The sequence below is a fragment of the Spirillospora sp. CA-108201 genome (genome assembly GCF_050936235.1).
GTDB lineage: Bacteria > Actinomycetota > Actinomycetes > Streptosporangiales > Streptosporangiaceae > Spirillospora.
In genome coordinates, this window is the sequence record NZ_JBNJNE010000001.1 from 6730937 (window position 1) to 7634613 (window position 903677).

836 protein-coding genes, 6 tRNA genes, 1 other RNA gene, 13 pseudogenes and 3 riboswitches (2 of these 859 running past the window's edge) are annotated in these 903677 nt (G+C 72.1%); of the genes and pseudogenes, 549 read left to right on the forward strand and 307 right to left on the reverse strand.

Annotated features, from left to right (window positions below; genetic code table 11):
• The 3 genes from ACQEU6_RS32375 to ACQEU6_RS32385 form a co-directional block, all read right to left on the reverse strand.
• A protein-coding gene (locus ACQEU6_RS32375; protein WP_499336920.1) for a PrgI family protein crosses the window boundary here: on the reverse strand, nucleotides 1–602 show its 5' portion. Its footprint begins 394 nt before the window's first position; the window shows 602 of its 996 coding nt (coding positions 1–602); the start codon lies at nucleotides 600–602; the stop codon falls past the left edge of the window.
• Nucleotides 599–2044 (reverse strand): TrbL/VirB6 family protein, encoded by a 1446-nt coding sequence (locus ACQEU6_RS32380; protein WP_499336922.1) that lies wholly within the window; start codon nucleotides 2042–2044, stop codon nucleotides 599–601. Before ACQEU6_RS32380 ends, ACQEU6_RS32375 begins: the two co-directional genes overlap by 4 nt.
• A 362-nt stretch (nucleotides 2045–2406) precedes the next feature.
• Nucleotides 2407–2697, reverse strand: a complete 291-nt coding sequence (locus ACQEU6_RS32385) for a pilin (protein ID WP_499336924.1) — start codon at nucleotides 2695–2697, stop codon at nucleotides 2407–2409.
• Nucleotides 2698–3371: 674 nt separating this feature from the next.
• Between ACQEU6_RS32385 and ACQEU6_RS32390 the strand changes: the two genes are divergently transcribed.
• The 3 genes from ACQEU6_RS32390 to ACQEU6_RS32400 all read left to right on the forward strand — a co-directional run bounded on the left by ACQEU6_RS32390 (nucleotide 3372) and on the right by ACQEU6_RS32400 (nucleotide 7541).
• Nucleotides 3372–4313, forward strand: coding sequence for a DNA methyltransferase (locus ACQEU6_RS32390; RefSeq protein WP_499336925.1), 942 nt, complete (start codon nucleotides 3372–3374; stop codon nucleotides 4311–4313).
• A complete protein-coding gene (locus ACQEU6_RS32395) occupies nucleotides 4310–5194 on the forward strand; it encodes a TRM11 family SAM-dependent methyltransferase (RefSeq protein WP_499336927.1) in 885 nt (294 codons plus the stop codon). The genes ACQEU6_RS32390 and ACQEU6_RS32395 overlap by 4 nt, the downstream gene beginning before the upstream one ends.
• A 613-nt stretch (nucleotides 5195–5807) precedes the next feature.
• A complete protein-coding gene (locus ACQEU6_RS32400) occupies nucleotides 5808–7541 on the forward strand; it encodes a recombinase family protein (RefSeq protein ID WP_499336929.1) in 1734 nt (577 codons plus the stop codon).
• Here the strand turns inward: ACQEU6_RS32400 and ACQEU6_RS32405 are convergent.
• Nucleotides 7523–7608: transfer RNA gene (locus tag ACQEU6_RS32405), tRNA-Leu, on the reverse strand. The two genes, ACQEU6_RS32400 and ACQEU6_RS32405, sit on opposite strands and share 19 nt — an antisense overlap.
• Nucleotides 7609–7729: 121 nt before the next feature.
• Between ACQEU6_RS32405 and ACQEU6_RS32410 the strand changes: the two genes are divergently transcribed.
• The 3 genes from ACQEU6_RS32410 to ACQEU6_RS32420 all read left to right on the forward strand — a co-directional run bounded on the left by ACQEU6_RS32410 (nucleotide 7730) and on the right by ACQEU6_RS32420 (nucleotide 11823).
• Nucleotides 7730–9040 (forward strand): M20/M25/M40 family metallo-hydrolase, encoded by a 1311-nt coding sequence (locus tag ACQEU6_RS32410; protein ID WP_499340410.1) that lies wholly within the window; start codon nucleotides 7730–7732, stop codon nucleotides 9038–9040.
• 79 nt (nucleotides 9041–9119) lie between these two features.
• Entirely contained in the window at nucleotides 9120–9827 is a 708-nt protein-coding gene (locus ACQEU6_RS32415) for a hypothetical protein (protein ID WP_499336931.1), read from the forward strand.
• A gap of 136 nt (nucleotides 9828–9963) precedes the next feature.
• Nucleotides 9964–11823 carry a chaplin family protein gene (locus ACQEU6_RS32420; RefSeq protein WP_499336932.1) on the forward strand — a complete coding sequence of 620 codons (1860 nt, stop codon included), beginning with the start codon at nucleotides 9964–9966 and terminating at the stop codon, nucleotides 11821–11823.
• A gap of 211 nt (nucleotides 11824–12034) precedes the next feature.
• On the opposite strand, the gene ACQEU6_RS32425 is transcribed toward ACQEU6_RS32420, so the two are convergent.
• Nucleotides 12035–12220 (reverse strand): DUF5703 family protein, encoded by a 186-nt coding sequence (locus ACQEU6_RS32425; RefSeq protein ID WP_499336934.1) that lies wholly within the window; start codon nucleotides 12218–12220, stop codon nucleotides 12035–12037.
• 253 nt (nucleotides 12221–12473) lie between these two features.
• Between ACQEU6_RS32425 and topA the strand changes: the two genes are divergently transcribed.
• From topA to ACQEU6_RS32470, 9 genes are all read left to right on the forward strand, one after another.
• Entirely contained in the window at nucleotides 12474–15164 is a 2691-nt protein-coding gene (gene topA, locus ACQEU6_RS32430) for a type I DNA topoisomerase (protein ID WP_499336936.1), read from the forward strand.
• A gap of 28 nt (nucleotides 15165–15192) precedes the next feature.
• Nucleotides 15193–17262 (forward strand): dTMP kinase, encoded by a 2070-nt coding sequence (gene tmk / locus ACQEU6_RS32435; RefSeq protein WP_499336938.1) that lies wholly within the window; start codon nucleotides 15193–15195, stop codon nucleotides 17260–17262.
• A 19-nt stretch (nucleotides 17263–17281) separates the two neighbouring features.
• Nucleotides 17282–18421, forward strand: a complete 1140-nt coding sequence (locus ACQEU6_RS32440; protein WP_499336939.1) for a DNA polymerase III subunit delta' — start codon at nucleotides 17282–17284, stop codon at nucleotides 18419–18421.
• A 134-nt stretch (nucleotides 18422–18555) separates the two neighbouring features.
• The gene (locus ACQEU6_RS32445) at nucleotides 18556–20271 is read left to right on the forward strand and encodes a S8 family peptidase (protein ID WP_499336941.1); all 1716 of its coding nucleotides are present in this window, start codon (nucleotides 18556–18558) and stop codon (nucleotides 20269–20271) included.
• A gap of 99 nt (nucleotides 20272–20370) precedes the next feature.
• Entirely contained in the window at nucleotides 20371–20850 is a 480-nt protein-coding gene (locus ACQEU6_RS32450) for a low molecular weight protein-tyrosine-phosphatase (protein ID WP_499336943.1), read from the forward strand.
• The gene (locus tag ACQEU6_RS32455; protein WP_499336945.1) at nucleotides 20840–21691 is read left to right on the forward strand and encodes a fructosamine kinase family protein; all 852 of its coding nucleotides are present in this window, start codon (nucleotides 20840–20842) and stop codon (nucleotides 21689–21691) included. Before ACQEU6_RS32450 ends, ACQEU6_RS32455 begins: the two co-directional genes overlap by 11 nt.
• Nucleotides 21692–21794: 103 nt before the next feature.
• Nucleotides 21795–22778, forward strand: coding sequence for a TolB-like translocation protein (locus tag ACQEU6_RS32460; RefSeq protein WP_499336947.1), 984 nt, complete (start codon nucleotides 21795–21797; stop codon nucleotides 22776–22778).
• A 49-nt stretch (nucleotides 22779–22827) separates the two neighbouring features.
• Entirely contained in the window at nucleotides 22828–23664 is an 837-nt protein-coding gene (locus ACQEU6_RS32465) for a PSP1 domain-containing protein (RefSeq protein ID WP_499340412.1), read from the forward strand.
• Between the two features lie 696 nt (nucleotides 23665–24360).
• On the forward strand, nucleotides 24361–27786 hold the full coding sequence (locus ACQEU6_RS32470) for a P-loop domain-containing protein (RefSeq protein WP_499336948.1): 3426 nt from the start codon (nucleotides 24361–24363) through the stop codon (nucleotides 27784–27786).
• 583 nt (nucleotides 27787–28369) lie between these two features.
• Here the strand turns inward: ACQEU6_RS32470 and ACQEU6_RS32475 are convergent.
• A complete protein-coding gene (locus ACQEU6_RS32475; RefSeq protein WP_499336950.1) occupies nucleotides 28370–29335 on the reverse strand; it encodes a hypothetical protein in 966 nt (321 codons plus the stop codon).
• 63 nt (nucleotides 29336–29398) lie between these two features.
• On the opposite strand from ACQEU6_RS32475, the gene ACQEU6_RS32480 reads away from it, so the two are divergent.
• Nucleotides 29399–29539 carry a hypothetical protein gene (locus tag ACQEU6_RS32480; protein WP_499336952.1) on the forward strand — a complete coding sequence of 47 codons (141 nt, stop codon included), beginning with the start codon at nucleotides 29399–29401 and terminating at the stop codon, nucleotides 29537–29539.
• Nucleotides 29540–29577: 38 nt separating this feature from the next.
• Nucleotides 29578–30027, forward strand: a complete 450-nt coding sequence (locus ACQEU6_RS32485; RefSeq protein WP_499336954.1) for a hypothetical protein — start codon at nucleotides 29578–29580, stop codon at nucleotides 30025–30027.
• Nucleotides 30028–30277: 250 nt separating this feature from the next.
• Here the strand turns inward: ACQEU6_RS32485 and ACQEU6_RS32490 are convergent, their stop codons facing one another.
• Nucleotides 30278–31423 carry a hypothetical protein gene (locus ACQEU6_RS32490; RefSeq protein WP_499336956.1) on the reverse strand — a complete coding sequence of 382 codons (1146 nt, stop codon included), beginning with the start codon at nucleotides 31421–31423 and terminating at the stop codon, nucleotides 30278–30280.
• Nucleotides 31424–31659: 236 nt separating this feature from the next.
• On the opposite strand from ACQEU6_RS32490, the gene ACQEU6_RS32495 reads away from it, so the two are divergent.
• On the forward strand, nucleotides 31660–32337 hold the full coding sequence (locus ACQEU6_RS32495) for a S1 family peptidase (protein WP_499336958.1): 678 nt from the start codon (nucleotides 31660–31662) through the stop codon (nucleotides 32335–32337).
• Here ACQEU6_RS32495 and ACQEU6_RS32500 read toward each other — a convergent pair.
• Nucleotides 32334–33731, reverse strand: coding sequence for an MFS transporter (locus ACQEU6_RS32500; RefSeq protein WP_499336960.1), 1398 nt, complete (start codon nucleotides 33729–33731; stop codon nucleotides 32334–32336). The genes ACQEU6_RS32495 and ACQEU6_RS32500 overlap by 4 nt on opposite strands.
• 131 nt (nucleotides 33732–33862) lie before the next feature.
• Between ACQEU6_RS32500 and ACQEU6_RS32505 the strand changes: the two genes are divergently transcribed.
• Complete coding sequence (locus ACQEU6_RS32505; RefSeq protein WP_499336962.1) at nucleotides 33863–34690, forward strand: GNAT family N-acetyltransferase; 828 nt, start codon at nucleotides 33863–33865, stop codon at nucleotides 34688–34690.
• 2 nt (nucleotides 34691–34692) lie between these two features.
• Here ACQEU6_RS32505 and ACQEU6_RS32510 read toward each other — a convergent pair whose 3' ends face one another.
• The 3 genes from ACQEU6_RS32510 to ACQEU6_RS32520 all read right to left on the reverse strand — a co-directional run bounded on the left by ACQEU6_RS32510 (nucleotide 34693) and on the right by ACQEU6_RS32520 (nucleotide 37630).
• On the reverse strand, nucleotides 34693–35769 hold the full coding sequence (locus tag ACQEU6_RS32510) for a fatty acid desaturase family protein (protein WP_499336964.1): 1077 nt from the start codon (nucleotides 35767–35769) through the stop codon (nucleotides 34693–34695).
• A gap of 10 nt (nucleotides 35770–35779) precedes the next feature.
• A complete protein-coding gene (locus ACQEU6_RS32515; protein WP_499336966.1) occupies nucleotides 35780–36598 on the reverse strand; it encodes a flavin reductase family protein in 819 nt (272 codons plus the stop codon).
• Between the two features lie 297 nt (nucleotides 36599–36895).
• Complete coding sequence (locus tag ACQEU6_RS32520) at nucleotides 36896–37630, reverse strand: DUF427 domain-containing protein (RefSeq protein ID WP_499336968.1); 735 nt, start codon at nucleotides 37628–37630, stop codon at nucleotides 36896–36898.
• A 92-nt stretch (nucleotides 37631–37722) separates the two neighbouring features.
• Between ACQEU6_RS32520 and ACQEU6_RS32525 the strand changes: the two genes are divergently transcribed.
• From ACQEU6_RS32525 to ACQEU6_RS32545, 5 genes are all read left to right on the forward strand, one after another.
• A complete protein-coding gene (locus ACQEU6_RS32525; protein WP_499336970.1) occupies nucleotides 37723–38874 on the forward strand; it encodes an efflux RND transporter periplasmic adaptor subunit in 1152 nt (383 codons plus the stop codon).
• Entirely contained in the window at nucleotides 38871–39590 is a 720-nt protein-coding gene (locus tag ACQEU6_RS32530; RefSeq protein ID WP_499336972.1) for an ABC transporter ATP-binding protein, read from the forward strand. The genes ACQEU6_RS32525 and ACQEU6_RS32530 overlap by 4 nt, the downstream gene beginning before the upstream one ends.
• A gap of 46 nt (nucleotides 39591–39636) precedes the next feature.
• Nucleotides 39637–40890 carry an ABC transporter permease gene (locus ACQEU6_RS32535; protein WP_499336974.1) on the forward strand — a complete coding sequence of 418 codons (1254 nt, stop codon included), beginning with the start codon at nucleotides 39637–39639 and terminating at the stop codon, nucleotides 40888–40890.
• Between the two features lie 153 nt (nucleotides 40891–41043).
• On the forward strand, nucleotides 41044–41661 hold the full coding sequence (locus tag ACQEU6_RS32540) for a hypothetical protein (RefSeq protein WP_499336975.1): 618 nt from the start codon (nucleotides 41044–41046) through the stop codon (nucleotides 41659–41661).
• A gap of 911 nt (nucleotides 41662–42572) precedes the next feature.
• The gene (locus ACQEU6_RS32545; protein ID WP_499336977.1) at nucleotides 42573–43085 is read left to right on the forward strand and encodes a hypothetical protein; all 513 of its coding nucleotides are present in this window, start codon (nucleotides 42573–42575) and stop codon (nucleotides 43083–43085) included.
• Between the two features lie 103 nt (nucleotides 43086–43188).
• On the opposite strand, the gene ACQEU6_RS32550 is transcribed toward ACQEU6_RS32545, so the two are convergent.
• The 3 genes and pseudogenes from ACQEU6_RS32550 to ACQEU6_RS32560 all read right to left on the reverse strand — a co-directional run bounded on the left by ACQEU6_RS32550 (nucleotide 43189) and on the right by ACQEU6_RS32560 (nucleotide 47144).
• Nucleotides 43189–44415, reverse strand: coding sequence for an IS110 family RNA-guided transposase (locus ACQEU6_RS32550; protein ID WP_499336979.1), 1227 nt, complete (start codon nucleotides 44413–44415; stop codon nucleotides 43189–43191).
• Between the two features lie 236 nt (nucleotides 44416–44651).
• Nucleotides 44652–45411, reverse strand: a pseudogene (locus ACQEU6_RS32555) (IS630 family transposase); the annotation flags it as partial.
• A 245-nt stretch (nucleotides 45412–45656) separates the two neighbouring features.
• Nucleotides 45657–47144 carry an MDR family MFS transporter gene (locus ACQEU6_RS32560; protein WP_499336981.1) on the reverse strand — a complete coding sequence of 496 codons (1488 nt, stop codon included), beginning with the start codon at nucleotides 47142–47144 and terminating at the stop codon, nucleotides 45657–45659.
• 103 nt (nucleotides 47145–47247) lie between these two features.
• On the opposite strand from ACQEU6_RS32560, the gene ACQEU6_RS32565 reads away from it, so the two are divergent.
• From ACQEU6_RS32565 to ACQEU6_RS32575, 3 genes are all read left to right on the forward strand, one after another.
• A complete protein-coding gene (locus tag ACQEU6_RS32565) occupies nucleotides 47248–47940 on the forward strand; it encodes a TetR/AcrR family transcriptional regulator (RefSeq protein WP_499336982.1) in 693 nt (230 codons plus the stop codon).
• A 101-nt stretch (nucleotides 47941–48041) separates the two neighbouring features.
• Nucleotides 48042–49514: an alpha/beta hydrolase gene (locus ACQEU6_RS32570; RefSeq protein ID WP_499336983.1), complete on the forward strand. Its 1473-nt coding sequence runs from the start codon at nucleotides 48042–48044 to the stop codon at nucleotides 49512–49514.
• 65 nt (nucleotides 49515–49579) lie between these two features.
• Nucleotides 49580–49655, forward strand: a tRNA-Thr gene (locus ACQEU6_RS32575).
• Nucleotides 49656–49977: 322 nt separating this feature from the next.
• Here ACQEU6_RS32575 and ACQEU6_RS32580 read toward each other — a convergent pair.
• Complete coding sequence (locus tag ACQEU6_RS32580; protein WP_499336985.1) at nucleotides 49978–50352, reverse strand: MFS transporter; 375 nt, start codon at nucleotides 50350–50352, stop codon at nucleotides 49978–49980.
• Nucleotides 50346–51293, reverse strand: coding sequence for an MFS transporter (locus ACQEU6_RS32585; RefSeq protein WP_499336987.1), 948 nt, complete (start codon nucleotides 51291–51293; stop codon nucleotides 50346–50348). Before ACQEU6_RS32585 ends, ACQEU6_RS32580 begins: the two co-directional genes overlap by 7 nt.
• A gap of 516 nt (nucleotides 51294–51809) precedes the next feature.
• On the opposite strand from ACQEU6_RS32585, the gene ACQEU6_RS32590 reads away from it, so the two are divergent.
• A complete protein-coding gene (locus ACQEU6_RS32590) occupies nucleotides 51810–52313 on the forward strand; it encodes an FBP domain-containing protein (RefSeq protein WP_499336988.1) in 504 nt (167 codons plus the stop codon).
• Between the two features lie 378 nt (nucleotides 52314–52691).
• Here the strand turns inward: ACQEU6_RS32590 and ACQEU6_RS32595 are convergent.
• A pseudogene (locus tag ACQEU6_RS32595) lies at nucleotides 52692–53236 on the reverse strand (dihydrofolate reductase family protein).
• 543 nt (nucleotides 53237–53779) lie between these two features.
• On the opposite strand from ACQEU6_RS32595, the gene ACQEU6_RS32600 reads away from it, so the two are divergent.
• Together ACQEU6_RS32600 and ACQEU6_RS32605 are read left to right on the forward strand one after the other, a co-directional pair.
• Entirely contained in the window at nucleotides 53780–54184 is a 405-nt protein-coding gene (locus ACQEU6_RS32600) for a VOC family protein (protein ID WP_499336990.1), read from the forward strand.
• 82 nt (nucleotides 54185–54266) lie between these two features.
• Nucleotides 54267–54800: a DinB family protein gene (locus tag ACQEU6_RS32605; RefSeq protein ID WP_499336992.1), complete on the forward strand. Its 534-nt coding sequence runs from the start codon at nucleotides 54267–54269 to the stop codon at nucleotides 54798–54800.
• Nucleotides 54801–55049: 249 nt separating this feature from the next.
• On the opposite strand, the gene ACQEU6_RS32610 is transcribed toward ACQEU6_RS32605, so the two are convergent.
• On the reverse strand, nucleotides 55050–55424 hold the full coding sequence (locus ACQEU6_RS32610; RefSeq protein ID WP_499336994.1) for a MarR family winged helix-turn-helix transcriptional regulator: 375 nt from the start codon (nucleotides 55422–55424) through the stop codon (nucleotides 55050–55052).
• 102 nt (nucleotides 55425–55526) lie between these two features.
• Here ACQEU6_RS32610 and ACQEU6_RS32615 point away from each other — a divergent pair, with 102 nt between their 5' ends.
• On the forward strand, nucleotides 55527–56978 hold the full coding sequence (locus ACQEU6_RS32615; RefSeq protein WP_499336996.1) for an MFS transporter: 1452 nt from the start codon (nucleotides 55527–55529) through the stop codon (nucleotides 56976–56978).
• A 1019-nt stretch (nucleotides 56979–57997) separates the two neighbouring features.
• On the opposite strand, the gene ACQEU6_RS32620 is transcribed toward ACQEU6_RS32615, so the two are convergent.
• Entirely contained in the window at nucleotides 57998–60436 is a 2439-nt protein-coding gene (locus tag ACQEU6_RS32620) for a VIT domain-containing protein (protein ID WP_499336998.1), read from the reverse strand.
• Nucleotides 60433–61218, reverse strand: a complete 786-nt coding sequence (locus tag ACQEU6_RS32625) for a helix-turn-helix domain-containing protein (protein ID WP_499337000.1) — start codon at nucleotides 61216–61218, stop codon at nucleotides 60433–60435. Before ACQEU6_RS32625 ends, ACQEU6_RS32620 begins: the two co-directional genes overlap by 4 nt.
• 581 nt (nucleotides 61219–61799) lie before the next feature.
• On the opposite strand from ACQEU6_RS32625, the gene ACQEU6_RS32630 reads away from it, so the two are divergent.
• Both ACQEU6_RS32630 and ACQEU6_RS32635 read left to right on the forward strand, forming a co-directional pair.
• Nucleotides 61800–63116: an RNA polymerase sigma factor gene (locus ACQEU6_RS32630; RefSeq protein WP_499337002.1), complete on the forward strand. Its 1317-nt coding sequence runs from the start codon at nucleotides 61800–61802 to the stop codon at nucleotides 63114–63116.
• A gap of 394 nt (nucleotides 63117–63510) precedes the next feature.
• Nucleotides 63511–64710, forward strand: coding sequence for a C40 family peptidase (locus ACQEU6_RS32635; protein WP_499337003.1), 1200 nt, complete (start codon nucleotides 63511–63513; stop codon nucleotides 64708–64710).
• A 142-nt stretch (nucleotides 64711–64852) separates the two neighbouring features.
• Here ACQEU6_RS32635 and ACQEU6_RS32640 read toward each other — a convergent pair whose 3' ends face one another.
• Nucleotides 64853–65344, reverse strand: coding sequence for an inorganic diphosphatase (locus tag ACQEU6_RS32640; protein WP_339155591.1), 492 nt, complete (start codon nucleotides 65342–65344; stop codon nucleotides 64853–64855).
• 107 nt (nucleotides 65345–65451) lie between these two features.
• Between ACQEU6_RS32640 and dacB the strand changes: the two genes are divergently transcribed.
• The 11 genes from dacB to ACQEU6_RS32695 all read left to right on the forward strand — a co-directional run bounded on the left by dacB (nucleotide 65452) and on the right by ACQEU6_RS32695 (nucleotide 75866).
• The gene (gene dacB, locus ACQEU6_RS32645; RefSeq protein WP_499337004.1) at nucleotides 65452–66882 is read left to right on the forward strand and encodes a D-alanyl-D-alanine carboxypeptidase/D-alanyl-D-alanine endopeptidase; all 1431 of its coding nucleotides are present in this window, start codon (nucleotides 65452–65454) and stop codon (nucleotides 66880–66882) included.
• Between the two features lie 140 nt (nucleotides 66883–67022).
• Complete coding sequence (locus ACQEU6_RS32650; RefSeq protein WP_499340414.1) at nucleotides 67023–68132, forward strand: zinc-dependent metalloprotease; 1110 nt, start codon at nucleotides 67023–67025, stop codon at nucleotides 68130–68132.
• 65 nt (nucleotides 68133–68197) lie between these two features.
• Nucleotides 68198–69196: a tRNA lysidine(34) synthetase TilS gene (gene tilS / locus ACQEU6_RS32655; RefSeq protein ID WP_499337006.1), complete on the forward strand. Its 999-nt coding sequence runs from the start codon at nucleotides 68198–68200 to the stop codon at nucleotides 69194–69196.
• Nucleotides 69197–69320: 124 nt separating this feature from the next.
• Nucleotides 69321–69884 (forward strand): hypoxanthine phosphoribosyltransferase, encoded by a 564-nt coding sequence (gene hpt / locus ACQEU6_RS32660; RefSeq protein ID WP_499337007.1) that lies wholly within the window; start codon nucleotides 69321–69323, stop codon nucleotides 69882–69884.
• Between the two features lie 370 nt (nucleotides 69885–70254).
• Nucleotides 70255–72258: an ATP-dependent zinc metalloprotease FtsH gene (ftsH, locus tag ACQEU6_RS32665; RefSeq protein WP_499337009.1), complete on the forward strand. Its 2004-nt coding sequence runs from the start codon at nucleotides 70255–70257 to the stop codon at nucleotides 72256–72258.
• Between the two features lie 32 nt (nucleotides 72259–72290).
• The gene (gene folE, locus ACQEU6_RS32670; protein ID WP_499340416.1) at nucleotides 72291–72896 is read left to right on the forward strand and encodes a GTP cyclohydrolase I FolE; all 606 of its coding nucleotides are present in this window, start codon (nucleotides 72291–72293) and stop codon (nucleotides 72894–72896) included.
• Between the two features lie 157 nt (nucleotides 72897–73053).
• Complete coding sequence (gene folP, locus ACQEU6_RS32675; RefSeq protein ID WP_499337011.1) at nucleotides 73054–73977, forward strand: dihydropteroate synthase; 924 nt, start codon at nucleotides 73054–73056, stop codon at nucleotides 73975–73977.
• Nucleotides 73974–74411 (forward strand): nuclear transport factor 2 family protein, encoded by a 438-nt coding sequence (locus ACQEU6_RS32680; RefSeq protein WP_179837860.1) that lies wholly within the window; start codon nucleotides 73974–73976, stop codon nucleotides 74409–74411. The genes folP and ACQEU6_RS32680 overlap by 4 nt, the downstream gene beginning before the upstream one ends.
• Nucleotides 74408–74773, forward strand: coding sequence for a dihydroneopterin aldolase (gene folB, locus ACQEU6_RS32685; RefSeq protein WP_499337013.1), 366 nt, complete (start codon nucleotides 74408–74410; stop codon nucleotides 74771–74773). Before ACQEU6_RS32680 ends, folB begins: the two co-directional genes overlap by 4 nt.
• A complete protein-coding gene (gene folK, locus ACQEU6_RS32690) occupies nucleotides 74770–75357 on the forward strand; it encodes a 2-amino-4-hydroxy-6-hydroxymethyldihydropteridine diphosphokinase (RefSeq protein ID WP_499337015.1) in 588 nt (195 codons plus the stop codon). The genes folB and folK overlap by 4 nt, the downstream gene beginning before the upstream one ends.
• Nucleotides 75354–75866 (forward strand): DUF3180 domain-containing protein, encoded by a 513-nt coding sequence (locus ACQEU6_RS32695; protein ID WP_499337017.1) that lies wholly within the window; start codon nucleotides 75354–75356, stop codon nucleotides 75864–75866. Before folK ends, ACQEU6_RS32695 begins: the two co-directional genes overlap by 4 nt.
• A gap of 45 nt (nucleotides 75867–75911) precedes the next feature.
• Here ACQEU6_RS32695 and ACQEU6_RS32700 read toward each other — a convergent pair whose 3' ends face one another.
• Complete coding sequence (locus tag ACQEU6_RS32700) at nucleotides 75912–77060, reverse strand: NADH-quinone oxidoreductase subunit D (RefSeq protein WP_499337019.1); 1149 nt, start codon at nucleotides 77058–77060, stop codon at nucleotides 75912–75914.
• Nucleotides 77061–77139: 79 nt separating this feature from the next.
• On the opposite strand from ACQEU6_RS32700, the gene ACQEU6_RS32705 reads away from it, so the two are divergent.
• The 3 genes from ACQEU6_RS32705 (at nucleotide 77140) to ACQEU6_RS32715 (ending at nucleotide 80822) form a co-directional block, all read left to right on the forward strand.
• Nucleotides 77140–77799 carry a PH domain-containing protein gene (locus ACQEU6_RS32705; RefSeq protein WP_499337021.1) on the forward strand — a complete coding sequence of 220 codons (660 nt, stop codon included), beginning with the start codon at nucleotides 77140–77142 and terminating at the stop codon, nucleotides 77797–77799.
• Between the two features lie 353 nt (nucleotides 77800–78152).
• Complete coding sequence (locus ACQEU6_RS32710) at nucleotides 78153–79298, forward strand: PH domain-containing protein (protein ID WP_499337023.1); 1146 nt, start codon at nucleotides 78153–78155, stop codon at nucleotides 79296–79298.
• 315 nt (nucleotides 79299–79613) lie between these two features.
• Complete coding sequence (locus tag ACQEU6_RS32715) at nucleotides 79614–80822, forward strand: cytochrome P450 (RefSeq protein WP_499337025.1); 1209 nt, start codon at nucleotides 79614–79616, stop codon at nucleotides 80820–80822.
• A gap of 379 nt (nucleotides 80823–81201) precedes the next feature.
• Here the strand turns inward: ACQEU6_RS32715 and ACQEU6_RS32720 are convergent, their stop codons facing one another.
• Nucleotides 81202–82218, reverse strand: a complete 1017-nt coding sequence (locus ACQEU6_RS32720; protein ID WP_499337026.1) for an SAM-dependent methyltransferase — start codon at nucleotides 82216–82218, stop codon at nucleotides 81202–81204.
• 110 nt (nucleotides 82219–82328) lie between these two features.
• Between ACQEU6_RS32720 and ACQEU6_RS32725 the strand changes: the two genes are divergently transcribed.
• The 12 genes from ACQEU6_RS32725 to lysX (ACQEU6_RS32780) all read left to right on the forward strand — a co-directional run bounded on the left by ACQEU6_RS32725 (nucleotide 82329) and on the right by lysX (ACQEU6_RS32780) (nucleotide 95903).
• Complete coding sequence (locus ACQEU6_RS32725) at nucleotides 82329–83498, forward strand: sensor histidine kinase (RefSeq protein WP_499337028.1); 1170 nt, start codon at nucleotides 82329–82331, stop codon at nucleotides 83496–83498.
• 76 nt (nucleotides 83499–83574) lie between these two features.
• A complete protein-coding gene (locus tag ACQEU6_RS32730) occupies nucleotides 83575–84264 on the forward strand; it encodes a response regulator (RefSeq protein WP_499337030.1) in 690 nt (229 codons plus the stop codon).
• Between the two features lie 160 nt (nucleotides 84265–84424).
• On the forward strand, nucleotides 84425–84736 hold the full coding sequence (locus tag ACQEU6_RS32735; RefSeq protein WP_499337031.1) for a chaplin family protein: 312 nt from the start codon (nucleotides 84425–84427) through the stop codon (nucleotides 84734–84736).
• Between the two features lie 338 nt (nucleotides 84737–85074).
• A complete protein-coding gene (locus ACQEU6_RS32740; protein WP_499337033.1) occupies nucleotides 85075–85848 on the forward strand; it encodes an ABC transporter ATP-binding protein in 774 nt (257 codons plus the stop codon).
• The gene (locus ACQEU6_RS32745; RefSeq protein ID WP_499337035.1) at nucleotides 85848–88343 is read left to right on the forward strand and encodes an ABC transporter permease; all 2496 of its coding nucleotides are present in this window, start codon (nucleotides 85848–85850) and stop codon (nucleotides 88341–88343) included. Before ACQEU6_RS32740 ends, ACQEU6_RS32745 begins: the two co-directional genes overlap by 1 nt.
• A 106-nt stretch (nucleotides 88344–88449) precedes the next feature.
• Nucleotides 88450–89427: a Rossmann-like and DUF2520 domain-containing protein gene (locus ACQEU6_RS32750; RefSeq protein ID WP_499337037.1), complete on the forward strand. Its 978-nt coding sequence runs from the start codon at nucleotides 88450–88452 to the stop codon at nucleotides 89425–89427.
• Nucleotides 89428–89544: 117 nt separating this feature from the next.
• Nucleotides 89545–90405, forward strand: coding sequence for a pantoate--beta-alanine ligase (gene panC / locus ACQEU6_RS32755; protein ID WP_499337039.1), 861 nt, complete (start codon nucleotides 89545–89547; stop codon nucleotides 90403–90405).
• Nucleotides 90405–90821 carry an aspartate 1-decarboxylase gene (gene panD, locus ACQEU6_RS32760; protein WP_360353748.1) on the forward strand — a complete coding sequence of 139 codons (417 nt, stop codon included), beginning with the start codon at nucleotides 90405–90407 and terminating at the stop codon, nucleotides 90819–90821. Before panC ends, panD begins: the two co-directional genes overlap by 1 nt.
• A 77-nt stretch (nucleotides 90822–90898) precedes the next feature.
• A complete protein-coding gene (locus ACQEU6_RS32765; protein ID WP_499337041.1) occupies nucleotides 90899–92698 on the forward strand; it encodes an L-aspartate oxidase in 1800 nt (599 codons plus the stop codon).
• Nucleotides 92695–93552 carry a carboxylating nicotinate-nucleotide diphosphorylase gene (gene nadC, locus ACQEU6_RS32770; RefSeq protein WP_499337043.1) on the forward strand — a complete coding sequence of 286 codons (858 nt, stop codon included), beginning with the start codon at nucleotides 92695–92697 and terminating at the stop codon, nucleotides 93550–93552. Before ACQEU6_RS32765 ends, nadC begins: the two co-directional genes overlap by 4 nt.
• Before the next feature lie 14 nt (nucleotides 93553–93566).
• Nucleotides 93567–94361 carry a type III pantothenate kinase gene (locus tag ACQEU6_RS32775; RefSeq protein ID WP_499337045.1) on the forward strand — a complete coding sequence of 265 codons (795 nt, stop codon included), beginning with the start codon at nucleotides 93567–93569 and terminating at the stop codon, nucleotides 94359–94361.
• Nucleotides 94362–94448: 87 nt separating this feature from the next.
• Nucleotides 94449–95903, forward strand: coding sequence for a bifunctional lysylphosphatidylglycerol synthetase/lysine--tRNA ligase LysX (gene lysX / locus ACQEU6_RS32780; protein WP_499340418.1), 1455 nt, complete (start codon nucleotides 94449–94451; stop codon nucleotides 95901–95903).
• Here the strand turns inward: lysX (ACQEU6_RS32780) and ACQEU6_RS32785 are convergent.
• A complete protein-coding gene (locus ACQEU6_RS32785) occupies nucleotides 95890–97116 on the reverse strand; it encodes a cytochrome P450 (protein ID WP_499337046.1) in 1227 nt (408 codons plus the stop codon). The genes lysX (ACQEU6_RS32780) and ACQEU6_RS32785 overlap by 14 nt on opposite strands.
• 54 nt (nucleotides 97117–97170) lie before the next feature.
• A complete protein-coding gene (locus ACQEU6_RS32790) occupies nucleotides 97171–98292 on the reverse strand; it encodes a LacI family DNA-binding transcriptional regulator (protein WP_499337047.1) in 1122 nt (373 codons plus the stop codon).
• A gap of 389 nt (nucleotides 98293–98681) precedes the next feature.
• Between ACQEU6_RS32790 and ACQEU6_RS32795 the strand changes: the two genes are divergently transcribed.
• The gene (locus ACQEU6_RS32795) at nucleotides 98682–98912 is read left to right on the forward strand and encodes a LuxR family transcriptional regulator (protein ID WP_499337048.1); all 231 of its coding nucleotides are present in this window, start codon (nucleotides 98682–98684) and stop codon (nucleotides 98910–98912) included.
• A 351-nt stretch (nucleotides 98913–99263) separates the two neighbouring features.
• Here ACQEU6_RS32795 and ACQEU6_RS32800 read toward each other — a convergent pair whose 3' ends face one another.
• Nucleotides 99264–100259, reverse strand: coding sequence for a C40 family peptidase (locus ACQEU6_RS32800; RefSeq protein WP_499337049.1), 996 nt, complete (start codon nucleotides 100257–100259; stop codon nucleotides 99264–99266).
• A gap of 3 nt (nucleotides 100260–100262) precedes the next feature.
• A riboswitch (cyclic di-AMP (ydaO/yuaA leader) is annotated at nucleotides 100263–100470 on the reverse strand.
• Between the two features lie 271 nt (nucleotides 100471–100741).
• Here ACQEU6_RS32800 and ACQEU6_RS32805 point away from each other — a divergent pair.
• The 6 genes from ACQEU6_RS32805 to ACQEU6_RS32830 all read left to right on the forward strand — a co-directional run bounded on the left by ACQEU6_RS32805 (nucleotide 100742) and on the right by ACQEU6_RS32830 (nucleotide 108957).
• Nucleotides 100742–101263: an amino-acid N-acetyltransferase gene (locus tag ACQEU6_RS32805; RefSeq protein ID WP_499337050.1), complete on the forward strand. Its 522-nt coding sequence runs from the start codon at nucleotides 100742–100744 to the stop codon at nucleotides 101261–101263.
• Between the two features lie 5 nt (nucleotides 101264–101268).
• A complete protein-coding gene (locus tag ACQEU6_RS32810; protein ID WP_499337051.1) occupies nucleotides 101269–102066 on the forward strand; it encodes an RDD family protein in 798 nt (265 codons plus the stop codon).
• A 7-nt stretch (nucleotides 102067–102073) separates the two neighbouring features.
• Nucleotides 102074–102697, forward strand: coding sequence for an RDD family protein (locus ACQEU6_RS32815; protein WP_499337052.1), 624 nt, complete (start codon nucleotides 102074–102076; stop codon nucleotides 102695–102697).
• A 973-nt stretch (nucleotides 102698–103670) separates the two neighbouring features.
• Nucleotides 103671–103994 carry a histone-like nucleoid-structuring protein Lsr2 gene (locus ACQEU6_RS32820; protein ID WP_089316904.1) on the forward strand — a complete coding sequence of 108 codons (324 nt, stop codon included), beginning with the start codon at nucleotides 103671–103673 and terminating at the stop codon, nucleotides 103992–103994.
• Nucleotides 103995–104463: 469 nt separating this feature from the next.
• Nucleotides 104464–106998: an ATP-dependent Clp protease ATP-binding subunit gene (locus tag ACQEU6_RS32825; RefSeq protein ID WP_499337053.1), complete on the forward strand. Its 2535-nt coding sequence runs from the start codon at nucleotides 104464–104466 to the stop codon at nucleotides 106996–106998.
• 1332 nt (nucleotides 106999–108330) lie between these two features.
• A complete protein-coding gene (locus tag ACQEU6_RS32830) occupies nucleotides 108331–108957 on the forward strand; it encodes a hypothetical protein (RefSeq protein WP_499337054.1) in 627 nt (208 codons plus the stop codon).
• 286 nt (nucleotides 108958–109243) lie between these two features.
• On the opposite strand, the gene add is transcribed toward ACQEU6_RS32830, so the two are convergent.
• The gene (gene add / locus ACQEU6_RS32835; RefSeq protein ID WP_499337056.1) at nucleotides 109244–110230 is read right to left on the reverse strand and encodes an adenosine deaminase; all 987 of its coding nucleotides are present in this window, start codon (nucleotides 110228–110230) and stop codon (nucleotides 109244–109246) included.
• Between the two features lie 196 nt (nucleotides 110231–110426).
• Between add and ACQEU6_RS32840 the strand changes: the two genes are divergently transcribed.
• Entirely contained in the window at nucleotides 110427–111527 is a 1101-nt protein-coding gene (locus ACQEU6_RS32840) for an NADAR family protein (protein WP_499337058.1), read from the forward strand.
• 63 nt (nucleotides 111528–111590) lie between these two features.
• Here ACQEU6_RS32840 and ACQEU6_RS32845 read toward each other — a convergent pair whose 3' ends face one another.
• The gene (locus ACQEU6_RS32845) at nucleotides 111591–112469 is read right to left on the reverse strand and encodes an HhH-GPD family protein (RefSeq protein ID WP_499337060.1); all 879 of its coding nucleotides are present in this window, start codon (nucleotides 112467–112469) and stop codon (nucleotides 111591–111593) included.
• A gap of 132 nt (nucleotides 112470–112601) precedes the next feature.
• On the opposite strand from ACQEU6_RS32845, the gene ACQEU6_RS32850 reads away from it, so the two are divergent.
• A complete protein-coding gene (locus ACQEU6_RS32850) occupies nucleotides 112602–113159 on the forward strand; it encodes a hypothetical protein (RefSeq protein ID WP_499337062.1) in 558 nt (185 codons plus the stop codon).
• Nucleotides 113160–113796: 637 nt separating this feature from the next.
• Here ACQEU6_RS32850 and disA read toward each other — a convergent pair.
• The 4 genes from disA to ACQEU6_RS32870 form a co-directional block, all read right to left on the reverse strand.
• The gene (disA, locus tag ACQEU6_RS32855) at nucleotides 113797–114879 is read right to left on the reverse strand and encodes a DNA integrity scanning diadenylate cyclase DisA (protein WP_179845771.1); all 1083 of its coding nucleotides are present in this window, start codon (nucleotides 114877–114879) and stop codon (nucleotides 113797–113799) included.
• A gap of 114 nt (nucleotides 114880–114993) precedes the next feature.
• The gene (gene radA / locus ACQEU6_RS32860) at nucleotides 114994–116451 is read right to left on the reverse strand and encodes a DNA repair protein RadA (protein ID WP_499337064.1); all 1458 of its coding nucleotides are present in this window, start codon (nucleotides 116449–116451) and stop codon (nucleotides 114994–114996) included.
• Nucleotides 116452–116511: 60 nt separating this feature from the next.
• The gene (locus ACQEU6_RS32865; RefSeq protein WP_499337066.1) at nucleotides 116512–117588 is read right to left on the reverse strand and encodes an alpha/beta fold hydrolase; all 1077 of its coding nucleotides are present in this window, start codon (nucleotides 117586–117588) and stop codon (nucleotides 116512–116514) included.
• A gap of 36 nt (nucleotides 117589–117624) precedes the next feature.
• Nucleotides 117625–118323 carry a class I SAM-dependent methyltransferase gene (locus ACQEU6_RS32870; protein WP_499337067.1) on the reverse strand — a complete coding sequence of 233 codons (699 nt, stop codon included), beginning with the start codon at nucleotides 118321–118323 and terminating at the stop codon, nucleotides 117625–117627.
• Nucleotides 118324–118451: 128 nt separating this feature from the next.
• On the opposite strand from ACQEU6_RS32870, the gene ACQEU6_RS32875 reads away from it, so the two are divergent.
• The 3 genes from ACQEU6_RS32875 (at nucleotide 118452) to ACQEU6_RS32885 (ending at nucleotide 120788) form a co-directional block, all read left to right on the forward strand.
• Complete coding sequence (locus ACQEU6_RS32875; RefSeq protein WP_499337069.1) at nucleotides 118452–119339, forward strand: sugar phosphate isomerase/epimerase family protein; 888 nt, start codon at nucleotides 118452–118454, stop codon at nucleotides 119337–119339.
• Nucleotides 119336–119941, forward strand: coding sequence for a TetR/AcrR family transcriptional regulator (locus tag ACQEU6_RS32880; protein ID WP_499337071.1), 606 nt, complete (start codon nucleotides 119336–119338; stop codon nucleotides 119939–119941). Before ACQEU6_RS32875 ends, ACQEU6_RS32880 begins: the two co-directional genes overlap by 4 nt.
• 97 nt (nucleotides 119942–120038) lie before the next feature.
• The gene (locus ACQEU6_RS32885; RefSeq protein WP_499337072.1) at nucleotides 120039–120788 is read left to right on the forward strand and encodes an ABC transporter ATP-binding protein; all 750 of its coding nucleotides are present in this window, start codon (nucleotides 120039–120041) and stop codon (nucleotides 120786–120788) included.
• Nucleotides 120789–120941: 153 nt separating this feature from the next.
• Here ACQEU6_RS32885 and ACQEU6_RS32890 read toward each other — a convergent pair whose 3' ends face one another.
• The 3 genes from ACQEU6_RS32890 to ACQEU6_RS32900 all read right to left on the reverse strand — a co-directional run bounded on the left by ACQEU6_RS32890 (nucleotide 120942) and on the right by ACQEU6_RS32900 (nucleotide 124166).
• Nucleotides 120942–122138, reverse strand: coding sequence for a tyrosine-type recombinase/integrase (locus ACQEU6_RS32890; RefSeq protein ID WP_499340420.1), 1197 nt, complete (start codon nucleotides 122136–122138; stop codon nucleotides 120942–120944).
• A gap of 445 nt (nucleotides 122139–122583) precedes the next feature.
• Nucleotides 122584–122763 (reverse strand): helix-turn-helix domain-containing protein, encoded by a 180-nt coding sequence (locus ACQEU6_RS32895; RefSeq protein WP_499337074.1) that lies wholly within the window; start codon nucleotides 122761–122763, stop codon nucleotides 122584–122586.
• Nucleotides 122760–124166, reverse strand: coding sequence for a replication initiator (locus ACQEU6_RS32900; protein ID WP_499337075.1), 1407 nt, complete (start codon nucleotides 124164–124166; stop codon nucleotides 122760–122762). The genes ACQEU6_RS32895 and ACQEU6_RS32900 overlap by 4 nt, the downstream gene beginning before the upstream one ends.
• A 297-nt stretch (nucleotides 124167–124463) precedes the next feature.
• Here ACQEU6_RS32900 and ACQEU6_RS32905 point away from each other — a divergent pair, with 297 nt between their 5' ends.
• Nucleotides 124464–125330 carry a GntR family transcriptional regulator gene (locus tag ACQEU6_RS32905; RefSeq protein ID WP_499337077.1) on the forward strand — a complete coding sequence of 289 codons (867 nt, stop codon included), beginning with the start codon at nucleotides 124464–124466 and terminating at the stop codon, nucleotides 125328–125330.
• Nucleotides 125331–125624: 294 nt separating this feature from the next.
• On the opposite strand, the gene ACQEU6_RS32910 is transcribed toward ACQEU6_RS32905, so the two are convergent.
• The 5 genes from ACQEU6_RS32910 to ACQEU6_RS32930 all read right to left on the reverse strand — a co-directional run bounded on the left by ACQEU6_RS32910 (nucleotide 125625) and on the right by ACQEU6_RS32930 (nucleotide 128382).
• On the reverse strand, nucleotides 125625–126545 hold the full coding sequence (locus tag ACQEU6_RS32910; RefSeq protein ID WP_499337078.1) for an endonuclease/exonuclease/phosphatase family protein: 921 nt from the start codon (nucleotides 126543–126545) through the stop codon (nucleotides 125625–125627).
• Nucleotides 126546–126840: 295 nt separating this feature from the next.
• Nucleotides 126841–127179 (reverse strand): hypothetical protein, encoded by a 339-nt coding sequence (locus ACQEU6_RS32915; protein ID WP_499337080.1) that lies wholly within the window; start codon nucleotides 127177–127179, stop codon nucleotides 126841–126843.
• 29 nt (nucleotides 127180–127208) lie between these two features.
• On the reverse strand, nucleotides 127209–127667 hold the full coding sequence (locus tag ACQEU6_RS32920; RefSeq protein ID WP_499337082.1) for a hypothetical protein: 459 nt from the start codon (nucleotides 127665–127667) through the stop codon (nucleotides 127209–127211).
• Nucleotides 127668–127741: 74 nt separating this feature from the next.
• Nucleotides 127742–128095, reverse strand: coding sequence for an ATP-binding protein (locus tag ACQEU6_RS32925; RefSeq protein ID WP_499337084.1), 354 nt, complete (start codon nucleotides 128093–128095; stop codon nucleotides 127742–127744).
• Between the two features lie 59 nt (nucleotides 128096–128154).
• A complete protein-coding gene (locus ACQEU6_RS32930; RefSeq protein WP_499337085.1) occupies nucleotides 128155–128382 on the reverse strand; it encodes a hypothetical protein in 228 nt (75 codons plus the stop codon).
• 104 nt (nucleotides 128383–128486) lie between these two features.
• On the opposite strand from ACQEU6_RS32930, the gene ACQEU6_RS32935 reads away from it, so the two are divergent.
• The 8 genes from ACQEU6_RS32935 to ACQEU6_RS32970 all read left to right on the forward strand — a co-directional run bounded on the left by ACQEU6_RS32935 (nucleotide 128487) and on the right by ACQEU6_RS32970 (nucleotide 134680).
• Entirely contained in the window at nucleotides 128487–129293 is an 807-nt protein-coding gene (locus ACQEU6_RS32935) for a helix-turn-helix domain-containing protein (RefSeq protein ID WP_499337087.1), read from the forward strand.
• Entirely contained in the window at nucleotides 129290–129475 is a 186-nt protein-coding gene (locus ACQEU6_RS32940) for a DUF397 domain-containing protein (protein WP_499337089.1), read from the forward strand. The genes ACQEU6_RS32935 and ACQEU6_RS32940 overlap by 4 nt, the downstream gene beginning before the upstream one ends.
• Before the next feature lie 474 nt (nucleotides 129476–129949).
• Nucleotides 129950–130645, forward strand: a complete 696-nt coding sequence (locus ACQEU6_RS32945) for an ABC transporter permease (protein WP_499340422.1) — start codon at nucleotides 129950–129952, stop codon at nucleotides 130643–130645.
• A 110-nt stretch (nucleotides 130646–130755) separates the two neighbouring features.
• Nucleotides 130756–131925 carry an LCP family protein gene (locus tag ACQEU6_RS32950; protein WP_499337091.1) on the forward strand — a complete coding sequence of 390 codons (1170 nt, stop codon included), beginning with the start codon at nucleotides 130756–130758 and terminating at the stop codon, nucleotides 131923–131925.
• A gap of 75 nt (nucleotides 131926–132000) precedes the next feature.
• A complete protein-coding gene (locus tag ACQEU6_RS32955; RefSeq protein ID WP_499337093.1) occupies nucleotides 132001–132921 on the forward strand; it encodes a proline dehydrogenase family protein in 921 nt (306 codons plus the stop codon).
• Nucleotides 132922–133010: 89 nt separating this feature from the next.
• Nucleotides 133011–133805 carry a pyrroline-5-carboxylate reductase gene (gene proC / locus ACQEU6_RS32960; protein ID WP_499337095.1) on the forward strand — a complete coding sequence of 265 codons (795 nt, stop codon included), beginning with the start codon at nucleotides 133011–133013 and terminating at the stop codon, nucleotides 133803–133805.
• A 68-nt stretch (nucleotides 133806–133873) separates the two neighbouring features.
• On the forward strand, nucleotides 133874–134308 hold the full coding sequence (locus ACQEU6_RS32965) for a hypothetical protein (protein WP_499337097.1): 435 nt from the start codon (nucleotides 133874–133876) through the stop codon (nucleotides 134306–134308).
• A 207-nt stretch (nucleotides 134309–134515) separates the two neighbouring features.
• Nucleotides 134516–134680 carry a hypothetical protein gene (locus tag ACQEU6_RS32970; RefSeq protein WP_499337099.1) on the forward strand — a complete coding sequence of 55 codons (165 nt, stop codon included), beginning with the start codon at nucleotides 134516–134518 and terminating at the stop codon, nucleotides 134678–134680.
• A 209-nt stretch (nucleotides 134681–134889) separates the two neighbouring features.
• On the opposite strand, the gene ACQEU6_RS32975 is transcribed toward ACQEU6_RS32970, so the two are convergent.
• Nucleotides 134890–135912, reverse strand: coding sequence for an alpha/beta hydrolase (locus tag ACQEU6_RS32975; RefSeq protein ID WP_499337101.1), 1023 nt, complete (start codon nucleotides 135910–135912; stop codon nucleotides 134890–134892).
• A 178-nt stretch (nucleotides 135913–136090) separates the two neighbouring features.
• Between ACQEU6_RS32975 and ACQEU6_RS32980 the strand changes: the two genes are divergently transcribed.
• The 10 genes from ACQEU6_RS32980 (at nucleotide 136091) to ACQEU6_RS33025 (ending at nucleotide 145582) form a co-directional block, all read left to right on the forward strand.
• Nucleotides 136091–137305 carry an acetoin utilization protein AcuC gene (locus tag ACQEU6_RS32980; protein WP_499337103.1) on the forward strand — a complete coding sequence of 405 codons (1215 nt, stop codon included), beginning with the start codon at nucleotides 136091–136093 and terminating at the stop codon, nucleotides 137303–137305.
• A 22-nt stretch (nucleotides 137306–137327) separates the two neighbouring features.
• On the forward strand, nucleotides 137328–138197 hold the full coding sequence (locus ACQEU6_RS32985) for a phosphatase (RefSeq protein ID WP_499337104.1): 870 nt from the start codon (nucleotides 137328–137330) through the stop codon (nucleotides 138195–138197).
• Nucleotides 138198–138558: 361 nt separating this feature from the next.
• On the forward strand, nucleotides 138559–138762 hold the full coding sequence (locus tag ACQEU6_RS32990) for a helix-turn-helix domain-containing protein (protein ID WP_021591693.1): 204 nt from the start codon (nucleotides 138559–138561) through the stop codon (nucleotides 138760–138762).
• Between the two features lie 371 nt (nucleotides 138763–139133).
• Nucleotides 139134–139232 carry a 30S ribosomal protein bS22 gene (locus tag ACQEU6_RS32995; RefSeq protein WP_018654693.1) on the forward strand — a complete coding sequence of 33 codons (99 nt, stop codon included), beginning with the start codon at nucleotides 139134–139136 and terminating at the stop codon, nucleotides 139230–139232.
• A gap of 49 nt (nucleotides 139233–139281) precedes the next feature.
• Nucleotides 139282–140277: an NAD-dependent epimerase/dehydratase family protein gene (locus ACQEU6_RS33000; protein ID WP_499337107.1), complete on the forward strand. Its 996-nt coding sequence runs from the start codon at nucleotides 139282–139284 to the stop codon at nucleotides 140275–140277.
• A gap of 32 nt (nucleotides 140278–140309) precedes the next feature.
• The gene (locus tag ACQEU6_RS33005) at nucleotides 140310–141269 is read left to right on the forward strand and encodes a lysophospholipid acyltransferase family protein (protein WP_499337109.1); all 960 of its coding nucleotides are present in this window, start codon (nucleotides 140310–140312) and stop codon (nucleotides 141267–141269) included.
• A gap of 30 nt (nucleotides 141270–141299) precedes the next feature.
• Nucleotides 141300–142478 (forward strand): low temperature requirement protein A, encoded by a 1179-nt coding sequence (locus ACQEU6_RS33010; protein WP_499337111.1) that lies wholly within the window; start codon nucleotides 141300–141302, stop codon nucleotides 142476–142478.
• A gap of 105 nt (nucleotides 142479–142583) precedes the next feature.
• A complete protein-coding gene (locus ACQEU6_RS33015; RefSeq protein WP_499337113.1) occupies nucleotides 142584–143771 on the forward strand; it encodes a cytochrome P450 in 1188 nt (395 codons plus the stop codon).
• Nucleotides 143772–143843: 72 nt separating this feature from the next.
• Nucleotides 143844–144800 (forward strand): ATP-binding cassette domain-containing protein, encoded by a 957-nt coding sequence (locus ACQEU6_RS33020; protein ID WP_499337115.1) that lies wholly within the window; start codon nucleotides 143844–143846, stop codon nucleotides 144798–144800.
• Nucleotides 144797–145582 carry an ABC transporter permease gene (locus ACQEU6_RS33025; RefSeq protein WP_499337117.1) on the forward strand — a complete coding sequence of 262 codons (786 nt, stop codon included), beginning with the start codon at nucleotides 144797–144799 and terminating at the stop codon, nucleotides 145580–145582. The genes ACQEU6_RS33020 and ACQEU6_RS33025 overlap by 4 nt, the downstream gene beginning before the upstream one ends.
• On the opposite strand, the gene ACQEU6_RS33030 is transcribed toward ACQEU6_RS33025, so the two are convergent.
• The 4 genes from ACQEU6_RS33030 to ACQEU6_RS33045 form a co-directional block, all read right to left on the reverse strand.
• Entirely contained in the window at nucleotides 145579–148737 is a 3159-nt protein-coding gene (locus tag ACQEU6_RS33030; RefSeq protein WP_499337119.1) for an ATP-binding protein, read from the reverse strand. The two genes, ACQEU6_RS33025 and ACQEU6_RS33030, sit on opposite strands and share 4 nt — an antisense overlap.
• Nucleotides 148738–148810: 73 nt before the next feature.
• A complete protein-coding gene (locus tag ACQEU6_RS33035; RefSeq protein ID WP_499337121.1) occupies nucleotides 148811–149701 on the reverse strand; it encodes an HAD family hydrolase in 891 nt (296 codons plus the stop codon).
• Between the two features lie 10 nt (nucleotides 149702–149711).
• Entirely contained in the window at nucleotides 149712–149897 is a 186-nt protein-coding gene (locus tag ACQEU6_RS33040) for a hypothetical protein (protein ID WP_499337123.1), read from the reverse strand.
• Between the two features lie 189 nt (nucleotides 149898–150086).
• A complete protein-coding gene (locus ACQEU6_RS33045; RefSeq protein WP_499337124.1) occupies nucleotides 150087–150764 on the reverse strand; it encodes a sigma-70 family RNA polymerase sigma factor in 678 nt (225 codons plus the stop codon).
• Nucleotides 150765–150898: 134 nt separating this feature from the next.
• Here ACQEU6_RS33045 and ACQEU6_RS33050 point away from each other — a divergent pair, with 134 nt between their 5' ends.
• From ACQEU6_RS33050 to ACQEU6_RS33085, 8 genes are all read left to right on the forward strand, one after another.
• Complete coding sequence (locus ACQEU6_RS33050) at nucleotides 150899–152227, forward strand: putative quinol monooxygenase (protein WP_499337125.1); 1329 nt, start codon at nucleotides 150899–150901, stop codon at nucleotides 152225–152227.
• 1 nt (nucleotide 152228) lies between these two features.
• Nucleotides 152229–152480, forward strand: coding sequence for a glutaredoxin family protein (locus tag ACQEU6_RS33055; protein WP_499337127.1), 252 nt, complete (start codon nucleotides 152229–152231; stop codon nucleotides 152478–152480).
• Between the two features lie 212 nt (nucleotides 152481–152692).
• Complete coding sequence (locus ACQEU6_RS33060; protein ID WP_499337128.1) at nucleotides 152693–153433, forward strand: redox-sensing transcriptional repressor Rex; 741 nt, start codon at nucleotides 152693–152695, stop codon at nucleotides 153431–153433.
• A 148-nt stretch (nucleotides 153434–153581) separates the two neighbouring features.
• Complete coding sequence (locus tag ACQEU6_RS33065; protein ID WP_499337129.1) at nucleotides 153582–155120, forward strand: glutamyl-tRNA reductase; 1539 nt, start codon at nucleotides 153582–153584, stop codon at nucleotides 155118–155120.
• Complete coding sequence (gene hemC, locus ACQEU6_RS33070) at nucleotides 155117–156037, forward strand: hydroxymethylbilane synthase (protein ID WP_499337131.1); 921 nt, start codon at nucleotides 155117–155119, stop codon at nucleotides 156035–156037. The genes ACQEU6_RS33065 and hemC overlap by 4 nt, the downstream gene beginning before the upstream one ends.
• A 197-nt stretch (nucleotides 156038–156234) precedes the next feature.
• On the forward strand, nucleotides 156235–157764 hold the full coding sequence (locus ACQEU6_RS33075) for a bifunctional uroporphyrinogen-III C-methyltransferase/uroporphyrinogen-III synthase (protein ID WP_499340424.1): 1530 nt from the start codon (nucleotides 156235–156237) through the stop codon (nucleotides 157762–157764).
• Between the two features lie 29 nt (nucleotides 157765–157793).
• Nucleotides 157794–158777, forward strand: coding sequence for a porphobilinogen synthase (gene hemB, locus ACQEU6_RS33080; protein WP_499337132.1), 984 nt, complete (start codon nucleotides 157794–157796; stop codon nucleotides 158775–158777).
• A gap of 132 nt (nucleotides 158778–158909) precedes the next feature.
• On the forward strand, nucleotides 158910–159554 hold the full coding sequence (locus tag ACQEU6_RS33085) for a bifunctional DNA primase/polymerase (RefSeq protein ID WP_499337134.1): 645 nt from the start codon (nucleotides 158910–158912) through the stop codon (nucleotides 159552–159554).
• 39 nt (nucleotides 159555–159593) lie between these two features.
• On the opposite strand, the gene ACQEU6_RS33090 is transcribed toward ACQEU6_RS33085, so the two are convergent.
• Nucleotides 159594–161297: a serine/threonine-protein kinase gene (locus ACQEU6_RS33090; protein WP_499337136.1), complete on the reverse strand. Its 1704-nt coding sequence runs from the start codon at nucleotides 161295–161297 to the stop codon at nucleotides 159594–159596.
• 87 nt (nucleotides 161298–161384) lie between these two features.
• On the opposite strand from ACQEU6_RS33090, the gene hemL reads away from it, so the two are divergent.
• Nucleotides 161385–162680: a glutamate-1-semialdehyde 2,1-aminomutase gene (hemL, locus tag ACQEU6_RS33095; protein WP_499337137.1), complete on the forward strand. Its 1296-nt coding sequence runs from the start codon at nucleotides 161385–161387 to the stop codon at nucleotides 162678–162680.
• Nucleotides 162681–162708: 28 nt separating this feature from the next.
• On the opposite strand, the gene ACQEU6_RS33100 is transcribed toward hemL, so the two are convergent.
• Together ACQEU6_RS33100 and ACQEU6_RS33105 are read right to left on the reverse strand one after the other, a co-directional pair.
• On the reverse strand, nucleotides 162709–163581 hold the full coding sequence (locus ACQEU6_RS33100) for a dihydrodipicolinate synthase family protein (protein ID WP_499337139.1): 873 nt from the start codon (nucleotides 163579–163581) through the stop codon (nucleotides 162709–162711).
• 5 nt (nucleotides 163582–163586) lie between these two features.
• A complete protein-coding gene (locus ACQEU6_RS33105; protein ID WP_499337141.1) occupies nucleotides 163587–164513 on the reverse strand; it encodes an EamA family transporter in 927 nt (308 codons plus the stop codon).
• A gap of 72 nt (nucleotides 164514–164585) precedes the next feature.
• On the opposite strand from ACQEU6_RS33105, the gene ACQEU6_RS33110 reads away from it, so the two are divergent.
• The 8 genes from ACQEU6_RS33110 (at nucleotide 164586) to ACQEU6_RS33145 (ending at nucleotide 171709) form a co-directional block, all read left to right on the forward strand.
• A complete protein-coding gene (locus tag ACQEU6_RS33110) occupies nucleotides 164586–165515 on the forward strand; it encodes a LysR family transcriptional regulator (RefSeq protein WP_499337143.1) in 930 nt (309 codons plus the stop codon).
• A 7-nt stretch (nucleotides 165516–165522) separates the two neighbouring features.
• Nucleotides 165523–166161 (forward strand): histidine phosphatase family protein, encoded by a 639-nt coding sequence (locus ACQEU6_RS33115; RefSeq protein WP_499337144.1) that lies wholly within the window; start codon nucleotides 165523–165525, stop codon nucleotides 166159–166161.
• A gap of 79 nt (nucleotides 166162–166240) precedes the next feature.
• A complete protein-coding gene (locus tag ACQEU6_RS33120; protein WP_499337146.1) occupies nucleotides 166241–166843 on the forward strand; it encodes a TlpA family protein disulfide reductase in 603 nt (200 codons plus the stop codon).
• Nucleotides 166840–167583 (forward strand): cytochrome c biogenesis CcdA family protein, encoded by a 744-nt coding sequence (locus ACQEU6_RS33125; protein WP_499337148.1) that lies wholly within the window; start codon nucleotides 166840–166842, stop codon nucleotides 167581–167583. The genes ACQEU6_RS33120 and ACQEU6_RS33125 overlap by 4 nt, the downstream gene beginning before the upstream one ends.
• A 1-nt stretch (nucleotide 167584) precedes the next feature.
• Nucleotides 167585–169270: a cytochrome c biogenesis protein ResB gene (gene resB, locus ACQEU6_RS33130; protein WP_499337150.1), complete on the forward strand. Its 1686-nt coding sequence runs from the start codon at nucleotides 167585–167587 to the stop codon at nucleotides 169268–169270.
• Nucleotides 169271–169274: 4 nt separating this feature from the next.
• Nucleotides 169275–170273: a c-type cytochrome biogenesis protein CcsB gene (gene ccsB / locus ACQEU6_RS33135; RefSeq protein ID WP_499337152.1), complete on the forward strand. Its 999-nt coding sequence runs from the start codon at nucleotides 169275–169277 to the stop codon at nucleotides 170271–170273.
• A 137-nt stretch (nucleotides 170274–170410) separates the two neighbouring features.
• Complete coding sequence (locus ACQEU6_RS33140; RefSeq protein ID WP_499337154.1) at nucleotides 170411–171385, forward strand: hypothetical protein; 975 nt, start codon at nucleotides 170411–170413, stop codon at nucleotides 171383–171385.
• Nucleotides 171386–171439: 54 nt separating this feature from the next.
• Nucleotides 171440–171709: a hypothetical protein gene (locus ACQEU6_RS33145; protein WP_499337155.1), complete on the forward strand. Its 270-nt coding sequence runs from the start codon at nucleotides 171440–171442 to the stop codon at nucleotides 171707–171709.
• Between the two features lie 162 nt (nucleotides 171710–171871).
• On the opposite strand, the gene ACQEU6_RS33150 is transcribed toward ACQEU6_RS33145, so the two are convergent.
• Nucleotides 171872–172075, reverse strand: a complete 204-nt coding sequence (locus tag ACQEU6_RS33150) for a BldC family transcriptional regulator (RefSeq protein ID WP_141580358.1) — start codon at nucleotides 172073–172075, stop codon at nucleotides 171872–171874.
• 236 nt (nucleotides 172076–172311) lie between these two features.
• On the opposite strand from ACQEU6_RS33150, the gene ACQEU6_RS33155 reads away from it, so the two are divergent.
• The 19 genes from ACQEU6_RS33155 to ACQEU6_RS33245 all read left to right on the forward strand — a co-directional run bounded on the left by ACQEU6_RS33155 (nucleotide 172312) and on the right by ACQEU6_RS33245 (nucleotide 192751).
• Nucleotides 172312–173325 (forward strand): threonine ammonia-lyase, encoded by a 1014-nt coding sequence (locus tag ACQEU6_RS33155; protein ID WP_499337157.1) that lies wholly within the window; start codon nucleotides 172312–172314, stop codon nucleotides 173323–173325.
• Between the two features lie 12 nt (nucleotides 173326–173337).
• Nucleotides 173338–173595, forward strand: a complete 258-nt coding sequence (locus ACQEU6_RS33160; RefSeq protein ID WP_499337159.1) for a DUF4229 domain-containing protein — start codon at nucleotides 173338–173340, stop codon at nucleotides 173593–173595.
• 117 nt (nucleotides 173596–173712) lie between these two features.
• A complete protein-coding gene (locus tag ACQEU6_RS33165) occupies nucleotides 173713–174426 on the forward strand; it encodes a demethylmenaquinone methyltransferase (RefSeq protein ID WP_499337161.1) in 714 nt (237 codons plus the stop codon).
• A gap of 136 nt (nucleotides 174427–174562) precedes the next feature.
• Complete coding sequence (locus tag ACQEU6_RS33170; RefSeq protein WP_499337163.1) at nucleotides 174563–175819, forward strand: geranylgeranyl reductase family protein; 1257 nt, start codon at nucleotides 174563–174565, stop codon at nucleotides 175817–175819.
• Between the two features lie 157 nt (nucleotides 175820–175976).
• Nucleotides 175977–176336, forward strand: coding sequence for an NADH-quinone oxidoreductase subunit A (locus ACQEU6_RS33175; RefSeq protein WP_089315506.1), 360 nt, complete (start codon nucleotides 175977–175979; stop codon nucleotides 176334–176336).
• 1 nt (nucleotide 176337) lies between these two features.
• Nucleotides 176338–176883, forward strand: coding sequence for a NuoB/complex I 20 kDa subunit family protein (locus ACQEU6_RS33180; protein ID WP_499337165.1), 546 nt, complete (start codon nucleotides 176338–176340; stop codon nucleotides 176881–176883).
• 1 nt (nucleotide 176884) lies between these two features.
• Nucleotides 176885–177631 (forward strand): NADH-quinone oxidoreductase subunit C, encoded by a 747-nt coding sequence (locus ACQEU6_RS33185; RefSeq protein ID WP_499337167.1) that lies wholly within the window; start codon nucleotides 176885–176887, stop codon nucleotides 177629–177631.
• The gene (locus ACQEU6_RS33190; protein ID WP_499337169.1) at nucleotides 177628–178974 is read left to right on the forward strand and encodes an NADH-quinone oxidoreductase subunit D; all 1347 of its coding nucleotides are present in this window, start codon (nucleotides 177628–177630) and stop codon (nucleotides 178972–178974) included. The genes ACQEU6_RS33185 and ACQEU6_RS33190 overlap by 4 nt, the downstream gene beginning before the upstream one ends.
• Nucleotides 178971–179720 (forward strand): NADH-quinone oxidoreductase subunit NuoE, encoded by a 750-nt coding sequence (gene nuoE / locus ACQEU6_RS33195; RefSeq protein WP_499337171.1) that lies wholly within the window; start codon nucleotides 178971–178973, stop codon nucleotides 179718–179720. The genes ACQEU6_RS33190 and nuoE overlap by 4 nt, the downstream gene beginning before the upstream one ends.
• Nucleotides 179717–181015, forward strand: coding sequence for an NADH-quinone oxidoreductase subunit NuoF (gene nuoF, locus ACQEU6_RS33200; RefSeq protein WP_499337173.1), 1299 nt, complete (start codon nucleotides 179717–179719; stop codon nucleotides 181013–181015). Before nuoE ends, nuoF begins: the two co-directional genes overlap by 4 nt.
• Nucleotides 181012–183477 (forward strand): NADH-quinone oxidoreductase subunit G, encoded by a 2466-nt coding sequence (locus ACQEU6_RS33205; RefSeq protein WP_499337175.1) that lies wholly within the window; start codon nucleotides 181012–181014, stop codon nucleotides 183475–183477. Before nuoF ends, ACQEU6_RS33205 begins: the two co-directional genes overlap by 4 nt.
• The gene (gene nuoH / locus ACQEU6_RS33210) at nucleotides 183474–184814 is read left to right on the forward strand and encodes an NADH-quinone oxidoreductase subunit NuoH (protein WP_499337176.1); all 1341 of its coding nucleotides are present in this window, start codon (nucleotides 183474–183476) and stop codon (nucleotides 184812–184814) included. Before ACQEU6_RS33205 ends, nuoH begins: the two co-directional genes overlap by 4 nt.
• Nucleotides 184801–185367 carry an NADH-quinone oxidoreductase subunit NuoI gene (nuoI, locus tag ACQEU6_RS33215; protein ID WP_499337177.1) on the forward strand — a complete coding sequence of 189 codons (567 nt, stop codon included), beginning with the start codon at nucleotides 184801–184803 and terminating at the stop codon, nucleotides 185365–185367. The genes nuoH and nuoI overlap by 14 nt, the downstream gene beginning before the upstream one ends.
• On the forward strand, nucleotides 185364–186284 hold the full coding sequence (locus ACQEU6_RS33220; RefSeq protein ID WP_499337178.1) for an NADH-quinone oxidoreductase subunit J: 921 nt from the start codon (nucleotides 185364–185366) through the stop codon (nucleotides 186282–186284). The genes nuoI and ACQEU6_RS33220 overlap by 4 nt, the downstream gene beginning before the upstream one ends.
• Complete coding sequence (gene nuoK, locus ACQEU6_RS33225; protein WP_021593191.1) at nucleotides 186281–186580, forward strand: NADH-quinone oxidoreductase subunit NuoK; 300 nt, start codon at nucleotides 186281–186283, stop codon at nucleotides 186578–186580. The genes ACQEU6_RS33220 and nuoK (ACQEU6_RS33225) overlap by 4 nt, the downstream gene beginning before the upstream one ends.
• A gap of 10 nt (nucleotides 186581–186590) precedes the next feature.
• Entirely contained in the window at nucleotides 186591–188507 is a 1917-nt protein-coding gene (gene nuoL / locus ACQEU6_RS33230) for an NADH-quinone oxidoreductase subunit L (RefSeq protein WP_499337179.1), read from the forward strand.
• Nucleotides 188504–190120 (forward strand): NADH-quinone oxidoreductase subunit M, encoded by a 1617-nt coding sequence (locus ACQEU6_RS33235; protein ID WP_499337180.1) that lies wholly within the window; start codon nucleotides 188504–188506, stop codon nucleotides 190118–190120. Before nuoL ends, ACQEU6_RS33235 begins: the two co-directional genes overlap by 4 nt.
• Nucleotides 190117–191700: an NADH-quinone oxidoreductase subunit NuoN gene (gene nuoN, locus ACQEU6_RS33240; protein ID WP_499337182.1), complete on the forward strand. Its 1584-nt coding sequence runs from the start codon at nucleotides 190117–190119 to the stop codon at nucleotides 191698–191700. The genes ACQEU6_RS33235 and nuoN overlap by 4 nt, the downstream gene beginning before the upstream one ends.
• A gap of 10 nt (nucleotides 191701–191710) precedes the next feature.
• Entirely contained in the window at nucleotides 191711–192751 is a 1041-nt protein-coding gene (locus ACQEU6_RS33245; RefSeq protein ID WP_499337184.1) for a polyprenyl synthetase family protein, read from the forward strand.
• A gap of 519 nt (nucleotides 192752–193270) precedes the next feature.
• Here the strand turns inward: ACQEU6_RS33245 and ACQEU6_RS33250 are convergent.
• The 9 genes from ACQEU6_RS33250 to rarD all read right to left on the reverse strand — a co-directional run bounded on the left by ACQEU6_RS33250 (nucleotide 193271) and on the right by rarD (nucleotide 203131).
• The gene (locus tag ACQEU6_RS33250; protein WP_499337185.1) at nucleotides 193271–193885 is read right to left on the reverse strand and encodes a GTP-binding protein; all 615 of its coding nucleotides are present in this window, start codon (nucleotides 193883–193885) and stop codon (nucleotides 193271–193273) included.
• Nucleotides 193866–194294, reverse strand: a complete 429-nt coding sequence (locus ACQEU6_RS33255; protein WP_499337187.1) for a DUF742 domain-containing protein — start codon at nucleotides 194292–194294, stop codon at nucleotides 193866–193868. Before ACQEU6_RS33255 ends, ACQEU6_RS33250 begins: the two co-directional genes overlap by 20 nt.
• Nucleotides 194291–194716: a roadblock/LC7 domain-containing protein gene (locus ACQEU6_RS33260; RefSeq protein ID WP_499337189.1), complete on the reverse strand. Its 426-nt coding sequence runs from the start codon at nucleotides 194714–194716 to the stop codon at nucleotides 194291–194293. The genes ACQEU6_RS33255 and ACQEU6_RS33260 overlap by 4 nt, the downstream gene beginning before the upstream one ends.
• Nucleotides 194713–197130 carry a sensor histidine kinase gene (locus ACQEU6_RS33265; protein WP_499337191.1) on the reverse strand — a complete coding sequence of 806 codons (2418 nt, stop codon included), beginning with the start codon at nucleotides 197128–197130 and terminating at the stop codon, nucleotides 194713–194715. The genes ACQEU6_RS33260 and ACQEU6_RS33265 overlap by 4 nt, the downstream gene beginning before the upstream one ends.
• A 225-nt stretch (nucleotides 197131–197355) precedes the next feature.
• On the reverse strand, nucleotides 197356–199053 hold the full coding sequence (locus ACQEU6_RS33270) for a prenyltransferase/squalene oxidase repeat-containing protein (protein ID WP_499337193.1): 1698 nt from the start codon (nucleotides 199051–199053) through the stop codon (nucleotides 197356–197358).
• Nucleotides 199050–199982 carry a terpene synthase family protein gene (locus ACQEU6_RS33275; protein ID WP_499337195.1) on the reverse strand — a complete coding sequence of 311 codons (933 nt, stop codon included), beginning with the start codon at nucleotides 199980–199982 and terminating at the stop codon, nucleotides 199050–199052. The genes ACQEU6_RS33270 and ACQEU6_RS33275 overlap by 4 nt, the downstream gene beginning before the upstream one ends.
• Complete coding sequence (locus ACQEU6_RS33280) at nucleotides 199979–201334, reverse strand: cytochrome P450 (protein ID WP_499337197.1); 1356 nt, start codon at nucleotides 201332–201334, stop codon at nucleotides 199979–199981. The genes ACQEU6_RS33275 and ACQEU6_RS33280 overlap by 4 nt, the downstream gene beginning before the upstream one ends.
• A gap of 432 nt (nucleotides 201335–201766) precedes the next feature.
• On the reverse strand, nucleotides 201767–202174 hold the full coding sequence (locus ACQEU6_RS33285) for a hypothetical protein (protein WP_499337199.1): 408 nt from the start codon (nucleotides 202172–202174) through the stop codon (nucleotides 201767–201769).
• Nucleotides 202175–202219: 45 nt separating this feature from the next.
• Nucleotides 202220–203131 (reverse strand): EamA family transporter RarD, encoded by a 912-nt coding sequence (gene rarD / locus ACQEU6_RS33290; protein WP_499337200.1) that lies wholly within the window; start codon nucleotides 203129–203131, stop codon nucleotides 202220–202222.
• Between the two features lie 74 nt (nucleotides 203132–203205).
• Between rarD and msrA the strand changes: the two are divergent.
• Nucleotides 203206–203858 (forward strand): annotated as a pseudogene (msrA, locus tag ACQEU6_RS33295) (peptide-methionine (S)-S-oxide reductase MsrA).
• Between the two features lie 44 nt (nucleotides 203859–203902).
• Here the strand turns inward: msrA and ACQEU6_RS33300 are convergent.
• Both ACQEU6_RS33300 and ACQEU6_RS33305 read right to left on the reverse strand, forming a co-directional pair.
• Nucleotides 203903–204373 (reverse strand): NUDIX hydrolase, encoded by a 471-nt coding sequence (locus tag ACQEU6_RS33300; RefSeq protein WP_499337202.1) that lies wholly within the window; start codon nucleotides 204371–204373, stop codon nucleotides 203903–203905.
• A gap of 3 nt (nucleotides 204374–204376) precedes the next feature.
• Nucleotides 204377–205045: an XRE family transcriptional regulator gene (locus tag ACQEU6_RS33305; protein ID WP_499337204.1), complete on the reverse strand. Its 669-nt coding sequence runs from the start codon at nucleotides 205043–205045 to the stop codon at nucleotides 204377–204379.
• A 159-nt stretch (nucleotides 205046–205204) separates the two neighbouring features.
• Here ACQEU6_RS33305 and ACQEU6_RS33310 point away from each other — a divergent pair, with 159 nt between their 5' ends.
• From ACQEU6_RS33310 to ACQEU6_RS33320, 3 genes are all read left to right on the forward strand, one after another.
• Complete coding sequence (locus ACQEU6_RS33310; protein WP_499337206.1) at nucleotides 205205–205501, forward strand: hypothetical protein; 297 nt, start codon at nucleotides 205205–205207, stop codon at nucleotides 205499–205501.
• A gap of 1112 nt (nucleotides 205502–206613) precedes the next feature.
• The gene (locus ACQEU6_RS33315; RefSeq protein WP_499337208.1) at nucleotides 206614–206811 is read left to right on the forward strand and encodes a hypothetical protein; all 198 of its coding nucleotides are present in this window, start codon (nucleotides 206614–206616) and stop codon (nucleotides 206809–206811) included.
• Nucleotides 206812–207090: 279 nt separating this feature from the next.
• Nucleotides 207091–208188, forward strand: a complete 1098-nt coding sequence (locus ACQEU6_RS33320; RefSeq protein WP_499337210.1) for a hypothetical protein — start codon at nucleotides 207091–207093, stop codon at nucleotides 208186–208188.
• Nucleotides 208189–208397: 209 nt separating this feature from the next.
• Here ACQEU6_RS33320 and ACQEU6_RS33325 read toward each other — a convergent pair whose 3' ends face one another.
• Nucleotides 208398–208889, reverse strand: coding sequence for a hypothetical protein (locus tag ACQEU6_RS33325; RefSeq protein WP_499337212.1), 492 nt, complete (start codon nucleotides 208887–208889; stop codon nucleotides 208398–208400).
• Between the two features lie 198 nt (nucleotides 208890–209087).
• Between ACQEU6_RS33325 and ACQEU6_RS33330 the strand changes: the two genes are divergently transcribed.
• The 3 genes from ACQEU6_RS33330 (at nucleotide 209088) to ACQEU6_RS33340 (ending at nucleotide 210587) form a co-directional block, all read left to right on the forward strand.
• Entirely contained in the window at nucleotides 209088–209258 is a 171-nt protein-coding gene (locus ACQEU6_RS33330; protein ID WP_499337214.1) for a hypothetical protein, read from the forward strand.
• 59 nt (nucleotides 209259–209317) lie between these two features.
• Nucleotides 209318–209914: a hypothetical protein gene (locus ACQEU6_RS33335; protein WP_499337215.1), complete on the forward strand. Its 597-nt coding sequence runs from the start codon at nucleotides 209318–209320 to the stop codon at nucleotides 209912–209914.
• Nucleotides 209915–210032: 118 nt separating this feature from the next.
• The gene (locus ACQEU6_RS33340) at nucleotides 210033–210587 is read left to right on the forward strand and encodes a flavoprotein (protein WP_499337216.1); all 555 of its coding nucleotides are present in this window, start codon (nucleotides 210033–210035) and stop codon (nucleotides 210585–210587) included.
• Between the two features lie 23 nt (nucleotides 210588–210610).
• Here ACQEU6_RS33340 and ACQEU6_RS33345 read toward each other — a convergent pair whose 3' ends face one another.
• The gene (locus ACQEU6_RS33345; protein ID WP_499337218.1) at nucleotides 210611–211261 is read right to left on the reverse strand and encodes a Type 1 glutamine amidotransferase-like domain-containing protein; all 651 of its coding nucleotides are present in this window, start codon (nucleotides 211259–211261) and stop codon (nucleotides 210611–210613) included.
• A 134-nt stretch (nucleotides 211262–211395) separates the two neighbouring features.
• Between ACQEU6_RS33345 and ACQEU6_RS33350 the strand changes: the two genes are divergently transcribed.
• A complete protein-coding gene (locus tag ACQEU6_RS33350; RefSeq protein WP_499337220.1) occupies nucleotides 211396–211932 on the forward strand; it encodes a DUF2716 domain-containing protein in 537 nt (178 codons plus the stop codon).
• A 172-nt stretch (nucleotides 211933–212104) separates the two neighbouring features.
• Complete coding sequence (locus ACQEU6_RS33355; RefSeq protein ID WP_499337222.1) at nucleotides 212105–212488, forward strand: thioesterase family protein; 384 nt, start codon at nucleotides 212105–212107, stop codon at nucleotides 212486–212488.
• Nucleotides 212489–212768: 280 nt separating this feature from the next.
• Here the strand turns inward: ACQEU6_RS33355 and ACQEU6_RS33360 are convergent, their stop codons facing one another.
• From ACQEU6_RS33360 to ACQEU6_RS33370, 3 genes are all read right to left on the reverse strand, one after another.
• Nucleotides 212769–213599, reverse strand: coding sequence for an ABC transporter permease (locus ACQEU6_RS33360; protein ID WP_499337224.1), 831 nt, complete (start codon nucleotides 213597–213599; stop codon nucleotides 212769–212771).
• Nucleotides 213596–216088 carry an alpha/beta fold hydrolase gene (locus tag ACQEU6_RS33365; protein WP_499337225.1) on the reverse strand — a complete coding sequence of 831 codons (2493 nt, stop codon included), beginning with the start codon at nucleotides 216086–216088 and terminating at the stop codon, nucleotides 213596–213598. The genes ACQEU6_RS33360 and ACQEU6_RS33365 overlap by 4 nt, the downstream gene beginning before the upstream one ends.
• Nucleotides 216089–216177: 89 nt before the next feature.
• Nucleotides 216178–216786 carry a TetR/AcrR family transcriptional regulator gene (locus ACQEU6_RS33370; protein WP_499337226.1) on the reverse strand — a complete coding sequence of 203 codons (609 nt, stop codon included), beginning with the start codon at nucleotides 216784–216786 and terminating at the stop codon, nucleotides 216178–216180.
• Nucleotides 216787–216864: 78 nt separating this feature from the next.
• On the opposite strand from ACQEU6_RS33370, the gene ACQEU6_RS33375 reads away from it, so the two are divergent.
• Both ACQEU6_RS33375 and ACQEU6_RS33380 read left to right on the forward strand, forming a co-directional pair.
• Nucleotides 216865–219501: an MFS transporter gene (locus ACQEU6_RS33375; RefSeq protein WP_499337228.1), complete on the forward strand. Its 2637-nt coding sequence runs from the start codon at nucleotides 216865–216867 to the stop codon at nucleotides 219499–219501.
• Nucleotides 219502–219572: 71 nt separating this feature from the next.
• Nucleotides 219573–220394, forward strand: coding sequence for a YceI family protein (locus tag ACQEU6_RS33380; RefSeq protein ID WP_499337230.1), 822 nt, complete (start codon nucleotides 219573–219575; stop codon nucleotides 220392–220394).
• A 261-nt stretch (nucleotides 220395–220655) separates the two neighbouring features.
• Here ACQEU6_RS33380 and ACQEU6_RS33385 read toward each other — a convergent pair whose 3' ends face one another.
• The 5 genes from ACQEU6_RS33385 to ACQEU6_RS33405 all read right to left on the reverse strand — a co-directional run bounded on the left by ACQEU6_RS33385 (nucleotide 220656) and on the right by ACQEU6_RS33405 (nucleotide 228167).
• Complete coding sequence (locus ACQEU6_RS33385; RefSeq protein ID WP_499337232.1) at nucleotides 220656–221681, reverse strand: SecDF P1 head subdomain-containing protein; 1026 nt, start codon at nucleotides 221679–221681, stop codon at nucleotides 220656–220658.
• Nucleotides 221682–221855: 174 nt separating this feature from the next.
• Nucleotides 221856–222887 (reverse strand): 2-oxoacid:ferredoxin oxidoreductase subunit beta, encoded by a 1032-nt coding sequence (locus ACQEU6_RS33390; protein ID WP_499340425.1) that lies wholly within the window; start codon nucleotides 222885–222887, stop codon nucleotides 221856–221858.
• A 100-nt stretch (nucleotides 222888–222987) separates the two neighbouring features.
• Nucleotides 222988–224829, reverse strand: coding sequence for a 2-oxoacid:acceptor oxidoreductase subunit alpha (locus tag ACQEU6_RS33395; RefSeq protein WP_499337234.1), 1842 nt, complete (start codon nucleotides 224827–224829; stop codon nucleotides 222988–222990).
• Nucleotides 224830–225257: 428 nt separating this feature from the next.
• A complete protein-coding gene (locus ACQEU6_RS33400) occupies nucleotides 225258–226730 on the reverse strand; it encodes a LolA-like protein (RefSeq protein WP_499337236.1) in 1473 nt (490 codons plus the stop codon).
• Nucleotides 226731–227087: 357 nt separating this feature from the next.
• Nucleotides 227088–228167, reverse strand: coding sequence for a hypothetical protein (locus tag ACQEU6_RS33405; RefSeq protein WP_499337238.1), 1080 nt, complete (start codon nucleotides 228165–228167; stop codon nucleotides 227088–227090).
• Nucleotides 228168–228511: 344 nt separating this feature from the next.
• Between ACQEU6_RS33405 and ACQEU6_RS33410 the strand changes: the two genes are divergently transcribed.
• From ACQEU6_RS33410 to ACQEU6_RS33425, 4 genes are read left to right on the forward strand one after another with little or no spacing between them, the layout of a single operon-like run.
• On the forward strand, nucleotides 228512–228883 hold the full coding sequence (locus ACQEU6_RS33410) for an NADH-quinone oxidoreductase subunit A (protein ID WP_499337240.1): 372 nt from the start codon (nucleotides 228512–228514) through the stop codon (nucleotides 228881–228883).
• 27 nt (nucleotides 228884–228910) lie between these two features.
• Nucleotides 228911–229981: an NADH-quinone oxidoreductase subunit B gene (locus ACQEU6_RS33415; RefSeq protein ID WP_499337241.1), complete on the forward strand. Its 1071-nt coding sequence runs from the start codon at nucleotides 228911–228913 to the stop codon at nucleotides 229979–229981.
• On the forward strand, nucleotides 229978–230544 hold the full coding sequence (locus tag ACQEU6_RS33420; protein ID WP_499337242.1) for an NADH-quinone oxidoreductase subunit C: 567 nt from the start codon (nucleotides 229978–229980) through the stop codon (nucleotides 230542–230544). Before ACQEU6_RS33415 ends, ACQEU6_RS33420 begins: the two co-directional genes overlap by 4 nt.
• The gene (locus ACQEU6_RS33425) at nucleotides 230537–231490 is read left to right on the forward strand and encodes a complex I subunit 1/NuoH family protein (protein WP_089315457.1); all 954 of its coding nucleotides are present in this window, start codon (nucleotides 230537–230539) and stop codon (nucleotides 231488–231490) included. The genes ACQEU6_RS33420 and ACQEU6_RS33425 overlap by 8 nt, the downstream gene beginning before the upstream one ends.
• A 45-nt stretch (nucleotides 231491–231535) precedes the next feature.
• On the opposite strand, the gene ACQEU6_RS33430 is transcribed toward ACQEU6_RS33425, so the two are convergent.
• A complete protein-coding gene (locus tag ACQEU6_RS33430) occupies nucleotides 231536–232174 on the reverse strand; it encodes a ComEA family DNA-binding protein (RefSeq protein WP_499337243.1) in 639 nt (212 codons plus the stop codon).
• Nucleotides 232175–232478: 304 nt separating this feature from the next.
• On the opposite strand from ACQEU6_RS33430, the gene ACQEU6_RS33435 reads away from it, so the two are divergent.
• From ACQEU6_RS33435 to htpX, 7 genes are all read left to right on the forward strand, one after another.
• On the forward strand, nucleotides 232479–233039 hold the full coding sequence (locus ACQEU6_RS33435; protein WP_499337244.1) for a NuoI/complex I 23 kDa subunit family protein: 561 nt from the start codon (nucleotides 232479–232481) through the stop codon (nucleotides 233037–233039).
• On the forward strand, nucleotides 233036–233605 hold the full coding sequence (locus ACQEU6_RS33440) for an NADH-quinone oxidoreductase subunit J family protein (protein WP_499337245.1): 570 nt from the start codon (nucleotides 233036–233038) through the stop codon (nucleotides 233603–233605). Before ACQEU6_RS33435 ends, ACQEU6_RS33440 begins: the two co-directional genes overlap by 4 nt.
• The gene (nuoK, locus tag ACQEU6_RS33445) at nucleotides 233605–234024 is read left to right on the forward strand and encodes an NADH-quinone oxidoreductase subunit NuoK (RefSeq protein WP_499337247.1); all 420 of its coding nucleotides are present in this window, start codon (nucleotides 233605–233607) and stop codon (nucleotides 234022–234024) included. Before ACQEU6_RS33440 ends, nuoK (ACQEU6_RS33445) begins: the two co-directional genes overlap by 1 nt.
• Nucleotides 234021–236039 (forward strand): NADH-quinone oxidoreductase subunit 5 family protein, encoded by a 2019-nt coding sequence (locus tag ACQEU6_RS33450; RefSeq protein ID WP_499337249.1) that lies wholly within the window; start codon nucleotides 234021–234023, stop codon nucleotides 236037–236039. The genes nuoK (ACQEU6_RS33445) and ACQEU6_RS33450 overlap by 4 nt, the downstream gene beginning before the upstream one ends.
• Nucleotides 236036–237544 carry a complex I subunit 4 family protein gene (locus ACQEU6_RS33455; protein ID WP_499337251.1) on the forward strand — a complete coding sequence of 503 codons (1509 nt, stop codon included), beginning with the start codon at nucleotides 236036–236038 and terminating at the stop codon, nucleotides 237542–237544. Before ACQEU6_RS33450 ends, ACQEU6_RS33455 begins: the two co-directional genes overlap by 4 nt.
• Entirely contained in the window at nucleotides 237544–239031 is a 1488-nt protein-coding gene (locus tag ACQEU6_RS33460) for an NADH-quinone oxidoreductase subunit N (RefSeq protein WP_499337253.1), read from the forward strand. Before ACQEU6_RS33455 ends, ACQEU6_RS33460 begins: the two co-directional genes overlap by 1 nt.
• Before the next feature lie 77 nt (nucleotides 239032–239108).
• Complete coding sequence (htpX, locus tag ACQEU6_RS33465; RefSeq protein ID WP_499337254.1) at nucleotides 239109–239963, forward strand: zinc metalloprotease HtpX; 855 nt, start codon at nucleotides 239109–239111, stop codon at nucleotides 239961–239963.
• A gap of 95 nt (nucleotides 239964–240058) precedes the next feature.
• On the opposite strand, the gene ACQEU6_RS33470 is transcribed toward htpX, so the two are convergent.
• The gene (locus tag ACQEU6_RS33470; protein WP_499337255.1) at nucleotides 240059–240547 is read right to left on the reverse strand and encodes a YajQ family cyclic di-GMP-binding protein; all 489 of its coding nucleotides are present in this window, start codon (nucleotides 240545–240547) and stop codon (nucleotides 240059–240061) included.
• A gap of 127 nt (nucleotides 240548–240674) precedes the next feature.
• On the opposite strand from ACQEU6_RS33470, the gene ACQEU6_RS33475 reads away from it, so the two are divergent.
• Nucleotides 240675–240759 (forward strand) — tRNA-Tyr (locus ACQEU6_RS33475).
• A gap of 942 nt (nucleotides 240760–241701) precedes the next feature.
• On the forward strand, nucleotides 241702–241929 hold the full coding sequence (locus ACQEU6_RS33480; RefSeq protein ID WP_499337257.1) for a hypothetical protein: 228 nt from the start codon (nucleotides 241702–241704) through the stop codon (nucleotides 241927–241929).
• Here ACQEU6_RS33480 and ACQEU6_RS33485 read toward each other — a convergent pair.
• Together ACQEU6_RS33485 and ACQEU6_RS33490 are read right to left on the reverse strand one after the other, a co-directional pair.
• Entirely contained in the window at nucleotides 241922–242977 is a 1056-nt protein-coding gene (locus ACQEU6_RS33485) for a helix-turn-helix domain-containing protein (RefSeq protein WP_499337259.1), read from the reverse strand. The genes ACQEU6_RS33480 and ACQEU6_RS33485 overlap by 8 nt on opposite strands.
• Before the next feature lie 1308 nt (nucleotides 242978–244285).
• Nucleotides 244286–244666 (reverse strand): GntR family transcriptional regulator, encoded by a 381-nt coding sequence (locus ACQEU6_RS33490; protein ID WP_499337261.1) that lies wholly within the window; start codon nucleotides 244664–244666, stop codon nucleotides 244286–244288.
• 127 nt (nucleotides 244667–244793) lie between these two features.
• On the opposite strand from ACQEU6_RS33490, the gene ACQEU6_RS33495 reads away from it, so the two are divergent.
• From ACQEU6_RS33495 to ACQEU6_RS33545, 11 genes are all read left to right on the forward strand, one after another.
• Nucleotides 244794–245156, forward strand: a complete 363-nt coding sequence (locus ACQEU6_RS33495) for an SCO3933 family regulatory protein (protein WP_499337263.1) — start codon at nucleotides 244794–244796, stop codon at nucleotides 245154–245156.
• A gap of 14 nt (nucleotides 245157–245170) precedes the next feature.
• A complete protein-coding gene (locus tag ACQEU6_RS33500; protein WP_499337265.1) occupies nucleotides 245171–246511 on the forward strand; it encodes an FtsK/SpoIIIE domain-containing protein in 1341 nt (446 codons plus the stop codon).
• A gap of 74 nt (nucleotides 246512–246585) precedes the next feature.
• A complete protein-coding gene (locus ACQEU6_RS33505; RefSeq protein WP_499337267.1) occupies nucleotides 246586–246915 on the forward strand; it encodes a hypothetical protein in 330 nt (109 codons plus the stop codon).
• Nucleotides 246915–247763 (forward strand): DUF2637 domain-containing protein, encoded by an 849-nt coding sequence (locus tag ACQEU6_RS33510; protein ID WP_499337269.1) that lies wholly within the window; start codon nucleotides 246915–246917, stop codon nucleotides 247761–247763. Before ACQEU6_RS33505 ends, ACQEU6_RS33510 begins: the two co-directional genes overlap by 1 nt.
• 18 nt (nucleotides 247764–247781) lie before the next feature.
• Nucleotides 247782–248201 (forward strand): hypothetical protein, encoded by a 420-nt coding sequence (locus ACQEU6_RS33515; RefSeq protein WP_499337271.1) that lies wholly within the window; start codon nucleotides 247782–247784, stop codon nucleotides 248199–248201.
• Complete coding sequence (locus ACQEU6_RS33520) at nucleotides 248201–248491, forward strand: hypothetical protein (protein WP_499337272.1); 291 nt, start codon at nucleotides 248201–248203, stop codon at nucleotides 248489–248491. The genes ACQEU6_RS33515 and ACQEU6_RS33520 overlap by 1 nt, the downstream gene beginning before the upstream one ends.
• A gap of 98 nt (nucleotides 248492–248589) precedes the next feature.
• The gene (locus ACQEU6_RS33525; RefSeq protein ID WP_499337274.1) at nucleotides 248590–249984 is read left to right on the forward strand and encodes a replication initiator; all 1395 of its coding nucleotides are present in this window, start codon (nucleotides 248590–248592) and stop codon (nucleotides 249982–249984) included.
• 20 nt (nucleotides 249985–250004) lie between these two features.
• Nucleotides 250005–250235, forward strand: coding sequence for a helix-turn-helix domain-containing protein (locus tag ACQEU6_RS33530; RefSeq protein WP_499337276.1), 231 nt, complete (start codon nucleotides 250005–250007; stop codon nucleotides 250233–250235).
• Nucleotides 250235–251398, forward strand: a complete 1164-nt coding sequence (locus ACQEU6_RS33535; protein WP_499337278.1) for a tyrosine-type recombinase/integrase — start codon at nucleotides 250235–250237, stop codon at nucleotides 251396–251398. Before ACQEU6_RS33530 ends, ACQEU6_RS33535 begins: the two co-directional genes overlap by 1 nt.
• A 473-nt stretch (nucleotides 251399–251871) precedes the next feature.
• Nucleotides 251872–252441 carry an NUDIX domain-containing protein gene (locus ACQEU6_RS33540; protein WP_499337280.1) on the forward strand — a complete coding sequence of 190 codons (570 nt, stop codon included), beginning with the start codon at nucleotides 251872–251874 and terminating at the stop codon, nucleotides 252439–252441.
• 904 nt (nucleotides 252442–253345) lie between these two features.
• Nucleotides 253346–254578, forward strand: coding sequence for an IS110 family RNA-guided transposase (locus ACQEU6_RS33545; protein ID WP_499337282.1), 1233 nt, complete (start codon nucleotides 253346–253348; stop codon nucleotides 254576–254578).
• 24 nt (nucleotides 254579–254602) lie between these two features.
• On the opposite strand, the gene ACQEU6_RS33550 is transcribed toward ACQEU6_RS33545, so the two are convergent.
• The gene (locus ACQEU6_RS33550) at nucleotides 254603–254818 is read right to left on the reverse strand and encodes a hypothetical protein (protein WP_499337284.1); all 216 of its coding nucleotides are present in this window, start codon (nucleotides 254816–254818) and stop codon (nucleotides 254603–254605) included.
• 280 nt (nucleotides 254819–255098) lie between these two features.
• Here ACQEU6_RS33550 and ACQEU6_RS33555 point away from each other — a divergent pair, with 280 nt between their 5' ends.
• Nucleotides 255099–255560, forward strand: a complete 462-nt coding sequence (locus ACQEU6_RS33555) for a hypothetical protein (protein WP_499337286.1) — start codon at nucleotides 255099–255101, stop codon at nucleotides 255558–255560.
• Between the two features lie 662 nt (nucleotides 255561–256222).
• On the opposite strand, the gene ACQEU6_RS33560 is transcribed toward ACQEU6_RS33555, so the two are convergent.
• The 4 genes from ACQEU6_RS33560 to ACQEU6_RS33575 all read right to left on the reverse strand — a co-directional run bounded on the left by ACQEU6_RS33560 (nucleotide 256223) and on the right by ACQEU6_RS33575 (nucleotide 258319).
• Entirely contained in the window at nucleotides 256223–256345 is a 123-nt protein-coding gene (locus ACQEU6_RS33560) for a hypothetical protein (protein ID WP_499337288.1), read from the reverse strand.
• A gap of 68 nt (nucleotides 256346–256413) precedes the next feature.
• On the reverse strand, nucleotides 256414–256830 hold the full coding sequence (locus ACQEU6_RS33565) for an arsenate reductase ArsC (protein WP_499337290.1): 417 nt from the start codon (nucleotides 256828–256830) through the stop codon (nucleotides 256414–256416).
• Nucleotides 256830–257927, reverse strand: a complete 1098-nt coding sequence (arsB, locus tag ACQEU6_RS33570) for an ACR3 family arsenite efflux transporter (RefSeq protein ID WP_499337292.1) — start codon at nucleotides 257925–257927, stop codon at nucleotides 256830–256832. Before arsB ends, ACQEU6_RS33565 begins: the two co-directional genes overlap by 1 nt.
• Entirely contained in the window at nucleotides 257924–258319 is a 396-nt protein-coding gene (locus tag ACQEU6_RS33575; protein WP_499337294.1) for an ArsR/SmtB family transcription factor, read from the reverse strand. Before ACQEU6_RS33575 ends, arsB begins: the two co-directional genes overlap by 4 nt.
• Nucleotides 258320–258402: 83 nt before the next feature.
• Between ACQEU6_RS33575 and ACQEU6_RS33580 the strand changes: the two genes are divergently transcribed.
• From ACQEU6_RS33580 to ACQEU6_RS33595, 4 genes and pseudogenes are all read left to right on the forward strand, one after another.
• Complete coding sequence (locus ACQEU6_RS33580) at nucleotides 258403–258888, forward strand: ArsI/CadI family heavy metal resistance metalloenzyme (RefSeq protein ID WP_499337296.1); 486 nt, start codon at nucleotides 258403–258405, stop codon at nucleotides 258886–258888.
• A gap of 511 nt (nucleotides 258889–259399) precedes the next feature.
• Nucleotides 259400–260212: a transporter substrate-binding domain-containing protein gene (locus ACQEU6_RS33585; RefSeq protein WP_499337298.1), complete on the forward strand. Its 813-nt coding sequence runs from the start codon at nucleotides 259400–259402 to the stop codon at nucleotides 260210–260212.
• A gap of 74 nt (nucleotides 260213–260286) precedes the next feature.
• A pseudogene (locus tag ACQEU6_RS33590) lies at nucleotides 260287–260872 on the forward strand (transposase); the annotation flags it as partial.
• 441 nt (nucleotides 260873–261313) lie between these two features.
• Entirely contained in the window at nucleotides 261314–261796 is a 483-nt protein-coding gene (locus ACQEU6_RS33595; protein WP_499337300.1) for a protein-tyrosine phosphatase family protein, read from the forward strand.
• A 446-nt stretch (nucleotides 261797–262242) separates the two neighbouring features.
• On the opposite strand, the gene ACQEU6_RS33600 is transcribed toward ACQEU6_RS33595, so the two are convergent.
• Nucleotides 262243–262410, reverse strand: coding sequence for a hypothetical protein (locus ACQEU6_RS33600; RefSeq protein WP_499337301.1), 168 nt, complete (start codon nucleotides 262408–262410; stop codon nucleotides 262243–262245).
• A gap of 23 nt (nucleotides 262411–262433) precedes the next feature.
• Here ACQEU6_RS33600 and ACQEU6_RS33605 point away from each other — a divergent pair, with 23 nt between their 5' ends.
• Entirely contained in the window at nucleotides 262434–263021 is a 588-nt protein-coding gene (locus ACQEU6_RS33605; RefSeq protein ID WP_499337303.1) for a hypothetical protein, read from the forward strand.
• A gap of 900 nt (nucleotides 263022–263921) precedes the next feature.
• Here ACQEU6_RS33605 and ACQEU6_RS33610 read toward each other — a convergent pair.
• Together ACQEU6_RS33610 and ACQEU6_RS33615 are read right to left on the reverse strand one after the other, a co-directional pair.
• Nucleotides 263922–264542 carry a leucine-rich repeat domain-containing protein gene (locus ACQEU6_RS33610; protein ID WP_499337305.1) on the reverse strand — a complete coding sequence of 207 codons (621 nt, stop codon included), beginning with the start codon at nucleotides 264540–264542 and terminating at the stop codon, nucleotides 263922–263924.
• Nucleotides 264543–264846: 304 nt separating this feature from the next.
• Nucleotides 264847–265269, reverse strand: a complete 423-nt coding sequence (locus tag ACQEU6_RS33615; RefSeq protein WP_499337306.1) for a hypothetical protein — start codon at nucleotides 265267–265269, stop codon at nucleotides 264847–264849.
• A 373-nt stretch (nucleotides 265270–265642) separates the two neighbouring features.
• Between ACQEU6_RS33615 and ACQEU6_RS33620 the strand changes: the two genes are divergently transcribed.
• Nucleotides 265643–266440 (forward strand): GNAT family N-acetyltransferase, encoded by a 798-nt coding sequence (locus tag ACQEU6_RS33620; RefSeq protein WP_499337308.1) that lies wholly within the window; start codon nucleotides 265643–265645, stop codon nucleotides 266438–266440.
• 742 nt (nucleotides 266441–267182) lie between these two features.
• Nucleotides 267183–267338 (forward strand): twin-arginine translocation signal domain-containing protein, encoded by a 156-nt coding sequence (locus ACQEU6_RS33625; protein ID WP_499337309.1) that lies wholly within the window; start codon nucleotides 267183–267185, stop codon nucleotides 267336–267338.
• A 126-nt stretch (nucleotides 267339–267464) separates the two neighbouring features.
• On the opposite strand, the gene ACQEU6_RS33630 is transcribed toward ACQEU6_RS33625, so the two are convergent.
• On the reverse strand, nucleotides 267465–268073 hold the full coding sequence (locus tag ACQEU6_RS33630; protein ID WP_499337311.1) for a cadmium resistance transporter: 609 nt from the start codon (nucleotides 268071–268073) through the stop codon (nucleotides 267465–267467).
• A 109-nt stretch (nucleotides 268074–268182) separates the two neighbouring features.
• Between ACQEU6_RS33630 and ACQEU6_RS33635 the strand changes: the two genes are divergently transcribed.
• Nucleotides 268183–268710 carry a TerD family protein gene (locus ACQEU6_RS33635; protein ID WP_499337312.1) on the forward strand — a complete coding sequence of 176 codons (528 nt, stop codon included), beginning with the start codon at nucleotides 268183–268185 and terminating at the stop codon, nucleotides 268708–268710.
• Between the two features lie 109 nt (nucleotides 268711–268819).
• The gene (locus tag ACQEU6_RS33640) at nucleotides 268820–269545 is read left to right on the forward strand and encodes a protein phosphatase 2C domain-containing protein (protein ID WP_499337314.1); all 726 of its coding nucleotides are present in this window, start codon (nucleotides 268820–268822) and stop codon (nucleotides 269543–269545) included.
• Between the two features lie 39 nt (nucleotides 269546–269584).
• Here ACQEU6_RS33640 and ACQEU6_RS33645 read toward each other — a convergent pair whose 3' ends face one another.
• The gene (locus tag ACQEU6_RS33645; protein WP_499337315.1) at nucleotides 269585–270613 is read right to left on the reverse strand and encodes a hypothetical protein; all 1029 of its coding nucleotides are present in this window, start codon (nucleotides 270611–270613) and stop codon (nucleotides 269585–269587) included.
• 79 nt (nucleotides 270614–270692) lie between these two features.
• On the opposite strand from ACQEU6_RS33645, the gene ACQEU6_RS33650 reads away from it, so the two are divergent.
• From ACQEU6_RS33650 to rpmG, 4 genes are all read left to right on the forward strand, one after another.
• Complete coding sequence (locus ACQEU6_RS33650) at nucleotides 270693–271820, forward strand: acyl-CoA dehydrogenase family protein (RefSeq protein ID WP_499337317.1); 1128 nt, start codon at nucleotides 270693–270695, stop codon at nucleotides 271818–271820.
• A gap of 80 nt (nucleotides 271821–271900) precedes the next feature.
• Nucleotides 271901–271973: transfer RNA gene (locus ACQEU6_RS33655), tRNA-Thr, on the forward strand.
• A 347-nt stretch (nucleotides 271974–272320) separates the two neighbouring features.
• Nucleotides 272321–272394, forward strand: a tRNA-Met gene (locus ACQEU6_RS33660).
• Between the two features lie 118 nt (nucleotides 272395–272512).
• Entirely contained in the window at nucleotides 272513–272677 is a 165-nt protein-coding gene (gene rpmG, locus ACQEU6_RS33665) for a 50S ribosomal protein L33 (protein ID WP_067812252.1), read from the forward strand.
• A 347-nt stretch (nucleotides 272678–273024) separates the two neighbouring features.
• On the opposite strand, the gene ACQEU6_RS33670 is transcribed toward rpmG, so the two are convergent.
• On the reverse strand, nucleotides 273025–273591 hold the full coding sequence (locus ACQEU6_RS33670) for an NUDIX hydrolase (protein WP_499337320.1): 567 nt from the start codon (nucleotides 273589–273591) through the stop codon (nucleotides 273025–273027).
• A gap of 373 nt (nucleotides 273592–273964) precedes the next feature.
• Here ACQEU6_RS33670 and ACQEU6_RS33675 point away from each other — a divergent pair, with 373 nt between their 5' ends.
• The 6 genes from ACQEU6_RS33675 (at nucleotide 273965) to ACQEU6_RS33700 (ending at nucleotide 278577) form a co-directional block, all read left to right on the forward strand.
• Nucleotides 273965–274657, forward strand: a complete 693-nt coding sequence (locus tag ACQEU6_RS33675) for an LOG family protein (RefSeq protein WP_499337321.1) — start codon at nucleotides 273965–273967, stop codon at nucleotides 274655–274657.
• Nucleotides 274658–274959: 302 nt separating this feature from the next.
• On the forward strand, nucleotides 274960–275397 hold the full coding sequence (locus ACQEU6_RS33680; protein ID WP_499337323.1) for a MaoC family dehydratase N-terminal domain-containing protein: 438 nt from the start codon (nucleotides 274960–274962) through the stop codon (nucleotides 275395–275397).
• Nucleotides 275397–275822: a MaoC/PaaZ C-terminal domain-containing protein gene (locus ACQEU6_RS33685; RefSeq protein WP_499337324.1), complete on the forward strand. Its 426-nt coding sequence runs from the start codon at nucleotides 275397–275399 to the stop codon at nucleotides 275820–275822. Before ACQEU6_RS33680 ends, ACQEU6_RS33685 begins: the two co-directional genes overlap by 1 nt.
• Before the next feature lie 107 nt (nucleotides 275823–275929).
• Nucleotides 275930–276997: a UDP-N-acetylmuramate dehydrogenase gene (locus tag ACQEU6_RS33690; RefSeq protein ID WP_499337325.1), complete on the forward strand. Its 1068-nt coding sequence runs from the start codon at nucleotides 275930–275932 to the stop codon at nucleotides 276995–276997.
• A 218-nt stretch (nucleotides 276998–277215) separates the two neighbouring features.
• Nucleotides 277216–277797, forward strand: a complete 582-nt coding sequence (locus ACQEU6_RS33695) for a TMEM165/GDT1 family protein (protein WP_499337327.1) — start codon at nucleotides 277216–277218, stop codon at nucleotides 277795–277797.
• Nucleotides 277798–277875: 78 nt separating this feature from the next.
• The gene (locus ACQEU6_RS33700) at nucleotides 277876–278577 is read left to right on the forward strand and encodes a GntR family transcriptional regulator (protein ID WP_499337329.1); all 702 of its coding nucleotides are present in this window, start codon (nucleotides 277876–277878) and stop codon (nucleotides 278575–278577) included.
• Nucleotides 278578–278658: 81 nt separating this feature from the next.
• Here the strand turns inward: ACQEU6_RS33700 and ACQEU6_RS33705 are convergent, their stop codons facing one another.
• Complete coding sequence (locus ACQEU6_RS33705) at nucleotides 278659–279720, reverse strand: adenosine deaminase (RefSeq protein ID WP_499337331.1); 1062 nt, start codon at nucleotides 279718–279720, stop codon at nucleotides 278659–278661.
• Between the two features lie 281 nt (nucleotides 279721–280001).
• Here ACQEU6_RS33705 and ACQEU6_RS33710 point away from each other — a divergent pair, with 281 nt between their 5' ends.
• From ACQEU6_RS33710 to ACQEU6_RS33720, 3 genes are all read left to right on the forward strand, one after another.
• Complete coding sequence (locus ACQEU6_RS33710; RefSeq protein WP_499337332.1) at nucleotides 280002–281000, forward strand: hypothetical protein; 999 nt, start codon at nucleotides 280002–280004, stop codon at nucleotides 280998–281000.
• Between the two features lie 136 nt (nucleotides 281001–281136).
• Nucleotides 281137–281646: a SigE family RNA polymerase sigma factor gene (locus ACQEU6_RS33715; protein ID WP_499337334.1), complete on the forward strand. Its 510-nt coding sequence runs from the start codon at nucleotides 281137–281139 to the stop codon at nucleotides 281644–281646.
• Nucleotides 281647–281649: 3 nt separating this feature from the next.
• On the forward strand, nucleotides 281650–282408 hold the full coding sequence (locus ACQEU6_RS33720) for a hypothetical protein (protein WP_499337336.1): 759 nt from the start codon (nucleotides 281650–281652) through the stop codon (nucleotides 282406–282408).
• Between the two features lie 194 nt (nucleotides 282409–282602).
• Here the strand turns inward: ACQEU6_RS33720 and ACQEU6_RS33725 are convergent, their stop codons facing one another.
• Nucleotides 282603–283814, reverse strand: coding sequence for a pyridoxal phosphate-dependent aminotransferase (locus ACQEU6_RS33725; RefSeq protein ID WP_499337337.1), 1212 nt, complete (start codon nucleotides 283812–283814; stop codon nucleotides 282603–282605).
• A 253-nt stretch (nucleotides 283815–284067) separates the two neighbouring features.
• Here ACQEU6_RS33725 and ACQEU6_RS33730 point away from each other — a divergent pair.
• The 24 genes from ACQEU6_RS33730 (at nucleotide 284068) to ACQEU6_RS33845 (ending at nucleotide 314082) form a co-directional block, all read left to right on the forward strand.
• Nucleotides 284068–284140, forward strand: a tRNA-Trp gene (locus tag ACQEU6_RS33730).
• 122 nt (nucleotides 284141–284262) lie between these two features.
• On the forward strand, nucleotides 284263–284517 hold the full coding sequence (gene secE, locus ACQEU6_RS33735; RefSeq protein WP_396086049.1) for a preprotein translocase subunit SecE: 255 nt from the start codon (nucleotides 284263–284265) through the stop codon (nucleotides 284515–284517).
• Between the two features lie 80 nt (nucleotides 284518–284597).
• The gene (gene nusG / locus ACQEU6_RS33740) at nucleotides 284598–285461 is read left to right on the forward strand and encodes a transcription termination/antitermination protein NusG (RefSeq protein ID WP_499337340.1); all 864 of its coding nucleotides are present in this window, start codon (nucleotides 284598–284600) and stop codon (nucleotides 285459–285461) included.
• A gap of 300 nt (nucleotides 285462–285761) precedes the next feature.
• The gene (gene rplK / locus ACQEU6_RS33745; RefSeq protein ID WP_179837720.1) at nucleotides 285762–286193 is read left to right on the forward strand and encodes a 50S ribosomal protein L11; all 432 of its coding nucleotides are present in this window, start codon (nucleotides 285762–285764) and stop codon (nucleotides 286191–286193) included.
• A gap of 62 nt (nucleotides 286194–286255) precedes the next feature.
• A complete protein-coding gene (rplA, locus tag ACQEU6_RS33750; protein ID WP_499337342.1) occupies nucleotides 286256–286972 on the forward strand; it encodes a 50S ribosomal protein L1 in 717 nt (238 codons plus the stop codon).
• A 392-nt stretch (nucleotides 286973–287364) separates the two neighbouring features.
• Nucleotides 287365–288906, forward strand: a complete 1542-nt coding sequence (locus ACQEU6_RS33755; protein WP_499337344.1) for a class I adenylate-forming enzyme family protein — start codon at nucleotides 287365–287367, stop codon at nucleotides 288904–288906.
• A 348-nt stretch (nucleotides 288907–289254) separates the two neighbouring features.
• Nucleotides 289255–290127 carry a hypothetical protein gene (locus ACQEU6_RS33760; RefSeq protein WP_499337346.1) on the forward strand — a complete coding sequence of 291 codons (873 nt, stop codon included), beginning with the start codon at nucleotides 289255–289257 and terminating at the stop codon, nucleotides 290125–290127.
• A 162-nt stretch (nucleotides 290128–290289) separates the two neighbouring features.
• Nucleotides 290290–291141 carry an SCO4651 family lipoprotein gene (locus ACQEU6_RS33765; RefSeq protein ID WP_499337348.1) on the forward strand — a complete coding sequence of 284 codons (852 nt, stop codon included), beginning with the start codon at nucleotides 290290–290292 and terminating at the stop codon, nucleotides 291139–291141.
• 88 nt (nucleotides 291142–291229) lie between these two features.
• Nucleotides 291230–292105, forward strand: a complete 876-nt coding sequence (locus ACQEU6_RS33770) for an SCO4651 family lipoprotein (RefSeq protein ID WP_499337350.1) — start codon at nucleotides 291230–291232, stop codon at nucleotides 292103–292105.
• Between the two features lie 368 nt (nucleotides 292106–292473).
• A complete protein-coding gene (gene rplJ / locus ACQEU6_RS33775; RefSeq protein ID WP_499337352.1) occupies nucleotides 292474–293037 on the forward strand; it encodes a 50S ribosomal protein L10 in 564 nt (187 codons plus the stop codon).
• A gap of 54 nt (nucleotides 293038–293091) precedes the next feature.
• Complete coding sequence (gene rplL / locus ACQEU6_RS33780) at nucleotides 293092–293481, forward strand: 50S ribosomal protein L7/L12 (RefSeq protein WP_499337354.1); 390 nt, start codon at nucleotides 293092–293094, stop codon at nucleotides 293479–293481.
• Nucleotides 293482–294091: 610 nt separating this feature from the next.
• Entirely contained in the window at nucleotides 294092–295216 is a 1125-nt protein-coding gene (locus tag ACQEU6_RS33785; RefSeq protein WP_499337356.1) for an ABC transporter ATP-binding protein, read from the forward strand.
• Nucleotides 295216–296067 carry an MlaE family ABC transporter permease gene (locus ACQEU6_RS33790; protein WP_499337358.1) on the forward strand — a complete coding sequence of 284 codons (852 nt, stop codon included), beginning with the start codon at nucleotides 295216–295218 and terminating at the stop codon, nucleotides 296065–296067. Before ACQEU6_RS33785 ends, ACQEU6_RS33790 begins: the two co-directional genes overlap by 1 nt.
• Nucleotides 296068–296916: an MlaE family ABC transporter permease gene (locus ACQEU6_RS33795; RefSeq protein WP_499337360.1), complete on the forward strand. Its 849-nt coding sequence runs from the start codon at nucleotides 296068–296070 to the stop codon at nucleotides 296914–296916.
• A 64-nt stretch (nucleotides 296917–296980) separates the two neighbouring features.
• On the forward strand, nucleotides 296981–298285 hold the full coding sequence (locus ACQEU6_RS33800) for an MCE family protein (protein WP_499337362.1): 1305 nt from the start codon (nucleotides 296981–296983) through the stop codon (nucleotides 298283–298285).
• Nucleotides 298282–299313 carry an MCE family protein gene (locus tag ACQEU6_RS33805; RefSeq protein ID WP_499337364.1) on the forward strand — a complete coding sequence of 344 codons (1032 nt, stop codon included), beginning with the start codon at nucleotides 298282–298284 and terminating at the stop codon, nucleotides 299311–299313. The genes ACQEU6_RS33800 and ACQEU6_RS33805 overlap by 4 nt, the downstream gene beginning before the upstream one ends.
• The gene (locus tag ACQEU6_RS33810) at nucleotides 299314–300393 is read left to right on the forward strand and encodes an MCE family protein (protein ID WP_499337366.1); all 1080 of its coding nucleotides are present in this window, start codon (nucleotides 299314–299316) and stop codon (nucleotides 300391–300393) included.
• A gap of 15 nt (nucleotides 300394–300408) precedes the next feature.
• A complete protein-coding gene (locus ACQEU6_RS33815; protein WP_499337367.1) occupies nucleotides 300409–301659 on the forward strand; it encodes an MCE family protein in 1251 nt (416 codons plus the stop codon).
• Nucleotides 301656–302996 (forward strand): MCE family protein, encoded by a 1341-nt coding sequence (locus ACQEU6_RS33820; RefSeq protein WP_499337369.1) that lies wholly within the window; start codon nucleotides 301656–301658, stop codon nucleotides 302994–302996. The genes ACQEU6_RS33815 and ACQEU6_RS33820 overlap by 4 nt, the downstream gene beginning before the upstream one ends.
• Nucleotides 302993–304471 carry an MCE family protein gene (locus ACQEU6_RS33825; RefSeq protein ID WP_499337370.1) on the forward strand — a complete coding sequence of 493 codons (1479 nt, stop codon included), beginning with the start codon at nucleotides 302993–302995 and terminating at the stop codon, nucleotides 304469–304471. Before ACQEU6_RS33820 ends, ACQEU6_RS33825 begins: the two co-directional genes overlap by 4 nt.
• Nucleotides 304472–304481: 10 nt before the next feature.
• The gene (locus ACQEU6_RS33830) at nucleotides 304482–304970 is read left to right on the forward strand and encodes an Rv1363c family protein (RefSeq protein ID WP_499337371.1); all 489 of its coding nucleotides are present in this window, start codon (nucleotides 304482–304484) and stop codon (nucleotides 304968–304970) included.
• Nucleotides 304967–306136 carry an Rv1363c family protein gene (locus ACQEU6_RS33835; RefSeq protein ID WP_499337372.1) on the forward strand — a complete coding sequence of 390 codons (1170 nt, stop codon included), beginning with the start codon at nucleotides 304967–304969 and terminating at the stop codon, nucleotides 306134–306136. Before ACQEU6_RS33830 ends, ACQEU6_RS33835 begins: the two co-directional genes overlap by 4 nt.
• A 577-nt stretch (nucleotides 306137–306713) precedes the next feature.
• Nucleotides 306714–310190 carry a DNA-directed RNA polymerase subunit beta gene (gene rpoB, locus ACQEU6_RS33840; protein WP_499337373.1) on the forward strand — a complete coding sequence of 1159 codons (3477 nt, stop codon included), beginning with the start codon at nucleotides 306714–306716 and terminating at the stop codon, nucleotides 310188–310190.
• A gap of 19 nt (nucleotides 310191–310209) precedes the next feature.
• On the forward strand, nucleotides 310210–314082 hold the full coding sequence (locus ACQEU6_RS33845) for a DNA-directed RNA polymerase subunit beta' (RefSeq protein WP_499337374.1): 3873 nt from the start codon (nucleotides 310210–310212) through the stop codon (nucleotides 314080–314082).
• Between the two features lie 284 nt (nucleotides 314083–314366).
• Here ACQEU6_RS33845 and ACQEU6_RS33850 read toward each other — a convergent pair whose 3' ends face one another.
• On the reverse strand, nucleotides 314367–315008 hold the full coding sequence (locus ACQEU6_RS33850; RefSeq protein ID WP_499337376.1) for a response regulator: 642 nt from the start codon (nucleotides 315006–315008) through the stop codon (nucleotides 314367–314369).
• Nucleotides 315005–316168 carry a sensor histidine kinase gene (locus tag ACQEU6_RS33855; RefSeq protein ID WP_499337378.1) on the reverse strand — a complete coding sequence of 388 codons (1164 nt, stop codon included), beginning with the start codon at nucleotides 316166–316168 and terminating at the stop codon, nucleotides 315005–315007. Before ACQEU6_RS33855 ends, ACQEU6_RS33850 begins: the two co-directional genes overlap by 4 nt.
• A gap of 153 nt (nucleotides 316169–316321) precedes the next feature.
• Here ACQEU6_RS33855 and ACQEU6_RS33860 point away from each other — a divergent pair, with 153 nt between their 5' ends.
• Together ACQEU6_RS33860 and ACQEU6_RS33865 are read left to right on the forward strand one after the other, a co-directional pair.
• On the forward strand, nucleotides 316322–317608 hold the full coding sequence (locus ACQEU6_RS33860) for an ABC1 kinase family protein (RefSeq protein ID WP_499337379.1): 1287 nt from the start codon (nucleotides 316322–316324) through the stop codon (nucleotides 317606–317608).
• Between the two features lie 103 nt (nucleotides 317609–317711).
• Nucleotides 317712–317942: a hypothetical protein gene (locus tag ACQEU6_RS33865; protein ID WP_499337380.1), complete on the forward strand. Its 231-nt coding sequence runs from the start codon at nucleotides 317712–317714 to the stop codon at nucleotides 317940–317942.
• A gap of 32 nt (nucleotides 317943–317974) precedes the next feature.
• On the opposite strand, the gene ACQEU6_RS33870 is transcribed toward ACQEU6_RS33865, so the two are convergent.
• Nucleotides 317975–319456 carry a serine hydrolase domain-containing protein gene (locus ACQEU6_RS33870; protein ID WP_499337381.1) on the reverse strand — a complete coding sequence of 494 codons (1482 nt, stop codon included), beginning with the start codon at nucleotides 319454–319456 and terminating at the stop codon, nucleotides 317975–317977.
• Nucleotides 319457–319523: 67 nt separating this feature from the next.
• Between ACQEU6_RS33870 and ACQEU6_RS33875 the strand changes: the two genes are divergently transcribed.
• The 3 genes from ACQEU6_RS33875 to ACQEU6_RS33885 all read left to right on the forward strand — a co-directional run bounded on the left by ACQEU6_RS33875 (nucleotide 319524) and on the right by ACQEU6_RS33885 (nucleotide 321554).
• Entirely contained in the window at nucleotides 319524–320168 is a 645-nt protein-coding gene (locus ACQEU6_RS33875) for a TetR/AcrR family transcriptional regulator (protein WP_499337383.1), read from the forward strand.
• Between the two features lie 101 nt (nucleotides 320169–320269).
• Entirely contained in the window at nucleotides 320270–321187 is a 918-nt protein-coding gene (locus tag ACQEU6_RS33880; RefSeq protein ID WP_499337385.1) for an NADP-dependent oxidoreductase, read from the forward strand.
• A 13-nt stretch (nucleotides 321188–321200) separates the two neighbouring features.
• Nucleotides 321201–321554 carry a hypothetical protein gene (locus tag ACQEU6_RS33885; protein ID WP_499337387.1) on the forward strand — a complete coding sequence of 118 codons (354 nt, stop codon included), beginning with the start codon at nucleotides 321201–321203 and terminating at the stop codon, nucleotides 321552–321554.
• A gap of 37 nt (nucleotides 321555–321591) precedes the next feature.
• Here ACQEU6_RS33885 and ACQEU6_RS33890 read toward each other — a convergent pair whose 3' ends face one another.
• Both ACQEU6_RS33890 and ACQEU6_RS33895 read right to left on the reverse strand, forming a co-directional pair.
• The gene (locus ACQEU6_RS33890; RefSeq protein WP_499337389.1) at nucleotides 321592–321948 is read right to left on the reverse strand and encodes a hypothetical protein; all 357 of its coding nucleotides are present in this window, start codon (nucleotides 321946–321948) and stop codon (nucleotides 321592–321594) included.
• Nucleotides 321933–322322, reverse strand: a complete 390-nt coding sequence (locus ACQEU6_RS33895; protein WP_499337391.1) for an ATP-binding protein — start codon at nucleotides 322320–322322, stop codon at nucleotides 321933–321935. Before ACQEU6_RS33895 ends, ACQEU6_RS33890 begins: the two co-directional genes overlap by 16 nt.
• 161 nt (nucleotides 322323–322483) lie before the next feature.
• Here ACQEU6_RS33895 and ACQEU6_RS33900 point away from each other — a divergent pair, with 161 nt between their 5' ends.
• Entirely contained in the window at nucleotides 322484–323299 is an 816-nt protein-coding gene (locus ACQEU6_RS33900; protein WP_499337393.1) for a helix-turn-helix domain-containing protein, read from the forward strand.
• Entirely contained in the window at nucleotides 323290–323472 is a 183-nt protein-coding gene (locus ACQEU6_RS33905; RefSeq protein ID WP_499337395.1) for a DUF397 domain-containing protein, read from the forward strand. Before ACQEU6_RS33900 ends, ACQEU6_RS33905 begins: the two co-directional genes overlap by 10 nt.
• Before the next feature lie 111 nt (nucleotides 323473–323583).
• On the opposite strand, the gene ACQEU6_RS33910 is transcribed toward ACQEU6_RS33905, so the two are convergent.
• Nucleotides 323584–324462, reverse strand: a complete 879-nt coding sequence (locus ACQEU6_RS33910; RefSeq protein WP_499337397.1) for an NAD(P)H-binding protein — start codon at nucleotides 324460–324462, stop codon at nucleotides 323584–323586.
• 48 nt (nucleotides 324463–324510) lie between these two features.
• Here ACQEU6_RS33910 and ACQEU6_RS33915 point away from each other — a divergent pair, with 48 nt between their 5' ends.
• The 5 genes from ACQEU6_RS33915 to ACQEU6_RS33935 all read left to right on the forward strand — a co-directional run bounded on the left by ACQEU6_RS33915 (nucleotide 324511) and on the right by ACQEU6_RS33935 (nucleotide 327860).
• Nucleotides 324511–324882, forward strand: coding sequence for a MerR family transcriptional regulator (locus ACQEU6_RS33915; RefSeq protein WP_499337399.1), 372 nt, complete (start codon nucleotides 324511–324513; stop codon nucleotides 324880–324882).
• 73 nt (nucleotides 324883–324955) lie between these two features.
• Nucleotides 324956–325357 (forward strand): hypothetical protein, encoded by a 402-nt coding sequence (locus ACQEU6_RS33920; RefSeq protein ID WP_499337401.1) that lies wholly within the window; start codon nucleotides 324956–324958, stop codon nucleotides 325355–325357.
• Nucleotides 325358–325427: 70 nt separating this feature from the next.
• On the forward strand, nucleotides 325428–326357 hold the full coding sequence (locus ACQEU6_RS33925; RefSeq protein ID WP_499337403.1) for a phosphotransferase family protein: 930 nt from the start codon (nucleotides 325428–325430) through the stop codon (nucleotides 326355–326357).
• Nucleotides 326358–326458: 101 nt separating this feature from the next.
• Nucleotides 326459–327481 (forward strand): DNA polymerase IV, encoded by a 1023-nt coding sequence (locus ACQEU6_RS33930; protein WP_499337404.1) that lies wholly within the window; start codon nucleotides 326459–326461, stop codon nucleotides 327479–327481.
• Nucleotides 327482–327611: 130 nt separating this feature from the next.
• On the forward strand, nucleotides 327612–327860 hold the full coding sequence (locus ACQEU6_RS33935; protein WP_499337406.1) for a hypothetical protein: 249 nt from the start codon (nucleotides 327612–327614) through the stop codon (nucleotides 327858–327860).
• A 60-nt stretch (nucleotides 327861–327920) separates the two neighbouring features.
• On the opposite strand, the gene ACQEU6_RS33940 is transcribed toward ACQEU6_RS33935, so the two are convergent.
• The 3 genes from ACQEU6_RS33940 to ACQEU6_RS33950 form a co-directional block, all read right to left on the reverse strand.
• Nucleotides 327921–329135 (reverse strand): CU044_5270 family protein, encoded by a 1215-nt coding sequence (locus tag ACQEU6_RS33940; RefSeq protein WP_499337407.1) that lies wholly within the window; start codon nucleotides 329133–329135, stop codon nucleotides 327921–327923.
• A 2-nt stretch (nucleotides 329136–329137) separates the two neighbouring features.
• Nucleotides 329138–329701 (reverse strand): RNA polymerase sigma factor, encoded by a 564-nt coding sequence (locus ACQEU6_RS33945; RefSeq protein ID WP_499337408.1) that lies wholly within the window; start codon nucleotides 329699–329701, stop codon nucleotides 329138–329140.
• Between the two features lie 84 nt (nucleotides 329702–329785).
• Nucleotides 329786–331447, reverse strand: a complete 1662-nt coding sequence (locus ACQEU6_RS33950; protein ID WP_499337409.1) for a serine/threonine-protein kinase — start codon at nucleotides 331445–331447, stop codon at nucleotides 329786–329788.
• A 325-nt stretch (nucleotides 331448–331772) separates the two neighbouring features.
• Here ACQEU6_RS33950 and ACQEU6_RS33955 point away from each other — a divergent pair, with 325 nt between their 5' ends.
• Entirely contained in the window at nucleotides 331773–332222 is a 450-nt protein-coding gene (locus ACQEU6_RS33955) for a hypothetical protein (protein ID WP_499337411.1), read from the forward strand.
• Nucleotides 332223–332401: 179 nt separating this feature from the next.
• On the opposite strand, the gene ACQEU6_RS33960 is transcribed toward ACQEU6_RS33955, so the two are convergent.
• Nucleotides 332402–332884: an Lrp/AsnC family transcriptional regulator gene (locus ACQEU6_RS33960; RefSeq protein ID WP_499337413.1), complete on the reverse strand. Its 483-nt coding sequence runs from the start codon at nucleotides 332882–332884 to the stop codon at nucleotides 332402–332404.
• 34 nt (nucleotides 332885–332918) lie between these two features.
• On the opposite strand from ACQEU6_RS33960, the gene ACQEU6_RS33965 reads away from it, so the two are divergent.
• Both ACQEU6_RS33965 and ACQEU6_RS33970 read left to right on the forward strand, forming a co-directional pair.
• Nucleotides 332919–333728, forward strand: coding sequence for an EamA family transporter (locus ACQEU6_RS33965; RefSeq protein ID WP_499337415.1), 810 nt, complete (start codon nucleotides 332919–332921; stop codon nucleotides 333726–333728).
• 13 nt (nucleotides 333729–333741) lie between these two features.
• Complete coding sequence (locus ACQEU6_RS33970) at nucleotides 333742–333918, forward strand: aldo/keto reductase (protein WP_499337417.1); 177 nt, start codon at nucleotides 333742–333744, stop codon at nucleotides 333916–333918.
• Nucleotides 333919–334106: 188 nt separating this feature from the next.
• Here the strand turns inward: ACQEU6_RS33970 and ACQEU6_RS33975 are convergent, their stop codons facing one another.
• The 3 genes from ACQEU6_RS33975 to ACQEU6_RS33985 form a co-directional block, all read right to left on the reverse strand.
• Nucleotides 334107–334238, reverse strand: coding sequence for a hypothetical protein (locus ACQEU6_RS33975; RefSeq protein WP_499337418.1), 132 nt, complete (start codon nucleotides 334236–334238; stop codon nucleotides 334107–334109).
• A gap of 605 nt (nucleotides 334239–334843) precedes the next feature.
• Nucleotides 334844–335035: a DUF397 domain-containing protein gene (locus ACQEU6_RS33980; protein ID WP_499337420.1), complete on the reverse strand. Its 192-nt coding sequence runs from the start codon at nucleotides 335033–335035 to the stop codon at nucleotides 334844–334846.
• Entirely contained in the window at nucleotides 335032–335838 is an 807-nt protein-coding gene (locus ACQEU6_RS33985; RefSeq protein WP_499337421.1) for a helix-turn-helix domain-containing protein, read from the reverse strand. Before ACQEU6_RS33985 ends, ACQEU6_RS33980 begins: the two co-directional genes overlap by 4 nt.
• Nucleotide 335839: 1 nt before the next feature.
• Between ACQEU6_RS33985 and ACQEU6_RS33990 the strand changes: the two genes are divergently transcribed.
• The gene (locus tag ACQEU6_RS33990) at nucleotides 335840–336100 is read left to right on the forward strand and encodes a hypothetical protein (RefSeq protein WP_499337423.1); all 261 of its coding nucleotides are present in this window, start codon (nucleotides 335840–335842) and stop codon (nucleotides 336098–336100) included.
• Between the two features lie 558 nt (nucleotides 336101–336658).
• Here ACQEU6_RS33990 and ACQEU6_RS33995 read toward each other — a convergent pair.
• Nucleotides 336659–337642, reverse strand: coding sequence for a recombinase family protein (locus ACQEU6_RS33995; protein ID WP_499337424.1), 984 nt, complete (start codon nucleotides 337640–337642; stop codon nucleotides 336659–336661).
• On the opposite strand from ACQEU6_RS33995, the gene ACQEU6_RS34000 reads away from it, so the two are divergent.
• The 31 genes from ACQEU6_RS34000 (at nucleotide 337584) to ACQEU6_RS34150 (ending at nucleotide 358659) form a co-directional block, all read left to right on the forward strand.
• Nucleotides 337584–338564, forward strand: a complete 981-nt coding sequence (locus ACQEU6_RS34000; RefSeq protein ID WP_499337426.1) for an aldo/keto reductase — start codon at nucleotides 337584–337586, stop codon at nucleotides 338562–338564. The two genes, ACQEU6_RS33995 and ACQEU6_RS34000, sit on opposite strands and share 59 nt — an antisense overlap.
• Nucleotides 338565–338807: 243 nt before the next feature.
• Entirely contained in the window at nucleotides 338808–340439 is a 1632-nt protein-coding gene (locus tag ACQEU6_RS34005) for a hypothetical protein (protein ID WP_499337428.1), read from the forward strand.
• 617 nt (nucleotides 340440–341056) lie between these two features.
• A complete protein-coding gene (gene rpsL, locus ACQEU6_RS34010) occupies nucleotides 341057–341431 on the forward strand; it encodes a 30S ribosomal protein S12 (RefSeq protein ID WP_021597495.1) in 375 nt (124 codons plus the stop codon).
• Nucleotides 341431–341901 (forward strand): 30S ribosomal protein S7, encoded by a 471-nt coding sequence (gene rpsG / locus ACQEU6_RS34015; protein ID WP_067806994.1) that lies wholly within the window; start codon nucleotides 341431–341433, stop codon nucleotides 341899–341901. Before rpsL ends, rpsG begins: the two co-directional genes overlap by 1 nt.
• 43 nt (nucleotides 341902–341944) lie before the next feature.
• Nucleotides 341945–344056, forward strand: a complete 2112-nt coding sequence (gene fusA / locus ACQEU6_RS34020) for an elongation factor G (protein ID WP_499337431.1) — start codon at nucleotides 341945–341947, stop codon at nucleotides 344054–344056.
• Nucleotides 344057–344138: 82 nt separating this feature from the next.
• Nucleotides 344139–345332, forward strand: a complete 1194-nt coding sequence (gene tuf, locus ACQEU6_RS34025) for an elongation factor Tu (protein ID WP_185028480.1) — start codon at nucleotides 344139–344141, stop codon at nucleotides 345330–345332.
• A 108-nt stretch (nucleotides 345333–345440) separates the two neighbouring features.
• A complete protein-coding gene (rpsJ, locus tag ACQEU6_RS34030; protein WP_018657599.1) occupies nucleotides 345441–345749 on the forward strand; it encodes a 30S ribosomal protein S10 in 309 nt (102 codons plus the stop codon).
• Between the two features lie 15 nt (nucleotides 345750–345764).
• Nucleotides 345765–346415: a 50S ribosomal protein L3 gene (gene rplC / locus ACQEU6_RS34035; protein WP_499337434.1), complete on the forward strand. Its 651-nt coding sequence runs from the start codon at nucleotides 345765–345767 to the stop codon at nucleotides 346413–346415.
• Entirely contained in the window at nucleotides 346412–347014 is a 603-nt protein-coding gene (gene rplD / locus ACQEU6_RS34040; RefSeq protein WP_499337436.1) for a 50S ribosomal protein L4, read from the forward strand. The genes rplC and rplD overlap by 4 nt, the downstream gene beginning before the upstream one ends.
• 12 nt (nucleotides 347015–347026) lie before the next feature.
• A complete protein-coding gene (gene rplW / locus ACQEU6_RS34045; protein ID WP_499337437.1) occupies nucleotides 347027–347326 on the forward strand; it encodes a 50S ribosomal protein L23 in 300 nt (99 codons plus the stop codon).
• Between the two features lie 45 nt (nucleotides 347327–347371).
• Nucleotides 347372–348205: a 50S ribosomal protein L2 gene (gene rplB / locus ACQEU6_RS34050; protein ID WP_499337439.1), complete on the forward strand. Its 834-nt coding sequence runs from the start codon at nucleotides 347372–347374 to the stop codon at nucleotides 348203–348205.
• Between the two features lie 12 nt (nucleotides 348206–348217).
• The gene (rpsS, locus tag ACQEU6_RS34055) at nucleotides 348218–348499 is read left to right on the forward strand and encodes a 30S ribosomal protein S19 (RefSeq protein ID WP_089314946.1); all 282 of its coding nucleotides are present in this window, start codon (nucleotides 348218–348220) and stop codon (nucleotides 348497–348499) included.
• 40 nt (nucleotides 348500–348539) lie between these two features.
• Entirely contained in the window at nucleotides 348540–348923 is a 384-nt protein-coding gene (gene rplV / locus ACQEU6_RS34060; protein ID WP_179845945.1) for a 50S ribosomal protein L22, read from the forward strand.
• Nucleotides 348923–349777, forward strand: a complete 855-nt coding sequence (rpsC, locus tag ACQEU6_RS34065) for a 30S ribosomal protein S3 (protein ID WP_179837682.1) — start codon at nucleotides 348923–348925, stop codon at nucleotides 349775–349777. The genes rplV and rpsC overlap by 1 nt, the downstream gene beginning before the upstream one ends.
• 7 nt (nucleotides 349778–349784) lie before the next feature.
• Entirely contained in the window at nucleotides 349785–350204 is a 420-nt protein-coding gene (rplP, locus tag ACQEU6_RS34070; RefSeq protein ID WP_089314943.1) for a 50S ribosomal protein L16, read from the forward strand.
• Nucleotides 350204–350443, forward strand: coding sequence for a 50S ribosomal protein L29 (rpmC, locus tag ACQEU6_RS34075; RefSeq protein ID WP_089314942.1), 240 nt, complete (start codon nucleotides 350204–350206; stop codon nucleotides 350441–350443). The genes rplP and rpmC overlap by 1 nt, the downstream gene beginning before the upstream one ends.
• Complete coding sequence (gene rpsQ / locus ACQEU6_RS34080) at nucleotides 350440–350712, forward strand: 30S ribosomal protein S17 (RefSeq protein ID WP_179845947.1); 273 nt, start codon at nucleotides 350440–350442, stop codon at nucleotides 350710–350712. Before rpmC ends, rpsQ begins: the two co-directional genes overlap by 4 nt.
• 111 nt (nucleotides 350713–350823) lie before the next feature.
• Nucleotides 350824–351192 (forward strand): 50S ribosomal protein L14, encoded by a 369-nt coding sequence (gene rplN / locus ACQEU6_RS34085; protein ID WP_021596728.1) that lies wholly within the window; start codon nucleotides 350824–350826, stop codon nucleotides 351190–351192.
• Nucleotides 351192–351500 (forward strand): 50S ribosomal protein L24, encoded by a 309-nt coding sequence (gene rplX / locus ACQEU6_RS34090; RefSeq protein WP_141580642.1) that lies wholly within the window; start codon nucleotides 351192–351194, stop codon nucleotides 351498–351500. Before rplN ends, rplX begins: the two co-directional genes overlap by 1 nt.
• A 5-nt stretch (nucleotides 351501–351505) precedes the next feature.
• A complete protein-coding gene (rplE, locus tag ACQEU6_RS34095; protein WP_499337442.1) occupies nucleotides 351506–352081 on the forward strand; it encodes a 50S ribosomal protein L5 in 576 nt (191 codons plus the stop codon).
• A 2-nt stretch (nucleotides 352082–352083) separates the two neighbouring features.
• The gene (locus ACQEU6_RS34100) at nucleotides 352084–352269 is read left to right on the forward strand and encodes a type Z 30S ribosomal protein S14 (RefSeq protein ID WP_067454638.1); all 186 of its coding nucleotides are present in this window, start codon (nucleotides 352084–352086) and stop codon (nucleotides 352267–352269) included.
• 146 nt (nucleotides 352270–352415) lie between these two features.
• On the forward strand, nucleotides 352416–352814 hold the full coding sequence (gene rpsH, locus ACQEU6_RS34105; RefSeq protein ID WP_089314938.1) for a 30S ribosomal protein S8: 399 nt from the start codon (nucleotides 352416–352418) through the stop codon (nucleotides 352812–352814).
• 16 nt (nucleotides 352815–352830) lie between these two features.
• A complete protein-coding gene (rplF, locus tag ACQEU6_RS34110; RefSeq protein ID WP_499337444.1) occupies nucleotides 352831–353367 on the forward strand; it encodes a 50S ribosomal protein L6 in 537 nt (178 codons plus the stop codon).
• A 2-nt stretch (nucleotides 353368–353369) separates the two neighbouring features.
• Nucleotides 353370–353756: a 50S ribosomal protein L18 gene (rplR, locus tag ACQEU6_RS34115; RefSeq protein ID WP_089314936.1), complete on the forward strand. Its 387-nt coding sequence runs from the start codon at nucleotides 353370–353372 to the stop codon at nucleotides 353754–353756.
• 34 nt (nucleotides 353757–353790) lie between these two features.
• Nucleotides 353791–354411 carry a 30S ribosomal protein S5 gene (gene rpsE / locus ACQEU6_RS34120; RefSeq protein ID WP_372505490.1) on the forward strand — a complete coding sequence of 207 codons (621 nt, stop codon included), beginning with the start codon at nucleotides 353791–353793 and terminating at the stop codon, nucleotides 354409–354411.
• A complete protein-coding gene (gene rpmD / locus ACQEU6_RS34125; RefSeq protein ID WP_021596720.1) occupies nucleotides 354408–354590 on the forward strand; it encodes a 50S ribosomal protein L30 in 183 nt (60 codons plus the stop codon). Before rpsE ends, rpmD begins: the two co-directional genes overlap by 4 nt.
• Before the next feature lies 1 nt (nucleotide 354591).
• The gene (rplO, locus tag ACQEU6_RS34130; protein ID WP_499337446.1) at nucleotides 354592–355077 is read left to right on the forward strand and encodes a 50S ribosomal protein L15; all 486 of its coding nucleotides are present in this window, start codon (nucleotides 354592–354594) and stop codon (nucleotides 355075–355077) included.
• A 299-nt stretch (nucleotides 355078–355376) separates the two neighbouring features.
• Nucleotides 355377–356603, forward strand: coding sequence for a preprotein translocase subunit SecY (secY, locus tag ACQEU6_RS34135; protein ID WP_499340427.1), 1227 nt, complete (start codon nucleotides 355377–355379; stop codon nucleotides 356601–356603).
• Nucleotides 356603–357253, forward strand: coding sequence for an adenylate kinase (locus ACQEU6_RS34140; protein ID WP_499337448.1), 651 nt, complete (start codon nucleotides 356603–356605; stop codon nucleotides 357251–357253). Before secY ends, ACQEU6_RS34140 begins: the two co-directional genes overlap by 1 nt.
• Nucleotides 357254–357360: 107 nt before the next feature.
• A complete protein-coding gene (gene map / locus ACQEU6_RS34145; RefSeq protein WP_499337450.1) occupies nucleotides 357361–358185 on the forward strand; it encodes a type I methionyl aminopeptidase in 825 nt (274 codons plus the stop codon).
• 30 nt (nucleotides 358186–358215) lie between these two features.
• Nucleotides 358216–358659: a DUF1707 SHOCT-like domain-containing protein gene (locus ACQEU6_RS34150; protein WP_499337452.1), complete on the forward strand. Its 444-nt coding sequence runs from the start codon at nucleotides 358216–358218 to the stop codon at nucleotides 358657–358659.
• Between the two features lie 70 nt (nucleotides 358660–358729).
• Here the strand turns inward: ACQEU6_RS34150 and ACQEU6_RS34155 are convergent, their stop codons facing one another.
• Nucleotides 358730–359545, reverse strand: a complete 816-nt coding sequence (locus ACQEU6_RS34155) for a phosphodiesterase (RefSeq protein ID WP_499337454.1) — start codon at nucleotides 359543–359545, stop codon at nucleotides 358730–358732.
• A 222-nt stretch (nucleotides 359546–359767) separates the two neighbouring features.
• A complete protein-coding gene (locus ACQEU6_RS34160) occupies nucleotides 359768–360379 on the reverse strand; it encodes a hypothetical protein (RefSeq protein WP_499337456.1) in 612 nt (203 codons plus the stop codon).
• Nucleotides 360380–360640: 261 nt separating this feature from the next.
• On the opposite strand from ACQEU6_RS34160, the gene infA reads away from it, so the two are divergent.
• The 8 genes from infA (at nucleotide 360641) to truA (ending at nucleotide 365549) form a co-directional block, all read left to right on the forward strand.
• On the forward strand, nucleotides 360641–360862 hold the full coding sequence (infA, locus tag ACQEU6_RS34165) for a translation initiation factor IF-1 (RefSeq protein WP_034519601.1): 222 nt from the start codon (nucleotides 360641–360643) through the stop codon (nucleotides 360860–360862).
• A gap of 66 nt (nucleotides 360863–360928) precedes the next feature.
• Nucleotides 360929–361042 carry a 50S ribosomal protein L36 gene (gene rpmJ, locus ACQEU6_RS34170; protein ID WP_021596712.1) on the forward strand — a complete coding sequence of 38 codons (114 nt, stop codon included), beginning with the start codon at nucleotides 360929–360931 and terminating at the stop codon, nucleotides 361040–361042.
• A gap of 199 nt (nucleotides 361043–361241) precedes the next feature.
• On the forward strand, nucleotides 361242–361622 hold the full coding sequence (rpsM, locus tag ACQEU6_RS34175) for a 30S ribosomal protein S13 (protein ID WP_363973738.1): 381 nt from the start codon (nucleotides 361242–361244) through the stop codon (nucleotides 361620–361622).
• A gap of 48 nt (nucleotides 361623–361670) precedes the next feature.
• Nucleotides 361671–362072 carry a 30S ribosomal protein S11 gene (gene rpsK / locus ACQEU6_RS34180; RefSeq protein WP_021596710.1) on the forward strand — a complete coding sequence of 134 codons (402 nt, stop codon included), beginning with the start codon at nucleotides 361671–361673 and terminating at the stop codon, nucleotides 362070–362072.
• A 19-nt stretch (nucleotides 362073–362091) separates the two neighbouring features.
• Nucleotides 362092–362718 carry a 30S ribosomal protein S4 gene (gene rpsD, locus ACQEU6_RS34185; RefSeq protein ID WP_499337463.1) on the forward strand — a complete coding sequence of 209 codons (627 nt, stop codon included), beginning with the start codon at nucleotides 362092–362094 and terminating at the stop codon, nucleotides 362716–362718.
• Nucleotides 362719–362821: 103 nt separating this feature from the next.
• Nucleotides 362822–363835 carry a DNA-directed RNA polymerase subunit alpha gene (locus tag ACQEU6_RS34190; RefSeq protein WP_067454600.1) on the forward strand — a complete coding sequence of 338 codons (1014 nt, stop codon included), beginning with the start codon at nucleotides 362822–362824 and terminating at the stop codon, nucleotides 363833–363835.
• 95 nt (nucleotides 363836–363930) lie between these two features.
• A complete protein-coding gene (rplQ, locus tag ACQEU6_RS34195; RefSeq protein WP_499337467.1) occupies nucleotides 363931–364446 on the forward strand; it encodes a 50S ribosomal protein L17 in 516 nt (171 codons plus the stop codon).
• A gap of 209 nt (nucleotides 364447–364655) precedes the next feature.
• Nucleotides 364656–365549 carry a tRNA pseudouridine(38-40) synthase TruA gene (gene truA, locus ACQEU6_RS34200; RefSeq protein WP_499337471.1) on the forward strand — a complete coding sequence of 298 codons (894 nt, stop codon included), beginning with the start codon at nucleotides 364656–364658 and terminating at the stop codon, nucleotides 365547–365549.
• Nucleotides 365550–365565: 16 nt separating this feature from the next.
• Here the strand turns inward: truA and ACQEU6_RS34205 are convergent, their stop codons facing one another.
• From ACQEU6_RS34205 to ACQEU6_RS34220, 4 genes are all read right to left on the reverse strand, one after another.
• Complete coding sequence (locus tag ACQEU6_RS34205) at nucleotides 365566–366255, reverse strand: hypothetical protein (protein WP_499337473.1); 690 nt, start codon at nucleotides 366253–366255, stop codon at nucleotides 365566–365568.
• On the reverse strand, nucleotides 366249–367127 hold the full coding sequence (locus ACQEU6_RS34210; protein ID WP_499337476.1) for a hypothetical protein: 879 nt from the start codon (nucleotides 367125–367127) through the stop codon (nucleotides 366249–366251). Before ACQEU6_RS34210 ends, ACQEU6_RS34205 begins: the two co-directional genes overlap by 7 nt.
• A 24-nt stretch (nucleotides 367128–367151) precedes the next feature.
• Complete coding sequence (locus ACQEU6_RS34215; RefSeq protein WP_499337478.1) at nucleotides 367152–368333, reverse strand: hypothetical protein; 1182 nt, start codon at nucleotides 368331–368333, stop codon at nucleotides 367152–367154.
• Between the two features lie 120 nt (nucleotides 368334–368453).
• Entirely contained in the window at nucleotides 368454–369236 is a 783-nt protein-coding gene (locus tag ACQEU6_RS34220) for a CAP domain-containing protein (protein ID WP_499337480.1), read from the reverse strand.
• 812 nt (nucleotides 369237–370048) lie between these two features.
• Between ACQEU6_RS34220 and rplM the strand changes: the two genes are divergently transcribed.
• The 3 genes from rplM (at nucleotide 370049) to glmM (ending at nucleotide 372599) form a co-directional block, all read left to right on the forward strand.
• Complete coding sequence (gene rplM / locus ACQEU6_RS34225; protein ID WP_499337483.1) at nucleotides 370049–370501, forward strand: 50S ribosomal protein L13; 453 nt, start codon at nucleotides 370049–370051, stop codon at nucleotides 370499–370501.
• 101 nt (nucleotides 370502–370602) lie between these two features.
• Complete coding sequence (gene rpsI, locus ACQEU6_RS34230; protein WP_499337484.1) at nucleotides 370603–371112, forward strand: 30S ribosomal protein S9; 510 nt, start codon at nucleotides 370603–370605, stop codon at nucleotides 371110–371112.
• Between the two features lie 143 nt (nucleotides 371113–371255).
• Entirely contained in the window at nucleotides 371256–372599 is a 1344-nt protein-coding gene (gene glmM / locus ACQEU6_RS34235; RefSeq protein WP_499337485.1) for a phosphoglucosamine mutase, read from the forward strand.
• 36 nt (nucleotides 372600–372635) lie between these two features.
• Here the strand turns inward: glmM and ACQEU6_RS34240 are convergent, their stop codons facing one another.
• On the reverse strand, nucleotides 372636–372959 hold the full coding sequence (locus tag ACQEU6_RS34240) for a hypothetical protein (protein WP_499337487.1): 324 nt from the start codon (nucleotides 372957–372959) through the stop codon (nucleotides 372636–372638).
• A gap of 19 nt (nucleotides 372960–372978) precedes the next feature.
• Nucleotides 372979–373671: an HNH endonuclease family protein gene (locus tag ACQEU6_RS34245; RefSeq protein WP_499337489.1), complete on the reverse strand. Its 693-nt coding sequence runs from the start codon at nucleotides 373669–373671 to the stop codon at nucleotides 372979–372981.
• Between the two features lie 136 nt (nucleotides 373672–373807).
• On the opposite strand from ACQEU6_RS34245, the gene ACQEU6_RS34250 reads away from it, so the two are divergent.
• The 5 genes from ACQEU6_RS34250 to ACQEU6_RS34270 all read left to right on the forward strand — a co-directional run bounded on the left by ACQEU6_RS34250 (nucleotide 373808) and on the right by ACQEU6_RS34270 (nucleotide 378435).
• On the forward strand, nucleotides 373808–374764 hold the full coding sequence (locus ACQEU6_RS34250; RefSeq protein WP_499337490.1) for a DUF389 domain-containing protein: 957 nt from the start codon (nucleotides 373808–373810) through the stop codon (nucleotides 374762–374764).
• An 86-nt stretch (nucleotides 374765–374850) separates the two neighbouring features.
• On the forward strand, nucleotides 374851–375825 hold the full coding sequence (locus ACQEU6_RS34255; RefSeq protein WP_499337491.1) for an ABC transporter ATP-binding protein: 975 nt from the start codon (nucleotides 374851–374853) through the stop codon (nucleotides 375823–375825).
• Complete coding sequence (locus ACQEU6_RS34260) at nucleotides 375822–376700, forward strand: ABC transporter permease (protein WP_499337492.1); 879 nt, start codon at nucleotides 375822–375824, stop codon at nucleotides 376698–376700. The genes ACQEU6_RS34255 and ACQEU6_RS34260 overlap by 4 nt, the downstream gene beginning before the upstream one ends.
• 110 nt (nucleotides 376701–376810) lie before the next feature.
• Nucleotides 376811–377722 carry an ABC transporter ATP-binding protein gene (locus tag ACQEU6_RS34265; protein WP_179845972.1) on the forward strand — a complete coding sequence of 304 codons (912 nt, stop codon included), beginning with the start codon at nucleotides 376811–376813 and terminating at the stop codon, nucleotides 377720–377722.
• A complete protein-coding gene (locus ACQEU6_RS34270; RefSeq protein ID WP_499337494.1) occupies nucleotides 377719–378435 on the forward strand; it encodes an ABC transporter permease in 717 nt (238 codons plus the stop codon). Before ACQEU6_RS34265 ends, ACQEU6_RS34270 begins: the two co-directional genes overlap by 4 nt.
• Here ACQEU6_RS34270 and ACQEU6_RS34275 read toward each other — a convergent pair.
• From ACQEU6_RS34275 to ACQEU6_RS34290, 4 genes are all read right to left on the reverse strand, one after another.
• The gene (locus ACQEU6_RS34275; RefSeq protein ID WP_499337496.1) at nucleotides 378432–379058 is read right to left on the reverse strand and encodes a response regulator; all 627 of its coding nucleotides are present in this window, start codon (nucleotides 379056–379058) and stop codon (nucleotides 378432–378434) included. The genes ACQEU6_RS34270 and ACQEU6_RS34275 overlap by 4 nt on opposite strands.
• A 1-nt stretch (nucleotide 379059) precedes the next feature.
• Complete coding sequence (locus tag ACQEU6_RS34280; RefSeq protein WP_499337498.1) at nucleotides 379060–380229, reverse strand: sensor histidine kinase; 1170 nt, start codon at nucleotides 380227–380229, stop codon at nucleotides 379060–379062.
• Between the two features lie 5 nt (nucleotides 380230–380234).
• Entirely contained in the window at nucleotides 380235–382403 is a 2169-nt protein-coding gene (locus tag ACQEU6_RS34285; RefSeq protein ID WP_499337500.1) for an MMPL family transporter, read from the reverse strand.
• A gap of 105 nt (nucleotides 382404–382508) precedes the next feature.
• Nucleotides 382509–384725 (reverse strand): DUF4132 domain-containing protein, encoded by a 2217-nt coding sequence (locus ACQEU6_RS34290; RefSeq protein WP_499337501.1) that lies wholly within the window; start codon nucleotides 384723–384725, stop codon nucleotides 382509–382511.
• Nucleotides 384726–384887: 162 nt separating this feature from the next.
• On the opposite strand from ACQEU6_RS34290, the gene ACQEU6_RS34295 reads away from it, so the two are divergent.
• Nucleotides 384888–386258, forward strand: a complete 1371-nt coding sequence (locus tag ACQEU6_RS34295) for an alkaline phosphatase PhoX (protein WP_499337503.1) — start codon at nucleotides 384888–384890, stop codon at nucleotides 386256–386258.
• A 233-nt stretch (nucleotides 386259–386491) separates the two neighbouring features.
• Here the strand turns inward: ACQEU6_RS34295 and coaA are convergent, their stop codons facing one another.
• A complete protein-coding gene (coaA, locus tag ACQEU6_RS34300) occupies nucleotides 386492–387433 on the reverse strand; it encodes a type I pantothenate kinase (protein WP_499337504.1) in 942 nt (313 codons plus the stop codon).
• Between the two features lie 122 nt (nucleotides 387434–387555).
• On the opposite strand from coaA, the gene glmS reads away from it, so the two are divergent.
• The 3 genes from glmS to ACQEU6_RS34315 all read left to right on the forward strand — a co-directional run bounded on the left by glmS (nucleotide 387556) and on the right by ACQEU6_RS34315 (nucleotide 391419).
• Nucleotides 387556–389400 carry a glutamine--fructose-6-phosphate transaminase (isomerizing) gene (gene glmS / locus ACQEU6_RS34305; RefSeq protein ID WP_499337506.1) on the forward strand — a complete coding sequence of 615 codons (1845 nt, stop codon included), beginning with the start codon at nucleotides 387556–387558 and terminating at the stop codon, nucleotides 389398–389400.
• 97 nt (nucleotides 389401–389497) lie between these two features.
• Nucleotides 389498–390442, forward strand: a complete 945-nt coding sequence (locus tag ACQEU6_RS34310; protein WP_499337508.1) for an ABC transporter ATP-binding protein — start codon at nucleotides 389498–389500, stop codon at nucleotides 390440–390442.
• The gene (locus ACQEU6_RS34315; protein WP_499337510.1) at nucleotides 390439–391419 is read left to right on the forward strand and encodes an ABC transporter permease; all 981 of its coding nucleotides are present in this window, start codon (nucleotides 390439–390441) and stop codon (nucleotides 391417–391419) included. The genes ACQEU6_RS34310 and ACQEU6_RS34315 overlap by 4 nt, the downstream gene beginning before the upstream one ends.
• Before the next feature lie 158 nt (nucleotides 391420–391577).
• On the opposite strand, the gene ACQEU6_RS34320 is transcribed toward ACQEU6_RS34315, so the two are convergent.
• From ACQEU6_RS34320 to ACQEU6_RS34330, 3 genes are all read right to left on the reverse strand, one after another.
• Nucleotides 391578–391817, reverse strand: coding sequence for a DUF397 domain-containing protein (locus tag ACQEU6_RS34320; protein WP_499337512.1), 240 nt, complete (start codon nucleotides 391815–391817; stop codon nucleotides 391578–391580).
• Between the two features lie 222 nt (nucleotides 391818–392039).
• Nucleotides 392040–392261, reverse strand: coding sequence for a DUF397 domain-containing protein (locus tag ACQEU6_RS34325; RefSeq protein ID WP_499337513.1), 222 nt, complete (start codon nucleotides 392259–392261; stop codon nucleotides 392040–392042).
• Nucleotides 392262–392300: 39 nt separating this feature from the next.
• Nucleotides 392301–393161 (reverse strand): helix-turn-helix domain-containing protein, encoded by an 861-nt coding sequence (locus ACQEU6_RS34330; RefSeq protein WP_499337514.1) that lies wholly within the window; start codon nucleotides 393159–393161, stop codon nucleotides 392301–392303.
• A 225-nt stretch (nucleotides 393162–393386) separates the two neighbouring features.
• Here ACQEU6_RS34330 and ACQEU6_RS34335 point away from each other — a divergent pair, with 225 nt between their 5' ends.
• The 8 genes from ACQEU6_RS34335 to tsaD all read left to right on the forward strand — a co-directional run bounded on the left by ACQEU6_RS34335 (nucleotide 393387) and on the right by tsaD (nucleotide 401227).
• Nucleotides 393387–394868: an NAD(P)H-hydrate dehydratase gene (locus tag ACQEU6_RS34335; protein ID WP_499337515.1), complete on the forward strand. Its 1482-nt coding sequence runs from the start codon at nucleotides 393387–393389 to the stop codon at nucleotides 394866–394868.
• A gap of 264 nt (nucleotides 394869–395132) precedes the next feature.
• Entirely contained in the window at nucleotides 395133–396257 is a 1125-nt protein-coding gene (gene alr / locus ACQEU6_RS34340) for an alanine racemase (RefSeq protein WP_499337517.1), read from the forward strand.
• Between the two features lie 12 nt (nucleotides 396258–396269).
• On the forward strand, nucleotides 396270–397349 hold the full coding sequence (locus ACQEU6_RS34345; protein WP_499337518.1) for an alpha/beta fold hydrolase: 1080 nt from the start codon (nucleotides 396270–396272) through the stop codon (nucleotides 397347–397349).
• Between the two features lie 35 nt (nucleotides 397350–397384).
• A complete protein-coding gene (gene tsaE, locus ACQEU6_RS34350; protein ID WP_499340429.1) occupies nucleotides 397385–397816 on the forward strand; it encodes a tRNA (adenosine(37)-N6)-threonylcarbamoyltransferase complex ATPase subunit type 1 TsaE in 432 nt (143 codons plus the stop codon).
• 126 nt (nucleotides 397817–397942) lie between these two features.
• Entirely contained in the window at nucleotides 397943–398863 is a 921-nt protein-coding gene (locus tag ACQEU6_RS34355; RefSeq protein ID WP_499337520.1) for a hypothetical protein, read from the forward strand.
• Between the two features lie 90 nt (nucleotides 398864–398953).
• Nucleotides 398954–399634, forward strand: a complete 681-nt coding sequence (gene tsaB / locus ACQEU6_RS34360; RefSeq protein ID WP_499337521.1) for a tRNA (adenosine(37)-N6)-threonylcarbamoyltransferase complex dimerization subunit type 1 TsaB — start codon at nucleotides 398954–398956, stop codon at nucleotides 399632–399634.
• A gap of 20 nt (nucleotides 399635–399654) precedes the next feature.
• Nucleotides 399655–400122 carry a ribosomal protein S18-alanine N-acetyltransferase gene (rimI, locus tag ACQEU6_RS34365; protein WP_499340431.1) on the forward strand — a complete coding sequence of 156 codons (468 nt, stop codon included), beginning with the start codon at nucleotides 399655–399657 and terminating at the stop codon, nucleotides 400120–400122.
• 67 nt (nucleotides 400123–400189) lie between these two features.
• Entirely contained in the window at nucleotides 400190–401227 is a 1038-nt protein-coding gene (tsaD, locus tag ACQEU6_RS34370) for a tRNA (adenosine(37)-N6)-threonylcarbamoyltransferase complex transferase subunit TsaD (RefSeq protein ID WP_499337522.1), read from the forward strand.
• 61 nt (nucleotides 401228–401288) lie between these two features.
• Here the strand turns inward: tsaD and ACQEU6_RS34375 are convergent, their stop codons facing one another.
• The 3 genes from ACQEU6_RS34375 to ACQEU6_RS34385 form a co-directional block, all read right to left on the reverse strand.
• Nucleotides 401289–402227 carry a phosphotransferase family protein gene (locus ACQEU6_RS34375; protein WP_499337524.1) on the reverse strand — a complete coding sequence of 313 codons (939 nt, stop codon included), beginning with the start codon at nucleotides 402225–402227 and terminating at the stop codon, nucleotides 401289–401291.
• A gap of 186 nt (nucleotides 402228–402413) precedes the next feature.
• Complete coding sequence (locus ACQEU6_RS34380; protein WP_499337526.1) at nucleotides 402414–404063, reverse strand: apolipoprotein A1/A4/E domain-containing protein; 1650 nt, start codon at nucleotides 404061–404063, stop codon at nucleotides 402414–402416.
• 659 nt (nucleotides 404064–404722) lie between these two features.
• Complete coding sequence (locus tag ACQEU6_RS34385) at nucleotides 404723–405958, reverse strand: class I SAM-dependent methyltransferase (protein WP_499337528.1); 1236 nt, start codon at nucleotides 405956–405958, stop codon at nucleotides 404723–404725.
• A 266-nt stretch (nucleotides 405959–406224) separates the two neighbouring features.
• On the opposite strand from ACQEU6_RS34385, the gene groES reads away from it, so the two are divergent.
• The 4 genes from groES (at nucleotide 406225) to ACQEU6_RS34405 (ending at nucleotide 409995) form a co-directional block, all read left to right on the forward strand.
• A complete protein-coding gene (gene groES / locus ACQEU6_RS34390) occupies nucleotides 406225–406533 on the forward strand; it encodes a co-chaperone GroES (protein WP_089314894.1) in 309 nt (102 codons plus the stop codon).
• A gap of 85 nt (nucleotides 406534–406618) precedes the next feature.
• Nucleotides 406619–408241: a chaperonin GroEL gene (groL, locus tag ACQEU6_RS34395; protein ID WP_499337530.1), complete on the forward strand. Its 1623-nt coding sequence runs from the start codon at nucleotides 406619–406621 to the stop codon at nucleotides 408239–408241.
• Nucleotides 408242–408454: 213 nt separating this feature from the next.
• Nucleotides 408455–409147, forward strand: a complete 693-nt coding sequence (locus tag ACQEU6_RS34400) for a sigma-70 family RNA polymerase sigma factor (RefSeq protein ID WP_499337532.1) — start codon at nucleotides 408455–408457, stop codon at nucleotides 409145–409147.
• Nucleotides 409144–409995, forward strand: coding sequence for a hypothetical protein (locus ACQEU6_RS34405; RefSeq protein ID WP_499337534.1), 852 nt, complete (start codon nucleotides 409144–409146; stop codon nucleotides 409993–409995). The genes ACQEU6_RS34400 and ACQEU6_RS34405 overlap by 4 nt, the downstream gene beginning before the upstream one ends.
• Before the next feature lie 55 nt (nucleotides 409996–410050).
• On the opposite strand, the gene ACQEU6_RS34410 is transcribed toward ACQEU6_RS34405, so the two are convergent.
• A complete protein-coding gene (locus ACQEU6_RS34410; protein ID WP_499337535.1) occupies nucleotides 410051–410440 on the reverse strand; it encodes a DUF5319 domain-containing protein in 390 nt (129 codons plus the stop codon).
• 242 nt (nucleotides 410441–410682) lie between these two features.
• Here ACQEU6_RS34410 and guaB point away from each other — a divergent pair, with 242 nt between their 5' ends.
• The 3 genes from guaB (at nucleotide 410683) to glpD (ending at nucleotide 415218) form a co-directional block, all read left to right on the forward strand.
• Nucleotides 410683–412179, forward strand: coding sequence for an IMP dehydrogenase (guaB, locus tag ACQEU6_RS34415; RefSeq protein ID WP_499337537.1), 1497 nt, complete (start codon nucleotides 410683–410685; stop codon nucleotides 412177–412179).
• An 84-nt stretch (nucleotides 412180–412263) separates the two neighbouring features.
• Nucleotides 412264–413379 (forward strand): GuaB3 family IMP dehydrogenase-related protein, encoded by a 1116-nt coding sequence (locus tag ACQEU6_RS34420; protein ID WP_499340433.1) that lies wholly within the window; start codon nucleotides 412264–412266, stop codon nucleotides 413377–413379.
• Nucleotides 413380–413478: 99 nt separating this feature from the next.
• Complete coding sequence (gene glpD, locus ACQEU6_RS34425; RefSeq protein WP_499337539.1) at nucleotides 413479–415218, forward strand: glycerol-3-phosphate dehydrogenase; 1740 nt, start codon at nucleotides 413479–413481, stop codon at nucleotides 415216–415218.
• Nucleotides 415219–415233: 15 nt separating this feature from the next.
• Here glpD and ACQEU6_RS34430 read toward each other — a convergent pair whose 3' ends face one another.
• A complete protein-coding gene (locus ACQEU6_RS34430; protein WP_499337541.1) occupies nucleotides 415234–415869 on the reverse strand; it encodes a TetR/AcrR family transcriptional regulator in 636 nt (211 codons plus the stop codon).
• A gap of 369 nt (nucleotides 415870–416238) precedes the next feature.
• On the opposite strand from ACQEU6_RS34430, the gene ACQEU6_RS34435 reads away from it, so the two are divergent.
• A complete protein-coding gene (locus ACQEU6_RS34435) occupies nucleotides 416239–417777 on the forward strand; it encodes a succinic semialdehyde dehydrogenase (protein WP_499340435.1) in 1539 nt (512 codons plus the stop codon).
• Between the two features lie 9 nt (nucleotides 417778–417786).
• The gene (locus ACQEU6_RS34440) at nucleotides 417787–419538 is read left to right on the forward strand and encodes a GMC oxidoreductase (protein ID WP_499337542.1); all 1752 of its coding nucleotides are present in this window, start codon (nucleotides 417787–417789) and stop codon (nucleotides 419536–419538) included.
• Nucleotides 419539–419592: 54 nt separating this feature from the next.
• Here the strand turns inward: ACQEU6_RS34440 and ACQEU6_RS34445 are convergent, their stop codons facing one another.
• Nucleotides 419593–420486: a zinc metalloprotease gene (locus tag ACQEU6_RS34445; RefSeq protein WP_499337544.1), complete on the reverse strand. Its 894-nt coding sequence runs from the start codon at nucleotides 420484–420486 to the stop codon at nucleotides 419593–419595.
• Nucleotides 420487–420653: 167 nt separating this feature from the next.
• On the opposite strand from ACQEU6_RS34445, the gene ACQEU6_RS34450 reads away from it, so the two are divergent.
• A complete protein-coding gene (locus ACQEU6_RS34450) occupies nucleotides 420654–421427 on the forward strand; it encodes a DNA alkylation repair protein (RefSeq protein ID WP_499337546.1) in 774 nt (257 codons plus the stop codon).
• Between the two features lie 230 nt (nucleotides 421428–421657).
• On the opposite strand, the gene ACQEU6_RS34455 is transcribed toward ACQEU6_RS34450, so the two are convergent.
• Nucleotides 421658–422617 carry a zinc metalloprotease gene (locus ACQEU6_RS34455; protein ID WP_499337548.1) on the reverse strand — a complete coding sequence of 320 codons (960 nt, stop codon included), beginning with the start codon at nucleotides 422615–422617 and terminating at the stop codon, nucleotides 421658–421660.
• A gap of 243 nt (nucleotides 422618–422860) precedes the next feature.
• On the opposite strand from ACQEU6_RS34455, the gene guaA reads away from it, so the two are divergent.
• A complete protein-coding gene (gene guaA, locus ACQEU6_RS34460) occupies nucleotides 422861–424450 on the forward strand; it encodes a glutamine-hydrolyzing GMP synthase (protein ID WP_499337550.1) in 1590 nt (529 codons plus the stop codon).
• 246 nt (nucleotides 424451–424696) lie between these two features.
• Here guaA and ahpD read toward each other — a convergent pair whose 3' ends face one another.
• The 3 genes from ahpD to ACQEU6_RS34475 all read right to left on the reverse strand — a co-directional run bounded on the left by ahpD (nucleotide 424697) and on the right by ACQEU6_RS34475 (nucleotide 426928).
• Nucleotides 424697–425239: an alkylhydroperoxidase, AhpD family gene (ahpD, locus tag ACQEU6_RS34465; RefSeq protein ID WP_499337551.1), complete on the reverse strand. Its 543-nt coding sequence runs from the start codon at nucleotides 425237–425239 to the stop codon at nucleotides 424697–424699.
• A 100-nt stretch (nucleotides 425240–425339) separates the two neighbouring features.
• On the reverse strand, nucleotides 425340–425894 hold the full coding sequence (locus ACQEU6_RS34470) for a peroxiredoxin (protein WP_499337552.1): 555 nt from the start codon (nucleotides 425892–425894) through the stop codon (nucleotides 425340–425342).
• A 380-nt stretch (nucleotides 425895–426274) separates the two neighbouring features.
• Nucleotides 426275–426928 (reverse strand): TetR/AcrR family transcriptional regulator, encoded by a 654-nt coding sequence (locus ACQEU6_RS34475; protein ID WP_499337553.1) that lies wholly within the window; start codon nucleotides 426926–426928, stop codon nucleotides 426275–426277.
• Between the two features lie 73 nt (nucleotides 426929–427001).
• Between ACQEU6_RS34475 and ACQEU6_RS34480 the strand changes: the two genes are divergently transcribed.
• The 4 genes from ACQEU6_RS34480 (at nucleotide 427002) to ACQEU6_RS34495 (ending at nucleotide 436776) form a co-directional block, all read left to right on the forward strand.
• Nucleotides 427002–428525 (forward strand): carotenoid oxygenase family protein, encoded by a 1524-nt coding sequence (locus ACQEU6_RS34480; RefSeq protein ID WP_499337554.1) that lies wholly within the window; start codon nucleotides 427002–427004, stop codon nucleotides 428523–428525.
• A 92-nt stretch (nucleotides 428526–428617) separates the two neighbouring features.
• On the forward strand, nucleotides 428618–429565 hold the full coding sequence (locus ACQEU6_RS34485; RefSeq protein WP_499337555.1) for a LysR substrate-binding domain-containing protein: 948 nt from the start codon (nucleotides 428618–428620) through the stop codon (nucleotides 429563–429565).
• 149 nt (nucleotides 429566–429714) lie between these two features.
• On the forward strand, nucleotides 429715–433149 hold the full coding sequence (locus tag ACQEU6_RS34490; RefSeq protein WP_499337557.1) for a bifunctional glycosyltransferase/CDP-glycerol:glycerophosphate glycerophosphotransferase: 3435 nt from the start codon (nucleotides 429715–429717) through the stop codon (nucleotides 433147–433149).
• A 57-nt stretch (nucleotides 433150–433206) separates the two neighbouring features.
• Nucleotides 433207–436776 (forward strand): bifunctional glycosyltransferase/CDP-glycerol:glycerophosphate glycerophosphotransferase, encoded by a 3570-nt coding sequence (locus tag ACQEU6_RS34495; RefSeq protein ID WP_499337558.1) that lies wholly within the window; start codon nucleotides 433207–433209, stop codon nucleotides 436774–436776.
• A gap of 16 nt (nucleotides 436777–436792) precedes the next feature.
• On the opposite strand, the gene ACQEU6_RS34500 is transcribed toward ACQEU6_RS34495, so the two are convergent.
• The 7 genes from ACQEU6_RS34500 to ACQEU6_RS34530 all read right to left on the reverse strand — a co-directional run bounded on the left by ACQEU6_RS34500 (nucleotide 436793) and on the right by ACQEU6_RS34530 (nucleotide 443481).
• On the reverse strand, nucleotides 436793–437494 hold the full coding sequence (locus tag ACQEU6_RS34500; RefSeq protein ID WP_499337560.1) for a class I SAM-dependent methyltransferase: 702 nt from the start codon (nucleotides 437492–437494) through the stop codon (nucleotides 436793–436795).
• A gap of 118 nt (nucleotides 437495–437612) precedes the next feature.
• Nucleotides 437613–438437, reverse strand: coding sequence for an SRPBCC family protein (locus ACQEU6_RS34505; RefSeq protein ID WP_499337562.1), 825 nt, complete (start codon nucleotides 438435–438437; stop codon nucleotides 437613–437615).
• A 211-nt stretch (nucleotides 438438–438648) separates the two neighbouring features.
• Entirely contained in the window at nucleotides 438649–439503 is an 855-nt protein-coding gene (locus tag ACQEU6_RS34510; protein ID WP_499337564.1) for an FAD binding domain-containing protein, read from the reverse strand.
• On the reverse strand, nucleotides 439500–441899 hold the full coding sequence (locus ACQEU6_RS34515) for a xanthine dehydrogenase family protein molybdopterin-binding subunit (RefSeq protein WP_499337566.1): 2400 nt from the start codon (nucleotides 441897–441899) through the stop codon (nucleotides 439500–439502). Before ACQEU6_RS34515 ends, ACQEU6_RS34510 begins: the two co-directional genes overlap by 4 nt.
• Nucleotides 441896–442387, reverse strand: coding sequence for a (2Fe-2S)-binding protein (locus tag ACQEU6_RS34520; protein WP_499337568.1), 492 nt, complete (start codon nucleotides 442385–442387; stop codon nucleotides 441896–441898). The genes ACQEU6_RS34515 and ACQEU6_RS34520 overlap by 4 nt, the downstream gene beginning before the upstream one ends.
• A gap of 186 nt (nucleotides 442388–442573) precedes the next feature.
• The gene (locus tag ACQEU6_RS34525) at nucleotides 442574–443281 is read right to left on the reverse strand and encodes a peptidoglycan-binding protein (protein ID WP_499337570.1); all 708 of its coding nucleotides are present in this window, start codon (nucleotides 443279–443281) and stop codon (nucleotides 442574–442576) included.
• On the reverse strand, nucleotides 443278–443481 hold the full coding sequence (locus ACQEU6_RS34530; protein ID WP_499337572.1) for a hypothetical protein: 204 nt from the start codon (nucleotides 443479–443481) through the stop codon (nucleotides 443278–443280). The genes ACQEU6_RS34525 and ACQEU6_RS34530 overlap by 4 nt, the downstream gene beginning before the upstream one ends.
• Before the next feature lie 682 nt (nucleotides 443482–444163).
• On the opposite strand from ACQEU6_RS34530, the gene ACQEU6_RS34535 reads away from it, so the two are divergent.
• Nucleotides 444164–444682, forward strand: a complete 519-nt coding sequence (locus ACQEU6_RS34535) for a cupin domain-containing protein (RefSeq protein WP_499337574.1) — start codon at nucleotides 444164–444166, stop codon at nucleotides 444680–444682.
• Here the strand turns inward: ACQEU6_RS34535 and ACQEU6_RS34540 are convergent.
• From ACQEU6_RS34540 to ACQEU6_RS34555, 4 genes are all read right to left on the reverse strand, one after another.
• Nucleotides 444633–445055 carry a hypothetical protein gene (locus ACQEU6_RS34540; RefSeq protein ID WP_499337576.1) on the reverse strand — a complete coding sequence of 141 codons (423 nt, stop codon included), beginning with the start codon at nucleotides 445053–445055 and terminating at the stop codon, nucleotides 444633–444635. The genes ACQEU6_RS34535 and ACQEU6_RS34540 overlap by 50 nt on opposite strands.
• 178 nt (nucleotides 445056–445233) lie before the next feature.
• Nucleotides 445234–445938, reverse strand: a complete 705-nt coding sequence (locus ACQEU6_RS34545) for a TetR/AcrR family transcriptional regulator (protein WP_499337578.1) — start codon at nucleotides 445936–445938, stop codon at nucleotides 445234–445236.
• Nucleotides 445939–446052: 114 nt separating this feature from the next.
• Nucleotides 446053–446295 carry a hypothetical protein gene (locus tag ACQEU6_RS34550; RefSeq protein WP_499337580.1) on the reverse strand — a complete coding sequence of 81 codons (243 nt, stop codon included), beginning with the start codon at nucleotides 446293–446295 and terminating at the stop codon, nucleotides 446053–446055.
• Nucleotides 446296–446343: 48 nt separating this feature from the next.
• A complete protein-coding gene (locus tag ACQEU6_RS34555; RefSeq protein ID WP_499337581.1) occupies nucleotides 446344–447747 on the reverse strand; it encodes a PspC domain-containing protein in 1404 nt (467 codons plus the stop codon).
• A 235-nt stretch (nucleotides 447748–447982) separates the two neighbouring features.
• Between ACQEU6_RS34555 and ACQEU6_RS34560 the strand changes: the two genes are divergently transcribed.
• The 3 genes from ACQEU6_RS34560 (at nucleotide 447983) to ACQEU6_RS34570 (ending at nucleotide 450733) form a co-directional block, all read left to right on the forward strand.
• Nucleotides 447983–449125 (forward strand): ATP-binding protein, encoded by a 1143-nt coding sequence (locus ACQEU6_RS34560; RefSeq protein WP_499340437.1) that lies wholly within the window; start codon nucleotides 447983–447985, stop codon nucleotides 449123–449125.
• An 85-nt stretch (nucleotides 449126–449210) separates the two neighbouring features.
• Nucleotides 449211–449852 carry a LuxR C-terminal-related transcriptional regulator gene (locus ACQEU6_RS34565; RefSeq protein ID WP_499337583.1) on the forward strand — a complete coding sequence of 214 codons (642 nt, stop codon included), beginning with the start codon at nucleotides 449211–449213 and terminating at the stop codon, nucleotides 449850–449852.
• 128 nt (nucleotides 449853–449980) lie between these two features.
• Nucleotides 449981–450733 (forward strand): DUF4190 domain-containing protein, encoded by a 753-nt coding sequence (locus ACQEU6_RS34570; RefSeq protein WP_499337585.1) that lies wholly within the window; start codon nucleotides 449981–449983, stop codon nucleotides 450731–450733.
• A gap of 66 nt (nucleotides 450734–450799) precedes the next feature.
• Here ACQEU6_RS34570 and ACQEU6_RS34575 read toward each other — a convergent pair whose 3' ends face one another.
• From ACQEU6_RS34575 to ACQEU6_RS34590, 4 genes are all read right to left on the reverse strand, one after another.
• Nucleotides 450800–451699 carry a serine hydrolase gene (locus tag ACQEU6_RS34575; protein WP_499337586.1) on the reverse strand — a complete coding sequence of 300 codons (900 nt, stop codon included), beginning with the start codon at nucleotides 451697–451699 and terminating at the stop codon, nucleotides 450800–450802.
• A 220-nt stretch (nucleotides 451700–451919) separates the two neighbouring features.
• Complete coding sequence (locus tag ACQEU6_RS34580) at nucleotides 451920–452375, reverse strand: SRPBCC family protein (protein ID WP_499337588.1); 456 nt, start codon at nucleotides 452373–452375, stop codon at nucleotides 451920–451922.
• Between the two features lie 159 nt (nucleotides 452376–452534).
• On the reverse strand, nucleotides 452535–453218 hold the full coding sequence (locus ACQEU6_RS34585) for a PIG-L deacetylase family protein (protein WP_499340438.1): 684 nt from the start codon (nucleotides 453216–453218) through the stop codon (nucleotides 452535–452537).
• Nucleotides 453219–453392: 174 nt separating this feature from the next.
• The gene (locus ACQEU6_RS34590) at nucleotides 453393–454370 is read right to left on the reverse strand and encodes a nucleoside hydrolase (RefSeq protein ID WP_499337590.1); all 978 of its coding nucleotides are present in this window, start codon (nucleotides 454368–454370) and stop codon (nucleotides 453393–453395) included.
• Nucleotides 454371–454463: 93 nt separating this feature from the next.
• Between ACQEU6_RS34590 and dhaK the strand changes: the two genes are divergently transcribed.
• Genes dhaK through dhaM form a run of 3 tightly spaced genes read left to right on the forward strand, consistent with a single transcriptional unit; the run spans nucleotide 454464 to nucleotide 456491 of the window.
• Nucleotides 454464–455459, forward strand: coding sequence for a dihydroxyacetone kinase subunit DhaK (gene dhaK / locus ACQEU6_RS34595; protein ID WP_499337592.1), 996 nt, complete (start codon nucleotides 454464–454466; stop codon nucleotides 455457–455459).
• Nucleotides 455456–456103 (forward strand): dihydroxyacetone kinase subunit DhaL, encoded by a 648-nt coding sequence (dhaL, locus tag ACQEU6_RS34600; protein ID WP_499337594.1) that lies wholly within the window; start codon nucleotides 455456–455458, stop codon nucleotides 456101–456103. The genes dhaK and dhaL overlap by 4 nt, the downstream gene beginning before the upstream one ends.
• Before the next feature lies 1 nt (nucleotide 456104).
• On the forward strand, nucleotides 456105–456491 hold the full coding sequence (dhaM, locus tag ACQEU6_RS34605; RefSeq protein ID WP_499337595.1) for a dihydroxyacetone kinase phosphoryl donor subunit DhaM: 387 nt from the start codon (nucleotides 456105–456107) through the stop codon (nucleotides 456489–456491).
• Between the two features lie 15 nt (nucleotides 456492–456506).
• Here the strand turns inward: dhaM and ACQEU6_RS34610 are convergent, their stop codons facing one another.
• Both ACQEU6_RS34610 and ACQEU6_RS34615 read right to left on the reverse strand, forming a co-directional pair.
• Complete coding sequence (locus ACQEU6_RS34610; protein ID WP_499337597.1) at nucleotides 456507–456827, reverse strand: protealysin inhibitor emfourin; 321 nt, start codon at nucleotides 456825–456827, stop codon at nucleotides 456507–456509.
• A 79-nt stretch (nucleotides 456828–456906) separates the two neighbouring features.
• The gene (locus ACQEU6_RS34615) at nucleotides 456907–458343 is read right to left on the reverse strand and encodes a hypothetical protein (protein ID WP_499337598.1); all 1437 of its coding nucleotides are present in this window, start codon (nucleotides 458341–458343) and stop codon (nucleotides 456907–456909) included.
• Between the two features lie 279 nt (nucleotides 458344–458622).
• On the opposite strand from ACQEU6_RS34615, the gene pcrA reads away from it, so the two are divergent.
• Together pcrA and ACQEU6_RS34625 are read left to right on the forward strand one after the other, a co-directional pair.
• Complete coding sequence (gene pcrA, locus ACQEU6_RS34620) at nucleotides 458623–460878, forward strand: DNA helicase PcrA (protein ID WP_499337600.1); 2256 nt, start codon at nucleotides 458623–458625, stop codon at nucleotides 460876–460878.
• A 189-nt stretch (nucleotides 460879–461067) separates the two neighbouring features.
• A complete protein-coding gene (locus ACQEU6_RS34625) occupies nucleotides 461068–461688 on the forward strand; it encodes a dihydrofolate reductase family protein (protein ID WP_499337602.1) in 621 nt (206 codons plus the stop codon).
• Between the two features lie 69 nt (nucleotides 461689–461757).
• Here the strand turns inward: ACQEU6_RS34625 and ACQEU6_RS34630 are convergent, their stop codons facing one another.
• Together ACQEU6_RS34630 and ACQEU6_RS34635 are read right to left on the reverse strand one after the other, a co-directional pair.
• On the reverse strand, nucleotides 461758–462201 hold the full coding sequence (locus ACQEU6_RS34630; protein ID WP_499337604.1) for a nitroreductase family deazaflavin-dependent oxidoreductase: 444 nt from the start codon (nucleotides 462199–462201) through the stop codon (nucleotides 461758–461760).
• Nucleotides 462198–462647 carry a DUF6069 family protein gene (locus ACQEU6_RS34635; protein WP_499337606.1) on the reverse strand — a complete coding sequence of 150 codons (450 nt, stop codon included), beginning with the start codon at nucleotides 462645–462647 and terminating at the stop codon, nucleotides 462198–462200. The genes ACQEU6_RS34630 and ACQEU6_RS34635 overlap by 4 nt, the downstream gene beginning before the upstream one ends.
• A 122-nt stretch (nucleotides 462648–462769) precedes the next feature.
• On the opposite strand from ACQEU6_RS34635, the gene ACQEU6_RS34640 reads away from it, so the two are divergent.
• Nucleotides 462770–463285, forward strand: coding sequence for a MarR family winged helix-turn-helix transcriptional regulator (locus tag ACQEU6_RS34640; protein ID WP_499337608.1), 516 nt, complete (start codon nucleotides 462770–462772; stop codon nucleotides 463283–463285).
• A gap of 15 nt (nucleotides 463286–463300) precedes the next feature.
• On the opposite strand, the gene ACQEU6_RS34645 is transcribed toward ACQEU6_RS34640, so the two are convergent.
• The gene (locus ACQEU6_RS34645) at nucleotides 463301–464272 is read right to left on the reverse strand and encodes a GlxA family transcriptional regulator (RefSeq protein ID WP_499337610.1); all 972 of its coding nucleotides are present in this window, start codon (nucleotides 464270–464272) and stop codon (nucleotides 463301–463303) included.
• A 71-nt stretch (nucleotides 464273–464343) separates the two neighbouring features.
• Between ACQEU6_RS34645 and ACQEU6_RS34650 the strand changes: the two genes are divergently transcribed.
• Nucleotides 464344–464676, forward strand: coding sequence for a cupin domain-containing protein (locus tag ACQEU6_RS34650; RefSeq protein ID WP_499337612.1), 333 nt, complete (start codon nucleotides 464344–464346; stop codon nucleotides 464674–464676).
• Nucleotides 464677–464778: 102 nt separating this feature from the next.
• Here the strand turns inward: ACQEU6_RS34650 and ACQEU6_RS34655 are convergent, their stop codons facing one another.
• Nucleotides 464779–465609 (reverse strand): class I SAM-dependent methyltransferase, encoded by an 831-nt coding sequence (locus ACQEU6_RS34655; RefSeq protein WP_499337614.1) that lies wholly within the window; start codon nucleotides 465607–465609, stop codon nucleotides 464779–464781.
• A gap of 99 nt (nucleotides 465610–465708) precedes the next feature.
• Here ACQEU6_RS34655 and ACQEU6_RS34660 point away from each other — a divergent pair, with 99 nt between their 5' ends.
• Nucleotides 465709–466425: a TetR/AcrR family transcriptional regulator gene (locus tag ACQEU6_RS34660; RefSeq protein WP_499337615.1), complete on the forward strand. Its 717-nt coding sequence runs from the start codon at nucleotides 465709–465711 to the stop codon at nucleotides 466423–466425.
• Here ACQEU6_RS34660 and ACQEU6_RS34665 read toward each other — a convergent pair.
• Nucleotides 466401–467012, reverse strand: coding sequence for a hypothetical protein (locus tag ACQEU6_RS34665; RefSeq protein ID WP_499337616.1), 612 nt, complete (start codon nucleotides 467010–467012; stop codon nucleotides 466401–466403). The two genes, ACQEU6_RS34660 and ACQEU6_RS34665, sit on opposite strands and share 25 nt — an antisense overlap.
• 18 nt (nucleotides 467013–467030) lie before the next feature.
• Nucleotides 467031–467450, reverse strand: coding sequence for a DUF6817 domain-containing protein (locus ACQEU6_RS34670; protein ID WP_499337618.1), 420 nt, complete (start codon nucleotides 467448–467450; stop codon nucleotides 467031–467033).
• A 297-nt stretch (nucleotides 467451–467747) separates the two neighbouring features.
• Between ACQEU6_RS34670 and ACQEU6_RS34675 the strand changes: the two genes are divergently transcribed.
• Nucleotides 467748–468575 (forward strand): alpha/beta fold hydrolase, encoded by an 828-nt coding sequence (locus tag ACQEU6_RS34675; protein ID WP_499337619.1) that lies wholly within the window; start codon nucleotides 467748–467750, stop codon nucleotides 468573–468575.
• A gap of 17 nt (nucleotides 468576–468592) precedes the next feature.
• Here ACQEU6_RS34675 and ACQEU6_RS34680 read toward each other — a convergent pair whose 3' ends face one another.
• The 4 genes from ACQEU6_RS34680 to ACQEU6_RS34695 form a co-directional block, all read right to left on the reverse strand.
• Nucleotides 468593–469162 (reverse strand): helix-turn-helix transcriptional regulator, encoded by a 570-nt coding sequence (locus tag ACQEU6_RS34680; protein WP_499337620.1) that lies wholly within the window; start codon nucleotides 469160–469162, stop codon nucleotides 468593–468595.
• 337 nt (nucleotides 469163–469499) lie between these two features.
• A complete protein-coding gene (locus ACQEU6_RS34685) occupies nucleotides 469500–469994 on the reverse strand; it encodes a MaoC family dehydratase (protein ID WP_499337621.1) in 495 nt (164 codons plus the stop codon).
• Between the two features lie 14 nt (nucleotides 469995–470008).
• Nucleotides 470009–470515 (reverse strand): PH domain-containing protein, encoded by a 507-nt coding sequence (locus ACQEU6_RS34690; RefSeq protein ID WP_499337622.1) that lies wholly within the window; start codon nucleotides 470513–470515, stop codon nucleotides 470009–470011.
• A 7-nt stretch (nucleotides 470516–470522) separates the two neighbouring features.
• Complete coding sequence (locus ACQEU6_RS34695) at nucleotides 470523–471143, reverse strand: TetR/AcrR family transcriptional regulator (protein ID WP_499337623.1); 621 nt, start codon at nucleotides 471141–471143, stop codon at nucleotides 470523–470525.
• 51 nt (nucleotides 471144–471194) lie between these two features.
• Here ACQEU6_RS34695 and ACQEU6_RS34700 point away from each other — a divergent pair, with 51 nt between their 5' ends.
• Together ACQEU6_RS34700 and ACQEU6_RS34705 are read left to right on the forward strand one after the other, a co-directional pair.
• On the forward strand, nucleotides 471195–471740 hold the full coding sequence (locus ACQEU6_RS34700; RefSeq protein WP_499337624.1) for a GNAT family N-acetyltransferase: 546 nt from the start codon (nucleotides 471195–471197) through the stop codon (nucleotides 471738–471740).
• A gap of 93 nt (nucleotides 471741–471833) precedes the next feature.
• Nucleotides 471834–472601: a sulfite exporter TauE/SafE family protein gene (locus ACQEU6_RS34705; protein ID WP_499337626.1), complete on the forward strand. Its 768-nt coding sequence runs from the start codon at nucleotides 471834–471836 to the stop codon at nucleotides 472599–472601.
• Here ACQEU6_RS34705 and ACQEU6_RS34710 read toward each other — a convergent pair.
• Nucleotides 472598–474142, reverse strand: a complete 1545-nt coding sequence (locus ACQEU6_RS34710) for a glycoside hydrolase family 15 protein (protein WP_499337627.1) — start codon at nucleotides 474140–474142, stop codon at nucleotides 472598–472600. The genes ACQEU6_RS34705 and ACQEU6_RS34710 overlap by 4 nt on opposite strands.
• A 299-nt stretch (nucleotides 474143–474441) precedes the next feature.
• On the opposite strand from ACQEU6_RS34710, the gene sucC reads away from it, so the two are divergent.
• From sucC to ACQEU6_RS34725, 3 genes are all read left to right on the forward strand, one after another.
• Nucleotides 474442–475623 carry an ADP-forming succinate--CoA ligase subunit beta gene (gene sucC / locus ACQEU6_RS34715; protein WP_499337629.1) on the forward strand — a complete coding sequence of 394 codons (1182 nt, stop codon included), beginning with the start codon at nucleotides 474442–474444 and terminating at the stop codon, nucleotides 475621–475623.
• Nucleotides 475624–475625: 2 nt separating this feature from the next.
• On the forward strand, nucleotides 475626–476513 hold the full coding sequence (gene sucD, locus ACQEU6_RS34720) for a succinate--CoA ligase subunit alpha (RefSeq protein ID WP_499337631.1): 888 nt from the start codon (nucleotides 475626–475628) through the stop codon (nucleotides 476511–476513).
• 169 nt (nucleotides 476514–476682) lie between these two features.
• Entirely contained in the window at nucleotides 476683–478545 is a 1863-nt protein-coding gene (locus ACQEU6_RS34725) for a cell division protein PerM (RefSeq protein ID WP_499337633.1), read from the forward strand.
• 259 nt (nucleotides 478546–478804) lie between these two features.
• Here the strand turns inward: ACQEU6_RS34725 and ACQEU6_RS34730 are convergent, their stop codons facing one another.
• Nucleotides 478805–479278, reverse strand: a complete 474-nt coding sequence (locus ACQEU6_RS34730) for a hypothetical protein (RefSeq protein ID WP_499337635.1) — start codon at nucleotides 479276–479278, stop codon at nucleotides 478805–478807.
• Between the two features lie 174 nt (nucleotides 479279–479452).
• Here ACQEU6_RS34730 and purN point away from each other — a divergent pair, with 174 nt between their 5' ends.
• The 4 genes from purN to ACQEU6_RS34750 all read left to right on the forward strand — a co-directional run bounded on the left by purN (nucleotide 479453) and on the right by ACQEU6_RS34750 (nucleotide 483010).
• On the forward strand, nucleotides 479453–480199 hold the full coding sequence (gene purN / locus ACQEU6_RS34735) for a phosphoribosylglycinamide formyltransferase (RefSeq protein ID WP_499337637.1): 747 nt from the start codon (nucleotides 479453–479455) through the stop codon (nucleotides 480197–480199).
• Entirely contained in the window at nucleotides 480180–481745 is a 1566-nt protein-coding gene (gene purH, locus ACQEU6_RS34740) for a bifunctional phosphoribosylaminoimidazolecarboxamide formyltransferase/IMP cyclohydrolase (RefSeq protein WP_499337639.1), read from the forward strand. Before purN ends, purH begins: the two co-directional genes overlap by 20 nt.
• A 309-nt stretch (nucleotides 481746–482054) precedes the next feature.
• Entirely contained in the window at nucleotides 482055–482681 is a 627-nt protein-coding gene (locus ACQEU6_RS34745) for a GAP family protein (RefSeq protein ID WP_499337641.1), read from the forward strand.
• Nucleotides 482682–482833: 152 nt separating this feature from the next.
• The gene (locus tag ACQEU6_RS34750) at nucleotides 482834–483010 is read left to right on the forward strand and encodes a hypothetical protein (protein WP_499337643.1); all 177 of its coding nucleotides are present in this window, start codon (nucleotides 482834–482836) and stop codon (nucleotides 483008–483010) included.
• Nucleotides 483011–483024: 14 nt separating this feature from the next.
• Here ACQEU6_RS34750 and ACQEU6_RS34755 read toward each other — a convergent pair whose 3' ends face one another.
• Entirely contained in the window at nucleotides 483025–483618 is a 594-nt protein-coding gene (locus ACQEU6_RS34755; RefSeq protein WP_499337645.1) for a GNAT family N-acetyltransferase, read from the reverse strand.
• 129 nt (nucleotides 483619–483747) lie between these two features.
• Nucleotides 483748–483833, forward strand: a riboswitch (ZMP/ZTP riboswitch).
• A 64-nt stretch (nucleotides 483834–483897) separates the two neighbouring features.
• On the opposite strand from ACQEU6_RS34755, the gene ACQEU6_RS34760 reads away from it, so the two are divergent.
• Nucleotides 483898–484746 (forward strand): bifunctional methylenetetrahydrofolate dehydrogenase/methenyltetrahydrofolate cyclohydrolase, encoded by an 849-nt coding sequence (locus tag ACQEU6_RS34760; RefSeq protein ID WP_499337646.1) that lies wholly within the window; start codon nucleotides 483898–483900, stop codon nucleotides 484744–484746.
• Nucleotides 484747–484913: 167 nt separating this feature from the next.
• Here the strand turns inward: ACQEU6_RS34760 and ACQEU6_RS34765 are convergent, their stop codons facing one another.
• Nucleotides 484914–485633, reverse strand: coding sequence for an FHA domain-containing protein (locus ACQEU6_RS34765; RefSeq protein ID WP_499337647.1), 720 nt, complete (start codon nucleotides 485631–485633; stop codon nucleotides 484914–484916).
• A 334-nt stretch (nucleotides 485634–485967) separates the two neighbouring features.
• Here ACQEU6_RS34765 and ACQEU6_RS34770 point away from each other — a divergent pair, with 334 nt between their 5' ends.
• The 6 genes from ACQEU6_RS34770 to ACQEU6_RS34795 all read left to right on the forward strand — a co-directional run bounded on the left by ACQEU6_RS34770 (nucleotide 485968) and on the right by ACQEU6_RS34795 (nucleotide 493683).
• A complete protein-coding gene (locus ACQEU6_RS34770) occupies nucleotides 485968–486408 on the forward strand; it encodes a DUF3017 domain-containing protein (RefSeq protein ID WP_499337649.1) in 441 nt (146 codons plus the stop codon).
• Nucleotides 486409–486546: 138 nt separating this feature from the next.
• A complete protein-coding gene (locus ACQEU6_RS34775) occupies nucleotides 486547–487764 on the forward strand; it encodes an NADP-dependent isocitrate dehydrogenase (protein ID WP_499337650.1) in 1218 nt (405 codons plus the stop codon).
• A gap of 328 nt (nucleotides 487765–488092) precedes the next feature.
• Nucleotides 488093–489082: a malate dehydrogenase gene (locus ACQEU6_RS34780; RefSeq protein WP_499337651.1), complete on the forward strand. Its 990-nt coding sequence runs from the start codon at nucleotides 488093–488095 to the stop codon at nucleotides 489080–489082.
• 185 nt (nucleotides 489083–489267) lie between these two features.
• On the forward strand, nucleotides 489268–491043 hold the full coding sequence (locus tag ACQEU6_RS34785; protein ID WP_499337653.1) for an HSP90 family protein: 1776 nt from the start codon (nucleotides 489268–489270) through the stop codon (nucleotides 491041–491043).
• Nucleotides 491030–491983: a hypothetical protein gene (locus ACQEU6_RS34790; protein WP_499337654.1), complete on the forward strand. Its 954-nt coding sequence runs from the start codon at nucleotides 491030–491032 to the stop codon at nucleotides 491981–491983. The genes ACQEU6_RS34785 and ACQEU6_RS34790 overlap by 14 nt, the downstream gene beginning before the upstream one ends.
• An 89-nt stretch (nucleotides 491984–492072) precedes the next feature.
• Entirely contained in the window at nucleotides 492073–493683 is a 1611-nt protein-coding gene (locus tag ACQEU6_RS34795) for a hypothetical protein (RefSeq protein WP_499337656.1), read from the forward strand.
• 57 nt (nucleotides 493684–493740) lie between these two features.
• On the opposite strand, the gene galK is transcribed toward ACQEU6_RS34795, so the two are convergent.
• The gene (gene galK, locus ACQEU6_RS34800) at nucleotides 493741–494889 is read right to left on the reverse strand and encodes a galactokinase (RefSeq protein ID WP_499340440.1); all 1149 of its coding nucleotides are present in this window, start codon (nucleotides 494887–494889) and stop codon (nucleotides 493741–493743) included.
• Nucleotides 494886–495839 carry a UDP-glucose 4-epimerase GalE gene (gene galE / locus ACQEU6_RS34805; protein WP_499337658.1) on the reverse strand — a complete coding sequence of 318 codons (954 nt, stop codon included), beginning with the start codon at nucleotides 495837–495839 and terminating at the stop codon, nucleotides 494886–494888. The genes galK and galE (ACQEU6_RS34805) overlap by 4 nt, the downstream gene beginning before the upstream one ends.
• A gap of 117 nt (nucleotides 495840–495956) precedes the next feature.
• Between galE (ACQEU6_RS34805) and ACQEU6_RS34810 the strand changes: the two genes are divergently transcribed.
• From ACQEU6_RS34810 to ACQEU6_RS34825, 4 genes are all read left to right on the forward strand, one after another.
• Nucleotides 495957–496979, forward strand: coding sequence for a hemolysin family protein (locus ACQEU6_RS34810; RefSeq protein ID WP_499337660.1), 1023 nt, complete (start codon nucleotides 495957–495959; stop codon nucleotides 496977–496979).
• Between the two features lie 18 nt (nucleotides 496980–496997).
• On the forward strand, nucleotides 496998–498074 hold the full coding sequence (trpS, locus tag ACQEU6_RS34815; protein WP_499340442.1) for a tryptophan--tRNA ligase: 1077 nt from the start codon (nucleotides 496998–497000) through the stop codon (nucleotides 498072–498074).
• Nucleotides 498064–498720 carry a 2'-5' RNA ligase family protein gene (locus ACQEU6_RS34820; RefSeq protein WP_499337662.1) on the forward strand — a complete coding sequence of 219 codons (657 nt, stop codon included), beginning with the start codon at nucleotides 498064–498066 and terminating at the stop codon, nucleotides 498718–498720. The genes trpS and ACQEU6_RS34820 overlap by 11 nt, the downstream gene beginning before the upstream one ends.
• A 79-nt stretch (nucleotides 498721–498799) precedes the next feature.
• A complete protein-coding gene (locus ACQEU6_RS34825) occupies nucleotides 498800–499951 on the forward strand; it encodes a YihY/virulence factor BrkB family protein (RefSeq protein ID WP_499337664.1) in 1152 nt (383 codons plus the stop codon).
• 66 nt (nucleotides 499952–500017) lie between these two features.
• Here ACQEU6_RS34825 and ACQEU6_RS34830 read toward each other — a convergent pair whose 3' ends face one another.
• On the reverse strand, nucleotides 500018–500470 hold the full coding sequence (locus tag ACQEU6_RS34830) for a nuclear transport factor 2 family protein (protein WP_499337666.1): 453 nt from the start codon (nucleotides 500468–500470) through the stop codon (nucleotides 500018–500020).
• Between the two features lie 126 nt (nucleotides 500471–500596).
• On the reverse strand, nucleotides 500597–501871 hold the full coding sequence (locus tag ACQEU6_RS34835) for a D-alanyl-D-alanine carboxypeptidase family protein (protein WP_499337668.1): 1275 nt from the start codon (nucleotides 501869–501871) through the stop codon (nucleotides 500597–500599).
• Nucleotides 501872–502383: 512 nt separating this feature from the next.
• Here ACQEU6_RS34835 and ACQEU6_RS34840 point away from each other — a divergent pair.
• The 11 genes and pseudogenes from ACQEU6_RS34840 (at nucleotide 502384) to ACQEU6_RS34890 (ending at nucleotide 514431) form a co-directional block, all read left to right on the forward strand.
• Nucleotides 502384–503550: a glutamate--cysteine ligase gene (locus ACQEU6_RS34840; RefSeq protein WP_499337669.1), complete on the forward strand. Its 1167-nt coding sequence runs from the start codon at nucleotides 502384–502386 to the stop codon at nucleotides 503548–503550.
• A 175-nt stretch (nucleotides 503551–503725) separates the two neighbouring features.
• Nucleotides 503726–505183, forward strand: a complete 1458-nt coding sequence (locus ACQEU6_RS34845) for an amidohydrolase (RefSeq protein ID WP_499340444.1) — start codon at nucleotides 503726–503728, stop codon at nucleotides 505181–505183.
• A gap of 273 nt (nucleotides 505184–505456) precedes the next feature.
• Nucleotides 505457–506512: a BMP family lipoprotein gene (locus ACQEU6_RS34850; RefSeq protein WP_499337671.1), complete on the forward strand. Its 1056-nt coding sequence runs from the start codon at nucleotides 505457–505459 to the stop codon at nucleotides 506510–506512.
• A gap of 88 nt (nucleotides 506513–506600) precedes the next feature.
• On the forward strand, nucleotides 506601–508136 hold the full coding sequence (locus tag ACQEU6_RS34855; protein WP_499337673.1) for an ABC transporter ATP-binding protein: 1536 nt from the start codon (nucleotides 506601–506603) through the stop codon (nucleotides 508134–508136).
• Entirely contained in the window at nucleotides 508133–509503 is a 1371-nt protein-coding gene (locus tag ACQEU6_RS34860) for an ABC transporter permease (RefSeq protein ID WP_499337675.1), read from the forward strand. The genes ACQEU6_RS34855 and ACQEU6_RS34860 overlap by 4 nt, the downstream gene beginning before the upstream one ends.
• The gene (locus ACQEU6_RS34865) at nucleotides 509500–510858 is read left to right on the forward strand and encodes an ABC transporter permease (protein ID WP_499337676.1); all 1359 of its coding nucleotides are present in this window, start codon (nucleotides 509500–509502) and stop codon (nucleotides 510856–510858) included. The genes ACQEU6_RS34860 and ACQEU6_RS34865 overlap by 4 nt, the downstream gene beginning before the upstream one ends.
• A gap of 95 nt (nucleotides 510859–510953) precedes the next feature.
• Nucleotides 510954–511358, forward strand: coding sequence for a cytidine deaminase (locus tag ACQEU6_RS34870; RefSeq protein WP_499337678.1), 405 nt, complete (start codon nucleotides 510954–510956; stop codon nucleotides 511356–511358).
• Between the two features lie 53 nt (nucleotides 511359–511411).
• A complete protein-coding gene (locus ACQEU6_RS34875; protein ID WP_499337680.1) occupies nucleotides 511412–512686 on the forward strand; it encodes a thymidine phosphorylase in 1275 nt (424 codons plus the stop codon).
• 300 nt (nucleotides 512687–512986) lie between these two features.
• Nucleotides 512987–513523 carry a CocE/NonD family hydrolase gene (locus ACQEU6_RS34880; protein WP_499340446.1) on the forward strand — a complete coding sequence of 179 codons (537 nt, stop codon included), beginning with the start codon at nucleotides 512987–512989 and terminating at the stop codon, nucleotides 513521–513523.
• Nucleotides 513487–513573: pseudogene (locus tag ACQEU6_RS34885) on the forward strand (hypothetical protein); the annotation flags it as partial. The gene ACQEU6_RS34880 and the pseudogene ACQEU6_RS34885, both read left to right, overlap by 37 nt.
• A gap of 150 nt (nucleotides 513574–513723) precedes the next feature.
• Entirely contained in the window at nucleotides 513724–514431 is a 708-nt protein-coding gene (locus ACQEU6_RS34890) for a CocE/NonD family hydrolase C-terminal non-catalytic domain-containing protein (RefSeq protein ID WP_499340448.1), read from the forward strand.
• Nucleotides 514432–514543: 112 nt separating this feature from the next.
• Here the strand turns inward: ACQEU6_RS34890 and ACQEU6_RS34895 are convergent, their stop codons facing one another.
• Nucleotides 514544–514942, reverse strand: a complete 399-nt coding sequence (locus ACQEU6_RS34895) for a nuclear transport factor 2 family protein (RefSeq protein WP_499337681.1) — start codon at nucleotides 514940–514942, stop codon at nucleotides 514544–514546.
• An 86-nt stretch (nucleotides 514943–515028) separates the two neighbouring features.
• Here ACQEU6_RS34895 and ACQEU6_RS34900 point away from each other — a divergent pair, with 86 nt between their 5' ends.
• The 4 genes from ACQEU6_RS34900 (at nucleotide 515029) to ACQEU6_RS34915 (ending at nucleotide 518635) form a co-directional block, all read left to right on the forward strand.
• Nucleotides 515029–515610, forward strand: a complete 582-nt coding sequence (locus ACQEU6_RS34900; protein ID WP_499337683.1) for a TetR/AcrR family transcriptional regulator — start codon at nucleotides 515029–515031, stop codon at nucleotides 515608–515610.
• A 129-nt stretch (nucleotides 515611–515739) separates the two neighbouring features.
• On the forward strand, nucleotides 515740–516144 hold the full coding sequence (locus tag ACQEU6_RS34905; protein WP_499337685.1) for a hypothetical protein: 405 nt from the start codon (nucleotides 515740–515742) through the stop codon (nucleotides 516142–516144).
• Nucleotides 516145–516198: 54 nt separating this feature from the next.
• Nucleotides 516199–516822: a class F sortase gene (locus ACQEU6_RS34910; RefSeq protein ID WP_499337687.1), complete on the forward strand. Its 624-nt coding sequence runs from the start codon at nucleotides 516199–516201 to the stop codon at nucleotides 516820–516822.
• 142 nt (nucleotides 516823–516964) lie between these two features.
• Complete coding sequence (locus ACQEU6_RS34915) at nucleotides 516965–518635, forward strand: MFS transporter (RefSeq protein WP_499337688.1); 1671 nt, start codon at nucleotides 516965–516967, stop codon at nucleotides 518633–518635.
• Between the two features lie 47 nt (nucleotides 518636–518682).
• Here ACQEU6_RS34915 and ACQEU6_RS34920 read toward each other — a convergent pair whose 3' ends face one another.
• A complete protein-coding gene (locus ACQEU6_RS34920; RefSeq protein ID WP_499337690.1) occupies nucleotides 518683–519270 on the reverse strand; it encodes a CGNR zinc finger domain-containing protein in 588 nt (195 codons plus the stop codon).
• Between the two features lie 84 nt (nucleotides 519271–519354).
• On the opposite strand from ACQEU6_RS34920, the gene ACQEU6_RS34925 reads away from it, so the two are divergent.
• The 3 genes from ACQEU6_RS34925 to ACQEU6_RS34935 are packed head-to-tail and all read left to right on the forward strand — an operon-like array spanning nucleotide 519355 to nucleotide 522004.
• Entirely contained in the window at nucleotides 519355–520236 is an 882-nt protein-coding gene (locus tag ACQEU6_RS34925) for an alpha/beta fold hydrolase (protein ID WP_499337691.1), read from the forward strand.
• Nucleotides 520237–520245: 9 nt separating this feature from the next.
• Complete coding sequence (locus ACQEU6_RS34930; protein WP_499337693.1) at nucleotides 520246–521337, forward strand: adenosine deaminase; 1092 nt, start codon at nucleotides 520246–520248, stop codon at nucleotides 521335–521337.
• Nucleotides 521338–521344: 7 nt separating this feature from the next.
• Nucleotides 521345–522004, forward strand: coding sequence for a PH domain-containing protein (locus ACQEU6_RS34935; RefSeq protein ID WP_499337694.1), 660 nt, complete (start codon nucleotides 521345–521347; stop codon nucleotides 522002–522004).
• A 12-nt stretch (nucleotides 522005–522016) separates the two neighbouring features.
• On the opposite strand, the gene ACQEU6_RS34940 is transcribed toward ACQEU6_RS34935, so the two are convergent.
• From ACQEU6_RS34940 to ACQEU6_RS34950, 3 genes are read right to left on the reverse strand one after another with little or no spacing between them, the layout of a single operon-like run.
• Nucleotides 522017–523657, reverse strand: a complete 1641-nt coding sequence (locus ACQEU6_RS34940) for a phospho-sugar mutase (RefSeq protein ID WP_499337695.1) — start codon at nucleotides 523655–523657, stop codon at nucleotides 522017–522019.
• A complete protein-coding gene (locus ACQEU6_RS34945) occupies nucleotides 523654–524454 on the reverse strand; it encodes a purine-nucleoside phosphorylase (protein ID WP_499337696.1) in 801 nt (266 codons plus the stop codon). The genes ACQEU6_RS34940 and ACQEU6_RS34945 overlap by 4 nt, the downstream gene beginning before the upstream one ends.
• Before the next feature lie 39 nt (nucleotides 524455–524493).
• The gene (locus ACQEU6_RS34950) at nucleotides 524494–524946 is read right to left on the reverse strand and encodes a gamma-glutamylcyclotransferase family protein (protein WP_499337697.1); all 453 of its coding nucleotides are present in this window, start codon (nucleotides 524944–524946) and stop codon (nucleotides 524494–524496) included.
• Nucleotides 524947–525149: 203 nt separating this feature from the next.
• Between ACQEU6_RS34950 and ACQEU6_RS34955 the strand changes: the two genes are divergently transcribed.
• Nucleotides 525150–526535, forward strand: coding sequence for an NAD(P)H-quinone dehydrogenase (locus ACQEU6_RS34955; RefSeq protein ID WP_499337698.1), 1386 nt, complete (start codon nucleotides 525150–525152; stop codon nucleotides 526533–526535).
• A 22-nt stretch (nucleotides 526536–526557) separates the two neighbouring features.
• On the opposite strand, the gene ACQEU6_RS34960 is transcribed toward ACQEU6_RS34955, so the two are convergent.
• Both ACQEU6_RS34960 and ACQEU6_RS34965 read right to left on the reverse strand, forming a co-directional pair.
• A complete protein-coding gene (locus ACQEU6_RS34960) occupies nucleotides 526558–527841 on the reverse strand; it encodes an ArsB/NhaD family transporter (protein ID WP_499337699.1) in 1284 nt (427 codons plus the stop codon).
• 40 nt (nucleotides 527842–527881) lie between these two features.
• Entirely contained in the window at nucleotides 527882–528340 is a 459-nt protein-coding gene (locus tag ACQEU6_RS34965) for a CBS domain-containing protein (RefSeq protein ID WP_499337701.1), read from the reverse strand.
• Between the two features lie 305 nt (nucleotides 528341–528645).
• Between ACQEU6_RS34965 and ACQEU6_RS34970 the strand changes: the two genes are divergently transcribed.
• Nucleotides 528646–529323, forward strand: coding sequence for a response regulator (locus ACQEU6_RS34970; RefSeq protein WP_499337703.1), 678 nt, complete (start codon nucleotides 528646–528648; stop codon nucleotides 529321–529323).
• A gap of 10 nt (nucleotides 529324–529333) precedes the next feature.
• Here ACQEU6_RS34970 and ACQEU6_RS34975 read toward each other — a convergent pair whose 3' ends face one another.
• The 3 genes from ACQEU6_RS34975 to ACQEU6_RS34985 form a co-directional block, all read right to left on the reverse strand.
• Nucleotides 529334–530293: a sensor histidine kinase gene (locus ACQEU6_RS34975; RefSeq protein WP_499337704.1), complete on the reverse strand. Its 960-nt coding sequence runs from the start codon at nucleotides 530291–530293 to the stop codon at nucleotides 529334–529336.
• Between the two features lie 27 nt (nucleotides 530294–530320).
• Nucleotides 530321–531730 carry a hypothetical protein gene (locus ACQEU6_RS34980; protein ID WP_499337706.1) on the reverse strand — a complete coding sequence of 470 codons (1410 nt, stop codon included), beginning with the start codon at nucleotides 531728–531730 and terminating at the stop codon, nucleotides 530321–530323.
• A gap of 127 nt (nucleotides 531731–531857) precedes the next feature.
• Entirely contained in the window at nucleotides 531858–533624 is a 1767-nt protein-coding gene (locus tag ACQEU6_RS34985) for an acetyl/propionyl/methylcrotonyl-CoA carboxylase subunit alpha (protein WP_499337708.1), read from the reverse strand.
• A 207-nt stretch (nucleotides 533625–533831) separates the two neighbouring features.
• Here ACQEU6_RS34985 and ACQEU6_RS34990 point away from each other — a divergent pair, with 207 nt between their 5' ends.
• The 4 genes from ACQEU6_RS34990 (at nucleotide 533832) to ACQEU6_RS35005 (ending at nucleotide 536416) form a co-directional block, all read left to right on the forward strand.
• Entirely contained in the window at nucleotides 533832–534872 is a 1041-nt protein-coding gene (locus tag ACQEU6_RS34990) for an SPFH domain-containing protein (protein ID WP_499337710.1), read from the forward strand.
• A gap of 41 nt (nucleotides 534873–534913) precedes the next feature.
• Nucleotides 534914–535243, forward strand: a complete 330-nt coding sequence (locus ACQEU6_RS34995) for a hypothetical protein (protein WP_499337712.1) — start codon at nucleotides 534914–534916, stop codon at nucleotides 535241–535243.
• Between the two features lie 75 nt (nucleotides 535244–535318).
• Nucleotides 535319–535870 carry a hypothetical protein gene (locus tag ACQEU6_RS35000; RefSeq protein ID WP_499337713.1) on the forward strand — a complete coding sequence of 184 codons (552 nt, stop codon included), beginning with the start codon at nucleotides 535319–535321 and terminating at the stop codon, nucleotides 535868–535870.
• A 276-nt stretch (nucleotides 535871–536146) separates the two neighbouring features.
• On the forward strand, nucleotides 536147–536416 hold the full coding sequence (locus ACQEU6_RS35005; RefSeq protein ID WP_499337715.1) for a WXG100 family type VII secretion target: 270 nt from the start codon (nucleotides 536147–536149) through the stop codon (nucleotides 536414–536416).
• Nucleotides 536417–536517: 101 nt separating this feature from the next.
• Here the strand turns inward: ACQEU6_RS35005 and ACQEU6_RS35010 are convergent, their stop codons facing one another.
• A complete protein-coding gene (locus ACQEU6_RS35010; RefSeq protein ID WP_499337716.1) occupies nucleotides 536518–541038 on the reverse strand; it encodes an FtsK/SpoIIIE domain-containing protein in 4521 nt (1506 codons plus the stop codon).
• Nucleotides 541039–541076: 38 nt separating this feature from the next.
• Complete coding sequence (locus ACQEU6_RS35015) at nucleotides 541077–542018, reverse strand: NAD-dependent epimerase/dehydratase family protein (RefSeq protein WP_499337718.1); 942 nt, start codon at nucleotides 542016–542018, stop codon at nucleotides 541077–541079.
• Nucleotides 542019–542230: 212 nt separating this feature from the next.
• On the opposite strand from ACQEU6_RS35015, the gene ACQEU6_RS35020 reads away from it, so the two are divergent.
• The 11 genes from ACQEU6_RS35020 (at nucleotide 542231) to ACQEU6_RS35070 (ending at nucleotide 552975) form a co-directional block, all read left to right on the forward strand.
• Nucleotides 542231–542932 carry a TetR/AcrR family transcriptional regulator gene (locus ACQEU6_RS35020; RefSeq protein ID WP_499337719.1) on the forward strand — a complete coding sequence of 234 codons (702 nt, stop codon included), beginning with the start codon at nucleotides 542231–542233 and terminating at the stop codon, nucleotides 542930–542932.
• A 226-nt stretch (nucleotides 542933–543158) separates the two neighbouring features.
• Nucleotides 543159–544004 (forward strand): CpaB family protein, encoded by an 846-nt coding sequence (locus ACQEU6_RS35025; protein WP_499337720.1) that lies wholly within the window; start codon nucleotides 543159–543161, stop codon nucleotides 544002–544004.
• Nucleotides 544005–544006: 2 nt separating this feature from the next.
• Nucleotides 544007–544975 (forward strand): hypothetical protein, encoded by a 969-nt coding sequence (locus tag ACQEU6_RS35030; RefSeq protein ID WP_499337722.1) that lies wholly within the window; start codon nucleotides 544007–544009, stop codon nucleotides 544973–544975.
• Nucleotides 544976–546277, forward strand: coding sequence for a TadA family conjugal transfer-associated ATPase (locus ACQEU6_RS35035; protein ID WP_499337723.1), 1302 nt, complete (start codon nucleotides 544976–544978; stop codon nucleotides 546275–546277). It begins immediately after the preceding gene.
• 19 nt (nucleotides 546278–546296) lie between these two features.
• Entirely contained in the window at nucleotides 546297–547235 is a 939-nt protein-coding gene (locus ACQEU6_RS35040) for a type II secretion system F family protein (RefSeq protein WP_499337725.1), read from the forward strand.
• The gene (locus tag ACQEU6_RS35045; protein WP_499337727.1) at nucleotides 547232–548149 is read left to right on the forward strand and encodes a type II secretion system F family protein; all 918 of its coding nucleotides are present in this window, start codon (nucleotides 547232–547234) and stop codon (nucleotides 548147–548149) included. Before ACQEU6_RS35040 ends, ACQEU6_RS35045 begins: the two co-directional genes overlap by 4 nt.
• A 115-nt stretch (nucleotides 548150–548264) precedes the next feature.
• Complete coding sequence (locus tag ACQEU6_RS35050) at nucleotides 548265–548486, forward strand: Flp family type IVb pilin (protein ID WP_089314798.1); 222 nt, start codon at nucleotides 548265–548267, stop codon at nucleotides 548484–548486.
• Nucleotides 548487–548491: 5 nt separating this feature from the next.
• Complete coding sequence (locus ACQEU6_RS35055) at nucleotides 548492–548932, forward strand: TadE family protein (RefSeq protein WP_499337728.1); 441 nt, start codon at nucleotides 548492–548494, stop codon at nucleotides 548930–548932.
• The gene (locus ACQEU6_RS35060) at nucleotides 548932–549387 is read left to right on the forward strand and encodes a TadE family protein (RefSeq protein WP_499337729.1); all 456 of its coding nucleotides are present in this window, start codon (nucleotides 548932–548934) and stop codon (nucleotides 549385–549387) included. The genes ACQEU6_RS35055 and ACQEU6_RS35060 overlap by 1 nt, the downstream gene beginning before the upstream one ends.
• Nucleotides 549384–549869 carry a TadE/TadG family type IV pilus assembly protein gene (locus ACQEU6_RS35065; protein WP_499337730.1) on the forward strand — a complete coding sequence of 162 codons (486 nt, stop codon included), beginning with the start codon at nucleotides 549384–549386 and terminating at the stop codon, nucleotides 549867–549869. The genes ACQEU6_RS35060 and ACQEU6_RS35065 overlap by 4 nt, the downstream gene beginning before the upstream one ends.
• 100 nt (nucleotides 549870–549969) lie before the next feature.
• Nucleotides 549970–552975, forward strand: coding sequence for a BTAD domain-containing putative transcriptional regulator (locus ACQEU6_RS35070; RefSeq protein ID WP_499337731.1), 3006 nt, complete (start codon nucleotides 549970–549972; stop codon nucleotides 552973–552975).
• Here ACQEU6_RS35070 and ACQEU6_RS35075 read toward each other — a convergent pair.
• The 4 genes from ACQEU6_RS35075 to ACQEU6_RS35090 form a co-directional block, all read right to left on the reverse strand.
• Nucleotides 552972–554189 (reverse strand): YncE family protein, encoded by a 1218-nt coding sequence (locus ACQEU6_RS35075; protein ID WP_499337733.1) that lies wholly within the window; start codon nucleotides 554187–554189, stop codon nucleotides 552972–552974. The two genes, ACQEU6_RS35070 and ACQEU6_RS35075, sit on opposite strands and share 4 nt — an antisense overlap.
• A gap of 104 nt (nucleotides 554190–554293) precedes the next feature.
• Complete coding sequence (locus ACQEU6_RS35080) at nucleotides 554294–555352, reverse strand: NYN domain-containing protein (protein ID WP_499337734.1); 1059 nt, start codon at nucleotides 555350–555352, stop codon at nucleotides 554294–554296.
• Nucleotides 555353–555442: 90 nt separating this feature from the next.
• Entirely contained in the window at nucleotides 555443–555685 is a 243-nt protein-coding gene (locus ACQEU6_RS35085) for an acyl-CoA carboxylase subunit epsilon (RefSeq protein WP_499337736.1), read from the reverse strand.
• 33 nt (nucleotides 555686–555718) lie between these two features.
• A complete protein-coding gene (locus tag ACQEU6_RS35090) occupies nucleotides 555719–557311 on the reverse strand; it encodes an acyl-CoA carboxylase subunit beta (RefSeq protein ID WP_499337738.1) in 1593 nt (530 codons plus the stop codon).
• 166 nt (nucleotides 557312–557477) lie between these two features.
• On the opposite strand from ACQEU6_RS35090, the gene ACQEU6_RS35095 reads away from it, so the two are divergent.
• The 6 genes and pseudogenes from ACQEU6_RS35095 (at nucleotide 557478) to ACQEU6_RS35120 (ending at nucleotide 562756) form a co-directional block, all read left to right on the forward strand.
• Nucleotides 557478–560078 (forward strand): phosphoenolpyruvate carboxylase, encoded by a 2601-nt coding sequence (locus ACQEU6_RS35095; RefSeq protein WP_499340450.1) that lies wholly within the window; start codon nucleotides 557478–557480, stop codon nucleotides 560076–560078.
• 2 nt (nucleotides 560079–560080) lie between these two features.
• Nucleotides 560081–560527 carry a GNAT family N-acetyltransferase gene (locus tag ACQEU6_RS35100; RefSeq protein ID WP_499337740.1) on the forward strand — a complete coding sequence of 149 codons (447 nt, stop codon included), beginning with the start codon at nucleotides 560081–560083 and terminating at the stop codon, nucleotides 560525–560527.
• Between the two features lie 36 nt (nucleotides 560528–560563).
• Nucleotides 560564–560899 (forward strand): YciI family protein, encoded by a 336-nt coding sequence (locus tag ACQEU6_RS35105; protein WP_499337742.1) that lies wholly within the window; start codon nucleotides 560564–560566, stop codon nucleotides 560897–560899.
• Nucleotides 560896–561951 carry an RNA polymerase sigma factor gene (locus tag ACQEU6_RS35110; RefSeq protein ID WP_499337744.1) on the forward strand — a complete coding sequence of 352 codons (1056 nt, stop codon included), beginning with the start codon at nucleotides 560896–560898 and terminating at the stop codon, nucleotides 561949–561951. Before ACQEU6_RS35105 ends, ACQEU6_RS35110 begins: the two co-directional genes overlap by 4 nt.
• A 98-nt stretch (nucleotides 561952–562049) precedes the next feature.
• A pseudogene (locus ACQEU6_RS35115) lies at nucleotides 562050–562403 on the forward strand (DUF899 family protein); the annotation flags it as partial.
• Nucleotides 562301–562756, forward strand: coding sequence for a DUF899 family protein (locus ACQEU6_RS35120; RefSeq protein WP_499340452.1), 456 nt, complete (start codon nucleotides 562301–562303; stop codon nucleotides 562754–562756). The pseudogene ACQEU6_RS35115 and the gene ACQEU6_RS35120, both read left to right, overlap by 103 nt.
• A gap of 170 nt (nucleotides 562757–562926) precedes the next feature.
• On the opposite strand, the gene ACQEU6_RS35125 is transcribed toward ACQEU6_RS35120, so the two are convergent.
• Nucleotides 562927–563700, reverse strand: a complete 774-nt coding sequence (locus tag ACQEU6_RS35125) for an enoyl-CoA hydratase/isomerase family protein (protein ID WP_499337745.1) — start codon at nucleotides 563698–563700, stop codon at nucleotides 562927–562929.
• Between the two features lie 81 nt (nucleotides 563701–563781).
• On the opposite strand from ACQEU6_RS35125, the gene ACQEU6_RS35130 reads away from it, so the two are divergent.
• Complete coding sequence (locus ACQEU6_RS35130; protein ID WP_499337747.1) at nucleotides 563782–564660, forward strand: biotin--[acetyl-CoA-carboxylase] ligase; 879 nt, start codon at nucleotides 563782–563784, stop codon at nucleotides 564658–564660.
• 123 nt (nucleotides 564661–564783) lie between these two features.
• On the forward strand, nucleotides 564784–565788 hold the full coding sequence (locus ACQEU6_RS35135) for an adenylate/guanylate cyclase domain-containing protein (protein ID WP_499337749.1): 1005 nt from the start codon (nucleotides 564784–564786) through the stop codon (nucleotides 565786–565788).
• A gap of 25 nt (nucleotides 565789–565813) precedes the next feature.
• Here ACQEU6_RS35135 and bfr read toward each other — a convergent pair whose 3' ends face one another.
• Nucleotides 565814–566311 carry a bacterioferritin gene (gene bfr, locus ACQEU6_RS35140; protein ID WP_499337751.1) on the reverse strand — a complete coding sequence of 166 codons (498 nt, stop codon included), beginning with the start codon at nucleotides 566309–566311 and terminating at the stop codon, nucleotides 565814–565816.
• Nucleotides 566312–566407: 96 nt separating this feature from the next.
• Complete coding sequence (locus ACQEU6_RS35145) at nucleotides 566408–566719, reverse strand: (2Fe-2S)-binding protein (RefSeq protein WP_499337752.1); 312 nt, start codon at nucleotides 566717–566719, stop codon at nucleotides 566408–566410.
• Nucleotides 566720–566955: 236 nt separating this feature from the next.
• On the opposite strand from ACQEU6_RS35145, the gene glgX reads away from it, so the two are divergent.
• The 5 genes from glgX (at nucleotide 566956) to ACQEU6_RS35170 (ending at nucleotide 575516) form a co-directional block, all read left to right on the forward strand.
• Entirely contained in the window at nucleotides 566956–569118 is a 2163-nt protein-coding gene (gene glgX, locus ACQEU6_RS35150; RefSeq protein ID WP_499337754.1) for a glycogen debranching protein GlgX, read from the forward strand.
• A gap of 15 nt (nucleotides 569119–569133) precedes the next feature.
• The gene (treY, locus tag ACQEU6_RS35155) at nucleotides 569134–571527 is read left to right on the forward strand and encodes a malto-oligosyltrehalose synthase (RefSeq protein WP_499337756.1); all 2394 of its coding nucleotides are present in this window, start codon (nucleotides 569134–569136) and stop codon (nucleotides 571525–571527) included.
• Complete coding sequence (gene treZ, locus ACQEU6_RS35160; protein ID WP_499337758.1) at nucleotides 571524–573350, forward strand: malto-oligosyltrehalose trehalohydrolase; 1827 nt, start codon at nucleotides 571524–571526, stop codon at nucleotides 573348–573350. The genes treY and treZ overlap by 4 nt, the downstream gene beginning before the upstream one ends.
• 123 nt (nucleotides 573351–573473) lie before the next feature.
• Complete coding sequence (locus tag ACQEU6_RS35165; protein WP_019629095.1) at nucleotides 573474–574145, forward strand: response regulator transcription factor; 672 nt, start codon at nucleotides 573474–573476, stop codon at nucleotides 574143–574145.
• Nucleotides 574146–574244: 99 nt separating this feature from the next.
• Nucleotides 574245–575516, forward strand: a complete 1272-nt coding sequence (locus ACQEU6_RS35170; protein ID WP_499337760.1) for an ATP-binding protein — start codon at nucleotides 574245–574247, stop codon at nucleotides 575514–575516.
• Between the two features lie 18 nt (nucleotides 575517–575534).
• Here ACQEU6_RS35170 and ACQEU6_RS35175 read toward each other — a convergent pair whose 3' ends face one another.
• Nucleotides 575535–576122, reverse strand: coding sequence for a GtrA family protein (locus ACQEU6_RS35175; protein WP_499337761.1), 588 nt, complete (start codon nucleotides 576120–576122; stop codon nucleotides 575535–575537).
• A gap of 258 nt (nucleotides 576123–576380) precedes the next feature.
• On the opposite strand from ACQEU6_RS35175, the gene ACQEU6_RS35180 reads away from it, so the two are divergent.
• Together ACQEU6_RS35180 and purE are read left to right on the forward strand one after the other, a co-directional pair.
• Nucleotides 576381–577538, forward strand: coding sequence for a 5-(carboxyamino)imidazole ribonucleotide synthase (locus tag ACQEU6_RS35180; protein ID WP_499340454.1), 1158 nt, complete (start codon nucleotides 576381–576383; stop codon nucleotides 577536–577538).
• Between the two features lie 49 nt (nucleotides 577539–577587).
• Entirely contained in the window at nucleotides 577588–578055 is a 468-nt protein-coding gene (gene purE / locus ACQEU6_RS35185) for a 5-(carboxyamino)imidazole ribonucleotide mutase (RefSeq protein ID WP_499340456.1), read from the forward strand.
• Nucleotides 578056–578089: 34 nt separating this feature from the next.
• Here purE and ACQEU6_RS35190 read toward each other — a convergent pair whose 3' ends face one another.
• Both ACQEU6_RS35190 and ACQEU6_RS35195 read right to left on the reverse strand, forming a co-directional pair.
• Nucleotides 578090–578509 carry a CoA-binding protein gene (locus ACQEU6_RS35190; protein WP_499337762.1) on the reverse strand — a complete coding sequence of 140 codons (420 nt, stop codon included), beginning with the start codon at nucleotides 578507–578509 and terminating at the stop codon, nucleotides 578090–578092.
• A 38-nt stretch (nucleotides 578510–578547) separates the two neighbouring features.
• Nucleotides 578548–579882: a UDP-glucose dehydrogenase family protein gene (locus tag ACQEU6_RS35195; protein ID WP_499337763.1), complete on the reverse strand. Its 1335-nt coding sequence runs from the start codon at nucleotides 579880–579882 to the stop codon at nucleotides 578548–578550.
• 114 nt (nucleotides 579883–579996) lie between these two features.
• On the opposite strand from ACQEU6_RS35195, the gene ACQEU6_RS35200 reads away from it, so the two are divergent.
• Complete coding sequence (locus tag ACQEU6_RS35200) at nucleotides 579997–581169, forward strand: acyl-CoA dehydrogenase family protein (protein ID WP_499337764.1); 1173 nt, start codon at nucleotides 579997–579999, stop codon at nucleotides 581167–581169.
• A 93-nt stretch (nucleotides 581170–581262) separates the two neighbouring features.
• Here the strand turns inward: ACQEU6_RS35200 and ACQEU6_RS35205 are convergent, their stop codons facing one another.
• From ACQEU6_RS35205 to ACQEU6_RS35215, 3 genes are all read right to left on the reverse strand, one after another.
• Nucleotides 581263–581919, reverse strand: a complete 657-nt coding sequence (locus ACQEU6_RS35205; RefSeq protein WP_499337766.1) for a hypothetical protein — start codon at nucleotides 581917–581919, stop codon at nucleotides 581263–581265.
• A 115-nt stretch (nucleotides 581920–582034) separates the two neighbouring features.
• A complete protein-coding gene (locus ACQEU6_RS35210; protein ID WP_499337768.1) occupies nucleotides 582035–582841 on the reverse strand; it encodes a thioesterase family protein in 807 nt (268 codons plus the stop codon).
• Between the two features lie 70 nt (nucleotides 582842–582911).
• On the reverse strand, nucleotides 582912–584579 hold the full coding sequence (locus ACQEU6_RS35215; RefSeq protein ID WP_499337770.1) for an LCP family protein: 1668 nt from the start codon (nucleotides 584577–584579) through the stop codon (nucleotides 582912–582914).
• 270 nt (nucleotides 584580–584849) lie between these two features.
• Here ACQEU6_RS35215 and ACQEU6_RS35220 point away from each other — a divergent pair, with 270 nt between their 5' ends.
• Both ACQEU6_RS35220 and ACQEU6_RS35225 read left to right on the forward strand, forming a co-directional pair.
• On the forward strand, nucleotides 584850–585902 hold the full coding sequence (locus ACQEU6_RS35220) for a glycosyltransferase family 2 protein (RefSeq protein ID WP_499337771.1): 1053 nt from the start codon (nucleotides 584850–584852) through the stop codon (nucleotides 585900–585902).
• 98 nt (nucleotides 585903–586000) lie between these two features.
• Nucleotides 586001–586828 (forward strand): hypothetical protein, encoded by an 828-nt coding sequence (locus tag ACQEU6_RS35225; protein WP_499337773.1) that lies wholly within the window; start codon nucleotides 586001–586003, stop codon nucleotides 586826–586828.
• Here the strand turns inward: ACQEU6_RS35225 and ACQEU6_RS35230 are convergent.
• Nucleotides 586762–587511, reverse strand: coding sequence for a glycerophosphodiester phosphodiesterase (locus tag ACQEU6_RS35230; protein WP_499337774.1), 750 nt, complete (start codon nucleotides 587509–587511; stop codon nucleotides 586762–586764). The two genes, ACQEU6_RS35225 and ACQEU6_RS35230, sit on opposite strands and share 67 nt — an antisense overlap.
• A complete protein-coding gene (ispD, locus tag ACQEU6_RS35235) occupies nucleotides 587508–588209 on the reverse strand; it encodes a 2-C-methyl-D-erythritol 4-phosphate cytidylyltransferase (protein WP_499337776.1) in 702 nt (233 codons plus the stop codon). The genes ACQEU6_RS35230 and ispD overlap by 4 nt, the downstream gene beginning before the upstream one ends.
• A gap of 630 nt (nucleotides 588210–588839) precedes the next feature.
• Here ispD and ACQEU6_RS35240 point away from each other — a divergent pair.
• From ACQEU6_RS35240 to ACQEU6_RS35265, 6 genes are all read left to right on the forward strand, one after another.
• Nucleotides 588840–589082, forward strand: a complete 243-nt coding sequence (locus ACQEU6_RS35240) for a hypothetical protein (protein ID WP_499337777.1) — start codon at nucleotides 588840–588842, stop codon at nucleotides 589080–589082.
• A 115-nt stretch (nucleotides 589083–589197) separates the two neighbouring features.
• A complete protein-coding gene (locus ACQEU6_RS35245) occupies nucleotides 589198–589731 on the forward strand; it encodes a DUF5941 domain-containing protein (protein WP_499340458.1) in 534 nt (177 codons plus the stop codon).
• Nucleotides 589728–590459 (forward strand): phosphocholine cytidylyltransferase family protein, encoded by a 732-nt coding sequence (locus ACQEU6_RS35250; protein WP_499337779.1) that lies wholly within the window; start codon nucleotides 589728–589730, stop codon nucleotides 590457–590459. Before ACQEU6_RS35245 ends, ACQEU6_RS35250 begins: the two co-directional genes overlap by 4 nt.
• Nucleotides 590460–590536: 77 nt before the next feature.
• Entirely contained in the window at nucleotides 590537–591592 is a 1056-nt protein-coding gene (locus ACQEU6_RS35255) for an iron-containing alcohol dehydrogenase family protein (protein ID WP_499340460.1), read from the forward strand.
• Nucleotides 591582–592472 carry a CDP-alcohol phosphatidyltransferase family protein gene (locus tag ACQEU6_RS35260; protein ID WP_499337781.1) on the forward strand — a complete coding sequence of 297 codons (891 nt, stop codon included), beginning with the start codon at nucleotides 591582–591584 and terminating at the stop codon, nucleotides 592470–592472. The genes ACQEU6_RS35255 and ACQEU6_RS35260 overlap by 11 nt, the downstream gene beginning before the upstream one ends.
• A gap of 23 nt (nucleotides 592473–592495) precedes the next feature.
• Nucleotides 592496–593350, forward strand: coding sequence for a glycosyltransferase family 2 protein (locus ACQEU6_RS35265; protein WP_499340462.1), 855 nt, complete (start codon nucleotides 592496–592498; stop codon nucleotides 593348–593350).
• A 340-nt stretch (nucleotides 593351–593690) separates the two neighbouring features.
• On the opposite strand, the gene ACQEU6_RS35270 is transcribed toward ACQEU6_RS35265, so the two are convergent.
• The 6 genes from ACQEU6_RS35270 to ACQEU6_RS35295 all read right to left on the reverse strand — a co-directional run bounded on the left by ACQEU6_RS35270 (nucleotide 593691) and on the right by ACQEU6_RS35295 (nucleotide 599482).
• Entirely contained in the window at nucleotides 593691–594329 is a 639-nt protein-coding gene (locus tag ACQEU6_RS35270) for a TetR/AcrR family transcriptional regulator (protein ID WP_499337782.1), read from the reverse strand.
• A 70-nt stretch (nucleotides 594330–594399) separates the two neighbouring features.
• Complete coding sequence (locus tag ACQEU6_RS35275; RefSeq protein WP_499337783.1) at nucleotides 594400–596847, reverse strand: HelD family protein; 2448 nt, start codon at nucleotides 596845–596847, stop codon at nucleotides 594400–594402.
• 88 nt (nucleotides 596848–596935) lie between these two features.
• Nucleotides 596936–597562 carry an SDR family NAD(P)-dependent oxidoreductase gene (locus ACQEU6_RS35280; protein ID WP_499337784.1) on the reverse strand — a complete coding sequence of 209 codons (627 nt, stop codon included), beginning with the start codon at nucleotides 597560–597562 and terminating at the stop codon, nucleotides 596936–596938.
• Nucleotides 597559–598293: an acetoacetate decarboxylase family protein gene (locus ACQEU6_RS35285; protein ID WP_499337785.1), complete on the reverse strand. Its 735-nt coding sequence runs from the start codon at nucleotides 598291–598293 to the stop codon at nucleotides 597559–597561. The genes ACQEU6_RS35280 and ACQEU6_RS35285 overlap by 4 nt, the downstream gene beginning before the upstream one ends.
• Before the next feature lie 60 nt (nucleotides 598294–598353).
• Nucleotides 598354–598851, reverse strand: coding sequence for an SRPBCC family protein (locus tag ACQEU6_RS35290; RefSeq protein WP_499337787.1), 498 nt, complete (start codon nucleotides 598849–598851; stop codon nucleotides 598354–598356).
• 34 nt (nucleotides 598852–598885) lie between these two features.
• Nucleotides 598886–599482 carry an HD domain-containing protein gene (locus ACQEU6_RS35295; RefSeq protein WP_499337789.1) on the reverse strand — a complete coding sequence of 199 codons (597 nt, stop codon included), beginning with the start codon at nucleotides 599480–599482 and terminating at the stop codon, nucleotides 598886–598888.
• A 159-nt stretch (nucleotides 599483–599641) separates the two neighbouring features.
• Here ACQEU6_RS35295 and ACQEU6_RS35300 point away from each other — a divergent pair, with 159 nt between their 5' ends.
• Nucleotides 599642–601615: a PQQ-binding-like beta-propeller repeat protein gene (locus tag ACQEU6_RS35300; protein ID WP_499337791.1), complete on the forward strand. Its 1974-nt coding sequence runs from the start codon at nucleotides 599642–599644 to the stop codon at nucleotides 601613–601615.
• A gap of 28 nt (nucleotides 601616–601643) precedes the next feature.
• Here ACQEU6_RS35300 and ACQEU6_RS35305 read toward each other — a convergent pair whose 3' ends face one another.
• The 3 genes from ACQEU6_RS35305 to ACQEU6_RS35315 form a co-directional block, all read right to left on the reverse strand.
• Complete coding sequence (locus tag ACQEU6_RS35305) at nucleotides 601644–602789, reverse strand: glycosyltransferase family 4 protein (RefSeq protein WP_499337792.1); 1146 nt, start codon at nucleotides 602787–602789, stop codon at nucleotides 601644–601646.
• 203 nt (nucleotides 602790–602992) lie between these two features.
• The gene (locus tag ACQEU6_RS35310) at nucleotides 602993–604255 is read right to left on the reverse strand and encodes a nucleotide sugar dehydrogenase (RefSeq protein ID WP_499337794.1); all 1263 of its coding nucleotides are present in this window, start codon (nucleotides 604253–604255) and stop codon (nucleotides 602993–602995) included.
• Nucleotides 604256–604274: 19 nt separating this feature from the next.
• On the reverse strand, nucleotides 604275–605729 hold the full coding sequence (locus ACQEU6_RS35315) for a glycosyltransferase family 4 protein (protein ID WP_499337795.1): 1455 nt from the start codon (nucleotides 605727–605729) through the stop codon (nucleotides 604275–604277).
• A 24-nt stretch (nucleotides 605730–605753) separates the two neighbouring features.
• Between ACQEU6_RS35315 and wecB the strand changes: the two genes are divergently transcribed.
• From wecB to ACQEU6_RS35330, 3 genes are all read left to right on the forward strand, one after another.
• Nucleotides 605754–606866 carry a non-hydrolyzing UDP-N-acetylglucosamine 2-epimerase gene (gene wecB, locus ACQEU6_RS35320; RefSeq protein ID WP_499337797.1) on the forward strand — a complete coding sequence of 371 codons (1113 nt, stop codon included), beginning with the start codon at nucleotides 605754–605756 and terminating at the stop codon, nucleotides 606864–606866.
• Entirely contained in the window at nucleotides 606859–607587 is a 729-nt protein-coding gene (locus tag ACQEU6_RS35325; RefSeq protein WP_499337799.1) for a serine/threonine-protein kinase, read from the forward strand. Before wecB ends, ACQEU6_RS35325 begins: the two co-directional genes overlap by 8 nt.
• 86 nt (nucleotides 607588–607673) lie before the next feature.
• Nucleotides 607674–609764, forward strand: coding sequence for a glycosyltransferase family protein (locus tag ACQEU6_RS35330; RefSeq protein WP_499340464.1), 2091 nt, complete (start codon nucleotides 607674–607676; stop codon nucleotides 609762–609764).
• Between the two features lie 77 nt (nucleotides 609765–609841).
• On the opposite strand, the gene ACQEU6_RS35335 is transcribed toward ACQEU6_RS35330, so the two are convergent.
• On the reverse strand, nucleotides 609842–610852 hold the full coding sequence (locus ACQEU6_RS35335) for a CDP-alcohol phosphatidyltransferase family protein (RefSeq protein WP_499337801.1): 1011 nt from the start codon (nucleotides 610850–610852) through the stop codon (nucleotides 609842–609844).
• Between the two features lie 123 nt (nucleotides 610853–610975).
• Between ACQEU6_RS35335 and ACQEU6_RS35340 the strand changes: the two genes are divergently transcribed.
• Entirely contained in the window at nucleotides 610976–612595 is a 1620-nt protein-coding gene (locus tag ACQEU6_RS35340) for a hypothetical protein (protein WP_499337803.1), read from the forward strand.
• A gap of 34 nt (nucleotides 612596–612629) precedes the next feature.
• Here ACQEU6_RS35340 and ACQEU6_RS35345 read toward each other — a convergent pair whose 3' ends face one another.
• The 8 genes from ACQEU6_RS35345 to ACQEU6_RS35380 form a co-directional block, all read right to left on the reverse strand.
• Entirely contained in the window at nucleotides 612630–613811 is a 1182-nt protein-coding gene (locus ACQEU6_RS35345; RefSeq protein WP_499337805.1) for a glycosyltransferase family 4 protein, read from the reverse strand.
• Nucleotides 613808–614566 carry a hypothetical protein gene (locus ACQEU6_RS35350; protein WP_499337807.1) on the reverse strand — a complete coding sequence of 253 codons (759 nt, stop codon included), beginning with the start codon at nucleotides 614564–614566 and terminating at the stop codon, nucleotides 613808–613810. The genes ACQEU6_RS35345 and ACQEU6_RS35350 overlap by 4 nt, the downstream gene beginning before the upstream one ends.
• A 71-nt stretch (nucleotides 614567–614637) precedes the next feature.
• Nucleotides 614638–618051 (reverse strand): bifunctional glycosyltransferase/CDP-glycerol:glycerophosphate glycerophosphotransferase, encoded by a 3414-nt coding sequence (locus tag ACQEU6_RS35355; RefSeq protein ID WP_499337809.1) that lies wholly within the window; start codon nucleotides 618049–618051, stop codon nucleotides 614638–614640.
• Between the two features lie 68 nt (nucleotides 618052–618119).
• Nucleotides 618120–620333, reverse strand: coding sequence for a bifunctional glycosyltransferase/CDP-glycerol:glycerophosphate glycerophosphotransferase (locus tag ACQEU6_RS35360; protein ID WP_499337810.1), 2214 nt, complete (start codon nucleotides 620331–620333; stop codon nucleotides 618120–618122).
• A gap of 59 nt (nucleotides 620334–620392) precedes the next feature.
• Nucleotides 620393–621544: an acyltransferase family protein gene (locus ACQEU6_RS35365; protein WP_499337812.1), complete on the reverse strand. Its 1152-nt coding sequence runs from the start codon at nucleotides 621542–621544 to the stop codon at nucleotides 620393–620395.
• Between the two features lie 54 nt (nucleotides 621545–621598).
• Nucleotides 621599–622759, reverse strand: coding sequence for an acyltransferase family protein (locus ACQEU6_RS35370; protein WP_499337814.1), 1161 nt, complete (start codon nucleotides 622757–622759; stop codon nucleotides 621599–621601).
• Between the two features lie 12 nt (nucleotides 622760–622771).
• On the reverse strand, nucleotides 622772–624193 hold the full coding sequence (locus ACQEU6_RS35375; protein WP_499337816.1) for an LCP family protein: 1422 nt from the start codon (nucleotides 624191–624193) through the stop codon (nucleotides 622772–622774).
• Nucleotides 624194–624311: 118 nt separating this feature from the next.
• Nucleotides 624312–625163: a TIGR03089 family protein gene (locus ACQEU6_RS35380; protein WP_499337818.1), complete on the reverse strand. Its 852-nt coding sequence runs from the start codon at nucleotides 625161–625163 to the stop codon at nucleotides 624312–624314.
• 125 nt (nucleotides 625164–625288) lie between these two features.
• Here ACQEU6_RS35380 and ACQEU6_RS35385 point away from each other — a divergent pair, with 125 nt between their 5' ends.
• Genes ACQEU6_RS35385 through ACQEU6_RS35395 form a run of 3 tightly spaced genes read left to right on the forward strand, consistent with a single transcriptional unit; the run spans nucleotide 625289 to nucleotide 629486 of the window.
• Nucleotides 625289–627355 carry a hypothetical protein gene (locus tag ACQEU6_RS35385; RefSeq protein ID WP_499337820.1) on the forward strand — a complete coding sequence of 689 codons (2067 nt, stop codon included), beginning with the start codon at nucleotides 625289–625291 and terminating at the stop codon, nucleotides 627353–627355.
• 39 nt (nucleotides 627356–627394) lie between these two features.
• Complete coding sequence (locus tag ACQEU6_RS35390; protein WP_499337822.1) at nucleotides 627395–628399, forward strand: glycosyltransferase family 2 protein; 1005 nt, start codon at nucleotides 627395–627397, stop codon at nucleotides 628397–628399.
• A gap of 4 nt (nucleotides 628400–628403) precedes the next feature.
• A complete protein-coding gene (locus ACQEU6_RS35395) occupies nucleotides 628404–629486 on the forward strand; it encodes a glycosyltransferase family 4 protein (RefSeq protein ID WP_499337824.1) in 1083 nt (360 codons plus the stop codon).
• Here ACQEU6_RS35395 and trxA read toward each other — a convergent pair.
• Together trxA and ACQEU6_RS35405 are read right to left on the reverse strand one after the other, a co-directional pair.
• Nucleotides 629467–629790, reverse strand: coding sequence for a thioredoxin (trxA, locus tag ACQEU6_RS35400; RefSeq protein ID WP_179837481.1), 324 nt, complete (start codon nucleotides 629788–629790; stop codon nucleotides 629467–629469). The two genes, ACQEU6_RS35395 and trxA, sit on opposite strands and share 20 nt — an antisense overlap.
• A complete protein-coding gene (locus ACQEU6_RS35405; protein ID WP_499340466.1) occupies nucleotides 629787–630773 on the reverse strand; it encodes a lysylphosphatidylglycerol synthase domain-containing protein in 987 nt (328 codons plus the stop codon). The genes trxA and ACQEU6_RS35405 overlap by 4 nt, the downstream gene beginning before the upstream one ends.
• Before the next feature lie 66 nt (nucleotides 630774–630839).
• Here ACQEU6_RS35405 and ACQEU6_RS35410 point away from each other — a divergent pair, with 66 nt between their 5' ends.
• The 3 genes from ACQEU6_RS35410 to manB all read left to right on the forward strand — a co-directional run bounded on the left by ACQEU6_RS35410 (nucleotide 630840) and on the right by manB (nucleotide 633950).
• Complete coding sequence (locus ACQEU6_RS35410; RefSeq protein WP_499337826.1) at nucleotides 630840–631544, forward strand: class I SAM-dependent methyltransferase; 705 nt, start codon at nucleotides 630840–630842, stop codon at nucleotides 631542–631544.
• Between the two features lie 155 nt (nucleotides 631545–631699).
• A complete protein-coding gene (locus tag ACQEU6_RS35415) occupies nucleotides 631700–632848 on the forward strand; it encodes a glycosyltransferase family 4 protein (RefSeq protein WP_499337828.1) in 1149 nt (382 codons plus the stop codon).
• Nucleotides 632849–632882: 34 nt separating this feature from the next.
• The gene (gene manB / locus ACQEU6_RS35420) at nucleotides 632883–633950 is read left to right on the forward strand and encodes a mannose-1-phosphate guanylyltransferase (RefSeq protein WP_499337830.1); all 1068 of its coding nucleotides are present in this window, start codon (nucleotides 632883–632885) and stop codon (nucleotides 633948–633950) included.
• Between the two features lie 220 nt (nucleotides 633951–634170).
• Here manB and ACQEU6_RS35425 read toward each other — a convergent pair whose 3' ends face one another.
• Complete coding sequence (locus tag ACQEU6_RS35425; RefSeq protein WP_499337832.1) at nucleotides 634171–634443, reverse strand: hypothetical protein; 273 nt, start codon at nucleotides 634441–634443, stop codon at nucleotides 634171–634173.
• Nucleotides 634444–634786: 343 nt separating this feature from the next.
• On the opposite strand from ACQEU6_RS35425, the gene ACQEU6_RS35430 reads away from it, so the two are divergent.
• Both ACQEU6_RS35430 and ACQEU6_RS35435 read left to right on the forward strand, forming a co-directional pair.
• A complete protein-coding gene (locus ACQEU6_RS35430; RefSeq protein WP_499337833.1) occupies nucleotides 634787–635725 on the forward strand; it encodes a DNA-3-methyladenine glycosylase family protein in 939 nt (312 codons plus the stop codon).
• A 286-nt stretch (nucleotides 635726–636011) separates the two neighbouring features.
• Nucleotides 636012–636956 (forward strand): LysR family transcriptional regulator, encoded by a 945-nt coding sequence (locus ACQEU6_RS35435; protein ID WP_499337835.1) that lies wholly within the window; start codon nucleotides 636012–636014, stop codon nucleotides 636954–636956.
• A 28-nt stretch (nucleotides 636957–636984) separates the two neighbouring features.
• On the opposite strand, the gene ACQEU6_RS35440 is transcribed toward ACQEU6_RS35435, so the two are convergent.
• The 3 genes from ACQEU6_RS35440 to cofD form a co-directional block, all read right to left on the reverse strand.
• Nucleotides 636985–639549: a bifunctional FO biosynthesis protein CofGH gene (locus ACQEU6_RS35440; RefSeq protein WP_499337837.1), complete on the reverse strand. Its 2565-nt coding sequence runs from the start codon at nucleotides 639547–639549 to the stop codon at nucleotides 636985–636987.
• Between the two features lie 129 nt (nucleotides 639550–639678).
• Nucleotides 639679–641010, reverse strand: a complete 1332-nt coding sequence (locus ACQEU6_RS35445) for a coenzyme F420-0:L-glutamate ligase (protein ID WP_499337839.1) — start codon at nucleotides 641008–641010, stop codon at nucleotides 639679–639681.
• Nucleotides 641007–641960, reverse strand: a complete 954-nt coding sequence (gene cofD, locus ACQEU6_RS35450) for a 2-phospho-L-lactate transferase (RefSeq protein ID WP_499337841.1) — start codon at nucleotides 641958–641960, stop codon at nucleotides 641007–641009. The genes ACQEU6_RS35445 and cofD overlap by 4 nt, the downstream gene beginning before the upstream one ends.
• A 117-nt stretch (nucleotides 641961–642077) precedes the next feature.
• Here cofD and ACQEU6_RS35455 point away from each other — a divergent pair, with 117 nt between their 5' ends.
• From ACQEU6_RS35455 to ACQEU6_RS35470, 4 genes are all read left to right on the forward strand, one after another.
• Nucleotides 642078–643043 (forward strand): hypothetical protein, encoded by a 966-nt coding sequence (locus ACQEU6_RS35455; protein WP_499337843.1) that lies wholly within the window; start codon nucleotides 642078–642080, stop codon nucleotides 643041–643043.
• A 236-nt stretch (nucleotides 643044–643279) separates the two neighbouring features.
• Nucleotides 643280–643543, forward strand: coding sequence for a WhiB family transcriptional regulator (locus ACQEU6_RS35460; protein WP_021594342.1), 264 nt, complete (start codon nucleotides 643280–643282; stop codon nucleotides 643541–643543).
• 181 nt (nucleotides 643544–643724) lie between these two features.
• Nucleotides 643725–647030: a glycosyltransferase gene (locus ACQEU6_RS35465; RefSeq protein WP_499337844.1), complete on the forward strand. Its 3306-nt coding sequence runs from the start codon at nucleotides 643725–643727 to the stop codon at nucleotides 647028–647030.
• Nucleotides 647030–648472, forward strand: a complete 1443-nt coding sequence (locus ACQEU6_RS35470; protein WP_499337845.1) for a DUF5719 family protein — start codon at nucleotides 647030–647032, stop codon at nucleotides 648470–648472. The genes ACQEU6_RS35465 and ACQEU6_RS35470 overlap by 1 nt, the downstream gene beginning before the upstream one ends.
• Before the next feature lie 8 nt (nucleotides 648473–648480).
• Here the strand turns inward: ACQEU6_RS35470 and ACQEU6_RS35475 are convergent, their stop codons facing one another.
• On the reverse strand, nucleotides 648481–648909 hold the full coding sequence (locus tag ACQEU6_RS35475; protein ID WP_499337847.1) for a metallopeptidase family protein: 429 nt from the start codon (nucleotides 648907–648909) through the stop codon (nucleotides 648481–648483).
• Nucleotides 648910–649081: 172 nt separating this feature from the next.
• On the opposite strand from ACQEU6_RS35475, the gene ACQEU6_RS35480 reads away from it, so the two are divergent.
• The 7 genes from ACQEU6_RS35480 (at nucleotide 649082) to ACQEU6_RS35510 (ending at nucleotide 655928) form a co-directional block, all read left to right on the forward strand.
• Entirely contained in the window at nucleotides 649082–649462 is a 381-nt protein-coding gene (locus ACQEU6_RS35480; RefSeq protein ID WP_089315916.1) for a DUF3499 domain-containing protein, read from the forward strand.
• A 139-nt stretch (nucleotides 649463–649601) separates the two neighbouring features.
• Nucleotides 649602–650957, forward strand: coding sequence for a phosphomannomutase/phosphoglucomutase (locus ACQEU6_RS35485; RefSeq protein ID WP_499337849.1), 1356 nt, complete (start codon nucleotides 649602–649604; stop codon nucleotides 650955–650957).
• A gap of 41 nt (nucleotides 650958–650998) precedes the next feature.
• Nucleotides 650999–651181 (forward strand): Trm112 family protein, encoded by a 183-nt coding sequence (locus ACQEU6_RS35490; protein ID WP_499337851.1) that lies wholly within the window; start codon nucleotides 650999–651001, stop codon nucleotides 651179–651181.
• Nucleotides 651178–652317 carry an SIS domain-containing protein gene (locus ACQEU6_RS35495; RefSeq protein ID WP_499337852.1) on the forward strand — a complete coding sequence of 380 codons (1140 nt, stop codon included), beginning with the start codon at nucleotides 651178–651180 and terminating at the stop codon, nucleotides 652315–652317. Before ACQEU6_RS35490 ends, ACQEU6_RS35495 begins: the two co-directional genes overlap by 4 nt.
• Nucleotides 652318–653277: a cation diffusion facilitator family transporter gene (locus ACQEU6_RS35500; RefSeq protein WP_499337854.1), complete on the forward strand. Its 960-nt coding sequence runs from the start codon at nucleotides 652318–652320 to the stop codon at nucleotides 653275–653277.
• Nucleotides 653278–653672: 395 nt separating this feature from the next.
• Nucleotides 653673–655223, forward strand: a complete 1551-nt coding sequence (locus ACQEU6_RS35505) for a sensor histidine kinase (protein ID WP_499337856.1) — start codon at nucleotides 653673–653675, stop codon at nucleotides 655221–655223.
• 33 nt (nucleotides 655224–655256) lie between these two features.
• Complete coding sequence (locus ACQEU6_RS35510) at nucleotides 655257–655928, forward strand: response regulator (RefSeq protein WP_499337858.1); 672 nt, start codon at nucleotides 655257–655259, stop codon at nucleotides 655926–655928.
• Nucleotides 655929–656133: 205 nt separating this feature from the next.
• Here the strand turns inward: ACQEU6_RS35510 and ACQEU6_RS35515 are convergent, their stop codons facing one another.
• Entirely contained in the window at nucleotides 656134–656487 is a 354-nt protein-coding gene (locus ACQEU6_RS35515; protein ID WP_179837464.1) for a MerR family transcriptional regulator, read from the reverse strand.
• Between the two features lie 159 nt (nucleotides 656488–656646).
• Here ACQEU6_RS35515 and ahcY (ACQEU6_RS35520) point away from each other — a divergent pair, with 159 nt between their 5' ends.
• The 4 genes from ahcY (ACQEU6_RS35520) to ACQEU6_RS35535 all read left to right on the forward strand — a co-directional run bounded on the left by ahcY (ACQEU6_RS35520) (nucleotide 656647) and on the right by ACQEU6_RS35535 (nucleotide 661231).
• A complete protein-coding gene (gene ahcY / locus ACQEU6_RS35520; RefSeq protein WP_499337860.1) occupies nucleotides 656647–658077 on the forward strand; it encodes an adenosylhomocysteinase in 1431 nt (476 codons plus the stop codon).
• Nucleotides 658078–658361: 284 nt separating this feature from the next.
• Nucleotides 658362–659618: an adenosylhomocysteinase gene (gene ahcY, locus ACQEU6_RS35525; protein WP_499337862.1), complete on the forward strand. Its 1257-nt coding sequence runs from the start codon at nucleotides 658362–658364 to the stop codon at nucleotides 659616–659618.
• Between the two features lie 3 nt (nucleotides 659619–659621).
• The gene (locus ACQEU6_RS35530; protein ID WP_499337864.1) at nucleotides 659622–660197 is read left to right on the forward strand and encodes a hypothetical protein; all 576 of its coding nucleotides are present in this window, start codon (nucleotides 659622–659624) and stop codon (nucleotides 660195–660197) included.
• Between the two features lie 137 nt (nucleotides 660198–660334).
• A complete protein-coding gene (locus tag ACQEU6_RS35535) occupies nucleotides 660335–661231 on the forward strand; it encodes an LppU/SCO3897 family protein (RefSeq protein ID WP_499337865.1) in 897 nt (298 codons plus the stop codon).
• On the opposite strand, the gene ACQEU6_RS35540 is transcribed toward ACQEU6_RS35535, so the two are convergent.
• Both ACQEU6_RS35540 and ACQEU6_RS35545 read right to left on the reverse strand, forming a co-directional pair.
• Entirely contained in the window at nucleotides 661228–662637 is a 1410-nt protein-coding gene (locus ACQEU6_RS35540; protein WP_499337867.1) for a cellulase family glycosylhydrolase, read from the reverse strand. The genes ACQEU6_RS35535 and ACQEU6_RS35540 overlap by 4 nt on opposite strands.
• A gap of 112 nt (nucleotides 662638–662749) precedes the next feature.
• Complete coding sequence (locus ACQEU6_RS35545; RefSeq protein ID WP_499337869.1) at nucleotides 662750–663781, reverse strand: RDD family protein; 1032 nt, start codon at nucleotides 663779–663781, stop codon at nucleotides 662750–662752.
• A 70-nt stretch (nucleotides 663782–663851) separates the two neighbouring features.
• Between ACQEU6_RS35545 and ACQEU6_RS35550 the strand changes: the two genes are divergently transcribed.
• On the forward strand, nucleotides 663852–664847 hold the full coding sequence (locus ACQEU6_RS35550; protein ID WP_499337871.1) for a stage II sporulation protein M: 996 nt from the start codon (nucleotides 663852–663854) through the stop codon (nucleotides 664845–664847).
• 138 nt (nucleotides 664848–664985) lie between these two features.
• On the opposite strand, the gene ACQEU6_RS35555 is transcribed toward ACQEU6_RS35550, so the two are convergent.
• The 5 genes from ACQEU6_RS35555 to ACQEU6_RS35575 are packed head-to-tail and all read right to left on the reverse strand — an operon-like array spanning nucleotide 664986 to nucleotide 670300.
• On the reverse strand, nucleotides 664986–666278 hold the full coding sequence (locus ACQEU6_RS35555; protein WP_499337873.1) for a DUF58 domain-containing protein: 1293 nt from the start codon (nucleotides 666276–666278) through the stop codon (nucleotides 664986–664988).
• Nucleotides 666278–667246 (reverse strand): AAA family ATPase, encoded by a 969-nt coding sequence (locus ACQEU6_RS35560; protein WP_499340468.1) that lies wholly within the window; start codon nucleotides 667244–667246, stop codon nucleotides 666278–666280. The genes ACQEU6_RS35555 and ACQEU6_RS35560 overlap by 1 nt, the downstream gene beginning before the upstream one ends.
• Nucleotides 667247–667302: 56 nt before the next feature.
• A complete protein-coding gene (locus ACQEU6_RS35565) occupies nucleotides 667303–668502 on the reverse strand; it encodes a DUF4350 domain-containing protein (protein WP_499337875.1) in 1200 nt (399 codons plus the stop codon).
• Nucleotides 668496–669173: a DUF4129 domain-containing protein gene (locus ACQEU6_RS35570; protein ID WP_499337877.1), complete on the reverse strand. Its 678-nt coding sequence runs from the start codon at nucleotides 669171–669173 to the stop codon at nucleotides 668496–668498. Before ACQEU6_RS35570 ends, ACQEU6_RS35565 begins: the two co-directional genes overlap by 7 nt.
• On the reverse strand, nucleotides 669170–670300 hold the full coding sequence (locus ACQEU6_RS35575) for a hypothetical protein (protein ID WP_499337879.1): 1131 nt from the start codon (nucleotides 670298–670300) through the stop codon (nucleotides 669170–669172). The genes ACQEU6_RS35570 and ACQEU6_RS35575 overlap by 4 nt, the downstream gene beginning before the upstream one ends.
• Before the next feature lie 285 nt (nucleotides 670301–670585).
• Between ACQEU6_RS35575 and mtrA the strand changes: the two genes are divergently transcribed.
• From mtrA to ACQEU6_RS35610, 7 genes are all read left to right on the forward strand, one after another.
• The gene (mtrA, locus tag ACQEU6_RS35580) at nucleotides 670586–671263 is read left to right on the forward strand and encodes an MtrAB system response regulator MtrA (RefSeq protein ID WP_021598338.1); all 678 of its coding nucleotides are present in this window, start codon (nucleotides 670586–670588) and stop codon (nucleotides 671261–671263) included.
• An 87-nt stretch (nucleotides 671264–671350) separates the two neighbouring features.
• Nucleotides 671351–672988: an MtrAB system histidine kinase MtrB gene (mtrB, locus tag ACQEU6_RS35585; protein ID WP_499337882.1), complete on the forward strand. Its 1638-nt coding sequence runs from the start codon at nucleotides 671351–671353 to the stop codon at nucleotides 672986–672988.
• On the forward strand, nucleotides 672985–674781 hold the full coding sequence (locus ACQEU6_RS35590) for an LpqB family beta-propeller domain-containing protein (protein ID WP_499337884.1): 1797 nt from the start codon (nucleotides 672985–672987) through the stop codon (nucleotides 674779–674781). Before mtrB ends, ACQEU6_RS35590 begins: the two co-directional genes overlap by 4 nt.
• Before the next feature lie 634 nt (nucleotides 674782–675415).
• On the forward strand, nucleotides 675416–676081 hold the full coding sequence (locus tag ACQEU6_RS35595; protein ID WP_499337885.1) for a ComF family protein: 666 nt from the start codon (nucleotides 675416–675418) through the stop codon (nucleotides 676079–676081).
• A 653-nt stretch (nucleotides 676082–676734) separates the two neighbouring features.
• Nucleotides 676735–677400: a ribosome hibernation-promoting factor, HPF/YfiA family gene (hpf, locus tag ACQEU6_RS35600; protein WP_499337886.1), complete on the forward strand. Its 666-nt coding sequence runs from the start codon at nucleotides 676735–676737 to the stop codon at nucleotides 677398–677400.
• 375 nt (nucleotides 677401–677775) lie between these two features.
• Nucleotides 677776–678426, forward strand: coding sequence for a response regulator (locus ACQEU6_RS35605; protein ID WP_499337888.1), 651 nt, complete (start codon nucleotides 677776–677778; stop codon nucleotides 678424–678426).
• Between the two features lie 153 nt (nucleotides 678427–678579).
• Nucleotides 678580–679878 carry a winged helix-turn-helix domain-containing protein gene (locus ACQEU6_RS35610; protein WP_499337890.1) on the forward strand — a complete coding sequence of 433 codons (1299 nt, stop codon included), beginning with the start codon at nucleotides 678580–678582 and terminating at the stop codon, nucleotides 679876–679878.
• A gap of 277 nt (nucleotides 679879–680155) precedes the next feature.
• Here the strand turns inward: ACQEU6_RS35610 and ACQEU6_RS35615 are convergent, their stop codons facing one another.
• Nucleotides 680156–680494, reverse strand: a complete 339-nt coding sequence (locus ACQEU6_RS35615) for an HGxxPAAW family protein (RefSeq protein ID WP_499337892.1) — start codon at nucleotides 680492–680494, stop codon at nucleotides 680156–680158.
• 182 nt (nucleotides 680495–680676) lie between these two features.
• Between ACQEU6_RS35615 and secA the strand changes: the two genes are divergently transcribed.
• Entirely contained in the window at nucleotides 680677–683544 is a 2868-nt protein-coding gene (secA, locus tag ACQEU6_RS35620) for a preprotein translocase subunit SecA (RefSeq protein ID WP_499337894.1), read from the forward strand.
• Between the two features lie 262 nt (nucleotides 683545–683806).
• Here secA and ACQEU6_RS35625 read toward each other — a convergent pair whose 3' ends face one another.
• The 3 genes from ACQEU6_RS35625 to ACQEU6_RS35635 all read right to left on the reverse strand — a co-directional run bounded on the left by ACQEU6_RS35625 (nucleotide 683807) and on the right by ACQEU6_RS35635 (nucleotide 686638).
• A complete protein-coding gene (locus ACQEU6_RS35625; RefSeq protein ID WP_499337895.1) occupies nucleotides 683807–684334 on the reverse strand; it encodes an Rv3235 family protein in 528 nt (175 codons plus the stop codon).
• Nucleotides 684335–684506: 172 nt separating this feature from the next.
• Complete coding sequence (locus ACQEU6_RS35630; protein ID WP_499337897.1) at nucleotides 684507–685874, reverse strand: PTS transporter subunit EIIC; 1368 nt, start codon at nucleotides 685872–685874, stop codon at nucleotides 684507–684509.
• A 23-nt stretch (nucleotides 685875–685897) separates the two neighbouring features.
• The gene (locus ACQEU6_RS35635; RefSeq protein ID WP_396082685.1) at nucleotides 685898–686638 is read right to left on the reverse strand and encodes a GntR family transcriptional regulator; all 741 of its coding nucleotides are present in this window, start codon (nucleotides 686636–686638) and stop codon (nucleotides 685898–685900) included.
• Nucleotides 686639–687091: 453 nt separating this feature from the next.
• On the opposite strand from ACQEU6_RS35635, the gene nagA reads away from it, so the two are divergent.
• Genes nagA through ptsP form a run of 7 tightly spaced genes read left to right on the forward strand, consistent with a single transcriptional unit; the run spans nucleotide 687092 to nucleotide 692689 of the window.
• Entirely contained in the window at nucleotides 687092–688252 is a 1161-nt protein-coding gene (gene nagA, locus ACQEU6_RS35640; RefSeq protein ID WP_499337898.1) for an N-acetylglucosamine-6-phosphate deacetylase, read from the forward strand.
• Entirely contained in the window at nucleotides 688249–689289 is a 1041-nt protein-coding gene (locus ACQEU6_RS35645; protein WP_499337900.1) for an SIS domain-containing protein, read from the forward strand. The genes nagA and ACQEU6_RS35645 overlap by 4 nt, the downstream gene beginning before the upstream one ends.
• A gap of 29 nt (nucleotides 689290–689318) precedes the next feature.
• Entirely contained in the window at nucleotides 689319–689552 is a 234-nt protein-coding gene (locus tag ACQEU6_RS35650; RefSeq protein ID WP_499337901.1) for a PTS sugar transporter subunit IIB, read from the forward strand.
• A gap of 35 nt (nucleotides 689553–689587) precedes the next feature.
• Complete coding sequence (locus ACQEU6_RS35655) at nucleotides 689588–690037, forward strand: PTS sugar transporter subunit IIA (RefSeq protein WP_499337903.1); 450 nt, start codon at nucleotides 689588–689590, stop codon at nucleotides 690035–690037.
• A 4-nt stretch (nucleotides 690038–690041) separates the two neighbouring features.
• Nucleotides 690042–690719, forward strand: coding sequence for an HAD family hydrolase (locus ACQEU6_RS35660; RefSeq protein WP_499337905.1), 678 nt, complete (start codon nucleotides 690042–690044; stop codon nucleotides 690717–690719).
• A gap of 13 nt (nucleotides 690720–690732) precedes the next feature.
• The gene (locus tag ACQEU6_RS35665; protein ID WP_499337906.1) at nucleotides 690733–691005 is read left to right on the forward strand and encodes an HPr family phosphocarrier protein; all 273 of its coding nucleotides are present in this window, start codon (nucleotides 690733–690735) and stop codon (nucleotides 691003–691005) included.
• A 1-nt stretch (nucleotide 691006) separates the two neighbouring features.
• Entirely contained in the window at nucleotides 691007–692689 is a 1683-nt protein-coding gene (ptsP, locus tag ACQEU6_RS35670; protein WP_499337908.1) for a phosphoenolpyruvate--protein phosphotransferase, read from the forward strand.
• Nucleotides 692690–692696: 7 nt separating this feature from the next.
• Here the strand turns inward: ptsP and ACQEU6_RS35675 are convergent, their stop codons facing one another.
• The 3 genes from ACQEU6_RS35675 to ACQEU6_RS35685 form a co-directional block, all read right to left on the reverse strand.
• Entirely contained in the window at nucleotides 692697–693191 is a 495-nt protein-coding gene (locus ACQEU6_RS35675; RefSeq protein ID WP_499337909.1) for a hypothetical protein, read from the reverse strand.
• A gap of 86 nt (nucleotides 693192–693277) precedes the next feature.
• On the reverse strand, nucleotides 693278–694918 hold the full coding sequence (locus tag ACQEU6_RS35680) for a glycoside hydrolase family 3 protein (protein WP_499337910.1): 1641 nt from the start codon (nucleotides 694916–694918) through the stop codon (nucleotides 693278–693280).
• Nucleotides 694919–695226: 308 nt separating this feature from the next.
• The gene (locus ACQEU6_RS35685; protein ID WP_499337912.1) at nucleotides 695227–696423 is read right to left on the reverse strand and encodes an N-acetylglucosamine kinase; all 1197 of its coding nucleotides are present in this window, start codon (nucleotides 696421–696423) and stop codon (nucleotides 695227–695229) included.
• A 61-nt stretch (nucleotides 696424–696484) separates the two neighbouring features.
• Between ACQEU6_RS35685 and ACQEU6_RS35690 the strand changes: the two genes are divergently transcribed.
• Together ACQEU6_RS35690 and ACQEU6_RS35695 are read left to right on the forward strand one after the other, a co-directional pair.
• Complete coding sequence (locus ACQEU6_RS35690; protein ID WP_329085823.1) at nucleotides 696485–697465, forward strand: MurR/RpiR family transcriptional regulator; 981 nt, start codon at nucleotides 696485–696487, stop codon at nucleotides 697463–697465.
• Complete coding sequence (locus ACQEU6_RS35695) at nucleotides 697462–698358, forward strand: N-acetylmuramic acid 6-phosphate etherase (protein ID WP_499337914.1); 897 nt, start codon at nucleotides 697462–697464, stop codon at nucleotides 698356–698358. The genes ACQEU6_RS35690 and ACQEU6_RS35695 overlap by 4 nt, the downstream gene beginning before the upstream one ends.
• Nucleotides 698359–698594: 236 nt before the next feature.
• Here ACQEU6_RS35695 and ACQEU6_RS35700 read toward each other — a convergent pair whose 3' ends face one another.
• A complete protein-coding gene (locus tag ACQEU6_RS35700; protein ID WP_499337916.1) occupies nucleotides 698595–699791 on the reverse strand; it encodes an acyl-CoA dehydrogenase family protein in 1197 nt (398 codons plus the stop codon).
• Nucleotides 699792–699852: 61 nt separating this feature from the next.
• Here ACQEU6_RS35700 and ACQEU6_RS35705 point away from each other — a divergent pair, with 61 nt between their 5' ends.
• From ACQEU6_RS35705 to ACQEU6_RS35730, 6 genes are all read left to right on the forward strand, one after another.
• The gene (locus ACQEU6_RS35705) at nucleotides 699853–700488 is read left to right on the forward strand and encodes an HAD family hydrolase (RefSeq protein WP_499337918.1); all 636 of its coding nucleotides are present in this window, start codon (nucleotides 699853–699855) and stop codon (nucleotides 700486–700488) included.
• Nucleotides 700489–700513: 25 nt separating this feature from the next.
• Nucleotides 700514–701023: a DUF6912 family protein gene (locus ACQEU6_RS35710; protein ID WP_499340470.1), complete on the forward strand. Its 510-nt coding sequence runs from the start codon at nucleotides 700514–700516 to the stop codon at nucleotides 701021–701023.
• Nucleotides 701024–701089: 66 nt separating this feature from the next.
• Entirely contained in the window at nucleotides 701090–702718 is a 1629-nt protein-coding gene (gene pruA / locus ACQEU6_RS35715; RefSeq protein WP_499337920.1) for an L-glutamate gamma-semialdehyde dehydrogenase, read from the forward strand.
• A 143-nt stretch (nucleotides 702719–702861) separates the two neighbouring features.
• Nucleotides 702862–703572 carry an HAD family hydrolase gene (locus ACQEU6_RS35720; RefSeq protein WP_499337922.1) on the forward strand — a complete coding sequence of 237 codons (711 nt, stop codon included), beginning with the start codon at nucleotides 702862–702864 and terminating at the stop codon, nucleotides 703570–703572.
• Nucleotides 703573–703675: 103 nt separating this feature from the next.
• Nucleotides 703676–703990, forward strand: a complete 315-nt coding sequence (locus tag ACQEU6_RS35725) for a hypothetical protein (protein ID WP_499337924.1) — start codon at nucleotides 703676–703678, stop codon at nucleotides 703988–703990.
• Nucleotides 703991–704270: 280 nt separating this feature from the next.
• Nucleotides 704271–706226 carry an acetoacetate--CoA ligase gene (locus ACQEU6_RS35730; RefSeq protein ID WP_499337926.1) on the forward strand — a complete coding sequence of 652 codons (1956 nt, stop codon included), beginning with the start codon at nucleotides 704271–704273 and terminating at the stop codon, nucleotides 706224–706226.
• Here ACQEU6_RS35730 and ACQEU6_RS35735 read toward each other — a convergent pair.
• Entirely contained in the window at nucleotides 706216–706809 is a 594-nt protein-coding gene (locus tag ACQEU6_RS35735) for a hypothetical protein (protein WP_499337927.1), read from the reverse strand. The two genes, ACQEU6_RS35730 and ACQEU6_RS35735, sit on opposite strands and share 11 nt — an antisense overlap.
• 303 nt (nucleotides 706810–707112) lie before the next feature.
• On the opposite strand from ACQEU6_RS35735, the gene ACQEU6_RS35740 reads away from it, so the two are divergent.
• From ACQEU6_RS35740 to ACQEU6_RS35750, 3 genes are all read left to right on the forward strand, one after another.
• The gene (locus tag ACQEU6_RS35740; RefSeq protein WP_499337929.1) at nucleotides 707113–708696 is read left to right on the forward strand and encodes a serine/threonine-protein kinase; all 1584 of its coding nucleotides are present in this window, start codon (nucleotides 707113–707115) and stop codon (nucleotides 708694–708696) included.
• A 176-nt stretch (nucleotides 708697–708872) separates the two neighbouring features.
• Nucleotides 708873–713705, forward strand: a complete 4833-nt coding sequence (locus ACQEU6_RS35745) for an NAD-glutamate dehydrogenase (protein ID WP_499337931.1) — start codon at nucleotides 708873–708875, stop codon at nucleotides 713703–713705.
• A 437-nt stretch (nucleotides 713706–714142) separates the two neighbouring features.
• Complete coding sequence (locus ACQEU6_RS35750) at nucleotides 714143–714346, forward strand: hypothetical protein (protein ID WP_499337933.1); 204 nt, start codon at nucleotides 714143–714145, stop codon at nucleotides 714344–714346.
• A gap of 491 nt (nucleotides 714347–714837) precedes the next feature.
• On the opposite strand, the gene ACQEU6_RS35755 is transcribed toward ACQEU6_RS35750, so the two are convergent.
• Nucleotides 714838–715821 carry a DUF8094 domain-containing protein gene (locus ACQEU6_RS35755; RefSeq protein ID WP_499337935.1) on the reverse strand — a complete coding sequence of 328 codons (984 nt, stop codon included), beginning with the start codon at nucleotides 715819–715821 and terminating at the stop codon, nucleotides 714838–714840.
• Between the two features lie 126 nt (nucleotides 715822–715947).
• Nucleotides 715948–717057 (reverse strand): peptide chain release factor 2, encoded by a 1110-nt coding sequence (gene prfB, locus ACQEU6_RS35760; protein ID WP_499337936.1) that lies wholly within the window; start codon nucleotides 717055–717057, stop codon nucleotides 715948–715950.
• A 150-nt stretch (nucleotides 717058–717207) separates the two neighbouring features.
• Here prfB and ACQEU6_RS35765 point away from each other — a divergent pair, with 150 nt between their 5' ends.
• Nucleotides 717208–718263, forward strand: a complete 1056-nt coding sequence (locus ACQEU6_RS35765; RefSeq protein ID WP_499337938.1) for a DUF8094 domain-containing protein — start codon at nucleotides 717208–717210, stop codon at nucleotides 718261–718263.
• Nucleotides 718264–718282: 19 nt separating this feature from the next.
• Here the strand turns inward: ACQEU6_RS35765 and ACQEU6_RS35770 are convergent, their stop codons facing one another.
• Nucleotides 718283–718468, reverse strand: a complete 186-nt coding sequence (locus ACQEU6_RS35770) for a hypothetical protein (RefSeq protein ID WP_149259206.1) — start codon at nucleotides 718466–718468, stop codon at nucleotides 718283–718285.
• A gap of 409 nt (nucleotides 718469–718877) precedes the next feature.
• Between ACQEU6_RS35770 and ftsE the strand changes: the two genes are divergently transcribed.
• The 6 genes from ftsE (at nucleotide 718878) to ssrA (ending at nucleotide 725075) form a co-directional block, all read left to right on the forward strand.
• Nucleotides 718878–719567 (forward strand): cell division ATP-binding protein FtsE, encoded by a 690-nt coding sequence (gene ftsE / locus ACQEU6_RS35775; RefSeq protein WP_067453578.1) that lies wholly within the window; start codon nucleotides 718878–718880, stop codon nucleotides 719565–719567.
• A 184-nt stretch (nucleotides 719568–719751) separates the two neighbouring features.
• Complete coding sequence (ftsX, locus tag ACQEU6_RS35780; RefSeq protein WP_499337941.1) at nucleotides 719752–720657, forward strand: permease-like cell division protein FtsX; 906 nt, start codon at nucleotides 719752–719754, stop codon at nucleotides 720655–720657.
• 92 nt (nucleotides 720658–720749) lie between these two features.
• A complete protein-coding gene (locus tag ACQEU6_RS35785) occupies nucleotides 720750–721928 on the forward strand; it encodes a S41 family peptidase (RefSeq protein WP_499337942.1) in 1179 nt (392 codons plus the stop codon).
• A 30-nt stretch (nucleotides 721929–721958) separates the two neighbouring features.
• Entirely contained in the window at nucleotides 721959–722450 is a 492-nt protein-coding gene (gene smpB, locus ACQEU6_RS35790) for an SsrA-binding protein SmpB (protein WP_149259208.1), read from the forward strand.
• Nucleotides 722451–722459: 9 nt separating this feature from the next.
• Complete coding sequence (locus ACQEU6_RS35795; protein ID WP_499337944.1) at nucleotides 722460–724397, forward strand: penicillin-binding transpeptidase domain-containing protein; 1938 nt, start codon at nucleotides 722460–722462, stop codon at nucleotides 724395–724397.
• A 305-nt stretch (nucleotides 724398–724702) separates the two neighbouring features.
• Nucleotides 724703–725075: a transfer-messenger RNA gene (gene ssrA, locus ACQEU6_RS35800) on the forward strand.
• Between the two features lie 61 nt (nucleotides 725076–725136).
• Here the strand turns inward: ssrA and ACQEU6_RS35805 are convergent.
• Nucleotides 725137–725889 carry a hypothetical protein gene (locus ACQEU6_RS35805; RefSeq protein ID WP_499337946.1) on the reverse strand — a complete coding sequence of 251 codons (753 nt, stop codon included), beginning with the start codon at nucleotides 725887–725889 and terminating at the stop codon, nucleotides 725137–725139.
• Between the two features lie 303 nt (nucleotides 725890–726192).
• Nucleotides 726193–727749 (reverse strand): outer membrane protein assembly factor BamB family protein, encoded by a 1557-nt coding sequence (locus tag ACQEU6_RS35810; protein WP_499337948.1) that lies wholly within the window; start codon nucleotides 727747–727749, stop codon nucleotides 726193–726195.
• A 408-nt stretch (nucleotides 727750–728157) separates the two neighbouring features.
• Here ACQEU6_RS35810 and ACQEU6_RS35815 point away from each other — a divergent pair, with 408 nt between their 5' ends.
• Entirely contained in the window at nucleotides 728158–728349 is a 192-nt protein-coding gene (locus tag ACQEU6_RS35815) for a hypothetical protein (RefSeq protein WP_499337949.1), read from the forward strand.
• Nucleotides 728350–728605: 256 nt separating this feature from the next.
• Entirely contained in the window at nucleotides 728606–729589 is a 984-nt protein-coding gene (locus tag ACQEU6_RS35820) for an MBL fold metallo-hydrolase (RefSeq protein ID WP_499337951.1), read from the forward strand.
• A 420-nt stretch (nucleotides 729590–730009) separates the two neighbouring features.
• Here ACQEU6_RS35820 and ACQEU6_RS35825 read toward each other — a convergent pair whose 3' ends face one another.
• The gene (locus ACQEU6_RS35825; RefSeq protein WP_499337952.1) at nucleotides 730010–733039 is read right to left on the reverse strand and encodes an AAA family ATPase; all 3030 of its coding nucleotides are present in this window, start codon (nucleotides 733037–733039) and stop codon (nucleotides 730010–730012) included.
• A gap of 160 nt (nucleotides 733040–733199) precedes the next feature.
• Here ACQEU6_RS35825 and ACQEU6_RS35830 point away from each other — a divergent pair, with 160 nt between their 5' ends.
• Both ACQEU6_RS35830 and ACQEU6_RS35835 read left to right on the forward strand, forming a co-directional pair.
• Complete coding sequence (locus ACQEU6_RS35830) at nucleotides 733200–733634, forward strand: NUDIX domain-containing protein (protein WP_499337954.1); 435 nt, start codon at nucleotides 733200–733202, stop codon at nucleotides 733632–733634.
• Between the two features lie 84 nt (nucleotides 733635–733718).
• The gene (locus tag ACQEU6_RS35835) at nucleotides 733719–735041 is read left to right on the forward strand and encodes a serine/threonine-protein kinase (protein ID WP_499337956.1); all 1323 of its coding nucleotides are present in this window, start codon (nucleotides 733719–733721) and stop codon (nucleotides 735039–735041) included.
• A gap of 209 nt (nucleotides 735042–735250) precedes the next feature.
• Here ACQEU6_RS35835 and ACQEU6_RS35840 read toward each other — a convergent pair whose 3' ends face one another.
• The 4 genes from ACQEU6_RS35840 to ACQEU6_RS35855 all read right to left on the reverse strand — a co-directional run bounded on the left by ACQEU6_RS35840 (nucleotide 735251) and on the right by ACQEU6_RS35855 (nucleotide 738971).
• Nucleotides 735251–735811: a GNAT family N-acetyltransferase gene (locus ACQEU6_RS35840; protein WP_499337958.1), complete on the reverse strand. Its 561-nt coding sequence runs from the start codon at nucleotides 735809–735811 to the stop codon at nucleotides 735251–735253.
• An 84-nt stretch (nucleotides 735812–735895) separates the two neighbouring features.
• Complete coding sequence (locus ACQEU6_RS35845) at nucleotides 735896–736777, reverse strand: SRPBCC domain-containing protein (RefSeq protein WP_499337960.1); 882 nt, start codon at nucleotides 736775–736777, stop codon at nucleotides 735896–735898.
• A 29-nt stretch (nucleotides 736778–736806) separates the two neighbouring features.
• Nucleotides 736807–737142 (reverse strand): ArsR/SmtB family transcription factor, encoded by a 336-nt coding sequence (locus ACQEU6_RS35850; protein ID WP_499337962.1) that lies wholly within the window; start codon nucleotides 737140–737142, stop codon nucleotides 736807–736809.
• A 77-nt stretch (nucleotides 737143–737219) separates the two neighbouring features.
• Entirely contained in the window at nucleotides 737220–738971 is a 1752-nt protein-coding gene (locus tag ACQEU6_RS35855) for a phospholipase D family protein (RefSeq protein ID WP_499337964.1), read from the reverse strand.
• A 193-nt stretch (nucleotides 738972–739164) separates the two neighbouring features.
• Between ACQEU6_RS35855 and ACQEU6_RS35860 the strand changes: the two genes are divergently transcribed.
• Complete coding sequence (locus ACQEU6_RS35860) at nucleotides 739165–739962, forward strand: nuclease-related domain-containing protein (RefSeq protein ID WP_499337965.1); 798 nt, start codon at nucleotides 739165–739167, stop codon at nucleotides 739960–739962.
• Between the two features lie 69 nt (nucleotides 739963–740031).
• Here the strand turns inward: ACQEU6_RS35860 and ACQEU6_RS35865 are convergent, their stop codons facing one another.
• Nucleotides 740032–740469 carry a nuclear transport factor 2 family protein gene (locus ACQEU6_RS35865; RefSeq protein ID WP_499337967.1) on the reverse strand — a complete coding sequence of 146 codons (438 nt, stop codon included), beginning with the start codon at nucleotides 740467–740469 and terminating at the stop codon, nucleotides 740032–740034.
• 23 nt (nucleotides 740470–740492) lie between these two features.
• A complete protein-coding gene (locus ACQEU6_RS35870; protein ID WP_499337968.1) occupies nucleotides 740493–741362 on the reverse strand; it encodes a TIGR03619 family F420-dependent LLM class oxidoreductase in 870 nt (289 codons plus the stop codon).
• Between the two features lie 86 nt (nucleotides 741363–741448).
• On the opposite strand from ACQEU6_RS35870, the gene ACQEU6_RS35875 reads away from it, so the two are divergent.
• From ACQEU6_RS35875 to ACQEU6_RS35915, 9 genes and pseudogenes are all read left to right on the forward strand, one after another.
• Nucleotides 741449–742318, forward strand: coding sequence for an SDR family NAD(P)-dependent oxidoreductase (locus tag ACQEU6_RS35875; RefSeq protein ID WP_499337969.1), 870 nt, complete (start codon nucleotides 741449–741451; stop codon nucleotides 742316–742318).
• A gap of 11 nt (nucleotides 742319–742329) precedes the next feature.
• The gene (locus ACQEU6_RS35880) at nucleotides 742330–743262 is read left to right on the forward strand and encodes an EI24 domain-containing protein (RefSeq protein ID WP_499337971.1); all 933 of its coding nucleotides are present in this window, start codon (nucleotides 742330–742332) and stop codon (nucleotides 743260–743262) included.
• Nucleotides 743263–743360: 98 nt separating this feature from the next.
• On the forward strand, nucleotides 743361–744605 hold the full coding sequence (locus ACQEU6_RS35885; RefSeq protein ID WP_499337972.1) for a hypothetical protein: 1245 nt from the start codon (nucleotides 743361–743363) through the stop codon (nucleotides 744603–744605).
• A gap of 100 nt (nucleotides 744606–744705) precedes the next feature.
• Complete coding sequence (locus tag ACQEU6_RS35890; RefSeq protein WP_499337974.1) at nucleotides 744706–746838, forward strand: acyl-CoA dehydrogenase family protein; 2133 nt, start codon at nucleotides 744706–744708, stop codon at nucleotides 746836–746838.
• Between the two features lie 30 nt (nucleotides 746839–746868).
• Nucleotides 746869–748581, forward strand: a complete 1713-nt coding sequence (locus ACQEU6_RS35895; RefSeq protein ID WP_499337976.1) for an MmpA family trehalose lipid delivery protein — start codon at nucleotides 746869–746871, stop codon at nucleotides 748579–748581.
• Entirely contained in the window at nucleotides 748581–748712 is a 132-nt protein-coding gene (locus tag ACQEU6_RS35900) for a hypothetical protein (RefSeq protein WP_499337977.1), read from the forward strand. The genes ACQEU6_RS35895 and ACQEU6_RS35900 overlap by 1 nt, the downstream gene beginning before the upstream one ends.
• A gap of 13 nt (nucleotides 748713–748725) precedes the next feature.
• On the forward strand, nucleotides 748726–749610 hold the full coding sequence (locus ACQEU6_RS35905; RefSeq protein ID WP_499337979.1) for a glycosyltransferase: 885 nt from the start codon (nucleotides 748726–748728) through the stop codon (nucleotides 749608–749610).
• A complete protein-coding gene (locus ACQEU6_RS35910; protein ID WP_499337980.1) occupies nucleotides 749607–750791 on the forward strand; it encodes a glycosyltransferase family 4 protein in 1185 nt (394 codons plus the stop codon). The genes ACQEU6_RS35905 and ACQEU6_RS35910 overlap by 4 nt, the downstream gene beginning before the upstream one ends.
• Nucleotides 750792–750845: 54 nt before the next feature.
• A pseudogene (locus ACQEU6_RS35915) lies at nucleotides 750846–754016 on the forward strand (alpha-(1->3)-arabinofuranosyltransferase domain-containing protein); the annotation flags it as partial.
• 1039 nt (nucleotides 754017–755055) lie between these two features.
• On the opposite strand, the gene ACQEU6_RS35920 reads toward ACQEU6_RS35915, so the two are convergent.
• Both ACQEU6_RS35920 and ACQEU6_RS35925 read right to left on the reverse strand, forming a co-directional pair.
• A complete protein-coding gene (locus ACQEU6_RS35920; RefSeq protein WP_499337982.1) occupies nucleotides 755056–756300 on the reverse strand; it encodes an acyltransferase family protein in 1245 nt (414 codons plus the stop codon).
• A 188-nt stretch (nucleotides 756301–756488) separates the two neighbouring features.
• Nucleotides 756489–757250: pseudogene (locus ACQEU6_RS35925) on the reverse strand (class I SAM-dependent methyltransferase); the annotation flags it as partial.
• Nucleotides 757251–757436: 186 nt separating this feature from the next.
• Here ACQEU6_RS35925 and pgfA point away from each other — a divergent pair.
• The 4 genes from pgfA (at nucleotide 757437) to ACQEU6_RS35945 (ending at nucleotide 762550) form a co-directional block, all read left to right on the forward strand.
• Entirely contained in the window at nucleotides 757437–758588 is a 1152-nt protein-coding gene (gene pgfA, locus ACQEU6_RS35930; RefSeq protein ID WP_499337984.1) for a cell envelope lipid trafficking protein PgfA, read from the forward strand.
• 323 nt (nucleotides 758589–758911) lie between these two features.
• On the forward strand, nucleotides 758912–760021 hold the full coding sequence (locus tag ACQEU6_RS35935) for an NAD(P)H-dependent flavin oxidoreductase (protein ID WP_499337985.1): 1110 nt from the start codon (nucleotides 758912–758914) through the stop codon (nucleotides 760019–760021).
• A gap of 174 nt (nucleotides 760022–760195) precedes the next feature.
• Nucleotides 760196–761314, forward strand: coding sequence for a beta propeller repeat protein (locus tag ACQEU6_RS35940; RefSeq protein WP_499337987.1), 1119 nt, complete (start codon nucleotides 760196–760198; stop codon nucleotides 761312–761314).
• A 117-nt stretch (nucleotides 761315–761431) separates the two neighbouring features.
• Complete coding sequence (locus tag ACQEU6_RS35945) at nucleotides 761432–762550, forward strand: hypothetical protein (protein WP_499337989.1); 1119 nt, start codon at nucleotides 761432–761434, stop codon at nucleotides 762548–762550.
• A 117-nt stretch (nucleotides 762551–762667) separates the two neighbouring features.
• Here the strand turns inward: ACQEU6_RS35945 and ACQEU6_RS35950 are convergent, their stop codons facing one another.
• Together ACQEU6_RS35950 and ACQEU6_RS35955 are read right to left on the reverse strand one after the other, a co-directional pair.
• Nucleotides 762668–763066, reverse strand: a complete 399-nt coding sequence (locus tag ACQEU6_RS35950) for a hypothetical protein (RefSeq protein WP_499337990.1) — start codon at nucleotides 763064–763066, stop codon at nucleotides 762668–762670.
• A 104-nt stretch (nucleotides 763067–763170) separates the two neighbouring features.
• Nucleotides 763171–763983, reverse strand: a complete 813-nt coding sequence (locus ACQEU6_RS35955) for a crotonase/enoyl-CoA hydratase family protein (RefSeq protein WP_499337991.1) — start codon at nucleotides 763981–763983, stop codon at nucleotides 763171–763173.
• A gap of 165 nt (nucleotides 763984–764148) precedes the next feature.
• Between ACQEU6_RS35955 and ACQEU6_RS35960 the strand changes: the two genes are divergently transcribed.
• From ACQEU6_RS35960 to ACQEU6_RS35985, 6 genes are all read left to right on the forward strand, one after another.
• Entirely contained in the window at nucleotides 764149–765708 is a 1560-nt protein-coding gene (locus ACQEU6_RS35960; protein ID WP_499337993.1) for an acyl-CoA synthetase, read from the forward strand.
• Nucleotides 765698–766672 (forward strand): Zn-ribbon domain-containing OB-fold protein, encoded by a 975-nt coding sequence (locus tag ACQEU6_RS35965; RefSeq protein WP_499337995.1) that lies wholly within the window; start codon nucleotides 765698–765700, stop codon nucleotides 766670–766672. Before ACQEU6_RS35960 ends, ACQEU6_RS35965 begins: the two co-directional genes overlap by 11 nt.
• Nucleotides 766672–767712 (forward strand): thiolase family protein, encoded by a 1041-nt coding sequence (locus tag ACQEU6_RS35970; RefSeq protein WP_499337996.1) that lies wholly within the window; start codon nucleotides 766672–766674, stop codon nucleotides 767710–767712. The genes ACQEU6_RS35965 and ACQEU6_RS35970 overlap by 1 nt, the downstream gene beginning before the upstream one ends.
• Complete coding sequence (locus tag ACQEU6_RS35975; RefSeq protein ID WP_499337998.1) at nucleotides 767705–768862, forward strand: thiolase family protein; 1158 nt, start codon at nucleotides 767705–767707, stop codon at nucleotides 768860–768862. The genes ACQEU6_RS35970 and ACQEU6_RS35975 overlap by 8 nt, the downstream gene beginning before the upstream one ends.
• A gap of 18 nt (nucleotides 768863–768880) precedes the next feature.
• Nucleotides 768881–770449, forward strand: a complete 1569-nt coding sequence (locus ACQEU6_RS35980) for an acyl-CoA synthetase (RefSeq protein WP_499338000.1) — start codon at nucleotides 768881–768883, stop codon at nucleotides 770447–770449.
• 241 nt (nucleotides 770450–770690) lie between these two features.
• Entirely contained in the window at nucleotides 770691–771161 is a 471-nt protein-coding gene (locus ACQEU6_RS35985; RefSeq protein WP_499338001.1) for a MarR family winged helix-turn-helix transcriptional regulator, read from the forward strand.
• 71 nt (nucleotides 771162–771232) lie between these two features.
• Here the strand turns inward: ACQEU6_RS35985 and ACQEU6_RS35990 are convergent, their stop codons facing one another.
• Nucleotides 771233–771748 (reverse strand): hypothetical protein, encoded by a 516-nt coding sequence (locus tag ACQEU6_RS35990; RefSeq protein ID WP_499338003.1) that lies wholly within the window; start codon nucleotides 771746–771748, stop codon nucleotides 771233–771235.
• Nucleotides 771749–772091: 343 nt separating this feature from the next.
• Here ACQEU6_RS35990 and ACQEU6_RS35995 point away from each other — a divergent pair, with 343 nt between their 5' ends.
• Both ACQEU6_RS35995 and ACQEU6_RS36000 read left to right on the forward strand, forming a co-directional pair.
• The gene (locus ACQEU6_RS35995) at nucleotides 772092–772616 is read left to right on the forward strand and encodes a pyridoxamine 5'-phosphate oxidase family protein (protein ID WP_499338005.1); all 525 of its coding nucleotides are present in this window, start codon (nucleotides 772092–772094) and stop codon (nucleotides 772614–772616) included.
• 142 nt (nucleotides 772617–772758) lie between these two features.
• Nucleotides 772759–773484 (forward strand): SDR family oxidoreductase, encoded by a 726-nt coding sequence (locus ACQEU6_RS36000; protein ID WP_499338006.1) that lies wholly within the window; start codon nucleotides 772759–772761, stop codon nucleotides 773482–773484.
• Nucleotides 773485–773487: 3 nt separating this feature from the next.
• Here ACQEU6_RS36000 and ACQEU6_RS36005 read toward each other — a convergent pair whose 3' ends face one another.
• From ACQEU6_RS36005 to ACQEU6_RS36020, 4 genes are read right to left on the reverse strand one after another with little or no spacing between them, the layout of a single operon-like run.
• Complete coding sequence (locus ACQEU6_RS36005; protein WP_499338007.1) at nucleotides 773488–774063, reverse strand: TetR/AcrR family transcriptional regulator; 576 nt, start codon at nucleotides 774061–774063, stop codon at nucleotides 773488–773490.
• Between the two features lie 14 nt (nucleotides 774064–774077).
• Entirely contained in the window at nucleotides 774078–774257 is a 180-nt protein-coding gene (locus ACQEU6_RS36010) for a hypothetical protein (RefSeq protein ID WP_499338008.1), read from the reverse strand.
• Nucleotides 774224–775852 carry a YhgE/Pip family protein gene (locus ACQEU6_RS36015; RefSeq protein WP_499338010.1) on the reverse strand — a complete coding sequence of 543 codons (1629 nt, stop codon included), beginning with the start codon at nucleotides 775850–775852 and terminating at the stop codon, nucleotides 774224–774226. Before ACQEU6_RS36015 ends, ACQEU6_RS36010 begins: the two co-directional genes overlap by 34 nt.
• A gap of 16 nt (nucleotides 775853–775868) precedes the next feature.
• Nucleotides 775869–776489, reverse strand: a complete 621-nt coding sequence (locus tag ACQEU6_RS36020; RefSeq protein ID WP_499338011.1) for an ATP-binding cassette domain-containing protein — start codon at nucleotides 776487–776489, stop codon at nucleotides 775869–775871.
• Nucleotides 776490–776851: 362 nt separating this feature from the next.
• Between ACQEU6_RS36020 and ACQEU6_RS36025 the strand changes: the two genes are divergently transcribed.
• Together ACQEU6_RS36025 and ACQEU6_RS36030 are read left to right on the forward strand one after the other, a co-directional pair.
• A complete protein-coding gene (locus ACQEU6_RS36025; RefSeq protein ID WP_499338013.1) occupies nucleotides 776852–777223 on the forward strand; it encodes a DoxX family protein in 372 nt (123 codons plus the stop codon).
• A gap of 219 nt (nucleotides 777224–777442) precedes the next feature.
• The gene (locus tag ACQEU6_RS36030; RefSeq protein WP_499338015.1) at nucleotides 777443–779047 is read left to right on the forward strand and encodes a serine/threonine protein kinase; all 1605 of its coding nucleotides are present in this window, start codon (nucleotides 777443–777445) and stop codon (nucleotides 779045–779047) included.
• Nucleotides 779048–779057: 10 nt separating this feature from the next.
• Here the strand turns inward: ACQEU6_RS36030 and ACQEU6_RS36035 are convergent, their stop codons facing one another.
• Together ACQEU6_RS36035 and ACQEU6_RS36040 are read right to left on the reverse strand one after the other, a co-directional pair.
• Nucleotides 779058–780248, reverse strand: a complete 1191-nt coding sequence (locus ACQEU6_RS36035; RefSeq protein WP_499338017.1) for a lipid-transfer protein — start codon at nucleotides 780246–780248, stop codon at nucleotides 779058–779060.
• The gene (locus ACQEU6_RS36040) at nucleotides 780245–780694 is read right to left on the reverse strand and encodes a Zn-ribbon domain-containing OB-fold protein (protein ID WP_499338019.1); all 450 of its coding nucleotides are present in this window, start codon (nucleotides 780692–780694) and stop codon (nucleotides 780245–780247) included. The genes ACQEU6_RS36035 and ACQEU6_RS36040 overlap by 4 nt, the downstream gene beginning before the upstream one ends.
• A 211-nt stretch (nucleotides 780695–780905) precedes the next feature.
• Here ACQEU6_RS36040 and ACQEU6_RS36045 point away from each other — a divergent pair, with 211 nt between their 5' ends.
• The 3 genes from ACQEU6_RS36045 (at nucleotide 780906) to ACQEU6_RS36055 (ending at nucleotide 783075) form a co-directional block, all read left to right on the forward strand.
• The gene (locus tag ACQEU6_RS36045) at nucleotides 780906–781673 is read left to right on the forward strand and encodes an SDR family oxidoreductase (RefSeq protein ID WP_499338021.1); all 768 of its coding nucleotides are present in this window, start codon (nucleotides 780906–780908) and stop codon (nucleotides 781671–781673) included.
• A 46-nt stretch (nucleotides 781674–781719) separates the two neighbouring features.
• Nucleotides 781720–782679 (forward strand): LLM class F420-dependent oxidoreductase, encoded by a 960-nt coding sequence (locus tag ACQEU6_RS36050; RefSeq protein ID WP_499338022.1) that lies wholly within the window; start codon nucleotides 781720–781722, stop codon nucleotides 782677–782679.
• A 96-nt stretch (nucleotides 782680–782775) separates the two neighbouring features.
• Entirely contained in the window at nucleotides 782776–783075 is a 300-nt protein-coding gene (locus tag ACQEU6_RS36055; protein WP_067637647.1) for a Fe-S cluster assembly protein HesB, read from the forward strand.
• Between the two features lie 72 nt (nucleotides 783076–783147).
• Here ACQEU6_RS36055 and ACQEU6_RS36060 read toward each other — a convergent pair whose 3' ends face one another.
• From ACQEU6_RS36060 to ACQEU6_RS36070, 3 genes are all read right to left on the reverse strand, one after another.
• Nucleotides 783148–783348 (reverse strand): hypothetical protein, encoded by a 201-nt coding sequence (locus tag ACQEU6_RS36060; protein ID WP_499338024.1) that lies wholly within the window; start codon nucleotides 783346–783348, stop codon nucleotides 783148–783150.
• Nucleotides 783349–783445: 97 nt separating this feature from the next.
• Nucleotides 783446–784546: an Rv3169 family protein gene (locus ACQEU6_RS36065; protein WP_499338026.1), complete on the reverse strand. Its 1101-nt coding sequence runs from the start codon at nucleotides 784544–784546 to the stop codon at nucleotides 783446–783448.
• The gene (locus ACQEU6_RS36070; RefSeq protein ID WP_499338028.1) at nucleotides 784543–785610 is read right to left on the reverse strand and encodes a phosphotransferase family protein; all 1068 of its coding nucleotides are present in this window, start codon (nucleotides 785608–785610) and stop codon (nucleotides 784543–784545) included. The genes ACQEU6_RS36065 and ACQEU6_RS36070 overlap by 4 nt, the downstream gene beginning before the upstream one ends.
• A 116-nt stretch (nucleotides 785611–785726) precedes the next feature.
• On the opposite strand from ACQEU6_RS36070, the gene ACQEU6_RS36075 reads away from it, so the two are divergent.
• The 5 genes from ACQEU6_RS36075 to ACQEU6_RS36095 all read left to right on the forward strand — a co-directional run bounded on the left by ACQEU6_RS36075 (nucleotide 785727) and on the right by ACQEU6_RS36095 (nucleotide 792600).
• A complete protein-coding gene (locus ACQEU6_RS36075) occupies nucleotides 785727–786377 on the forward strand; it encodes an MBL fold metallo-hydrolase (RefSeq protein ID WP_499338030.1) in 651 nt (216 codons plus the stop codon).
• Nucleotides 786374–787147, forward strand: coding sequence for an HAD family hydrolase (locus ACQEU6_RS36080; protein WP_499338032.1), 774 nt, complete (start codon nucleotides 786374–786376; stop codon nucleotides 787145–787147). The genes ACQEU6_RS36075 and ACQEU6_RS36080 overlap by 4 nt, the downstream gene beginning before the upstream one ends.
• 125 nt (nucleotides 787148–787272) lie before the next feature.
• The gene (locus ACQEU6_RS36085) at nucleotides 787273–787476 is read left to right on the forward strand and encodes a PspC domain-containing protein (RefSeq protein ID WP_173397798.1); all 204 of its coding nucleotides are present in this window, start codon (nucleotides 787273–787275) and stop codon (nucleotides 787474–787476) included.
• Nucleotides 787477–788539: 1063 nt separating this feature from the next.
• Nucleotides 788540–791407 carry a hypothetical protein gene (locus tag ACQEU6_RS36090; protein ID WP_499338034.1) on the forward strand — a complete coding sequence of 956 codons (2868 nt, stop codon included), beginning with the start codon at nucleotides 788540–788542 and terminating at the stop codon, nucleotides 791405–791407.
• A gap of 104 nt (nucleotides 791408–791511) precedes the next feature.
• The gene (locus tag ACQEU6_RS36095; RefSeq protein WP_499338036.1) at nucleotides 791512–792600 is read left to right on the forward strand and encodes a winged helix DNA-binding domain-containing protein; all 1089 of its coding nucleotides are present in this window, start codon (nucleotides 791512–791514) and stop codon (nucleotides 792598–792600) included.
• 12 nt (nucleotides 792601–792612) lie between these two features.
• Here ACQEU6_RS36095 and ACQEU6_RS36100 read toward each other — a convergent pair whose 3' ends face one another.
• Nucleotides 792613–794121 (reverse strand): alpha/beta hydrolase, encoded by a 1509-nt coding sequence (locus tag ACQEU6_RS36100; RefSeq protein WP_499338038.1) that lies wholly within the window; start codon nucleotides 794119–794121, stop codon nucleotides 792613–792615.
• Nucleotides 794122–794220: 99 nt separating this feature from the next.
• Here ACQEU6_RS36100 and ACQEU6_RS36105 point away from each other — a divergent pair, with 99 nt between their 5' ends.
• Complete coding sequence (locus ACQEU6_RS36105; protein ID WP_499338040.1) at nucleotides 794221–794601, forward strand: hypothetical protein; 381 nt, start codon at nucleotides 794221–794223, stop codon at nucleotides 794599–794601.
• Between the two features lie 39 nt (nucleotides 794602–794640).
• Complete coding sequence (locus ACQEU6_RS36110; RefSeq protein WP_499338041.1) at nucleotides 794641–795126, forward strand: hypothetical protein; 486 nt, start codon at nucleotides 794641–794643, stop codon at nucleotides 795124–795126.
• Here ACQEU6_RS36110 and lysX (ACQEU6_RS36115) read toward each other — a convergent pair.
• Nucleotides 795123–798422, reverse strand: coding sequence for a bifunctional lysylphosphatidylglycerol synthetase/lysine--tRNA ligase LysX (gene lysX, locus ACQEU6_RS36115; protein ID WP_499338043.1), 3300 nt, complete (start codon nucleotides 798420–798422; stop codon nucleotides 795123–795125). The two genes, ACQEU6_RS36110 and lysX (ACQEU6_RS36115), sit on opposite strands and share 4 nt — an antisense overlap.
• 158 nt (nucleotides 798423–798580) lie before the next feature.
• Here lysX (ACQEU6_RS36115) and ACQEU6_RS36120 point away from each other — a divergent pair, with 158 nt between their 5' ends.
• From ACQEU6_RS36120 to ACQEU6_RS36130, 3 genes are read left to right on the forward strand one after another with little or no spacing between them, the layout of a single operon-like run.
• A complete protein-coding gene (locus ACQEU6_RS36120) occupies nucleotides 798581–800419 on the forward strand; it encodes a serine/threonine-protein kinase (RefSeq protein WP_499338045.1) in 1839 nt (612 codons plus the stop codon).
• Entirely contained in the window at nucleotides 800419–802122 is a 1704-nt protein-coding gene (locus tag ACQEU6_RS36125) for a protein kinase domain-containing protein (RefSeq protein ID WP_499338047.1), read from the forward strand. Before ACQEU6_RS36120 ends, ACQEU6_RS36125 begins: the two co-directional genes overlap by 1 nt.
• A gap of 22 nt (nucleotides 802123–802144) precedes the next feature.
• Nucleotides 802145–803752 (forward strand): serine/threonine-protein kinase, encoded by a 1608-nt coding sequence (locus ACQEU6_RS36130; protein ID WP_499338050.1) that lies wholly within the window; start codon nucleotides 802145–802147, stop codon nucleotides 803750–803752.
• Here the strand turns inward: ACQEU6_RS36130 and ACQEU6_RS36135 are convergent.
• The 10 genes from ACQEU6_RS36135 to ACQEU6_RS36180 form a co-directional block, all read right to left on the reverse strand.
• Entirely contained in the window at nucleotides 803668–804708 is a 1041-nt protein-coding gene (locus ACQEU6_RS36135; RefSeq protein ID WP_499338052.1) for a DUF6114 domain-containing protein, read from the reverse strand. The genes ACQEU6_RS36130 and ACQEU6_RS36135 overlap by 85 nt on opposite strands.
• Before the next feature lie 4 nt (nucleotides 804709–804712).
• Entirely contained in the window at nucleotides 804713–805306 is a 594-nt protein-coding gene (locus ACQEU6_RS36140; RefSeq protein WP_499338053.1) for a DUF6230 family protein, read from the reverse strand.
• Nucleotides 805307–805570: 264 nt separating this feature from the next.
• The gene (locus tag ACQEU6_RS36145) at nucleotides 805571–806176 is read right to left on the reverse strand and encodes a response regulator (protein WP_499338055.1); all 606 of its coding nucleotides are present in this window, start codon (nucleotides 806174–806176) and stop codon (nucleotides 805571–805573) included.
• A gap of 89 nt (nucleotides 806177–806265) precedes the next feature.
• On the reverse strand, nucleotides 806266–806931 hold the full coding sequence (locus ACQEU6_RS36150; RefSeq protein WP_179837366.1) for a response regulator: 666 nt from the start codon (nucleotides 806929–806931) through the stop codon (nucleotides 806266–806268).
• The gene (locus ACQEU6_RS36155) at nucleotides 806928–808199 is read right to left on the reverse strand and encodes a sensor histidine kinase (RefSeq protein ID WP_499338057.1); all 1272 of its coding nucleotides are present in this window, start codon (nucleotides 808197–808199) and stop codon (nucleotides 806928–806930) included. The genes ACQEU6_RS36150 and ACQEU6_RS36155 overlap by 4 nt, the downstream gene beginning before the upstream one ends.
• A 58-nt stretch (nucleotides 808200–808257) precedes the next feature.
• Nucleotides 808258–809319: an alpha/beta hydrolase gene (locus ACQEU6_RS36160; protein ID WP_499338059.1), complete on the reverse strand. Its 1062-nt coding sequence runs from the start codon at nucleotides 809317–809319 to the stop codon at nucleotides 808258–808260.
• Between the two features lies 1 nt (nucleotide 809320).
• Complete coding sequence (locus tag ACQEU6_RS36165; protein ID WP_499338061.1) at nucleotides 809321–810454, reverse strand: alpha/beta hydrolase; 1134 nt, start codon at nucleotides 810452–810454, stop codon at nucleotides 809321–809323.
• A 31-nt stretch (nucleotides 810455–810485) separates the two neighbouring features.
• Nucleotides 810486–811358 (reverse strand): cytochrome P450, encoded by an 873-nt coding sequence (locus tag ACQEU6_RS36170; RefSeq protein ID WP_499338063.1) that lies wholly within the window; start codon nucleotides 811356–811358, stop codon nucleotides 810486–810488.
• A gap of 102 nt (nucleotides 811359–811460) precedes the next feature.
• Nucleotides 811461–812108, reverse strand: a complete 648-nt coding sequence (locus ACQEU6_RS36175; protein WP_499338065.1) for a response regulator — start codon at nucleotides 812106–812108, stop codon at nucleotides 811461–811463.
• Nucleotides 812105–812872, reverse strand: a complete 768-nt coding sequence (locus ACQEU6_RS36180) for a sensor histidine kinase (RefSeq protein WP_499338067.1) — start codon at nucleotides 812870–812872, stop codon at nucleotides 812105–812107. The genes ACQEU6_RS36175 and ACQEU6_RS36180 overlap by 4 nt, the downstream gene beginning before the upstream one ends.
• Before the next feature lie 304 nt (nucleotides 812873–813176).
• On the opposite strand from ACQEU6_RS36180, the gene ACQEU6_RS36185 reads away from it, so the two are divergent.
• Nucleotides 813177–814739, forward strand: coding sequence for a Rieske 2Fe-2S domain-containing protein (locus ACQEU6_RS36185; protein WP_499338068.1), 1563 nt, complete (start codon nucleotides 813177–813179; stop codon nucleotides 814737–814739).
• A 163-nt stretch (nucleotides 814740–814902) separates the two neighbouring features.
• On the forward strand, nucleotides 814903–815052 hold the full coding sequence (locus ACQEU6_RS36190) for a hypothetical protein (RefSeq protein WP_499338070.1): 150 nt from the start codon (nucleotides 814903–814905) through the stop codon (nucleotides 815050–815052).
• 4 nt (nucleotides 815053–815056) lie between these two features.
• Here the strand turns inward: ACQEU6_RS36190 and ACQEU6_RS36195 are convergent, their stop codons facing one another.
• The 7 genes from ACQEU6_RS36195 to ACQEU6_RS36225 all read right to left on the reverse strand — a co-directional run bounded on the left by ACQEU6_RS36195 (nucleotide 815057) and on the right by ACQEU6_RS36225 (nucleotide 824001).
• Complete coding sequence (locus ACQEU6_RS36195; protein WP_499338072.1) at nucleotides 815057–815974, reverse strand: hypothetical protein; 918 nt, start codon at nucleotides 815972–815974, stop codon at nucleotides 815057–815059.
• Between the two features lie 26 nt (nucleotides 815975–816000).
• The gene (locus ACQEU6_RS36200) at nucleotides 816001–816750 is read right to left on the reverse strand and encodes a sugar transferase (protein WP_499338073.1); all 750 of its coding nucleotides are present in this window, start codon (nucleotides 816748–816750) and stop codon (nucleotides 816001–816003) included.
• Between the two features lie 2 nt (nucleotides 816751–816752).
• Nucleotides 816753–819461: an O-antigen ligase family protein gene (locus tag ACQEU6_RS36205; RefSeq protein ID WP_499338074.1), complete on the reverse strand. Its 2709-nt coding sequence runs from the start codon at nucleotides 819459–819461 to the stop codon at nucleotides 816753–816755.
• Nucleotides 819458–820678, reverse strand: coding sequence for a glycosyltransferase (locus ACQEU6_RS36210; RefSeq protein WP_499338075.1), 1221 nt, complete (start codon nucleotides 820676–820678; stop codon nucleotides 819458–819460). Before ACQEU6_RS36210 ends, ACQEU6_RS36205 begins: the two co-directional genes overlap by 4 nt.
• A gap of 55 nt (nucleotides 820679–820733) precedes the next feature.
• Complete coding sequence (locus tag ACQEU6_RS36215; protein WP_499338076.1) at nucleotides 820734–821879, reverse strand: DegT/DnrJ/EryC1/StrS family aminotransferase; 1146 nt, start codon at nucleotides 821877–821879, stop codon at nucleotides 820734–820736.
• Nucleotides 821880–821883: 4 nt separating this feature from the next.
• Nucleotides 821884–823233 carry a YveK family protein gene (locus ACQEU6_RS36220; protein ID WP_499338078.1) on the reverse strand — a complete coding sequence of 450 codons (1350 nt, stop codon included), beginning with the start codon at nucleotides 823231–823233 and terminating at the stop codon, nucleotides 821884–821886.
• A 111-nt stretch (nucleotides 823234–823344) separates the two neighbouring features.
• The gene (locus ACQEU6_RS36225) at nucleotides 823345–824001 is read right to left on the reverse strand and encodes a response regulator (protein WP_499338079.1); all 657 of its coding nucleotides are present in this window, start codon (nucleotides 823999–824001) and stop codon (nucleotides 823345–823347) included.
• Between the two features lie 263 nt (nucleotides 824002–824264).
• Between ACQEU6_RS36225 and galE (ACQEU6_RS36230) the strand changes: the two genes are divergently transcribed.
• Nucleotides 824265–825269: a UDP-glucose 4-epimerase GalE gene (gene galE, locus ACQEU6_RS36230; RefSeq protein ID WP_499338081.1), complete on the forward strand. Its 1005-nt coding sequence runs from the start codon at nucleotides 824265–824267 to the stop codon at nucleotides 825267–825269.
• A 62-nt stretch (nucleotides 825270–825331) separates the two neighbouring features.
• Here galE (ACQEU6_RS36230) and ACQEU6_RS36235 read toward each other — a convergent pair whose 3' ends face one another.
• Both ACQEU6_RS36235 and ACQEU6_RS36240 read right to left on the reverse strand, forming a co-directional pair.
• Nucleotides 825332–825904, reverse strand: a complete 573-nt coding sequence (locus ACQEU6_RS36235; protein WP_499338083.1) for a trypsin-like serine peptidase — start codon at nucleotides 825902–825904, stop codon at nucleotides 825332–825334.
• A gap of 445 nt (nucleotides 825905–826349) precedes the next feature.
• Nucleotides 826350–827018 (reverse strand): GmrSD restriction endonuclease domain-containing protein, encoded by a 669-nt coding sequence (locus ACQEU6_RS36240; RefSeq protein ID WP_499338084.1) that lies wholly within the window; start codon nucleotides 827016–827018, stop codon nucleotides 826350–826352.
• A gap of 215 nt (nucleotides 827019–827233) precedes the next feature.
• On the opposite strand from ACQEU6_RS36240, the gene ACQEU6_RS36245 reads away from it, so the two are divergent.
• Complete coding sequence (locus ACQEU6_RS36245) at nucleotides 827234–827746, forward strand: hypothetical protein (RefSeq protein ID WP_499338086.1); 513 nt, start codon at nucleotides 827234–827236, stop codon at nucleotides 827744–827746.
• Nucleotides 827747–827769: 23 nt separating this feature from the next.
• On the opposite strand, the gene ACQEU6_RS36250 is transcribed toward ACQEU6_RS36245, so the two are convergent.
• The 3 genes from ACQEU6_RS36250 to ACQEU6_RS36260 form a co-directional block, all read right to left on the reverse strand.
• Complete coding sequence (locus tag ACQEU6_RS36250; RefSeq protein ID WP_499338088.1) at nucleotides 827770–828375, reverse strand: TetR/AcrR family transcriptional regulator; 606 nt, start codon at nucleotides 828373–828375, stop codon at nucleotides 827770–827772.
• The gene (locus tag ACQEU6_RS36255) at nucleotides 828357–829010 is read right to left on the reverse strand and encodes a hypothetical protein (protein ID WP_499338090.1); all 654 of its coding nucleotides are present in this window, start codon (nucleotides 829008–829010) and stop codon (nucleotides 828357–828359) included. The genes ACQEU6_RS36250 and ACQEU6_RS36255 overlap by 19 nt, the downstream gene beginning before the upstream one ends.
• A gap of 607 nt (nucleotides 829011–829617) precedes the next feature.
• Complete coding sequence (locus ACQEU6_RS36260) at nucleotides 829618–830034, reverse strand: hypothetical protein (protein WP_499338092.1); 417 nt, start codon at nucleotides 830032–830034, stop codon at nucleotides 829618–829620.
• 88 nt (nucleotides 830035–830122) lie between these two features.
• Between ACQEU6_RS36260 and ACQEU6_RS36265 the strand changes: the two are divergent.
• A pseudogene (locus tag ACQEU6_RS36265) lies at nucleotides 830123–830722 on the forward strand (DUF6297 family protein); the annotation flags it as partial.
• Nucleotides 830723–830829: 107 nt separating this feature from the next.
• Complete coding sequence (locus ACQEU6_RS36270) at nucleotides 830830–830979, forward strand: hypothetical protein (protein WP_499340615.1); 150 nt, start codon at nucleotides 830830–830832, stop codon at nucleotides 830977–830979.
• Nucleotides 830980–831204: 225 nt separating this feature from the next.
• Here the strand turns inward: ACQEU6_RS36270 and ACQEU6_RS36275 are convergent, their stop codons facing one another.
• On the reverse strand, nucleotides 831205–831387 hold the full coding sequence (locus tag ACQEU6_RS36275; protein ID WP_499338094.1) for a hypothetical protein: 183 nt from the start codon (nucleotides 831385–831387) through the stop codon (nucleotides 831205–831207).
• Between the two features lie 78 nt (nucleotides 831388–831465).
• On the opposite strand from ACQEU6_RS36275, the gene ACQEU6_RS36280 reads away from it, so the two are divergent.
• Nucleotides 831466–832620: a sensor histidine kinase gene (locus tag ACQEU6_RS36280; RefSeq protein WP_499338095.1), complete on the forward strand. Its 1155-nt coding sequence runs from the start codon at nucleotides 831466–831468 to the stop codon at nucleotides 832618–832620.
• The gene (locus ACQEU6_RS36285; RefSeq protein ID WP_499338097.1) at nucleotides 832605–833216 is read left to right on the forward strand and encodes a response regulator; all 612 of its coding nucleotides are present in this window, start codon (nucleotides 832605–832607) and stop codon (nucleotides 833214–833216) included. The genes ACQEU6_RS36280 and ACQEU6_RS36285 overlap by 16 nt, the downstream gene beginning before the upstream one ends.
• A gap of 226 nt (nucleotides 833217–833442) precedes the next feature.
• On the opposite strand, the gene hisS is transcribed toward ACQEU6_RS36285, so the two are convergent.
• The 3 genes from hisS to ACQEU6_RS36300 all read right to left on the reverse strand — a co-directional run bounded on the left by hisS (nucleotide 833443) and on the right by ACQEU6_RS36300 (nucleotide 835937).
• Nucleotides 833443–834765, reverse strand: coding sequence for a histidine--tRNA ligase (gene hisS, locus ACQEU6_RS36290; protein ID WP_499338099.1), 1323 nt, complete (start codon nucleotides 834763–834765; stop codon nucleotides 833443–833445).
• A gap of 417 nt (nucleotides 834766–835182) precedes the next feature.
• On the reverse strand, nucleotides 835183–835560 hold the full coding sequence (locus ACQEU6_RS36295) for a hypothetical protein (RefSeq protein WP_499338100.1): 378 nt from the start codon (nucleotides 835558–835560) through the stop codon (nucleotides 835183–835185).
• Nucleotides 835539–835937 (reverse strand): ATP-binding protein, encoded by a 399-nt coding sequence (locus ACQEU6_RS36300; protein WP_499338102.1) that lies wholly within the window; start codon nucleotides 835935–835937, stop codon nucleotides 835539–835541. The genes ACQEU6_RS36295 and ACQEU6_RS36300 overlap by 22 nt, the downstream gene beginning before the upstream one ends.
• Nucleotides 835938–836141: 204 nt before the next feature.
• On the opposite strand from ACQEU6_RS36300, the gene ACQEU6_RS36305 reads away from it, so the two are divergent.
• The 7 genes and pseudogenes from ACQEU6_RS36305 to ACQEU6_RS36335 all read left to right on the forward strand — a co-directional run bounded on the left by ACQEU6_RS36305 (nucleotide 836142) and on the right by ACQEU6_RS36335 (nucleotide 841219).
• Nucleotides 836142–836945: a helix-turn-helix domain-containing protein gene (locus ACQEU6_RS36305; protein ID WP_499338103.1), complete on the forward strand. Its 804-nt coding sequence runs from the start codon at nucleotides 836142–836144 to the stop codon at nucleotides 836943–836945.
• Complete coding sequence (locus ACQEU6_RS36310) at nucleotides 836936–837121, forward strand: DUF397 domain-containing protein (RefSeq protein ID WP_499338104.1); 186 nt, start codon at nucleotides 836936–836938, stop codon at nucleotides 837119–837121. The genes ACQEU6_RS36305 and ACQEU6_RS36310 overlap by 10 nt, the downstream gene beginning before the upstream one ends.
• A 430-nt stretch (nucleotides 837122–837551) precedes the next feature.
• Nucleotides 837552–837737, forward strand: coding sequence for a DUF397 domain-containing protein (locus ACQEU6_RS36315; RefSeq protein ID WP_499338106.1), 186 nt, complete (start codon nucleotides 837552–837554; stop codon nucleotides 837735–837737).
• Nucleotides 837738–837940: 203 nt separating this feature from the next.
• Nucleotides 837941–838360: pseudogene (locus tag ACQEU6_RS36320) on the forward strand (Scr1 family TA system antitoxin-like transcriptional regulator); the annotation flags it as partial.
• Nucleotides 838361–838386: 26 nt separating this feature from the next.
• Nucleotides 838387–838536, forward strand: a pseudogene (locus tag ACQEU6_RS36325) (DUF397 domain-containing protein); the annotation flags it as partial.
• A gap of 473 nt (nucleotides 838537–839009) precedes the next feature.
• Nucleotides 839010–840206, forward strand: coding sequence for a GyrI-like domain-containing protein (locus tag ACQEU6_RS36330; RefSeq protein ID WP_499338107.1), 1197 nt, complete (start codon nucleotides 839010–839012; stop codon nucleotides 840204–840206).
• 77 nt (nucleotides 840207–840283) lie between these two features.
• Entirely contained in the window at nucleotides 840284–841219 is a 936-nt protein-coding gene (locus ACQEU6_RS36335) for a cyclase family protein (protein ID WP_499338109.1), read from the forward strand.
• A gap of 156 nt (nucleotides 841220–841375) precedes the next feature.
• On the opposite strand, the gene ACQEU6_RS36340 is transcribed toward ACQEU6_RS36335, so the two are convergent.
• Together ACQEU6_RS36340 and ACQEU6_RS36345 are read right to left on the reverse strand one after the other, a co-directional pair.
• Nucleotides 841376–843151 (reverse strand): hypothetical protein, encoded by a 1776-nt coding sequence (locus tag ACQEU6_RS36340; protein WP_499338111.1) that lies wholly within the window; start codon nucleotides 843149–843151, stop codon nucleotides 841376–841378.
• A 211-nt stretch (nucleotides 843152–843362) separates the two neighbouring features.
• Nucleotides 843363–845099 carry a hypothetical protein gene (locus tag ACQEU6_RS36345; protein ID WP_499338112.1) on the reverse strand — a complete coding sequence of 579 codons (1737 nt, stop codon included), beginning with the start codon at nucleotides 845097–845099 and terminating at the stop codon, nucleotides 843363–843365.
• A gap of 369 nt (nucleotides 845100–845468) precedes the next feature.
• On the opposite strand from ACQEU6_RS36345, the pseudogene ACQEU6_RS36350 reads away from it, so the two are divergent.
• A pseudogene (locus tag ACQEU6_RS36350) lies at nucleotides 845469–845582 on the forward strand (TetR family transcriptional regulator); the annotation flags it as partial.
• Nucleotides 845583–845677: 95 nt separating this feature from the next.
• Here the strand turns inward: ACQEU6_RS36350 and ACQEU6_RS36355 are convergent.
• Entirely contained in the window at nucleotides 845678–846841 is a 1164-nt protein-coding gene (locus ACQEU6_RS36355; protein WP_499338114.1) for a cytochrome P450, read from the reverse strand.
• Nucleotides 846842–847039: 198 nt separating this feature from the next.
• Between ACQEU6_RS36355 and ACQEU6_RS36360 the strand changes: the two genes are divergently transcribed.
• The 7 genes and pseudogenes from ACQEU6_RS36360 to ACQEU6_RS36390 all read left to right on the forward strand — a co-directional run bounded on the left by ACQEU6_RS36360 (nucleotide 847040) and on the right by ACQEU6_RS36390 (nucleotide 852822).
• Complete coding sequence (locus ACQEU6_RS36360) at nucleotides 847040–847651, forward strand: TetR/AcrR family transcriptional regulator (protein WP_499338115.1); 612 nt, start codon at nucleotides 847040–847042, stop codon at nucleotides 847649–847651.
• 66 nt (nucleotides 847652–847717) lie between these two features.
• Nucleotides 847718–848347: a LysE family translocator gene (locus ACQEU6_RS36365; protein WP_499338116.1), complete on the forward strand. Its 630-nt coding sequence runs from the start codon at nucleotides 847718–847720 to the stop codon at nucleotides 848345–848347.
• Between the two features lie 221 nt (nucleotides 848348–848568).
• Nucleotides 848569–848745, forward strand: a pseudogene (locus tag ACQEU6_RS36370) (PucR-like N-terminal domain-containing protein); the annotation flags it as partial.
• 176 nt (nucleotides 848746–848921) lie between these two features.
• On the forward strand, nucleotides 848922–849431 hold the full coding sequence (locus ACQEU6_RS36375; protein WP_499338118.1) for a PucR family transcriptional regulator: 510 nt from the start codon (nucleotides 848922–848924) through the stop codon (nucleotides 849429–849431).
• A 31-nt stretch (nucleotides 849432–849462) separates the two neighbouring features.
• Entirely contained in the window at nucleotides 849463–850071 is a 609-nt protein-coding gene (locus tag ACQEU6_RS36380; protein WP_499338120.1) for a TetR/AcrR family transcriptional regulator, read from the forward strand.
• Nucleotides 850068–851408 carry an MFS transporter gene (locus ACQEU6_RS36385; protein ID WP_499338121.1) on the forward strand — a complete coding sequence of 447 codons (1341 nt, stop codon included), beginning with the start codon at nucleotides 850068–850070 and terminating at the stop codon, nucleotides 851406–851408. Before ACQEU6_RS36380 ends, ACQEU6_RS36385 begins: the two co-directional genes overlap by 4 nt.
• Nucleotides 851398–852822, forward strand: a complete 1425-nt coding sequence (locus ACQEU6_RS36390) for a pyridoxal phosphate-dependent decarboxylase family protein (RefSeq protein WP_499338123.1) — start codon at nucleotides 851398–851400, stop codon at nucleotides 852820–852822. Before ACQEU6_RS36385 ends, ACQEU6_RS36390 begins: the two co-directional genes overlap by 11 nt.
• A gap of 14 nt (nucleotides 852823–852836) precedes the next feature.
• On the opposite strand, the gene ACQEU6_RS36395 is transcribed toward ACQEU6_RS36390, so the two are convergent.
• The gene (locus tag ACQEU6_RS36395; protein ID WP_499338125.1) at nucleotides 852837–855452 is read right to left on the reverse strand and encodes a D-alanyl-D-alanine carboxypeptidase family protein; all 2616 of its coding nucleotides are present in this window, start codon (nucleotides 855450–855452) and stop codon (nucleotides 852837–852839) included.
• A gap of 214 nt (nucleotides 855453–855666) precedes the next feature.
• On the opposite strand from ACQEU6_RS36395, the gene ACQEU6_RS36400 reads away from it, so the two are divergent.
• The 3 genes from ACQEU6_RS36400 (at nucleotide 855667) to ACQEU6_RS36410 (ending at nucleotide 857769) form a co-directional block, all read left to right on the forward strand.
• Nucleotides 855667–856248, forward strand: coding sequence for an RNA polymerase sigma factor (locus ACQEU6_RS36400; RefSeq protein ID WP_499338127.1), 582 nt, complete (start codon nucleotides 855667–855669; stop codon nucleotides 856246–856248).
• Entirely contained in the window at nucleotides 856245–857279 is a 1035-nt protein-coding gene (locus ACQEU6_RS36405) for an LCP family protein (protein ID WP_499338129.1), read from the forward strand. Before ACQEU6_RS36400 ends, ACQEU6_RS36405 begins: the two co-directional genes overlap by 4 nt.
• A 70-nt stretch (nucleotides 857280–857349) precedes the next feature.
• Nucleotides 857350–857769, forward strand: a complete 420-nt coding sequence (locus tag ACQEU6_RS36410) for a CBS domain-containing protein (RefSeq protein ID WP_499338130.1) — start codon at nucleotides 857350–857352, stop codon at nucleotides 857767–857769.
• A gap of 77 nt (nucleotides 857770–857846) precedes the next feature.
• Here the strand turns inward: ACQEU6_RS36410 and ACQEU6_RS36415 are convergent, their stop codons facing one another.
• Entirely contained in the window at nucleotides 857847–859004 is a 1158-nt protein-coding gene (locus tag ACQEU6_RS36415) for an aminotransferase class V-fold PLP-dependent enzyme (RefSeq protein ID WP_499338131.1), read from the reverse strand.
• 124 nt (nucleotides 859005–859128) lie between these two features.
• Between ACQEU6_RS36415 and ACQEU6_RS36420 the strand changes: the two genes are divergently transcribed.
• Nucleotides 859129–861009, forward strand: a complete 1881-nt coding sequence (locus tag ACQEU6_RS36420; RefSeq protein ID WP_499338133.1) for an ABC transporter ATP-binding protein — start codon at nucleotides 859129–859131, stop codon at nucleotides 861007–861009.
• Here the strand turns inward: ACQEU6_RS36420 and ACQEU6_RS36425 are convergent.
• The gene (locus ACQEU6_RS36425; protein WP_499340472.1) at nucleotides 860903–861292 is read right to left on the reverse strand and encodes an SRPBCC family protein; all 390 of its coding nucleotides are present in this window, start codon (nucleotides 861290–861292) and stop codon (nucleotides 860903–860905) included. The genes ACQEU6_RS36420 and ACQEU6_RS36425 overlap by 107 nt on opposite strands.
• Between ACQEU6_RS36425 and ACQEU6_RS36430 the strand changes: the two genes are divergently transcribed.
• The gene (locus tag ACQEU6_RS36430) at nucleotides 861182–861502 is read left to right on the forward strand and encodes a hypothetical protein (RefSeq protein WP_499340617.1); all 321 of its coding nucleotides are present in this window, start codon (nucleotides 861182–861184) and stop codon (nucleotides 861500–861502) included. The two genes, ACQEU6_RS36425 and ACQEU6_RS36430, sit on opposite strands and share 111 nt — an antisense overlap.
• 41 nt (nucleotides 861503–861543) lie before the next feature.
• Nucleotides 861544–861798 carry a hypothetical protein gene (locus ACQEU6_RS36435; protein ID WP_499338135.1) on the forward strand — a complete coding sequence of 85 codons (255 nt, stop codon included), beginning with the start codon at nucleotides 861544–861546 and terminating at the stop codon, nucleotides 861796–861798.
• 74 nt (nucleotides 861799–861872) lie between these two features.
• Here the strand turns inward: ACQEU6_RS36435 and ACQEU6_RS36440 are convergent, their stop codons facing one another.
• Both ACQEU6_RS36440 and ACQEU6_RS36445 read right to left on the reverse strand, forming a co-directional pair.
• Complete coding sequence (locus ACQEU6_RS36440; RefSeq protein WP_499338137.1) at nucleotides 861873–862184, reverse strand: ArsR/SmtB family transcription factor; 312 nt, start codon at nucleotides 862182–862184, stop codon at nucleotides 861873–861875.
• Nucleotides 862181–862528, reverse strand: coding sequence for a VOC family protein (locus ACQEU6_RS36445; protein ID WP_499338139.1), 348 nt, complete (start codon nucleotides 862526–862528; stop codon nucleotides 862181–862183). Before ACQEU6_RS36445 ends, ACQEU6_RS36440 begins: the two co-directional genes overlap by 4 nt.
• A 98-nt stretch (nucleotides 862529–862626) precedes the next feature.
• Here ACQEU6_RS36445 and ACQEU6_RS36450 point away from each other — a divergent pair, with 98 nt between their 5' ends.
• Complete coding sequence (locus tag ACQEU6_RS36450; RefSeq protein ID WP_499338141.1) at nucleotides 862627–863547, forward strand: NADP-dependent oxidoreductase; 921 nt, start codon at nucleotides 862627–862629, stop codon at nucleotides 863545–863547.
• A 3-nt stretch (nucleotides 863548–863550) separates the two neighbouring features.
• Here the strand turns inward: ACQEU6_RS36450 and ACQEU6_RS36455 are convergent, their stop codons facing one another.
• Nucleotides 863551–863952 (reverse strand): hypothetical protein, encoded by a 402-nt coding sequence (locus tag ACQEU6_RS36455; protein ID WP_499338143.1) that lies wholly within the window; start codon nucleotides 863950–863952, stop codon nucleotides 863551–863553.
• 4 nt (nucleotides 863953–863956) lie between these two features.
• On the opposite strand from ACQEU6_RS36455, the gene ACQEU6_RS36460 reads away from it, so the two are divergent.
• A complete protein-coding gene (locus ACQEU6_RS36460; protein ID WP_499338144.1) occupies nucleotides 863957–864217 on the forward strand; it encodes a hypothetical protein in 261 nt (86 codons plus the stop codon).
• Nucleotides 864218–864290: 73 nt separating this feature from the next.
• Here ACQEU6_RS36460 and ACQEU6_RS36465 read toward each other — a convergent pair whose 3' ends face one another.
• The 3 genes from ACQEU6_RS36465 to ACQEU6_RS36475 all read right to left on the reverse strand — a co-directional run bounded on the left by ACQEU6_RS36465 (nucleotide 864291) and on the right by ACQEU6_RS36475 (nucleotide 868223).
• Nucleotides 864291–865028 (reverse strand): SDR family NAD(P)-dependent oxidoreductase, encoded by a 738-nt coding sequence (locus ACQEU6_RS36465; RefSeq protein WP_499338146.1) that lies wholly within the window; start codon nucleotides 865026–865028, stop codon nucleotides 864291–864293.
• A gap of 163 nt (nucleotides 865029–865191) precedes the next feature.
• Nucleotides 865192–867873, reverse strand: coding sequence for an ATP-binding protein (locus ACQEU6_RS36470; RefSeq protein ID WP_499340474.1), 2682 nt, complete (start codon nucleotides 867871–867873; stop codon nucleotides 865192–865194).
• Between the two features lie 134 nt (nucleotides 867874–868007).
• A complete protein-coding gene (locus ACQEU6_RS36475) occupies nucleotides 868008–868223 on the reverse strand; it encodes a hypothetical protein (RefSeq protein WP_499338148.1) in 216 nt (71 codons plus the stop codon).
• Between the two features lie 152 nt (nucleotides 868224–868375).
• Between ACQEU6_RS36475 and ACQEU6_RS36480 the strand changes: the two genes are divergently transcribed.
• The 6 genes from ACQEU6_RS36480 to ACQEU6_RS36505 all read left to right on the forward strand — a co-directional run bounded on the left by ACQEU6_RS36480 (nucleotide 868376) and on the right by ACQEU6_RS36505 (nucleotide 872096).
• Entirely contained in the window at nucleotides 868376–868867 is a 492-nt protein-coding gene (locus ACQEU6_RS36480; RefSeq protein ID WP_499338149.1) for an SRPBCC domain-containing protein, read from the forward strand.
• 163 nt (nucleotides 868868–869030) lie between these two features.
• The gene (locus ACQEU6_RS36485) at nucleotides 869031–869978 is read left to right on the forward strand and encodes an NADP-dependent oxidoreductase (protein WP_499338150.1); all 948 of its coding nucleotides are present in this window, start codon (nucleotides 869031–869033) and stop codon (nucleotides 869976–869978) included.
• 17 nt (nucleotides 869979–869995) lie between these two features.
• Nucleotides 869996–870472 carry an ester cyclase gene (locus ACQEU6_RS36490; protein ID WP_499338151.1) on the forward strand — a complete coding sequence of 159 codons (477 nt, stop codon included), beginning with the start codon at nucleotides 869996–869998 and terminating at the stop codon, nucleotides 870470–870472.
• Nucleotides 870469–871200 carry an alpha/beta fold hydrolase gene (locus tag ACQEU6_RS36495; RefSeq protein ID WP_499338152.1) on the forward strand — a complete coding sequence of 244 codons (732 nt, stop codon included), beginning with the start codon at nucleotides 870469–870471 and terminating at the stop codon, nucleotides 871198–871200. The genes ACQEU6_RS36490 and ACQEU6_RS36495 overlap by 4 nt, the downstream gene beginning before the upstream one ends.
• Nucleotides 871197–871361, forward strand: a complete 165-nt coding sequence (locus ACQEU6_RS36500) for a hypothetical protein (RefSeq protein ID WP_499338154.1) — start codon at nucleotides 871197–871199, stop codon at nucleotides 871359–871361. Before ACQEU6_RS36495 ends, ACQEU6_RS36500 begins: the two co-directional genes overlap by 4 nt.
• A 96-nt stretch (nucleotides 871362–871457) precedes the next feature.
• Entirely contained in the window at nucleotides 871458–872096 is a 639-nt protein-coding gene (locus ACQEU6_RS36505) for a TetR/AcrR family transcriptional regulator (protein WP_499338156.1), read from the forward strand.
• 27 nt (nucleotides 872097–872123) lie between these two features.
• On the opposite strand, the gene ACQEU6_RS36510 is transcribed toward ACQEU6_RS36505, so the two are convergent.
• From ACQEU6_RS36510 to ACQEU6_RS36525, 4 genes are read right to left on the reverse strand one after another with little or no spacing between them, the layout of a single operon-like run.
• Nucleotides 872124–873029 carry an ROK family protein gene (locus tag ACQEU6_RS36510; protein WP_499338158.1) on the reverse strand — a complete coding sequence of 302 codons (906 nt, stop codon included), beginning with the start codon at nucleotides 873027–873029 and terminating at the stop codon, nucleotides 872124–872126.
• Nucleotides 873026–873841, reverse strand: coding sequence for a carbohydrate ABC transporter permease (locus ACQEU6_RS36515; protein WP_499338159.1), 816 nt, complete (start codon nucleotides 873839–873841; stop codon nucleotides 873026–873028). Before ACQEU6_RS36515 ends, ACQEU6_RS36510 begins: the two co-directional genes overlap by 4 nt.
• On the reverse strand, nucleotides 873838–874782 hold the full coding sequence (locus ACQEU6_RS36520; protein WP_499338161.1) for a carbohydrate ABC transporter permease: 945 nt from the start codon (nucleotides 874780–874782) through the stop codon (nucleotides 873838–873840). Before ACQEU6_RS36520 ends, ACQEU6_RS36515 begins: the two co-directional genes overlap by 4 nt.
• The gene (locus ACQEU6_RS36525) at nucleotides 874783–876030 is read right to left on the reverse strand and encodes an extracellular solute-binding protein (protein ID WP_499338162.1); all 1248 of its coding nucleotides are present in this window, start codon (nucleotides 876028–876030) and stop codon (nucleotides 874783–874785) included.
• A 367-nt stretch (nucleotides 876031–876397) separates the two neighbouring features.
• Between ACQEU6_RS36525 and ACQEU6_RS36530 the strand changes: the two genes are divergently transcribed.
• Nucleotides 876398–877411: an SRPBCC family protein gene (locus ACQEU6_RS36530; RefSeq protein ID WP_499338164.1), complete on the forward strand. Its 1014-nt coding sequence runs from the start codon at nucleotides 876398–876400 to the stop codon at nucleotides 877409–877411.
• A 16-nt stretch (nucleotides 877412–877427) separates the two neighbouring features.
• On the opposite strand, the gene ACQEU6_RS36535 is transcribed toward ACQEU6_RS36530, so the two are convergent.
• The gene (locus tag ACQEU6_RS36535) at nucleotides 877428–877799 is read right to left on the reverse strand and encodes a helix-turn-helix transcriptional regulator (protein WP_499338165.1); all 372 of its coding nucleotides are present in this window, start codon (nucleotides 877797–877799) and stop codon (nucleotides 877428–877430) included.
• Nucleotides 877800–877942: 143 nt separating this feature from the next.
• Here ACQEU6_RS36535 and ACQEU6_RS36540 point away from each other — a divergent pair, with 143 nt between their 5' ends.
• From ACQEU6_RS36540 to ACQEU6_RS36555, 4 genes are all read left to right on the forward strand, one after another.
• Nucleotides 877943–878125, forward strand: a complete 183-nt coding sequence (locus ACQEU6_RS36540; protein WP_499338166.1) for a hypothetical protein — start codon at nucleotides 877943–877945, stop codon at nucleotides 878123–878125.
• A gap of 148 nt (nucleotides 878126–878273) precedes the next feature.
• On the forward strand, nucleotides 878274–878711 hold the full coding sequence (locus tag ACQEU6_RS36545) for a hypothetical protein (RefSeq protein WP_499338168.1): 438 nt from the start codon (nucleotides 878274–878276) through the stop codon (nucleotides 878709–878711).
• The gene (locus ACQEU6_RS36550) at nucleotides 878708–879931 is read left to right on the forward strand and encodes a PucR family transcriptional regulator (RefSeq protein ID WP_499338170.1); all 1224 of its coding nucleotides are present in this window, start codon (nucleotides 878708–878710) and stop codon (nucleotides 879929–879931) included. The genes ACQEU6_RS36545 and ACQEU6_RS36550 overlap by 4 nt, the downstream gene beginning before the upstream one ends.
• Before the next feature lie 108 nt (nucleotides 879932–880039).
• The gene (locus tag ACQEU6_RS36555; protein WP_499338172.1) at nucleotides 880040–882184 is read left to right on the forward strand and encodes a sensor histidine kinase; all 2145 of its coding nucleotides are present in this window, start codon (nucleotides 880040–880042) and stop codon (nucleotides 882182–882184) included.
• A gap of 170 nt (nucleotides 882185–882354) precedes the next feature.
• On the opposite strand, the gene ACQEU6_RS36560 is transcribed toward ACQEU6_RS36555, so the two are convergent.
• Entirely contained in the window at nucleotides 882355–882960 is a 606-nt protein-coding gene (locus ACQEU6_RS36560; RefSeq protein WP_499338174.1) for a response regulator transcription factor, read from the reverse strand.
• A gap of 115 nt (nucleotides 882961–883075) precedes the next feature.
• On the opposite strand from ACQEU6_RS36560, the gene ACQEU6_RS36565 reads away from it, so the two are divergent.
• The 3 genes from ACQEU6_RS36565 to ACQEU6_RS36575 all read left to right on the forward strand — a co-directional run bounded on the left by ACQEU6_RS36565 (nucleotide 883076) and on the right by ACQEU6_RS36575 (nucleotide 886232).
• Nucleotides 883076–883807 carry an ABC transporter ATP-binding protein gene (locus ACQEU6_RS36565; RefSeq protein WP_499338176.1) on the forward strand — a complete coding sequence of 244 codons (732 nt, stop codon included), beginning with the start codon at nucleotides 883076–883078 and terminating at the stop codon, nucleotides 883805–883807.
• The gene (locus ACQEU6_RS36570; protein WP_499338178.1) at nucleotides 883807–885048 is read left to right on the forward strand and encodes an ABC transporter permease; all 1242 of its coding nucleotides are present in this window, start codon (nucleotides 883807–883809) and stop codon (nucleotides 885046–885048) included. The genes ACQEU6_RS36565 and ACQEU6_RS36570 overlap by 1 nt, the downstream gene beginning before the upstream one ends.
• 869 nt (nucleotides 885049–885917) lie before the next feature.
• Nucleotides 885918–886232 (forward strand): FtsX-like permease family protein, encoded by a 315-nt coding sequence (locus ACQEU6_RS36575; protein ID WP_499340476.1) that lies wholly within the window; start codon nucleotides 885918–885920, stop codon nucleotides 886230–886232.
• Nucleotides 886233–886238: 6 nt separating this feature from the next.
• On the opposite strand, the gene ACQEU6_RS36580 is transcribed toward ACQEU6_RS36575, so the two are convergent.
• Complete coding sequence (locus ACQEU6_RS36580) at nucleotides 886239–886988, reverse strand: SDR family NAD(P)-dependent oxidoreductase (protein ID WP_499338180.1); 750 nt, start codon at nucleotides 886986–886988, stop codon at nucleotides 886239–886241.
• Nucleotides 886988–887683, reverse strand: coding sequence for an SDR family NAD(P)-dependent oxidoreductase (locus ACQEU6_RS36585; protein ID WP_499338182.1), 696 nt, complete (start codon nucleotides 887681–887683; stop codon nucleotides 886988–886990). Before ACQEU6_RS36585 ends, ACQEU6_RS36580 begins: the two co-directional genes overlap by 1 nt.
• A 176-nt stretch (nucleotides 887684–887859) precedes the next feature.
• Between ACQEU6_RS36585 and ACQEU6_RS36590 the strand changes: the two genes are divergently transcribed.
• The 9 genes from ACQEU6_RS36590 to hpnH all read left to right on the forward strand — a co-directional run bounded on the left by ACQEU6_RS36590 (nucleotide 887860) and on the right by hpnH (nucleotide 898686).
• The gene (locus ACQEU6_RS36590; protein ID WP_499338184.1) at nucleotides 887860–888903 is read left to right on the forward strand and encodes a PucR family transcriptional regulator; all 1044 of its coding nucleotides are present in this window, start codon (nucleotides 887860–887862) and stop codon (nucleotides 888901–888903) included.
• Nucleotides 888904–889392: 489 nt separating this feature from the next.
• Nucleotides 889393–890196 (forward strand): SAM-dependent methyltransferase, encoded by an 804-nt coding sequence (locus tag ACQEU6_RS36595; protein WP_499338185.1) that lies wholly within the window; start codon nucleotides 889393–889395, stop codon nucleotides 890194–890196.
• Nucleotides 890197–890333: 137 nt separating this feature from the next.
• Entirely contained in the window at nucleotides 890334–891308 is a 975-nt protein-coding gene (locus ACQEU6_RS36600) for a helix-turn-helix domain-containing protein (RefSeq protein ID WP_499338187.1), read from the forward strand.
• A 292-nt stretch (nucleotides 891309–891600) separates the two neighbouring features.
• Nucleotides 891601–892467 (forward strand): squalene synthase HpnC, encoded by an 867-nt coding sequence (hpnC, locus tag ACQEU6_RS36605; protein WP_499338189.1) that lies wholly within the window; start codon nucleotides 891601–891603, stop codon nucleotides 892465–892467.
• A complete protein-coding gene (gene hpnD, locus ACQEU6_RS36610) occupies nucleotides 892468–893328 on the forward strand; it encodes a presqualene diphosphate synthase HpnD (RefSeq protein WP_499338191.1) in 861 nt (286 codons plus the stop codon).
• Complete coding sequence (gene hpnE / locus ACQEU6_RS36615) at nucleotides 893325–894701, forward strand: hydroxysqualene dehydroxylase HpnE (RefSeq protein WP_499338193.1); 1377 nt, start codon at nucleotides 893325–893327, stop codon at nucleotides 894699–894701. Before hpnD ends, hpnE begins: the two co-directional genes overlap by 4 nt.
• Nucleotides 894698–895705 (forward strand): polyprenyl synthetase family protein, encoded by a 1008-nt coding sequence (locus ACQEU6_RS36620; RefSeq protein WP_499338194.1) that lies wholly within the window; start codon nucleotides 894698–894700, stop codon nucleotides 895703–895705. The genes hpnE and ACQEU6_RS36620 overlap by 4 nt, the downstream gene beginning before the upstream one ends.
• A gap of 31 nt (nucleotides 895706–895736) precedes the next feature.
• A complete protein-coding gene (shc, locus tag ACQEU6_RS36625) occupies nucleotides 895737–897620 on the forward strand; it encodes a squalene--hopene cyclase (protein WP_499338197.1) in 1884 nt (627 codons plus the stop codon).
• A gap of 61 nt (nucleotides 897621–897681) precedes the next feature.
• Nucleotides 897682–898686, forward strand: a complete 1005-nt coding sequence (hpnH, locus tag ACQEU6_RS36630; protein ID WP_499338199.1) for an adenosyl-hopene transferase HpnH — start codon at nucleotides 897682–897684, stop codon at nucleotides 898684–898686.
• A 73-nt stretch (nucleotides 898687–898759) separates the two neighbouring features.
• Here the strand turns inward: hpnH and ACQEU6_RS36635 are convergent, their stop codons facing one another.
• Nucleotides 898760–899491, reverse strand: coding sequence for an NlpC/P60 family protein (locus ACQEU6_RS36635; protein ID WP_499338201.1), 732 nt, complete (start codon nucleotides 899489–899491; stop codon nucleotides 898760–898762).
• 10 nt (nucleotides 899492–899501) lie between these two features.
• Nucleotides 899502–899640, reverse strand: a riboswitch (cyclic di-AMP (ydaO/yuaA leader).
• 315 nt (nucleotides 899641–899955) lie between these two features.
• Here ACQEU6_RS36635 and ACQEU6_RS36640 point away from each other — a divergent pair.
• Nucleotides 899956–901431, forward strand: coding sequence for an MFS transporter (locus ACQEU6_RS36640; RefSeq protein ID WP_499338203.1), 1476 nt, complete (start codon nucleotides 899956–899958; stop codon nucleotides 901429–901431).
• 265 nt (nucleotides 901432–901696) lie between these two features.
• On the opposite strand, the gene ACQEU6_RS36645 is transcribed toward ACQEU6_RS36640, so the two are convergent.
• The gene (locus tag ACQEU6_RS36645; RefSeq protein ID WP_499338205.1) at nucleotides 901697–902734 is read right to left on the reverse strand and encodes a cobalamin-independent methionine synthase II family protein; all 1038 of its coding nucleotides are present in this window, start codon (nucleotides 902732–902734) and stop codon (nucleotides 901697–901699) included.
• Between the two features lie 123 nt (nucleotides 902735–902857).
• Between ACQEU6_RS36645 and ACQEU6_RS36650 the strand changes: the two genes are divergently transcribed.
• Nucleotides 902858–903677, forward strand: the 5' portion of a protein-coding gene (locus ACQEU6_RS36650) for a bis-aminopropyl spermidine synthase family protein (RefSeq protein ID WP_499338207.1). The gene runs 773 nt beyond the window's last position; only the first 820 of its 1593 coding nucleotides appear in the window; the start codon lies at nucleotides 902858–902860; its stop codon lies beyond the right edge, outside the window.

Sequence of the window (903677 nt, forward strand, 5' to 3'; positions counted from 1 at the left end):
ATGTGGTCGGCCAGACCGGTCAGGTCGACCGGGCGGGCTTGGACGAGGAGTTGGACAGGGGCATCGAGGGAGTTGAGCCAGCGGCCGAATACAGCCACCAGCCCGGCCTGTTCACCCGGGGTGCGCAACCCGAAGGTGAGAGTGCCGGCGCGGACGATGACGGCCACACCGCCCCCGGCCAACTCCAGGACTCCGTCCTGGCGGACGGCACGGACCGGCAGCCGCAACGGTTCGGGGAGGCGTCCGCGCATCCGGCACCAGGCTGGCGGCGGCTGCACCGGCCCTGCGGCGGTCACCTGCTCTTTGGACGCGCGCAGATGCCCCAGGGCGGCGATGCTGTACCGGTCGAGGTCCATACCGTCGTGGCGGGCGACCGCCAGGACGACTCCGGCGACCACGACCGGCACCAGCACCGCGACCAGGACCGGAAGCGGCACCAGCGGCCCAAAGGTGAGGAAGATCCACAAACAGCTGGCGGCGGTGCCGCCCAGGATGGCCAGTTGCCGGGCGGTAAGGCCGTAGAGGATCTTGTCGGGCTGGTCGACGTCGGCGGGGATCTTCACGCTCATCGGCGTCACGGCGTGGTGGTGGCGGGTGCTCATCGGCGTCTCCTGGCCTGGTTCTTGGGCGGGTCGATCCACAAGGTCAGCTGTCGTCGTGGGACGGGCCGTCTGGGCATGCCGGGCAGCATCAGCTGCCGCGACCGCACCTGCGGCCGCCCATCCGGCGCCGCAGCGCTGCTGGGTGAGGGCGGCCGTGGTGGACGGGTCACCGGGATCGGCAACGCCAGCTGCGTCGGCCGACGCGCCGCGTTCGTGCCGGCGGGGCCGGGGGCGGCCGGGATCGGCAGTGCGAGCTGCATCGGGTGGCTGCCTCCTTGCCTGTCGCGGTCGGGTTCAGGTGGCTGGCCTGGCGGCATCGGGATAGCTCCAGGCGGCATCGGGATCGCTCCGCCGGGCAGCGCGAGCGGCGGAGCAGGCGGGCCGGGCGACTCCAGCAGCGCGTGCGAAGTGTCCGCCGGTGGCAGGGCCCGGCGTGGTGGGCCGGACGGTGTCGGTAGCGGACGAAAGTGCTGCCGAGGTGGTGGCGGAGGCGCTGGCGGAGGTGGCGGAGTTGGGTTCCAGAATTTGGGGGTGGGGACGCGGCGGCGCATCAGGGCGCCCAGACCGCGGTAGAGAATGAGACTTTTGACCATCCCGGTCAGAGCGCTGGGCTGGGCGGCGCGCCAGATGGTCCGGGCGACCCAGGAGGGGACGCGGACCATGATCCATAGCAGGCACAGCGCCAGCAGCAGGTCGACCCCGGTCCCCGAGACGATTCCGGGGAAGTGACCGCCCGAGTCGCTACCGGGGTGCTTGACGTCGGAGAACAGCAGCCGAAACGCCGTCGCCAGTACCAGGGACTGGCAGACCCCGATCGCCAGAACACCGGTGATGCTGCGCCACCACAACCGGGCCAGCCCATCGGTGACCGGCAGGGCGTGGAACATCAACGCCACGGGCGCGGCGGCGATCAGCACCATGGTGAGCGCGATCCGGACGATGTAGATGAACGCCACGCACACCGCCAGCACCACCACGCCCAGCCCGATGAAGATCGTGAACGGCTGATTGGGGACCAGGCTCGCGACGAGATAGGCGGAGATCGCCTTGGCGACCCGGCCAGGGTCGACCGCCTCGGCCCCCGCGCGCAGGAACGCGGCGGACAAGCCGTTGGCAAAGGTGATCACGTACCCGATCAAGATGAGGCTGAGGTTGGACGCCAGAAACGCACCCACCAGCCGCGCCACCAACTGCCCGGGCGTCAGTTCACTGCCGGGAAGTGAATGCCCGGCCATCAGCAGCACACCGCCCGCGGTGATGATCAGCACATAGCACGTGTTGGCGATGGTCTGCGAGACACCCCACAGGTCCTTGGCACGCGCCATGTCGGGCGAGTCCAGAGGCGGAGTGCCCAACACGGTCTGCGCCAGCAGGTCGCAGACCGGCTTGGCCGCGCTGGTCACCAAATCGGCGAACCAACCGTTCACCGCCTGCTTGGCCATGCAGCCCACGTCCATGAACCCGCACCCCGCCCCCTCACCACCACGAGGGTTCTGCTCACCCGGAGACGCCGGGGCCGGTGAAGGAGTCGCTCCCGCAGGATGAGACGGGGGCCGAGACTCAGACGGCACGACTGGTTGAGGTGAGGACGAGGGCGGCGTAGTGCCGGGCGCAGGTGTTGCCAGCCTCCGGGCGGACGTCTCGGCTGACGCGCTTGTCGTCTGGGGCGCGGGATCGGCCGCACCCCAGACCGGCCTGGCCGTCACACACAGCACCACACCCGCCGTCACCATGACCAGCAGCGCTACCGCGATGGCAGACGCCACGGCCCTAGGTGGCCAAGCGGACGGGCTCGTCGCGCTGGTCACGGCGCGCCGACGATGCCCTGGAGGATCTTGACCAGCAACGGCGCCAAGACCGCGACCGAGTACCCGACCGCGGCATACCGCAGGGTCTTCTTGGCCGCCTCGACCTCGCCAGGGTCGCCGCCGGCCAGCATGTAGCGGACCCCGCCGATCGTGGCGAACAACGTCGCCAACCCCACCAGCAACCCCACGATCACATTCCGCAGGTTGGTGATCACCTCGTCCAGCGAGGCAGCCGCCGCCAGGCCGGTGCCGGCCTCGGCGACACCGGGCACCACTAGCGCGGTCACCACGCACCCGGCCGTCCACACCAGCGACGCAGCCGCCAGCCGCCGCCGCGACGGCCGCTGGCGGAGCGGCACTTGGTCGCTTGCGGAGCGCTCGGACGAGGTGGTTTCAGGCTGCCTGATGGTCCGGCTGCTCTTACCGCGGTTTCGGGCGGACCATTCCGGAATGAGTCGATAGATGGTTCGGTGCGAGTACCTGCGAGTGCGCATGGCAGCGTCTCCAGAACGTCGTTTGACGGAGTCGGCTGCCAGCCGTGCGATCAGCGGGAAACGACGCGGCCTCGGGCTGCGGGCGTCCTCCTCGACGCGACTGTGGGACGGATGACTGCGGCGGGGACCGGGTATCTGGCCGTCCACCCGAGGGCCGCACCGTTCACCGGTGATCTCGACTGGCACCCATGAAGCACCGCCGAACAGACCCGAATTCACAGCCCACCGGAATCCTTGATCAAAACTTGGTCCGCCCAGAGGACGATCTGCTCGCCTGAGAGCCTCAGCGAGCCCCAAGCCGCCTGGCTTTTCGGGGCCTCAGCGTCCGCAGGGATATAAGCGCCCGGTCAGGAGCCGGTCCGCCGCTCTTGACCGGATCATGACTTGGCAGATCACGAAAACCGGGCCCCTCGGCGGTGCTTTATCGGTGCACGGGGATCGGGTGGCCGTCTCGGGTCACCCAGCGCATGAACCACACACCGTCCAACCCGAACCACCCGCCCACCAGCAACAACCGGCCCGCCGACGAGCGGCGCATGGTCCCGCTGACCGTCTGGCTGTGCTCAGACCCTCGCAGCGAGGACCTGCCGTCTCGACCGAGCGCCCGCTCGAACCGAGAGATGTCCGGTACCGCGATCTGCGTTCAGCACCGCCAGTCCATCGGGCGGGAACTGGCCCAGCACCTGATCAGTACCTGCACCAGCGAAGGGGCACTGGTCGCCGATGGCTTCACCACCAGCGAAGCCACCCTGATCACGGCCGCCGAACTCGACCGCCGCGCCATCGCGCTGGTCCCGCACTTCCCGCTCGCCCAGTACATCGGCAACCGACTCCGCGCCGCCCTCGATCAGCGACAGTTGACGCGAGTGCAGATGCGCCCCGTCCGGCCCGACCAGCTGGCCAAGGGTCTGGCGGACCACCTTGGACGGGTCTCCCTGGTCATCGGTGCCCCGCCGCCCTACGAGACCGGTGGCCATCGTCCCCGGCGGGTCGGTGAGCCGCGCTGCCCGGCGTGCCGGGCGGACTTGTGGATGCTCTCCAGCGAGCAACTCGGGCTGTTCATGGCAGCGGCGTGGCGGGTGTTGGCTCCCGGCGGTGTCCTGGCAATGATCACGACGGCCCGCCACCAGGCCGGACGCCTCATCGACCCGGCCCCGCGCATCATCAGCCACGCCCAGAGCCTGGGATTTCGCTACGCCCAGCACGTCATCGCGCTGCGCGTCCCGATCGAAGGCGACGCACTGGTCGTCCAGGCGGGTCCCACCGACCTCGCGCAACTCCGCGACACCAGTTCCAGCGCCCTTCCACCTACGGTCGGCGTCCACGCCGCGGTGTCCCTGTTCAGCAAACCTCAACAGCCCGCGAGTTCACCTGGTCCCGACGGCCCGTACAGCGGGAGGACCCGATGAACCACGAAGACCTTTCCCGCGTCCAGGCGTTGCCGTCGGTGTTGGCGACTGGACAGCGCCCGTCCCGGCTGCAGCGCCACGGCCGGTACACGCCCGAGTCGATGCGCCACCCCGGCAAGATGCTGCCCGCCATCGCCTCCACCATCATCGAGGCGTTCACCCGGCCCGGTGACCTGGTGGTCGACCCGATGTGCGGGATAGGTACCACCCTGGTCGAGGCCATCCACCTCGGCCGCGACGCCGCCGGCGTGGAGTACGAACCCAACTTCGTCCACCTCACCCTGGACAATCTGGGGCTCGCCCACTCCCAAGGCGCCACAGGGACTCCGCAGCTGGCCTGTGGGGATGCCCGCAACATCGCCACCATCTACCGGGCGCTGCACGGCAAGGCGGCGCTGGTGCTCACCTCACCGCCCTACGGATCACACACACACGGGCACATCCGCTCCGGCCGCGACAACGGCGGCGGAAAGATCCTCAAACGCCACCATCGCTACTCCACCGACCGCGGCAACCTCGCCCACCAGCCGCTACCAGGCCTCCTCACCGGGTTCGGGCAGATCCTGTCCAGCGGCGGGACCCTGCTGCGCCCCGGCGGTGTGATCGCCGTGACCGTCCGCCCTATCCGCGTCAGGGGCCAACTGGTTGACCTGCCAGGCCAGGTCATCGAGACCGCCGACCGGTCCGGCTTGGTTCTGACCGGCCGTCACGTTGCCCTCTTGGCGGGATTGCGTGATGGCCGACTGGTCAACCGGGCCTCGTTCTTCCAGATGCTGGAGACCCGCCGCGCCCGTGATCGCGGGCTACCCGCCTGCGCCACCGCGCATGAAGATCTCCTGCTCTTCCAAGCCGCCACCGACCTGCCGGAGGCGAGCCGATGATGAAGAACCGGCAGGGTAACCCGACGGGACGTAACCGGGTTCTGGAGATGCTGGCAATTCTTCAGCACGGCCTGTGCGGACGGTGCGGACGGGCCTGCTACCCCACCCGCCGAACGGCCCGGCGCGCCGCCCGAATCGCCGCACCCGGCATCCGGCTGCGCGCCTACCAGTGTGGCAATACATGGCACCTGACCGTCCCTACAGGTCGGCCCCAGTTCATCGCCCCACCCGTCACAATGCCCCACATTCGCCCTGGGAACAGGCTTGACCTTCACGGCCGAGGCAGGCGTCGATACCGGGACCGCTGGGATCCCCACGAGGGCAGCCACATCCCAGGATGCAGGCAGCGAACGGGCGGCGGTTCGCCAGCAGGACGACGGTGACCGAGACCGGCAGGAGGTTGCGCCTGGTCGCGCCGGACGAGCCACCACAGCTCACCCCCGGCGCGGCCAAGGTGCTGCTGCGGATCCTGCTCACAGCAGCCGAGAACCCTTCAAGAACCAGGACAAGGAGCCAGACACGAAATGACCAGACTCGCGATCTATAGCCGAACCAGCCTGGGACCGGGGCCGTACGGGGCCGCCCGGTGCTCCATCGCCGAGGAGGAAGCGTCGTGACCGGAAGGTCCACCGATCTGCAGACGCAGTCCGGGCGCGACGACGACAGCCGGACCTCCGCACCGCCGCGTCTCCGATTCGCCTTCTACGGGCGGGTGTCGACCGAGGACAACCAGGACCCCGAGGCGTCGCGCGCCTGGCAGCTTCGCCGAGCCCGCGGACTCATCGAGCCAAAGGACGGCGTGATCGTCGCCGAGTTCTTCGACGTCGACAAGTCCCGCTCGATCCCGTGGTCGCGGCGTCCGCATGCCTCGCTGCTGCTCGAGGAGCTCAAGGACCTTCGGCGGAACTTCGACGCGGTGGTGATCGGAGAGCCGCACCGTGCCTTCTACGGCAACCAGTACTCCCTGACGTTTCCGATCTTCGAGCACTTCAAGGTCCCACTCTGGGTGCCCGAGGTCGGCGGCCCTATCGACCCGGCCAATGAAGCCCACGACATGATCATGGGCGTCTTCGGTGGCCTGTCCAAGGGCGAGCGGAACCGCATCAAGATCCGCGTACGGTCCGCGATGGCCGCGATGACGGTCACCGAAGGCCGCTATCTCGGTGGCCGTCCGCCCTACGGCTACCAGCTGGTGGACGCCGGTCCGCACCCGAACCCGGCCAAGGCCGCCGACGGCAAGCGCTTGAAGCGGCTGGAGGCGCACCCGGTCCACGCGCTGGTCGTGAAGTGGATCTTCGCGCAGTACATCAAGCAACAAGGACGCGGGCTGTTGGACATCGCCGAGGAACTGACCCGGCAGGGCATCCCATGCCCCTCAGCCAGCGACCCGGCTCGCAACCCGCACCGCAACCAACTCGCCTGGTCCAAGTCGGCCGTCCGGACGATCGTCAACAACCCCCGGTACACCGGCCGGGAGATCTGGAACAAGCAACGCAAGGACGAAGTCCTCATCGACGTTGATGACGTCGCCCTCGGCCACACCACCAAGATGCGATGGAACGACCGCGCCGACTGGATCTGGTCGGAGTACAAGGTCCACGACGCACTCATCAGCACCGAGGACTTCGAACGAGCCCAGCAACTCCGGCAATCACGAGCGCGCGGCTCCTACTCCAAGAAGGGCAACCCGACCTCACGCCCTTACGTCTTCCGGGGATGCCTGCACTGCGGCTACTGCACACGCAAGATGCAGGGGAACTGGAACAACCAGCAGGCCTACTACCGGTGCCGCTTCCCCGCCGAATACGCCATGGTGAACGAGATCGACCATCCCAAGGTCGTCTACCTGCGCGAAGCGGAGATCCTCGGCGAGGTCGACGGGTGGCTGGCGACCGCGTTCACACCGGACCGTATCGCGTCGGTCATCGACATGATGGCCGCCCAGATGACCGACCCCGACGCACAGAGAGCAGCCGACCTGCGCAAGCAACTAACGCGATGTGATCGCAAGCTCATCCAGTACCGGGCTGCGCTGGACGCCGGAGCCGACCCGACGGAGGTCACCGGCTGGATCAACGACGTCAAGCAGGAACGTGCCCGCCTGGAACGCGAGGTGAAGACCGCCCCACGCAGCTCGGGCATCTCCCGGGACGAGATCGCCGACCTGCTCCAGCGAACCGGGGACCTGGCTCAGCTGGCCATCAACGCCGAACCTGAAGACAAAGCCGACCTCTACCAGCAGTTGGGCCTGACGATGACCTACTATCCCCAGAAACACGAAGTGGAGGCCCGAGTGATTCCGGAGCCTCCACATGTGCGGTCAGTACGTGTCCGAGGGGGGACTTGAACCCCCATGCCCCGTAAAGGGCACTAGCACCTCAAGCTAGCGCGTCTGCCTATTCCGCCACCCGGACAGGTCGCAGGCCGCAGCGGGGCTGCGGCAGCGGAGTTCACCATACCAAAGGTGGAGAGTCGCGGCGAAGTCGATCGTCGGGGCACCATGGGACGGTACGCGAGCGACGCGAGGTGATCATTGTGGTGCGGCAGCCGACCGCCGAGGACGAGGTCGTCCGGCTCTGCCAGGAGCTGATCCGGATCGACACCAGCAACCCTGGCGATCATTCGGGGCCGGGGGAACGGGGCGCGGCGGAGTACGTCGCGGAGAAGCTGGAGGAGGTCGGGCTGGAGACCCGGATCTTCGAGTCGCATCCGGGGCGGGCCAGCCTGGTCGCGCGGATCGAGGGTGAGGATCCGTCGCGGGACGCGCTGCTCCTGCACGGGCACCTCGACGTGGTGCCGGCGCGCAGGGAGGACTGGACGCGCGACCCGTTCGGCGGGGAGATCGCCGACGGGTGCGTCTGGGGGCGCGGGGCCGTGGACATGAAGGACATGGACGCGATGATCCTCGCGGTGGCGCGGCAGCGGATGCGGGAGGGGCGCAAGCCGCCGCGGGACGTGGTGCTCGCCTTCCTGGCCGACGAGGAGGCCGGGGGGAAGTGGGGCGCCCACTGGCTGGTGCGGGAGCACCCCGAGCTGTTCGAGGGGTGCACCGAGGCCGTGGGGGAGGTCGGCGGGTTCAGCCTGACGGTGCCCGGGGACCGGCGGATGTACCTCATCGAGACGGCGGAGAAGGGCATCGCGTGGATGAACCTGACCGCCCAGGGGACGGCCGGGCACGGGTCGATGGTGCATCCGGACAACGCGGTCACGGCGGTGGCGGCGGCGGTCGCGCGGCTGGGGGCGCACGAGTTCCCGGTGCGGCTGACGAAGTCGGTGCGGGCGTTCCTGGAGCGGGCCTGCATGGCGTACGGCGTCGAGTTCGATCCGGAAAATCCCGAAAAGTGCCTTGAACAGATCGGGCCGCTCGCGCGAATGATCGGGGCGACGCTGCGCAACACGCTCAATCCGACGCGGCTGGACGCCGGTTACAAGGCGAATGTGATTCCGCAGACGGCCACCGCCCAGGTGGATGGACGTTTCCTTCCCGGGCACGAGACGGAATTCTTCGCGGTGGTGGACGAACTTCTCGGGCCGGACGTAAAGCGCGATTTCATCCATCATGACCGCGCGGTCGAGACGGACTACGAGGGCGCGCTCGTCGCGGCGATGGAGGCGGCGCTGACCTCGGAGGACGCGGGCGCGCTGCCGGTGCCGTACTGCCTGAGCGGCGGGACGGACGCCAAGGCGTTCTCCACACTGGGCATGCGGTGCTTCGGTTTTGCGCCGCTGAAATTGCCCCCAGAGTTGGACTTTTCCGGAATGTTTCATGGGGTCGACGAGCGCGTTCCCGTGGACGGTCTGAAGTTCGGCGTCAGGGTTCTCGACAAATTCCTTGATCGCTCCTGAATTTGCCATCACCAGAGCTTTCCGTGGTGCTATCGTCACTGTCCGTTGAGGACGGATCGGTTACTGCGGAGGATGTCCGGTGGCAGGTGGCGCGGCGCGGGTCGGGGCGGTCTCCGTCCTGCTGCGCCGCGCCGCCGTCGGGCGTTCCGCGCGGCGCCTGCTGGTCCTCGGCGGTCTGCTGATCGCCGGCTGGCTCCTCGGGTGCGCGGCGCAGTCCGCGCACGCGGAGGAGGCGCCGCCCGCGCCCGTGACGGGGGTCGTCGAGAAGACGCCCCTGCTGGGAGACGCGGTGCGGACCGTTCGCGAGCGCGGGCCGGTGCGGGAGGCGCCCGGCGTCGCCGCCCCGGTCGAGGTCGTTCCCGTGGTGGCCCCGGAACCGCGTGAAGAGAAGGTCGTGCTTGAGGTTCCGCCGCCCCGGCCCGAGGTTCGGGGCGAGCCGGTGGTCGAGCACGAGTCCGGGCCGGTCGTGACCGAGGTCGCCGCCGCGCCCGAGACGCACCGCCGGGCGGCGCCCGCCGTCTCCCGCCTTTCCCGGACGCGGTCGAGCGGCGGCCATGCGGCACGCCATGCCATCGTCCGGGACCACCCCGCGCCGATGCCGGCGCCCGAGAAGCCGGGCACGCACTCCGCGACCGGCGGCCTCGTCGCGGGCGGCGCCGCCGCCGGGTTCCCGGCGGCCGGGACACGGGTCCCCGCACCTCACCGGGCATCGCCGCGCCATGTCTTCGGCGCGGTCCCGCCGGCCGTCCGCACCGCCGCGGACGAGCCCTCCTTCGCGCCCGACTAGTTCCCGACCACCGTCTCCGGACGCGTGCCCGTGCGGCTCGGGCGCGCCGATCCGGTCTTCCGCCGTGCCCTCATGCGCGGCCTTCCCCCCCGACACACACGTGTCTCTTCTTCACCAACTCTCCCCTAGGAGCATCATGCGAACGTGGGCAAAGGGCACCATGCTGACCGCGGGCTTCGTCGCCCTCGGCGTGAGCGCCATCCCCGTCAACGCCTTCGCCGACGTCACGACCGGCAGGGGCGGCGTCCTCAGCGGCAACCAGGTGAACGCGCCGATCTCCGCGCCCGTCGACGTGAGCGGCAACGGCGTCGCCGTCGTCGGCGGCAGCCGGGCGGCGTCCCGCGGCGGCGCCAAGGTCGACCAGGGCCGCGGCGGCGGCCAGAAGACGTCCGGCAAGCGCGGCGTCGCGTCCGGGAACCAGGTCAACGCCCCCATCTCCCTGCCGGTGAACGCCTGCGGCAACGCGGTCGCGGTCGTCGGCGGCTCGCAGGCGGGCTGCGAGGGCGGCGCCAAGGTCAAGGGCAGCGGCAAGGGCGGCCAGACCACGGACGGGACGGACGGCGTCCTCGCGGGCAACCAGGTGAAGGCCCCGGTCTCGGCGCCGGTCAACGCGTGCGGCAACGGCGTCGCCGTCGTCGGCGGGGCGCTCGCGGGCTGCGAGTGGGGCTCGAAGGTCAAGAGCGGCGGGAACACCGGATCGAGGCAGCAGACGTCCGGCGTGCGCGGCGTCGGCAGCGGCAACCAGGCCGACGTTCCGATCAGCGTGCCGGTGGACGTCTGCGGCAACGCGGTCGGCAACGCGGTGGCGGCGTGCGAGGGCGGCGCCTCCGTCCGCAACGGCGGCCACCGGACGGGGCGGCAGACCACCTCCGGGGAGCGGGGGATCCTCTCCGGAAACCAGGGCAACGCCCCGATCAGCATCCCGGTGACGGCCTGCGGCAACGCGGCGGCGATCGTCGGAGGGGCCGGCGCGCTCTGCGAGGGCGGCGCGCACGTGCGCAGCGCCTCCGGGGGCGACCAGAAGACCTCCGGGGTGCGCGGGATCCTTTCCGGGAACCAGGGCAACGCCCCGATCTCCATTCCCGTCGAGGTCTGCGGCAACGCGGCGGCCGTCGTCGGCGGTGCGGCGGCGGCGTGCAACGGCCAGGCGCTCGTCAAGGGCTCGCACGGGTCCGGCGCCAAGACGTCCGGCGACCAGGGCACCGGCTCCGGGAACCAGGCGAACGCGCCGGTCCAGGTCCCGGCGGAGGTGTGCGGCAACGCCGCCGCCGTGGTCGGCGGGGCCGTCGCCGTGTGCGAGGAGCCCGGCAACGGCGGGTACGAGCCCTACTCCCGGACGGCCGGCACCGCCCCCCGTCCCGGCTCGAAGATCGACCCGCCCGCGGTCGGCGGCCTCGACGGCGTTCCCGCCCTGGACGGCGGGTCCGGACTGGTCGACGGCCTGCCAGCGCAGGGCGGGCCCGCGGGCCGGAACCGGCGCACCGAGGGCCCGCTCGGCGGCGAGGGCGCCCCGGCGGCCGTCTCGCTCCTGGACACCCGGGCCCTGCCGGCCGGCGGGGTGCCGCCCAAGGTGAACGGCCGAGGCGCGGGCCGGCCGCCGGTGCCCGGTCTGCCGAAGGTGGGCGTCCTGCCGAGCGTGGACGGTGTGTCGCAGGTGCTCCCCGCGACGCGGGTGCTTCCCCAGGCCCAGGGCCTGGCCGGGAAGGGCGCGCCGGTGAGCGCCGGCGCCCAGCGCGTCCGGCCGGACGAGGGGGCGCCGGCCGCGATCTCGCTGCCCGCCAAGCCGGTCCTCCCGGTCGACGTGCGGGGTGCGGCGACCGTCGACCTCGCGGACGCGCCGGACCGGATCGGCCCGATGAGCCCGGTCGCGTCCACGCGGACGATCACGCCGGGGACCAGGTCGGGCGCGACGCTGCTGGCGGCGGTCGCCGGGGTGCTCACCGCCGCGGCCGGGGCCCTGGCGCTGGGCCGGCGGATCCGGGTGGGCCGCCGCTAGATCCACCAGACCGCAGGTAAGCCGGCCTGAGGGCCGGCATGCGGAGGACCTTCGCCCGTCCCGGAGGCGCGGACCGGGGCGGGCGAAGCCGTGTCCGCGGGAGGCGGGGCCGTGTCTGCGGGCGGGCTGGCCGCGCGTGCCGCGGACACAGTAACGTCACGTCAGGGAATCCGTACGCAGTGCTACGCTCCGGACAGGCCGCTGGGAACGGTCAGAACGTACGGACCGCGCGAATGATCTTGCGGCGCAGTTGAATACGACGGCGGCCGTCCGGGTACAGGCGCAAGCGATCGAGTTCCCAGCCGCCGTGCTCCGCGTGCTCGGTCATGATCTGCCGGGCGGCGTCACGGGTGGTACCGCGCGGCAGTGACAGGACGAGGTAGGTGTACTCCGCCATTGCGACCATTATTACTTGGTCTACCGGCCGTGCGGCACCGTACCGTGGCCTCCCGGTCCGCGCGTCGCGCGGCGGCATGTCATCCTGTCGGGGGCGTGCGGCGGTGAGAATCCCGCCCCTCCGCGGGGGCGGCACGATGATCGCGAGGCGGCGGCGGGAAGGCGCGGGCACAAACCAGCCGCCATGCGACGTTGTACGAAGCCGGTAGGAAGAGCCTGAGTCAGAGGACCCGAGACAGCGAGTTGGAGCGACTGTGCCAGCCAAGAACGGCACCGCGAACAGTGGCCGGGGCAACGGCGCGGGGACGCGCCTGGTGATCGTCGAGTCGCCCGCGAAGGCGAAGACGATCGCCGGTTACCTGGGCCGCGGCTACATCGTGGAGTCCAGTATCGGCCATATCCGGGACCTGCCCGGAAGCGCCTCGGAGGTGCCGGCCAAGTACAAGGGCGAGCCGTGGGCGAAGCTCGGCGTGAACGTCGAGCACGAGTTCGAGCCGCTGTACGTGGTCAACTCCGACAAGCGCCAGCAGGTCCAGAAGCTCAAGAAGCTGCTGGCCGAGGCCGACGAGCTCTTCCTCGCGACGGACGAGGACCGGGAGGGCGAGGCGATCGCCTGGCACCTCCAGGACGTCCTGAAGCCGAAGGTCCCCGTGCACCGGATGGTCTTCAACGAGATCACCAAGGACGCGATCCAGCGCGCCGCCGCGAACCCGCGCCAGCTGAACATGCGGCTGGTGGACGCGCAGGAGACGCGCCGCATCCTGGACCGCCTCTACGGGTACGAGGTCAGCCCCGTCCTGTGGAAGAAGGTCATGCCGAAGCTGTCGGCGGGCCGCGTGCAGTCGGTGGCGACGCGGCTGGTCGTCGAGCGTGAGCGGGAGCGGATCGCGTTCGTCCCCGCGCACTACTGGGACATCGCGGCCCAGTTCGACACCGGCGGCGACGAGGAGCCGACGGCCTTCAAGGCCGGGCTCGTCTCGGTCGACGGCAGGCGCGTCGCGCAGGGCCGCGACTTCGGTTCGGACGGCGCCCTGAAGACGCGGGACGCGCTGCACCTGGACGAGGCCGCGGCGACGGCCCTCGCGGAGCGGCTCCGCGGCCGCCCGTACGAGGTCAAGTCGGTCGAGCCCAAGCCGTACACGCGCCGCCCGTACCCCCCGTTCCGCACGACGACCCTCCAGCAGGAGGCCAGTCGCAAGCTGAACTACTCCGCGAAGTACACGATGTCGGTCGCGCAGAAGCTGTACGAGAACGGCTTCATCACCTACATGCGTACCGACTCGATCACGCTGTCGGAGACGGCGATCACCGCGGCGCGGCGGCAGGCGGCGTCGCTGTTCGGCGGCGAGTACGTCCCGGACAAGCCGCGCGTCTACACGTCCAAGGTGAAGAACGCGCAGGAGGCGCACGAGGCGATCCGCCCCGCGGGCGACACGTTCCGCACGCCCGCGGAGACGGGCCTGTCCGGCGACCAGTTCCGCCTGTACGAGCTGATCTGGAAGCGCACGATCGCGTCCCAGATGAAGGACGCCGTGGGCCAGTCGGTGTCGATCCGGGTCACCGGGGTCTCGACGCGGAACGAGCGGGCCGAGTTCGGCGCGACCGGCAAGACGATCACGTTCCACGGGTTCCTCAAGGCCTACGTGGAGAGCGCCGACGACCCGTCCACGGACCGGGACGACCAGGAGCGGCGGCTGCCGAACCTGTCCGAGGGCGACCCGCTGACGGCGAACGCGGTGGACGCCGAGGGCCACTCGACCCGCCCGCCGGCCCGCTACACCGAGGCCAGCCTGGTCAAGGAGCTGGAGGAGCGGGAGATCGGGCGGCCGTCGACCTACGCCTCGATCATCGGGACGATCCTGGCGCGCGAGTACGTGTTCAAGAAGGGCACGGCGCTCGTCCCGTCGTTCCTGGCGTTCGCCGTGGTGAACCTGCTGGAGCAGCACTTCGGCAACCTGGTCGACTACGACTTCACCGCCCACATGGAGGACGGTCTCGACGAGATCGCCCGCGGCGAGGCCGAGCGCGTCCGCTGGCTGACCCGGTTCTACTTCGGCGACACCGGCGAGGAGGGCCTGAAGGAGCTGGTCGGCGACATCGGCGACATCGACGCCAAGGGGATCAGCTCGTTCCCGATCAAGGGCACCGACATCATGGTGCGGGTCGGCCGGTACGGGCCCTACCTCGACCGGGACGGCGAGCGCGTCAACATCCCCGAGGACATCGCGCCGGACGAGCTGACCGCCGAGAAGGCCGAGGAGCTGTTCGCGCAGCCGTCGGGCGACCGGGAGCTCGGCGCCGACCCCGAGACCGGCCACACGATCGTCGCCAAGTCGGGGCGGTTCGGTCCGTACGTCACCGAGATCCTGCCCGAGCCGGCGCCCCCGGCCGACGGCAAGAAGCGGACGAAGAAGGCCGACACCCCCAAGCCGCGCACGTCGTCGCTGTTCAAGTCGATGTCGCTCGACACCATCACGCTCGACGACGCGCTGAAGCTGCTGTCGCTGCCGCGCACGCTGGGCGAGCTGGACGGCGAGCCGGTGACCGCGCAGAACGGCCGCTTCGGCCCGTACATCAAGCGGGGTTCCGACAGCCGGTCGCTCGGCTCGGAGGACGAGCTGTTCACGGTGACGCTGGAGCGGGCGAAGGAGCTGCTGGCGCAGCCCAAGCAGCGGGGCCGCCGGGCCGCGGCCGCCGCGCCGCTGCGCGAGCTGGGCAAGGACCCGGCGAGCGGGGAGCAGGTCGTGGTGAAGGAGGGCCGGTTCGGCCCGTACGTCACCGACGGCGAGACGAACGCCAGCCTGCGCAAGGGCGACGAGGTCGAGTCGATCACGATCCAGCGCGCCGCGGAGCTGCTCGCGGAGCGCCGGGAGAAGGTCGCCGCGGGCGGCGGGAAGAAGAAGACGGCACCGCGTCGTCGAACCTCCGCAAAGTCCGGTTCATAGGGACATCTACGCCGATACCCTGACCGACATGACCAGAACGGGCGCACCCCGGCCGCACCCCGCAGCGTCACCGCCGCCGGGCGTTTCGTCGCTTTCGTCGATCGGGCCGTTCCGGCGGCTCCGGATCGCGCTGTCGCTGTCCGGCGCCGCCCAGTGGATCGGCGTGCCCGCGCTGACCGCGATGGCGGCGATGCTGACGCGCGGCGACGGCGCCGCCGCGCAGGCGCAGGCGATCGGCGGCACGCTGGCGCTGATGCTGCTGCCCGCGGTGGTGCTCCCGCCGGTCGCCGGGCTGCTCGCCGCCCGCGTCGACCGCCGGCTGATGCTGACCATCGCGGACGCCCTGCGGCTGGTGGTCGTCGTGACGGTGCCGCTCGTGCACGCGCTGCCGTGGACGTTCGCCGCCGCGTTCCTCGTCTCGTGCCTCGGCCTGCTGTGGGTTCCGGCGGCGCGCGCGTCCCTGCCCGCGCTGGTCCCGGACGAGGAGCGGCGGCCCGCCGCGCGCCGGGCCGCGACCCGCGTCCTGTACGCCCCGGCGCCCGCCGCCGCGCTGCTGTTCGCCGTCCTCGCGCTCGTCGCGAGCGGGACGCTCGGCGCGGGCTCCCGCGCCGACCTCGCCCTCTACGTCACGGCGGGCCTGTTCCTCGTCTCGGCCGCCGTCACGGCGATGGCCGGCGAGATCCCGGCGACCGAGCCGGTCGCGGCCGTGTCGCCGCTGAAGCTGATCTTCCAGGGCCCGGGGTCGGCCGCCGCGCGCGGGCTCGGCCTCGCGATCGCCGCGGCGTCCGTCGCGGCGGGCGCGGTCGTGGCGGTGGCCCGCGTCCACGCCGGCGAGCTGGGCGGCGGGGACGCCGGGTACGGCTCCGTCCTGACCGCGCTCACGGTGGGCCTCGGTTTCGGGCTGTTCCTCGGGCCGCGCGTGCTCGTCCCGTTCAGCCGCCGCCGCCTCCTCGGCCTCGCGGTGATCGCCGCCGCGCTGGCGCTGGTCGTGCTCGCCCTCGTCCAGAACCTCGTCGTCGTGGTGTTCGCGACGGCGTTCCTCGGCGTCTTCGCCGGGGCCGCGTGGTCGACCGCGAAGGCGGCGGTGCACGACCCCGAGGCGCCGGAGGACGCCCGGCCGGCGGCCTACCTGCGGTCGGTCGCGCTCGTCACCGCGCTGCTCGCGGTCGCCGTCGTCCCGCTGGTCGCGGCGGCGGTCGGATCCCACCGGCTCGACCTCGGCGGCGGCGTCTACGACGCCCACGGGACCGGCGTCGCCCTGCTGGTCGCGGCCGTCGTCGCCCTGCTGGGCGGGCTGCTGGCCTTCCGGCGGCTGGACGACCGGCGCGGCATCCCGCTCGTCCCCGACCTGCGCGCCGCCCTGCGCGGCGAGATCTACACGCCGCCGGAGCCGGCCGCCGCGGCGCCGCAGCCCGTCCACCGCAACCGGGGCGTGTTCATCGCGTTCGAGGGCGGCGAGGGCGCGGGCAAGACGACGCAGTCGCGGCTCGCCGCGATCTGGCTGCGCGACCACGGCTACGACGTGGTGACCACGCACGAGCCGGGCGCCACCAAGATCGGGATGCGGCTGCGCGCGATGCTGCTGGACCGCGACACCACCGGCCTGTCAGACCGGGCCGAGACCCTGCTGTACGCCGCCGACCGCGCCGACCACGTCGCCAACGTGATCAAGCCGGCGGTGGACCGCGGCGTGATCGTGGTCAGCGACCGCTACGTCGACTCGTCCCTGGCCTACCAGGGCTTCGGCCGGGGCCTGCCGGTGGAGGACATCGCCCGCGTCAACGCCTGGGCGACCGGCGGCCTCGTCCCCGACCTGACCGTCCTGCTGGAGATCCCGCCGCAGGCGGGCCTGCGCCGGCTGTCGGCCCCCGCCGACCGGATGGAGTCGGAGTCGCAGGAGTTCCACGAGCGGGTCCGCGAGGGCTTCCACGCTCTCGCCGAGGCCGACCCGGACCGCTACCTGATCCTGGACGCGAGCCGGCCGCAGGCCGAGCTCAGCCGGGAGATCCAGTACCGCATCCGGGAGATCCTGCCCGACCCCGTCCCGCTCGGCACCGAGGACGCCACGAGCACGTTCCCTGTCATCACCGACTTCTGAGCCCGCTAGCCTCTGTTCCATGAGCGTGTGGGACGACCTGGTGGGGCAGGAGCCCGTCATCGCGCAGCTGTCCTCGGCGGCGGAGCGGACGGGCGGGCTCGCGCACGCGTGGCTGTTCACCGGGCCGCCCGGGTCCGGGCGCGTGACCGCCGCGCGGGCGTTCGCCGCCGCGCTCCAGTGCACGGAGACGCCGCGCGGGTGCGGGCACTGCGCGTCCTGCCACCAGGTGCTCCAGGGGACGCACGCGGACGTCGAGGTCGTCCGCCCGCAGGGGCTGTCGTTCGGCATCAGGGACGCCCGCGCGCTGGTGCTGCGGGCCTCGTCCTCGCCGAGCGGAGGCGGCCGGCAGATCGTGCTGTTCGAGGACGCCGACCGGGCCACCGAGGGCGCCGCGAACGCGCTGCTGAAGGCGATCGAGGAGCCGCCGCCGCGGACGGTGTGGCTGCTGTGCACGCCGTCGCCGGAGGACCTGCTCGTCACGATCAGGTCGCGCTGCCGGCTGGTGACCCTGCAGACGCCCCCGATCACGGCGATCGCCGACTTCCTCGTCCAGCGCGACGGCGTCGAGCGCGAGACCGCCGAGGTGGTGGCGCGGGCGGCGCAGGGCCACATCAGCCGGGCGCGCCGGCTCGCCTCGGACCCGCGGATGCGGCGGGTGCGCGAGCAGGTGGTGGCGGTGCCGCGCCGGCTGACCGGGGTGAGCGCCGCGGTCGCGGCGGCGGAGACGCTCGTCGGCGCGGCGAAGGCGGAGCGGGACGCGCAGACCGCCGACCTGAACGACGCGGAGACCTCCGCCCTGCGCAAGGCGCTCGGCGAGAGCGAGAAGGGGCGGATGCCGCGCGGGACGGCGGGCGCCCTCAAGGAGCTGGAGGACCGGCAGAAGTCGCGGGCGACGCGGATCCTGCGCGACGCCCTGGACCGGACGCTGCTCGACCTCGCGTCCTACTACCGGGACGTGCTGACGCTGCAGCTGGGGGCGGGCAGCGAGCTGGTCAACATCGAGCTCGGCCCCGAACTGCGGTCGGCCGCGGGGGACGGCCGCCCGGAGGACACCCTCCGGCGCCTCGATGCGATCATGGACTGCAGGGAGCGGTTGGCGGCGAACGTCAATCCGCAGCTGGCCTTCGAGGCGCTGACCTTGGCGTTGCGTCACGGGTGATTCGGGTGGGGCTTACACAACTTGTCCCCATTCGTTACATTTCCGTACGCGACTCTCAATGAGCGCCCCCGTAACGTTCGCTGGCTGATCGACCGAAATCCGGTTGGTTAACCCCCACAGCCAGGAGGTCTGCCTTGCGGCGAGCCTTGATTTCCGCCGCGTGCGCCGTCACCACCGTGACGGCCCTCGCGTTCCCAGCATCCGCAGCTCCGGGCCCGGCACAGGCGAAGGGCGAGGCCTCGGAGTACGTCGTCCTCTACAAGGAGGGCGCGTCCCTCGGACAGGCTCACCGGGCCGTCGCGGCGGCCGGCGGCAAGATCGTGCACGAGAACCGCGACGTGGGCGTCGCGACCGTCACGTCCCAGAACCCCGAGTTCATCCACGCCGTAACGAACCAGCGGGCGCTGGACGGCGTCGCGCACAACCGGGTCATCGGCGAGGCGCCCAAGGCCAAGAAGAAGGCCGCGAAGGTCGAGAAGCTGACCGGGGCCGTCCACGGCGCCCAGAACAAGGCCGCCCCCGCGGGCAAGCCGTCCAAGGACACCGAGCCCCTGGCGGACCTCCAGTGGGACATGAAGCAGATGCGCGCCACGGCGGACGGCTCCTACAAGAAGGAGCCGGGTGACCGGCGCGTGCTGGTCGGCGTCCTCGACACCGGTGTGGACGGCGACCACCCGGACATCGCGCCGAACTTCAACCGCAAGCTCAGCCGCAACTTCACCCGCGACATCCCGACCGACGCCAACGGCAACGAGGTCGACGGGCCCTGCGAGTTCGCGTCGTGCGTCGACCCCAATGACTGGGACGACAACGACCACGGCACCCACGTCGCGTCCACGATCGCCTCGCCCCGCAACGGCCTCGGCATGGCGGGCGTCGCGCCGAACGTGTCGATCGTGAACCTGCGCGTCGGCCAGGACTCCGGCTACTTCTTCCTCCAGCCGACCGTCGACGGCCTGACCTACGCGGCCAAGAACGGCATCGACGTCGTCAACATGTCGTACTACATCGACCCGTGGCTGTGGAACTGCGGGAACAACCCCGCCGACAGCCCCGAGGACCAGCTGGAGCAGCGGACCATCATCAAGGCGGCGCAGCGCGCCCTCGACTTCGCGCACGACCGCGGCGTCACGCTGATCTCGGCCGCCGGCAACGACCTCGTCGACTACACCAAGACGAACACCGACGACAGCAGCCCCGACTTCCCGTCCACGCCGGGCGAGGAGCCGCACGACCGCACCGTCCCGGCGAGCTGCGTGTCGATGCCGTCCGAGGGCGACAACGTCATCCCGATCTCGGCCACCGGCCCGAGCGGCCGCAAGTCCTACTACAGCAGCTTCGGCAACGGCTACGTCGCGGTGGCGGCGCCCGGCGGCGACAAGGTCGACAACGCCGGCCAGCGTCCCGACGACAAGGGCGGCATCTGGGCGGCCTACCCCGAGCGGCTCGCGAAGGAGCGCGGCGAGCTGAACGCCGACGGCACGCCGAAGGTGTCGTACATCATCCGCAGCTGCAAGGGCGACAAGTGCGCCTACTACCAGTCGCTGCAGGGCACCTCGATGGCGTCCCCGCACGCGGTCGGCGTCGCGGCGCTCATCGTCAGCAAGTACGGGCACCGGGACCGCAGCGGCGGCCTGACCCTCGACCCGCGCCTGGTCGAGCGGGTGCTGCGCGGCACCGCGACCCCCAAGGACTGCCCGAGCCCGCGGACGGCCGAGTACGTCTGGTACACCCAGTCGAACGGCCAGTGGGTGAAGCACACCTCCACCCAGACCTGTGAAGGCTCGAAGGGCCAGAACGGGTTCTTCGGCAGCGGCATCGTGGACGCGCTGAACGCCGTCTCGCGCTGACCCGCCCGGACCACCCCAGGACGCGACCCCCGGCTCCCGTCGGGGGTCGCGTTCTTTCCCGCCTCCCGCGGTCGCGGGCCCCTCGTGCATGATGGGGGGATGCCGCTCAGAGTCACCTTCGTCTGCACGGGCAACATCTGCCGCTCCCCGATGGCCGAATGGATCCTGCGCCACCACGTCGAGCAGGAGGGCCTGGACGTCGAGGTGGACAGCTCGGGCACCGGCGGCTGGCACGTCGGCGACGGCGCCGACGAGCGGACGGTCGCGGCGCTGGAGCGCGCCGGCTACCGGTCGGCGCACATCGCGCGGCAGTTCGACGCCGCCTGGTTCAACGGCTACGACATGATCATCGCGATGGACGCGGGCCACGAGAAGGCGCTGCGCTCGATGGCGCCGAACTGGCAGGCGCGCGGGAGCATCTGGCGGCTGCGCGAGTTCGACCCGGACGCGGGCGGCGACCTCGACGTCCCCGACCCCTACTACGGCGGACGCGACGACTTCGACCTCGTTCTGCGGCAGGTGGAGGCGGCGATGCCCGGCCTGCTGAAGGAGATCCGCTCGGTGCTCGATGACGGCTGAGCGGCCGCGGCTGGAGCGGCTGCTCGGAACCGGCGTCGAGACGCTGCACGACCTCGGGTCCGGCCATTCCTGGACGCTGCACAGGGCCTCCCTGGCCGATGGCCGCCAGGTGTTCGCGAAGGCGGCGCCGGACCAGGCGGGCGTGTTCGCCGCGGAGGCGGCCGGGCTGCGCTGGCTGGGGGAGGCGGGCCCCGGGACCCCCGTCCCCGAGGTCGTCGCGGCGGACGACCGCATGCTCGTCCTGCCGTGGCTGCGCTCGGCCCCGCCGTCCCGCGAGGCGGCCGAACGCCTCGGACGGGAACTGGCCGCCCTGCACACCGGGAACCGCCCGGACGCCTACGGCGCGCCCTGGGACGGCTTCATCGCCGACCTCCCCTTGGACAACACCCCGGACGACCGCCCCTGGCCCGCCTGGTACGCCGAACGCCGCCTCGAACCGTTCCTGCGCCTCGGGGCCGGGCACCTCTCGTCCGGCGACGTCCGCCTGGTGGAGCGCGTCATGGCGGACATCGGGACGCTCGCCGGACCGCCGGAGCCGCCGTCCCGCATCCACGGCGACCTGTGGTCGGGGAACGTCCTGTGGACGGACGGGCGGGCGCTGCTGATCGACCCGGCCGCGCACGGCGGGCACCGCGAGACCGACCTCGCGATGATGGCGCTGTTCGGAACACCGCACCTCGACACCGTGCTCGCCGCCTACGATGAGGCGGCGCCCCTGGCGGACGGATGGCGTTACCGCGTCCCGCTCCACCAGCTGCACCCGCTGCTCGTCCACGTGGCGCTGTTCGGCGGGTCGTACCGGGCGTCCCTGGCCGAGGCGGCCCGCGCGTCCCTCGGCTGACGCGGCTCACGACTTGGTAACTCCGCGTTCATGGGTTTTTGTCGCGATCCAGATGCGGTAGAAACGACGGGCGATCCGGCAGGAAGGTCAGGTAGAGAACCCCATGGACGACGGCAGGCGCGAGGACCCGGCTACCCGTCTCGGCTCGTGGAAGGGGCTCGTCCCCCTCTGCGCGGCCGCGACCGCCGCGCTGCTCATCGGAGGAGGCGTGGACGTGGTGCACCGCCACCAGCGCGCCGCCGACAAGGAGCACGAGGCCAAGCCCGCCGCGAAGGCCGAGAAGACCGGACCGCCGTTCGTCGTCGGCGTCACCGAGAAGGGCACCTCCCTCCTCGTCCGGGACGTGCGCACCGGCGCGAACGTGGGGCTGCCCGTCGCCGCCCCGCAGGGCCGCCGCTTCCACCGCGTCGCCGCGCTGAAGGACGGCTCGTACATCGTCGCGTCCCCCGGGGCCCGCGACGTCACCTTCCAGCGCTTCCGCCTGGAGGACGGACGCCCCAAGGATCTCAGGCCCCTTCCCAAGGCCACCGTCCCCGGCGTCTCCGCCGTGTGGTCGGACCTCGCCGCGAGCCCGGACGGCGCACAGCTCGCCTACGTCACCTACAAGGGCGCGAGCGCCCGCGTGGACGTCGTCACCCCGGAGACCGGTGTCCACAAGGTGTGGACGACCAGGCTGCGCGCCCGCGTCGGAAGCCTCTCCTGGTCCGGCACCACGCTGTCCTTCGTCTGGAGCCCGGTCGGCTTGGCGAGGCACCAGGTCCGCGCCCTCGACATCAGCGGCGCCGCGGGCGACCTCAAGGCCAGCAAGGCCGTCATGCGGCTGCCCAGGGGCAGCTCCAACGCCGTCATGAGCCCGGACGGCACGTCCCTTGTCGCGGCCATAGCGAAGAACTCCGAACTGACCCTCCAGACCTTCACGCTGCAGGGGAGCCCCGCCAAGACCCTGTGGACGCAGAAGGTGAAGGGCGTCCCCACCGCCCTGGACATGGCCCACACCGGCAACGGCTTCATCGCGACCGCCGGCGACCTGTACGCGCAGGGCGTCCCGGCCGTCCCGGCAGGGGATCTCGCCGACGCCGCCTGGTGAGACCTAGAGTGGGTCGCACAAAACTGGGCGAACGGAGCGAAACGTGGGCATGATGATGGCCGTCAGCTTCACCCGTTACGGCCGCCTGTTCTACCTCGATCCGGGCTCGCACAGCCCCAAGGTCGGTGACAAGGTCCTCGTCCCCACCGACTCCGGCCCCGAGGTCGCCGAGTGCGTGTGGGCGCCGCAGTGGGTCTCCGAGGACGTCGACGGCCTCCCCGAGTGCGCGGGCCCCGCCACCGACGAGCACCTCGCCCGCGACGAGGCCAACCGCCGCCGCCGCGCCGAGGGCCGGTCCATCGCCAAGCGCCTCATCCGCAAGCACGACCTCCCGATGAAGGTCATCGGCGTCGACTACCTCGACGCCGACAACGTCTTCAAGATCTACTTCACCGCCCCGCACCGCGTCGACTTCCGCGCCCTCGTCCGCGACCTGGCCCGCGGCATCAAGGCCCGCGTCGAACTGCGCCAGGTCGGCCCCCGCGACGAGGCCCGCCTCCAGGGCGGCATCGGCCCCTGCGGCCGCGACCTGTGCTGCGCCACCTTCCTCAAGGACTTCGAGCCCGTCTCCGTCCGCATGGCGAAGGAACAGGACCTCCCGGTCAACCCCCTCCGCATAGCCGGCGCCTGCGGCCGCCTGATGTGCTGCCTCAAGTACGAGCACCCGTTGTATGTCAAGGCGCACGACAGCATGCCGAAGCTGGGATCGCGCGTGGACACCCCGAACGGCCCAGGCCAGGTCGTGGGCCGCAACGTCCCCTCAGACAAGGTCACGGTCCGCCTCAACAGCGGAGGCCGCTGCTCCTGCCCCTCAGCCTCAGTCTGCTCCCCCCGCCAACAACACGAAGCCCGCTACACCCCCACTCCCGACGAGACCGCTACGTGAACTCTCTGCTACTCGTCGAAGCGACCAGTGGAGAGCGCGAAGACGATCTGGCTGCGCACGGTGAACCCCCGGTCACCGATCGCCCCAAGCCCTGAGCTGACTTCAGCCAGGCAACGGCGATCGCCGGGCCCAAATGCCGAGCAACCTGGACAGATCTCATAGGAGGATTCCAAGCGACGACTGTCCGGCAGGGATGGCTTCTTGTAATTGCTGAGGCCGTTGACCTAGTTGGATCTTATCTTCTAGCTCTCGGTAACATTTGGTGATCTTGAGGGAAGATGGCGGAATGCATGGTGGGCGGGTCGCACTGATTGCGACGGGTGTCGTGGTAGCGGTGTTGGCAGTCTTGTTCCTGGTTTTGAAATGGGACGACGCCAACAAGATTGCGACTAGTGCCTCGGCCTTGGCGGGGGTTGCTGCGGTAGGGGTGGCGGTGTGGGCGGCCTGGCCGGTGGTCGGGGGAGGCCGCTCAGGTGTGCGTGTGTCTCGGACGGGGAAGGCGACGGCGGGGCATGGGGGAAGGGCGAACACAGGACTCTCGGCGGGTGGTTCGGTACCGGATGGCGTCCGGGTGGATCGCACGGGCGATGCTGAGGGCGGGGATGCCAATAGCGGGGTGGAGTCGCGTTGACGAGGCGACCCTGGTGGGGTTGGGTTCGCCGGTCGGGGAGCGCGTCGGGTGGTGATGGCGCGAATGTGAATACTGGCATCCAGAACAATTATTACGGAATGCGAGCGACGGGTCCTTTTCGCTCGGCATATGCGCGGCAGGTTGAGCAGATTTTCTCCGGTGAACTGAAGGATCGCCGAGCGGAACTTGAAGAGCTGGCAGAGTTCTGCGCATGCTCGGAAGGATCTGGATATGTGTGGTGGCAAGCTCCGGCATGGGCCGGCAAGTCGGCGTTGCTGGCGTCTTTTGTGCAGAATCCGCCGGCGGGGGTCCGTGTGGTGTCGTTTTTCATCACTGCACGCCTTGCGGGCCAGAGCGATCGGACCGCATTTTTGGCTGCAGTGTTGGAGCAATTGGCGGAGTTGACGGGCCAAGCGCTGCCGGATGTGTTGACTGAGTCGAATAGCCAGCAGTGGTTCTTGCAACTGCTGGAGGAGGCTGCGGGCAAGTGCGCGGCTGACGGATGCCGACTGGTGCTCGTGGTCGATGGATTGGACGAGGACCGGGGTGTGCGACGTAGCAGGGATGCTCACAGCATCGCCGCTTTGTTGCCCGGGCGGCCTCCTGAAGGGGTGCGCGTCGTGGTGTCAGGCCGTCCGAACCCGCCAGTACCGGGGGACGTGCCGGACTGGCATCCGCTGCGCGACCAGGGAATTGTCCGTCCGTTGCGGACTTCTGATTGGGCGGTGGCGTTTCGAGCCGCAGCCGAGCGCGAGTTGTCAGACCTCTTGGACGGCGGCGGGGTAGGCCGTGACCTGCTTGGGTTGCTGGTAACGGCAGGAGGTGGCCTATCGGGCCGGGACTTGGCGGAATTGACAGGTGAGCCCTTGGGGGAGGTGGAACGGATCCTTCATGCGGTCACGGGCCGATCATTCACTTGTCGTGCCCCGCAGTGGGCTGACGATGGCGAGGAACTCCTTGTGCTGGCTCATGAGGAACTCGTGCAGAGTGTTCTGCGATCCCTCCGCCAAGTGGAGACTCAAGCATGGCGGGAGCGGATCCATGCCTGGGCGGAGCATTATCGAAATTCCGGTTGGCCCGAAGGGACGCCGGAATATTTACTCCGCGGCTACCTTCAACTGCTTCACAAGATCGGCGATCTGCCGCGCATGCGAACACTGATCGCCGATCAAGAACGTTTGGACCGTATGCTGGATGTCAGCAAAGGTGATGGCGCGGCAATAGCTGACGTTGTCGCCGTTCTGGAGTACATTCGTGACCAGCCTAGCCCTCACTTGGCCTCGGCACTCCAAGTTGCTTTGACCCGGCAACGCCTTATCCAGCGCAATAGCAACATCCCCGTAGGACTTCCGGCTGCCTGGGCACGTCTGGGAAATCTCAACCGTGCCCTCGCATTGGCCCGTTCTCTCGGCGATCCTCAGAACCAAGTAGCGGCTCTGAGTAATCTTGTCAAGGTGTTGGCTAAAGCGGGTCGGGTTGAGCGGGCTTCTGAGTTGGCCACTGAAGCCGAGAACGTCGCCCACTCCGTTCCCGATCTTTTGAGTCAAGCCTATGCACTGAGCGTCGTGGTCGACGCGCTGGTGAGCCTCGGGAGGCTAGAACAAGCTGAAACCGTCGCCCGCACCATCACCGACCCCCGCAACCAGGCGGACGCGCTGAGCAGTGTTGTCGAGGCGTTGGCTAAGGCGGGTCGGGTTGAGCGGGCCGCTGAGCTGGTTACCGAAGCTGAGACCGTTGCCCGCACCGTCAACGACCCCCAGGGTCAGGCCAATGCGCTGAGCAGTGTTGTCGAGGCGTTGGTGAAGGTGGGTGGGGTTGAGCGGGCTGCTGAGTTGGCTACCGAAGCCGAGACCGTTGCCCGCACTATAACCGACCTCCGAAACCAGGTTTACGCGCTGGGCAGAGTGGTCCGCGCGTTGATGGAGGTGGGTGGGGTTGAGCGGGCTGCTGAGTTGGTTGCCGAAGCGGAGAACGTCGCCCGCACTATCACCGACCCCCAAAACCAGGCGTACGCACTGAGGAACATTGTTTGGGTGCAGGTGAGCATGGGGAGCCTAGGACGGGCTGAAGTCGTCGCCCGGACCATCACCGACCCTCGAAGCCAGGCGGACGCACTGAGCAGTGTTGTCGAGGCGTTGGCTAAGGCGGGTCAGGTTGAGCGGGCTGCTGAGTTGGCTACCGAAGCCGAGAACGTCGCCCACTCCGTTCCCGATCTCTTGAGTCAGGCCTATGCGTTGGGCAGCGTGGTCGACGCGCTGGTGAGGATTGGGAATCTCGAACGGGCTGAAGCCGTCGCCCGCATCGTCACCACCCCCAAGCACCAGGCCTACGCGCTGAGCAGAGTGGCCCGCGCGGTGGTGGAGGTGGGTGGGGTTGAGCGGGCTGCTGAGTTGGCTACCGAAGCCGAGACCGTTGCCCGCACCATCACCGACTCCCAGAGCCATACCTATGCGCTGTGCAATCTGGTCGACGCGTTGGTGAAGGCGGGTCGGACTGAGCGGGCTGCTGAGTTGGCTACCGAAGCGGAGAACGTTGCCCGCACCATAGCCGACCCCCAGAGTCAGGTGTATGCGCTGAGCAGCGTGGTCGACGCATTGGTGAGCATGGGGAGTCTAGAGCGGGCTGAAGTTGTCGCCCGGACCATCACTAGCCCCCAGCACCGGGCAGACGCGCTGAGCAGTGTTGTCGAGGCGTTGGTGGAGGTGGGTGGGGTTGGGCGGGCTGCTGAGTTGGTTACCGAAGCGGAGAACGTTGCCCGCGCCATAAACGATCTGCTGCACCAGGTGTTTGGCATGAGCAGAGTGGCCGGCGCTTTGGTGAAGGTGGGTGGAGTTGAGCGGGCTGGTGAGTTGGCTACCGAAGCCGAGGCCCTTGCCCGCACTATCGCCGACCCCCGAAGTCAGGGGTCCGCGCTGAATAACGTTGTCTGGGCGCTGGCGAGCATGGAGAGTCTAGAGCGGGCTGAAGTTGTCGCCCGCACCATCACCGACCTCCAGAACCAGGCAAATGCGCTGAGCCTTGTGGTCCACGCGTTGGTGAAGGCGGGTCAGGTTGAGCGGGCTGCTGAGTTGGCTACCGAAGCCGAGAACGTTGCCCGCGCTATCACTGACCCCCAGGATCGGGCCTATGCGTTGAGCAGCGTGGTCGACGCGCTGGTGCGAATTGGGAGTCTGGGACGGGCTGAAGCCGTCGCCCGCACTATCACCAGCCCCCAGAGTCAGGCTTCGGCGTTGAGCAGAGTGGTGGACGCCTTGGTTGAAGCTGGACAAGTTGAGCGCGCTGAAGCTGTCGTTGGATCCATTGTCAACCCTCCGGCGGCTGCATATGCCATCGAAGCCCTCGCCAGAACAACTGACGAGGTCCGCGCTCGGCAGCTCATCTCGTCGGTAATGGTATACGCGACAGCTACGGACCTCCTCACGGCAGTTGGCATCACGTCTCCTGACGCTCTTGTTGAGGCCATTACATATGTGAGAGGGCTCAGCTGCTGATTGTGTTCGGCTTGCCTGGGGCGGAACAATCCGAAGAGGCTGCATGCCGGCCAAGGACTCGCGACCGGCCGCGGAGCCGGCAGTTGGGCGGTGTGGTTCGAGCACCCGTTGTATGTCAAGGCGCACGACAGCATGCCGAAGCTGGGATCGCGCGTGGACACCCCGAACGGCCCAGGCCAGGTCGTGGGCCGCAACGTCCCCTCAGACAAGGTCACGGTCCGCCTCAACAGCGGAGGCCGCTGCTCCTGCCCCTCAGCCTCAGTCTGCTCCCCCCGCCAACAACACGAAGCCCGCTACACCCCCTCGGACGACAGCGAGCGCAGCTAGAATCGCGTGGGGTCGGCCCCCGTTCCAGCAGGGGCGACCCGCTCGCTCGCAAGCGGAGATGAGGGCGACTTCGACTCGGAACTCGTTGTTTCGGTGGCCGAGCGTGAATGGGCTACTGCTGGCTGCGAACGCTGGGCCTGGCGTGATGCAGGCGGAGTCGGGTCGGCAGGGCTCGCGCTTCGAAAACAGATGGCCCTCCCGACGTTCGGAAGGGCCACCCGTGACCGAGGACGTCGCATGCGCGGCGCCCCTGGGGTCAGATCACTTCGACCTCCACGTGCCTTGCCAGGAATCGCGGCTCGGCACCCGGAGGCGTCTGCGAGGTGCCCTCCAGGCCCGTGATCATCGAGGCCCAGTTCACGCGGAACTCGGCGTCGGGGCCGGCGAGAGGGCGCCGTTGACGCGCCAGTTGAAGCGCCTTGCGCTCCATCTGCGGCAAGCTGGTCCCCGTGATGTCGGTGAGCCCGACCCGGCCCGGCGTGCGGGTTCGCTCGCCGGTCCGCGGGGACACGGGCACGATCGCCCGGACGTACACGGATTCCGCCCAGAAGCGGTCCGTGGTGCCCAGGCGTTCGGGCGGGTTGTTCTCCAGGCCCCTGGTGGCCCACCCCCAAGGGTGGTCGAAACCGACCTGGAGCACGGCGCCAGAGCCGAAGCACCGACGCGCCAGTTGAAGCGCCTTGCGCTCCACCTGCCGCATGCTGTTCCCCGTGACGTCGCGGAGCGTGAGCTCGACCGGCGTGCCGGCCGGCCCGCTGACCCGCCGGGACATGGGCACGACCGCCAGGACGACCACGGACGTCGTCCAGTAGCGGTCCGTGGTGCCGAGGCGCTCGGGAGTGCTCTCCAGGCCGTTCGTGAAGTTGATCTGGAACGAGGCGTCAGGGCCGAAGCACTGATGTGCCAGGTGAGCCGCCTTGCGCTTCAGTTGCCGCAGGGTGTTCCCCGTAAGGTCGTTGAGCCTGAGCTCGAACGATGTGCCAGTGCGCTCGCCGACCCGTGAGGGCATGGGCAGGGTCGCTTTGACGTACACCGTCTCCGTGCCGCCCAGGCTTTCGGACCAGTGGTTGCCCGCGACCTCGATCTCGACGCCGGGGCCGAAGAACTGACGTGCCAGGCGAAGCGCCTTGCGCGCCACCTCTTCTTCGCTCGTGCCCTTGACGTCGTTGATCCGGAGCCATTCGGTGGCACTGTTGGGGGCCTGCGGGGTGATGGTGGTCATGGATCTCTCCCGACAATTCATGACGACCTGGGGCCGTCGGTCTGCTTTGTGTGGGTACTGCCGATGACCGTCCAGCAGATCCGCGAACACGCACGAGCGGGCGCCGAGTGCTCCAACCGGCTTCGCCTCTGGAAGCGACCCGGCCCGTACTCCGCCCGCAAGCAACACGACGCCCACTACAACGCCCCTGCCGACGGCACCTGATCGAGCTGGACAGGCGGCGTGCGTGGCAGGATCCACGCATGAGCGCGCGGGTTTGGCTGCATGAGAGCGGCCAGTTCGTCCCTGGGAGCGAGTTGTTTCGCTCGGACAGGTCGTTCACGGTGTGGGCGTACACCGTCAGCCACGGTCAGTTGTTGCTGCGCACGCGGACGACCTGGCGGGACGGGGTCAGGTCGTCACGGATAGATGTGGTCTTCAAGCCGGTCCTGGCCATGAAGGTCAGGACCGAGTACAGGCACGGCCTCGTCATTCGATGCGCCGGACAAGAGGAAGCCAGGCGGATTTACGCGGAGAGCAGCGACGTTGAGCCCGGTGTCGAAGCCCACTGCCTGATTCTTGAAACGGGGAACGACCAGGACTACGTCGTGGCGCATGCCGTCGGCTGGGCGGAGGACATGGCAAGCGAGCGGGAGCCGAGTGCTCTGGCCGGCTTCGCCCCTGGCAGCGACCCAGCCCGCATCCTGGGCTGATCGGCGCGCATCGATGGCCTGCGGCGCGAGCACCCCCTCTACATGGAGTTCAAGGAGAAGGCGCCGCGTCTCGGGTCGCGCGTCAGCACCCCGGAGGGCGAGGGCCAGGTCATCGGCTACGACGTCCCCGGCGACCGCGTGACCGTGAAGGTCGGCTTCCGCCGCTGCTCCTGCCCCTCGGCCTCGGTCTGCTCCCCCCCGCCAGCAGCACGACGCCCACTACAACCCCACCGCCGACCCGAGCTGAGGGCTAGGGAGTGGAGAGGATCGCGCCTTTCCCGTCGGTCATGCCCGCCGCGAGGATCCGGGTGCTGCCGGGGATGCGGGCGATGGCGCGGGCCTCGAAGTAGCTGAGGCCGGACGCCCGGATCCCCCTGCTGGTCCAGGTGCCCTTCGGGGTCCGGTGGGCGAGGGCCGACTCCTCGGCGTTGACGTCGGTCGAGCCGATGAGCCAGATGCCGCCGTCCGCGTCGATGATCGGGGCGACCGACGGGCTGAGCCGTCCCGTCTTCTCCATGAGGCTCTCGGAGGTCCAGCGGCGTCCGTCGGCGTCGCCGTGCAGGAGGAGGGACGACAGGCGGAGGTCGTCCGGGCCAAGCGGTTCGGTACGGGTCCCGTCCATTTCGCTGGACGGGATGCCTCCGGCGCCCTCGGCCGTGATCCAGACGCCGGAGGACGTGGCGGTGATCGTGCCGAGCTGGTACTTCGTGTCCTCGAAACCGCTTCTCCTCCCGGACGGCAGGACGCCGTCCAGCGGGACGTGCCTCCAGCCGGAGCCGTCCTGGTGGTACAGCCTGTTCCCGAAGGTGAGGGCCCAGATGTCCTGGGCGGAGCGGGCGCTGGTCCGGGCGATCCGGAACGGCAGGCCGGTCTGCGACCATCCGCTCGCCGAACGGGTCCAGGCCGTTCCGGCGGCGCGCGCCCCCGTGCCGTAGACCCGGACGTCGCGCGGAGAGAACACGTCCATCGCCGTGACGGTGAATCCCGGGAGACGGCGGTCGATCGTCCAGCGCCCGCCGTCCCAGTGGAGGACGGTCGAGTCCGACCCGCCGAGGGCGACCGCCCAGACATCGTCCGCCGCGGACGCCCCCGCCGCCTTGACCGCGCCGATCCGTCCGCCCGGAAGCGCGACCCCGCTCCAGTCGCGGCCGTCCCAGTGCCTGGCCGTCGGCCGCCACACCGTGTCGTCCGGGCCGCGCCCGCCGAACGCCCACACGTCCTTCGGCCCCACCGCGACGATCTGGGGGTCGACGCGCAGCGACGCGTCCGCGACCTCCACCCGCCACCGGGCGCCGCCGGTCCCCGGGCTCCACGGCGCCGCCTCGACGGCCGGCACCCCGCAGCCCGCGAGGGCGAGCAGGGCCACGGCGCCGGTTTTCGGCAAACGAATTCTCATGCGGTCTCCATCCCGAAACGGTCGCCCCATCCTGCGCCGCGGGAAAACGCGGCGGATGAGCTCCCGTACCTAGCCGGCGCGGCCTTCCGTACTCACCGCTGACCAGGCTCTTCGCGGGGCGTCGTCGTGATGTTGCCAGAGGGGCGCGGGCAACCTTGGCACCTTCGCCCCCTTGCCGGGGCCCTCGGCCTTACGCACCATTCCGGCAAGCCGCCATTCCCCGCAGGAGGTATTCCGTGAGACTGCGCGTCGCGACCTTGCTCGCGGGCATCGTCGCCGTCCTGGCCGCCGTCAGCCCCGGCGCGTCCGCTTCGCCGAGCGGCGCCCGTCCCGTCGCGGCGCCGGGAGCGGAAGGGGGCCAGGCGATCTACGGGTCCAACGGCGTGCGCTGCACCCTGGGGTTCAACGTGCGGCAGAACGGCGCCTACCACTTCCTCACCGCGGGCGGTTGCGCCCAGGTCGGCCTCGACATCTACGCCGATCCGGGACTGACCGTCCAGCTCGGGACGGTCGTCTCCGTCACGAACCTCGCCGTCGCGCTCGTCCGGTACGTGGAGCCTTCCGTGGAGCGGCCCGGCAGCGTCCACCTCTACCCCGGCTCGCAGGACATCACGACGGCGGGCCCGCCGGTCGTCGGCCAGCGCGTCTGCCGCAGCGGGCCCACCACGGGCGTGCGCTGCGGCAGCGTGACGGCCGTCAACGTGACCGTGAACTTCCCCCAGGGGACGATCACCGGTCTGGCAAGGACGACCATATGCACGGAGCCCGGGGAGACTCCCGGGGCCCCGTACTTCTCGGGCAGCACCGCCGTCGGGCTGGGCGTCGGCGGGATCGGGGACTGCGCCGGCGGCGGCTCGTCCTTCTTCCAGCCGATCTCCCCGGTGCTCAGCGCCTTCGGCGCCGGCGTCTACTAGCGCCTGGGGAGGAGCTGGGCGAGGGCCGCGGTCACGCCGCAGAAGGCCATGACCGGGAAGAGCGACGCCCGGAAGGCGTCCGCGACCTCGCCCGGCGCGCCGTAGAAGACGATCCCGACGAGCGCGACGCCGAGGGCGTTGCCGACCTGCTGGGCGGTGGACAGGACGCCTGCGGCCGAGGCGCCGTTCCGGTCGGTCACGCCGGACAGGACGAGCGCCGACAGCGGGGCCAGGACGAACCCCATGCCCGCCCCGACGAGGGCCAGGCCCGGGATGAGCCAGCCGATGGCGTGCCCGATCGCGGCGAGCAGGAGGACGCAGCCGGCCGCCTGGACCGCGGCGCCCAAGGCGAGGACCTGGCGTCCCAGACGGGCGGCGACGGCCGTGGCGCGGGTGGACGCGGCGAAGTAGCCGGCGCCCAGGGCCGCGAAGAGCAGGCCCGACTCCAGGGCGCTGAGACCGCGCCCCTGCTGGAGGTACAGGGCGAGGTACAGGAAGAAGGACGCCATCGCCAGGGTGTAGACGAGCGCCAGGCCGCTGCCGGCGCGGAACACGGGCTCGCGGAAGAGGGCGGGCGCGACGAGCGGCGCGCCGCTGCGGCGCTGGGAGAGGGCGAACGCGGCGAGCAGGGCGGCCGACGCGGCGAGCGACGCCCACGTCCAGGCGGGCCAGCCCAGGCGGCGCCCCTCGATCAGGGGCAGGACGAGCGCGATGAGGCCGAGGGTGACCAGGACCGTTCCGGTGACGTCCAGACGGGTTCCGGCGGTGCGCGGCTGGGCCGGGACGGTCCGGCGGACGAGCGCCAGCGTCACGATCCCGACCGGGACGTTGATCAGGAAGATGCTGCGCCATCCGGTGCCGAACAGGTTCGCCTGGATCAGCGCGCCCCCGATGAGCTGCCCGAACACGCCGCCCAGGCCGAGGGCGAGGCCGTAGGCGGTGAACGCCTTGGCGCGCGCCTCCCCGGTGAACGCGCCGTTGATGATCCCGAGAACCTGCGGCATCAGGAGCGCGGCCGCGACCCCCTGCACGACCCTGGCGCCGATCAGCGCGCCGGGGCCCGGGGCGAGCCCGCACGCGAGCGAGGCGGCCGTGAACGCCGCGAGGCCGATCACGTACATCCGGCGGCGTCCGGCCAGGTCGCCGAGGCGGCCGCCGGTGATCAGCCCGCTGCCGAGCGCCAGCCCGAAACCGGCGACGACCCACTGGATCGCGGTCGCTCCGGCGCCCAGGTCGGTCTGGATGTCGGGGATCGCCACGTTCACGATGAAGAAGTCGAGCGTGGTGATGAAGACGCCGGTCAGCAGGACGAGCAGGGCGCCGAGGGACGCGGCGGCCGAGGGCGCGGCCTCGCGCGGGTGCCGTCCCGCCACTGGAGTCGCCGTGTGCGGCATGTTTCTCCTCAGGTCGTCGTTGTCCGCACCCAGACGATCTCGCCGGGGAGGTCGTGGAGGCGATGACCTGAGGGGTAATGACGCGTAATCGGCTTGTGCGGTCCGCGGCGGCCGATCTAGCGTCCCCTCCCATGGACTGGAACAGGCCCGCACGGCGGCTCGGGATCGACGACCTGGCCGCCTGCCAGCGGCTCGCCGAAGACCGCGACTGGGGGCGTGAAGACCGCAAGTGGCGGTTCCTGTTCTCGCTCGGCGACGTCTACGGCATCGAGGACGAGGAGGGCGAACTCGCCGCGGTGGCGGTTTCGACCCCCTACGGCACGGACGTCGCGGCCATCAGCATGGTGCTGGTGGCGAAACGCTGCGAACGGCGCGGCCTGGGCGGGCGCGTCATGCGGCACGCGATGGACAACACCGAGACGAAGAGCTTCTGCCTGACGGCCACCGAATATGGGCGGCCTGTGTACGAGCGTCTGGGGTACCGCTCCGTCGGGCTCTGCACGACGTACACGGGCACGGGCGAGGGGCCGTCAGGGCGGGGCGTGTCCGTGCCCGCGGAGGCGGAGGACATGCCCGCCGTCCACGCACTCGACACCGAGGTCTTCGGCGCCGACCGTTCACGGCTGGTCGACGGGCTGCCGTCGTTCTGCGAGACGTTCCATGTCGTCCGGGACGAGTCCGGCATCAAGGGGTTCGGGGGCGTGTGGCGGAACGACGGCAGGGCCGTCGTCGGCCCGGTCACCGCGCAGGACGCCGAGACCGCGCTCGCGCTCGTCGAGGAGATCGTCCCGGCGGGGCCGATCCGCCTGGACATCGACCACCGGCATCCGGAACTGGTCGACTGGGCGCGGCGGCACGGCCTGGAGCCCGCGTTCACCACCACGGTCATGGAGTGCGGCGCGCCCATCGCGAACGACCCGTCCCGCCTCCACCTGCCCGTGGCGCAGGCCCTCGGCTGACCTCAGCCGGCCTCCGGCTCCGCCGGCCTCCCGCCGGGCAGCGCATAGCGGAGGATCTTCTTCCAGGTGCCCGTGACCTGCTTCGACAGCGTGCCCGTGTGGTACGGGATGTCGTACTTGTCGCACAGCGCGCGGACGCGCGGGGCGATCTCGCCGTACCGGTTGCTCGGCATGTCCGGAAACAGGTGGTGCTCGATCTGGTGGCCGAGGTTGCCCGTCATCAGGTGGAACAGCTCGCCGCCGGTGATGTTCGCCGAGCCGCGCACCTGCCGGACGTACCACTCGCCCCTCGACTCGCCGTCCAGCCGCTCCTCCCCGAACACCTCCACGTCGCCGGGGAAGTGACCACAGAAAATGATCATGTGGGCCCAGACGTTGCGGACCACGTTCGCGGTGGCGTTCGCGGCCAGCGTGGACAGGAACTGCGGGCCGCTGAGCAGCGGGAACGCCAGGTAGTCCTTGCCCCACTGCCGCCGGACCTTGCGGCCGATCGCGCGCAGCTTCTCCCTGGTCACCGCCTCGTCGGCCGTCCCGTGCCGGATCTTGTCGATCTCCAGGTCGTGCAGCGCCACCCCGTACTCGAAGAACATCGCCAGCAGCAGGTTGGAGAGCGGCTGCGCGAGGTGCGCCGGGGACCACTCCTGCTCCGGGGCGACGCGCAGGATGCCGTAGCCGACGTCGTTGTCCTTGCCGAGCACGTTCGTGAACGTGTGGTGGACGAAGTTGTGCGAGTGCTTCCACTGCTCGGCCGGCGAGACGTTGTCCCACTCCCAGGTCGTGGAATGGATCTTCGGGTCGCGCATCCAGTCCCACTGGCCGTGCATGACGTTGTGCCCGATCTCCATGTTCTCCAGGATCTTCGCGGCGGCCAGCGTCGCGGTCCCGGCGATCCAGGCGGGCGGCAGCGCGGAGGCCAGCAGCAGCGCCCGGCCGCCGATCTCCAGCCCCCGCTGCCAGCGGATCACCCGCCGGATGTAGGACGCGTCGCGCTCGCCGAGACCGGACATGATCTCCTCGCGCAGCGCGTCCAGCTCGGCGGCGATGGTCTCGTGGTCCTCGGCCGTCAGATGGTCGGTCATGCCGCTCCCCTCACAGTTCGATCTCCACGGGCCCGGCGGCCGCCGAGACGCAGGTCTGGACGATCTCGCCCTCGTCGCCGTGCACCTCGCCGGTGCGCAGGTCGCGGACCCTGCCGGACGGCAGCCGCCCGACGCAGCCGCGGCAGATGCCCATCCGGCACCCGCTCGGCAGCAGCGCGCCGGCGCCCTCGCCCGCCGCCAGGAGGGGCGTGCCCCCGTCCGCGTCGGCCGCGACGCCGCTCCTGGTGAACGTGACGCGCCCGCCCTCGCCCCCGCCGCCGGAGAGCACGGTGCGGAAGCGCTCGACGCGCAGCCTCTCCCCGACGCCGGCGGCCCGCCAGTGCCCGGCGAGCTCGTCGAGCATCGCTCCCGGCCCGCACGCCCACGCCTCGCGCTCCGCCCAGTCGGGGCAGATGCCGGGTATCTCGGACGGTTTCAGGCGCCCGTCCGGAGTCGTGTGCCGCTCGTGCAGCCGCACCCCCTGCATCCGGCGGAGCTCCTCGCCGAAGACGACGTCCCCGGCCGTCCGGTCCGAGTGGACGAGCACCGCGTCGGACGCACCGCCGAGATGCCGCAGCATCGCCATGACCGGGGTGATCCCGCTGCCGGCCGTCACGAACAGCAGCCTTCGGGGGACCGGCGAGGGCAGCGTGAACGCGCCCTCCGGCGGCGAGAGGCGGACGACCGTTCCGGGACGGATCTCGTTGACCAGGTAGGCCGAGACGAACCCGTCCCGCGCGGCCTTGACGGTGACCGCGATGCGGCCGTCCCGGCGCGGCGGCGACGACAGCGAGAACGTCCGCCAGTGCCGGACGCCGCCGATGTCCACGCCGACCTTGACCCACTGGCCGGGCCGGTGGCCGCTCCCCGCACGGCCCGGCCTGATCAGCAGGGTCGCGGTGGAGGGGGCCTCGTGCCGGACGGCCTCGATCCGCCCGCGCGGCTCGGCCGTGGACCACAGGGGTCGACCAGGCCGAGGTAGTCCTCCGGCAGCAGCGGAGTCGTGAGGAGCCGGGCGGCCGCCCGATGATGTTCCATTCGATGATGTGATGCCTGTTGATAAGAGGTGGATCGGACATTGTCGGCCGGGCACGGTCTCCCGTCCCGGCCGACGAGCGCCCCGTCCTCAGAACTTGGTCTTCGGCCGCTCCTGCAGAACCCCGTCCACGAAGATGTCGACCTTCTCGTTGAAGAAGCAGACCAGCCCGGCGACCTTGCGGCTCTCGTCCAGCGGAGTCCGGTACGACCACGCCAGATCCGCGTGCGGCGTGCCGCCCGCCCGCACCGACCAGTACTCCGCGGTGCCCTTGTACGGGCAGTGCGTCACGGTCTCGGTCGGTTCGAGCAGGTCCATCCGGACATGCGGCTTCGGCAGGTAGAAGCGCACCGGCAGGCCCGTCTCGAACAGCAGCCGCGGGTTGGACGACTCCGCGACCGTCACCCCGTCCACCTCGACCCGGACGTGCCGCGACGACGCCAGCACGTCCACGCGCGTGTACGGGTCGCGGGGGTGGACGAAGACCTCCTCGTCCTCCTCGAACCAGGCGTCCATCGCCGCCCAGTCGAGCCGGACGAGGCCGGGCAGCCCGGTATGGCGGAGCGCGGCGCCCGGGGCCTGCGCGCCGTCCACCTTCACCGTGTAGGCGGTCGCGTCGCCCCTGCTCGGCGAGCGCTTGCCCGGACCGTCCTCGACGAGTTCGGCCCGCACGTCCGCCTCGGGAAAGTAGTAGGTCGGGTAGTAGGGGATCTCCCAGACGAGTGACGGCCGTGGCGAGTCGGCGACCAGACGGCCGCCGAGGTAAGCCCTGACGCGCTTGCCGCTCTCCTCGATCCTGAGGCCGGTCTTCCGCGGTGTGCCCATGTCTGGGGAACCGCGCCGGTTCGGCCCCTATTTCATCTAATTCTCACTCTCGCCTCACGAACGCCACATGAGCCATCAAGAGCCTCATCTGCATGAATCGGACACTCCTGGTCAACGGCGCACTGGGCGTGGTGCTCGTCGCCGGGGCCGGAACCGCGTACCTCGCCCTCGGCGACGGGAGCGACGGCGCCGCCGCCTCCACCCGCCTCTCCCGCGTCGCGCGCGGGACGGTCGTCTCGTCGGTGTCGGCGTCCGGCTCCGTGGAGAGCGCCCGCAGCCGCTCGCTGTCCTTCGGCGCCTCGGGGACGGTCGCCAAGATCTACGTCAAGGCGGGGCAGAAGGTGCGGGCGGGCGACGTCCTGGCCCGCCTCGACCAGACCGAGGCGCTCGAGAACGTCGACGCCGCCAAGGCGAACCTGGCCGTGGCCGCCGGCGGGGACACCTCATCCGAGAAGGGGTACGCCGGCTACGTCCAGGCGAAGAACTCCTACAACTCCGCTCTGCGGGCGTACCAGGGGACCGTCCTGAAGGCCCCGTTCGGCGGGACGGTGACCGCCGTCAACGGGACGGTGGGCGGCGGTTCGAGCGGTTCGTCCTCGTCCTCCTCGGGGTCGGGTTCCGGGTCGGGCGGCGGATCCTCGTCGCCCACCTCCACTTCCACCTCGTCGTCCGGCACGTCGGGCTCGGGCTTCGTCGAACTGGCCGACACCGCGCACCTCCAGGTCGAGGGCGAGTTCACCGAGGCCGACACCACCAGGCTCAAGGCGGGCCAGACCGCCGCGGTCACGTTCGACGCGCTCACCGGCAAGACCGCCACCGGCAGGATCACCTCGATCGGCGCCGCGCCGACGACCACCGACAACGTCGTGAAGTTCCCCGCCGTGATCGCGCTGGAGGACGTCCCGTCCGGGGTCCGGCTCGGCCAGACCGCCACGGTGGAGATCACCGTCGCGCGGGCGGAGAACGTCCTCTACGTGCCGACCGCCGCGGTCAGGACCGCCGGCGGTCAGAGCACGGTCACGGTCGTCCGCGACGGCAGGCAGGTCCCCGCCACGGTCGAGACCGGCGTCAGGGGCGACCAGGGCACCGAGATCAAATCCGGTCTGAAGGAGGGCGACGAGGTCGCCGTGGCCTCGACGTCCGGCACCGGGAACACCGGCCAGCGCGGCTTGCCGGGCGGCGGCGGGCCCGGGCTCGGCGGCGCCCCGGGCGGCGGCGCGCCCGGCGGCGGAGGCCGCCGATGACCGCGCCGGAAACCGCCCGCACCCCGCCCGTGCTCGACGTGCGCGGCGTGACCAAGGTGTACGGGACCGGCGACACCGCCGTCCACGCCCTGCGCGGCGTCTCGCTGACGGTGGAACGCGGCGACTACGTGGCGATCATGGGCGCGTCGGGCTCGGGCAAGTCGACGCTGATGAACATCATCGGCTGCCTCGACGTGCCGAGCGCCGGCCGCTACCTCCTCGACGGCATCGACGTCGTCGGCCTCGGTGAGCGCGAGCTCGCGATCCTGCGCAACCGCCGCATCGGGTTCGTCTTCCAGTCGTTCAACCTGATCCCGCGGATGACCGCGCAGGCCAACGTGGAACTGCCCCTCGCCTACGGCGGGCTCAAGGGCGCCGACCGGCGCCGCCGCGCCCTCGCCGCCCTGCGCGAGGTGGGCCTCGCCGACCGCACCCGGCACGAGCCGAACGAGCTGTCGGGCGGCCAGCAGCAGCGCGTCGCCGTCGCCCGCGCCCTGGTCACCGCGCCGACCCTGCTCCTCGCGGACGAGCCGACCGGCGCGCTCGACAGCGCCTCCACCGCCGACATCCTCGACGTCTTCGACCGGCTCAGCGGCACCGGCCGCACCATCGTCGTGATCACCCACGAGGACGACGTCGCCGCGCACGCCAAGCGCGTCGTCCGCCTCGTGGACGGCCGCATCGTCGAGGACGTCCGCCGCGAGGTCGCACGGTGAGCCTCGACCTCCGAGCCGCGCGCCCCCCGCAACCGAAGGAGGCCGGGTGAGCGCCCTGGAAATCCTGCGCTTCGCCGTCCGCGGCCTGTCGGCCAACAAGCTGCGCAGCGCCCTCACCACCCTCGGCATCCTGATCGGCGTCGGCGCCGTCATCCTGCTCGTCGCGGTCGGCAACGGCTCGTCCGAGCAGATCAAGAAGAGCATCCAGCGCCTCGGCGCCGACTCCCTCACCGTCACCCCGTCCACCACGGGCCGCGGCGGCGGTCCGGGCGGCTTCGGGATGACCGACCAGGCCTCGGGCCCGCGCACCCAGGCCCGCGACCTCACCGCGGAGGACGCCGCCGCCCTCACCGCCGGCCAGGCCCCCTCGGTCAGAACCGCCTCACCCGTCGTGACCAGCCAGTCCGTCACCGCGGGGTACGCGGGCACGAGCGCGACCATCGGCCAGTTCGTCGGGACGACCCCGTCCTACTTCGGCGCCGCGAACAAGACCCTCGCCTCCGGCGCGGCGTTCACCGCCGACGACGTCACCGCCGCGCGCAAGACGGTCGTGCTCGGCAGCACCGTGGCGTCCGACCTGTTCGGACGCGTGAACCCGATCGGCAGGAAGATCGACGTGGGCGGGATCCGCTTCACCGTCGCCGGCGTCCTCAAGGCGACGGGCTCCTCCTCGTCCACCTTCTCCGACCCGGACAGCATCGCCGTCGCGCCGCTCCCGGCCGTCCAGGAGACCCTCACCGGCTACGGCGCGCTCGACCAGATCATCGTCCAGGCCACCGGCAGCGACACGGTCGGCGCCGCCGAGGCCGAGGTCACCCAGATCATCGGCCAGCGGCACGACGCGGCCTCGTCGGGCGCCGCCGACTTCACGGTCTCCAGCCAGGCGAGCGTCCAGTCGGCGGTCAGCGAGTCGAGCCGGACCTTCACCGTCCTCCTCGGCGCCGTCGCGGCGATCAGCCTCCTGGTCGGCGGCATCGGCATCACCAACATCATGCTGGTCACCGTCACCGAACGGACCCGCGAGATCGGCATCCGCAAGGCCATCGGCGCCCCGCGCGGCGCGATCCTCGGCCAGTTCATGGCGGAGGCCACCGTCCTCAGCCTCACCGGCGGCCTGCTCGGCGTCCTCGCGGGCGTCACCGGCAGCCTCTTCACCATCGCCGGCGTCAGGCCCGTCCTGGTGCCCTCGTCCATCGTCCTGGCCCTGGCCGTCTCCCTGGCGATCGGCCTGTTCTTCGGCAGCTACCCCGCCAACCGCGCCGCCAAGCTCCGCCCCATAGACGCCCTGCGCCACGACTGACCAAGGCCCCCAATGCAATCCACCACCCACAAAGCAAGCACCCACCAACAACCCGCCCAAGGGCAGTCGAACGGGCGGGACACACGAGAAGACGGGCCGAGCAGAGGAATGCGGTGTGCGTCGTGAAGATGCGCTGTGAGTTGGAGGCGGCATATGCCTGAAGAACCGAAGGGGGACGCTGACCTGCTGGCGAGTTCGCCCTTCGACGACGATCTGGACGCCGAGCTGGTGGCGCGGCCGTCGCAGAGGTTGCTGCCCGGGCCGACCCTCTACCTCGCGGCCGGGGTCATCCTGGTCGCAGGTTTCCTCGGCGGCGTCCAGGCGCACAAGTGGTCCTCGGACGGGTCCTCCGGCGGCGCTGCCGGAGGACAAGAGAGTGGACGCAGCAGGACCGGCGGCTACGGCGGCCCGCCTGGCGCCTCGGCACCCCAAGGCGGCTACGGCGCCCCCGGCAACGGCGCGAACGGTGGGCCGGGCGCTGGGCCCGGCGGGATGCCGGGTGACGGATCGGGCAGCGCGGCCAACGGCAGGACGGGGAACGTCCCGGGAACCGCCGGAACGGTGACCAGGGTCGTCGGCAGCACCCTGTACCTGCGCACCGCGTCCGGCGAGACCGTGAAGGTCAGGACCACCGGCAAGACCAAGATCCGCATCGTCGAGGACGGCGAGCTCCGCGACCTCGGCGCGGGCACGACCGTTGTCGTCCAGGGCTCCACGGGCCAGGACGGCTCCCTGACCGCGACCACCGTGAACGAGGGCTCCGGCCGTTGACCGCCCCGACCCTCGTCAGGTTCCTGACGTGAATATCTCGGCGGGGCGAAGAAGGAGGAGGATTCGAATGGGCAACTCACGTGCAGTCCGCATGCTCGGCGCCCTGACCGTCGGCGGGGCGGTCCTGCTGAGCGCGGCCTGCGGAAACGGCGACAGCGCCGCCGCGGGCCCGGACAAGAAAGCCGCGGCCGACCCGATGGCCTCGTTCCGCGCCTGCCTGGAGAAGCAGGGCGTCGATCTCCCAGACGGAGGCAGAGCCCCCGGCGGCACACCGCCATCCGCCCGCCCGTCGAACCGCCCAACCGGCGCCCCAACCGGCGCCCCAACCGGCGCCCCAACCGGCGGCACTGACGGCCAGCAGACGGGACGCCCCACCAACGCCCCAACCGGCCGGCCAGGCGGACCCCCGACCGGCAACCGCCCTTCCGGCGCTCCGACCAACCGCCCAACGAGGTCCGCGGCAGAACAGAAGGCCATGCAAGCGTGCGCCTCCCTGGCCCCGCAGCGCGGCAACGGCAGAGGACAAGGCAACCCACCCGCGCCCCCACAGCAGAACAGCAACAACTGACTTCACCCCCGCACTCCAACCCGACCAAACCCCAAATCCCAAATCCCCCAAAGCCAAAGCCGTAACGGAGGTGGACGCCTCAGCCGGAAGCCGGAGGCCGAACGAAAGCTGAAGCTGAAACCGATGGCTAGTGCGCTGACCACATGCGTTCGCCGGTTTGATCACGCGGCTTCGGGCTCTGGCATGCACCAGCGTTGACTGCGGACCAGGCTCGTCCGCGGCGTCGGGTGACGGGCGTTGGGGGTTGCGTTGTCGCAGAGAGGCGTGGAGTTCCTCATACCTGTCCTGCATCTGCCAGTATCGATCGCTATCGGCAAGCCGCAGAGGTGCAGGAGGGGCCCGCATGGTGGCTGGTGAATTCGAAACGATCCAACTCGACGAAGACCAGCGTGCCGACGTCGTCTTGATACTCGATACGTTGCGCACTGAGGGTTGGCGGACTTACCACGTCACCACCCGCACCGATGAACCAATGGTCATGGAGCCCGGAGCGGGGGCCCGGTACAAGACACCGGCCTGCGAGCTTGATGTCGAGTATGCAGGTATGTACGTATCGGTCGGAATCGAAGGCATTGGTGACTGGGAGGACCACGAACTGCTAATTCACGGCTGTGGACAGTACGCCAGTCGCCGCAACACGGCGCAGCCGAACGAGGATCAGCGAAAGCTCGTGGACGTTCTTGCGGTGCTCACCGCTTATCAGGAACGGCTGGCACCCAGCACCTACGCCGACTTCGGCCGTGCCCTGTTGAGGGCGTGTGACTCCATTGAGTACAACTCGAACGAGACCGGCGTGTACGAGTTCACCCAGCAGGACTTGGATAGCGGAGAATTGCCTGTGCTGAAGCGCCAGTAACACAAAGACAGCGACGCCTTCTTGACGGTCTCGCCGTACACGGCTGGTGCCGTTGCCCAAGAACGTTTGCCGGGTCAGGTCAGACACCCCATGTCGTTTGATGTCAAGCGGCATGGAGGTGTGCGTGGTGCGACCAGGCGGTCGCTTCGTCGTAGGGGGTGCGGGTCTTGAGGCATCCGTGGAGGATGCCGACGAGGCGGTTGCCGAGCTGGCGCAGGGCGGGGTTGTAGCCGGTCTCGCGGGCGCGCTGTTTGTCGTAGTAGCGGCGGGCGCCGGGCGAGGCGCGCAGGGCTGAGAACGCCTGGGTCTGCAGCGCGTCGGCGAGGCGGTTGTTGCGGACGTAGCGGGCCTGGACGGTGTGGCTCTTGCCGGAGGCCCGGGTGATGGGGCTGGTGCCGGCGTAGTTCTTGCGGGCTTTGGCGGATGCGTAGCGGGTGGGGTCGTCTCCGAACTCGGCGAGCACCCGGGCGCCGGTGATCTCCGCGATGCCGGGCATCGAGAGGTAGATCTCAGCGTCCGGGTGCGTTCGAAAATGGGCCTTCACCTGCTCCTCCATTGCGGCTATCTGCTCGTTCAGCGCGATGATCAGATGGGCGTGGGCGGTGGCGGTGGCCGCGTAAGCGGCGGTGACCGGCTCGGGCAGGCCGAGCTGCCGTTGGCGCAGCGCGGTCTGGATCGTGGCCGCTTTGGCGTCCCGGTTGCGTCGGCGGGCGCGGGCCAGGACGGCCGTGATCTGGGTGCGGGTCAGCTTCGCCCCGGCTGCCGGGGCGGGCGCCTTGATCAGCAGTTCCAGTGCGTCCGTGCTGGTCAGGGCCAGGTCGGCGTAGGCGTTCAGGGCAGCGGGGAAGTACTCCCGCAGCGTGCTGCGCAGCCGCTGGAAGGCGCGGGTGCGTTCCCAGATCAGGGTCTGGTGGGCGCGGGCGACGACCTTGACGGCCTGGGCCTGGGCGCTGTCCCCGGCCACCGGCCGCAGTTGGGCCCGGTCGATGCGGACCATGTCGGCCAGCGCGTGTGCGTCGCCCTTGTCGCTTTTGGCGCCGGAGGAGGCGTACCGCTCCTTGAACCGGGCCACCTGCCGGGGATTGATCGCATAGACCTGGTAACCGGAGGCGATCAGGGCCTGCACCCATGAGCCGCGGTCGGTCTCGATCCCGACCACGACCTCGGCGGCATCAAGGTCCCCACCGCCGTGCTCGGCGACGAGCTCGTGCAGCTTGGCGATCCCCTCCACGCCCTCGGACAACCTCGCGGCGGCCAGTTTCCGGCCGGTCTCGTCCTGGACCTCGACATCGTGGTGGTCTTCGGCCCAGTCATCGCCGATCAGCAGCACTCGTCCTCCTGGTCAGGTACTTCGCTCCCTGCAGCCTGCGGAAAGCGCGGCACGCGGCCTAATGGATCCAGTGCTCACACCCCACTGGGCGGGCACGCCACCCCATCAGCGGTCTGGCCTCCCGGCCGACCAGCAGGGGCACGGTCTGACCTCAGAAGTCGGACGGCTTCCGGCGGCGGGAGTGCTCACCTGCTGGCGGCTACGGCTACCGAGTCTCTACGACCCGGCAGCTCCCATTAGGCTGCTTTCGGCCTGGGGCGGCCCCAGCGTTGCCGGCGTTCGTTGCGGATGCGGGCGCTTTCGCTGCGTTGGGCTGCCAGGACGGCGGGGTGGCGGGCGTTTGCGTTGCGCCAGCGCAGGTATGCGTGCAGCTCCCGGTTCAGCACGGTGTGATTCGGGTGGTTTGAGTTACCCATGACGAAGGTGCGCAAGGGGCCGAACTGGGCCTCGATCGGGTTGGCCCATGAGGCGCTGGTTGGGGTGAAGCAGAGGTTGACCTTGCTTTTCTTCGCCCAGGCGCGGATGGCGGGGGTTTGTTGGCCGACAGGTTGTCCAGGATCACGTAGATCGGGGCGCCGTCTGGGCGGGCGGAGCGGATCGACTTCAAGGCCGCCAGGGTGTGGTCTGCGCCCTTGCGGGGACGAACCACGCCCCACAACTGGTCATCACCCAAGGAGTAGCAGCCGTGGAAGTAGCGGCGGCCGTGGGTGCGGTGGTAGGTGACCGGCAGTCGATCCGGTTTCTTCCTGCGCGCCCAGCAGGTGCCATGACATGGCCGGATCGACAGCGGTCCGAACGGGTCGAAGGCGAAACACCGGTCGGGGAATCGGCTGGTCACCTCCTCGATCCGGTCCAGCCGGCGTCTTTGTCGGGATCTTTGGATCCTTTCCAGGTGCGGGTCCGCTGGAACGAGATCCCGCGCTCATGCAGGATCTGCCGCAGCCGTTCCCGGCCGATCCGCACCTGACGGATGGTGTTGTCGTTCAGGTAAGGAGCCGAAGCCGGAAGCGGTCGCGGCCGCGCGGTGTCCCGTACCGGCGGCACGCCGCGCCGGAAGCCGGAACCGGAAGCCGGAACCGGAGGCCGGAACCGGAAGCCGGAACCGGAAGCCGGAACCGGGGAAACCGGAACCGGGGAAACCGGAACCGGAAGCCGGAACCGGGGAAACCGGAACCGGAAGCCGGAACCGGGGAAACCGGTAGCGGTAGCTAGTAGCTGTAAGTCGGAGCTGGAGGGGCCGGTCAGGCCGGGGAGGGCAGGGCTTTTTTTGGTCTGCGTGGGACGGCGATGACGGGGACCAGGGCCGCTACCAGGAACACCGCCGTCCACCAGAAGGTGTCGGTAAAGGCGTTCGCCAAGAGGGACGGTGTTTCCGTCGTGGTGTGCGAGGCGGCCTCGTCCAGGCTGCCGGAGGCGCCGGGGATCTCGTTGCGGATCCCGATCTGCAGGATCACCGCCGTCACCGCCGTGCCGAAGGAGCTGCCGATGCGGATCAGGATGTTCGCCCCGGTGGTCGCTGCCGGTACCGCCTCGCGGGGGAGGCCCTGGTAGGCCATCGCCATCAGGGGCGGCGCGATCATTCCGTGGCCGAGGCCGACGACCAGCATCGCGCCCATGATCGTGACACGGGCGGTGCCGGGGGAGAGGGTGGTGAGGGCCACGGTTCCGGCGAGCACGCAGAGGATGCCGCCGACCACGAGCCATCGTCCGCCGAAGCGATCGCCGAGCCGTCCCGACACCGACATGGTGGCCATCGCGCCGACTCCCATCGGAGCCAGCAGCCAGCCCGCGTCCAGGGCCGACTCCCCGCGGACGATCCCCGCGAACAACGGAACGAGGATCATCAGCCCGAACATCGCCGCGCTGTAGAGGAAGAACCCGCCGGTCGCGGCGGTGAAGGCCCGGGTGCTGAGGCGACGCAGGTCGATGAGGGCGCCGTCGCCCCTGCGGAAGGCGTGCAAGGCGAACGCCGCGACGAGGACGCCGCCGGCGATCGCGGTGACGAGGAAGCGTGCGCTGGTCAGGTGGCTCCCGTTGCCGGCCTCCGACAGCGCGTACACCAGGGCCGCCAGCCCGGGGGACAGAAGCAGCATGCCGACGACGTCCAGCCGGGCGTCCGTGCTGCGCTCACCGTCCCGGGGCAGCATCCGCAGGGCGGCGAGCAGCGCCAGCGCGCAGAACGGGACGTTCACGAAGAACAACCACCGCCAGCTCAGATTGTCGACGATCACGCCGCCGAGCAGCGGGCCCAGGACCGGGGCCAGCATCGCGGGCACCGAGACGATGCTCATCACGCGTCCCATCCGGTCGGGCCCGGCCTCCCGGACGAGCATCGTCTGCCCGACGGGCATCAGCATGCCGCCGCCGAACCCCTGCAGGACGCGGAACGCGATCAGCGAGGGCACCGACCAGGCGAGCCCGCACAGCAGCGACCCGCCGATGAACAGGCCGAGCGACACGAGCCACATCGTCCGGGCGCCGAACCGCCGCACCGACCACGCGGTCAGCGGGATCGCCATCGAGAGGGCGAGGGTGTAACCGGTCACGACCCACTGGATGGTCGAGAGCGAGGTGCCGAAGTCCCGGCCGAGGGCGGTGACCGCGACGTTGACGATCGTGCTGTCGAGCACCGTCATGATCGCGCCGAGCACCACGACGACCGCGAGATTGCGCAGGTGCGGATCGATCGGCGCCTTCTGGGCGGGCGGTGCGGTGCCTGCCGTGGTCATCCCGTTCCCCTCCCGTTTCCGTACACCGTATCGGCAACACCATACAGCGTCTCGGTCGAACCGTACACCGTATCGATACGGCGTATCGCGTACGATCTCTGGTGTGGCGGGAACACCGAGGTCAGGCGATGTGTGGACGCGTCCGCCCGGCGGGCGCCGGCCGAAGCTGACACGTGAGGCGATCGTCGAGGCGGCGATCAAACTGGCCGACGCGGAGGGCCTGGACGCGGTGTCCATCCGCCGCATCGCGAGCGAGCTGGGCGTCCGGGCGATGAGCCTCTACACGCACATCGACGCGAAGGAGGACCTCCTCGACCTGATGTACGACGAGGTCGCCGAAGGGGTCCTGGTCCAGGGGGACCTGCCTGACGACTGGCGCGAGGCGATGCTGGAGATCGCCCGAAAGGAGCGCGAGGCAGGGCTCCGGCATCCGTGGATGCTGCAACTCGCGGGCCGCTCTCCACGCATCGGGCCCAACGGACTGCGCCACATCGAGCAGTCCATGGCCGCCGCCGCCCGGCTCACCGACGACCCGGACGGAATGCTGGCCATCGTCAAGACGGTCGACCACTACATGCTGGGCTTCGTCATGATGGAGCAGCAGGTCGCCGAGGCCGGGCCGCAGCGCGTCCAGACGACCCCACTGGAGCAGGCTTACGTACGGCTACTGGTGGAACGGGGCGAGCTCCCTCACCTCAAACCCTTCCTGGAGACGAGCTTCTACCGCAGCGACAGCTTCGAGCTGGGAATGAAGTGGCTGCTAGACGGCATCGAACACGAATACCGAGGGAAGTAGCCCTCGACCACCATGCCGACGTAGCGTAGGCGGCGGCGTACGTGCCGCTACGACGAGACGGGGACCTGGTGCGGGCAGCAAGACTCATCAGCGTGGCCACTGTGCTGGTTCTGGCAACGGCCACCGGCTGCGACAGCGGTGACAAGAACAAGAGCCAGGCTGCAAGCGTCCCCACGGGCCTTGGGCAGTTCTACGGTCAGAAACCGTCCTGGAAGGGCTGTCGCAACGGGTTCGAGTGCGCGACCGTACAGGTCCCCTTGGACTACACCAAGCCGTCCGGTGAGAAGGTCGGCATCTCGCTCATCAGGCTCCCGGCCGAAGACAAGTCCGAACGAATCGGCTCGCTGCTCACGAACCCTGGAGGACCCGGCGGTTCCGGAGTCGACTTCGTTCGCCAGGCTGCCCGCACCTTCGGGAACGACCTGCGCCGCCGATTCGACATCGTCGGCTTCGACCCGCGTGGGGTGGCGTCCAGCAATCCCGTCCACTGCAACACGGGCCCCCAGCTGGACAAGTTCTTCGCCACCGACGCATCTCCTGACGACCAGAACGAGACCAACAAGCTGGGCAGCGAGAGCAAGGCATTCGCGCAGCGTTGCAAGGCCAACGCCGACTCGGAGCTGCCCTACGTCGGCACGGTCAACGCCGCCCGCGACATGGACGTCCTCCGCGCGGCCTTGGGCGACCAGAAGCTCACCTACTACGGCGCCTCCTACGGCACGTACCTCGGTGCCTTCTACGCCGAGCAGTTCCCCAAGAACGTCCGCGCCCTCGTCTTGGACGGCGCCGTCGACCCGAAGCTGTCGTCCACCGACCTGCTGATCGAGCAGGCCAAGGGCTTCGAGACCGCCCTCCGAGCCTTCGCCGACGACTGCGTGAAGTCGGGTAGCTGCGCCTTCGGCACCACCCCGGACGCGGTCATCGAGAAGGTCGCCTCTTTCCTCACGTCCACGGACAAGAAGCCGCTCAGCAACACGCGCGACTCCCGCAAGGTCACCGAGTCCCTGGCCGTGATGGGCATCGCCCGGGCCCTCTACGTCAAGGAGTACTGGCCCGTCCTACGCCAGGCACTCGCGCAGGCGACGCAGAAGGGCGACGGCACCCTCCTCCTAGCTCTCGCCGACGAGATGGTCGAACGCAAGGCCAACGGCACCTACAGCAACCAGATCGACGCCAACATGGCCGTCAACTGCGTCGACAAGCCCAACCCGCCGAACCTCGCCGCCTACGGCAAGGCCGCCGAGCAGGCCAAGAAGGTCGCCCCCCGCTTCGGACCGTTCGTCGTCTGGGGCGGCCTCCCGTGCGTCTACTGGCCCGCCCAGACAGAGCAGGCACCGAAACCCATCACTGCCAAGGGCGCTGCCCCCATCGTCGTCATCGGCACCCTCCGCGACCCCGCCACCCCCTACAAGTGGGCCCAGAGCCTGGCCGGCCAGCTCTCCAGCGGCGTCCTCCTCACCTTCGATGGCGACGGCCACACCGCATACCTCCAGGGCAACCCCTGCATCACCAAGGCCACGGACAACTACCTGATCAGCGCCGACCCGCCCAAGAACGGGACCACCTGCCGCTGAATAACCAGTGCACACCCACCCCCCGACACCCGGTAGACTTCTTCCCGCCGTGCCTCGCACGGCACGCCGCCTTAGCTCAGTCGGCAGAGCGATTCACTCGTAATGAATAGGTCATCGGTTCGATTCCGATAGGCGGCTCCACCTCAGAGGCCCCTTCCACACTGGAAGGGGCCTCTGTGCTTACGGGCTTGCTAACAGTGGCGTCTAGGCCGCCTCGTTCGCGACCCGCGCGAACACGTCCGCAGCCACCTCGGTCGACCGGATCACGCGTAGACCCCCAGTGTGGTGGCCGGGTCAGCGTGGCCGAGGCGCGAGGGGTGCTGGAGTCCGCTCCGTAGGGCGATTCCACCGACCACGGCGGTTACGACTTCGCCTCATATGGGCAGGGCCCGGCTGATGCCGGGCCCTTGGTTGAAGCACTCGTTGAGTGTGAGTTGAGCCGGCAGTGCGCCGGCGGTGTTGTTCAGGTCCACGGTGCTGTTCCGCGTGCGGGCAGCTTTGCGGTCACCGGCCCCATGAAGGCGACGGTGCCCACCACCGAGGTCAGGGACGCGAGGCCGCCGATGGCCAGAGTCGAGCGTGGACCGAAGGTCTCGGCCAGCCAGCCGACCAGGGGATAGCCGATCGGGGCGCTCTCGGTGATCACCAGCAGGTACAGGCCCACCACCCTGCCGCGCATCTCCTCCGGAGGGATCAGCTGCGTGAGCGAGTAGGCCGCAGTGGTGAACGCGATCAGCGCCATGCCCGTCGGTAGCTGCATGGCCGCGAACGTCCAGTAGTTCGGCATCAGCCCGGTCACGGTGACGAGCACCGAGAAGGCTACCGCCGCGGTCAGCATGCCCGCATGCTCGGCTGCTTCCGGCGGGCGGAGAGCAGCGCGCCGACCAGCCCGCCGAGGGCCGCCATCGCCGTGACGAGACCGAATGACGAGGCTCCGGTATGGAAGACCTCTCGGCTCATCAGGGCATCGGTCACCGAGGAGTTCATGCCGAACGCGGAGACCAGCAGCACGATGGTCAACAGCATGACCAGGTCGCGATGCTCTCGGACGTAGCGCAGGCCTTCGCGCAGCTGGCCCTTCGCCCGTGGCACCGGAGCCTTGACATACAGTTCGTCCTCACGCATGAGGCAGAGCATGAGTTCCATGACGCCGAACGACGCGGCGTTGAGGAGGAAGACCGGACCGGTGCCGACGGCGGCGATCAGTACGCCGGCGACGGCCGGACCGAGAATCTTCGTCGTGTTGAACGCCGCGCTGTTCAGGCTGATGGCTTTGGACCCGTCACTGGGCCCCACCACCTCGAAGGTGAACGCCATCCAGGCCGGCCTGTTCAGCGCCATGACCACCCCGAGACCGAACGCCAGAGCGTACACATTCCACAATTCGATGGAATCGGTGACGGTGAACAGGCCGAGCACTAGCGCGAGCGTGCCCATAACCGCCTGACTGATCATGAGGATGCGCCGCTTGCGGTACCGGTCGGCCAGGACGCTGCCGTACAGGCTGAACATCGCCACCGGCAGTAGCTGCAGGCCGACCGTGATGCCGATCGCGGCGCCGCTGCCGTGCGTCAGTTCCAGCACCAGCCAGTCCTGGGCGGTCATCTGCATCCAACCGCCGATGCCGGAAATGCCCTGACCTGCCATGAGCAGCCGGTAGTTGTGGTGGTTCCGCAGCGAGCGGAACAGCTTGAGATTCTGCTGAGCCGCTTCAGGGGTGCCCCCTGGCGGACCCTCTCGTGCGAAGTCAGCTCCATTCGTGCCCGAAATATCGGACATATTATTTTCTTCCTTTCGTTTGTGAGGTCTGCCGTGACGCCTCTGGACGTCACGGCGATGACTGTCGGCGCACGGCAAGCCAGAGGGCGGTTGAAGTTGGATCAGTGGTCTTCTCTCGAACGCGTCCGCTGGGACAGGGGGAGGGCTCAAGGCAGGTCACGACGTGTGCACGCCGCCCGAACGCCGCCTGGGTGAGGTGCCCGGAATCCCTCCGGGCAGCCCCGAGCAGAGTTGGAAGAACCGGAGAGCGGCGACGCCGTGGGAGGGCACGCCCGCCAGGGGAAGAGGGCCGTCGCGTGGACGTGGCGCAAGCCGTGGACGCAGCCATGAGGGGGCGCCAGAGCCCTGCCCGCGCCTACGTCAAGGGTGCCGCTCCGTGGGCGCTGGGCGCCCACGGACGGCTCTGCGAGCCGGGCAAGCGGGGGGCAGCGGCTTCTGGGCGCTGGCTATTTCCCATGGTCGCCAGCCCGATAACCTTTTGCCCCTGCCGCGAACGCGAACCTAGGCTCGCACCTCATGCGCGCGATTACCGAACGCGACCTGAGGTCCTGTTTCGTCAACTGCTCCAAGGGCGACGCCAAGCGCCTCAACCTCCCCAAGGACTTCGCGCAGTCACCGTGGGACGACCTTGACTTCCTCGGCTGGCGGGATCCCAAGGCGCCCGACCGCGCCTACCTGGTCGCCGAGACGGGCGAACGGCTGACCGGCATCGCGCTGCGTTTCGCGTCCTCGCCGGGCAAGGCGCGCGGGTTCAACTCGACCAGTCTGTGTTCGTTCTGCCAGACCGTGCACATCGGCGGCGGTGTCGCGCTGATGAGCGCCCGGCGCAGCGGGGAGGCCGGCAAGCGGGGCAACACCGTCGGGCAGTACCTGTGCACCGACCTGGCCTGTTCCCTCTACGTGCGGGGCAGGAAGCAGACCCTCCTGGGCGACGGCCACGACGACGGTGTCCCCCTTGAGGAGAAGGTCGCGCGCATCAGGACGAATCTGGACGCCTTCGTCGCTTCGGTCATCGCCTGATCAGCGGGTGCGCAGGGCAGAGTGCCGGGCGTGCCCGAACGGGGCTTGCAGCCCAATGCAGTTGTTTCAGCCGGTCCACGGCGCCGGGGTGGGCTGTGCGCGCGGGGTACTCGTTCAGGGGTGGGCGATCGTGTGTTCGGGGGCCGGCGACCGCGATCAGGACGACCCCCAGGGAGACCTCACAGAGGGCGGAACCAGCCGTACTCGGGAACACACTTGTCACCGACACACCTGCGGGGGGTTCCAGAGAACGTGTGTCCGTGAGCCGATCCCTCCATGCACGGCCTGTGATCCGGGACGGGTATCACGATCGCCTCGGAACACGGTGCCGCGAGATCCTTGGGTGGCCCGAAGCACGGGCGATCCGAGGTCGGGTGCTCAGCGCCTGGTCTCGTACCTGGTCAGGAGTACGCCGTCGGGGAACGTCCGGGTCTCCACCAGGGTCAGGTTCACCCAGTTGTCCAGCGCGGTGAAGAACGGCGTGCCGCTGCCCACCAGGACCGGATGGGTGACGATCGCGTACTCGTCGATCAGCCCGGCCCGCATGGCCGCCGCGGCGAGTGTGGCGCCGCCGATGTCCATGGGGCCGCCGTCCTCGGCCTTGAGCCGGGTGATCTCGGTGCCCGCGTCGCCGGTGACCAGGCGGGTGTTCCAGTCGACCTTGTCGATCGTGGAGGAGAACACCGCCTTCGGCATGTCCTGCGCCAGCGGCGGGCGAACTCGATCTGCGCCGGTGTGACGCCGGGCTGCTGGTCGGCGGTCGGCCAGTGGGAGCTCATCGTCTCCCACAATCTGCGTCCGTACAGCGCCAGGCCGGTCGCCCCCACCCGGTCGGACCACCACTGGAACAGCTCGTCGCTCGGCACGCTCCAGCCGAGGTCGTCGCCGGGCGCGGCGATGTAGCCGTCCAGGCTCAGGTTCATGCCGACCGTCAGGCCACACCGAGGGCCGGTTCACCACCACACCAAGCGGATGCTGCGTACGGAAGGCAACCTTGTACGTACACCCGGCGCCAGGACGCTCGGACCGCCCTGACCTTGACCTGCTGTGTCGCAGATACCCCGTACGGTTCGCAGAAGCATCCCGTCCAAAGTCGGGGCCGCCAGCACCAGACTCAGGCGGGCCCTGCTGCACGAGACCCCACCCCAGCGCGCCGACGCCTCCCGCCACCCCGAACCGGTCGACGACAGCCCCGAGCGATCAAGGAACCCAGCAGATGCCGGTTATCCGCACCCCCGCTGGCCGCGGCAAGGTCGCCCGCGGCCGATGGGTCCGCAACCAGACCGGCAAGAACAAACCCCAAACCGACGCAGGCCGCGCATTCACCGGGAACCAGGCGCGCGGCGTAGTGCCTACGGGCGGACGTCGGTCGTGTCCTAACGAGAGTGGGGAACTCCTTCTCTGCTGGAAGCCGGTGCTGTCGGTGGACGTGGTGCTCTCGGGTGGGGCGCATTAGCCTGCCGCGCATGCGCATGCTGCACCTCGGGCTGCGAGTCACCGATCTGGAGCGATCGCTCGCCTTCTACACCGCGCTCGGGTACGCCGAGGTCGGCCATGTTCCCGAGACGGGGTTCGGCAGCCTCACCATGCTTCAGTTGCCGGACGATCCGTTCGTGAGCCTTGAGCTCGTGCACGATCCCGCGAAACCGGTCGAGGACACCAGCGCCGTCAACCACCTCGTCGTCCAAGTAGACGATCTTGATGCGACGATCGCCGACCTGGCGGCCAAGGGCGTCGCGGCCGAGCCGCCGAGCGAACCGGGGCCGGGGCTTCGGACATCCTGGTTGACCGACCCCGACGGCTACAGGATCGAGCTCGTGCAATGGCCGCCCGGCCATCCGGCCGGTATGACGAAGGCCGATTTCTGCTGACGAGACGGCATGGCTTCGGCCGATGCCCTTACCCCGATGACAGTCCCGCCGTAGGTGCTGGGGCCGCACTACTCTTCGGCGAATGCAGAACCCTCCAGACGAGGTTCCCGCTCTCCTCGATGGCCCAGACGCCGGGGTGACGGACGCTCGTGAGCTCCTCCTCGGATACGTGGAGTGGTATCGCGAGGCACTCATGCGCAAACTCTCCGGGCTGTCCGACGACCAGCTCCGCGAGCCGGTCGAGCCGCTGGGGTGGTCTCCCCTCGGGCTGGTGCAACACCTCGGTTGGGTCGAGCGCCGGTGGATGCGCTGGGGATTCGCCGCCGAGGACGTCCTCGCCTACCCGCCAGGGGGAGACGCGGCCGAATGGGGCGTTCCTGATGACCGGTCCACTGCGCAGGTCTTGGCGGCTTACCGGCTGGAAGCCGAGAAGACACGGACCCTGGCGGAGGGTGCCTCGCTGGACGACAAGGCACGCCTGGGCGGTCGTTTCCGCACGTCCGATCAGGCTCCGTCTCTTGGCAGGATCCTGTTCCACCTGCTCCAGGAGTACGCGCGCCACGTCGGCCACCTCGACGTCGCCCGGGAACTGCTGGACGGGACGATTGGGGAGTAGCGCCGTGCCCGGCGGGAGGCCGCGTCTGACCATCGAGGACGGTGGACGGGCGTTGCCGCTCAAACGTGGAAGGCGTCGCCAGCGCGCCTAGGCCGAGGACGGCGGGAGCCGCCCCCGTCGCCTGAGGAGGGTTGCGATGAACATCGGGGTCATCGCGACCACGGCACCCTAAGGTGACTCGACTGTCCGGGCATCAATTCGTTGACGAGTGGCGTTCCACCCGCATCGTCTGCGACTGCCGCACTCGGGTCAGTCGGACAGGTGCTCGGCGAGGATCTTCAGGTGGGTGTCGCGGGCTTCGGCGTGGCAGCGGCGGCCGGCGTCGGTGATCTCCACGAAGACGCCGCGGCGGTCGGCCTCGCAGAGTCCGCGCTGGACGTAGCCGTGCTTCTCCAGGCGGGCGACCGTCCGGGACAGGGCGCTCTGGCTGAGGTACATGGCCGCGGCGATGTCCTGCATGCGACGCTTCTCACAGGCTTGATCCACGAGACGGTCGAGCGTCTCGTACTCGCTCATACTCAGGCCGTGGACGTCCTGCAGGGCGCGGTCCAGAGCGCATGCGACCGCGTTGTAGCAGGTCGCCAGCTTGCGCCAGCGGTCGACCAGAGCAGACTCCGCCTCCATGCCGCGCATCGTACCATGCATGCGCATCAGATGCACGGGAATTAAATTCGTCAGAACTTTGTGCGTGGACATTTGATGCACGTGCATGTACTGTCCCTCGACGTGACTATCACCGAGACCTCACCCGACTCCGCTGTCCGCGGGCCGGGCGCCGTGGGCGCGCCGGCCGAACAGGCTTGGACCCCCCGGCTGTGGGGAGTCCTCGCCGTCCTGTGCGCCGTGTTGTTCCTCGACGGACTCGACGTCTCGATGGTGGGCGTCGCGCTGCCGTCGATCGGCGCTGAACTGGGCCTTTCGACCACGTCACTGCAGTGGATCGTCAACGGCTACGTCCTCGGCTACGGCGGGCTGCTCCTGCTCGGCGGACGCACCGCCGACCTCCTCGGCCGGCGCCGCGTGTTCCTCGCCGCTCTCGCCGTGTTCGCCGTGGCGTCGCTGGTGGGCGGGCTCGTCAACGACGGCACGCTGCTGATCGCCACGCGGTTCGTGAAGGGGCTGGCCGCCGCGTTCACCGCGCCGACCGCGCTGTCCATCCTGACCACCACCTTCCACGAGGGGCCGGCGCGCAACCGGGCGCTGTCGGTGTTCTCCGTTTTCGGGGCCAGCGGGTACTCCTCCGGTTTGATCCTCGGGGGGCTGCTGACCAGTTTCGGGTGGCGCTGGACGTTCCTGACGCCCGTGCCGCTCGCCGTCATCGCCCTTGTCGCCGGCATCGCGCTGATCCCGCGGGACCGCTCGTCCGCCGAGGGCGGGCACGACATCCTCGGCGCCGTGACGCTCACCGGCGGCATGCTGCTCGCGGTCTACACCGTGGTCTCGGCGCCTGACCGCGGCTGGCTGGACCCGTTCACGCTGGGCTCCGTCGCCGTCGCGGCGGCCCTGCTGATCGCGTTCTTCATCACCGAGAACAAGGTGCGCCACCCGCTGATCCGGCTCGGCATCCTGCGGATCGGATCGATCGTCCGGGCCAACCTGAGCATCGTCGCGCTGTTCGGCTCGTACCTGAGCTTCCAGTTCATGATGACGCTCTACCTGCAGGACGTGCTGCGCTGGTCGCCGCTGAAGATGGCCATGGCCCTGCTGCCGGCCGGGCTCCTCGTGGCGTTCGGCTCGCCGTTCGTCGGACGCCTGATCGACCGGTACGGGACGCCCCGCCTGATCATCAGCTCGATGACCTCCCTGAGCCTCGGTTACGCATGGTTCCTCGGCACGGCCGGGAACGCTCCGCACTACGCGTTCACGATCCTGCCCACGATGCTGCTGCTGGGCGGCGGGTTCGCGTTCGGCTTCAGCTCGATCATGGCCCAGGCCACGGACGGGATCGACGACTCCGAGCAGGGGCTGGCCTCCGGCCTCGTCCAGACCTCGGGCCAGGTCGGCGCCGCCCTGGTCCTCGCCCTGGTCACCGCCCTGGTCGCGGGCGGGACGGCCGCCGGAGGCGACGGCTTCGCCGAGTTCCACCCGGGCGTCAACCTGGTGAGCGCCGTCGCCGTGATCGGACTGGCCCTGAACCTGATTCCGCTCCTGCGCCGCTACCGCCCCAAGCACACCTGACCGTCCCAGCACCGCCCCCCGCCACCAACGTGGGCCGGGCCCGCGCCTCCAACGGTGCGGCCCGGCCCACGTTCCTATCCCAGGCCCCCTCGCCCAGCTGGGCCGCCCAGCCCCTCTCACCGACAACCAGAATCCCGCCGGCCCACACGTATCCCGCACTCCCAGCCTGGCTGCACTCACCCAGCCGAACTCGCCCAGCTGTCCGGCCCGCCTTCACCGCGGTCGAAGCCAGGCTGGTCGATGTCTGTGTCTGGCGCTTCTCGTCCGGTGGTGCTCGTCCGGCCGTCGTCGCCTGCCTTCACCGCAGCCCGAACCACGTCGATCCAGCTCTCCATCTCACGGCCCTCGCTCAGCGTGCGCTCGCCCGGGGTGCGCTCGCCGGGGGTGCGCTCGCCTCGCTGGTGCTCGCCCCGGGGTGTACTCGTTCGGGGTGCGCTTGCGGGGGGTGCGCTTGCGGGGGTGCGCTTGCCCGGGGTGCGCTCGCCAAGGGTCGCTCGCCGGGGGCGCGCTTGTCGTGGGTGAGCTCGCTCGGGGTGTGCTCGCCGGGGGTGTGAGCTTGCCCGGATGTGCTGGCGGGCCTTTCCATGCGCTGCTGGGTTCACGCCGACCCACGTCTCACTCCTGTGGCCCTCGCCCGGCTGACCTGTCCGGCTGTGGCAGGTCCGCTCCGCGCAGCCGGAATTGCGCGGGTCCACGTCTCCATCTCGTGGCCCTCCCTGGGTGTGCTCGTCCGGCTGTGCTGGCTCGGCCTTACCGCAGCTGGAATTGCGCCGGTCCACGTCTGTACCTCGCGGCCTTCGTCGGTCTGTGCTCGCAGGTGTGCTGGCGGCCGCTCCAGCGCTGGTAGGTGGGGGCGAGGGGCGGTCTGGAGGCGCTGCCTGCTGAGGCGGCGAGGGCGTTTCGGGAGATCTTTCGGGGACGGGGCGGTGGGGCAGGGCTTCACAGTGCTGTGGTGTGTGCGCCGTGCAGGTGGGTGGTGGGGCGGGGGCGGCCTTCTTGAAGGCCGCCCCCGCCTCGGGTCAGTTGGGGCGCTTCCAGAAGGGGCGGAGGGGTGGGGACTCGCCGGTGAAGTCGGCGAGGGTCTGGAGGGCGCGGGTCCACTGGTCGTTGACGGTGGGCTGATCGGCGGTGGGCCGGAGGCGGTGCAGGGCGTCGCGGAGGTCGGCCAGGGGCTTGGTGTCGAGGGAGAGGGGCTGCATTCGCTGCACGATCGACTCAAGGATGGGGAGGAGTTCGCTCAGCAGGTGCTGGATGCGCTCTTCCCGTGTGTCGGGGACCTGGCGGAGGCGCCCCAGGACGTTGGCCAGTTCCTGCTGGAATCCGGCGAGGGGCGAGGGCGCAGCCGCGCTTCGGGCCCGGCGGGCGGGACGGCCGGAGGGTCGGTCTGCTGCCGGGGGCGGGGTGCCGTATCCGGGAGGGGCACCCTGCGGCATCGGCGGTGGACCGGCGGGGGCGGCCGGCATGGGCGGAGGGGGCAAGGGGGCGGCGCCCGCCGGTGGGGCGGCGGTCTCCATGTCCACGTCTACGTCCACATCCATGTCCATGTCCATGGCAGCGAAGGCGGCGGGGGCCATGCGCGGCGCGGCCATCGGTGCGGCTCCCGCCCAGCCGCTTGGCATCTCCACCGGCTGGACGGCCTGGTGGGGTGCTTCGCCGTCGGTCACGACCCGCCTGTCCACGGCGACGAACGCGGTGAAGCGGCACAGGACACCGAACTGGAGAGAGGTCGAGATGATGCGCTGCTCCAGGTCGCCGGGGCCGCCGACCGTGTAACGGTCCTCCAGGTCGCGCAGGTGTGCCCGGGCCCAGATGGATCGGGCGGCCGAGGCCTTGGCGACGACGCCGGTGGCCTGCTGCTCCCAGGCCGTGCCGTCGGATGCCGTCCCCCGAACGGACACGCTGCCGGAGGGCGCGCCTCGGAATCGGCCTGCGATCTGGAGCGGCACATCGGGGAACAGGGCGCCCAGCCGGGCGGGCGCGACGGTGCCAGGGACGATCTCCAGTCCCGCGGCGTGCAGGGCGAGGCCGGTGGCCAGCGGGGCGGCGATCCGGTGGTGGATGTGCTCCATCGCCTCGTCGAGGCGGTCTTCGGACTCCACCAGTTCGCAGCGGCCCTGGCCGATCGCGGCGAGGCGGTTCAGGAAGCCGGCGTTGACGGCCCGGTCGATGCCGACCGTGTGCACGCGGACGCCGTGCAGCCGGGGTTCGAGGTGGGCGAGGAGTTGGTCCTCGTTGCCGACATGGCCGTCGGTGATGAGGACGAGGACCCGGTCGCGGTCGGGGTCGGCGAGCAGGCGGCAGCCCTCGTCGAGCGGGGCGAGCATCTCGGTGCCGCCCCGCGCGTTCAGCGCCGAGAGGTGCTCGACGGCGCGGAACCGGTTGCGGTCGGTACCGTCGACCAGTCGGGAGCCGAGGTCGCGCGGGCGCTCGATGACGCTGTCGAAGGACAGGACGGCGAACCGGTCCTCGGCGCGGAAGGTGTCGACGATGCGTGCGGCGGCGCGGCGTGCGGCGATCATCTTCCAGCCCTGCATGCTGCCGGAACGGTCGAGGACGAGCACCACGTCGCGTGGACGGGGCTTGGCTTCGCCGGAGGGCAGGACGGTGAGGCTGAACGTCCCCTCCTCGCCGGACTCGTCCGGGATCAGGGAGAGGGCCGCGCTCTCGTGGGGGGCGAAGTCGAGGCGGAGCACGAAGTCGCGGTCGAGCCGCTCGCCCGGTTGCAGGCGCACGGTCGTCCGCTCGCCCTCGTCCGCTTCGGCGACCACGTGCAGCGCCGACCGGATCTGGGTGAGCGGGAGCCCGGCCGGATCGATGCCGACGGTGAGGGCCAGGCGAACCGGGTTGGGGAAGCCGGGCAGCAGGACGGGCGGGCTGATCCGGGACGCGTCCGGGACGGCGGTGGTGTCGTCGGCCACCCCGGAGCCCGCGCGCTCGCCGTCGAGCGGGGCGCCGGGGATGTAGCGGGGGGCGACGACGAGGGGGAAGCGGAACGTCGCGCTGGACGCCGACTCGTGCGGCAGCGGCTGGTCCAGGGAGAGCCTGATCGTGACCCGTTCGCCCGGCAGGATGTTTCCGACCCGCATGGTGAACACGTCTGGGCGGTCTTCTTCCGCGATGGCGGCGCGCTGACCCGCGGCGATGGCGGTGTTGTAGTCCTGCCGCGCCTGCCCGCGCTCTTTCAGCTTTCCTTCGATGACCCTGTCAGCGGCCTCCATGCGCAGTGCGGTGACCGCGGCGCGGTCGGGCAGGGGGAAGACGTAGGTGGCCTCCAGCGGCACCCCGAACGGGTTGCGGAAGCCCTGGACGACCTCGATGCCGGCCGCGAGACCGGTGATGGACGCGTGCACGTCCACGGAGTCGAGCGGCAGGTTTCCCTTGTTGGTGCTGAGCGCGCCGAGCCCGTGGTCGGGTACCGGTGGCGCGGTCTCGGGTAGCGGCAGAATGCGCACGGTCACTGGATCCTCCGGGGTGGGTCGGCGGGCTGGAATTCGGGGCTTTCGGCGGGGGTCTGCACGGGGGCGAGCAGGCCGCGGCCGCGCAGTTCGTCGAGCAGTGGACGTGCGGCCGCTTCGATCGCGGCGATGTCGTCACCGTTCAGGTTCGGGACCTCGAGGAGCACGGTGAGGCCGGGCGCGAGGCGGACTCCTTGGACGATCGCGGGACGGAGTTCGCCATAGCCGTCGGCGACGAAGGTCTGACGGAACGACACATCGGGACGCGTGCTCCAGAAGTTGCCCCGCTCACCGCTTCCCGCTGCGCCCTCCAGATCTTCGGGAGCCGTCGAGGACGTGCGTCCTGCCGGGGCGGCACGGGGAGCCCGTTCAGCGTCGCGAGCGGCCTGGGCGTTCGAGCCGGGGGGCTCGGCCGGTCGGCCGGGTGAGGCCTCGGGCGGCGGGGCGGTCGAACGGGCGCCCGAGGGGTCGGGGAGTGCGGCGATGCGGGCCAGTTCGGCGTCGGTGGCGGCGGCGAGCTCGACCTGGATCTCGGCGATGGATCGGCCCGAGGCCTGGCGGCGCTTCACCGCGATGAGCTGGAGGAGATGGCGCGGCCCGTAGAGGGCGGTGCGGCCGCGGCGGCCGAGGGGCGGGTCGAGCAGGCCGATCGTGGTGTACCAGCGGATCAGCCGCTCGTTGGGCAGGTCGCGCACCCGGGCGCTGACCTGCGCGGACCCGTCCGCCGCGAGAGCCGCGCCGGCACGGTCCGCCAGTTCGGCGATCGTCCAGGTGTCATCGTCCATGGCCCGATGATGACACTGTAACGATGACAGTGTCAACTTCGTTCGGGCGGTGATTGGCCCTCGCGGCTCACCTCTCTCGCGGCCGCGCGGGCATGCGGCCGGCGGCGGATCGGAATCGGGCGCCTTCCCGGCGTCGACCAAGCCTCCGGGTGCCCTGCTCGTGCCCGGGGCTCTGGATCGGATTGGACGTCGAGTCGCCCGGCCCGCGGACGAACCCGTCGTCGAATTGCCATCCGGGGTGTCGAGATGGCGGAAATAGGCGTCCGGGGTGACTGTTTGGTTAGGCCCCTATGTCCGTTGCCGGAAGTGTGGCATCGCCTATCGTAAAAATGCTCATTCCGGAATGTAAGTCCGAAATCATTGTCGTCACGCTTGGTGACCCTCCGGTCGCCGATCGGGGCGGTGTGCTGGTCATGCGAACCAGTGAACCTTGCAGTATGTGGGCCGAAGTGCCCTAAAGTCCATTAGGTGCGACACACTCCCGGAAGAACTACTTAAGGGGTAAGAGTGATGTTCGGTATCGGAGTGTGACCTCTTGAATTTACTGGTAAAGAGCGCTTGCGCCCTTTACCTTTTCTGGCATGAGCGCCCACCTCTTGGTCGAGACGCTGCGCGAGCGCGACCCCGGTGCCCCGGCCGCGGTGTACGACACCCATGCCGAGGGGCTCTACGCGTACTGCTGGTTTCAGCTGCGTGCACGCGATGCGGCACAGGTCGCCCTGCGGGACACCTTCATCGTGGCCGAGGCGCACATCAGCAAGCTGCGTGAGCCCGATCGGTTCGGGCCATGGCTCTACGCCATCGCCCGGTTGGAGTGCGCCCGCCGAATGCCGGCCGGATGCCAGGCGCCGGACGTGCCGGTCACCGGCCACGACCAAGAGGACGTCGACGAGCGCATCACGGCGTGGCAGACGGTGCTGGGGATGTCGCCCCTCTCCCAGGAGCTCCTGGAACTGCGCGTCAGGCACCAGCTGTCGGTTCCCGACCTCGCCACCGTTTTCGAGTTATCGCTGAGGGACGCCCAGACGGCACTCGACGGCGCGCACAGTGAACTCGAAGCGGCGGTGACCGCGGGGATGCTCGCCAGTAGCGGGCCATGCGGTTGCCCCGAGCGCGCTCTGCTCCTGCGGGAGCGACGTGGCGACCTCACCCAAGACGTCAGCAAGCAGCTGATGGAGCATGCGCAGGAGTGTTCCGCCTGTGGAGTCCTCCGTCCCCGGTCCGTGTCGGCCGCCAAGGTCTACGGGCTGCTGCCGGACGCGGTACCCGCGCCGGAGACACGGCTCAGGGTCATGAGTTGCTTCCTGGATCCGGAGCTTGTCGGCTACAGGCTCTTTGTGGCCACTCGCGTCACGGAGTTCAGGTCCGATGGATTTCCCGTCCAGACCGCCTTCGGCCGTCCGGGACGGGCGTCTCGCCAAGGTAGGCGCCGGCGGTTCGTCCGCGCCCGAAAGGCATCCAAGGAGGGGGAGCCGGCCAAGCTCTACGCACAGGCGAGTCGTGCCGCTGCCGTGCTCGTGGTCGTGGCGCTCCTGTCCGCCTCCGGGGTCGCGTCCATGTACGCCGTAGGCGCCCAACGCGAGGACAAGGACAAGCACGCCGGCTCGCGTCCGACGGCAAGACCCGGTATCTCTCAGGAGCCCGGGTCTGGGCGGCGGCCGACTGCGCGTCCGCATGTGTCCGACACCCTCGGCGCTGTCCCGTCGGCCACGGTTCCATTGGGTGCACGTGGATCGTCTGCTTCGCCACCCGTCCTCTTGGACACGTCTTCGATGCTGGTCTTCTCGGATCAGCACAGCCTGCGGACAATGGCGTGTTGGTTGCCTCGCCTCTCTTCCTGGACCTGGCAGGGGGATCCCACGGCTCCATCGAACTGCGGGCAGAGGACGGGGCAGTGAACCGGCATGCGAAGGGCCGAGGCCCCCTCAGCCAGCCCATCCTCTGGACGCCTTGGAGCCGGACAGAGCGTGACCGTTAACGTGTACATCTCGCGAAAGCAGCGGTCTCGCGGAGAAATCGCCGTCACGTTCCGGCCTGGTGGGGACCGGGTCAACGTCACATGGCGCCCTGACGCCCCGAGTCCGACACCACCGGGCGCCTGACATCCCCCTGTTGCGCCCGTCCATCGCGTGGCGTTTGTACCTGCCATTTCCCGAGTCAACTACGCTTCGTAGCTGATCATTTGCGCTAGGCAGGACCGCGGGCGGGGAGAACGTGATCATGGCACCTGGCGCACCCGAGCTACGTCGCCGTCGCGTGACCCTGTCTCCCGCCGGTGGCAGGGCGCTGCGGTTGGCCGCTCTCACCTCCGGCGTCGCGATCGGCATGAGCGTGCTGGTGCCGGGCGCGTCGGCCCGTCGGCCCGACCCTCCCGGTCCCAGCGCGAAGGACGTCGAACGGAGCGAACGCGACGTCAGAGAGCGCGCGGCCGAGGTAGGGCGGACGAAGGCCATGCTCGCCCAGGCGGACGGCGAACTCGACAGGCTCGCCGTCGCCGCGGAGGCCGCTGTTGAGCGCTACAACGGTGAACTGGTGCAAATGCGTCGCGCGCAAGAGTCGTACAGGGACGTCCAAGGGAGACTCGCCGAGGCGAACCGGAGAGTTGAGGAGGCGAGGGCGGAACTGGCGTCCTTCGCCGCGCAGGTGTACCGAGACAACACCGGCTACGACCCGATGTCCTCAGCCGTCGCGGGTGAAGGCGGACCTCAGGGATTCATGGACCGCGCCGGCATGGTCAAGATGCTCGCCGAACGGCGAACCGCCATGTTCCGCCGGGTCGAAGCCTCCGAGACGGTCGCGGACGTGTTCCGCCGCCAGGCGAAGACCGCGCTGGACGAGCAAGGAGCGGCGACGAGGCGTGCCGACGAGGCCAAACGGCTCGCGCAGGATGCCGTGGCCACCCAGCAGGCAGCCGTTCAGCGCATCGAGACTGACAAGCGTCGCCTGGAACGCAAGCTCGGCAAGGCGCAGGCGAAGACGGCGGAGGTCAAGCGCGCGCGGGAACGCGCATTGGAGAAGGAGCGGACGCGCGCGGTCCGGTCGGATTTCCCTGTTCCGAAGTCTCTTGATGATGTTCCGCGTGAGGCGCGTGGTGCCATCGCGGTCGAGGCGGCGCTCAAGTGGCTCGGCACGCCCTACTCCTGGGGCGGGGGTGACATGGACGGGCCGACGTACGGCATCGCTCAGGGCGCCGGGACCGTCGGCTTCGACTGCTCAGGCCTGACCATGTACGCGTGGAACAAGGCGGGTGTGCGACTCGACCACTGGACGGGCACTCAGTGGACGTCCGGGCCGCACATTCCGATCAGCAAACTCCGTCCAGGCGACCTGGTCTTCTTCGCCACCAACCGATCCGACCCCGCCACGATCCACCATGTCGGCCTCTACCTCAGCGACGGTCGCATGGTGGAGGCGCCCTACACAGGCGCACAGGTACGCATTGCGAGCATTCACCGGCACGACCTGGTCGGTGCCACGCGTCCCGCAGGCTGAAGGAAGTCCCGAAGAAAGAGAGAACCCTTCTGTAGAAGTCCTACAGAAGGGTTCCTCGCGAGCGTCGCGTGTGCGGCGGGGAGCGGGTCGGCGCCGTCGGCGACTTCGCACGGCCCGGCCGGCCGCACGGGCCGGGGACGTCTCAGTGGCCGCCCTGGTCGGAGGCGCGCTTGAAGGAACGCTCGATCTCCTGCTCGGCCTCGACGCGTCCCACCCAGCTGGCGCCTTCGACGGACTTGCCGGGCTCCAGGTCTTTGTAGACCTCGAAGAAGTGCTGGATCTCCAGCCGGTCGAACTCGGCGACGTGGTGTATGTCGCGCAGGTGCTCCATGCGGGGGTCGGTCGCCGGGACGCACAGGACCTTGTCGTCGCCGCCGGCCTCGTCGGTCATGCGGAACATGCCCACGGCGCGGCAGCGGATGAGGCATCCGGGGAAGGTCGGCTCCTGGAGCAGGACCAGCGCGTCCAGGGGGTCGCCGTCCTCGCCGAGGGTGTCTTCCACGAACCCGTAGTCGGCCGGGTACTGCGTGGAGGTGAAGAGCATGCGGTCGAGCCGGATGCGGCCGGTCTCGTGGTCCACCTCGTACTTGTTCCGCTGACCCTTGGGGATCTCAATCGTGACGTCGAAATTCAAGATGTCCTCCGCTCCCTGCGCGCTCGCAGTGAATAGTCTTTCGGGAGCCTGTGGGCGAGGCCGGCACCACAGGTGAGTGTTCCCCTGTATAAGGATGTCGCACGTTGATGAGTGCTGAGTGGGAGAGGGGCGGTCACGTGCCTGGACGGGGCCGGGCCCTCGCAGTCCTGTCGCTGTCCCTCCTTAACGTTTTCGCCGTCCTCGCAGGTCTGGCAGTGGTGAAACTCACACCGGACCGGCGCCTGTCGCCGCAACCGCCCAGCGTGGCGGCCCGCGACCTGGTGCGGATCGCGCCGTCGTCCGCGGCGATCCCCGCCGCAGGGCCCGGATCGGGCCGTACACCCGACCCGTCCGCCCTGGCGGGACGGCTGTCCGCGTTGATCGGGGGACCGCAGGCGAAGATCAACGCGGTGGTCGTCGACGCGGAGACCCGGCGGCCGCTGTACGAGCTGCGCGCCGGGCAGCCCGCCACCCCGGCCTCGACGACGAAGCTGGCGACGTCGGTGGCGGCGCTGGCCTCGGCCGGCCCGGCACACCGGATCACCACCCGGGTCGTGCGCGGCGCCGGCGACGGGATCATTCTGGTCGGAGGCGGGGATCCTACCCTGACGGCGCTGCCGCCGCGTCCTGGGGCCGGACATCCGCCCTACGCGTCGCTTGCGGATTTGGCCCGCCAGACGGCCACGGCCTTGAAGGCATCCGGTGCGGGCCAGGTGCGTGTGGACTACGACGCGTCCGCCTATCAGGGTCCTCGTACGGCCGCGGGCTGGAAACCCAACTATCTGCCCGACGGTGAGGTGGCGCCTGTCAGCGCCTTGACCGTCGACGAGGGACGTGTGGCGCCGTCGGACCCGTCCAGGAAGACACGGGTCTCAGACCCGCCCTCCGCCGCGGCGAGGGAGTTCGCGCGTCTGCTGTCCAAGAACGGGGTCAGTGCCAAGACGGGGCGCTCGACGGTCGCGCAGAAGGAGGCCGTCCAACTCGGCGCGGTACAGTCGCCGCCGCTCTCCGCGCTCGTGGAGCATCTGCTGACCGACAGCGACAACGACGTGGCCGAGGCGGTGGCCCGCCAGGTCGCCATCAAGTTGGGGCGTCCGGCGACGTTCGCCGATGCCGCGCAGGCCGTCCGGCAGGTTCTCGCCGGGCTCGGCGTGGCCGAGGGCGTCACGGTCAACGACGGCAGCGGGTTGTCGCCTTCCAACCGCATCTCGCCCATCGCGCTTGCCCGGATCGTCTCGCTCGCCGCGGGCGGGGACCATCCGAACCTGCGCCCGGTCATCACCGGCATGCCGATCGCGGGGTTCTCCGGGACGTTGAGCCCGCCCCGCTACACCGTCGCGGCCAGCCAGGCGGGCGCGGGGATGGTGCGCGCCAAGACCGGCACCCTGGCCGGAGTCAGCACCCTGGCAGGGCTCGCCTACGACGCGGACGGCCGCCTGCTCGCGTTCGCGTTCATGGCGGGGGACGGCAAGGGGCCGGTCGATCCCGGCAAGCTCGACCAGCTCGCCGCGGCGGTGGCCACCTGCGGATGCGGTTGATCTGAGGCCCCACACCCGAGCGGGGGCGCGGGTGTGGGGTCGGCCGTACGGGAGATAACCAGAACGGTTGTTCGTTGAAGGACCATGCAGGGCGCTCCGGCGCCGCGTTCCGAACGTACGGTGGTGACATGAGCGCCTCAATGATCGACTGGAACCTGGCGGTCCAGGCCGGCACCCGGCTCGTCAGGCCCGGGCCGCAGGTCACCCACGCCGAGGCCCGTGAGGTCGTCAAGGAGCTGCGCGCCCTGTCGAAGATCGCCCATGGGCACGTGCGGGACTTCACCGGCATGGCGTCCGAGCTCGACCCGGACCCGGCGACGATCGTGGACAGGCCGGGCTGGATCCGCGCCAACGTGGACGGTTTCCGGGTCGTGTTGGAGCCGCTCATGGAGCAGATGTCGGCGAAGGGCAACGGCAGCCCCCTCGGCGGGGCGGGCAACGTCGTCGTCCAGGCGGTCGGTTCCCGTGTCACCGGCATGCAGGTGGGCGCGATTCTGGCGTACATGGCGAGCCGTGTTCTGGGGCAGTACGAGCTGTTCCTGCCGCCGGACCCGTCCGGGCGTGCGCCGACAGGGCGGCTGACTCTGGTCGCGCCCAACATCGTGCATGTGGAGCAGGAGCTCGGTGTGGAGTCGCGTGACTTCCGCCTCTGGGTCTGCCTCCACGAGGAGACGCACCGCGCCCAGTTCACCGGCGTCCCATGGCTGCGCGAGTACGTCCAGGACCAGATGACCAAGTTCCTCCTCGCGTCCGACCTCGACCCGGGCATGATGCTGGACCGCATCCGCGACGCGGCCGAGGCCGTCGCCGACGCGGTGCGCGGTGGTGACTCCAACCTCATCGACGCGATCCAGACGCCGGAGCAGCGGGAGATCCTCGACCGCCTCACCGCCGTGATGACGCTCGTCGAAGGGCACGGCGACTACGTCATGGACGCGGTGGGCCCCGAGGTCGTGCCGTCCGTCCAGCAGATCCGGTCGCGTTTCCAGGGGCGGCGCTCGGGCGGTTCCAAGCTCGACAAGACGATCCGGCGCCTGCTCGGCATCGACCTGAAGATGAAGCAGTACGCGGAGGGTTCGCGGTTCGTGCGAAGGGTCGTCACCGAGGTCGGCATGAGCGGCTTCAACCAGGTCTGGCAGTCGCCGGAGACGCTCCCGACCCACGACGAGATCAAGGAACCCGCCCTGTGGATGAGCAGGGTCGTCGGTACACGCGCCATCGACGCCCCGCCGAAGGCCAACGAGGCCTGACCCCGGCGCCCCTGAGGCCGTGAATGCCTTGCGCGTCCGAAGGCGCGTGATGGTAGACGTTTGCCATGGGCCCTGATCCGGCGGTGGCGGCGGTACGTCTTGCGGTGCGCCGGGTGCTCGCCGACCTGCCCCAGGGAGCGACGGTGCTCGCCGCGTGCAGCGGGGGCGCCGACTCGCTGGCGCTCGCCGGGGCATTGGCCTTCGAAGCGCCGAGAGCAGGGCGTCCGGGAGGAGGCATCACCATCGACCACGGCCTGCAGGACGGCTCGGACGAGCGCGCCGACACGGTGGTCCGAACCATGGCGGGCCTTGGCCTCGACCCCGCGGGATCGATCGCGGTCACCGTCGACGGACCCGGCGGCCCGGAGAATGCAGCTCGCGACGCGCGATACGCGGCTCTGGACGGTGCCGCCCACCGGATGGGTGCTTCAGCCGTCCTGCTCGGTCACACGCAAGACGACCAGGCTGAAACGGTCCTGCTGGGCCTGGCGCGTGGTTCCGGGGCCCGGTCGTTGGCGGGCATGCCCTCGGCCTTTAGGCGCTCCAACGGCACCCTGTATCTGAGGCCCCTTCTGGAACTGGATCGCACCACCACACGCCGTGCCTGCAAGGCCATGGGTCTCGACCCCTGGGACGACCCCCACAATGTCGACCCCGCATACGCGCGCGTACGCGTCCGGCGCGAGGCTCTTCCCGCTCTGGAGAGGGCGCTCGGCCCGGGAGTGGCCGAAGCGCTGGCGCGAACGGCCAGGATGCTGCGCGACGACGCCGACGCCCTCGACGAGATGGCTGCTCGCGCCTATCCCGACCTTGAGACGTCCGAAGAGGGCTATGACGTGGCCGTCCGCCTGGAGGGGCTCGAAGGGTTGCCCAGAGCCGTCCGTACGAGGGTCCTGCGGATGGCGGCGGTCAGGGCCGGCAGCCCACCGGGTACGCTCGCGGCGGTCCATATCGATGCAGTGGATCGGCTGGTCACGGCCTGGCACGGCCAGCGGCACGTGGATCTGCCCGGGGGGCTGCGCGCCTTCCGCAGGTCTGGAAAGCTGCTGTTCGGCCTGGTTTGACGCCGCGGCGTGTGCGGATCATCACGCACCGCGTCCGCCGCGCACTGCCCGAACGGCGCGCGGCGGTGTCCGTTCGACGTCCGTCCCACCGGACGGGCGAGGTCTGAGCTGAGAGGTTGGGGTTGTGGACGAGAAGGACCTGGGCAACGACCTGGCGAAGGTGCTGATCCCCGAGGACGACCTGCAGGCCAAGGTGCGCGAGCTCGCCGCGCAGATCGACGCCGACTACGCGGGCAGGGACCTTCTGCTCGTCGGGGTCCTCAAGGGCGCCGTCATGATCATGGCCGACCTGGCGCGGGCGCTGCACTCGCCGGCCTCCATGGACTGGATGGCCGTGTCGTCCTACGGCTCGGGCACCAAGTCTTCCGGCGTGGTCCGCATCCTCAAGGACCTCGACACCGACATCCTCGACCGGCACGTCCTGATCGTGGAGGACATCGTCGACTCGGGCCTGACGCTGTCGTGGCTGGTGAGCAATCTGCTCTCGCGCAACCCCGCCTCCCTTGAGATCTGCGCGCTGCTGCGCAAGCCGGAGGCCGTCAAGACCGACCTCGACGTGAAGTACATCGGGTTCGACATCCCCAACGAGTTCGTCATCGGATACGGGCTCGACCATGCGGAGCGTTACCGGAACCTTCCCTTCGTCGGCACCCTGGCCCCGCACGTGTACGGCGGAGGCGGAGCCTGAGCGTCCTGGAGGGCGCCGGGGAGGGGCGGATCAGGCGGGCCGCGCCCACACTGGCCGGGGGGCGCACCAACACCCCAGGGAACAAGGGACCGTGACGAATCGTTGCAAAGGTCGTTGACGGGTATAAGCAAGGGATGCGGGAGGACAGCGGCGGCTGCGTCTCCTGCGCCTGCGGTGTACCGTCGGTGTCCCGGACCCCGGGTTCGGGAAGCCATATGAGGGAAGCCGGCACGGTGGGACCGGAGCCCCGGGCGACGGGCCTTCCCGTTGGTCGCGTTGTTGGTCGCAGTGGCGTTCGTCCTCCGGGGCGAGCGAGGATCGCACACAGAGTTGGTCAGGAGGGACGGGCCCCTACGGGGTAACCGGATAAATGGACGTGAAGCGCTATTTTCGCGGGCCGCTGCTGTGGATCCTGCTGTTCGGCCTCTTGGTCGCCCTCGTCATGTGGGGCGTCAATCCCGGCCGTTCGTTCGAGAAGGTCGACACATCCAAGGTCGTCCAGGAGATCAACGCGGGCCAGGTGAAGTCCGCGAAGATCATTGACAAGGACCAGCGGATCGAGCTGACGCTCACCAACGGCAAGCAGCAGCAGGCCTCCTGGGTCGAGGGCCAGGGCCTCCAGCTGCAGCAGCAGCTGCAGACGCAGGCCAACGCCGGCAAGCTGTCCGGCGGTTACAACGTTGATGTCCCCAAGCAGAGCTTTTTCCTGAACCTGCTGTTCAGCCTGCTGCCCATCGTGGTCATCGTGCTGATCTTCCTCTTCATCATGAACCAGATGCAGGGCGGCGGCTCGCGGGTGATGAACTTCGGCAAGTCCAAGGCCAAGCTCATCACCAAGGACACCCCGAAGACCACCTTCGCCGACGTGGCCGGGGCCGACGAGGCCCTGGAGGAGCTTGAAGAGATCAAGGACTTCCTGCAGAACCCGGCGAAGTTCCAGTCCATCGGCGCGAAGATCCCCAAGGGCGTGCTGCTGTACGGCCCGCCCGGCACCGGCAAGACGCTGCTGGCGCGCGCCGTCGCCGGCGAGGCCGGTGTGCCGTTCTACTCGATCTCCGGCTCCGACTTCGTCGAGATGTTCGTCGGCGTGGGCGCGTCCCGGGTCCGCGACCTGTTCGAGCAGGCCAAGACCAACGCCCCGTCGATCATCTTCATCGACGAGATCGACGCCGTCGGACGGCACCGCGGCGCGGGCCTCGGCGGCGGCCACGACGAGCGCGAGCAGACCCTGAACCAGCTGCTGGTCGAGATGGACGGGTTCGACGTCAAGGGCGGCGTGATCCTGATCGCCGCGACGAACCGCCCCGACATCCTCGACCCGGCGCTCCTGCGTCCCGGCCGCTTCGACCGCCAGGTCACCGTGGACCGTCCCGACCTGGAGGGCCGCAAGGGCATCCTGCGGGTGCACGGGCGCGGCAAGCCGTTCGCTCAGGACGTCGACCTCGACGTGATCGCGCGCCGCACCCCCGGCTTCACCGGCGCCGACCTGGCCAACGTGATCAACGAGGCGGCGCTGCTCACCGCGCGCTTCGACCGCAAGCTGATCGACATGGACACCCTGGAGGAGTCCATCGACCGCGTCATGGCCGGGCCGGAGCGCAAGACCCGGGTGATGTCGGAGAAGGAAAAGAAGATCATCGCCTACCACGAGGGCGGGCACGCGCTGGTGGCGCACGCGCTGCCGAACTCCGACCCGGTGCACAAGGTGACGATCCTTCCGCGCGGACGGGCCCTGGGCTACACCATGACCCTCCCGATGGAGGACAAGTTCCTCACGACCCGTTCGGAGATGACCGACCAGCTCGCCATGCTGCTGGGCGGACGCACCGCCGAGGAACTGGTCTTCCACGAGCCGACCACCGGCGCGGCCAACGACATCGAGAAGGCCAGCTCCATCGCCCGCAACATGGTGACCGAGTACGGCATGAGCGAGCGCCTCGGCGCGCGCAAGTTCGGCTCCGGGCAGGGCGAGGTCTTCCTCGGCCGCGACATGGGCCACGAGCGCGACTACTCCGAGGACATCGCCTCGGCGATCGACGACGAGGTCCGGCGCTACATCGAGGGCGCGCACGACACCGCGTGGGAGATCCTCGTCGAGTACCGGGACGTCCTGGACGAGCTCGTCGTCAACCTGATGGAGAAGGAGACGCTGTCCAAGAACCAGGTGCTGGAGATCTTCGCGCCGATCGAGAAGCGGCCGCACCAGAACTCCTACACCGGCTACGGCAAGCGCCTCCCGTCCGACCGTCCGCCGGTGCTCTCGCCCAAGGAGCTGGCACTGCTCGGCCCGCAGGACGTCACCGACCTGACCAAGAACAACGGCCAGAGCGGCGTCACCTCTGAGGCCGTCGACCCGGCCCCGGGCGAGAGCTGACGGCCTTGGCGATCCCGTACGACGAGGCGCCGATCGAGAACGACCCGCCGGGCGAGACACTGCACGGCGGGCGTTTCGACCACGCGCGCATCGAGAAGGCCGTCCGCGAGATCCTGATCGGCATCGGGGAGGACCCGGACCGCGACGGGTTGCGCGACACCCCCGCCAGGGTGGCGCGCGCGTACGCCGAGCAGTTCGCGGGCCTGCGCCAGCAGCCAGAGGACGCGCTGACCACGGTGTTCGACGCCGACCATGAGGAAATGGTCCTGGTGAAGGACATCGAGGTGTACTCCGTCTGCGAGCATCACCTGGTTCCTTTCCACGGGGTCGCCCACGTGGGGTACACGCCCAACAAGAGGGGTCAGATCACCGGTCTGTCGAAGCTGGCCAGGCTGGTGGACGTGTACGCCCGCCGGCCGCAGGTGCAGGAGCGCCTCACGAGCCAGGTGGCCGACGCGATGATGGCGGTGCTGGAGCCGCGCGGCGCCATCGTGGTGATCGAGGCCGAGCACCTGTGCATGACGATGCGCGGGGTGCGGAAGCCGGGCGCGAAGACGGTGACGTCGGCGGTGCGCGGCGACTTCCGGGATCATGCCGAGACGCGGTCCGAGGCGATGAGCCTGATTCTCGGCCGCTGACGAGCTCCCGGGCTTCCCGGGTGCGTCCGAACGTCTGAACGGGCCTCAGCGTCAAGCTGAGGCCCGTTCTGCTGCTCCCGGAGAGGGTATGCCGGACGGACAGGGCCGCCGAAGCGCCGCTCCGGCGGGTCGATCGCAAGGCATAGGGTTGGGTGACATGACCAGTGCCGCCGTTCCGGGGCTGCCCGAGCCAGGGCGCTGCCTCGTCATGGGCGTGGTCAACGTGACCCCCGACTCCTTCTCCGACGGCGGCGCCTGGTTCGATCCGGAGAAGGCGGTCCGCCACGGGCTCGATCTCGTGGGCGAGGGCGCCGACATCGTGGACGTGGGCGGCGAGTCGACGCGCCCTGGCGCGCAGCGTGTGTCCCAGGAAGAGGAACTGCGCCGCGTGGTGCCCGTCATAGAGGCGCTCGTGGCCGAGAACGTTCCCGTGAGCGTCGACACCATGCGCGCCGAGGTCGCCGAGGCCGCGGTCGACGCGGGCGCCCGGCTGGTGAATGACGTGAGCGGCGGCCTGGCCGACCCTGACATGCCGCGGGTGGTGGCCGCCGCGGGCGTCCCGTACGTGGTGATGCATTGGCGCGGCCACAGCCACGACATGTACAACCGCGCCATCTACACGGACGTGGTGCGTGAGGTGCGCGACGAGCTGCTGCACAGGGTCGACGCCGTGCTGGGGGAGGGCGTCGACCCGTCGATGGTGGTGCTCGACCCCGGGCTGGGCTTCGCCAAGAACCCGGAGACGGGGCACAACTGGTCGCTGCTCGCCCATCTGGACGCGTTCACCGGTCTCGGTTACCCCGTCCTGGTGGGAGCGTCCCGCAAGGGGTTTCTGACGCGCCTCCTGGCGGAAGCGGACGGGACGCGTCGTCCGTTCGGCGAATGCGATGACGCCACCGTGGCCATCACGTCTCTCGTAGCGGCCGCCGGGGCATGGTGCGTAAGGGTGCACAGGGTCCGCCCCAACGCCGACGCGGTACGAGTGGCGGCGGCGATGCGCGCGGCCCGTCCGGTCGACCAGGACAGCGTCCCCCCGAACAGCCTTGAGCAGGTCAGTGACGACGGGAGTCCCCGCCTATGAGCCGTGCCGTGAACCGCGCCGACGTGGACGAGGTCCATGCCGAGTTCTATGCCGCGTTCGAGGCCGGTGACTTCGACCGCATGTCCGCGGTCTGGGCGGACGGCCAGTACGCCGAGGGCGTCTCCTGCGTGCACCCCGGCTGGACGATGCTGCGGGGACGTGAGGCGGTCCTGCGCTCGTGGGCGCTCATCATGGCCAACACGTCCTACATCCAGTTCGTGCTCACCGATGTGGAGACAGACGTGTACGGCGACCACGCCGTGGTGACGTGCAAGGAGAACGTTCTGACCGCAGACGAGGACACCGAAGCAGGGTTCCTCGCCGGTGGAAGCATCGTGGCGACGAACGTGTTCGTACGGGCGGGCGGGGAGTGGCGGCTGCTGCTCCACCACGGTTCCCCCGTCCTCAACGTCGTGGATGCAGAGGAAGAATGACTCTCGACCGCATTGAACTGCGCGGGCTTCGGGCACGGGGACGCCACGGGTGCCTGCCCGCCGAGCGTGACCTGGGCCAGGAGTTCGTCGTGGACGCCGTCCTCGGCCTGGACACGCGCCCCGCCGCGGAAGGCGACGACCTCTCGCGTACCGTCGACTACGGAACGCTCGCCGGCCGGCTGGTCGCCGTCGTGGAGGGGGAGCCCCTCAACCTCATCGAAACGCTGGCCGACCGGTTGGCGAAGATATGTCTGCAAGAACGGACGGTGTCCGAGGTCGAGATCACCGTCCACAAGCCGAGCGCCCCGATCCAGCATCCCTTCGCGGACGTCGCCGTGAAGATCACGAGGAGTCGCCCATGACCGCGTCCGACCGCATGCCCGACCGCACCGCCACCGGGGGGCACATGCTGGTCCAGCACCGGGTCGTGTTCTCGATCGGCAGCAACCTCGGGGAGCGCCTGGACAACATCCAGGAGGCGGTCGACGCCCTGTTCGACGCACCGGGGCTGAACTTCGTGGCGTTCTCTCCCGTCTACGAGACCGCCCCCTACGCGCCGCCCGGGGAGAGCATCCCCGAGCAGGGCGACTTCCTGAACATCGTGCTCATCGCCGACACGCGCCTGCCACCGGAGAACCTTCTGGAGCGGGTCCTGAACATCGAGAACGCGATGCGCCGCGAGCGCGTGGTCCGCTGGGGCCCGCGCACCCTCGACATCGACATCGTGACTTTCGGGGACATCACGTCCGACGACCCTGATCTGACGCTCCCGCACCCCCGCGCGCACGAGCGCGCGTTCGTTCTCGTCCCGTGGTCCGACATCGAGCCCGACGTGCTGCTGCCGGGGCACGGCCGCGTGGGCGACCTGGCCGAGGCCAAACAGGCGGAGGGCGGCCCGTCGGCCTGCCGCCGGCGTGACGACCTGCCCTTGCAGCAGCCTGCATGAAGCCGTCCCGCCCACTGTTCCTTGTCGCCCTCGTGGTGGTCATAGGGGTCATCACCTGGGCGGTGCTGCGTTCTGCCTACCTGTCGCTGCCCCCGCTGCCGTGGACGGCGGTGCCGACGCTGCTCCTGCTCGCCCTCGCTGAGGCGTTCACCGGGCTGAACGTGCTGCGCCGCATCCGCCGCAAACCCTCCAAGGGGCGCGCGCCGGACAACGTCCGCAAGCCGAGGCAGAAGCCGCTGGATCCCATGGCGGTCGCGCGCCTGGCGGCCCTGGGGAAGGCCAGCGCGCACTCCGCGGCGGTCATCGCGGGCGTGTTCGGCGGGTTCGCCGTCAGCCTCGCCTCACAACTCGACAAGTCGACCCCCCGGCATGACTTCTTCGTGAGCGGCGGCACGTTCCTCGCGGCCGTCGTGCTGGTGGCGGCGGCGTTCTTCCTGGAGTTCGCGTGCCGGGTGCCCAAGGGGCCGGACGAGGAGCAGCACGACCAGCGCGGTGCGTCCCGGGCCTGAGGCCAGGGGCGGGCGCCGGGCTGCCTGTGCCGCGAGGGCGCGGGGCTACTTGTCGATGTCGCCGACGACGAAGAACATCGAGCCGAGAATGGCGATCATGTCGGCGACGAGGTTGCCGGGCAGCAGCTCCGCCAGCACCTGGATGTTGTTGAACGACGCGGACCGCAGCTTCATCCGCCACGGGGTCTTCTCGCCGCGCGACACCAGGTAGTAGCCGTTGATGCCCAGCGGGTTCTCCGTCCAGGCGTAGGTGTGCCCCTCGGGGACCTTCAGGACCTTCGGCAGCCGCTGGTTGATGGGGCCCTGAGGAAGCTCGGCGAGGCGGTCGAGGCAGGCGTCCGCTAGGTCGAGCGACGCGTGCACCTGGTCCAGCAGGCACTCGAAGCGGGCCAGGCAGTCCCCCTCCGACCGGGTGACCACGCGGATGTCCAGCTCGTCGTAAGCGAGGTAGGGCTCGTCCCGGCGCAGGTCGAAGTCCACACCGGACGCGCGCGCGATGGGCCCGGACACCCCGTACTGCAGGATCTGCTCCCGGGTGAGGACGCCGACCCCCCTGGTGCGGGCCCGGAAGATCTCGTTCCCCATGATGAGGTCGTCGATGTCGCTCATGCGGGCCCGGACCTCCGAGACCGCCGCCCGCGCGCGCGCCGTCCAACCGGCGGGAAGGTCGTCCTTCAGCCCGCCGACACGGTTGAACATGTAGTGCATGCGTCCACCGGAGATCTCCTCCATGACCCGCTGCAGGACCTCGCGCTCGCGGAACGCGTAGAAGATCGGGGTGATGGCGCCCACTTCCAGCGGGTAGGAACCGAGGAACATCAGGTGGTTGAGGATCCGGTTCAGCTCGGCCAGGAGCGTCCTCGCCCATACCGCGCGTACGGGGACCTCCATGCCGAGCATGCGTTCGACGGCGAGGACGACGCCGAGCTCGCTGGAGAACGCCGACAGCCAGTCGTGCCGGTTCGCCAAGACGATGATCTGCCGGAAGTCGCGGACCTCGAACAGCTTCTCCGCTCCACGGTGCATGTAGCCGACGATGGGCTCGGCGGCCGAGATGCGTTCGCCGTCCAAGGTGAGCTTCAACCGGAGGACACCGTGCGTGGACGGATGCTGGGGGCCGATGTTCAGGGTCATGTCCTCGGTGGCGAGCTCCTTGGCGCCCGCACCGATCCCGACGATCCGTTCGGTGGTCATGGTCGAGCCTCCGCCACTCCGATCACCGCTTCATGGTCCCATGGCGAGCGGTAGTCGTTATCCGATTGACTAGGGGGCAATGAACGCGAGCCACGGCGAACCGCCGTTCGATCCCGCCGCGCACCCTGGACAGCAGGGCGCGGTGCGTCCGCCCGCGCCGTCCGGTCCGGGCCACGGCGGTCAGCCCCCTGGTCAGGGACAGGTAGGGGCACCCTACCCGCCGCGCCAGGGACCGCCCGCCTACCAGGCGGACCAGGCCTTCGCGCCTGGCGCCGGCCTTCACTGGTCGCCCGTTTCGAAACGCCACGCGTGGCACAGGCTTGTCACCGCGGTCCTGTGGGCGATTCCCGTGGGCGGTGTGGGCGCCTTCATCATCTGGAGGAACGGCACCGTGGTCGCGGCCTCGATGTGGGTCGCCGCCGTCGTCCTCGGGGTCATTCTCACCTGGGTGGTCGCCGAACTGGACCGCCGGGCCTACGGCTATGTCGAGCGTGGCGACGACCTCATCGTGACCCATGGCGTCCTCGTCCGGCGGCTCATCGTGGTCCCGTACGGGCGGATGCAGTTCGTGGACGTCACCGCAGGGCTTCTGGAGCGGTGGATGGGTGTCGCCACCGTCCGGATGCACACCGCGGCCGCAGCCACGGACGCGACGATCCCGGGACTGCCCACTGCCGAGGCCGCGCTCTTGCGCGACCGTCTCGCGCAGAAGGGCGAGGAACGGAGCATGGGCCTATGAGCGGCCCCTACGGCCCGTATGGTCCGCCTGGACGCCCCGGTCCGCCCGGGCCGCCCGGGCCACCCGGGCCACCGGGTCATTACGGTCGTCCTGCAGGGCCGCCGTACCCGCCGCCCCGCCCGGGGTACGGCCCGCCCCGGCCTCCGTATGCCTATGGACCGCCGCAGCCGCAACGTCCACCGATCCGGTTCTCGGAGGGCACCCACAGACTTCACTGGGCGACGGCACCCCTGCGCGCGTTCGTCTTCCTCATCATCTACTTCGTCCTGCTCGGCTTCCCGCTGCTGCTGACGCAGACAGACGGCGGCATCACTCTGGCACTCACGCCGGAGGTGATCCTGCGGTTCATCCTCGTGACCATTCCCATGGGGCTGGTCGCGGTAGGAACCGGCCTGTGGACCTGGCTCGCACTGCGCTTCCGCGTCGACAACGACGACCTCGTCGTCGAAACCGGCATCCTGCGTAAGAACGCGCGCCGCATCCCGCTTTCGCGGATCCAGGCCATAGACGTCGTGCGCCCCTTGGTGACGCGGGTGTTCGCGCTTTCTGAGGTGCGCGTGGAGCTGGCAGGGGGCGAGCAGAGCGAGATCGCTCTCCGCTACCTGGGACGGCAGTCGGCGCAACAGTTGCGTGCCGAACTCCTCGCCCGCGCTGCGGGGCTCCCGGGCCACACTCCGGAAGCGCCCGAGCGTCACCTGTGGCGGGTCTCGTTCGGTTCCCTGCTCGGATCGCTCGTCGTGCGGCTCCCCGTCCTGGGGACGGCGCTGCTCTTCCTCGCGTCCCTCATCTTCCTGGTGATGTACGCGGAGGGCGGCATCCTGGCCGTCACCATCCCGGTCCTGCTCGGCCTCATCCGAGCCGTGATCGCGCCGCTGGTCATGTACGCCAACTTCACGGTCGCGATGTCACCTGACGGGATCCGCCTGCGCTACGGCCTGCTGGAGACCCGGATGCAGACTCTGCCGCCGGGCCGCGTCCAGGCCGTCAGCATCGTCGAACCGTTGATCTGGCGCAGCCTGGGCTGGGCCCGCGTCGACGTCACCGTCGCCGGATACGCGGGCGAGCGCCAAGCGCTGTCGTCGACCCTGCTGCCCGTCGCGCCCCGGCACGTCGCCATGCACCTCGTCTCGCAGGTCTTCCCAGGGACGCAGGTGGACGCCGTCACCCTCGTCCCCGCGTCCTCCAAGACCGTGTCGATCGAGCACGCGGAAGGCGCCGGCACCGACGACGTGGTCTTCGTGTCCCGGCACGGGTGGCCCTGCCGCCGCACGGACGTCATCGCCCACGCGCGCGCGCAGAGCGTGCGGCTGACCGTGAACCTCTTCCAGCGCATGCTGGGCCTGGCCACCGTCCACGTGGACGCGCCCCCGGGACCGGTCCAAGTGGCTGCGGCGGACCGCGAACTGGGCGAGGCCCGCGCGATCGTCGAATCCACCTCACGCCGAGCCCTCGCCGCCCGCCGTGCCGGTGGCGGCGACCCCACCCACTGGGCCCGCTGACGACTTATCCACAGAACCGCGTTCTACTTCCGCGCCCCTGAGCGTCCCCCGACGATGAACACGTCGGCCCGCCCAAGGGGGGAGGGCGGGCCGACTCCGCCCAGCAGTGACACGACCCCGCGGAAGGGACGTCCCCGATGGACCTGCCACATTCGCTGAAGCCCCAACCAGCTACAGCTCAGCTCCCGCGCCCGCCCTGTCTTCCGGTGAGGAGCGGGGCGCGGGTGCTCATGGCGGTGCTGCAGGCTGTGCCGCCCGGATTGCTCGGGTCGGCTCCGCTGTCGATCGGCTGCGAAGGGCGCATATCTTCGGGACATGAGCGACCTGGCCTACGATCCCTGGTCCGCCGCGTTCGTGGCGGACCCGTATCCGGTGTTCGAGCGGCTCCGCGCCGAGCGGCCGGTGTTCTTCCACGAGCCCACCGGCCAGTGGGTGATCAGCCGGTACGAGGACGTGGACGCGCTGCTGCGCGACCGGCGCCTCGGGCGGTCCTACCTCCACATCGCGAGCCACGAGGAGTTCGGGCAGGAGCCGGAGCCCGACTTCCTCAAACCCTTCTGGGACCTGATCCGCGCCGGGATGCTGGACGTGGAGCCTCCCACCCACACGCGGCTGCGGCGCCTGGTGTCCAAGGCGTTCACGGCGCGGATGGTGGAAGGCCTGCGCCCGACGATCCGGCGCCTCGCCGAGGAGCTCGCGTCGGGGCTCGCGGACAGGGGCGGCGGCGACCTGCTCGCCGAGATCGCCGAGCCGCTGCCGGTGAACGTGATCGCCGAGATGCTGGGCGTCCCCGTCGAGGACCGGCACCTGCTGCGCCCCTGGTCCGCCGACATCTGCGGCATGTACGAGCTGAACCCGCCCGAGGAGGTCCAGTGGACCGCCGTCCGCGCGGCCGTGGAGTTCTCCGACTACCTGCGGAACCTGGCCCGCACCCGGCGGGCCGAACCGGGAGACGACCTGATCACCGCGCTGGCCCACGTCGTGGACGAGGGCGACCGGCTCACCGAGGACGAGCTGATCGGCACCTGCGTTCTCCTCCTCAACGCGGGCCACGAGGCCACCGTGAACGCGACCGGCAACGGCTGGTGGACACTGTTCCGCAACCCCGACCAGCTGGAGCGCCTCCGCTCCACCCCGTCACTCGTGCCCACCGCGGTCGAGGAACTGCTGCGCTACGACACCCCGGCGCCCATGTTCGAACGCTGGGTGCTGGAGGACATCAGGGTCGCCGGCGTCGACATCCCCCGTGGCGCCGAGGTCGCCCTCCAGTTCGCGTCCGCCAACCGTGACCCGGAGGTGTTCGCCGACCCGGGCCGGCTCGACCTGGGACGCGACCCGAACCCGCACATCACCTTCGGCCTCGGCATCCACTACTGCCTGGGAGCACCCCTGGCCCGCATTGAACTCGCCGAGTCGGTCGGCGCGCTCCTGCGCGCAGCCCCCGACCTGCGCCTCACCACCGAACCAGACTGGAAGCCCGGCTACGTCCTACGCGGCCTGACCGCCCTCCAAGTGGAGCGCTGACCAACCCCGTCCGCAGAAGGGCCGCGGTGAGGCTGGTGGCTCGCTGCCTTGTGCCGACGGCCAGGCCAGTGCCCTTCGGAGCGCGTGCGGCCTGGAGGCACGCCGGCGGGCCGGACGCACACCGACGCGACCTGGTAGCGGGCGGCCAGTGCGCCAGGTGCCAGGTCGGCTTCCAGCAGTGGCGCCGGCCTGGACGGGAAGGGCGCCTCCTGACCTGCTGCGACGCGGCTTGCCGACTGCGACGCGTCCTGCCGGCTGCGACGCGCCTTGCCGGCTGCGGCGCGTCTTGGAGTCACTCAGGAGCAGGCGTGGGGCGCAGGAGGGCGCGGGTCCTGGCATGCGGGCTTCTGCTGGGTTCGGAGAGGGCTGGGCTTGCGGGTCAGTTGAGGTGGGTGAGGAGGGTGGGGATGGGGATCTCGGTGGTCTGGGTGAGCCAGCCGAAGCCGCCCAGGCCGTCGGGGTCGATCAGTTCGGCGTCCTCGCCTGCGTGGCAGAGGGCCGCTACGTAGGCGCGGGGGTCCTGGTGGGCCAGGGTGAGGGGCGGGCGGGCCCCCGAGAGGCCCAGGGCGCGCAGGGCCTCGCGCTGGGTCGTCAGGAGGCTGGACGTCGCTCCGGCGCGGCGTCCCGCGACCTGGCAGGCGTCGAGTGCGACATGGGCGGTGACGTCGCACGATCCGTCCGGGACGGCGGGGACGGTGGCCCCGTCGCGGTAGCCGGTCAGCGTCCCGTACACGGGCCGGGACTCGCGGGAGTGCGAGTAGTCGACGGCGAGCGCGAGGCCGGCGGAGAGGCGGCCGATCACCGAGGCCCAGGCGGCGCAGCGCGGATGCCCGATCTCGGCGCGGTCGCCCGGTTCGGCCAGCGGCCACCACAGGTCCAGCCAGCCGCGGTCCTCGTCGGACGGCGGCGGCCCCGGCCGCTCGGTGCCGCTGAACGGGTCGACCAGCACGGTCCGGACGCCCTCGGGGGTGCGTTCCACCACGTCCAGGGGGACGTTGTCGAGCCACTCGTTCGCGACCGCGAGGCCGGTGATGCGGGCGGGCAGGTCGGGCCGCCAGGTGATCCGGGACGGGACGTCCGCGGGGCGCGGCGCGAGTTCCACCGCCGTCGGGACGAGCCGGGCGTCCAGGTCGGGCGGCACGCAGGCCAGGATGTTGCCCAGCAGGCGCCCGGAACCGGCGCCGATGTCGACCACGTCCAGGCGGTCGGGGCGGCCGAGCAGGGCGTCGACCTCGACCAGCAGGCGGGCGATGGCGGCGGCGAACCGCGGCGAGGCGTGCACCGAGGTGCGGAAGTGCTCGGCGGGGCGTTCGCGCCGGTAGAAACCGTCCTCCCCGTAGAGGGCCCGCTCCATCGCGGTGCGCCACGTCAGCCATCCGGAAACCAGCGACTCCACGACTGCGACGTTACCGTGGGCGGCGGCCCCGGGCGGGCCATCCTCGCGGCGGACACGGGTCCGACCTGCGGCTGATCCGGGAGTGAACTGCGGGTACGTACGCTGTCGGCATGGTGGCGAGCGCTTGGGAGTGGCTGCGGGGCAAGAAGCCGCTCGTCGACGCCTTCTTCGCCCTGCCGGTCCTGCTCTTCTCGGTGCCGTCGCTGCTGGTGGGGCCGAGCGGGATCAGGCCCTGGCACTACGTGGCGCTGACGGTCGCGCTGACCGGGCCGCTGGTGCTGCGCCGGACGTACCCCCGGTCGGTCTTCGCCGTCGTCGCGCTCGTCTCCTGCGTCCAGTGCGTGCTGGGGCAGATCCCGGTGCCGGCGAACGCCGCGGTCCTGATGGGGCTCTACACGGTCGCGGCCGGGTGCACGTTCCGCTGGGGGATCGCGGCGGCGCTGGTCGGCGAGGCGGGCTCGGTCATGGTGACCTACCGCTACCCGTCCGGCGCCGACGATCGCAAGTTCACGTTCGTCATGATGACGGTGCTGGTGGCGGGCGTGTACGTCCTCGGACTGCACATGCGCACGCGCCGGGCGTACCTGCGTTCGGTGGAGGAGCGGGCCGAGCGGCTGGAGCGCGAGCGCGACAACGAGGTCAAGGTGGCGATGGCGGCCGAGCGCGCCCGCATCGCCCGCGAACTGCACGACGTGGTGGCCCACAACGTCAGCGTGATCGTGGTGCAGGCGGACGGCGCGTCCTACGCCATCGACACCGACGTGGGACGGGCCCGGCAGGCGCTCGACACGATCTCCTCGACGGGGCGGCTGGCGCTGGCGGAGATGCGGCGGCTCCTCGGCGTGCTGCGCGAGAACGACGACGCGGGGGTGTACGCGCCGCAGCCGGGCGTGGCGCAGCTGGACGACCTGGTCGAACAGGTCCGCGCGGCCGGCCTGCCGGTGGCGTTCGAGGTGGACGGGCCCTCAGCGCCCATGTCGGAGGGGCGCCAGCTCACGGTCTACCGGATCGTCCAGGAGGCGCTGACCAACACGCTCAAGCACGGTGGCCCGCGGGTGAGCGTGTCGGTGCGGCTGAGCTACTCCGGCGACGCGCTGGAGGTCCGGGTGGTCGACGACGGGCGCGGTGCGGCCGCGTCCGACGACGGGCGCGGCCACGGGCTGGCGGGGATGCGCGAACGCGTCGCGGTGTACGGCGGGACGGTCGCCGCCGGCCCGCGTGCCGGCGGCGGTTTCGAAGTGGCGGCGAGCCTGCCGGTGCGCGAGGAGGTCGCCGCGTGACCGGTGGCGGCGGGCGGGACCAGGGCATGCGGCGCCCCTCGCCGGACGTGCGAGGAGCCGCGGACAGGGAGATGGCATGACGGACGTGGCGGCGCCCATCCGGGTGGTGCTCGTGGACGACCAGGAGCTGGTGCGGGCCGGCTTCAAGATGGTGCTCGACGCGCAGCCCGACATCGAGGTCGCCGGTGAGGCGGGGGACGGGGTGCAGGCGCTGGAGCTGCTGCGGGGCACGCGGGCGGACGTGGTGCTGATGGACGTCCGGATGCCGCGGATGGACGGGATCGAGGCGACGCGGCAGGTGGTGGCGCGGTCCGGGCCGAAGGTCGTCATCCTGACCACGTTCGACCTGGACGAGTACGCGTTCGCCGCGATCAAGGCGGGCGCGGGCGGGTTCCTGCTGAAGGACGCGGGGCCGGCGCAGCTCATCGAGGCGATCAAGGCGGTGCACTCGGGGGACGCGGTGGTGGCGCCGAGCACGACCAAGCGGCTGCTGGACCGGTTCGCGGTGCATCTCCCGGACGCCGCGCAGAAGGCGGGCGGGGCGCTGGAGAGCCTGACCGACCGGGAGAACGAGGTGCTGCGCCTCGTCGCGCGCGGCATGTCGAACGCGGAGATCGCCGGGCGGCTCTACGTCTCGGAGGCCACGGTGAAGACCCATATGGGGCGGATCCTGATGAAGCTCGGCCTGCGCGACCGGGTCCAGGCGGTCGTGTTCGCTTATGAGACGGGTCTAGTGAAAAGCGGCCAGAACGGCCCGTCCTCGTAACGCCTTGGGCAGCTCGTGATCATCATTTGGCGCCCCCCTGGGAAGCGCATTCGATCTTCCTTAACGTAGCCGGGTAACTACCGTACGCGACGCCGTCCCAGTGGGCGGCGTCGGCAATGTCACCTTGGGCACTGCCAAGCCCACGTACGGGAGGACTCTCGTGTTCAAGAAGCTCGCCGCCACCGGCATCCTCGGTTTCGCCGTCGCCGGCTCCGCATTCGCCGCGGCGCCCGCATACGCCGCCACCTTCGGTGGCGACTGGGACCACCACGGCAAGGGCCACCATGGCAAGGGCCATGACGAGAACTGGTTCAGCCACAACAAGACCAGCGACAACTTCGGGATCCTGAACGGGACCCAGGTGATCGCACCGATCTCGGTCCCCGTGAACGTCTGCGGCAACGCCGTCGCCGTCATCGGCGGCGCGAGCGCCCACTGCAAGGGCGGCTCGTCCGTCAAGTACGGGCACTGACACGGCGACGACGGGCCCGCCGCCCGTCGATGAGGCGCCGGAGACCGACGATGTCTCCGGCGCCTTGGCATGCCCGCCCCCGCGCCGCCCGCCAGCGCCAGTCGCTTCTACCGCCGCCCGCGCCTCCCGCCCGCGCGGCCTGTCCGATGGGGGCGCCTTCGCTTGTGCGGGGCGGGGCGGGGTCGGTGGCGGGTGGGACGGGTGTGTACGACTCAGGTCGTACGGGGGCGGGCCGGATAGCCGTCAGAGTGAGGCGGAGCGTGGCCGCCGGGTCGATGGCAGGGACGGCGCGGATTCCTAGCGTGGAGCGCGTCCATCCACGACCTGAAGGAGTCACCGTGACCAGCACGTTCGCCGAGCCGCCCGGGAGATCCCCCGCCGCCGGGGCGCCGCCGGCCGTCACCGCCGAGGGCGTGTCCAAGGTGTACGGGTCCGGTGACGCGGCCGTCCACGCGCTCCGCGGGGTCGGCGTCGGGTTCGCCCGGGGCGCGTTCACCGCGATCATGGGGCCGTCCGGGTCCGGGAAGTCGACGCTGATGCACTGCCTGGCCGGGCTGGACACCGTCACCGGCGGGCGGATCGTCCTCGGCGACGCCGAGATCACCGGGATGGGCGACCGGCAGCTGACGATGCTGCGCCGCGACCGCGTCGGGTTCGTGTTCCAGGCGTTCAACCTGCTGCCGACGCTCACCGCCGAGCAGAACATCCTGCTGCCCATGGAGCTGGCCGGCCGCAGGCCCGACCGGGCGTGGTTCGAGCGGGTCGTCGACACCCTGGGGCTGCGGGACCGGCTCGGGCACCGGCCGAGCGAGCTGTCGGGCGGCCAGCAGCAGCGGGTGGCGTGCGCCCGCGCGATCGTCGCCCGGCCCGAGGTGATCTTCGCGGACGAGCCGACCGGCAACCTCGACTCCCGCGCGGGCGCCGAGGTCCTGGGGTTCCTGCGCTCCTCGGTCCGCGAGATGGGGCAGACGATCGTGATGGTCACCCACGACCCGGCGGCCGCCTCGTACGCCGACCGGGTGGTGTTCCTGCGGGACGGGGAGATCGTGTCGGAGATCTTCCAGCCGACCCCCGACGCGGTCCTGGACCGGTTGAAGGGCCTGGGGGCGTGATGCTGCGGACGACTCTGGCGGGCCTGCGCGCCCACAAGCTGCGGCTGCTGCTCACGGCGGTCGCCATCACCCTCGGCGTCGGTTTCATCTCGGGGACGTTCGTCCTCACGGACACGCTGGACAAGGGCGTCTCCAAGACGTTCGCGAAGTCGGCCGACAAGGTCGACTACGCGGTGCTGCCCAAGAGCGACGACTCCGACAAGGGCGCCCCTCCGGCCCTGCTCGGCAAGATCGAGGCGCTTCCCGGCGTCACGGACGTCCAGGGCGTCGTGAAGGGCGATGCCGCCCTCGTGGGCAAGGACGGCAAGGCGGTCGGCGATTTCCCGACGGTCGGGATGTCCGTGCCGTCCGGGCGCCTGCTGCGCTACGACGTCGACAAGGGGCGTCCCCCGTCCGGCGGGGGCGAGACCGTCCTCGACACCCAGATCGCCAAGCGGGAGGGCTTCGCCGTCGGGAACACGGTGACGATCCTGGACCACGCGAGCCGGCCGCACCGGTTCACGGTCGTCGGCCTGGTCGACTTCGGGATGGACCAGGAGGCGAGCTTCCGGGGGGCCGTGGGCTTCGACCCGGCGACCGCGATGCGGATGACCGGGGAGAAGACCTACCGCGAACTCGACGTGGCGGGCGGGTCCGGGGCCGCCGTCAAGGCCGCCGCGGGCGGGGCCTACCGCGTCTACACGGGCGAGGAGCTCGGCGAGCGGCTGGCCAGGGCGGCGGGCGCCGACACCAAGATCATTAGAACCGGTCTGCTGATCTTCGGGCTGGTCGCGATGCTGGTGTCCGCCCTGGTCATCTACAACACGTTCTCGATCCTGATCGCCCAGCGGATGCGGGAGATGGCGCTGCTGCGCTGCGTCGGCGCGACCCGCCGACAGGTGTTCGGGAGCGTGGTGGCGGAGTCCGCGGTGGTGGGCCTGGTCGGCTCGCTGCTCGGCCTCGTCGCCGGCGTCGGCCTCGGCGAGGGCGCACTGGTCCTGGTCAGCAGGCTGAACGAGCGGGTGGCCGTCGCCGGGCCGTCTCTGGCGGTGCGGACGATCGCGGTCGGCCTGGCGGTCGGGATCGTGGTGACGGTCCTGTCCGCGCTGCTGCCCGCCCGCGCGGCCACCCGGGTCTCGCCGGTCGCCGCGCTGCGCGCCGACCTGGAGCCGGGCACCGGAAGGTTCAGGCTCGGCCTGGTGCGCACCGTCCTCGCCGTCCTGCTGGGCGTCGCGGGCCTGGCCGTCGGCGGCCTCGGCTCGCTCGGCATGGAGAAGGGCGAGACCGCGATGTACGCGGTCGCGTTCGCCGGCGGCGTGTTCTTCCTCGGTGTGATCGCGGCGATGCCGGCGCTCGTCCGGCCGCTCGGACGGGTCGCCGGCGCGGTCCCGGCGCGGCTCGGCGGCGTCCCGGCGCGGCTGGCCGTGGCGAACGCGCAGCGCGCCCCCCGCCGCACCGCGACCACGACGATCGCGCTGACCGTCGGCGTCGGGCTGATGAGCCTGTTCGCGGTGGTCGCGGCGAGCGGCAAGGCGACGGCCGCGCACCAGTTGGAGGAGCAGTTCCCCGTCCAGTTCCAGATCCGGCCGCAGAGCTTCGACGGGACGCTCCCGCACGCGCTGACCGGGACGCTGCGCACCCGGCCCGAGGTCGCCGGCGTGGTCGAGACCCGGCGCGAGGAGACCCGGATCGGCGGCGAGGACGGCGACATCTCGACCGTCACCACGTCCGCGCTCGGGAAGATCCTCAAGCCGGAGGTCAAGGCGGGGTCCCTGGACGCCGCCCTGAAGCCCGGCGCGGCGATGGTGGACGAGGAGACGGCCAAGACCTCCGGCCGCGCCCTCGGGGAGACGCTGCGGGTCCGGACGGACGACGGCGTCGTCCCGGTGAAGGTCGCCGCCGTCTACGCGGTGGGCGCGGGCCTCGACGGGATCATCGTCCCGGAGTCGGACTTCACCCGGTACTTCGGCGCCGTGGACCCGACGGGGATCTACGTCAAGACCCGGGACGGCGTGCCCGCGTCCCAGGCGCGCCGGGCCGTGGACGACGCCGCGCGCCCCTACCCGTCCGCCAAGGTCGCCTCGTCGGCCGAGTTCGAGGAGACGCTGACCAAGGCCATCGACATGGTCCTGATGATCTTCGGTGGGCTGCTCGGGCTGGCGATCGTCATCGCGCTGTTCGGCATCGCCAACACGCTGACCCTGTCGGTCGTGGAGCGCACCCGCGAGTCGGCGCTGCTGCGCGCCCTCGGCCTCACCCGGCGCCAGCTGCGCCGGATGCTGTCGGTGGAGGCGCTGGTCATGGCCGTCATCGGCGCGGCCACCGGGGTCGTGCTCGGGGTGGGCTTCGGCTGGGCCGCGACGAACGCGATGGCGAGCGACTCGATCTTCTCGCTGCCCTACCTCCAGGTGATCGGGTTCGTCGTCCTCGCGGGCGCGGCCGGGATGGCCGCCGCCGTGCTTCCCGCGCGGCGCGCCGCGAAGACGTCCATCGTGGAGTCCCTCGCGCATGACTGAATGGGGGGCGGGTGACGATCGTCACCCGCCGGGCCGCGCGGCCGGGTCCCGCGGGTACTCTGGGGCGCGCACGTCCGGTACCTACCTGAGGACTGGAACGAAACCGATGGACCCACAGGTCACGCCCTCTTCCGGCACGCCCGGAAACGGGTCGGCCCCCGGCGGGGGCGCCACCCCCCACGCCTCCCGCAGGAGCGAGCCGGAGACGCCCGAGGACCGGCCCGCGCGGCTCGCGGTCGGCGTCGTCGGCGCCGGCCGCGTCGGCACGGCGCTCGGCGCCGCGCTGGCGCGCGCGGGCCACCGCGTCGTCGCCGCGACCGCCGTGTCGGAGCGGTCGCGGGCCCGCGTCGAGGAGCGCCTTCCGGGGGCCGCCGTCGCCGCCCCGCAGGACGTGGTCGCCGCCGCCGACCTGGTGCTGCTGACCGTCCCGGACGACGAGCTGCCCGAGCTCGCGACCGGGCTCGTCTCCGCGGGCGTCCCCGTCACCGGCAAGCTGGTCCTGCACACCAGCGGCCGCCACGGCGCCGCCGTGCTGGACCCGCTCACCCGGGCGGGCGCGCTGCCGCTGGCCCTGCACCCCGTGATGACCTTCACCGGACGCCCGGACGACGTGAACCGGCTCACCGGCATCTCGTTCGGCGTCACCTCGCCCGAGCCGCTGCGCCCCGTCGCCGAGGCCCTCGTCCTGGAGATGGGCGGCGAGCCCGTCTGGATCACCGAGGAGGCACGCCCGCTCTACCACGCGGCGCTCGCCGGGGGCGCGAACCACCTGGTCACCCTGGTCGTGGAGGCCATGGACCTGCTGCGCGCCGCGGGCGTCGCCGAACCCGGCCGGATGCTCGGCCCGCTCCTCGGCGCCGCCCTCGACAACGGGCTGCGGCTCGGCATCGACGGGCTCACCGGCCCCGTCGCGCGCGGGGACGCCGGAACGGTGGCCGACCACGTCGCGGAGCTCGGCAGGGTGTCGGGGGAGAGCCGCCGCGCCTACATCGCGCTGGCCCGCCTCACCGCCGACCGCGCGCTCGGCGCCGGACTGCTCAGACCCGAGGACGCCGAACGGCTCCTCGAAGCGCTGGCCGACTGACGGCGCCGGCCGGCCCACGGCACGGCTGAACAGGAAGGGGACGGCATTGGTTTCTGGCTGTTCCGGCGAGCACGGCCCCGGCCGCCGCCCGCCGTCGCGTGAGAGGACGGAGGCGTCGTGACACCGATCGTCGCGCGCACGCGCGAGGAGCTGGCGCGGGCCCGGTCGAAGGCCGGCGGCACGCTGGCGCTCGTTCCGACCATGGGCGCCCTGCACGACGGGCACCTGGCGCTGATGCGGCAGGCCCGCCGGAGCGCGGACGCGGTCGCGGTCAGCGTCTTCGTCAACCCGCTCCAGTTCGGGCCGGGCGAGGACTTCGACCGCTATCCCCGCACGTTCGCCGCCGACCTGGAGGCGTGCGCCGCCGAGGGCGTGGACTTCGTGTTCGCGCCGGCGCGCGAGGTCATGTACCCGGACGAGCCGCAGGTCACGGTGAAGTCGGGGCCCATGGGCGAGGTCGTCGAGGGGGCCGCGCGGCCCGGCCACTTCGACGGGATGCTCACCGTCGTGCTGAAACTGCTCAACCTCGTCCGCCCCGACGTGGCGGTCTTCGGGGAGAAGGACGCGCAGCAGCTCGCGATGATCCGCCGGATGGTCGCCGACCTGAACGTCCCCGTGGAGGTCGCCGGCGCGCCGACCGTCCGCGAGCCGGACGGGCTGGCGCTGTCGAGCCGCAACCGCTACCTGTCCGCGCCCGAACGCCGGACCGCGCTCGCCCTGTCGCGCGCCCTGCGGGCCGGGGCCGACGCCGGCGCCTCGGGGCCGGACGCCGTGCTGGCCGCCGCGCGCGCCGTGCTCTCCGAGGCCGAAGCCGCCGACCCGCCCCTCGCCCTGGACTACCTGGTCCTCGTCGACCCGTCGACCTTCACCGAGATCACCGGGCCGGGCCTCGGCCGGGCCGTCCTCGCCGTCGCGGGCCGCGTCGGCGCCACCCACCTCATCGACAACGTTCCCCTCCAGCTCGGCAAGGAGCACTGATGTTCCGGACGATGTTCAAGTCGAAGATCCACCGCGCCACGGTGACCCAGGCGGACCTGCACTACGTCGGCTCGCTGACCATCGACCAGGACCTGATGGACGCCGCCGACCTGCTGCCCGGCGAGCAGGTCTCGATCGTGGACATCGACAACGGCGCCCGCCTGGAGACCTACCTGATCGCGGGCGAGCGCGGCTCCGGCGTCATCGGGATCAACGGCGCCGCCGCCCGCCTCGTGCAGCCCGGCGACCTGGTCATCATCATCAGCTACGCGCAGATGACCGACGCCGAGGCCCGCGAGTTCGTCCCGGCCGTCGTGCACGTCGACCGCTCCAACAAGATCATCTCGTTGGGGTCCGACCCCGCGGAGCCCGTGCCCGGCACCGGTACGACCCGGGGCGATCTGATCCGCAACTGACCTTCGGCGGGGGGCGGGGGTTCGGTCCGCCCGGGGTTAGAGTCATAATGACGAGAACCGACCCCGGAGGAGGGCTCGTGATCCCTTCCGTTCTGCACGCCCCCGCGCCCGGCTGGACCGCCGACGCCGACGTCGTCGTCATCGGGTCCGGCATCGCCGGCCTGGTCGCCGCGCTGCGCTGCCGCCCCCACGGCCGGGTGCTGCTCGTCACCAAGGCCCTCCTGGACGCCGGGTCGACCCGGTGGGCGCAGGGCGGCATCGCCGCCGCGCTCGCGCCCGACGACACGCCCGAGGAGCACCTGGCCGACACCCTCACCGCGGGCGTCGGCATCTGCGACGAGGACGCCGTCCGGGCGCTCGTCACCGAGGGGCCGGACGCCGTCCGCGGCCTGATCGACCTCGGCACCGCCTTCGACCGCCTCGGCGGCGGCGGCATCGCCCTCACCCGCGAGGGCGGCCACCACCGGCGCCGCATCGCGCACGCCGGCGGGGACGCCACCGGCGCCGAGATCAGCCGCGCCCTCCTGGCCGAGCTCAAGGACTCCGGCGTCGAGGTGATCGAGCACGCGCTCGTCCTGGACCTGCTGAAGGACGACGCGGGACGCGCCGCCGGCGTCACCCTGCACGTCATGGGCGAGGGGCAGCCCGGCGGCGTCGGCGCCGTCCGCGCCCCCGCCGTCGTGCTCGCCACCGGCGGGCTCGGCCAGGTGTTCTCCGCCACCACCAACCCCGAGGTCTCCACGGGCGACGGCGTCGCGCTCGCGCTGCGCGCCGGGGCCGAGGTCACCGACCTGGAGTTCGTCCAGTTCCACCCGACCGTGCTGTGGCTCGGCGAGGGCGCGACCGGGCAGCAGCCGCTGATCTCCGAGGCCGTCCGCGGCGAGGGCGCGCACCTCGTCGACCACGCCGGCGTGCGCTTCATGACCGGCCGCCACGAGCTCGCCGAGCTGGCCCCCCGCGACGTCGTCGCCAAGGGGATCATCAACCGGATGCGGGAGACCGGCGCCTCCCACATGCTGCTCGACGGCCGCCACTTCGGCGCGGCGATGTGGGAGACCCGGTTCCCGACCATCCTGGCCGCGTGCCGCCACCACGGCATCGACCCGGTGACCGAGCCCATCCCCATCGTGCCCGCCGCCCACCACGCCAGCGGAGGCGTCCGCACGGACCTGCACGGCCGCACGTCCGTCCCCGGCCTGTACGCCTGCGGCGAGGTCGCCTGCACCGGCGTCCACGGCGCCAACCGCCTCGCCTCCAACTCCCTGCTGGAAGGCCTGGTGTTCGCCGCCAGAATCGCCGAGGCCCTCCCCGACGACCTCGCCGCCTCCGGGCCACCCAGCGCCCCCCGTACCGACGACCACCCGAACACCACACCGACACCCACCGCACCACTCCCTCCGCACGCCGCCCCACCGCCCGCCCCGACCGACTCGACGTCCGCGCAGGACGTGCCGACGCCTGGGCACGCCGACTCGGCGCCCGTGCAGGGCCCGGCTAGAGCTGCGGGGCACCCGGCGGAAGGCGTGGTCGGGGGGTTGCTGGAGCCGGGAGTGCGGGCGGAGGTGCAGCGGATCATGACCTCCTACGTGGGGGTGCTGCGGCACGCCGAGGGGCTGGAGACGGCGGCGCGCGAGCTGGAAGGGCTCGGGCGCGGGAGCGCGGAGCCGGGGGTGGAGGCCTGGGAGGTCACCAACCTGTACACCGTCGCGTCCGCGATCGCGGCGGCGGCGCGGCGGCGGGAGGAGACGCGCGGGAGCCACTGGCGGGAGGACTTCCCCGAGCGCGCGGACGGGACGTGGCGCGGCCGCCTCGTCACCCGGCTGGCGGGGAACGTCCTGACGACCACCTACGAACCACTGGAAGGGAAGCGCTCATGACACCGGAACTCTCGCAGAGGCTGACCGCCGCCGGGCTGGATCCACAGGCTGTGGAAAACCTTGTCCGGACGGCGCTGGCCGAGGACGGCGAGGTCGACGTCACCAGCACCCCGATCTTCGCGCCGCAGGACACCGCGAGCGGGGAGCTGAGGGCCCGCGAGGAGGGTGTCGTCGCGGGCGTTCCGGTGGCGTGCGTCGTCTTCGAACTGCTGGACCTCGCCTACGAGACGAAGGTTCAGGACGGCGACCGGATCGCGCCCGGGCAGGTCCTCATCGCGGTCAGCGGCTCCACCCGGGCGATCCTGAGGGCGGAGAGGACGGCGCTGAACCTCCTCACGCACCTGTCCGGAATCGCGACCGCCGCCCGCCGTTGGACGGACGCCATGGAGGGCACCAAGGCGAGGGTCCGCGACACCCGCAAGACCCTCCCCGGTCTGCGCGCCCTGCAGAAGTACGCCGTGCACTGCGGAGGCGGCGTCAACCACCGGATGGGCCTGCACGACGCCGCGCTCATCAAGGACAACCACGTCGCGGCGGCCGGCGGCGTCACCAAGGCGTACGAGGCGATCCGCGCGGTGTACCCGTCCCTGCACGTCCAGGTGGAGTGCGACACCCTCGCCCAGGTCGAGGAGGCCCTGGCTGTGGGAGCGACGAGCATTCTGCTCGATAACATGACCGACGCCGAGATGACCGACGCGGTCCGGCTCGTGGCAGGGCGGGCGGAGCTCGAGGCCAGCGGTGGCCTTACCCTGGAGCGGGCCCGAGACGTCGCCGTGACCGGGGTGGACTACCTTGCGGTCGGCGCGCTGACGCACTCGGCGCGCGTGTTCGACATCGGCCTTGACTTCACCTGAACAGCGGGGACCTGATGCTGCTGACCATCGACGTCGGTAACACCCAGACCGTTCTCGGTCTCTTCGAAGGCGACGAGGTGATCGAGCACTGGAGGATCAACACCGATCCGCGGCGCACCGCCGACGAGATCGCGGTGGTCCTGCAGGGGCTCGTCCAGCAGAGCCCGCTGCTGGCCGAGACCGACATCAGCGGCATCGCGCTGTGCTCCACGGTCCCCTCGGTCCTGCATGAGATGCGGGAGATGTGCCGCCGCTACTACGGCGACGTGACCGCGGTGATCGTGGAGCCGGGCGTCAAGACGGGCGTCCCCGTCCGGATGGACAACCCGAAGGAGGTCGGCGCCGACCGCATCGTGAACGCGCTCGCCGCCGTCCACACCCACGGCGGGCCCGCGATCGTGGTCGACTTCGGCACCGCCACCACCTTCGACGCCGTCTCCGCCAGGGGCGAGTACGTGGGCGGCGCGATCGCCCCCGGCATCGAGATCTCGATCGACGCGCTGTCGTCGCGCGGCGCGCAGCTGCACAAGATCGAGCTGGTCCGGCCGCGCAACGTGATCGCCAAGAACACCGTCGAGGCGCTCCAGTCCGGGATCATCTTCGGCTTCGCCGGCCAGGTGGACGGCATCGTCGAGCGCATGTCGGAGGAGCTCGCCGAGGACCCGGAGGAGGTCACGGTGATCGCCACCGGCGGCCTCGCCCCGCTCGTCCTGGAGGAGTCCCGCAGCATCGACGAGTACGAGCCGTGGCTCACCCTCATCGGCCTGCGGCTCATCTACGAGCGCAACACGCCGGGACGGGACGGGTGATCGCGCCGAAGTGGTTCGCCCCGCACCGGACGGGCTGGATAGCCTTGCGATGTGAGTGACGAGACCTTCGACGAGCTCCCGGAGCAGATGCGCGTGCGCCGGGAGAAGCTCGACCGGCTCCGCGAGAGCGGGATCGACCCCTACCCGGTGACCTTCCCGCGGACGGCGACGACCGCCGAGATCCGCGCGAAACACGCCGGCCTGGAGCCGGGCACCGAGACGGGTGAGAAGGCCGGCGTCACCGGTCGCGTCATGCTGATCCGCAACACCGGAAAGCTGTGCTTCGCCACCATCCGGGACGCCGGCGGCGACCTCCAGGTCATGCTGTCGCTGGCCAAGGTCGGGCAGGAGCAGCTCGACTTCTGGAAGCGCGAGGTCGACCTCGGCGACCACGTCGGCGTCGAGGGCGAGATCATCACGTCCCGCCGCGGCGAGCTGTCGATCATGGCGGACCGGTTCGCGATCACGTCCAAGTGCCTGCGGCCGCTGCCGGAGAAGCACGCCGGCCTGACCGACCCCGAGGCGCGGGTCCGGCAGCGCTACGTCGACCTGATCGTCAACGACGAGGCGCGGCGGATGGCGCGGGTGCGCAGCGCGACCGTCCGCGCGGTCCGCGACTTCTGGCACGAGGAGGGCTATCTCGAGGTCGAGACGCCCATGCTCCAGCCGATCCACGGCGGGGCCGCGGCGCGCCCGTTCAGGACGCACATCAACGCCTACGACATGGACCTCTACCTCCGCATCGCGATCGAGCTGTACCTCAAGCGGCTCGTCGTCGGCGGCATCGAGAAGGTCTTCGAGATCAACCGCAACTTCCGCAACGAGGGCGCGGACTCCACGCACAACCCCGAGTTCACGATGATCGAGGCCTACGGGACCTACCTCGACTACAACGACATGGCCGACCTGACCCAGCGGATGTACCAGAAGGCGGTCGTCGCCGCCCTCGACACCACCGTGGTCGTCCACGACGGCGTCGAGATCGACCTCGGCCTCGCGGAGTGGCCGCGGATCACCCTGTACGGGGCGGTGTCGGAGGCGCTCGGCGAGGAGATCACGCCGCACACGCCGATCGAGTCCGTGCGCAAGCTCGCGGACGCCCGCGCCATCTCGTGGGACCCCAAGTGGGGGCAGGGCAAGATCGTCCAGGAGATCTTCGAGGAGCTGGTCGAGCACACCCTCGTCCAGCCGACGTTCGTCATGGACTACCCGGTCGAGACGTCCCCGCTGACCCGCCAGCACCGCGAGGAGCCGCTGCTCACCGAGAAGTGGGACCTCATCGGCTTCGGCACGGAGCTCGGCACCGCCTACTCCGAGCTGGTCGACCCGGTCGAGCAGCGCCGCCGCCTCACCGAGCAGTCGCTGCTCGCCGCGGGCGGCGACCCCGAGGCCATGCAGCTGGACGAGGACTTCCTGCGCGCGCTGGAGTACGCGATGCCGCCCACGGGCGGGATGGGCGCCGGCATCGACCGCATGATCATGGCCTTCACCGGCAAGGGGATCCGCGACACGATCCTGTTCCCGCTGGTCAAGCCCGAATGACGACCGGGAGTTCGCGCAGCCCGCGCAGCACGAGATTGTCGCGGTAGACGAGGTCGCCCTCGGCGAGGGCCACGTCGCGCTCGAACAGCTTGCCGAGTGCGACGCGGCCCTCCAGCCGGGCCAGCGGCGCCCCGAGGCAGAAGTGGGCGCCGTGCCCGAACGACAGGTGCTTCGGCGTGTCCCGTCCCTCGGAGTAGCGGAGCAGGTCCAGCCGGTCGGGGTCCTCGAAGACCGCCGGGTCGCGGTTGGCGGCGCCCGTCAGCAGCAGGACGAGCTTCCCGCGCTCGATGAGCGCGCCGTCGAGGTCGACGTCCTCCAGCGCCGACCGCAGGGTCAGCTGCACCGGCGGGTCGAAGCGCAGCAGCTCCTCGACCGCCGCCTGCGCGTTCTCCGGCCGCTCCCGGAACAGCCGCAACTGCGCGGGGTCGCGGAGCAGCGCCAGCGCGCCGTTCCCGATGAGGTTCACGGTCGTCTCATGGCCCGCGACGAGCAGCAGGATGCAGGTCGCCAGCAGTTCCTGCTCCGACAGGACGTCCCCGCCGTCGGAGACGCCCACCAGGGCGCTCAGGAGGTCGTCGCGCGGCTCCGCCCGGCGCTTGGCGGCCAGGACCCGGAAGTACTCCGCGAACTCGTCGCGGGCCGCGTCCCGCTGGGCGATCTCGGCCTCCGGCAGGAGGAAGTCGGGGTCCAGGCCGCGCGCGAGGCTGTCCGACCAGCCCTTGAACAGGTCGCGGTCCTCGGCGGGGACGCCGAGCATCTCGCTGATCACGATCACGGGCAGCGGGTAGGCCAGCGTCGCGATCAGGTCGACCTCGCCGGAGACCGGCCCCAGCAGCGCGTCGACGAGCTCCTCGACCCGGGGCCGCAGCCGCTCCACGAGACGGGGTGTGAACGCCTTGCTGACGAGCCGGCGCAGCCGCGTGTGGTCGGGCGGGTCCATGGTCAGGAACGACCGGTGCCGCGTCCGTGCCTCGCGCCACATGCCGCCTTCCGACGGGCGGTGCCCGAACCTCGGATCGCGCAGGACCCGCTCGCACAGCTCGTAGGACGCGGTGACGCGCAGGCCGACGTCCGTCGTGTGCAGGCTCCGGCCGTCGGCTCCGAGCGTCCGGTAGTGGGCGTACGGGTCGGCCCGGAACGCCGGATCGCCCGGATCGAAGCCGAGTATCGCGCTCGCCCCGGCCTGTACCGCCTGGCCCGTCCTGTCCTCCATACCTCCAGCGGACCGAACCTGAGACGCGATGTCAACAGCGCAGGCCGCGAGACGCTAAGCGCTTTCTCGAATCACCAGGTCGGGCCGCTGGACGACCTGGCGGTGCTGGTGGGCCTTGCCCTCGCCGATCTCGGCCATCGCCAGCTCGGCGGCCTCCCAGCCGAGCTCGCGGCGCGGCTGGCGGACCGTGGTGAGCGGCACGGCGGCGCTCGCCGCGAGCTCGATGTCGTCGTAGCCGATCACGGCGATGTCCCCGGGGACGCGGACGCCGAGCCGGGTCAGCTCGTTGATCAGGCCGATCGCGAGCAGGTCGTTGGCGCAGAACACACCGTCGGGCACCGGCGACATGGCCATGATCTGGTGCGCCGCGGCCTGCCCCTCCGCCGGGCTCAGGGCGTCCTGCGTCAGGACCGGGGGCTTGCCGAGACCCGCCGCGGCGATCGTGCGGGCGGCCCCGTCGCGGCGCTCCACGCAGGGCTGGGGCTCGGGGGTCCCGGTCACGAACGCGATGCGCTCCCGTCCGATGCCGAGCAGGTACGCCGCTGCGGCCTCACCGCCCGCCACATGGTCGACCTGGGCGGAGCACGCGTCGGAGGCGTCCCGGTCGATCAGCACCACGCTCATGCCCGCGGCGCGCAGCCGGGAGATGTCGCGGGGGCCGATCCCCACCGGGATGACGAGGACCCCGGCGGCGTTCTGGTCGGCGAGCAGCGCCAGCAGGCGGCGCTCCTTGTCGGCGGAATGGTCGCTGGACAGCCACAGGGCGTCGTGGCCCGCCGCGTTGAGCGCGGCCTCGGCGCCCCGCGCGACGTCGGTCGCGTACGGGTTGGCGAGGTCCTCGACGAGGACGCCGAACGCCCGGCGCGGCTGATCGCCGAACTCGCCCGCGGTCCGTTCGGGGCCCGTGCGGAGCCGCCGCGCGGACGCGTTGCGGACGAATCCGAGCTCCTCGATCGCCGCGCGGACGCGGTCACGGGTAGCTTCGGCCACGAGATCTGGCCGGTTTAGGACATTCGAAACGGTCCCAACTGAGACCCCAGCACGCCTCGCGACCTCACGAATACTGGTCTGTGGCAACTCGCTCCTCGTCCCGCTCCATGGGCGTTTTCCCAGGTAGTGGAGTTTGGCATGGCGGGGCGCCGAATGCACGGTCACACATGGTGAGCGATCGGGCACGCAGCGCTCTTGACCGGCGCTTGACGGGCCGGATCCGGCCGCCTAGCGTTCCGAGCCGAAGCGTAGCTTGAAACGATTCACGATCTTCGTTCAGCGCGAGGACCGGTGGGTTCGGCGAGGGGGGACGGGTGGATGGCTGGCGATCACATCCCGTCTCCTTCGGCAGGCCAACGAGTGAATCGTCACCCGGAGTTCCCCCGTACACCCCCGCAATCGGCCATGCGGCCACCTCCGGCCAAGCACGCGAGACAGAAGAGGAATCCGATGATCTAAGTCCGGAAGGGTCCGGACCCGGCAACCCAACGCGCGTACAGATCGAGGCCCAACCCGTGCCTGTGCAGCGGACGGCTGCATCCCCGCGGTCATCACCACGGACGAGGGAGGACGGAGTGGAAACAGCCACACTCGCACGTCGTGGCACCGACGATTACGGGCTGAGCGAGGAAGAGATCCGCTTGCTCGCCCAGATCGCCAGCGGTGTCACCGCCGATGTGGCGGCACGCAAGCTGGAACTGAGCGCTCGGACCTTGCGGCGCCGGCTGCGGACGATCTGCGACCGGCTGGAGGTCAACACCCCTATCGAGGCCGTGGTGTGGGCGGCCCGGAGGCAGCTCATCTAGCGATGCACCCCCGACGCTCGCCAGGGGACGGCGAGCGTCATCCGGAGAAACGGCGGCACGTCCGAATTCCGTCCGACCCCGCAGCGGCGGCGCCCGCGCCCTGGCAGGTAGGTCCCTGCAGAAGGCGTCGCCGCGGACGGCTTTCGGTCCTGACAGCCCCGCCCGGCCTCCGGTAAGCCCACCCCCGCGACGCTCACGGTCAGCGCGCCCCGCGATCGACCAGCACCTCATGCCGAACGGTGCGACGGGCTCGATCGACGCGACGGGCCACCCCGCCCACCACGAACTCGACCCGTCCGACGGGCCGAGCGGCGCGGGCGGCGAGTGTGAGGGGGATCGGCGGGGAAGGGGTTAGGCGACTCGGACGCCGCCGGCGAAGGGGCGTCCGCCCATGGAAGCGATCTTCACGACGTCACCGGTGTGCGGGGCGTGCAGCATCTTGCCGCCGCCGACGTAGATCCCCATGTGGTGCAGGTCGGAGTAGAAGAAGACGAGGTCGCCCGGCTGCAGGTCGCCGCGCGACACGTGCGTGCCGGCGTTCCACTGGCTGCCGGTGTAGTGCGGCAGGTTGATGCCCACCTGCTTGTAGGCCCACATCGTGAGGCCGGAGCAGTCGAAGGTGGTCGGGCCGGCGGCGCCCCACACGTACGGCCGGCCGATCTTGCTCATCGCGTACCGGAGCGCCTGCGCGGCCTTGCCGGTGCCGATGACGGGGAGCTTGGCGAGCTGGCTCGGGTCCTTGTCGACGAGCTTGCCGCGGATCTTCTCGTAGGCGTCGGTGACCTTCGTGCGCTGCGAGTCGAGCTGCGTCTTCAGGTCCTTCACCTGCTTGGCGCGGGCCTCGGCCGACTTGCGGGCCCGCTGCGCGGACTGCATGGCCTGCATCAGCCCGAGCACCTGGGTGCTGTCCTGCTTGGCGAAGTAGTGGAGCGTCGCGGCCTGGTCGAGGATGGACTGCGGGTCCTGGGAGGCGACGAACGACACCGCGGGGTCGGATCCGCCCTGCATGTAGCTCGTCGCCGCGAGGGAACCGACCTTCTGGCGCAGCGCCTCCAGCGTCTTCTCCTGGCGCTTGGCGTTCTCCGTGGCGACCTTGGCGGCGCGCTGCGACTGCGCGAGCCGGACCTTCAGCCCGTTGTACTGCTCGGTGAGCTGCTCCAGCTGGTCGGCGAGCTTGAGCGCCTTGGTCCGCAGCTCCTTGGCGGAGGGCTCGGGGTCGGCGTGCGCGACGGCGATCGTTTGCGGGGCGATCGCGTGCGGGGCGGCCGAGACGACGGCGAGCGCGCCGACCACGATGACCGCGCGCCCACGGAAGTGTGAAAGGGAAGCATGCCGCGATCGCTTCACGAATACTCCTCTCCTCAGCCGCCCACCGGGTCGGCTGACGGGTTCGGGCCGGAGCAGCCCGTCCGCGCCCGCGAGCGAACCGATCGCCCGCGAATGCGGATTCACCCCTCGCGTTCGGACGCTCAGGGCGATCCCCCGAAACGCTCCGAAAGTGGGTCCCCGGCTCCTCGGGCAGCTGGTTGCGACCCGTGGGACTCGGCGGTGCGGCCCCCGTCCTCGCGGTGGGCCGACGTCAGCGATGGACACTAACGGACCCCGCATTGGATGCCAACCAGAACATGCGAATTCGCAGGTCGCGCGGCGCGGTGAACGAGCGAAACGCCGGACGGGTCGCGCCTCGCCTCCTGTGTTCTGCCTCACTTTTCCGCCGTCCCCGCGAGTGCCTAGTCGCTTTTATCTAGTCACTTGCGCGCGGTGCTCGGCGCCCGCCGGCGGAGGGCGTCTCCCGGACGGTCCGCGGCGTTCGATAATCTCGCCTGTTTGTGGAAGTCGTGATCCGGCGGGCTCGCACCGCCGACGTCCAGGAGATCCGCAGGCTCGTCGACCTGTACGCCGGGTCGGGGCGGCGCCTGCTGAAGAAGTCGACGGTCAAGCTCTACGAGGACGTCCAGGAGTTCTGGGTCGCCGAGGACATCCAGCACGGGACGCCCGGGCCGCTCGTCGGCTGCGGCGCCCTCCACGTCATGTGGGAGGACCTCGCGGAGGTCCGTTCTGTCGCCGTGGACAAGGGGTGCGGCGGACGGGGGATCGGGCACCGGATCGTGACCCGCCTCCTGGAGAACGCGCGTGAACTCGGCGTGCGAAGGGTGTTCTGCCTTACCTTCGAGGTGGAGTTCTTCGCCCGCCACGGCTTCCAGCAGATCCTGGGGACTCCGGTGGCGCCAGAGGTGTACGAGGAACTTCTCCGCTCCTACGACGAAGGCGTGGCAGAGTTCTTGGACCTCGATCGGGTCAAGCCCAATACCTTGGGCAACACCCGGATGTTGCTTCGCCTGGAGGACTGACCCAAATGAGCGATTCCCCCCACGGCGGGCGGCCTTACCGGCCCCAGCAGGGGCCGGGTTCCTACGGCCCGCCGCCTCCGTACCAAGGTTCTCAGTGGCAGCAACCACAGCAGCAGCCGTCCCAGCAGCACTGGGACCAGCAGCCCCAGCAGCAATGGCAGACGCAACAGCAGCAGTGGAACCAGCAGCCCGCCTACGACGACTACGGCTCCTACGACGACGGCGGTGACCCGGTCCTGGCGCCGATCCACCGTCGTGCGGGTGCGCGCATCATCGACAACGCGCTCGTCGCGGTCTTCGGGTTCGCCCTCGTCCTGCCGGTGACGATCGGCGCTTTCGGCCTGGGCAAGCCCGGCAGCAAGACGGAGGACGAGGGGGGTGTGTGGAACTGGCCCATTATCTTCACCCTCTTCTGCGTCCTGTCCGTGTTGCCGTTCATCTACGAGGCCGTGCAGCTGTCCATGTGGGGACGGACGCTGGGGAAGCGCGTCCTGGGCTTGGGTGTCGTACAGGCGAGGCCCGCGGGCAGCCCCATCACCACGACGCAGGCTGTCTGGCGTGCCGGGATCACCCACGTCGGCTACCAGCTCGGCGTCTTCTTCTTCCTCGTCTTGGCCGTGATGGTGTGGGACTACGCCGCCTACGGGATGGTGCTGGTCTGGGCCGGTGCGCTGATGGCCTACCTGTGGGCCATCTGGGACCAGCCTCTGCATCAGTCGCTGCACGATCGCTTTGCCGGCACGCTCGTCATAGACGAGCGGGTCGGATATGACGATTCCGAGTACTCCGAGTACGCGGGCTAAGGCAACGATGGCGGCACCGCTCGCCGAGCCGGGGCAGAGGCTCCTGGCGCGCGTCGTGGACACGCTCGTCGTGGGCGTGCCCGTCGTTCTCGCCGTCCGTGAACTGGTATCCGGGCACACGGCGGACGTCATCGCTCCGACCGCCGTGGCCGGATGCATGCTGCTGTACGAAGCGATCCAGCTGGCCCTCTGGGGCCGGACGCTGGGCAAGCGCGTCGCGGGCATCGAAGTGGTCGCGGCGACGGCTCAGGAGGCGCCTGAAGCGGCGCCACGGGGAGCTGGGGGAGCGGACGGGGGCGCCGGGCTCGGCGGCGTGTCGGCTTTCCCCGTCTCCGTGCCCGGATTCGTGCCCGTGGCGGCTCCCAGGCCCGAGGAGACCGCGGCCGAGCCGGAGGCGGTGACGACGGGCGCGACCGTGCGTCCTGACGTCCTGCACTGCGTCCTGCGGGCCGCCGTCTATTCGGTGCCGATCGGGCTCCGTCCGATTCCGGTTCTCGGCGTGCTCGCGAGCATCTTCTGGGTCGTGAACGCCGGGGCCGTGTTCGAGGGCGTTCGCCGCCAGGCCGTTCACGACAGGCTCGCCGGGACGCTCGTGGTAAAACGCCCGCGGCCCGAATCCTCGGCCTTCTGAGGCACTCTCCGCCGCGCCGGGAGGTGCTCGCGGGGGTCCGATAACACCCGTCCGATACCGCGCACTCGGGTGCGCGGGCGGACGCGTGCCCCGGTCCACTCGCATGCGCCATACATGTTTTCGTCGAGATGGTCACCTGTTTCCGGACGTCCAGGGTGTCGACGGCATATGCCCGCTCGTTCCGGTTACGGTCCTGAAACCGGTGGGATCTGTCGCGTCCCGGACGTCGCCTCCGCTTTGACAGTTCCCTCCGATGCTGTTGCTGTGACCAGAACGCGGCCGCTTGTCGGCGGCCGTGGACTTACTTCGGATGGCATGCTCCCGCACTAGGAACGGACCTTTCGCGCGGCATGCCGACGAGCGGCGTGGAGTCGGAGGCCGGCCCTGCTCCAGACTCGGGCGCCGGGTCGAAGAACTGGGGCAGGCGGTGGGATTGTGTCCAAATCTCCCGATTTGCAGCGATCGCGGTCGGCCGTGACCCATCGGCGTCCTGAGCTGGGCGCGGACTACTCGCGCCCGGCCCCGGCAACAGATTTCGATGCCGGACCCTCCGCCGTTATTCGTCGACATCCCCCGGTCCGGGCGTTGATCAGGCGCCGGGGTCGGCTGCGTATTACGCTGCGGGCGCGCTTAGTGGCGATACGGAGGGTTAATCGCCGCGCGGCCGGGGCCGCCGGACCAATGCGCGTACGCAAGTGCAGGTCAGGCCGCCAGGCCGTGACACCGGTCACGCCTGAAAACCCGGGCGCGTCGCCGGAGCTTGGAAATTCATGGACACCGGGACCGGATCCAGGTGTCGTCCGAGGGGTCGCGCCCACCCGAAACGATGAGGCTGATTACAGCCGGTCACGGGCAGGAAGGCGACTTCGTGTGAGAGCCGGTTCACGGTGGATGCTGGAATTGTCATCCGCGAAGTTCTAGGTATATCTTTGGCACTCGATTGGAGTTTGCTCAAGCTGAAAGGTCTGTCCCCATGGCACAGAAGGTTCAAGTGCTTCTCGTCGACGACCTCGACGGTGGCGAGGCGGACGAGACCGTAGCGTTCTCGATCGACGGCGCCTCCTACGAGATCGACCTCAGTGGCGCCAACGCGACGAAGCTGCGGGAATCGCTGCAGCCGTTCGTCGAGAAGTCGCGCAAGGCGGGCACGGTCAACCGCCGCCGGCGGCAGCGCGGCGCGTCCAGCCGCGAGCGCAGTGCCGAGATCCGCGCCTGGGCCAAGAACAACGGCATCAAGGTCAATGAGCGCGGCCGCATCCCGGCTCACGTGATCGAGCAGTACGAGGCGGCCAACTGACCCGCCCGCACCGCCGGCGGCCCGTCTTCGTTCGCGAGGCGGGCCGTTCGACGTTCGCGCCGTGAGTCGCTCGCAGAGCGAGCCCTTCGCCGTTCGTCACCGCCGCGCCTTCGGGGGCGGATTCACAGCCCGCCGGATCGATGCGAAGAGCCGTTCGCTTGTGGCGTAGCGTCGCTGCGGTTCGGCGTGTCCGCCGTGAGGTACACAGGGCCCGCGGGTGGAAACTCCACCCACATTCGGCACTCTCGGCCCGCGCCTTGACCGACCTGCGGAAAGCCCCTCGTTCGCTTGGGGCGTAGCGGGAACATGACGCACCGATGCGGTAGTTGGATGAGACTGAACAGCGCATAGCTGGGGAACGTCTCCTGGTGGGAGTGCACCGGGCGGCCTCCTCGGGGCGGGCTAGCATGCGGAAGGACAGTTCCGGACGTTCCGGACTCTGCCCAACCGCTCTGTGAGGAGCGACGAGATGTTCGAGAGGTTCACCGACCGCGCGCGGCGGGTTGTCGTTCTGGCTCAGGAAGAGGCCAGGATGCTCAACCACAACTACATCGGCACCGAGCACATCCTCCTGGGTCTGATCCACGAGGGTGAGGGGGTTGCCGCGAAGGCTCTGGAGAGCCTGGGGATCAGTCTTGAGGCTGTGCGTCAGCAGGTCGAGGAGATCATCGGTCAGGGGCAGCAGGCTCCGTCGGGGCATATCCCGTTCACTCCTCGGGCCAAGAAGGTCTTGGAGTTGTCGCTGCGTGAGGCGTTGCAGCTGGGTCACAACTACATCGGGACCGAGCACATCCTGTTGGGGTTGATCCGTGAGGGTGAGGGTGTCGCGGCGCAGGTGCTGGTGAAGCTCGGTGCGGATCTGAACCGGGTGCGGCAGCAGGTGATCCAGTTGCTGCACGGGTATCAGGGCAAGGAGCCGGCGGCTTCGGGTGGTCCGTCGGAGGCGGCGCCGTCGACGTCGCTGGTGCTGGACCAGTTCGGTCGCAATCTCACGCAGGCCGCCCGTGAGGGCAAGCTCGACCCGGTGATCGGCCGGGACAAGGAGATCGAGCGGGTCATGCAGGTGCTGTCGCGGCGTACCAAGAACAATCCGGTGCTGGTGGGTGAGCCGGGTGTGGGTAAGACCGCGGTGGTGGAGGGTCTGGCGCAGAAGATCGTCAAGGGTGAGGTGCCCGAGACGCTGAAGGACAAGCAGCTGTACACCCTGGATCTGGGTGCGCTGGTGGCGGGGTCGCGGTATCGGGGTGATTTCGAGGAGCGTCTGAAGAAGGTGCTCAAGGAGATCCGGACCCGTGGTGACATCATTTTGTTCATCGATGAGCTGCACACGCTGGTGGGTGCGGGCGCGGCGGAGGGCGCGATCGATGCGGCGTCGATTCTGAAGCCGATGCTGGCGCGGGGTGAGCTGCAGACGATCGGTGCGACGACGCTGGATGAGTACCGCAAGCATCTGGAGAAGGACGCGGCGTTGGAGCGGCGGTTCCAGCCGATTCAGGTGGCCGAGCCGTCGTTGTCGCACACGATCGAGATCCTGAAGGGGTTGCGGGACCGGTACGAGGCGCATCACCGGGTGTCGATCACCGACAGTGCGCTGGTGGCGGCGGCGCAGCTGGCCGATCGTTACATCTCGGATCGGTTCTTGCCGGACAAGGCGATCGATCTGATCGATGAGGCGGGGTCGCGGATGCGGATCCGTCGGATGACCGCGCCGCCGGACCTGCGCGAGTACGACGAGAAGATCGCTGATGTGCGGCGTGACAAGGAGTCGGCGATCGATGCGCAGGACTTCGAGAAGGCCGCGGCGCTGCGTGATTCGGAGAAGCAGCTGCTGGGGCAGAAGGCGCAGCGGGAGAAGGAGTGGAAGGCCGGCGACATGGACGTGGTCGCCGAGGTCACCGATGAGTTGATCGCCGAGGTGCTGGCGACCGCGACGGGGATCCCGGTGTTCAAGCTGACCGAGGAGGAGTCGACGCGGCTGCTGCGGATGGAGGACGAGCTGCACAAGCGCGTGATCGGTCAGGAGGACGCGATCAGGGCGCTGTCGCAGTCGATCCGCCGCACCAGGGCGGGGTTGAAGGATCCCAAGCGTCCGGGCGGGTCGTTCATCTTCGCGGGGCCTTCGGGGGTGGGCAAGACCGAGTTGTCCAAGACGCTGGCGGAGTTCTTGTTCGGTGACGAGGACGCGCTGATCCAGCTGGACATGTCGGAGTTCATGGAGAAGCACACGGTGTCGCGGCTGTTCGGCTCCCCGCCCGGCTATGTCGGGTATGAGGAGGGCGGTCAGCTGACCGAGAAGGTGCGGCGCAAGCCGTTCTCGGTGGTGCTGTTCGATGAGATCGAGAAGGCGCACCAGGACATCTTCAACTCGCTGCTGCAGATCCTGGAGGACGGTCGGCTGACCGACGCCCAGGGGCGGGTGGTGGACTTCAAGAACACCGTGATCATCATGACGACCAACCTTGGGTCCAAGGACATCTCCAAGGGCGTGTCGATGGGCTTCGCCCGGCAGAACGACGAGCAGGGCTCGTACGAGCGGATGAAGGCCAAGGTGTCCGAGGAGCTCAAGCAGCACTTCCGGCCCGAGTTCCTCAACCGCGTCGATGACACGGTGGTGTTCCACCAGCTCACGCCCAAGGAGATCATCCAGATCGTGGATCTGATGATCGCCAAGGTCGACCAGCGGCTCCATGACCGCGACATGGGCATCGAGCTGCGTCAGGAGGCCAAGGACCTGCTGGCCATCCGCGGGTATGACCCGGTGCTGGGAGCGCGGCCGCTGCGCCGCACCATCCAGCGCGAGATCGAGGACAACCTGTCGGAGAAGATCCTTTACAACGAGCTCAAGCCCGGCCAGATCGTCATCGTCGGCACCGAGGGCTTCGACCCCGACAACACCGACACCGCCGAGAACGCCAAGTTCACCTTCAAGGGCGTGCCGAAGCCGTCGACCGTCCCCGACAGCCCGCCCCCCATCGAGGGCGCGGTCAACTTCAACAAGGACTGACGTCCCACGAACACGGCCCGCGACAGCCACGCTGTCGCGGGCTGTGTTCATTGCAGTGCTCTCCTCCTTCGGGCCTGGCGGCCCTCCATCGTCGGGCACTGCTGGCGATCGCTGGCATCGCTTCGGCTCGCCTTGCGGCTCGCTGCGCGATCAGGTTCTTGCTTCGCTCGAACCTGCCTTTGGACGCGATCGCGGTTCCCCGGGTCGTCGCGTGGTTGCGCCGGTGGCTGAGGTGGGCGGCGAAGCATGTTGAGGCCGTGGGCGCGGTCAAACACATCGCAGTCATGGACACGCGAAACGCAGAGAGGCTGCGGGTCCGCGAAGTGGGCTGAGGCTGCGGGTCCGCGAAGTGCGCTGATCGGCTGCGGGTCCGCAAAGTGCGGCTGGGAGGCTGCGGGTTCGCGGAGTGCGCCGAGGTTGTGGGGTGGTGGAGCGCGCGGGGGTTTGTGGAGCGCCGGGGGTGTGGGTGCCGTCTCGGCCCGACTCCCCCAGTCGGATGACAACGTCCTGGTCTTTCTCGGCCTCGTAGGCCCCACCGGTTCTGCCCTGTGCCCGCGGCGCCGGCATCAGCCCGTCGTTCCAGACTGAGCCGCTCTACAAGCCGCATGTGGGCCACCCCACCACCGGGGGCGCTCAGTTGCGAATGATCCGTGGGCCTCCGAGGTGGACGGTTGGATGCTGTCGCGAAACAGGCCGTAGGCCGTGGATGCGTCCTGGCCGACTTTCATCGGGTGACAGCGTCCCGGGGCTGTGTCGGCCCCGGAAGCCATCCGCTCTACCTCTCTTCTCGGCAGCAGCATTGGCCTGTCGCCGTGGACAGAGCCGCTCTTCAACCCCCACGTGGGCGGCTGGGACGCCTGGTGCGGGTGGTCCGTCCGAGGGTTCGAGAAGGGATGCCCTGGAACCTGTTGCGGAGGCGTTGACCAGCCGGGCGACCAGGCGGCCCTGTGCCGGCAGGCCGAGGCCGTGGGCGCCGCCGTCTGGGGCGGCTTTCACTTAGATGACGTTGGCCAGCTCCGTTTCAACCGCGTAGAGCGCCCGCTCGGCCACTTTCTCCCGGTCACGTCATCGGTCTGCCGACTCTGCCAGGTCGCACAAGCCCCTGAGGTGGCTCGCCGCTGAGAGGTCCAGTTGTAGATGGTCCGTTCGGTCGCTGGGCTTATCCACAGAACGTTGTTCGGTCTCGCGCTTTGGCCGCTGTCGTGAACTCTGGACGTGACTTCAGGGAGGCCGGCATGCGATTGAAGCACCACACTCACCGCCATCCGAACACCTCACCCGCTCGCCTCGGCGGCACCGCGGACTGTCAGAGTCGAAGCCTAGAATTCGAACATGCATTCGAAGACGGCGAGCTTCAGGCGGCGGGGCCGAGCCGCCCTCGGGGACGCGCGGGCGCGGTCCCCCGCCCCGCCTCCGATCTTCCGCTCGCGGCTTCAGGGCGAACTGCTCGCCCGACTCCTGCTCGGCCCCGAGGGCGAGATCTCGATGCTGGACCTGGCCGTGATGCTCCGCAGCGATCTCGCGTCCGTCATGCGCGAGGTGGAGCGGCTGGCCCGAGCCGATGTCCTCACCTTGCGCCGCACCCTGGCCGGACGCATGGTGACACGCAACGCCGAGAGCCCCCTCTACGAGCCGCTGGCCAGGCTCCTGATGCTCACCTTCGGTCCCGCCGCCGTGGTGGCCGACGAGTTCGGCCGCCTGCCGGCGGTCCGCGAGCTCTACCTCTTCGGCCCCTGGGCGGAACGCTACGAAGGCGTCCCCGGCACCTCACCCGTGGACGTCGAAGTCCTGGTGATCGGCGAACTTCCGCCCGAAGCGGCCTTCGACACCGCCCAGGAGGCGGCAGCCCGCTTGGGGCTCCCGGTCCACGCGGTAGTCCGCTCCTTGGCCCAGTGGCGAGACGACACAGACCCCTTCCTCCGCGAGATCCGCAGGTCCAGCCTCATGCCCTGCGTCTGATGGCAGCTTTATCGCAGTGCTGTCCTGCTGCGGGCCTTGAGGGCCCTCCGTCGTCGGGCACTGCTTGCGATCGCCGGCATCGCTTCGGCTCGGCCAGGGGCTCGCTTCACGATCGGGTTCTTGCTTCGCTCGAATCTGCCTTCGGACGCGATCGCGGCCCTTCAGGTTGTTGCGGGGTTGCGGCGCCGACTGGGGTGGGTGCCAATGACCATGCTGCGGCCGCCGCGAAGGTTTGGTGTCCGGGCTGGCGATCAGCGTGTGCGATGCGCCGGCGCTGGGGCGGGGGCTACGGCGAGGGGAGTGGGGTGGCGAGCCAGGTTCCTATTGCTTCGTGGAGGGTCTTCTTGGTCTGGGCTGGGGCGAAGGAGGCGGTCACGGCGGCGTGGGCCAGGTCGGCCAGGTCGGCGTCGTCGTAGGCGAAGGTCGTGCGGACGTGGGCGTACTCGGTGGCGAGAGGGGTGTTGATCAGGGCGGGGATATCGGTGTTGAGGGTGACCAGCAGGCCGGCCTCGCGGAGGCGGGGGAGGGGGTGCGCGTCCAAGGACGGGACGAAGCCCAAGGCGACGTTGGAGGACGGGCAGACTTCCAGGGGGATTCCGCGTTCGCGCACCTCGGCGACCAGGTCGGGATCGTCCAGGATCCGGATGCCGTGGCCGAGGCGCTCGGTGCGGCCAGGTCCCAGCGCCTGCCGGATGCTGGCCGGGCCCTCGCCCTCGCCCGCATGGTGGACGACGTGGAGTCCGGCGTCGTGGGCGGCGGCGAAGACCTCGGTGAACGGGTCGCCGGAGTGGGCCTCGTCGCCGGCGAGGCCGACGGCGACCACGCGGTCATGGCGGCGGGCCAGGTCGAGGGTCCGCCAGGCGCGCTCGACGGAGCGGCGGCGGGAGTGGTCGAGGATCAGGCGGCACTCGATGCCGAAGGCCTCCTGGCCCGCGTCGAGGCCCTCCAGGACGGCCGCCAGGGGCATGCCGAGATCGTCGAGGCGCTCGCCATGGGCGGCGGCCGTGAACGAGACCTCGGCGTACCGGACGCCCTGAGCAGCCTCGTCCTCGCAGAACTCGTAGGCGATGCGGCGGAAGTCATCGGGTCGCCGCAGGCAGGCGCGGACCAGGTCGTTCTGCGCGAAGAAGGAGGCGAAGTCGCCGAACGCGCCGACGTCGTCGGGGACCTGCACGCCGTTGGCGGCACCGATCTCACGCAGGGTGCCGTGGCGCACGGTGCTCTCAAGGTGGACGTGCAGGTGGGCTTTGGGCAGGGTCAGCAGATCGCGCACTGGCGTACGGTACGAGCCCGAGGCCGGAGCTGACGAGCGAATATTCGTTGACCGGCCTCGGGGGATCGACCCATGATCGACCGGACGCGGAGTCCGCGGTGTGGCGCCGGGTCACCAGCTGAGGCGGAGGCGGTCGAACGGCGGCGCTCCGCTGGAAGAGGATTGAGGAGTTCCCGTATTGCTACGGATCCACCGGATGGAGGACGGGCAGCGCATCGAGGGCATCGCGCGCCCCGTCTTCATTCACAACTTCACGTACCACCTCACGAACCTTCTGGTGTTCGCGGACGGTGCCATCAGCTGCTGGGAGTGGGTCGACCTGGAGGGTCTCCGGGAGAAGCTCGAAGACGGCTGGGTGGTGACGGAGGTACCCGAGGGCGGTGAGATCAGCGCGTTCGAGCTGGGCCGGTGGAAGGCCGCCGATCCGAGGTTCGGCCTCACCCCGGAGATGCTGCTGGGGGAGGTGGCCGACGACATCGAGAAGTTGAACGACCGTCCGGATTCCACCGACCGCTGCCTGGCCGCGCTGGACCGGTACCTGGAGTCGCGGAACGAGGCCGACCGGCTGGCGCTGCGCGAGGCGTACCTGGAGATCCCCGCGCACAAGCGCCACTATGCGCTCGGTGACATGGACAACAAGGACCGGCCGCTGGTCTACCTGTGCACCGATATCGATGAGCGGCCCATCGGTGGCTGGTTCGACGATGACGTGGTCACCGAAGCCATGCGGGAATGGGCGCTGGAGTACTTCGCCCAAGAGGCTCGTGCTCGCGTTGAATACGCGTCGAAACGGTCGGCGGATGACCCGCAGGAGGCTCCGGGCGGAACCATTCATCTAGGCGGGCGCGTGTTTCCGCGAGGGTGGCCGGACGACCCGGGGATCGACGCCCTGCAGAACGACTACCCGGCCCCGATCGAGGTCGGCGGTGTCCTCTACCCATCGGTCACCCATGCCTACTGGGCCTTGTCCGCCGAGGATTCCCAGGTCCGGGAGCAGGTTCGCGCGGCCGAACGCCCCTACGACGCCCAGAAGATCGCGGAAGAGGCGTCCCGCGTCCAGGGATGGGCGCAGGCCAGGACGGCGGTGATGGCCGGACTCCTCCGCGCGAAATACGCGCAGCACCCAGAGTTGGCGAAGATCCTGCTCGGCACGGGCGACGCGCCGATCGGGTACGGCGGAGTCGAATCCGACCACTGGATCACTCGCGGAGATAAAGGCCGCAACTGGGTGGGCCGCCTTCTGGAACTCGTCCGTTCCGAAATCCGCGCCCGAGAATCCGGCCTCCCGCTTCCCTAGAGGGCCGGCGGATCAGAATCCTGCCGCCTGTTCTCCTGGGGGCGGCGGCTCAACCTGGGTTGGTCAGGCGGGGAGGGCGTAGCGGCCGTCTTCTAGGGGGTCGACCAGGCCGTCGGCGATGAGGGCGTCCAGGGCGCGTTCGCGTTGGACGGCGTCGGACCAGACGACGTCGAGGGCTGGTTTCTCGACGGGTTCCTCGGCGTCCCGCAGGACGGCCAGGAGGCGGCCCCGGCATTGCCGGTCGGTGCCGGCGTACGTCTGGCCCTTGCGCGGCGGTCCGTCGTAGGCGGGGCGGCCGTTCAGCTGCCACGTGCATCTGTCGATGACCGGGCAGTCGACGCAGCGGGGCGAGCGGGCCGTGCAGACCAGGGCGCCCAGTTCCATGACGGCGACGGCCCAGCGGGCGGCGGTCGGTGGGTCGAGTGGCAGGAGGCTCTCCGCGAGCTTGATCTCGGCCTTGGTCTGCGTCTTCGGCGGGTACTCGACGCCGGAGAGCAGCCGGGCCAGGACGCGGCGGACGTTGGTGTCGAGGACGGCGTGCCGCTGCCGGAACGCGAAGCTGGCGACGGCGGCGGCGGTGTAGGCGCCGATGCCGGGGAGCGCCAGCAGGTCCGCGTGCGAGGAGGGGACGTCGCCGCCGTGCCGTTCGGTGATCGCGCGGGCGGCCTCGTGGAGGCGCAGCGCGCGGCGCGGGTAGCCGAGCCGGCCCCACGCGCGGACGGCCTCGCCGGACGGTTCGGCGGCGAGCGCGGCGGGCGTCGGCCAGCGGGTCGTCCAGGTTTCCCATACGGGCAGGACACGGGAGACCGGGGTCTGCTGGAGCATGATCTCGCTGACGAGGACGCCCCAGGGGGTCGCGTCCGGTGCCCGCCACGGGAGGTCCCGCGCGTTCGCGTCGTACCAGTCGAGGATCGGTGCGGTGTAGGCGGAGTCGATGTTCATGGCGCGCCGCCATTGTGGCACGCGGCGGGTCGCCCGCTCTTCCTGGTTCGGTGAATGCATACTGCCCGCATGGGGTCGAATACTGAGCGTGACCAGGATGGTTCTGGACTCGACCGATATTGGCGGCGGCGCGTGTGGGCCCTGGCAGGCGTTCTCGGGGCCGTCGGCCTGCTGGCCTGGACGTGCCAGGGCGGCACCGGCGGCGCCGGGCAGGATGAGCCGGGTCGTGACGCGGGCGCGGCCGAGCGGACGAGCGCCCCGCCGCCGAGCGCGATGCCGACGGTCACCGTCACCACGACGACCACGCCCGCGCCGGAGCGCGCCGACGGCGGCCCCTGCGACCGGAGTGACCTCGTGGTCAACATGTCCGCCGTGAAGGACGTCTACGCGGGGTCCGAGCGGCCGGAGTTCCGGGTCACGGTCGTCAGCACCGGTGAAGGGTCATGCGCGTTCGACCCGGGGTCGCTGGACGTTCGCATCACCTCCGGCGCGGACCGGGTCTGGTCGTCGACCAAGTGCCGCAAGGGCGACGCGCCCAAGGCGACCCTCCGGCGCGGCATCCCCTACGTCGACGACGTCGTCTGGGACCGCCGGCGCGACTGCAAGGGCGCAGTCCGCGCCCGCCCCGGCACCTACGTGGCCGCGCTGAGGGGCGCGAAGGTCAAGAAGCAGGTCTTCAGCCTCCGCTGACTCCGCCCCACCCCGCCGACTGCATCGAGCCGCCCTCTGCGCCTAACCCCTCAGGCTGCGCCGTTCACAGTTGCGCTGTCCTCAAGGTGCGGCGTTAACAGGCTGGGCCTCAGGCTGTGCCGGTCTCAGGCGTTCTGGATGGGGCAGTGGCGGTGCTTCGGCGGTTCCCTCCCGGGGGAGCGAAGCACAGGTGAGGGAGGCTCGTGCGGGGTGTGCTGGGCTGTTCTTTGGAAGTCGTTCTTGCGTGGCGCGTTCGCGGCAGGGGCGTTTGCTGACGGCTTGGGGATCCCTAGAAGAGCACCCCGCAGGGGCCGAGCCTGTCTCGAGTCACGACCAAGGTCGGAGCAGCCGACACTCACCCTTGCCAGCCGATCCCAGACCAGTGGGCAGAAGACTCAAAGCCTGTCTCGAAGTGCCCTCGGCCACACGCGAACGCGTGACCTGCCCGGTGGAGCGAAGCCGGAGGCGAGCGGAACCGGGCGGATCGCGAAGCGATGCCGCGTTCGCCCAGGCCCGGTCACGTAGCGAGCCGCCAGGCGAGCGAAGTGGGCCGGGACTTTGAGATACAGCCGCCAGGCGAGCGAAGTGGGCCGGGACTGTGAGATACAGCCGGGACTGTGAAACAGGGGCGGCTGGGCTAGACGTAGCGTTCCAGGATGGAGGATTCGGCCAGGCGGGAGAGGCCCTCGCGGACGCTGCGGGCGCGGGACTCGCCTACGCCGCCCACGGCCTGGAGGTCGTCGATGCTGGCGGCGAGGAGTTTCTGCAGGCCGCCGAAGTGTTCGACGAGGCGTTCGACGACCATGCTCGGCAGGCGGGGGACCTTGGCGAGGAGCCGGAAGCCCTTGGGGCTGACGGGCAGGTCGAGGGCGTCGGGGCCGGCGAAGCCCATCACCTCGGCGACCGTGGACAGGTCGAGCAGCTCGTTGGCCGACAGGGTGTCCAGGGAGGACAGGATGGCGTCGACGCCGCGGGTGCGGGTGTCGTCGGACGGGTAGTCGCGGACGATCAGCTGCCGGTCGACGTCCACGCCGGAGACCAGCTCGTCGAGCTGGAGGGACAGCAGGCGGCCGTCGGTGCCGAGCTCGACGACGTAGCCCTCGATCTCGTCGGCGATGCGGCGCACCATCTCCAGGCGCTGGACGACGGCGCTGACGTCCCGGACGGTGACGAGGTCTTCGATCTCCAGGGCCGACAGCGTGCCGGACACCTCGTCGAGGCGCAGCTTGTAGCGTTCGAGCGTCGCGAGGGCCTGGTTGGCCTTGGAGAGGATGGCCGCCGAGTCCTCCAGGACGTAGCGGATGCCGTCGAGGTAGAGCGCGATGATGTGCATCGACTGGCTCACCGAGATGACCGGCAGGCCGGTCTGGCGGGCGACGCGCTCCGCGGTGCGGTGGCGGGTCCCCGACTCCTCGGTGGGGAGGGTGGAGTCCGGCACGAGGTGGACGGCGGCGCGGACGATGCGGGTGTGGCTGTCGTCGAGGACGATCGCGCCGTCCATCTTGGCGAGCTCGCGCAGCCGCGTGGCGGAGAACTCGACGTCGAGCTCGAAGCCGCCCGTGCACAGCTCGGCGACGGGCTTGTCGTAGCCGAGCACGATCAGGCCGCCGGTGTGCCCCCGCAGGATGCGCTCCAGTCCGTCCCGGATCTGGGTGCCGGGAGCCACCGCGGCCAGTGTGGCGCGGCGTCGTTCGTCATGACCCTTGTCGTGTGATGGCACCTGGCCCCCGGAGGTCGCTGGACGGGCGCCAGTTTACCGAGGCGGGCCGCGCGCTGGTTCCTCCCCAGGTCGCAAGCGTGCGTTGTGTGAAGTAATACTCTGGCGGGACGCCTGTCAGGGCGCGGTAAACGCGACCTGGAGCGCCTGCTGGAGGCTGTCGACCTCCATGACCTTCATGCCTTCGTAGCTGCTGAGCTGCGGATCCGCGCGCTTGAGGGGCCCGTCGGCCAGTTCGAGGGAGCCGCGCGGGATGACGGCGTACCTGAACCCGAGCCGCGCCGCCTCGGCCAGCCGCCGCTGGACTCCGGGCACGATGCGGACCTCCCCGGCGAGGCCCACCTCGCCGAGCGCGATGAGGCTGGTGGACAGCGCCTGCTCGACGGTGGAGCCCGCGACGGCGAGGCCGAGGGCCAGGTCGACGGAGGTCTCGGCGAGCCGGACGCCGCCGACGGTCGAGACGTACACGTCCTGCTCGTGCATGGAGATCTTGCAGCGCTGCGCGAGGACGGCGAGGACCATCGCGACGCGGGAGGTGTCGAGCCCGGAGGTGGCGCGCCGCGGCGCGGGGAGGTGGGACTTGGCGACGAGCGACTGCACCTCGGCGACGAGGGGGCGGCGCCCTTCGAGCGTGACGGTGACGCAGGTTCCGGGGACGGCCTCCTCGCGGCGGGTGAGGAACAGGCCGCTCGGGTCGGGCAGGCCGACGATGCCGACCTCGGACAGGTCGAAGCAGCCGAGCTCGTCGGTGGGGCCGTACCGGTTCTTCATCGCGCGGATCATGCGGAGCCGGGAGTGCCGGTCGCCCTCGAAGTACAGGACGACGTCGACCAGGTGCTCCAGCAGGCGCGGCCCGGCGATCGAGCCCTCCTTGGTGACGTGGCCGACCAGGACGACGGTCATGCCGCGCTCCTTGGCGACCCTGATCAGGTTGGCGGCGACCTCGCGGACCTGGGTGACGCCGCCGGGCGCGCCGTCGGCCTCGGACGTGCCGACCGTCTGGATGGAGTCGACGACGAGCAGCGCGGGGTCGACCGAGTCGATGTGGCCGAGGATGGCCGACAGCTCCGTCTCGGCCGCGAGGTACAGCCGGTCGGTGATCGCGCCGACGCGGTCGGCGCGCAGCCGGACCTGCTCGGCCGACTCCTCGCCCGTCACGTACAGGACGTTCTCGCCCGCCGCCGAGCCCGCGGAGCCCGCCGAGCCGCCGGACTCCGCGCCGCCGGACGTCGTCGAGGCCAGCGCGGCGACCTCCAGCAGCAGCGTCGACTTGCCGATGCCGGGCTCGCCCGCCAGCAGCAGGACGGCCCCGGGCACGATGCCGCCGCCGAGGACCCGGTCGAGCTCGTCCAGGCCGGTGGCGCGCGTCTGCGCGGACCGGACGTCGACCTGCCCGATCGGGCGGGCCGGCGAGCTGACCGGCCCGGCCGACACGACCCGGGCCGGGGTCGCGGACGCGGCCTCGGTGACCGTTCCCCATGTCTGGCACTCGCCGCAGCGCCCGACCCACTTGGAGGTCTGCCATCCGCACTCCGAGCACCGGTAGGCGGCCTTGGCCGTCTTCGCCTTCGCCATGCGCGGAAGCGTAGGGCCGGGCACCGACAGTATTCATCCCGCGCGCGGGCGCGGCGGGGGTCAGCTGTCCTTGCGGGCCCGTTCGATCAGGTCGCCGAGGTGGTCGGACACGATGCCCGGACGTTCGAGCATGGCCATGTGCCCGGCGCCGGGGACGACCTCCAGCCGTCCCGACGGCGCGCAAGAGGCGATCTTCAGGCTGTGCTCGACGGGGGTGAGCAGGTCGTTCTCCGCGCCGATGACCAGGGTGTCGGCGTCGCCGAGGGACGCGCACTCGCTGATCACCTCGGTGGTGACCATGGAGCGGAAGTAGTCGACGAAGGCGTCCATCCGGGTGTCGGCCATCATCTGCTCGGCGAAGGCGACGGCGGCGGGGCTGGCGTCCGGGCCGAAGGCGACCAGGTCCTCGACGAGGGCGGCGGCGTCGCGGCCGAGGTGGCGGACGCGCTCGACCACGCCCGAGCCGGCGCCGAGCGCGCCGAGGGCGGCGGGCATGAGGAGATGGGTGGTGCGGGCGATGAGCGCGGGCATGCCGAGCGTGATCTCGCCGAGGCCGCCGGACGAGGTGCACAGCAGCCCGGTCGCGAGGATCCTGCGTCCGACCAGATCGGGGTTCTCGTCGGCGTACCGCATGATCGTCATGCCGCCCATCGAGTGGCCGACCAGGACGACGGGCGTCTCGGCGGGGACGGTCGCCTCGATGACGGCGCCGAGGTCGCGGGCCAGGCGGGGGACGGCGTAGCCGTCGCGGGCGCCGCCGTCGGAGCGGCCGTGGCCGCGGTGGTCCCAGAAGACGAGGCGGCCGAGGCCGCGCAGGGCCTTGCGCTGGAAGTGCCAGGAGTCCTGCGTGAGCGTCCAGCCGTGGCAGAACACGACGGCGAGGTCGGTGCGGTCCTCGCCGTCGATCTCGGCGTAGAGGCGGGTGCCGTCGTCGGCGCGGACGGGATGGGGGCGGCCGCGCAGCGACCCGAACGGCTCGCCCGCGAACGGGTCGGGACGCAGTTGCAGGCGGCGCATGGCGCGGCGCTGGGCGACCAGCCCGGCGCCGGCGCCGGCCGCGCCGAGGGCGGTGGCGGCGAGGAGACCCCCGAGCGCTCTTCCGGCGGTGACTCGGCTCGTGGCGGCGGCGCGACCCATGGTGGGTTCCTCCCGAAAGGCCAACTGACTGGTAACTCAGGGGCAACGCCACCACAAATTCACGGCATAGTCCACCTCGAGGCCGGGGAGTTCGCGCAGGCAGGCGTCAGCGAGATCGCGGGGGAACTCGATCCGCAGGACGGCGGCCAGGTCCTCGCGGTTCCGGAACGCCCACCGGATCGTCAGCGGCTCCCGCCGGAAGCCGCGCCGCGTCCAGAACCGCTCGACGGCGGCGGGGTCGTATTTCGGCAGACTCCGCTGGAACCAGCGGCCGAACGTGGAGCGGGTGGCGTCGTTGTCGATGATGAGGATCGCGCCGCCGCGGCGGACGACCCGGTCCAGTTCGGCGAGGCCCGGCTCGCATCCGGGGCCGAAGAAGTAGGCCCACCGCGCGTGGGCGACGTCGACGGACGCGTCCGGGAGCGGCAGGGCCTGCGCGGCGCCCGTGCGCACGGTGACGTTGGGGAGGTCCCGCGTCCGGCGCGCGGCGGCCGCGGCGAGGCCGGCGTGCGGCTCCACGCCGATCACCCGGCGGGCGTCCCCGGCGAAGAACGGCAGGTGGAAGCCGGTGCCGCAGCCGACGTCGAGGACGTCGGCGCCGTCCCAGGGACGGACCGCGCGCATGGCGGCGGCCAGCACGCCGTCGGGGTCGACGGCGCGGTTCTCCAGCTCGTAGACCTGGGGGGAGTTCCAGATGTTGGGGCTGGGCACGGCGCCCCGCGCGATCTCGGCCACGCAGCAGAGGGTAGCCGCGCATCCGGCGGAACAAGCGAGATCACTCCCGGCGAGTGTCTCATCACGGCCGCCGCGGCATAGGCTCTCTTCTACGACACAGCCGAGCGATCATTCATGGCGAGGAAGCCTTGGCCCCGCAGCACAACGGCGCCCCTTCACCGGCGCTCCGCGTACCGGACGCGCCGATCACGCTGTCCACCGCGTCGGTGTACCCGGAGAAGGTCCCGAGCGCCTTCGAGATCGCCTCGCTGCTGGGCTACGACGGCATCGAGGTCATGGTCTCGACGGACGCCTCGTCCCAGGACCTGAACGTCCTGCGCCGGCTGTCGGACTACCACCAGGTCCCCATCAAGTCGATCCACGCGCCGTGCCTTCTGCTCACCCAGCGCGTCTGGGGGCGCGACCCCTGGGGCAAGCTGGTGCGCTCCAAGGAAGTCGCCGAGGAACTGGGCGCGGAGGTCGTCGTCGTGCACCCGCCGTTCCGCTGGCAGCGCGACTACGCGAAGGAGTTCGTCGAGGGCCTCGCCCGCATGCAGGACGAGACGGACGTGCTGTTCGCGGTGGAGAACATGTTCCCGCTGAAGGCGCGCGGCGCGGAGGCGGGCATGTACCTGCCCGACTGGAATCCCGTCGACCAGGACTACCCGTACGTGACCCTCGACCTGTCGCACACCGCCGTCTCGGGTTCGGACGCCATCGACATGGCGGGGAGCCTGGGCGACCGCCTGCGCCACGTCCACCTCGCCGACGGGGTCGGGATCACGAACAAGGACGAGCACCTCGTCCCAGGCCGGGGCAACCAGCCGTGCGGGACGATGCTGGAGAACCTCGCCGAGGGCGGGTTCAAGGGGCACATCGTCCTGGAGGTCAACACGCGGCGCGCGTCCAGCCGGATCGAGCGGATGGAGGATCTCGCCGAGGCCCTCGCGTTCGCGCGCCTGCACCTGGCCGCCGCCGCCCACACGTGGGAGGTCACCTCGGCCGGGGAGATCACCCGCCGGGGCGTGCGCCGGTGAGCGACCCGCGGGAGCGGGCGGGGGCCAGGACCCGCGGCCCGGGCCGCCGGCCCGGCCCGACCGAGACGCGCGAGAAGATCCTGGCCTCGGCGCGGGACCTGTTCGCCGAGAAGGGCTACGACGGCGCGTCGCTGCGCGCCATCGCCCGCGCCGCCGAGGTCGACCCCGCGCTGGTGCACCACTTCTTCGGCAACAAGGAGGGCGTGTTCGTCGAGGCGATGCGCTTTCCGGTGGATCCGTCCGTCCTGCTGCCGCGCATCATGGCGTTCCCCCGCGACCGCCTCGGGGAGGGGATGGTCCGCACCTTCCTCCAGGTGTGGGGGGACGAGGACCGCCGCGCCCCGATGCTCGCGATGCTCCGCTCGGCGATGACGAACGAGCGGGCGGCCGCGCTGCTGCGCGAGTTCGTCACGTCCGCGCTGTTCGGGCGGGCCTCGCAGGCGACGGAGGCGCCGCCGCTCGGCATCCAGGCGGCGGCCGGCCAGATGATCGGGCTGATGATCCTGCGCTACGTCCTGCGCGTCGAGCCCCTGGCCTCCGCCTCGGAGGACGAACTGATCGAGCTGGTGGCCCCCACCCTCCAGCGCTACCTGACCTCCTGAACCCCTCCCCTCCGCCGCCCCGCGGACCTTCCGCGGCCGCCCGCGCGGGGACCTTCGGCCTCTTGACCCGGGTCGCGCGGGCGCTTAAATTCAACACATGATGAGTTCCAGTCCGGCGGGTGCGGGCGGGTCCGCCGTGGAGGTGCGCGATCTGCGGGTCGAGCGCGGGGGGCGGGAGGTGCTGCACGGGCTCGCCTTCGACGTCCCGCGCGGCTCGATCGTGGGGCTGCTCGGCCCGAGCGGCTGCGGGAAGACGACCCTGATGCGGGCGCTCGTCGGCGTCCAGATCGTGCGGAGCGGCACCGTGACCGTGCTCGGCGAGCCCGCCGGGTCGCCCGGGCTGCGGCGCCGCGTCGGGTACGCGACGCAGAACCCCGCCGTGTACGCCGACCTGACCGTCGCCGAGAACCTGCGCTACTTCGCGTCCGTCCTCGGCGCGCGGCGCTCGGACGTCGCCCGCGTCATCGACGAGGTCGGCCTCGGCCGCAGCCGCGACCAGACGGCGGCGACGCTGTCGGGCGGGCAGCTCAGCCGCGCCAACCTCGCCGTGGCCCTGCTCGGCGAGCCCGAGCTCCTCGTCCTGGACGAGCCGACCGTGGGGCTCGACCCGGTGCTGCGGCAGGAGCTGTGGGAGCTGTTCCGCGAGCTGGCCGAGCGCGGCGCCACGCTGGTCGTGTCCAGCCACGTCATGGACGAGGCGGGGCGCACCGACCGGCTGCTGCTGATGCGCGAGGGCGACGTCCTCGCCGACGGCACGCCGGACGGCCTGCGCTCGCGCACCGGCGCCTCCGACCTCGAAGGGGCGTTCCTCCACCTGATCCACGAGAAGGCGGGGAGCCCGTCATGAGCGCCGCCGTCACGCTGGCCACGATGCGGCGCATCCTGGAAAGGGGGACGGAAATTGCGCGTATGCCCAGGTCAGAGCCAGGTGTGGCCGTCTGAGGAGGGGGCCGCGTCAACATCCTGTCACCTCGTTGTGTTTTCGCAGGTCAGAGCGTCGCTATTTGCCTGACTTGCCGTTGGTGTCGGGGGAGAAGGCGTCATCGATGGCTTTGCGGGTCCGGTCGTCTTCGGCCGGGTACAGGTGCCCGTAGGTGTCGCTGGTGATCTTGATTGAGGCGTGGCCCATGCGTTCCTGAATCGCGGTCAGGTGGGTTCCCGCCGCGATCAGGAGCGAGGCGTAGGTGTGCCGCAGCACATGGAAGGACACCGAGGATGCCAGCCGGACCGCGTCACGCGCCTTGTAGAAGGGCTTGCGCAGGCTGTCATGGTTGGCCGGACTCCCGTCGGGCCGGGTGAACACCAGTGCCGTCCGGTGCACCGTCGAGCCGTCCACGTCCCCGACCTGTTGGACCACGGGCGGGACCTCCTTGCGGTGCGCCCGGAGCGCGTCCACGACCATGGCGGGCAGGGGCACCACCCGCCGGGACTTGCGGGTCTTGACCGGCCCCAGGAGCCGTTCAGGCGTCATCTGACGGTCTACGGTGACCGTCCCGGCGTCCAGGTCCACCCGGTCCCAGGACAGGCCCGCGATCTCCGAGACGCGCAGGCCCGTGCCAGCGCCCACCAGCACGGCGGCGCGGTACCGGTCGGGCATCTTGGCTGCCACCGCGCGCACCTCGTCGGCAGTGAGCACATGCACCCTGCGATCGGGGATCTCCGGAAGGACGATCCCCACGCACGGAGAGTCGGCGATCTTGCGGTCGAGGCTGTGTGCCGCCCGGAAGATCGCTACGAGGGTCCTGTAGACGTGGCGCACGGTGACCGGCGACAGTCCCAGTCCGCCGCTCCCCAGCCCGTTGACGAACCGCTGAACGTCTTCCCGCGTGACCGACCGGAGCTGACGGCCGCCCAGTGCGGGAGCGATGTAGAGCCGTGCGTGGCTCTCGTATGCGGTGTAGGTACCGGCACGCTTGACCCGTGCGCCTTCCAGCCACCCATCGGTATATGCCTTGACCGAGATGCGCCCGGCTTTGGGGTCGATAGCGAATCCTTCGTCACGCTGCCGCCGGACCTTGTTGCGGAAGCGCTCCGCCGCTTTGTACGTCGTGAAGGTTTCGCTGGTCTGCTTTCCGTTCGCGTCCCGGTATGGCACCTTGAACGAGTAGACGTCTTTCCCCGCCGATTTGGAGGCCCGAGCGTTCCGCACCCTGCGGATACCGTCCCGCATTTCGCCGTCCCGCCATTCGCGACCCATGGTCACCAGCCCTTTCGTTGACTACTGAGAACAGTTTATCTGTGTTGACGCAATGAAAGTGGCGCTCGCAAGACCAGTATCGGCCCTTTGTTTTTGCGAATTAAGCTTGACGGCCAGGTGGCGGCGCTCCCGCCATTCCGTCCCCCGACCACCCGCCCCAAAGAATGAGCCGCATTCGCGGCGCTGAATTCATTTATGCGGCTCGGCCGGCGTCGGCCTGGGCGATGTGTCGCAAGTCGCCCAGGCCGATCGGCTATTCATCTGCTTTCTGCTTTTCCAGTGCCCGCGCACCACCGGCAGTCTTCACGCCGAGGCTCAGCGGCCTTGTCCGGGTCGAGGGCCCGCAGCGTCAGGCACCGCGCAGGGCTGATCAGCTTCCAGCCGCGCCCGCCGCAGGAAGGGCAAGGGGTTTCGTCGTCCGCCTCCTCCATGCGCCCTCTCCCGCCTATTTGTCGGCAGTCACGTTGCGGAGGGCGGTCCGTACCTCGGCAGGATCGAAGCGCACTTGCTGCCCGATCTTGTAGTACGGGAACAGGTCGCGGTAATTGTCGTACACCCACGACTTCGGTTTGCGGAGGAAATGCGCCAGTTCGCTAATGGTCCACAGTGCGTCGTCCGGATTCATGACGCCTCCGAATCGTCGTGCTTCGCGGTCTCTGCGGAGGAAGGGCCGGTTTCCTTTTCTGCGCGTTCGGCGGCGATTCTCCGGGCGGCCTGGACGCGTTGGCTGATGTGGTCGGCCAGGAGTTGCTCGGCTTCGCTGAAGCCCTGACCGGCGAACCGCCAATGGCCGATCACTTCTGTGGTTTCGGGTGAGGGGAGCCCTTGCCGTTCCCGCGCATCAGCGGTCCGGTGATCGGCGCGGGTTTGGCGGAGCGCGCCGAGGGTGGTGGAGTAGCGGCGGGACTTGGTGGCGAAATGGCCACGGAATCCGAGCATGTGCGCCCAGGGCCTCAACCGCAGGTCCGCCAGTTCCGGCAGGCCGCCCAGGTCCCAGCAGGTTCGGATCATGCGGCGGGCGTGGTCGGAGACCGGGAGCCGGTCCAGGTCCACCCCCCAGGCGGTGCCGAGCCCGCCGCACCGCTTGCACACCCCGACCCCGCCGTAGCCGTCCACGCGCCCCGCACCCTTGCAGCGCGGGCAGGTGAGCCGCCGGTCGACCGTTCCCGACACCTCCGCGCCCTTGGTGGAGTACTTGGCGATGTAGCCCGCCACCGCCTGATCCGACAGCCCGCCGCCGTCCCCGGACACCAGGATCGGCCGCACGTCGAGCTGTGTCCCCCACCGCAGGATCCGGTCACCCTGTCCAGGGTCCAGCGACCGCACCTGGACCCGTCCGGCCGCTTCCGGAACCGCGTCGGTGAGCAGGTCCGCCGTGGCCCAGGACGGCGGGGGGTCGTCGTAGCCGCCGGGACCGTCCAGCCGGATCACCGCGTGGAAGTGCACCAGCCCGCGCCGCTGGTACTCGGCGACCTTGGCGAACGACACCCGAACCTGCGCCTCGAACCGCCGACGCGACATCCCCGCCCGCCGCGCCATCTGCCGCCGCAGCTCCAGCGAGAACCGGTGCCACAACTGCCCGGCGTGTGCCTGCCACAGCACCGCCCCGGCGTAGTCGTAGCAGTCACCGCACAGCGGGGACCCCAGCACCGCATCCTCGGGGGTGTGCGGGACCCCGCAGCCGTCCGGCACCCCGTGCTCGCACCGCACCGGGCGGCGGCGGGGATGGCACGCCACCGGCCTGCCGCCACGCTCCCGCAACGTGTGCACCGCCCCGAACGAGGGCGCGGTCAACGTGGCGAACACGCGCGGATGCTCCCGCACCGTCTCCGCCAGGCCCTTGCCGCCCGCCAGGCCCGCCCGGATCAGGTGGAACACATCCCGCCGGTAGGTCTCCGAACAGGCCGGGCACACCGACGCCCGCCGGTTCCCGCACGCCACCAGCAGATACCCCGTCGCCTCGTCCGCCGTCCGGTAGACGTGCACGACCTCCCCGGTGCCCCGGTCGATCACCTCCGACTCGCCCACCAGCCGAACCGGAGCACTGCACCCGCCCGTCCCCGCGACCTGCTGAGTCCACCGCTCATACCCCGGTGCCGACACCACCTCCGCCACCGCCCGCAACCACTGCGGTACCGCCGCATCCGGCGACGCACCCCCCGCCGTCTCTCCTCCCTGCTTGGATCCTTCGCCGCTCTGCTCGCTGGTCATCCCGCCACTCCTTCGCGAACCTCGCCACTTGTACTACAGGTTGCCCGACATGGACGGTTATATGCAACCTGTAGTACAAGTAGTGCGACGGAAGACGAGCGGAGGCGGTTCCCCATGCAGGCAAACGACGACACCACCCAGGCACCAACCGGCGACCCGCAGTGGCGCGTCATCGCCTCCGACCTGCGCGTCGCCATCCTGGACGGCCGTTACCTCCCTGGTGCCGCCCTGCCCAGCGAACCCGACCTCGCGCGCCACTACGGGGTATCCCGGCCGACCGTGCGCAAGGCCATCGAAAGCCTGGTGTCCGAGGGCCTCGTCTACGTCCTGCGCGGACGCGGATCGTTCGTCCGTCCCGCACCCGCACGCCAGGTCATCATGATTGGCGACACCGATCGGCCCGACCTGGCCGCGCCCGCCTACCACCCCGACGTTCGCGCGTTCGGCTGGCGGCTCGCTCGACGCGACTGGGCCGACGAGCCATTCGACAGCCAGCGACTCGCCGCCGACCGGCAACTGGCCAGACGGTTCGCCCCGTTGCAAGCGGGACACCCGTTCATCCACCGCCACAGCGCTTGGCGCTTCTCCTTCGGTGGACGCGTCGAGATCAACTCCTACGCCGACGCCGACCTGATCCCTGACTGGGACGACCCCAAGCGATCCGCCCAGTACCGCAAGCGCGCCGCGTTCTTCTACCAGACCATCCAGCGCCAGCACGGCCCAGTCCAATGGGCCACCACCACCGCCGCCCGCCTTGCCTACGAGGACGAGCGGGCCGCCCTGAGCATGGACTACGCGGACGCGATCTTGATCATCACCCGGGCCATGCTGACCCAGCACGGCCAGATCCTGGAGATCACCGAAGTAAAGGTGCCCGCATCACACTTCGAGGTCGCCCCCATGTCCGAGGTCACCGACCAACGAACCATCTTCGAAGACCCCGAGGAGTCCGCCATGCTCGGCATCGCGTTCGTGATGTAGCGGGCTCAAAGTTTCTTTACTAGTTCAAGGGCCCGCGCAAGCGCGGGCCGAGCGCGGGGCCGGGCCCGCCCACCGCAGGCCGGGGGCCGATGGACGGCCCGCACGCGCTTTGCGCGTGCGGCCTTGGGGGCCGTTCGCAGCGCGGCGGCCGCCCACAGCCCCCGACAACGCCGTGGACGGCCCGCACGCACCGCACCGCGCGGGGCCAGGCACAGACCGCAACACGGCCCGCAGCGCACGCTACTTCCAGCCGCGCCCGCCCTGACGCCGCCGCAGCTTCCCCGCCGGGTCGGCTCAGATGTCGACCGTGAGCGATATCCGCTTGTGGTCGGAGTCAGGCCGCTGAGGGTCGCGGAAGTCGTGGACGCGGTAGGAGCCCGCCACATAAGCGGCGGCCAGAGGCTCGTTGAGAAGGATCGCGTCGATCGGCAGGCACTGGCGTCCGTTGGGCCGCTCGACCTGCGTCGGGGTGTAGTCCCCCGCCAGCTCCGCCGAATGGCTGAACCCCAGGCCGCCCTCCCGCTTCCGGGTCGAGGGGTTCCACCAGCCGCACAACGCGTCCAGCGCCCGCGTGTCATACACGTGCGGCCCCGCCAGCAACGGCCCACCCTTCCACTCAACGCGGTAGTTGACCTGGCGCGGGTTGTGCACACCCGGCGTGTTCATGTCGGCCGGTTCGAAGTGGGGGCCGCTGGGGACGGTGTTCCAATCGCCCAGCAGCGCGCACGGAATGCCCGGAGCCGAGAACCGGTCGAACCGGCGCGCGTCGGCCAGCCGGTCATCCCCGCTGTAGATGTCGCCGTGCCAGGCCACCAGCCGCACCGGGTCACGACGGCCCGGCAGGGTGAACACCATCAGGTTGCGGTTGCGGGAGGCGAAGTCCGGCAGCCGATGACCGAAGAACCGGCGCACCACCACCTTGCCCGGATCGACGTAGATCACCGGCGCGAACATCCCGCCCTCACGCGGAAGCGAACACGGATACGGCACGTAGGCCGGGCCGCCCGCCTCACGCAGCGCCGCCGCCGCCTCGTGCGCGCCCTCCATCCCGTTCAGCTCGTACCGGTCGCCCTCACCCACCACCAGCACATCAGGCCAGTCCCCGTCATGCAGCATCCCGGTCACCCGGCCGAAGTCGAACAGGCCGCCGTCACCGGAGTACCCCGAATACCCCGCCTCGGCCCTACCGCCGTGCTCGACATTCACATAGCTCATCCGAAGCTCCGTCATCGCGCCGTCTCTTCCTTCCCGGCCACCGCCCACAGCGACCCCTCACCAACACCGACACCACAACAAGACCCCGCGACCGTTCAGGCCCGAGCCGGGCAGCGGCCCCCGCACCGACACCAACTCAGACGGAAGGTGCCCAGGGACGGGCCTGCGCCGGCCGAACTCCCTCACGGTCGCCCCTACGGGGTGGCCTTCGGCCATATCCGCCGGCCCACCCCCTCACGCAGGACGCGAAAGGGGGCCGCGGCCCTTCACCCTCGCGGCCCCCGAAACGTGACGCCTACACCTCGCCGCGCGCGATCCGCAGCACCTCACCCCGGCCCATCCCCAGCAGATGACGCGCCACCATCAGCCCCTCCTGGCCGTAGTGCAGATGCACCAACGCATCGTCCATCACCTCAAGCGAGGAACCCTCGCGCCGCTCGTTCAACTCCCGGTCCCGGATCGCCCCGGCACGCGCCGTCACCGACCCGACGACCGCCCACACCAGATCCAGCACATCCACGGTGGCCTGCACCGCATCGCCCACCCCCGGCAGCGACAAGCCGTCCCCATCACGGCCGACCACCTCCCACGCCGCTTGCGCCTGCCGGTACAGCGCCTCAAGCGCCGTCTCCACCGTGTCCGGCCCGACCGTGTCCGGCCCACTCACCGCCCGCCCCCGAACTTCAGCGGCACCCAAGGCCCCTCCTGCACGGAGATCTGCGCCATCAACCGCGCGTCCACTGTCGCGACCGCCCCCGGCCGGTCCTTGCACCACCCCACCCACCGCGCCTCCCGGTCACTGGCGTCCACATACGACCAGCCCAGGCACGTAGCCAGCACCGTCACCGGCAGACCCGCATCACCCGCACGGCTGTGCACCCACAACACCGGACACCGCACCGGCAGCGGACGCACCGGCAACCGATACAGCCGCTCACACCCCCACCCCGACCGCACCAGCGACACCGCCAAAAGGTCCAGATACCGCACCCGCACCCCAACCCCCGCCAGATCACGCCCCCGCAGCACACCCCGCTCCACCCGGTCCACCGCACCCGACAGCACCCCACCGACACGGCCGTACACCTCTTCAGCCCGCCTCACGGCCCCCACGCCCTTCACGCCTCCCGCACTCATCGCCCCAGCCCGTCCCGCCGTCCCTCGCAGCCCCGGCATCTCCTCCGCAGCGCTCCCTGTCAATCCGTCCGGCACCGCGCCCACACCCACTTCCCGTTCGGACTGGTCGGGTTAGCGCCGAACGCCGTTGCCAGCGCCTCCACCATCACCAGGCCCCGACCGCTCAACCCCTCCGGATCCACCCGGCGCACCGGCATCGCATCCGAGGAATCCCACACCGCCAGCAGCACCCCGCCGCGCTCCCTCGTGAACCGCACCCGCACCGTGCCGTCCTGCGGCCCGTGCACCACCGCGTTGGTCACCAGCTCACTGGCGATCACACCCATGTCGTTGCGCCACCCCGACAGCCCCCACCCCTCCAGCCGCAGACCCACCAGCATCCGCACCTGAGCAGGAGCCGTCAGCGACGCCAAGCACTCCATCGTCAACAGCCCACTCGCAGTCCCAGGCTCCTGCACCGCGTAACCGCCCATCACGACCACCGCCCAGCCGACTTCAGCACCTTCACCACGCAGATGCGTCCGTCCGTGTAAGCGTCCACTCGGATCTCGTCGGTTACCGCGTGGCGGATGGCGTTGGTGACCAGCTCAGAAGTGACTACGCGCCCGTGGTAGGCGTTAACGGGCCAGTTCGTTGTGATCTCCGCGATGTGGTCTCGCGCCGTTTTGATCTTCTTGACATCGGGCTTGAACGCGATCATCTCAACCGCTCCTCGCGTGCTGCTGATTGGTACCAAGGGTCGCGTTCTGATGGGTGCTGCGCTAGGTTCCTGCACAGGTGGCAACACGCGGAGGAGTCGTTACCATGAGCAGTCGTCTTGATCCGGACCGTTCGCTCTGGCACTTCATCGCCGTTGAGGTGCGCAGACAGCGCGAGCTTCATGGGCTATCAGGTAACAGGCTGGCGGCTGTACTTGGCTGCGATCGTTCCACTGTTTCCAGGATCGAGAACGGGCTTCGTCGGCTCTCGACCGACTACGCGTCCAGGCTTGATGACTTGTGGGGTACTTCCAACCTGTTCACGAGACTCGTTCGCTTCGCGAGCGCCAGTGACGATGGCGACTGGTTCACTGGCCTTACCGATCACGAGGCGCGGGCAACGCGCCATCGAATGTGGGAGGCGCTCCTCATACCCGGTCTTCTTCAGACTCCGGAGTACGCCCGAGCTGTGCTTGCATCCGGCCTCCTCGATGGAGTCGATGAGGCGCTAGAAAAACGAATGGCCAGGCAGACAGCCGTCTACAGCAGGCCAAAGCCCCCGCTCCTCTCCGTCATACTTAATTGGGTTGTGCTGGAGCAGATGGTTGGAGACCCTGCGACCATGCATGCGCAACTCGCCCACCTGCTGGAAGTAGGGGAGCTTCCCCACGTCAGCATCCGCGTGCTGGATCGGAGCGCCGGAGCACACATCGGGCTCAACGGCTCATTCACCTTGCTCACCGTCGATGACCAAGACATCGCCTTCGCAGACGCGCCCGAGCGAGGCCGTCTTATGATCGACCCAGCGGACGTCCAGACCTTTGCCGCGATGTACGACCGAATCAGCGACGTAGCATCCCCCGTCGGACCCTCGCGAACGTTGATCGAAAGCATCAAGGAGACCTACAAATGACCACATGGCGGAAGTCCAGTCGGAGCAACACGACCGGAGGGCAGTGCGTAGAGGTTGCCGACCTTGCTGGAAACGTTGGCCTCCGAGACAGCAAGGCACCCAACGCCGGTCATCTCACACTCTCGCCCAAGACCTTCGCCGAACTCGTTGCCAGGATGAAGCGCGACGAACTTGCCCTCTGAACCCTTCGATGCAGCCCCGACCGATCTGGTCGGGGCTTCGTTGCGCAGGGGTTCGGTACGGCTGAGCGTGCGTACGGGCGGCCGGATGCGGCCTTGACCGGGGACCCCTCCGACGGGCCGCCCCGGCCTGATGTGGGCAGCCCCAAGGGCAGCCCGAAGCCCCGCGAGGCTAGCAGCCCGCCGCCCCGGTCAAGGCCGCATCCGTCCACCCACACCGTTGCGGCCCGTGCCTGCTGCGGTCCAAGCGATAGCGCCGTGACCAGCGCAGAAGCACCGCCCAAGGCGTCATCGCCGCGTCAACACCACGTCATCCGGAGGGGTCGCAACGGCCCCGAACGGACCGGAACGGACACCAACCCCGGTGGACGCCCCACCCCGGAAAAGCGGGGTTGACCTGGGCAGACGCCACCAGACCGGAAGCATCCGGAACGGGCAGGAACACCCAGGCCAACCCCGTCCAGGAAGCGGCGCATCCTGGCGCAGCTGAAGCACGACCACCGCACGCTCGCGCTGCTGATCGGCGTGCCGACGCTGCTGATGGTCCTGCTGCGGTACGTGTTCGACCAGCCGGCGGCCTTCGACCGGATCGGGCCCATGCTGCTCGGCCTGTTCCCGTTCGTCGTCATGTTCGTGGTGGCCAGCGTCGCCACCCTCCGCGAGCGCACCGGCGGCACCCTCGAACGGCTGATGACGATGCCGCTCGGCAAGCTCGACCTGCTGCTCGGCTACGCCCTGGCCTTCGGGCTGCTGGCGCTCGTCCAGGTCGCCGTCGTGCTGGCCGTCTCGCTGACGTGGCTCGACCTCGACCTGAGCGGCTCGCTGGCGTCCCTGGTGCTGGTCTCGCTGCTGGACGCGCTGCTCGGCATGGCACTCGGACTGTTCGCCAGCGCGTTCGCGCGGACCGAGTTCCAGGCCGTCCAGTTCATGCCCGCGTTCGTCCTGCCGCAGCTGCTGCTCTGCGGCCTGATCATCCCGCGCGAGGACATGGCGTCCTGGCTCCAGGCGATCGCGGCCGTCCTGCCGCTGTCCTACGCGGTCGAGGGCATGCAGGAGATCAGCGCCAGTCCCGGCTTCACCGGCACCCTGGTCCTGGACGTCTCCGTGATCGCCGCCTTCGTGGTCGTCGCGCTCCTGCTGGGCGCGGTGACGCTCCGCCGCCGGAGCGGGTGACGGACCCGCGAAGGGGGGTCCGGGTTTACCCGGACGGGCGGTTGCGCCGCAACCGGACAGGTAGGCCGAAGTCGGCCATCCCTGCCCGGTTCGGCTGGTAGCTTCGCGCCATGACCTCCCCTGATCTTCACGGCTCGCAGGTGCCGCCGAGGCGCGACGAGGGGGCGCCCGCGCCCGCGGGGCCCGAGGCCCCGGGCGGGCCGGGGGGCGACGCCGACGCCGACGCCGCGTTCTGGGGCGGCGGCTCGGACGGCGGCGGCGAGACGCGGCGCAAGCGGCGGTGGCCCCGCGTCCTGATCGCCGTGGGGGTCTTCGTCGCGCTGGTCGTGGCCGGCCTCGGCGGGCTGGCCTGGCAGCGGCAGTCGTCCTACAACGGCAACATCGACCGGATCAAGGGCGTCATGCCGGAGGACTCCCAGAAGCGTCCGGGCGCGAACGTCGAGGGGACGGAGAACTGGCTGCTGGTCGGCTCGGACTCGCGGGCCGACGCGACGACCGGCGAGGGCAACCAGGTCTGGAAGCCGGGGCAGCAGCGCACCGACACGATCATGCTGCTGCACCTGCCGGCGGACCGGAAGAAGGCCTACATCGTCTCGTTCCCGCGCGACTCGTGGGTGGAGATCCCCGGCTACGGGCCGCAGAAGATCAACGCGGCGTTCTCGTTCGGCGGGCCGAAGCTGCTGATCGAGACGATGGAGAGCCTCACCGGCATCCGCATCGACCACTACGGCGCGATCGACTTCGAGGGCTTCAAGTCGATGACGGACGCGCTCGGCGGCGTCACCGTCAACATCAAGCAGGGCGTGTACGACCCGGCGCGCAAGAAGCGCTGGGAGGCGGGACGGCAGAAGCTGAACGGCGAGGACGCGCTGCTGTTCGTCCGGCAGCGCTACAACCTGCCGAACGGCGACTTCGACCGGATCAAGCGGCAGCAGGCGTTCCTCGGGGCGCTCGCCAAGCAGGCCGCCGACCGGGGCACGCTCACCAACCCGCTCAAGCTCGACCGGTTCCTGTCGGCGCTCACCAAGTCGATCAGCGTGGACGAGGGGGTGTCGGCGGGCGACCTGCGCTCGCTGGCGCTCAGCATGCGCAGCGTCCGCGCGTCGGACGTGATGTTCATGACGCTGCCGCACAAGGGCACCGGCATGCGCAAGAGGCAGAGCGTCGTGTTCCTGGACGGGACGAAGGCGAAAGCCCTCTTCGAGGCGGTCAAGACCGCGCGGATGAAGGAGTACGTCCAGCAGTACGGCGCTGGGAACAGCCTCGGCACCGTGTCGTGAGCGCCGGGCCCCGGGCGGCATAACCTGGGACGGTAGGCGGGACCCGGTACGCACGGGGAACGAGGGGTTCGCACAGTGCTTCGTCAGGCGTTGCTGGTCGCGTCGCGCAGCGGCGGCGCGCGCAGGGTGATGGAGACCGCGCCGTTCACCGGCGACGTGGTCCGGCGCTTCGTCGCCGGTGAGACGATCGACGACGCCCTGCGCGTCACCGGCGGGCTGACCGGCGAGGGCCTGCTCGTCAGCCTGGACGTCCTGGGCGAGGACACCCACGACGAGGCCCGCGCCGAGGCGAACGTCGCCCACTACGTCGAGCTTCTGGGACGACTGGGCGCCGGTGGGCTCGGGAGACGCGCCGAGGTGTCGCTCAAGCTGTCCGCCATCGGGCAGACCTTCGACGAAGGCCTCGCCTTGGAGAACGCACGACGGGTGTGCGCCGCCGCCCGCTCGGCCAGCACGACGGTCACCTTCGACATGGAAGAGCACACCACCGTCGACTCGACGCTGGGAATCGTCCACGAACTGCGGCGGGACTACCCGGACGTGGGCGCGGTCGTCCAGGCGTATCTGCGTCGTGCAGAGGAGCACTGCGCGGAACTGGCCTACGAGGGGTCGCGGGTGAGGTTGTGCAAGGGCGCCTATGCGGCGCCCGCGGCGGTCGCCTTCACCGACAAGGAGGAGGTCGACCGGTCGTACGTGCGGTGCATGAAGGTCCTGATGGCAGGCAAGGGCTATCCGATGCTCGCCACGCATGACCCTCGGCTCATCGAGATAGCAGGCGCCTTGTCGGTGCTGAACGAGCGTGACGACGACACCTTCGAGTACCAGATGCTCTACGGGATCCGCCCGCAGGAGCAGCGCCGCCTCGCCGCGGAGGGCGCGCAGGTCCGCGTCTACGTCGCCTACGGCCGCGAGTGGTACCAGTACTTCATGCGGCGGCTCGCCGAGCGGCCCGCCAACCTGCGCTTCTTCATGCGCTCCCTCGTCGGGCGGTCCTAGGGCGCCCCGGGGGCGGCCCGAGGGGCGGTCGCCGTGCGGTGCGGCGATAGGCTGGACGGGTCGTTGGAACCCCACGTCAAGGTATGTCGATGATCGCGATTCTGGGTGCCGGGAAGATGGGCGAGGCGCTGCTGTCCGGAGTGCTCCGGGCCGGCCGCCGCCCGTCCGAGCTGATCGCCACCGCGCGCCGGGAGGAGCGGGGCGCGCTGCTGCGGGAGCGCTACGGCGTCGAGATCGTGCCGAACGCGGAGGCCGCCGCGACCGCCGAGACGCTGGTCCTCGCGGTGAAGCCGCAGGACATGGGGGCCCTGCTGGACGAGGTCGGCCCGCACGTGCCGCCCGGCCGGCTGGTGATCTCGATGGCGGCGGGCATCACGACCGGGTTCGTCGAGGCGCGGTTGCCCGAGGGAGTCCCCGTCGTCCGCGTCATGTCGAACACGCCCGTCCATGTGGACGAGGCGATGAGCGTCATCTCGCCCGGGTCGCACGCGGGCGAGGAGCACCTGAAGCTGGCCGAGGAGCTGCTGTCGCCGGTCGGCAAGGTGCTGCGCATCCCCGAGTCGCTGCAGGACGGCGCCACGGCCCTGTCCGGCAGCGGGCCGGCGTACTTCTACTACCTCGTCGAGGCGATGGTGGACGCGGGCATCCTGCTCGGCATGCCGCGCGCCGCCGCGCTGGAGATGGTGATCCAGTCGGCGGTCGGCGCGGCCGTCATGCTCCGCGACTCCGGCGAGCACCCGGTGCTGCTGCGCGAGGCGGTGACGTCCCCGGGCGGGACGACGATCTCGGCGATCCGCGAGCTGGAGCGGCACGGCGTCCGGGCCGCCGTCCTGGAGGCCATCGAGGCGGCCCGCAACCGGGGGCGCGAGCTCGCGAGCGGCTGACCCGGGACGGCTGCGGAAGTTCGGCTTTGAACATTGAGCCGCGCGGGGGCCGCGTCCGTGTAGTGGGTATGGGACTCATACTCCGCCTGATCGTCGCCGCCGGGCTCGCGGCGGACGCCGTCGTGCACTGGACGTTCGCGCCCGACATGGCCTTCGTGCAGGGCGGCTCCATCGACGGAGACCTGCTGTTCCGCGTCCAGGCCGCGGTCGCCGGGGTGGTCGCCGTGATCATCCTGACCTACGCGACCCGCTGGGCGTACGCGCTGGCCTTCCTCGTCGCGGCCAGCGCGGCGGGCGCGCTCGTGCTCTACTACTACGTCGACGTGGGCGCGCTCGGCCCGCTGCCGGACATGCACGAGCCCGTCTGGTACCTGGAGAAGACGATCAGCCTGGCCGGCGAGGGCGGCGCCGCGCTGGCCGCGCTGGTCGGCGTCTTCGCCGCGGGTCGGGGCCGCCGCGCCGGCGACGAGCTCCCCGAACCCGAGCCCGCCGGCCGCTTCTGACCCGGAGGCGGTGCGATCCGGCCGCTGCCGGCGGTCGTCTGACGGTCCCCCCAGGACGCGGGAAGCGAATAGCCTGCGGTGACGCCGCGCGATGCGGACCGAGCGTGACGAGGCCCCTGCGAGGCGTAGGAAAGATCACGATTTCGGCGGCATGGCCGGGCCTGCCCCGGATACCATCGAATTGATCTTGGAACCCTGGGGGCCCGGATGGAAGAGCGGCGCAAACGCCCCACCGAGGTGCCGTTTCCGGCGTCCGCCCTCCACAAGGCGCTGCTCAGGGCGCGCGTCCCGCGCTTCATGGCCGACCACGCAGCCGCCCTGCTGGCCGGAATCCTGGCGAACCGCCCGGATCGCCGGGACCGCCAGGACTAGGGCCTGTCTCGAAGTGGCCCCGGCGATGCGCGCGAACGCGTGACCTGCCCGGTGGAGCGAAGCCGGAGGCGAGCGAAACCGGGCAGATCGCGAAGCGATGCCGCGTTCGCCCCAGGCCTGGTCACGCAGCGAGCCGCCAGGCGAGCGAAGTGGGCCGGGACTTGGAAACACAGCCGCCAGGCGAGCGAAGTGGGCCGGGACTGCGAAACTTAGGCCGCCTTGGAGCGCTTCCTCGCCCTGGGGTGCTTGCCCTTCCCGCCCGTGACGGTGCGGACGAAGTGGGCGGCTTCGCGCATGGCCGCGCTCGCCTCCGGGAGCACGCGGTTCAGGATCTGGAAGACGTGCATCTGCCCCTTCCAGATCTGCAGGTCGCAGTGGGCGCCGGCGCGGAGCAGGGCCTCGGCGAACGCCTCCGCCTCGGTGCGCAGCACCTCGGCGCCGCCCACCTGGATGAGGACGGGCGGCATGTCGTTCCAGGCGCACGTGAGCAGGGCCAGCCGCGGGTCCTCGAACCCGGTCGGCCCCACGACGAGGCGGGCGACCCGGCGCGCGGACGACGCGCTGATGTAGGGGTCGCGGGCGCGGCTCTGCGCGCCCATCGACAGTTCGCAGGTCAGGTCGACCCACGGGGAGAACAGCATGAGCCCGGCCGGGCCCGGCAGGCCCTGGCGGCACAGCTCGCCGGTCAGCGCGGCGGACAGGTGCCCGCCCGCCGAGTCGCCCGCCAGCACGATGCCGGAGGCGGGCACGCCGCGCGCGAGCAGCCAGCGGTAGGCGGCGACGGCGTCCTCCAGCGGCGCCGGGAACGGGTGCTCGGGCGCGAGCCGGTACCGCGGGGCGAGGACCGGCAGGCCCGTGTCGAGCGCGAGCCGCGAGGTGATGGGGCGGTGGGTGCGCGGCGAGCAGACGACGTAGCCGCCGCCGTGCAGGTAGAGGACGGCGCCGGAGGCGTGCTCGGAGGCGTGCTCGGGGGCGTGCTCGGGGGCGGCGTCGCGCGGAACGATCCACTCGCCCCGGACCGGCCGGCCGCCGTCGTCCTCGGGCGCCGGGTCGTTCAGCGACTCGACCCGCACGTGGGGGCTGTGCCGCAGCAGCAGGGACGCGGCGTCCACCGTCGAGCGCGCGGTGCGGATGCTGGTCGCGTGACCGGGAAGGTAGTGCAGGAAAGGACGAACGCCCAGACGGAGCGCGTTGCTGATCGCGCGGCTGCGAACGCTGGGGCCGTCGTCCATTTGCACCCCCCGGAGGAGATATCTGCCTGCTGGAGGTATGCCCGTTTCCGGCATGTAACTCACGTCACAGATATGTTGCGGGCGGCGGCCTCAAGGGGCGGTGCGCCGCGTCCGTGCCGCGTTCACGGGCACGGGAGCTGTGGGCCGGGTCACAGGGCCTGCGCGATACCGTGAGGTCATGAGCAGTCCCGATTCGTCCCAGTCCGCCGGTCCCGAGAGCTGCGAACTGGAGATCTTCTGGGACGAGCGGCTCATCTCCTACGACTTCGGTCCCGGCCACCCCATGAACCCCGTGCGGGTCGAGCTGACGATGGCGCTCGCCCGGGGGCTCGGCGTCCTGGACCGCCCGAACGTGCGGGTCTCGACGTTCGAGGCCGCGGGCGACAAGCTGCTCCGGCTCGTCCACGAGGAGTCCTACATCGCGGCGGTCAAGCACTCCGGCGCCACCGGGCTGCCGGAGCTCCGGCACGGCCTCGGCACCCCCGACAACCCGGTGTTCCTCGGCATGCACGAGGCGTCCGCCCTGGTCACGGGCGCGTCGGTGGCCGCGGCCGAGGCGGTGTGGTCGGGCCGCGCCGAGCACGCCGCGAACATCTCCGGCGGCCTGCACCACGCGCTGAGCGACGCCGCCAGCGGCTTCTGCGTCTACAACGACCCGGCCGTGGCGATCGCGTGGCTGCTGGAGAACGGCGCGGAGCGCGTCGCCTACGTCGACATCGACGTCCACCACGGCGACGGCGTCCAGGCCGCCTTCTACGACGACCCGCGCGTGCTGACGATCAGCCTGCACGAGTCCCCGCGGACGCTGTTCCCCGGCACCGGCTTCCCCGACGAGACCGGCGCGGACGGCACCTCGGTCAACATCTCGCTTCCGCCCGGGACCGGCGACCGGCCGTGGCTGCGCGCGTTCGAGGCGATCGTCCCGCCGCTGCTGCGCCGATTCCGCCCGGACGTCCTCGTCACCCAGCAGGGCGCCGACGGCCACGCCCTCGACCCGCTCGCCCACCTGATCCTCAGCGTGGACGGGCAGCGGACGGCGTACTCGATGCTGCACCGGCTGGCGCACGAGACCGCGGGCGGCCGGTGGGTCCTCACCGGCGGCGGCGGATACGAGCTGGTCCAGGTCGTCCCGCGGGCCTGGGCGCACCTGCTCGCCGAGGCGGCGGGCGCCCCGATCCCGCCGGGAACCGCGACCCCGGACGACTGGCGCGAGTTCGTCCGGCGGCGGACCGAGGAGATCGCCCCGCTCCGCATGACGGACGGGACGGAGACGGTGGGGGTCAGCAGGTGGGGGGACGGCTACGACCCGGGGAGCCCCGTCGACCAGGCGGTGCTGGCGACGCGCCGCGCGGTGTTCCCCGAGCACGGCCTCGACCCGATGACCGACGAGTGAACCCTCCAGGGACCATCCGCCCATGAACCAGCCGCCCCCCGCGCCCGGAGGCCCCGTGCCCACCCGGGACGAACTGCGCGCCCACCTCGTCCGGACGATGATCGCCGGCGACGTGGCCACGCCGCGCCAGAACAACCTGCTGCACTACCGGCGGATGGCGGGCGGCGACCCGTCCTACCAGTTCGGCCTGGAGTTGAAGCCGTCGTGGACGGAGCGCTCCGTGCTGGAGATGATGGTCGAGCGGTGCGGCGTCCACCCCGATCCGCTGCATCTGTACGGGGACGACACCATCGATCCCGAGATCACGCTCGACACGCTGGAGGCGATGGGGGAGCGCATCGGCCTCGCGGCTCGGCGCAGGGAGCGGGTGATCTTCGCGACCGGGCATCCGTTCGCGCTGACGCCGCTGTACCAGGCGGTCGCGCGGGCGCTGGAGGAGGCGGGCTGCCAGGTGCTGGCGCCCGCGGCCGGCTGGACCTACGAGATCGACGCCGGATACGGCGGCTCGGAACTGCGCCGCATCGTGTACGCCTCCCCCGGCGTCGCGATGCTGGAGGGCGAGGACCTCCGGACGCACCACACGCACGACTCGCGCCCGATGGAGGCCATGCTCAGGGAGCTTTCCGCTAGCGGTTCCGAGCAGAATGCGGAAGCTAAACCAGTTATTTGGCCGGATCTGGCCATTGCCGACCACGGCTGGGCCGGGGCGGCCGGGCAGGCGGGCATCGACACCGTGGGGTTCGCGGACTGTAACGACCCGGCGCTGTTCGCGGGGGCGGCCGAAGGCAAGATCGACGTGGTCGTCCCGCTCGACGACGGCGTCTCCACGCACCACTACGCGCCCCTGACCGCCTACATCCTCGACCGGGCGGGCCTGCGGCCGTCCGGCTGAGGCGCCGGCCCGGAGGCTTACTCCGGGGAGACGCCTGGGTGGCGGCTTCTCGCCTGTCACGCCCTGTGACAGGACTGCCGTAACGAGGCGCATGAGCGTGCCGAGAGGCGTCTGGCGCTGCGGAACCGCATGCCATTTCGTGGTTTTGGTTAACAAGTGTTCGTCACGACACGCGCGGTACCGTCCCGTCCACCCTCCGTAGGGAATCAGCACTGTATCCCCGCGGTCAGGTCGGATACGGAAATGTGCGGAACTCCCCTCTTGCGACTGCCGGTACGCGATTTACGCTGGAGGAAGTACACGTGCGTGATCAAAGTCACCCGAAGGGCCGGCGCGCGGCACGTGTGGAAGAGGGCGTCCGATGACCTCAGGCGAGCGACCTCTGAGCGAGGTCAGGTTCCTGACCGTCGCCGAAGTGGCGGCGGTGATGCGGGTGTCCAAGATGACCGTCTACCGCCTCGTCCACTCGGGAGAGCTGCCCGCGATCCGCGTGGGCCGCTCGTTCCGGGTTCCCGAGCAGGCCGTCCACGATTACCTGCGCGACGCGTACATCGAAGCCGGATAACGGGTAGGGGCGGGGCATGACCCCGCCGCGAACTCAGTACCCGGCCGTGCAGGGGGCGTCGGGAAGGCCCCGAGGGGCCGTCCCGAAGCTGGGGAAGCAGGACGAGGACCGGCAGAACGGTCCGGACACCGAACGGACGGGCGATGGCCGCCGGCCACGCCCGCCCGGAAGGGACGGTGCCCGGCGCCGTGCGACGCGCGGTGCCGGCCGCCGTCCGCGCCGGTCGTCCCGCAGGCGCGGAGCAGGCCGCGGCATGATCTCCACTGCCGCAGCGGTACCCTGGGGCCTCGGACCGTGCGCGCTTACCGAGAGTCGCTCTCCAGCGGCACGCCCGTCTCCTGCACATCACCCGAGACTCCGAGCGAGGTTCCGTGGGCTCTGTCATCAAGAAGCGGCGCAAGAGGATGGCCAAGAAGAAGCACCGCAAGCTTCTGAAGAAGACGCGCATCCAGCGCCGCAACAAGAAGTAGCGACCACGCCGGCCGTCCAGCCGTGAAGGGGTAGGGCCCAGTGTCGTCCATGCCCGCCGCCGCGGCCCGTGTCGTCCTCGTCACGGGCGTCTCCCGTTTCCTGGGGGCGCGGGTCGCGAACACCCTGCAAGCCGACCCGGGCATCGAGCGTGTCATCGGGGTCGACACGGTGCCGCCGGCCGAGTCCCTCGGCCGCACCGAGTTCGTCCGGGTCGACATCCGCACGCCCGGCATCGCGAAGATCATCGCGTCGGCGGCGGTGGACACGGTGGTGCACCTCAACCTGGTGACGTCCTCGTCGGTTCCGCGGGCGAAGGTCAAGGAGCTGAACGTCATCGGGACGATGCAGCTGCTCGCGGCCTGCCAGCGCTCGCCCGACATGCGCAAGCTGGTCGTCCGGTCGTCGGCCGCCGTCTACGGCTCCTCCCCGATGGACCCGGCCGTGTTCACCGAGCGGGACGAGCCCGTCGAGGCGCCGCGGTCCGGCTACGCCAAGGACGCCGTCGAGGTCGAGGGCTACGTCCGCGGGCTGATGCGGCGCCGCTCCGACCTGGCCGTGTCGGTGCTGCGGTTCGCGAACTTCCTCGGCCCGGGCGTCGACTCGCCCCTCACCCGGTACCTGCGCCTGCCGGTCGTCCCGACCGTGCTCGGGTTCGACCCCCGGTTGCAGTTCGTCCACGAGGACGACGGCGTCGAGGTGCTGCGGCGCATGACCGTCGAGGACCACCCCGGCTGCTACAACGTCGCCGGGGACGGCGTGCTGCTGCTGTCGCAGGCCCTGCGTCGCGCCGGGCGGCCCTACCTTCCCGTGCCGTCGCCGTCCATCTCGGTCCTCGGCGACATGGGGCGCCGCTTCGCGGGGCTGTCGGGGTTCTCCCCGGAGCTGCTGCGCTGGCTGACCTACGGCCGGGTCCTCGACACCACGGCGCTGGAACGCGAGCTGGCGTGGCACCCGAAGTACAGCTCCGAAGCCGCCTTCGCCGACTTCGCCGCAGCCCGCGGCTTCGTCCGCGGCGGCCTGACGTCCCTGCTGGGACGGGCCTGAGCCGCTTGGACCCATCTGAGAGGAGAGCCGAGATGACGAACGGTGCGCACCCCGGGGACGACGAGGGCGCGCAGGTCATCCGGCTCTCCGCGGTCCGGGAGGACGCCCCGGGAGCGGACCGGGGCGCGGACCCGCCCGGCGAGGACCGGCCGCCCGAGCGCGGCCAGTTCGAACGGACCGTGGCGTCCGGGCTGGCGTTCCTGCGCCGCCGGCTGACGGGCGAGTACGAGATCGACGAGTTCGGCTTCGACCCCGAGTTCAACTCCACCGTCCTGCTGCCCCTGGCCCGCGCCCTCTACGAGCACTGGTTCCGCGTCGAGCTCGACGGCCTGGACAACATCCCCGAGGGCGGCGCCCTCCTCGTCGCCAACCACTCCGGCACGATCCCGCTCGACGCGCTCATGCTGTCGGTCGCCCTCCACGACCACGCCGACCGGCAGGTCCGCCTCCTCGGCGCCGACCTCGTCTACCAGATCCCCCTGCTCGGGCACCTGTCCCGCAAGGCCGGCCACACGCTCGCCTGCCAGGCCGACGCCGCCCGCCTGCTCGGCAAGGGCGAGCTGGTCGGCGTCTTCCCCGAGGGCTTCAAGGGCGTCGGCAAGCCCTTCTCCGAGCGCTACAAGCTGCAGCGCTTCGGGCGCGGCGGCTTCGTCGGCACCGCCCTGCGCGCCGGCGTCCCGATCGTGCCGTGCGCCATCGTCGGCGCCGAGGAGATCTACCCCAAGATCGCCGACCTGCGCCCGCTGGCCCGGCTCCTCGGCCTGCCCTACTTCCCGGTCACGCCGACGTTCCCGCTGCTCGGCCCCGCCGGGCTCGTCCCGCTCCCGTCCAAGTGGGTGATCCGGTTCGGCGAGCCGATGTCGCTGGAGGGCCACGACGCGGACGCCGCCGACGATCCCATGACGGTCTTCGAGATCACCGACCACGTGCGCGAGAACGTCCAGCACATGCTCTACGAGACGCTGCTGCGACGGGGCCCCGCCTTTCTCTGACCGCCCGCGCGCGGATCTAGAGTGTTCGCCATGCCGCCGCTCCGCAGCCGCATGGTCGCTCGCGACCTGGGCGAACCCCACCGCGTCTCCAGCCCCCTCGAACTGCTGTTCGACCTGACGTTCGTCGCGGCGGTGTCGCAGGTCGCCGGGCGCCTCGCCCACGCCACCGAGGGCGGGCACGTGGGCGACGCGCTCGCCCCGTTCCTCATGACGTTCTTCGCGATCTGGTGGGCGTGGATGAACTTCACGTGGTTCGCCTCCGCCTACGACACCGACGACGTCCCGTACCGGCTCATGACGTTCGTGCAGATGGCGGGCGTCCTCGTCCTCGCGGCAGGCGTCCCCGACGCGTTCGACGGCGACTTCACCACCGTGACGATCGGCTACCTCGTCATGCGCGCCGGCCTGGTCGCCCTCTGGCTGCGCGCGGCCGCCGCGCATCCCGAGGGCCGTGCCACGGCCCTGCGGTACGCGATCGGGCTGTCGGTCGTCCAGCTGTTCTGGGTGGGGCGGCTCGCCCTGCCGGACCAGGGCCCGACGTGGGTGTTCTTCGTCTGCGCGGCGCTCGACCTGTCCGTCCCGCCGATCGCCGAGCGGCCCGGCACGACGACCTGGCACCCGCACCACATCGCCGAGCGGTACGGGCTGTTCACGATCATCCTGCTGGGGGAGAGCGTGCTCGCCTCCACGAACGCGGTGCAGGACGCGGTGGAGCACGGGGTCGGCGGCGCGCTCGTCACGATCGCCCTCGCCGGGCTCGCCATCCTGTTCGCGCTCTGGTGGATCTACTTCTCCGAGCCCGCGGGCGAGGGCCTGGAACGGCGCCGGGACCTGTCCTTCCTGTGGGGCTACGGCCACTACTTCGTCTTCGCCGCGCTCGCCGCCATCGGCGCCGGGCTGGAGACGGCGGTGGCGTCCTCCGGCCACCACATCGAGGCGGGCGCGCGGCTGGTGGCCGCCTCGGTCGCCGTGCCCGTCGCCGTCGTCCTGGTCATGCTGTGGGTGCTGCACGCCCCGATGCGGCGGATGAACGCGCGTCCGGGTCTCCTCCTCGCCACGGCGGTGCTGGTCGTCCTCACGATCTTCGCCGCCCCGGCCGCCGGCATCCCGGGGACCCTCCTGCTGATGGCCGCGCTGCTCGCGCTCTTCATCACCACCACTCTCACCCGTCCCGCGACGGCGCCCCGCACCGCCGATCCGGCGGAGTGAGATCCCTCTTCGCCGAGGAGCTGCCCTCCGCCTGACGGACGGGCCGTCCCGGACGACTCGTGTCATCCTGGCCAACGGAACACACCCTTGTGCGGGGAGGCCGTGGTGCGCGACGGGACGGAACACCACAAGGCAGGCGGTCCGCGGGTGGGCTTCGATCCGTTCGCCGGACCGCGGCCCGCCGGGACGGTCCATGCGCGGATGGACGAGCTGCGCGAGGCGCATCCGGCGTTCCGCAGCACCGCGGAGCCCGCGTTCTGGGTGCTGACGCGGTACGACGACATCCTCGCCGCCTTCCGTGACCCGGAGACGTTCTCCAGCCGCGCGATCGCCGTGATCGACCCCGACCCGGCGCACCGGTGGATCCCGGTCATGCTGGACCCGCCGCCGCACACGACGTGGCGGCGGTTACTCCGGCCGTTCTTCACCCCCGTGGCCGCCGCCGTGCTCCGGGACCGGATCACCCGGCACTGCGCCGCCCTGATCGACGGTTTCGCGTCCCGCGGTTCGTGCGACTTCGTCGCCGACTTCGCCCGCCTCTACCCCACCGCCATCTTCCTGGAACTGGTCGGCCTGCCCGCTGAGAGGCTGGAGGAGTTCCTGGGGTGGGAGCGCGCCATCCTGCACTCGCGGCCCTCCACGGGCGGACGGGCCGAGGCCATGGCGGCGCTGACGGCCTGTCTCACCGAACTCATCCGGGACCGCCGCGCCCGTCCGCGCGAAGACCTCGTCAGCGCCGCGACCGGGTTCGCCGTCGACGGGCGGCCCGTCACCGACGACGAGCTGCTCCAGCTGTTCGTCCTGCTCTTCCTCGCCGGTCTCGACACCGTCGCCGCCCAGCTGTCCTACACGTTCTGGCACCTGGCGAGGCAGGACGCGGACCGTGCCCGGATCGCCTCCGACCCGGGCGCCGTCCCGGACGCGATGGAGGAGTTCCTCCGCGTCTACGCGCCCGTCCTGCCCGCCCGCAGGCTCACCCGCGACGTCGAGCTGCGCGGCTGCCCGATGAAGGCCGGGGAGATGGTCATGCTCCCGACCGCCATGGCGACCCGCGACCCCCGCGCCGTGCCCGCCGCCTCCACCGTCGACCTCGACCGCCCGCCGGCCCGCCACCTGGCCTTCGGCGCGGGGCCGCACCGCTGCCTCGGCGCGCACCTGGCGCGGCTCGAACTCCAGATCGCGCTGCGCGAATGGCACGCCCGCATCCCGGACTACCGCATCGCCCCCGGCGCCGGGCCCGTGGAGCACGCGAGCCTCGTCCTGGGCCTGGACACGCTGCCCCTGGCCTGGTGACTTTCAGGCGCCCCGGCCGGTTGAAGCCGGTGTGAAAGCGGGCTGAAGGCGGGGGCGCGCACGCTTCGGGGCATGAACATCGAGGCACGGCAGACGGCCATCCAGGTGACCGGGCTGCGCAAGGCGTTCGGGGACAAGACCGTCCTCGACGGGATCGACTTCGAGGTGCCGCGCGGAACCGTCTTCTCGCTGCTCGGGCCGAACGGGGCCGGCAAGACGACGGCGGTGCGCATCCTGTCCACGCTGATCCGCGCGGACGCCGGCGAGGTCAGCGTCGCGGGGCGCGACCTGCGCGCGGACCCCGACGGGGTGCGCCGGGCGATCGGCGTGACCGGGCAGTACTCGGCGGTGGACGGGCTGCTGACCGGCCGGGAGAACCTGATCCTCATGGCGGACCTGCACCGGCTCGGCAAGGCCGCCGGGCGGAGGGCCGCCGACGCGATGCTGGAGCGGCTCGACCTGGTGGAGGCCGCGAACAAGAAGGCGGCGGACTACTCGGGCGGGATGCGGCGGCGGCTCGACATCGCGATGACGCTGATCGGCGGCCCGCAGATCATCTTCCTCGACGAGCCGACGACCGGGCTCGACCCGCGCAGCCGCCGGACCATGTGGGAGATCATCCGGGGCCTGGTCCGGGGCGGCGTGACGATCTTCCTGACGACGCAGTACCTGGAGGAGGCCGACCATCTCGCCGACCGGATCGCGGTGCTGGACGGCGGCCGGCTGGTCGCCGAGGGGACCTCGGACGAGCTGAAGCGACTCGTCCCGGGCGGGCACGTCCGGCTGCGGTTCGCCGACCTGGCGGCCCTCGACGCGGCGGCGCGCACGCTCGGGTCGGTGACGCGGGACGACGACGCGCTCGCCCTCCAGGTGCCCGGGGACGGCGGCGTCGCCTCCCTGCGGACGCTGCTCGGACGCCTGGAGGCGGCCTCGGTCGAGGTCGGCGAGCTGTCCGTGCACACCCCCGATCTGGACGACGTCTTCCTCGCCCTCACCGGCACGGCCCACGAGAAGGTGACCTCGCGATGACCACGCTCACGCACGCGGCGGCCGACTCCGCGACGATGCTGCGCCGCAACCTGCGGCACGCGCTGCGCTACCCGTCCCTGACGATGGCCGGGATGATGATGCCGATCATGATCATGCTGCTGTTCGTCGGGGTGTTCGGCAACGCGCTCGGCGACGGCGTCGGCGGCGCGGCCAAGGGCGACTACATCCAGTACGTCGCGCCGGGGATCATCCTGATGGCGGTCGCGTCCGGCTGCATGGCGACGTCGGTGTCGGTCTGCGTGGACATGACCGAGGGCATCGTCGACAGGTTCCGGACGATGTCGATCTCGCGGTCGTCGCTGCTCACCGGGCACGTCGCGGGCAGCATGATCCAGACGCTGCTGAGCACCGCGGCGGTCGTCGCGGTCGCGGTCGCGATGGGCTTCCGGACGAGTGGCGACGCGGCGGACTGGCTCGCGGCCGGCGGCCTGCTGGTCCTGCTGACGTTCGCGCTGACCTGGCTCGCGGTCATGCTCGGGCTGCTGGCCAAGAACCCGGAGGGCGCGAGCAACACGCCGATGATCATCCAGTTCCTGCCGTTCGTCGGCAGCACGATCGTGCCGCCGGAGTCGATGCCGACCGGGGTGCGGTGGTTCGCGCAGTACCAGCCGTTCACCCCGATGATCGAGACGCTGCGCGGGCTGCTGACCGGGACGCCGAGCGGGCGGGACGCGGCGCTGTCCGTCGCCTGGTGCGCCGGCCTCGCCGTCGTCGGATACGCGTTCTCCAAGGTGCTGTTCGACCGGAAGGCGCCCCGCTAGCCCCGTCCGAACTCGCGCGCGAGTTCGGCCACGGCGGCCCGCAGTTCCTCGCGGCCCAGGCCGGCGTACCCCGACACCGCGTCGGAGTAGGCCGGCCCGTCGGCGTCCTCGGCGGCTCGGGTGATCGCCGCCGTGGACATGGTCGGCCGGAACGACCGGACGTGGTGGAGGCGCTGCGCCAGCGCGATCGCCCGGGCCGCCCGCGTCCGGACGTCCGGCGCGGCGCCGGGCCGGGCGAGGTCGACCATGGCGAGCGCGAGCAGAAGCCCGCCGCTGACGGGCAGGTCCATGTAGAAGGCGGGCATCGGGAACGGCAGGCCGTCGGCCAGCGCCGCCAGCTTGGCGGGGAGCCCGGCGACGATGTCCTCGACGAGATCCGCGCGCCCGTGCCGGGCGTGCGCGACGACGGTGACGCAGTGGGCCTCCAGCGTCCACGGGTCGAGTCCGGTGAGCGCCATCGGGCCCTCCTCGGCGGTGAGCCGCGCGACCGCCTCCCGCCAGAGGCGCAGGCCGGTGTCGACGTCGCCGCGGCCGAGGGCGATCTCCGCGCGCGCTCCGAGGTTGAAGGCGGCCGTGCCGAAGGACTCGTCCGGCCCGTCGACCAGCGACTGGTCGAGCCGCCGCTCGGCCTCGTCGTACTCGCCGACCGCCATGTGGCCCGACGCGAGCGCCCACATCAGTCCGAACATGTCGGGCCACCTGTACCGCTCCAGCAGATCCAGCGATATCCGCAGGTGGTGCAGGGCCCGGTCGGCCCGGTCGAGCTGCATCAGCAGTTCGCTGAGGCGCGAGTGGGCGAGCAGGCGGCACCACGGGATGTCCGGCGCGCCGGTCATCTCCATCATCGCCTCGGTCGCCGCGAGCGCCCCCGCCACGTCGCCGTCGCGCTCGCGCAGGTATCCGGCGGCGCAGTTCGCGATGGCGGCGACGAGCGGCTCCTCCCGGGCGCACATCTCGTCCAGGGCGGAGCCGCCGGGGGCGAGGATCTCCGGCAGGGCGGCCAGCACCGTCGCGATCGCGGGGACGAGTCCGGCCGGGGGCGCGGGCGGGAGGCGCCGCAGCGCGACGAGCGCCCGGGTGGCCTGCGGTCCCTGGAACAGGCCCGTCGCGAGCACGCTGAGGGTCAGGGCCGTCCGCGTGATCTCGACGTCCCCGGGACCGGGGCGGTGGCGGCTCAGGAGCCCGGCGGTCTCCCCGGCAAGGACGAGCAGCCGGCTGTAGCCCGCCTCCAGCGTCCAGACCCCGCCGAGGACGGCGGTCACCGCCGCGACGGCCGGGCCGTCGCGGCGGGCGAGGCCGTGGCGGAGCGCCTGCTGGAGGTTGTCCTGCTCGACCCGCACGCGCTGGACGGACGCGAACGGCTCGGCGCCGAACAGGGCCTCGTGGTGCGCCGCGCCGAACTCCCGCGCCCAGGCGAGCAGGCCGTCCACCGCGCGGCCGGTCTCCCCCTCGGCCTCCCGGTGGGCCGCGCTGAACTCGCGAACGCTCTCCAGCATCCGGAAGCGGGTCCCGGGGTCGCCCTCCACCGGTTCCAGGAGGGACTGGTCGACGAGGTCCTCCAGGACCTCCAGCGCGTCGCCGCCTTCCAGCACGTGGCGCGCCGCGTCCGCGGTGAAGCCGGCGGGGAAGACCGACAGCGCCCGCATGGCCGCCCGGCCGGACGGGGAGAGCAGGTTCCAGCTCCAGTCCACGACCGCGTGCATGGTCCGGTGCCGGGACGGCGCGTCGCGCGCGTTCCCGCGCAGCAGGGCGAACCGGTCCTCCAGGCCGCGGGCGATCTCCGGCACGGACATGACCCGGACGCGCGCCGCCGCCAGCTCGATCGCGAGCGGCAGCCCGTCCAGGCGGCGGCACAGCTCCTCCACCGCGCCGGCGGGCAGGTCGGCGCCGGGGCGCGCCGCGTGCGCCCGCCGGCGGAACAGCTCGGCCGACGTCGCCGGGTCCAGCGCGGGCAGCGGGTACACCGACTCCGACGACAGCCCGAGCGGCGCGCGGCTCGTGGTCAGGATCCGCAGGTCCCGGGTCGTCGACACCAGCGCGCCGGCGAGGCCGGCGGCGCCCTCGACGACGTGCTCGCAGTTGTCCAGCACGAGCAGGACGGAGCCGGGCCCGAGCACCTCCGCGATCGCCGAGACGAGGTCGGCGGGCCCGCCGGCCAGGCCGCGGACCCGCGGCGACTCGCCGACCCCGAGGACGGACGCGACCTCGCCCGCCACGTCCTCGTCCCGCGCGACGCCGGCGAGGGGGACGTAGTGCACCGCCCGGTGCGGCGCCTCCCGCGCGACGGTGTTCGCCAGCCGCGTCTTGCCCAGCCCGCCCGCACCGACGATCGAGGTGACGCGGGACCCGCGCAGCAGGTCCAGGACCGCGGCGAGGTCCCCGGTCCGGCCGAGCAGCGGGTTCGGTTCGTGTGCCACGCCGCGCCGCACGACGGGCGCGTCGTCCTGGAGCAGTTCCCCGTGGACGCGCTGGAGCGCGCCTCCCGGGTCGGCGCCGAGATCGTCGCGCAGGGAGCGCCGGTAGGACTCGTACCGCGCCAGCGCCGCCGGCGGCCCGGCCGTCGCCGCCTCGCAGCGCAGCAGCTCCGCGAGCACCTCCTCGTCGCGCGGGTACCTCCGGGCGGCGCGGGTGAGCGCGTCGAAGCCCTCCGCGTGCCGGCCGAGCCGTGCGAGGGCCAGTGCGCGGGCCCGCGTGAGCGTCCAGTAGGTCGCGGCCCGGTCCGCGCGCAGCACGGACACCGGATCGTCCGCGCCGTCCGGTTCGGGCGGGCCGTCCCAGAGCGCCAGCCCCGCCTCGGCGTCGCGCAGCGCGCCCGCGTGGTCGCCGTCGCGGGAGCGGCGCGCGCTCGCGGTGGCGGCGAGCAGCACCGCGGAGGCGTCCACCGCGCACGCGTCCAGGCCGATGCGGTATCCGGTCGGCGTGCTCGCGACGACGTCCGCGCCCAGCTGCGACCTCGCCCGGGACACGACGACCTGGAGCGCCTTGGCCGGGTTCTCCGGGCGCTCCTCAGGCCACAACCCCTCCACCAGCCGGGCGACGGACGCGCCCGCCCGCGGCTCGCCCGCCAGGAGCGCGAGCAGGCCGCGCAGGCGCGGGCTCGTGACGTCCCGGCCCCGGCAGACGACCCGGGACAGCACCCTCAGCTCCACGGTCACGGAGACAGGGTAGGACGTGTTCGACAAACGCGATAGGTCGCGTTTGTCGTGCGAGGCCCGGGCGGGACGGCGGTCAGCTCGTCCGGTAGTGGCGGCGCAGCGCGATGCCCGCCGCGACGCCGCCCGCGAGGGCCCCGGCGCCCGCGGCGGCGGGCAGCGCGACCATCGTGACCTTGCGGCCCGTGCGGAAGTCGTGGATCGGCCAGCCGTGGTCCCTGGCGTGGGCGCGCAGCTCGGCGTCCGGGTTCACGGCGTGCGGGTGGCCGACGGCGGTCAGCATCGGCAGGTCGTTGATCGAGTCGCTGTAGGCCGAGCAGCGCGCGAGGTCGAGCCCTTCGCGCTGCGCCAGGGCCCGCACGGCCTCCGCCTTCGCCGGCCCGTGCAGCAGGTTCCCGACGAGCCGGCCGGTGTAGACGCCCTCGCGGGTCTCGGCGACCGTGCCGAGCGCGCCGGTGAGGCCGAGCCGGTGCGCGATCGTCCGGGCGACCTCGACGGGCGTGGCGGTGACGAGCCAGACCTGCTGCCCGGCGTCGAGGTGCTGGAGGGCGAGGGAGCGGGTGCCGTGCCAGATGCGGTCCGCCATCACCTCGTCGTAGATCTCCTCGCTCAGCTTGACGATGCCGCTGACCTTCTGCCCGGCGACGAACGCGAGCGCGGCCTCCTTGGCGCTGCCGATGTGCTCGGAGTTCTCGCTGCCGCGCAGCCGGAACGCGGCCTGCCCCCAGGCGAACATGGCGAGGTCGCGCATGGTGAACAGCTTGCGGGCGGCGAGTCCGCGCGCGAAGTAGTAGATGGACGCGCCGCGCATCATCGTGTTGTCGACGTCGAAGAACGCCGCCGCGGCGGGGTCGGGGGTCGGGAGCGGGGCGTACTCGGCCGCCGCGGCGGCGGCCACCTGCCCCGCGCTCTTGTGGTCCTCGTCCCTGCCGCGTCCCCAGAATCCGGACTGCCAGAATCGCCGCATGAGGCGAAGCCTAGTCAACCGCCTCCCCGCGGCCCTCCCCCTGGCCGTGATTGCGACAGTCCTCACTCCTGTCGCTCGCGGCCTCCAGCAGCCTTTCGCGCAGCGCGGCGCGGAACCGCGGGTCCGGTCCCGCGGCGCTCTCCCGCAGCCGGGCCAGCGCGTTCCCCTGCTCCGCGATCTTTTCCCGCCTCGTCAACACCGGGTTCTCACTCGCCTCCCTTGCGGACTCCTGGCGCGAACACGCTCCTGCCCGCTTGAACGATCGGAAGGTGGGTCGGGTTACGGCCCGAAAGTTCATTAATAAACTATCTGACGGCCTCGCGGTGCCGCGGGGCGGTGTGCGACTCGGTGTGCGACCCGATGTGCGACCCGGTGTGCGAGCCGGTCAGCCGCGCAGGTCGTCCGGGAGCATACGGGCCAGCGATCGGACCGCGCGATACTGCAGCGCCTTGATCGCGCCCGGTTTCTTGTCCATGATCAGCGCCGTCTCGGCGACCGAGAGCCCGTGCAGGAAGCGCAGCACGACGCACTCCTGCTGTTCGGAGTTCAGCCCCTGGACGGCCCGCAGCAGGGTGCGGTTGGTCATCGCGTCCAGGACGGCCCGCTCCGGCCCCTCCTGGGGGCTGCCCGGCTCGATCAGCTCGGCGGTGCAGACCTCCAGCCGGTAGCGGCCGGACTTGAAGTGGTCGGTGACCAGGTTGCGGGCGATGGTCACCAGCCAGGCCCCGAAGTCCTTGCCCTGCCAGTGGAAGTCGCAGATGCGGCGCAGGGCCCGCAGGAAGGTCTCGCTGGTGAGGTCCTCGGCGAGCGGGTGCGTCCCGACCCGGTAGTAGACGTACCGGTAGACGAGTTCGACGTAGTGGTCGTAGAGGGAGCCGAACGCCTCGGCGTCGCCGTCCCGCGCCCGCAGCACCAGCGCCTTGAGCATCTCGGCCCGCTCGGCGGCCTGGTCGGCGGCCTGGTCGGCGGCGCGGTCTCCGGCGCGGCCGGCCGGACGGGCGAGGGGGCCTCGGGAATGGCGAGGAAGCGGGATGACCCCGGCATCGAGGGTCAAGCTGCTCATGCAGTTCTCCTCGGGGCTTACGCGACCTCAGGCGTGAAGTGCCACCTTAGATAACGAAAGGTACGAGAGGCAATGGTGCGTTCCTTGGCCGCGGTTACCCGTCAACCCCCCGGATCGGGCACCATGGGTGCGCGATGGTCGATGCTCTTCTCGCGTTGCTCGCGACCCTTGGTGCCTTGGCGGCCACCGGGTTGCTGGTTCAGCGCGCCTACAAGGACCGGCTGCTCTACCTGATCGCCTGGTCGTTCACGCAGGTCGGGCTCACGCTCGCGCTGCTGTCCATGTGCCTCGGCTTCATGATGGGGTTCAACGGCGCGTTCTTCCGCGTCATGGAACTCGGCGCCGCGCTGGTCGGGCCGGTGTGGCTCGCGCTCGGCATGATCGAACTGATCGCGCGGTACGTGCAGGTCCGGTTCGCCGCCTGGCTGTTCACGATCTCCTACACGGTCGTCGCGATCGTGATCCTGATCCTGGACCCGCTGAAGGGCTCGCTCGGCAAGAGCCTGCCGAAGCCGAGCGCCACCTACGACGCGCTGCCGCTGCTGCTGGTCGACGGCGGGCACGTCATCGCCGTGCTCGCGCTGGCGGGCTGCACCGGCGTGACCGCCTGGCTGGCCAGCAAGCGCGACCAGGAGGCGGCCGAGCTGCTCATCCCGGTGGCGCTGGTCGCCCTCGCGGGCGTCCTGGTGGTCAGCGGCACCCGCGGGTTCCTGCCCGCGCCGCTCGCGGTGATCGCGCTCGGCGCCGCCGCGGGCCTCGTCTGGTACGGCTCGATGCGCACGATCCCCGTGTACGACGAGGACGGCGAGGGCTACGACGAGTACGGCGAGGAGCCCGCGACCGGGTACGAGGAGCAGGGCTACGCGAAGGCCGCCAAGGCCGAGCCCGTCCCGGCGCCGACCCCGCCCCCGGACTCCCGGCGCGGCGAGCTGCGCTTCCCCGAGCCGGCCTCCGAGGAACTGCGCTACCCCGAGAACACCAGCATCCCGGAGCGGCCCGCCCACCCCGCGGTCCCCGGCCCGGCCGGGTCCACCGCCGTGGACGGCCCGCTCGGCGGCCCGCTCGGCGGCCCGCTCGACCGGTCCCCGCTCGCCGGCCTCGCCAAGCCGGGCGCGCTCGGCGGCGAGCTGGCGAACGCGTGCGGCCAGATCACCGTCTACACGCTGCTGGACGGGCGCGAGGACGCCTTCGACCGGCTCGTCGCCGACCTGGTGAAGGCCGCGCTGGCGACCGAGCCCGAGACGCTGGTCTTCGCCTGCCACGAGGTGGTCGGCGCCCCCACGCAGCGCATCTTCTACCAGCTGTTCCGGGACGAGGCCGCGTTCGCCGCGCACCGCCGCCAGCCGCACCTGCAGCGCTTCCTGGGCGAGTCGCGCACCCACGTGATCAGCACGAACGTGATCGAGCTGAAGCTCGGCCCCGCCAAGGTGCCGCTCCCGGCGCCGGAGTTCCCCGGGAGGTGACATGGCGCGCGACATCATGATCACGCTGCTCGGCAAGCCCGGCTGCCACCTGTGCGAGGACGCCCGCGCGGTGGTCGAGCGCGTCGCCCGCGACCTGGACGTGCCGTGGGAGGAGCGCGACATCACCCGGTCCGAGCAGGACACCGAGCAGTACTGGGAGCAGATCCCCGTCACGCTGATCAACGGCGTCCAGCACGACTTCTGGCGGGTCGACGAGGGCCGCCTGCGCGCGGCGATCGCCGACCTGCGCTAGCCGCCCGCCGCCGGCCGCCCGCGCGGGCATGTCTGGTCGGTCACACCCGCCTGCTTCCTGGTGCTTCGCCCGTATGCTGAAAAGCCCCTGATGGCCGCCTTTCCGGGGCGCCGTCCAGAGCACGCGCGGTCCGCCGAACCGGGGGGCGACTTTGTGCGCGTATTCACAAGGGCTTAACCTGGGGGACACACCGTCGAGCCGAAGAGCAGGCCGTGACACCTCGACAGAACCGCCACCGCGACCGCGCGGGCCGCGGCATCCCCGAAGCCACCGTGGCGCGGCTCCCGGTCTACCTGCGGGCCCTCACCGGGCTCCAGGAGCGCGGCGTCGCGACCGTCTCCTCCGAGGAGCTCGCGGCCGCGGCCGGCGTCAACTCGGCCAAGCTCCGCAAGGACCTGTCCCACCTCGGCTCCTACGGGACGCGCGGCGTCGGCTACGAGGTGGAGTACCTCGTCTACCAGATCTCCCGCGAGCTCGGCCTCACCCAGGACTGGGTCGTCGCCATCATCGGCGTCGGCAACCTCGGCCGCGCGCTGGCCGGCTACGGCGGCTTCGCGTCCCGCGGCTTCCGCGTGGCGGGCCTGCTCGACGCCGACGAGGCCATCGTCGGGCAGGAGATCTCCGGCATGACGGTGGAGCACACCGACCGCCTGGAGGACATGATCGCCGGGCACGGGGTGTCCATCGCCGTGATCGCGACCCCGGCCGCCGCCGCCCAGGGGGTGTGCGACCGCGTGGTCGCCGCCGGCGTGACGAGCGTCCTGAACTTCGCTCCGGTGGTGCTGTCGGTGCCCGACGGGGTGGACGTGCGCAAGGTCGACCTCTCCATCGAGCTGCAGATTCTCGCGTTCCACGAGCAGCGCAAGGCGGGCGGGCCCGACGGCTTCGCCCCGCTGGCGGCCGCCGAGGCGCCGGCCGGCGCTGCGCAGTACGTGGAAACGGTGGAAGCATGAGGGGGACAGAACGGGAGGCGTGGAGGATCGCCCCCCTTCCCTCGACCGGCATGAGTGGAGCGCACCGAGGGGCCGCGGACGGCCCCCTCCCGGCAGGAGCTCGCGCGGCGCGGGTGGGCGGAGACTCGGAAGATGCTGGAGACGGCAAATGAGCATTCTGGTCGTAGGCCTCAGCCACCGAAGCGCGCCCGTGGCGGTGCTGGAGCGGGCCGCGGTCGCCGGTGACGATCTCGTCAAGCTGTTGCACGCCGTGCACGCCTCCCCGAACGTCGCGGAGGCCGCCATCGTCTCGACCTGCAACCGGGTCGAGATCTACGCGGTCGTCGGCAAGTTCCACGGCGGCGTCTCGGCGATCTCGGAGCTGCTGGCCCTGCACTCCGGCGTCCCGATGGACGACCTGTCGCGGCACCTGTACGTCCACTACGAGGAGCGGGCCGTCCAGCACGTGTTCGCGGTGGCGTGCGGGCTGGAGTCGATGGTCGTCGGCGAGGGGCAGATCCTCGGGCAGATCCGGCAGGCGTTCCGGCTGGCCCAGGAGGAGGGCACGCTCGGCCGCGATCTGCACGACGTCCTGCAGCAGTCGCTGCGGGTCGGCAAGCGCGCCCACCACGAGACCGGGATCGACAAGGCCGGCGCGTCGCTGGTCAGCGTGGGCCTGGACGTCGCGGCCCGGCACCTCGGCCCCCTCGGGGACGCCCGCGCGCTGGTGGTCGGCGCCGGCTCGATGAGCGCACTGGCCGCCGCGACGCTGAGCCGCGCCGGGGCGCGCGAGATCGTGATCGCCAACCGGACCCCCGAGCGGGCCGCGCGCCTCGCCGAGTCGCTGGACGTCCCGTCCCGCGCGACCGGGCTGGCCGGGCTGGACGCGGCCCTCGCCGAGGCCGACCTCGTGGTGTCGTGCACCGGCGCCGCCGGCCTGGTGATCACCGCCGAGCAGCTCGCGGCGCAGGGGATCGGCGCGGACGGACGGCGCCGCTTCCTTCTCGACCTTGCGCTCCCGCACGACGTGGACCGCGCCGTCCGGGACCTGCCGGGCGTCGGGCTGGCCGGCCTGGACGACCTGCGGACCGCGCAGGAGGCCGCCGAGGCCGTCGGCCCGGAGGCGGTCGAGGCCGTGCGGCGGATCGTGTGCACGGAGGTCGAGGCGTTCCTGTCCGCCGCCCGCGCCGCCGCCGTCGCGCCCACCGTCGTCGCGCTGCGCAGCAAGGCGGCCGGCGTGGTGGAGGCCGAGCTGACCCGGCTGAGCGGGCGGGTGCCGGAGATGGACGTCCGGGCCCGCCGGGAGATCGAGCAGACCGTGCGGCGCGTGGTGGACAAGCTGCTGCACGCGCCGACCGTCAAGGTCAAGGAACTGGCGGCGGCGCCGGGCGGCGACTCCTACGCCGACGCGCTGCGCGAGCTGTTCGACCTGGACCCGAAGGCCCCCGAGGCGGTGGCCCGCGCGGACATGGGAGACGCCGACGCCCGTGAGGGCGCCGCCTGGGATCCGAACCCGGAGTGCGCGGAGGCCGACTGCGTCAGCCCCGCGTCCGCGCAGGGACAGGGCGCCCTGCCAGAGGCGATGTCAGAGGCGATGTCCGAGCCCCCCGAGGGCGTGAACGCCGAGACGGTGAACGCGCGGGCCGCGAGCGTGCGGGCGGTCAGCGCCCGCGACGCCGTCCCCGCGCACGAAGGAGACGAAGCGTGAGTACCGGAGGCAGGACCCCGCTCCGGCTGGGCACCCGCAAGAGCCTGATGGCGACGACCCAGTCCCAGGGGGTGGCCGACGCGTTGTCGCGGCTCACGGGGCATGCGGTGGAGCTTGTCGGGGTAACGACGCAGGGTGATGTCTCCAAGGCCCTGCTTGCCCAGATCGGCGGGACGGGTGTGTTCGTCAACGCGCTTCGCGACAAGGTGCTCTCCGGCGAGGTGGACTTCGCGGTGCACTCGCTGAAGGACCTGCCGACGTCGGAGACGCCCGGGATCGCCCTCGCGGCCACCCCGGCCCGCGATGACGCCCGCGACGCACTGTGCGGCCCCGCGAAGCTCGCCGACCTGCCGCGCGGCGCCCGGATCGGCACCGGCTCGCCGCGCCGCGTCGCGCAGCTGCGCGCGCTCCGCCCGGACCTGGAGGTCGTCCCGATCCGCGGCAACGCCGACACGCGGCTGCGCAAGGTGACCGACGGCGAGCTGGACGCCGTGGTGCTGGCGCACGCGGGCCTGAAGCGGATCGGCCGGCTGGACGCGGTGAGCGAGGTCTTCGACCCCGACCAGATGCTGCCCGCCCCGGGGCAGGGGTCGCTCGCGCTCGAATGCCGCGCCGACCGCGACGACCTGCGCGACCTGCTCGGGGCGATCGACGACCCCGCGACCCGGCGGGCGGTCACCGCCGAGCGGACGGTACTGGCGGTGCTGGAGGCGGGCTGCTCCGCGCCTGTGGGAACATACGCTGCCGAAGTAGATGAAAGGTTGCATCTGACGGCTGCCGTCGCGGCGTACGACGGCAGCAGGCAGGTGCGGCTGTCCGCAAGCGGCCACCCGGACGCCGCGGAGCAGCTCGGACGCGATCTCGCGAACCGGCTGCTCGCGCAGGGGGCCGACCAGTTGATGGGGGAACGCGAGTGAGCCCCGCCGCGAAGAGCGCCGCAACGAAGAGCACCGCCGACGAGAGCACCGCCGACGAGAGCGCGACCACCGGACCGACCGCCGGCGAGGCCGGCGCCGAGAGGACCGCCGGACCCCCGAAGGCCGGCAGGCCCGCGAGGAGCGCCGCGCCCGCCCCGGCCGCGCCGCGCCGGACGGCCGGGCCGGGGACGGTCGCGATCGTCGGGATGGGACCGGGCGACCCCGGCCTGCTGACCCTGCGCGCCGCCGCCGAGCTGGAGCGCGCCGACACCGTCGTGGTGAGCCGCGCCCACTGCCCGGCCGAGATCCTGGACCACTGCCGCCCGGACGCCGAGATCCTCGACACGGCGGGCGGTGACCCGGTGCGGCTCGCCGCGCGGGCCGCCAAGGCGGGGCGCCGGGTCGTCCGGCTGTTCCGCGGCGACCCCGGGGTGGCCTGCAACTACGCCGCCGAGGGCGGTGCGCTCGCCAAGGCGGGCGTCCCGTTCGAGGTGGTGCCCGGCGTGTCCTCGGTGACCGCGGTGCCCGGGTACGCGGGCATCCCGCTGACCGACGCCGCGAACCGCGAGATCCGCGTCGTCGACGCCTCCGAGGGCGGCGTCGACTGGGAGCGCTTCGCCGCCCCGGACACCACCCTGGTCGTGCTCGGCGCCGAGGGCGCGGTGGCCGAGGTCGCCAAGGGCCTGGTGGCGGCGGGACGGCCCGACTCCACCCCGGCCGCGATGACGAGCCTCGGCACCACCACCGAGCAGGAGACCGTCGTCTCCACGCTGAGCAGGCTGGCGCCCGACACCAAGGGCATGGAGGCGCCCGCCCTGATCATTGTTGGGGACGTGGTGAACTGGCGCGACAAGCTGTCCTGGTTCGAGACCAAGCCGCTGTTCGGCTGGCGGGTCCTCGTGCCGCGCACCAAGGAGCAGGCCGCCTCGCTGTCGGACCAGCTGCGCGGGTACGGGGCCGTCCCGGACGAGGTCCCGACGATCTCCGTCGAGCCGCCGCGCACGCCCCAGCAGATGGAGCGGGCCGTGAAGGGCCTGGTCACCGGCCGGTACGAGTGGGTGGTGTTCACCTCCACGAACGCGGTCAAGGCGATCCGGGAGAAGTTCACCGACTACGGCCTGGACGCCCGCGCGTTCGCCGGGCTGAAGGTCGCCGCCGTCGGCGAGCAGACCGCCGCCGCCCTGGTGGAGTTCGGCGTCCACCCGGACCTGACCCCGTCCGGGGAGCAGTCCGGCGAGGGCCTGGCCCGGGAGTGGCCGCCCTACGACGAGGACCTCGACCCCATCAACCGGGTGCTGCTGCCGCGCGCCGACATCGCCACCGACGTGCTCATCGCCCGGCTCACCGAGCTCGGCTGGGAGTGCGAGGACGTGACCGCCTACCGGACGGTCCGGGCCGCGCCGCCGCCCGCGCCGATCCGCGAGGCGATCAAGGGCGGCGGGTTCGACGCGGTGCTGTTCACCTCGTCCTCCACGGTGAAGAACCTGATCGGGATCGCGGGAAAGCCCCACAACGTCACCGTGATCGCCGTGATCGGGCCGCAGACGGCCAAGACGGCCGAGGAGTACGGGCTGCGCGTCGACGTCATGGCCGAGAAACCGTCGGTGTCGGCACTCGCGGAGGCGCTGGCGGAGTACGGTGCCAGGCGGAGGGCGGCTCAGATCGAGGCGGGGGACCCGCTCCGCAAGCCCAGCCAGATGCGCCGGGGCGCCCGGCGCCGGAAGTAGACCCCCGAAAGCGGAGACACAGAGGGATCATGTCTGCACAGTTCCCCGCCGCGCGTCCGCGGCGGTTGCGGCGCACGCCCGCGATGCGGCGGCTCGTCGCCGAGACCCGGCTCAGCCCCGCCGACCTGGTGCTGCCGGTGTTCGTCAAGGAGGGCATCTCCGAGGCGCAGCCGGTCGCGTCCATGCCGGGCGTCTTCCAGCACAGCCGCGACAGCCTGCGCAAGGCCGCGCACGAGGCGGCCGAGGCCGGCGTCGGCGGCCTCATCCTGTTCGGCGTCCCGGCCGTGAAGGACGGCACGGGGTCGGCCGCCGACGACCCGGACGGCATCGTCCAGCAGGCGCTGCGCGACCTGCGGTCCGACCTGGGCGACGCGACCGTGGTCATGACCGACCTGTGCCTGGACGAGTACACCGACCACGGGCACTGCGGCATCCTCACCCCGTCCGGCGAGATCGACAACGACGCCACGCTGGAGCGGTACGCCTCCGTCGCCCTGGCCCAGGCCGAGGCGGGCTCGGCGGTCGTCGGCCCGTCCGGGATGATGGACGGCCAGGTCGGCGTGATCCGCGAGGCCCTGGACGGCGCGGGCCACTCCGACATCGCGATCATGGGGTACTCGGTGAAGTACTCCTCCGCGTACTACGGCCCGTTCCGCGAGGCCGCCGAGTGCGCCCCGCAGTTCGGCGACCGGTCCACCCACCAGCAGGACCCGGCCAACGCCGACGAGTCGCTCCGGGAGGTCTTCCTCGACCTCGACGAGGGCGCCGACATGGTCATGGTCAAGCCCGCCGGCGCCTACCTCGACATCGTGCGGCGCGTCCGCGACGCCGTCGACGTCCCCGTGGTCGCCTACCAGGTGAGCGGCGAGTACGCGATGATCGAGGCCGCCGCCGAGCGGGGCTGGATCGACCGCGAGCGCACGATCATGGAGTCGCTGGTGTCGATCCGCCGCGCCGGAGCCGACATCGTCCTCACCTACTGGGCCACCGAGGTCGCCCGGCGGCTGGCCTAGACGTCCTCCGACCGCTCCGCCCTCTAGTCACTTAGGGTCGTTTTCCCGGGGTTGCCGTGTCCGGAGTTCATCCCGGCGGGCATCATCGTTAACCAGGAACCCACGTGCGACCTTGGGTATTGGGGGGCGGAGATGCTGGCGGTCTCGGGGAGCAGACGGCAGCGGGCGGCGCGCGACCGGATGGCCGCGGCGGCGCGGGAGTACGCGGACCTGGGGTGGCCCTGCTATCCCGGTGCCCACCCCCCGGCGGGCGGCGACCGGGCGTGTTCGTGCGACCGGATCGGCTGTCCCGACCCGGGCGCGCATCCGGTGTCGGCCGCCTGGGCGCACCAGGCGAGCGTCGACGCGGCCGTGATCAAACGCTGGTGGGCCGAGCGGCCGCAGGCCAACATCATCCTGCCGACGGGCCGCGTGTTCGACGTGTTCGACGTACCGGCCGCGGCCGGGACCATCGCCCTCGACCGGATCGCACGGGACGACCTCCCCGTCGGTCCGGTCGCGTCCTTCGGGGGCGACCGGCACCTGTTCTTCGTCGCGACGCGCGGCGCGCCCGTCGACGAGGACGAGTGGTGGTCCTGCCAGCTCGACTGCTCCCCGGAGGACGTCGCCGAGACGCCGGGGATGCGCTGGCACTGCCGCGACAGCTACGTCGTCGCGCCGCCGTCCGTCCTGCCGGGAGGCCGCGAGGCGGCGTGGCTGCGCCCGCCGTCCCGCGGCCCGTTGCCCGACCCGCTGCGCCTCCTGGAAGTCCTCTCGGACGCCTGTGAGGGCGCCTAGCCGCTCATGCGGCCCCGCCTGGGGCGGGGCCGCCTTCGCTCAGCGGGGCGCCTTGATGGGGGCCTTGCGGCCCCAGCCGCTGTAGGAGCCGCGCTGCATCTGGTTGCGGCCCTCCTCGGGCCCGGCGCGCACCCAGAACTTCACGGGGCGGTAGCCGGCGTCGAGCCTGACGGCGAACGTGATCTGCTGCGCGCCCGTCGCCTGCGCCATCTGCGCGTACAGCGGGCCGACCCCGGGGGCCTGCGCCAGCTTCTCGGCGGGCGCCTCGCCCTCGTAGACCGCTCCAGATCTGCTGAGCTTCGTCGCCGCCCGCAGCAGCGCCGTCAGGTTCGCGACCGAGCCGCCCTGGCGCACCTGGTCGGCGGCGGCCGGGTAGCCGCGGCCTCCGAGGGGCGACTGCCGCCACTTCTTGCCGGCGCGGACGTACAGCCGGTCCTGGACGACGACGGCCCGGACGGGCTTGCGGGCCGCGCCGGTCCCCGCCAGCGTCAGGGTGTAGGACGGCGTCCCGCCCTGCACGAGCCCGATCGTCCCCTGGCCGCTGACCGGGAAGCCGCAGCAGCCGGTCTGGCGGTAGCTGAACGCGGCGCCGGGCGCCTTGGCGACCGCCTGGTCGATGCGGGCGACGAGGGGCGCGGGGTCGACCCCGCCGACCGGCAGCGTCGGCTGCGGGCTGCTGCTCTGCGCGGGCGTCGGCTCGGGCGGCTCCTTGTCGCCGCCCAGCGACGTGCCGCCCTTGAGCAGCACGGCCGCGCCCGCCCCGGCGGCGACGAGCACCACGGCGACGGCGGCGACCGCCCAGCGCGTCCGGGACCGGCGGCCGCCCTGCGGGCCGGCGGCGACCGGGGTGCGGCCGCTGCTGCGGGACGGCTTCGGCTTCGGCGGCTCGGGCTGCTGCGCGGCCTTCGCGGCGAGTTCGGTGAGGCGGCCGCGGCCCTGCGCCTCCCAGGACGGCCCGTAGGCGGAGACGGCGGCGTCCTCCAGCGCGCCGAGGAAGTCGGCGGCGGACTTCGGGCGCTTCTCCGGCTCCTTGGCCAGACCGTGGTGGATCAGGTCGCGCAGCGGCCCCGGGACCTCCTCGGCCGGGATCGGCGCCTCGCGGTGCTGGCGCGCCATGTTGCGGCCCGCGTACGGGGGCCGCCCCGTGAGGCACTCGTAGAAGATCGCGGTGGCGGCGTACAGGTCGGTGGCGACGGTGGCGGGCGCCCCGTCCCACAGTTCGGGCGCCGCGTACTGCGGGCCGTGCTGGGCCTCGGTGCCCGCGGGCGCCGTCGCGAAGTCGGTGAGGCGGGCGTTGCCCTCGGCGTCGACCAGGACGTTCGCCGGGCGCATCGAGCCGTTGACGAGGTCGTGGTCGTGCGCGGCGGCGAGGCCGAGGAGCGTTCCGCCCAGCATCGACAGCGCCGCGAGGGGGCCGCTCGGGCCCTGCGCGGCGAGCATCCGCCGCAGGCTCACCCCCTCGACGTGCTGCATCACGATCGCGGCCCCGTCGGACGCCTCCACGAAGTCGTAGAGGTCGACCACGTTGGGGTCTTCCATTTGGGACAGGCCTCGTGCCGCCACGCGGTAGCGCGCGAGAAACGCCTCGTCGGCGCCGAGCGCCGGGTCGAGGTATTTGATCGCGACCCGCGTGCCGGTCATGTCGTCGACCGCCAGCACCACCCGGCCCGAGGCTCCGCCGCCCAGTTCGCGTTCGTGGGTGAAGCCCGGGACCGTCCAGCCGTTGACCACGGTGAAAGCCATCCCTCCGATGTCGTACTTGGTGGAATATCGGCCCATACGCCACCGGGTCAAGGCAAGTCGCCGAACTGCAACTGAGACACTGCAACCGTGACTGACTTCGATCGCTCCCGGCAGTTGTTCGACCGTTCCGCCGCCGTCGTGCCCGGTGGCGTCAACTCTCCGGTCCGGGCCTTCGGCGCCGTAGGCGGGACGCCCCGTTTCATGGCGTCCGGGCGCGGTCCGTACCTTACCGACGCCGACGGCCGCACGTACGTGGACCTCGTGTGCTCGTGGGGTCCGATGATCCTCGGGCACGCGCATCCGGCCGTGGTGGAGGCGGTACGGGACGCGGCCGGGCGCGGCACGTCCTACGGCGCGCCGACCCAGGGCGAGGTGGAGCTCGCCGAGGAGATCGTGTCCCGCACGCCCGCGGCGAAGGTCCGGCTGGTCAACTCGGGGACCGAGGCGACCATGTCGGCGATCCGGCTGGCCCGCGGGTTCACCGGCCGCACCAAGATCGTGAAGTTCGCGGGCTGCTACCACGGGCACGTGGACTCGCTGCTCGCCGCGGCGGGCTCCGGCGTCGCCACGTTCGGGCTCCCCGACACGCCGGGCGTGACCGGCGCGACCACCGCCGACACGCTGATCCTGCCCTACAACGACGTCGCGGCCGTGGAGACGGCCTTCCACGACCACGGCACCGACATCGCCTGCGTGATCACCGAGGCGGTGCCGTGCAACATGGGCGTGGTCCCGCCGCTGGCCGGGTTCAACGCGCTGCTCAAGCGGCTGTGCGAGCGCCACGGCGCGCTGCTGGTGATCGACGAGGTGCTCACCGGGTTCCGGGCGTCGCGGTCCGGGTGGTTCGGGATCGAGGGCGTGCCGGGCGACCTGGTGACGTTCGGCAAGGTGATGGGCGGCGGGCTGCCCGCCGCCGCGTTCGGCGGGCGCGCCGACGTCATGGACCACCTCGCCCCCGCCGGGCCCGTCTACCAGGCCGGGACGCTTTCGGGGAACCCGCTGGCCACCGCCGCCGGGCTCGCCACGCTGCGCGGCGCCACGGACGAGGTGTACGCCGCGATCGACCGCTCGGCGCGGATCGTGTCGAAGGCCGCGTCCGAGGCGCTGGAGCGCGAGGGCGTCCCGCACTCCCTGCAGAACGCCGGGAACCTCTTCTCGATCTTCTTCACCGACGGCGCGGTGGGCGACTTCGCCGCGGCGCAGCGCCAGGACTCCAAGGCGTACGCGGCCTTCTTCCACGCCGCCCTTGAGCACGGCGTCTACCTGCCGCCGTCGGCGTACGAGGTGTGGTTCCTGTCGGCCGCGCACGACGACGAGGCTCTGGGACGCGTCCTGGAGGCGCTCCCGCACGCCGCCCGCGCCGCGGCAGCGGCGGCGTCCTAGAACGGCGGCGTCCTAGAACGGCCGTGCCCTACAACGGCAGGGCGCGGAAGGCCCTCAGGGCTGCGGCGACCGATTCGGGGCGCGGTGCGTGCAGGGGAGCCCGCACCGCGGGATCGTCGATCAGCCCCTCGGCGGCCAGGCAGGCCTTGAGGACGGCGGGGGACGGTTCGCCGAACAGCGTCTCCGCCACCGGCAGCAGGGCGTTGTGGAAGGTCAGCCCGCGCGCCGCGTTCCCCTCCCGCGCGGCGCGGGCCATGGCGGCGTAGGCGGCCGGGGCGAGGCACGCGCACGCGGCGACGCCGCCCGCCGCGCCGAGCTGGAGCATGGGGTAGATGTAGGCGTCGTCCCCCGACAGGATCGCCTTGCCCGGGGCGGCCGCCAGGATGGCCAGGGTGTCCTGGTCGATCGCGCCCGCGCAGTGCTTCATGCCGGTCACGCAGTCGAGCGCGAGGATCGCCAGGAGGGCGTCGGCGGACAGGGGCCTCGCCGTCCGGTACGGCACGTTGTACGGGACGAGCGGGACGTCCACGGCCGCGCCGACGGCGGCGAAGTGGTCGACGACGCCCTCCTCCGACGGCCGCAGGTAGTACGGGACGACGACGAGCAGCGCGTCGGCGAGCGGGGCGCGCTCGCGGGCCTGCCGGATCGAGTCCTCGGTGCCCATCGTCCCGGCGCCCACCGTCAGCGGCGTCCCGTGCTCGATCGAGACGGCCCGGCACACCTCCAGCACCGTCCGCTGCTCGGCGGGACTCAGCAGCATGGCCTCGCCGGTGGTGCCGAGCGCGACCAGGCCGTCCGCGCCGTTCTCCAGGCAGTGGCGGGCGAGGCGTTCGAGGGACTTGGCGTCCACCTCGCCGGAGCCGGTGAACGGCGTGACGAGCGACGCGTGGATTCCGTGCATGGATCTCATCTCGTTCGGGCGGCCGGCGCGGCGTGCGCGGCCGGCGCCGGCAGGGCGCGGGACCGCGGCCGGACGCTGCCGGCGGCGACCCCCGCGATGATCAGAGCGGCGCCGGCGAGCCGGACCGCGTCCACGTGCTCGTCCAGCAGCAGGGCCGCCGAGACGAGCCCGAACGGCGGGACGAGCAGCGAGTACATGGCGACGGTGCCGACCTCGTACCGGCGGATCAGCCACGCCCAGCCGCCGAAGCAGAACAGCGTGGCGACGTAGGCGATGAAGGCCAGCGAGCCCACCCCGGCGAGCGAGAGGTGGCGCGCCGCCTCCGGCAGCGCCCCCGGCCCCTCGAAGATCAGGGACAGGGCGAGCAGGGGGAGCGGCGGCACCAGCGACATCCACACCATGAACGCGAACGCGTCCACCGGCTCCTCGGTGGACCGGTTCATCCCCCGCATGGCGACGTTGGCCAGGCCCCAGGCGGCGGCGCCGCCGAGGCAGACCAGGAACGCCCCCACCGGGCTTCCGCCCTCGCCCTGCGCGACGCCGAGCAGGGTGATCCCGGCGAACGCCACGGCCATCCCGGCGATCTGGCGGCCCCCGACGCGCTCGCCCAGCAGCACGCCCGCGAACAGCGCCGTGAAGACCGCCTGCACCTGGAGCACGACCGACGCCAGGCCGGCGGGCATGCCCATGCTCATGCCGAGGAACAGCAGGCCGAACTGCCCCACGCCGAGCGGGACGCCGACCAGCACGAGCCAGCGCGCGGCGACCGGCGGGCGGCGGACGAGGAAGACCGCGGGCACCGCCGCGGCCGTGAACCGCAGCGCGGCCATCAGCAGCGGCGGGAAGTCGTCCAGGGCCACCTTGATGGGCACGAAGTTGAAGCCCCACAGCGCGGCGATCAGGGTGGCCAGCAGGACGTGGCGCGATCTCATGCCTCGATCGTGAGGAAACACTGGCTTTAGGACAAGCGAGAACTTCTTGACACCTCGCTTTAGTATTGCTTCATGCTTGATCTGGAACGGCTGCGCGCCCTGCACTCGGTCGCGATGTACGGCTCGGTCAGCGCCGCCGCGGACGTCCTGCACGTCACCACGTCCGCGGTGTCCCAGCAGCTCGCGAAGCTGGAGCGCGAGACCGGGCAGAAGCTCCTGGAGCGCAACGGCCGCGGCGTCCGCCTCACCGACGCGGCCGAGCTGCTCGTCGCGCACGCCGAGCGGATCCTGTCGCTCGTCGAGCAGGCGCAGGCCGACCTGGAGGCGCACCGCGGCTCGGTCGTCGGCCAGCTCACCGTCGCCTCGTTCCCGACCGCGATCCGCGGGCTGATGCCCGCCGCGCTGCGCGCCCTGCGCGCCGAGCACCCGGACCTGCGCGTCCTGCTCCGCGAGGAGGACCCCATGCGCAGCATGCCGCTCGTCCTGCGCGGCGACTTCGACATGGCCGTCGTCCAGGACTGGAACAACGAGCCGCTCCCGCTCCCCGAGGGCCTGCACAAGGGCGTCATCTGCGAGGACGTCGCCGACGTGGCGCTGCCCGCGGGCCACGACCTGGCCCGGCGCGACACGATCGACCTCAAGGAGCTCGCCGGGGACCCGTGGATCAGCTCCTCGTCCGACAGCATCTGCTGCGACTGGCTGCTGCGCACGCTGCGCGCCATCGACAGCGAACCCAGGATCGACCACCAGGCCTACGAGTTCGCCACCCAGCTCTCCCTGGTCGCCGCCGGGCTCGGCAACGTCATCCTGCCCCGCCTCGGCCGCTGCGACGTCCCGCCCGGCGTCGCGATCGTCCCGCTCTCGGCCCCCCTGTCGCGGCGCGTGTACGCCGTCTGGCGCGAGGAGGCGGCCCGCCGGCCCGCGATCCGCGCCGCCGTGACCGCCCTGCGCGCCGCCGTCCCGGCCGGTTGCGGGGAGGAGGCGGCGGCGCGGGTAATCTGACCACGCCATGACTGACACGACGATCGTCCACCTCCTGCGGCACGGCGAGGTGCACAACCCCGAGGGCGTCCTCTACGGGCGGCTGCCCGGTTACCGCCTCAGCGAGGACGGCGTCCTCATGGCGAAGGCCGCCTCCCGGTGGTTCGCCGACCGGGACGTCACCGCGCTGTTCTCCTCGCCGATGCAGCGGGCGCTGGAGACGGCAGCGCCGCTGGCCGACTCCCTCGGCCTTCCCGTGACGGTCGACGACCGCCTGATCGAGGCCGGCAACCACTTCGAGGGGCTCACCTTCGGGGTGGGGACCGGCTCGCTGCGGCGTCCCGAGCACTGGCGCCACCTCGTCAACCCGTTCCGGCCGTCCTGGGGCGAGCCGTACAAGGCGCTCGCCGCCCGGATGCGCGCCGCCGTCATCCGGGCCCGGGAGACGGCGCGCGGCCACGAGGCCGTCTGCGTCAGCCACCAGCTGCCGATCTGGATCCTGCGGCTGCACGCCGAGCGCCGCCGGCTCTGGCACCACCCGGCCCGCCGGGAGTGCTCGCTCGCCAGCCTCACGAGCCTGACGTTCGAGGGAGGCCGGCTGGTGGAGGTCGCCTACTGCGAGCCCGCCTCCGGGATCGCGAAGGGCCCCGATGTCGCGGGTGCCTGACCGCACCGCTAAGTTTGTACTACATCTTGTAGTACTCGCCGTCCTGTACTGAACGCCTTGTAGTGCCGAGGAGGGGCCCGTGAACCCCCGCCGCATCGCGCCTTCGCGCGCTCCCTTCCGCGCGGGCGCCGCCGTCGCGCTCTGCGGCCTGCTCGCGGGCTGCGCCGGCACCGGCGCCGCGGACGGCGGGCCCGACGGCGGAGACAACCGCTTCATCTCCGGCGACGGCAACGTGACCGAGTACAAGCCGGCGCAGCGCAAGAGCCTCGCGAACGTCGAGGGCGAACGGCTGGGCGGCGGGTCCTTCAAGCTGGCCGACCTCAAGGGCAAGGTCGTCGTCGTCAACTTCTGGGCGTCGTGGTGCGCGCCCTGCCGGGGCGAGGCGCCGTCCCTCCAGCACGTCTACGACGGCAGGAAGGCGCAGGGCGCGGAGTTCGTCGGCGTCGCCTTCAAGGACTCCAAGCCCAACGCGCAGGCGTTCGAGCGCAAGTTCAAGGTCACCTACCCCAGCCTCTTCGACGCCGACGGCCGCATCACGCTGGCGTTCCGGGAGGTGCCGCCGAGCGCGATCCCGAGCACGCTCGTCCTGGACCGGCAGGGGCGCGTCGCCGCCCGCGTCATCGGCGCGACGACGTTCACCAAGCTCGACCCCCTGGTCGGCAAGGTCCTCGCGGAGAAGTGAGCTCCCTGGACGAGACGGTCGTGAGCGGGTCGTTGGTGGCGGCGGCGCCCCTGGCGGCCCTCGCCGGGCTCGTCTCGTTCGCCTCGCCGTGCGTCCTGCCGCTCGTCCCGGGCTACCTGTCGTACGTCACGGGCATGACCGGCGCCGACCTCGCCGAGCAGCGGCGGGGGCGGCTCCTCGCCGGGGTCCTGCTGTTCGTCGCCGGGTTCAGCGTCGTCTTCGTCAGCTACGGCGCGGTCTTCGGGGGCCTCGGACGGTGGCTCCTGGAGTACCAGGACACGATCACCCGCGTCCTCGGCGTCATCACGATCGTGTTCGGCCTCGCGTTCATGGGCTTCGTCCCCGGGCTCCAGCGGACGCTGAAGTCGGGGCGCCTCCCCGCGGCCGGGCTCGCCGGTGCGCCGCTGCTCGGCGTCCTGTTCGGGCTGGGCTGGACGCCCTGCATCGGCCCGACGCTCGGCGCGGTGCAGGGACTGGCGATCACCGAGGCCAGCGCCGGACGGGGCGCGCTGCTGTCGCTGGCGTACTGCGCGGGCCTCGGCCTGCCGTTCGTGGCCACCGCGATCGCCTACCGTAGGGCGCTCGGCGCGTTCGGCGCCGTGAAGCGCCACTACCCCCTGGTCATGCGGATCGGCGGGGGGATGCTCGTCCTCATCGGGGTGCTGCTCGTGAGCGGCCTGTGGGGTGACCTGACGATCGAGCTGAGGTCGTGGATCAGCGGCTTCGAACCGGTGATTTGAGATGACTGACACCAACACCGACCACACCGGCGCCGAGGACCGGGCCGCGGAGGAGACCGGCACCGAGGCGCCCGCCGCTCGGCAGGCGCCGCGGGAGGTGCCGCGCCCCTCGGGCATCGGCCCGCTCGGCTGGCTGCGGTGGGGCTGGCGGCAGCTCACCACCATGCGGACCGCGCTGATCCTGCTGTTCCTGGTGGCGCTCGGCGCGGTGCCGGGCTCGATCCTGCCGCAGCGGGGCCAGGCGCCCGAGAAGGTCGCCGCCTACCTGGAGAAGCACGGGACGCTCGGGCCCTGGCTCGACAGGTTCTCGATGTTCGACGTGTTCGCGGCCCCCTGGTTCGCGGCCATCTACATCCTGCTGTTCGTCTCGCTGGCCGGCTGCGTCGTCCCGCGCGCCGTGAAGCACTACAGGTCGATGCGGGCGCGCCCGCCGGCCGCCCCCCGCAACCTGGCGAGGCTGCCCCAGTCGGCGACGTACGAGACGGGCGCCTCCCCGGAGGACGTCCTCGCCGAGGCCCGCACGGCGCTGCGCGCCCGCCGCTTCCGCGTGGACGTGGCCGGCGGCGCCGCGTCCGCCGAGAAGGGCTACCTGGGCGAGACCGGCAACCTGCTCTTCCACCTCGCGCTGCTGGCGCTGCTGTTCGCGCTCGGCCTCGGCAACCTGTTCGGCTACCGGGGCAACGTCCTGCTGACCGAGGGCAAGACGTTCGCCAACTCGCTCGGCCTCTACGACCAGTTCCAGCCCGGACGCGCGTTCAGCGGCGGCGAGCTCGCCCCGTTCACGATCACGCTGGACGACTTCAAGGCCGAGTACGAGGCCGAGGGCGACAAGCGGGGCCAGGCCACCTCGTTCAACGCCAAGATCCACTACCGGTCGAGCCCGGACGCCCCGGACAAGCCCTACGACCTGCAGATCAACCATCCGCTCAAGGTCGGCGGCGCGAAGGTGTACCTGCTCGGCCACGGGTACGCGCCGGTGTTCACCGTCCGGGACGCCAAGGGGAACGTCGCCTTCCAGGACTCGGTGCCGTTCCTGGAGATGGAGCCGCGGAACCTCACGTCCGAGGGCGTCATCAAGGCCCCCGACGCCGAGCCCGACCAGCTCGCCTTCTACGCCATCCTGTGGCCGACCGCGGTGGCGAGCGAGGACGGCAAGCAGATCGTCTCGGCCTTCCCCGCGCCGCTGCGCCCGGTCGTCACGATCACCGCCTTCAAGGGCGACCTCGGCCTGGACTCCGGCAGCCCCCAGTCGGTCTACAAGCTGGAGGGCATCGGCAGGACGCTCCAGCCGGTCAAGGACGGCCAGAAGCTGCTGGAGCCGGGGGAGACCTTCAAGCTGCCCGGCGGCGCCGGCACGGTCACCTTCGACGGGCTCAAGGAGTGGACGAGCCTGTCGGTCAACCGCGACCCCGGACGCATCCCCGCGCTGATCGCCGCCATCCTCGCGGTGCTCGGCGTGGCGACCTCGTTCATGGTCCGCCGGCGCAGGGTGTGGGTCCGTGCGAGCGCCGGAGAGGGCGGGCGTACGGTGGTGGAGGTCGGCGGTCTCACGCTGGGGAACCCGACCTCGGAGTTCGACGACATCGTGGCCGCGCTGCGCGGCCCGCAGGACGGGCCCGCTTCCGAGCCCGGTGAGACCCCCGCCGCCGACGGCCCCACGGGTGCGGCGACCGAACCGAAGGAGTGACGAGGTGAGCAACGCCGACCTCGCGAACCTGAGCGACAAGCTCATGCTGACCACCGTGGTGATGTACATCATCGCGCTGGTCGCCTACGCCGCCGACATGGGCTTCGGCCGCCGCCGCGCGGTGGCGGCCGTCCCGGCCAAGAGCGGGGCGAAGGTGCTGGTGGGCGCCGCCGGGGCCGAGGCCGCGTCCGACGCCTCGGACACGGACACGGACACGGCCGCTTCCGCCGAGGCCGCGGACGAGGAGGCCGAGCGACCCAGGGTCGACTGGATCCGGCTCGCCGTCCTGCTGAACGTGCTCGGCTGGGGAGCGCAGCTCGGCGTCCTCGTGACCCGCGGGCTCGCCGCGAACCGGTGGCCGTGGGGGAACATGTACGAGTTCCTCACCGCCATCTCGTTCGCCGCCGTCACCGCGTTCATGGTCGTCATGTTCCGCTACAAGGCGCGGTTCCTCGGCGCGTTCGTCATGGCCGCCGCGGTCGTCGCCCTCGGCGTCGCCAACATCTGGCTGTACGACTCGGTGGGCCCGGTCAGCCCGGCGCTGAACTCCTACTGGATCGCCATCCACGTCACCGCCGCGATCATCGCGACGGGCGCGTTCACCGTCGCCGGCGCGGCGACGGTGCTGTACCTGCTGAAGGAGCGGGCCGAGTCGCGCGGCGGCGCCGCGGCGGGCGGCGTGCTGGCGCGCGTCCCGTCGGTGGAGGCCCTGGACCGCCTCTCGATGCGGGTCACGATGTTCGCCTTCCCGATCTGGACGGCCGCGATCATCATGGGCGCGATCTGGGCCGACCAGGCGTGGGGCCGCTACTGGGGCTGGGACCCCAAGGAGATCTGGTCCTTCGTCACCTGGATCATCTACGCCGCCTACCTGCACGCCCGCGCCACCGCCGGCTGGAAGGGCCGCAAGGCCGCGATCCTCTCGCTGGTCGCGTTCGCCGCGCTGCTGTTCAACTTCTTCGGCGTGAACTACATGTTCTCCGGCCTGCACTCTTACGCCTGACGCGCGGCCGCCCGCCGCGACCGCGTGACTCCGAGGGATGACGGAGAGTCGGCTTCCGGCTTACCCTTCCTCAGGGACCCGGTCCGGCGGCGGACGCCGCTCGATACCCCCGCGGGTCCGGCTGACAGAGGAGCCCGATGCGCTTCAAAGGCGTCCACCGCAAGCCCCGGGAGACGTTCCGCGGCGGGCGGTTCCGCGCGGACGCGGCCGGCGACGAGGTCTCCTACGCGCCGTCCCCGCCCGACTCGGGGCAGGTGCGGCCGCGCAGCAACCAGCCGCGCGACCGGTTCGGCCGGTTCCGCAAGGCGGGCCGCGACGACGACTTCGCGCTCGGACCCGAACGCCCCGAGGCGGGCCCCGTCGACACGGCGGGCGGCCTGCGCGGGATGACCGGGCGGCTCGGGCGGCGCGGGCACGGCCGGCCGCGGGCGGGCGACTACTCCTGGAGCGACTTCGAGCTGGAGGACGACCGGCCGCGCGTCGAGCCCCACCCGCCGGGCATGCCGCACGCCGCCGACGGCCGCCGCGACTGCGGCGTGCTGGAGTCCGTCCTGCACCGGCAGTGGGACGTCCGGGAGGGGCCGCCGCCGGACGCGGTGATCGGCGCGGTGGAGAGCCTGGCGTCGCTGCCCGAGCCGCTGAAGGAGAGGCTGGCGGGCGGCCTCGACGGCATCTACGTCGGCCCCGGCGGCGTCCCGCAGCTCGACGACATGGGCCACCTGCGCGACCGGCCGCTGCCGTCGGGTCGCGCGACCTGGGACATCTGCGCCGGCGCGTACGGCGACCACAAGATCGTCGTGGGGGACCGGCCGTCCCCGACACCGGACGTGATGCTGCACGAGGTCGGGCACGCGCTCGACGACATCGACGGCGGCGACGGCGAGTGGACGTCCGACAGCCCCGCCTTCCGGCAGCTCTACGAGGAGTGCCTGCCGTATCTGGCGAGCGAGTTCCACAAGCAGCCGAACGCGCTCGGCCGCCGGGAGTTCTTCGCCGACGCGTTCGCCGCGATCTCCTCCCGGCAGCGCCCCGCCCTGGTGGATATGCTCGCCGGCAACATCCGCACGGCCCTAGAGGTCATGCTCTTCTTCAACCGCAGGTACGGGATCTAGGACACCGACGAGATGACAGGCCGCGCGACGACCAGACGGCGAAGGTGATCGACGATGTACGTGATCCGGCTTCCCGACGGCACGCTCCGGGTCCCCCACAGCGTTCTCGCCGACGGCGGCGAGTCCGGGTCCGAGGCGGGCGAGGGACGGATCATCGCCGACGCCTACGTCGAGATCGGCCCGGACGATCCCGACTACGACCGGTTGCTGCGCGGGTCGCTCACCGAGGAGGAGCTGGCGGAGCGACGGCGCCGCTGGCGGGACGAGGACGCCGACCTGCTCCGCCGCTTCGAGGAGTGGAAGGCGGGCGGCGCCGAGGAGTGAGCGCCGGAGGGCGGGCGCGAGCCCGGGGAGCGGGTTTCGAGGGTGAGCGGGGGGCGGGGCGGGAGGCGCCCCGGCCGCCCGGCGAGGACTGCCTTCGGCCAAGGACTGCTTCGGCGGGCGGTCCGGGCGGCTCAGGACCGGAGTCCGGGCGGTGGGCCCAGGTCAGTGGGCCGAATGCTCGGCGACGGGCTCCTCGCCGCGCAGCAGCGCGTGCACCTCGGACTCGCGGAAGCGCCGGTGGCCCCCCGGAGTGCGGATGCTGCTGATCCGGCCCGCGGCGGCCCACCGGGTGACCGTCTTCGGGTCGACCCGGAAGAGGGCGGCGACCTCTCCTGGAGTCAGCAGGCGCTCGCTCGTGCTTTCCACGTTTTCTCTCCCCCTTTGTCCCGCCTTCGGCGCGGGTGGACTGTTTAACAGTGTGGCGGGTCAAGACCGATTTCTCCCTTGTTTTCGGAAAAGATCACCGACCGTAGTCCGCCGAACAGCGGCGATGACGGACGGTGATCCGGTCATGGGTCACAGTGATCACCCTGACCACCGCTGACCTGCCATGTCACGCCGCCGGCGCCCCCGCGGGCACCCGGGAGAAGTAGTCTCCGGGCATGTCCGACCTCGTATCGCTGCCGGAGATCGAACGGGCCGCCGAGCGCATCGCGGGCGTCGCCGTCCGCACGCCGCTCGTCCCGTTCTCCCGCGACCCCGCCCCGTCCGCCGCCGGCGCGCCCGCGCTGCTGGTGAAGGCCGAGTCGCTGCAGCCGATCGGCGCCTTCAAGCTGCGCGGCGCCTACTCCGCGATCTCCTCCCTCGCCCCGCGGGAGCGCGAGCGCGGCGTCGTCACGCACTCCAGCGGCAACCACGCGCAGGCCGTCGCCTACGCGGCCCGCGCGCTCGGCGCCAGGGCCGTCCTGGTCATGCCGCACACCACCCCGGGCGTGAAGGTCGACGCGTGCATCGCGCTCGGCGCCGAGATCGTCTACGTGGAGCCGACCTCCCAGGCCCGCGCCGAGACGGCGGACAAGCTCGCCGCCGCGCACGGCTTCACGCTCGTCCCGCCCTACGACGACGCCCGGATCATCGCCGGCCAGGGCACCGCCGGGCTGGAGATCGTCCAGGACCGCCCGGACGTGGACGTCGTGCTCGTCCCGGTCAGCGGCGGCGGCCTGATCTCCGGCGTGTCCGCCGCGGTCAAGGCGCTGCGCCCGGAGGCGAGGGTCGTCGGCGTCGAGCCGGAGCTCGCCGCGGACGCCCGCGACTCGCTGGCGGCGGGGCGTCCGGTCGAGTGGGCGGCGGAGGAGACCGGCCGCACCATCGCCGACGCGCTGCGCGTCCAGCGGGTGGGCGACCTGCCGTACGCGCACATGCGCGCCCACGTGGACGGCATCGTCACGGTCACCGAGGACGAGATCCGGCAGGCGATGCGCCGCCTCGCCCGCGAGGCGCGCCTCGTCGCCGAGCCGGCGGGCGCCGTCGCCACCGCCGCCTACCTCTACCGCCGCGCGGAGCTTCCCGAGGGGCGCACCTACGTCTCGGTCCTGTCCGGCGGCAACGTCGACCCGGCCCTCTTCCTGGACGTGCTGAGCCGACCCCGGGGAGAGGACGGTCCGAGCCGGGGATAACCTCGAAGGGTCATGCGCTCCGTCATCCTCTACACCCTGGCCCGCGCCGTGATCTTCGCGGTCACCGCGGGGGTCCTCGCGCTCTTCGGGGCCCGCGGGTTCCTGCTCCTGCTGCTGGCGCTGCTGATCAGCGGCGTCGTCAGCTACGTGCTGCTGTCCGCGCAGCGGGACCGGATGTCCGCCGTCGTCACGCGGGGCGTGCGCTCGCAGCGCGAGAAGTTCGAGAGGTCGGTCGCCAAGGAGGACGCCCCGCGCACCCGCGCGGAGTGAACTCGGCGCACCCGCGCGGAGTGACTTCGGCGCACCCGCGCGGAATGATCCGGCGCACTCCCGCGGACCGACCCCCCGCGCCCGCGCGCAGGGCCTCGCGCGGCCTAGGCTGGGGGCATGACCCGCGCTTCACTCGACAAGCAGCCCGCCGACGTCGCGGCGATGTTCGACGGCACCGCAGAGCGGTACGACCTGATGAACTCGCTGATGACCGGCGGCCAGGACCGGCGGTGGCGGCAAGAGGTCGTCCGCGCGCTGGAGGCGCGGCCGGGTGAGCGGGTCCTCGACCTCGCGGCGGGCACGGGGACGTCGTCGGTGCCCTTCGCCGAGGCCGGCGCCGACACGGTCGCGTGCGACTTCTCGCTCGGCATGCTGCGCGTCGGCGTGCGCCGCCAGGCGGACGTCACGGGCCTGCGCTTCGTGGCCGGGGACGCGCTGCGGCTGCCCTTCGCGGACGGCTCCTTCGACGCGGTCACCATCTCCTTCGGGCTCCGCAACGTCGCCGACACCGGGCTCGCGCTGCGCGAGCTGCGCCGGGTCGCCAGGCCCGGCGGGCGGCTGGTGATCTGCGAGGTGAGCCATCCCCCGAACGCGCTGCTGGCGCTCGGACACAAGGCGCACCTCCGCTACGGGCTGCCGCTGCTGGCACGGGTCAGCTCCAACCCCGACTCCTACCGCTACCTCGCCGAGTCGACGCTCGCCTGGCCCGACCAGGCGGGGCTGGCGAGCCTCATCCAGGACGCGGGCTGGGGCGAGGTGCGGTGGCGCGACCTCACGTTCGGGGTGGTCGCCCTGCACCATGCCGTCAACCCGTCCGTCAAGCCTGCTTGACAGACGGCGGCCGGTGGTTTCGGACCGGTCCAAACTTGGACCGGCCCAGAAGTACCCACCAGTCGTGATAAAGGAATAGACTCCCCACCGGATCCTTGTGAAGTACTTCACAAGCGAACGAGCGAAGAGGACCATCGTGACCGACTCCACCCGACACGCGGATGCCATCGTCGTCGGGGCGGGCCCCGCCGGATCGTCGACCGCCTATTGGCTCGCGCAGGCCGGCCTGGACGTCTTCCTGCTGGAGAAGGCCACCTTCCCGCGCGACAAGATCTGCGGCGACGGCCTCACCCCGCGGGCCGTCCGCGCCCTCATCGGCATGGGCGTCGACATCAACGACCCCGGCTGGGGGCGCAACAAGGGCCTGCGCATCTACGGCGGCGGCGTCAAGGTCGAGCTGCCCTGGCCGGAGCTCGCCTCCTTCCCCGACTTCGGCCTCGTCCGCAAGCGCACCGACCTCGACCAGCTCCTCGCGGAGCACGCCGCCAAGGCCGGCGCGCAGCTCCTGCAGGGCTGCAACGTGACCGGCCCGATCGTCGACGAGCGCACCGACCGCATCACCGGCGTCACGGCCGAGTACGAGGGCGAGGAGATCGAGTTCCACGCGCCCCTGGTCGTCGCCGCCGACGGCAACTCGACCCGGCTGTCGCTCGCCATGGGGCTGCGGCGCCGCGAGGACCGGCCGATGGGCGTCGCGGTCCGCCGCTACTTCCAGACCCCGCGCCACGACGACGAGTTCATGGAGGCGTGGCTGGAGCTGTGGGACGGCCAGCGCCTCCTGCCCGGCTACGGCTGGGTGTTCGGCGTCGGCGACGGCACGTCCAACGTCGGCCTCGGCCTGCTCAACACCAGCAAGGCGTTCCAGAACGTCGACTACCGCGGCATGCTCAGGCGCTGGTGCGCGCAGATGCCGGAGGACTGGCAGTTCGACGAGGACCACGCGACCTCCAAGATCCGTGGCGCGGCGCTGCCGATGGGCTTCAACCGGCAGCCGCACTACACCCGCGGGATGCTGCTGGTCGGCGACGCCGGCGGCATGATCAACCCGTTCAACGGCGAGGGCATCGACTACGCCCTGGAGTCCGGCCGGCTGGCCGCCGACATCATGGTGCAGGCGCTCGCCCGCCGGACCCCCGCGCAGCGCGAGCGGACCCTGTACGAGTACCCGCGCATCCTCAAGGACGAGCACGGCGGCTACTTCACCCTCGCCCGCGTGTTCGTCCAGGCGATCGGCGACCCGCGGATCATGAAGTTCCTGACCGCGCACGGCCTGCCGCACCCGACGCTGATGCGCTTCACGCTGAAGCTCCTCGCGAACCTCACCGACCCCAAGGGCGGCGACGCGATGGACCGCGTCATCAACGCGATGCAGAAGGTGGCGCCGGCGGCATGAGCGCGCGCGTGGAATTCAGGCTTCCGCAGGTGAGCGGACTAAAGTGCAGTACCCGACCCCCTGAGGGGAGCGCTATTGATCACCTTGGCTAGGGTGGCGGGTCGCAGGCGGCCCGTCCCGTACAACGTCGTACGTCCCGAGGAGAGGCTGTAGAGATATGGATCTCTATATTCCGATCATCGTGCTGGGAGTGCTCGCCTTCGCCTTCGCCGGCGGTTCGGTGGCGATGGCCGCGCTCACGGGGCCCAAGCGCTGGAACCGCGCCCGGTTGGACGCCTACGAGTGCGGCATCGAGCCGACCCCGCAGCCGGTCGGCGGCGGGCGCTTCCCGATCAAGTACTACCTGACGGCGATGCTGTTCATCGTCTTCGACATTGAGATCATCTTCCTTTACCCCTGGGCGGTCGCGTTCGACCGGATGGGGCTCTTCGGCCTTGTCGAGATGGTTCTTTTCATCGTCACCGTCCTCGTGGCGTACGCCTACATCTGGCGGCGCGGCGGTCTGGAGTGGGACTGACATGGGTCTAGAGGAGAAACTCCCCAGCGGCTTCCTGCTGACCACGGTCGAGCAGGTCGCGGGGTGGGCGCGCAGCAGTTCGATGTGGCCGGCGACGTTCGGCCTCGCGTGCTGCGCGATCGAGATGATGGCGACCGGCGACCCCCGGCACGACTTCTCCCGGTGGGGGATGGAGCGTGCCTCGGCGACGCCGCGCCAGGCCGACCTGATGATCGTCGCGGGCCGGGTGAGCCAGAAGATGGCGCCGGTGCTGCGGCAGATCTACGACCAGATGACCGAGCCGAAGTGGGTCATCGCGATGGGCGTGTGCGCCTCGTCCGGCGGCATGTTCAACAACTACGCGATCGTGCAGGGCGTGGACCACATCGTCCCGGTGGACATCTACCTGCCCGGCTGCCCGCCGCGGCCGGAGATGCTGCTGGACGCGATCCTCAAGCTGCACGACAAGGTCCAGAACGCCAAGCTCGGGCCCCAGCGCGAGAAGCAGATCGCCGAACTCGAAGAGGCCAGGCGCCGCAGGCTCCCGCTGCTCGGACAGGGAGCGTGACATGAGTTCCGAGAACCCTGAGCAGCGGGCCGAGCAGGGCGCGGACAAGCTCCCCGCGCAGGCCGAGGAGGAGCGCCGCGAGCAGCCGGTCGTCCGCAAGGGCATGTTCGGCGCGCGGACCACCGGCGACACCTCCGGCTACGGCGGGCTCGTCATCCGGCAGAGCCCGCGGGTCACCGCGCAGCGCCCCTACGGGGGCCCCGGCGGCGCCGCCGAGGCGGGCGAGTTCGACGAGGTCGCCGACGAGATGGAGCGCGCGTACCCGCACTTCGGGGACGCCGTCGAGCGGGTGGTCGTCGACCGCGGCGAGATCACGTTCTTCGTGAAGCGCGACCACCTGCTGGAGGTCGCGCGGACCATGCGGGACGAGCCGTCCCTGCGCTTCGAGATGTGCTCGGGCGTGTCGGGCGTCCACTACCCGAAGGACGAGGGCGCCGAGCTGCACTCGGTCGTGCACCTGCTGTCGATCACGCACAACCGGCGCGTCCGGCTGGAGACGACCTGCCCGGACGCCGACCCGCACGTCCCGTCGCTGGTGCCCGTGTACCCGACGAGCGACTGGCACGAGCGGGAGACCTACGACTTCTTCGGGATCGTCTACGACGGCCACCCGGCGCTCACACGCATCGAGATGCCCGACGACTGGGTCGGCCATCCGCAGCGCAAGGACTACCCCCTCGGCGGTATTCCCGTCGAGTACCGCGGAGCGGAGATCCCCCCGCCCGACGAGCGGAGGTCGTACGTATGAGTTCCACGAAGTACACCGAGTACGACGCCTACGCCGCGGAGGAGGCGGCCGAGGGCAGGGTCTTCGACGTCAACGGGCAGGACTGGGACCAGGTCGTCGCCGGCGCCGAGGACCTCGGCGACGAGCGGCTCGTCGTCAACATGGGCCCGCAGCACCCGTCCACGCACGGGGTGCTCCGGCTCATCCTGACGCTCGACGGTGAGACGGTGAACGAGGCGCGGGTGGGCATCGGCTACCTGCACACCGGCATCGAGAAGAACATGGAGTTCCGCACCTGGACGCAGGGCACCACGTTCTGCACCCGGATGGACTACCTCGCGCCGATCTTCAACGAGACGGCGTACTGCCTGAGCGTGGAGAAGCTGCTCGGCGTCACCGAGCAGATCCCGGAGCGGGCCCAGATCATCCGCGTGATGATGATGGAGCTGAACCGGATCTCCTCGCACCTGGTCGCGATCGCCACGTTCGGCCTGGAGCTCGGCGCGACGACGGTGATGCTGAACGGCTTCGTCGAGCGCGAGTACACCCTCGACCTGTTCGAGGAGATCACCGGCCTGCGGATGAACATGGCCTACGTCCGTCCGGGCGGGGTCGCGCAGGACCTGCCGAGCGGCGCCACCAGCAAGATCCGCGACTACCTGGACCGGATGCCGAAGCGCATCCAGGCGATGCGCAAGCTGATGGACGCCAACCCGGTCTACCTGGCGCGCACGCAGAACATCGCGTACCTGGACCTGACCGGCTGCATGGCGCTCGGCGTCACCGGCCCGATGCTGCGCTCGACCGGCCTGCCGTGGGACCTGCGCAAGTCGCAGCCCTACTGCGGCTACGAGACCTACGACTTCGAGGTCCCGACGCAGGACACCTGCGACGTCTACGGCCGCTACCTCGTCCGGATGGACGAGATGGAGGAGTCGCTGAAGATCGTCGAGCAGTGCCTGGACCGGCTCCAGTCGGTCAAGGGCCCGGTGATGATCGAGGACAAGAAGATCGGCTGGCCGGCGCAGCTGGCGATCGGCGCGGACGGCATGGGCAACTCGCCCCGCCACATCGCGCACATCATGGGCACCTCGATGGAGGCCCTGATCCATCACTTCAAGCTGGTGACGGAGGGGTTCCGGGTGCCCGCCGGGCAGGCGTACGCGCCCATCGAGTCGCCGCGCGGCGAGCTCGGCGCCCACGTGGTCAGCGACGGCGGCACCCGGCCGTACCGCGTCCACTTCCGCGATCCGTCCTTCGTCAACCTGCAGGCGGCCCCGGCGATGTCGGAGGGCGGCATGATCGCCGACGTCATCGCGGCGGTGGCCAGCATCGACCCGGTCATGGGGGGAGTGGACCGATGACATACGGACCTGAGGTCCGCGAGCGGCTGGAGCGCGACGCCAAGGAGATCATCGGCCGGTACCCCCGGCCGCGCTCGGCGCTCCTGCCGATGCTGCACCTGGTGCAGTCGGTGGAGGGCCACGTCACCGAGGACGGGATCGAGTTCTGCGCGGAGCAGCTCGGCATCACCGCCGCGCAGGTGACGGGCGTCGCGACCTTCTACACGCAGTACAAGCACGCGCCGGTCGGCGAGTACCACGTCGGCGTCTGCATCAACACGCTGTGCGCGGTCATGGGCGGCGACCAGATCTGGAACGAGCTGAGCGAGCACGCCGGGGTGGGGCACGACGAGGCCACCGCGGACGGCAGGGTCAGCCTGGAGCGGATCGAGTGCAACGCGGCCTGCGACTTCGCGCCGGTGATGATGGTCAACTGGGAGTTCTTCGACAACATGACTCCCGAGAAGGCCAAGCAGCTCGTCGACGACCTGCGCTCAGGTAAGCAAGTGCTTCCTTCGCGCGGGCCGGAGAGCCTGGCCACCTGGAAGGAGGCGTCCCGCGTGCTCGCCGGGTTCCCGGACGGGCGCGCCGGCGAGGGCGTCCAGGCCGGGCCGGAGTCGCTGCGCGGACTGAAGCTGGCGCAGGAGCGCGGCTGGGAGGCGCCCCCCAAGGCGGTTGCCGGGGGGTCGTCCCCCCAGAGTGACACGGCGGACGTCGACCGCGAGCGTCCCGAGGAGCCGGGCTCGCAGGAGGGGCGGAACAAGTGACCACGCTGACCCCCATCCTCACGAAGAACTGGGACCGGGCCGACTCGTTCACCCGCGCGGGCTACGAGCGCGACGGCGGCTACGACGCGCTGCGCGCGGCGTTCCGCATGGAGCCGGACGAGATCGTCCAGGCGGTCAAGGACTCCGGACTGCGCGGCCGCGGCGGCGCGGGCTTCCCCACCGGGATGAAGTGGGGCTTCCTGCCCCCGACCAGTCCGAACCCGCGCTACCTCGTCGTCAACGCCGACGAGTCCGAGCCGGGCACGTGCAAGGACATCCCGCTGATGATGGCCAACCCGCACGTGCTCGTCGAGGGCGTCATCATCAGCTCGTACGCGATCAGATCGAACCTCGCGTTCATCTACGTGCGCGGCGAGGTGCTGCACGTGATCCGCCGCCTGCACCAGGCGGTGGCGGAGGCGTACGAGGCCGGCTACCTCGGCAAGGACATCCTCGGCTCCGGCTACGACCTGGACGTGGTCGTGCACAGCGGCGCCGGGGCCTACATCTGCGGCGAGGAGACGGCGCTGCTGGACTCCCTCGAAGGGTTCCGCGGTCAGCCCAGGCTCAAGCCCCCCTTCCCGGCGGTCGCGGGCCTCTACGGCGGGCCCACCGTCATCAACAACGTCGAGTCGATCTCCTCGGTTCCCTCGATCATCGCCAACGGGCCGGAATGGTTCGCCTCGATGGGCACCGAGAAGTCCCAGGGCTTCGGGATCTTCTCGCTGTCCGGGCACGTCACGCGGCCCGGGCAGTACGAGGCGCCGCTCGGCATCACGCTGCGGGAACTGCTCGACATGGCGGGCGGGATCCGCGAGGGCCACCGGCTGAAGTTCTGGACGCCCGGCGGGTCGTCCACCCCGATCTTCACCGACGAGCACCTGGACGTGCCGCTGGACTTCGAGTCCGTCGGCGCCGCCGGGTCCATGCTCGGCACCCGGGCCCTGCAGATCTTCGACGAGACGACCTGCGTCGTCCGCGCCGTCCTGCGCTGGTCGGAGTTCTACGCGCACGAGTCGTGCGGCAAGTGCACGCCGTGCCGCGAAGGCACCTACTGGTACAAGCAGATGCTGAAGCGGCTGGAGGCGGGCCAGGGCTCCGAGGAGGACCTGGAGACCCTGCTGGACCTGTCCGACAACATCCTCGGCCGATCGTTCTGCGCCCTCGGCGACGGCGCCACGAGCCCGGTCGTCTCGTCCATCAAGCTGTTCCGGGACGAGTACCTCCGGCACTTCGAACTCGGCGCCTGCCCGTTCGACCCGGCCGAGTCGACCCTCTGGGGAGGTGCCAAGTGACCGTCACCGACGACAAGTCGGCGGTGGACAGGCCGGTGGAGATGGTCGCCTGCACCATCGACGGCTTCGAGATCGAGGTGCCCAAGGGCACGCTGATCATCCGGGCCGCCGAGCTGATCGGCATCCAGATCCCCCGGTTCTGCGACCACCCGCTGCTGGACCCGGTCGGGGCCTGCCGGCAGTGCCTGGTGGAGATCCCCGACGCCGGCAACGGCCGCGGCATGCCGAAGCCGCAGGCGTCCTGCACCACCGCGGTGATGCCGGGCATGGTGGTCAAGACGCAGCTCACCTCGCCGGTCGCCGACAAGGCGCAGCACGGCGTGATGGAGCTGCTGCTGATCAACCACCCGCTGGACTGCCCGATCTGCGACAAGGGCGGCGAGTGCCCGCTGCAGAACCAGGCGATGTCCAACGGCCGCGGCGAGTCCCGGTTCGTGGAGGCCAAGCGGACCTTCCCCAAGCCGATCCCGCTGTCCAGCCAGGTGCTGCTCGACCGGGAGCGCTGCATCCAGTGCGCCCGCTGCACCCGGTTCTCCGACCAGATCGCCGGCGACGCGTTCATCGACCTGTTCGAGCGCGGCGCGAAGGAGCAGGTCGGCGCGGCGGACGGCAAGCCGTTCCAGTCCTACTTCTCCGGCAACACCGTGCAGATCTGCCCGGTGGGCGCGCTGACCGGGGCCGCGTACCGGTTCCGGTCCCGCCCGTTCGACCTGGTCTCGCAGCCGAGCGTCTGCGAGCACTGCGCGTCCGGCTGCGCGCTGCGCACCGACCACCGCCGCGGGAAGATCACCCGGCGGCTGGCCGGGGACGACCCGCAGGTCAACGAGGAGTGGAACTGCGACAAGGGCCGCTGGGCGTTCACCTACGGGACGCGGCCCGAGCGGCTCACCCAGCCGCTCGTCCGCGGTGAGGACGGCGAGCTGGAGCCGGCGTCCTGGCCCGAGGCGCTCACCATCGCGGCGCGCGGCCTCGCGGCGGCGCGCGGCTCGGCGGGCGTCCTGGCCGGCGGCCGCGTCACCCTTGAGGACGCCTACGCCTACGCCAAGTTCGCCCGGATCGCCCTCGGCACCAACGACGTCGACTTCCGGGCCCGGCCGCTGTCGGAGGAGGAGTCGCGGTTCCTCGCCTCGTCCGTCGCGGGCCACCCCATCGAGGTGACCTACGCCGACCTGGAGAAGGCGCCGGTCGTCCTGCTCGCCGGGTTCGAGCCCGAGGAGGAGTCGCCGATCGTCTTCCTGCGGCTCCGCAAGGCGTTCCGCAAGAACCGCCTGAAGGTGTTCGCGGCGGCGCCGTTCGCGACGCGCGGGCTGGCGAAGGTCGGCGGCACGCTGCTGCCGACGCTCCCCGGCTCGGAGGCCGAGGTGCTCGGCTCCCTCATCGGGGACGACGCCAGGTCCGACATCCGCACGCTGCTGGAGGCGCCCGGCGCCGTCATCCTCGTCGGCGAGCGGCTCGCCACCAGCCCGGGCGCGCTCACGTCGGCGACCCGGGTGGCGCAGGCGACCGGGGCCCGGCTGGCCTGGGTGCCGCGCCGGGCCGGTGAGCGCGGCGCGGTCGAGGCCGGGGCGCTGCCCGGGCTGCTGCCGATCGGCCGTCCGGTCACCGACCCGCAGGCGCGCGCCGAGGTCGCCCGCACCTGGGGCGTCGCCGACCTGCCCGCCGAAGCCGGCGAGGACACGGCCGGCATCATCGCGGCGGCGGCCGCCGGACGGCGCGGCGCGCTGCTGGTGGGCGGCGTCGACCCGGACGACCTGGCCGACCCCGAGGCGATGCTGCGGGCGCTGGAGGCCACCCCGTTCGTGGTGAGCCTGGAGCAGCGGCCGAGCGCGGTCACCGACCGCGCCGACGTCGTCCTGCCGGTCGCGGCGGTCGCGGAGAAGTCCGGGACGTTCGTCGACTGGGAGGGCCGCGGCCGCCCGTTCGACGTCGTGCTCAAGGCCGCCGGGCGGATGTCCGACCTGCGGGTGCTGGACGCGCTGGCCGACGAGATGGACGTCCACCTGGGCCTGCCGGGCCCGGAGGCCGCCCGCCGCGAGATGGCCGGCCTCGGCGCCCACCGCGGCGTGCGCCCGGACGCGCCGAGCGTCGCCCAGGGCCTGGCGCCGCACCCCGAGCAGGGCGAGGCCCTCCTGGCTACCTGGCGGCTGCTGCTCGACCGCGGCCGCCTCCAGGACGGCGAGCCGTTCCTCGCGGGCACCGCCAAGCCCGCCGCCGCCCGGCTGTCGCCCGCGACGGCCGCGGAGGTCGGCGCGACCGGCGCGGTGACGGTGTCGGGCCCGCGCGGCGAGGTCACGCTCCCGCTGGAGATCACCCCCGACCTGCCCGACCGGGTGGTGTGGCTGCCGACGAACTCGGCGGGCTGCGCCCTGCACCGGGATCTCGGCGCGGCCGCGGGAGGCGTCGTCAAGATCGCGGGCGCGGTGCCCGCGACCGCGACCGAGAACGCTGGAGGCATCGAATGAGCTCCCTGGCCGCGGCGCCGGCGCCCGACCCGCAGCTGCAGGACTTCGGGTCGGACCCGTGGTGGCTGATCGGCGGCAAGGTCCTCGCCATCTTCGTGTTCCTCGTCGTCACCGTGCTGATGACGATGTGGATCGAGCGGCGGGTCATCGGCCGGATGCAGCTGCGCACCGGCCCGAACCGCGCCGGGCCCTTCGGCCTGCTGCAGGGCCTCGCCGACGGCGTCAAGCTGGCGCTGAAGGAGGACATCGTCCCCCGCCAGGTCGACAAGATCGTGTTCATCCTGGCGCCGGTGATGGCGGCGGTGCCCGCGTTCATCTCCTTCATCGTGATCCCGTTCGGGCCGACGGTGTCGATCTTCGGGCACCGGACGGCGCTGCAGGGCACCGACCTTCCGGTCGCGGTGCTGCTCGTCCTCGCGATGTCCTCGATGGCGATCTACGGCATCGTGCTGGCCGGCTGGTCCTCGATGTCGCCGTACTCGCTGCTCGGCGGGCTGCGCTCGTCCGCGCAGATGATCTCCTACGAGATCGCGATGGGCCTGTCGTTCGTGGCCGTGTTCATGTTCGCGGGCTCGATGTCCACCTCGGAGATCGTCGAGGCGCAGCACGACAAGTGGTTCGTGGTGCTGCTCGCGCCGTCGTTCGTCGTGTACGTCATCACGATGATGGGCGAGTCGAACCGCATCCCGTTCGACCTGCCCGAGGGCGAGGGCGAGCTGGTCGGCGGCTTCCACACCGAGTACTCGTCGCTGAAGTTCGCGATGTTCTTCCTCGCGGAGTACATCAACCTCGCGACGCTGTCGGCCCTCGCCACCACCCTGTTCCTCGGCGGCTGGCGCGCCCCCGCGCCGATCTCCACGGTGTGGGCGGGCGCCAACTCCGGCTGGTGGCCGGTGCTGTGGTTCCTGATCAAGCTCTTCCTGTTCGTCTTCTTCTTCATCTGGCTGCGCGGCACGCTGCCGCGCGTGCGCTACGACCAGCTGATGAAGCTCGGCTGGAAGGTGCTGATGCCCTTCTCGCTCGGCTGGATCCTGCTGGTCGCGACGATCCGCGCGCTGCGCAACGACGGCTACGAGATGCGGCAGCTGTTCATCGCCGCCGCCGTGGTCGCCGCGGTCGTGCTGGTCGCCACGGTGATCTGGGAGATGGTCCGCGGCCGCGAGGACGGCAAGGAGATCGTCCCGGGGGCGGCGCCGGGGCCGCGCACCGACCCGTCGGCGGGCGGCTTCCCGGTGCCGCCGATGGACGCGCCCCACTACCACGGCCGCGCCCGCGAGCCGGTCCGGCCGGCCACGATCGAAACCCCCTCCGAGGAGGTCACCAGTGGGACTCACTGATTTCCTGAACCCGGTCAAGGGGTTCGGGGTCTCGTTCCACCAGATGTTCATGAAGAGCGAGACCGTCCAGTACCCCGAGGTGAAGAAGCCGACGGCTCCTCGCTTCCACGGGCGGCACCAGCTGAACCGGTGGCCGGACGGCCTGGAGAAGTGCATCGGCTGCGAGCTGTGCGCGTGGGCGTGCCCCGCGGACGCCATCTTCGTCGAGGGCGCCGACAACACGGCGGACGAGCGGTACTCGCCGGGCGAGCGCTACGGACGCACCTACCAGATCAACTATCTGCGGTGCATCCTGTGCGGCCTGTGCATCGAGGCGTGCCCGACCCGGGCGCTCACGATGACCAACGAGTACGAGCTCGCCGACGACAGCCGCGAGAGCCTCATCTACACCAAGGAGATGCTGCTCGCGCCGCTGCGCGAGGGCATGGAGGCGCCGCCGCACGAGATGCGGCTCGGCGACACCGAGGAGGACTACTACCGCCTCGGCCTCCAGGAGGGCGAGCAGTCGTCCTCCGGAACGCCCTCGGCTCCGAAGGGCGGTGAGGGCAGGTGACCGGGTCCGTCGCGGGCGCGCACGTGCTCGCCGCCGAGGTCGCCGACAAGCAGTCCGGCGAGCCGTTCTTCTTCTGGCTGCTGGCGATCGTCTCGGTGTCCGCCGCGCTCGGCATGATCTTCATGCGGAAGGCGGTGCACTCGGCACTGCTGCTGGCGACCGTGATGCTCTGCCTGGCCGCGCTGTACGCGATCCAGAACGCGCCGTTCCTGGCGTTCGTGCAGGTGATCGTCTACACCGGCGCGGTGCTGATGCTGTTCCTGTTCGTGCTGATGCTCGTCGGGGTCAGTTCCACCGACTCGCTGGTGGAGACGATCCGGGGCCAGCGGTTCTGGGCGGCGATCGCCGCGATCGGCTTCATCGTCCTGCTCACCGTCGGGCTCGGCAACGCCGCGCTCGGCGGCTCGGCCGGGCTGACCCAGGCCAACTCCGAGGGGAACGTCATCGGGCTGGCCCGGCTCCTGTTCTCCAAGTACGTGTTCGCGTTCGAGGCGACCAGCGCCCTGCTGATCACCGCGGCGCTGGGCGCGATGGTGCTGGCGCACCGGGAGCGCACCGAGCCGAAGCCGACGCAGAAGGACCTGTCGCGGCAGCGGTTCCTGTCCGGCACCCACCCGGGCCCGCTGCCGGGCCCCGGCACCTACGCCCGGCACAACGCCGTCGACATGCCGGCGCTGCTGCCCGACGGGACGCCTTCGGAGCTGTCGGTCAACCCGGTCATCGCGGCCCGCACCGACACCGCGGAGCGGCACGCGGACCTGTACGGCGGCTCCGAGGAGGAGGCCGTCGAACGGGACGTGGCCGCGGTCAAGACGGTCACCGAGGACGTCCGCGACTCCGACGCCGAGGAGCGCTCGGTCAAGTCGGGGACGCCGGCCGCCGGCGGCGGCGCGAGTGAAGGCGAGGCAGGGGAATGAGCCCGGGGCACTACCTGGCGCTCTCGGCGATCCTGTTCACCATCGGAGCGCTCGGCGTCCTCGTGCGCCGCAACGCCATCGTGGTGTTCATGTGCGTCGAGCTGATGCTGAACGCGACGAACCTGGCGTTCGTCTCGTTCTCCCGAATGCACGGCAACCTGGACGGCCAGATCATCGCCTTCTTCGTGATGGTGGTGGCCGCGGCGGAGGTCGTGGTGGGTCTGGCGATCATCATGACCATCTTCCGGACCCGCAGGTCCTCGTCGGTCGACGACGCGAACCTGCTGAAGTACTGAGAGGCCAGGGATGAAAGCGGAAGGCATCCAGGCCGCGTCCTGGCTCCTCGTCGCGCTCCCGCTGGCGGGCGCCGCGATCCTCCTGCTGGGAGGGCGGCGAACGGACCGGTGGGGCCACCTGCTCGGCGCCGCGATGTCGCTGGCGTCGTTCGCGGTGGGCGTCGCGATGTTCGCGCAGATGATCGGGTACGACGCCGAGGCCCGGCGCCGCACCCTGCACCTGTGGGACTTCATCGACGTCGGCACGTTCAAGATCGGCATGGACCTGCTGGTGGACCCGCTGTCCATCACCTTCGTCCTGCTGATCACCGGGGTGGGCTCGCTCATCCACATCTACTCCATCGGCTACATGGCCGAGGACCCCGACCGGCGCCGCTTCTTCGCCTACCTGAACCTGTTCCTGGCGTCGATGCTGGTGCTGGTGCTGGGCGGCAACTTCCTGATCCTGTTCCTCGGCTGGGAGGGCGTCGGACTCGCCTCCTACCTGCTGATCGGGTTCTGGCAGCACAAGCCGACCGCTGCGACCGCCGCGAAGAAGGCGTTCGTCGTCAACCGCGTCGGCGACATGGGCCTGATCATCGCGATCGCGCTGATCTTCGCCTCGTTCGGCACCATCGACTTCGGCTCGGTCCTCGGCACCGGCGCCGAGCACGTGGGGCTCGCCTCCAAGCTCGGCACCGGCACCGCGACGGCCATCGGGCTGCTGCTCCTGGTCGGCGCGTGCGGCAAGTCCGCGCAGCTCCCGCTGCAGTCCTGGCTGCTGGACGCGATGGAGGGCCCGACCCCGGTGTCGGCCCTCATCCACGCCGCCACGATGGTCACCGCGGGCGTCTACCTGATCGTCCGATCCGGGCCGATCTTCGAGATGTCCGAGACCGCGCAGCTGGTGGTGACGATCGTCGGCGCGGCCACGCTGCTCGCCGGCGCGATCATCGGTTGCGGCAAGGACGACATCAAGAAGGCCCTCGCCGGGTCGACGATGTCGCAGATCGGCTACATGGTGCTGGCCGCCGGGCTCGGCCCGTCGGGCTACGTGTTCGCCATCGCCCACCTCGTCGCGCACGGCTTCTTCAAGGCGGGCCTGTTCCTCGGCGCCGGCTCGGTCATGCACGGCATGAAGGACGACGTGAACATGCGCCGCTACGGCGCGCTGCGCACCGTCATGATGATCACCTACGTGACGTTCGGCCTCGGGTACCTCGCCATCATCGGGTTCCCCGGCCTGTCCGGCTGGTTCACCAAGGACGGCATCATCGAGGCCGCCTACGCCAAGGGCGGCACGTCCGGGATGATCCTCGGGTCCTGCGCGCTGATCGGCGCCGGGATCACCGCGTACTACATGTCGCGGGTCATGTTCATGACGTTCTTCGGCGAGAAGCGCTGGGAGGACGACGTCCACCCGCACGAGTCCCCGGCCGTCATGACCTGGCCGCTGATGCTGCTCGCGGTCGGCTCCGTCTTCGCGGGCGGATTCCTGATCCTCGGCCGCTTCCCCGAGTTCCTCGAACCGGTCGTCGGGGCGCCCGAGCACGCGCACGAGTTCAAGTGGCTCACCGCGTCCGGCGCCGCCACCTTCGTCCTGATGATCGTCGGCGCCGGGATCGCCTGGATGCAGTACGGCGCCCGCAAGGTGCCGCGCGAGGCGCCCAAGGGCTCGTTCGTCACCGTCGCGGCCCGCAAGGACCTCTACGGCGACGCGCTCAACGAGTCGCTGCTGATGCGTCCCGGCCAGTGGCTGACCCGCCTCGCGGTCTGGTTCGACGGGCGCGGCGTCGACGGCGCCGTCAACGGGACGGCCGCCGGCGTCGGCGGCAGCTCCGGCCGGCTCCGGCGCGTCCAGACCGGCTTCGCCCGCTCCTACGCCCTCTCGATGCTGGGCGGCGCGGCCCTCGTGGTCGCGGCGCTCCTGGTGGTGAACGTGTCATGAGCGACTTTCCCTGGCTGAGCGTCCTCATCGCGCTGCCACTGGTGGGCGCGTTGCTGCTCAGCGTCATTCCCCGCGAGCGGGAGGCGCTGGTCAAGCAGTTCTCGCTCGGTGTCTCCCTCGTCGTCGCGGCCCTCACCGGGGTCATGGCCTCGGGCTTCGACGCGGGCGGCGCGCGGTTCCAGTTCACCGAGAAGTACTGGTGGATCAAGGAGTTCGGGGTCCACTGGGCCCTCGGCGTCGACGGCGTCGCGCTGGTGCTGATCGTGCTGTCGGTGGTCCTCGTCCCGCTGGTCATGCTGGCCTCGTGGAACGAGGCCGACCGGTCCGGCGGCGTGGACGTCCCGGCCCGGGGGGAGGCGGGGCGTAGCCACGGGGGCGAAGCACAGCGGTCGGTGAAGACCTACTTCGCGCTGCTGCTCGCGATGGAAGCGGCCATGATCGGCGTGTTCGCCGCGACGGACGTGTTCCTGTTCTACGTCTTCTTCGAGGCGATGCTCATCCCGGTGTACTTCATCATCGGGTACTACGGCGGCGCCCAGCGCTCCTACGCCGCGGTGAAGTTCCTGCTGTACTCGCTGTTCGGCGGGCTGCTGATGCTCGTCGCCGTCATCTGGCTGTACCCGCTGTCGAGCCGGTCGGTCGACGCGGGCGGCCTCGGGCACGGCACGTTCATGTTCGACGAGCTGTCGAAGATGAACATCGACCCGACGACGGCCAAGTGGCTGTTCCTCGGCTTCTTCGTCGCGTTCGCGATCAAGGCGCCGATGGTGCCGGTGCACACCTGGCTGCCGGACGCGGCGCAGCAGTCCCCGGCGGGCGCGCTGGTGCTGATCGTCGGCGTCCTGGACAAGGTCGGCACCTACGGGATGCTCCGGTTCTGCCTGGAGCTGTTCCCCGGCGCCGCCAAGTGGGCGACCCCGGTCGTCCTGGCGTTCGCGGTGCTCAGCATCATCTACGGCGCGATCCTCGCGATCGGCCAGGTCGACATGAAGCGGCTCATCGCCTACACGTCGGTGTCGCACTTCGGGTTCATCGTCCTCGGCATCTTCGCGATGACGTCGCAGGGCCAGTCCGGCGCCGCGCTCTACATGGTGAACCACGGGTTCTCCACCGGCGCGCTGTTCCTCGTCATCGGCTTCATGATCGTCCGGCGGCGGTCGGCGCGGATCTCCGACTTCGGCGGGGTGCAGAAGGTCGCGCCCGTCCTCGCCGGGATGTTCCTGGTCGCCGGCCTGTCCGCGCTGTCGCTGCCCGGCCTGTCCACGTTCGTGTCGGAGTTCCTCGTCATCGTCGGGACGTTCACCCGGTACGAGTGGGCGGGCGCGCTCGCGGTGAGCGGCGTCGTCCTCGCCGCCGTCTACGTCCTGTGGATGTACCAGCGGACCATGGGCGGCCCCAAGACGCCCGCGGTCGAGGGCATGAAGGACCTGTCCGCCCGGGAGAAGTGGGCCGTCGCGCCCATCATCGCGATCATCGTGGCGATGGGCTTCTTCCCGCAGCCGGTGCTGCACGTGATCAACCCGTCGGTGGACCACACGCTGGCGCGGGTCGACCAGCACGACCCGGCGCCGGACATCACCGGTAACGTCGCCGAGAACGGAGCCCGTCCATGAGCACCACCAGTCAGGTGAGCGCGGTCCTCGCGCAGGGGGGTGACATCCCCGCGCCGCACATCGAGTACGGGCAGCTCGCCCCGCTGCTGCTGGTCCTCGGCGTCGCCGTCGTGGGCGTGCTCGTCGAGGCGTTCGTCGGCCGCACCGCGCGCTACCACGTGCAGGTGCCGCTCGCGTTCCTCGGCCTGGCGGGCGGGTTCGGGTGGACGATCGCGCTGGCGTGGCGCGGCACCCCGCACCACGTCGCCGCCGAGGGCGCCCTCGGCGTGGACGGCCCCACCCTGTTCATCCAGGGCACCATCCTGGTGCTGGCCCTCGTCAGCCTCCTGCTCATCGCCGAGCGCGGCGACAAGGTGGGCGGCCACTTCGCCGCGCAGGCCTCCGCCCTGCCCGGCAGCGAGGCCGAGCAGCGCACGACCGAGGCGGGGTTCACCCAGACCGAGGTCTTCCCGCTGATGATGTTCGCCGTCGGCGGCATGATGATGTTCCCCGCGGCCAACGACCTGCTCACCATGTTCGTGGCCCTGGAGGTCATGTCGCTGCCGCTGTACCTGCTGTGCGGGCTCGCCCGCCGGCGGCGCCTCCTCTCCCAGGAGGCGGCGGTCAAGTACTTCCTGCTCGGCGCGTTCTCCTCGGCGTTCTTCCTGTACGGGGCGGCGCTGCTGTACGGGTACTCCGGGTCCGTCCGGCTGTCGGACATCTCCACACAGATCGGCAAGGACGCGGGCAGCGAGACCCTGCTGCTCGCGGGCGTCGCGCTGCTGTCGGTCGGGCTGCTGTTCAAGCTCGGCGGCGTCCCCTTCCACATGTGGAAGCCGGACGTCTACCAGGGCGCCCCGACCCCGATCACGGCGCTCATGGCGTCCTGCACCGTCGTCGCCGCGTTCGGCGGGATCCTGCGCGTCTACTACGTCGCGTTCGAGACCCTGAAGTGGGACTGGCGGCCCGTCCTGTGGGGTGTGGCCATTCTCACCATGGTCGCCGGCTCGATCATCGCGATCACCCAGACCGACATCAAGCGGATGCTGGCCTACTCCTCGATCGCGCACGCGGGCTTCCTGCTCATGGGCGTGATCGCCAGCTCCCCGGACGGCCTGTCCAGCACGATGTTCTACCTGGTCGCCTACGGATTCACCTCGATCGGCGCGTTCGCCGTCGTGACGATGGTGCGGGACGCGGGCGGCGAGGCCGGCCACCTGTCGCGGTGGGCGGGGCTCGGCAAGCGCTCCCCGGTGGTCGCGGGCGTCTTCGCCTTCTTCCTCCTCGGCTTCGCCGGCATCCCGCTGACCAGCGGGTTCACCGGGAAGTTCGCGGTGTTCAAGGCGGCCGTCGAGAGCGGCGCGACGCCCCTGGTGATCGTCGCCGTGATCTCCTCCGCGGTCGCCGCGTTCTTCTACGTCCGTGTGATCGTCGTCATGTTCTTCAGCGAGCCGGACGCCGAGGGCCCGGTCGTGGTGGCCGGCCCGGCGACCGCGGTCGCGGTCGCGGTCGGAGTGACGGCTACTGTTGTACTCGGCGTGATCCCGCAGCCCGTACTGGATCTGGCGGGGCAGGCCACGACCCACATGTTCGTCCGGTAGGGAGTCTTGGGTGAGCAACCCATTCGCTGAGAAGTCCGGCGGGCCGGCCCTTCAGGAGACCGGCCCGTTCGGGCTTCCCGTCGACGCCGCGCTCGCGTCCGACGCCAAGGAGCGCCTCGCCGCCGTCGAGTCCCTGCTGCTCGACTGCGTCCGCGGCGAGGACCCGCTGCTCACCGAGGCCTCGCAGCACCTCGTCGAGGCGGGCGGCAAGCGGTTCCGTCCGATGCTGGTGCTGCTGGCCTCCCACTTCGGAGACCCCGCGGCGCCCGGCGTCGTCCCGGCCGCCGTCGTCGTCGAGCTCACCCACCTCGGCACCCTCTACCACGACGACGTCATGGACGAGGCCACCGTCCGCCGGGGTCAGCAGTCCGCCAACTCGCGCTGGACGAACACCGTCGCCATCCTCACCGGCGACTACCTGTTCGCCCGCGCGTCCGACCTGCTCGCCGACCTCGGCCCGGAGGCCGTCCGCATCCAGGCCCGCGCGTTCGCCCGCCTGGTCCGCGGCCAGATCCAGGAGACCGTGGGCCCCGGCGAGGACGCCGACCCCCTCAAGCACTACCTCCAGGTCGTCGCCGACAAGACCGGGTCCCTGATCGCCGTCTCCGGCCAGTTCGGCGCCCTGCTGTCGGGCGCCCCCGCCCACGTCGTCGACACGGTCACCTCCGCCTGCGAGAAGATCGGCATCGCCTTCCAGCTGTCCGACGACATCCTCGACATCGCCTCCGAGACCGAGGAGTCCGGCAAGACCCCCGGCACCGACCTGCGCGAGGGCATCCGCACCCTCCCGACGCACCTCGTCCTCGCCGGCATCGGCTCGGGCCCCGACGACGCCCGCCTCCGCGAGCTCCTCGCCCAGGACCTCACCGACGACGCCCTCCACGCCGAGGCCCTCACCCTCCTGCGCGCCCACCCCGCCATGGACCGCGCCCGCGCCGACCTCCGCCGCTGGGCCGAGGACGCCCGCACCGAGCTCCTCACCCTCCCCGAGATCCCCGCCCGCGACGCCTTCACCAACCTCTGCGACTACGTCATGAGCCGTACTGGTTAGCTTTGCGTTTTTCTCCTCCTTCGGGCCCTGGCGGCCCTGCTGTGTCTATTGCAGTGCTCTCCTCCTTCGGGCCCGGAGGGCCCTCCATCGTCGGGCACTGCGGCGATCGCTGGCATCGCTCCGGCTCGCCTGGCGGCTCGCTGCGCGATCAGATTCTTGCTTCGCTCGAATCTGCCTTCGGACGCGATCGCGGGCATTGAGGTTGTCGCGGGGTTGCGCCGTCGGCTGAGGTCGGTGCTGTGTTTGTTGCAGTGCTCTCCTCCTTCAGGCCTTGGCGGCCCTCCATCGTCGAGTACTGCGGCGATCGCTGGCATCGCTTCGGCTCGCCCAGGGGCTCGCTGCGCGATCAGGTTCTTGCTTCGCTCGAATCTGCCTTCGGACGCGATCGCGGGCCATCTGGTTGTTGCGGGGGCGCGGCGGTGGTCGAGGTTGACGCGCCCGAGGGTGCGGCGGCCGCCAAAGCAAAGCGGGGCCGTGGCGGCGGCTGGCGCCGGCGGCCACGGCCCCGCTCTCGGGGTTTCAGGCGTTCTGGGGTTCTGGTTCTTCGGTCAGGCCGCGGGTCTTCATGGCGTGCAGGACGAGGTCGATGAGGACCTCCTTGCAGGAGCCGAGGCTGCGGGCGTCGCAGAGCATGACGGGGACCTTGGGGCCCAGGTTGAGGGCCATCTGGATCTCCGCGAGGTCGTAGCGCTGAGCGCCCTCGAAGCAGTTCACGGCGACGATGAACGGGGTGCCGCGGCGCTCGAAGTAGTCGACGGAGGGGAAGCAGTCCGGCAGGCGGCGGGTGTCGGCGAGGACGACCGCGCCGAGGGCGCCGAGCGATACCTCGTCCCACATGAACCAGAAGCGCTCCTGCCCGGGGGTGCCGAACAGGTAGAGGACGTACTCGTCGCGCATCGTGATCCGGCCGAAGTCCATCGCGACCGTGGTGGTCTTCTTGCGTTCGACACCGGAGAGGTCGTCGACGCCGATGCCCTCGTCGGTGAGCAACTCCTCGGTGCGCAGGGGGGCGGTCTCCGAGACCGTGCCCACCATCGTGGTCTTGCCGACCCCGAAGCCGCCCGCGATCACGATCTTGACCGCGGTGGGGAGCCGGCGGGCGCGGGTGTCGCGCCTAGAGGGCCCGGAGACCATCGATCACCGCCTTGTAGAGCCTGATGTCGTGCATGTCCGCCTCCGGTTCCGGTTCCTGCATGGAGACGAACCCCTTGTCGAGGAGGTCGCCGAGCATCACCCGCACGGTCGCCACGGGCAGGTCGAGATGGCCGGTGATCTCCGCCACCGACATCACCGACTGGCAGAGCCGGATGATGGACAGGTGCTCGGGTCCGAGGCCGATCGCGCCCTCCGGCTCGGCCTCGGCCGCCACCACCAGCGTGATGAGGTCGAAACTCCCGCGGGTCGGCTCGATGCGGCCGCTGGTCATCACGTACGGCCGCACCATCGGGCCGGCCTGCTCGTCGAGATACCGGTCGTGGAACGGCGGGTGCGTCGCCGTCTCTTCCCCCCAGGGCTCCTGGGCGGGATCCTCGGGGGGCATCATGCCGGGCGCCCCTCCTGCGGAGACTCCGAGCGCGACGGTGAGGTCAGGTGGTGGCCCATGGCCGTGACGAGCATCGCCATCTCGTAGGCGACGAGGCCGACATCGGCCTCCTCGTCGGCGAGGACGGCGAGGCAGGCGCCCTTGCCTGCCACCGTGACCAGCAGGAACGCCGACGCCATCTCGACGATCGTCTGCCGGACCGGGCCGCCGCCGAAGCGCGTGCCGGCGCCCTTGGCCAGGCTCTGGATGCCGGCGGCGACGGCGGCGAGATGCTCGGCGTCGTCCTGCGACATGCCCTCGGAGGACGCCATGAGCAGGCCGTCCGCCGAGAGCACGACCGCGCTGCGGGCGTTCGGCAGCCGGTGGACCAGGTCGTCCAGCAACCAGCCCAGATCGGAGGAGGAACTGGTCTTCTGCGTCACTGATCTGCCTCGCCTTCCGCTGTGTTGCTGCCGAGGGCTTCCGCCGCGTCGGAGCGGCCCCGCTGGGTGCCGCGCTGATAAGAGCCCATGATCTGCTTGATCTCCTCGGGGGAGCGGCCCGGGTCGCCCGGCTCTTCGGGCTCGTCGGCGACGACGGCCTCATCGGTGCGCAGGGGTTCGGCCAGGTTCGCCTGCGGCACCCGAACGGGGAGACCGGACGGTGTGGTGGAGATGTCGGGCACGGATGGCACCGCCTCCGGCTGGGTGGGATCGTGTCTCCCGCCGTCCGCGAGGACCTCGTCCTGCCGCCGGCGCGGCTCGGATCCGGTCGCGGATGTGGCGGGCGCGTCGGCACCGTTCGTTCCGCCGGGCGGCGGCTCGGTGGCCGGCTGTTCCAGGGGCGGGGGCACCGCGACCAGCGCGGGCCCGGTGGAGTGCGGCCCCGTGGTGGACGAACCAGGCGCCGTCGCGGCGCTGAGGGAGGCGGGACGCCCGCCCGTGGACGCCCCGACGGCGGCGGGCCGGCGCACCTCAAGGCCGTTGCGGGTGGTGGTGCCCGCCGCGACGGCCGCCGGGCCCTGCTCGGCGATCAGGTCCCGGGGGATGACGACGACCGCCGTGGTGCCCCCGTACGCGGACCGCTTCAGCGAGACCTGCACGTTGTACCGCTCGGCGAGCTTGCTGACCACGAACAGGCCGAGCTGTACCGAGCTCTGCATGTGGAAGTCGGGCGGGTCGGCGATCCGGGCGTTGATCTCGGCGAGCTTCTCGTCGGTCATGCCGAGGCCGCGGTCCTCGATGTCGATGGCGAAGCCGCTGGCGACCAGGTGCCCGCCGACCTGCACGATGGTGTCGGGCGGGGAGAACGACACCGCGTTCTCGATCAGCTCGGCGAGCAGGTGGGTGACGTCGCCGACCGCACGCCCGGCCAGTTCGACGGGGCCGAACGGCGGGACGGTGACGCGGGTGTAGTCCTCGACCTCGCCGACCGCGGCGCGGACGACGTCCACCATCGGGACGGCGTTGCGCCAGCCGCGGGCCGGGAGCGCGCCGGAGAGCACGATGAGGTTCTCGGCGTTGCGCCGCATGCGGGTCGCGAGGTGGTCGAGCCGGAACAGCTCCTCCAGCTCCTTGGTCTCGATGTCGCGGCGGCGCTCCATGGTGTCCAGCATGGTGAGCTGCCGGTGCACCAGCGTCTGGGTGCGGCGGGCCAGGCTCAGCAGGACGTCCCGGATGCCGCGGCGCAGCTCCGCCTGCTCGACGGCGGTGCGGATCGCGGTCTCCTGGACGGCGTTGAACGCGCGCCCCACCTGCCCGATCTCGTCGGTGCCGAACCGCAGCGGCGGCGCCTCGACGGCGACGTCCACCTTCTCGCCGTGCCCGAGCCGTTCGACGACGCCGGGCAGCCGCTGCTCGGCCAGCTCCCAGGCGGCTCGGCGCAGGCGTTCCAGCTGCTGGACGAGGGCGCGCGCCGTGGTGATCGACACGACGACGGACGCGATGACCGCGAGGAGTCCGAGGCCGCCTGCCAGCATCAGCCTGATGACCACGCCGACCGCGACCGGGGTGGCGCGTTCCACGACGCCGTCGCCGCCCTTGAGGACGAGCTGCTCGTGCGCCGCCAGGACCGGCTGGACGGTGGCCCTCCAGTTCTCGGCGGTGGCCGGCGGCTTGAGGCCGGTCCGTGCGCGCTGGATGATGCGGTCCTCCAGAAGCCGCAGGCGACCGTAGTCCGCGCCGGCGCGGAACCGCTCGTAGGCGCTGCGGTCGGCGGCGGGGAGCTCGACCACCGACTCGTCGAAGAGGAAGCGCTGGGTGCCGACCAGTTCCGTGAAGTCGATCAGGTCGGTCCCGCCGAAGCGGCCCGCCGTGAGGACCCCGGAGATCAGCGCGTCCTCGCGGGAGAGCATCTCCCGTGCGCGGGTCAGGTCGATCAGGGTCCGGCCGTCCTTGGCGATCTCCTCGTCGTCCACGCCGGCGCTCGAACGGAAGATGCGGAACGTGGAGTCGATGATCGCGTTGTAGGGCTGCGCGGCCTGGCCGCGGTCGATGCCGGCGTCGACGGCGCGGCGGCCCGCGGAGAGACCGCTCAGCGCGGAGAGGGTCTCCTTGGTGCGCTTCCATCCGATGGCGCTCGCCGCGTCCTTGGTGTCGTCGCTGCCGGCGAGACGCCGGAACTTCGCGACGATCCTGTCGGACTTGGCGCGCTGAGCGGTCAGGGCGGTGCGCTGCTGGGGGCCTGGACGGCCCAGGTAGACCATCGTCGCCCGGCGTTCCGCCTGGAGCGCCGTGATCATGTCGGAACCGGGCCGGCCGGTGTTCTCGTCCAGCGTGCTGACCGACAGCAGGTCGAGGCCCTCGCGCAGAGTCACCCACGCCGCGAATCCCCAGAGCGCCACAAGGGACAGCAGCAACGCTGTGATCTTGGTCCGCACACGCGAATTGCGCAAGCGCATTTTACCTGCCCAGGAGAATAGAAAGCCTCCCAGAGGCTGCTCCAGGGGCCGGAGGATCCAAAGCGCCCGACGGGTGAGGGCATGACGGGCCGAAACAGATACGTTCCATGCCGGGATGAACCTTAGCAATTCCGTCAATACGACTCAAGGTGGAGGCCTGCGGCAGCCTTGATGTCCTATATGTTAACTTTGGGGCTTTGTTGGTCTCGCTGGGAGGGAGCCCCGGCCGGCCGACCGGCCAGCCGCGAGGTGAAGTGCCGCGAGGATTTCCGCCTCCACGACCGCTGCGGGCAGATACAGATCCTTATCGTGCCACAGAGCGGGACGCCCGTCCTGCCGTGCCGCGCGCAGAAGATACCGATGGCCGGCCGTGACCGCGCGTTCGGTCGCGAGATCCCCCGAGGCCCCCGCGAGTAGCAGGATCTGGAGCGCGTACGCGGTCTCTTCGGCGGTGCCTCCCCATATGCCCCAAGAGCCGTCCGGACGCTGCGTCGCCAGTACCCAGGCCACCGCCCTGCCCACTGCGGCTCCCGCGTCCCCGACGCCGAAGTCGGATAGCGCGAGCGTGCAACACACCGTCGCGTAATAGGGGGATGCGTGCCACCGGTCGTGCCAGCTGCCGTCTTCCCGTTGCTCGGCGCACAGCCACGATGAGAGCTTTCTCACGGCTGCGACAAAGCGGTTGTGAGAGGCGTCCTGTTCGCCGTCCGTTCGCTCTCCTGTTTCGCGGAGATATTGGCCGAATGCATCGAGGACGTGCGCGTTCACGCTGGTCGAGTGACCGTTCTCTCCCTGCCACGTGCAGAAATGCGTCTCCAACTCGTACCGCAGCAGTGCATCGGGTGTCCGCCTGACACCCAGGAGGGAGAGCGCGTAGAGCGTCATCGCGGTGGTGTCCGCGTCTGCGGGCAGTCCCGCGGCCGCCGGAGTGCCGCCCGGACCGAGGGCCGCCGCGAGTTCGGCGGACAGGCGGGCGGGGACGGCGGGGGAGAGACCGGCCCGCAGCAGACCGCCGATCACCCACGAGCGCTCGAAGACCGTGATGGGGAGCCCGCAGGGGACCGGACCGCCGAACTTCCGCACGACGGTCTCCAGGTAGCGCCGCGCCGAACGCTCGCCGGAGGCGCCGGGCTCCCGTCCGCCCGACCACGCCGCGGTGGCCGCCGGGGACGCGCCGACCGTGCCCGTCGGGGCCGGCGGCACCCCCACCGCGCCGACGGCGGCGGCGCCGGCCACCTCCAGCGCGTGGAAGACCTTCCCCGGCAGGGCGGCTCCCGCGTCCAGCGCGGCCAGCACGAGGTCGAGGCGGTCGCGGCCGAAGCCGGGGAGATCGGGCAGCGTCCACGAGGGCCCCGGCTCCCGGCCTTCGGGGTCGCGCTCGCGCAGGGCGCTCAGATGCTCCGCGATCGAGGACGTCAGCGAGACGGTGATGATGTCCAGCGCGGGCGTGTCCGGGACGTCCACCGTGCCTTCACCGCCGTCCCCCGTGCTCAGGCTCGGAAGCAGCGAGGACAGCATGCGCAGACCGCGTTCCGCGGATCGTGCGAGGGTCGCGTGGCCGACGCCCTCCGGCGGGAACCGGAGGGCGTCCAGGAGAGCGTCGACCGCGCTCAGCGTCGGGACGAGCGCGTATCCTCCCGGACCGCCCCACCCGCCGTCCTCTCGCTGGGCGCCGAGCAGGTAGGTCAGCCGCTCTTCGTGGCCGGTCAGCCAGGGGGCGAGCGCGACCAGGCGCGCGGTCTCGTAGACCGACGGCGACACCTGCCCCCAGGGCTCGCGAACGAGACTCATGACCAGCTCGCCGGCCCGGGCGGTGTAGTCGTCGGCCGCGGTGTGCCGTGCGGGGCTCGCGGCCAGCGCCGGGCGGTCATCGACGCTCATAGGGAACCCCAGTAGTCGGTGACGCCGTAGAAGCCGGTGCTGTAGGCGATCTGGCGCTCCAGATAGACGGCCTCGACCGGGCAGGTCTCCTTCAGCGGGACGAGCCGCTCACGGCACTCGCCGACGATCTGCGTGATGCGGTCCGTCACCGTGGCGCGGTCCACGCCGAGCATGAGCGAGTTCAGATCGCCCCAGGCGAGGTCGCGCTCGTAGGTGGCGAGATCGTTGAGCAGTCGCAGGACCCGCTGCACCCCCGCGCTCACGGTCCACAGCTCGTCCAGATGCGCGAACGTGCGCTCGTCCCCGGTGAAGATCCAGTGCGCGACGTTGACCAGCGAGGACCCGAAGTTGTCGGCGTTCGCCACGTACTGCTCGAAATCCGGCAGTCCGGTGGCCTTCCAGTCCCACTCCCGCGCCATCGCGTCCAGGTAGCGGCGGAGCCGGTCGCCCCACAGTTCCCTGTGGGCGCCGAACGCGGGCGAGGTGGCGAGGTCGGACTGGAGATCGGACAGGCACCGGGCGAGCCCGGCGGCGGCCGTCTCGGCGGCCGCGCTCTCCGGCCCGGGCCCCGGGAGACGGTTCGTCCCCTCGGGCTCCAGCAGGGCGAGGCATTCCCGCGTGGCGCGCTCGACGTCGGCCCGCGTCTCGGCCTTGTAGTCCACGACCCAGTCGGCCGCGAAGACCCACAGGGACGCGCGGACGGCGATGCGCAGCCGGTCGGCGGACTCCCAGGGGGCGCCGAACGCGTTGGCCAGGGCGACCGTGCTGAACAACCGCGCGTCGAAGGGACGTGCCGAGAAGAGGACGGGGAACGAGGCCGCCCACTCCTGCAGGTCGCGCTGGCAGTCCGCCGCCAGGGCGGCCGTGCTTCCGGACTCCAGTGCCCTCTTGAACTCGTCCTCAACGGCGTGCGCCGCGCCGGCGGTCATCGCGATCCCACGGGTTCGAGCACCATCTCGACGCGTTCCCGGGGGATCAGCGCCAGCCTCACCTGCGGTTCGACCGGGCCTTCGCCCAGCACCACCGGACGGAACCGCTGAAGCATCGTCGCGGCGATGAGCTGGGCCTCGATGGTGAAGAAGAGGGTGCCCACGCACTGGTGGGGGCCCGCCCCGAACGCCATGTACGCGAATCGGTGGCGGGACTTGGAACGCGTCGGGGAGAAGCGCTCCGGGTCGAAGACCTCCGGCCGCGCCCAAACGTCGCGAAGGCGATGGGTGAGGTACGGGCTGATGAGGTTGGTGTTGCCGCCCTTGATCCGCACCCCGTCGATGACGTCGTCGGCGACGGAGGTCCGCGGAATGATCCAGCCGACCGAGTACACCCGCATGAGCTCCTGCATGACCATCTTGGTGTAGCGCAGCTCCGGCAGGTGGGAGCGGTTCGGATGGTCGGTCCCCAGCACTCCGTCGATCTCCGCGCGGAGCCTGGCGGCGACTTCCGGCTGGCTGTTCAGGATGACGCAGAGCCATGTCAGGGCCGTCGCCGTGGTCTCCGTCCCGGCCGTGAACATGGCGACCACACCGTCACGGACCTGCTGGTCGTCGAGGCTGCGGCCCTGCTCGTCGTGCGTCCCGATCAGCATCGAGACGATGTCCCGGTCGAAGACCTCGCCCCGTCGCGCCTCGCGCACCAGGGGGAGGATGACCTCGTCCACGGCCTGGACGCTGCGCTGGAAGGCCCGGTCGCCCGGGAGAGGGACCGAGAGAGGGACGAACGGCAGCAGCATCCGGGCGCCCATCGACCGCGTCGCCGTCCTGATCGCGTCGGCCAGATGGTCGGCCTCCGACAGGTTGATCCTGTTGCCGAAGAAGGCGCGGATGACGGCGCGCTGGACGATGCGGGTCAGTTCGGTCTGCGCGTCGACGGGCCGGCCCGGCGGGGTGCGCGCCGCCAGGTCGTCGACGCCCTCGACGATCGTCCGCGCCAGCCCGTCGGTTACCTTGGCGATGTTGGATCCCGACAGCAGCCTCTGGAAGATTCCCCTGTTCAGAGCCCATTCAGGCCCCTCGCCTGCGATCTCGCCGACCAACCGGGTCAGCGGCTTCCACATCATGCCTCGGCGGGGGTAGTCGGCCGCGTTGTCGCGCAGGACGTGCTCCGGACGGGTGATGAGGTAAGGACGGGTGAGACCCAGATTCACCCTCGTGATCTCGCCGCCCGACTCGCGGCCGATCTGTTCGAATGCTCTCAGCGGATCCCGCAACAGCCGGGGAAAGCCGTGTTGGAAGGGAATCTTTCCGGGCTTTCTGATCGCCAGGTCGGCACCGTCGACGGTCATGCTGCGTGTCCTCATCTGAAGTTGTCCGTGCTGGAGAAATCAGGACGGCGGCGGGACGTCCGGCGCCTCCACAGATGTGATTGGGACGAATGCTCTGAGGAGGGTTACTTGTGCAGTTTGCGGCCAGTGGGGCCATCTGGGCGTTTAATCGGAAGTATCACATGATCAACTGTCCGGATCAAGGTTAAGGTCAGGGTGAAATCTGCCACAATGCGCATTGTTCACATCACTGACCGGCGACATGTCAGGAGAGTCGACCCCGACTTGACCTCTGAAGTGTCACTGTCCGCGTGTAGGGCGTCACGTTTTGCCGCCTCAATGGATGAGGGGGGAACGCCGCGGACTGAAACCGAACAATTGTTCGAATAACTGTCGCGGACGGAGCGGATTCCCGCGCGGTGAAACCAGACCTTCGCCCGCTTCGCGGCTGGGTCAGCCGGCGCGCCGCCCATCACTGGAACCGGTCGAGAGTGCGTCCGGAAGAATGGACGGCCACGACCGCGTAGCGGAGACGACCAGCGTGCCGGACCTCAACTGGGAACCGCAGTGCGCGACCACTTTGTGCTTGCCCGGATCTGCGGCCTGGTCGATCGCCGCGGTGCCATGACCGGAGTGCAGCGGCACGCGTCCCGTGAAGGCCGCCGACGAGACCCACGGCCGCGGTTCGTCCCGGCAGCCGCGCACCGTCAACTCCACCCGGTCGCCCGGCTGCGCCGTCCCCGGGGTGAACGCCACTTCGCCGTGGTCATCGCCGGCCCCCGTGGCCGGCGCCTCGCCCGTCGCCGGCGCTGCCAGTCCCAGAGCGACGAGCGTTGTCCCGAGAACGGCGACGCTGAACAAACGCAACGGAGGCTCCTGGGACGGGGGGATGTGACGTCCGGCACTCTAATGCCTCTGTAGCGTTCCCTCTAGACGATCTCGTCCGGTCCGCTCGGCCGTCCGCCTCGCGAGGCGCAACCCGTCCCACGTGAGCGTCACCAGCGCGAGCCAGACCAGCAGGAACCCCGCCCACCGGCTCGGCGGCATCTCCTCGTGCTGCACGAAAAGCCCGATGGCGAACTGCAGCACCGGCGCCAGGTACTGCAACATGCCGACGACGGTCATGGGGAGCCGGACGGCCGCCGCGTTGAACAGCATCAACGGCACAGCGGTCACGATCCCTGCCCCCGCCAGCAGCACCGCGTGCCCCACGCCGTGGTGCCCGAAGGCCGCGTCTCCCCGTCCCTCCAGCAGCAGCGCGAACCCCAGCGCCGGCAGGAACATCACGGCCGTCTCGACCGCCAGGCTCTCCGCCGAGGGCATGTCGGCGAACTTCTTCAGCAGGCCGTACAGCGCGAACGCCAACGCCAGCACCAGTGCGATCCAGGGAGGCCGCCCGTAGCCGGCGGTCAGCGCGACCACCGCGGCCGCCTCCATCCCGACCGCGGCCCACTGCCACCGCCGCAGCCGCTCCCGGAAGACCACCACGCCGAACACCACGCTGATCAGCGGGTTGACGAAGTACCCCAGCGCGCACTCGATCGTGCGCCCGCTGTTGACCGCGTAGATGTAGGTCCCCCAGTTGACGCTGATCACCAGCGCCGCGAGCGCCAGCAGCACGCCCCGCCGCCAGCCCAGCGTCCGCAGCCATCCCCGGCTCCGCCGCGCGGCCAGCACCGCGGCCACCGCGACCAGCGACCACATGATCCGGTGCGCCAGGATCTCCCCGGCCCCCGCCGGCTTCAGCAGCGGCCAGTAGAGCGGGAACAGCCCCCACATCGCGTACGCCGCGACGCCGCACACCACGCCCCGCTTCACGAACGCAACATATCAGGATGTAATCAACCAAAAGGGAGAACGGTCCTGACGTGCGGGACCACCAGCCTGGGGCCATGTTCGGCTTTGCGAAGACCAAGATGGTCACACCGGAGAAGGCGCTCCCCGGCAGGGACGAGCCCATCCTGGTGCCGCCGCGCTACGAGGTCCTCGGCGCGCCCCTCGCGCCGCCCTACCCCGACGGCGCCGAGATCGCCGAATTCGCCCTCGGCTGCTTCTGGGGCGCGGAACGCACGTTCTGGCAGACCCCCGGCGTCATCTCCACGTCGGTCGGCTACGAGGGCGGCTACACCCCGAACCCCACCTACGAAGAGGTCTGCAGCGGCCTGACCGGCCACACCGAGTCCGTCCGCGTCGTCTACGACCCCGCCAAGGTCGCCTACGAGGACCTGCTCCGCGTCTAGGAGGCCCACGACCCCACCCAGGGCATGCGCCAGGGCAACGACATCGGCACCAGTACCGCTCAGCGATCTTCCCGCGCACCGAAGCCCAGCAGAAGGCCGCCGAAACCTCCCGCGACGCCTACCAGCAGACCCTCACCAACGCCGGCTACGCCCCCATCGCCACCCAGATCACCAGGGCCCCCGACTTCTACTACGCCGAGGCCGACCACCAGCAGTACCTCTCAGCCAATAAAAGCCCCGGCGGCTACTGCGGAATCGGAGGCACGGGCCTCTCCTGCCCGGTCGGCGTCGCCCCCGCCGAGTGACGGCGGACCTGCAAACATCGCCTGGCTAGGGATGGCTCGCCGCTCTAGCCGAGGTGCGGGGTATCGCGATGCTCGCGGTAGTGGCGCACTCTCAGGCGCTGCGTGTGATGCATGGGCAAGCCGTCCAGCTCGGCGGCGGGCACCCAGCGGACGTCCAGGGACTCGTCGCTGACATGCAGTTCGCCGCCGAGTAGCCGGGCCTTGAAGCAGACGTTGAACTGTCTGCGTACCTCGCCGTCTGAGTAAGCGATGATGTGGCGGGGGTCGGTGTAGGTGCCGACCAGGCCCGTGATCTGGATGTCGTACCCGGTCTCTTCCTTGACTTCGCGGACCGCTGTGTCCGGGAGAGACTCGTCCAGGTTCATCCCTCCGCCGGGCAGAGCCCAGAGACCGGAGTCGGCTCGTCGCTGCATGAGTACTTCGCCGCGTTCGTTGGTGACGACTGCGGAGGCAGCGACGACCATGGAGTTCGGGACCGGTGCGGAGGGATCGTCGTAGTACTCGGTGCGCGTCACGGTTCACTCCTTGACGGCTTGGCGGGACAGTGCCCACACCGCCTCGAAACTCTCTGCGTAGCGGTCGAACACACCACCTTCCGGCTCCCGGCGCAGATGCCAGACTGGCGCGGCGTAGGCGTTCAAACCGAATACGTGCGTGTTGACGAGCATCTGGTCGTCATCGCGATAGATCGAGTTGTAGAGCGTCGTCTTGTGCTGGTGCACCTCGACACCTGGTGTGCCGATCAGCGGGGCGTAGTGCATGACAGCCACGCGGCAACGACTCTCGATGCCGTGCCCGTACCTCTCTTCGTCGCCCCGCTCGCTGACCGCTCGCGCGTCGGCATCGCCTAAAAGGATGCGCACACGGCATCCGGCGGCGGCCTTCTCACGCAGGAGGTCATTGAAGTCGGGCCACTGCTCGTGGATGAAGACACCCGCGTAAACGAGGATCTCGATCCGCTCGCGGGCCTTGGTGAAGAGGGTTCGCCATAGGTCGAAAGGGGCGTCGGCGCGGGTGTCGTGTAGGGCGATCAACTCGGGGTGGAGTCCCCGCCTGCGGCGGCCCTGTTCCAAGGATGGCCACAGATAGGCCATGTCCTCGCGGAGAGTGCGTGCGGCCTTGTAGGCGGTGGTCCGGTGGGGAGTCCTGCCCGTGCTGACCCATCGCTCGGCGGTCTTGGGGTCCACGCCTACGGCTTCGGCGGACTGGGCGTAGTTGAGTCCGGCACGTACCAGGGCGGTGCGTAGTCGCTCGTAACGGCCATGGGGACGTTTATATGTCACTAAGACGTCCCTGGGCTGGCGAAGCCTTGACGTGCAACGACACACGACGAAGGGGCGGCTTCCATGACAACGGAAGCTTCGGAGGTGACGGAGGCGCGGCGTCTGCGGGTGTGGGCGCTGGCGCAGGCGCTCAAGGCGCACGGATACGCCGTGGAGATCGCGGATTCTCTGCCACTGCTGACGGTTCCGGCCGCATGCGGGCCGCCGGTCGGGGTGCGTTGTGAACGGCGGGCGATCTGTGGGGGTGAGTTGTGGTTCCTCTTCACCGGCGGTGGTGCAATCGCTCCGGCCGGCGACGCGCACATTCCTGACGCGGTGGTGGCAGTGAAGGGCCAGCTCGCCGCGCAAGCCGATGGGTAGGCACTCGTCGGCCGATGCGCTCACCTGGTACGGACGCGCAACGGGGACGTGGTGGGCGCTGGCCTCCTCGCAAGATGGTGCACGGCTGGTGGAAGCGACCACCGCTGACGAGCTGCGGGAAGCGTTGAGGAACCCGGCGGCCTGGCCGTGGCCTCTCCCCAAGTTCAATCCCGCGTCTCAGCGCTAATCAAGGTGCAACCCGGCGGGGCCACAAGAGGGACGACTCTATGAGGCGGGCTCAGGAGTCATCCCTCATTCCTGGCGGTGACGCGCGGTCTTGGGCCGGGGAGTAAGACCGACAGGGTCGGGACCGGTCGATGGCCGAAGGCCATCCCGGAGGGGCGACCGGCGGGAGTCAGCCGGCGCCGTGTCGGCAACTCCGCCTCAAGCGTCGCCCGTCCTGGAAGCCGCCGCCCGGCGCCTGCGCGTCGAGCCTTTGCGCGGGGCCTTCCTCGGCTTGCGCGGTGCGGTACGGGCGGGCCGAATCGGTTCACTGACGGGCTGCGCCGTCCAGGGGCGTCGCTAGCCCCGCTCTGGCTTGGTTGACCGGCTTGCCGCCTCATGGCTCTTCGTCCCGAACGTATTCGCCGACCCAGGACCGATGGACGCCGTGTCTTGACAGAGTCGGTGGCCATCGGACAGTCACAAGGTGCAAGGCACAAACAAGAGAAAGGAAGTGGTTGCAGTGACGGACGATCACCCCGAATGCGGGACCTGCGAAGGATCCGGCCTCGTCATGGGCGAAGTCTGTTACAACTGTCACGGATCGGGTCGCCTGGGCAAGTTTCACTTTTTGTGGAACATCTTCCGGATGGCATTGCGATAGCAAGATAATTTTCAAACTAAATGCTGACAACTTTTTAATCAAATGACGCCCGGCTCCACCATTTTCAGGTGGGGCCGGGTCTTTTGTTCTGGGTGCGTTATCGAACAGAGTCGGCATCCGTATGACAGGGCGGCTGTCCGGTTCGTGCCGGGGTCGGCCCGCAGTGGCCGCATGCTCGGGGCGCTCTTACTCCCGTGATGACACTCGGTCACCGGGTTGTCGCAGATGCATGTTCCCGGACGGTGGAAGTGGACAGCGAATCGATCGCGTACAAAGGAGATTTCTCATGAGCCCTGCTAGTGACCAGGAGTTCGCCCTGAAGGCCGGCGCCGCGGGCTTCGCCTGCGGGCTGCTGTGCTTCCTTCTCGGTATCGAAAGCGTGGTCGCCATGGGCCACAACGGCCTCAACTCGATGAACATCGTCCTCGGCGCCGTCCTGATGGTCGTCCACGGCGTGGTCATCTTCAGCGCCCAGCGCCGCTGACAGCGGAAGCTCGGCACGCCTTCTGAAGCGGCCCCTCGACTGAGGGGCCGCTTAACTCTTGAACGAACTCTTCAAGTCCCGCGTCGGATGTGCCGCGCTTGAGCTCGTGTCGTCTTGGTCGGCGGAGATGGGTGGACGCAGCTCTCCCGGTACCCCCGGAAGCCTTCATATGAACGGATTCGTTTTTTTGGCCTTGTGGATCTCCGTGGCCCCCAGTAGCTTGCCAGCAGATGGCGGCAAGATCGCCTCGGGATGCCGCCGGACGCCGCGGGAGTCTTCATGGCTGGACATCGAGTTCTCCACGTCACCGCTTGGATCGCCGCTCTCTCCGGCCTGGTGCTCACGCCCTCCGCCGCCGCCGCGGCACCTCTGGAGTGGGAGAGGGTGCCCACCCCGCCCCTCGACGGTCTCGGGGTGGTGACCGAGATCGCGGCGGCCGGACCACGCGCCGCTTGGGCGGCCGGCGTCGAGGACGCGACGTCGAGCGGGAAGCCCGTCATGCTGGCCTGGAACGGTCGGCAGTGGCAGCGCCAGGTGCTGCCGCCGGGCACGGGCCAGGTCGTCGACCTCGCCGCCGCCGGACCGCGCAACGCCTGGGGCATCTACCTGAACGAGGACGGCTCGTCGGCGCTGCATTGGAACGGCGCCGCTTGGCGCAGAGTCGGTTACCCGGCCGGGGTGCGGCCGACCATGCCGTCTCCTCTGCCCACGTATCTGCAGATCGTCTCGGCGGCGCCCGGCGGACCGGCCTGGTCGCTCGGGTACGACTCACAGGCGAAGAAGGCCGTCGCTCTGCGCTTCCAGAACGGACGATGGGTGCGCCAGAGGACGCCGGTCCCAATGGTCAGCGCTTCTACCGTCGCCGTTCGGTCGGCGAAGGACATCTGGATCGCCTGCACTTGTGACATCGCAGGGACCGGCCCGACCGAGGCCATGCTGCATTGGAACGGCACCAGGTGGCGCACGATCCGGTACCCGCCCAAGGAGCAGACCTACATCGCGAAAATCGCACCGGTCTCGGCGACGAGCGTCTGGGCCTACCGCGCCAGCACCAGCTACGCGACCCCCGAGCTCATGCACTGGGACGGGAAGAACTGGACGTCGACCACGATTCCCGCAGCGCAGTTCGCCTACCACTTCCCCGCACTCGCCGACGACGGCGGCCAAGGCGCCTGGGTCTCGGTGAGCACGGTCGACGACGACAAGAGCTACCTGCACTACAGCGACGGCGGCTGGACCGCCGAAAGCGGCGAGGGGCGCCCCGGCACCGCCGTGTGGATCCGCGACCTGGCCCGAGTACCGGGAACGCGCTCGATCTGGTCCGCCGGTCTCCCCAGCTCCCTCGCCGGCCTGCCTTTCATCGAACGCCGACGCTGACCAAGCGGCCTTCATCCCATGGGTACCTCCACACGTCCACTTCCGCTGAAAGACGTACTGGCCTCCGTCTCCCGTTTCGGGGAGAGGGAGGCCAGCGGACTTCCAGGGGATCGATGAGAACGATCCTTCGGGGCGACGCGGAAGCGTCTCCCTTCCCGAGCGGGGCGCGGGAAGGGCCCTGAGAGCGCCGGTGTGGCGCGGGTTCCCCGTCAGTCGACCGAACCGACCCACACGGACGGGACGTAGTAGCGGTCCGTGGTGGCCAGGTGATCGGGGATCCTGGTCTCCAGGTCCAGGAAGAAGTCGACCTGGAGCATTTCGTCCTCGCGGAAGACCTCGTGAACCCGAGCGTCCTCCAGCGCCTTCCGGGCGATCTCGTCCGGGCTGTCGCCGGTCACGCCATCGATCACCACGAGCCGGTCGCAGACCGTCTCGCGGCAGATCAGCGGGACGCATCCGAACGCCTCGTCGCCGTCGTAGGCGCCGACGCTCAGGTTGGCTTCCCAGTAGAGGTCGTCGGTTTTCAGCTCGGCGGGCGGATTCTTCCACGGGCCGCCCATCGAGCCCCAGGTCTGGAGGCGGGTGTTCGGCGGGAAGGCCTCGCGCGCCGCGTTCAGCGCCCTCGTCCCGACCTCTTCCCAGCTGTTGCCGGTGATGTCGTGCACGCGGACCAGGAACGGCCCGATGCGGTAGGGGTTCATGGCTGATTTCCCTAATGTTTGGGACGACGGAGTCGTCCATGTTTGGTTTGCGCGTGATCTACAAAGGACGGTCCGGGAGCGTTCCACCTGTGCAAGCGGATCCAGGTCGGTGACCGTCCTGCGGTAAGCGTTCGTCGTGTGTGAGACGGCTTCCGAGAGCCCGGGCGCAGATGCCGTGCTCCGCTCTGGGACGGGCCGATGGCCTCGACGAAGGTGCTCTACGCCGATCTTGTGCGGGGCGAGCGACGCGCACGGCAACCGGTGCTCGACCAAGCTCTGACGGGCGAGAGCCGGTGGCTGGCGGCAGTCATTCCCGGACGGTTCTCCCTGAAGCGCGCCCAGGGCGTCACTACAAAGAAGCACGCCTAGGGCGTCATTACAAAGGAGAGATACCAATGGAGATCATTACGCTGCTCATCGCTGTCCTGATGACGATCGCGGCCGCGTACGCCGCCCGCAAGATCGATTATCGGTTGGCGTACCGCATGCTCAAGAAAATGCGGCCGCGCCACATCGCCACCGGGATCGCGGCGTTCGGCGTGACGGTCGCCGGCGTGGCGCTCTTCGAGGCACCGGGGTGGGACTTCCTCACCTGGAGCTGGTGGCAGGCCATCGGCGGAATCGGCAACCTCTCATTCGGGCTGACGCGCGGCACCGCCGTCGTGGGAATCGTGGTCAGCGTCGCGATGATCCTGGCTTTCGTCGCCGCTCTTCCGATCTTCGCGATGATGGAGGAAGTCCAGTTCCGCAACGGCGCGGAGCACCAGGCGGCCGGAACGCGGATCCACTGGGCGCTCGTCTTCGGGTTCATGCACCTGGTCGTTGGTGTTCCGGTGGCCGCCGCACTCGCGCTCTCCCTCACCGGTGGGGTGCTCACCTGGGTGTACTTGCGCGGCGTTCGGCGCGCTGAGTCCACCGAACCGAAGCTCAGGTCCGCACACGGGTTGCTCGACTCGATCCTTGTGCACACCGTCCACAACATCGTCGCCGTGATCGCGGTCGTGATCGCCCTGCCGCTCGGCTGAGGGCAGGAACGCGAGGGTGTTCAGACCGGCTCACGGCCTGGTCTGAACACCCTTATCTCGCCGTTTCCACAGGCCCGCATAGACGTGGGCGTTTCGCCGCCTGAAGTAGTTTGCTGATGTGGATGCGGACGAGGAGCGCGGATTCGGTGAACGGCCTTCGGCGAAGGTGCTCTACGCGATCGTGTGCGGGGCTGGTGCGGCGTCCGATCTGGAGAGCTTCGTGCGGTTGGCGCGGAAGGCGGGCTGGCATGTCCGGGTGATCGCGACCCCCATGGGCGCCAAGTTCCTGGACATGGACCGGCTCGCGATGCTGACCGGTGGCCCGGTGCGGACCGACTTCCGGCAGCCGCACGAGACGTCGAACGGCCTGCCGCCCGCGGACGCCGTGGTGGTGGCTCCGGCCACCTTCAACACGATCAACAAATGGGCGCTGGGCATCACGGACACGGTCGCCGTCGGCATGCTCTGCGAGCTCGTGGGGATGGGCGTGCCGACGCTGGCGGTCCCGCAGGTCAAGGCCGAGCTTGCCGGACATGTGGCGTTCGGCCGGAATCTGGACGCACTCCGCTCGATGGGCGTCCACGTCCTCTTCGACCCTCTCGCTCCCGCGCACGCGCGCATGCCGGGGTGGCAGGACGTTCTCACGGAGTTGAGCGGCATCCTCGACGGCTGAACCGGCCGGGTCCGGAGAGCGGGTCAGCGGACGGCGGTGGTGATGCCGTCGATCACGATGGCCTGGCCGTCGCGCAGCGTGCGGTGGGCGATGCCCTGCGCACGGTAGTGGTCGGCGACCGTGCCGAGGATCTCGGACTCAGGATGTCCGGGGGAGTCGATGTGCGGCACCACGGCGTAGTCGAGAACGGCCAGGCCGTCGAAGCGGGCCGGGGCTCCATGGGCGGTGTGGACGGCTTGGAGATCGTCGCACCGCTCCAGCCCGTGAAGGTCCGGGGCCAGGACGCAGGCGCCGGCGCTGTAACCGGCGTATACGACGGCGTCCTGGTGCAGCAACTGGGCTATCGCGCGGTCGGCGCCGCTTCTCGCCAGGGCCTGACGTAGGACGAAGACGTTGCCTCCCCGGACCCAGAGCAGGGGAAATCCGCGGAGCTCGGCCGCGACCCGGGTCGAATCCTGGTCGAAGAACTCACGCAGATCGACCTCGTCCGCCCGCAGTCCGAGGTCGGTGAGCGCGTGGATCTCGCGCTCGACCGCGGCGCGACGCTCGGCCCGGGGCAGGGCGTCGACGGCATTGGCGATCACTGCGGCCCGCGCCCCGCCGGGGCTCTCCAGCAGCCGCAGCATCCGCTCCGGATGCTTCCCGGTCCGCCACGAGGACAGGTACATGCGCATCCGAGAACCCTAGGTCAGCCCTGGATCACCCGTGCCCCTTCGCCCGGGGCGGTGGGGGAGGATGGGGCGATGGCGCCGCGCCGTGGACGACCGGTGCCGAGTGAGAGTGCCCGACCGGACCGGGGGAGTGTCAGATGACGGATGGCCCGCCGACTTGGGCTCGGCTCTCCGACTCCGAGCTGTTCCAGGTATGGGACGCCTACGGGGAGTTCGCCTCGTTTGAGCGTACCTACGACTCCGGCCGGTGGCCGAGCATCCGTGAGCCCTCCCCGTCAGTCACGTGGGACCTTGCTCGGGAGCGTCCCGCATCTCCAACCGGGGCCTGGGACTTCGCCGTACGGCCTGACGACGTCAACGCGCTGCTCGATGATGCCTTCAAGAGTTGCGTCGAACGGGAAGAGTGGCTCTACGCCCTGGACTGGCAGCATCCTTGCTACCGGTTCTGGCCTCATCGCATGACCGAGCCGGAGAACAAAGACTCCTGGGTCGTCCCCGTCTTTCCTGACGACGACTACGACATCTTCCTGGCGCAGGACTTCTCGTTCGGGACCTTCGGACATCCGTGGGAAGCCAGTCTCTGCGTTTGGGGCGAACGGCTGTTGGAGGCTGTCGAGGCGCGGAACGACAACGTCCTGAGCAGCGTCCTCCGTCGCGACGGCCGCATGCTCTGACGGCTGCCGCGCTCATCGGTCGTCCTTCTCCGAGCGGCGGCAGAGTGTCGCCTGGAGCGTGACCATGGGGGGCCTTGACCCTCCAACCAGGTTTCTCGGCGCATCAGCACGCTGGAACGCCGGCCTCACCGCACGGGGGGAGACCCGGCGCCTGGGCGGGCAGGATGGGGGGATGGAGCTGACGCCGGGGTTGCGGGCCGAGGTCGAGATCGTCGTCGCCGAGGCCGACACGGCCGTTCATGTGGGGAGCGGGGACGTGCCCGTACTGGCGACGCCCAGGCTGATCGCGCTCGCCGAGGCCGCCACGGTGGAGGCGGTCGAGTCCTGCCTGGGGGAGGGCGAGACCTCGGTGGGGACGCGGGTCGAGGTGCGCCATCGCACGGCCACGCCCGTGGGCGGGCGGGTGACGGTGGCGGCGGAGTTGCGCGAGGTGGACGGGACGCGCCTGGCGTTCGCGTTCGAAGCCGTCGACGACCGGGGCGCGGTGGTGGGGCGGGGCCGCATCGAGCGGGCCGTCGTCGAGAGGGAGAGCTTCCTTTCGCGGCTCTCCGGCTGAGGGTCAGTACGGCAGGAGGCGGCCCGAAGGGGTCCGCAGGTCTTGTGGGCTCGGTTGACGTGGGGGCCTGGGGCGCTTGACGAGCTGCTGCCGTGCCATGGTGATCATCTCCCCCCGCCGGGCTGCCTTTAAAACCCGGGGATCGAGCCGTTACCCCGTATGACGCGGCCGGGCCGGTCGAGGTTCGCCGAGCTTATGTCACCGGCGCTGCCGGTTCGACCGATTTTCGGGGGGTCTTGATCGACGGTTCGCGTCCGGGCGACCGCGGTCCGTGTCCGGATCAGGAGACGATGTCGCGTGTCCGGAAGCGGCGGAAGGCCAGCGCGAACAGGACGGCGGCGTACGAGAGGGAGACGGCGGCGCCCTTGGTCATGCCCGCCCACTGGATCTCGGGCTGCAGGGCGTCCATCCAGGAGTACATCCAGTGCGTCGGGAGGAAGGCGCGCCAGGAGCCGAGCGCGGTGACGGCGTCCAGGATGTTGCTGACGATGACGAGCCCCACCGCGCCGCCGACCGCGCCGAGGGGGGAGTCGGTGGTCACCGAGAGCAGGAACGCCAGGGCGGCGACGACGAGCTGCGCGACGAGGGAGTAGCCGATGATGATCGCCATGCGGCCGAGGGCGGTGCCCACCGGGACGGTGCCGCCGGTCGGGAGCTCGACGTCGCCCCAGCCGAACCCGGCCGTCCCCGCGACGAGCGACATCAGCGGCAGGCTGACGACGGCGACGACCGCGTAGGAGAGGGCCACGATCAGCTTCTGGCGCAGCAGCCGGGCACGCGGCACGGGCGCGGCGAGCAGGTAGCGCAGGGACGACCAGCCCGCCTCGCTCGCCACCGTGTCGCCGCAGAACAGGGCGACCGCGACGACCAGCAGGAAACCGGTCGAGACGAACAGGGCGAACAGGGCGAAGTTCAGCGCCGACGACGTGGCGACGTCGACCAGGCTGGGGACGCCGTCCGGGCCCGGATCTCCGCCGATCTTGAACGCGGCGACCAGCACCCACGGCAGCACGAGCAGGAATGCGAAGGCGACCAGCGTGCGGCGGCGCCGGAACTGCCGGACGGCCTCGACCCGCAGCGGAAGGGTGCGCCGGACGTGGTAGGCGGTCATGAACCCTCCCCGATGATCTCCAGGAACGCGTCCTCCAGTCGGCGGCCGGACCCTGTGATCTCGGCGACCGGGCCGGCGGCGACGCGGCGGCCGCCGGCCATGACGACGGCGTGCGTGCAGGTCTGCTCGACCTCGGCGAGCAGGTGGCTGGAGACGATGACCGTCCGTCCGGCGGCCGCGTACCGGACGAGCACCTCACGCATCTCGCGGATCTGGGGCGGGTCGAGTCCGTTCGTGGGCTCGTCCAACACGAGGAGGTCCGGCAGCCCGAGCATGGCCTGCGCTATGGCGAGACGCTGCCGCATCCCCTGCGAGTACGTACGGACGGCCCGGTCTAGCGCCGAACCCAGGTTGGCTATCTGGAGCGCCTCGTCCAGGTAGGCCTCGTCCAAGGGGCGTCCAGTGGCGCGCCAGTAGAGGTCGAGGTTGTCGCGACCGGAGAGGTGGGGCAGGAACCCGGGCCCCTCTACGAAGGAACCAAGGCGGGACAGCACAGGCGCGCCCGGATACACGCGGTGCCCGAAGATGCGGATCGAGCCGGAGTCCGGATGGATCAGGCCCATCAGCATGCGCAGTGTCGTCGTCTTCCCCGCGCCGTTCGGCCCCAGGAGGCCGAGTACCTGGCCCTTCTCCACCTGGAACGACAGATCGGAGACGGCGAGGTGTCCGTTCTTGTAGGCCTTCGTTAGGCCCGTTATCTCCAGGGGCACGTCGCTGTCCGTTTCGGCGCCGCGCCTGCGACGTCCAGGGAGCAGGACGGCGAGGGCCAAGGCGATGGCGGCGACAGGCAGGGCCCACACCCAGACGGGCAGAGGCGCCGGTGCGGCCTTCAGTGACGGGACGGACGGGACGGTCAGCGGCGACACCACCCGCACCTTGTACGACGACGGCTCGGCGGGCGTCGCGAACCCCATGTCGGTGGTGGCGACGACCACGCGGAGCCGGTGCCCGCGGTCGAAGCGGTAGTCCATCGGCGGGAGCGTCACCGTGACCTCGCCGCCGGACACCCGGAACGGCGCCGCCAGCCGGCGCGCCGGAGCGGCCGCCCCGCCCGGCGGGACGTCGTAGAGCTTCGCGAACAGCGGCCCGTCCCCGCTGATCTTCAGCCGGACGGTCGCGGCGCCCGTCAACCACAGCGGACGGTCCAGCGGACGCGTGTCGAACGTGGCGGTCTGCCCTGGCATGTCCGAGGGCAACTGCCCGCCCAGAGCGCCTCCCAGCGACCCGCCCAGCGACCCGAGCGCCCCCAGCCCGGGAAGCGCGGAGACCGACGCGGGCGACCCGCCCGCCGGATTGAAGATCGTCTGCTCGGCCCCGGTCAGCGGCAGGCTCGACGCGTCGCCGGAGAGCCCCGGGTACCGCCGCGTCGACGCCTCGTCCACGACGACCTCCTGGGTGGAGGAGTCGAGCCCGCCCGCCCGCGTCACCGTGAACCCGTTCCCCGCTCCGGCGTGCGGGGCGGGCGCGGACGACCGCATGAGACGGGCGTCGAAGAAGTCGCGCACGAGCCCTTCGACGCGCTCGGTCTCCGGGTCTCCGCCGTCGTGCCCGCCCTGGAACCAGACCACCGAGACCGGCGCGCCGGTCCGCGCGATCGCCTTCGCGTTGGCGTCGGCCTGGTCGAGCGGGAACAGCGAGTCGGACTGCCCTTGGACGAGCAGCGTCGGCACCCTGATCCGGTCGGCGACGGATGCCGGGCTCGACCGGCTCAGCATCGCGATCGCCGATTCGGTGGGACGGCCCTTCTCCGCGACCTCCTGGTACATCTCGCACACGGACGGCAGGAAACGCCCGCACGCCGTCCGGTCCGCGCTGCCGGTGAAGAACAGCCCCGCCCAGAGCTTCTTGAAGACGCCGTCCGTGGGCTTCGCGCCGGAGGCGGCGTCGGGGAAGAGGGCGTCGGACAGGCTGTTCCAGGTGATCTGCGGGGCGATGGCGTCCACCCGCCGGTCGTACGCGGCGGTCATCAGCGCGATGGCGCCGCCGTAGGACTGGCCCGCCATCCCCACGCGCGGGTCGCCGGGCCCGTCGAGCCGGACCTCCGGGCGCCGCGCCAGCCAGTCGATCAGCTGCCGGGTGTCCTTGACCTCGTAGTCGGGCGAGTTGAGGGCGATCTCGCCGGTCGAGCGCCCGAACCCGCGCGCCGACCAGGCCAGCACCGCGTAGCCGGCGCGGGCGAGGTCGCGCGCCTCGCCCGCGACGTCGCGCTTGTCGCCGCCGAAGCCGTGCCCCAGCAGGACCGCCGGGCCCTTGGCCCGCCCGACGGGCTTGTAGAAGGTCGTGTCGAGCGTGACGCGCCGGTCGTCCTTCGGCCCGTCGACGACGGCCACCCGCTGCTCGGACGTCAGGACGCGGGCCTCGCCGCCGGCCGCCGCCGCTCCCCAGGCCGCGGCCCCGCCCGCCAGCGCCACGGCCGCCGCCGCCGACGCCCAGCGTGCGGGCCGTCCCGTCCTGTCCCACCGCGCCCTGAACGCGCCCGCCCGCCCCATGACCAGAACCCTATGCGCGGCCCGCGTCCGCCCGCTCCGCCCCCAAGCCGATCTCGCCTGCTCCCGCCGGGGTACGCGGGCCCGGGAGGCTACGTCTCGCGGTGGACGGACGGGGCGAGCGCGGCGGTGAACATCGCGGCGAGGCGGTCGGCGAGGTCGGCGGGGTCGGCGGCGCGCAGGTCGCCGAGGCCGACCAGGCGCCGCACCGGCCCGCCGCCCATGATGATCGTGGAGGCGAGCAGCGCCCGCGCCCGCGCGTCGGGCCCCTCCAGCTGCGCCACCATCGGCTCGACGATGACGTCCTCCAGGTAGCGGAGAAGGATCTCCTTGACCTCGGGGTGGCCGGCCGACCGGTCCAGCATCCGGGACATCGCGGTGACCGAGCGCTGGTCGACCTGCCGGACGAAGTGCTCGGCGAGCCGCCGCGGCAGCCCCTCGGGGTCGCCCGCGATCACGCCGCGGATGACCGACTCGCCGGCCAGCACCTCGCCGAACAGCGCCGGCTTGGACCCGAAGTACCGGTGGACCAGCGCCGTGTTCGCCTCGGCGCGCGCGGCGATCATGCGGACGGTGACGCCGTCGTACCCGTGCTCCCCGAACAGGTCGCGGGCGGCGGCCAGGATGCGGCGCCTGGTGGCCTCCCGGTCGCGCTTGCGCCGCCGCGCGGCAGCGCCGCCGGCCTCTTCCTCGCCCCGCATTCCGTCAGCCCCCGGTCGCCGTTACAGTCGGTGTCCATTATGGCCTGAGTTGCAAGTAAACAAGCGTCTACATACAGTATGTGCAAAGCACAGGTAATTCATCGGAGTTGTGGGGGCAGGGTGGCTCAAGCGAGCGTGGCGTCGCACGGCCCGGCGGCGCCAGAGCCAGCGAGACCGCAGTACACGCACCGTCAGATCCTGGAGATCCTCGCCGGCCTGATGATGGCGATGCTGACGTCGATGATCTCGACGTCGGTGGTCGCCACGGCGCTGCCGACGATCGTCGGGGACCTCGGCGGCCAGGACAAGCTCTCCTGGGTCGCGAGCGCGTCCCTGCTGACCATGACCGCGTCCACGCCGCTGTGGGGCAAGCTGTCCGACATCGCCGGGCGCAAGCTCATGTTCCAGACCGCCCTGATCATCTTTGTGGTGGCCTCGGTGGGCGCGGGGCTCTCGCAGAACATCGGCCAGCTCATCGCGGCCCGCGCGTTCCAGGGCCTCGGCGTCGGCGGCCTGTCCGCGCTCGCCCAGGTCATCCTCGGAGACGTCGTCGAGCCGCGGCAGCGCGGCCGCTACGCCGGGTACATGGGCGCGGTGTTCGGCGTCGCGACCGTCGCCGGGCCGCTGCTCGGCGGGTTCATCGTGGACGCCGACGGCCTCGGCTGGCGCTGGTGCTTCTACGTGTGCGTGCCGCTCGCCGTGGTCGCGTTCCTCGTGATCCAGAAGGTGCTCAAGCTGCCGAAGGTGCGGCGCGACACCCGCATCGACGTGTTCGGCGCGTTCACCATCACCGGCAGCGCCGCCGTGCTGATGCTGGTGCTGTCCATGGGCGGGACGGAGTTCGAATGGAACTCCCAGTGGACCTACATCCTGCTCGGCGTCGCCGCCGTCCTGCTCGTCCTGGCGATCGTCGCCGAGCGCGTCGCGCGCGACCCGATCCTGCCGCCGCGGCTGTTCCGCAACCCCACGTTCCTGCTGACCTCGTTCGTCTCCGTCTGCGTCGGCATGGCGATGTTCGGCGTGATGATCTACATGCCGCAGTACCTGCAGATCGTCAAGGGGATGAGCCCGACGGCGTCCGGTCTGATGACGCTGCCGCTGGTCCTCGGGATGCTCGTCACCTCCACCGGCTCCGGCCAGGTCGTCACCCGGACGGGCCGCTACAAGATCTTCCCGGTGGTCGGGCTGCTGTGCGTCGCCGGCGGGCTGTACCTGCTGTCGCTGCTGCACACCGACTCGCCGAAGGTCATCGTCGGCGCTGACCTCGCCGTCCTCGGCGTCGGGATGGGCCTCAGCCTGCAGATCCTCATCCTCGCCGCGCAGAACGCCGCCGCGCCCGCCGACCTCGCCTCGACGACGTCCGGTGTCTCGTTCTTCCGCAACCTCGGCGGCGCGATGGGCGTGGCCGCGTTCGGCGCGATCCTCACCAACCGGGTCGCGAGCGAGATCACCAGCGGGTTCCGCGCGGCGGGCATCCCGGTGCCGGCCGGCGGCGGCGCGACCGACCTCGGCTCCCCCGAGGAGATCAGCAAGCTCGACCCGCAGATCAGGGGCATCATCCAGGACGCCTTCACCAGCTCGCTGCAGACCGTCTTCCTCGTCGGCATCCCGGTCGCCCTGGTCGGCTTCCTCGCGATGCTCGCGCTGAAGGAGCATCCGCTGCGCGGCTCCGCGCACCGCGGCAAGGACGCGCCGCCGCCCGACGCCGCCGACGCACCGGCGGAGAGCGGCGTCGTGCGCCCGCCGTCCGCGGCGGCGCGGACGGGCGCGGTCGGCGCGGTCGGCGCCGGCAGGCACGCGCGCGGCAACGGCCACCTGGACGACGGCCGCTACGCCACGGTCGCCGCGCCCCCGGCCCCGCCGGCGGCGCCCGCCCACGCGGCGGCCCCTGCCGCCACGGAGCTGGCGGCCCAGGCGAAGCTCCTCGCCCAGCAGATCGAGCAGGACGCCAACGGCGGCGTCCCGGTGCGCGGCGTGGTGCGGACCCGCGACGGTGAGCCCGTCCCGTCCGCCGCCCTCACCCTCATCGGCGTCGACGGCCACCAGCTCGCCCGCGCGACCACGCGGGAGGACGGCCGGTACGCGCTGCCGACGCCGGGCCCCGGCAGCTACGTGCTGATCGCCGCCACCGGCGGGCACGAGCCGCAGGCCGCGACCCTCGTCGTCGGCGACCGGCCGATCGAGTTCGACCTGCTGCTGGCCGGCAGCGGCGGCCTCGCCGGAACGGTCCGCAGCGCCGACGGCACCCCCATCGTGAACGCGATGGTCGTCGTCACCGACGTGCGCGGCGACGTCGTCGGCACCGGCCGCAGCGACGCGGGCGGCCGCTACACGTTCTCCGACCTCACGTCCGGCGCCTACACGCTCGCGGTCAGCGCCGCCGCGCACCGCCCGGTCGCGATGCCGGTGGAGGTGACCGGGAACGGCCAGACGCGGCTGGACGTGGAGATGCCGCCCGGCGCCCGGATCCGCGGAACGGTCCGCAACGAGGCGGGCGAGCCGGTCGGCGAGGCGCGGGTCACGCTCGTCGACGCCGCCGGCAACGTCATCGCCATGGTCATCACCGGATCGGACGGCGAGTACGCCTTCACCGACCTCACCGGCGGCCAGTACACGGTGATCGCGTCCGGATATCCTCCGGTCGCGACCGGTCTGTCACTGTTCGGCGGCGGGCTGGACGATCACGACCTGAAGCTCGGCTACCCCGACGAGTGACCGACACGAGCGAGCCCGGGCCGCCCGCAGGCGGCGGCCACGAGACACGGAACCTGGAGTGCGGGTCGTTGATGGACGCGAACCGAGGTCTGCGCGGAACGGTGCGGACGAAGGACGGCTGGGCGGTGCGGCACGCCATCGTCACGGTCATGAACCTGGCGGGCGACCAGGTCGCGCGCGAGCAGACCGGAGAGGACGGCGTGCTCGCCGCCGGCCCGCTGCCCGCCGGCACCTACACGGTGATCGTGACGGCCATGGGCTTCCATCCGGCGGCCGCCACGATGATCGTGTCCAGCGCGGGCACCGCCGACATCGGGAAGGTCGTGCTCGGCCGGGCGGGCGGCGCCGAGCTCCCGCCGCCCGGCATCTGGACGATCGACCCTGCGCACTCCAACATCGGCGCCGTCGCGCAGCACATCGGCCTGTCCAGCGTCCGCGGCCGGTTCGCCGCCTTCGAGGGACGCGTCGAGATCACCGAGCCGGTGGAGAACTCCCGCGTGACCGCGCGCATCGAGGCGGCGTCCATCGAGACCGGCAACAAGACGCGCGATGACCACCTGCGCTCGGCCGACTTCCTGAACGCCGACGTCCACCCCGCCCTCACCTACGAGGGCCACGGCCTGACCAGCGTCGGACCCGACCGCTGGACGGTGCACGGCCACCTCACCCTCAACGGCATCACCCAGCCCGTCGACCTCGACATGACCTACCTCGGCACCGGCCCCGACCCGTGGGGCGGCACCCGCGCCGCCTTCCGCGCCACCGCCGAACTGCCCCGCCACGACTTCGGCATCCGCTTCAACCAGATCGTGGAAGCGGGCATCTCCCTGGTGGGCGAGAGCCTGAAGGTCGAACTGGAGATCCAGGCCCTCCTCGGAGAAGAACTGCCGTAAGAACGTCCAGTTGCGCACCGACCTAAGCCGCTACCGGGACCACGCACCAACCCGAAGGTCCACGATCGCGTCCGAAGGCAGGTTCGAGCGAAGCGAGAACCTGATCGCGCAGCGAGCCGCCAGGCGAGTCGGAGCGATGCCAGCGATCGCCGCGGTGCCCGACGATGGAGGGCCGTCAAGGCCCGAAGGAGGAGGGCACTGCCATAGGCACAGCAGGGCCGCCAGGCCCGAAGGAGGAGAAAAACGCAATCAAAAACGCAATCAAGAACGCAGCTGGTGGACCAGGGCGTTGGCTGAGGGGCGGTCGGGGGAGCCGGTGACGACGACCTTCCCGTCGGTGATGGCCATGTCGACGCGCGGCAGGGTGACGAGGCGGTCGCGGACGACGAAGGCCAGGTCGCGGCCGACCGTCGCGCGGGTCAGGGCGGCGAACGCGCGGCGGTCGCCGGGGCGCAGCGTCACGGCCACGTCGTAGCCGCCCGGCCTCACCCGCGACTTCTGGACGCGCAGGTCGGCGACCTTGTGGATGGCGATCCCCTGGGTGAGCCGGTAGCAGCTCATCCCGGTCGCGGCCTGGCCGGTGATGCCCTGCGTCCCGGCGGGGCACTGGCCCGGCAGCACCTGCGCGACCGGGTAGATGTGCAGCGGCGCGGCCAGCGACACCGGGCGCGTCCGCATCGAGGACGCGATCATCCCGCCCGTCACCGCGACGGCCGCGGTCAGCAGCCCCAGCGTGAGCACCATGACCAGCAGCGCCGACCGGTGCTGGTCGGCGGCCCGCGCGGGCGTCGCCTCCCGGTACGGGCGGCCCCGCCGCCGCGCCGCCCGGCTCCGCTTCATCTCCGCGGCCTCCCGCTGCCGCTGTGCGGCCCGCGCGCGCCGTCTCTCGGCCTCCGTGCCCGGCGGGCGGGTGACGGCGGGCAGGACCGCCGTCGTGGCCTGGGGGCGCGCGCCTGGGTCGCGGAGGCTCTCCTGCCCGAGCGTCCCCGCCGGGTCGCGGCCCGGATCGAGCGCGGGCTTCATGGGACGGGTCGCGCCGGCGGGCGCGGTCTCGCCGGGCGGGGCGGGGACGGGTGGCCGGGCCTGCGCGGCCGGCTGGGGCCGCGTCGTCCCGGCGGCGTCCACGGGGGCGAGCGGGGCCGGCGGGGGCGGCCACTTCAGGTTCGGGTCCGGGACCGCCGGTTCGGGGGACGGGGCGGGAGGCGGAGGGGCGGGTGCGGGTTCCTCGTCCCGCCGGCGACCCTTGTTACGGCGCGGTATGACCCGCATCGTCACCTCCCGGTTCATGATCTGCCCCAGTCTGTCAGGCGGGGACGGCGCCGCGCATCGCGTCCCGCCCGGAAGACCGTCGCGGATCGCGCCGGACGGCCGGCACGAGGGAGACCGTGCCCCGTTCGCGGGGTTTCAAAGCGCGAAAAGGCCCGGCCCCGGCGAAGCGGGGCCGGGCCTGCGGAGACGCCGTCAGTCGATGCGCCAGGTGTCGCCGCTGCCGAGCAGGGCCGCGAGGTCGCCCTCGCCCTGCGTCTGGACGGCCTCGTCGAGCTGGGCCCGCATCAGCTCGTCGTAGGACGGGCGGTCGACGTCCCGGAAGATGCCGATCGGGGTGTGCTCGAACGCCGGCTGGTCCAGCCGCGACAGCGCGAACGCCTGCGACGGGTCCGGGTTGTGGGCGTCGTGCACGGCGATCTCGGCCGGGTCCACGTCCGCGACGTTCACGACCTCGAACGACCCGCCCGGGGTGCGGCGCAGCGCCTTGGCACGGTCCGACCCGAACACGATGGGCTCGCCGTGCTCCAGCCGGACGGTGACGTCGTCGCGCACCGCCGCGTCCTTCAGCGGGTCGAACGCGCCGTCGTTGAAGATGTTGCAGTTCTGGTAGATCTCGACGAGCGCGGTGCCGCGGTGCTGCGCGGCGGCCCGCAGCACCGACTGCAGGTGCTTGCGGTCGGAGTCGATGGTGCGCGCGACGAACGTGCCCTCCGCGCCGATCGCGAGCGACAGCGGGTTGAAGGGGGCGTCGAGCGAGCCCATCGGCGTCGACTTGGTGATCTTGCCGATCTCGGAGGTCGGCGAGTACTGGCCCTTCGTCAGCCCGTAGATCCGGTTGTTGAACAGCAGGATCTTGAGGTTGACGTTGCGGCGCAGCGCGTGGATCAGGTGGTTGCCGCCGATGGACAGCGAGTCGCCGTCCCCGGTCACCACCCACACCGACAGGTCCGGGCGGGACGTGGCGAGGCCCGTCGCGATCGCGGGCGCGCGGCCGTGGATCGAGTGGAACCCGTAGGTGTTCATGTAGTACGGGAACCGCGACGAGCAGCCGATGCCGGAGATGAACGTGATGTTCTCGCGGCGCAGCCCGAGCTCGGGAAGGAACGACTGGACGGCCGCGAGGATCGCGTAGTCACCGCACCCGGGGCACCAGCGCACCTCCTGGTCGGTCTTGAAGTCCTTCATCGACTGCTTCCCGTCCGCCTTCGGGACGAGGGAGAGCAGCCCGCGGCCGTTCGCCGACCCGTTGCCGTTGGCCGGGCCGTTGCCGTTGCCGTTGCCGGAGCCGTTGCCGTTCGCGGAGCCGTTGCCGACCGCTCCGTTGTCACTCACTGTCGATCACATCCTGGATGACGCCCTGGAGCTCCTCGGCCTTGAAGGGCAGGCCGCGGACCTGGTTGTAGCCGATCACGTCGATGAGCAGCCGGCCGCGCAGCAGCAGCGCGAGCTGACCGAGGTTGATCTCTGGGACGATCACCTTGTCGTAGGAGCGGAGCACCTCGGGCAGGTTCGCGGGGAACGGGTTGAGGTGCCGCAGGTGGGCCTGCGCGACGGCGCGCCCGGACGCGCGGACCCGCCGGACCCCCGCGGAGATCGCCCCGAACGTCCCGCCCCAGCCCATCACCAGGACGCGCGCCCCGCCGGACGGGTCGTCGACGGCGAGCGGCTCGATGTCGCTAGCGATCCCGTCGATCTTGGCCTGGCGGAGCCGGACCATGCGGTCGTGGTTGGCCGGGTCGTAGGAGATGTTGCCGGTGACGTCGGCCTTCTCCAGGCCGCCGATCCGGTGCTCCAGCCCGGCGGTGCCGGGGACCGCCCACGGGCGGGCGAGGGTGGCCGGGTCGCGCTCGAAGGGCTGGAAGTCCTCCTGCGACGGCTCGGCGAAGTTCGGCTCGATCTTCGGCAGCGCCGCCACGTCGGGCAGCCGCCAGGGCTCGGAGCCGTTGGCGAGGTAGCCGTCCGACAGCAGGATCACCGGCGTGCGGTACTTCACCGCGATCCGCGCCGCCTCGATCGTCGCGTCGAAGCAGTCCGACGGGGACTGCGGCGCGATCACCGGGACGGGCGCCTCGCCGTTGCGGCCGTGCATGGCCTGGAGCAGGTCGGCCTGCTCGGTCTTGGTCGGCAACCCGGTGGACGGGCCGGCCCGCTGCACGTCGATGACCAGCAGCGGAAGCTCGGTCGCGACGCCGAGGCCGATCGTCTCGCTCTTCAGCGCGAGGCCGGGGCCCGACGTCGTGGTGACGCCGAGCGATCCGCCGAACGAGGCGCCGAGCGCCGCGCCGACCGCGGCGATCTCGTCCTCGGCCTGGAAGGTGCGGACGCCGAACCGCTTGTGCTTGGAGATCTCGTGCAGGATGTCGGACGCCGGCGTGATCGGGTAGGAGCCGAGGAAGATCGGCAACCCGCTCTGCACGCCCGCCGCGACCAGCCCGTACGCCAGCGCGAGGTTCCCGGTGATGTTGCGGTAGAGCCCCGGCTCGTGCTCGGCCGGCTTGATCTCGTACTGCACCGAGAACGCCTCGGTGGTCTCGCCGTAGGACCAGCCCGCCTGGAAGGCCGCGATGTTGGCCTTCATGATCACGGGCTTGCTGGCGAACTTGCGTTCGAGAAAGGCCAGGGTCCCCTCGGTGGGACGGTGGTACAGCCACGACAGGAGGCCGAGCGCGAACATGTTCTTCGCGCGCTCGGCGTCCTTCTTGGAGATGTCGAAGTCTTCGAGCGCCTTCACCGTCATCGAGGTCAGCGGCAGCGCGTGGACCCGGAACTCCGACAGCGAGCCGTCCTCGACGGGGCTGGCCGCGTAGCCGACCTTGGCGAGGTTGCGCTTGGTGAACTCGTCGGTGTTGACGATGAGGTCGGCGGTGTGCGGAAGATCCCCGATGTTCGCCTTGAGGGCGGCGGGGTTCATCGCGACCAGGACGTTGGGCGCGTCGCCCGGGGTCAGGATGTCGTGGTCGGCGAAGTGCAACTGGAAACTGGACACGCCGGGGAGGGTCCCGGCGGGGGCGCGGATCTCGGCCGGGAAGTTCGGCAACGTGGAAAGATCGTTGCCGAACGCCGCGGTCTCCTGGGTGAAGCGGTCGCCGGTCAGCTGCATGCCGTCGCCGGAGTCTCCGGCGAAGCGGATGATGACGCGGTCGAGCTGCTGGACCTGTTTGGTCACAGAGGAAGACCTCCTCGACGCGCAGCATCCGTCCTGGGGGAGGCACCCAGGATCGTGATGCTACTTAGGCTTACCTTCATGGTATGTCCGGGACGGTATGGGTTAGCGGGGACGGGCCGCACACTGGATGACCGCGCGAGGGAAGGACGCGCGTTCCTCGTCCGGTGCGGGTGGCCGCGCGTCAAGGAGGCGAGCGACGGGCGGCGAACGCTCCGCGGGTCCTATCGGGCGATACGACCTGCACGGGTCCCCGGGTTCATCCCGAACACAGGCAGCTGCGCTGGCGGCACAGGTCGACGTGCAGACGCCGGACCAGCAGCCGCGCGGGACTCGTCGAGGAGCATTCGCTCCCCAGAGGCGTGGAGTTCACGACCCGAAGTTTAGACAGCCGGAATCCCGTTCGAACGCACCGCCCCTGCGGGTGGGGCTCACGGTGCCCCTGGTGTCTTGGATGTGGCGATTTCTGGCCCCTCTGAGTGCTTGACGGACGGCTCGCCCGACACCGTCGGGCTCGCAGCCGCCTTCACCACCGCCTTGCGCTCGCGGTCGACGCGGGCGAGGAGTTTCGGCACGTCGGCGACGTCGACGGCCTCGCCGACGACGCGCGCCTTCGCCTCGTAGGGGTAGGAGCCGGGGTTGTCGAGGGCGGCGCGCATCCAGTGCCGCCACAGTTTGCTCGTCACCGTGCAACGCAGAACGAGCGATCGGTTGGCCGGGACCGGTCCAGATCCCGTGCACGTGCCGAGCGGCCGGCCCTGGGACGAGATCGCCGCCCGCAGCACCGCGCGCGCGCCGTCGGGCGCCTTCGCGGGGTCGGTGAGCGTGGCGGGCATGTTCACCGTGCAGCCGCTGGTGTTCTGCTCGCAGTTGCTGAACGCCAGCGTCCCCGGCGTGAAGCGCAGGCCGGGATCGGTCGCCCCGCCCAGCCGGGCCACCCGGGGGCGCAGTTCGGCGAACAGCGCCGCCGGGGCCGCCACGGGCGCGACGGTGAAGCGCGGCGCCGCCTGCCCGTCCGGCCGCACGGCCAGCAGCCGGTAGGGGGCCTCGGCCGTGAGCACGTACTCCGCGCCGGACGCCTTGACCTTGAAGGCGCGGACGCCGTTCACGTTCTCCGTGGGAGGTTGCGCCGGGGCCTTCCTCAGCGACTTGGCGATCGCCTTGGGGCCGAGGACGTCCGGGACGTCGAAACCCGGCAGCGACGCGGGCGCCTTGGCCCAGCGCCCGGCGTAGTACTCCGGGTGCGCGACGCCGCTCGCGTAGGCCTGCCAGAAGGCCGTCCCGGCCCTGAGGTAGGTGTCGCCGCCGATCGCGACGACCTCCGCCGTCAGCACGCCGGCGGTGAGCGTCCCGCTCGCCGCTCCCGCCGGTGTCACGCGCAGCCGCGCCTGGACGGGCCGCCCGTTGATCGTCAGAGTGCCGTCGTAGCGCAGGCCCGTCCCCGAGGTGAGGGCCTGCCCCGCCGCGACGGTCCACGCCGGGGGCGGAGCCGCCGCGGTCGCCTTCGGCTTCTTCTCCGGGGACTCCTCGCCCCCGGTGAACGCCACGGCCGCCACCGCGCCGGCCAGCACCACGGCGGCCGCCGCTCCGGCGGCGACCACGACGCGCCGGCGCCGGGGCCCGGGCCGCCGCCCCGGCGGGACGGGACCGCTCGGCGAGAACGCCGCGCCCGGCTCGCCCGCCGCGCCCGGCTCGCCCGGCTCGCCCGGGGAGCCCGCGTCAGGCGGGAAGTCGGCGCCGGGCGGGATCGCGCCCGGGGGGACGAAGGAGGGCGTGCCGCGCGGATCGGTGGGGGTCGCACCCGGGTCCGCGCCGGGGGGAGCCGGGTGAGCCGCGTCCGGGCCGGCCGGTGGGGCCTGGCCGCCGGCGACGCGGACGTCCCCGGGGTGGGGGCCCTGCAGCACGGGACCGCCCTGGGGCGGGCGGGGGGCCGTCCCGGAATCGTCCGGGGACGGGGGTCGGGAAGAGGCCGTCGGCGACGGCTCGTCCTGTTCAGCGCTCACTCGGGGCTCACTCTGCTCACTTCCGGGGCCAGGTACCGGCCCGACCGTCAGACACAAAGCAAGGGATCATGGAGGCGTCCCCGGGGTGGGCGCCGACGGGCCCGGAACGTGCGGGGGGAGGGGCGGCCGCCGGGCCCTGGAGGGGCCGTCCACAAAGAGCATAAGGGTGCCCGGCGGCGCGTCCTCCCGGAAGGGGAGGGGCGCCGCCGGGCACCCCTGCGGTCGCGGATCAGCGCGCGAGGCGCCTCACCTGCGGCGTCACTCGCTGTCGAGGCCGTTCTGCAGGCCCGACACTTCGTCGGAGGTGGCGCCGATCACCTTGTACTCCGCGTGCTTGTAGAAGGTGCCGCCGGTCGCCTTCGCCCAGCTCGTCCACGAGCTGCTCACGACCCGGCAGCTCGTCCACTGGGAGAGGCTGCTGGTGATCGTGACGTGCGCGGTGCAGTTGCCGAGGTCGCGGCCGGTCAGCGTGCCGGCGGTGAGCCGGAACCGGACGTCGATCGTGACGGGCTTCTCCACGTCGTACGGCGGCCGGATCTTGGCCTCGACCGTGCACCCGGAGTTGCCGTTGCAGCCGCCCTTCTTCCACTCGTCGACCGTCGGCTTCGACGAGGCGTTGAAGGAGTCCTTCAGCTCGCCCATGCTGGTGCGCATGTCCGAGATGAGGGACGAGGCGTCGCCGGAGTCCTTCGGGGTGACGTCCAGCGCGACCCGCGGCGTGGTCGCCTCGTAGCGGATCAGCTCGGCGTCGTCGTCGTCGGTGATGTAGAGCGTCGAGGAGAAGGTGCTGAACTTGAGCGCCTTCTTGCCCATCCACGTCGTCTCGATCGGCTTGACGCGCGACAGCCGGGCCGAGCGGATCTTGCTCGCCAGCGCCGCCGGCGACAGCTGCTCCTTGAAGTCGAGGTCGAGCTCGTCCGCGCTCAGCCGGCCCCACTGGTCACCGGAGGTGAGGTAGTAGGGGGTGTCGGTGGAGGAGATCTGCCGCGTCCAGTAGGACCGGTCGCCCTTCACGAACAGCTTGCCGTCGGCCGACAGCACGGTGACCTGGTCGCTGTTCCAGGTGACCGGGCCCATCGCGCGGCCGCCCTTGGTGACGTTCAGCTCACCGCGCAGCGTCTCGCTGCCGCCGAACGTGCCCTTCAGCGAGACCGCGCGGGCCGTGTCCATGTTGGTCGCGGCCGCGGTCAGCTTCTCTTCGGGGGACTTGCCGCCGCCCTTGGCCACCACGAACACGACGACCGCGATGATCACAAGGAGGACGACGCCGCCCCCGACGAGGGCGATCACCAGGCCGCCGCCACCGCCGCGCCTCGGCGGCGGCATCGGCTGGCCCATCGGAGCGCCGGGGGGCGGGGGGAAGAAGGGGGGCGGTGTTCCGGGACCTCCGTAGCCGCCGGGCGGGGGTGGCCCGCCCGGACCGCCGGGTCCGCCGGGACCGGGCCCGCCCGGGCCCGCTGGCGGCGGCGGAGGCGGCCAGGAGGCCCCACCCGGGGATTCCCAGCCCGGGGGAGGCGGGGGGTTGCTCATCCGGTCACGTCCTTCCAGGTCAAAAACGACCCATGCGAACCTAGTGTGCAGCAAGAGCATGACATTGTGATCCTCCGGGGTGGAGGTAGGACGTCACACTCCCCGATGCTGCTTCGCGAGATACTGGATGTGACGCACGCGAGGAGGATCTGGTGCATAACTATTTCGACACATATGTCGTTCTGGTCGTGTTGCTCCTCGCGGGCGCCGCGCTCGTGGGGGGAGCGCTGGCGGCGAACAGGCTGCTGCGGCCCCATCGTCCCACGGCCGAGAAGCTGACCACCTACGAGTGCGGCGTCGACCCCGTCGGCGAGGGCTGGGCCCACTCCTACGTGCGCTATTACGTCTTCGCCTACCTCTACGTGGTGTTCGCGGTGGACGCGGTGTTCCTCTTCCCCTGGGCGACCGTCTTCTCCGCCCCCGGCTACGGGGCGACGACGCTCGGCGAGATGTTCGTCTTCCTGGCGTTCCTGGCCGCGGGCCTCGCGTACGCGGGCAAGAAGGGCGTCCTGTCCTGGGTCTGACCCCCCTGGCGCTGTAACAATGGCGTCGTGGGCACCATCGATCTTCCCCCGCCGAGCGTCGGGCCGCTGTCGCGGGTCGCGCCCAAGCCGATCAGGTTCGTGCTCAACTGGGGCCGCCGCTACTCGCTCTGGGTCTTCAACTTCGGCCTGGCCTGCTGCGCCATCGAGTTCATCGCGACGTCGATGAGCCGGCACGACTTCATCCGGCTCGGCGTCATCCCGTTCGCGCCCGGCCCGCGGCAGGCCGACCTGATGGTCGTCTCCGGCACCGTCAGCGACAAGATGGCCCCCGCGGTGCGCCGCCTCTACGAGCAGATGCCCGAGCCCAAGTACGTCATCTCCTTCGGCGCCTGCTCCAACTGCGGCGGCCCGTACTGGGACTCCTACTGCGTGACCAAGGGCGTCGACCAGATCATCCCGGTGGACGTCTACGTGCCCGGCTGCCCGCCCCGCCCGGAGGCGCTGCTGCAGGGCATCGTCCACCTCCAGGAGAAGATCGCGGCCGAGTCGCTGGGCGACCGCTACGGCGGGAACGGCGGCGGCGAGCCCGTCGCCCCTCCGCCGCCGCCGCGGCCGATCCCGGCCACCGTCCTGCGCCGCCCGCTCCAGCCGCCGCCCCCGTCCGACCAGCACGAGACCTTCGAGCACTGGCACAGCCTGGAGGCCGAGGGGCGGGAGCCCGAGGGACAGGAGGCCGCGGCCCCCAAGGACGAGGTCGCGCTGCACGAGGCGGCGGAGAACGAGACGCTGCCCGTCCGGCACCTCGGAGATGCGGAAGTCGCAGCCGAGCCCGACCTGAAACCCGAGCCGCCGCAGGTTCGGGCGGAGGACAAGGCGCCGCCCGCCGCGCCGACCGACACGACCCAGCCGGTGCGGCATCTCACCGAGGCCGAGTCTGCGGTGGGCCCGACGCCCGAGCCGCCCGTGAATCCGACCGACACCACGCAGCCCGTTCACCTGGTCGAGGACCAGTACGTCACCGCGCCCGTCCCGGTGGTGGAGGACGACGACCCGGGCGCGGACCCGTCGCACGATCCTTCGATCATCCCCGGCCTGGTGGACGACGACCACGACGACCAGATCGGACGCGACCGATGAGCCCAGGGCCCCCGGGAGCGGCACTCGCGGACGCCTGGACGGGACGCTTCGGCGACGAGGTCACCACCGAGGAGACCTTCGGCGGGCTGGCCGTCGGGGTGGCGTCCGAGCTCTGGGTGGACGCGCTCACCTTCGCGCGCGACGACCTGGCCTGCGACTTCTTCGACTGGCTGACCGGCGTGGACGAGCTGGAGGACGGCTTCGCGGTCGTCGTCCACGTGTACTCGCTGGAGCGCCGCCACCATCTGCTGGTCCGCACCCGCGTCTCGAAGCGGGCGCCCGTGCTGGCGACGGCGACGGGCGTCTACCGGGGCGCCGGCTGGCACGAGCGGGAGACGTCGGAGATGTTCGGCATCCTCTTCGAGGGCCACCCGAACCTCGTCCCGCTGCTGCTGCCGGACGGGTTCGAGGGCCACCCGCTGCGCAAGGACTTCGTGCTCGCCGCCCGCGTCGCCAAGCCGTGGCCGGGCGCGAAGGAACCGGGCGAGTCGGGGCACGGGGCGCCGAGCCGCCGCCGCGTCCGTCCGCCGGGGGTCCCGGAGGGCTGGGGGCCCAATGCTTGAGGTCGTGGTCAAGCTCGTGCTGGTCGCGGGCGCGTTCGCGGTGCTCCCGCTGCTGGTGGGGCAGGCCGAGCACAAGGTGATGGCGCACATGCAGGGCCGCCTCGGCCCGATGTACGCGGGCGGCTTCCACGGCTGGGCGCAGCTCGTCGCCGACGGCGTCAAGTTCGCGCAGAAGGAGGACGTGGTCCCGCGCGACGCCGACCGGTGGGTGTTCAAGCTGGCGCCGGGCGTGGCGATCGTCCCGTACCTGCTGGTGCTGCTGGTGATCCCGGTCGGGCCCGGCGGGCAGGTCGCGCTCGACCTCGGCCCCGGGGTGTTCTTCGCGCTCGCCGTGATGGGCGTCGGCGTGATCGGCGCGATCATGGCGGGCTGGGCGAGCGCGAACAAGTACTCGCTGCTCGGCGGGATGCGGGTCGCGGCGCAGCTGATGTCCTACGAGCTGCCGATGGTGTTCGCGGCGTCGTCGGTGGCGATGGCGGCGGGGACGCTGTCGCTGCAGGGCGTCGTGGAGGAGTGGCGCTGGTGGTGGCTGCCGTGGCAGGCGGTCGGCGGCGTGGTCTTCTTCGTCGCGGGCCTGGCCGAGCTGCGGCGCCCGCCGTTCGACATGCCGGTCGCCGACTCGGAGATCATCTTCGGTCCGTACACCGAGTACGGCGGGCTGCGGTTCGCGCTGTTCATCCTGGCCGAGTACGCCGGGATCGTCGTGCTGTGCGCGCTGACGACCGTGCTGTTCCTCGGCGGCTGGAAGGGCCCGTTCCTGAACACCGAGCTGGGCTGGCTCTGGACGCTGCTGAAGGTCGCCGTGCTGGCGTTCTGCGTGATCTGGCTGCGGGTCAGCTACCCGCGCATGCGCGAGGACCAGCTGCAGAAGCTCGCCTGGGCGTGGCTCGTCCCGCTGTCGCTGGCCCAGCTCGCGCTGACGGGCGTCCTCAGGGTCGCCCTCTGAGCCTCCCAGCCGCCCTCCCAGCCGCGCGCCGCCGGCGCCCGGACGTCACCTGAGGAAGATCGTGAATTCGGCCAGCTGGGGGAGGACGTCCGGCGGGACGTCGGCGTCGACGGCCATCTCCTCGACGGAGACGAACCCGCCCGTCTGCACGCGGCGCCGGACGATCCGGTCGGCGATCTCCGGGGTCACGCCGGGCAGCGCCTCGACGATCTCGCGGGGCACGTGGTTGACGTCCACGAGCCCGCCGTCGTCGTAGGTGCGCGGCACGTCGGGGCGTCCGATGCGCAGCTCGCGGGCGAGCGGCGGGTCCTCGGCGGCGAGCGTGCGGGCCTGCTCGCGCAGCGTCCGCCGGTACCTGGCGACCTCGATCGCGTGCTCGTTCAGCGCGTTGCCGGGGTTCTCGCGCGGGAAGACGGACGACCGGACGGCGAACGCGTGCCCCGTCCCGGCGATCCACAGCAGGATCGCCACGAACGAGCCGAGGAACATGAAGACGGGGTCGCCGGACTGGAGCATCATCAGCACGGCGGCCGTGCCCGCGCCGTAGCCGGCGGCGGTGATCCCGAGCCCCAGGGACTGCCGGCGGATCGCCGCGTACAGGAACGAGGCAGGCGTCCCGTAGCCGAGGGTGACGAAGGGCACGAAGGCCCACAGGATGCCGCGGGCCGTCTGCGGGGCGGGCATCGGAACGGGCGACGGCGAACGCGGCTGCGGGGGCACGGGCGGACCCGGGTACGGGGGACGCCAGCCGGGCGCCGCGTGCGGACGCCGCGGAGGCCGCGACGGGTATCGGTGCTGGGGACGGGCGCGCTCGTACGCCGGCCGGGAACGGTGCTCGCTCTCGGGATCGTCGGGGCGCTCCGCTTGATGACCCACATGCCCTCCCCGGCCGCAAGCCATGCGCTCCGGCACACGACCTATACCTCGTTGGACGAACGCCGAACCCGGCGCGTTCCCCCCGCGCCGATCGTGCGCAATCATGGGGCGCGTGGGACGGCTACCAGGAGGCGGGCTGGCCAAGGGGCTGGCGGTCACGTTGCGGACGATGACGCGGCGGTCCGTGACGCGTCAGTACCCCGAAGTGCAACCGGATCTGCCGCCGCGCGGCAGGGGCGTCATCGCGCTGTTCGAGGAGAACTGCACGGTGTGCATGCTGTGCGCCCGCGAGTGTCCCGACTGGTGCATCTACATCGATTCGCACAAGGAGACGCTCCCGGCCGAAGGCGGCGGGCGCCCCCGCACCCGCAACGTCCTCGACCGCTTCGCGATCGACTTCGCGCTGTGCATGTACTGCGGCATCTGCATCGAGGTGTGCCCCTTCGACGCGCTGTTCTGGTCGCCGGAGTTCGAGTACTCCGAGTACGACATCGCCGAGCTGACGCACGAGAAGGAGCGGCTGCGCGAGTGGATGTGGACGGTCCCCCCGCCGCAGGCGCACGACCCGTCCGCCGAGCCGCCGAAGGAGGTGGCCGCGGCGGAGAAGGCCGCCGCGCGCGCCGCCCGGTCGCCCCGGACGGGGCCGCCCCGCGAGCCGGGAGAGCGCGGATGAGCGGCCAGGAGATCGTGTTCACGCTTCTCGGCGTCGTGGCGGTCGGCTCCGCGATCCTCGTGGTCACGACGCGGCAGCTCGTCCACGCCGCGCTGTGGCTGGTGGTGTCGTTCGGCGCGCTCGCGGGCGGCTACCTCGTCCTCACCGCGGAGTTCGTCGCCTGGGTGCAGGTCCTCATCTACGTCGGCGCCGTCGTGGTGCTGCTGCTGTTCGGGGTCATGCTGACGCGGGCGCCGATCGGAGAGTCCGCCGACCTGGACTCCGGGAACCGGTGGGCCGCGCTGGCCGTCGCCGCCGCCACGGCCGCCGTCCTGGTCACCGTCATGGTCATGGGCTTCGGCGACGCGCGGACGGCGCTGCGCGCGGGCGGCGGATCGGCGGACGAGCTCGGCGGCGCCGTGTTCCGGACGTGGGTGCTGCCGTTCGAGGTCCTGTCGGTGCTGCTGCTGGCCTCGCTGGTCGGCGCGATCGTCCTGTCGCGGTCCGACATCCGGCCCCGCCCCGCCGCGGAGGCGAAGCGGGCCGGGAAGTCCGGCGCGGAGCCGGACCGGAAGGGCGACGCCTGATGCACCTCGCCTACCCGACGGTCGTCGCCGCCCTGCTGTTCTCCGTCGGCGTGTACGGGGTGCTGGCGCGCCGCAACGCGATCCTCGTCCTGATGTCGGTCGAGCTGATGCTGAACGCGGTGAACCTCAACCTCGTCACCTTCGACGTCTGGTACCGGGACCGCCTCCACGGCGGCCAGGTCCTCACCCTGTTCACCATCGTGATCGCCGCGGCGGAGATCGGGCTCGGCCTCGCGCTCGTGCTGCTGGTGTTCCGCAACCGGCAGATGATCGACGTCGACCGGCTGCGCGCCCTCAACGAGGAGGCGGACGGCCGGGCGGACGCGGAGGGCGCGGCCCCCCTCCCTGCCGGACGCGCGCCCGTGGGAAGCGAGGCCGGTTCGGAACCGGCGCCCGAGCACGAGGAGGCGTCCCCGTGATCTGGCTCGCGTCGCTCGCCGCCCTCCTGCCGTTCCTCGCAGCGTTCGCCGGGATGCTGTTCGGCCCGTCCCTGACCCGCCTGCTGCGCGGCGCTCCCCCAGCCCCGCCGCTGCACACCGAGTTGCCTCCGCACGCGGACCTGCCATCGCAGACGGACTCGTCCTCGCAGGAAGAGTCGGCGTCGCAGGAAGAGCCGCCCACGGGCTCGCCGTCTCACACGGGCTCGCCACTGCACACGGGTCCGTCCTTCCGTACGGGATCGCTGCTGCGGAACGGACCCGCGCTGATCGCGTGCGTGCCGGTCGCGGTGTCGCTCGTCCTGTCGGCGATCGTCGCGTTCGCCGTCTGGCGGGACCCGGGCGAGCGCACCGGCACGCTCACGCTGGTCGAGACCGGATCGGTGCCGATCGGCGTCGGGCTCCAGGTGGACGGCCTGGCCGCGGTCGTCGGCCTCATGGTGTGCTGCGTGGCGCTCGCCGTCCAGGTGTTCTCGGTCGCGTACATGTCCGGGGACCGGCGGTACTCGTCCTACGCCGCGATCATCTCGCTGTTCACGTCCGCGATGCTGCTGGTCGTCTACTCCGGCGACCTGCTCGTCCTGTACGTGGGCTGGGAGGTCATGGGCATCTGCTCGTACTTCCTGATCGGGCACCACTGGGAGGACCGGGCCAACTCGCGGGCGGCGGTCAAGGCGTTCCTCGTCACGCGGCTCGGCGACGCCGGCTTCCTCGTCGGCGTGATCGTGCTCGGCGTGGGCGCCGGGACGTTCCAGATCGACCGGATCGTCCGGACGGCCGGCGACCTCCCGCAGTCGACGGCGACCGCTGCCGCGCTGCTGCTGCTCGCCGGGGTCGCGGGAAAGAGCGCCCAGTTCCCGCTGCACACCTGGCTCCCGGACGCGATGGCGGGCCCCACGCCGATCAGCGCGCTCATCCACGCGGCGACGATGGTCGCGGCGGGGATCTACGTCGTGGCGCGCCTGGACGGGGTCTTCCTCGCGGCCCCGTCCGCCCTCGCCGTCCTCGGCGTCCTCGCGGTGGTCTCCATGGTCGGCTCGGCCTGCGCGGCCCTCGCCCAGGACGACCTGAAACGCGTCCTGGCGTACTCCACGATCAGCCAGCTCGCCGTCATGGCCGCCGGGCTCGCGGTGGGCGCGACGTCGGCCGCGGTCTTCCACCTGCTGACGCACGCGGCGTTCAAGGCGCTGCTGTTCCTGGCCGCCGGGTGCGTCATCGTGACCGCCGGGTCGAACATGCTCGCCCACTACGGCGGTCTCCGGCGCGGCATGCCCCTCACGTTCTGGTCGATGACCGTGGGTTTCGCCGCTCTGGCGGGCGTCCCGCCGTTCAGCGGATGGTTCAGCAAGGACGCCGTCATCGAGGCCGCCCAGCACGCCGCCTTGCACGGCGGCGAGGTCACTTCGGGCGGGATCGCGTGGCTGGTCTATGTCGGGTTGCTCATCACGGTCGTCCTGACGGCCGCCTATGCGATGCGTGCGTGGTTGATGACGTTCTTCGGTGAGCGACGCGGAACGTACGAGGTCCGCGACCCGGCGCGCATCATGTCGTGGACCGTGGCGGCACTGGCCGTCCCGGCCGCGGTCCTCGGATTCTTCGGCCTCGGGGCTCCGGAGCTGCGTCCCCAACTCGGGGCCTCGCTGCTCAGCGTGCTGCTGCTCGCCGTGGGCGCGGGTGGGGCGTTCCTTGCGTGGAACCGCGACCCGGCCCTGGATCCCGCGCGCGCGCTCGGTCCCGTCCGTACCGTCTTCGCACGGGCCTTCTTCGTGGACGAGCTCTATGCGGCGGTCATCGTCCGGCCCGTCCAGGCTCTGGCGCGACATGTCGTCCTGTTCGACCAGCGGCGCGTCGACGCCGCGGTCGTCGGCGCCGGACGGGCCGCGGGCCGGCTCGGCGGCCTGGTCAGATTCGTCCAGAACGGGAACCCGCAGGCCTACCTCACCGGCCTGCTCGCCGGTGTCGTGGCCATCGCGGCCGCGGTGGTGATCTTCCAGTGATCTTCGTGCTGATGATGGCGATCCCGGCTCTCGGGGCGCTGGCGATGCTCCTCCCGGCGAACCGGTTCCTGCGCACCGGCTTCGCCGTCCGCGCGTTCGGGACGGCGGTGTCCGCCGCGACCCTCCTCGTCGCGATCTCCGCCATGACGGCCTTCGACTTCGGCGACACGTCCCGCGTGCAGCTGGAGGTCGACCGGCCCTGGGCGCCCGCCGTCGGCCTGCGGTTCCACCTCGGCGTGGACGGCATCTCGCTGCCGCTCGTCGTGCTGACCGCCCTCCTGACGTTCCTGTGCTTCCTCTACACGCTGCGGCACCCCCCGGAAGGCGGCCGGATCCGGCTGCTGACCGCGCTGCTGCTCGTCCTCGAAGTCGGGATGCTCGGCACGTTCACCGCCCTCGACCTCGTGCTGTTCTTCGTGTTCTTCGAGACCGTCCTGATCCCCATGTACGTGGTGATCATGCTGTGGGGCGGGACGGGGCGCCGCGCCGCCGCCACCAAGTTCATCCTCTACACGCTCCTCGGCTCCGGGCTCCTGCTCGCCGGGATGCTGCTCGTCGGCACCAAGGCCGGGACGCTCGACATGACCGACCTGGCCGCCCGGCACGGGTCCGGCCTCTCGCACGGCCTCCAGGTCACCGCGTTCGCCCTGATGGGCATCGGGTTCGCGGTCAAGGCGCCGATGTGGCCGCTGCACACCTGGCTCCCGGACGCCCACACCGAGGCGCCCACCGTCGGGTCCGTCCTGCTGGCCGGGGTGCTGCTGAAGATGGGCACCTACGGCCTGGTCCGCGTCGCGCTGCCGCTCGCGCCCGACGGCGCGCGGTTCTGGGCGCCGTGGCTCGGCCTCCTCGCCGTCATCGGGATCGTCTACGGCGCGCTCGCCTGCCTCGCCCAGCGCGACCTCAAACGGATGATCGCCTACTCGTCCGTCGGGCACATGGGGTTCGTCCTGCTCGGCATCGCCACCCTGACCCCGGTCGGCGTCAACGCCGCCCTGTTCGGCAACATCGCGCACGGCCTCATCACCGGGCTGCTGTTCTTCCTCGCCGGCTCGGTCAAGGAACGCTGGGGCACCGCCGACATGAACGCCCTCGGCGGCGGCATGCTCGGCACGTCCCCGCGGCTGGCCTCCATCCTGACCTTCGCGTCCGTCGCGTCCCTCGGCCTCCCCGGGCTCGCCGGCTTCTGGGGCGAGGTGCTCGCCCTGATCGGCGCCTACCGGCCGCACTCCGGCCTGCCCCGCGAGACGTTCGTGACGTTCATGGCCGTCGCCGCGCTCGGCACCGTCCTGACCGCCGCCTACTTCCTGCGCATGCTCGCCAAGCTCACCCACGGGCCGTCCGACGGCGTCGCCGTCCCCCGCGGCCCGGTCGCGCCGGTGTCCCTCCAGGAGTACGCCGCCTGGGCGCCGCTGATCGCGCTGACCCTGCTGGTCGGCCTCTGGCCGAAGACCCTGCTGGACGTGACCACGGGTCCGGTCCGCGCGCTGTTCGGAGGCGGCTGATGATCCAGGACATCGACTACGCGGCGGTCGCGCCGCCGCTGGTCCTCGCCGTCGCCGCGATCGTGCTGCTGCTCGCCGACGCCTTCGACGCGCCCCGCCGCGTCCTGTCGCTGGTGTCCGGCGGGTCCCTCGCCGCCGCGCTCGCCGCCGTGGTCGCGCTGGCCGCCGGGGACCGCCGCGCCACCTTCTGCCTGCCGGACGGCCTGCGCTCCGGCGGCCCCGCCTCCTGCTCCTACGTCGCGGACGACTTCACCCTGCTCTTCCAGGGGATCATCCTCGGCGCCGCCGTCATCGTCGTGCTGCTGTCCCTCCAGGAGATCACCGACTCGAAGATCCCGGTGGGGGAGTACCACTTCCTGCTGCTCGCCGCCGTCATCGGCGCCCTCACCCTGGTCGCGGCCCGCGACCTCGTCCTGCTGGTCGTCGCGCTGGAGACCCTCTCACTGCCGGTGTTCGCGCTGTCCGCGCTGCGCCGCTACGACGGGACGTCCTCCGAGGCCGCGCTGAAGCTGTTCCTCGTCTCCGTCGTGTCCACCGCGGTCATGCTGTTCGGCATCAGCCTCGTGTACGGCGCGACCGGCGCCATGCACCTGGACCGCATCGCGCCCGCCCTCGCCCGGCTGCCCGCCGACCTCGACCCCGTCGCCGCGCTGGGCTCCGTCCTCGTCCTCGCCGGGTTCGCGTTCAAGGTCGCCGCCGTCCCGTTCCACTTCTGGGCCCCGGACGTCTACCAGGGCTCCCCGCTGCCCGTCGCCGCGTTCCTCGCCGTGGTCTCCAAGGCCGCCGGGTTCGCCGGGCTCGCGATCGTCCTCGCCCTCGGCCTGCCCGCCTACGGTCACGTGTGGGGCCCCGTCATCGCCGTCCTCGCCGCGCTCACCATGACCCTCGGGAACCTCGCCGCGCTCCGCCAGCGGACCGCGATCCGCCTGCTCGCCTGGTCGTCGGTCGCCCAGTCCGGCTACATGCTCGCGCCCCTCGCGGTCGGCTCGCACCGCCTCCCCGAGGCCGTCGCCGCCACCACCGCCTACGTCGCCCTCTACGCCGTCATGAACATCGGCGCGTTCGCCGTCGTGATCGGCTTCCACCGCCGCGGCGCCGCCACGGGACGCTGGGACACCCTCGACGACTACCGCGGCCTCGCCCGCCGCAGCCCCGCCGTCGCCACCGCCCTCGCCTTCTTCCTCATCTGCCTCGCCGGCCTGCCGCCCGGCGTGATGGGGCTGTTCGCGAAGGTCGTCGTGTTCCGCGCCACCCTCGCCGGCGGCGTCACCTGGCTCGCCGTCGTGATGGCGGTCAACACGGTCATCGGCCTGTACTACTACCTCGCGTGGGCGGTCCGCCTGTTCACCCCCTCCGCCACCAGCGAGGACTACGACGCGGCGCCCGGTCTCGCCGTCCGCGCCGCCGTCACCGCGGCGGCGGCCGGCGCGGTCGTGCTGTCGGCCGCGCCGCAGATCGTCCTGCAGACCGTCGGGCAGGCCACGTAACCGGGGAAACGTTCGGGAACGTTCCCCCAGGTCAAACCGTTGATGTTCATGCCGGAGTCGACGGGGAGGCAACGCAGGTGCAGTTCAACGGCGTCAAGACGGCAGCACTGATCGCCGCGCTGTCGGCGCTGGTGCTGGTCGCCGGCTGGACGTTCGGCGGCGGAGCCGGTCTGGCGATCGCGCTGGTCATCGCCCTCGGGACCAACGGCGTCGCGTTCTTCTTCAGCGACCGGATCGCGCTGCGCTCCATGCGCGCCCACCCGGTCGGCGAGGTCGAGGCGCCGATGCTGTACCGCCTCGTCCGGGAGCTGTCGACCTCGGCCCGCCAGCCCATGCCGCGCCTGTACGTCTCCGAGACCCGCCAGCCCAACGCGTTCGCCACCGGCCGCAACCCGCGCAACGCCGCCGTCTGCTGCACCCGCGGCATCCTCCAGATGCTGGACGAGCGCGAGCTGCGCGCCGTCCTCGGCCACGAGCTCTCCCACGTCTACAACCGCGACATCCTCATCTCCTCCGTCGCGGCCGCGATCGCCACCGTGATCACCTACCTGTCCCACCTGGCGATCTTCCTGCCGATCGGACGCTCCGAGGACGACGACGGCCCCGGCATCCTCGGCGCCCTCCTGATGCTCGTCCTCGGCCCGGTCGCCGCCGCCGTCGTCCAGATGGCCATCAGCCGGACCCGCGAGTACTCCGCCGACGCCGCCGGCGCCCGCCTCACCGGCGACCCCCTCGCGCTCGCCTCGGCCCTCCGCAAGATCGACGCGGGCACCCGCGCCCTCCCCCTGCCGCAGGACCCGGAACTCGCCACCACCAGCTCCCTGATGATCGCCAACCCCTTCCAGGGCGCCGGCATCGGCAAGCTCTTCTCCACCCACCCCCCGACCGCCGACCGCATCGCCCGCCTGGAGCGCATGGCCGGCCACCGCTGAATTCGGCCGAACCACTCCGGACGCAGCCGCGTCATAACACACAAGAGCGCGCCGGCCACTTCTGCGGGGGATGGGGCCGGCGCGCTCCCCTCGTCCTACCGGTAGTTCACGAACTGCAGCGCGACATCGAGGTCCTTGCCCTTCAGCAGGGTGATGACCTGCTGGAGGTCGTCCTTCTTCTTCGAGCTGACCCGCAGCTCGTCCCCCTGGACCTGGGCCTTGATCCCCTTCGGCCCCTCATCCCGGATGATCTTGCCGATCTTCTTCGCGTCCTCCTGGGCGATGCCCTCCTTCAGGCTCACGCCCAGCTTGTACACCTTGCCCGACAGCCTCGGCTCACCCGCGTCGATCGCCTTCAGCGAGATCGCCCGCTTGACGAGCTTGTCCTTCAGCACGTCCAGCACGGCGTTCGCCCGCTCCTCGGTGTTGGCCTGGATCTCGATCGACTCCCCGGACCACTTGAGCCCCGCGTCCACGTTCCGGAAGTCGAACCGGTTCGCCACCTCCTTGGCGGCCTGGTTCAACGCGTTGTCGACCTCCTGCCGGTCGAGCTTCGACACGATGTCAAACGACGAGTCGGCCATGGCCCACACATCCCCTCAGCAGCGGCATCACGATCTACAGAGCGTATCGACTCCCCACCCCCCGTACGCCCCGCCTCGATGTCACACCCACCCCGACGGTCCGCTATCCTTTCCAGCGAAACACCACGGCGGGTTGCCCGAGTGGCCAATGGGAGCGGACTGTAAATCCGTCGGCTTAGCCTACGCAGGTTCGAACCCTGCACCCGCCACCACCACACAGAACGGCCCCTGAGCAGCTTCAACGCTGCCAGGGGCCGTTCTTGTTGTCTTACCGTGAGTCCCCGTGAGTCCCCGTGATTTACCGCCTCTACGGGCACGTAAGGGGCACGGCGGGGGCACGACGGGGCACGCATATGGGCCCTGGGGGTCGTCGGCTCTCGTTCCCTGCTTGCTGCTTCGGGACTTGGCACGACGACATGAGGGCCGCGGCTTCCCTATGCGCTGGCAGGGTCGGGGCCGGTCATGGCCGTAGGCCACCCCGTAGGGGCGACCGAAGGGAGTAGCCGGCGCCGTGGGCAGATTCCAGTCCGAGCGTCATCCCACGTAGAAGCCGCTGCCCGGCACTGATGCGCTCTCGTATGCCTGGGGTTTGCGTTCCCTCGTCGCGCCTGGTCGCCACGGTCCGGAGTGCTTATCCGCGCGAACGGCGAGACGATGTGACAGACAGATTCGCGCGGATGAGTGCTCCGGCTCGCGGGGGGCTGGGGGGCGCGAGACCCCCGCTTCGGGCACGAACAACCCTTCCAATGCTCCGGGCCGTTGCGTGCGTGACGTGCTTCTGAAGTGCCGAGACAGACGCTCGGGCTCGTCGCCCTGGTGGTGATTGTCGAACGGGCTTCTCGGCGTTCCTTCTGCGGTCGGGGGCGGCTGTCTGACCCGGCGGGCCGGGTCGGCCCGGAGAGGCCGCATGCCCGGCCCGCCGGGGCGGGCGGCCGCCTGGCGACCCGCGAAGCGGGGCGCCCTTGAAGACGTAAAGAAAGTTCTCATCCGGGGCCCCTGCCTGGCCTGTCCTGTCCCGGGACATGCTTGACGCCTCTGTCCCATCACATGTAGGACGAGTGCTCGTCCGGTGGCACTTTCCCGGCGGGACGAGCCTTCCTCGTTCGCCGCTAGGCTCCACAGTGCAGTGGATGGCAAGACGGTGGGAGCGCGATATGGCGAGTATGGAGACTTGGAAGCTCACGTACGTCGTGAACGACGGAAGCGGCATGTTCGGGTTGGAGGGTGCGCCGACATCGACACACGAGGTTGATCTTCCGACCGGAGGCATGGCGCGGACAGGCAATGACGAACAAGCCATCCTTGAACTGATGCGCTCGGCGGTCCGCGAGCATGCAGGGGAAGGCGCGGTACTTACCGACGCCGAAGAGTTGGCTAGCTAGAGCTGGTCCTGCGGCGCGCGTCCTCGTAGCGCTTGGCGTAGTACGCATGGTCACGCGGGTAGTCGCGAAGCTGGTCCAGGCTTGCGGCGTACCCGGCGGCGGCGTCGCTCCAAGCATGAGCCGAGTATGCGATGTCGGCGTACTGGAGCCGCGCGCGTACGGGGTCCAGCCAGTACAGCCAACCGGGGCGGTCTTCGCTGTCGGGAACCTGCTCGGCGAGTGTGAGCGCTTCGTCTGCGAGAGTTCGTGCTCGGTCGCGTTCGCCAACTGCGGCGGCGGCCATACCCGCAGTGTGAGCGGCAATCGAGGCTGCTGCCGGAGAGAGAGCGCGCATTGAGCCTCTTGCCATCTCGGCCGTGCGGAGGGCTCGCACTGGGTCTTGGTTGGTGAGGGCGTAGTGAGATCGGACCCGCGTCACCCACGAGACGAGATCATCGGAACCGGCCTCGAACGCCCATCCCTGAGCAAGGTCGAGCCAAGCGAGCGCCGGACCGGGCTGGTCTTCACGCGCCGCCACCCATGACAACCAGTGAGCATGCTCGGCAGCCAGAATGAGAAGCTGATCGGTCGCCCGGCCTGACGCGTCGGGCAGTAGGCGGGTTACCTGCTCAAGCTGGCTCCTGACCACTGGCCACAGCTCGCGCCCTCCCACAACGTCCTCGGCTCGGCGGTGGCTTGCCAGGACTTGAGAGATCCATTCGGCGACGCGCATGTCAGCGTGACCCCTGGAGTGTGCATGTGCGATCCGCTCGCGCAGCTCTGCGGGTGGTTGCCAACCTGAATCTTCCGGTTGGTAGGCAGACGTTCCACTCAACTCGTCCGGCACTCCCAGCCCCCTCGTGATCCGCTCAATGACCTTGGCATAGGTCGGCTTCTTTACCCCGTTTTCGTAGTTGGAGAGCTGAGGCTGAGTGAGTCCTGTTAGCGCCTCTACCTCACGCTGAGAGAGCCCCGTTACGGCCCGGTAGCGGCGAAAGATCGTTCGCCAATCACCAGCCGCCCACGCTGCACGCAACTTCGGGTCAGTCCAGGGTCCTCGATCGCTCACGGTCTGACGATACGTCCTCGATATACACGCTGTGTATCGGATCGCTGGCTCCTCCGGTCCATGCTGGTCGCCCTGCTCAGATATGGAGGTCTACGTGGGCGACGTAAGCGCGGCTGGTTCCTGTCCGGTAGTCCAGATGGCCCCTGCTCGTCACGGGACCGCAGGGCGGTCGGCCAAGCTGACCGAGAGCGAGCGTCAGATTCTTCTCGCGGAACTCGCCGAGATTACGGCGGAGCTCGAAGACCTCCACGAACGGACACGGCGGATCGTGGCTCGGGTCCACCGGGCCGGTACCGACATCACCTCGGCTCACAAGACCGGTGCGGCCTGAGGTCAGCGACTCCACGTTGGGACGTGCGATGGCAACGCGTGCGCATAGCGATGATCCGGCCTTGCGGCGGCTCCAAGACGAGTTCACCGGGCATCGGCTTTGGCGGGCTCGGCGGTGGGATGGCCGTCCGGGCGACTGGGTGGCCACGCTGCATGACCCAGCCGCCGGCGTTGATGCGACGGTGATCCGTCCGGACTCGGAGTCGCTGCGTAGGGCGTTGGTGGAGGAGCGGCAGCGTGCGGGCCGCCCGGTGATTACAAGGACCTGGTGATGGTGGTGTGGAGCTTCCCACCATCACCAGAGGAGGCCGCCCCGAGGATGGGCGGGGCGGCCTGGGGGGAGGCTGAGGCGGCGCGGCGGGTGCTTGTCCCCCCGGATGCACCGGCCGCGCTGCCTCGGCCATGGAAGGCGCGGCGGCTGCTAAACCGGCTCGCGCGAGAACTGCGGCGGCGCGGGTGGCGCGCGGAACGTCGGTACGCCGAAACGCTCCCCATCCTGCGGGTGCACTTCCCCCACGTGGCGGGCCTGGGCGAGAGCGTCACCATTGCCCGTGGGGATGGTGGGTGGTGGTACCGGTCCAGTACCGGGGCCCTACTCGCGCCCTGCTCGGAACTAGAGCTGGCGGTATCGCGGGTCATGGCGTCGCTAGACGACTGGGTGGCTGCGGCGGGCTCGTTGCGGAGGGCGGGCGAAGCCTGATGGGCACCGGGGAGGCCCTCGCCGAGATCTCGAAGAACTTCGGGGTTACGTGCTGGTGGGGGCCTTACACCCGTTCGCTATGGGCGCTGGTGCGCTGTGATGACGGGTGGCGCCTGGTGGAAGCGGTCTCGCCCCGAGAGCTGGTCATGGCCATCAAGCATCCTGAGGGGTGGCCATGGCCGCGAAGCCGTGCGGCACAGGACTCAAAGCGGGCGCGGTAGGTCCTGTGCCGCACGGCCGTTGCTAGACGAGGGTGGGCGACAGGTTCGCGGCCTGCCCTAAAGGTCTTTGGTGCGCTCGTCTAGGTCGTCAAGCCTGGTGCCGAGGCGGCGAAGGTGACCCCGGATGTCCTGGAGCTGCTTGAACAGGAGTTGGAACTCCTCGCTCCGTTCCGGTGGGATGTCGCCAGCCTCCTGCATGTCCGGGGTGGCGATGACGGTTGCCCCCCTCGCGCCCTGGCGGGTGGTGATCAAGCCTTCTTCGCGTAGCACAGCTATTGCGTTGCTGACGGTCATCCCTGAGACGCCGTACTCTTCGGCGATTTTGGCGCCCGGCGGCAGGGTCTCCCCCACCGGATAGACACCGGACGCGATGTCGCGGCGCAGATCGTCAGCGATGCGCACGTAGGTCTTGCGTCGGTCTACCGGGCCTTTTGCCATGTCAGGCAGTGTACGCCCGCGTCTAGGTCTCTAGGTACCTGAGGAAACATCTGGCCATTCGGTTGACTTCATCGGTTTTCTAGGTATCTTTATAACCAGTGATGCAGAGGTGATCTCAGGAGGATCCATGCGCAACATCCCGGTGGACGTGTCGACGCTGACGTTCGTCTGCGTATCCCCGCCGCGTCCCAAGCTGATCAACCAGGACACGGGAGAGGTGAAGACCGACCGCAACGGGCAGACGGTGTTCACGGTCGGTCTGTCGGCCGCCGACGCCACGGGGCGGGTCGACCTGCTCAACGTCGCGGTGACCGGCGACCAGTCGGTGACCATCGGGGAGGTCGTGACGCCGGTCGGGCTGGTCGCGTTCCCGTGGGAGGCGGTTCTCGGCGGTGAGAAGCGATGGGGCGTTGCCTTCCGCGCTGAGCGCATCGCCCCCGTGTCGGCTGTCCCGGCGTCGGACTCGTCCGCTCCGGCGGGCGTGGCCTGAACGGGGCTGCCGTCATGACTGATTTCGTCCTGGTGCTCGGGGTCCTGGCCGCTGCGGCGGCCGGGCTCTGGGCCTGGCGCCGGTATCACCCGGTGTCGTTCTGGTACGGCGTCGGATTCCCGGCCCGTGCGGTGCTGGTGTACCTGACGTGGCATCACGTCGCCTCTGGGTGCAAGCTCACCCGCAACCGGCGGCGGTTCCGCCTCACCCTCGACGCCATCCCGGTCGTCGGGCCTGCCTCCCGCTCTGCTGCGACGGTGGTCGAGCACAAGCGGCGGGTGCGGCGGGTCGACGTCGAGCGCTCCCCCCGCCTCGGCGTCCTGCGGCCTACCCGGCTGGGGTGGCGGATGCGGCTGCGCCTGCACGACGGGCAAGTCCCCGCCGACTACGAGAAAGCGGCCGAGGGGATCGCGCATGCCTGGCGCGTCCACTCCGTCCGGGTGGTCGACGTCCGGCCCGGCCGCGTCACCCTGTGGGCCACCATGCGTGACCCGCTGGTCGAAGTGGTCACCGCGCCCGAAACCGGTGAGCTTCTGACCGTGCGTCCCGGCAAGCTGGAGAACGGCCGAGACTGGGTGATCGACTTCCGGACGGTGCCGCACTTGTTGAACGTCGGCGCGACGCAGTCGGGGAAGTCGAACCTGGCCAATGCCCTGCTCAAGGGCTTGGCTCCGCAACCGGTCGCCCTGGTGGGCTTCGACCTCAAGGGCGGGGTCGAGTTCACGCCCTACGCGCCTCGGCTCTCGGCCTTGGCCACGACCCGCAAAGAGTCGGTGGATCTGCTGGTCGACCTGGTGGGGGAGGTCGAGAACCGGATGGCGCTCTGCCGGGCGCACGGTGCGCGGAACGTGTGGACGCTGCCGGAGGATCTTCGGCCGATGCCCATCGTGGTCCTGGTGGACGAGGTCGCCGAACTGTTCCTGATGGCCGACAAGAGCGAAAAGGACGAGGTGGCCAAGACCGCTACCGCGCTGCTGCGGGTGGCACAGCTCGGCCGGGCGTTCGCGGTCTACCTGGTCGTGTGCGGGCAACGTGTCGGCTCGGACCTCGGGCCGGGCGTTACTGCGCTGCGGGCCCAGTTGTCGGGGCGGGTGTGCCACCGGGTCAACGACCCGGAGACGGCGAACATGGCGCTCGGTGACCTCGACCCGGCCGCCCTGGACGCTGCCCGCGTCATCGCGGCCGAGACTCCCGGCGTGTGCATCGTCGCAGGACAAGACGGCTCGTGGCACCGGGCCCGGTCGGTCTACGTCCCCGAACACGAGGCTGAGCAGGCCGCTCGGGACTTCGCGCACTTGACCCCGGCCTGGGAAACCCTCGTCGGCTCGGTCCCGGACATCGACTCCGCCGCATAACCCGGCCGTCCCCCGCCCTCCCTCTTTGCTCCGGCTCGGCGTGAGCCCTGATCGCGCCACGTCCCTACCGCCCCATGCCCGAAACCGTCCCTGGAGGCTGCCCGATGGTCGCCCGCGTCCGCCCCCTTCGTCCTCGCCCTCGTCCCCGGTTCGTCGCCGTCCCGTCCCCCTCGTCCCCGTCCTCGCCCTCGTCCCGGGTGGCGTCGGTGTCGTCCTGGGACGTGTGGCCCGTCGGCGTCGAGTGGGACGAGTTCCGCTCACTGCACGTCGCTCGCTGCCAGTGCTGCACTGAGTCATTCGCGTCGTCCTCCTCGGCGGAAGCTGACGACTGGGCCGACGTCCACCGCTGCGACCCCGAACTGGTCGAACTGCTCACGCTCGTCACCAACCGGCGGGCGGCGTGATGCGGCGGCTCGTCGGGGCGGTGGCTGATTCCGCACCGGTGGTCGTCCTGGCTGGGATCGCTGCGGCCGGATCGTTCACTCACATCCGCGACACGGCGACCGAGCATGGTCAAGGCGGGTGGATGGCGTGGGCTATCGCGGTCTGCATCGACCTGACATGCGTCATGGCGGCCGGGGAACGCCAACGAGACAAGAGCACCGGGCGAGACACGGGGCGGCTGTCGTGGCCGTCCGTGGTCCTGGTCGGCGGGATCCTGCTCTCACTCGCCGCCAACCTCGCACAGGCCGATCCTTCGGTGTGGGGCTGGATCACCGCGGGCACTCCGGCGGGCGCGTTCCTGGTCGCGGTCTCCATGCTGGAGCGCCGAAAGGCCGGCACCCAGGCGGCGGCTCACACCTCACCCGTCCCTGAGTCCTTCGGCAGTCCCGAACCGGCCCCGGCCCCGGTCGTCTCGTCCTCGTCTGGCTCGCCCTCGACGCCGTCCCCGTGGGTGGTCTGGGAGGACGAGCACCCCACCGTCTCCGCCGCTGCCGTCCCCGCTGCTCAGGACGAACCCCGCGACCGCGACCGCGACGAGCAGGACGGCCAGACCTCCATTCCGGTCCCCACCGACTCGGCCCCCGCGATGCCGTCCGCCTCGCCATCTGCTTCGTCCTCGTCCCCGGGTGCGGCGGGTCCGCTGGTCGACTTCGCGCGCCGCGTCGCCACCGAGCACGAAAGCCGTCACGGGCGGCCGATCACCCGTGACGCGCTGCGCGCCCGGCTCGGCGTCTCCAACCAACTCGCCTCGGACCTGCTCCGCCAGCTCCGCACCGACCAGCCCCAAGCAACCGCGTCCGTCTCCTGACCCCTGGAGGAACTCGTCATGACCGCGTCCACCATCCCGAACGGCCAGACCTCTCCTCCGGTGCCCGGTGACCTGTTCGCCCGCCACCAGACCATCGCGGGCCTTCGCGCCCTGGCCGACTTCCTGGAGGCCAACCCGGCCGTGCCGGTCAAGGAGTACGGCGGGGACTACAGCGTCTACACCCGCACCGGAGACGACGCCTCAGCGGTCGCCGTAGTCGACCAGGTTGCCGCGCTCCTGAACACCGAAGTCACCGACGACCGCCCCGGCGGCCACTACATCGCCTCCAAGACCTTCGGCCGCATCACCTACCAAATCGTCCACATCCCCGCCCGGCAGATGGACGAGCACCACGCCCAAAACAGCTACTGCGCGAACATCCGCCTCGACCAGGACGACGACCAGGACGACGACCAGGACGCCGGGCGGGCCGCCTGATGAGCGACCAGAACACGACGGCATGGCGACTTCGCTGCCGGGCCTGCAACGTCACTGCTGGCGGCCTGCACTGGGTGACCCTCTTCGCGCTGCGGGGCGGCCCCTCGTGCTCGGCCTGTGGCTCCAACGAGGTGACTGCGCAGGACTCGGTGAGCGGATCGGCTGTCACCTTCCCGCGGCTGCCCGCCTCGTTCGGCCAGTGGTGGCAGTGCTGCAACTGCGGCGGGACCGGCCTGGACTCCTACGGCGACACCTGCCCGCACTGCTCGGGCCTGGGCCACTGCCAGTGATCTGAGCGCCCCCGGCGTGACCGCTCAACCGCCAAGTCACGCCGTCACGTCGGGGGCCGTCCCCTCATCCGCACAATCGGTAAGGAGACCCCTTCATCGTGCCCCATCCGGTCCTGACTCCGCAGGACGCCCGGCTGATGGCGAAGATCATCGACCGGCCCGACTTCGAGCGCTGGGCCGCTCGTGCTCGCTCCACCGGCGGCTGCGCTCAGCCCGTCTTCATCACTGGCACGGTGAAGCACGTCCACACCGGTACGGGGGAACTGCTTCACAGCTACTCCACCGACACCGAACCTGACGGCGCCCTCCCGGTGGCCTGCAAGACCCGCCGGGCGTCCCGCTGCCCGGCCTGCGCCGAGGTCTACCGGGCCGACACCTACCAACTCATCCGCGCGGGCCTGGCCGGTGGCAAAGGCATCCCGGAAAGCGTCTCCGGCCACCCGGCCGCCTTCGTCACGCTGACCGCGCCCTCGTTCGGTCCCGTCCACGCACGGCGGGTGTGCAACGGCGGACAGGTCGAGCGCTGCCACCCTCGACGGGGCGCTACACCATGCCCCCACGGCGTGGTGGCCTCCTGCGGCGTCCGCCACGGGGAGGACGACCCCCGGCTCGGCGAGCCGCTGTGCCCCGACTGCTACGACTACGCCGGGTCGGTGCTGTTCAACGCCCTGGCCCCGGAACTGTGGCGACGCTTCACGCTCGCGCTGCGGCGCTACCTCGCCAAGTCCGCCGGGCTGACCCAGAAAGAGTTCCGCGAGACCCTGGCCGTCTCCTTCGCCAAGGTCGCCGAATACCAGCGCCGGGGCGTCGTCCACTTCCACGCCATCATCCGCTTCGACGGCCCCGGCGGCCCCGCCACGCCCCCGCCCGGATGGGCGAACGTCCCGCTCCTGGAGGACGCCGTTCGCCACGCAGCCGGCGCCGTGTCGGTCACCACTCCGGCGGCACCCGACATCCCGGCGCGCTCCCTGGCCTGGGGAGCACAGGTCGACGTCCGCACCGTCACATCCTCGGGGACGCTCACGCAACAGGCCGTAGCGGGCTACATCGCCAAGTACGCCACCAAAGCCGCCGAATGCGTCGGCACCCTCGACCGGCGACTTCGTCCCGCTGACGACCTGGCCGAGTTGCCGATCACTCCGCACGCCCGGCGGCTCATCGGCGAATGCCTTCGCTTGGGCGCCCTGGAGGCGTTCGAGGATCTCCGGCTCGTCCACTGGGCTCACATGCTCGGCTTCCGGGGCCACTTCTCAACCAAGTCCCGCCGCTACTCCACCACCCTCGGCGCGCTCCGCGAAGCCCGTATCGCCTACGTCCGCGAGCAGTTCCCCGGCTGGCAACCACCCGACGACCAAGACCCTGAGCTGATTCTCGCCATCGGCGAATGGCGCTTCCAGAGTCAGGGCCTCACACGCGGCGAAGCGCTCGTCACCGCCGCACTCACCGGAAGACCTCTACCGCCTCCCGCATCGACAGACAGGAAAGCCGCATGAGCAAGGCAAATGGAGCGCCCTTGTTCGACCTGAACGAACGCCTACTGACCGCCGTGCAAGCGGCTGAGCACCTGAACACCCCAGAACGGTTCGTCCGGCGGCTGATCGACGAACGGCGGATCCGCTTCGTCCGGCTGGGCGATCCGGGCAAACGCGGTCCCGTCCGCATCCCGGAGTCCGCGCTCCGGGAGTACATCACTGCCGGGCTGGTCGATCCAATGACGACAACCAACATCGGGAAGGCTGCGTAATGGCGAAGCGTGATTTCGGAAGCGTGCGGAAGTTGCCCTCTGGGCGCTGGCAGGCGCGCTACCGGTCGCCAGACGGACAACGGCGTACCGCCCCCCAGACGTTCACGACCAGGCGGGACGCGAACCGCTGGCTCACCCTCAAGGGAGCGGAAATCGAAAAGGGAGAGTGGATCAACCCGGACGCCGGAAAGATCACCCTGGGGGAATGGGGCGCGCGGTGGCTGGACTCGGTGCGTCCAAGCCTCAAGCCCAAGACGTACGCCTCCTACCTCTCGCTGTTCAGCACGCAGATCAAGCCGAAGTTCGGCGACCAGGCGCTCACGTCCATACGACCGATCGGGGTGAGTGAATGGGTCGCGGACATGAACGCTCGCGGCCTGAGTGCTTCCCGGATCCGCCAGGCTCACGTCGTGCTCGCCCTGATTATGGAAACGGCGGTGACCAACGAACTCATCCGAGTCTCGCCCTGCGTGGGCACCAAGTTGCCTCGTCTGGTCGTGCATGATCCGGTCATCCTCACGCGGGACCAGGTCGAGAACCTGGTCAATGCGGCGGTCGCTCCGCATGACCTCCTGATCGAGATCATGGCCTACGCGGGGCTGCGCGTCGGCGAGGCGTTCGCGCTGAAGCGCAAGAGCATCGACCTCGATGCGGGAGCCATCCGCGTCACTGAGACCCTGGTCGAGATCTCGGGAAAGACCTCCTTCGGCACCCCCAAGGATCACCAGGTCCGAGACGTGCAGATCCCGGCCTTCCTGGTGCGGCGGCTGCGGGCTCACCTGGACGAGATGGCGGGCACGTCGCCGAATGCCCTCCTGTTCGTGAACAAGCGGGGGAACGCGCTGCACTACAACGCGTGGCGTACCTGGAAGTTCGACCCGGCGGTCGCGAAGGCCGGACTCGACGGCGTGACGCCTCACGACCTGCGGGCCACTCATGCGTCGTGGGTCGCGGACGAGTTCGGCGTCCTGGCGGCTGGGCGTCGTCTCGGCCACTCCAACACCACCATCACGACCCGGCACTACGCGCGTAGGCTGGAAGGCAAGGACCACGACGTTGCGCGGGGCCTGGACGAGTTCCGAGAGGGAAAGATCGAGCCTGGGGCACGTACGGGGCACGACGAGGATGACCAGGATCCTCCGGCCGCTCCGATCCCGGCCTGACCTGCGATGGAACCGGCCAAGATCACGAACCGAGCGTAGATCTGTAAATCCGTCGGCTTAGCCTACGCAGGTTCGAACCCTGCACCCGCCACCAGCAGCTAAAGGGCCTTCCTACCAGGCGAAACGTGCCGAGGAAGGCCCTTTGGCTTCTTACCGTGAGTCCCCCTGAATCTCCTTGTTTCACCGCCCCCACGGGCACGCGTGGGGCACGGCGGGGGGCGCGCCAAAGAAGCCGGTAGGAGCTCGATTGCTCCTCCTTCTCGCGCACTGCTGCGTGTGCTTGGCCGCGACGGCCCGGAGTGAGCTCTCCCCGCCCCATGGCCTACCTCCCTAGGCCCTTCGCCTGAGAGTGCTTAGGTCTTCTCCTTGCTGTCCTGGACGACTGTCGGTTGTCGAAGACCGGGAGCTCCGGACGGTTGCTACTGCGGCAAGCGGCCGTGCACGTCCAATCGAGAGACAAGGAGTGGGTAGCAGTGACTGACCCCACCACATCGAGCAGCACCCGCAAGGTCTGCGACGGCGCCTCCGTCGGCGTCGTTATCCAGACCGAAGATGGTGTGCTGATCGGTGATCGCACAGATGGTGCCGGCGCCGCCGGTATCGCCGGGCACGTCTTCGACGCTCACAGCAGCTACGACGACGCAGCCCGTGCCGAGGTCGAGGAGGAAGCGGGCCTGACCGTCGTCCTGCTGGAGCAGGTGACCGACGGGTGGGTGTGGCGTCCCAATCGCTGCAAGCGTGGTGACGGCCCGCACGGGAGTGGCCACCGCTGGCAGATCTACCGCGCCTCGGTCACCGGTCAGATGACCATCGACCCGGGATCGTTCAGCAACGTCCGCTGGGCGACTCGCAGCGAACTCCAGGAGCTCGCTGAGCGCACCCTGAACCGCGCGCGAGGGCAGCTCACCGTCCAGGACTGGACCGCCCGACCCGGCATCGAGCCGGTCTGGGTCCAATGGTTCGCCATCGTCGAGCTCATCGACATGCGACCGGAGGACCTGGACGTGATCGAACAGTTCATCAGCGGCCGCGCCGGTCGCTGACGACACGCACCCTGCCCGGGTGCACCTTGGGGCCGGACAGCACACGTGCTGTCCGGCCCCTCTCTTGCTGTATCGGTGGGGGTGTGGCCGGGAGTCATCAGCCCGGCAGAACGACCAGGGCTCGTGACGGCTGGTGTGTCGCCATTCTGGCGAATCGCCCCGACTTCTTGGCATTTTCGTAGTGACTGGTCTGTTAGACCGGACATGCTTTCGCCCGTGCGCACGTCGCACACTCGGCATCGGTCCGGAGTGCTCGTTCGCGCGAACGGCCCGGTGTGGGCACAACAGATTCGCGCGAATGAGTGCTCCGGCTCCGGGGGTCCAGGGGGCGGGAGCCCCCTGGTACCAGGAGGCTCAACCGACCTTCGCAGAGACCCGCGCAGGCGGATAAGGGCCGTGCAGTTCGCCGGATATGGCGCATGATTGGTGCTGGCTGGCTGGCTGGCTGGCTGGCTTACTTGCGTGCTGATGGTGTTCCGCTGGTGGGTGGGGCGGCCGTGCACGGCGGCGCGAGACGGGACCGGACGGAACAGGCCGCATGCCCGGCTCGCAGAGCCGGGCGCGGCCGCCCGGCGCCCCGCGCCAGCGGGGCGCCTTTAAAGACGTAGAGAAAGTTCTAATCAGGGTCGTTGGGCTTCCAGACAGGGTCCGGCTGGTGGGCCTCGCCGCGGTGGTGTTGGTGGCAGGTTGCCTGTCGTGGTTCGAGCTGCCCGCGCGGTGACCTCTGAGAAAGTTCTGAGCTTTGGAGCTCTCGGATGAGACTGGGGCCCGCGCGGGTCGCTGGGATCGCGAACGGCTCCATCGGAGGGAAGGCCGTAGAGCCTTGTGATTAGGGCGCCGCGCGTTCCCGGCCAGGCCGCCACCTGCACTGACAGATCACAGGTGATCGAGGGAGAGCACCGGGGTGAAAGCGTTCTGCGGGATCGACTGGGCCGAGGACCATCACGACGCCGCCGTGGTCGACGAGGCCGGCCAGCTGCTGGCCAAGCGCCGGATCGCCGACAGCGCCGAGGGGTTCGAGGAACTGCTGAAGCTGCTGGCCGACGTCGGAGACGACCCCGGCGATCCGATCCCGGTGGCGATCGAGACACCTCGTGGCCTGCTGGTGGCGGCGCTGCGGAGCACGGGCCGCAAGGTGTTCGCCATCAACCCGATGGCGGTGGCCCGCTATCGCGAGCGACACTCGGTCGCGCGCAAGAAGTCCGACCACATCGACCCGATGACGCTGGCAGGCATCCTGCGCACCGACGCGCACGTCCACCGGCCGCTGCCCGACGACAGCGATCTGGCCAAGGCGATCACCGTCCTGGCTCGGGCTCACCAGGACGCGATCTGGCGGCGGACACGCGCGTCCAACATGCTGCGGTCGCTGCTGCGCGAGTACTTCCCGGCCTTCCTGGCCGCCTTTGCCGGCGACCGCTCCACCAACCTGGCCGGGCGCGACGCCCGCGCCGTCCTGGCGCTCGCGTTCACCCCGACAACGGCAGCCCGGCTGTCGCGCACCCGCATCGCCGCGGCGTTGCGGCGGGCCGGTCGGCAACGCGGCATCGACGAGCTGGCCCGCCGGATCCAGCAGGCCCTACGGCAGCCGCACCTGCATCAACCACCGCTGGTCGAAGACGCGATGGGCGTCCAGGCCCGCGCGCTGCTGGCCGTCCTAGACGCCGAATGCGGCAACGTCGACCGCCTCGGCCAGGCGGTCGCCGAGGCGTTCGCCCAGCACCCCGACTACGAGATCATCACCAGCTTCCCCGGCTTGGGCGACGAGCTCGGCGCCCGGCTGCTGGCCGAGATCGGCGATGACCGGGCCTGGTTCGCCGACGCCCGGGCATTGAAGGCCTACGCCGGGTCAGCGCCGGTCACCCGCGCCTCGGGACGCAGCGTGTCCATCACCCGGCGCTCCATCAAGAACAACCGCCTGGCCGCCACCGGTTTCAGATGGGCGTTCTGCGCGGCAGCCAAAGCCGGGCCCCCGCGAAGCCACTACCAGCAGCGACGCGACCACGGAGACCGGCACGCAGCCGCACTGCGCAACCTGTTCAACCGAATGCTCGGACAACTCCACCACTGCCTCCAGACCAGGCAGCACTACGACCCGGTCAAAGCCTTCGCGCCACACGTCGCGGCAGCAGCGTGAGGCAGCAAGCGCATCGCAGCTAGTCTAGCGCCCCACGTCAGGGGTCTCGAACCGGATGAATGAGGACTCCGCGGCACCGACGGGCTTCAGCCCAACCGAGACATAGACCGGCTCGGCCTTTCCGCTTTCGAGCCGCCAGAGTGCGAACTGGTCCATCTCGGTGTCAGCGAAGCGTCGCAGCAGGCGCAGCATGCTCTGAAACTCCTCGGCGGACAGTCGGCCCCCCTCGTGCGCATCCACGCTGATCACGCTAATGCTCACCGACGGCCCAAGAACAAGGATCAGTCACCGGAAAACTCACCTGTCACTTGACTCCGTAACCACATCGGAGGTCTCATCCGCAGGACGGACGCCCTGCGTCCTTCCTCGGTTGATGCTTGACACTCCGGCATCGGTTGATGCTTGACGCCCTGTCGGCGGGTTGTCGGCGACACCCATGCGTGTCCCGCCAAGTTCGGGACGGTAGACCCCGAATCGAGTCGCGCGTACTTACGCGCGCCACAAACCGGGGAGTCATCCAATGACGAAGTTCATGTTCATCCGCAGTGCTGTCTTCATCCGCAGTGCTGTCATCGGTGCTGTCCTTGTCGTCGCGGGCGCCATCATCGCCGGCGTCTGCGCCGCCATCATGAGCAACGGCGACCAAGACAGCATCTTCAGCTTCCTGGGCGTCGTCGCCCTTGTCATCTGCGCTGTCGCGGGCGCCGGTATCGTTGTCGTTGCCTGCGGCATCGCCAACGTGGTCGACGGCGTCGGCTTCCGCGCGCCCTATGCGCTCGCCTTCTTGGACGTCGCCGTCCCGGTGGGCCTCAACCTTGCCGTCGGTGGCGTTGTCGGGGGGTCTTGTGGGTTTGCGTTCTTCGACCGCATCCTCCCCGGCGATCTCTTCTTCAACACCTACGTCGGCGGTTTGTTCGGCTTCGGTTGTGCCTGCACCATGGGCATGGGCTGCATCGCGGCCTGGTCCTGGCTCGACCGCTAGACCGCAAGACGACCTGCAAGGGCCCGGCGGCATGCCGCCGGGCCCTTGTTCTCGTTTCACACCCGGCGGCGGGCACCCCTGTTGTCCTTCCTCGGTTGATGCTGGGCGTGAGTCTGCTCGACCGGTTCGGCGACGAGCACCAGGGCGTGACTGTGGTCGAGCGCCGTTGGAGTCGTCAGGGGAGTTGCCGGAAGATCGGTTGAGCGTGCGCTACTGGGGAACCCCGTGGTTCCCCAGACCCCTCCTGGAACCGGAGGGCACTCCCGCGCGAATCTGTCTGTCTCGGGGTTCGCGCCGTTCGCGCGGGAGAACCCTCCGGACCGGTTCGGTCGTCGGTCCGGTAGGGGAGTGGTGCGGATGTCCGTCGATGACACCCCAAGCGCAGAGGTTTCAAGATCCGGAGAATGCGCGGAATCACATCCGCTCCCAAGATGGCAGCTGGCAGATTCTTCGCAGGTCAGAGGGTGTGTACCTCGGTAATCCGTGACGCACTGTAAATCCGTCGGCTTAGCCTACGCAGGTTCGAACCCTGCACCCGCCACATCATGCGAAGCAGCCCCTGACCAGGCGTAACCCGGTCAGGGGCTGTTCTCGTCTTGTCCGGCTGTATCGGGCTGTGAGTGGCCCTCTACGGGGGGCCGGGCCGAATACGGGCCGAAGTTTCAGCCGTCCTTTTGCCTGGTCGCCTCAGCAATTCGCCGCTTGGCGTCGTCCTCCTGCCCGGCCACGCACTTGGCGTACACCCGCAGCAGGACGGCGACACTGTGCCCGGCCCACTCGGCCACCTGAGCCGGGGGCCTGCTGAGGTGCGTGTGAGGGGCGGTGGCGACGTGGCGATGCTCGGTGCGGTAGGTCAGCGCTGCTCGGGGGTGTCGGCGGTGTGGAGTAGTTCGGTGAGCAGGGTGCGGACGCGGCGGTCGATCTCGTCGCGGATCGGGCGGACCTCGGCGACGGGGCGTCCGGCCGGGTCGGGGAGCTGCCAGTCGAGGTAGCGCTTGCCGGGGAAGACGGGGCAGACGTCGCCGCAGCCCATGGTGATGACGACGTCGGCGGCTTGGACGGCTTCGCCTGTCAGTGGCTTGGGGAATTCCTTGGTCAGGTCGAGCCCGAGTTCGGCCATGACCTCGATGACGGCGGGGTTGATGGTGTCGGCGGGGGCGGATCCGGCGGAGCGGACGCGGACGCGGCCGGCGGCGTGGTGGTCGAGGAGGACGGCGGCCATCTGGGAGCGTCCGGCGTTGTGGACGCAGACGAACAGCACCTCGGGCATCACGGCTCCTGGGTGGTGAAGCGCCGGCGCAGGGCCAGCGAGACGTAGACGAGGCCGACCAGGACGGGGACCTCGATGAGGGGGCCGACGACGCCCGCGAGCGCCTGGCCGGACGTGACGCCGAACGTGGCGATCGCTACGGCGATGGCGAGTTCGAAGTTGTTGCCCGCGGCGGTGAAGGCCAGGGTCGCGGTGCGGGGGTAGCCGAGCCCGACGGCGCGGCCGAGGGCGAAGGCTCCGGCCCACATGACCGCGAAGTAGATCAGGAGCGGCAGCGCGATCCGGGCGACGTCCCACGGCCGGGAGGTGATCGCGTCGCCCTGGAGGGCGAACAGGACGACGATGGTGAACAGCAGTCCGTACAGCGCGGCCGGGCCCACGCGGGGCAGGAACCGCTCCTCGTACCAGGTGCGGCCGCGTGCGCGTTCGCCGAGACGGCGCGACAGGTACCCGGCGGCGAGCGGGACGCCGAGGAAGATCAGCACGCTGCGGGCGGTGTCCCACGCCGAGACGTCCAGGTCGGCCTGGTCGAGCCCGAGCCAGCCGGGCAGGACCTGGAGGTAGAGCCAGCCGAGCCCGGCGAACGCGATCACTTGGAACACCGAGTTGAGCGCGACCAGGACGGCGGCGGCCTCGCGGTCCCCGCACGCCAGGTCGTTCCAGATGATGACCATGGCGATGCAGCGGGCCAGGCCGACGATGATCAGGCCGGTGCGGTACTCGGGCAGGTCGGGCAGCAGGAGCCAGGCGAGGGCGAACATCACCGCTGGACCCAGCACCCAGTTCAGGACGAGGGAGGACAGGAGCAGGCCCCGGTCGCCGGTGACGGCGTCGAGGCGGTCGTAGCGGACCTTGGCCAGCACCGGGTACATCATCACCAGCAGCCCCAGCGCGATGGGCAGCGAGATCCCGCCGACCTTCACCGCCTCCAGCGCCGACCCCAGGCCCGGGATGGAACGTCCGGCCAGCAGGCCCAGCGCCATGGCCGCGCCGATCCACACCGGCAGGAACCGGTCCAGCGGCGACAGCCGTCCCGCCACCGCCCCGCCCGCCTCAGCGGGAACCGCAGGACGCACGACGGGTTCGGCGCTGGTCACGAGGCGGCCGCAGCGGCCAGACGCGGCCCCAGAATCATCGACAGCCGCTCCAGGACCTGGGGCCGGAGCCAGTAGTACACCCAGGTCCCACGCCGTTCGGAGTCGATCAGCCCCGCCTGCTTGAGCACCTTCAGGTGGTGGGAGATCGTCGGGTCCGACAGCTCGAACGCCGCCGTCAGGTCGCACACGCACGCCTCGCCGCCCTCGTGACAGGCGATCAGCGACAGCAGGCGCAGCCGGACCGGGTCGCCCAGCGCCTTGAACAACGGCGCCAGTTCGGCCGCCTCGCCCTGGTCGAGCGGTTCGCAGACCAGCGGGACACAGCACGCCTGATCACCGTCGCCCGGGGTGGTCGGCGAGACGTCCAGGATCGGCAACTCCTGCTTAGACATGCCTCTAATTTGACACCCATCTATGCAGGAGCGCAAACTCGACTCATCGGCTGATTCGATGAACGTCAAAGCAGGAGGTTCCGATGTCCCGCGTCCAGCTCGCCCTGCGCGTGTCCGACCTGGAAGGCTCGATCGCCTTCTACTCCAAGCTGTTCGGCACCGAGCCCGCCAAGCTGCGGCCCGGCTACGCCAACTTCGCCATCACCGAGCCGCCGCTCAAGCTCGTCCTCATCGAGGGCCAGGACGACGAGCCCACCCGCCTGGACCACCTCGGTGTCGAGGTCGAAGACGCCGCCCAGGTGCACGACGCCACGCAGCGTCTGGCCGAGGCCGGTCTCGCCACGCTGGAGGAGAACGACACCTCGTGCTGCTACGCGCTCCAGGACAAGGTCTGGGTCCATGGCCCCGGCGCCGAGCCGTGGGAGGTCTACGTGGTCAAGGGCGACGCCGACACCCTGGCCAAGGCCGAGGGCTCCGCGTGCTGTGCCACGGGCAGCGCCGAGGAGGCCGGGCAGCAGACCAAGGCCGTCACCGGCGAGGAACCCACCGCGGCTTCCGCCTGCTGCTGAACGCCGACGAACGGCACCTTCAAGCCCGCCGGTCGGAGGTACCGTCCCTATGGACGGCCAGCAGCGAGCAGCGCGGATCGAGGACGCCCCTCGCAAGCAGGTATCAGGTCCTGTGCCGAATGCGTCCGAGAATCGGCCGAGTGGGAGAGAAATAGCAGGTCAGAGCGGTTCGGCGGCCGGGGCTGTAAATCCGTCGGCTTAGCCTACGCAGGTTCGAACCCTGCACCCGCCACCGCCACGTAGAACGGCCCTGACCAGCTAGAACGCTGTCAGGGGCCGTTCTCGTTGTTTCCCAGTAGCTCCCCACTCCTCCCGGCCATTGCCGGGTGTTCACGGAACACGGCAGGGGCGTGCGAGCGCCCTAGGCGCGTCCAGCATCGAGGCCACGCTCGCCCCCACTCCGGTCACTGCTGCGTGGCGTTCGGCCCGCGCGGCGAATGAGTCCGGCGTCCGCCTACAGCGTCTTCAGCCGGTCTATGGTCATTCCGTTGGAAACGTGCGGGAGGTCCGGGTGGCGGTAGGGCGGATTCTGGCGGCGGTCGTGCTGGCGAGTGGAATGCTGACAGCGTGCGGGCAGGGCGGCTCCGAGTCGTTGCTGGACGAGCCGACCCTGGTGGTGGGGGTGCGGCCGGACCTGCCGGGGCTGGGGCTGCGGCGACCGGACGGCCGGTTCGAGGGGTTCGACATCGATGTCGCGCGGTACGTGGCGGACCGGCTCGGGAAGGAGGTGCGGTTCGTCCCGGTGCTGGCGTCCGAGCGGATCACGGCGCTGACGTCGGGGCGCGCCGACCTCGTCCTCGCGACCCTGTCGGTCACGCCCGAACGCAAGACGCAGATCGCGTTCGCCGGGCCGTACTACATGTCCTACCAGGACGTGCTGGTCCGGGCGGACGAGCGCGGCGTCAAGGGCGTCCGGGACCTGACGGGGCGCCGGTTCTGCGCCGTCGAGGGGGCCGACCCCATCCAGCGGCTGCTGGCGGTGCACGGGATGACCGCCAGGACCGTCCCCGCCAAGAGCTATGACCAGTGCATGAGCATGATCAAGGGTCGGACGGTGGACGCGATCACGACGAACGACGTCATCCTGGCGGGCCTCGTCCGGCGGGAGGGGCGCGGGTATCGGCTCGTCAACGCGCGGATCAGCGAGCAGAACACCGGCATCGGGCTCCGCCGCGGCGACGTCGAGGGGTGCGAGGCGCTGAACCGGGCGATCACCCGCATGTACCAGGACGGGACGGCGGCGAGGTTGATGCACCGGTGGTTCGGTGGCACCGGGCTGGACCTGTCGATCATCGAGGTGCCGCAGTTCGAGGGGTGCGTCTAGAAGACTGCTGAAGATCTTGGGGTTCTGGCCTCGCCGCGGATGCGGCGGGGCCAGTGTGTTGTGGTGATGGGTGAGTGGGCTGGGGAGTCGGTCGGTCCGGATGTGGGGGAGACGCGCCGGAGCTGATTCAGGCGGGGAGCGTGTTCGCGTTCCTGGCCGAGCACCGGCAGGCGTTGATCCCGGCGGAGATGTTCGCCGACATGTATCCCTCGGCCAACGGGGGGCCGTCGATGCCGCCGCAGATCCTGGCCGCGGCGATCACCCTGCAGGCACTGCACGGGCTGTCGGACTTTGAGACGGTTCAGGAGTTGCGGTGTGACCTGCGGTGGAAGGCCGCCGCGAAGTGCCGGGAGCGGCCGAGGTCGCCGCGGTGCAGTGCACCGCGCACGACCACACCGATCCGGGCAAACCCCGCATCACCTGGAACGACGAGCAGGCCCGCGCCGAGCTGGTGGACGCCCTGGTCGGTGACGCACTGCGGCCGCTGGGCCATCTGCCCGAGCAGGAACTGGCGAGCGGGCCGCGAACGCGGTCGGCGTCCTGGCCCTGGTCGCCGGACAGGACGTCGAACCGGCGGACGGCTCCGACGGCCGCGACGGACACTGGCGCATAACCGACGGCACCGCCCCGGACCGGATGATCTCGACCGTCGGCCCCCAGCCGTAGAACGCCGTGAGTTCGGGCCGCTTGTCCTCGATCGCGGCCAGGAGCGCCCGGACCTGGCGGGGCCGGGCCACGACGTTGCGGTTGACCTCCTCAGCGATGGCCGGGGCTGTCCAGGCCACGCGGTCGATGGGGTTCGCCGGCAAGATGTCGAGTTCTACGGCGTAGTCGAGCGCGCCGTAGAAGATCGCTCGCTTCCTGGCGACGGTCTTCGCCGCGGCGGGCGTGCCGCCCGTGCCGGGTGAGACCTTTCTCCACGTCTTCAAGGGCGCCCCGCTTCGCGAGGCGCCGGGCGACCGCGCCCGGCTCTGCGAGCCGAGCATGCGGCCTGTTCCGTCCGGTCCCGTCTCGTGCCGCCCGGCACGGCCGCCCCACCCCGGCGAACGGGCCGGAAAACGGGAGGCGAGATCACCGCACGAATCGTTAGCCTTCCTGCGTATGGCTTCCCCACGGCCGCTGAACTCGGTCATCGTTGGCAACGGAACGCTCGCGACATCCAGGCGGCCGAGGTTGAATGCGCTGCCGACGTTCCGGGAGTTGGGTGGCAGCCATGTGGTGACCCTCCTGTCACAGAAGGAAGGTGCGCGGCAACTGGGCTCCGCTGTTAGAAGCGCTGGTCTTGAGTGGACATGGACGCCGCTACCGCATGCCGGGCCACCACCAACCACGCACGATGGCCGTCTCGGCGCATCCCTCACGCAATTGGCCGCCGTGCTGCGCGATGGCGGTCACGTTCTGATCCACTGCTCAGCAGGCATACACCGCACCGGGATGTTCGCTTACGCGTTGCTGCGTTTCGCCGGTATGACCGCCGATGACGCCACAGACTCCCTGCAACGGGTAGACGTCGACTTCCTGACAAACGTAGGCGACGACCGACTCGCCTGGGCTAACCGCCTCTACGCGACCTGGCACGGCTGACGCCGAACTTTAGGCGCGCGCCCCGGTTGTGCGAGTTCGAACCAGGGGGCTGACGCCGCCCCTGGACCGGTCGGCGCGGAGCGCTCAGGCTTGCTAACGCGGATGCGAACGGCAGGTCTGGACGGGGCTGGACGAAGGTGGAACAGAAAGGCGATCCGGAGGGTTGCCCAGCAGGTCGGCGGATGAGTCTGGACGGGTGTGGATCTTGCTCGTGAGACTCGTAATGGTTAGGTCACGCGCCAGCACCTAGAGACCGGATGAGATGGTCCTGGACACTCGCGGCGCACACCGTCACTGTGATCAACGGCCGGGAGTATCGGTGACGGTGAACCGCTTGCGCACCGCCACCTTCTTGCCCGGACATCGAGCATCCGAAGCGTGACCCGCTGCGGCGGCGGCACCAGCGCCGCTCAGACCGAGTCCGGCGGCCGGCTCGCCCAGCACCGTCATCGCATGTCGCCGATGATGATGAGGTCGATGAGCTGCACAGGAGTCGACATGTATCCACTGGCAGCGATCCCCGCCTGACCGGCAAGCCGCTCGGGTGGCGCATTGCCGATCGGCGCCGACCAGCGACGGTCCTCTGAGAACGACCGCCAGAAAGAGCGGTCCACAAAGAAAATCCGGAGGACCCAACGTGCCTACCACACGACGCGGGGCCATCGCGCTGCTCCTGGCGCTGCTGGCACTGCTTGCAAGCGGCTGCAGTTCCGGAAAGACCGACGGCCGGTCGCCGACCTACGCCGAGGTCTGCGCGCAGGACGCGAAGATGCTGGCGAACCTGCCCGGCGCCGATGCCCTGACGCAGGCCCTGGAATCCAGGAGGGAGTCGGAAGACGTCTACGCCGTCATCTGGGTCGACGTCCATCGCCTCCAGGCATCCGGCTGCCCCGACAGCCCCGAAGCCGATCCCCAGTTCATGGCGATCGACAAGTACATGCTGACCACCGCGATCGACAAGGTCGAGCCGGCAGTCTTGAACAAGACCATCTACCGGCCGGTCGCTTCCGAATTCGCGGCCGTGGTCCGTCTCTCCAGCTCCAAGGAAACCGCGCTGGAGAGCTTCTATCGGCTGATGGAAACGGTCGACGGGGATCTCACGAAGACCGGCATCGGCGGGAACGGCCCGCTGAGCGACACCTCGGTATCCGGCTACCTGTTCGTCGGAGCACGAGGGTACGGTCACTGGCCCGACCGGGACTCGCGGCTCGGTCCTGGCCGATGAACTCATCCCAGCGTCACTGACGGCGCCGGGACGCCAGTCGAGGGCGGGACGGATCACAACGATCCGCCCCGCCCTTTGTCGTGCGAGACCCTCCTCATCCGCGACAGGCATGGCGTGCGCGGCGAAAGTACTGGCCAGTGTCGCGACACGTTGCGGGCGGCTTCCTCGGATCCTGTGGTTGACCGGGCCAGGGAGATCCTCGACGGCACGACCCCTGCGGGTCGCAGCTGCATGTGGCGCGCCAGGGTGATGCGCTGCCAAGTCTCACGGGCTCGCAGGTTGTGCGAGGACGGAGGCACCGAGGGATGGCGGCGGCCTCAACTGGTGGAGGTCACGGGTACCTGGCACGTGGCGGACGGCCCGCCGTCCGCCAAGCCCGACGCCCCCTCGAACAGATCCTTCTCAAACACGCACCAAGGGCTCTTTGGCCTGTCCGGCTACGCACTTGGCGTAGACGCGCAGCAGGACGGCGACGCTGTGCCCCGCCACTCGGCCACCTGAGCGGGCGGCCTACCAGCCCCCAGCCATGCTTGAGAGGCTGCCTGTCCCGCGGCTTCCCGCTGTCCGTCCACCGCGAGCCGCTCCGCGGTTCGGCATGCGTCAGCCGCATCTCGCCCCAGCCGTCATCCGGCAGGCTCAGGAATTTGCTCACGGTGCCGGCCGGACTCGTCGTAACGGCTGCCTCGGGATGGCCTGCGGTCAGACCGGCAGGCCCCGACTCTGCCACCCAGAAGAGAAGCCGCGGCCCCTCAGGTAGCCGCGGATGAATGCCAGGCTGTTTTGACGGCGGAGATCAGACGGTCGGGGACGGGGCTCGCCAGGGTCGCTGACCTGGTGTTTGGGGATCCACGAGTGACCGTGTCGTGTGCCGTCGACGGGCGGTTGCCCGCAGAGAGGCATCTACCCGGCTCCGTGATCTTCGACAAGATGCGCCAGCGACTCGGGTATCGCGGTGAGCTGGTTACCGTGCAGGACGAGCCGGGTGAGGTTGGTGAGGTTCCCCAGCGATTGGGGTATCGCGGTGAGCCGGTTGCCGGACAGGTCGAGTGATTGGAGGCTGGTGCGGTTCCCCAGCCACTCTGGCAGCGCGGTGAGCTGATTAGCGTCCATGTCGAGCCGGGTGAGGTCGGTGAGGTTCCTCAGCCACTCCGGTACCGCGGTGAGCTGGTTACCGCCTAGGTCGAGTGATTGGAGGCCGGTGAGGTTCCCCAGCGACTCTGGTACCGCGGTGAGCTGATTTCTGGACAGGAAGAGTCGGATGAGGTCGGTGAGGTCCCCCAGCCACTCGGGTATCGCGGTGAGCCGGTTACAGTCCAGGGAGAGCCAGATGAGGTCGGTGAGGTTCCTCAGCCACTCCGGTACCGCGGTGAGCTGGTTACCGCCTAGGTCGAGCTGGGTGAGGCTGGTGAGGTTCCCCAGCGACTCCGGTAGGTCGGTCAGCTCCAGACCGGAAAGATCCAGCTTGGAAGCGCGGTTCCGCTTCGCATGGTCGATACGAGGCTGGGCTTCCAAAGCCACCACGACTGCTCCAATGATCTGTGGACCACCAACGCCCGGAACGGTAACACCGCCCACACCGGGACAACTTCTAGATCATCCAGTTCGAACTCCACATCGACCAGGCGGCCGGCATGGACGGTGACGGGCGGACGCCGGTGAGAGGGGCGCGGTGCCCCGAACCAAGATCACCGCATCAGTACACGCAAGGCCAACCTGGGAACCAGCCGGTTGAACGTGCCCGAAGCGGTCTCGTACGTGTTGTGGAGGAACTCCCGCTTACGTGCCACCTTCGCAGCCGCCGCCCAGAACGTGAGTCTCACGAAGCTCAAGCTCGTGACGCGACAATGTGGCCATGGACGCAGGACTTGCCGCACTGCTCGGTGCCACCGTTGGCTCCCTCACCACTCTGGGTGCAGCTGTCGTGAACGGCAGGACGCAAGCACGAACACAACGTGCGCAGTGGCGCCGTCAGCATCGACGCGACGCCTATGCCGCCTACCTCGGTGCTCTCCATGACCGCGATATCGCCATGGACGCGATCCTCGACGCCCTGCAGGCGGCTTCTCCCGACCTGCCCGAACTGGACGGGACAGTGCAGCACTTCATCGCTCGTGCCCGTGACGTCCACCGCGCCGCAGAGGTCGTCATCCTTGAAGGCCCTCCTTCCATCGTCGAAGCAACCGACCGAATCGCAGAGGAGTCCGGCGGCCTCTCCGAGGTCATGCAGCGCAGGGTGAAGGATGCCCACGCAGGCTCATGCGGGTTGCCGGGGAATCACCAGAGACTCAGACGCGCGGTCAACCCGAACACCCGCGAGCAGCTCCGGCCTCGCCTCGGAACGACACCTATGGCTGTGGACACCGGGCCTCTCCGAAGAGCCAGGAATTCGCGCCGCTGCGGGGTCGATGAGGCCGCACAGGGACGCCGCCGGCTGGCAACGAGCCGCTACGCGGTCTGGACTGTGCGGCGCGAGATCATGGGGGGATGACGGATCTTCTGGCCGAACCGGTGTTGCCGCCTCTGATGTCGACCGGCCCCGGTCAAAGCGGCCTGCCGGCCTCGCTGCGCCGCTGCGGGGCGAGGGCGACGGTCGTCCCTTCCTCCTTCTGGAGGGGACGGCAATGGCGCTGACCTCCGGCTGGTCTCTGGCAGGCGACCCGGACGAGTTCGTCGCGGGCGAGGAGTTCCTGCTCGGACGGGCGGCGACCAACCTCCCTCTGCTGGTCGCGCTGTCCGCCGCCCGGCGCTCCGGTGGCGGCCGGACTCCGCCGCTGTTCGGCTGGTGGACGAGCCCCGAGGGAGCCGTCGGCGGCGCGTTCGTCCAGCCGTCGTTCGGCTCTCTGCTGCTCGGCGACATGCCGCTGGAGGCCGCCGCCGCGCTGCCCGGGCACTTGGACGCCGCGCCCCACGCGTGGGAGGGCCGCAGCGACCTCGCCGAGGCGTTCGCGTTGGAATGTCCCGGGCAGCCGGTCGGTCATAGAACGCGGCTGCACCGGCTGGAGACGCTCCGGCCGTATTCGGCGCCGGACGGTTCCGCGCGGCCCGCGGCGCCGGCGGACCGCGACCTGCTGGACCGCTGGTACGAGGCGATCACCCGGGGCCACGGCATGCCCGGCGCCGTGGCAGGACGGCTCGCCGCCGGCGATCTGGAGGTCTGGGAGGCCGGTGGCCGCGTGGTGGCGGTGGCCGGTCACGGGCCCCGGTTCGGCTCGGCGGTGCGCCTCGACCCGATCTACACGACGGGCGAGCACCGGGGTCACGGCTACGCGACCGCCCTGGTGGCCGCCCTCACCCGCTCACTGCTGGACGACGGTGCGACCGAGGTCGTGCATGTCACGACTCCGGCGAACACCGCCGCCTACCAACGTCTCGGTTACCAGCCCGTCGCCGACTATGTGACGTTCTCCCGCTTCACCTGAAGTCAGGCTTGAACGGAGGCGGTGATCGCCTCCAGCGGAAGCGCGAGGGCACGGTGTTCATCGTCCATGGCCGCAGAGAACGCCTGGCGCCTCTACTGAGTGGTGGCGCGCGATGGGAACGCGTGGTCGGCCGGCATCAAGGGCCTGATCCAGCGAATCGGTGTCGTGGCAAAGAGAAGACGGCGGGAAGGATGGACCTTGCCCGCCGTCAGTTGGAAGCATCGGGGAGGGGCTCCGCCCCAATGCATCTTGTAGCGGTGGAGAGGGGGGACCTCTCTCCGCAAGTAAGTCCAGCGGCATGGCCGCTGGACTCTTCGGGGGGACGCCACTCCCACCGTTGTGCATGAGGTTTCAGGTCGGGCGGACCTTCGACCTCACGGTGGGGGGTGTCTTGCCCGAGACACCGATCTTCTTGGATGCGATACGAGAGTTGCCGGCTCTCGTTCCGCGCCCGCGTACGCCGAGGCTTCTCACGTGTGAATCCAGGGCGTACGAAGCAAGAGTGAGCCCGACTCTCGCGTCGTGATCGTACCGCATGCCGCGTTGAGTCGGTCAGGCTTCGGCGCGGCACCGGCCGCAGATGCGCGCGATGCCCCCGGCGCCCCGCGGGCTTAGCCCCATGCGCGGCCGCGCTCGCCGAGTGCTCGGAGTCGCTTGCGGCGGGGCATCGTCCACGGACGGTCCATTTTGCGGGACGCGGTCCCGCAGTCAACTGAAAAACAAGAGAAAAGGAGCAAGAGCAATGGGAGAGGCGAAGATTACGAGGCGTGCGGCCCTCACGGCGGCAGCCGCAGGAGGCCTGCTCGCGGTGACCCGTGGCAAGGACGAGAAGCGGGGCACCAACCAGCAGCAAGCTCCCTGCGACGGCAAGTCGAACGAAACGAAGCCGCAGCGCTGATCGCACAGAATTCCAGCCGGGCCCCCTCACCGAGGGGGCCCGGCCCTTTTTCGCCTGGTAGGCCACGGGAAGGCGTGTCATCGAACCCGCGCACGTGGGCCGACTGCGAGAGGAGCGGGGCGGGGGTCACAGGCCCAGGGCGTGGCGGAGGTCGCCGGCCGACTCCAGGACGATCAGTGTGCCGATGGTGACGAAGGCGATCGGGACCAGCCATCGGCCGTGCTGGTCGAGGAGGTCGATGACCTTCTTGTGCGAGCCCAGCCAGGACGCGGTGAGGCACCACAGCGCCACGCCGGCGGCGAAGACCGCGACGGTGACGAGGGTGGATTCCGGGCCGATGGTACGGAAGACAGGAGTGTAGGCCGAGATGTTGTCGGCGCCGTTGGCGATCGTCACCCCGGCGATCGGCAGCAGGCCCGAGGCGACCGCGGGAGGCCCGTCGTGGTCGCGGGAACGGACGGCCGCGACGAGGCCCCGGACTCCCAGGGCCAGCGGGACGAGGCCGAGCAGGCCGATCCATTCGTCGGGGACGATCGTCAGGCCCAGCGCGGCGACCACCGAGACGAGGACCAGGGCGGCGATGCCCGCGTACTGGCCCGCCCAGATCTGCCAGGCCCTCGGGGTCCCCGCGGCCCGCCCGGAAAGGAAGAGGACGGTCAGGATGATGAGGTCGTCGACGTTCGTCGCCGCGAACATGCCGCACGCCGTCGCGACCGTGCCCGTGATTCCGTCCACCTACCGGAACCTATCGGAGCGGCTCGACTGTCCGCGTTGGCCGGAACCGCGTCTGCCCGTCCACGCGAAAGAATGGCTCGACGCGCCGGAGGAGACGAGAGCGAAGCACATGTCACCGATGGTTCTGCCCAGGGGAGCGGCGATCGACCTTCCGCACGCCGGACGGTGGACGGTCGGCGCGTCATGGGCGCGGCACGTGTCCTGCGAGGTGGACGTGGTGGCCTTCCTCCTGGGCGAGGACGGCCGGGTGTCCCGCGACGAGGACTTCGTGTTCTACGGGGCCGCCGAGACGCCGGACGGGACGGTCCGCCTGGCCGCGGGCGGCCCCGCGCAGCAGGCGATCGTCATGGACCTGGCGGCGTTGCCGGAGGCCGTCCGCAGGGTGACGGTCGTGGCGGCGATCGACGGCGCGGTGACGTTCGGCGAGCTGGGCGCCGTCGAGGTGACCGCGGGCCCGGGCGACGGCGAGGGGGCGCTGGCGCAGGCGATCCTCGACGCCGGGACGACGGAGCGGACCATGCTCCTCGCCGAGGTCTACCGGCGCGACGGGCGGTGGCGGCTCCGCGTGGTCGGGCAGGGCTACGACTCCGGCCTGGACGGGCTGGCGCGCGGCTTCGGCGTCGACGTCGAGGACTGATCGGCGCCGGAGTCGGGCGACCACTTCAGGACGCGGGGTGCGGTATTCGGTCTAGCGGCCCGCGGAGGGCGGGTCAGCGGGTAGACCTGCATCTGTGCAGGTGAGTTATGTGAGTGTGGCGACGCCGGGGCGGGAGAACGAGGACTTCGTGGCGGCCGGGCCCGGATGGGTGGTGCTGCTGGACGGCGCGACGGCGCCGCAGGGGGTCGACAGCGGATGCCGGCACGACCCGGCGTGGCTGGTGCGCAGGCTCGGCGGACGGATCGCGGCGCTGCTGGCGCTGGAGGACGGCAAACCGCTGCCCGACCTGGTCGCCGAGGCGATCAAGGTGACCGGGGAGGCGCACACCGGAACGTGCGACCTGGGCAATCCGGACAGCCCGTCCGCGACCGTGTCGCTGCTGCGCCGCCGCGGCGGGGCCGTGGAGTGGTACGTCCTCGCCGACTCCCCGATCGTGATGGACGTCGGTGAGATCAGGGTCTTCCGGGACGACCGGGTCGACCATCTGCCGAGCTACACCCTTGAGGGCGTGCGGCGGTCGCGCAACAGCCCCGGCGGGTTCTGGGTGGCGAGCACCAAACCGGAGGCGGCGCACGAGGGGCTGACCGGTGAGGTCCCGGTCGAGGGGCTGCGGCGGGCGGCGGTGCTGAGCGACGGCGCGTCCAGGCTCGTGGAGCGGTTCGGCCGGATGGGGTGGGGCGATCTCCTCCGCCTCCTGGAGGAGGAGGGACCGCGGGAGCTGGTCAGGAGGACCAGGGCCGCGGAGGCGGCGGCGACCGCGGCCCGCGGAAAGCGGTACGACGACGCCACCGCCGTCTTCGTGCGCTTCGACTGACCCGCGCGGCCTGGACGGCGCCCGCTCGGCGTCAGTGCGTCAGCGGGTCGGGGCCGAGATGTGCGGCCACCAGGCGTCGAGGTCCTCCGGGAGGTGCATGCCCTCCATGCGGAGGGTGGCGGGCATGAGGGGGAAGCGCCGCCCGGCGGGGAACGTGCGCTCGTAGGACGGCGGGTCGATCACGATGACGCGGGTGCCGTTCACGACCGGGATGTCGGCCGGGACGCCCTCGTTCCAGATCGGTTCGCCGTGCGCGTCGACGAGGTTCCACGGGCTGGAGACGACCGGCGGCCCGGGCGGGGCGTCGGCGTTCAGGAAGCTCGCGATGATCTCGGGGGCGGGGCGGTCGCCGGTCAGCCCGCCAGGGCGTCCGATGAGCGCGCCCGCGAGCAGGACGTGCAGCTGGAAGTTGTCGCCGATCCCGCCGATGGTGACCGTCCAGCCCTTGCGGCCGGCGCGGTCGAGGACGAGGAGGCGCTCGCCGTCCAGGACGCGCAGCAGCGCCTGGTAGTGCCCCATCTGCCCGAGGTACTGGCCGGCCTGCCCGGCGGCGAAGGCGAGGAAGTCGCGGTCGGCGAGGCCCGCCCGCACCGAGGGCCCCATCTGCAGGACGGTGCAGCCCGCCATCGTGAACTGCGGCAGCGCGAACCACGACATCATCGCGGTGACGGTGCCGTCCCCGAGGTGCGGCGCGACGGTGTCGAAGACCTGCTGGGACGGCTGCTCCTCCTGCATGTCCGGCGGTTTGCCGCCGGTGGCCTGGTCCCACGCGTTCGCGAACGCCAGCGCGGCGGCGGTGACCTCGGAGGCCCGGTGCACGAGGGGCGCGCCGAGGGGGGCGGGGTCGGCGCCGTTCTCGACCCAGGCGCCGGAGACGACGGCGAGCCAGCCGCCGAGGTTCGGGGGCGCCTCGGCGATGCCCTCGGCCAGGCGGGGCATCGCTGCGTTCATCTCGGCGGGCGAGGCCGTCTCGAACACCTGCATGAGCTGCGGAAGGAGGTCGCCGAAGGAGCGGTCCTCGACCACCGCGGCCCGGACGATCTGATCGACGAGATGCTGGAGCGACATAATCGATCACCCTGGCATATCGGGCACAGCGGGTGAGAATCCGCCCGCCGTCCTGGAATCTGATTCTAGAATGATGTCCATGGAGCCACAGGATCTCGCCGACGTGATCAAGGCCGTCCGCAGCTTCGTCCGCGACCAGGTCGTCCCGCGCGAGGACGAGATCGAGGCGACCGACGCGATCCCGGAGCCGCTGCGGCGCACGTCCCGCGACATGGGCCTGTTCGGGTACGCGCTGCCCGAGGAGTACGGCGGGCTCGGCCTGTCGCTCGGCGAGGAGGTGCGGCTGGTCTTCGAGCTCGGCTACGCCAGCCCCGCGTTCCGCTCCATGTTCGGCACCGGCAACGGGATCGCCGGGCAGGTCCTGGTGAACGCCGGGACGGCGGCGCAGAAGGACGCCTGGCTGCCGAGGCTCGCGTCCGGCGAGGTCATCGGGGCGTTCGCGCTGACCGAGTCCGAGGCCGGGTCCGATCCGAGCGCGCTGACCACGACCGCGTCCCGCGACGGCGACGACTACGTCATCGACGGCGCCAAGCGCTTCATCACCAACGCGCCCGAGGCGGACGTCTTCATGGTCTTCGCCAGGACGGGCGGCCCCGGCTCGCGCGGCATCTCCACCTTCCTCGTCGAGAAGGGGGCGGACGGCCTGAGCGTCGGCCCGTCCGACGAGAAGATGGGCCAGCGCGGCGCCCACACGGCCGAGGTCTTCCTCGACGGCGTGCGCGTCCCCGCTGACGCGATGGTCGGGACGGAGGGGACGGGCTTTCGAACCGCGATGGCGTCACTCGCCCACGGACGGGTCAGCATCGCCGCCGTCTGCGTGGGTCTCGCCCAGAGGATCCTGGACGAGACCGTCGCGTACGCGAAGGAACGCAGTCAGGGCGGTAGGGCGATCGGCGAATACCAGCTCATCCAGGGGCTCATCGCCGATTCGCAGACCGAGCTGTACGCCGGACGCTCGATGGTCCTGGAGGCGGCCCGCGCCTACGACGCCGGCGAGGACACCAAGCTCGGCCCGTCCTGCGCCAAGTACTACTGCTCGGAGATGGTCGGACGGGTCGCCGACCGCGCCGTCCAGGTCTATGGAGGCATGGGCTACATGCGCGGCGTCGCCGTCGAGCGCTTCTACCGCGACGTGAGGCTCTTCCGCATCTACGAGGGGACGAGCCAGATCCAGCAGCTCGTCATCGCCCGCAACCTGCTGCGCTGACCGGCGCGGACACCGGCTCGGGATTCCGGTTCGCACCACGCGCCCGGGCCGTGTATGGTTTCACTGCGCGAACGACGCAGGCCCCTTTAGCTCAGTCGGCAGAGCGTCTCCATGGTAAGGAGAAGGTCTACGGTTCGATTCCGTAAAGGGGCTCACGGCAAATCGGCCGCCATCCGCATTCCGGAGGGCGGCCTTCGTCGTCCCGGGACGCCTTTCACCAGGACACCCCGGGACGCCTCGCGCCAGGGACGCTTCGTGCCCGTCACGGCCGCCGCCGTCCCCGCGGCGCCGAGCGTCCTGATTCGCTCCATACCTGGGCCTGTGGTACCGTCCCACCGGTTCCAGCAGGACGTTTCGCAGCTCACCGGCGCACCCGGTATTCTGGAGACGGTCCCGCGGAGCCCGCGGAACCGGTTCCCCGATCTTCGTCCGGGTTCTCGTGTTCCCAGGGCTCGGTGCGCATCCGGTATCCTGGCAATCCGGTCCACACCGACCATCGCGGCGGGGTAGCTCAGTCAGGCAGAGCAAGCGGCTCATAATCGCTGTGTCGCCGGTTCAAGTCCGGCCCTCGCTACTACCCAGGTCTCTCACCCCCCGACGGGGGTGAGCAGGCTGGGTCGAATCGCCGGCCGTCCCCCGGGGACGGCCGAGGTCCGAAAGTCCATGTCCCTAGCTCAGAAAGGCACTCCATCGTGGCTGCCACCGACGTCCGGCCGAAGATCACGCTGGCCTGCCAGGAGTGCAAGCACCGCAACTACATCACGCGGAAGAACCGGCGCAACGACCCGGACCGCCTGGAGATCAAGAAGTACTGCCCCAACTGCCGCACGCACCGTGCGCACCGGGAGACCCGCTGACCGAGGTCCCGGACGGAGAAGTACTGCCCGCCGCGCTCGACCGCAGGGCCAGGACCCGCCGTCCGACCAGGGAGTTCCCGAAGGCCCCGGACGCCTAGTCCGGCCCGGGAGACCCGTCCACGGCGCGAGTCCTTGACGCGGACTTCTTCGCACGCTTGCCCTGACACGAATCAGCCCGTTCTCGCAGCAGGACCCGCGAGGACGGGCTGAACGTCGTTCCGGTGCCGCCCGTCCGAAGCGGCATGTCCCGAGGACCGGTCGGCAGCTCGGCTGCCGACCGACCCTCAGGCAGGTTTCACCCGGTCGTTTCCCAGGCAGGTTTCACCCGGTCGACGCCCAGGCGGGGATCACGGACGATTGGACTCGTCCGTGAGCATGAACTCCTCGATCTCCAGCAGCTCCGCTTCGGTCACCTCGATGAGGCCGGCATCGACGAACCACCGGACCCAGGAGAACGTGATCCCGGGCTCGCTGAGCCACTCTTCGTCGGTGAGGTCGCCCCTGACGCGGAGCAGGGTGCGCTCGGCCAGCTTCTGCAGTTCGGCCTTGGAGACCCATCGCATCTCGCTGAACGAGTTCTTGTCCGGGGTGAGGCACCCCTCCACGTCGGCGAAGTAGACCTGCCAGTAGTGGCCCATTCCGAACGGACCGTTCCCGCGCAGGCAGGGGTTGGGACGCCACACCGGCTCTTCGTACAGCTTCACCAGTGTCTTGACGGTGTACCCCGTCTCTTCGGGAACCTCTCCGCGGGCCGCTTCCTCGTAGTCGCGGAAGTCGTCCTTGACGTGCCCACCCACACCGGACACGCCGCGGCCGCCGGAGATGTTGCCGACCAGGACGCCCAGTTGCGGATCGACGGGGATGACAGCGACGGAGTAACCGTCGCACTTCTTCTTCTTCGGGGCAGCGTTCATCGCTGCTTCACTTCCTCTGCTTCTTGTTTGTCGGTTTTTTTGGCGCGGCACTATGCCGCACTTTGGACTGTCCCGGATCGGCCGCTCATCGCAACGGACGGGGAGCGTGTGATGGGCGGCCCTTTCGGCGCGGTGCGCGGGCCGATCAGAGCGGTGCGCACACCGGTCACCGCCCGCCGGTAACTCGGCCCTACGGGGGTTGCGGACGGCCCGCATCGCCGGACGATCAAGACCGTGACCCGAGATCCGGGTGCCCTTGCGACGTCTAGGACGGCGCAAGGAGGTTCAACGGAGAACCAAGATGACAGATCCGATTTGTTCCTTCGGTTCGGGGGAACGAGGCAGCATTCACCTGCCCGCCTCAGTGGCGGAAGTGGCGGACGAGCTGGCACTGGGCCGGCCCATCTCGCTCCAGGGCCTTCAGTCGCTGGTCGAGCTGGCACTGGGCGAGCCCGTCCCGACCCTGGCCCTCAAGTCGATGGTGGAGCTCGCCACCGGCGATCGGCTCCTCAACGGCATCGAGTCGGGGGTCTGGGTGTGCGGCAGCGCCCGCACCGAGCCCGACACGGAGGAGTACGAGCTCGGCGTCAAGGTCGGCGCCGCGCTGGCCGGGGCCGGCTTCCCGGTGTTCACGGGCGGCGGTCCCGGCGCCATGGCGGCCGCCAACCAGGGGGCCTTCGAGATCGGCGGGGTGTCGGTCGGGGTGGGCATCGTCCTCCCCCACGAGCAGGAGTTCAGCCCGTACCTCACCGTCAAGTTCCTCTGCGAGTACTTCTTCACTCGCAAGGTGCTGCTTACCAAGCACACGGGCGCGCTCGTGGTGCTGCCGGGTGGCAACGGCAGCCTCGACGAGACGTACGAGGTGCTCACCCTCGTCCAGACCGGGTCGATCCCCCCGCGGCCGATCGTGCTGGTCGGCCGCGAGTTCTGGGGCGACCTGGACGGGTGGAGCCGGGAGACGCTGCTGGCCAGCGGCAAGATCTCTCCCGGGGACCCCGACCTGATCAAGGTCGTCGACACGGAGGACGAGGTCATGGCCCTCATGCCCAAGCGCGCCGCCTCCTAGGAGACGGCGTGAAGTAAGGGTCCCGCTCTCCAGGCGGGATCCCTGAGCGTCACTGGACTCCCGGTCGGACAGCGCCTCGCTGCCCGCCCGGGAGTTTCACTTATGCGAACGACGCCTCGGATGGTCCCGGTAGGTCTGTTCTGGCGGTGAGACCCGCGCGGACGGTGTGAATGCCGTTCTGTTACCGTCCGTCCGAAGAGACGGAACCAGCGCGCTCAGAGGGCGCCCGGACACCCCGGCCGACGTAGCGGCGCGGCCGGGCCGGTCCGCGGGGCCCTGGTCCACTGGAGGGAACGGACTGCATGGCACTCAACCGTGATTTCATCGGGCGGAGCTTCCCGCCCAGCGAGCCCTACGAGGTCAGCCGGGTGAAGATCCGCGAGTTCGCGGACGCGATCGGTGACCGCAACCCGCTCTACCGCGACCGCGAGGCGGCCAAGGCGGCCGGGTACCCCGACGTCATCGCGCCCCCCACCTTCCCGATCGTGGTCTCCCTCGGCAACCCCGGGCTCGCCGACCCCGACCTCGGCCTCAACTACGCGATGGTCGTGCACGGCGAGCAGCGCTTCGCGTACACGCGCCCCCTGCGCGCCGGGGACGTCATCACCTGCACCTCGACGATCACCGAGATCAGGTCGATCGGCAACAACGAGAAGATGGTGGTGGAGACCGAGATCGCCACCGTCGAGGGCGAGCCGGTCTGCACGTCCTACAACACGATCGTGGAGCGGGGTGCCTGATGACCGCCAAGGTGAACTACGCCGACGTCGAGGTCGGCACCGAGATCCCCAAGCAGACCTACGCCGTCGACCGCGCCGACCTCGTCATGTACGCGGGCGCGTCCGGCGACTTCAACCCGATCCACTGGCGCGAGGGCGTCGCCAAGGCCGTCGGCCTCCCGGACGTGATCGCCCACGGCATGTTCACGATGGCGCAGGGCGGCCGGTTCGTCACCGACTGGGCCGGCGACCCGGGCGCCGTCGTGGACTACGGGGTACGGTTCTCCTCTCCGGTCGTGGTCCCCGACGAGGGCGGCGCGACGCTGGAGATCAGCGGCAAGGTGGAGGAGAAGCTCGACGACAACAAGGTCGTCGTGGCGCTCACGGCCAGGTCCAACGACCAGAAGGTCCTCACGCGCGCCAAGGCGGTCGTCAGGCTCGCCTGAGCGCGGCGCACACCGGCCGGGAACGCCCCGGCCGGTGCGCACGTCACCGGACGAGGACGGGGCGGGCCGGCCCGGCGGCGCGGGGCAGGGCAGGAGGGGGAGACGACGTGGCGGTGTTCGCCGAAGACGTGAACCTGGCCGGATACACCACGCTGCGGCTGGGCGGCCCCGCGCGGCGCTTCGTCGAGGCGACGACCGAGGCGGAGCTCGTCGCCGCCGTCCGCAAGGCCGACGACGAGGGCGAGCCGGTCCTCGTGCTCGGCGGCGGCAGCAACCTCGTGGTGTCCGACGACGGGTTCCCCGGCACCGTCGTGCACGCCGGGACGCGCGGCACCGAGCGCGTCGCCGCCGAGGGCGGCAGGGTGCTCCTGCGCGTCCAGGCGGGCGAGGACTGGGACCCCTTCGTCGCCCGGTGCGTCGCCGACGGGCTCGCCGGCGTCGAGTGCCTGTCCGGCATCCCCGGCCGCGTCGGCGCCACGCCGATCCAGAACGTCGGCGCCTACGGGCAGGACGTCAGCGAGACGATCGTGGAGGTCCGTGCCTACGACCGCCGGGCCCGCGCCTGCGTCACCCTCGACCGCGGCGCCTGCCGGTTCACCTACCGGCACAGCGCCTTCAAGGGCAACGACCGGTATGTCGTCCTGGACGTGACGTACGCCCTGGACGAGGGCGAGGAGTCGCAGCCGATCGCCTACGCCGAACTCGCGCGCAGGCTGGACGTCCGGCCGGGTGACCGCGTCGCTCTGAAGGAGGCCCGTGACGCCGTCCTCGAACTGCGGCGCGGCAAGGGCATGGTCCTGGACGCGACCGACCCCGACACCCGCAGCGCCGGATCCTTCTTCACCAACCCGATCCTCGGCCCGGAGCAGCTCGCCGAACTCGAACGCCGCGTCGCCGAGCGGCTCGGGCCGGACGCGGCGTTCCCGCGCTACCCGGAGGCCGGCGGCCGGGTGAAGACGTCCGCCGCCTGGCTCATCGACCGCGCCGGGTTCACCAAGGGCCACGCGCGCGGGCCGGCCCGCATCTCCACCAAGCACACCCTCGCCCTCACCAACCCGGGCGGCGCCACCGCCGCCGACCTGCTCGCGCTGGCCCGCGAGGTACGCGACGGCGTCCGGGACGCGTTCGGCGTCGAGCTCGTCAACGAGCCCGTCATGATCGGCGCGACCCTCTGACGCGAGCCCGCCAGGGGCTCCTTGGTAGGGTGGGCGGCGTCGAGGGGGAGTAGTCCCAATCGCGTGGTCGACATACTGGCGCCGCCGACGGCGCCCGGTCACGCGGGCCCGGTTGACCATCGCGGCGGACGAGACCTTCGGCCCGGCAGTCATGCCGGGCCGAGGTCGTGCGCGCGAGCCCCCGCCCTTCGCCCGGCAGCACGAGCGAAAGGGATCAGGTGACCGCCTTCCTCATCAGCCTGGCCGTGATCTTCGTGGCCGAGCTGGGCGACAAGAGCCAGCTCATGGCCATGACGTTCGCCACCCGCTTCCGCGCCCTCCCGGTGCTGATCGGCATCACGGCCGCGACCGCGATCGTCCACCTGGCCAGCGTCGCCCTCGGCGCGGCCCTCGGCGCAGCGCTCCCCACCGGCCCGATCTCGATCATCGCTGGCGTCGCGTTCCTCGGCTTCGCGCTGTGGACGCTGCGCGGCGACGAGCTGGACGACGACGAGCGCGACAAGGCGCGCCTCGCCACCGGGTCGGCGATCCTCGCCGTCGGCGGGGCGTTCTTCCTCGCCGAGCTGGGCGACAAGACGATGCTCGCGACCGTCACCCTCGCCGCCGACCACGGCGGCCTCGCCGGGCTGGCCGGCGTGTGGCTCGGCTCGACGGTCGGGATGGTCGCCGCCGACGCGCTCGCCATCGTCGTCGGCCAGATGCTCGGCCGCAAGCTGCCCGAGCGGGTCATCAGGTACGGCGCCGCGGCCGGGTTCGCCGTCTTCGGCGTCCTGCTGCTGATCGAGGGCATCACCGCGTGACCCGGCGGGAACACTCCTTCCAGGGCCCCTGAACCCGCGAGGCTCCACCGCGGCAGGGCCCGGACGGGAGTTACCACCGTGGCCCTACCCGCCTCCCTTCCCGCGCCGCGGCGGTCGCTCGGCACGCGGCTCCAGCTGAGCGACGAGGCCGCCGCCCGCATCCGCGAACTGATCATGGACGGCCGCGTCCGGCCCGGCGACCACCTGCGGCTGGAACGGCTGGCCCTGGAGTTCGGCATCAGCGTCACACCCGTCAGGGAGGCGCTGAAGTCGCTGCGCAGCGAGGGCTTCGTCGTCCTGGAGCCGCGGCGCGGGTTCGTCGTCGCGCCGCTGTCGGAGCGCGACGTCCAGGACCTGTTCTGGGTGCAGGCGGGCATCGCCGCCGAGCTGACCGTGCGCGCCGCGGCGAGGATCGGCCCCGCCGTCCTGGAGCGGCTGGACGGCCTCCAGCACGCGCTGGCACGCGACAAGGCCGCGCGCCGCCCCGACCTCATGCAGGAGCGCAACCACCTCTTCCACCGGGAGATCAACCTGGCCGCCGACTCGCCGAAGCTCGCCTGGTCGCTCGGCACGGCCGCCCGGTACGTGCCGCGCGGCCTGTACGGCCGGCTCGCCGACTGGCCGGACGTCGCCGTCCGCGACCACGACCGGATCCTGGCGGCGCTCCGGGACGGCGACGCCCGCGCGGCGGGCGAGGAGATGCGCGCCCACATCGTCCGGGCGGGAGAACTGCTGGTCCTCCACCTCAACCGCCAAGGACTGTGGCGCCCGGCCCCCTGACCAACGCCCCCAGGCCCCCACCCGCCTGTCCGGCAGCCACGGCACCCGGCCGTCTGGTCCCCGGGGCCGGGTGCGGGAGCGTCAGTGCGGGTGGTCGCCGAGCCAGGCGTCGACGCCTGCCAGCAGGCGGCGCCGGACGTCGTCCGGGGCCGCGGAGGCCCGGATCGACTGCCGGGCCAGCTCCGCCAGCTCGGCGTCGGTGAACGCGTGGTCGGTGCGGGCCAGCTCGTACTGGCGCGCCAGCCGCGAGCCGAACAGCAGCGGGTCGTCGGCGCCGAGCGCGATCGACGCGCCCGCCTCGAACAGCCGCCGCAGCGGGACGTCCGACGCCGTCGCCGCCACGCCGAGGCTCACGTTCGACGCCGGGCAGACCTCCAGCGTCACGCCGCGGTCCACGATGCGCTCCAGCAGCCGCGGGTCCTCGACGGCGCGGACCCCGTGCCCGATCCGGTCGGCCTCCAGCGTCTCCAGGCACTCGCGGACGCTCGCGGGGCCGAGCAGCTCCCCGCCGTGCGGGTCCGACAGCAGTCCGCCGCGTTTGGCGATCCGGAACGCGCCCTCGAAGTCGTAGGCGCGGCCCCGCCGCTCGTCGTTGGACAGGCCGAACCCGACGACGCCCTCGCCGGCGTAGCGCACGGCGAGGCGCGCGAGGGTCTTGGCGTCCAGCGGGTGCCGGGTCCGGTTCGCGGCGATCACCACGCCGATGCCGACGCCGGCCGCGCCCGACGCCTCGCGCGCGGCGTCCAGGACCAGCTCCACGGTCGGGGTCAGGCCGCCGAAGCGCCCCGCGTACCCGCTCGGGTCGACCTGGATCTCCAGCCAGCCCGATCCCTCCGCGGCCTCGTCCTCGGCCGTCTCGCGCAGCAGCCGGCGCAGATCGTCCGGCGTCTGCAGGACCGAGCGCGCGATGTCGTACAGGCGCTGGAACCGGAACCAGCCGCGCTCGTCGGTCGCGCGCAGCCGGGGCGGCCAGTCCTCGACGAGGGCGTCCGGCAGCTGGACGCCGTGCAGGCCGGCGAGCTCCACGAGCGTGGAGTGCCGCATCGACCCGGTGAAGTGAAGGTGCAGGTGTGCCTTGGGCAGCAGGGCCACGTCCGGACGGGCGGGACCGCGCGCGGGCGCGGGCTCCCGGGGGTCCGGCATGGGACGGTCCTCGGCCGGACGGGCTGAAACGGTACGGGCCTCCATGACCCAATGTTGCCGGATCATCGTCCCGCTCGAACGCCCGCCCCGGCAGTATCACCACACCGGACTACCTCGCATGACACGCGGCGGCCATCATGCGCCATGGGCATCCCCGAAAAAACTTTGGAATCCCGTGCAACCCCCCACCGGCACCGTGCGTATACGAGGGGCGCCAGAGAGAGACAGGCACCCCTGAGCAACACCCCCCGAGCAACACCCCGCGTTAGAAGGGATTCACGATGATCACGCTGAAGGCCGCCTTGATCGCAGCGTCCGCCGTCGGGACCGTGGCCGTGGGCGGCGGCGCGACGTGGGCCATGACCGGCTCCCACCACGAGGCCGGCCTCCAGTCGAACGGCGCCAAGGCCCCGGCCGTGGAGCGCAAGCTGCAGGACGCCGCCCCCAAGGGCCTCCCGACGTGCCTCCCGGCGAAGGTCCCCGCCAAGCCCGCGCTGCCGAAGGTCCCCGCCGACGGGGCGAAGAAGCAGGTCGAGCAGCACCTCAAGCAGAACCCGGTCACCAAGAACCTGCCGGAGGGCCAGCTGCCGAAGGCCGGCGTCCCCGGCCAGCCGGAGGCCGGCATCCCGAACACCGAGCTCCCCGGCGCGAAGGTCCCGGACGGCAAGAACCTGCCCGCCGTGCCCGCCGTGCCCGCCAAGCCCGGTGTGCCCGCCAAGCCCGGTGTGCCCGCCAAGCCCGGCGTCCCGGCGAACGTGCCCACCTGCGTGCCGTCCACCGGCGACCTGCCCGGCGGCGCCCCGGCGGCCAAGCCGAACGCGCAGGTGCCCGGCCAGCCCGCCAAGCCCGCCGTGCCCGCGCTGCCCAAGCTCGACTGCAGCTCGCTGAAGCCCGCCGTGAAGGTCGGCAGCACGGTCGAGAAGACCGTCATGACCGCCAAGGGCCTGCGCTACGTGTCGTCCGTCCCCGGCTCCGCCGACCTGCGCAAGGCGCAGATCTGCGCCGTCACGCAGAAGTGGACCGGCAAGTCCGGCCAGTGGCTCACCGTCGAGACGATCAAGACGCGCGCCGGCATGACGCAGGAGCAGCTGCGCCAGGCGCTCGCCCTGCCCCAGGGCGGCACCCCGCTGACCATCGCCGGCCTGGCCGCGTGGCAGAGCCCGAACGGCGGCGGCGTGCTGCTGTTCGACCCGAACGGCTACACGCTGTTCGTCAACGGCAGCCCCGCCCTGGCCGGTGGGACGAAGGACGTGGCCGCCGCCCTGCGCCACGCCGGCTGACACCCGGTAACGGACCAGGGCGACACCAGTAACACCAGCAACACAACAAAGACGTGGGCGGGCGGCCTTGGCGCGGAGGCCGCCCGCTCCCGACAACACAAAACTGCCGGAACCGCTCTAGCCGGGACGGAGCACTGTGGGGCGTCGAGACGACGAGTCGTTCGTGGAGTTCGTGGCGGCACGCGGCGATGCCCTGCTGCGCACCGCGGCACTGATGTGCGGGGCCCGGCAGGACGCCGAGGACATCCTGCAGACCGCGCTGGAGAAGGCCTACCGCCACTGGGGGCGGTTGGAGACGGACAGCGACCCCGAGCCCTACGTCCGCCGGATCCTGGTCAACCTGGTGATCAGCCGGGCCCGCCGCTGGAAGGTGCTCCGGGAGATCCACATGGCGAGGCTCCCGGAGACGCCGGCCGACTCGCCGAACCATTCCGTCGAGCTGAGAGGAACCCTCATGGATGAGCTGCGCAAGCTCGGCCCGCGCCAGCGCGCGGTGCTGGTCCTGCGCTTCTGGGAGGACCTTTCGGAAGCGGAGACGGCCCAGGCTCTCGGCTGTTCGGTCGGAACGGTGAAGAGCCAGGCGTCCCGGGGGCTCGCCAGGCTCCGGGAACGCCTCGACACGAACCTGGCCCCATTGGGGAGATGAGCGATGGACCTGGAGAGTGAACTGCGGAAGGCCATGGCCGAGCAGGTGGCCGGGGCGACCGCGTCACAGTCGCTCGTCACCGACGTCAAGCGGCGCCACCGCCGTCGCAAGGCCCGCCTCCACGCGGCCGCCGGCGTCGCGGCGGCCTCGGTCGCGGCCCTGGCCCTCGTACCCACCTATCAGTCGCTCCGGGCGACACCGGTCGGAGACACCGAGACGACCCGTCCCAGCAACACCGTCTCGGCCCTCCGGGTGCCGGAGGGACCTCCCGCCTCGGGCCTCCCCGAGTCCCCGTCTCCGAAGGGGAGGTCCGAGGCGGGAGCCTCGCAGGAGCCGGAGCCGCGCGGCTCGTCCGCCCCGGGGCAGACCCCGGCCGCGCCGGGCGCGGGCGGCATCGTGAACGCGCTGCCGAAGTGGATCACGTACCTGCCGGACGGCCTGGCCGCCGCCGGCCCGTGCGCGGTCTCCGACGACGGCGGCGCCGACCGCAGGACGACGACGTGCACGTGGCGCGGCACCGGCGGCTGGGTGGAGATCGCCCTGGTGAAGGGCGGCGGGCTGACCGGCCCGCAGGACCTGATGCACGTGCCCGGCATCCCCGGCCGCACCTCCGTCCACGGGATGCCCGCGCTGACCGGCGACCGCGCCGACGCCGCGCGGCAGATCTCCTGGCTCGCGCGCCACGGCGTCGGCGTCACCGTGACCGCCTCCGGCGCGGCCAAGGAGCGGCTCATGCGCATCGCGGAGGGCGTGCGCCCCTGAACCCCGTTCCGGCGGGACGTCCCACGGCGGAGAGGGGCCGCGCGCGGGACGTCCCGCCGGACTTCCCGGGACGGGAACCGGCGGAACCCGTCCCATACGAAACCGGCCCCGGGAGTTGTGCGCCCGGGGCCGGTTTCGTGTTCGTCACGCCGCTTCCGGCGCGCCGCCCCGTGCGGGCGGCGCGCCGGCGGAGGTCAGCTCGCCTCGGACAGCAGCTTCGCGACGCGCGAGACGCCCTCGGTGAGGTCGTCGTCGCCCAGCGCGTAGGAGAGGCGGAAGTAGCCGGGCGTGCCGAACGCCTCGCCCGGCACCAGCGCGACCTCGACCTCCTCCAGGATCAGCGAGGCCAGCTCCACCGACGTCTGAGGGCGCCTGCCGCGCAGCTGCTTGCCGAGCAGCGCCTTGACCGACGGGTAGGCGTAGAACGCGCCCTCCGGCTCGGGGCACACCACGCCCGGGATCTCGTTCAGCATCCGCACCATCGTCTGCCGGCGCCGGTCGAACGCCACGCGCATCTCCGCGACCGCCGACAGGTCGCCGGTCACCGCGGCGAGCGCGGCGGCCTGGGACACGTTCGCCACGTTGGACGTCGCGTGCGACTGCAGGTTCTGCGCGGCCTTCACCACGTCCGCCGGGCCGATCAGCCAGCCGACCCGCCAGCCGGTCATCGCGTAGGTCTTGGCCACGCCGTTCAGGACGAGCGTCCGGTCGGCCAGCTCCGGCACCACCACCGGCATCGAGTGGAACTCGGCGGACCCGTACACGAGGTGCTCGTAGATCTCGTCGGTGACGACCCAGAGCCCGTGCCCGTCGGCCCAGCGCCCGATCGCCTCGATCTCGTCGCGGCCGTAGACCGCCCCCGTCGGGTTGGACGGCGACACGAACAGCAGCACCTTCGTCCGGTCGGTGCGGGCCGCCTCCAGCTGCTCGACGCTCACCTTGTAGCCGGTGGTCTCGTCGGCGACGACCTCCACGGGCACCCCGCCCGCCAGCTTGATCGACTCGGGGTAGGTCGTCCAGTACGGCGTCGGGACGATCACTTCGTCGCCCGGGTCGAGCAGCGCCGCGAACGCCTCGTACACCGCCTGCTTGCCGCCGTTGGTCACCAGCACCTGCGACGCCTCGACCCGGTGGCCGGAGTCGCGCTCGGTCTTCTCGGCGATCGCGGCGCGCAGCTCGGGCAGCCCGCCCGCGGGCGTGTACTTGTGGAAGCGCGGTACCCGGCACGCGGTCACCGCGGCCTCGACGATGTAGTCGGGCGTCGGGAAGTCGGGCTCGCCCGCGCCGAAGCCGATGACCGGGCGGCCCGCCGCCTTCAGCGCCTTGGCCTTGGCGTCGACGGCCAGCGTGGCGGACTCGGATATCGCGGCGATGCGCTTGGAGATGCGAGGACGGTCGATGCTCATGCCCCTATCGTTACAGACGGGGCCCCGGGACCCGCAGCCATATATCCGGGCCGGTCGGACGGGTCGCCGCCGGGGCGTCCCGGGGGTCCGCCGGTATCCGGTTCGACGCGGGCCCCTCCGGCACGTAGACTCCTCCACCAAGTGACGTGTCGCCGGTATACGATCCTGTCCGCACGCGGGCATCATCAGGCCGTAAGCTGGGACTCGGCACCGCCCGATCCTGTGGTCGGGTTTCTCCTTAGCCGGAGAATGAAGGGCAGTGGCTCAATTGGTAGAGCTCCGGTCTCCAAAACCGGCGGTTGGGGGTTCGAGTCCCTCCTGCCCTGCGAGGTGCGGTGCGCGCACCCGTGCCGGCCGCGCCATGGCGTCGCCGTGGCACTCCGCGGCACGGGACCGCGCGGCAACCACAGGGTGGTTGAATCACGACCTATGAGGTGAACGGCGGCAAATGGCGACTGAGACTCGCGACGAGCCCGAGGCCAAGGACGAGGGCAAGGGCAAGAAGAAGGCCCCTTCCAAGAGGACCTCGCCCGCGCTGTTCGTGCGCCAGATCATCGCCGAGCTGCGCAAGGTCATCTGGCCGACGCGGCGGGAGCTGATCACCTACACGACCGTCTCGCTCGTGTTCGTGCTGGTCATGGTCGCGATCGTCTCCGGCGTCGACTACGGGCTGCAGAAGGGCATCTACGAGCTCTTCGGCTGACGCCGCCCGGCCAGGGCCGGACGCCGGGCCCCGCCGTACCTTCGCAAGTCCATCACCGCAGACCGAGAGAAGAGTTGACCGTGTCCGAGCCCTCACAGCCCTACGACGAGGCCGTTGAAGAGGCCCAGTCCGCTGCGGCTGCTGCGGCCGACCAGGCGGCCGAGCCCGCCGACGAGACGGCCGAGGAGGTCGTCTCCGCCGGCGACGCCGAGCCCGCGGACACGAAGCTCGAAGGCGAGGGCCCCGCGCCGGACGCGGCCGAGGGCGCCGCCGAGCTCGCCGAGTCCGTCGAGGGCGAGGCCGCCGGGGAAGAGGCCGGCGACGAGGAGGAGGCCGCGGCCGAGCCGCCGGCCGACCCGTACGCCGACTTCAAGATGCAGCTGCGCCTCCAGCCGGGCGACTGGTACGTCGTGCACTCCTACGCGGGCTACGAGAACCGGGTCAAGACCAACATCGAGACCCGTACGCAGACCCTCAACATGGAGGACTACATCTTCCAGATCGAGGTCCCGCAGCACGAGGTGACCGAGATCAAGGGCGGCAAGCGCCAGAAGGTCAACGAGAAGGTCCTGCCGGGCTACATCCTCGTCCGCATGGAGCTCACCGACGAGTCGTGGGCCGCGGTCCGCAACACCCCCGGCGTCACCGGGTTCGTCGGCCTGCTGAACAAGCCGTCCCCGCTCAGCCTGGACGAGGTCGCCAACCTGCTGGCCCCCGAGCCGGAGGAGGGCGTCGCCAAGGCCGCCAAGGAGCAGGCCAAGGCCCCCGCCACCGTCGACTACGAGGTCGGCGAGTCGGTCACCGTCATGGACGGCCCGTTCGCCACCCTCCCCGCGACCGTCAACGAGATCAACGCCGAGCAGCAGAAGCTCAAGGTCCTGGTCTCCATCTTCGGCCGCGAGACGCCGGTCGAGCTCTCCTTCAACCAGGTCTCCAAGATCTGACCGATTCCGGGACGCGTCCGGGCCGCCGCGGCCAGGCCGTATCCTGGACGGGCCGTCCCCGCCCAGGCGGGGGCGGGTTCGGGTTTCCGGCCTCCGATCCTCGGAGGCGGGCGCCCGGCGGCCCCGCTCGCGCGGGGATGACCCCAAGATCGCTGCGCTCGTGAAGGTGCAGCTTTGCTCCCCGCGCACGCGGGGATGCGGGGTCTGCCAAGGTCCCAACGCGGCGGTCTAGTTCCGCCCGCCGTGTTGCCCGATGTCCGGGAGTCGGGACCACCGTGAAACGGAACACGAGGGAGAGGCATGCCTCCCAAGAAGAAGAAAATCGCCGCTTTGGTCAAGGTCCAGTTGCAGGCCGGCCAGGCCACGCCGGCGCCGCCCGTCGGTACCGCGCTCGGTCCGCACGGCGTCAACATCATGGACTTCTGCAAGCAGTACAACGCTGCCACGGAGTCCCAGCGCGGCAACGTCATCCCCGTAGAGATCACCATCTACGAGGACCGGTCGTTCAGCTTCGTCACCAAGACGCCGCCGGCCGCGCAGCTCATCCTGAAGGCCGCGGGCGTGGAGAAGGGCAGCGGCGAGCCGCACAAGACCAAGGTCGGCTCGGTCACCCGCGACCAGGTCCGTGAGATCGCCACGACCAAGATGCCCGACCTCAACGCCAAGGACCTGGACGCCGCCGAGAAGATCGTCGCCGGCACCGCGCGGTCGATGGGCATCGAGGTCAAGTAAGCCGTCCCAGTGGGAGGGCCAGGCGCTGGCCCCCACCACGAGTTCCGACTGGAGGAACGCACATGAAGCGCAGCAAGGGCTACCGCGCAGCGGCGGAGAAGATCGACCGGGAGCGGCTGTACAGCCCCGTCGAGGCCGTGAAGCTGGCGAAGGAGACCGCGGTCGTCAAGTTCGACGCGACCGTCGAGGTCGCCATGCGGCTGGGCGTCGACCCCCGCAAGGCCGACCAGATGGTCCGCGGCACGGTCAACCTGCCGCACGGCACCGGCAAGACCGCCCGCGTGCTCGTCTTCGCCGTCGGCACCAAGGCGCAGGAGGCCGAGGCGGCGGGCGCCGACCTGGTCGGCTCGGACGACCTGATCGAGCGGATCCAGGGCGGCTTCCTGGACTTCGACGCCGTGGTCGCGACGCCGGACCAGATGGGCAAGGTCGGCCGGCTCGGCCGGGTGCTCGGTCCGCGCGGCCTGATGCCGAACCCGAAGACCGGCACGGTCACCATGGACGTGTCCAAGGCCGTCACCGACATCAAGGGCGGCAAGATCGAGTTCCGGGTCGACCGGCACGCGAACCTGCACTTCATCATCGGCAAGGCGTCCTTCGACGAGCGCCAGCTGGTGGAGAACTACGCCGCCGCGGTCGACGAGATCCAGCGCCTCAAGCCGTCCGCGGCGAAGGGCCGGTACGTCAAGAAGGCGGTGCTGACCACGTCGATGGGCCCGAGCATCCCGGTGGACCCGAACGCGGTCCGCAACCTGACGGCCGAGCTCGAAGAGGCCTGACCGACCCCGGCATCGAACGCCGCAGAGCAGGGCGCCCCCGGTAACCCCGGGGGCGCCCTGCCCGCTTTTCCGCCCAGCCCGCTGCCCCCAGAGCCGCCCTCCCCACGAAGCGGCCCGCCGTCCACGAAGCCGCGCTCCCCACGCGGCCGTCCTCTCTGCGAGGTCGCGCTCTCCGCGAGGAGGCGCTCTCCACTAGGTCATCCCCCTCACGAGGTCGTCCTTGCCACGGGGCCGCCTTTACCGCTGGGCTGCCCACTCCGCCGGGCCGCCCTTTCCGGCAGGCCGCCCTTTCTGAGGGGGCGGCCCCCGGTCGCGGTCAGCGGGACGCGGTCAGGCCCGCCCGCCGGTTCGGCGCTAGATTCGGCGCCCGGGGCCTCGGCGAAGGGGATGTGATGGGCGGGACGCAGCGTCAAGACGTCCACCGGCTGTACGACGTGCTCGACGCGGCCGCGGACGACGCTCCCGAGGCTCCGGCCCTGTCGGTCGACGGCACGACGTGGACGTTCCGGGAGCTACGCGTCCGGACGGACGCGCTGAGCGCCTGCCTCTCCGCGCGGTGCTCGCCCGGGGCGCGGGTGGCGCTCCTCGCGCACAACCGGTTGGAGTACGTCGCGGCCTACTACGGGGTACCGCGCGACGGCAGGATCCTGGTGCCGCTCAACCAGAGGCTGCATCCGCGCGAATGGGCCGACCAGATCGTCCGCTGCGGCGCCGAGATCGTCATCGGTGAGCCGGAGCCGCTGGAGAGGCTGGCCCGCGAGGGCGGCCTCCCCGCCGACCATCCGCCGCTCGTCGACGTCGCCGACCTCCCCTGGGACGGCCCGGCCGTCTCGCGGGAGGGCGACCGCGATCCGGCCGAGGTCGCCTGGCTGATGTTCACCAGCGGCACGACCGGCCGGCCGAAGGGCGTGCGGCTCACCCACAGGAGCCTGCTCGCGGGCATGGCGGTCACGGCGTCGGGACGTCCCGTGCTGCCGGGCGACGTCTTCTGCACGCCGTTCCCCCTGTGCCATGTGGCGGGTTACCAGGTCGTCCTGCATCACCTGTTCCGGCGCCACGCCGTCGTGCTGCGCCGGTTCTCCCCGGCCGTCCTGGTGGACGCGGCGCGCCGGCACGGCGTCACGAACCTGTCGCTCGCCCCGACGATGCTGGAGGATCTGCTCGCGCACCTCGACGGGGACCCGCCGGCGCTGGAGGCGCTGCGGTCCACCGTCCGAGTGATCGCCTACGGTTCGGCGCCGATGCCGGTGCCGCTGCTGCGCCGAGCGGACGCGGTGCTCGGATGCGACCTGAACCAGGGCTACGGCATGACCGAGCTGTCCGGCAACGCGAGTTTCCTGTCCCCGGCGGACCACCGTGCCGCGGTCGAGGGGAGGCCGGGGCTGGCGGTGTCGGCGGGCCGTCCGGGCGACGGCGCGGAGATCGCCGTGATCGGCGAGGACGGGGCGCCGCTGCCGCCCGGTGCGCAGGGCGAGGTGGTCGTCCGGGGCGCGCAGGTGGCGGACGGGTACTGGGACGACCCCGAGGCGACCGCCGAGGCGTTCACGGGCGGCTGGTTCCGCACCGGCGACGCGGGCCGCGTCGACGAGGACGGCTACCTCTACCTCGCCGACCGGCTCAAGGACGTGATCATCACGGGCGGGGAGAACGTCTCGTCGCGCGAGGTCGAGGACGTGCTGCGCGCGGTCCCGGGCGTGGGCGAGGTCGCGGTGGTGGGGCTGCCCGATCCGCGGTGGGGCCAGTCGGTGTGCGCGGTGATCGTGCCGGACGGCGTCCCGCCCCGGAAGGACGAGCTGATCGCAGCCTGCCGAGCCCGCCTGGCCGGTTTCAAGACGCCCCGGCGCGTCGAGTTCGTCGAGGCCCTCCCACGCACCGGAACCGGCAAGATCCGCAAAGCCGCCCTCCGCACCCGACTCACGGACCGCCCGGAGTAGCCCATCAGCCCGGATCCGGCCGATTCGCTCCGCCCCAGCCGATCACGCTGAGCTGACCGCCGACCCGGACGGCCCGCCGCCCGGGGTCGGCGGTCAGCCCTGGGTCGGCCGATCGCCCCGAGCCTGCCGAGCGCGCTGAGTCGGCTGATCGGCCCGAATCGGCTGATCGGCCCGGGGCGCGCCGCGCGCTTCGAGCCTGCCGGGCGCCCCGTGGGGGCCGGTCGTTGGAGTCGGCTGAACGCCTCTAAGAGCCTTGAAGGGGTGGATACACGGCTTGGAGTCCAGAACCGGACAATTTGGTATGCGAATGTTTTGTTACCGCCGAGGAACCTGGTGTTGAATTGCCGCGTGAAGCGTCGCACCGACCGGGCCATCGCCATCTCCGCCGTGACCGCGGTGGCCGTCGTGCCCACGGCGATCCTGATGGTGGTGAAGATCGGGGGCGACTCCCCGAAGGACGCGGGGGCGCTGCCGCCGTCCGCCGCGATGGCCCAGCGTGACCCCGCCAACCCCAACGGCGCCGCGTCCGCCACGGTCACCCCGGGGACGCCCGGCGCGCCGGGGGCCGGCCCGGGCGCGAGCGCGCGTCCCGGCACGCGCGCTCCCGGGAACGGGGGCGCCGCGCACGGCCTGCCGACGGCGCCGCCCCAGCCCGGCCCCAGCCTGCACTCCTTCACCCGCAAGACGGACATGAAGGTGACGGTCGGGTCGGACGGCGACTACCAGCACGCCACCGAGACGGCCTCGTTCACACTGTGGCCGAAGTTCGCGATGAGCGCCACGGGCGTCACGCAGACGATGAAGGGCGGCGAGCTGTCCAAGGTCACCCAGAAGGTGATCGTCCAGGGGAGCACGCTCAAGGGGTACGACGGGCAGAAGTGGACGCGGTCCACGCTGACCCCGGCGCAGCTCGGCAGACTGCAGAACGAGTCCGACCCCCGGCAGTTCACCTTCATGATCGGGACGCTGCCCGGCATGACGGCGGGCGAGCCGGACGCCGCCGGGCTGACGCGCTTCACCGCGCAGGCGCTCATGGGCGGCGTGTACGCGCTGCTGCCGCAGGACGCGGCGACGGAGTTCCGCAGGTGGATACCGGACAGCACCGGATGCGGGCTCGATCTGGTGGCCGACAGCGACGCCCGTCCCACCACGATCAGTCTCGGCGCGCAGGCGCCGGGCGCCGGGTTCGCCGGGTCGATGACCTTCGGTTCCTACCGCTGACGCGGGTCCGCGCCGGCGGCTCACCCTGACGTCGGGCCGGGGGGAGGCTACGCCGTTGGTCGTACCGTGGGGGGACCCATTCGTACCACCGGGGGATGCCCCGCCGTTAGCGCCCGAAGAGACTGGGAACACCAGCAGGGCGACAAGGGAGGCTCAACCCTCATGAACCGACGATTCGTGGTGGCGGCCGGCGGCACCGCAATGGGTGCCACGCTCCTCCTGTCCGGATGCAACGGGGACGGGTCGGAGAACACCGGCAACATGAAGCTCAGCGCGAACCAGGCGCTGCTGAAGGCGTCCGAGAAGACTGGTAAGGCCGACACGTTCAAGGCCGACCTGACGGTGACGGGCACCGGCGACGAGAACGGAAAGGTCCACGCCAACGGGCAGTTCCGGCTGCGTCCGACGCTGGAGTTCAGCGCGAAGCTGGACGACTTCAGCCGGAACGGGCAGAGCATGCCGGGCGCCAAGGGCCAGGCCGTCTTCACCGGCAACGTGCTGTACGCGAAGGTCCCCCAGTTCGCGCAGTTCATCAGCGGCGGCAAGTCGTGGGTGAAGATCGACGTGAACCAGATGTCGCAGCGGACGGGCTTCGACGTCCGGGGCCTGGTCGACCAGGTGCAGAAGGTGGACCCGGCCGAGCAGACGAAGATGTTCACCGGTTCCAAGGACGCCCGCAGGGTCGGCACCGAGACGGTCGACGGCGTGAAGACGACGCACTACGCCGGGACGGTCACCGTCGAGGAGGCGCTGAACCGGCTGGACGCGCAGGCCCGCACGAAGGTCCAGCAGTGGCTGCCGAAGGACCGCGCCAACGGCAAGATCAACTTCGACCTGTGGACGGACGGCGACAACCTGCCGCGCAAGCTCGTCTCCAAGGCGACCGGCTCGAAGGGCGAGAACGGCTCGGTGACCGTCCTGTACAGCGACTACGGCAAGTCGTTCAAGGTGAACACCCCTCCGTCCGACCAGGTGGGGCAGCTGTCCGTCCAGGGGCTGCTCGGCGGCAACTGAGAACGATGAACCGCAGCGGGGTCATTTGCGTCTGATGTACCGTTCTGCCCCATCGCCCGGGCGCCAAGAAGACCAAGGAGACCCCCTGATGATCCGTCGTTTCGCGGCAGGCACGGCGCTGGCCACCGGCCTCGCCCTCTCGCTGACCGGCTGCCTCGGGGACGCCGGGAAGACGGTGGACGACGCAGGCAAGGGCCTGCGGCTGTCGGCCGCGCAGGTCCTCGGCAAGGCCGCCGAGAAGACCGGCCAGATCGACTCGTTCCAGGCCGACATGACGATGAAGTCGACCGGCTCGTCGACGGGCGACATGTCGATGAACGGCACGATGCAGTACCGCACGAAGCCCGACCTGGCCTACAGCATGAACTTCGGGCAGATGACGGTCGCGGGCAAGCAGACGGGCGGCATGGAGCAGCGGCTCGTCGGCCGGAACATGTACATGAAGATGCCGATGCTGTCCCAGCTCGGCGGCGGGACCAAGCCGTGGATCAAGATCTCGCTGGACGAGCTGGGCGCCAAGACCGGGATGAACATCGACGAGCTGCTCCAGCAGTCCCGGCAGCTGGACCCGGTGCAGAACACCAAGATGCTGACGGCGTCCAAGGACGCGCGCGAGGTCGGCAAGGAGACGGTCGACGGCGTCCAGACGACCCACTACACCGGCACGTACAAGATGGAGGACGCGGTCGCGAAGCTCTCCCCGGAGACGCGGGAGGCCTACCGCAAGAGCCTCGGCACGACCGGCCTCCAGGCCATGCACTTCGACCTGTGGGTGGACGGCCGGCAGCTGCCGCGCCAGATGACGATGAAGTCGACGCAGTCCACCGCGGGCGACATGGTCATGACGATGAAGTACCGCGACTACGGCAAGCCGGTGCAGGTCACCGAGCCGCCGGCGAGCGAGGTCACCGACTTCGGCCAGATCATGAGCCGCCTCGGCAACGGCGGCATGCCCGGCGCCTGACCCGCCCTGAGCGCGACCGAGGGACCGCGCCCCGCCGGGGCGCGGTCCCTCGCTCCGTCCGCTGACGAGCCCTGAGGCGACCTGACCGGACGAGCCGATGCGGCCTCGCTGATTTGGCCTCCTCGGTCAGGGCACGTATGCTGTCCGATGCCGAAGACCGCCGGTCGTCACCTCCCGCGAGGTGACCGAAGGACCCGACTCAGCTCGGGCGGCCTGCGTAGGTGAGACGAGAGCTTCCCGCATGGCCTCCGTGCCTTGCCTGGACGCCCCGTGCGCCTGCGCCGGGGCGTTTTTTGGTGGATCGGCGCCCCAGTCCGTTCGCGGACCGCGGCGCGGATCGGACCACCCAGGTAATCGGAAGGAGGGCTATGGCCAAGGCCCACAAGGACGCGGCGATCGCCGAGCTCAAGAACGAGTTCGAGAGCTCCAACGGCGCCGTGCTGACCGAGTACCGCGGGCTTTCCGTCGCGCAGGTCAAGGAGCTGCGCGACAACCTCGGCGAGACCGCGCGGTTCCGCGTGGTGAAGAACACGCTGACCAAGCGCGCCGCGAACGAGGCCGGTGTCGACGAGCAGTTCCGTGACCTGCTCGAAGGCCCGTCGGCCATCGCGTTCGTCCGCGGCGACGTGGTCGTGGCGGCCAAGGGCCTGCGCGACTTCGCCAAGGCGAACCCGATGCTGGTGATCAAGGGCGGCTTCATCGACGGTCAGTCGATGGACGCGGCCGAGATCACCAAGCTGGCGGACCTTGAGTCGCGCGAGGTGCTCCTCGCGAAGCTGGCCGGTGCGATGAAGGGCTCGATGGCGAACGCCGCCGCGCTGTTCAACGCTCTGCCGACGCAGGCCGCCCAGCTCGCCGAGGCGCTGCGCGCCAAGCGCGAGGCCGAGGGCGAGACCGCCGAGGCACCCGCCGCCGAGGCGTCCGCCGAGTAGGCAACCCGCGGTTCCGTACCACCCCAGAACACTAGCCATAGCGGAGGAATCATCATGGCGAAGCTCAGCACCGACGACCTGCTCGACGCCTTCAAGGAAATGACCCTTCTCGAGCTCTCCGACTTCGTGAAGCAGTTCGAAGAGGTCTTCGACGTCAAGGCCGCCGCCCCCGTCGCGGCCGTCGTCCCGGGCCAGGGCGGCGCGGTCGGCGGCGCCGAGGAGGCCCCGGCGCAGGACGAGTTCGACGTCATCCTCGAGGGTGCCGGCGACAAGAAGATCCAGGTCATCAAGGAGGTGCGCGCCCTGACGAGCCTCGGCCTCAAGGAGGCCAAGGACCTGGTCGACGGCGCGCCGAAGCCGCTGCTGGAGAAGGTCAACAAGGAGACGGCCGACAAGGCCAAGGAGGCCCTGGAGAAGGCCGGCGCCTCGGTCACCGTCAAGTAACGACGCTCCAGAGCTCCGGAGCCCGCGCGGCTCCACCGCTCTCCAGGAGGCGGTCACCCCGATCGGGGGTGACCGCCTCCTTCTGTTTGGCCGGTCCGCCGCCGGTGAGCGGTCTTGTCGTGGGGTGCGGAGTGGTGGTGCCGAGAAGGTCCGTTTTCTGTGCTGAGGTGACAAACACCTGCGGGAAAGCGTGTGCCCCGGCGGGTTGTGCGGTCTCCCGCCCCCGGCGTAGCGTCCCGTCAGGCGCTGCGGCCACACCCGGCCGCCCGCGTCTCCGCAGTGCGGCGGGCCGCACGGTCGCGGCCCTCCCCGGCACCCCCGGTCTTGAGGCTCCGGTTCTTGGACCACTAGTCTCATAGGCGTCGTAAGTAACGATTGTCTTACGACGTCGCATTTAGCCGCTGATCTGGGTGGGAACCCCTTCCATTTGGACGGAGGGCCGCTACGGTGGTGGCACCCGTCACAGCTACCGGACGGTAGTAATGCGGCGGACACGCGGTGTGACGACAGAACGCGGCGTGGAGACAGAACGCGATGTGACGACAGAAAGAGCCTGAGTGCTACTCGCTCATTGGTTCGGGATTCCCCCGGCCTGGACGAAAGGTGACGAGTGGGCGTCGAGATCAGAGTCGAGGGCCTGACGAAGTCCTTCGGCCGCCAGGTGATCTGGCAGGACGTGTCGCTGACCATTCCCGCAGGTGAGATCTCCGTTCTCCTGGGTCCGTCCGGTACCGGAAAGTCGGTCTTCCTGAAGTCCCTCGTGGGGCTGCTCAAGCCCGACCGCGGGCACATCTGGATCGGCGACCGGGACCTGCCGTACCTGCCCGAGTCGAAGCTCTACGAGACCCGCAAGCTGTTCGGCGTCCTGTTCCAGGACGGGGCCCTGTTCGGCTCCATGAACCTGTTCGACAACATCGCGTTCCCGCTCCGCGAGCACACCAGGAAGTCCGAGTCCGAGATCAAGCGCATCGTCATGGAGAAGATGGACCTGGTCGGTCTTCTCGGCGCCGAGCACAAATTGCCGGGCGAGATCTCCGGCGGGATGAAGAAGCGCGCGGGCCTGGCGCGCGCGCTCGTCCTGGACCCCGAGATCCTTCTGGTGGACGAGCCGGACTCCGGCCTCGACCCGGTCCGCACCGCGTTCCTCAACCAGGTGTTCATCGACCTCAACGCGCAGATCGGCGCGACGTTCCTGATCGTCACCCACGACATCAACACCGCCCGCACCCTCCCGGACAACATCGGCCTGCTGTACCAGCGGCACCTGGCGATGTTCGGGCCGCGGGAGATGCTGCTGTCCAGCGAGGAGCCGGTGGTCCGGCAGTTCCTCAACGCCAGCAAGATCGGCCCGATCGGCATGTCCGAGGAGAAGGACGAGTCCGAGTTGGAGGCCGAGGCGAAGATGGGCCACGACCCGGGCAAGCTGCCGCCGATCCCGCCGCAGCAGATGCCGAGCAACGGGCTGATCCGCTCCGGCATGCACGCGCCCGGCGCGTGGTGCGCGGCGCACGGCGTCACGCCGCCGCCCGGCTCGTTCGTCGACGACCTCGGCCGCAACTGGGTGGAGGAGTGGCCCCGGTACGTGGCGTCGATGACGCCCGTCGGCACTCCCGCGGGCGGCGCGCACGGGGCGCCCGGCGGCCTGCCGCCCGCCGGTCCGCCGCCCGGCGGTCCCGGCGGCCAGTTCCCCGGCAACCCGCCGCCCGGCCGACCGGGGGCGGGTGCGGGCTACTGATGTCCACTCCTGGTATCGGCGCGGACCAGCGAGGGGCAGGGAAGGGCAGGGGCTCTTCGGCGACGTTCCGCAAGATCGGGGACGGCGCGGCCAACGTCGCGATCAGGGAGCCGGGACGGTTCTTCGCCCTGTGCCTGGACACCGGCCGCGCGATGTTCCAGTGGCCGTTCCAGTGGCGCGAGTTCATCCAGCAGGCCTGGTTCATCGTCAGCGTCACCGTCGTCCCCACGATGCTGGTCGCCATCCCCTTCGGCGGCGTGCTGTCCCTCCAGGTCGGCGGGCTGATCCGGCAGCTCGGCGCGCAGTCCTACACCGGCGCGACCGCGGTGGTCGCGATCGTCCGGGAGGCCAGCCCGCTGGTCACCTCGCTGCTGGTCGCGGGCGCCGCCGGGTCGGCGATGTGCGCCGACATCGGCTCCCGGAAGATCCGCGAGGAGATCGACGCCATGGAGGTGCTGGGCATCAACCCCCTGCACCGCCTGGTGGTGCCGAGGATGCTCGCCTGCGCGTTCGTCGCGCTGTTCCTCAACGGGCTGGTCTCGGTGGTCGGCCTGCTGGGCGGCTACTTCTTCAACGTGATGCTGCAGGGCGGCACCCCCGGCGCCTACCTGGCCTCCTTCAACGCCATCGCGCAACTGCCCGACCTGCTGCAGGCCGAGTTCAAGGCCTTCGTCTTCGGCATCACCGCGGGCCTGGTCGCCGCGTACAAGGGGCTGAACGCCAAGGGCGGGCCGAAGGGCGTGGGCGACGCGGTCAACCAGACCGTCGTCATCACGTTCATGCTGCTCTTCCTGGAGAACTTCCTGATCTCCACGCTGTACTTCCAGTTCGTCCCGTCGAAGGGGATGTAGATGACCGCCCCTGGCAGGACGGGCAAGGCCGCCCGGCGGGTGGTGAGCGCGCCGCTCGACCGGCTGGACGACTTCGGCCACCAGATGTCGTTCTACGCCCGCGCGTTCGCGTGGGTGTTCCGGGTGCTGCGCCGGTACCGCACGGAGGTGCTGCGGCTGCTGGCCGAGGTGAGCCTCGGCACCGGCGGCCTCGCGGTGATCGGCGGCTCGGTGGTGATCGTCGGATTCATGACGTTCTTCACCGGCAGCCAGGTCGGCCTGCAGGGCTACGAGTCGCTGAACCAGATCGGCACGGCCGCGTTCACCGGGTTCGTCGCGTCCTACTTCAACACCCGCGAGATCGCGCCGCTGGTGTCGGCGCTCGCGCTGTCGGCGACGGTCGGCTGCGGGTTCACCGCCCAGCTCGGCGCGATGCGGATCTCCGACGAGATCGACGCGCTGGAGGTCATGGCCGTCCCGTCGATGCCGTTCCTCGTCACCACCCGGATGCTCGCCGGGATGATCGCGGTCATCCCGCTGTACATCGTGGGCCTGCTCGCCTCCTACGGCGCGACCCGGGTGATCGTGACGATGTTCTACGGCCAGTCGACCGGCACCTACGACCACTATTTCCATCTGTTCCTACCGCCGTACGACATCTTGTGGTCGTTCGGAAAGGTCATCGTCTTCGCGGTGCTGGTGATGCTGATCCACTGCTACTACGGCTACCACGCCTCCGGCGGCCCGGCGGGCGTCGGCGTGGCGGTGGGCCGCGCGGTGCGCACCAGCATCGTGGTGATCAACGTGGTCGACCTGATGCTCGGCATGGCGATCTGGGGCACCACCACCAGCGTCCGGATCGCGGGGTGACCGGCATGAGCGGAGCGATGCGGGGGGTGCAGGGGGTCGTCCCCCCACGGGAGGTGGCGAAGCCATGAGCGAGCGGCTGCGCTTCCGGGTGCTCGGCATCTCGATGATCATCGTGATCGTCCTGCTGCTGGCGCTGACCGTGGCGCTGTACAACAAGGCGTTCACGCCGACGCTCGACGTGAAGGTGCGGAGCGAGCGGGCGGGGCTGCAACTGCTGCCGCACTCGGACGTGAAGGTCCGCGGCCTCATCGTCGGGGAGGTGCGCAGCACCGACGCCGACGTGCGCGGGGCGACGCTCCACCTGGCGCTGGACCCGGGCAAGGCGAAGCTGATCCCGCGGAACGTCCAGGCGCGGCTGCTGCCGAAGACGCTGTTCGGCGAGAAGTACGTGGACCTGGCGATCCCGGCGCAGGCGGGCCCCGCCGGGCTGCGCTCGGGCCAGGTGATCCAGCAGGACCGCTCCCAGGCGGCCGTCGAGATCGACAAGGTGCTGAACGACCTGCTCCCGCTGCTCCAGGCGGTGAAGCCGGCGGAGCTGAACGCGACGCTCAACGCCCTCGCGACGGCGCTGCAGGGCCGCGGCGACCAGATCGGCCGGAACCTGGAGGAGGCCGACGAGCTGCTGCGGAAGGTCAACCCGCAGCTCGGCACCCTGGTGCACGACCTGAACGCCCTGGCGGACGTCTCCGACCTCTACAGCGCCGCCGCCCCCGACCTGCTGCAGACGCTCCGCAACCTCAACGTCACCAGCCGGACGATCACCGACAGGAAGGCCACGATCGAGCAGCTGATCCCGGCGACGACCGCGCTGGCCCAGGACGGCGACGTGTTCATGCGGCAGAACGCCCCGAAGATCATCGGCTTCAACATCGCGAACCGGGACGGGCTGGACCTGATCGCCCGCTACTCGCCGTCGCTGCCGTGCGTGTTCGCCGGGCTGATGAAGCTCAAGCCGGAGTCGCAGCGGGTGGCCGGCGGCAACGGGTCCAAGACCTTCAACCTGACGGTCGAGATCGTCAAGCCCGTGCCGGGCTACAAGCACCCGCTGGACAAGCCGGAGGCCAAGGACCAGCGGAACCCGCGCTGCTACGGCCTGCCGAACCCGAAGGTCCCGTCCCCGACCTACCTCGCGCTGGACGGCACGCAGGACGACCTGTGGTGGAGGAACCCCGACGACCCGAACGCCGGCGGCAGCCGCGGCCGGGCCCTGTCGAACGTCTTCGTGGACCCGGGCTCGATGAGCGAGAAGGACAAGATCAAGAACGTGCTCGGCCCGGTGACGCGGACCCGCGCGGACCAGCTGTCCGACGTCGCGGCGCTGATGTTCGGGCCGCTGCTGGGCGACGGATCGGTGGTGACGGTCAAGTGAGGACGACCAGCGCGGCGATCAAGCTGGGGATCTTCGTGGTCGTCACCTCGCTGGCCACCGGCGTGCTGGCGATGACGATCTCCAACATGCGGTTCCGGGAGACGAGCACCTACAAGGCGATCTTCACGGACGTGACGGGCCTGCTCGACAACGACGACGTGCGCGTCGCCGGCGTCCGGGTCGGCCAGATCGAGCACATCGAGCTGTACCGGGGCGACAAGGCCGAGGTGACGTTCAGCCTCCAGAAGGAGAGCGTCTTCAAGGCGGGGCTGCCCACGTCCACGCAGGCGCAGATCCGGTACCGCAACCTGATGGGCCAGCGGTACCTGGCGCTGACGGACGGCGCCGGGGAGGCCAACGACTACCTCAGGCCCGGCGGGACGATCCCGGTCGCGCAGACCACGCCCGCGCTCGACCTGACGACCCTGTTCAACGGGTTCCGGCCGCTGTTCCGCGCGCTGGAGCCCAAGGACGTCAACACGCTCGCCATGCAGATCATCCAGGTCCTCCAGGGCGAGGGCGGGACGATCAACAGCCTGCTCGCGCACGTGGCGTCGCTGACCAACACGCTCGCCGACCGGGACAAGGTCATCGGCCAGGTGATCGACAACCTGAACACCGTGCTCGGCACCATCGACGAGCGGCACACCGAGGTCAACCAGCTGATCACGGACCTGCGCGGGTTCGTCGGCGGCGTCTCGGGGGACCGCAGGGCGATCTTCGACTCGGTCGCGGCGATCAACGATCTGACCGGCACCACGCAGGACCTGCTCGCCGACGCGCGCCCGGACATCCGCGACGACATCGCCGGGCTGCGCAAGCTCACCGCCACGTTCGACGCCAACGGCAAGGAGCTCGACGCGGGCCTGAAGCGGACGCCGAAGAGGCTGGAGGGGCTGGTGAACATCTCCTCCTACGGCTCCTGGTTCAACATGTACATCTGCGGCCTCGACGCGCGGGTGCGGCTGCCGGGCGGACCGGTCTACCAGACGCCGGCGATCGTGAACGAGAACGCGAGGTGCAAGTAGATGAGGATCCCGTTCCGGGAACGCAACCCGGTCCCCATCGGGCTCTCCGCGTTCGCGATCATCATCGTGCTGGTGGTGCTGGCGATGAACCTGGAGAACATCCCGGTCATCTCCGGCGGCAAGACCCACACCGCCTCGTTCCGGGAGGCGGCCGGGCTGCGGTCCGGCGAGGAGGTCCGCATCGCGGGCGTCAAGGTCGGCAAGGTCACCGGGCTGGAGCTGGACGGCGACCACGTCAAGGTCACCTTCCGGGTCGACGACGGCGTGCGGCTCGGCGACCGCACCGAGGCCGACATCAAGATCAAGACGGTGCTCGGCGCGCACTACCTCGCGCTCACCCCCCGCGGGCGCGGCCGGCTCGGCCGCAACGTCCCGATCGAGCGGACCCACACCCCGTTCGAGGTCGTCCCCGCGATCAGCGAGCTGAGCCAGCGCGTCGGCGCGATCGACGTGCAGCAGGTCGCCAAGTCGTTCGACGTCCTGTCGGACACCTTCAAGAACTCCCCGGAGGAGGTCAGGGCGTCCCTTCAGGGGCTGCGCCGGCTGTCCAACACGGTCGCGTCCCGCGACGACGAGCTGCACGAGCTGGCCGGCAAGGCCAAGGACGTCTCCAAGCTGCTCGCCGACCGCAACCAGGACTTCGCCAAGCTCCTCCAGGACGGCGACAAGGTGCTCCAGGCGGTGCAGGCCAGGCGCGAGGTCATCCACCAGCTTCTGATCAACACCGTGACCCTGTCGCAGCAGGTGAACGCGCTGATCAGCGAGAACGACAAGCAGCTGCGCCCGATGCTGGACAACCTGGCCGAGGTCAACCGGATCCTGCTGAGGAACCAGGACAACCTGGACCGGATCCTCCAGTTGTTCGCGCCGTTCGCCCGGCAGTTCTCCGACGTGACGGGCACCGGCCGCTGGTTCGACTCGTGGATCCAGAACCTGCTCCCGATCCCCGCCTCGATCCAGAACCCCCCGTCCGGCGGCGGCGGCGCGACGACGAACAAGCAGGGCGCCCGTCCGGGCGGCGGGTCGCCCGGCACCGGCAAGACCGGCAACGGCGACAACCCTTTGCCCTTCCTCCCGTGAGCAGGCAGGTCACCAGTGCGTAACTCCACGAGCATCCTCCGCCTGGGCGGCGCGATCCTCGCCGTCGCGGTGCTGGCCGCCGTGCTCCTGCTGGTCCTCCAGGAGCCGAAGCAGCGCCACATGACGGCGTACTTCAGCAAGGCGGTCGGCCTGTACAAGGGCGCGGACGTCCGCATCCTCGGCATCCCCGTCGGCGAGGTCACCAGCGTCGAGCCCGTCGGCGACGCGGTGAAGGTCGAGCTGCGGTACGAGGCCAAGTACAAGGTCCCCGCGGGCGCGCAGGCCGTGATCGTCAACCAGACCCTCGTCGCCGACCGCTACGTCCAGATCACCCCCGTCTACAAGGGCGGCGCCGTCCTGGCCGACGGGGCGACGCTCGGCACCAACCGCACGGCGGTGCCGGTCGAGGTCGACGAGGTCGGCGGGAACCTCAACGAGCTGTCCAGGGCGCTCGGCCCGCAGGGCGCGAACGCGCCCGGCGCGAACGGCGAGCCGGGCTCGCTGTCGCGGCTGCTCCAGGTGGGCGCGGCGAACCTGGACGGGCAGGGCGAGGACATCCGGCAGACGATCGCCGACGCGTCCAAGGCGCTCAGCACGCTGAGCACCGACCGCGGCGACGTGGCCGCGACGATCAGGAACCTGCGGATCATCACCGACGCGATGAAGGCCAACGACCAGCAGATCAAGTCGTTCTCCGGGCACCTCAACGGCGTCTCCGGGCAGCTCGCGGGGGAGAAGGAGGAGCTGAGCGCGGCGCTCAACACCCTGGCCCCGACGCTGAAGAACGTGCAGCGGTTCGTCAAGGGCAACCGCACCGAGCTGGCCGCCAACGTCCGGCAGCTCGCGCAGATCACCGGCGTGCTGGTGAAGGAGAAGGGCGCGCTCACCGAGATCCTCACCACCGGCCCGCTCGCCGTCAACAACCTGGCCCGCGCCTACGACCCGATCAGCGGCACGATCCACACCCGCGACAACTTCCGCCAGTTCCACAACCTGGCCGACTGGATCTGCTCGCTGGCCTACTCGGTGGGAACGCCCGCCAAGGAGTGCCTCGACTTCGTCACGCCCTACAACGGGATCGGCAAGGCGCTGACCGGGTTCAGCCTCGACCTGTCCTGGATCACCGCGCTGACCACGCACTACGACCCGGTTCCCGTCCCGCCGGACGCCTACGGTCCGCAGGGCAGGCCCAGCAAGTCCGGCAAGACGAGCACCACGAACAAGCCAACGGACATCACGGCGCTGCTGCCTGGAGGTGGCCGATGAGCACGCGGTCGATCAGGAGGGCGCCGGTCGGCCGGGCGCCGGTCGGCAGGGCGCGGCTGCTCGGCGCCGCCGCGCTCGCGGGCGTGACGGCCCTGTCGGGCTGCTCGTTCAACGGCGTGGAGTCGCTGCCGCTGCCCGGCGGGCCCGACCTCGGCTCGCACCCGCGCACCGTGAAGATCGAGTTCGCGAACGTGCTGGACCTCGTCCCGCAGTCGGCGGTCAAGGTCAACGACGTGTCGGTGGGCAAGGTCGAGAAGATCGAGCTGGCGGGCGGCCAGGGCGGACAGGCGGGGCAGGGCGGCTGGCACGCCGTCGTCACGGTCAAGTTCCGCGGCGACGTCAGGCTCCCCGACAACGCCATCGCCACCGTCAGCCAGACCAGCCTGCTCGGCGAGAAGTTCGTCCAGCTCGAACCGCCGAAGAACGAGGCGCCGGTCGGCGAGCTCTCCGACGACGACCTGATCCCGCTGAACCGCACGTCCCGCGGCACCGAGATCGAGGAGGTGCTGTCGGCGATGTCGCTGCTGCTGAACGGCGGCGGCCTGGAGCAGGTCTCCACGATCAGCCACGAGCTGCAGGCCGCGATGGGCGGCCGGGAGTCCACGATCAAGTCGGTGCTGCAGCGGGTGAACACCTTCGCCGGGACGCTGGACCAGAACCGCGCCGCGATCACCCGGGCGCTGGACAGCATCGACCGGCTGACCGGCAAGCTGTCCGACGAGCGCAAGACGATCCAGGACACCATCGACAAGACCGGCCCCGCGATCGCCGTCCTCAACCGGAACCGCGCCGACCTCACCAAGATGCTGGTCGCGCTGAACAAGCTCAGCCGCACCACCACCTACGTGATCAACAACTCCAAGGCCGACATGCTGGCCAACCTGCGGGACCTCGACACGATCCTGCGCAACCTCAACAAGGCCGGCTCCGACCTGCCGAAGTCGCTGGAAACGCTGATCACCTTCCCGTTCCCCGCCACGTTCGAGAACGTCATCGCGGGCGACTACGGCAACGTGCGGCTCACCGTCGACCTGGACTTCGAGTCCATCGCGCGGAACCTGCTCGGCGGCACCGACCTGGAAGGGCTGCTCGGCAGCGGCAAGCAGATGCGCGGCATGCTCCAGGTCCCGAACGTGACGCTGCCGGACTCCCCGCTGGGCGTCCTGCCGCAGACGCCGGGCGGCGGGAGCCAGGGCGGGCTGCCCGGCCTTCCCGGCGGCACCACACAGACCCCAGGGAAGACCGCCGGCACGAACGGCCAGGGACGCCCGGGCGCGCTCGCCCCGGACCCCGGTGACGGCGGTCTGCGGACCCTGATGACGGGGGGCCTCTCGTGATCCTCAAGCGCGGCGTCATCGTCCAGCTCATCGCCTTCGCGGTCATCACCGTCGTCGGCGTGGCGATCGTCTCGGTCAACTACATCGGCATCGGCCGCGACCTGCTCGGCAAGCAGTACGTCGCCTACGTCGACCTCACCGACTCCGGCGGCGTGTTCACCAACGCCGAGGTCACCTACCGGGGCGTCCCGGTCGGGCGCGTCGGCCCCATCGAGCTCACCAAGGACGGCATCCGCGTCAAGCTGCTGCTGGAGCGCGGCAAGCGGATCCCGCGCGAGGGCACCAAGGCCGTCGTGGCGAACCGGTCGGCGGTCGGCGAGCAGTACGTCGACCTGGAGCCCACCACGAAGTCCGGGCCCTTCATGGACCAGGGCGACCCGTACACCATCCCGCGGAGCCGCACCACGCTGCCGGTGTCCACCGCCGAGCTGCTGCGCAACGTCGACTCCCTCGTCGGCTCGGTGAACACCAAGGACCTCGGCGTCATCGTGGACGAGCTGGACAAGGCGTTCTCCGGCTCCGCCTCGGACCTCCAGTCGATCCTGGACGACACCGACCGGCTGCTGAAGACCGCGAACGAGGCCTACCCCGACACCGAGCGGCTGCTGAACAACAGCGTGACCGTCCTGGACACCCAGCGCGGCCAGGCCGCCAACATCCAGGGCTTCGCCCGCAACCTGAACGCGCTGACCACCTCGCTCCGCAACGACGACCCGGCGCTGCGCAAGACCATCGACAACGCTCCGGGCGCGGTGGACGAGACCCACAAGGCCATCAACCAGCTCGCGCCGACGCTGCCCGTCCTGCTGGCCAACCTCACCACCACCGGCCAGGTCATCGCGTCCCGCAAGGCCGGCCTGCGGTCGCTGTTCATCCTCTACCCGGTCACGGTCGCGGGCGCGTTCACCGTCACGCCCGGCGACGGGACCCAGCACCTGGGCCTGGACCTGAACATCGACGCGCCGCCCGCCTGCACCAAGGGCTACGAGAAGGTCAAGCACCGCTGGCCGCAGGACACCTCGAAGAAGAAGCCGCGCCTGGACGTCGGCTGCACCGCGCCCCACGACGCGCCCACGGCCGTGCGCGGCGCCCGCAACTTCCCGCGCGACGCCATCGCGCCGTTCCCGCAGGTCCCCGCGGGCGCCACCACCGGCGCCGGGTTCCCCGAGGGGGGCGCGTACGGCACCCGCGACGACGGCGACGGCGACGGCGGCGGCGGCGGCAAGACGGACGCCAAGGGCTCCGGCAAGACCAAGGCGAAGGCCGCGGCCGCCCCGACGGGCCAGCTCGCGGACGGGAACCTGTACCTCTCATATCCGGCCGGTTCGGTCGAATTCGCTGGATACGATCCATCGACGGGTGCGGTCTACGGCCCCGATGGCAAGCGATACGTCATGCCGCGCAGCGCCGGTACACGCCAGTTGGGAGAGGAATCCTCGTGGAAGTGGCTCCTGCTCGGACCGCTGAGCCAGTGAGGCGGGCACGATGAGGCGCCGTCTCCCCCTGATCACCGCGATCGTCCTGAGCGTCGCCGTGGTGGGGCTCGCCATCGCGTCCGGCTGGCTCGGCGTGGTCTCCCTCAGGAACAAGGGCGAGGCCGACCAGAAGGCCAAGGCGATCCAGTCGGCGCGCCAGATGGGCGTCAACCTGATGTCGCTCGACGCCGCCACCGCCCAGCGCGACCTGGACCGCATCGTGAGCGGCACCACCGGCGACCTCAAGAACAAGCTGGGCAGCCAGTCGAGCGCCTTCATGCAGCAGATCAGCAAGGCCAAGGCCAAGTCGACGGTCAGCGACGTGGACGCCGCGCTGGTCTCCATCGACGGCGACTCCGCCGAGGTGATGGTGTCCCTCACCGGGACCGTCACCAATGAAAAGGTGCAGAACGGTACGCCGCAGGGCTACCGGTACCAGATGGACCTCACACGGGTCGACGGCCGCTGGCTCGTGTCCGGACTGGAGGTGGTCCCGTGACGATCAAGGCGGATCGAGCGGCCCGGGCCGAGGAGGCCGCCGAGGCGGCGCGCCTGGCGGAGGAGGCCGCCGCGAAGGCCCGGGAGGCCGCGCGCCTCGCCCAGATCGCCGCGGACGAGGCGGCCGCCGCCGAGGAGGCGGTCGCCGCCGAAGGGGACGCGGCGGACGAGGAGCCTGAGACCCCCGAGGGGGACGTCCCAGAAGGCTCGCCCAAGGCCCTCAAATCCCCCAGGAAGCCCCGTCGTGGCCGGAAAGGGTCCGAAGTCACGTCCGATGGCGCCGACGCCGCAGGGGGCGAGTCAACGGCCGAGACGGACGCCGAGACCGTCGCTGAGGACGTGAAGCCCGAAGAGGACGCGACCGGGTCCGACGCCGAGCCCTCAAAGGCGGCCAAGACGGCCAAGACGGCCACGGCCACCAAGGCGGCCAAGAAGACGACCAAGGCTGCGAAGAGCACCAAGCTCGCCGAGGACGAAGAAGTCGCCGAAGCCGAGGAAGACGCCGAGGCCGAGGAGAACGCCGAGGACGCGAAGCCCGCCAAGCCCGCCAAGCCCACCCGGACCAAGCGGCTGAACCTCAAGAAGCCCGCCCAGGCGACCGGCGAGGACGCCGAGGACGCCGAGGACGCGGAGGCGGACGAGGACGAGGACGAGGACGACGAGCCGGCGGGCCGGTCCCGGCTGGGCGGCAGGTCGACCGTCATCGCCGTCCTGGTCGTCCTGGCGGTCGCGCTCGCGGCGGGCACCACGGCGCTGGCGTTGAAGGTCCGCGAGCAGAACGCGACCGAGCAGGCGTCCAAGGAGGCGTCCTTCGCGGCGTCCCGCGCGGCCCAGAAGCTGTCCTCGTACGACTACCAGACGCTGGACACCGACCTGAAGGCCGCGTCCGCCACCACCACGGGCAAGCTGCACATCCAGTACGACAAGCTCGCCCAGCAGCTCAAGACCGTCGCCATCCAGCAGCAGGCCGTCTCCAACACGACCGTGATGAAGGTCGGCGTCGTGAGCGCGACCCCCGACAGGGTCGTGGCGCTCGTCTACGCCAACCGCTCGTCGGCGACCAAGACCGACAAGCAGCAGCGCCTTCCCGAGCCGCTGCGCATCAAGCTGACGATGGTCAACAAGGACGGCAGGTGGCTCGCCTCCGAGCTCACGGTCCTGTCCTGACCCCCGCCCCACCCCCGCCCTAGACACTCGGCCTGGACGCCGGCCTCCGGGACTGGCCGCCGACCCTCTGGGGCGGCCGTCAGCTGGCCCGGCCGGGGTCTGGACGGGTGTCTCTCCTGGCGTCTTCCAGATGCTCGGTATGGGTTCTGGACGAGTCGCTGTTAACCCTCCTGGGCCGTGCCTAGCCGAGGTCGCGGGCCGGGCGGCCCGCGGGCGCGCGACCCGCCGCCCGCGGCGATTCGCGCGCTGTCAACCCGGATCCCTAAACTATGGCCTTCCTCACTGCAGGTCAGGGCCTGAAAAGTCCAAGTCCGCTCTTGACTGAGAGGCGCTGAGGGGCGATGCTCCATGGCAACGTGATGCATACTGCGGCGCTAGAGTTGCGAGCGGTGTACCGGTTCGGCTACACTGCCCCTTTGCGCTGCCCTCTGACTATCCACGTGTGAGAGCACTCCTGTGAAGGCCCGGTTCGGGCCTCTTTGAGGGTCCGGTTTGGACCTCTTTGAGCAGGTCTCGAACGTGGATCGTCTGGCGTGCGTGTCATCTGTTACGCCGCGAGCCCTCGGAAGGACCACTCTTGGCAGCCTCGCGCAACGCCTCGAATACCGCAACCGGTCCGAACCGCGTCTCCTTCGCGCGCATCAAGGAGCCGCTCGAAGTCCCGGACCTCCTTGCTCTGCAGACCAACTCGTTCGACTGGCTGCTGGGCAACGAGAGGTGGAAGGCCCGGGTCGAGGCGGCCCAGAAGGCCGGAAGTAAGAGCGTCCCGACGCAGTCGGGGCTGGAGGAGATCTTCGAAGAGATCAGTCCGATCGAGGACTTCTCCGGGACCATGTCCCTGTCGTTCCGGGATCACCGGTTCGAGCCGCCCAAGTACTCCGTGGAGGAGTGCAAGGACAAGGACATGACCTACTCCGCCCCGATGTTCGTCACGGCGGAGTTCATCAACAACACCACCGGTGAGATCAAGAGCCAGACGGTGTTCATGGGCGACTTCCCGCTCATGACCCCCAAGGGCACCTTCATCATCAACGGCACCGAGCGTGTCGTGGTCTCCCAGCTGGTGCGTTCGCCGGGGGTGTACTTCGACCGGGCGCTGGACAAGGCGTCGGACAAGGACATCTACGGGTGCCGGGTGATCCCGAGTCGGGGTGCCTGGCTTGAGTTCGAGATCGACAAGCGTGACAACGTGGGTGTGCGCATCGACCGCAAGCGCAAGCAGCCGGTGACGGTTCTGCTGAAGGCGCTGGGGTGGGACGAGGCGCGGATCCGGGAGCGGTTCGGCTCGTATGAGTCGATCAATGTGACGCTGGAGAAGGATCACACCTCCGGGCAGGATGACGCGCTGCTGGACATCTACCGCAAGCTGCGGCCGGGTGAGCCGCCGACGCGGGAGTCGGCGCAGACGCTGCTGGAGAATCTGTACTTCAATCCCAAGCGGTACGACGTGGCGAAGGTCGGCCGTTACAAGATCAACAAGAAGCTCGGTCTGGACCTGGACATGAACCAGGGGACGTTGACCGAGGACGACGTCGTGGCCACGATCGAGTATCTGGTGCGGCTGCACGCGGGTGAGGAGGAGGCGACCCTGGGCAGTGTGGCGGTGCCGATCGAGGTCGATGACATCGACCACTTCGGCAACCGGCGGCTGCGTACGGTGGGGGAGCTGATCCAGAACCAGGTGCGTCTGGGTCTGGCCCGCATGGAGCGGGTGGTGCGTGAGCGGATGACCACGCAGGACGTGGAGGCGATCACGCCGCAGACGTTGATCAACATTCGGCCGGTGGTGGCCTCCATCAAGGAGTTCTTCGGCACCAGCCAGTTGTCGCAGTTCATGGACCAGACCAACCCCCTGGCCGGCCTCACCCACAAGCGGCGGCTCTCCGCCCTGGGCCCCGGCGGTCTGTCCCGTGAGCGCGCGGGCATGGAGGTCCGTGACGTCCACCCGTCGCACTACGGGCGGATGTGTCCGATCGAGACGCCCGAAGGCCCCAACATCGGCCTCATCGGCTCGCTCGCCGCGTTCGGCCGCGTCAACCCGTTCGGGTTCGTCGAGACCCCGTACCGGCGCGTCACCGACGGCGTCGTCCGCGAGGAGATCGACTACCTCACGGCCGACGAGGAGGACCGCTACGTCATCGCGCAGGCCAACTCCCTGCTGAACGACGACGGCACCTTCGTCGAGGACCGCGTCCTGGTCCGCCGTAAGGGCGGCGAGGTCGAGCTGGTCCCCGCCCGCGAGGTCCAGTACATGGACGTCTCCGCGCGGCAGATGACCTCGGTCGCGACGGCGATGATCCCGTTCCTTGAGCACGACGACGCCAACCGTGCGCTGATGGGGTCGAACATGCAGCGGCAGTCGGTGCCGCTGCTGCGCAGTGAGGCGCCGCTGGTGGGGACGGGCATGGAGTACCGTGCCGCGACCGACGCCGGTGATGTGATCACGGCGGAGAAGGCGGGTGTGGTCGAGGAGGTCTCGGCCGACTACGTCACGGTGATGAACGACGACGGGACCCGGACGACCTACCGGGTGTCGAAGTTCAAGCGGTCCAACCAGGGCACGTGCTTCAACCAGAAGCCGATCGTGGACGAGGGCCGGCGGGTCGAGGTCGGTCAGGTGATCGCCGACGGTCCGTGCACCGACGACGGTGAGATGGCGCTGGGCAAGAACCTTCTGGTGGCGTTCATGCCGTGGGAGGGCCACAACTACGAAGACGCGATCATCCTGTCGCAGCGGCTGGTGCAGGACGACGTGCTGTCCTCGATCCACATCGAGGAGCACGAGGTCGACGCGCGTGACACCAAGCTGGGTCCTGAGGAGATCACCCGCGATATCCCGAACGTGTCCGAGGAGGTCCTGGCCGACCTGGACGAGCGGGGGATCATCCGGATCGGCGCCGATGTGGTGCCCGGGGACATCCTGGTCGGGAAGGTCACCCCGAAGGGGGAGACCGAGCTGACGCCCGAGGAGCGGCTGCTGCGGGCGATCTTCGGTGAGAAGGCGCGCGAGGTGCGCGACACCTCGCTGAAGGTGCCGCACGGTGAGCAGGGCAAGGTCATCGGGGTGCGGGTGTTCTCCCGCGACGACGGTGACGAGCTGCCGCCGGGGGTCAACGAGCTGGTCCGGGTGTACGTGGCGCAGAAGCGCAAGATCACCGATGGGGACAAGCTCGCGGGCCGGCACGGCAACAAGGGCGTGATCTCCAAGGTGCTGCCGGTGGAGGACATGCCGTTCCTGGAGGACGGCACCCCCGTCGACATCGTCCTGAACCCCCTGGGCGTGCCCGGCCGCATGAACGTCGGACAGGTCCTGGAGACCCACCTCGGCTGGGTCGCCTCCCGCGGCTGGAAGGTCGAGGGCGACGACGCCGAGTGGAAGCAGGCCCTCAAGGCCATCGGCGCCGACGAGGCTCCGGCCTGGACGAACACCGCGACGCCGGTGTTCGACGGCGCCCGCGAGGACGACGTCACCGGCCTGATCGAGAGCACGCTCCCGAACCGCGACGGCCAGCGCATGGTCGGACCGGGCGGCAAGGCGCGGATGTTCGACGGCCGCACCGGCGAGCCCTACACCGACCCGATCTCCGTCGGCTACATCTACATCCTCAAGCTGCTCCACCTGGTCGACGACAAGATCCACGCTCGCTCGACCGGCCCGTACTCCATGATCACCCAGCAGCCGCTCGGCGGTAAGGCCCAGTTCGGCGGCCAGCGCTTCGGTGAGATGGAGGTCTGGGCACTGGAGGCCTACGGCGCCGCCTACGCCCTCCAGGAGCTGCTGACCATCAAGTCCGACGACGTCCTCGGCCGCGTGAAGGTCTACGAGGCCATCGTCAAGGGCGAGAACATCCCCGAGCCCGGCATTCCCGAGTCCTTCAAGGTGCTCATCAAGGAGATGCAGTCGCTGTGCCTCAACGTCGAGGTGCTCTCCAGCGACGGCATGTCCATCGAGATGCGCGACACCGACGAGGACGTCTTCCGCGCCGCGGAGGAGCTCGGCATCGACCTCTCCCGCCGCCCGAACGAGGGCGCGATGAGCGTCGACGAGGTCTGAGAACTCAAGGGGAAAACAGTTGCTTGACGTCAACTTCTTCGACGAGCTTCGCATCGGTCTGGCGACCGCCGACGACATCCGCCAGTGGTCGCACGGTGAGGTGAAGAAGCCGGAGACGATCAACTACCGGACCCTCAAGCCGGAGAAGGACGGGCTCTTCTGCGAGAAGATCTTCGGTCCTACCCGCGACTGGGAGTGCTACTGCGGTAAGTACAAGCGCGTCCGGTTCAAGGGCATCATCTGCGAGCGCTGCGGCGTCGAGGTGACCCGCGCCAAGGTGCGCCGTGAGCGGATGGGCCACATCGAGCTGGCCGCGCCCGTCACGCACATCTGGTACTTCAAGGGCGTCCCGTCCCGGCTCGGCTACCTGCTGGACCTGGCCCCGAAGGATCTCGAAAAGATCATCTACTTCGCGGCCTACATGATCACCAGCGTGGACGCCGAGCGGCGCGACCGCGACCTGCCGACGCTGGAGGCCCACATCTCCGTGGAGCGCCAGCAGATCGAGCAGGCCCGCGACGCGCAGGTCGAGGCCCGCCAGCAGAAGCTGGAGGGCGACCTGGCGGAGCTGGAGGAGGCCGGCGCGAAGGCCGACCAGAAGCGCAAGGTGCGCGACGGCGCCGAGCGGGAGATGAAGCAGCTGCGCGACCGCGCGCAGCGCGAGCTCGACCGCCTCGACGAGGTCTGGAGCCGCTTCAAGAACCTCAAGGTCCAGGACCTGGAGGGCGACGAGCTGCTCTACCGCGAGATGCGCGACCGCTTCGGCAAGTACTTCGAGGGCGGCATGGGCGCCGCGGCCATCCAGGCGCGGCTGCAGAACTTCGACCTCGACGCCGAGGCCGAGAAGCTGCGCGACATCATCCGCACCGGCAAGGGCCAGAAGAAGGCCCGCGCCCTCAAGCGGCTGAAGGTCGTCTCGGCGTTCCTCAACACCCGCAACAGCCCGCTCGGCATGGTGCTGGACTGCATCCCGGTCATCCCGCCGGACCTGCGTCCCATGGTCCAGCTGGACGGCGGCCGGTTCGCCACGTCCGACCTGAACGACCTGTACCGCCGGGTGATCAACCGCAACAACCGGCTCAAGCGCCTGCTCGACCTCGGCGCTCCCGAGATCATCGTCAACAACGAGAAGCGGATGCTGCAGGAGGCCGTCGACGCGCTGTTCGACAACGGCCGCCGCGGCCGCCCGGTCACCGGGCCCGGCAACCGTCCGCTGAAGTCGCTGTCCGACATGCTCAAGGGCAAGCAGGGCCGGTTCCGGCAGAACCTGCTGGGCAAGCGCGTCGACTACTCCGGCCGTTCGGTCATCGTCGTCGGCCCGCAGCTGAAGCTGCACCAGTGCGGCCTGCCCAAGCAGATGGCGCTGGAGCTGTTCAAGCCGTTCGTCATGAAGCGGCTGGTCGACCTCAACCACGCGCAGAACATCAAGTCCGCCAAGCGGATGGTCGAGCGGGCCCGCCCGGTCGTGTGGGACGTGCTGGAAGAGGTCATCACCGAGCACCCGGTGCTGCTGAACCGGGCGCCGACCCTGCACCGGCTCGGCATCCAGGCGTTCGAGCCGCAGCTGGTCGAGGGCAAGGCCATCCAGATCCACCCGCTCGTCTGCACCGCGTTCAACGCGGACTTCGACGGCGACCAGATGGCGGTGCACCTGCCGCTGTCCGCCGAGGCCCAGGCCGAGGCGCGGATCCTGATGCTGTCGACCAACAACATCCTGAAGCCGTCGGACGGCAAGCCCGTCACCATGCCCACCCAGGACATGGTCATCGGCCTGTACTGGCTGACGACGCAGAAGGACGGCGCGACGGGCGAGGGCCGCGCGTTCGGCTCGATCGGCGAGGCCATCATGGCCTACGACCGGCACGAGCTGGACCTCCAGGCCCGGATCCAGATCCGGCTCAAGGACATCCCGCCGCCCCGCGGCTGGAAGGCGCCCGAGGGCTACGAGCCCGGCCGGCCCTACCGGCTGGAGACGACGCTCGGCCGCGCGATGTTCAACGAGACGCTCCCGGACGACTTCCCGTTCGTGGACGACGAGATCGGCAAGAAGCAGCTCTCGGCGATCGTCAACGAGCTGGCGGAGACCTACCCGAAGGTGGCCGTCGCCAACGCGCTGGACGCGCTGAAGAGCACCGGGTTCCACTGGGCCACCAGGTCCGGCGTCACGATCGCGATCGACGACGTCATCACCCCGCCCAACAAGGCGGAGATCCTGGGCGGTTACGAGGCGCGCGCCGAGAAGGTGCAGCGGGAGTTCAACCGCGGCCTGATCACCGACGACGAGCGCAAGCAGGAGCTCATCGAGATCTGGAACAAGGCCACCGCGGACGTCGCGGTGGACATGGAGAAGGCGTTCCCGAAGGCCAACCCGATCTGGATGATGATCCAGTCGGGCGCCCGAGGCAACCCGCTGCAGCTCCGCCAGATCGCCGGCATGCGCGGCCTGGTCTCCAACCCCAAGGGCGAGACCATCCCGCGTCCGATCAAGTCGTCCTTCCGCGAGGGCCTGTCGGTCGTCGAGTACTTCATCTCGACGCACGGCGCCCGCAAGGGCCTGGCCGACACCGCGCTGCGCACCGCCGACTCGGGTTACCTGACCCGGCGCCTGGTGGACGTCGCGCAGGACGTCATCGTCCGCGAGGAGGACTGCGGCACCGACCGCACGATCCCCTTCGAGGTCGCCGACCGCCTGCAGGACGGCACCCTGGTCAAGCTCGCCACCTCGGAGACGAGCCTGGTCGGCCGCACCATCGCCGAGGACGTCGTCGTCGACGGGACGGTCATCTTCCCCGCCGACACCGACCTGTCCGACGCGGTCGTGACCCGTCTGGTCGAGGCGGGCGTGGAGAAGGTCCGCACCCGCAGCGCCCTGGTCTGCGAGGCCAAGATCGGTGTCTGCGCCGCCTGCTACGGCCGCTCGCTGGCCACCGGCAAGCGGGTGGACGTCGGCGAGGCCGTCGGCATCATCGCCGCGCAGTCCATCGGCGAGCCCGGCACGCAGCTGACGATGCGCACCTTCCACACCGGCGGTGTGGCGGGCGGCGACATCACGCACGGTCTGCCGCGTGTCCAGGAGCTGTTCGAGGCCCGCATCCCCAAGGGTGTGGCCCCGATCAGCGAGGTCGCCGGCCGCGTCAAGATCGACGAGACGGAGAAGGCCCGCAAGGTCGTCGTCGTCCCGGACGACGGCTCCGACGAGATCGCCTACCCGGTGCCGATGCGGTCCCGCCTCCTGGTCAAGGAGGGCGAGCCCGTGGGCGTCGGCCAGCAGCTCATCGCGGGTGCGATCAACCCGCACGAGGTGCTGCGCATCCTCGGTCCCCGCGCCGTGCAGCTCCACCTCGTGCAGGAGGTGCAGGAGGTGTACCGGTCGCAGGGCGTGTCGATCCACGACAAGCACATCGAGATCATCGTCCGCCAGATGCTGAAGCGGGTGAACATCCTGGAGTCGGGCGACACCGACCTGCTCCCGGGTGATCTGGTCGAGCGTCCGATCTTCGAGGAGACGAACCGGAACGTCGTGGCCGAGGGCGGAGTCCCCGCCGCCGGCCGCCCCGTCCTGATGGGCATCACCAAGGCCTCGCTCGCGACCGAGTCGTGGCTGTCGGCGGCGTCCTTCCAGGAGACGACCCGGGTGCTCACCGAGGCCGCGATGCACGCCAAGAGCGACCCGCTGCTCGGCCTCAAGGAGAACGTCATCATCGGCAAGCTCATCCCGGCCGGTACGGGCATGCCCCAGTACCGCAACGTCCGGGTCGAGCCGACCGAGGAGGCGAAGGCGGCGGTGTACTCCGTCGGCTCCTACGACGACGGCGCCGAGTACGCCTTCGGCCAGGGCTCCGGCGAGGCCGTCCCGCTGGAGGAGTACGACTTCGGTCAGTACAACCGCTGACCTCCGTTCCGGGACGCCGTGTTCGCGGCGTCCCGGTTCGCGGGCACCAGACCGGCGGTGCGAGAGAGGCCCCTTCCACCAGGAAGGGGCCTCTCTCGTGCTTCGGGACGGCTGTGTTTCACAGTCCCGGCCCACTTCGCTCGCCTGGCGGCTCGCTACGTGACCGGAACTGGGCGAACGCGGCATCGCTTCGCGATCTGCCCGCTTCCGCTCGCCTCCGGCTTCGCTCCACCGGCCAGCTCACGCGTTCGCGCGCGGGGCCGAAGCTGCTCTGAAACAGGCCCCTAGTCGCCCGCGAGGCCGTGTCGGAGGGCGTAGATGACCGCGGCGGCGCGGTCCCGGAGGCCGAGCTTGGTGAAGATGCTGCCGATGTGGGTCTTGACGGTGCCTTCGGCGATGCTGAGGCGTGCGGCGATCTCCGGGTTGGTGGCGCCGGCGCCGATGAGGGCGAGCACCTGGCGTTCGCGGTCGGAGAGCCCGCCGGACGGCGCGGGCCGCGGCCGGAACACGGCCCGGCAGGCGTGCAGGACGTGCGGGGTGACGGCGGGGTCGAGCCAGCCCTTCCCGGCGGCGACGGCCAGGGTCGCCTGGATGATCTCTTCGCCGGGCGCGTCCTTGAGCACGAAGCCGGCGGCGCCGGCCGCCAGCGCGGCCGCGACGACCTCCGGATCGTCGAACATCGTGAGGACCAGCACGGGCGGCGCGCCGGGCCGGGACCTCAGGCGCTCGGTCGCCCCGGCCCCGTCCAGCCGCTTCATCCGGACGTCCATCAGCACGACGTCGGGGGCGCATCGCGCGACGGCGCGCACGACCTCGTCCCCGTCCGAGCACTCGCCGACGATCTCCACGTCCGGTTCGCCCTCGAAGATGCGCGCCAGCCCGGCGCGGACGAGTTGCTGGTCGTCGACGAGCAGCAACCTGATCACGATGCCGTCCCCGTGAGGGGGATGGTCGCGCGGACCGCCCATCCGGCGCCGACGGGCCCGGCGCGGAGCGTGCCGCCCAGCGCCGCGACCCGTTCGCGCATCCCGACCAGTCCGAGCCCGCCGCCCGAGGACCGTGCCCGCGCCGCCGCCGGCCCGGGATCGGTGACCGTGACCTCGGCGGTGCCGTGCCGCACGTCCACGGTGACGGCGGCCGGCGCGCCGGGCGCGTGCCGGGCCGTGTTGGACAGGGCTTCCTGGACCACCCGGAAGATGGTGAGCCCGACCGCCGGGTCGACCGCGCCCAGGTCGCCCCGCGTGCTGAGCGCCACCGCGAGCCCGCCGGCCCGCAGCTCGGCGACCAGGGCCCCGGTGTCCTCCGCGGTGGGCGGGGCGGGCGCGGGCGGCGCCGCACCGGCGGACGGGTCGCGGAGCAGCACCAGCCCGCGATGGACGTCCCGCACGCTCTGCCGGCCGACCCGCTCGGCCTCCTCCAGCGCCCTGCCCGCGGCCCCGGCGTCGCCCCGGGAGGTGGCGAGCCGTGCCGCGGTGATGTTCAGCATCACCACCCCCAGCCCGTGCCCCACCAGGTCGTGCACCTCGCGCGCGATCTTCCTGCGCTCCTCGGCGACGGCCTCCCGGTCGAGCCGGAGCCGCGCCTCGTACAGCATGCCGTGGACGCGGAAGGCCGAGCCGAGCACCATGAACCCCGCCCCCCACATGATCCAGGCCGGCCACAGCGGCAGTCCGCCGTCCAGCAGGTGCCGGACGGGAGCCGCGGCCAGGGCCGCCGGGATCGACCACGCCAGGTCGCGGCCCCTGGCGAGCACGACGAGGTGGATCCAGATCGGGGCGGCGCCGACGGCGAGCGCGCCGTCGGCGTAGGTGCCCTCGGCGAACGGGAACGGCCGGAACCCCTCGCTCCCGCTCGCGGCGGGCGCCCACACGATGGGCAGCAGGAGCAGGGGCGCCAGCAGGGGCACCGCCGCGACGGGCGGATTCCAGGGCCGGATCGACAGCCACGTCCACAGCGCGACATACCCGAGGACCAGGACGGTTCGGGCGGGTGGGGCGGGGGCGAGCAGCACGGCGAGGAGCGCCCAGCACGCCCCCGTCAGGGCCAGCAGCCTCAGCAGCGGCCAGGGCGGGGCGGTCCATCGCATGCGCAGATCCTAGATTTCGCCGACCGTGCCGTCATCCGACCGTGGTCGCAGGCCGGCTGCCACCACGGTCAGAGACCGCACCGCCCGGAGGCGCGGCACGGCCTGGACCGTGGGGCGATGCGTCGGGGCCGGGCGGCGGCGGACGCTGTCGGCATGCGAATCAAGGCACTGCCCCGCCTGGCGAGACTGTCGGCGCTCCCGCTGGGCGCCGGGCGGCGGATGGCGGTCGCCGGCGGGCTCAGGGCGCTCGGCCGGCTGACCGACGAGACCTCCCTGGAACTGCACGAGCGCACCGCCGACCAGCTGTTCGACATCCTCGGCGGGCTCCGGGGCGGCGTGATGAAGTTCGGTCAGGTGCTGTCGGTGTACGAGACGGTCCTCCCGCCGTCGATCTCCGCGGTCTACCGGGAGCGGCTGACCGGGTTGCAGGAGGCGGCCCGGCCGGAGGACGCGGCCCGGGTGCGCCGGGTGCTGGAGGACGACCTCGGCCCGGACTGGCGCGGCGTCTTCGGCTCCTTCGACCCCGAGCCCGCGGCGGTCGCCTCCCTCGGCCAGGTGCATCGCGCCGTCCTGCCGGACGGTCGCCCGGTCGCGGTGAAGGTCCAGTACCCCGCGGCCCGGGAGGAGCTCCTCGACGACCGTGACCTGACGGTGTTCGCGATGCGCTGGTTCACCTCGCTGGTCGCCCCCGAGCTGGACGGCCGGGCGCTGGCCGCCGAGCTGATGGACGGCCTGGCCGAGGAGCTGGACTACGCGCGGGAGGCCGAGGCGCAGGCGGCGTTCCGGGCGGGGTTCCTGGACGACCCCGACTTCGTCGTCCCCGAAGTGGTCCTCCAGAGGGGGCGGGTGCTCGTCTCGGAGTGGGTCGGCGGCACCCCGCTGGCACGGATCATCGCCGCGGGGACCAGGGCGCAGCGGGACCGGGCCGGGCTGCTGATGACCAGGCTGATGTTCTCCGGCATCCCGCGGACCGGGATGATGCACGGCGATCCGCATCCCGGGAACTTCCGGCTGTTCGACGACGGGCGCCTCGGCGTCCTGGACTTCGGCGCCATGTACCGCCACAGGCCGGCGGCGATGAGCCCGCTCCACCAGTGGATGCTCATCCATCTGGCCGACGACCCGGACGATCTCGTCCGCGTGCTCCGCGAACTGGGCTTCCTACGGCCCGGGGTGCGGGCGGACGGGGCGCGGCTGATGGCGCTCTTCGAACGGTCGGGGGAGGCCGTCCGGGCGGAGACGTTCCACTTCGACGGCGCCTTCCTGCGTGCCGTCCTCGACGGCATGACCTCGTCGATCCCGGTCGGCCTCAGCTTGGCCTTCCCGCCCGAGTACGTGGCCGCCCAGCGCGCGCTCGGGGTGGGGACCGGGGTGCTCTGCCAGCTTGAGGCGGAGGTTCCGTTCCAGCGGGAGGCCGCCCGCTGGCTCACGCCGCTCTGACGGCCCGCGAGGCGCGGGCTGGCGTCGCTCTCCTCCTTCTGGACGATCTCAGGTAGGAAGTCCCGCTTGCGGGACCTAATCGAAAGACCAGAGGGAGATTGTCATGCCCCAGAAATTGCCCCTGAGCGGCGACCCCAGGGCGGCCGCAGAGCAGGCGCTGCACCTGGCCGCCGCAAGCGGCGAACCGGTGCAGCTGAGCTTCACCGGCGCCCTCGACGACGTCTTCGACAGCGTCCACCACCAGGACCTGACCGTCACGGTCGAGTCCGGCACCACGGCGGACAAGGTCGTGGACGACCTGCGCGAGGAGGCCCAGAACCCGCAGCAGCGGTGACCTGACCACCGTCCAGGTGATCTGACCACCGCCTACGTGAAGCGGGTCCGGCGACGCCGGGCCCGCTTCCACTTTGCTGAGGGAGCGCGGACGGCGAAGGCGAGGCGGAGGGCGGCCAGCACGGCTCCGGCGCACGCGGCGGCGCATCCGGCGAGGAAGACGTCGGGTACCCAGGTCAGCAGCGGACGCAGTTGTCCCATACCACCCAGTGCCACGAGGGCGAGCAGGGGAGACGCGCCGGTCACCGTCCATGCGGCGGTCGCCGCGATCCGGGGCGGCGCCGAGGCGGGGCGGCGCAGGAGCAGGACCGACCGGCCGGCCGCCACGACCAGGGCGATGGCCGCCGCGGTGAGGCCCCAGACGGCCAGGAGGTATCCGGACGCGGACGGGGCGCCGCCCGGCTCGCCGCCCGCGAGCGTCCGCGCGGCACCGAACCCGACCTGCATGATCGCCGCGTCCTGCGTGAGCCCGTACACGTTCTGCTGCAGGACGAGGGCGACGTTCCGCCGCAGCAGCAGGAACAGCATCGCCGAGTAGCCGGGGGTGGCTCCCGTGTGCCAGATGGCGGTGTCGAGTGGCGCGTCCAGCCCGCCGACCCGCCAGCCCAGCCCGTAGCCCGTCCCGCCGCCGCCGGGGAGGAGGCCCTCCTGGCGCATGAGCCGTGCCGACTCGGCGGTCAGGACGGGCGCGCCCGCCCGGAGCTGGAGGGACGCGAAGGCGGCCAGGTCATCGAGGTCTCCGCCCAGGTACCCGTAGCCGGCGCCGTGCTCGTCGAACCCGTCGGCGGTCGCCGCGGGGGCACCCCAGAAGAACTGGTGCCCCGGCGAGAGCTTCCGCCTCCTGGCGGATTCCGCGTCGGCGACGGTGCCGTCCATGCCCGCCGGGCCGAGCACGGCCTGCCGCAGATGGTCGGCGAAGGGGCGCCCGGTGACCGACTCGACCACGGCGGTGAGGACCAGGTAGTTCGCGCTGGTGTAGGCGTATCTCGTGCCCGGAGGGCCCAGCGGTTCGACGCCGTTCAGGGCGCCGAGACGCCCGGCGGCCCCCGGGCAGCCGGAACCGTGGCAGTCGGTGACCTTGGACGTGGCCGACGCGGGGATCCCGGCGGTCTGGGTCAGCAGATGGCGGATCGTCACCTTGGAGGCGTGGGCCGGGCCGCCGAACCGGAAGCCGGGCAGGCGGTCGGAAACCCGGTCGTCCAGGCGCAGTCGTCCGGACTGGACGAGCGTCATGACGGCGGTCGCCGTGACGGGCTTGGCGAGCGAGCCCCACAGGAAGGGGGTTCGCGGAGTGACGCGCTCGCCGCGTCCGTCCGTCCCCCAGGCCCGTTGGTGGAGCGGACCGCCGGGGCCGACCACCGCGTACCCGAGCCCGGGTGAGTGCGTGGCCTTCATCCGGTCACGGACATAGGCGTCGATCTCGGCATACGGGCCGGCCGAGGCGGAGGCGGGGCCGGGCGGGACGCAGAGCAGAAGGATGAGCAGCGCGAGCAGGGCCGCGGAGAAGGTGCGCAAGCGAAGTCCTCGGGCGTGAATAACCGTACGGGCATACGGTTTTACCGTACGGCGATATGGTTATCAAGTGCCGAGGACCGCCGACCACGAGCAGCGCCGCCGCCAGATCGCCCTGGCGGTCTGCGCGCTCGTCTCCGAGCAGGGGATCGACGCCGTCACCGTCGCCCGCACGGCCGCCGCCGCGGGCATCTCGGTCGGGCTGGTGCAGCACTACTTCCGCACCAAGGACGACATGCTGCTGCACGCGTTCGGCCACGTCAGCGCGTCCATCCGCGGCCGGGTCGACGCGCGGATCCGGGCCGGGGCCGAGCACCGCAGGCCCATCGCCCGGATCCTCGCCGAGGCGATGGCCGAGTTCCTGCCCCTGGACGAGACGCGCCGGACCGAGTTCCGGGTCGCCACGGCCTTCGCCGGGCGGGCCCTCGACGCCCCGGCCCTCGCCGAGGTCGACGTCGCGACCGCCCGCGCCCTGCGCGCCGACATCGCCCAGGCCGTCCGCAACGGCAAGGAGTGCGGGGAGGTCGAGCCCGGCCTGGACCCCGTGCCCGCCGCCGTCCGGCTCGCCGCCGTCACCGAGGGCCTCGGGATGCAGGTCTACCGGGATCCGGACGTGCTGAACGGCGTCCCCACGGCGGACCTCGCGGCCTCGGTCATCGACGCCGAACTGGCCGCCGTCTTCACCGGCGAGTGCCGCCAGTACCCGGACCGCTGATCCTAGGGAGAGCGGTCCGTTTCTCGGCCGCCGGAACCGAGGCAGGCTCAAGTGGCGGCCATCCGGGGCCTGCCCGAACGGGGAAGAGCGGTGATCACGCGATGAAGGCGGTGCGGTTCCACGAGTACGGCGGGATCGATGTCCTGCGGGTGGAGGAGGTGGAGCGTCCGGCACCCGGCCCCGGGCAGGTGCTGGTGGAGGTCCGCGCGGCCGGGATCCAGCCCGGTGAGACGCATATCCGGGAGGGCGGGCTGCACGCGCGCTGGCCGGCGACGTTCCCCTCCGGGCAGGGCACCGACCTGGCCGGTGTCGTGGTGGAGCTCGGCCCCGAGGTGCGCGGCTTCGCGATGGGGGACGAGGTCCTCGGCTTCACCCACGACAGGGCGAGCCACGCGGAGTTCGTCGCGGTCGATGACTTCCGGCTGACCCCGCGCCCGGCCGGGCTGTCCTGGGACGTGGCGGGGGCGCTGCAGGTGGCGGGCGCGACCGCGTGGGCCGGCGTGTTCGCCGTTGATCCCGGACGGTCCGACACGGTCGTCGTCTCCGGCGCGGCGGGCGGCGTCGGATCCCTCGCCGTGCAGCTCGCGCGGCGGCGCGGCGCCACGGTGATCGGGCTGGCGAGCGAGCCGAACCACGCCTGGCTGAAGGATCACGGCGTCATCCCGGTCGAGTACGGGGACGGCGTGGCCGACCGGATCCGGGAGGCGTCCGGCGGGACCGTCGACGCGTTCATCGACACGTGGGGCACCGGCTACGTCGACCTGGCGGTGGAGCTGGGCGTGCGTCCCGAGCGGATCAACACGATCCGCGACTGGGGGACCGCGGCCAGGGTCGGCGCGCAGACCGCCGGGGAGAGCACGGCCGCCTGCGCGGCCGTCCTCGGCGAAATGGCCCGCCTCGTCGCGCACGGGGAGCTGGAAGTGACGATCGCCCGCGTCTACCCGCTGGCCCGGGTACAGGACGCCTTCCGCGAACTGGAACAACGCCACACCCACGGCAAGATCGTCCTCCGGCCCTGACCCGGGGGTGGGCATGAGTGACGAAGCGCTCCGAACCGGCGGTTCCGAGGAACTGCCGGAGCGGCTGTCCGCCGTGGAGGCCAAGGTCCGTGAGCTGGCCGCCGCCCGGCTCGGGGATCTGCTCATCGGCGCGTGCAGGGGCGGCCTGGACACGTCCCCGATCGTGCTGCCGCTCGTGGAGGCGCTCGCGCGAGAGGCCGACCCGGTGGTTCAGGAGGAGATCGCTCACTCCCTGGGGAATCTCGTCGGGTACGGCACCGTCCCCGAGGCCATCGTCGAGCCTCTCCGAGAGTGCATGCCGCGCCTGTGCCGGGAGGCCGCCGCCCACGTCACCGACGTCCTCGAAGCCGCCCGCTGGGAAGCCTGACCCAAGCAGCCCCCACGAGACCTCCCGACGTGGCGGCTCACCAGGTGGACGGGAACATGCGGTGTTTGAGGAGATCGTCGACGACCTTGGCCGCGGTGTCGGCGTCGTCGCACGGGTGCAGGTAGCCGCGTCGACCGAGCCGGGCGTCGTGGTAGGCCCACGCGCCGCCCGGCACCGGCAGCGCGCTCACCTCGATCGCGATCTCCTCGGTCCCGTTCGCGTAGACCCGGAGGAGCGGGACGGGCGCGGGCCGGTAGAGCTTCACGAACCGCCAGCCCTGCGGCCGGAGCGTCAGCGCGAGTACCTCCAGGTACCCGTACGCGGTCCTCCGCCCCAGCCGCGCTCGCAAGTACAGGGCGGAGCGTTCCACCCATGCGCTCAGCACTTCGCCCACGTGACCTTTCCTCCTTCCAGTAGCGGGCGCGTCCCCCACTCGGCGGTCAGTTGCGACACCAGGTGCAGCCCCCGCCCGCCCGTGGCCGCGTGGTCTTCCGGCTGGACGGACGGCCGCCCCGGCCCGCCGTCCCACGCCTCGATCACGGGCCGCCCGTCACGCTCGTCGCGGAACAGCCGGACGACGATCGGCCCCTCCCCGTGCAGCAGCGCATTCGTGACGAGCTCGGACACGACGACCCGCGCGTCCGCGTCGTCCGCGATCTCCCACGCCCGGAACCACGCGCCGACGAACCGCCGCGCGAGCCCCGGCGCCCGGTCGGACGGTTCGAGGACGAGCGTCGGCACCTCAGGAGCCACAGCCGTCGGAGCCATCTGGCACCACCTCTTGACTGAGTCGTGAATACTTGACGACATTCAGTCATGAAGTAAGTACTCTGCGTTATAAAGCCCAGGGTATGGGCGGCAAGTCAGGCTCCGTGCGTCCTCACCACTTGGGTGTTGGTTGGGCGCCCCTTGCGAGGGAGGATAAAGATATGGCTCCACAGCGGAAGCGCGGGACGATCTCGCCGACGCTGCTCGCGTTCGGCCGTCGGTTCCGGCGGCTCCGGGAGGCCAAGGGCTGGACGCAGGAAGCCGTGGCCCGTCGAGCCAACGGCGGCCAGGGCGTCAAACCGCAGTACATCGGGGCAGTGGAGAACGGCCGCACCCGCTGTACCCGTGAGTTCGCGGAGACGATGGACCACGCGCTCGATGCGAACGGCGAACTGCTCTATCTCTATGACGACCTGGTCAAGGACGCCACATTCCCCACCTGGTTCGACTGGCACACCGTCGAGCCTGAAGCGAGCATGCTGGAGTCATATCAGCCCCTTCTGGTGCATGGTCTGCTTCAGATCCCGGCCTACGCTTCCGCGATACTCAAGGGAGACAAGGAGGCCGTAGAGGCCCGGGTTAATCGACAGAGCATTCTGACAAGGGAAGACCCGCCAGCGCCCGACTTCTCCCTTCTTCAGGACGAAATTTCTCTCCACCGGCTCACTGGCAGCCCTGAGGTGATGAAAGAGCAACTGGAGTATCTGCTTCACGTGGCGGAGTGTGGCACCGTGGCCCTGCAAATCGTCCCCAGCCGGGGAGAGCACGTGGGCAACAGCGGTGCGTTCACCATCGCCACCCTGCCCGACCGAACCGAGATCGCCTACGCCGATATGGCGGCGCGTGGGCTCACCACGAGCGACCTGGATGACATCGCGACCCTCAATAGGACGCTGATGGTCGTTCGGTCGCTAGCCCTGCCTGTGAACCAGTCCCTTGAGATGATTCGTAAGGTGGTACGGGAGAAATGGACCTGACTGGGATCGTCTGGCGCAAGTCCAGCTTTACCACTGCGAACGGTGGTGAGTGTGTGGAGTTGGCGAATGTTCCCGAAGCGGTGGCCGTTCGGGATAGCAAAGACCCGAACGGGCCGAGGTTGTTGATCGCCCGACGGGAATTTGCGGCGCTGTTGTCCGAGTTGAAGCGGTGACTTGTCAGAAGGTCTGACATTGCTCGAACGGTGCGGACGCGGTTCGTTCGCCTTCCGTGTATCGGCGTGCGGTGCGTGCCCTGGTCGGCGGATGGGTGCCTTCCGAGGTCTTCAGTTGAACTCGGCTGCGTGGTCTGCGGCCCATTTTGCGAAGGTGGCGGGCGGGCGGCCGGTGAGGCGCTCGACGTGGTCGGTGGTGCGGTCCGAGCCGGGGCGCCGCGCCGAGGCGGCGATCAGCGCTTCCACCAGTGGCTCGGGGCGGCCGTCCGCGAGCATCTGTGATCGTGCGAGGCCGGCGGGAACCGGCTGGAAGCGCAGGCGGCGCCGGAGAGCGGCACCGAGACGGGCGACCTGGTCGGCGCGGCTGAGGACCTCGGGTCCGGTCAGCACGTGCAGCCGCCGGTCTGGTTCGTGATGCGCGAGCAGTACGGCTGCGGCCGCGTCGGCGACGTCGCGCTCGTCCACGACGGCCGTGCGCGCTATGTCCAGGCCTGACACCACGTCACCCGTCCGCAGTTGCGGTGCCCAGCCCCGCGTGTTGGAGGCCAACGTGTCACTGCGCAGCACCAGGGGGTGCAGGCCGGCTCCGTGGAGCAGGGCTTCCATGTCCGCGTGCACTTGGGCGATGGGATCGGACTGGCGAGCGGCTTCGTCGTCTATGGCGGTCGTGGACAGGTAGACGACACGGGGTGCCGCCGCGTCGAGCTCCGCGATCAGGTCGTGGGCGGCGGCGGAATCGAGCAGCGGCCACAGGAGCAGAACGGCGTCGATGCCCGCGAGCGCCTCACGGACGGAAGCAGGATCTGTGAGGTCGCCGACCGCCGACTCGACTCCGGCGCGTGGAGCGGTCTGGCGGCGCGCGAGGCTTCGCACGCATGCCCCATCCGCTTGGAGACGGGTGACGACTTCTCGCCCGAGGTTGCCGGTCGCGCCGGTGACCAGGATCGATGGACGGGGGCGAGGCCCCGCGGAACGAGTGTTGTCAGGCATGATCGGGACGTTAGGGGTTCAGGTCGGCATGAAGGCAAGGCGCGCGTGGTGAAGACGATCGGAGAAGCGGCCGCGGAACTCGGGATCGAGGCCCACGTCCTTCGGCACTGGGAAGACGCCGGGACGCTCACGGTGCGGCGCGATGGCAACGGTTACCGCGTCTACGACGATGGCGCTCTGGAGCAAGCGCGCACCGTGCTGAAACTGCGGCGGGTCGGGCTCTCGCTGCCCGAGGTCGTGGCGGCCATGGCACCGACCAAGTCGGCGGCACAGGCGGTCGTGAGGGCGAAGATCGGCGCACTCGAAGGCGAGATCGTCCACAGGCAGCAGGCGATCACCTTCCTGCGGCACACCGTCGAGTGCAGGCACCGGTATCTCGACGACTGCCCCGACTGCGCGGCTTTTGCGCGTGAAGCTTGAGTCCGCCCCGGTTGGGGAGTTCCAGAGCGTTCGCCGAGGCGGCGCCCGTCCGGTCATGTCCTAACATCCCCGGATGACCGAAGGGCTCCTGTGGCGCTGCTTGGGCGCGCTGGCATCCGGCCTCGTCGGACTCTGCGTTCTCGGGTTCTGGGGCATGTCCGCTCTCCAGGCACGCGCCGACCGGGCACGGGAGTTCGCCTGCGTCCATGACCGGGCCGCCGCGCACTGGAGCCACGGGTACGGGGCCTGGCTCCCCGTAGGCGTTCTCGCCGCCGCCGTACTGGCCCTCGTCCTCGCCGTCGCCGTCCTCGCGGCCGGCGCCCGCTCCCCCCTCTGGGCCCGCCTCCTCTGCTACCCGACGGCACTGATCGCCGCCTTCGCCCTCGTCCTGGCCGCCGTCGTGACCCACGACCACTTCGCCTTCCCCGGCGGCGACATCTCCACCGTCAACAGCGCACCCTGCGGTGTCGGCTGACCATCTCCGGCAGATTCCTCCGCGCCGCACCGACCATCGGGGCGGCCGGCCCGAGCGATAGCGTCGACGGGTGGCGAAGGACGAGGTCGGAACGGGGGCCGGAAGACAGGGGCGTGGCGTGGAGGTCCGGGACGTGGTGGCGGCGCAGCTGCCCGGCTACGGCGTCGACTCCGTGGTGCTTCTGGGGGAGGGCGAGGACAACATCGCCTTCTCGGTCAACGGCGAGCTGATCGTCCGTTTCGGCAAGGAGCCCGACCCCGAAAGCCGGGCGGCGCGGGTTCGCGGTGAAGCCCGCCTGCTCGCCGCCGTCGCCGGCGTGTCACCGGTGGCCGTGCCCGAACCGAGCTTCACGGTGGCGGAGCGGGGCTGCCTGGCCTACTTCAGACTCCCCGGTCTCCCGCTGATCGATGCTGATCCGACGCGGCGGTCGGCCCAGGTCGGTTCCGTCGCCGTCGCGCTCGGGGAGTTCCTCGGCGCGCTGCATGCCGTTCCCAGCGGCGAGATGGCGGGCCTGGTGGGGACCGATGACGAGCCGATGAGCGTGTGGGCGGAGGAGTCCGCGCAGATCTACGGCACGATCTCCGAAGCGGTGCCGCCGCCGCACCGTCCCGCCGTGGAGGCGTTCCTCGGCGCCGCGCCGCCGGCCGACCCGCGTGACCTGGTGTTCTCCCACAACGATCTGGGGATCGAACACGTCCTCGTCGACCCGGACGCCTGGACCGTGACCGGGGTCATCGACTGGAGCGACGCCGCGATCACCGATCCGGCCCGGGACTTCGGCCTGCTCTTCCGCGACCTCGGCCCCGACGCCCTCGACCTCGCCCTGAGCGCATACCAGGCCGACGTCGAAGATGTCAGAGTGCGCGCGGGCTTCTACGCCAGGTGCAGTGTGCTGGAGGACATGGCCTACGGGCTCGGAACCGGGCACCGCAAGTACCTCGACAAGTCTCTCGCCGCACTGGAATGGCTCTTCCCCGTGGACGTCGGCGGCGGGTGCTGAGCCTTCGGCCACGCCGGCCGCAGGGCCGTGACCTGTGCTTCTCGATTCCTGATCAGCCCGGCCGAAGGAGTGCCTCCGGTCCGGTGCGGGACAATGGGGGTGTGGGTCGGTGGGTCCTGCATGTGGACTTGGACCAGTTCATCGCCGCCGTCGAGGTGCTCCGGCATCCGGAGCTTCGCGGGCGGCCGGTCGTCGTCGGCGGGGACGGCGATCCGAGCAAGCGCGGCGTGGTGAGCACGGCCTCCTACGAGGCGCGCGAGTACGGCGTTCATTCCGGGCTGCCGCTGCGCACGGCGGTGCGTCGATGTCCGGAGGCCGTGTTCCTCCCGGTCGACAGGGAGCTGTACGAGTCCGTCTCGGAGCAGGTCATGGCCGCGCTGCGCAGTCTCGGCGTCGTGGTGGAGGTGCTCGGGTGGGACGAGGCGTTCCTGGCCGTCGACGGCGGTGATCCGGAGGCGATGGCCCGGGAGATCCGCGACCGGGTGCGGGCGGCGACGGGGCTCGAATGCACCGTGGGCATCGGGGAGAACAAGCTCCAGGCGAAGCTGGCGACCGGGTTCGGCAAACCCGCCGGGGTCTTCCGTCTCACCGGGGAGACCTGGTTCGAGGTGCTCGGCGACCGGCCGACCGACGCGCTGTGGGGCATCGGGGCCAAGACGGCCAAGCGGTTGAGGGGGCTCGGCATCGCCACCGTGGGCGACCTCGCGGCCGCGGATCCGGGCGCCCTGGCGCGGGAGGTCGGTCCCATGACCGGGCCGTGGCTGGTGCGGCTCGCCCAGGGGCGGGACGGTTCCCCGGTGAGCGACGCGCCGTACGTCCCGCGCTCGTGCGGCAGGGAGACCACCTTCCAGCGCGATCTGGACGACTGGGAGGACGTGCGCGGCGAGGTCGTCCGGCTGGCGCGGAGAGTCGCCGCGGACGTGGCCGCGGACGGCAGGGACGTCGCCCGCGTCGTCGTCAAGGTCAGGTACGTGCCGTTCACCACCCGCACCCACGGCCGGACGCTGGAGGCGCCGTCGACCGGACCGGCCGGGATCGAGGACGCCGCCCTCGCCGCGCTCGACCTGTTCGCCGGACGGCGACCGGTGCGGTTGCTGGGCGTCCGCGCCGAGTTCGCCCGATGACCTGCGCGGTTGCCCGGAGGGTGGCCGGAAGGTGGGCGTCGGTTTTTTGACCCTTTGACGGGTTTTGGGGTTTTTGGCGGCGGGGATGAAGGCCGTCGTTGCTCGATGCACGCGACGGGGGAGAGAGCAGATGAAGAGGGTCATGACCGGGGCACTGATCGCCGCCGTGGTCGGGATCGGCGGGGTGGGCGGCGCGGCCGCCGCCCAGGCCGCCGACTCCGGGAACCAGAACACGCGCCAGGACTGCCGCACCTACTCCAGCGTCGAGGAGTGCGGCCGGCCGAAGCTGAACGACAAGCAGCGCGCGTGCGTCACCTCGGCCGTCCAGCAGGGCATGACCGAACGCCGCGCCACAGTGGAGTGCTCCGCTTTCGCGTAAAAGGCTGCATGGAAAAGGGGCCCGCCCTGGGGGGAGCGGGCCCCTTGGCCTTGCCGGGGGTCAGCGCGGGGGTTGCGCGTTGGTCCATTCGGTGGTCGCGAAGGCCCGGTAGGCGGCGACCTCACCGGGCTTGTGGAAGCGGTCGGGCATGTCCTTCGCCCTCAGCGCGCGTGGCCGGCCGTTGTCGCCCGGGGGAAGCGGCCTGCTGCCGTGCGGCGGCCTCGCCACGAGGTCGCGGACGGCGAGCAGGGAACCCGTGGCGGGGTCGACGATGAACTGTCGCCGGTACGTGCCGAGCTGCTTGGGGGCGGTGAACAGGCCGAGGGGCGCGGTGGTCGTCAGGGGCAGCGAGACCACCGTTCCGGTGCGCCCGAGCGGGTCGGTCGTCCGGCCCTCTGGCCGGACGCCGGGCAGGTCGGCGAGCATCCGGAAGACCGCCGCGCGCACCTTGGGCGATGCCGGTGCGGTGGACAGCAGGTCCCCGGCGACGTCGCTCAAAGCCCGCACACGCTCCTGCCCCCGCAAGGCGCGGATCGGCTCCGCCCTCTCGCCGTCCGTGGAGACGGCGTGCCAGTGCCCCCTGAGCCCGAGCAGCTTCTCCTTCAGCGCCTCGGGCTCCGCGGGCAGCTCGTTGAGCTGCTTCATGGTCATGCCGTCGAAGTCGCCTTCGTCCGGCATCCAGTGCGGCGCCCCCTCCCCGGACGCCATGTCCAGGAAGACGGTCTGCCCGGTGCCTTCCGGGTCCGGGACGGGAACCATCTTGGGCGATCCCGCCGCCTCCCACTTCCGCTTGTCCGCGGCGGTGACCGGGACGTCGGCGAACTCGACGTGGGTGTTGCGGCCCTTGCCGTCCGGGCCGAACCAGGCCTCGTTCCCCTGCCTTGAGTCCACCTTGTAGTGGTTCGCGGCGCTCTTACCGACCGCGTAGATCTCTCCCATGACGGTTCTGGTGTGCCAGTACGTGCCGGTGGGCGCCTTCAGCGCGTTGGTGGCGGCGACCAGCAGCGCGTTGCCCTTCAGGGGGACGGGGTTCTCCACACGCGGGTCGTGGGCCGGGTCGCCGTCGCCGTCCCCGGTGGACACGACGGCGGCGACCGCCCCGGCGGCCACGGCGGCCGTCGCCGCCACGCTCACCAGCCGGATCCGCAGCCGGCGCCGGGGGCGGGGGCGCGCTCCGCCGCCGTCCCGCCAGTCGATGCGCTGGGCGAGCCGCTCCGGGGGCTCCTCCACGGCGAGCCCCGTCCGCATCTGCCGCAGGGCGTCGATCTCATCCATGGTCACTCCTCGGAGAGGGCCTTGCGCAGCTTGGCCCGGCTTCGGTGGATCTTGGCCTTGACGGTGCCGACCGGCAGGCCGAGCGTCATCGCGATCTCGGCGTAGGACATCTCGCCCCACGCCAGCAGCAGGACGGCGTTGCGGTCCTGCGCGCCGAGCGAGGCCAGCGCCCGCGCCAGGCCGGGGCCGCACGCCGCCGCGGAGGCGCGCTCGCTCGCCCTGTCGGCGACGCCGTCCTCGGCGGGGTCGGCGCCGGTGCGGGCGAACGCGCGGTACATGCGCGTCTCCTGGCGGTGGTGCTTGGCGATCAGGTTGCTCGCGATGCCCCACAACCAGGCGCCGAACTCGGCGCGCCCGTCGAACCTGTCGCGCCGCCGGAACGCGGTCGCGAACGCCTCCGCCACCACGTCGTCGGCGAGCGATCCGCCGAGACGCCGCCTGACGTAGGCGTGCAGCCGCGGCGAGTGGCGGCGGAACAGCTCGCCGAAGGCTTCGGGGTCGTCCAGGGAGGCGGCGACGATCCGCGAATCGTCCAGCTCGTCCCTGGCATGGCTCACCATGGCCATGGGCGTCTCTTCATGGAGTGCGGTCTCCGTGTCCGGGGGAGTGCTGACATCCCCTCTATCCCGAACCCCGCCCCCCGGTTGCGCCTACTCGTCGGCCGCCTGCCGTCCGGTCGCGGACCAGCACAGCGCGTTCGAAGACGGCTTGGACGTCAGCCGGATGTGGGCGAGTTGGTCGGTCTCCGAGTTGAGCAGGCAGAACGCCGACCCCACGCGGATGTCCGCGTAACGGATCGTCGGTTTGATCGGATGCCTTTTGATCGCGGTGTAGCAGGTGGCGCCGTCCGGTGTGCCTTTGACGGAGGCCGCTTGAACGCTGTCGTAGAGGACAAGAGCGCCGCCGGAGGGGGCGGGCCGGTACAGCAGGTCCGCCTCCCAAGTGTTGTCCTGGTCGGTGATGACTTCTGGACCATGCGCCGTGAACGTGACGCCCGAATCATCGCCATCCTCCGCGTCGCCGCCCAGGAGGGTGAAGGAGATGGACGTGTACTCGGCGACGATTCCGCCACCGAACTTGGTCGGTGAGGCACTCGGAGTCCTCGCGCGGCCGCGCGAGGAGGCGAAGGCGATGGCGGCGACCACGATCACCAGCACTGTCACCGCGATGGCCGCGGGGATCAGCAGAGGGGCCAGGGACGGGCCGCTCGACGGTAACGGCCTGCTCGGCGGTAAAGGTCCGTAGGGCCCCGTGCTTCCGTAGGGCCCTGTGCTTCCGAAGGGCAGTGTGCGTGCGGGCGGCATGGGCCAGGTCGGGGGCCTGGCGTAGGAGTGCGGCCTCCCCGCGCCGGGCGGGACGGGCTGCGGGGCGTGCTGGAGCCGGGCGGGCGGACGGTAGCGCGGCATCGTGGTGGCGATCCCGGACGGCAGCCAGTGCCCGTCCCCAGACGGGTCCGGCTCGTCCGCGGCCTCGACGGACTCGGAGGTCTCCGGCTCGTCCGGGACGAGGGCGCCGGCCGCCTCGATGATCTGCGCCGTCCCGGGACGGGAGCCGGCGTCCCGCTCCAGGCACCGGCCGAGGATGTCGCGCAGTTCGGGAGGGCAGCGTTCCAGGTCCGGCGGCTGGCTGGTGATCCGGTACATCACGGCCCTCGGGTCGCCCTCGCCGAAGGCGCTCGTCCCGGTGGCGGCGTAGAAGGCGGTCAGGCCCAGGGCGAACACGTCGGCGGCCGCGGTGATCTCGCCGCCCGTGATCTGCTCCGGGGCCATGAACGCCGGGGTGCCGACCAGCACGCCCGACCGGGTCAGGGTGCTCGCGTCCGCGGCCCGCGCGATGCCGAAGTCGATGACCTTCGGGCCGTCGTCGGCGAGCAGCACGTTGCCCGGCTTGAAGTCGCGGTGCACCAGTCCGGCCGCGTGCACGCTCGCCAGCGCCTCCGCGCAGCCGGCGAGGAGCCGGGCGACGACCGGCGGCGGCAGCGGACCGTGCTCGGCCACCGCCTCCTGCAACGTCGGGCCGGCGACGTAGGCGGTGGCGAGCCACGGCCGCGGCGCGTCCGGGTCGGTGTCCAGGACGGGGGCGGTGTAGAGGCCCTGCACCCGCTGGGCGACCTCGACCTCGCGGCGGAACCTGCGGCGGAACTCGGGGTCGTCGGCGAGCTCGCGCCGGACGACCTTCACGGCGACCGCACGCCGGCCGGGCGTGTAGGAGAGGTAGACCTGCCCCATGCCGCCGCCGCCGAGCCGCGCCCGCAAGGCGTATCCGGCGACGGCCCGCGGATCGTCACCGTCCAGGGGAGCGAATCTGGCCACGGCGACACTCCTTTCGCCCCCCGCTGACGACGTTACGCCCGCCGCGCGCGATCGAGAATGCCTCCCGCCCCCGCACCGATGGCCGCAATAGGGCGTCAGGAAAGGACCGCCGTTCGGACACGGACGGGGGCGAGGACGAGGGAGAAGCGGCGCGCGACCGGTTCGTCATGGCTCGGCTCGACCGGCGGCATCGCGGAGAGCGCTGAGACGAGCGCCCTGACTTGCCGGGACGGAGTACGCGAGGACTGTCCCAGACGCAAGAGGCAAACCAAATCGGGCGACGCCGTCTCGACGGCTGCGTCGCCCTTTCCATAGAGGAGTTCTCATGGGCTATCCGAAGCCCGTTCTGGAAATCCCCCCTGTCACCGGCAACGACGTCGACGAGATCGAATCGGGGATCGAGCGCCGGGCGCGCGAGTTCTTCGGGACCGTCGACCTGGCGTTCCCCGACCGGTACCACGCGAAGCTGACGGACGACCGGTTCAGCGACTCGAAGCGGTACGTGGTCGAGGGCGTGCGCGTTCAGCTCTACTGGAGCGACAGGCCGGAAAGGGTGACGCGCAGCGTCGACCTTCCGCCTGTCTTCGGTGGCAGCCTCACCGAGATCGAGGCGGAGATCAAGCGCCTCACAGCCGAATTCTTCGGTACGACCACCGGCGTCAGTTCGCCCCGAGCGGACTACGCGGTGGTGGTCGAGACGGACGCGAAGGGCGACAAGAAGTACAAGGCGAAGGACGTGACCGTAACGCACACGGACGACTGGCCGAGGGCGTGACGTTCGCGTCGTGAACCTCAGCAGGCCGTCACCGGTCCGGTGACGGCCCCTACCCGGTGGCCCCTCGGGTGCGCGAGGGGCCACTCTGTCGTGAGTCCGGCTCTGGCGAGTTCGCGCCGCCGAGCCGCGCCCGCAGCGCGTTTCCGGCGACAACCCGGTCCGATGGCCGCGGGTGGGCGTCAGGACAGGGGCAGCGGACGGCGGGGGACCGGGGACGACTGGATGATGGACGTCGTCGTCTTCGCGTACGGGGTGAAGCGGTCGAGGATCGGTTCGAGCTCCTCGACGGCGCGCAGGTGCGCGATGAAGTAGAAGCAGTCGTCGCCCGTGATGCGGTGGCACTCGACGATCTGCGGGACCTCGTCGGCGATCTTGGGGATGCGGCTCAGCTCGCGCGGGCTCGGGCTCACCCGGACCAGGACGGCGATCGGGAAGCCGAGCGTGACCGGATCGACGGTGGCGTGGTAGCCGGTGATGGCGCCGGTGTCCTCCAGGCGCTGGACGCGCTCGGCGACGGCCGGTGCGGACAGCCCGACGCGGCGGCCCAGCTCGGCGATGGACGCCCGGCCGTCCCGCTGCAGTTCGGTGAGGATCCGCAGGTCGGTCGGATCGAGCGGCTTGGGTTCGTAGGCGCGACCCGGTCGGCCCCTTCGGTTCGCCATTCCCCCAACTTACGGACAGGCCGACGATACGACCATGTCGTTTCCGTTCCACTACCTGGGGCCCTCGTTCGCCGTGCTGCTGTTCCCCCGTGTCGGGCCCTTGGGCGTGGCCGGGATACGAATCTGGAGCGCCGCCGTCGTCTTCGTGCTCTGGCGCAGGCTATGGCGGACGCCCAAGGGCAGGAGCAGGCGGACGGTCCTGGTGTGGGGCGCTGCGCTCGCGGTGATGAACGCGTCCTTCTATATGGCGATCGCACGATTGCCCCTGGCGACGGTGGCGGCGATCGAGTTCCTGCCCGTCATCCTCTTGGCCGCCCTAGGGGTGAGGACAGGACGCAACATCGTCGCGCTCGGTGCGGCCGTCGGGGGCGTGTACGTCCTGACGGAGGTGCGGATCGAAGGAGAGCCGCTCGGGTTCGTCTTCGCGTTCGCCAACGCCGCGCTGTTCGCGGTGTACATCGTCGTCGCCCACAAGGCCGCGCGCTCCGACGCCGGGGGCATCGACGGGTTGGCCATGGCGATGGTCGCCGCGAGCGTGGCCGTCATTCCCCTCGGCGGCGTGCAGGCCGTGCCGGCGCTGGCCGATCCGGTCGCGCTCGCCGCGGGGATCGGCGTCGGGATCTCCTCGTCCGTCATCCCGTACGTGTGCGACCAGTTCGCGATGGCGCGTCTCGGCCGCGCCACCTACGCGCTGATGGTGTCGCTGCTTCCGGCGACGGCGACCGTGACCGGGCTCGTGGTGCTGCGGCAGGTGCCGGCGCCGGCGGAGGTCGCCGGCGTGGGGTTGGTGATCGCCGGGGTGGCGGTGCACCGTGGAGAAGCTGGGAACCGTGGAGAACGTTGAGAGGAGAGAGGTCATGGAACAGGTACGGCTCGGAACGACCGGTATGAGGGTCTCGCGGATCTGCCTCGGCATGATGAGTTTCGGCGACCCGGCGGTGCGGCCGTGGGCCCTGGACGAGGGCGCGGCGGAGCCGATCGTCCGGCGGGCCGTGGACGGCGGCGTGACGTTCTTCGACACCGCCGACGTGTAGGCGCCCGCTACGCGGCCGCTGGCGGCTCGTCAGCTTCTGCAACAGGGCATGCGGCCTGTCCTGTCTGTGAGAGATGAAAGAGCGGTCCCACCTCCTGCCGGAGGTGGGACCGCAAATGTGGATCACGGTCGAGGTCTCAGCTGAGGGGCCGTGGTAGGCCACTCAGCCGCCCCGTCCACAGATCGAGTTCAGTCGTCGTCCGAGCCCTCCAGGTCCTCGACCGTGTCGGCCTCGGTCCGGATGGGCGTGGGGTCCGGCTGCGAGCCGGTCTGCTCCGACGCGTCGCCTTGGTCCTTGTATGTACCCCTGCTAACACGCATTGACTCTCTCCTTCTCGGATGAGTCTGAAGGCACAGGGCGCCAATCAGCGTCGATGTAGATCGACCTGATTCGCTCTCACCCCGTGCCTTCAGAGCACTAATGCAAACCTCAGACACCGGGCGGCCATCACCGAGTGATGGCTGAGAGCGATGGAATCTTTAGTTGTAGCTTGATCATCGCGTCGACGGGGAAAAGGGTCAAATCGTGATGCCGGTCGACCTGAGGGCCGGGTGCCGCTGGCCGGTTCCGTACAGCTTCAACGCGTGGCACAGGCGACACTCGGGGACTTGTCTCGTCAGGGGTGGCGCGGGGCCGGGTGCGGGGTTGGGCCCGTGCCGCACCGCGCAAGCCGAGGCAGGCCCCGCGCGAAGGCTGCCGCACAGGTGCCGGGCAGCGGCTTCCAGGCCGGGCGACGCTTGAGACGGAATTGCCGACACGGCGCCGGCTGACTCCCTCCGGTCGCCCCTGCGGGGTGGCCTACGGCCATCGACCGGCCCCGACCCTGTCAGCACGCAAGGGAAGCCGCGGCCCTCACGGCGTCACGGGTCTACACATGGCACGGCCCCGCCCCGGACGGTTCCGGGACGGGGCCGCCACGTTCTGATCAGGCGATGTCGAGGTCACCGCGCTTGATGCGGGTCAGGAACTCCCGCGCGGCGGGCGGGGGGAGAGCGAACCTTGGCCCGTCCGGGTTCTTGCTGTCACGGATGCCGACCGCGCCGGGAAGGGCCGCCATCTCCACACAGTCGGAGTTCGCGGTTGAGCCGCTGCGGGACGACTTACGCCAGTCGGTCATTGGTAGGTCTCTAGGCTTCCGTCGAGGAGGGTTCGCGACGTGCCGACAGGTGCCGCTATGTCGCTCAGTCGGTCGTAGCGTACTGCGTACTTCATCACGTCGGTCGGGGTGGTTACGAGCCGTCCCCGTTCCGGTGCGTCCGTGAACGCGACCTCCCTGTCTCCCACGGTCAGGAGACGGAACGACCCGTCAAGGCCGTTATGGGCTCCGCCGGACGCCTCCAGAACGCGGATGGAGACGTGGGGTGCTTTCGCCAGCTCCACCAGGTGCGCGATCTGTGCGCGCATCACCTCTGCACCGCCTACGGGTTGAGCGAGGACGGCCCAACTGAGGATGACGCTGACCAGTGCCGGTTCAGACCGTTCCCACACGGCCGCCTGTCGGGCGAGCCGTTTCTCTAGGGCCTCTTCGATGCCCGAGACCATTCCGGTAGACAGCATGGCCCGCGCGTACTCCGGAGTCTGGAGCAGGCCCGGGACCAGCAGCGCGGCCCACATCCGGTGACGTGTCGCGCGGGCCTCGTGGTCCGTGAGCCCGGTGAACCAGTCGCCATCGTCGCTCGTCTCCGCCAAACGGACGAGCCGGGCAAAGGTCGTGCCCCAGAGACGATCCAGCCGTCTCGCGTAGTCCGGGGAGAGATGGAGGCGTCCGTTTTCGACTCGGGAAACGTACGAACGATCGCAGCCGAGTTGCTCGGCCAGCTTGTTGCCGGACTGTCCGCGCGCCTCGCGCAGTCTGCGCATCTCAACTGCGATGTAGTCCCATAATGATCTGTCCGGGTCGAGTGCTTCGGGTTCTGGCAATGTGCCGCTCCCCCTCAAGCTCGCCGCCGTCGCGAACAGCCGTACCGAACTCGTGGGACGTCTCGTCCGTCCCGACGGCGAGCTGGCCGCCGAGATCAGCCAAGCCCCCTCAGGCCACGCGACCGAGGTGACGGTGATCATCCACCAAGGGGTTCCGTGCTTCGCGTGGGCGGCCGACCATGAGGCCATCGCGGCGGTTGAGGATATCGCGGAGACGCTCGAAGCCGTCCGTCGCAGGTTCGCGATGCAGGAGCGGACATGACGGCCGCGACGACTCCCGGCATGTACACGTCACCGGGTGACCCGGGCGAACTGATCCGTATGGCGGTTGCGTTCGGGACGGTCGGAGCCGCCTTCCTGGTGTTCGGTCTCGTCATCGGGGCCCTGTGGGCAACCCGGCGCAGAGGACACCAGCGGGGCCGACACGTTGCCGGGCAGCCGTCCGCCAGGGGACGGGGACCCGGCAACGTCCGCGACCTTCGTCCGCAGCGCCCCCGGAGGCCACGGCCGGAGCGCCAGGCGATCCACGGGGTTCCAAGCCACGCCCGCTTCCCATTCGGCCCCGAGCAGCGATGACGCGGCCAGCGCTCACCGGAAGAACGGCAGAACCGAGTTCCCCGCCGGAGCCATCCAGGTAGGGGGGAGAACCGCGCGGAGGTGGGCCGCGCGAAGAGGGGCGCATGACTGCGGACTCTGTTCCCCCGGAAGTCCGCCGCGCGTTCCTGTGTCCCGCTCCCGCCACGACGGGGGCCGGACACGAAAGAGGGGGTCCCGGGAATCGAGGTCCCGGGACCTCCTCACAGGGGCCGACGCGGCGGCGTCAGTCAGTGCGCCAGACCGGGTCGAGCAGCTCAGGGTCGAACTTCTTGTTGCCCTTGCCCGCCGGGTACATGATCACCGTGTGCAGGGCCGACCGTATACAGGTCCGCTTCACCGAGATCGGGAACCCACCCTCCGCCTCTGGCAGGTACCACCGGCGCCGCACCTCGGAGGCGCTCGTCTCCTGCTGCGCCGCTTTCGCCGCCACGGCGGCCTCATGCTTGTTCTTCTCCGCACGCAGCCCGTTGATCTGCTGTTCCAGCCCAGGGACCAGCTTGAAGAACAGATCGTTGGTGATCTGGCACGCGTTCCACTGCCGGGTCAACTCCGCCTCGGAGACGAACATGTCCACCAGGTCACCGCGCCGGGAGACACCCCCGCACCCACCCTCGGCACGGCCCAGGCAGGTATAGGTGTGCGTCCCGTCCTTCTGGCCGTTGCAACGAAGAGGCGTGTTGCAGAGCGTCCCGTCCGGGAACCGCCGCCCGCAGCGCAGGATGCCCGACAGTAGATAGGTGTGGTCCCGGTAGTCGGCAGGGTGCGCACGCCCAACCTTCATGTCACGTCCGACGAAGTGCCCCTTGCGGCTTTCGAAGACCGCCCGGACGGCCGACCACTGTTCAGGGTCGACGATCGGTTCCCACTGGCCTTGAACGGGCGCGCCGTCCGCCCCACGAACCAACTCCCCGTGGATCTCCCGCCACCCGCAGATGCGGGGACTGCACATTGCGACCTTGAGAGATTGGACGCTCCACTCGTTGCCGCGCGCCGTCTTCACGCCCCTGTCCTGCCAGTCTCGGACGATCGAGTGCTGCGGCAGGTGCCGGCGCCGGCGGAGGTCGCCGGCGTGGGGTTGGTGATCGCCGGGGTGGCGGTGCACCGTGGAGAAGCTGGGAACCGTGGAGAACGTTGAGAGGAGAGAGGTCATGGAACAGGTACGGCTCGGAACGACCGGTATGAGGGTCTCGCGGATCTGCCTCGGCATGATGAGTTTCGGCGACCCGGCGGTGCGGCCGTGGGCCCTGGACGAGGGCGCGGCGGAGCCGATCGTCCGGCGGGCCGTGGACGGCGGCGTGACGTTCTTCGACACCGCCGACGTGTACTCGCTGGGCGTCAGCGAGCAGATGACCGGGCGTCTCCTGCCGAAGTTCTTCTCGCGTAGGGACGACTACGTGCTGGCGACCAAGGTGTGCCTCCCCATGGGGGACGGTCCGAACGACCAGGGACTGTCGCGCAAGCACATCATGGCCGGAATCGACGCGTCCCTCAGGCGACTCGGCACTGACTACGTCGACCTGTACCAGATCCACCGCTGGGACTACGGGACGCCCATCGAGGAGACCATGGAGGCCCTGCACGACGTGGTGAAGTCGGGCAAGGCCAGATACATCGGAGCGTCCAGCATGTTCGCCTGGCAGTTCGCCAAGGCGCAGCACGTCGCCGACAAGCACGGTTGGACGAAGTTCGTCGCGATGCAGAACCACTACAACCTCGTCTATCGCGAGGAGGAGCGGGAGATGATTCCGCTCTGCCTGGACCAGGGGGTGGGCGTGATCCCGTGGAGCCCGCTCGCGCGGGGCATGCTCGCGGGCAACCGGGAGAGGGGCGGCGAGCGCAAGACCGTCCGGTCCCGGAACGACTCCTTCGGGGACAGCCTGTACGACGAGGCGGACTTCGACGTCGTCGACGCCGTACGCGCGGTCGCGGCGGAGCGGGGCGTCCCGGCGGCGCAGGCGGCGCTCGCGTGGCTGCTCGCCAAGCCGGGGGTGACCGCGCCGATCGTGGGAGCGACGAAGCTCACTCATATGGACGACGCCGTCGCCGCGGCGGACCTGCGGCTGGACGACAAGGAGGTCGAGCGGATGCAGGCCCCGTACCGGCCCCACACGGTCATCGGACATTCCTGACGGATTCGACGGAGGACGTCTGCGGGGCGGAACGCTCCGGAGGCGTCCCGCGTCTATCAGGGGTGGTGATTTGCGATACCACCGGCGATCGGGGCAGGCTGGTGGCGAGAACGCCCACGCATGGCAAGCCCGCCAGGTGGGGACATCGGTGACAAGGTTCGGAGGCCGCGTTATGCGCCGCGCGTCTCCGGACTTTCCGGGAGCTGAGGAGCCCCGGGACGACGGCGCTGAAGGAGCCCGACGATGACCGAGAACGACGGCACGCAGGGACCGCAGCGGCCGATGCCGGAGGACGAGGGGCACCCCAGGCCGCCGGAGGGCCAGGAGCCCCCCGCCCGGCCGCTGGGTGACCGCACCGTGGTGTTCGGTGCTCCTCAGTTGGGCGGCCGGCCCCCGGCACAGCCGGCGCAGCCCCGCGACGAGGAGCGGCAGGCGCCGCCCCCGGCGCCCCCCACGATGGTCGAACAGCCGATGCAGCAGTTCGGCGAGCAGCAGCCCCCGCCCCCGCCCGCTTACGGCGCCCCGCAGGACCAGCAGCCCCAGTACGGGCAGCCTCCCGCCGGGCAGATGCCCTATGGCACGCCTCCCGGGCCTGGCGGATTCCCGCCTCCGCAGGAGCAGCAGCAGCCCCAGTACGAGCCGCCCCAGCAGTACGAGCCGCCCCAGCAGTACGGGCAGCCGCAGTACGGCCAGCAGCCTGAGCAGTCCCCCTATGGGCAGCAGCCTGAGCAGCAGTACGGGCAGCAGCCTCCGCAGCAGCAGTCGGGGTACCCGCAGCAGCCGATGCACGGTGCGCCCCAGGAGCAGCAGCCGCAGTACGGCCAGCCCCAGTACGGCGAGCAGGCGCCGCGCCCCGAGCAGCCGCAGGAGGGGGGCACGGACCGGACGCTGATCGTCCCGGGCCCGGCCTCCGGCGCGCCCGAGCAGCAGCAGCCGCAGCGGCCCGTGGTGGACGACCAGGCGACGCTGCACTGGTCGCCCGGCACCGACATTCCGGTCGCCACCGGCCCCGAGCGCAGGCAGGAGCCCGTGGGCGAGCCGTGGCAGGCCCCGGCCCCGACCCCGCCGTCCACGCCCGAGCCGTGGTCGCCCGAGTCGTCCCAGCCCGGAGGACAGCCGGGCCAGTCCGACCACGAGCGGACGATGATGGTCCCGCCGCCCGACTCCGGCTACGGCGCGGGGTCGCAGCCGGCCGGTCCCTCGGTGGACGACCTGTACCGCCCGCCCGGCGAGGGCAACGTGGAGGACGCGCGCCCGACCGAGGCGTTCGACCCGGCCGCGGCCTCCCAGGGACGGCACGCGGCCGAACCCCAGGGGCGGCACGCCGCCGAGTCGCCCGGCATGGCCGAGCACACCCGGCTCGACATCGGCCAGCAGCAGTGGGGCCAGCAGCAGTCGCAGCAGGGCCAGCAGTACGGCCAGCAGCAGTACGGCCAGCCCGAGCAGCAGCAGGGCTACGGCCAGCAGTACGGCGGTCAGCAGGGCGAGCAGCAGCAACAGCAGTTCGGCCAGCAGGGCTACGGCGAGCAGCAGGGCTATGGCCAGCAGCAGTACGGCGGCCAGTCCGGCGAGCAGCAGGGTTACGGCGAGCAGCAGGGCTATGGGCAGCAGCAGTTCGGCGGCCAGCAGGGCGACCAGCAGTTCGGCCAGCCCGGCGGCGAACAGCAGCAGGGCCAGCAGTTCGGTCAGCAGCAGTACGGCCAGCAGGGCCAGCAGGGCCAGCCCCAGCAGTTCGGGCAGCAGGGGCAGTACGGCCAGCCGTCCACCTACGGCGGCGAAGAGAGCAAGGGCAACAAGAACACGCTCCTGCTGGTCGGCGGCGCCGTCGCGGTCGTCGTGATCCTCGTCGTCCTGGTGGTCGCCTTCGTCCTGTAGGACGCGAAACTCCCAGAACACGGAACGGCCGGGGACGCGTAAAAGCTGCTCCACGACTTCCCCAAACACGGGAACGTGGGCCACAATGCAGCAGAGGCGCCCCGGCCGTCGACGACCGAAGCCTCCGCGATCGCGTGCGAAGCCAGGTTCGAGCGGAGCGAGAACCTGATCGCGCAGCGAGCCGCCAGGCGAGCCGGAGCGATGCCAGCGATCGCCGCGTTTCTCGACGATGGAGGGCCGCCAGGCCCGAAGAAGGAGAGGGACGCCGTAAGCGCTGCCGTAAGCGCTGCCGTAGGCGCGCCTCTGCTCACTTTGCACTTTGGCTGAGTGGTCGGTAACCTCTTCACTTGTGCCCGCTGTGTGCGGGCCGCTATGCGTGCGTGTCGGCGAGGCCGGTTGGCCGGCCCCAGCGCGCCGCATCTACTCCCCGGCTTGATTCGGCCCAGTAAGGGCCGGGCGGTCTGTGTCGGTTTCGCGCGGTTGTATTTCCGTGAGGCGGCGACACGCCCGACCGCGGGGGTCGGAGAGGTCGGGAAACCGGCAGGTCACAGCCTCACCTGAGGTGGTGATTGCAGCAATAGGACTTACCGGCTCGGTACGAGGAAGACGGAGACGCGGTGCCCACGATCCAGCAGCTGGTCCGCAAGGGCCGCCAGGACAAGGTGACCAAGAACAAGACGCCCGCGCTGAAGGGCAGCCCCCAGCGCCGGGGCGTCTGCACGCGCGTCTACACGACGACGCCCAAGAAGCCGAACTCCGCGCTCCGGAAGGTCGCCCGTGTCCGGCTGACCAGCGGGATCGAGGTCACGGCCTACATCCCCGGCGTCGGCCACAACCTGCAGGAGCACTCGATCGTGCTCGTGCGCGGCGGCCGTGTGAAGGACCTCCCCGGCGTTCGGTACAAGATCATTCGCGGCTCCCTCGACACCCAGGGCGTCCGGAACCGCAAGCAAGGGCGCAGCCACTACGGCGCGAAGAAGGAGAAGAGCTGATGCCGCGCAAGGGCCCCGCTGGCAAGCGCCAGCTGATCGCTGACCCGGTGTACAACTCGCCGCTGGTCACCGCGCTCATCAACAAGGTTCTGCTGGACGGCAAGCGCTCCATCGCGCAGAGCATCGTGTACGACGCCCTGGAGGGCGCCCGCGAGAAGACCGGCAACGACCCGGTCGTCACGCTCAAGCGCGCGCTCGACAACGTCAAGCCCACCCTGGAGGTGCGCAGCCGCCGCGTCGGTGGCGCGACCTACCAGGTCCCCGTCGAGGTGCGGCCGGCGCGCAGCACCACCCTCGCGCTGCGCTGGCTGGTGCTCTACGCCCGGCAGCGCCGCGAGAAGACCATGACCGAGCGGCTGATGAACGAGCTGCTCGACGCGAGCAACGGTCTTGGCGCGTCTGTCAAGAAGCGCGAGGACACGCACAAGATGGCGGAGTCCAACAAGGCCTTCGCCCACTACCGCTGGTAATCCCGGCGGATCTGCAACGACGAGAGACGACGCGAGGACGGCAGTGGCTACCAAAACCGGTGTAGACCTGGCCAAGGTCCGCAACATCGGGATCATGGCCCATATCGACGCGGGCAAGACCACCACGACCGAGCGCATCCTTTACTACACGGGGATGAGCTACAAGATCGGCGAAGTGCACGACGGCGCCGCCACCATGGACTGGATGGAGCAGGAGCAGGAGCGGGGGATCACCATCACCTCCGCCGCCACCACCTGCGAATGGCCCGTCGACGACGTCAAGCACACGATCAACATCATCGACACCCCCGGCCACGTCGACTTCACCATCGAGGTGGAGCGCAACCTTCGGGTGCTCGACGGTGCGGTCGCGGTGTTCGACGGGGTCGCCGGCGTGGAGCCCCAGTCCGAGACGGTGTGGCGCCAGGCCGACCGGTACGGCGTGCCGCGCATGTGCTTCGTGAACAAGCTCGACCGGGTCGGCGCGGAGTTCCACCGCTGCGTCGACATGATCGAGAACCGGCTCAACGCCACGCCGCTGGTGCTCCAGCTCCCGATCGGCGCCGAGTCCGACTTCAAGGGCGTCGTCGACCTCGTCCGTATGACGGCCCTCGTGTGGAACGAGGAGGCCAAGCTCGGCGAGATGTACGACACCGTCGACATCCCCGAGTCGCACGCCGAGACGGCCCGCGAGTGGCACGACAAGCTCGTCGAGACCCTCGCGGAGAACGACGACGAGATCATGGAGCTGTACCTGGAGGGCACCGAGCCCACCGTGGAGCAGCTGCACGACGGCATCCGGCGTGCGACGATCGCCGCGAAGCTCACCCCGGTGACCTGCGGCACGGCCTTCAAGAACAAGGGCGTGCAGCCGCTGCTGGACGCGATCGTCCGCTACCTGCCCTCGCCGCTGGACGTCGAGGCCATCGAGGGCCACGCCGTGCGCGACGAGGAGAAGGTCCTCATCCGCAAGCCGAGCGAGGACGAGCCGTTCGCCGCGCTCGCGTTCAAGATCGCGAGCGACCCGCACCTGGGCAAGCTCACCTTCGTGCGCGTCTACTCCGGTGTGCTGGAGTCCGGCGCGAACGTGATGAACTCCGTCAAGGAGCGCAAGGAGCGCATCGGCAAGATCTACCGGATGCACGCCAACAAGCGCACCGAGATCGAGCGCGCGGGCGCCGGCGACATCGTCGCGGTGATGGGTCTCAAGCAGACCACCACCGGTGAGACGCTGTCCGACGACAAGAACCCGATCGTGCTGGAGTCGATGAACTTCCCGGCGCCGGTCATCCACGTCGCGATCGAGCCGAAGACCAAGGCCGACCAGCAGAAGCTGGGCACCGCGATCCAGCGCCTGGCCGAGGAGGACCCCTCCTTCCAGGTCCGCACGGACGAGGACACCGGCCAGACCGTCATCTCGGGCATGGGCGAGCTCCACCTGGAGATCCTCGTCGACCGGATGAAGCGGGAGTTCAAGGTCGACGCCAACGTCGGCAAGCCGCAGGTCGCCTACCGCGAGACGATCAGCCGCAAGGTCGAGAAGGTCGAGTACACCCACAAGAAGCAGACGGGTGGCTCCGGCCAGTTCGGCCGCGTGATCATCGACCTGGAGCCGCTCGGCGGCGGGTCCGACGGCTACGAGTTCGAGAACAAGGTCACCGGTGGCCGCATCCCGCGGGAGTACATCCCGTCGGTCGACGCGGGCTGCCAGGAGGCCGCGGAGTTCGGCGTCCTCGCCGGCTACCCCATGGTCGGCGTCAAGGTCACGCTGAAGGACGGCGCCTACCACGAGGTCGACTCGTCGGAGATGGCGTTCAAGGTCGCCGGTTCCATGGCGTTCAAGGAGGCCGCCCGCAAGGCGTCCCCCACGCTGCTGGAGCCGATGATGTCCGTCGAGGTCACCACGCCCGAGGACAACATGGGCGACGTGATCGGCGACCTGAACAGCCGGCGCGGTCAGGTCCAGTCCATGGACGAGCGGCACGGCATGCGCGTCATCAAGGCGCTCGTGCCTCTGTCCGAGATGTTCGGCTACGTGGGTGATCTGCGCAGCAAGACCCAGGGCCGGGCTGTCTTCACCATGCAGTTCGACTCCTACGCCGAGGTTCCCACGAACGTCGCGCAGGAGATCATCGCCAAGGCGCGGGGCGAGTAAGCACCCGGGCCTGCCCACAGATCACCAAGACGTAAACGAAGCGGTCGTCTAGGCGGCCGAGGATCGCAACAAGGAGCAACCAGTGGCGAAGGCCAAGTTCGAGCGGACGAAGCCGCACGTGAACATCGGCACCATTGGACACATCGACCACGGTAAGACCACGCTTACCGCGGCGATCACCAAGGTGCTCCACGACAAGTACCCGGACCTCAACCCCTTCACGCCGTTCGAGGACATCGACAAGGCGCCGGAGGAGCGCGAGCGCGGCATCACGATCTCGATCGCGCACGTCGAGTACCAGACCGAGGCCCGGCACTACGCGCACGTGGACTGCCCCGGTCACGCGGACTACATCAAGAACATGATCACCGGTGCGGCGCAGATGGACGGCGCCATCCTGGTGGTCGCCGCGACCGACGGCCCGATGCCGCAGACCAAGGAGCACGTGCTCCTGGCCCGCCAGGTCGGCGTCCCCTACATCGTCGTCGCCCTGAACAAGTGCGACATGGTGGACGACGAGGAGATCCTGGAGCTCGTCGAGCTCGAGGTCCGCGAGCTGCTGTCGGAGTACGAGTTCCCGGGCGACGACGTCCCGGTCGTGCGCGTCTCCGCCTTCCAGGCGCTGCAGGGCGACGAGAAGTGGGCCGCGTCGATCGGCGAGCTGATGGACGCCGTCGACGAGAACGTGCCGGAGCCGGTGCGCGACACCGAGAAGCCGTTCCTGATGCCGATCGAGGACGTCTTCTCGATCACCGGCCGCGGCACCGTCGTGACCGGCCGCATCGAGCGCGGTGTCGTCAACGTCAACGAGACCGTCGACATCATCGGCATCAAGCCGGAGTCCACCTCGACCACCGTCACCGGCGTCGAGATGTTCCGCAAGCTGCTCGACCAGGGCCAGGCGGGCGACAACGTCGGCCTGCTGCTGCGCGGCATCAAGCGCGAGGACGTCGAGCGCGGCCAGTGCGTCATCAAGCCGGGCACGAACACCCCGCACACCGAGTTCGAGGCGCAGGTCTACATCCTGTCCAAGGACGAGGGCGGCCGGCACACGCCGTTCTTCAACAACTACCGCCCGCAGTTCTACTTCCGGACCACGGACGTCACCGGCGTGGTGAACCTCCCCGAGGGCACCGAGATGGTCATGCCGGGCGACAACACCGAAATGCGCGTCGACCTGATCCAGCCCGTCGCCATGGAGGAGGGCCTGAAGTTCGCCATCCGCGAGGGTGGCCGGACGGTCGGCGCCGGTCGCGTCACCAAGGTCATCAAGTAACACCCCTCGTCACGCGGCGGCCCGGCCGTCGGGCAACCCCAACCGGGCCGCCGCGTCACGACCAGTGAAGTAACCAGCGGCACTACAGCAAAGGACACCGAGGCCACCATGGCGGGACAGAAGATCCGCATCCGGCTCAAGGCCTACGACCACGAGGTCATCGACACCTCCGCGAAGAAGATCGTTGAGACGGTGACGCGGACGGGCGCCAAGGTCGCGGGCCCGGTGCCGCTGCCGACCGAGAAGAACGTGTACTGCGTCATCCGCTCGCCGCACAAGTACAAGGACAGCCGCGAGCACTTCGAGATGCGCACGCACAAGCGGTTGATCGACATCATCGACCCGACGCCCAAGACGGTCGACTCGCTGATGCGACTCGACCTTCCGGCCGGCGTTGACATCGAGATCAAGCTCTAAGGGACGCACCGAGAGATGAGTACGCAGAGGAAGGGCGTCCTGGGCGAGAAGCTCGGCATGACCCAGGTCTTCGACGATGAGGGCCGGATCGTTCCGGTGACCGTCGTCCAGGCCGGGCCGTGTGTCGTCACCCAGCTCAAGAGCCAGGAGAAGGACGGCTACAACGCCGTCCAGATCGGGTTCGGGCAGATCGACCCGCGCAAGGTGAACAAGCCGAGCACGGGTCACTTCGAGAAGGCCGGCGTCACGCCGCGCCGCTACCTCGTCGAACTGCGGGCCGACGACACCACCGAGTTCGAACTCGGCCAGGAGATCACCGCCGGCGTCTTCGAGGCCGGCCAGAAGATCGACGTAACCGGTACGAGCAAGGGCAAGGGCACCGCCGGTGTCATGAAGCGCCACGGCTTCAAGGGCCTCGGCGCCTCGCACGGCACCCAGCGCAAGCACCGCTCACCGGGTTCGATCGGCGGCTGCGCGACCCCGGGTCGCGTCTTCAAGGGCCTCCGCATGGCGGGACGGCACGGGAACGCCCGTACCACCGTGCAGAACCTGACCGTCCACGCCATCGACGCGGAGAAGAACCTGCTGCTCATCAAGGGCGCGGTTCCCGGTCCCAACGGCGGCGTGGTGCTGGTCCGCGACGCAGTGAAGGGAGCGGGCAAGTGACCTCCAAGCTCGACATCGACCTGCCCGCCGAGGTCTTCGACGCGAAGACCAGCGTGCCGCTGATCCACCAGGTCGTGGTGGCGCAGCTGGCCGCGGCGCGCCAGGGCACGCACGCCACCAAGACCCGGGGCGACGTCTCCGGCGGTGGCAAGAAGCCGTACCGGCAGAAGGGCACCGGCCGCGCCCGTCAGGGCTCGACCCGCGCGCCCCAGTTCGCCGGCGGCGGCGTCGTGCACGGCCCGCAGCCGCGGGACTACTCGCAGCGGACGCCCAAGAAGATGAAGGCCGCCGCGCTCCGCGGCGCCCTGTCGGACCGCGCCCGGTTCGGCCGGGTGCACGTGGTCGACGGCCTCGTCGAGGGCGACACCCCGAAGACGAAGACGGCGCTGAAGGCGCTGCGCGAGGTCACCGAGGCCAAGCGCGTCCTGCTGGTCCTGGACCGCGAGGACGACGTGACCTGGAAGAGCCTGCGCAACGAGCCGAGCGTGCACGTGATCGTCTCCGACCAGCTCAACACCTACGACGTGCTGGTGAACGACGACGTCGTCTTCACGAAGACGGCGTACGACGCGTTCATCTCGCGCGCGAAGAAGAAGTAAGGAGGGTCGCACATGAACAAGATCGCTGACCCCCGCGACATCATCATCGCGCCGGTCGTCTCGGAGAAGAGCTACGGGCTGCTGGACGAGAACAAGTACACGTTCGTCGTCCGCCCGGACGCCAACAAGACGCAGATCAAGCAGGCCGTCGAGTCGGTGTTCGGCGTCAAGGTGCAGAGCGTGAACACGCTCAACCGGCAGGGCAAGCGCAAGCGCACGCGGTTCGGCTACGGCAAGCGCAAGGACACCAAGCGCGCCATCGTCAGCCTGGCCGAGGGCGAGCGGATCGACATCTTCGGCGGCCCGGCCTAAACAGGCCGGGTCGTCCCGGAGACAGACAAGGGATGAACGAAAAAGATGGGCATCCGTAATTACAAGCCGACGACTCCGGGTCGTCGCGGCTCCAGCGTGGCCGACTTCGTCGAGGTCACGCGCCGCGAGCCCGAGAAGTCGCTGCTGCGTCCGCTCCCCAAGAAGGGCGGCCGCAACAACCACGGCCGCATCACGACCCGGCACCAGGGCGGCGGGCACAAGCGCGCCTACCGCGTGATCGACTTCCGCCGGCACGACAAGGACGGCGTGCCGGCCAAGGTCGCGCACATCGAGTACGACCCGAACCGCACCGCGCGGATCGCGCTGCTGCACTACGTGGACGGCGAGAAGCGCTACATCCTCGCCCCGCGCGGGCTGCGCCAGGGCGACCGGGTGGAGAACGGGCAGGGCGCGGACATCAAGCCGGGCAACTGCCTTCCGCTGCGCAACATCCCGACCGGTACGGTCGTGCACGCCATCGAGCTTCGCCCCGGTGGCGGCGCCAAGATCGCCCGCAGCGCGGGCGCCGGCGTCCAGCTGCTGGCCAAGGAGGGCAAGTACGCCACGCTGCGCATGCCCTCCGGCGAGATGCGGATGGTGGACGTGCGCTGCCGCGCGACGGTCGGCGAGGTCGGCAACGCCGAGCAGTCGAACATCAACTGGGGCAAGGCCGGCCGCATGCGGTGGAAGGGCAAGCGCCCGACCGTCCGCGGCGTGGCCATGAACCCGATCGACCACCCGCACGGTGGTGGTGAGGGCAAGACCTCCGGTGGCCGGCACCCGGTGAACCCGGCCGGTAAGAAGGAAGGCCGCACTCGCCAGGCGAACAAGTCGAGCGACCGGCTGATCGTCCGTCGTCGCAGCAAGAAGAAGCGGTAGGAGTCGCTCGTCATGCCACGTAGCCTGAAGAAGGGCCCGTTCGTGGACGACCACCTCATCAAGAAGGTGGACGTGCAGAACGAGAAGGGCACCAAGAACGTCATCAAGACGTGGTCGCGGCGCTCCATGATCGTGCCGGACATGATCGGTCACACGATCGCCGTGCACGACGGCCGCAAGCACGTCCCGGTGTTCATCACCGACTCGATGGTGGGACACAAGCTCGGCGAGTTCGCGCCGACGCGGACGTTCCGCAGCCACGTCAAGGAAGACCGCCGCAGCCGCCGAGGCTGAGCAGGCAGAGCAGTTAGCACGTAGGAGAGAGGGAACAGCGATGGAAGCCAGGGCCCAGGCGCGGTTCATCCGCGTCACGCCCAGGAAGGCCCGCCGCGTGGTGGACCTCATCCGCGGCCTGCCTGCCGCGGAGGCTCAGGCGGTTCTGCGGTTCGCCCCCCAGGCTGCGAGTGAGCCGGTGGGCAAGGTGCTGGCGAGTGCCATCGCCAACGCCGAGCACAACTTCAAGCTCGACTCGGGCACGCTCGTCGTCAGTCGCGCGTGGGTGGACGAGGGGCCGACGCTGAAGCGTTTCCGCCCCCGCGCCCAGGGCCGGGCTTACCGCATCAACAAGCGCACGAGCCACATCACCGTGGTCGTGGAGTCGCGAGACGACGCTGTGGCCGCGTCCGGCGGCGGTAAGAAGACGAGGAGGGCCCGGTAGTGGGTCAGAAGATCAACCCGCACGGGTTCCGGCTCGGCATCACCACCGACCACAAGTCCGTGTGGTTCGCCGACAAGCTCTACAAGGACTACGTCAAGGAAGACGTCCAGATCCGGCGCATGCTGCAGAAGGGCATGGACCGGGCGGGCATCTCCAAGGTGGAGATCGAGCGGACCCGTGACCGTGTCGAGGTCAACATCCACACCGCCCGGCCGGGCATCGTCATCGGCCGCCGCGGCGCGGAGGCCGAGCGCCTGCGCGGCGACCTGGAGAAGCTGACCGGCAAGCAGGTCCGGCTGAACATCCTCGAGGTCAAGAACCCCGAGATCGACGCGCAGCTCGTCGCGCAGGGCGTGGCCGAGCAGCTGTCCAGCCGCGTCGCGTTCCGCCGCGCCATGCGCAAGGCGATCCAGTCCGCGATGAAGTCGGGCGCCAAGGGCATCAAGGTCCAGTGCGGCGGCCGCCTCGGCGGCGCCGAGATGTCGCGGTCGGAGTTCTACCGCGAGGGCCAGGTCCCGCTGCACACGCTGCGCGCCGACATCGACTACGGGTTCTACGAGGCCCGGACGACGTTCGGCCGCATCGGCGTCAAGGTGTGGATCTACAAGGGCGAGGCCGCGCAGACGCGCGCCGAGCGCGAGCAGCAGGCCGCGCAGCAGCGCGCCGCGGGCGGCGGCGGTGGCCGCGAGCGCCGCGGTGAGCGTCGTGGCGGCGGGCGCGGCGGGCGCGGCGGGCGCGGTGGCGCCGGCGGTGCCGGCGGCGGCGGCGGCCGCGGCGGCGAGCAGAAGCAGCAGCAGGGTTCCGAGCAGCCGGCGCCGACCGCCGAGGCTGCTCCGCAGGGTGAGGGGAGCTGAGTAACCGATGCTGATCCCTCGCAAGGTCAAGCACCGCAAGCAGCACCACCCGAAGCGCCGCGGCATGGCCAAGGGCGGCACGAGGGTGACGTTCGGCGAGTACGGCATCCAGGCCGTCGAGAGCGCGTACGTGACCAACCGGCAGATCGAGGCCGCGCGTATCGCCATGACCCGCCACATCAAGCGCGGCGGCAAGGTCTGGATCAACATCTTCCCGGACCGCCCGCTGACCAAGAAGCCCGCCGAGACCCGCATGGGCTCCGGCAAGGGCTCCGTGGAGTGGTGGGTGGCCAACGTCAAGCCGGGCCGCGTGCTGTTCGAGATCTCCTACCCGAACGAGCAGGTCGCTCGGGAGGCGCTCACCCGCGCGATCCACAAGCTGCCGATGAAGTGCAAGATCGTTAAGCGAGAGGTGGGTGAGTCCTGATGGCCAAGGGTCTTACCGCCGACGACCTGCGGACCGAGCCCGAGGACGTCCTGGTCACCAAGCTCAAGGAGGCCAAGGAGGAGCTGTTCAACCTCCGCTTCCAGGCCGCGACCGGCCAGCTTGAGAGCCACGGGCGGCTGCGCACCGTCAAGCGCGAGATCGCTCGCATCTACACCGTGATGCGGGAGCGCGAGCTCGGCATCGTGACGGTCGAGGACGCCGCGGAGGGCAACGAATGACCGAGCAGACGACCGAGCAGCGGAGCAGCCGCAAGATCCTTGAGGGTCTCGTGGTCAGCGACAAGATGGACAAGACCGTGGTCGTGTCCGTCGAGGACCGCGTGAAGCACCCGAAGTACCACAAGGTGATCCGCCGCACGAAGAACTACAAGGCGCACGACGAGGCCAACGAGTGCGGCGTCGGCGACCGCGTCCGTCTCATGGAGACCCGCCCGCTGTCGGCCACCAAGCGGTGGCGCGTGGTGGAGATCCTCGAGAAGGCCAAGTAGGGCCGCAGGGCCCGCGGGACGCAGTCCCGCCATTGACCACAGTCTGGTTCCACCAGGCTCGGCGCCCGTGAAGGGGGCGCCGAGAACCGGTGTGACGAACAGGAGTTAGACGTGATCCAGCAGGAGTCGCGACTCAAGGTCGCCGACAACACGGGTGCGAAGGAGATCCTTTGCATCCGGGTTCTCGGCGGCTCGGGTCGGCGCTACGCGGGAGTCGGCGACATCATCGTCGCGACGGTGAAGGACGCACTTCCCGGCGCCGGCGTGAAGAAGGGTGACGTCGTCAAGGCGGTCGTCGTGCGCACCCGCAAGGAGCGCCGGCGCCCGGACGGCTCCTACATCCGCTTCGACGAGAACGCCGCCGTCCTGATCAAGGACGGCGGCGACCCCCGCGGCACCCGTATCTTCGGCCCGGTGGGCCGCGAACTGCGCGAGAAGAAGTTCATGCGCATCATCTCGCTCGCGCCGGAGGTGCTCTGATGAAGATCCGCAAGGGCGACGAGGTCATCGTCATCGCCGGCAAGGACAAGGGCGCGACGGGCAAGGTCCTGCGCGTCATCCCCCGCGAGGAGCGGGTCGTCGTCGAGGGCGTCAACCTCATCACCAAGAACATCAAGGCCGACCAGCAGCGTGCCGGCAAGGAGAGCGGTCGCGTCACGGTCGAGGCGCCGCTGCACGTCAGCAACGTCGCGATCGTCGAGGACGGCAAGCCGGCCCGGGTCGGTTACCGCACCAACGACGACGGCACGAAGGTTCGGATCTCGCGCCGTAGCGGTAAGGAGATCTGAGACCGATGACCGAGACCGTTACCGAGCGTCCCGTGCCGACGCCGAGGCTCAAGGTGCGCTACCGCGAGGAGATCGCGGGCCAGATGCGCGAGCAGTTCGGCTACGCCAACGTCATGCAGATCCCCTCGCTGACCAAGATCGTGGTCAACATGGGGGTCGGTGACGCGGCCAAGGACGCCAAGCTGATCGAGGGCGCGATCCGCGACCTGGCGGCGATCACCGGGCAGAAGCCCGCGGTGAACCGGGCCCGCAAGTCCATCGCGCAGTTCAAGCTGCGCGAGGGCATGCCGATCGGCGCGCACGCCACGCTGCGCGGCGACCGGATGTGGGAGTTCCTGGACCGCCTGCTGGCCACGGCGCTCCCCCGCATCCGCGACTTCCGCGGGCTGTCGCCGAAGCAGTTCGACGGCAACGGCAACTACACCTTCGGGCTGACCGAGCAGGTCATGTTCCACGAGGTGGACCCGGACAAGATCGACCGCTCGCGGGGCATGGACATCACGGTCGTGACGTCCGCGAAGACCGACGACGAGGGCCGGGCGCTGCTCAAGCTCCTGGGCTTCCCCTTCAAGGAGAACTGAGCATGGCGAAGAAGTCGCTGATCGCCAAGGCGGGGCGGAAGCCGAAGTTCGGCGTGCGCGCCTACACTCGGTGCTCGCGCTGCGGGCGTCCGCGCTCCGTCTACCGGAAGTTCGGCCTGTGCCGCGTGTGCTTCCGGGAGATGGCCCACCGCGGTGAGCTGCCTGGCATCACGAAGTCCAGCTGGTGACCGCGTCCCCGGAGCCGCGCTCCGGGGGCGGCGGAAGCCGGCCTGTAATGACCAACCGGGCGCCTGAGAGGGTGTCCACGACCGCGCCAAAGGTCCACGGGCCGCATCAACCCGAGGAAACCGTGGCGAGGGAGGGCCAGTAGGCCATGACGATGACCGACCCGATCGCAGACATGCTGACGCGTCTGCGCAACGCGAATTCGGCGTACCACGACTCCGTGGCCATGCCGTACTCGAAGATCAAGGCGCACATCGCCGAGATCCTCCAGCAGGAGGGCTACATCTCGGGCTGGACCGTGGAGGACGCCGAGGTCGGCAAGAAGCTCCTGATCGAGCTGAAGTTCGGCCCGACCCGCGAGCGTTCGATCGCCGGCATCAAGCGCGTCTCGAAGCCGGGTCTGCGCGTGTACGCGAAGAAGGACAACCTGCCGAAGGTCCTGGGCGGGCTGGGCGTCGCGATCATCTCGACGTCCTCGGGCCTGATGACGGACCGTCAGGCCGGCAAGCGCGGAGTGGGCGGGGAAGTCCTCGCCTACGTCTGGTGAGGGGAGGGCACTTCTAATGTCTCGTATCGGACGTCTCCCCATCGGCGTGCCCAGCGGCGTCGAGGTGAAGCTCGAAGGCCGCGAGGTCACCGTCAAGGGCCCGAAGGGCACGCTCTCGCACACCGTCGCCGAACCCATCGAGGTCGCGCAGGAAGACGGCCAGCTCGTCGTCTCCCGGCCCAACGACGTCAACAAGGTGCGCGGTCTGCACGGGCTCACCCGGACACTGATCAACAACATGGTCGTCGGTGTCACCGACGGCTACAAGAAGACCCTGGTCATCCAGGGCGTCGGCTACCGGGTGGTGGCCAAGGGCAAGAACGTGGAGTTCTCGCTCGGCTACAGCCACCCGATCCCGTTCGAGGCGCCGGAGGGCATCACCTTCACGGTGGAGAAGCCGACGCAGCTCGTCGTCGAGGGCATCGACAAGCAGCTCGTCGGTGAGATCGCCGCCCGCATCCGCAAGCTGCGCAAGCCCGACCCGTACAAGGGCAAGGGCGTGCGCTACGAGGGCGAGCAGATCCGCCGCAAGGTCGGAAAGGCTGGTAAGTAGTCATGGCAGGCACCAAGACCCTGGCCGGCAAGGCCACGAGCGGTCGCCAGCTTGCTCGCAAGCGCCGGCACCTGCGGGTCCGCAAGAAGGTCGTCGGCAGCGCCGCGCGGCCGCGCCTGGTCGTGACCCGCTCCAGCCGGCACGTGTTCGTCCAGGTCATCGACGACGACAAGGGCCACACGCTGGCCAGCGCGTCGACGATGGAGGCGGACCTGCGCGCCGACTCCGGCGACAAGACGGCCAAGTCCCGCAAGGTCGGCGAGCTCGTCGCCGAGCGGGCCAAGCAGGCCGGCGTCCACGCGGTCGTGTTCGACCGCGGCGGCAACAAGTACCACGGCCGCATCGCCGCAGTCGCGGACGGTGCGCGCGAGGGGGGCCTGGAGCTCTGATGGCCCTTTACAAGGTGAACGAGAGGAACCACTGATGGCAGCGCAGAGGCGTGGTGGCGGTCAGGGTGGCGACCGTCGCGACCGCCGCGACGACCGCCGCGGTGGCGCCGACAAGGGCCAGTCGTACATCGAGAAGGTCGTGGCGATCAACCGTGTCGCCAAGGTCGTCAAGGGCGGGCGTCGCTTCAGCTTCACCGCCCTGGTGATCGTCGGTGACGGCAACGGCACCGTCGGCGTCGGCTACGGCAAGGCCAAGGAGGTGCCCGCGGCGATCGCCAAGGGCGTCGAGGAGGCCAAGAAGCACTTCTTCAAGGTGCCGCGGATCCAGGGCACGATCCCGCACCTGGTGCAGGCGCGCGACGCGGCGGGCGAGGTCCTGCTCCGTCCGGCCAGCCCCGGTACCGGCGTCATCGCCGGGGGCCCGGTGCGCGCGGTCCTGGAGTGCGCCGGCATCCACGACGTGCTGAGCAAGTCGCTGGGCAGCGACAACGCGATCAACATCGTGCACGCCACGATCGCGGGTCTGAAGTCGCTGAAGCGTCCCGAGGAGATCGCGGCCAAGCGCGGCCTTCCGATCGAGGACGTCGCCCCGGCGGCCATGCTGCGCGCGCGCGCCGCGGGCAGCGAGCCGAGGGCGGAGGTCGCGTCGTCGTGAGCAACTTGAAGATCACGCAGACCAAGTCCGTGATCAGCGAGAAGCAGAACCAGCGTGACACGCTGCGTACCCTGGGCCTGAAGAAGATCGGGCAGAGCGTGGTCCGCGAGGACCGCCCCGAGGTGCTCGGCATGATCCGGACGGTGGCGCATCTGGTCACCGTCGAGGAGGTCGACTGACATGGCGGCTGATCTCGGTAAGGACTCCGCTGCGGAGACCGAGGGCACCCCGCTCAAGGTGCACGACCTGCGTCCGGCCCCCGGCGCCAACAAGGCCAAGACCCGCAAGGGCCGCGGCGAGGCGTCCAAGGGCAAGACGGCCGGTCGCGGCACCAAGGGCACGAAGGCCCGCAACACCGTCCCCGTCGGTTTCGAGGGCGGCCAGATGCCCCTGATCCGGCGGCTTCCGAAGCTCAAGGGCTTCACGAACCCCAACCGGGTCGAGTTCCAGGTCGTGAACCTGGACAAGCTCGCCGCGCTCTACCCCGAGGGCGGCGAGGTCACGGCGGAGGACCTGGCGGCCAGGGGCGCGGTGCGCCGCGGCCGTCCGGTCAAGATCCTCGGCACGGGCGACATCTCCGTCGCGGTGCAGGTGAAGGCGCACGCCTTCTCCGGCGCCGCCAAGGAGAAGATCGCCGCCGCCGGCGGATCCGCCGACGAGCTGTAAGAAGGAACTCCTTCGATGCCGGGGCCGTACCCGCGTGAGGCCCGGGGCCGTGAGGCCGCCGGGTCGGGCGGGGCGGCCCCGGTGTCATCTGCTGTTAGAGTCACACGAGCGAAGGTATCCGGCGTGAGATTGCGCACTCTGCCACCACACCGGGTATTCTCCGCCCGAACTCATGGACCTGAAACCGCCTCCCCGGCGGCCATGAACCCGCCAGCCGCGCAGGAGGAATGGTGCTGACCGCGTTCGCTCGGGCTTTCCGTACGCCTGACCTGCGTAAGAAAATCCTCTTCACGTTGTTCATGATCGTCGTGTTCAGGATCGGGTCGATCCTGCCGACGCCCAACGTGAACGTGAAGGTGCTGAAGGAGACCGCCGACGCGGCCAAGAACAGCAACCAGCTCTACGGCCTGGTCGACCTGTTCAGCGGCGGCGCGCTGCTGAAGCTGTCGGTCTTCGCGCTCGGCATCATGCCGTACATCACGGCCAGCATCATCCTGCAGCTGCTGACGGTGGTGATCCCGCGGCTGGAGGCCCTGAAGAAGGAGGGCCAGGCCGGCACGACGAAGATCACCCAGTACACCCGGTACCTGACGGTCGGGCTGGCGATCCTGCAGGCGACCGGCATCGTCGCGATGGCGAGCACCGGCCAGCTGTTCCAGGGCATCTCCGGCAGCGGCGACATCCTGTACGACAAGGGCATCTTCCCGATCGTCACCATGGTGATCATCATGGTGGCGGGCACGTCCGTCATCATGTGGCTGGGCGAGCTGGTCACCGACCGCGGTGTCGGCAACGGCATGTCGATCCTGATCTTCACCCAGGTGGTGGCGGTCTTCCCCGCCCAGTTCTGGAGCATCTACAAGACCAAGAACGGGTTCGTCTTCGCGATCGTGATCCTGGTGGGTCTGGCGATCATGGCCGGGGTGGTGTTCGTCGAGCAGGCGCAGCGGCGCATCCCCGTCCAGTACGCGAAGCGGATGGTGGGCCGCCGCATGTACGGCGGCACGTCGACCTACATCCCGCTGAAGGTCAACCAGGCCGGCATCATCCCGATCATCTTCGCGTCCTCGCTGCTCTACCTGCCGGTTCTGGCCACCCAGCTGTGGCCCAACACCAAGTGGCTGCAGAAGGTGCAGCCCTATCTCCAGCAGGACAACGCCTGGCACATGGGGATCTTCTTCGTCTTCATCATCTTCTTCACGTACTTCTATGTGGCGATCACCTTCAACCCCACTGAAGTCGCCGACAACATGAAGAAGTATGGTGGATTCATCCCAGGTATCCGTCCTGGTCGGCCGACCGCCGAGTACCTCGACTTCGTGCTGACCCGGATCACCACACCCGGTGCGCTCTACCTGGGGCTCGTGTCCCTCGTCCCGATGGTCGCCTTCGCACTCATGAAGGCGAGCTCGGACTTCCCGTTCGGCGGCACGAGCATCCTCATCGTCGTCGGCGTCGGACTGGATACCGTGAAGCAGATCGAGAGTCAGCTCCAGCAGCGCAACTACGAGGGCTTCCTCCGGTAGTGCGTATCGTCCTGGTGGGCCCCCCGGGTGCGGGCAAGGGGACGCAGGCCCAGTTCATCGCATCTCACCTGTCGGTCCCGAAGATATCGACAGGTGACATCTTCCGCGCGAACGTCAGTGGCGGGACGCCGCTCGGCCGGCAGGCCAAGCAGTACATGGACCGCGGCGACCTCGTCCCCGACGAGGTGACGATCGCGATGGTCCGCGACCGGCTCGGCGAGGACGACGCCCGCGACGGGTTCCTGCTGGACGGGTTCCCGCGCAACGTCCCGCAGGCCGAGACGCTCAAGAAGATCCTCGCCGAGTGGGAGACCCGTCTCGACATCGTGCTGGAGCTCGTCGTCGACGAGGACGAGGTCGTCCGGCGGCTGTCGGGCCGGCGCACCTGCGACAAGTGCGGCCGGATCTGGCATGTCGACTTCGACGACAAGCAGGACGACATCTGCGACGACTGCGGCGGTCACCTGTTCCAGCGGGACGACGACAAGGAAGAGGTCGTCATGCACCGCCTGGAGGTGTACCGGCACGACACGTCGCCGCTGGTGCAGTTCTACGCCGACGAGAACATCCTCGTCGGCATCGACGCGACGGGACCGGTCGAAGAGGTCACCAAGCGTGCCCTGACCGCGCTGCGCCCGCTGGAGAAGTGACCGGCCCGCCTGAGAAGTGACGGGCCTGCCGTGGAACTGCCGGCGCGGACGCGGTCTCCCCGCGTCCGCGCGGCCGTTCCGGCGCGAGAACCGGGGCAAGGGGAGAGATGTTCAAACGGCGTAGGCCCGCGATCCAGATGAAGACCGCGGAGCAGATCGAGCTGATGCGCGCCGCTGGGCTGCTCGTCGGCCGGACGCTGGAGCTGCTGCGCGAGGCCGTCAAGCCCGGCATGAGCACCCTGGACCTGGACGCGCTCGCCGAGCGGCACATCCGCGACAACGGCGGCGTCCCGTCGTTCAAGGGCTACCACGGCTTCACCGGCACGATCTGCGCCTCGGTCAACGAGGAGATCGTGCACGGCATCCCGCGGGCCGACAAGATCCTGCGCGAGGGCGACGTGCTGTCCATCGACTGCGGCGCGATCGTGGAGGGCTGGCACGGCGACGCGGCGATCACGGTCCCGGTCGGGGAGATCACCGACGAGGAGCGGCGGCTGCTGGAGGTCACCGAGGCGTCCCTGTGGCGCGGCCTCGCGGCCGGGCTCGCCGGCGCCCACCTCACCGACATCTCCCATGCCATCGAGTCCCACATCCGCTCTCAGGGCCCCTACGGCATCGTCGAGGGCTACGGCGGGCACGGCATCGGGACCGAGATGCACATGGACCCGCTGATCGCCAACCACGGGGCGCCGGGGCACGGGCCCGTCCTGGAGCCCGGCATGTGCTTCGCGGTGGAGCCGATGGTGAATCTCGGCACGAAGGAGACCGCCGAGCTCGACGACGGCTGGACGGTCGTGACGACCGACGGGCGCGCCTCGGCGCACTTCGAGCACACCTTCGCGGTCACGGCCGACGGTCCCCGCGTCCTGACGGCGCTGGACGAGGGCCGAGACCGGTTCGCGAACCTCGGATCCGCGCCGCAGAATGGATAGGGAAGGCAGGTCCTGAGGAGCGGAGGAACGATGGCGCCGAACCCTGAGATCCGGGCGTCGGATGCCGACCGCGACCGGGTGGCGGCGAGTCTGCGCGAGCACTGCGCGGAGGGCCGGATCACGATGGACGAGCTGCAGGAGCGGCTGGACGCGGTCTACGGGGCGAAGACGCTCGGGCAGCTCCAGGAGGTCACCTCCGACCTGCCGGAGGAGGACCTGTACCAGCTCCCGGTCCCCGCGACCCAGAGCAAGGGCACCGCGTCGCCGGCGCGGCCGCCGTCCGGCGACCTCGAACCGCAGCGGATGCGCGCGATGTGGGCCGCCTGGGCGACGGTCAGCGCGATCAACGTGACCATATGGCTGATCATCCTGGTGACGTCGGGCGCGGTCTACCCGTGGTGGATCTGGGTGGCGGGCCCGTGGGGCGCCGTCCTCCTGATGCGCACGATCTTCGGCGGCCGCCAGGGCGACTGACGACGCGCCCGCCCGCCAGAGCCCCGGTCGCCGCGCCCGCCGGGGCCGTCGCGACCGCGCCCTGCGGGGCTCACTCCACGTCCATCAGGGGCCGGTAGTTGCCGGTCGGGGCGAAGTGGGTGGTGGCGGTGCCGTCCTCGCCGACGAGGTGGAGGGCGAACCCGGCGGGCTCCCCGGTGACGGCCGCGCGGCCCCGCTGGGTGAGGTCGAGGAACAGCTGCCGGTAGGTGCTCGGGCAGGTGGTGCAGACCCGCCCGGCCAGTGAACCGACCGTCGCCCGGTGCGCGTGCCCGGAGATCACCCGCACCACCTGCGGGTGCCGGGAGATCACGGACGCGAACCCGGCGGGGTCGACGAACCGCAGGTCGTCGATGAACCGCATCCCGATCGGGTACGGCGGGTGGTGGGTGGCGATCACGGTCGGGACGCCGGGGGCGGCGCTCAGCGTCTCCTCCAGCCAGGCCAGCCTCTCCTCGCTCATGTGCCCGTGGGAATGGCCGTCGACGGTGGTGTCGCAGCAGACCAGGCGCACGCCGGCCACGTCGACGGCGTACTGGACGGGCGCCCCGGGCCCGGTCCCGGTCGCCGCGACGGCCGGGTGGTCGGCGAACATGCGGCGCATCTCGTCGCGGTCGTCGTGGTTGCCGCACATCGGGTAGACGGCCATCGGCAGCGGCGACAGCAGCGCGTGCAGCCGGGCGTACTCGGAGGGCAGGCCGCGGTCGGCGAGGTCGCCGGTGAGGACGACGGCGTCGGGCCGCGCGGGCAGCGACAGCAGGCTCGACACGGCGGCCCGCAGCGCGCGGACCGGCCCCGAGTCGTCATCCATCCTGCCGTCGCGTGCGGCCGCCAGATGGATGTCGCTCAGCTGAGCGATGATCGCCATCGATCCCCTCCCCGTTGCCCCCAGCACATCACGGAACCCCGGGCTCCGGGCAGCCCCGGGCGAGCGGGCGCCGGGACGATCTTCGCGCCCGGGCGGCGGCACTGTCGACTCGCCCCCCGGCCAGGGCCCGATCCGCTGAAGGTCGCCCCCGGCAGACCTCAGGGATAGCCCACACCTGGCAGGAGGCCCGCGCTCTCCGGAGGGACGGTCGTCTCGCGCTGCTCAGGCGACGTGGGGGATCACCAGGGAGAGGGCCGAGGTGACCTCTTCGGGGGCGGGGGCTATGTCGGGGACGACGTCGCGGAGGGCGAGCCAGCCGTTGATGGCCTGGACGGTCGGCTTGGCCTCGATGAGCTGGGGGTCGTCCAGCCCGTACCAGGCGGCGACCTTCGACCAGCGCCACAGGCGGTGGCCGGCGGTGGACATCTCCGAGGACGGGAAGCCGGTGGCGCCGCGCGCCCCGGTGATCGCGTGGCGGACCGAGTCCAGGGAGCGGCCCACCCGCTCGGCGATGTCGCGGATGGTCAGCAGCGGGTCGGCCTCCACGTGCAGGACGTGCAGGCCGGGCGCGCTCTCCTCGACGTGCCCGACCACCTCCATGATCGCGGCGGCGAGGGTGGCGCCCGACCAGGTGCACGAGGCGTTGCCCAGACGGTCGGCCGAGCGGAGCTCGTCGTTTGGACGGTGGTGGGCGGGGGCTGGAGGACGGTCGCCGTGCTGCGGCTCGCTGATGATCGACACCGTGACGGCGCCGTGCGTGCGGTCGAACAGCGGGTCGAGCTCGTCCTCGTAGAGGGGTCGGCTGAGGATCAGCGCGAAGTCATAGCTCGGCATGCTGACCCTCCTCGAACGTCGCTCTCCTGGAAAGGTACAACGCGCAGGCGATGTATGCTTGACTCGGGAGCAGTCTCCGGACACGTGTCATGCGTCGATTTCGCATTGGACGGCCGGTTGGCGTAAACTTCCTTGTCGGTCCGTCGACGGCCGCCCGATTTCCCCTTCCTGGCGCATCCGCGCTGCGGTGCGGGTCGCGGCCGATTCTCCCCTGGAGAGCCGGGCCGCGTCCAATGAGCCGATCAGCGAAGCGCGGAGGACATGCCCAAGAAAGAAGGGGCCATCGAGATCGAGGGCACCGTCATCGAGTCTCTGCCGAACGCCATGTTCAAGGTGGAGCTCGACAACGGGCACAAGGTGCTCGCCCACATCAGCGGCAAGATGCGGATGCACTACATCCGAATCCTGCCGGACGACCGCGTCGTTGTGGAGCTGAGCCCCTACGACCTCACGCGCGGTCGGATCGTCTACCGCTACAAGTAAATCCCACTGGGGTTGCCTTCCCCGTGCGTGGCGGCGCGGGGGTGACCCTTATCTCTAGGAGACCCAGTGAAGGTCAAGCCGAGCGTCAAGAAGATCTGCAACAAGTGCCGCGTCATCCGCCGGCACGGCCGGGTCATGGTCATCTGCTCCGACCCGCGCCACAAGCAGCGTCAGGGCTGACGCTCACAACCCAGCAAGCGCACCGCAGCCTTCACACGGCCGTACGCGCCGGGTCCCGCGAATCCGCGGGCCCGGCCGTACGGCAGTGTCGTGTGGAGGAGCACCCCCGGAACCTTCGGAGGCCGGGGCCGCCACCCGGGCAGGGTGTTCGCGGAAGCGGTGCGTCCATACCTCCGGACGAATGAAGGGAACTGCCCACATGGCACGCCTCCTCGGCGTCGACCTTCCGCGCGACAAGCGCCTTGAGGTCGCTCTCACCTACATCTTCGGGATCGGCCGGACGCGGGCGCTGGAGACCCTCTCGGGCACCGGCGTCAGCGGCGACCTGCGCGTGCACCAGCTCGGCGACGACGAGCTGGTCAAGCTCCGCGACTGGATCGAGGCGAACTACAAGATCGAGGGTGATCTTCGCCGCGAGGTCCAGGCGGACATCCGCCGCAAGATCGAGATCGGGTGCTACCAGGGCATCCGGCACCGCCGCGGGCTTCCGGTGCACGGTCAGCGCACGCAGACCAACGCGCGCACCCGCAAGGGCAAGAAGAAGACCGTGGCCGGCAAGAAGAAGGCCGGCAAGAAGTAGTCCGGAGTCGGTCCTCCGGATCGATGACCTCAAGAGTAGAGAGAGCACATGCCTCCTAAGAGCCGTGTCGGCGCCAAGAAGGTGCGCCGCAAGGAAAAGAAGAACGTCGCTCACGGGCACGCCCACATCAAGAGCACGTTCAACAACACGATCGTTTCGATCACCGACCCCAACGGCAACGTGATCTCCTGGGCCTCCTCGGGCCACGTCGGGTTCAAGGGCTCGCGCAAGTCCACCCCGTTCGCCGCGCAGCAGGCCGCCGAGGCCGCCGCCCGGCGCGCGATGGAGCACGGCATGCGCAAGGTCGACGTCTTCGTGAAGGGCCCGGGCTCGGGCCGCGAGACCGCCATCCGGTCGCTGCAGGCGACCGGCCTCGAGGTCGGCTCGATCCAGGACGTCACGCCCGTTCCGCACAACGGCTGCCGCCCGCCGAAGCGTCGCCGGGTCTGAGCAGGGGAGATCTAGAACAATGGCTCGTTACACCGGTGCGGACTGCAAGCTCTGCCGCCGCGAGAAGATGAAGCTGTTCCTCAAGGGCAGCAAGTGCGAGGGCCCGAAGTGCCCGATCGAGATCCGTCCCTACCCTCCGGGTGAGCACGGCCGCGGTCGGCCCAAGGAGACCGAGTACCTGCTGCAGCTTCGCGAGAAGCAGAAGGCGCGGCGCATCTACGGCGTGCTGGAGCGGCAGTTCCACAACTACTACGTCGAGGCGAACCGCCAGCAGGGCAAGACGGGTGACAACCTGCTCACGCTGCTGGAGCGCCGGCTCGACAACGTCGTCTACCGGGCCGGCTTCGCCAAGTCCCGCGACATGGCCCGCCAGCTGATCCGGCACGGCCACATCCGGGTCAACGGCAAGAAGGTCAACATCCCGTCGGCCCTCGTCGGCGAGGCCGACATCATCGACGTCAAGGCCAAGTCGATGGAGATGACGCCCTTCCAGGTCGCCAAGGCCGAGGTCGGCGACCGCCCGGTCCCGGCGTGGCTCGGGGTCGACGGCGAGAAGATGCGCATCCTCGTGCACTCGCTGCCCGTCCGGCAGCAGATCGACGCTCCCGTCCAGGAGCAGCTGATCGTCGAGCTCTACTCCAAGTAAGGGCTCAACGCCCGCCGGGGCCCCGGGTGGGGTCCCGGCGGATCGGGGAAGAATCCAGAACGCGGTAGTCAAATAGCGGGCACCGCGGAAAGAAGGCACCACCATGCTCATCGCTCAGCGTCCCACTCTCACCGAAGAGCAGGTCGACGAGTACCGGTCGCGGTTCACCATCGAGCCGCTGGAGCCGGGCTTCGGGTACACGATCGGCAACTCGCTGCGCCGTACCCTGCTCTCCTCCATTCCCGGTGCGGCCGTCACCAGCATCCGGATCGAAGGCGTCCTGCACGAGTTCTCCACCGTGCCCGGGGTGAAGGAGGACGTCACCGACATCATCCTGAACCTCAAGGAGCTCGTCGTCTCCTCCGAGCACGACGAGCCCGTCGTCATGTACCTGCGCAAGCAGGGCCCGGGCGAGGTGACCGCGGCCGACATCGCGCCGCCGGCGGGCGTCGAGGTCCACAACCCGGACCTGCACATCGCCACGCTGAACAACAAGGCCAAGCTGGAGATGGAGCTGACGGTCGAGCGCGGCCGCGGCTACGTCTCGGCCGCGCAGAACAAGCAGCCGGGCCAGGAGATCGGCCGGATCCCGATCGACTCCATCTACTCGCCCGTGCTCAAGGTCACCTACAAGGTCGAGGCCACCCGAGTCGAGCAGCGCACCGACTTCGACCGCCTCATCCTGGACGTGGAGACCAAGCAGGCGATGCTGCCGCGCGACGCGGTCGCCTCCGCCGGCAAGACCCTCGTCGAGCTGTTCGGGCTGGCCCGGGAGCTCAACGTCGAGGCCGAGGGCATCGACATGGGCCCGTCCCCGACGGACGCCGCGCTCGCCGCGGACCTGGCCCTGCCGATCGAGGAGCTGAACCTCACGGTCCGCTCCTACAACTGCCTGAAGCGCGAGGGCATCCACTCCGTGGGCGAGCTCGTCGCCCGCAGCGAGCAGGACCTGCTCGACATCCGCAACTTCGGCGCCAAGTCGATCGAAGAGGTCAAGCAGAAGCTCAACGACATGGGCCTGTCGCTGAAGGACTCCCCGCCCGGGTTCGACCCGAGCGCGGCGGCCGACAACTACGGCGACGACGACCAGGGCTACGCCGAGACCGAGCAGTACTAGGAACCCGAGTCCGGCGGCCGGGGACCGCGGTCCCCGGCCGGTCCGGAACCAGCTGACACCGGTACCTGACACGGCCGGTGCAGGAAGGAAACGACATGCCCCAGCCCACCAAGGGCGCCCGCCTGGGCGGCGGTGCCGCGCACCAGCGCCTGATCCTGGCCAACCTGGCCACGGCGCTGTTCGAGCACGGCCGCATCACCACCACCGAGGCCAAGGCCCGGCGGGTGCGTCCGCTGGCGGAGAAGCTGATCACGAAGGCGAAGAAGGGCGACCTGCACAACCGTCGCCTGGTCGCCAAGACGATCCGCGACAAGGGCGTCCTGCACGAGCTCTTCACCGAGATCGCGCCGCGCTTCGAGACCCGTCCGGGCGGCTACACCCGCATCACCAAGATCGGGCCGCGCAAGGGCGACAACGCCCCGATGGCCGTGATCGAGCTGGTGCAGGAGCAGCTGGCGGCGTCCACCGGCGGGTCCGCTCCCGCCGCCGAGGCCGCCCCGGCGCCGAAGGCCGAGGAGAGCGAGGCCAAGGCGGACGAGACCGCGGCGGTCGACGCCAAGGACGAGGCCGCCGGCGACGCGGAAGCCAAGGACGAGGGCGAGAAGGAGTAATCCGCCTTTTGACCTGGGCGAGCGTTTGCTCGACCTTCGTGAGGGCCCGCCGTTTCCATCGGGACGGCGGGCCCGAACTTTGCCAGACTTGATCGCATGGTCATGGCAGGAGGGCGACGGTTCACCGGGGATCGTGTCAGGGGAGTGCCCGACGAGCGCGGGGTGCCCGGAGGGAAGAACGGACGTTGCAGAAGGACGACTCGGCTGACATGACCGCACTGGTACGACTCCGGCTCGACATCTCCTACGACGGGTCGGACTTCGCGGGCTGGGCGCGGCAGCCGAACCAGCGGACCGTCCAGGGCGTCATCGAGGACGCGCTGGCCCGGATGCTGCGCCTGGACCCGCCGCCCATGCTCACCGTCGCCGGCCGCACCGACGCCGGCGTCCACGCCCGCGGGCAGGTCGCCCACCTCGTCGTCCCCGTCGCCGCCTACTCGGCGATCAACGGGACGATGCCGCGCCGCCTCGCCGGGCTGCTGCCCCCGGACGTGCGGGTGTGGCGCGTGTCGACCGCCCCGGAGGGGTTCGACGCGCGGTTCTCCGCGCTGTCGCGCCGCTACGTGTACCGGGTGTGCGACAACCCCTTCGGGGTGGAGCCGCTGCGCCGCCACGACGTGCTGTGGCATCCCCGCCCCCTGAACCTCGGCCGGATGAACGAGGCCGCCCGCCGGCTGGTCGGCGAGAACGACTTCGCCGCGTACTGCCGCAGGCGGGAGGGCGCGACGACGATCCGCGAGCTGCTGCGCTACGAGTGGGCGCGCGACGACCGCGACCCGCACCTCGCGCTCGCCACGGTGGAGGCCGACGCGTTCTGCCACTCGATGGTCCGCGCGCTCGTCGGCGCGCTGCTGATGGTGGGGGACGGGCGGCGCGAGACCGAGTGGCCCGCGCAGGTGCTCGCGGCTCGCGTCCGCGACTCCGGCGTGAACGTGGCGCCCGCGCACGGCCTGTCGCTGGAGGAGATCCGCTACCCCGGGGACGAGAGCCTGGCCAGGCGCGCCCAGGAGACGCGCCGGGTCCGGACGCTGAACGCCACGGCCGCGGCGGCCGCCGAGCAGCCCGCCCCGCCCGGGGGCGCCGCGCCCCGGCAGGGCGGCTGACCCGCCGTCCCGGGGCTCAGCCCCGGGACCGCGCCACGACCGGGCGCAGGTCGTAGTCCAGGAACTGCTGCGCCGCCTTCTTGATGGTCGGGTCGCCGGGCTTGGCCTTCTTGCCGTTCGCCCACTGGACGTAGGCGTAGGCGACGTACCGGCCGCGGACGGTCGCCGCCGCGTACCCGCCGGCCTGGTCGATGTCGGGGGACCGCTTGCCCGCCATGCCGCGGAACCATTCGTAGCGGGCGGGGTCGCCCGCCTTGCTCACGGCGGTCGCGGCCGCCTTCGTCGGCAGCACCGCGATGCCGGAGGTGACGGCGAGCTTGCTCTCCGGGTCGATGTAGGTGGCGCGGACGATCTTGCGGCACTGCTCCTTGCGGAGGGCGGCGAGCATGGAGCCGCGGGCCGCGTAGGTGACGTCCCGGTTGAGCGACCAGCGGTCCCGGAGGTAGGTCCGGTCGCCGAACCGGATGGTCTCGGTCGGGAAGACGTCGCGGAACGTCAGGTCGGCGGTGTCGGTCTTCTCGTTGGTGATGTCCACGGGGGCCGTGGGCGTGGCGGACGGCGTCGCCGCGGGCGTGGTCTGCGCCGCCGCGGGAGCCTCGGGGGTCTTGCCGTCCTTGCCGTCCTTGCCGTCCGATCCCGTCCCGCCGATGAGGAACAGGGCGCCGACCGCCGCGAGGATGACCGCGGCGACGCCGCCGATCAGCACCGGGCGCCCCTTGCTCGCGCCCCGGCCGGTGGCGGGCATGCCCTGCGGGGGGCGTCCGGGCGGCGGGGCGTCGGCGGGGCCGCGCCCTCGGCGTGGAATGGCGCGCCGCCCGGGGGCTGCTGCGCGCCCGCCGCGCCCACCGCGGCCGGATCGCCGTGCGGGAACGGGCCGCTTCCGGTGGGCGGGACGACGCCGGGCGGCAGGATGGCGTCCGGGACGAGCACGGGCTCCGGGGAGGCGGAGTCCTCCGCTTCCCGGGCCTTCTCGAACGCCGAGAGCGACGCGGGGATGTCCGTCGCGGTGTCGGCCGCGGCGTGGGTGTCGGTCACGGCGGGGTTGTCCACGGTGGCCTCGGTCTCTGGTGTGACGGCCCCCGCGGCCCCGCCCCGCGGCGCCGTGTCCCGGGGCCCGCCCTGTGCGGGCGGGACGGGCGGGAAGCCTTCGGGGTCGGTCTCGTCGGGGGAGATCTGCGGCTTGACGATCGGCTCGGCGGGGACGGCGCCGCGGGAGTCGACGCGCGGGACGCCCCTCCCGGCGACGAGGGTCCCGGGCGGCGCCGAGCCGGCCTCGGTGGCGGGGGGAGCCCCGAAGGCCGTGGGGGCCCCGAAGGCGCCGGGCGCCCCGGGGTTCAGGGGAGCCTCGGGAGCGGAGACGCCCGCCTCGTCCTCGGCCCCCTCGACCACGGGGTCCTCAACCACGGCGTCCTCGACGACGGGCGCCGACAGCATCCCCGGCGCCTGCTCGGCGGGCGGGGTGGCCTCCGCGGACTCCGCGGCCCACCAGGGGGCCTCCAGTCCGAAGGCGGGGAGCTTGAGGGGAGCGGCCTCGTCGGCCTGCTCGCCGTGCTCCCGTGCGTCTCTAGGTCCAGACATAAGCAGTGAGAGTATTCAAAGGGGTCACTTCTGGAGGGGCTTGCCTTCGGTCTCCCGGTAGTGCAGCGCCAGTGCCAGGTTGCTGCCCTTGACCAGCTGGGTGCCGAAGACCTGAACGGCGGCATGGTACTTGCTGGAGATCTTCTTGCCGTCCGGGCGCTGCACCCACGTCATGATGACGTAGTGGCCGCGCGCCTGCGAGGTGCCGAGCGCCTCGCCCTTGCCGTTGTTCTTGCTGACGCCCTTGCCGGGCAGCGCCACCAGGAACGCGTCCTTGGCCGCGGCGGCCTTGACGGCCTTCTTGGCCGCGACCTCGGTCTGCAGGTTGAACACGCCGACCGTCCCGATGAGGGAGCCGTTGCTCAGCGCGTAGGTCGCCCGGAGCGCCTGCGTGCAGCGCCCCTTCTTGAGCGCGGCCGCCAGGGAGGTGCCGCCGACGACGCCGGTGCAGGACTTCTTCCCTGCGGCGGCCGTCCGGACGTACTTGAGTTTGCCCGTCTTGAACGTCGCCTTGCCGAAGGCCTCCTTGAGGGTCAGCGGCGCGGGGTCGGTGGTGCGGCTCTGCAGCTTCACCGGGGCGAGGACGGGCTGCGTGGGGCTCGGCGTGGCCTGCGGCTGCCGGGAGGCGGCCTGCGTCGGCTTCGGCGCCGGCTTGGAGTCGCCCTTGAGCATCGACGACAGCCCGACGCCGCCGCCGATGAGGAGGATCCCGGCGACCGCGGCGCCGCCGATGATCAGCGGCAGGTTGCGGCGGCGCTCGGGGCGCGCGGGCGCGTCGGACGGCCCGGGCGGCATGCCCTCGTAGGAGCCGAAGCCGCCCCCGCCCGGGGGGCCTTCGCCGAAGGCGCCGCCGGCGACGGGCTCGTCGTCCCACGCGCGCGGCTGGTCGGACCAGGCCGCGGTCCGCTCACCGGGCGCCTCGCCCCCGGGCGCACCGCCGGGCGCACCGCCGCCGTAGGGGGCGTTGCCGAGCCCGTCGTTGCCGAACTTGTCCTGGCCGAAGTCGTCCTGGCCGTACTTGTCGTCGCCGAAGCCGCCGCTGCCGAACGCCGGCGGCCTGCCGGGCCTCTCGCGGCGTGGCGCGAAAGGGGATTCGTCGTTGTCCTGGCCGTACGGCGGCGCTTCGGCTCCGGGTCCGTACGGCGCGTGCGGCGACTGCCGGGGAGGCCAGTCGCCGGGTTTGCCTTGATCGCCCGGATAACCCATGGGTTGGACCTTACCGTTCCTCGTTCAGGGTTCTGGACCTTCGCGACACCCACCATGACATGGGAACGAACCGGACGCCGGTGATTTGCCGAAGGTCATGTCCCCGCCGGGCGAGGGCGGTCACTTCCAGCCGAAGTCCTGCGTCCACAGCGGCCCGCCGGACCCCGAGGCCATCCCGACGCCGATGGCGCGCAGCCCGCAGTTCAGGATGTTCGCCCGGTGGCCGGGGCTGTCCATCCAGCCCTTCACGACGGCCGAGGCGGTCGGGTAGCCCTTGGCGATGTTCTCCGCCCCGGGGCTGCTGTACCCGGCGTCCTCCATCCGCTTCCACGGGCTGTCGCCGTTGCGGGACGTGTGGTCGAAGTAGTTGTTGGCCGCCATGTCCGCGGAGTGCTTGCGGGCCGCGGTGGCGAGCCGCGCGTCGGTGCGCAGCGCCGGGCAGCCGTGCTTGGCGCGTTCGGCGTTGGTGAGCGAGACCACGCTCGCCTCGGGACCGGACGACCCGCCGGAGCCGCCGGACCCGCCGCCCGGAGTCGTGCTCCCGCCCGGCGTCGAGGGGGCGTCCGACCCGGCGGACCTCTGGGACTTCGTGGGCTCGGCCGACGCGCTCTTCGGCGGGTGGATCACCTTGAGCGGCGGTGTCCGCTCCTCGGCGGCCGGCGCGGAAGAGGCGCCGGTGCGGCCTGCGCCGCCCGCGCCCGTCCCGGAGCCGCTGCCGGAGCCCGGACCGGGGCTCTTGCCGGTCGCGGCGAGCGGGTCGCTCTGCGGGCCGGCCGGGACCTCCACGGACGGGCTGCGCTGCGCCCCGGAGGCGGACGTCTTCTCCGACCGGAACTGGGGCAGGACGACCCGGTCGATCACGACGCCGGTGCCGATGGCGAGGGCGGACGCGGTGGCGGCCACGACGATCCCCTTCGCGCCCTTCCTCCTGGGGCGCCTGTCGCCCGGCGGGCGTCCGTTCCAGAACACGTCGCCGTCGCTCGGCCGCCGCTCCGCGGGCGGGGGTTCCCGGCGGGCGCGCCGCGGGCCGCTGGCGACGAGTTCGTCGCGGTAGGGGGAGACGCCGGAACGCGGGGGGACGTCGGAACGCGGGGGGACGTCGGAACGCGGGGGGACGTCGGAACGCGGGGGGACATCGCGCGGCGCGGAGGCGTCGCGTCCTGCGGGGCCGGGGCGCCCGGCGGGGCCGGGCCGCCGGCGTCCGGCGGGGTCGGCTGGTCTGCGGGGAGTAGTCAGCGAGGGCTCCCGGGTGCGGGCCGGCGTGAGCCGGCGTGGACCGGTCGCCCGGCACCATATCCCGATATGGACCCTCTGTTACCGAAATGATTCCAGAAAAGGCTCAACCGCTACCATGTGTTATCGCCGCGGTGCTGAACGTCCCCTCCCGGGCACCGCCGGGCGTACGGCATACTGGGCACGCGGCCGGAAGCGCCAGCGCGGCTCGTTTTGACCCGTGTGCGCGTGGCCGAGTATCCTGCGTATTTGTTGTGTGCGTCGGCGCCTGCTCGCTGCAGGTGGGAGGCGCGGCGACCTGTCGGTGCGTCCCCATCATGTGCGTCCTCGTGGCCGCGTGCGGGCCCCGGCATCCCGGAGCGCCGGGTTGGTGATCCTCTGATCGGCGCGAGCAGGATTCCGCTGCCAGGTGGCACCCGTCCGCGAGGTCGGGTGGAGGATCGAAACCGCTGAGAGTCGACGAGAAACGAAGGCTTACGACCGTGCGCACGTACACCCCTAAGCCCGCTGACGTCCAGCGTCAGTGGTACGTCATCGACGCGACCGATGTCGTGCTGGGCCGTCTCGCCAGTCAGGTCGCAACGCTGCTCCGGGGTAAGCACAAGCCGATCTACGCCCCGCACCTCGACACCGGTGACTTCGTCGTCATCGTGAACGCCGACAAGGTGGCGCTGTCCGGCAACAAGCTGGAGCAGAAGCGGGCCTACCGGCACTCGGGCTACCCGGGCGGTCTGCGCTCGGTGAGCTACGCCGACCTGCTGGCCAAGCACCCCGAGCGCGCCGTCGAGAAGGCGATCAAGGGCATGCTGCCCAAGAACACCCTCGGCCGGAAGATGTTCGGCAAGGTGAAGGTCTACGCCGGGCCGGACCACCCGCACCAGGCGCAGAAGCCGGTCCCGTTCGAGATCACCCAGATCAGCCAGATCAAGAAGTGACGCCCGCGCACGAGCCGATCGTGCGCGACCCGGAAGCAGAGGCCGCCGGGGCACCCGACTGACGGGCCAGCCGCCCTGGCTAGAACACCCCGAGGAGAACCGTGGACGACACCACCGGCGCCGAGCAGGCCGCCGAGCTCGACTCGTACGAGGAAGCGCCCTCCGAGTACAGCACCGAGACCCCCGAGACCGCCGGCGAGGGCTTCCTCGGCCAGCCGGTCGCGACCGGCCCCGCGGCCGGCACCGGCCGCCGCAAGCAGGCCATCGCGCGGGTCCGCATCGTTCCCGGCAGCGGCCAGTGGAAGATCAACGGCCGCACCCTGGACCAGTACTTCCCGAACAAGGTGCACCAGCAGATCGTGAACGAGCCGTTCGTGCTGCTGGGCCTGGAGGGCCAGTTCGACGTGCTCGCGCGCGTCAACGGCGGCGGCACCACCGGCCAGGCCGGCGCGCTGCGCCTCGGCATCTCCCGCGCGCTGCAGTTCGCGAACATCGAGCACCGCCCGGCACTGAAGAAGGCCGGCTTCCTCACCCGCGACGCGCGGGTGCCCGAGCGCAAGAAGGCCGGTCTCAAGAAGGCCCGCAAGGCTCCGCAGTACAGCAAGCGTTGATCGACGGCACGAGCCGTCGCACCCCGTGGCTACTTCGCAGCCGGCCCCCAGGGCCGGCTGCACCCGGGTGCGGCGGCTCGTCCGCGTTTCCGGGTGTCCTCTGCCTCTTTTCCGGAACCTTCTCTCTGATCGGGAGTTGAACTGTGGCTCGTCTGTTCGGGACCGACGGCGTGCGCGGACTCGCCAACCGCGACCTGACCGCCCCGCTCGCCATGGACCTGTCCGTCGCGGCGGCGCGGGTCCTGGGGGAGCAGGGCGCGTTCAAGGGGCACCGCCCGGTCGCGGTGGTCGGCCGCGACCCCCGCGCCTCGGGCGAGTTCCTGGAGGCCGCCGTCGTGGCGGGCCTCGCGAGCGCCGGGGTGGACGTGCTGCGCCTCGGCGTCCTGCCGACGCCCGCGGTGGCGCACCTGGCCCACGCGCTGGACGCCGACCTCGGCGTGATGCTGTCGGCCTCGCACAACCCGGCCCCCGACAACGGGATCAAGTTCTTCGACCGCAGCGGCTACAAGCTCCCCGACGAGTTGGAGGACCGCGTCGAGGCGCGGCTCGGCGAGGTGTGGGAGCCGCCGACCGGCGCGGGCGTCGGCCGCGTCCGGGAGGCGCACGGCGCGGTCGAGCAGTACGTCGCGCACCTGCTGACCACGCTCCCGGTCTCGCTGGACGGCCTGCGCGTCGTCATCGACTGCGCCAACGGCGCGTCCAGCGACGTCGCCCCGGAGGCGCTGCGCCGCGCGGGGGCCGAGGTCATCACGATCGGGACCGCCCCCGACGGGCTGAACATCAACTCCGGCTGCGGCTCCACCCACCTGCAGACGCTGCAGAAGGCCGTCCGGGAGCACGGCGCGGACGCCGGCATCGCCAACGACGGCGACGCCGACCGGTGCCTGGCGGTGACCGCGGACGGCGAGGTCGTCGACGGCGACCAGATCATGGCGATCCTCGCCCTGGACCTGCGGGAGGCGGGCGCGCTCGCCGCCGACACCGTGGTCGCGACCGTGATGTCGAACCTCGGCTTCAAGCTGGCCATGCGGGAGGCGGGGATCACCGTCGTGGAGACCGCGGTCGGCGACCGGTACGTCCTGGAGGCGATGAAGGCGGGCGGCTTCGGCTTCGGCGGCGAGCAGTCCGGCCACGTGATCATGCTGGACCACGCGACGACCGGGGACGGCGTCCTCACCGGCCTGCACCTGCTCGCCGCGATGGTCCGCCGCGGGCGCCCGCTGGACGAGCTGGCCAAGGTGATGACGCGGCTGCCGCAGGTCCTCGTCAACGTCAAGGACGTCGACAAGGACCGGGCCAAGACCTCCCCGGAGCTGGCCGCGGCCGTCTCCGCCGCCGAGGAGGGCCTCGGCGGCACCGGCCGCGTCCTGATCCGCCCGAGCGGCACCGAGCCGATGGTGCGCGTGATGGTGGAGGCGGCGTCCGAGGCGCAGGCCCAGTCGGTGGCCGAGCACCTCGCCGGCGTGGTCCGCACGGCCCTCGGCTAGCACGGCGCCCGGCCGGGCGGGCGCCGCCCCGCCCGGCTAGCGCTCGTCGATCTCCAGCCGGCCGACCTTCAGATGCGCGATCTCGACGGTCCCGGCCTGGAGATGGCCGATGACCGCCCGCTTCACGGCGAGCCTGCCGATCGCGACCGCGCCGACCGCGACCGCGCCGAGGGCCATGGCGCCGAGCGCCAGGGAGCCGAGCCCGTTCCCGGCCCGCAGCGTGAGACCGGTCGCGGAGGCGCCGGTCACCTCCGCCCCGGTCGCCCGCGCCCCCACGCCCCGCTCCGTCCGCACCCGCGGCAGCTCCCGCTCGGCGCTCTCCACGTCCTTGTCGGCTCCCTCGCCGCGCGATTCGCTCATGGGACGAGCCTACGGCCGGTCAGCAGCGGGCGAGGAAGTTCTGGAGCGCGTCGTGGTCGGAGCGCGTCACCGGGAGCGAGTACTCCTTCGCGACCGCGACGTACTTGATCGCGTAGACGCACTGGAAGCCCTTCTGCGGCTTCCACTCGCCGGGGCCGGAGTCGCTCTTCTCCCGGTTGGGCACGCCCCAGACGGCGAGCAGGTTGTCGTGGTCGTTGGCGAACTGCTCGCGCCGGTCCTCGCTCCAGCGGGAGGCGCCCATCCGCCAGGCGAGGGCGAGCGGGTAGACGTGGTCGATCTGCACCTCGGCGGCGTCCTTCTTCTTCTCGAAGGAGATCTGCTTGCCGCTGTAGGGGTCGTCGAGACTCCCGGAGAGCACGATGCAGCGGCCCTTCTTCTCGACCTTCGTCAGGTCGCGGGCGAGGACGTCGTTGCGCTGGTCGCAGCCGTTGTGGTCGGTGTCCTTCCAGCGCGTGCCGAACTTGTCGCGCCGGTAGCCGCCGTCGGCGGCGGACGCGATCCGCAGCCCCGACAGGTTCCTGCGCGCCTTGCCCGCCTCGCCCGAGGCGGGCTTGGTCGAGCCGGACGAGGGCGATCCCGTCTGCGAGAGGCCCACGTCGCCCTCGCAGCCCGCCGTCGCCAGCGGGACGGCGAGCGCGAGGCCCGCCGCGGCCGTCCGCGCGGCCTTCATCAGCACTGGAGGCTGTGTCATGACTTCACCGTCCTGGGGGGAGTTTCTGAGGGTTTTTGCCCTCTTGGAGGTAAATAATCGATCAATCATTGTGGCCTGGTCTTCCTCCGGTTCCGCCCGGGACGCGGCACCGCGATCCATGCGGCACGATTAGCCCGTGTTGCATCTCAGAGCGATCGTCCCGGCCGACCGGACGGAAGCGGTCTGCAAGGAGCTGGCGGCCTGCGCCGGCGCCGCGAACGTCGTCGTGATCGAGGGCGCCGCCCGCGCCCCGCAGGGCGACCTCGTGACCGCCGACATCGCCCGCGAGTCGGCCAACGAGGTACTGGACGCGCTGCGCGCCCTCGGCGTCGACCGGGACGGGTCGATCGCCCTCGACAAGGTCGACCTCACGCTCTCCGACCGGGCCGAGGTGGCCGAGGACCTGGCGCCGGGGCACGGCGACGACGCCGTCGTCTGGGAGGAACTGGACCGGCAGGTCAGCGAGGGGACCGCGCTGACCTGGTCGTTCGTCGCGTTCCTCGTGCTGGCGACGCAGCTCGCCGCGATCGCGGCGCTGATCGACTCGCCGGTGCTGGTGGTCGGCGCCATGGTCCTCGGACCGGAGTTCGCGGCCATCGCGGCGATCTGCTTCGGGCTGGCCCGGCTCCAGCCCGGACGCATCGTGCACGCGCTGCGGGCGCTGGTCATCGGGTTCGCCGCGGCGATCGCGGTCACCTACGCGTGCGCGCTGGCGGCCCGGTGGACCGGCGTGATCGAGCTGGACCGCCTGCCGGCCGACCGCCCGCTCACCGCGTTCATCTACAGCCCCGACCGCTGGTCGTTCATCGTCGCGCTGCTCGCCGGCGCCGCGGGCGTGCTGTCGCTCACCGCGGGCAAGTCGTCGGCGCTGGTCGGGGTGTTCATCTCGGTCACCACCGTGCCCGCGGCGGGCAACCTCGCGGTCGCGATGGCGCTCAGGCACGGCAGCGAGATCAACGGGTCGCTGCTCCAGCTCGGCGTCAACGTCGCCGGAATGATCATCGCGGGGACGCTGACCCTGCTCCTCCAGCGGGCCGTGTGGGCCGTCGTGCTGCGCCGGCGCGGCCGAAGGAGTGCGCCGCGGGGAACTTAGGTCGCTCCGGCATCGGACGAAAGGCTTCCCTCTGATCGCCCTTCAGGGGGACGTGCCGCGCGGAGCCAGCCGCTAGGTTCGACGGTATGCCCATCATCGCCACCCAGGGCCTGACGATGAGGTTCCCCCGGGTGACCGCCTTGGACGACCTCTCGGTGGCCGTCGAGCCCGGAGTCGTCGGCCTGGTCGGCGCCAACGGCGCCGGCAAGTCGACGCTCATCAAGATCCTCCTCGGGCTGCTGCCGCCCACCTCCGGGACCGCGACCGTGCTCGGCCTCGACATCGCCCGCGAGGGCCTGCGGATCCGCGAGAGCGTCGGCTTCATGCCCGAGTACGACTGCCTGCCGCCGGACGTGTCCGCGACCGAGTTCGTCGTGCACATGGCCCGGATGTGCGGTCTGCCGCCGACCGCGGCCCGCGAGCGCGCCGCCGACACCCTGCGGCACGTCGGCCTGTACGAGGAGCGCTACCGCCCCATCGGCGGCTACTCGACGGGAATGCGCCAGCGGGTGAAGCTCGCGCAGGCCCTCGTCCACGACCCGAAGCTCGTCTTCCTGGACGAGCCCACCAACGGCCTCGACCCGGCCGGGCGCGACGAGATGCTCGACCTGATCCGCCGGATCGGCACCGAGTTCGGGATCAGCGTCCTCGTCACCTCGCACCTGCTGGGCGAGCTGGAGCGGGTCTGCGAGCACGTCGTCATCGTCGACGGCGGGAAGCTGCTGCGCTCCCAGGCCGTCGAGGCGTACACGGCCGAGAGCGGCGTCCTCACCGTCGAGGTGGACGAGGGACGCGACACGCTCGGGCGGCACCTCCACGACCAGGGCGTGGCCGTCCGTCCGGAGGGCCGGTTCCTCGTCGTGGACATCGCCGGCGAGCAGACCTACGACCTGGTGCGCGACGGCGTCGCGGAGCTCGGGCTCCGGCTGATCCGGATGGAGCAGCGGCGCCACCACATCGAAGAGGTCTTCCAGACGCCGCCCGCACCGCAGGCCCCGCCCGGCGGCGCGCGGCCCGGTGACGTCCAGCCCGGTGACGTCCAGCAGGGAGCGCCGCGATGAGCACCAGCACCATCCACGACATCGGCTACCGGCACTACGACGGGCGCCGCAACGGCCGCGCGTACGTGCTGCGGTCGCTGTACGTGCACAACCTGCGCGCCGCCTTCGGGCTCGGCCGTCCCGCGCGGGCGAAGGTGATGCCGTTCCTGCTGGCGGCGATCATGCTGCTGCCGGCCGCGGGGTCGGTCGCGGCCTTCGCCTTCACCAAGCAGGAGGACGCGCTCTTCCGCTACGCCTCCTACGCCAACATCATGCAGGTCATCGTGGCGATCTTCCTGGCCACGCAGGCGCCGGTGCTGGCCTCGCGGGAGGTGCGCTTCCACGTCATCCCGCTGTACTTCTCCCGCCCGGTCGGCCATCTCGACTTCGTGCTGGCGAAGGCCGCCGCGATGGCGAGCGCGCTGTTCGCGCTGACGGCGGTGCCCGTCACCGTCCTGTACGTCGGCGGGCTGATCTCCAAGATGCCGGATCCGGGCGAGCAGCTGCTGAAGTACCTCGGCGCGCTCGTCGGCTGCGTGCTGTTCGCGCTCGTCCTCGCCGCCATCGGGATGGTCGTCGCGGCGTTCACCCCGCGGCGCGGGTTCGGGGTCGCCGCGGTCATCGCCGTCTACATGATCAGCGCGGCGTTCGTCGGCGCGGTCCAGGGGATCGCCGAGGCGCAGACGAACTTCACCCTCCAGGGCTGGGCGGGGCTGTTCACGCCGTTCAACCTGGTCGACATCGTCCAGGTGCGGCTGCTCGGAGCCCAGTCGTCGTCGGCCGGGGTGCCGTCCGGCGTCGCCGGCGGCGTGGTCGCGCTCGCGGTGTGCGCCCTGATCGTCCTCGGTTCGGTCGCGGTGCTGTACCGCAGGTTCCGGAAGGCGGGGCTCTCCTAAATGAGCGAAGCGAACCGGGGGGTGTGGGGGGTCGTCCCCCCACGGGGAGCCGGGTTGAGCGAAGCGAACCGGGGGGTGCGGGGGGTCGTCCCCCCGCGAAGGAGCACAGCATGAGTGAGTTGATACTGGAGAACGTGTCCCGGTGGTACGGGAACGTCGTCGCGGTCAACGGCGTGACGATGAAGGTCGGGCCGGGCGTCACCGGGCTCCTCGGCCCGAACGGGGCGGGCAAGTCGACGCTCATCCACATGATGGGCGGGTTCCTCGCGCCGTCGTCCGGCTCCGTCACGCTGGACGGGACGCCGATCTGGCGGAACCCGGGCGTCTACCGCAGCCTCGGGCTCGTGCCCGAGCGGGAGTCGGCGTACGACTTCCTCACCGGCGAGCAGTTCATCCTCGCGATGGCCAAGCTGCACAAGCTGCCCGATCCGCGCGCCGCCGCCCGCCGCGCCATCGGCCTGGTGGAGATGGACTACGCGGCCGGGCGCCCCATCGGCAACTACTCCAAGGGCATGAAGCAGCGCATCAAGATGGCGTCGGCGCTGGTGCACGACCCGCCCGTGCTGCTGCTGGACGAGCCGTTCAACGGCATGGACCCGCGGCAGCGGCTCCAGTTGATGGACCTCATCCAGCGGATGGCCGCCGAGGGCCGCACGATCCTGTTCTCCTCGCACATCCTGGAGGAGGTGGAGCGGCTCGCCAGCCACATCGAGGTGATCGTGGCGGGGCGGCACGCGGCGTCCGGCGACTTCCGCAAGATCCGGCGGCTGATGACCGACCGGCCGCACATCTTCCTCGTCCGCTCGTCCGACGACCGGCGGCTCGCCGCCGCCGTCATCGCCGACGGGTCGGCCCGCAGCGTCCAGCTCACCGACAAGGGGCTGCAGGTCGAGGCGGTCGACTTCCAGCGCTTCACCTGGCTGCTCCCGCAGGTCTCCCGGGACGCGGGCGTGCGCCTGTGGGAGGTCTCCCCGGCCGACGAGTCCCTCGAAAGCGTCTTCTCCTACCTGGTGGCCCGATGAATGGCACGATCGCGATGATCACGTTCCGGGCGATGCTCGGACGCAAGCGCGCGCTGCTCCTGCTGGGGCTGCCGCTGCTCCTGCTGGTGCTGGCGGCGGCGCTGAAGGCGACCGGCAACGACGACCTGGACATCTCGGCGGGCGTCCTGCAGAAGTTCGGCCTGGCGACGCTGCTGCCGCTGCTCGCGCTGATCGCCGGGACCGGAGTGATCGGCCCGGAGATCGACGACGGCCAGATCATGTACGTGCTGACCAAGCCGGTCCCGCGCGAGGTGATCGTGCTGACGAAGCTGGTCGTGGCGATCGTCCTGGTGACGGCGTTCGCGGCGGTGCCGACGCTGCTGGCGGGGCTGGTCCTCACGGGGACGACCGCGCAGCTGACGCCGGCGTTCGCGATCGGGGTGCTGATCGGCGGCGTCGTCTACAGCGCGGTGTTCGTCGCGCTGGCCGTCGCGAGCCGCAACGCCGTCACGATCGGCCTGCTGTACGCGCTGGTGTGGGAGTCGCTGCTCGGCAACTTCGCGCCGGGCGCCAAGTCGGCGTCCATCCAGCAGTGGTGCCTGTCGGTGACGGACGCGCTCACCGACGCGTCGCCGGTGAGGTCGACGGTCGACCTGCCCGTGGCGGTCGGGCTGCTGGTCGCGGTGACGCTCGTCGGGGCGTTCCTCGCCACCTTCCGGCTCCGCTCCCTGCCCGTCGCCAGCGCCGACTAGCGGGGCAGGAGGCCGCGGTCGAGGGCGACGACGACGGCGCGGGTGCGGTCGGCGACGTCGAGTTTCGCGAAGACGCGGAGCAGGTGCGTCTTGACCGTCGCCTCCGCGATGACGAGCCGCCGCCCGATCTCGGCGTTGGACAGGCCGTCGGCGACCGCCCGGAGCACCTCGATCTCCCGGGCGGTCAGCGCGACCGGTTCCGGGCGGCGCATCCGGGCGACGAGCTTCTCGGCCACGCGGGGCGCGAGGACGGTCTCGCCGCGCGCCGCCGAACGGATGGCGTCGACCAGCTGGTCGCGGGTGGTGTCCTTGAGCAGGTAGCCGACGGCCCCGGCCTCGATCGCGCGCTCGATCTCGGTGTCGGTGTCGTAGGTGGTGAGGACGAGGACGCGGGTCCCGAGGCGGCCGAGTTCGCCGGTGGCCGCGACGCCGTCCAGCACGGGCATCCGCAGGTCGAGCAGCGCGACGTCGGGCCGCAGCCGCTCGGCCAGGGCGATCGCCTCCCGGCCGTCGCCGGCCTCCCCGACGATCTCGATGCCGGGCTCGGCGGCCAGCAGCGCGACGACGCCCGCGCGCATGACCGTGTGGTCGTCCACCACGATGATCCTGAGTTTCGCGGTCATCTCACGTCCTCGCGGGGATCATGGCGAGGATGCGGGTGCCCTCGCCGGGGGAACTGGTCACGGTGAGCTCGCCGCCCAGTTCGGCGAGGCGGCGGCGCATGCCGTCGAGGCCGAAGCCGCGCGGTCCGGGGACCGCGAACCCGCGCCCGTCGTCGGTGATCTCCAGCTCGACGCCGTGCGGACCCCGTTCGAGCAGGACGCCGACCGTGGACGCGGCGGCGTGCTTGCGGACGTTGGCGAGCGACTCCTGCGTGCAGCGCAGCAGCGCGATCCGGGTCGTCTGGTCGCATTCGACGTCGGGCAGCTCGGCGTGGACGGTGAGCCCGGTGTCCTCGGCGAACCGGTCGAGGGTGCGGCGCAGGGTCCGGGTGATCGACGCGGGGGCGACGCTGCCCTGCGACGCCGCGCCGACGAGGACGCGCGCCTCCGCGAGGTTCTCCCGCGCCGTCTGCTCGATCGACGTGAGCTGGCGGCCGCTGCGGTCCGGGTCGGAGCGCAGGCCGTCCCGGGCCGCCTCCGCCAGGACGACGATGGACGCCAGCCCCTGCGCGAGCGTGTCGTGGATCTCGCGGGCGATCCGTTCGCGCTCGTCGGCGGCGCCCTGCCGGCGCTGCGCCTCGGCGAGGCGGCGCTCGGCGTCGGCCAGGCCGGCCTCAAGGAGCCGGGCCCGCTCGTCGTGCTGCCCGACCACCCGGTTCATCCACAGCCCGAGCAGGACCCCGGCCGCGTACCCGACGAGCGCGGCGATCGAGTTGCCGCTGAGCGGCTCCCCGTCCGGGGCGTGCCGGACGGCGCCGCCGGCGACCGCGGCCGCGGCGCCGGCGCCGCTGAGCAGCACCGCGCGCCGCGGGCTGCCCGCGAAAATCCAGAAGTGCGGGAGGGACGCGATGAGCAGGGACGCGGCGCCGCCCATCAGGAAGGAGACGGCGCCGATCCCCGCGGCCAGCACGCCGAGGAACGTGTACCGGCGGACCACGGGGTTCCCGGGGAACGTCTCCGTGACCGGGTAGCAGAGCCCGAGAACGGACAGCAGCACCAGCGTCGGGGCCCTGGTGGAGTCCGGCTCGTCCGCCACGGCCAGGGCGGACGGGACCAGTCCGAACAGGATCCAGGCGGCGGCGTACCACCTGCGGAGCGCCCGCACCTGGGGACGTTCACCGGGCTGCACCATGCCGGTCAGCCTATGTTCTGCGGCACGGGCCCGGTCACGCCGTCCGGCGTCCTGCCGGGGCCGCGCCGGTTCCGCCGGCCGGGCCACCAGCACCGGTCGCCGAGCAGCAGCATCAGCGCGGGCAGGACCGTGACGCGGATGACGGCGGCGTCGAGCAGCACCGCGACCGCCAGCGCGAAGCCCATCTGCTTCAGCTCCATGATGTGGACGGTGGCGAAGCCGGCGAACACCGTGACCATGACGAACGCGGCACTGGTCACCACGCTCGCCGAGCCGCCGACCCCGTCCAGCACCGCCTGCCGGGTCGAGGCGCCGCGCAGCGCCGCCTCCCGGACGCGGCTGATCACGAACACCTGGTAGTCCATCGACAGCCCGAACAGGATCACCAGCAGGAAGAGCGGGACGCGGGAGCCGACCGAGCCGGTGGAGGTGAAGCCGAGCGCCCCCTCCGCCCAGGTCCCCTGGAAGACGAGGGTGAGCAGGCCGAGCGAGGCGCCGGCCGACAGCAGGTTCAGCACCACGCCGATCAGCCCGAGGACCACCGAGCGGAACGCCCACACGGTCATCGCGAACGTCACCAGCAGCAGCGCCCCGACGACGAACGGCAGCTTGCCCTCCTGGTGCTCGGGATAGTCGGCGTAGCGGGCCACGTCCCCGGTCACGGCGGTCTCCACGCCGAGCCTCCCGACGGTCTGCGGGACGTACTCGCCGCGCACCCGCTCCAGCGAGCGCCGCGCCGCGTCGGTGCTCACGTGGTGCGGCACCGCGAGTTCGAGCAGGCTGATCCGCCCGTCCGGCGAGGTGCGCAGCTCGGACGTCCCGGCGAGCAGGGGGTCGCTCCCGGCGCGTTCCGCCAGGGCGCGCAGGGACGCGGTCACCTCGTCCGCGCGTCCGGCGGGGGCCCTGACGACGACCTGGTGCATGGCCTTCAGCTCCGGGAACGCCGCGTTCAGCCGGTCGTAGGTCCGCATCGCCGGGATCTCGCGCGGGTGGCTGTCGCGGCCCATGTCGGTGAGGTCGATGCTCAGCAGCGGCGCGGTCAGGGCCAGCATCGCCGTCACGGCCACGGCCAGCGTCACGGCCGGGCGCCGCCCGGTGGCGCGCAGCATCGCCCGGGTGATCCGCCCGCCGCCCGTCCGCGGCGGCTTCGGCGCCCGGCCGCGCCGGACGGCCCGCCGCTCCGCCCACCCGCCGAGCTTGGCCAGCACCGCCGGCAGCACGGTCAGCGAGCTGACGACCGCGATCAGCGTGACGACGATCGCCGCGGTCGCGATCGAGGAGAAGATCACGTCGTCGGCCAGGTAGAGGGTCGCGCTGGACGCGGCGACCGCCAGCCCGGACACCACCACCGCGCGGCCCGACGTCGCCGCGGCGGTCTCCACGGCCGCCCGCGCGTCCAGCCGGCCGCCCGAGCGGGCCCGCTCCTCCCGCTCCCGCTTGAGGTAGAAGAGGGTGTAGTCGACGCCCACCGCCATGCCGATCAGCAGGATCACGCTGGCGCCGACCCCGGCGTCCGGGAAGACGTGCGAGGCGAGCATCGACAGGCCGATCGCCGCGACGATCGAGGTCAGCGCGAGCACCACCGGCACGACCGCCACCGCGAACGAGCCGAACACCAGCAGCAGGGTGACCAGCGTGATCGGCAACGCGATCATCTCGGTGCGGGCGAGGTCGTCGTCGCGCAGCTCCCCGACGCCCTTGCTGATGGACGGGCCGCCCGTCTCCTCGACCCGCACGCCGGGGTGCGCGGCCCGGACCGCGGCGGTCTCGGCCCGCAGCGGCTCGACGTGCTCCTTGCCCTGGAGTTCGGAGCCCTTCAGCGTCACGTCGACGCGGACCGCCGACCCGTCCCTGGACCGCACGGGCGCGGACACCGACGCGACCTCGGGCAGCCGCCCCATCCGCGCGGCGGCGTCCCGCGCCGCCGCGTCGGCGGCCGCGCCCCCGCCGGTGACCAGCACGCGCTCGACGGGCCTCTGCTGGAGCCCGCCCTCGGCGGCGATCGCCTCCCCCCGTCCGGCCTCGCCGATCCGGAAGTCCTCGGTCGTGGCCGCGTGCCCGCCCGCGGCGACGCCGATGCCGAGGCACAGGACCACGAACAGCAGCCAGGCCGCCATGCCGCGCCAGGGGTGCCCGGCGCTCCACCGGGCCATGCGTACGAGTAGATCCGTCATACCGGAAATGCTGGCCGCGGGGCCCCGGTGCGCATGAGCCTCGACCGGTGGAACCTTCCGTCCACCGATCGGTGGACGGAGGCGCCGGTCCGCCGGCGGGTCGGGTCAGGAGGTGACGCGGGTCAGCTCGGCGAGCATCTCGGACGCGGTGACCGGGTCGAGCGCGCCGAACGGATGCGCCTTCCCGGAGTAGCGGCCGGTCATCAGCATGACGCGCTCGATCGTCTGCTCCGCGAACTCCTCGGGGTCCAGGACGCGGATGCCGGGCTCGATCGCGACCATCACGTGCCGGCCGTCCGGGGTGAACAGGTTGACCTGGCGGCGGAACCCGCCGGTCTCCTTGTCGCCGAGCTCCCAGCCCCGGGACGTCATGCCCATGAACCTGCCGAAATGCGCGGTGGCCCCCTCGAAGCGGGTCAGCCGGGTGGCGTCGCGCTCGCCGTCCTCCAGCTCGTGGACGGGGCGTCCGAGCTGCGGGAACGGCTGGAGGATCTCGTAGTCGCCGAAGACCGAGGCCCAGGCCGCCACGGTGTCCTTCCCGAGCAGGACCGGGTGCGTCAGCGTCACGCGTGCCTCCTGCGGGAGGACGTACCCGTCGTCGTGGACGTCGGCGAGCGTGCCGTCCTCGGCGACCCGGAACGCGGCGCCGTCCGCCGACCACACCAGGCGGCGCGCGATGTGCCGCATCAGCGGGTGCCCCGCGAAGACCGAGCGGAACTCCCCGGGCGTCCAGGAGCGCCCGGCCGCCATCGCCTTCTCCAGCCGCTTGATCTGGTCGGCGGCGACCGCCCGGGCCTCCTTCCTGAGGTCGGCGAACCGCTGGTGGGCGAGCGGCGCGAGCTTCTCGTCGTCCTTGACGCCCGGCTTCGGCAGCGTCTTGCGGGGCTTGCCGTCCCCGTCGGTCACGTAGGGCTTGAGCTGCTCGTCGAAGCCGACGACGAAGCGGCGCGGGCCGTAGTCGAGCGTCATCGAGCCTTCGGCGTCCAGGCCGAGGTCGGGGACGAGCAGGTCCGCGAGCTGCTCGGGGGCCAGCCCGCGATCGCGGGCGGCGGCGTTCAACCGGCCCTGCGCGCGGGGGCGCAGGTGCTTGGCGTCGGCGCCCCGGCGGGCGATGCGGTCCAGAAGGCGGAGCCTGTCGTCGGCGGGCATGTCGATCGCCATGAGGACGTCGATCGCCGTCCAGCCCTTGAACGTCCAGGTGTAGTAGTTGTCCCAGCGCACCATGCGGTCGGCCAGCCGGGCGGCCGTCGCGGCGTCGCCGAGGCGCCGGAGGGCGTACTGCACGCCCTGCGACGCCCACAGCCCGCTGCCCCGGTCGTGGACGTCGAGAGCCGAGACGAACGCGGCCAGGGAGCCCGGGTCGCACAGCTCGATGACCTGCTCGCACCCCGGGTACGGGTCCTGCGGAGTGGAGATGAGCAGCATCGTCACGAAATGCCGGGTGGCCTTCAGTGGCAGCGCCCGCTCGCGGCCGCGCAGCAGGACCCGCGGGAGCTTGGCGATGGTCTCCTCGTCCCATTCCGGCAGATCGTCGGGGTACTGGTCCAGCGGGTCGGTGCGCAGCGACTCGATCGCCGCGACCGCCTCCTCGCCGTGTTCCCGCGCCGCGTCCACGAGGCAGCCGCTGCCGTGCCCGCGGGCGATCAGCATGAGGCCCTGCTCGGCCTTCGTGCGCTTGGGGCCGGGCTTGCGCAGCGCCTCCGGGACGACGAACGGGGCCGCGCCGGCGCCGTGCCAGGTGAACCAGAGCCGCGCGGCCTCGTCGACCCGGCCGAGCGCCGCGATCATGATCTGCGCCGTGGCGTCGTCCAGGAACGGGACGAGCGCCGCCGAGCAGGAGACGTGCCCCTTCACCGCGCGGAGCAGCAGCCGGTGGGCGGCGAGGCCGCGGCGGGCGGCGAAGTGCTTCAGCGGGACCACGTAGACGTAGCTGTCCCAGTCGCCGTGGTAGCGCTCGTCGGCGAGGAGCTCTTCGGCCAGGTCGTCGGGGCCCCGCATCACCAGCCAGTAGTACCCGCGGCCGCGGTCCCCGCCCCGCGGGTCGCTCAGCGCGTCGCCGCTGCGGAACCGCTCGGCCAGCTCCTTCCAGTCGGGCTCCTCGGAGTACGGCTCGTACGCCTTGGGGAACATGTGGGGAGTTTTCAGCCACTCGTCCCGCAGTCCGGTCGGCCAGGACTCCACCGTGGGCGTTTTCGGTCGTTTCAGGCCCTTCAGGACGACCGGCCCGGCGCTCGCGGGCGCCCGGCGCGTCCACGGCGGTTCGACGAGCAGGCGGGGCAGAGCGCTCTCGGGGGCGTCCTCGACGCTGGGGGTGTCGGTCATCGCTCCAGTTTCGCGACAGGCACGGACAGTATCGATCGATCTTCAGACGCATCGCCGTGGCCTGCGGTTCGCCCTGCTCGGGGCCGGTGCGGTTCACATTCGATGTGACGCGTGTTACAACGGGCGAGAGGATCTTGTAACGATCCATCAGGGAGTGTGCTCATGTCAGTTTCGCGACGCCGGCTCCTCGCCAGGACGGGTGCGGTGGGGGCGGGGATCGCCTTCTCCGGATCCGTGGAGCAGCTGTTCGCCGGAAGCGCGTCCGCCGCCCCGACCGGCCGCCACGACGGTTACGGGCCCCTCGTGCCCGACCCGAAGGGGCTGCTGGACCTGCCCCGCGGCTTCCGCTACACCGTCCTGTCCCGCGAGGGCGACCCGCTGCGCTCGGGAGAGGGGCCGGTGCCGAGCCACTGCGACGGGATGGCGGCCTTCCCCGGGCGCCGGAACCGCACATGGCTCGTCCGCAACCACGAGAACCGGCCGGACGCCGCCCACCGCGTGCCGGCGGTCGAGGACGTCACCTACGACCCGGGCGGCCTCGGCGGCTGCACCGCGCTGGAGGTCGACGCGGCCGGGCGCGTGCACACCGAGCGCGTCGCCATCGCCGGGACGGCCGTCAACTGCGCCGGCGGCCCCACCCCGTGGCACACGTGGCTGACCTGCGAGGAGACCGAGGACAGGGCGGGCACCGGGAACTACACCAGGGACCACGGCTTCATCTTCGAGGTCGACCCGTACGACCAGGGCCGCACCGTCCCCGAGCCGCTGACCGCGATGGGGCGGTTCCAGCACGAGGCCGTCGCCGTCGACCCGCGCGACGGCACCGTCTACGAGACCGAGGACGCCTTCGAGAAGCCGTTCGGACTGTTCTACCGGTTCCAGCCGAAGCGGCCGCGCGGCGGTTTCGGGAGCCTGCGGGCCGGCGGGCGGCTTGAGGCCCTGTGCGTCCCCGGCGTCCCGGACCTGTCGGTCGTGCAGGAGCCCGGCACCGTGTTCGACCACGTCGAGTGGAAGAAGGTGCCCGACCCGCTCGCGGCGCAGACGCCGATCCGCTTCCAGGACTTCGGGTCCGGCGGCGTCACCCACGCCCAGAAGCTGGAGGGCTGCTACTGGGGCGGCGACCGCGTCTACTTCGTGTCGAGCTTCGCGAAGACGAAGGACGGGTCCCGGGCCGACCACTTCGGGCAGGTGTGGTCCTACGAGCCGCGCCACCGCCGGCTCACCCTCGTCATCGTGTTCGGCCCGGACACCGACGTCGAGAAGCCCGGCGAGTCGCCCGACAACATCTGCCTGGCGCCGCAGGGCGGCCTGATGGTGTGCGAGGACGGCAACGGAGCCCAGCACGTCTTCGGCGTCTCCCGCCGCCGCACCGTCTACCCGATGGCCCGCAACCGCCAGAACATCGGCACCGAAACCGCCCCCGAATGGGGCGAGTTCGCCGGAGTCACGTTCTCCCCCGACGAGCGCACGATGTACGTCAACGTCTACACCCCGGGAACCACGTTCGCCGTAACAGGCCCCTGGACCCGCTGACCGCCTAGCCCACGGATGAGAACCCGTGGCCGCCGACCCCGGCCACCACCGCAACCACGCAACAACCTGGGGGCCGCGATCGCGTCCGAAGGCAGATTCGAGCGAAGCAAGAATCTGATCGCGCAGCGAGCCTCAAGGCGAGCCGGAGCGATGCCAGCGATCGCACGCGGTGCCCGACGATGGAGGGCCGCCAAGGCCCGAAGGAGGAGAGCACTGCAATAAACACAGAGGAATCAGATCCGACGGAGTCGGATCCTTTGAACACTGTGTTCCTTGTCCTTGTGCAGGACGAGGGTGGCTCGGGGGCGGGTCGGGAGGATGTTGGAGACGAGGTTGATCTCGTTGACGTCCCGCCAGACGCGCTGGGCGAACGCGGCGGTCTCGTCCTCGTCGAGTTCGCGGGCGTACTTGTGGAAGTAGGAGCGCGGGTCGGTGAAGGCGGTGCGGCGCAGCGCGAAGAGCCGGTCGATGTACCACTGCCGGATGTCCTCGACCCGCGCATCCACATAGATGGAGAAGTCGAAGAAGTCGGATACGCCCAGCCCGCCGGGCGGGGGCGCCTGGAGCACGTTCAGGCCCTCGACGATCAGGATGTCGGGGCGCCGGACGGTCTGCGCCGCGCCCGGGACGATGTCGTACTCCAGGTGCGAGTACAACGGGATCGACGCCTCCGCCGCGCCCGACTTGATCGCCGACACGAACCGGACGAGGGCGCGGCGGTCGTAGGACTCGGGGAACCCCTTGCGGTCCATGATCCCGCGCTCGGCCAGGACGGCGTTCGGGTGCAGGAAGCTGTCGGTCGTGACCAGCTCCACGCTCGGGTGCTCCGGCCAGCGCGCGAGCAGCGTGCGCAGCAGCCGGGACGTGGTGGACTTGCCCACCGCGACGCTGCCCGCCACGCCGAGGATGAACGGGGTGGGCCGCACCTCGCCGCCGAGGAAGCCGCTGACGGTGTCGCGCAGCCGCCCGTCCGACAGGAAGAACAGGTTGAGCAGCCGGGACAGCGGCAGGTACACCTCCTCGACCTCGGTGATGTCGATCGGGTCGCGCAGGCCGCGCAGGGCGTCCAGCTCACCGGGCGTGAGCGGGAGCGGGGTGTTCTCGCGCAGGCGGCGCCAGGCCTCACGGGAGAGTTCCACGTAGGGGCTCGGCACGCTGTCCCATCCGCTCGTCATGGCTGAACACTAACCGGGCCGCGTTCCGGTCACCGGGTTTCCACCGGTCGTCCACGCTAGCGTCATGCTTGGACGGCCCTCGCAGGTAGGTCCGGTGGGCCGCACCGAATAGAGTTGCCGCCATGTGCGGAATCGTGGGGTACGTAGGCGGCCGTTCCGCCCTCGACGTGGTCGTCGACGGGCTGGCGCGGCTGGAGTACCGCGGCTACGACTCGGCCGGAGTGGCCGTGCTGGCCGACGGGAAGCTGGCGACGGCCAAGCGCGCGGGCAAGCTGGTGAACCTGCGCGGAGCCCTGGAGGAGGAGCCCCCGCCCACCGGGACGCTCGGGATGGGGCACACGCGCTGGGCGACGCACGGTGCGCCGAACGACCGCAACGCCCACCCGCACGTCGACTGCACCGGCTCCGTCGCGGTGATCCACAACGGCATCATCGAGAACTTCGCGGAGCTGCGGGCGGAGCTGGAGGAGGGCGGGCACGGGCTCGGCTCCGACACCGACACCGAGGCCGTCGCCCACCTGCTGGAGGACGAGCTGAAGGGCGGCGGCGACCTCGCCGACGCCATGCGCCGCGTCTGCGGCCGGCTGGAGGGCGCGTTCACGCTGGTCGCGACGCACACCGGCTCGCCGGGCCTGGTCGTCGGGGCGCGCCGCAACTCCCCGCTGGTCGTCGGCGTCGGCGACGGCGAGAACTTCCTCGCCAGCGACGTGGCCGCCTTCATCGAGCACACCCGGGACGCGATCGAGCTCGGCCAGGACCAGATCGTCGAGCTGCGCGCCGAGGGCGTGCGGGTCACCGACTTCGACGGGCACCCCGCCGAGGTGAAGGAGTACCACGTCGACTGGGACGTGTCCGCTGCGGAAAAGGGCGGCTACGACTACTTCATGCTCAAGGAGATCGCCGAGCAGCCGCGCGCCGTCGCCGACACGCTGCTCGGCCGGATCGGCGCCGACGGGCGCCTGCACCTGGACGAGATGCGCATCCCGGACCGGGAGCTGCGCGAGGTCGACAAGATCATCATCGTGGCGTGCGGGACGTCCTTCCACGCCGGGCTGATCGCCAAGTACGCGATCGAGCACTGGGCGGGGCTGCCCTGCGAGGTCGAGCTGGCCAGCGAGTTCCGCTACCGCGACCCGATCCTGTCCCCGACGACGCTGGTCATCGCGATCTCCCAGTCGGGCGAGACGATGGACGCGCTGATGGCCGTCCGGCACGCCCGCGAGCAAAAGGCCAAACTGCTCGGCATCTGCAACGTCAACGGCTCCACGCTGCCCCGCGAGTGCGACGGCGTCCTCTACACGCACGCCGGGCCGGAGATCGCGGTCGCGTCCACCAAGGCGTTCCTCACCCAGCTCGTCGCCGTCTACCTCATCGCCCTCTACATCGCGCAGGTGCGCGGCACCAAGTGGGGCGACGAGGTCTTCGCCATGGTCCAGCTCCTCGAACGGATGCCGGAGAAGGTGGAGAAGGTCCTGGAGACCATGGAGCCGGTGCGGGAGCTGGCCCGCTCGCTGGCCGGCGAGCGGTGCGTGCTCTTCCTCGGCCGCCACGTGGGCTTCCCGGTCGCCCTGGAGGGCGCGCTCAAGCTCAAGGAACTGGCGTACATGCACGCCGAGGGCTTCGCCGCCGGCGAGCTGAAGCACGGCCCGATCGCGCTGATCGAGAAGGACCTGCCCGTCGTGGTCGTCGTGCCGCCGCGGGCGCGGGACGTCCTGCACGACAAGATCGTGTCGAACATCCAGGAGATCCGGGCCCGCGGCGCCCGGACGATCGTGATCGCCGAGGAGGGCGACGCGTCGGTCGAGCCGTACGCGGACACGCTGATCAGCGTCCCGGCCGTCCCGACGCTGCTCCAGCCGCTGGTCACGACCGTCCCGCTGCAGGTCTTCGCGTGCGAGCTGGCCACCGCCAAGGGGCACGACGTCGACCAGCCCCGCAACCTCGCCAAGTCCGTCACCGTCGAATAGCCGCCGGTCCGGGCGAACCGCCCGAAATGAAGTGAACCCTTCGGCGGCGGGCCGCGTCCCATCGGAATCGGGACCGGCCCGGTGGCGGAGGTGACGGGTGGCAGGAGACGGCGGCCTCGCGATCGAGGCGCGCGGGGTGGGGCGGCGCTTCGGGCTGGTGGAGGCGCTGCGCGGCCTCGACATCACCGTCCCGTACGGGCAGGTCACGGCGCTCGTCGGGGCCAACGGGGCGGGCAAGACGACCCTGCTGCTGATCCTGGCGACCCTGCTCGCGCCCGACGCGGGCACGGTGCGGATCGCGGGGCACGACGCGCTCGCCCACCCCGCGCGGGCCCGCGAGGCGCTCGGCTGGATGCCGGACACGTTCGGCGTCTACGACCAGCTCACGGTGGACGAGTACCTGGCGTTCTTCGCCGACGCCTACGGGCTGTCCAAGCAGGAGCGGCCGCGCCGGATCAGGGCGCTGCTCAGCCTCGTCCACCTGGAGGACCGGCTCGGGCAGCCCGTCCACGCCCTCTCGCGCGGGCAGAAGCAGCGGCTGGGGATGGCGCGGGCCCTCGTGCACCGGCCGCGCGTCCTGCTGCTGGACGAGCCCGCGTCCGGACTCGACCCGCGCTCCCGCATCGAACTGCGCGACCTGCTGCGCTCCCTCGCCGCCGACGGGGTGGCGGTGCTCGTGTCGAGCCACATCCTCAGCGAGCTGGAGGAGATCGCCGACCGGGTCGTCCTGGTCGACCGCGGACGGACGGCCGGGGACCACGCGATGGCGGAGATCGCCGGCGCGTCCGCGCGGGTCCGGTGGCGGATCCGCGCGCTCGACCCCGCGTCGCTGGCCGCGGCGCTGGACCGCGAGCCGGACGGGCCGCCGTGGGCGCCGGCGGCCGACGCGGCGGGAGGCGCCGAGGTCGGGCCGCTGACCGAGGGCGAGGCGGCCGCGCTGCTGGGCCGGCTCGTCACCGCCGGCGTGCCCGTCAGCGGCCTGGCGCCTGCCGGCAGCGCGCTCGAATCGGCCTACCTGGCGATGACCGAGGACCGGAGGTGAGCGCCGTGACCCTGCGCGGGATCGGCCTGGTGGCGCGGCAGGAGAGCAGGACGCGGCTGCGGACCGGCCGCTGGAAGATCCTCCTGGCGGTCTGGTTCCTGATCGTCAACGGGCTCGGGCTGCTGTTCCGGCTGGCGCTGGAGTACGGCGACACCTCCTCCTACGGCGAGCCCGGCGTCCCCATGTTCGGCGGGGTCCTGCTCGGGGTGCTGGTGCTGACGCTGCTGGTCACCCCGGCGCTCGGCGGCCAGTCGGTCAACGGGGACCGGGAGCGCGGGACGCTCGCGACGCTGCAGGTCACCCGGCTCACCCCGGGCGAGATCGCGCTCGGCAAGCTCGCCGCCGCCTGGGGGACCGGACTGGTCACCCTCCTCCTGACGCTGCCGAGCCTGCTGCTGCCGGTCGCCGAGGGCGCCATCGGCGCGGGCCGGGCCCTCGTCGTCCTGCTCGTGACGGCGCTGATGATCGGCGTGGTCTGCGCGGTCTCGCAGGCCTGGTCGGCGGTGCTGGCCCGCAGCGTCACCTCGATCCTGCTGTCCTACCTGACCGTGTTCGGCCTGCTGGTGGGGACGCCGCTGCTGTTCACGCTGGCGGTCCCGCTCACGTCCGAGCACGTCGACGGCTCCTACGGCGGGTACGAGGAGGACCACACCGAGCGGGTCTGGTGGCTGCTGGCCCCGAACCCGGTCGTCGCGCTCGCCGACGCGGCGCCGCGCCTGCCCGAGCGCCGGATCGTCGTCGGCGACCAGGTGATCACCCGCTCGGCGTCGTCGGACCCGCTCGGGCAGATCAGCCGCGGCGTGCGCGGGCTCCGCGAGGGGGACGACGGCTACGAGCCGCACCGCCGGGGCGGGCCCGCGGTGTGGCCGTGGGGGCTGGCCTTCGATCTGGCTCTCGCGGGAGGCGCCGTGGTGATCACGACCTCCCGCCTGCGCACGCCTCTTCACCGGGTTCCCCGGGGCGTTCGCGTGGCGTGAGCGGGCTCACAATGCGATCGGCTTCTGGGAAATGCGATCAGCGGGAGCGGGGGCGGCGGAAAATCATGTGGCATATCATGCGGCGGCGCGTATCCGCTCCCGCTGGACGCAATTCTCCGGCCGGTTGGAATTCTCTCCGGCGGTGCAAGTTGCAGTGACTATTTCAGCGGGTGGTCGAAACGGCCGTCTTTGGCCTCCTCCGTGAACCTGCGCCATTCGTCGGACCGGAACGACAGGATCGTCGAGGTGTCCTCGGTGTCGCGCACGGATATGGCGTCCCCGCCACCTCCCGCGACCTCGACGCAGCCGTTGCTGGCGCCGCATCGAGCGCTCTTTCTCCATCGGGCGGGCGGTGTCCCCTGGAAACTCATTCCGGCTCCCTGCATCGAAAGTTGCATTGCCCGCGGCTGCGCTGCCGGTGCTCAAGCACACGGTAACAAGATCGCAAAAAACGCCTGATCACGTCCGGGTGGCGCGGTACCCGTGTGACAGGCGTGCCGAGGTAGTTGCAGAGTTCCGGATGGGGCGGCGACGAGCCGGGTCAGCGGTGGACCCGGCCCGTGCGGCGTGGCCCCGCGCCGCGCTGGGCGGACGGGGCCGGACGGCGCGTCGGCGCCGGGTCAGCAGCCCAGGTCGAAATCACCCTTCTTGGCTCGTTTGAGAAATTCCCGCCATTCCGCCTGGGAGAATGACAGAACCGGACTCTGCGTGCCGTGCTTGGCGTCGCGTGCCCCGATGAAACGGGATGAATCGACCAGTGTGGCGATCTCGACGCAGGTGTTGCTCGCCCCGCAGTAGGCGCTTTTCCTCCATTGTGGAACAGGAGAGGCGAAAGGGGACACTTGGTGCCTTTCACAAGAATTGAGCCCCTTGGGGGACCGTCACCACGCCTCTTTGACCTCGGCTATGCGCCGCCGCGATTCCGCGGCGTCCAGCGCCTGCCGGGACAGGCTCGAATAAGCGAGCCGGTACATATAGGTGACGGCTTCATCCCCGAAGTGGCTGATCGTCAGTGATTCCGTATGAACGATATCAGGGAAGATGATGTCGTGCACCGAAGAGAATTCTAGAAGGATAAACGATTCAGCCAACACCGAGTGTGCTATGTCCAAGGGCAAGATCTGTACGTTCACGTTCGGCCGCTCGGTCATCTGGTACAGATGTTCGAGCTGCTCCCGCATGACCTTGTGATCGCCGATGCGGCGCCGCAGAACCGCCTCGTCGATAATCGCCGACAGTTCCAGCGGAGTGGACCCGTCCAGCAGTTCGCGCCGCCGCATTCGCACGTCCAGTCGGCGTTCGAGTTCCTGCGGGGGCAGGGTGGCCAGGTCACTCCACCCGCCGATCACATTTCGGGCGTAGCTCTGCGACTGCAGCAGCCCGGGAATGACCGTGCTGCCCCATTCCCTGGCCGCGGTGGCCTCGGACTCCAGCGCGATGAAGTCGGCGAGCTGGCTCGGGAGGTCGCGGTAGTCCTCCCACCAGCCCCGCTGGGCGGCGTCGTGCGCCAGGGCGATCAGGTCGTCGTGCCGCGCGGCGTCGATCTCGTACAGATCGAGCAGCCGCCGCACGTCGCCGATCTTCGCGCCGGTCCGCGCGTTCTCGATCCGGCTGACCTTGGCTGTGGACCAGGCGAGCCGCTCGGCGACCTCGTCTCCGGTCAGACCCCTGCTCTCGCGCAGCCTCCGGAGCTCGGCGGCCAGCCGCCGCTGGCGGACGGAGGGACCTCGGGAAGTGCTCATTGCTCGGGCCTCTCCAGTCCCGGCGGACTGATCTGGGCGCATTCTGCCGCACCGGGGGGTCGCGGCGCGAATACATCGGACCGGTGGACCAAGATTCTACGGCTGATGATTCTTTTACGCACATGACACCGAAACTTGCGGTGCAAGTTGTGATCACCTCTGCCGGAGGTTGCGGACGGTCCCCACGTGGCACTCTAAGTGTGTGATCGACTTGGGGAGCCGCGGATGAGGTACGCGCACGAGGTCGGCAAGGTCCGGGCGGCCGAGCGCGCCCTCATGGCCCGCCTCCCGGACGGCGCCCTGATGCAGCGCGCCGCCGCCGGGCTGGCCTCCGTCTGCGCGCGCGTCCTGCCCGCCGTCTACGGGGCCCGCGTCGTGCTGCTGGTCGGCGGGGGCGACAACGGCGGCGACGCCCTGTACGCCGGGGCCCGCCTCGCCCGCCGCGGCGCCCGCGTCCGGGTCGTCCAGGCCGGGTCCGCGATCCACCAGGCCGGGCTGGCCGACCTGCGCGCCGCCGGCGGCGGCCTGCTGGACGCCGGCGCCGAGGCCGCGATCGCCGAGGCCGACCTGATCATCGACGGCCTGACCGGCATCGGCGGCAGCGGGGGGCTCCGCGAGCCCCACGCCCGGTACGCCGCGCTCGCCTCCGAGTCCGCGGGCCTCGTCGTCGCCTGCGACGTCCCGAGCGGCGTGGACGCGAGCACCGGGCGCGTCGAGGGCGCGGCCGTCCACGCCGACGTCACCGTCACCTTCGGCACGCACAAGCCGGGCCTGCTCATCGACCCCGGCGCGTCCCACTGCGGCGTGGTCGAGCTGGTCGACATCGGGCTCGGCCCCGACCTGCCCGACCCCGACGTCGTCGCGGCCCGGCCCGCCGACATCGCCCCGCCCGAGGCGCACCCCGAGTCCGACAAGTACCGCCGCGGCGTCGTCGGCATCCTCGCCGGCGGCGACCGGTTCACCGGCGCGGCCGTCCTCAGCACCGGAGGCGCGGTCCGCGGCGGCGCCGGAATGGTCCGCTTCGCCTCGGTGGCCCGCCCGGTCGAACTCGTCCGCCAACGCTGGCCCGAAGTGGTCACCACGGTCGTCGAGCCGGGCCGCCACGACGCGAGGGTCCTGGAGCGCATCGGCCGGGTGCAGGCCTGGGTCGCCGGCCCCGGCCTCGGCACCGGCGACGCCGCCGAGTCGCTGCTGGAGGCCGTCCTCACCACCGACCTGCCCGTGCTGGTCGACGCCGACGGCCTCACCGTCCTGGCCCGCCGCCGCGACCTGCTGCGCCGCGCCGCCCCGACCGTCCTCACCCCGCACGCGGGCGAGCTGTCCCGCCTCATCTCCGCCGGCCGCGAGGACATCGAGGCCGGCCGCCTCGACCACGTCCGCCGCGCCGCCGCCGAACTCTCCGCGACCGTCCTGCTCAAGGGCTCCACGACCCTGGTCGCCGAGCAGGACCGCCCCGTCCGCGTCAACCCGACCGGCACCCCGCGCCTCGCCACCGCCGGCACGGGCGACGTCCTGTCCGGCCTGATCGGCGCCCTCCTCGCCGGCGGGATGCCCGCCCTGGACGCGGCCGCCGCCGGCGCCTACCTCCACGGCCTCGCCGCCCGCCTGGCCTCGGCCCCCACCCCCGGTCCCGAGGCCCCCATCAACCCCCAGGACGTGACCGAAGCCCTCCCCGAAGCCTTCAGAACTGTGTCTTTCCAGGGGTAGCGACCCCTGGACCCCCGTTACGACGCAGGCGATCCTCACGCCGCCGTTGCGGTCGGTCGTGCCTGTGACGGCCGACGTGGCGTCGTCGGCGTGCCGCGGAGTGACGCTCTCGTGGGCCGTGGGGTGGGGGTTGAACTCGCAGTCGGGCAATCGCGTCTCATAGGACATGGGAGGCGCCCGGGGGGCGCCTGTGAGGGGGCGTTCTGGCCGTGACCTGGGGGATGAGGCGCGGGCAGGGGGTCGGGGACGGCAGACTGGGTGACCATGAGGGTTCCTGCGGAGGCACGAGTTGATCTCCAGGCCATCGGTCACAACATCGGGGTGGTGCGCCGGCGTGCGGGGGGCGCCGAGGCGATGGCCATGGTGAAGGCCGAGGCGTACGGGCACGGGCTGGTGGAGGCCGCCCGGGCCGCGCTCGCCGGCGGGGCGTCCTGGCTGGGCGTCGCGAAGCTGGCCGAGGCGCTGCGCCTGCGGGACGCGGGGATCACCGTCCGCACGCTGGTCTGCCTGGGCGTTCCCGGCGAGCCCTACGAGGAGGCCGTCGCGCGGGGCGTGGACCTGACCGTGGGGGCGGTCTGGCTGCTGGACGAGGTCGTCCGGGCGGCGGAGCGGGCGGGGCGCGAGGCGCGGATCCACCTCAAGGCCGACACGGGCATGTCGCGCGGGGGCGCGCGGGGCGACGGGTGGGAGGCGCTGGTCGACGCGGCGCTCAAGGCGGAGGCCACGGGGCACGTGCGGGTGGCCGGGGTCATGTCGCACTTCGCCTGCGCGGACGAGCCGGGCCACCCCTCGATCGCGGCGCAGATCGGCGCGTTCACCGAGATGGTCGCGCACGCGGAGAAGGCGGGGGCGCGGTTCGAGGTGCGGCACATCGCGAACTCGGCGGCGGCCCTGACGCTGCCGGAGGCGCGCTTCGACCTGGTCCGGCCCGGCATCGCGACGTACGGGCTGACCCCGGTGCCGGCGCTCGGCGGGTTCGGGCTGCGGCCCGCGATGACGCTCGTGGCGGACGCGGCGCTGGTCAAGCGGGTTCCGGCGGGCAGCGGGGTGTCGTACGGTCACACGTACACCACCGAGCGGGAGACCACGCTGGCCGTGGTGCCCGCGGGGTACGGCGACGGGATCCCGCGGCACGGGTCCAACGTGCTGGAGGTCCTCGCGGGCGGGCGCCGAAGGACGATCGCCGGGCGGGTCTGCATGGACCAGTTCGTCATCGACCTCGGCGACGACCCGCTCGCGGCGGGGGACGAGATCGTCCTGTTCGGCCCGGGGGACCGGGGCGAGCCGACCGCGCAGGAGTGGGCGGACGCGCTGGGGACGATCTCGTATGAGATCGTCACCCGCATCGGGGCCCGGGTACCGAGGGCGTACCCGGGAGGGGCGCTGTAGGGGGCGGCGGACATGGACAGCAGGAACAGGCGCAGGATCGGCGTGGCCGGTGTGGTCGCGGGCGTGGGCGCCGCCGGGGTGGGCGCGGCGGTCGGGCTGCGGCGGCTCGCCGTGGGGCGGGTGCGGCTGCGCCCCGACCCCGACGCGGCCGAGCCCTTCGGCGAGCTGCGCGGGCGGGAGCTGCCGGTCCGGGCCGACGACGGCGTCCCGCTGCACGTCGAGGTGGACGGTCCCGACGACGCCGACCTCACCGTCCTGTTCTGCCACGGCTACACCCTGAACCAGGACTCGTGGCACTACCAGCGCCGCGACCTGCGGGGGTCGTTGCGGCTGGTGTTCTGGGACCAGCGCAGCCACGGCCGTTCGGGCCGGGGCAGGCCCGGGGACGCGACGATCGAGCAGACCGGGGACGACCTGCGCGCGGTGCTGGACGCGGCCGTCCCGGCGGGCCGTCCGGTCGTCCTCGTGGGGCACTCCATGGGCGGCATGTCGATCATGGCGCTGGCGGACCGGCATCCGGAGCTGTTCGGGTCGCGGGTCGTGGGCGTGGCGCTGGTGAACACCTCCTGCGGCGACATGGGGGAGATGACGCTGGGGCTGCCGCTCGTGCTGGCCAAGGCCGTCCGGCCGCTCGCCCCGGGGACGCTGCGCGGCCTCGGCCGCCGCGCCGAGCTGGTCGACCGGGCCCGCGGGCTCGGCGCCGACCTGGCGTTCGTCGTGACGCGGAAGATGGCGTTCGCCGACAAGTACGTCAGCCCGTCGGTGGTGGGCTTCCTGGAGCAGATGATCAGGGAGACGCCGATCGACGTGATCGCGGAGTACTACCCGGCGCTGATGGCGCACGACAAGATCGGGTGCCTGGACGTGCTGGGCGGGGTGCCGACGCTGGTGCTGGCGGGCGGCCGGGACCGGCTGACCCCCGCGGAGCACGCCCGCCGGATCGCCGCGGCGCTGCCGGACGCGGAACTGGTAGAGGTGGAGGAGGCCGGGCACGTGCTGCCGCTGGAGTACCCGGGGGTGGTGACCGGGGGCCTGCGCCGGCTGGTCGAACGGGTCCGTCCCGCGTACGAGGAAGAGGAGCGCACCGCGTGAAAGCCGTCACGGTCACCGTCCCGACCGCCGGGGACATGCACGAGCTCGGGCTGCGCCTGGCCGGGCTGCTGCGGGCGGGCGACCTGCTCGTGATGACGGGCCACCTCGGCGCGGGCAAGACGACCCTCACGCAGGGCATCGGCGAGGGGCTGAAGGTGCGCGGCCCGATCACCTCGCCCACGTTCGTCATCGCCCGGGTGCACCCGTCGCTGGCGGGGGGCCCGTCGCTGGTGCATGTGGACGCCTACCGCCTGGGCGGTTTCGCGGAACTGGACGATCTCGATCTCGACGCGTCCGTCGCGGAATCGGTGACGATCGTGGAATGGGGAGAAGGGCTCGCCGAAGGCCTCGCCGAGGACCGCCTGGAAGTGATCATTTCTCGCGGGGACGGGTCCGGAGAGGGGCGCGAGGTAAGGATCGTCGGGGTCGGTGATCGCTGGTCGGAGCTGGAACTCCACCCCGGATGATCTGGGTCTGGCAACTTCTCCGGTTTTTGCCTGGCCGGTTGGTCCATTTTAAGGTTTGATGTCGTACTCTTTGCCGGAACGAACCTCACCTTCGCGACATATCGATTCCGAACGGGAGTGGGGCCGGTGAGTGGTAGCCATCGCAGCGGGAATTACCGCGACAGCTATCGCGCTTCGGGCGGTGGCCAGGGATCAGACGGCGGTTACCGGCCGGACGGCGGCGGCTACGGCGCGGGCGGGGAGTACCGCGCCGAGAGCGGCGGATACCGCACTGAAAGCGGCGGATACCGGGCGGGCAGCGGCGCCCACCGCGGCGCGAGCGGGGGATACCGGACCGGCAGCCACCGGGTGGCGCGCGAGCGACGCACCGGGCGGCGCTGGGCCGTCGTCCTCGGCGGCGCGGTCGCCGGCGTCGCCGTCTGCGGGCTCGCGGCGTTCGCCGTCCTGACGGGCGTCGGCGCGAGCGGCGACAGGAGCACCGGCCAGGTGGTCGGCAGCGGCGCCACGGACGACTCCCCGGCGGCCAAGGGGGAGCGCGCCGCCGTCCCCGACTCCTGCACGATCGTCGGCGACGACCTGATCGGCCGGCTGGCGCCCGCGTCCGAGCGCACCGAGGCCGACAACTACCAGGGCGACGACCAGCAGAACCAGTGCGTCTGGGGCGCCTACGCGGGCGAGAAGAGGCGGCAGCTCACCATCGAGCTGCGGGCGATCGCGGCCGGGGCCGCGGCCTCGCCCACGGACGCCGCCCGCAGGACGTTCGCGACCGAGCGGACCGCCGACGAGTCCGGCAAGGCGCTGCTGTCCGGGCAGAAGCTCACCGACAAGATCCGGCTCACCGGCGTCGGCGACGAGGGCTACATCGTCTACAGCGTGGACGACAACCAGGGCTCCGGCGAGGCCATCGGCAACGTCCGGGTGGCCAATGTCCTCGTCACCGTCCACTACTCCGGCTCGGACAAGGGGGATCCGCTGTCGTCGGACGCCGCCACCGGCGGGGCCACCGAGGTCACCAAGGCCGTGGTCTCGGCGTTGTCTCGGCGCTGAGCCGGCGCTGAGCCCGCTCGGGGCGGGCCCCGAGCCCGCCTCGGCAAGTGCCGGGCCACCTCCCTCCGGCGGCCGGTAGGCTTACAACCCGTGCTGGTCTTGGCTTTCGATACCGCGACCGCCGCGATCACCGTGGCGCTGTACGAGTGGACCCCGGGCGAGGGCGCGGTGCCGCGCGGTCTGGCGGAGGCCGTCGACCGGCGGCGCCACACCGAGCTGCTCACGCCGTCCATCGCCGAGGTGATGGCGGAGGCGGGCGCGGCGCCGGGAGACCTCAGCGCGATCGCCGTCGGCGTCGGGCCGGGGCCCTACACGGGCCTTCGGGTCGGGCTGGTCACCGCCCGGGCGATGGGCGCGGCGCTCAGCGTGCCGGTGCACGGCGTCTGCACGCTCGACATCATGGCCTGGGCCACGAAGCGGGACGGGCCGTTCGCCGTCGCCACCGACGCCCGCCGCAAAGAGGTCTACTGGGCGCGGTACGACTCGGCGCGGTCGCGCGCCACCGAGCCCGCCGTGGGACCGGCGGCGGACGTCCTGAAGGGCGCGCCCGAGGGCCTGCCCGTCGTGGGCGAGGGCGCGGCCCTGTACCCGGAGGTCCTCGGAGAGTCCGGGCACGAGCCGCTGCTTCCCGCCGCGGGCGCCCTCGCCGAGCTGGCCGTCGCGCGGCTGTCGGGCCTGAAGGGGCCCGAGCTGCTGCCGCCGGAGCCGCTCTACCTGCGCAGGCCGGACGCGAAGGAGCCGGGGCCCCGCAAGAAGGTGACGCCGGCGTGAGCGACGTCGCCCTGCGGCCCATGACCGGTGCGGACCTTCCCGCCGTCCACCGGCTGGACCGGGAGCTGTTCCCGGAGGACACCTGGAGCGAGGAGATGCTCGCCGGAGAGCTCGCCGACCAGCCCCGCACCCGGTTCTACGTCGTCGCGGAGGCGCCCGGCGGCGAGATCGTCGGCTACGCGGGCCTGGCCGCCGCGGGCGGGCAGGCCGACGTGCAGACCATCGGGGTGCGCGCGGACCGCCGCAAGGGCGGTGTCGGCGCGGAGCTGCTCACCGCCCTGCTGGAGGAGGCCGTCCGGCGCGGCAGCGAGTCGGTGTTCCTGGAGGTCCGGGCCGACAACGACGCCGCCCACCGGCTGTACGAGCGGTTCGGCTTCGAGCGGGTCGGCATCCGCAAGCGCTACTACCAGCCCTCGGACGTGGACGCGATCGTCATGTGCCGCAAGCTCCGCGACCGTCCGCCCATGGGCTTCACCAGGGCCGAATGAGCCGGGGCGGCAGGCGCCCTGGAGGCGCGCGGCGGGACGGGACGAACGGGGAGACAGGGAGAATCACGTGATTCGGGACGAGCCACTGGTGCTCGGCATCGAGACGTCCTGCGACGAGACCGGGGTCGGGATCGTGCGCGGGCACACGCTGCTGGCGGACGCGATCGCCTCCAGCGTCGACCAGCACGCCCGGTTCGGCGGCGTCGTGCCGGAGGTCGCGTCGCGGGCGCATCTGGAGGCGATGGGGCCGACCGTCGAGCGCGCGCTCGCCGACGCCGGGGTGGCGTTCACCGACGTGGACGCGTTCGCGGTGACCGCGGGCCCGGGGCTGCCGGGCGCGCTGATGGTCGGCGTCGCCGCCGCCAAGGCGTACGCGCTGTCGCTCGGCAAGCCGCTCTACGGCGTCAACCACCTGGCCGCGCACGTGTGCGTCGACCAGCTCGAACACGGCCCGCTGCCGAAGCCGTGCGTGGCGATGCTGGTCTCGGGCGGCCACTCCTCCCTGCTGCTGGTCCCGGACGTGGCGGGCGACGTCCGGCCCCTCGGCGGCACGGTGGACGACGCGGCGGGCGAGGCGTTCGACAAGGTCGCCCGCGTCCTGGACCTCGGGTTCCCCGGCGGTCCCGTCATCGACCGCATGGCCCGCGAGGGCGACCCGGCCGCGATCGCGTTCCCGCGCGGCAAGTACAACGACGGCACCTACGACTTCTCGTTCTCCGGCCTGAAGACGGCCGTGGCGCGCTGGGTCGAGGCGAAGGAGCGGGCGGGCGAGCCCGTCCCGGTCGCCGACGTCGCGGCGTCCTTCCAGGAGGCCGTCGTGGACGTCCTGACGCAGAAGGCGCTGAAGGTCTGCAAGGACAACGGCGTCGACCACCTGCTGATCGGCGGCGGCGTCGCGGCGAACTCGCGGCTGCGCGCCCTCGCCGCGGAGCGCTGCGCTGCCGCCGGGGTCCGTCTGCGGGTCCCGCGGCCGAAGCTGTGCACCGACAACGGCGCCATGGTCGCCGCCCTGGGCTCGGAGCTGGTCGCCTCCGGGATCGGCCCGTCCGACCTGGAGCTGCCCGCCGACTCCAGCCTCCCGATCGAGGCCGTCCTCCTGCCCTGACCGCGCGTGCCGTCGCGCGCCCTGGGCGCCCGGCGCGACGGCGCGCCCCGGGGGCCGCGCCTCAGCAGTGGGCGAGGAGGCGGTCGAGGTACTCCTCGTGGAACGGGACCCCGGGCTCGTCGATCATGGTGGCGTCGTCCTCGGGAAGCAGGTCGAGGAGGCTGCGGACGTCCCAGTACGGGTCGTGCACGTGGCCGCCGGAGACCTGGTCGAAGGAGCACAGGAAGCGGTCGGCGACGGACGCGCCGTAGCGCAGGGCGAGGCCGCGGCGCATGCGGGCGATGTCGACGGAGACGGGGCCGGACGAGGCGTCCGACCAGTCGACGATGCCGGTGAGCCTGCCGTAGGACCACAACGTGTTGTCGGCGTGGTAGTCGCGGTGGATGAACCGGGCGGGCGCCTCGGGCGCGGGCCGGGAGGCGACCTCGAAGGCGCGTTCCCACAGGTCGGGGCGGAGCGCGTGTTTGGGCGGGAGCCGCACGTCGAGGCGGTTGTGCGGGACGTACGGCGGCATCGTGGACGCGCCGTTCAGGTCGTGCACCTCCAGCAGCGCGGCGGCCAGCTGGATCAGGTACTCGGGCAGGTCGTCGTGGGACGGGCGCGGCGGATGGCCCGGCAGCCGCGTGATGAGCAGGGCGGGGACGTCGCAGTAGGCGCCCGACGGGTCGGCGGCCACCAGGGACGGTGTGGGGATCGTGCAGCCGGCGAGCAGCGCCAGCGCGGCGATCTCGCGCTCGGGGGAGAACTCGGCGTCGCCGTAGCGGTGGCGGGGGGCGGTCTCGCGGGAGGTCCAGCGGCGCAGGACGAGGTGGTGCGCCTCGCCGGAGCGGCTCTCGACGAGGAGGGCGTGGTTGGCGTGGGCGGAGCCGCCGGCGAGGGGCCGCACCATGCGGACCTCGGCGCCCTTGCCGAGGCACTCCTCCACCCATCGCAGGGTGGTGTGCCCGGGCGGGGCGCCGGTCGGCAGGCAGGGAGCCGGTAGGTGGGTCACCTGATCCATGAAAACGGATTCCGAAGGGTATTGGGAGTGATTTTGCGAAGACGGAAAGTAACAAAACGCACGTCATCGGGGTGACATGAGAGAAGCATCTTCGGTCGTCCCGGCCGTTCGCGGGACGAATGCCGCGGATACCGGTAGGTATCCGAATGCCGGGTGGGGCCCGCGCCGGCCCCACCCGGACGCTCGTCAGTCCTTGGTCTCGCGGCGGGGACGCAGCAGCGCCTCGGCGAGCGCGAGCATCGTCTCCTCCAGGGTGGACAGCCGCTTCAGCACGTCCTCGTGCACCGCGTTGACCTGCTTGGACACATCGTCGTGGACGCCGTCCATCTTCCGGCCGACCTCGTCCTCGACATGGGAGAAGCGCTTGGCGAAATCCGCCTGCGCCGCGGCGGCGCGCCGCGCGGCCTCGTCCTGCATGCCCTCCACCCGTCTCGCGAACTCGGACTGGACGCCGCCGACCTGCCGGGCGACGTCCTCCTGCATGGTCCCGACCTGCTTGGCGACGTCGTCGTGGATGCTGCCGACCTGCCGCGTGACGTCGTCGTGGATGTCGCCGATCCGCTTGCCGAAGTCGTGGTGGACGCCGCTGACCTGCCGCGACATCTCGCTGTGCACGGACTCGACCTGCTTGGCGACGTCGGTGTGCACCGACTCGACGCGGCGGGAGACGATGTCGACCTGCGCGGTGAACTCCTCCAGAGCGCTGTCGACCCGCTTGGTGACCTCCTCGTGGATGTTCTCGATGCGCTTGCGGACGTCGTCGTGCACGTCCTCGAACCTGCGGGAGAACTCGTCCATGCGCTTGGCGACGTCGCTGTAGGCGGTCTCGGCGATCTGCGACATGGTGGCCTTGACCTCGTCGCGGTCCGGCCGGGCGCGCAGTTCCTCGATCAGCGGGTCGACGGCCTCGGCGAGGTGCTTCTCGAGCGCGTCGAACCGGTCGCCGTACTCGGCGGCCGGGCGCTGCGCGAGGTCGGTCAGCAGCCGGTGCACCTCGGCGATCTCCAGCGCGGCGGGCAGCCGGTTGATCCGCTCGCCGAGCCCGTCGAGGCGGCCGTCGACGCTCTCGAAGCGGCCGTCCAGCCCGCCGAGCTTGCCGGACACCCCTTCGAGGCGGCCGTCGACGCCGTCCAGCCGCCCGTCGAGGCCGTCGAGGCGGCCGCCGACGCCCTCGACCCGGCCGTTGACCGCCTCAAGGCCCTGCTCCATCCGCTCGGCCATCTCGCCGAGCGCCTGGTCGACCCGTGAGGTGACCCCGTTGACCGAGTGTTCGAGCCGCTCGGACCGGTGGCCGAGCTCCGCGAGCGACTTGTCGAGCCGGTTGAAGCGGACGGACGCGGCCTCCATGCTGCCCTGGAGCTTGTCCAGCCGCTTGGTCATCTCGTCCATGCGCTGCGACGCCTGCTGCGAGGCGTCGGTGATCTGCTGCGCCGAGTCGAGGACCGCCTGGATGCGGGTCAGGCCCTCGTCGACGTTCTCGGCCACCACGCCCACGTCGGCCCACAGCGCGGGCAGTTCGGCGACGGGCTTGACCCGCTCGCCGAACGCCTCGATGTGCTCGGCCAGGCCCTCGGCCCATTCAGGGGGCTTGCCGGACAGGTCGTCGACCTGCCCGCGGACGCTCTCGATCTGCCCGGTCAGCCCGGTGAGCTCCCGCTCCCGGACCTCGCGGAGAAGCCACTCCATGCCTTCGAGGCGCTGGCGGATCTCGTCCAGGACCTGACCCTGTGAGCGCTGTTCGTAGACGTGGTCCTGCGCCGCACGGGCGAGCAACTCCCGCATCCGATCCGAGACCGGTTGACCCCCCGTCTGCAGGAAGTTGTGATTCGTTTCCACCCGATGCTCCTTCGTGTGCCGGCGCGACGAAATGACGCACGGCAAATGAATCTCTGGAGTGGCCACTGTAGTGCGTGTAGAGCGCGGCTAAAACGGGTAGCAGAGAAGATTGCGAGTTCTGCGGAATGCGCCTGTTATCCGACTAGACGGGATAGTGAGTATCGCCGAAAGCATGGCGAATTTCCCGCTTCAGGGTTATTGCCCATCTTGGGGGGAGATGTGGGCGGGCGGTGGCGGGCGGTGCGGGACGGGTCCGGCGTTCCGGGTGCCGTTCTGTCCGTACATCTCGTCCAACATGGGCAGTTCCCGAACCGCGCGGACGCCTACACCGCCCCGACGCGTGTGCCGCCGGCGTCATGCGGAAGGGCGTGTCCGGGGCCTTTTCGGGAGGGCTTTTGGGGAGCCGGTGCCCCCGCGGGTGAACCTGCCTTGGTGTTTCCGCGCCGGTTGATCTCCGCGCACCGATTCCCGCGCCGCGCCGCGCCGTTGCCGGGCGGCCGCAATCCCTGGTGCGCGCAATGCCGGAAAGCGCCGATGATTTGCACCGCCGTGGCGCGTCGCGCCCTCCCGCTTGGCGTTGCGCCGCCGAGGGGAAGATCTTTGGGCAGGGTTGCCGGGCGGCGCCCGTTCCGGGCGGGTCCGGCCGGGCGGCCGGCCGGTCAGGCCCCGGAGGCCGGCCGCGTCAGCAGGGCGACGGGGTCGCGTCCCACGCGCGTCACCACGAGGGTCAGCTCCCCGGCGCCGCGTCCCGCGCGGCGCCCCCCGAAGCCGAGGTCGCGGCGGAGCCGGTCGACGTCGACGGCGGAGCCGCGCTTCTTGACGGTCAGCACGCCGACCTCGCGGCGGCGCAGTTCGGCGCGCAGCCGCTTGACGGAGAACGGCATCACGTCCTCCACCTCGTAGGCGGAGGCGAACGGCGTCGGGCGCAGCTCGTCCGACGTGACGTACGCGATGTGGGGGTCCGCCAAGCCGCCGCCGACCAGATCCGCGACTTCGCCGACCAGGTGGGCCCGGATCACCGCGCCGTCTGGCTCGTACAGGTAGCGGCCCCACGCGCGTACGTCCGGGACGTCCAGCCCTTGGGGAGTCAGGGTCCACATCTGGGGCTCGTCCTCTGAGAACCGGGTGTCGGACGACAGGAGGGTGGCCCGCCGTCGCACGTCGCCGGCCAGCCCGCCCAGCCACAGGGCCGCTTCCTTGACGTCGCCTCCGACCGAGACCCACTCGGCCTCCGCGTCGTCCGGGACGGCCTCGTGCGGAATGCCGGGCGCGACCTTCACGCAGGCCGCGGGCACCTGGCCGGCCATGGCCAGGACGACGTCGAGCGGAGGCTCGTAGGAACGGGGATCGAAGACGCGGCCCCGCGCCGTGCGCCGTCCAGGATCGGCGAAGACCGCATCGAACCCGGACGGGTCCTCCTCGGTGGCGTCCCCCACCCGGACAGAGGCGAGACCGTCCAGCCCGAAAGCGGCCACGTTGGCGCGTGCCACCTCGGCGGTCAACGGGTCCAGTTCCACGCCTTCGCCGACGAGGCCCGCGCGCGCTCGGGAGATGAGGTCTGCGCCTATCCCGCACCCCAGCTCCAGCACACGCGCGCCGGGCAGCCGGTCCGCGAACCGTCCGCCGCGGTGGGCCGCCACGCTCGCGCGGGTCGACTGCTCAAGCCCCGCCTGCGTGAAGTACATGCGGTCGGCGTCCGCCCCGAACTTGGCCCGGGCCCTTTCCCGCAACCGCACCTGCGTCAGCGCGGCGGCCACGAGCGACGGTTCGTGCCGCTCACGCAGCCGCGACGCCGTGGCGAGCAGGGCGTCCTCGCTCACGTCCGCCTCGGCCGTCTCCCTGAGGAGCGCCTGGCCTGAGGGGGTGCGCAGGGACCGGAACGACGCGATGTCCATAGGGTGGAAGCTAGTGGCAGAGCCGGAGAGCGGCGCCCGGTGAACAACCGGAGACGGCCGCCGGGCGGGCCCGTGTCCGTGTTGACGGGGTCACGGGCACGGAATAGTCTCACGACTGGCACTCTCAAGGGTAGAGTGCCAAATACAGCGACGAAGGTCGGTCTGGCACCCGCGACGGCAGGCCGGTCCAGGGTCGCCTCTTCTGTCACATGTGCTGGCCGGTCATCCGTGGCCGGCCGAGGACCAATCGAAGGGGAGGTCAGATCGTGACGACCGCCACCAAGGTTGTCCTCAAGCCGCTTGAGGACCGCATCGTCGTCCAGCCGCTTGAGGCCGAGACCACCACCGCGTCGGGCCTGGTGATCCCGGACACCGCCAAGGAGAAGCCCCAGGAGGGCACCGTCCTTGCCGTTGGCCCGGGTCGCGTCGACGACAAGGGCGAGCGCGTCCCCGTCGACGTCAAGGTCGGCGAGGTCGTGCTCTACAGCAAGTACGGCGGCACCGAGGTCAAGTACAACGGCGAGGACTACCTCGTCCTCTCGGCCCGCGACGTGCTCGCGGTCATCGAGAAGTAATCACCGAGACGTGATGCACCCGCCCCGGTCGGCGCCGCCTTCGGGCGGCCCGCCGGGGCGGATCGCGTGAAAGAGGAGTATCCGCATGGCGAAGATCCTGGAGTTCGAGGAGGACGCTCGCCGGGCTCTTGAGCGCGGCGTCAACGCTCTCGCGGACGCCGTCAAGGTGACGATCGGCCCGCGCGGCCGCAACGTCGTCATCGACAAGAAGTTCGGCGCGCCGACGATCACCAACGACGGCGTCACCATCGCCCGCGAGGTGGAGCTGGAGGACCCCTACGAGAACCTCGGGGCCCAGCTCGCCAAGGAAGTGGCGACCAAGACCAACGACATCGCGGGCGACGGCACCACCACGGCGACCGTCCTCGCCCAGGCGCTGGTCCGCGAGGGGACCCGCAACGTGGCGGCCGGCGCCTCGCCGCTCGCCCTCAAGCGCGGCATCGACGTGGCCGCCCAGTACGTCTCCGACCAGCTGCTGAAGACGGCCCGCGAGGTCGAGGAGAAGAGCGAGATCGCGCACGTCGCGACGATCTCCGCGCAGGACCCGCAGATCGGCGAGCTGATCGCCGAGGCGTTCGAGAAGGTCGGCAAGGACGGCGTCATCACCGTCGAGGAGGCCCACACCATGGGCCTCGAACTGGAGTTCACCGAGGGCCTCCAGTTCGACAAGGGCTACCTGTCGCCGCACATGGTCACCGACCACGAGCGCATGGAGGCCGTCCTGGAGGACGGCTACGTCCTGATCGTGGACGGCAAGATCTCCAACGTGCAGGAGTTCCTGCCGCTGGCCGAGAAGGTCGCCCAGACCAAGAAGCCGCTGCTCGTGGTGGCCGAGGACGTCGAGGGCGAGGCGCTGGCGCTGCTGGTCGCCAACAAGATCCGCGGCACCTTCCTGTCCGTCGCGGTCAAGGCTCCCGGCTTCGGCGACCGCCGCAAGGCGATGCTCGGCGACATGGCCACCCTGACGGGCGGCCAGGTCGTCAGCGAGTCGATCGGCCTCAAGCTCGACTCGATCGGGCTGGAGGACCTCGGCCGCGCCCGCCGGATCACCGTCACCAAGGACGCCACCACCGTCGTCGACGGCGAGGGTGCGGCGGACGAGGTCACCGCCCGGATCAACCAGATCAAGGTGGAGATCGAGAACAGCGACTCCGACTGGGACCGCGAGAAGCTGCAGGAGCGCCTGGCCAAGCTGGCCGGGGGCGTCTGCGTGCTGCGCGTCGGCGCCGCCACCGAGGTGGAGCTGAAGGAGAAGAAGCACCGCCTGGAGGACGCCATCTCGGCGACCCGCGCGGCGATCGAGGAGGGCATCGTCTCCGGCGGCGGCAGCGCGCTGGTGCACGTCGCCAAGGAGGGCTTCGGCGCCCTCGGCCTGTCCGGCGACGAGGCCACCGGCGCCGAGGCGGTCCGCCGCGCGCTGCCCGAGCCGCTGCGCTGGATCTCCGAGAACGCCGGCCAGGAGGGCTACGTCGTCGTCTCCAAGGTGGAGGAGCTGCAGGCCGGGCACGGCTACAACGCCGCCACCGGCGAGTACGGCGACCTGATCGCCCAGGGCGTCATCGACCCGGTGAAGGTCACCCGCTCGGCGGTCACCAACGCCGCCTCCATCGCGGGCATGCTGCTCACCACCGAGGTGCTCGTGGTCGACAAGCCGGAGGAGGCCGAGGAGGCCGCCGGCGGCGGCCACGGTCACGGTCACGGCCACTGAGAACGGCCGACCGGCGGGCTCGTCCCGTCCGGGGAGCGTAGGCGAGACCCCCGTCCGTCCGGACGGGGGTCTCGTCGCGTGAGGGGACGGGCGAAAGTCCGCCACGCGCGGCAGCACGATGACCACGACGTGTAGTAATGCCAGGTTCGCTCCCGCACTGTGACCATTCCGTTGTAGAGGACAGTGGAGACACGCCCGGGGGTGCTGGGCATCATGCTTGACGTGACCGAGGGATGCTTCGCCGGGACCATGACCGCGCGCGCTGCCGAACCCTCGAACGGGCCCGCCCCTCCCGCACCTCGCGACACCGCCCGTTCGGCGCGGGCGCTGCGCGCCGCGGACGCCGGCGACGGCGACCTCAGGGAGCTGACCCATCTCGCCGTGCAGGGCGACCCGGGCGCGATCGAGATCCTCATCGCCGAGGTGCGCCCCATGATCGTCCGGTACTGCCGGGCCCGGCTCGGCCGGGTCTCCGGGCAGTACCACATCGCCGACGACGTGGCGCAGGAGGTCTGCATCGCCGTCCTGTCGGCCCTGCCCCGCTACCGGGACATGGGCCGGCCGTTCGCGTCCTTCGTCTTCGGCATCGCCTCCCACAAGATCGCGGACGCGCTGCGCAGCGCGGTCCGCGCCGCCGTGCCCACCGAGGACCTCCCGGACGGTCCGGACGACCGTCCGGGCCCCGAGGAGACGGTGGTCCGCTACATCGAGGCGCAGCGCGCCCGCGACCTGCTCACCCGGCTGCCCGAGCACCAGCGCGAACTGGTGCTGCTGCGGGTCGTCGCGGGTCTGTCGGCGGAGGAGACCGGTAATGTGCTGGGCATGTCCGCGGGGGCGGTACGGGTCGCGCAGCACCGGGCACTGGCCCGGCTCCGCGCGATGGCCAGAGAGGAGTCGATCGCTTGACGGAGCGCGGCCCCCTCACCGGCCTGCGGGGCGCCCCGGATCCGGACGAACCCGCCCGCTCGGGCGACGCCCCGGCGCAGGCGCCGCCGTCCCGCCCGCCCGCCGTCCCGCCCGCGGACCTGTCCGCGGTGCGCCGTACCGACGCGCTCTTCGAGTCGCTGGCGGCGCGGGACGCTGCCGGTTCCGCGGCCCCCGCTGACGAACCCGCCGAGGGCCCCGCCGCGGACGCCGCCGAGGCCCGCCGCGCCGCCCCGCCGGACGACGACCGCGACCCCGCGGTGCGGCTCCTGCGCGCGCTGATCGTCGACGTCGACGACCAGACCTGCGACGCCCCCGGACCGCCGGCCCCCTCGGGCCCCGGCCCGCGCCGCCGCGGGCCGCGCACCATCGTGGCGCTGGGCGTGGCCGGCGCCGTCCTCGCCAGCAGCGGCGTCGCGGCCGCGGGCGGCGGCGTCGCCGACCGCACCGCCGCCTCCCCGGCGCCGAGCGCGTCCGGCGCGGCGGAGGAGGCGGACAGGACGGCCGACACCGACGCCGGCACCCTCCAGCGGCCGCGGCCGCCCGTGCGGCCGGCCCCGGAGGCGGGACTTCCCGCCGCGCGCACCCAGCCCGGCGACCCGGGACGCGGGGAGAAGAACCGGCAGTTCAGGCGGCGCCTGGAAGGGCCCTTCCCCCGGCACCTGCCGCGCCGTCCCCAGCGCAGGCAGGAGGCTCCGACGATGTTCGCCGAGCCGGTCGAGAAGCCCGGCGCGCAGCCGGTCGCCGACCCGCGGCCCCGCCTCGACGACCTGCGCCGGATGGCCCGCAAGCGCGCCCTCGACCACCAGAACCGCCTCACCGAGGACTGACGGCGAGATCCTCGCCGGCGTTCGCGTGGCCGGACGGCGCGGTCAGACCGGCGGGTCAGTTCTCGTCGCGGCCCTCTTCGCTGTCGATCACGCCGTCGACGTAGCCGCGGGCGTACTCCCAGCTGACGTAGTCGACGGGGTCGGGGGAGAGGGCGGGCTCGTGCACGCGGGGGAGGCCCTGGTCCAGCAGGTGGCGCAGGTTGCCGTGCAGCAGTTCCCAGTCGATGTAGTGCATCTTGCCGCAGTCGCCGCAGTCGACCGTGAGGCCGCGGACCCCGAGCGGCTCCAGCAGGGCCCGGAAGACCTCCAGGTCGGCGAGGTCGGCCAGCACGTCCTCCCGCTCCGTCACGCTGAGCGGAGCGGTCTCGTCGCCCGGGTCGCCGAGCGCCGCGGCCGGATCCTCCGGATCTCCGGCGAACGGGTCGAGCGGAGCATCGTCGTGCACATATACACGCTACTGCGAGACGCCCCGGGAGGTGCACCCCCCGGTCCCTCTCCGTCCGCGAACGACCGCCAGGCGCGCGGGCGCGCAGGAATGGAAAGGACCGCCCGGCGTGTTGGCAGATGTCATCAAGACCACGTGACCGTCGCGCGCAAAGCCCGCCCGGCCCCGGGCTGAGCCCCTACCATGGGGACAGGGTCCCTCGTGACCTGGCCCGATGCCGCCACCACCACGGGAAGGTTGTCATGAACCCCGCCGCCGAGTCCGACAAGTTCCTCCCCCAGGGCCTGACCTTCGACGACGTGCTCCTGCTGCCGGGGTACTCCGACCTGCAGCCCGGCGAGGCCGACACCACGACCCGGCTGACCCGCGAGATCTCGCTGCGGATCCCGCTCGTCTCGGCGGCGATGGACACGGTGACCGAGGCCCGCACGGCGGTCGCGATGGCGCGCCAGGGCGGCATCGGCGTGCTGCACCGCAACATGTCGATCGAGGAGCAGGCCGCGGAGGCCGACCGCGTCAAGCGCTCCGAGGCCGGGATGATCACCAACCCGGTGACCTGCCTGCCGGACGCCACGCTCGCCGACGTCGAGGCGCTGTGCTCCCGCTACCGGATCTCCGGCGTGCCCGTCACCGACGTGCGCGGCGTGCTGGTCGGCATCGTGACCAACCGCGACATGTGCTTCGAGACCGACCTGTCGCGCTCGGTCCGCGAGGTCATGACGGCGATGCCGCTCGTCACCGCCCCGGTGGACGTCTCGCGCGAGGAGGCGTTCCGCCTGCTCGCGGGCAACAAGGTGGAGAAGCTCCCGCTCGTGGACGGCGAGGGCCGCCTCAAGGGCCTGATCACCACCAAGGACTTCACCAAGAGCGAGCAGTACCCCGACTCCACCAAGGACGCCGACGGCCGCCTGCTCGTCGCCGCGGCCGTGGGCGTCGGCGAGGACGCCCTGCGCCGCGCCCGCGCCCTCATCGAGGCCGGCACCGACGTGATCATCGTGGACACGGCGCACGGCCACTCCAAGGGCGTCGCCGACACGATCGCCGCGATCAAGGGCAACTCGTCCGTCCAGGTGGTCGGCGGGAACGTCGCCACCGAGGCGGGCGCCCAGGTGCTGGTGGACGCGGGCGCCGACGCGATCAAGGTCGGCGTGGGCCCCGGCTCCATCTGCACCACCCGCATCGTGGCCGGCGTCGGCGTCCCGCAGATCACCGCGATCTTCGAGGCGGCCCGCGCGGCGAAGGCGGCGGGCGTCCCGGTGATCGGGGACGGCGGCCTGCAGTACTCCGGCGACATCGCCAAGGCCCTGGTCGCGGGCGCCGACACCGTGATGCTCGGCAGCCTGCTCGCCGGCGTCGAGGAGTCCCCGGGTGAGCTGATCTTCGTCCACGGCAAGCAGTACAAGTCCTACCGCGGCATGGGCTCGCTCGGCGCCATGCGCAACCGCGAGCGCGGCGCCTCCTACTCCAAGGACCGCTACGCCCAGGCCGACGTCAACGCCGAGGAGAAGCTGATCCCCGAGGGCGTCGAGGGCCAGGTCCCCTACCGCGGTCCGCTCGCCAACGTCGCGCACCAGCTCGTCGGCGGGCTCCACCAGTCGATGTGGTACGCGGGCACCCGCACCGTCCCCGAGCTCCAGGAGCGCGGCCGGCTCATGCGCATCAGCGTCGCGGGCCTGCGCGAGAGCCACCCGCACGACATCCAGATGACGGTGGAGGCCCCCAACTACCAGGGCCGCTGACCTGACGTAAGCTCTTCCGGGGCTTGGTCCCGCGCACCGCGGGAAGACCGGATCACGTGGAGGAAGGGCGCAGTGGCTGCTGAGGTGGAGATCGGCCGTGGCAAGAGCGGCCGTCGGGCGTACGCCTTCGACGACATCGGCATCGTGCCGTCCCGCCGGACGCGCGATCCCGAGGAGGTCAGCGTCGCCTGGCAGATCGACGCCTACCGGTTCGACATCCCGCTGGTCGTCGCGCCGATGGACAGCGTCGTCAGCCCCGCCACCGCGATCGCCGTCGGGCGGCTCGGCGGCCTGGCGGTGCTCGACCTCGAAGGGCTCTGGACGCGCTACGACGACCCCGGGCCGCTGCTCGCCGAGATCGCCTCGCTGGACGACGTCCGCGCCACCCAGCGGCTCCAGGAGATCTACTCCGAGCCGATCAAGGAGGAGCTGATCGGCCGCCGGATCCAGGAGGTCCGCGAGGCGGGCGTCACCGTCGCGGCGCGGCTGTCGCCGCAGCGCACCGCCCAGTTCCACAAGGCCGTGATCGACGCCGGCGTCGACCTGTTCGTGATCCGCGGGACCACGGTGTCCGCCGAGCACGTGTCGGGGCGCGCCGAGCCGCTGAACCTCAAGCAGTTCATCTACGACCTCGACGTCCCCGTGATCGTCGGCGGCTGCTCCACCTACACCGCCGCGCTGCACCTGATGCGCACCGGCGCGGCCGGCGTGCTGGTCGGGTTCGGCGGCGGCTCCGGGCACACCACGCGGACCGTCCTCGGCGTCGCGGTCCCGATGGCCACCGCGGTCGCCGACGTGGCCGCCGCCCGCCGCGACTACATGGACGAGTCCGGCGGCCGCTACGTGCACGTGATCGCCGACGGCGGCATGGTCAACAGCGGCGACATCGCCAAGGCGTTCGCCTGCGGCTCCGACGCCGTGATGGTGGCCTCGCCGTTCGCCCGCTCCACCGAGGCGCCCGGGCGCGGCTACCACTGGGGCAGCGAGGCTCACCACGGCGACGTTCCCCGCGGCTCCCGCATAGAGATCGGGACGATCGGGACGATGGAGCAGATCCTGCACGGCCCGTCCCACGTCGCGGACGGCTCCATGAACCTCATCGGCGCGCTGCGCCGCTCGATGGCCACCGCGGGATACACGGAGCTGAAGGAGTTCCAGCGGGTCCAGGTCGTCGTGGCCCCCGGCCAGTCCACCGACTGAGAGCGACCCCACGTCCGTTCATTCACATCTCGGTGTGAACCGGTCCTTACTCTTGGGTAAGAACCGTTCGGAAACCGAACCGCTGTGGGGGGATGCGCGATGACGGGATCACCGGTGACCGGCCTTGGAAGCTCGCGGCTCGGCCCGGCCGAGCGCGCGGCCGCGCTCGACCGGATGGCCCGCGAGGAGTTCGACGTGGTCGTCGTCGGCGGCGGCATCGTCGGCGCGGGCGCGGCGCTCGACGCGGCCACCCGGGGCCTGTCGGTCGCGGTGGTCGAGGCCCGCGACTTCGCGTCCGGCACCTCGTCGCGCTCCTCCAAGCTGATCCACGGCGGGCTGCGCTACCTGGAGCAGTACAACTTCGACCTCGTCCGGGAGGCGCTGACCGAGCGGGCGCTGCTGCTCCAGCAGATCGCGCCGCACCTGGTGCGGCCCGTCCCCTTCATGCTGCCGACCACGCACCGCGTGTGGGAGCGCGCGTACTTCGGGGCGGGCGTGGCCCTCTACGACCTCCTCGCCTTCCAGATGGGCAGCACGCGCGGCGTCCCGCACCACCGGCACCTGACGCGCCGCGGGGCGCTGCGCCTCGCGCCGTCCCTGCGCAAGGACGCCTTCACCGGCGCGATCCAGTACTGGGACGCGATGGTCGACGACGCCCGCTACGTGATGACCGCTCTGCGGACGGCCGCGGAGTACGGCGCCCAGATCGCCTCGCGAACCCAGTGCCTGGGTTTCCTGCGCGAGGGGGAGCGCGTCACCGGCCTGCGCATCCGCGACCTTGAGGGCAACACGACCAGCGAGGTCCGCGCCAAGCAGGTGGTCAACGCCACCGGAGTGTGGTCGGACGACATCCAGGAACTCGTCGGCGGCCGCGGTCAGATCCACGTGAAGGCGTCCAAGGGGATCCACCTGGTCGTGCCGAAGGACCGCATCCACTCCGCGACGGGGATCATCCTGCGCACCGAGAAGTCGGTGCTCTTCGTGATCCCCTGGGGCCGCCACTGGATCATCGGCACCACCGACACCGCCTGGGACCTCGACAGGGCCCACCCCGCCGCGTCCAAGGCCGACATCGACTACGTCCTGGACCACGTCAACTCCGTCCTCGCCACGCCGCTCACCCATGACGACGTGGAGGGCGTCTACGCGGGACTGCGTCCCCTCCTCACCGGCGAGACCGAGGAGACGTCGAAGCTCTCCCGCGAGCACGTGGTCGCGCATCCCGTCCCCGGCCTGGTCCTCGTGGCGGGCGGCAAGTACACGACCTACCGCGTCATGGCGAAGGACGCCATCGACGCCGTCGCGCACGGCCTCGACGGGAAGGTCGCCGAGTCCTGCACCGACCGCATCCCGCTCGTCGGCGGCGACGGCTTCCAGGCCATGTGGAACGCCCGGCACCGCCTCGCCGCGCGCTCCGGCCTGCACGTCGCCCGGATCGAGCACCTCCTGCGCCGCTACGGGACGCTCCTGGACGACCTGCTCGAACTGATCGCCGACAAGCCCGACCTGGCCAAGCCGCTGAGCGGCGCCGACGACTACCTGCGCGCCGAGGTCGTCTACGCCGCCACGCACGAGGGCGCCCGCCACATCAACGACGTCCTCGCCCGCCGCACCCGCATCTCCATCGAGACCTGGGACCGCGGCGTCAACGTCGCCCAGGAGGCCGCCGACCTCCTCGCGCCCGTGCTCGGCTGGTCCAAGAAGCAGCGCGACCGGGAGATCGAGTACTACCGCAAGCGCGTCGAGGCCGAGCGCGCCTCGCAGACCCAGGAGGACGACCAGGAGGCCGACGCCCACCGCCGCGGCGCCCCCGAGATCGTCCCCGTCGCCACCCCCTGACCTGGACGCCGGCGGTCAGGGCCGGGGGCGGCCCTGCACGAGGGTCTTGCCGGCGCTGTAGAGGTCGGCGGGCACCCGGACGGGGTCGAGGAGGTGCTGGAAGGCCAGGCCGAAGTCGAGGGCGATGGTCAGGGTGGCGCGGTCGCCGGGGTCGAGCCCGCCCGGGGCGGACCCGTCGGCGGGCTCCAGCTCCCGGGCGAGCTGGGCGCGGCGCTCGGCGTACCAGTCGGCGATGCGCCAGCCGGCGGCGTAGTCGCGCATGCCGTAGAGCCAGAACTCGACCAGGAGCAGGGCCAGCCGCCGCGGGGCCTCGTCGGAGTCGCGCCGGGACGGGCGGCCGCCGGTGTGGTCGGCGTCCTCGGCGGCGGCGCGGAGCTCGTCGCAGACGTCGGTCCGGGTGCGGGAGCTGGTGATGCGCTCCATGAGGGCGAGCAGCAGGTCGGTCTTGCCGGCGAAGTTGGAGTAGACGGCGCCCTTGGTGAGGCCGGCGGCCGCCGCGATGTCGTCGAGCGAGGCGCCGTGGATGCCGCGTTCGGCCCAGAGGCGCTCGGCGGCGGCGAGCAGGGCGGCGCGGGTCTGCTCGCGCCGGTCCCGGCGCGCCCCGGCGCGGCCGGCGCCGTCCTCGGGCGTGTGGCCGCGGACGTCCGTCATCGCTGTCCCTCCCCTGGGCGGCGCCGCACCCCGACGGCGCTGGAATTCTCTCGCTGCTTTCGGGATACACCGGGCGGGGGCGGCCAGTCCCCGACTTGCACAACTCCACCTGGCTTGGAACGGTCCGTTCGGCAGAGGTCGTCAATCGCGGACGGAGAGGGCGGGAGCCCGCGGGTCGAGATGGCGGGCCAGTGGGGCAGATCACCGCAAGTAGCGCGTTACTTGCGGGTAGCCAAACTGGGCGGGTGGTCATACCCTGCCTGCATGGCATCCCCGACGGTTCCCGCCGCAGGCGCGGCGGACTCTGCCGAAGGCGCGGCGAGCACTGCCGAAGGCGCGGTGGACTCCGCCACGGGCGCGGCAGAGCACATGCTTCCCCAGGCCCTGATCGACCGGCTGGTCTCGCACGTCGCCTCGGACGGCGCCGCCACCGCGACGATCCCGAGCCCCTTCACCGGCGAGCCCCTCGCGACCGTCCCGCTCTCGACCCCCGAGGACGTCCGGGCCGCCTACGAGCGGGCCCGCGATGCGCAGCGGGCCTGGGCGGCGCTGCCGGCGGGCGAGCGGGCCAAGCCCTTCCTGCGGCTCGCGGACGCGCTGGTCGACCGGCGCGCGGAGATCCTCGACGTCATCCAGCTGGAGACCGGCAAGGCGCGCCGCCACGCGATGGAGGAGTTCCTCGACGTCGCGCTGTGCTCGCTCTACTACGCCCGGCGGGCCCCGCGGCTGCTGAGGCCGCGCCGCCGCCAGGGGATGGTGCCGGGGCTGACGCGCGTCCGGGAACTGCGGCACCCGAAGGGCGTCGTGGCGCTGATCGCGCCGTGGAACTACCCGTTCGCGCTCGGGGCCAGCGACATCGCGCCGGCGCTCATGGCGGGCAACGCGGTGATCCACAAGCCGGACACCCAGACGTGCCTGTCCAGCCTGTGGGTGCTGGACCTGCTGGTCTCGCTCGGCCTTCCCCGGGACCTCTGGCAGATCGTCGTCGGGGAGCCCGCCGAGATCGGCGACCCGCTGGTGGACGGCGCCGACTACGTCTCGTTCACCGGCTCGACGCGCGGGGGCAAGGCGATCGCGGAGAGGGTGGCGCCGCGCCTGGTCGCCTACTCGCTGGAGCTCGGCGGCAAGAACCCGATGATCGTCATGCCGGACGCCGACGTCGAGCGCGCCGCGCGCGGCGCCGTCCGCGCGTGCTTCACCAACGCCGGCCAGCTGTGCATCTCGATCGAGCGGATGTACGTCCACGAGGACGTCTACGACCGGTTCGTCCCGCGGTTCGTCGAGCTGGTCAAGGGCATGCGGCTCGGCGCCGGCCTGGACTTCGACGCCGAGATGGGCTCGCTGACCCACCGGCGCCAGCTGGACGCGGTGACGGCGCACGTCGACCAGGCGGTCGAGGAGGGCGCGACCGTCCTGGCCGGCGGGAAGCCCCGTCCCGACGTCGGCCCCCTGTTCTACGAGCCGACGGTCCTCGCCGACGTCAACGGCGACATGGACCTGTGCGCGAACGAGACGTTCGGCCCCGTCGTCGCGGTCTACAAGTACCGGGACGAGGACGAGGTGGTCGCCCGCGCCAACGACACGTCCTACGGGCTGAACGCGTCGGTGTGGACGAAGAGCCCGGCGCGGGGCCGCCGCCTCGCCGCCCGCATCCAGGCGGGGACCGTCAACATCAACGACGGCTACGGCGCCGCCTACGCCTCCTACGACTCCCCGATGGGCGGGATGAAGCAGTCCGGTGTGGGACGCCGCCACGGGTCCGAGGGACTGCTGAAGTTCACCGAGGTCCAGACCGTCGCGAGCCAGCACATCATGGACCTGGAGCCGCCCGGCGCCATCGGCTACGACACGTTCGCCGACTACATGGCCACCGGCATCAAGCTCATGAAGAAGCTGCGGATCAAGTAGGGATCGCCTGTGAAGCATGACTTCGACGTGCTCGTCGTCGGGTCGGGGTTCGGCGGCAGCGTCTCCGCGCTGCGGCTGACCGAGAAGGGCTACAGGGTCGGCGTCATCGAGGCCGGCCGCCGCTTCGACACCGACCCGGGCGGCGCCCCGGGGTCCCGGTACCCGGAGCTGCCGAAGACGAACTGGCGCATCGCCCGCTACCTGTGGGCGCCCGCGCTCGGCCTGACCGGCATGCAGCGGATGCACCTCGTCCGGGGCGCGAAGTCGAGCCGCGTGATGGTGCTGGCCGGGGCGGGCGTCGGCGGCGGGTCGCTCAACTACGCCAACACGCTGTACGTCCCGCCGGAGCCGTTCTTCAAGGACCGGCAGTGGGCCCACATCACCGACTGGCGGGACGAGCTGGCGCCCTACTACGAGCAGGCGAAGCGCATGCTCGGCGTCGTCCAGAACCCCACGACGACGGCGGCCGACAAGGTCATGAAGCGGGTCGCCGACCGGATGGGCAAGGGCGACACGTTCGTGCGGACGCCGGTCGGCGTCTACTTCGGGAACGGCGCCGGGGTCGAGAGCGCCGACCCCTACTTCGGCGGGGCGGGTCCTTGCCGGCGCGGCTGCCTGGAATGCGGCGAGTGCATGGTGGGCTGCCGCCACGGCGCGAAGAACATGCTGACGGAGAACTACCTCTACCTGGCCGAGAAGGCGGGCGCGCGGGTGATGCCGCTCAGCCGCGTCACCGCGGTCCGGCCGCGCGCCGGGGGCGGGTACGAGGTCGACATCGTCCGGACCGGCTCGTTCGGCCGCAACCGCAAGACGCTCACCGCCGAGCAGGTCGTCTTCGCCGCCGGCACCTACGGGACGCAGAAGCTCCTGCACAAGCTCAAGTCGACCGGGCTGCTGCCGCGCCTGTCCGACCGGCTCGGCGCGCTGACCCGCACCAACTCCGAGGCGATCCTCGGCGCCGGGCGGGGCAACGGCAGGCCCGGCCCGGACTTCTCCGAGGGCGTGGCGATCACGTCGTCGTTCCACCCGGCGCCGGACACCCACGTCGAGCCCGTCCGGTACGGCCGGGGCTCGAACCTGCTCGCCTCCCTGCAGACCCTCCTGGTGGACGGCGACCGTCCGGGCGAGCCGCACACGCCCCGGATCCGCAGGTTCGCCCGGCAGGCGCTGCGTCGGCCGGGCGACCTCCTCCAGCTCCTCGACGTCCGGCACTGGTCGGAGCGGACGGTCATCGCCCTGGTCATGCAGACCCGGGACAACTCGATCACGCTGAGCCCGAAGCGGGGCCCGTTCGGCTGGGACGTCCGCGCGTCGGCCGGGCACGGCGAGCCGAACCCGACGTGGATCCCCGAGGGGCACGAGGCGACCCGCCGGATCGCCGAGGAGATCGGCGGCATCCCCGGCGGCGCCTGGGGCGACCTGTTCGACGTCCCGATGACCGCGCACTTCCTCGGCGGCTGCGCCATCGGCGACTCCGCCGAGACCGGGGTGATCGACCCCTACCACCGCGTCTACGGGCACCCCGGCCTGCACGTCGTGGACGGCTCCGCCGTCTCGGCGAACCTGGGCGTCAACCCGTCCCTCACCATCACGGCCCAGGCCGAGCGCGCGATGTCGTTCTGGCCGAACCGCTCGGAGGCGGACCGGCGTCCCGCCCTCGGCGACGCCTACCTCCGGCTGACCCCCGTCGCCCCGAAGAACCCGGTCGTCCCGGCCGGCGCCCCCGCGGCCCTGAGGCTCCCGATCGTCGACGTCACCTGAGGGAGGACGGGCCCGGCGCCGGGCGGTGGCCCGCCTCGGCGCCGGGTGCCGTGATCAGGCGCGGTAGGCGGCCCACTGGTTCTGCATGCGCGTGGACTGGCCCGGCGTGAACTCGTACATGCACGAGTCGTAGCTGTAGTCCATGAAGTTGTGGATGGGGTCGACGCCGGCCGTGGAGCAGGTGTCGCGGCCGGTCGGGCAGCCCGAGGCGGGGCTCTGCTCGGCGGGCGTGTCGGAGACGCCGTCGCCCGAGCCGCTGCACCCGCCCTGGAACGTGTGGTAGAGCCCCATCCAGTGGCCCACCTCGTGGGTTCCGGTGTCGCCCTCGTTGTAGTTGCCCAGCGAGCCGCCCGGCAGGCTCTGGTAGTGGATGACCACGCCGTCCATCTTGGGCTGGGAGCGGTAGCCGCTCGGGAACGTGGCCCAGCCGAGGAGGCTGCTGCCGAGGTCGGCCGTGTAGAAGTTGAGGTCCTGCGCGTTGCCGGCGTGCAGGGCGGACTTCATCTGGGATTCGTAGCCCTCGGGGTCGGAGAACCAGGCCGCGTTCTTCGTCCGCCTGGTCTCGGCCAGGGTGAACGTGACGCCGCTGCCGGCGTAGGCGTTGTTGAGGACGCTGAGCTGCCTGGTCAGGACGGAGTCGGACACGTTGCCCGCGCTGCCGTAGACGACCTGGAAGTGCACGCGGACGGTGATGGCCGCCGCCGTGCTCGCCTTCCTCAGCTTGCCGATGCGGTCCTGGAAGTCCTTCTCCATCGCGGCGACCTGGGCCGCTCCGGGCTGGTTCCGCTCGGTGGCGTGGGCCCCGGCGCGGACGCGGGCCTGGGCGGGCTGGTCGGCGCACACCGTGGACGAGGCGGACGGTGCGGCCAGGGTGGCGGGGGCGGCGGGGGCGTAGGCCGTGAAGGCGGCGGCCATGCCGAGGGCGGCGGCGATTCCGGCGCGTTTCATGGAACTCCTTGGGGGTGCGGCGCGTGCGGGGGAGCGCGCGTGGGAGCGGAGTCATTGCTGGAACCAGGGTGGATGCGAACAAACACGGCGTCTTTAGCAAACCCCGACGAACAGGGGTGAGTAATGCTGAATACGGCACCGTAGCGCGGCGGCGTAGCGTGTCCCACGTGGATGTGGATGTGGACACGGAGGCGGAGGCGGCGCGGGTCCTGGCCGAGTTGAGGGCGCAGGCCGATCCGGCACGCGCCGAAGGAGAGAAGCGCTACCTGAAGAGCGAGTTCGTCCACATCGGGGTGCCCGTCCCCGCGGTGCGCAAGGTGGCGTTGTCCGCGGTCAGGACGAGGCCGACGCGGGAGGAACTGGTCTCCCTGGCCGGGGTGCTCTGGGACGTCACCGAGGACGGCCGTCCGGTGCACGAGGCCCGCATGGCTGCCATAGAGGTCCTCGTGAAGCGGGCGGCACTGCTGGAACCCCGCGACGTGGGCCTGGCCGAACGGCTCATCCGCGACTCGGCGAGCTGGGTGTACGTCGACCATCTGGCGGAGAAGGTCGTCGGAGCGCTGGTCGTCCGCCACCCGGATCTGGCGGCGGTTCTGGACGCGTGGGTCGCCGACCCCTACATGTGGGTGCGACGCACGGCCATGCTGGCGCTCCTGGCGGGGGTCCGGGCGGGTGACCCCGATCTCGACCGCATCGACCGCTACGGGCGCGCGCTCCTGGGCGAACGCGACTTCTTCATCCGCAAGGCGATCGGCTGGGTGCTCCGCGAGCTGTCCAAGAAGGACCCCGAGTGGGTGACCGCCTGGGTCGAGCCCCGCGTGGACGCCATCTCCACGGTGACGCTACGCGAGGCCCTCCGCCACCTCCCGCCCGAAGACGCCGCCCGCCTCAAAACCGCCGCCCAGAACATTCCCACCAGCAAGCCCAGGCGCACGAACTAGCAAGAATGCGGCCTCGGGGGCTGGGGCCCGTCTCGATGTGGCCTCGGCCGCGCGCGAACGCGTGACCTGGCCGGTGGAGCGAAGCCGGAGGCGAGCGGAACCGGGCGGATCGCGAAGCGATGCCGCGTTCGCCCAGGCCTGGTCACGTAGCGAGCCGCCAGGCGAGCGAAGTGGGCCGGGACTTTGAGATGCAGCCGCCAGGCGAGCGAAGTGGGCCGGGACTGTGAAAATTAGGCGCGGTAGGCGGTCCACACGTTGTGGATGCGGGCGCCCTGGCCCGGGGTGAAGGACGTCATGCAGGTGTCGTAGCTGTAGTCCATGTAGTTGTGGACCGGGTCTTCCCCAGGCGCGGGGCAGGTGTCCTTGGAGGACGGGCAGCCGTTGGTGGGGTCGCGCTCGGCGGGGGTGTCGGCGACGCGGTCGCCCTGGTCGCTGCATCCGTCCTGGAACGTGTGGTAGAGCCCCAGCCAGTGGCCGACCTCGTGGGTCGCGCTGAACCCCTTGTTGAAGTTCTCGATGGAACCGCCCGGCATGCTGGCGTAGTGGACGGTCACGCCGTCCATCTGGGGTTCGGCCTTGTACTTCCAGGGGAACGTCGACCAGCCGAGCAGGTCGCCGCCGATGTAGGTGCTGTAGAGGTTCAGCGTCGACTTGTCGCCCTGGTGCAGTCTCGGCTTGTAGGTGCCCTCGTAGCGTTCCGGATCGCCGAACCATGCCGCGTTGTCGGTGCGGCTCACGGCCTTGAGCGTGAAGGAGACCTGGGCGTCCGCGCCTCCGTTGCCGCCGCCGTAGGACGTGTTCAGCGTGCTGAGCTGGCGCTGGATCATCGCGTTGGACACGTTGCCCCTCGCGCCGGCGTGGATCACGTGGAAGTAGACCGGAATGGTGATCGGCGCGGCCCTGCGCAGGGCCTTGTTCCTCAGGATCCGGTTCAGGCGCGCCTCCACGGCGGCGGCTTCGGCGGGGCTCAGGTCCATGCGGTCGCGGGCATGGCCGTCCGTCCGGTGGCGCGCCTCGGGGCGGGTCGCCGCGAGGGGGCGTGCGCAGTCGCCGTTCCGGCGATCGTGCCCTGTGCTCGCGGAGGGCCCCGTGTTCGCGGACGGCCCTGTGCTCGCGGACGGCGTGAACTGCCCGTGAGGTGCGGCGGGGACGAGGGCGGCGAGCAGAGCGGCGGCGGCGAGCAGCTTCACGGCACTCCTAGTGACGGCGTTCCGGCGAGTACGGCGTTTTCGAGAGAAACGGCGCTTCGTTGAACACAGGGTGTCATCAACTGATATCAGAGCGCAGTCATCCTGTGCGTGTGATCAAGGTAAATGGATGCTGACCGTTACAGGACAGTCGCCCTCGGTCACGATCACGCCGGGGACGCGGCGCATCGGCGCAGGCAGCGGCCCGTAGACTGGGAGTCTCTTCCGGCCGGGCGAAAGGCGTAGTTGGTGGCCGCAGACCAATCCTTTGACACCGTCCTCGTCGTCGACTTCGGCGCGCAGTACGCGCAGCTGATCGCACGACGGGTCCGCGAGTGCCATGTGTTCAGCGAGATCGTCCCGTCCACCATGCCGGCGGCGGAGATGCTCGCCCGGCGGCCGAAGGCGATCATCCTGTCGGGCGGCCCGGCGTCGGTGTACGCCGAGGGCGCCCCGGTCGTGCCGGACGGGCTCTTCGACATCGGCGTCCCCACGCTCGGCATCTGCTACGGCCACCAGGTCATGGCGCAGGCCCTCGGCGGGACGGTCGAGAACTCCGACGTCGCCGAGTACGGCGGCGCCACCGTCGCCGTCGCCTCCCCCGGCATGCTGTTCGCGGGCCTGCCGCACGAGCAGGCGGTATGGATGTCCCACCGCGACTTCGTGAGCAGCGCCCCGTCCGGCTTCACCGTGACGGCCAGTACGGACGTCACCCCGGTCGCGGGCATGGAGGACCTGGAGCGCGGCTTCTTCGGCGTCCAGTTCCACCCCGAGGTCCTGCACACCGAGCACGGCATGGAGATCCTGCGGCGCTTCCTCTACGAGGGCGCCGGGTGCCGGCCGAGCTGGACGATGGTGAACATCGCGGACGAGTCGATCGAGGCCGTCCGGGAGCGGGTCGGGGACAAGCGGGTCATCTGCGCGCTGTCGGGCGGCGTCGACTCCGCCGTCGCCGCCGCGCTGGTCCAGCGCGCCATCGGCGACCAGCTGACCTGCGTGTTCGTCGACCACGGCCTGCTGCGCAAGGGCGAGCCCGAGCAGGTCGAGAAGGACTTCGTCGCCGCCACCGGGGTGAACCTGCACGTCGTGGACGCCCAGGAGCGCTTCCTGTCCGCCCTCGACGGCGTCACCGACCCGGAGGAGAAGCGCAAGATCATCGGCCGCGAGTTCATCCGGGTGTTCGAGGAGGCGGCCCGCGAGATCGTCCACGGCGGGTCGGGGGCGGCCGGGGACGCGGCCGAGCCGGTCGAGTTCCTCGTCCAGGGGACCCTCTACCCGGACGTGGTCGAATCGGGCGGCGGCACCGGCGCGGCCAACATCAAGTCGCACCACAACGTCGGCGGCCTCCCCGAGGACCTCCAGTTCAAGCTGGTCGAGCCGCTGCGGACCCTGTTCAAGGACGAGGTCCGCGCGCTCGGCGAGCAGCTCGGCCTGCCGGCCGAGATCGTCTGGCGCCAGCCGTTCCCCGGTCCCGGCCTCGGCATCCGCATCATCGGCGCCGTCACGCGCGACCGCCTGGAGATCCTCCGGGACGCCGACGCCATCGCCCGCGAGGAGCTCACCCGCGCCGGCCTCGACCGCGACATCTGGCAGTTCCCGGTCGTCCTGCTCGCGGACGTCCGGTCCGTCGGCGTGCAGGGCGACAGCCGCACCTACGGGCACCCGATCGTGCTGCGTCCGGTGACCAGCGAGGACGCGATGACGGCCGACTGGGCGAAGCTGCCCTACGACGTCCTCCAGCGGATCTCCACCCGCATCACCAACGAGGTCCGCGAGGTCAACCGCGTCGCCGTCGACATCACCTCCAAGCCCCCGGGCACCATCGAGTGGGAATAGCTCTGTCTCACAGTCCCGGCCCGCTTCGCTCGCCTGGCGGCTCGCTACGCGACCTGGCCTGGGCGAACGCGGCATCGCTTCGCGATCTGCCCGGCTCCGCTCGCCTCCGGCTTCGCTCCACCGGCCAGGTCACGCGTTCGCGCGTGCTGCCGATGCCGCTTCGGGACAGGCCCTAGCTGGACGCGGAGGAGTAGGCACGGAGAAGGCCCGGACGGAGATCCGTCCGGGCCTTCTCCGTGCCCGCCGTCAGACCGTGGCGGGGGCCAGGGCCGCCTCCGCGTCCAGCGTCGCGGCGGTCGCGTTCACCACGGCGGCGATCCGCAGCACCTCCTGGACGAGCTCGCGCGACAGGCCGGCCTCGCGGACGACCTTCTCGTGCGACTCCAGGCACCGCCCGCAACCGTTGATCGCCGACACGGCGAGGCACCACAGCTCGAAGTCGACCTTCTCCACGCCGGGCCTGCCGATGATCGACATCCGCAGCCGGGCCGGGAGGGTCGCGTACGTCTCGTCCCCGATGAGGTGGGTGGAGCGGTAGTACACGTTGTTCATCGCCATGATCGACGCGGCGCCCTTGGCCGCCTCGAACGCCTCGGCGGACAGGGTGTCGCCCGCCTCCTCGGCCAGTTCCCGGATGACGACGGCGCTCCGCGTCGCGAGGGCGCAGGCCAGGACCGTCCCCCACAGCTGCTGGTCGGTGAGCTGGGAGGTGGAGGTCAGCGAGCCCAGGTTGAGCTTGGTGTCCTTGGCGTAGCCCGGGAGGGCGCCCTTCAGCGCGTCAACGCTCATGATCATGCGTCCTTTCGTGCGGACGGCCGGCCGCGGGTCGCGCGGCCGGCCGCCGTGGGTCCGTGCTCGGGCTCCGCCGGATCCGGGCCCGGCGGGAGGCTCAGGCCCCGGCGAGCAGCTTGGCCGCGTCGAGCGTGTCCTCGCCCTTGTTCCAGTTGCAGGGGCACAGCTCGTCGCTCTGCAGGGCGTCCAGCACCCGCAGGACCTCCTTGACGTTCCGGCCGACGGAACCGGCGGTGACCATGGCGAACTGGATCTCGTTGTTCGGGTCGACGACGAACGTCGCGCGCTGCGCGACGCCGTCCTCGGTGAGGATGCCGAGCGACTCCGACAGCTCGCGCTTGAGGTCCGACAGCATCGGGAACGGGATCTCGCGCAGGTCCGGGTGGTCCTTGCGCCACGCGTGGTGGACGAACTCGTTGTCGACGGACGCGCCGAGCACCTGCGCGTCGCGGTCGGCGAAGTCCTCGTTGAGGCGGCCGAACTCCGCGATCTCGGTCGGACAGACGAACGTGAAGTCCTTCGGCCAGAAGAAGACGACGCGCCACTTGCCCTCGTAGGTCTTGTGGTTGATCGTCTCGAACGCGTTGTCGGCGTCCAGCGAGACGCACGCGGTGAGCTCGTACTCGGGGAACTTGTCACCGACAGTAAGCACGTATGCTCCTTCATCATGAGAAAGGGGTCGCCTCGCCATGAGAGGCGCGGGAGGGCCGCGGGCTTGCGCCCCGGCGGCCGTGTCACTCAGCGTGCCGCGACCCGATTCCCAAGAGAAATCGATCGATCCCAACTGATCGATAGGAGTTTCTTATCAATGACTCGGAAGGCCCTCTGACCTGCGGCGGAGCGGGCGTGTAGCCTGGTCTGGCGGTCGGGTGCTAGATGTACATCACATCGATTCACCCAAAATGGGCTTCACGCTCGGTAGCGAGTCATTGTAGGGCGTAGACGCCCCACAATGGGCATCACGTGACCAATACCTCAAAGCACGCGTAAATGCATGAGGTGGCGCCGGGGCGATCCTTTCGCCGGCCGATCTCATTCCGGCGGCGTCGTCTCCCGTGGGCGGGCCGCGGCGTGGGTGGCGAGGGCTTCGGCGGCGTCGGCGAACATGTCGGCCAGGCCGGACGGCGTGGTCGGGAGCTCGCCGTCCAGCCAGGCGATGAGGTTCTCGTTCCAGCCGGCGACCAGCATGGTGGCGATGAACAGCACGCGCGCGTCGGCGTCCGGCGGGATGTCGCAGAACGTGCGGGCGTACTCGATCACCAGGCGGGTGTAGTCGCGGCGGGCGGCGTGCTGGCGCGCCCGCAGGACGGGGCTGGCGGTCGCCTCGACCAGCATCACCCGGATCCCGCGAGGGTCGGCGCGGCCGGTGTCCAGGGCGGCCATGGCGGCGGAGCGGACGGTCGTGCGCAGGTCGGCGTCCGGTCCGGCGGCGGCGGCGCCCCGGGCGGCGGCCTCGGCGATCTCCGTGACGATCCGGTCGTGGACCTCGGTGAGGAGGGTGTCCAGGTCGTCGAAGCTCTCGTAGAAGTAGCGCGGGTTGAGGCCGGCGCGCGCGCAGACCGCCCGCAGGGACGTCCCTCGGACGCCCTCCGCCGCGAGCAGGTCGAGGGCCGCCTCCATGAGCGCGGCGCGGCGGTCGGCGCGGCGGCGGTCGGCGGTGACGCCGCCGTACGGGCGAGGACTCACCCCGCAATCTTGACACAGCCGTTGCCAGAATCTACTTTTCTGGCAACACGCGTAGCCAGATGGGGAGGCCCCCGTGCCCGGCACCAGAGACACAGAACCCCGCGCCAGCACCACCGAGTCACGTTCCAGCGAGACCGCGGCGCCCGCGGACGGCGGGCCGGACATGGCGCGCGTCTTCGCGCCGCTCATGCGGGAGCACGACTACGTCGTCGACCAGATCGACGGGGAGCTCCCGCCCGGCCTCACCGGGACGCTGTACCGCATCGGTCCCGGCAAGTGGGAGGTCGGGCGCACGCTGATGCACCACCTCTTCGACGGCGACGGGATGGTCTCGCAGTTCGCCTTCGACGGGCGGTCCGCGCGGTACCGCAACCGGTACGTCCGGACGCCGCAGTTCAAGCACGGCATGGTCGCCGGCGGGCCCGTCCGGCCGGGCGTCGGAACGCCGCTTCCGGGCGGCTTCTGGGCCAACTTCGTCAAGGGGAAGGGGCCGGCGAACCCCGCCAACACCGGCATCGCGCTGCACGCCGACCGGCTGCTGGCCCTGTGGGAGGGCGGCCCGCCGCACCGGCTCGACCCCGACACCCTGGAGACGCTCGGCGTCCACGACTTCGACGGGCGGCTGCGCGGCGCGCTCAAGGCCTTCTCCGCCCACCCGAAGTGGGATCCGGCGACGGGCGAGATGTTCAACTTCGGCCAGGACTTCAGTCCGCTGCCGTCGCTGAACTGCTGGAAGGTCGACCGGCGCGGGCGGCTGCGGCGGCTCGCCCGCGTGAAGATCCTGAACATGCCGTGGAACCACGACGTGGCGCTGACGACCCGGCACATGGTGTTCGTCCTGGACCCGTACATGGTCGACCTGCGCACGATGTTCGCCGGCGGCGCCTCGGTGTTCGACGCGATCCGGCACCGTCCCGAGAAGGGGACGCGGTTCGTGCTGGTGCCGCGCGACGGAGGCCCGGCGCGGATCGTGGAGCACGAGGCGCTCGTGCACGTCCATCTGGCGAACGCCTTCGAGGACGGCGCCGACACCGTCGTCGACCTGGTGCTCTTCGACGACTTCGAAGCGATCAGGCGTGACCTGTCGGACTTCCGCACGCGCTTCACCGACCTGCCGTCCAGCAGGCTGATGCGCTACAGGATCACCCCGGCGGGACGCGTGATCGAGACGCCGTTGTCCGACCTGCCCGGCGAGTTCCCCCAGTACGACTGGCGCCGCTCCACGCGCAGGCACCGCTTCACCTACATGACGGGACGGACGGGCCCGACCGGCGAGTACGACACGGTCCTGAAAGTCGACAACGACACCGGCCGCACGCAGTCGCATGATGCCGGCCCGCACACCTATGTGGGCGAGCCCATCTTCGTGCCCCGCGCACCGGATTCCGCCGAGGACGACGGGTGGCTGCTAACGGTGGTGTACCTGGCCGCAGAGCATCGCTCACGCCTGACCATCCTCGACGCCCGAGACCTCGCTCCGGTCGCGGACCTCCACCTCCCGCACCACATCCCGTTCGGCTTCCACGGCACCTTCACCCCCCGCGTCGCCGACCCCGGCGCTCCCATCCCGCACCCCGACCGCCTGCCCGTCCGCTGAGTGCCCGACCGGCCGCTGTGGTGAACACCACCCCGCCTCGACCTGGGGCAAGTCACGGTGCGTGACCGGGTTTGGGTAATGTCTCCGGCAGGATGGGGATCAGCAGACCGACGGTGGCGCAGTTGCGGGCGTTCCTGGCATTGGCGGAGTACCTGCATTTCCGTGACGCCGCCGCCGCTCTGCGGATGAGCCAGCCGGCCCTGTCCGGGGCCGTGGCGGCGCTTGAGGAGGGCCTCGGGACGCAGCTCGTCGAACGGACGACGCGCAGGGTCCTGCTGACGCCTGCGGGGGAGCGGGTGGCACGGCGGGCCGAAACCGTCCTGGCGGAGCTCGACCGGCTGGTCGAGGAGGTCCAGGCCGTGCGGGGGATGCTCGTCGGGCCGCTCCGGGTGGGCGTCATCCCGACCGTCGCGCCGTACCTGCTGCCCGTCGTCCTGCCGAGGATCGCCAAGGAGTTCCCCGACCTCGAACTGTCCGTCCACGAGGAGCGGACAAGCCACATCGTCGCGGAACTGCTCGCCGGACGCCTGGACGTGGTGCTGCTGGCGCTGCCCGTGCCGGCGTCGGGCATGACGGAGCTGCCGCTGTACGACGAGGACTTCGTGCTCGTCGCGCCGGCCGGGTTCGAACTCGGCGCCACCGGGGTCGCGCGGGAGGCGCTGAACGACCTCGACGTCATCCTGCTGAACGAGGGCCACTGCCTGCGCGACCAGGCGCTGGACGTCTGCCGGGAGGTGGGGGCGCGCGCCGCCGCGGCCACGTACGCGACGAGCCTGGCGACGCTGGTCCAGCTCGTGTCGGGCGGGCTCGGCGTGACGCTCGTCCCCGAGACGGCGCTGCCCGTGGAGACCCGCCGGGCGCCGAACCTCGGCCTGCACCGGTTCGCGGCCCCGGCGCCGTTCCGCCGCGTCGGCCTGGGCTTCCGCTCGACGTCGCCGCGCGCGGACGAGTTCGAGGCGCTCGCGGCGAGCGTCCGCGCCGCCCTCTCCGAATCGGGCGTCGCCGAATCGGGCGTCGCCCCCGGCATCCGCCCCGCCTGATCGCCGGACTCTCATTCTCCGGGTTAACGCCCAGGTCAAGGCACGGCCAGGCGAAGTCAATTCTGCGTCAGGGGACGGCCTCGCAATCGCGATGCGTGTTCGCCCGATGACTCGGGGTCACCATGCTCGTGGGGCGAGGAGGAGGCCCCATGTCCCCGAAGCTCAGCGTGGTCGTGCCGTTCCACAACACCGAGGAGTATCTCCAGGAGTGCCTGGAATCGCTGGCGGGCCAGACGCTGGGCGACCTTGAAGTGATCATGGTGGACGACGGGTCCACCGACAACGGCGCCGTGATCGCCAAGGACATGTGCGGCCGCGATCCGCGGTTCCGGCTGCTCACTCGGGAGAACGAGGGGCCCGGTCCCGCCCGCAACGCGGGCGTGCGGCAGGCGAGGGGCGAGTACCTGGCGTTCGCCGACGCCGACGACGTCGTGGACTCCGAGGCGTACGCGCGTCTGGTCGCCTCCCTGGAGCGGACCGGGTCGGACCTGGCGTCCGGGAACGTCCAGCGGATGGACGACGACCGGACCTGGCAGTCCCACTTGCACGACGGCCTGTTCACGCAGCCCCGTTCCAAGACCCATGTGTCGTCCATGCCGATGCTCATGCGCGACCGGACGCCGTGGAACAAGGTGTACCGGCGCGCGTTCTGGACCCGGACGGGTCTGGAGTTCCCTCCGGGCTACTACGAGGACCCTCCCGTCACGGCGCGCGCGCACGCCCTGGCACGTTCCGTCGACGTCCTGAGCGAGACGGTCTACTTCTGGCGCAGGCGCCCTGGGTCCATCACAGAGGACCGCTACGACTGGGACAACTTCAGCCAGCGCATGCGCTCCGCGCGGACCGTGCGGGACGGTCTGGCCGACTACGCGCCGCAGCTTCTGAACGCCTACGACGAGCACGTCCTGATCCCGATCGAACTCCGCGTCCTGTTCGAGGCCCTTCCGAGGACGCGGGACGAGAAGCGCGGGGAACTCGTCGCCATGGGCGCGGCCCTGGCCCGGCGGGTGAGCGCCCGCGTCCTGAAGCGGCAGCCCGCGCTGACGCGCCTGCAACTGCACCTGCTGTGCCGGCGGATGCTGCCGGAGCTGCTGGAGGTGCTGCGCTTCGTCCAGCTGCGCAAGGCGGCCGACGTGCCGCGCGTGCGGCGCGGCCTGCGGCACCGCTGGTACGCCGAGTACCCGTTCTTCGAGGACGAGGACCGGGGCGTCCCGGCCCACGTGTACGACGTGACGGACGAGCTCAGACCGGTCGCGGCGATCGACCGGTGCACCTGGGCGGACGGCCTGCTCCGCCTGGAGGGCCACGCCTACATCCGGCATCTGGACGCCTCCAGGGAGGACGGGTCCCGCATCCGGCTCTGGCTGGTGGCCGCCAACAAGCGGGGCCTCGTGCGCGTCCCGGTCCGGAGGGTCCGCAGGCCGGACGTGACCGCCGGGTCGCGGCAGTCGAACGTCTCCTACGACTGGTCCGGCTTCGTCGCGGAGATCGACCCGTCCGCGCTGCGGATGTTCGGGCGCTGGCGGGACGTCGACTGGGTGCCGTGCGTCGAGATCGTCAACCGGGGGCTGCGGCGCCGGTCGACGTTCGCCGGCCCGCGGCTCACCGGGCGGCAGTGGCCGCGGGACCGGGAGTGCGCGCCGGGGGTGCTCGTCCAGGGCGTCGCGGGCCGGAGCCGGTTCGTGGTCCAGGTGCGCCGCACGCCGGCGGCGGTCGTCGGCTGCCACCTGGAGGGCGGCGAGCTGTGGCTGGACGGCTGGAGCCGCGTCCCGTCCGGGGACGAGCCGCGCGTCACCGCCACCCCGAGGGTGGGGCGGGCCACGGTGCTCGGGCCGGTCGAGCCGGTCGGCGCCGAGGGCTTCCGGGCGCGGCTGCCGGTCGCCGGGCTGGCCCGCCGGCAGGGCGACTGGGAGATCGCCCTCTCGGAGGGGATCCGCCCGTACCTGGACGAGGACCCGGCGGGGGCCGCCTTCCGGATCCCCGGCGGGGAACTGGAGATCGCCAGGACGCGGCGCGGCACCCTGCGGATCGTCTCCCGGGGCCCGGTCCTCGCCGTCGACGAGGTGTCGTGGTCGTCCGAGGGCGCCCTTCGCCTGGCGGGCACGTGCTCGGACCGGATCGGGCGGCCGGACACGCTGATCCTCAGGCGGCGGCGGTCGAGCGAGGAGCACGCCGTCCGGCTGCTCTGGGAGGACGACCGGTTCGTCGCGGTGTTCTCGCCCGCGCGCATGCCGGTGCTCGGGCTGTCGCGCCCGCTGGTCTCCGGACGGTGGGACGCCCTCGCCGCCGTCGGAGGGCAGGAGCAGCCGGTGGTCGTCCGCCGCCACACCCTCCGCGACCTGCCCGAGCCGTTCGAGGCGGGCCTGCACAGGATCACCGTCCGGGTCCAGAAGACCGACCAGTTGCAGCTGCGCATCGAGACGGCCCTGGACGACGACGAGCGCGGGGCGTACGCCCAGAGCCGCATACGGTCCGGGCACTACCGGCGCCATCTGAACCTGCCCGTCCGTGACATCGCCGTGTTCGACGCGTACAAGGGGCGCCAGTACGCGTGCAACCCGCGCGGCATCTACGACGAGCTGCGGCGCCGCGAAACCGACCTGGAATGCGTGTGGGTCACTGAGAACGGGCAGTTCGGCAAGCCCTCTGGCGCTCGCACCGTCCTGGCGGGCACGCGGGAGCACTACGAGGTGCTCGCCCGCGCGCGCTACATCTTCGGCAACTGGTCGCAGCAGGAGTGGTTCACCAAGCGCGAAGACCAGACCTACGTGCAGTGCTGGCACGGGACGCCGCTCAAGAAGCTCGGATACGACGTCAAGCAGATGCCCTTCAAGCGCACCGAGGGCGTGGACTGGATGGAGTACGACGTCCCCCAGTGGGACCTCCTGCTCGCCCAGAACACGTTCTCCGTGCCGCTGTTCCGGCGCGCGTTCGGTTACGGCGGGGACGTCCTCGAAAGCGGCTACCCCCGCAACGACGTGCTGAGCAGCCCGCACCGCGACGAGATCGCCGCTGCGGTGCGGCGGCGGCTCGGCATCCCGGAGGGCAAGCGGGTCGTCCTCTACGCGCCGACGTGGCGGGACGACTTCCACCACGCGATCGGCAAGCGCGCGTTCCGCCTCGAATTCGAGATCGACAGGTTCCGGGCCGCGCTCGGCCACGACCACGTCCTGCTCCTGCGGACGCACTACCTCGTCACCGACCGCCCGAGGCTGAGGCCGGGCGACTGCGTCATGGACGTCTCGGTCTACCCCGACATCTCGGAGCTGTTCCTCATCAGCGACGTGCTCGTCACCGACTACTCGTCGTCCATGTTCGACTTCGCCGTCACCGGCCGCCCGACGGTGTTCTTCACCTACGACCTGGAGCGCTACCGCGACCACGTCCGCGGCTTCTACTTCGACTTCGACGCCGAGGCGCCGGGGCCGCTGCTCGCCACCACGCGGGACGTCGTCGAGGCGCTGCGCGACCCGGCGGCGCTGGAGGCCGGGTTCCGCGACGCGCGGGCCGCCTTCGCCGCCCGGTACTGCCCGCACGACGACGGCCGCGCCGGCGCCCGCGTGCTCGACCGGGTCCTGCGCTAGGCCCGACTGAACCGCCGAAATCCGACGAATCCCCGAAAGCCCAGTACGGAGCCGCCCGTGTCCCCGCAGATCAGCATCGTCGTCCCCATCCGCAGCACCGGCGGCCGCCTGGCGGAGTGCCTGGAGTCGATCGCCGGGCAGACGCTGCGCGACCTCCAGGTGCTCATGGTGCCGGACGGCCCGGACGCCGGCGATTCCGCCGAGGACACCGCCGTCGCCAAGGAGTTCGCGGTCCGCGACGAGCGTTTCGCCCTCCTGCAGCCCGCCCCCGGCGCGACGGCCGCCGACGCGGGCGCCGAGCAGGCGAAGGGCCGCTACCTCACCTTCGCCGACGGCGAGGACGCGGTGCCGCCCTACGCCTACGAGCTGCTGGTCGGGACGCTGGACAACACCGGTTCGGACCTCGCCGGCGGAAACGTCATGTGCCTGGACGAGGAGCAGGCGTGGCAGTCGCCGCTCCACAGCGACCCCTACGCGGAGACCATGCTGTCGACGCATGTGACCCGCCACCCCGCCCTCCTGCAAGACAGGACGGTGTGGAACAAGGTCTACCGGCGCTCCTTCTGGGATGCGTACGGCTTCGAGTTCGGGGCCGGAGGAGATCTCCTCTTGGCCGTGCAGAGCCACGTGCTGGCCTCCGCCGTGGACGTGCTGGACGCGACCGTCTACTTCTGGAGGGACCGGCCGGGGACGGCCCCGCGCATGCGCCCCGACCCGGCCGACATCACCGAACGCATCGCGACCCTCGCGAGGACGCGGGAAATCATCCGCACGCATGCGCCGGACCTTCTGGCCTTCCACGACATGTACGCGCTCGACCTGGACGTGCGCGAGCTGATGCTGGCCCTCCCCGCGGCCACCTGGGAGGAGCGCGAGCATCTGGTCGAACTGGGCGCGGAGGTCGTCGCCGCCGCCGGGCGCCGGGCCGCCGCCGGCCTTGAGGCGATCAGGCGGCTGGAGACGTACCTGCTCGGCGAGTGCATGCTGCCCGAACTGCTGGAGGTGCTCCGCTTCGAGGAGGGCGGGCTGCGCGACGTCCCACTGGTGGCGCGCGGCAGGCTCCGGCAGCGCTGGTACGCCCGCTACCCCTTCTTCGACGACGCGGGCCGGGGCGTCCCGGAGGACGTGTACGACGTCACCGACGAGCTGGCGCTGTGGGCGGACGTCGACCGTGTGGAGTGGGACGTCGACACCCTCATCGTCGAGGGGCACGCCTGCTTCGAGCGGTTCGCGGTGGCGGCGGCGGCCGACTCCCGGATCCGGGTGTGGATGCGCGACGTGCGGACCGGCAAGGAGATCCGGCTGCCGGTGGAGCGCCGGTACGTCCCGGAGGTCACGGCACGCTCCGGGCAGGCGAACGTCTCCCTCGACTGGTCGGGTTTCACGGTGCGGGTCGAGCCCGAGTACCTGCTGGACAACGACGAATGGCGGACGGCCACCTACGAGCTGTTCGCCGAGGTGTCGACGGCCGGGCGCAGGGCGGTGCAGCGGCTGAGCGCGGTGGCTCCGGCCGTCCGGTGGACGTCGGCGCGGCAGGTGGACGAGCACGTGGCGGTCCAGCCGGCGGCAGGCGACGACGACGTGTTCGTCGTCCACGTCAAGCGGGCCAAGGCCGTTCTCACCGGGATCCGCCTCGACGGCGACGCGCTGGTGCTGTCCGGCTGGACGCGGCGCGCGCTCGGCGCCGGGGCCGCGATGGTCGCGGTGCGCAGGCACGGGGGCGAGGAGGTCCGCGGCGAGGTGACGCTGCGGCAGGCGGCCGTCCTGCGGATGGCGGAGGGCACCGGGTTCGACTTCACGGCGCGGCTGCCGCTGAAGTACCTCGCGTCCGTGCCGAACGGCGAGCCGTACGGGGCGCACCTGCGCGACGCCATCGACTGGGACATCAGGCTGACGGGCGAAGGCGGCCCGCTGCGCCTCACCGTAGCGAGCAACGTCAGGCCCGCCCGCTTCGCGCTGCCGGAGAGCGCGGGGCGCGGCCGGGAGTTCGCCGTCAGCCGCACCGCGTTCGGGAACCTGCGCGGGGTCGAGCGCAGCTTCCGCCCGGTCGTCACGGCTGCGGAGTGGGACGCGGGCGGGCTGCTCGCGCTGAGCGGAGACTCCGCCGACCCGGAACACCGCCCCGACCATTTCGTCCTGCGGCGGCGCCGGTCCGGTGACGAGCACCGCGTCCCCGTCACCTGGGAGGGCGGCGCCGCCGGGAGGGAAGGCCGCTTCACCGCCGTGCTCACCCCCGCGACGGTGCCGCTGTTCGGGACGGATCTGCCGCTGAGCAGCGGAACCTGGGACCTGCTGGCGCGCACGCCTTCCGGAGAGGTGGCCGTCGTCGTCGAACGCGAGGCCATCCCCGACCTGCCCGGCCGGCACCGCGCGGGCACCCACGAGTTCGAGGTCGACGTCCACCAGATCGATGCGCTGATGCTGCACAGCCGCGTGTCACTGGAGGACGACGAGCGCGGGGGGCACGCGCAGACCCTTCTCCAGCAGAGGGACTATTCCGTCTACCTGCGGAGCCCTCTGGCAGACATGGTGGTGTTCAGCAGCTACGAAGGCTCCCAGTACAGCTGTAGCCCGAGGGCCGTCTACGAGGAACTCGTTCGTCGCGACACCGACTTGGAATGCGTGTGGGTCTCCGAGGACGACCAGTTCGCGGTGGACGGAAAAGCCGCGACCGTCTTGGCAGGCAGCCGCGAGCACTATCGCGCCCTGGCGCACGCACGGTACGTCGTCGCCAACCACGCGATGCCGCCCTGGTTCTTCAAGCGGACAGGCCAGACCTACCTCCAGACCTGGCACGGCACCCCGCTGAAGCGCCTCGCCTACGACTTGCAGGACATGCCCTACCAGCGCACCGAGCGGCTGGACTGGATGGAGGAGGAGGTGCCGCGATGGGATCTCCTGCTGTCCTCAAGCCCGTACGCCACCCAGGTCATGCGGCGGGCCTTCCGGTACGAGGGCCAGGTACTGGAGACCGGGTTCCCGCGCAACGACATCCTCAGCACCCCCGAGTGGGAACGCATCGGAACCCACATCCGGAAGCGACTGGGGATACCGCAGGGCAAGAAGGTCGTCCTCTACGCGCCGACATGGCGTGACGACCGGCACCATGCGGAAGGCAGGCAGGGCTTCTCGCTGGAGCTGGACGTGCAGACGATGCGCCAGGCCCTGGGCGACGACTACGTCCTCCTCCTGCGGACCCACCACCTCATCACCGACCGGGACCGGATCGCGGCGGGCCGGTCCGCGGGGCGCGACGCGGGCCCCTTCGTCATCGACGTGTCCCGGTATCCCGACATCGCCGAGCTGTACATGGCCGCCGACGTGCTCGTCACGGACTACTCGTCCGCCATGTTCGACTACGCGATCCTGGGCCGCCCCATCGTCCTTTTCACCTACGACCTGGACTGGTACCGCGACCACGTGCGCGGCTTCTACTTCGACCTGGAGGCCGAAGCGCCCGGCCCGGTCGTGCGGACGTCCGCGGAGGTCGCCGAAGCGGTCAGGGCGGCGCCGGGCGCCGAGCAGCGCTACGCGGACGCCTACGACCGCTTCTTCGTGAAGTACTGCCCGCACGACGACGGCCAGGCCGCGTCCAGGGTGGTCGACCGCGTCTTCGGCAGGGCCTGAGGGCGGGGCCCGCCGTTCAGCCCGGGCGGCGGGCCCGGGCGAACAGCCACACGCCGGGCCACGAGGCGACCGGCAGGCGCCGTTCCAGCGAGGCGGACAGGCGCAGCGTCTCGTTGACGAGCGGATGCAGCGGAGCCAGATCCTCGCGCCGCACCGTCCGGTTCCTGAGCACACGCAGGAGCGGACGGTGCAGGACGCCTCTGCTCCACACGCGCTCCGGCACCAGCCCCGCGTCCTCCAGCAGTTCGACCAGCGTGCGGCGGGAGTAGCGGCGGACGCGTTCCAGCGCCACGTCATGCGCCGACCACAGCGCCATGTCGCAGGGCACGGACACCAGGACGGTCCCGCCCGGGCGCAGCACCCGCGCGACCTCCGCGGCAGCCTTCCCGTCGTCCTCCACATGCTCAAGCACATCCAGAGCCAGCGCCAGGTCGTACTCGCATGCGGGCAGCGGCAGGTAGCGCGCGTCGCCCTGGTAGGCCTCGACGCCGTAGGCGCGGGCCAGCGCGACGGCGTCCGGGCTCAGGTCGATCGCGGTGGCGCTCCAGCCGTGGCCGGCCAGCACGCGGCAGGACGTCCCGGACGCGGCGCCGATGTCGACGGCCGTCCCGGGCACGCTGAACCGCAGCAGCTCGGCGGACAGGATCTCGCGGCGCTCGCGGTACCACCAGTTGCCGTGCTCGATCCGCGCGATCCGCTGGAGCTCGATGGTGTCCACCGGACCAGCCGACCGCACCGGCGGCGGCGCGTTCCATCGACGCCGCCGCCCGCGCACGGATCGTTGACGCCGCCTTGACCCCGTCGCGGATTTGCGCGCCGGCCGGCGCCGGTTCCGGTCAGCGCCTCCTGCGGCGGCGCACCAGGAACCGGAGGGCCAGGAGGGCGGCGACCAGGCCGCCGACCGCGGGAACGGCCCGCTTGGCGATCGACGGGCCCGCGAACTCCAGCAGGTCGATCGCGTCGTCCTTGCCCTCCGCGCGCCGCACGGGCCCGCCTTCCTCGCCCTCCTCCGCCACGTGCGGCGGCGGGTGCTCCCCGGGCTCCGCCTTGACGGGGCCGGGCTTGCCGGCGGGCTCTCGCGGCGGCGCGGCAGGCGTGTCCGCGGGCGTCGCGGCGGCTGTCGCCGGCGTCTCGGCGGCCTCGGCGGGCTCTTCCGCGGGCTTCTCGGCCGGAGGCTTCTCGACAGGGGCGGCCGGGGCCTCGGCGGCGGCGCCGCCGGGCGCCTGGAGCTCGGCGGCCAGCTGCTTCGCGAACCGGGCGATGATCTTGGAGCCGACCTCGGACAGGATGTTGCGGCCGAACTGCGCCGGGCGGCCCGTCACGTTCAGCTTGGTGTGGACGGTCACGCGGGTGACGCCGTCCTCCTCGCGCAGCCTCGCCTGGACGGTCGCCGCCGCCGTGCCGGACCCGCGGGCCTCCTTCGCGGACGCCTCCATCGTGACGACGCGGGACGTCTCGTCCGCCGAGACGATCCGCGCGGTGCCGCGGTAGGTGATGGTCATCGCGCCGACCTTCACCTTCATCCGGCCCGAGTACTCCTCGCCGTCGACCGAGTCGAGCGTCGCGCCCGGCATGCACGCCGCGACGCGCTCCACGTCGAGCAGCACCGACCAGGCCTGATCCACCGGCACGGGGACGGTGAAATCGTGGTCCAGCTCCATGATCAGTGTCCTTATCGTCCGGAGACCTCGCCCCGACCCTACGGCGGCCGCCCGTCGCGTCGCCAGTGGGGCCCCGGGCGCCTCGCCGCGCCTCAGGCACCCCGGTACCCCGCCCCGCGGTGATCATGCGGCACGATCATGCGGCGCGGGCGGCCACGCGGCCGGGCGCCGGGGCGACGGCCCCCGGCCGCGTGTTCCTCCCCGCGGGCGGTCAGCCCGCGGCGGCCGCCAGCGCGCGGGCCGTCAGCACGGTCGCCAGATGCGTCCGGTACTCCGACGACCCGTGCAGGTCCGTGGGCGGCTCCGTGCCCGCCGCGGCCTGCGCGGCCGCGGTCCGGAACGCGTCCTCCGAAGCGGGCCCCCCTCTGACGGCGGTCTCCACCCCGCCGGCCCTCACCGGAGCCGGGCCCATGTTGGTCAGCGCGACGCGTGCCTCCTCGACGCCGTCACCGTCGCGGTGGACGGCGCACGCCACGCCGACGATCGCCCACGCCTGCGCGGTCCGGTGGAACTTCTCGTAGTGCACGCCCCAGCCCGCACCCAGTTTCGGCACGCGCACGCCCACGAGCAGCTCGTCCGGCTCCATCGCCGACGTCATCCAGTCGACGAAGAACTCCGGCGCGGGGATCTCCCTCTCGCCTCGCGAGGACCGGACGAGGAAGACCGCGTCGAGCGCGAGCGCGACGGCGGGCAGGTCGCCCGCCGGGTCCGCGTGGGCGAGCGACCCGCCGAAGGTGCCGCGGTGCCGGACCGCCGGGTCGGCGACGGTCTCCGTCGCCCGCACGATCAGCGGGACGTGCTCGCGCACCAGCGGATCGCGGACCACCTGGTAGTGCGTCGCCATGGCGCCGATGAACAGCGAGTCGCCCTCGTCGCGGATCTCCCGCAGCGCGTCGAGCCGGCCGAGGTCGATCAGCGCGTCGGGGTAGGCGAGCCGCAGCCGCAGCAGCGGCATCAGGCTCTGCCCTCCCGCCAGCACCTTGGCGTCCTCGCCCGCGTCGGCCAGCGCCTGGACGGCGTCGTCCACCGAGGCGGGGCGGACGTAGTCGAACGTCGCGGGGATCACTGGTCACCTCCGGCCGAGCCGAGTCCGCCGCCCGCGCCCGGTTCCGCGGCCGCCGGTCTCTCCTCCGCCCGCACCGCGCGCCAGACGCGCTCGGGCGTGCACGGCATCGGCACGTCGTGCACCCCGTAGGGGCGCAGCGCGTCCACGACCGCGTTGACGACCGCCGGGGTCGAGGCGATCGTGCCGGCCTCGCCGACGCCCTTCACGCCCATCGGGTTGGACGTCGCGGGCGTCTCGGTGCGGTCGGTCGTGAACGTCGGCAGGTCGGCGGCCGACGGGACGAGGTAGTCGGCCATCGTGGTCGTCGTCAGGTTGCCGTCCGCGTCGTACACGGCCTCCTCGTAGAGGGCCTGGGCGATGCCCTGCGCGAGCCCGCCGTGGACCTGCCCCTCCACGATGAGCGGGTTGACGACCTTGCCCACGTCGTCAACCGCCACGTACTTGCGGAGCTTCACCATCCCGGTCTCGGTGTCGACGTCGGCCGCGCACAGGTGCGTGCCGTGCGGGAAGGAGAAGTTCTCCGGGTCGAACGTGGCGTCGGAGTCCAGGGACGGTTCGACGCCGTCCGGCAGGTCGTGCGCGGCGAACGCGGCCAGCGCGACCTCCTGGATCGTCTTGCCCTCCTCCGAGACGCCGCGGACGCTGAACCGCCCGCCGGCGAACTCCAGGTCCTGCTCGGACGCCTCCAGCAGATGCGCGGCCACCTTGCGGGCCTTGTCCACCACCTTCTCGCAGGCGGAGAACAGCGCGACGCCTCCCACGGCCAGGGAACGGGACCCGTAGGTGTCCATCCCCTTGGGCGAGATGGCGGTGTCGCCGTGCAGCACCTTCACGTCCTCGAACGGCACGCCGAGCCGGTCGGCCGCGATCTGCGCCCACGCCGTCGCGTGGCCCTGCCCGTGCGGGGACGTGCCGGTGACCACCTCGACCTTGCCGGACGGCAGAACCCGCACCGACGCGTGCTCCCAGCCGCCGGCCCCGTACGAGAGCGACCCGAGGACCCGGGACGGGGCGAGGCCGCACATCTCCGTGAACGTGGACACCCCGATGCCCAGCTGCACCGGGTCGCGCCGCTCCCGCCTGTCCGCCTGCTCCGCGCGGAGCTTGTCGTACTCGAACAGCTTCAGCGCCTTGTCGGTGGCCGCCTCGTAGTTGCCCGAGTCGTAGGTGAGGCCCGCGATCGTCTCGTACGGGAACTCCTCGTGCGCGATCCAGTTGCGGCGCCGCACCTCGATGGGGTCGACGCCCAGTTCGTCGGCCAGCTCGTCCATGATCCGCTCGATGGCGTAGGTGGCCTCCGGACGCCCCGCGCCCCGGTAGGCGTCCGTGGGCGTCTTGGTGGTGAAGACCCCCGTGCAGGTGAACGACAGCGCGTCCATCTTGTAGATGCCGTTGAACATGAACGCGCCCAGCAGCGGGATGCCGGGAGTGACCAGCATCAGGTAGGCGCCCATGTCGGCCAGCAGTTCGACCTTCAGGCCGCGGATCCGGCCGTCGCGCTCGGCGGCGAGCGTGAGCCGCTGGATCTGGTCGCGGCCGTGGTGGACGGTCATGTTGCCCTCGCTGCGGGTCTCCGTCCACTTGACCGGACGGCCGAGCCTGCGGGCCAGCAGCAGCGCGAGGACCTCCTCCCCGTACACCTGGAGCTTGGAGCCGAAGCCGCCGCCGACGTCCGGGGCGACGACCCGGATCCGGTGCTCGGGGATCTCGGTGACCGTGGCCAGCATCAACCGCAGGATGTGCGGGATCTGCGTCGCCGAGTACAGCGTGAACTCGTCCCCCTCGGGGACGCACAGCACCGACCGCGGCTCCATGGCCGTCGGGATGAGCCTCTGCTGGACGTAGCGGCGCTCCAGCACGACCGGTGCGTCCCGCATCGCGGCGTCGAGGTCGCCGTTCTCGAACACCCACGTGTAGGACTTGTTCGTGCCGAGGTCCTCGTGGACCAGATCGGCGCCGTCGGCTATGGCCGCCTCCATGTCCAGCACGGCGGACAGCGGCTCGTAGTCGACGTCTATCTCCTCCAAGGCGTCGATGGCCGCGGCCTTGTCACGGGCCACGACGCATGCGACGGGCTCACCGACGTGACGGACCTCGTCCACCGCCATGGACGGATGGGCCGGATGCTTCATGTCCTCGGTCACGACCCACGCGCACGGCAGCGAACCCTGTTCCGCGGCGAAGTCCTGGCCGCTGAACACGGCGACGACTCCGGGACGCTCCTTCGCCTGCGCCGTGTCGACCCGGGTGATCCGGGCGTGCGCGAACGGGCTGCGCAGGAACGCCACGTGCAGCGTCCCCGCCGGCGTCATGTTGTCGGTCCACCGCGTCCGGCCCGTGATGAGCCGGGCGTCCTCGGACCGCTTGCGCGGAGTGCCGACCTCCTGCACGGTCACGGCGTCACCTCCTGCCGGCCGGGCTCGCGCATGTCGCTCGCCGCTCGCCGCACCGCCTTGACGATGTTCTGGTAGCCCGTGCACCTGCACAGGTTCCCTTCCAGCCCCTCCCGGACCTCGTCCTCGGACGGGTCGGGGTTCTCCCTCAGCAGGTCGAGCGACGCCATGATCATGCCGGGCGTGCAGTAGCCGCACTGCAGCGCGTGCTCCTCGTGGAAGGCCCGCTGCATCGGGTGCGTTTCGCCGTCGACGCCGAGCCCCTCGACGGTCGTCACGTCATGGCCGTCCGCCTGGACGGCGAGCACGGAGCAGCTCTTCACGCTCATCCCGTCCATCAGGACGGTGCAGGCTCCGCAGTTGCTGGTGTCGCACCCGACCGGGGTCCCGACCTTTCCCAGCCGTTCGCGCAGATAGTGGACGAGAAGGAGGCGCGGCTCGACGTCGTCTTCGTACGTCGCTCCGTCGACCCCCACACGGATACGTGGCATGCGGTTTCTCCCAGGGACGTCTCGGGGTGGACAGCGAGAGAGACGTCCCTGGGAGGGGCGCGCTGATCCGGCCACGTCATCGGGGCCACCTCCGTGGAAGGCGACCCTCCGAACCTATGCCGGGGTTGAATGCCGTACTAGTCCCCGGCGTCGCCTATTTACCGACGTCTGGGGGACTGATGGCCGCTAGTGCACGCGGAGCAGAACCGGCCAGGTCTTCGGCCCGACGATCCCGTCGTCGTCGACGCCGCCCCACCGCTGCATGGCCTTCACGGCCGTCTCGGTCGTGTCGTCGAACTTCCCGGTCATGCTCACCTCGGGGTGGCTGCGCGCCAGGAGCAGACCCTGGAGGGTCTCCACATGCTCCCCCGAGTCGCCCTTGTTCAGCTCCGGCAGCTTCTTCACCATGTCCTCCGTCCAGTTGCCCCCGCCGTAGGCGGGCCGTCCGTAACCAGCGATGACACTGGAGTTCCTCACACGGCGCCTCACCGAGTCGCTCGTGTTGCCCTCGATCGTCTGGAGCCGTCCGCCGCCGAGGACCTTCTCGACGACGCCGACGTGGTCGATCGCGCCGATGCTGTCGGTGGCGCCCCAGTCGAAGAACACGATGTCGCCGGGCTTCGCCTGGTCGACGCTCGCGGTCGTCCCGCTGTGCCAGCGTCCTGCCTTCTGGAAGTCCTGCGCGTGCCACACGGTGTAGGCGCGGTCCCCGCCCGGCAGGACGGCGCTCGCGTTTCCGCTGTGCCGCGCCCAGTAGGTGATGGCCATGTCGCACCAGGACGCGCTGAGGAACTCGCTTCCGTGCCTGGAGGCGTACTCCCGGGTGATGGTGTTCGGGCGGCCCGACATCCCGAGCGACTTGCGGGCCTCGGCGATCATCCCCGCGGCGCTCATGCCGTGTCCTCGGCCTGCTCGGCGCCCTCCGGCAGGGCCTCGCCCCGTCCGCGGAAGATCCCGTCGGCGTCGGGCGCGCCGTACAGCTCGTGGAGGATCTGCTCCTCGTCGGATTCGGTGGCCCGGTGGACGGCGGGGTTCACGTCCACCTCGTCCATGTGGGTCGCTTCCGCGGTGTCTGTTTCGGTCTGGGGGGTCACGTTGCTTCTCCGCAGCGTCGGGCTGTCCGATCGGTCGGGAGCCTCCTCCGTTCCGTCAGCGGCTCCGGGCCGACCGTAATGGGAACAACCCCACTTTCTCCGGTTTTTGCACGAAAACACGTGTTCGTTGGATTTCTGCCGTTCACCAGCGGCGACGGCCGATCGGCCCGGGCGCTCGCGGCTCCCGATCCCCCTGGGGGAGGGAGGTCGCGCCGCCTTCCGATGACGTCCGGGACGAGGGTGGAAAAGGCCGTCACGGGCGGGCTGTGGCGTTCTGAGCAGGGGATTTTCGCCGTTTCCGGGGTAGGAGCCGCCTATGTTCTTTTTTGCCTCTTCCCGGTTGGGATGCCTGGGGTCGCTGTTCGTGACCCTGGTGCTCACCTGGGTCGTGTACGTGTTCCTCAGCCGCTGAGGCGTGCCGCGGGGCGGGCCCGCCGAGAGGCCGCCGGCGCCTCGGCCGGGCGGATTCCGGACGACTCTGGGTGATCAGCTTGACAAGGTTCGGTCACCGAGTGTCTCCTTGTGTCCGTGACGAAGCGCGTGCAGACCGACAGCCCCGTGGCCCTGGGCCGTGTGGCGAGCGCGCTGTGTCCTTCGTGCCGTCGCTGATCCCCCTCCCGGGCGATCGCCGTTCTCGCTGACGATCCCTTTCCAGCCGGCACACCTGCACGAAGGACTTCCCATGGACCTTTCCGTGGTTCCCGACCTCACCATGCGCGGCCAGGACGACCCGCACGGCCGCGCGACCGCCGTCCGCCCGGCGACCGTCGGGCAGCTCGCCGCCCGCGTCCGCGACCTCGCCGCACGGCCCGCCGAGTGGTGGCGGCTCGTCCGGTTCGACGCCGCGGGGCCGGTGCACGTCCCGCTGGACGCCCACACCTGGCTGACCACCTGGCCGCCCGGCCACGGCGGAACCGTCCGCGCCCAGGTCAGCACCCTGATCGCGGGCGAGCTGGCGGAGGTGCTGATCACCGCGCGGGGCGCCACCGAGCGTCCGCTGCGGGCCAACCGGGTCCGGGTGCACGGCGGCCCGCACGAGGTCCCGCACGAGGTCCCGCACGAGGTCCCTCGCGGCGGCTCGCCGGCGGGCCCGCAGGGGGAGTCCTGCGACGGGACGCGCGCGCTGACGAATCCGGGGCCGGCGTTCGCGGTCAGCCTGCACGCCGGTGCAGGACGTCCTTGGGCCCGCCCGTCCACGTGACCACCAGCGTTCCCGAGCGCAGGGCGGCCCGTCCGTCGAGCCGGTCACGGGAGCCGTTCGCGCAGCTCAGCTTGATACGGCCGGTCCCGTCCACGGTTCCGGTGCAAAAGCCCGGCGAGTTCAGCGCGGCGGCGCCCCGGTAGAGGAAGAGGGCCACGCGCCGCGACCCGGCGCCCGCCGTCCAGGTGCCGTCCAGCGGCGACTTGAGCTCCGCGCCGGGCCGCACCCCGTTCAGCAGCGGCGGCGTCGGCCGCGCCGCCGGCCCGGAGGGCGAGGGCCGCGCGGACTGGGGCTCGCCCGAACCGCCGCAGCCGGCCGGCGAGAGGACGAGCGCGGCCAGGGGCAGGCACAGTGCGGTCACGGCAGGCCGCATGGGTCCTCCTGGGAGGGGAGCGCGCGACGGGCCCCGGGGGATGTGGCCCGCCGCGCGCGTATCGGGGGTCGGCGCGGGACGCCCCGGACGGCCCCGGGCGTCCCACGCAAGATCCACACCAATAGAAACCCGTGGGTTTTTCACGTCAAGGGAGCGGGGATCCTCCGGCCGCATCCGGTCAGCCGGGGTCGCCGCCGAGGTAGGGGGAGGCGGCCTCGCGGCCGACGAGGGGGAGCAGCGCGAAGTAGGTGAGGGACGGCAGCAGCGAGGGCAGCTCCTCCGCCTCGCCCGTCTCCATCTGGACGTGGATCGCGCTGTAGATGCCGCCCACGATCGCGTCCACCACCGCGACCGGGACGGGCGGCAGGGACGGGTCGGTGAAGAAGGCGCGGAAACGGGTGAGGTTGTCGATGCGCGCCTGCCGGACCTGCGGCCCCGCCGCGTTCACCTCCACCAGCGACGCCCGCGCGAACCGAGGTTCCCTGGCGAGGGCGGCGAGCAGCGTGCGCAGCCCCGCGTGGATCCCGTCCGGCCAGGACGGCGCGGCCCCGTAGGCCTCGGTCATGCGGCGGAGCAGGATGTCCATGCCGCGCTGGTAGGCGGCGAGGAAGCACGCGTCCAGATCGGAGAAGTGCGCGTAGAACGTCTTCTTCGTGACGCCCGCGCCCTCGGTGACCCCGCTGATCGTCGTGTGCGCGAAGCCCCGCTCCGAGACGACGTGGACCAGCGCGTCGATCAGCCGCTCGCGCTGGATCCCGGCGACGGTCTCGGGGGACAGCCCGTGGCGGCCCGGCTTGATGGCGCGCCCCGGGTCCAGCGCGGACCGGGATCCGGGCAGCGCGTCGGCGCAGCCCGCCTCCGGTGTCCCGGCCTTCCCCGCCATCGGCCCTCGATCCGTCACCTGCCGTCGAGGTCACATTACTTGGCGTTCCCCGCGCGGGGGGGAAGCCCCGGACCGTGCGGCGCCGGTCACCGCCGCCTTACCGCGCCGGGAGCGTCAGCGCAGGTGGCGGCGGCGCGAGCGGGTCAGCACCCGGACGGTCCCGACGAGCCCCAGGCCGATCAGCACGACCGGGACGAGCGCCGTGACGGGCAGGACGCCCCCGTCCGTCAGGCCGTCCGCGAGGAACAGCCCGGCCAGGAAGAGGAAGAACAGCCCCGTCACGGGACCCGCCGGATCGAACCGGTACCGCTTCCGGGCCGCCGCCTTCTTGCCCGCCATCTCCTCGCCCGCCCTCATTCGCCGCAACCCGTCCTGCTGGAACCCGTCTGGCCTGCCCGCCCGCGCTCAGACACGGTGCACGTCCACGTCCCCGAGCTTCCCGCGGATCCGCAGGACGATCACCGGCGGGTCCGCGGCGTGCGCGCCCTCCGGCTCCAGGGTCCGCACGACCCTGGCGGCGGGCCCGCTCGTCGTCCGGTGGTCGATCCGCACGTCGCCGAGACCGATCCGCGCGTCCACCATGACCCGGGCGGTGGGCGGCACCGTGACCTCCAGGCCGCCGAGCCCGACCTCCGCGTTGATCGTGACCCGCTGGCCTGCCGCGACCGGCAGGGCGGTGAGGTCGAGGTCGCCCTGCCCGACGCCCACCTTGTAGACCCGGCCGATCTGCGAGGTGTCGGTGGGCCGCCAGTCGACCTCCCCGTACTCGGCCCCCCGCGGGACGTCGCCCGCGACCGAGGTGGTCAGCATGGCGAGGGTCAGCACGGTCCCGGCCGCGGCGAGGCCGCGGTTCTGGAACCAGCCGCCGACGACCAGGCCGAGCCCGACGACGGCGAGCGCGGGCGCCATGACGATCAGCCACGAGTCCGGGGCGGGGTAGGACCGGGCCACCGGGATCAGCGCCGCGCCGGCGGCCATGGCCGCGAGCAGCGTGATCGCCGCCACCGGCGAGGTCTTCCTGCCGCAACCGTGCTCGGCCGGCGCCGCGGGCGCGGCGCCGGAGGGCGCCGGGGCGGCGGGCGCGTCGGCCCACGCGGCCGAGTAGGCGGCGAGATCGATCATGCCGTCGGGCAGCCCGCCCGCCCCCGCCCGGGGCGCCCCGGGCCCGCCGGCGGGAACGTCCTTGTCGAGGGAGACGCCGCCGACGGACGCGGTCTCCGTCCGCGGCCCCCGCGCGGAGGGCTCCGGCGCGTGCCCGGTGATCCGTTCGGGGACGGTCCGCGCCGCGGACACCAGGTCCACGCCCCGCGAGTGCGCGACCAGCAGCACCAGCCCGACCACCGTCAGGGGGGCGATGGCGTCGGTGGGGACCCCGCCGAACAGGCTGAACGCGACGCCGACGCACAGCAGCGCGCCGAGGATGGTCAGGACGGCCTGGCCGTCGAACCACCGCCTGAACCACTGCTCGGCGAGCGACGAGTCGCCCGGCCTCGCCGGCATCAGCAGCGCCGCCACGATGTAGAGGAAGATCCCCTGTCCGTGCGCGAGGGCGAGGACCGCGAACCCGACGCGGTACACGACGGGGTCGATGCCGGTGTAGCGGGCCAGCCCCGTGCACACGCCGGCGAGCATCCTGCGGTCGGCGTCCCGCGCGAGCCGCCGGTAGCCGCCCGCCGCCCGCCCGCCGGCCCCGTGGTCCTCGGCGCCGTGCCGCCCGGTACCGTGCTTCTCGGTTCCGGGCCCCTCGGCGCCGTGCTCCTCGTCAGCGCGTCCGCGCGGGTCCTCGTTCCGGTCCTCTTTCTCGCCCATGCCAGACATGGTCGCCTGTCGCGCGTGGTGCTCGGTATCGGGGACGTCCCTGATTCCGACCCTGAGACCGATCCCGGGGTGGGTCCCTGATGCGAATCATGTCCGGGCGTGTGACGATCGATGACGTGGGAGAACCCAGGGGAGGGCGGCGGTGAGCCAGGAGGCGGCGGGACGGTCGGCGGCGCCGGCGGCGTCGGCGGGCCCGGCGGGCGCGACGCCCCTCGGGCCCGCCCGGCTGGAACGGGCGGCCGGGGGGCGGCTCCTCGCCGGGGTGTGCCGGGGCCTGGCCGTGCACCTCGGCGTGGACGTGTTCCTCGTGCGAGGCGCGTTCGTCCTGCTCACGATGGCGAGCGGGCTGGGCGTCGCCGCCTACGCCGCGTTCTGGATCCTCGTCCCCGTCCAGGAGAGGACCTCGGCGGAGGCGGCCGGGCGGCGGCGCGGCCGGGACTGGGGGCAGCTGCTCGCCTACGCGGCCGTCGCGTTCGGGCTCGCGGCGCTGCCGTGGGGTGCGGCCGGGGTCGTCCGGTGGGCGCTGTGGCCGTTCATCGTCGGCGGCGTCGGCGCCGTGATCCTGTGGCAGCAGGCCGACCGCGACCAGCGCCACCGCTGGACGCTGCCGCTGCGCCAGCGGTGGCTGCGCAGCCTGCTCGGCCTGCTCCTCGTCGTCGGCGGCATCGGCGGGTTCGTGGCGCAGAAGGTGGAGGCCGCCCAGGCGCGGTCCGTCCTCATCGCCATGCTGATCATCCTCACCGGCGTCGCGGTGATCGTGACGCCGTGGGTGGTGCGGCTCTGGCAGGACCTCGACGCCGAGCGGCACGAGCGCATCCGGTCCCAGGAGCGCGCCGAGCTGGCCGCGCACATCCACGACTCGGTGCTGCACACGCTGACCCTCATCCAGCGGAACGCGCACGACACCCGCGAGGTCCAGCGGCTCGCCCGCTCCCAGGAGCGGACGCTGCGGACCTGGCTCTACCAGCCGCGCGCCGACCCCGACCAGACGTTCGCCGCCGCGATCCGGGAGGCGGCCGGAGAGGTCGAGGACGACCACAACGTCCCGATCGAGGTCGTCTGCGTGGGCGACACGGCGCTGGACGAGCGGCTCGGCTCCGCGCTCCAGGCCGCGCGGGAGGCGATGGTGAACGCCGCCAAGTACGCGGAGGCGCCGTCGGTGTCGGTGTACGCCGAGGTGGAGGGCGACGAGATCGCGATCTTCGTCCGCGACCGGGGCAAGGGATTCGTCCTCGACGAGGTCCCGGAGGACCGGATGGGCGTCCGAGGGTCCATCATCGGACGTATGGAGCGCAACGGCGGCAAGGCCACCGTCCGCACCGCGCCGGGCGAGGGCACCGAGGTGCGCCTGGAGATCAAGAAGTCGTGAGCGCGGCCGCCGGGGGCGTCCCCGGGTGCCGGGCACGAGCGAGGCGTCGAGATGGGCGGGACGTTGACATGGGCGGGACGTTGACATGAGCGAGGCGTTGAAGAGGGTCGTGCTGGTCGACGACCACCAGATGTTCCGGACCGGCGTGAAGGCGGAGCTGGGCGGCGGCGTCGAGATCGTCGGGGAGGCCGGCGACGTCGACGAGGCGGTCACGGTGATCCGCGGGACGCGGCCGGACGTGGTGCTGCTCGACGTCCACCTGCCCGGCGGCGGGGGCATCGAGGTGCTCCGGCGGCTGCACGGCGCGGTCTCGTCCAAGTTCCTCGCGCTGTCGGTGTCGGACGCGGCGGAGGACGTGATCGGCGTCGTCCGGGGCGGCGCCCGCGGCTACGTCACCAAGACGATCTCCGGACCCGAGCTGACGGACGCGATCGGCCGGGTCGCCGACGGCGACGCGGTGTTCTCGCCGCGGCTGGCGGGGTTCGTCCTGGACGCGTTCGCTGCCTCGGACGTCCCGGCCGTCGACCCGGAACTGGACCAGATCACCCAGCGGGAGCGCGACGTGCTGCGGCTGATCGCGCGCGGCTACGCCTACAAGGAGATCGCCAAGGAGCTGTTCATCTCGGTGAAGACGGTGGAGACGCACGTCAGCAGCGTCCTGCGGAAACTCCAGCTGTCGAACCGGCACGAGCTGTCGCGCTGGGCCGCCGCCCGCCGTCTCGTCTAGCGGCCCCCCCGTTATGCCCGGGAGGGGCCCGGAGTAAACGTTTTCACCACAGCCGTGAGCGAATCGTAATATGCGATTGCCGTGCATCATGATCACGATCGCCCCGCGGTGTGGAACAGTCGCTCATCATGACATATCCCCCACCCGGGCCCGCGCAGCCGGGCCCCCAGGCCCCGTATTCGCCCCCGCCCCCGCCGATGCCGGGCGACCACGGCCCCGGCTCCCCGTACGGATCCGGCGCCGAGAAGACCAACGGGCTGGCGATCGCCGCGTTCGTGACCGGCCTCCTCGGCTGCTTCGGCGTCGTCGGCCTCATCCTCGGCGCCGTCTCCCTCAGCCAGATCGCGAAGAAGGGCGGCAAGGGCCGCGGCCTCGCGATCGCCGGGATCGTCCTGTCCTGCCTGTGGATCGTGCTCGGCATCGCGGCCTTCGCCCTGCGCGGCGGCGGCGGCTCCGACGGCGCCGGGGCCGTGCCGAAGGCGACCCAGACCAAGCCCAAGGAGGTCGACGCCAAGAAGATGAAGGTCGGCGACTGCATCAACGACAACTCCGGCGCCGCCACCTCCACGACCGAGGAGTCGGTCGAGGTGGAGAGCGTCAAGATCGTGCCCTGTACGGGGCCGCACGACGGCGAGGTGACCGCGGTCTTCCGGCTGAAGGGGTTCGTCATCCCGCCCGAGTCGCAGCTCCAGCAGCTCGCCTCGAACGGGTGCAAGCTCCGCACGCAGGCGCGGATCAACCGCGACCCGGCCGCGCGCGGCATCGCGAACTCCTACTACTACCCGTCGGCCGACTCGTGGAAGTCCGGTGATCGCACCGTCACCTGCGTCGCCGTGGCCGCCGCCGACGGCAAGAAGCTCTCCCGGCCCCTGCACCGCTGACGCTCCCGGCATCCGCTGGGCGGCCGGCCCGCCGCCCGGTACGGAGCCGCGAGTCCCCGGACCCGCCTACGGCCGCGACGCGCGAAGGCCGTCGACGACCATCTCGGCGACGTGTTCGACGGTGGACACCCCGGTCTCCATCGTCGGGTTGCCGCTGCTGCACACCGCGACGAGGAAGTCGTGGTCGCCCCCGCTGATCCGGCCGATGCTGTTGATCGACCAGCCGTGCCCCTGGAAGCGGAGCGGCACCCAGCCGTTCTTCAGCGCCACCCTCTCTCCCGGCCGCGCCGCCGCGCTGACGCCCCACGCCTGCTCGTCCAGGACGGAGCCCATCAGGTCGAGGACGTACCGGCGGCCGCGCGCCTTCAGCGGACTGCCGTCCGACACCAGGTTCGCCAGCAGCCGCACCTGGTCGGCCGGGCTCGTCAGGGACGAACCCCACGAGGTGGGGAACGGCTTCGTGCGCCTCAGCCCGAACGTCCTGTTCGCACTCGCGACGCCGGGACCGTACCCGGCCTCCGAGTACAGGGCGCTCGCCGCCGCGTTGTCGCTCTCCCTGATCATCGCCCCGGCCAGCGCCCGCTCCGCGCCGGTCAGCCCCCGGCCCTCGCGCTGCCGGCGCAGGAGGAGGCTCGCCAGGATGTCGACCTTCATGATGCTGGCGGTGACGAACCGGCCGTCCTCGTTCTCGCCTAACGACCTGTTCGTCCGCAGGTCCGTCACCATCACCCCCACCCTGCCCGGGCGTTCCCGGAGATAGGCGCGCACGGCCCGGCGCAGCGGCCCGGAGTCGAACGGGCGGACCGCCAGCCGCACGGCGGACACGTCCCGTCCCGCCGCCGCGGACTCCCCGGCCCTCGCGACGACACCGCCTCCGCGGCGCTCCCCGTCCGCCATGAACCGGTAGGCGGCCGAACCCGCCCCGAGGCCCGCCACGAGAGCGAGCACGATGAAATGACGCCGCATCGATTCCCCCGAATGTCATGCGACCGAAGACCAACGTCGAACTCGAAGGGGCAAGCGCAGGCGTCAGCCGCGCATCACCCCGTGGGCATGCGCGTCCCGGCGAAGGGCGTGTGCCTCCTGCCGTGCAAGACCTGGCGGCGGCGCGTGGGCCGGCGGCCGTGCACGACCTACCGGGCACACCTCCGTGGGCGTGCATCCGGCGGTCGCGCGCGGCCCTCGCTCAGAGGGCGCCCGGCAGGCGGGCGGGGCAGCCCGGTTCGCAGCGCTCGGAGTGCCGCGCCACCCGGCGCGCGTAGGCGTCGAGGCGGCGGCGCAGGACGGCGCTCGTGAGCGGTCCGGTGCCCGGGAAGCCGTCCACCTCGCCGCGCCACCGGATCAGCGTGCCCGCGAAGTGCGGCTCCAGCGTGATGTCCGCGCGCAGGCGCCGCTCCGGACGGCCGGCGAGCGCGACGTATCCGTAGTGGCGTGGCGGATCCCAGGCCACGACCTCCTCGCGCCACGACCGGACGTACCGGGTGGCCCCGAGCCCGTTCGGGTGCTCCTGACCGGCGGACTCCCGCCGCACCCTGGTCCAGAAACCGCTCCACTCGTCCCACGCCTCCGGCACGCACAGGTGCTTGAAGATCACCTCAGGCGCGGCGGCGGATGTGGCGGTGGCCTCGATCTCACGCGGCATGACGACCCCCCGAGTTCTGTCACATGAGGTACATGCCCGCTCGGAGGCTGATTACGGCTTGTAAGAGAGTGTATTTGCTGAGTGACCGATACTTGGGCGGCGTGACCGCATCGATGAGCCTTCGCGGGGCGCGTTTCCGGAAGCCGGCCGCGCGGAGCGTCAGGCGGTGTCGATGACCTGGAACGACTCGGCGAGGCGCCCCTCGGGCAGTCCCGCGGCGGCGGCGTTGCTCCCGAGCCAGCCGCGGAGCATCTCCGGCAGGCCGTCCCCCATGTGCCCGGTCTGGCTGGCGTGGGCCCGCAGCGCGCTCACCTTCCGGTCGAACTGGTCGGTGATGTCGACGTAGTGGTTGACCAACGGTCCGCCGGACGTCCACACCTCCCGCGCCGCCCACGCCTCCAGGCCCTCGTCGGCGAGCAGTTGCGGGAACGCGTAGGGGTTGCGGGCGTCGGGGTAGACGGCGTCGAGCGCGGCCGCCCCGACCGCCCGGTGGTCGGGGTGGCTCGGGTAGATCCGCTCGTAGTTGCGCTCGGCGCTCGGCATCAGCACCCGGTCCGGGCGCACCTGCCGGATCACGCGGGCGATGTCGCGGCGCAGGCCGAAGCTCGTCTCGACCCGCCCGTCCGGGTAGCCGAGGAACCGGACGTCGCTCACCCCGGCGCACTTGGCCGCCGCGCGCTGCTCCTCGCGGCGCAGCGCGGCCATCTCCTCGCGGGTGACGGCGTCGTCGAAGCCGCCCGCGTCGCCGTCGGTGACCATGAGGTAGACGACCTCGATGCCGCTGTCCGTCCAGCCCGCCACCGTCCCGGCGGCGCCGAAGTCGACGTCGTCGGGATGCGCCATCACGGCGAGGATCCGCTGCAGCTCGCTGTCGTCCAGAACGTTGGTCACATCTTCAACAATAAGGTCGGCCAACGGTTCCGGCATACCCGGATGTCGCGCTTTCAGTGAACGTTACGGGTGCGCCGGACGGCCGCCCCGCCCGCACCGGTAAGGCCGGGGCGGCGTGCGCCCTGCTCAGAGGGTGAGGAGGGCCGACAGCAGGCGCTCCTGGAACTCCGCCACGTCGCTGCCCACGGCCACCTTCACCGGACGGCGGGTGTCCTCGGCGGGCAGCGATCGGGCGTCCCAGACGGTCGTGCCCCGCGTCAGCTCGCCCCGCAGCTCCACCCGCACCGGGCGCCGGGCGTACTCGCCGAGCTCCGGGTCGACGACCAGCATCGCCGCGAGGGCGTCGTGGATGACCGCGCCCCGGCGCTTCAGGGTGGGCGTGTAGGCGTCCGTGTAGAACTCCAGGATTCTCGCGGCGAACCGGGCGACCGGGGTGTCGTGCGCGGCGAGCCGGTCCAGCCAGTCGTCGTGGACGGCGGTCGGGTGCGTGGCGTCCAGCGGCACCAGGACGATCGGCCAGTCCGCCGCGAACACCAGGTCGGCGGCCTCGGGGTCGTGCCAGATGTTCGCCTCGGCGTGCGTGGTGATGTTGCCGGGGTGGTCGAACGCGCCGCCCATCACCACGACCTCGCGGATCAGCGACGGCAGCTCGCCGTCCAGCAGCAGCGCCGAGCCCAGGTTGGTCAGCGGCCCGGTCGCGAGCAGGGTCAGCTCGCCGGGCATCGCGCGGGCCAGCCGGACGATCTGCGCGGCGGCGGGCTCGGCGGCCGGGCGCCCCGCGGGCTCGGGGAGGCGCGTGTCGCCGAGACCGTCGGCGCCGTGCCAGTCCAGCGCGTAGTGGACCTTCTGCGCCATCGGCCGGGCGGCGCCGACCGCGACCGGCACCGGTCCGTCCGGCCCCCGCCCGCCCGCGGGGAGGCCCGCGGCCTCCAGGACGCGCAGCGTGTTCAGCGCGCCGGTCATCGGGTCGATGTTGCCGTGCACCGTCCCGACCGCCGCCAGTTCCGCCTTCCCCGCACGGACCAGCGAGGCCAGGTAGAGCAGGGTGATCGCGTCGTCGATGCCGGTGTCGCAGTCGTAGAGGATCTTCGGTGCCTTCGTCACGGGGGCAACCTACGCGGTGCGGGCGACCCGCGGAAACCACATGATCGGCGATTGGGCCTGGGACGGGGCCCCGCGCCGGGGTAGAGCTGAGACATGCGCAAACTCATCAACGCCCCGGCGGACGTGGTGTCGGACGCACTGCGCGGGCTGGCCGCCGCGCACCCGTCGCTGAACGTCGACCCGCGGAACGGGACCGTCATCCGGGGGGACGCCCCGCGCACCGGGAAGGTCGCCCTGGTCTCGGGCGGCGGATCCGGTCACGAGCCGCTCCACGCCGGATTCGTCGGACACGGGATGCTGGACGCGGCCTGCTGCGGGGAGGTGTTCACCTCCCCCGTCCCCGACCAGATCATCGCCGCGACGATGGCGGTGGACGGCGGCGCCGGCGTGCTCCACCTGGTGAAGAACTACACCGGCGACGTCATGAACTTCCAGATGGCCGCCGAACTCGCCGAGGACGAGGACATCGAGGTCGTGTCCGTCATCGTCGACGACGACGTCGCGGTGGAGGACAGCACGTTCACCGCCGGGCGGCGCGGCACCGGCGCCACGCTGTTCGCGGAGAAGATCGCCGGGGCGCTCGCCGAGGAGGGCGCGGCCCTCGCGGACGTGGCGGCGGCGGCCCGGGAGGTGAACGAGCGCAGCAGGTCGTTCGGCGTGGCGCTGTCGTCCTGCACGGTCCCGGCCGCGGGCGCGCCGACGTTCGAGCTGGGCGAGGACGAGATGGAGCTCGGCATCGGCATCCACGGCGAGCCCGGCCGCGAACGCGTCGGCGTCGGCACCGCCGCGCAGATCGTGGACGCCGCGCTCGGCGCGATCGACGCGGACATGCCGCTGTCGGGTTCCGAGGTGCTCGTGCTGGTCAACGGGATGGGCGGCACGCCGCTGATCGAGCAGTACGTCGCCTACGCGGCCGCGGCGCAGTGGCTGGAGGGGCACGGCGCGACCGTCGTCCGCAGCCTGGTCGGGCCGTACGTGACCAGCCTGGAGATGGCGGGCTGCATGATCAGCGTGTGCCGGGTGACGCCCGAGCTGACCCGCCTGTGGGACGCGCCCGTCGAGACCCCGGGGCTGCGGTGGGGCCGGTGACCGGGGGCTCGATGGACGCGGGGGACTTCGCCGGCTGGATCAGGCGGACGGCCGAGCGGGTGTCCGCCGCCGCCGAGCGGCTGACCCGGCTGGACGCGGCGATCGGCGACGGCGACCACGGACTCAACCTCGACCGCGGCTTCCGCGCCGCCGTGGAGGCGCTGCCCGGGGACGCCCCGCCGGGCAAGGTGCTGATCGCGGCCGGGCGGGCCGTCGTGTCGAAGACCGGCGGCGCGTCCGGCCCCCTCTACGGGACGGCGCTGCGACGGGCGGGCAAGGCGTTCGGCGACGCCGCCGACGTGGACGCCGCCGCGCTCGGCGCCGCGCTCCGGGCCGCCCTTGAGGGCGTCCAGGACCTCGGTAAGGCCGTGGAGGGCGACAAGACGATGGTCGACGCGCTGGCCCCGGCCGTCGCGGCGTACGAGGCGGCCCTGGCCGACGGCACCGGCCTCGCCGGATGCGCGCGGGCCGCCGCCGAGGCCGCCGCGAAGGGCGCCGACGGCACCGTCCCGATGCGGGCGCGCAAGGGCAGGGCGAGCTACCTGGGCGAACGCAGCGAAGGGCACATGGACCCCGGCGCCTCGTCAACGGCCCTGGTACTCGAAGCCCTGGCCGATGTCGCGGAATCCGCCGGGGAGGGCTGACATGGTCGGGATCGTCATCATCTCCCACAGCCGGACGCTCGCCGAAGGCGTCGCCGAGGTCGCCCGCGCCATGGGCGTCGGCAAGGCCGTCGTCGAACCCGCCGGCGGCGACTCCGAGGGGCGCCTCGGGACGAGCATCGACCTCGTCGAGCAGGCCGTCGCCGCGGCCGGCGGCGGCGACGGCGTCGTGCTGCTCGCCGACCTCGGCAGCTCGGTGCTGACCGCCAAGATGCTCATCGAGGACGCCGAAGGCGACGACGTGCTGCTCGCGGACGCCCCGCTGGTCGAGGGCGCGGTCGCCGCCGCGTCCATGGCCGCGACCGGCGCCGACCTCGCCGCCGTCCACGCCGCGGCCGAATCCGCCCGCGACCACCGCAAGACGAGCTGACCCCCGCGCCCGGGTTCAGGGGGTGGCGTCGGGGCCTTCGAGGAGGACGCCGAGGACGGAGGCGACCCCCGCGGTCGGGTCGCCCCGGACCTCGTAGACGCGCGCCTCCCCGGCCGCCCCGAACTCCTCCGCCCCGTCCCCGGACACCGTGATCCGGTACGCGGGCAGGTCCGCGCCGATCTCGCCCGGCTCGCCGCGGGCGTGCGCCGCGGCCAGCGCGTCCACCGCCTCGCGGACGCGGCCGGCCTGGCCGGCGGGGAGGGCCGCGGTGTCGTACTGCGCGACGACCGTGCTGTGGCCGCTGAAACCGCCGGTGCTCTCGATCGTCACGCGCATGCCGCGCACCTCCCCGTCGACTCGCCTGCCCTTGCTCGCTACCCGCTCACCGCGGGCCGCCACCTCCGGAACGGGATGTCTAACCGAACGTGCTGCGCAGCTCGTCCAGCTGGCCGCGGAGGATGTCGTCGTCGTCCAGCGAGCCGCCCTGGGCGAGCTTCTCCGCGGGGACGAGCTGGTACTCGGGCATCTGCATCGTCCCGCAGCAGCGCGACCTGTCCTGGGCGGCCAGCAGGCTCGCCGAGTTCTCGTCGTGCGCCTCCACCTCGGTGACGTCCTGGCCGTCCCCGGTGTAGGCGGCCTCGGTCATCGCCATCCGCCCGCTCATCAGATCGCGCAGCGGCGTCGCCGCCGTCGTGACCTCGCGGACGGCGAACCGGTTGCGGATGGACGTCCGGTAGACGGCCGGGTCGCCGCGGTTCGCCGAGGCCTGCAGCATCTTGTTCGCCACGTCCACGTACCGGGCGCCGGTCGCGGGGGACGCGACGATCGCGTCGAACACGAGCTTGCACAGCGCGGACGCCGTCTCGATCAGCACGATCGTCGCGTCCTTCGTGCGCTGCTGCCGGCTCAGCTCGAAGGTGTAGAGGTCGGCGAGGATGTCGTAGATCGCGCCGGTGAACACCTGCGAGATCGCGTGCACCTCGTTGCCGACCTCGCTGAGCTTGAGGTCGTTGTCGGCGTTGCGGAGCCCGGACGGCATGCCGAGCGCCTTGCCGAACTGCTCGGCCAGCTCCGCCAGGAACGACCTGTCGTGCAGGTTCGCCTTGGTGAGCGCGACGAGCGCCTCCGCCTGGTCCGGCTGCGCCAGCGCCAGGAAGATCGCCGTGATGTCGCCGAACGACTCGTGCAGGCCGCCGGTCTGCGGCGGGGCGTCCGCCGACAGCCAGCCGGGCTTGAGGCCGTCCAGGATCGCGTGGCCCGTCTCGTGCGCGACGATGTCGAGCGACTGGCACGTGAACAGCACGTTCGACGGGGGCTGCCCCTTCGGCGTGAAGAACAGGAACTTCAACGCCTTGGCGGTCCGCGTGTAGAACGCGTTGGCGCCCTCGGCGGCGTGCGGGAACACGGTGATGCGCTCGGTGTCGCCCCCCACGTTCCACGCGAACGGGATCGGGACCCCGCCGTTGTGCCGCTCGTACATGGCCATCGTCTCCCGGACGACGGCGAACGTGTGCGCGCAGTCGAACTGCGGGGTTCCCGGGGTGAACACGAAGTCGCCGTTGATGTTGCGCGCGACCGGGGTGACGCCCTGCAGATCGGTCTGGACGCGCACGTCCATGGGGCCGTTCAGCACCACGGTCGGGATATAGGTCAGGCGCGCGCCGAGGTCGGCGACCGACGGATCCTGCTTGTAGATCAGGAACCTGTGGCCGGGCTGCACCGGCACCGGTACCGGCACCGGCCGCGGGACGGCCCGCGGAAGCGGCGCCGCCTGGGAAGCACGTCCCGGCCACTGCGCGGGTACCACGATCTCGGCGTCGAGCTGGGTCTGGAGTTCCTGCTGGTGGGTCATCCAAGCCACCTCCCCTATGACAGTGCGTGAGCCCCTGTTGACGCTGCGCCGCTGTGCGCGGACATGCGGGGATGCAGTACGGGGCCCTGCATTCCGAGTTGGGCCGGGCCGGGGGCCCGACCGGTGTCCGCTCCATCTCCAACGTCGGCCGGAACGTGAGATCGAGTCAACCCACCGTGTTCAAAAGGCGCGCCATCTGTCCACATGCAGCCGGGGCGGGACACCCCGGCTCGGCGGAGCAGCCGAAAACGTCCGCGCGGCGCCGTAGACTCGCACGTGATGTCGAAGACCGAAGCTCACCCCTTGCTTGACGGCCTCAACCCGCAGCAGCGCGCCGCCGTCGTGCACTCCGGCAGCCCCCTGCTGATCGTCGCCGGCGCAGGCTCGGGCAAGACCCGGGTGCTCACCCACCGCATCGCCCACCTGCTCGGCGAGCGGGAGGTGCACCCCGGCCAGATCCTCGCGATCACCTTCACCAACAAGGCGGCCGCCGAGATGAAGGAGCGGGTGGACGCCCTCGTCGGGCCGCGCTCGCGGGCGATGTGGGTGATGACGTTCCACTCCGCGTGCGTCCGGATCCTGCGCCGCGAGGCCAGGCGCCTCGGCTTCCCCACGAGCTTCTCGATCTACGACCAGGCCGACGCGAACCGGCTGATGGCGCTCGTCTGCCGCGAGCTCGACCTCGACCCCAAGCGCTACCCGCCGAAGTCGTTCAGCGCCCAGGTCTCCAACCTGAAGAACGAGCTGATCGACTACGAGACGTTCAAGGCGCGGGCGTCCACGCACATGGAGCAGACGCTCGCCGAGGCGTACGAGATGTACCAGGCGCGGCTCCAGCAGGCCGGCGCCATGGACTTCGACGACCTGATCATGATGACGGTCAACCTGCTGCAGGTGTTCCCGGAGGCCGCCGAGCACTACCGGCGCCGCTTCCGGCACGTCCTGGTCGACGAGTACCAGGACACCAACCACGCGCAGTACGAACTCGTCCGCGAGCTGACCGCGCCCGTGGAGGGCGTCGGGGCCGCCGAACTCTGCGTGGTCGGCGACGCCGACCAGTCGATCTACGCGTTCCGCGGCGCGACCATCCGCAACATCCTCGAGTTCGAGCGCGACTACACCGACGCGACCACGATCATGCTGGAGCAGAACTACCGCTCCACGCAGACGATCCTGTCCGCCGCCAACGCCGTCATCGAGCGCAACGCCGACCGCAAGCCCAAGAAGCTCTGGTCCGACCAGGGCGAGGGCCACAAGATCATTGGCTATGTGGCCGACAACGAGCACGACGAGGCCGCGTTCGTCGCCCGCGAGGTCGACCGGCTCACCGACGACGGCGAGGCCCGTCCCGGCGACGTCGCCATCTTCTACCGCACCAACGCGCAGTCCCGTGTCTTCGAAGAGGTCTTCATCCGGGTCGGGCTGCCGTACAAGGTCGTCGGCGGCGTCCGCTTCTACGAGCGCAAGGAGATCCGCGACGCGCTCGCCTACCTGCGCTGCCTCGCCAACCCCGAGGACACCGTCTCCCTGCGCCGCATCCTGAACGTCCCCAAGCGCGGCATCGGCGACCGGGCCGAGGCCTGCGTCGAGGCGTACGCGTCCCGCGAGCGCATCTCGTTCTGGCAGGCCCTCCGCACGCCCGAGGACGTCCCCGGCATGGCGACCCGCTCGCTCAACGCCGTCCGCGACTTCGTCGCCCTGCTCGACGAGCTGCGCGCCGCCGCCGAGACGCTCGCCCCCGCCGACCTCATCGCCGAGGTGCTGAAGGCCAGCGGCTACATCGCCGAGCTCCAGGCGTCCAAGGACCCCCAGGACGAGACCCGCGTCGAGAACCTCCAGGAGCTCGAAGCCGTCGCCCGCGAGTTCGAGGAGCGCCTCGACGGCGAGTCCGCCGCGGGCCGCCTGCCCGAGTTCCTGGAGCAGGTCGCCCTGGTCGCCGACGCCGACTCCATCCCCGGGGGAGCGAAGGGCGGGCCCGTCCCGCCGGGAGAGCAGCCCGAGGAGAGCGAGCACGGCGTCGTCACCCTGATGACGCTGCACACCGCGAAGGGCCTCGAATTCCCGGTCGTCTTCCTCACCGGCATGGAGGACGGCGTCTTCCCGCACCTGCGCGCCATGAGCAACCCCAAGGAGCTGGAAGAGGAGCGCCGCCTCGCCTACGTCGGCATCACGCGCGCCCGGCAGCGCCTCTACGTCTCCCGGGCCACGATGCGCAGCTCGTGGGGCGCCCCCCAGGTCAACCCGCCGTCCCGCTTCCTCGGCGAGGTCCCGGGAACCCTCGTCGAATGGGAGCGCGAGGCGTCCTCCACGTCCGGTTCCGCCATGTCGCGGATGGCGCAGCGCCCGGGCACCCGCTCACCGGGCAACCGTCCCGTCCCGTCCCTCTCCCCGGGCGACAAGGTCACCCACGACGCGTTCGGGCTGGGCACCGTCGTCTCCGTCTACGACAGGGGCGAGAAGGCCAGCGTGGACTTCGGCGGCGACTACGGCGTCCGCACCCTGGTCCTCCGCTTCGCCACCATCGAGAAGCTCTGACCCCGCACCGCCGGCCCGCCGCCCGGCCGGTCATCCGAGCCGTGCGGACATCACGGGCGGGCGCCGGTGGCGCGGGTGCGGCGGGCGGCGAGGGCCCGCGCGTGGCGGCCGGTTCCGATGAGTTTCGGCGGTGGCGCCGGTCGAACCTGGTGAGCATCATGGTCGTCACGCCGTTCAAGGAGTCCTGACATGCGGAAGATCACTGCAGGATTGTTCATCTCGCTCGACGGGGTCGTCGAAGACCCGCAGGACTGGCACTTCCCGTACTTCAACGAGGAGATGGGCCAGGCCGTCGACGCCCAGATGGGGTCGGCCGACACCCTCCTGCTCGGCCGCAGGACCTACGACAGCTTCGCGGGGGCGTGGCCGGACCGGGAGAAGGCCGGCGGCGAGGACGCCGACTTCGCCAGGAAGCTCGGAGACGCCCGCAAGATCGTGGTGTCCGGCCAGGACCTCGACTTCACCTGGCGCAACTCCGAGCTGCTCCAGGGCGATCTCGTCGAAGCCGTGACCGCGCTGAAGAAGGAGCCGTCCACCTCGGACATCGCGATGAGCGGTTCGGTCTCGGTCGTCCGCCGGCTCCTGGAGGCGGGCCTCCTCGACGAGCTGCACCTGCTGGTCCACCCGATCGCCGTGCGCAAGGGGATGCGGCTGTTCGAGGAGGCCGACGCGCCGCTGCCGCTGAAGCTCCTCTCGTCCACGACCTTCGCGACCGGTGTGGTCCATCTCGTCTACGGCCTGGACGACAAGGCCCCGACCGGCGACTACGAGACGGCCAAGGCGAGCCTCCCCCAGTCCGACGACGCCTAGATCGTGTAGGGGGGACGGGCGGATGGCCGGTGATCCCGCCTGCGGTGGACCACCGCAGGCGGGACGGCGTCAGGTCGTGACGGGGTTCAGGATCACTACCGGGATGTCGCGGTCCGTGGTGGCCTGATAGCTGTCGTAGAGGGGGAAGAGCGAGGCCATCCGAGCCCAGAGCGCCGGTTTCTCCTGCGGGGTGGCGGTGCGTGCCCGCGCGGTGAAGGTGTCGGCTCCGAGCTGCACGGTCACGTGCGGGTCCGCGCTGAGGTTGAGATACCAGGCGGGAGACCGGACGGCTCCGGCGTTCGAGGCCACCAGCAGGTAGCGGTCCGCGTCCCGGCCGTAGATCAGCGCGGTGCGGCGCAGCCTCCCGGACCGCCGGCCTCGCGTCGTGAGCAGCAGCGTCGGCCACTCCTGGTACAGGTGGCCCTGGGCGCCGTCGGATCCGAGGTAGGCGCGGATGTGGTCGGCGACCCAGGGGGTCGGACTGTCGTGGACCTCCTCGCCGGACGACGTCATCTCCCGCTCCCGGTCCCGGCGCGGCGGGACGTGGCCGTCCGCCGGAAGACGGGGATGAGAACGGCTCCGACGGCCACGTGGGTGAGGGCCAGGACGGCCTTGCTCCCGCCGGAGGACTGCACGCCGATGATGGGCAGAAAGGAAAGCGCGAGCAGGATCAGGGCGGCGGCCGTCCAGATCCGGGCCGCCAGCGGCGTCACCCGCTCCAGCGCGGCGAGCAGCGCCCAGCCGAGCAGCGACGGGACCAGCGCGAAGGCGCCGATGGCGGACGCCCCCAGATCCCGCGGCTCCTGTCCCTCCTGCCGGACGACCAGATCATGGCCCAGCAGAGGCTCCCCGACCGCCCAGACCGCCAGCGCGGCCGCGACCGCACCGGCCACGGCGAGCGCCCGCGCGCCTCGTGGACTTCCGAGGCGGGCGCGCCCGCTCCTGCTCACGTGCGTCATCGCAACATCTCCTTCAGCTGCTTGATAGTTCATTTCCTGAAGTTTCTTCCTCGCCGGGGAGCGTAGCATTTGCTTCAGGAGCTAAACAATCAAGTGGCTGAAGTGACGGCTATGCTGGCCGTATGAGCCTCGACGCCAGGACCGACACCGACGCAGGTGGCGACGCCGTGACCGGTGTCGGGGCCGGTGCCGACGCGGATGCGGATGCGGTCGTGGTCGAGTTGAGCGCTCTGGTCTTCGAGGTCACCGGGCGGCTGCGGGCCCAGTTCAACGCCGCCGCGGCGGAACTCGGCCTTCCCCCGGCCCAGGCGCTCGTCCTGACCAACCTGTCCGGCCCCGCCCCGATGCGTCAGCTCGCCGACTGGCTGTCATGCGAGCCCTCGAACGTCACCGGCATCGTCGACGGCCTGGAACGCCGCGGCCTGGTGATCCGCCGGCCCACCCCGGGCGACCGCCGCGTCAAGCACGTGGTGCTCACCGAAGCCGGCGAGCACAAGCGACGGGAGTTGCGCTCCAGCGTCCACGCGCTGGCCCGGACCATCTTCGAACTACCCGGCCCCGACCAGAAGCACCTTCGTGACCTGCTGGCACGCGTCTTGACCGGCCACTCGGCGAGCGCGGACGCGGAATCCGGCTGAGACGCAGGAGCGGCTTCACCTCGAAGGCGGGACGCGCTCCCGGGGCTGGGCGCGGAAGGTGCGGCGGTAGGCGCCCGGAGTCGTCCCCAGGGTGTTGAGGAAGCGTCTGCGGAGGTTGGTGGTCGAGGAGAGTCCGGTGCGCCTGGCGATGGCGTCCAGGGGGAGGTCGGAGGACTCCAGGAGATCCTGGGCCGCGGCGACGCGCCGGGTGAGCAGCCACTGCCCCGGGCTGGTGCCGAGCTGCTCGGCGAACCGGCGGGCGAGGGTGCGCGTGGAGACGCCCGCGTGCGCGGCCATGCCCTCGACGGTCACCGGATCGCCGAGCCTCCCGGCGATCCAGTCCAGCAGGGGCGCCAGCGTGCCGTCGATCTGCGCCGGGTGCGGCGGGGCCGAGTACTGCAACTGGCCGCCCTCGCGGTGGGGCGGCATGACCATGGTCCGTGCGACGTGGGCGGCGTACCGGGCGCCCTGGTCGGCGCGGATCAGATGCATGCACAGGTCGATGCCGGCTCCGGCTCCGGCGCTGGTGGCGACGTCTCCGTGGTCCACGTACAGCACGTCCGGATCGACCTGGACGTGCGGGAAGCGAGCGGCGAACTCCTTCGCCAGGCCCCAGTGGGTCGTCGCCTTCCGCCCGTCCAGGAGACCGGCGTGCGCGAGGGCGAAGGCGCCGGAGCAGATGCTGACCACCCGGGCGCCGCGGGAGTGCGCGCGGCGCAGGGCCCGGACGACCGCGGGGGAGGGCGGCTCCCCGGCGGGGAGCCAACCCGGGACGACCACGGTGTCGGCGGCGTCGAGCGCGTCCAGCCCGTCGGCCACGTGCATGTCGTACCCGGCCGGCGTCGCGACGGGGCCGGGATGCTCCGTGCACACGCCGAAGGTGTAGCGGTCCGGAAGCCCGGCGCGCTCGACGCCGAACATCTGGGCCGCGCAGCCGAGCTCGAAGGTCGACTGCGGCGGGCGCACGAGCGCCGCGACGCGATGCATGGCATGAAAGTACCGCAACATGTCTTTTCTGACACTCGGCCGGGCGGGACGCCGGTCGCCAGGCTGGACTCATGACGACGGAACAGAGCACGCCCGGCTATGTGTGGTCCACCGTTCGGGACGCCCCGGTCCGCGAACTCTTCCCGGGCATCCGCCTGCGGCCGCTGTGGAAGGGGGACGGCGGCGCGAAGGCCTTCGTTCTGCAGATGGACCCGGACACCTGCTGGGAAGGAGTCGACGTCCACGACCCGGGCCCGGAGGAGGTCTTCGTGGTCTCCGGAACCTTCAACGACGGTGACCGGGACTACCCGGCCGGCTCGTTCATCCACGCCCCCGCGGGCTCTTCCCACGTGCCGCAGACGTCCACCGGCTGCACCCTGTTCCTCTTCTACCCGGAGGGCTGACGTCGCCCCGGACGGGCCGGGCCCCTGGCCGGGCGCTCCGGAGGCCAGGGGCTGCGGACGACCGGGCGAGACTCCTCGGTCACGACGATGGAGAGCCCGGGGTCAGGGGCGGACGGCGCTCACCAGCCATACGGAGCCGCGGATGTGGATGCCCTCGGGAGTCTCGAAGTCCGCGAGCGCCGCTCGGAGTTCCTGGCGGACGCGCGCGGCGGTGGGCTGGTCCACGTCTTGGAGGTTGTAGCGGACCGGGCCCTGGCTGAGGATGAAGTCCGCGGCGTCGGCGGTGTCGCGGCCGTAGTCCATCGGCGCCTGGACCGGACTCGTGTTCACGTCCGTCCAGCCCGCCTGGTGCAGTACCTGGCGGATGCGGTCGGGGTCGGACAGCGAGCCCATGCCGCGCGCCGCGGGCGACGGGCGGCGCATCAGCGGCGCGAGAGCGGCGGTGGCCTTCGCGTACCGGCTGTCGGGGCCGCCGGCCTGCGGGACGATGAACACCATCCGGCCGCCGGGCCGCAGAGCGCGGCCGATGTTGGCGAACGCGGCGGCGGGGTCGGAGAAGAACATGACGCCGCCGCGGCTGACGACGACGTCGAAGCCCCCCTCCTCGAACGGGTGGGCCTCCGCGTCGGCCTGGTCGAAGCGCGCGTTGGCGATGCCCTGCTCGGCGGCGTCGGCGCGGGCGCGGACCACCATGGGTTCGGAGATGTCGACGCCGACCGCCCGCGCCGCCCGGCGCGCGGCCAGCAGGGTGAGCTGCCCGGTGCCGCATCCGATGTCCAGGACGGTCTCGTCGCCGCCGATCGCGGCGAGATCCAGGAGCGGCTGGTTGAAACCGCCCATCATCGCGTCGTAGCGCGGGGCGTTGTCGGCCCAGGCCGCCCCCTCCCACCCGTTCCACGCTTCGGCCTGCTGGACGTTGACGACTGCGTGCATCGCATCTCCTTCGCTGAGGGCGCGGCCACGGGCCGGTCCGCGAGCGCCAAGTTTTTAGAGGTGAACTCTAGTGACGAACTCTAGAGATATACTCCCGCCATGGACACCGTCAAGCGCCCGGACAGGCGGGCCGAGCGCTCGCGGCGCACCCGGGCGAAGGTCATCGAGGCGGCGCGGGAGCTGTTCGTCGCGCAGGGCTACGGGGCGACGAGCCTTCAGGAGGTCGCCGACCGGGCGGGGGTGGCCGTCCAGACGGTGTACTTCGTCTTCGGCAACAAGCGCACGCTGTTCAAGGACGTCGTGGACACGTCCATCGCCGGGGACGCCGAGCCGGTCGCCACCCTGGACCGGGAGTGGTTCCGCGACGCGTGCGCCGCGCCCACCGCGGCCGGCCAGCTGCGCGCGCACGTGCGCGGCACGAGCGAGATCCTCGGCCGGGTCGCCCCGATCATGCCGATGATCGAGGCCGCCGGCTCCACCGATCCGCAGATCGCCGCGCAGTGGCCCGACGGCCCCGACGCGCGCCACACGGTGCAGCACGCCGCGGCCGAAGCGCTGGTCGCCAAGCCCGACGCGCGCCCCGGCGTCTCCGCCGCCATGGCCGCGGACCTGCTGTTCGGCCTGCTCAGCCCGCAGCTGTACCTGCTCTTCGTCCAGGACCGCGGCTGGACGCCGGGCGACTGGGAGGAGTGGGTCCACTCCACCCTGTCCGCCCAGTTGTGCACCGGTCCCGAGCCGGGCCCCGGTCGGGAGAGTCCGCTGCCGGGCGAATGTCGATCATCCGCGCGGGCTCAGGGGAGGGAGCGCTCGACGTAGGGCCGCAGGACCCGCCGGAGCTTCTCGGCGTCAGGTTCCTGGTAGACGACCTCACCGGAGCCCGCCGTGTAGGTCATCGGGCACGATGCGGAGCCCGGCACCTGGATCCGGCCGACGGGCTTGGAGGTCGTGGCCTCGTACAGCTGGTAGATGTAGGCGGCCTGCAGAAGCGAGACCTTCGTCGTGTGCTTGGGGGTGACCTGAGCGTTCCAGGTGTAGGAGTACTGGCAGGTGTCCGTCTTCTTCGCCGGGCCCGAGCCGTCATAGGCGCAGGCGACCAGCTGCGGACCGGGCGGAGTGCCGTCCCGGCCCGGTTTCCACTGCTCAGGGATGTCGACCTCCCCTGGCCTGGAATAGCGGAGGTTGAACTCGACCGGGTGCGGGCCGTCGCCGCGATAGGGCCTGCCACTCTCCTTGTAGTCGGTGTCGGATCGCGCCGCACCACCGGCTCGCGCCGGGCAGAAATCGGACTGGGGTGCCGGGGGATCAGGCGAGTCGTCCAGCATCGCCGAAAGCTGAACGCCTCCCAGGACCGCCGCGATGCCGATTCCCAGAACGATGAACGCCCAACGGTCCGAACTGCGCATGGTGCCATTCTGTTGTGGTCAGCGATTTTCCGGAAGGGAATGGCCGTCGGTCGGGAGCATGCTCCGGCGGGCGTCTTCGACGGCGTGGGACGCGGGGGTGCTCAGCAGGAGCCGCCAGGTGACGAAGAGGTTCAGGAGACCTGCGACCTGGGATCCGTTCAGGGCCGCTGTATGCACGACGTCCAGCTCGTTGGCGACGGTGAGTTCGGCGAAGTCCTGGCGCTGCCCCGATGAGATGTGGGACGGCGTGCCGGTGAAGCGGTCGGCGAAGACTCCGTCGGGGGGCCGCGCACCCCAGACGTCCAGCAGAGCGTGCACGCGGTGGAGGTGCTCAAGCAGAGTGCCGCCGGGGTGCTGAATCACGCCGGCGCGCTTGGCGCGCAGCAGTTCGGCGGCATCGGTCTCGCGGTCCACGCGGTCGTCCTGTTCTGCCGTCACGGACGCTCCCTCGTCGCCGGCCTCCCGACAGGCTGCGCGCTGAGATCGACCCTCGTCAATCCATGGGTTCGGTTCGTTCGACCCAAGGCTGGGCTTGGAAGCGACTGGTGGTCCCAGATCTGTGCGGTTCGGGCTTTTTGCCGCTGGAAGACCAGGTAAAGACACTTCGACTGGTCATTGGTCGTTTCGGGCGGTAGTCGGGGTATCGGTGCGGCTGGTTGCTGGACGGCCGTTCCGTCGCCGGGGGCGCGGTCGCCCCGACCATCGTGTCCACAGGAGCGCTACGGGGGTTCGAGCATGGGATTCGTCACCACTCGCGACGGCAACGAGATCTTCTACAAGGACTGGGGCGGCGGGCACACCGTGGTCTTCATCCACGGCTGGCCGCTCAACGCCGACGCGTGGGAGGACCAGATGAAGATGGTGGCCGACAACGGCTACCGCGGCATCGCCCACGACCGCCGGGGGCACGGGCGCTCCAGCCAGCCGTTCGACGGCTACGACTTCGACACCTTCGCCGACGACCTCAACGACCTGATCAACCAGCTCGACCTGCGGGACGTCACGCTGGTCGCGCACTCGATGGGCGGCGGCGAGCTGGCCCGCTACATCGGGCGCCACGGCACCGGGCGGGTCCGCAAGGCCGTCCTGCTGTCGGCGATCACGCCGCTGATGCTCCAGACCGACGACAACCCCGAGGGCGTTCCCGCGCAGGCGTTCGAGGACATCAAGAAGGGCATCCTGCGCGAACGCTCGCAGTACTGGAAGGACGCCTCCGAGGCGTTCTTCTCCGCGAACCGTCCGGGCAACAAGGTCACCCAGGGCAACCGCGACGCGTTCTGGTTCATGGGCATGCACGAGAGCATCCAGGCCGGCGTGAAGTGCGTGGACGCCTTCGCCCGCACCGACTTCCACGCGGACCTACGCAAGTTCGACATCCCGACGCTGATCGTGCACGGCGACGACGACCAGATCGTGCCGATCGACGCGACGGCCCGCAAGGCCGCCAAGATCATTCCGAATTCCGTCCTGAAGGTGTACGAGGGGTCCTCGCACGGCATCGCGCTCGTGCCGGGCGACAAGGAGAGGTTCAACGCCGACCTCCTGGACTTCCTGAAGAACTGACCCTTCCGGCGGCCCGCTCAGGCGGGGTGGTGGGTGCCCGGGGTGTGGCCGAAGGCCCGGCGGAAGACGTCGATGAAGGTGCTGGCGGACGACCAGCCGCACCGGTGGGCCACCGCGGTCACCGGCGCGTTCCCGGCCAGCAGGATCAGTGCGTGGTAGAGGCGCAGCTGGGTCCGCCACTGCGGGAACGTCATCCCGAGGTCGCTCCGGAAGAGCCGGGACAGGGTGCGGTCGCTCGCGCCGACGTCCCTGCCCAGTTCGGCGAGGGTCCGGTCGTCGGCGGGGTCCGCGTGGAGGACGAGGACCGCCGGCTCGTCCAGCCCGAGCGGGTTGTCGGTCGCGGGCAGGCCGACCAGGTGCAGTTCGAGCTCGCCGTGGGCCTGGTGGGCGTGGACCGCCCCGGCCGGGATCCAGATCGCGCGGTCGGCGGGCGCCACCCAGGTGCCCGTGCCGGTGGTGACGGCCACCACGCCCCGTCCGGCGTAGGCGATCTGGTGGTCGTCATGGCGGTGGTCGTCGATGGCGGCGCCCGGCGCCAGTGAGCGCGCCCGGGTCGGCGCGATCGGTTGATGGCGGGTTTCCTGCATCGTTTGGCAGATTATCGGAAGTCCGACATCGTGCCCCGGCGCGAGCATGGGGGCGTGTCGACGAGTTCACGAGATGCACGGCCGGTTCTCCTGCTGTCCGCCGGGCACGCGTGTGTGGACGTCTACCAGGGGTCCGTGACGGCGCCGTCCTCGGCGCCGTCGCCGACGGTCGCTGCGCGTCGCCCTCGCCCCGCTGATCGCGCTGCCCGCGCTGGCCTGGCTGCTGTTCCGGACGCTGCCCGAGCCCGCCGTCCCGGCGCCCGCCGCGCCGCGGGCGGTGCGGGAGGGCGCCCGGTGACCGGGCGCGGTGATCGGGCGCGGTGATCGGGCGCGGTGATCAGGCCGTGCGGCGGCGCAGGAGGTTCGCCGGCAGGGTGTGCAGGACGACCTGGTCGTCCTGGTTGAGGAGTTCGGCGCGGGTGCTGACGATGCCGCGGTCCGGCTTGGAGCGGGACGGGCGGGCCTCCAGGACGGCGACGCGCAGGCGCAGGGTGTCGCCGGGACGGACGGGGGCGGGCCAGCGCAGCTCGTCCACGCCGGGGGAGGCGAGGCTGGCGACCCGGGACAGGAAGTGGTCGGCGAACAGCCGCATCATGATCGAGCCGGTGTGCCAGCCGCTGGCGATGAGGCCCGTGAACGGGCCGGACGCGGCGAAGTCCGGGTCGACGTGGATGGGCTGCGGGTCGAAGCGGCGGGCGAACTCGATGATCTCCGCCTCGTCCACGGTGACGTGGCCGTACTCGTAGGCCGTGCCGGCGGTGTAGTCCTCGAAGTAGCGGTCGTCGAGGGGGGCGGCGAAGTCCTCACCGAGGGCGCGGGTCCTGGTCGTCATGGGACCAGGATGGCTCAGCGGCTTCCGGCCCGTCGCGGCGGTTCCGGCCGCGGGGCGTGGCTCTGCCACCGCTCGCGGAGTTCGGCGTGCAGCCGGTAGAGGCCGTAGGGGGTGTCGCCGGACGGCTCCCGGAAGCGGGTGCCCTGGTCCACGGGCATCGACGCGAACCTGACGGGGAAGAAGGCGGCCTGGCGCTCGCGGTCCTCGGACCGCACCTGGAGCAGCCAGAAGCCTTGGTGGGCGTCCGCGCTGATCTCGATGATCTCCGTCCACGCGAACCGGCGGCGGCCGTACCCGGAGACGAGGGTGAGGCCCTCCGCGTCCAGGATCATGCGTGTCCGCAACTGGGGGACGACCCCGAGCGCGAGGGCGAAGCACGCGGCGCCGGCGGCGAGCGCCGGGGCGCCCGCGCCGTCGAGGGCCTTCTGGGTCGCCACGACGTCGCAGAGGGCGGCGACGGCGACGCCGGCGAGGATCATGCCGAGGTGGCGGGGGCAGCGCAGCGTGCGCGGCTTGGTCATCGGGGCATTATCGGCCCTCTCCGGGCGCCGCGGGGACGGCGGGGCCCGCGGTCAGGGCGGTCAGGAAGGCGTCCAGCATCGCGGTCTGGCGCGCCGGCGGATAGGCGTCCGGATCGAACAGGGCGTGCACGACCAGGCCGTGCGCGAACGCGGCGGCGTTCGCGACGACCTCGTCCGCGCCGGGCTCGGCGGGCAGTTCGCCGCGTTCGACGGCCGCGGCGGCGTGGGGGCGCAGCCGGGCGCGCCAGTTCCGGTAGCGGTCCCGCTGGCGCTCGCCGAGCCCGGGATCGGCGAGCGCGACGTCCCACGAGCTCACCCAGATGCGGTTCATGTCCGCCGCGGCGGGGGTCAGCGGGAGGACGTCCAGGAGGGCGGCGCGCAGGGACGCCAGGCCGGGCGGGGCCTCGCTGAGGGCGCGGTTCGCGGTGCGCTCGTCGGCGAGGTCCAGCGCGTGCGCGACGAGGGCCGTCTTGGTCGGGAAGTAGTGCGTGAGCAGTCCGGTGGACGCGTCCATCTCCGCCGCGACCGCGCGCAGGGTCAGGCCGCCGAAGCCGCGGGCGGCCAGCACGCGCCAGACGGCCTCGGACACGTCCCGGCGGCGGGCCTCGTGGTCACCTCGGGCAGGCATGCCCGTAGAGTACATAACAAACGTTCGGTACGTGTCCCCCCGGGAGGCCCCATGTTCGCCCGCACGCTCGCCGAGGGCGCTGAGCTGCGCCCGTTCGAGCCCTGGCAGGCGGCCGAGTTCGCCGAGCACGCCGACCGGGTCCGCAGGGACATCGACCGGTACATCCCCTGGGCCCGGACGGTGGTGGACGAGGAGACGGCCCGCGAACTGCTCCAGGCGTACGCCCACAGGCAGGCCAGGGACGAGGGCCGCATGTACGGCATCTGGGTGGACGGCGTCCTCCAGGGCGGCACGGTCTTCCGGACGTTCGACACCGCGCAGGGCGTCTGCGAGGCGGGCGTCTGGCTCGCGGCCGAGGCCCGGGGGCGCGGGCTGGTCACCGAGGCCGTCCGCATCATGATCGACTGGGCGATCGGCGCGCGGGGGATGCGCCGGGTGGAGTGGCTGTGCGACCCGCGCAACACCGCGAGCGCGGCCGTGGCCGAGCGTCTCGGGATGACGTGCGAGGGCGTCCTGCGGCAGGCGTTCGTCCTCGACGGCGACCGTCGCGACGTCCAGGTGTGGGCGATCCTCGCGCACGAGTGGACGGCCCCCTGAGGAAGCGGCGGGCGTGCCGCGGGACGGGGCGGCGGACCGGGTCGCTAGAGTAATCGGTGATTTTGGCTTTACTCCTTACCCCCGGAGGCCCCCGTGCACGCCGAGCAGGTCGTCATGCTGCTGGCCGCCGCCGTCGCGGCGGGCTGGGTCGATGCCGTGGTGGGCGGCGGGGGCCTGATCCAGCTGCCCGCGCTGCTGCTGCTCAACCCGGGGCAGCCGGTCGCGACCGCGCTCGCCACCAACAAGCTGGGGTCGATCGCGGGCACCGCGTCGGCCGCCATCGCGTACGCGCGCAAGGCCAAGCCGGACCTGCGGGTGGCCGTCCCGGCGGGCCTGCTCGCGGTGTGCTGCTCCGCCGGGGGCGCCCTCTGCGCGGCGGCGATCTCTTCGGACGTGCTGAAACCCGTCATCATGGTCGTGCTGCTGGCGGTGGCCGCGATCGTGGTGCTCAGGCCCGACCTCGGCCGGGCCCCGCGCCTGGTGCTGCGGACGCGCCGCCGGGTCGCCGCCGCCGTCCTCGTCCCGGGCGTCGCGATCGCCTTCTACGACGGGCTGGTCGGGCCGGGGACCGGGACCTTCCTGGTGATCGCCTTCACCGCGCTGCTCGGCATGGACTTCGTCGACGCGTCCGCCACCTCGAAGATCATCAACGCGGGCACCAACCTCGGCGCGCTCGCCGTGTTCGCCGCGCAGGGGCACGTGCTGTGGGCGATCGGGCTGGGCATGGCGGTCTGCAACAGCGTCGGCGCGCAGCTCGGGGCCCATATGGCGATCAACCGCGGGGCCGGTTTCGTTCGGATCGTACTGCTCGGCGTCGTCGCCGCCCTCGTGCTGAAGCTCGGGTACGAGCAGTTCGGCTAGGGCCCCGTCACGGGGACGGGGAGCGGCCGGTCCAGCGCGGAGAGGCTCAGCAGGACCAGCGACGCCGTCCAGCCCAGGGGCGCCGGGCCCGCGGGCCTTCCCGTCACGCCGACCTTCTCCGGCAGGACCCCCAGGGACGTGCGGTGCGCGGAGAGCCAGTCGAGCCGGGCCAGGGCCTCGTGCTTCCGGCCCGACGCGGCCGCGTTCAGCCCGAACAGCGCGGTCTCCGGCGTCCAGGCGACGTCGGGATCGCCGGACCAGCGCTCGCCCGGCAGGACGCCCCCGTTCGGCAGCGCCTGCTTGCGCTCGGCGTCCGCGATCGCGGTGGTCACGCCCGGGTCGGCCGGTGCGAACGGCGGAGCGATGAACGTCACGGAGGTGTCCATCAGCCCGCCGGGGATGGGGGAGCGCGGATAGCCGTAGGGGGCGAACTGCCTGGCCACCGCGTCCGAGACGCGCTGCGCCGCGTGCCGCCACTGCGCCGCCTTCGCGTCCTCGCCCCGCATCCGCGCGAGGTCGGCCGCCGCGCGCAGCCCCGCCAGCGCGGGGCCGGCCACGCCGAGCGTCGGGCGCCGCGGGTCCTGCTCGCGCCGGTGGTCGCGTTCCCAGTAGTCGGACGAGGCGGGCGGCAGGCCCTCGGCGTCCAGTGAGCGCGCCAGATGGTCGGCGGCGCGCTGCACCATCGGCCACAGCGTGGGCAGTTCGTCCTGGTGCGCCGTCTGGACGGCGTAGAACCAGGTCGACCACAGCACCCAGCCCGGCGAGTCGAGCTGCGGGGCGCGGCCGTCCGCGACGGCCGTCCCGTCGGCGTTGTACCGCGCGGCCCACATGCCGTCCTCGTGCTGCGCCCGCGCGAGGAAGTACAGGATGCGGCGCGCCTCGGCCGGATGCCCGGTCACGGTGAACGCGGCCACGGCGAAAGCGGAGTCGCGGGGCCAGGAGTACCGCCACTTGGAGTACCAGGACGCGAGGGACGCGCCGTTCGGGCGGGTGAGGAGCCGGAGGTCGAGCAGGGCGCGCGTCGCCATGTCGCGGTAGGTCTCGCCCTTCCCGCCCGCCGGGACGGTGCCCTGCGCCAGCCACGCGCCGTCGGACCGGACGGCCCGGCCCACCCGCGGGTCGGACGCGTCCACGGTGATCGGCGCCTCGCCGCCGGACGGGACGAGCCGGATCCGCCCGTCCGCGAGCCTGATGACCGAGCTGCCCGCCAGGTAGGCGGCCCCCTCGGCCTGGTCGGGGGGCAGCGGGACGCTCGCGAACGGCCATCCGCCGCCGCCGACGAGCCCGGGGCTCGCCCAGCCCGGGGCGGGCGGTTCGGGGACGGTGGCGCCGCCGGTCGCGACGAGCGCCGCCGCGATGAGCAGGCCGGCGGTGCGCCGCACCTTGCGGGCGCCCGAGCGGCCGCGCGGCGCGGGGCGCCGGCGCTGGGCGGAAGGCCGGCGCGGGGCGGAGGGCCCGCCCGCGGGCGGCGGGACGGAGACGACGGGCGCGGCGGAGGTGGGTTCCGTGACGGGAGTATCCCGTTTCTCCACCATCGCCATGCGTTCGCCCCCTGTCCGCCTGGCCGCCTCGCCGAATTAGTACATCAAACTACGTCAATCCGGTTCATCCTCCCCACGAGCCACTCGTGCCCTCCCTTGAGGATGAGCACACCTACCGCCCCGCGCGCTCCCGTTCAAGAGAAGTCCGCGTGACAAACGGACCCGGCGGCCTCACCATGAAGGCGGGTTGACTAGGCTTCATCGACGGAGCGGACCGCCGAGTGCCGGCCGCACGGACACCCGTGTAACCCCCACTCGCGTGGTCGCATTTGGCTGTCGATCCGTAAAAGGACGCCCTCGTGGACCTGTTCGAACATCAGGCGAAGGAACTCTTCGCCGAGTACGGGGTACCGGTGCCCACCGGCAAGGTCGCCCGTACTCCCCAGGAAGCCCGGGCCATCGCGGCGGAGCTGTTCGCCGCGGGGAGCTCGAAGGTCGTCGTCAAGGCCCAGGTGAAGACCGGTGGCCGCGGCAAGGCCGGCGGCGTGAAGCTGGCCGACTCCGCCGACGAGGCCGAGCAGCTCGCCGCCCAGATCCTCGGCATGGACATCAAGGGCCACACGGTCCACAAGGTCCTGGTCGAGGAGGGCAGCGCGATCGCGCAGGAGTACTACTTCTCGTTCCTGCTCGACCGCGCCAACCGGACCTTCCTGTCCATCTGCTCCGTCGAGGGCGGCGTGGAGATCGAGGAGGTGCCGCACGACCGGCTGGCGATGGTGCCGGTCTCGCCGCTGGAGGGCGTCGACCGCGCCCGGGCGCGCGAGATCGCCGAGAAGGGCCGCCTCCCGCAGGAGGCCCTCGACGGCGCCGCCGAGCTGATCGAGCGGCTGTGGGCCGTGTTCCTCGACGAGGACGCCTCCCTCGTCGAGGTGAACCCGATGATCCTCACCGCCGACGGCCAGGTGAAGGCCCTCGACGGCAAGGTCTCCCTGGACGACAACGCCTCGTTCCGCCAGGACGACCACGAGAAGCTGGAGGACAAGGCCGCGGCCGACCCCCTGGAGGCGGCGGCGAAGGCCAAGGACCTCAACTACGTCAAGCTGGACGGCAGCGTCGGCATCATCGGCAACGGCGCCGGGCTCGTCATGTCCACCCTCGACGTGGTCGCCTACGCGGGCGAGCAGTTCGACGGGCAGAAGCCCGCGAACTTCCTCGACATCGGCGGCGGCGCGTCCGCCGAGGTGATGGCGAACGGGCTGGAGATCGTCCTGTCCGACGCCGACGTCAAGTCCGTCTTCGTCAACGTCTTCGGCGGCATCACCGCCTGCGACGCCGTCGCCAACGGCATCGTGTCGGCCTACAAGCTGCTGGCCGACCGCGGCGAGACCGTCAACCGCCCGCTCGTCGTCCGGCTGGACGGCAACAACGCCGAGCTCGGGCGCACGATCCTCAACGACGCGGCGCTGCCCGGCGTCCAGCAGGTCGACACCATGGACGACGCGGCCAGGCGCGCCGCCGAACTCGCAGCGGCAGGTGCATGACAATGGCCATCTGGCTCACCGAGAACAGCAAGATCATCGTCCAGGGCATCACGGGCTCCGAAGGCACCAAGCACGGCCGCCGGATGCTCGCCTCCGGCGCCCGGGTCGTCGGCGGCGTGAACGCCCGCAAGGCCGGGCAGACGGTCGACTTCGACGGCACGTCCCTCCCGGTGTTCGGCACAGTCGAGGAGGCGATGCGGGAGACCGGCGCGGACGTCTCCGTCGTGTTCGTCCCGCCGAAGTTCACCAAGGACGCCGTGGTCGAGGCGATCGACGCCGGGATCCCGCTCTGCGTCGTCATCACCGAGGGCATCCCGGTGCACGACACCGCCTACTTCTGGGCGTACGCGGAGTCCAAGGGGAACAAGACGCGCATCATCGGGCCGAACTGCCCCGGCATCGCGTCCCCCGGCAAGTCCAACGCCGGCATCATCCCGGCCGACATCACGACGCCCGGCCGCATCGGCCTGGTGTCCAAGTCGGGCACGCTGACCTACCAGATGATGTACGAGCTGCGCGACATCGGCTTCTCCACCTGCGTCGGCATCGGCGGCGACCCCGTCATCGGGACCACCCACATCGATGCGCTCCAGGCGTTCCAGGACGACCCGGAGACCGACGCCATCGTGATGATCGGTGAGATCGGGGGCGACGCCGAGGAGCGCGCCGCCGCCTACATCGAGCAGCACGTGACCAAGCCGGTCGTCGGCTACGTCGCCGGGTTCACCGCGCCCGAGGGCAAGACCATGGGCCACGCCGGCGCCATCGTGTCCGGCTCCGCCGGCACCGCGCAGGCGAAGAAGGAGGCCCTGGAGAAGGTCGGCGTGCGGGTCGGCAAGACCCCGAGCGAGACCGCCGTCCTCATGCGGGAGATCATGCAGAACCGCTAGGTCCCCCGGACCACCCGAAAGACGCCCGAGCCGCCCCGCGGCCCGGGCGTCTTTCGCGTCCCGGCCGTTCCGGCCCGCCGCCGGCGGCCGGGACACGGAGTGTGATCACAAAGGCGACACGCCGGGCGGGCGGGCCTTGCGGGGGCGGGCGCGGTGCCAGCATGGACCGGTGAGCGACAAGACCCCCGGGCAGCGTGCGAAGCGGGAGCCGTCGAAGGCCGTCCCGCCGAAGGGCGCCCCGAAGGGCGCACCCAAGGCGGCGCCGAAGGCCGCGCCGCCGGGCGCGGACCCCGGGCGCGGGCGCCCGCCCGCCGTCCCCGCCAGGCCGCTGTACGTGACGGGCCTCGTCGCGGCGCTGTGGTGCATCGGCATCGGCCTCGCGGTGCTCACCACGATCACTCTGATCGGCTGGATCGCCGCGCCGAAGACCGCGCTCGGCCACGGCATGGCCGGGGTGTTTCGGACGGCGGTGAACTTCTGGCTCGTCTCGCACCACGCGGGCTTCTCCTACGGGCAGGGGCGGTTCGGGCTCCTTCCGCTCGGCGTCCTCGTCCTGCCCGGGGTCCTGCTGTACCGGGGCGGCGGGTGGATGATCCGGGTGGCCGGGCTGCCGCACCGGCAGCGCACCGCGGTCCTGCGCGTGGCCGTCGCGCTGGCCGCCCCGTACGCGGCGCTGGCCGGGCTGCTCGCGCTCGCTGCGGCGTCCGAGGAGGTGCGGCCGTCGGCGTGGCAGGCGCTCGTCGGGTGCTTCCTCGTCGCCGCCGTCGCGGGCGGGCTCGGCGCGGCGCGGGCGATCGTGGTGGCGGAGGCGCGGGGGCGGCGGGTCCGGTCCGGGCTCGGCGCGCTGCTGCGGCTGCTGCCCGAGCGGCCGCGCTCCCTGGTGATCGGCGTGGCGGGGTCGCTGAGCGTGCTGCTCGCGTCGGGCGCGCTGCTCGTCGGCGGGTCCCTCGCCACGCACCTGTCGGACGCCGGCGACCTCTACGACATGCTCGCCCCCGGCGCCGTCGGCGGCGTCCTCCTGCTGCTGGTCGAGCTGGCGTTCCTGCCGAACGCGGCGATCTGGGGCATGGCGTACGCGATCGGGCCCGGCTTCTCCGTCGGCGCCGGGACGAGCGTCTCCCCGACCGGGGTGTTCCTGAACGCCGTGCCCGCGTTCCCGCCGCTCGCCGCCCTTCCCCAGCCGGGCCCGGCGCCCGCGATCTCGCTGCTGGCGCTGGCGGCGCCGTTCGTCGCGGGGGCGGTCGGCGGCGTCCTGACGATCCGGTCGCTGCCGAGCCCGGTGTCGGAGGGCGCGCCGCTGTGGGGCTTCGTGTCCGGCGCCCTGACCGGGGCCGTCGCGGCCCTGCTGAGCGCGCTGGCCGGAGGGCCGCTCGGCGGCGGGCGGATGGCGACCGTGGGCCCGTCCGCGTGGCAGGTCGGGCTGCTGGCCGCCCTTGAGGTGGGGATCTCGGCGGCGATCGCGGCCTGGGTAGCGAACTGGATGGTGCTGCGGCGTCCGGCGAGCGCCCCGTCCAGGAAGCGGGGCTCCAAGAAGCGGGCGGCCAAGAAGGCCTCCGCCGCGAAGGCGCCTTCCAAGAAGGGGGCGGCGAAGAAGGCGGCGAAGAAGTCCGCCGAGCCGAAGAAGCCGGTACGGGCGGCTCCGGAGCCCGCCCTGCCGCTGTCCGCGCCCGTTCCGGGGGACTACGACCTGCGCCTGGAGGGCCCGCCGAAGCCGGCGCCGAAGGCCCCGCACGCCCCCGACCCGCTGGAGTTCGAGGAGGCCGAGCCCGTCCTCGCGCCCCGGCGCCCCCGCCGCCGGGCGGAACCGGCGCCCGAGACCGTCGAGGACGACCCCGCGCCGCCGGGCGACGGCACGATCGTCGTCGAGGGTCACCTGGAGCCCGAGGAGCCCGGCGGGCGCCATGAGACCGGCGAGCGCGAGCCCGCCGAGTCACGGCGTCCCGTCCCCCCGCCCCGCGAGGACTCGGGACGCACCGAGAACCGGGGCGGCGCCATCTACGTCCTGCGAGACGACCCCGACCAGGACGCCTAGTTCCACAGTCCCGGCCCACTCCGCTCGCCTGGCGGCTGTGTTCATTCAGTCCCGGCCCACTTCGCTCGCCTGGCGGCTCGCTGCGTGACCGGGCCTGGGGCGAACGCGGCATCGCTTCGCGATCTGCCCGGTTCCGCTCGCCTCCGGCTTCGCTCCACCGGGCAGGTCACGCGTTCGCGCGTGCGGCCGAGGCCACTTCGAGACAGGCCCGGCCCGGCCTGGCCGGAGGCGTGTCGGGTCGGACCTGCGGGGCGGCCGGTCAGAGGAGGTCGCCGTACTTGTCCATGCTGCCGGCGGGCAGGTCGAGCTTCTTCTCGATCTTCGGGTAGAACTCCGCGCGGCACGCCTGCTTGTCGGCGGTGGTGTTGGAGGCGCTGACGCAGCGCTGGTAGCCGCTCAGCTCCGTCCACAGGAACGCGGTCAGGGAGACCGACAGCAGCGAGAACACCAGCCCGATCGACCCGAGCACGATGCCGGGGACGGCGCCGGGGGCGGCGTCCCGCGTGCGGCGCGCGCTCCGGCGGGCCCTGATGCCGACGACGAGCGCGGCGATGCCGAGCACCAGGCCGAGCGGGTAGAAGAAGAACGCGGTCAGCAGGGCGATGCCGCCGAGCCACAGGGCCCGCCAGCCGGTGCCCCGCCCGCCCTGGCGCGGCCCGGCGGGCGGCTCTCCCGCCGGCCGCCCGTCGGGGCGGTCTTCGGGCTGGGCCGGACGGTCCGGCTGCTCGCTCACGTTCTTCTCCTCCTGGGGCGTGCGCATCTCGGTTGCATGCGGGATGTTCGTACGGTCTGTTCTCGTTTGGGCTCTGGTGCGGGGTGGACTTGCGGTTCGGGCGGTCTGGGGTGAGGCGGCGCCGACATCGCCCGATAGGCTTCGTGATGTCCCAGCAACGTCCACCGGGGAGTCATGGTGTCCGCCCGGCTCGTCGTCCTCGTCTCCGGCGCGGGGACCAACCTACAAGCGCTGCTCGACGCGTGCGCGGATCCAGCCTACGGGGCGAAAGTGGTGGCCGTGGGGGCGGACCGCCCCGATATCGGCGGAACCGAGCGCGCCGAACGGGTGGGATTGCCCACTTTCACCCTTCGCATCCCTGATTTTCCGTCCCGGGACGACTGGGACGCGGCGCTCACGGAGGCCGTCGCCGAGCACGAGCCCGACCTCGTGGTGTCCGCCGGCTTCATGAAGATCCTCGGCCCGCGGTTCCTGGCGCGCTTCGGCGGCCGGACGGTCAACACCCACCCCGCCCTCCTGCCCTCGTTCCCCGGCGCGCACGCCGTAGGGGACGCCCTGGCTTACGGGGTGAAGGTCACCGGCTGTACGGTTCACTTCGTCGACGAAGGCGTGGACACCGGACCCGTCATCGCCCAGGAGAGCGTCCCCGTGGGCCGGCATGACGACGAAGACTCCCTGCACGAGCGGATCAAGCAGGTGGAGCGCCGGCTCCTCGTCGACGTCGTCGGGCGGCTGGCCCGCGACGGGTGGACCGCGCGCGGCAGGCGGGTCTCGATGAAGTGCCGGACCTGCGCGGACCCGCCCGGCGGGGAGGCCTCCGCCATTGACCCGCCCGACAGGGTTTCGTCTGACAGCGGTTCGTCTGACAGAGGTTCGTCCGATCAAGAGGGGAGCTCGACCGGTGAGTCGGGTGGCGATTAAGCGCGCGCTGATCAGCGTGTACGACAAGTCCGGGCTGGAGGAGCTGGCCCGCGGCCTGCACGAGGCGGGAGTGGAGATCGTCTCGACCGGGTCGACGGCGGGCCGGATCTCCGCCGCCGGCGTCCCGGTGATGAAGGTGGAGAAGCTCACCGGGTTCCCCGAGTGCCTGGACGGACGGGTCAAGACCCTGCACCCGAAGGTGCACGCGGGCCTGCTCGCCGACCGGCGCAAGGAGGACCACCTCCAGCAGCTCGACGACCTGGCCGTCGAGCCGTTCGACCTCGTGGTCGCGAACCTCTACCCGTTCGCCGACACGGTCGACTCGGGCGCGACGCCGGACGAGTGCGTCGAGCAGATCGACATCGGCGGGCCCACGATGGTCCGCGCCGCCGCGAAGAACCACGCGAGCGTCTCCGTCGTGGTGGACCCGTCCGCCTACGGGACCGTCCTGGACGCCGTGAGGGCCGGCGGTTTCACCCTGGACGAGCGGCGCCGCCTGGCCGCGCGGGCGTTCGCGCACACCGCGTCCTACGACGTGGCCGTGGCCTCCTGGTTCGCCGGCGACTACGCGCCCGACGCGACCGCCGCCGAGACACGCTGGCCCGACTTCCTCGGCGCCACCTGGGAGCGCTCGAACACCCTGCGGTACGGCGAGAACCCGCACCAGCGGGCCGCCCTGTACCGCTCGCCGGGCGAGGCGGGCCTGGCCGGGGCCGAGCAGCTCTACGGCAAGGAGATGTCCTACAACAACTACGTCGACACCGACGCCGCGCGCCGCGCCGCCTACGACTTCGCCGAGCCGTGCGTCGCGATCATCAAGCACGCCAACCCGTGCGGCATCGCGGTCGGCGCGGACATCGCCGAGGCGCACCGCAGGGCGCACGCCTGCGACCCGGCCTCGGCGTACGGCGGCGTGATCGCGGCGAACCGGCCGGTCACCGCCGACCTGGCCCGCCAGGTCACCGAGAGCTTCGCCGAGGTGCTGGTCGCCCCGTCCTTCGAGGACGAGGCCGTGACCGTCCTGAAGGACCGCTTCAAGAACATCCGCCTGCTGGTCTGCCCGGACGCCCCGGCGGGCGGCGTCGAGTACCGGCGCGTCGACGGCGGCGTGCTGCTCCAGGACGTGGACCGCGTGGACGCCGCCGGCGACGACCCGTCGGGCTGGGAGCTGAAGACCGGCGCCGCCGCCGACGAGGCGACCCTGCGCGACCTGGCGTTCGCGTGGCGGGCGATCCGCTCGGTGAAGTCCAACGCGATCCTGCTGGCCGCGGACGGCGCCACCGTCGGCGTCGGCATGGGCCAGGTCAACCGGGTCGACTCCGCCAAGCTCGCCGTCGCGCGGGCCGGGCGGGAGCGGGCCGCGGCGTCGGTGGGGGCGTCCGACGCGTTCTTCCCGTTCCCGGACGGCCTGGAGGTGCTGGCCGAGGCGGGTGTCCGCGCGATCGTCGAGCCCGGCGGGTCCGTCAACGACGACAAGGTGATCGCGGCGGCGGAGAAGGCCGGCATCACCCTCTACTTCACCGGCGTCCGGCACTTCTTCCACTGAGGGGCCACTGAGGGGCCACTGAGGGGCCACGAGGCGCACCGCACTGCCGGGCGCGCCGGCGGGGAGCGTCCCGCCGGCGCGCCCGCGCGCCTCCCGGGCCCGCGACGACGCGGGGAGCCGCGTCCACGCTCCTCAGCGGCGGGTCAGCCGCGCCCCTGGCGCGGGCCATCGGGGGCACGCCGAGCAGAGGAAAGGATCATCCGCCGGTCAAGAACGCGTCGACCAGGGGATCCGGCCCCGAACGCTCCTCTACCGTGAGTCCTGACGAGGGCGGTTCCCGCGCTGCGGGAGGCACGGCGGGGAGGGGCCATGACTCTTCAGGTGCTCCCGCTGGCCATCACGATGATGGCCGGGCCGCAGATCATGTCCGCGATCATCCTGGTGACGACCCCCCGGCCCGTGCGGGCCTCGCTGGCGTTCCTGGCCGGCGTGGCCATCTCGGCGACCGTGGGGGTCGCCGTCGCGCGGGGGATCTTCGCGCTGGTGGGCAACAGCGTGTCGATCGGCAAGCCGTCCGACGACAGCTCGGTCGGCAAGATCATCCAGTACGTGCTGATCGCGCTGCTGCTGCTCGCCATCCTGCGCAACTACGTGAAGCGGGCCACGATCGAGCCGCCCAAATGGCTCGGGTCGCTGATGAACGCCGGACCCGGCCGGGCGTTCAAGACCGGGCTGCTGCTGATCATCGTGATGCCCTCCGACATCCTCGTGATGCTCACCGTGGGGGCCAACCTGGAGCAGCACCACGAGGGCGTGGCGACGGCGGCCGTCTTCATCGGCGCCACCCTCCTGGTCGCGGCGCTGCCGCTGCTCGCCCTCCTGCTGTTCCACCGGCGCGCGGAGCGCGCCATGCCCCGCGCGCGGGAGTGGATGACGCACAACAGCTGGATGGTCAACATCATCTGCTGCCTGATCTTCATCGCGATCATCCACTGACGGCGGTCCCGCCCCCGTGCGCGCGACCCGCGTCCGCGCGACTCGTCTCCCGCCGCGGGACCGCGCACCGCCGCCGGACGGGTACCCTCAGGCTGCCGCGCCCCCCTGACCCTCCCCTGACCCCGGCGCGGGCGTTCCGTGGTGGAGGCGGGATGAATCTGCTGCTGTCCCTCATGCTCGGCGTGGTCTACCAGGCAGACCTGCTGCTGATGGAGTCCCGGCAGGTGATCGGGCTGGTCGCCGCGTTCCTGGCCGCGATGCTCGCCGCCCGGTTCGGCTGGCACGGAACCGACCGCCTCATCGGCCGGCGCGAGCGCTCCGAGGACTGAGCGCCGGTTCCGGTTCAGCGCAGCCTCGCGCGCAGGGCGCGCTCGGCGGCGGGCCAGTCGTCGTCCGTCATCGCGTAGACGGCCGTGTCGCGGATCGAGCCGTCCGCGCGGATCCGGTGCTTGCGGTGGACGCCCTCGAACGACGCGCCGAGCCGCTCGATCGCCGCGCGCGACCGCTCGTTGCGGACGTGCGTGTGCCAGCCGACCCGGATCGCTCCGAGGGCGCCGAACGCGCGGCCCATGAGGAGCAGCTTCGCCTCGGTGTTGAGCCCCGTCCGGCGCCACCGCGAACCGATCCAGGTGTGGCCGATGCACAGGCCGCGGTCGGACGGGGAGATCTCGTAGTACGACGTCGTCCCGGCGACCTCGCCGGTCACCGCGTCGATCTGCGTCCAGGGCAGGCGCAGCCCGCGCTCGCAGGCCGCCAGCGCCTTGTCGACCTGCGCGCGCATGTCCGCGGCGCTTCGCGGCTGCCGCTGGCTCATCCACGTCCACAGCTCCGGGTCTTCGGACGCCTCGAACAGGCCCGCGGCGTGCTCGGCCGTCAGCGGCTCCAGCCGCACGTAACGCCCGGTCAGGACGGGCCGCTCGAACCATTCGTCGTTCATGCCGAGCACGTTAGGAGCCCGCGGGCGGCATCCGGCAGAGCCACTCGACGCCGTTTTCCGCAGGCCACTCGCGCGGCCGTCCGGCGGTGGGGCCACGGGGCCGCCGCCTGCGGGCGGGCCGGTTAGCATGGGGGTTCACGCGACTGGCGCGGTCAAGGTGGATCACCACCGGGGAGCGAACGACAGTCCGGACACCGCGCGCCTGGGTGGACGGGACCTTTTCCGGCCGGGCTCTTCGCCCGGGGCCCGGTCCCGGCCGAGATCCACGCGGAGGAACGCATGACGGCACAGATTCTGGACGGCAAGGCCACGGCCGCCGAGATCCGCTCGAACCTCAAGGTCCGCGTCGACGCGCTGCGCGACCGCGGGGTCTCCGTCGGGCTCGGCACCGTCCTGGTCGGCGACGACCCCGGCAGCCACTCCTACGTCAACATGAAGCACCGCGACTGCGCCGAGGTCGGCATCGAGAGCATCCGCCGCGATCTGCCCGCCACCGCCTCGCAGGACGAGGTGGAGCGCGCCGTCGCCGAGCTGAACGCCGACCCCGCCTGCACCGGCTACATCGTCCAGCTGCCGCTGCCGAAGGGCCTGGACGAGCAGCGCGTGCTGGAGCGCATCGATCCGGCCAAGGACGCCGACGGCCTGCACCCGACCAACCTCGGCCGGCTCGTGCTGATGCAGCCGGGCCCGCTGCCGTGCACGCCGAAGGGCATCGTCGAGCTGCTGCGCCGCTTCGACGTCCCGCTGCGGGGCGCCGAGGTCACCGTCGTCGGCCGCGGCATCACGGTCGGCCGCTCCCTCGGCCTGCTGCTGACCCGCCGCACCGAGAACGCGACCGTCACCCTCTGCCACACCGCCACGCGCGACCTCGCCGAGCACACCCGCAAGGCCGACGTCGTCGTGGCGGCGGCCGGGGTGCCCGGCCTCATCACCGCCGGCATGGTCAAGCCCGGCGCGGCCGTCCTCGACGTGGGCGTGTCCCGCGTGGACGGCAAGCTCGCCGGTGACGTGGCCGCCGACGTGCGCGACGTCGCCGGCTGGGTCGCGCCCAACCCCGGCGGCGTCGGCCCGATGACGCGCGCCATGCTCCTCGCGAACGTGGTCGAGGCCGCCGAGCAGGCCGCCTGACGGGCGGTCTCCGGAGACGGGCGTGCCGCGGGGGCCGCCACCAGCACCCAGGTGGCGGCCCCCGCTCACGTGGCCCTCGGCCGCGCCGTCACTTGCGCGGCCGTGTCGGGGGCTGAGCGATCGCCCTCCGGTTCGCGCTGCCGGGGAGGGCGACCGCGGGTCTCACATCAGCTGGCCCTCCGTCCCGCGGCCGTGCTGTGCGCCGGGCGGCCCGGGGCGTGAGCATGGCCGGTCGTGCCCGGCCGGCGCGTCTCGGCGGTGGCGCCGCGCGCACCGGGGACGCGCCCGTCCATCGGCGGACGGCCCTGCTGGGGCACGTGCACCGGGGGCAGCGGGCGGACGAGGCCCATGGCGATGACCTCGTTGGCGAGCCGAGTGCGCCGGTTGGCGCCCTCGGGGATGCGGAACTTCTGATAGAGGCGCAGCAGGTGCTGCTTGACCGCGGCCTCCGTGACGACCAGCTCGCCGGCGATGTCGCGTGCCGTGGCCGGAGCCACGAACGCCTCGTCGGACAGGGCGGGCCGGCACAGCGAGGTCAGCACGTCGACCTCCCGGCGGGTGAGCTCGGGCGCGACGGCGCGCCGCAGTTCGACGTCCGGGTCGACCTCCTCACGGGGGATGCCCCCCAACCGGCAGCGCGCCGTGCCGAAGCTCACGACGTCACCGTCCTCCAGCACACGACGGGCGATCGGCCGGCCGTTGACGCGCGTCCCGTTGCGGGACAGGCCCATGTCCACCACGTAGACGTACGGGCCACGTCGGACGATCTCTGCGTGCAATCGGGACACACTCGGGTCGTCGAGGCGGATGTCCACTCCTCTCCCTCTCCCGACCGTCGTCACGTCGGGGCGCAGCGGCACCACCAGCCCGCTGTCCTCGATCCGCATGAACGGCCCCTCCACGGCAGTCCTCCCAGCTAGTTAGCGACCCCTGTCTGCCGGGTTACCCGGGTGCCATGCCGTCACACCCTCCTACTGGCGAGTAGGACCGATGGCGCAGGGGATTCCGAGCTCTCGGCCATCACCTTGAGCACATAGGTCCCATCCGCATTTCGGCGGTGGGTGACAAGCCGGACTCTTCCCCCGCCGCCTTCCTTGCCTCTCCGCCGCGACTCATTCGCGTCCCCCTCGCGCCCTCCTCCCGCCGAGGGCGTGCGCGATGTCGTGCGCGATGTCGTGCGCGATGTCGTGCCGGGATCCGATTGCCTATACCGTGAGGGCCATGAGCACCCAGGTGCAGCGGCGCAGGCGCAAGGCGCCGCGTCGCAGGAGCGCCGCCCCGCACTGGCTCGCGCGGCTGCCGTACCTCCTCGTGCTCAGCGGCGTCGGCGCGGGGCTCGCGCTGTGCGCCTTCAACTACTTCCGCAAGGGCTCGGGCCTGATGGCCGCCGCGCTGCTCATCGGCGCCCTCGCCCGGCTGCTGCTGCCCGAGTCGCAGCTCGGCCCGCTCGCCGTCCGGAGCCGGTCGGTCGACTGCTGGACGCTCGTGATCCTCGGCGAGATGGTGGCGTTCGTCTCGCTGAGCGTCCCGCCGATGAACAAGACCGGGCTCGTCCTCGCCGGCGCGTTCGGCGTGCTGATCGCGCTCACGATGCTGGCGCGCGGTGCGCGGCTGGTCCTCGCCGGGCGTTCCGCCCGGACGGGCGAGGAGCCGCCCGGCTGACGCGCCGGCGCAGGTCGGGGCGCATGCGGCGGGTCCCAGGGCAAGGGCAGGTCTAGACCTCATGACCGCCTCGGCTAGCCTTGCCAGTTGAGCCTTACAAGGACTGCTGGCCAGGTGTAGGAAAGGGACAGCAACAGCATGCCCAAGATCAAAGTAGCGGGCCCGGTCGTCGAACTCGACGGCGACGAAATGACGCGGATCATCTGGAAATTCATCAAGGACCAGTTGATCCTGCCCTACCTCGATGTGGACCTGAAGTACTACGACCTGGGGATCGAGCACCGTGACGCCACGGACGACCAGGTCACCGTCGACGCCGCCAAGGCCATCCTGGAGCACGGCGTCGGCGTGAAGTGCGCGACCATCACCCCCGACGAGGCGCGCGTCGAGGAGTTCGGCCTGAAGAAGATGTGGCGGTCCCCGAACGGGACGATCCGCAACATCCTGGGCGGCGTGATCTTCCGTGAGCCGATCATCGCGTCCAACATCCCGCGCCTGGTCCCCGGCTGGACGAAGCCGATCATCATCGGCCGCCACGCCCACGGCGACCAGTACAAGGCCACCGACTTCGTCGTGCCCGGCCCGGGCAAGGTGACGATCACCTACACCCCCGAGAACGGCGACGAGCCGATGGAGTTCGAGATCGCCTCGTTCCCCGGCGGCGGCGTGGCCATGGGCATGTACAACTACGACGACTCGATCCGCGACTTCGCCCGGACGAGCATGCGGTACGCGCTCAGCCGCGAGATGCCGCTGTACATGTCGACGAAGAACACGATCCTCAAGGCCTACGACGGCCGGTTCAAGGACCTCTTCCAGGAGATCTACGAGACCGAGTTCAAGTCGGACTTCGAGACCAAGGGCCTCACCTACGAGCACCGCCTGATCGACGACATGGTCGCCGCGGCGCTGAAGTGGGAGGGCGGGTTCGTCTGGGCCGCCAAGAACTACGACGGCGACGTCCAGTCCGACACCCTCGCGCAGGGCTTCGGCTCGCTCGGCCTCATGACCTCCGTCCTCATGACCCCCGACGGCAGGACCGTCGAGGCCGAGGCCGCGCACGGCACGGTGACCCGGCACTACCGGCAGCACCAGCAGGGCAAGCCGACGTCGACCAACCCGATCGCGTCGATCTTCGCCTGGACGCGCGGGCTGGAGCACCGCGGCAAGCTCGACGGCCAGCCCGAGGTCGCCGACTTCGCGCGCAAGCTGGAGCAGGTCTGCATCGAGACCGTCGAGAGCGGCCAGATGACCAAGGACCTGGCCCTGCTCGTCGGCTCCCAGACGCCGTGGCTGACGACGCAGGACTTCCTGGAGGCCCTCGACACCAACCTCCAGAAGAAGATCAACGGTTAGCACCCCCGCGAGACCTCCCCGCCGCCCCGGGGGTGATCCTCCCTGGGCGGCCGGCCGGGGGTCTCACGACCGTGCTCCCCTCGCACGCGGAAGCGCAAGGCCGTCCCGGAGATGTTCCGGGGCGGCCTTCGGCCTGTTCGGGACGGGGGCGCATGCCGGGAGGCGCACCTGCGCGGTGGGGGGCGGGGCGTGCGCGATAGCCTGGCACCGCAACTATCTCGACGGCGAGAGAACCCGCGCGACGCAGCGCAGGCGGGCGGCCTCTCGGGCGGTCGGGTTCCCAAGGATGGCCGCCTGAGCCCGTCAGGTCACAGCAGGAGAAGGACGCATGACTCGCACCCCAGTCACCGTTACCGTTACCGGCGCCGCGGGCCAGATCGGCTACGCGCTGCTGTTCCGCATCGCGTCCGGGCACCTGCTCGGCGCGGACGTGCCCGTACGCCTGCGCCTGCTGGAGATCCCGCAGGCGGTGAAGGCCGCCGAGGGCACCGCGATGGAACTGGACGACTGCGCGTTCCCGCTGCTGTCCGGCATCGACATCTTCGACGACGCCGTCCGGGCGTTCGAGGGGACGAACGTCGCGCTGCTGGTCGGCGCCCGCCCGCGCACGAAGGGCATGGAGCGCGGCGACCTGCTGGAGGCCAACGGGGGCATCTTCAAGCCGCAGGGCGAGGCGATCAACGCCGGCGCGGCCGACGACGTCAAGGTCCTGGTGGTCGGCAACCCGGCGAACACCAACGCGCTGATCGCGCAGCAGCACGCGCCGGACGTCCCGGCCGAGCGGTTCACCGCGATGACGCGCCTGGACCACAACCGCGCCCTCGCGCAGCTGTCCAGGAAGGCGGGCGCCTCCGTCGCCGACATCCGCAGGATGACGATCTGGGGCAACCACTCCGCCACCCAGTACCCGGACGTGTTCCACGCCGAGATCGCCGGCCGGAACGCCGCCGAGACGGTGAACGACCAGGACTGGCTGGAGAACGACTTCATCCCGACCGTCGCCAAGCGCGGCGCCGCGATCATCGAGGCGCGGGGCGCGTCGTCGGCGGCGTCGGCCGCGTCCGCCGCGATCGACCACGTGCACACCTGGGTGAACGGCACCGCCGACGGCGACTGGACGTCCATGGCGGTCGTGTCGGACGGCTCCTACGGCGTCCCCGAGGGCCTGATCTCCTCGTTCCCGGTCACCACCGGGAACGGCAAGTGGGAGATCGTCCAGGGCCTGGAGATCGACGACTTCTCCCGGTCCCGGATCGACGCCTCCGTCGCGGAGCTGTCGGAGGAGCGCGAGGCCGTCCGCAAGCTCGGCCTCATCTGAGCGAGCCCCCGGAGGGCATGCGTCACGAGCCCCGGACCGCACCCGGTCCGGGGCTCGTCCGCGTCCCGGCCCCCGGCGGTCCGCGGCGCCCGGCGGATCCATGATCTGCGGACAAATAATCTGAAGCCGTCGGTATCGGTCGCTAGGGTGTGATCGCTCGGAAAGTGATCGGGGGAGGCGTGCCGGTGGCCGAACAGGCGTTCCAGGTGGATCTGCGGGGCGTGGTGGACCTGCTGAGCCGCCACCTCTACGCGAGCCCGCGGGTCTACCTGCGGGAGCTGCTGCAGAACGCGGTGGACGCGATCACGGCGCGCGGCGCCGGCGGGCGCGTGGAGATCGAGACGGGCGGCGGCGTCCTGCGCGTCCACGACGACGGCGTCGGCCTGACCGAGGACGAGGTGCACGCGCTGCTGGCGACGATCGGGCGGTCGTCCAAGCGGGACGAGCTCGGCTTCGCGCGCCACGACTTCCTCGGCCAGTTCGGCATCGGGCTGCTGTCGGCGTTCCTGGTCGCCGACGAGATCGAGGTCGTGACGCGGTCCGCGCGCGGCGGGGCCGCCGTGCGGTGGACGGGACGCTCCGAGGGCAGCTACCGGGTCGAGCCGGGCGAGCGGGACGAGCCGGGCACGACGGTGACGCTGCGGGCGCGGCCGGGCGCGTCGGAGCTGCTCAGCCCGCCGGTCGTCGCCGAGCTGGCCGCCGCGTACGGGTCGCTCCTCCCGGTCGAGCTGGTCGTGGACGGCGTCGCCGTCACCGGCGGCGGCCCGCCGTGGCGGGCGTCCCACCGCGATCCCGCCGACCGCAGGCGGGCGCTGGAGCGGTACTGCGAGCAGGTCTGCGGGTTCACCCCGTTCGACGTCGTGGACCTCGACGTGCCGGAGGCCGGGCTGACGGGCGTCGCGTTCGTCCTGCCCGAGCCGGTGTCGCCGTCCGCGCGCGCCGCGCACCGCGTCTACCTGAAGCGGATGCTGCTGGCCGAGAGCGTCGAGGGCCTCCTTCCCGACTGGGCGTTCTTCGCGCGCTGCGTCGTGGACGCGGGGGAGCTGCGGCCGACCGCGAGCCGCGAGGCCCTCTACGAGGACGAGCTGCTCGAATCGACGCGGCACGGCCTCGGCGAGGTGCTGCGGCAGTGGCTGGTGAAGCTCGCCGAGACCGACCCGGCGCGGCTGCGCGCGTTCCTGCGGCTGCACCAGCTCGGCGTCAAGGCGATGGCCCTGCACGACGACGACATGCTGCGGATCGTGGACCGGTGGCTGGAGTACGAGACGTCCTCCGGGCCGATGACCCTGCACGAGTTCCGCCGCCGCCACCCGGACGGCCGGTTCACCGCGGACGTGGACGAGTTCCGGCGGCTCGCGGCGGTCGCGGGCGCCCAGGGCGTGGGCCTGGTCAACGGCGGCTACGTCCACGACACCGAGATCATCGAGCGGCTGCCGGACCTGGACCCGGACGTCCGGCTCCCGCGGCTGGACGCGGCCGAGCTGACCACCGCGTTCGGCGTCCTCGACCCGGCGGCGGAGCTGGCGCTGCGGCCGTTCCTGGCGGCGGCGCAGAAGGCGGTGGAGCGGCTCGGCTGCGAGGTCGTCGTCCGCGACTTCGATCCCGCGTCGCTGCCCGCGTTGTACCTGACGAGCCGGGACGCGCAGTTCCGCGAGGAGTTGGCGCGCGCGCGGGAGGAGTCGGACGAGCTGTGGGCGGACGTGCTCGGCGCGGTCGGCGCCACCACGAGCGCCGACCGTCCCCAGCTGGTGCTGAACCACCGCAACCCGCTGGCGCGGCGCGTCACCTCGCTCGGCGACGGCGGGCCGGTCGAGGCGGCCGTCCAGGCCCTGTACGGGCAGGCGCTGCTGCTCGGCCACCATCCGCTGCGGCCCGTCGACACGGCGGTCCTGAACCGCTCCTTCATCGGCCTGCTGGAGTGGGCCGTCCACTCCCCGGAGGCCCCTGATGAGCACGGATGACGTCTACGCGCTGATGGCGCGGTCGCAGGAGCTGCCCTACGGGGAGGCCCGCACGGTCCTGATCGAGGACGCGCTGCGCCGCGCCGAGGCGGCCGGCGACGAGGTGCTGGCGTTCCACGTGCGGGTCAGGCTGACCGACGCCTACCGGTACGGCGGCGAGCCCGTGAAGGCGTTCGCGACGTTCAGCCGCACGCTGGCGGACCACGACCGCGACCCCGCCCGGTTCGACGAGACGCACAGCCTGCTGTGGCAGATGAAGGCGGTGGTCAGCTCCCTGACCGCGTTCCCGGAGATCCCGCTGGACCGGGCCCACGCCGTCCTGGACGACATGGAGCGGCGCTACAAGGCGGGCGGGCACAGCCTCCAGGCGGTGTACCACTACCGCAACGTGGTGGCGCGGCACATCGGCGACGACTCGGCGCACGCGTGGTTCGTGAAGTGGCGCGCGGCCGAGCGGGACGAGCTGTCCGACTGCGAGGGCTGCGACCCGACCGGCATGGCCCGCCACCTGGTGGAGGCCGGACGGCACGAGGAGGCGTTCGAGATCGCCGCGCCGGTGCTGAGCGCCCGGCTGTCCTGCAACGAGCAGCCGCAGTCGATCCAGACGGCGCTGCTGCCGGTGTACCTGCGCATGGGCCGCCTGGAGGAGGCCGCCGCCGCGCACCGCCGCGCCTACCGGGTGCACCGGGCGCGCCTCGCCGACCTCGGCGATGTCGCCGAGCACCTGGAGTTCTGCGCGGTCACCGGCAACGGGGCGCGCGGCCTGGAGATCCTCCAGCGGCACCTCGGCTGGCTCGACCGGGCCCCGAGCGCGCACGCCGACATGGAGTTCTCCGCCGCGGCGGCCCTGCTGCTGAGGGTGGTCGAGGACGCCGGCCACGGCGCGGCGACCATCCGCCGCCCGGCGGCCGGCGACCGCCCGGCGGGGGAGGCGCCCTGACCGAGCTCCGTGCCGAGCTGGCCGGGCGCGCCACGGCGCTGGCGGCCCGGTTCGACGCCCGCAACGGCACGTCCCACCAGGGCGACGAGGTGCGCCGCACGCTGGAGGCCGAGCCGGTCGTCGACTTCCTGCCGCTGGCCCCCCACCACCGCCGTCCCGCGCCCGCGCCGGCCCCGCGGAGGGAGCCGGCCCCAGCGGACGACCTCGCCGCCGTGGACGATCTCGGCGAGCTGCTCGACCTGGTGGAGCGGCGCCGCCGGGACGGCGACCTGCCCGGGATGCTGGCGGCCTTCCGGCGGTACGACGCCGTCGCCGAGACCACCGAGCCGACGCCCGTCCAGAAGGCCCGCCGCCTGGACGGCCGGGGCGTCGAACTCGCCGTCGAGGGCGACGGCCACGGCGCCGCGCGGTGCTGGGAGGAGGCGTCCGGGCTGTTCGCGGAGCTGGGCGACGAGAAGCGCCGGCACCGCGCGCTCGGCCGACTCGGCGCGATGCGCGTCGACCTCGGCGACGAGGGCGGCCTGGAGCAGGTGGTCGCGTCCGCCGAGCACTTCGCCGCGCATCCGGGGCAGGACGGCGACGCCACGGCCGCGCTGCTCCGCCTCGCCACCGCGCAGTTCGGGCTGGACCGTCCGGCCGAGGCCCTCGCCGCGCTGGACGGGGTCGACCCGGACGACGCCCCCGACCGGGCCGGTGAGCTGTGGTTCCTGCGGGGGCAGGCGCTCCTGCTGACCGGCGACACCGGCGGCGCGGTGGCGGCGCTGCGCCGCTCCGCCGACGCGGCGCGCGCCTCCGGCGAGCCGGAGACGGTCGCCTCGCCCGGCCTGCTGCTCGCCCGGACCCTGGCCCGCCAGGAGTCCGGCCCGGACGAGGAGGTGTTCGCCCTGCTCGACGAGGTGGTGGCCGTGCTGCCCCCGTCGCCGATGCGCGCGTCGGCGCACTGCGACCGCGGCCTCGCGCTCCTCGCCGCCGACCGCCCGGCGGACGCCGTCGCCGACCTCGCGGAGGCGATCGCGGCCTGGACGGCCGAGGGCATGCACGAGCAGGCCGTCCACCTGCGCGTGGACCTCGCCGCCGCGTACCTCGCCGTGGGCCGGCACCTGGAGGCCGCCGAGGCCGCCGAGGAGGCGCTGCCCGGCTTGGACGGCGACGCCGCCCGGCGCTGCCGCCTGTTCCTGGCGCACGCCCAGAAGGAGATGGGCGAGGAGGACGCCGCCGCCACCTTCGCCGCCCTCGCCGAGGACGCCGCGCGGGACGGCCGGCACGACGCCGTCGCGCACTTCCTGGAGGAGGCCGGGGGTGTCCTGACCGCCCTCGACAGGGACGCCCAGGCCGCCGCCCGGTTCGCCGAGGCCGCCGAGGCCGGCGAGAAGGCGGGCGACCCCTACGCGGTGGTCCGCACCCGCCGCCGCGGCGCGATCTGCCTGCTGTGGAGCGGCGACGCCGACGAGGCCGTCGCCGCCATGGACACGGCCCGCGCGGCCCTGGCCGGGCTCCCGGCGGACGACGAGCCCGCCCGCGTCTGGGAGACCGCTCTCGTCTCCTACGACCAGGCCCGCGTCCTCGCCCGGGCCGGCCGCCTCCCCGAGGCCGTCGCGCACGCGTCGGCGGCCGTCGACGGCTTCACCGCCCTGGACGAGACCGACGCCGCCGAGGAGGCCGGCCGGCTTCTCAAGGACCTCAGGTCGGCCCGTGCGTGACGCCGCCTTCCGCTGACGCGGGCCTCCGCCGGCGCGGAGGCCCGGCAGGGGTGTGGATCAGCTGACGCGGTGGGCGCCCTGCGAGGGGGGCGCCTCAAGGAACTCGGGCCGCGTCCAGTCGCGCCTGGCGTAGGCGGCCGTGATCGCGTCCCGCACCTTCCCGGCGCGCGCGGCCGGGGCGAGGACGATGGCGGAGCCGCCGAAGCCCCCGCCCACCATGCGGCCGCCCCGGGCGCCCGCGCGCACCGCGGCGTCGACGGTGGCGTCGGCCTCGGGCCAGGAGACCTCGAACTGGTCGCGCAGGGACAGGTGCGAGGCGTTCAGCATGGCGCCGAGCTCGGGGAGGGCGCCGGCGCGCAGCAGCCCGACGGCGGCCTCGACGCGGTGGTTCTCGGTGACGACGTGCTGGACGCGGCGGCGCAGCACGGGGTCGCGCAGCGCCGCGAGGGCGGCGGCGAGGTCCTCGACGTCGCGCAGGGCCTCCACGCCGAGGAGGGACGCGGCCTCCTCGCACTCCGCGCGGCGGCGGCCGTAGTCGCCGCCCGTCAGGGCGTGCGAGGCCCGCGTGTCGACCACCAGCAGGACCATGCCCGAGGCCGCCGGGTCGAACGGGACCTGCGACGACAACCCGCTGCGGCAGTCGAGCATCAGCGCGCGGCCGGGCGCGCACAGCAGGGACGCCGACTGGTCCATGAGGCCGCACGGCATGCCGACCTGCTCGTTCTCGGCGCGCTGCGCCAGCCGGGCCAGCACGGGACGGTCGATCTCCACGCCGTGCAGGTCGCACAGCGCCAGCGCGGTCGCGCATTCCAGGGCGGCGGACGAGGACAGGCCCGCGCCCTGCGGGAGGTCGGAGTCGATCAGCAGGGACGCGCCGCCCGTCCCGTGCTCGCGCAGCACGCGCGCGACGCCGACCGGATACGCGGCCCACTCCCGGTCGGCGGGCCAGTCCTCGGAGGCGACCGTCCCGCCGTCCACGGGCGCGGTGACGGCGGTGGAGGCCTGCAAGGAGCGGACCTCCACCACGCCGTCGTCGCGGCGGGCGGCGGCGACCGAGACCCCGCGCGGGAGCGCGAACGGCAGGACGAACCCGTCGTTGTAGTCGGTGTGCTCGCCGATCAGGTTGACCCGTCCCGGCGCGTGCCACACGCCCTCCGGGGCCCGCCCGAACGCCGCGGTGAAGCTCTCGCGGAGCGCCCCGGTCATCGGGAGCGCAGGAAGGTCCACGCGTCGCCGACCATGGCGCGCAGGTCGCGCTCGGGCTTCCAGCCGAGCCGCGACTGGATCTTCTCCGAGGAGGCGACCAGCACGGCCGGGTCGCCGGGGCGGCGCGGCGCCGTCTCGGCGGGGATGTCGCGGCCGGTGACCTCGCGGCAGACCTCGACGACCTCGCGGACGGAGGCGCCCGTGCCGCTGCCCAGGTTGAAGATCTCGTGGCGGCCGGGCTCGCAGGCGTCCAGCGCGAGCAGGTGGGCGCGGCCGAGGTCGGTCACGTGGATGTAGTCGCGGACGCAGGTGCCGTCCGGCGTCGGGTAGTCGTCGCCGAACATCTTGACGGCGCCGCCGCCCTCCTGCGCGATCTTCAGCACGTTCGGGATCAGGTGGGTCTCGACCGTGTGCCGCTCGCCGAGCCGCCCGTGGGCGCCGGCCACGTTGAAGTAGCGCAGCGACACGCCGCCGAGGCCGTGCAGCCGCGCGTACTCGGCGAGGGCCGTGTCGATCGCCAGCTTGGACGCCCCGTAGGGGTTGGTCGGCCGGGTCGGGTCGGTCTCCAGGATCGGCGTCGACTCCGGCTCGCCGTAGGTCGCGGCGGTCGAGGAGAACACGATCCGGGGCACGCCCGCGACGCGCATCGCCTCCAGCAGGGCGAGGGACTCCCCGAGGTTCTTGTCCCAGTACAGGCCGGGCTTCTCGACGGACTCCCCGACGAGCGAGCGGGCCGCGAAGTGCAGCACGGCGCCGAACCCGGCGCCGCCGAGCACCTCCGCCGCCGTGTCGCGCAGCGTGCCGCGCACCAGCCGGGCGCCCTCGGGCACCGCGTCCTCGTGCCCGGTGGACAGGTCGTCCAGCACGACGACCTCGTGTCCCGCCTCCAGCAGCAGAGCGGAGACGACGCTGCCGACATAGCCGGCGCCTCCGGTGACGAGCAGCTTCACTGACGGACCTCCACGACGAGACTCTCGGCCGGTTCACGATGGTCGGGACGGCGGGGCGCGTCCAGGCCAGGGATCCGCCCAGGCTATCCGGAACGCCGAACGGGGAAGGCTGAACCCATGGACCCGACGCCGTCCCGGCCGCCCGCGGGGCCCGCGGGAGCGCTCGCCCGCCCGCTGGTGTGGCTGCTGTCGAACTCGACCCACCTCGTCGTGCGGCTGTCGGGCGGCGACCCGGGCGCGCTCCGCGAGGAGATCACCGCGGAGCGGATGCGGGTGCTGGTCGCGCAGAACACGCAGCTCACCCCGGACGAGCGGGCACTGATCGGGGAGGTGTTCGCGGCGGGGGAGCGGCCGCTGCGCGAGGTCCTCGTCCCGCGCACCGAGGTCGAGTTCCTGGACGCCTCGCTCCCGCTGGCCGCCGCCGCGCGGATCGCCGCGGGCAGCCCGCACTCGCGGTTCCCCGTCTGCCGCGACTCCCACGACGAGGTGATCGGCTTCGTGCACATCCGCGACCTGCTGGTGCCCGTCCCGCCGGACGGGCCCGCCGGGGCCCCCGCGGGCGACGGCCGGGTGGGGGGCCTGGTGCGTCCGGTGAAGTTCCTGCCGTCCTCGAAGCGGGTGCTGCCGGCGCTGTCGGAGATGCGCCGCGAGGGCTGCCACCTGGCGATCGTCATGGACGAGTACGGCGGCGTCGCCGGCATCGTCACGCTGGAGGACCTCCTGGAGGAGCTCATCGGCGACATCCGCGACGAATATGATGTCCAGGACGCGCAGGCACGGCGCCTGCACGGCGGGGTGGTCGAGGTCGACGGCCTGCTCAACCTGGACGACTTCGCCGCCGAGACCGGCATCCGGCTGCCGGCCGGGCCGTACGAGACGGTCGCCGGGCACATCATGGCGGCGCTGCGCCGCGTGCCCGCCGAGGGCGACTCGGTGGAGGCCGGCGGGCGCCGGCTCGCGGTGGCCCGGATGGAGGGCCGGCGGGTGGCCCGCGTGCGCGTCATGCCGCGGGCGTCGCCGCAGGCCGCACCGGCGCCGCCCGGCACGCCGTCCGCGACCCCGCGGGCGGCGATCGGCGACGCCGCCGCCGGCCCCGGCACCCGGCAGGCCACCGGCGGCGAAGCCTCAAGCGACACCTGAGAGAATCGGTCCGTGCACATGCCCGAAGCGCCCAGCCCCGAAGCGTCCGCCGGAACGGCCGCGGCACCGCCGCGCGTGCTGTCCGGCATCCAGCCCACCGCCGACTCGTTCCATCTCGGCAACTACCTGGGGGCGCTCCGGCAGTGGGTCTCGATGCAGGACACCCACGACGCCTTCTACTGCGTGGTGGACCTGCACGCGATCACCGTCGAGCACGACCCCGCGCTGCTGCGCCGCCGGACCAAGGTCGCCGTGGCGCAGCTCCTCGCGATGGGCCTGGACCCCGAGCGCGCCACGGTGTTCGTGCAGAGCCACGTCCCCGAGCACGCCGAGCTGGCCTGGGTGCTCGGCTGCCTCACCGGGTTCGGCGAGGCCCAGCGGATGACCCAGTTCAAGGACAAGTCGTCCAAGCAGGGCACCGGGGGGACGACGGTCGGGCTGTTCACCTACCCGGTCCTTCAGGCCGCCGACATCCTGCTCTACTCGCCCGACCCCACGACCGAGCCCGGCCGGGCGATCGGCGTCCCCGTCGGCGAGGACCAGCGGCAGCACCTGGAGCTGACCCGCACCCTCGCGCAGCGGTTCAACCACCGGTTCGGCGACACGTTCGTGCTGCCCGACGCGCACATCCCCGAGGGCGCCGCGAAGATCACCGACCTCCAGGAGCCGGACGCCAAGATGAGCAAGTCGGCGTCCTCCCCGCAGGGGATCATCGACGTGCTGGAGGAGCCCGGCCCGATGCGCAAGAAGATCATGCGCGCGGTCACCGACACCGGCTCCGAGGTCGTCTACGACGAGGAGAAGAAGGCCGGCGTCACCAACCTCCTGCGGATCTTCTCCGCGCTGGAGGGCACCTCCGTCCCCGACCTGGAGACCCGCTACGCGGGCTCGGGGTACGGGCAGTTCAAGAAGGACCTCGCACAGGTCGTCCTCGACACGTTCACGCCGATCAGGGAGCGCACCCTCAAGCTGCTGGACGACGAGGAGCGCCTCGACCAGGTGCTCGCCCTGGGCGCCGGGCGCGCCTCCAGGGTCGCCGCCGCGACGATGGAGACCGTGCGCGAACGGGTGGGATTCGTGGGACGTGGTCGCTGACGGCCCCGCCTCCGACGCCGCGGAGGGCCCTGGGAAGGCGCCCTCCGCGGCCGGGGGCGTGACCCCCGGCGGGGACGGCGGCTCCCGCACGATCGGCGTCGCCATCCCCATCCCCGACCCGTACGGCGCCTTCCTCCAGGCCCGGCGCGCCTCCTTCGGCGACCCGCTCGCCCACGCCATCCCGACGCACATCACGCTGCTGCCGCCGACCGAGATCCCCGAGGCCGAGATCGACGCCATCGAGGAGCATCTGCGCGACGTCGCGAGTACCGAGACGCCGTTCCCGATCAGGTTGCGAGGCAGCGGAACGTTCCGACCGGTGTCGCCGGTCGTGTTCGTGGCACTCGCCGAAGGAATCGGCGGTTGCGAACGGGTACAGGCGAAGGTTCTGTCGGGACCGCTTGCCCGGCCGCTGCCGTTCCCGTACCACCCGCACGTCACCATCGCCCACCACCTCCCCGAGAGCGTCATGGACCGGGCGTTCAAGGACCTCGCCGGCTACAGCGCCGACTTCGAGACCTGGGGCTTCTCCCTGTACGAGCACGGGCGGGACGGCGTGTGGCGCCCGCAGTGCGACTTCGTCTTCGGGGACGGCGCCGTGCCCTCCCCGGGCGGCGGACGCGGCGGGCCGGCCGCGTCCGGGTGAGCGGCGCCACAAGACGCTGCGTTGACCGTTCGATTACCGTCTGCGGCATCGTGTGGCCCGGGTTGGGTACGTTGCGTGCATGCGGCAGGTGATCGACGGGGTCCAACGGCGGAGCGAGTCCCTGTTCGGCGACGGGAAGGCGCTGCTGCAACGTTCCCGGGAACGATCCCGGTGGTTCGACCACCAGGCGCGCGCGTTCGAGCGGTACCAGGAACGCCGCGGCGACCGGCTCGCGGCCGCCCTCACCTGCTACGCGTTCCTGTCGTTCTTTCCGCTGATGGCGCTGGCGTACGCGCTGCTCGGCTACCTCGTCGGGGTCAGCGACGAGGCCCGCGCCTACTTCGTCCGGGCGATCAACTCGCAGCTGCCGGGGCTCGCGGGCCAGCTGGACGTCGAGCAGATCGCCCAGTCCAGGACCGCGGTCGGCGTCCTCGGCCTGGTCGCGCTGCTGTTCACCGGGATCGGCTGGGTGCAGGTGCTGCGCGAGTCCCTGCGCGACATCTGGGGCAACGAACCGGGCGGCGGCGGCAACTTCTTCCTGAAGCGGCTCTGGGACGGCGGCGTGCTCGCGTTCCTCGGCCTGATCCTGATCTGCGGCATGGCGGTCACGACGGTCACGACGTCCGCCACCCACACCGTCCTCGGCTGGCTCGCCCTGGAGGACGTCCCCGGAGCCGGGACCGGGCTGCGCCTGCTGTCCCTCGCCTGCGCCATCTTCTTCGACACCGTGGTCTTCCTGGCGCTGTTCACCCGCCTGTCGGGCACCCGGGCTCCCTGGCGCCGGATCATCAGGGGCGCGGTCTTCGGCGCGGTCGGCTTCGAGATCCTCAAGCAGATCGCCGCGTTCCTCGTCGGCCGCACGACGCAGAACCCCGTCTACGGCACGTTCGCCGTCCTGGTCGGGCTGATGGTGTGGATCAACGTGGCGACCCGGTTCGCCCTGTTCGTCGCCGCCTGGACGGCGACGCGCCGCGTCGTCCTCACCGCCGACGCCGCCAACCCGGAGAACAGCGCCGACCTCGCGGAGGTCGAGGCCCTCCGGGAACGCGCCGGCGAGAAGCCCGGCAGGCACGAGAAGCCGTCCGAAGACGAGGACCCGCCCCACGGCGAGGCCCAGGACGTTCGGAGAAGGCCGGGCCGCCGCGAAAGACCGGCCGAGTCCGGCGGCCGGCTCGAAGACGAGAAGCCGACGCAAGACGAAAAGCCCCTCGAAACCGGAAGACCGGCCTGACCCCAGTAGCCGACCGGGGCCGGGGCCGCCGGGGATGTGGCTGCGCGGGGCCGGCGGCGGGCCGGGTCAGGACCAGAAGGCGGCGTCTGCGTGCTGGTCTTCGGCCAGGGTGCGGATCTCGGTGATCTTGCCGTCGCGGATGCGGAAGAGGTCGACCGCGCGGGCGTCCAGGACGCGGCCGGGGCGCTCGGCGTAGGTCTGGACGAGGGCCGCGCCGTGCTCGTCGTTGGCCATGACCGAGTAGGGCTCGGTGTGGAACGTCCCGCCCGAGAGCTCGAACAGGCGGACGTAGAGGCCCAGGACCTCCTCGGGCGTCCGGTACTCGCCGCAGAGCGGCCCGCGGCCGGGGACGCGGTGCACGACGTCGCCGGCGAGCAGGGCGCCGATGAGGTCCATGTCGCCCTTGGCGAAGGCCGTGTAGCCGTCCTTCAGCAGCGTGACGTTCGGGTGCTCGTACGTCGGCGGCGGCTCCGGCGCGAGGGCGGGTGCGCCGAGCACCGGGACATACAAGTCGGACATGGCGCAGTTCCTCCCCGCGGCGCCGTTCCGCCGTCCCCCGGCGGTGACGCGATCACCGGCGCCACCGCGAGCGTAGGCCGGGCGGAAGCGCGGGTGCCAGGCCCGTGGGAAGGGGTGGGAGAAGCTTTACCGGCCGCCGTGGCGGCGGGCCGCCTCCAGGCGCCGCCTGCGGCGCAGCACCACGAACAGCACCATGACGGCGAGCAGGGCCCCGGCCGTGCCGCCGCCGACGAGCAGCCACATGCGCGACGAGTCGTCGGAGGCGAGCGGCGCGTCGGGCAGCACGCCCGAGCCGCCGTTCTTGCGGGTCTGCTCGACGTCGCCGGGCGGGACGAGCGTGCCCACCGGCCGGACCTTGCCGCGGGCGGCGAAGCCCCAGTTCAGCAGCTTGGCCGCGTACGCCGACGGCGGCATGTCGGCCCGCATCAGCGAGATCACGATCGTGTGCCCGCCGCGGCGCGCCTGGGCGACGAAGGTCTGCTGGGCGGCGATCGTGTAGCCGTTCTTGCCGCCGAGCATCCCGGTGTAGGCCAGCCGCTCGCCCGGGAGCATGTGGTTGTGCGTGTGGATCGGGTACCCGCCGACCTTCTTGCCCTTCTTGCGCTCCTTCTTGGTCGCGGGCGCCGGGAACTGGAAGTCGATCGCCTGCATGTAGGCCCGGTACTGGGGGTTCTTCATCCCCTCGCGCAGGATGAGCGCGAGGTCGTAGGCCGAGGTGTGCTGCGTCCGGACGTTCAGCCCGAGGTCCTTGTCCAGCCCGTTCGGGGACCCGGCGAGCGTGTCGCGCGCGTTGATCCGCACGGCCTCGGCGTTCATGTCGGCGAGGGTCCTGCGCATCCCGCCGTCGGCCTCGGACAGCGTCACCGCCGCGTCGTTGGCCGACATCATCAGCAGCGCGTGGAACAGGTCGGAGACCTTGTACTGCATCGTCGGGGTCAGGCCGACCTTGGTGCCCTCGGTGTCGCACGCCTTCTGGGACGGCCGGACGAGCCTGTTCGGGTCCAGCTTGGGGACGAGCGTCAGCGCGGTGAGGGTCTTGAGGGTGCTCGCGGGCAGGTAGTGCCCGTGCGGGTCCTTGGCGGCCAGGACCTGGCCGGTGTCGGCGTCCGCGATCAGGTACGAGGCCGCCTTGATCTTCGGCGGGGCCGGGACGCCCGGGGCCGTGCCCGCGACGACGCCGCGGGTCGCGAGCCCGGGCCCGCCCACGGTCTCGGCCGTCGGCGAGGCGGCCGGCGACGCCTGGGCGCGGGCTCCCGCGCCCGGCGGGCCTCCGGCGCGGGCGGCGCCGGCCGGGGCGGCGGCGAACGCGGGGGCCGCCGCGAGCGAGGCGGCCGTGACCGGCAGAGTGATCAACGTCAGGGCGCGGCGGACGCCGGCCGGCCCTCGTCGCTGTCGTGGCAAGCTCCCGACGCTCCTCAATCCCATGGGAGCTCGATCGCTCCCGGCGCGCAGGCGCCCAATGCCCATGACTCCCCCCGAAGACTAGGCGACCTATCCGGCGAAGAGGTACCCGATCGCGAATCCGGCAAGCGTGGGGCGGAGGCGACGGATGTGACGGAGGGCGCACCCGTCATATCACGGTACGTATGGGACGAGGGCGATCGGTTACCATCCGTCATGGCCGGGATTTTGAGACCGGCTGACGGTATTTTGGACAGACTGACTAGTTCGATCTAGTGGTGCGCACGTCAAGATCGATGACCGAAAAGTAGGACGTCCGCCCACCATCCGACGGCTCGCATGAGTCAATTGATCCGCAAAGGGCATGGACGCCCGGCAGGGGGCGGGCACGGACGCCATCATGGAACGAACACGTGACCTGGACCGGCGTTTGTCCAGGCTTAGGGACCCGCTGGCTGAATTGCGCCACGTGCCACGCAACGACCTGCAAGGATTGTGGACGGAGGTTGGCCGTGGCCATTGACTTCAACGCATCGCACGGGGCGACGCTGGGCGTCGAGTGGGAGATCCAGCTGGTCGATGCGGAGACCAGGCACCTGCGGCAGGACGCACGCGAGGTGCTCGCCGCCCTGCCTTCCCTCAGGGACGATGGCGACAACCCCCGCGTCCGGCACGAGCTGATGGAGTCCACCATCGAGGTGGTGACCGGGATCAGCGACACCGTGGGGGAGGCCAAGGCCGACCTGTCCGGCACCCTCACCGCCCTGCGCGCCGCCGCCGCCGACCGCGGCCTCGCCCTGGCCTGCACGGGCACCCACCCGATCAGCGACTGGCGGGAGGCGGTGATGGCGCCCATGGGGCGCTACGCCCAGCTGATCGAGGAGATGCAGTGGCTGGCCCGGCGCATCCAGACGTTCGGCGTTCACGTCCACGTCGGCATCTCCGACGGCGCCAAGGCGATCCCGATCGTCAACGCGCTCTCGTCCTACCTTCCGCACTTCCTCGCGCTCACCGCGTCCAGCCCGTTCTGGAGCGGCAGCGACACCGGCCTCGCGTCCTGCCGGGCGGTCGTGTTCGGCCAGATGCCCACGGCCGGGCCGCCCCACTTGCTAGACGACTGGGCGGCCTTCGAGGATTACATGGACACGCTGATGCGTTCCGGAACCATAAGGAGCATCAAGGAGGTCTGGTGGGATATCCGGCCGCATCCTGACTTCGGCACCGTCGAGATCAGGATGTTCGACGGGATTCCCACCCTGCGTGAGGTGGGGATGGCCGCCGCGCTGTGCCAGAGCCTCGTCACGCTGTTCGAGCAGCAGCTGGACCGCGGGTACACGCTCCCGCGGCCGGCCGCCTGGGTGGTCCGCGACAACAAGTGGCGCGCCACCAGGTACGGGCTCGACGCCATCGTCATCACCGACGACACGGGGAACACCGCTCCGCTCCGCGACGACCTGTACGAGCTGATCAGGGAGCTGGAGCCGGTCGCCGACCGGCTCGGCTGCGCCGAGGAGCTCAAGGTCGCCGGCGAGGTGCTGGAGCACGGCGCCCCGTACGAGCGCCAGCGCGCGATCCGCGCCGGCGGAGGGACGCTGGAGAACATCGTCGACGCGGCGATCGCCGAGCTCGCGGAGGACAGGTTCGTCACACTGGGGGAGGTCGCACATGCCGGAGCCTGAGCAACCGGACCGCGCCGGGAACCCCGCGAACACCGATGCCGCGAGCACCGATCCCGCGAGCAGACCCGAGAACGACGCGTCCTTCGAGAACGACATCGAGAACAGCAACGCTTCCACCAACGAGAACATCACCCGGCGGGCGCCGTACGGCACCGCCATCGCGCAGGGGGCGCACATGACACATCCGGGACCCGGGGTGATGCCCGGCCTTGAACCACCCGCCGCCCCGGGACTTGAGGGTCCCGAGGGCCGCGAGGACCGGGACGCCGCCGGCGCCGCCGGCACGGCGTCCGGCGGGCCCGTCCCGCGCGGCGCCGACGGACCCGCGCAGCGGCGGGACGCCACCGCCGCGGCGGCCGGCGCCCCGGCGGTGTCCGGGGTCCCGGCGGTGCTCGGCGGCGCCGTGCTGCAACCGCAGCTCGACGCGTTCCTCGCCGGGCACGAGGCGGATCTGATCGCGTTCCGCCGCGACCTGCACATGCACCCGGAGCTCGGCTACGCCGAGCACCGCACGACCCGCAGGCTCGCCGAGCGGCTCCGCGCGGCCGGGCTGGAGCCGGTGATCCTGCCGAAGGGCACCGGGCTGTTCTGCGACATCGGCCCCGCCGACGGCACGACCGTGGCGCTGCGGGCCGACATCGACGCGCTCCCGCTCCAGGACGAGAAGGAGGGCGTCGCCTACCGGTCGACCGTCCCCGGCGTCGCGCACGCGTGCGGCCACGACGTGCACACCACGATGGTGCTGGGCGCGGGCCTTTTCCTGGCCCAGCAGGCGGAGGCGGGGCTGCTGCCCGGCCGCGTCCGGCTGCTGTTCCAGCCCGCCGAGGAGACCCCCGGCGGCGCGCTGGACGTGATGGCCGCCGGCGGCATCGCGGGCGTCGACCGCGCGTTCGCGCTGCACTGCGACCCCCGCATCGAGGTCGGCCAGCTCGGGCTGCGCACCGGCCCGATCACCGCGGCCTGCGACAAGGTCTACGTGAAGGTCACCGGGCCCGGCGGGCACACCGCCCGGCCGCACCTGACCGCCGACCTGGTCTACGCGCTCGCCAAGATCGTCACCGAGCTGCCGTCCGCGCTGTCGCGGCGGGTCGACCCGCGCTCCAGCCTGTCGCTGGTGTGGGGGCGCGTCTCGGCGGGGTCGGTCGCCAACGCCATCCCCGACGACGGGATCGCCGAGGGCACCGTCCGCTGCCTGGACGACGAGGCGTGGCACCGGGCGCCGGAGATGATGAAGGCGCTGCTCCAGTCGGTCGCCGCCGCCTACGACGTGGAGGCGTCGCTGGAGTACGTCCGGGGCGTCCCGCCGACCGTGAACGAGGCGGCCAGCGTGCAGATGTTCCGCGACGCCGCCGCCCAGGTCATGGACGAGGACGGCGTCGTGCCGACCCCGCAGAGCCTCGGCGGCGAGGACTTCGGCTGGTACCTGGAGTCGATCCCCGGCGCCCTCGCCCGGCTCGGCGTCCGCACTCCCGGCTCGCCCGGCGAGTACGACCTGCACCGCGGCGACTTCGACGTCGACGAGCGGTGCATCGCCGTCGGCACGAAGGTGCTGAGCGCCACCGCGCTGACCGCGCTGTGGGACGGGGTCCGGCCCGGCGACGCCGAGTCGATCGAGGGCGCCGCGCTGGCCTAGACGCCCTCCGGCGACCGAGCTTGATCACCATGGGTGATCGCCTGGCCTGTCGCCTTCCGTCCTCCCGGTCGTCCGCGCATGAGGGCTTCGCACGCCGGTCAGCGCCGTCCATGGCGGCGCTGACCTGTGGCGATATGCCTACGCATTGGTAACGGACCTGTTGCGAAACCGTGCAAGGCGGAAGTTTGCCCTCATTCGCGAGGTAGCGTCCCAACGATTTCGGTGACCGGATCGGTCACCGGACCGTGGGTGGGGAACGGAAGGAGCGCTACCTTGCGCCGTGGACTGAAGATTACGCTCGTCACCGTGACGGGCGCCGCGCTGACGCTCAGCGCTTCCGCGTGCGGTGGCAAGAAGGCCGACAGCGGTGACGGCGGCGACGGCAAGAAGACCCTCAAGATCGGTCTGGCCTTCGACATCGGCGGCCGCGGTGACCAGTCCTTCAACGACTCGGCCGCCGCGGGCCTCGACAAGGCCAAGAAGGACCTCGACGTCAAGACCGAGGAGATCTCCGCCAAGCCGGACGAGCCGGACTCCGACAAGGAGTCGCGCCTGCGGCTGCTGGCCAACAAGGGCTACAACCCGGTCATCGGCGTCGGCTTCGCCTACACGGCCTCGATCAACAAGGTCGCCAAGGACTTCCCGAACACCAAGTTCCTCGTCGTCGACGCCGACCAGTGCAAGGTCGAGGGCGCGAACGTCAGCGGCGCCTGCTTCTCCGAGGAGCAGGGCTCCTACCTGGTCGGCGCCGCGGCCGCGCTGAAGTCCAAGACCGGCACGATCGGGTTCATCGGCGGCGTCAACGTCCCGCTGATCAACAAGTTCTTCGCCGGGTACCAGGCGGGCGCGAAGAAGGCCAAGCCGGGCATCAAGGTGCTGCCCGCCAAGTACCTGACGCAGCCCCCGAACTTCAACGGCTTCAAGGACGCCGGCCTCGGCAACGAGGCGGCCAAGGGCCAGCTCGACGAGAACGCCGACGTGATCTACCACGCGGCGGGCGGCGCGGGCATCGGCGTCATCAAGACCGTCGGCGCGGCCAAGAAGTGGGCGATCGGCGTCGACTCCGACCAGTACAACCAGCCCGCGGTCGCCGGGGTGAAGGCCCAGATCCTGACGTCCATGGAGAAGCACGTGGACGTCGCGGTCTACGACTTCGTCGAGAGCGTCGCCAAGGGCACCTTCAAGGCCGGCACCACGCAGTACAACCTGAGCAACGACGGCATCGGGTACGCCGCCTCCGGCGGCAACGTCGACGACATCAAGGCCAAGCTGGACGAGCTGAAGGCCGAGATCGTCAGCGGCAAGATCACGGTTCCGACCAAGGCCTGACGCCGCGGCCGGGGCACCGGGCGCCGCCCCGCGGGGCGGCGCCTTCCGGTCCAGTCTTCTCACGTTCTAGGCAGGGGGAGGGGCACTCGTGCCTGACCAGGTGCCGGCCGTGCGGCTGACATCGATCACCAAGCGGTTCCCCGGAGTGGTGGCCAACCGCGACATCAACCTCACCATCGAGCGCGGCGAGGTGCACGCGCTGTGCGGTGAGAACGGCGCCGGCAAGTCCACGCTGATGAAGATCCTTTACGGGATGCAGCGGCCGGACGAGGGCGCCGTCGAGGTCGACGGCGAGCAGGTGGCCTTCCGGACGCCGGCCGACGCGATCGCCCGCGGCATCGGCATGGTGCACCAGCACTTCAAGCTGGCCGACAACCTCACCGTCCTGGAGAACGTGATCCTCGGCGCGGAGCCCCGCGCCGAGGGCCGGCGGCGCGGCCGCATCGACTTCGCCGCCGCGCGCGCCAAGATCAAGGAGATGTCGCAGGCGTACGGGCTGCGCGTCGACCCCGACGTGCTGGTCGAGACGCTCGGCGTCGGCGAGCGGCAGCGCGTGGAGATCCTCAAGGTGCTCTACCGCGGCGCCCGCGTGCTCATCCTGGACGAGCCGACCGCGGTGCTCGTCCCGCAGGAGGTCGACGAGCTGTTCGGCAACCTGCGCGAGCTGCGCGCCGAGGGCCTGACCGTGCTGTTCATCTCCCACAAGCTGGACGAGGTGCTGACCGTCGCCGACACGATCTCGGTGATCCGGCGCGCGACGGTCGCGACCCGGCTCGACCCGCGGGAGGTGACGTCCCGGCGGCTGGCCGAGCTGATGGTCGGGTCGGAGCTGCCCACCCCGGAGCTGCGCGAGTCGACCGTCACCGAGGACGTCCAGCTGGACGTGGCCGGGCTCACCGTGCTGACCGCCGAGGGCCGTCCCGTGGTGGACGGCGTGTCGCTGCGCATCCGCCGCGGCGAGATCGTCGGGCTGGCCGGCGTCGAGGGCAACGGGCAGACCGAGCTCATCGAGGCGATCATGGGGATCCGCGGCGCCGACGCCGGGACCATCGGCTACGGCGGCGAGGACGTCACCTCGTGGGCGACGCGGCGGCGCCGCGAGGCCGGGATCGCCTACATCCCCGAGGACCGGCACCGGCACGGGCTCATCCTGGAGGGGACGCTCTGGGAGAACCGCATGCTGGGACACCAGACCCAGCGCCCGAACGTCCGCGGCCCGTGGGTCGACCGGCGCGGCGCCCGCCGCGACACCACCCGGATCGTCCAGGCCTACGACGTGCGGACGCCCGGGATCGACGTGCCCGCCGCCGCGCTGTCGGGCGGCAACCAGCAGAAGCTCATCGTCGGGCGGGAGATGTCCGGCGACCCGCGGCTGCTGATCGCGGCGCATCCGACCCGCGGCATCGACGTCGGAGCCCAGGCCGCCATCTGGGAGTACCTGCGGCAGGCCCGCGCGGACGGGCTGGCCGTGCTGCTGATCAGCGCCGATCTTGAGGAACTCATCGGTATGTCCGACACCCTGCACGTGATCCTGCGGGGACGGCTGGTCGCGGAGGTCGATCCGCGGACCGTCACCCCCGAGGAGCTCGGCTCCGCCATGACCGGCGCCGAGGCGTCCGCATGAGCGACGAGCGCGAGGACCTGAACCCGGCGGGCGAGGAGCCCGCGGACGGCGGGCCGGCGGGCACGACGCCGCCGGAGGGGAACGCGGCGGGCGGTGAGCCCGGGGCAGGGAAGGGAACGGCCGGCGTTCCCGCGCCGCGGCCGGGCGAGGCCCCCGGATCCGAGCCGGCCGACGCGAAGGCGCCCGGACCGGCGGAGCCGGAGGCGGTGCCGTCGTGGAAGGCGATGCTGCGCGGCCTCGGCCCGCGGGGGCTCGGCCTGAGGATCGGCGCGCCGGTGCTGGCGCTCCTGATCTCTCTCGGCATCACGATGATCCTGCTGCGGGTCACCGGCGCCGACCCGGTCAGCTCGATCCAGAGCATGGTCGACTACGGCACGACCGAGAACTCGATCGTCGACATCCTCAACCGCGCCGCCCGCTACTACCTGTCGGCCGTGGCCGTGGCGATCGGGTTCCGGATGGCGCTGCTGAACATCGGCGTGGACGGCCAGTACCGGATCGCCGCGTTCCTGGCCGCCGCGCTCGGCGGCGCGCTGGCGCTGCCCACCCCGCTCGGCCAGATGCTGACGATCATCGCGGCGATGGTGGTCGGCGGGCTGTGGGCGGCGATCGCGGGCGTGCTGAAGGTGACGCGCGGGGTCAGCGAGGTGCTGTCCACGATCATGCTGAACGCCATCGCGACCGGCCTGATCGCCTACCTGCTGAACGACAAGCGGCTCGCCGAGGTGCGGCCGGGCAGCAACAACGTCGCGACGCCGCAGATCCCCGAGTCGGGACGGGTCGGCGGCCTGAACGGCCTCCTGTCCTCGATCGGCATCGACCTGCCCGGCGACGTGTACGGGCTGCTGCCGCTGGCGATCCTGGTCGGCGTCGTGTTCTGGGTCGTCATCAACCGCACGCGGTTCGGGTTCGACCTGAAGGTGTCGGGCCTGTCGCCGTCGGCCGCGCAGGCCAGCGGCGTCAACGCCCGCCGCATGATCGTCTACACGATGGTCGCGTCCGGCGTGGTGGCGGGCCTGATCGGCATGCCGGAGCTGCTCGGCGCCTCCTACGAGTACTCGCTGAACTTCCCGGCCGGCCTCGGCTTCACCGGCATCACGGTCGCGCTGCTCGGCCGCAACCATCCGGCCGGCATCGCGCTCGCCGCGCTGCTGTTCGCGTTCCTCGACCAGACCTCCGACGTCCTCCAGGAGGTCGACGTCCCGAAGGAGATCGTCGGGGTCATGCAGGGCGTGGTCGTGCTGACCGTCGTCATCGTGTACGAGCTCGTCCGGCGCTGGGAGATCCGGCTGCAGCAGCGGGCCGTCGCCGCCGAGCTGGCCACCGGCCACGACCTGGCCCGCGAGGCCGCTGGGAGCGCCTCATGAGCACCGCCACCGAGACGGCCCCCGCCAAGAAGGCCGCGGGGGGCAAGCTGCGGCTGCGCTGGCCGCACCACCTGCTCATCGCGTCCGGCCTGCTGGTGCTGCTGTCGCTGGTCCGGGTGGTGGACGACGCCGACCCGGTGACCTCCAGCGGGACGGTCAGCGCCGCGCTGCGCCTCGCCGTGCCGATCTTCCTCGCCGGGCTCGGCGGGCTGTGGTCGGAGCGCTCCGGCGTGATCAACATCGGCCTTGAGGGCATGATGATCCTCGGCACCTGGACGGGCGCCTGGGCCGGCTACCAGTGGGGCCCCTGGATCGGCGTCCTCGCCGGGATCATCGGCGGCGCGCTCGGCGGGCTGCTGCACGCCGTCGCGACCGTGTCGTTCGGCGTCGACCACATCGTGTCCGGCGTCGCGATCAACATCCTCGGGCTGGGCCTCACCCAGTTCCTCGCCGGACTGATCTTCGACAAGGGGGAGGCGAAGGCGCTCGGCGGCGGCCCCCGGCAGTCGCCGCCCGTCGATCCGATCCCGACGCTGACGCTGCCGGTGCTGTCCGGCGGCAAGATCGGCGGCTGGCAGAGCCCCGACTGGCTCGGCTCGCTGGAGAAGCACCACTGGTTCCTGGTGTCGGACCTCGCGGGCATCGTGCGCGGCCTGACCAGCGACATGTCGCTGCTGACGCTCGTGGCGCTGCTGCTCCTGCCCGCCAGCTTCTTCGTGCTGTGGCGGACGGCGTTCGGGCTGCGGATCCGCTCGTGCGGCGAGGACGCGTACGCGGCCGAGTCGCTCGGCGTGCAGGTCTACCGGATGAAGTACGCGGCCGTGATGATCTCGGGCGGTTTCGCGGGCCTGGCGGGCGCGTTCCTCGTCACGGTCGCCGCGCCGATCTACCAGGACGGCCAGACCAACGGTCGCGGGTTCATCGGCCTCGCCGCCATGATCTTCGGCAACTGGCGGCCGGGCGGCCTCGCCGCGGGCTCGCTGCTGTTCGGCTACACCGACGCGATGAACGTGCGCGGCGGCGGCCAGTCGGTGCACGCGCTGCTGCTGTTCGTGGCGATCCTGCTGATCGGCGTCGCGGTGTGGCAGGGCGTCCGCGCGAACCGGCTGCTCCCGCAGGCGGCGCTGGACGCGGCGCACCGCCGCGACATGCGCGCCGCCGTCGCCGGCTCCGCGCTGTCCCTGGTCGCGGCCGCCGCGCTGCTCACCTGGTTCCTGCTGAGCGACATCGTCCCCGGCGAGCTGGTCTCCTTCACCCCGCACCTGACGACGCTGCTCGTCCTGGCCCTGGCCAGCCAGCGCCTCCGCATGCCCGCCGCCAACGGCCTCCGCTACCGCCGCGGCGAGGCACGCTGACCGTCGGGGGGTTTGGGGGCGCCCCCAGATCTGGATGCGGCCGGCTGCTCTTGCCGGGGGTTTGAGGGGTCGTCCTCCCAGAAAGGTAGGGCCTTATGGATATCGATTGGCCTGCTCTGCGCGTCGCCGCGCGGGAGGCGATGGGGCGGGCCTACTGCCCGTACTCCGGGTTTCCGGTCGGGGCCGCCGCGCTGGTGGACGACGGCCGGGTGATCACCGGGTGCAACGTGGAGAACGCCTCGTACGGCGTCGGGCTGTGCGCGGAGTGCGCGGTCGTGTCGGCGCTGCACGGGCCCGGCAAGTCCGAGCGGCCCCGGCTGGTCGCGATGGCGGTGGTCGACCGGCGCGGGAACCCGCTGATGCCGTGCGGGCGCTGCCGGCAGCTGCTGTGGGAGCACGGCGGCGCGCCGATGCTGCTGGAGACCACGCGTGGCATCCTGCCCATGTCGGACGTCCTGCCGGACGCCTTCGGTCCCGACGACCTCGTGGACCGGGCCTGACCGACACCCCCCGGCCGGCGCACCCCGGCCGGCCCGACCACCGAGAGGAATCCGTGGACGCCACCGATGTCATCCGCGCCAAGCGGGACGGCGGAACGCTGACCCCCGAGCAGATCGACTGGGCGGTCGACGCCTACACGCGGGGCGTGATCGCCGAGGAGCAGATGTCGGCGCTGGCGATGGCGATCCTGCTGAACGGCATGTCGCGGGCCGAGGTGGCCCGGTGGACCGAGGCGATGATCCGGTCCGGCGAGCGGATGGACTGGGCGGCGCTGGACCGCCCGACCACCGACAAGCACTCCACCGGAGGCGTCGGCGACAAGATCACCCTGCCGCTGGCGCCGCTGGTGGCGGCGTGCGGCGCGGCCGTCCCGCAGCTGTCGGGGCGCGGCCTCGGCCACACCGGCGGGACGCTGGACAAGCTGGAGTCGATCCCGGGCTGGCGGGCGTCGCTGTCGAACGCCGAGATGCTGGACGTGCTGCGCTCGGCGGGCGCGGTCGTCTGCGCGGCGGGCGGCGGTCTCGCGCCCGCCGACCGCAAGCTCTACGCGCTGCGCGACGTGACCGGCACGGTGGAGTCGATCCCGCTGATCGCCTCCTCGATCATGTCGAAGAAGATCGCCGAGGGCACGGGCGCGCTGGTGCTGGACGTCAAGGTCGGGTCGGGCGCGTTCATGAAGACGGTGGACAGCGCCCGCGAGCTGGCCGAGACGATGGTCGCGATCGGCGCCGACCACGGGCTGCGCACGGTCGCCCTGCTGACGGCGATGGACCGGCCGCTCGGCAACGCGGTCGGCAACGCCGTCGAGGTGGCCGAGTCGGTCGAGGTGCTCGCCGGGGGAGGCCCGTCCGACGTGGTCGAGCTGACCCTGACGCTGGCGCGGGAGATGCTCGCCGCCGCCGGGATCTCCGGGCGGGACCCGGCCGACGCGCTGAAGGACGGCTCCGCCATGGACGCCTGGCGCCGCATGATCACCGCGCAGGGCGGCGACCCCGACGCGCCGCTGCCGGCCGCCCGCGAGACCCACGTGGTCACGGCCCCGTCCTCGGGCGTGCTGACCAGGCTGGACGCCTTCGGGGTCGGGGTCGCGGCCTGGCGCCTCGGCGCGGGCCGGGCCCGCAAGGAGGACGCGGTCTCGTTCGGCGCGGGCGTCATCTGCCACGCCAAGCCGGGCGACACGGTCGAGGCGGGCCGGCCGCTGCTGACGCTGCACGCCGACGACGAGGCCAGGTTCGGCCGCGCGCTGGAGGCCCTGGACGGCGCCTTCGACATCGAGGCAGGCGGCGCCGTGTCCGCGCACCCCCTGGTCATCGACCGGATCGCGTGAACTGGCCGATTTGTTAAGAATCACCGTTGACGGGCGTTGTGTCCGCTCTGGACGCTGATCAGGTTTCTCTCAGCAGCCAAGGAGCGGACGTTGCGACTCTCACTCCTGCCCGTCGCGGCGCTCGCGGGCACGGTCGGCCTCGTGGCCGGCACGGTGCCCGCGTACGCCGACGCGGGACGTCCTCACATCGTGGTGAAGGACGGCAAGACGCAGCCCACGTTCTCGTTCAGGGACGCCGTCCGCGAGAAGGTGTTCGTCGAGACGAACGTGGACAGCGACCGGGACGGCGAACGCGACCGCGTGTCCGTCTACATCACCCGTCCCAAGGAGACGAACGGCGGCCTGAAGGTGGCCTCGATCCTTGAGGGCAGCCCCTACTACGCCGGCCTCCAGGACCCGCCGTACCACCCGGCCGACGTCACCGACTACCCGCGCCTCGCGCCGTGGACGCCGCCGCCCGGCCCGACGAGCTACTCGCGGGTCTACTACGACAACTACTTCGTCTCCCGCGGCTACGCCGTCGTCGCGGCCGACACGCTCGGCACGGGCGACTCCGACGGCTGCCCGACCGCCGTCGGCCCGAACGAGGCGCAGGGCATGAAGTCGGTCGTCCAGTGGCTCACCGGCAAGGCGACCGCGTACGACGCCCAGGGCGGCAAGGTCCGTGCGGGCTGGTCGACCGGGAACGTCGCCATGGCGGGCAAGTCCTACGACGGCACGCTGCCGCTGGCGGCCGCGGCGACCGGCGTGTCCGGGTCACCGGCGACTACAACCGGACCTGGGACGAGCGGAACTTCGCCAAGTCCGCGCCCCGCTTCAAGGCGAGCGTGTTCATGACCAGCGGCCTCGCCGACTGGAACGTCAAGCCGATCCAGATGCCCCTCCTGTGGGACGGGCTGAAGAAGGCCGGCGTCGACCGCAAGCTCTGGATCCACCAGGCCGCGCACGACGAGCCTCTGGACGTCCGCCAGAGCGTGTGGCTCGAATCGCTGAACCTGTGGTTCGCGCACGAGCTCTACAACGTCCGCAACGACATCATGCGCCGGCCCAAGGTCGACCTGGAGCGCACTCCCGGCCAGTGGGAGACGCACAAGGACTGGCCGGAGGCCTCGGCGCGTCCGGTGTCGCTCGGCCTGTCGGCCGCGGGCCTCGGCGAGCGCGGCCGCGGCGTCCAGCAGCTGGTGGACGACCCGGCCCGCAAGGCCGAGGAGCTGGCGGCGAACCCGGACGCGGCGGACCCGAACCGCCTAGTCTACCTCACGCCGAAGCTGACCAGGGCCACCCGGCTCAGCGGCACGGCGCGGATCAGGCTGCGCGCCTCCGTCGACGGCCGCTCGCCGTACCTGTCGGCCCTCCTGGTCGACTACGGCTCCGACGAGCGCGTCTCCGGCTTCGTCCCGACGTCCGACCGGTGGTGCTACGGCGACTCGATCCCCGGCGACGAGGGCTGCCGCACCGTCCGGAAGTACACCACCGCCGTCAGCCCGTTCAAGATCGTGACGCGCGGCTGGACGGACGTCCGCAACCGCGAGTCGATCTGGCGCAGCACCCCGGTGAGGCCCGGCGAGGACTACACGTTCAGCTGGCCCATGCAGCCGTACGACTACGTCTTCAAGCCCGGTCACCGGATCGGCCTCATGGTGCTGGCCACCGACCACGCCTACACGCTCCGCTACCCGGCGGGCACCAAGGTCAAGGTCGACCTGTCCGGCAGCACCCTGACCCTGCCCCTTTCCAAGGACTGACCCCGGGCAGGCACTCACCAGGGCGTGCGCCCGGACCGCCGAATCGGCGTTCCGGGCGCACGCCTTCGAGAGCCCCCGCGTCCGGCCCCCACGGCGACGCCTCGCCGTGGGCTCAGGGGGCGGTGTCCGCGGAAGTGGTGCGAGTGGACATGTGGGCTTGGCGCATCCGCCCGTCAGGCGCGAAGCGGCCGAAGAAGTAGACCTCGATGGAGAGGTCCTTGCCGCGCTGGCGGACGTGCAGGGTGTAGCGGGCGGCGAGGCGGTCGCCGTCCGCGACGGCCTCGTGCACCTCCACCCTGCTCGCGGGCCGGTTCTTGCGGACCGGCCGGGTGTGCGCGATGAGCTTGTCGCGGTCGATCCGGATCCCGTCGGCGAGCTGGACGATGTCCGGGGTGTGGTAGCGGTCGACGATCAGCGCCGGGTCGTCGTCGCCGCGCAGCAGGTCCTCGGTGAAGGAGGTGTAGAAGTCGGCGATGAACCGCCCGGGTTCGGTTTCGTCGAGTGGGCGCATGGATCCCCCGTCGGAGTGCTCGGTACGATCTTTGACGCTCTGTAAGATATGAGCGGAGACCTAACTTTGACAAGGTGTAAGAAATAATGCCGCCTCCGGCCCGCAACAGCCGCGCCGACGCCCGCCGCAGCAGGGACGCGATCCTGGACGCTGCGACGCGGGTGCTCGACGCCGAGCCCGACGCCGGTCTGGGGGCGGTCGCGGACGCCGCCGGGGTGACCCGCCAGACCGTCTACGCCCACTTCTCCTCACGGGAGCAGCTGCTTCACGCGATCGCCGAGCGGCTCACCGAGGAGACGGTGGCCGCCATGGACGCCGCCGGTCTCGACGCGGGGCCGGCCGCGGACGCGCTGATGCGGCTGCTCGACGCCGCCGCGCGGACGGCCGGGCGCCACCCCGTCCTGACGCGGCGGATCGGCGCGGCGCCTCTCGGCCCGGAGGCCGAACACGAGCGGCACGAGCCCGTCGCCGACCGGATCAGGCGGGTGATCGAGCGGGGGCGGCGCGGCGGCGAGTTCGACGATCGGCTCCCGGTCGGCTGGCTGGTCGCGGCCACCATCGCGCTGGCCCATGCCGCGAGTGAGGAGCGGCAGGCGGGCCGCATGCCCGATGCGGTCGCCGAGGACGCGCTCCGTGCCGGCCTCCTGCGGCTCCTCGGCGGCTCCTGACCGATGCGAGGCCGGCGGACCCGCCGCGAGCCGCGGGCCTTTCTCGAATTCCCAGCCGGGATGCCTCGCCAGGCCATTGATGAAAAGGATCACCGAACCAAATCGGTGGCGTCCTCATCAGATGAGGGCATGGCCCGCCCCGGCGACCAGGTCACCGTCGTGGGGAAGAAGTGCCAGGTGGACGGGACGGCGGGCTCGCTGGCCTTCGACGGCGGGGCCGTCCCGCTGAACGGCGCGGAGGAGGTCGACGGACGGGCCGGTCTCGCGACGATCAAGAAGGACACCTTCGTCGGCACCTACACGGTGCTGGTGCGGTGCGGCGCGTTCAGGGGGGTCGGCGAGGTCCACGTCGTGGACGGAAAGGCGCGCCCGATGTCCCAGCCCACCCCGACCGGCGGGCCGGCGACGGGTGTCGGCGGCGGGGCCGGCGGCGGGAACACCGCCCTTCTGGCCGGGGGCGGCGTCCTGCTGCTGGGCGGGATCGGCGCCGGCGCCATTGCCGTCCGCCGCCGGAATGGCGCGGCCGCGTCGTAGCGAGCCATTTTGCAGAGAACCGGTACTGACAATTCCGATGGGACGGGAAGGGCGATGAGGGCAAAGGGCGGCCGGTGGGGCCCGGGGGTGCCGGCGGCGGTCCTGGCGGCCGCCGGCCTCGCCCTGGTCGTCCTCGGGCTGCGCGGCCCGGACGGTCCGCCGAGCCCGCCCGCGTGGGCCGCGGCCACCCGGGCGGTCGACCGGCACGGGCCGGCGCTGGACCGCTCGCCGCCCGTCCAGGTGTCCGTCCCGTCCATCGGGGTGCGGGCGCCGCTGGCCCGCCTGGGCCTCGGGGACGGCGGCGAGGTGCAGGTCCCCCCGGCCGACCGGCCGGGGGAGGCCGGCTGGTACCAGGGCGGGCCCGCCCCCGGCGAGCGCGGCGCGGCGGTCATCCTGGGCCATGTCGACTCCGCGGAGGGCGCCGCGGTCTTCTACGACCTGGGCCGGCTCAGGCCGGGGCACCGCGTCGAGGTGAGCCGCGCGGACGGAAGGGTGGCCGTGTTCACCGTCGAGTCCGTGGAGCGCGTCCCGAAGGGGCGGTTCCCCACCGCGCGCGTCTACGGCGCCCTCGACCACCCCGGGCTCCGCCTGGTCACCTGCGGCGGCGCGTTCGACCGGGCCGAGCGCAGCTACCGGGACAACGTCATCGTCTACGCCGCCGAGACGGCGGTCCGCTAGCCGTGGCGGCCGTCCGTGCGTCGCCTCCGCTCCGGCGGGACAACGCGCGGTTGTGGCCGAGGGGCCGGCGGTTGTTTGATCCGCGGGCCCGCCGCCCGCTTTGATCTCCCTGGCCGGCGCGGGCGCGGCCGGCGGAGGGAGCGTGGCGAGGGTGCGCACGGGGGAGGGGCGGTCGCTGGGGCGGCGGTTCGGGTGGCTCTGGACGGCCTACGCGGTCAGCGCGTTCGGGACGTGGCTCGCCTTCGACGCGTTCCCCCTGATCGCGATCACCGTGCTGCACGCCGGTCCGGCCCGGGTGTCGGCGCTGGCCGCCGCAGGTCTGCTGGCGGGGGCGGCGGTGGCGGTCCCGCTCGGCCCCTGGGTGGAGTTCCGCCGCAAGCGCCCCGTGATGATCGCGATGGACCTGGTCCGGTGCGCGGCGCTGCTCAGCCTGCCCGCCGCGTTCGTCCTCGGCGGGCTCGGCTTCGCCCAGCTGCTGGTCGTGTCGGTGGTCGTCGCCGCGGCCGACATCGCCTTCACCGCGGCGAGCGGCGCCTGCCTGAGGGCGCTCGTCCGGCCGGACGACCTGCTCGCCGCGAACGGGCGGCTGGAGTCCACGGCCTGGACCGCCACCATGCTCGGGCCGCCGCTCGGCGGGGCCGCGATCGGGCTGTTCGGCCCGCTCGTCACGGTGGCGGCCAACGCGGCGAGCTTCCTGCTGTCGGCGGCCGGGATCCGCGCGATGGGCGGGACAGAGCCGCGCCCCGCCCGGAGCGGCGCCGCTCGCGGGGCGGGCCCCCGGCTCCGTGCGGGGGACCTGTTCGAAGGGTGGCGGCACATCCTCACGAGTCCGGCGCTGCGCCCGCTGTTCCTCAACGCGATCCTGGTCAGCGGGCTGATCATGGCGACGGCGCCGGTGCTGGCCGTCCTGATGCTCGGCCGCCTCGGGTTCGCGCCCTGGCAGTACGCGCTGGCGTTCGCCGCCCCCTGCGTGGGCGGCCTCGCCGGCTCGCGGGCGTCCCGGCGCCTCGCCGCGCGGTTCGGGCGCCCGAAGACCATGCTCGTCTTCGGGACGCTGCGCGCGTGCTGGCTGCCCGGCCTGGCCTTCGTCCGTCCGGGCGCCGCCGGGCTGGTGCTCGTCCTCGCCGTCGAGCTCGGGCTGATCACCTGCATGGGGGTGTTCAACCCGCTGCAGGCCACCTGCCGGCTGGAGTGGACGCCGCCCGGCCGGGTCGCCCGCGTCCTGGCGGCGTGGTCGGTGTCGAGCAAGCTCACGATCGCGGCCCTCACCGGCCTGTGGGGCCTGCTGGCCGGCCTCACCGGCCCCCGAACCGCCGTCGCGGTCGCCGGGGTCCTGTCCCTGGCGACCCCGGCGCTGCTGTTCCGCAACCGCCGGGCAATGTCCGGCCCGGACGTCTTGACGCAGGTCAGTGCCGGTGCAAACGTGAAAAATGAGGGGGAAGGGGGACCCATCATGATTGAGATCAAGAGCATCGAGAAGCCGGACGACCGGCGGGACTTCCCCAGGGGACACCTGGAGATCGCCAACCTCAGCGGCCTCGTCTTCGGGAAGGCGACGTTCGAGCCCGGATGGCGCTGGACGGAGTCGGTGAAGGACATCGCGGGAACCGACCTCTGCGAGGTCCACCACAACGGCTACGTCGTGTCGGGGCGGATGCACATCCGCATGCGGGACGGCGCCGAGCAGGAGGTCGGCCCCGGTGACGTGTTCGTCGCGACGCCCGGCCACGACGCGTGGGTCGTCGGAGACGAGCCCTGCGTCGTGTTCGACTTCGCCGGCGGCATCGGCGAGTACGCCAAGGCCAAGCACTGAGCGTTCGGTTTCGTGGAGCGGGGGTCGGACGCCCCCGCTTCTGCACGTCAGGGGGACGCCGGGCCGCTCTCCGCGGGCCGGTGACGCCGGTAGTGGCGCGCGACGCGGACGCGGTTGCCGCAGCGCGCCGCCGAGCACCACCGGCGGCGGGGGTGGGCCGGCAGGAAGAGCATCACGCAGTCGTCGGCCTCGCATTCCCGGACCGCGGTGACCGCCGGGTCGGCGAGGAGCCCGGCGGCGGCCTCGGCGAGCCACGCCGCCGGCCGCAGGCCGGGCGGGCCGGTGCGGCGGCGGGCCGCGACCAGGGCCCCGCCGTTCCAGGCCAGTTCGGTGATGGCGGGCGCGGCGCGCTGGGCCCGGTGGAGGGCCTCCAGGTCATCGGCCGAGGGCGGCTCGCCGCGGCGGACGCGGTCGAGGGCCCGGGCCGTGTGCTCGCGGACGTCCCGGACGGCGGCCAGCGCCGCCTCCGACGTGACCGCGGCGGCGAACGCCCGCGCCTCGTCGGACCGGGCGGCCTGGAGCCGCAGCCAGGCACGCAGATCATCCGGCGTGGACAGCAGGTCGGCGCCCGCGGGGCGCGTGTTGACCAGGTCCAGGGCCGGCGGCTCGCCGATCAGCGGGCTCGGGTCGTCCATGACCTAACGGTACATCGCAGGGTTGACCCGTTAGACGGGCGGTCGCTATACCTAATGCTTCAATCACGCTGAAAGGCATTAGGAATGTTCTCGATCGCCCGTACCGTCCACCGCCACGTCGACGTCGGCGACGTCCGCGTCTTCTACCGCGAGTCCCTGCCGGAGCAGGAGGACGCGCCCGTCCTCCTGCTGCTGCACGGTTTCCCGTCGGCGTCGCACCAGTTCCGCCGGCTCATCGACGTCCTCGGCGCCCGCTACCGGCTGATCGCCCCGGACTACCCCGGCTTCGGCCGCACGCTGGCGCCGGACGGCTTCGTCTACGGCTTCGACGGGCTCGCCGACGTCGTCGAGGGCTTCGTGGAGCGGCTCGGGCTCACCCGTTTCGCCCTGTACATGTTCGACTTCGGGGCTCCGGTCGGCTTCCGGCTCGCCGAACGGCGCCCCGGACGGATCGCGGGCCTGGTCGTCCAGAACGGCAACGCCTACGACGAGGGCCTCTCGGACGGCGCCCGCGAGTTCATCGCCCTGCGTCCCGGGGCGCCGGGGGCGGAGGAGACCGTCCGCGGCCTGCTGACCCTGGACGGCACCCGCGGCCAGTACGAGGCGGGCGTCGCCCGTCCCGAATCGGTCGCCCCGGACGGCTGGACCCTCGACCAGCACTTCCTCGACCTGCCGGGACGCAAGGAGGCGCAGGTCGCGCTGGCCTTCGACTACCGGTCCAACGTCGCGCGCTACGAGCGCTGGCAGTCCTGGCTGCGCGAACACGCCCCGCCGACCCTCATCGTCTGGGGCGCCGGCGACCCGTTCTTCCCCGCGCCCGGCGCGCGCGCCTACCTGCGGGACGTGCCGGACGCCGAGCTCCACCTGTTCGACACCGGCCACTTCGCCCTCGAAACGCACCTCCGGGAGATCGCGCCGCTCGTCGCCGCGTTCCTCGACCGCCTCCCGGGCGCGGCGGAGGGGTAGGTTCGTGGGATGAACGCTCGCCCGACTCTTGAGGACATCCGCCGCGCCCCGAAGGTGCTGCTGCACGACCACCTGGACGGCGGGGTACGGCCCGCCACCATCGTGGACCTGGCACGGGAGACCGGGTACGGGGACCTGCCCACCACCGACGCGGACGCCCTGCGGACGTGGTTCGAGGAGGCGTCCAACTCCGGATCGCTCGAACGGTACCTGGAGACGTTCTCCCACACGGTCGGGGTGATGCAGACCGTCGAGGCGCTCACCCGGGTCGCCTACGAGTGCGCCGAGGACCTCGCGAAGGACGGGATCGTCTACGCGGAGGTCCGGTACGCGCCGGAGCAGCACCTGCGCGAGGGGCTGTCGCTGGAGCAGGTGGTCGAGGCCGTCCTGGACGGCTTCGCGCGCGGCCGCGAGGACTTCGGGATCCGCGTCGGGACGCTCGTCACCGCGATGCGGCACCAGGCGCGCAGCATGGAGATCGCGGAGCTCGCCGTCCGGTACCGGGACGCGGGCGTCGTCGGGTTCGACATCGCGGGCGCCGAGGCCGGATACCCGCCGACCCGGCACCTGGACGCGTTCGAGTACCTCCAGCGCGAGAACGCGCACTTCACGATCCACGCGGGCGAGGGGTTCGGGCTGCCGTCGATCTGGCAGGCGATCCAGTGGTGCGGCGCCGACCGGCTCGGGCACGGCGTGCGGATCATCGACGACATCGAGGTGGAGGGCGGCGAGGCGCGGCTCGGCCGGCTCGCGGACTACGTGCGGGACAAGCGGATCCCGCTGGAGATGTGCCCGACCTCCAACATCCAGACGGGCGCGGCGAAGTCGATCGCCGAGCACCCGATCGGGCTGCTGCGGCGGCTGAGCTTCCGCGTCACCGTCAACACCGACAACCGGCTGATGAGCGGCACGACGCTGTCGGAGGAGTTCGCCGAGCTCGCCGACGCGTTCGGCTACGGATGGGACGACCTGCAATGGTTCACGGTGAACGCCATGAAGTCGGCGTTCGCGCCGTTCAACGAGCGGCTCGAACTGATCAACGGGGTGATCAAACCCGGTTTCGCGCAGCTCAAGTGGAGCGGCGCCCGGCCCCTGGCATGATCGAGCCATGACCATTCGCTCCACCGGCGGGCGCGTCGCCGCGTACGCGTGGCTGGTGTTCGCCGCCCTCAACCTGGTCGACCTGTTCGTCGGCATCACCGGTGACCCCGACTACTCGCTGACGACGGTGACGATCGCGTTCCTGCTGCTGCTCGGCTGCGGGATCGCCTACACGGTCGGCCTGCGGCCGCTGGTCGCCGGGGACGAGACCGGCGTGACGATCCGCAACCCGCTGCGGGACGTCCGGGTGCCGTGGGGCGCGGTCCGCCGGATCGAGGGCAGGAACGCGCTGACGGTGGTGTTCTCCGGCCCGGACGGGACGGATCTGGAGACCCGGGCGTGGGTGCTCCAGACCTCGCCGCGGGCGCAGGCCAAGGCGGAGGCCCGCGCGGAGAAGGAGGCCCGCAAGGACAAGGGCCAGGCCCAGGGCTTCGACCTGCGGGGACGGACGCCGACCGCGTACGCGGCGCAGCAGCTGAACGAGATGCGGGACCGGCAGCGCCCCAAGGCCCGGTCGGGCGCGCCCGACAAGGCCGCCAAGGCCAAGGCCGAGGAGGAGGAGGGCCCGGCCAGGGGGACGGTCAGCTGGTCCGTTCCCGCGCTGGCCGCGCTCGCCGTCCCGCTCGCGGTGGTCGTCGCCCTGCTGATCGCGGGCGCGGTCGGCTGAGGGGCCGCCCGGTCAGCCGAGGGCCGCGGAAACGTCCGCGCGCAGGGCCTCCAGGTCGGCGGCGGCGCGCGCGCGGACCGCGGCGACGTCCCCGTCCACCGGGAGGACGACCTCCAGGTAGCACTTCAGCTTCGGTTCCGTCCCCGAGGGGCGCACGACCACGCGCGACCCTCCGGCCAGGCGGAACCGCAGCCCGTCGGTGGGCGGCAGGTCTCCGGCGGGCCGGGCGAGGTCGTCGAACGACTCGACGCGCCGTCCGCCCAGCTCGCGCGGGGGATCGGAGCGCAGCCGGGCCATCGCCGCGGTGATCAGCGAGAGGTCCCTCACCCTGACCGACAGCTGGGACGTCGCGTGCAGCCCGTACCTGCGGGCCTGCGCGTCCAGCAGGTCGAGCAGCGTGCGGCCGTCGCGCCTGGCGTCCGCCGCGAGCGCGGCGACGGCGAGCGCGGCGCCGATGCCGTCCTTGTCGTTGACGAGCACGCCCCGGTCGTCGCCGACGCTGTAGCCGAGCGCCTCCTCGTACCCGAACACCAGCCGGTCGGGCCTCCCGCGGCCGGACGACGCCGCCTTCATGATCCACTTGAAGCCGGTGAGCGTCTCGGCGAACCGGACGCGGTGCGCGACGGCGATCGAGCGCAGCAGCGACGACGACACGATCGTCGTCGCGACCAGGCGGTCCTCGCCCGTGGTGTGCCGCAGCACGTGCTCGGCCAGCAGCCCGCCGACCTCGTCCCCGGTGAGGGTCCGCCACCCGGACGGGCCCGGGACGGCGACGGCGCAGCGGTCCGCGTCCGGGTCGTTCGCGATCACCAGGTCGGCGCCGCGAGCCCCGGCGAGGGCCAGCGCCAGGTCGAGCGCGCCCGGTTCCTCCGGGTTCGGGAAGTCCACGGTCGGGAAGTCCGGGTCGGGCTCGGCCTGCTCCGGGACGACGGCGGGCGCGGGGAACCCGGCGCGCTCGAACGCGGTGAGCAGGACGTCGCGGCCCACGCCGTGCAGGGGCGTGTAGACGATCGAGACGTCCCGGTCGCCGCCGAGCCGGAGGGACGACACCGCGTCCAGGTACAGGCCGGCGCCTTCGTGGACGGGCCAGCCCTCGCCGAGGGGCAGCTCGTCCACGCGGCCGACGGCGTCGATCGCGGCGGAGATCTCCGCGTCCGTCGGCGGGACGATCTGCGCCCCGTCCGCCCAGTACACCTTGTAGCCGTTGTCGCGCGGCGGGTTGTGGCTGGCCGTGACCATGACGCCCGCCACGATGTCGTCGAACGCCCGGGTGAAGTGCGCGAGGACGGGCGTCGGGACGGGATCGGCGAACACCTCGGGACGCAGCCCCGCCCCGCTCAGCACGGCCGCGGTGTCGTCGGCGAACCGCCGGGAGCCGTGCCGCGCGTCGAACCCGATGACCACTCGGCCGCCGGCGGGGAGCCGGGCGGCCAGGCCGGCGGCGGCGCGCATGACCGTGACCCGGTTCATCCGGTTCGGCCCGGCGCCGAGCTCGCCGCGCAGCCCGGCGGTGCCGAACTCCAGCCGCGCCCCGAACCGGTCGGCGAGGGCCGCCTCGTCGCCCGCGTCGAGGATCGCCCGCAGTTCGGCGCGCGTCCGCGGGTCGGGGTCCTGCCCGAGCCAGTCCGCGGCCCGCGCGCGCAGGTCGCTCACAGCTTCGCCAGGACGGTGCCGAGCAGCGTGCCCATGCGGCCGGCCGACGCGCGTCCCGCCGCGAGGACCTCCTCGTGGTCGAGCGGCTCGTCCGACAGCCCCGCCGCGATGTTGGTGACCAGGGAGATGCCGAGCACCTCCGCGCCGCCCTGGCGGGCCGCGATCGTCTCCAGCACGGTCGACATGCCGATCATGTCGGCGCCCAGCGTGCGCAGCATGCGGATCTCGGCGGGCGTCTCGTAGGTCGGGCCGCGGAACGCCGCGTAGACGCCCTCCGACAGGCTCGGGTCGGCCTCCTTGGCCAGGGCCCGCAGGCGTCCGGAGTACGCCTCGGTCAGGTCCAGGAACGTCGCGCCGGTCAGCGGGTTCGCGCCGGACAGGTTCAGGTGGTCGGAGATCAGCACCGGGTCGCCCACCGACTGGTGCTCGGGCCGCAGCCCGCCCGCCGCGTTCGTGAGCACCACCGTCCCCACGCCCGCGGCGAGGGCCGTCCTGACGCCGTGCACGACCGCCTCGACGCCGCGCCCCTCGTACAGGTGGGTGCGGCCGAGGAACACCAGCGCGTTGCGCCCGCCGATCTCCACGACCCGGATCCGCCCGGCGTGGCCCTCCACGGCCGGCGGCGCGAACCCGGGGAGCTCGGTCACCGTCAGCTCGGCGACGGGCTCGCCCAGCCGGTCGGCCGCCGGAACCCAGCCGGACCCCATGACGAGGGCGACGTCGAAGGAGTCGATGGACGTGCGGGAACGCAGCTCGTCCGCCGCGTCCCGCGCCAGTGAAAAAGCGTCGTTGCTCACACGGGCGACACTACCGCCGCGCCGCCGCGCCGCCGCCGGTCAGTCGCCCAGCGACTTGCAGGGACGTGTGCGCAGTTCCTTGACGTAGTCGTCGGGCGCGCCGGCCTTCTCGGCGGCGTCGGCGAGGATGCCGAGGTAGCGTGCGGACGGCAGCCCGCCCTCGTAGTCGTCCAGGACGTACATCCAGCACAGCGCGTCGCCGTCGAGCGTCTGCACCCGCACCCTGATCTTGCGGTAGACGTCGAGCGCGGCCCCCTCCCAGGCGTCGAGCTCCTTCTCGTCCCAGGCGGGCACGTCGTAGACGACGACGAAGACCTGCTCGGAGTCGTCCTCGACGACGGTCGCGAGGGCCCCGTCCCAGCCCTTGTCCTGCCCGCCGAAGGTCAGGCGCCAGCCGGCGAGCCAGCCGGTGCCGCGCATGGGCGAGTGGGGAGCCCGGCCGGACATCTGCTCGGGGTCCATGTTGGAGGCGTACGCCGCGTACAGAGCCACGTTGGAAGGCTACGCCAAGTAAGGCTCGGGGGTGTGGGGGACGCCCCCCACAAGGAACGCGCCGCCCGGGAGGCGGAGTGCGGCGGGTCGGGCTCCGCGATGGAACGCACCACACCGGCTGATGGGCCTCTCCGGGGTCGTCGCAGGAAGAAAGGGGCCGGAGCGGGACTTTTCACTGCCGTGAGTAGGAAACAATGGAAGATGTGACCCGCATCGTGATCATCGGAGGAGGCCCGGGCGGTTACGAGGCCGCGCTCGTGGCGGCGCAGCTCGGCGCCGACGTGACCGTCGTCGAACGGGACGGTCCGGGCGGCGCGTGCGTGCTCACCGACTGCGTGCCCTCCAAGACGCTCATCGCCACCTCGACCCGCATCGCGGTCATGTCGGAGTCGGCCGGCCTTGGCCTGCGCTTCAACGGCGGCCCCGACGGGATCGTCGGGGCCCTCGAAGCCGACATCGCGACCGTCAACAAGCGCGTGAAGGACCTCGCGCGGGCCCAGTCGTTCGACGTCGCCGAACGGCTCGCCTACGAGGACGTGAAGATCGTCCGCGGCGAGGCGCGGCTGGTGGAGCCGCACGTCGTGGCGGTCGGCGACCGCCGCATCGACGCCGACATCGTGCTCATCGCGACCGGCGCGACGCCGCGCGTGCTGCCCGGCGCGGAGCCCGACGGCGAGCGCATCCTGAACTGGCGCCAGCTCTACGACCTGCCCGAGCTGCCCGGGGAGCTGATCGTGGTCGGCTCCGGCGTGACGGGCGCCGAGCTCGCGGGGGCGTACCTGTCGCTCGGCTCGAAGGTGACGCTGGTCTCCTCCCGCGACCGGATCCTGCCGACGGAGGACGCCGACGCCGCGGCCGTCCTCCAGGACGTGTTCCTGCGGCGCGGAATGAACGTCATGTCGCGGTCGCGCGCCGCGGCCGTGGAGCGGTCGGGCGACGGCGTGATCGTCACCCTGGAGGACGGGACGAAGGTCGAGGGCACGCACTGCCTGATGACCGTGGGCATGGTCCCGAACACCCGGGGCATCGGCCTGGAGGAGGTCGGCGTGCGCTGCGACGCGCGCGGCTTCGTCGAGGTCGACAAGGTGTCGCGGACGTCCGTCCCGCACATCTACGCCTCCGGCGACTGCACGGGCGTGCTCATGCTGGCGTCCGTCGCCGGAATGCAGGGGCGCATCGCGATGTGGCACGCGCTGGGCGAGGCCGTGCAGCCGCTGAAGCTCGGCTGGGTCTCCTCCAACATCTTCACCGACCCCGAGGTCGCGTCGGTCGGCGTGACGCAGCACATGGTCGACTCCGGTGACGTCAACGCCCGGGCGGTCATGCTGCCGCTGTTCACCAACGCGCGCGCCAAGATGCAGGGCTTCGAGGACGGTTTCGTGAAGCTGTTCTGCCGCCCGTCCACGGGGATCGTGCTCGGCGGCGTCGTCGTGGCGCCGCGGGCCAGCGAGCTGATCCTGGGCGTGTCGATCGCCGTCCAGCAGCACCTCACCGTCGACCAGGTGGCGCACACGTTCGCGGTCTACCCGTCGCTGTCGGGCAGCATCACCGAGGCGTCCCGGCGCCTGATGGCCGAGCACGCCTACTAGGCGTGCCCGGCCGGAGGTCCGGTCAGAAGTAGCGCAGGGCCACGTAGGCCCACGCCATCACCGTGCTCATGACCGTCACGATGATCCCGTAGCGGGTGAACTGCCAGAAGCTGATCGGGTTGCCGGTCTTGGCGGCGATGCCGATCGCGACCACGTTGGCGCTCGCGGCGACGGCCGTCCCGTTGCCGCCGAAGTCGGCGCCCAGCGCGAACGACCACCACAGCGCCTGCGCGGTCGTGGGGTCGGGCGCGCCCGCGGCCATCCCCTCCACGATCGGCGCCATCGTCGCCGCGTAGGGGATGTTGTCGAAGAACGCGCCGAGCACGGCCGACCCGAACAGCAGCGCGGTGGCCGCGGCGAAGTGGTCGTCGCCCACCGCGTCCACGGACCACGTGCCGATCTTCTCGATGACGCCGGTGTGCCCGAGGGCGGCCACCATGACGAACAGCCCCATGAAGAAGACCAGGACGGGCCATTCGACCTCTTCGAGGACGTCGGAGACCTGGACGCGCGAGACCAGCAGCATCACGCCCGCGCCGACGAGCGCGACGACGGACGGCTCGACGTGCAGCACCGAGTGCAGCGAGAACCCGACGATGACGAGGCCGAGCACGGCCAGGCACCGGGTGAGCAGCGCCGGATCGGTGATCGCCTTGCGCTCGTCCAGCGACATCACCTCGGCCGCGTACCGCTCGTCGTAGCGGAAGGAGGAGCGGAACAGCACCCGGGCCAGCAGCACGAAGGCGATGAACACGACCACCACGATCGGCGCCATGTGGACGAGGAAGTCGTTGAACGTCAGCCCCGCCCGGCTGGCGATGATGATGTTCGGCGGGTCCCCGATGAGGGTCGCGGCGCCGCCGATGTTGGACGCCAGCACCTCGGCGATGAGGTAGGGGTGGGCCGGGACGCGCAGCCGGTTGCAGACCACCACCGTCACCGGCGCCACCAGCATGATCGTGGTGACGTTGTCCAGGAACGGCGAGGCGACCGCGGTGATGAGCATCAGCATCACCAGCAGCCGGTACGGCCTGCCCCTCGACCGCTTGGCCGCCCAGATCGCCAGGTAGTCGAACAGCCCGGTGCCCTTGACGATCCCCACGATGATCATCATTCCGAGCAGCAGGAAGATGACGTTCCAGTCGATCCCGTCGTGCTCGGAGAAGAAGACCTCGGCGCCGGGCGCGAGCCCGAGCACCGTCATCACGCCGGCGGCGACGAGGACGACCTTGACCTTGTCGACCTTCTCGGTCGCGATGAAGAAGAACGCGACCACGAACACGGCGAGTGCCGCGACCGCGGTCACCGCGCGCCCTCGCGCCGGGCGCCGGCGGGGAGTCCGCCGCTCAGTCGCCGGGCCTGGTCAGCGCCAGCGCCGACAGCAGCCGGTCGAGGGTGACCGCGCCAGCCAGCAGGCCCGCCTCGTCCACCACGGCGACGAGGGGGCTGCGCTGCCGCGCCATCAGGGTGGCGAGCTCCAGCAGCGTCGCGGACGTCTTGACGATCACCGGGCGGGGAGTGGGCGTTGCGAGGCAGTCGCCGACCGTGAGGTCGCGGATCTCGTGCCAGAAGACGTCGGCGTGCGCCTCGTCCACGGTCCGGGTCAGCGCCGGGTCCTCCTGGTAGGCGACCGGGACGGCCAGCCGCAGCACCTGCGTGCCCGGCAGGACGACCCGGGGGCGCTGCGCCTCGTCGATCACGATCAGGCCGGGCAGCCGCCCGAGCGCCATGACCTGGATCGCGTGGGCGATCGAGTCGCCCAGGGTCACGGTGGGCACCTGTACGGCGATGTCCCGCGCTTGCATGGTGTCCTTTCGGCTTCCGGTAAGCCTGGTCCTCCGGGTGGATAGGGTCCTCCTTCTGGCGCCGGGGGCGGACCCGTCACGGGACGGCCTCCGCGGTGCCGTGGGCGGGGGACTGTGCCCTCCGCCCGTTCGCCGTGCCATGCGTCCGCCCCTTTCGTCCTGCGGCTTCCAGTCTTTTCGGCGGCGGCCCGCGTCCCCATCGGGCGCGTCACCCATATCCGGGGGTGCGGATCCTGTATCCGCAGGCGGCCGGGGGTCCCGCCGGGGCGGCGCGCCTAGGATGGGGGCGAGGGCGGAGGTGATCGGTGCACACGGGAGGCGTCGCGCACACCCGGGAGTCGGCCACCCGGATCCTGCTCGCCGACGATCACGCGCTGGTGCGCCGCGGGCTGCGCCTGATCCTGGACGCCGAGCCCGACCTGACCGTGGTGGCGGAGGCCGCCGACGGGGCGGAGGCGCTCGACGCGCTCGGCGCGGGCGGCGTCGACCTGGCGATCCTCGACATCGCGATGCCGCGCATGACGGGGCTGCAGGCCGCGCGGGAGATCTCCCGCCGCCTCCCCGACGTGCGGACGCTGATCCTGTCGATGTACGACAACGAGCAGTACCTGTTCGAGGCGCTGAAGGCGGGCGCGTCCGGGTACGTGCTGAAGTCCGTCGCCGACCGCGACCTGCTGCACGCCGTCCGCGCCGCGATGCGCGGCGAGCCGTTCCTGTACCCGGCGGCCGTGACCGCGCTGATCCGCGAGTACCTCGACCGGGACCGGCGCGGGGAGGGCCAGGCGAGCATCCTGACACCCCGCGAGGAGGAGATCATCAAGCTGGTCGCGGAGGGCTACTCGTCCAAGCGGATCGCCGAGACGCTCACGATCAGCGTCAAGACCGTGGACCGGCACCGCGCCAACATCCTCGGCAAGCTCGGGATGCGCGACCGGCTGGAGCTGACGAAGTACGCGATCCGCGTCGGGCTCGTCGAGCCCTGACGGGGCGGGGTCAGGCGCGCCGGGCGCCGCGCGGCGGGACGACCAGCCGCACCTCGGTGCCGCCGCCGTCCGCCGGGCCGATCGTCAGCTGCGCGCCGATGAGCATCGCGCGCTCCCGCATTCCGTGGATGCCGGAGCCGACCCGCTCCGGCGGGCCGGTCCCGTCGTCGGCCACCCGCAGGACGACGCGCCCCTCCTCGTCCTGGGCGAGCGAGAGCTCGGCGTTCCGCGCGCCCGAGTGCCGCCACACGTTCGTCAGGCCCTCCTGCGCGATCCGGTAGATCACCAGTTCGGCATCGGGGCCGAGGCCCTGAAGCCCCGGCTGGACGCGGCGGGTCACCCGCGGGCCGCCCGTCCCGGAGAAGTCCGTGGCGAGGGCGGTGAGCGCGCTGGTCAGCCCGAGGTCGTCCAGGACGCCGGGACGCAGCCTCCGGGCGACGCTGCGCACCTCGTCCAGGCTGGACCGGACGGCCTCCTGGACGTCGCGCAGCTCCCGCGCGACCTCCTCCGGCGCCCGGTTCACCACCGACTTCAGCTCCAGCAGCACCACGGTGAGGGTCTGGCCGATCTCGTCGTGGAGCTCCTGGGCGATGCGGCGGCGCTCCGCCTCCTGCGCGTCCAGGACGAGGGCGGTGCTGGTGCTGCGATCGGCCTCCAGCCGGTCCAGCATCGCGTTGAACTGGTCGACCACATGGAACAGGTCGCCGTTGCCGCCGGCCGGCAGCCGGTCGCCGGAGCGCAGCGAGTGCATCCGCGCCATCAGGGCGGTGAGCCCCTCCAGCGGCGCCAGGCCGGCGCGCAGCAGGAGCGCGTTCGCCGCGACCATGACCGCGAGCCCGCCCAGCAGCACGAAGAACTCGTTCAGCAGGATCGGCGTCGACACGGTGGCCGGTCCCACCGCCAGCACGAGGGTGCCGACGACGAAGATCAGGCCGTTGATGCCGAGGATGCGCCAGAACAGCGCGGACACGGGTGTCCTTCTCACGGGGCACGCCCCTCAGAAGCCGCCGAAGTCGCCGCCCCCTCCGAAGTCGCCTCCGCCCCCGAAGTCGCCCCCGCCGAAGTCCCAGCCGCCGTCGCCGTCGCCCCCGCCGAAGTCGCCTCCGCCGAATCCACCGCCGAAGCCGCCGCCCCACATCGAGCCGAGCGCGGTGCCGATCAGCATCCCGCTGAGCAGGTCGACGCCGCCGTAGCCGTAGTAGTAGCCGCCGGCGTAGGGCGCGTAGGCGGGGCCGGCGTTCCAGTAGGGCTGCCGTCCCCCGCCCGCCGGGACCATGCGGACGTCCGGGTCGCGGCCGTTCAGGACGGCCTCCGCGTCGGCCGCGCACGCCGGGACGGAGCGGGCGACGCCGCCGGGCGGCGCCCACGTCACGTCCTGGACGGAGGGCCCGTGCTGCGGGTTGAAGAAGCAGGGCGCGCGCCGCTCGGGGACCGGGTCGCCGGCGAGCCGGGCGCGCGTCGCGGTCATGAAGTAGCGGCCGTCCTCCAGGGCCGTCGCGACCTCCTGCATGTCCTGCGGCCGGGCGGCGCGCTCGGTCGCGGACTTGGCCCGGTCGTAGGAGTTCATCGCGCGCTCGTAGTCGGCGCGGGTGTCGGGGTCCAGGCCGCTGTCCATGACGTTCAGGTCGAGGCGGGCGATGTCCTCGCCGAGGAGCGTCACGTCCTCCTGCACGCCCGCCTTGAGGTCGGCCATCTCGCGGGCCGCGCGCTCACGGCGCCTCCTGCGGGCGTTGAGCATGACGCCCGTGACCGCCGCCACGACGAGCACGAGCACGCCGAGCAGCACGTAGCCGACCGTCGCGCTGGACCGGGAGTCGGCGTCGACCTTCTTCTCGGCCAGGCCGCCGAACTGGATCAGGCGCTGCTTCAGCGGCGCGCCCTCCGTGCGGGTGACCAGCTGGTTGAGCTCCGCGCGGTCCAGCTTCTTGGAGACCGCGCCCATCCGGGCGCCGTCGGCGGTGATCGCGACGTAGGTGCCGCCCTTGCCGACGCGCTCGGCGACGGCCGGGAGCATCTGCCGGACCTCGGTGGAGGTGACGTCGCTGCGGACCACCACGGCGCGGATGTCGGCGTTGCTGTCGCCGCCCAGGGACGTCTCGATCTCGTTCCGGTCGGCGGGGGTCAGCGGGTTCCCGGCGCCGCTCGTCACGAACAGCCGCGAGTCGAGCAGGCCCTTGGCGATCTGGCCGACGGTGTCGTCGGCCGGCGCCCGCGCGGCCGCCGCCTGCGCGGCGGTCGCGGGTGCCGCCGCGGTGACGGGTGCGGCGCCGGTCGTGTGCGCGGCGCCCCGGGACGCGGCGGCGCCCGCCGGGGCGGCCAGGGCGAACGCCGGGACGGCGACGGCGGCGATGATCGTCGCGACGGCGCCCCCGCGAGCGGCCCGGACCGCCCGGTTCTCGGTCCTCATGCAGACAGTCTGCCCACGTGGGCGCGCCGATACGTCCTTCGCCGGACGGATTTGCGCAGGCCCCCCATGGGCACCGCACCCCATCCCCTCCCGGGGCCCGGGAGGGGATGCGGCCCGGGTGACGGGCTCAGGAGTCCTTGATCTCGCAGATCACGGCGCCCGCGGAGACGGTCTGGCCCACCTCGGCGGACAGGCCGGTGAGCGTCCCCGCCTTGTGCGCGGTGAGCGGCTGCTCCATCTTCATGGCCTCCAGGACCACGATGGTGTCGCCGGCCGCCACGGTCGCGCCCTCCTCGACGAGGAGCTTGACGATGGTGCCCTGCATCGGGCTGACCAGGGAGTCGCCGGACGCCTGCGCGCCGCCGCCCTTCTTGGCGCCGCGCCGCTTGGCGGGCGCCGCCCTGCCCGCGGCGGGGGCGGCGGAGGCGCCGAACCCGGCGGGCAGGACGACCTCGATGCGCCGCCCGCCGACCTCGACGGTGACGCGCTCGCGCTCGCCCTCGTCCTCCTCGCCCGCGTGGGGGCCCTCATAGGGCGGGATCGTGTTGTCGAACTCCGTCTCGATCCACCGGGTGTGGACGCTGAACGGGGTCTCGTCGTCCGCCGGGACGAACGCCGGGTCCTCCAGCACCGCCCGGTGGAACGGCAGGACGGTCGGCATGCCGTCGATGACGAACTCGGCGAGGGCGCGGCGGGACCGCTCGACGGCCTGCCGCCGCGTCGCGCCCGTCACGATCAGCTTGGCGACGAGCGAGTCGAACTCCTGCGGGACGGTCTGCCCGGCCTCGTAGCCGGCGTCCAGCCGGACGCCGGGCCCCGTCGGGGGGTGCCAGGCGGTCAGGGTGCCGACGGCGGGCAGGAAGCCGCGCCCGGCGTCCTCGGCGTTCAGCCGGAACTCGATCGAGTGTCCGCGCAGCTCCGGGTCGCCGTAGCCGATCTCCTCGCCGTCGGCGACGCGGAACATCTCGCGGACGAGGTCGACCCCGGCGACCTCCTCGGTGACGGGGTGCTCGACCTGGAGGCGCGTGTTGACCTCGAGGAACGAGATCGTGCCGTCCTGGCCGACGAGGAACTCGCACGTCCCGGCGCCGACGTAGCCGGCCTCCTTCAGGATCGCCTTGGACGAGGAGTACAGCAGCTCCAGCTGCTCCTGCGACAGGTACGGCGCCGGAGCCTCCTCGACGAGCTTCTGGTGGCGCCGCTGGAGCGAGCAGTCGCGGGTCGACACCACGACCACGTTGCCGTGCTGGTCGGCCAGGCACTGCGTCTCGACGTGCCGGGGCTTGTCGAGGTACCGCTCGACGAAGCACTCGCCGCGCCCGAAGGCGCCCACGGCCTCGCGGACGGCCGACTCGTAGAGCTCGGGCACCTCCTCCAGCGTCCGGGCGACCTTGAGGCCGCGCCCGCCGCCACCGAACGCGGCCTTGATCGCGATGGGCAGGCCGTGCTCGCGCGCGAACGCGACGACCTCGTCCGCGCCCGACACCGGGTCGGCGGTGCCGGCGACCAGCGGCGCGCCGACCCGCTGCGCGATGTGCCGGGCCTGCACCTTGTCGCCGAGGGCGGTGATCGCGGCGGGCGGCGGACCGATCCAGGTCAGCCCCGCGCTCCGCACCGCCTCGGCGAAGTCGGCGTTCTCCGCCAGGAACCCGTAGCCGGGGTGGACGGCGTCGGCGCCCGACTCCGAGGCGATCTTCAGCAGCTTGTCGATGTCCAGGTAGCTCTCGGCCGCCGTCCGCCCGCCCAGGGCGAACGCCTCGTCGGCGACCCGAACGTGCAGCGCCTCCAGATCGGGCTCGGCGTACACCGCCACACTGACCAGCCCCGCGTCGCGGCAGGCACGGGCGATACGGACCGCGATCTCGCCGCGGTTGGCGATCAGGACTTTGCGCACGTGGGTCTCCTCCTTCAACCTCGCAGGCAGTCTAGATAACCGCGATCCCAGGTTTTCGTAAGCCCCTCCTTATGGGGGGCGTGGTCCCGGATAGCGGGAGGTTTCACGAGAAAGCGGTACCCCCACGGGGATCCCGGCGAGGCTCCGCGCCGTCTGATCCACGAACCCGCGGCGCGATCCCCCCGCGCGGGTGTGAGAGGAGCCACAGTGGCCGAGAAGAAGACGTCCGCAGCCAAGGAGCGGGCCGGTGCGACCCGGCGCTCCGGGGTGAGGGCGCCCAGCAAGCGCACCGCCGTCGTCGCCGCCGTGCTGCTGGTCGTCGTGGGATGGCCGGTGCTGAGCGCGCTGTTCGGCGGGTACGAGCGCACCGGCGGCGGCGAGATCGCCGTCATCCGCAACGGCGGGTTCTTCGACAACAACAGGATCCGGCAGGTCATCGACCCCGGATCCGGCCGCGTCTGGATCGGGCTCTACTCCCAGGTCCACAAGTACCCCGCCCAGCAGCGCTTCTACACGATCACCTCGGACGCCGGGAAGGGCGAGGAGTCCGGCGTGGACGTCGTCACCGTGCCGAGCTCGGACGGCGTCAACATGGGCATCGAGGGGACGCTGTACTTCACGCTCAACCAGGACCACCGGGCCCTCAGGCAGTTCGACGACAAGTACGGCACCCGCAAGTTCCGCAGCGCGAGCGGCGAGACCTACAACGTCTACGACGGCGACAAGGGCTGGTCGGCGTTCCTCGACCAGATCGTCCGGCCGGTGATAGACAACGACCTGCGCAGCCAGATCAACAGCTTCCGCTGCGCCGAGCTCGTCTCCTCCTGCGCCCTGGTGCAGAACTCCTCCGCGCCGAAGAACGCCCAGGCCGCCGGGCAGCAGGCGCAGAGCAACAACGGGAACATCGCCAAGGTGCAGAACGCGATCAACACGAGCCTGGCCACGGACCTGGAGCAGACGCTCGGCGGCAAGTTCGTCACGAACATCCACTTCAACCTGGTGCGGGTCACCCTGCCCTCCAAGGTGCAGGACGCGGTGGACCGCGCGCAGGCCGCGTTCGCGCAGATCAGCGAGGCCCAGGCGAAGGTCGCGTCGGCCAAGGCGGAGGCCGCGGCCAACAAGGCCCGCCAGGACGGCTACAACAAGTGCCCGACCTGCGCGAGGATCGAGGAGCTGAAGGCCCTCCCGCAGGGCATCACGGTCTACGCGCCCGGCAACCCGAACGGCTCGCTCCTGCGAGGCAGGTAGGCGGCGGTGCGGCGCCGGACGCGGACGGCGAGGAGGCGGTCGTGCGGTTCCTGATCGTTCTGGTGGCGCTGGCGGTGGCGGCCGCGGTGGTCGTCCTGCTGTTCTACGGGTTCTCCGACCGGGCGTCGCGGGGCCGGGCACGGCTGGAGGGCGGCGCCCGGTGGGAGACGCACACCGAGTCGTCCGGCGGCGCCACCGCGGTCGTCGTCCGGCGGGTCTCCCGCGGCGCCGCCGGGGAGGTGCTCGCGGAGATCGGACGCCAGACGGTCGCCACCATCCCGGACGCCGATCCGGAGTGGGAGGAGCGCTACCACGAGGCGATGGCGCAGGCCCGCTCGCGCGTCGCCGCACTGGAGAGCGAAACGGACTGAACCGGCGTTCCTCCCGGGTCCGGGCCGTGTAGTGTCGGCCCGGACCTACCAGCCTTTGATCAGCGGGAGAGGCCGATGGTTCGCCCGTGGCCCCGGGCCGGACTGGCGATCGTGCTGGCCGCCTGCCTGGTGGCGCCCTCGTCCGGCGTGCGCGGGCAGACCCCTGCGGTGGAGGACTACGTCACCCGCCAGCTCACCGTCGCCGCGAACACCTACCTGGCGCGCCGCTCCGAGGCCCTCGTCCAGAAGGACGGCCGGGGCCGCCGCACGGCGCCCACGGAGGTGCTCGGCGTGCTGATCTCCCCGTCGCTGGTGCGGTCGCAGGAGAAGGCCTTCCGGGAGCTGGAGACCCGCAACCGCGCCCCCGTCGCGGGCGGCCCCGCCTACACCGGCGCCCGCACCCGCCTGGACGAGGGCCGCGCCGTCCGCACGGGGGACCGCATCACGCTGGAGGCGGTGGAGCACACCGAGATGCGCTACGGCCGCGGGGGCCGCGGGAAGGTCACCCAGTCGGTGCGGCGCCGGTTCGAGTTCCGCGCGCGCGGCGAGCAGATCACCATGGTCGGGGAGCGCGTCCTCGACCCGGGGGCGCACCCGGTGAACGACCCTCTCGGCGACGGCCGCTGACGCGCCGTTTCCTTCCTTTGCCGCCGCGATCCTCCATTCGTCGCGGAAACAGCTCTGAAACTCCCTTGACGGGGAGTAATTATGCTCGTCACAAGCCATCCGAACCTCCCGTGCTGGCCACATCCGGACAGGCTGGGATGGTGGGTATGTGGCCGTTTCGACGGGCGATCCGGCCGGGGTCGCTGGCTGGAAGTGATCGGTGGGGCGTAGGGTGGCGCCATTCCCGCGGTAGCGGCTGGAAACGTTCCAACGATCAGCGAGGAAAGGGCCGGGGCGATGGGTGACAAGCGCGGCGCCAACCTGGGCGAGCTAGAGGAACTGTCCCGCATCTTCAGCAAGCACTCCCGCAACCTCGACGCCCTCATCAAGGACCTCAACGGCCGCACCGTGAGCAGCAGCGCCGCCTGGTGGGGCCCCGGCGCCGACCGCTTCCGCGCCTCCTGGGCCGAGGCGAAGACGGCCTTCGACAAGATGGCCCTCGCGCTCGAACAGGGCGGCCAGGACATTCGCCGGTCCCAGCAGAACATCGAGGCCGCCACGCGCTGAGCCTCCGCGAGCCGCGGGTCCCGGCCCATCCCCCCGAGGCCGGGACCCGCCTTTTTTCTTTTTCCGCGCCTTTCCGTCCGGGGTTTCGCTCCGGGCGGCGATCAGTCGGCGCTGACCGGAGGAGGAAGCGCCACCTGGATCCGGGTGGTGGCGCCCGCGGCGACGAACAGGCCGCGGCCGGTGGGCCCGCCCAGCGGCGCGTTGCGGGGCAGGCGCAGGCCGAACAGGTCGCCGTCGTCCGGCGAGTCCACCGACAGCAGGACGCCCGACCGGGAGCGCCGGGTGTCGGACAGGAAACCCCGGTAGCCGCGGCCGAGGTCGTCGGTGGTGCCGCCGATGACGACGGCGTGCTCCCCGTCGCGGGCGGTGCGCAGCACGCCGGTCAGGGCCTCGTCCATCTCGGTCTCGTCCAGGAGTTCGGCGTCGTCCACGATCACGGCGTAGCGGTGCTCGTCGCCGATCGCGCGCTCCAGGTCGCCGGCGTCGGCGTCGGCGGTCAGCACGCCGAGCACGCCCGGGCGGCCCGACAGCAGGCGCAGCGGTGAGCGGCGCGGCGTCACCAGCACGACCGGGACGAGCCCGCCGCCGACCGCGGGGTCGAGCAGCGAGTGGACGATCGTCCGCAGCGTCGTCGAGCGGCCCGAGCGGGGCGGCCCCGCGACGGCGAACCCCGGGCCCTCGCCCAGCAGGTCGACCCCGACGGGCGCGAGCGTGTCGCCGCCGACGCCGACCAGCGCCCACAGCGCCGACGGGGCGAGGAACTCCGGGTCGAGCGACATCGCCTCCCGGTAGGTGACGCGGACGGGCAGCTCGTCCACGTGCAGGGGGCCCCGGCGGCGCGGCAGCCGGCCGTACCGGGACACGGAGTTGCGGGCGATCTCCTGGAGGGCCGCGACCTGCGACGCGCCGGACGCGTCGTCCCCGAGGAGGGCGATCTGCGACTCGCGGGGCGGCGCCCCGGGCCCGGCGGGTTCCAGGGCGCGTCCGGGCGGCATCTCGGCGGGGATCTGCCTGTCCTGGAGGCCGCCGTACCCGTAGTCGTTCGGGTCGGCCATGCGCAGGATGAGGCGGCGGTCGAAGACGGTGGAGACCTGCCCGCCGAGACCGGAGCGGTCGCCGGTGAACACGGCGCGCAGGCCGGCCGCGGCGCCCTCGCGCAGCAGCCGGACGACCTGGTCCACGAGGCGCCCGTAGTCGTAGTGCTCGAACGCGCCGAGGAACCCCTCCCAGCGGTCGAGGAGCAGGACCATCCACGGGAGGCGGTCGGTGGCGGCGACGGCGGCGCGCTGCTCGGCCAGCGAGGAGAACCCCGCCTCGGCGAGCACCTGCTGGCGGCGGGCGACCTCGGCGGTGAGCGCGGTGAGGAGCCGCTCGCAGCGGTCGAGCTGGTCGCGGGTCACGACGGCGCCGCAGTGCGGCAGGGAGACCAGCGGCAGCAGCGCGTTCGCGCCGCAGTCGACGGCGTACAGGTGGGCGTCGTAGGGGGAGCAGGCGCCCGAGAGGGACCCCGCGATCGTGCGCAGCGCCGTGGACCGGCCCGACTGCGCGGACCCGGCGATGTAGAGGTGGCCGCCGGCCGCGAGGTCGAGCGTCAGCTCCTCGCGGGACTGGACGGCGGGCAGGTCCGTGACGCCGAAGGGGACCGGCGGGACGTCCACGACCGAGCCGCCCGCGGCGGTGCGGGGCGCCAGCGCGACCCGCTCGGGCAGCGGGCTCAGCCACGGCGACGGCTGCCGGGCGATCCCGGCCCGGCGGGCGGCCTCGTCGACCGCCTGGACGAGCACGCCGAGGTCGGTGGCGAGCACCGCGTCGTCGGCCGCGTCGCGCGGCGCGGGCAGCGGATGGCCGAGGCCCTGCCACGGCAGCGCGTGGACGGTCGGCGCCCCGGTCCCGGACCGGGCCCCGGGGCGGCGCCCCCCGATCCGCGCCGACTGGACGGCCCGCGGCGACGACACCCCGGAGCGGACGTAGCAGCGCCCGGGCGAGGACTTGGAGATCTGCGCCGCGTCCGGGGAGTCCAGGACGTCGGAGGACTCGTCGGGGTCGGTGACGCGAAGCGCGATGCGCAGGTTGGTGTTGGCGCGGATGTCGGCGGTCACGACCCCGGCGGGACGCTGCGTGGCGAGGATCAGGTGGACGCCGAGGGAGCGGCCCCGGCGGCCGATGTCGACCAGGCCGGCGACGAAGTCGGGCAGCTCGGTGACCATGGCGGCGAACTCGTCGATGACCAGGACGAGGCGCGGCATGGCCGCCGCCCCCGGATCGGCGGGGCGCAGGTCGTCGTAGTCGTCGACGTCCTTGGCGCCGGCGCCGAGCAGGATCTCCTCGCGGCGGCGGAGCTCGGCGGCCAGCGACTCCAGGGCCCGCTCGGTGGCGTGGCCGTCCAGGTCGGTGACCATGCCGACGGTGTGGGGGAGGTTCGCGCAGTCCTTGAACGCCGCCCCGCCCTTGTAGTCGATGAGGACGAACGTCATCTCGTCCGGGCGGTTCGCCACGGCGAGCGAGGCGATGAGGGTCTGGAGCAGCTCCGACTTGCCCGCGCCCGTGGTCCCGGCGATGAGGCCGTGGGGGCCGTCCACGCGCAGGTCGATCTCGTAGCCGCCGCCCGAGGCGAGGCCGATGGGGACGCGGGTCGTCCGCCCGCCCGTCCTGCTCCACGACTGGAGGATGTGCTCGGCCGTGGGCTCGGGCATGTCGAGGACGTCCAGGAGCCGCACGTCGGAGGGGAGCGAGTCCTCGGCGTCCTCGCGGGACACGTCCCGGACGGGGGCCAGCGCGCGCGCCACCCGGTCGGTCCAGGTCGCGGAGACCTGGTCGGCCAGGACGGGGCCGACGGCGTCGAGGCCCTGCCCCTGGAGCAGGATCGTCGAGTGCCGCTGCGTGTCCCATGCGGCGACGGCGCTGCACTCCTCGGGGAGCATCCGCTCCTCGTCGTCCACGCAGATGGCGTAGAGCCCGTACTCGGCCCCGCGCGACAGCAGCATCGGCATCCCCGGGACGCGCCGCAGCGCGCGGGCGCCGTCCAGGACGATGAGGATGTTGTACGGCGCGCCGTCGGCCGGCCGGGCGTCCTTCCCGAAGAACGACGACTCGGCCTGCGCGGCCCGGCGCCGCTCGGTGACCCGGATCGCGAGTTCGGTGACCCGGTGCGCCGCCGACTCGGGGTCGGTGCCGACGAGGGCCACGCAGTCCTCGCCCTCGCGCGGCGCGCAGTGCGGCAGCCAGCGCACCCAGTTCCACTCGTGTCCGGCGTTCTGGTCGGCGGACAGCACGACGATGGCCAGGTCGCGGGGGCTGTGCAGGGCGGCGGCCTGCGCGACCAGCCAGCGGGCCAGGGCGCGCGACGCGTGCCGGGGGCCGGTCAGCCCGATGACGCCCAGCTCGGTGAGGGGCAGCACGACCGGTACCTGGCGGGCCTTGGGGACCCGGAGCGCGTGCCCGCCGGGGGACGGCTCCTCCTGCCCCGGCTCGCCTCCGGGTCCTCCCGCGGGCTCGGCGTCCCCGGTCAGCTCGATGCGGGCGGGCAGGTCGGCGAGACCCACCCGCAGGTGCAGGACGTCGGGGTCGTCGCGGCGGCGTTCCCACAGGCGGCGCCGCGGGCCCGTCGCGGTGAGCAGGACCTCGGCGGGGTCCGGGTTCAGCGCGCGGCGCTCGGCCTCGTCCTCGCGCCGCAGCCGCTCCAGCTCGCCGTCGAACTCTCCCGTCCTGCGGTGGTACTCCTTCAGCGACTTCTTGTAGGACTTGCGGCCGTGCATCCGGTCGCCGAGCCACTCGCCCAGCGTCATGACGGGCCAGGCCAGCGCGAACAGGGCCCACCACCACTGGCCGAGCCCGAACGCCATGGCGAGCCCGAACACGGAGAACAGCAGCGCGCCGAAGAGCCGCAGCCGTTCGCGCGGGTTGCGCTCGGGACGCTTCGGCACCTCCAGGGTCCGCGCCCGCCGCGGCCGGTTCAGCCGCGGAGGCCGGTTGAACGCGAGGCCGCCCTCCGGCAGCGGCTCCAGATGGGTGTCGGGGGCGGCGCACGGCGCGAGGGCCAGGACGCTGGCCCCCACCGTCAGCAGCGCGCCCATCGGCCACGCCGTCTTCGCGCCGAGCGGCGTCCCGTCCAGCACGACCGCCCCCTGCATCGTCAGGGCGGACGCCTCGACCTGGACGGCCGTGCGCTCGACCGTCAGCCGCAGGGACCGGGCCGGGACGGACGGGTCGTCCAGCACCACGTCGACGTCGTGCCCGGACCCGATCGTGCAGACGCCGAGCCCCAGCCGGTGCACGGACCCGGCCGCCGGGCCGCCGACGACGCGCACCTCGACCAGCCCGGTCGGCTCGGTCAGCACGGTCGCGGCGGCGCCGCGCCGCTCGACCGCCACGACGGCGCCGTCCCGCAGCTCCTTCACGGCGAGCGCCTGCGGGTCCAGCATCCGGCCGTCCATCCAGAGCGCCTTGCGCGCACCCCGGGACAGCAGCGCGTCCTTGGAGAAGCGCGGCGCGGGGATCGCGGGGCCGCCGTCCAGCGCGGCGGCGAGCGTCTGGGCGACGCCGTCCACGGTGGCCTCGGAGTCGAGGCTCAGCACGACGTCGCGGGGGCCTCCACCGGTCAGCGCCGTGAACGAGATCCGCATCCGAGCCCTCCGACGTCCGCTGGACAACCGGGCCTAGCTTAATTACCCGTCCCCTCCGCCATCCGGGAAGCCGACACGACCGCCTTCAGTGCGTCGTCCAGCGGCGTCGGGGCCATCCCGAAAGCCGACTCGAAGGCCGAAGAGTCGAGGATGTAGGGCTTGTCGAACTGGTAGCGGGTCTCCCGCAGCTCCCTGACCATCGGCGAGAGGAGCCCGGCCGCGTGGAAGATCGCGCGCGGGACCTCGTGGATGCGCGGGGCCGGCGCTCCGGCGATCTCGCAGAGCCGCTCGCCGACCTCGGTGGTGGACACCGCCGGGCCGGTGGGGACGTGCCAGGGCCGTCCCCAGGCGCGCTCGTCCGTCCCGGCGATGGCGAGGGCCCGCGCGACGTCCGGCAGGTAGGTCCACGCGTGGGGGACGGACGGGTCGCTGAGGTACGGGACGCGCTTGCCCGCCAGCAGCGGCTTCACGAACCGCGTCTCGCCGATGTAGGCCTGGTCGGTGCTGCGCGGCCCGTAGTAGTCGGATCCGCGCAGTTCGGTGACCCTGGCGCGGCCCGCCTCGTGCGCGGCCAGGGCGTCCTTCCACATCCTCGCCCGCACCCGCCCCTTGGCGCCGGTCGCCGCGAGAGGCAGGTCCTCCGTCATCGGCCCGCCCACGGGGCCGTAACCGTAGAGGCAGCTCAGTGTCACCAGAACCGCCCCGGTGTCCTCGGCGGTCCCGAGGAAGGACGCGGCCATCGGCGGCCAGTCCTGCGTCCACCGGTGGTACCGCGGGTTGACGCAGTTGTAGAGCGCGTCGGCCCCCTTGGCGATCCGGGTGAGGCGCTCCCGGTCGGCGACGTCCGCCGCGATCCGCTCGACCCCGTCCGGCCCCGACCCGGACCGCGTCACGACGGCGACGTCGTGCCCCCGCGCGGTCAGCAGTTCGGCGAGGTGCGTCCCGACCTGCCCGGCTCCGACGATCACGTGCCTGCCCATGGTGCTCTCCTGACGCTGGTGTGTTCGGTGATGGGGGGCTCCGCCTCAGGCGGAGCCCTCGATACCGTCTGGTCGGTGCTCCGTTTCGAGAGCAATGCTCTCTGTTGAGAGCAGTGTTGTCAAGAGCGGCGCTCTCGAAAGAGCGCGGCGCTCTGCTAGCCTCCGGGAGACGGGTGAGGCGAAGGGCGGGCGACCGCCCCGGGGAGGTGGGCATGAGCGCGGGGCAGACGGCGCGCGAGCGGGTCCGGGCGGAGCTGGTCCGGGAGATCACCGAGATCGCGAGGCGGCAGCTCGCCACCGACGGCGCCGCGGGGCTGTCGCTGCGCGCGGTCGCCCGCGAGATGGGGATGGTGTCGTCGGCGATCTACCGGTACTTCCCGAGCCGCGACGACCTGCTGACCGCGCTGATCATCGACGGGTACAACGCGGTCGGCGAGGCCGTCGAGCGCGCCGACGCCGAGTGCGGCGCGCCGGACCACGGCGGGCGGTGGCTCGCGGTGTGCCGGGCCGTCCGGGAGTGGGCCCTCGCGCACCCGCACGAGTACGCGCTGCTCTACGGCTCGCCCGTACCCGGCTACAAGGCCCCGGAGGACACCGTCCCGGCCGCCATGCGCGACACCGTCGTCATGTCGCGGATCGTCTCCGAGGCGCACGCGGCCGGCGCGCTCGTCCCCGCCGGGCCGTGCCCGCCGCCCCCGGCCGCCATCGCCGAGGACATGGCCCGCGCCCGCGCCATGCTCCCCATGGACGTCCCGGACGACGTCATGGCGCGGGCGTTCACCGCGTGGGCTGCTTTGTACGGAACCGTCAGCTTCGAATTGTTCGGCCAGTACAACAACGTGATCGAGGAACGAACCGCATATTTCGACCACACGATGACCCTGCTGGCCCGCCTCGTCGGCCTCCAGCCGTGACGCGGCGGGCGTTCCGGGCCGTCCGGCCCGGGGGTCAGTGACGGATGTGACTGGTGGTAAGAAGCCATGTGACCCGTGAATTCGCAGGTCATCGCCGTCCGCTCGGATATGGAGGCGCTCGGCTCCCGCGAATCCATTGACGTGACCTCTCCGCCCCCGCGAGCATGGATCGCTCGACGACGCGGGCTTCCGGCGGGACGGGGCGCGTCAGGGCGGGAAGGAGCGCGTGGGCAGCGCGATGAAGGCCAACCAGTCGACCATCTCCGGCGGCGGCACGGCGGGCACGTCCGGCGGGACGGGGCTCGGACGGTCGGGGCTCGGCACCTCGGGAGGGCAGCGGCTCCCCGCGTCCTCGCGCGAGCGCAAGCCGGCGCTCGCCGCGCTCGCGGTGCTGCTGATCCTCGGCGGCGCGCTCGCCAGCGCCTACCTCGTGATGGCCAGCGGCGAGCGGGTGTCGGCGATCCGCATCGCCCAGCCGGTCGCGGCCGGGCAGCGGATCCCGGCGGGCGCTCTCGAAGAGGTGCAGATCGGCGACACCGGCATCCAGTACCTCAGGTGGTCCGAGCGGGCGAAGGTGAGCCGCTACTTCGCGGCCGTCCCGCTGGTGAAGGGCGCGCTGCTGACCAACTCCATGATCAGCCCGGCCGACGCGCCCGCCAGCGGCCGGCTCGTCGTCGGGCTCGCGCTCAAGCCGGGCCAGATGCCCTCCGGCGACGTCTCCCGCGGCGCGCACGTCACCCTGTTCGCGGTCGGCGGCGGGACGACCGGCGGGCCGCGCGCCGGGACCGTCCTCGCGCGGGACGCGGTCGTGCTGAACGTCGGCGGCGGGGACGGCGGCGGCCCGACGCGGCTGCGGTCCGAGCAGACGAGCGTCGACGTCGCCGTGCTCCCGGCGGACGCGGCGCGGGTGACGCAGGCGGCCTCCGCCGGGACGGTCGCGCTCGCGCTGGTCCCGCCCGGCACGAACGTCTCGGTGCCGCCCGCCGCGCCCGAGGGGCAGGACGGCGGCACCGGCGTCCAGCCCGTCCCCGGAACCGGCACCCCGGGCCCAGGCACGGGCGGCGGTAACTGACGGTGGCACTCATCGCGCTCGCGGCCGACAAGGGGGCGCCGGGCGTCACGACCGCGGCGGTCGCGCTCGGAGCCGTCTGGCCGCGTCCCGTGCTCGTCGCCGAGTGCGACCAGGCGGGCGGCGACCTGGTCTACCGGCTGCCCTCCGCCCAGTCGGACGGCGACGCCGACGGCGGCATGCTCAACCCCTCGCGCGGGCTCCTCAGCCTCGCCGCCACGGCCCGCCGGGGGCTGCGCCCCGACCAGGTCGCCGAGCACTGCCAGCGGCTCTCCGGCGGCCTCGACGTGCTCGTCGGCACCACCAACGCCGAGCAGGCGCAGGCGATGACGTGGCTGTGGGGGCCGCTCGGCCGGGCGTTCGCCGGCCTCGCCCCCGTCGACGTGATCGCCGACTGCGGGCGGCTCGGCGCGGCCAGCCCGCTCGTCGACCTGATGCACGAGGCCGACCTCGTCGTCCTGCTCACCAGGGCCACCCTGGAGCAGGTCGCCCACCTGCGCGAGCGCGTCGCCGCGCTGACCGCGGAGCTGCGCGGCGGGCCGCCCGTCGGGGTGCTGGTGCTCGCCGACCCGCGCGACTTCCGCGGCTCCATCGCCGAGGTCGACCGGATCCTCGCGGGCGTCCGCGGCCGCGCCTCCGACGCCGCGCACGGCGCCCCGCCGCCGGACGTCACCGTCCTCGGCGGCCTGGCCCTCGACCCGAAGGGCGCCGACCTGCTGTCCGGCAGCTGGGGCGGGCGGTTGGACCGTTCGCTGCTCATCCGGTCGGCGCGCGAGGTCGCCGCCGACCTGACCGGACGCCTGCCCGCGGCCCCCGCCGCGCCTCCCGCCGGGCACCCCGGGGCGCCGCCCGCGCGGGAGGACGTCCCGCCCCCGGCGGGGCCGCCCGACCAGTCCCCGCAGGGCCACGTGCCGTTGCCGCGGCAGGCGCCGCACGTGCCCGCGGGCGGCGGGCACGAGGAGGGGAGGCGCTAGATGGACCACGCTCTGGTCAAGCGCCTCCGCCAGGAGGTCGGCGACCGGCTGGCCCGGCAGCGCCGGCTGGACGCCGCCAACGGGCTGCCGCCGATGTCCGGCGAGGACGAGCGGCAGTTCGCCCGCGCCCTGATCGGCCAGGTGCTGGAGGAGTTCGCGCGCGGCGAGATCACCTCGGGGCGCCGGCCGCCGAACGCCGAAGAGGAGGAGGCCCTCGCCGCCGGCGTGCACGCGGCCCTGTTCGGCGTCGGCCGGCTCCAGCCGCTGCTGGAGGACCCCGAGATCGAGAACATCGACATCAACGGCTGCGACCGCGTGTTCCTCGGCTACGCCGACGGCCGCGAGGCGATGGGCGAGCCGGTCGCCGAGAGCGACGAGGAGCTGGTCGAGCTCATCCAGATCCTCGCCGCCTACAGCGGGCTGTCCTCGCGCCCGTTCGACACCGCGAACCCGCAGCTGGACCTGCGGCTCCCCGACGGGTCGCGGCTGTCGGCGGTGATGGACGTGACCGTCCGCCCCGCGCTGTCGATCCGCCGCGCCCGCCTCGGCAAGGTGTTCCTCGCCGACCTGGTCGGCAACGGCACGATCACGCAGGAGGTCGGGCGGTTCTTCCGCGCCGCCGTGCACGCCCGCAAGAACATCATGATCGCCGGCGCGACCAACGCGGGGAAGACGACGCTGCTGCGCGCCGTCGCCAACGAGATCCCGCAGCACGAACGGCTGATCACCGTCGAGCGCGCCCTCGAACTCGGCCTCGACGCGTTCCCCGAGCTGCACCCGAACTGCGTCGCGTTCGAGCAGCGGCTGCCGAACTCCGAGGGCCAGGGCGCGATCTCGATGGCCGAGCTGGTCCGCCGGTCGCTGCGGATGAACCCGTCCCGGGTGATCGTCGGCGAGGTGCTCGGCGACGAGATCGTCACGATGCTGAACGCGATGACGCAGGGCAACGACGGGTCGCTGTCGACGATCCACGCCAACTCCTCGGCGGAGGTGTTCAACCGCGTCGCCACGTACGCGATCCAGTCGGAGGAGCGGCTGCCGGTCGAGGCGACCCACATGCTGATCGCGGGCGCGATCGACTTCGTCGTGTTCATCGAGAAGCGCAACGACTACGCCTCCGGCGGGCGGCTGCGCCGCTACGTGGCCAGCGTCCGGGAGGTCACCGGCGTCGACGGGCGCGTGCTGTCCTCGGAGATCTTCGCGCTCGGGCCCGCCGGGTACGCCGTCCCCGCGGCCCCGATCGCGTGCGTCGCCGACCTCGTCGACCACGGCTACGACCCGGCCGCCGGGGGCGGCTGGTGACGCGCGGGGGTGGTGCGCGATGTACGCGCCGGACGTGATGCTCGCCGTCGTCGCCGGCGCCGCGGTCGGCGGCGGCCTGCTGCTGCTGGTCGTGGCGATGCGCGGGCTGCCGCCGCGCCGCGGGCGGGCCCGCGGCCGCAGCCGCGAGGACCTCGTCCGCACGCTCACCACCCGCACCGCCGTCGCCGTCATCGTCGGCGCCGTCGTGCTGATCGTGACGCGCTGGCCGATCGCCGCCGCCGGCACCGGCGCGCTCGTCCTCGCCTGGAACGGGCTGGCGGGCGGCGCCGCCGAGGAGCGCAGGGGCATGGCGCGGCTGGAGGCCCTCGCCGCGTGGACGGAGTCGCTCCGCGACACCATCGCCGGCGCCGTCGGGCTGGAGCAGGCCATCCCCTCCTCGCAGCGCGCCGCGGCGCCCGCCCTCCAGCAGCCGCTGCGCAACCTCGTCGACCGGCTGCACACCCGCGTCCCGATGCCGGAGGCGCTGCGCCGGTTCGCCGACGACCTGGACGACCCGTCCGCCGACCTGGTGATCGCCGCCCTCATCCTGAACGCCAAGCTGCGCGGCCCCGGGCTGCGCGACATGCTCGGCGCCCTCGCCGACTCGGCCCGCGCCGAGCTGGACATGCGGCGCCGCGTGGAGGCCGACCGCCGCGCGACCCGGCGCAGCGTCCGGATCGTCGTCGCCGTCTCCGTCGGGACGGCCCTGGCGCTCGCCGTGTTCAACCACTCCTACGTCGAGCCCTACGACGACGTGCTCGGGCAGCTCGTCCTGTGCATCGTCGTCGCCCTGTACGGCGCCGCGTTCCTGTGGCTGCGCCGCCTGTCGCGGTACGAGATGCCGGGGCGGTTCCTCAGCGAGCCGCGCGGCGCCGCCCAGCCCGGCGTGCCCGCCGAGGTGCCGAGCACCGTCGCGGGCTGGCAGGGCCGGACCGCCGAGGGCGGTGGCGCCCCGTGAACGCCGCGATGATCGCCGGCGCCGTCGTCGGTCTCGGCCTGTACGTCCTCGTCCGGGCGCTGTTCCCGTCGCGTCCCGGCCTCGCCGCGCGGATGGCCGCGCTCGACGCCGCCCGCCGCCGCGACCTGGAGGAGCGGCGGACCGGGGCGGCGCCGGCGGCGCCGGGACGGTTCGGCGGGACGCGGGAGAAGCTCGGGCGGGAGCTGGCGCGGCTCTGCGAGGCGCGCGGCTGGCGGCTGCGGTCGGTCCGCGCCGACCTGGCCATCACCGAGCGGTCGCTGGAGGCGTTCCTCGCCACGAAGTTCCTGCTGCCCGCCGGCGCGCTGCTGTTCATCCCGCTGATCGTCGCCTACTTCTCGCTGCTCGGGCTCGGCTCGTCGGTCGCCGTCCCGGTATGGATCTGCGTGCTGTTCGCCGGCCTGTTCTTCTTCTTCCCCGACATGCAGCTCCGGCAGGAGGCGCAGTCGCGCCGACAGGACTTCCGGCACGTCGTCGGCGCGTTCCTCGACCTGGTCTCGATGAACCTCGCGGGCGGCCGCGGCGTCCCCGAGGCCCTGATGACCGCCTCGAACGTCGGCGAGGGCTGGGCCATGCACCGCATCCGCGACGCCCTGTCCAACGCCCGCATCACCGGCCGGACACCCTGGCAGGCGCTCGGCGGGCTGGGCGAGGAGGTCGACATCGCCGAGCTGCGCGACCTCGCCGGCGCGCTCGCGCTGGTGTCCGACGACGGCGCGCAGGTCCGCAAGTCCCTCGCCGCCCGCGCCGCCACGATGCGCAGCCGCGAGCTGTCGGAGCTGGAGGGCAAGGCCGGGGAGCGCTCGCAGTCGATGCTCATCGCGCAGCTGTTCCTGTGCGCCGGCTTCCTGATCTTCCTCGCGTATCCGGCCCTGATGCGGGTGCTGGCCTCATGACCGCGACCCGTGCGACCGCGACCCGTGCGACCGCGACCCGTGCGACCACGCCCCGGACGACCACGACCCGTACGACCGCTGACAGTCCCGCCGAACGCCCTCTGGAGGTGTCACGATGAGTCCGCTCAATCCCCTGAACGACCCGGCCGTCGTCTACTTGCGCGCCCTGCTCGGCACCCGCCTGGCGCGGCTGCGAGACGAGGAGGAGCGGTGCCGCGGCGCCTCCGCGATCGAATGGGCGATCATCACCGCGATCCTGGCGCTGATCGCGATCACGATCGGGGCGGTGATCCAGAAGAAGATCCAGGACAAGGCCAACAGCATCAACACGGGCTGAGCGCCGTGCGGCCCAGCGAACCCGGCGCCTCCTCCTCCGACGCGGGCGCCTCGTCGATGGAGTGGGCGCTGCTCACCCCGGTCCTCATCCTGATGATGCTCGCCGCGGTGCAGTTCGCCATGGTCTTCCACGCCCGGCACGTCGCCCTCGCGGCGGCGCAGTCGGGCGCCCGCGTCGCGCGCACCTCTCCGGTCGGCGGCGGCTGGGAGGGCGCGGCGACCGCGAAGGCGTCCGGCAGCGTGCGCGAGATCGGCCCGAACCTGCTCGGCGGGCTCCAGGTCACGGCGGGTGAGGAGAACGACGAGCGCTGGGTCGAGGTCAGCGGCGAGGCCGTCCAGGTCGTCCCGTTCATGACGTTCCACGTGTCGCAGCGCTCGCAGGGGCCGATCGAGTGCTTCCGTCCCGACGTCGGTTCCGGGACGGCCTGCCAGCGGGGAGCCGGCTGATGCGGGCCCGCGCGGCGCGCTCCGCCGACGGCGGTTCCATGTCCCTGGAGATGGTGCTCGTCACGCCCATCTTCGTCGCGTTCCTGCTGTTCCTCGCGGGCGCCGGACGCATGGTGGACGCCAAGAGCCAGGTGGACGGCGCGGCCCGCGACGCCGCCCGCGCCGCGTCCATCGCCCGCAGCGCGGGATCCGCGCAGAGCCTCGCCGCCGACACGGCGTCCGCCGGGCTGCGCGGCACCTCCTGGTGCTCGGGCGGCCCCTCCGTGCGGACCGACGTGTCCCGCTGGGGGCCGGGCGGCAGCGTCGGCGTGACCATCACCTGCGACGTCGACCTCGGCGACCTGGCGTTCATCGGGCTGCCCGGCAGCAAGCGGCTCCAGGGCCGCGCGATCGCGCCCGTCGACACCTACACCTTCCGCGGGACCGACGGCGAGCAGCCGGAGGGCGCGCCATGACGAGACCGCGCACCGCGCCGGGGGAGCGGGCCGCGGCCGGCGGCCCCACCGGGCACGACGGCCGCGACCGGGGCACGATCGCGATGTACACGGTGCTGTTCACGCCGGTCGTCATCCTGCTGGCGGGGCTGCTCGTGGACGGCGGCCTCGCCATCCACGCCCGGCAGCGCGCCGCGGACATGGCCGAGCAGGCCGCCCGCGCGGGGGCGAACCAGATCGATCCCGACGCCCTGCGGCGGACCGGCGAACCCGTCCTCGACCCGGGCAGGGCCCGCGCGGCGGCGTGCGACCTGCTGGCCTCCTACAGCGACCAGGTGACCGGCTCGCGGTGCGACGCCGACGAGCAGGAGGTCGCCGTCACCGTGCGGATCGGCGTCCGGCCGCAGCTGCTCGGGATCATCCCGGGCTTCGGCGAGTTCCAGCTGACCTCCAGCGCGACCGCCCGCCCCGTCACGGGCGGACCGGGAGGAGTCAACCCGTGAGCATCGGCGAGAACAGATCTACCATGAGGACGACGTCCACGGACCGGAGAACGGCAGGGGCGCGATGGTGACGCGGCAGGGTCGAAGGACACCCGTCCGGGTGCGAAGGCAGCGCGGCGCGGGCGACGTGCTGGCCGGGATCGGGGCGCTCGTCCTGCTCGCCGCGCTGATGGCCGGCGTCCCGTTCGCGCTGCTGACGATCTTCGGTTCGCCGCTGCCGGACCACGTGCCGTCCGCGTCCGACCTCACGCACAAGGTGGGGCCGGGCTCGCTCATCGCGATCCTCGTCGTGCTGGTGTGGCTCGCCTGGATCCAGCTCGCGGCGTGCGTGGTCGTCGAGGTGTACGCGGGGATCCGCGGCGTCGGCGTCCCCGCGCGGGTACCGCTCGCGGGCGGGACGCAGTCGCTCGTGCACCGGCTCGTCGTGGCCGCGCTGCTGCTGTTCACCGCCACCACCGCGATCATGCCGGCGCTCTCCGGCGGGCTGTCCCAGCGTCCGCCCGCCGTGCAGATGCAGCCGCAGTCGCAGGAGTTCCACCGGATCCCCGAGGCGCCGGAGCGTCCCGCCGCGGCCCCGGCCGCCGAGAACCTCGCCGCGCACCCGGCGGAGAAGGCCGCCACCACCAAGATCTACCGGGTGCACCCGCCGGAGGGCCGGCACCACGAGTCCCTGTGGGAGATCGCCGAGAAGTGCCTCGGCGAGGGCCGCCGCTACAACGAGATCTACTCCCTCAACAAGGGCCACATCCAGCCCGACGGGACGCGGCTGACGATCGCGAGCCTGATCCGTCCCGGCTGGATCCTGGAGATGCCCGCGGACGCCAAGCACGCGCAGGTCATCCCCACCAAGGACCTCCACGACTACTTCAAGCACGGGCACGCCGTCCCCGACGCGCCCGCCAGGACGAGCCCGGCCCCGCCCGCGGCGCCGAAGCCCACCCCGCCGGCGCAGCAGACGCCCCCGCAGCAGCAGACGCCCCCGCGGCAGCAGACACCGCCGCGGCAGCAGACTCCTCCCACGCAGGAGGCGCCGCCGACGCAGCCGCCCGCCTCCCAGGCTCCGCCGGCCGCCCCGCGGCCGTCGGCGTCCGCGGCCCCGGCGCCGCGGCACACCGAGCAGAAGACGCCCGCCCCGGAGAAGACGGCGCCGGAGAAGACGGCACCGGAGAAGACGGGGCCCGCGCAGCCGTCCGCGCACGACGGCGGGACGGAAAGGCCCTCGGACGAGACCGGCGGCGCGTTCGACGTGAGCTGGCCGCACGGCCTCGCGGCGGCGTCGCTGCTCGCCGCCGGGGTGCTCGGCGCGCTCGGCCGGCGGCGCCGCACCCAGATGTGGAACCGCGCGTTCGGGCACATGATCGTCCGGCCGGAGGGCGCGGCCGTCGAGGCGGAGCGCGCGCTGCGGATCGGCGCCGACGACGACGCCGCGCGGCTGCTCGACCTCGGGCTGCGGCACATGTCCAAGTCGATGGCGGCGGGCGGGCGCGCCCTGCCGACCATCTACGGCGTGCACCTCGGGCGCGGCAGCCTCGACCTGTGGATCGCGCCCGCCGACCGGAACCCGCCCGCGCCCTGGCAGGCGTTCGACGACGGGCAGGTGTGGCGGCTCGGCGCCGACGCGCTGCCGGCCCTGGAGGCCTCCGACCTCGTCGACGTCCTCGCCCCCTACCCCGGCCTCGTCTCCATCGGCACGAACGACAACGGCCGCATCCTCGTCGACCTGGAGGCCGCGCACGGGCTGATCGCGCTGCGCGGGCCCGAGGACTCCCGCCGCGCCGTGCTGTCGGCGGTCGCGCTGGAGCTGGCCACCAACCGCTGGTCCGACCACATGCGGATCACGCTCGTCGGGTTCGACGCCGAGCTCGGCGAGGGCCTGGCGGAGATCGCCCCGGACCGCGTCCGGTCCGTCCCGACGCTGGAGGACGCGCTGCCCGAGCTGGAGGGGCGCAGCGAGGAGGTGCGGCAGGCGCTGGCCGCGTCCGGCGTCGACTCGGTGCTGACCGGACGCTGCCGCGGCGTGTTCGGCGAGGCGTGGATGCCGCACTACCTGATCATGGCGGACCAGCCCCCGGAGCGGGACGCCGACCGGCTCGTCGCGCTGGCCCGCACCGGCACCCGGATGGCCGCCGGCTACCTCGTGCCCGGCGACGTGGAGGGCGCCACCTGGACGTGGGACGTCGACGACGCCGGGCGCCTCCAGGCCGGCGTGCTCGGCTTCGAGGTCGAGGCCCAGCTCGTCGGCGACGACGACTACCGGGGCGTGTTCGAGCTGTTCCGGACGGCCGCGCGGCTGGAGCCGGTGGAGCTGCCCGGCCTCGCGGGCGGCGAGGAGCCGCCGACCGCGCAGCAGTCGTCGGTGGAGGTCCGGGTGCTCGGCCCGATCGAGGTCGACGCGCCGGGGCCGATGGACGAGTCGCGCCGCGAGCTGTGCACGGAACTGCTGGTGTACCTCGCGGCGCACCCGGAGGGCGTCCACCCGACGGTGCTGTCCGGCGCGGTCTGGCCGCGCGGCGTCAGCGCCGGGGTCCGCGACGCGTGCGTGGCCCGCGTGTCGGACTGGCTCGGCCGCGACGCCCGCGGCCGCCCCAACCTGTACTACGACGACCGGGGCCGGATCAGGCTCGGCTCCGAGGTGCGCGTCGACCTGAACGTGTTCCGCTGGCTGGTGTGGCGGTCGGCGGCCGAGCCCGCGTCCGAGACCGCCTACATGGCGTACGCGCTGGACCTCGTCCGCGGCCCGCTCCTCGCCGACCGGCCGCGCGGCCGGTACGCCTGGCTCGCCGACCACGACCTGGAGTTCGAGGCGCCCGCGCGGGTCATCGACGTCGCGCACCGCCTCGTCGTGCTGCGGCTGGAGGAGGGCGACCCGCGCGGCGCGGTGGGCGCGGCCCGCGCCGGGCTGCGGCTCGCCCCCGAGGACGAGGGCCTGTGGCGCGACCTGCTCCGCGCCACCCACGCGACCGGCGACGTCGCGCAGGTCCAGGTGGCCGTGGACGAGCTGCGCGGCCGCGTCGTCCGGGACCCGCTGTTCGACGGGCTCCAGCCCGAGACGGAGGCGCTCGTCGAGGAGCTGCTCCCCGACTGGCACCACGTCGGGTCCCGCTAGCGGTACAGACCGGTGCCGCCCAGCGAGTGGCGGCCGGGCTGCGGATGCACGCACGGCCCGGCCGGGCGTCCGCCGAGCCACGCGGACCGGACGACGCGCCCGGTCCGGGTCGAGACGGCGTAGACGAGCCCGGCGGGGTCGGCGAGCCACAGCGCCGTCCCGTCCGAGGAGACCCCGCCCGGCGCGGGCGAGCCGCCGCCGGGCAGCGGCCAGCGGGCCGCGAGCCGCCGCGACCCGAACTCGACGGCGGCGACGGCGCCGCCGCCCACGACGAAGAGCCGGCGCGCGTCCCGGCTGATCACCAGGCCCCGCGCGCCCGGGCCCGTCCGGACGAACCCCAGCGGGGCGAACCGCCGGGCGTCCACCAGCCACACCCCGCCCTGGCGGGCGTCCGCGACGTAGAAGACGGAACCGTCGGGGGAGAGCCGCAGGTCGCCGGGCCTCGCCCCGTCCGGCAGCCGGATCGTGCCGGAGACGGCGCGGCCCGCCAGGTCGACGCGGGCGAGCAGGCCGGCGGCGGTGCACGTGGCCACCAGGGACGCGCCGTCGGGCGTGAAGTCGGCGTGGCCCGCCGCGCACGGCAGGGGCGCCGACGCCCGCGGCGCCATCGTGCGCGGGTCGCGCAGCTCGACCCGGTCCGGGCGGTGCGCCAGGACCAGCGCGTCGTGCCCGTCGGGGGTGAAGTAGAGCCCGGCCGGCGCGGTGACCGCGACCGGGCGGCCCCGCCGCCCGCTGCGCGGCCCGAGCGGGATGAGCAGGCCGTTCGCGGAATCGGTGGCCCACAGCCGCCGCAGGTCCCACGACGGCGCCACCCGCGTCGCCGTCCCCCCGGTGTGGAAGCGGCCGACGAGCCGGAGCCCGGCCGGGTCGAGGACGTCGACGTAGGGGCCGTTCGGGACGTAGAGCCGCGGCGGCAGCCCGCGCGCCGCCGGAGCGATCATCCCGGGGCCGGCGGCGGCGTAGACGCTGCCGCCCGCGGGCGCGACGGGCACCCCGCCGGGCGCCCCGGACCCGGACGCGCGCGGAGCCGCGCCTCCCGGGCGCGCCGGCAGGTAGGGCGCCGGCCCGCCGAGCCCGACGACCGGGTCGTCCGGGGAGCCCTCCCCGGGCCGGTAGAAGGGGACGGGCGACTCGCATCCGGCCAGGCCGGTCAGCGCGAGCGCCGCGGCGAGCGGCAGCGCGGCGGCCCGTGATCGTCCCTTGTGAGGTTGCATGCGCGGTCTCCCCCAATCACGGCGGGGACCTTACCTAGGGACGACGCTCGGTATCCGGTTAATTGCCAAACGTGTTCCCGGCGGCGGCGGTATCGCGGTACCGGCTAGTCGGACTTGCCGATGCCTATGCCGAACTCGCGGTAGACGCGCTCCCAGAAGCCGTCCCGCAGCCAGGTGCGGGCCTCCTGGTAGGGGCGCAGCGACCCGCCGAGCTCCTTCTCCGCCTCGATCAGCAGCTCCTTGTCGATGACGGGCGGCAGGATCGGGCCGGGCAGCAGGTCGCGGATGTTGTCCCGGCCCCGCTCGAAGATCCACTTCTGGGCGACGTGCTCGCCGATCTCCAGCATGTGGTCGCGGTCGGGACCGAGCTTGCCGTCGGACGGCGCGGTCGTGGTGGAGTTCAGCGACGCGGCCACCGTGGCGGGCGTGGCGGCGCCCGGCGCCGGGACGGCCGCGCGGGTCGCCGCGGGCGTCGGCTTGACCGACGGGGGACGTCCCGCGAACACCTGCGACGGCGACGGGACGGGGTTGGTGCGCTGCGCGGCGGCCGCGGCGTCGCGGACCGCGGCGGCGGAGCCGGGCGCGGGCACCGGCAGCACCTTGGCCTTGGTGAAGTAGGGGCGCAGGAACTCGGCGGGCAGCACCTCGACTGTGTCGGACTCCCACACCAGCCACTCGGCCTGGTTGGAGCCGTGCGTCGGCTCCACGCCCCACAGGTGCACGCGGATGCCGTAGCGCTGCGCGGCCTCCACGGCGGGCAGCATGTCCTCGTCGCCGGCCAGCAGCACCGCGTCGGTGATCCCGCGGTGCCGGGCCAGGGCCTCCAGATCGGCGCGCAGCTGCGCGTCCACGCCCTTCTGCTGGCCCTGCGCGTTCAGGTTGCCGAGCCGCAGCTTCACCAGCGGCAGGTTGGCGATCACCCGCTGGTCCACGGTCGGCTGGCGCTTCGGCGCGGCGTCGAACCAGTACACCCGCAGCAGCTCGCCGCGCCGCTGCTCGTCGGCGTGGTCGGTGAGCGCCTTGATGAGCTTCTCGGCGGCGACCCGGTACTCCCGCCGGGATCCGCAACCGAGCAGCAGGGCCCCGGAGGCCGCGTAGAGGTACCCCGCGTCGACGAAGATCGCGTATCGCGCGGGCTGTGGGACGTACTCCGAGGTGGCCATGGCCTTCCACCCTATTCGTGCGGGGCGCCCTGCCGGGTGCGAACCACGGTTACGTGTCGCGGGGCCGCCCGGCGAGGCCCGCGCCGGGTGTCAGCGCGGAAGACCGCTCGCCCTCCACGCGCCCGGCCCCCGCGGCCGCGGCCCGCCCGCGAGCGTGGCGCGGACGAGCCGGGAGCGGTCGGCCCAGCGCGAGGGCGCGGGCGGGGCGGCGGCGTCCCGGGCCGCGGCGGCCGCCCCGGCGCGGGCGGTCAGCACCGCGACCAGCGCGGCGACCTCCTCCGGCCCCGGGCCGCCGCGGACGACCCGCAGGAAGGGCGTGCTGTCGGCGGTCACGAGTTCATCTCCCACCTTCCGGGCGTGTCCCCGCTAGAGCGGGATGTTCCCATGCTTCTTGGGCGGCAGGGTCTTGCGCTTCTCCCGCAGCGCCCGCAGCGCCCGCACCACCTGGCCGCGCGTCTCGGACGGCTTGATCACGTTGTCGACGTAGCCGCGCTCCGCCGCGATGTAGGGGTTGGCGAGCGCGTCCTCGTACTCGGTGATCAGCTCGGCGCGGCGGGCGTCGGGGTCGTCCGCGGCGGACAGCTCGCGCCGGTACAGGATGTTCACCGCGCCCTGCGCGCCCATCACGGCGATCTGCGCGGTCGGCCACGCCAGGTTGATGTCGGCGCCGAGGTGCTTGGACCCCATGACGTCGTAGGCGCCGCCGTAGGCCTTGCGGGTGATGATCGTGACGAGCGGGACGGTGGCCTCGGCGTAGGCGTACAGCAGCTTCGCGCCGCGCCGGATGATCCCGTTCCACTCCTGGTCGGTGCCGGGCAGGAAGCCGGGGACGTCCACGAACGTCAGCACCGGGATGTTGAAGGCGTCGCACGTCCGGACGAACCGGGCGGCCTTCTCGGAGGCGTCGATGTCGAGCGTCCCGGCGAACTGCATCGGCTGGTTGGCGACGATGCCGACCGAGTGGCCCTCGACCCGGCCGAACCCGACGATGATGTTGGGCGCGTACAGCGCCTGGACCTCCAGGAACTCGCCGTCGTCCAGCACGTGCTCGACGGCGGTGTGCATGTCGTAGGGCTGGTTCGGCGAGTCGGGGATGAGGGAGTCGAGCTCCTCGTCCACCTCCGACGGGTCGACGGGCACGTCGAACGCGGGCGCGTCGGACAGGTTGTTCGACGGCAGGTACGACAGCAGCGCCTTGACGTACTCGATCGCGTCGTCCTCGTCCGACCCCTGGTAGTGGGCGACCCCGGAGCGCGCGTTGTGCGAGTGGGCGCCGCCGAGCTCCTCCATGGTCACCTCCTCGCCGGTGACCGTCTTGATGACGTCCGGCCCGGTGATGAACATGTGGGACGTCTGGTCCACCATGACGATGAAGTCGGTGATCGCGGGGGAGTACACGGCCCCGCCCGCGCACGGCCCCATGACCAGCGAGATCTGCGGGACGACGCCGGAGGCGTGCACGTTCCGCTTGAAGATCTCCGCGTACAGGCCGAGCGCGACCACGCCCTCCTGGATCCGCGCGCCGCCGGAGTCGTTGATGCCGATCACCGGGCAGCCGTTCGTGACCGCGTGGTCCATGACCTTGCAGATCTTCTCGCCGAAGACCTCGCCGAGGGAGCCGCCGGAGACGGTGAAGTCCTGGCTGAAGACCGCGACGGGACGCCCGTCCACCGTGCCGTGCCCGGTGACGACGCCGTCGCCGTAGGGGCGGTTCTTCTCCATCCCGAAGTTGGTGGAGCGGTGCCGCGCCATCTCGTCGAACTCGACGAACGAGCCGGGGTCCAGGAGCGCGTCGATCCGCTCCCGGGCCGTCATCTTGCCCTTGGCGTGCTGCTTCTCCACGGCGCGCGCCGAACCGGCGTGCACCGCCTCGTAGCGGCGCCGCTCCAGGTCCGCGATCTTTCCCGCCGTGGTGTGGATGTCGTAGTCCACCGGGGGTTCAGGGGCTTCCATCGCCATGCGCGCCAGGGTAACCGGCCGCTGATGCGGCGGTTGCGGCCGGGGCCCGCTGACCGGGACGGACGCGGGCCGCGGGGGAGGCGCGGGCCGGTGGGCGGGCGCCTCGCGGCCTCTCGTTACCCTTGGTCGGGTGGCTACGAAGACGCGAGACATCCTCCGGCAGGACATGCCCGAACCGCTGCGCCGCGACGTGCGGCTGCTCGGCGCCATGCTCGGCGACTCCCTCGTGGAGTACGGCGGCCAGGGGCTTCTGGACGACGTCGAGCGCCTGCGCCACGCGGTGATCGCGGCCCGCCGCGGCGAGACGGGCGGGGACGACGTCGCCGCCCTCGTCGACGGCTGGTCGCTGGAACGTGCCGGGCAGGTCGCCCGCGCGTTCACCGTGTACTTCCACCTGACGAACCTGGCCGAGGAGCACCACCGCATCCGGACGCTCCGGGAGCGCGACACCGGCGGCGCCGTCTCCGGGTCCGCGGCCGCCGCGGTCGAGGAGATCCGCGCCGCGGGCGACGGCCGGCTCGACGCGGTCGTCGAGGGCCTGGAGTTCCGGCCGGTCTTCACCGCGCACCCCACCGAGGCCCGCCGCCGCGCGGTCGTCACCGCCATCCAGCGGATCAGCGACCTGCTGGCCCGGCTGAACGGCGACCCCGGCGCGAGCGAGCGCGAGGAGACCGAGCGCAGCCTCCGCGAGGAGATCGACCTGCTGTGGCGGACGGCGCTGCGCCGCGGCACGCAGATGGACCCGCTGGACGAGGTCCGCACCGCGATGGCCGCGTTCGACGAGACGATCTTCCGGGTCGTCCCGCACGTCTACCGGTCCCTCGACCGCGCCCTGGCGGGCGACGCCGGGGCCGAGACCCTCGGCGCCCGCCCGCCGAAGGCCCGCGCCTACCTGCGGTTCGGCAGCTGGATCGGCGGCGACCGCGACGGCAACCCCTACGTCACCGCGCAGGTCACCCGCGACGCCGTCATGATCCAGGCGGACCACGTCCTGCGCGCCCTGGAGGCGGCGTGCGCCCGGATCGGCCGGGAGCTCACCGTCCACGAGTCGACCACCCCCGCGTCCGGCGACCTGCTGAACGCCCTCGCCGCCGCCCGCACCGCCCACCCGCGGCTGGCCGGCGAGACGTCCAAGCGCTCGCCCGGCGAGCCGCACCGCCAGTTCCTCCTGCACGCCGCCGCCCGCATCTCCGCGACCCGCGAGCGCGACGCCGACCTCGCCTACGCCTCCCCGGAGGAGCTGCTCGCCGACCTGCGCGCCGTCCAGGACTCCCTCGCCGCCGCGGGCGCGCCCCGGCAGGCGTACGGGCGCGTCCAGCAGCTCATCTGGCAGGTCGAGACGTTCGGCTTCCACCTCGCCGAGCTGGAGGTCCGCCAGCACTCCGAGCTGCACGAGAAGGCCCTCGCGGAGGTCCGAGCCGGGGGCCCGCGCTCGGAGATGACCGAGGAGATCCTGGAGACGCTCCGGGTCATCGCCTGGATCCAGCGGCGGTTCGGCGTCCGCGCCTGCCACCGCTACATCGTCTCCTTCACCCGCTCCGCCGAGGACATCGCCAACGTCCACGCCCTGGCGCAGACCCTCGGCGACGGCGCGCCCGTCCTGGACGTGATCCCGCTGTTCGAGACCGGCGAGGACCTGGAGCGCGCGCCGTCCGTCCTCGACGGGATGCTGGAGATCCCGGCCGTCCGGCGCCGCCTGGAGGACACCGGCCGCCGCCTGGAGGTCATGCTCGGCTACTCCGACTCCGCCAAGCAGCTCGGCCCGACCAGCGCCACCCTGCGCCTGTACGACACGCAGGAGGCCCTCGCCGCGTGGGCGGCCCGGGCGGACGTCAGGCTCACGCTGTTCCACGGGCGCGGCGGCTCCCTCGGCCGCGGCGGCGGTCCCGCCAACCGGGCGATCCTCGCGCAGGCGCCCGGCTCGGTGGCGGGCCGCTTCAAGGTCACCGAGCAGGGCGAGGTCATCTTCGCCCGCTACGGCCACGCCGAGATCGCCAAGCGGCACGTCGAGCAGGTCACCAGCGCGGTCCTGCTCGCCTCGACCGACGCCGTCCAGGACCGCGCCCGCGAGGCCGCCGCCCGCTTCCGCCCCCTCGCCGACAAGATCAGCGAGGCGGCCAGGGCCGCGTTCCGGAGCCTCATCGAGACCGAGGACTTCGCCGTCTGGTTCGCCCGGGTCAGCCCCCTGGAGGAGATCGCCGAGCTGCGCATCGGCTCCCGCCCGGCCCGCCGCAAGGCCGCCCGCGGCCTGGAGGACCTGCGCGCCATCCCCTGGGTGTTCGCCTGGACGCAGACCCGCGTCAACCTCCCCGGCTGGTACGGCCTCGGCAGCGGCCTGGCCGCCGTCTCCGACGACGGCCGCGACCTCACCGAGCTCCGCGAGGCCTACGAGGCGTGGCCGCTGTTCAACACGCTCCTCGACAACGCCGAGATGAGCCTCGCCAAGTCCGACCGCGCGATCGCCGAGCGCTACCTGGCCCTCGGCGAGCGCCCCGGGCTCTCCGAGACCGTCCTGACCGAGTACGACCGCACCCGCCGCCTCGTCCTGGCGGTCACCGGCCACGACCGCCTCCTGGAGAACCGCAGGGTCCTCTCCCGCGCGGTCGAGCTCCGCAACCCCTACGTGGACGCCCTCTCCCACCTCCAGCTGCGCGCGCTGAAGGCCCTGCGCGCGGGCGTGGAGGACGACGCGGAGCGCACCCACCTGGAAGACCTGCTCCTCCTCTCGGTGAACGGCGTCGCCGCCGGCCTCCAGAACACCGGCTGACGATGGTCAGACCCGCGGCCCAGGCCGACCGCCCCCGCGTCGAGGAGATCGTCGAGGCGGCCTACACCCCCTGGGCGGAGATCATCGGCGCGCGCCCGATCCCCATGGACGCCGACTACGGGGCCCTGATCGGCGCCGGCCGGGTCTTCGTGACCGGCCCCGGCCCGGACGGCCTGATCGTCCTCATCCCCGAGGACGGGACACTCCTGATCGAGAACGTGGCCGTGGCCCCCGACCGCCACGGCCGGGGCATCGGCCGCACCCTCATGGCCTTCGCCGAGGACCGCGCCCGCACCCTGGCCCTGCCCCGCCTGCGCCTCTACACCAACGAACTGATGACCCCCAACATCGCCCTCTACGAGCGCCTCGGCTACCGGCAGACCGCCCGCGAGGACATCGGCGGCCGCGCCATCGTCCACATGACCAAAGACGTCCCCACCCAGCCGTAGCGGCTCGGCGTCGGTGTCGTCGGGCAGAATCGGCGCATGAGGTATGCGCTGCTGATCTGCGATGACGAGTCGGTCTCGCCGAGCAACGAGGAGCTGGCGGCCGATCCGGGGCATCAGGCCTGGCACGCGGATCTGGACCGGCGCGGCGCCAGGCTCGTCGGCGTGCGGCTGCGGCCGGTGGCGGACGCGACCACGGTCAGGGTCCGCGAGGGCGAGACCCTGGTCTCCGACGGGCCGTTCGCCGAGACCAAGGACGTCGTCGGCGGCCTGCTGACCATCGAGTGCGCGGACCTGGACGAGGCGATCGAGATCGCCTCCGGCCACCCCTACGCGCGCTGGGGCGGCGTCGAGATCCGCCCCCTCTGGGAGTGACCGCGCCCGGCGACGGCGTCCCGCGCCGTCCGGGCGCCTGGCTCACCACGGCGGCCCGCAACCGCGCGCTCGACCGGCTGCGCCGCGACGCGACCGGCGCGGCGAAGCTGCGGCTGCTCGCGGCCGAAGGCGCGCCGGAGCCCGCGCAGGAGGACATCCCGGACGAGCGGCTCAGGCTGATCTTCACCTGCTGCCACCCGGCGCTGCCGTTCCCGGCCCGGGTCGCGCTCACCCTGCGCATGCTGGCCGGGTTGAGCACCGCCGAGATCGCCCGGGTGTTCCTGACCGCCGAGCCCGCGATGGCGCAGCGCCTGGTCCGCGCGAAGCGCAGGATCCGGGAGGCGGGCGTCCCGTACCGGGTCCCGCCCGCCGCGCTCCTTCCGGAACGCCTCGCCGCCGTGCTCTACCTGATCTACAACGAGGGCTATGGCGAGCAGGACCGGCGGGGCGCCGCGGCCGAGGCCGTCCACCTGGCCCGCGTGCTCGTCCGGCTGATGCCGGCCGAACCCGAGCCGCGCGGGCTGCTCGCCCTGATGCTCCTGCACGAGGCCCGCCGCCCCACCCGCACGGACGGCGGCGTCCTGGTCGCCCTGGAGGACCAGGACCGGTCCCGGTGGGACCGGGCGCTCATCGCCGAGGGCGTGGCGACGCTCGACCAGGCGGTCGCGATGCGGCGCACCGGTCCCTATCAGGTGCAGGCCGCCATCGCCGCCTGCCACGCCACCGCGCCCGACGCGGCGGCCACCGACTGGCGGCAGATCGCGGCCCTGTACGGCGCGCTGGCCCGCCTGGCGCCGTCCCCCGTCGTGGACCTCAACCGCGCCGTGGCGGTCGCGATGGCGGACGGTGTTCCGGCGGGCCTCGCCCTGGTCGACGAGCTCGCGGCGTCCGGGCGCCTCGCCGGATACCACCTCCTGCCCGCGACCCGCGCCGACCTGCTCCGCCGCGACGGCCGCGCCGCCGAGGCCAGAGCGGAGTACGAGGAGGCGCTGGAACTCGCGCCCACCGAGCCCGAGCGCCGCTACCTGGCGGGCCGCCTTCGCGAACTCTGAGAAGTTCTTCGCCGCCGGTGTCGATCCCGGCGGACGCCCTTCGTCGGTGGGGCGACGGTCCACCGAGAGGAAGGGAAGCCATGAGCACCACGACGCCGATGCCCGAGGTGGTCGACCGGGCCGCCTGGCAGGCCGAACTGGACGCCCTGCGGGTACGGGAGAAGGCCCACACCCGCGCGGGCGACGCGCTCGCGGCGGCCCGCCGGCGGCTGCCGATGCTGGAGGTGGACGCCTCCACGCCCCTGACCGGCCCGCGCGGTCCCGTCACGCTGCTGGACGCCTTCGAGGGCCGCCGCCAGCTGATCGCGTACTACATGATGTGGTTCACCGGCCGCCCCGCGGCAGAGCAGTGCGAGGGCTGCACGTACTTCAACGGCCAGCTCAGGGAGCTGTCCAACCTGCACGCCGCCGGGATCACCTACGCCACGCTCTGCCAGGGCCCCTACGGGGAGAGCGTCCGGTACCGCGACTTCATGGGCTGGGACGTCCCCTGGTACTCCGCCCAGGACTCCGCCGGGTCCCTGCTCGCCGGCCGCCGTGCCGGCATGTTCCACCTGGTCTTCTACCTGCGGACGGCGACCGCGTCTTCGAGACCTACTGGACGAACGGCCGCGGCGTCGAGGCCATGGACATCGCCTACTCGCTCATGGACATGACCGTCTACGGGCGCCAGGAGACCTGGGAGGACTCCCCCGAAGGCTGGCCGCGCGAGGGCTCGACCGACGGCGGCTTCGCCCGCACCGACGGCCGCCCGACATCCCAGTGGCAACGCCTGAAAGCAGGCCGCCCAGACACACTGACCTAGGCGGCGTCTCAAAGTCCCGGCCCACTTCGCGACAGGCCCTCGGAGCAACCGGGACACGACGCGAGCGACCGAAGCACTCCAACGCTCTTGGACGTGCCACGCCTGACGCTCTTGGAGTAGGACCTGCACCGGCTCGTGACGGGGGTTCCAGGGGAGGCGCTTCCCCTGGGCTAACCGGGCCAGACCGGTTTGCGCTTTTCGTTGAAGGCGGCGATTCCCTCGCGGCGGTCGGCGGAGAAGGCGGCCGTGCGCCAGGCGTTCTCTTCGAGGTCGAGGGCGGCCTCCAGGGCGGCGCCGGCGCCCTGGCGCATGGCGCGCTTGGCGGCGCGGACCGCGGTGGGGGAGTTGCGGGCGATGGCCTCGGCGATGCCGAGGGCCTCCTCGCGGGCGGCGCCCGCGGGGACCCGGCGGTCGGCGAGGCCGCAGGCGAGGGCCTCCTCGACGCCGAGGCGGCGGCCGGTGAAGACCAGGTCGGCGGCCTTGCCGGGGCCGAGGCGGCGCAGGGCGAGCTGGGTTCCGCCGCCGCCGGGCACGAGGCCGACGCCCACCTCCGGGAGGCCGAACACGGCCGACTCGTCCGCGACGATGATGTCGGCGGACAGCGCGAACTCGCAGCCGCCGCCGAGGGCGTAGCCGTGCACGGCCGCGACGACCGGCTGCGGGAGGTTCAGGACGCCGCCGAACGCGGCGCGGAAGACGGGGCGCTGGGCGAGGATCTCCGCGTCGGTCATCGCGCCCCGCTCCTTGAGGTCGGCGCCCACGCAGAACGCCTTCTCCCCGGCGGCGCCGAGGACCACCGCGCGGACCGCGGCGTCGGCGGCGACCTCGGCGCACACGTCCGCGAGGCGGCGGGCCATCGCGGTCGACAGGGCGTTGAGGGCCTCGGGGCGGTCGAGCACGATCTCCGCGACGTGCCCGTCGCGCCGCAGCGTCACACCATCCATAGGGGGCACCCTAACGAGCGCGGTCGCCGCGGCCGGACGCCGGTCCCACGATCGAAATCGTGATGGGGTTGGATTGGTCGTGTGACCGAATCACCGTATGGGGATCTCGACCGGCCGCCTCTGCACGAGGCGGCGCTGCGGCGCGCGCTCGTGCGGGAGGGCGGGCTGTGGCGGGACGTCCGCGTGGTGGAGGAGACCGGGTCCACCAACGCCGACCTCGCGGAACGGGCGCGGCAGGGCGCGCCGGAGGGGACCGTGCTGGTCACCGAGCTGCAGACCGCCGGCCGCGGGCGGCTCGGCCGGACCTGGACGGCGCCGCCCCGGTCGGGGCTGATGTTCTCGATGCTGCTGCGCCCCCGGGTGCCGGTGGCGCGGTTCGCCTGGGCGTCGCTGCTGACGGGCGTCGCGGTCGCCACCGCCCTCCGGCGGATGACCGCCTGGTCGCAGGCGGGGGAGGGCTTCCTCGGCGAGGGCGGCGAGGGCGGCGAGGACGGCGACACCGCGGTGGACGTGCGCCTGAAGTGGCCGAACGACGTCCTGGTCGGGAACCGCAAGCTCGCCGGGATCCTCGCCGAGATGGTCGACGGCGGGCTGGTGGTCGGGGTCGGGCTCAACGTGGGCCTGCGCGAGGAGGAGCTGCCGGTGCCGACCGCGACGTCCCTCGCGATCGAGGGCGCGCCGCTCAGCGACCGGGCGCCGCTGCTGCGCGCGATCCTGCGCGAGTTCGGCACCTGGTACCAGGAGTGGACGGCGCTCGACGGTGATCCGGAGAGCAGCGGGCTGCGTACCGCCTACCGGGATCTGTGCGCCACCCTCGGCCGTGAGGTGCGGGTGGAGATGCCCGGCGGCGAGCGGGTGGCCGGGACGGCGCGGGACGTGGACGGGGCGGGGCGGCTCGTGGTGGCCGGAGCGGAGGGCGACGTCCCGGTCGGTGCGGGCGATGTGGTGCACGTCCGGTGAACGGGACCGGACGATCCGGCATCCGGCCGCTGAAGTTGATGCTGATCTGCGACGATATGTGCGGGTACCGATTCACGACGCCGCCGCCACGGCCCACGGCGGCTGCGGACTGAGGGGCGGATGATGGCGGCCGGATTGCCGGATCCGAAGGAGATCGAAGAGCTCCTGCTCGGAGGCGAGCTGCGGTACAACCGCGTCGAGGCGGTCCGGCTGTCCGGGGTGTCCCGCGACTTCGCCGGGCGGATCTGGCGGGCGTTCGGCTATCCGTCGATGCCGGACGAGACGATCGCCTACACCGAGGGCGACGTGGCGGCGCTGGACCGGCTCCGCGGGCTCGTCGACGACGGGGTCCTGGACGAGGACGGCGTGATCCGCCTGGTCAGGGCGTTCGGCCAGACGATGACCAAGCTCGCCGAGTGGCAGGTCAACCTGCTGCGCAGCATGCTGACGCAGGATCTGACCGAGACGCCGTCGGCGCAGGCGGTGGACACGGTGGTGGACATCGCCCAGAAGCACATCGGCGACTTCGAGCCGCTGGTGCTGCACGCCTGGCGGCGGCAGCTCGCGGCGGCGGGGACGCGGGCGCTGGCCGCGGCGGCGAGCCGGGAGAACGGCGACTCCGCGGGCCGGCCGATGACCACGGTCGGGTTCGCGGACATGGTCTCCTTCACGCAGGTCAGCCGGGAGCTGGAGGAGATCGAGCTGGCCCGCGTGGTGGAGTGGTTCGAGGAGACCGCCGCCGACATCATCGCCTCCTGCGGCGGCCGGCTGGTCAAGACGCTCGGCGACGAGGTGCTGTTCAGCGCGGAGACGCCGGAGATCGGCGCTGAGATCGCGCTGACGGTGGCGGCGGCGATCCAGGACGAGACCGAGGTCCCGGACGTGCGGGTCGGCGTGGCCCACGGGCCCGTCCTGCCGCTGATGGGCGACGTGTTCGGCACGACCGTGAACCTCGCGGCCCGGCTCACCTCCCTCGCCCGGCCGGGCGCGGTGGTGATCGACGCCGAGCTGGCGGCGTGCCTGGAGAAGGCGCCGGGCTACGAGGTCACGCGGATCGTCAAGCGCCCGGTCCGCGGTCTCGGCATCGTCCAGCCGTACGTGCTGCGCAGGAGCGGGCGGGCGACGTAGGGCTCAGACGGGGCTCAGACGGGGCTCAGACGGGGCTCGGGCCGCCCTCGCCGGGCGCGTCGGTGAGGCGCTGCAGGTAGTTCTGCTCGCCGAGGGCCTGGACGAGGCTCAGCTCGGTCTCCAGGTAGTCGATGTGCTCCTCCTCGTCGGCGAGGATGTCCTCGAAGATCCGGGCGGAGGTGACGTCGCCGCGCGAGCGCATCAGCTCGATGCCGGGCCGCAGCCGGGCCACGGCCTCCATCTCGACCTCCAGGTCCGCCTTGAGCTGCTCGACGATGGTCTGCCCGATGCGCAGGGTGCCGAGCTTCTGGTAGTTCGGCAGGCCCTCCAGGAACAGGATCCGGTCGGTGAGCCGCTCCGCGTGCCGCATCTCGTCGAAGGACTCGTCGCGGGTGTGCTTGGCGATGCGGGTGAAGCCCCAGTTCTCCTGCATCTTGGCGTGCAGGAAGTACTGGTTGATCGCCGTGAGCTCGGCGGTGAGCTGCTCGTTGAGCAGCGCGATGATCTCGTTGTCGCCTTCCATGGCCCCATGCTTCCATGCCGGACCGGATGGAGGACAGCACCTAATCGCACACAGTGCGTATCCAAATCGAAACGCACGGTAAGGGGGCGGGCCTGCTCAGGCGGCGGTGGACGAGGCGGGGCCGGTCCCGGCGGCCTCGGAGGCGATCTGCGCGGGATCCAGGAGCGGCGGGCCGGCGAGGGGCGCCTCGGGCAGGGCCGTCAGGGCGTGCGGGCCGCCGGCCAGCGCGTCCGCCATGGCCGTGGAGGCCTGGTACTCGCTGACCATCGTGTGGATGCGTTTGGTGCACAGACCGCAGCCGGGCTTGAAGCCGCAGGCCGCCTTGACGGCCTTGGCGGTCGTGCAACCGCTCGCCATGCAGCCGTGAACGTCGTCCTCCGTGACGGCGTTGCAGATGCAGACGTACATTCCGGTGGGAGACCTTCCGTGCGGCTCGTCCTCTTCGCGGCGTGCCCCACCGGCACCGGTAAGGGCGCCCTCATTAGGTAAGGCTCCCCTAACGTAACCCACGGATGTCCGTTCTGGCCAGTGGGGTCCCGATCGGTGTGATCCATCCCCCAGGGGGAAGGGCTTCCGGGGTGCGGCCCCCGGTACGCGCGCGGTCGGGCGCCCCCTGGCGCCGCACCCGACGAAGGGCGGAACAGTTGGCTCAGGTTTGGCCGGGTGACGCCTACCCCCTGGGAGCCCGGTTCGACGGCGCTGGCACGAACTTCGCCGTCTTCTCCGAGGTGGCAGAGAAGGTGGAGCTGTGCCTGTTCGACGGACCGGCGGGGGACGGTGAGGAGACGCGGCTGACGCTGCCGGAGGTCGACGCCTTCGTATGGCACGGCTACCTGCCGGGCATCATGCCGGGACGCCGCTACGGGTTCCGCGTGCACGGCCCCTACGATCCGCCGCGCGGCCTGCGCTGCAACTCCGCGAAGCTGCTGCTCGACCCGTACGCTCAGGCCGTCGAGGGCCAGGTCGACTGGGACGAGGCGTGCTTCGGCTACGACTTCGGCGACCCCTGGTCGCGCAACGACAGGGATTCGGCGCGCCACACGATGCGGTCGGTGGTGGTCAGCCCGTACTTCGACTGGGGGGACGACCGCCCGCCCCGCACCCCCTACCACGAGACGGTGATCTACGAGGCGCACGTCAAGGGGCTCACCGCCCGGCACCCGGACATCCCGCCGGCGATGCGCGGCACGTACGCGGCGCTCGGCCACCCGGTGATCACCGATCACCTCCGCTCGATCGGGGTGACGGCGGTGGAGCTGATGCCCGTCCACCAGTTCGTCCACGACGACGCGCTGACGAGCCGCGGCCTGCGCAACTACTGGGGCTACAACACCATCGGCTTCTTCGCCCCGCACAACGAGTACTCCTCGTCCGGGCAGCGCGGCGAGCAGGTGCTGGAGTTCAAGGCGATGGTGAAGTCGCTGCACGAGGCCGGGATCGAGGTGATCCTGGACGTCGTCTACAACCACACCGCCGAGGGCAACCACCTCGGGCCGACGCTGTCGTTCCGCGGTCTCGACAACGCCTCGTACTACCGGCTCACGGAGGACGACGGCCGCTACTACATGGACACCACGGGCACCGGCAACAGCCTGCTGATGCGCAGCCCCCACGTCCTTCAGCTGATCATGGATTCGCTGCGGTTCTGGGTGACCGAGATGCACGTGGACGGGTTCCGCTTCGACCTCGCCGCGACGCTGGCCCGCGAGCTGCACGCGGTGGACCGGCTGTCGGCGTTCTTCGACCTCGTCCAGCAGGACCCGGTGGTCTCGCAGGTCAAGCTGATCGCCGAGCCGTGGGACGTGGGGGAGGGCGGCTACCAGGTCGGCAACTTCCCGCCGCTGTGGACGGAGTGGAACGGCCAGTACCGGGACACGACGCGCGACTACTGGCGGGGGCGGGCGGGCACGCTGCCCGACTTCGCCTCCCGGCTGACGGGCTCGTCCGACCTGTACGCCGACGACGGCCGCCGCCCCATCGCCTCGATCAACTTCGTGACCTGCCACGACGGCTTCACGCTGCACGACCTCGTCTCCTACGACGGCAAGCACAACGAGGCCAACGGGGAGGGGAACCGGGACGGCACCGACGACAACCGGTCGTGGAACTGCGGCCACGAGGGCGAGACGGACGACCTGGACGTCATCTCGCTCCGCGAGCGGCAGAAGCGCAACTTCCTGACCACGCTGTTCCTGTCGCAGGGCGTGCCGATGCTCCTGCACGGCGACGAGCTCGGCCGGACGCAGCGCGGCAACAACAACGCCTACTGCCAGGACGGCGAGCTGTCCTGGGTCGACTGGACGGGCCTGCGCGACGACACGTTCTTCGACGAGCGCGGGCCGCTGCTCGACTTCGTCCGCCGCCTGTCCGCCCTGCGCACCGAGCATCCGGTGTTCCGTCGCCGCCGCTTCTTCCGCGGCGACGACGGCCCCGCGCGCACCCGGGCGGAGACGAGGCCCGAGGATCTGCCCGACCTCGTCTGGTTCACGCCCGGCGGGGCGGAGATGACCGGCCGGGACTGGTCCGCGGGCTTCAACAAGTCGCTGACCGTGTTCCTGAACGGCGACGCGATCGGCGAACCGGACCGGCGCGGACGGCAGGTCAGGGACGACTCGTTCCTGCTGCTCGTCAACGCCCACGACGGCGACCTGGCGTACGCGCTTCCGCCCGTGCTGTACGGGCAGATGTGGATAAAGGTGCTCGACACCGCCGACCCGCTGCTGGCCGAGGAGGAGTCGCCCGTCGTGAAGTCCCGCGAGAACGTGCCGGTCGCCGCGCGCTCCATCCAGGTCATGCGCCGGGTCTGAGGCAGGGATACGCAGATGGACGACGACACGCTGACGGGCGGCGCGCCGGCGGGCGGCGGGCCCCAGGCCGAGCCCGCCCCCGAGGAACCGCTCCCCGTCGCCGAACCCCCCGAGGAAAACGTGTCCGAGGATCACAGGCCCGAACGGGCCGAGACGGCCGAACACGCGGACAGGGGCCTCCCGGAGGAGGACGCCCTCGCCGCAACCCCGACCGGCGCCTACCGTCTCCAGCTGCGCGGGACGCCCGAGGGGCACTTCGGGTTCGCCGAGGCCGCGGCGCTGGCCCCCTACCTGGCCGCCCTCGGCGTGTCGCACGTCTACCTGTCGCCGGTCCTCCAGGCCGCGCCGGGCTCCACGCACGGCTACGACGTCGTCGACCACTCCCGGCTGTCGGAGGAGCTCGGCGGGCCCGAGGCGTTCGGTGCGATGGCGACCCGGCTCCGGGCGCACGGGCTGCGGGTGCTGGTGGACGTCGTCCCGAACCACATGGCGGTCCCGGAGCCGGCCGGGCTGAACCTGCCCTTCGCGGACGTCCTGGCGGAGGGGCCGCGGTCGCGGTTCGCCCGGTGGTTCGACATCGACTGGGAGGCCGGCGGCGGGCGGATCGTGCCGCCCGGCGAGGGCGAGCCCAACTACCGGCGCTTCTTCGACATCTCCGGCCTGATCGGGCTGCGGCAGGAGGACGCGGAGGTCTTCGAGCGCACGCACGCGCTGCTGCTGAGCCTGCTCCGGGACGGTCTGGTGGACGGGCTGCGCGTCGACCATCCGGACGGGCTCGCCGACCCGCGCGGCTACCTGCGGCGGCTCGCCGAGGCCGCCCCGGACCGCTGGCTGCTCGTCGAGAAGATCACCGAGGGGGAGGAGCGGCTGCCGCCGGACTGGCCGTGCGCGGGCACCACCGGCTACGACGCGCTCGGAATGGTCGGGGGGCTGTTCCTCGACCGGGCCGGGGAGGAGCCGCTGACCGCCTACTACGTGGCGCTCACGGGCAACCCGGCCGCCTTCGAGGAGGTCGAGCGCGACGCCAGGGCGCACGCCGCCGCGCACAGCCTCAGGCCCGAGATCGAGCGGCTCCAGCGCGTCCTCGACCGGGCCGTGGGCGAGCACCGCCCCGGCTTGGAACGGGCGCTGGTCGAGCTGCTGGTCGCCATGCCCGTCTACCGCGCGTACGTCGTGCCGGGGGAGGACGCCCCTCAGCAGGCCGTGGACGTCGTGCACGAGGCCGCCCGCAGGGCACGCGAGCACCTGCCGGAGGACATGCACGGCGACCTTGAGATCGTCGTGGACCTGGCCCTCGGACGCGGTGAGCGCACCGACGCCGAGTTCATCGTGCGGTTCCAGCAGACGACGTCCCCGCTCGCCGCAAAGGGCGTGGAGGACACGGCGTTCTACCGGTGGAACCGCATGGCCGCGCTGAACGAGGTCGGCGGCGCGCCGGGGAGGTTCAGCGTCGGCCAGGCCGACTTCCACGCGTTCTGCATACGGCTCGCCCGCGATTGGCCGTTGACGATGACGACGCTGTCCACGCACGACACCAAGCGCGAGGAGGACGTGCGTGCCTGGCTGGCGGTGCTGTCGGAACTGCCCGCCGAGTGGACCGGATCGGTCGACCGGTGGCGGAACTGGGGGGCCGGCTCCTCGCCCTTGGAGCCCGACCTGGAGTACCTGTTCTGGCAGACGCTCGTCGGTGCGTGGCCCCTCACCACCGGACGGCTGGAGGAGTTCCTCGTCAAGGCGATGCGCGAGGCCAAGACGCGCACATCGTGGACCGAGCAGGATCCCGGCTACGAGGAGGCCGTTCTGGAGTACGCGCGCGGCGTCCTGGCCGATCCTGACCTGGTGACCGACATGACGTCGTTCGTCGCGAAGCTGGCGCCGTACGCGCGGGTGAACACGCTCGGGCAGAAGCTCGTGCAGCTGGCGATGCCGGGCGTCCCGGACGTCTACCAGGGGTGCGAGATGACGGGCCTGGCGCTCGTCGACCCCGACAACCGGCGGCCGGTCGACTACGGGCGGCGCCGCGAGCACCTGTTCCGGCTCGACACCGGGCGGCAGCCGAAGGAAGTGGACGACGAGAAGCTGCTGGTCACGTCCCGGGCGCTGCGGCTGCGCCGGTCCCATCCCGAGTGGTTCGGGCCCGGTTCCCGGCACGAGCCGGTCGCCGCGCGGGGGCCCGCCGCCGACCACGTCGTGGGGTTCGCGCGGGGCGAGGCCGTGGCGCTCGCCACCCGGCTCCCCGTGGGCCTGGAGCGCCGCGGCGGCTGGAAGGGGACGCGGGTGGACGTCCGCCGCCAGGGCTGGCGGGACGTCCTGACCGGCTGCACGCACATGGGCCCGATCCTGGACGCCTCGCGCGTGTTCGAGCACCTTCCGGTCGCGCTGCTCGTCCCCCGGGAGATCGATCGGTGAGCGCCCGTTTCGAGGTGTGGGCCCCGGCCGCGGACCGCGTGGACGTCGAGGCCGGCGGCGCCCGGCACGCCATGGAGGCGCGGCCCGCCGGATGGTGGGAGGCCGAAGTCGCGGACGCCTCCCATGGGACCGACTACGGGTTCGTCCTGGACGAGGCCGGCGATGTGCTGCCCGACCCGCGTTCGCCCTGGCAGCCCGATGGCGTCCACGGTCGGAGCCGCGTCCACGACCACGGGCGGTTCGCCTGGACCGACCAGCGCTGGCACGGCCGCCCGCTCGCCGGGAGCGTCTTCTACGAGATGCACGTGGGCACGTTCACGCCCGAGGGGACGTTCGACGCGGCGATCGAACGCCTCGACCATCTGGTGGCGCTCGGCATCGACGCCGTGGAACTGCTGCCGGTCGCGTCCTTCCCCGGCCATCACGGCTGGGGTTACGACGGTGTTCACCTTTGGGCGCCGCACGAGCCCTACGGCGGCCCGGACGGTTTGAAGCGTTTCGTCGACGCCGCTCATGCGCGCGGTCTGGCCGTTGTCCTGGACGTCGTCTACAACCACCTGGGGCCGGACGGGAATCGCCTGGGAAGCTACGGCCCGTACTTCACCAGCGCCCATGCCACCCCTTGGGGCGATGCGGTGAACTTCGACCAGGAAGGTTCGGACGAGGTTCGCGCGTTCGTCGTCCAGAACGCGCTGATGTGGTTGCGCGACTACCACTTCGACGGGCTGCGCCTCGACGCCGTTCACGCCATCACCGACCACGGCGCGGTGCACCTTCTGGAGGAGATGGGGCGCGCCGTGGCGGCGCTTTCGGCTCACCTTGGCCGGGAACTGTTCCTCATCGCCGAATCGGACCTGAACGACCCGCGCCTGGTGACGTCCAGAGAGGCGGGCGGATACGGCCTGGACGCCCAGTGGAGCGACGACTTCCACCACGCGCTGCACGCCGCGCTCACCGGTGAGAGGCAGGGCTACTACTGCGACTTCGGCTCCCTGGAAACGCTGAAGAAGGTCCTCACCAAGGCGTTCGCGCATGACGGGACCATGTCGGCCTACCGGGGGCGGATTCACGGCCGTCCGGTGAATGTCCGGGAGACGCCCGCGCACAGGTTCCTCGGTTTCCTGCAGAACCACGACCAGGTGGGAAACCGCGCGGCGGGCGACCGCATCGGGGCCCTTGTGCCGTCTCCCGGCCTGCTCAAAGTCGGCGCGGCGCTGCTCCTGCTCGCGCCTTTCACGCCCATGCTCTTCATGGGCGAGGAATGGGGCGCGACGACCCCCTGGTGCTACTTCACCGACCACCAGGACCCGGAGCTGGCGCGCGCGGTCAGCGAGGGGCGGCGGCGCGAGTTCTCCCGGCACGGCTGGAGCGGCGAGGTCCCCGATCCACAGGCTGTGGACACGTTCCGCCGGTCCGTCCTCGACTGGTCCGAACCGGACCGGCCGCCGCACGCCGGCCTGCTCGACTGGCACCGCGACCTGATCGCGCTGCGGCGTTCCCGGCCCGAGCTGAACGACCCCCGGCTGACCGCGACGGAGGTCGAGACGGGCGAAGGCGGGGGCGGCGAGGCGGACGACGTCGCGGCGCGCTGGCTGACCGTGCGGCGCGGCTCGGTGTGGGCGGCGGCGAACCTCGGTGACCGACCCGTCCTGGTTCCGGCGCCCGGTCCCGGCGGTGCCGCACCGGGGCTGCTGATCGCGTCGGATCCGGCGATTCGCCTGGACCCGGTCGGCCTCGGCGATTCCGGAACGGCTTCGGTGGTGCTGCCGGGCGCCTCGGTCGCGGTCCTCGACCTGGCCGGGCCCCCCGCACTGCGGGCATGATATGGCCTACATCCCGATAGAGCCTGAAAAGCCGTGTTCGTGGATGTACTACGAGTGGCAAACCGCAGGTCAAGAGCGCGGCGGTAGCCGAGCAAAGGTCAAGTTTGGTCATACGATCGGTTCATGACCTCAGTACTGCTCGCCGAGGACGACACGTCCATCTCCGAGCCTCTCGCCCGCGCGCTGCGTCGCGAGGGGTACACCGTCGAAGTCAGCCCCGACGGCCCTCAGGCGCTGGAGCGGGCGCTCGGGGGCGGTGTGGACCTGATCGTCCTCGATCTCGGCCTTCCCGAGCTGGACGGCCTTGAGGTGGCCCGCCGGGTGCGGGCCGAGGGGCACGGCGTGCCCATCCTGATCCTGACCGCCCGTGCCGACGAGGTCGACACCGTCGTCGGACTGGACGCGGGCGCCGACGACTACGTGACCAAGCCGTTCCGGCTGGCGGAGCTGCTCGCGCGGGTGCGCGCCCTGCTGCGCCGGGGCAGCACCGAGACCCCGATCGTCCAGGGGGTGCGGATCGACGCCGAGTCGCGCCGCGCCTGGATGGGCGACCAGGAGTTGCAGCTCACCACCAAGGAGTTCGACCTGCTCCGCGTCCTCGTGCGGGACGCGGGCAAGGTCGTGACCCGCGAACAGATCATGCGCGAGGTGTGGGACACCAACTGGTGGGGTTCCACCAAGACCCTCGACATGCATATTTCCTGGCTGCGCCGCAAGCTCGGCGACGACGCCGGCAGCCCCCGCTACATCACCACGGTGCGGGGCGTCGGCTTCCGGTTCGAGCGCGGCGACTAGCACCGGCCGCCGCGGCCCGGCGGGACGCCGGGGGCCTTCCCGAGAGGCCCCCGGGGCGCGTGCCGCACGGTCCGCGGCCCCACCCTCGAAGGAGCCCTGATGAGGCGCCGACTGCTCCTGTCGACGCTCGCGGTGGCGGTGGTCGCGCTGCTCCTGCTCGGCATACCCCTCGCCTACGCCGCGCACAAGCTCGTCTACGAGGAGGCCGGCCGGTCGCTCGACCGGGAGGCGTCCTCCCTGGCCGGCGGCGTGGGCTACAGCCTGGAAGCGCGCCAGCCCGTCACCGCCGCCGTCCTCGCCCGGGAGTACCCGGGCCGGCACGTCTCGATCACGCTGCCGGACGGCCGGACGCTCACCGCCGGGCCGCCCCGGCGCGGACGCGTGCTGTCGGCGACGGCGGTGCACGGCCGGGTCAGGGTGCGGGTGTCGCGCCCGGAGGCGCAGGTCCGCGACGCCGCGCTGCGGCTGCTCCTGCTCGTCGGGAGCCTCGCCCTGCTCGGCGTGGCCGTCACGGTGTGCCTGGCGATGGTGCAGGCCCGCAAGCTGACGCTGCCGCTGGTCGACCTCGCCGAGACCGCCGACCGGCTCGGCAGCGGCAACGCCCGGCCGCGCCCGCGGCGCTACGGCATTCCCGAGGTCGACCGGGTCGCCGAGGTGCTGGACCGCAGCGCCGTCCGCATCACCGACCTGCTGGTCGCCAGCCGCGAGTTCGCGGCCGACGCCAGCCACCAGCTCCGCACCCCGCTGACCGCGCTGTCGATGCGGCTGGAGGAGATGATCGAGGCGGCCGACTACCCCGACGTCGTCCGGGAGGAGGGCGCGGCGGCCGTCGCGCAGGCCGAGCGGCTCGTCGCGGTCGTCGAGCAGCTGCTCGCCCGCGCCCGGCACGACCGGACCGGCGGCGCCGTCCCGTCTTCGATCGACGAGATCATCGCCCAGCAGGTCGAGGAGTGGCGGCCGAGCTTCCGCAAGGCCGGCCGGGACGTGCGGATCACCGGCGAGCAGGGCCTCGTCGGCATGACCCACCCCGAGGGCCTCTCCCAGATCGTCGCCACGCTGCTGGAGAACTCGCTGACGCACGGCGCCGGCACCGTGACCATCCACACCAAGCCGGGCGCGAGCTCGGTGGTGGTGGAGGTCGGCGACGAGGGCGAGGGCATCCCGTCGGAGCTGGAGCCCCGCGTCTTCGAGCGCAGCGTCTCCGGGGGCCGCGGCACCGGCCTCGGCCTCTACCTGGCCCGCTCCCTGGCGGTGGTGGACGGCGGGCGCCTGGAGCTGATCCAGTCCCGTCCCGCGGTCTTCGGGGTGTTCCTGCGCCAGGCCGCCGAGGTGCGGCTGGCCGCCGAGCGCGTGGTCATGGGCCCCGCCTGAGCCCGCCGGGCCGGGCGGTCAGATCTCGGCGTAGTCCTCGGCGGTGCGGTCGAAGGGGCGCGGCCCCCGACCCCCGGCCCCCGGGGCGGCGCGGGTCGCGCCGGGGCCCTCGGCGGCCGCGGCCTCGCCGGAGGGGGCCTCGGGCAGCCCGGACGCGGGGTCGACGGGCGGGGCGCTCGCCGGCAGGAAGACCCACTTCTTGTAGGACCAGAAGCGGAACAGCGTCGCCACCCCGGTGCCGATGACCAGCGCGATGTTGAAGAACACCGCGCCTTCCAGCCCGAGGACGTAGCGCGAGAAGCCGATGAACAGCTCGGTGATCACCAGGCCGACGCCGTTCAGGGCGAAGAACAGCACGTACTCGCGGCCGAGGTTGGTGCGGTCGCGGTGCCGGAACGTCCAGTAGCGGTTGGCCAGGTAGGAGAAGGTCGTCGCGACCACCGTGGCGACGCCGTTGGACGTGAGCGGCCCCACCCCCAGGCCGGTGTGCAGGCCGTTGCCGACGCCGACGGTGATGACGAACGCGATGGCGCCCACGCTGCCGAACTGGGCCAGTTCTCGCACGAGGTGCGAGAACCGCCGATGGATTCTGGCGACGAGGCTCACGAAGCGAAACCGTCCTTCCGGGCTTGCACGGCGCGGCGCGGCCGGCGGCCGGCGACTGCGGGGAGGTACCACGAGAATAGACGCCCGTGGCCCCCCGGGACGCTGCAACAACATGGGCGCTTCGCCCACACGCATGGATTCGTGCCCATTGCCGGGCCGCCCACACACCGACGAAGATCTCCCCGCATCTTCGACGCGGACGCCGCGTGATTCGTTCGCCCGGCCGCCCGATAGCCTTTCGACGTGAAGGTTCGTGAGATGCCCGTGGTCGGGATGGCGGGCGGAGGGCAGCTCGCCCGGATGACCCAGCAGGCCGCGATCGCGCTCGGCGTGCCGCTGCGCGTGCTCGCCGGGGCGCCGGACGAGTCGGCGGCCCTGGTCGTCTCGGACGCGCGGGTCGGCAACGACCGCGCCCTCGACGACCTGCTGGCCTTCGCCGAGGGCTGCGACGTGGTGACGTTCGACCACGAGCACGTCCCCGGGCCGCACATCCGGAAGCTGGAGGCCGCGGGCGTCCCGTGCCGGCCCGGCTCGGCCGCCCTCGCCCATGCCCAGGACAAGCTCGTCATGCGCGAACGACTGAGCGAGCTCGGCGTCCCCTGCCCCGCCTACGCGCCCGTCCCGTCGCCCGAGCCGCGGGCGTTCCTGGAGGCGTTCGGCCGCGAGCACGGCTGGCCGCTGGTCCTGAAGTCGACGCGCGGCGGCTACGACGGCAAGGGCGTCTGGGTGGTCGGCGACCTTGAGGAGGCCGCGGTCGCCGACCGCCTGCAGGCCGAGGGCGTCGACCTGATGGTGGAGCGGCACGTCGCCTTCGCGCGCGAACTGGCCGCGCTCGTCGCCCGCTCCCCCTACGGGCAGGGCGCCGCGTACCCGATCGTGGAGACCGTCCAGGAGGGCGGGATCTGCACCGAGGTGATCTCGCCCGCCCCCGGCCTGTCCAAGGACCTGGCCGCCGAGGCGCAGAGCCTCGCCCTGCGCGTCGCGGACGAGCTCGGCGTCGTCGGCCTCCTCGCCGTCGAGCTCTTCGAGACCGGCGACGGGCTACTGGTGAACGAGCTGGCCATGCGCCCGCACAACTCCGGGCACTGGACGATCGAGGGCGCCCGGACGTCGCAGTTCGAGCAGCACCTGCGGGCCGTCCTCGACCTGCCGCTCGGCTCCACCGAGCCGGCCGCCCCGTACACGGTCATGGCCAACGTCCTCGGCGGCGACGACCCGGAGGTCTACCCCCGCTACATCCACGTGATGGCCCACGACCCGGGCGTCAAGGTGCACATGTACGGCAAGGAGTCCCGCCCGGGACGCAAGATCGGCCACGTGACCGCGCTCGGCGCCGACCTCGCCGAGGTCCGCGAGCGGGCCCGGCACGCCGCCGACTACCTGCGCTGGGGCCCCGCCATGAAAGATCATCAGTGACGGATTCGAGGGGGAGGCGCGCGTGAACGACCCGGTCGTCGGCGTGGTGATGGGGAGCGACTCGGACTGGCCGGTGATGGAGGCCGCCGCCCGGGCGCTGGAGGAGTTCGGCGTCTCCTACGAGGCCGACGTGGTGTCCGCGCACCGCATGCCGCACGACATGATCTCCTACGGGGAGGACGCGGCGGCCCGCGGCCTGCGCGTGATCATCGCGGGGGCGGGCGGCGCCGCGCACCTGCCGGGCATGCTGGCCTCGGTGACGCCGCTGCCGGTGATCGGCGTGCCCGTCCCGCTGAAGTACCTGGACGGGATGGACTCGCTGCTGTCGATCGTGCAGATGCCCGCGGGCGTCCCGGTCGCGACGGTGGCGGTCGGCGCGGCCCGCAACGCCGGGCTGCTGGCCGTCCGGATCCTGGCCGCCTACGACGACGATCTGCGGGCCAAGATGGCGGTGTTCCAGCGGCACCTCTACGGGGAGGCCAAGGCGAAGGGCGCGCGGCTCCGAGAGCGCCTCTGAGGGACGCCCGCCGCTCGGCGCGGCGGGGGGACGATCAGCGCCGCAGGGCCCACTCGACGGCGGGGCACCGGTCCATGACGACGTCGAGCCCCGCGTCCCTGGCGCGCCGGGCCGCCGCCTCGTCGATCACCTGGAGCGGGAGCCACACCGCCCTCGCGCCCGCCGCGATCGCCTCGTCCACCGCCCGCCCGGCGTGCTCGGCGCGGCGGTAGACGCCCACCACGTCCACCTCGGAGGCGCCCGGGACGTCGGCGAGGGAGGCGTACCCCGTCTCGCCGAGCACCTCGCGCGCCTCCGGGTGCACGGGGATGATCCGCTTCCCGCGCTGCTGCATCAGCCGGGCCTGGCTGTAGACCTCCCGCGCCGGGTTGTCTCCGAGGCCGACGAAGGCCCACGTCCTCGACTCGTTCAGCAGGCGGCGGATCACGGCCTGGTCGGCGAAGTCAGCGCTCATGCACGCCTCAACACCGCCCGTGCCGCTTTAGTTCCGCGTCACGGGCGCCCGAGGGCCCGGTAGTTCCACCCGGCCGCGCGCCACCGCTCGGGGTCGAGCGCGTTGCGCCCGTCCACGATGTTGCGCTCCGCCACGGCCTCGGCGACGGTGGCCGGGTTCATGTCCCGGAACTCCGCCCACTCGGTCAGCAGCAGGACGGCGTGCGCGTCCTGCACGGCCGACATCGCCGACTCGCCGTACTCCAGGGTCGGCTGGGCGCGGCGCGCGTTGCGCATGGCCTGCGGGTCGTAGACGGTCACCCGGGCGCCCTGCGCGCGGATGGAGGCGGCCACGTCCAGCGCGGGGGAGTCGCGCACGTCGTCGGAGTTCGGCTTGAACGCGGCGCCGAGGACGCCGACCGTCCGCCCGGCGAAGGAGCCGCCGAGCAGCTGCCGGGCGAGGTCCACCATCCGGATCCGGCGCCGGATGTTGATCTCGTCGACCTCGCGCAGGAAGGTCAGCGCCTGGTCGGCGCCGAGCTCGCCCGCCCGGGCCATGAACGCCCGGATGTCCTTCGGCAGGCAGCCGCCGCCGAACCCGAGACCCGGGCCGAGGAACTTCCCGCCGATCCGGTCGTCGTAGGACAGCGCCTCGGAGAGCTTCGTCACGTCCGCGTGCGCGGCCTCGCACACCTCCGCCATCGCGTTGATGAACGAGATCTTGGTGGCGAGGAAAGCGTTCGCCGACACCTTGACCAGCTCGGCGGTCGGGAAGTCGGCGGTGATGAAGGGCGTCCCCTCGGCGATCATCGTCCGGTAGACCTCGCGGAGCACCTTCTCGGCGTGCTCGGCGGCGCCCGGGTCGGCGGGGAGCCCGGCCACGATCCGGTCGGGGTGCAGGGTGTCCTGGACGGCGAAGCCCTCGCGCAGGAACTCGGGGTTCCACGCGAGCACGGCGTCCTCGCCCGCCGGCGCCGCCTTGGCGAGCGCCTCGCCGAGCCGCGCGGCCGTCCCGACCGGCACGGTCGACTTGCCGACGACCAGGCAGGGCCGTGTCAGCAGCGGCGCCAGCGCCGCGACCGCGCCGTCGACGTAGGACAGGTCGGCCGCGTACTCCCCGGCCTTCTGCGGGGTCCCCACGCACAGGAAGTGGACGTCGCCGAACTCCGCGACCTCCTCGTAGGACGTGGTGAAGCGCAGCCGGCCGGTCTCCAGCCCCCTGCGCAGCACGGGTTCGAGGCCCGGCTCGTACACGGGCAGGTCGCCGGCCGAGAGCCGCGCGATCTTCTCCGCGTCCACGTCGAGGCCCAGTACCTCGAAACCCAGGTCGGCCATGCACGCCGCGTGGGTCGCGCCGAGGTAACCGGTTCCGATGACCGTCAGCCGGTGGGACAAGGCCTGCTCCTCTCCGTTCGCTGTCGCCGACTAGCGGCCCTACTGGACACGTGCCCGCCGCGGGCGCCCGCCCACGTCGGCCGCCACTGCCTACTGGCCGGTAGCATCGGCGGCATGAGTGCTGATTTTCCCACGTACGCGCCGTCGGAGGAGCATGAGCTGTTGCGGCGTTCGGTGCGTGAGCTGGCCGAGGCCAAGATCGCTCCTTTCGCGGCGGAGGTGGACGAGGAGTCGCGGTTCCCGCAGGAGGCGCTGGAGGCGCTGGTGGCGGGTGATCTGCATGCGGTGCACGTGCCGGAATCGTACGGGGGTGCGGGGGCCGATGCGCTGGCGACGGTGATCGTGATCGAGGAGGTGGCGCGGGTGTGCGCGTCCTCGTCGTTGATTCCGGCGGTGAACAAGCTGGGGACGGTTCCGGTGCTGCTGGCGGGGTCGCCGGGGTTGAAGGAGCGGTTTCTGGGGCCGGTGGCGCGGGGGGAGGAGATGTTCTCCTATGCGTTGTCGGAGGCGGATGCGGGGTCGGACGCGGCGGGGATGCGGACGCGTGCGGTGCGTGATGGGGATCACTGGGTGCTGGACGGCGCGAAGATGTGGATCACCAATGCGGGGGTGTCGCGGTTCTACACGGTGATGGCGGTGACCGAGCCGGGTGCGGGGGCGCGGGGGATCTCGGCGTTCGTGGTGGACGCGCGGCAGGATGCGGGGGTGTCGTTCGGGGCCAGGGAGCGCAAGTTGGGGATCAAGGGGTCGCCGACGCGTCAGGTGGTGCTGGAGGGCGTGCGGGTTCCGGCGGATCGGATGATCGGTGCGGAGGGGACGGGGTTCAAGACGGCGTTGGCGACGTTGGACCATACGCGGATCACGATCGCGGCGCAGGCGCTGGGGATCGCGCAGGGGGCGCTGGATTTCGCGGTGGGGTATGTCAAGCAGCGGCGGCAGTTCGGCAAGGCGATCGCTGATTTCCAGGGTGTGCAGTTCATGCTGGCGGATATGGCGATGCGGTTGGAGGGGGCGCGGCAGCTGACGTATCACGCGGCGGTGAAGTCCGAGCGGGCGATGGGCGGGGAGCGGGTGCCGGATCTGACGTTCGTGTCGTCGGCGTGCAAGACGCTGGCCTCGGATGTGGCGATGGACGTGACGACCGACGCGGTGCAGTTGCTGGGCGGGTACGGGTACACGCGGGAGTTCCCGGTGGAGCGGATGATGCGCGACGCCAAGATCACCCAGATCTACGAGGGGACCAACCAGATCCAGCGCATGGTCATGGCCCGCCAGCTCCTCAAGTAGCGCGCGGCGGCGCGGACGAGGCACGGAAACGAGGGGCGGGCCGATCGGCCCGCCCCTCCGTTTCCGTGGGTCGGTTCAGCGCCCCGCGTTCGCTCAGTCGTGCGAGATGTCGAGGATCATGGCGCCGTTCTTGGCCCGGTGGGGCCGCAGCGTGATGTTGTTGTAGGTGGCGTTGGAGTGGGGCCGCGACGCGTCGATCGAGGTGATCATCACACCGTGGCGGCCGCGCGAGGAGAAGGTCACCCGGTCGCCTTCGATCTTGACCTTCAGCGGGTCGATCCCCAGCCTGCGGTCGAACGTGATCGTCTGGCCGTCCTTGATCTCGACCTGGCACTCCGCGTCCTCGCAGGCCTTCAGGTCGGTGCCGTCCTTGGCCCCGGACCTGCCCCTCGGCGCCGCGTTCGACTTCGGCGCCGCGGCGCCCTGCTCCGGCGCGGCGTTCGGCTTCGGTGCGTTCGGCTCCGGCGCCGTGCCGGGCTCCGGTGCGGTGTTCGGCTTCGGCTCGGCGTTCGCCGCCGAGTTCGGGTTCGCGTTCGGGGCCGGCGCCGGGTCGGACGGGTTCATGGTGAACGGGTCCATGTCGAACGCCGGGTTCGTCCCGGACGGGGCGATCGCCTGCGGCGGCGCCGGTGGTGCCGGTGCTGCCGGCGGAGGTGCGGTGCGCGCGACGCTCGCGGCGGCGACGCCGCCGCTGAGCGCCAACGAGACGGCGGCGGTCGTGGTGAGCAAGCCGAGAATCCTTGTGGACATCTCTGCACTCCTGACGAGGTAGGAACTCTGCTCTCTGTGCTCTCTGTCGCCCGGGCGCTACTCACCGTAGCAGAATGGTCGCACAGAGTGCCGTTCGGGCTCTTTCCAGGCCGTGTCAGCCCGGCGGGCGCTCGTCCACGAGGAGGGTCTGCAGGACGCGGCCGAGCTCGCCGCGGCGGTCGGCGAGCGTCCCCTGGCAGAGCGCGCTGCCGCCCGGGGCGGCGTCCATGGACGCGGCGAGGCACAGCCACTCGCCGACCGGCTCGCGGTGCAGCGCGACGGTGACGTCGGTGTTGATGATCAGCCACTCGGCCGGATCGAGCTGGCCGCCGATGCCGGACGCGCTGTCGGCGAGCGTCAGCGCGCGAGCGAGGGGCGTGTCGTCCTCGCCCGCCACCAGCGGGACCCGCGGCCGCGCCCAGACCGTCCCCGGGCCGGGCTCGCCGAAGGCCCCGCGGACGAGCCGCCACTCCATCGCGGCCAGGTAGCCGTCCCGGTGCATGCCCGCCCACTCGCCGAACGGCTCCGGCGTCGCGGGCAGGTCCGGCGGCGCGGCCGCGTGCACGACGGGCTCCAGGCGGGCGGGGGCCGCCATGATCCGCCAGGCGCTCGCGCGGACGACCGGCCTCCCCTCGTGCGTGATCTCGCCTTCGAGGAAGCCGACCCTCCGGCCGGGGCGGACCACGCGCACGCCGACCTCGAGCTCCGCCACGGGCACCGGGTTGAGGATCTCGACGGTCACCCGCGCCAGCCGGGTGCCGGGGACGGGGGCGTGCCGCTCGAAGGCCCGCCCGATGAGGGCCGACACGGGCCCGCCGTGCTGGAGGCCCGGCGACCAGGGGCCCGCCGTCGCGGCCGTGGACGCGAACCGCCCCCCGCCGAGCGGTTCGTAGAACGACCCGGCCGGCACGTCCTCGCCCATGCTGCTGCCTCCCCGCTCGCGACTAGAAACGCATTCTAGAAGGCGCGGGGCGGGGGCGCGGACGCCCCGCTCAGCCGCAGAGCTTCTGGGTGGCCGTGCCGGCCTCGATGGCGGACCCCTCCGTCGGCGACGGGCTCGGCGACTCCTTCACCTCGACCTCCTTCACGCCGGCCCAGTCGGCGCCGTCCCAGTCCGCGCCGACCATCACCTGCACCTGGGACCCGAGCGAGGAGACCTTCTTGCGCTCGGCGTCGGGGATCGCGGCGGCGAGGGTGCGGGCCGAGTCCTCCCGGCCCGGCCCGTACAGGATCTGCGTCGTCTGCTGCCCGCGCCGCGCCACGCCCGGCGAGACGGTCACCTTGAAGCCGGCCTTGCGGAGCTCGCCGCCCGCCCGGGTGGCGAGGCCGCGGGTGCCGATCGCGTTGAGGACGCGGACGGAGATGTCGTCCGGCGGCACCGTCGGCTCGTCGCCGGACTTCTTCGTCGGCGTGGCGCTCGGCTTCGGGCTCTGCGTCGCGAGCGGCTGGTCGCGGCGGAGCCGGGTGAACAGGTCGCGCGCCTTGTGCTGGTCCCACTGGACGGTCGACTGCAGCGACGGCGCGTTCCACAGCACGGCGTCGTAGGCCGGGTTCGACAGCGGCACCTTCGCGAAGGTGAGGTCGTCGGTCGACAGGTTCTTCATCTGGTCGGTGAGCCCCGGCAGGTTGTCGGCGAGCTTCTCGTCGACGCGCAGCGACTTCAGCGAGGCGTTCAGGAACCTCGTGGACTTGACCGGGTCGCCCAGCGTCTTCGTCGACAGCGCCTGCTTCATCATCGCCGCCATGAACTGCTGCTGCCGGTCGATGCGGCCGAGGTCGCTGCCGCCCGTCAGGGAGTAGCGGGCGCGGGCGAACGCGAGCGCCTTCAGGCCGTCCACGTGCGACTTCCCGGCCGGGAGCCGCAGGCCGCTCTTCTTGTCGTCGACGGCCTCCTCGGTGCACACGTCCACGCCGCCGATCGCGTCCACCATGTGCACGAACCCGTAGAAGTTCACCTCGACGTAGTGGTCGATCGACACGCCGGTCGCCTGCTTGACCGTGCTGACGGTGAGGTCGGGCCCGCCGAACTGGTAGGCCCAGGTGAGCTTGCCCGGACGGGCCGCGACCCGCGTCCCCTTGGCGCCCTCCGACCCGTTCGACCTGTGGCTCGGGATCGTCACGTAGGAGTCGCGCGGCAGGCTCACGACCGACACGCTGTCGTGGTCGCGGGACACGTGCACCAGCATCATCGTGTCGGAGCGCTCGCCCGCCTCGTGCCCGAGCTTGGCGGCCTTCTGCTGCTCCTTCGTCAGCCCCTCGCGCCGGTCGACGCCCGCCACCAGGATGGTCATGGCGCCCTTCGGCGTGTCCCGGCCCTTGCCGAGCCCGCCGACCGACACCTTGTCGATCAGGCCGGTGACGTAGTTCTGGAACGCCCACGCGCCGCCCGAGGTCAGCAGCACGAACGCCGAGGCCGTCCCCGTCAGGGTGAGGAAGCGCTTCTGCCGCCGCGCGCTCGTCGCCGCCCGCGGGCTCAGCCCCCGGCCGGGCCGGCGCGGTCCGCGCGGGCTCTGCACCGGGACGCGCGGCGCGGGCATCCCGTCGATGGTCACGCCCTCGATGTCGCCGTCGTCCTCGGCCGCGTGCGCACCGGGACGCGGCCGGAAATAGCGCTCCAGGGGGTCGGCGTCGCCGCGACCAGAGTCGTGCCCGTCTGCCATGCCGGCCGCCGCCTCCCGAAGATCACACGCTGACGCGAGTCCCCACCACTCTAAAGTGGGGGACACCCGTCCGTTCGCTACCTGGACCTCGTGTCCTTGCAGTAACGTGGCGCCGTCTTGACCACACCCCGGCGGCCCGCACGCAAACCTGGGTGGCGTGGGCTGCGTCAGACAAGCGAGCAAGAGAGAGGAAGGTGCGCCTCCCTCCGGTCCGCCGGACGGGTGCGCCCGCGAGCCCACATGAATTCGTCTCCCCGTGCCCAGCGCGCCATGAACCAGGAAACCCGCTACTCCGTGAAGCCCCTTCCCGACTCCGGTCAGCGCACGTGGCCCGCCGTCTCGGTGGTGATGCCGGTCCTCAACGAGGAGCGCCACCTGACCGACGCCGTGCGCCGCATCCTCAGCCAGGACTACCCGGGCGAGCTGGAGCTCGTGCTCGCCATCGGGCCGTCCCGCGACCGCACCGAGGAGATCGCCCGCAAGCTCGGCGCCGAGGACGCGCGCGTCATCGTCGTCGCGAACCCGACGGGGCGCACCCCGCAGGGCCTCAACATCGCGATCAAGGCGTCGCAGTACTCGATCATCGTCCGGGTGGACGGGCACTCCCTGCTGCCCGCCGACTACGTGCGCGCCGCCGTCGAGACGATGGAGGAGACCGGCGCCGACAACGTCGGCGGGATCATGGCGGCCGAGGGCGTCACCCCGTTCGAGAAGGCCGTGGCCCGCGCGATGACGTCCAAGCTCGGCGTCGGCAACGCCCGCTTCCACACCGGCGGCGAGGCGGGCGAGGTGGAGACGGTCTACCTCGGCACGTTCCGCCGCAGCGCGCTCGACCGCGTCGGCGGCTACGACGAGACGTTCACCCGCGCGCAGGACTGGGAGATGAACCACCGCATCCGGCAGTCCGGCGGCCGGATCTACTTCACCCCGCGCATGCGCGTCACCTACCGGCCCCGGCCCAACCTGCGGGCGCTCGCCCGCCAGTACTTCCACACCGGGCGCTGGCGGCGCGTCGTCGGGCGCGAGCACCAGGGCACGCTCAACCTGCGCTACCTCGCGCCGCCGATCGCCGTGGTGGCGATGACCGCGGGCGTCGTCGCGGGGCTGTTCGGCTTCTGGCCCGGCTGGATCGTGCCCGGCGGGTACGCGGCCGCGATGATCGCCGGCGCGGCGGTGGAGGGGCGCGGGCTGCCGGCGGCCGCCTGGATCCGGCTCCCGCTCGTCTTCGCCACCATGCACGTGACCTGGGGCGTCGGGTTCCTGACCAGCCCGCCGCGGCTGGGCCAGCCCACACCGATCAAACCCGGCGAATCCGTCCAGTAATAGGACATAAATGTACGATCACCTCTGAACCAGCATGGTGCGGGGCCCGTCTGACCGTTAGGTTTGGCGGGATCCCGCCCGCCGCAACGGAGGTGGCCATGTCCAACGGAGCGCGCCACGGCCTCGGCGTGTTGATCGGGCTCGTGGTGACCCCGGTGATCGCGCTGTGCCTGATGTACAGCACGACCAAGTTCACGGAGTACTTCCGGTACTTCTTCACCCGGGGCGGCGAGGACCGCTGGATCGGCGCCGCGGCGGTCCTGGTGGCGGCGGTCCTGGTGGGCCTGGCCGCCGGCTCGCGCGTCTCGCCGCTCGCCTCGCTCATCCCCGGGGCGGCCTACGCGGGGATCGGCGTCCTGTGGCTCGCGTCGCCGCGCTTCGCGTTCGAGCACTCCGGACGCGGGCTGCTGAGCCGCGAGCTCTACCTCGGCTACACGACGCTCGCCCCCTACGGGATCTTCCTGCTGCTGGGCGTCGCGCTCCTGGTCGCCTCGCTCGCGCCGTCGCGGTGGAAGGCCCGCACCGCCGCCGGGCCGCGGTACGGCGGCCCGCCGCCCGCGCCGCTGGGCCCGCCGCCCATGCCCGGCGGCCAGGCGCCCATGGGAGCGCCCCAGCCGCCCCCGCGCCGGGGCAGAGCCCGCCCTGGCACGACGCGCCGCAGTACGGGCAGGCGCCCGCTCAGCCGCACGGTCAGCGGCCCGGGTCGAACCCGCCTCCGCCGCCGGCCCGCCCCGCCGAGGGGAGCCGGTCCGAGCCGCCCGCCAGGGGCCGCCCGGACGACGACGAGCCCCCGGGCGAGTGGACGCAGATGTACGGCGGCAACCGCCCGAGCTGAGCCCGCCGCGGCCCCGCCGGCGGTTCAGACGGCCGCGAGCACGCCGGGGATGTCGTTGACCACCATCGCGTCGAACCCGGCGGCCGCGTAGGTCGGCGCGGCCTCGGCCGACGGGCACCAGGCGACCGCCTCCAGGCCCGCCTTGTGCGCGATCTCCACGCAGTGCTCCAGCGGGCGCAGCCGCGTGTCCGGGTGCTCGATGCCGCACGAGCCGGTGTGCACCGCGACGACGTCCATGCCGAGGCCCGCCGCGGCGGGGACGGCGTGCCACAGCGGGAACCGCAGCCACGTCAGCAGCCCGAGCGGGACGCCCGGCGCCTCCTCGCGCAGGAACATCAGCAGCGACGGGTCGAACGACGTGACGAGCAGCCGGCGCCGCTCCGCCTCCCGCCGCAGCACCGGTGCCAGGAGCGCGCCGGTGCGGCGGGCCGGCTCGTCCAGCGCGTCCTCCAGCACGGTCTTCACGTCCACGTCGACGGCCACGTCCGCCGGCAGCGCGTCGAAGATCTCGGTGAGCCGCGGCAGGCCGCTCGCGGTCGCGGGCAGGTCGATCAGGTGGTCGCCGTCCACGGTCGTCGGGTCGTGCCGCAGGACGAGGACGTCGTCGGCGGTCCGCGTGACGTCGATCTCGATCCAGGACAGGCCCGCCTCCACCGCGGCGAGCATCGAGGGCAGCGTGTTCTCGGCGACGGGCTCCGCCGCCCCGGGCGGGGCGACCTCGCCCGAGCCGAAGCCGCGGTGGCCGATGACGGTGGGGGTGTTCTCGAAGATCACGGTGTTTCCTCGCTGGCGAGATGTTCGGCGATGACGGCGTCGAGCGGCTGGGTGACCTTGAGGTTGCGCTCGCTGCCCGCCACGACCCGGATCGGGACGTCCGGCAGGTAGCGGTGCACGATCCCGCAGTCGTCGGTGGCGCGCAGCCCCGGGTCGGCCAGGGCCAGCGCGTAGGCCCTGCGGATCGTGCCGAGCCGGAACGCCTGCGGCGTCTGGAACCGGGTCAGCGTCTCGCGCGGCGGCATCGACGCGACCGTCCCGTCCTCGACCACCACGATCGTGTCGGACGAGGGCACCCCGACCGCGACGGCCTCGCAGGACTCCAGCGCCTCCAGCACGCGGTCGATGACCGGGGGGTCGACGAACGGGCGGGCCGCGTCGTGGAACAGGACGCGGACGTCGTCCGTGCGGTCCTCCAGCAGGCGCAGCGCCGCCACCGTGGACGCGGTCCGGGTCGCGCCGCCCTCGATCACCGCCGCCGTCTTGCGGAACGGCGCGGCGATCGCGGCGGCCTCGCGCAGGTGCCCGGGCGCCATCACCACCACGACCTCGCCGATGCCCGGATGGGCGTCGAACGCGCCGACCGCGCGCGCCAGGATCGGCCGCCCGCCGACCTCCATGAGCTGTTTGGGGCGCCCGGCGCCCATGCGCGCGCCGACCCCGCCGGCGAGCACCACCGCAACCGTACGCGTCGCCATCTCTTCCCGGTTTCCATGACCCTGCGCAGTCGAGCCACTACGCTTTGCACTGCCCTGCTGCTGCGACCGGCCCGGAGGCACCGATGGATCAGGCGCCCGCGCGTGAGCGGCCGGTCACGCTCAACGTACCGGACCGCCCCGCGGTCACCCGCCCGGATCGAGAGGCCGCCGATGCCGTGGACACCGTGGACGCCGATGCGGACGGCGCGCGCCCGCGCGATCGCGTCCGGCCCGGCGACGGCCTCGTCGCCGCGTACCTGACCGGGCCGGGCGCCACGGCCGTCGCCCGGTGGGCCGACGGGCGCGGGATCGCCGCCGGCGCCGTGTCGGCGTCCTCGCTCGCGTTCGCGGGACTGGCGGCGGTGTGGTTCTCCGCCGGAGTGCGAGGCGGCCTCGTGGCCGGCGCCCTGCTGCTGGCCGCCTCGCTCGTCCTCGGGCAGGCGGGCGCGGGCCTGCGCCGCCGGGCGAGCCCGTTCGCCGCCCGGCCGGACGCCGTCCTCGACCGGGTCGGGGAGCTCGCCGTCTACGCGGGCCTGGCGGCCGGGGCCGCGGCCTCCGGGACGAGCGCCTGGTGGCCGGCGGCGGGCGCGGCGGCGCTGCTGTCCGTCCGCCACACGGTCTCGGCCTCGTATGCGGCGTCCAAGCGCGGGCGCCGCCCGCGCCTCGTCCCGGCACGGCCCGTCCCCGCGGGGCAGGGTCGCGCGGCGGGCGGCCAAGAGCCTGCGGCTGCCGCTCGGCGAGCGGCTCGCGCTGATCGCGGTCGTCGCCGCCCTCGCCGGCGCGCGGCCGGCGCTCGCCGCGCTGCTCGCGTGGGGCTCGGCCGCCGCCGCGGCGACCCTGGCCGGACGGGTGGCGAGGTCGCTGTCGCGATGACGACGGTGGGGACGTACCGCGACGACGGCCCGCTCTCGCGCGCCCTCGGCAGGGCGGCGGGCGGGCGGCCTCGCCGCTGCCGGCCGCCGTCCTCGCGGCCGCCGCCACGGCCCTGCTGCTCACCGCCGGCCCGGAGCCCGGAGCGCGGCTCGGGCCCGAACCCGCGGTGTTCGCGCCGCTCGTCGTGCTGCTGCTGGCCGCGCCCGCGTCCGGGAACCCGCACGCCGGGCGGCTGGACTGGCTGGTTCCGCCCATTCTGCGCGGGATCGAGTATGGTTACCTCGCCGTGTTGGGGGACGCGCGGGCAGTCCCGGCGCCGCTCGTCTACGTGCTGCTCACGGTTCTCGCGCTCCACCACTACGACGCCGCCTACCGCACCCGCCAGGGGCGCCGGCCGCCGCGGTGGGTCCGCCTCGCCGGGCTCGGCTGGGAGGGCCGGATGCTGATCACGGCCTTCGCGGCCGTGTTCGCGCCGCTTCCGTTCGCGTACGCGGCGCTGGCCGCCTACCTTGGCGTGTTGTCCGGCGGTGAGAGCGCCGCCACGTGGGCGCGGCACGGCCGCGCCGGCGGAGTGACGATCGACCTGACGAAGAAGTTGTCCGGGGGTGTGGGGGAAGGCCCCCACGGCGAGAGGGAGAAGAAAGCATGATCGGCATGGTGCTGGCGGCGGGCGCGGGCCGGAGGCTGCGGCCGTACACCGACACCCTCCCCAAGGCCCTGGTCCCCGTGGACGGCGAGACCACCATCCTCGACATCGCCCTCGGCAACCTCGCCGAGGTCGGGCTGACCGACGTCGTGATCGTCGTCGGCTACCGCGCCGAGGCGGTGCGCGAGCGCAAGGGCGCCCTGGAGGAGCGGTACGGGGTGTCGCTGACCCTCGTCCACAACGACAAGGCCGAGGAGTGGAACAACGCCTACTCCATGTGGCTCGCTCGGGAGTACTTCTCCAAGGGCGTCCTGATGGTCAACGGCGACACGGTCCATCCGGTGGGCGTCGAGAAGACCCTATTGGCGAACCGCGGACCGGACATCCTCCTGGCGGTGGACGACGTGAAAACTCTCGCCGACGAGGAGATGAAGGTGATCCTCGACACCGAGGGCCACCTGCGGACCATCACCAAGCTCATGGACCCCGCCACCGCGAACGGCGAGTACATCGGCGCCACCCTGATCGAGCCCGTCGCCGCGGAGCCGCTGGCCGACGCGCTCAAGGCCACCTGGGAGCGCGACCCCGACCTCTACTACGAGGACGGCTACCAGGAGCTCGTGAACCGCGGCGGCCGCATCGGCGTCGCGCCGATCGGCGAGGTCGACTGGGTCGAGGTCGACAACCACGACGACCTGGAGAAGGCCCGCCGGATCGCCAAGGGCTACTGACCGCACGCACGCACGCACGCACGGCACGAACCGACCGCACGCACGGCACGAGGAGGCCCATGCCCCTGCTGACGCGGATGCTGAACGCGCCGCTCTCCATCGACGTGCGGCGGGGAGCAGTGGCGACCCTCGGCGAACTGCTCGCCGACAAGCGGATCGCCACCGAGGGGCGCGTCGCGATCGCGGTCGGCCCCGGCCAGGGCGACCAGATCGCCGAGCACGTCCGGCCGTCCCTGGCGGCCTGCGAGGTGTTCCACGTCGCGGGCGGCACCGTGGACGCGGCGGTCAACCTCGGCTCCCGGCTGCGCGCCGGGTCCTACGAGGCGGTCGTCGGCATCGGCGGCGGCCGCACGATCGACGCCACCAAGTACGCGGCGACGCTGTCGGGCATCCCGATGGTGTCGGTCGCCACGAACCTGTCGCACGACGGGATCTGCTCGCCGGTCGCCTCCCTCGTCCACGACAAGGGCAAGGGCTCGTTCGGCGTCGTGATGCCGCTGGCGATGATCGTCGACCTCGACTACGTGCGCGCCGCCCCCGACCGGCTCGTCCGCGCCGGCATCGGCGACGTGGTGAGCAACTTCTCCGCCGTGGAGGACTGGCTCCTCGCCGCCGACGAGTGCGGCGAGCGCGTCGACCGGATGGCGCTCACCGTGGCGCGCACCGCCGCCGAGGCCCTGCTGCACCAGCCCGGCTCGATCGACTCGGACCGGTTCCTGACCGTCCTCGCCGAGGGGCTCGTGCTGTCGGGGATGGCGATGGCGTTCGCCGGGGACTCCCGCCCGGCGTCCGGCGGCGACCACGAGATCCTGCACGCCGTCGACCACCTCTTCCCGGACACCGCCAACCACGGCGAGCTGGCCGGGATCGGCGCCGCGTTCTGCTACCACCTGCGCGCCACCCGGCTCGGCGCGGGGCACGAGCGGCTCGAAGAGATCCTCACCTGCCTCGGGCGGCACGGACTGCCCCGGTTCCCGGCCGACATCGGGCTGTCCCCCGAGCAGTTCGCGGAGGCCGTGCGGTACGCCCCGCAGACGCGCCCCGGCCGCTATACGATCTTGGAACACCTCAGCCTCGACGAGGACGAGACGCTCAAGGCGGTGCACGAGTATGTCCAGGCCCATGGAGGCTGAGCTGTCCGGGCAGAACCCTTCCCCGCAGCCCCCCGGCTCCCCCGAGCCACCCGGCGCCGCGGAGCCCCCCGGCGACGACCACCGGCCGCACCGCAAGGGCGCGAGGATCGCCGACATCCGCCGGTACGGCCAGCCGCCCGGTCTGAAGGACCGGCGCAACGAGGAGCACTGGGCGGGCCGCCTCTACATGCGCGACCTGTCCCCGTTCTTCGGGTGGATCGCGCTGCGGCTCGGGTTCAGCCCCAACCAGCTGACCTACCTGATGATGCTCAGCGGCGTCCTCGCCGGCGTCGCCGTGTCGCTGCCCGCCGACCCGCTGTGGACGGCGCTCGCCGGCGCGTTCCTCATCCAGGTCTACCTGCTGCTCGACTGCGTCGACGGCGAGGTCGCCCGCTACCTGCGGCAGACGTCGGTCGCCGGGGTGTTCCTCGACCGGATCGGCCACTACCTGTCCGAGGTCTCGCTGCTCGCCGGGCTCGGCTTCATGGCGCAGGGCGGCTGGGAGAACGGCGGCTGGGTCGAGCTCGGCCTGCTCGCCGCCCTCGGCGCCGCGCTGATCAAGGCGGAGACCGACAACGTCGTCGTCGCCCGCGCCAAGTCCGGACTGACCGCCGACCCGACCGGCGGCGACCGCGCGCTGCGGCCCCGCTCCACCGGCATCGCGCTGGCCCGGCAGGCGGCGTCCATGCTGCGCTTCCACCGCATCATCGGCGCGGTCGAGCTGTCGCTGCTGATCCTCGCCGCCGCCGTGATCGACACGCTCACCGGCGCGGACGACCCCGTCGCGGTCCGCGTCCTGATGGTCGCGGTCGCCGCCGTCGCCGTCCTGCAGACCCTGCTGCACCTGGTCAGCATCCTGGCCTCCCGGAGGCTGAAGTGAAACTGTCCGTCGTCGTCCTCACCATGGGCAACCGGCCGGAGGAGCTCGCCCGCGCCGTCCGCAGCGCCCTGGAGCAGGAGCACGTGGACGTCGAGGTCGTCCTCGTCGGCAACGGCGCCGACCCCGTCGGCGCGGCGGCGGGTTCGGCGCCGTTCGACGACGAGCGCGTCAAGACCCTCAGCCTCCCCAAGAACCTCGGCATCCCGGGCGGCCGCAACCGCGGCGTGGAGGCGTCCTGCGGCGACGTCGTCCTCTTCCTGGACGACGACGGCTGGTACCGCTCGACCCGCCTGGGCGCGCACCTGCGCGACCGGTTCTCCGCCGAACCCGACCTCGGCGTCGTCTCGTTCCGCGTCCGCGACCCCGAGGGCGGGCGCGGCGAGCGCCGCCACGTCCCCCGGCTGCGCGCGGGCGACCCGGAGCGTTCCTCCGCCGTCACCACGTTCCTCGGCGGTGCCTGCGCGATGCGCCGCGCCGCGTTCGACGCCGGCGGCGGCCTCCCGGAGGACTTCTTCTACGCCCACGAGGAGACCGACCTCGCCTGGCAGGTCCTCAACGCCGGCTACCGCATCGTCTACGACGCCGCGGCGGTGATGTACCACCCCGCCGTCCTCCCCACGCGGCACGCCATGTTCTACCGCTACAACGCCCGCAACCGCGTGTGGCTGGCCCGCCGCAACCTGCCGTGGCCGCTGGCGCTCACCTACCTCGCCGTGTGGGTCGGCATGACCGTCCTGCGCGAGCGCAAGCCGAGTGCCCTGAAGCCCTGGTTCAAGGGCTTCCTGGAGGGCTGGCGCAAGCCCGCCGGCCCCCGCCGCCCCATCTCCTACCGCACCGCCTGGCGCATGACCCGCACGGGCCGCCCCCCGATCATCTAGGGGCTGTGTTTCAAAAGTCCCGGCCCACTTCGCTCGCCTGGCGGCTGTATCTCAAAGTCCCGGCCCACTTCGCTCGCCTGGCGGCTCGCTACGTGACCAGGCCTGGGCGAACGCTGCATCGCTTCGCGATCTGCCCGGTTCCGCTCGCCTCCGGCTTCGCTCCACCGGGCAGGTCACGCGTTCGCGCGCGTGGCCGAGGCCGCTTCGAGACAGACTGTGAGTCTTGTGCCGGCTGGTCTGGGATCGGCTGGCAAGGATGGGTGTCGGCTGCTGCGGCCTTGGTCGTGACTCGAGACAGGCTCGGCCCCTTCGGGGTGCTCTTCTGGGGATCGCCGTGTCTTCAGGGGGTTGTTACGGCGGCCACTATCAGGCGGGTCAGTTCGGTGGTGATGTCGTCCAGGGGGACGTTCTGGTCGCGGGCCGACCAGTGGTGGACGAGGTTGTTCACGGCGCCGATGACGGCGATCATCGTGAGGCGGTGGTCGCGGTCGACGGCCTCGCCGCGGGCGGCGGCCTCGCGGACCAGCGCGAGCATCGCGTCCTCCCACCGGCCGCGCCAGCGGAAGCGGTGCCGCTCCAGGCCGGCGCTGACGCCGATCACCTCGACGAACGCGATGCGCGCCCGGCGCGGGTCGCTCGCGGTCACGGTGACGAACGCCCGGACCGCGGCCTCGACGCGGGCCGGGAAGCCGGCGCCCGCCGCCCGCGCGTAGGCGGCGGAGACGGCCTCGGCGGCGCGCTCGTTGATGCCGCGGTGCAGCGCGGTGAGCAGCTCCTCGCGCCCGGAGAACTCCTCGTAGAAGTTGCGGGTCGACACGCTCGCCGTCGCGCACAGCCGCTCGATGGACGTCGCCGCGTAGCCGCGCGTCCCGAACAGTTCGAGCCCCGCGGCCAGGAGGCGCTCGCGTCGCTCCGCGCGGCGCTCCTCGGCCGACCGGCCCGCGTAGCTGCGCCGGGGCGCGGGGTTGCGGCCGCTCATCGGTCTCCGTTCACCCGTGCGGATGGGGCAGCGCCAGCCTAACGCCGCGCGGATCGGGCGGAGGGGCCCGTCAGGCGCCGGTGAGCGCGTCCCTCCAGTGGGGGTCGGCGGTGAGGACGGTCAGGCGCTGCGTGGCTCGCGAGACCGCCACGTACAGCACGCGCAGCCCGCGCGGGGACTGGGCGGCGACGGTCTCGGGCGCCACGATCACCGCGGCGTCGAACTCCAGGCCCTTGGCCTCCAGGACGTCGAGCACCTGGACGCGCTCGGGCAGCCCCGCGCCGAGCCGGTCGCGTTCGGCGGCGTCCCAGGCGGCGGCCGGCCCGTCGAACAGCGAGGCCTGGCCGCCGGACTCCTCCAGGGAGAGCGGGACGATCAGGCCGATGGTGCCCTCGACCTGGCCGAGCAGTTCCTCGACGGCGGCGCGGGCGGCGGAGCCGAGACCCGGTTCGGGGACGACCCGGACGACCGGCTCGATGCCGGACGCGCGGACGGCGCGGGCCGGTCTCGCCTCCGGCAGCGCGCGGGCGAGCACCCGCGCGGAGACCGCGGCGATCTCGGTGGAGTTGCGGTAGTTCGTGGTCAGCTCGTACTCGTGCCGGGCGCGGGGCGCGGGCGCCTTGCGGCCCCGGCGGCGGCCCCGGGAGGCGGGGCGCTCGCCGCCGAGCGCGGCCTCCATCGCCCGCCGGGCGGCGGCCAGGTCCTCCCAGGCGCTCTGGGCGGGGTCCTCGACGATCGTCCAGCTGGCCTGGCGGCCGCGGCGGCCGAGCATCCGCCACTGCATGGGGGAGAGGTCCTGCGCCTCGTCCACGACGAGGTGCGCGTACTCGGGGCGCTCCTCGACGACGCCGTCGTCCACCCGCCGGGAGCGCTCAAGCCGCTCGATGGACGTGGTGAGCTCCTGCATCTCCGGCTCCCACGTCTCGTCCACGACCTCCTCGCCGGTGAGGATGTTGACGCCGTCCACGACGAACGGGTCGTCCTCGGACGGGGCCCTGCGGCGGCGGGACGGCCGGGGCGGGGCGCCGAGCAAGGAGTCGATCTCGTCGAGCAGCGCGACGTCCTGGTAGCTGAGCGGCGCGCCGTCGCCGGCCCAGGACGCGGCGAGCGGCTCGACGTCGGCGCGGTCGACGTCGCGTCCGGCGGCGCGGCGCAGCCGGGCCGGGTCGCCGAGCGAGCGCAGCAGGTCGAGCGGGTGGCGGATCGGCCACCAGGCGACGAGGAAGTCGGTGAACGCGCGCTGCTCGCGGACCCGCGCGTCGAACCGGGCGCGCTTCGGGTCGCCGTCGCCGGCGCCGTTCCCGCGCGCGGGCTCCTCGTCGAGGGTGCCCAGGCCGTCGGCGGCGAGGATCGCGTTCCACAGGCCCGCCTCGGCGCCCTCCTCGGCCTCGGCCGCCTCGGGGCCGCCGATCTCGCCGAAGCGGCGCCAGAGGGCGTCCAGGAGCATCTCCGCGGCCCGGCCGCGGGCCGCGTTCACGCTGCCGCGGCTGCGCCGGTGGACCTCGTTCCTGATGCGGTCGAGGCGGGCGCGGTCGAGGGTGACGACGACGCCCTTGAACACCACGCGCAGCTCGTCCGGGGCGCCGGGGGCGTGGTCGGCGACGGCGCGCCGCAGCACCGTCACCATCGTCTCCGCGCCCTTGACGCGGGCGAGCCGCGGCGCGTCGTGGACGGTCGCGGTGGCGCCGTCGACGAGGTCGCCGAGCGAGCGGAGCGTCGCCGAGCCCTCGCCGAGCGACGGCAGCACCCGCTCGATGTAGGCGGTGAAGCGGCGGTTCGGGCCGACGACGAGGACGCCGCGGGACCCGAACCGGCGGCGGTGCCGGAACAGCAGGTAGGCGACGCGGTGCAGCGCCACGGCCGTCTTGCCGGTGCCGGGGGCGCCGCGCACCAGGACCGTCCCGTCGGCGGGGGCGCGGATCACCTCGTCCTGCTCGCGCTGGATCGTCGCGACGATGTCGCGCATGGCGCCCTCGCGGGTGCGGGCGAGCGAGGCGAGGAAGGCGCCGTCGCCGACGACCGTCATCCCGTCGGAGGCCTCCGGGTCGAGCAGGTCGTCCTCCAGGTCGACGACGGTGTGGCCGCGCGAGTGCAGGACGCGGCGGCGCACGACGCCGCGCGGGTCCTCGGGGGTGGCGCGGTAGAAGTCCTCGGCGGCGGGGGCCCGCCAGTCGATGACGAGGGAGTCGTGCTCGCTGGTGCGGACGCCGACGCGGCCGATGTAGCGGACCTCGCGGGAGGCCAGGTCGAGCCGGCCGAACACCAGGCCGTCGTCGGCGATGTCGAGGGCCTGCACGCGCAGGGCGGCCTGGTGGACCATCGCGTCGCGGTCGACGAGCGAGGCCTTGGTGCCGGCGAGCGACTGGCGGTAGCCCTCGCGGATCATGGCCTGGGCGTCCGCGCGCATCACCTCCAGCCGCGCGTAGGCGGTGTCGACGTAGCGCTGTTCGACGGCGATCTCCCGGTCCTTCACCGTGCCGACGGGACCGGTCGGCCGCCCGTTGACCTGGGACGACATGCAGGCTGCTCCTCGCGCGTGTGTCATGTCGGGGACGTCCCCCGACATCCCGAAGGCGAAGAGACAGCTTATGCGGTCCCGCCGACGTTCAGCGTCGGGCGAGCGCCGCCGGGAGCGGCCGGCGCGGCGGCCGGACCCGGACGTGGACGCCCGAGGCCGGCCGTGCGAGCGAGCGGTCCATCGCGTCGAGGACCTGGCCGTGCGGCGTCCCGGAGGCGGCGTGGACGCACCGCAGCGCCACGCCCCGCCCGCCGTGCTCGGCGCGCAGAGCGTCGGCGTAGGCGGCCACGGCGGCGGCGGACGGGCTCGCCGGCGGGCCGGAGGCGTCCGGGCAGAGGAACAGCTCCCCGGCCCGTCGCTCCAGCATCCCCGGCAGCGTGGCCCGGACGACGTTGACGGTGCCGAGGACGTTCGTCCGCAGGACGTCCTCCACCTCGCCGAGGGGCTGCGCCAGTACGGGCCCGGACGGCGCGGCCGACGCGGCGTGGACGACGCGGTGCACCGGGCCCGTCACGGCCAGCACCTCGGCCACGGCGTCCGGGTCGGCGACGTCGCACACCCGCACGTGCGTGTTGGGGGAGCGCTGCGCCGTCTTGGCGAGGCCGAGCTCGTCCACGTCCACCGCGACGACGTCCCACGCGGCGGCGGCCAGCCGGCGCGCCGCCAGGGCGCCGAGCCCGTGCGCGGCGCCGGTCACCAGAGCCGTCCGCTTCACGCGCGCACCTCCTCGGCGCCCTGGAACACCATCCGCAGGTGCCCGACGGTGCTCGTGGTGAGGGCCCGCGCCCGGTCGAGCCCGAGGCCGCGCAGCTCGTCCGCGACCGGATGGTCGCCGAGGACGACCGCCGCGCCGCCCGGGCGGGTCCGGACGCCGGACAGCGTGAGCGTCCACGGCGTCCGGCGCGTCACGCCGTCCAGGCAGGAGTAGGCGTCGACGTCGGGGGCCGCCGGGCCGGACGGCATCGGCACGCCCGGCCGGATCGCCACCTCGATCGCCGTCCGCCCGCCGAGCCGCACCGCGCAGCGCTTCACGCGCCCGGCGAGGTCCATGGGGATGTCGGCGATCTCCTTGGGGAAGCCCCAGATCGACCGTCCGGCCTCCAGGGTGAACTCCTGGTTGACCGGCAGCCAGTGGATGAACGCTCCGATCCCGCGCATCCGCCCGAGCACGCCCGGCGGCGCCGCGCCGGGCGGGCGCACGAGGAACGCGACGGCGAACTCGTGGTACGGGCCGAGGTCGCCCTCGGCGTACCGGACGAACGCCAGCGAGCAGACGGCCCTGCCCGGCAGCGGCTCCGCGACGGTGAGCCCGGAGTAGGCGATGACGTCCTGGGCGGCGCCGGCGGGCACGGCGAACATCGCCGAGCCGACGGCGGCGTCGCGGATCCGTACCGGGAGCGTGACCCGCTCCCCCTGGATCGCGTGCGCCCGCGCGGTAGTTGTCACGCCGCCAAGTAGAACAGGTTCTCGTTTTGCTGCCAAGCGCCGGCGCCGGGGGAAGGGGCGTCAGCCCTTCTCGGCGCCCGTCCGGATCCGGTCGAGCGTGGCGCGCATCCCCTCGCGGTTCACCTCGGCGCGCCCTTCGGCGGGGACGCCGGTGAAGACCTTGCCGAGCAGCGACACGAACCCGGCGCCCCGGTGGTCGCGGCGCTGGTCCTCCCAGTACTCGGTGAGGCGGGTGCGGGGCGCGGACGGGTCCTGCGAGACGTCCTCGAACCGGTAACCCCACAGCGCCACGGGCACCCCGAAGCTCGACACCCGGAAGGCGAACACCTCACCGGGCACCGCCGCGCTCACCTGGCACGTGGTGAACCACACGCGCCAGCCGATGCGGTTGAAACCGACGAACCTCGTCCCCGGCCTGACGGCGCGCCCGCGCACCCACGTCGCGAACACCTCGGGGCTCCACTCGCCCATCCGCCGCAGATTCGCGACGGCCGCGTAGACGTCCCGCGCCGGCGCGGCGACGACCACGCTCTCCTCGACGACCCACTCGCGCTCCATGGCTCCGCATCCTCCCACCTTCATGACCGGTGGGTCACTGGAGGTGGGCGAAACGCCGGCGCCAGTCCGCGTACCAGGCCCGGAACCACGGCTCGGACTCGGCCAGCGGGACGATGTAGGTGAGGGTCTCGGCGTAGTAGCGGCGCTGGAAGTCCGGCGGCATCCGGTCGAGGGTCTGCACGTTGCTGACGCGGTCGGCGAGCTTGACCAGGACCGCCTCGCGCGGGGCCTCCCCCAGCCGCCGCAGGTAGGCGGCCTTGGCCGCGCGCTTGGCCTGGCGCCCGGCGCCCGCGGCGGGCGGCTTGGTGACCCAGTCGACCAGCTCGGTCACCTCGGGCCCGAACTCGGCCTCCACGTCGGCGAGGGAGGCGGGCGTGTCCTCGACGACGTCGTGCAGGACCGCGGCGGACAGGACGGCGGGCGCCGTCACCTCCGCCCCCCGCACCAGCACTTCGAGGGCTTCCAGCAGGTGCTCGACGTAGGGGGCGCCGGTGGGGCGTCGCTGGTCGCCGTGCCAGCGCCGCGCGGCCGCGACGGCCCGGTCCAGGCCGTCGAGGTCGACGCGGGCGCCGTCCGCGGCCAGGTCCGCGCGGGCGGTCTCCCAGTCGTGCCAGCGGGTGAAGACCTCCACGGGTTCGCTCCGTTCTTCCCGCCCGTGTCGCGCGGGAGCCCCGCACAGGGCATGGTGGGTGTCGTCCTTATGAGCAAGCGTCGGTGATTACCGTACGTGGAGGGAGGCGGCGCGGTCGTGGTCGGGAGCCGGCAGCGGCCTGACGGCCGACCGGAGTCCGTGGGCAGGGTCCGCGTCGCGCTCGGTCTGCTGTCCGGGGCGGTCGCCGTCGCGCTCTGCGTCGTCCTCGTCGACGCCTACGTGCTGCGCGCCGAGTGGTGGCAGGTCCGCCACACCGTGACCGGGGAGCCCGTGGCGCCGCAGAGCGAGGTGGGCCCGCCGCCGGGCCCGCTCGCGGTGAGCTGGGAGCAGGCGACGCGGACGCACCGCGGTTCGGTCGCGGGCTACGACGGCGTCGCCTTCCAGGTCGCGCGGGGGCAGGTCCTGACGGCGTCCGGGCACGGGATCGAGGCGCGCGACGCGCGCACCGGCCGGTCCCGCTGGGGCTACCGCCGCGCCGGGTGGTCCCTGCTCGGCTGGACGTCCACGGGCTCGCGCGCCGTCGCCTACTTCGAGCGGGACGGCGACCGCGGCGACCGGATGCTGGTCGCGTTCGACGCGCTGTCGGGCGGGCTGCTGTGGCGGCGCGAGGACGAGCGCCCCGCCGCGGTCTCCCGAACCACGCTGCGCTGGCCCGCCGGGTCCGGCGTGCTGCTCACCGCCGACGAGGGGCGCCGGACGCTGTTCGGGGTGTCGGCCGTGACGGGGAACCGGGTGTGGCGGCTGGCGCTGCCGCGCGGCTGCCGCCTTTTCGAGGGCGGGGCGCATCCGTCCGACGGCCGGGAGGACCTCGCCGCGCTGGGCCTGCGCTGCGCGGGCCCCGGCGACGAGGCGCACCGCAGCCGGCTGCTGGCCGTCGACCCGGTGAAGGGCCTCGTGCGCTGGGAGCGGCGGCTCGGCTCCCGGGAGTCGCCCGAGGTGTCGATGCTGGACGGGGTGACGCTCGTCTCGGACGGGACGGCGCTGCGGGCGTTCGACGACGGCGGCCGCCAGTTCGGCGTCTGGAAGGGCGACGGGGTCTGCGGCGACCTGATGTGCCCGGGCGTGCTGGCCCCGGGCCGGCTCGTGGTCGTCTACCACCCGGACGGAACCGGCACCGAGGGGGCGGGCGACGGCGGGACGGGGACCGGCGGGGCGGGCGCCGACGGCCTCGCGGCGGAGGAGGCCCGCATGGAGGCGGTGGACGTGCCGTCCGGGCGGGTCGCGTGGAGCCGCGCCGTGCCCGCCTACACCGCGCTCGCGCAGGCCGGCGGGCAGGTGTTCGCGCTGCGGCCCCGGCTGTCGGAGCGGCTGCTGCCCGCGGGGGTCGACATCGTCCGGCCCGGCGACGGCGGCGTCACGACCGCGCCCGCGCCGTTCTCGATGGACCCGGACCTGCCGGGCGTGCGGCCCTGGCTGGCCGCCGCGGGCGGGCTGCTGTACGCGGCGCTCCCGCAGGCCGCGCCGCGCCCGGACGGCGCGGCGCGGCTGGTCGCCCTGCGCGGCGGGCTCGCCGGCGCCGGGCCGCCGGAGCTCGGCGGGGTGCCGGAGAAGGACTGGCCGGACGCGTGCTCCCTGCTCAGGAAGCCCGATCTGGCCGCGGCGCGGATGACCGGCTACGTCACCGAACCGCGCCCCGCGGAGGCCGGGACGGTGCGCCTCCCCCACCCGGTGTCCTGCACGTACGCGCCGCGCGGCGGCGGGCGCGACCCGTCCGGGGCCGGGGCCCGGCGATCGCCCCCGCCCGAGTCGCGAGCGCCCGGTTCCGCCACGCCCGATCCCACGGCGGGGCCGCGGGAGGACGGCCCGGAGCGGGACGGCGGCCGGGAGCCGGCCGTCACCGGCCTCACCGTGAGCGTCCGCTGGGTGGCCGACACCGACGCGGCGGCGTCGCGGATGCTGGAGACGCTGCAGGCGTCCCAGGCGCAGGCCCGGCGGCGGCGCGACATCGGGGGCGACGAGGCCTACGAGATCGGCCCGACCGCCGGGATGATCGCGCTGCGGGTCGGCCGGTGCGTGGTGATGGTCGAGGCGAACCGCCCGCCGGGAGCCGCCGCCCGGCTCGCCCGCTCCGTCGCCTACCGCCTGCGCCACCAGTCCCAGGCCCCCTCCTGACCCGCCCGCGCTCCCGCCGCCCGGCGGCTCAGAACTCGGGAACGGGCTCGGCCTCGGGTTCGGGCTCGGGCTCCGGGACGGTCAGAGGGGAGCGGCCCGCCCACGCCTCCAGTTGGGCGACGAAGCGTTCGGCGTGGACGGGCCAGTGGAATCGTTCACGGGCGGCCTCGTAGCCGCGCTTGCCGAACCCGGTCCGCAGGACCGGGTCGTCCCGCAGCCGCAGGACGGCCTTGGCGGCGGCCTCCGGCGCCCGGAACGGGACGACCAGCCCGCACTCGGCGGGCTCGACGATGTCGACGGCCGGCGGGTTCGGTGTGGTGATCACCGGGATGCCGCGGGCCATGTACTCGACGACCTTCGTCGGCATCGAGTGCCGGTAGTTCGGCTCGTCGTGCAGCAGCGCGAGCCCGGCCATGGCGCCCTCGGCGATGCGCAGCGCCCGGTCGTTCGGGACGAACCCGTACCAGCGCACGATCCCCTCGCGCTGCGCCGCGCGCAGGGCGTCCCGGACGTCGGCGTCGGCCGCGCCGATCAGCTCCACCAGCACGTCCCCGGCGGCCAGCGTCCGGGCCATCTCGATCATGTCGAGGGCGCCGCGGGCCCGCGACAGCTGCCCGACGTAGACGGCGCGGCGGCCGTCCGGCGGACCGGGCGGCAGGTCGGGCACGTAGGTGGTGTTGGGCACGACCGGGTGGTCCCCGCGGAACCGGGACCGGTAGCCCTCCTCGGCGAGCAGCAGCCGGTGCCGCCGCTCGCTGCGCCGCTCCAGGCGGCGCACGGCCGGGCGCAGGAGGGGGCGGGCCGGTCCGGGCACCCAGCCCTTGGCGGAGAGGGCGGCGGCGGTGTCCTCGTGGACGTCCCAGACGACCGTCCGCGCCAGCAGCTCGCGGGGGAGCGACACCAGCAGCTCCGGGTCGTGCAGGAGGACCACGTCGGCGTACAGGGCGTGCTCGGCGAGCGCGCGGTGGGCGGCGCGCAGGGCCCGGATCCGGCGGCGCCCCGTGGCCCGCGGGACGTCCACCGGGCTGATCTGGCGCCACGGGGTCGCGTTGCACGCCCGGAAAGGGGCGATGTAGGTGACCTCGTGACCGGCGTCGAGCAGGGCGCGTATCTGCCGGTGCAGAATGCGCGCGTCTTCGGGGTGGTGCACCACCGTGCAAACGCAGACCCGCATCACACTCACTCCGCAACGTCCGAATCGTCCATCACCGGCGAGTCTTGGGTGCCGATGCGAATTGCCGATGAATTCCCGTTGTCCGGGGCGTGGACGCTGCCGGGCGACTCGTCCCTGAAGAAAAGGGAGTCGCGTCGGTCAGCCGAGCGCCACAGGACGGAAAAGCCCTGTCAAAGAAGCCGGCCATCGAAAGGAGCCGCCCGTCAGAGAAGCTCGACGGTGTCCTGCTGGACGTTGCGCGTCCGGCCGCGGGTGTCGAACAGCAGCCGCGCGTACCGCGCCAGCGTCGCCGCGTCGTAGGCGGCGTGGTCGGCGAGCACGATCGCCAGGTCGGACGCCTCCAGGGCGGCGGCCAGGTCGCTCCCGGCGGAGACCACCGGCGCGCCGTCCACCTCCCACGAGGTGACGAACGGGTCGTGGAACGACAGGTCGGCGCCGAGGCGGGCCAGCCGCCGCGCCACCGGGCGGGCCGGCGACTCGCGCTGGTCGGCGATGTCGGCCTTGTAGGTGACGCCGAGCAGCAGGACCCGGGCGTCCTTGAGCGCGCGGCCCTCCCGGTTGAGCAGCTGCTGGGCGCGTTCCGCCACGTACCGGGGCATCCGGTCGTTGATCTCCTGGGCCAGCTCCACGAACCGGAACGGGTAGCCCAGCGACCGGACCTTGTAGGACAGGTAGTTCGGGTCGATCGGGATGCAGTGCCCGCCGACGCCCGGCCCCGGCCGGAACGCCTGGAACCCGAACGGCTTGGTGGCCGCGCAGTCGATGGCGTCCCACAGGTCGATGCCGAGCTCGTTGCAGAACACCGCCATCTCGTTGACCAGCGCGATGTTGACGTGCCGGTAGGTGTTCTCCAGCAGCTTGGCCATCTCGGCCTCGCGCGTCCCCTTGGCCTCCACGACCTGGTCGACGAACTTGCCGTAGAACGACGAGGCCGCCGACGCGCAGGCCGGGGTCAGCCCACCGACGATCTTCGGGGTGTTGCGGACGCCGTAGACCGGGTTGCCGGGGTCGATCCGCTCCGGCGAGAACGCCAGGTGGAAGTCCTCCCCGGCGACCAGGCCGGACGTCTCCAGGATCGGCCGCACGACCTCCTCGGTCGTGCCCGGGTAGGTGGTGGACTCCAGCACCACCAGCGTCCCGGGCTCCAGGTGGCGGGCGACGGTCTCGGCCGCGCCGCGCACCGCGGTCAGGTCCGGTCCGCCCTCCGGCGAGAGCGGCGTCGGGACGCAGATGACCACGGTGCGGGCGCCGTCGAGGACGTCCTCGTGCAGGCTCGGGGCGAACCCCGCCTGCAGCATCCGCTCGATTTCCTCCGGCGACACGTCGTCGACGTGCGACATCCCGGCCTTGAGGCCCGCGACCACGCGAGCGTCCCGGTCGAGTCCGCCCGCCCGCAGGCCGGCCCCGCAGGCCTCCCGCGCGAGCGGCAGCCCCACGTAGCCGAGTCCGATGACCACGAGATCCACGCGGCAGGCCCCCTTCGATCTATGTGCTCTGGCGAGTCGGGAAGCGGTAGGCGGCCCGGTATCCGGCCGTCACGGCGCGCCAGGTCCGTTCCGCCGCGACCCATTCACGGGCCGACCGCCCGATTTTCTGTCTCCTTTCGGGACTGTAAGCCAGGTCTTCCAGACAATTCGCCCAGGCTTCCGGGTCTTCCGGAACTGTTAACGCCCCGGTCACGCCGGGTTCCACGATTTCGCGAAGAGCCTTGACATCACTGGCTATAACGGGGATTCCCCCCGCCATGGCCTCGATCGGTTTCAGAGGCGTCACCAACTGGCACACCCGGTCCGCCCGGCGCGGAACCGCGAAGACATCGAGGACGGCGTGGTACTGGCGAACGGACTCCATCGGCACCCGGCCGGTGAACACGGCGTGGACGCCGCGTTCGGCCGCGCGCCGTTCGAGCGCGCCGCGCTCCGGGCCGTCCCCGACCAGCAGCAGGACGACCGGCGCGCCGCGGTCGCGCAGCAGGGCGGCGGCGTCGATGAGCGTGTCGATGCCCTCGTAGCCGTAGAACGAGGACGTGAGGCCGGCGACGGCGGCGCCGCGGTCGATCCCGAGCCGTTCGCGCATGCCGAGGCCGTCCGGGAGCGGCGCCAGGAACGCCTCGTCCACCCCGTTCGGCACCGTGAAGATCTTCTCCTCGGGAACGCCGCGGGAGGCGATCTCCGCGCGCATCGCCTCGCCGAGCGTGACGACCGCGTCCGCCTCGGCCATCCGGCGGGTCTCCAGCTCGCGGGTCAACCGGTAGAACTCGTCGTCCTCGCGGTGCGCGGGGTCGCGCGACAGCCAGGAGTCCTCCAGGAAGCCGCGCACCTCGTAGACGACCGGGACGCCGTGGCGGCGTCCGAGCTCCAGCGCGACGGCCGCGTTGAGGTGGTTGCTGACCGCGTGCAGGACGGACGGCCGCAGCTCCTCCACCAGCCGTCCGGCGAGGTCGGCGCTCTTCGCGACGGTCTCGCGCGGGTCGGTCGGCGGAGCCCAGGGCAGCAGCCGGTGGTAGGGGACGCCGTCCACCTCGACGCGCGCCCGCGCGTCGCCGACGCCCTGGCTGAGCGGATATCCGAGCCGGGTCACGATGTGCGGGTCCAGGCCCATCTCGCGCTGGGCGAGGGCGATCCGGTGCGTCCGGACGGTGTAGCCCGCGTTCGTGCGCGGCAGGGCGTTGGTCACGAACTGCAGGACGGTCGTGCCCCGCACGGCCCGGGGGGCGCGCGGCGACGCGGGCTCGGCGAGCAGGAGCCGCAGATCCCGCGTCTCGCGGCCCACGTCCCGCGGCTTCGGCACGACGAGGCGGGAGCGCCGCAGCCGGGCGCCGAGCGGGGTCCGGGCGGCGAGCCGCACGGCGAGCCTGGACGCCCGTCCGGGGTCGTCGCGGAGCTGCCGCCAGGCGAGTCCGGCCAGGTAGACGGTTTTCTTCACGGGTTCGTCGGCCACAGGGCCGGACGGTAGGCAACCCCGATGAACAGAAGGGAAATTGTGTTGGCACCCATCGTGCACGTCCTCGGGGCAAGGCCCAATTTCGTCAAGGCGGCGCCGGTGATCTCGGCCCTCGCCGCGGCGGGCGCCGAGCAGGCGGTGATCCACACCGGCCAGCACTACGACGCCCGGATGTCGGAGATCTTCTTCGACCAGCTCGGGCTTCCCGAGCCCGACGTCAACCTCGGCGTCGGCTCGGGCGGGCACGCCGAGCAGACCGCCGCGCTCATGATCGGGCTGGAGAAGGAGTTCACGGGCCGTTCACCCGCGCTCGTCATCGTGTACGGCGACGTGAACTCGACGATCGCCGCCGCCCTCGTCGCGGCCAAGCTGCACATCCCGGTCGCCCATGTGGAGGCCGGGCTGCGCAGCTTCGACATGACGATGCCGGAGGAGGTCAACCGCAGGCTCACCGACCAGCTCTCCGCGCTGTGCCTGGTCACGAGCCCGGAGGGGATCGGCCACCTGGCCGCCGAGGGCGTCGCGGTGGACCGGGCGCACCTGGTCGGCAATCCGATGATCGACACGCTGCTGGCCAACCTGGACCAGTTCGACACGGCCGCGGTGCGGGCGGCGCACGGGCTCCCGGAGCGCTACGTCCTCGCGACGATGCACCGGCCCGCGAACGTCGACGCGCCGGAGACGGCCGCGGCCCTCGTCCGGCGCCTGCACGGCGTCGCCGACCTCGCCGACCTCGTCATCCCCGTCCACCCGCGCGGGCGGGCGAACCTGCTGGCCGCCGGGCTGGACGAGCACGACGGCGTGCACATTCTGGAGCCGCTGGGGTACATCGACTTCGTCGCCGCCGTGCGGGGCGCGGCGGTGGTCGTCACGGACTCGGGGGGGCTGCAGGAGGAGACGACGATCCTCGGGGTGCCGTGCCTGACCGTCCGCCCCAACACCGAGCGGCCGATCACGATCACCCACGGCACGAACCGGCTCGTCACGTTCGAGGAGCTGGTGCCGGGGGTCCGCAAGTGCCTGGAAGGGGGACCGGCGTCCGCGGGCGGGCCGGGCGAGCGCAGGCCGCCGCTGTGGGACGGCCACGCCGGGCCCCGCATCGCCGAAGTGATCATGGAGTTCCTGGGTGAGTGACGAGGAGAAGAACGCCAAGGCCTACCAGCAGCTCGGGCGGCTGAAGTCCACGCTGCGCGAGCGCGAGGCGCGCCTGGACGAGATGGAGAAGCGGCTCGCGGCCCTGGAGGCCTCGACGGCCCTCCAGTTCGGGCGGCTGGTCGCCGGCGCGGCGCGCAACCCCAAGCGGGGCAAGCGGCTGCCGAGGGAGCTGTACCGGCTCTGGCGCAAGCGCAGCGCGCCGGTGTCGGCGGCGGCGCGCAACGCCGGCGGCGGGGTCCAGCCGGACCGCGTGGAGCGGCCGGAGGACCGCCTGCTCGTCGCGGGCCCGTCCGACGTCCCGATCATCGCGGGCGTGCTCGCGCCCGGCACGGCGGCCGCCCTCGCCGAGCACGCCAAGGTCGTCGCGCTGTACCCGCACGACGCCGCGATCGCCCTCGAATCCGCCGACGTGGACGCCCTCGTGGTGGACGCGGCGGCCGGCGAGCCCGGCGGTCCGTGGGCCTACCTCGGCGTCCCCGGCATGTACGACCGCGACCTGGCCCTGCACGAGATCCGCCGCATCGCCGCGGCGCGCTCGCTCCCGCTCGTCCTGTGGGGCGAGGCGCCGCCCGCCACCCTGGCGTCCCTGCACTGGGACGCGACCGCCACCGCGCCCGCCGGGCTCGCCCGGCTCCTCGACCCGGCGACGTCGCCGGACGGCGCGGCAGACCGTGCCGCCACGAGGAGTCCGGCCCGTTGAAAGGAACCACCGTGCGACCACGTGCCCTCGTCTACGGCGATGTCGACCTCAACATCATCGACGGCTCGGCCATCTGGGCCCAGGGCATGGTGCAGGCCCTGGTCCGCGCCGGCTGCGAGGTGACCCTGGTCCTCAAGGCGCCGGTCCGGACCGGCCGGCTCGTCGACCCGCTGCGCGCACTGCCCGGCGTCACCGTCCGCAGCCCGCACGCCGAGGGCCTGTACGAGGGCCCCGGCGGCATGGTCGCCCGGCACGCGGCGCAGGTGCTCGCCCGCGTCGACGCGGAGAACCCGTACGACCTCGTCGTCGTGCGCGGCCGGATCCTCGCGGGCAAGCTCGCCGCCGGCCCGATGGCCGGGCGGCTCTGGACGTACCTCACCGACGTCCCGCAGTCGGCCGCGGAGTTCACCGCCTCCGCCAAGGGCGACCTGCGGCGGATCGCGGACGCCTCCCGCGTCCTGCTCTGCCAGACCGAGGAGCTGCGCGGGTTCCTGGAGAGCGCCGTCCCGGCGACGGCCGGCAAGAGCGTGCTGTTCCCGCCGGTGGTCGTGCTCCCGGACGGCCTGGAGACGCGCCGTCCCGGCCTCGGCGACGGCCCGCTCCGCCTCGTCTACACCGGCAAGTTCGCGCCGCGCTGGAACACCTACGAGATGACGTCCCTCCCGCGCCTGCTGGCCATGCGGGGCGTGGACGCCGAACTGCACATGGTCGGGGACAAGATCCACGACGACCCGTCCGACCCCGACTTCGCGTCCCGGATGAGGACCGCGCTGGAGACGGGCGAAGGGGTGGTCTGGCACGGCGGCCACCCGCGGGCCGAGGCGATGCGGCTGACCGCCGCCGGCGACGTGGGCCTGTCCTGGCGCGACGCCTCCATGGACGCCAGCCTCGAACTGTCGACGAAGGTGCTGGAGTGCGGGACGCTCGGCGTCCCGGTCGTCCTCAACCGCACCCCGATGCACGAGCGGCTCCTCGGGACCGACTACCCGCTGTTCGCCGCCACCGAGGACGACGTGCTCGACGCCCTGACCCTCATCGGCAAGAACCCGGAGGTCTTCACGCTCGCCGCGGACCGCTGCCGCGCGGCCGCCGCCGAGTACACCCTCGACGCGGCCGCCGCCCGCCTCCGCGACCACCTGGCGCAGGCGTTCCCGGAACCGCTGGAGGCGGTGCTCGCCGTGAAGGGGCGCCGGCTGCGCGTGGGCGTGGCGGGCCACGACCTGAAGTTCTTCTCCCGGCTGCTGGACTACCTGCGCTCCCGCCCCGACCTGGAGGTCCAGGTCGACCACTGGGCCGCGCTGAAGGCCCACGACGAGGAGCGCAGCCAGGCCCTGGTCGACTGGGCGGACGTCATCGTCTGCGAGTGGTGCGGCCCGAACGCCCTGTGGTTCGCGCGGCACAAGCGCCCGGACCAGCGCCTCGTCGTGCGCCTGCACCGCTTCGAGCTGTACGCGGGCTGGCCGAGGCAGCTCGACATCGGCGCCGTCGACCGGGTCGTCTGCGTCAGCCCGCACTACGGCGCGCTGACCCGCGAGATCACCGGCTGGCCCGCCGAGAAGGTCGTCACGGTGCCGAACTGGGTGGACGACGCGCAGCTCGACCGCGCCAAGCTCCCCGGCGCCGAGCACCACCTCGGGATGATCGGCATCGCGCCGTCCCGCAAGCGCCTGGACCTGGCCCTCGACGTGGTCGAGGAGCTCCGCCGCGACGACCCGCGGTTCACCCTCTTCGTCAAGTCCAAGCTCCCCTGGGAGTACTGGTGGATCTGGCAGAAGGACGACGAGCGGGCCCACTACGAGGAGGTCTTCCGCCGCATCCGGCGCTCCCGCCTCCTCTCCGGCGGCGTCGTGTTCGACTCCTACGGCCGCGACGTGGCCTCCTGGCTGCGCCGCATCGGCTGGGTCCTGTCCACCAGCGACGACGAGAGCTTCCACCTCGCCCCCGCCGAGGGCATGGCCTCCGGGGCGGTCCCGGCCCTGCTGCCCTGGCCCGGCGCCGACACCATCTACGACCGCCGCTGGATCCACGACGACACCTCGGCGATGGCCGCGTCCATCGCCACCACGGTCTCCCTGGGCCACTGGCAGGACGACGCCGAGCTCGGCCGCGCCCAGGTGAAGGCCGCCTACGGCCTGGACGAGGTCTGCCGCCAGTGGACGGACCTCCTCGCCGGCTGAACGACGGCCCGCAGGAGGCCCGTCCACGAAGAAAGGTCCCCGCGGCGCCGCCGCGGGGACCTTTCTTCGTGGACGGGTCAGCCGGAGCTGCCGACGGCGGCGCCGGCCTGGACGGGCTCGGCGGGCAGGTCGGCCCGGTGGGACTCGATCTTGGCGTTGAGCTTGGCGAGGCTGCGGCTGTAGTCGCGGCTGGAGAGCCAGAACTTGTAGATGATGATCAGCTCGAAGGCCAGCAGGCCGACGCCGCTGACGACCACCACGGGGATGATGGCGCCCGGCACGATCGCGGCGGCGATCGGCGCGACGATGAAGACGCCCATCTGGAACTCGATGCCGCTGATCAGGTGGGGGCGGATCCGGCCCGCCATGAGCACGTTGCGGATCCGGGCGTACCAGGGGAAGCGCTGGTTGAAGCCCGCCTGGAGGGCCGCGGCGTTGGGGTCGTCGCCGACGACGCGGTTCTCCGCGTCGGCCTCGGGGTCCTCGGTGAGCGCCTCGGCCGAGCGCAGGTCCTCGTCGGTCTCCACCAGGTCGCCGTTGGCGCGGCGGGCCGCGAGTTCGAGCGTCCGGGCCTCCTCGCGGGCCGCGGTCAGGGTCGTGCGCATCTGCGAGCGGACCTTGTAGATCTCCAGCGCGTCCATGTAGCGCAGCATGTCGAGGAAGACGACCGCGAGCGCCGTCCAGACGTAGGCGACGTTGCCGGTGGCGGCGTACTGGCCGGCCATCAGGGCGATCGCGCAGGCCAGGACGCGGACGCGGTCGAAGATGTAGTCGAGCCAGGCGCCGAACACCGAGCCCGTGCCCTTCAACCGGGCGATCTTGCCGTCCATGCAGTCGAGCGTGAACGACAGGTGGTACAGCAGCGCGCCGGCGAGCAGCCACGGCCAGGACGCGACGGCGAAGCAGGCGCCGGCGGCGAGGCCGAGGATCAGCGCGCCGACGGTGAGCTGGTTCGGCGTCACGCGCGTCCGGTTGGCCGTGAACTTGACCAGCCGTGCGGCGAGCGGGTCGACCAGCAGCACGGTCCACCAGGCGTCACGCGCCTTGTACGTCCGTTGCCGAACGTCGTCGAGCGTGAAGTTCGCCATGGGGTTCCTTTCAGTCGCGGAGCGGTCTGATCGTATCGGCTGTCCGGTTCCGGACACCGGGGATCTCCCGGATCGTGATCGTCCGGTCACATGACGATCAGCGCCGTGGGTACATGAGGCGGGGTGCGCGCGCGTTCCGTCCTCCCCTGCCTGCCCCATCTGCCGTTTCTCGGAGTGCTCGCGGTCGCGGTCTGGATCCGGGCCGTCGCCGTCCTGGCCTATCCGGCGCCGCTGTGGTTCGGCGATTCGCCCGGGTACCTGAAGGCCGCGATCGGGCTCCGGCCGGACGAGATGCGTCCCAGTGGGTATCCGATCTTGCTGTGGATGCTCAAGCCCTTCCACAGTTTCGTCCTGATGGTGTCCGTGCAGCACGCCATCGGGGTGCTCACCGGTGTCCTGGTGTACGTCCTGGTCTGGCGCGCGGGACGGGCGGCCTGGCCGGTCGCGGACGGGAAGCGGTGGCGGGTGTGGCTGCCCGGCGCGGCCGCGGCGGCGCTGACCGTCCCGGTGCTGGTCCCCGCGCACCAGGTCGCCTTGGAGCACATGCTCATGTCGGACTCGCTGTTCGCGTTCCTGCTGCTCGCGGCGGTGGCGGCCGTGCTGTGGCGGCGCCGGCCGGCCTGGTGGCTCGGCGCCCTCGCCGGGGCGTCCACGGCGTGCGCGGCGCTCACCCGCACGGCGGGGCTGCCCCTGGTCGCCCTGGTCCTGGCCGCGATGCTCGTCAGGAGGGCGGGCTGGCGGGCCTGCGCGTCGGCGGCGGCCGCGTTCGCCCTGCCCGTCGCGGGCTACCTGGTCTGGTTCCACGCGGAGCACGGCCGGTACAGGCTCGCCGAGGCCGACCAGGTGTTCCTGTACGGGCGCACCGCCGCGTTCGCCGACTGCCGGGTGATCAGGCCCCGGCCCGAGCTGGCGGTCATGTGCCCGAAGCGGAGCGACCCCCGGATCTCCAGGTCGTTCTCGGTGATGTGGACGCCCGACTCCCCGTTCCGCCGCATCCCGGGATGGGTCTACGGCGAGCAGGGCAACCGGCTCGCGGGCGAGTTCGCCTGGGCGGCGATCAGGACGCAGCCCGTCGCCTACACGGAGATCGTCGTCCGCGACACGCTGCGGGCGTTCGCCTGGCGCCGGCAGCCGTACCCGACGCCGTGGACGTGGCTCCAGTACGAGTTCCCCGAGGGCGAGGCGTGGAGCGACCGGCAGGCCCGTCTCGCCGCGCAGTACGGCGGGGACGGCGAGACCCGCGTCGTCCGGCCGTGGGCGGGCGTGGTCCTCGCCTACCAGGACCACGTGGTCATGCCCGGCACGATCCTCGGCGTCCTGATGCTCGGCGGGCTCGCCGGAGCGGCGGCCCACGCGCGGCCCGGCGGGCGGTGGCGCCCCGGCCGGCCGGTCCGGCACTGGGCGCAGGGCGCGCTGCTCCCGTGGGGGACGAGCCTGGCGCTGCTGGTGATCCCGGCCGCGACCGCCGACTTCGACTACCGCTACGTCATGCCCGCCGTCCCGTTCGCCTGCGTCGCGCTCGGCCTGGCGCTGTTCCCGCCGCTCCGCCCGCCGCGCGTGCCCGCGCCCCGGGAGGAGTCCCGCCCAGGGCCCGCCCTCCTAGCGCCTGTCTCGAAGTGGCTTCGGCCCCGCGCGCGAACGCGTGGGCTGGCCGGTGGAGCGAGGCCGGAGGCGAGCGGAACCGGGCAGATCGCGAAGCGATGCCGCGTTCGCCCCAGGCCCGGTCACGTAGCGAGCCGCTAGGCGAGCGAATGCGGCCGGGGCTTTGAAACGCAGCCTAGCGCCGCCCGGTGTCGCGGCGGGGGCCGGCGAGCAGCTCGCCGAGCATCCGCTCCCAGCGCGCGGCGACCGCGGACACGGCGAACCGCTCGGCCGACGCGAGGGCGTTCGCCGACATCGCCCGCCTCAGCTCCTCGTCGTCGATCAGCCGGATCAGCGTCTCGGCGAGCGCGCCGGAGTCCTCGGGCGGGACGAGCAGCCCGTCCGCCCCGTCGGTGATGATCTCGCGGGGCCCGTGCGGGCAGTCGAAGGCGACCACCGGCAGCCCGCACGCGAACGCCTCGATGATCGTCATGCCGAACGGCTCGGCGCGCGAGGGCAGGGCGAGGACGGACGCCTTGGCCAGCTCGCCCTCCATGTCGTGGGCCGGCTCCAGCATCCGCACGTGGTCGTAGAGGCCGAGGCGGGTGGCGCGGCGGCGCATCTCCGCGCGGCGCGGACCCTCGCCGTACACCCGCAGCCGCCACTGCGGATGCTTCTCCACGACCTTCGCGAACGCGTCGACGAGGAGGTCGAACCCCTTGATCCAGACGATCCGCCCCGCGGCGACGACGACCCTGTTCTCCTGCCGCGACCGCGGATGCACCCCCGGGGGCAGCCCGTTGCCGATCGTGTGGACGGGGCACGAGCCGTCGGGCAGCAGGCGACCGTAGTCCGCGGCGTCGGCGGCCGTCAGGCAGGTGAGGGCGTCCAGCCGCGGGTACCACTCCTCGATCTCGGCGAGGATCCCGGTGTCGTTGATGCCGAGCTGGAGGTGCTCCTGCCCGACCACGACGACCCGGGCCGGCGCCAGCCGCGCCGCCATCAGGTTGAGCCCGGCGCGGGTGGTGACCAGCACGTCCGTGCGCGGCCTGCGCAGGAAGCGGGTGAGCCGCTCGTCGGTCCAGGCGGAGTACTTGGAGAAGCTGCGCTCCTCGGGGTGGACGATCCGCGTCGGCTCGGCCATGAGCCGCCCGGCGCGCTCGGTGTTCGGCCACGGGACCTTCGCGCCCGGCCGGACGTCGGCCAGGAAGCGCAGGCGGACCCGGTCCGGGAGCGGGAACACCGGCCGGTCGGCCGTGCGGCGCACGCTGACGATCTCGACGTCGTGGCGGCGGGACAGCTCGCCGGCGAGCGTGAATGTGCTGCGCACGGTGCCGTCGATGGTGCAGGCCTCCAGCAGCAGGAACGTGATCCTCATGAGTCGCCGTCCCGGGGGAGGAGGTGGCAGGCGACCGCCAGCCCGTCCTTCAGCGTGTAGTAGGGCCGCACGCTCATCCGCCGCCCGCCGGACTCGGCGACCTGCCGGGGGTAGGAGAGCGTGCCGCGCTTGCCCGGCGCGTCGTCGAGGAGGGCGGCGAGGCGGGCGCGGACGTCGCCCGCGTCCAGCCAGAGGTCCCACAGGGAGGGGTCCCACCGGGTGAAGGAGCGGACGTCCAGGCGGGCGTCGAACACCGTCCCGCCGAACCGGGCGTTCCAGGTCTCCCTGCCGCCGCCGTCGCGGGCGACCGCGACCAGGCGGGCGGCCTCGCCCGGACGCGGGCCGGAGTAGGCGAGCCATCCGGTGACCCTGATCTCGCCGTCGAGCGGGTGCACCTCCTCGACCTCCGCGTGCGGGGAGACGACGCGGACGTCGAGCGTGGCCCGCCCGTCCGGCAGCCGCACGACGCGGACGGCCCGCTCCCGCGCCCGCCCGGCGTACTCGCGCAGCCCGTCGAGGGAGAACCCGGGGTCGTCGGTCAGCAGCGGGCGGTCCGCGCCGAGGAGAACGTCCCACGCACCCGGCGCGAGCCCGCCCACCGCGAGCGCGGCGGAGCGCCGGTCGTCCGCGAGCGGCCCCGCGCGGACCTCCCCGGACGCCCCGTGGCGCAGGACGATCCGCTCGCCCTCAGCCGCAGGACGCGGCCAGCGGACGCGCAGGGTGTCGTCCGCGCCGACCCTGCAGTGGTCGGCCACCCCGCACCGGTCTAACTCCTTGCAACGGTCAGGAACACTGTTCACGGACCAGTCGCCTTCCCCGATGACGCCTACCGGTCTCCGCCCGCCGAACCGAAGACGCGGTCGACGGCACGGGAGGCGGCATGCCCGTCGTCGAGGGGGCAGAAACGCGCGACGAAGTCCTTGTAGCGGTCGCGATAGCCGTCCATGGCGGACTCCGCGCCGCGCACCGCCTCGATGAGGTCGTCGGAGGTCTCCACGAGCGGCCCCGGCGCCTCGGACTCGAAGTCGAAGTAGAAGCCGCGCAGCCGGTCCCGGTAGTCGGCCAGGTCGTAGGTGAAGAACAGCATGGGCCGGCCGGTGCCCGCGTAGTCGAACATCACCGACGAGTAGTCGCTGATCATCACGTCGGAGATCAGGTACAGCTCGGTGATGTCGGGATAGGCCGACACGTCGCGGACGAAGCCGTGCTCGTCCTCGCGGACGCCGTCCACGACGTTGGTGTGCAGCCGGACCAGGAGGACGTGGTCCTCGCCGAGCGCGGCGCGGGCCCGCTCCAGGTCGATCCGCATGTCGAACCTGTAGCGTCCGCGGCTGTAGTACTGGTCGTCGCGCCACGTCGGCGCGTACAGCACGACCCGCTTGCCCTCGGGGATGCCGAGCCGGGCCCGCACCCGCGCGGCGACCGCGTCGGCGTCCAGGCGGTACAGCAGGTCGTTGCGGGGGTAGCCGACCTCCAGCATCTCGCCCTTGAACGCGAACGCGCGGCGGAAGATCTCCGTGCTGAACGGGTTGGGGGACAGCAGGTGGCTCCACTCCGGCAGGGCGGGCCCGGCGTCCTTCGAGCGCGACTGGAGCGCCTTCTTCATCCCGGGCGCGTAGGCGAAGTGCACCTCCTTGATGTCTCCGCCGATCTTCTTCAGCGGCGTGCCGTGCCAGGTCTGCAGGACGACCTGGTCCGGGTGCCGCCGGAACGCGTCGCCCAGCCGGTGGTTCGCCACGATGTAGCGGGAGGTCGCGAGCGCCTCGTGCCACTCCCTGCCGTGCAGCCGGACGGAGCGCAGCGTGTCCGGCAGTTCGACCTGCGCGTCGTTGACGACCCAGAGCTGCTCCAGGTCCGAGCCACGGCGCACCAGCTCCTCGTGGACGGCCTTCGGGCTGTCGGAGAACTGCCGCCCGCCGAAGCAGGAGAACACGACGGCGTCGCGCAGCCCGTCGCGGTCGACGCGGCGGCGCGCCTCCTCCCGGTACCGGGTGCCGGCGCTCTTCTCCTCCTGCGGCACGTCGCCCGTCACCGCCACGGCGAGGCGCCCGTCGCGCGCCTCCAGCGCGTAGCCGCGCCGCGCCACCTCCAGCGGTCCGGGCAGGTCGCGCTGCGCCTCCGGCGACAGCCGGACGGTCAGCGCCCGCTCGCCCGGAGGCCGGAACAGCACGTCCCAGCGGCCGGGACGCAGCGGCAGGACGCCCGCGACGCCCGGCACGGCCGCGACCGGGACCTGCCCGCGCAGGACGCCCGACTCCGGGTCGGCGACGAGGTCGAACGCGTACTCCTTGCGGTGCCACCGGCCGCGCAGCACGATCTGGCCGCCGCCGTGCGCGGGATGCGCCGCGGCCAGGACGAGGGTGCCGTCCGGCCGCCAGTCGCAGGCGTCGACGGAGAGCCGCGCCGTGGTGCGCCGGACGCGCAGGTAGCCGCCGGGCCCGCGGTCCGCGGCGACCTCCAGCGGGCCGAACGCCCGGCGGGCGTCCTCGACGTCCTCGGCGAGCACCAGGGGCCGGCCCGCGACGCGGACCGTCCAGTCGCGGGTGTCGTCGATCTCCTCCGGCGGCAGCGGGGACCCTTCGAGGGCGTCCGGGGCGACGCGGGCGACGTACCGGCCGCCGGACGCGGTGACCGGCACCTCGACGCGGTCGTCGCCGAGCGTCAGCGACAGCCCGTCCGGCGCCTCGTCCGCCTCCACCTCGATGACCAGCATGTCGCCGTCCCAGGACAGCGCGACGGCCGCCGCCGCGACCCGCTCGACCTCGATGACGAGGCGGCCGTCGTCGATGCGCGGGACGACGCGCACGCCGTCGGCGACGTAGCGGTACGGCGGGTGAGCGCCGCTGCCGGAGCCGCCGCCGCGCAGCGGTCCCCGCCGGAGCACGCCCGCGTTCAGCACCGACGCCTCGACCGTCCAGACGCCCTCGACCCACGTCCCGTGGTCGCGGAGGCGGCCGACGTCGAAGGCGAAATCGAACCCGGACCAGCCCGACTTCTTGCCCGGCGCCGGCGCCTGCCGGGCCCGCGCGGTCATCTTCCGTCTGCCGGACCGCAGCGTGATCGTCTTCACCGACGTCCAGCGGCGCCGCATGCTGACGGAGTTGATGTAGGCCTCGCCGGTGACGGTGAGCCGGTCGCCGTCCCAGCCGACCGCGTGGACCCGGCCCCGCATCCGCAGCTCGCCGCGCGCCCGGTAGACCTCGCGCGGGACGTCGACCTTGGAGTCCTTCCAGTACGGGTAGACCACGTAGCGGCGCAGCGGGTCGCGGACGATGGACGGCGAGGCCTTCCCCCGCTCGTACCGGACGACCTTCACCAGCTCGGTCGTGTGCCCGGCGGAGGCGAGATGCCACTTCAGCCGGGCCAGCGCCGGGATGTCGGCGAGCAGCTTGGCGGGCAGCCCGGAGGCGTACGCGCCGGCCTGCGCGACGACCTGCTCGCGCTCGTCGGCGGAGAGATCCGGCAGCGCGTCCAGGAACACCCGCAGCTCCTCGGCGGCCGCGAGGGCCTGGAGCCGCCGCCGGGACCGGGCGTGGCCGTGCTCGTCGAGCCAGGCGAGGGCCAGGGCGACCGCGCCGAACCCGTCCGCGATCTCCTGCGCCTCCGTCGTGGCCCGGAACCGCTGGCCCCGCCGGTGCAGGACGACGCCGGGCAGCACGTCCACGCGCTCCGCGAGGTGCAGCGCCCGCACCGCCGGCGCCAGGTCCTCGTAGCGGCCGAGGTCGGGGAAGTCCAGCCCGTGCGACGTCCAGAACGACCGGCGGAACAGCTTCCCGCGGACCCCGCGCTCGCGGACGAGATCGGGGGTGCGGCGCACGTCCGTGCCGGCGGCCGGGGCGAGGGACGGCTCGACCGGCCGCCACACCGGCGCCCGGTCGGGCCCGCGGCGGACGGCCTCGCGGCCGAGCGCGATGTCGGACCCGGACGCCTCCAGCGCCGCGACCAGCGCCGCGGCGGCGTCCTCCGGCAGCTCGTCGCCGCCGTCCACGAACAGCAGGAAGTCGCCGTCGCCGTGCGCGGCGCCGAGGTCGCGCGCCGCGCCCCGGCTGGGCGCGCCCCGCCGCACGACGCGGAACCGCTCGTCGGGCAGGGCGACCCCGGCGGCGGCGCCCGCGCCGTCGTCCACCACCAGGACCTCCAGGTCGGCGTGCGACTGGCGCGCGATCGACGCGAGGGTGCCGCCGAGCGACTCTCCGGCTCCGTGCGAGAGCACGACGACGCTGATCCTGCTGGAGGGCAAAGCTACCCACTCCTTCGGGCGTGACTTGGATGTGCGCCGGACGGCGCCGGGCCGTCCGGCTCCGGGGCCTACTGCGGCGGGTTCGGGATCTTCTCACCGAGGAACATGCGGCGCACGGCGCGCTCGGCCGCGTGCCCGTCGTCCCACGGGCAGAACCGCGCCCGGAAGTTCGCGAGGTTCTTCGCGGCGGCGTCGCTCCACGCGGCCCGGGACGTGAACGCCTCGACCAGTTCGGCCTCGGTCGAGGCGACGACGCCGGGAGGGGTCTCCATCAGGTCGAAGTTGACCCCGCGGGTGAGCCGGTAGGTCTCCCAGTCGTTGGCGTAGATCACGATCGGGCGGTCGAGGTTGGCGTAGTCGAACATCACCGAGGAGTAGTCCGTGAGCAGCGCGTCCGAGGCGATCATGAGGTCCTCGACGGACGGGTGCTTGGACACGTCGATGACCCGGCCCTCCGGCCAGCCCAGGTCCGCCGCCATGTTCTTGATCTTGTAGTAGTAGTGCGCCCGCAGCAGCAGCACGTGCCCCTCGCCGAGCGCGTCCGCGATCCGCCCGATGTCGAACATGGGCGTGTAGCGGCGCTGGTAGTCGCGGTGCGTCGGCGCGTACAGGATCGCGGTCGCGCCGCCCGGGACGCCGAGCTCGGCGCGCAGCCGGGTGCGCTCGTCCGCGTCGGCCGCGGCGAGCCGGTCGTTGCGCGGGTAGCCGATCTCCAGCATCTCGTAGTCGCAGGGGAACCCGCGCTCCCACGCCTCCGAGGACAGCGGGTTGGACGAGACGAGGTAGTCCCAGCGGTCCGAACGGGCGATGAGGGCCTTGAAGTCCATGTCGTTGGCGCCGACCGGGTACTCCATCTGGTCGAGGCCCATCTTCTTCAGCGGCGTCCCGTGCTGCGTCATCATGTGCACCTGCCCCGGCCGCTTCACGTAGTTGTCGGGGAAGTTGACGTTGTTGACGAAGTACTTCGCGCGGGCCAGCGTCCGGTAGTAGTCGGCGGAGCCGGCGACGACGTAGTCGACGCCCTCCGGCATCGTCTTGCGGGTGCCGGGCTTGACGATCCACACCGGGCGGACGTCCGGCGCCAGCTCGCGGACCTTCTCGTAGATCGCCGCCGGGTTGCAGGCGTACCCGCGGTACCAGTACGCGCCGAAGACGGCGAGGTCCTCCTCGATCGGGAGGCGCCGCTGCATCTGGTAGTAGCGCTCCTTGGCGAGCTCCTTGCCCAGCCGCACGCCGCGCCTGCGGATCTTCGCGGCCTTGCCGCCCCGGTTCCTCGCCTTGTCCTTGGCCTCGGCGGCGCGGACCCGCTCGAAGCCCCGGTGGTCGCCCGCCTTGATCATCCGGTGCTTGTCGGCGAGGAACGGCTTGTCGTCCGGCGGGACGTGCCCCGCCGGCTCGTACCTCTGGTACGTCTTCGACATCTCCGCGAAGAAGCGCGGCTTCTCCGACTCGTGGACGCGGTCGGGCCGCTCGATGATGACGAGCAGGTGCCAGATCGTCCGGTCGAACATCAGCGTGCGGAACGGGTCGGCCTTCGCCCCCATCCCGTCCATGAACTCGAAGATGCGGTCGTACTGCGCGAAGGCGTCGAAGTGCTTGGCGCCCGCGGTCTTGGTGATCGCGCCGCGGCGGCGCTGCCGGTAGATGTAGCAGACCCGGTCCAGCAGGCTCAGCCGCTCGGCGGCCATCAGGATCGGGTAGGTGACGTTGACGTCCTCGTAGTAGCCGCCGCTGAAGCGCAGCCCGAGGTCCAGCAGGAACTCGCGGCGGATCGCCTTGTTCCAGGCCGTCATCATCATCTCGAGGACGCTCTGCCGCTCGGCGAGGGTGAACACCTCCGGCGCGGGCGGCTCGCGGAACAGGTGGTTGATGATGCTGCGCTTGACCTTGCCGTTCCAGTACGACCGGGCGTAGTCGAAGACCAGCACGTCGGGCCGGGTCTCGGCGAGCCGGTCGCAGATCGCGCGGACGGCGCCCTCGGTCGCGTAGTCGTCGCTGTCGAAGAACCAGACGTAGTCGCCGGTCGCCATGTCGAGGCCGATGTTGCGCGCGCGGCCGAGCCCGACGTTCTCGCTGAGGTGCCGGACCTTGACGCGCGGGTCGCGCTCGGCGAACTCGTCGAGGATCTCGCCGCAGCCGTCCGGCGAGTGGTCGTCGACGGCGATGACCTCGAGATTGGGGAGGTCCGGATCGAGGATGGAATCAAGGCATTGCCGGATGTACCCCTGCACTTTGTGCACGGGCACGATGATGCTCAGGGAGATATCGTGATCAGAGCTCACGCGAAGGCCAATCAACTACTCGGTGATTCTGGACTATACCCACAGGTCGGGATCGAACCTCAGGTCCTGGCGGGCGCGGATCGAAGGAGCCACCGCGCGTCGGGCTCGACCGCCCACCGGGTGAGCCGCCGCACGGGTGCGGTGGCGAGGACGACGCCGAGCGCGGCGGCGGCCACGGTGACCGAGACGATGCCGAACGGGTTGTGCAGGACTGGCTTGTCCAGCATGCCGGTGTAATCGAACGTCTTCATGACGAGTCCGTGCAGCAGGTACACGTACATCGTCCGCGTCCCCATCTCGGTGTACCAGGACCGTTCCCGCGGTATGCACGCGAGGAAGGCGGCGCCGAGGAGAACGGCGATGGTGAGGGCCACGAGCCGCCACATCATGCCTTCGGCGGCGCCGAAGCCCATGGCATCGTAACCCTTGTTCCAGTAGAGCAGACCGCTGTCGATCTTCGGGACGACCGTGCCGAGCTCCCAGACGTAGGCGAGGGGGAGGGCGGCGGCCAGGACGGCGAGCCCGGCCCACCGGGCCCAGCGGGCGCGCAGGCGGCGCACGAGCCCGGGGTCGACGGTCAGCCCGAGGACGAAGAGCGGCAGCAGCCCGGCGGTCCGGCTGAGCGTGGAGTCGGCGGTGAACGCCCAGCTGCCGCCGACGAGGCTGAACGCCACGGAGACGGCCACCGGATGGCGCAGGTGCCCCCACAGGGGCGCGCTCAGCCGCCAGAACACGAGCGCCACCAGGAACCACATCAGGAAATGCGGCCGGAAGAGCTCGCTCAGCCGGAACTGCACCCCGTTGATGAGGATCAATTGCGCCCGGTAGAGCAGAATGAAGATGACATAGGGGACGACAAGCGTGGGAAGAACGCCGCGGAACTTGTCCGTCGAGCGCATGAATCCGCGCGAGAAATAGCCGGTGATGAAAACGAAGACCGGCATGTGGAAGGCGTAGAGGACGACGTACGCGGCGTGCGCCGCGCGGCTGTCGCCGAACTGGGACCAGAAGTGCCCGACCACGACCAGCACGGCCGTGAAGAACTTGGCGTTGTCGAAGAACGCGTCCCGGGGGCGGCGCGGCGCGCCCTCCGGCGGGGCCGCGTGGCGGGGACCGGGGACGGGAGGCGCCTCGGACACGGCGGGCGCACTGCCCGTGGCGGCAGGCGCACTGCCCGTGGCGGGCGGCGGGGTGGGGAGGACGTCGGTCATATCTCCGGGGGGTCGGGCGTCGGCGGGAGCGGGAAAGGAGCGGAAAAGGAAACGTCAGCGGGAGCGGGCGGGCCTTCTCAGGGGAGTGAAGACCCACTTCATCTTCGGCTCCAGTGCCCAGCTCATCGTCCGCACGACGGGCTTCGAGCAAAGGAACGTTCCGACCACCAGAGCGCCGACGATCACGATGACGACCCCGGTCGGGGTGTGCATCCAGTCGGCGCCCCACCAGCCGGTGAAGTTGAGCAGCCGGGTCACGAACCCGTGCAGCAGGTACGCGTACAGCGTGTAGGAGCCGAGGGAGGTGAACCAGTACCGCTTGCGCGGGATGAGGCTGAGGAACGCGGCGACGAACACGATCGCCGCGGCGAACATCGAGATCCGCACCACGGTGCCGGTGAGGTTGCCGACGTGGAGTTGGAAGTTCGCGTGCTTCCAGTAGATCCAGCTCCGCGACATGTGGTTCATGACGAGATAGGAGCCGGCGAGGCCGCCGGCGAGCACCAGCGCGCCGATCGGCCGGGCGATCGGCTTCTTCAGCAACTCGAAGTGCTGCGGCTTCAGCGTGAGCCCGAGGACGTAGAAGGGCAGCAGCCCGATCACGCGGTGGATGTCGAACGTCCCGCCGAGGTTGCTCATGTACGACAGCAGCGCGAACACCGTCGCCACGGCGAGCGGCCAGCGGATCTGCTGCCAGACCGGGGTGGAGAGGCGCCACATGAACAGGGCGCACAGGAACCACGTCAGGTAGTACGGGTTCAGCAGGCTGATCTCGAGGTGGTTGCGGCCCGCGAGCCAGTCGTAGATCGAGTAGGCGAACTCGAACACCACGTAGGGCACGCCGACGTTGGTGATCAGTTTGCGGGCCTTGCCGCCGGCGAACGTCCAGTTCCGGGAGAAGTAGCCGGTGATCACGATGAACAGCGGCATGTGGAACAGGTAGATGAACAGGTACAGGCCCTTGGCCAGCGGGACGTTCAGCAGGTTGGCCAGGGAGTGCCCCACCACCACCAGCAGGATCGCGAAGTACTTGGCGTTGTCGAAGAACGGGTCGCGCACCTTGCGCGCGGCGCCTCGCGGGGCCGGGCTCCCCGAGGGGTCGGTGCCCGCGGCTCCCGGCGCCCCCGCCTCGGGGGGCGCCGCCGGGTCCGTGACGGACGGCCGTTCGGTTCGCTGTGCCGCGTCGGCCTCTGAGGGCCTGGTGGTGTAGGTCATACGGCTGCCCGGTCAGCTCTCCTTGCAGATGTCGTCGCTGGCGCGGATCTCACCCTGCTGCTTCGGGATGCCGCCGCCGCCGCTCTTGAGGTTCGTCCAGTCCTGGCCGACGAACAGGTCGACGACGCCCGGCGTGCCGCCCGTGGTGCGCGCCGCGGCCTGCGGCTTGCTCGGGATCAGCGCGGTCAGGGTCTGCGCCTGCTGGTCGGCACCGGCACCGTACATCACCTTCGTGACGGTCGTGGGCGAGGGGGCGTTCCCTCCCACGGTCACCTGGAAGCCCTGCGACTCCAGGTCGCTGGCGACGCGCCCGGCCTGGCCGTCGATGCCGCTGCCGTTGTAGACCCGCACGCGCACCTGGCTCGGCGGGATCTTCGTGGCGCCCGGCGTGGGCTCCTTCGGCACGGTCTTGTCGTTGCGGACGGCGGAGAAGAACGGCTGGGCGGAGGTGTTGAGCGCCACCCGGTTCGGGTCCAGCGGGTCGGGCCCGGAGGGGACGGTGACGAACCGGAGCTTGCCGGTGGTCATGCCCTGCATCTCCTGGCCGATGTCCATCATGACCTGCGGCGTCAGTTCCTTGTCGGTGGTGAGCGACTTGGTCACGGCGTTCATCAGCTGGAGCATGCGCCGGGGGTTGCTGAGCACGCCGGCGCTCATCGCCTGGCCGGCCAGGGAGCCCATGAACTTCTGCTGGCGCTTGATGCGGTCGGTGTCGGAGCCGTCGCCGAGGCCGTGCCGCACGCGCACGTACGCCAGCGCGGTCTCGCCCTTGATCTTGTGCTTGCCCGCGCTCAGCTTGAGCTTGGACTTGGGGTCGTCGACGTCCTTGGGCAGGCACACCGGAACGCCGCCGACGGCGCTGGTGATCGACTTGAACCCGTTGAAGTCGACCTGCATGAAGTGGTCGATCCGGATGTTGGAGATGCTCTCGATCGTCTTGATGACGCAGGCCGCGCCGCCGTTGCTGAACGCCGAGTTGATCTGCGCGCGGGTCTGCGCCGGGACCGTCCCGCCCTTGCGGCTCCTGCAGGACGGCATCCGGACCATCAGGTCGCGGGGGAAGCTGATGCCCATCGCCTGGCCGCCGCCCGGGGACAGGTGCAGCAGGATCATCGTGTCCGAGCGCGGCACCTCGTTCTTCATCGAGCGGCCGTACTTGGCGTTCGAGCCCTCACGGGTGTCGGACCCGAGCATCAGGATGTTCATCGCGCTGTTCAGCTTCTTCGGCCGGTTGGGGCCGAGCTGGGCGTTGACGTCCTCGTGCGAGATGTTCCCGAACGCCTGGCGGTACAGGCCGTAGGCGGTGAGGGAGCCGACCACCATGACCGCCGACAGTCCGATGCACACCCAGCCGAGGATGCGCCAGCCGCGTCGCGGCGCCGGCTGCGGGTCGGCGTCGTCGACGTACTCCATGTACATCGGGTTGCTGTTCATCGGCTCCGAGGTCCGGGGAGATAAGCGGTTCCGGGGGTCCGGGGGACGTCCCCCGCGTGGGGGCCGGCCCGTGGCTCATGGTTCGAACGGACGGGACGAGGGCAAGGGGAAGCGTAGGTCAGGGGAGGCGGTACACGGAGCCGGATTCGTCATTCGGTCCGGGCGTACCGGCCACCACCGTCACATGCTCCAGGGTCAGGCGACGATCTAGGGCGGCTTTGTCAAAGTTTCGTTGGATTATGACGGAAGCACCCGAGGCTAGCGGTGCGAGAAGGCAGGTCAGTACCCCGTCGAGTGTGGCGAAGGACATGTCAACCAGGAGCCGGTCGCGTGCGTCGAGCTCCCATTTCTCAACGGCCCCGCGCGCGGCGCCCACCAGCTCCGCCGCGCTCAATGTGTCCTTTGTCACATTCAGCGCGGGGGCCTCCGGCCCCGCCTCGGGCCCCGGGACGAATCGGTCTCCGTACGCGCGCACCTCCGCCGCGTAGTCGGTCACGCCGGGCGGGCAGTCGGCGAGCGGGCCGCCGAGCGCGTGCAGCGACAGGCCGACGATCTCCTCGGCCCCTCCTGCGAGCACCTCGTCCGCGAGCACGTCGTCCAGCACCTCCTGCGCCGCCGCCAGGATGTACGGATCCGGCCCCCCGGCCGGTTCGGCGCCGCCGCGCGCGAACTCCTCCGGATCGGCCGGCTCGGCGACGAGACCGGCCGACCAGCAGGCCATCAGCCACACCGCGGTCTGCCAGTGCGGCGGCAGGACCAGGACGACGCGGGTCCCCGGCTCGGCGGCGAGGCCGTCCACCAGGAAGTTCGCCGTCTTGGCCACCCAGTTGCCGAACGTCCGCGAGGACAGCTCGACGCGTTCGCCGCTCGCGTCGTCGTAGAAGGTGACCAGCGGGCGGGACGGGTCGCCGGCGACCCGCCGCGCCAGCAGCTCCGCGGGCGTGCCCGCGGCCCCGGCATGTGAGCTCATGGTCCGAGCGTATGCCCGCATGATCGTCCTGGCGTCGCCATCGCGCCGATGCCGCTACGCTCCGCACGGGTGAAGGACGGAACAGTGGCGGGCGCACGCCGCGACGGCGAGCCTGGGGCGAAATCATGAACGCTGGTCGGCTGCTCGTCCGCGCGACCGCGGCCCCGGCGCTGGTCCTCGTCGCGTGGCTGGCGGTCTCGCTGCCGCTGCTGATGGCGGGCGTGTTCCGCCCGGCCCCGGCGGTCGCGCTGTTCGTTCCGGTCGCGGCCCTGGTGCTGTGGCTCGGCCTGCGGTCCCGTCCTGGGGACAACGCCGGTGAGCGTCCGGGGAGCCTGAACGCCCCGGGCGGTCTGGACGCGGTGCAGCGCTGGCCGGTGTGGTCGGTCTTCGCCGTCACGGCCGCGTTCCTGGTGGTCCAGGTCGTCATGTGCTCCGAGCAGATCGTCGTCCGCCGCGACCCCGCGTCCTACGTCCAGTTCGCGATGTGGCTGGCGAAGCACGGATCGCTGCCGATCCCGCTGGCGCAGAGCGCGTTCGGGGGCCCGGACCCGGCCCTGGACTTCGCGAGCCCCGCCTTCTACCAGCACGGCGGCTCCGTCGTCCCGCAGTTCATGGCGGGCTGGCCGCTGGTGCTGGCGCCGGCCGGGTGGGTCGGCGGCGCCCACGGCATGGTGCTGATGGCACCGCTGCTCGGCGCCTGCTGCGTGCTGTCGTTCGCCGGGCTCGTCGCGCGCCTCGTCGGCCCCCGCTGGGCGCCCGCCGGGGCGCTGCTGCTCGCGCTGACGCTGCCGATGCTCTACGTCTCCCGCAACACCTTCAGCGAGCTGCCCGCCATCGTCCTGCTGCTGGGCGGCCTGTCGCTGATGTACGACGTCCGCCGGGAGCCCCGCGACGGGCTCGTCACCGGCCTCAAGGCGCTCCTCGCCGGGGCCGCGCTCGGGCTGATCGTGCTCGTCCGCATCGACGGGCTGCGGGACGTCCTGCCGGTGGCGGCGTTCGCGGGCCTGCTGATCGCGCGCAGGCGGCCGGCCGGTCTCTGGACGGCAGGGGGCCTGCTGCTCGGCGCCGGCGCCGGGCTGGTCGAGGGCTTCACCATGTCCCGGCCCTACCTGACCTACCTCCGTTCGTCGCTCGTGCCGCTGCTGGCCATCTCCGCCGCCGTGCTGGTCGCGACGGTCCTGCTGGTCGCGGCGCTGCGCTGGGACCCGGCGGGGGCCCGGCTGCGCCGCGCCGGCGCGGCGGTCGCGCGCGGCCGCCTGCCGGACGCCGCCGCCGTCCTCACCGTGCTGGTGACGGCGGCCTTCGCGCTCCGGCCGCTGGTGCAGACCGTCCGCCGCCCGCCCGCGACCGGCGACGACGCGATGAACGTCCGGTTCATCGAGATGATCCAGAAGATCCAGCACCTCCCGGTCGACGGCACCCGGCAGTACTCGGAGCTGTCGCTGTACTGGGTCGTCTGGTACGTCGGCGTCCCCGCGCTGCTGTTCGCCGCGTTCGGCGCGGCGCTGCTGGTGCGGCGGCTGCTGCGCGGGCAGTCCCCGGAATGGCTGCCGCCCTACGCGATGGTCGTCTGGACGACCGCGCAGGTGCTGGTCCGTCCCGGGATCACGCCCGACCACCCGTGGGCCTCCCGGCGGCTGGTCGGCCTCGCGATCCCCGGCCTGCTGCTGTTCACGGTGTTCGCGTCGGCCTGGACCGTCAAGCGCGTCCGGCGGCTCGGCTACGGGCCGAAGGTGGTGCGGACGGGCGCGGTCGGCGGCGTCGCCCTGATGCTGGTGCCGATCCTGCTGACGTCCGGCGGCTACCTGGTGACCCGCACGGAGCAGGGCGAGGTCGCCGCCGTGGACGGGATGTGCGGCGCCCTGCCGCCGCGCGCGTCCGTCGTGATGGTCGAGCAGTCCACCGCCGACCGGTTCCTCCAGGTCGTCCGCGGTGAGTGCGGGCTGCCCGCCGCGCGCACGACCGGCTCCGCGTCGCCCGGGGACGTGCGGCGCGTCGTCGCCGGGGCGTTCCGGGCCGGGCGGCGCCCGGTGATCATGGCGGCGAAGCCCGAGCAGGTGGCCCCCTACGGGACGCCGCGGCAGGTGCTGCACCTGGTGACGCGGCAGGACGGGCGCACGCTCACCGGGCCGCCCGGCGGCACCTGGGGGCTGACCATGGACGTGTGGGCGGCCGAGCCGGCCGGGCCGTAAGGCCGCCGATGCGCGCGGGGGCGAGTATCCTCGCGCTGCGTGAGCACCCAGTCTGTCGAGCCGAAGCCCCAGCCGCCCGCCGATGTGGAGCCCGCGTCCGACCCCGCGCCCGTGCCCGAACCGGCGCCCGCGCCCGGTCCGCCGGCCCCGTCCGGCTCCGTCCACGTCACGATCGTCCTGCCCTGCTACAACGAGCAGGACCACGTGATCGACGAGATCGAGCGCATCTGCGAGGCGATGGACGCCAGCGGCAAGACCTACGAGCTGCTGGCCGTCGACGACTGCTCGACCGACGCGACGCTCGCGCGGCTGGAGGAGGCGGCGCCCCGCTTCCCGAACATGCGCATCATGGCGTTCCAGCACAACAGCGGGTCGGGCACCGTCCGGCGCATCGGCTCCCAGCAGGCCCGCGGCGACGTCGTCGTGTGGACCGACGCCGACATGTCCTACCCGAACGAGCGCATCCCCGAGCTGGTCGAGCTCCTGGACTCCGACCCCGCGATCGACCAGGTCGTCGGGGCGCGCACCACCGAGGAGGGGACGCACAAGGCGCTGCGGGTGCCTGCCAAGTGGTTCATCCGCAAGGTCGCCGAGCGGCTCACCAACACGAAGATCCCCGACCTGAACTCGGGGCTGCGCGCGTTCCGCCGCGAGGTCTCGCTGCCCTACCTGCGGTTGCTGCCGCCCGGGTTCTCCTGCGTCACGACGATCACCATCGCGTTCCTGTCGAACCAGCACCCGGTCCGGTACGTGCCGATCGACTACGCCAAGCGGGCCGGCAAGTCGAAGTTCCACTTCACCAAGGACGCCTACCGCTACATCCTCCAGGTGCTGCGGATGGTGATGTACTTCAACCCGCTCAAGGTGCTGATGCCGCCGGCGCTGTGGCTGATCGTGATCGGGCTGCTCAAGGGCGTGTTCGACATGGTGGTGCACTTCGGCTACTTCGCCAACAACACCATCATGATCTTCGTGACGGGGTTGATCATCGCGTCGCTGGCGCTGCTGGCCGACCTGATCGTCCGCTCGCGCGGCGACGTCTAGCGGCATGCGCGTCGCGATCGTCGGGCCCGCGTTCCCCTACAAGGGCGGCGGCGCCCGGCACACCACCGAGCTGGCCCACCGGCTGGCGGCGGCCGGCCACGACGTCGTCATCGAGTCCTGGCGGGCCCAGTACCCCGCGTTCCTGTACCCGGGCCAGCAGACGATCTCCGAGCCGGAGGGGGAGCCGTTCCCGGGCACCCGGCGCCGGCTCGACTGGCGCCGCCCGGACGGCTGGTGGCGCACCGGCCGCGCGCTGGGCTCGTGCGACCTGGTCGTCCTGGTGGTGCTGAGCACCGTCCAGGTGCCGTCCTACCTGGGGATCCTCGCCGGCATCCGGGGCCGGACCCCGGTGGTGGCGCTGTGCCACAACGTCCTGCCGCACGAGCGGAAGCCCTACGACGAGCCGCTGATGAGGCGCCTGCTGCGGAAGGCGGACGGCGTCCTCGTCCACACCGAGGCGCAGGCCGGCCTGGCGCGGGGCCTCACCCGGCGGCCCGTGCGGGTCGCGGAGATGGCCGCGCACCTGCCCTCGGCGGGGCCCGCCGCGCCCGGCGACGGGAAGGTGCGCCGGCGGCTGCTGTTCTTCGGGATCGTCCGCCCCTACAAGGGGCTGGACGTCCTGCTGCGCGCCCTGGCCGAAGGCCCGGACGACGTGGCGCTGACCGTCGCGGGCGAGTTCTGGGGCGGCCTGGACGAGACCCGCGAGCTGGTCGCCTCGCTGGACCTGGCGTCCAGGGTGGAGCTGCGGCCCGGATACGTCCCGGCCGCCGACATTCCGGGGCTGTTCGCCGCCTCCGACGCGCTCGTCATGCCCTACCGGTCGGCGACCTCGTCGCAGAACGTGTGGATGGCCCACGAGCACGGCCTCCCGGTGATCGCCACCGATGTGGGCGGGTTCGCCGAGCAGATCCGCGACGGCGTGGACGGCCTGGTCTGCGCGCCGGACGACGTGCCCGCGCTCGCCGGCGCCCTCCGCCGCTTCTACGCGCCGGGGGAGCCGGAGCGGCTGCGCTCCGGCGTCCGCCCGGTCGACCACGGCCCGGTGTGGGCCGCCTACCTCGACGCGCTCACAGGTGCGGTTCGATGACCTTCATCAGGGCGCGCTTCGGCTTGGCGCCGACGATCTGCTCCACGACCTCGCCGTTCTTGAGGAGCAGCAGGGTCGGCAGCCCCATGACGCCGTACTTGCCCGGCGTCTGCGGGTTCGCGTCGTAGTCCATCTTCGCGATCTTGATCTTGCCGTCCTGCTCGGCGGCGATCTGCTCCAGCACGGGAGCGATCATGCGGCACGGCCCGCACCAGTCGGCCCAGAAGTCGACCAGCACGGGGGTGTCACTGCTCAGGACCTCGTCCGCGAACGTCGCGTCGGTCACGGTGATCGGGGCCGTCACGGTCCCTCCTTCGTAGGCTGCGTACCCGTCGTGGGCTGCGTACCCGTCACAAGCTCCTTGGACCGCGGTTCATTCCCCGCGGCCGGGGCCGTCCTGCCCAGCAGGAACGCCGCGCCCGCGATCAGCAGGTCGGCGGCCGTCAGCAGCACCCGGGACGCGATCGCGACCACGACCGGCGCGCCCGCCGGGAGCACCGGCGTCAGCACGACCGTCAGGGCCGCCTCCCGGGCCCCGATGCCGCCCGGGGCGATGAAGACGAGGAAGCCGGCGACGAACGCCAGCGCGTACGCCCCGGTCGCCAGGAACGGCAGGCCCTTGCCGTCGCCGCCCACGGCCGCGCACAGCAGCCAGGTGTGCACGCCGAACAGGGCCCAGCCGAGGACCGTCCACCCGATGGCCCTGAGCGTCGCGGCCAGGCCGACCGGATGCTCCAGCGGCGGCCGCCGCACGAGCCTGAGCATCACGCCGAGCGCCCAGCTCACGATTCTCGGATGCAGCATCGCCAGCAGGACGGGCGCCAGCAGGAACAGCCACCAGTACTCCCGCCGCGCCGCCGCGGACGTCAGCGGCAGCGTCACCGCCGCGACCGCGAGCCCGCACGCGGTGGACGTCGCGACCGCCAGCATCGTCGAGCCGAAGCTGCGCTCGGGCGGCACCTTGTGCTCCCGCGTCATCTCGATCTGGGTGACCAGCGCCCACACCTTGCCCGGGACGTACTTGCCGAGCTGGCTGATCCCCGAGATCCGGAAGACGGCGCGCACCGGCAGCGGCGACCCGAGCCCGGCGAGGAACTCCCGCCAGCCGAGCATCCAGACGAAGAGCCCCGCCAGCCCCGCGGCGAGCGCCCCGGCGAGCGTCGCCCAGGACATCTGCCGGAACGCGTCCACCGCGGCGTCCCGCTGGGACGCGACGCTGTAGCCGCAGAACGCGAGCGCGAGCAGGACCAGGAGCACGCGCAGGCTCCGGACGGCGACGACCTTCATCTTCACGCGCCCAGCGTAGGCGAACGTGACCTCGCGGCCGCCCGCTCCGCCTAGAGTTGGGGAGCGATGAAGATTTCGGATGTGGTCGCCTTCATGGGACACCAGGTGCACGTGTGCCGGTACCGCGAGGCGGGGACGCTGCTCGACTGGATGGGGCGCGACCTGCGCGGCAGGCGGGTCCTCGACGTCGCGGGCGGTGACGGCTACTGGGCCGGCCGCGCGCGCCGGCGCGGCGCCGACGCCGTCTCGATCGACCTGGCCCGCGGCAAGATGGTCTACGGGCGGACGCTCGCGCACGCCCCCGCGCTGATCGAGTGCGACGCGCTGCGGCTGCCGTTCGCCGACGGCTCGTTCGACGCGGTCCTGTCGGTCTGCGCGATCGAGCACTTCGACGACGGCGGCAGGTCGCTGGACGAGATGGCGCGGGTGCTCAAGCCCGGCGGTGAGATCTTCATGTCCGCCGACGTGCTGAGCCGCGCCGACGCCTGGCCGAAGCTGCGCGACGCGCACAAGGCCAAGTACCACGTCCAGCACACCTACACCCACGACAGCCTGAGCAAGCTGATGGACGAGCGCGGCCTCGACCTCGTCGGGCACAGCTACCAGTTCCGCACCGCCGCCACCGAGCGCCTCTACCTCTCCCTGTCCACCTACGGCGGCAGGGTCGGCTTCAACGCGGCCGCGCCGCTCACGCCGCTCGTCGCCCTCGCCGACCGCGCCGCGCCGAACGAGCGCGGCAGCATCGTTCTGGTCCGCGCCCGGAAAAGATAGGGCGCGGGAGGCCGGGCGCGTAAGAGGTGGCCCTGTGGGGAGGGCCCCTCACGATGAATCGCGTGGAACGAGATCCGGCGAGTTGGCGCCTTCCGGGCGTACGCTCGGAGAGTAAAGAGTGATCTACGCCACCGCGCTGGATGGGGGAGTGGACCGTGGCGCCTCGGATTCTGCTCGACGCCACCGCCGTGCCTGCCGACCGCGGCGGGCTCGGCCGGTACGTGGACGGGCTGCTGTGCGCCCTGCACCGGCTGGGCGCCGACCTCGCCGTCGCCTGCCAGCGCGCGGACGCCGAACGCTATGAGGGCCTCGCCCCCGGCGCGCAGGTCGTCGCCGGCCCCGCGACGCTCTCGCACCGCGCCACCCGGCTGGCCTGGGAGCAGTCGGGCCTGCCGCACGTGGCCCGGCGCGTCGGCGCCGAGGTCATCCACCTGCCCGCCTACACGATGCCGGTCAGCGCCGGCCTGCCGACCGTGGTGACGATCCACGACGTCACCCTCTTCGCCGAGCCGGAGCCGCACGACCCGGTGCGCACCTCCTACATCAAGTCGGCGACCCGCACCGCCGCCCGCCGCGCGACCCGGCTGATCGCCCCGTCCCGCTCGACGCGCGACGAGCTGGTCCGCATCCTCGGCGCCGACCCGTCCCACATCGACGTCGCCTACCACGGCGTCGACCACGAGGTCTTCCACCGCCCGTCCGAGCCGGAGGTCAAGCACGTCTCCGACCGCCTCGGCCTGCACGGCCGCCCCTACGTCGCCTACCTGGGCGCGCTGGAGCCGCGCAAGAACGTCCCGAACCTGATCCGCGGCTGGGTGCGGGCCTGCGCCGGCCGCGAGGACGCCCCGGCCCTCGTCCTCGCGGGCAGCGGCGGCTGGGACGACGAGGTCGACGCGGCGCTCGCGACCGTCCCGCTGGAGCTGCGCGTCCTGCGCCCCGGCTACCTCCCCTGGCCCGCCCTGCCCGGCTTCTTCGGCGGCGCCCTGGTCGTCGCGCTCCCGAGCCGCGGCGAGGGCTTCGGGCTGCCCGTCCTGGAGGCCATGTCCTGCGGCGCGCCCGTCCTGACCACCCACCGCGGCCCCCTCCCGGAGGTCGGCGGCGACGCGGTCGCCTACACCGAGCCCGACCCGGACGGCATCGGCGCCGCCCTCACCGCCCTGATCGACGACCCGTCCCGCCGCGCCGAGCTCGCCGAGGCCGCCCACACCCGCTCCGAGCGGTTCTCCTGGTCGGCGTCAGCGGAGGCGCACATGGCCTCCTACCGGCGCGCCGTGGACCAGTACGCCGCCGCACGCACCCACTAGGCTTTCTCCGACCGCGCGTGGAGAAAGGAACCCAGTGGAAGCGATCCTCCTGGTAGGAGGTCAAGGCACCCGCCTGCGCCCTCTGACGATCTCCACACCGAAACCGCTGCTCCCCACCGCCGGGGTGGCGTTCCTCGCGCACCAGCTGGCCCGCGCGCACGCCTCGGGCGTCGAGCGCATCGTGTTCGCCACGTCCTACCGCGCCGAGATGTTCGAGGCCGCCTTCGGCGACCGCGCCTACGGCGTCGACCTCGTCTACGTCAGCGAGGACGAGCCGCTCGGCACCGGCGGCGCCATCCGCAACGCCTCCCGCGCCCTCACCTGCGGCGGGGACGACCCGGTCCTGATCCTGAACGGCGACATCCTGTCGGGCCACGACGTCCGCGCCCAGGTGAAGCTGCACGAGGACGCCGCCGCCGAGGTGACGCTCCACCTCACCGAGGTCGACGACCCGTCCCGCTTCGGGTGCGTCCCCACCGCCGACGACGGCCGCGTCACCGCGTTCCTGGAGAAGACGCCCCGTCCGGTGACGAACCAGATCAACGCGGGCTGCTACGTCTTCCGCCGCTCGGCCATCGACGCGATCCCCGAGCACGAGGTGGTCTCCGTCGAACGCGAGACGTTCCCGTCGCTCATCTCCTCCGGCGCGGTGGTCATGGGGTACGTCGAGTCGGGCTACTGGCTGGACGTCGGCACGCCCGAGGCGTTCGTCCGGGGCTCGCGCGACCTCGTCCTCGGCGCCCTGGCCTCGCCCGCCATGCCCGGCGAGCCGGGCGAGCGCCTCGCCCTCGCGGGAGCGCGCGTCGCGCCGGGCGCGGTCGTGCGCGGCGGCACCACGGTCGGCCGCGGCGCGGTGGTCGAGTCGGGCGCCACCGTGGTCGGCAGCATCCTGCTGGAGGACGCGTTCGTCGCCGAGGGCGCCACCGTCCGCGACTCCGTCCTCAGCCGGGGCGCGCGGGTCGGCCCCGGCGCGGTCCTCGACGGCGTCGTCCTGGGCGACGGCGCGGTGGTGGGGCCCGGCAACGAGCTGCGCTCCGGCGTCCGCGTCTGGCCGGGCATCCACCTGCCCCCGACCGCCGTCCGCTTCTCCGCCGACGACTGACGCACGGCGGCGTAAGGCGGCCTTGCGCGAGGCGCCCTGGGTCGGGCTTCTTCCCGTCCGCGGCCGCCGGTGAATTGGCGACCGCGGGACAGGGACAGGGAGTCGAGGACGGGCAGTGTGCCGTCCTTTATCCCGTTCCAATCCGGCAACGCATTCGCGGTCCGCCGGAATCGGCCGCGCCGCGGCCCCTTTCCGTCTGCATTCCGGCCGGACCCGTTGCTCAGAAGGTGCGGGTGGTGCTCCAGGTCGCCTGGCTGGAGGGGTGGTTCAGGTCGAAGGTGATGCCGGACAGGCGTCTGCCGCCGCCGTCCTGAGTCACGTTGACCTGGACGTTGCCCCCGCGGCTCTGGAAGATCGTGTAGATGCCGCTCGCGTTGAAGCCCGGCGCGGCGAGTGCCCTGCCCGGCGCGGCGGTGGCGGCGGTGGGAGTCAGGACCAGCCCGCTCGCGCTCAGGGCGAGCGCGAGGGCGGTCGTGGCGATCTTGGGGAGCATGATGCTTCCACTGGGCGACGACGAGACCTTTTCAGAGAGAATCCACTGAGACCAGAAGTCGTGCAAGTAATAACTGGACGCCTGTTCTGGCCACCGCCGGTTCCGGTTCGTACGCCCCGATCCGCTTGGCAATATCGGCTGGGTTCTTAGGGGCTCGGCGGCGTCGACCTGCGAATGTTCGCCGGTGTCGACGCGTCGGCGCAGTCGCTTTTGGGTCGGGCAAAGATAATCGCTTTACGGTGACCATTTAATGGTCTGCCCTCGGGTGGGAGACCAGGTGCCGGGCGGTGGCAGACTGGTGGCCGGGACCAGTGGGGCATGTCAAGCAGGGAGAGTCGGCTCGTTGAGCGTTGCTGAACCGTCGTCCGGGGCGGCCGGGAAGGCGACCGCTGGGCGCCTTCCCGGCCAGGTCCGGGTGTGGCGGCCGCCGTGGGCGCTGGACCTGCGGGACGCCCTGGCGCCGCATCGGCGAGGGGCGCGCGACCCGGCGTGCCGGTTCGAGCGGGACGGGTCCGTCTGGCGGACGTCCCACACCCCCGACGGGCCCGGCACGCTGCGGGTGGGGTGGGCCGGGGACGCCGTCGAGGCCACGGCCTGGGGGCCGGGCGCCGGATGGCTGCTGGACGGGGTGCCCGAGCTACTGGGGGCGGCCGACGAGCCGGACGGCTTCGTCGCGCTGCACGACGTCGTCCGCGACCAGGCGCTCAAGCGCCCCGGGCTGCGGATCGGAAGGACGCGGCGGGTCTTCGAGGCGCTCGTGCCGGCGGTGATGGAGCAGAAGGTGCTGGGGCAGGAGGCGTGGCGCGCCTGGGCCTACCTGCTGCGCAGGTTCGGGCAGCCCGCGCCCGGCGCCCCCCACCTGTGGGTCCCGCCGCCGCCGGAGGTCTGGATCCGGATTCCCTCGTGGGAGTGGCACCGCTCCGGCCTGGAGGCCGTCCGGGCCCGGACGATCATCGGGGCGGCGCGGGTCGCGCGGCGGCTGGAGGAGGATCCGGGCGAGGCGCGGCTGCGGTCGCTGCCGGGCATCGGGGTGTGGACGGCCGCCGAGGTCAGGCAGCGCGCGGCGGGCGATCCCGACGCCGTCTCCGTCGGCGACTACCACCTGCCCGGCCTGGTCGGCTGGGCGCTGGCGGGCCGCAAGGTCGACGACGCCGGGATGCTGGAACTGCTGGAGCCCTACGCCGGTCATCGCTACCGGGTCACCCGGCTGCTGGAATCGTCCGGGATGCACCCGCCGAGGCGTGGCCCCCGTTTGCCCGTTCGGGACTACCGGTCCTTCTGACCGGCGCCTTCGCCGTGCGGCGGCGCAGCCAGAAGTTGTCCGGGGCCCAGTCGAGGCCGTCCCGGCTGTCGGCGCCGAAGAGGGGGCCGAGGACGGCGAGGGCGATGATGAGGCCGAGTACGTACAGCATGTCTTCTTCCTTGGGATCGCAGTGGCGGCGTTCCCGCGCGGGGCGTCCGGAGGAGCCGGGGTCTCCGCCTCTTTCCGTCGCACCTACAGTTTGACTCCGTCCAACATTCAGGTCCAGCGAGGCTTTCTGTAGGGATTGTGTAAGAATCCCTTCACTATGTTGGATCTCGGACGTCTGCGGGTGCTGCGCGAGCTCAAGCTGCGCGGGACGCTCGCGGCGGTCGCCGACTCCCTCGGGTACACGCCCTCCGCGGTGTCGCAGCAGCTCGCGCAGCTCCAGCGGGACGTCGGCGTGCCGGTGGTCGAGCGGGCCGGGCGGCGGCTGCGGCTGACCGAGGCGGGCGAGGTGCTCGTCGAGCACGCCGAGGCGCTGCTGGCGCGGGCGAAGCGGGCCGAGGAGGCGGCGCTCGCCGCGAGCGGGCGCGTGGCGGGCGCGGTGCGGGTCGTCGGCTTCCAGACGGCCCTGCTGCACGTCCTCGCGCCCGCGCTGCCGCGGCTGGCGGAGGCCTACCCCGACCTCGTGGTGGACGTGCTGGACGAGGAGTTCCACCGGGTGCTCCAGGCGCTGGTGCTCCAGGAGATCGACGTCGTGCTGACGGACGAGTACTCGCACCTGCCGCGGCCGCGCCGGCCCGAGCTGGCCTCCGAGGTCCTCGTCACCGAGACGATGCGGGTCGGCATGCCGGAGGGGCATCCGCTCGCCCTGCCGGGCGGCCCGGTGCGGATGGCCGACCTGGCCGGGTGCCCGTGGGCCACCGGGCACGTCGGCACCAACCACGCCGACCTGCTCGAACGGACGTGCGTGGAGCTGGGCGGCTTCCGGCCGGACGTCCGCTGCCGGTCCAACGACCTGATGGTCATCTTCGCGATGGTCGCCCAGGGCGGCGCCGTGTGCCTGGTGCCCGACCTCGCGCTCGCCGAGCGGGAGGAGGGCATCGTCGTGCGGGACGTCGCGGACGCCCCCGTGGACCGCCGCATGGTCATGTGGACCCGCGCCGGAGCGGAGGTGCGGCCGTCGGTCGAGGCCGTCCTGCGGGAGCTGCGCCGCTCGGCGGACCTGCTGGTCGAGCGGCGCCCGAGCTGCCGTCGCGGCGCGCCCTGACCGGGCCCCTCCGCGACGGCGGCGCCGGTCACGCGGGAGGGGTCACCGGCGTCAGGGTGAGCGCCTGCCTTCCGAAACGCCCGATGCCGTCGGTGCGGCGGGACGCCTCCAGGCGCTCGGCGGGGACGTCCCCGTAGAGGGTGGTGCGCTGCCTGGAGGGACGGCCCGCGCGCGCCGCGATCGCCTCCAGCTCGCTGATGGGCTTGAACGATCCGTTCTCCGATCCGGCCATCCGGCTGATCGTCTCCTCCATGAGGGTCCCGCCGAGGTCGTTCACCCCTCCCTGGAGGACGCGCGTGCACAGCTCGTCCCCGAGCTTCACCCAGGACGTCTGGATGTTGGGGATCGCGCCGTGCAGCAGGATGCGCGCCAGGGCGTGGACGGCGACGTTCTCCCGCGCGGTCGGCCCCGGACGCGCCAGCCCGGCGAGGTAGATGGGCGAGTTGTGGTGGACGAAGGGCAGGAGCACGAACTCGCTGAACCCGCCCGTCCGCTCCTGGACGGACCGCAGCAGCCTGATGTGCGCGACCCAGTGCGCGGGGGTGTCGACGTGCCCGTACATCATCGTGGACGTCGTCGGGATGCCGATCTCGTGCGCGGTGGTGACGACCTCGACCCACTGGTCGGTGGGCAGCTTCCCCTTGGTCAGCACCCAGCGCACGTCGTCGTCCAGGATCTCGGCGGCCGTCCCCGGCAGCGAGTCGACGCCGGCCTCCTTCGCGGCCTCCAGCCACTCCCGGATCGACAGGTCTGTCCGGGACGCGCCGTTCACGACCTCCATCGGGCTGTAGGAGTGCAGGTGGATGCCGGGCGCGCGGCGCTTCACCTCGCGGGCGAGGTCGAAGTACGCGGTGCCGGGCAGGTCCGGGTGGATGCCGCCCTGCATGCAGACCTCGGTCGCGCCGGCCTCCCACGCCTCGTCCACGCGGTCCCCGACCTGCTCCAGTGACAGAGTGTAGGCGTCGGCGTCCGTGCGGCGCTGCGCGAACGCGCAGAACCGGCAGCCGGTGTAGCAGACGTTCGTGAAGTTGATGTTCCGGGTGACGACGTAGGTGACCTCGTCGCCGACGGTGTCGCGCCGCAGGCCGTCGGCCAGCGCGGCGAGGGCGTCCAGCTCGGGCCCGTCGGCGTGCAGGAGGGCCAGCGCCTCGTCGTCGGACAGCCCCGCCGGGTCCCGCTCCGCGCGCGCGAGAGCGGCCTTGACGTCGGCGTCGAACCGCTGGGGCGCGGCCATGCGGTCGCGCAGCGCGTCCCAGTCGCCGTACACCTCGTCGAAGTCGTCGCGCCGGTCCGCGGTGCGGCCCGTCGTGTCGATCTCGGTGTGCAGGTCGGTCCGGCCGGACGCCTCGAAACCGCCGTCGGGCTCCTGCCAGGGGCGTCCCTCGGGCACGGCGTCCTCCCGCGCGAGCACCGTCGCGGGGTCGGCGAGGGCGGCGACGTGCGCGGTGAGGCGCGGGTCCAGCCACGGCTCGCCGCGCCGCACGTACTCGGGGTAGATCGTGAGCCGCTCGCGCAGCGCGAACCCGGCCGCGGCGGTCCTGTCGGCCAGCTCGTCGATCTGCGGCCACGGACGCTCGGGGTTCACGTGGTCGGGCGTCAGCGGCGAGACCCCGCCCCAGTCGTCGATCCCGGCGCGCAGCATCAGCGCGTACTGCTCGGCGACCAGGTTCGGCGGCGCCTGCACGCGCGCCTTCGGGCCGAGGACGAGCCGCGTCACCGCGATCGTCGCGGCCAGCTCCTCCAGCTCGGCGTCCGGGGTGTCGCGCATCTTCGTGTCGGGCTTGGCGCGGAAGTTCTGGACGATCACCTCCTGGATCGCCCCGTACTCGCGCATCGTCCGCCGGATCTCGAAGATCGCGTCGGCGCGCTCCTCGACCGTCTCGCCGATCCCGATGAGGATGCCGGTCGTGAACGGCACGTTCGTGCGGCCCGCGTCCTCCAGCACCCGCAGCCGGACGGCCGGGTCCTTGTCCGGCGACCCGAAGTGGGGGCCGCCGCGCTCGCTGAACAGCCGCGTCGCGGTCGTCTCCAGCATCATCCCCATGGACGGCGCGACCGGCTTGAGCCGCTGGAAGTCGCGCCAGGTCAGCACCCCGGGGTTCAGGTGCGGCAGCAGCCCGGTCTCCTCCAGGACCAGGATCGCCATCGCGCGCACGTACGAGAGCGTGTCGTCGTAGCCGTGCGCGTCCAGCCACTCGCGGGCCGTGCGCCACCGGTCCTCGGGACGGTCCCCGAGCGTGAACAGCGCCTCCTTGCAGCCCGTCTCGGCGCCGCGCCGCGCGATCTCCAGCACCTCGTCGGGGCTGAGGTAGGGCGCGTCGAGCCGGTGCGGGACGGTCGCGAACGTGCAGTACCCGCAGCGGTCGCGGCACAGCCGGGTCAGCGGGATGAAGACCTTGCGGCTGTAGGTGATGACGCCGGGGCGGCCCGCGGCCTCCAGTCCGGCGTCCCGGGTGCGGGCCGCGTGGGCGAGCAGGTCGTCGAGCTGCGTCCCGCGGGCCCGCAGCAGCGTGGTGGCCTCGGATCGGTCCAGTGTCTTGCCGTCGCGCGCGCGGGCCAGGGCCCGGCGAAGAGCGGAGCTCGTGCCGTCCATGCGGGCACTCTATGCCAATCGTCATATTCGGCGCCGCGCCGGGGGCCCAAAGACCGGACAAAAGGGAAAGGCCCCGGCCGTAGTAGCCGAGGCCCGCCCGCATCTATTCCCGCGGGGTCCCTGAACCGCTCACCTGACCTCGATGAAGGCGTCCGGGCCGCGCGGCGGGCGCTCGCGCGGGGGCGCGGCCGCGTGGCCCACCCCGACGGCGCCCATCGGGTCCCACGCGTCCGGCAGGTCGAGGACGTCGCGGACCACGTCCCGGCAGAACATCGTGCTCGACACCCAGCACGAGCCGAGCCCCTCCACGGCCAGCGCGACCAGCAGGTTCTGCACGCCCGCGCCGGCCGCCACCACGAACATCTCCCGCTCGGCGCGGGACCGCCGCTCGTCCGGATAGTCGTGCGACCCGTCCATGACCAGGCACGGGACGACGAGATAGGGGGCCCGGCGCAGCACCTCGCCGCGCCGCAGCCGCTTGGCGACCGACTCGTCGGAGAACCCGTCGCGGCGCAGGTCGGCCTCCCAGGCGTCGCGCATCGCGTCCAGCAGCCGCGTCCGCGCGTCCGCCGACTCCAGCAGGACGAACCGCCAGGGCGTGGTGTGGTGCGGCGCCGGCGCGGTGATCGCCGCGCCGACCGCCCGCCGCACCGCGGCCGGGTCCACCGGCTCGGCGGTGAACTCGCGGACCGTGCGCCGCGCGCCCAGCACGTCCGCCGACCCGAACCGGAACATGTCCTCCTCGGGCGGGCGCACCAGCACCCGCGCGCCGGGCCCGTCCTCCCGCGTGACCAGGTCGGACAGCCCGCGCACGACCGCGATCGGCACGCCCCCCAGCTTGCCCTTGACGAGCTCGCCGGCCGCCGCGACCTCGTCGGCGACCGCCGTGATCGTGGCGTCCAGGCGGTTGCCGTAGGCGTCGTCGCGCCCGCGCAGGTCGCTGAGCGGGGCCAGGCCGGCGACGCCGATCGCCGCGTCCGTCAGCCCGTTGCGCCAGGGCCGCCCGAGCGTGTCCGACACGATCACGGCCACGTCCGCGCCGGTCCGCTCCCGCACCCCGGCGCGGATGCGCCGGGCCGAGGCGTCCGCGTCCTCCGGCAGCAGCAGCACCGTCCCGGGCCGGGTGTTGGACGCGTCCACCCCGGCGGCGGCCAGCACCAGCCCCTGCCGCGTCTCCACGATCCGGGTCTCGCCGCGCGCGTGCGTCCGCCGCGCCACCACCCGCACGGTCTCGGCGTCGATGGCCTTCTCCCGGTCGTCCGCGACCAGGACCCGCCCCTCCGCCTTGCTGACGATCTTGGAGGTGACGACGAGCACGTCGCCGTCCTCGACCGTCCCGTCCGGGATCAGCGCGGCGACGTCGTCGCCCTCGGCGACCTCCGGGAGCCCCGGCACGCCGAAGACCTCGATCCTCTGCGGGGGGACGGCCTCCCGCGCCGCTCCGCCCGGCACCGCGCTCATTCGGCGACCCCCGCCCGCTTCAGCTCCACCGCCAGGTCCAGCGCCGCGCGCGCGATCGCTGCGGTCGACTCGGCGTCGCGCATCAGCAGCGGGCGCGAGCGCACCTCGATGCCCTCCACCCGCACGTCCGCGTCGGCCCCGTCGACGAGCCAGCCGTCCAGCAGCCCGAGGCCGTAGTGCTCGGCCACCGCGCGCGCCGACGTCTCCACGCCGATCGCGGTCAGGCACGCGTCGGCCATCCCGCGCACGGGCGCGCCGCCGATGATGGGCGACACGCCCACCACGGTCTTGGTCGCGACCGCGTCCCGGATGCCGGGGACCGCCAGGATCGTCCCGATGCTCACCACCGGGTTGGACGGCGGGAACAGCACCACGTCGGCCGCCTCGACCGCCGCCAGCACGCCCGGGGCCGGCGCCGACTCCGCGGCGCCCACCGCGGCGATCGACAGCGCCGGGACCGACGCGCGCATCCGCACCCACCACTCCTGGAAGTGGATCGCGCGCCGGCCCTGCTCGTCCTCGACCACCACGTGCGTCTCGACCTGGTCGTCGGTCATCGGCAGCAGCCGCACCCCCGGCCGCCACCGGTCGCACAGCGCCTCGGTCACCGCGGACAGCCGGTAGCCGGCCTCCAGCATCTGCGTCCGGACGATGTGCGTCGCGAAGTCGCGGTCGCCGAGCCCGAACCACCCCGGCCCCGCCCCGTAGGCGGCCAGTTCCTCCTTGACGGCGAAGGTCTCCTCCGCCCGCCCCCAGCCCTGCTCCTCGTTGATGCCGCCGCCGAGCGTGTACATCACGGTGTCGAGGTCGGGGCAGACCCGCAGCCCGAACAGCGAGATGTCGTCCCCGGTGTTGCCGATGACGGTGATCTCCGCCTCCGGGGCGGCCGCCAGGAGCCCGCGCAGGAAACGGGCGCCGCCGATCCCGCCCGCCAACGCCACGATCTTCATGCCCTCAACCCTACGGTGATCCCCGAGGAGGCCGGAGGGGTCGCCGCCCCGGGCGACACTATGCAAAGCTTTGCCTGCTATCGGAGAACGCCCGGTCACGAGTCTGGAGATGCCACCGTGAACAAGGAAGCCGTCCAGCGCCTGCGCGAACCGGCCGCCTGGGTCCTGCTCGCCGCGGCGGGCGTCCACCTTCTCGCGGGCATCATCTCGCTCCTCGGCGGCGATGGCAGCTTCACGCTGCGCGCCCTCGGCCAGACCAACGACGGGACGTTCCTCCAGGTCGCGATGGTCGGCCTCGTCGTCCTGGCGATCGCGCTGACCACCTCCGGCGCCACCCCGACCCCGCAGGCGCGGACGATCACGATGGGCGCGCTCGGCGTCCTCGGCGGCATCGGGCTGTTCGGCGTGATCTCGTGGCTGAGCGGGATGCTCGCCGACTCCGACTACGCGGGCGCGGTGACCAAGCTCACGACCTTCCTGGTCGGCGCGGGCGACCTGGCCGTCGTCGGCGTCGGCGGCTGGTTCGCCTTCACGGTCTTCAAGGGCATGCAGCCGCCCCGCCCGCAGCCGCAGATGCAGCAGCCGGGCGGCTACCCCGACTTCGGCTACCAGCAGGGCCAGCCGGGCCAGCAGCAGTACGGCCAGCAGCAGTACGGGCAGCCCGGCCAGCAGGGCTACGACCAGCAGTACCAGCAGTACGGGCAGCAGGCCGGTGAAGGTCAGCAGCCCCCGCAGCCGGGGTACGACCAGCAGCAGTACGGGCAGCAGCAGTACGGGCAGCCCGGCCAGCCCGGCCAGCCCGGCCAGCCCGGCCAGCAGGGTTACGACCAGCAGCCGCAGTACGGCCAGCCGCAGGAGTACCAGCAGTACGGCGGCCAGGGCGGCTACCAGCCGGGCCAGCCGGGCCAGCAGGGGCAGCCGCCCGCCGAGCAGGAGGACATGGGCGAGTGGACCCGTGCCTACGGCGGCGGCAGCGGCGGCTCCGGCCAGGACCCGCAGGGCACCCAGCCCGTCCCGCCGCAGGGCGGCGACCAGGAGGGCGGCGACTGGTACCGGGACAACCGGCCCCCGCCCCCGCAGTGAGGTTCCCGCGCCGGGGCCGCGGCCCCGGCGGTGACCGCCCGATTAACTGATCTTCATCCAAGGGTCAGCATGCCCATCCCGGCAAAACCCGCTATGTCGCCCGAGAATGTCTTCCGGCTTGACGGGGCGGTCGCTACACGCGTGTAATTTCGTCGGTGTAGTTTCAATGCCGTCTCGGGGGAAGGAACTCGTGGGAGGGCATTGACCAGGGGGTTCCACGGGCAGGGAGGTGCGCTGTGAGCGAGGTGGTCATCCCGCTGGCGCACGGCACAGACGGCGAAGAGTTGGGCTGGCAGGAGCGCGCCCTGTGCGCGCAGACGGACCCGGAGGCGTTTTTTCCGGAGAAGGGCGGCTCCACTCGCGAGGCCAAGAAGGTGTGCCGGGCATGCGAGGTGCGTACGGAGTGCCTTGAGTACGCGCTGCAGCACGATGAGCGGTTCGGCATCTGGGGAGGGCTCTCCGAGCGGGAACGCCGGAAGCTGAAGCGGCAGGCCGTCTGACCCACGGCCGCGTCCCCGGATCTCGGGGGATCCGGAGCGTGCCCGGCGCGGCCACGCGTACAGTAATCAGCCGTGCCGGCCCCAGGGCCGGCACGGCTGCTGTCCGTCCGGCGCCGCGAGCTCGTCTCGCACCGCCCGTCCGGCCGGCACCGACACCGTCCACCCACAGATCGAGCGACCCTTGGCCCCCACCCTCGATCGCCATGTCGTCACCGCCGTGCTCGTCGCGCACGACGGCGCGCGGTGGCTTCCGGAGGCGCTGAAGGCGCTGCTGACGCAGTCGCGCCCCGTGCAGCGCCTCGTGTCCGTCGACACCGGCAGCGCCGACCGCGGCCCCGCGGTCCTCGCGGAGGTCGTCGGCGAGGGCGAGTTCCTCACGCTGCCCCGCACCACCGGCTACGGCGAGGCCGTCGCCGAGGCGCTCCGGCAGGACGCCGCGTCCGCGCCCGTCCCGGGCGACGACGAGGCCGCCTCCGCCCACCACGCCGACCAGGCCCAGGGGCCCGCCAAGCCCCGCACGGAATGGATCTGGCTGCTGCACGACGACTGCGCGCCCGACCGCGACGCCCTCGACCGGCTGCTGCGGACGGCCGACACCGACCCCAACGTGGCGGTGCTCGGCCCCAAGGTCCGCGACTGGGACGACCGCCGCGTCCTGCGCGAGGTCGGCGTCACCGTCGACGCCGCCGGGCGCCGCCACACCGGCCTGGACCGGCGCGAGTTCGACCAGGGCCAGCACGACGGCGTCCGGGACGTCCTGTCGGTCGGCAGCGCGGGGATGCTGGTCCGCCGCGACGTGTGGGAGAAGCTGGGCGGCTTCGACGTCGAGTACGGCATCTTCCGCGACGACCTGGACTTCTGCTGGCGCGTCCACGCCGCCGGGTACCGGGTCGTCACCGCGAGCGACGCCGTCGTCTACCACGCGGAGGCGTCCCGGCGCGGCCTCCGCGACATCGGCATGACCGCCGAGCACCCCGCCCGCCGCGACCGCCGCAACGCGCTGCTCACGCTGCTCGCCAACCAGACGCTCGGGGCGCTGCCCCGGGCGCTCGTCCGCAACGTGTGGGCGTCGCTCGCGCACGCCCTCGTCCTGGTGGCGACCAAGCGGCCGGGCCTGGCCCGCGAGGAGCTGCGGGCGCTCGGCGACGTGCTGCGCTCGCCCGGCCGGCTCCGGCGGGCGCGGGCCGCCCGCGCCGAGGGCCGCGCGCGTGTGCGGCGCAGCGTCCGGCGCTTCCAGACGCGCTGGGTCGTGCTGCGCCGGGCCGGCGAGGCCGTCTCGGAGCGCTTCGCCGCCCACGAGCGCGACCGCGAGGACCGGGACGACGACCTCACGGCCGACGAGCCCGGCCCGATCCGCCGGTTCCTCGCCCGCCCCGGCGTCCTGGTCGTGCTCGGCCTCGCCGCCGTCGCGGTCGCCGCCGAACGCTCCCTGCCGGCCGCCGCCGGGCGGCGCGGCGGCGGCGCGCTCGTCCCCGCGTGGGGCGGCGCGAGCGACCTGTGGGCGCAGTACCTGTCCGGCTGGCATCCGGTCGGGCTCGGCACCGACGCCGGCAGCCCCCCGTACGTCGGGGTCCTGGCCGTGCTGTCCACCGCGGCGCTCGGCAAGCCGTGGCTGGCGGTGTCGGTCCTGCTGCTCGGCGGCGTCCCGCTGGCCGGGCTCACCGCCTACCGCGCGTCGCGGCTGCTGGTGGTGGAGGCGCCGCGGACGGGGCGGCGCGCCCGCGCGTCCGGCCGCCGCGTCCCGGTGGCGGCCGTCCGCGCCTGGTTCGCCGCCGTGTACGCGCTGCTTCCCGCCGCGACCGGCGCCGTCGCGGGCGGGCGGATCGGGACGTGCGTGGTCCTCGTCCTCCTGCCGCTGATCGCCGTGCACGCCGCCCGCTTCTACGGCTTCCCCCGGTCGGAGGCCGCCGCGCTGGACGTCCGGACGCGCCGCAAGCGCGCGGGGCGGGCCGCCTGGACGGCCGCGCTGCTGCTCGCCGTCGCGATGTCCTTCGTCCCGCTGGTCTGGCCGATCGCCCTGCTGGCCGCCGGGACGGTGCGGGCGCTCCTGGACCGGCCGGGGCGGCAGGGGCTGCGCGGCCTGGCCGTCGCGCTCGGAGTCCCGCCGCTGCTGACGCTCCCGTGGACCGCCGGGCTGCTGCTCCACCCGTCCCGCTTCCTGACGGAGGCGGGCCTGCACCGGCGCTTCGTCCCCGCCGCCCCGGCCGACCTGCTGGCGCTCGACCCGGGCGGACCGGGCACGCCCGCGCGGTGGGCGCTCGCCGGGCTGCTCGCGGTCGCCGTGTGCGCGCTGCCGCTCCGCGGCCGCCGGGGCCACGTGCTCGCCGGCTGGCTGCTGGCGGTCTTCGGGCTGCTCGTCGCGGTGCTGACCAGCGCCGCCACCGTCACCAAGGGAGCGGACGCGGCGCCGGTGTGGCCCGGGGCCGCGCTGCTGTTCGCGGGCGCCGGGGTGCTGCTCGCCGCGACCGCCGCCGTCCAGCGCGCCACCGAGGTCCTGGCGGGCAACCACCTGATCTACAAGGCGGGCGGGGCGGCCGTGCTCGCCGCGGCGCTCACGGCCCCCGTCCTGGCCGCCGCGCTCTGGGTGGCGGGCGGCGCGGGCGGCCCGCTCGGGCGGCTCGATCCCGACACGGTCCCCCAGTTCGTCCAGGGGACCGGCGGAGTGAGGACGCTGGTGCTGCACCGGGAACCGGCCGGGCGGGTCTCCTACACGGTTCTCAGGGGCGTGCGGCCGCGCCTGGGGGAGGCGGAGGCGCCCGTCGAGGGGCGGGCCCGCGACCGCATGGACGACCTCGTCGCCGGTCTGGCCGCGGGCCGGGAGGGCGACGACGGTCCCGCGCTGACGCGGATGGGCGTCCAGTACCTGCTGGTGCCGCACCCCGCGAAGGATCCGCTCACCAGGGTCCTGGACGCGTCGCCCGAACTGACGCGCCTCAGCCGCACGGGCACGTTCGCCGTGTGGCGGCTCCAGGCGACGTCCGCCCGGATGATGCTGCTGCAGGGCTCGACGGTCACGCCCGTGTCCGCCGGGCGCGTCAACGCCCGGGTGCGGATCCCGGCCGGCACAGGCCCGCGCACGCTTCTGCTGGCCGAACCCGCCGACGGCGGGTGGCGGGCCACTCTGGACGGCGACGACGTCAAGACGCGGACGGTGGACGGCTGGGCGCAGGGGTACGCCATCCCCTCCACCGGAGGAGAGTTCGAACTGACCCGGTCGATGACGATGCGCCACATCTGGGTCGTCGTCCAGGGCATCGCCGTCCTGCTGGTGGCCGTCCTGGCGCTGCCGGGCGCACAGGCCGACACGCTGATGCCGGCCGTGGAACGGGAACGCCGCCGCCGCGGACGGCGGGGACGGCGCCGCGCGCCCCGCGCCCGCGCCCAGCGGGCGCTGCCGCCCGCCGCGCCCCCGGGCGCCGCGGAGGCCGCCGAGCCCCCGGAGCCCCGGAAGCCCGCGGAGGAGCCCAGCGCCGAGGAGGTCTCCTGATGGACGGAATCCTGCGCCTCCTCGGCATGCGCTACGCCACCGCCGCGCTCATGCTCGTCGCGGTGGCCGCGCTCTACGGCGCCGCGACGTTCTCCCGTCCGGGCGAGGCGTCCGAGAAGGGCCGGGAAACGCCGGTCACGCACGCCGTGGCGGTCTGCCCGGGGCACGAGGGCGGGCGCCTCGCCGTCCAGTCCCTCGCCCGGAAGAAGGGCGGCGGCCGCGTCGACCTGACGCCGACGAAGGGCGGATCGCCGCTGGGGTCCCTGACGTCGCCCGGCCAGGGCTGGGGCAAGGACACCAAGTCCGGCGAAGACTCCTACACCCTGCGCGCCGCCGGCCCCATCGCCGGCGGGCTGGAGGCGGAGCAGACCACCTACGAGGACGGCGGCGACGACCGCGGCCTCGCCGGCGCCCGCTGCGCCGCCCCCGGCACCGACCTGTGGTTCATGGGCCCCGGGCCGGTCGCCGCCGACGAACTCGACCTCTACCTGACCAACGTCGACGCGCAGCCCGCCTCCGTCGACGTCTCCGCCCTGTCGGGCGAGGGCCCCCTCGACACCACCGAGGGGCGCGGCACGCCCGTCGAGCCCTACACCACCCGCGTCGTGAAGATCGGCGGATCGCCCGAGGGGCTCGGCGACATCGTGAGGACCGCCGCCGACCTCGCCCTGCGCGTGCACACCACCAGCGGCCGCGTCGCCGCGTCCCTGCGCGTCCGGATCGGCGAGAAGAAGGGCATCGAGTGGCTGCCGCGGTCGGCCCCGCCCGCGGCCTCCGCCCTCGTCCCCGGCGTGCCGGGCGGCTCCGGCGGGCGCCGCCTGCTGGTCGCGGTCCCCGGCGAGGCCGACGCCCGCGTCAGGGTCCAGGTGATCACCGCGGAGGGCGCGTTCGCCCCGCAGGGCCAGGACGTCCTGGACGCCCCCGGCAGGAGCGTGACGTCCGTCCCCCTCGACGGCGCCCTGGCCGGCCGGGCCGCCGCCGTCCGGCTCGTCGCCGACCGCCCCGTCCTGGCGGGCTTCGCCGCCGACCGGGGCGCCGACGTCGCCTACGGCGCCGCCACGCCGCCGCTCGGCGCGGCCGGCCCCGGCGTCGTCGCCGACAACCGCTTCGACTCGTTCCTGTCGCTGACCGCCCCGTCCGGCGCGGCGAGCGTCCAGGTCACGACCATGAACGCGCAGGGCGCCGGCACTCCCCGGCAGGTCGAGGTCCCCGCCGGGCGCACCGTGGAGACCAGGCTCGCCGCCCCCGGCGCCGGCGCGGACGCCCCCTACGGCGCGGTGATCACGCCGAAGCCCGGATCGGCCCCGGTCTACGCGTCCCGCATCCTCTCCAAGGGCAAGGGCGGCGCCTACCTGTTCACCGTCCTGCCGATCGTCCCGGCTCCCGCGACCCTGCGCCTTCCGGCCGCCGCCGACTCCCAGACGGCCCTGACCCCGAACTGATCCTCGCTCTAGTCGTCAGGGGTGTCGTAGCTGGGGTCGACGGACTCGGGGGAGAGGCCGAGCAGGTCGGCGACCTCTTCGACGAGCAGGTCGCGGATCATCTGGGTGAGCTCGGCCTCGTCGGCGGCGCGGGCCTCCACGGGGCGGCGGTAGACGACGATGCGCACCGGCAGTTCGCCGTCGCCGGGGAGGGTCTGGCCGAGCGGGACGGGCCCGTCGAGCAGCGCCTCGGCGGCCGGCACCTCCTCGACCGCGAACTCCACCCGGGCCAGCTCGCGGCCCCAGCGCGCACCGAGCCGCCGGACCTCGTCGTCGACGAGGTCGGCGAACCGTTCCGCGCGGGTGCGTGAGACCGGCGCCTGCTGGGGCGTCAGAGGACCACGAAGGCCACGACCGTGCCGGTCGCGGCGGCGTACGCCTGCCACACGGGATCGCACGCCACAAGAGTACCTCTGCTCGCGCGGCGGCCCTCATGCACGGCCCGGCCGGAACGGTCCGTGCACCCCGTCCTTACGGAATGTAGTCGTTACCAAGGAAATCGCCCGGTAACGGCGACACGTGCGCCGGGGTGGTGGCGGAGCCGGGTGGGGGGAGGTACGGTCAGCCATCGTGAGCCCCGTCCGCACTTGCTCCCGCACCGCCTGCAAGGCGCCAGCAGTGTTCACGCTCACGTACGTCTACCGCGACTCCACCGCGGTCCTGGGGCCGCTCGCAACGTACGCCGAGCCGCACTGCTACGACCTGTGCGCCGAGCATTCCGAACGGCTCACCGCCCCCATGGGGTGGGAGCTGGTGCGGCTCCCCGTCGAGGAGGAGTCCGAGCCCAGCGCCGACGACCTGGAGGCCCTCGCCGACGCGGTCCGCGAGGCCGCCAGGCCCGCCCCCGGATCCGGCCACGAGCCGGTCGGGCAGGGCACCGAGGTCGGCCGCCGCGGCCACCTGCGCGTCCTGCGCTCCGAACCCGCCGGAACGCAGCCCGGCCAGGAGTGAACGCGGGGCCCGGCCCCCGGCCCCCGTCCACGGGCCCGTCCCGATCCCCGTCCGACGTCGCGGCGGGTCGCGCCCGCCCTTCCCGGTAGGCTCGTGAGCCTGCCGTTTCCGCGCACGGTTCTTCGGACAGGGAGCAGGAGTGGGCGACCTCGCCAAGATCTTCAAGGCGTACGACATCCGCGGCGTGGTGCCGGACGAGCTCGACCCCGCGACCGCCGAGGCGATCGGCGCGGCGTTCGTGCGCGTCACCGGCGCGAGCGCGGTCGTCACCGCCCACGACATGCGGGAGTCGTCGGTTCCGCTGGCCGAGGCCTTCGCGCGCGGCGCCACGTCCCAGGGCGCGGACGTCATCGAGGCCGGGCTCGGCTCCACGGACATGCTCTACTACGCCAGCGGCAGCCTCGACCTGCCCGGCACCATGTTCACCGCCAGCCACAACCCGGCCAGGTACAACGGGCTGAAGCTGTGCCGCGCCGGCGCCCGGCCCGTCGGCCGCGACACCGGCCTCGGCGAGATCCGCGACCTGGTCGAGAAGGGCGTCCCCGCCTACGGCGGCGAGCCGGGAACGGTGACGCGCCGCGACATCCTCAAGGGCTACGCCGACCACCTGAAGACGCTGGTCAACCTGTCGTCCATCCGCCCGCTCAAGGTCGTGGTGGACGCGGGCAACGGCATGGGCGGCCACACCGTCCCCTCGGTGTTCGAGGGCCTGCCGATCGACCTGGTCCCGCTGTACTTCGAGCTGGACGGGACCTTCCCCAACCACGAGGCCAACCCGATCGAGCCGGAGAACCTGCGCGACCTGCAGGCCAAGGTCCGCGGGACCGGAGCCGACATCGGCCTCGCGTTCGACGGCGACGCCGACCGCTGCTTCGTGGTGGACGAGCGCGGCGAGATCGTCTCCCCGTCCGCGATCACGGCGCTGGTGGCGACCCGGGAGCTGGCCAAGCACCCGGGCTCCTCGATCGTGCACAACCTGATCACCTCCAGCGCCGTCCCGGAGATCATCACCGAGCACGGCGGGACGCCCGTCCGGACGCGGGTCGGGCACTCGTTCATCAAGCAGACGATGGCCGAGACCGGCGCGGTGTTCGGCGGCGAGCACTCGGCGCACTTCTACTTCCGCGACTTCTGGTTCGCCGACTCCGGCATGCTGGCGGCGATGCACGTCCTCGCCGCCCTCGGGCAGCAGGACGGGCCGCTGTCGGAGCTGCTCGCCGAGTACACCCGCTACGCCGCCTCCGGTGAGATCAACAGCGAGGTCGGCGACCAGGCCGCGGCCGCCGCCGAGGTCGAGGACGCCTTCGCCGGGCGGCCCGGCGTCGAGGTCGACGAGCTGGACGGGCTGACCGTGCGCGACGCCGCCGCCGGATGGTGGTTCAACCTGCGCCCCTCCAACACCGAACCGCTGCTGCGCCTGAACGCCGAGGCAGGCGACGAGGACACCATGGCGGCGATCCGCGACGAGGTCCTGGCCCTGGTCAGGAAGAACTGAACGGGTCAGAAAAGTGACTGCAAGGGAGATGTGACGCTGCCATGACGATGAAGCTGGACTCCTGGCTCCTGGAGATCCTGGCCTGCCCCAACTGCGGCGGCGGCCTGCGCGCCGACGAGGAGGGCGCCGAGCTGGTGTGCACCGGCTCCTGCGGCTACGCCTACCCGGTGCGCGACGACATTCCCGTCCTCCTCGTGGACGAGGCCCGGACCCCCGCCCCGTGAGCGTCTCCCTCGACCCCTCGCGGCTGGAGAGCGCGGAGGCGGCCGAGGCGGCGGATCCCGGCGGGATGCTCCGGCAGGTCGCGTCGTCGGCCGCCCAGGTGCGGGAGGCGCGGCGCGCCGCGGCGGAGGCCGGCGTCGCCGGGCTGGCCGAGGACGGCCGCCCCCGCGCGGTCGTCGTCGTCGGCACGGGCTCCTGCGCCGTCCCGGGCGACGTGCTCGCGGCGGTGTGCGGCACGGGCTGCGCCGTCCCGATCTCGACGGTGCGCGGCGACCGGCTGCCCGGCTGGGTGGGCGCGGCCGACCTGGTCGTCGCGGTCTCGTCCGCCGGGACCGCCGAGGAGACGCTGGAGGTCGCCGCGGAGGCCGCCCGGCGCGGCTGCCGCCTGCTGGCCGTCGGCGGGGCCGACTCGCCCCTGGCGGACCTGGCCGGCAGGAGCCGGGGCGTCTTCGTGCCCGTCCGGTCCGCCGGACGGCCCCGCTCCACCCTGTGGGGCCTGACGGTCCCCCTGCTCCTCGCCGCGCGGGCGCTGCGGCTGGCGGACGTCCCCGACGCCGTCCTGGAGTCCACGGCCGTGCTGCTGGAGGACGTGGCGCACCGGTGCCGCCCGTCCAGCGAGCCGTTCGTCAACCCGGCCAAGCGCATCGCGCTCGACCTGGCGGGCGACGTCCCGCTGGTGTGGGGATCCTCCGACCTGTCCGTCGCGGCGGCGTACCGGATGTGCTGCCAGCTCAACGAGAACGCCAAGTACCCGGCGGTCTTCGGGGAGCTCCCGGAGGCCGGCCGGAACCAGGTCGCGGTGTTCGACGGCCTCTTCGCGCGGGCCGGCTCCCCGGCCGACCCCGGCGACTTCTTCCGCGACCGGCAGGACGAACCGGAGCACGGCCTGCACCTGGTCACCCTGCGGGACGCGGGGGAGCATCCGCGGGCGCTGAAGCGGCGCGAGGCGTCCGCCGCGCTGGCCCGCGACCGGGGCGTGGCGGTCACCGAGATGCGGGCGGAGGGCGACCATCCGCTGGAGAGAGTCGCGTCTCTGATCGCGTTGGCCGACTATGTCACGGTTTACTTGGCTATCGCGCTCGGCGTGGACCCCGCGTCCGAGCCTGCCGTTCGAGAGCTCAGAGCGAGGATTGCGTAGATGAGTGCTGAGGGTGGAACGAAGGCCATCGTCGCCGCGTTGGCCGCCAACCTCGGGATCGCCGCGTCGAAGGCCGTCGCGTTCGCGTTCACCGGTTCGTCGTCGATGCTGGCCGAGTCGATCCACTCGGTGGCCGACTCCGGGAACCAGGGGCTGCTGCTGCTCGGCCGCAAGCGGTCCGAACGCGACCGCACGCCCCAGCACCAGTTCGGATACGGGCGGGAACGCTACTTCTACGCGTTCGTCGTCGCGGTCGTCCTGTTCACCGTGGGCTCCGCGTTCTCGCTCTACGAGGGCTACCACAAGATCTCCCACCCGGAGGAGGTCAAGGCCCCGATCTGGGCGTTCGCGGTGCTGATCATCGCGATCGGGCTGGAGTCGCTCTCCTTCCGCACGGCGATCAAGGAGTCGAACGAGGTCCGCGGCGACCAGTCCTGGTGGACGTTCATCCGCCGGGCGAAGGCCCCCGAACTGCCCGTGGTCCTGCTGGAGGACCTCGCCGCCCTCGTCGGCCTGATCCTCGCCCTGCTCGGCGTCTCGATGGCGGTGGCCACCGGCGACGGCGTCTGGGACGGCGTCGGCACCGTGGCGATCGGGCTGCTGCTCGGCGCGGTCGCGACGATCCTGGCGATCGAGACCAAGAGCCTGCTGATCGGCGAGGGCGTCGACCCGCAGACCGAGCGGCGGATCATCGAGGCGCTGGAGTCGGTGGACGAGGTCGACCACCTCATCCACATCAGGACCGAGTACATGGGCCCGGACGAGCTCCTCATCGCCGCGAAGATCGCCGTCAACCACGACGACACCGCCGCCGACGTGGCCCGCGGGATCGACGCGGCGGAGGCGAGGGTCCGGGCGCAGATCCCGGAGGCGAAGCTCATCTACCTGGAGCCGGCGCTCGACGAGCCGTCCCGCGCGCACGCCGTGGAGTCGCAGCCGGAGACGCCCGCGTCGTCCTGACCGGAACGCTTCGCGCGGCCCGTTCCGCGGGCCGCGCCGGACATGGGACCCCTCGCCGGGCGGCCGCGGCAGGTGCCGGCCGAACCCCAGCCCAGGCGAGACCGGCGAGTGCCTCCGAGGAGGCGTACCCGGCCGTCCGGCGAGGTGCTTTCCCATGCCTCCCCGCCCGGACCCCTGAAACCGGGCGGTTCTGGTGTGACCGCGGCGGCCCCCGCCGAACCCCCTACGTCGGCGATGGCCACCGTCGCGGTCACGTTCATGACACTACGTTCGCGGCACTCGTCCGCACGTCCCCCTGAAGGAGGGAACCCGCGTGGTACTCCAGACGGATCCCCGCGATCTGCATACGCCTGCGCGGTGAGGCCATGCCCCGCCTCAGCGGTCAGTATGGAGGGGTGACCACCGATGACAAGGCCCGGACCGGACCCGACCCCGCGGGGTTCGGCCCAGCCGTCGCGCACCACGCGTGGCGGCTGTCCGGCCGGATCGTGGCGGGGGTCGGGCAACTGCTGCTGTGGATCCTCACCGGCGTCGGCACCCTGCTGCGCCCGCTCGCGGTCCGGCTCGGCGCGCGGCTGAACGGCGGGACGGGACGCGGTCCCGGGGGACCGCCGGGGCAGACGGCGCCGCTGCCCCGCTGGATCAACACCTGGCGGGAGATGGTCGGCGCCTGGTACTTCGCGCCGCTGACCGGACTCGCCCTGACGATCGCGGCGCTGGCGGAGCTGGCGCCGCGCGTCGACTCCCCGGTCAGCCTGACGGGCGGGTTCGCCGTCGCGGCGACGCTCCCGCTCGTGTGGCGCCGGGAGAACCTGCGCGCCGTCGCGGCGGTCGTGCTCAGCGCGGTCGCGGCGAGCCTCCTCACCGGGCAGGTCCTGCTCGTCACGACCAGCTTCGCGGCCCTCTACACGCTGTACGCGCTGGGCCGGAGGCTGCCCCGCCAGTCCACCGGCGTCCTCGCGGTCGGCAGCGTCGCCGCGCTCGGGGTCGTCTACCTCGCGACCGGCACCCTCGACGACATCCCGTGGCCCGCGCCGATCGTCGCCGTCCTCGCCGCCATCGGGCTCGGGGACGCGCGTCGCGTCGTGGAGTCCGCCGGCCGGACGGAGGCCGAGGCCGCCGAGCGCACCAACGAGACCCTCACCCGGCTCACCGCCGTCCAGCGGGAGCAGGCCGTCATGCGGGAGCGCGCCCGCATCGCGCGGGAGCTGCACGACGTCGTCGCGCACTCCGTCTCCATGATCGCCGTGCAGGCGGAGACGGCCCCGTACACGATGGAGGACCTCTCGCCCGAGGCCCGCGCCGGCTACACCGAGATCGCCAAGACGGCCCGGGACGCGCTGGTGGAGATGCGGCGGCTGCTCAGCGTGCTGCGCGCCGACGCCAAGCCGGAACCGGAGGCGGCGAACTCCCCGCAGCCGCGCCTGGACCGGCTGCCCGACCTGATCGAGCAGCACCGCGGCGCCGGCGGCCACGTCGACCTCGCCGTGCACGGCGATCCGCGCGCCCTGTCCACGACGGTGGAGCTGTCGGCGTACCGGATCGTCCAGGAGGCGCTGACCAACGCGCGGCGGCACGCCCCCGGCTCCGGGGTCCGCGTCGACCTGACGTTCCTGCCCGACCGGCTCGCGGTCCGCGTCCAGGACAGCGGCGCCTCCGCGCCCACCCAGGTCCTGAACCCGCGGGATCCCGGCTCCCGCACGGGCGGGCCGAACCCCGCGGGCCCGGCCTCGGGGGACGCCGGGCGCACCCGCCTGGAGGAGTCCGGATCCGGTGGCGGACACGGCCTCGTGGGGATGCGGGAACGTGCGACCATGCTGGGCGGGCGGTTCTCCGCCGGCCCGGCCACCCAGGGCGGGTTCCTGGTGGAGGCCGAGCTTCCGGTGACGAGTGAGGGGAATTCCATCCGTGGACACGGTTCGCAGGCGCCGCCCGGCCGTCCCTGACCCTGCCGTCCCCCCGTCCCCAGGACGGCCGCTGTGATCAACGTGCTGATCGTCGACGACCAGACGATCGTGCGGGCCGGCTTCGCCGCCCTGCTCGCCGCCCAGGACGACATCACCGTGATCGGCGAGGCCGGCGACGGCCGCGAGGCCGTCGCGCTCGCCGAGCGCCGCCGCCCGGACGTCGTCGTGATGGACATCCGGATGCCCGGCATGGACGGCATCGAGGCCACCCGCCGCATCCTCGCGCTGCCCGGCTCGGACGACGTCCGGGTGCTGGTGCTCACCACGTTCGACGTCGACGAGTACGTCTACGAGGCGCTCGCCGTCGGCGCCAGCGGCTTCCTGCTGAAGGACGCGACCGCGGACGAGCTGGTGTCGGCGGTCCGGGTGGTGGCGCGCGGCGACTCCCTGCTGGCGCCGCAGGTCACGGGGCGGCTCATCCGCGAGTTCACCAAGCAGCGGCGCAACCGCCCGCAGGCGCCGTCGGAACTGTCGACCCTGACCGCCCGCGAGACCGAGGTGCTCGTCCTGATCGCCGGCGGCCTGTCCAACGGCGAGATCGCGCAGCGCCTCTTCGTCAGCGAGCACACGGTGAAGACGCACGTGGCCCGCGTCTTCACCAAACTGGGCCTCCGCGACCGCGCCCAAGCCGTCATGCTCGCCTACGAATCCGGCGTCGTGGTCCCCGGAGAAAGCGCGAGCTGACTCCCCACTCCCAGCAGCCTCAGCCACCCTCGCAACCCCGCGACAACCCGCGGGGCCGCGATCGCGTCCGAAGGCGGATTCGAGCGAAGCAAGAATCTGATCGCGCAGTGAGCCGCCAGGCGAGCCGGAGCGATGCCAGCGATCGCCGCGTTTCTCGACGATGGAGGGCCTTCAGGCCCGAAGGAGGTGAGAAATGCTGAGAAACTCAGCGACGTCGTAGTAGGCGCATGGCCTTTTCTTTTTCGAAGTCCAGGGCTCGGGTGGGTGGGGCGGAGAGGCGGCCTATGCGTTCGCCCAGTTCGCGTACGTGGGCCTGCACCTGGGGCTCTGCCAGGACCCGCAGGCCGAAGGCGAGTTCGGCGGGGCCGATGTCGTAGCGCTTCTCCAGCGCGAGGGCCAGCGCGACCGCGCGCAGTTCGGCGTCCCCGAAACGGCGGTGGCCGCCTCCGCGCCTCGTGAGGGCGGCCTCACGCGTGACGGGCAGCAGCCCGAGGGCCTCCCGGTAGCGGAGCATCCGGGGCGAGGTGCCGAGCCGCCGGGCGGCCTCCGTGATACGCATGGGGGTGATTCTGACAAATCAGTGTCAGAAAGTCCTCCCCGGCCGTGCCTTGGGGCGCTCGCCGCCCGTAGACTCGCCCCCGTTGACGCGGCCGTGCACTCGCCCGTCAAGACCCCGCGTACCCGACGGCGCGCACATGACCAAGGGAGCAACGAAAGCATGGACTACAAGGTCGCCGACCTGTCGCTGGCCGACTTCGGGCGCCGGGAGATCCGGCTCGCCGAGCACGAGATGCCGGGCCTGATGGCGGTGCGCGAGGAGTACGCCGCCGCCCAGCCGCTGCGCGGCGCCAGGATCATGGGCTCGCTGCACATGACGATCCAGACGGCCGTGCTGATCGAGACGCTGGTCGACCTCGGCGCCGACGTCCGCTGGGTGTCCTGCAACATCTTCTCCACCCAGGACCACGCCGCCGCCGCGATCGTCGTCGGCAAGGAGGGCACCGTCGAGGACCCGAAGGGCGTCCCGGTGTTCGCGTGGAAGGGCGAGACGCTCGAAGAGTACTGGTGGTGCACCGACCAGGCCCTGCGGTGGCCGGACGGCGGCGGCCCCAACATGATCCTGGACGACGGCGGCGACGCGACGCTCCTCGTCCACAAGGGCGCCGAGTACGAGAAGGCGGGCGCCGTGCCGGCCGCCACCGAGGACGACCCCGAGGAGTGGGGCATCATCCTCGACACCCTGCGCCGCACCATCGCCGAGAAGCCCGGCCGCTGGACCGAGGCCGCCGCCGCGATCAAGGGCGTCACCGAGGAGACCACCACCGGCGTCCACCGCCTCTACGAGATGGCGAAGGCCGGCACCCTGGCGTTCCCGGCGATCAACGTCAACGACTCGGTGACCAAGTCGAAGTTCGACAACAAGTACGGCTGCCGCCACTCCGTCATCGACGGCCTCAACCGCGCCACCGACGTCCTGATCGGCGGCAAGGTCGCCGTCGTCTGCGGCTACGGCGACGTGGGCAAGGGCTGCGCCGACGCGCTGCGCGGCCAGGGCGCCCGCGTCATCGTCACCGAGATCGACCCCATCTGCGCCCTCCAGGCCGCGATGGACGGCTTCCAGGTCACCACCCTGGACGACGTCGTCGACCGCGCCGACATCTTCGTCACCACCACCGGCAACTTCAACATCATCACGGCCGAGCACATGGGCCGGATGAAGCACCAGGCGATCGTGTCCAACATCGGGCACTTCGACAACGAGATCGACATGGCCGGCCTCGCCAGGACCCCGGGCATCGAGAAGATCGAGATCAAGCCGCAGGTGCACGAGTGGCGCTTCGCCGACGGCCACTCCATCATCGTCCTCGCCGAGGGCCGCCTGATGAACCTCGGCTGCGCCACCGGCCACCCGTCCTTCGTGATGTCCAACTCCTTCACGAACCAGGTCATCGCGCAGATCGAGCTGTTCACCAAGACCGACGAGTACCCGATCGGCGTCTACGTCCTGCCGAAGCACCTGGACGAGAAGGTCGCCCGCCTCCACCTCGACGCCCTCGGCGTCAAGCTCACCGAGCTCACCAAGGAGCAGGCCGGCTACATCGGCGTCCACGTCGAAGGCCCCTACAAGCCCGACCACTACCGTTACTGATTGCCTTTCTCTCCTCCTTCGGGCCTGGCGGCCCTCCATCGTCGAGAAACGCGGGCGATCGCTGGCATCGCTTCGTCTCGCCTGGCGGCTCGCTTCGCGATCAGGTTCTCGCAAGCTCGAACCTGCCTTCGGACGCGATCGCGGTTCCTCAGGTTGTCGCGGGGTTGCGGTGGGGGCTGAGGTCGCTGTGACACGGTGGATGCGGGCACCGGCCCGGGAAGAGTGACGTGCTTGAGGCTGCCGGACGGGGGAACCCGTCCGGCAGCTACTTCTAGAGGGTGTTGATGAGCGATATCGCGGATCGGGCGTTGGCGTATGAGGGCGTCAAGCGGATCGGGTGGGCGGATCGGAGCATGCCGGTGCTGCGGCAGATCCGGGAGCGGTTCGCCGCCGAGCGGCCGCTTGACGGGTTGAAGGTCGCGGCGTGCATGCACATCACGACCGAGACGGCCGGGCTCATCCGCACTCTCCAGGCGGGCGGTGCGAGCGTGGCTCTGGCGGCGTCCAACCCGCTGTCCACGCAGGACGACACCGCCGCGGCGCTCGTGGAGGAGTACGGGGCCGAGGTGTTCGCGCGCGCGGGCACCGACCGGGAGGGTTACTACGCGCACATCCATCAGGCCCTGGAGACCGGGCCCGACCTCGTCCTTGACGACGGGTGCGACCTGGTCAACACCCTGCACACCGACCGGACGGACCTGCTCGGCACCGTGAAGGCGGGGTGCGAGCAGACGACGACGGGCGTCATCCGGCTGCACCAGATGGCCCGCGAGGGGGCGCTGAAGTTCCCCGTGGTCGCGGTGAACGACACCGACACCAAGCACATGTTCGACAACCGGTACGGGACGGGCCAGTCGACGCTCGACGGGATCGTGCGCGCGACCAACACGCTGCTGGCGGGCAAGACCGTGGTCGTCGCCGGCTTCGGCTACTGCGGGCGCGGTCTGGCCGAGCGGGCGCGGGGCCTCGGAGCGCGCGTCGTCGTCACCGAGATCGACCCGGTGAAGGCGCTGGACGCGACCATGCAGGGCTTCGCCGTCCAGCCCATGGCCGAGGCGGCCGCGGAGGGCGACGTGTTCATCACGGTCACCGGGAACCGCGACGTCGTGAACGCCGGCCACCTCGCCGTGATGAAGGACGGGGCCATCCTCGCGAACTCCGGGCACTTCGACGTCGAGATCGACGTGCGGGCCCTCGGCGACCTGGCCGTGGAGGTGCACCACGGGGTCCGGCCGCAGGCGGACGAGTACGTGCTGGCCGACGGGCGGCGCCTGGTGCTGCTCGCGGAGGGCCGCCTCGTCAACCTGGCCGCCGCCGAGGGGCATCCGGCGGCCGTGATGGACATGTCCTTCGCCGACCAGGCCCTCACCTGCGCGTGGCTCGCCACGTCCCACGGGTCGCTGTCCCCGGCCGTCCACGACGTGCCGAAGGAGATCGACACGGAGGTCGCGCGGCTCAAGCTGGCCTCGATGTCGGTCTCCATCGACCTGCTGACCCCCGACCAGGAGGACTACCTGCACTCCTGGCGGATCGGGTCCTGACCCGTGCCCGCCGGGACGTACCTGCACCTCGACGAGGGGCTTGAGGAGCGCTTCCGGTGCGCGCCGGGGCCCGGCGGGTGGCGGTACACCTCCTCGCGCTCCGACGGCGTCCGCGTGGACCTCGTCGTGGACGCGCGCTGGCGCCAGATCCGCGTCGAGGTCGTCACGCCCGGCTGGCGGGTGCGCGGCGGCGTGACCGGCCGCGAGCTGGCCTGGGTGCGCGCGGGCGGGGAGTCGGGCGCCGAGCACGCCGAGCGCGCGTCGGGTTTCCTCCATGACTCGCCGGGGTTCCTGGTCGCCGTCGCGCGCTCGCTGGAACTGGGCGAGGGCGCGCAGACCGATGTCCGGCTCGTCCGGTTGAGCGGGCCCTCGCTGTCGGCGCTGACGGCCCTGTGGCGCTGGCGGCTGGCCGGGACGTCCGCCCACGCGACGGACGCCGGGCCGCTTCCCGTCGCGGAGTACGAGATCACCGACCTGTCCACGGGGGAGGTCGAGTCGGTGCACCTGGCCGGGGACGTCGTGCTCGCCGCGCCCGGCATCGAGCTCACCGCCCTGGAATCCCCGCCGAACCTGCCCTGACCTGGCATGCGGTATCTTCTCGTACTCGTTCGACAAGATCGGTTATGGGGGGTTGTGGCGTGTACGGGCAGGTTCCGGAGGGGCAGGGTCGGGCGCAGGGACCGGGACAGGGACGGCCGCCGATGCCCGGCCCGCCGATGAGCGGCCCTTTTCCGCCCTCCGGTCCGCCGGGCCCGCCGCCCGCGAAGCGGCCCTCACCGGTCGTGTGGGCGGCCGTGGCGGTCGCGGGCGTGGTCGTGCTGGCGGGCGTGGCCTTCCTGGCGCTCCACGGCACGGGCGCGCCGACCGGCCCGGTGAAGGCCGAGCAGTGCGTCGACACCGGGTTCGGGATGGACGACGGCAAGAGGATCCCGCCGAGCCTCCGGGTGAGCTGCGACGACGCCAAGGCGAAGGCCAAGGTGGTGAAGGTCGTCGGCAAGAAGGAGGCGTCGGCCTTCCAGTTCGGCTCGCGCGCCGAGCCCGACTGCCCGAGCGGCACGGACGGCTTCACGAACGTCCGCGAGAAGAAGGACGGCAAGACCTACTACGAGGCGTGCGTGCGCAACCTCAAGGGCTCCCACCCGGGCGACCCGGGCGCGGGCGGGGCGTTCCTCTCGGCGGGCGACTGCGTGAGCAGCGGCTCCATCGGCTTCGGCAAGGAGCAGCCGTGCTCCAAGCCGGACTGGTACGGCAAGGTGATCGCGCGCGTCGCCGCGGAGAACGCGTGCCCGGCCAAGACGCTGGAGACCATGAAGTTGCGGTCCTTCGGCGGCGGGAACGCGGGCAACCCGGTGCTGTGCCTGGGCGCGGGCGGCGGCGTGCTGTCCCCGGGCGACTGCATCGAGGACCCCTCGTTCAACGTCGGTGACCTGGACAAGGCCCAGTGCGGGTCCAGCGACGCCATCGCGAAGGTCGTCGGCAGGGTGGCCACGGCGAAGGAGTGCCCGGCCGAGGCCACCGACTACATGACGAGCGAAGGCTCCTTCCGGCCGGTGCTCTGCCTGAAGAAGCTGCGTCCGACGCTGACCGAGAAGCTGCGCTCGCTGCCGGGCTAGGGCTTCACGGTGACGGTGTGGGTCGGCGTGCCCGCGTCGGCCCACACTGACAGGACGTGGCGTGTCGCGTCCCAGGACGTCCGCCACGTCCCGTCCGGGTCGGTCGAGGCGACCTTCGGGGCGGACGGGAACCAGATCTCCGTGGGACCCGCCACGCCGGGCTTTTCGCGCCAGGTCACGGTGAGCGTCCCTGATGCGTGGGCGACGTTCGTGAGCGTGCCGGCGACCGCGCGGGGGTAGGGCCGGGCGAGCAGTTCCGCGAAGAGGGTCGGCGCGCCTTCGCCGTCGGTGATTCCGGACGAGCCCGGGTCGTTCGACCAGTACGCCCAGCCGATGCCGAGTTCGTCCGCCATGGCGAGCCAGTCGCCGGTGAAGTCGGCGGCGCCTGGGGCGTCCTGGCCCATGCCGCCGACCTCGCCCAGCCACATCGGCGCGTTCATGCGCCGTGCGGCGGCGGGCATGTTCCGCTTCCAGAGCGTGAACTGCGCCTGGACGAGCATCTTCGCCACGCCGTCGTAGGAGCCGCCCAGGTCGACTCCGCCGGGATAGAAGTGCGGCGCCAGGACGATCCGCGGCCCGCCGGGGCGCGGATCGCGAACCGTGCCCAGGGACGTCTCCGCTCCTTCGTTCGGGCCGAGCGCCTGCGGCTCGACGAACACCCAGTTGTCGCCGTCCACCTTGCGGATCGCGTTGACGATGCCCTGGTAGAAGGGCGTCAGGATCGGGCCTTCGAAGAAGCCGACCTGGCGCGTCCCGCCGAAAGGCTCGTTCATCAGGTCGTAGCCCAGGACGGCTGGGACGCGGGAGAAGCGCTGCGCGACGTGCTGCCACATCGCGGTGTAGCGCTGCACCAGTTCCGGGTGCTTGCCGGTGTTGTTCCAGAAGTTGTCGTAGGCGCGCAGGATGCCGGGCTGGAGGTACGTCAGCACCCAGGGGTCCTGCGGCGTGCAGGGCAGCCCGTCGGTGAAGGTGGCCCAGGCCGGGGCGCCGTTGCCGGAGCCTTCGCACGCGGACGGGCCGTAGATGTCCTGGTGCATGTCGAGGATGACGTGCATGCCCTGCTCGCCGTACCAGGCGACACGTTCGGCGACGTCGTCCAGGTAGGCGTCGTCGTAGCGGCCGGGCTCCGGCTCGACGTTCTTCCACTGGACCAGGTACCGGACGGAGTTCGTGCCCAGCTCGCGAGCCTCCCGGACGACGTCCTCCCGGTCCACCCACGGCAACCCGCCCGGCCCCTTGGCGCTGCCCGCGGTGTTGAGGCCGTGCAGAAGGAGCGTCCTGCCCCGGTCGTCGGTGATGGCGGGAAGCGGCGCCGGTTCCGCATGTGCGGGCGTCGCGGCCAGGACCGGCGGGGTCAGGGCGAGCGCCGCGAGCGCGACCCGGCCGAGGGCAGTACGGACGCGCATGCCGCCTCCTGAACCTGAAATTTCTTCGGATTCTAGGAGGCGTGCGCGCCCGGAGGAAGCGACAGAAGTGCACAACGAAGCCGCGGCGCTCCGGCCGCTATTGACAATCTTGTCAGTAGCCCGGATGCGGGCCCTGCGGCGGCGGGCCGCCCCCGGGCCCCGCCGGATACGGCGCGGGCGGGCGGGGCGCGTTCAGGACGTTCTGGTACGGCCCAGAGCCGTAGTTGTTCGGGGGGAGGAACCGCGGCTGGCCGGGCTGGGGAGCGCTGAAAGGCGGCGGAACCGGAGGCCCCTGCCGCGGCGGGCCGTACGGCGCGGGCCCCGCCATCGCCATCACCGGGACGGGCGCGGCGCCCCACACCGGGAGTCCGAGACGGCGCATCCGGCGCGCCCGGCGCTCGGCGAGCCGCAACTCCTCGCGGTGGCGGCGCTCCGCGAGGACGGCCGACAGCAGGATCTCGGGCCGCACCCCCGGCGGCGGTGGCGGGCTCACCACCGCGACGACCTGCGAGGCGATCCGCTGCCCCAGCGAGTCGCGGACCTCCGGCAGCAGCTCCCAGAACCGCGACAGGTACTGCCGGGCCGTCATCGCCAGCTCGTCCGACATCATCGACAGCTCCAGGTTCCGCGCCCACCAGGCGAGCTGCGGCGGCATCACCGCGACCGGCCCCAGCAGCGCCGACGCGGGGACCCGCTCCTGGATGACGATCGTCCCGGCGAACAGGTCGCCGAGCCGCTTGCCGCGCCGGTTGCAGAACGACGTGATCAGCGCGGGCGAGCCGTAGAACACCCAGAACTCGACGAACCCGGCGAGCGCCCGCACCAGCGCCTGCCGGAACCGGACCGGCCCGCCGTCGTCGCCGACGACGCGGAGCCCGACGGCCATCTTGCCCAGCGTCCGCCCCCGCGACAGCGTCTCGAACGCGCACGGGTACCCCACGATCACCGCGACGACGGCGAGCAGCGTCAGCCCGACCGTCCAGGCGTCGTCGGCCACCAGCGAGGTCATCGCCGTGACGTAGACGACGATGTTCAGCAGCACCATCTGGAAGAGCAGGTCCAGGAGGATGGCGCAGGCACGGCTGGCCGACCGCGCGACGCGGATGTCGAGCGCGACGGCCTCGCCGGTGACGAGATCGGCCATGTCCTGTCCTCCGATGCGGGCGGATTGACCATTGTGCCGGTTCCGCGGGCCGAGGCGTTAGTCTCGCCGGGTGGACGTCGACGCCTACGTGGCAGCGCACAACGCCGAATGGCTGCGCCTCGAACGGCTCATCAACCGCGGCCGCAGGCTGACCGGCGCCGAAGCCGACGAACTGGTCGATCTCTACCAGCGCGCGGCGACGCACCTGTCGGTCGTCCGCTCCAGCTCGCCCGACCCCCAGCTCGTGGGGCGGCTGTCGTCGCTCGTGGCGCGCGGCAGGGCGGCCGTGGGCGGCGCGCAGGCCCCGCTCTGGCGCGACGTCACCCGCTTCGCGACCGTGTCGTTCCCGGCCGCCGCGTACCGGATGCGATGGTGGTGGCTCGGCAGCGCCGTCCTCGGCAACCTGCTGTCGCTCGCCCTGGCGATCTGGGTCGTGCACAGCCCCGACGTCCAGGCGACCATCGGGACGCCCGACGAGATCCGCGAACTCGTCGAGCACGACTTCGCGAACTACTACACCGAGCACTCGGCGTCCTCGTTCGCCTTCCAGGTGTGGGTCAACAACGCCTGGGTGTCGGCGACCGCGCTCATCTTCGGCATCCTGCTCGGCGTCCCGACCCTGTACGTCCTGCTGCTGAACCAGGTCAACCTCGGGATCAGCGGCGGCCTGATGTTCGCCTACGGCAAGGGCGGCGTTTTCTTCGGCCTGATCCTCCCGCACGGCCTGCTGGAGCTCACCGCCGTCTACCTCGCCTGCGCCGGCGGCCTCAAGCTCGGCTGGACGATCATCGATCCGGGCCCCCGCCGCCGCGCCCAGGCCCTGGCCGAGGAGGGCCGCGCCGCCGTCAGCATCGCCCTCGGCCTCATCGCGGTGCTGCTCGTGTCCGGCCTCATCGAGGGATTCGTGACCGGCTGGGTGCACATCACGTGGCTGCGCATCACCATCGGCGTCGTCGCCGAGGCCGCCTTCCTCGCCTACGTGATCGTCCTGGGCCGCCGCGCCGTCCGCCAAGGCGAAACCGGCGACACCGACCTCCACCCCGACCTGGCTCCTGTGTCTGCTTAGCTTTTATCTCCTCCTTCGGGCCTTGGCGGCCCTCCACCGTCGGGTACTGCGGGCGACCGCTGGCATCGCTTCGCTCGCCCCTGCCTTCGGACGCGGTCGCGGCCCCTGGTTGTGGGGTGGTTCGGTGGGGGCTGGGGCTTACAGCCTTCCTGCTGCTTTTAGGGCTAGGTAGGCGTCGGCTAGGGCGGGGGCTATTTCTGCTGGTGGGGCGTCTACCACTTCTACGCCGTGGCCTCTCAGCTCGGCCGTCAGGCGGCGGCGTTCGGCTCTCGCTCGTTCGGCGGCGGCGGCGTCGTAGACGGACGCGAGGTCGCCGCGGGCCTCCGCCATCTCCGCGACGCGCGGGTCCGACACCGCGGCGATCATGACGAGGTGCCGGGCGGTGAGGCGCGGCAGCAGCGGCAGCAGCCCCTCCTCGATCGCGGCGGTGTTCAGCTCGGTGAGCAGCACGACGAGGCACCTCTGCCGCACGCGCGCCATCAGCGTCGACACCATCCCGGCGGCGTCGCATTCGAGCAGTTCCGGGTCGAGCGGCGCGAGGGCGTGCACCATCGCGGGCAGCAGGTCGGTGCGGGACGTGCCCTCGACGCGGGCGCGGACGCGGCGGTCGTAGGCGAGCAGGTCGACGCGGTCGCCGGCGCGGGACGCCAGGGCGCCGAGCAGCAGCGCCGCGTCCATCGAGCAGTCGAGCCGGGGGATGTCGCCGACGCGGCCCGCGGACGTGCGGCCGGTGTCGAGCACGAGGTAGATGCGGCGGTCGCGTTCGGGGCGCCAGGTCCGCACGACCACGTCGCCGCGCCGCGCCGTGGCGCGCCAGTCGATGGACCGGACGTCGTCGCCGTCCACGTACTCGCGCAGGGAGTCGAACTCGGTGCCCTGCCCGCGGATCAGCGCGACGTGCGCGCCCGTCAGCTCCCGCAGCCGGGCGAGCTTGGCGGGCAGGTGGCGGCGGGACGGGAACGCGGGCAGCGCCCGGACGGTCCACGGGGCGGGGCGCGAGAGCTGCCGCGCGGCCAGCCCGAGCGGCCCCACGGAGCGGACGACGACGGTGACGGCCCTGCGGTCGCCGCGGCGGGTCGGCGTCAGCGCCATCTCGACGCGGCGCCGCTCCCCGGCGGGCACGTCCACCTTCACCATGCGGGGCGCGGCGCCCGCGCTGGGCGGCCACACGTCCCGCAGGCGGGCCTTGAGGCGCCGCCGTCCGAGGTTCTCCACGATCAGCGACACCTGGGCCGTCTCGCCGAGGCGCACGCTGGCGTCGCCCGCGCGGTGGAAGCGCAGGGCCCGCACGTTCCCGGCCAGGGCGAGGTCGGCGGCGACGCCGAGTAGCAGGACGGCCCACACCGCGAAGAGCGCCCACCAGCTCGGCGCGAACAGCGGGACGACCGCGCCGAGGAGGGCCAGCAGCCCGAGACGCCCGGTCAGCGCCATCAGCGCGGGGCGGGGACGTGGGCGAGGATGCCCTCCAGCACGCCGTCGGCCCTCGCGCCCTCCAGCTCCGCCTCGGGACGCAACTGGACGCGGTGCCGCAGCGTGGGCCTGGCCAGCGCTTTCACGTCGTCCGGCGTGACGTAGTCGCGGCCCGACAGCCACGCCCAGGCGCGGGACGTGGCCAGCAGCGCCGTCGCGCCGCGCGGCGAAACGCCGAGCTGGAGCGACGGGGACTGCCGGGTGGCCCTGCACAGGTCCACGACGTAGGCGGCGATCTTGGGGTCGAGGTGCACGGTCCTGACGGCGGCCTGCCCCGCGGCCAGCTCGGCCGCTCCGGCGACCGGCTTCACCTCGGACAGGTCGCGGGGGTCGAACCCGGCGGCGTGCCGCTGGAGCATGGAGATCTCCTCGTCCCGCGTGGGGACGGGCACCGTCAGCTTGACCAGGAACCGGTCGAGCTGGGCCTCGGGCAGGGGATAGGTCCCCTCGTACTCGATCGGGTTCTGCGTCGCGCACACCACGAACGGGTCGGGCAGGGGCCGCGCGGTGCCCTCCACCGAGACCTGGCGCTCCTCCATGGCCTCCAGGAGGGAGGCCTGCGTCTTGGGAGGCGTCCGGTTGATCTCGTCCGCGAGCAGGAGGTTGGTGAAGACGGGGCCCTCGCGGAACTCGAACTCCGCCGTCCGGTTGTCGTACACGAGCGAGCCGGTCACGTCGCCGGGCATCAGGTCGGGGGTGAACTGGACGCGCTTGAAGTCCAGGTCGAGGGCCCGCGACAGCGTCTTGATCAGCAGCGTCTTGGCCGTGCCGGGGACGCCCTCCAGCAGCACGTGGCCGCGGCAGAGCAGCGCGATCACCAGCCCCGTGACGACGGAGTCCTGGCCGACGACCGTCTTGGCGACCTCGGCGCGCAGGGCCGCCAGCGCCGCGCGGGCCGTCTCGGCCTGGCGCCGGGCGTCCTCGGAGATCGTGCCCGGCCCCGCGCCGCCGGGCACGTCGTCCTTCCCGAGCTCTACAGGGGGGTTCACGACTCGCGTACCTGCCTTTCCAGGTCGTCGAGGACGTCGGTGAGGGCGATCAGCCCGGCGTCGTCCAAGGGTTCGGGACCGTACAGGGCCGCTCCGACGTACGTCTCGTCGTACGCCGTGCGGCGGGCGACCGCCGTGACGATCTCCTGTGCGGCGGAGAGATCCTGCGCGCTGCTGCGGGGGAGCCCGAGGAGCGGCACGAGCCGTTCGCGGGCGCCGGAGCGCAGGGAGTCGGAGGCCCGGTCGCGGGCGCGGCCGGCGCGGTACAGGCGGGCGAGCCCCTCGACCGTCTCGGCGGACCGGACGACGACCGGCAGGGCCTCCGCCACGACCGGGCCGAGGCGGCGGGCCCGCCACAGGGCCACCAGCAGCACCGCGACGAGCAGCTGGAGGATGAGCAGCTTCACGCCGAACGGCAGCAGGTCGCCGATCGACCGCTGGCCCGCGCCGGAACCCGCCTTCGGCAGGTCCGGGGCGAGCCAGACCGCGGACGTGCCCGCGCCGGCCAGGTTCATGCCGAGGGCCGCGTTGCCCTCCTCGACGAGCCGCCGGTTCGTCAGCGGCGCCGTCGAGCCGAGCACCGTCACGGTGTGCGTGCCGGTGCTGACCTGGACGAGCCTCGCGTCGCCGTAGTCGGACCGGTAGCAGGACGTGCCCGCGCCCACGACCTCGTAGGTGTCCGACTCGTGGAAGTCGACCGACCCCGCGAGGGACGCCACGGGAAGGGCGCAGCCCGGTTCGGCGATCTCCCCGGACGACGGGCCCCGCCTGCGGACCTGCGGGGCGAACGCCTCCAGCGCGAACGACGTCGGCCGGACGAGCAGCACGTCCGCAGGGGCGCGGCTCAGCCGTGCCAGGTCCTCCTCGGTGAGCCGCTCCGTCCGGGTCACCACCAGGACCGTGCCCGGCCCGGCCGCGCCGAGGGCGTCGCCGGTGTTCCGGGCCACCGTCACCGGCGTGCCGTGCCGCCGGAGGATCTCCGCGAGCGCCCGGCTGCCGTCCTGCTTCGGCGACTCCGGGTCGAGCGCCTCGGCCGACGCGGAGGGGCGCAGCGCGGCCAGCACCACCGCGACCACGATCATCGCGAGGACCGCCGCGAGGACGCCGCGCGCCGACCGCCAGCGGCGCCCCGCGACCTGCCGCGCGGACGGCTCCGCCGCGGGCCGCGCGTCGCGCGGCGGGGAGGCCGTCACCACCGCGGCCCCCCTTCGTCGCCGGTTCCGGCCAGAGTCAGGTCGTCGGACTCCAGCGGCTTCGGCCGCGCCGCCCTCAGCCGCTCGTCCAGTTCCTTCATCCGCGCGTATCCCTCGGAGGTGCCCGGGCGGTCCCCGTACCAGACGTCGTCGAAGATCCGCACGCCCGCGGCCAGCTCCCCGGCCAGCTCGGGCACCGCCTCGCCCGCCTCGGCCGCCAGTTCGTCGGCGGTCCGGCCCGGCCGCGCCGACAGCACCGCGCGCTCCTCGAGATCGCGGGCGATGGCGCGCAGCCGCTCCCGGATCGCCTCGGCCCACTGCCCGGCCTCGGCGTGCCGCTCCGCGGCCTGCCGGTGGTCGAGCGCCGTGGACGGCGCGTCCTCCAGCAGCGGGTCCTTGCGGGAGCGCGGGTTCCGGCGCCCCCACATCAGCCACACCACCAGCGCGACCGCGACCAGCACGATGGCGACGACGATGGCGATGGACGTCCACCCGCCGCCGCTGCCCTGCGAGTCCGGGGCGGGCGCCTTCTCGAACAGGTGGCGCAGCCATTCGGCGAAGTCGTCCCAGGTCCGCTCCAGCCAGGACGGCTTGTCGCGCTGGTAGACCTGCTTCTCCAGCTCGCGCCGGGCCATCTCGCGGGCCTCGTCGCGGCCGATCGGATCGAGGATCACGTGCCCGCTCCCGTCCACGGACGCCCCCGCGCCGGGCCGGCCTGCGCCGGGCCGGCCTGCGCCGGGCCGGCCTGCGCCGGGCCGGTCCTCCACAGGCCGACGAACCCCTCGTCCGACTCGGCGGCGCCCTGCTCTCCCGCGGCTCCGCGCTCCCCGGCGGCGACGGCCGCGGCCGAACGGCCCCGGGTCCGCAGGTCCAGGTCGAAGCCCTCGCGGCGCATCCGCCGGTCCATGTAGAGCAGTGCGATCACACCCGCGTCGAACGGCATCACCACGGACCAGCTCACGATCCGCCCCGCGGTGTCCACCGCGAGCGCGCCCATCGTCGGCCCGCTGCCGGAGGAGTCGCCAAAGAAGATCAACTGTGCGAACAGGAACGGGATCCGCAACGCGAAGAACCCCATGAACACGGTCACGAGCAGGGCCAGCAGGAGCGTCCCGCACGTCCGGAACCAGCGTCCCCTGGAAAGGGTCGTCGCGCGGCGCAGCGCGCCGCCGACGGTCTGCCGCTCCAGGACGACCGCCGGGACCGCCTGGACGAACAGGATGTACAGCCACACCATCAGCCCGATGCCGAGGGGGAAACCGAAGATCCCCGCGAGCACGGCGAACGCCGGGCGCGCCCCGGCGGCGATCAGGACGAGGAACGGGGCGACCGGCAGGGCCAGCGCGCCCAGCGAGACGCCCATCACCGCCGCCGCGGTGGCGACCAGCCGTCCGAGGCGCGGCCGGGCGTCCCGCCACGCCTGCCCCGGCCCGATCGGCATGCCCACGAGCTCGCGCCCGAGGATCGGCGCCACCAGCCCCGCCAGCAGCAGGATCCCGAACGCCGACAGCACGAGCCCCAGCAGCGTCAGGGTCAGCTGGGCGCCCAGCGACTCCATCAGCAGGTCGGGGGTGACCTCGTCGCGGGCCTCGTCGCCGATGAAGAAGTACGCGGCGACCGAGCTCGTCACCTGGATCACCGTGCTGACCGCCACCGACAGGCCCAGCGTGGCGCGCGGCCGGCGCCGGATCCCGGCGATCGCGCCGTCCAGCATCTCCGAGATGGACATGGGACGGAACGGGACGCCCCGCGCCACATCCGCGGCGTCGGCGTCGCCGTCCCAGCCGTCCGGTCCCGGCATCCCGTCTCCCTGCGCTCTCCGGCGGGTCGGCGACACGTCCGATCTGGCCCGATCCGGGCCTGTATGCGGCCGCCGGTCAGGTCATCCTGTCATGGGCGCGGCGTAGATCTTGCGCCGGTTTCGGGAGTGGCGCCTACGATGGCGAGTCGCCCGGACGATGCGGAGGAGCGCCGTACGACGCAAACGCGGGTAACCTTGCACGCCAAGGCATAACTCTCCCTGGCGAGGTGGCGCCGGAGCATCGCGCCCCACTCCACCGAACCCCGACTTGTGACGATGAGGGCCATGAGAGGACGTGTACTGGTCGTCGACGACGATCTCGCGCTCGCCGAGATGCTCGGCATCGTGCTGAGGGGCGAGGGCTTCGAGCCGTCGTTCGTCCACGACGGCGACAAGGCGCTGGAGGCGTTCCGGGAGACCCGGCCCGACCTCGTGCTGCTCGACCTGATGCTGCCCGGGGCCGACGGCATCGACGTGTGCCGGCAGATCCGCGCCGAGTCGGGCGTGCCGATCGTCATGCTGACCGCCAAGAGCGACACGGTGGACGTCGTCCTCGGCCTGGAGTCGGGCGCCGACGACTACATCGTCAAGCCGTTCAAGCCCAAGGAGCTGGTCGCGCGCGTGCGCGCCCGCCTGCGCCGCACCGACGAGCCGGCGCCCGAGACCCTGCAGATCGGCGACATCACCATCGACGTCGCCGGCCACTCGGTCAAGCGCGGCGACCGGCACATCCCGCTCACGCCGCTGGAGTTCGACCTGCTGGTCGCCCTCGCCCGCAAGCCGCGCCAGGTCTTCACCCGCGAGGTGCTGCTGGAGCAGGTCTGGGGCTACCGGCACGCCGCCGACACCCGGCTGGTGAACGTGCACGTCCAGCGGCTCCGCGCCAAGATCGAGAAGGATCCGGAACGGCCCGAGATCGTCGTCACCGTGCGCGGGGTCGGCTACAAGGCCGGCCCGGCCTGACGCCGTCCCGCCGTCCCGCCGTCCCCGTGACACGCCGATGACCGACCAGCGACCCGCCGGACCGCCGCGCCGCCTCGCGGACCTCCCATGAACGTCGACATGAGGAGGGCGAAGCGGTTCGTCCGGCGCGGGCTGGGCGCGGTCCGCCGCGTGCTGCAGGGCGCGGCGCGCGCCGGCTTCCTGCGCTGGCGCCGGTCGATCCAGGTCCGCGTCGTCACGTCCACCCTGTTCATCTCGGCGATCGTGGTGGCGATCCTGGGCGCGTTCCTCATGCAGCAGGTGTCGTCCGCGCTGATGGACGGCAAGGTCAAGGCGGCCCGCCTCCAGCTGGACGACGGCCTGGCGCAGGTCCAGCGCGACCTGGGCAACTCCACCGGGGACGGCAGCAGGCTGAACTCGACGATCGACCGGCTCAAGGCCCGCAGCGGGCCTTCCGGCCTCTACGAGGTCTACATCCGCGACACCACCGAGCAGTACTTCGACGGGTACACGACCAACGAACTGCGCCAGGAGAGCGTCCCCAAGCGGCTCCGCGAGGAACTGAAGAACGCGCCCGCCGGATCCCGCGCCTACACCTACGGCAAGCTCTCCTACATCGGCGACCGCCCGGACGAGCGCGGCCTCATCGTCGGCGGCAAGACCGGCCAGTTCGAGCTGTACTACCTGTTCCCGCTGACGCAGGAGCAGCAGACCCTCACCAACGTCAGCCGCTCCCTGGCCGGAGTGGGCATCGTCCTGGTGCTCCTGCTGGCCGCGATCGCCTCCCTGGTCACGCGGCAGGTCGTCATCCCGGTGCGGCTCGCCGCCCAGGGCGCGCAGAGGCTCGCCGCCGGACGCCTCGAAGAGCGCATGCGGGTCCGGGGCGAGGACGACCTGGCCCGGCTCGCCCGCTCCTTCAACGACATGGCCGCCAACCTCCAGGAGAAGATCGGCGAACTGGAGGACCTGTCGCAGGTGCAGCGACAGTTCGTCTCGGACGTCTCCCACGAGCTGCGCACGCCCCTGACCACCATCAGGATCGCCGCCGACATGCTCTACGAGAACCGCGACGGCTTCGCCGACCCGTCCGTCGGGCGGTCCGCCGAGCTGCTCCAGAGCCAGCTGGAGCGGTTCGAGTCCCTGCTGGCCGACCTGCTGGAGATCAGCCGGCACGACGCCGGCGCCGCGACGCTCGACGCCGAGTCCCTCGACATGCGCGACCTCGTGCTCCGCGTCGTCGGCGACATCCAGGGCCTCTCCGAGCGCAAGGGCAGCAAGGTCATCCTGCAGCTCCCCGGCGAGCCCTGCATGGCCGACGTCGACCGCCGCCGCGTCGAGCGCATCCTGCGCAACCTCCTCGTCAACGCCGTCGAGCACGGCGAGGGCGAGGACATCGTCGTCTCCGTGGGCGCCGACCGCGACGCCGTCGCCGTCGCCGTCCGCGACCACGGCGTGGGGCTGAAACCGGGGGAGGGGCAGATGGTCTTCGACCGCTTCTGGCGCGCCGACCCGGCCCGCGCCCGCACCACCGGCGGCACCGGGCTCGGCCTGTCGATCTCCCGGGAGGACGCGCAGCTGCACGGCGGCTGGCTCCAGGCGTGGGGGGAGCCGGGCGCCGGCTCCCAGTTCCGCCTCTCGCTGCCGCGCGTGGCCGGGGCCGAGCTGCGGGGCTCGCCGCTGCCGCTCGTCCCGCCGGGGGCCGGCGACGCCCGCCCGCTGTTCGCGGAGCTGGAGGCCGGCGAATGAGCCCCTGCGCGGGAACCCGGCGGATCACGTGCCTGCTCGCCGCCGCCGTCCTGGTCCTCGGCGGCGCCGGCTGCGCGAACGTCCCGAGCGGCGGGCAGGTCGTCTCCGGCAAGCCCGCCGAGCGCGCCGAGCGCGTCGACGACCCCTACGTCCGGCTGATCCCGGTGAAGCCGCGCCCCGAGTGGGGCCCCGCCCAGATCGTCTCGGGCTTCCTCTCCGCGTCCGCGAGCTTCGACGACGGCCACAAGGTCGCCAAGCAGTACCTGTCCGGCCAGACGTCCTGGAACCCCGGCCTGCGGCCCTTCGTGACCGTGCTGGCGAGCCGCATCACCGACCCGCACGTGATCAAGTCGTCCGCGAACCAGGCGACCGTCCGCGTCACCGGCGAGGAGCTCGGCACGATCACCGCCGACGGCCAGTACACCGCCTCCCCGAAGGCGCTCGACGCCACGTTCCAGCTCACCAGGTCCCCGCAGGGCGTCTGGCGCATCAACGGCCTGCCCGGCGACGACAAGGCCGGCCTGCTGCTCACCAAGGACGACGTCGAGCGCGCCATGCGCACCGTCAACCTGTTCTTCTTCGCGCCCGACCGGCGCACCCTCGTCCCGAACGGGATCTTCCTGCCCGTCGTGAACCGGCAGACGCTGCCCACCCAGCTCGTCCAGGCCCTGCTGACCGGCCCGACCTCCTGGCTGAACGGCGCGGTCGACACCGCCTTCCCCGAGGGCACCCGGCTCCGCCGCAACGTCCGGATCGACAAGGACGTCGCGACCGTCGACCTCACGGGCCAGGCCCGCGGCGGCGACGTCGAGCGCATGTCGGCCCAGCTCTCCTGGACGATGCGGCAGCTCTCGGAGATCAAGTCGTGGCGGCTGTCGATCGAGGGGGAGACCGTCGCGCCCGACGGCACGGACGCCACGCAGCCCGTGAACGGCTGGGAGGGCAACTCGCCCGACGGCCAAGTGCCCACCCAGGGCGTCCAGCAGAACGCCTACGTCGTCGGCCCCTCCGGCTTCCTCGGCACCCTGGAGAGCGACCGCGCCCAGCCCGTCGTCACCGGCGCCGCCGGCCGCCTCACCCGTCCCGCCGTCGCCCCCGACCACCAGGAGTTCGCCGGCCTGAGCGCCGACGAGAGCCAGATCCTGGTCGCCGCCCCCGTCACCGGCCAGCCCGCGCCCCGCGTCCTGCTGACCGCGCGCCCCGGAGCCCGCTTCACCGCGCCGACCTGGAGCCACGACGGCACCCTGTGGGTCGTGGAGACCAAGAAGGACGAGTCATCCCTGTGGGTGCGCAAGCGCGGCAAACCGCCCGTCCGCGCCGCCCACTGGGGCCTCGGCGGCCGCGAGGTCCTGGCCTTCCGCGTGGCCCGCGACGGCGTCCGCGCGGCCGTGATCGCCCGCGTCGACGGCCGCCCCCAGGTCCAGGTGGGCCGCATCGTCCAGTCTCCCGGCGGCGCCCTGGACGTGGGCTCGTTCCTGCCCGTCAGCTCCGAACTCCAGGACGCCGTCGACCTCGCCTGGCGCGACTACGGCACCCTCGCCGTCCTCGGCCGCGCCAAGCGCGACTCCCAGACCCTCCCGTTCCTGATGCCGATCAGCGGCAGCGCCATCACGTCCCTGGGCGTCGGCTCCCTGGGCGAGCCCCGCACGATCGCCGCCGCCCCCGGCGCCCCGATCCTCATCGGCACCCGCTCGTCCGGCAAGGACCAGGTCTGCCGCCAACGCTCCCCGAGCAACTCCTACAGCCCCTGGATCTGCCCCACCCCCGCAAAAGACCCCTCCTACCCGGGCTGACCCAGCCACACCGAAGACCCCGAGCAACGCCGACCCGGCGGCACGAGCCCTGCGACCGGCTGCTCACCTCAGGCCGTCCAAGCGTCCGCCCCGTGGCCTCTGACGGGGGGCTCGCCGCAAGCCCGAGCGGTTGTCAGCGCCCACCCGGGTTGATCGAGGTCCGGGGCGTACACCGATCCACCGGAGCGGCGCCTGTCACCGATCGCCCGCTCGCATCAGGCCAGACGCGCCAGGCGAGCGGCACCGGCCCGTCGACCGCCTCTCCGCAGCAAGCCCCAGGCCTGTCCACCGCTGCCCGAACTGCTCCACGCCGAAGACACACCGCGACCCGCCGCAGCGCTCCCCGCCAGCCGATCATCTGCTCGCCGCAGGCGCCTAGGGGGTCCGCCTTCGCTCGGTCTGCTCCGGTCCAAAGGCACCGCGACACGCTCACGCGGGGGCGCCGGCCCTTCGAGCGCCTTCTCGCGGTGGGGGCGCCGGGGGTCGTGCGCCTCTGCCGGGGTGATCGCAGGGTGCGACACGCCGAAGCGGGGCGGTCGTCGTCGATCGTTTGCGGGGCTCCTGATCACTGAGAGTTATCCACAGTTCGGGGAGTGCGGGGCGGTGGGCGGGCGGGCCCGGCATCGTCGGGGGCATGAGCGTTCTCGCCGATCTGATCGACCTGCTCCTTCCGCAGCGCTGTGCCGGGTGCGGGCATCATCCAGGGCTGCTGTGCGACGCGTGCGCGCGTCCCCTGCGGGCGGAGGCGCGGCCCGCGGGGCAGGCGCCCGCCGGGCTGCCCCCTCCGTGGACCGTGGCGGCCTACGAGGGGCCGCTCCGCACGATCCTGGCCTCCTACAAGGAGCGCGGACGCGCGGCTCTTGCCGTCCCGTTGGGGGAGGCCCTGGCGACGTCGGTCCATGCCGCGCTCCCCTCCGGTCCCGGCCCGCCGCTGGTGGTGTGGGTGCCGTCGGGGCGCCGGGCCGTGCGGCGACGCGGCCACGACCCCATGCGCGGGACGGTGGACGTCGCGGTCCGGCGGCTCCGCGCGGGCGGTGTGCCCGTGACCGCGCTCGGCGCCCTGCGGCAGCGGGGGCGCGTCGCCGACCAGGCCGGGCTCTCGGCCAGGGAGCGGGCCGCCAACCTCGCGGGGGCGATCGAGGCGCGCGCCGAGGTCGCCGGGCACCGCGTCGTCCTGGTGGACGACGTGGTCACGACGGGCGCCTCCCTCGCCGAGGCCGCACGAGCCCTGCGGGCCGCGGGCGCGGACGTGGCGGCGGCCGCCACCATCGCGGCGACGCCCCGGCACCGGCTCTGGTGACGGCGTGTAGCGGAAGTTGTCGGGCCTGTGTGGTGTAGGGGGACAGTGTGAAGTTAATCGAGTCACATTAGGACATGAGGCAGCAGAGATTTCGGAAACTCACCGAGGGGTCAGTCCCAGCTGACCTGGGCGGGTGCGAGGCCCGTGAGCGGCGCCCACACGGGGGTTCCGGGTCCGTGACGGGCACCCGGAGAGCCGGCGGGAGACCCCGCTGAGGCAGTCAACGATGACGGTCAGTGAGTTTTTCCTCGCCTCACCCCCCTGACATTCGTGGCGTAAGGGGTTAGCGTTCCTGACATGGCACCCGCCCGGGTCCGTGGTTGCGTTGGATCGCAGTGCCCGTCAGGGGCATGGCAGACGATCCGGCTAGCCGATGCCAGGCGCAGGCGAAACGGCCCACGTAAGGCGACTTCTCGTCGACCGATCACGGTGCGCCTTAGAGGTAAGTCCTGCCCCGTCGTGGGATCCGACATCCCGCGTAACGGGAGAAGGGCAGTAGTGGCGAAAGCGCCGCGAGCCCCTCAGCAGGCGGATGTGGGGACGAAGACCAGGTCGGCCGGGCGGGTGCGACCCACCGTCCTTTGGTACCCGTCAGGGGCCGTCAGGGGCCCCGGAACGGGCATGAAACGTAACCGGGAGAAGGGGGGTCCCACGTGAACATCACCGTGAGGGGCCGGCACACCGACGTCAACGACAGGTTCCGTCGGCACGTCGACAACAAACTCGCCAAGATCGAGCGGCTCGACCAGAAGGTCATCCGCGTGGACGTGGAGGTTTCGGAGGAACGCAACCCGCGCCTTGCCGACCAGCGCGAGCGGGTGGAGCTCACGATCCGCTCCCGCGGCCCCGTGATCCGGGCCGAGGCCGCCGCCGACGACCGCTACGGAGCCCTCGACCTGGCGCTGGACAAGCTGGAGTCGCGGCTCCGCCGCGACTCGGAGCGGCGCAAGGGGCACGGCGCGAAGAACCACGGCGGCAAGGGCCGCGCCAAGCTCGCCACGATGGAGACGCTCCCCGAGGCGCTCCCCGCCGTGGAGCCCGAGCCCGTCGAGCAGGCCGCGCCCCCCGCGGAGGCCGAGACCGTGGCGGTCTCTCCGGAGGAGAACCTCGTCCCCATCCCCATGGACGGCGACGGCCCCCTCGTCGTCCGCGAGAAGTTCCACAAGGCCGAGCCGATGGGCATCGAGCAGGCCCTCTTCGAGATGGAGCTCGTCGGCCACGACTTCTTCCTGTACCGCGACAAGTCCACTGGCCACCCCTCGGTCGTCTACCGGAGGCGGGGCTGGGACTACGGAGTCATCAGGCTCGTCGAAGAGTGATGCGATACTCGCGACACGTGACCACCCGAACCATGTCATGATCTGAAAAGGCGCACCTGCCGATCCGCGACGCGGCGCGTCCCGGGGGAACCTCCCGGGGCGCGCGGCGGTTAACCGGGAGACACCCCGGTCCGAAATCCCTTGGGTTCGTCCCCGGACCCCGTAAGTTCCCGAGGACGACCCGTTGGAGAACGACCCTCCGGCAGTTCCATATCGCTGAATAGTGAAGGGGGGAAGCGGCGTCTCCTCCACGCCGCGACTCTGGTGAGCGAGAATCCCGAGCCTCGCGACGCCGCGGCGGTACCGCGTCAGTCCGGCACCGCCCCCGCCGGCCGGGAGGCGAAAACGCCGACCGGAGCGGGAGACCCCATCGGCGTGCTCATCGTCGACGACCACGCGCTGTTCCGCCGCGGCCTGGAGATGGTCCTCCAGAGCGAGGACGACATCGAGGTCATCGGCGAGGGCGGCGATGGCCAGCAGGCCGTGGAGATGGCCGGCGACCTGCTGCCGGACGTCGTCCTCATGGACATCCGGATGCCGCGCCGCAGCGGCATCGAGGCGTGCACCGCGATCAAGGACGCCGCGCCCAGCGCGAAGATCGTCATGCTGACCATCAGCGACGAGGAGGAGGACCTCTTCGAGGCGATCAAGGCGGGCGCCAGCGGCTACCTGCTCAAGGAGATCTCGATCGACGAGGTCCCCCAGGCCGTCCGCGCCGTGCACGGCGGCCAGTCGCTGATCAGCCCGTCGATGGCGTCCAAGCTCATCACCGAGTTCGCCTCGCTGGCCAAGCGCAGCGAGGAGCGCACGCAGCAGGTCCCCGCGCCCCGCCTGACCGAGCGCGAGATGGAGGTGCTGCGCCTCGTCGCCCGCGGCCTCGGCAACCGGGAGATCGCGCGCGAGCTCTTCATCTCCGAGAACACGGTGAAGAACCACGTGCGCAACATCCTGGAGAAGCTCCAGCTCCACTCCCGGATGGAAGCCGTCGTCTACGCCGTCCGCGAAAAACTCCTGGAGATAACCTGACCCGCCCGACCGCGGCCACCCAGCGCCGAGCCTTGCCCGGAGAGCCCGAGAAGCCCTCCGCCGGCTGCGCCAGGGTGGCCGGCGCGGTCGGCCGGCGGCGGTGAGTGCGACCGGCAATCCGGGTTTGTCGGTGTTGTGTCGTAGCATCGCCGCGTGGTGGAACTCAGCGCGGACGAGGCAAGGCGGCTCCAGTTGCGCGCCCAGGGCTTCCTGGGGGCGCGCCCGAAGGGAGGCGTGCCGGCGATGCTGGAACGGCTCGGCGCCGTCCAGCTCGACACGATCTCCGTTCTGGCCCGATCCCACGAGCTGGTGCCCTACGCCCGCCTCGGCCCCGTCGGGCGCGACAGGATCGAGGCCGCCTACTGGGGCAGGCGCCGGACCGCGAAACCCGGAGCACGCCCCTCCACGAAGCCCGCGCCACCCGCGCCGGCCGCCGTCCGTCCGGATCCCGGCGGCCCGGCCGTCCACACGGCGAGCGCCAACGGTTCGCCCGCCGGGGGGACGTTCGAGTACTGGGCCCACGCCGCGTCGATCCTGCCCATGGCCGACTGGCCGCTGTTCGCGTTCCGGCGCCGCGCTTACGTGCGCCGCGGCTGGCGCTGGCACAAGGTGCCCGAGGGCGTCTGCGACGAGATCCGGGCCCGGCTGGGCGCGGACGGCCCCCTCACCACCAAGGAGCTCGGCGGCGCCAAGGCGAGCGCCGACTGGTGGGACTGGAGCGACCACAAGATCGGCATCGAGTGGCTGCTCGACATCGGCGAGGTCGTCTGCGTCGAGCGGGTCGGCTGGCGCCGCGTGTACGACCTCGCCGAACGCGCCGTCCCCGCCGGTCTCCTCGCGACGGACCTCGACGACGACGCCTGCCTGACCGCCCTCGTCGCCCGCGCCGGCCGGGCCCTCGGCGTCGCCACCCGCGGCGACCTCGCCGACTACTACCGGATCAAACAGGACCAGGTCGACCGCGTGGTCGAGGCGGCCGGGCTCGTCCCCGCCGAGGTCGCCGGATGGCCGCAGCGCGCCTGGGCCGACCCCGGCGCGCTGGCCTCACCGCCCAAGGGCAGGCACGCCACCGCGCTTCTCTCGCCCTTCGACTCCCTGGTCTGGGACCGTGCCCGCGCCTCACGCGTGTTCGGCTTCGACCACCGCCTGGAGGCGTACGTCCCGAAGGACAAGCGCGTCCACGGCTACTTCGCGATGCCGCTCCTGGCCGGCGGGCGCCTCATCGGACGCGTCGACCCCGCGAGGGAGGGCCGCACGCTCATCGCCCGCCAGGTGTCCTTGGAACCGTGGGCGACCCGCACCGCCGCCCGCACGGAGGCGTCAGCGGCGGCCCTCGCCGCCGCCCTGTGGCGCGCCGCCGCCTGGGTCGGCTGCGACGACGTCCGCATAGAGCGCACCGCCCTGCCCCCCACCCTCCTCAACGCCGCACTCACCGCCACAACCCCCACCTGAAATCAAGCCCGACCAGCCAAAAAGCGGGGGAGCCGCCTGCGGGCCGGGGGGTTCGCCCGTCCAGGCCAAAAGCCGGGAGCAGCGCGCAGGTCGGTGTCTCGCCCGACCGCCAAAGGTAGGGAGGCGCCTGCGGGCCGGGGGTCTCGCACGGCCAGCTCAGGAGCGGGGAGTCGCCCGCGGGGCTGGAGTCTCGCTCGACCAGCGCTTGAAGCGGGGAGTCGCCTGCGGGGTCGCGGTCTCGTGCGGGTGCGGGGCGGAGGTTGGGTTGGGGGGCCGGTCAGCCGTGGGGGGCCTGTTGGGTGTCGGTGGCCACGGGGACGTCCAGGACCTCGCCCGCGTCGCCGCCGCGCCGCTTGGACGTGCGGGATCCGAACAGCGAGTAGTCGACGATCTCCGGGATGACGCGGGGCGCGTCCACGACGACGTCGGAGAAGAGGTGGACGGCCCAGCTGACGAGCATGCCGAGCACGATGACGCCGGCGCCGACCCAGAACATGACCCACATCGGGCCCAGGCAGAGACCGACGCCGCCCACCACGAAACCGATGAAGATGATGGCCACGGCGATCCACGAACTCGGCCGGCCGGCGTGCGAACCGTGCGACTCTTCCGACATAGCGGCTCCCTCCTGAGGTGTGAGACATCTTCTCCGAGGCCCCGAAAGTCAAACGGGGCGCTCGGTGGATTGCGCTCCGGAGTGACCTAGACCATTCTGGGTCTCGCCTACGATGGGCATCGTACGTGTGGTGTGCGCGCCGCCTGGAGCGGTGACCCACGATCTGCAAGGAGCCTTCGAGAGTGCCGCCAGTCATCGACAAGATCCTTCGTGCGGGCGAGGGAAAAACTCTGCGCAAGCTCAAGAAGCTCGCGGATCAGGTCAACTCGATCGAGGAGGACTTCCTCGAGATGAGCGACGCCGAGTTGCGCGAGCTGACCGACAAGTACCGGGAGCGCCTCGCCGACGGCGAGTCGCTGGACGAGCTGCTGCCCGAGGCGTTCGCGACCGCACGCGAAGCCGCCAAGCGGGTGCTCGGCCAGCGGCACTACGACGTCCAGGTGATGGGCGGCGCGGCGCTGCATCTCGGCAACATCGCCGAGATGAAGACGGGTGAGGGCAAGACCCTGACCTGCGTGCTCCCCGCCTACCTCAACGCCCTCGCGGGCGAAGGCGTCCACGTGGTCACGGTGAACGACTACCTGGCCAAGCGCGACGCCGAGTGGATGGGCCGCATCCACCAGTTCCTCGGCCTCGAGGTCGGCGTCATCCTCCCGCAGATGACCCCGGACGAGCGCCGGGCGGCCTACAACGCCGACATCACCTACGGGACGAACAACGAGTTCGGGTTCGACTACCTGCGCGACAACATGGCGTGGAGCCTGGACGAGTGCGTCCAGCGCGGCCACAACTTCGCGATCGTGGACGAGGTCGACTCGATCCTCATCGACGAGGCCCGAACCCCGCTGATCATCTCCGGTCCGGCCGAGCAGAACTCCAAGTGGTACTCGGAGTTCGCCAAGATCGTCCCGCGGCTGAAGCGCGCCGAGCTGATCAGCACGGCCGGGCAGGTCGACGAGTACGGGCCCGGCGACTACGAGGTGAACGAGAAGAAGCGCACGGTCGGCGTCACCGAGCCCGGCGTGGAGAAGGTCGAGGACTGGCTCGGCATCGACAACCTCTACGACTCGGTGAACACGCCGCTGGTGAGCTTCCTCAACAACGCGCTGAAGGCCAAGGAGCTCTACAAGCGCGACAAGGACTACGTCGTCATGAACGGCGAGGTCCTGATCGTGGACGAGTTCACCGGCCGCATCCTCCACGGCCGCCGCTACAACGAGGGCATGCACCAGGCCATCGAGGCCAAGGAGGGCGTGGCGATCAAGGACGAGAACCAGACGCTCGCCACGATCACCCTGCAGAACTTCTTCCGCCTCTACGGCAAGCTGTCCGGCATGACCGGAACCGCCGACACCGAGGCGGCGGAGTTCAACAAGACCTACAAGATCGGCGTGGTGCCGATCCCGACGAACAAGCCGATGATCCGCCAGGACGTCGCGGACGTCGTCTACAAGACCGAGCAGGCCAAGTTCGAGGCCGTGGTGGACGACATCGCCGAGCGGCACGAGAAGGGCCAGCCGGTCCTGGTCGGCACGACGTCGGTGGAGAAGTCCGAGCGGCTGAGCAAGATGCTCAAGCGGCGCGGCATCCCGCACGCGGTGCTGAACGCCAAGCACCACGAGCAGGAGTCGACGATCGTCGCGGAGGCGGGCCGCAAGGGCGGCGTCACCGTCGCGACGAACATGGCGGGCCGCGGCACCGACATCATGCTCGGCGGCAACCCCGACTTCCGCGCGGACCTGGCGCTGCACCAGCGCGGGCTGTCTCCGCTGGAGACGCCCGAGGAGTACGAGGCGGCCTGGCCGGAGGCGCTGGACAAGGCCAAGGAGGACGTCAAGGGCGAGCACGAGGAGGTCGTCGACGTCGGCGGCCTGTACGTCCTGGCGACCGAGCGGCACGAGTCGCGGCGCATCGACAACCAGCTGCGCGGACGCTCCGGCCGGCAGGGCGACCCGGGCGAGTCCCGGTTCTACCTCTCGCTCGAGGACGACCTGATGCGGCTGTTCAACTCGGCCCGCGTCGAAGCGATCATGACTCGGCTGAACATCCCGGACGACGTGCCGATCGAGTCCAAGATCGTCTCTAACGCGATCAAGTCGGCGCAGAGCCAGGTCGAGCAGCAGAACTTCGAGATGCGCAAGAACGTCTTGAAGTACGACGAGGTGCTGAACCGGCAGCGCAAGGTCATCTACGCCGAGCGCCGCAAGGTGCTGGAGGGCGAGGACCTGCACGAGCAGGTCCGCCGGATGATCGACGAGGTCGTCGCCGGCTACGTCGCGGGCGCCACCGGCGAGGGCTTCGCCGAGGAGTGGGACCTCGACAAGCTGTGGAAGGCGTTCAAGCAGCTCTACCCGATCTCGATCACGGTGGACGAGCTGGTCGAGGACGTCGGCGGCGACATCTCCGGTCTGGACGCCGAGACCCTCGCCGAGAAGATCCGCGAGGACGCCCTGGCGTCCTACGACAAGCGCGAGGAGGAGCTCGGCGCGGAGGTCATGCGCGAGCTGGAGCGCCGCGTCGTGCTGTCGGTGCTGGACCGCAAGTGGCGCGAGCACCTCTACGAGATGGACTACCTCCAGGAGGGCATCGGCCTGCGGGCCATGGCGCAGCGCGACCCGCTGGTGGAGTACCAGCGCGAGGGCTACGACATGTTCAACGCGATGCTCGACGGCATCAAGGAGGAGTCGGTCGGCTACCTGTTCAACCTCGAGGTCGAGGTCGAGGAGCAGCCGGAGACCCCCGTCGTGGGCGCCGAGCCGGTGTCGGTCGCCAAGTCCGCCCCCGCGGTGGACGTGGAGAAGGCCGACGAGGCGGACGTCGAGGAGGCCGAGGAGGCCGTCGCGATCAAGGCGAAGGGCCTCGACGAGCCGAAGCGCCCGAAGAAGCTGGAGTACTCGGCCCCGACCGTCGACGGCGAGGGCGGCGTCGAGCGCCATAGCGAGGAGACCGCGGACGAGTACGCGGGCGTCAACCGCAACGACCCGTGCCCCTGCGGTTCCGGCAAGAAGTTCAAGCGCTGCCACGGCGACCCGCGCAGCAAGGCCAAGTAGGCCCCGGCCCGGAAGCACGAGCAGAACGCGCGGAAGCGGCCTCCCGAAGCCCGGGAGGCCGCTTCCGCGTGTCAGGGGCCCCGTCCGCTCGTAAGGCCCCTCTGGGGCGACTACAGCCCGTCCGTGCACGCCAGGGTCCATTTCGGGCTCCAGGGTCCTTTCCGGGCTTCAGATCCGCTTCCACGCTTCACGGGCCGTCCGCACAGGTCAGGGCCTTGCGCGTGTCAAGGCCGCTTCCGCGCCTCAGAGCCGTCCGCGCAGGTCAGGGGCCTTTCGCGTAGGGGGCTCGTTTGTGCGCGTCGGGGCTTGGGGTTGTGTTGTTGGGGGCGGTTGTTTCGAGGGCCGTGCAGCGCCATCGGCCTCGGGCGTGTTCCAGGCGGAGGGCCAGCGCGTGGACGCGGCCTGCGACGACCACCAGGGCGACCGCCTCGGCGACGGCGGACGCCGGGCGCTGCGTGCGGGTCGACAGCACCTTCGGCGGGACGATCCGCCCGCCGCGCGGCCTCGGGCCGAGCTGGGCGGCGATCTCCCGGCACACCGCCGGGACGGCCACGAGCGACAGCTGATGGGGCGGCCGCGCCCCGGCCAGGACCTCGACAGCGAGCCGCACGGCCGCCTCCGCGACGGCCTGGACCTCCGCGTCCTCCCCGTCCGCCGGGCGGACGAGCCGCAGCCCCGGCCCCGGCGGCGCGGGCGGCGCCGCGGGCCGCAGTGCCAGCGATCCCCGCACGGCGGGCGCCGGGCGGTACCGAACGAACCGGACCGCTCCGGTTGTGACCGGACGCACCATGAAACCTCCTGAATCGCTTTTTGAAACAGGAGTCACGAAGCCTGTGGAAAATACGTCCTGACCGCATACGGCCGCTCCCGTAACGGGAATGCGAAAGGCGGCGGGACGCGAGGTGCGTCCCGCCGCCGGGGAGCGGGTCCCGGGGTGCGGGGGCCCGGGACTCGGGGAGGGCTCAGCCGGCCGGGGAGTCCTGCGGCTCGGCGGTGCCCTTGCGGCCCTTCTTCTTCCGGCCGCCGGCGAGTTCGGGGTCGGCGCCCGCGTCGACGGCCGTCGACTCCTCGTCGTCGGGTTCGCGGCCCGGGGTCGCGAAGTTGAACTTCGTGATCAGGAACTTGAAGATGAAGTAGTACAGGAAGAAGTACAGGACGCCCATGCCGAGGATGAGCCACAGGCCCTTGGTGTTGTCCTTCGAGGCGTTCAGCAGCAGGTCGATGCCGCCCGCGGAGAAGCCGAAGCCGAGCTGGGCGCCGGCCGCCTCCAGGACCGCCATCGAGATGCCGGTGAGGACGACGTGCACCCCGTACAGGACGGGCGCGACGAACATGAACGCGAACTCGATCGGCTCGGTGACGCCGGTGACGAACGCGGTGAGCGCGGCGGAGATCATGATGCCGCCGACCGCGGGGCGGCGGTGCGGGGGAGCGGCGCGCCAGATGGCGAGGGCCGCGCCGGGCAGGCCGAACATCAGGACGGGGAAGAACCCGGCGAGGAAGCCGCCCGCGTGCGGGTCGCCGGCCAGGTACCGGTTGATCTCGCCGTGGACGGTGCCGTCCGGGCCGTTGTAGGAGCCGAACACGAACCAGATCAGCGAGTTCGGGATGTGGTGCAGGCCGAACGGCAGCAGCAGGCGGTTGATGACGCCGTAGATGCCGGCGCCGGCCGCGCCCGCGCCGGTGATCCAGTTGCCGAAGTCGGTCAGCCAGCTGCCGAACACCGGCCAGATGAAGCCGATCAGGACGCCGAGCACGAGGGCGGCGAGCGCCGTGATGATCGGGACGAACCGCCGGCCGCCGAAGAACGCCAGGTAGGTGGGCAGCTTCACGCGGTAGAAGCGCTGGTAGAGCAGCGCGGCGACGACGCCGATGAGGATGCCGCCGAGGACGTCGGTGGGGTTCTTGGCCCCGAAGTCGATGACCTCCTTGGGCGCGCCGTCCACCATCTTGGTGATCAGCACGTTGCCCTTGAGCTCGTCGCTGTGCGAGAACATGATCTTGGAGACCTGGTCGAACACCAGGTACCCGACCACGGCGGCGAGCGCGGTGGAGCCGTCGGACTTGCGGGCGAACCCGATCGCCACGCCGACCGCGAACAGCAGCGGCAGGAAGCTGAACAGGGCCTGGCCGGCTCCGCCGACGACCTCGGCGACGCGGTTCCAGCCGAGGCCGTCCTCGCCGAGCATGTCGGGCTGGCCGAACCGGAGCAGCAGTGCGGCGGCGGGCAGCACGGCGATCGGCAGCATGAGGCTGCGGCCGATCCGCTGCAGCACCGCGAGGGCGCTCGACCCGCGCCGCGGCGCGGAGTCCACTGTTGTCGCAGTCATCGCGAGGTTCCTCCTCAGGGGTTTCAGGAGTGCGGCGGGGGATTTCCGAGGGCCGTGTGGATCTGGTACCGGTCTGCTCTGTAGGTCGACACGCCCAGCTCGGCGCACACTCCTCCGGTGTAGGAGCGCCGTTGCAGGAGCAGTACGGCACTGCCCCGGGCGATCTGCAGGTGCCTGGCGTCGGCGGCGTCGGCCAGGCTGGCGTCGATGGTCTGGTCGCCCGCGTCGAAGACGAGCCCGTAGACCGCTTCGAGGACGCCGTAGAGGGAGCGGTCGGCGAGCCTGCGATCCAGCAGGTCAGGCGCGAGCGAAGCCAGGATATGCGCGCGTTCGAGGGCCATGGGCTCGCCGTCGGCGGTGCGCAGCCGCTCGATGACGTGGATCTGCGTGCCCGGCTCGACGTCGAAGATGCGGGCGAGGCGCGCGTCGGCCGGGACCGTGCGGCGGTCCAGGTCGACGGCTCCGGGCCGCAGCCCGCGGGCCAGCATGTCCTCGGTGAACGAGACGAGCCGCAGCGGCATCTCGATCTTGGGCCGGGCGACGAAGGTGCCCTTGCCGGGGACGCGGTAGAGCCGCCCCTCGGACACCAGCTGGTCGACGCCCTGCCGGACGGTCATGCGGGACAGCTGGTACCGGACGCACAGCTCGCGCTCCGAGGGGATCGGGGCGTCGACGGGCAGTTCCGCGCTCTCGATGAGGTCGAGCAGGATGGCGCGGAGCTGGAAGTACTTCGGTACCGGGCTGTGCGGGTCGATGGTCGTCACGGGGGTGTCCTCGATGGCCGGTAGCCGGATCGATGGGATTCGCCGGGTTTCGACGGATGGGTGGGCTGGTCGGTTGTTCGACGGTATTCGATTTGGTTCGTACTGGTCTAGGCCGGACTAGACCACAGCACCGAAAGGCATGTCAATGCACGAATGCGTAACGGCCCGATCACGCAATGGCGATGCCAAGATCGACAAAGTCGCAGGTCAGATCGGGTGTACCGGACGACGCCTCCGGTTGTGAACCCGGTTTCATGACCATTTCCGGCACCCGTCCCCGCGTTCCGGCGGCCGGAACTCCCGCGGCGGTCCGTTGCCGGACGAAGTTTCGTCCCGCATCTTCATCTCCCTCCGATTCGTGGAGTATGGTGCGTACTGGTCTAGTCCGGACTAGACCAGTTGGTATCCGGAGGAACCCACTCGCGATCTTCGCGTCACAGAGAGCGCGCCCCCATGGCATCACTGCTGATCACGGCCGACCGCATGGTCCTTACCCCGTCCGCCGGACCTGGACGCGTCGTGTCCCCGGGATACGTCCGCGTGGCGGACGGGGTGATCGTCGAGGCCGGGGAAGGGCGCCCGGAGGGCGTGCCCGACGTCGACCTGCCGGACGGCCTCCTCGCCCCCGGACTCGTCGACCTCCAGATGAACGGCTACTTCGGGCACGACATGGTGGACGCCGACGAGACCGGCTGGCGCACCGTCGTGTCCCGCCTGCCCGAGACCGGCGTGACCGCGTTCCTCCCCACCTTCATCACGGCCCCGGTGCGCACGCAGGCCGCCGCGCTCCGCCGCGCCCGCGACCTCCTGCCGGAGCTGCCGCCCGGGGCCCGGGTCCTCGGCGTCCACCTCGAAGGCCCGTTCCTGTCGGAGAAGCGCAAGGGCGCGCACAACGCCGCGCACCTCACCGACCCCGCGCCCGGCGACGTCGCGACCCTGCTGGAGACGGGCCTGGTCAAGCTCGTCACCCTCGCGCCCGAGCGGGACGGGGCCCTGGAGGCGATCCGCACCCTCACCGCGGCCGGCGTGCTGGTCAGCGTCGGGCACAGCGACGCCACCGCCGCGCAGGTGGCCGCCGCGGCCGACGCCGGCGCCCGCAAGGTCACCCACGTCTTCAACGCGCAGACCGGCGTCCACCACCGCGACCCGGGCGTGGCCGTGCAGGCCCTCATCGACGAGCGGCTGAGCCCCGGTCTCATTCTCGACCTGCACCACGTCGGGCCCGAGGTGGCGACGCTGGTGCTGCGGGCCGCGGCGGGACGGGTCGTGCTCGTCACCGACGCGGCCTCGGCCGCCGGGATGCCGCCCGGCACCTACGACCTCGGCGGCGAGCCCATCACCATGCCCGAACAGGGCCCGCCGCTGCGCGCCGACGGCACCATCGCCGGATCCGGCCTCCGGTTGGACGAGGCGGTCGGCAACGCCGTCGCGCTCGGCGTCGACCCCGCCGACGCGGTCGACGCCGCCACCCGGATCCCGGCCGGCCTCGTCGGCCGGCCGGACCTCGGGCGGATCGCCCCCGGCGCCGCGGCCGACCTGGTCTGGCTGGGGCCGGACCACCGGGCGCTTGCGACGTGGGTCAACGGGCAGGAAGTCTTCGGAGGGGGATCATGACCAGTCAGATGCGCGCCGAGATCGGTGAGCAGCCGGACGCGCTGCGCCGGACGATCGACGCGCTGCTCCCGCGCGTGCCCGACATCGCGGCACTGGGGCGGGAGACCAGGCAGGTGCTGTTCGTCGCGCGCGGGTCGTCCGACAACGCCGCCGTGTACGGGCGCTACCTGGTGGAGGCGCACACCGGGCGGCTGGCGACGCTCGCCGCGCCGTCCATCGCGACCGCCTACCGGCGCCGGCTGGACCTGTCCGGCGTGCTCGCCGTGGCGATCAGCCAGTCCGGCAAGACGGAGGAGATCGTCGAGACCCTCGACTGGGCGCGCGACTGCGGCGCCCGGACGGTCGCGGTCACCAACGGCGCCGGGTCGCCGCTCGCCGAGGCCGCCGAGGTCGCGCTGATCACCGAGGCGGGCGCCGAGATCGCGGTGCCGGCCACCAAGACCTACACGACGCAGCTCGCCGCGCTGTCGGTGCTCGGCCTCGGGCTCGGCGCGCAGGTCGCCGCGGACGACCTGCGCCGCGTCCCCGACGAGGTCGCCCGGATGATCGCGCTGACCGAGGGCTCGTCCGCGCTGCCGGAGATCGTCGAGGAACTGGCGAAGGTGCCGGGTACCGTGGTCTCCGGACGCGGCATCGCGTTCGGGACCGCGCTGGAGCTGGCGCTGAAGATCAAGGAGGCGTGCTACCTGCACGCCATGGGGCTGTCGTACGCCGACCTGCTGCACGGCCCGATCGCCGTCGTCGACGCGCAGACCCCCGCGCTGCTGGTGGCCGCCGACTCCGGTCCGACGCTGCCCGGCACGGTCGCGCTGGCCCACCGGGTGCGCGGCGCCGGCGCCTCCGCGTTCGGCGTGGGCGGCGGGGAGGAGCTGGCGGGGGCGTGCACGGCCGCGCTGCCCGGCCCCGGGCTGCCCGAGTGGGTGGCGCCGCTGGGCCTCATCGTCCCCGGCCAGATCCTGGTCGAGAACCTGGCTCGCCGGCTCGGGCTCGACCCCGACGTCCCGCGCGGCCTCAACAAGGTCACCCAGACCGACTGAGCGACCGGACCCGAGAAGAGAGAGCGAGCATGGACAAGGCCGAGGCCATCGTCGCCGCCCTGGGCGGGGCCGAGAACATCGTGGAGATCGAGCCGTGCGCGACCCGGCTGCGCACCGAGGTCTCCGACGCCGGAAAGGTCGACGAGGCGGCGCTGAAGAGCGCGGGCGCGTACGGCGTCATGCGCAGCGGCACCGTCGTGCAGGTCGTCGTGGGCCCGGAGGCCGACACCATCGCCAGCGACATCGAGGACCTCCTCGACTGACAGGACTTCCTCGACCGACCAAGGGAACCCCTCTGATGACCCGAGTACTGTCCCCGGTCGCCGGCCGGGTCGTCGGCCTCGCCGGCGTCCCCGACCCGGTGTTCGCCCAGGCCATGGTCGGCCCGGGCACGGCCGTCGACCCCGAGCGCGGCCCCGGCCACGCCATCGCGCCCGTCACCGGGAAGATCGTCAAGCTGCATCCGCACGCCTACGTCGTGGTGGACGCCGAGGGCCACGGGGTCCTGGTCCACCTCGGCATCGACACCGTCAAGCTGAAGGGGCAGGGCTTCGAGCTCCTGGCCGCCGAGGGCGACGAGGTCACCGCCGGGCAGCCGCTGGTCGGCTGGGACCCGGCGGTGATCGAGGCGGGCGGCCGCTCGCCGATCTGCGCGATCGTCGCGCTGGACGCGGGCGCCGACGCCCTGTCGGACGTACGCGAGTCGGGCGAGGTGGCGAAGGGCACCGAGCTGTTCACATGGAGCTGAGCGCATGGCGATGATCGGTCTCGGCGCGGCGGTGTTCGATCTCGACGGCACCCTCATCGACACGGAGCCGCGCAACCGCCTGATGTGGTCGCGGCTGTTCGACGCCCACCGCGTCCCCTACGACGAGGCGCTGATCGGCTCGTTCGCGGGGCGCCGCGGGGTCGAGGCGCTGGCGGACCACGTGCACCTGTTCCCCGGCCGGACGGTCGAGGAGCTGTTCGAGCAGGCGGTCTCCTACGAGTCGCTGCCGGGGATGCCGGACGTGGCGCCCGTCCCCGGCGCGGTGGACCTCGTCCGGTCGCTGGCGGACGCGGGCGTGCCGCTCGCGGTGGTGACGTCGGGCCAGCGGCCCTACGCCGAGCGGCTGCTGGACGTGCTGGGCATCCGCGGCCTGCTCGACCTGGTGGTGACCGCCGGTGACGTCGTCACCGGCAAGCCGCATCCGGAGGGGTACCTCGCCGCCGCGCGCGACCTCGACGTCCCCCCGCAGGAGGCGGTCGGGTTCGAGGACGCCCCCGCGGGCGTCGCGGCGGTCAAGGCCGCCGGGATGACCTGCGTGGGCGTCGTCACCACGCAGACGGTGGGCGCGCTGGCAAGGGCCGACCACGTGGTGGCGGATTTCATGGAAGTTGACGTCGTGCCGGGCCCCGCGCTGCGGGTGCACCGGACGGTAACGAGCTGATGGGGAGTATGCGGTGACCGAGCGGAACGTCAAGATCGAGTCCAGGGTGGGGCTGCACGCGCGGCCGGCCGCGCTGTTCGTCCAGACCGCGGCCAAGGCCCCGGGGGACGTGACGGTGTCCAAGCGCGGCGGCGTCCCGGTGAACGCCAAGAGCATCCTCGCCGTGCTCGGGCTGGACGCGCGGCACGGGGAGGAGATCGTGCTGTCCGCCGAGGGCGACGGCGCCGGCGAGCTGCTCGACAGCCTGGAGAAGCTGCTGTCCACCCCGGAGCCCGAGGGGGCGTGAGATGGGCGAGGTGATGCAGGGCGCGGGCGTCAGCCCCGGCGTCGGGACCGGGCCGGTGCGCACCATCGCCGGGGCCGTCCCGGAGCCGCCCGCCGGGTCGCGGCACGGCGGCGACGCCGGCGCCGAGCGCGACTCCGCGCTGGCCGCGCTGGAGGCCGTCGCCGCCGACCTGGAGGAGCGCGGTGAGCGCGCCGCCGCCGCCGGCAACACCGACGGGCGGGACGTGCTGAACGCGCAGGCGCTGATGGCCCGCGACCCCGGCCTCGCCGACGGCGTCGGCGCCAGGGTCGGCGAGGGGACGTCGGCGGCGCGCGCCGTGTTCGAGGCGTTCGGCGTCTACCGGGAGATGCTCGCCGGGGCCGGCGAGTACATGGCCGCGCGGGTCACCGACCTCGACGACATCCGCGACCGCGCCGTCGCGCGGCTGCTCGGCCTGCCGGTGCCGGGCGTCCCGGAGTCCGACGAGCCGTTCGTGCTCGTCGCCCGCGACCTCGCCCCGGCGGACACGGCCGTCCTCGACCCGGCGCAGGTCGTGGCGTTCGTGACCGAGGAGGGCGGCCCCACCAGCCACACCGCGATCCTGGCCAGGACGATGGGCGTCCCGGCCGTGGTCGCGCTCCCCGGCGCCGCCTCGCTCGCCGAGGGGATCCGGGTCCTGGTCGACGGCGCGGCGGGGACGGTGCTCCCCGACCCGTCCGATGCGCAGGTGGCCGAGGCGCGGGCCGCGGCCGCCGCCCGCGCGTCCGCGCTGCAGGAGTCCACCGGGCCGGGCGCGACCAGGGACGGGCACCCGGTCCCGCTGCTGGCGAACGTCGGCGGCCCGAAGGACGTGGAGGCGGCCCTGGCGAACGGCGCCGAGGGCGTCGGCCTGTACCGGACGGAGTTCCTGTTCCTCGACCGCGCGGCGCCGCCGTCCGACGAGGAGCAGGAGGAGGCGTACCGGAAGGTGCTGGAGGCGTTCCCGGAGGGCCGCGTGGTCGTCCGGACGCTCGACGCCGGCGCCGACAAGCCGCTGGCGTTCCTGCCCGCCCCCGGCGAGGAGCCCAACCCCGCGCTTGGCGAGCGGGGCCTGCGGATGATGCGCCGCCACCCGGACGTGCTGGCCTCCCAGCTCGCCGCGCTGACCCGCGCCGCCGCGGGCCTCGGCGTCAAGTTGCAGGTCATGGCGCCGATGGTGACGGACGCCGAGGAGGCCGCCTCCTTCGCGGCCGCGTGCCGGGAGGCCGGCGTCGAGCATCCCGGCGTCATGATCGAGGTGCCCGCCGCCGCGCTGCGCGCCCGCGATCTGGCGCCCGAGGTGGAGTTCTTCAGCATCGGCACCAACGACCTCACCCAGTACGCGTGCGCGGCGGACCGGCAGATCGGCGGCCTCGCGCATCTCCAGGACCCGTGGCAGCCCGCCGTCCTCGACCTGGTCGCCCCCGCGGCCGGCGCGGGCGTCCCGTGCGGGGTGTGCGGGGAGGCGGCCGCCGACCCGGCGCTGGCGTGCGTGCTGGTGGGCCTCGGCGTGACGTCGCTGTCGATGAGCGCGCCGTCCCTCCCGCTGGTGCGGGCCGCGCTCGCGCGGCACACGCTGGAGGAGTGCCGTGCGGCGGCGACGGCGGCCCGCGCCGCCCGCACCGCCGGGCAGGCCAGGGAGGCGGCCCGCGCCCACCTGCCCGGGCTGGCGGAGCTCGGGCTGTGACCCGCGGTCAGCCCGCGACCTGCCAGCGGTTCCCGTCGCCGCGCAGGACGAAGCTCGCGGCGAGCAGGCCGCCGGGCCGGGCGGGCGCGCCCTTCCACCGCAGGTGCTCGAACCGGACGGTGCACTCCCCGGCGCCCGGCCCCTCCTCGCAGGTCGGGACGGTCACGCCGCGCAGCGCCGCGAGGTCCTGAGGGCGCAGTCTCGCGCGGGCCCGGCCCAGCCCCGAACGGCAGCGGCCGGGCCCGCCGAACACGCGCCGCTCGTAGGCGGGCGCCAGGTACGCGCAGGCCCTGGCGCTGCCCACCGAGATCCCGCGCAGGTACCTGTAGAGCGCCAGCCGCGCCGGGAGGGTCTGCCGCGGCGCCGCGGCGGGGGACGTCCCGGCGGGCCGGGAGTCGCCGGGCTCGGGGGTCAGCGGCGGCATCGTGACCTCGTCGCCGCTCCCGCACGCCGCCAGCAGCGGAAGCAGAGCCAGGGCGGTGAGGGACGGGCGGACGCGCACGGGGACCTCCTGGGAGCGCGAAGGCGGCCCGATCTTCCCAGCAGACCGGCTCCCGCGTCCATCGTTTCCCCCGGGGCGGGCGGCCCCTACCGGTAGCCCGCCCCGTGCCCGGCGGGCTTCCCGCCCGCCGGCACCGGGAGCCTGCCCGTGGGCTTCACCGCTCCGCTCAGCACCCCGGCGAGCGCGTCCACCGAGACCCGGCTGGAGGAGTAGGCGGCGAGGGTCGCCTTCGCGCCGCCCGCCGAGTCGAGGTCGTAGGGGCGGCCGAGCGCGGCGACGACCACCGGCCTGGAGCCGAGCGCCCGGATCCGGGACGCGGTCGCCGCCCCCGCGTTCACCGTGGTCAGCACCACGACGTCGGCCGACCCGGGCGCGGTGACCGCGACCCCCCGGCGGCGCAGTGCCGCCTGGAGCCGGGCGCTGTCCGGCCCGGTCACGGCGACCTTCCTGCCCTTGAGCGGCAGCACGCCGCCGTCGTTGCGGACGAGGGTGACCGAGTGCTCGGCGACACGCCGCGCCACGGCCTTGTTCGCGGGCGTGCCGACCGCCGCCGCGGCCTTGGCGGGATCGGCGGCGGTCCCCTGGAACAGGCCGCGCCGCTGCTTGAGCCTGAGGATCCGCGTGACGGACTCGTCCAGCCGCTTCTGCGTGATCTTCCCGGTCCGGACGGCCTTCACCACGGCGTCGTAGGCGCGCGGCAGGTCGGGCGGCATCAGCAGCTGGTCGGCGCCCGCGTTGATCGCCCGGACCGGGACGCCGGCGTCGCCGTACTTCTCGCGGACCCCGGCCATCTCCAGCGAGTCGGTGGTGATGACGCCCTGGTAGCCCAGCTTTCCGCGCAGCAGCCCCGTCAGGACCGTCTTGGAGAGCGTGGACGGGTCGCCCGACGCGTCGAGCTTCGGGACCACGATGTGGGCGGTCATGATCAGGTCGACGTCCGCCGCGATCGCCGCCTGGAACGGGGGCGCGTCCAGCCGCTCCCACGTCCGCCGCGAATGCCGGATCACCGGCAGGCCGGTGTGGCTGTCGGTCGCGGTGTCGCCGTGGCCGGGGAAGTGCTTGGCCGCCGCCGCGACCCCGGCCGCCTGGAAGCCGCCGACCGCGCCCCGCACGAGCGTGGACGCCAGGGCGGGGTCGGACCCGAAGGAGCGCAGCCCGATCACCGGGTTGCGCGGGTTCACGTTCACGTCGGCGTCCGGCGCGTAGTCCAGGTTGATGCCGACCGCGCGCAGCTCGGCGCCGGTGACCTGGGCGGCGGCGCGGGCGTCGGCCGGGCTGCGGGTCGCGCCGAGCGCCATGTTGCCGGGGAACGTCGTGACGAACGGCGTCCGCGACACGATGCCCTGCTCCTCGTCCACGCCGAGCAGCAGCGGGATCTTCGAGGCCTTCTGCAGGGCGTTCGACTGCGCGGCCGTCCGCGCCGGGGTGCCGATGTTGCCGGGGAAGTAGATCAGCCCGCCCACGCGGTACTTCCTGATCTTGGTGAGCGCGTCGGCGCGGCTGGAGAACGTCGGGACGAACAGCTGCCCCACCTTCTCGGCCACGCTCATCTTCGCGACCCGGCCGGGGATCCAGGCGTCCGGCGCGGGCGTGCGCGGGGCGCCGGGCGCGGCGGATCCGGCGGACGGCGTCCGCCCGCCCTCGCCGTTCCCGCCGCCGCAGCCCGCGGCCCCCGCGACCAGCGCGGACACCGCCGCCGCGAGCGCGAGTGAACGTGAAGCACGCACCTGACCAGGCCCCCCGACGTGGTCTCGGTTACTCGGTCGCATCGGACGCCCGCGACCGTAGCCGCTCCCCGCGCCGCTGTCGACTCCGGCGACCCGGACGATCCAGATGATCTGGACGACGCCGGCGACCTGGACGATCTGGACGGATCACGGGGCTCTGCGGTCCCGGCGGTCACACGGCGATCACGATGGACCCCGGACCGCGAGCGGTGTCGGATCATGTGGGGTCCATCGCGATGGACCGGCGGCCGGGCCGGATCGGCCGGGCCGGGGCCGGGCGGGCCCTTCGCCGCGAGGGCGGGCGGCGCTCAGCCCGGCAAGGGGTGGCCGAGGCGGCGCAGCGCCAGCCCGGCCGCGCCGACGGCCCCGTCTCCGGCGCTGCGCGGCGCTTCGGCGAAGCGGGCGCGCAACCCGGAGCGGACGGCCTCGGCGACGGGGCCTTCACGGAGCACCGAGCCGTGCATGACGACCGGTGCGCAGGGGTCGGACAAGGCCGGGCGCACCGCGTCGACGTCGGCCAGCAGCCACTGCGCCGCCTCGTCGGTGATGCGCCTGGCCACGGGATCGCCGGCGGCCGCGGCGGCGGCGACCACCGGGCCGAGGCGGCCGAGGGCCGCGGGCGGGCGGCCGTACACCTCCTTGATGATCGCCTGGGCGAGGCGGGGATTGGGCGGGGTGCCGGGAGACTCGGGGTGGCACGGCGGTCCGTGCGGGCCCGGCGGCCCGTTGCCGGGGACGGGGTAGCGGGCGGACGGCGGGTAGGCGGATCCAGGAGCGAGGACGGCGGTTCCGGTGCGCCCGCCGGGGGAGCCCCCGCCGGTGGACAGCGCGGAGGAGCCCGGTGAAGGCGAAGGGGCGCCGGCCATGGCCAGCGCCCTGGGGTGGCGGGGTCTTCGCCGTTCCGAGTCGATCTGCGCGACCACGGTGGCGCCGAGCAGCGCTCGGGGGACCGAATCGGTGAGCAGCGTCGGGGAGCCTCGGCCGTCGTAGGCGGCGAGCGCGGCCCGGACGGCCTCCTTCCCGAGCCACACCGCCGAACCCTCGTCCCCGACGAGCCAGCCGTAGCCGTCCGCGCGCTGCACGATCGCGCCGTCGTTGATGACCGCCGCGCCGGCGCCCGTGCCGGAGAACACCACGATGCCCTTGGGCTCGCTGGTCCCTGCGGCGAACGCCACCGCGATGTCGGTCACCACGGCGGGCGAGCCGCGCAGCCCGACGGCCTGCCAGGCCTGCCGGGCCGCCGCGACCGCGGCGGGCCGGCCGGCCGAGCCGGCGCCGGCGATGCCGAACACGCCGGTGAGGATGTGGGTACGGTCTAGATCCCCGAGCGCCTCCCGCAGGGCGGTGGTCAGCGCCCCGGCGGTGTCGCCTCCTGAGTTGGGGTTGGCCCCTGGGCCGGTGCCGGAACCGGCCAGGGCTCCCCCGAGCGTCAGCACGACGCAGCGGGTCTTCGTGCCACCCGCGTCGATACCGACCACGTAAGGACCGGCCAAATGGGTCAACACATGGCGACCGTAGCCTTTCCTAACGTTGACGTGACATCCAGCGCGTAAGAAAATTTCTTCCATGAGGAAACCCATCGGCCCCGACCGGGGCCCCGAGCGGGGGAACACGGGGGAGCCCGCGGCGCCACGGGACGACGCGGCGGGCAGGGACAGGGACGCCACGCCGCTGAGCACGGTGGTGCGGGTCCGTTCGCTGCTGCCCTCGCTGCCCCCCGCCGAGCGACGAGTCGCTCAACGCGTCATCGACGACCCCGAAGGGGTCGCCAACTCGACCATCACCGAACTCGCCCAGAACTGCGGCACCTCCGAGACCACGGTCATCAGGTTCTGCCGGGCGATCGGGTTCCATGGTTATCCAGAGCTGCGGCTGACCCTCGCCACCGAGGCGGGGCGGGCCCAGAGCGCCTCCGGTGGCCGGGTCATCGGCAGCGACATCAGCCCCGACGACTCGCTAGAGCAGATCGTGGAGAAGGTCACCTTCGCCGACGCGCGGGCCGTCGAGGAGACCGCGTCCCAACTCGACATCAAGATGCTGGAGCAGGTCGTGGACGCCGTCGTCGCCGCCGACCGGGTCGACGTCTACGGCGTCGGCGCGAGCGCGTTCGTCGCGGCCGACTTCCAGCAGAAGCTGCACCGCATCGGGCGGGTCTGCTCCGCCTGGGCGGACGCCCACATCATGCTGACCAGCGCCGCCGTCCTGAGCCCCGGCGACGTGGCGATCGGCATCTCGCACACCGGGGCGACGGTGGAGACCATCGACGCGCTGGAGGTCGCCAAGACCCGGGGCGCCCGGACCGTCGGGCTCACCAACTTCCCGAAGTCCCCCATCGCGGAGGTCGCGGACCTGATCCTCACGACCGCCGCCCGGGAGACGACGTTCCGCTCGGGCGCCACGGCCAGCCGGCTGGCGCAGCTCACGGTGGTGGACTGCCTCTTCGTCGGAGTTGCGCAGCGCACCTACGGGTCTACCCGCAAGGCCCTCGAAGCCACGTACGAGGCGGTCCGCGGACGGACCGTGCGACCCGACCGGAGGCGTCGGTGATCGATTGCGAGCTCCCCACGGAGGGACGGAACCCTCGGACCCTCGACGTCGACACGCTGCCGACCATGGAGGTGCTACGCCTGATCAACTCTGAGGACGCGACCGTGCCGACGGTCGTCGGCTCCGTGCTGCCCGAGGTCGCCCGGCTGGTCGACCTCGCCGTGGAGTCCCTGCGCGCGGGCGGCCGCGTGCACTACTTCGGCGCGGGCACGTCCGGCCGGCTCGCGGTGCTCGACGCCGCCGAACTCCCCCCGACGTTCGGCATCTGGGGCCGCGTCGTGGCCCACAACGCCGGCGGGCCCGGCGCGCTGTCGCAGGCCGTCTCCGGCGTGGAGGACGACGTCGACCTCGGCCGCCGGGACGCCCTCGACGTCGGGCCGCGCGACGTGGCGATCGGCATCGCGGCGAGCGGCCGCACCCCGTACGTGGTGGGGGCGCTGCGCGCCGCCGCCGCGGTCGGGGCGCGCACGGCCCTGATCAGCTGCAACCCGCACACGCCGTACGGGGCCGAGGTGGAGGTGCACATCGGGCTCGCCACCGGGCCCGAGGTGATCAGCGGGTCCACCCGGATGAAGGCGGGCACCGCGACCAAGCTGGTGCTCAACTCCTTCTCCACCACCCTGATGATCAGGATGGGGCGCACCTACTCCAACCTGATGGTCAGCGTGAACGCGCTGAACGCCAAGCTGCGCGCCCGGCTGGTGCGCATCCTCACCGAGGCGACCGGGATGGACGCCCGCACCTGCGAGAACGCGCTGGCCGAGGCGGGCGGCAACACCCGCGTCGCGTTGGTCTCACTGCTCGGCGAGGTCCCCGCGGAACGCGCCACGGTGGTCCTGGAGGAAACCGACGGCGGCGTCCGAGAGGCCCTGCAACGCCTCAGATCCGCCTAGCACCGCAAGCGCGAACCGCTGCCCTCACCTCAGCCCGCGATCCCGACAACACCGGCCACCGCCGCAACCAGCGACGACCCCGACACTCGCGATCGCGTCCGAAGGCAGATTCGAGCGAAGCAAGAATCTGATCGCGCAGCGAGCCGCCAGGCGAGCCGGAGCGATGCCAGCGATCGCCCGCGTTTATCGACGATGGAGGGCCCTCCGGGCCCGAAGGAGGAGAGAAATGCAATAAATCAGTTCTCGTGGCGGCGGAGTTCCTGGCGGGCCACGGTGCGGACGTGGACCTCGTCGGGGCCGTCGAAGATGCGCATCGCGCGGACCCAGGAGTACATCGCCGCCAGCGGCGTGTCGTCGGAGACGCCGGCGGCGCCGTGCACCTGGATCGCGCGGTCGAGCACCTCGTGCGCGACGCGCGGCACGACCACCTTGATCGCGGCGATCTCCGTCCGCGCGCCCCGGGCGCCGTGCCGGTCGATCAGCCAGGCGGTCTTGAGGGTCAGCAGCCGGGCCTGCTCGATCGCCATCCGCGACTCGGCGATCTGCTCCCGGACGACGCCCTGCTCGGCCAGCGGCCCGCCGAAGGCCTCGCGGGACAGGGCGCGGCGGCACATCAGCTCCAGCGCCCGCTCCGCCATGCCGAGCGCCCGCATGCAGTGGTGGATGCGGCCGGGGCCGAGCCGCGCCTGCGCGATCATGAACCCGTCGCCCTCGGCCGCCACCAGGTTCGCCGCCGGCACCCGGACGTCCTCGAAGAGGATCTCCGAATGGCCGTGCTGGTCCTGGTAGCCGAACACGGGCAGGTGCCGGAGGACCGTCACGCCCGGGGCGTCGCGCGGCACGAGCACCTGCGACTGCTGCCGGTGCGGCGGCCCGTCCGGGTCGGTCTTGCCCATCACGATGAAGATCTTGCAGCGCTCGTCGGCGGCGCCGGTGATGAACCACTTGCGGCCGTTGACCACGTACTCGTCGCCGTCCCGGACGATCGAGGTGGTGATGTTGGTGGCGTCGGAGGAGGCGACCTCGGGCTCGGTCATCGCGAACGCGCTGCGGATCTCGCCGTCCAGCAGGGGCCGGAGCCAGCGCTCCTTCTGCTCGTCCGTGCCGAACATGTGCAGGACTTCCATGTTCCCGGTGTCGGGCGCCGCGCAGTTGACCGCCTCGGGGGCGAGGTCGGGCGACCGGCCGGTCAGCTCGGCGAGCGTCGCGTACTCCAGGTTGGACAGCCCGGAGACGTCCGGCAGGAACAGGTTCCACAGCCCCCGCCCGCGCGCCTCGGCCTTCAGCTCCTCGACGACCGGCGGCAGCGCGTGCGGGTCGTTCTGCGCCCGCCAGGCGGCGTAGACGGGCTCAGCCGGGTGGACGCGCTCCTCCATGAACTCCTGGAGACGGTCCCGGTAGTCGCGTGCCTTCGGGCTGAGTTCGAAGTCCATGCGCCGCATTCTGACAGAACGGGATTCGGTCCCTTTGCCCGGGATCGCCTACCATCGGCCCGTGAGCGTCAAAGCTGTGATCACCGACTGGGGCGGCGTCCTCACCTCCCCCCTGGCCGACGCCATCGAGGTCTGGCTCACCGCCGACCGCATCGACGTCGAGCGCTACAAGACCGTCATGCGGGCGTGGGTGAAGCAGGCCTACGACGGCGACGGGACGAACCCCGTCCACGGCCTGGAGGACGGCTCCCTGCCGACCCCCGAGTTCGAGCGGCTCCTCGCCGCCGAGCTGCTCACCGTCGACGGCGGCCCCGTCGAGGCCGCCGGGCTCATCGCCCGGATGTTCGGCGCGTTCGCCCCGGTCGAGCCGATGTACGACGCGCTGCACGCGGTCCGCGCCGCGGGCGCCCGCACCGCCCTGCTGTCGAACTCCTGGGGCAACGAGTACCCCCGCGACCTGTTCGCCGAGCTCTTCGACGCGGTCGTCATCTCCTGCGAGGTCGGGATGCGCAAGCCCGACGAGCGGATCTTCCGGCACGCCCTGGACCTGCTCGGCCTGGACGCCGCCGAGTGCGTCTTCATCGACGACATCGAGCACAACATCCGCGCCGCGCAGGCCCTCGGCATCCGCGGCATCCTGCACACCGCCCCCGACACCACGATCGCCGAACTGCGCGGAATGGGTCTGCTGCCCTGACCGTCTGGCAGACTTGCTGACCGTCATGCGCGTCTACCTGCCGTCCACGCTCACGCTGCTCGCCGGCGTCCACACCGCGCGCGAGATCGGTCCCGCGCCGCTCGCCGCCCATGCCGTCACGCCCTCGCTGCGCGAGTGGTACGCGGGCGGCGACCAGGAGGAACTGGAGTACGCGGCGATGTCCGCCGCCGCCCGCGCCTCGCTGCGCCTGCTCGCCGCCGACCCGTCCGTCCCGCGCCGCCGGGTCGTGCTGGCCGCCGAGGTCCCCGACGACCAGGTCTCCTGGACGCCGGGCGACGCGGCCCTCGGCAACGGCGACCGCGCCCTCGTCCGGCTCGCGGCCGCCGTCCCGTGGAAGCGGATCGCCTCCGGCCACGTCGACGACCCCGACGCCGTCCCTGACGTCGACGCCGCCGCGCAGGCCCTCGCGGCCGCCGACGCGGGGGACGAGGACGCCCGCTTCACCGTGGACGGCGCCGAGGGCCACGAGCTCCTCTGGTACGCCACCCAGGAACTCGTCCACCTGCTCGACTAGCGGTCCCGGCGCGGGGTAGGTCCCTCGGCACGCCGACCATGCCGCCGGATCGCAGGGGGACGCCAGATGGACGCCGTCACCACCGTGCCGGTTCCGATGAACGAACCGGTCAGGACGTACGCGCCGGGAAGCCCCGAGCGGGCCGCGCTGGAAGCCAGGATCAAGGAGCTGGGCGGCGCGCAGACGGAGCTGACCATGGCGATCGGGGACGAGCGGCGCATGGGCGCGGGCACGCCCGTCGACGTCGTGGAGCCCCACGACCACGGGCACGTGCTCGGCCGGATGGGCGAGGCGACCGAGGCCGACGTCACCGAGGCGATCGCCGCGGCGCGGGAGGCGGCGCCGGGCTGGCGGGCCATGTCCTTCGACGACCGCGCCGCGATCTTCCTGCGCGCCGCCGAGCTGCTCGCCGGGCCGTGGCGGTCCACGGTGAACGCCGCCACGATCCTCGGCCAGTCCAAGTCGGTGCAGCAGGCGGAGATCGACGCCGCCTGCGAGCTGATCGACTTCTGGCGGTTCAACGTGCGGTTCGCCCAGCAGATCCACGAGCAGCAGCCGCTGTCGCCGCCGGGGGTGTGGAACCGGCTGGATTACCGGCCGCTGGAGGGCTTCGTCCTCGCCATCACCCCGTTCAACTTCACCGCGATCGCCGGGAACCTCCCGACCGCGCCCGCCCTGATGGGCAACGTCGTGGTGTGGAAGCCGTCCCCGACGCAGCAGCTCGCCGCCCACCACACGATGCGCCTGCTGGAGGCCGCCGGCCTCCCGCCCGGCGTGATCAACATGGTCACCGGCAACGGCGCCGCCGTCTCCGCGGTGGCCCTGCGCCATCCCGAGCTCGCGGGCCTGCACTTCACCGGCTCGGCCGCCACGTTCCAGCAGCTCTGGCGGACGATCGGCGAGAACATCTCCGGCTACCGGGGCTACCCGCGGATCGTCGGCGAGACCGGCGGCAAGGACTTCGTCGTCGCGCACCCGTCCGCCGACCCCGCCGTGCTGAAGACGGCGCTGGTCCGCGGCGCCTTCGAGTACCAGGGCCAGAAGTGCTCCGCCGCGTCCCGCGCCTACGTCCCGCGCTCCATCTGGGACGGCATGCGCGACGACTTCTGCGCCGAGGTGGACGCCCTCACCGTGGGCGACGTCGCCGACGACCTGTCGGCCTTCATGGGCGCCGTGATCGACGACCGGGCGTTCGCCAAGCACCGCCGCGCCATCGAGCGCGCCCGCCGGACCGACACCGTGCGGATCCTCGCGGGCGGCGAGCTGGACGACTCGCGCGGCTACTTCGTGCGCCCCACGGTCCTGGAGTCGTCCGACCCGACCGACGAGATCTTCACCACCGAGTACTTCGGCCCGATCCTCGGCGTGCACGTCTACGACGACGCCGACTACGACGGCGTCCTCACCCAGATGGAGGGCGTCTCGGACTACGCCCTGACCGGCGCCGTCATCGCCGGCGACCGCGCCGCCGCGGCCGCGGCCACCGAGCGGCTCCGCTTCGCCGCCGGGAACTTCTACGTCAACGACAAGCCGACCGGCTCGATCGTCGGCCAGCAGCCGTTCGGCGGCGCCCGCGCGTCCGGCACCAACGACAAGGCCGGCTCGATCCTGAACCTCACCCGCTGGACGAGCGCCCGCTCCATCAAGGAGACCTTCGTCGCGCCCACCGACCACCGCTACCCGCACATGGGCTGAGGCGCGCTCGCCGGGTCGTCGCGGGGAGACCGGCCGGGGCCCTTCACGACCGGTCGAAGCGGTGGCAGGCTTGACGATAGGCTCGCCTCGCCGCCCGCTGGACGGCGCTGGAGCACACCCCCTGGAGCCGTCATGGGAACGGGATGTCGACGCTGAACCGTCTCGTGCTGTGGAACATCGACCACACCCTGGTCGACGTCGGGCGGATCACCCGGGACGCCTACGCCGAGGCGTTCCGGCGGACCATCGGGCGCCCGCTCGTGCGCCTGCCGCCCACCCCCGGCCGCACCGAATCCGAGATCATCTTCGAGACCCTCGCGTTCAACGACGTCGTCACCACCGACGACCACCTCCCGGCCTTCTTCGACGCGCTGGCCGAGGCGTTCGCGAACCGCCGCGCCGACCTGCGCGCGCACGGGCGCGTCCTGGCCGGCGCTGGCGAGGCCGTGGAGGCGCTGGCGCACGTGCCCGGCGTCGTCCAGTCGGTGCTGACGGGGTCCCTCCAGCCGAACGCGGTGCTGAAGGTGACCGAGCTGGGCCTCGCCGGCCGCCTCGACCTGGAGGCCGGCGGCTACGAGAACGGCGTCTACAGCAAGGCCGCCCTCCTGGAACTCGCCCGCACCCGCGCCGGCGAGCGCCACGGCGCCCGCTACCCCGAGTCCGCGACCGTCTACGTCGCCGACTCGCCCCGCGACGTCCAGGCCGCGCACATCGCCGGCTCGCCGATCATCGCCGTCGCCACGGGCAGCGCCACCGAGGCCGAGCTGCGCGCGGCCGGCGCCGACCGGGTCCTCGCCACGCTCGCCGACACGAACGCGGTGGTGAGCGCGGTCGCCGACCTGACCCGCATGTGAGAACGGCCCGCGGCTGAGACAAGGTTGTCACCTCGGAAAAGCGGCGGGGCCCGCACACCCTCGATAACTTCGGGTAATCACTTGACGTCAAGGAGTGATTGCCATGCCGTGTCGTGCCGTCGCCCTGTCCACCGTCCTCGCCGCGGCCCTCGGCGCCGCCGCTCTCCTGCTCACCACGCCCCCGGCCGACCCCGCCCAGGCCTCCGCGGAGCGCGCCGGAGAGATGGTCGTGTGCGAGCAGGTGGAGTCGCGGTCCCCGCAGGTCTTCGGCCGGAACTGCAACCCCGGCCGGTGGGGGCCGCTCTCGGACTTCACCGTCGTCGACCGCCGCAACGACGACACCTACCACTGCCGCACCGGCTGGGCCGAGGGCTCGCTCTGGGCCGACGGCCGGAACTGCCGCCCGCAGCGAGGCTGATCCCTCCGGGCGGGGCGCTGCCCCGGCACGGCGGCCGACACACCGCCGTGCCCGCCGGTGTGCTCTCTCCAAGCCGCCGGTTCTTCCGGGTGTGTGGGAGCCGGGGATACCCGGGTCCGGTTCTGTGTGGCGGCGCGGGGTTGCCCGACGACGCGATTTGACCTGCGATAGGACCGGCTCGGGGGCTTGGCGTCGGGCGTGGCGGGCAGGTTGCGCGGTGTGCCGGGCGGGCCCGATATTGGGATGTCCGCGCAGCGTGGCGCGGCGGGGAGGGAGAGAGATGGCCCGGGAGGTATCCGAGGGTTCGGCGCTGTGGGAGCCGTCGGAGGAGGTGGTCGCGAACGCGCGGGTGACGCGGTTCGCCCACTGGCTGGGGGACCGGGGCGTCCTCAAGGAGTCCTACGACGAGCTCTGGCAGTGGTCGGTCACGGAGGTCGACGCGTTCTGGGACGCGATCTGGTCGTACTTCGACGTCGTCGGCGAGCGCGGCGACGGGCCCGTCAGGACGGGCGGCCCCATGCCGGTCGACGGGCTGGAGTGGTTCCCGGGCGCGACCCTCAACTACGCGGCGAACGCGCTGCGCCGGGCGCGGGAGACGCCCGACGAGACCGCGGTCGTCTTCCGGTCGGAGGCGGGCGGGCACCGGCTCCTGTCGTACCGGGAGCTGGCGCTGCACGTCGCGGAGGTCCGCGCGGGCCTCGCGGAGCTCGGCGTGGGCAGGGGCGACCGGGTCGCCGCCTACATCCCGAACATCCCCGAGGCGCTGGTCTGCTTCCTGGCCACGGCCTCGCTGGGGGCGGTCTGGTCGTCGTGCTCTCCCGACTTCGGCTCCTCCTCGGTGATCGACCGGTTCGCGCAGATCGAACCCAAGGTCCTGATCGCCGTGGACGGCTACGCCTACAACGGCAAGCGGTTCGACCGCCGCGAGATCGTCACGGAGATCGAGGCCGCGCTGCCGACCCTCGCCGCCACCGTGCTCGTCCCGTACCTGGACCCGGCCGCCACGCCGGAGGGCCTGCGCGTCGGCCTGCACTACGGCGAACTGCCCCGCCAGGGCCACGACACCCTGGAGTTCGAGGACGTCCCGTTCGACCATCCGCTGTGGGTCGTGTACTCGTCCGGGACGACGGGGCTGCCGAAGCCGATCGTGCACGGTCACGGCGGCGTGGTCCTGGAGCACCTCAAGGCGCTGTCCTTCCACCAGGACCTCGGCCCTGAGGACGTGTTCTTCTGGTACACCACCACCGGCTGGATGATGTGGAACTACCTCATCGGCGGGCTGCTGGTGGGATCCGCCATCGTCATGTACGACGGCGCCCCCCTCGACCTGTGGTCGCTCGCCGCCGAGAACGGCGTCACCTACATGGGGGTCGGCGCGCCCTACATCTCGGCCTCGGTGAAGGAGGGGCGCCGCCCCGGCGAGGAACTCGACCTGTCCGCCCTGCGCGGCATCGGCTCCACCGGCTCGCCGCTCCCGCCCGAGGGCTTCGCCTGGGTGTACGACGCCGTCGGCCGCGACCTGCTGCTCGGCTCGTTCTCCGGCGGAACCGACCTGTGCACCGGCTTCGTCGGCCCGTCGCCGCTCCTGCCGCTGCGCGCCGGCGTCATCCAGTGCCGCGGCCTCGGCGCCAAGGTGGAGGCGTTCGGAGAGGACGGCAAGCCGGTGACCGACGAGGTGGGGGAGCTGGTCATCACCGAGCCCATGCCGTCCATGCCCGTCTTCTTCTGGAACGACGAGGGCGGCGCGCGCTACCGCGACTCCTACTTCGACATGTACCCGGGGGTCTGGCGGCACGGCGACTGGATCAAGATCCGGCCGGACGGCGGCTGCGTGATCTACGGGCGGTCCGACTCGACCCTCAACCGCGGCGGCGTCCGCATGGGCACCTCCGACTTCTACCGCGTCGTCGAGGCGTTCGACGAGATCACCGACAGCCTCGTCATCGACACCGGCCGGCTCGGCCAGGAGGGTCGGCTGCTCCTGTACGTCCAGCTCGCGGAGGGCGCCTCGCTCACCGACGAGCTGGCGGCCGACCTGCGTCGGCGGATCCGGTCGGCGCTGTCGCCCCGGCACGTCCCGGACGAGATCACCGCCGTGCCCGGCATCCCGCGCACGCTGTCCGGCAAGAAGCTGGAGGTCCCCGTCCGCAAGATCCTCCAGGGCACCCCGGTCGACCGGGCCGCCAACCGCGACTCCATGGCCAACCCCGAGGTGCTCACCCACTTCACCCCCTAGCGGCGGCGTAGGCGAGGACGTCGCGGCGGCGGTACAGGCGCCGCACGCGGCCTCCTCCCAGCGGCTCCACCCGCGCGGGCTCCGGCCAGCCCGCGGGCGGGCGCCCGGCGTAGACGGTGACGCTCGTCTGCGCCAGGCCGAGGATGCGGGCGGCCTCCGCCAGGGTGACCAGGTCGTCCGGCCCCTCCTCGGCGGGACGCTCGTCCAGGGCGCGGTACCAGGCCGTCCAGGCGGCCTCGTCCCAGTACAGGGCCTTGCCGGCGCGGTGCGCGACGCCCGGGTGGCCGTTGGACGCGCGGTCCGCCCAGAGCTGCTTGAGGCGGTGGCGGCTGAGGCCGTGGCGCTCCGCCAGCTCGTCGCGGGTGGCGAGGCCGGGCGGGACGTCGCGGGACCGGCGTGCCGCGTACCAGCGGTCCCAGTCGGCGGCGTCCCACGCGAGCTGGGAGCCGACCGTCCCCGCCGACTCGGGGTGGCCGTTGGCGGCGCGCTCGCGGTACCACTTCTCCAGGGTGCTGCGCCCGAGCCCGTGCTCGTCCATGAGTTCGGCGCGCGTGCGAACGCGGCGGCCGTCGAGTGTCGCCATGGGCTCAGTGTCCCGCGTGTGGCACCGTTCCGCTTGTACGCCCCCGCTCCGCGAGCGACACTTCTCGGCCAGGAACACCGCTTCCGTAAGGACAGTGGGCGCGCCCCCAGCGCTGGGGGAAGTAACGCCATTAGGGTGGTCTACGACCCAAAGCCGGCCCCCGGAGATGATCGTCCATATCGCTCCGAATGGTCGCGGGATCGGGTGAACTCAGCTCGGGGCTCGCGCGTCACACAGTCGGAGGGGCGATCCGGGCCGGGGGCACGCGCGATTCGCCGATCAAGGAGAGGGACGGTTCCACGCATGGAGGTTGGGGCGCTGCGGTCCGGAGACCCGGACCGGCTCGGGACCTACGCCCTGATCGGCCGGGTGGGCGAGGGCGGCCAGGGCACGGTGTTCCTCGGCGTGGCCGAGGACGGCCGGCAGGTCGCGGTCAAGCTGCTGCACGCCGAGCTGACGTCCGACGACAAGGCGCTCGCCCGCTTCCTGCGCGAGCTGGAGGTCGCCAAGCAGGTGGCGCCGTTCTGCACGGCGCAGGTGATCGACGCCGACGCGACCGGCGACCGCCCCTACATCGTCAGCGAGTACGTGCCGGGCCCCTCGCTGAACCAGCAGGTGCTGGAGGGCGGCCCGCTCGCCGGCGCCGTGCTCGACCGGCTCGCCGTCGGCACCGCCACGGCCCTCGCCGCGATCCACCAGGCCGACATCGTGCACCGCGACTTCAAGCCGCACAACGTGCTGATCGGCCCCGACGGCCCGCGCGTCATCGACTTCGGCGTCGCCCGCGCGCTCAGCGGCGGCACCACCCTCACCAGCCGGGTCATCGGCACCCCGTCCTACATGGCGCCCGAGCAGATCAGCGGCGACGAGGTCGGGACGCCCGCGGACGTGTTCTGCTGGGCGGCGACGCTGGCCTACGCCGCGACCGGGGAGCCGCCCTTCGGGCAGGACACCATCCCCGCGGTGATCAACCGGATCCTGCACGAGGAGCCGAAGCTCGGCGGCCTCGACGGGCCGCTGCGCGACCTGGTGCTCGACTGCCTGGAGAAGGACCCCTCGCACCGGCCGGGCGCCCGGCAGGTGCTGATGCGGCTGCTCGGGCACGAGGAGGCCGCGGCGCGTCCGGCCGCCCGCCCGTCCGGCGACACCGACGAGACCGCGATGCTGGCCGCCGGATCCGTCCTCGCGGCCGTGGGCGGCGACGAGGACGAGGCGTTCGAGCCCGCCGCCGCGTTCGCCGGCGACGCCGTCCCCGACGAGAGCCCGATCTTCGACGACGACGCCTACCCGGCGCCGGCGGGGGCGGCCGTCCCGGACGCCTACGAGGCCGACCCGCCGGGCACGCCCGCCGAGTGGGCCGCCGTCGACACCATGCCCGGCGCCCGCGGCAAGGGCGGCGGCCTGCGCCGCTCCCTCGCCGGCTCCGGACGCTCCGCCGCGCTCGCCGGGGCCGCCGCCCTGGTCGTCGCGCTCATCGTGGTCTCCTCCGTCCTGCTCCTCGGCTCCGGCGACAGCGGCAAGGCGGGGCGCAAGGTCAGCGACCCGAGCGCGCCGCCCGCGTCGACCGACGTCGAGCCCAGCACCGCGCCGCCGCCGATTCGCCGGCCCGTGGAGGAGGAGCCCCCGACGTCGTACGAGCCGACGCCCACCGACAGCCCCACGCCCACCGACAGCCCCACGCCGACGGGCTCCCCGACGCCGACCGACACGCCGACCGGGCCGACGCCGAGCGAGACGCCCACCGACCCGGGCACGCCGACCGACCCGGGCACGCCCACCGACCCGGGCCCGACCGAGCCCGGTGGCGGCGGCACCGAGCCCGGGGGCGGCGGCACCGGAACCGGCACCGGAACCGGCACCGGCACGGGCGCGCAGGCGGCGGGCTGACGCGCGGCACTGATTTTCCAAGATCACCCTGAGCTGTGCCGGGCCGCCTGGCAGGGTGGGATAGGCCACGTCGGCCGTGCACGGGACCAGGTCGGCTTTGCGGCGATTCCTGGTTACGCTCGTGCAGTGAGCGGCGCCACAACGAGGTGGCGATGGGTCTCAAGGGGAGATTGTCGATGAGCGGCATGCTCGATCAAGAGAAGGACGACCTGCTCCGGCGGGCCGCCGAGACGTGCGCGCGGCGTCCGGACGCGCGCGGGGACGCGGAGGAGGCTCTCGCCTACCTCCGCCTCTACTACCGCCAGGTCGCGCGGGAGGACCTGCTGGAGCGCGACCCGGCCGGCATCTGCGGGCCCGCGATGGCGCACCGCGCGCTCGCCGAGGAGCGGCCGCAGGGGCGCGCGAAGGTCCGCGTCTTCACGCCGACGCTGGAGGAGGACGGCTGGAACCCCGGCCGCACCGTCGTCCAGGTCGTCACGGACGACATGCCGTTCCTGGTCGACTCGGTGACGATGGAGCTGAGCCGGCACCACCTCGCCACCCAGCTGATCGTCCACCCGCTGCTGGGCGTGGACCGCGACGTCGCGGGCCACCTCAGGGCGTTCCGCGGCAAGCTCGACAGCGACGCCGACGTCGACGAGTCGTGGATGCACATCGAGGTCGACCGCACCACCGACCAGGCCCTCCTGGACGTGCTGGAGAAGGACCTGATCCGCGTCCTGCAGGACGTGCGGGTCGCCGTCGAGGACGAGCCCAAGATGCGCGCCCGCGCCCACGAGATCGCGACCGCGGTCCAGGAGGTCCCGCCGCCGCTGTCCGACAAGGAGCTCGCCGAGGGCGTCGAGCTGCTCGACTGGCTGGCCGACGGGCACTTCACCTTCCTCGGCTACCGCGACTACACGCTCACCGAGGACGGCACGGCCCTGCGGCCCGAGCCCGGCTCGGGCCTCGGCGTCCTGCGCAACGACAAGCGCGAGTCCGCCGGCTTCGCCGCGCTGCCGCCGGAGGTCCGCGAGAAGGCGACGGAGAAGCGCCTGCTCGTCCTCACCAAGGCGAACTCCCGCTCCACCGTCCACCGCCCCCTGTACCTGGACTACATCGGGGTGAAGAAGTTCGACGCGGCCGGCGAGGTGATCGGGGAGCGCCGCTTCCTCGGCCTGTTCACGCACGTCGCCTACAGCGAGTCGATCGCGCACGTCCCCGTCCTGCGGCCCAAGCTCGACGAGGCGCTGGAACGCGCCGGGTTCACCCCCGACAGCTACGACGGCCAGGACCTCATCGAGATCCTGGAGACCTACCCGCGCGACGAGCTGTTCCAGATCTCGGTGGACGACCTGCTGAAGATCTCCCTCGGCGTGCTGCGGCTGCGCGAGCGCCGCCAGCTGAAGCTGTTCCTGCGCAAGGACCTGTACGGGCGCTTCATGTCCTGCATGGTCTACCTGCCGCGCGACCGCTACACCACCAAGGTGCGGCTGCGCATCCAGGACCTGCTCAAGGAGGCGTTCGAGGGCGTCAGCGTCGACTACAGCGCGAACGTCACCGAGTCGAACCTGGCCCGGCTGCACGTCGTGGTCCGCGGCGAGCGCGGGCGCCCGCTGCCGGACGTGGACGTCCCGGAACTGGAGGAGCGCCTCGCCGACGCCACCCGCTCCTGGGAGGACGACCTCGCCGACGCGATCGTCCAGCAGTGCGGAGAGGAACGTTCCGGAACGCTCGGCGGCTCGTTCGGCGAGGCGTTCCCCGAGGGCTACAAAGCCGACTTCCCGGCCCGCACCGCCGTCGCCGACCTGCGCCGCCTCGACGCGCTCGACGAGGCCGCCGACACCTCGATCGACCTGTACGGGCCGGCCGGCGCCGGGCCCGGCGAGCGGCGGCTGAAGATCTACCGGCTGGGCGAGCCGATCTCGCTGTCGCGGGTGCTGCCGCTGCTGCAGAACATGGGCGTCGAGGTCATCGACGAGCGGCCCTACGAGATCAACACCGCCGACGGCCGCCGGTTCTGGATCTACGACCTCGGGCTGCGGTACGTGCCGCCCGCGGACGTCCCGGAGGAGGCCGTCAAGGACCTGTTCCAGGACGCGTTCATGGTGCTGTGGCGCGGCGACATCGAGAACGACGGCTTCAACGCCCTCGTCCTGCACGTCGGCCTGACCTGGTGGCAGGCGATGATCCTGCGGGCCTACGCCCTGTACCTGCGGCAGGCGGGCGCCGCGTTCTCCAAGCGGTACTTCGAGGAGGTGCTGCTGCGCAACGCCTCCATCACCCGGCTGATCATCCGGTTGTGGGAGAGCAGGCTCGACCCGACGCTCCAGGGCGGCGAGGAGGAGCGCAGCGACGGCATCACCGAGGAGATCCGCGGCAAGCTGGACGACGTCGCCAGTCTCGACGAGGACCGCATCCTGCGCTCCTACCTGGACCTCGTCCAGGCGACCCTGCGCACGAACCACTACCAGAACAAGCCGTACCTGGCGATGAAGTTCGACCCGGCGGGCATCCCGGAGCTGCCGCAGCCCCGCCCCATGTACGAGATCTTCGTGTACTCGCCGAAGGTCGAGGGCGTGCACCTGCGGTTCGGGTCCGTCGCGCGCGGCGGGCTGCGCTGGTCGGACCGGCGCGAGGACTTCCGCACCGAGATCCTCGGCCTGGCCAAGGCGCAGGCGGTGAAGAACACCGTCATCGTCCCCGCGGGCGCCAAGGGCGGCTTCGTCGGCAAGCAGCTGCCCGACCCGTCCGTGGACCGGGAGGCCTGGCAGAAGGCCGGCATCGACTGCTACAAGGACTTCATCTCCGGCCTGCTCGACCTCACCGACAACCTCGTGGACGGCAAGGTCGTCCCGCCGCCGGACGTCGTCCGCCACGACGGCGACGACACCTACATGGTCGTCGCCGCCGACAAGGGCACCGCGACGTTCTCCGACATCGCCAACGGCGTCGCCGCCGACTACGGGTACTGGCTCGGCGACGCGTTCGCCTCGGGCGGCTCGGTCGGCTACGACCACAAGGGGATGGGCATCACCGCCCGCGGCGCCTGGGAGTCGGTGAAGTACCACTTCCGGGCCCTCGGCAAGGACATCCAGAACGAGGACTTCACCGTCGTCGGCATCGGCGACATGTCCGGGGACGTCTTCGGCAACGGGATGCTCCTGTCGGAGCACATCCGCCTGGTCGCCGCGTTCGACCACCGGCACATCTTCCTCGACCCCGCCCCGGACGCCGCCGCCTCGTTCGCCGAGCGCCGGCGCCTGTTCGAGCTGCCGCGCAGCAGCTGGGCCGACTACGACACCTCGCTGGTCTCCAGGGGCGGCGGCGTGTTCCCCCGCACCGTCAAGGCGATCCAGATCACCCCGCAGATGCGGGCGGTCCTCGGGCTCGGCGACGGCGTGAGGAGCCTTCCCCCCTTCGAGCTGATCCGGGCCATCCTGCGGGCGCCGGTCGACCTCCTGTGGAACGGCGGCATCGGCACCTACGTCAAGTCGTCCGCCGAGAACAACGCCGACGTCGGCGACAAGGCCAACGACCCCGTCCGCGTGGACGGCGCCGAGCTGCACTGCAAGGTCGTCGGCGAGGGCGGCAACCTCGGCGTGACGCAGCTCGGCCGCATCGAGTTCGCCCGCGGCGGCGGCCTGATCAACACCGACTTCATCGACAACTCCGCGGGCGTCGACACCTCCGACCACGAGGTCAACATCAAGATCCTGCTCGACCAGTCGGTGCGGGACGGGGAGCTCGCCGGCAAGCAGCGCGACGGGCTGCTCTACGAGATGACCGACGAGGTGGGACGGCTCGTCCTGCGCGACAACTACGCGCAGAACGTGGTGCTCGCCGCGGCCCGCGCGCAGGCGCCCGCGATGCTGCACGTCCACGCCCGGTACATGCGCAAGCTGGAGCGCGACGGGCGCCTGAAACGGCGCCTGGAGGCGCTGCCGGACGACAAGGCCCTCGCCGAGCGCCGCCAGTCGGGCCTCGGCCTGACCAGCCCCGAGTTCTCGGTGCTGCTCGCCTACGCCAAGCTCGCCCTGGACGCCGACCTCGTCGCCTCCGACCTCGCCGACGACCCCTACCTGGAGTCGTGGCTGGTCGACTACTTCCCGACGCCGCTGCGCGAGCGGTTCCGCCCGTACATGGACCGGCACCCGCTGCGCCGCGAGATCATCACGACCGCCGTGGTGAACGACGTGGTCAACGCGAGCGGCTCCACCTACGTGTTCCGGATGAACGAGGAGACGGGCGCCTCGTCCTCCGACATCGCCCGCGCCTACCTCGTCACCCGCGACGTGTTCGAGATGCCGAAGTTCTGGCGGTCGGTGGAGAGCCTGTCGCACCACGTCGAGGAGTCGACGCAGGTCGCGATGCGGCTGGAGGCGCGCAAGCTCACCGAGCGCGGCGCCCGCTGGCTGCTGCACAACCGGCGGCCCCCGTTCGACATCCAGGAGACGATCGACTTCTTCCGCGGCGGCGCGGCCACCCTGAGCGCGCGCCTGTCGAAGCTCCTGGTCGGCCTGGACCTCGCCGCCTTCGAGCAGCGCCGCGACGGCTTCGCCGAACTGGGCGTCCCGGACGAACTGGCCGAGCAGTGCGCCACCTTCGTCCCCGCCTACTCCACCTTCGACGTGGTCGGCATCGCGCACGACGCGCAGCGCCCGGTGGAGGAGGTCGCCGAGGTCTACTTCGACCTGGCGGACCGCCTCCAGCTGTCCCGCCTGCGCGAACGCATCATCGCGCTCCCGCGCGACGACAAGTGGCGCTCGATGGCCCGCTCCGCCCTCCGCGACGACCTGTACGCCGCGCACTCCGCCCTCACCCGCGACGTCCTCGTCACCAGCGAGCCGGGCGGCAACCCCGAGGAGCGAATGATCCACTGGGCCGACAAGAACAAGCCGGCCGTCCAACGAGCCCAGCAGACCCTGAGCGAGATCTGGGAAAGCGACAGCTTCGACCTGGCAACCCTCTCGGTAGCCCTAGGCGCCATCCGCACCCTCGTCACCTCAAGCAGCCTGCCCGCTGAGTAAATGGCATTTCTCTCCTCCTTCGGGCCCGGAGGGCCCTCCATCGTCGAGAAACGCGGGCGATCGCTGGCATCGCTTCGTCTCGCCCAGGGGCTCGCTGCGCGATCAGGTTCTCGCTTCGCTTGAACCTGCCTTCGGACGCGATCGCGGCCACTGAGCCCGCCGCGTGGTTTCACCTCAAACCACGCGGCGGGCGGGTTCATGGCGTTTCTCTCCTCCTTCGGGCCTGAAGGCCCTCCATCGTCGAGAAACGCGGGCGATCGCTGGCATCGCTTCGTCTCGCCCAGGGGCTCGCTGCGCGATCAGGTTCTCGCTTCGCTCGAACCTGCCTTCGGACGCGATCGCAACCGTTGGGCCCGCCGCGTGGTTCGCCCCGGACCGAGGGCGGGCCCCCGAAGCCATTCATCGCCTTTCGTTGAAAGGACGCCGTGGATCTCCGCATGCGCAAGCTCTGCATATCTCTCGCGCTCTCCCTGGGCTTCAACATCGCCGCCGTGACCATTTTTCTCCTCCTGGCCTGCGGCGAGACCGGAGCCATCATCGCCACCGCACTGGGCGTAGGCGTAGGAGCCGGCGGCACAGCGTTAGCGATCATGACGTCCTACGGCCTCCTGGCACCGAGCAACCAAAACCGACCGCACTAACCCCACCCCGCACGGAACCACAAGAAGGTCCACCAGACGCGACAACCCCAGCCGCCGCAGGACCACGCGACGACCTGAATGGTTGCGATCGCGTCCGAAGGCAGATTCGAGCGAAGCAAGAATCTGATCGCGCAGCGAGCCGCAAGGCGAGTCGAAGCGATGCCAGCGATCGCCCGCAGTGCCCGACGATGGAGGGCCGCCAGGCCCGAAGGAGGAGAGCACTGCCATAGGCACAGCAACCCCAGCCGCCACAGGACCACGCGACGACCTGAATGGTTGCGATCGCGTCCGAAGGCAGATTCGAGCGAAGCGAGAATCTGATCGCGCAGCGAGCCGCAAGGCGAGCCGGAGCGATGCCAGCGATCGCCCGCTTTTATCGACGATGGAGGGCCGCCAGGCCCGAAGGAGGAGAAAAAGCAAAATACCGGCGAGCGCCGGCCGGTTCCGCTGCAGCGGTCAGGAGGAGCGGGCCGGCCGGCACTCGACGGGGTTCAGGAGCCCTGGGCGGTGACGGCCTTGCGGTACATGCCGCTGATGGTGACGCGGCCCTTGGGCGGGACGGTGGCGAGGTACTGCACGAGGACGGTGGTGTCCAGGCGTGTCCGGGCGGCGGCGGACGGGGCGAGCCCCGTGAGGTCGCCGGTGACGGCGAGTTTGCCCCGCTGGGTGGCCGAGTAGGCCTCGTTCTGTTTCAGGACGTACCAGACGACGGCGCCGCGGTCTTTGGTGCGCAGCCCGTAGACCTTGTACTCGGTGGGGGAGAAGCGGGACGAGAGCGTGACGCCGCGCCCGGCCAGGGTCTTCTCGCCGGCTTTGAGCGCCTTGTAGGTCTCGCTGGTCTTCGCTCCGTCCGCGAGGGCGGAGGCTCCGGAGGCGCGGGGCCCGTCGGTGAGGAGCGCGGCGTGGGCCTTGGGGAGCCTCGCGGGAGCGATGGCGAGGTCCTTGACGTCGGGGGCGACCGGGGTGGCGTACCCCTGCGGGTCGAGCGCGACGCGGCCGAGGGCGAGTTCGGACGGGTACGGGTCGGCGGCGAGCAGCCACGGCGCGTTCGGCGCGGCCTGGGTGAACAGGAGCGCGTGCCGCAGGGCCCGCTTGCCCTTGCCGCTGACGGAGTCGGCGGCGAACCAGCGCGGGTAGCCGTCGACGCGCGGGATGTAGAACGTCGTGTGGGTGAAGGTCACCTTGGGCGGGCGCTGCCGGACGGCGCGGCGGAGCTTCAGCGCCGCGACGTCCATGGTGAGCTGCGGGTCGGCTTCGACCGTGCGCAGCGTCCTGCCGCTGAATCTGAGCCCTGCCTGGTTCATCCCCGAGGCGAAGGACGTGAGCACCTGCTGCGCCTGCTCCTTGGTGAGGGCGGGCGGCCCCTGCGGCTTCCCCGGAGCCGCGGAGGAGGTGTTGCCGCCGGAGCAGCCGGTGCTCACGGCGGCGGCCAGCAGGCCGGGTAGGAGTAGCGGAACGAGCGTGCGTGCGGCCATGAGGCCCCCCGAATGGCGACGTTGATCCGGACCACCCGGCATCCTCGCAGAGTGATCATGTGATCACTCTGCGAACACGGAAGTCGGCCGTAAAAGGTGGGGGACCGCTCGGGGGAGGGCCTCGGGTCAGTCGCTCTCCTGCTGGCGCAGCCAGCGGATCTCGGCCTCGATGAACTCGTCGATGTCGCCGTCCAGGACCGCGGAGGTGTTGCCGACCTCGACGCCGGTGCGCAGGTCCTTGACGATCTTGAACGGGTGCAGCACGTAGTTGCGGATCTGCGTGCCCCAGCTGGTGGTGCCCTCGCCGCGCAGCTCGGAGAGCTTCTCCGCCTCCTCCTTGCGCTTGCGCTCCAGCAGCTTGGCCTGGAGCACGTTCATGGCCGTGGCCTTGTTCTGCAGCTGGCTGCGCTCGTTCTGGCAGGACACGACGATGCCGCTCGGGATGTGGGTGATCCGCACGGCCGAGTCGGTCGTGTTGACGCCCTGGCCGCCGGGACCCGAGGACCGGTAGACGTCGATCCGCAGTTCGCTCTCGTCGATCTCGACGTGGTCGCTCTGCTCCACCACCGGCACGACGTCCAGGCCCGCGAACGACGTCTGCCGCCGGCCCTGGTTGTCGAACGGGGAGATCCGGATGAGCCGGTGGGTGCCGTGCTCGCCGCGCAGCGTCCCGTAGGCGTAGGGGGCCTTCACGGTGAACGTGGTCGACTTGATCCCGGCCTCTTCGGCGTAGGACGTGTCGTAGATCTCCGTCGGGTAGCCGTGCCGCTCGGCCCAGCGCAGGTACATCCGCCGGAGCTGCTCGGCCCAGTCGGCCGCGTCCACCCCGCCGGCCTGCGCGTTGATGGTGACCAGCGCCTCGCGGGCGTCGTACTCGCCCGACATGAGGGTGCGCACCTCGAGTTGCTGGACGGCCTTGTGCAGCGCGGCCAGTTCCTCGTCGGCCTCGGTGCGCGTGTCGGCGTCGTCCATCTCCCGGGCCATCTCGTACAGCGTGGCGGCGTCCTCAAGCCGCTGCCGCAGGCCTTCGACCCGGTTCAGTTCGCTCTCCAGGTACGACAGGCGGCGCGTCACCGCCTGGGCGCGCTCCTGGTCGCTCCACAGGTCGGGGTCGGCCGACTGCTCGCGCAGTTCGGCGATGTCGCGGCGCATGGTGTCGAGGTCCAGCACCTGCTCGATGCTGGACAGGGTCGATCCGAGCTCCTTGAGCTGTTCTTCGGGTTCGATGCCTGCCACGGTCCGAGCCTATCGCCGTCCCGGCACTGCTTATCGCTCGATGGCGGGCGACCGGAGGTCCGGCGAATATCATGCGGGTGGCAGAATCACGGGCCGAGGTGGTCGGCCGAGGGCGGCCGGCCCTGGATTCTCGGTCCGGGGGACGGGTCTTTGCACAGCTTCCTGCGGGTGGTCGCGGCCGGGGTGCTGCTCACCCTGCTCGCCGCCGCGGGCTGCGCCGAGGGCAAGACGGAGGCGCGGCCGACCGTCACCATGCCCGAGACGTCCCCGCCCGCGCCGGTGGCGCTGACTCCGCAGGTCGCCGGCCAGGCGTTCCGCTCCTACGTCACCGACGAGGACGTGGCGAGGGCCGCCGGCGACGAGCGTCTCGCGCTGACGTGGACGTCCGACGGCCAGTCCCAGCTGACCGCGGCCGAGTTCCGCAAGGCCGCCTACGACGGCGACCCGGTGCGGCGCTTCGTCTACGGCGAGCCCAAGATCTATGTGCCGAAGCTGAGGGACGCCGCCTACCCGCAGTGGTTCGTGGTGTCGGCCGATCGCTCGGTCGTAGGCCGGTCCAAGAGCAGGCGCAGGGCGCTGATGGCCTTCATCCTGCGCGGACCGTCGGACCACTGGAAGCTGACGGTCGCGACCCTTCTGCAGGAGAAGGCCAAGGAGCCGAAGGTCGCGGTCGACGCCGCCGGCTACGCGACGGCCATGAGCGCGGAGGACGCGTCCGTCCTGATCCGCCCTCGCGACGTCGGGGGGATCCAGGCGACGATCGCCGCCGAGGGGCCGCGCAGCGTCGCCGCGAAGGTGATGCGGCCCAACGCCGTCACCACGGGCTTCTACCAGGACGCCAAGCGCGCCAAGAAGAAGGCGAAGAAGAAGGACGTCACCTACACGGCCGTCTACACCGCGACCCCGTTCCCCTACTTCGGGCTGCGGACCGAGCACGGCGGCGGCCTGGTGATCTACTCGCTGTTCCGCAACGCCTCACTGATCGCCAAGGATCCCGGCACGCCGAAGCCGGAGATCCCGCAGGAGGCCGAGCACCTGCTCGACGGGACGGTCGAGGGCAACGAGGTCGACACCACGGCCACGCTGCACTTCGCCGCGTTCGACCCGGCGAAGGCCAAGAAGGGCGCCGCGCAGCCGAAGGCGCACATGGTCGCCGACGACGGCGCCGTGACCAAGGCCGGCACGCCGCCGATCAAGAAGCCGTGACGCCGCGGGCGCCGGGCCGTCAGCCGTAGACGCGCTGGAGGACGAGCGCCGCGAACAGCAGCGCGACGAGGATCGCCAGGACGACGGCGGGCGGCACGGACGGGCCGTGGTCGTGCAGCTCCGAGCGGGCCTCCCGGCAGGTGGGGCAGCGTCCCTCCACCACCGGGTTCGAGCACCGGGCGCAGATGAGATGTTCGCAGCTCATGTCGTGGGCCCCAATCTTCGGCAACGGCGTGTGGTCCGTACGGGAAGCGTCGGCCTGTCTGGTCGTTCGTCCACCTATTAGGTATCTTTCGCCAGCATCCAGCGTAGCCGGACTGTATGGTCGTTCCGGCAAGTCCGGGGGCTAGATGGTATAAAACGGCCGGACGTCGGGAGACGGTTCACATGGCACTGATCGGACGTCACGCACTGATCGGACGCGGTGCCGGCCCCGGGCGCCCGTACCACTGGGAGTGGGACGAGGTGGTCGCCTCTCCCCTCTACACTGCTCGAAGGCTCCGCGTCCCACCTGGCCGCGAAGCCGGGCGGCGCAGGCAAGGGGTCACGGAGCCTTCCGTGGCCGCGGGCCGGCCCGCTCCCCAACCCCTACAGCGAACCGCCGTGATGCAGCCGTGATCCATTTCGACAACGTCACCAAGGTCTACCCGAGCCAGAACCGGCCCGCTCTGCAGCATGTGAACGTCGCCATCGAGAAGGGCGAGTTCCTGTTCCTGGTGGGCCCGTCCGGCTCCGGTAAGTCGACCTTCCTGCGCCTCGTCCTGAAGGAGGAGCGTCCTTCCCAGGGTCACGTGCACGTGGCGGGCAAGGACCTGAGCAGGCTGAGCAACTGGAAGGTGCCGCACCTGCGCCGCAGGATCGGCTGCGTCTTCCAGGACTTCCGGCTCCTGCCCAACAAGAACGTCTTCGAGAACGTCGCGTTCGCCCTCGAGGTGATCGGCAAGCCGCGGCGCTTCATCGGCAAGGTCGTCCCCGAGGTCATCGACCTGGTCGGGCTGGAGGGCAAGGCCCACCGGATGCCGGACGAGCTGTCCGGCGGCGAGCAGCAGCGCGTCGCCATCGCGCGGGCGTTCGTCAACCGCCCGATGATCCTGCTCGCCGACGAGCCGACGGGCAACATCGACCCCGCGACCTCGATCGGCATCATGAAGGTGCTGGACCGCATCAACCGGACCGGTACGACCGTCGTCATGGCCACCCACGACGCCGCCATCGTCGACGCCTTCCGCAAGCGCGTCGTCGAGCTGGAGGACGGCCGCGTCGTCCGCGACCAGTCGCGCGGCGTCTACGGCCAGGCGTACTGATACGAGCGCGCCGACACGGGCGTACCGACACAGGCGTGCCGACACGGGCGCACTGACATCTGAACCATCGATTCCCGCCGGGTCGTAGGAAACCCAGAGGGGTGCCCGAAAGGAAGCCGCCCGCGCCGCGTCCCGCGGCCGCCCCGGCTCCCGGCCCAGCAACGGCGATCAAGGACAGCGAGGCATGCGCGTACAGTTCGTTCTCCAGGAGATCTGGATCGGTCTCCGCAGGAACATGACGATGACGATCTCCCTCGTCATCACCGTCGCCATCGCCATGGCGCTCTTCGGCACCGGGCTGCTCCTGCGGCAGCAGGTCTCCGCGTCCAAGAGCTACTGGTACGACAAGATCGAGGTGTCGATCTTCCTGTGCGCGAAGACGAGCTCCAACCCCGTCTGCCAGAAGCAGGACGTCACCGACCAGCAGCGGCAGACGCTCAAGGCGCAGCTGGAGAAGATGCCGCAGGTCTCGCAGGTCCAGTACGAGAACAAGCAGCAGGCCTACACCCGCTTCAAGGACCGCTTCGCCGGCTCGCCCGGGTTCGTGGAGAGCACCCGTGAGGGCGACATCCCCGACTCGTTCCGGGTGAAGCTGAAGAACCCGGAGGAGTACAAGGCGGTCGCGCAGGCGATGCTGAACCAGCCCGGCGTCGACTCGGTCATCAACGAGCAGGAGATCCTGAAGCGGTTCTTCCGGATCCTGAACGGCCTCCAGGTCGCCGCGTTGACGATCGCCTTGATCCAGGTGATCGCCGCGGTGATGCTGGTCGGCAACACCGTCCGGCTGTCGGCGTTCAACCGGCGCCGGGAGACCGGGATCATGCGGCTGGTCGGGGCGTCCAACACCTATATCCAGATGCCGTTCATCCTGGAAGGCGCGATCGCCGGGCTGATCGGCGGGTTGTTCGCGTCCGTACTGCTGATCTTCAGTAAGAAACTCCTGGTCGACAGACTCGCGGGGGACGTCCAGCTCGTCAGCCAGCTCGGCTGGAGCGTGGTGATCCTCGTCATCATCGTGTCGATCTGCTTCGGCGTCCTGCTGTGCGCCGTCTCCTCGTTCCTGACCCTGCGCAGATACCTGCGGATCTGACGCGGCGGCCGGATCCGGCCCAACCGCCGGATCCGGCCGCCGCGCCGCCCTAGACTTGGCCGCATGACCCCCTCCGCGCCCCCGTCGCGCCCGTGTCCCCGCTGAGCAGGCGACCGGGCGGCGTGCTGCGCGGTGCCGCCATCGCGGCGGCGGTCGCCTGCGCCTACGGCGCGGGGGTCGCGAGCGGCTCGGGCTCCGAGCGGCACGCGGCCGTCGCCGGGGGCGGCTCCGTCCTGGACGAGGCCGCCGCCAAGATCGGCGGCCGGGCCGAGCGGCCCGTCGACCGCGGCGTGCTCGACCGCGCCGCCATCGAGGGCATGCTGCGCGGGCTCGGCGACCGGTGGGCGCACTACTACTCCGCCCGGGAGTACGACGACGTCGAGGGACGCCTCACCGGCCGCTACAGCGGCGTCGGCCTGTGGCTCGGCCGCGAGGACGGCGACTCCCGCGTGCTGGTGGCGAGCGTCCAGCCCGGCACCCCCGCCGCCCGCGCCGGCGTCCAGGCCGGCGACGTCGTCACCCGCGTCGGCGGCGCCTCCGTGACCGGCTGGGACATCTCGCGCGTCGCCGAGGCGCTGCGCGGGCGTCCCGACGAGACGGTCGAACTCGCCGTGGAGCGCGAGCGTCGAACCAGGAGGTTCCACCTCGTCCGCACGAAGGTCTCTGGAGGGGACGTCACCGTGACCGAGCTCCCCGAGCGCGCGCGGATGATCCGGATCGGCGCCTTCACCCGCGGGACCGGCCGCGAGGTCCGCGCCGCCGTGACCGGGCGCCCGCCCGCGGACCGCTCCGGGGGCGGCGTCCTGCTCGACCTGCGCGGCAACCCCGGCGGGCTGGTGGACGAGGCGGTCGAGACGGCGTCGGCGTTCCTGGCCGGCGGCCCGGTCGTGACCTACGAGCCGCGCGGCAGGCCCGTCCAGCGGCGCGCCGTCACCGCCCCGGGCGACGCCCGGACCCCGCTCGTCGTGCTCGTCGACGCGGGCACCGCGAGCGCCGCGGAGATCGTCGCGGGCTCCCTGCGCGACCGCGACCGCGCGGTGATCGTAGGATCGCGTACGTACGGGAAGGGCTCGGTGCAGGAACCCCTCCGGCTCGCCGACGGGTCGGTCATCGAGCTGACCGTCGGTCGCTACCGCACCCCGAGCGGCCGTAACCTCGACGGGGTCGGCATCGAACCCGACGTGGAGGTCTCCGCCGACCGCCCTGCCAGGGCCGCCGAGCGGCGCGCCCGGACGGTGCTGCGCGGCCTCGAAGCGACGATGCCGGGCTGAAGACGACGACGCGGGACGAGGACTGAGGACGTGGCACGGGACACCGGGCGCAAGAAGGACACCGGGCACAAGCTCATCGCCCAGAACAAGCGGGCCCGGTACGACTACCACATCGACGACACGTGGGAAGCGGGCATGGTGCTCATGGGCACCGAGGTGAAGGCGCTGCGCGCCGGGCGGGCCTCCCTCGCCGACGGCTTCGCGCACGTGCGCGACGGCGAGGTGTGGCTGGAGAACGTCCACATCCCCGAGTACACGCAGGGAACCTGGACCAACCACGCGCCCCGCAGGCGGCGCAAGCTGCTGCTGCACCGCCGCGAGATCCAGAAGATCATCGCGAGGTCGGAGGAGCCGGGCTGGACGCTGATCCCGCTCTCGCTGTACTTCAAGGACGGGAAGGCCAAGGTCGAGATCGGCCTGGCCCGTGGTAAGAAGACCTACGACAAGCGCCAGGCCATCGCCAAGCGGGAAGCCGAGCGGGAGATGCAGAAGGCTGCGGCGGCCCGGTTCAGGAGACGGTGAAGGGTGTCGATGACGAACCGAGGCCGGAGGCGGGCCCGTGCCGGGGCCCGCAGGCAGCTGCTGTCGCCCGCGCGGCGCCGGGCGGTCGCGCTGGCGGCCTGCGGCGCCCTGGTGGGGACGATGACGACCGGATGCTGGGCCGAGCCGTCGGCGATGCCCGCCGTCCGCGACTTCCTCATCGCCTGGCAGGTCGGCAACTACGAGGCGGCGGCCGGGCGGACCGTCGGCGCCGACCGCAGGCAGGTGGAGGACGCGCTCGGCCGCGTCCGCCAGCAGCTCGACGCCGCGTCCCTGCGGCTGTCGCTCGGCACCGAGGTCGAGGGCTCCGGCGTCGACCAGATCGTCAAGAAGGGCGACGAGGCCGACGCCCGCTTCACCGTGAAGATCGACCTGGGTGAGAACGGGCAGCCGTGGGAGTACCCCGGCCTGATGCACCTGCGCCGCGTCGGCGGCAAGTGGAAGGTCGTCTGGGACGCGTCCATCATCAACACCAAGCTGAAGCCGGGGCAGCGCCTCGCCGTGGTGACGCAGGTGCCCAAGCGCTCCCCGATCACCGACACCCAGGGCCGCTCCGCGCTGCGCGAGATCGGCGCCTACCAGGTCGGGGTGTTCCCCGGGCAGCTCGCCGACCCGCAGAAGACCATCGACCAGCTCGCCAGGCAGACCAAGATCGACGGTGGCCGGCGGCTGGACTCCGAGCGCCTCCTCGGCCGCGTCCGGTCCGCCCCGCCGCAGACGTACCTGCCGCTGCTGACCCTGCAGGTCCCCGCGCACAACGCGCTCATCCAGCGCCTCACCCACATTCCGGGGCTGCGGTTCCAGGGCGCCCGCGCGCCGATCGCGCCCGCGTACGCGCCCGAGCTGATCGGCAACCTCGGCCCCGCCACCGCGGACCGGCTCCAGCAGGTCGGCGCCCCCTACCAGCCGGGCGACACGATCGGCGTCAGCGGCATCCAGCTGCTCCAGCAGCGCCGCCTCGCCGGGACGCCCACCATCAGCGTCGTCGCGCAGGACGAGACCGGCAAGAGCACCGAGCAGCTGCGCTCCTGGCCGGGCCAGGAGCCGCAGCAGGTCCAGACGACCCTCGACCCCGGCTACCAGCAGCACGCCGACGACGCGCTGGCGGGCGTGCAGTTCCCGGCGTCCATGGTCGCCGTGCGGCCGAGCACCGGAGAGGTGCTCGCCGTGTCCAACCACGGCACGGGCGGCCAGAACGTCGCGTTCGAGGGCCACTACCCGCCCGGCCTCACGTTCGGGATCGTGTCCGCGGAGGCGCTGTTCTCCCAGGGCGGCATGAAGCAGTCCACCGAGACGACCTGCCCCGGCACCGTCACCATCGGCGGCAAGACGTTCACCAACCAGGCCCGCCCCGACAGCAGCTTCGCCAACCACTTCGCCGCGTCCTGCAAGACGACCCTCGCGCAGCTCGGCAGCAAGGTGGACGGGCAGACCCTCCTCCGTGAGGCGACCCAGCTCGGCATCGGCAAGAACTGGGGCCTCGGCGTCCCCGCCTTCACCGGCTCCGTCCCGGCGCCCGCGAACGACGGCGAGAAGGCCGCGGCCATGGTCGGCGAGGGCGCCGTCCAGGTCAGCCCCCTGGCGATGGCCATGGTGGCCGCCGCCGCTTACAGCGGCACCTGGCGGCCGCCCTACGTCCTCAAGGACCCCTCCACGACCGCCCAGGCGCCGCAGGCCCAGTCCCTGCCGCCCGAGTCCATCTCCAACCTCAAGAAGGTCCTGAGCCGCACCGCGTCCCGCGGCAACGCCCGCGGCGCCCGCGTCTCCGGCGACGTGGTCGGCGTCGCCGCCCTCACCACCTACAACGAGGGCGGACGTCCGAAGACCGTCTCCTGGTTCGTCGGCTCCAGCGGCGACCGCGCCTTCGCCATCGCGGTCGAGGGCGTCGTCAACACCCCTGCGCTGGCGGCGAAGTTCCTCGGCGGCTAGGCCCTTTGTCAGCTCTTTACGGACGGGGACGCAACCAACCCGCCCTCCGCGTGCGTCTTTACGGGTGACTGAGCCACCGCTTGGGGGGTTGCGGACTCAGTCGCCGTGATGAGACCAGAGCCTCGTCTCGGGGGAGGCTCTGCCGTCCGGACCGGCCCGACCCTGCCGGTCGACCCCGGTGGACGCGTTTCGCGTCCACCGGGGTTCACGTGTGCCCGGGGGGGAATCACGTTGCCCCCGCACGCGTTATCCATGTAACGTCATCGTGCGGACGTCCCCGGACGGACGCTTTGACAACTGAACATGGGGGTGACCGGCTTCGACTTCGGTCGTTCGAGCCAGGGGAAGCGGGTCGAGGGTTGCTGTCGTGACCTCGTAAATCCTGTGACAGCAAACCAATAACTGCCAACAAGAAGCAGTCCGAGTTCGCCCTCGCCGCCTGAGCGAGGAGCGAACTCTGTCAGCCCGGGCGCGTCTCCGTCCCGGGGTCTGGCATCGCTAGGAGACTTCACCTGCCGGTCCGGTCGCGGGCCCGGTAGGGACACCTGACAGCGACTGAGCCCGTCGGCGACACGCCTGCGTGAGCGCCGGGACTGAGAAAACGCTAAGCAGGCTGCACCCGGAGAAGCCCTGACCCATCACCGAAGGACGCGGGTTCGATTCCCGCCACCTCCACCCGTAATGCAAGATGCGGCCCGACCGGAATACGGTCGGGCCGTTCTGCCGCTGCCCGATCCGGTCAGGCCACAGGTTGACGGCGTCGCGCGCGGATGGTGTGGAGGCCGGCGAGAACGGCCATGAGGCCGGCGATCGGGAGCCAGATGAGCGCGGTGAACCTGGCGTGCTCGAACTCGCCGTCGTACGGGAGAAGGGCAGCAGGGATCGGGGAGATCAGCCCGGCCGTCAACAGCCCGAACGAGAGCCTGAAGCTCGCGCTCTGGCCCGGCGTCAGGGTGGGGGACGCGCGGCGCCGCGCAACCCGCCAGGCGGACACGATCGCCAGGATCAGGCCGGACGGTAGCAAGATCAGCGCGAGTACGGCGCTCCGCGCGCGCATGTCAGCCGGGGCCTGACTGGTCCTCTGGGACGCGCCCCCCTTCGAGATCTCGGTCAGTGTGCCGCGCCAAATGGTGCCGGTGACACGGGCGCCCTTGGCGAGTTCGCCCCAGACCGGGCCGCGGTTGGCGAACGTCGACCTCCACCGGTGGCCATCCGCGTCCGTCAGGACCGTGTACGGCTCCTTGCCCCGGCCGCCAGGGTCGTCGACTTCCGTCACCGTGAACCCCTGCTTCCACAGGCAGTCGGCAGGCTCGATCGGGACGGTGGGGCAGGGCGTGGCCGCCTCGTATGCGCGCAGGTCAAGGTCACCGTCGGGCAGGTACGTCACGAGCGCGCCGACGGCGCCCGCCACCATGGCGAGGCCGACGAGGAGGAAGACGATCGCCCCAGCGGTGCTGCGAACAAAGCGCGCCATCAGGACATCTCTGTCCACGACTACACCATCGCGACGATGGTGTCAGATGGGAACGGGTTTAGCATCACGCCCCATAGTGTTCCATTACCGGGGGTCCTGTGGGATCTCCCGGTGCGGCAGCGCTGTACGGCGAGCCCGACCTGACCATCCGGGTCGTCCCTGACGTCTTCAACGAGGCGCTCTGGATTCCATCCGCGTGCGTAGACGCTCTACCTGGTCAGATGTGTTCGAGTAGTGAGTGATTAGGTCCACGCGTAATCCCAGATACGGCCTGATCGGAACTCTCCGGTCAGGCCGTACTGCTGTCCATGATCATGGATCTCAGCGGGCCGCATCCGAGGGCGCTTTCGTGTCATCCCGTACCGGAGGCACGGGCTGTTCGTCGTGACCGGGGTCCGTCGGCCCTTGCCCGGTGGCGGCGTCCACAGCGTAGAGCGCGCCTGCTGCGGTGCCGAAGTAGACGGCGCCTTCATCCACCACCGGTGAGGAGTGGATGGGGACGACAGGGCCGTAGTGCCAGCGAAGGTCGCCGGTCTCCGCGTCTACGGCGGCCAAGCCGCCACCTCGGCCGGACGAGATCGCGTCCGGGACAGTGCCGAAACCTATGTAGACGGTTCCGTCGGCCACCGCCGGAGACGAGTCCACGGGGATGCCGGGCTGGTAGCGCCATTTCTCCGCCCCCGTCATGGCGTCGACCGTCACCAGGCCCCCGCCGCCGTAGAAGTCGCTGTAGCCGAGCCCGACATGCACCATGCCGTCGGCTACCGCCGGAGATGATCTGATTTCGATGCCCGTGGCGAAGCGCCAGCGTTCCTCGCCGGTCTCGGTGTCAACGGCCAAAAGTCCGCCGCGCATGCCCGGCGCTCTTGTGAGCTCCTGGCCGAGGCCCACATAGACGACGCCGTCAGCGACCGCCGGGCCGGAGAGGACTCCCGAACTGAGCCTGCGGCGCCAGCAGAGTTCTCCGGTGGCCGCGTCCACCGCCATCAGCTCCCCGCTCTCTGCGCCGAGGAACACCGTCCCGTCCGCCATGGCCGGCGAGGCGACGATCCTCCTGCCGAGCTCCAGGTGCCACAGACGCTTCCCGGTGGCCGCGTCCAACGCCGTCAGAGTCGCCGGCGACGCGCCGCCGTTGAGCCCGATATAGACAGTGTCGTTGTCGACCAGCGGTGACGAGTACACCATGGTTCCGGTGTGGTGGAACCATCGCCGCTCGCCGGTCGCGGCATCCACGGCCAGAACGCCACCACCCCTCCGTTCATACCCGACGTGGGTTCCTGCATAGACCGTGTCGTCAGCCACGGCGGCTGACGACGTCACCGAGACAGCGCGCTCGATGTGCCATCGCACCGTGCCGTCCGTGGCGTCCAGGGCCAGCAGACCTCCGGTCAGGTTGCCTTCGCGATCGCCGGTTCCGATGAACGCCGTTCCGTTCGCCACGACGGGCGAGGAGAAGAGCGATCTACCGATCTTGCTGAGCCAGCGCGGTGGCTCAGCCGAAGTGGTCTTCTTTCGGTAGACGCCCCGGCGGCCGATGTCGCCGCGGTACATGGCGGTCACACCGGCCTTGTTCGCGCCGATCGCCCGAGAGCGCAGAGTCGTGCTTGACCGCGCTGCTGCGCGGATCTCATCGGCTTCTCGACGGGCTTGTGCGAGGATGAGTCGGGCTTGCTCGTTGGCCTCTCGTATCCGCGTCTCAACAGTATCCGGAGCAGCCGGGCTCCCAGGATCCTCAAGTCGTTCCCATGCGGTGGTCCAGAGGTTGACCTGGTCAGCAGGAACCTCGCAGGCCAGTACAAAAGCCACCAATGCCGAACGCTTGGGATAGCGCTGACCCGTCACCAGAGTGTGAGCCGTGGATTTCGACAGCCCCTCCAAGTGGCGTGAACGTGTCTCAAGCGTCCGAGCCGAAGGTCTTCCCGCACGACGCCACAGTCGATGCAGCAGTGTCACGAGTCCGTCTTTCGTCCCCACGGTCGCCAGTGCGGCCTGAAGATCGGTGGTGTTCGGTGGGACCTTCCCTCCGGCGCTCTCCATGGCTTACACGCCTGCCCTCCGGCTGTCCTCAGATGTCCAACGCTCGTGGCCGCAGGTTAGGGGAGCAGTGCGCACCGCGCATAGCTGTGGAGCCGTTGATGTCCAAATCCGGACGGCTGCTGTCGCCGCGCGTCCTGGCCCGTCCAAGCCCCTACTGGACACCGGTGCCAGGCGGTGGACTGGGCAGCGGTCGCCCTCACGGTCGGCCGGGCAACCGGCACCCTCGACAGCCGGAGACGGAGAGCCACCATGACAGCCCACCGCCGATGGACCCGCCGCAGTGACGACCGCGCCATCATGGCGAGCCGCCTTGCGCCGGCGGCTGATTCCGCCGAAGCCGACCGCTACTGGCGCACGCGCATCCGCATCGAATCCGTCAAGTTCGTCCTGTGGGTCCTGGTGCAGATCCTGAAGGAAGCCCTGACCCTTCGATGGCTGTGACAGATCAGCCGAGCAGTGCACCCTCGAGCACAGTGCTGTGAGCTGGGGATCGTGTTCGAGTAGGAGGTGATTACCTCCACTCAGGAAAGACGCGTGAGAGCGCCCCCTCGGGGGCGCTTTCTCGTTTCGGGGCGCGGTGTTCGCCGCCGGGCTGAAAACCGGTGTGCCCGGGGGAGGGCCGGCCGCTACGATCGCGGAGCTTGATCACGATGGTCCGGCGGCACCGCCCGCGACCGGTCTGGAAAGGCGCCCGACGATGCGGATCAGGGAGAAGGGGCCCGAGCACCCCGAACCACTGGAGCGAGGGCATCCCTTCCGCCAGTGGAAGACGTGGCGAATTCCCGGTACCGAGCTGACCCTCACCGGCTACTCCCGTGCGAACGACAAGACCTTCTTCCACATCCCAGAGCTGAGGTGCAGCCTCGACGCGGGATTGTGCGAGGGTCGGCAGGTCGACACGGTGTTCCTGACGCACACCCACCACGACCACTCCAAGGATCTCGACTTCCTGACTTCCCGGACGCCCGGCCCGGACGTGTACCTGCCCGCCGAGGCGGTGCCGTACGTGGAGTCCTACCTGCGCGCGTCCGCCGAGTTGAACCACGGGGCGGGATTCGACCCCGCGCTGGCGGGGGGCTACCGCCTGCACGGCGTCCGTCGGGACGACGAGTTCGTTTTCGGGCGCCGGGGACACCATGTGCGGGTGGTGGAGTGCGAGCACAAGGTGCCCTGTGTGGGATATGCCTTCTCGGAGCAGCGCAAGGCGCTGCGACCGGAGTTCGAGGAACTGCGGCGGTCCCTGGTGGGGGAAGGGCGGGGCAAGGAGTTCGGGCGGATCATGGCTCGGCGCCGCGCGGAGGGGACCGAGGTCGACATCGCGGTCCGCCGGCCGCTGTTCGCCTTTCTCGGTGACACGCACGTCGGCGTCTTCGAGCGGAACCCGTGGCTCTTCGAGTATCCGGTCGTCATCACGGAGTGCACTTTTCTCGACGACGCCGAAATGGACCGCGCGAACCGGGTGGGGCACACGGTGTGGAGCCGGCTCAGACCCGTGGTCGAGGCTCACCCGGAGACGCTGTTCGTTCTGACCCACTTCAGCCTGCGTCACTCGGACCGGGAGATCCTCACGTTCTTCCGGCGGCAGTGGGAGGCGGAAGGCGCGGGGCCGGGTGACAACGTCCTGTTGTGGGTGCACCCGGAGAGCCGCCTGCCCGAACAGCACCGGCACAGCGGTTCCTGAGCGTTCTCGGGACGGAGGCCGACCCTTGGCGACGCTCCTCGCCGGAGCTGTCGTCGATCACCGACGGGCGGTGCCCCGGCCGCCGTCCCGGCAGATCACCGACGGCGACCTTCAGGAGGCCGTGAAGCTTGCGCGCGGCGTCCTGGCTCGGCTGGAGCGTCCGTCCTCGGGTCCTGTCCGGCCGCGGCGGGCTGCCTCAGCGCGGCTTGATCTCGCGCTCGCGCTGCTGGCTGCGGATCAGCCGGACGAGGCGGCGCATATGGCGCTGGAGGCGGTGACGAGTGGGCGGTGTGCAGCAGCGGCCGTTCCGCGTCGAGGTCGTAGCCCATTGGAGCGGCGGGCACGGCCTGCTCGGGCTCGGCGTCGCGGATCGGGAAACGGGTGCCCGCCGTCTCGTCGTCCAGCAACGGGTCGCGGCCCCTAGATGATGTCTTCGGGGAGGAGGGTGGCGAGTTGTTCGGTGGTGAGTTCGGCGCTGGTGCTGGCGAGCTGTTCGGTGCGGCGGGCGTGGGCGGTCACCGCGGAACGGAACAGCTTGTCGATCTCGCGCCCGTTGCCCACCTGGAAGCGGTCGCGGCTGGCCTCCAGATACGTGGTGAGGGCCTGCTGGGTGGGTTCTGGGACGCGGTAGTCGGCTGCCTCGGCTTTGCCCAGGAAGATCGAGACCAGGCCGTCGACCTCGTAGGGGCGGAAGGTGAGGGTGCGCGCGAAACGCGATGCCAGGCCGGGGTTGGTTGCCAGGAATCCTTCCATTTCGGAGGTGTATCCGGCCACGATGACGATGATCTCGTCGCGGTGGTCCTCCATGAGCTTGACGAGGGTGTCGATGGCCTCCTGGCCGAAGTCGTTGCCTGATCCGGCCTGGCGGGACAGCGTGTAGGCCTCGTCGATGAACAGGACGCCGCCGCGGGCGCGTTCGAAGACCTCGCTGGTCTTCTGTGCGGTGTGCCCGACGTACTGTCCGACCAGGTCGACGCGTGCCGCCTCCACGACCTGGCCTTGTGCCAGGACGCCCAGGGCGGTGAGGAGTTCTCCGTAGAGCCGGGCGACGGTGGTCTTGCCGGTGCCGGGTGGGCCGGCGAAGATCAGGTGGCCGGTGAAGGGTTCGGCCTGCAGTCCGGCGGCGCGGCGGCGCCGTGCCGAGGCGATCAGGTCGAGCAGGTCGCGGATGTCGCGTTTGACCTCGTCCAGTCCGGTCATCGTCGCCAGCCGCGCCAGCAGGGTGGTGACCTGGTCGGGGTCGCGGGCCTCTCCGAACCGGGCGGCCAGACCGGTGTCGACGTCGAGGTCTTCGGCGACCAGCCGGGACAGCTCCTCGCCGGGGGGCAGTTCCTCCATGTCGGCCAGGCGTTGCGCCTGCCGTTCCACCGCCGCCTCGAACACCCGCCGCGCCGCGCGGCCGTTGCCGAACGACGCGTCGCGCTTCATGGAGGTGAAGTGCGCCAGAAGCGCGGTGCGCGCGTCCTCGGCCAGCTGGTAGCCGTCCTTGTCGGCCTGCGTCCCGACGATCTGGACGAGTTCGGCGGGGCTGTAGTTCTCGAACTCCACCGTCCGGGAGAACCGCGAGCTCAGCCCCGGGTTGGCGGCCAGGAACTCGCGCATCTCCGCCGAGTACCCGGCAGCGATCACCACGACCTCGTCGCGGTGGTCCTCCATCAGCTTCACCAGGGTGTCGATGGCCTCCTGACCGAAGTCGGTGCCGGACGCCTTGCGCGACAGCGTGTAGGCCTCGTCGATGAACAGCACACCGCCGCGGGCGCGGTCGAACATCTCGGTCGTACGCAGCGCCGTCCCGCCGATGTTCTCCGACACCAGATCTGCTCGGCCGACTTCGATGACCTGGCCTTTCTCGACCACTCCGAGCGCTGCGAGGATGCCGCCGTACAGCCGCGCCACGGTGGTCTTGCCCGTGCCGGGCGGGCCCGCGAAGACCATGTGGCGGCCGATCGACGGGCCCGGCGGGAGCCCCGCCAACCGCCGCTGCTCGGCCACCTTCTGCAGATTCGTCAGCTTGCGGATCTCACGCTTGACCCCCGCCAGACCGATCATCGCGTCCAACTCGGCCAGCAGCACATCCGCGGCGCCGCCGACCTTCTTCGGCGCGGGCGGCGCGGCCTTGGGCTCGGCGGGCGCCTGGCTGACGGGCTCTGCGGGCTTCTGGTTCGCGGGCTCGGCCGGTTTCTTGCTCTTGGGCTCGGCCGACGCTTCCTTCTCGGCCTTGGCGGTCGCGGCGGCGAAATCGTAGTCGAGCAGGTCCGGCCTTCCGTTGCCGACGCTCGTCAGGTTGTCGATCTCCACGGTGGTCCCGAGGCAGGCGAGGATGCCGTGGCCCTGGTTGCCCGCCAGCGTGCAGCCGCGGACGGTGAGGTGGCCCCCCGGTTCCACGTTCACGCCGACGAGCTTGCTGCCGGTGATCGTCAGACCGTCCAGCAGGACGCGGGGATCACCGTCCTTCAGCCCGATGCCGGACGTTCCCGCATCGGCGATCCGCCCCCGGACGACCGTGACGTCGGCCTTGTCGGAGAGGTAGTAGCCATTGGAGGCCGCGCCGACGACCTCGCAGTCCTCCAGAAGCGCCTTGCCCTTCTGCACCACCGCGCCGATCCGCCGCGGCGAGGTCATCTTGATCCGCCGGGCGATCAGCGAGCCGCCGGCCGTCACCCACACCCCGTCGAACCCGGGGCGCACGAGGCGGCAGTCCTCCGCGAGCGCGACGCCCTTGGTCGTCACGAACAGGGACGCCTTCTGGGACTCCTTGTCCGAGCCGTCGATCTCGCAGTCGCGGATCGTCGCGTCCGCACGGTCGTCGACCCTGATGCCGGCGTTGGCCGGGTTGCTGACCGTGCACCGCTCGATCAGCGGCTTGGCGCCCTCGGTCACCCAGATGCCGTCCCCGCCCGCGTCCTTGACCTGGCACGACCGCATGGTCACCGTACTGCCGCTGCGGAGCGCCACCGCGTTGCCGCTCGTCCCGGTGACGGTGGTGCCCTCCATGACCCCCGATGAGGCGCTGTACACGATCGCGCCGTCCTGGACCTCGCAGTCCCGCAGGGTGAGGTGCGCGCCCTTCGACGCCCGCACGGCGAGGGAGTTCTTGGTCATGAACTCGCACTGCTCCGCCACGATGGTGCCTTCGGCGGCCTCCAGGGCCAGCCCCTTGTCACTCCAGTTCCGGACGATCAGGCCCTGCAACGTCACCTTGCCGGTGACCTCGATCGTGCCGACGGTGCGACCGTCCAGCGTCACCGAGCCCAGCCCCTCCACGGCCGTCATGACGAAGTCGCCCGTACTGCGGAATCCCGTGTTCGGATACGAGCCCGGCTCGATCAAGATGTGCCGTCCAGGGGGTGCACCCGACGGCAGCGGCGCCTTCAGCGCTTCGAGTACTGTCCGATACGCCCCGGGGGAGGTCAGTGACACGACCAGACGATGCACCCCGAACCTCCTCATGAATCACCGCAATCGTGCCATGGCGAGGCCCGTTCCCGCTTCGGCAATCCTCGCCTCTGAACTGGACGCCGGTGACTCGCCATTGGTTCGGATCACGTGCCGCGCCACTCGCGCCGGGCACTGGTGTACCCGTCGCTTCCGCGGCCGGTAGGTTGCCCGCGTGGACATACGGGTCACAGGGATCGTCATCGAGGACGAGCGGATCCTGCTGCTCGACCAGGACACCGACACCGGACGGTCGTGGTCCTTGCCGGGCGGCAAGGTGGAGGAGTCCGAGCCGTTGGCCGAGGCGCTGGTCCGGGAGATGCGGGAGGAGACCGGCGTCGACGTCGAGGTCGGCCGGCTGCTGTACGTGTGCGACCACATCCGCGGTGACGTGCACGTCCTGCACATCACCTTCGAGGTGCGCCGCACGGGCGGAGCGGTCGGGGTCGTGGCCGGGGCGGCGGACTCCCGGCCGATCCGCGGGGTCGAGTTCGTGCGCCTGGCCGACCTGGCGTCGCTCGGTTTCGGCGAGCGGTTCGCCGACCTCGCGAGGGCAGGGTTCCCCGGTGCCGGCTCCTACATGGGCGCCAAGAGCAACATCGGTCTGTGAGGCCCGAGCCTTGTCGGAAGGCCCGCGGCGACGGCAAAAGAACAATCTTGTACGAGTGTCGGGGGCGTCGGTAGGTTCGCCGGTGTGACGACTGCACCGGAGGCGGCCCCCGGACGGCTGGTCGGCGGGCGGTACCGGCTGGTCGAGACGCTGGGGCGTGGCGGGTTCGGACGCGTGTGGAAGGCCCACGACACCGCACTCGGGCTCGACGTGGCGGTCAAGGAGATGCGGCCGCCCGCCGCCGAGCTGGCCGAGCGGGTCGCGCGCGCCACCCGCGAGGCGCACAACGCCGCACGGCTGCGCGACCACCCGAACATCGTCAGCGTGCACGACGTCGTCGTCGAGGACGGCCTCCCCTGGATCGTCATGCAGCTCGTCGACGGGCACTCCCTGCACGACCGGATCGCGCGGTCCGGCCCCCTGCCGGCGGCCGGGGCCGCGCGCGTCGCCGCCGGCCTGCTGGACGCGCTGGAGACGGCGCACGGCGCCGGGATCGTCCACCGGGACGTGAAGCCGGCCAACGTCCTGCTCACCGGAGGCGGGGACGCCGTCCTCACCGACTTCGGCATCGCGGTCCACCACTCCGACACCACGCTCACCGCGACCGGCGCGTTCATCGGGTCGCTGGAGTACATGGCCCCGGAACGCATCGACGGGAACGACGACCCCGCCTCCGACCTGTTCTCCCTGGGCGCGACGCTCTACCACGCGGTGGAGGGCGTCTCCCCGTTCCGCCGCGACACCACCTCCGCCACGCTCAAGGCCGTCATCAACGACCCTCCCGCAGCGCCGAGGCGCGCCGGAGGGCTCACCGGGCTCATCACGCGTCTTCTGGCCAAGGATCCGGCCGAGCGTCCGACGATCTCCGAGGCGCGCGTGCTTCTCGCCCGCGCCTCCGGACCGGGAGACCGGCGCGTTCGCGACGCGGAGACGGCCGGGCGTCCGACGGCCGGGAGACCGCTCGCCGAGTCGAACGACGGTCGCACGCGGATCGGTGACGGGACGTCGTGGTGGGGGCGGCTTTCAGCCGCCGGCCGGACGGTCGCGGCGATCGGTGCGGTCGCGGCCCTGCTCGGCCTGGCCATGCTGGTCGGCCGCCAGGTGTACGGGCGGCCGGGCGCCGACGCCGCGATCGGCGACTGCGTGTACCGCGCCGGGGACTCCGACTTCGGGTTCGGCACGAAGGAGGGGGAGTGGTACCGGACGCCGTGCGGCCTGCGGCTGGCCGAGGGCGCGGCCTACAAGGTCGTCGGCCGGACCGCCGACGATCCCGACGGCGCCCGTCAGGACCCCACCCGCGGCTGCAGGTACTACTCAGGCTGGAATGGCGGCGCGATGGTCAAGACGTTCCTCGGCGTGGACCCACGGGGCCTGGCCACGAACCTGTGCCTCGCACCGGTCGGCTGACCGGCCCGCTCCCGCCGTAGCCGCCATCCGCGCCGCGCCCTGGGGGACGTGGTGAGGGGATGGCGAGACGCCCAAGGGCCTCGGCAAGGGCCAGCACGTGTACGTCGCGATCGCCGTGTTCCCCTCTGGGGGCGACCCCGGGACCCGTCCCGCGCCTCGTGCGACGTCCGGCCGCTGGACCATAGCCCAGGACCGCGGCTGACCGCTGCCTAGGGCGCCTGCCCGGTCGCCCGCCACTCCGGGGCGAGGACGGACCAGACCTCGATGTCCTGCCGTTTCCCGCGGTAGAGGAAGCTCTCCCGCAGGGTGCCGTCCTTCGACATCCCGAGCCGCCTGGCGACCGCGATGCTGGCCGCGTTGGCGGCCGAGACCTGCCATTCGACGCGGTGGATGCCGCGCTCTTCGATGGCCCAGTCGATGATGGCGCGCGCCGCTCTGGTCACCAGGCCCTTGCCCGCCGCCGACGGCTCCAGCCAGCAGCCGGCCTCGGCGGTGCCCTGCTCGACGTCCATGGTCACGAAGAGGACCCCGCCCACCAGCCGGCCGCCGGTCCAGATGCCGTAGATGCGCCCTCGGTCGGCCGCGGCCTTGTCGGCGTACGCCTGGAGTTGAGCGCGGCTGGAGTCCAGGTCCGTGACGCGGTCCGGGAGCCCGACGAACCGGCCGATGAACTCCCGTCCCCGGTCGATGTGGGCCAGGAACTCCCCGGCCTGCCATGGTTCGAGCGGCCGCAACTCCGCGCCGTCGTCACCGAGGGACACCGCGTACATCAACGCCTCCACTGTCCAGAGCCGGCACGGACTGCGGTGGATCCTCTCACGGGAGGCGCGCGGGCCCGGGTGGCCGGCCCGAGGTCAGGGACGCCAGGGCATGTGCTGGAGGGTCCAGGCGTTGCCGTCCGGGTCGGCGAAACGGGCGTAGAAGACGCCGCCCATGTCCTCCACCGGTTCCACGTCCGCGCCGCGCTCGACGAGGTCGGACCTGGCCCCCTCGATGTCGCTGACGACCAGGTGCAGGCCGCGCTGCGACCCGACCGGCATGTCCATTCCCGGCAGGCCCTCCGTCAGCGCGATCGAGCAGGCCGAGCCCGGGGGCGTCAGCTGGACGTACCGGACGCCGTCCGCGGGCCGCACGTCGACGTCGGCGTTGAAGCCGAGACGGGTGTAGAAGTCCTTGGCCCGATCGATGTCGCCGACCGGTACCGGGACGAGTTCGAGCAGGAGCGTTCCCGGGCGCACGGGCAGCACCGGGGCGCCTTCGGGCTGGGGCTCGGTCATCGGGATTCCTTTCGAGAGCAGGTCGTCGAGTCGGTCGTAGGACTGGCCCGCGCCGCGCCGCATCGGGGTGCGGAGCACGCTGTCGCGTATCTCGCGGGTGGGGTAGCGGACGGTGACGTCCATGGCGGTGCGGCCGTCCCGCTCGTCGAAGACGGTGGTGACCAGGGCCTCGCCGGCCTCCCAGCCGTCGCGGATCTCGCTCTGCACCAGCCTCGCGGGCGCGTCCACCTCGAGGAAGACGCCGCCGTAGCCCATCTCGGCGCCGCCGGGGCCGCGGGAGACGAAGCGCCACGCGCCGCCGGGACGCAGGTCGATCTCGCAGACGGCGAGCCGCCAGCCGCGGGCGCCGTGCCACCGCCTGAGCAGTTCCGGACGGGTGAACGCGTCGAACACCCGCCGGCGGGGCGCGTCGAACGTCCTGCTGAGCCGGATCTCCGTGCCGGAGGGTGTGCCGACCACGAGGCCCGCCCCGCGGGGCGGCCACGCCGTCACGAGTCGTCCCGGTCTTCGAGCCGTGCGAGCAGCGCGTCGAGCTGCCGGTAGCTCTCCTCCCAGTACTGGCGGAAGTCGGCGAGCCAGTCCAGGGCCTCCCGGAGGGGGCGGGCCTCAAGCCGGCACGGCCGCCGCTGCGCGTCCCGGCCGCGCGTGACCAGGCCGGCGCGTTCCAGTACGCGCAGGTGCTTGGACACGGCGGGCTGGCTCATGGCGAACGGCGCGGCCAGCTCGCCCACCGAGGCGTCGCCCCGGGTGAGCCGGGCCAGGATCGCCCGCCGGGTGGGGTCGGCCAGCGCGGCGAACGTCGTGTCCAGGGTGGTGGTGTCCACGAGAAAACCTTCCGGTTCTATAACCAGATGGTTTTTTAGCGGAGGCGTCGCGACCTGTCAAACGAGGGGCGCCGGCTCTAGAAGGTCATGCGCGAGTCGGCGTCCTTGCGGTCGTGGTCCTGCTGCGAGTACGGGACGGTCACCGGCATCGGCAGGTGGAAGCCCTTGATCCCGGGCACCGGCTTGACGTCCGCCGGGAGCGCGCCGCCCCAGGTCGGGGACCACATCGACAGCGCGTTGTCGAGGTGGAGCAGCTCGTCGTAGCCCGGCTGCGTGGCGCCGCTCAGCAGCATCTCGTCCGGCAGGAGCATGCCGCAGTACTTGGCCCACAGGTCGCGGCGCAGGCGGCGGACGAGGCCGGTGTCCGTGGCGTCCAGGACCGCGACGGACAGCTCGGTGTCGGTGTAGAGGCTGCGCCGCATCGCGTTGGCCGACCCCACGACGCAGAAGACGTCGTCGATGATCGTCACCTTGCAGTGCACGGCCGTGCCGGGCCAGCCGTAGACCTCCAGGCCCTGGAGGCCGCTGGGGCCGCCGAACAGGACCGTGGGCACGCGCGGGATCAGGTGGTTGTTGACCGCCTCGGGCATGTCCCCGCTCGGCGGGTCACTGGGATCTCCGCCGTGCAGCAGGATCACCTTGAGGTCCGGTTTCGCCAGCATCCGGGCGTTGATCCAGCCCATGATCTCTTTGCTGCTGAAGGCCTGGTCCGCGATGAAGATGTACTTCTCGGCCTGGCCGATCGCCTTTTCCAGCGCCACCTTGAACTCGAAGAGGCCGTCGGGCGCGAAACTGATCGGCTCCTTTCTGAAGCCGACGCCGGCGGTGATGAGGGCCCGCACCACCGAGCTCTTGTCGTAGAGCCACGTGGGGCCGGACGAGGAGAACCGCATCTTCGGGACGGTCCGCAGCACCTGGACGTGGGCGCCGGTGCCGTCCCCGCGCGGCGGTTCCGGCGGGTCGGGGACCGGGGCGGCCGTCTTGAGCCGCGACTCGATCGGGTGGCGGTCGACCAGGAAGTTCTCGGGCGGCAGCTTGAGGTTCTCGGCCCACATCTGCTGGAAGAACCGGTGGACCGCGGTGGCCGCGGGCCCGGTGACCCGGACCGCGAGGTCGTGCCAGGCCGGGTGCGTCCGGTCCATGACCGGGTCGATGCCGCCCGTGAAGGCGCGCGTCGTCTTGTGGTCGCCGACCACCACGAGCTTGCAGTGCACCGCGCCGAGCGGGTGCGCGGTCAGGTTGACCATCACCTTCCCGGCGCCGGCCTCGCCGAAGCGGCTGCGCATCTCCGCGACGCTGAGCAGCGTCTGCGCGTTCACGATGCGGATACCGCCGAGTTCGGGAACGGCGTACCGGGCGCCGAAGGGCGACACCCAGGCGAGGATCCGCACGTCGGCGCCGGACTTGTGCAGGTCCTCCAGGCGCCGGGAGAGCAGTTCGCCGCTCGGGAGCGTCAGCGGCGGGTACTCCTTGCCGACCTGCACCGGCCGGGTCAGATCATTCAGTACCGGGAATTGCTGGACGACGGCGCTGCCGAACTCGCCGAACGCCTGGACCTCGGTGTCGGCGGGCAGTTTGGACAGGCCGAGCCACCACGCGGTCAGGTAAAGGTACCGGCCCTTCGCCGTGGACGTGCGCAGGGCCTCGATCTCGGCTTCCAGGGCCTTGAAGTACGCCACTCCGTTGACGAAGTGGTCCACCGTGTTCCCGGACAGATCGCCGAGGAAGTTCTGCTGCGGCGCGTACTCGCCGTCACCCCATTTCGTCCGGTCGGTCTCGCGCACCAGGTACTTGCCGATCAGAGCCTGTGGTTTCGATGAAGGATTCATCCCCGCCCCTTCTCCCCGGCCTCCCGCCGGGGGCGCGCCCTGACGGTAGGACCGCGGAACCGTCCGCCAGAATGCGCGAAAGGGTGACATCTACTGCCCATAAGTGACCGAAATTGGACAGACATCTCTCGGGATGGCCGATGACTTTCTCGGCAACTCAGGCTAAGTCGGCAGTTCGCACTATCTTGGATCAATGCGGATCGAAGTGCTATCAGACCACCCCGGTTCCCAACTTCAGGACACCGACGCGGCGCTCGCCCGCGAGCGCGACCGCGTCGCCCAGCACGCCCGGGCCGTGGAGGATCTCCGCCGGCGGCAGGAGGCGTCCCGCCGGTGGTGGCAGCTCGCCAGGCGGTTCCGGGACGCGAGGGAACTGCAGGCCCTGCAGCGGGAGGCGCCCGCGCTCGACCCCGCGGTCATGCATCGGCGCGCGCAGCAGCAGGCCGGCGTCGACGCCGAGGACCGGGTGGCGTCCGAACTGGAACGCTCCCTGCGCGGGGACTGGACGCTGTTCCGCGGCTACGCCAACCGGCGCGGCGAGGTCGACCACCTGCTGGTCGGGCCCGGCGGGGTCTGGGCGATCGAGGTCAAGGGCCAGGCCGTCAAGGTGCACGTCACCGGCGACGACTGGCGCTTCGAGAAGTTCGACCGCTACGGGAACCGGGTGAAGACCGGCGTCCTGGCCGACGGCCGAGGCCGCAGCTGGGGACGGCAGGTCGGCGAGGTCGCCGGAGCGCTGGAGGAGTTCCTGCGTTCCCGCGGCGCGCCCGTCCCGGTGCGCACCGCCGTGGTCGTCATGCACGACCGAGCCGAGCTCGGCACCTGCCGGAACCCGGGGGTCGACGTCGTCGGCATCGGAACCCGGTCCCTGCTCGACCAGGTCGCCCGGACCGGGGGCGTCCTCGATCGCGAAGGCCGGAACAAGGTGGCCGACCTGGTCCGGCGCGACCACCGTTTCAACGCGCAGCGCCGGTCCGGAGGCCGCCGCTGACCGTCCGCGCGCGAGCCGCGGCGGCCTGCCCGCCGCGGCTCGCTCGGGCTGGAACCGGACCCGGCCGGGTCAGGGCGAGGTGAGGGTGGCCATGGCGCGGTCGGGTTCCCAGTGGGCGCGCAGAGACGTGATCTTGCCGGCGTCGTCCACCGTGTAGACGAGGACGCAGTCGATGGTCATCGCGGCGCCGCCGGGCGTCGTGGTCGTGATCGTCGCGACGTTGGCGCAGCAGGGGCCGTTGGCGAAGGAGTCGGCGACGCGGAAGCGGAAGCCGGCGATCGTGGAGATGAAGGAGCTCCAGAAGTTCTCGATGCCGTCCGGGCCCCGGTGGCCGGCGCCCGCCGGGTCGAGGAAGGACGGGCCGACCGGGTCCTCGATGAGGGCGTCCGGGGCGAAGAGGGCCAGCCAGTCGTCCCTGCGGCCCTCGGCGACGGCGGTCATGGAGGCGCGGGCGGCGCGGCGGGCCGGGTGGTCGGAGTCGGGGGCGTCCCAGGCGATCGCATTCACTGTAACGTGTTCTCGTTTCTGGTTCAGGAGGCGGTCTTGGCGATGACGGTCTCGGCGAACCGTTCGAGGTGCTCGATCTTCTTGTCCAGCGGCTCGGTGTCGGGGCCCTGCGCGTAGGGCGTCCGGAAGCCGACGATCACGTCGGTGACGCCCTTGTCCTCCAGCCGCCTCACCCCGTCCGGCGTGTAGGCGTCCATCGAGATGACGTGGACCTCGAAGGGGTCGCCGGCCTTGCCCTCCGCCTCCCGGATCCGGCCCAGCCGGGCGAGCAGGTCGTCCAGGTCGTCGCCGCCGCCCGCGTGCATCCAGCCGTCCCCGCGCACGACGGCGCGGCGCAGCGCGGCCTCGCTGTGCCCGCCGACCAGGATGGGGAAGGGCCGCGCCGGGCAGATCTTGAGCGCCGGGACGTCGAAGTGCTCGCCGTGGTACTCGAAGTACCCGCCGCCGCTCAGCCCCCGCACGATGTCGATGGCCTCGTCCATCCGCTTCCCGCGCCGCTCCCACGGGACGCCCATCACCTCGAAGTCCTCGCGCCACGGGCTGAGCCCGACGCCGAGGCCGAGCCGCCCGCCGGTCAGGCACGCGATCGACGTCGCCTGCTTGGCCACCAGGACGGGGGGACGCACCGGCAGCTTGAGCACGAACGGCGTGAACCGCAGCCGGGTGGTCACCGCCCCCATGGCCGCGATCAGCGTGAACGTCTCGATGAACGGCTTGTCCTCCAGGAAGTCCCGCTTCCCGTCGGCGGTGTACGGGTACACCGAGTCCGACTCCTTCGGGTACACGAGCGAGTCGGCGACCGACATGCTCGTGTACCCGGCCTCCTCGGCGGCCCTGGCCAGCGGCAGGTAGAACGAGGGATCCGTCATGGCCTCGGCGTAGGTGAACCTCATGGCCGAAATAGTAGAACGTGTTCCACTTCGGTGCCAGGGGCGGCGCGTTGTTGCCCGCGGGCGCCGGGGGGTGGTTCGGTGGGGGGATGGAGCGCAGGGTCGCGATCGTCACCGGGGGGACGTCCGGGATCGGCAAGGAGATCGCGCGCGGGCTGGCCCGGGCGGGGCTGCTGGTGGGAATCGTCTGCCGGAACGAGCTGCGTGCCGCCGCGACGGTCGAGGAGCTGACGGCGGACGTGCCGGACGCCCGGGTCGAGACGTTCATCGGCGACCTGTCGGTCCAGATGGACGTCCGGCGGGTCGCGGCGTCGCTGGAGGAGCGGTTCGACCGGCTGGACGTGCTCGTCGACAACGCGGGCGTGTACCTGCTGCGGGCCAAGGTCAGCGCGGACGGGTACGACCGCATGGTCGCGACCAACCATCTGGGGCCGTTCCTGCTGACGAACCTGCTTCTGGGGCTGCTGGAGAAGGGCGCGCCGTCGCGGGTGGTCGTCGTGGCGTCGGAGGCGCACCGGTTCTCCGACCGGCTCGACGTCGAGCGGATGGCCGAGCCCGTGTCCTACGGCCCGGCCGGGGCGCTGCGCGTGTACGGGCGCTCCAAGCTGCTCAACATCCTGTTCGCGCAGGAGCTGGCCAGGCGGATGGAGGGCAGCGGCGTCACGGCGAACGCGGTGTGCCCGGGCTTCGTCGCGACGAGCCTCGGCCGGGACGTCCGCGGAACCGAACGCGTCCTGGCCCTGTTCTCGCACACCCCGGTGACGCGGACGCCGGCGCAGGGGGCGCGGATGGCGCTCCGGCTCGCGCTGGACGAGGAGTTCGAGGGGCGCAGCGGCGGCTACTACGCCGCGACGCCGGGCGCCGGGATGCTGCCGATGGTCGAGGCCCTGAAGGATTCGGAACTGCGGCGCGCGGTGTGGGACCGTTCTGTCCGTCTTGTGGGGCTGCCGGCCCTATAGGGTCAGGGTGCGTGAGCCAACCGTACGGACCGCCGGACCGGCCCGACCCCTGGAGCGGTCCGCCGCAGCCAGGCCCGCCGCAGCCGGGCCCGCCGCCGAGCCCGCAGCAGCCGATCCCCGCGGGTCCGCCGGGGCCGCCGGCCCCGGAGCCGCCGCGGCGGCCCTCCGCGTTCAAGGACTTCTTCAACGGCGTCGGCTACCTGCTGCGCGGCATCGGATGGGTGGCGCGGCATCCGGCCCAGTGGCTGTTCGGGCTGATCCCCGCGCTGATCGTGCTGGCGGTGTACGTCGCGGCGCTGGTCTTCCTGGCGTACCGGATCGACGACCTGGCCGGATGGGCGACGGGCTTCGCCGACGGCTGGTCGGACGCGGCGCGCACCTCCCTGCGGGTCGTCGCCGGGATCGCGCTGTACGGGTCGGCCCTGTTCCTCGCGATCATCACGTTCACGGCGGTGACGCTGCTGGTGGGCGACCCGTTCTACGAGGCCATCGCGGTCCGGGTGGAGGAGTCGCAGGGCGGCGCGCCGCCGGAGCCGGACGTCCCGCTGCTCGTCCAGATCGGGCGGGCGGTCAAGGACGCGCTGATCCTCGCGGCCGTGGCGCTGGTGTTCGCGGTCGTGTTCTTCGCCTGCGGGTTCCTGCCGGTGGTGGGGCAGACGGTCGTGCCGGTGGTCGCGGCGCTGGTGTCGGGCTACTTCCTCGCGGGCGAGCTGACGTCGATCGCGCTGGAGCGGCGCGGGCTGCGGCGCCGGGACCGGTTCGCGCGGCTGAAGGCGGACCGCCCGCTCGCCGTCGGGTTCGGCGCGGCGACCTTTGTGGTGTTTCTCATCCCGCTGGGCGCGGTGCTCGCGATGCCCGGCGCGGTGGCCGGCGGGACGCTGCTGGCGCGGGAACGCCTGGCCGGGGAGCCGCCTGCCGACGCGGGCCTGGCGAGTCCCGGCTGAGGCGTCCGGGACGTCGGCACCGAGGCGATGAGAAGATGTGTCCTGAGCGTGATGACCGGCCGGAACGGCGCGAGTGATCTTGGCGTAACGTGTGCCGCATGTCCGATCAGGGGGAGCGCAGCGTGCGCTGGACCGAAATGAGCGAGAGCGAGCCGCGGGACGGCTCGACCGGGCCGCTGGCGGCCTTCCCCGAGCCGAAGGTGCCGGAGGTGCCGGTGCCCCCGCCGACGGGCCGCACCGACTTCTCCGCGTCCGGCGAGGGCGGCGGGACGCACGACGTCTGGGGCAAGGTCGAGACCGGTCGGCGGCAGGCTCCCGCGAGCGAGGAGCCGGACCCCGAGGACGTGAAGGTCGCGCCCGTGGCCGAGGAGGCGCCCCAGTGGGAGGGGTCGCTCTTCGACGAGGGCGACGACGGCGGCGGCGACGACAAGTACGTCCGGGCCGTCCCCACCGGGTCCGGGCAGCCGGCGAAGCCCGGCAAGCCGAGCAGCGGCAACTGGCAGATGCCCGACTGGATGGCGGACGAGGACGCCGCGGACGCCAAGCTCGGCGGCTCGCCGAAGCCCCGGCGCGACGCCCTGGACGGGGGCGGCGGCCGCTCCCGGATCGTGCTGTTCGGCGGGATCGGCCTGCTGGTGGTCGCGCTGCTCGCGGCCGGCGGCGTCTACTTCATGAAGAGCGGCGAAGGCGACAAGCCGGCCGGCGGCGGCGACACCGCCGACAACGCCGACCGGCGGGCCGCGGCGGAGCAGTCCGAGGCGGCGCAGGCGGAGATGCCGCCGGACAAGCGCCTCGCGACGTTCCCCGGGAAGCCGAGCCGGATGCTCGGGCGGGTCAACGACGTCCACTCCGGGCTGTCGTACCCGCGGCTGGCCGCGCCCTGGCAGGTGCCCACCAAGAAGAACAAGCTGGGCACGCCGGGATGGTCCGGCCAGCAGATCCTCCTGACGGAGCGGCGCGCGGGCCGGCTCTGGTACGGGCAGCTCCTCACCGGCACGCTGATCCCCTCCCTGCAGAGCTCCTACCAGGGGCCGGACAGCGTGAAGAACGTGGCCGGGCTGGCGGCGAAGGGTTACGAGGCGCAGTACTACTCCTTCCCCCACAAGTCGGCGCCGCTGGCGTCGCAGGCCCTGAACGTGGACGGGCACAAGGGCTGGCTGGTCGCCTCGTACCTCACCTACAAGCGGGCCGGGGTGCGCGCGACCGGTGAGATCGTCGCCGTGGCGGTGGTCGACACCGGCCGGAAGGCGCCGGCGGTGGTGTTCGCGTCGATGCCGAACACGAACCGCAAGCAGTGGCCGGACGTCAACCGGTTCCTGGGGCAGCTCAAGGTCGCTTCCTGACGCGGTCGCTTCCTGACGCGGTCGCTTCCTGACCCGGTCGGCCCCTGACAGCCGAATCGCGTTCTCATACGCTGAGGCCACCCCTGAGAAAGGTGTGGCCATGGCCATCGGGCTGACCGAGGAACACGAGGCGCTGGCGGCGTCGGTGCGCGGCTTCGCCGAGCGGGCCGTCGCGCGGGAGGCCGTCCGGAACGCGGACGCGGGCTTCTGGCCGGCGCTCGCCGAGCAGGGGCTCCTCGGACTGCACCTGCCCGAGGACGCCGGCGGCGAGGGCTTCGGGATCCTGGAGCAGGCCGTCGTGCTGGAGGAGCTGGGCCGGGCGCTCGCTCCCGGCCCGTACGCGCCGACCGTGCTCGCGTCCGCGATCCTGCACGCGGCCGGGGCCGAGGTGCGAGGGCTCGCCACGGGGGACCGGAAGGCGGCGGTCGGCCTCTCGGGCGGTCTCGACACGGACGGCCCGACCGTCTCCGGGACGGTGCGGCCGGTGCTGGGCGCGCCCCTGGCCGACGTCTTCGTGCTCCCGGCCGGTGACCGCTGGGCCGTCCTGCGGCGGGACGAGGTCACCGTCGAACCGCTGGAGTCTCTCGACATCACCCGTCCGGTCGGGTCGGTCACGGTCGAGGCCGTGTCCCTTCCGGACGAGTGCTTCATCAGCGGCGTGGACGTGCACGCCCTCGCGTCCGTTCTTCTAGGGGCCGAGGCGTGCGGTGTGGCCGGACGCGCCTTGGACGACGCCGTCGCCTACGCGAAGCTGCGCGAGCAGTTCGGCCGTCCGATCGGCCAGTTCCAAGGCGTCAAGCACAAGTGCGCGCGGATGCTCATCGCCGTTGAGCGCGCCAGGGCGGCTGTATGGGACGCCGCGCGCGCTCTGGACGAGCCAGAAGACCAGCGCGCCTACGCCGTCGGAGTGGCCGCCGCTCTGGCAGCGGACGCCGCCGTCACCTGCACCGAAGGCGACATCCAGGTCCACGGAGGCGTCGGCTACACCTACGAACACGACGCCCACCTCCTCTACCGGCGGGCCCTCACCCTGCGCGCGCTTCTGGGACGGGCGAGCACGCACCGCGCGGAGGTCGCCGCGCTCGCGGTCGGGGGCGTCCGGCGCCCGATGAGCGTCGAGCCGGCCGGGGAGGCGGCGCCGGTCCGCGAGGAGATCCGGGCCCGCGTCGCCGAGCTGGCCGCGATGGAGCCGCTCGGCCGGCGCGCCGCGATGGCCGAGGGCGGCTGGGTGACGCCGCACCTGCCGAAGCCGTGGGGACGGGACGCCGGGCCGCTCGAACAGATCGTGATCCAGCAGGAGCTCAGGGCGGCGAAGGTGCGCCCCGTGCCGCTGATGATCGCGGCATGGGTCGTCCCCTCGCTGGTCCAGTACGGGACGGCCGAGCAGCGGCGGCGGTTCCTGCCGCCGACGCTGCGCGGCGAGATCATCTGGTGCCAGCTGTTCTCCGAGCCCGGCGCGGGCTCCGACCTGGCCGGGCTGCGCACCCGCGCCGAGCGCGCCGAGGGCGGCTGGACGATCACTGGTCAGAAGATCTGGACGTCGCTGGCCCGCGAGGCGCGGTGGGGGATCTGCGTCGCGCGGACCGATCCGGACCGTCCCAAGCACGAGGGGATCACCTACTTCCTCGTCGACATGGCCTCGCCCGGCATCGAGGTGCGGCCGCTGCGCGAGTGCACCGGCGACGCCGTGTTCAACGAGGTGTTCCTCGACGGGGTGTTCGTGCCGGACGACCTCGTCGTCGGCCCGGTCAACGAGGGATGGCGGGTGGCCCGCACGACGCTGGCGAACGAGCGGGTCGGCCTGACGAGCAGCTTCCAGCTCGGCGGCGACCTGCCCAAGCTGCTCGAACTCGCGGCGGAGCTCGGCCTGGACGGGGACCCCCTCGTCCGCGACGGGATCGGGCGCCTCGCCTGTGACGAGCACGCGTTCAACCTGCTCGGGCTGCGCGCCACGCTCAAGCGGCTGTCGGGCACGGACCCGGGTGCGACGGCGAACGTCCGCAAGCTGGTGGCGATGGAGCACGGCCAGCAGGTCACCGAGTACGGGTTCACGCTGCTCGGCGAGGACGGCGCCCTGACCGGCGGCCGCCGCGACCCCCTGCGCGCCCGCTGGACCCGCTACCTGCTCGCCTCCCGGGCGATGACGATCGGAGGCGGCACCACCGAGGTCAACCTGAACGTGATCGGCGAGCGGATCCTCGGCCTGCCCCGCGACCCCGAGCCGGTCGGGTAGCGTCCAGGCTCACATGCGGGAGCGGACTGCGTGACCGACCGGACGCGGCACCTGGTGGCCGCGCTCACCGGCCTCGGGCTCGGGCTCGCGGCACTCGGGCCGGGGCTCGCGCCCGGCTTCGTGCTGTCCTACGACATGGTGTTCGTGCCCGACCCGGCGTTCACCCGCCTGACGTTCGGGCTGACCGGGGTCGTGCCCCGGCACGTGCCGAGCGACGCGTTCGTCACCGCGCTCGCCGCGGTCGTCCCGGCGGACGCGGTGCAGAAGCTCGTCCTGCTGGCGGTCTTCGTGATGGCGTGCACGTCGGCGGCGTCGCTGGTCCCGTCGCCCCGCGTGCTGCCGCGCCTGGCCGCCGGCGTCTGCTACGCCTGGAACCCGTTCGTCGCCGAACGCCTGCTGCTCGGGCAGTGGGCGCTCCTGCTCGGCTACGCGGCCCTGCCCTGGGTGGTGGCGGCCGCCGCGCGGACGGACGGGCCCGGCGGCGGCCGGCGGCTCGTCCGCGCCCTGCTTCCCGCCGCCATCGGCGGCTTCGCGGCCCTGGCCGTCTCCGCCATGACGGCCCTGGCCGTCGCCCTCGTGGCCTCGCCGGGTGCCGAGCGCCTCCGTGCCGGTGCCCGGGTCGCGGCGGCCGCGGGCGTGCTCGGCCTGCCCTGGCTGGTCCCGGGGGCGCTGCGACCCGCGGGCCTGCCGGGGGACGGGACGGCCGTCGACCTTTTCGCGGCCAGGGCGGACACGCCGTTCGGGACGCTCGGCAGCCTGCTCCTGCTCGGCGGGGTGTGGAACGGCGAGGCGGTGCCGCGCGGCTACGGGGCGCCGGTCGTCGCGACGATCTGGCTGGTCGTGGTGGTCGTCGCGCTGGCCGCCTACGGGAAGTGGTGCCGCGAGCCCGTCTGGTGGCGGGGCGCGGCCGTCGCGGCGGCGGCCGGGTTCGTCGTGGCGGCTCTCGGCGCGGTGGCGGCGCCCGTCCTCGAAGGCGTCATCGGCCTCTGGCCGGGATTCGCCGTCCTCCGGGACGGGCAGCAGTTCGTCGCCCCGCTCGCCGTGGTGGTCGCCGTCGGGCTGGGAGTGGCCGCCGACCGGGCGGCCGAGGCCCGGTGGCCGGGAGTGGCCGCCGCCGCGGCGGCGGTCCCGGTCCTCCTCCTGCCGACGCTGGCATGGGGCGCGGCGGGCGATCTGCGGTCCGTCCGATACCCGGACGACTGGGCGCGGGCACGGCAGATCATCGACGGCGACCCCGCCCCGGGGGACGTGCTGGTCCTGCCCTGGGCGTCCTACCGGAGCTACCCGTGGAACCACGGCCGCCGGGTCCTCGACCCGATGCCCCGCTACCTGCACCGCCGCGTCGTCGTGGACGACGCCGTCACCGTGGGCGGCGCGACCGTCGCCCCCGAGGACCCGAGAGCGGTCGAGTTCGCGCCCGACGCGCGGACCGGAACACCGCCGGCGGACACGCTGCGTGACGGGGGCGTACGGTACGTCGTCGTGGACGCGGAGCCGGGGAGGCATCGTCCCTCCGGTGCGGCGACGGCGGTGCTGCGCGGCTCTGACCTGGTCGTCTATCGGATAGACGGGGCCGTGGGCGGGGCTCGGGACACGGTCCCGGTGGTGCCCGCGGTGGCCGCGTGGGTGCTGACGAGTCTCGCCGTTTTCTGGTCATTCACGGCCTCAAGGACTACTCTGAGCTTCCCGTTACTCGGCGGTATCACGCCCCGCAGACCCGATCCCCGACGAAGGACCCTCTGATGCGCATCGCCATCGCCGCAGTCGTCGGCGTCCTGCTGGCCTCCGGAGCGTCGTTCGGCGCCGTCCAGCTCGCAAGCGCCTCCCAGAAGGACCCCGTCATCAAGCCGCTGTACAACTACGGCTCCCGGTGACGTGTAGGCCCTGATGGGGACCAGGCGTGACCGGCCCGCACTTCTGGAGATCGTGGTTCCCGCCTTCAACGAGGCCGACCGGCTTCCGGCGGGGCTCGATCTGCTGTGCGGCAAGCTCGCGGGGCTTGCGGCGCGGGCCGAGGTCATCGTCGTCGACAACGCCAGCACCGACGGGACGGCCGGCATCGTCGAGTCCTGGGACGGGCCGGTCCCCGTCCGGCTGGTGCGCTGCGAGCGCCGGGGAAAGGGAGCGGCGGTCCGCGCCGGACTGCTCGCTACACGGGCCCCCTACGTGGGGTTCATGGACGCCGATATGGCAACAGACCTCGCCGCGCTGGACGAAGCCATCGTCCTGCTGCGCGAGGGCCGCCCGGTCGTGGTCGGGTCAAGGCGCCACGGTCGGTCGGTCGTCCAGGGGTACGCGCTGCCCGTCAGGCGCCTCGGCGCCATCACGTTCAACCGGATCGTCCGCGACCTCGTGGGCGGCATCCCCGACACCCAGTGCGGGTTCAAGTTCTTCTACGGCCCGCTCGGACGGGCCGCGGCGGCGGACCTGCGCACGCCGGGCTTCTCGTTCGACGTCGAACTCCTCGCCCACTGCGTGCGGCGCGGAGCGTCCGTGACGGACATCCCGGTGGTCTGGCGCGACCGCCCGGGGTCGACGTTCTCGGTCAGGCGGCATTCACTGCAATGCCTGTTCGACCTGGCCCGGATCCGCGCGCGCGCCGGAGTCCGGTTGCCCGTCCTGCCGGTGCGGCCGAACATCCCGGTGGTGCCGCTGCGGGCGGCGTTCGGCGAGCCGGGCCCTGTGCCGGTAGCCCTGTCGGAGCCCATCGCCCTGTCCAATCCGGTTGCTCTGGCGGAGAACGTTCCCGCGCCGCGCGCGAAGACGGGATGAGCGAGAACCTGCGGCTGGCGGTCGTCAACTGGCGGGACCCCTGGCATCCCTCTGCGGGCGGCGCCGAACGTTATGCCTGGGAGTTGGCGCGCAGGTTCGCCGGTGAGGGAACCCGCGTCCATTACGTGACGAGCAGGGCGCCGGGTCAGAAACGCAGGGAACGGGCCGAGGGCGTGGAGTTCGTGCGTCTCGGCGGCCGTTTCACCGTCTACCCCCTCGTCCTGCTGTGGATGCTGGGCTCCCGTCTCCGGCGGCGGCGTTTCGACGCGGTCGTCGACTGCCAGAACGGCATCCCCTTCTTCACGCCGTGGGTCATGCCGCGCCGTGTCCCGGTGTTCTGCGTCATCCACCATGTGCACGACGCCCAGTTCGGCTTGTACTTCCCCAGATGGCTCGCGTGGGTCGGCCAAGTCCTGGAAGGGCCGGTGAGCCGCTGGACGTACCGGCGGCATGCGTTCGTAGTGGTCTCGCCGTCCACAGAGCGCGCCGTCAGGGAGCGACTGGGCTGGACGGGCCCGACTCACGTCGTCCCCAACGGAACAGTGGTCGCCGAACCCGACGGCGCGGTCCCGGAGCCCGCGGGGGACCCCGATCTCGTCTGCGTGACCCGGCTCGTCCCGCACAAGCGCCTTCCCCTTCTCCTCGATCTCGCGGAGGGCCTTCGCGAGACGCACCCGGGGCTGCGGCTCCACATCGTCGGGGACGGCCCCGAGGCGGGCGCACTCGCGGCCGCGATCAGATCCCGCGGCCTGGAGAAGGTCGTCATCGCGCACGGCCACGTCCCCGAGAACGTGAAGGCCGCCCTGGTCGCCCGCGCCGACCTGCACCTCAGCTCGTCCCAGGGCGAGGGCTGGGGCCTCAGCGTCATCGAGGCCGCCGCGCTCGGCGTCCCGACCGTCGCGCACGACGTGGACGGCCTGCGCGACGCCGTCCGCGACGGGGTCACCGGATGGCTCGTCCGCGCGGGCGACGACCAGGTCGGCGTCGTCCGACGTGCCCTCGATGACCTGCGAGAACGCACGAAGCGCGAGCGGATGGCCACGGAATGTCAGAGGTGGGCGGCAGAGTTCGACTGGGCGCGCACCGCCGCCCGGATGCGGGACCTCGTGGCCTCCGCCGTCCGGGCCGGTCCGGCCGGCCCGCGGGGCGGGCGAAGGTACGGTGACGGACACCCTGGCTGAGGCCCGGGGAAGCACGGAGACCAGGCCGAGGGCGGAGAGGGGCGGGGGGCGAGCATGGCCGTGGGAGAGGCGAATCCGCCCCGCGCCGGCGCGTCCCGCCGGCCCGTGCCGGACGGCCCCGACGTCGCGGGCCGGGTGCGCGAGCGGCTGCGCGTCCTCGCGTGCTGCCTCGCGCTGACCGCGCTCGCGTTCGGCACCCGGCCCGGCGCGATCCTGGCCGACACCAAGATCGACATGGCGGTGAACCCGCTCGGGTTCCTCGGCCGCGCGCTGCACCTGTGGGACGCCGAGCAGTTCGGCCAGCTCCAGAACCAGGCCGTCGGCTACCTGTTCCCGATGGGCCCGTTCTTCGCGCTCGGCGACGTCGCCGGGATGCCCGCGTGGATCACCCAGCGGTTCTGGCTGGCGCTGCTGATGTGCCTGGCCTTCACCGGCGCCTGGCGGCTCGCGGGGCGCCTCGGCTTCGGCGCCGGGCCCGCCGGCGGAGTCGGGCAGGGCGCCCGCCTCTTCGCGGCGACGGCCTACGCGCTGGCCCCGAACGGGCTGGCCACGCTCGGGCAGATCTCCTCGGAGTACCTGCCGGTCGCGATGCTGCCCTGGATCGTCCTGCCGCTCGCCGGCGCCGCGTCGGGGGAGACCGGACGGCTCAGGGCGGCGGCCCGGTCGGGGCTGGCGATCGCCTGCTGCGGCGGCGTCAACGCGACCGCGACCGTCGCCGTGCTGGTCGTCCCCGTCGTCTACGTGCTCACGCGGCCCCGGGGGTCGTTCCGGGCGCGGATGCTCGCGTGGTGGTCGGCGGCGGCGGGCGCGGCCGTGGCCTGGTGGCTCGCCCCCCTCCTGCTCACCGGGACCTACGGGTTCTCCTGGCTGACCTACACCGAGAAGGCGCGGACCACGACCGGGCCGACGGGCCTGATCAACGTGTTGCGCGGCGCGGAGCGCTGGGTCAACTACCTGATCGTGGACGGGCAGGTCTGGTGGCCGGTCGGGCACGGCCTGTCGCTCGGCCCGGTGGCGATCGTCTGCACGGGCCTCGCCGCCGCGCTCGGGCTCGCCGGGCTGCTGAGCAGGCTGCTCCCCGAGCGGACGTTCCTGCTGCTCACGCTGCTCGCCGGGCTGTCGATCCTGTCGATGGGGCACCTCGGCGACCTGCCGGGCCCGTTCGCCGGGCAGCTCCGGGACCTGCTGGACGGCCCGCTCGCCCCGCTGCGCAACCTGCACAAGTTCGACGCGGTCGTCCGGCTGCCGCTCGCGCTCGGCCTCGGCCACGCGCTCGCCGCGGCCGCCCGCCGCACGGCGGGCGCCGCCCGCGGCCCGCGCCGCGAGGGGGAGCCGGCGTTCGGCGCGACGCTGAAGGCGCTGCTCAGCCTGCCGGTGGCCGCCGCCGTCGCGCTCGGCGGCATCGGGCTCACGGCCGTCTCGCACGGCCTGTCCGGGCCGGGCGAGTTCACGGAGGTGCCCCGGTACTGGCGGGACGCCGCGGCGTGGATCAACGCGCGGGCCGGGCGGCAGGGGGTGCTGGCCGTACCGGGCGCGCCGTTCGGCGAGTACCTGTGGGGCCGCCCCATGGACGACATCGTCCAGCCGCTGCTGTCGGCGCGGTGGGGCGTCCGGCAGCTCGTCCCGGCCGGCTCGCCCGGGTACACGCGCGCGCTGGACGCGATCGACCAGCAGGTCCGGTCCGGGCAGGGGTCGCCGGGCCTGAGCGCCTTCCTCGGCCGGATGGGCGTCCGGTACCTCCTGGTCCGTAATGACCTGCGGCGCGAGACGCTGCGCGGAGCCTGGCCCGCCCGCCTCCACCAGGCGCTCGGCGACTCGCCCGGGATGCGCAGAGCCGCCGCGTTCGGCGCGCCCGTCGGGGCGGACGCCGACGACGCGGTGACCGCCGTCGACCAGAAGTACCCGGCGCTGGAGGTCTACGAGGTCGCCGGGGCCGCCGGCGTCGCGAACCTCGCCGACGCCGCGAACCCCGTCCGCGTGTACGGGGGGCCGGAGTCGCTGCTGCCCATGGCCGACGGCGGCACCCTGCCGAGCGGGCCCGTCCTGCTCGACGACGACGCGCCCGACCTCAAGGGCGCCCCGGTCGTGACCGACTCGCCCCGCCTGCTGCGCCGCAACTTCGGCGAGCTGCACCAGACGTCCCCCACGCTGACCGCCGCCCGCGAGGGCGAGGCCGCCGACGTCCTCGACACCGGCTGGCGGCGCTACGCGACCCATGCGACGTACGGCGGCGGCGTCCGCGACGTCACGGCGTCGACCTCGGCGGCGGGCGACGACGCCGTCCCGCAGGCGCGAGAGCCTGCGGCGACCCCGTTCGCGGCGCTCGACGGCGACCGGTTCACCGCCTGGAGGACGGGCGGCTGGAACGGGCCGGTGGGGCAGTGGCTCCGCGTCGACTTCGACCGGCCCCGGGAGGTCCGGAACCTCACCGCCGCGTTCCTCCAGGACGGGTCGCTCGGCCCCGCCGTCGCGCGCGTCGCCGTCGAGACCGAGAACGGCACGGTGCGGCAGGACGTCCAGAGGATCGTGACCGGGCAGCCCCTCCGCGCGCCCGGCGGCCCGACCCGCTGGCTGCGCCTGCGGATCCTCGGGTTGAACTCCGAGCCGCTCGTCGCCGGGTTCGCCCGCGCGGGCGTGTCGGAGCTGTCGATCGGCGGGGTGCGGCCCACCCGCACGTTCACGATGCCCGCGCCCGCCGGCGCCGACGGGCCCGCGACGTACGTGATGAGCCGGGCGCAGGGCGCCGCGGGCGCGTGCGTGAAGGGCGGCCGCCGCTGGGTGTGCTCACCGTCCCTCGGCTCCGGCGACGAGGAGGAGGCGGGCTTCGACCGGACGCTCACCGCCGCCGCCGCGGGCAGGGCCGCCGTCACCGGGACGGCCGTGCTCACCGACCGGCGGCTCGTCGAGCGCTTCACCGCCGCCCGCGGTCAGCCGGCCGTCGCCGCGAGCTCGGTCCTCGCCGACCACCCGGCCGACCAGCCGAGGTCGGCCTTCGACGGCGACCCGCAGACGGCCTGGATCGCGGGGGAGAGGGACGCGGCGCCCACGTACACCGTCCGGTGGAAGGGCCGCAAGCGGCTGGCGGCCGTCACCGTCACCCGTCCGCCCGGCGCGTCGGGCCCCATGCGCATCCGGGTGGTGGGAGAGAACGGCCAGACCCGCGAAGGGCTGTCCGACGCGCAGGGCGGGCTGGCGTTCGCCCCGATGACGACCGACCGCGTGACGTTCACCTTCTTCAGGGAGGGCCGGGCCCAGCCCGTCCAGGTGACCGACCTCGCCATCCCCGGCGTCAAGCCGGTCCCCGACGTCCGCGCCCTCCCGCTGCGGCTGCCGTGCGGGTACGGCCCCAAGCTGCGGATCGGCGGCGCCGCCGTCCAGACCAAGGCGACCGGCACCCTCGGCGACCTGCTCGCGGGCCGGCCGCTGCGGTTCGCCGCGTGCGCGCCGGCCTCGCTCAGGGCGGGCCCGAACCGGCTGGCGTCCGCACCGTTCGACCCCTACCGCATCGACACGGTCACGGTCGGCGCGAAGCCGGGCGGCGCCGCGGCGGCCCCGGCGTCGCGGCAGGTCAGGGTGCTCGGCTGGGGGCCGGGCGAGCGCAGGCTGGAGGTCGACGCCGCCACCGCCTCCTTCCTCACGGTGAACGAGAACTTCAACGCCGGCTGGCGCGCGACCGTCGGCGGCGCCGAGCTGCGGGCCGTCCGCCTCGACGGATGGAAGCAGGGCTGGGTCGTTCCGAAGGGGACGAGCGGCGTCGTCGAGCTGGTCTACACCCCCGACCGGGCCCAGCGGATCGCCGTGGTCGCGGGCCTCGCCCTCCTGGTCGTCCTGCTGCTGGCCGCCGTCCGGCCGGGCGGGCGCGGCCGCCGGCGCCGCCCGGAGCCCCGCGCCCTCGTCGCCGGGACGGGCTGGCCCGCGTGGGCGGCGGTCGGCCTGGCCGCCGCGCTCGGCGGCTGGATCGCCGGGCTGCCCGGCCTCGCCGTCGCGGCCGCCGTCGCGGCCGTCTGCGGCTGGGCCCGCACCCGCCGCTCCGCCGTGCCGCGCGCCCTCGCCTCGCCGTGGCCGGTCGCGCTCGCCATGCTCGCCGGGGCGGGGTGCCTCGCCGCCGCCGTCCGGCTCGACCTGCTCGACAACCCGGCGGCCCCGTCGGGCCCGCTCGGCGACCTCGTCCCGCAGCTGCTCGGGCTCGTGATCGTCGGGCGGCTGGCGGTCGAGCTGTGGCGGCCGAAGCCGCCCGGCGGCGGCTCCGGCGGCCGGATCTCGCTCAGCTGGACGGCGCCCGGGCAGGGTCCGCCGGACGCGACGGGGCCCGGCGCCGGGTCAGCCGCTGAACCGGCCACTCCACCAGACAGTGGGTCAGGGCCCCCGCTGCGATGGTCGCCGCGGCCATCACCGGCAGATCCGTCACGACGTTCCCCCGGAACCCGCGGCCGGTCGCGTCGTACCAGGCGATGATGATCAGGAGCTGCCACAGGAACACGCCGTAGGAGATCCGGCCGAGGAACCGCATCACCGGGTTCCCGAGGATCGCGCCGAGCGCCGGATGGTCCGCCGGGGCCAGCGCGACCGGCGCGACGAGCGCCGCCGCGCACAGCCCGAACACGACCACGTGCAGCAGGGACGTCCAGAAGGCGTCCGGCGTCTGGAGGCTGAGCGGTCCGGCGGCGGGCGTCGCCGCCACCACGTACAGCATCGCCGCCCCGACCCAGCACGCCGCCCACGAGTCCGACACGGCGCGGCACACCGCGGCCACGGGGCGGCGCTCGTCCAGCCGCGCCCACACCGTCACCACCGCGAGCGCCATCCCGATCGCGAACCAGGCGAAGTACCGGGGAAGCCAGACGCCCATGCCGGTGTGCCGCTCCGGGACGAACATGAGGACGGTCCACGGCAGCGACAGCGCCGCGTACGCGCCGATCCCGGCGAGGAGCCGCCTGGCGCGGACACCGACGTCGCCGGCGCCCGTCCGGCGCGCGTACCAGGAGAGGACGGCCGCGGTGAACGGGAGCAGGACGTACCAGCCGGCCTCGACGACGAGGCTCCACATCTGCCCGAGCTGCGCGGGCCCGAGGTCGCCGTTCCACCACGGGCCGGGCAGGTAGGTCTGGGTCAGCGTGAGCAGTGAGCCCCAGGTCAGGGGGTCGCCGATGTGGTCGCGCCCGGCCGTGAGCATGAAGACCGTGACCACGGCCCAGTACGCGGGCAGGATGCGGAACACGCGCCTTCGCAGGTACTCGGCCGTCCGCGGGGCGGTCCGCCCCTCCAGGACGGCCGCCGCCCACGGCCGGTACAGCAGCAGCCCCGAGAGCGCGAAGAAGATCGGCACGCCGACCTGGCCGCCGTTGAACAGCCACCGCGCGCCGTTCGGATTGGTGATCGACCCGGCCGCGCTCGCGACGTGGAAGACCAGCACGACCAGGGCCGCCACGGCCCGAAGCCCGTCCACGGTGCCCTGATGGCCCGACATCGGCGGCGCCCCGAGCGGGCCCGCCTCCGCGGCGGGCCTCACCGACCGTGCCGCCTGAGCACGCCGGCCTTCCCGAGCCCGCCCGGTTCGTTGGCCGCACCGGGTTCGTTGGCCGCGCCGGGTTCCTCGGCGGCGCTGGGTTGCTTGGCCGCGCTGGGGTCGTTGGCCGCGCTGGGTTGCTTGGCGGCGTCGGGTTGCTTGGGCGCGTCGGGCAGTCGGGGGGTGCCGTGCTTCCTGAGGACCAGGACGAGGTTCCAGGTGGCGACCTCGCGCAGGCCCGGGATCCGGACGACGCCCTCGGCCCAGCGCGGGTGGTAGCGGGGCAACGCGTCCAGGACGGTCACCTGGTCGTTCCCGCGGGCCCACCTGAGCGCCGACGCCACCGACACCGGATGCAGGCCGAGCCCGAACCGGTTCTTCGGCGGGAACCCGTTCCGGCGCTCGTACCGCCGCGCGGCCCGGTCGCCGCCGAGATAGTGCCAGGGGGACGTCTCGTGGCCGCCCCACGGGGACAGCCAGTTGGTGAACGACAGGAAGACCGTCCCGCCCGGCCTGGTCACCCGGACCATCTCGCCGGCCATGCGCCAGGGGTCGGGGACGTGCTCCAGGACGTTCGACGAGAAGCACACGTCGACCGACCCCGTCCGGAACGGGAGTGCCAGCGCGCTCCCGACGAGCGTGTTGGGCACGTCGACGGCATGCGCGGTCAGCTCGGAGAGGTCGTGGTCGACGCCCGTGCAGCGCGCTCCGGCCGCCGCCAGCGCGCGGGCGAAGAACCCGGAGCCCGTCCCCACGTCGACGACGGTCGCCCCCGCGAGCTCGGCGTACGCGCCGAGCTGCGCGACGGTGTCGCGCGCCATCAGGTCGTAGAAGTACTCCGGTTCGCTCTGCTCGCGCCGGAACGCGCTCAGAAGCCGGACCGACCGCGCCAGCGTGGCCCGGTGCCCGTCCTCGGGGCGTGCTCCGTCCCACCTGGGGGGCGCCGCAGCCATCGCCACCTCACCGTCCGTGTCGTCCCGCCCGGCCCTCCCGCCGATCGGGCGCCGGCAAGGTAACGGGGAGCTTACCGACCAGTACACCGGTCCGGTAGGGTGACCCGGACATGCTGGAGGTGGGGCCCCGACGGCTCGGAGAGGCCCCCGCCCGCCGTGCGAGCGACGGCAGCCCCGGAGGTGTTCATGCGGCGACCGGTCGGCCTGGTCCTGATCGGCCTTGGCGCGTTCTTCCTCACGCTCGCGCCCCTCGTCCGTTTCTACGTGGCCGACCAGGTGGTCGTCGCCCCCCTGAACCGCTACCAGGTGACGAGCCTGGAGTCGAAGGGCTCCACCTACTTCGACGAGGCCGACGTCAAGCTCAAGACCGGCGTCACCCTGCTGGCGAGGAACACCGTCCGCGGGGACGTCCGCGCCAACGAGGGCAACGACGACATCGCCGTCTGGGACTCCACCACCAGCATCTACAACCAGGAGAAGCCGGACAAGCCCATCCAGATCCAGGGCTACCGGATCGCCTTCGACCGCCGGACGGGCGTCCTGACCAACTGCTGCGGCGCCAACGTCGACGGCGACAACGGCGTCCGGATGACCGGGTACGGGCTGCTGTTCCCCATCGCGAACGTCCAGAAGAAGGACTACCCCTTCTACGACATGACGACCCGGCAGACGGCGCCGATGCAGTTCAACGCCGTCGAGAAGGTCCGCGGGCTGACGACGTACCGGTTCACCCAGACGATCCCCCTGACCAAGACGGCCTCGCTGGACGCCAAGCTGCCCGCGAAGATGCTCGGCCTGCCCGAGGACGCGGGGAACCAGAAGGTCGACCGGTACGCCGAGGCCTACAACACCGTCTGGGTCGACCCGCGCACGGGAATCCCGGTCAAGCACCGCGAGAACATCCGCAGCACCGTCCGCACGGCCGACGGCAAGGGCTCGATGATCGTCGCGCAGGCCGACCTCATCACCGTCGACAAGGACCAGCGGGGCCTGGTCGACATGGCGAACAGCACCGCCCTGCAGATCGACATGGTCCGCAGCTACATCCCGGCCACCGGCGTCCTCTTCGGCCTGATCCTGCTGTTCGTCGGCGGCTACCTCGGCATGGGCCGCCGCGAGGCCCCGCCCCTGGAGGCTCCGCGCCGCCCTGACGGCAAGTTCGGCGACATGACCGCGCCCGGCCCGCCGAAGCCGCCCGGCCCGTCCAAGCCGTCCGGCGTCCCCACCGAGTCGGCCGGGCCGATCGCCCCCTCCGCCGGCCCAGCCCGGAGCCGCCGCCCGGCGCCCCGCAGCCAACGCCAGCAACGCAAGGCCGCCAATCCCGCGAAACGCCGCTGACCCCACCCGCGCAGCCCCTCGGCGTCCGCCCCCACCCACCAGACGCACCCGCCCCGCGCGCCTTCCGTGCCGCGTGCCGCCTGCCCCGCGCGCCTCGCGGACCTTGCTTGTCCGGTACCGCTTCCACTTTGTGGATCCTGCGCGCTCGGCGCCGTGCGCTGCGCGCGTCGTGCGCTTTGCGAAATCCGTACACCTTGCGCGTCCCGCGGGTTCGGGCAGGGCTGCTGATACGTGTTCTAGATGAGGGGGTTTGGTGTGGCCGGGAAGAGATTCTTAACTAGAACCTGTTGCAGTTTTGTGGGGGCGCACCTAGGGTCGTGGCTGTGCGGACACGAGTCACCGAACTATTCGGCATCGAGTACCCGATCTTCGCGTTCAGTCATTGCCGCGACGTGGTCGCGGCGGTGAGCCGCGCCGGCGGCATGGGCGTCCTCGGCGCCCTGCACTTCACCCCCGAGGAGCTCGAACTCGAGCTGAAGTGGATCGACGAGAACGTCGGGGGCAAGCCCTACGGCGTGGACGTCGTGATGCCCGCCAAGTACGAGGGCTCCGACGCCGGCGACGCCGAGGAGCTGCTCGGCAAGCTGCAGGGCCTGATCCCGGCGCAGCACCGCGAGTTCCTGGAGAACCTGCTGGCCGAGCACGGCGTGGAGCCGCGCGGCGAGCAGGCCGGCAAGGCGCTGCTCGGCTGGACGGACGTGACCGCGCGGCCGCAGGTCGAGGTGGCGCTCAAGCACCCGATCGCGCTGCTGGCCAACGCGCTCGGCCCGCCCCCGGCCGACGTCGTCGAGCAGGCGCACGAGCACGGGGTGAAGGTCGCCGGGCTGGCGTCCAACGCCCGGCACGCCCGCAAGCAGGTCGAGGTCGGCGTGGACATCATCGTCGCGCAGGGCACCGAGGCCGGCGGGCACACCGGCGACGTCGCCACGATGGTCCTCATCCCCGAGGTCGTGGACGCCGTCGGCGAGGACACCATCGTGCTCGCCGCGGGCGGCATCGGCCGGGGCCGCCAGATGGCCGCCGGCATGGCGCTCGGCGCGGACGGCGTCTGGACGGGCTCGATCTGGCTGACGGTCGACGAGGCCGACACCCCCGAGCGCGCCCTGCCGAAGCTGCTGGGCGCCACGTCCCGCGACACCGTCCGGTCCCGGGCCTGGACGGGCAAGCCCGCGCGCTTCCTCAAGACCGCGTGGACCGAGGCGTGGGAGAGCGAGGACTCGCCGGGCTACCTCCCGATGCCGATGCAGTTCATGCTGATCGCCGACGCGCTGCCCCGGATCCAGCGGTCCGGCGACGGCGAGCTGGTCACCTTCCCGGTGGGCCAGATCGTCGGATCGATGAACCAGGTGAAACCGGCCGCCCAGGTCGTCTACGACCTGATCGAGGAGTACGTCGAGGCGATCGAGCGCCTCAACGCGATCACCGAAGGCTGACTGCCCGAAGGCCCCGGCCGGCGCTGTTCCTCCCAGCGCCGGCCGGGGCCGCACGCGTTCCCGGCCGCGTCCCGGGAACGAGTCGGACAAAGATCACCAAAGCCCGGATATCGACGGTGGCCGCTGTTACGGTGTGCCACAACCAAGATCGTTTCAACGGGGAAAAGGTATCGGGTGAAGAAGAGCAAGAAGCTCGCCGTCGTCGTGGGGTCCACCCTCGCCCTGGGTGCGGTCGCCGCCGCCGGGATCACCGCGGCGCGCCCCGGCGAGCACCGCGCGGCGTCCGTCGCGGGAGCCGCCGCCACCACGTGGCCGCTCGTCCAGAGCAGCCCCAAGGCCGACGCCGGCACCAGCCTCAGCGGTCTCGCCGCGGCACCGGACGGCACCATGTGGGCCGCCGGAGGCCAGCAGACCTCCACCGTGCACAAGCCGATCCTCCAGCGCCTGACCGGGGACACCTGGAGCGACGTGGCGCTGCCGGCGGCCGCCGCCCCGTACCGCTTCAACGCCGTCGCGGCCACGTCGGCGTCGAACCTGTGGCTGGCCGGCCAGCTCAACACCTCGGGCGACTCCAACGCCGTGCTGAACTGGAACGGCACCGCGTGGCGCACGTTCAAGACGCCGCTGAACTTCCAGCCCTCCGACATCGCCACCACGGGCCCCGGCAACACCTGGGCGGTCAGCACCTCGGCGGCCAAGCACTGGAACGGCACGTCCTGGACCGACACTCCGATCGGGATCAAGCCCTACGCGATCACCGCCGTCTCGCCCACCAGCGCGTGGGCGGTCGGCTGGGCGGGCGCGGGGCAGCCCGCCACGGCCCACTGGAACGGCACCTCGTGGACCACCGTCCCGTTCCCCCAGGTCGACGGGACCGTCCGGGGCGAGGTCGCCTCCGCCCTCAGCGACGTGTACGCCGCCTCCGAGAACGACGTCTGGGCGGTCGGCACGGCGGAGGTCTCCGACGGGGCGGGCGGTTCGGACGGACGGTCGATGCTGGCGCACTGGGACGGCACCAAGTGGACCAACGTCCTCGGCGCCCCCCGCACCTACCTGAGGAAGGTCGCCTCGGACGGCGCCGGCGGCATCTGGGTCTCCGCGCTCGGCGGCGCGATGCGCCACCGCACCGCGGCGGGCGTCTGGTCCGACGAGACGCTGGCCCAGCCCGCCGGGACGACGGTCATCCCCTCGGCGCTGGCCCTCCGCCCGGGCACCACGACCATGTGGGCGGTCGGTACGACGACCACCGACGCGACCCGGTGGTTCGACCTGGCGCACTGGCGAAGCAACTGACGGTCGCGCAGGTGGCTCCCCGGTCGGCGTCGTTCCCCGGCGCCGACCGGGACCATCCGGCCGCGGCTCGGGATCATCTCCCGGCGGCCAAGATCATTCTGAGGCAGAGGAAGCCGAGTGAAGAAGAGCAGGAAGCTGGCGGCCACCGGAGCGGCCGCAGCGCTGGGCGCGGCGGCGGTCACCGTCGGGATCACCGCCACGGCGGGCTCGGGCGAGCACCGCGCGGCGTCCGTCGCGGATGCCGCCGCCACCACGTGGCCGCTCGTCCAGAGCAGCCCCAAGGCCGACACCGGGACCAGCCTCAGTGGTCTCGCCGCGGCACCGGACGGCACCATGTGGGCCGCCGGAGGCCAGCAGGCGAGCGGCAAGTACAAGCCGATCCTCCAGCGCCTGACCGGCGGCACCTGGAGCGACGTGGCGCTGCCGGCGGCCGCCGCCCCGTACCGCTTCAACGCCGTCGCGGCCACGTCGGCGTCGAACCTGTGGCTGGCCGGCCAGCTCAACACCTCGGGCGACTCCAACGCCGTGCTGCACTGGAACGGCAAGGCCTGGAGGACGTTCAAGGCCCCGCTGAACTTCCAGCCCGATGACATCGCCACCACAGGCCCCGGCAACGCCTGGGCGGTCAGCACCTCGGCGGCCAAGCACTGGAACGGCAAGTCGTGGGCCGGCACTCCGATCGGGATCAAGCCCCGCGCGATCACCGCCGTCTCGCCGACCAGCGCGTGGGCGGTCGGCTGGGCGGGCGCGGGGCTGCCCGCCACGGCCCACTGGAACGGCACCAAGTGGACCACCGTCCCGTTCCCCAAGGTCGCCGGGACCGTCCAGGGTGAGATCGCGTCCGCCCTGACCGACGTGTACGCCGCCTCCGGGAAGAACGTCTGGGCGGTCGGCACGGCGCGGGTCTCGGACGGGGCGGGCAAGACGGCCTCCCGGGCGATACTGGCGCACTGGAACGGCACCAAGTGGACCACCGCCCTCGGCGCCTCCGGCACCTACATGACCCTGGTCGCCTCGGACGGCGCCGGCGGTATCTGGGTCTCCGCCAGCGGCGCCATGCGCCACCGCACCGCGGCGGGCGTCTGGTCCGGCAAGAAGCTGGCCCAGCCCGCCGGGACGACGGTCAACCCCTCGGAGCTGGCCCTCCGCCCGGGCACCACGACCATGTGGGCGGTCGGTACGACGATCACCAACGCGACCCGGTGGGCCGACCTGGCCCACTGGCGCAGCAACTGACGGTGAACCGGCCGGGCCGGCGCCCCTCCCGAGGGATAGGTATCCCCGGGGCGGGCGCCGGTCCGCTCGCGTTCGGGACGCGGTGCCTCCGGCCAGGACCGTCGGCCCGCGGGCAGGTCAGAAGCGGGTCATCCAGGACAGCGCGCGGGCCAGGACGTAGTAGACGGCGCCGGCGAGGGCCCAGTTGATGTAGAGCTGCTCCTCGGGGTCGCTGCGCGTGAAGACGTCGTGGAACGGCGTGGCGAGCCAGCGGCCCGCGTCGAGCGTGGCGTCCACCAGGGTGTTCCCCGGGTTGGCGCCGCCCCACGTCAGCAGCATGCCGAGGGCGAGGATCGCGACCGCCGCCCAGCCCGCCGCCATGATCATCACGCTGACCGGGTTCGGCCTGCTGCGCCGCCACCGCGGCCGCTTGCGCTGGACGTCGGTGCCGTCCGTCCGCCGCCGGAGCGTCCGCCGGGGCGGACGGGGGGAGGTCTCCTCCGGCGTCTCGTGCTTGCGTCCCAGATGCAGGGCCATGGCTAGGTCCTTCCGTGCTCGCCTTCGCTCCAGGCGATGCCACGCGAGGCCCCCCGCAAACCGGACCCCTATTTACGGACAGTCCATTACCTGCCGGACGGGCGTCACTTGCCGTGGTAGACGGCGGGACGCTTCTCCTTGAAGGCGCGGGAGCCCTCCTTGGCGTCCTCGGAGCCGATGACCGGCCAGCCGATCTCGTCGGAGATCTTGAGCGCGTCCTCCTCGGACAGGTGCTCGGTCTCGCGGTAGGTGCGCAGGATGCCCTGGACGGCGAGGGGACCGCAGGCCGCGATCTGGTCGGCCAGCTCGCGGGCGGCGGCCAGCGCCTGCCCGTCCGGGACGATCTTGTTGATCAGGCCCATCGCCAGGGCCTCCCGCGGAGTGACCGAGCGGGCGGTCAGCAGGATGTCCATCGCGTTGGCGTAGCCGATCTGGCGGGGGAGCCGGATCGCGGAGCCGCCCATGGGGAACAGCCCGCGCTTCGCCTCGTACAGGCCGAGGGTGGCGCCCTCGGCGACCACCCGCAGGTCGGTGCCGACGAGCAGCTCGGTGCCGCCGGCCACGGCGTACCCCTCGATGGCGCAGATCAGCGGCTTCGTCGGCCGGCCCTCGCGCAGCAGGCCCTTCCAGTGGAAGTCGGGGATCTGCGCCATCCGCTCCCGGACGCGGGGGTCGGACGGCTGCTGCCCCATCGCCTTCAGGTCGGCGCCGGCGCAGAACGTGCCCTCGGCCCCGGTGAGGATGGCGACCCGGACCCCGGGGGTGTCGGAGATGTAGGTCCAGGCGTCGGCGAGGCCCACCAGCATGGACGAGCTGAGCGCGTTGCGCGCCTCCGGGCGGTTCATCGTGACGATGACGACGTGGCCGTCGCGCTCGACGACGCAGTGCTCGGTGCTGATCGGCAGCCGTTCCGTCATGGTTCCTCCAGCTCAGATGTCAAACGAGAACAGATTCTAGTTAGGCCGTAGCCCTACCGGTAGGGGTTGAACTGCAAAACGAGAACGTGATCTACTTTGGCTGCCGGGCGCCCGCCGCGGGTGCCGGTTCTCACTGTGCTCTCGGTGCTCACGTAGGGAGATCCGATGGGGTCATTGGGCTTTTGGCGGCTGGCGCAGGCCGACCCCGAGTGGGTCGCCGCCGTCGATCCGGACGGGACGCCGCACGCCGCGGGCGATCTCCTGGCACGCGCGAACCGGCTCGTCCACGGCCTGCGCGCGCTGGGCCTGGAGAAGGGCGACGGCATCTGCGGCCTCGTCCCGAACGGCGCGGACGGGGTCGTCCTCTACCTGGCGGCGCTCCAGGCGGGCTGGTACTACACGCCGATCAACTGGCATCTGACCGGCCCGGAGATCGGCTACATCGTCGCCGACAGCGAGGCCAGGGCGTTCTTCGTGCACGAGCGGTACGCCGCCGAGGGCGCGAAGGCGGGCGAGGAGATCGAGGCCCGCCGGCGGTTCGCGTTCGGGGAGGTCGAGGGCTTCCGGCCGATCGCCGAACTCGTCGACGGGCAGCCGGACACCCTGCCGGACGACCGCAGCAACGGCGCCACGATGCACTACACGTCCGGGACGACGGGACGGCCGAAGGGAGTCAAGCGGGCGCTGGCCGGGATGGATCCCGACGACAGCGCCGAGCTGATGACGTTCCTGCTCGGCATGTTCGGCATCACTCCGGGCCGCCCCGCCGGGGGCGAGCACCAGGCGCACCTCGTCACCTCCCCGAACTACCACACGGCCGTCACCCAGTTCGGCGGGACGGCCCTGCAGATGGGCCACACGCTCGTCTACATGGACAAGTGGGACGCCGAGGAGACCCTGCGGCTGATCCAGGAGCACCGCGTCAGCAACACCCACATGGTGCCGACCCACTTCAAGCGGCTGCTGTCGCTGCCGGAGGACGTCCGGTCCCGGTACGACGTGTCGAGCATGAAGTGGGCGATCCACGCGGCGGCGCCGTGCCCGGTGCCGATCAAGCAGCAGATGCTCGACTGGTGGGGCGACTGCATCTGGGAGTACTACGCGGCGACGGAGGGCGGCGGGACGATCGCCAGCCCGGCCGACTGGCGCGCCCGCCCCGGCACCGTCGGCAACGCGTGGCCGATCAGCGAGCTGCTGGTCGTGGACGACGACGGCGAGCCCGTCCCGACCGGGGCGCACGGCACGATCTACATGAAGATGGCCGGCGTCGCGTTCGAGTACAAGGGCGACAGGGAGAAGACGGAGAAGAACCGGCTGAAGGACTTCTTCACCGTCGGGGACATCGGCTACCTGACCGAGGACGGGTTCCTGTTCCTGTCCGACCGCAAGGCCGACATGATCATTTCGGGCGGCGCGAACATCTACCCGGCCGAGATCGAGAACGAGATCATCCTGCATCCCAAGGTCGGGGACGTCGCCGTGTTCGGCATCCCGGACGAGGAGTGGGGCGAGCAGATCAAGGCCGTCGTCGAGCCCGCCGAGGGCGCCCTGCCCGGCCCGGAGCTCGCGACGGAGATCCTCGCCTCGCTGGAGGGCCGGCTGGCCAAGATGAAGTGGCCGAGGTCGGTCGACTTCATCGAGGCGATGCCGCGCGAGCCCAACGGCAAGCTCCTCAAGCGCAAGCTCAGGGACCCGTACTGGAAGGACCGCGACAGTGCCATCTGAGACGGCGCCCGCAGAGACCGCGCCCGCCGGCACCGGCCAGCCCGAGCCGAACCACGTCCTGGAGTTCCCCGGCGGCTACACGCGCTCGGTCGGCCCGGTGATCGGCCGCTTCCTCAGCGAGCTGCGCGACGGCCGGCTGGTCGGCGTCCGGACGGCGGACGGCAGGGTCCTCGTCCCGCCGTCGGAGTACGACCCGCTGACCGGCGAGGACGTGACGGAGGAGTTCGTCGAGGTCGGCCCGGTCGGCACCGTCACCACCTGGTCGTGGGTGGCGCACCCGGCGAAGGAGCACCCGCTCGACCGCCCGTTCGCCTGGGCGCTGGTCCGGCCGGACGGCGCCGACACCGCGCTGCTGCACGCCCTGGACCTCGGCGTCTTCGAGGAGGGCGCGAAGCCGCCGAAGTTCCTCAGGACGGGGATGCGGGTCCGCCCCCGGTGGCGCGCGGAGCGCACCGGCGGGATCGGCGACATCGAGTGCTTCCAGCCCGAGGTCACCATGATCAACGCGCCGACGCGGCTGGAGTACCGGCTGAAGGGCGGGCGGGCTCTGCAGCGCTTCCTGGAGGGCATGTCCGAGGGCCGCATCCTCGGCCACCGGTGCCCGGTGTGCGAGTCGGTCATCGTCCCGATGAAGGGGCTGTGCCCGCGCGACGGCGTCCCCACGACCGAGGAGGTGGAGCTGCCCGACACCGGCACCGTCACCACCTTCGCGGTCAACAACATCCCCGACCCCCGCGCGCCCGAGGTGCCGTTCGTGTCCGCCTACGTCCTGCTGGACGGCGCGGGCCTGACGATGCTGACGCTCGTGGCGGGCATCCCGGCCGACCAGGTCCGGATGGGCATGCGGGTGAAGGCGGCGTGGCGGCCCCGCGAGGAGTGGGAGCGGACGATGGGCAACATCAAGTGGTTCGAGCCCCTCGACGAGCCCGACGTCCCCTTCGAAGAGATCAAGGACTTCATGTGATGCCTCGTCCCGTGGCCGTGGTCGCGTTCGCGCAGACCGAGCACAGCGGTGAGGACCGGGGGATGGCCGAGATCGAGCTCCTGGCCCCCGTCATCACCGAGATCAAGGAGCGGACGGGCCAGAAGCAGTTCGGCTTCACCTGCTCCGGATCCTGCGACTACCTCGCCGGCGCCCCGTTCGCGTTCGTGTCGGCGCTGGACGCCATCGGCGCCTGGCCGCCGATCTCCGAGAGCCACGTCGAGATGGACGCCGCCTGGGCCCTGTACGAGGCGTGGGTGAGGCTCCAGCACGGCGACATCGACACCGCGCTGGTGTACGGGTTCGGGAAGTCGTCGCAGGGGAACCTGCGGGCCGTCCTCACCCAGCAGCTCGACCCGTACCACCTGGCGCCGCTCGGCATCGACGCGGTGTCGCTCGCCGCGCTCCAGGCCCGCGCCTACATGGAGCGGTCGGGCGCGAAGGAGGATGACCTGCGCGCCGTCGCCGCGCGGTCCCGCGAGGCCGGGCGCGGCAACCCGTTCGCGCTGCACCTGCCGGGCCCCGAGGGCGACGACTACGACGTCGCCCCGCTGCACCCCCACGACGTCGCGCCCATCACCGACGGCGCCGCCGCGATCGTCCTCGCGGCGGGCGACCGGGCCCGCGAGCTGTGCGAGCGCCCCGCCTGGATCACCGGGATCGACCACCGCACCGAGCCGCACGCGCCGGGCGTCCGCGACCTGAGCCGCTCGGAGTCGGCCCGCGTCGCGGGCGAGCGGGCCGGCGCGACCGGGATCGAGGTCGCCGAGCTGCACGCGCAGTACACGCACGAGGAGCTGATGCTGCGGGAGGCGCTCGGCCTGGGCGAGGACACGGTGGTCAACCCGTCCGGCGGGCCGCTGTCGGCGAACCCGATGATGGCCGCCGGCCTCATCCGGATCGGCGAGGCCGCGTCCCGCATCCACGACGGCTCGGCGTCCCGCGCGCTGGGGCACGCCTCGTCCGGCCCCTGCCTCCAGCAGAACCTCGTCTGCGTCCTGTCGGGAGAGAACCATGGCTAACCGTTGCGCGATCATCGGCGTCGGGCAGACGGCGTACAGGACCAAGCGGCTGGACGTCTCGATGGCCGGGCTGCTGCGCGAGGCGGCCCGCCGGGCGCTGGAGGACGCGCAGCTGACCTGGAAGGACATCGACGCGGTCGTCGTCGGCAAGGCCCCCGACCTGTTCGAGGGCGTGATGATGCCGGAGACGTTCCTCGCCGAGGCGCTCGGCGCCGCCGGCAAGCCGGTCATGCGGGTGCACACCGCCGGGTCGGTCGGCGGCTCCACGGCGATCGTCGCGGCGGGCCTCATCCAGGGCGGCGTCCACGACCGCGTCCTCACGATCGCGTGGGAGAAGCAGTCGGAGTCGAACGCGACGTGGGCGCTGACCGTGAACTCGCCGTTCACGACGTCGCTGGTCGTGGGCGCGGGCGGCTACTTCGCCCCGCACATCCGCGCCTACATGCGCCGCTCGGGCGCCCCCGACCACATCGGGACGCTCGTCGCGGTCAAGGACCGGCAGAACGCCCTGAAGAACCCGTGGGCGCACCTGAAGATCCCCGGCATCTCCCGCGAGATGGTCGAGTCGACGCCGATGCTCTGGGAGCCGATCCGCTACCTGGAGACGTGCCCGTCGTCGGACGGCGCGTGCGCGATGGTGCTGGCCTCGGAGGACGCGGCGAAGAAGGCCCCGGCGCCGCCCGCGTGGGTGCACGGCACGGCGATGCGCTCGGAGCCGATGCAGTTCGCCGGGCGCGACACCGTGAGCCCGCAGGGCGGCAAGGACGCGGCGGCGGACGTCTACCGGCAGGCCGGCATCTCCGACCCGCGCCGCGAGCTGGACTGCGCCGAGGTCTACGTCCCGTTCTCCTGGTACGAGCCGATGTGGCTGGAGAACCTCGGGTTCTGCGGCGAGAGCGAGGGCTGGAAGCTCACCGAGGCGGGCGCGACGGCCCTGGACGGCGACATCCCGTGGAACCCGTCCGGCGGCGTGCTGTCGTCCAACCCGATCGGGGCGTCCGGGATGATCCGGTTCGCCGAGGCGGCGCTGCAGGTGCGCGGCCAGGCGGGCGAGCACCAGGTGGACGGCGCGCGCCGCGCGCTCGGCCACGCCTACGGAGGCGGAGCCCAGTTCTTCGCCATGTGGATCGTCGGCAGCGACAAACCCTGATTCCCGGAGGCCCGTCCGATGGAGTTCAACCACGCTGACCTGTTCGAGGGCGTCGCGGACGCGATCGGGGACCGTCTCGCGCTGGTGTGCGGCGACCGGCGCCTCACCTACGCCGAGCTGGACGAGCACGCGAACCGCCTCGCGCACCACCTGGCGGACGCGGGCGTCGGGCCGGGGCAGCACGTCGCCGTCCAGCTCTACAACGGCGTCGAGTACGCCGCGGCGCTGCTGGCCGCGCTGAAGATCCGGGCCGTGCCCATCAACGTCAACTACCGGTACGTGGAGAGCGAGCTGCTCTACGTGTACCGGGACTCGGGCAGCGTCGCGCTGCTGTACGACGTGGAGTTCGAGGACCGGGTCGCGGCGGCCGTCGCGGAGGCGCCCGAGCTGCGGCATCTCGTCGCGGTGGGCGGGAGGCCGTCCATCCCGGGCGCGGTCGCCTACGACGAGGCGCTGGCGGACGCGGACGGGACGCGCGACTTCCCGGCGCGTTCCAGGGACGATCTCTACATCATCTACACCGGCGGGACGACCGGGATGCCGAAGGGCGTCATGTGGTCGACCGAGCAGATGCTGCTCGCGTTCTGGAACCCGACCTACCCCCGTCCGGCCAGGCCGGAGGACGTCGTCGAGAACGCCCGCGGCGGCGGCCCGATGACGATGATGCCGGTCGCGCCCCTCATGCACGGCGCCGCCCAGATGGCCACCTGGATCGCCTGGTTCATGGGCGCGACGCTCGTCTACACGCGCAAGTTCGACGCGGCCGACGTGTGGCGGACGATCGAGCGGGAGAAGGTCAACTCGCTGACGATCACCGGGGACGCCATGGCGATCCCGATGGCCGAGGAGCTGGCGCGCGGGGACTACGACACCTCGTCCCTGCTGGCCTACGTCTCCACCGGCGCGATCTTCACGGGCACGGTCCGCGACCGCATCCAGGGGCTGCTGCCGAACACGATGATCCTGGACCGCTTCGGCTCGACCGAGTCGGGGTCGACGGCCGAGGCGGTCGCCGGCTCCACCCCGGAGAAGGGCCTGCGGTTCGCGCCGGACGTGGAGAACGTCACCGTCCTGGACGACGCGTTCCAGCCCGTCAAGCCGGGATCCGGCGTGATCGGCCAGGTCGCCCGCACCGGCCACATCGCGCGGGGCTACTACAACGACCCGGAGAAGACCGCCAGGACGTTCCCCCTGGTGGACGGCCGGCGCTGGCTGCTGACCGGCGACATCGCGACCGTGGAGGAGGACGGCTCGATCGCCGTGTACGGCCGCGGCTCGCAGGCCATCAACACCGGCGGCGAGAAGGTGTTCCCGGAAGAGGTGGAGGCCGTGCTCAAGGGGCACCCGTCCGTCTACGACGCGGTCGTGACGGGCATTCCGGACGAGCGCTGGGGCAACCGCGTCGCCGCGGTGATCCAGCCCACCGGCGCGGAGCCGTCCTCCGAGGAGCTGAACGAGCACTGCCGCAAGAAGCTGTCGGGCTACAAGGTGCCGCGCGTCTACGCGTTCGTCGCCGAGATGAAGCGGTCCCCGGCCGGCAAGGCGGACTACCGCTGGGCGAGGCAGGTGGCGGAGGAGGCCGGATAGGGGGCGGCCCCGAACCTTCGTGGGATTCGGGGCCAGAAGCGGACCCGCTGTTAGCGGTCCTAACAAAAACCATGTTAGGTGCTGCCCCTCAGTGGTGCGATCATTGAACGGTGTCGGCTGCGCCACACGCCGTCGCCGTCCCGCCTGGTCCCGACGGGGCCGGGCGGATAGAATCTCCCTCAGAGAGTCACTCTCTAAATGAGTGTCTCTATATGAGAGATAAAGGGAGAGAGGTCAAGGCGTGTCGACCCCGGAGCGCGACCGGATGGCGGGCGAGCTGCAGATGGCGATGCAGCGCAGCACGATGTTCACGGTGCTGCTGCACCATGCCACCGCGAGCAAGGCGGGCATGAACGTCACCGACGCGCAGTGCGTCAACGCGCTGACGCTGGACGGCCCGCAGACGCCCGGCCAGCTCGCCCAGCTCATGGGCATCACGACCGGCGGCGCCATCACCGCCGTCATCGACCGCCTGGAGCGCGCCGGCTACGTCCGCCGCACCCGCGACCCCGACGACCGCCGACGCGTGATCGTCGAACTCGTCGAGGAGAACGTCGCCCAGTTCGCCCGCTACTTCGAACCGATCGGCCGCGCCTTCCGCGACCGCCTCGACACCTACACCGACGACCAGGTCGCCCTCCTCCTCGACTGGATCCGCCACAACAACGAGACGATGCCGTCCGTCATCGAGGAGATCCGCAAACTCCCCTGACGCGGCCCGGCGCCGGAAGCGCGGGAACCCCGCCGGTCCGCCGGCGGGGTTCCCGAGGCTGAGCGGCCGCGCTACTGGGTCTCGGTGATGCGGGTGGCGGTCTGGCCGGAGAAGTTGACGTTGACGTTGTGCGGGGACGCCTTCGCCCACTGGTCGAGTCCGTCGACGGAGCACTTGCTGACGTCGGGCGGGGTGGGGGAGCCGTCGGGGCAGGTGCCCCCGGCGACGTACAGGACGGTGTCGGTCGTGGTGAAGAAGGCGACGTTGCCGACGGTGTACTTGCCGGGCGCCAGGTAGCGCAGCGGCCCCCACTTCGACTTGATCTGCTGGCCGCCCTGCTGGCCGCCCTGCTGGCCGAGCGGGGTGGGCTGGGTCCCGGGGTTGCCCGAGCCGCCCGAGCCCCGCGGGGTCGAGGCGCCGCCCTGCGTGGGCGTGACCTCCGGCGTCGGGCCGCCGTTCGACGCGGGCGCGGAGCCGGTGGGCGAGGGGGGCGGGGCCGCCGCGGAGTTGCCGTCGCCGGTGCCGCCGCAGGCCGTGAGGCCGAACGCCAGCGCCGCCGCCGCTCCGGTGATCATGATCTTCCGCATGGGTCCCCGCTCTCGTTCTCGGTGCGCGGCCCCTTGTGGTCGCGCTCTGTGGGGTGAGATGCGGTGCGCCCCGGCGGAAGTTGGCGCGCCGGGACGTGATCAATCCGACCGTCCGCGCCGCGAACCCGCGCCCCGCGGCGGCCGTCCGGATGTCCTGAGGGCACGGGGAAGTTCGCGCTGAGTCCCGGAACCTTTCCCGGACCGCGTCCGGTGCGCCTCGGCGGCGCTTCTCGATGGGCGGCGAAAACCTGACGGTAGACGTCAGGTTTCGAGGTCAGCATGGGGAGACCGGCCGGCACAGGGGGATGAGATGTGGACCGGACCCTTCGGACTAGGACGTGTCATGCGTGAGACGCAAGAAGAACTCGAAGAGCTCCAGGCCCTCCTGGACGACTCCCTTTCCCGCTCCACGGCGCATCTGCGTTCGATCATCAACGCGGACCGGACGCTGAGCGCGCGGCAGCTCTGCCAGGTGCTCACCGGGATGCGCACCCTGGCGCTCTCCACGGTGACCGCCAAGGGGGAGCCGCGGATCAGCGGCGCGGACGGCCACTTCCTGCACGGCAAGTGGCACTTCGGCACGGCGCGCGACGCGGCCAAGGCCCGCCATCTGGCCGCCCGGCCCGCCGTCAGCGCGGCGCACATGCGCGGGGAGGACCTGGGCGTGTTCACGCACGGCACCGTGGAGATCCTCAACCCTCCGGACGGCGAGCCGGCAGCGGACTGGCCGGACCTGCTCGCCTACTTCAAGGGCTTCTACGGCGAGAACGCCTTCGACTGGGACGACGAGATCGTCTACTACCGGCTGCATCCGCACTGGATGGCCGCGTACGCGCCCGACGTCGCCGCGCTCACGGACGCGCCGTGACGCAAGACGAGCATCCAGCTAAAGGCCAGTAAGGGCTGTTAAAGGAGGGGTTTGGTCTGAATCGCGCGGGTGATGGTGATGCCGTACGCCTTCCGGCCGCCGCATCGGCGGACCCCGGAGGCCGCCACCCGTCGGAGGGATCATGGGCACGCAGCTGGACGGGCAGACCGTCGTCCTGGTCGGAGGAAGCGCGGGGATCGGGCTGGAGACCGCCCGGCTCGCGCGGGCCGAGGGAGCCGAGGCCGTCCTCACCGGGCGCAGTCCGGAACGGCTGGAGCGCGCCGCGCTGGACGTCGGCGCGCGGAGCACGGCCGTGTTCGACGCCAACGACCGGGACGCCGTGGAACGGTTCTTCCGGGAGCTCCCCTCGCCCGTCGACCATGTGCTGATCACGGCCGGAGGGCCGCGCTACAAGCCTCTGCTGGAGATGGACGCCGACGAGGTGCGCGAGGAGGTCGGCGGGCACATGGTGGTGGCGCTCCAGATCGCGCGCAGCGCGGCTCCCAGGATGCGCCCCGGGGGGACGCTCCTGCTCATGGGCGGTACCGGCGGCCGCCGCATCCGCCGAGGACTCGGGCTCATCGCCGCCGCCACCGCCGCGCTGCCCCCGTTCACCGCGACCCTCGCGCTCGAACTCGCGCCCGTCCGGGTCAACCTCATCGCCGCGGGCTTCGTCGACACGCCGCTGTCGGCGTCGCTTCTCGGGGACCGGCTCGACGAGCGCAGGAACGAGCTGCGGGCGACGCTCCCCATCGGCCGGGTCGTGGGCCCGGCCGACGTCGCCGCACTGGCCGTCCACATCATGGCGAACACGGCGCTCACCGGCGCCACCTACGACATCGACGGCGGCCAGCAGCTCGTCCAGTGAGGATCAGGCGGCGAGGCGGCCCCGGAGGAGGGCGAGCAGCGTCCCCTGGACGTCGGTCAGGGAGCGGCCGGGCTGGAGGGCGCGCCAGTCCAGGGCGACGGTGAGGACCATGCCGAAGACGGCGGAGGCGGCCGTGCCGGTGTCGAGGTCGGAGCGCAGGTCGCCCGCGGCGACCGCCTCGCGCAGGACGTCCGCCACGACGCCGATGGCGCGCTCGCGGATGAGGCGGGCGGCGTGCTGCCAGTCGCCGCCGGCCCGCCACGTCTCGGCGATCAGGAGCCGGGCGAACGACTCGTGCTCGCCGACGAACGCCAGCTCGGCCGCGACGACGGCCTCCAGCGCCTCCAGCGGGGGGCGGCCTGCCGCGGCCTCGCGCAGCGCGGTGGCGAGGCGGTCGACGCCGTACTCCAGCAGCGCCGCGAACAGCGCGGCCTTGCTGTCGAAGTTGTAGTAGACGGTGCCCTTGGCGACGCCGGCGCGCTCGGCGATCTGGTCGACGGTCGTCGCGGCGAGCCCGCTCTCGGCGATCAGCTCGATCGCCGCGGTGAAGAGCTTCTCCCGGGTCGCGATGCGCGCCACGTCCCCGCCTCCGATCAGAGCTTCAGTGCCGGGTGCAGGCGCTTCATCGTCCAGACCCGGTTGTGCCGGACGGCCAGGGCGGTGAGCGCGAGCCCGCCGGCCAGGAAGGCGGCCAGCACCGCACCACCCTGCCACACGGACGAGAGGTCGCCGCCGCTGATCAGGCGCCGGGCGGCGTCCACCACCCACGGCATCGGCAGGTACGGGCGGACGGCCTGGAAGAACGCGGGGCGGCGTTCACCCACTGGATCACCGCGAGGAACGCGGCGGACGCGAGCGCGAGGAACGCGACGAGGCCGGGCCAGTGCTCGGCGCGCAGGCCGAGCGCGAAGCGCAGGACCGCGAGGACGACGCAGGACTGCGCCGCGCCGATCGCCGCGGCGGGCAGCCAGCCGGCGAGCGCGACGCGGCGGCCGGGCGCGGTGCCCGCGAGCGCGCGGGGGTTCAGCGGGCGCAGCAGCATGTAGATGATCATGCCGCCGACCCAGAGGGAGAGGGGGACGAAGAACGGCGCGAACCCGGTCCCGTAGTTCGGCACCTCGTTCTCGGTGGCGCTCGCGAGCCTGACCGGGTTGCTCATCATGTCGTCGCGCGCGGCGCGCTCCCGCCCGCTGTAGTCCGGGATCTGCGCGACCCCTTCGTTCAGGCCGTCCGCCAGCCGCTCGCTGCCGCCGGAGATCTGCGCGAGGGCCGTCTCCAGCGACACCGCGCCGCCGGACAGCCGCCCCAGCCCGCCCCTGAGCTCGCCCGCGCCGCCGGACAGGACGCCGAGGCCCGTCGTGAGCCGCGACGATCCGGCGAGCAGGCGGCCGGCGCCCGCGTCGACCCGGCGCGTTCCGGCGTTGAGGCGGTCCACGTCGCGGCGCGCCGTGTCGACCTCGGCGGCCAGGGACGGGGCGTCCTCGGCGATCCTGCGGGCGGCGCGCTCGACGGTGCGGGCGTCGGCCGCGAGCGTGCGCAGGTCGCCGGTGTGGTCGGTGACGTAGCCGTCCACCTGCTTCGCGACGGTGACGACCTGCGCGGCGGCCCGGGTGAGGTCCTGGCGGACGTTCGCGGGGACTTCCGGGTGCGCCGCGAGGTGGGCGTTCAGTTCGGCCCGCGCCTTCTCCGCCCGCTGGACGGCGGCGCCGGTCTGGGCGGGGAGCCGTCCGGCGCCGCCCGCGAGGGCGTCGGCGCCCCGGGCGACGGCGAGCGCGGCCCGCCGGATCTCGGGGGCGTTCTCCCGCAGCAGCGGGACGAGGGTGTCGCCCGCGCGGTCGACGGTCGTGGTGAGCCGCTGCATCCCGGCGGCGACCTGGCCCGTTCCGGTGCGCAGTTCCTCCAGGCCGGAGGTCAGCTCGCCGCTGCCGGCGCGGGCCTCGTCGATGCCGCCCTTCAGCTTGCCCGCGCCCGCCGGCGCGGGCGTCCCGTCCCCGGACGGCGACGCGATCCGCGCGCTGAAGTCGGCGGGGATCGTCAGCGACATGTAGTACTTCCCCGATCGGACGCCTTCCTCGGCCTTCGCCGCCGAGACGGTGCGCCGGCCGAAGACCTCGCGCTTCTTCAGCTCGTCCGCCAGGTCGCTCCCCGCATGGACGGTCCTGCCTCCCGCCTTGGCGGGCTGGTCCTGGACGACCAGCGCGACCGGGACGTGCCGGAGCCGCGCGTACGGGTCCCAGAACGACCAGAGGTAGAGGCCGGCGTACAGCAGCGGAAGCAGCACCAGTCCGGCCATCGCGACGCGGGTCGGCCGGTTGCGCTGGAAGCGGCGCAGCTCAAGGCCGCCCGAGGTCAACGCGGGAAGTCTCATCGGGGGAATCTCCTGGTCAGAGCGAGAGTGCGTGTGTGGCGAGGCCCTCGGCGGGCGCGGCGTCGTGGCAGGACGCGATCACGGTGACGCCGCCGGCGGCGATGCCGGCCAGCCGCCGCCACAGGCCGCGCTGCCGGCCGGCGGGCAGGCCCTCGTCGACGTCGTCGAGCAGGAGCAGCCCGGGTCCTCCGGCGAGCGCGAGGGCGGCGCCGAGGAGCAGGGCCTCGTCGGGAGCGAGTTCCTCGGCGAGCGTCCCGGGGTCGACGTCCAGACCGGCCCGTTCGAGGGTCCGGCGCCTGCGGGCCCCGCGCCCGCGGAACCCGCCGAGGACGCCCTCGCTCAGGGCGAGCGCCTCGTCGACGTGCTCCCGGACGGTCAGCGCCGGGTCGAGTCCGGTCACCCCCGGCACGATCCCGAGGGCCGCGACCCGCTGGATCCGCCTGAGCCCGGTGACCCCGCCGACCGCGACCGTGCCCTCGGCCGGCTTCATGCGCCCGGCGAGCGTGAGCAGCAGCGCGGTGCGCCCGGTGCCGGCGATGCCGCTGACGGCGACGAGCGCGCCCGCCGGCACGTCCAGCTCGACGTCGCGGAAGACCCAGCCCCGCGCGCCCTTCACTCCGAGGCCCCGCGCCCGCACGGACGATCCGCGTGCGGCCGCGGGACCGGCTCCGGGGCGGCCCCCGCCTGCCCCCGAGCCGGTCGGGCGGGGTCCAGGGACGGGCGCCGCGGTCCCCCCGGCCGCGGCGGCCGCCCCTGGAGTCTCGTGCTCGGACGTCATCGCGACCTTCCGAAGAGCCTGAATTTGAACTGACTGGTCAGTGCAAACGGAGCTCCGCTATGAACCTCGCGAATCCGCCGAAGCGGTGACATCAGACACGTCACCCCCACGACTCGCATCACACGGCACAAGGGCGTGATTTGAGTCACATACGCCGCATTTGATCAGTGAGGCGGCCCAATCGCTATTGGACACGCTGTCTTATCTGGCAGAATCCGGGGATGACCGAGTCGTCGCGCGCGCACCGCAGGCTGGCCACGCTCATGGCCGGGATGGGCACCCTCCACCTGATCGCTCCGAAGCCGTTCGACGCGCTCGTGCCCGAGCGGCTCCCCGGAGGCCCGCGGACCTGGACCTACCTCAGCGGCGTCGCCGAGCTGGCCTGCGCCGCGGCGGTCGCCCACCCGCGCACCCGCAGGGCGGGCGCGCTCGCCACGGCGGGCCTGTTCGCGGCGGTCTTCCCCGCCAACGTGAAGATGGCCCGCGACTGGCGCCACCGCCCGCTGCCCCTCCGCGCGGCCGCCTACGGCCGCCTGCCGCTCCAGGCCCCCCTCATAGCCTGGGCCCTCCACGTGGCCCGCGAAGCCGACTGACGGCCCCCTTCCCCCAGCGGCGCTCGCTAAGATCAACCACCGCAAACCCCGCAACTACCTCAGGGGCTGCGATCGCGTCCGAAGGCAGATTCGAGCGAAGCAAGAACCTGATCGCGCAGCGAGCCGCCAGGCGAGCCGGAGCGATGCCAGCGATCGCCGCGTTTTTCGACGATGGAGGGCCTTCAAGGCCCGAAGGAGGAGAGGGGCGCAATAAGTACCGTGGAACCACTCCGTCTGGAAGATCCTTCTGAGATCGGCGGCTATCCGCTGCTGGGGCGTCTGGGCGCGGGGGGAATGGGGCAGGTCTATCTCGGGCTGGCCGGTAGCGGGCGGCACATCGCGCTCAAGGTGATCCGGGAGGACTTCGAGGGGCCGACGGCGCTGGCCCGGTTCCGGCGCGAGGTCGCGACCGTCGAGCGGGTGCGCAGCAGGTTCGCCGCCGCGATGGTCGGCGCCGGCCTCGACGCGCCGCCGTACTGGCTGGCGACGGAGTACGTGCCCGGGCCGACGCTCCGGCAGGCGGTGGCCGCGCACGGGCCGCTGCCCCCGGAGACCTGCCTGCGCCTGCTCGCCGAGCTGGCGCAGGGGCTGCTGGAGATCCACCGGCACGGCGTCCAGCACCGCGACCTCAAGCCGGGCAACGTGATCCTCGCCCCGGACGGGCCGCGGCTGATCGACTTCGGCATCGCGCGCGGCGAGGGCCAGACGCAGATCACCCAGACCGGCGCGTGGAACGGCACCCCCGGTTTCGTCGCGCCCGAGGTCGTCCGCGAGCAGCAGCCCCTTCCCGCGTCGGACGTGTTCTCGCTCGCCGGGACGGTCGCCTACGCCGCCACGGGACGTCCGCCGTTCGGCGGCGGCCGCATCGAGGCGATCATCCATCGCACGCTCAGCGGCGAGGTCGACCTGGAGGGCGTCGACCCGCGCGTCGCCGGCCTGGTCCGGCGGTGCGCGCAGAAGGAGCCCGAGGCCAGGGTCACGCTGGACGCGCTGCTGCGGCAGGTGCCCGTGCCGGGGCCCCTCGCCGCCGATCCCGCCTACCGGCGGATCGTTGGCGTCCCCCGGCCGATGCCCGCCAGCGTCACGGACGCGGTCGCGTCGGGCCTCGTCCCGGCCGACCGGACGAGGACGGTCCCGGGCGCCTCGCGCGGACGGTCGCGTGCCGCGATCGTCGCGGCGGGCGCCGGGGTGGCCGCCGTCATCCTGGTGGGCGCCCTTCTCGCGCGGTTCGTCCTCAAGGAGGACGGCGGCGACGAGAACCGGAACAAGCCGCAGGCGGGGCAGGGGACGCAGGGCGGCGCCGCGACCGGTGACCCCGCGGGCGCGACGCCCGGCGCCACGACCCCGGGCGGCTCCGGCGGCGCCCCGCCGGACCGGATCCTGGTCAAGCAGCCAGGTGACATGGCGGACCTCCGGTGGAGCTCGGCGAACTCGGCGTGCCAGCCCGCCGCCCGTCCCGAGGACTTCGACCTCACCAAGGACACCCAGACGTCGGTGCCGCGGGAGCCCTACACCAAGAAGACCGCCGACTTCGGCCTGCGCTTCAAGTACCAGGAGCCGCCCAAGTACTACGTGGCCGTCGAGGTCCGCCCGCCAGTGGAGCAGCAGGGGAACAGCGTCACCGGGGTGGTGCGGAGCAAGCCGCGCCTGTACCCCGGCGGCGCCGCGTGGCTGAACATGAGCTACCCGTCGGAGTTCGCGTGGGAGGGCGCCGGGAGCGACGCCTATCCGCTGCTGAAGGGCGACTGGACGGTCATCTGGCTGCACGTCAAGCCGAACGGCGACGCCTACTACCTGACCTGCGACGGCTTCACCGTCGCCTAGTCCCCCCCGGTCAGCGGACGGCGATGACGGCGGAGCCGTGGCCGAAGAGGCCCTGGTTCACGGCGATGCCGGCCCGCGCGTTCTCCACCTGGCGGCCCTCCGCCTGCCCGCGGAGCTGCCATGTCAGCTCGCAGACCTGGGCGACGGCCTGCGCCGGGATCGCCTCGCCGAACGAGGCGAGGCCGCCGCTCGGGTTGACCGGGACGCGGCCGCCGAGCGTCGTGGCGCCGGACCGGAGCAGTTCCTCGCCGCCGCCCCGCTCGCACAGGCCGATGTCCTCGTACCAGTCGAGTTCGAGGGCGGTGGACAGGTCGTAGACCTCGGCGAGGGAGAGGTCCTCGGGGCCGAGGCCCGCCTCCTCGTAGGCGGCGTGCGCGATGGCGGACCGGAACGGCCGCTCGGGCTCCGGGGCGGTCATCGCCGAGTCCGTCGCGAAGTCGGGCAGGTCCAGGACGGTCTTCGGGAACGTGGGCGTCGCCGTCGACAGCGCCGGGATGCGCACCGGGTCGGCGATCCCGTGCCTGCGCGCGAACTCCATGGACGTCAGGACGAGCGCCGCGCCGCCGTCGCTGGTGGCGCAGATGTCCAGCAGCCGCAGCGGGTCGGCGACCACGGCGGACTCGCGCACGTCCTCCACGGTCACCTCCTTGCGGTACCGGGCGTTCGGGTTCGCCAGGCCGTGCCGGGCGTTCTTCACCTTGACGGCGGCGAAGTCGTCCAGCGTCGCGCCGTACATGGCCATGCGTCGGCGCGCGGACAGGGCGAAGTAGATGGGGTTGGTCGCGCCCAGGAGGCGGAAGCGGAGCCAGTCGGGGTCGTCAGGGCGGTCCCCGCCGACGGGCTTGAAGAAGCCCTTCGGCGCGGCGTCGGCGCCCACGACGAGCGCGACGTCGCACAGTCCCGCGAGGATCTGCGCGCGCGCGTTGCCGATGGCCTGCGCCCCGGACGCGCACGCGGCGTAGCAACTGGACACCCGCGCACCCGACCAGCCGAGCGCCTGCGCGAACGTCGCGCCCGCGATGAACCCCGGGTAGCCGTTGCGGATGGTGTCCGCGCCCGCCACGTACTGGACGTCCGTCCACGCGAGGCCGGCGTCGGCGAGCGCGGCCCGCGCCGCCGCGAGCCCGTACTCGACGAAGTTGCGGCCCCACTTGCCCCACGGATGCATGCCCGCGCCCAGCACGGCGATGTCGCGCGTCATATCACGGGCCTCCACATCCAGACGGTGTACTCGGCCTCGTCGTCCTCGTAGAGGACGCCCTCGGTCAGCTCGACCTCCATGCCGACGGCGAGGTCGTCGACGGTGTGGCCGGGGGCGACCTGTCCCAGGACGACCATGCGCTCGGCTTCGAGCTCGACGGCCGCGACGGTGTACGGGACGAACGGGTCGGGGGAGACGTACGGGGGCGGCGGCTTGTACCGGGAGTCGGCGAACGACCAGATGCGCCCGCGCCCCGACAGCGCGTACGGCTCCAGCTCGGAGCCGTCCTTCGGGCCGGCGCAGCCCGGGTTGCGGCAGGCCAGTTCGTTGCGCGGGAAGTACGGGGTGCCGCAGGCGCCGCAGCGGGTACCCAGCAGGCGGACGTCGCCGTCCCCGGTGGTGAACCAGCCCTCGATCGCCGGACGGCGTTCCTTGGTCGTGGTCACGCGGTCCTCCTCGTCTCCGACCGGGCGCAGCGTAACAACCGAGCAGGAGCTCGAAACGGGACCTGTCCGGTGAGCGGGACGGACCCGGTGAACCCACCTAACTGACTCGTCAGTCACTTCGGTACAGTGAACCGAGTCGGATTCTGCTCATGCCGCCCGCGGGGTGGGGAACAGGCAGCCCCCAGGGTGCGAACAGGTAGGGAGCGTGCGGATGCGGACTGGTCTAGAGGGCAGGACGGCGCTGGTCACCGGGGCCTCCCGGGGGATCGGGAAGGCGATCGCCGTCGCGCTCGCCGCCGAGGGCGCGAACGTCGTCCTGTCCTCCCGCAAGCAGGAGGCGCTGGACGAGGTCGCCAAGGAGATGAGGACGGCCCACCCGGGCGCGGGCGTCCTGGCCAAGGCGGCGCACGTCGGCGACGCCGAGCAGGCCGCCGCCTGCATGGACGCGGCGGTCGCCGAGTTCGGCGGCCTCGACATCCTCGTCAACAACGCCGGCACGAACCCCTACTTCGGCCCCATGGCCGACATCGAGCCCGCCGCCGCGGCCAAGACCGTCCAGGTCAACCAGTTCGCGATCGTGCAGTGGACGCAGCTCGCGCTGCGCGCCTCGCTCGCCGAGCGCGGCGGCTCGATCATCAACATCGCCTCGGTCGGCGGGCTGGTCACCGAGCACGGCATCGGCTACTACAACGCCACCAAGGCCGCCGTGATCCACCTCAGCCGGCAGTTCGCGATGGAGCTGGCCCCGAAGGTCCGCGTGAACTGCATCGCGCCCGGCCTGGTCAAGACGCAGCTCGCCCGCGCCCTGTGGGAGAACAACGAGGCCGAGATCGGCAAGTACATGCCGCTCGGCCGCATCGGCGAGCCCGAGGACATCGCCAACGCCGCGGTGTTCCTCGCGGGCGACGCCTCGTCCTGGATGACCGGGCAGACGCTCGTCGTGGACGGCGGCGCCACCGTCCGGCCCTCGATCGCCTGACCGTCCACAGACCCGCCGAGGAACGCTGAGGAACAGGGAGACGCGCATGTCACGCTGGGGACTGACCATTCCGCTGACCGGCCTCCCGCTGGCCGAGCACCGCGAGATCGTTTCCGGGCTGTCCGAGCTCGGCTACACCGACGCCTGGTCGGCCGAGACCAACGGCGCCGACGCCTTCACCCCGCTGGCGCTCGCCTCGCAGTGGGACCCCGCGCTGCGCCTCGGACCGGCGATCGTCCCGGTCTACACGCGCGGCCCCGCCCTGCTGGCCCAGCAGGCCGCCACCCTCGCCGACCTCGCGCCGGGACGCTTCGTGCTGGGCATCGGCACCTCGTCCGACACGATCGTGCAGCGCTGGAACGGCGTCCCGTTCGACGAGCCCTACAAGCGCACCCGCGACACGCTGCGCTTCCTCCGCAGGGCGCTCGCGGGGGAGAAGGTGAAGGAGGAGTACGAGACCTTCGCCGTGAAGGGCTTCAAGCTGGAGAGCGCGCCGGCGGCGCCGCCGCCGATCGTCCTCGCGGCGCTGCGCCCCGGCATGCTGCGGCTCGCCGCCCGCGAGGCGGACGGCGCGATCACCAACTGGCTCGCGCCGAAGGACGTCCGGACGGTCCGCGGCGCCCTCGGCGACGGGCCGGAACTGATCGCGCGACTGTTCGTCTGCCCCACCGGCGACGCCGAGGAGGCCCGCGCGATCGGCCGCTGGATGATCGCCGCGTACATGACGGTCCCCGTCTACCGGGCGTTCCACGAGTGGCTCGGACGCGGTGAGGCGCTGCGCCCGATGAACGAGGCGTGGGCGGCCGGCGACCGGAAGAAGGCGCTGGAGGTCATCCCCGACGAGGTGGTGGACGACCTGATCGTGCACGGCTCCCCGGAGCGGTGCCGGGCCCGCGTCCGCGAGTACGTCGACAACGGCCTCACGACGCCCGTGCTGGCGATCGTTCCGGGCGGAGGACTCTCCCGGGCGGAGGCGGTGCGGGCGCTCGCGCCGAGTGCGGACTGAGACCGCCTGATCACGTCCTGATGTTTACGGCCGGGAGGATCGGGGAGGGTGGGGCAAATCCCGACAGCGAGAACGAAGAGACGTGAGGAGCTGATCGTGCTCACGCTGACCAGCGGTGCCGTCCAGGTCATCCGTACGGTGACCGCCAACCCGGAGCTTCCGCCCGAGACCGGCATCCGCATCGAGTCCGGGCTCGACGGCTCGGACGCGCTGCGGCTCTCGGTGGCCCCGGCCCCCGAGGCCGGCGACCAGGTCGTGGAGGAGGAGGGCGCCAAGGTGTACCTGGAGCCCACCGTCGCCGAGATGCTCGACGACAAGACCCTCGACGCCCAGGTCGACCCGCAGGGCGACGTGGCCTTCACCATCGCGGAGGGGGCTGAGGGAACTCCCACCTGACGCAGGAGGCGGGACCGGGGCGCGCCCGCCGGGCGGCTCCGGTCCCGTGTTCCGCCGCCGGAGTCCGGCGTGTCAGCGCATCGCCGCGACGACGGCGATGACGGCGAACACGAACGCCGCCGCGGTGAGGACCGCGAACGCGGCGATGACCGCGCAGGCCAGGCCGCGCGGCTGGTCGCGCCATGCGGAAGAACGGTCGCGTGCCTGCCGGTCCGGCTTTCGCCGGAACGACCGTCCCGCGTCCAGGGGGTCGGGCGAAGGCGGGGGCGTCACGAGCGCCAGTGTTGCAGATAGACCGCTCCACGCGCCGCCCGCCCGGGCCGTGTCACGGCGGGGCCGGGATCTCCGCTTCCCGGCCCCTGGGAACCGGTCATTCCAGGAAGGACGGATGCGGGCCGAGGGCCCAGTACTCGAAGAGGCCGTAGCCGGTGGCGGCGCCGGCGGGCTGCGCGCCGTCCAGGTACTCGTACCGGCCGACCGCGTCGACCATGCCCCACATGCGGGCCGCGTCGTCGGGCTCGCGGGTGTCGTAGGCGACGCCCTCCACCTTCAGGTCGGGTCCCTGGTACATGCCGTGCTTCCAGTCGGGCTCCAGCCCGTAGCCGGTGCCGACCATGAGGTGGACGGGCAGGATCGGCGTCGCGCTCACCTCGAACGGCTCTCCGCCGGGCGGCGCGAACCGGAGCGTCGCCGTGACCACGTCGCGAGTGCCCTCCGCGTACTCCGGGCGGTATTCGGGACGTCCCAGATACTCGGGTTCGCGGCCCGGCCACACGCGGGTGGCCTCTTCCAGGAGGCGGCGGCCCTTCTCGTCCTCCTGGACGATGCAGAAGATGGCGTGGTCCTCGAACTGCATCGGCGCGTAGAGCCAGTAGAACGTCCCCGCGTTCTTGGCCTGGATGCCGGGCGGCTCCGGTTCGCCCACGGGACGGATGCCCCAGGAGCGGTCCCGCGAGCCCCACCAGTGGTCGGGCGTCACCTCGACGGTCTCGCCGTCGACCGTGATGGTGCCCGTCCAGCGGCCGGTCTGCGCGAGGCGGCGGGAGTCGAAGACGACGCGCTCCTGCCAGCGCAGGTAGTGCGGCGGCTCCAGCGTGGCCGGGACCGACCCCTCCCACGCGAGGTCGAACGAGAGGCCGTGCCCGTTCTCCTCCAGGACGACCCGGAGCCGCTTCAGGCCCTCGACCACCTCGACGCGGAACGGCCCGACCGCGGTGTCCATCCGGTCGTCCCCCAGCTCGCGGGACGCCCGGACGACCTTGTGCGCCGGCCCGCGCCGCACGACCGCGAACGCGTCCATGACGCCGAGGTTCGGGTACTGCCCGATCCCGATGATCATCATGAGCTCGTCCGAGCACGGGTGGACGTTGAAGTAGTACCGGTCGTAGAAGTTGCGGTCGGAGGTGGTGACGTGCCGCATCACCTCCGGCGCCTGGTGGATCGGGTAGTCGTCGAGCGGCGAGAGCGTCACCGGTCCCCTCCCAGGATGCGGGCGAGCAGCTGCGTGCAGTTGTTGTCGTGGGGGAAGTCGTCCGTCTCCTCGATCCAGCCGAAGTCGATCATCGCCTGGCCGATCCGCGCCATGATCACCGAGAACTTGAAGCCGGACAGGATCTCGTAGTACGCCATGTGGCGCATCGGGCGTCCGAGCAGCCGCTCGTACCGGGCGACGGTCTCGGCGTAGGACGGGAACCCCTCCAGCCGGGCCGCGCCGACGCCCTCGGAGTGGTGCCGGTCCAGGAACATGAACCAGGCGAGGTCCTCCTCGGGGGCACCGAGCACGGCGCCCTCCCAGTCCAGCACCGCCGCGGGCGCGCCGTCCTGGAAGATCACGTTGCCGATGCGGGCGTCGCCCCACAGCGCGACGGGGTCGTCCGGCTCGTCCGGGCGGTTCGCCTTCAGCCACTCCAGGGCCCTGAGCGCCGTCTCCTGCGGACCCCCGTAGGCCCAGCCCAGGAAGTGCTCGTAGTAGTTGAGCCGCTGGTCGAGGCCGGGCGCCCCCCACGCCGGCTGGTCGAGGAAGCCGAGGCCGAGCCCCCCGACGTCCAGCCGGTGCAGCCGCGCCATGATCTCCAGGGTCGACCACCACATCGCGGCCCGCTCGCCGGGCGGGACCTCGGTCACCCAGCCGTCCATGTGGTACGGCGGCATGTCGGTCGGGACGCGGCCGTCGACGCGGCCCATCACGAAGAACGCGGCGCCGAGCACGTCGCGGGACGGCTCGTACCAGCGGATCGGCGGCACCGGGACGGAGGTGCGCCCGTCCAGGATCCGCATCAGCCGGTACTGCTCCTCGAACCGCGGCTCGGGGAAGACCTGGTACTTCTCCGGGGCGACCCGCGCGACGAGCCGCTCGCGCCGCGGCGCGCCGTCGCCGCCGTCCCATTCGGCCTCGAAGAGCAGGGTCTCGTTGGAGAACCCGCTGGTCTGGGGGGTCTCCACGTGCGGGATGCGGACGCCGGGCAGACGGCCGTCCAGCCATTCCGTGAGGGCCCGCCTGGTGATCTCGGGGTCGCGCTGGTCGGGAACGGGCATCGCACCGCCTCCTTGCCGTGCCTGCTGGCCGGGGTCGCGCCCAAATTAGAACGTGTTCTATCAACGCTCCGGGGGGTGGTCAATGGGCGGCGGGACGCCCGTGAAAAAATCGCCGGATGCGCCTCACCAAGCTCGGACACGCGTGCGTGCAGCTCACCGAGGACGACCGCACGATCGTCATCGACCCCGGCTCGTTCAGCGAGGCCGGGGACGCGCTGGCCGCCGCCGACGCCGTACTGATCACCCACGAGCACTTCGACCACTTCGACCCGGACGCGCTGCGCGCCGCGATGGCCGAGCGCCCCGCGCTGGAGGCGTGGACGTCCCGGACCGTGGCGGAGAACCTCGCCGACCTCGGCGGACGCGTCCACCAGGTCGGCCACGGCGACGCGGTCACGATCGCCGGCTTCGACGTCCACGTCTACGGCGAGGACCACGAGCTCATGCACCCCGACCTGCCGCCCGTCCCGAACGTCGGGTTCCTGGTCGACGGCGAGGTCTTCCACCCGGGGGACGCGCTGACCGTCCCGTCCGAGCCCGTCCCGACGCTGTGCCTGCCCGGCAACGCGCCCTGGATGCGCGCGCTCGACCTCTACGAGTACACGCGGGCGGTCCGTCCGGGGCGCGCCTTCGCCATCCACGACGGGCTGCTCAACGACATCGGCCTCCAGGTGATGGAACGCGTCCTCACCGGCGCCGGCGACGAGCTCGGCAGGACGTTCGCGCGCCTCGCCCCCGGCACCACCGTGGACCTGGCCGCCGAGTGAACGCCTCCCCGCGCGTCCCCCCGGCCGCCGGCCCGCCGCCCGCCGAGCGCGCCGGTTCCTCCACGCCCGGGGCGGGCCTCCCCGTGCCCCGCTCCGTCCAGGCCGTGTTCTTCGACATCGGCGAGACCCTGATCAACGAGGGCGAGATCTACGGGCGCTGGGCCGACTGGCTCGGCGCGCCCAGGCACACCTTCCTCACCAAGCTCGGCGCGCTGCTCGCGACCGGCGGCGACCACGGGGACCTGTTCGAGTACTTCCGGCCGGGGTTCGACCTGGAGGAGGAGCAGCGGCGCCGCGAGGAGGCGGGCGTCCCGAACGGGTTCGGGCCGGACGACCTGTACCCGGACGCGCGGGCGTGCCTGTCGGGCCTGCGCGACCAGGGCCTGTTCGTCGGGATCGCGGGCAACCAGCCGGTCCAGGCGGCCGAGCAGATGGCGGAGCTGGGCCTGGACGCGGACGTCGTCGGCATCTCGGACGTGTGGGGCGTCAGCAAGCCGTCGCACGAGTTCTTCGAGCGCTGCGCCCAGCTCGCCGACGTGCTGCCCGACCGCGTCCTCTACGTGGGCGACCGCATCGACAACGACGTCAGGCCCGCCCTGGAGTTCGGCATGCGGGCGGCGTTCCTGCGCCGCGGCCCCTGGGGGAACATCCAGAAGGACGACGAGGCGCTCGGCGAGTGCCTGTTCGTGCTCGACGACCTGGCCGGCCTGCCGAGCCTCGTCGCCGCGCACAACGCGGGCCGCCCCCTAGGGGACCTCCCGTACTCCTGAGGTAGCAGCCGGGAACGGGCCGCGAGAGCGATGTGAGGCCGGCCGTCCGGTTCGTAGCGTGAGAGACGTGGCCGTGAGAACCGCGGCCGTGTTCACCGCTCGACGAATCGGGGAGAGAAGAACCCATGAACGGCCTCTATCGTCCGCGCCGCGACCGCGTCATCGCGGGTGTCTGCGCCGGTCTCGCGCGCCGGTTCGGCATGACCCCCTGGACCGTCCGGATCCTGTTCCTGCTCTCGTGCCTGCTGCCCGGACCGCAGTTCGTCGTCTACCTGGTCCTCTGGGTCATGATGCCGAACGAGGACCGCCACATGGCCGGCGCCCGCTAACTCAAGATCAACGATTGCGCTCGACCGGGGCCGCCCGGGGGTGTTAGATCGGGGCACCACCATTCCCGTGGGGAGGAGCCGCGGTGCCTGACGAGGCTCCGGGTCCCGGCCGGACGGGCCGGGCCCTGGACGAAGCCGCCGCGCGGGAGGCAGACCACGCGGCGCGACTGCTCGGGTACCTGCGCGACCTGGCGCGCGCCCGGCGCCGCCCCTCGCGCGACATCGCCGACCACGACCACGTCCACTGGCTGGCCGGGCTGCCCGGCGACCTCTACGTGGAGGCCGACGCCGGGCCCGGCGAGGTGCTGTTCAGCGTCCCGGTCATCCCGCTGACGCCGCCGGTCGTGCTGGAGGAGTTCGACGGCTGGCTCGCCCTGCGCAACTGGTACCGCGTCCTGCGCGACCTGTCCGGCGAGGAGGCGGTCCTCGCGACCGGGCTGCTGTCGTGGCGGCCCGCCGTCCACGACCATCTGCTGAGCACGCCCGTCCGGATCGTCCTGGACGAGCGGACCGAGCGCGTCGACGTCGTCCTCGCCGGGCACACGACCCTGCGCGACCGGGAACTGCTGTCCGGGCACCCCGGCTTCCGTCCCGCGGACTGGATCGCCGACGCCGTGCAGTCCGGGCAGGGCTACGGGCTCAACGCCTCCGTCGGGGACGTCCTGCGCAAGTGGTGCCAGGTCGCGCTGACGAGCCCCGCCGACTACCGCGAGGACTGGACGCCCGACGCCGACACCGCCTCACCCGTCCCGCGCCTGCGCCTCGCGCCCGCCCTCGTCGTCCGCCCGGCGGGCCGCGAGGCCGTCGCCGACCACCACGCCCGGCTCCTGAGCCTGCTGCCGCGCGGCGTTCCCGAGGGGGTCGCGCGGTTCGTCACCCCGGCGCTGAAACCGCAGGTCATGCACATCCCGGAGCGGGCGCCGGAGACCGTCCCCGACCTGCTCGCCGGGCTGCTGGCGCGGGGCCGCCGGGTGCTGGTCGCCACGTCCGGCCCGGCCGCGTCCGCCGCGCTGCGCGGAGCGCTGCCCCCGGCCTCGCCGCCCTCACCGCCACCGACTCGGCCATGGCGGCCCGGGTGGCCGAGGCGGTCCGCGCCTCCGCGGACCCCGGCCCAGGCGCCCTCGCCGAGCGGGAGGAGGCCGCCGCCCAGCGCGTCGCCGAGATCACCGAGCGGCTGCGCGGCGGCGAACCGGCCGAGCCCCCGCCCGACCTGCGCGGCGAGGAACCCGAACTGTCGTGGATGCCCGTCCGGCCCGACCTGCCGCCGGGCCCGCCGATCTCCCGCTCCGAGGCGGCCGAGCTGGTCGTCCTCCTCGCGGAGGAGACCACCGAGCGCAAGGCCCGCACCGAGCAGCGCGACGTCGACCCGGGCGCGCTGCCGAGCGCCGCCTACGTCCGCACCCTGATCGAGGCCGAGACCGCCGCCGCCGAGCGCGCCGAACGATCCAGGACCGAGCTGTCGCAACTCCTGCGCGACAGCGACGTCACCCTCCTCGCCCGCCTCGACGGGGACGCCTCCGTCGTCGGCGCCGCCCTCCGCGACCTCGGCCTGGAGGGCCACCCGGGCGGCTGGAACCCCTCCGACCTCGCCGTCCGCGCCCTCGGCGACGCCCTCGCCGAGCGGCGCCCCCTCATCTGGGCCCGCGTCGTGGAGATGACGTCCCGCGCCCAGTGGGCCGAGCAGGCCCTCGCCGAGCTGGGCGGCCACCGCGTCGAACTGCCCTCCGACGCCGACCTGCGCGGCCTCGCCGCCGCGGCCCAGGACCTGCGCGCGTACCTCGCCGACGGCGGCGCCCTCAAGCGCGGGCCGCTGCGGTCCGGGGCCCAGCGCCAGGCCGAACCCCTCCTCGCCGCGGTGCGGGTGGACGGCGCGTCGCCGACGACGCCGGAGCTGCTCGACATCGTCCACACCGACCTCATGGTGCGGATCACCTGCCGCGAGCTCCAGTACGTGTGGGAGGCCGCCGGCATCTCCTTCCCCGCCGACCCGCCGCCCGGCGAGCGCGTCGCCCGCTTCGTCCGCGCGCACGCCCGGCTCGCCCGCGTCCGCGACGCGATGACCGCCCTGGACTCGACGCGGCGGCTCCTCGAACGCTCCGGCTTCCGCGTCCCGCTCGTCCACCCGATCCAGTGGCACGACTACGCCGCGGCCCTGCGCAACGCCCTGGAAGGGCTCGGCGTCGGCCGCGCCACCGCCGACCTGGACGCCCTGCGCGACTCGATCGGCCCCGCCGACGGCGACGACCCGCCCGAGCTCGGCGCCGCGCTGGCCGCCGTCGACGCCCGCGACGCCGCCGCCTACGGCCGCGCCCTCGGCGCCCTCGCCGAGGCCCGGCACGAGCGCTCCCGGCAGATCCGCTGCGAGGAACTGGTCGCCCGCGTCCGCGCTCTCCACCCCGACCTCGCCAACCTCATGATCGCCACCGACGGCGACGAGATCTGGCACGACCGCGCCCGCCGCTGGGACGACGCCTGGACGTGGGCCCGCCGCCGCGCCGCCGCCACCGGCCCCGCCGCCGCGGACCGCCTGCGCCACGCCCTCGCCGAGGCCGAGGACGCCCTGCGCGAGGCGCGCGCCGACCTCACCGCCGCCCGCGCCGCCGCGTCCGCCCGCACCCGCTCCGGTCCCGACGTCGTGCCCGCGTGGATCCTGCCCCTGTGGCGCGTCCCGGACGTCCTCTCGCCCTCCCCCGACGGCTTCGACGTCGTCATCGTGGACGGCGAGCACGAGGCCGGCGCCGAGGCCCTCTTCGTCCTCTGGCACGCTCCCCGCACCATCCTCGTCGGTCCGTCCGGCCCCGACCTCCCGCCCCCCGAGGGCCCGCCGCCGAGCCCGCGCCTCCCGGCCGGCCTGCACGACGCGATCACCCCCACCACCACGCTCTTCGCCGCCCTCACCGCCCCCCGCACCCCGCCGCCTCCCGCCGCGCGCCCCCTGTCCGAGCGACCGGACGCGACCCAGCGGGACATCCCGATCCACCCGCCGAGCCCCAAGCCCTCCCAGCCCCCTGTCCCCGGCCCGCCCGCGCGTGAGCCGCGACCCGGTGACCCCCGCGCGGGGGAGCGGCCGGACGTGACGCAGCAGGACCTCCGCCCCCGGCCGCCCGCGGCTCCGCGCGAGGAAGCACCGGCGAGGCCCCGCGACCCGCGCCCGCTCGAACGGCCGAAGGAGCCGCGCCAGGACGCGCGGGAGCGCCCGCCCGCGCGCACTGAAGACCGGCCGGACGTGACGCAGCGGGACATACGGGCCCGGCCGCCCGCGCGCCCGGGCTCGGGTGCGCCCGGCCGGGGCGTCCCGCCCCGGCGCCTGGACGCGCCGCGGCGGGAGCCGCAGGGGGAGGACCAGGGCAGGCCGGGCGGCAGCCGTCCGCCCCGGCGGCTGGACGCCATGAGGCGGGACGAGCCAGCCCAGGAGCCGGGCGCCCAGCCCACGGGCCCCAACCCGCGCGTCCCGGACCCCGAGCACGCTCCGCCCCCCGGCCGATCGGACATCCCCGCGATCTGGGGCAGGCCCGGCCCCCTGCCGCACCCCCCGCCTCCACACCAGGCACAACCCCGCCCGCAACCGGAGACCCCGTCCCAACGGGAGCGCCCGCAGCAACAAGGTCGCCCGCGGGCGGAGACCCCGTCGGCGGCGGAATCTTCGGAGGGGGCGCGGTCGCAGGGGGAGTCCGTGCCGGAGCAGCGGCCGAAGGCGGGCGGGGGCTCGGGCGGGCAGGCGACGGTGCGGCGGGGGCGGTCGATCGCGTCCTACAAGCGGCCCGAGCTGGTGGAGATCGTCGGGCATGTCGCCGAGCTTGAGCCGGACCTCACCGACGACCAGGTCGTCGAGCTGGTCACGCGGCTCCTCGGATGCCCGGAGGACGAGGCGCTGCTCGTCGGGGCCCGCCTGCGGTACGCGGTGGAGGCGTACCGGGAGGGCACCCGGTAGCGCTCACCGGCCCGCCGGCGGCAGGCGATCCCCTTGTGCGTCTCGCCGCGCAGGGGCGTGGCGAGCTACTGGAATAGAGTATTCCGTTCTGCTAATCTGGCGGTATGACGCGGACACTCGATCGCCGGACGCTGAACCGCGCCGCGCTGGAACGGCAGCTGCTCCTGGAGCGCTCGGGCATGCCCGTCCTGGAAGCGGTCGAACGGCTCGTCGCCCTCCAGGCGCAGGAGACGAACATGCCGTACATCGGGCTCTGGACGCGGCTGGAGGGCTTCCGCCGCGACGACCTCACCGGCCTGCTCTACGACCGGTCCGCCGTGCGCAGCTCGATCCTGCGCGGGACGCAGCACATGGCGTCCGCCGCCGACTTCCTGTGGATGCGCCCCCTCGTCCAGGAGAGCCTCCTGCGCGGCCGCCAGGCGGCCTTCGGCGGCGCCGGCCGGGGCTGGGACCTGGACGGGCTCGCCGCCGAGGCGCGCAGGCTCCTGGCGGGACGGGTCCTCACCCGCCCGCAGCTCGCCCGCGCCCTCGCCGAGCGCTGGCCCGACCGCGACCCGCAGGCGCTCGGCTGGTCGGTCCAGGCGCTGGTCTCCGTCGTCCACCCGCCGCCCAGCGGGACGTGGAACACCGGCGGCGCGACGCCGTTCGCCCTGGCGGAGGAGTGGATCGGCCGCCCGCTCGCCCAGGCGTCGCCGGACCGGCTGATCCGCCGCTACCTGGCCGCGTTCGGCCCGGCCTCCGTCAAGGACTTCCAGACGTGGTCCGGAATGCGCCGCATGGACGCCGCCTTCGAGGAGCTCCGCCCCTCGCTCCGGACCTACCGGGACGAGGACGGCACGGAGCTCTTCGACCTTCCCGATCTGGCGCCTCCGGACGCCGACGCCCCGGCGCCCGTCCGCTTCCTCCCGGCCTTCGACAACCTGATCCTCGCCTACGCCGACCGGAGCCGCCTGATGACGGACGAGCACCGCAAGGCGGTGTGCGTGGGGTCCCTCACCAAGCCGGCCCTTCTCGTCGACGGACGGGTCCACGGCATCTGGACGCTCAGGCACGACCGGAAGGCGGGCCGTGCCGAGCTGACCGTGGAACCGTTCGCGCCGCTCCCCGACGAGGAGGCGGTCCGGAAGGAGGCCGCCCGCCTCCTGGAGTTCGCCGCCGCCGAAGCCGACCACGTCCTGCGCATCACGCGGTGAGCGCGCCGGACGTCAGGTGATCGGCATGGTGACCGCGAGCGGCCAGGCCAGCAGCACCCCGCCGACCAGCGCGGTCACCCATGCCGGGGCGCCGGTCGAGCGCAGCGCGGCCGCCTGGACGCCCTGCCAGGCCAGCAGACCGGCGATCAGCGGCGACACCAGCAGCACGAACGGCGAGACGGCCCCGACGAGGGCGGCCGCGAGGAGGGCCGCCAGCGCGGCCGTCGCCGTCCAGGCGTGCAGGCCGATCGCGGTCGGCCGCCCATGGCCGGCGCAGAGCGCCTCGACCCCCAGGCAGTACAGAGCGGCGCCCAGGGCGATCGGGACGAGCGCCCACCCCCGGGGGCCCACCGGCACCGCGTGCGCCCACCCCGACTGGGCCGGGACGGCGAACGACACCACGGTCAGGACGACGAGGACGGCGGCCGCCGCCACCGTCCGCGCGGTGGGCCGCCCCCCGAGGAAGCCGGCGTCCCTCGTGCAGACGAGCGCCGCCACGCCGGCGATGCCGAAGAACCCGGCGAGCGGACCCGCCACCGCGAGCGGCAACCGGAAGACCCCCATCGCGGGCACCGCCACGCCGACGGCGAACACCGCCGCCACCAGCGTGAACCTCACCGAGAGGGGGCGGCGCGCCTCCCGCCGCTCCGAGGGGCGTCCGAGCAGCGCCGTGGCGATCGCCCCGAAGGTCAGCACGGCCGCCAGGTGCAGCAGCAGCGCCGAGCCCGCCCGCTGGACGGCGCGCACGCCCGGAACCGGAGCCGAGTGACGTCCGAACGCCGCGTCGAGCCAGGCGCCGGTCTCGCGATGGGTGCGCGGGCTGAACAGCACGCCGACGTGCTCGACACCCCCCACGATGACGGCCCGCCGCGCCGTCCCCTTCTGCGCGTCGCCGTACGTCGCCCCGGGCCGTCCGTCCGGGTAGGCGTCGTGCAGCGCCTGGACGGCGCCGTCCCGATACGCGGGGAACTCCAGGCCCCCGGCCATCAGCAGCACGTTCCGGGCGGACGCCGGCACCGCCATGGCGCCCTGCGAGATCGCGACCGTCGCCCCGATCGACGGATGCGCCGCGCCGTACCGGATGACCGCGGCGGCCCCCAGCGAGTGCCCGACGAGCCCGATGCGCCCGCCGTCCACCCGCGGCGTGGCCCGCAGGCGCCGGACGGCGGCGTCCAGATCGCGGTCGAGCCGCGCGTCGGCGGCGGGCCCGTCCCCGTTGCCGGGCAGCCGCCGCGTGCTGCCTCCGTGCCCCGCGAGATCGACCAGCGCCACGGCGTACCCACGCCGGGCCAGAGTGTCGGCGAACCCGCGCATCAACCGCCCGCCGGCCCCGAGCCCGTGCGCCACCACGACCCCCGGCGCCCGCCCGGACGCTCCGGCGCCCCGCACGATCTCGACCGGCACGCCGTCCACCACCACGCTGTGCCGCCGCAGCCCGGCGTCCGCCGTCAGGACCCCCGCACAACCGACGACAGCGCAGACGACCCCCACCACCACTGCCACGATCTGCGGTCTCGTCATCGTTCCCTCTCCGACGCCGGGGGACCAGAGTGGCAGGAAGTGGGAGGAGGTCCCGTAATCGGAGTGCGAATGTCGGGAAGGACCGGCACAATCGCGCTCATGATCACCGAGGAACTGGTCCAGGTCTGGCGGGACGTCATTCAGGGCGACGGAAAGTCGTGGGTGCTGTTCGAGAACGGCACGTGCGTCATCCTGATGGAGCCCGAAGACGACCTGAGCGCGCAGGCGGTGGAGCTGCTGCGCGAGTACGGACCCGTCCACGGCGGCACCCCGGCCGGGGACTTCGGGACGATCGATCTCGACCAGGCGCCCGGCTGGGCCGTGTACGGCCACCACAACGACATCCTCACCTATGTCGCACCCGAAGAGGTCGGGGACGACCCCGCCGATCTGACCGTGGGCCTTCTCGGCCGCACCAAGCGCGGTCAGGACGGGCTGGAACTCACGGTCGTCCACGTGGAGGACAAGCGCGCCCAGTAAACGGAGCGTGTGTCAGAGGATGTCTGTACAAATGTGTGCGTGACGGGATGGGGCGAGGAGGCGCTGGCGCGGTTGCGGGCCGCGGCGCACCGGGGGGTCGGCGACGCCGGGCTGCTCCGGGGGCGTCCGCTGGTCTCCGTGCTCCAGTACGCCGGGGACGTGCTCGTCGCGGCCCTGGCGCAGGGGCGTGACGAGCGGTCCCTCGCCCTTGCCTGCCTCGACGCGCTGGAGGAGCGCGGCCTGCCGGGGGACGTCGAGCTGGCGGACGAGCTCGCCGCCGCGCTCGGGGTGCGGGCGCCGACCGGGCTGGCGCCGCTCCCCGTCGACCTGGGGGCGGTGGCCGCGGCGATGCAGGACGGGTTCCAGGTGCTCGACCCCGAGCGGGGGGACGTGCTCCCGGCCGGCGAGGCCGACGGGCTGCCGGTGTCGCCGGGCGTCCTGCCCGAGGGGGAGGACGCCCGGCGGGGAGCGGCGCGGGCGTGGCTCGCGGGGCAGGGGTTCCGTCCCGTCCCGCGGAGCCTCTAGGAGCCGGGGCGCACCAGCGGGAACGGGATCGTCTCGCGGATGCTGCGGCCCGTCAGCGTGATCAGCAGCCGGTCGATGCCCATGCCCATGCCCCCGGCGGGCGGCATCGCGTACTCCAGGGCGCGCAGGAAGTCCTCGTCGAGCTCCATGGCCTCCGGGTCGCCTCCGGCGGCCTGGAGCGACTGCTCGGTCAGCCGCTGCCGCTGGAGGATCGGGTCGATCAGCTCGGAGTAGGCGGTGCCGAGTTCGAGGCCGAAGATGATGAGGTCCCACTTCTCGGCCAGGCGCGGGTCGTCGCGGTGGGGGCGGGTCAGCGGGGACGTCTCGGCCGGGTAGTCGCGGACGAACGTCGGCGCCGACAGCCTCTCCTCGACGAGCGCCTCGAACAGCTCCTGGACGACCTTGCCCTGCCCCCACTGCGGGTCGGCGTTCAGCCCCGCGCGCTCGGCGAACGCGTGGACCCGTTCCTGCGAGGTGCCGGGGGTGATCTCCTCGCCGAGCGCCTTGGACACCGACCCGTAGACGGTGATCTCCTCCCAGGGCTCGGCGAGGTCGTACTCGGCGCCGTCCCGGACGACGACCGTGGTGCCGAGGGCGGCGCGGGCCGCGTCCACGACGAGGGAGCGGGTGAGCTCGGCCATCGTGTCGTAGTCGCCGTAGGGCTCGTAGGCCTCCAGCATCGTGAACTCGGGGTTGTGCCGCTGCGAGACGCCCTCGTTGCGGAAGCTGCGGTTCAGCTCGAAGACGCGGCCGGCGCCGCCGACGAGGAGCCGCTTGAGGTACAGCTCCGGCGCGATCCGCAGGTAGAGCTGCATGTTGTAGGCGTTGATGCGGGTGGTGAACGGGCGGGCGGTGGCGCCGCCGTGCACCGGCTGGAGCATCGGCGTCTCGACCTCCAGGTAGCCGCGGGCGCGCAGGCCGTCCCGGACGGCGGCCACGGCGTCGCCGCGCATCCGCAGCATCCGGCGGGACTCGTCGTTGACGATGAAGTCGACGTACCGCTGCCGGACGCGGGCCTCCGGGTCCGACAGCCCGGTGCTCTTGTTCGGCAGCGGGCGCAGGCACTTGGCGGCGAGCGTCCACGAGGACGCGAGGACCGAGAGCTCCCCGCGCCGGGACGTGACGACCTCGCCCCGCACCCCGACCTGGTCGCCGAGGTCGATGAGCGACTTCCAGCGGCGCAGCGAGTCCTCGCCGAGCGCGTCGGAGGTCAGCATGACCTGGAGGTCGCCGGTCTCGTCCCGCAGCGTCACGAAGATCAGCCGGCCGTGCTCGCGGGCGAGGACGACGCGCCCCGCGATCGCGACGACGTCGCCGGTGCGGGCGTCGGGGGCGAGGCCGCCGTGCCGCTCGCGGATGCCGGCGGCGACGTCGGTGCGCTCGCAGCCGAGCGCGTAGGGCTCCATCCCGGCGGCGCGGATCTGGTCGAGCTTGGCGTGCCGGACCCGCTCCTGCTCCGACAGCCGGCGCTGCGGGGCGCGGGCCGCCTCCGCGGCCTCCTCGATCTCCCTGATCTTGTCGACGAGCTCGTCGGACGGGACCATCGCGGCGGCCCGGTCCAGCTTGGGGCGGTTCAGGCTCGGCAGGAACCCCTCGGCGCGGGCGTAGGCGAGGCCCAGCCGGACGAGGTGCCGCCCGTGCTCGTAGCAGATGAAGCGGGGACGCCATTCGGGCATGTACTTGGCGTTCGAGAGGTACAGCGACTCCAGCTGCCAGAACTTCGACGCGAACGACAGGAACCGGTAGTAGAGCCGGGCGACGGGGCCGGCGCCGATCTGGGAGCCGCGCTCGAACGCCGAGCGCAGCATCGCGAAGTTCAGCGACAGCTGCTGCGCGCCGACCGCGGCGGCCTTCTCGGCGAGCTTGGCGACCATGTACTCGTTGAGGCCGTTCTCGGCGAGCCGGTCGCGGCGCATCAGGTCCAGCGACAGCCCGGCCCGCCCCCAGGGGACGAAGCTGAGCAGGCCGCGCAGCTCGCCGTGCGCGTCGAACGCCTCGACCATGACGCAGCGCCCGTCGGTGGGGTCGCCGAGCCGGCCGAGCGCCATGGAGAAGCCGCGCTCGGTCTCCTCGCCGCGCCAGGCGTCGGCGCTGCGGATGAGCTTGGCCATCTCCCAGCCGGGGATCTGCGAGTGGCGGCGGATCCGCACGGTGTACCCGGCCCGCTCGACGCGCCGGACGGCCTGGCGGACCTGCCGCATCTCCCGCCCGTCCAGGTTGAAGTCGGTGAGGTCGACGACGGCCTCGTCGCCGAGCTCCAGCGCGTCGAAGCCGTGCCGCTTGTAGATGCGGGCGGCGCGCTCGCCGACGCTGACCGCGCCGGGGATCCAGGCGTGCGCGCGGCACTCGCCGAGCCACGCCTCGATCGCCTGGTCCCACGACTCGGGGTCGCCGAGCGGGTCGCCGCTGGCCAGGGAGACCGAACCCTCCACCCGGTAGGCGATGGCCGCCTTGCCGTTCGGCGCGACGATGACGTCCTTGTCGCGGCGCAGCGCGAAGTAGCCGAGGGAGTCCTGGTCGCCGTACTCGGCGAGCAGAGCGCGCGCCGCCAGCTCCTCCGGAGGGCTGAGGACGGGGTCGCGCCGCCCCGGCCGGAACAGCGCCCAGAACGTGGCGATCATCAGCCCGGTGCCGAGCACCCACAGGATCACGTCCACCCAGAAGGGCACGGACACGTCGATCGGCTTGCCGGTGACGCGCGGCCCGAGGACGGTCTGGGAGATCGCGTAGAGCGGGTGCGTCCAGAAGTCGCCGCGGGGGTTGCGGTCGGTCACGGTGACCAGGAACGTGCCGATCCCGCAGGTCACGATGAGGAGGCTGGTGAAGACGAGGGTGGCCAGCCGCCGGTTGGCCCGGTCCGGCAGGGTGGTGAACTGGCCGCGCGCGGAGATCAGCAGGCCGAGCACCGCCAGGTACACGGCGGCGGTGACGATCAGGCCGACGGGCGTGGACTTGTCCGGGTTGAACAGCGTCGTCAGGACGGCGGTGACGCCGAGGGCGGTGGGGAGGCAGAAGATCAGGACGAGGATCCGCCACGCGGCCTTCTTGCGCCGCCGCACGCCCATCGACAGCAGGATCCACAGCAGGCCGATCGGGACGCTCGGGAACCAGCCCAGATAACCGATCCATCGCAACGCCCAGATATCGGCTATCTCAAGGATGAGACCATAGGAGACCCATGCGAGCAGCGACAGGATCCCGGAGAGTCGGGTGTACCAGAAGAAGATCGTGGGCGCGGCCTGGATCAGCCGCCCCCACTCGCCCCGCAGGCCGCGCTGCTGGCCCTGCTCGGTCATGGTCCCCTTTCTACCGGGTCGCACGTCGATCACGCCTTCTCCCCCGTGTGCCCGTCCGGCGGCGAACCGCGTGGTGATCTCGGGCGTCGTACGGGTAGGGGGATGTGGCTTGCACTCTCAGTCCAAGGTTGTCAGCAAAAGTCGATATGGTCGCGGATATGCCAAATGAACCCACCGGCGAGCGGTTGCTCGCTCGCCGCTACCGCCTGGTGACCCAGGTCGGCCGAGGCGGCATGGGGACGGTCTGGCAGGCGCACGATGAGGTCCTCGGTCGTGACGTTGCGGTGAAGGAGGTCATCCTCCCGCATGGTCTCACCGATGAGGAACGCGTCGTGCACCACAAGCGCACGTTCCGTGAGGCCCGTACCGCGGCCCGGCTGAGCCACCCCGGCGTCGTCGCCGTCTACGACGTCGTCGAGGAGGACGACCGCCCCTGGATCATCATGGAGCTGATCAGGGCGCGCTCCCTGGACCAGGTGATCAAGGCGGACGGTCCGATGGAGCCCCGCCGCGCCGCGGAGATCGCCCGGCAGATGCTCGCCGCGCTGCACGCCGCGCACGAGGCCGGGGTGCTGCACCGCGACGTCAAGCCGAGCAACGTGCTGATCACCGGCACCGGGCGGATGGGCGAGCGGGCCGTGCTCACCGACTTCGGCATCGCGACCGCCTCGGGCGACGCCACCCTCACCCAGACCGGGCTCGTCATGGGCTCGCCCGCCTACATCGCGCCGGAGCGGGCCCGCGGCCGCGTCGCCGGCCCGGCCTCCGACCTGTGGTCGCTGGGCGTCACCCTGTACGCGATGCTGCACGGCAAGTCGCCGTTCGAGCGCCCCGAGCCGATGGCCGCGCTGGTCGCGGTGATCTCCGACGAGCCCGACCCGCCGGAGAAGGGCGGCCGGCTCGTCCCGGTCATCGAGGGGCTGCTGCGCAAGAACCCCGACCAGCGGATGGACGCGATCGAGGCCGGCCGGATGCTGGACGAGATCGTCCGGCAGGAGACCGTCGACACCCAGCGGACGATGGCCGTCGAGTACCCGGTCGAGGAGTCGCCGGGCACGCAGACGACCATGCCGGAGGCCCCGGACGAGGCGCCCCGCCCGGCGGACGCCGGCGCCCGCCCCGACCAGCTCACCAGCTTCGACCTCCCGATGGGGGCGCCGGGCGCGCCCGCGTCCGCCGACCCCGCCGAGACCGCGCCCGACCCCGACCGGGTCCGCTCGTGGCGGCCGGGCCCCCGCACCCAGCCCGCCGGGCGGGTCACGGGTCCGAGCGCGGGGCCCGAGCCCGGGCCGGACACCCACTTCCCGCCGACGACCCACCACCCCGCCACCGGGCGCCCCGCGCTGGCGTCCAACCGCAACGTGCTGATCATCGCGGGGGTGGTGCTGCTCGTCATCCTGGTCGTCGCGGGGATCGCGCTGGCCAGCAGCGGCGGCGACGAGAAGAAGGGGGAGAGGAAGAGCGCCTCGTCCCCGGCGGCCACGGGGAAGGCGTCCTCGTCCTCCCCGGTCAGGTCCGAGAACCCGAGCCCGGCCCTCCCCGCCGGGTTCAGGACGCACAAGGACCGCAGCGGCTACTCGGTTCCCGTCCCGCGGGAGTGGAAGGGGCCCGAGCGCAAGAACGGCGGCGACTTCTTCTACGCGCCGGGCCGCAAGACCTACATCCAGATCGACCAGACCGATGACCCCGGCCCGAGCGCGATCGACGACTGGCGGCGCCAGGAGCGGGGCGGCTCAGGCTGGCCCGGCTACAGCAAGCTCAGGATCGCGGCGACCGGGGACCACCCCCCGGTGCCCGACACCGGGAACGGCGACAAGTCGGCGGACTGGGAGTTCACCTACGACGGCGACGGAGGCCGGGTGCACATCCTCAACCGCGGGTTCGTGACGAAGGGGCACGGCTACGCGATCCTGCTGCGTGCCCCTGCCGGCGACTGGGACGAGGTGTACTCCGAACTCCAGCCGGTCTACCGGTTCTTCAAGCCCGCGGACGCCTGATGGACGGGCGGCTGCTGGCCGGTCGGTACCGGCTCGAATCGGTCGTCGGACGCGGCGGCATGGGCACCGTGTGGCGCGCCACCGACGAGACCCTCGACCGCGAGGTCGCGGTCAAGGAGGTCGTGCTGCCCGCGGGCCTGGGCGACGAGGAGCGCGAGAACCGGCACCGCCGGACGCTGCGCGAGGCCCGCGCCTCGGCCCGGCTGAACCATCCGGGCGTCGTGACCGTACACGACGTCGTGGACGAGGACGGCCGGCCGTGGATCGTCATGGAGCTGGTGCGGGCCCGCTCTCTCCAGGAGGTTGTGGACGAGGACGGCCCGCTCCCGCCCGGACGGGTCGCGTCCATCGGCGCGCAGATCGCGGGCGCGCTGCGGGCGGCGCACGCGATCGGCGTGCTGCACCGCGACGTCAAGCCGGCGAACGTGCTGGTCACCGGCGACGACCGGGCGGTGCTGACCGACTTCGGCATCGCGCAGGTGGCGGGCGACGCCACCCTCACCGGCACCGGGCTGATCATGGGGTCGCCGGCCTACATGTCCCCGGAGCGGGTGAACGGGGACCCGGCGATCCCCGCGTCCGACCTGTGGGCGCTCGGCGCCACCCTGTACGCGGCGACGGAGGGCAAGGCGCCGCACCACCGCAGCGACGCGATGGCGGTCCTCGCCGCCGTGATGACGCAGGACGTCCCGCCGCCGAAGAACGCGGGGCCGCTGGCGCCCGTCCTCACCGGGCTGCTGGACCGCGACCCGGTGCGGCGGATGACCGGGGACCGGGCCGAGGAGGCGCTGAGGGCGGTCGCCTCCGGGCACGCCGCGGACGCGGCCGCCGCGCAGATCGCCGCGAACGAGGCGGCGGCGGCCGCCGGCGGCACCTGGACCGCGACGCTCCCGTCCGGGTCGTCGTCCGCGCCGGCTCAGCCGGTCACGCAGGCGTCCATGCCGGTGCCCGTCCCGCCCGACCCGGCGGACCTCTACCCGCCCGGAACGGGCACGCAGTGGGCGCAGGGGCACACCTCCGCCACGCCGGCGCGGAAGAAGTCGCCGATCGTGCCGGTTCTGGCCGGCGTCGTCGTGGCGGCGGCGGTCCTGGCGATCGCCGGGTTCGCCCTCTGGCCGGAGGGCTCCTCTTCCGGCGGTCCGGGGACCACGCGGTCGCCGCGGGCCGGCGGGCAGACGGCGCAGACCACCCCGGCCACGCAGGCGGAGCCGACGACGCGCTCGGACGACCCCGCGCCCAAGCAGAGTTCGAGCGAGCCGCAGATCCCGAGCGGGCTCGTCCCCGCGAGCGGGCCCGGCTACACGATCGCGGTGCCGCGCGGGTGGCGGCGCTCGGTGCAGGGCAACAGCGTCGTCTGGACCGACCCCGCGTCCAGCGCCTATGTTCAGGTCGACCGGACGGTGTGGTCCGGCGATCCCTACGAGCACTGGGTCACCTGGGAGCGGGAGGCGCTCGCCGACGGCAAACTCCAGGGCTTCCAGCGGATCGGAGAGATCACCCGCACGACCGTCGCCGGGCGTCCGGCGGCCGACATCGAGTTCACCTGGTCCCGCTCGGGCGGCACGCGCGCGAAGGACCGCGGCGCCATGGTGAACGGCCGGCCCTTCGCCGTGGTGGTGGCGGTACCCACCTCCCAGTGGAACGAGAACGAGGCACTCGTGAACAATGTGCTCGACACGTTCCAGCCCTCCGGGGTGGGATGACCAGTGGGGGGACCTTCTAGAGATGGCACAGGCACGTCTGCTCGGTAACCGCTACCGGCTCGATTCGGTGGTCGGCCGCGGCGGCATGGGCACCGTGTGGCGCGCCTTCGACACCATGCTGGACCGCGAGGTCGCGGTGAAGGAGGTCGTGCTCCCGCCGGGGCTGAGCGAGTCCGAGCGCGCGGTCCTCTACGAGCGCACGTTTCGCGAGGCCCGCGCGTCGGCGCGGCTGAACCACTCCGGGGTGGTGACCGTCCACGACGTCGTCGAGGAGTCGGACCGGCCCTGGATCGTGATGGAGCTGGTCCTCGCCCCGTCGCTGCAGGACATCCTCGAACGCGGCACGATGGAGCACCGCCGGGTCGCCGACATCGGGCTGCAGATGCTCGGCGCGCTCCAGCACGCCCACCAGAAGGGCATCCTGCACCGCGACGTCAAGCCGAGCAACGTGCTCGTCACCGACGCGGGGCGGGTCGTGCTCACCGACTTCGGCATCGCGCAGATGGAGGGCGACTCGACGCTCACCCAGACGGGGCTGGTCATGGGGTCGCCCGCCTACATCGCGCCGGAGCGGGTCCAGGGCGAGCGCGCGGTCCCGGCCTCGGACCTGTGGGCGCTCGGCGCGACGCTGTACGCGGCCGTGGAGGGGCGCTCCCCCTACGAGCGGTCCGACGCGATGTCGTCGCTGCAGGCCGCGCTGACCGAGCCCGTGCCGCCCGCGCGGAACGCGGGGCCGCTCGGCCGGGTGCTGGAGGGGCTGCTGGCGCGCGAGCCGTTCGGCCGGATGACGGCGGCGCAGGCGCTGCCGCTGCTCACCCGGGTCGCGGCCCTGCCGCAGCCGGCCCCGCCGGGGGCGCCGTCCCCGCCGCCGCCGAACGAGACGGTGACGGACGAGCCGTCCGCCCGCTACCTGCCCGCCGGGCGGTCCGAGGGCGCCTCGGAGACCGTCCTCGACCCCGAGGACCTCGATCCGGTCACGCGCCGCGACGTGGGGGAGGGCGCCCGCCTCGACCCGGTGACCCGCCGCGAGCCCGGCGACCGCGGTGAGGCCGATCCGGTGACCCGCCGCGACCCGGGCCGGTTCCAGGACCGCGGCGCCGCGCACCGCCCGCCGCCGTCCCCTCCCCGTCCGGATCCGGAGCCGCGGAAACCGCTGGAGACGGAGTGGGCGCCGCCGCCCCTGTCCCAGCACCCGTCGGTGCGGCAACCCTCCGTGCAGCACCCGGCCGTCCAGCAACCCTCCGTGCAGCAACCCTCCGTGCAGCAACCCTCCGTGCAGCATCCGGGGGTGCAGCACCCGTCCGTGCGGCAGCCGCATCCGAGCCTTCCGCCGCAGACGCCTCCGCCGTGGGAGCAGCCGCAGCAGTACACGAACTGGCAGCAGCCTCCGCCGCCGCCCGCCCAGGACGGGCCCGGACGCGGGGAGCGCCGCAGGACGGTGGTGGTCGTCACGGTCGCGGTCGTCCTCGTCGTGGCGGCGGTGCTGCTGGGCGCGTTCATCCTGCGCGGCAAGCTGGGCGCCGCCGCGCTGGGCGACGCGCCCGGTCAGCCGGCGGCGAGGCCGCTGATCTGCGCCCCGCCGGCGGTGACGGAGGGCTGCTCGGAGACCACGTCCGTCATCACCATGTAGGGCGGCGTGAGCGGCGGCGGCGCCGCCGGGGTGAAGGCCACCGGGATGCCCAGCAGCTTGGCCGACATCTTCGTCGTGTACATGACGACGTCGCCGGTCAGGGTGAGGCCGCCGGTCCGGGTCCGCGCGGTGGCGCCGCCGTGCGCGGCCGTCTGGTCCACGTTCTTCAGGACGGCCTTGGACATGCTGAACTTCAGCGCCTTCACCGTCCCGCCCGCCGAGGGCAGGGACGCGACGCCGTCGTAGCGGAGCCCCGACATCGTCAGCGAGTCGGCGCGCAGCGTCCCGGCGTCGGAGTAGACGCGCGGCCCGGCCCCCGCGTCCTTCGCCGGGCCGGGCGTCGCGGTGGGCGTCGGCGTGGGCGTTGGGGGCGCGCTGGTGCTCGGCTGCGCGGACGGGGCCTGGCTCGCGGACGGCGTCGCCGAGGGGGAGGGCGTCCCGGCGGAGGACGGCGACGAGGACGAGGACGGCGACGGCGCGAACAGGTGGATCCCCAGGACGGCCGGGATCGCCAGGGCCGTCAGCCGCCCGCCGCGCGGCGCCGCGTGCGCGCCGTGACGGCCGTCCTGAGGCGCCGCGTCCGGCCGGGGCCCGTCCTGGGCGGGCGACCAGGCGAAGCCCAGCGCGCCGCCGAGCAGGCCGAGCAGCATCCCGACGAGGAACCCGCCGAAGTTGGACGTGAGGAACGACGCCAGCGACAGCAGCACCGCGAAGATGCCGTAGAAGCTGCGCTGGGCGGGCTGGAGCCACATCAGCGCGCCCGCGGTGACGAGCAGCGCGCCGATGAGCCAGCTCGCCACGCCGGCCAGGCCCTGGTGGACGACGAGCGGCATCGGGGCCAGCGGGATCGCGACCAGCTCGACGCCGCCGAGGACGGCGAGCACGCCGCCCCAGAAGGGGCGTGTCCGCCGCCAGCGGCGGAACCCGTGCGGGGCGGAAGGGTGGGAAGGGGTCATGGCCTCAGAAGCACTCGGCGCCGAGCTTCATGCTGAGGTTGTTCAGCTTGAAGGTCCCGGCGGTGGTCGCCCACGCGACCTGCTTGACGTTGCGGAGCTCGATCGCGGACGCCTGCTGCCCGAACATGCCCGCCGGTCCGCGGGCGCCGCCGGGGCCCCTGTCCAGGGTGCTCGCGTCCCGGCCGATCTCGATGTCGGAGAACGTGGCGTCGGCGTTGAGCTGCTCCACGTCCAGGACGAGGTCGCTCGCCTCCACGGGCTTGGCGCCGGTGCCCGCGGTCAGCCGCAGGGTGAACGGGCCGACCTTGACCGACTGGCACATGTCGCGGATCTGCGCGGACCTGATGGCGGAGATCTGCACGGGGTGCTTGGCGCCGTCCTCGCTCTCGTCGACCCCGCCGTACTGGACGAAGCCCTGCCCGCTCAGCGAGTCGGCGCTGACCTTGAAGCTGCCGCCGGAGACGGCGAAGGAGGAGGCGACCGCGCCCTGCGCCGTCATGAGGACCAGCGCGCCCGCGCCGATCGCGGCGGGGGCGGCGATGGCGGCGAACCGCTTCCAGCGGACGCGGCCGAGCGCGGCGTCGGACGAGGGGGTCATGGGGGCCTCCGGGGGTTCGCGGTCCGGGTGGGGACCGCGGTGACGCTGGTCACTGGTGTGACGCAGAGTGCAAGTTACCCTCAAGTACTTACTTGCGACAAACCGGACAAGTGTCCCCGAAGGTAAAAGATTCCAGTTCGCTGACCTGCAAGATCATGTTCTTGGGGAGACGTCCGCCCCGGCGGCGCGCAGCCCGCGAACGGCTACGGTGAGTAGGCCGCTGACGAGCGCGGGAGCCCCGCCCTCGCAAGGGATGCGGGGGGGTCAGCCGCCCGCGGCCAGGGCGTCGAGCGCCGTCCGCAGATCGGCGACATGGGCGTCGAGCCCGTCGGCGGGCTCGCCGGACCGCAGCCGCGCGACGTCGGCCTCGATGCGGGCGACCCGCTGGTCCAGGGCCGCCAGGAGCCGGTCGCACCCGGCCGGGGCGTTCTCGCCGTCGTCCAGCGTCTGGCGCAGCAGCCGGGCCTGCTGCTGGAGCTGCTGGTTGCGGCGGTTCAGCTCCACGAACACCGACACCTTCGCGCGCAGCAGCCACGGGTCGAACGGCTTGGTGAGGTAGTCGACGGCGCCCGCCGCGTAGCCGCGGAACGCCTGCTCGCCGGCGCCGCCGCCCGCGGTGAGGAAGATGATCGGGACGTCCCGGGTGCGCGGCCGGGCCTTGATGTGCTCGGCCGTCTCGAACCCGTCCATCTCCGGCATCACGACATCGAGCAGGATCAGCGCGAAGTCGTCGTTCAGCAGCTCTTTCAGGGCGGCCTGCCCGGAGGTGACCGGCACGACCTCGACCGGCAGCGCGTCCAGCACCGCCGTGAGGGCGGTGAGGTTCTCCTCGCGGTCGTCGACGGCCAGAATCCTCGCGTCGTGCGGCACCGGACTCCCTCACGTCGGTGACGGCCTGCGCCGTCCACCCTGTCATGGTCCTGCGGACGACAACAGTGAATCGCCGCAGAGTAAAATTTCTAGGGCAGCCAGCCCGGTTTGACCAGCCCCGACTCGTAGGCGAACACCACGAGCTGCGCCCGGTCGCGCGCCCCGAGCTTCACCATCGTACGGCTGACGTGCGTCTTCGCCGTCGCGGGGCTCACCACGAGCCGGGCCGCGATCTCCTCGTTCGACAGTCCCTCGCCGACGAGCGCCATGACCTCCCGCTCCCGGTCGGTGAGCGCGTTCAGCCGCGGCGAGGGCGCGGGCTCCTTGGCCCGCGCGGCGAACTCGGCGATCAGCCGCCGGGTGACGCTGGGCGACAGCAGCGCGTCCCCGTCCGCGACGGCCCGGACGGCGTGGATCAGCTCCACCGGCTCGGTGTCCTTGACCAGGAAGCCGCTCGCGCCGCCGCGCAGCGCCTCGAACACGTACTCGTCCAGCTCGAACGTGGTGAGGATCACGATGTGCACGCCGTCGAGCCGCTCGTCGGAGGCGATCCGACGGGTCGCCTCCAGGCCGTCCAGTCCCGGCATGCGGATGTCCATCAGGATGACGTCGGGACGCAGCCGGCGGGCCAGCGCCACCGCCTCCTCGCCGTCGCCCGCCTCCCCGGCGACCTCGATGTCGGGCTGCGCGTCCAGCAGCGCCCGGAACCCGGCCCGCACCAGCACCTGGTCGTCGGCCAGCAGCACCTTGATCATCGCCCACCCTCCTGCGGCCCGGCCGGATCGGCGTCCAGCGGCAGCCGCGCCCGCACGCCGAACCCGCCGCCGGGCCGCGGACCGGCGTCGAACGCACCGCCGAGCGCGGCGGCGCGCTCGCGCATGCCGCGGATCCCGCTTCCCGCCGGCCGGTCGTCCAGCGGGGACGCGCCCCGGCCGTCGTCCTCGACCTCCACCACGATCTCGTGCTCACCGTAGGCGATGCGGACCCGCGCCGTCACGGGGCCGGGCCCGGCATGGCGGGTCACGTTGGTCAGCGACTCCTGGACGATCCGGAACGCGGCCAGGTCGGCTCCGGCGGGCAGCGGCCGCCGCTCCCCGGTGACCTCGGCGTCGACGTCCAGCCCCGCGGAGCGCGCGCGGGCCAGCAGGTCGTCCAGCCCGTCCAGCCCGGCGGTCGGGGCGCGGGGCGCCGTCTCGCCCTGCGCCCGCAGCGCGCCGATCACCCCGCGCATCTCGGTGAGCGCCTCCTTGCTGGCGTCCTTGATGGCGGCGAGGGCCGTCCGGGCCTGCTCGGGGTTCTCGTCCATCAGGTGCAGCGCCACGCCCGCCTGCACGTTGATCATCGAGATGTTGTGCGCGAGCACGTCGTGCAGCTCGCGGGCCATCCGCAGCCGCTCCTCGCTGGCCTGGCGCCGCTCCTCCTCGGCGCGCGTGCGGGCGGTCTCGGCGGCGCGCTGGCCGCGCATCCGGATCAGCTCCGCGGTGACGAGCACGACCAGCGCCCAGCCGACCACGAAGCCCGACCCGCCGAGCGTCGGCTCCTCCACGGGGAACGGGCCGCCCTGCCCGCGCTCGGCGGCCGGGACGCCGATCAGCGCGGTGAGTCCGAAGAACGCGGCGAGGCCGACGCCCGTCCCCGCCCAGACCAGCAGCCGGTGCCCGGCGACGACGGCGGCCATCATCGCGACGGCCAGGGCCAGGGGCGCCGGGCCGTAGGTGTAGGCCCGCAGGAAGTACAGAGCGGTCACCACCGCGATGGAGCACACCGTGAAGACCGGGTGCCGGCGCCGGTACAGCAGCAGGACGGGCCCGGCGAGGAGCAGCGCGAAGCCGAGCGCGTCCAGGTCGGTGTGCCCGAGGGAGTCGCCCCCGTGCTCCCAGGGCGGGCCGCCGGGCCGCCTTCCCGGCGACCGGTCGCCCTGCGCGCCCAGCGACCCGGCCACCTGGAGGAACGCGACCAGCAGCGGGACGATCCACACCGGCCACGCGGCGGGCCGCGGCCAACGCGGCGGCGAAGTGCTCATTCCTGCACGTTAAGTCATGGGCCCTCGGCGCCACGTCGGCCCAGAGGAGTCAGCGCCCCTACTCCCCGGGAGGTATCCGGAGCCGCGCCCCCAGCCATTGCACGGCGGGCGGGACCTCGGAGCCGGAGGAGGGGGAGCCGTCCACCGGGGACGACTCGACGCGCATCGGCGGGCGCGCGAGCGCGGCGAACCGCCGGGCCTGCTCGTCGTTCCTCCCGGCCGCGACCAGGATCGACACCGGGGGCGGCGGGACGTTCCGGAGCCGCCACAGCAGGTCGTCGCCGAGCCGGTAGCGTTCGCTGCCGCCGTAGAGGTCGCCGGCCGGCGCGCCGAACCGGCCGCCCAGGCTCGCGGCGGCGGCGAACCGGTCGGAGCGCACCATGGCGAGCCGCGCCGCGCACCAGCCGCCGTCGCCCGTCCCCGCCAAGCCCCAGCCTTCGCGCGCCTCCGCCACCCGGTACTGCGAGACCAGGGACTCCGGAAGGTCCTGCGTCAGGTAGGTCTCGCCGAGCGTGGCGTGCCGTCCCGGAACGTCCATGCAGTCGGCGGCTCCGTGGAGCCGGACCACCGCGTACACCATCGGCTGCGTCCCTCCGGCGGCCCGGAGGAGGTCGGCGTCTCGTAGCCGGTCCGTGGGCGCGCCGTCGCCCATGAGGACGACCACGGGCAGGGGCCCGGCTCGCTGGAAGTACCGCGGCGGGAGGTAGACGTACGCCTCGGCCTCGGTGCCGCTGCGTGTGCCGTGGATGGTCAGGCGGTCGACCCGTCCGTCCCTGGCGGGGTCCGCGCCGTGGCCCGCCCGCTTCGGCCCGAGGCCGGTGGCGGTGCGCTCCACGAGGGGTCCCGCCGCGCGCCGCGGCTGGACGTGCTCGACCCGGAGGCGCGCGGGATCGTTGCCGAGCAGGTCGTTCCACGTCGCGTAGAACACGAAGTACCGGTTGGCCAGCAGCACGATCGACGCGGTGAGCGCGGCCTGCGCGGCCAGCAGGAGCCCCGAGCGCGCCAGCACGGCCCGGACCCCCGCCCCCGCGAGCCGCCGCCACAGGACGACGACCGCGACCGCGCAGCCCAGCGCCAGCAGGCACACGGGGCCGATGAGCGTCGCGCTGACCGGTTCCACGTCACCCGCCCCGCAGCCGCGCGCTCAGCCACCTGATCGACGGCGGGATGTACTTGCGGAACGTCTTGAAGTTGTGGCCGCCGCTGCGCAGCAGCACCTTGTCCACGACCATCGGGGGGCGCGCGGCCCGCATGAACCTCTCCGCCGACGGGAACGTCTTCTCGCCGGCGTCCGCCGACGCCACCAGGATCGACACCGGCGGCGCGGGAAGGTGCCGCAGCCGCCAGACCAGGTCGTCGCTCGCCCGCACGGCCCTGCTCCCGCCGTACAGGTCGCGGGTGGTCGGGTCCATCAGCGCGTCGAAGTGCCCGGCCATGCTGACGGCGGCGGAGAACTTGTCGGAGTGGAGCATCGCCAGCTTCGCGGCGCAGAACCCGCCGGTGGAGTACCCGGCGAGCGCCCATCCGCTCCGGTCGCGCGGCACGCGGTAGGTCTCGGCGACCGCCTCGGGGACGTCCTGCGCGAAGAACGTCTCGACCTGGGGCCCGCCGGGCACGTCGGCGCACTCGGTGTCCCACCCCCGCACCACGGTCGGCCGCGTCATCACGTAGATCATCGGCTGGATCCGCCCCCGTGCCTGGGCCCGCGCGGCGTCCTCGGGGACGTGCCCCTGGCGGATCCACACGAGCCGGTCCGCCGCCGGGTACCCGGCCAGCAGGATCACCACCGGGAAGCGGCGGCCGGCGTACGCGCGCTGGAAGTACTGCGGCGGCAGGTACACGTACGCCTGCGACGCCAGGCCCGTCCGGACGCCGCGGATGTCGAGGCGCTCGACCTGGCCGTCCTCGGCCGGGACGTGCTCGGCGCGCGGCCCGGGGTCGAGGCCCGCCTGCACCGTCCGCACGACCTGCGTCGCGGCGGCCGCGTTCCCGCCGGGCGGCCGGTGCCCCTGGCCCCCTCCGCCCGCGGCGCTGAGCAGGTCCGTCCACGACCCGTAGAACAGGTAGTGCGCGTTCAGGGCCGCGACCAGGGTGAGCAGGACCGATAACTGGCAGCCCAGCAGCATCAGCGCGCGGGCGGCCGCGGCGCGCGGCCCCGGCGCCGCGGCGCGCGGCCAGGCCCGCACGGTCGCGGCCATGCAGCCGAAGGCCAGCAGGACGAGCAGGCTCAGCGTCCCCGGGCTCGTGAGTCCCACGCATCTACTACGACCGGGGGGCGGGAAAAGTTCAGCGGACCCAGCGGACGGGCAGGTGCGCGAACCCGTGCCGGGCGCTCGACCGCAGCATCACCGGCTCGCCCGCCGCCCGCGGCAGCCCGGGGCGTTCGAACAGCGCGACGAGCAGGGCCCGCAGGTGCACCCGCGCGAGCCGCGCGCCCAGGCACGCGCGGTGCCCGAACCCGAAGCACAGGTGGGGCGGGGCGTCCCCCAGGAACCGGTCGGGGACGAAGCGCCCCGGCTCGGGGAACACCTCGTCGTCGTGGTTCGCGGACACCAGCCACAGCATGAGCTCCTCGCCCGCGAGCAGCGGCACGTCGCCCATGACCGTGCCGCGCCGCACGGTGCGCCGGACGTGCAGCACCGGCGTCCACCAGCGCAGCATCTCCTCGACCGCGCTGTCGAGGAGCCGGTCGTCCCGCCGCCCCTCGCGGAGCCGGACGTACTCGGCCGGGTGGCGCAGCAGCGCGTGCAGGCCGCCGGCGAGGGTGTTGCGCAGCGTCTCGGGAAGGTCGCGGGCGACCTCGCGGACGAAGTCGACCGGCTCGCCCGGCGGGATCCGCGCCAGCATCGCCTCCACCGGCGGGTCCATGTCGATCAGCGCGGCCTCGCCCGGCGGCTCGTCCCCGCTCACCGGCCCGTGCACGACGCCGTCCACCTGCGGGGAGAACAGTTCGGGGTGCGTGAGGGCATGCCGGACGTCGCGGTGGCGCAGGACGGCCCAGGCGCCCGGCCGTCCTGCCGTGCGCCCGTCCAGCCACACCACCGGCGTCCGCGTCCGGAGCCGTTCGAGGCTCTCGTAGGGGACCCCGCGCGCGTAGGCGTCCGGGCAGTCGAGGACCCCCGCGTCGGAGACGGGCAGCGTGCCTCGCCGTTGAGGCATGGGAACCTCCTCTACCAGGCAGACGCTAACGTGTTGCGGCCGCACCCTGAAGGGCCGGATTCGGCCGTGCCCGCCGGGATTCCCCCCGAAACCGCGTGCCGGTCATCCCGCGAGCCACTCTCCGGTCTCCACGCTGACCAGGCCGTGCCGGGCGGCCTCGATCACGGCCTCCCGCTGCGAGTGCACCCCCAGCTTGCTCAGCACGCTCTGGACGTGGCTGCGCGCCGTGCTGCGCGTGACCCCCATCGCCCTGGCGAGCATCTGGGTGGACTCGCCGCGCGCCAGCCGCGTCAGCACCTCGCGTTCCCGCGGTGTGAGGAACCGCGCGAACGTCCGCGCCTGGTCGTGCCGCCGGCCGTCGCCCCGCCGGAGCTCCTGGTCGACGACGATCTCTCCGTCGGCGACGCGGCGCAGCACGGCGAGGACGTCGCCGGTCTGCTGCCCCTTGTGCGCGAACCCGCGGACGCCGGCCGCGAGACCCGCCTCCAGCACCGGCCGCTCCAGGAAGCCGGTCAGCACGACGAACCTCGTCCGCGGGGACGAGCCGCGCAGCCGCGGCATCCAGTCGAGCGCCGTGCCGGACGGGAAGTGCAGGTCGATGAGGCAGAGATCGGGCCGCCCGGCCCGGAGCGCGGGCAGCGCCTCGGCGGGGGAGTAGGTCACCTCCACGACGCTGTGCCCGGCGTTCGCCAGCACGAGGGACAGCGATTCGGCGAAGACCGCGTGGTCGTCGCAGATGACCACCCTCATGGGTACGGCCGCCAGTCGTCGGAGTGCCCGTCGGCGAGGGCGCCCGCCGCGCGGTCGCGCGGGGGCGGGGCCGCCGGCAGCAGCATGCGCACCCGCGCGCCGCCCATCGCGCAGGTGTCGATCTCCAGGGAGCCGCCGTACCCGGAGATGAGGTCGTGGACGATGCCGAGTCCCAGCGACGCCAGGCCGGGCCGGGCCGGGCCCCGCCCCGCCGGCGCCCCCCAGGCCGCGCCGAACCCCGGGCCGTCGTCGTCGACCTGGATGACGAGCCGCCCCTGCACCGCCTCGACGAGCACGTCCACGCGTCCCTCCGCGACGCGGCACGCGTTCTCCAGGACGTTGCGGACCGCGCGCCAGAGCGCGACCGGGTCCAGGTGCGCCCACGCCTCGCCGGCGGTGAGGCGGATCTCGTGCGCGGTGACGAGCCGCATCCCGGTGACGACCTCGGCGGTGAGGTCGTCCACCCGGATCCGCTCCGGGGCGGGCGCAGGGCGGTCGTCGTCCTCGTCGAGCCGGCGCAGCAGGTGGTCGAGCCACCGGGTCTCGCCGAGCAGCTGCTCGATGCGGGCCCGGCTGGTGTCGCCGACGTCGTCGGCGACGGCGACGGCCGAGGCCAGCATGATGATCGTGCCCAACTCGTGCCGGATGTCGTGGCGCAGCCGCCGCCGCCACAGCTGCTGCCCGCCGTGGTCGGACGCGCCCGTCCGGTCGCGGTGGTCGTGGCGCCTGCCCTCCCGGACGCCCGTACCCGCGAGCGTCCTCACGCCCGCGGGAGTGTCCGCTCGGGTAGACCGAGCCCGCCCGTTGTTCATGACGACCACCGCCCGCTATTCCAGCACCCGCATCGACGATCGCCCGGCCGCCCCGCGGATGTCCAGCGGCGCTCCCAGCAGAATACCCCTTTTGTCCGGAAGTGGTCATTCCCTGTCGGGGGTAAACTCGATCTATTTTTTGGACGTCTCGACCGACAAATCAAGACCGTGCGAATATCCCTTTCATGCTGACGGCGTAGCCCCTTTACGCACTTCGGCGGGTGTGCCGGCGGGATCGCGGAGAGACAGTCTGGACATGCCGACTGTCACATTTATCGGGCATGCGGGGGTGGCGGTGGACGCGGCCGCGTTCCATCTGCTCGCGGACCCGTGGTTCGCTCCGACCGGGGCCTTTCTCGGCGCCTGGCACCAGTATCCGAGAAATGATCACCTGGATCTCGCGCCGTTGCTCGACGCCGACTGGGTGGCGGTCTCGCACGAGCATCTCGACCATTTCGACCCGTGGGTCATCGAGCGCCTTCCCGTCCGAACCCGGATCCTGATTCCGTGTTATCCCGGACCCGCCTTCCGGGAGCGCATGGCGGCCGCCGCGGGCGGGCGGCGGGTAATCGAGATCCGGCCCTGGGAGAAATTCGCGCTCGATGATCGCGGCTCCTGGATCACCGTCATTCCGGAACTGTCGCCCATGTGCCACGACGCCGCCTTTCTGATCGTGGCGGACGGCCGCGGGATCCTGCACTGCAACGACGCGAGGCTCACCGCCGCGCAGGCCCGCCGGGCGAGGCACATGGCGGGCGGCCGGCTCGACCTGATGGCGCTCCAGACGTCCGGGGCGTCCTGGCACCCGATCTGCTACGAGTACTCCGACGCCGAGATGGCCGAGGTCTCGATGGCCAAGCGCGTCTCCAAGCTGCGCGCGGCGCAGCGGCTGGTCCGGCAGACCGAGCCCGCGCTGGCCGCGCCGTTCGCCGGGCCGCCGTGCTTCCTGGACGCCGAGGTCGACCATCTCAACAGCGTGCTCGACCAGGCGGACGGCGCGTTCTGCGACCCGGAGGTCGCCACGGCCTGGCTGCGCGAGCATCTCCCGGCGCAGCGCTGGGAGTGCTTCAGGCCGGGCGACGCCGTCGACCTGGACACCGGGGAGATCACCCGCGACCCGGTCTCGGCGGAGTTCTCCTTCGCCGACGCCGCCCGGAGCGACTACCTCCGGCGCTACGCCGCCGACCGGGCCGACGCCATCGCCGCCGTCCTGGCGGACCACCCCGAGCCCGGCCCGGACCTGTTCGACCGGTTCACCGCCCACTTCGCGCACCTCGGCGGGCTCAGCGACTACTTCCTCCGGCGGATCGCGATGACCGTCCGGTTCGAGGTCACCGGCCCGAACGGCGGCGTCTGGGACGTCGACTTCTCGCCGGACGGCCTCACGGTGGCGCAGGCGTCCCCGGACGTCCGCCCGCACTACCGGATCACCACGGCGGCCCGCTGGCTGGACGGCGTGCTCACCGGCCGGATGGCGTGGGAGGACCTGCTCATCTCGTTCCGGCTCAGCCTCTACCGCGACCCCGACGTCTACAACGACCACCTGGTCGGGCTGCTCAAGCACGCGAACGCGCCGGCGCTGAACGCCGTCGAGGCGTACGAGACCGGACGGGACGAGAGCGAGCGCATCGTCGTCGCCGACGGCGGCGTCCGCTACGACATCCCGCGCTACTGCCCGCACGCCGGCGAGGACCTGTCGGTCGGCGCGGTCGTCCGGGACGGCCGGATCCACTGCCTGGCCCACAACTTCGCCTTCGACCTCGCCACCGGCGAGTGCCTCAACGCCCGCGCCGCCAACCTCACCAGCCGCCCGATCTGACCGCGCCGCGGGAACCGTGCGGGGCGGCACGGAACTGCACGGGACTGCGCAGGATCACAAAGGCGTTACGAAGGGTGAGAAACGGGCAGATCCGGAACAGAAGATAGATCATGCCGTGTTAAATTTTTTGCTTGCTCGTCCGGGGGTTGTAAGGGGTGCGCGGTTGAACCGCAGGAAGCTCGGCCTGGTGGCCGTCGCGTTGATTCTGGCCGTCGGTGTGATGGAGGTCCTGGCCCTGAGGCTGGGGTCGCTCGAATTCTCGGTCCCGTCGAACTCGCATCCGGCCGTGGCCGACCAGCCCGACGGGCACTGACCTCTCAGCGCGCCGTGTTGCGGGCCCTCATGAGGCTCTGCAGGTCGGGATGGGCGCCGCCGGAGGCGTCCGCGAGGGTCGGGCAGGCCCACTCCCTCTGCCGCCCCCAGGAGTAGGAGATCTCCAGCGGCGGCCGCGGCGCGAGCCGGTCCCAGCGCGCGAGGATCGCGCGGAACTGGGCCCGCGTCGGCATCCAGTACTGCCGGTCGCCCTCGGCGCAGCTCTGCCCGAACGTCTGCAGGACGGGCGCCACCCGGGCGCGCGGGATGCCCGCGGCGTCCGCCATCCGCACCATCCGGTCGATCGCCCCGATGTCGCAGCGCCCGCGGGCCTCGGGCGAGCCCTTGCAGGGGTAGGGGTCCAGGCCGACGAGGTCGACGCCGGCGCGCCGCGGCGTGAACGCCTTCATCGGCCAGTCGGTCAGCGAGACGAACGAGATCTGCCCGGGCGCGTTCCGCTCGATGTACCGGGCCCGGCGGCCGATCTCGCCGGCGACCTCCGGGCAGTCGCCGGTGTTCGGCTCGTCCGACAGGTACCACCCGTACACCTTCGGGTCGCGCCCGAACCGCTGGACGGCCCGCGTGAAAGCGTCCCAGCCGAGCTCGAAGTCGCCGCAGGTGAAGTTGCCGACCCAGAGCAGCGCCTGCATCCCGGCGGGCACCCCCGCGACGAGCGAGGGGTCCGCCTCGACGTCCACCAGGTCGTAGCCGAGCGACCGGAGCCGGGGATAGTCGGACGGCTGGGTGTTCAGCGCGATCCGGCGGGTCCTCCCGGGCTCGGTGGCGGGCGTCCCCGGCGCGGCCGTCGGCCCCCGGTACGGCCGCTCGCCGGACGTCCGGTGCAGGTGGAAGAGGAAACCGGCCGCCAGCACCACCGCCGTGGCGACGGCCGCGATCTTGAACCGGGCGTCCTGGACGTCCATCCCGCGTCACTCCCCGAAGGCGATGGTCAGGCGGCGGAGCCGGGCTCCTCGGCGGCGCGGACCGGCTGCTCCCGCGCCCCCTCGGCGGCGGTCTCGCGGACGGCCCCGGCGGCGTCCACCCGCAGGGGCGGGACCGTGAAGCCGAGAAGGTGCCTGACGGTGTCCCAGAGCGCGCCGAACGTGGCCCGCATCGACGGGTCCCGCAGGTAGACGGCGTCGACCGCGACCCGCGCCGGGACGATCCGCTCGATGTAGCCGGCGAGGTCGACCTCCTCGCCGGGGCCGAGCACGTCGAAGTCGCGGAACCGGACCTCGGACACGCCCGTCAGGCCGGGCCGGTGGTCGAAGACCCAGCGGCACCGCGCGTCGTAGTGGACGGCGAGGTCGTAGGTCTCCGGGCGCGGCCCGACGAGGGTCATCTGGCCGCGCAGCACGTTCACCAGTTGGGGCAGCTCGTCCAGCGACCACCGGCGCAGGATCTTCCCGGTCCTCGTCAGGCGCGGGTCGCAGTTGGCGGTGACGGCGAGACCGCCGACGCCCTGCCGCATCGTCCGGAACTTGTACATGGTGAACGGCCTTCCGCCCTGCCCGACCCGGGTCTGCCGGAACACGCCCGGCCCCGGGCTGGACAGCCGCACCAGCAGGTAGACGGCCAGCAGCGGGACGCTGAGCACCAGCAGCCCGGCGGCCGCGCCGGCGACGTCCAGCACGCGGCGCGCCGCGGACGGGGGGACGCCGTCGGAGGTGTCGACGGGACGGCTCGCGAACTCGGACATGATCACCCCTGGTGTTCGGGTGCGGGGGGCGTGGGCGCGGCCTTCCCGGCGCGCCGGAACAGGACGAGCAGCGCCGCCGTGGTGGCGACGAAGGAGACGGACGTGGCGACCGCGGCGCCGACCGCGCCGTGCGCGGGGATCAGGACCGCGCCGAGCACGACGACGACCGCGAGCCCGACGCCCTGCCCCGCGGACGCGGCGCCGGGCCGTCCGACCCCGTACAGGCACGCCATGACGAGGCCGGTGACCCCGAACGTCACGACGCCTGCGAGCCGGATGTAGGTGGGCACGACCGCGTCGTCGAACACGTCGCCGAAGATCCAGGGCAGCGCGGTCCCGGCGGCGAGGGCGAGCGGCAGCGCGGCCAGGGCCGACACGCCGAGCGCGGGCAGGATCAGGCGGGACGTCCGCCTGATCGCGGTGTCCCGGTCCTCCTTGGCGAAGTCCGGGTACAGGATGTAGTTGACCGCGAGCCCGGGGAGCTGGACGAGCTCGGCGAACTTGCTCGCGACCGTGTACACGCCGAGCACCTTCGGCCCGGCGAGCGCGCCGAGCAGCGCCATGTCGAACCGCAGTTGCAGCAGGTCGATGAGCTGGCCGAGGTAGCCGCGCAGCCCGTATCCGGCGATGGACCGGCCGAGCCGCCGGTCGGGGCGCCCCCACCCGGCGAAGAACCCGCGCCGCGCGAGCCGCCGGGCGATCCACGCGGCGGCGGCGACGTCGGCGAGCACCAGGCCGGTGATCAGCGCGCCGGGCCCGTACCAGCCGGTGAGGAGCACGAGGTAGATCGGGAGGAACACGAACTCCTCGACGGCGATGGCGAGGCTCGCGCCGGGCTGGTCGCCGGTCCCCTGGAGCAGGCCCTTGCCGACCGAGACGAAGCCCTGGGTGAAGGACGGCGCGGCGGCGGCGACCGCGACCCAGAGTCCGAACGACTTGAAGAACACCAGGTAGACCAGCGGGCTGAGCGCCAGCCAGCCGGCGCCGGAGACCGTCGCTCCGATCACCGTCAGCCACGCCAGCGTGGGCCGCACCCGGCTCTGGTCGTAGCCGCCCCGGGCGAGGAAGAAGGGCGCCGCGCCCGGCAATCCGGCGCTGGCCAGCTGGCACAGCAGCCCCGGCAGGATCCGGACGAGTGTGAAGGCGCCGACGAGCGCGGGCCCGCCGATCCGCGCCACCAGGATCGTCGCCACGCCGAGCGAGGCGAGCGCGCCGACCCGCCCCGCCACGTTCCCCGCGACCAGCGCCAGCAGCCTGCGCCGCGTGCTCCCCGTCCGGCCCTCGGGCTTCGGGGGCGGCGGTGCGGCGACCGGCGCGCCGTTCAGATTCGCCCGGCCGTTCACCGCCCGGCCGTTCACCGCCCGGCCGGTCCTCGACGGGATCGGCACCGGCTTCGCGCGCGGTCGTGACCCGGCCCGGCGGACGGGGGAGTCGCCCCGGCGTCCGAAGAGGTCGAGCGCGGCGATCAGCCCGAAGATCGCCCAGCCGTGCCGGTAGTGGAGCGTCTCGTAGAAGAGGCCGGAGACGAGGAAGACGGCGACGAGCGCGCCGAACAGCTCCGGGCGCGGGACGAGCCGCGCGTACTCGCCGGTCAGCGCGTCCCGGCGGGCGACTCGGACGCACGTGCGCAGCAGGACGAAGACCAGGACGACGAGCGCGACGCCGCCGAGGAAGCCGCGCTCCAGGACCGCGGCGACGTAGTCGTTGTGCGCCTCCCGGACGTAGGTCTCCTGCCGCACCAGCATCTGCGCCTCGGTCCGGCCGGGCCCGATGCCCCACGGGTGCGTCTGGTCGCCGATCATCTGGAGGGTGGTGGCGAGGACCGTCCCGCGCGAGTTCGTGCTCTCCCCGGTCGTCCGCCCGATGGAGTCGCGCAGGATCGGGGACGCCTGGCCGGCCCGGTCCAGGTACGGCTGGACGTCGACCTGGGTGACGACCGCGACTCCGGCCCCGCCCACGAACGCGGCGAACAGGCCGACGGCGATCGCGTGGTGCGCCCGGCCCTCGCGGAACAGCCGGAACAGGAAGCCGAGCAGGACCGCGACGCAGAGCGCGAGCAGGCCGCCGTTCGAGCCGGTGAGGAGCTCGGCGGCGAGCAGGACGCCGCAGACCGCCCACCGTCTCCCGCGGCCCCGCGGATACCGGGTCGCGCGGGCGACGAAGAACACGCAGATGAACCAGTTGGACGCGTAGTTCGCGTCGCCGAACGTGAACATCGCGCGCTCGCCGTCGACCTGCTTGCCCGACAGCGCCTCGATCCCCAGCACGAAGCCGACGATCATGACGGCGGCGTAGCCCGTCCCGATCCGGACGAAAGCGCGGAGCGCGACCCGCAGCAGCGCCGGGTCGCGGCCGAGGTTGGCGATGCTCACCGCCCACAGCAGCACGAACATGTCCTTGAGCAGGGTGAGCGCGCCCGCCTCGTTGACGACGGCGGCGACCCCGCCCGCGATGATCGTCATCAGGGTGGGGATCAGGAACGGCCACCGGACGGGGAGCCCGCGGCGGCCCGCCCACACCAGCGTCGTCGCGATGAGGCCGACCAGCGCGAGGTCGGGCAGCCCGGTGTTGCCGGGGCCCGGCGGGAGGCCCGCGGGCATCAGCATCGGCAGCGAGGCGATGCCCGCGACCAGCACGGCGGCCGCCGTCCGCCGCCCGCGCCGCGCAGGCGGCGGCGCGGGCGCGGGCGGGGCCTCGATGACCGTGGTCATGGGCGGCGGGAGTCGCCTCGGTAGGTCTCGTCCAGGACGGTCCCGAGGTCTCCGGGCGAGAACCACGCGCCGACCCTGGCCCGGGCCCGCTCCGCCATCCGCGCGGCGCCGGACGGGTCGTCCAGCAGCGCCGCCGCGGCGGCGGCGAGCCCGGCCGGCTCCCCGGGCGGGACGAGCAGCCCGGTCTCCCCGGCGAGCACGAGGTCCTGGTTGGACGGGACGGCCGTCGCGACCAGCGGGATCCCCGCCACGATCGCCTCGACCAGCACGCACGGGAGCCCCTCCCAGCGGCTCGCCATCGCCATCACGTCGAACGCGGGCAGCACGTCGGCGACGTCGCCGCGGTGCCCGAGCCAGCGCATCCGCCCACCGATGCCGAGCCTGGCGGTGAGCCTCTCCATCTCGCCCGCCATCGGGCCGCCGCCGACCCACAGGCCGAACACGTCGTCGGGCAGCCGGGCGATCGCCCTGGCGAAGATCTCCGGTCCCTTCTGGAACGTCAGCCGCCCGACCGACCCGACGACCTTCACGCCGAGCGGCAGGCCGAGGCGGCGCCGGGCCTGCGCGCGGGAGCCGGGCTCGGCCGCGTAGGCGTCCGTGTCGACGGCCGGCCAGGACAGCCGGACCCGCTCCGGCGTGGTCAGCCCGAGCCGCAGCGCCGTCGTCACCGTCTCCGACCCGATCGCGAGGAACGCGTCGGTGCGCCGGGCCGCGACCCGTTCGAGGCGTATGTAGAGGTGTCGCCGCGCCCGCGACTGGAACTCGTTGAACGGGAACCCGTGCCAGGTGTGGACGATGCGCGGGACGCCCGCGCGGGCCGCCGCGATCCGCCCGAGCACGCCGCCTTTCGCGCTGTGGGTGTGGACGACGTCGTAGCGCCCCTCCGCCAGGACGCGGGTCAGCGTCCGCAGCGCGGCGAGGTCGTCGCGCGGCGACACCTGCGGCACCAGCGGCCCCACCTGGACGATCTCCATCCCGGCCGCGTGCGCCTGGCGGGTGAGGTCACCGGCGGCGGCGTTGGCGACGGCCTCCTCCCCGTAGAGGACGCCGTTGCCGGTGGAGGAGGCCGTGCTGTCCATACCGACGCCGCCGGTGACGATCGTGCGCTCGTAGCCGCCGTCCGGCAGCGCCAGCGCGCCGTTCAGCGCGACCTGGCCGGCGCCCCCGTTGAACCGGGTGATCACCGTGGCGACCCTGAGCTTCTCCGGGGTGCTCACCGGCGCCGCGCAGGCCGGGAGGGCCGGGGCCGGAACCCGCCTCGTCCGCGCACGGTCAGCTCCGGTTCCGCAGCGCGGCGGAGAGCGCGGCGACGACGCGTCCGACGCCGTCGGCCGTCAGCCCCGGATACAGCGGAAGCGACAGCAGCTCTTCACCGACCCGGTCGGTCACCGGCACGCGCCCGCATTCTTCGGTGCCCAGGATCCGCCGGTAGGCCGTCATCTGGTTCGCGGGGATGAAGTGCACGGACGTCGCGACGCCCGCCGCCTCCAGCTCGGCGCTGACCGCGTCCCGGTCCGGCACCCGGACCTGGTAGAGGTGCCAGGCGTGCTGGACGCCGTCCAGGTCGCGCTGCGGCAGGACGAGGCCGGGCAGGCCCCCGAGCTCCGCGTCGTAGCGGGCGACGATCCCGGCGCGGTCGCGCTGCCAGCCCGGCAGCTCCGCGAGCTGCGCCCGCCCGATCGCCGCCTGGACGTCGGTCATGTTGGCCTTCAGCCCGACCGTCCTCACGTCGTACCGCCAGCTGCCGCCGGGCAGGTACCGCTTCCAGGAGTCCTTGCTCATCCCGTGCATCCGCATCGCGCGGACCCGGTCGGCGAACTCCGCGTCGCTCGACGCCACCGCGCCGCCCTCGCCGATCGGCATGTTCTTGGTGGCGTAGAAGGAGAAGCACGCCGCGAACGACTCCGACCCGACCGGCTCTCCGCCGCGCCCGGCGCCGGGCCCGTGCGCCGCGTCCTCGACGATCTTCGTCCGGTCGAGGCCCGCCGCCTCGGCGAGCGCCGCGACGTCCACCGGGTAGCCGCCCTGGTTCTGGACGACCATCGCCGCGGGAGCGGCGCGGCCGGCCGCCGCCGCGACCGTCGCGGGGCTCGGGACCAGCGTGTCCTCGTCGATGTCGACGAGGACGGGCCGGTGCCCCGCGTGCAGGATCGCGTTGATCGCACCGCAGAACGTCAGGCTCGGCGTCAGCACCGCCGAGCCCGGCGGAAGGTCCAGCGCGCGCAGGCACAGCTCCAGTGCGGCCGTGCACGAGGAGACCGCGACGACGTGGGCGGCGCCCAGATGGTCGGCGAACTCCTGCTCGAACGCGGCCGTCTGCGGCCCCGTCGTGATCCACCCCGAGTCGAGCACCTTGACGACGGCGTCGGCCGCCTCGCCGGACACCGGCGGAACCGTGAACGGAACGGACGAACTCATCTGGTCACCCCTTGATCTTCCGGGATGCGGCGACGACGCCGAGCAGCGGCCAGCCGGACGCGGCGAGAAGGTCGCGGACGGTCTCCAGCCCCGCGGCCCGCGTCACCGGACCGACCACCACGACCACGCCGACCTCGTCGTCCGCACCCGGATCGATCTCCTCGAAGGCGTGCACGTGGCAGAGCCGGCGCACCGGGGCCGCCTGGCCGGTCTCCGAAGGAGATATCTCGGACTTCTTCGTCATCACGGCGATGCCGCCGCCGGCACGGGCCACCGCCGTGCCGCTCTTCTCGCCCGGCCCGCCGCCGTCGGGCGACGTCCCGCCCTCGCCGCCGTCGCCGTCCGGGTCGTCGTCTCCAGGGCGGGCCGTGACGACCTTCGTCTCGTCCCCGTACACCGCGGACGCGATCGACGACACCAGGTCGGCGGGCAGCGGGCCGGGGGCGCCGACCAGCGCGATCCGCCCGACCCCCTCCTTCTTCACGGCGAGCCTGATGCGCCGTCCGAGGTCCGCGAGCTGCTCGGGCTCCCGGTCGACCCAGCCGAGCAGCGGCACCCCGAGCCGCCGCGCGACCCGGCGCTGCCCCGGGATCGTGGGACGCGCCGTCTCCGTCACCACCGCGATCAGGATCCCGCCGACCAGCCCGACCAGGCCCGCGACGGCCGCCGTCATCACGACCGGGTTCGTGCGGGGCGCCAGCACCGCCGGCTGCACGACCGACGCCGTCCCCGCCGACGACAGCTGCGTCTGCAGGTCCGACCGGTTCGACCGCAGGTCGGTGAGCTCCGCCTGCACCCGCTCGCGCTCGTTGGCGGCGCCGATGTCGGGGTTCGGCTGCGCGCCCGCCCGCCGCGACAGCGGCCCGAGCTTCTTCTCCAGGTCCCGGACGCGCTTGTCGATGCCGTCCATCTGCCGCCGGACCGACCCCTGGTTGGACTCGTTGATCTCCTTGACGACCGCGGCGCCGATCGCGTCGGCCAGCCGCCGCGCCACGGCCGGGTCCCGGTCCTTCACCGACAGCTCCACCACGGTGGACGTCCCGAGCCCGGTCACCCCGATCGCCTTCGCGGTCTTCAGCGTGGACCGGTCGACGCGCTGCTGCCGCAGGACCCCGCCCAGCAGGTTCTCGCTGGTCGCGAACGCCTTCACCTGGCTGACCACGATGGACACGCCCGCGTCCCCGGGCGCCGCGTCGGTCGCCCTGCTGCTCGCCTGCAACCGCGTTCCGGCCGTGTAGGGCGGCTCCCGCCCGTTCATCGCCAGGCCCACCAGCACGAGGGGGAGGACCGTCATGACCAGCAGGAGCGCCCAGTAGCTCCGGACCACCCGCGCGGCGACTTCGTCGATCTCCAAGGTCTTCCCCTCCGGCTCCGTCAAGGCCGAGCGTAGGAAGCCGCCCCGCCGGAGGAATCACGCAAAAGACGACCCCGGTCTACGCCGTTTGCACCAGAGCGCTCCCCACGCTCAGTAGTCGTCCGAGGCGGGCCGCATGCCGGCGCGCATCGCGAGGGTGATCGCCTCCAGGGCGGAGTGGAGGTCGAGCTTGGCCAGCAGGTTCTGCGTGTGGGTGCGGACGGTGTTCGCCGACAGGCCCAGCCGCTCGGCGATCTCCGCGCGGCCGAGGCCGTCCACCATGCACTGCAGGACCTCCCGCTCCCGCGGCGTCAGCTCGGCGATCAGCCCGCCACCGCCGCCGCCTTCGGTCAGCCTCCGCAGCACCTCGCCGAGCACGTCCGGGGGGATCCAGCCGCCCTGCCGCGCCGCGGACCGGATCACCCGGGCGACGAGATCGGCGCTCTCGGTCTTCTCCACCCACGCCACGGCGCCGGTCCGGACCGCCCGCACCATCGCGTCCACGTCGCTCATCGCGGTCAGCATCACGACCCGGACGTGGGGGTGGCGCTTGCGGACCCGCTCCAGGACGTCCAGCCCGCTCTCCGTGTCCAGCGTCAGGTCGAGGACGAGGACCTGCGGGCGCTCGGCGGCGGTCAGCGCCAGCGCGCGCCGCACGTCGGCGGCGATCGGGAGGATCACCAGGTCGGGCTCGCGCCCCAGCCGCGCCGCGAGCGCCTCGGCGAAGAGCGCGTGGTCGTCCACGATGAGGACACGGATCGGTTCCATGCACCGACGATGACCGCTGAGCGGCCCGGGCGGATCCTGCAAACGCTGTACTTCGTTTCGGCCGTCCGATTGCCCGGGGCCCGACTCGCGGCCTCTCGGGGCCGCGGCTCCGGGGAAGGCTCGTGCGCGGACGCGGCCGGCCCCGGCCGGTTCACGCGAGACCGGACCCGGTCACCGCGGTCGCGGGACATTGACCGCCCGCGGTCGCCTGCTCATCCTGTGGCTGAAACTTCAGGGGACGCACTGGCCTGCAGGGATGCCACATGAAAGTGCTGATCACAGGGGGAGCCGGCTTCATCGGCAGCACGATCGCCTCCGCCTTCACCGAGCGCGGCGCCACCCCCGTGGTGCTCGACAGCCTCATCACCGGACGGCGCGAGTTCACCGACGGCAGGGTCTTCTACCAGGGCGACATCGGGGACGGGGACCTGGTCGACGAGATCTTCCGCGACCATCCCGACATCGCGCTGACCGTGCACTGCGCCGCGCTGATCGTGGTGCCCGACTCGATGGCGGACCCGCTGCGCTACTACCGGGTCAACCTGTCCAGGACCCTCGATCTCGCGGGCCACCTCGTCCGCAACGGCTGCGATCGGATGATCTTCGCGTCCACCGCGGGGATGTACCGCCCGGAGGCCGACCTTTCGGTCTCCGAGACGTCCGAGCTCGAACCGCAGAACCCCTACACGCGCTCGAAAATGATGGCGGAGCTGCTCCTGCAGGACTTCTGCAAGGCGTACGGTCTGCGCGTCATCTCGCTGCGCTACCTCAACCCGATCGGCGCCGATCCGCGGCTGCGCACCGGCCTGCAGAACAGCAAGCCCACCCACGCCCTGGGCAAGATGATCGAGTGCTACTCGCTCGGCGTCCCCTTCAAGATCACCGGGGTGGACTGGGAGACCCGTGACGGCACCGCGATCCGCGACTACATCCACGTCTGGGACATCGCCCGCGCCTTCCACGCGGCCGCCGCCCGCTTCGACGCGGTCATCCCGCCGGCCGGCGACCACGCCCGCCACGAGGTGATCAACCTCGGCACCGGCGACGGCACCACCGTCCGCGAGCTCGTCGCCGCCTTCCGCGAGGTCGTCGGCGACTCCTTCCGGGCCGAGGACGCCCCCGCCCGCCCCGGCGACGTCGTCGGCGCCTACGTCGACCCGGCCAAGGCATGGGACCTGCTGGCCTGGAAGCCGGAGTACACCGTCGAGGACGCCATCCGCCACTCCCTCCAGTGGGCCGAGCGCCGGAGGGAACCGGACGTCGCCTGACCCGCCCCGGCCCGTCCGGTCGCCCGCACCTTCCGCGAGGGGGCGACCGGACGGGCCGCGTCTCAGTAGGTGGCGGAGCGCTCGTACTGCTCCCAGACCCCGTCGTCGAAGTAGGGGGACAGGTTGTAGGTGGGGTCATGGACGATGTGGCTGAGGACGCCGTTGATGAGGCCCAGATGCGTGCTCGCGTCGTAGTCCTTCAGCCACGGGCCGCCGCTGCTTCCCTTGGGGTAGTCGCAGTCGATCCTGACCCTGCTCTCGGGCGGCGGCAGGAAGACCCGCGTCTCCCCGAAGCACTCCTTCTGGGTGAGCAGGGGGCCCAGGTAGGAGATGACCGTCCGCGTCGCGACGTAGGACTCGTTGACGGCGATTCCGTTCTCGCCGACCACGTCGCCGAGCCGTTGGCCCTGCTGGTTCGGTTTGAAGTTGACGAAGCCGAAGTCGTAGCGGTCGTCGCCGTCCACGCCCCACCGCTTGACGCTGTTGGCCCTGAAGCCATCGAAGATCCCGAACGGCGCCGGTTCGTCCTTGGAGGCGCCGGGCCGGAACTTGAAGTTCACGTACTTGCGGTTCTCACCGCCCTTGGACATGCAGTGCCCGGCGGTGATGACCAGGTTCCTGTTGTTGCTTCTCACCACTGCCCCCGTGCAGAGGACGTGTTCATGGCGGACGGGATCGTCGAATTCGAGGCGTCCCACGGTGGGGTTGAACCCCACTGCGACGCGCGTGGCGTCGAGCGGCCGGCTGGGCCCGAGCGGAGGCACCACATGCGGAACCCCCGCCCGAACCGGCGGCGCCTCCTCCGCGGACGCGACGCCGCTCCCGGCGACGAGCAGGGGAGCGAGCGCCAAGGCCGCCGCCCCCATGTCGAGATATTTACGGACTAAGCAGTCTTTTCTCATCCAGTTCTCCGGGCTGGTCAATGGTGCACGGATGGACGAGAGTCGAATCTAGAGAAGAGAGCGCCCGGCAAAACCGACTTCCGCGTCGATGTATCTTCGCCTCGACTGCACTATGGCTGATCGTATTCTTTTGCCGCCCTGATCACGGCGCTCGCGCGGGGTCAGGGCGGCGGAGCGGTCAGCAGGTGGTGAGCATGTCGGTCAGGGCGCTCTTCTCCGCCGCGTCCGTGTTCAGCTTGTACCGCCATTTCACGTCGACCCAGCTTCGTGCGTAGGTGCAGTAGAAGGAGGTCAGGGGCGGCTTCCACCGGGCCGGGTCCTTGTCGCCCTTGGCCTGGTTGACGTTGTCGGTGACGGCCCACAGCTGGCTGCTCTCCAGGTCGTTGGCGAACTGGCGGCGCCGAGCGGTCGTCCACTCGTCGGCCCCCGAACGCCAGGCCTGGGCAAGCGGGACCATGTGGTCGATGTCGAGATCCTGGCGATCGGTCCAGACGCCCCCGTCATAGGGGCTCTCCCACCGGCCGGACGTGGCTTGGCAGGCGGAGTTGGTCTCCACGTTCTGACCGTCGCGCTTGAGGACCGTCTCGCGGGTGTCGCAGGTGCCCTGGACCGTGGCCCAGTGGGGGAACTTCTCACGGGAGTACCCGTCCATGGACCCCTCCGGCGCGACCACGAGCTCGCCGAGGTGGGTGCGGGCGGCGGCCGCGTCCGGTGGCGGCGGCGGCACCAGCCGCTGCCGGGCCTCGCGGTCCGGGCGCGGAGTGTGCGCGGCGGCGGGCGCGACCAGAAAGCCGGCCGAGACGGGCAGGACGACGGCGAGCGTGCAAACGAGGGCCGAGCGGCGCATGGGTCTCTCCCCACGATCGGTGACCACCGAAGATCGGTGATCACCTCAGCGTGACGATCAGCACCCCAACCCCCGTCGATCCCCAGGTGAAGATCACCCCCGCACCCGGAAAAGGATCACGCCCGCCCGAAGGGTGTGACGACTTGGCGCACGGCCGGCTCGTGGTTACGGTCGTTCCTCGACAGGCCAGGGCCGCAGTCATCGCGGGAGGGACCGTGCTGGAGAAGTTGCCGGACGGTCTGTGGGCCACCCGCTACGTCGGCGCCCGCTTTCCGGGGGCGCCGCTGGTGGCCGACAAGCCCGGCCTCGCCGACGGGGCCAACTGCCAACTGTTCGCCTACGAGGTGCTCAGGCTGTTCGGATTCGACCCGCCCGACCTGCGTTCGAGTGAGCTGTGGGCCGACACGGAGTTCACCGAGCAGGTAGCGGAGCCCGGCCCCTACGACCTGGTCCTGTTCAACGCCACCCAGAACACGTGGGGCGCCCACGTAGGAGTCTGCGCCGACAACGACCAGATCCTGCACCTGTGCGCCGAGGTGGGACACCCCGCAGTGTGGACCTGGCAAGACTTCGAAACCCGCCCGCGCTACCAAACCCTGATCGGCACCAAACGCATCACCCGCCGCCTCCGCGACAGCCCGCAACCTTTGGGGTCACAAGGCCCTCGGGGCGGCGGGAGTCCGTGCCGGGGAGAAGGTCATCCCCCGCCCGGAGAAGAATCCCGCTGATCACTGTGCGGCGGGCGGCGCGGTCATCGGCCCCCTGCGGGCCGTCCGGGCTCGCCCGCCCGCTGAGGAGCCGCCTCGCGGAACGCCTGGTCGAGCGCGTCGACGAGGCGGCGGAAGGTCTCGTCGAGCGACTCCGGCAGACCGAACGCGGTGTCCCGCTCCAGCGTCACGAACCCGTGGCAGGCGATCCGCCACATGCGGATCGCGTGGACCAGGCCGCCGTCGTCGAGCCGGTAGCCCTTGAACGCGGACGCGACGACGGCGACGGCCCGGTCGGAGACCGCCTCGTGCTCGGTGTCGCCGGGCGCCGGCGCCCGGACGCTCAGGGCGTACCGTCCGGGGCGCTCGGCGGCGTAGCCGCGGTAGGCGGCCGACAGCTCCACCAGCGCCTCGCGTCCGGCCACGCCCGCGACGGCCGCCGCCAGCCGCGCCGCCAGTTCCTCGACGGCCAGCATCGCGATGCCGCGCCTGACCGCGTCCAGGCCGTCGACGTGCTTGTAGAGACCGGGCAGCGACACCCCGCACCGCCGCGCCACGGCCGCGAGGGTCAGCTTCTCCGGCCCCGCCTCGTCGGCGACGTCCGCGGCCGCCCGGACGACCCGCTCGGGGGTCAGCCCCGCGCGCGGCACGGCTGCCCCGCCTTCCGGCCGAGGGCGATGCCGGCACCGGTGATGAAGAGGATCAGCAGGGGCAGCGACACGTAGGCCAGCGTAGCGACGCCGGTGAGCAGCAGCGCGTACCCGATGCCGGACCCGGCGATCGCGACGGCCAGCGCGAGCCCGGTGGCGGCGAGCCAGCGCGGGAGCACCCCCGCGAGGGCGCCCGCGACCCCGACGGTGGCGAGCAGGAACATCTTGACGCCGTCCGCGCGGTTGAGCGCCTCCAGCCAACCGTGCGCGGCCCCGGGCGACGACGCGGCGACCAGCGCCATCCCGAACAGGAACTGGGCGAACGAGACGACCGCCGCCGCCAGCCCGGCGACCGCCGCGACCCGGCCGGCACGCGACCACCCGGCCGCGCGGGCGAGCGCGAGCGGGACGAGGGCGAGCGCGGCCGGGGGCAGGCCCTCGGTGAGCAGGAACTGCACGGTCGACGCGCTTTCGTGGCCCGCGTAGGCCGCGACGATCTCGCTGCCGCTCGCCCCGAACCCGGGCGCGGGCACCGGAACCGACAACCCGGCCACCCACGTGACCAGGAAACCGGCTCCGGCGACGGTCGGAACGTTCAGTGGTCCGCGGCGCGGCGCGGCGGCGATGGAGGCCATCGTCTCTCTCCCTTGGTTAATTGGAATAACCAGAAGTTAGCAAGCTTAACCAAGGTTTCGCAAGCCCCTCCCGCGGAGCCCACATGCAGCGTTCCGCGCACCGGAGACGGGGGCCGCCCGATCGCTGAAGCGCGGCGTCCTGTGCCCGGGCAGCCGCTGCCCGCTGAAGTCGGCGCGGCAGGACGACCAGTTTCACGCCACTACGAGATCGTCCCCGTGGCCCCTGAACAGCGAGCCCGCGCAGTCCCCGCACTGCGGCGCCAACCGCACACAGGACGAACGGCGGCGCAGCCAGTCGCGCGGCTACCGCGCGGGCTGGCTGCGCCCGGTCGCGAACAGCATCCTGAACGTGCCCGCCCACGTGGCGGCCGAGCTTCCGCCCGAGGTCCGGGTGCTGCTCACACCTGCCTCGGATGACGGCTCCCCCCGAAAGGTGGGCACCGATTTCTGGCGGCAGTGGTCAGGCTGCCGGTGTCCTCCCGTCGTTGACCGGTGAGAGTTGTCCGAGGCGGGAGTGCCTGCGGCGGGTGCTGTCGCGGGTGACCCGGCGGAAGACGGCTTGGCGTGCTGTGCGGGCGGCGCCCCAGTGGTTGCGCACCGCTCTGACTCAGTCGCGTGCGGCCCAGTCGCGTAGAACGGCCTCGACCTCGGCCAGGCACTCCTCGGCGGTACGCGTCCCGTCCCTTTCCAGGTCGGTCATCAATCCGGCCGCGTAGTCGGCGAGAGAAGTGATCAGCTCGAAGACGCCGACCTCTCCCTGACGGACGAGGTCTCCCATCACCACGAAGAAGGGCCGCGGACCGGGGGTCAGGAGGGCCCGCATGATCTCGGGGACATGCCCGGCGACGGCCGGCGCGTGCCTCGGGAGGAGTTCGAGGAAGTCGTTCACGGAGCCTCCGCGAGCGATCACCCACCCCTCGGTCACCGCCCCCGCGGCAGCGGCCATTCCCACCGCGAGACGTCCGATTCCTTCCTCGCCCTCCGCGCCGGACTGGACGGCCGCGATGATCCGGTCGGCGGGCATCGGGTCTTCCGCCGATGCGGTCGAATCCTGTCGGAGAGTGGCGCGTATGAGTGGGACAACGGCGTTCTGACTGTCGAACTGCATGATGATGATCCTCTCAGCACGGCCCCTGCCGGTTCGGCCGCCCTCCGCCGGAGCGTGCTGCGCAAGACGGTCGTGGTTCTGGCGGCGGTGTCGTTGCCGGCCGGCCTGGCGGTCGCCCTGGGCCTGCTGTCGGCGGTCGGCGCGGGCGACCAGTTCGCGCCGCGGGCTACTGGTCGCCGCCGCGGCGGGAGGATCCGCGGACGCGTGGGCCGCCGCGGCGGTCGCGGCGGCGACCGCCGCCGCCGTGCTGGTGCGGTGTGCGTGGACGGCGCTCGGGCACGTCCCGGCGCACCGGATCCTGGCGGCCTCGACGCGGACGGGCACTCTGGTGGCCGCGGCGGTCGTCCTGGATCCCGGCGCGCTGAGCTGGATCGCGGAAGACGCCCACTGGCGGCGCCGCATCCTGCGTTCGCGGCCGCTGCCGCGCTGGTTGCGCGGCTCGCCGACGCTCGCGTGGGTCGAGTGGCGCGGTCTGGTGCGGCGCCCGGGCCGGGCGGCGCTGCTGGCCGCGAGTACCGCGCTGCCCGCACTGGCGGCCCGCGCGGGCGATGGCCTCACACCGGTCGTGTCGGTCGCGGTCGCCGCCGGAACGCTCGCCGCGGCGGCGAGCCTGCACGTCCGGTGCCCGGCGGGACGTCCAGGATCCGAGCCTGATGCGGCTGTCGGCTGTCGGCCGCCGGAAGCCGCTCCCTGCTGGCTGCCCGGTCGCTGTTGCCCGCGCTGGTGGGCGGTGGCTGGCTGGCCCTGGCGCTGGCGGGCCTGTCGGCGACGGGCGTGCTCGGCGCGGGCCCGTGGTGGCTGTTCGGCCCGGCCACCGCGGCCCTCTACCTCCTGACCGCCCACCCACAGGACGGCAGCTGAGTTTCCGGGCTCTGGGTCCGTTGCGGGCTTGTGTGCGCGGCGAGCCGGTCGGGCTCGGCGGGGGCCGGGCGCGGCTGGTGCTCGCGGCGCTGCTGCTGGAGCCGGAACGGGTGGTGCCGGTGCTCGCCGGTCTCGACCGTCCGGTCATCGAGGCGGGCGTGCTGCGCTGGGAGGAGCTGCGGCTGAGCGCCCTCGCCGAGGCGTCGCAAGTGGAGTCGGCCCTGGTCAGTTCTGAGGCTTGTGGCGGGCGAGCATGCCGGAGAAGCCCCAGCCGAGGCCGAGGAGGACCGCGCCCGCGGCTGCGATGAGGCCGAGGGCGTTCACGTCGAGGACGGCGAGGAGCCCGATGACGAGGCCGTAAACGATGGTGAGGACAAAGAGGGCCTGCCGAATAGGGTTCTTGTTCATGGTCACGATGATCCTGTGACTTGGAGGGCAGTACTATCCACCGGTCGGTGGACAGCGGGGCGGGCGGGGGATCAGGGCGTGACCGGTGATCCTGGGGTGGCGCGGGCGGAGAACGCCTGGCAGCACTCGTATCCGTTCTGGGACGCCTACTTCGCGATGGTGCTGGTCGGGACCATCGCCGCGACGGCCGCCGACGCGGTGCCGCCGGGCAGGCGGGCCGCGGCGATCGGGTTGCTCGTCCTGCTGAGCCTGGCGTACGCGGCGACCGGGCGGAAGGCGCTGCGGTCGCAGGAGGTGCCGCGGCCCGGGTGCAGGATCTACGCGGTCGCGCTGATCTGCATGTTCGTCCCCGCGACGCTGCTCGCGCCGGTGGCGGCGACGGGGCTGGCAGCGCTGGCGCCGCAGGTCTACATGATGTACGGGACGGCCCGCGGCTTCGCGCTGATGGTCGCGCTGTTCTCCGGGCCGGTCGGGCTCGGGCTGTCGAGGTCCGGGGCGGGCCGGGCGGTGGCGGTCGTGATCATCACGGCGGCGCTCGCGTGCAGCGTGCTGCTCGCCGTGTTCATCGGACGGCTCGGCCGTCAGAACCACGAGCGGATACGCCTGATCGAGGAGTTGGACCGGACGCGGGACGAGCTGGCCGGGGTGAGCCGGGAGGCGGGGGTGCTCGCCGAGCGGGAGCGGCTGGCCCGCGACATCCACGACACGATCGCGCAGGGGTTCACGTCCATCACGATGCTGCTGCAGGCGGCGGAGGCGGAGGTCGGCCCGAACCGGCATCTGGAGCTCGCCGCCCGGGCGGCGCGGGAGAACCTGGCCGAGACGCGGGGCCTGGTCGCGGCGCTGGCGCCGCCCGCGCTGGACGGCGGCTCGCTCGCGGAGGCGCTGCGGAAGATGGCCCGCGACTTCGACGTTCCCGTCGATCTGGTCGTGGACGGGGAACCGCGGTCGCTGGACGCGGTGGAGGTCGTCCTGCTGCGGGTGACGCAGGAGGCGCTCGCGAACGTCCGGAAGCATTCGGGGGCGGAGTCGGTGCGGGTGTCGCTGGTCTACGGCGATCCGGTGCGGCTGACCGTCGCCGACGACGGGTGCGGGTTCGAGCCGGGGCAGGTCCGCCGCGGGTTCGGGCTGCGCGGGATGCGGAGCCGGGTCGAGCAGGCCGGCGGGACGTTCACCGTCGCGGGAGGGCAAGGTACGAGGGTCGAGGTGGCGGTGCCGTGCTCCGCGTCATGATCGTCGACGACCATCCGATCGTCCGGGAGGGGCTGCGGGGGATGCTCGCGGCGGAGACGGACATCGAGGTGGCGGCGGAGGCCGCGTCCGGGGACGAGGCCGTCGCGGTGGTGCCGTCCGTCGGTCCGGACGTCATCCTGATGGATCTGCGGATGCCGTCCGGGGACGGGGTGAGCGCGATCGAGCGGTTGCCGGGCCACCGGATCCTCGTGCTGACGACGTTCCAGGAGGACGCCGGCATCGTCCGGGCGATCGAGGCCGGCGCCGCCGGGTACCTGCTCAAGGACGCCTCGCGGGCCGACCTCGCCGCGGCGGTCAGGGACGTCGCGGCCGGCCGGCGGGTGCTGTCGCCGGAGGTGTCGGCGCGGCTGGCGGCGGCGGGCGAGGCGCGGCCGCCCGTCCTGTCGGCGCGGGAGTCGCAGGTGCTCGCCCTGGTCGCGGAGGGCCTCACCAACGCCGGGATCGGCGCACGCCTCTACATCGGCCAGGCGACCGTGAAGACCCACCTCCTGCGCATCTTCGGCAAACTCGGCGTCTCCGACCGCACGGCGGCGGTGATGGCCGCCCTGGAGCACGGCATCCTGCCTGTGCCCTGACCAACACGCCCGAAGTTCTTCGAGACCGATCACGGCGGCCAGCGGGACATGAGGTCTCGCGGGACGCCCGCCCGCATGCTCCAGAGTCGCAACTCCCTGTGCCGTCTCAGGGAGTAGGAGTTGCGCCCCGGTCGGGCATGCGCATCATGAGGTCGGTCGAGCCGCTGCCCAGCGGCGCGTGTTCGCGCTGAGACCGTCGACGTAGCTTGCCGTCATCCTTCTGTAGTCACCTCGACGGCGCGCATCTCCTGATGAGGTGCGCGGCGAGTTCGTTGGTCGGGATCTGCGCCTGCTCGCCCGAGTCCATGTCCCGGACGGTGACCACTCCGGCTTCCTTGTCGGACGCGCCGTAGATCAGCGCGAAGCGGGCATGGCGGTCGGCAGCCCATGTGAGCTGTTTGGTGAGCTTGCGGCTTGCGGCCAGATAGATCTCGGTGCTCAGCCCGGCGTCTCGTAGCCGGGCGGCGAAGCCCACCACTTCTGTCGCGGTGTCTTCGGCGATCACTGTCGCCGCCACGTCCAGTCGATGGACGTCGCCTTCGTGGTCGCTCAGCAGGCCGATGATCCGCTCGATGCCGAGGGAACCGCCGCAGGCGGGGACGTCCGGGCCGCCGAGCGCGGAGATCAGTCCGTCGTAGCGGCCGCCGCTGGCGATCGAGCCCGGCATTCCCTCCGCGGTCACCTCGAAGATCACGCCGGTGTAGTAGTCGAGCCCCCGCACGAGGCTCGGAGTGAAGGCGATCCGTTCACGCCCCACCTTGCCGGTGGCCAGCTCCAGCAGCCGAGTGATCTCCTCAAGGCCGGCCCGCCCGGCTTCGCTGTCCTTCAGCGTGGTGTGCATCCGTTCCACCGCATCGGCGGCGGTCAGGTCGTTCACCAACGCCTCGGCGATATGCGCTGGGAGAGACCGCGCGTCCACCAGCTCGGCGGCCACCCTTTCCGGAGCGAGTTTGTCGAGCTTGTCCAAGGTGATCAGCACGCCGCCGCCCAGCTCTGCCGGAACACCGTAGACCTCCAGCAGTCCGGACAGCGCCTGGCGTGAGTTCACCAGAACCTGGTAGTTCCGCACGCCGACCGCGTCCAGCGCGTCGGTGAGGGCGCACACCACCTCGGCATCGGCGAGAGGAGATGCCGACCCGACCACGTCCACGTCGCATTGTGCGAACTCACGGAAGCGGCCCTTGCCCGGGCGGTCCGCCCGCCACACCGGCCCCATCGCATACCGCTTGTACGGGGTGGGCAACTGGGACCCGTAGTTCGCGACGACACGGGCGAGCGGCACGGTCATGTCGTATCGCAGCGCGAGATCGGCCTCACCGGTGGCTTCGTGCTCACCACGTCGAAGGATCTTGAAGATCAGTTTGTCGCCCTCGTCGCCGTACTTGCCGGTCAGGGTCTCCAGCCGCTCGAACGCCGGCGTCTGCAACGGCTCGAATCCATATCGTTCGAATACCGCGCGGATCTGCGCGAACACACGCTCACGGGTGCGCAGGCCACCGGCGAGGAAGTCGCGGGTGCCGGACGGGGGGTCGAACCGCCGTGATGCCATGGGAACTCCTGACCCAACGTGATCGAAGTGGCAAAAGGGCGAAGAATGAAACAGGTCCGAAGCGGCCGTCGGGTGATGCCGCCTCCCTGTAGACCCGACAGGCTGCCGTTCCTCGATCGTAGCGACCGGCAATCATCCGCCGTGTCGAACCACACCCGCCTTCCGAAAACCGCGGCTTGTGGCGCGTTGTCCCTCCTCAAGGGGAAGTGCTGCCTGCAAAGAGATGGGGGCAGGGGCGTCGAGGCCTTGGCTGGGCCCGAGGTTTGACCACCGGTCGGACAAAAGCCCATGGATAGCCTGGGTCAGGGGCGAGTTGGCCCAACACGCCCGATCTGAAATTGTGCGAGTGGACCGGGGATTAGCGGAGCGTCCCCCCGAGAAGGTGGGTCATCGCGTTTCCGTTGGTGGCGGTTGTTGTTACCAGGTGGAGGGGAACATGCGGTGTTTGAGGAGGGTGTCCACCTGGTCTGCGGCGTGGTCGGTGTTGTCGCAGGGGGAGAGGTAGCCGTGCTTGCCGCGTCCGGCTTCGTAGTAGGCCCAGTTTCGGCCGGGCGTGGGGCGGACGCTCACTGTCAGGCGGACGTGGTCGTCGGGGCTGAACGCGAGGACCAGGAGGAGCGGCCTCCAGGTGGGGAAGTCGTCGGCCTGGTAGTGCTTGATGCAGCGGTAGCCCTTGGACTCGATCGCAGCGGCGAGCAGCTCCAGGTAGAGGATCGCGGTTGCGCGGCCCAGCCGGGTCCGCCACCACGCCAGGCGCGCTCTCGCGTGGGCGATCAGCGGGCGCAGCGGGCCCATACGACCTTTCCCTCCTCGTTGAGCGGTCGGACGCCCCAGTCGTGGACGAGCTCGGACAGCAGGAGCAACCCGCGCCCGCCCTCGGCGTCGTCGTCCTCGCCTTGGACGACGGGAAGGGCCCTGCTCTCGTCCCACACCTCGATGACGGTGAGCGGCGCGCGGACGTCGGGGAAGATCCGCACGACGATGTGCCCGACCCCCACGTGCTTGTAGCTGTTGGTAACCAGCTCGGTAACCACGAGCCGCCCGACGAAGTCGTCAGCGTGCCCGAGTTCGCGGAATCTGTCGGTGAGGTAGCGCCGCGCTTTCGCGGGAGCCTCGTCGGACGGTTCCAGAACGAGCGGCGCCACCTCCGGCGCGAGCATGACCACTGGCATCGCTGAATCCCTCCAGCCTGGACGGCGGCTGATCTCGACGGAGCCATCACGCCAAACCAGGAGAATCAGCCACTATCACCCTGTGTGATTGAACAAACACCATCAGGCCAGAAGGCGGCGTACTCTCTCAGGAGACCTCGAAAACGCCCGCATTCGGGTTGCTTCCGCTAGCGCTGAGTTGCCTTCCTGAGAAGGGAGATCGTCATGGCTTCGACCATCGAAAACCGCAGGCGCACCCCCGAGTTGCGGTCGTTCGGGGCGGTGGTGAGGAGGCTGCGGGAGGCGGCCGGGCTCAAGCAGATCGAACTGGCCGCCCTGGTGAACGTCACTCGCGCCTACATCGGACATGTCGAGCTCGGTAAGACTCGATGCCGCTCAGACTTCGCCAAGCGTCTCGACGATGCGCTACGGGCCGATGGTGAGATCGTTGGGGCGTGGAACCAGTTACTGGAATCTATCAAGTCCGTGAAGTATGCCGCCTATTTTGTGAACTTCCCCAAGGTCGAGTCGACGGCCGCGATCATCCGCGTCTACGAGACTCATATCGTCAACGGCCTGTTTCAGACGGAAGCCTATGCCGCTGAAATCATCAAGGACGCGGATATCTTGAATACGCGAATGAACCGGCAGAAGCAGGTCATGGACGCCTCTGCTCCAAAGATATTCGTCGTCCTTGAGGTGGGTGTTCTCCACAGGCAGGTCGGCACCCAGGAGGTTATGCGTGGGCAACTCGAATACCTACTGGAGTTGTCTGAGCGGCCCGGCATTCGGGTGCAGGTGCTTCCCACCGTGTACGTGGAGGACGCGCGAGCCGCCTTCACCATCGCCACCCAGTCTGACCGCAGCGACGCCGCATACCTCGTAACTGGGACGGGCGGAATGACTAGTGCAGATCCGGACGATCTCGCCAACCTGCACGAGCGATTCGCTAGTCTTCAGGCAGAGGCGCTCAATGTGAGAGACACTCGCGCCCTGCTCAGAAGGGTGATTGACGAGCGATGGACCTGACAAAGGTGGCGTGGCGCAAGGCTTCGCGAAGCACAGCCGAGGGAGACAACTGCGTCGAGATCGCCGGGATTTCGCAGGCGGTGGCGTTCCGAGACAGCAAGGACCCCGATGGTCCCAGGCTCATCATCGGTCACAGTGAGTTTCGGCGCTTCGCTGCCGCGCTCAAGAACCTTTAGTTCGCCCGCCTGAGGCGAGAAACGATCCGACGTCATGAGATTTGTGACGCGAGTTGGTAGAAGTTATCTCACATGGCAATCCGTGTCATCGTATAAAGCTGCCGTTCGCTGCGGCGATGGCCGCCGTCCGTGACGGCAAGAACCTTGACGCTTACTGATCGCGTGGACAGGCGTTCAAGCCTGAAGGTCACGGCGGCGGCCCGGATGCCTCGTCAGCGACGACGAGGTGATTTCTGCACAGCGCATCTCGGAACACCGCCCGCCGCTGTCCCCGCCGACTCCCCAGGGAGGCGGCCAAGGCGTACGGTGGTGAGACATCGAGTAGCCCGCTTCGCGTTGGGCGCTGGCTAACAAAACGCAGGCTACCCTGCAAATCGAGCACTTAACGTCAGAGACCGGCTGAGGTTGATACGAGAGGTTTTCAAGAAAGATGGACTTGAGCAAGCTGGCTTGGCGTAAGGCGTCTCGCAGCAATGAGTCGGGAGACAACTGCATCGAGATCGCTGGCATGGCAGGGGCTGTGGCCATACGTGACAGCAAATACCCCGATGGTCCCAAACTCATCATCGGCCACGGTGAGTTCTGGCGCTTCGCTGCCGCGCTCAAGAACCTTTGATCCGTCCCTGGTCAAAGGAGTGATCCGGCTTCCTGGGTAGGGCGATAGGAGCCGGTTGTGGAATCTCGGACTGATGGTTTTGTTGTCGCATAAAACTGCCGTTACCTGTGGAGATGGCCGTCGTCCGCGACGGCAATTCCCCTGACCGCTTGCTGCTCGCCTGGACAGGCTTCCAAGCCTGAGGTTCGCACCGTCGTCCCGCCGACTCCCCAGGAAGATTGAACTGGACAGCTCGCCGCTCCGAGGTCTGGCCGCCCGCATCGCGAAGGCGGGCGCTCTCGGTAGTAATGGACCAGACCGTTCTTTATCGTGAGGTGGGCGGGAAGGAGACGATGAGAGAGCAGTTGGAGCATCTCATCGAGCTCTCCTGTAGAGACAGGATAACCCTTCAGATAGCTCCGATCCGCCACATTCGAAATGTTTGGGCGCCCTTCGTGATCGCTACCTTGCCTGACCAGCGTCAAGTTGTGTACACGGACAACGCGTGCGGAGGTGAGACCACGACGAGCCCACGGCATGTGGCGTTAGTGAATGAGACATTCATCGTGTTGCAAGGCGAGGCGCTTAATGTGAGAGATGCGCGTGCGCTGATTAGAAAGGTGATTGATGATAGATGGAAATAACAGAAGTTGTGTGACGTAGGGCGTCGCGTAGCAAGGAAGACGGCTCCAACTGTATTGAGATATCCGAGTTCCCTGGCATTGTCGCCATTCGTGACAGCAAGGATCCTGATGGTCCCAAGCTCATCATTGGTCACAGTGAGTTTCGGTGCTTTGCCGCCGCGCTCAAGAACCTTTAGTCCGTCCGCCTGAGGCGAGAAGCGATCCGACGTCATGAGATTTTGGCGACGTGAGCTGGTAGAAGTCATCTCACATGCCGGTCCGTGTCAACGCATAGAACGGCCGTTCGCCGCGGGGATGGTCGCCGTCCGTGGCGGCAAAGCCCCTGACCGTTTACCGCTTGCGTGGACAGGCTTCCAAGCCTGAGGTCCACGCCGGCGTCCCGGATACCTCGTCAGCGACGACGAGGTGACGTCCCCGCACAGCACATCTCGGAACACTGCCCGCCGCCGTCCCCGTCGACTCCCCAAGAAGATCGAAGTGGACGGCTCACCGCTCCGAGGGGCTGGCCATCCACATCGCGAGGGCGATCGCGTCTTCCCGAGGGGCGGCCATGCGGGTGCTGCCCGCCTCGTGAAGCCGGGATGAGGCGGGCGCGTGGAGGAGTGGGGTGGTTGTGTGCGGTGCTTTATTCTAGCGCTAGAGTAATGCTGTGGCTGCTGATCTGACGCCTGCTGAGTTGACGTTGCTCGGGCTGCTCGTGGAGAAACCCAGGCATGGCTATGAGCTGGACGAAGTCATCGACGCCCGGGGGATGCGGGAGTGGACTGAGATCGGGTTCAGCTCGATCTACTACCTGCTGACGCGGCTCCGGGACCGTGGGCTGATCGCCGAGGTCGACGCGCCGCGCGGTGGTCGGGGGAAGACCCGCCGGGTGTACGGGCCGACGCCCGAGGGGTACCGGGTGTGCGCGCGGGCGGCCGAGGCCGCGGTGGCCGAGCTCCGGCCGGTGTTCCCGCCTCTGCTGGTCGGTCTGGCCAACCAGCCGGTCATTCCGCCCGTCCGCCTGCGGGCGGCGCTCGACCAGCGGGCCGCGGCGCTGGCGGAGAAGATCGCCGCCGTCGGCGCGGCCCGCGACGCGCAACCCGGCGTGCCCGGGTTCGTCCGCGCCACCTTCGACTACTCGCTGGGGCAGCTCGCGGCCGAACAGCGATGGCTGGACGACTACCGGGCGGCCGAAGTCGGCGACCGATCACCCACCAAGGCCCCGACAGGAAGGCGGACGACCGTGACTCGCTTTGACGTCAAGCGCGAACTCAAGCAGTGCTACGCGCCCAAGAACACCGACTGGGCGTTGGTCGAGGTGCCCGCGCAGCAGTTCATCGCCGTCGACGGCAGCGGCGACCCCAACACCGGCGCCGGCTACGTCCGCGCCGTCGAGGCGCTCTACGCCGTCGCCTACACGATCAAGTTCGCGAGCAAGGTCCTCGACCGGGACTTCGTCGTCGGGCCGCTCGAAGGGCTGTGGTGGTCCGACGACCCGGAGGTGTTCGTCACCCGCGTCAAGGACGCCTGGCAGTGGCGCATGCTCATCAGCCAGCCCGACTGGATCACCGAGGACCTCATGGACGAGGCCAAGAAGACCGCGCTGGCGAAGAAGGGCCTTCCCGCGATCGCCGAGGTCCACCGCGTGACACTGGACGAGGGCACCTGCGCCCAGCTCCTGCACGTCGGCCCCTACGACGACGAAGGCCCCGCGCTCGCCAGGCTCCACCACGAGTACCTCGCCGCGAACAACCTGCGCATGTCCGGGCACCACCACGAGATCTACCTCGGCGACCACCGCCGCACCGAGCCCGCCAAGTTCAGGACCGTCCTCCGCCAACCCGTCCAGGCGTCCGACCGCTGATCTAGGGTGATGCCGGTCCAGCGGGCCCTGGTGCCTCGGAGAGCGTGACCGGAGGATCGATGACGGCAGGGCGGCCGATGCCGACTCAGGACGACGTGCTCGGGTACTTCGACACGCTGTCGAACTGGGGGCGGTGGGGCGACGACGACGAGCTCGGCACGCTGAACCACATCACCGACGACGTCCGGCTGGCGGCGGCGCGGGCCGTGCGCCACGGCCGGAGCGTGTCGTGCGCATGGGAGGTCGCCGTGCCGGACGACATGGAGCGGTCGACGACGACGTGCCCGTGCGCCGCCGACATGCCGGGCGCCGAGCACATGCCGAAGGCGTTCCACAACGACCGGCGCTGGGGCTACTCGTCCGAGCGGCTCGGCATCATGTTCCACGGCAACACCCTCACCCACGTCGACTCGCCGTGCCACATCTACTGGGACGGCGCGATGTACAACGGGCGGCCGCACGCGCTGGTCGACGCCGCCACGGGGTCGGCGTGGGCGGCCGTCACGGCGGCGGCGAACGGGATCGTCACGCGTGGTGTCCTGCTGGACGTCGCGAGGGTCCGCGACGTGCCGTGGCTGGAACCGGGGCAGGGCGTGTTCCCCGAAGATCTCGAAGAGGCCGAGCGTCGCCAGGGTGTGCGGGTGCGTCCCGGTGACGCGGTGCTCCTGCGGACCGGCTACGGCCGCGTCCGGCACGAGTCCGGCGCGGGCGGCGGTTTCACGCAGTCGGGCTGGCACGCGTCCTGCCTGCCGTGGCTGCACGAACGGGGAGTCGCGCTGATCGGCGCCGACACCCCGCAGGACGTCCAGCCGTCGGGGTACGAGGACGTGCTGATGCCGGTCCACGCCGTGGGCCTCGTCGCGATGGGCCTGTGGCTGCTCGACAACTGCGACCTGGAGGCGTGCGCGGCGACGGCCGCCGGCCTCGGCCAGTGGGACTTCCACCTCGCCGTCGCCCCGGTCCGCTTCGCCGGAACGTCTGGCAGCCCGGTCAACCCGATCGCCACGTTCTGACCGCGGGCGCGACGCCCCTCGAACACGTGCTCAGATCAGGACGGCGAACTCGCCGAAGAGGAGACTTCCTCGGGGGTGTGGACGGCGGTGCCCAGCGTCGAGACGCCGACGCCGGGCCGCCCGGCGCTTGAGGTACGGCCTCCGGGAAGGGCCGGCTCACTCCGCGAGCGGGCTCGTGATCGCAGTGATGCTGCCGTGCGGCAGCCACGCGCCGGTGGGGTGACGATGGTCCGGGACGCCGGGTACGAGAAGCGGCGAGGCCGCGTAGAGCCGTATCGGCCCCTCGCGGGCGGTCTTCAGCCACGCGGTGTACCCCGCGGCGGATGCCGGTTCGCCAGGGAAACGGCGGCTCAACTCGGCGATGTACTTCACCGCTGCCGGATCACCGGTGGGGAACCGCAGCGGTAGCAACTGACCGGCCGGCGGTACGAGCAGCGACGTGTTGAGCAGCCAGGGCGCGAGGTAGGTGCCCTGGGAGGTCGTGTATCCCGTGCCGACGTCACGCACCACTCCGTAGGCGGCCCCCCAGCCTGCCACGATCACGAGTGGAATCCGCGCCCGGCCCGGGGCGGCGACGGTGATGTGCTCGCGCCGCGCCGCGGCTCGGACGATCGTGGCCGCCTGCCGGCTGCGGGGTGAGGAGTCCGCGACGAGGCCCAGCGTGCGTGCACCGCGGCCGGCCACGAACCGGACCGTGGCCCTCAGCGCGGCGGCGTCGGAGGCCGTGAGCCGGTCGGCCGGGCAGGACCGGAGCGGGCCGGTCGCCCCCGCGAGGATCCGGCCCAGGGCGACGCTGGCACACTCCGGCCCATCCGATCCACGAAGATCGGGAGCACCACTGTCACGGGGGCCGGTGTCGACCCGCACGGCTTTCATGGTGCCCATGACCTTGACCCGCAGCCGGCTGCGCCCAGCGGGAAGCCATACCTGTGCCCAGATGTTCCCAGTGCCGGGCCGGGTGGCCGCGGCGGTGAGCCGGCCGCGCCCGGCCCCGACGTACGCGCGGTCGGCACCGACATGGACGAGGTTCCAGCCGGGCCGGGCAGGCGCGACGAGAACCGGTATCAGCCGCCCGCCGGCGGCGATGCCGTCCATGAACGGAACCCCCGGCGCGGGCGGTACGGCCGGCGGCGGCACGGCCACAAGCGCCGCTGCGGCGAAGCCCGTGAGGGCGAGGCCCACCGCCGTGCTCGCCGAACGGGCCGGCGGCCGCGTCATCGGACGATCGGAGCGCCTGAGCCAGACCACCGTCACGGCTGTGGCAGCGCCCGCGGCAAGGATCGCATCGGCGGCGAGGATGGCCGTCCAGGTGGCACTGGACGGTGGCGGGCCGTCGTTCGCCAGTCGCGCTGCCGTGGCCGCGGTCAGCGCCGCCGTGGCTGCCAGGATCGCCGGCAGCAGCCGCCGTGTGGTCCGGTCTCGGTCCTCGGCCCGTGCCGTCGCCAGGTGACCCGCCGAACCTGTCCACACGGCCGCGGCCACCCCCTGGAGGAGCACCGCAGCGGCGTCGACGACGCCGCGGACACCCGAGGCGCTTCCGGCTGACAGGGTGGTGGCCAGGTACGTCGCGAGGGCGGCGGTGGACAGGGCGCCTGCGGCAGCACTCGCGGCCGCGCGCGAGAGCAGTGGCGGCAGCGCGAGCGTCAGCACCGCCATCCCCGCGAGCGCCGGCGGCAGGGCGCCTCCGATTCCGATCGCCATCACCGGGGAGACGGCGGCCACGGCCGCCGCCATGCGGGTCAGATTCCGGCAACCCGGCGTGGGTGCACCGGCGAGCGGCCGCAGCAGCGCGCTCCCCGCGACCACCGCGATCGCCGCGACCGCAAGGTGACGGAATGCGGCCAGGACTGTGAAGGGCGGCGGGGCCGGAGCGTGGTGGGTGTGGCTCCCGTCCCAGCCGGGAGCGGTCAGGAGAACCGTGACGAGCGCCATTCCCCACCTCGCCTAACGAATGCGCACTACAGGTTACTTAAGTTGCTCGACTCGGATGTGGGCAACCTCGCTCACCGACGACGAGCGCGGCTCGCCCACGTACCGCAAACGAGCGATCAAGCTCCTGAGCCGTCGCCCGAGACATCCGGCGTGGTCATCCCGGATGTCTCGGTGCGTGGCTCCCCGCCGCCGGCTCTGAGAGCGTGAGCGTTCAGCGCAGATCGGCGTCGGCGACCGCGAACACCACTCCGTGCGGCCTGGCCGGCCCGTGGACGCCGTGTGGCCACTTGTCACGGTTGAATTCGACACAGGGAGCATGGGTGTTCTCGTCCACGAAGCCTGTGTCAAGCGACGGCTTTCCGCTCCGGCTCACCTGGCTGACGCAAATCTGATGGTTCCCGTCGACGCCGGTGAACGCGACGAAGTAGTTCGACGTCACCACTCGGCGAATCTGTGCCGTCTCGTGGTAGAAGCCGTCACGGCCGAGCGCGAAGTTGTCCAACGAGCCCCAGTGCGCACCACCCGAGGTGACATCGCGAATCGGAACGGCGCCGATCAGGGACGGGCAGTCGGGCTCGGCGCCTCCGGCAGTGACCTCCGCGGGAGAATCTATCGAGCACCGTGTGCGATTGCCCGCGGCGAGGAGTCGTCGCAAATCGAGGACGTACAGCATGCCGGTCTCACGTTCTCCGGGTGACGTGTAACCGCCCGAGACCACGACGTGGAAGAGAAATCGATCGTCCGGGCTGACCTGCACCCAGCTCCCGGCGTCCCCATCGGAGGTCGGCGTGTCCTTCGGGAACAGCGACTTGAACGCCGTGGCGTCGTCGAAGACCTCCCGCCACCGCGGCTTCTTCGCCGTGACGTCGGGGGTGTAGTAGATCACGCCGCCGCCGCTGGTGGCGACGAAGGCGCCCCGGTGCCGGGGTTGGTGCGTCACTCCCGTCTCCATCGCCCCGCGCGGTTCGGCGGTGTTGAGGTCGGCGTCGTGTCGAGGGCCGGCCGGCAGGCGTGATACCGACAGCAGGCGAGGCGCGTTGCGATCAGAGATGTCGAAGATCCGCACGGTGTCGCGTGCCAGATTCGGGTTGTCCACGATCGGAGTTCGAAGTTCGACGAAATCGCTGGTGATCAGCCGGTTGAGATCTTCGCGCACCTGGAGGCCGTGCGGGTTGGCGCAACTCGGCTGAGGGAGCGCCGGGACGTTGGGGCACAGCTTCGGGTCTTCGCCCTCCTTGGTCGCGGCGGGTGCCTCACTGAGGACCTTGCCGTTCGGGCCGATGCGGACTATCTCGCCCGGCGAACCCGCAAAACCGTTTCCTTCGCGGACCTGCCCCCCGGAATAGCGGCACGGTCCGGTCACGTCCGGACCGCCCACGGCGCTCATGTACGCGGTTCCGTCGGAGAGGACCTGGAAAGCGTCGGGCGCGGATCCACACGGAGTGTCGGAGGCCTGAACCACGCCGCTCAAACCGATCTGCGGCAGCCGCGTCGCGTCGAACACGAAGACCGTGTCCGACAGGATGCCGCCTGCGTAGATCTTCTGGCCCTTGTGCCACATGTACTGCAGGTGGTGGGGCTCGTTGCCGGTCGAACCGTCGATCGTTACGGTGTTGACCACTTTTCCGTAGTCGGGGGTGCCGGCAGTGGCGTCGATGACCGCCAGGAAGTCCGGGTTGGGCGAGCCCTCCGTGCCCGGATCGGCGGCTCCGGCCCAGGCGAGGACGTACTCCCGCCGCGTGTGGCGATTCGTGCGAGTCCGCGTCCTGACGAGATGGTTGGTCACCGAGTGCCGGACGCCGTCGCTGCCGACGACGCTCGAACCGACGCGGATCACGCTCGCGGCGGCACTCGGGTGGCGGGAGGGATCCGCGACGGCGCCACCCGTGGCGAGGATGAGCACGGCCGCCAAGGCCAGCGGTCGTCGAACATCGAGTCTTGAACGCACGCGCTTCCTCCTCGGAGTCGGGCGGCCGGCCGGTGACAGTGCCGCGCGAACCGAGGCTGCCGGTCGCCCAGAGGCTAAACACTTGCACTATATATAGCGACTCCGTGCCGTAGTCGATATCTTCGTCAGCCGTTTTCGGCCATCGGGGAGCCGAAACCCCGGCCGGGCGTGGTGACCTGCGGTGTCGCCACGCGGTCAGAATGACTTGTGGTGGGACGTGGCTGCGATGCGACCCGGGGGGCGCGCTCCTGGGAAGCCTCACCGCCGTGATCTACCGGAGCGGAGTCGAGGCCCCGTCCGGGCTGACCCCGGCCGCGGCCGAAAGCTACCGCGTCAGCCTCTCCGGAGCCTCGGCCCGCCCTGCGGCCGGTGGCGCGACGATGGCGCGACGACGTCGCGGAACTCGCCCGGACGCAGACCGACGACCCGGACGCGGTCGAAGCCTTCGTCGCCGTGTCGGACGGCCTGTGCGCGGCCATCCTCCTCGACGACGGCGAGGCCGATCCGGACCACATTCGTGCTGTCCTCGGCAAAGCACTACAGCGAACTCGCCGACAACCTCTCCCGAGCGGAGTCGGTTACCTGGGCGTCAGGGTCACGGGGAATTCGGTCACGCCCCTGACGAAGGCGTTGCGGAGGATTCGGGGGCCTTCGTCGTCCGCCCATTCCGCCGTGTCGACTCGGGCTACGAACTCCTCGAAGAAGATCTGGAGTTCCAGGCGGGCCGGGGAGGCGCCCAGGCAGAAGTGGGGGCCCAGGCCGAAGGCGATGTGGTCGCCCGGACGGCGGGTCACGTCGAAGACGTCCGGGTCCCCGAACACCGACTCGTCGCGGTTGGCGGAGCCGTACATGAGGAGGATCTGGTCGCCCGCCGGGATCTCCACGCCCGCGATCTCGGCGTCGCGTGCGGCGACCCGGCACATGTTCAGGATCGGGGTCGTCCAGCGGACGAACTCCTCGACGGCGTCCGGGATCAGGGACGGGTCGTCGCGCAGTTTCCGCCATTGCGCCGGGTGCCGGATCAGGGCGTCCAGGGCGGTCGCCATGACCGTGCGGGTCGTCTCCGCGCCGCCGACCAGGAGGAGCAGCGCCTCGTGCGCGAGGTGCTCGTCGTCGTAGGCGGGCTGGTCCGGGGTCGCGTTCGACCAGACCGACAGCAGGTCGTCGGTCGGGCGGGCACGGCGGTCCTCGGCCATCTCCAGGACCTCCAGCGCGTACTCCCCGGCGGCGACCGTCGCGTCGTCGGTGATGTAGCGGAGGCCGCCGCCGGCGTAGACGGCCGTCGCCGACCAGTGGACGAGGCGCGGCCACATGTCCTCGGGGAAGCCGAGCAGCCAGCCGATGACGCGGGCGGGCAGGGGAGCGGCCAGCGCCGGGACGGCGTCCACGGTGCCCGTTTCCAGAGCCGCGGTGATGCAGTCGACGGCGGTCGACCGGATGCGGCCCGCGTAGCGGGAGACGCCGCGCGGGGTGAAGCGCTGGTAGACCATGCGGCGCCGGTGCGCGTGCTCGGGGTCGTCCTGCCCGATCATCGACGGGTCGGACGGCAGCTGGGGGCGGTACCCGCCGGAGTTCGTCCACACCTTCGGGTTCCGCTCGACCGCGAAGACGTCGGCGTGCCGCGAGACGCCCCACAGGCCGTTCTCCTCGTCGTGGTAGACGGGCGCCTCGGCGCGGAGCCTCGCGTAGACGGACCAGGGGTCGGTGGCGTACATCTCGCCGTCGAGAAGGTCGATGGCCATGGGCTCGCTCCTCGGGGGAGGGGGAGGGAGACGTGAGTCGAGACCAGCATCTCACCCAAGCAAGCGGTAGGTCTATCGTGAATCGGGACACTAGACCGGTAAAGGGGTATACGCCCGAGGATGGGCACGTTCGGGGCTGATATACGGAAGAATAAGGAACGGTCACGGCGAGGCGGGGAAGCGGAAAGGCAGGGCGATTTGAGCGGCGATGCGCGGTTCACCGTCACGCGGACGCTGAGCAAGGATCAGCAGGCGCGGCGCGAGCGCCTGATCGACTCGGCCCGCGAGCTCGCGCTGGAGGGCGGCTACCCGGCCGTCACCATGCACGACGTGGCCGACCGCGCCGGCGTCGCCCGCGCGACCGTCTACCGGTACTTCGCCACCAAGGACCACCTCCTCACCGAGGTCGCGGCGACGTGGGCGCACCGCGTCACCGACGACATCGACGCGCTCGCCGTCGGCGACACCCCGCAGGAGCGCCTGACCGCGCTGCTGGAGCGGATCGTCCACGTCGCGGCGGCGGAGCCGACCCTGACCTCGGCGATCATCCAGGCCGTGACCTCGGACGACTCCAGCGTCGACGACGCCCGCACCGTCCTGTTCCTGTTCCTGCGCGACCGGCTCTCGACGGCCATCGGCGACCCGGTGCCGGAGCGGGACGACGTCGAGATCGTCCTCGGGCACATCCTGCTCGCCGCGCTGATCAGCCTCGCGTCGCTGCGCCAGCCGGCCGACGAGGTCGCCGCGATGGTCCGCACCGCCGGACGGCTGGTGCTGGCCGGCGCGTTCGCCGCCCCCGCCCCGAGCTGATTGGTCCACATCGCCCGGCAGGGATTGGCTCTAGAGGACGGACCATCGCGCCCCTAGCGTGCTCCCATGACGAACCCGCCGCTGTTCCTGCTGGCCGCCCTGGCGCTCGTCGCCATCCCGGGACCGAACCACCTCTACATCACCACGCGCAGCGTCGGTGAGGGCCGTCGCGCAGGGATCGCGTCGGCGTTCGGCGTCGAGACCGGCACGCTCGTCCACATCGGCGCGGCCGCGGCCGGGCTGTCCGCGGTCGTCGCCGCGTCCGCGACCGCGTTCGGGTTCCTGCGCTACGCGGGCGCGGCCTACCTCATCTACCTCGCGTATCGGACGCTGCGGAGCCGCCATGACGGCGGCGGGCCCGAACTCGAACCGCGGCCGCTCCGCCGTGTCTACCTGGACGGCGTGCTCGTCAACGTCCTCAACCCGAAGGTCGTGCTGTTCTTCCTCGCGTTCCTGCCCCAGTTCGTCGACCAGGACGCGGGCGCCGTGCCGCTGCAGATCGCGGTGATGGGGGCCGCGACCGCGCTGATCGGGCTGGCCGCTGACATCGTGTACGCGGTCGCCGCCGGCTCGATCGGCGCGTGGCTGCGGGCCCGTCCCGCGTTCCGGCGGCGGCAGCGGTACGCGACCGGGCTGATCTACCTCGCCCTCGGCGCCGCGGCCGTGTTCGCCGCCCCGAGCCCCCGCCGCGCGTGAAGTCCGGCCGCGAAGCGGGATGCCGTCCGCTCGGCGCTCCTGCGGGCCGCGCTTTTGTCAGTCCGCTGACAAGTAGGGCAGCGCAATGCTTATCGCGTCTTGCAGCCCGCCGGGCCGGTCGCCGGTAGCTTCCGGAGCGGGAGGTGCGAACGGTGAACACGAGCCTTGAGCAGCGCTCGCCGCTGAAACCCTGGGCCGGCGTCCCCCGCGAGCTGTCCACCGTGTTCCGGCCGCATCTGGACGCCCTCGCCGAGGAGATGATCGAGGAGATCCTCGCCGGGATCCCCGAGTACTCCCGCCCGCAGGACGAGGAGTACGCGCGGCTCGTCCGGCTGGCCGTCGAGGGCGCGCTGCGCCAGTTCGTCGACCTCATCATGGACCCGGACACCTGCTGCTCGCCGAGCCGCCCGCCGCCCCGCAGGCCGTCGCCGACCTGGCCCGCCTCGCCCAGTGGCGCGTCCCGCGGACGGTCGCCGCCGTCGTCCTGTACGAGCGGGGGCGGCAGCCCTTCTCGCACCCGTCCCTGCCGCCCGACGTGCTCGCCGACGTCAACCGCCGCGAACCGTGCCTCCTCGTGCCCGACCCGGAGGGCCCGGGGCGCGGCCGGATGCTGGAGGCGGCGCTGCGCGACTGGGTCGCCGCGCTCGGCCCGACCGTCCGCACCGAGGACGCGGCCAGGTCGCTGCGCTGGGCCCGGGAGGCGCTGCCGCTCGCGCGCCGGGGCATCCTGCCGTCCGACGGGCTGGTCCGCTGCGCCGAGCACATGCCGGCGCTGGTCGTCTTCAAGGACGAGGAACTGGTCCGCGCCGTCGCCGAGCTGCGGCTCGCGCCGCTGAAGGAGGTCCGGCCCCGGCACCGCGAGCGGCTCATGCGGACGCTGCTGGCCTGCCTGCAGAACGGGTTCAACGCCACCGAGGTCGCGAACCGGCTGCACGTCCGCCCGCAGACCGTCCGTTACCGGCTGCACCAGCTGGAGGAGCTGTTCGGCGAGCGGATGTACGAGCCGGAGCTGCGGCTGGAGCTGGAGATGGTGCGGACCGTCCGGCTCACCGCGCCCGCCGCCGCGTCTCCATCAAGCGATTGACCGGGCGCGGTCGAGCACCTAGCTTGGGCCCATGAGCAGCAGCGACACCGGACGTGACCGGATCATCGAGGCCGCCACCCGGCTGTTCGCCGCCCTGGGCTACGACGGGACGTCCACCCGGATGATCGCGGAGGCGGCCGGGCTCAACGTCGCCACCGTGGCCTACCACGTCGGCGGCAAGCGCGACCTCTACCTCATCGTCATGGAGCGCGCCCACCGGGCCGAACGGCAGGTGCTGGAGCAGGCCCTCGCCGAGATGACCCCGGACGTGGAGGGCGTCCTCACCCTCGTCGACCGCTACGTCGAGCTGTGCGTGGCGCAGCCCGAGATCCCCGCGCTGTGGATGCACCGGTGGCTGTCGGACGCCGCCGACGTCGCGCATCTGGACGACGACTACGTCCGGCCGCTGATGGAGCTGGTCGGCGAGGCCGCCCGCGGGGTCGTCGGCGACGGGGTCGACCTCGACTTCCTCGTGTGGACGGTCGTCTGGTGCACGCACGGGTTCGGCTCCGGCGGCCTCCTCGACCAGCAGGGGAAACGCCGGACGATCGACGACCCGGAGGCGGTCGCCCGGTTCCGCGCCCACATGCGCCGGACGGTCGCCGCGGCGATCGGCGCGCCCGCCGGGCGCGCCGGATGACCGCTGCGCTGTCCCGGCGGCGGCTCCTCGGCTACGGCGCCGGCTCGATCGGTACCGGCGTCTTCTCCGCGGTTCCCGGGCTGCTGCTCCTGTACTACCTCACCGACGTCCTCGGCGTGTCCGCCGCGATCGCCGGGGCCGTCCTCGTGGTCCCCAAGGCATGGGACGTGCTGCTCAACCCGGTCGTCGGCGCCGCCAGCGACCGCGAGGCCGTCCGGACGGGACGCCGCACCCGCCTCCTGCTGCTGGGCGCGCTGACCCTGCCGGTCCCGTTCGCCGCGATGTTCGCCGTCCCGGTCGGCTCGCCGGGGTTCGCCGCCGCCTGGGCCGGGGTCGCGTTCCTGCTGGCAGCCAGCGCGTTCGCGTGTTTCCAGGTGCCGTACGTGGCGCTGCCCGCGGAGATCTCCGGCGAGCCGTCCGAGCGCGGCCGCGCGATGGCGTGGCGCGTCGTCTGCCTGACGGTCGGCATCCTGGTCGCGGGCGGGCTCGCGCCCGTCCTCACCGACGGCGCCGGGGGCGGGCGCGCGGGATACGCCCTGATGGGCGGCGTGATCGGGATCGTCATGGGCGCGGCGATGACGGCGAGCACGCTGGCGACCCGCTGGATCCCCTCCCGCCCCGGGCCGCACCCGCTGGGGCTCGTCGCCGCGCTGCGCATGGCGCGCGGCAACCGGCCGTTCTTCCTGCTGCTCGGCGCGCACGTCGGGAACACCCTCGCCGTCGCGATCATGCTCGCGGGCGCGCCGTACGTCGCGACGTACCGGCTGGACGACTACGGGCTCACCTCGGCGATGTTCGTCTGCATGGTCGGGCCGAGCGCGTTCGCGGTCCCGCTGTGGCGGTGGCTGGCGCGCCGGTACGGGGAGGTCGGCTGCTACGCGGCGGCGCTGGTGGCGCTCGCCGCGACCGGCGCCGCCGCCTACCCGCTCATCACCTCCACGGCCGGGGTGCTGGCCCTCAGCGCCCTGGTCGGCGTCTGCTACGCGGCCGTGCAACTGCTCCCGCTGTCGCTGATGCCCGAGACCGTCCACGCCGACGCCGGGCGGACGGGGCACGCGCAGTCCGGCGCCTTCACCGGGCTGTGGACGGCGGCGGAGACGGGCGCGCTCGCCCTCGGCCCCGGCGTCTTCGCGCTGATCCTGGCCGTCTCGTCGTTCCGGTCCTCCGACCTGGACACCCCCGTCGTCCAGCCGGAGTCGGCCCTCACCGGGCTGACCGCCGGGTTCACGCTCGTCCCGGCCGCGCTGCTGCTGCTCAGCGTCCCTCTCCTGCTGGCCTACCGCCGGCGGGCCGCCGTCCACCGCCCGATCGAGGGGACACCGGAACATGCCGTCTGACCGCCTTCCCGAAGCCGGCCGCCCCGGCGACGAACTGCTCGCCGAACTCGCCCGGCTGCGCGGCGCCGACCTGCCCGTGCGCGGCGGCCAGGTCACCGCCTACGTCTACGACACCGGGCGGGAGGCCGTGCACGACCTCGCCGCCACCGCCTACCAGGAGATGCTGGAGGTCAACTGCCTGGACCCGACGGCGTTCCCGAGCATCGTCGCGCTCGAACGGCAGGTCGTCGGGTGGGTCGCGGACAAGCTCGGCGGCGGCACCGGCGTCTTCACCAGCGGCGGCACCGAGTCGATCATGCTGGCGGTGAAGGCGGCGCGGGACGCCCGGCAGGTCGAGGGCACGCCGCAGATCGTCCTGCCGGCGACCGCGCACCCCGCGTTCCACAAGGCCGCGCACTACCTCGGGCTGGAGGTCGTCCACGTCCCCGTCGACGGCGCGTTCCGCGCCGACCCGGCCGCGACCGCCGCCGCGCTCACGTCCCGCACGGCGCTGGTCGTCGCCTCGGCGCCGTCCTACCCGCAGGGCGTGATGGACCCCGTCCCGGAGATCGCCTCCATCGCCGCGTCCGCCGGGGTGCCGTGCCACGTGGACGCCTGCGTCGGCGGCTGGGTGCTGCCCTGGCTGCGCGACGCCGGACGGGACGTCCCGCCGTTCGACCTGTCCGTGCCCGGCGTCACGTCCCTCTCCTGCGACCTGCACAAGTACGGCTACTCGCCCAAGGGGGCATCGGTCGTGCTGTTCGCGGACGAGTCGCTTCGCAGGCGCGCCTACTTCGCGTCCGCGGAATGGCCCGGCTACACCGTCATCAACGCGGGCGTGCAGAGCAGCAAGAGCGCCGGACCGCTGGGCGCCGCGTGGGCGACCCTCACGGCGGTCGGCGCCCGGGGCTACCGCGACCTCGCCGAGACCGCGATGGCGGCGGCCGACCGGCTGGTCGCGGGGGTCGCCGAGATCCCCGGCCTGCGGGTGCTCGGCGAGCCCGCCGCCCCGCTCGTCGCCATCGCCTCGACCGACCCGGCACTGGACGTGTTCGTCCTCGCCGACGAGGCCCGCGCCCGCGGCTGGTTCTTCCAGCCGCAGCTGTCCTACCAGGGCGTCCCGCCGAACCTGCACTTCACGCTGACCGGCGTCAGCGACGTCGAGGCGCTCCTGGCGACGCTCGCCGACGCGGTGAAGGCCGCCCGCGAGGCCGGGCCGCCCGACGTCCCGTCCGGCCTGGTGGACGCGCTCGCCGGCCTCGACCTCGACAGCCTCGACGACGCCGGCTTCGCGGGGCTGCTCGCGTCGGTCGGCGTCGACCTCGCGGGAGGCGCGGAGCCCGAGATGGCCATGGTCAACGCCATCCTGGACGCCCTGCCGCCCGCCACCCGCGAGGCCCTGCTGATCCGCTTCCTCTCCGCCCTCTACGCCTGAGCCCGGACGTGCGTCTAGCCGAGGCGGGTCAGGCGCTTGAGGATGGACGGGGAGCGCCCGGTGCCGACCTCGACCGGAACGCGGGCGGCGCCCGCGTCCACGGCACCGGCCCTGGCGCCGCTGCCGAGTTCGGCGGGCGGGTCGCCGTCGAACCTGACGGGCACGGTGAGGCCGGGCCAGCCGACGACGTTCACCGGCGACGCGGCGGTCAGCGCCTTCCGGCCGCCGAGCCCGTCGTCGAGCCAGCCGACCCTCTGCCCGGGGCGCGCCAGCGGCGCCACGACCATGGCCTGCTCGGCCGCGACGAGGATGCCCTCCGCCGCGTTGACGGCGTCCGCCGCGTTGGGGGAGCGCTGCCCCATCACCGCGCCGACGATCAGGGTCTGCGCGCCGCCGACGTTCCGGCGCGCGGCGAACACGAAGTTCCCGCCCGCCGCGTCCGTGTAGCCGGTCTTGCCGCCGACCACGCCGTTGCGTCCCAGGATGAAGTTGCCGCCCTGCCGCGGGGGGCCGCCGCCGTCCGGCACGTACATCCGGTTGTTCACGATCTCGGTGAACGCCGGGATCTGCATGGCCGCCCGCAGCAGCTTCACCTGGTCGGCGGCGGTGCTGACGGTGCCGGAGTGGTAGCCGCTCGGGTCGGTGTAGCGCGTGGAGGTCATGCCGAGCCGCTGCGCCGCGGCGTTCATCTTCGCCACGAACGCCTGGTCGCTCCCGGCGTCCCAGCGCGCCAGCTCGTGCGCCACGTCGTTCGCCGAGATGATGAGCAGGGACTCCAGCGCCTTGCGCTGCGTCAGCCGCTGGTTCGCCGTGACGCCGAGCAGCGACTCGCCGCGCCGCTTGCGCGCCGGTATCTGCGCCGCCGCCTGCGGTGACACGGTGAGCACCGGCCCCGCCTCGCCGGACTTCAGCGGATGCTCGCTCAGGTAGACGTAGGCCGTCATGACCTTCGCGACGCTCGCCGTGGGCGTCGGCACGGCCCCGCCCGACGCGCCCATCGTCCCGACCCCGTCCACGTAGAGCACCGCCTGGCCCACCGCGGGCCACGGCAGCGACGGGGCCTGCCCGGGGAAGGTGTGGCTCGACGCGATGGTCAGCCGGACCGTGGGGTCGGGCGGCGGCCGGAGCAGCTGACCGGCCACGACCCCGGCCACGAGGACCAGCAGCGCCGCGACGACGACGGGCCAGCGACGCCTGCTCTTCCGCTTCTCCGGCTCGGAGGGCGCGACCGGAGGCGCCTGCGGGGCCGGGAGAGCCTGCGGGGCCTGCGGCGCCGGCAGGGCCGGTGCGGCCGTTCCGTCCCAGGGCACGCTCCACTGCCCGGACGTCCGCGCCGCCGGAGCCGGAGGCGCGGCCTCCCAGGGCCCGTCCTGCGCCGACAGATCGGGCAGCCGCTCGACCCGCGTGGGTCCGGCGGGCGAATGCACGCCGCCGGGCGCCTCCGGCCACATGGCCGGCGCCGCGGACCGGGGGTGTTCGGTCTCGGGCGGCGCGGGTGGTCGCTGCGGGGCGGGCAGCGCCCGGTCGCCGCGCGTCTCGAGGACGTCGCCCGGGCGTTCCTGGTGTTGCGGCGGCGCGGGGGCGGTGTGCGGAGCCGCACCCGGGGGGCGTTCGGCGGGCGCGGGGTGGGGACGGCCCGTCTCGGGGCGTTGCGCAGGTCGTGACGGAGTCACCGGCGCGGCGCCGGCACGGGGCTCGCGGACGTTTCCGGGCGGGCCCTGCTGCGCCGACGCGGGCGCGTCCTGGGGACGTTCGGCGTCGGGCGGCCCGGGGCGCGCTCGCCTGCCGCGCGGCTCGTAGAAGTCGCCGGGGTGTTGCTGGTGTTCCGGCGGTGTGGAGGAGGTGTGCGGGGCCGCGCGTCGCCGCCCCGCGCCGGGACGGGCCTCAGGGGCGTCGCCCGCCGCCTCCTGCTCTGTCTCCGGCTCGGACGCGCCCTGAGGGGGCTCGGTCGCGGGGCGAATCGCGTGGCGGCCGCTGCTTCGCGGCGTCACCGCCGGTGGGGGATCGTCGTCGGACTCGGGGGGCGCGGCGTGGCGCGGTGCCGGAGCACCGCGCGCCTCGGGAGCGTCGTCGGCGCGTTCCCGCTGTTCCGGCGGCGCGGCGTCGGCCGCCCGGTCCTGCTGGGGCGCGGTGGTCTGGGCGGCCGGGGACTCCTCCGCCGCGGGGGAGGCGGTGTCGTCCTCCTCGGCGGGCTCCTCGGCGGGCTCCTCGTCCTGGACGGACGGGGACGTGGGACGCCAGGGCTTGGTCTCCGGGGGCGGAGGAGCGGCGGAAGAAGGCTCCTCCTGCTCGGGCTCCTCGTTCTGGGGAGGAGGTGTGAACTGGACGTACCAGGTCGGACCCGCCGGTTCCTCGGACGCCTCGTCGCCGACCTCGTCGCCGACCTCGTCGGCGGCTTCCTCGGCTTCCTCGGCTTCTTCGACGGCTTCCGCGACGGCGGCCTCGTCCACACCTTCGTCCGGGCCGTCGTCCGGGCCTTCGTCGGTGGCCTCGTCCTCGGGCTCGTCCCGCGGCTTGGCGGGACGGCGGACGGCGATGTCCGGACGGGTCAGGTTGACCTTCACCGGCACGCGGAACTCGGCGGTTCTGTTGCGCGCCGGTTCCGCGTCAAGCTCGGCGTCGTCGCCCACGTGCAGACCCCCTCTGCTCGTCCCCGACAGGCGGCGGAGCGGTCCTGCCGACAACCCCGTGCATATAGAGGATGCGCATTTTATCGGGAAGGTTCGCCAGGATCCGTATCGGCGGCGCCGTGTCGGCCGTGAACCTGAAAAGCGGGTTGCGGAGATACACCGCTGACAACGTCCCCGCACGGGAAGGCCCGGTGCGCATGCCATGGTGGTCGCGATGACCGTTCCCCCGACGGCTCGGGAGTGCGACGCCGCTCTCATCGAGAGTTCGCTCGCCGATCCCGAGGCGTTCGCCGCGCTGTTCGACCGCTATTCGGCGATGCTCTACCGGTACGTCTCCCGCAGGCTCGGGCCCGAGTCCGCTGAGGACGTGGTCGGGGAGACGTTCCTGGTCGCGTTCAGCAAGCGGAACCGCTACGACCTGGAGCAGCGGGACGCGCGGCCGTGGCTGTTCGGCATCGCGACGAAGCTGGCCGCGCGGCACCACCGGGCGGAGGCCGCGCGCTACCGCGCATTGCGGCGCAGCCCCGTGGACGGCCCGGTGGAGGGGCCCGACGACCGCGTGGCGGCGGGGGTGACCGCGTCGGCGACCCGTCCCGCGCTGACGGCGGCCCTGTCCGGCCTGGCGCGCCGCGACCTGGACGTCCTGCTCCTGGTGGCGTGGGGCGACCTGTCCTACGAGGAGGCCGCGCGGGCGCTCGGCATCCCGATCGGCACGGTCCGCTCCCGTCTCAACCGGGCCCGGCGCAAGGTGCGCGCGGCGCTCGGCGACACCGACCCGACGCGCGAGGAGGCGTGACCGTGGACGATCTGGACCTGATCCGCGACCTCGGCCGCGACCTGGAGCACGAGCCGCCGCCGTCCCTCGCCCGCCAGCGGAACCGGCTGCTGGACGAGGCGCGCCGCGGGCGCCGCGGCATGCCGCGCCGGACGGGGATGCCGCGCCGGACGGGGATGCTGCGCTGGACGCTGCTCGGCGTGGTCGCGGCGGTGACGGCCGCGGCGATCCTCGTCCCGGCGGTGCTCCTGCACGGGCGCGGCGGTCGGCCCGCGGCGACCGGCTCGACCGCGCCCGCCCCGGCCACGGCGCTGAACGTGCTGGTCCTCGGCCTGGACGCCCGCCGCGGCGGCCCGCCGCGCTCGGACACCCTGATGCTCGTGCACGTCCCCGCCGACCGGAGGAGCCCGCGGGTGGTGAGCATCCCGCGGGACGTCCTCGTGCGGATCCCCGCGTGCGGGCGGACGGCGGCCCGGCAGGCGGCGATCAACACGGCGCTCCCGCTGGGCGGAGCCTCCTGCGCGCGCAGGACGGTGGAGGCGCTGACCGGCGTCCGGATCGACCAGACCGTGGTGATCGACTTCGGCGGGTTCACGAAGGTGGTGGACGCGCTCGGCGGGGTCGAGGTGACGCTGCCGACGGCGGTCGACGATGCGAACTCCGGGCTGAGGCTCTCCGCGGGCCGGCACCGGCTGGAGGGGAAGCAGGCGCTCGCCTACGTCCGGATCAGGCACGGCCTCGGGGACGGCTCGGACCTCGACCGCGTGCAGCGCCAGCAGCGGTTCCTCGCCTCACTGGCGCGCCAGGCCGAGAAGGTCATGGCGGAGGACCCGCTGAGGTTCGCGCGCTTCCTCACCGTCGTGGCCGGTTCGGTCCAGAGCACGCCGAGGCTGGACGCCGGGGCGCTGCGCACGCTCGCCCGCGGGTTCGACGCGAGCGGCGGGGTCGCCGCCACGACGATCCCGGTCCGTCCGGCGCCCGCGGACCCGAACCGGCTCGTGGTGGACGAGCCCGCCGCCCGCAAGGTGCTCGCGCCGTTCCGGACGCGATGAGTGATCCCCTTCCTCAGGGGTAGGGGCCGCATCGTCCCGGCTACGACCACGAGCAAGGAGTGTGTGAGCGATGGCCACGAAAGTCCGCGACATCATGACCGGCTCGCCCACGTCGGTGTCGCCGGAGCTCGACATCGTGACCGTGGCGCGCGCGATGCGCGACGAGGAGATCGGTGCGGTCCTGGTGGCGGAGGGCGACGACCTGAAGGGCGTCGTCACCGACCGCGACCTGGTGGTGCGCGGGCTCGCCGCGGGCGGCGACCCCTCCCAGGCCAGGATCGGGCAGATCGCCAGCAGGGTGACCGCGACGGTCGGGCCCGACGACTCCGTCGACAAGGCCGCGCAGATCATGCGCGAGCGGTCCGTGCGGCGGCTCCCCGTCATGGAGGACGGCCGGCCGGTGGGCATCGTGTCCATCGGCGACCTGGCGATCGAGAGGGACGCGACGTCGGCGCTGGCCGACATCAGCGCGGCGCGTTCCAACACCTGACGCCGCCTGCCCGAGCGGGCACGGACCCGGGAGCGGGGGCGGGCCGGGGCCGGTCCCGGGCCGCGTGCCCGGCGTTGCTAGGGCAGCACGGACAGGAGCAGGTCCAGTTCCTCGTCGGTGTTGTAGTAGTGCACGGAGGCCCGCACGGCCGCCGGACGGGCGTGCGGGTCGTATCCGTGTGAGAGCGGGTCGGTCACGTTGACGTTCACGCCCCGCTCCCTGGCCGCGGCCTTGACGGAGGCCGGGTCGCGTCCGTCCACGGTGAACGTGACGATCCCGGAAGGCCGCGCGCCCCTGTCCAGGACGGTGATCCCGGGCCGGGCGGCCAGTTCCTCGCGGAGCCGGGCGCCGAGACCGAGGACGCGTTCCTCGATCCGCGCCATCCCCAGGTCGGCCGCGTAGCCGGCGGCGACGCCGAGCCCGATCTGCCCCGCGACGTGCCGCTCCCACGTCTCGAACCGCCGCGCGTCCTCGCGCATCTCGAACCCGTCCGGCGCCTTCCACTCGGCGGCCTGGAGGTCGAGGAACGGCGGAACGAGCGTCCGCAGGATCTCCTGCCGGACGTAGAGGAACCCCGTGCCGCGCGGGCCGCGCAGGAACTTGCGCCCCGTCGCCGACAGGATGTCGCAGCCGATCTCTTCGACGTCCACCGCGAGGTGGCCCACCGACTGGCACGCGTCCAGGAGGAACAGGACGCCGTGCGCGCGGCACAGCCGCCCGACTTCGGCGGCCGGGTTGATGAGCCCGTTGTGGGTGGGGATGTGGTTCAGCGACACCAGCCGGACGTCGCCCTTGGCCAGTTCGGCCTCCAGCGCGTCCAGCGAGAGGGCGCCGTCGGCCTCGTCCGGGACGACCTCCACACGCGCGCCCTTGGCCGCCGCCACGTGCTGGTAGGCGATGGCGTTGCTGGAGTACTCGCTCGTCGTCGTCAGGATGCGGTCGCCCTCCGCGAAGGGGATCGCGTAGAACGCCATGTCCCACGCCCGGGTCGCGTTCTCCACGAAGGCGATCTCGCCGGGGCGGGCGCCGATCAGCCTGGCGACGGCGTCGTAGAAGCGGGCGATGGGCGCCTCGTTGCGTTCGGCCGCCTCGTATCCGCCGATCAGCGTCTCCAGCTCGAAGTGCCCGGCGACGGCGTCGATGACGGGACGCGGCGGCAGCGCGGCCCCGGCGTTGTTGAGATGGGCCACCTTCGCGCAGCCGGGGGTGTCGGACCGGAGCTCGTCGATGTCCACAGGCGCCCTTCCCTCGCGGAAATGTCGTACCCCCGCGAGACCCTGGGGTCCGGCGGCGGCTTGACCTCAACCTTTCTTGAGGTCGCATGCTTGCTGTTCCAGGCTAACGATCACAGGGGTCTCCATGGACATGGAAGTCACGGCGTGGATGTCACTGCACCACGCCATGAACGCGCGGGACAGCAGGCCGTTCTCCCGGGCGACGCTGCGGCGCATCGGCCGCTTCGCCCGCCCGCACCGGGGCATACTCACGGCCTTTCTCCTGCTCAGCGTGATGATGGCCGTCATCGCCGTGGCGACGCCCGTCCTCGCCGGATGGGTCGTCAACGCGATCGTCGACCATGACGCCACGTCCACGGTCGTGTGGCTGGCCATCGTGATCGCGGCCCTGGCGCTGGCCGAGGGCTCCCTCGGGTTGATCAACCGCTGGCTTTCGGCGCGCATCGGCGAGGGCCTCATCCTCGACCTGCGCACCTCCGTGTTCGACCACGTCCAGCGCATGCCGGTCGCGTTCTTCACCCGCACCCGCACCGGCGCCCTGGTCAGCCGGCTGAACAACGACGTGATCGGCGCTCAGCGGGCCTTCAGCGACACCCTCTCCGGAGTGGTCAGCAACCTCGTGACCGTGCTGCTCACCTTCGGCGTGATGGTGCGCATCTCCTGGCAGATCACCCTGCTCGCGCTGGTCCTGCTGCCCGTCTTCGTCCTCCCGGCCCGCCGGATGGGCAGCCGCCTGGCGAAGCTCGAACGCGAGGCCGCGTCGCACGACGCCGCGATGAGCACGCAGATGACCGAGCGGTTCTCCGCCCCCGGCGCGACGCTGGTGAAGCTGTTCGGGCGCCCGGCCCGCGAGTCGGCCGAGTTCGCCGCCCGGGCCCGCCGCGTCCGCGACATCGGCGTCCGCACCGCGATGGTGCAGCACGTCTTCATCACGGCGCTCACCATGGTCTCGGCGCTCGCCCTGGCGCTCGTCTACGGCGTCGGCGGGTTCCTGTCCCTGCGCGGCCACCTCGACGCCGGCGCGGTCGTCGCCCTCGCCCTGCTGCTCACCCGCCTCTACGCGCCGCTGACCGCCCTGGCCAGCTCCCGCGTCGAGGTGATGAGCGCGCTCGTCAGCTTCGAGCGGGTCTTCGAGGTCCTCGACCTCAAGCCGCTCGTCGCCGAGAAGCCCGAGCCCGGTGACGTGCCCGAGGGCCCGGTGGCCGTCGAGTTCGACGGCGTCACCTTCGCCTACCCGTCCGCCGACAAGGTCTCCCTCGCCTCGCTCGAAGAGGTCGCCACCCTCGACACCCGGGGCGGCGTCGACGTCCTGCACGACGTCTCGTTCCGCGCCGAGCCCGGCCAGATGGTCGCCCTGGTCGGCTCGTCCGGCGCGGGCAAGTCGACGATCGCGCAGCTGCTGCCGCGCCTCTACGACGTCGACTCCGGCGCCGTCCGGCTCGGCGGCGTCGACGTCCGCGACCTGTCGTTCCAGGCCATCCGCGACACGCTCGGCATGGTGACGCAGGACGGGCACCTGTTCCACGAGTCGATCCGCGAGAACCTCCTGCTGGCCCGCCCCGAGGCGCCCGAGGAGGAGCTCTGGGACGTCCTGCGCCGCGCCCGCCTCGACGCCCTCATCGAGGGCCTGCCCGACGGCCTCGACACCATCGTCGGCGAGCGCGGCTACCGCCTGTCGGGCGGCGAGCGCCAGCGCCTCACCATCGCCCGGCTGCTGCTCGCCCGCCAGCGCGTCGTGATCCTGGACGAGGCCACCGCGCACCTCGACTCCACGTCCGAGGCCGCCGTCCAGGAGGCCCTGACCGAGGCCCTCGACGGCCGCACCGCCGTGGTCATCGCGCACCGCCTGTCCACCGTCCGCGCCGCCGACCTGATCCTCGTCGTGGAGAGCGGCCGCATCATCGAACGCGGCACCCACGAGGAACTCCTCGCCGCGGACGGCCGCTACGCCGACCTCTACCGCACCCAGTTCGCCGACGACCCGCCCCTGGAGCCCGTCGCCTGACCCGACTTCGACAACGTCCCTCGGGGACGAGCCGCCACGTGACCGTCGTGTCGAGGCCGCCGCCGCGCCGGCTGATGCGCAGGAGCCGGGCCTCCTCCACGTCGAGGACGCCGCACGCGATCGTCCCGTCGAAGCCGGCCACCGGGATCGGCTTGGCGGTGAACGTGAAGCGGTGCCCGACGACGGCCTTGAAGTCGTTCGGCATCAGCCACCGGGCCAGCAGGTCCGGCTCGGTGAGCGCCCGCCACACCTTCGCCGGCGGATGCGGCAGGAACTCGTCCACCTCGATCGAGGCCCGCTCACCACTCATGTTCTCCCCTGTCCCGTGTCCTATCAGGCGGAAATCGGCGAAGGCGAAGCAGAAATCGGCGAAGGCGAAGGCGACGGCGCCCGACATCGGGACTCTCCCGACGGTCTGGGTCGGCGCTCGCCAGACGTGGTGCCCAAGGCGCGCCGCGCCAGGGAGGAGCACCCGGGCGGCGCCGTCACGTGATGACGATGCCCGTCACCGAGTGCGAAACCTAGGGTGATCTCATGACGAATGGGGATATGCGCTACGGGCAGTGCGGCGCGTGCGGCGCCGGCGAGGTGTTCCAGGGCGAGTACGTGGCACAGAGCGGGCTCCGCAAGACGGGCGGGGGTTCGTTCGGGGCCAAGCAGCCCGTCTTCGACGCCTACATTTGCGCGGCCTGCGGGAATGCTCAGCTGCATGTGCGGCTGGACTCGAAGATGTCGTCGCATATACGGCGCCACCTCCAATGGATTCCACCGGCCCTGGACTCGCGTTAGGAATCCGCCGGCAGAAACCCACCGCAGCACGCACCGAAGACCCGGGCTGGTGGTGTGGTTCTCGGCGACGGGTGTCACAGGCCCTCCTCGTCCAGCAGGTCGCGCAGGTTGGAGAGCTTCTCCCGCCAGAACCGCTCGTAGGGAGTGAGCCACCGCGAGAGCTCGCGGAGGGGCGCGGGCTCCAGCCGGTAGAGGCGCTGCCGGCCGTCGCGCCGCTCGCTGACCAGGCCGGCGTCGCGCAGCACCCTCAGGTGCTCCGACACGCTCGGGCGGCTCATCGCGAAGTGCGCCGCGAGGTCGTTGACCGGGCGCGGCCCGTCCAGCAGGAGGGTGGTGATCTCCCGCCGGACGGGGCTGGCCAGGGCCGCGAAGACGTCCGCCGTCACCGCGCGGCCAGCACGATGCCGTCGCCGTCGGGGTCGGTCGGCGTCGCCTGCCGTCCCCACGGGAGGTCCTGCGGGCCCTCGACCCGCACCCCCGCGCTGCGCAGGCGCTCGCAGTCCGCGTCGAGGTCGGTCGTCTCCAGCATCAGCCCGTGCACGGCGCCGCGCACGTGGTTCGCCAGGACGACGCTCGTCTCCGCGCCCTTCGGCGCCAGTTGGAGCCAGCGCACCGGGCCCGTCGAGCGGTCGACGACCACCTCGAAGCCGAGCCTGGTCGCGTAGAAGTCCTTGGCCGCGTCCTGGTCGGAGACCGGCACGGTCAGCAGCCGCACGTGCGTGATGTTCATGCGCCCGAAGATACGTAGGGTATTTCCTACCTGTCAAGCGTAGGGGAATCCCTACGCGTCGAATGTTTGCCGGGTGGGCGCGGTGGCAGGTTGAGGGCATGCGTGCCGTCACCTATGACTCCTATGCCGCCGACAACTCGCGCCTGACGGTCGGGGACGTCCCGGACCCGAAGGTCGGCCCCGGGCAGGTCCTGATCGAGGTCCGCGCGGCGGGGGTCAACCCCGTGGACTGGAAGGTCATGGCCGGCGGCCTGGACGGGATGATGGACGCGATGTTCCCCGTCGTCCCCGGCTGGGACGTCGCCGGGGTCGTGCGGGGGCGGGGTCCCGACACGCCGGAGTTCGCGGACGGCGACGAGGTCATGTCCTACGCCCGCAAGGACGTCGTCGGCGCCGGGACGTTCGCGCGGTACGTCGCGGTCGCGGCGGACGACGTGGCGCGCAGGCCCGCGTCGCTCGACTGGAACCAGGCCGGCGGGCTGCCGCTCACCGGGATGACCGCGCAGCGCTCCCTGGACCGCCTGGAGATCGGTCCGGGCGACGTCCTGCTCGTCCACGCGGCGTCCGGCGGGGTGGGGAGCCTGGCGGTCCAGATCGCGCGGGACCGCGGCGCCCGCGTCATCGGCACGGCCTCCCCGAAGAACCACGACTTCCTGCGCGGTCTCGGCGCCGAGCCCGTCGCCTACGGGGACGGGCTGGTCGAGCGCGTCCGGGATTTGGCGCCCGGCGGGGTGACCGCCGTCGCCGACTTCGTGGGCGGGCGGCTCGACACGACCCTCGCCGTCCTGGCCGCGGGAGGGCGGCACGTGTCGATCGCCGACGACACGGTCGGCGAGCACGGCGGGCACTGGGTCTGGGTCCGTCCGAGCGGCGCGAAGCTGGCGGAGCTCGCGGCGATGGCCGACCGCGGCGCGCTGGCGGTAGAGGTCGCCGGGACGTATCCGCTGGAGAAGGTGGGCGAGGCGTTCGACGCCAGCCGCGGCGGGCACACGCGCGGCAAGCTCGTCATCACCCCGTAGCCGCTAGATCGTCTTTCGCGCGAGACCGGCCCGCGCGGCCCTCTCCCGGCGATCCGGACCGGCCTGCCGCCGATCCCTGTCGTGCGCCGGCCATGCCGCGGGCTGCACGCACATCAGCTCGCCCGTGTCCGGGACGAGGATCACCCCGCCGAAGGGGTCGTCCCCGGCGAACCACACGCCGTGCTCGATCCCCCTGGGCCAGCGGTCGGAGCACAGCGGCTCCCGGGCCGCCATGCGCGCAGAGCCGTCGCCGAGGGTCAGGGACCGCATCCCGTGGCCGCGCAGGTCCGACTTGATCACGGGGGAGCGGAACCCGAAGTCGTAGACGTTCAGCACCCGGGCGCATTTCCGCAGGGAGAGGATCTGGGGGAGCCAGAACCTCGTCCCGAGGAGCAGCGCCACCATTCCCGTGCCGACGAACGGGCCGAGATGGCGCAGGCCCGCCGATCTGGGACGCCGCCGCGGGGTCACGCTCTACCGCGTCGAGGACGGCTACCTGCGCAGCGAGATCTTCATCGACCCGAAGACCTATGCCTACCTGGGCTTTCGTGTCATCGCCGTGAAGGACCGCCGGGAGCCCGGCCTGCTGCCCGTGAAGCAGGGCCAGATCACGGGCTGGGGCGCCCTGACGGTGTCCTCCTTCGTCCCGAAGCCGGGCGGACGCGGCTGAACGGAGGCGGAGCCCGCCGACGGCGTCCCGCTCCCTCCGGCGAGCCTCGGTTCGCCGGAGGGAGCGGGGCCTGTCAGTCGACGAGGGCGCCGGCGGTGATGTTGACCTGGGTGGAGGTCAGGCTGGCGGCGTGGTCGGAGGCGAGGAAGGCGGCGACGCGGCCGACGTCGGTGAGCGTCGCGGCGCGCTTGAGCAGCGTGGCGTCCACCATCTGCTGCTTCACCGGGTCCGGCATGGCGTCGCCGGGGATCCCGCCGGTGCGCATCGACAGGACGCGGACCGAGTGCGGCCCGAGCTCGCACGCCCACTGGCGGCGCATCGCCTCGACCATGTCGCACCCGATCTGCACGCTCCCGAGGCCGGTCGCGCGGTTGGTGCTGTCGGATCCGCCGAAGTGCAGGATCACGCCCGAGCCCTGCTTGACCATGTGCCGCGCCGCGGCCTGGGTGGTCACCAGGAACGAGCGCGCGATCTTCTCCATGGCCCGGCCGAAGTCCGCCGCCGGCATCTCGATCATGGGCCGGAACAGCGCGTCCTGGGTGATGAGGTTGACCGACACGTCGACGCTGCCGGCCGTCTCCACGACCGAGTCGACCCAGCCGTTCACGGCGTCCTCGTCCAGGGCGTCCACGCGGGCCGTCTCGGCGAGGCCGCCCGCGGCCCGGATCTCCTCGGCGACGGCGTCGAGCTTGGCGGGGGTGCGGCCGGCGAGGAACACCCGGGCGCCCTCGGCCGCGAAGCCGCGCGCCATGGCGCCGCCGATGGTGCCGCCTCCGCCGTAGATGACCGCGGTCTTGTTCTCCAGAAGCATCGTGGCTCTCCGTTTCGTTCGAGTGCCACGACGCTACGAGCGCGGCCGGACGGCCCGCATCGGTCATCGGACGGGCGTGCGACGGCGCAGGCCGGCGGGGGTGGACGGCCCCGGGAAGCGGTTCGGACGAGGCGGCCCCGGCGGACGCGGCGGCAGGGCTAAGTCAGGTGCCCGATACGAGCCGGGCCAGCTCCGCGCGGCGGGTGACGCCGATCTTCGGATACGCCCTGTAGAGGTGGTGGCCGACCGTGCGGGGGCTGAGGTAGAGCCGCGCGCCGATCTCCCGGTTGCTGAGCCCGGCGGCGGCGAGCCGCACGACCTGGAGCTCCTGCGGGGTCAGCCGTCTCAGGGGGTCGGCGTCACCGGAACGGGCCGCCGGCCGGTCCCCGAGGACCTCCAGCTCGGCGCGGGCGCGCTCGGCCCAGCACTCGGCGCCGAGCCGGGCGAACGCCTCCCGCGCCGCGGTCAGCTCCTCCCGTGCCTCGGTGCGGCGGCGCCGGCGGCGCAGCCATTCCCCGTACAGCAGGCGCGTCCGCGCGGTGTCGTAGGCGCGGTCGCCGTGCAGGCCGAGGGCGGTGCGGTAGTGCTCGTCGGGCTCGTCCCCCCGGGCGAGCAGGGCGCGGCAGCGGGAGACCAGGGCCGTGCTCGACGTGGCCGCCGCCCACGTCTCGAACGCGGGGAGGTGCGTGCGGGCCAGTTCCGGGCGCCCGGCGCGCACCGCCGCCTCCGCGTGGTCGGGGACGGCGCGGATCGGCACGTCGTGCCGGGCCGGGCCGGAGCACACCGCGTCCAGCCGCTCCAGGGCGGCTCCGGCGTTCCCCTCGGCCAGGTCGAGCAGGCCGAGGCCCCAGGCCGCGAGCGCGGTGTTGGTCGGGTGCAGGTCGGCGTGCCCGAGGACGTCCGCCGCCAGGGCCCGGCTGCGCCCGGCGTCCGACTCCAGCCGCACCACGATGCACCGCAGCGCCGTCACCTGCGTGTCCATGCCGATGTCGGCGGCCAGCGACATGCCCTCGGCCGCCGCGGCATCCGCTCCGCGCAGGTCGCCGAGCAGCACCCGCCCGATCGCGAGCGCCTCCAGGATGTAGGGGAGCCAGCCGAGCGCGCCCCGGGCCCTGGCCTGCGCGGCCATGGACTCCAGCAGCGCGGTCGCGGCGCGGTCGTCGGCCACGAGCAGGCCCATGAAACCGCCGATGACGAGCTCGACGGCCTCCTCGACCTCGCCGCTGCGCGCCGCCTCGAAGAGGGCCCGCATCGCCGGGACGGCCCCTGGCGCGCCGTCCGCCAGCCGCCCGTAGGCGATCAGCGCGGCGGCCACCGGCGCCTTCGGCGAGCCCGCGGGCAGCCGCACCGTGCCGAGCAGTTCGACGCCGCGCCGCACCAGGCCGTGGGCGCCGGCGTCCCGGGCGGACCAGACGGCCTCCGTCAGCATGGACACCGCCTGCTCCGGATCGCTTCCGGCGATGAGCGCCGCGCCCCGCAGCGCCAGCTCGGCGTCGGCGGCGGGCGAGGTGCGCTCGTAGGCGACCTGGGCGCGGATGAAGGTGGCCTCGGCGACGACGCCGTCGTGCGCGGTGAGGTGCTCGGCCTCCTCGGCGAGGCGGGTGGCCTGGTCGGGCCGGCCCGCGTCGTAGGAGGCCCGCGCCGCGTGGACGAGCCGGCGGGCCTTGCCCTCCGGCTCGGTGCTGAGCCGCGCGGCGCGCTCGTACGCGGAGGCGACGGCGGCCGTCCCGCCGCGCAGCTCGGCGCGGTGCGCGACCCGTTCGAGCCCGGCGGCGACGCCCTCGTCCGGGCCGGTCACGGCCGCGGCCAGGTGCCAGGTGCGCCGGTCGGCGTGCTCGTCGCCGTGCAGGACGCCCGCCAGGGCGCCGTGGACGTCGATCCGCCGGTGGTGGGCCGCGTCCTGGTAGGCCACGGCGCGGATCAGCGGGTGGCGGAACCGCACCTCCCCGCCGTCCAGGACCACGAGCCCGGCCTCCTCGGCCGGTCCGAGATCGGCCGGTGTCAGGCCGAGCGCGTCCCCGGCGCGCAGGACGATGCCGAGGTCGGCGGTGCCGTCGGCGGCGACGACCAGGAGCAGCCGGCGGGTGGCGTCCGGCAGCTCGGCCAGCCGGCGCCGGAACGTCTCCTGCACCCTGCCGCCGACCGGCAGCGGACCGGCGGCATGGGCCGGCCGCGACCGCAGGGCGCCGCCCAGCTCGATGAGCGCGAGCGGATTCCCGGCCGCCTCGTCCAGCAGGCGCTCCCGCACCGGCACGGTCAGGCCGGGCGCGTGCGCCGCCACCAGTTCCTCGGCGGCGCCGCGGTCCAGGCCGGCCAGCCGCAGCACCTCCAGGCCGCGGTCGGGGAAGGGGCGGGCGCCGTCCCGGACCGTGAAGATCATGGCGATGGGGTCGGCGCCGAGCCGGCGGGCGGCGAACAGCAGCGCGTCCAGGGAGGCGCTGTCGAGCCACTGCGCGTCGTCCACCAGGCACGCCAGCGGCCGGTCGCAGGCCAGCTCGGACAGCAGGGTGAGGGTGGCGGCGCCGATCAGGAAGCGGTCGCCGGCCGGCCCGGCGGCGAGCCCGAACGCCGAGCGCAGCGCCGCCGCCTGCTGCTCGGGCAGCGCGCCGAACCGGTCGCGGTACGGATGCAGCATGAGGTGCAGCCCGCCGAACGCCAGCTCGCTCTCCGACTCGACGCCGGTGCCGCGAATGATCCGCATGTCCCCGGCGTCCGCCGGGACCCGGCCGAGCAGCGCGGTCTTGCCGATCCCCGCCTCGCCCCGGATCACCAGGGCCCCGCCGAGCCCGGAACGGGCGTCCCCGAGAACCCCGGCGACGCGGTCCCTCTCGCGGTCTCGCCCCATGAACACGCCGAAACACTACAAGCCGGACCACCCGCCGACCGGCCGCATCGAAGACAAGGAGAGGCCCTGGGGACGGTGGTGCTCCCCAGGGCCTCGGAAGTTGTGCTCAGAGCGTCAGCGAGCGCGGATCACTACTACTCCCGCGCCTGCTCCACCTGGGCCTCGATCTCGGTGGCGGACTGGTCGCCGCTCACCGTCGTGATCGTGTGGTGGTTGCCGTTGTGGCCGGACTGGACGTCGACCTTGCCGGTCGGCGACAGCTCCGCCTGGTTCTTGAGCATGATCGCGTTCGCGTTCCCCATGCCCGGCGTGGCGTTGTCGAAGCGCTGCGGGTTCTTCTGCTTAGCCATCTCGGTTTCCCTTGTTTGGCGTGTCGGGTGACCTCCGTGCTGCCACCCCTGCGGATGATCGTCCCGGGGAGACCGCCGCTGTCAAGGTCGGCAGGGCGGGCCCTGTGCCCGCGACTCCGGTCCATGTCGGAGGGGTTCCGTAGGGTGGGCGCATGTACTCGACGCGGGTGTCGCGGCATGTGAGGGCACGGCCGATGGACGTCTTCCGGGCCCTGGTGGACGCGGACGCGATCATGACGTGGCGGGTGCCGGACGGCATGACCAGCGAGGTGCACGAGTTCGACGGACGCGAGGGCGGCGCGTTCCGGATCTCGCTCACCTACGAGGCGCCGACCGGGACCGGCAAGTCGTCGGCGCGCACCGACACCTACCACGGCCGGTTCGTGGAGTTGGTGCCCGGCGAGCGCGTGGTCGAGGTGTTCGCGTTCGAGACCGACGACCCCGCACTCCAGGGCGAGATGACGATGACCACGACGCTCACCGAGGCCGGCGGCGGCACGGACGTGCTCATCGTGCACGAGGGCTTGCCCGACATCGTCCCCGCCGCCGACAACGAGACCGGCACCCGGATGGCCCTCGCCAACCTGGCCGCGTTCGTCGAGAAGGACCAGGGCCCGTCCGGCGGATCCATGAGCGTGTGCTGACCAGGGTGTTCGCTGCCTAGCAGAGGCGGACGAGTTCGTCCTGCCCGATGGCGACGGCGCCATTGCCCGAGTCGGTCGACGCCTGATGACGGATACGCGCGGGCATTTACATACATGCTGTACGTATGTAGCATCCTGAGGGATCTCTTCAGGAGGAACGCTCATGCAGGCGGTACAGCAGTCGGCGTGGGGAGGCACCGAGACCATGGCACTGGTCGAGGTGGACCGACCGGCGCCGGTCTTCGGCGAGGTGCTCGTCGAGGTCGCGGCGGCCGGGGTCAATCCGGTGGACGTCCACACGCGCGGCGGGCAGGCGTACAACCGGGTGCTCGACCTGCCGTTCATCAACGGCTGGGACGTCGCCGGGGTGGTCGTGGAGACCGGCTACGGCACGCCCCGGTTCCGGCCCGGCGACCGGGTGTTCGGGATGCCGTGGTTCCCCCGGGCGGCGGGCGCCTACGCCGAGTACGTCACCGCCCCCGCGCGCCACTTCGCCCGCATTCCGGAGGGCCTGGACTTCACCGAGGCGGCGGCGCTGCCGCTGGCGGGGCTGACGGCGTGGCAGATGCTCGTCGAGGTCGCGGCCGTCGCTCCCGGGCAGCGGGTCCTGGTCGCGGGCGCGGCCGGGGGCGTGGGGCATCTGGCGGTCCAGATCGCCAAGGCCCGCGGCGCGCATGTGACCGGCACCGCGAGCGCCGCCAAGCACGCCTTCGTCCGCGGGCTGGGCGCGGACGAAGTGGTCGATTACACCTCGGCCGAGGTGTCCGCCGTGGTGCGGGACGTGGACGTCGTCATCCAGATGTTCGGCGGCCGGGCGGGGCTCGGCGCGCTGGACTGCCTGCGGCCGGGCGGCGTCCTGGTCAGCGGCCAGGCGGCCTGGACCCCGGGGCTGCACGAGCGCGCCGGCGAGCTCGGCGTGCGCGCCGTGGACTATCTCGTCGACCCCGACGGCGCGGGGCTCGGCGCGCTGGCCGGGCTCGTCGCCGAAGGCCGGCTCCGGGTGCACGTCGACGCGGTGTTCCCGCTGGCGCGGGCGGCGGCCGCGCACGAGCGCGTCGCCGGCGGACGCACCACCGGCAAGATCGTGCTCGCGGTCGGCGAGCCCGCGTGAGACGGGAGGACACCGGAATGCCCGAGAAGCACGCCGCGCCGACCGAGGTCGTACGGGCCTACGCGCGGGCGAAGAGCCGTGCCGACGTCCCGGCGGCGATGCGGTTCTGCCACCCGGACGTCGTCTTCGAGACGATCCCCTTCCGGGCCGTCGCGACCGGCTGGGACGAGGTCGCCCGGCAGAACACCGCGTTCCTGCGTACCTTCCCCGACTATGGCGTGGAACTGGAGTACCTGGTCGAGGCCGGTGAGCTGGCCGTCGGCGCCGGGACGGTCCGGGCCACCATGAAGTCGGGACTGGTGGGGATCGAACCCACGGGCAGGTCCTTCGCACTGCCCTTCGCCTGCCACTGGACCGTGCGGGACGGACTGATCGCACATGAGCGGTTCTTCTTCGACTTCCATCAGATGTGCGAGCAGCTCGGACTGTCCACCGAGGCCGCGGCGGCGAAGTTCACCGCCTGGCGCGAGCGGGCGGAGGAGGCGGCGCGATGACGACGTACGTGCTGGTCCACGGCGCCTGGCACGGCGGCTGGTGCTGGCGCGCCGTGGCCGCGCGGATGCGGGAGGCGGGGCATGAGGTCCACACCCCGACGCTGACCGGTCTCGGTGAGCGAGCCCACCTGGCGGGGCCCGAGGTCGGCCTGCGGACGCACACGGACGACATCCTCGGCCTGCTGAGGTACGAGGATCTCCGGGACGTCGTGCTCGCCGGGCACAGCTACGCCGGTCTCGTCGTGCGCGAGGCCGCCGACCGCATGCCGGAACGCGTCGCCCGCATCACCCTGGTCGACGCCTGGGCGGGCCGGGACGGGCAGTCGCTGGACGACCTGGCCCCCGCCTTCTTCCGCGACTGGGCCGAGTCGACCGCGGTCGACGGGCTGATCCCGGCCGCCCCCGCGGCCACCGTCGGCGTGACCGAGCCCGACCAGGCCGCATGGCTGGAGTCCAAGCTGACGCCCCACCCGCGGCGGACGTTCTCCGAGCCGACCCGCCTGTCGGGGGCCGTCGACGCGATCCCGTGCCGCGCGGTGCTCTGCACGCCCGACGGCCCCATGCCGTTCGCCCGGATCGCCGATGAGCACGGCTGGGCGCCCACGATCCTGGACGTCGGTCACGACGCCATGGTCACCGCACCGCGCGCCTTGGCGGACGTCCTCCTCCAGGACGCGCGCGGCTCCGGTGCCGAACCGGCGATCCCGCACGGGAACGAGATCACGTGAAGATCGGTCACCTGCTGCCGACCCGCGACCGGGCCGCGGGCGGCGTCCCCTTCCGGACCCGCTTCAGCCGCCTGGAGGAGTCGATCGAGGCGATGCGGCGGTTGTGGAGCGGAAAGGACGTGTCGATCGCCGACCGGATCCTGCCCCTTCTGGACGTGTGACGGCCGCTCGGATTCGAGGACGAGCAGCCGGGTCCCTCCGAGACCCGCCCCCGCGTGCGTTCTCCTGTTCTCGACGCAGGACGAGAGGATGTGCGGGTGGCAACGAACACGAATGCGCGCCGGAGTCAGCGGGAACGCACCGAGGCGACCACGGGCGCCCTGGTCGCGGCGGCCCGCGAGCTCTTCGCCGCCGACGGGTTCGCCGCCACCACCCTGGACGCGATCTGCGCCAGGGCCCAGGTGACGCGCGGCGCCTTCTACCACCACTTCAGCAACAAGGAACACGTCTTCCGCGAGCTCTACGCCGCCGAGCAGAAGAGGCTCGCGGCGCTCGTCCGGCAGGCGTTCCAGACCGAGCGGGACCCCTGGGACGGCGTGTTCGCGGGCTGCCGCGCCATGCTGGAGGCGTCGCTGGAACCCGCCGTCCGCCGGATCACCCTGGTGGAGGCGCCGGGGGCGCTCGGCTGGTCCGCCATGCGCGACATCCAGGCGGGATGCAAGGACCAGATGCGGCGCGGGCTGGCCATCGCCGTCGAGGCCGGGTGCATCTCCGAACGGCCGCTGGATCCCGCGACCTCGCTGCTGTACGGCGGGCTCTGCGAAAGCGCCCTGGACGTCGCGCGCGCCGCGGACCAGCGCGCCGCGCTGGACGACACGCTGGCGGAGCTCCGCCTGGTACTCGCCGGCGTCTCCGGCCGCTCGACCGAAGGCTGCGCCCACAAAATGCCCTCCTAGAACTCAAGGGCCCGGGGGATACAACACTCAGCCGTCGGCGAGGGCGCGGTGGGCGAGGATCGTCGCGCCCTTGACGGCCGCCTGGTCGTCCAGCTCCGTGCGGCGCAGGCGGGGCGGGGCGCGGAACTTCAGGCGGGCGGCCAGGCGGGATTCGAGGGGGGACAGCAGCGCGTCCCCGGCGCGGGCGAGGCCGCCGCCCACGACGATGAGGCCCGGGTCCAGCAGGAGGGTCGCCGCGGCGAGGCCGTCGGCCAGGCAGTCGAGGGCCTCCGACCAGACCCGTCCCGCCTTCTCCTCGCCCCGCCCGGCCCGCGCGACCACCTCCTCGGCGGGGACGCCCTCGCCGTGGCGGCGGGAGACCGCGGAGGCCGAGGCGTAGGTCTCCAGGCAGCCCCGGTTCCCGCAGGCGCAGGGCTCGCCGCCGGGACGGACGACGACGTGGCCGATCTCGCCGCTCCAGCCGACCGTCCCGGGGTAGGGCGTGCCGTTCAGGACCAGGGCGGCGGCGATGCCGGTCCCGATGGCCGTGAAGACGAAGTCGCCCGCGCCGCGGCCCGCCCCCAGCACGGCCTCGGCCAGGCCGCCGGTGCGGACGTCGTGGCCGACGGCGACGGGGACGCCCAGGCGCTCGCGCGCCAGGCGCAGGATCGGGACGTCCCGCCATCCGAGGTTGGCGGAGTGGACGGCCGTGCCCGCCGCCTCGTCCACGATGCCGGGCAGCGCGATGCCCGCGGCGCGGGCGGGGGAGCCGAGGGCCGCGGCGCGGGCGGCGAGCTGCGCCGCGAAGTCGAGGATCCCGCCCACCGGGTCGGCCCGGTCGGTGGGCCGCGACTCGCTCGCCAGGACCGCCGAGTCCTCGCCCGCCCGCGCGCCCTCACCGACCAGGGCGGCCTTCATCGTCGTGCCGCCCACGTCCAGGCCGATCAGCGTCACTTGACCGAGCCCGCCGTCAGGCCGCCGATGAGGTAGCGCTCGATGAAGACGAACAGGACGACCACCGGAACGATCGCGATCAGCGAGGTGGCGAACAGGTACTGCCAGTGCGCCTGGTACTGGGTCACGAAGGACGGGATGCCGACCGTGAGGGGACGGCGGTCCGGGGACGCGGTGACCGTCAGCGCCACGATGTACTCGTTCCAGGCCGCGATGAACGTGTAGACGACCGCGGTCACGACGCCCGGCATGGAGATGGGCAGGGTGACGCGGGTGAGGGCGCGGACGCGGCCCGCGCCGTCCAGGAACGCGGCCTCCTCCAGCTCCTTCGGGATGCTGGAGAAGTAGCCGTGCAGGATCCAGATGCAGAACGGCAGGTTGAACGCCGCGTTCACCAGGATGAGCGACAGCAGCGTGTCGGTGAGGTCGAGCGCGACCATCTCCCGGTAGATGCCGATCACCAGCGCCGTCGGCGCGAACATCTGCGTGACCAGGACGAGCAGCAGGAACGCCCCGCGCCCCCGGAAGCGGTTGCGGGCCGTGTAGTACGCGGCGGGCATCGCGCAGGCGAGGGTGACCAGGGTGGCGGCGGCCGCGACGGTGAGGGACACCCGCATGTAGGTCCAGACGGGCGCGGCCGACCAGACGTCCGCGAAGTTCGACCACGTCCAGTGCGCCGGCAGGTAGGTGCCCGGCGACCTGGTCAGCTCCCGTTCGGGCTTGAGCGCGGTGACGAACATCTGCAGGTAGGGCAGCAGGAACGCCAGGGCGACCAGCCAGCCGACGCCCGTGAGGACGATCCGGCGCGTCATCGGACCTCCTCCCGCCAGCGGGCGGCGCGCAGGTACAGCAGCACCATCACGAGGATCAGGGCGAAGTTCACGACCGCCATCGCGCCGGACTCGCCGACGTTCTGGTCGTAGAAGGCGAGTTTGTACATGAAGGTGGTGGTGGTGTCGGTCTTGCTGCCGGGGCCGCCGCCCGTCATCGCCCAGATGATCGGGAACGAGTTGAACACGTTGATCACATTGATGATCGACGCGATGAGGATCGCGGGCCGCAGCAGCGGCAGCGTGATGGCGAGGTAGGTGCGCACGGGCCCGGCGCCGTCGACGCGGGCCGCCTCGTACACCTCGCCGGGGATCGTCTGGAGCCCGGCGAGGATGACGAACGAGGTGAACGGCAGCGAGACGAACACCGCCACCCACATCATCCACAGCATCGCCTGGCCCGGGTGGGCCAGCCAGTTCACCGGCTCGTCGATCACGTGCAGGTCCAGCAGCACGCGGTTGACCAGGCCGGAGTAGTTGTCCAGCATCCACTTCCAGATCAGCGCCGTCATCAGCACCGACGCCGCCCACGGGACGATGACGGCCCAGCGCACGACGCGGCGGCCGGGGAAGCGGGCGTTCAGCAGCTGGCCGAGGGCGAGCGACAGCACCATCGTGATGACGACGACCCCGGCGACCCACAGCAGCGTCCGCAGCACGACCGGGACGAGGTCGTCCTCACCGAACAGGTCGGTGTAGTTGCCGCCGCCCCGGTAGCCGAGCGTGACGCCGGACGAGCTGATCTTCTGCAGCGAGGTGCGGACCATCTCGATGACGGGCCACAGCACCACGATCGCGATGAGCGCGAGGGACGGGGCGAGCCACGGCAGCGGCGCCAGGGCGCGTCCGGTCCGCCGCAGGAGCGAGGGGCGGGGGGCCGCCGAGGCGGCGGCCCCCCGCTCCGCGGTGGTGAGATCCCGCACTCAGCCGGCCTTCTCGGCCGTCTCCTGGATCTTGTCCAGGATCTTCTTCGGGTCCTCGTTCGCGGCGGCGGTGCCGAGGTCCTGCTTGACCGCGCCCGCGACCGCCGACCACGCCGGGTTGGACGTCGGCGCGAACTTCGACGTCGGCAGCGCGTCCACGAACTGCTTCATGTACGGGTCGGCGCTGAGCGCGTCGCCGGCCGACTTCGTCACCGGGAGGAAGCCCTCGGTCTTGAGGAACTTCGAGGTGTTCTCCTTCTGGTAGAAGAAGTCGAGGAACTTCTTGACGGCCTCCTTGTTCTTGCCGCCGTCCTTCTTGAACGCGGCGAGGACGTCCATGACGCCGAGGGTGTTGTGCTCGGTGCCGCTCTTGCTCGGCAGCGGCGCGACGCCGAAGTCCAGTTCCTTGTTCACCGTGTCGATGAATCCGGCCTTGGTGAACGGTCCGCCGATCGCCATGCCGATCTTGCCCTGCGCGAACTGGTTGAACACCGTCTTGCGGTCGGTGGTCTCCGGGTTCGGCTGGGTCAGCCCGGACTTGTTGAGTTCCTTGAGGAAGGCGAGGGTGTCGACGTTGGCCTTCTGGTTGATCGCCCATTTGCCGGACGCGTCGACCCAGCCGCCGCCGTTGTTCATCGCCCAGGAGTAGAACTCGGCCTGCGACTCCTCGGGGCCGAGCGGCAGCCCGTACCCGGTGGCGCCCGCCTTCTTGATCTTCTCCGCGTCGGACCTGACCTCGTCCCAGGTGGCGGGCGGGTCGCTGATGCCGGCCTTCTTGAACAGGGCCTTGTTGTAGAAGAGCAGGCGGGCGCTGGAGATGAACGGCAGGCCGTACTGCGCGCCGTTGTACTGCGCCTGCTGGACGAAGGTCGGCGTGAAGTCGCCGAGCGTGCCCGGCGACAGCACCTCGTCGGCCTTGTAGATGAGGCCGTCGCGGGCGAAGTCGGAGAACGCGTTGTAGTTGAGGACGTCCGGAACCTGCTTGGTCTGGACGTAGGTCTTCACCTTGGCGTCCATCTGGGTCCAGTCGACCATCTCCAGGTTGACCTTGTAGCCCGAGTTCTTCGCCTCGAAGTCCTTGATCAGGGCGTCCCAGTAGGGCTTGGTGTTGTCGTCGTAGATCGCGGCGACGAACTTGATGGTCTTGCCGTCGGAGTCGCCTCCCGACGAGCTGCCCTTGCCGCAGCCGCTGACGCCGAGTGCCACGGTCAGGCCCGCGGCGACGACGCCCATGAGGTGCCGTTTCATCTGTCCCCGCCTTCTCCGGCTTTCGCGCATGAAAGATTCTGCGCGGTGTGAACGCCCCCCGAGCACAAACGCGCGTGGTGGGGATGAAGATAAACACTGGTCCGTACCAGTTCAAGGGGGCCGTAAAGCACGAATCTCAACCGTTATGTCAGGTTTCCGAGACGCTGATCTGGTCCGGTGTCCACGCTGGGCTGGTCTGGTCGCCCGACAGCAGCGTCCGCGCGTTCGCTCCAGGCCCCGCCCGAGACCTCGTCCTGATGCGGCCAGCCGTCCGAGATGTCCCGCATCTTGCCTGCGTCCTGTTTTGCACCTGCTTGACCGGGTAACCCGGCGCCGTACCCGAGTTGGACGATGAGGTGGACAGGACATGAGACTCCGGACGGGCCCGATCGCGGGTGCGGCCGCCGGCGCCGGCGCGGCGCTGGCCGCGCTCTCGGCGCTGCGCCTGGCACGCCGTGCCGCGGCGGGGCTCGTCACCAGGCTCGAACGGCGGCTCGACCGCGCGGTCCGGAGCCTCACCGCTAGGGCGGAGCAGGCCGGCCCGCTGGGAAGGGCCGCCCTGGCCGGAGTGAAGGCGCTGCAGGAGGGCAGGTCCCCCTTCCGCGCGCTGCTGAGCTTCGGCTGGACGGCCCTGAAGGAGACCCTCGTCGGCATCTTCGGGCGGGGACGAAAGGGGAAGCCGACCAACATCGTCGAGCAGATCGACGTGGGCGCGCCGCGCCGGCTGGTCTACGACCAGTGGACGCGGTTCCAGGACTACCCGTCCTTCATGAAGAAGGTCGTCAGCGTCGACCAGGCCGACGAGACCAGGCTGAACTGGAAGGCGAAGATCTTCTGGTCGGCGCGGACCTGGGAATCGACGATCAAGGAGCAGGTCCCCGACGAGCACATCGTGTGGCGCTCGAAGGGCCCCAAGGGCTACGCCCACGGGTCCGTCAGCTTCCACGAGGTGACGCCCGACCTGACCCGCGTCCTGGTCGTCCTGGAGTACCACCCGCAGGGCTTCATGGAGCGGACCGGGAACCTCTGGCGCGCCCAGGGCCGCCGCGCCCGGCTCGAACTGAAGCACTTCCGCCGGTACGTGATGACGAACTCGCTCACCCGCGCGGACGAGATCGAGGGCTGGCGCGGCGAGATCCGCGACAGCGAGGTCGTCCGGACGCACGACGAGGCCACGGAGGAAGAGGAGAAGTCCGGCAAGGGCAACGGCTCCGCGTCCTCCAAGGGCTCCGAGAGCGCCAGGGACTCCAAGGACTCCATGGACTCCGAGGCCAAGGGCTCCCGGAGCAACGGCCGAGGCACCCGGAGCTCCTCCTCTTCCTCCGCCCCCCGCGGGAGCAAGACCGAGGACCGCGAGGAGGAGTACCAGGAGGCCCGCTGACCGGCGGCCGGCCGGATCAGCGGATCAGCCGGGCCAGCTCGACGCGCGAGCGGATCCCGAGGCGGGTGAAGACGTTGCGGAGATGGTGGTCGATGGTCCGCGGGCTGAGCAGCAGGCGCGCAGCGATCTCCCGGTTGGTGGCCCCCTCGGCGGCCATCCGGGCGATGTGCGCCTGCTGCGCGGTGAGCTTGCCGAACCCGCTCGCCGCCCGCGGCGCGGTCTCCCCGGCGGCGCGCAGCTCGGCGCGGGCCCGCGCCGTCCACGGGGCGGCGCCGTAGCGCTCGAAGACGCGCAGCGCGGCGCGCAGGTGCTCGCGGGCGGCGCGGGGCCGCCGCCCGCGCCGCAGCCGGTGCCCGAACAGCAGCTCCGTGCGGGCCAGCTCGAACACGGCGCCGGCGGCCTCGTGCAGGCGGAGGGCCTCGGCGAAGTGCTCGCCGGCCTCGTCGTCGCATCCGGCCAGCAGGGCCCGGCACCGCCGGCCGAGCGCCTCCGGCCCGGGGGCGAGCCGATCCCGTCCACCCAGCGGCGGAAGTGCTCGTAGGCCCCCGCGGCCGGATCGTGCTCGCCGGCGCGGACCAGCGCCTCGACCAGGTGCGGGACGGCGAGGAGCCGCGCCGGCGGGTGCGCGAGCCCGGCGCCGCCCGGAAGGCGGAGCCGCGCGGCCGCGTCGGCGGGCCGGTCCGCGGCGAGGTCGAGGCACGCGGGCGCCCATGACCCGAGGGCGGCCGCGCGGGCGAGGCCGCGCTCGTCGGCGGCGCCGGTGAGCTGCTCCAGCAGCTCGCGCGTCCTGGCCTCGTCGCCGTTGAAGGCGGCGGTGAGGGCCAGGGTGGCGAGCTGCTCCGTGGCGTGCCCGTGCAGGCGGGTGGCCCGGGCGAGGCGCAGGCCGTCGTGGCAGGCGGCGATCGGCGCGGGGGGATGCCCGAGGAGCGCCTCGCAGCGCCCGGCGGCCATCAGCGCGAACGACTCGGCGGGCGCGTCGCCCGACCGCCGGGCCGACGCGACCGCCTCGGCCGCCAGCGCGCGGGTGCGGGAGCCGTCGCCGAGCGCGAGGGCCGAGAGCGCCGCCCGCGCCCGCGCGGTGCCAGAGCCGCCGCGGCCGCTGCCACTCCTGGACGAGGACCGCGGCGAGCAGCGTGTGCGCGTCCTGCCGCTCCTCGCGCGCCGCGTCCGCCCACAGCGAGGACCGGACGAGCCGGTTGCGGACCGTGACCCCGTCGCCCTCGAACCGCAGCAGCCCCGACGCGCGGGCCGCGTCGAGGTCGCCGCCGCCGATGCCGTCCGCCCGCGCGGCCCGCGATGAACGTCGCCCAGGTGGACGCCGACCGCACGATCATGCGCACGGCCGTGCTGCGGCTCGCGGACCGGCTGCCCGACCTCGCCGACCGGCTCACCGCCGAGATCCTTTCCGGTGACCGCGGCGACCGCGACGACGCCTTCCGCCACGACGTGTGGGAGATGTGCCACACCGGGCTCGGGCACGGCTTCAAGACGATCCTGGACCCCGGCCGCGGCCGCGCGGACCTGGACTGGGCGCGGCGGCTCGGGCAGCGGCGCGCGCACCAGGGGCAGCCGCTCGACCAGCTGCTGCGCTCCTACCGGCTCGCCGGGCGGGTGTTCTGGGAGGCCGTCGTCGAGGTCGTCGGCCGGCACGACCCGGAGAACGTCGCGGCGCTGATCCGCCAGGCGACCCGCACCTGGGACACGATCGACCAGCAGTCCGGCGCGGCGGCCGCCGCCTACCACCGCACCGAGCTGGACCTCGCGCGGCGCAGCGAGGAGCGCGTCCAGGCGATCGTGGACGCGCTCCTGGACGGGCAGGACGCCGACGGCGGGCTGCTGGCGACCGCCACGTCCGTCCTCGGGCTGCCCGCGACCGGCCGCTACGCCGTGGTGATGCTCGGCGCGGAGGGCGGCTTCGGGGACGGCGTGAACCCGCGGCCCGGCGACACCGGCGGGATGCGGTTCATCTGGCGGCTGCGCACCGACGCCCAGGTGGCGCTGGTCGCGCTCGGCGCCGCGGAGCTCGACGACCTGGTCGACGCCGTCCGCCCCTACGCCCGGTCGCACGCCGGCGTGAGCCCGGTCGTCGGCAACCTCGCCGAGCTGGGCGGCGCCCGCTGGTTCGCCGAGCTGGCGCTGCGGACGTGTCGCGGCCCCGGCAACCAGATCGCCCGCCTGGACCGCAGGCTCCCCGACGCCCTCGTGCTGTCCCAGCCGCGCCTCGCCGGACGCCTCGGGGAGGTCGCGCTCGGCGGGCTCGGCGACGTCGACCCCGGGTTCCGCGACGCCCTGCTGACGACGCTGGAGACCTGGCTGGAGTGCGACGGCTCCGCGGCCCGCGCGGCCGACCGGCTGTTCTGCCACCGCAACACCGTCCTCAACCGGCTCCGCAGGATCGAGCTGCTCACCGGGCGGACCCTCGCCCGGCCCGGCGACCTGGTCGAGCTCGTCCTCGCGCTGAGCGCGCTGCGGCTGCACGGCCCCGGGGACGGCGAGGTCATCCCGCGACGGCCGCCCTGACCAGCCGGCCGCTCGCGGCGGCTCGTACCCTGGCATCCGCCGCCCCGGCCCCGGCTCGGGGCGCGGGCGGCGGGAACGGCGGCCTTCGGGCCGGGGAGCGGGGGACGGGTGGCAGGGGCGGTACTGGGGCCGCGGTCGGCACGGGTGGTCGTCGGGGTGGTGTTCGCCTCGTTCGCCGGCGTGCACGTGTTGGCCGCGCCCTCACGGACGGAAGGCGCCGCGAGGGCGGCCGCGGCGACCGCCCTCGTGGCGGTGGTCCTGCTGGCCCAGCTCGTCCAGGTCGTGCCGCACTGGCGGCGACGGCTCGGCGGCTGGAGCCTGCCGGCGCAGGCGGCGGCCGCGTACACGGGCGTGTTCGCGTTCGGGACGTCGGCGGGGATCCTCGGCTTCGTCGTCGGGTCGCTGCTGCTCGCGGGCGCCTGGCCGGCCGCCGCCGCGGTCGTGGCGAGCGCGGCGCTCGCGGACGCCCTGCGCGGCGGCGCGAGCGCCGACGTCACGATCACCTGCCTGCTGACCGGGCTCGTGGTCTACGGGCTGGTGCGGCTGGCGGACCGGGCGGACGACGTCGCGGCGGCCCGGCTGCCCCTCACCGTGGCGGCCGTGGAGCGCGAGCGCCTGCGGATCGCGGCGGAGCTGGACGGCGGCCTCGGCGACGGCCTGCGGGCGATCTCGGCGGGCAGCCGCCGCGCCCTCGACCGGCCGGAGGGCGTCGCGGACGTGCTCGCGGTGGCCAGGGAGTCGCTGAACAGGGCGCGCACCGCGGCGGCCGACCTGCGGAGCATGTCGCTCGCCCCCGAGATGGCGGCGGCGCGGGCGCTGCTGGAGGCGGCGGACGTCCGGGCCGAGGTGCGCGAGGGGCACCGGGAGCCGCTCGGCCCGGCCGGGGCGCTGCTGGCGACGGTGCTGCGCGAGGCGGTCACGGACGTCGTCCGCGCCGGTTCCGCGCGGACCTGCCTGATCGCGACGTCGGAGCGGGGCGGCCTGGTCGGGCTGCGGGTGGTCAACGACGGCGTCCGGACGGCCGAGCAGGGCGCGGACGGGCTGGAGGCGGCGGCGGGACGGGTGCGCGCGGCGGGCGGGACCTTCTCGGCCGGCCTGGACGGGGACGGCCGGTTCGCGGTGGAGGCCGCCGTCGCGGCGGGGGAGCGCACGGTGAGCCTGCCCGACCGGGCGGCGTACCGGCTCTCGCTCGCGCTGCTGGCGGCGGTCCTGGCAGGGTTCTCCGTCAAGGGGCTGCTGCTGGTCCCGTGGGGGCCGCTGTGGCCGGCCGCCGCCGCGGGGCTGGCGCTGATCTCGGCGGTGCAGCTGTTCTGGGCCGGGCGCGGACGGCCCCGGTGGTGGCCGCCGGCCCTGGCGGTGATCTGCTTCGCCCTCCTCGCCGTCTTCGGGAAGGCGTGGCTGGGCCTCGCCGGGTTCCTCGCCGGGACGTTCCTGGTCGGGCTCCCGGCCTGGGCCGCCGTCCCGCTCGTGGCGGCGTGCATGGCGGCGACCGGCGTCGCCGCGCGGACGCTCGGGCTCGGCACGGCGGCCGTCGCCAACTACGTGATCAGCACGCTGGTGACGGGGCTGGTGGTCTACGGGCTCGTCCGGCTGGCGCGGCTGGTGCGGGACCTGCGGGCGGCCGGCGACGAGCTGGCGCGGGCGGCGACCGTCCAGGAGCGGCTGCGGGCCGCCCGGGACCTGCACGACCTGCTCGGGCACAGCCTGGCCGCGATCCTGCTCAAGTGCGAGCTGGCCCGCCGGCTCGCCGAGGCCGACCCGGAGCGTTCCCGCGCGGAGCTCACCGAGGTCGTCGCCATGGCCGAGCAGGCGCGCGGGGACCTGCGCACGGCGACCGGCGGGGACACCGAGCTCGCGCTGGACGGGGAGGCGGCGTCGGCGCGGTCGGTGCTCGCGGCCGCCGGGGTCGAGGTCGAGACCGCCCTCGGGCACCCGGACCTGGACGGGAGCGTGTCGGCGGTGCTCGGCACGGTCCTGCGCGAGGCGGTGACCAACGTGCTCCGCCACAGCGCCGCCACCCGCTGCACGATCGCGACCGGGCGGGACGGCGGCGCCGTCTGGCTGGTCGTGGAGAACGACGGGCTCGACCCGGCGGCTCCCCGGACCGCCCCCGGCGCCGGCATCGGGAACCTGTCCACGCGGCTCGCCTCAGCAGGGGGAACCCTCAGCGCGCGCGCCGACGGCAAGGGTTGCTTCCGCCTGGAGGCGAGAGTCGGTCTCGAAGTGGCCTCGGCCACGCGCGCGAACGCGTGACCTGGCCGGTGGAGCGAGGCCGGAGGCGAGCGCAACCGGGCAGATCGCGAAGCGATGCCGCGTTCGCCCAGGCCCGGTCACGTAGCGAGCCGCCAGGCGAGCGAAGTGGGCCGGGACTTGGAAACACAGCCGCCAGGCGAGCGAAGTGGGCCGGGCCTGTGAAACACAGACTAGAGCCAGCCCGCCTCGCGTGCGATGCGCGCGGCGTCGGTGCGGTTGCGGGCGTCGAGCTTGGTGACGGCGGCCGTCAGGTAGTTGCGGACCGTCCCGGCGGACAGGTGCAGGCGCCCGGCGATCTCCGGGGCGTCCGCGCCCTCCGCCGCGAGCCGCAGCACGTCGGTCTCGCGCGGGGTGAGCGGGTTGTCGGCGAGGTCCCAGGCGGTGAGCGCGAGGTTCGGGTCGAGGACGCGCTCGCCGGCGGCGACCCTGCGGATGCCGGCGGCCAGCTCCTCCGGCGGCGCGGTCTTCAGCAGGAACCCGCGGACGCCCGCCGTCAGGGCGCGGCGCAGGTGGCCGGGCCTGCCGTGCCCGGTGAGCACGAGCGTCGCGACGTCCGGGACGGCCTCGCGCAGCGCCGCCGCGGCCGCGAGGCCGTCCAGGCCCGGCATGTCGATGTCCAGCACGGCGACGTCGGGACGGGCCGCGCGGGCCGCGGGCAGCACCGCGTCGCCGCGCTCGACCTCGGCGACCACGGTGAGGTCGGGTTCGAGCGCGAGCAGCGCGGCGAGGGCGCCGCGCACCACGTGGTGGTCGTCGGCGAGAAGGACCTTGATCACGGCTTATGTCTACCAGCCGCCGGGACGGCGTCACGCCCGCACCCATGACGAGGTCACGGGTGACCGGTGATCCCTTCTCTGGCGGCCGGAACCGCTGGTCACAAGACTGGTCTGCATGAACGACGCAGTGCGCATGGACGCGGTGAGCAAGGTCTACGGGCGGGGCAGGGGAGCGGTGGCGGCCCTGCGGGAGGTGACGGCGGCCCTGCCGCGGGGCCGCCTCACGGCGGTGATGGGGCCGTCCGGCTCCGGGAAGAGCACGTTCCTGCACTGCGCCGCCGGTCTCGACACGCCCTCGTCCGGCACGGTCCGGCTCGGGGACACCGAACTGTCCTCCATGAACGAGACGAAGCTGACCGAACTGCGCAGGCGGCGCGTCGGCTTCGTCTTCCAGGCGTTCAACCTGGTGCCGTCGCTGACGGTGGAGCAGAACATCACCCTTCCGCTGCGCCTCGCGCGCACGCGCCCCGACAAGGAGTGGCTCACCGAGGTCGTCGCCCGCGTCGGGCTGGCGGACCGGACCGGGCACCGGCCGGGACAGCTGTCCGGCGGGCAGCAGCAGCGGGTCGCGATCGCGCGGGCCCTGGCGACGCGCCCGGACGTGGTGTTCGGGGACGAGCCCACGGGCGCGCTCGACACGATGACGGCGCGGGAGGTGCTGACGCTGCTGCGCGAGACCGTGGACGGCATGGGCCAGACGGTCGTGATGGTCACGCACGACCCCGTCGCCGCCTCCTACGCCGACACGGTCCTCTTCCTGGCGGACGGACGGATCGTCGACTCGATGGACGCCCCGTCCAGCGACAAGGTCGCCGCCCGCATGACCCGGCTGGGAGCGTGGAACTGATGCTCGGAATCGTGCTCGGCACGCTGCGCCATCGCAAGGCGGGCTTCGCGGGGGCGTTCGCCGCGCTGCTGTGCGCGGCGGCCCTGGTCTGCGCGTGCGGTGTCCTCCTGGACACCGGCCTGCGCGGCTCCGTCGCCCCCGAGCGGTACGCGGGGGCGCCGGTCGTCGTCACCGGCGACCAGGCCGTCCACAAGGTGATCGTCAAGAAGAAGGGCAAGCGCAAGCACAAGGCCAAGCCGCTCGCCGAACGCGTGTGGCTGCCCGCCTCCGTCGCCGCGAGGGTCCGGGCGGCGGACGGCGTCCGGGGCGTCGTCACGGAGGTGACGTTCCCCGCCGAGATCGGCGCCGCCGAGGAGGGCCGCCCGTCCTGGGGCCACGGGTGGGAGTCCGCCGCGCTGACCCCGTTCACCCTCCGCGAGGGCCGCGCCCCGGCCGCGGACGACGAGATCGTGGTCGACGCCGCCACGGCGCGGGCCCGGCGCCTGCACCCGGGCTCGGTGGTGCGGGTCGAGTCCGCCGTCCCCGGCGCCTACCGCGTCGTCGGCGTGACCCGGCAGGCGCTCGCGCACCAGACCGCCGTCTTCTTCTCGACGGCGCAGGCGGCCCGCCTGTCCGGCCGCGACGGCATGGTCACCGCCGTCGGCGCACACGGCCCTGCCGGGGCCGTCGCGAAGGCCGTGCGCGGCACCGGCGCGACCGTCCACACCGGCGGCGACCGGGGCCGGGCGGAGTTCCTCGGCGCGGAGAACGCGCGCGTCAAGCTGATCTCCCTGGGCGGCGCCCTCGGCGGGACGGCCCTGCTCGTCGCCGTGCTCGTGGTGTCCGGGACGTTCGCGCTGTCGGTGCGGCAGCGGGAGCGCGAGATCGCGCTGCTGCGGGCGGTCGCCGCGACGCCGCGGCAGGTCCGCCGGATGATCGGCGGCGAGGCGCTGCTGGTCGGGCTGGTCGCCGGACCGCTCGGCGCGGCGGCCGGCCTGCCGCTGGCGTTCTGGCTGCGGGACGAGTTCCGCGGCCTCGGCGCCCTCCGCCGAACCTGGACCTCGTCGTCGGCCCCTTCCCGCCGCTCGCCGCCGCGCTGGCCGCCGTCCTCGCGGCCGTGGCCGCCGCCCGGATCACCGCCCGCGGGACGGCCCGGATCCGTCCCGTCGAGGCCCTCGGCGACGCGGCGACGGGCCGCGCCCGGCTCGGCGCCGTCCGGATCGCGGCCGGAGTCGCCGTCGCGGCCGGGGCCGTCGCCCTGACGGTGCTGCTGGCGCACCTCGACACGGAGGCGGCGTCCAGCCCGGTGACGATGCTGACCGCGATCGTCTGGACCGCGGCCGTCGCGCTCCTCGGCCCCGTCGTCGCCCGTGCCGCGATCGCCGTGCTCGCCGTCCCGCTCCGGGTCCTGCCCGGCGGCGGGCACCTGGCGGCGGCCAACCTCGCCGCCGGGGCGCGGCGCCTGGCGTCCGTCCTCACCCCGCTGACCCTGATGATCGGACTGACCGCGACGATCCTGTTCATGCAGACGACGATCGGGCACGCCGCGACGCGGCAGGCGCGCGAGGGCACGCTCGCCGCGCACGTCGCGGGTCCCAAGGTCCCGCACGGCGCCGCCGAGCGGATCCGCCGGACGCCCGGCGTGACCGCCGTGACCGAGGTCCTGCACGGCACCGTCCGGGTCGGCCTGGAGAACTACGGCGTCCAGGGCGTCACGCCGCAGGGCCTCGACCGCACCATGGACCTCGGCGTGCGGGCCGGGTCGCTCGACCGGCTGGACGCCTCCGGCATCGCCGTCAGCGCCACCGCCGCCCGGCGCCTCGGCGTCCGGCCCGGGGACCGGCTGCCGCTCACCCTCGGCGACGGCGCGCCGTTCGCGCCCACCGTGATCGCGGTCTACGAGCGCGGCCTCGGCTTCGGCGACCTCACCGTCGACCGCGACCTGCTGGCCGCCCACGTCGACGACCCCCGCGGCACGCTGCTGATCGCGGGCGTCCCCCCGCGCGGTGTCCCGGTCGCCTCCCCGGGCGCGTTCGCCGGGGCCGGCGCGTCCGCGAACGCCGAGGTCGCCTACGTCGCCATGGGGCTGATCATCGCCTTCACCGCGATCGCCGTGGTGAACACCCTCGCGATGGCCACCGCCGGCCGGTCCCGCGAGTTCGCCCTGCTGCGCCTCGTCGGGACGACCCGCCGCCAGGTGATGGCGATGCTCGGGTGGGAGACGCTGGCCGTCGCCGTGATCGCCGCCGTCCTCGGCACCGCGATCGCCCTCGCCGCGCTCACCGCGTTCGGCGCGGGCATGACCGGCGGCCCCCCGCACGTCCCGCCCCTCGGCCACCTGGGGGTGCTCGCCTGGGGCCTGCTGCTCGCCGCGGCCGCGACCTTCCCGGCCGCGCGCCTCGCCATGGCCCGCCGCCCCGCCGAGGCCGTGGGCGCCCGCGAGTGACGCCGGTCAGGCGCGGGAGCGGGTGGTCCCGCCGTTGACGTGGAGGATCTGGCCGACGAGCGTCGGGAGGCGCTCGTCGGCCAGGAACGCGACCGCCGCCGCGACCTCCTCGGGGGTCGCGATCCGGCCGAGGGGCACCCGCGCGGCGTACCGGGCGCGGATCTCGTCGGCGCGCACCCCCGCGGCCGCCGCGTCCACCTCCAGCCGCGGCGTGTCGATCGCGCTCGGCGCGACGGCGTTCACCGCGATCCCGAGCGGGGCCAGTTCGCGGCCGAGCGACTTGGCGAGCGCGACGACGCCCGCCTTGGACGCCGAGTAGGCGCTCGCGTGCGGCCACCCGATCACGCCCCACTCGGACGCGGTGAACACCATCCGGCCGCCGCCGCGCTCGACCATGCCCGGCATGACGGCCTGCGCGCACGCGAACGTCCCGCCGAGGTCCGCGTCGACCGTCCGCCACCAGCCGTCGCCGTTGTCCAGCCCGGTGAACGGGGCCATCGCCATCTGGGCGGCGCAGGTGACCAGGAGCCCGATCTGCCCGCCCGTCCGGCGCTCCACCTCCGCCACCATCGCGGCCACCGCCGCGGGGTCGGCGACGTCCGCCGGCGCGGCGACCCCGTTCAGCTCGGCGGCGAGCGGGGTCACGTCCCGGCCGGGACGGTCGTTCAGGGCGACCACCCGCCCGTCGGCCGCGAGCCGGCGCGCCACGGCCGCGCCGAGCCCGCCGGCCGCCCCGGTGATCAGCGCGATGGTCATCAGATCACCGTCCCGCCGTTGGGGGACAGGACCTCGCCGGCGCAGAACGTGCCGTCCTCGGCGAGGTAGGCGGCGGCGAGCGCGACCTCCTCCGGCGACGTCAGCCGCCCGGCCGGCAGGCTCTGCAGGAAGGACGGCCGGCGCCACGGCGAGTCGGGCGGGAGCATCGGCGTGTTCGTCGGGCCGGGCGCCACCGCGTTCACCCGCACCCCGGACGGCGCCAGCTCCGCCGCCAGCGACCGCACGAACCCGATCATCGCGCCGTTGGCGGCCGCGTAGTGCGCCTCGGCGTTCCCGCCGCCGATCGCCAGGTCGGAGGCGACCGCCACCACGGCGCCCCGGCCGCGCTCGGCCATTCCGGGCGCGACGGCGGAGCACACGTTGACCACGCCGCCCAGGTGCACCCGCAGCATCCGCCGCCAGTCGGGCCAGGCGATGTCCGACACCGGGACGATCGCGTAGTGCCCCGCCGCGCACAGCGCCGCCTCGACCGGGCCGAGCTCCCGCTCGATCCGCCGGATCGCGGCGCACACCTGCGCGCGCTCCGCCACGTCCACGCCCACCGAGTGGTCGGCGTCCGGGGCCGGGCGCAGGTCCAGCCCCACCGTCCGCCAGCCGCGCCCCGCCAGCTCGCGCACCAGCGCGCCGCCGATGCCGCCGGCCGCCCCGGTGACGAGCGCGACCCGCCCCCGCATCCGATCACCTCGCAACAGTCGCAGGGCTCCAGGCAAACCCGGCATAACCGCTGGTGACAAGCGTCATGGGGATTTCTTGGCCGAACCCACCACGGCGCGCCCGGCCTTTCGTGCACTTGCCCAAAACACGGTCACGGGCGCGGGACGGCGCCCGGCCGGGGTGAGAAGGTGAGGCTGTGACCAGCGATCCCGCGCTGCCGCACCTCACCGTCCGGCAGCTCCTCGAGGTGCCGCGCTTCCGGCTGCGCCTGGTCGCCGGGCAGGACGGCCTCGACCGCCCGGTCCGCTGGGCGCACTCCACCGAGCTGCTCGACCCCGGCCCCTACCTGCGCGGGCACGAGGTCGTGCTGACGGTCGGCGCGTCGCTGCGCGACCCGGGCGCGTGCGCCGCGTTCGCCGACTCGGCCAGGGCCGGCCGCGCGAGCGCGATCGGCTACGGCGTCGGCGACGTCACCGACGCCGTCCCCGAGGAACTGCGCGAGGCCTGCGACCGCGTCGGCCTCCCGCTGCTGGAGGTGCCGCAGGAGGTCCCGTTCCTCGGGTTCACCGAGTGGTTCGCCGAGCGGCTCGCGTCCGTCGGCGACGAGCGGCACGAGCGGGAGGAGACCGGACGGCTGCTGCGCATGGTGCGCGACGGCCTCGCGTCCGCCGAGGCGCTGCGCCCGCGGATCGACGACGCCGGGCTCGACCCCGCGTCCCTGCTGGTGATCGCGATGGACGGCGCGGCCGAGGAGGAGCTGCCCGGCGTCCTCGGCGTCGACGACCACACGGCGCTGCTCGTCACCAACGACGCCCACGCCTGGACCGAGCCCGCCGGCGTCGGCAGCCCCGGCCCGCTGGAGCACCTGCCGCTGTCGCTCGCCGAGAGCCTCACCGCGCTGGAGACCGCGCGCCGCACCGGCGGGGTCGTGCACGCCGCCGACCTCGCCACCTTCCAGGCCCTCCTCGACCGTCTCGAACAGCACCAGCTGGCCCCGTTCGCCGAGCAGATCGCCCGGCCGCTGAGCGACTACGACGCCGCGCACGGCACCCGCCTCACCGAGACGCTCCGCACCTTCCTGGACATGGGCGGCGCCGTCGGCGCGACGTCGCGGGCCCTGTTCCTGCACCCGAACACCCTGCGCCACCGGCTGTCCCGGATCGAGTCGCTGACCGGCCGCGACCCGATGCGGTTCGACGACCGGGTGGCGCTGGCGATCGCCGTCTGGGCGGGCCGCTGAGCCACCCTCCGGTCCGGTCGCGCGACGGACGGGGCCGATGTCCGAAAGCCGTGTTCAAGAAACGCGCCATCCCGGGTGACGCCCGCCGTCGCGGTACCAAAGTCGCCTGAAATGGAGGAATGTGATCGGGTTTGGGGTCGTGGTCATGAGGGCCGCCCTATTCGGTAAAATTTTGCAAAAGAAGCGCGGCGAATTCACCGAGGCCCGTCGGATCGCCCTGGCGTCCCGGACAGCGATCCATGGCCGTACAGTGAGTGATCATTCGGGTCTTCCGAACATCCTCCGGTCGGCGGCGTGTTCCGTGTCCCCTTCGTCACGGCAGGCGCACGCGCCACGCCGTTTCTTGGCGTTTTGTCCACTCTGTGTATTCGTTATCGTCCCGAATTGGTAGGCGGACAGGCCCGAATTCCACTTTTCCGGCCGCCTTCGAGGCGCGGGGTCTAGGTTTGCCGCGAGAGGTGCCCGTACCTGCTGTAAGGAGCGTCAGTCATGACGGATGCCACCCGGGGCCCGGGAAAGGGATCGGACACCAAGATCAACACTGAGGTGCCGCAGTCGGCGCGGATCTGGAACTACTGGCTCGGGGGGACCGACAACTACGAGACCGACCGCGTCGCCGGCGACCACTACGTCGGCCTCTACCCGGGCATCGTGAACATCGCCCGCGCGGGCCGCTACTTCATGGACCGGGCGATCCGGTTCCTGGCCCGCGAGCGCGGGATCCGCCAGTTCATGGACTGCGGGACCGGCCTGCCCACCGTCGACAACACCCACGAGATGGCCCGCCGCGCCGCCTCCGACGCCAAGGTCGTCTACGTCGACAACGACCCGCTCGTCCTCGCGCACGCCCGCGCCCTGATGAACGAGGGCCGCACCGCCTACATCGACTGCGACCTGCACGACCCGAAGACGATCATGGATCGGGCCTCGGAGCTGCTGGACCTGTCCCAGCCCGTCGGGCTGATGATCATCGGTGTGCTCGGCCACATCGTCGAACCGGGCGAGGCGTACGGCGTCGTCCGCGGGCTGATGGACCCGCTGCCCTCCGGCAGCTACCTCATCCTGCACGACTCCACCGACGAGAACGAGAGGTTCAACGCGGCGCAGCGCGCCTACGACGAGACCGGCGCGATCCCGTTCCGGCTGCGCACCCCCGAGTTCATCCGGGGCTACTTCGACGGCCTGGAGATCGAGGAGCCGGGCCTGGTCACGAGCGGGGCGTGGCGCCCCGAAGTGGGGCCGATCGAGGGCGAGGAGCTGCCGACCCGGTGCGCGGTGGCCCGTAAACTCTGACGCGCCGTGCCGGGAACCGCCTCCGGGGTCCGGGCCGCGTGGCCGGGACGGTAGGTAACAATCGGTCTTATCTCCGACGCTTAGCGTGAACTATAGTCGGAGCGGTCGTCCATGCCGTCCATCGATGGGAGTCCCCCTTGGCCTCCGTCACGATCACCGGCAGCAGGAAGCCGACGCCGGCCCGAGGCGCACCGGCCGGCACGGCCCGCGCGCAGGGCGACCCGCTCGTCCCGCGCATGCTGCTCGCCAAGCGGCTCCGCGAGCTGCGGGAGGCGGCCGGGCTGTCCCGGCCCAACGCGGGACTGGCGATCGGCGCGTCCGAGTCGAAGATCGCCAGGCTGGAGCTGGGCCGCACCGGCGCCAAGGCCCGCGACGTCGGCGGCCTGCTCGACCGGTACGGCGCCGACCCCGGCGAGCGCGCGACCCTGCTCGCCCTCGCCGAGCAGACCGGCGCGCGGCCCTGGTGGCACGCCGACGGCGACATCGTGCCGCACTGGGCCCGCGACTACCTCAGCGCCGAGCAGGCGGCCAAGCTGGTCCGCACGTTCGAGGCCCAGTTCGTCCCCGGCCTGCTGCAGACCGAGGACTACACCCGCGAGCTGGTCCGCCGCCTGCGCCCCGAGACCGCGTCCGAGACCGCGTCCGAGACCGCGTCCGAGACCGCGTCCGAGACCGCGTCCGAGACCGAGGTCGAGCGGCGGGTGGAGTTCCGGATGCTGCGGCAGCGCGTCCTGCGCCGCCGGCCGCGCCCGCTCAACCTCTGGGTCGTCCTGGACGAGGGGGCGCTCTGGCGTCCCGTCTGCGCGCCCGCGACGATGCGCGTGCAGATCCGGCACATCGTCGAGCAGTGCCGGCGCCCGAACGTCACCATCCAGATCGCGCCCCTCGGCATCTCCGGCCAGGTGGCGGGCGACGGGGCGCTCACCCTCGTCCGCTTCCCGCAGCAGGGCCTGCAGGACATGGTCTATCTGGAGCGTCCCGACAATGCCGTGTACCCGACGCGGCGCGCCGAGATCGAACACCACTGGCACATTTTCAACACGCTGGTCACCGAGGCCGCGCCGCCCGAGCAGACACCGCACAGGCTCGCGCGAATCCTCGCCACCTACTGAGCCGTCCGCCTCCGTTCCGCCCATCCCCGGCCCCCCGTCCGGCGGGGGGCCGCGATCATTCGCGGGCGAATGCGCGATGACCGCAGGTGATCGTTTTTCAACGCCCGGTCCCTGTTCCCGCCTGACCGCTTCCGGCCTATATTCATAAAGGACGGAAAATCGGGAGGCTCGGCGCCCCCGATCGGGGACGTACGCATCATGGGCCCCGTCGATCGCCATGTTTACCGGTCGATCACCTGGTTAACGGGCATCGATGTACGCCCCCGCGCCGCCACCGCCCCAGGGGAACGCCATGTCCGTCAGCGAGCGATTGTGGAACGCCACCGAGGAACGCCGGGCAAGGAACGAACTGCAGTCCGGAGAGAACTTTCCCGTCGCCTCCCGGCTGCTTCCCGCGCGCCACCGCGCGCACCTGCTGAACGTCTACGGGTACGCCCGGCTGGTCGACGACATCGGCGACGAGGCGCCGCCGGGGGAGCGCGCCGGCCTCCTCGACCTCGTCGAGCGCGACCTCGACCGCGTCTATGCGGGCGAGCGGCCGGAGCTGCCCGTGCTGCGCGACCTGGCCGGGACGATCGTCGCCCGCCGCATCCCCGCCGAGCCGTTCCGCCGCCTCGTCCAGGCGAACCGCCGCGACCAGGACGTCACCCGGTACGCGACCTTCGACGACCTCGTCGGCTACTGCGCGCTGTCCGCCGACCCGGTCGGGCACATCGTCCTGCACGTGTTCGGCGCCGCCACGCCGGACCGGCTGCGACTGTCGGACCGGGTGTGCACCGCGCTGCAGATCATCGAGCACTGCCAGGACGTCGCCGAGGACCACCGCAACGGGCGCGTCTACCTGCCCGTGGACGACCTGCGGCGGTTCGGCTGCACCGAGGACGACCTCACCGCCGCGGCGACCCCGACCCGGCTGCGGGGCGTCGTGGCGCTCCAGGCGAGGCGGGCGCGGCGCATGCTCGGCGAGGGCGCCGCCCTCACCGGCGGGCTCCGGGGCTTCGCGCGGATCGCCGTCGCCGGATACGTCGCCGGGGGGCACGCCGCCCTCGACGCGCTGGAGCGCGCCGCCTACGACGTCCTGCCGGGCCCGCCGCGGCCGAGGAAGGTGCGGCTGCTCGCCGAGTGGTCGCGGACCATGGGAAGGAGAAGGTCGGCATAGATGGACGCATCCACCGCCTACCGGCACTGCGAGAGCGTCGTGCGCTCCCAGGCGCGCAACTTCTCGTACGGGATCCGGCTGCTTCCGCCGCCCAAACGGCGCGCCCTCAGCGCCGTGTACGCGTTCGCCCGGCGCGTCGACGACATCGGCGACGACCACGGCGCGCCCGTGGCGGACCGGCTCGCCGAGCTCGCGGACGAGCGCGCGCGGCTCACCGGCCTCGACGCCCACCCCCGCGATCCGGTCCTGGTCGCGCTGGCCGACGCGGCGCGCCGCCACCCGATCCCCCTCGACGCGTTCGGCGAGCTCATCGACGGCTGCGAGGCCGACGTGCGCGGCGCGACCTACGACACCTTCGACGACCTCCTCTGGTACTGCCGCTGCGTCGCCGGCTCCGTCGGCCGCCTGTCGCTCGGCGTGTTCGGGACGGCCGACCCCGCCGCGGCCGTGCCGCGCGCCGACGCGCTCGGCGTCGCGCTCCAGCTGACGAACATCCTCCGCGACGTCCGGGAGGACGGGGCGAACGGCCGCGTCTACCTGCCCGCCAAGGACCTCGCCCGGTTCGGGTGCACGCTCGACCGCGACGCCGAGGGCCGGACGACCGACGATCCCGACCGGTCGGCGAGCCTCATCCGCTTCGAGGCGGAACGGGCGGAACGGTGGTACGCCGAAGGCCTGAGGCTGCTGCCCATGCTCGACCGGCGCAGCGCCGCCTGCGCGGGCGCCATGGCGGGCATCTACCGGCACCTGCTGCGGCGCATCACGGCCGACCCGCTGACCGCCCTGGAGACGCGGACGTCCCTGCCCGCCTGGGAGAAGGCGAGCGTGTCCGCCATGGCGATGGCCGGGATCCACCGGTGAGCGCCCGCGACGGCGGCCCGCCGGAGGTCGCGATCGTCGGCGGCGGGCTCGCCGGGGTCACCGCCGCGCTGGCGCTCCAGGAGGCGGGGGTGCGCGCGACGATCTACGAGGCGCGTCCCCGGCTCGGCGGCGCCACCCACTCGTTCTCGCGGGACGGGCTGACCGTCGACAACGGGCAGCACGTCTTCCTGAGGTGCTGCTCGGCGTACCAGGGGCTGCTCGCCCGGCTGGACGCGCTGGACCGCGTCCGCGTCCAGGACCGCTTCGACGTCCGCGTCCTCACCCCGGACGGCCGCGCCGGACGGCTCCGCCGTGTGCGGGCCCCCGGACCGCTGCACCTGCTGCCCGCGCTCGCCGGGTACCGGCTGCTTTCGCCGTCCGACCGGCTGCGGGCCGTCGGCGCGTCGCTGGCGCTCGACCGCCTCGACCCGTCCGACCCGTCGCTCGACCGGATCAGCATGGGCACCTGGCTCGCCGAACACGGGCAGGGGCCCTCGGCGCGCGAGGCGCTCTGGGAGCTGTTCGTCACGGCCGCGCTCAACGCCCGCCTGGACGGCGCCGCGCTCGGCCCCGCCGCGTTCGTCTGCCGGACCGCGCTCCTCGGCCGCGCCGACGCCGCCGACATCGGCGTGCCCACGGTCCCGCTCGGCGACCTCCACGGGGCGCTCCCGGCGGCCAGGATCGAACGGGACGGCGGCCGGATCCACCTGAACGCGAAGGTGACGGCGATCGACGCCGGGCCGAAGCTCGTCGTGAACGGGACCCCGGTCGGCGCCGACGCCGTCGTCGTCGCCGTGCCGCACCGGGCGGCGGCCGCGCTCGTCCCCGAGGAGGCGGCCCCCGGCCGGGCGGGCTGGGGCGGCCTCGGCTCCAGCCCGGTCGTCAACGTCCACGTCGTCTACGACCGCCCCGTCCTGCGGGTGGACGGCGCGGACCCGCCCTTCGCCGCGGCGGTCGGCTCGCCCGTCCAGTGGGTGTTCGACCGCACCGGGGTCAGCGGCCTCGGCGGCGGCGGCCAGTACCTGGCGATCTCGGTCTCGGCGGCCGACCGCTGGATCGACGCGCCCACCGCCGAGCTGCGCGCGGTGTACCTCGCCGAGCTGGAGCGGCTGTTCCCGGCCGCCCGCCGCGCCCGCGTCACCGACTTCTTCGTGACGCGGGAGCGGCACGCGACGTTCCGCCAGAGCCCCGGCAGCGGCGCGCTGCGTCCCGCGTCCGCGACCCGGCTGCCGTGGCTGTTCCTCGCCGGCGCGTGGACCGACACGGGCTGGCCCGACACCATGGAGGGAGCCGTGCGCAGCGGTCTGACCGCGGCCCGTCTCGTCCGCCGCCGCCTGCACCGGACCGCCGCGGGCGAGGTGAGCGGCCGATGACCGTCCCGACCTCGATCACCGGCGGGCGCGCCCTGGTCGACCGGGCCATGCGCGCCTCCGCGGAACGGCTCGACCCGTGGACCCGCCGCGTCGTCGCCTACCACCTCGGATGGACCGACGAGAACGGCGAGCCCGCCGCCGCGGGCGGCAAGGCGCTGCGCCCCGCGCTGGCGCTGCTGTCCGCGCGGGCCGCCGGCGCGTCCGAGGAGACGGCGCTGCCCGGCGCCGTCGCCGTCGAGTTCGTGCACGCGTTCTCGCTGCTGCACGACGACATCATGGACGGCGACCGGACCCGCCGGCACCGTCCCGCCGCCTGGACGGTGTTCGGCCCGTCCGCCGCCATCCTCGGCGGCGACGCGCTGATGGCGCTGTCGGAGAACCTGCTCCTGGAGCGGCAGACCCGCGGCGCCCACTGGGCGGCGCGGGCGCTGACCACCGCCACGCAGCGGCTCATCGCGGGCCAGGCGCTCGACATCGGGTTCGAGCAGCGCGACGACGTGACCCTCGACGAGTGCCTGGCGATGGCGGCGGACAAGACCGGCGCGCTGCTCGCCTGCGCCTGCTCGATCGGGGCGATGCTGGCCGAGGGCCCCACCCGCCTCGTCACCTCCCTGACCGGGTTCGGCGCCGAGATGGGACTCGCGTTCCAGCTCGTCGACGACCTGCTCGGCGTCTGGGGCAGCCCGGACACGACCGGCAAGCCCGTCCTGGCCGACCTGCGGGCGCGCAAGAAGTCGCTTCCGGTGGTGTACGCGCTGAACGCCGAAGGCCCCGAGTCGCGGCGGCTCGCCGAACTGTACGCCGACCCCGGGCCGCCGTCCGAGGACGTCCTGCGGGAGATGGCCCGGCTCGTCGAGGCGGCGGGCGGACGGGAGTGGGCCGCCGCCGCGGCCGGCCGCCGCGTCGCCGCGGCCGGGCGCCACCTCGACGACTCGGGCATGGACGCCCCCGTGGCCGCCGAGTTCCGCGACATCGCGCTGTTCGTCACCTCCCGGGACCACTGACCCCGCCGCGCGGCGAGAAGGGAAGCGCTGCATGACCACCACCGAAGTGCCCGGACCCACCGACGCGCCCGGACTCACCGGCGCGGCCGCCGCCGCGGCGGCGGCCGCCCGCGACCACCTGATCGGCCTCCAGGCGCCCGAGGGCTGGTGGAAGGCCGAGCTGGAGACCAACGTCACCATGGACGCCGAGGACCTGCTGCTCCGCCAGTTCCTCGGCATCCGCTCCGACGCCGACACCAAGGACGCGGCGCGCTGGATCCGATCCCGGCAGCGGGACGACGGCACGTGGGCGAACTTCCACGGCGGCCCCGCCGACCTGTCCACGACGATCGAGGCGTACGTCGCGCTGCGGTTCGCCGGCGACCCGGTGGACGCCGGGCACATGCGCGAGGCGGCCGCCTACGTGCGGGAGGCGGGCGGGATCGAGGGCAGCCGCGTGTTCACCCGCATCTGGCTCGCGCTGTTCGGGCAGTGGTCCTGGGACGACCTGCCGGTCATGCCGCCGGAGCTGATGTTCCTGCCGAGCCGCGTCCCGCTGAACGTCTACGACTGGGCGTGCTGGGCGCGGCAGACGATCGTCCCGCTGACGGTCCTCGGCTCGCTGCGTCCGGTCCGGGCGCTGCCGTTCGACCTGCCCGAACTGCGCCGCGGCGTCATGCCGGCCAAGGACGCCCGGGGCTGGGGAGCCGCGTTCAACGCCCTCGACCGGGTCCTGCACGTGTACGAGCGGCGGCCGGTGCGCCCGCTGCGCCGGGCGGCGCTGCGCCGGGCCGCCGACTGGATCATCGCCCGGCAGGAGGCCGACGGCTGCTGGGGCGGGATCCAGCCGCCGTGGGTGTACTCGCTGATGGCGCTGCACGAGCTCGGCTACGGCCTCGACCATCCGGTCGTCCGGCGCGGGCTGGACGGGCTCGAACGCTTCACGATCCGGGACGGGAACGGACGCCGCCTTGAGGCGTGCCAGTCGCCCGTCTGGGACACGGTGCTCGCCGTGAACGCGCTCGCCGACGCGGGCGTGGCCGCCGACCACCCCTCCCTGCTGCGGGCGGCCGAATGGATCGTCGGCGAGGAGGTCCGCGGGCCGGGGGACTGGGCGGTGAAGCGGCCGGGCGTCCCGCCGGGCGGCTGGGCGTTCGAGTTCGACAACGACGTCTACCCCGACACCGACGACACCGCCGAGGCGATCCTGGCGCTGCGCAGGGTCGGCCTCCCGGAGGCGGAGGAGCCGATCAGGCGGGCCGTCCGATGGCTGGAGGGGATGGCGTCGCGCGACGGCGGCTTCGGCGCCTTCGACGCCGACAACACCCGCGAGCTGTGCACCAAACTGCCCTTCTGCGACTTCGGCGCCGTCATCGACCCGCCGTCCGCCGACGTCACCGCCCATGTCGTCGAGGCGCTGTCGAAGGAGGGCCTCGCGGAGTCGGCCATGGTCAGGCGCGCCGTCGTGTGGCTGCTCCGGGCGCAGGAGGCGGACGGCTCGTGGTTCGGGCGCTGGGGGGCGAACCACGTCTACGGGACGGGCGGCGTGGTGCCCGCGCTCGTCGCGGCCGGGGTCGGTCCCGGCAAGCCCGCCGTCCGGCGCGCCGTGGTCTGGCTGGAGGACCACCAGAACCCCGACGGGGGCTGGGGCGAGGACCTGCGCTCCTACGACGACCCCGCGTGGGTCGGGCGGGGGGAGTCCACCCCGTCGCAGACGGCCTGGGCGCTGCTGGCGCTGCTCGCCGCGGGCGAGCGCACCCCGGCCGTGGAGGCCGGCGTGCGGTGGCTCGTCGACCACCAGCGGCCGGACGGCACCTGGGACGAGGACCACTTCACCGGCACCGGCTTCCCCGGCGACTTCTACATCAACTACCACCTGTACCGGCTGGTGTTCCCCGTCAGCGCCCTCGGCCGCTACCTGGACGGCGCGGCATGAGGCGGGCGCGCGGTCCTGCGGAGACCACCGAGTCCACCCTGCACAAGGAGGTCCGGACACCATGAGCATGCCGCTCCGCCAGAGCCTTCGCATCGGCGGCTACATCCTGCGCAACAAGCTGCGCCGCCGGGAGAAGTTCCCGCTCATCGTCGAGCTGGAGCCCCTGTTCGCCTGCAACCTCGCCTGCGCCGGCTGCGGGAAGATCCAGCACCCGCACGACGTGCTGAAGAGGCGCATGCCGGTCGAGCAGGCCCTCGCCGCCATCGAGGAGTGCGGCGCGCCGATGGTCTCCATCGCGGGCGGCGAGCCGCTCATGCACCCGCAGATCGACGAGCTGGTGAACGAGCTCGTCAGGCGCAAGAAGTTCGTCTTCCTGTGCACGAACGCGCTGCTCATCCCGAAGAAGCTCGACAGGTTCACGCCGTCGCCGTACTTCGCGTGGGCGGTGCACATCGACGGGCTGCGGGAACGCCACGACGAGTCCGTCTGCAAGGAGGGCGTGTTCGACGACGCCGTCGCCGCCATCGAGGAGTGCCGGCGGCGGGGGTTCCGCGTCACGACCAACACGACGATCTTCAACACGGACACGCCGCAGACCGTCATCGACGTCCTGAACTACCTCAACGACGACCTCGGGGTCGACGAGATGATGATCTCGCCCGGCTACGCCTACGACAAGGCGCCCGACCAGGAGCACTTCCTCGGCGTCCAGGAGACGCGGGAGCTCTTCCGCAAGGCGTTCGGGGACGGCAACCGCAAGCGGTGGCGCTTCAACCACTCGCCCCTGTTCCTGGACTTCCTGGAAGGCAAGGTCGACTTCCCCTGCACGGCCTGGGCGATCCCGTCCTACTCCCTCTTCGGCTGGCAGCGTCCCTGCTACCTGATGTCGGACGGCTACGCGCAGACCTACCAGGAACTCCTGGACGAGACCGACTGGGACTCCTACGGACGAGGCCGCGACTCCCGGTGCGCCAACTGCATGGCCCACTGCGGCTACGAGCCCACGGCGGTCTTCTCGACCCTCGGTTCCCTGAAGGAGTCGCTGCGGGCCGTCCGATCGGTCTGATCCCGTCCCGCCTCACGACCCGTTCTGCCCGGCACCGGCGATCCGCCGGTGCCGGGCGTCTTTCAGGGGCGGCCTACTTGAGGGACGTCGGGCGGTACGCCTTGTACTCGTCGCCCGAGGAAAGCCCGTAGTCGAGCGTCCGGTGGTCGGTTCCGTACCGGCCGCGCTGCTCGTAGGCCCAGTACGACGAGTGCTTCTTGTCGGCCCACTTCTCGAAGATGACGACGTGCCGGGTGGTGTTGCTGCCGAGGGCGTCCATGACGAGGTCGCCCTTCTTCAACTCGGACATCTTGATGCGCTCGGTGTACCGCGACGAGGTGAGGCCCACGGTGTTCGGCCCGGGCTTGGGCAGCCCCAGCGCCATGGACACGAATCCCGAGCAGTCGGTGCGGTAGCCGTTGTGCGTGCTGGTCTGGCTGTAGGGGACCCGCTCGCCGGTGTGCGGATGCCAGGTCCTGGCCCGCGCGATGACCTTGGACCGCTCGTCCGACTTGGATTCCGCGGCCTGCTTCTTGGGCTTGCTCTTCGTCGACGGCGCGGCCTTCACCGGCGCCATGTAGTCCTTCTGGACCTGGACCTGCGCTCTGGTCTGCTCCTGCGGCGCGGCCTGCTGCGGCGCGGTCCGCTGCTGCGGCACGGTCTGGACGGCGGCGACCGTCTCGGTGGACGCGTGCTGCAAGGCCGTCGGCACGGCCGCCGTCACGCCGAAGACGGCGAGACCCGTCAGCGTGACCGTGGCCCAGGGGGTCGGTCGCAGAACGCGCGACCACTTGCCGTGCTCGCCTTTCGGTTGCTTGCCTTTCACAGGGGGGCTCCTTGCTTCCATGTGCCGCCTACCGGGTTAGCTGACGGGTTCGGACGTGGAAGTCGCCCTACGGCCTGAGCAGGCCGATTCACCCCAGTGCGGGTTGGGTCCCCGGCTCCGCGCCATGGCGGACTCGGCGGGTGCCGCTGGGGGACAGCGGCGCTGACGATGTGGGACCCGATCGACGTCGCGTCTCGGGCCTTGTCGCGGGGTGGGAACCCCGCCCCACCATGTGGGACAAAACGCCTGGAAGACGTCTTGAAGGGGCAAAGTTACTGAAATCGTAAAGAAACGGCAAGGTCACGCATCTCGATTTCCGCAGCTCAGTGCCCTGTCGGCCGTCGTGCGAGCCGCCGGTGCGGGGCGTCCGGTCGGCGAACGAGACTCGATCCGTCACTAGACGGAGAAGAAACCTCCAGTTATTATCCGGAGGAGAATCCTTCATTTACCGGGAGGTGGGCTCCATGACCGCCATCACGGCGCGGACCGCGTCCGGCCCGTACGCGGGCGCCCCGAACCGGCGCTGGGCGGCGCTGGTCGTCATCGCCGTCGCGCAGCTGATGATCGCCCTCGACGCCACGATCGTGAACATCGCGCTGCCGACGGCTCAGCACGCGCTCGGCTTCGGCGACGCCGACCGGCAGTGGATGATCACCGCCTACACCCTGTCCTTCGCCGGGCTGCTCCTGCTCGGCGGCCGGATCGCCGACCTGGTCGGGCGGCGCCGCAGCTTCCTGGCCGGGCTGGCCGGGTTCGCGGTCGCCTCGATGATCGCCGGGGCCGCGCCGGGCTTCGGGGTCCTCGTGGTCGGGCGCGCCCTCCAGGGGGCGTTCGCCGCGCTGCTCGCGCCCACGGCCCTGTCCCTGCTGGCCGTCACCTTCACCGAACCCAAGGAGCGCGCGAAGGCGTTCGGCGTGTACGGCGCCGTGGCGAGCAGCGGCGCCGCCGTCGGGCTGCTGCTCGGCGGCGCGCTGACCCAGTACGCCGACTGGCGCTGGTGCCTCTACGTCAACGTGGCGATCGCCGCCGCCGCGTCGGTGGCGGGACGGATCGTCCTGCCGGCGCCGCCGGGCTTCCCCGGGTCGCGCCTCGACTGGATCTCGGCCGTCCTCGTCACCGGCGGCCTGGCGGCCGTCGTGTACGGCGCCGGCCAGGCCGCCCCGCACGGCTGGGACGCCTGGCAGACCCTCGCGCCCCTCGCGATCGGCGTCCTGGCGCTCGCCCTGTTCGTCGCGCGCCAGGCCGGGCACGGCGCGCCGCTGCTGCCGCTGCGGATCCTCGCCGACCGCGACCGGGCCGGCGCCTACCTCGCGGTGGCCACCGCGGTCGTCGGCGCCTTCGGGGTCTTCCTCACGCTCACCTACTACCTCCAGGTGGTGGCGCACTTCTCGCCGATGCGCACCGGGCTGGCGTTCCTGCCGATGGCCGTCGCGAACTCCGCGAGCGGCTACCTGGTCGGCGCCGTGCTCATCCGGCGGGTGCCCGCCCGGCTGCTGATCGCCGGCGGCCTGCTCACGGCCGCGGCCGGGCTGGCCGTCCTGACCCGGCTCGACGCGGGCAGCGGCTACGCCACCGCCGTCGTCCCGGTCGAGGTCCTGCTCGGGCTCGGCATGGGCGCCGCGTTCCCGCCGGCGTTCTCGCTGGCGACCGCGGGCGTCTCCCCGCGCGAGGCCGGGGTCGCCGCCGCCGTCGTCAACGCCGCGTCCCAGATGGGCGGCTCGATCGGGACCGCCGTCGTCAACACCGTCGCGATCGGCGCGACGGCGGGCTACCTGCGCGAGCACGGCCCGGGCGGCTCACGGGTGACCGCCCTCGTGCACGGCTACACCACCGGTGCGACCGTCTCGGCCCTGGCCCTGACCGCCGTCGCCGCCCTGGTGATCTTCCTGATCCGCACCCCCGCCCCCTCGGACACCGCCGCCGGGCGCGCCTCCCGATGACCGCGACGGCCGACCACGCCGGCATTGCCAAGGAAGCCGCGTCAGCGGGCCGGGCGCCGCTCGGGCCCCACCCCGGCGGGCCGGCCGCCTTCCGGGACGCCGCGGCGTCGTCCTGAACCCGGCTTCCGGTGCCTCACCGCCCGCCTCGCCCCCGGCGGCCGCCCGAACCGACGAGCGCACAGCCCGACGCCGGTGGCGTGGAGGCCCTGGCCCATGAGGCGGGACCTCGACGCCACCGGCGGGGGCGAACTCGGATCGGGGCGGGTCAGAGGCCCAGTTCGGTGGCGGCCAGGGCCGTTCCCTCGACGCGGGCGGCTATCTTCGCGAAGGCCGTGTCGCGGGACGTGGAGGTGTCGTCGGCGAACGGGGAGAAGCCGCAGTCGTCGCAGGTGCCGAGGCGGTCGACCGGCAGGTGGCGGGCGGCGGCGAGGACGCGGTCGCGGATCTGCTCGGGCGTCTCGACGCGCGGGTCGATGGGGTCGACGACGCCGACGAAGACGCGGGCGTCCGAGGGCAGGTGCCCGGCGACGATGGCCAGGATCCGGTCGGGGTCGGGCTCGCTGGCCAGTTGGAGGTAGAAGTTGCCGGCCCTGAGCTCGAAGAGCTTGGGCAGCAGCCCCGCGTAGTCGACGTCGAGGCTGTGGGTGGAGTCGAGGTCGCCGCCCGGGCACACGTGCACCCCGATCCGGGCGCGCTCGTCGGCGGAGAAGCGCTCCAGGACCCGGTTGTTGAGCGCGATGAAGGCGTCGAGCACGCCGCCGCTGGGGTCGAGCTTGAGCGACAGGCGCCCCTCGGTGAAGTCGAGCTGCACCACGTGGGCGCCCGCGTCCAGGCAGGAGCGGATGTCGGCCTCGGCCTCGTCGACCAGGTCGTCCAGGAACCTCTCGCGCGGGTAGCCCTCGATGCCGTCGGCCGGGTACAGCAGGCTCAGGGCCGAGGGCGCGATCACCGCCTGCTTGACCGGCGCGGTCGCGTGGCGCTGGGCGGCCCGCAGGTAGTCCACGGCGTGGCCGGTGTAGCGGAACGGGCCCGCCGTCAGCCGCGGCAGCTGCCGCTGGTGCCCGTCGGCGAACGGGATCACCGCGCCGTCGGGGGCCAGGTCGGCCAGGCCCGCGATCGGGTAGGTGGCGAAGCTCGGCTTGGACTGCTCACCGTCGGTCACCACCGGTGAGCCGAGCTCCTCCAGCCGGCGGAGGGTCTCGCGCACGGCGCGGTCCTGGGCGGCGGCCAGCTCGGACGGCGAGGCGGCGAGCAGTTCCTGGGGACGCGGGATGCTGCCGATGGGCTCTGTGGGGAGGGGCATACCCCAAAGCTACGCTACTCAAAGTAGTGAGTGAAGTGCTTATCGTGACCAGAGGTGGCCGTGTGAATTTCTGGCGTCGTCGCGGAGAATTCGCTCCGGCCCGTGCGCCGGTAGCATTCGCGGGTGGTTGATGGGGGAGCACCGACAGGGCCGCCGGTCGCGGCGGACATGGATCCCCGGCGGATCCACGCCGCGCTGAGCCTGCTGGCGGACCGGCGCTGGCGGACGCTCGGCGAGCTGGTCCGGGAGACGGGCGCGCCGCGGCGTTCGGTGGAGTCGCTGCTGGCCGGGCTCTCGCTGGAGCACGCGGGCGGCGACCGGTTCCGCCTCGCCCCGGAGCAGGCCGGCGAGATCGCCGAGTCGCTGCGCACGGGACACCGCCCGCTCGACCCGGCCGATCCGGTGGCGCACCTGCTGCCCGAGTACGCCGCCGTGGTGGAGCGCATCGCCGGGCTGATCGAGCGGGCTCCGCGGGCGCGGCACGTCCTGGACCATGTGTCGGCCACGCCGGAGACGGTGGTGCGGCGGGCACTGCTCCTGGGAGCGCGGTTCTGGCTGCCGGGCACGCGCCTGCTGTGCGTGGGGGACCACGATCTGACCTCGCTGGCCGTCGGGCTCGTCCACCCCGGCGTGCAGACCACCGTCGTGGACGTCGACGAGCGGATCCTGGCCTACATCGACGGTTGCGCCGCCGAGCTGGGGGTGGACGTGCGCACCCGCTGGGCAGACCTGAGGCTGGGGCTGCCGGCGTCGGCCGTCGGGTACGCGGATCTGGCGGTGACCGACCCTCCGTACACCCCGGAGGGCGTCGGGTTGTTCGTGGCCCGCGCGGTGCAGGGGCTGCGAGACCAGGGGCAGGGCCGGGTGCTGCTGGCCTACGGGGCGAGCGACCGCACCCCGATGCTCGCGCTGAAGGTCCAGCAGGCGCTGATGGACCTGAACC

What these genes read in the sequence shown, in the direction of transcription:
- ACQEU6_RS32975 (WP_499337101.1), bottom strand. Translation starts at nt 135,912, where the DNA reads ATGGACGACGGCCCCAGCGTTCGCAGCCGCGCGATCAGCAACGCGCTC.
- ACQEU6_RS36435 (WP_499338135.1), top strand. Translation starts at nt 861,544, where the DNA reads ATGACGAATGGGGATATGCGCTACGGGCAGTGCGGCGCGTGCGGCGCC.
- ACQEU6_RS35755 (WP_499337935.1), bottom strand. Translation starts at nt 715,821, where the DNA reads ATGGCCGCACGCACGCTCGTTCCGCTACTCCTACCCGGCCTGCTGGCC.
- ACQEU6_RS35700 (WP_499337916.1), bottom strand. Translation starts at nt 699,791, where the DNA reads ATGGACTTCGAACTCAGCCCGAAGGCACGCGACTACCGGGACCGTCTC.
- ACQEU6_RS34520 (WP_499337568.1), bottom strand. Translation starts at nt 442,387, where the DNA reads ATGCCACGTATCCGTGTGGGGGTCGACGGAGCGACGTACGAAGACGAC.
- ACQEU6_RS33765 (WP_499337348.1), top strand. Translation starts at nt 290,290, where the DNA reads ATGAACCGACGATTCGTGGTGGCGGCCGGCGGCACCGCAATGGGTGCC.
- ACQEU6_RS35305 (WP_499337792.1), bottom strand. Translation starts at nt 602,789, where the DNA reads ATGCGGGTCTGCGTTTGCACGGTGGTGCACCACCCCGAAGACGCGCGC.
- ACQEU6_RS34265 (WP_179845972.1), top strand. Translation starts at nt 376,811, where the DNA reads ATGAGTGAGTTGATACTGGAGAACGTGTCCCGGTGGTACGGGAACGTC.
- ACQEU6_RS34625 (WP_499337602.1), top strand. Translation starts at nt 461,068, where the DNA reads ATGCGGAAGATCACTGCAGGATTGTTCATCTCGCTCGACGGGGTCGTC.
- ACQEU6_RS33945 (WP_499337408.1), bottom strand. Translation starts at nt 329,701, where the DNA reads ATGGCCATGGTGAGCCATGCCAGGGACGAGCTGGACGATTCGCGGATC.
- rplE (WP_499337442.1), top strand. Translation starts at nt 351,506, where the DNA reads ATGACCGAGACCGTTACCGAGCGTCCCGTGCCGACGCCGAGGCTCAAG.
- ACQEU6_RS33710 (WP_499337332.1), top strand. Translation starts at nt 280,002, where the DNA reads ATGATCACGCTGAAGGCCGCCTTGATCGCAGCGTCCGCCGTCGGGACC.
- ACQEU6_RS33115 (WP_499337144.1), top strand. Translation starts at nt 165,523, where the DNA reads ATGACTGACACGACGATCGTCCACCTCCTGCGGCACGGCGAGGTGCAC.
- ACQEU6_RS33625 (WP_499337309.1), top strand. Translation starts at nt 267,183, where the DNA reads ATGGGAGAGGCGAAGATTACGAGGCGTGCGGCCCTCACGGCGGCAGCC.
- ACQEU6_RS36480 (WP_499338149.1), top strand. Translation starts at nt 868,376, where the DNA reads ATGTACTCGACGCGGGTGTCGCGGCATGTGAGGGCACGGCCGATGGAC.
- ACQEU6_RS35445 (WP_499337839.1), bottom strand. Translation starts at nt 641,010, where the DNA reads ATGAGCGCGGTGCCGGGCGGAGCGGCGCGGGAGGCCGTCCCCCCGCAG.
- ACQEU6_RS35995 (WP_499338005.1), top strand. Translation starts at nt 772,092, where the DNA reads ATGCGTGAGACGCAAGAAGAACTCGAAGAGCTCCAGGCCCTCCTGGAC.
- ACQEU6_RS35135 (WP_499337749.1), top strand. Translation starts at nt 564,784, where the DNA reads ATGGCGGCCGGATTGCCGGATCCGAAGGAGATCGAAGAGCTCCTGCTC.
- ACQEU6_RS33855 (WP_499337378.1), bottom strand. Translation starts at nt 316,168, where the DNA reads ATGCGATGGACCGCCCCGCCCTGGCCGCTGCTGAGGCTGCTGGCCCTG.
- ACQEU6_RS35035 (WP_499337723.1), top strand. Translation starts at nt 544,976, where the DNA reads ATGGACCACGCTCTGGTCAAGCGCCTCCGCCAGGAGGTCGGCGACCGG.
- ACQEU6_RS33975 (WP_499337418.1), bottom strand. Translation starts at nt 334,238, where the DNA reads ATGCGTGTTAGCAGGGGTACATACAAGGACCAAGGCGACGCGTCGGAG.
- ACQEU6_RS34660 (WP_499337615.1), top strand. Translation starts at nt 465,709, where the DNA reads ATGGACACCGTCAAGCGCCCGGACAGGCGGGCCGAGCGCTCGCGGCGC.
- ACQEU6_RS32905 (WP_499337077.1), top strand. Translation starts at nt 124,464, where the DNA reads ATGCAGGCAAACGACGACACCACCCAGGCACCAACCGGCGACCCGCAG.
- ACQEU6_RS35625 (WP_499337895.1), bottom strand. Translation starts at nt 684,334, where the DNA reads ATGGTGCGTCCGGTCACAACCGGAGCGGTCCGGTTCGTTCGGTACCGC.
- ACQEU6_RS34695 (WP_499337623.1), bottom strand. Translation starts at nt 471,143, where the DNA reads ATGCCTGCCCGAGGTGACCACGAGGCCCGCCGCCGGGACGTGTCCGAG.
- ahcY (WP_499337860.1), top strand. Translation starts at nt 656,647, where the DNA reads ATGGACTACAAGGTCGCCGACCTGTCGCTGGCCGACTTCGGGCGCCGG.
- ACQEU6_RS32785 (WP_499337046.1), bottom strand. Translation starts at nt 97,116, where the DNA reads ATGGAGGACAGGACGGGCCAGGCGGTACAGGCCGGGGCGAGCGCGATA.
- rplA (WP_499337342.1), top strand. Translation starts at nt 286,256, where the DNA reads ATGAAGCGCAGCAAGGGCTACCGCGCAGCGGCGGAGAAGATCGACCGG.
- ACQEU6_RS34845 (WP_499340444.1), top strand. Translation starts at nt 503,726, where the DNA reads ATGACACATCCGGGACCCGGGGTGATGCCCGGCCTTGAACCACCCGCC.
- nuoK (WP_021593191.1), top strand. Translation starts at nt 186,281, where the DNA reads ATGAGCCCGGGGCACTACCTGGCGCTCTCGGCGATCCTGTTCACCATC.
- trpS (WP_499340442.1), top strand. Translation starts at nt 496,998, where the DNA reads ATGCCCGAAGCGCCCAGCCCCGAAGCGTCCGCCGGAACGGCCGCGGCA.
- ACQEU6_RS32580 (WP_499336985.1), bottom strand. Translation starts at nt 50,352, where the DNA reads ATGCTGACCGCGGCGGTAGCCTTCTCGGTGCTCGTCACCGTGACCGGG.
- ACQEU6_RS35515 (WP_179837464.1), bottom strand. Translation starts at nt 656,487, where the DNA reads ATGCGTATCACGGAGGCCGCCCGGCGGCTCGGCACCTCGCCCCGGATG.
- ACQEU6_RS33035 (WP_499337121.1), bottom strand. Translation starts at nt 149,701, where the DNA reads ATGCGGCGATTCTGGCAGTCCGGATTCTGGGGACGCGGCAGGGACGAG.
- ACQEU6_RS35435 (WP_499337835.1), top strand. Translation starts at nt 636,012, where the DNA reads ATGTTGGATCTCGGACGTCTGCGGGTGCTGCGCGAGCTCAAGCTGCGC.
- ACQEU6_RS32815 (WP_499337052.1), top strand. Translation starts at nt 102,074, where the DNA reads ATGGCGGCACCGCTCGCCGAGCCGGGGCAGAGGCTCCTGGCGCGCGTC.
- ACQEU6_RS32450 (WP_499336943.1), top strand. Translation starts at nt 20,371, where the DNA reads ATGCCGCTCAGAGTCACCTTCGTCTGCACGGGCAACATCTGCCGCTCC.
- ACQEU6_RS33920 (WP_499337401.1), top strand. Translation starts at nt 324,956, where the DNA reads ATGACCGAAGGGCTCCTGTGGCGCTGCTTGGGCGCGCTGGCATCCGGC.
- ACQEU6_RS35750 (WP_499337933.1), top strand. Translation starts at nt 714,143, where the DNA reads ATGCGCAAGCTCTGCATATCTCTCGCGCTCTCCCTGGGCTTCAACATC.
- ACQEU6_RS34830 (WP_499337666.1), bottom strand. Translation starts at nt 500,470, where the DNA reads ATGTCCGACTTGTATGTCCCGGTGCTCGGCGCACCCGCCCTCGCGCCG.
- ACQEU6_RS33470 (WP_499337255.1), bottom strand. Translation starts at nt 240,547, where the DNA reads ATGGCCGACTCGTCGTTTGACATCGTGTCGAAGCTCGACCGGCAGGAG.
- ACQEU6_RS35170 (WP_499337760.1), top strand. Translation starts at nt 574,245, where the DNA reads ATGAGGCGCCGACTGCTCCTGTCGACGCTCGCGGTGGCGGTGGTCGCG.
- ACQEU6_RS32840 (WP_499337058.1), top strand. Translation starts at nt 110,427, where the DNA reads ATGGAGGACGGGCAGCGCATCGAGGGCATCGCGCGCCCCGTCTTCATT.
- ACQEU6_RS33440 (WP_499337245.1), top strand. Translation starts at nt 233,036, where the DNA reads ATGAGCGGCCAGGAGATCGTGTTCACGCTTCTCGGCGTCGTGGCGGTC.
- ACQEU6_RS35725 (WP_499337924.1), top strand. Translation starts at nt 703,676, where the DNA reads ATGCCGTGTCGTGCCGTCGCCCTGTCCACCGTCCTCGCCGCGGCCCTC.
- ACQEU6_RS34700 (WP_499337624.1), top strand. Translation starts at nt 471,195, where the DNA reads ATGTTCGCCCGCACGCTCGCCGAGGGCGCTGAGCTGCGCCCGTTCGAG.
- ACQEU6_RS36410 (WP_499338130.1), top strand. Translation starts at nt 857,350, where the DNA reads ATGGCCACGAAAGTCCGCGACATCATGACCGGCTCGCCCACGTCGGTG.
- ACQEU6_RS36335 (WP_499338109.1), top strand. Translation starts at nt 840,284, where the DNA reads ATGCCGACTCAGGACGACGTGCTCGGGTACTTCGACACGCTGTCGAAC.
- ACQEU6_RS35690 (WP_329085823.1), top strand. Translation starts at nt 696,485, where the DNA reads ATGAGGAAACCCATCGGCCCCGACCGGGGCCCCGAGCGGGGGAACACG.
- ACQEU6_RS35095 (WP_499340450.1), top strand. Translation starts at nt 557,478, where the DNA reads ATGCCCGAACCGCTGCGCCGCGACGTGCGGCTGCTCGGCGCCATGCTC.
- ACQEU6_RS32390 (WP_499336925.1), top strand. Translation starts at nt 3,372, where the DNA reads ATGAACCACACACCGTCCAACCCGAACCACCCGCCCACCAGCAACAAC.
- ACQEU6_RS32730 (WP_499337030.1), top strand. Translation starts at nt 83,575, where the DNA reads ATGACGGACGTGGCGGCGCCCATCCGGGTGGTGCTCGTGGACGACCAG.
- ACQEU6_RS32600 (WP_499336990.1), top strand. Translation starts at nt 53,780, where the DNA reads ATGCGCATGCTGCACCTCGGGCTGCGAGTCACCGATCTGGAGCGATCG.
- ACQEU6_RS32725 (WP_499337028.1), top strand. Translation starts at nt 82,329, where the DNA reads ATGGTGGCGAGCGCTTGGGAGTGGCTGCGGGGCAAGAAGCCGCTCGTC.
- ACQEU6_RS33880 (WP_499337385.1), top strand. Translation starts at nt 320,270, where the DNA reads ATGAAGGCGGTGCGGTTCCACGAGTACGGCGGGATCGATGTCCTGCGG.
- secE (WP_396086049.1), top strand. Translation starts at nt 284,263, where the DNA reads ATGGCGACTGAGACTCGCGACGAGCCCGAGGCCAAGGACGAGGGCAAG.
- ACQEU6_RS35815 (WP_499337949.1), top strand. Translation starts at nt 728,158, where the DNA reads ATGACAGCCCACCGCCGATGGACCCGCCGCAGTGACGACCGCGCCATC.
- nuoL (WP_499337179.1), top strand. Translation starts at nt 186,591, where the DNA reads ATGAAAGCGGAAGGCATCCAGGCCGCGTCCTGGCTCCTCGTCGCGCTC.
- ACQEU6_RS32530 (WP_499336972.1), top strand. Translation starts at nt 38,871, where the DNA reads ATGACCGCGCCGGAAACCGCCCGCACCCCGCCCGTGCTCGACGTGCGC.
- ACQEU6_RS33940 (WP_499337407.1), bottom strand. Translation starts at nt 329,135, where the DNA reads ATGGATGAGATCGACGCCCTGCGGCAGATGCGGACGGGGCTCGCCGTG.
- rplX (WP_141580642.1), top strand. Translation starts at nt 351,192, where the DNA reads ATGAAGATCCGCAAGGGCGACGAGGTCATCGTCATCGCCGGCAAGGAC.
- ACQEU6_RS33385 (WP_499337232.1), bottom strand. Translation starts at nt 221,681, where the DNA reads ATGAACCGGGAGGTGACGATGCGGGTCATACCGCGCCGTAACAAGGGT.
- ACQEU6_RS34770 (WP_499337649.1), top strand. Translation starts at nt 485,968, where the DNA reads ATGAGCACCCAGGTGCAGCGGCGCAGGCGCAAGGCGCCGCGTCGCAGG.
- ACQEU6_RS33580 (WP_499337296.1), top strand. Translation starts at nt 258,403, where the DNA reads ATGTCCCGCGTCCAGCTCGCCCTGCGCGTGTCCGACCTGGAAGGCTCG.
- ACQEU6_RS34005 (WP_499337428.1), top strand. Translation starts at nt 338,808, where the DNA reads ATGACCGAGAACGACGGCACGCAGGGACCGCAGCGGCCGATGCCGGAG.
- ACQEU6_RS36355 (WP_499338114.1), bottom strand. Translation starts at nt 846,841, where the DNA reads ATGGCCATCGACCTTCTCGACGGCGAGATGTACGCCACCGACCCCTGG.
- ACQEU6_RS36580 (WP_499338180.1), bottom strand. Translation starts at nt 886,988, where the DNA reads ATGACCATCGCGCTGATCACCGGGGCGGCCGGCGGGCTCGGCGCGGCC.
- ACQEU6_RS35490 (WP_499337851.1), top strand. Translation starts at nt 650,999, where the DNA reads ATGACGATGAAGCTGGACTCCTGGCTCCTGGAGATCCTGGCCTGCCCC.
- ACQEU6_RS36130 (WP_499338050.1), top strand. Translation starts at nt 802,145, where the DNA reads ATGGCACAGGCACGTCTGCTCGGTAACCGCTACCGGCTCGATTCGGTG.
- ACQEU6_RS35770 (WP_149259206.1), bottom strand. Translation starts at nt 718,468, where the DNA reads ATGAGCTGCGAACATCTCATCTGCGCCCGGTGCTCGAACCCGGTGGTG.
- ACQEU6_RS33720 (WP_499337336.1), top strand. Translation starts at nt 281,650, where the DNA reads ATGGACCTGGAGAGTGAACTGCGGAAGGCCATGGCCGAGCAGGTGGCC.
- ACQEU6_RS34930 (WP_499337693.1), top strand. Translation starts at nt 520,246, where the DNA reads ATGAACGCTCGCCCGACTCTTGAGGACATCCGCCGCGCCCCGAAGGTG.
- ACQEU6_RS34980 (WP_499337706.1), bottom strand. Translation starts at nt 531,730, where the DNA reads ATGAGGACCGAGAACCGGGCGGTCCGGGCCGCTCGCGGGGGCGCCGTC.
- ACQEU6_RS35220 (WP_499337771.1), top strand. Translation starts at nt 584,850, where the DNA reads ATGAACCAGGAAACCCGCTACTCCGTGAAGCCCCTTCCCGACTCCGGT.
- ACQEU6_RS36620 (WP_499338194.1), top strand. Translation starts at nt 894,698, where the DNA reads ATGACCGTCCCGACCTCGATCACCGGCGGGCGCGCCCTGGTCGACCGG.
- ACQEU6_RS33430 (WP_499337243.1), bottom strand. Translation starts at nt 232,174, where the DNA reads ATGCCCGCCCCGCAGACGGCCCGCGGCATCCTGTGGGCCTTCGTGCCC.
- ACQEU6_RS34150 (WP_499337452.1), top strand. Translation starts at nt 358,216, where the DNA reads ATGGCGCCGAACCCTGAGATCCGGGCGTCGGATGCCGACCGCGACCGG.
- folK (WP_499337015.1), top strand. Translation starts at nt 74,770, where the DNA reads ATGACCGCGTCCGACCGCATGCCCGACCGCACCGCCACCGGGGGGCAC.
- rplR (WP_089314936.1), top strand. Translation starts at nt 353,370, where the DNA reads ATGGCAGGCACCAAGACCCTGGCCGGCAAGGCCACGAGCGGTCGCCAG.
- ACQEU6_RS34525 (WP_499337570.1), bottom strand. Translation starts at nt 443,281, where the DNA reads ATGAGCGCCGCGGGGATGATCGCCGAGGCCCGCAAGTCGCTCGGGATG.
- ACQEU6_RS32865 (WP_499337066.1), bottom strand. Translation starts at nt 117,588, where the DNA reads ATGGGTCGCGCCGCCGCCACGAGCCGAGTCACCGCCGGAAGAGCGCTC.
- rpsQ (WP_179845947.1), top strand. Translation starts at nt 350,440, where the DNA reads ATGACCGAGCAGACGACCGAGCAGCGGAGCAGCCGCAAGATCCTTGAG.
- ACQEU6_RS35575 (WP_499337879.1), bottom strand. Translation starts at nt 670,300, where the DNA reads ATGCCGGGACCGGACGGCTGGGACGGCGACGCCGACGCCGCGGATGTG.
- ACQEU6_RS33165 (WP_499337161.1), top strand. Translation starts at nt 173,713, where the DNA reads ATGACCCGCGCTTCACTCGACAAGCAGCCCGCCGACGTCGCGGCGATG.
- ACQEU6_RS35345 (WP_499337805.1), bottom strand. Translation starts at nt 613,811, where the DNA reads ATGAGGATCACGTTCCTGCTGCTGGAGGCCTGCACCATCGACGGCACC.
- ACQEU6_RS35660 (WP_499337905.1), top strand. Translation starts at nt 690,042, where the DNA reads ATGGCGATGATCGGTCTCGGCGCGGCGGTGTTCGATCTCGACGGCACC.
- ACQEU6_RS35040 (WP_499337725.1), top strand. Translation starts at nt 546,297, where the DNA reads ATGTACGCGCCGGACGTGATGCTCGCCGTCGTCGCCGGCGCCGCGGTC.
- ACQEU6_RS36465 (WP_499338146.1), bottom strand. Translation starts at nt 865,028, where the DNA reads ATGCTTCTGGAGAACAAGACCGCGGTCATCTACGGCGGAGGCGGCACC.
- ACQEU6_RS35090 (WP_499337738.1), bottom strand. Translation starts at nt 557,311, where the DNA reads ATGGCGATGGAAGCCCCTGAACCCCCGGTGGACTACGACATCCACACC.
- ACQEU6_RS36570 (WP_499338178.1), top strand. Translation starts at nt 883,807, where the DNA reads ATGCTCGGAATCGTGCTCGGCACGCTGCGCCATCGCAAGGCGGGCTTC.
- ACQEU6_RS34400 (WP_499337532.1), top strand. Translation starts at nt 408,455, where the DNA reads ATGCTTGACGTGACCGAGGGATGCTTCGCCGGGACCATGACCGCGCGC.
- ACQEU6_RS35970 (WP_499337996.1), top strand. Translation starts at nt 766,672, where the DNA reads ATGCCTCGTCCCGTGGCCGTGGTCGCGTTCGCGCAGACCGAGCACAGC.
- ACQEU6_RS33670 (WP_499337320.1), bottom strand. Translation starts at nt 273,591, where the DNA reads ATGAACGCTGCCCCGAAGAAGAAGAAGTGCGACGGTTACTCCGTCGCT.
- ACQEU6_RS36045 (WP_499338021.1), top strand. Translation starts at nt 780,906, where the DNA reads ATGCGGACTGGTCTAGAGGGCAGGACGGCGCTGGTCACCGGGGCCTCC.
- ACQEU6_RS33155 (WP_499337157.1), top strand. Translation starts at nt 172,312, where the DNA reads ATGTCCGACCTCGTATCGCTGCCGGAGATCGAACGGGCCGCCGAGCGC.
- ACQEU6_RS33405 (WP_499337238.1), bottom strand. Translation starts at nt 228,167, where the DNA reads ATGGGCCAGCCGATGCCGCCGCCGAGGCGCGGCGGTGGCGGCGGCCTG.
- ACQEU6_RS36455 (WP_499338143.1), bottom strand. Translation starts at nt 863,952, where the DNA reads ATGGTGGCGCTGCTCCTCGGGACGAGGTTCTGGCTCCCCCAGATCCTC.
- ACQEU6_RS33370 (WP_499337226.1), bottom strand. Translation starts at nt 216,786, where the DNA reads ATGCGGGGCGAGGAAGAGGCCGGCGGCGCTGCCGCGCGGCGGCGCAAG.
- ACQEU6_RS36255 (WP_499338090.1), bottom strand. Translation starts at nt 829,010, where the DNA reads ATGGCCTCCATCGCCGCCGCGCCGCGCCGCGGACCACTGAACGTTCCG.
- ACQEU6_RS36305 (WP_499338103.1), top strand. Translation starts at nt 836,142, where the DNA reads ATGGCTTCGACCATCGAAAACCGCAGGCGCACCCCCGAGTTGCGGTCG.
- ACQEU6_RS33755 (WP_499337344.1), top strand. Translation starts at nt 287,365, where the DNA reads ATGGGCGGGACGCAGCGTCAAGACGTCCACCGGCTGTACGACGTGCTC.
- ACQEU6_RS32980 (WP_499337103.1), top strand. Translation starts at nt 136,091, where the DNA reads ATGAGCAGTCCCGATTCGTCCCAGTCCGCCGGTCCCGAGAGCTGCGAA.
- ACQEU6_RS34485 (WP_499337555.1), top strand. Translation starts at nt 428,618, where the DNA reads ATGGGGATCAGCAGACCGACGGTGGCGCAGTTGCGGGCGTTCCTGGCA.
- ACQEU6_RS34650 (WP_499337612.1), top strand. Translation starts at nt 464,344, where the DNA reads ATGACGACGGAACAGAGCACGCCCGGCTATGTGTGGTCCACCGTTCGG.
- ACQEU6_RS33065 (WP_499337129.1), top strand. Translation starts at nt 153,582, where the DNA reads ATGAGCATTCTGGTCGTAGGCCTCAGCCACCGAAGCGCGCCCGTGGCG.
- rplL (WP_499337354.1), top strand. Translation starts at nt 293,092, where the DNA reads ATGGCGAAGCTCAGCACCGACGACCTGCTCGACGCCTTCAAGGAAATG.
- ACQEU6_RS35890 (WP_499337974.1), top strand. Translation starts at nt 744,706, where the DNA reads ATGGCCATCGGGCTGACCGAGGAACACGAGGCGCTGGCGGCGTCGGTG.
- ACQEU6_RS34255 (WP_499337491.1), top strand. Translation starts at nt 374,851, where the DNA reads ATGCCCATCATCGCCACCCAGGGCCTGACGATGAGGTTCCCCCGGGTG.
- ACQEU6_RS34900 (WP_499337683.1), top strand. Translation starts at nt 515,029, where the DNA reads ATGCCGCCTCCGGCCCGCAACAGCCGCGCCGACGCCCGCCGCAGCAGG.
- ACQEU6_RS34910 (WP_499337687.1), top strand. Translation starts at nt 516,199, where the DNA reads ATGAGGGCAAAGGGCGGCCGGTGGGGCCCGGGGGTGCCGGCGGCGGTC.
- ACQEU6_RS32540 (WP_499336975.1), top strand. Translation starts at nt 41,044, where the DNA reads ATGCCTGAAGAACCGAAGGGGGACGCTGACCTGCTGGCGAGTTCGCCC.
- ACQEU6_RS36310 (WP_499338104.1), top strand. Translation starts at nt 836,936, where the DNA reads ATGGACCTGACAAAGGTGGCGTGGCGCAAGGCTTCGCGAAGCACAGCC.
- ACQEU6_RS34610 (WP_499337597.1), bottom strand. Translation starts at nt 456,827, where the DNA reads ATGCGCGTGACGATCGAGAGCACCGGCGGTTTCAGCGGCCACAGCACG.
- ACQEU6_RS33575 (WP_499337294.1), bottom strand. Translation starts at nt 258,319, where the DNA reads ATGTCTAAGCAGGAGTTGCCGATCCTGGACGTCTCGCCGACCACCCCG.
- ACQEU6_RS33020 (WP_499337115.1), top strand. Translation starts at nt 143,844, where the DNA reads ATGAACATCGAGGCACGGCAGACGGCCATCCAGGTGACCGGGCTGCGC.
- ACQEU6_RS36585 (WP_499338182.1), bottom strand. Translation starts at nt 887,683, where the DNA reads ATGCGGGGGCGGGTCGCGCTCGTCACCGGGGCGGCCGGCGGCATCGGC.
- ACQEU6_RS33190 (WP_499337169.1), top strand. Translation starts at nt 177,628, where the DNA reads ATGAGTTCCACGAAGTACACCGAGTACGACGCCTACGCCGCGGAGGAG.
- ACQEU6_RS36175 (WP_499338065.1), bottom strand. Translation starts at nt 812,108, where the DNA reads ATGAGGGTGGTCATCTGCGACGACCACGCGGTCTTCGCCGAATCGCTG.
- ACQEU6_RS33315 (WP_499337208.1), top strand. Translation starts at nt 206,614, where the DNA reads ATGAGCCCTGCTAGTGACCAGGAGTTCGCCCTGAAGGCCGGCGCCGCG.
- ACQEU6_RS32705 (WP_499337021.1), top strand. Translation starts at nt 77,140, where the DNA reads ATGAACGCGAGCCACGGCGAACCGCCGTTCGATCCCGCCGCGCACCCT.
- ACQEU6_RS35950 (WP_499337990.1), bottom strand. Translation starts at nt 763,066, where the DNA reads ATGGCCCTGCATCTGGGACGCAAGCACGAGACGCCGGAGGAGACCTCC.
- ACQEU6_RS33175 (WP_089315506.1), top strand. Translation starts at nt 175,977, where the DNA reads ATGGATCTCTATATTCCGATCATCGTGCTGGGAGTGCTCGCCTTCGCC.
- ACQEU6_RS36075 (WP_499338030.1), top strand. Translation starts at nt 785,727, where the DNA reads ATGCGCCTCACCAAGCTCGGACACGCGTGCGTGCAGCTCACCGAGGAC.
- ACQEU6_RS33900 (WP_499337393.1), top strand. Translation starts at nt 322,484, where the DNA reads ATGGCTCCACAGCGGAAGCGCGGGACGATCTCGCCGACGCTGCTCGCG.
- ACQEU6_RS35980 (WP_499338000.1), top strand. Translation starts at nt 768,881, where the DNA reads ATGGAGTTCAACCACGCTGACCTGTTCGAGGGCGTCGCGGACGCGATC.
- folP (WP_499337011.1), top strand. Translation starts at nt 73,054, where the DNA reads ATGACCAGTGCCGCCGTTCCGGGGCTGCCCGAGCCAGGGCGCTGCCTC.
- ACQEU6_RS35385 (WP_499337820.1), top strand. Translation starts at nt 625,289, where the DNA reads ATGAACGCTGGTCGGCTGCTCGTCCGCGCGACCGCGGCCCCGGCGCTG.
- ACQEU6_RS35380 (WP_499337818.1), bottom strand. Translation starts at nt 625,163, where the DNA reads ATGAGCTCACATGCCGGGGCCGCGGGCACGCCCGCGGAGCTGCTGGCG.
- hemB (WP_499337132.1), top strand. Translation starts at nt 157,794, where the DNA reads ATGTCTGCACAGTTCCCCGCCGCGCGTCCGCGGCGGTTGCGGCGCACG.
- ACQEU6_RS32965 (WP_499337097.1), top strand. Translation starts at nt 133,874, where the DNA reads ATGGGACTCATACTCCGCCTGATCGTCGCCGCCGGGCTCGCGGCGGAC.
- ACQEU6_RS34275 (WP_499337496.1), bottom strand. Translation starts at nt 379,058, where the DNA reads ATGACCGCGAAACTCAGGATCATCGTGGTGGACGACCACACGGTCATG.
- rplK (WP_179837720.1), top strand. Translation starts at nt 285,762, where the DNA reads ATGCCTCCCAAGAAGAAGAAAATCGCCGCTTTGGTCAAGGTCCAGTTG.
- ACQEU6_RS34860 (WP_499337675.1), top strand. Translation starts at nt 508,133, where the DNA reads ATGAGCGACGAGCGCGAGGACCTGAACCCGGCGGGCGAGGAGCCCGCG.
- glpD (WP_499337539.1), top strand. Translation starts at nt 413,479, where the DNA reads ATGACGGGATCACCGGTGACCGGCCTTGGAAGCTCGCGGCTCGGCCCG.
- ACQEU6_RS35125 (WP_499337745.1), bottom strand. Translation starts at nt 563,700, where the DNA reads ATGGATGGTGTGACGCTGCGGCGCGACGGGCACGTCGCGGAGATCGTG.
- ACQEU6_RS36010 (WP_499338008.1), bottom strand. Translation starts at nt 774,257, where the DNA reads ATGCCGTGGGTGGTGGACGCCGCCCGGCGCCTGATCAGCGGCGGCGAC.
- ACQEU6_RS33995 (WP_499337424.1), bottom strand. Translation starts at nt 337,642, where the DNA reads ATGCCGAGGCAGATCCGCGAGACCCTCATACCGGTCGTTCCGAGCCGT.
- ACQEU6_RS32380 (WP_499336922.1), bottom strand. Translation starts at nt 2,044, where the DNA reads ATGGCCAAGCAGGCGGTGAACGGTTGGTTCGCCGATTTGGTGACCAGC.
- ACQEU6_RS34385 (WP_499337528.1), bottom strand. Translation starts at nt 405,958, where the DNA reads ATGGACATCGCGTCGTTCCGGTCCCTGCGCACCCCCTCAGGCCAGGCG.
- ACQEU6_RS35910 (WP_499337980.1), top strand. Translation starts at nt 749,607, where the DNA reads ATGAGCGAGAACCTGCGGCTGGCGGTCGTCAACTGGCGGGACCCCTGG.
- ACQEU6_RS35290 (WP_499337787.1), bottom strand. Translation starts at nt 598,851, where the DNA reads ATGGAGCGCGAGTGGGTCGTCGAGGAGAGCGTGGTCGTCGCCGCGCCG.
- ACQEU6_RS35330 (WP_499340464.1), top strand. Translation starts at nt 607,674, where the DNA reads ATGGTGCAGGCCCTGGTCCGCGCCGGCTGCGAGGTGACCCTGGTCCTC.
- ACQEU6_RS33005 (WP_499337109.1), top strand. Translation starts at nt 140,310, where the DNA reads ATGACGAACGGTGCGCACCCCGGGGACGACGAGGGCGCGCAGGTCATC.
- ACQEU6_RS32810 (WP_499337051.1), top strand. Translation starts at nt 101,269, where the DNA reads ATGAGCGATTCCCCCCACGGCGGGCGGCCTTACCGGCCCCAGCAGGGG.
- ACQEU6_RS34680 (WP_499337620.1), bottom strand. Translation starts at nt 469,162, where the DNA reads ATGCAGGAAACCCGCCATCAACCGATCGCGCCGACCCGGGCGCGCTCA.
- ACQEU6_RS33255 (WP_499337187.1), bottom strand. Translation starts at nt 194,294, where the DNA reads ATGATGCCCCCCGAGGATCCCGCCCAGGAGCCCTGGGGGGAAGAGACG.
- ACQEU6_RS35840 (WP_499337958.1), bottom strand. Translation starts at nt 735,811, where the DNA reads ATGTACGCGGTGTCCCTCGGTGACGACGGCGCGGAGTTGCGGCCGCTC.
- ACQEU6_RS33270 (WP_499337193.1), bottom strand. Translation starts at nt 199,053, where the DNA reads ATGAGCGTCGATGACCGCCCGGCGCTGGCCGCGAGCCCCGCACGGCAC.
- ACQEU6_RS34790 (WP_499337654.1), top strand. Translation starts at nt 491,030, where the DNA reads ATGAGCACGGATGACGTCTACGCGCTGATGGCGCGGTCGCAGGAGCTG.
- ACQEU6_RS34280 (WP_499337498.1), bottom strand. Translation starts at nt 380,229, where the DNA reads ATGGTGCAGCCCGGTGAACGTCCCCAGGTGCGGGCGCTCCGCAGGTGG.
- ACQEU6_RS36095 (WP_499338036.1), top strand. Translation starts at nt 791,512, where the DNA reads ATGACGCGGACACTCGATCGCCGGACGCTGAACCGCGCCGCGCTGGAA.
- ACQEU6_RS36015 (WP_499338010.1), bottom strand. Translation starts at nt 775,852, where the DNA reads ATGAGACTTCCCGCGTTGACCTCGGGCGGCCTTGAGCTGCGCCGCTTC.
- ACQEU6_RS35145 (WP_499337752.1), bottom strand. Translation starts at nt 566,719, where the DNA reads ATGTACGTCTGCATCTGCAACGCCGTCACGGAGGACGACGTTCACGGC.
- ACQEU6_RS33335 (WP_499337215.1), top strand. Translation starts at nt 209,318, where the DNA reads ATGACGATCGCGGCCGCGTACGCCGCCCGCAAGATCGATTATCGGTTG.
- ACQEU6_RS32465 (WP_499340412.1), top strand. Translation starts at nt 22,828, where the DNA reads ATGATGATGGCCGTCAGCTTCACCCGTTACGGCCGCCTGTTCTACCTC.
- ACQEU6_RS32895 (WP_499337074.1), bottom strand. Translation starts at nt 122,763, where the DNA reads ATGAATCCGGACGACGCACTGTGGACCATTAGCGAACTGGCGCATTTC.
- ACQEU6_RS32560 (WP_499336981.1), bottom strand. Translation starts at nt 47,144, where the DNA reads ATGACCACGGCAGGCACCGCACCGCCCGCCCAGAAGGCGCCGATCGAT.
- ACQEU6_RS36550 (WP_499338170.1), top strand. Translation starts at nt 878,708, where the DNA reads ATGAACGTCGCCCAGGTGGACGCCGACCGCACGATCATGCGCACGGCC.
- ACQEU6_RS33680 (WP_499337323.1), top strand. Translation starts at nt 274,960, where the DNA reads ATGGCACTCAACCGTGATTTCATCGGGCGGAGCTTCCCGCCCAGCGAG.
- cofD (WP_499337841.1), bottom strand. Translation starts at nt 641,960, where the DNA reads ATGAAGATCGTGGCGTTGGCGGGCGGGATCGGCGGCGCCCGTTTCCTG.
- ACQEU6_RS35990 (WP_499338003.1), bottom strand. Translation starts at nt 771,748, where the DNA reads ATGCGGAAGATCATGATCACCGGAGCGGCGGCGGCGCTGGCGTTCGGC.
- ACQEU6_RS33050 (WP_499337125.1), top strand. Translation starts at nt 150,899, where the DNA reads ATGGTCGATGCTCTTCTCGCGTTGCTCGCGACCCTTGGTGCCTTGGCG.
- dhaM (WP_499337595.1), top strand. Translation starts at nt 456,105, where the DNA reads ATGGTCGGGATCGTCATCATCTCCCACAGCCGGACGCTCGCCGAAGGC.
- dhaK (WP_499337592.1), top strand. Translation starts at nt 454,464, where the DNA reads ATGCGCAAACTCATCAACGCCCCGGCGGACGTGGTGTCGGACGCACTG.
- ACQEU6_RS34190 (WP_067454600.1), top strand. Translation starts at nt 362,822, where the DNA reads ATGCTCATCGCTCAGCGTCCCACTCTCACCGAAGAGCAGGTCGACGAG.
- ACQEU6_RS33100 (WP_499337139.1), bottom strand. Translation starts at nt 163,581, where the DNA reads ATGCACGGAATCCACGCGTCGCTCGTCACGCCGTTCACCGGCTCCGGC.
- ACQEU6_RS33565 (WP_499337290.1), bottom strand. Translation starts at nt 256,830, where the DNA reads ATGCCCGAGGTGCTGTTCGTCTGCGTCCACAACGCCGGACGCTCCCAG.
- ACQEU6_RS35820 (WP_499337951.1), top strand. Translation starts at nt 728,606, where the DNA reads ATGCGGATCAGGGAGAAGGGGCCCGAGCACCCCGAACCACTGGAGCGA.
- ACQEU6_RS32475 (WP_499336950.1), bottom strand. Translation starts at nt 29,335, where the DNA reads ATGACCACCATCACCCCGCAGGCCCCCAACAGTGCCACCGAATGGCTC.
- coaA (WP_499337504.1), bottom strand. Translation starts at nt 387,433, where the DNA reads ATGACGAGCGGATGGGACAGCGTGCCGAGCCCCTACGTGGAACTCTCC.
- ACQEU6_RS35655 (WP_499337903.1), top strand. Translation starts at nt 689,588, where the DNA reads ATGACCCGAGTACTGTCCCCGGTCGCCGGCCGGGTCGTCGGCCTCGCC.
- ACQEU6_RS35630 (WP_499337897.1), bottom strand. Translation starts at nt 685,874, where the DNA reads ATGACTGCGACAACAGTGGACTCCGCGCCGCGGCGCGGGTCGAGCGCC.
- ACQEU6_RS32510 (WP_499336964.1), bottom strand. Translation starts at nt 35,769, where the DNA reads ATGACCGACCATCTGACGGCCGAGGACCACGAGACCATCGCCGCCGAG.
- ACQEU6_RS34565 (WP_499337583.1), top strand. Translation starts at nt 449,211, where the DNA reads ATGAGCGAGGCGTTGAAGAGGGTCGTGCTGGTCGACGACCACCAGATG.
- ACQEU6_RS36090 (WP_499338034.1), top strand. Translation starts at nt 788,540, where the DNA reads ATGGCGGCCCGGGTGGCCGAGGCGGTCCGCGCCTCCGCGGACCCCGGC.
- ACQEU6_RS35060 (WP_499337729.1), top strand. Translation starts at nt 548,932, where the DNA reads ATGCGGGCCCGCGCGGCGCGCTCCGCCGACGGCGGTTCCATGTCCCTG.
- ACQEU6_RS34160 (WP_499337456.1), bottom strand. Translation starts at nt 360,379, where the DNA reads ATGCCGAGCTATGACTTCGCGCTGATCCTCAGCCGACCCCTCTACGAG.
- ACQEU6_RS32425 (WP_499336934.1), bottom strand. Translation starts at nt 12,220, where the DNA reads ATGGCGGAGTACACCTACCTCGTCCTGTCACTGCCGCGCGGTACCACC.
- ACQEU6_RS32590 (WP_499336988.1), top strand. Translation starts at nt 51,810, where the DNA reads ATGCGCGCGATTACCGAACGCGACCTGAGGTCCTGTTTCGTCAACTGC.
- ACQEU6_RS32605 (WP_499336992.1), top strand. Translation starts at nt 54,267, where the DNA reads ATGCAGAACCCTCCAGACGAGGTTCCCGCTCTCCTCGATGGCCCAGAC.
- ACQEU6_RS33345 (WP_499337218.1), bottom strand. Translation starts at nt 211,261, where the DNA reads ATGCGCATGTACCTGTCCTCGTGGCGGACCGGGAAGCATCCGGAGCGG.
- ACQEU6_RS35105 (WP_499337742.1), top strand. Translation starts at nt 560,564, where the DNA reads ATGAGGTATGCGCTGCTGATCTGCGATGACGAGTCGGTCTCGCCGAGC.
- ACQEU6_RS33860 (WP_499337379.1), top strand. Translation starts at nt 316,322, where the DNA reads ATGCGAATCAAGGCACTGCCCCGCCTGGCGAGACTGTCGGCGCTCCCG.
- ACQEU6_RS32520 (WP_499336968.1), bottom strand. Translation starts at nt 37,630, where the DNA reads ATGGGCACACCGCGGAAGACCGGCCTCAGGATCGAGGAGAGCGGCAAG.
- tsaE (WP_499340429.1), top strand. Translation starts at nt 397,385, where the DNA reads ATGCACGAGCTCGGGCTGCGCCTGGCCGGGCTGCTGCGGGCGGGCGAC.
- ACQEU6_RS36035 (WP_499338017.1), bottom strand. Translation starts at nt 780,248, where the DNA reads ATGACGCGCGACATCGCCGTGCTGGGCGCGGGCATGCATCCGTGGGGC.
- rpsD (WP_499337463.1), top strand. Translation starts at nt 362,092, where the DNA reads ATGGCTCGTTACACCGGTGCGGACTGCAAGCTCTGCCGCCGCGAGAAG.
- ACQEU6_RS35740 (WP_499337929.1), top strand. Translation starts at nt 707,113, where the DNA reads ATGGAGGTTGGGGCGCTGCGGTCCGGAGACCCGGACCGGCTCGGGACC.
- ACQEU6_RS36025 (WP_499338013.1), top strand. Translation starts at nt 776,852, where the DNA reads ATGACCGAGTCGTCGCGCGCGCACCGCAGGCTGGCCACGCTCATGGCC.
- ACQEU6_RS35010 (WP_499337716.1), bottom strand. Translation starts at nt 541,038, where the DNA reads ATGCGGATCTCGTTCACGGCGCTGACCGGTGGAGGCCCCCGCGACGTC.
- ACQEU6_RS36070 (WP_499338028.1), bottom strand. Translation starts at nt 785,610, where the DNA reads ATGCCCGTTCCCGACCAGCGCGACCCCGAGATCACCAGGCGGGCCCTC.
- ACQEU6_RS36315 (WP_499338106.1), top strand. Translation starts at nt 837,552, where the DNA reads ATGGACTTGAGCAAGCTGGCTTGGCGTAAGGCGTCTCGCAGCAATGAG.
- ACQEU6_RS35425 (WP_499337832.1), bottom strand. Translation starts at nt 634,443, where the DNA reads ATGCTCCCCAAGATCGCCACGACCGCCCTCGCGCTCGCCCTGAGCGCG.
- ACQEU6_RS36385 (WP_499338121.1), top strand. Translation starts at nt 850,068, where the DNA reads ATGACCGCTGCGCTGTCCCGGCGGCGGCTCCTCGGCTACGGCGCCGGC.
- ACQEU6_RS34655 (WP_499337614.1), bottom strand. Translation starts at nt 465,609, where the DNA reads ATGCACGCAGTCGTCAACGTCCAGCAGGCCGAAGCGTGGAACGGGTGG.
- ACQEU6_RS35080 (WP_499337734.1), bottom strand. Translation starts at nt 555,352, where the DNA reads ATGGCCACCTCGGAGTACGTCCCACAGCCCGCGCGATACGCGATCTTC.
- dacB (WP_499337004.1), top strand. Translation starts at nt 65,452, where the DNA reads ATGAGTGCTGAGTGGGAGAGGGGCGGTCACGTGCCTGGACGGGGCCGG.
- ispD (WP_499337776.1), bottom strand. Translation starts at nt 588,209, where the DNA reads ATGGCGACGCGTACGGTTGCGGTGGTGCTCGCCGGCGGGGTCGGCGCG.
- ACQEU6_RS34330 (WP_499337514.1), bottom strand. Translation starts at nt 393,161, where the DNA reads ATGAGCACTTCCCGAGGTCCCTCCGTCCGCCAGCGGCGGCTGGCCGCC.
- ACQEU6_RS34245 (WP_499337489.1), bottom strand. Translation starts at nt 373,671, where the DNA reads ATGACACAGCCTCCAGTGCTGATGAAGGCCGCGCGGACGGCCGCGGCG.
- shc (WP_499338197.1), top strand. Translation starts at nt 895,737, where the DNA reads ATGACCACCACCGAAGTGCCCGGACCCACCGACGCGCCCGGACTCACC.
- sucD (WP_499337631.1), top strand. Translation starts at nt 475,626, where the DNA reads ATGGCCATCTGGCTCACCGAGAACAGCAAGATCATCGTCCAGGGCATC.
- ptsP (WP_499337908.1), top strand. Translation starts at nt 691,007, where the DNA reads ATGGGCGAGGTGATGCAGGGCGCGGGCGTCAGCCCCGGCGTCGGGACC.
- ACQEU6_RS35540 (WP_499337867.1), bottom strand. Translation starts at nt 662,637, where the DNA reads ATGCGCGTCCGTACTGCCCTCGGCCGGGTCGCGCTCGCGGCGCTCGCC.
- ACQEU6_RS34690 (WP_499337622.1), bottom strand. Translation starts at nt 470,515, where the DNA reads ATGACCAAGCCGCGCACGCTGCGCTGCCCCCGCCACCTCGGCATGATC.
- ACQEU6_RS34445 (WP_499337544.1), bottom strand. Translation starts at nt 420,486, where the DNA reads ATGAAACGCGCCGGAATCGCCGCCGCCCTCGGCATGGCCGCCGCCTTC.
- ACQEU6_RS33520 (WP_499337272.1), top strand. Translation starts at nt 248,201, where the DNA reads ATGAGCGACCAGAACACGACGGCATGGCGACTTCGCTGCCGGGCCTGC.
- ACQEU6_RS32460 (WP_499336947.1), top strand. Translation starts at nt 21,795, where the DNA reads ATGGACGACGGCAGGCGCGAGGACCCGGCTACCCGTCTCGGCTCGTGG.
- ACQEU6_RS36390 (WP_499338123.1), top strand. Translation starts at nt 851,398, where the DNA reads ATGCCGTCTGACCGCCTTCCCGAAGCCGGCCGCCCCGGCGACGAACTG.
- ACQEU6_RS34270 (WP_499337494.1), top strand. Translation starts at nt 377,719, where the DNA reads ATGAATGGCACGATCGCGATGATCACGTTCCGGGCGATGCTCGGACGC.
- ACQEU6_RS33330 (WP_499337214.1), top strand. Translation starts at nt 209,088, where the DNA reads ATGGCCTCGACGAAGGTGCTCTACGCCGATCTTGTGCGGGGCGAGCGA.
- ACQEU6_RS35720 (WP_499337922.1), top strand. Translation starts at nt 702,862, where the DNA reads ATGTCGACGCTGAACCGTCTCGTGCTGTGGAACATCGACCACACCCTG.
- ACQEU6_RS33105 (WP_499337141.1), bottom strand. Translation starts at nt 164,513, where the DNA reads ATGAGATCGCGCCACGTCCTGCTGGCCACCCTGATCGCCGCGCTGTGG.
- ACQEU6_RS32480 (WP_499336952.1), top strand. Translation starts at nt 29,399, where the DNA reads ATGACCGTCCAGCAGATCCGCGAACACGCACGAGCGGGCGCCGAGTGC.
- treY (WP_499337756.1), top strand. Translation starts at nt 569,134, where the DNA reads ATGGACGACGACACGCTGACGGGCGGCGCGCCGGCGGGCGGCGGGCCC.
- ACQEU6_RS33515 (WP_499337271.1), top strand. Translation starts at nt 247,782, where the DNA reads ATGACCGCGTCCACCATCCCGAACGGCCAGACCTCTCCTCCGGTGCCC.
- ACQEU6_RS32825 (WP_499337053.1), top strand. Translation starts at nt 104,464, where the DNA reads ATGTTCGAGAGGTTCACCGACCGCGCGCGGCGGGTTGTCGTTCTGGCT.
- ACQEU6_RS32775 (WP_499337045.1), top strand. Translation starts at nt 93,567, where the DNA reads ATGCTGCTGACCATCGACGTCGGTAACACCCAGACCGTTCTCGGTCTC.
- ACQEU6_RS34615 (WP_499337598.1), bottom strand. Translation starts at nt 458,343, where the DNA reads ATGACCCACCAGCAGGAACTCCAGACCCAGCTCGACGCCGAGATCGTG.
- ACQEU6_RS35210 (WP_499337768.1), bottom strand. Translation starts at nt 582,841, where the DNA reads ATGGGCGAGGACGTGCCGGCCGGGTCGTTCTACGAACCGCTCGGCGGG.
- ACQEU6_RS33935 (WP_499337406.1), top strand. Translation starts at nt 327,612, where the DNA reads ATGAAGAGGGTCATGACCGGGGCACTGATCGCCGCCGTGGTCGGGATC.
- infA (WP_034519601.1), top strand. Translation starts at nt 360,641, where the DNA reads ATGCCCAAGAAAGAAGGGGCCATCGAGATCGAGGGCACCGTCATCGAG.
- ACQEU6_RS34780 (WP_499337651.1), top strand. Translation starts at nt 488,093, where the DNA reads ATGACTCGCACCCCAGTCACCGTTACCGTTACCGGCGCCGCGGGCCAG.
- ACQEU6_RS34430 (WP_499337541.1), bottom strand. Translation starts at nt 415,869, where the DNA reads ATGACGGACGTCCGCGGCCACACGCCCGAGGACGGCGCCGGCCGCGCC.
- ACQEU6_RS36260 (WP_499338092.1), bottom strand. Translation starts at nt 830,034, where the DNA reads ATGCCCGCCGACCGGATCATCGCGGCCGTCCAGTCCGGCGCGGAGGGC.
- ACQEU6_RS35395 (WP_499337824.1), top strand. Translation starts at nt 628,404, where the DNA reads ATGCGCGTCGCGATCGTCGGGCCCGCGTTCCCCTACAAGGGCGGCGGC.
- ACQEU6_RS32910 (WP_499337078.1), bottom strand. Translation starts at nt 126,545, where the DNA reads ATGAGCTATGTGAATGTCGAGCACGGCGGTAGGGCCGAGGCGGGGTAT.
- lysX (WP_499340418.1), top strand. Translation starts at nt 94,449, where the DNA reads ATGCGCGTGCGCCGGGAGAAGCTCGACCGGCTCCGCGAGAGCGGGATC.
- ACQEU6_RS32750 (WP_499337037.1), top strand. Translation starts at nt 88,450, where the DNA reads ATGGACCCACAGGTCACGCCCTCTTCCGGCACGCCCGGAAACGGGTCG.
- nagA (WP_499337898.1), top strand. Translation starts at nt 687,092, where the DNA reads ATGGCATCACTGCTGATCACGGCCGACCGCATGGTCCTTACCCCGTCC.
- nuoH (WP_499337176.1), top strand. Translation starts at nt 183,474, where the DNA reads ATGAGCTCCCTGGCCGCGGCGCCGGCGCCCGACCCGCAGCTGCAGGAC.
- ACQEU6_RS32420 (WP_499336932.1), top strand. Translation starts at nt 9,964, where the DNA reads ATGCGAACGTGGGCAAAGGGCACCATGCTGACCGCGGGCTTCGTCGCC.
- rplF (WP_499337444.1), top strand. Translation starts at nt 352,831, where the DNA reads ATGTCTCGTATCGGACGTCTCCCCATCGGCGTGCCCAGCGGCGTCGAG.
- ACQEU6_RS33360 (WP_499337224.1), bottom strand. Translation starts at nt 213,599, where the DNA reads ATGACCGCCTACCACGTCCGGCGCACCCTTCCGCTGCGGGTCGAGGCC.
- ACQEU6_RS36380 (WP_499338120.1), top strand. Translation starts at nt 849,463, where the DNA reads ATGAGCAGCAGCGACACCGGACGTGACCGGATCATCGAGGCCGCCACC.
- ACQEU6_RS36135 (WP_499338052.1), bottom strand. Translation starts at nt 804,708, where the DNA reads ATGACCCCTTCCCACCCTTCCGCCCCGCACGGGTTCCGCCGCTGGCGG.
- ACQEU6_RS34555 (WP_499337581.1), bottom strand. Translation starts at nt 447,747, where the DNA reads ATGGGCGAGAAAGAGGACCGGAACGAGGACCCGCGCGGACGCGCTGAC.
- ACQEU6_RS36365 (WP_499338116.1), top strand. Translation starts at nt 847,718, where the DNA reads ATGACGAACCCGCCGCTGTTCCTGCTGGCCGCCCTGGCGCTCGTCGCC.
- ACQEU6_RS34825 (WP_499337664.1), top strand. Translation starts at nt 498,800, where the DNA reads ATGCGGCAGGTGATCGACGGGGTCCAACGGCGGAGCGAGTCCCTGTTC.
- map (WP_499337450.1), top strand. Translation starts at nt 357,361, where the DNA reads ATGTTCAAACGGCGTAGGCCCGCGATCCAGATGAAGACCGCGGAGCAG.
- ACQEU6_RS33910 (WP_499337397.1), bottom strand. Translation starts at nt 324,462, where the DNA reads ATGCCTGACAACACTCGTTCCGCGGGGCCTCGCCCCCGTCCATCGATC.
- ACQEU6_RS36170 (WP_499338063.1), bottom strand. Translation starts at nt 811,358, where the DNA reads ATGCCTCAACGGCGAGGCACGCTGCCCGTCTCCGACGCGGGGGTCCTC.
- ACQEU6_RS33325 (WP_499337212.1), bottom strand. Translation starts at nt 208,889, where the DNA reads ATGAACCCCTACCGCATCGGGCCGTTCCTGGTCCGCGTGCACGACATC.
- ACQEU6_RS34750 (WP_499337643.1), top strand. Translation starts at nt 482,834, where the DNA reads ATGAATCTGCTGCTGTCCCTCATGCTCGGCGTGGTCTACCAGGCAGAC.
- ACQEU6_RS36215 (WP_499338076.1), bottom strand. Translation starts at nt 821,879, where the DNA reads ATGAGTTCGTCCGTTCCGTTCACGGTTCCGCCGGTGTCCGGCGAGGCG.
- tilS (WP_499337006.1), top strand. Translation starts at nt 68,198, where the DNA reads ATGGGCCCTGATCCGGCGGTGGCGGCGGTACGTCTTGCGGTGCGCCGG.
- ACQEU6_RS34745 (WP_499337641.1), top strand. Translation starts at nt 482,055, where the DNA reads ATGACTCTTCAGGTGCTCCCGCTGGCCATCACGATGATGGCCGGGCCG.
- ACQEU6_RS33970 (WP_499337417.1), top strand. Translation starts at nt 333,742, where the DNA reads ATGGAACAGGTACGGCTCGGAACGACCGGTATGAGGGTCTCGCGGATC.
- ACQEU6_RS35255 (WP_499340460.1), top strand. Translation starts at nt 590,537, where the DNA reads ATGCTGAACGCGCCGCTCTCCATCGACGTGCGGCGGGGAGCAGTGGCG.
- ACQEU6_RS34540 (WP_499337576.1), bottom strand. Translation starts at nt 445,055, where the DNA reads ATGCGGCCTGCCGTGACCGCACTGTGCCTGCCCCTGGCCGCGCTCGTC.
- ACQEU6_RS32525 (WP_499336970.1), top strand. Translation starts at nt 37,723, where the DNA reads ATGAATCGGACACTCCTGGTCAACGGCGCACTGGGCGTGGTGCTCGTC.
- ACQEU6_RS36485 (WP_499338150.1), top strand. Translation starts at nt 869,031, where the DNA reads ATGCAGGCGGTACAGCAGTCGGCGTGGGGAGGCACCGAGACCATGGCA.
- ACQEU6_RS33110 (WP_499337143.1), top strand. Translation starts at nt 164,586, where the DNA reads ATGCTTGATCTGGAACGGCTGCGCGCCCTGCACTCGGTCGCGATGTAC.
- ACQEU6_RS34665 (WP_499337616.1), bottom strand. Translation starts at nt 467,012, where the DNA reads ATGCGCAGTTCGGACCGTTGGGCGTTCATCGTTCTGGGAATCGGCATC.
- ACQEU6_RS36420 (WP_499338133.1), top strand. Translation starts at nt 859,129, where the DNA reads ATGGACATGGAAGTCACGGCGTGGATGTCACTGCACCACGCCATGAAC.
- ACQEU6_RS33090 (WP_499337136.1), bottom strand. Translation starts at nt 161,297, where the DNA reads ATGGCTTTCACCGTGGTCAACGGCTGGACGGTCCCGGGCTTCACCCAC.
- ACQEU6_RS35590 (WP_499337884.1), top strand. Translation starts at nt 672,985, where the DNA reads ATGAGCCCCTGCGCGGGAACCCGGCGGATCACGTGCCTGCTCGCCGCC.
- galK (WP_499340440.1), bottom strand. Translation starts at nt 494,889, where the DNA reads ATGACCGGGGCGCTCCGCGAGAGCTTCACCGCGGCGTTCGGGCGGGCC.
- rpsH (WP_089314938.1), top strand. Translation starts at nt 352,416, where the DNA reads ATGACGATGACCGACCCGATCGCAGACATGCTGACGCGTCTGCGCAAC.
- ACQEU6_RS36445 (WP_499338139.1), bottom strand. Translation starts at nt 862,528, where the DNA reads ATGAACATCACGCACGTGCGGCTGCTGACCGTGCCGGTCTCCGACCAG.
- ACQEU6_RS32650 (WP_499340414.1), top strand. Translation starts at nt 67,023, where the DNA reads ATGATCGACTGGAACCTGGCGGTCCAGGCCGGCACCCGGCTCGTCAGG.
- ACQEU6_RS35710 (WP_499340470.1), top strand. Translation starts at nt 700,514, where the DNA reads ATGCGCGTCTACCTGCCGTCCACGCTCACGCTGCTCGCCGGCGTCCAC.
- wecB (WP_499337797.1), top strand. Translation starts at nt 605,754, where the DNA reads ATGAACAGAAGGGAAATTGTGTTGGCACCCATCGTGCACGTCCTCGGG.
- ACQEU6_RS35200 (WP_499337764.1), top strand. Translation starts at nt 579,997, where the DNA reads ATGAGTGCTGATTTTCCCACGTACGCGCCGTCGGAGGAGCATGAGCTG.
- ACQEU6_RS33895 (WP_499337391.1), bottom strand. Translation starts at nt 322,322, where the DNA reads ATGGCTCCGACGGCTGTGGCTCCTGAGGTGCCGACGCTCGTCCTCGAA.
- pruA (WP_499337920.1), top strand. Translation starts at nt 701,090, where the DNA reads ATGGACGCCGTCACCACCGTGCCGGTTCCGATGAACGAACCGGTCAGG.
- ACQEU6_RS36240 (WP_499338084.1), bottom strand. Translation starts at nt 827,018, where the DNA reads ATGCGCCGCTCGGCCCTCGTTTGCACGCTCGCCGTCGTCCTGCCCGTC.
- rplC (WP_499337434.1), top strand. Translation starts at nt 345,765, where the DNA reads ATGAGTACGCAGAGGAAGGGCGTCCTGGGCGAGAAGCTCGGCATGACC.
- ACQEU6_RS34905 (WP_499337685.1), top strand. Translation starts at nt 515,740, where the DNA reads ATGGCCCGCCCCGGCGACCAGGTCACCGTCGTGGGGAAGAAGTGCCAG.
- ACQEU6_RS35405 (WP_499340466.1), bottom strand. Translation starts at nt 630,773, where the DNA reads ATGAAGGTCGTCGCCGTCCGGAGCCTGCGCGTGCTCCTGGTCCTGCTC.
- ACQEU6_RS33905 (WP_499337395.1), top strand. Translation starts at nt 323,290, where the DNA reads ATGGACCTGACTGGGATCGTCTGGCGCAAGTCCAGCTTTACCACTGCG.
- ACQEU6_RS34490 (WP_499337557.1), top strand. Translation starts at nt 429,715, where the DNA reads ATGTCCCCGAAGCTCAGCGTGGTCGTGCCGTTCCACAACACCGAGGAG.
- ACQEU6_RS35265 (WP_499340462.1), top strand. Translation starts at nt 592,496, where the DNA reads ATGGGCAACCGGCCGGAGGAGCTCGCCCGCGCCGTCCGCAGCGCCCTG.
- rpsJ (WP_018657599.1), top strand. Translation starts at nt 345,441, where the DNA reads ATGGCGGGACAGAAGATCCGCATCCGGCTCAAGGCCTACGACCACGAG.
- ACQEU6_RS34345 (WP_499337518.1), top strand. Translation starts at nt 396,270, where the DNA reads ATGGACAGCAGGAACAGGCGCAGGATCGGCGTGGCCGGTGTGGTCGCG.
- ACQEU6_RS32940 (WP_499337089.1), top strand. Translation starts at nt 129,290, where the DNA reads ATGACCACATGGCGGAAGTCCAGTCGGAGCAACACGACCGGAGGGCAG.
- ACQEU6_RS32625 (WP_499337000.1), bottom strand. Translation starts at nt 61,218, where the DNA reads ATGGACGATGACACCTGGACGATCGCCGAACTGGCGGACCGTGCCGGC.
- ACQEU6_RS35165 (WP_019629095.1), top strand. Translation starts at nt 573,474, where the DNA reads ATGACCTCAGTACTGCTCGCCGAGGACGACACGTCCATCTCCGAGCCT.
- ACQEU6_RS36100 (WP_499338038.1), bottom strand. Translation starts at nt 794,121, where the DNA reads ATGACGAGACCGCAGATCGTGGCAGTGGTGGTGGGGGTCGTCTGCGCT.
- ACQEU6_RS35535 (WP_499337865.1), top strand. Translation starts at nt 660,335, where the DNA reads ATGAGCGGCCCTTTTCCGCCCTCCGGTCCGCCGGGCCCGCCGCCCGCG.
- alr (WP_499337517.1), top strand. Translation starts at nt 395,133, where the DNA reads ATGAGGGTTCCTGCGGAGGCACGAGTTGATCTCCAGGCCATCGGTCAC.
- ACQEU6_RS36470 (WP_499340474.1), bottom strand. Translation starts at nt 867,873, where the DNA reads ATGGGGCGAGACCGCGAGAGGGACCGCGTCGCCGGGGTTCTCGGGGAC.
- ACQEU6_RS34575 (WP_499337586.1), bottom strand. Translation starts at nt 451,699, where the DNA reads ATGCGGCGTCATTTCATCGTGCTCGCTCTCGTGGCGGGCCTCGGGGCG.
- ACQEU6_RS36450 (WP_499338141.1), top strand. Translation starts at nt 862,627, where the DNA reads ATGCGTGCCGTCACCTATGACTCCTATGCCGCCGACAACTCGCGCCTG.
- ACQEU6_RS33160 (WP_499337159.1), top strand. Translation starts at nt 173,338, where the DNA reads ATGCGCTCCGTCATCCTCTACACCCTGGCCCGCGCCGTGATCTTCGCG.
- ACQEU6_RS36185 (WP_499338068.1), top strand. Translation starts at nt 813,177, where the DNA reads ATGCCGACTGTCACATTTATCGGGCATGCGGGGGTGGCGGTGGACGCG.
- ACQEU6_RS32485 (WP_499336954.1), top strand. Translation starts at nt 29,578, where the DNA reads ATGAGCGCGCGGGTTTGGCTGCATGAGAGCGGCCAGTTCGTCCCTGGG.
- ACQEU6_RS34240 (WP_499337487.1), bottom strand. Translation starts at nt 372,959, where the DNA reads ATGAGCGAATCGCGCGGCGAGGGAGCCGACAAGGACGTGGAGAGCGCC.
- ACQEU6_RS36195 (WP_499338072.1), bottom strand. Translation starts at nt 815,974, where the DNA reads ATGGACGTCCAGGACGCCCGGTTCAAGATCGCGGCCGTCGCCACGGCG.
- ACQEU6_RS33500 (WP_499337265.1), top strand. Translation starts at nt 245,171, where the DNA reads ATGACTGATTTCGTCCTGGTGCTCGGGGTCCTGGCCGCTGCGGCGGCC.
- ACQEU6_RS34570 (WP_499337585.1), top strand. Translation starts at nt 449,981, where the DNA reads ATGACATATCCCCCACCCGGGCCCGCGCAGCCGGGCCCCCAGGCCCCG.
- ACQEU6_RS34285 (WP_499337500.1), bottom strand. Translation starts at nt 382,403, where the DNA reads ATGACGGATCTACTCGTACGCATGGCCCGGTGGAGCGCCGGGCACCCC.
- ACQEU6_RS36275 (WP_499338094.1), bottom strand. Translation starts at nt 831,387, where the DNA reads ATGAACAAGAACCCTATTCGGCAGGCCCTCTTTGTCCTCACCATCGTT.
- ACQEU6_RS35650 (WP_499337901.1), top strand. Translation starts at nt 689,319, where the DNA reads ATGGACAAGGCCGAGGCCATCGTCGCCGCCCTGGGCGGGGCCGAGAAC.
- ACQEU6_RS34535 (WP_499337574.1), top strand. Translation starts at nt 444,164, where the DNA reads ATGGACCTTTCCGTGGTTCCCGACCTCACCATGCGCGGCCAGGACGAC.
- ACQEU6_RS32930 (WP_499337085.1), bottom strand. Translation starts at nt 128,382, where the DNA reads ATGATCGCGTTCAAGCCCGATGTCAAGAAGATCAAAACGGCGCGAGAC.
- ACQEU6_RS33025 (WP_499337117.1), top strand. Translation starts at nt 144,797, where the DNA reads ATGACCACGCTCACGCACGCGGCGGCCGACTCCGCGACGATGCTGCGC.
- ACQEU6_RS33350 (WP_499337220.1), top strand. Translation starts at nt 211,396, where the DNA reads ATGACGGATGGCCCGCCGACTTGGGCTCGGCTCTCCGACTCCGAGCTG.
- ACQEU6_RS32630 (WP_499337002.1), top strand. Translation starts at nt 61,800, where the DNA reads ATGAGCGCCCACCTCTTGGTCGAGACGCTGCGCGAGCGCGACCCCGGT.
- ACQEU6_RS33185 (WP_499337167.1), top strand. Translation starts at nt 176,885, where the DNA reads ATGAGTTCCGAGAACCCTGAGCAGCGGGCCGAGCAGGGCGCGGACAAG.
- ACQEU6_RS36640 (WP_499338203.1), top strand. Translation starts at nt 899,956, where the DNA reads ATGACCGCCATCACGGCGCGGACCGCGTCCGGCCCGTACGCGGGCGCC.
- ACQEU6_RS33420 (WP_499337242.1), top strand. Translation starts at nt 229,978, where the DNA reads ATGAGCCCAGGGCCCCCGGGAGCGGCACTCGCGGACGCCTGGACGGGA.
- ACQEU6_RS35335 (WP_499337801.1), bottom strand. Translation starts at nt 610,852, where the DNA reads ATGGCGAACTTCACGCTCGACGACGTTCGGCAACGGACGTACAAGGCG.
- ACQEU6_RS35005 (WP_499337715.1), top strand. Translation starts at nt 536,147, where the DNA reads ATGGGTGACAAGCGCGGCGCCAACCTGGGCGAGCTAGAGGAACTGTCC.
- ACQEU6_RS33460 (WP_499337253.1), top strand. Translation starts at nt 237,544, where the DNA reads ATGATCCAGGACATCGACTACGCGGCGGTCGCGCCGCCGCTGGTCCTC.
- ACQEU6_RS33355 (WP_499337222.1), top strand. Translation starts at nt 212,105, where the DNA reads ATGGAGCTGACGCCGGGGTTGCGGGCCGAGGTCGAGATCGTCGTCGCC.
- ACQEU6_RS36050 (WP_499338022.1), top strand. Translation starts at nt 781,720, where the DNA reads ATGTCACGCTGGGGACTGACCATTCCGCTGACCGGCCTCCCGCTGGCC.
- hpnD (WP_499338191.1), top strand. Translation starts at nt 892,468, where the DNA reads ATGGACGCATCCACCGCCTACCGGCACTGCGAGAGCGTCGTGCGCTCC.
- ACQEU6_RS33085 (WP_499337134.1), top strand. Translation starts at nt 158,910, where the DNA reads ATGCTGGCGGTCTCGGGGAGCAGACGGCAGCGGGCGGCGCGCGACCGG.
- ftsX (WP_499337941.1), top strand. Translation starts at nt 719,752, where the DNA reads ATGCGCGTACAGTTCGTTCTCCAGGAGATCTGGATCGGTCTCCGCAGG.
- groL (WP_499337530.1), top strand. Translation starts at nt 406,619, where the DNA reads ATGGCGAAGATCCTGGAGTTCGAGGAGGACGCTCGCCGGGCTCTTGAG.
- rplB (WP_499337439.1), top strand. Translation starts at nt 347,372, where the DNA reads ATGGGCATCCGTAATTACAAGCCGACGACTCCGGGTCGTCGCGGCTCC.
- ACQEU6_RS35795 (WP_499337944.1), top strand. Translation starts at nt 722,460, where the DNA reads ATGACGAACCGAGGCCGGAGGCGGGCCCGTGCCGGGGCCCGCAGGCAG.
- rpsM (WP_363973738.1), top strand. Translation starts at nt 361,242, where the DNA reads ATGGCACGCCTCCTCGGCGTCGACCTTCCGCGCGACAAGCGCCTTGAG.
- ACQEU6_RS34935 (WP_499337694.1), top strand. Translation starts at nt 521,345, where the DNA reads ATGACCATTCGCTCCACCGGCGGGCGCGTCGCCGCGTACGCGTGGCTG.
- ACQEU6_RS33310 (WP_499337206.1), top strand. Translation starts at nt 205,205, where the DNA reads ATGACAACGGAAGCTTCGGAGGTGACGGAGGCGCGGCGTCTGCGGGTG.
- ACQEU6_RS33145 (WP_499337155.1), top strand. Translation starts at nt 171,440, where the DNA reads ATGTACGTGATCCGGCTTCCCGACGGCACGCTCCGGGTCCCCCACAGC.
- ACQEU6_RS35215 (WP_499337770.1), bottom strand. Translation starts at nt 584,579, where the DNA reads ATGGCAGACGGGCACGACTCTGGTCGCGGCGACGCCGACCCCCTGGAG.
- ACQEU6_RS35250 (WP_499337779.1), top strand. Translation starts at nt 589,728, where the DNA reads ATGATCGGCATGGTGCTGGCGGCGGGCGCGGGCCGGAGGCTGCGGCCG.
- rpmC (WP_089314942.1), top strand. Translation starts at nt 350,204, where the DNA reads ATGGCCAAGGGTCTTACCGCCGACGACCTGCGGACCGAGCCCGAGGAC.
- ACQEU6_RS36000 (WP_499338006.1), top strand. Translation starts at nt 772,759, where the DNA reads ATGGGCACGCAGCTGGACGGGCAGACCGTCGTCCTGGTCGGAGGAAGC.
- ACQEU6_RS33425 (WP_089315457.1), top strand. Translation starts at nt 230,537, where the DNA reads ATGCTTGAGGTCGTGGTCAAGCTCGTGCTGGTCGCGGGCGCGTTCGCG.
- ACQEU6_RS35730 (WP_499337926.1), top strand. Translation starts at nt 704,271, where the DNA reads ATGGCCCGGGAGGTATCCGAGGGTTCGGCGCTGTGGGAGCCGTCGGAG.
- ACQEU6_RS36205 (WP_499338074.1), bottom strand. Translation starts at nt 819,461, where the DNA reads ATGACCACGGTCATCGAGGCCCCGCCCGCGCCCGCGCCGCCGCCTGCG.
- ACQEU6_RS33705 (WP_499337331.1), bottom strand. Translation starts at nt 279,720, where the DNA reads ATGCCGGACCCCCGGGAGCCCGCGCCCGCGCGCGGTCCCGCCCGTCCG.
- ACQEU6_RS34320 (WP_499337512.1), bottom strand. Translation starts at nt 391,817, where the DNA reads ATGCAACTTTCGATGCAGGGAGCCGGAATGAGTTTCCAGGGGACACCG.
- ACQEU6_RS32885 (WP_499337072.1), top strand. Translation starts at nt 120,039, where the DNA reads ATGATGAGTTCCAGTCCGGCGGGTGCGGGCGGGTCCGCCGTGGAGGTG.
- ACQEU6_RS36525 (WP_499338162.1), bottom strand. Translation starts at nt 876,030, where the DNA reads ATGAAACGGCACCTCATGGGCGTCGTCGCCGCGGGCCTGACCGTGGCA.
- ACQEU6_RS34630 (WP_499337604.1), bottom strand. Translation starts at nt 462,201, where the DNA reads ATGACGTCGTCCGGCGAGGAGGTCCACGACAGTCCGACCCCCTGGGTC.
- ACQEU6_RS36495 (WP_499338152.1), top strand. Translation starts at nt 870,469, where the DNA reads ATGACGACGTACGTGCTGGTCCACGGCGCCTGGCACGGCGGCTGGTGC.
- ACQEU6_RS36515 (WP_499338159.1), bottom strand. Translation starts at nt 873,841, where the DNA reads ATGACGCGCCGGATCGTCCTCACGGGCGTCGGCTGGCTGGTCGCCCTG.
- ACQEU6_RS33250 (WP_499337185.1), bottom strand. Translation starts at nt 193,885, where the DNA reads ATGGTCTCCGGGCCCTCTAGGCGCGACACCCGCGCCCGCCGGCTCCCC.
- ACQEU6_RS35065 (WP_499337730.1), top strand. Translation starts at nt 549,384, where the DNA reads ATGACGAGACCGCGCACCGCGCCGGGGGAGCGGGCCGCGGCCGGCGGC.
- ACQEU6_RS35270 (WP_499337782.1), bottom strand. Translation starts at nt 594,329, where the DNA reads ATGAGCGGCCGCAACCCCGCGCCCCGGCGCAGCTACGCGGGCCGGTCG.
- ACQEU6_RS32820 (WP_089316904.1), top strand. Translation starts at nt 103,671, where the DNA reads ATGGCACAGAAGGTTCAAGTGCTTCTCGTCGACGACCTCGACGGTGGC.
- ACQEU6_RS32505 (WP_499336962.1), top strand. Translation starts at nt 33,863, where the DNA reads ATGGACTGGAACAGGCCCGCACGGCGGCTCGGGATCGACGACCTGGCC.
- folB (WP_499337013.1), top strand. Translation starts at nt 74,408, where the DNA reads ATGACTCTCGACCGCATTGAACTGCGCGGGCTTCGGGCACGGGGACGC.
- ACQEU6_RS33140 (WP_499337154.1), top strand. Translation starts at nt 170,411, where the DNA reads ATGCGCTTCAAAGGCGTCCACCGCAAGCCCCGGGAGACGTTCCGCGGC.
- proC (WP_499337095.1), top strand. Translation starts at nt 133,011, where the DNA reads ATGATCGCGATTCTGGGTGCCGGGAAGATGGGCGAGGCGCTGCTGTCC.
- ACQEU6_RS33375 (WP_499337228.1), top strand. Translation starts at nt 216,865, where the DNA reads ATGTGCAAAGCACAGGTAATTCATCGGAGTTGTGGGGGCAGGGTGGCT.
- ACQEU6_RS33595 (WP_499337300.1), top strand. Translation starts at nt 261,314, where the DNA reads ATGGCTTCCCCACGGCCGCTGAACTCGGTCATCGTTGGCAACGGAACG.
- hpnC (WP_499338189.1), top strand. Translation starts at nt 891,601, where the DNA reads ATGTCCGTCAGCGAGCGATTGTGGAACGCCACCGAGGAACGCCGGGCA.
- ACQEU6_RS35645 (WP_499337900.1), top strand. Translation starts at nt 688,249, where the DNA reads ATGACCAGTCAGATGCGCGCCGAGATCGGTGAGCAGCCGGACGCGCTG.
- ACQEU6_RS35375 (WP_499337816.1), bottom strand. Translation starts at nt 624,193, where the DNA reads ATGAACAGCAACCCGATGTACATGGAGTACGTCGACGACGCCGACCCG.
- ACQEU6_RS35225 (WP_499337773.1), top strand. Translation starts at nt 586,001, where the DNA reads ATGTCCAACGGAGCGCGCCACGGCCTCGGCGTGTTGATCGGGCTCGTG.
- ACQEU6_RS34645 (WP_499337610.1), bottom strand. Translation starts at nt 464,272, where the DNA reads ATGCATCGCGTCGCGGCGCTCGTGCGCCCGCCGCAGTCGACCTTCGAG.
- ACQEU6_RS36575 (WP_499340476.1), top strand. Translation starts at nt 885,918, where the DNA reads ATGGCCACCGCCGGCCGGTCCCGCGAGTTCGCCCTGCTGCGCCTCGTC.
- ACQEU6_RS33885 (WP_499337387.1), top strand. Translation starts at nt 321,201, where the DNA reads ATGAGTGACGAAGCGCTCCGAACCGGCGGTTCCGAGGAACTGCCGGAG.
- ACQEU6_RS33645 (WP_499337315.1), bottom strand. Translation starts at nt 270,613, where the DNA reads ATGTCGCTCCAGCATCTCGTCGATCAGATCGTCCGGGCCGCGGTGGTC.
- rplQ (WP_499337467.1), top strand. Translation starts at nt 363,931, where the DNA reads ATGCCCCAGCCCACCAAGGGCGCCCGCCTGGGCGGCGGTGCCGCGCAC.
- ACQEU6_RS34685 (WP_499337621.1), bottom strand. Translation starts at nt 469,994, where the DNA reads ATGACGACCAGGACCCGCGCCCTCGGTGAGGACTTCGCCGCCCCCCTC.
- ACQEU6_RS35410 (WP_499337826.1), top strand. Translation starts at nt 630,840, where the DNA reads ATGAAGATTTCGGATGTGGTCGCCTTCATGGGACACCAGGTGCACGTG.
- ACQEU6_RS35260 (WP_499337781.1), top strand. Translation starts at nt 591,582, where the DNA reads ATGGAGGCTGAGCTGTCCGGGCAGAACCCTTCCCCGCAGCCCCCCGGC.
- nuoE (WP_499337171.1), top strand. Translation starts at nt 178,971, where the DNA reads ATGACATACGGACCTGAGGTCCGCGAGCGGCTGGAGCGCGACGCCAAG.
- purN (WP_499337637.1), top strand. Translation starts at nt 479,453, where the DNA reads ATGGTGTCCGCCCGGCTCGTCGTCCTCGTCTCCGGCGCGGGGACCAAC.
- ACQEU6_RS34580 (WP_499337588.1), bottom strand. Translation starts at nt 452,375, where the DNA reads ATGCCGCGTGAGATCGAGGCCACCGCCACATCCGCCGCCGCGCCTGAG.
- rpsK (WP_021596710.1), top strand. Translation starts at nt 361,671, where the DNA reads ATGCCTCCTAAGAGCCGTGTCGGCGCCAAGAAGGTGCGCCGCAAGGAA.
- ACQEU6_RS33010 (WP_499337111.1), top strand. Translation starts at nt 141,300, where the DNA reads ATGCCGCCGCTCCGCAGCCGCATGGTCGCTCGCGACCTGGGCGAACCC.
- ACQEU6_RS35015 (WP_499337718.1), bottom strand. Translation starts at nt 542,018, where the DNA reads ATGGGCAGGCACGTGATCGTCGGAGCCGGGCAGGTCGGGACGCACCTC.
- ACQEU6_RS33790 (WP_499337358.1), top strand. Translation starts at nt 295,216, where the DNA reads ATGTCCACTCCTGGTATCGGCGCGGACCAGCGAGGGGCAGGGAAGGGC.
- ACQEU6_RS33275 (WP_499337195.1), bottom strand. Translation starts at nt 199,982, where the DNA reads ATGACCGCCGGCGCGGCGCACGCCGTTGAGGACGAGTTCAAGAGGGCA.
- ACQEU6_RS34640 (WP_499337608.1), top strand. Translation starts at nt 462,770, where the DNA reads ATGAGCCTCGACGCCAGGACCGACACCGACGCAGGTGGCGACGCCGTG.
- ACQEU6_RS34865 (WP_499337676.1), top strand. Translation starts at nt 509,500, where the DNA reads ATGAGCACCGCCACCGAGACGGCCCCCGCCAAGAAGGCCGCGGGGGGC.
- ACQEU6_RS33045 (WP_499337124.1), bottom strand. Translation starts at nt 150,764, where the DNA reads ATGAGCAGCTTGACCCTCGATGCCGGGGTCATCCCGCTTCCTCGCCAT.
- ACQEU6_RS36200 (WP_499338073.1), bottom strand. Translation starts at nt 816,750, where the DNA reads ATGTCCGAGTTCGCGAGCCGTCCCGTCGACACCTCCGACGGCGTCCCC.
- hisS (WP_499338099.1), bottom strand. Translation starts at nt 834,765, where the DNA reads ATGGCATCACGGCGGTTCGACCCCCCGTCCGGCACCCGCGACTTCCTC.
- ACQEU6_RS34210 (WP_499337476.1), bottom strand. Translation starts at nt 367,127, where the DNA reads ATGTCTGGACCTAGAGACGCACGGGAGCACGGCGAGCAGGCCGACGAG.
- ACQEU6_RS35860 (WP_499337965.1), top strand. Translation starts at nt 739,165, where the DNA reads ATGCGGATCGAAGTGCTATCAGACCACCCCGGTTCCCAACTTCAGGAC.
- ACQEU6_RS35595 (WP_499337885.1), top strand. Translation starts at nt 675,416, where the DNA reads ATGAGCGTTCTCGCCGATCTGATCGACCTGCTCCTTCCGCAGCGCTGT.
- ACQEU6_RS33865 (WP_499337380.1), top strand. Translation starts at nt 317,712, where the DNA reads ATGCCCCAGAAATTGCCCCTGAGCGGCGACCCCAGGGCGGCCGCAGAG.
- rplJ (WP_499337352.1), top strand. Translation starts at nt 292,474, where the DNA reads ATGGCCAAGGCCCACAAGGACGCGGCGATCGCCGAGCTCAAGAACGAG.
- ACQEU6_RS34100 (WP_067454638.1), top strand. Translation starts at nt 352,084, where the DNA reads ATGGCGAAGAAGTCGCTGATCGCCAAGGCGGGGCGGAAGCCGAAGTTC.
- ACQEU6_RS36340 (WP_499338111.1), bottom strand. Translation starts at nt 843,151, where the DNA reads ATGGCGCTCGTCACGGTTCTCCTGACCGCTCCCGGCTGGGACGGGAGC.
- ACQEU6_RS33820 (WP_499337369.1), top strand. Translation starts at nt 301,656, where the DNA reads ATGAGCACGCGGTCGATCAGGAGGGCGCCGGTCGGCCGGGCGCCGGTC.
- rpsS (WP_089314946.1), top strand. Translation starts at nt 348,218, where the DNA reads ATGCCACGTAGCCTGAAGAAGGGCCCGTTCGTGGACGACCACCTCATC.
- ACQEU6_RS35555 (WP_499337873.1), bottom strand. Translation starts at nt 666,278, where the DNA reads ATGGCGCTGACCGGGCGTCTCGGGCTGCTGGCCCTCCTCGGCGCGGTC.
- ACQEU6_RS34155 (WP_499337454.1), bottom strand. Translation starts at nt 359,545, where the DNA reads ATGGCGATCATCGCTCAGCTGAGCGACATCCATCTGGCGGCCGCACGC.
- ACQEU6_RS36490 (WP_499338151.1), top strand. Translation starts at nt 869,996, where the DNA reads ATGCCCGAGAAGCACGCCGCGCCGACCGAGGTCGTACGGGCCTACGCG.
- ACQEU6_RS34635 (WP_499337606.1), bottom strand. Translation starts at nt 462,647, where the DNA reads ATGACGCACGTGAGCAGGAGCGGGCGCGCCCGCCTCGGAAGTCCACGA.
- ACQEU6_RS34965 (WP_499337701.1), bottom strand. Translation starts at nt 528,340, where the DNA reads ATGCAAGCGCGGGACATCGCCGTACAGGTGCCCACCGTGACCCTGGGC.
- ACQEU6_RS32680 (WP_179837860.1), top strand. Translation starts at nt 73,974, where the DNA reads ATGAGCCGTGCCGTGAACCGCGCCGACGTGGACGAGGTCCATGCCGAG.
- ACQEU6_RS36530 (WP_499338164.1), top strand. Translation starts at nt 876,398, where the DNA reads ATGAGACTCCGGACGGGCCCGATCGCGGGTGCGGCCGCCGGCGCCGGC.
- tmk (WP_499336938.1), top strand. Translation starts at nt 15,193, where the DNA reads ATGACCAGAACGGGCGCACCCCGGCCGCACCCCGCAGCGTCACCGCCG.
- glmS (WP_499337506.1), top strand. Translation starts at nt 387,556, where the DNA reads ATGTGCGGAATCGTGGGGTACGTAGGCGGCCGTTCCGCCCTCGACGTG.
- ACQEU6_RS36105 (WP_499338040.1), top strand. Translation starts at nt 794,221, where the DNA reads ATGATCACCGAGGAACTGGTCCAGGTCTGGCGGGACGTCATTCAGGGC.
- ACQEU6_RS36120 (WP_499338045.1), top strand. Translation starts at nt 798,581, where the DNA reads ATGCCAAATGAACCCACCGGCGAGCGGTTGCTCGCTCGCCGCTACCGC.
- ACQEU6_RS33180 (WP_499337165.1), top strand. Translation starts at nt 176,338, where the DNA reads ATGGGTCTAGAGGAGAAACTCCCCAGCGGCTTCCTGCTGACCACGGTC.
- ACQEU6_RS36565 (WP_499338176.1), top strand. Translation starts at nt 883,076, where the DNA reads ATGAACGACGCAGTGCGCATGGACGCGGTGAGCAAGGTCTACGGGCGG.
- panD (WP_360353748.1), top strand. Translation starts at nt 90,405, where the DNA reads ATGTTCCGGACGATGTTCAAGTCGAAGATCCACCGCGCCACGGTGACC.
- rplV (WP_179845945.1), top strand. Translation starts at nt 348,540, where the DNA reads ATGGAAGCCAGGGCCCAGGCGCGGTTCATCCGCGTCACGCCCAGGAAG.
- ACQEU6_RS34435 (WP_499340435.1), top strand. Translation starts at nt 416,239, where the DNA reads ATGCTTCCCCAGGCCCTGATCGACCGGCTGGTCTCGCACGTCGCCTCG.
- ACQEU6_RS36400 (WP_499338127.1), top strand. Translation starts at nt 855,667, where the DNA reads ATGACCGTTCCCCCGACGGCTCGGGAGTGCGACGCCGCTCTCATCGAG.
- ACQEU6_RS33810 (WP_499337366.1), top strand. Translation starts at nt 299,314, where the DNA reads ATGAGGATCCCGTTCCGGGAACGCAACCCGGTCCCCATCGGGCTCTCC.
- ACQEU6_RS32970 (WP_499337099.1), top strand. Translation starts at nt 134,516, where the DNA reads ATGGAAGAGCGGCGCAAACGCCCCACCGAGGTGCCGTTTCCGGCGTCC.
- rpsE (WP_372505490.1), top strand. Translation starts at nt 353,791, where the DNA reads ATGGCAGCGCAGAGGCGTGGTGGCGGTCAGGGTGGCGACCGTCGCGAC.
- ACQEU6_RS35180 (WP_499340454.1), top strand. Translation starts at nt 576,381, where the DNA reads ATGCCCGTGGTCGGGATGGCGGGCGGAGGGCAGCTCGCCCGGATGACC.
- ACQEU6_RS35275 (WP_499337783.1), bottom strand. Translation starts at nt 596,847, where the DNA reads ATGTCGTCCCAGGTCAACGGGCGGCCGACCGGTCCCGTCGGCACGGTG.
- ACQEU6_RS35955 (WP_499337991.1), bottom strand. Translation starts at nt 763,983, where the DNA reads ATGACGGAACGGCTGCCGATCAGCACCGAGCACTGCGTCGTCGAGCGC.
- ACQEU6_RS36295 (WP_499338100.1), bottom strand. Translation starts at nt 835,560, where the DNA reads ATGGGCCCGCTGCGCCCGCTGATCGCCCACGCGAGAGCGCGCCTGGCG.
- ACQEU6_RS34260 (WP_499337492.1), top strand. Translation starts at nt 375,822, where the DNA reads ATGAGCACCAGCACCATCCACGACATCGGCTACCGGCACTACGACGGG.
- ACQEU6_RS35020 (WP_499337719.1), top strand. Translation starts at nt 542,231, where the DNA reads ATGAGCGCGGGGCAGACGGCGCGCGAGCGGGTCCGGGCGGAGCTGGTC.
- ACQEU6_RS32845 (WP_499337060.1), bottom strand. Translation starts at nt 112,469, where the DNA reads ATGAACATCGACTCCGCCTACACCGCACCGATCCTCGACTGGTACGAC.
- ACQEU6_RS33795 (WP_499337360.1), top strand. Translation starts at nt 296,068, where the DNA reads ATGACCGCCCCTGGCAGGACGGGCAAGGCCGCCCGGCGGGTGGTGAGC.
- ACQEU6_RS32830 (WP_499337054.1), top strand. Translation starts at nt 108,331, where the DNA reads ATGCATTCGAAGACGGCGAGCTTCAGGCGGCGGGGCCGAGCCGCCCTC.
- ACQEU6_RS35440 (WP_499337837.1), bottom strand. Translation starts at nt 639,549, where the DNA reads ATGGACGGCACGAGCTCCGCTCTTCGCCGGGCCCTGGCCCGCGCGCGC.
- ACQEU6_RS34000 (WP_499337426.1), top strand. Translation starts at nt 337,584, where the DNA reads ATGGAACAGGTACGGCTCGGAACGACCGGTATGAGGGTCTCGCGGATC.
- ACQEU6_RS32455 (WP_499336945.1), top strand. Translation starts at nt 20,840, where the DNA reads ATGACGGCTGAGCGGCCGCGGCTGGAGCGGCTGCTCGGAACCGGCGTC.
- guaB (WP_499337537.1), top strand. Translation starts at nt 410,683, where the DNA reads ATGAACCCCGCCGCCGAGTCCGACAAGTTCCTCCCCCAGGGCCTGACC.
- secY (WP_499340427.1), top strand. Translation starts at nt 355,377, where the DNA reads ATGATCGTCGTGTTCAGGATCGGGTCGATCCTGCCGACGCCCAACGTG.
- nuoK (WP_499337247.1), top strand. Translation starts at nt 233,605, where the DNA reads ATGCACCTCGCCTACCCGACGGTCGTCGCCGCCCTGCTGTTCTCCGTC.
- ACQEU6_RS34775 (WP_499337650.1), top strand. Translation starts at nt 486,547, where the DNA reads ATGCCCAAGATCAAAGTAGCGGGCCCGGTCGTCGAACTCGACGGCGAC.
- ACQEU6_RS33490 (WP_499337261.1), bottom strand. Translation starts at nt 244,666, where the DNA reads ATGGCAAAAGGCCCGGTAGACCGACGCAAGACCTACGTGCGCATCGCT.
- ACQEU6_RS35205 (WP_499337766.1), bottom strand. Translation starts at nt 581,919, where the DNA reads ATGTCCACAAGGATTCTCGGCTTGCTCACCACGACCGCCGCCGTCTCG.
- ACQEU6_RS36125 (WP_499338047.1), top strand. Translation starts at nt 800,419, where the DNA reads ATGGACGGGCGGCTGCTGGCCGGTCGGTACCGGCTCGAATCGGTCGTC.
- ACQEU6_RS33770 (WP_499337350.1), top strand. Translation starts at nt 291,230, where the DNA reads ATGATCCGTCGTTTCGCGGCAGGCACGGCGCTGGCCACCGGCCTCGCC.
- ACQEU6_RS35825 (WP_499337952.1), bottom strand. Translation starts at nt 733,039, where the DNA reads ATGAGGAGGTTCGGGGTGCATCGTCTGGTCGTGTCACTGACCTCCCCC.
- ACQEU6_RS33955 (WP_499337411.1), top strand. Translation starts at nt 331,773, where the DNA reads ATGGGCTATCCGAAGCCCGTTCTGGAAATCCCCCCTGTCACCGGCAAC.
- mtrB (WP_499337882.1), top strand. Translation starts at nt 671,351, where the DNA reads ATGAACGTCGACATGAGGAGGGCGAAGCGGTTCGTCCGGCGCGGGCTG.
- ACQEU6_RS32610 (WP_499336994.1), bottom strand. Translation starts at nt 55,424, where the DNA reads ATGGAGGCGGAGTCTGCTCTGGTCGACCGCTGGCGCAAGCTGGCGACC.
- ACQEU6_RS35050 (WP_089314798.1), top strand. Translation starts at nt 548,265, where the DNA reads ATGAGTCCGCTCAATCCCCTGAACGACCCGGCCGTCGTCTACTTGCGC.
- ACQEU6_RS33980 (WP_499337420.1), bottom strand. Translation starts at nt 335,035, where the DNA reads ATGACCGACTGGCGTAAGTCGTCCCGCAGCGGCTCAACCGCGAACTCC.
- ACQEU6_RS34335 (WP_499337515.1), top strand. Translation starts at nt 393,387, where the DNA reads ATGAGGTACGCGCACGAGGTCGGCAAGGTCCGGGCGGCCGAGCGCGCC.
- ACQEU6_RS36140 (WP_499338053.1), bottom strand. Translation starts at nt 805,306, where the DNA reads ATGACCCCCTCGTCCGACGCCGCGCTCGGCCGCGTCCGCTGGAAGCGG.
- ACQEU6_RS33495 (WP_499337263.1), top strand. Translation starts at nt 244,794, where the DNA reads ATGCGCAACATCCCGGTGGACGTGTCGACGCTGACGTTCGTCTGCGTA.
- ACQEU6_RS32500 (WP_499336960.1), bottom strand. Translation starts at nt 33,731, where the DNA reads ATGCCGCACACGGCGACTCCAGTGGCGGGACGGCACCCGCGCGAGGCC.
- nuoN (WP_499337182.1), top strand. Translation starts at nt 190,117, where the DNA reads ATGAGCACCACCAGTCAGGTGAGCGCGGTCCTCGCGCAGGGGGGTGAC.
- rpsG (WP_067806994.1), top strand. Translation starts at nt 341,431, where the DNA reads ATGCCGCGCAAGGGCCCCGCTGGCAAGCGCCAGCTGATCGCTGACCCG.
- ACQEU6_RS33800 (WP_499337362.1), top strand. Translation starts at nt 296,981, where the DNA reads ATGAGCGAGCGGCTGCGCTTCCGGGTGCTCGGCATCTCGATGATCATC.
- lysX (WP_499338043.1), bottom strand. Translation starts at nt 798,422, where the DNA reads ATGACCGAGCAGGGCCAGCAGCGCGGCCTGCGGGGCGAGTGGGGGCGG.
- ACQEU6_RS35885 (WP_499337972.1), top strand. Translation starts at nt 743,361, where the DNA reads ATGTCCGATCAGGGGGAGCGCAGCGTGCGCTGGACCGAAATGAGCGAG.
- mtrA (WP_021598338.1), top strand. Translation starts at nt 670,586, where the DNA reads ATGAGAGGACGTGTACTGGTCGTCGACGACGATCTCGCGCTCGCCGAG.
- ACQEU6_RS32990 (WP_021591693.1), top strand. Translation starts at nt 138,559, where the DNA reads ATGACCTCAGGCGAGCGACCTCTGAGCGAGGTCAGGTTCCTGACCGTC.
- ACQEU6_RS33055 (WP_499337127.1), top strand. Translation starts at nt 152,229, where the DNA reads ATGGCGCGCGACATCATGATCACGCTGCTCGGCAAGCCCGGCTGCCAC.
- ACQEU6_RS35240 (WP_499337777.1), top strand. Translation starts at nt 588,840, where the DNA reads ATGCGGCGTCCAAGCGCGGGCGCCGCCCGCGCCTCGTCCCGGCACGGC.
- nadC (WP_499337043.1), top strand. Translation starts at nt 92,695, where the DNA reads ATGACACCGGAACTCTCGCAGAGGCTGACCGCCGCCGGGCTGGATCCA.
- ACQEU6_RS36595 (WP_499338185.1), top strand. Translation starts at nt 889,393, where the DNA reads ATGACGGATGCCACCCGGGGCCCGGGAAAGGGATCGGACACCAAGATC.
- galE (WP_499338081.1), top strand. Translation starts at nt 824,265, where the DNA reads ATGAAAGTGCTGATCACAGGGGGAGCCGGCTTCATCGGCAGCACGATC.
- ACQEU6_RS33650 (WP_499337317.1), top strand. Translation starts at nt 270,693, where the DNA reads ATGGAGCCACAGGATCTCGCCGACGTGATCAAGGCCGTCCGCAGCTTC.
- ACQEU6_RS35855 (WP_499337964.1), bottom strand. Translation starts at nt 738,971, where the DNA reads ATGAATCCTTCATCGAAACCACAGGCTCTGATCGGCAAGTACCTGGTG.
- ACQEU6_RS35190 (WP_499337762.1), bottom strand. Translation starts at nt 578,509, where the DNA reads ATGAGCGCTGACTTCGCCGACCAGGCCGTGATCCGCCGCCTGCTGAAC.
- ACQEU6_RS36150 (WP_179837366.1), bottom strand. Translation starts at nt 806,931, where the DNA reads ATGATCAAGGTGCTGCTGGCCGACGACCAGGTGCTGGTGCGGGCCGGG.
- ACQEU6_RS35900 (WP_499337977.1), top strand. Translation starts at nt 748,581, where the DNA reads ATGCGCATCGCCATCGCCGCAGTCGTCGGCGTCCTGCTGGCCTCCGGA.
- ACQEU6_RS35905 (WP_499337979.1), top strand. Translation starts at nt 748,726, where the DNA reads ATGGGGACCAGGCGTGACCGGCCCGCACTTCTGGAGATCGTGGTTCCC.
- ACQEU6_RS34295 (WP_499337503.1), top strand. Translation starts at nt 384,888, where the DNA reads ATGTCAGTTTCGCGACGCCGGCTCCTCGCCAGGACGGGTGCGGTGGGG.
- ACQEU6_RS35975 (WP_499337998.1), top strand. Translation starts at nt 767,705, where the DNA reads ATGGCTAACCGTTGCGCGATCATCGGCGTCGGGCAGACGGCGTACAGG.
- ACQEU6_RS33320 (WP_499337210.1), top strand. Translation starts at nt 207,091, where the DNA reads ATGGCTGGACATCGAGTTCTCCACGTCACCGCTTGGATCGCCGCTCTC.
- ACQEU6_RS33000 (WP_499337107.1), top strand. Translation starts at nt 139,282, where the DNA reads ATGCCCGCCGCCGCGGCCCGTGTCGTCCTCGTCACGGGCGTCTCCCGT.
- ACQEU6_RS35870 (WP_499337968.1), bottom strand. Translation starts at nt 741,362, where the DNA reads ATGAGGTTCACCTACGCCGAGGCCATGACGGATCCCTCGTTCTACCTG.
- ACQEU6_RS34755 (WP_499337645.1), bottom strand. Translation starts at nt 483,618, where the DNA reads ATGAACGACGAATGGTTCGAGCGGCCCGTCCTGACCGGGCGTTACGTG.
- ACQEU6_RS36155 (WP_499338057.1), bottom strand. Translation starts at nt 808,199, where the DNA reads ATGAGCACTTCGCCGCCGCGTTGGCCGCGGCCCGCCGCGTGGCCGGTG.
- ACQEU6_RS33535 (WP_499337278.1), top strand. Translation starts at nt 250,235, where the DNA reads ATGGCGAAGCGTGATTTCGGAAGCGTGCGGAAGTTGCCCTCTGGGCGC.
- ACQEU6_RS35545 (WP_499337869.1), bottom strand. Translation starts at nt 663,781, where the DNA reads ATGGCCGATCTCGTCACCGGCGAGGCCGTCGCGCTCGACATCCGCGTC.
- ACQEU6_RS35365 (WP_499337812.1), bottom strand. Translation starts at nt 621,544, where the DNA reads ATGACCGACGTCCTCCCCACCCCGCCGCCCGCCACGGGCAGTGCGCCT.
- ACQEU6_RS33555 (WP_499337286.1), top strand. Translation starts at nt 255,099, where the DNA reads ATGACGAAGTTCATGTTCATCCGCAGTGCTGTCTTCATCCGCAGTGCT.
- ACQEU6_RS32745 (WP_499337035.1), top strand. Translation starts at nt 85,848, where the DNA reads ATGCTGCGGACGACTCTGGCGGGCCTGCGCGCCCACAAGCTGCGGCTG.
- ACQEU6_RS34550 (WP_499337580.1), bottom strand. Translation starts at nt 446,295, where the DNA reads ATGAGGGCGGGCGAGGAGATGGCGGGCAAGAAGGCGGCGGCCCGGAAG.
- pcrA (WP_499337600.1), top strand. Translation starts at nt 458,623, where the DNA reads ATGTCGAAGACCGAAGCTCACCCCTTGCTTGACGGCCTCAACCCGCAG.
- truA (WP_499337471.1), top strand. Translation starts at nt 364,656, where the DNA reads ATGACCGCACTGGTACGACTCCGGCTCGACATCTCCTACGACGGGTCG.
- ACQEU6_RS32395 (WP_499336927.1), top strand. Translation starts at nt 4,310, where the DNA reads ATGAACCACGAAGACCTTTCCCGCGTCCAGGCGTTGCCGTCGGTGTTG.
- ACQEU6_RS34765 (WP_499337647.1), bottom strand. Translation starts at nt 485,633, where the DNA reads ATGCGGATCGAGGACAGCGGGCTGGTGGTGCCGCTGCGCCCCGACGTG.
- ahpD (WP_499337551.1), bottom strand. Translation starts at nt 425,239, where the DNA reads ATGAGCGTTGACGCGCTGAAGGGCGCCCTCCCGGGCTACGCCAAGGAC.
- resB (WP_499337150.1), top strand. Translation starts at nt 167,585, where the DNA reads ATGACTGACACCAACACCGACCACACCGGCGCCGAGGACCGGGCCGCG.
- ACQEU6_RS32695 (WP_499337017.1), top strand. Translation starts at nt 75,354, where the DNA reads ATGAAGCCGTCCCGCCCACTGTTCCTTGTCGCCCTCGTGGTGGTCATA.
- ACQEU6_RS32985 (WP_499337104.1), top strand. Translation starts at nt 137,328, where the DNA reads ATGAACCAGCCGCCCCCCGCGCCCGGAGGCCCCGTGCCCACCCGGGAC.
- ACQEU6_RS33510 (WP_499337269.1), top strand. Translation starts at nt 246,915, where the DNA reads ATGCGGCGGCTCGTCGGGGCGGTGGCTGATTCCGCACCGGTGGTCGTC.
- ACQEU6_RS34760 (WP_499337646.1), top strand. Translation starts at nt 483,898, where the DNA reads ATGACGGCACAGATTCTGGACGGCAAGGCCACGGCCGCCGAGATCCGC.
- ACQEU6_RS33280 (WP_499337197.1), bottom strand. Translation starts at nt 201,334, where the DNA reads ATGACCGTCGACGGTGCCGACCTGGCGATCAGAAAGCCCGGAAAGATT.
- ACQEU6_RS32715 (WP_499337025.1), top strand. Translation starts at nt 79,614, where the DNA reads ATGAGCGACCTGGCCTACGATCCCTGGTCCGCCGCGTTCGTGGCGGAC.
- ACQEU6_RS33960 (WP_499337413.1), bottom strand. Translation starts at nt 332,884, where the DNA reads ATGGCGAACCGAAGGGGCCGACCGGGTCGCGCCTACGAACCCAAGCCG.
- rplP (WP_089314943.1), top strand. Translation starts at nt 349,785, where the DNA reads ATGCTGATCCCTCGCAAGGTCAAGCACCGCAAGCAGCACCACCCGAAG.
- purE (WP_499340456.1), top strand. Translation starts at nt 577,588, where the DNA reads ATGGGGAGCGACTCGGACTGGCCGGTGATGGAGGCCGCCGCCCGGGCG.
- ACQEU6_RS34895 (WP_499337681.1), bottom strand. Translation starts at nt 514,942, where the DNA reads ATGCGCCCACTCGACGAAACCGAACCCGGGCGGTTCATCGCCGACTTC.
- ACQEU6_RS34215 (WP_499337478.1), bottom strand. Translation starts at nt 368,333, where the DNA reads ATGGGTTATCCGGGCGATCAAGGCAAACCCGGCGACTGGCCTCCCCGG.
- ahcY (WP_499337862.1), top strand. Translation starts at nt 658,362, where the DNA reads ATGAGCGATATCGCGGATCGGGCGTTGGCGTATGAGGGCGTCAAGCGG.
- ACQEU6_RS34920 (WP_499337690.1), bottom strand. Translation starts at nt 519,270, where the DNA reads ATGGACGACCCGAGCCCGCTGATCGGCGAGCCGCCGGCCCTGGACCTG.
- hpnH (WP_499338199.1), top strand. Translation starts at nt 897,682, where the DNA reads ATGAGCATGCCGCTCCGCCAGAGCCTTCGCATCGGCGGCTACATCCTG.
- ACQEU6_RS35075 (WP_499337733.1), bottom strand. Translation starts at nt 554,189, where the DNA reads ATGCAACCTCACAAGGGACGATCACGGGCCGCCGCGCTGCCGCTCGCC.
- ACQEU6_RS33725 (WP_499337337.1), bottom strand. Translation starts at nt 283,814, where the DNA reads ATGAGCATCGACCGTCCTCGCATCTCCAAGCGCATCGCCGCGATATCC.
- ACQEU6_RS33830 (WP_499337371.1), top strand. Translation starts at nt 304,482, where the DNA reads ATGAGGCGCCGTCTCCCCCTGATCACCGCGATCGTCCTGAGCGTCGCC.
- ACQEU6_RS34505 (WP_499337562.1), bottom strand. Translation starts at nt 438,437, where the DNA reads ATGGAGCTGGACCACGATTTCACCGTCCCCGTGCCGGTGGATCAGGCC.
- ACQEU6_RS32585 (WP_499336987.1), bottom strand. Translation starts at nt 51,293, where the DNA reads ATGTCCGATATTTCGGGCACGAATGGAGCTGACTTCGCACGAGAGGGT.
- ACQEU6_RS35735 (WP_499337927.1), bottom strand. Translation starts at nt 706,809, where the DNA reads ATGGCGACACTCGACGGCCGCCGCGTTCGCACGCGCGCCGAACTCATG.
- radA (WP_499337064.1), bottom strand. Translation starts at nt 116,451, where the DNA reads ATGGCGAAGGCGAAGACGGCCAAGGCCGCCTACCGGTGCTCGGAGTGC.
- ACQEU6_RS34870 (WP_499337678.1), top strand. Translation starts at nt 510,954, where the DNA reads ATGGATATCGATTGGCCTGCTCTGCGCGTCGCCGCGCGGGAGGCGATG.
- ACQEU6_RS33635 (WP_499337312.1), top strand. Translation starts at nt 268,183, where the DNA reads ATGTCACCGATGGTTCTGCCCAGGGGAGCGGCGATCGACCTTCCGCAC.
- ACQEU6_RS35370 (WP_499337814.1), bottom strand. Translation starts at nt 622,759, where the DNA reads ATGACCTACACCACCAGGCCCTCAGAGGCCGACGCGGCACAGCGAACC.
- ACQEU6_RS33380 (WP_499337230.1), top strand. Translation starts at nt 219,573, where the DNA reads ATGGACGCGAACCGAGGTCTGCGCGGAACGGTGCGGACGAAGGACGGC.
- ACQEU6_RS36475 (WP_499338148.1), bottom strand. Translation starts at nt 868,223, where the DNA reads ATGGCTAAGCAGAAGAACCCGCAGCGCTTCGACAACGCCACGCCGGGC.
- ACQEU6_RS35615 (WP_499337892.1), bottom strand. Translation starts at nt 680,494, where the DNA reads ATGTCGGAAGAGTCGCACGGTTCGCACGCCGGCCGGCCGAGTTCGTGG.
- bfr (WP_499337751.1), bottom strand. Translation starts at nt 566,311, where the DNA reads ATGGAAGGCGACAACGAGATCATCGCGCTGCTCAACGAGCAGCTCACC.
- ACQEU6_RS33235 (WP_499337180.1), top strand. Translation starts at nt 188,504, where the DNA reads ATGAGCGACTTTCCCTGGCTGAGCGTCCTCATCGCGCTGCCACTGGTG.
- ACQEU6_RS34925 (WP_499337691.1), top strand. Translation starts at nt 519,355, where the DNA reads ATGTTCTCGATCGCCCGTACCGTCCACCGCCACGTCGACGTCGGCGAC.
- ACQEU6_RS35875 (WP_499337969.1), top strand. Translation starts at nt 741,449, where the DNA reads ATGGAGCGCAGGGTCGCGATCGTCACCGGGGGGACGTCCGGGATCGGC.
- ACQEU6_RS32950 (WP_499337091.1), top strand. Translation starts at nt 130,756, where the DNA reads ATGACCTCCCCTGATCTTCACGGCTCGCAGGTGCCGCCGAGGCGCGAC.
- rplW (WP_499337437.1), top strand. Translation starts at nt 347,027, where the DNA reads ATGAACAAGATCGCTGACCCCCGCGACATCATCATCGCGCCGGTCGTC.
- ACQEU6_RS33965 (WP_499337415.1), top strand. Translation starts at nt 332,919, where the DNA reads ATGTCGTTTCCGTTCCACTACCTGGGGCCCTCGTTCGCCGTGCTGCTG.
- ACQEU6_RS33620 (WP_499337308.1), top strand. Translation starts at nt 265,643, where the DNA reads ATGGCGCTGACCTCCGGCTGGTCTCTGGCAGGCGACCCGGACGAGTTC.
- ACQEU6_RS33480 (WP_499337257.1), top strand. Translation starts at nt 241,702, where the DNA reads ATGGCGAGTATGGAGACTTGGAAGCTCACGTACGTCGTGAACGACGGA.
- ACQEU6_RS35000 (WP_499337713.1), top strand. Translation starts at nt 535,319, where the DNA reads ATGGTTCGCCCGTGGCCCCGGGCCGGACTGGCGATCGTGCTGGCCGCC.
- ftsH (WP_499337009.1), top strand. Translation starts at nt 70,255, where the DNA reads ATGGACGTGAAGCGCTATTTTCGCGGGCCGCTGCTGTGGATCCTGCTG.
- ACQEU6_RS34290 (WP_499337501.1), bottom strand. Translation starts at nt 384,725, where the DNA reads ATGACCGACACCCCCAGCGTCGAGGACGCCCCCGAGAGCGCTCTGCCC.
- ACQEU6_RS32490 (WP_499336956.1), bottom strand. Translation starts at nt 31,423, where the DNA reads ATGAGAATTCGTTTGCCGAAAACCGGCGCCGTGGCCCTGCTCGCCCTC.
- ACQEU6_RS34375 (WP_499337524.1), bottom strand. Translation starts at nt 402,227, where the DNA reads ATGGATCAGGTGACCCACCTACCGGCTCCCTGCCTGCCGACCGGCGCC.
- ACQEU6_RS34585 (WP_499340438.1), bottom strand. Translation starts at nt 453,218, where the DNA reads ATGGCGCATCCCGACGACGTCGACTTCGGCGCCGCCGGGACGGTGGCG.
- ACQEU6_RS33685 (WP_499337324.1), top strand. Translation starts at nt 275,397, where the DNA reads ATGACCGCCAAGGTGAACTACGCCGACGTCGAGGTCGGCACCGAGATC.
- pgfA (WP_499337984.1), top strand. Translation starts at nt 757,437, where the DNA reads ATGCGGCGACCGGTCGGCCTGGTCCTGATCGGCCTTGGCGCGTTCTTC.
- ACQEU6_RS35100 (WP_499337740.1), top strand. Translation starts at nt 560,081, where the DNA reads ATGGTCAGACCCGCGGCCCAGGCCGACCGCCCCCGCGTCGAGGAGATC.
- rimI (WP_499340431.1), top strand. Translation starts at nt 399,655, where the DNA reads ATGACCGGTGCGGACCTTCCCGCCGTCCACCGGCTGGACCGGGAGCTG.
- ACQEU6_RS32440 (WP_499336939.1), top strand. Translation starts at nt 17,282, where the DNA reads ATGAGCGTGTGGGACGACCTGGTGGGGCAGGAGCCCGTCATCGCGCAG.
- ACQEU6_RS34810 (WP_499337660.1), top strand. Translation starts at nt 495,957, where the DNA reads ATGGACCCGACGCCGTCCCGGCCGCCCGCGGGGCCCGCGGGAGCGCTC.
- ACQEU6_RS32700 (WP_499337019.1), bottom strand. Translation starts at nt 77,060, where the DNA reads ATGACCACCGAACGGATCGTCGGGATCGGTGCGGGCGCCAAGGAGCTC.
- ACQEU6_RS34545 (WP_499337578.1), bottom strand. Translation starts at nt 445,938, where the DNA reads ATGGCGGGGAAGGCCGGGACACCGGAGGCGGGCTGCGCCGACGCGCTG.
- ACQEU6_RS34710 (WP_499337627.1), bottom strand. Translation starts at nt 474,142, where the DNA reads ATGGCGATGGTGGAGAAACGGGATACTCCCGTCACGGAACCCACCTCC.
- ACQEU6_RS35500 (WP_499337854.1), top strand. Translation starts at nt 652,318, where the DNA reads ATGAGTGCTGAGGGTGGAACGAAGGCCATCGTCGCCGCGTTGGCCGCC.
- ACQEU6_RS32935 (WP_499337087.1), top strand. Translation starts at nt 128,487, where the DNA reads ATGAGCAGTCGTCTTGATCCGGACCGTTCGCTCTGGCACTTCATCGCC.
- ACQEU6_RS35470 (WP_499337845.1), top strand. Translation starts at nt 647,030, where the DNA reads ATGGACGGAATCCTGCGCCTCCTCGGCATGCGCTACGCCACCGCCGCG.
- ACQEU6_RS36645 (WP_499338205.1), bottom strand. Translation starts at nt 902,734, where the DNA reads ATGCCCCTCCCCACAGAGCCCATCGGCAGCATCCCGCGTCCCCAGGAA.
- rplO (WP_499337446.1), top strand. Translation starts at nt 354,592, where the DNA reads ATGGCGGCTGATCTCGGTAAGGACTCCGCTGCGGAGACCGAGGGCACC.
- ACQEU6_RS34675 (WP_499337619.1), top strand. Translation starts at nt 467,748, where the DNA reads ATGGGATTCGTCACCACTCGCGACGGCAACGAGATCTTCTACAAGGAC.
- ACQEU6_RS36085 (WP_173397798.1), top strand. Translation starts at nt 787,273, where the DNA reads ATGAACGGCCTCTATCGTCCGCGCCGCGACCGCGTCATCGCGGGTGTC.
- ACQEU6_RS36300 (WP_499338102.1), bottom strand. Translation starts at nt 835,937, where the DNA reads ATGCCAGTGGTCATGCTCGCGCCGGAGGTGGCGCCGCTCGTTCTGGAA.
- ACQEU6_RS35745 (WP_499337931.1), top strand. Translation starts at nt 708,873, where the DNA reads ATGAGCGGCATGCTCGATCAAGAGAAGGACGACCTGCTCCGGCGGGCC.
- ACQEU6_RS32545 (WP_499336977.1), top strand. Translation starts at nt 42,573, where the DNA reads ATGGTGGCTGGTGAATTCGAAACGATCCAACTCGACGAAGACCAGCGT.
- ACQEU6_RS32890 (WP_499340420.1), bottom strand. Translation starts at nt 122,138, where the DNA reads ATGGGTCGCGAATGGCGGGACGGCGAAATGCGGGACGGTATCCGCAGG.
- ACQEU6_RS35960 (WP_499337993.1), top strand. Translation starts at nt 764,149, where the DNA reads ATGGGGTCATTGGGCTTTTGGCGGCTGGCGCAGGCCGACCCCGAGTGG.
- ACQEU6_RS36225 (WP_499338079.1), bottom strand. Translation starts at nt 824,001, where the DNA reads ATGGAACCGATCCGTGTCCTCATCGTGGACGACCACGCGCTCTTCGCC.
- ACQEU6_RS33505 (WP_499337267.1), top strand. Translation starts at nt 246,586, where the DNA reads ATGCCCGAAACCGTCCCTGGAGGCTGCCCGATGGTCGCCCGCGTCCGC.
- ACQEU6_RS33365 (WP_499337225.1), bottom strand. Translation starts at nt 216,088, where the DNA reads ATGGGGCGGGCGGGCGCGTTCAGGGCGCGGTGGGACAGGACGGGACGG.
- ACQEU6_RS34890 (WP_499340448.1), top strand. Translation starts at nt 513,724, where the DNA reads ATGCGCCGGCCCAAGGTCGACCTGGAGCGCACTCCCGGCCAGTGGGAG.